This window comes from Roseburia sp. AF25-13LB (assembly GCF_003478915.1).
GTDB classification, from domain to species: Bacteria; Bacillota; Clostridia; order Lachnospirales; family Lachnospiraceae; genus Roseburia_C; species Roseburia_C amylophila.
The window spans coordinates 1-652,957 of the sequence record NZ_QUFO01000001.1 but is presented as its reverse complement, the minus strand read 5'-3'; the positions used below and the strand labels follow the sequence as shown (position 1 = coordinate 652,957).

Genomic DNA, 652,957 nt, shown 5'->3' with positions numbered 1-652,957 from the left:
CCTAAAATTTCATTTTATGGAATTTGGACTACTTGATTTTCTAATTGCATACGCAATTCATGAAATGCATAATTATACTGTTGATACATCGGACACACAAATGTAAATAGGGACTAAAGTAATTGTTTCAGTAAATCGTAATTCTACCAATTATCAAGTAGATGAGGTCATCTGTGATGAAAGAAGAATTGCAGCAAAGGCATTGGAATATCTGATTTCTTTAGGACACCGTAAGATTGGCTATGCAGTCATGGAGAAGCTGATTCAGGGTGAGAATCCGCCAACAGCCATATACTGTGCCAATGACCTGATCGCCATTGGTATGTTAAAGTACATGTGCGCAAACGTTTACATGGAAAATGACAAAAATGAGAAGAAAATAGTTACAAAAACAGAAAAAATGTTTTATCTTTGTAAAGATTATATAAATTCTATTAAATTAGATTAAAATATTCCGCAGAGTACTTGTGCTCTTCGGAATATTTTTGCTATTATACTTAAGTAAAATCAGTTCATAATAATATTCGATATTCATCTATTATGCAGGCGTGTTGAACTGCCTGTATTCGTGATAATCTTATATTCATATTTTCAGAATCTTTTTATCCAAAATATTTATTTAACAGGGGGAAAATACTTGGCAGATAAGGATTTGGCAGAAAAATATCTGGAATCATTTTCGGATGTTTTTGCTGACATATATAATGTATTACTTTTTCGAAAGGAGATTCTTTTGGAAGAAGGATTGGAAGAGGGACCAACAGAAAGCATCTATAAGGTGGAAGAAAACAATCTTCGGAATCAGTTTCGGGATACTGTGAAATTATATAAGAATGGGTTATACAAAGTGGCATCTTTTGGGATTGAAAATGAAAGTCGGATAGACAAAAATATGCCCATCCGGATTATGGGGTATGATTATGCTGTGTATCGGGCGCAGATTGACCGTGGGGAAGAACGAAAATATCCGGCAATTACGATTGTTTTAAATTTCAGTGATACAGAATGGAAAAGTCCGAATGCGCTATTTGACATTTTAGATGTTTCTCCGGAACTAAGACCGTATGTAAATGATTATAAAATATTTGTTTTTAATATTGCATTTTTGCCGGAGAAAGTCCGAAAAGAGTTTAAGAGCGATTTTAAAATTGTAGCAGATTTTTTTGCAGAAAAACGTCTTGGAAGATATAATCCCAAGGAACATCCGGAGGCAATCTGCCATGTAGAAGCGGTTTTGAATCTACTTCGGGTGTTTACAAATGATAAAACCTATGTCAAAATAGAGAAAACAGTAGCAGAACGTGTGAAGGCAGGAGAGGTGATTACAATGTGTACGTTTGCAGAAGAGATGACCAACAAGGGAATAGAGATTGGTGAAGCGCAGGGCATCAAGATTGGTGAAGCGCAGGGCATTAAGATTGGCGAAGCAAAAGGAATTAAAATTGGTGAAGCCCGTGGAATTGCCAGAGAAAAAATCAGTGTTGCAAGAAACCTTTTAGACCTTCTGACAGATGAAGTAATTGCAGAAAAGGTCGGACTGGAGCTTGCTACGGTAAAAGAACTCAGAGAAGAAGTGAAGTAGAGGCATAAGAAATGGATAAAATAGCAGCACCAACTCCGGAACAGTTAAAAAAGCAGGAAGCGTTAAAACAATATTTTGAAAAATTAGGCAGCGTGGCAGTTGCATTCTCAAGTGGTGTGGATTCCACCTATCTTTTGAAAGTGGCGCATGATGTATTGGGAGAGCGGGCAATAGCAGTAACTGCGTCCTCCTGTTTATTTCCAAAGAGAGAGTTAGGAGAAGCAGAAGCATTTTGCCGGAAAGAAAATATAAGACATTTTATTACAGAATCGGAAGAACTTGAAATCGAAGGATTTGCACAGAATCCTAAGAACCGCTGTTATCTTTGCAAGCATGAATTATTTGAAAAGATATTAAAGATTGCAGAAGAGCAGAAAATTGTCTATGTGGCGGAAGGCTCTAACCTTGATGATAACGGAGATTATCGTCCGGGATTAAAAGCAGTAGCGGAATTAGGCATAAAAAGTCCGCTCAGAGACTGTGGTTTTACCAAGCAGGATATCCGTGTTCTTTCGAAGGCATTGAATCTTCCAACCTGGGAAAAGCAGTCCTTTGCCTGTCTGTCATCCCGGTTTGTCTATGGAGAGACCATATCCGAAGAGAAACTTGCAATGGTAGATAAAGCAGAACAGTTATTGCTGGATATGGGATTTCATCAGGTGAGGGTAAGAATTCATGGAATGATGTCAAGGATAGAGATTGAACCGGAAGAGTTTTCAAAACTGATGGAAGTGGAAAACAGGGAAAGAATTATAAAAGCTTTCCGGGAATATGGATTTACCTATGTAACCTTAGATCTTTGCGGTTACCGAATGGGAAGTATGAATGAAACATTGGAAAAGTAAGGAACTTACTCAAAGAAGTAGTAAGTTCCTTCTGCATCAGAGAACGTCTTAAGTGAAGTATGAAATACTTTATTTAAGACGTTTTTTTGTACGCATTCATCCGGAGTGCCCTGAAAGCAGATGGCACCGGATTCCATGACGATAAGTTTGTCTGAAATAGTAAGTGCTTTGGCAAGGTCGTGCAGCACCAGAAGAATTGTTTTTCCCTGTGCCTTTAAGATTGGAAGCATCCGGTAGAAATTATTCTGGCTTTCCAAGTCTAAGAAGGTAGTCGGTTCATCCAAAATAATCGTATCGCAGTTCTGGGCTAAAGTCATGGCAAAGAAGACACGCTGTCTTATTCCGCCGGAAAGAGTGTCAGTTGCAACGTTGCGGTAATCCGTAATATGGGTAAATTCCATGGCATCTTCCACCAGTCCGCGGTCTTCTTCGGTGAGGCGTCTCGAAAAACCAAGATAAGGGAAACGTCCATGCTCCACTAAGGTATGAACCGGAAGAGCAGGAATTACTTCGCGAATCTGTGGAAGGAATGCAATTTTCCTGGCACGAAGGTGTCCATTCATATGATAAATATCTTCGCCATCTAATGTGATAGAGCCGTTAAAAAGCTGGCTGGATTTATTTAATACGGAAATCAGCGTTGTTTTGCCACAGCCATTTGGTCCTACGATGGTTGTGATGCTGCCGGTAGGAATTTCAACGGACAGATTTTTAATCAGAGGCACCTTGTGGTAGCCAATGGAAACGGAATTAAATTTAAGCATGGACTCTGCGGCCTCCTTTCTTTCCTAATAAAAGATATAAGAAAAACGGTCCGCCAACAAAAGAAAGAATAATGCCGGCAGGAAGTTCATATGGTGCGGCAATAACACGTCCAAGGGTGTCACAGAAGAGGACGAAACTTGCACCTAAGAGAGCACAAAGGGGAACTAAAAGCCGCAGATCATTGCCGAAGAGCCGTCTTGCAATATGAGGAACAATCAGCCCGACGAAGCTTAAAAGTCCTGCATAGCTTACCACACAGCCTGCCAGTATACTAGAAAGCATCAACAGCAGAAAACGGAGCAGCGATACCGGAATGCCAAGGGAGCGGGCAACATCTTCTCCAAGACTCAGAACATTCATGTGGCTTCCGAAAAAGCAGGAGATGATAACCGCAATGACAATAGCAATGCCGGGAGCAAAAAGCGTTTTTGTGGTGACATCAGAAAGAGAACCAATCATAAAGGTAGTGAGGTTTAAAGTGATATCATCACTTAATAATTTTACCGTATTGATTCCGGCACTTAAAAAAGAAGAAACGGTAATTCCGGCAAGAATAATAGTAGTACGTTTGCTGTCTGCCATATACGCCAGTGCAAAAATAAGAAGTGTTGTCAGAAAGGCACCTGCAAATGCAAAGATGGCATTATGGGTTGCACGGCCCTGGAAGATGGCAAGCCCAATCATAACGGCAAATCCGGCTCCGGAATTGACACCGATGGTATTCGGACTGGCAAGGGAATTATTCATAACAGTCTGTAAGATAACTCCGGCGCAGGATAAACCCATGCCGGCAGCAATGGCACCAAACATCCGTGGAATTCTGATATGAAAAAGTAACAGACCTGTGACAGAAGTCCGGTCATTTTGAATCAGACAGGATAAAATCTCTTTCGGATTTAATAAAACGCTGCCGAAAAAAAGACTTGCTGACATCATAAGAAGCAGCAGGAAAAACATTCCGGCAAAAGATAAAATAATTTTTTTTCTCGTGTACATAGGAAATCCTTTCCGTTATTCCAGAAATATGTATTGTGTTTCCTGAAAAGTATTGTTGGAACAAAGAATGAGCCTTGGCACATTCTCGCGCCTGCGGCGGTCGCTTGCGTGAATAAAATAACATATTCGGAGAGAAATAACAATGCTCTGATAAATTAGTATTGACAAATTAGAAAAATATAGTAAAATATAATTCATACAAAACCAATAGGAATAATCGTAATTAGATTTCCTAAGGCAGTTCAAAGTATTTAGTGCACAATAAGACGTGCAGGAATTGGAGCGTAAGATGAAGTTTAATACCGCATTATTACATGGAGATTTTCAGGGAGAACCAAATACAGGTGCAACAACAACTCCGGTTTATCAATCCAGTGCATTCGCGCATGAGTCGGCAGAGAAGTTAGAAAAGATTTTTCATAATCAGGCACCGGGATATTCCTATACGAGAATCAGTAATCCTACGGTAGATGCATTTGAAAAAAGAGTAACGGCGTTAGAGGGTGGCGTAGCAAGCGTTGCCTGTGCATCAGGAATGGCAGCACTCTACAATGCATTTTGTAATATCCTTCGTTCCGGCGATGAAATCGTATCCAGTGCCAGTCTCTATGGCGGCAGCATTGATTTATTCCGTGACTTAGAGGCATTTGGTATCACAACACATTATGTGGAAAACAATGACCTGGCTGCATTTGAAGCAGAGACCAATGAACATACCCGTCTTTACTTTGCAGAGACCATTGGTAATCCAAGACTTGATGTGACAGATATTACGGCACTTGCAAATCTGGCACATGAGCATCAGGTACCGCTCATTATAGATAATACGGTTGCTACTGCATTCTTAGTGAAGCCGCTTTCCCTAGGAGCGGATATTGTAATGAATTCTTCCTCTAAATACATCAATGGTCACAGCAATTCCATCAGCGGAATTATTACGGACAGCGGCAGATTTAAGTGGGATGTGGAAAAATATCCGGGCATGGCAGACTTTAAGAAGTTTGGACCATTTGCCTATACTGCCAAGCTTCGGAATGGTCTGTTCCGCAACACAGGAGCCTGTCTGTCTCCGCAGAATGCATTTTATAACTGCATCGGGTTAGAGACACTGGGAATCCGGATGGAGCGTATCTGTGACAATGCAGTAGAACTGGCAAGGTTTTTTGTAAGAGAATATCCGGATGTCACAGTCAATTATCCGGGATTGGAAAGCAGTCCATGGCATGAAATCGCAAAGAAACAGTTTAAGGATTGTTTTGGCGGGATTTTAACCATACGGACCGGAAGCAAGAAACGGGCATTTGATATTATCAATGCATTAAAGCTTCCGCTGATTATTTCCAATATCGGAGATACGAAAACATTAGTGATTCATCCGGAATCTACATTAAATGTACACAGTACCCCGGAAGAAAAAAGAGACGCCGGAGTATTTGATGACTTGATCCGCATCAGTGTCGGAATTGAAGATGTCGAAGATTTAATCGAAGACTTCAGACAGGCAATGGATCAGAGCAGACCAGAGAAAAGCAAAGAGTAAATGGAGGAAGCAGACAATGGCAAAAATTGATTATGCGGCATTGAAAAAGGGCGGATTTATGCGCCAGAAACAGAAAGGATTCTTTTCTTTAAGAATTCAGGTAGTTGGAGGAAACCTGACAGCAGAAAATATTAAAGCAGTAGCAGATGTGGCAGAAAAATATGGAAAAGGCTATGTTCATATGACTTCCAGACAGGGCATTGAGATTCCATTTATTAACTTTGAAGATATAGAAGAGGTTCGTGCAAAGTTGGCAGACGGTGGAGTAAAACCTGGTGTATGTGGACCGAGAGTCCGTACTGTTACCGCATGTCAGGGTTCTGAAATCTGTCCAAGCGGATGTATCGATACCTACAGCCTGGCAAAGAAATTAGATGAGCATTACTTCGGAAGAGAGCTTCCGCACAAATTTAAATTTGGTGTTACCGGATGTCAGAACAACTGTCTTAAGGCAGAAGAAAATGATATCGGTGTAAAAGGTGGTATGGAAGTAAGCTGGATAGCAGATAAATGTATCAATTGTGGTGTCTGCGAAAAGGCATGCCGTGAAGATGCTATCAAATGTACCGGAACAGAAGTTACCATTGATTATGAGAAATGTACCAACTGCGGGCGTTGTGTAAAATCCTGCCCGACAGATGCATGGGAAGGAAAGAGCGGATATATTGTATCCTTTGGTGGATTATTTGGAAATCATATTTACAAAGGAGAACAGTTACTTCCACTGATTACCGATGAAGAGACATTATTCCGTGTGACCGATGCAGCCATTGGATTCTTTGAAGAACATGCAAATCCGGGTGAACGTTTCCGTTTACTTTTACAGCGTGTGGGAGAAGATGAATTCCGCAAAGTAATCCGCAATGCATTTGAAGAAAAATAAAGTTGCCGGAAGCAGCAGAAAAAGAAAAAATCGGAATGGAAATTCAAAATAAAAATTATTATACGAGGAGAAATAAGATGGAAATCGAAGGAATCAGAATTGATGACACAGTAGATATTACCGATAAAGTGTGCCCGCTTACTTTTGTAAAGGCAAAGGTTGCAATTGATGAGTTAGAGGATGGCGAAGTCATTGCAATCCGTATGAATGACGGCGAGCCGGTACAGAACGTACCACGCAGTATTAAAGAAGAAGGACATCAGATTTTAAAACTGGTTAATAACGAAGATGGAACCTATAACCTCATTGTAAAGAAGGTTGAGGACTAAACATCTGGAAGGGAGAAAGAAATGGCAGAACGCATAACAAAAGACACTTTTGAAGAAAAAGTATTGAAGAGCAGCCTTCCGGTGCTGATTGATTTTTACTCAGACAGTTGTGTTCCGTGCAAGAAAATATCACCGGTCATTGGTGCTATCGCGGACGAACAGGCAGAGAGATTAAATGTCTATAAAGTAAATACCAACTTTGATTCAGAACTGGCAGAGAAATACAGTGTAATGTCTGTACCGACCATTGTACTCTTCAAGGATGGCGAAGAAGTTGCCCGTAAGAGTGGTGCAGAGAAAAAAGTGGTACTTGAGGAGTGGATTACCCAGTCCCTTGACAAATAAAAATAAAGAAAAGTGAGAGGAAGGAAATTATGCAGATTACAGTAGCAGGCGAAAAGAAAGAAGTAAAAGACGGATTAACACTTCCGGAATTAATTGAGCAGGAAAATGTAGAGACACCGGAATATGTAACCGTATCCATTAATGATGAATTTATAGAAACAGAAGCAAAGGCAACAACCGTTCTTAAGGATGGTGATAATGTAGAATTCCTTTACTTCATGGGAGGTGGAAGCTATGGCATTAACGGATGAGCAGATTGAACGTTATTCCAGACATATCATTTTAAAAGAAGTTGGCGCTAAGGGTCAGAAAAAACTTTTAAATGCAAAAGTTTTAATCATCGGAGCAGGCGGACTTGGAGCACCGGCAGCAATGTATCTTGGAGCAGCAGGTGTAGGTACCATCGGAATTGCAGATGCAGATGAAGTAGATTTAAGTAACCTTCAGAGACAGATTATTCATCAGACAGCAGATGTTGGCAAAGCAAAAGTGCAGTCTGCAAAAGAGACCATTAATGCAATGAACCCGGATGTAGAAGTCCGTACATATCGTGAATTCATTACCAGTGAAAATATCATGGACATCCTTGCAGATTATGATTTTATCATTGACGGAACCGATAACTTCCCGGCAAAATTCTTAATTAACGATGCCTGTGTTATGGCAAAGAAACCATTTTCCCATGCAGGAATCATCCGTTTCAAAGGTCAGTTAATGACCTATGTTCCGGGAGAGGGACCATGTTACCGTTGTGTATTTAAGAATCCACCACCAAAGGATGCCGTACCGACCTGTAAGCAGGCTGGTGTTATCGGCGCAATGGGTGGTGTCATCGGAAGCCTTCAGGCAATGGAAGCAATCAAATACATCCTTGGAGTAGGAGATCTGCTGACCGGTCAGTTATTGACCTATGATGCAATTAAGCAGGAATTCCACAAGATTAAGCTTCCTTGGAATGGCAAGGGATGTGCCGTTTGTGGAGAACATCCGACCATAACAGAGCTGATTGATTATGAACAGGCAGAATGTACAGATAAATAAATGTATCAGTAAATAAATGTTATCAGATACATAACCCATGAAACATAGAAAGAGGATAGCATGATTTCATTAAAAAAAGCAGATTATGAAAAAATACTGGCACATGCCAAAAGCTGTGTACCAGAAGAGGCTTGCGGACTGATTGCCGGAACCAAAGACGGAGAGAATAAGGTGGTAGAAAAGGTATATCTGTTGACTAATATCGACCATTCCAATGAGCATTTCACACTGGATCCGAAAGAGCAGTTAGCAGCCGTAAAGGATATGCGTGCCAATGGTCTCATGCCTTTAGGCAACTGGCACTCCCATCCGGAATCTCCTTCAAGACCATCCGAAGAAGATAAGCGTCTTGCATATGACAGTAAAGCAAGCTATATGATTCTTTCTCTGATGGAGCCGGAACAGCCGGTACTCAATTCATTTCATATTGAAGGCGACGAATCAACGAAGGAAGATCTGGTAATATGTTAGATGTAGTTATCATTGGAAGTGGGCCGGCAGGTTTAAGTGCGGCAATCTATGCTAAGCGGGCAAACCTTGATGCAGTTGTACTGGAAAAGGAATATCTTGGAACCGGACAGATTGCATACAGCAGCCGGGTGGATAATTATCCGGGACTGCCGGGCAAAGACGGTTATTCTTTAGGCGAGGCATTCTTAGAGCATGCCGAAGGACTTGGAGTAACCATTGAAGAGGCAGAGGTTACAGCCATTACAAAAAAAGAGCAAAGCTTTGTCATTTCCTGTGAAGATGGAAAGAACATAGAAACGAAAACCGTAGTTTATGCAGCAGGCTGTCAGAACCGCAGATTAGGGGTGCCGGGAGAAGAAAAGCTGCTGGCAAAAGGAGTTTCTTTTTGTGCAGTCTGTGACGGTGCCTTTTATAAGGAAAAGAAAGCCGCAGTCATCGGTGGTGGAGATACCGCATTGGATGATGCATTGTATTTATCCGATATCTGCGAACAGGTATATCTCATTCACCGGAGAGCAGAATTCCGTGGAGCAGAGAAGACAAAAAAGAAATTAGAAGAGCTTTCCAATGTAACGATACTTACCAATACAAGAGTACAGGAAATCATCGGGGAAGATAAAGTAAATGGTATTATTTTAGATAACGGTGGGACAATAGCTGTAGATGGTGTTTTTGAAGCGGTTGGAATGATTCCAAATACGGAATTATTAAAGAACCTTGACGTTCTCGATGAGAAAGGCTATGTGATTGCAGGAGAAGACTGCAACAGCAGTCTTGCGGGACTGTTCGTGGCAGGAGATGTGCGGACGAAAAGCCTGCGTCAGGTAGTCACAGCAGTTGCAGATGGTGCAGTGGCAATTCAGTCTGCAACCGGATATATCAAAGGAATGGAATAGAAAGAAGGAAACGTGTGTGAAAGGAATAGTGGACAGTGCTTCGGAACTGATTGGAAAGACGCCGATGCTCTATCTTCATAATTATATGAAAGAGGCAGGTGTAGAGGATGCGGCAATCATTGCCAAGCTGGAATATTTTAATCCGGCAGGTTCGGTAAAAGACCGAGTGGCACTTGCCATGATTGAAGATGCAGAGAGAAAGGGCAGATTAAAGCCGGGAGCTACGATTATCGAGCCAACTTCCGGTAATACCGGAATCGGACTTGCTTCTGTGGCGGCTGCAAAAGGGTATCATGCAATTTTAACATTGCCGGAAACCATGACGGTAGAACGTCGGAATCTTCTGCAGGCGTATGGAGCGCATATTGTGCTGACCTCAGGGTATAAGGGAATGAAGGGTGCAATCGAAAAAGCAGAAGAACTTCATAAAGAGATTCCAGGTTCAATTATTTTAGGACAGTTTGAAAATCCGGCAAATCCAAAAGCCCATGAAGAAACCACAGGACCGGAAATCTGGGAACAGACAGAAGGCAGCGTTGATATTTTTGTGGCAGGAGTCGGAACAGGTGGAACCATAACCGGAGTTGGAAAATATCTGAAAAAACAGAAGAAGTCCGTACACATTGTTGCAGTAGAACCTGCAACCAGCCCGGTACTTTCCCAGGGAAAAGTCGGACCACATAAAATTCAGGGAATCGGTGCCGGATTTATTCCGGACACACTGGATACTTCTGTTTATGACGAGATTATTCCAATCAAAAATGATGATGCCTTTGAAGAAGGAAGGGCATTTGCCCGCAGCGAGGGAATTCTTGTGGGAATCAGTGCAGGAGCTGCATTAAAGGCAGCTGTTGAGCTGGCAAAAAGAAAAGAAAATAAAGGAAAGAACATTGTGGTATTGCTTCCGGATTCCGGAGACCGTTATTTATCTACTCCTTTGTTTGCAAAATAAAATCAGTGGAAAAGCATCAGGCATTCCGCTATAATATGGTAAAAGAGTCAAAAAGACTTTTACGAAAGGAAAAGAAGTATGTTCTATTTTCTTGTGTTGGTAAATATTATAGCGCTTATCCTGATGCTTTTTATGTTGGCAGTCTGCCTTCGTAAAAAGCTCTCCAAAGCACAGCTTGCATTTATTATTTATGATATTTTTACCATGCTGTTTGTGGTGGGAGTTCATCTGGAACTGGTGCATTCGGATACCGTTGGTGAGGCACTTGCCGGGCTGTGCATCCAGTATGTGGGACAGGCAGGCTTTCTGATGGCATTTTTATGGTTTGCATCCGAATTTGGCAGATTAAAAATTCCAAAGTTTATTTATTTTATTCAGGCAGTAATTAATATAATTGTTTTGACAGGAGTATTTACGGCAGAATATCATCCATATTTTTATAAAACAATGCGGATATTGAAAGATGGCATATATCACCGGATTGAAGTTATACCCGGAATCATATGGAAACTGCATTATATACATCTGGGAACGGTAATACTTGCGGTATTTATTTTGTGTATCATGCGTTACGGGGAGAGTTCACCGATTCATAAAAAGCGGATTATTTATATGATAGCAGGTGTGGGAACTTTTGCACTGGAATTAATCTTAAAGGGCCTGGGTGTATTTGGCAGTTATAATCCGGTAGTCATTGCCATGACAATTATGATGTTCTGCATGATGATGGCAATGATTCGTTATGGATATTTTGGTTCTCTGCAGGCTGCGGTGGATAATGCATTTAATCATGGAAAAGAAGGCCTGATTATCCTGGATGCAGAAAATAAAATTATCTCCGTCAATCAGCGTATGAAGGAACTTTTCCCGGAAATAAAGGTAGGAAGTGCCGCAAGCAGGCAAAAAGAAATCCTGCAGGCACTGACAAACCGGGAAAGGCTGTTGCATAAAAATGACCGCATCTATGAACTTCGTATGGAAGATATTGTGGAAAATGGTGAAAAAGATGGCTGCATGCTCTGGTTTATCGATCAGACAGAAAACTTGGAAATGATGCAGAGACTTCGTAGTGCGGATGAAGCCAAGACCAGATTTTTAATGAAAGTGAGCCATGAGCTGCGGACTCCGATGCATACGATACTTGGTATGAATGAAGTGATTTCCGAAGAAACATCAGAAGAGAAAATCCGTAGATATACCAGAGAAATTGCATCTGCCGGTGACAGTATGATTGCACTGATAGAAGAAGTGTTAGATGCTTCACGGTTAGAAAGTGGTACGCTTCAGATAAAGAAGGATGCATTTGCTTTAGAAGAGGTTATCAATGACGCAGCAGCCCAGATGAGACCACAGGCAGAGAAGAAATCTTTAAGCTTCCGGCTGCGGATGGAGGAACCATTATTAAAACCGGGAAAACATTTCTATGGAGACAAGGCACATATCCGTCAGATTATCATTAATCTTCTGGAAAATGCGTTGAAATACACAGATGATGGCTTTGTGGAGCTGGGCGCAGAAAAAGCGGCGGAAAATGGAGATACCTTTTTAAAGATAACTGTGACTGACAGTGGAATCGGAATAGGAAAAGAAGATCAGGATAAAATCTTTGAAAGCTTTGAACGGGGCAATAATGCCAGAAACAGCAGGAAAGACGGAATCGGGCTCGGACTGGATATTGCAAGACAACTGGCAGAGGCTATGGGTGGAAGCATCAGCCTGATTAGTGAAGTGACAAAGGGAAGTACCTTTACGATTCGGATTCCGTGGGTAGAAGTATCGGAAAAACATCATTTTACAAAACAGAGTGCGAAAAGTATGAATGCGGATTACAGCAGCTTTACCATTCTTGCGGTAGATGATAATAAGCAGAATCTGATGGTATTAGAACATCTTTTACATAAGACAAAGGTTAAAATGGAAACCGTGATGGATGGAAATACTGCCATTCAAAAATGTGAAGAGAAAACATATGATTTACTTCTTTTAGACCATATGATGCCGAAGCCGGATGGTATAGAGACGCTGCACCTCATCCGTGCAGATGAGAAAGGACGAAATCATTATACTCAGGCAGTGGCATTTACCGCTAATGCAACAGCTGGTGCAAAAGAACTGTATAAAAACGAAGGATTTGCAGAGTATATTACCAAGCCGGTAAAATCCAAAACTTTAGAAAGCATCTTACAAAAATATTTAAAAGGCAGTATCCCGGAACAGAATCTTTACTTAAGCGGAGAAGAAAAGATAGCTTCTCTTCAGACGGATATTTTATTTCACCAGCTGGAAAAATGCGGCATTTCAGTAGAGGAAGGACTGTCTTATGCAGATGGAGACGAACAGTTCTATAGGACATTGTTAGGCATCTTTGCAGACGAAAAAGAAAAGAAGCTGCAGCTTCTCAATGAAACAGCAGAATCCCTTCAGAAAACGGAAACTGCATCTGATCCTGGAACAGAAGATACCACAGAAACTGTGGAATTATGGAAATCCTTTGTTACCATATCCCATGGATTAAAGGGAGAGGCCTGGGGAATCGGTGCAAAACAGCTGGGGGATTATTTCTATCAGTTGGAATGTGCAGGAAAAGAAAGAGATATGCAGAAGATAGAAGTATTTTATTCAAAGACCATGGAAGAATGGCAGAAAGTGGTGCAGGCAATCAGGGAATAGGAGAGAGACGAAGTGGATAATCAATTTTTAGATGAGTATATTCATTTGGAAAAATTATGCAATGAGATTTATGCAACAAATCATGGTATATCAAGGTATATCGAGGATATGGAACAAACAAACAGGGTGATTCAGGCGAAAATTCATCTATGGACAAGTACATATAAAAAACTCAAGGAACTTAGATGGAAAAGAAATCAGTTGGTTCATGAAGGAAATGTGGAATATGATGATGCAGATATAGTGTGGCTTAGATGGTTTTACCAACAGATTATGGATGCAAAAGATCCGCTATCCGTGAAACATCAATTATTGCAACAACAGATAAATTCTAATATGCCCGTAAATAGAAGAGAAAATGTGACATTTGAAAGTACTAGAAAAACAGACAATTTTTGGACAGAGAGAAAAATCCTGATTATAGTGTCAGTTATAATTTTAATTATTGTCGGTGTAAAGATGCTGTTATGATTGCTCTAGTTATGGAAACATCCATTGAAATATGACAGGTGCTGTTTTTAATCATGCTGCCTGGTGGCAAACTGGTATAAGAAATTAGAAATGTACATTTTTTCTTTCGTGTGGTACACTATATGTTATTGTATGAAAGTTTTTAATACAGCAAAAACAATACTTTTCAAAGGAGAAATATAAATCATGAAATTAGGAATTGTAGGTTTACCAAATGTAGGAAAAAGTACATTATTTAATTCACTGACCAAAGCAGGCGCAGAATCAGCCAATTATCCGTTTTGTACCATTGACCCGAATGTGGGAATCGTAACCGTACCGGATAACCGTCTGAAGGTGTTAGGCGAGATGTATCATTCCAAGAAAGTAACACCGGCAGTCATTGAATTTGTAGATATTGCAGGACTTGTAAAAGGAGCCAGCAAAGGAGAGGGACTTGGAAACCAGTTCCTTGCCAATATTCGTGAAGTAGATGCCATCGTTCATGTTGTACGTTGTTTTGAAGATACCAACGTAGTCCATGTAGATGGAAGCATTGACCCGGTTCGTGATATTGAGACCATTAATTTAGAGCTTATCTTTTCTGATATTGAAATCTTGGAAAGAAGAATTGCAAAAGTTACCAAGCAGGCAAGAATGGACAAGACACTTGCAAAAGAAGAGGCACTTTTGAAATCCTTAAAGGCACATCTGGAAGAGGGAAAGATGGCAAAGACTTATCCGTTGAGTGATGATGAGGACGAGCAGGCATGGTTTGCATCTTATAATTTATTAACTGCAAAACCGGTTATCTATGCAGCAAATGTAAGTGAGGATGACCTTGCAGATGATGGCGCAGACAATCCACATGTTGCAAGAGTAAGAGAACAGGCAGCCGCAGAAAACAGTGAAGTATTTGTTATCTGCGCACAGATTGAACAGGAAATTGCGGAATTAGATGATGATGAAAAAGCAATGTTCTTAGAGGACCTTGGATTAAAAGAATCCGGTCTTGAGAAACTGATTGCAGCAAGTTATAAATTATTAGGACTTATCAGCTACCTTACATCAGGAGAAGATGAGACAAGAGCATGGACTATTACCAAGGGAACCAAGGCACCGCAGGCGGCAGGAAAGATTCATACCGACTTTGAGCGTGGATTTATCCGTGCAGAGGTGGTATCCTATGACCATCTGATTGAGTGTGGAAGCATGACAGCGGCAAAAGAAAAGGGACTGGTAAGACTGGAAGGAAAAGATTACGTTGTTCAGGATGGCGATATTATTTTATTCCGTTTCAATGTATAGGAAACCTTTTGAAAAATCCGGCATAGTATAAATAGAAGAAAAGGCACAGTGGGGCAGGCACATGATACGCTATTGTGAATTGTGTGAAAAACAGGTGATTAATATTGCAGACTGTTGCTGCCTGGGAAATGTGGTGGATTTGGAACTGGATGAGTGCAATGGAAGAATCTGTGCACTGGTTGTAGCTGCGCCGGGAAAATTTTTCTGTATTTTTTGTCCGGCATGCGAATATATTATTCCATGGAAACGTGTTGTGCGGATTGGACCGGATATTATTCTGGTAGATGTCTGTGTAGAAGATGTGAAAAGTTAGTTGACATAAGAATACGAGAAAGTTATACTAAAAATAGTACGACCAATATTTGTAAAAGCTGATATCAGCAGTTCTTTATGAACATTTGGTGATGGAAAAACGGTATTATTTACGCAAAATTCACAAAGCGTGTTTTGCGTAGCTTTTAGAATAGGAGAAAAAAGATGAAGTGCCCATTTTGCAGCAGTGAAAATACCAGAGTAATTGATTCGAGACCGGCAGATGACAATAACTCCATTCGCCGGAGAAGATTATGCGATGATTGTGGAAAACGTTTCACAACTTATGAAAAAGTTGAGACAATTCCATTGATTGTAATAAAGAAGGATAACTGCAGAGAGCAGTATGACCGTTCCAAGATTGAAGCAGGTGTACTTCGTGCCTGCCACAAGAGACCGGTATCCGTGGAGCAGATAACCAGACTGGTTGATGAAGTGGAGACAGAGATTTTTAATCGGGAAGAAAAGGAAATCCCAAGTACCGTAATTGGTGAGATTCTGATGGATAAGATTAAAGATTTAGATGCAGTGGCGTATGTTCGTTTTGCATCTGTATATCGTGAATTTAAGGATGTAAATACCTTTATGAATGAGTTAAAGAAAATGCTGGATAAATAAAAGAAAATCTTTTTGGAGAAAAGGGTTGATTTTTGTTGAATTTATCCGATAAAATTAGTAGCAGATAATTATGATGTGAGGAACGTGATCGTTATGAATATTTCAGGAATTCGTCCCAATGCGGGATTTTACGATTACAACAGCATACAGAATATCCGGAATGCAGTAGAAGATACACCGGTTGTTAAGACGGCAGCAGATGCCGGTGCATCTGAACAGCAGCAGAAGGATACCTTAGAGACTCCGGTACGAAGAGAACAGGATTTTGGGGCAGCAGATTATGCAGCACAGTACCAGCCGGATCGTACCTACGAGATGAAAGGTTCTGAAAGTGATATACATAGCCTGGATGTTGAAAAGGCATTATCCGATATGCACAAAGATCAGGTACTGCAGCAGTATCAGTTCTTTGTGGGAGAGAACATTGAACAGAGCGGAATCCGGCAGATTACTGCAACGGATACTGCAAAAGTGCGAAATGTAGAAAACTTTAATTTATAAGAGCAATTTTGATTATAAAAAAGTAAGAGACCGTTAGAAGGTAAGATTCCTAAGAATTCTTAAGAATCTTACCTTTTTTACTTGCGGCAGTTATGCTTCTTTTGTATAATTAAATTCAGGCTTGCATAAAGAACGGAAGTATAAGAGAAAGAGGATAGGATATGAAGAAAGTGCAGGAAGACTGGAAGGAAGAAATGCTGCAGGTAGGTGTACTTACCAATACACATGGTGTGCGTGGCGAAGTGAAGGTATATCCGACAACAGATGATGTCATGCGTTTTAAAAAGCTGAAGCAGGTATTTTTGGATACTGGAAAGGAACCGATGGAGCTTCAGGTTACACAGGCGCGCTTCTTTAAAAATCTGGTAATATTAAAATTCAAAGAATTTGATAATATAAATGATGTAGAGAAGTATAAGAGCAGAGGGCTATATGTAACAAGGGAAAATGCTGTAAAGCTGGCTCCGAATGAGTATTTCGTTGCTGATTTGATTGGCTTAAAGGCAGTCGGAGATGACGGAGAAGATTTAGGTGAAGTAAAGGATGTACTTCAGACCGGTGCAAATGACATTTATGTATTACATAAAGATGGGGAAGATGATATTTTACTTCCGGCAATTAAGGATTGTGTAAAAAATGTCAATATAGAGGAAGGCACCATTACGGTACACCTTTTAAATGGGCTTCGTGATATTAATAAGAAGTAGGTAGCAAAATGAATTTTCATATATTAACATTATTTCCGGATATGGTAGAACGGGGACTGAATACCAGTATCATCGGAAGAGCAGTTGGCAAAGGACTTTTAAATATAGAAACAATTAACATCCGGGATTATACATTAGACCGTCATAAAAAAGTAGATGATTATCCGTATGGTGGCGGAGCCGGGATGGTAATGCAGGCACAGCCGATTTATGATGCGTGGCAGGCAGTGGCGCAGAAGATTGGAAGAAAGCCAAGAACAGTATATCTTACACCTCAAGGCAATACGTTTCAGCAGGAAATGGCAAAGGATTATGCGAAGGAAGAAGACCTGGTACTGCTTTGTGGGCATTATGAGGGCATCGATGAACGTGTGTTAGAAGAAATTGTGACGGATTATGTGTCGATTGGAGATTATGTGCTGACAGGAGGAGAACTTCCGGCAATGGTCATGGTGGATGCGATATCCCGTATGGTGCCTGGCGTACTGGCAAATGATGAATCCGGAACCACAGAATCCTTTGAAGGAGATTTATTGGAATATCCGCAGTATAGCAGACCGGAAGACTGGATGGGAAAGAAAGTTCCAGCTATTTTACTTTCCGGAGACCATGCAAAGGTAGAAGCATGGAGGAGAGAACAATCCATTAAAAGAACCATGGAACGAAGACCGGATTTGCTGGCAGATGCAGATTTGACAGCAAAGGAGAAAGCAATGGTTGAGCATTTGCTGGACAAATCACAGGGTAAATGCTAGAATGTGTCTAGCAGTAATAGGAATGGAAGAGATTCCGCAGGAGGAAGACGGTAGTGAAAAGCTTTTTTGATGTGCTGAAAACGATGTTTTACCGTAAAAATGCGAAGAGTTATGGGACGCCGGACCGGAGCAGAAAAGAGCCGGTGACACAACAGAAGGTACAGATAAGAAATACGGAGACCAGAAAGGCAGCCCCTTCGTTAAAAGAAAACGAACAGCATAACAGGTCAGAGAGGACAAACAGTAAGGTGGATAAAGGAATGGATAAGGAAGATTTCTTATTAAAGCAGATTGATGAATTCCGTGAGAAAGCAAAACAGCTTCAGGCTTTGCTTGTTACAAAAGAAGACAAAGTGCAGGAATTACAGAATATCGTAGATGAAAGAGAAGAAAAAGCAAAAGAACTGCAGCATGTTTTAAATGCACGTAAATCAGAAGCAGATGTTCTTCTTACCGGAGTACACGGTCAGATGGAAGAAATGATTAACCGTGTAGAAGAAAAATTGAATGCACTGTCTGAAAAGATTGCAGCAGACGTAAGTGATTCCACCGGAAGAACCGCAGAACAGACTGCACAGATGCAGGCATCTTTACAGGAAATTTCCCAGCAGTTAGACAGCATGAAACTGGAACTGGCTGAGAAAATACATACCGAAGATGTAAAGTGCTACCGCAATATGCAGGACTTAATCAAAGAGCTTACCGTTAAGTTAGAGGAAAATGATACTTTAGAGAAGAGCTTGAATACCGTAAAAGGTTATGCAAAATGCTTAACCTGGTTTTCTGTTATCAATTTTGTAGTATTGGTGGCATTTATTCTATATTCTCTTGGAGTATTTAATTTTTAAGCAGTAGTTAAAACGAGGAATTATATGACACAGGGAAAGAGAAAGACATGGGTAATTGGACATAAGAATCCGGACACAGATTCTATTTGTGCGGCGATTGCCTATGCAGATTTAAAAAATCAAACAGAGGACGGTATTTTTATACCGAAAAGAGCAGGACATATGAACGAAGAGACGAAGTATGTCCTAAAATTTTTTGATGTACCGGAACCGGAACTGGTAACAGATGTCGGTGCACAGATTAAGGATATTGAATATCGAAGAACGGAGGGTGTCAGCAGTCACATTTCCATTAAACGGGCATGGGAGCTGATGAAGAATTTAGATGTCGTGTCATTGCCGATTACTGACAATGAGAACAATCTGCAGGGAATGGTTGTTACCAGTGATATTGCAAAATCCTATATGGATGTATTGGACAACCGGATTCTTGCAACTGCCCGGACGCAGTATAAGAATATTGTTGAAACTTTAAATGGAACTCTTGTAACAGGAAATGAGCATGGTTACTTCATAAAAGGTAAGGTTGTTGTTGCGGCTACCACACCGGATATGATGGAGCAGTATATTGAAGATGACGATATGGTTATCTTAGGAGACCGTTATGAATCACAGTTCTGTGCATTGGAAATGAATGCAAGCTGTGTGATTGTCTGTTCCGGAGCGAAGATTACAAAGACCATTGTGCAGCTTGCAGAAGAGAAAGACTGTATGCTTATCAGCACACCATATGACACATTTACCGTGGCGCGTTTGATTAATCAGAGTATGCCGATTAAATATATTATGAAAAAGGAGCATCTGATTACATTCGAATTAGAGGATTATGTGGATGATGTGAAAGAGACTATGTCTAAAGTGCGTCATCGTGATTTTCCGGTACTGGATGAGAATGGAAAATATGTCGGTATGTTTTCCAGACGAAATCTTTTAAATTTACAGAAAAAACAGGTGATCCTTGTTGACCATAATGAAAAATCCCAGGCAGTAGATGGAATCGAAGATGCAGAAATCTTAGAAATTATTGACCATCACCGACTGGGCAGCCTTGAGACGATTGCTCCGGTATTTTTCCGGAACCAGCCACTGGGCTGTACTTCAACGATTATTTATCAGATGTATCAGGAAAAGGGAGTAATCATTGATAAAAAGACAGCCGGAATTCTTTTGGCAGCAATTATTTCAGATACCTTGATGTTCCGTTCACCGACCTGTACACAGATGGACCGGGCAGCAGCAGAAGCACTGGCGAAGATTGCAGAAGTAGATATTGAAGAGCTGGCCAAGAAGATGTTTGAAGCCGGCAGTGATTTTAAGAAAAAAACAACAGAAGAACTGTTTTATCAGGATTTTAAAACCTTCCATACCGATGAATTTGATTTTGGTGTAGCACAGCTTAGTGCCATGAGTGACGTGCAGCTTGGCATGGCGAAGAAGAAGCTGCAGCCATATCTGGAAATTGCATTGGGAGAGCAGAAACTGGATGCTGTATTTGTGATGCTGACGGACATTCTGGATGAGAATTCGGAAGTAATCTATGCCGGAGCACAGGCAGGCAGCCTTTTAAAGGAGTGCTTTGGAGAGCCGGATGAATCAGGCAGCTTTTACTTAAAGGGAGTAGTATCCCGTAAGAAACAGATGATTCCGACATTAATGGCAGGATTGCAGCAAGCGTAAATGCTTACGGCAGGATGACAGCAGGTTTAAATGCCCATATCAGAGACAGAAAAAAGATAACAACTTATACAGGAGAATTGAAATGGCGAAAGAAACATGGAAGCCGGGTAATATGTTATATCCGGTTCCAGCAGTGATGGTAAGCTGCCAGAGACCGACAGAAAAACCGAATATTATTACGGTAGCGTGGGCAGGGACGGTATGTACGAATCCGCCAATGCTTTCCATATCTGTCCGCCCGGAACGATATTCCCATGGAATAATCGCGGAAACCGGCGAATTTGTTGTAAATCTTGTGACGAAGGATCTGGTCTGTGCCACGGATTATTGTGGCGTAAAATCCGGCCGTGACGTTGACAAGTTTGATGCCATGCATCTGACACCACTGAACCTTCCGCAGGTATCGGCACCGGGAATTGCAGAAAGTCCGGTAAACATTGCCTGCAAGGTAAGCCAGATATTACATCTTGGAAGCCATGATATGTTTCTGGCAGATGTAGTAGGCGTTACCGTTGATGATTCCTATATGAATGAAAAAGGTAAATTCGAACTGAATCAGAGCGGGCTGGTGACTTATTCCCATGGAGAATATTTTCTGCTGGGTAAGAAGCTTGGAAGCTTTGGTTACAGCGTAAAGAAGCAGAAGCCTTCAAAGAATGGCAGAAAGAAAAAAGCAAAATAGGAAAGAAACAAAATAAGAAAAGACAAAATAGAAAAGAATAAGATAAAAAGAACAAAATAACTGAAAATATAAGAAATTATAGAAAGCGGAACAGAGAGAAAAATCTTCTCGTTGTTCCGCTTTTTGAACCTTTGAATAACATTTATTTTAGATATTTATTTTAAAAGTAAATCCATCAGACAGGCAAATACATCATCTGCCTGATTCTGCCAGTTGGTGCAGATGGCTTCCGCCTGTTCCTTTGTCTGGACAGTTAAAGTAAAATCAAGGCGGGTACGGCCTTTTTCCCGGAGCTGGCATCGCACACCGTATTCCTGTTCCGGTGTTTTGTAATAATCGGATAGATATGCATTTTCTGTTTTAATGGCAAGCTTATTTGCCTGAAAATAAGCAGCAATATCTTCTTCAATAGAAGGGGATATTTTGTCATGAAAAAAATGCAGCGTTTCTTTTCCTGCAGGAGTAATGATATATCGTGTACTGTTGTGGGTGTTTTCCGTACGGACAAGCCCGGAATCCATCAGGTCATGAATGACCTGCTGAATCGTAAAGTAGTCGGTATATTCCCTGTCTAAAAAGAAATCTGAAATCTGCGCATTGGACAATGGAAAATCAATATGTTCAAGCATGTGCAGAATAATTAATTTATATAAAGTAGCTGGTTCAGCCATAAAATCACCTCTTAGTTGCTAAGCGTCCCTGGTAAGTATTCCGCTCTTTTAAGCGGCGGTGAATCTGATTTAAAACAGTCCGTTTTCCGGTGCTCCACATCGGCGCAATCAGTAAATCCTTCGGACCATCGCCGGTAATCCGGTGAATCACCATTTCCGGCGGCAGAAGCTCCAGACAGTCAATAATCATTTCACAGTATTCATCCATGGAAAATACCGGAAAATGCGTCTTTTCGTAATAAGCGGCTAAATCGGTGCCGGATAATACATGAAGCAGCTGCAGCTTGATTCCCCAGACTGGGAGATTTGCAATTGCCTGAACGGATGCAGACATCATTTCTCTGGTTTCGTGGGGCAGTCCTAAAATCAGATGAACAATCACCTTGATAGAAAGGGCGTGAAGGGCGAAGAGACTCTTTTGAAAAGTCTCATAAGTAAAGCCGCTTCGTGTAAACACTCTGGTGTCGTCATGGATTGTCTGTAAACCAAGTTCCACCCAGACGGTTTTCTTTTCATTGATTTCGGCAAGCAGTGAAAGAATCTCAGGCTGCAGACAGTCAGGTCTTGTGGCAATGGAAATAATAACCACATCCGGGTCATTTACTGCCTGCATATAAAGATCCCGCAGGTGTTCCACAGAACCATAAGTATTCGTGAATGCCTGAAAATATGCAATGAATTTGTTACAGTTTCTTTTTGCTCTCAGAATCCTTTTTTCAGTTTCTAACTGCTCTGTGATAGAAAGTGTGGGAGAGGCGGCAAAATCTCCGGAGCCACCGGCAGAGCAGAAAATACAGCCTTTGGTATCTAAGCGTCCGTCACGGTTGGGACAACTGAGTCCGGCATTTAATGCAATCCGGTATACCTTTTCGTGATAGGTATTTTTTAAATAGTAGTCCAGAGAGTGGTAGCGCTTCTCCCCCCACAGTGAAATCGTGTCGTTTTTCATTAGCGGATGTGTGATTTGACTGCCTGGCTTACCACTTCGGCAACACGCGGGTCAAATGCTTCCGGCATAATAAAGTCTTCATTTAATTCTTCATCAGATACTAACCCTGCAATTGCTTTTGCAGCAGCAAGCTTCATTTCTTCTGTAATCTGGGAAGCGTGTCCTTCTAAAGCACCTTTGAAGATTCCCGGGAAAGCAACAACGTTGTTTACCTGATTCGGGAAATCACTTCTTCCGGTTCCGACCACTTTAGCACCTGCAGCTTTGGCAAGGTCTGGCATGATTTCCGGAGTAGGATTTGCCATGGCAAAAAGAATGGCATCTTTATTCATGGATGCAACCATTTCCTGAGTCACGATATTTGGTGCGGAAACACCAACGAAGATATCAGCACCCTTTAATGCATCGGCAAGGGTACCGGATTCATTGGAAAGGTTGGTAACTTCGGTCATTTTCTTCTGCATCCAGTTTAAGTCAGGATAATCTTTGCCGATGATTCCCATGCGGTCACACATAATAACATTTTTAAAGCCGTAAGTCAGTAACAGTTTGGTGATGGCAACACCGGCAGAACCGGCACCATTTACAACAACGCGGCAGTTTTCTTTTTCTTTTCCGGTTACTTTTAATGCGTTGATGATTCCGGCAAGAACAACAATAGCAGTACCATGCTGGTCGTCATGGAAGACCGGAATATCAAGCATTTCCTTTAAACGCTCTTCAATTTCAAAACAACGTGGAGCGGAAATATCCTCTAAGTTGATGCCGCCGAATCCCGGAGCAATATTTTTAACAGTTTTTATAATTTCTTCGGTATCCTGTGTGTCAAGGCAGATTGGAACAGCGTTGACATTTCCGAATTCTTTAAACAGTACACATTTTCCTTCCATAACTGGCATGGCTGCGTACGGTCCGATGTTTCCAAGACCAAGAACAGCACTTCCGTCTGATACAACGGCAACGGTGTTGGCTTTCATGGTATAAGTATAAGCTTCTTCTTTATTTTCTGCGATGATACGGCAAGGTGCCGCAACACCAGGTGTGTATGCGATAGATAAATCTTCCCGGGTCTTTACCGGTGTCTTGGAGATGGTTTCTAATTTTCCATTCCATTTTTTATGCATTTCAATTGCTTTTTCGTTGGTATCCATAGTTCGTCTCCTTTTCTTAGCCATTGATTACTTCCGTCTAGTATCATATCATTAAAAAATTTTTAAAGCAAGAAAAAGGACTTCCTATTTGAAAGAAACTGTTGTATAATACGAAAAGACGAATCTTACGTTCCAATTATTTTTATTTCAAAAAGAAATCCCAATTATTTAGCAGATAATCAAATAAGCAAGAGGTAAGGAGAATAGAATGAGAGAGAAGTATGAAAGTCTTTCTGCAGCAGTGCTGCGTGAGCTGGCGAAGGCAAGGGGAATGAAAGGAATTTCTACCTTAAAGAAAGCTGAGTTAGTAGAAGCTATGCTGGCGGAAGATGAAAAGGAAGCAAAGGTGCAGGAAGCAAAGAAAGAAGCGGAAGGCACAACAGAAACTACGGAGCAGGTAGCAGAAACCAGAACCTATCGCGCAGAACGTCCGCACCGGGAAAATGCAGCGAGGGGACATGAGGGCGAGATGCGTCGAAGCACAGTAAGACATACACCGGATGAGCATATTTCGGAAAAAGATGAAACGGAGCGTGTGGCAGAAGAAAACAAGGACTTAGACAGCGGTGTGAAGGCACATGGAATTCTTGAAGTTATGCCGGATGGATTCGGATTTATCCGTTGTGAAAATTATCTGCCGGGAGAGCATGATGTCTATGTTTCTCCATCCCAGATTCGTAAGTTCAATCTGAAAACCGGAGATATTGTGACCGGAAATACCAGAATTAAGACACAGGCTGAGAAATTCTCTGCATTATTATACATTACTTCCATTAATGACCTGCATCCGTCAGAGGCTGTAAAACGGAAGAATTTTGAAGATTTAACTCCGATTTTTCCGGATGAGAGAATCCGGCTTGAGACAAGCCATAGTGCAATGGCAATGCGAATTGTAGATTTAGTATCTCCGATTGGTAAGGGACAGCGTGGAATGATTGTTTCCCCACCAAAAGCAGGTAAGACTACATTATTAAAAGGTGTGGCACAGGCAGTAAAGCAGAATAACCCGGAGATGCATCTGATTATCTTATTAATTGATGAGCGGCCGGAGGAAGTTACCGATATTAAGGAAGCAATTGAAGGACCAAATGTAGAAGTTATTTATTCTACCTTTGACGAATTGCCGGAGCATCATAAGAGAGTATCCGAGATGGTAATTGAGAGAGCAAAACGTCTGGTAGAACATAAGAAGGATGTTATGATTCTCTTAGACAGTATTACAAGACTTGCAAGAGCATATAACCTTACAGTTCCGCCAAGTGGAAGAACCTTATCCGGTGGTCTTGACCCGGCAGCTCTCCATATGCCGAAGCGTTTCTTTGGTGCAGCCCGTAATATGCGTGAGGGCGGAAGCCTTACGATTCTTGCAACAGCACTGGTAGATACTGGAAGCAAGATGGATGATGTTGTTTACGAGGAATTTAAGGGAACCGGTAACATGGAACTGGTGCTTGACCGTAAGTTATCTGAGAAACGTGTATTCCCTGCAATTGACATTGTAAAATCCGGTACAAGAAGAGAAGACCTCTTACTGACACAGGAAGAGCAGGAGGCCGTATTTATTATGCGTAAGGCAATCAATGGCATGCGTACCGATGAAGCGGTTGAGAGCATCTTAAATATGTTTGTCCGGACGAAAAACAACCGGGAATATATCCAGACTGTAAAAAAGACAAAATTTGTTTAAAAACACTTGCATAACAGCTTTTCCTATGCTACAATGAATAAGCTGTTTATTCGGAAACTAAACAGTATCGCACTTAAATTAGACAAATGTCGTAATTGCGAAGCAATTCATATATGAGAGGTGAGAGACATGAGAGAAGGAATCCATCCAGATTATTATCAGGCAACAGTTACATGTAACTGTGGTAACACATTCGTAACTGGTTCAACCAAAGAGGATATTCACGTTGAAATTTGTTCCAAATGCCATCCATTCTATACTGGACAGCAGAAAGCTAACCAGGCTCGTGGACGTATTGAGCAGTTCAATAAGAAATACGGCATGAAATAGAAATTGCACAATGTGACTGAAAGATAAGGTTGAGGTTTCTAATCTCAACCTTTTTTTAGAAACAGGAAGAGAGGTCACACATGAAATATTCGGGAATCGGTGGACAGGCAGTTTTAGAAGGCGTAATGATGAAAAATAAGGAAAAGTACGCCGTGGCAGTCCGGAAGCCGGATGGAGAGATTACCGTTGATACCAAAGAGTATTATGGACTGATTAAAAACAAGACATTGCGGAACATTCCGATTTTACGTGGAGTGTTAAGTTTTGTGGAGTCTTTGACGCTTGGAATATCAACGCTTACATATTCCGCATCGTTCTTTGAAGAGGATGAGGAAGATACCAAAGCAAAAAAGAAAGAATTATCAAAAGAGGCAGCAGCAAAAAAAGAAAAAGCAGAAATGGGTATTACTGTTGCATTTTCCTTTGTACTTGCCATTGGAATCTTTATGATTCTGCCATATTATCTTTCTTTGATTTTTCAGAAGTTTATTACATCCCATGTGGCACTGGCGCTGATTGAAGGTGTCATCCGAATGATGATTTTTTTGGCATATATAGCTTCAATTTCCTTAATGAAGGATATTCAGCGTGTATTCATGTATCATGGAGCAGAGCACAAATGCATTAACTGCATTGAACATGGAATGGAGCTGAATGTAGAAAACGTGAGAAAGAGTTCCAGACTGCATAAGCGGTGTGGTACAAGTTTTCTCCTGTTTGTAATGATTATCAGTATTATTTTCTTTGCATTTATTGATGTAAAGAGCCGGATTTTGAAGGTAGTGCTTCGTTTGCTGCTGATACCGGTGATTGCTGGTGTGTCATATGAATTTATCCGGCTTGCCGGAAAAAGTGATAATCCGGTAGTGAATTTCTTAAGTAAACCTGGATTATGGTTACAGAAGCTCACTACAAGAGAACCGGACGATTCTATGATTGAGGTTGGTATTGCTTCCGTGGAAGCAGTATTTGACTGGAGAAAATATTTGAGCGAAATGTAAAAGAAAAGGGCGTAATATATGACTTATAGAGAGGCAGTGGAATTTGGTACAAAGTGTCTTAAAGATGCCGGAGTGCCGGATGCCGCACTGGATGCATGGTATCTTTTGCAGATGGTATGCAGGATTGAGCGCAGTTACTACTACGTTCACGGGGAAGAAGATATTACACAGGATGCTCAGAAGGAATATGAGATTGCAGTACAGAAACGTGCCGAGCATATTCCGTTACAGTATATTATTGGAGAACAGGAATTTATGGGGCTTCGATTCAAAGTAAATTCCAATGTTCTGATACCGCGGCAGGATACCGAGACTTTAGTGGAGCAGGTATTGAAGATTGTAAAGCCGGGGATGAAAGTATTAGACCTTTGTACAGGGTCTGGTTGTGTATTAATCAGTGTGTTGAAAAATGCACCGGAACTTACCGGTGTTGGAAGTGATATTTCGAAAACTGCATTGCTGGTAGCGAAAGAAAATGCAAAGATGCATGAAGTGGATGCGGACTGGATACGCAGTGATTTATTTGATAATATTACCGAGACTTTTGATGTAATCATGGCGAATCCGCCTTATATACCGACAGGAGAGATTCTGTCACTGATGCCGGAGGTACGGGATTTTGAGCCGGAAAACGCATTGGATGGCGGGGCGGATGGTCTTGATTTTTATCGGAAGATTGCCGGACAGGTAAAGGATTATTTGAATCCTGGCGGATATGTTTACATGGAAATTGGTTATGACCAGGGAGAAGCAGTCTCTGAGCTGATGCGTAACTCTGGATTTACAGAAGTTGAAGTAATCAAAGACCTTGCACAAAATGACCGTGTGGTAAAAGGGAAAGGAAATTAAAATGTTTGATCGTTTAGAGGATTTATTGATTCGTTATGAAGAGTTGATGAGTGAGTTAAGTGAACCGGATGTGGCAAATAATCCGGAGCGTTTTCGTAAGCTGATGAAGGAGCAGAGCGATTTAACTCCTATCGTGGAAGCTTATAAAGAATATAAACAGTGTAAGCAGAATATTGAAGATTCTCTTGCTATGCTGGACGAAGAAACAGATGAAGAAATGAAGGAGCTTGCAAAGGAAGAGTTAAATGATTCCAAGGCAAGAGTAGAAGAATTAGAGCAGAAACTAAAAATTCTTCTTCTTCCAAAGGACCCGAATGATGACAAGAACGTCATTGTGGAAATCCGTGCCGGTGCCGGCGGAGATGAAGCTGCTTTATTTGCAGCCGAGATTTATCGTATGTATGTTCATTACGCTGAAGGCAGACGCTGGAAGGTAGAGACAATGGAATGCGAAGAAATCGGAATCGGTGGAATGAAGAGTGTTACTTTCATGATTACCGGACAGGGTGCTTACTCTGTTATGAAATATGAATCTGGTGTACATCGTGTACAGCGTGTACCTGAGACAGAGTCCGGTGGACGTATCCATACTTCTACTATTACAGTAGCAGTAATGCCGGAAGCAGAAGAAGTAGATGTCCAGATTGATGAAAAGGATATCCGAATCGACGTTATGCGTGCATCCGGAAACGGTGGACAGTGTGTCAATACTACAGACTCTGCAGTTCGTCTGACTCATTACCCAACCGGAATTGTAATCTACAGCCAGACAGAGAAATCACAGCTGCAGAATAAAGAGAAAGCATTTGCACTTTTACGTGCTAAATTATACGACATAGAATGCCAGAAGGCGCATGATGCAGAAGCAGAAGCCAGAAGAAGCCAGATTGGTACCGGTGACCGTTCAGAGAAGATTCGTACTTATAACTTCCCACAGGGACGTGTAACCGACCACAGAATCAATCTTACCCTTTATAAACTGGACAAGATTATGAATGGTGATATCCAGGAAATCTTAGATGCGCTGATTGCAGCCGACCAGGCAGCAAAATTGGCGAAGATGAATGAGAATTAATATGAATTAGTAAGAATCAAGAAAAGCGGTCTTTTGGTTAGGTCAAAGGATTGCTTTTTTCTTGCTTTACAGGAAATTGCTTTCCTGTAAAGTAAAAAACGCTTCGCGAGGATGCGCACTGCGGCGTATAAGGTAGATGTCGCAAGCGACCGCCGCAGGTGCGAGAATGTGCCAAGGTACATTCTTTGTTGTGGGTATTAGGATACTTTGGAGAGTCAAGTATTAGAGTCTATAAGAAAAACAAGAATGGAAGAGTAAATAGAAATCTCCCTTTTTACAAAAGTGTGTCTGATGCATACTAACTCATAATTATACGAAACACCACTCTTTTATTCATTTTTCTATTCACTTCTTACTAATGGGTATTCATTTTTACTTTAAGTTGTCGTGCAATTTATTAGAATGGAATTTTTGAAAGAGCCAGCATCTTGAATGGGCTGACTCTTTCAATGTCACCTGTAATTGACAAACTGGAATTTACTTGTTTTTCTTCTCTTTGCTGCGTCTCACTAATGCGATAAATAGTTCAATGACTCCGCCACATAGCCATATGATACCTAACGCAATATTTTCTGCCCAGAACCAAAACGGTGACATAACAATCCATGTAATCGCTAAAATAAAAATTCCCCTACTGCTCATGATTTTCCTCCTGAAACTCCGATTTGTATAACAGTAGTCTAACACACGTTGTTTAAAAATACTACAGCCAAGCCAATGTCTGTAATTTGCCCTAAAATTTCATTTTATGGAATTTGGACTACTTGATTTTCTAATTGCATACGTAATTCGTGAAATGTATAATTATACTGTTGATACATCAGACACACAAATGTAAATAGGGACATAGAAATTAAAAATTAAAAATTTCACTTTACGTGATAATTAAATTGAAAAAAGACATAATTATGGTATAATTAGACCATGAATAGGAGGTGTACATTATGCCACAAATAATTCCAATTAAAGATTTGAAGAATACATCAGAGATATCTGATATGTGTCATAAAGCAGAGGAACCAATTTATATTACGAAAAATGGATATGGAGATATGGTAATTATGAGCATGGAGACTTATGAGTCAACCATGAGACAGATTGCTATGTACAGAGATATTGAAATATCTGAAAAGCAAATAGAGGAAGGACAGGTAAAGGATGCCAGAACTGCGCTTAGAGAAATGAGGGCGAAGTATGGCATATAAAATAAATGTTACTGAACATGCGAATGAACTGCTTGATAATCTTGTGTATCATTTAATTTATTGCTTAAGGAATGAACAGGCAGCAAAGCATCTGTTGGATAGTATAGATACTATCTGTGACAGGCTAGAGGTTAATCCATTTCAGTTCGCAGAGTGCAGAGATGCATATCTTGCTAAAAGAGGATATCGTGAGGCAGTTGTGTCACAGATGAATTATATTATCGTTTTTGATGTGAGAGCGGATGTTGTAAATGTAGTTGGTATTTTTCATCAGTTAGAGAATTATCAAAGTAAATTATAAAAAATGTGTTGTATTCATCCTACAAATTAAATTTAGTATAATAGAAATACTGCAAAGTAAAATTTAGTAATGGAAGATATTGCAACTAATAAAAATGACAGGTCTGTTAGTTCCGTATAAATAAAATTCAAGTCCCTATTTACATTTGTGTGTCTGATGTATCAACAGTATAATTATACATTTCACGAATTGCGTATGCAATTAGAAAATCAAGTATTCCAAATTCAAATACAATACCATAAGGCTTTCCAGATAATCTGGGAAGCCTTTTTATATTCATAGGGTGCATTTAAGGGTATGAATTTTGTTTATGCAAGGAGGTTCATGCCATGGCACTCACCAATGAAGAGCTACAGTATTTGATCGTAATGGTCCATATCTTGCTACCAAGAAGATTGGAAAAAATAATCCCAAAACTGAACAGATTGAGCAGGATAATAAACTGCGGATGGACTGGAATCGGGAGGTTGACAGAGCAATCATAAGTGATGTTCCTATGGATGAGATTTTACAGAAAAAAAGGGAACATATCACAGAACCGATAAAAAGGTCGATTGAACTGTATGGAAACAAACCACAACGATTAGCATTGATACTTAATATGGCGATTACGGAACTTGTACTACTGATATCAAAGGTGCTTGAAGCAGCCAGAACTATTCGGAATAAGATACTGCATACAGATGTTGAAAATGATATAATCATAACTTCTTTGGATTGAAATTGTAATATTTAACATAGTGCAGAGGGGCTGTAAAAAGTCCCATTGTTACGAACATAATGCCGTATCCGGCATAACCTTAAATGCGACAGCATTTGTATAAGTCACGCATCATCATTCAGAACTTTGCCCAGTTAAAGGCACTTTTCAAAGATACCTGGGAGACAATTCCCGGCAACTGCGATACTTTCATTTATCTTGGAGGCAATGAGCAGAGTACACACAAGTATGTCTCGGAGCTTTTGTGCAAAGGGACGATTGATAAGAAGTCAAGCGGGGAGACAAAGGGCAGACAGGGAAGCTCTTCAAGAAACTATGATGTATTAGGAAGAGAACTGTTTACACCCGATGAGGTCAGAAAGCTGGATAACAAAAAGTGTATTATCTTTATCCGTGGTTTTGTTCCTATCATGGACAATAAGTTCATACCATTCAATCATCCGATGTTTAACCAGACAGCAGATGGCAAGGGAGAGCCTTATGTTCATCAGATAATGGGAGCAGATAATCTTATCGGTCCACCATTTGAGATTCTGTCAGATAAGGCAGTTAAGTATTATGAAAAACTGAAGGATAAGGGCGAGAATGTGTATATAGATTCTCTTACCTATGAGCAGTTTATGATGCTTGGTGATGCGGAATTAAGCAGAAGATTCTCAATGCAGGATGAAGCAGAGCAGAAGGCAAAGATTGACAGGGAGCAAGCAAATGAGCTTGAGTATGTCGATGAATCGCAGAAGTCTGATGCTGCAGAAAGTGCCAATGCGTCTAATGGAAGTACTGGAGCTAAGCCTGTAAGGAATCCTGAGAGGGAAAAGCCTAAGTGGGAGGATACCATCACAAACAGAATGCTACACTGGTCATATACACCGGAGCAGAAGGAAGAGGTGAAGAAAGCACTTGCTGCAGGAGTTCCGAAGGCAACGATTCTTACTTACTTTTATGCGGAGGTAACTGTGGAGAAGATGAGTTCATATCGGAATAAGCATTAAATGATATCGCATAGGCACAGGAATTATGTTATACTGTGTCTATGTAAATGAAAATGATGTTAAATTCGTTGATATTTTAGGTAAGTAAAGCGTACAACTAAATTTAAAGAATAAGTAGAATGAACACATTAATTGTTGTATAACGTTTTTATGCAATTAAGGGTTACAATTTCGATAGGAGATATTTATGAAAAAAATTATTTTTACTGTTTTTTCAATACTAATTATATTGACTACTATATTTTTTATTGCTATTGGAACAGTTCGTGATTCACGATACTATATATTGATTTTAGTTTATATTATTGTGTACAAAATTATTTTGTCATTTACAAATAGAAGCAAAAAAAAGTAAACAATATTTTTCAACATTAGAATTAAATTTTTTTGTATAATAATTATTATGGTTTTTATACAGAGAAATATATGAATAACTAAATGAATATATTATGCATGATGAGAGGTGAGAACAATTTGAAAGTTTACTATTTAGCGCTATCATTATTTTTAACATTCTTCTTCGCACATCAGATAACGCATGTAATGTGCTTTGGCAGATATAGAGATAAAAAATGCAAAAAGAAAAAATTTTATTTTATCTATGGATTTTGGGTGGTATTTTTTGGAATATTGTGTACAATGATGGGTTCGGCATCAGGGGTGGATCATACATTTGATTATGGAATGAACTCCTTAGAATTGTATTTGGGCAAAAAAAATTATTTTGAGGGTAATGTTATTTATGCGGAAGATGACTATAAGCATAATGGTGATTTTATACTAGAGTATTATGTAAAAAATACAGAAGACATAGAAATAATATCAAAACAAATTGTGGAAGAAAATGTATTTATATTTAGAGCTTACAATTTAAGTGATATAAATGTTGTATGGAAATCGGTTGATGATGAGCTTTATGTTTATGGAGGTGATGAACTTTATGCAACTATAGATGTGGAAAGAAAAGGCTTGCTAGTAAAATTAAGTTTTTATTGGAATCAAGAAAAACTGAATCAAAACATGGGAGGATAAAAGTATGGCAAAAACAAAGATTGTAAAATTTATGTGTTCAATTGTGCTTGCGGTCAGTCTGGTACTTTCTCAAAGTTATACCGCAATGGCTTCAGGTTCGTCCACAATAAATGAGCAACAGTTGGGAGTTCTATTTGATGGGATGGAAAGCATAGTAGTACAGTTGGAAGAGATGGGATTGACAGAAGAGGATATAAGTGATTTATTTGGTGTACTACCAAGAGAAGACTCTTTTTACCATGGAGAAGATTGATGAATTGCATCAGGAAATTGAACAGCTTAAAACAGAAATACCGCCAGAAGATAATTCTTCCAGTAAGTTTGAGACACAGTTAGAAAGTATCATCAATATGGAATCTTTTGACAGAGAGAAAATCCAGAAGGTAATCAAAAAAGTGATTATCAATGGAGAGGACAATATAGAGATTGTATGGAATACAGATGATCCATTTTTCAGGTAAGATGGATGTTTAAAGAGTGTGGAGTGCCGAGAAAATGTGGCACTCCTTTCTTATGCAGGCATAAATATTGCTTTCAATATACTGCAATAGCAGGTATAATGGAAAGTGATATTTGAGGGTACAAAAAAATTAAATTTTTTTTGGTCTAGGGTTGACACGAGCAGGTTTATCAGTTCCAGATTCGGATATGCTGATTACATTAGCAGATGAATTGGATACTTCTGTAAGTGTATTGCTTGGAGAAACTGTAATGGAGTCAATGACAGATGACCTAAAAGCAATCTCTGAAAAATTAGAGGTAATTAATTTACAGTTGGCAAAGAGAAACATGGTCAAAGTAAAAACGATCCGTTGGATATTTATCTCGCTATGTGCGTTTATAGTGCTTGTTTTTATTGCTCTTGCGATTATGAAAAGTTCTTATCTAGGGTGGGATTATAATAACCCGGAATTTGCAGTTGCAGGAACAATATTACATGGATTTGAATTTGTCTTTGTGAGATTAGCGCCATTTGCTTTCATTGCTTCTGTTATTGGAATCGTAATTACCTATAAGAAGCGATAAATTCAAGTTTGTCAATTACAGGAGACATTGAAAGAGCCAGTCCATTCAAGGTGCTGGCTTTTTCAAAATTCAAATTTAATAAATTGCACGACAACTTAGAGTAAAAAAGAATACCCATTAGTAAGAAATGAATAGAAAATGAATAAAAGTGTGGGAAAGCGAATAAAAATGAGTTAGTATGCATCAGACACACTTTTGTAAAAAGGGAGAAATTCAATTGGAAATACTATTTGAAGAAGTAGAATATATAGATGAGGTGAGCACATATGGAACAGGAAACACAGGAGCAAACTAATAAGTTTAATAATAAAATCTATTATATTCTTCCAGAGTTTTCAGGTAAGAATGTTCCTATTATAGAAGTTGCTAAACTAATGGGAAAAGACCAGCAGTTTATTCGGCAGGGAATAATAAGGGGGATTTTGCCGATTGGAGTTGCATTTAAGAAAACAATCCCAAATGGTAGTTATGAAGGGAAAGAATCATCTCAATACGATTTTTAAGTTAGCCCAAAATTATTATGGGAATATATTGGAATAATTTATAAAGAATAATATAAAAGTAATACAGGAGAGGTTATTGTGTGCCACCACCAAAAGTTAGGTTTCAAATCTAACGATTGGTGGCTGTTTTTTGCTAAATATAACTACAGAGTATATACCACAATTATCTTTCTATTAACTCCTTGCACTTCCCCTTCATCTACGGTATAATCGTAAAGTCCGTGTGCAACCAATCGCATGCGGGGATAAGAATGAATATATTGTGTTATGGATAGAGTGAAGGAGCAGGAAATGAAGAAGAAAATATGGGCGGCAGCTTTGATTTGCATTGTCGTATTAGGAATGCTGGATGGATGCGGACCAAAGGAGAAAGATACAGACAAGGAAGCAGCAGGAAATACAGAAACAGAAGCAGTGGAAGGGCTCCATGCCACAGAGACGGAGACAGAGGCACAGGGAAATCTTAAGGAAGATACCTGGTATGTTTTATCCGGTATGTATCAGCACAAAATGGAAACCGAAGAGAATACCGCTGTGATAAAAAATGTCAATGTATACAATATGGCAGGAACCATGGATGGTGAGACCTTTGTGCAGGCATCTGATTTTACCAATCATTTAAATCAGGCGGAGTATGAGATAAGCTGGAATCGTACTGAGGCAGACGAAGAAGGAAATACAGTTTATACGGTTACTTTATCTGCAAAGATTCCGTGGAATGGCATACAGACGGATGCAGAAGCTTATATCGAATATGAAGACATCAGCCTCGTGGATGCAACTACCGGAATGGTGTTGCCGCAGCATGTAGCTGCAACAGACAGTTCCATGGCTATGATGGCAGAAGTGGCTTGTGCCGGCACAACATATCAGGTGGCAGCCACAGAAGATACAGAGACAACATTTGGTGACTGGATGGTAGAGGATGGCAGTGAGTATCCGATGGTGACTTACTATGAAATAAAAGAGACTTATAAAGTAACAGCACCGGCAGAATATAAGGGACTGCTGTTCGTATTACAGACACAGCGTACCGCAGAAGAATATGAAAATGGAATTGTAAAGGGTCTTGGAACAGATGAAGCACATACATATGATGGCACAATCAATGATGGAAGTGTGGCAATTGAGTTAGACCGGGATTATGAGTATATCAATGCAGAATAGAAACTGAGCAAAGTGGGCAAAGCTTACTTTGTATCAGCATGAAACAGAATCGTCGAAAGGTGGTTCTGTTTTTCCACGTTTAAAGGAGCATACAATGGATTATAGCAGATTAGAAAAAGGAATTATGGATTTCATACAGGAGGAGCAGGTAAAGCTTGGATACCGGAAAGAAAAAATCCGGTTATATTATCCTTTAAGTTCCTTAAAACATTTCTTAGGAGAAGAAGTGGGTGGAAAATCAACGGAAGAATTGGAAAAAGAATTTTATGAAGCAGCAGGAATACGACTTGGCAGAGTAGAAATCAGCAGAAACAAGGACCGCTTTTGTTTTGTAGTGCCGGAAGAAGGCACGGAATATGTGCATGAAAAAAGAAGTGGAAATTCTTTTATTAAAAAGCTGGTGGCTCTGCTGCAGACACATCCTTGCACCATAGAGGATATCCATAAGCTGTTCTTAGGAACCGGCGAGAAGATACATTTTGAGAAAATTGAGACAGAGGATTTTGACTATTTCATTTATTTTGAAAGCGGAGAGGATTCCTATTATTATTGCTTTAAGGACGAAGGCTGCCATATCATCTATCATCGTTTTATGCCGGAGGATTACCGGGATTTGTTTTCTGACAACATAGAGTAAGCGAGGAAGAAAAAATGCAAAAGAAAATAAGCAGAGTAATTGCAGTATACAATCATTTTTGAGGAAAATATCGTTACGAATCATAAGCTTGTCCTAGCCATTCGAAGGGAAAAATGGTAAAATAGAACTAATGATGTAAGTTAAGAAAAGAAGAAAATTCACAGAAATAAAAAATAGTAAGAGGAAGAAGAATGGCAGCAAAGTTTTATGCAGTCCGAAAAGGAAAGAAACCGGGTATTTATATGAGTTGGGATATGTGTAAGCAGCAGACCGATGGTTTTCCGGGAGCAGAGTTTAAAAGCTTTCCAACAAGGGAAGCGGCAGAAGAATATATCGGTCAGAAGCATCAGACAGTAGAAAAAGAGCCGGAAAATTATGCCTTTGTGGATGGCTCTTATAATATTGCAACGAAGGTATACGGATATGGCGGCTTTCTGATGGCAGATGGGAAAAAAGAAGTGCTGCAAGGCTCAGGCTCGGAAGAAGAAATGGCATCCATGCGTAATGTGGCAGGAGAAGTATTAGGAAGCATGGCTGCCATTGAGAAGGCAGTGGAGCTTGGACTGGCAGAGCTTACGATATATTATGACTATATGGGTATTGAAATGTGGGCAACAGGAGCATGGAAACGGAATAAGAAAGGAACCATTGCTTATTATGACTATATTCAGAGCATAAAGGATAAAATTACGCTTCATTTTGTAAAAGTAAAAGGGCACTCAGGAGTAGAAGGAAATGAAGAAGCAGACCGGCTGGCAAAAGAGGCAGTCGGAATTGAAATATAGTATCTGCAGATGAGTGGATACGGGGATAAAAAGGAGGAAAGAAATGGTTTCATTAAAGGACGTGGCGAAGCGTTGCGGTGTCTCAACGGCAACAGTAAGTAAAGCGTTGAATGGACATAGTGATATTGGGGAGAAGACCAGGATACGGATTAAAGAAGCAGCACAGGAGATGGGGTATTTTCCGAATGCGGCAGCAAGGGCATTAAAGACGAACCGTTCTTATAACTTAGGAGTACTTTTTAAAGAGGAGGCCGGAAGAGGGCTTACCCATGAATATTTCTCGGGCATCTTAAATGGATTTAAAGAAAAGGCGGAAGAATTAGGCTATGATATCACTTTTATTAATAATGAGCATGTGAATCATAAGATGTCATATCTTGAACACTGTAAATACCGGAATTTTGACGGAGTTGGAATTGTGTGTGCCAGGTTTGAGGAACCGGAGGTACAGGAACTTTTGCAGAGTAATATTCCGATTGTTACTGTGGATTATGTATATTACAACTGCACGGTTGTTTCTTCTAATAATGTAAAAGGGATGAATGAACTGGTACGTTATATTTATTCCAAGGGACACCGGAAAATTGCATACATTTATGGGGAAAAACATTCGGCTGTTACCAGAGATCGTCTGACCAGCTTTTTCCAGACAATGGAGAGCTTTAATCTGAATGTTCCGGATGACTATTTAAAGGAAGGAGAATATTTAGATACCAGGCTTGTGGCAAAGGCAACCAGGGAACTTTTAAATCTGCCTGACCCGCCGACCTGTATTCTCTACCCGGATGATACAGCATTAATTGGTGGGATTAATGTAATTGATGAAATGGGACTTAAAGTACCGGATGATATTTCTATTGCAGGTTTTGATGGAACAAAAGTATCCCAGATGATGAGTCCAAAGATTACGACTATACGGCAGAATACCAGAAAGATTGGGGAAGAGGCCGTAAAACGTCTGGTACAGAGAATCGAGCAGCCTAAGACAACGCTGGTGGAGCGTGTGATTATCAATGGAGAACTTTTGGTAGGAGAATCAGTAGGAGGAATCTGATATGGCACTGCAATTTGTGCTGGGCAGTGCTGGAAGCGGAAAGTCAGACTATGTATTCCGCAAAACAGTCAAAGAAGCTCAGAAGAATTTAAAGAAAAATTATTATGTAGTAGTACCGGAACAGTTCACGATGCAGACGCAGCGTGAACTTGTTCGGTTACAGGAAAAAAACAGTATTATGAATATAGATGTGGTCAGCTTCCAGCGACTGGCATATCGTATTTTCGATGAATTAGGAAAGACGAATATGGCAGTTTTAGAAGAGACCGGGAAAAACCTTGTATTGCGTAAGGTTGCCGAAGAGCAGATGGATGATTTATGCGTCATGCAGGGAAATATGAAAAAGATGGGATATATCAGTGAAGTGAAGTCCCTGATATCAGAGCTGACACAGTATAATATCGATCCGGATACTTTGGAAACATTTATTGAAGAGCAGAATATGCCACCGGCATTTTCCTATAAACTGCAGGATATCCTGACCATGTACCGGGGCTTTCGAAGTGCAATTTCCGGGATGTATATTACTGCTGAAGAAGTTTTAGAAGCCTTCTGTGATATGGCAGAGGAATCAAAGCTTTTACAGGATGCCGTGCTGGTTTTCGATGGATTTACCGGATTTACACCGATTCAGAATAACGTGCTATACCGCCTGATGGGAATTGTATCAGATATATATGTGACAGTAACCATTGACCCGGCAGAGGATATTTATTCCTATCATGATATGCAGGAGCTGTTTGCCATGAGTAAGAAGACTGTAGCCAGCCTAATGAAAATGGCAGAAGAGAAGCATTTTGAAGTAACAGAGCCGGTGGTATTAAAGAATCCCAAAGCTGACCGGTTCCGGGAGGCACCGGTACTACGGTTCTTAGAGCAGAATCTGTTCCGTACCAGACATCATAGCTACGAAAAGAAGGATGAGAAAGAAATCAAAGAAGGCATAGAGATTTTATCCCTGCCAAATCCAAGAAGAGAACTGCAGTATGCAGCAGAAGAGATTGCAAGGCTGGTGCATACCGGAGCATATCGCTACCGGGATTTTGCCATTATTTCCGGTGCCATAGAAGAGTATGGAAGCTATGTGCCGCAGATTATGGAGGAGTTTGGCATTCCGTTTTTCTTAGATACAACGAAAAATATTTTACTGCATCCATTTTTGGAATTTGTCCGGTCTCTTTTGCAGGTAATCGAGGACAATTTTTCAGAGGAAGCAATGTTCCGTTATTTGCGCTGCGGATTATCACAAATCAGTGAGGATGAGATTGACCTGCTGGAAAATTATGTACTGGCAGCAGGCATCCGTGGAAAGAAAAAATGGGAGGCAAGATTTATTTATACCACCCATGAGGTTGCGGAAGAAGATTTAGAAGCTTTAAATGAACTCCGGATCCGTGTAATGGAGCCATTTTCGGAATTGACGGCTGTATTTCATAAAAAAGGTGCTACCGTACGGGAATGCACGACAGCACTCTATCAGTTTATTGTGTCCTTACAGATAGAGCAGCAGTTAAAATACCGGGAGAATCAGTATAAAGAGGCGAAGGACTTAGCCAAGGCAAAGGAATATGCACAGATTTATCGCATTGTAATGGATATTTTGGATAAGATGGCAACGCTTCTGGGTGATGAAGTCATGGACATATCCGAATATGCCAAGGTCTTAGAGGCTGGCTTTGAAGCTGCCAAAGTAGGCGTGATTCCGGGTGGCTATGACTGCGTGATGATTGGTGATATTGAAAGAACCCGTCTTGATGATATAAAAGTATTGTTTATTGTGGGAGTCAATGATGGTATTGTGCCAAAATCCGATAATCGTGGCGGCATTATTTCCCAGCTGGAAAGAGAAGAACTTGCGAAAAATCATATGGAACTGGCTCCTACAGCAAGGGAACGTGTTTTTATCCAGCGTTTTTACCTTTATCTTGCAGTGACAAAGCCATCGAAAAAACTTTATCTTACCTATGCAAGGGTAGGCAGTGATGGAAGTGCAAAGCGCCCGTCCTATTTTATTCATATGATAGAGGGACTGTTCCCGGGGTTAAAAGCAGAGCTGATAACGGGAGAACAGGTTGATGAAACACTGGTAACACCGGAGAGCAGCATGGCATTTCTGTTAGAGGGACTGTATCAGGAAGATGCCGGGTGGAATGATGAGAAGGAAGTACTCTGGCAGGCTTTGCTGCACTGGTATGAAGAGGAACCGGCATATCAGGAGCAGGTAAAAGCTATTCTTGATGCAGCAGAGCTTAAATATCATGCAGAGCCAATCAGCCGGACTGTGGCAAAGGCTCTTTATGGAAATGAGTTAAAGAACAGTGTTACGCGGCTGGAACAGTATGCAGCCTGTGCCTGTGCCCATTTCCTGACTTATGGACTTCGTTTACAGGAACGGGAACTCTTTGAATTCCGTATGACGGATATGGGAAATATCTATCATCAGGCATTGGAAAATTATAGCCGGTATCTGAAAGAATCATTCTATAGCTGGTTTGATATTACAGAAGAAGCACAAAAACAGCTTATGGAGCGGGCGATGGAAGAAGCAATTGCTTCCAGTGGAAATGTAGCCATGGCAGATACAGCGGCAAACCGTTATCAGGTAGCAAAGATGAAAAAGATTTTTGCACGGACCATCTGGGCACTGACCAGCCAGATCCGTCAGGGAAAATTTGAACCATCGCAGTTTGAGGTGGGATTTTCCTATACGGATGATTTAAATGCAGTGAATTTTAAACTCAGTGAAGAAGAGCATATGCGGCTCCAGGGAAGAATTGACCGTATTGATACTTATGAAGACAAAGATAAGTTATATGTAAAGATTATTGATTATAAATCCGGTAATACCGGTTTTGAACTGCTATCTTTGTATCATGGACTGAAGCTTCAGCTTGTGGTTTATATGAATGCAGCAATGGAATTATTTGCAAAGCAAAATCCGGCAAAAGAGGTAGTGCCGGCAGGTATGTTCTACTATCATATTGATGATCCGATGGTGGAAGGAACCGGTAGTGAATCTGAAGAAGAGATTCGAAGAAAGATATTGGAAAATTTACGTCTGGATGGAGTGGTAAATACAGAGGATGATATTTACCGTGCCATGGATGTGGAACTTTCCGGTAAATCCAATGTCCTTCCGATTTCTGTAAATAAGGACGGAACGGTGCGAAAGAGCGATAAGGCTGTGGACAAGGAAGAATTTAGGCTGATTGCGGATTATGCCAGCTATCGGATTGCAGAAGCTGGAAATGCTATTTTAAAGGGAAATACAGAGGTGAATCCGTATCTTTTAAAGAACCGGAGCAGCTGTGATTATTGTCCATATGCTGCGGTCTGTGGATTTGATAAAAAGATTCCGGGATATGAAGTAAGGCGGTTGGAAGAATTATCTTCCGAGGAAATCTATGAACGCATGAAGGAGGTTTTTTAAAAAATGGGAATGACATGGACAAAAGAACAGCAGCAGGTCATTGATTTAAGAAACCGTAATATCTTAGTGTCTGCGGCAGCAGGTTCCGGAAAGACAGCCGTACTGGTAGAGAGAATCAAAGAGCTGGTATTGGATAAGAAGCATCCGGTAGATATTGACCATCTTCTGGTGGTAACCTTCACCAATGCGGCGGCAGCCCAGATGAAAGAGCGTGTAGCAAAAGCCTTGGAAAAGGCATTGCAGGAGAATCCTTCCGATGTGAGATTACAGCAGCAGGCTGCACTGGTGCAGAATGCGCAGATTACTACCATAGACAGTTTCTGCCTTTATGTGCTTCGGAATCATTTTCATGAAATCGGTCTGGAGCCGAATTTCAGGATTGGAGATGAAGGCGAGTTAAAGCTTCTTCGGGAAGATGTAATGACCGGATTGTTTGAACAGTGTTATGAAGAAAAACATCCGGGGTTTTTGCATCTCATTTCCTGTTATGGAACCAGCAGAAGTGATGCACCGGTGCGGGATATGATTTTTAAACTTTATTCCTATGCACAGAGTTATCCATGGCCGAAGCAGTGGCTTCGGGAAGCGTTAAGCTGCTATGAGATAAAAACAGAGCAGGAATTAGAACAGGCGCTTTTTATTGAAATGACGGTAGAATATGGGAAGCAGATGGTAAAGGGCTATTTAGAGCAGGCAGAGCATTATCATGAACTTTGTCAGGATGTCGATGGCCCCTATATGTATGAGGAAGCCTGTGAGCAGGATGTAGAGCTGATGGAGGATCTGCTTTCCTGCAGTACTTATCAGGATTTTTATGAAGAATTAGGAAAATGTAAATTTGCAACATTAGGCAGGGCAAAGGATTATATCGGAAGTCCGGAAAAGCAGGAGCAGGTAAAGACAGAACGTAAGAAGCTTAAGGATGGAATCGGAAAGTTAAAAAGTGACTGCTTTGCCCTTACTTTTCAGGAAATCTTAGAGCAGCTCACTCTGGTGCAGCCATCAGCAGAAGCGTTAGCTGAAGTGACGGAGCGTTTTATCGATGCTTTCACAGAAAGAAAGCAGGATAAGAATCTGGTGGATTTCTCAGACCTTGAGCATTTTGCATTAGAGATATTGGTGGAGGAGGAGACCGGGAAACCAACGGAGACAGCAAAAGAATTTCAGAATGCCTATGAAGAAATTATGATTGATGAGTATCAGGACAGCAACTATGTGCAGGAGACGATTCTCCGGGCAATTTCAAGAGAGGCTGTGGGACAGAATAACCTCTTTATGGTAGGAGATGTAAAACAGAGTATTTACCGTTTCCGTCTGGCGAGACCGGAGCTTTTCATGGAAAAGTTTGACACCTACGAGACAACAGATGCACCCTGTCAGCGGATTGATTTGCATAAGAACTTCCGAAGCAGAGACAGCGTGCTTACTTTTACCAATGATATTTTCTATCAGATTATGAAACGGAATCTCGGTGGTGTGGATTATACCGGTGAGGCGGCATTGTATTGTGGTGCAGATTATCCGGCGGGCGAGAAAGAGGATGCTTTTGACAGTGAGATTCTTCTTACAACTACACAGGAACTGGAAGAGGGAACAAAACAGCAGATTTTAAAACAGGAACTGGAAGCAAAATTAATTGCAGACCGGATTCGGAAGATGGTAGGCAAAGAAGAAGTGGTAGACGAAGAAACCGGAGAATTCCGGAAAGTCCGCTATGGCGATATTGTAATTTTACTGCGTAGTTTAAGTGAATGGGCGGACCTTTTTGCAGAGGTTTTAAATGCCAATGGAATTCCGGCACATACGGTTTCAAGAACCGGATATTTTTCCACATTAGAAATCAGGACGGTATTAAATTATCTTAGGATATTAGATAATCCAAGACAGGATATTCCACTGGCAGCAGTATTAAAATCCCCAATGGCAGGTCTTTCCGATGAGCAGCTTGCAAGACTCCGGTTACTGGCAGAGGACAAGCCGTATCATCAGTGCGTAAAGATGTTTTTGGAAGCGGAAGAAGAGCTGACAGAAAAAGAATCAACAGCGGATGAAGACATGCGGGCAAAATTAAAACGTTTTTCCGAAACATATAAAAAACTTCGTAGACAGACCATGGATATACCAATGCACGAACTGCTGCAGAAGGTATTGAAAGAAACGGGGTATGCCAGATATGCATCGGCATTGCCGGCGGGCAGACAGAGACTTGCAAATCTTCATATGCTGTCAGAAAAAGCCATTGCCTATGAGAAAACCAGTTATCATGGACTTTATCATTTTATAAGATATATTGATGAGCTGCAGAAGTATGATGTGGACTTTGGGGAAGCAGAACTTGTGGGAGAAAATGAGGATGCCGTAAATATTATGAGTATCCACAAGAGTAAAGGACTGGAATTTCCGGTCTGCTTTGTCAGTGGAATGGGCAAATCCTTTAATAAGCAGGACAGCCGCAGCAAGATGATTCTGCATCCGAACCTTGGTGTTGGACTTGATATTATAGAGGAAGACAGGCGGATAAAAGTACCTGCATTTTTTAAGAAGGTAATTGCAAGGCAGACAGAATTAGAAAGCCTTGGCGAGGAGCTTCGTGTCTTATATGTGGCATTTACAAGAGCCAAAGAAAAATTAATTATAACCGGTTATATCAAGGATGAAGAAATGCTGCAGCAGATAAGAGAAATTTATTGCGGAAGTAACCGAAAAGCACTTAATTTTAAGGAGCGGGCAGAAGCAAAGACCTTCCTGGAGTGGATCCTTCCGGCGGCAGCCGCCAGTGGCAGTTGGGACAAGGTTTCCTATGTGACACCATGGAGCATGTTAGAGGACGAGGCGGCGCATCAGATAACAGAGCATGTGTCATTGAGGCAGCGTGTGCAGCAGGCGGAGAAAGTTTCGGATACTCTGTATGAAAAGATAAAGGAACAGTTATCCTATCAGTATCCGCACCCGGATGCCATTCATCTGGTGACAAAATATTCTGTATCGGAATTAAAACACCGGGCAATGAGGGAGCTTGCAGCAAAGGAAGAAGAGGATGTTACACCGAAATTCTTAGAAGAAGTATCTACCCCATATGTCCCGGCATTTATGGAAGGAAAAGCAGAAGTAAATCAGGGAGCACTGCGTGGAACAGCCATGCATCGTCTGATGGAATGTTATGATTTTACGAAAATGCCGGATCGTTCCGATGAATTTGCAGAAAATATAAAAAAGCAGTTGACAGGACTGGTACAAATGGGTAAAGTATCTGAGGATATGCAAAAATTAATCCGTATACCATCCGTGGAATTATTCTTAAAATCGCAGCTTGCACCCCGTATGAAAGCAGCTGCAATGCGGGATGATTTGTTCCGTGAGAAGCCGTTTGTCATGGGAAATCATGAGATGGAAGAAGAGATGGTTTTAATCCAGGGAATCATAGATGTTTTCTGGGTGGAAGAAGATGGAATCGTACTGCTTGATTATAAGACAGACCGGGTAGACAGTGCCACAAGGCTGCGGGATATGTATAAAGAACAGCTGGATTTATATGCAGAAGCGTTAGAACGGGTATTCCCGCTTCCGGTGAAGGAGAAGTATCTTTATTCCTTCCGGCTGAATCAGGCAATTGAAGTATAAGGTGTCATAAGTGATGGGAGGGAAAAAGTTTTTATAGGAAAGGCTTTTGTTTGAAGGCATTTGCTTTAACCTTTGAAATGCCGAAGTTCTAAGGCATATGTTTTCCTTTTTTCTATAAATACAGTCTTTCCAATGTTTGACAGACACATTGCACGGTTCGCTGCCTGCGGATACATGAATAGGCTTGTTAGGGGCACTTAGAATTTCGTCTGCAACCAGGCAACGCTGGTACAGGGATGTACCAGCGAGGCACAGATGAACACGGATGTGAATTTGTGCCGGTTGCCAGACGAAGTTCATATATTAGCCGAAATTCTTAGTGCCCCTTACAGGCGTATGCGGTATCCGCAGACAACGGACAGTGCGACGTGTCGGTCCAAGCAACGGAAAGACAGTTTATCATCAAGGAAAACATACGCCTAAGAACTACTGGTATTTCAATGAAAAAAGCAAATGTTCTCCAAACAAAACCTTTTCCGGTAAACTTTTTCATCCACTCACTTATAATATACCGGAACACAAGGAGAAAAAACGTGAAAATAATTTTAGCATCAGCTTCCCCACGAAGAAAAGAACTCTTAGAGCAGCTTGGACTTACCTTTCTGGTATTTCCGGCACAGGGAGAAGAAAAGCAGGTGGGAGATACGCCTTCTGAGATTGTCATGAATCTGGCGAAGCAGAAAGCGGGAGAAATTTATGAAAAGATGATAGAAGCCAAAGTAGGAGAACAGGACAGTCTGGTAATCGGAGCAGATACCGTCGTGGTAAAGGATGGCAAAGTGCTGGGTAAACCGAAGAACCGGGAGGATGCATTTACAATGTTAAAAGGACTTTCCGGAAGTATCCATGAAGTTTATACCGGAGTTTCGCTCTGGATGCGGGAGGATGGAAAGAAAGTGCAATACAGTTTTTATGAATGTACGAAAGTAACCATGTATCCGGTTACAGATGAGGAACTGAACCGTTATATAGATACCGGGGAACCGATGGATAAAGCAGGTGCATATGGAATTCAGGGAAAAGCAGCTGCATTTATCGAAAAAATTGAAGGTGATTACAACAATGTAGTAGGTCTGCCGATTGCCCGGATTTATCAGGAATTAAAACAATTAGGTATTGATGTGTATAAATTTTCTTAAAACAGGAGGAAAGAATAAATGGAATACGATGAGGTATGTCTGAATTACTTTTTGGAGCATCAGTCACAGTTATTTGATGAAAATGTGGCAGACAGTTTAGAAGAGGCAGAAGCGTTTTTAGAGGACTGTATGGCGGTTATCTGTGACAGCATCAAAGAAGTAAAACAGTTCTTAGACGAAAGCGGTGCGGATGTATCCGGAATGAGTAATCATGAAATTGAAGAAGCAGAAGAAGTATTTTCACTGCCAGATGGCAGATATCTGGTGGTAGAAGCGTAAACGAAAGGGGTATTAAATATGAGCAATAACTATGATGTAATCATTATCGGTGCAGGTCCGTCCGGAATTTTCTGTGCCTATGAATTAAAGGAAAAGAGACCGGATTTAAAGGTTCTCATGATAGAAAAGGGAAGAAGCATTGAGAAACGCCAGTGCCCGAAGCGTAAGACAAAGGTCTGCGTAGGATGTCAGCCGTGTTCGATTACAACAGGATTTGCCGGAGCGGGAGCATTCTCAGATGGTAAATTATCATTATCACCGGATGTAGGTGGCAATCTGCCGGAAATCTTAGGATATGAAGAAGCATTATCCTTAATTAAAGAATCGGATGATATTTATCTGAAATTCGGTGCAGACACTAATGTCTATGGTGTGGATAAGGAAAAAGAAATCCGTGAGATTCGTAGAAAAGCAATCAATGCCAATTTAAAATTAATCGAGTGTCCGATTCGACACCTTGGAACAGAAGAAGGATATAAGATTTATGCCCGTCTGCAGAAACATTTATTAGACCTTGGTGTGGAGATTCTCTTTAATACCATGGTAGCGGATATTCTGGTAGAAAACAATGCCGTAACCGGTGCTGTAACAGAAAAGGGAGATACATATTATGCGAAAGAAATCATTTCCGCAGTAGGACGTGAAGGCGCAGACTGGTTCTCACATATCTGTAAGGAAAAAGAGATTGAAACAAAGGTAGGTACGGTTGATATCGGTGTCCGTGTGGAAGTGCGTGATGAGGTTATGGATTTCTTAAATACAAACCTTTATGAAGCAAAACTGGTTTATCATACACCAACCTTTGACGATAAAGTGCGTACTTTCTGCACAAACCCATCCGGTGAAGTAGCAACCGAATATTATGATGACGGACTTGCGGTTGTAAATGGACATGCTTACAAGTCGAAAGATATGAAAACAAATAATACCAACTTTGCATTGCTGGTATCCAAGAACTTTACCAAGCCATTTAAGACTCCGATTGAGTATGGTAAGCAGATTGCACAGCTTTCCAACATGCTTTGTGATGGCAAAATTTTAGTACAGACATTTGGTGACTTTAAGCGGGGCAGAAGAACTACAGAGGAACGCCTGGCGAGAAACAATCTGATTCCAACCTTAAAGGATGCAGTGCCGGGAGATTTATCACTGGTATTTCCACATCGTATTATGGTAGATATCGAAGAAATGTTAGAGGCACTGGATAAGGTTACACCTGGTATTGCCAGTGATGAAACATTACTTTATGGTGTAGAAGTAAAATTCTATTCCAATAAAGTTGTTGTCAACAAAGATTTTGAAACCAGCATTAAAGGTCTGCGCGCCATTGGTGATGGTGCAAGTGTAACCAGAGGATTACAGCAGGCATCTGCAAACGGAATCAGCGTGGCAAGAAGTATATTAAAGAGTCTTGAAGCATAAAAGCATACCAAAGAATTGGTTTTCGAATAAGAAAAGGAAGAAAATTCATGGGACGAAAGAGTAAAATTGCCGCAGTGGTCTTAAGCATTTCCGTATTGCTTGGTGGATGCAGTCTTGGAAAAACTGACATTGTATTTACAACAGGATTATCTGCTAATGAAGTTTTTAAGATAGAGCATGAAAAGGTATCTTTGGCAGAAGCCAAGGTATATCTTTGTAACTACCAGAATCTATATGGAAATGTCTATGGAATCGATTTGTGGGAACAGCAGTATCAGACCGATGATTTAGAGCAGTATGTGAAGGACGTTACATTATCGGAAATGACCCGGGTAATCTGCATGGACCAGCTGGCAGAGCAGAAGGAAATTACTTTAAGTAAAGAGGAAAAGACCAATCTGAAGCTAGCTGCAAAAGAATATTATGAGTCATTGAATGAAGAGGAAAAAAGTTATATGGATGTCAGTGAGGCAACCATAGAGAAACTCTATGAGAATTATGCACTGGCAAGCAAGGTGTATACATCTTTAACAACCGGTGTCAATGAGGAAGTCAGTGATGATGAAGCAAGGGTCATGGAAGCACAGCAGATTTATGTAAAGGATCAGAACCGTGCAGGAGAGGTGGCATCCAGACTGGCAAATGGAGAGGATTTCCGGACAGTAGCAGCAGATTATAATGAGGCTGCCCAGATTGATATTACCTTTGGAAGAGATGAGATGCCAAAGGAAGTAGAGGATATTGCATTTAACTTAAATGATGATGAAATATCAGGAAGCATTGCGACAGAGGATGGTTATTATTTTATCAAGTGCATCAATAAATTCAATCAGGAGCTGACGGATGCAAATAAGGATAAGATTGTTAAAAAGCGTGAGAAAGAGGCATTTAATGACGAATATGACGCTTTTGTGGCAGATTTATCTTCAAGCCTCAATGAAAAAGTCTGGGATGAACTGGAACTTAAAACAGACGGAACCATAACCACCAACAGTTTTTTTGAAGTGCTGGATAAGTATTATCAGTTAGAAGAGTAGAACAATAGTAGAAAAAATCTACAGAATCTGCCGCTGGCAACTATAAAAGGGAATCTGATGAAAATCAGATTCCCTTTTGGGTAGTTCTTCTTGAACTTTTATTTTGCCAGCAGCATCATGATATCGTTGCTACGCTGGATGAATTTTGTCATAGCATCTACGGATAATGGCTGGTTGCTTAAAACAGCTAAATCGTAAAGCTGCTGACAGAACATTGGTACATGCTCGGAATCTTTGTGATTTAAGATGTACTGGACCAGAGGATGACTGGTATTTAAGGTCAGTGTCTGGTCTGCCGCAAACATGGAAGTATCCATACCGCCCATGCCATTCATGGCATACATTTTCATCATATCCTGCATACGTCTGCCTTCCTCGGAGAGAGTAATAACAGAAGCAATGTCGGGATTTTTCAGTTTGGCAGCTTTAATCGTAAGCTTATCATTCTTTAAAGTATCCTTGAATACTTTGGACAGTGTTTCTTCAGTCTCTTTAGTCTCTTCAGCATTTTCTTCTTTCAGGGAATCGGTAAGGTCTGCATCGATTCGCATGAATTTGAATTTCTCATTACGCTGCTCTAACTGGCTGATGAAGGAGGTATCGATATTGTGATTTAAGATAACTGCATCCATGCCCTGTTCCTTGAACATCTTGATATACTGTCCCTGCTGAACCGGATCGGTAACATAGTAAATCGGTTTTCTTTCATCCTTTTCTTCTGAGTCAGAAGCAGTATCAGCGGTCTTATCAGCATCAGACACATTGTCTGAAGCGGTATCTTCAGCCTTTGTATCTTCGGTATTTCCTTCCGTATTTTCTTCTGCTTTTTCGTCTTCTTTCAGAAGCTCCGGAAGAGTAAGGTACTTATCGTCTAAGTTCTTAAAGAGAATGTAATCATTCATCTTGTCACAGAACTTGGTATCTTTTAAGCAGCCGAATTTGATAAATGGGCTGATGTCATCCCAGTATTTTTCGTAGCTTTCTTTTTCGGTCTTGCACATACCGATTAATTTATCTGCAACTTTTTTGCTGATGTAATCGGAAATCTTCTTTACAAAGCCATCGTTCTGCAGAGCACTACGGGAAACATTAAGCGGAAGGTCAGGACAGTCAATCACGCCCTTTAAGAGCATTAAGAATTCCGGAATCACTTCCTTAATATTATCTGCGATAAATACCTGATTATTATATAATTTAATAGTTCCTTCGATGGAATCGTATTCCGTATTAATCTTCGGGAAGTACAGAATACCTTTTAAGTTAAATGGATAGTCCATATTCAGGTGAATCCAGAATAAAGGCTCTTTATAATCCATAAATACTTTCCGGTAGAAAGCTTTGTATTCTTCATCGGTACATTCGCTCGGAGTCTTAGTCCACAGTGGGTTCGTATCATTCAATGGAACCGGACGTTTTAAAATCTTAAGCTTTTCGGTTCTTGGAGATACTTCTACGACTTCTTTTTCGCCATTTTCATTTTCTTTTTCTTCAGTTTTTGCTTCTTCAACGATTGTTTCAATGACAGTATCGGTATCTAATTTATCTTCCGGTTTGATGGTCTCATACTGTGGCTCAGCATTTGCCTTGGTCAGATAGATTGGTACCGGCATGAAAGAGCAGTACTTCTCAATGACTTCTCTTGCACGATATTCGTTGGCAAATTCCAAAGCATCTTCATTTAAGAAAAGAGTAATTTTGGTGCCGACTTCGGTACGGTCACTGTCTTTCATATCAAATTCTGTGCCGCCATCGCATTCCCAGTGAACAGCAGTAGCACCATCTTTATAAGAAAGGGTATCAATGTGAACCTCATCTGCAACCATGAAAGCGGAATAGAAGCCCAGTCCGAAATGACCGATAATCTGGTCTTCATTGGCTTTATCTTTGTATTTCTCCAGAAAATCAGTAGCACCGGAGAAGGCAATCTGGTTGATATATTCTTCTACCTCGTCAGCGGTCATTCCAAGGCCGTTATCAATGAAGGTAAGGGTTTTATCGTCCGGGTTGACAATAACGTGGATTTCAGGCTTATAATCGGCTGGAAGGGTATATTCTCCCATCATTTCCAGCTTTTTTAATTTGGTAATGGCATCACAGCCATTGGAAATCAGTTCACGATAGAAAATATCATGATCGGAATACATCCATTTCTTTATAATCGGAAAAATGTTATCGCTGCTAATTGATAAATTTCCATGTTTATTACTCATTTAAAACACTCCTTTTCTTTCTCTATATACTTTCTTGTTTTATTTTGTAGTGTCAGACTACAAATCCTAATAGAAATATTATACTTTGCAAATTTAAAAGTCAATAGAAAATTAGCACTCTTTGAAAAAGAGTGCTAACAAAAATCCGCAACACCAGTATTTATTGGACGTTGCGGATTTCTTAAAAGTTTATAAACTTTCTTTTTAATCATTTTTTCATTCAGATTTAACAGCTTTATCTGGGCTTAAATTGCTTTCCTGACAGATATAAATAGGCCGTTTTTTGACCTCCATATAAGTGCGGGAAAGGTAGGAACCTAAGATTCCGATGCACAGAAGCTGGATACCTCCGATAAAGATAACGATACATGCCATGGACGGCCAGCCGAAAGCAGAGCCACCGAATAAAAGCTGCCTTACAATAATAAAGATAATGGCAAGGAAGGAAATGATACACATAAACATTCCGGTAAAGGATGCAAGCTTCAACGGAGCTGTAGAGAAGGATATCATTCCGTCTAAGGAGTAGCGGACCAGCTGGAAGAAAGACCATTTGGTTTCTCCGGCAATCCGCTCTGTATTTTCAAATTCAATCCATTTGGTACGGAAACCGACCCAGCCAAATAACCCTTTGGAAAAGCGGTTGTATTCATTTAATTCTAACAACGCATCAACAAAAGGACGGTTCATCAACCGGAAATCTCTGGCACCATCTACGATATCTGTATCGGACATTTTGCGGATAAGCTTATAGAACATTCGGGCAAAGAAGGAGCGGACGAGCGGCTCCCCTTTGCGGTTTACCCGTCGTGTGGCAACCGAATCATAGCCTTCTTCCCGGACGGCATGAAGCATCGAAGGAAGCAGGGAAGGGGGATCCTGTAAATCTGCATCCATAATGGCAGTATAATCACTGGTTGAATTTTTCAGACCGGCATAAATAGCCGCTTCTTTTCCAAAATTACGGGAAAAGGAAATATAATATACACTGTTATCGGAAGAAGCAAGCTTTTTTAGGATGGTAAGAGTATTGTCCGTTGAGCCATCATTGACAAACAGCAGCTTAAGAGAAATCTCTGTAAGCTGTTGTCTGATTTTTGAGATCTCTTCGTAAAAATACGGAAGTGCTTCTTCTTCGTTATAGCAGGGTACAATAATCGTCATTGTTTGCATAAAAGAATCAATCCTTTGCAAGGTTCTTGTTGGCAGTAGAGAGCATCAGTTTGATACGGTTCAACTGGTTAACCTCACTGGCACCCGGGTCATAGTCGATAGCCACGATGTTAGAAAGAGGGTACTGGTGACGCAGCTTCTTGATAACACCTTTACCGACCACATGGTTCGGCAGACAGGCAAATGGCTGTGTACATACGATATTATTGGTTCCGGTATGAATCAGCTCTAGCATTTCACCGGTTAAGAACCAGCCTTCACCGGTCTGATTACCCTGGGATACAATCTCAGAAGCATATTTTGCCAGAGTTTCAATATGGGCAGGAGGATCAAAGTGTTCACTCTTTTCAAATTCGTCACGGGCAGCGGAACGGAGCCATTCGAAAAATTTGATACCGAGGTTTGAGACTTTTGCGGATTTCCTGCTCATGCCAAGGTGTTCTGCTTTAAAGTTCTGGTTATAGAAGCAGTAGAGCAGGAAGTCAGTAAGGTCAGGAACAACAGCCTCAGCACCTTCGGACTCCAGTAAGTCTACCAGATAATTATTTGCGGCTGGAAGGAATTTAACCAGAATCTCACCAACGACACCAACCTTAGGTTTCTTAATGTCCTTCATCGGAAGACGGTCGAAGTCACGGATGATTTCACGGCACATCTTCTTGTATTTCCGGTGGGAGACAAAGCCCTTCCTGGAAATAAATGCAATGACACGTTCCTTCCATTTCTCATGAAGTGCATTGGCAGAACCAGGTACTTCCTCATAAGGTCTGGTGCGGTAGAGACAGCGCATGAAAATATCGCCAAACTCTAAGGCATAAAGACCGTGCTGGATAAGCTGTGGTGTAAATTTAAAGCCAGGGTTCTTCTCTAAGCCGCTTAAGTTGATGGAAATAACCGGAACGTCTTTATAACCGGCTTTTTCCAAGGCACGGCGGATGAAACCGATATAGTTGCTGGCACGACATCCACCACCGGTCTGTGAGATTAAAATTGCAGTCTTTGTCATGTCATATTTTCCGGACATAACAGCACTCATAATCTGACCGACAACCATAAGGGAAGGGTAGCAGGCGTCGTTATTTACATATTTTAATCCCACATCCACAGAGTCGCGGTTATCATTATCAAGTACAACCAGATGATATCCGGCAGCCTGGAAAGCAGGCTCTAAGAGTTCGAAATGAATCGGTGACATCTGCGGACAGAGAATTGTGTAACTGTCACGCATTTCTTCGGTAAATACCACACGGTTAAAGTTAGCAGGAACGATGGTACGTTTTTCATGACGTTTTCCTTTGACACGGATAGCAGCAAGAAGAGAACGGATACGGATTCTTGCAGCCCCTAAGTTATTTACCTCATCGATTTTCAGGCAGGTATAAATCTTGCCGGATTTGCTTAGAATGTCATTGACGCAGTCTGTTGTAACGGCATCTAATCCACAACCGAAGGAATTCAACTGGATTAAATCAAGGTTATCCTGTGTCTTTACAAAGTTTGCTGCAGCATACAGTCTGGAGTGATACATCCACTGATCCATAACGATAAGCGGACGCTCTACTTCATGGAGATGTGCTACGGAATCCTCTGTAAGTACAGCTAGACCATAGGAATTAATCAGTTCCGGAATACCATGGTTGATTTCCGGATCCACATGATATGGACGGCCGGCAAGTACAATACCACGTTTCCCAGTCTCTTTTAAATATGCTAAAGTTTCTTCGCCCTTGCGTTTGATATCCTCTCTGGCATTGGAAAGCTCCTGCCATGCAGTTCTCGCGGCAGCTTTGATTTCTTCTGCCGGAATGGAGAACTCTTCGGTAAAGGTATGTACTAACTGCTCGGTCAGAACGTCAAGGTTGGTAAATGCCATAAACGGATTTAAGAAACGAACCTGACCTGAAGTAATTTCATCTACATTATTCTTGATATTTTCGGCATAGGATGTAACAATCGGGCAGTTGTAGTGATTGTTAGAATCCGGGAATTCATTTCTTTCATAAGGAATACATGGGTAGAAAATGAAATCTACCTGATGCTGAATCAGCCAGGATACATGACCGTGGGCAAGTTTGGCCGGATAACATTCGGACTCGCTTGGAATGGAATCAATACCCAGCTCGTAAATCTTTCTGGTTGACTGTGGAGAGAGTACTACTTCAAATTTTAAAGCTGCAAAGAAGGTTGCCCAGAATGGGTAATTCTCATACATATTTAATACTCTCGGAAGTCCTACGGTTCCGCGGGTGGCTTCTTCTTTCTTCAGTGGAGGATAAGCAAAAAGCCGTTCATTCTTATATTCAAAAAGGTTTGGAATATTTTCTTTATTCTTTTCTTTGCCAAGTCCACGTTCACAACGATTACCGGTAATGTAGGAACGGTTGCCGGAGAAACGGTTGATGGTTAAAAGACAGTGGTTGGTACATCCCTGACAGCGGGTCAGCTTGGTATCAAAGGTCAGTGCATTGATTTCATCAATGGAAAGCATGGAAGTCTGGTAACCTTCCTCATGACGCTCCCTTGCAATTAAAGCAGCACCAAAAGCACCCATGATTCCTGCAATATCAGGTCTTACTGCTTCACAGCCGGAAATTTTTTCAAAGCTCCGGAGTACCGCATCATTGTAGAAGGTTCCACCCTGAACTACGATATGCTCACCTAAATCCTTTGCATCGGAAAGCTTGATAACCTTGAAAAGAGCATTCTTGATAACGGAATAAGCAAGACCGGCGGAAATATCAGCAACACTTGCACCTTCCTTCTGAGCCTGTTTTACCTTGGAATTCATAAATACGGTACAACGGGTTCCAAGGTCAATCGGGTTTTCAGCAAATAAAGCTTCTTTGGCAAAATCCTGCACACTGTAATTTAATGATTTTGCAAAAGTCTCGATAAAGGAACCGCATCCGGAAGAGCAGGCTTCATTTAACTGAACACTGTCAACGGTCTGGTTCTTAATCTTGATGCATTTCATATCCTGACCACCGATGTCTAAGATACAGTCTACATCCGGGTCAAAGAATGCCGCTGCATAGTAGTGGGCAACGGTTTCTACCTCACCGTCATCCAACATAAGGGCAGCTTTTAATAAAGCCTCTCCATAACCGGTGGAGCAGGAGTGTACAATATGTGCATCCGCCGGTAATAAGGAATAGATTTCCTTGATGGATTTGATTGCAGTAGCCAAAGGACTTCCGTTGTTGCTGCTATAGAAAGAATAGAGAAGAGAACCGTCTTCTCCTGCCAGTGCAATTTTGGTTGTGGTGGAACCGGCATCAATTCCAAGATAGCAGTTTCCTTTGTAAGTAGAAAGGTCCGCTGTCTTTACATTGTGTCCGTTATGACGGGCAGTAAAGGCGTCATAGTCAGCCTGGGTTGCAAAAAGAGGCTCCATACGGGCTACTTCAAATTCCATTTTAATATCAGAAGACAATTTGTCTAAAATATCGGATAAATCGTAAGTGACATCTTCTTTATAATTTAATGCAGAACCAATGGCTGCAAACAGATGGGAATTTTCCGGTGCAATAATGTGTTCATCATCCAGTTTTAAGGTACGGATGAAAGCTTCCTTTAATTCAGAAAGGAAGTGTAGTGGTCCACCTAAGAAAGCAACGTGACCACGGATTGGTTTTCCACAGGCAAGACCACTGATGGTCTGGTTTACGACTGCCTGGAAAATAGAAGCAGATAAGTCCTCTCTGGTAGCACCTTCATTAATCAATGGCTGGATATCGGTTTTTGCAAATACACCGCATCGTGCAGCAATCGGATAGATGGCATCATAATTTTTGGCATACTCATTCAGACCGGATGCATCTGTCTGGATCAAAGATGCCATCTGGTCAATAAAGGAACCGGTACCACCGGCACAGATACCATTCATACGCTGCTCCACATTACCACCTTCAAAATAAATAATTTTGGCATCCTCACCACCAAGCTCAATGGCAACGTCAGTCTGTGGCGCATAGTCCTGTAAGGCAGTAGATACGGAAATAACCTCCTGCACAAACGGAATGCCAAGATGTTTGGCAAGGGTAAGTCCGCCGGAACCGGTAATCATCGGTGCCAGCTTTAAATTCCCAAGCTTATCAAATGCCTTTTTTAATAAATCCGTTAAGGTTTCACGGATATTGGCAAAATGTCTTTCATAGTCTGCAAACAGCAGCTCGTTATTTTTTCCAAGAACAGCAATTTTAACGGTTGTGGAACCGATGTCTATTCCCAGTTTGTTAAGATTTTTGTTTTCCATAATAATCACCCTGTATTAGTCTGTTACTTCATATTAATAATGTGTTTCATAAATTCCAAAACAAAATCCATTATACGACAGTATTTTTCAAAAAACAATTCCTAATAAAAGAATTTATGGATTGTTTAGAAATAGTGGTGAATCTGAAATTTTTATGAAGAAGTCCTAGTGTCGTTGACAAATCTTTGGGGATACTTCTATAATAGTAGACAGATTGCAATAAACTAATTTATGAAATATGAGGTGTAATATGAATTTTTTGAATAAAATGGAGCGCAAAATTGGAAAATACGCCATCCCGAATCTGATGATTTATCTGATTGCAGCATATTGCATCGGATTTGTGATTTATACGGTAAATCCGAACTTTATGTTGATGCTGACCTTAAGCCCTTATCACATTCTGCATGGACAGGTGTGGAGACTGATTACCTGGATTCTGATGCCGACAGACACCAGAGTATTCTCACTGCTGATTATGGCGCTTCTTTATTATCAGCTTGGTTCTGCACTGGAACGGAGCTGGGGCACATTCCGTTTTAATGTTTATATTTTCGGCGGAATGTTATTTACCGTAATCGGAGCGTTTATTTTATATGGAATATATGCAGCAGCCGGAACAGGAAGCTTAGAAACAATTTCATTGATTTCAAGCCTTACTTTCACTACGAATTATATCAATCTGACCATATTCCTTGCCTTTGCGGTCATGTATCCGGAAATGCAGATTTTACTGTTCTTTATTATTCCGGTAAAAATGAAGTGGATGGCAGTGGTATATGCAGTACTGATTGCGATTAATCTGATTTTAACCAGCTGGGGCGGAAGAATTGCTATCATTATGTCTATTTTAAATTTCCTGATTTTCTTCCTGTCTACCAGAAATTACAGAAGGGTATCCCCGAAGGAAATTCACCGGAAGCAGGTATTTAAGGCTCAGATGCGGGAGCCGAGGAGAGGCGGCATGGTGACAAAGCATAAATGTGCAGTCTGCGGAAGAACCGAGCTGGATGATCCAAACCTGGAATTCCGTTTCTGCTCCAAGTGCGATGGCAATTACGAATATTGTCAGGATCATCTGTTTACCCATCAGCATATTAAGCACAGCTAGAAAAGGAAAATGCGACCGGACAACATTTTGACGGAACATTTTGACGGAACTCCAAAAATCGTTATTGATTTAGCGGACGTTTGACTTTATAATAGATATATTAGCGAAGAAACGAACCCAGGAGGAAGACAAAATGGAAAACGAAGCTGTCTCCAAGAATTTTATTGAGCAGATTATCGACAAAGATTTAGCAGAAGGACATTGCAAAACGGTGCATACCAGATTTCCACCGGAGCCAAATGGCTATTTGCATATCGGACATGCCAAATCTATTCTTTTAAATTATGGACTTGCACAGGAATATAACGGCTTATTTAATATGCGTTTTGACGATACCAATCCGACCAAAGAGCGAAGCGAATTCGTAGAGTCAATCAAAGAGGATATTAAATGGCTGGGTGCGGATTGGGGCGACAGATTGTTTTTTGCATCCAATTATTTTGATCAGATGTATGAAGCAGCTGTAAAACTGATTAAGAAAGGGAAAGCATATGTTTCTGACTTAAGCGCAGAAGAGATGCGCGAGTACCGCGGAACCTTAAAGGAGCCGGGAAAAGAAGATCCGTCAGCCGGTAGAAGTGTAGAAGAGAACTTAGAACTGTTTGAAGCAATGAAAGATGGCAGGTATGCAGACGGTGAAAAGGTATTGCGTGCCAGAATTGATATGGCTTCTCCAAATATGAATATGCGTGACCCGGTTATTTACCGTGTGGCACATATGACTCATCAGAATACAGGGGATAAATGGTGCATTTATCCGATGTATGATTTTGCACATCCAATCGAGGATGCCATTGAAGGAATTACACATTCTATCTGTACGCTGGAATTCGAAGACCATAGACCTTTATATGACTGGGTTGTCCGTGAGTTAGAGTATGAGAATCCACCAAAGCAGATTGAGTTTGCAAAATTATATCTTACCAATGTGGTAACCGGTAAGCGTTACATTAAGAAGCTGGTAGAGGAACATATTGTAGATGGATGGGATGACCCGCGTCTGGTATCCATTGCCGCTTTGAGAAGAAGAGGCTTTACACCGGAGTCTATTAAAATGTTCGTAGAGCTGTGCGGCGTTTCCAAGGCAAACAGTTCGGTAGATTATGCAATGTTAGAATATTGTATCCGTGAGGATTTGAAATTAAAACGTTCCCGCGTGATGGCAGTATTAGATCCAATTAAGGTTATTATTGACAATTATCCGGAAGATCAGATAGAATACTTTGATGTGGTCAATAATATGGAAAATGAAACTCTAGGCAGCCGTAAGGTTCCGTTTGCAAGAGAACTTTACATTGACAGAGAAGATTTCATGGAAGAACCGCCGAGAAAATATTTCCGTATGTTCCCGGGTAACGAAGTGCGTCTGATGCATGCATATTTTGTGAAATGCAACAGCTTTGTAAAAGACGAGAACGGAAAAGTGACAGAGATTCACTGTACCTATGACCCGGAATCCAGAGGCGGAAACAGCCCGGATGGAAGAAAGGTAAAAGGAACCATTCACTGGGTAGCAGCACCAACCGCAGTGAAAGCAGAAGTAAGATTATACGAGAATATTGTGGACGAAGAGTTGGGCGTATATAACGAAGACGGAAGCCTGAACTTAAATCCGAATTCTCTTACCGTATTAAAAGAGTGCTATGTAGAGCCAGGTCTTGCAGATGCAAAAGGATATGACAGCTTCCAGTTTGTACGACAGGGATATTTCTGTGTAGACGCGAAAGATTCAAAAGAAGATGCACTGGTATTTAACCGCATCGTTTCACTAAAGAGTTCTTATAAACTGCCAGCTCAGCAGTAGAGCGGAGGAATAGATATGAATTTATTTTCTGGATTGGAAAAATTCGGAATAAAGGCAACTGACAGTGCAGACCTTTATGCCGATGAGAAAGTAGCAGAAAAGAAAACAAAAGAAAAAGTAGAAACAGCTGTAGTACAGCCAAAGGAAGAGGATTTTCTTTTAGATAAGACCGTGCGCTGCCCGGTATGTGATAAAGAATTTAAGACGAAAATGGTAAAAGCCGGTAAGGTGAAGCGATTGGAGCCGGATGCAGATTTGAGACCGAGACAGCAGTATGTGGATTCTTTGAAATATGATGTGGCATCCTGCCCGAATTGCGGATATACTTCACTGAATCGTTATTTTGAACATATTACCATGGGTCAGATTAAATTGATTAAGGAACAGATTAGCCGGAATTTTCATCCGCAGGCACCATCTGACGATGCAACATGGGATTATGATAAGGCAATTGAAATGCATAAGTTATCCCTGTTTAATTCGATGGTAAAGAAAGCGAGAACTAGTGAAAAAGCATATAACTGTCTGATTCTTGCATGGTTGCTTCGCACCAAAGCAGAGGAATTAGAGACTGCCGGTAAAAAAGAAGAGGCAGCAGCCTGCAGACAGGAAGAGGAATCTTTCTATAAAGAGGCCTATGATGGCATGATGAAGGCAGTAAGTACAGAGATGTTCCCGATTTGTGGAATGGATCAGAGTACTATGGATTATCTTCTTGCAAATATGGCATTCCATTATAAGCAGTATGATATAACATCAAAATGCTTAAGCCGTGTTTTGAGTTCCGCAAGTGCAAATCGTAAGATTAAGGATAAATCCTTGGAATTAAAAGAAATTATTTTAAAAGAGCTTAAGAAAAACCGATAGGTGGATAACGGGATGAAGGAATTATGGATTGATTTACAGCCGGATTCTCCACACGCACTTTATGAGCAGATTTACGAATATATTCGTAAGGATATAGCAGACGGTAAGATTTCCCCGGGGGAAAAATTACCGTCTACTCGTTTTATGGCCAAAAATCTGCAAATCAGCAGGAGTACCGTGGAACTGGCATATGAACAGCTTACAGCAGAGGGTTATATTGAACCAAAACCCTGTGCAGGCTATTTTGTATGCGATATCAGCATGCTGTATCAGCTGAGCCGTGGACAGGAAAAGCCAGAAGAGGGAAGACTCATGGAGCGGCAGAAAAAGCAGTATGAAATCAGTTTTTCTCCATATGAGATTGACCGGAAGCATTTTCCCTATGGAATATGGTATCGGATGCATAAGAGTGTAGTGCCGGAGGATAACCCGGATTTATTGCTTTCGGGAAATCCAAAGGGAGAACTGAATCTTAGAACGGCAATCAGCCGCTATCTCTATCAGGCGAGAGGGGTAGTCTGCGATGAAAAACAGATTCTTCTTGGTGCCGGTAATGAGTATCTTCTGTTATTGTTAGCTCAGATTATGGGGCGGGATAAGAAAGTGGCAATGGAGAATTATACTTATTTGCAGGCATATTATACTTTCTGTAATATGGGATATCGGGTGCTGGCAGAAGAAATTGATGAAGATGGAATTTGTATGGAGGCTATCCGGAAAGAAAATCCGGATATGGTTTATGTCATGCCATCCCATCAGTTCCCGTTGGGAAATGTCATGCCGCTGCGAAGAAGGCTGGAACTTTTACAGTGGGCGTCTGAAGGAGAAGAACGTTATATCATAGAAGATGACCACGATAGTGAGTTCCGTTATAAAGGAAAGCCGATTCCGGCTTTGTGGGGAAATGATACCGGAGAGCATGTGATTTATATAGGAACTTTTTCAAAAAGTATTGCACCTTCTCTTCGAATCAGTTTTATGGTACTGCCCCATTCCCTGATGGAGCGGTACCACAGTTCCTGTGGTTTCTATGCCTGTACGGTGCCGCGGAACAGTCAGGAAGTATTGTGCCATTTTATGGAAGAAGGGCATTTTGAACGGCATCTGAACCGTATGCGTAATAACTATAAGAATAAGCATGATACTTTTATGCGTCTTTTAAAGCAGGAAGACTGGGTCTGCCGCATTTACGGTGATAATGCCGGCCTGCATGTATTGGTAGAACTGGATGTGAAGTGGAAGGAAGAAGAAGTGGTAGAGCAGGCGAGAGAGCAGCATATTGAAATTCATGGACTGGGTGAATATGTGATTCAAAGGCCAAAGGAAAAGAAAGTTCCGACACTGGTGCTTGGATATGGTAATCTGACAGAAGATGAAATGGAACAGGGTCTTGCTGTATTAAGAGAGATTCTGGATAAATAAAAAAGACATTACATATCGGCGGCTGTCGAATGTAATGCCTTTTTTACATTCTATATTGCGTTAGAAAATTCTATTTCTGGTTATTTTTTTCTAATTCCTGCATTTTCATAGCACGAACTTTTAATGGAAGACCAAACAGTGTGATGAATCCATCTGCATCATGGTGATCATAAAGGTCTCCGGTTGTAAAGCTTGCCAGTGACTCACTGTAGAGAGAGTATGGAGAAGTTGTTCCGGCTTTGATGATGTTTCCTTTGTAGAGCTTGAATTTTACTTCACCGGTTACATATTCCTGGGTAGACTCAACGAATGCCTGAACTGCTTCACGTAAAGGTGTGAACCATTTTCCTTCGTAAACAATCTGAGCCATACGATTGCCCATATCTTTTTTTACATCCATAGTAGCACGGTCTAATACGAGTTCCTCTAACTGACGATGTGCTTCCATCAGGATAGTTCCGCCAGGAGTTTCATATACACCACGGGATTTCATACCAACAACACGGTTTTCTACGATATCGATGATACCAATTCCATGTTTGCCGCCTAAACGGTTTAATTCACGGATGATATCGGAAACTTTCATTTTCTTTCCATTAACAGCAGTAGGAACACCTTTTTCAAAGGTCATGGTTACGTATTCACCCTCATCCGGAGCTTTTTCCGGAGAAACACCAAGAACTAAAAGGTGGTCATAGTTTGGCTCATTTGCAGGATCCTCTAACTCAAGACCTTCGTGGCTGATGTGCCATAAGTTACGGTCACGGCTGTAGCTCTGGTCAGTAGAGAATGGAAGATGAATGCCATGTGCTTTGCAGTATTCAATTTCGGATTCACGGGAATCCATTTTCCATTTGTCATCACGCCAAGGAGCAATAATTTTAATATCAGGAGCAAGTGCTTTGATAGAAAGCTCGAAACGAATCTGGTCATTTCCCTTACCGGTTGCACCGTGGCAGATAGCAACAGCATTTTCTTTTCGTGCAATTTCAACTAATTTCTTGGCAATACCAGGACGAGCCATAGAAGTTCCTAAGAGATATTTGTTCTCATATACGGCATCTGCCTGAACACATGGAACAATATAGTCATCACAGAATTCATCTGTAATATCTTCAATATATAATTTGGTTGCACCGGATAATTTTGCTCTTTCATCAAGGCCATCCAGCTCTTCACCCTGTCCGCAGTCAACGCAGCAGCAGATTACTTCATAATCATAATTTTCTTTTAACCATGGGATGATAGCGGTTGTATCAAGTCCACCAGAGTACGCTAAAACAACTTTTTCTTTCATAATAATAGGTATCCTTTCTTCAGATGTTTTTTAACTAGGACTAATATACAACAAAAAAATTAAATACGCAAGCGAAAAAATATACATAATATACTTATAAAAATGCATAATTATATACAAAGGGTACATATTTATGTATAAAAAACGGATAATATATTAATAAAAGAAGACTTATAGAATCACAAATTAACTGAAAAAGCGTGAAAACAGAAAATAATACTTGCATAATGTATAAAACGAATGTATAATTATGCACTGTAAATGGCATGCAGATTTCGTGTGTGCCATAATCTTAAGAAGAAAGAAGATGTAAAAATGATTAAAGCAGGAATTATCGGAGCAACCGGATATGCAGGAGCAGAACTGGTAAGGATTCTTATGGGACATCCTTCCGTAGAGATTAAGTGGTATGGCTCCAGAAGTTATATAGATAAGAAGTATGCAGATGTTTATCGTAATATGTTTGAAATCGTAGAGGATACCTGTCTCGATGATAATATAGAAGAGCTGGCAAAGCAGGTAGATGTTATCTTTACAGCAACACCGCAGGGTTTCCTTGGCTCTGTATTGAATGAGAAGATTTTATCCGAGACAAAGGTAATTGATTTGAGCGCAGATTACCGTATTAAAGATGTGGCTACTTATGAAAAATGGTATAAAATTGAGCATAAGAGTCCACAGTTTATTGAAGAAGCCGTTTACGGACTTTGCGAAATCAATCGTGAAAAGGTGAAAAATGCAAGACTGGTAGCCAACCCGGGATGCTATACCACCTGTTCTATTTTAACCGCATATCCGTTGGTAAAAGAGGGACTGATTGATGCCAATACATTGATTGTGGATGCAAAGAGCGGTACTTCCGGTGCAGGACGTGGAGCAAAGGTCAATAATCTGTTCTGTGAAGTAAATGAAAATATGAAGGCATATGGCGTGGCAACCCACAGACACACACCGGAAATTGAAGAACAGTTAGGTTATGCAGCCGGAAAAGAGATTACCATCAGCTTTACACCACATCTTGTTCCGATGAACCGTGGTATCTTAGCAACAGAGTACGCATCACTGGTAAAGAAAGCAGACGGAAGTTATCCATCCAAAGAAGAGATTCGTGCAGCTTATGAAAAATATTATAAGAACGAGAAATTCGTCAGGGTATTAGAGGATGGTGTGTGCCCGGAAACCAAATGGGTAGAAGGAAGCAACTATGTAGATGTGAACTTTGTAGTAGATGAGCGTACCGGAAGAGTGATTATGATGGGTGCGCTGGATAATCTGGTAAAAGGAGCAGCCGGTCAGGCGGTTCAGAATATGAATTTATTATTTGGATTAAAGGAATCGGAAGGTCTCGAACTGGTACCGATGTTCCCGTAAACAGGAGAGAATATGGCAGAAGCTACATATATATTAAGAACAATGAAAGAAGACGATTTTAATGAAGTCCATGCACTCTGGATGAGTATTCACGGATTTGGTATCCGGAGCATTGATGATTCGGAAGAAAATGTGAAACGTTTTATCCGAAGAAATCCGGACACCAGTATCGTGGCATGTATGGATGGAAAAATCGTAGGAGCTATTCTTTGCGGACAGGATGGAAGAAGAGGATGCTTTTATCATGTATGCGTCCATGAGGATTACCGGAAACATGGTATTGGAAAAGCAATGGCAATGATGGCAATGGAAGCATTGAAAAAAGAAGGCATCAACAAAGTAAATCTGGTGGCATTTACCAGTAATGAGCTGGGTAATGGATTCTGGAAGAATATGGGCTGGACATTCCGGAAGGATATGAATTATTATGAATTTGATTTGAATCCGGAAAATGTAACTGTATTTAATCCATAAATAAATTCGGAAAGCAGGACAGGAGGTATATTATGAAAAAAGTAGAAGGCGGCGTTACCGCAGCAGAAGGTTTTCAGGCTGCATCCACAGCAGCAGGTATTAAGTATAAAGACAGAACAGATATGGCAATGATTTATTCCACAGAGCCATGTGCAGTTGCCGGAACATTTACCACGAATGTCGTAAAGGCAGCACCGGTAAAATGGGATAAGGACATTGTAAAGAACAGTGCATTTGCACAGGCAGTTGTAGTAAATGCCGGAATTGCCAATGCATGTACCGGAACAGAAGGATTAGGATATTGCAAAGATACCGCAAAGAAAACTTCAGAGTTAATGGATATCCCAGAGGATGCAGTTCTTGTGGCATCCACAGGAGTGATTGGAAAACAGCTTCCGATTGACCGTATCTGTGCCGGTGTGGAACAAATGAGTAAAAAATTAAGTGGTGATTTAACTAGTGGACATAATGCAGCACTTGCTATTATGACAACAGATACCCATGAGAAAGAGGCTGCAGTGGAGGTAGAACTTTCCGGTAAGAAGGTTACCATCGGTGGAATGTGTAAAGGCTCTGGCATGATTCATCCGAATATGTGTACCATGTTAAGCTTTATCACAACAGATGCGGCAATTTCAAAAGAAATGTTGCAGGAAGCACTGAGCAGTACCGTAACAGATACTTATAACATGATTTCCGTAGATGGAGATACTTCCACCAACGACACCTGCCTGGTACTGGCAAATGGCCTTGCAGGCAATGAAAAAATCAAAGAGAAGAATGAAGATTACGAAACATTCTGTGAGGCACTTTATTATGTCAATGAAGCACTGGCTAAGATGATGGCAGGAGATGGCGAAGGCGCAACTGCTTTATTTGAAGTAAAAGTAGTGCATGCGGCATCCAAAGAAGATGCGGTTATCTTAAGCAAATCCGTAGTAACATCAAGCCTTACCAAGGCTGCAATCTTTGGACATGATGCTAACTGGGGAAGAATCCTATGTGCATTGGGCTATTCCGGCGTGGAATTTGATCCGGAGCAGGTTGACCTTTACTTTGAAAGTGCAGCCGGCAAGCTGATGATTATCAAAGATGGTGTTGCCGTAGATTATTCCGAGGAAGAGGCAACTAAGATTTTATCTGAAAAAGAAGTAACTGCCATTGCAGATATGAAGATGGGTGAAGCCTGTGCAACAGCATGGGGCTGTGATTTGACCTATGATTATATTAAAATAAATGCGGATTATCGTTCTTAAAAAAGATTTGATTGAAAAAATATACGAAAAAAGACTTTTTAAGAAAAGGAAAGAGGATTGGACAGATGGAAGAAAACAGTATGCAGGAAATATTGAAAAAAGCTGAGGTATTAATTGAGGCATTGCCATATATCCAGCGTTTCAACCGCAAAATTATCGTAGTAAAATACGGCGGAAGTGCAATGGTAGATGAAGAGTTAAAGCAGAGCGTTATCCAGGATGTAACTCTTTTAAAACTGGTTGGTTTCAAACCGATTATCGTTCATGGTGGCGGTAAGGAAATCAGCAAATGGGTTGCAAAAGCCGGAATGGAGCCGGAATTTATCAATGGACTTCGTAAAACCGATGCACCTACCATGGAAATTGCAGAGATGGTTCTTGGAAAAGTCAATAAATCACTGGTTCAGATGGTAGAAAAGCTTGGCGTGAATGCAGTAGGTATCAGCGGTAAAGATGGTGGACTGCTGAAGGTAAATAAGAAATTGTCTAATGGACAGGATATCGGATATGTGGGTGAAGTCAAGGAAGTAAATCCAAAGATTTTATATGACCTTCTCGAAAAAGATTTCCTGCCGATTATCTGCCCGGTAGGTCTTGATGATAATTATGATACTTACAATATCAATGCGGACGATGCAGCGTGTGCAATTGCCCGTGCCGTACAGGCAGAAAAACTTGCATTTCTTACAGATATTGAAGGTGTATACAAAGATCCGGATGATAAATCTACACTGATTTCCGAACTTAAGATTTCAGATGCACACAAGCTGATTGAAGATGGTTATATTGGCGGCGGAATGCTTCCAAAATTAAATAACTGTATTGATGCCATTGAAAACGGTGTGTCCAGAGTACATATCTTAGATGGTAGAATTGCACATTGTCTGTTACTGGAAATCTTTACAAACCGAGGAATCGGAACAGCAATTTTAGGAGATGCGGAGGAAAAGTTTTATCATGAATAAACAGGAATATATGGATTGTGAAGATAAAGCATTATTACATACTTATAATCGTTTCCCACTGGTATTAGATCATGGTGAGGGCGTATATCTTTATGATACCGATGGAAAGAAGTATCTTGATTTTGCGGCAGGTATTGCGGTAGAAGCGTTAGGATACAGTAATGAAGCATATAAGCAGGCATTGAAGGATCAGATTGATAAAATTACACATACTTCAAATCTTTATTATAATGTCCCGATTATGGAAGCTGCAGAGAAATTCTTAAAAGTTTCCAAAATGGACAGGGTTTTCTTCACCAACAGTGGAGCAGAAGCCATTGAAGGAGCAATTAAGGCAGCAAAAAAATATGCCTATACCAGAGATGGTCATGCAGACCATGAGATTATTGCCATGAACCATTCCTTCCATGGAAGAACCTTGGGAGCATTATCAGTAACCGGAAATGCCCATTACAGAGAACCGTTTGAGCCACTCTGTGGTGGTGTGAAATTTGCAGATTTTAATGATATTGAAAGTGTAAAAGCACAGGTAACAGAAAAAACATGTGCCATTATCTTTGAAACCGTGCAGGGAGAAGGCGGTATTTATCCGGCAGAGGAATCCTTTATGAAAGAGATTTCTGCACTCTGCAAAGAGAAAGATATTCTTCTTATTTTAGATGAAATCCAGTGTGGAATGGGAAGAACCGGAGAAATGTTTGCATGGCAGCATTATGGAATCAAACCGGATATTATGACCAGTGCCAAGGCATTGGGCTGTGGAGTGCCGGTAGGAGCTTCTGCCATGACAGAACGTGTGGCAGAGAAATCCTTGGCACCGGGTGACCATGGAACCACATATGGAGGTAATCCGTTTGTCGGAGCAGCGGTCAGTAAGGTAATGGACTTATTTGAAGAATTAAAGCTTACAGACCATGTAAAAGAAATCGCAGTTTATCTGGAAAGCGAACTGGATAAGCTGGTAGAAGAATATGATTTTATTACAGCCCGCCGTGGTATGGGACTGATGCAGGGGCTTGTAAGCACAAAACCAGTTGGAACCATCGCAGCAGAAGCATTAAAAGAAGGTTTAATTATTATAACAGCCGGCGCAGATGTAATCCGTATGGTGCCGCCACTTGTGATTGAAAAAGAGCATGTGGATGAAATGATAACGAAACTGAAAAACGTACTGGATCGTATGTAGGCAGGGTATATGAAAAAGAAAACAAAGGAAATCATAGAAACAACAACGCTGGCAGTGGGAGTTATCCTGCTGTCAGCGGCTGCTTTTTACAGCAGCAAAGAAACCGGGAAAACAGAGTTAAAAACAGACAGAAAAGAGCAGATAACATCTGAGCAGGAAACAAAAGAAGCATATGAAGCAGCGCAAAAGGAGCTATCCTTTTGGTACAGCGATGCAGACTGCAGGAATTATTTTGAACAGTGTGCAGTGGATTATTATGCCAAAACCGGTATCGCAGTGGGAATCCGTTATGTAGATGAGGAATCTTATCTTGAACAGATTTATGATGCAACGATGACGGAAGAAGACTATCCGGATTTGTATCTTGCCTGGAATGATGCAAAAGACAAGGCGTATTTATATGGTGTTGCAACGGAAGAAGAATACCCATTGTTTTTTGATACACTGGTGATGGTATATCAGAAAGAGAATTTCCTGGAAGCACCGGAGAGTATTTCGGAAATTTTAGACTATGGACAGAATAACCTTTTAGGAGAAGGTGTAGGAAATCTGCTGGAATGGAATGTGGCAGATGGATTTTATGATTATCCATTTGTGGGGACTGAAGTGGAATGGAATGAGACGGACTATACCCTTTTGACGACATATGGAGAAAAATATAATGATGAATTAACTTTCTTTAAAAACCTTTCAGAAACTGTGGGGATTGATACGGATGAAATTGACAGAAATCAGGTGGTGGAGAATTTTAATCAGGGAGCATCTTTGTGTGCAATCATTGATTCTGATGATTTAAATAAGATGACAGCAGAAAATTATGGCGTTTGCGGGCTGCCGATGTTAGACGATACCACACCGATGCAGGGGGTTGCCAGAACGGGGATCCTTTTGGTAAATGAATTTTCGGGGGAAAAAGATATGGCGTCTGATTTTGCTGCTTTTATAGAAAAAGAAGAAGTGGATACCCTGCATGCAATGACTGGTCATATTTCTACAGATGAAGGTGCCAGCCGGGATGAAACAGAACAGGCAGCTTTTATGCAGTATCAGAACAGCCAGCTGGTACCGGATGCTGCAAATGCAGGTGAGTTCTGGTCAGAATTTACAAGGCAGATGAAGGCATTGTGGAATGGTGGAAGCCTGCCACAGGAATAATTTGAAAATACTACTTGTATAAAGGGCAAATTTTCGTTAAAATAGAAAACAGTAAGCATTAGGGGACTTTCTTGCATAACAGAATTTATGTAAGGGAGTGATACAGATGAAAAAAGTCGGGTTATTAGCTCTGGCTTTATATTGTGGGATTATATATACGGCATGTGGAAAAGAAGATACCGTATATTTTGAGCCGGATACGCAAATGGAGAGTGAAGAGGTTACAGAAGCTGTCTTATGCCCGCCGGCTTCTTGTTATGTATATGTCTGTGGTGAGGTAGTGCACCCGGGAGTATATGAAGTGGAAGATGGAGCCAGAATCTGCGATGTATTGGAGCTGGCAGGAGGTTTTAACGAGGCTGCAGCAAAAGAGGCACTCAATCAGGCAGAACCGGTTGTTGACGGACAGATGATAAAGGTGCCGGATCAGGAAACTTACCTTTTGCAGCAGACAGGGAGTGCTGATTCGGCAGCAGAGCCGGAGGATGGCAGAATCAATCTGAATACTGCATCAAAGGAACAGCTTATGACACTTTCCGGAATTGGAGAATCAAAAGCTGAGACAATTATTTCTTACCGGGAAAAAAATGGCGCATTTCAGACTATTGAAGATTTAATGAATATTCCCGGAATTAAAAATGGCGTTTTTGAAAAAATAAAAGATAATATAAGGGTTAACTGAGGTGTAAAATGGCAAAAAAAGTTCTGGTTGTGGACGACGAAAAATTAATAGTGAAAGGAATCCGTTTTTCATTGGAACAGGATGGAATGGAAGTAACCTGTGCGTATGATGGTGAAGAGGCACTGCATCTGGCACAGGAGAATAAGTTTGATATGATTTTACTGGATATCATGCTTCCGAAGATGGATGGATTTGAAGTGTGTCAGGCAATCCGGGAGTTTTCTAATATGCCAATTGTCATGCTGACAGCAAAAGGCGATGATATGGATAAAATCTTAGGACTGGAATATGGTGCAGATGATTATATTACCAAGCCGTTTAATATTCTTGAGGTGAAAGCCAGAATCAAAGCAATTATGCGAAGAACTGCTGCCAGTGAACCGAAGGAAGAAAATTCCAAAGTGATAGAGAGCGGCGATTTAAAATTAGACTGTGAGAGCCGCAGACTGTTTGTCCAGGGAAGAGAGATTAATCTGACAGCCAAGGAATTTGACTTGTTAGAGCTTCTTGTTATGAATCCGAATAAGGTATACAGCCGTGAGAATCTGCTGAATCTGGTATGGGGTTATGAATATCCGGGCGATGTCAGAACGGTGGATGTTCATGTGCGTAGACTGCGTGAGAAGATTGAACCGAATCCGAGTGAGCCAAAATATGTGCATACGAAATGGGGTGTAGGTTATTTCTATCAGAAATAACAGCGATATAGCAGAGGATGAAGGTACAGACTTATGAATAGAAAAAAAGGTATTCGCAATTTTTTGAAAAGCATGAAATTCCGGCTGATTTGTCTTTTTATGCTGATTGGTATTTTGACCGGAATTTTAATCCGGACCGGAATTTTAACTGCGTATGAGAAACATGCGGTTTCTAACCGGAGTGTAGATGTAATTGGTCAGGCAAAGATTCTTGCAAACCAGATGGTCTCCACAGATTATATCAATGGAGCGGAGTCGGAAAGCATCACTTCACAGCTGCAGCAGATGTCACGTGTTTATGATGGAAGAATTCTTGTGATAGATTCTTCTTTTCATATTATAAAAGATACTTATGATCTGGATACCGATAAAACAATTATTTCAGAAGAAGTCATAAAGTCATTCCGCGGTGAGGATTCTATGAATTATGATGTGGATAATCATTATGTGGAAATGACTATTCCGCTGACTACAGATAACGTAGAGTCAGGGGAGAAGAGTATTATCGGAGTGCTTCTTATCAGTGTTTCGACAGATAGTATTCTTGCCAATCTGGAATATATGAGAAATGCTGCATTAGTGCTTCAGATTTTCGGGGCAGTTTTTCTGTTTGCAGTCAGCGTATTTTTATCCGTTCGTCTGACAAACCCGTTGAAGAATATGGCATCCTCTATTGCTGAGATTCAGAATGGATATGGAACCAGTGATGGGGAGCTGATGATTAAGGATTATTCTGAAACAGTTCAGATTTCGGAAAAATTTAATAAACTTTATAGCAGAATGAAGATGCTGGATGACTCCAGACAGGAATTTGTGTCCAATGTGTCCCATGAGCTGAAAACACCGCTTACTTCTATGAAGGTACTGGCAGACTCACTGAATGGACAGGAAGATGTTCCGGTAGAACTGTATCGTGAATTTATGTTAGACATTGGAAATGAAATTGAACGTGAAAATAAAATTATTAATGATTTGCTCTCGCTGGTTAAGATGGACAAGTCTGCATCAGATTTGAATATCACGTCAGTTAACATCAATGAGATGCTGGATTTAATTTTAAAGAGATTAAAACCGATTGCGGAAAAACAGCATGTAGATCTGGTGTTGGAAAGTTTCCGGCCTGTTACAGCAGAAATTGATGAGGTAAAGCTGACGCTTGCCATTACCAATCTGGTGGAAAATGCAATCAAATACAATAAGGAAGACGGTTGGGTACATGTGTCCCTGAATGCAGATTATCAGTATTTCTATCTTAAGGTAGAGGATTCCGGCATCGGTATTCCGGAGGATTCCTTAGAGCATATTTATGAAAGATTCTATCGCGTAGACAAGTCCCATTCCAGAGAAATAGGTGGAACCGGACTTGGACTTGCCATTACAAGAAATGCAATATTAATGCACCGTGGTGCAATTAAGGTATTTAGTACAGAGGGTGAGGGAACGCTCTTTACTGTGCGGATTCCGCTGAATTACATTGCCTAGGAGGTCTGGCATGAAGAAAATTGCAGGATGGCTGAGTTTTATCCTTCTGGTATCGCTGTTCACAGGGTGTGGCAGACAGGAGACAGATGACCCGGCGTATTATATTTATTATCTGAATAAAGAAAAAACAAAAGTGGTAGAGCAGCCATATGATTTAAAAGAGGGCAAGACAGAGGACATGATATCCACTCTTTTAGATGCGTTGTGCACCAATACGGATAGCGTGGAGTATCAGAAACCGGTTCCTGGTGATGTTACAATTACAGACTGGTCACTGGAAAGCAATCAGCTGTTTCTTTACTTTAATGATAATTATTCCAAAATGCAGTCTACGGATGAGGTGTTGTGCCGGGCAGCAGTGGTAAAGACACTGGTACAGCTTCCGGATGTAAAATATGTATCTTTTTATGTGGGAGATGCACCGTTGGCAGACAGCCGGGATAATGTAATCGGACTGATGACAGAAGAAAGCTTTGTTGAGAATCCGGGAAAACAGATTAATTCCATTCAGACAACAACATTACATTTATATTATGCAAATGCTGATGGAAACGGACTGGTAGAATGCGAAAAAGAAGTACAGTATAGCAGTAACATTTCCTTGGAAAAACTGATTATGGAGAATCTTTTAAAGGGACCGGATGATAAGAATTTGAAAGCACCACTTCCGGAAGGAACAAATCTTGTCAATGTTACGACAACCAATGGAATCTGCTATGTTACATTAGATGAGGCGTTCCTGAATCAGAATTATGAAATACAGGAGCCAATTGTCATTTATTCTATTGTAGACTCTTTATCGGAGATTTCAACCATTAGTAAGGTGCAGATTTCTGTAAATGGAAAGACCAGCGGTGTTTACCGGGATAGTTTTGCATTAGACCAGCTTTATGAACGGAACCTTGACTATGTGGTAAGTGCAGATGAGAACGAGACGGTATCTACAGAAGCACAAACAGAAGAGACACCTTAGTAGAAGGTCTTAAGAAGAAGTATCTTATATGTAACATATCTTATAAGCAACATATTAAGAAGAAACATCTTAGAAAAATATTTAGGAGGGGTTATATCGAAATTATAAAACGCCCCTTATGCTATGGAACGATATTGTTCCTGTGTGGTATTATTGTCTGCCTGTCTGTTCCGACGGTCATAAAAGTTATCATTATCAGTTTTGTGGCAGGGTGTCAGATGTATCTGCTGTATGCCCTGCGGCAAAGAAAACGGAGGGTATACCGGTTTACAGCAGTACTTGGAATAGGATTTTTTCTGCTGGGAATTGCAAGAATCTGGTATATGCAGCAGCAAAGCTATACCATTGAGACGATTTTAAAAGAGCAGGAGACCAGCCTTTCTGTAGAAACAGATGCTTCCAGAGGCTGGCAGACGGAAAATGAAAAGACAATTTTACAGGGGAAGATAGAGAAAAAAGAACGAAAAAACAATCAGACAAGATTATATCTTAATCATGTTTTCTTACGGATTGGAGATAAAACCTATAAAACCAATTCTGTCCTGGTTCGACTGAAGCAGGAACCATCTGACCAATCGTGTCGTATTGGAACAACCATTGTATTAGAAGGAAATATCCGACAACTGAATCGCGCTGCCAATGATGGTAATTATGATGAATTTCAATATTATCACAGTCTGAATATGGATTATCATTTTGATGCCGAAAGGATTTGTGGCGAATATGGAAGAGAAGATGTACTGGCAGAGAAATTATTTATAATAAAAGAAAAATTAAAAAAAGATTATATAAATAATTTATCGAAAAGAAATGCTGGGATTCTTGGAACAATGCTTTTAGGAGATAAAGAACTTTTGGAAAAGGAAGTTTCAACAGTCTTTCAACAGGCAGGAGCCAGCCATGTGCTGGTAATCAGTGGAATGCATATTTCCTGCATTGGACTGTTCTGTTATGGACTTCTTAGAAAAAAAGGAAATTCTCTTTGTGCCTGTACGGCAGCGGTTGTATTTTTGTTCTGTTATGTGAAAATGACCGGGATGGGAATATCTGCTATCCGGGCATGGATTATGTTTGCACTTCTTATGGCAGCAAAGCTGTCCGGGCGAAGCTATGATAGCAGAACCGCTCTTTCTGTGGCAGTGCTGGTGCTTTTATGGAAAAACCCGTATCTGGTTGAAAATGCAGGACTCCAGTTTTCGGTAGCTGCAATTCTTGGTGTGGTAGTAGTGGCAAAATGTATTGGACAGTTGTTTCCAAGGGAGCAAAAACAGCAAACACAGGAACGGAAAACAGGCGATAAGGCGGCAAATAAAATACGGGAAATATGGAAACGGCAAATCCGGCAGAACTTTTTAGTTTCGCTTTCCGTTCAACTTACAACACTTCCACTGGTGGCATACTATTATTATGAAGTGCCGGTCTATGCTTTGCTTCTGAATCTGTTGATAGTTTCTTTGTTGAGTGTAGTTTTAATAAACGGGATAGCTGTAACATTGCTCATGTGTATGGGAAAAATTGTTGTAGGAAGACTGTTTGCGGGACCGGTAATCATGATGTTGGAATTATTGCTGGACGGAATTTATGTTGGAGTCAGCTGGTGCAGCCGGCTCCCGGGAGCTACGAAGATAGTAGGACAGTGGCCGATACAGCGCATCATATTCTATTATCTGATGCTTGCAGCCGCCTGCTTGCTGATAAAAAAACGGACAAAGAAAAGCGGAAACAGAGATGGGAATAGAAATACAAATACAAATATACTCCTTAGAAAGTTTACGATTGTTTTGATTGGAAGCGTGGTGTTACTTCTGGTTCTTCGTCCGGTAAAGAGTAATCATCTTATGGCAGTTCTTGATGTGGGGCAGGGAGATGGCATCTATGTACGACTGGGGGAAGATACCAATCTTTTTTTGGATGGCGGAAGCACTGATGTGTCTAAGGTGGGAACGTATCGGATTTTGCCATTTCTAAAAAGCAATGGAATCACGAAGATAGATTATTGGTTTATAAGCCATTATGACGAAGACCATGTGAACGGATTGTTAGAAGTTCTTGAGACGGAGTATTCTGTTGAAAATATTATATTGCCTGGAAAACAGCCGGATGTAAAGAATTATCAGAGCATATGTGCACTGGCAGAGCAGAGAAACATTCCAATCTTATATATGAAAGAAGGAGATTGCATAAGAAGTGGCGAGGATACCATAAGCTGCCTCCTTCCGGACGGAGAGTATCAGGCAGAGGATGAGAATGGAAAATCCATGATATTGCTCTATCAGACGAAATATATTTCCGGGATATTTACCGGAGATGCCGGAGAAGCAGAAGAAAATTGGCTCTTAGAAAAGCAGCGGTTGTGGAAAGTAGATTTTCTTAAAGTAGGACATCATGGCTCAAAGTATTCCTCGACAGAAAAATTTTTAAAAGCACTTTCGCCGGAACTGGCATTGATTTCCTGTGGGGAAAACAACCGATATGGACACCCTCATCAGGAGACTATAAATCGATTAAAAGAAGCTTCGGCAGAAATTTTTGATACGATGGAAGGCGGTCAGATTTCACTGGAAGAGGAAAAGGGAAAGATCACAATTCAAAGCTTTCGGTAAGTATGCTTTGATAAAGAAGTAAAAATATAGTATAATATCCTTTATGAAAACAATAGATAATGACATTAAAATGGGACAATTAAAAAACGTATATCTTTTATATGGAACGGAAGACTATCTGAAACGGCAGTATCGTGATAAGCTAAAACATGCACTGGTAGAGCCGGATGATACGATGAATTTTTCGGCATATGAGGGAAAGGATATTAATCCAAAGGAACTGATTGATTTATCGGAGACACTGCCATTCTTTAAAGAAAAGCGTATGATTCTGGTGGAAAACAGTGGCTTCTTTAAAAACAGCTGTGATGACCTGGCAGAATATATGAGCCAGGTGCCGGAATCCACCTGCTTTGTTTTTGTGGAAGAAGAAGTGGATAAGCGTTCCAAATTATTTAAAGCGGCATCCAGGGCTGGAAGTGCCGTAGAATTTGAGACCCCGAAGGAAGATATGCTGATTCGCTGGATACTGGGCAGAATCCAGCGGGAAGGGAAGAAAATTACCCAGTCCGTGATGCAGCTTTTCCTGTCAAAGACCGGTTCCGATATGGAAAATATTGATAAGGAATTAGAAAAGCTTATCTGTTATACATTGGATAAGACAGAGATTTCTGCGGCAGATGTAGAGGCAATCTGTACCGGACAGACGGAAAATAAAATCTTTGAAATGATTGATGCCATCTCTGCTAAGAATCAGAAGAAGGCTTTGGACTTATATTACGATTTACTGGCATTAAAGGAAGCACCCATGCGGATTTTATTCCTGATTGCAAGACAGTTCCAGAATCTGCTTTTGATAAAAAGCATGTCAGCAAAAGGATATCCTGCTGTCAGTATTGCAAAGACTGCAGGGATGCCAAGCTTTGCAGTGCAGAAGAATCTTCGGCAGGCAGGAGCTTTTAAAATAAATCAGTTAAAGGATGCAATTGAAGACTGCGGACAGGCAGAAGAGGATGTCAAGACGGGAAGAATGGCAGACCAGTTAGCCGTAGAACTTCTGATTGTAAAATACAGTGCATAAAAAAAGAACGTTTCGAATGACGGTACGAAACGTTCTTTTTTATAATCGTTTATAATCTATGCTCTTCCGGCAATTATGCCATTTTGTTCACAGCTTTGTTTAAGCGTGAAATCTTTCTGGAAGAAGTGTTCTTGTGATAAACACCCTTAGTAGCAGCTTTGTTGATTTCAGATGTTGCAGCAACTAATGCAGCAGCAGCAGCCTCTTTATCGTTTGCAGCGATTGCAGCGTCTACTTTCTTAATAGATGTTTTAACTTTTGATCTAATAGCCTTGTTTCTATCAGCTTTGGTCTGATTTACAAGAATTCTTTTCTTAGCAGATTTAATGTTAGCCAACCTGTACACCTCCAATATGATTGTTTTATTGTTTTTGGTTGTTTCATTAAAGCCGGACACGGACGTTCTAATGTAAACATACTATGATAGTTTATCCCACATATTTACATCTGTCAATACATATTTGGAGAAAAAATGTAAAAAATAATAAAGAAAATTTATTTGGAAAAATTATTTACAGGAAGTGAAGCTATGTTTCAGGTAAGAACAGACCTCGCATTAGAGACGAGAGAAAAATTTGATGAAGATCATATTGAAGTAAAGGGAGTACGGGTGGATGAGGAAAGAATTTCACCGGAAATCATGATTACAAGGGTATTTATTGACACAGAAAACGGAGCAAAGGCAATGAAAAAACCGAAGGGAACATATATTACCATTGAGGCTTCGGACATGATGGAAGAAGATGAGGATTATCACAGAGAAGTGTCCGGGCAGCTGGCAAAAGTGATTGAAACCATGCTGCCGGGGAAAAAAGAAGAACTCAAGATATTGGTAGTGGGTCTTGGCAACCGGGAAGTGACACCGGATGCATTAGGACCTTATGTAGTAGATAATATGATGATTACCAGGCACATTATCAAGGAATATGGACAATATGCCTTTGGAAATAAGGCGACGAGCCAGATAAGCGGAATTGTGCCGGGCGTAATGGCACAGACCGGCATGGAATCAGGAGAGATTGTCCGGGGAGTCATTGAAGAGACGAAACCGGATATTGTAATGGTGGTGGATGCACTGGCGGCCCGCAGCGTGAAGCGTCTGAACCGTACCATCCAGATTACGGATACCGGAATCAATCCCGGTTCCGGTGTGGGCAATCACAGGCACGCCATTAATAAAGAAAGCATGGGAATTCCGGTAATTGCCATAGGAATTCCTACCGTAGTAGATGCCGCAACGATAGTTTCGGATACCATGAGTGACTTAATCGGAGCCATGCGGGAGTCAGCGCAGCTAAAAAGCGTGGGAAATGGGCTGGCAGGTCTGGATGAAATTGAAAAGCATGAGCTGGCAAGAGAACTTTTATCTCCACATTTGAATGCAATGTTTGTAACCCCAAAAGATATTGATGAAGCGGTAAAAAGGCTGAGCTATACCATATCAGAGGGACTGAATCTGGCATTCTCCCGGTTCTAAAGGGACAGAAGCTGCATAGAATATAGTGTTTGCTATGGCAGAACAGGAGGTGCTGGCAGCATGAGAGTCTATGGGCAAAGATATCAGGGAAAAACGGAACTGGTCAGGAAACGAAAAAAATGGTACAGGCAGTCTGCTATTGCACTTTTTCTGTTGTATGCATTTTTTCTTATGGTGAAAGCGGGAACCGGAAGGGAAACACTGGCAAAACGTTTTTTTTCTTATATACAAAATGAGATATCCATGTCCATGACCAGACAGTATATTCCGACTGTTGCCTATATGGCAGAGGGCAGGCAGGAACAGACACTGAGTGATTTTTTGCTGGAAAAAGTGACAGACCAGATACCACTTATCGGATATGCAGATACCATAAGGACTTATGATACGACAATTGAGAGCAGCCTTTCAGAAGAAGAGATTGTTGCACTGGAAGGAAAGGATGAAGCGGAAGTAGAGGCTAAGCAGATGGCGGAGGCAGCCAGCAGAGAGAATCAGGACTGCATAGTGGCAGAAATGGAGCAGGAAAATGCGCAGGCAGGAGCAGATGCGGCAGCAGAAGCGGCAGCAGAAGCGGCAGAGCAGCCGGCAGCCCCGGATAATACAGCAGTCAGCTCTCAGCCGTTGGTGGAGATTCCAAGAGAAAAATTAAATGATTTTGATTATCTGATTCAGAATTTTTATCAGGTGGACAATACAACAACCATCAATAGCAGTCAGTTAAATGCAGAAGAATTGTTAAATATGGATTTAACCATAAAAACGCCGGCAGACCAGCCGCAGATTCTGATTTACCATACCCATTCCCAGGAAATGTTTGCAGATTCCGACCCAAATGATGTAATGACGGGCGTTATGGGAACAGGGGAATATCTTACCAGCCTGTTACAGGAAAAATATGGATTTCAGGTCATGCATCATATGGGACAGTATGATGTGGGAGACAGAGATCACGCCTATGCCAATGCGGAGGGGCCCATTGAGCAGCTGTTAGCAGAGAATCCGAGCATAGAAGTGGTAATAGATTTACATCGTGATGCAGTGGATAAGCATATGGTGCGGGAGGTAAACGGGGTGCAGATGGCACCGATTATGTTCTTTAACGGACTGAGCCGGACAAAGGCGTTAGGAGATATTTCTTATCTCAATAATCCAAACCTTACCGGGAATCTTGCTTTTTCCCTGCAGATGCAGATTGCAGCGGCGGAGTATTATCCGAATCTTACCCGCCCGATTTATTTAAAAGGATACCGGTATAATATGCATTTTAAAGAGAAATATCTTTTGATCGAAATGGGTTCCTATACTAACACGCAGGAGGAGGCACGCAATGCCATGGTTCCACTGGCAGACCTTTTGAACAGAGTGCTGCATGGAGAAAATTAGAAAAACATTTCGTAATGAAAATGTAATAACTTTTTCGGAAAAACACATTGAAATCACTTGCATTTCTTATATAATAAAAGAGATGCGTAAAATAAAACGAAAGATATGGAGTTATCATGGAATTTTCAAGCTTAGAATTTTTATTTCGGTTTTTGCCGATTTTTCTTATTATATATTATCTGGTACCGGTAAAGTATAAAAATCCGGTACTTTTCTTTGGCAGTCTGGTATTCTATGCCATGGGAAACTGGAAGGATGCACTTCTTTTATTGTTTTCCATGAGTCTGAACTACATTCTGGTATTACTGATGGATCATATAAGTAGGAAGAGCAGCAGAAATACCATGCTTGTGATTTTGCTTTGCTATAATATCGGATTATTGTGTATATTTAAATATACAAGATTGTCGCTTCCGCTTGGAATCAGCTTTTATACTTTTACCATGCTTTCCTATGTGCTGGATGTCTATAAGAAGAAAACAGCAGCGTTGAGGGATTATCTGGAGTATGGAACTTATATCCTTTTGTTCCCAAAGCTGATATCCGGACCGATTGCCCAGTTTGCCAATATGGCAGGGCAGTTAAAGAAACATCCAATCCGTCTGGAGAAAATCGAACATGGTCTGACTCTTTTTATCATAGGATTGGGATATAAAGTAATTATTGCAAATCATCTGGCAATTCTCTGGCGTGATATTCAGGGCATTGGCTTTGAGAGTATTTCCACACCGTTAGCGTGGATGGGAGCATTCGGTTATTCTGCACAGTTATTCTTTGATTTCCAGGGATATTCCCTGATGGCAATCGGAATCGGAGAGATGCTTGGATTTGATTTGCCGAAGAACTTTGACCATCCGTATCGTTCCAGGACAGTGTCTGAGTTTTACCGCCGGTGGCACATTACACTGGGAAGATGGTTCCGTGATTATTTATATATTCCCTTGGGAGGCAACCGGAAGGGAAATGCGTGGACATTTTTCAATCTGCTGATTGTCTGGGTTGTAACCGGAATGTGGCATGGTTCTACCATTAATTTTCCATTATGGGGCTTGATTTTATTTGTATTTATTGCGTTGGAACGATTTGTAATCAGAAATTTTTTAGAGAAACATGGATGGCTGGCACACCTTTACATCTGGTTTGTAATCCCTCTGACCTGGGTCGTGTTTGCAATTACGAAGTTATCTGATTTGAAAGTATATTTTGCAAGACTGTTCCCGTTCTTTGGAACCGGAATCGCAGTCAATGCAGGCGATTATCTGAAATACGGCAGAACCTATGGAGTGTTTTTCCTATTGGCATTTGTGGTATCACTTCCTTTTATGGATAAGATATTAAAAAAATGCTGGAAGAAGTGGTGGATGAAAGCAATTTTGTTTGTTGTATTATGGATTTGTATTTATCAGATTGCAAATGGACTGAACAATCCGTTTATGTATTTTAGTTTTTAATGGGAGGCTGTCATGAAGAAATGGAAGAAATGTCCGCTTCTTATTGTTACGGTAATCAGTATGCTGCTGGTAAGCGGTGTTGCATTAGCCGGAACAAAGGGCGCATATAAAGAATATAATAAGGACTGGCCGAAGGTTCCGGCGGTGGCTGGCATGATGCAGGCATCCAAAGAGGGCATTCTGCCATGGGATAAGGCAGAACCGGAGGAGGATTTGGAAAGCGTATATGCTGACAAAGAGGGGCTGGCAACGGAAGAAGCAACAGAAGCAGTTGCAGATACGGAGGCAGAAGTGGATAAGACTTATACTTTTACCGATGTAACCCAGGATTATTTTGATGATGCAGTATTTATCGGAGATTCCAGAACCGTTGGCTTAAGAGACTATGGCGGCTGGGATAATGCAACTTATTATGCCAGTATCGGACTTACGGTCTATGATATGTTTGATACGCCGATTGTCGAGGAAAACGGCGCGAAGATTACCGTTGAAGAAGCATTAAGCGAGCATCAGTTTGGTAAAGTCTATCTGATGATTGGAATCAACGAAATGGGAACCGGTACAGTAGACAGCTTTATGAAAGCATATGAAGAAGCTGTCAATCATATCCGGGAATTACAGCCGGATGCACTGATTTTCTTACAGGGCATTATGTATGTAAAACAGGAAAAGTCAGAGACCGACCCGATTTTTAACAATCCGGCAATCAAAGAACGGAATGACAGAATTGCAATGCTTGCAAATAATCACGATATATTTTATATTGATGTAAATGAAGTAGTGACTGACGAAACAGGAAATCTGAATCCGGAATATACTTATGATGAGATTCACCTGCTGGGAAAATATTATTCCCTGTGGACGGATTTCCTTTTGAAACATGGAATAAAGAAGGAGTAAATATATGTCAATCGACCAGAGTAAGATTCGTAATTTTTGTATCATTGCCCATATTGACCACGGTAAATCAACCCTTGCAGACCGTATTATCGAAATGACAGGGCTTCTGACCAGCCGCGAAATGCAGGCGCAGGTTTTAGATAATATGGATTTGGAGCGGGAACGTGGAATTACCATTAAGTCCCAGGCAGTCCGTATTATATATCATGCCAAAGATGGAGAAGAATATATTTTTAATTTGATTGATACACCGGGACATGTGGACTTTACCTATGAAGTATCAAGAAGTCTTGCTGCCTGTGACGGTGCTGTGCTGGTAGTAGATGCGGCACAGGGGATTGAGGCACAGACCCTTGCCAATGTATATCTGGCATTAGACCATGATCTGGAAGTGATTCCAGTCATTAATAAAATTGATCTGCCGAGTGCAAGACCGGAAGAAGTAGTAGAAGAAATTGAAGATGTGATTGGAATTGAGGCACAGGATGCACCACGGATTTCTGCCAAAACAGGGTTGAATGTGGAAGAAGTATTAGAGCAGATTGTGCATAAATTACCGGCACCAAAAGGGGACGCCAAAGCGCCTCTTCAGGCGTTGATTTTTGATTCTGTGTATGATGCTTATAAAGGTGTTATTGTATTCTGCAGAATCCGGGAAGGTTCCGTAAAACCGGGGACAACCATCCGCATGATGGCAACCGGAGCAGAAGCAGATGTAGTAGAAGTAGGATATTTCGGAGCCGGACAGTTCATTCCATGTGATGAGTTAGAAGCCGGAATGGTAGGTTATATTACTGCCAGCCTTAAGAATGTGAAAGAAACCCGTGTGGGTGATACCATAACAGAAGCAAAGCGTCCTTGTGATGCACCATTGCCGGGATATAAGAAAGTTAATCCGATGGTATACTGTGGATTATATCCAACAGATGGAGCCAAATATCCGGATCTTCGTGACGCTTTGGAAAAATTACAGTTAAATGATGCCGCCTTACAGTTTGAACCGGAGACTTCCATTGCATTGGGCTTTGGTTTCCGCTGTGGTTTCTTAGGACTGCTTCATTTAGAGGTAATTCAGGAGCGGTTAGAGAGAGAATTTAATCTTGATTTAGTAACGACAGCACCAGGCGTTGTATATCGGGTACATAAGACGGATGGTACCATGATAGAATTGACAAACCCATCCAATCTTCCGGATCCATCCGAAATCGAATATATGGAAGAGCCGATGGTTGCAGCAGAAATTATGGTGACATCCGAATATGTAGGTGCCATTATGGATTTGTGCCAGGAACGCCGTGGTATCTATAAGAGTATGGAATATATTGAGCAGACCCGTGCAGTTATTAAATATGACCTTCCGTTAAATGAAATTATTTATGATTTCTTTGATGCATTGAAATCCCGTTCCAAAGGATATGCGTCCTTTGATTATGAGATGAAGGGTTATGAGCAGTCAGAGCTTGTGAAGCTGGATATTCTTATTAATAAAGAAGAAGTGGATGCTCTTTCCTTTATTGTATTTAAGGATACCGCCTATGAGCGTGGAAGAAAGATGTGTGAGAAGTTAAAGGAAGAGATTCCGAGACATTTATTTGAGATCCCGATTCAGGCAGCCGTTGGAAGCAAGGTAATTGCCCGTGAGACAGTAAAAGCAATGCGAAAAGATGTGCTGGCAAAATGTTACGGCGGTGACATCAGCCGTAAGCGTAAACTGTTAGAGAAACAGAAGGAAGGTAAGAAACGTATGCGTCAGGTGGGAAATGTAGAGATTCCACAGGAAGCATTTATGAGTGTACTGAAGTTAGATGAGAAATAGATGACAGGAGAACATAGATGGAACTTTATGTGCATATTCCTTTTTGTGTAAGAAAATGTGAATATTGTGATTTCTTATCAGCACCTGCGGACGAGCGGTTACAAAACCGCTACGTGGGTGCTCTTTTGCATGAAATCAGATATTACGGACAGACAATGGGACGTCCGGCTCTTTCTACTATATATATAGGGGGCGGAACACCGTCTCTTTTAGCACCGGAATATATCGCACTTCTTTTAAAACAGATTCAGGTAAGCTTTGAGGTGGAAGCAGATGCAGAGATTACCATAGAATGTAATCCCGGAACTTTAAATGAGGAAAAACTTCTTACCTATAAAGAAGCAGGCATTAACCGTCTCAGCATAGGGTTACAGTCTGCCTTTGATGATGAATTAAAGATATTAGGAAGAATCCATACTTACCGGCAGTTCTTGGAGAATTATGAATGTGCCAGAAGATGTGGATTTGAAAATATCAACGTTGATTTGATGAGTGCCCTGCCTTATCAGAGTACGGAGAAATTTGTCACCAGCTTAAAGCGTGTCATAGCATTAAAACCGGAACATATTTCAGCCTATTCCCTGATTATCGAAAAGGGAACACCATTTTATGAAAAATACAAATTCGAGGCAGTGCTCCGGGAAGCCGGAAAGCCGACAGAGCATCTGCCATCTGAAGAGACAGAGTATGAAATTTATAAAAAGACTCAGGAGATTCTTGCAGAGGCAGGTTATGAGCATTATGAAGTATCCAATTATGCAAAGCAGGGGAAAGAGGCAAGGCATAATATCGGATACTGGAAGCGGGTACCGTATCTTGGGGTAGGACTTGGGGCAGCTTCCTTGATTGGAGAAGTACGCTACAGTAATATAAGAGAGATTGAAGCGTATATCAAAGCATGCGGTAATATTTCGGCGAAGGAAATAGATGGAGTACCGGCATTGAATCTCCATGAGAGTGCAGATGCAATCAGCCGCCATGCCCAGATGGAAGAATTCATGTTTTTAGGCCTGCGTATGTTAAAGGGAGTTACAAGAACAGAATTCAAAGAGACTTTCGGCGTGGAAATAGAAGCAGTATATGGCGAAGTCTTAAACCAGCTTCAGGAAGAGGACTTAATCGAGAAAAAAGCCGGTGTAATAAAGCTCAGCGACCACGGTATGGACATCAGTAACTATGTACTCGCCCAGTTTTTACTGGATTAAGTAGTGCGGTGTTGAACCGCATTGAATCAGAACAAATCTAAAGAAATTATAAAATTATAAAATGCTGTTGACAAAAAAAACGAATGGTGCTATCTTAAGTACATAGAAATTAGCACTCTTTCAAGTTGAGTGCTAACAACAAAGAAAAAGCAGTACAAAAAGCTTTTCCAAATACCTATAAAAGTTTCATTTTCAGGAGAACGTGAATGAACGAGAACGAATTAGATGAAAGAAAAACAAAAATCTTAAATGCAATCATTCGCAACTATCTGGAAACGGGTGAGCCGGTTGGTTCAAGAACCATTTCCAAGTATACGGATTTGAACTTGAGTTCCGCAACAATCCGGAATGAGATGTCGGACTTGGAAGAGATGGGATATATTTTGCAGCCACATACATCGGCAGGAAGAATTCCATCCGATAAGGGATATCGCTTCTATGTAGATAATCTGATTGCAGAGAAGGACAAAGAAGTATCCGATATGAAAGAGTTCGTAATTGAACATACGGAGAAGATGGAACAGGTATTGCAGCAGGTGGCAAAGTTGTTGGCGAACAACACGAATTACACCACCATGATAACAGCACCGCAGTATCACCACAACAGCCTGAAGTTCATCCAGTTATCCAATGTGGATGATGAACATATTCTGGCAGTTGTCGTATTGGAAGGCAATCTTGTGAAAAATAAGATGATTCCGATAGAAGAGCCGATAGATAATGAGCATATGTTAAAACTTAACATGCTTTTGAATACACATTTAAATGGATTGTCATTAGATCAGATTAATCTGGGCACCATAGCAGTGTTGAAAGAGAAAGCCGGTATCCATTCCAAAGTCATCAGTGATGTATTGGATGCAGTAGCAGAAGCAATCAGCGAAGACGAGGATTTGGAGATATATACCAGCGGTGCAACGAATATCTTAAAATATCCGGAGTTATCGGATTCGCAGAAAGCAGGAGAGCTTTTAGATGCGTTAGAAGAGAAGAAACAGTTAGTAAGTCTGGTGACGGATAACCTCAGCAATGAGGAGAACGGCATACAGGTTTATATAGGAGATGAATCTCCAATTCAGACCATGAAGGACTGCAGTGTGGTAACAGCTACCTATGAACTTGGTAAAGGCGTGAAGGGAACGATAGGAATTATCGGACCGAAGCGTATGGATTATGAGAACGTCATGGATAATCTGAAAAATTTGAAATCACAACTAGAAGGCATATTTGATAAGCCGAAGAAAGAATAGCATAGAAAGGTGGCAAGGAAGTGGCAGAAGAAAAGAAAGAAGAAGTGCTTGAGGAAGTATTAGAAGACTTAGAAGCAGAGGATGCAAAAAAGCAGGAAGAAGCACAGAATACCGCCTCAGAAGAAAAAGAAGTTGAGGCAGAAGAAAAAACGGAAGATACCGAATCTGAACCGGAAGAAATAGAGAAAGAAGATGAGGAGAAAAAGAAAGGTATCTTTAAAAAGAAAGACAAGAAAGATAAGAAGGACGAACAGATTGAAGATTTAACCGACCGGCTGAAACGTCAGATGGCAGAATTTGAAAACTTCCGTAAGAGAACGGAAAAGGAAAAGAGCCAGATGTATGACATGGGAGCCAGTGCAATCTTAGAGAAAATCCTTCCAGTTATCGACAATTTTGAAAGAGGGCTTGCAGCTGTACCGGAAGAAGACAAAAACAATGGCTTCGTAGAAGGTATGGATAAGATTTATAAGCAGATGATGACAGTGCTGACAGAAGTTGGTGTAACACCGATTGAAGCAGCCGGTCAGGAGTTTGACCCGAATCTCCATAATGCAGTAATGCATGTGGAAGATGAAGAACTCGGTGAGAATGTAGTAGCCGAGGAGTTACAGAAAGGTTACAAGTACAAAGAAAATGTAATCAGACATAGCATGGTAAAAGTAGCGAATTAAGCATAGGAGGATAAGAACATGAGTAAAATTATTGGTATTGATTTAGGAACAACAAACAGTTGTGTGGCAGTTATGGAAGGTGGAAAACCTACCGTTATAGCAAACCAGGAAGGTGCAAGAACAACACCATCTATCGTAGCATTTACAAAAACAGGTGAGCGTCTGATTGGTGAACCAGCAAAACGTCAGGCAGTAACCAACGCAGAGAAAACAATCTCTTCCATTAAGAGACATATGGGAACCGATTACAAAGTAAGCATTGATGACAAACAGTATTCTCCACAGCAGATTTCTGCAATGATTTTACAGAAATTAAAAGCTGATGCAGAAGGATATTTAGGAGAAAAAGTATCAGAAGCAGTTATTACTGTACCGGCATACTTCAATGATGCACAGCGTCAGGCAACCAAGGATGCAGGTAAGATTGCAGGACTTGATGTAAAACGTATCATCAACGAGCCGACAGCAGCAGCACTTGCTTATGGACTGGACAACGAAAAAGAACAGAAAATTATGGTATACGACTTAGGTGGTGGTACATTTGATGTATCTATCATCGAAATCGGTGACGGAGTCATCGAAGTATTATCTACAAATGGTGATACCAGATTAGGTGGAGATGATTTCGATAACAAGATTACACAGTGGATGATTGACGAATTCAAGAAAGCAGAAGGCGTTGACTTATCTACTGATAAGATGGCTCTTCAGAGATTAAAAGAAGCTGCAGAGAAAGCTAAGAAAGAGTTGTCTTCAGCAACAACAACCAATATCAACCTGCCATTCATTACTGCAACAGCAGAAGGACCAAAGCACTTTGATATGAACTTGACAAGAGCAAAATTCGATGAGTTGACACATGACTTAGTAGAAAGAACAGCAATTCCGGTACAGAACGCTATGAAGGATGCAGGCGTAACCAATGCAGACTTAGGCCAGGTATTATTGGTTGGTGGTTCTACACGTATCCCGGCTGTTCAGGATAAAGTAAGACAGTTAACAGGCAAAGAGCCAAGTAAATCCTTAAACCCGGATGAGTGTGTAGCACTTGGTGCTTGTATCCAGGGTGGTAAATTAGCAGGAGATGCCGGCGCAGGTGATATCCTTCTTCTGGATGTTACTCCATTGTCACTGTCTATCGAGACCATGGGTGGAGTTGCAACAAGACTGATTGAGAGAAATACAACAATTCCTACAAGAAAGAGCCAGATTTTCTCAACAGCAGCAGATAATCAGACAGCAGTAGATATCAACGTAGTGCAGGGTGAGCGTCAGTTCGCGAGAGATAACAAATCCCTTGGACAGTTCCGTCTGGATGGTATCCCACCAGCACGTCGTGGAGTTCCTCAGATTGAAGTTACTTTCGATATCGATGCAAACGGTATTGTAAATGTATCTGCAAAAGACTTAGGAACCGGAAAAGAACAGCATATTACAATTACTGCCGGATCTAACATGTCTGATGCAGATATCGATAAAGCAGTAAAAGAAGCAGCTGAATTTGAAGCACAGGACAAGAAGAGAAAAGAAGCAATTGACACCAGAAATGATGCAGATTCCTTCGTATTCCAGACACAGCAGGCATTAGACCAGGTTGGAAATAACCTTGATGCGGCAGATAAATCTGCAGTAGAGGCTGACTTAAATGCACTGAAAGCTTTAGTAGATGCAAATCCACAGGCTGAAAACATGACAGAGGATCAGGTTGCTGAGATGAAAGCAGCAAAAGAGAAACTGATGGAAAGTGCACAGAAAGTATTTGCTAAGATGTATGAGAATGCTCAGGCAGCTCAGGGAGCCGCTGGTGCAGGCCCTGATATGGGAGCAGGTGCAGCCGGTGGAGCAGCTGCAGGTTCCGCAGATGATGATGTGGTAGATGCTGATTACAAAGAAGTATAATTCTACAGATAAAAAGCAGTAGAAAGGGTTGGCAGTTTTACTGTCAACCCTTACAAACGGTAAAGAGGGAATAGATTATGGCAGAACAGAAAAGAGACTATTACGAGGTCTTAGGCGTTGATAAAAACGCAGATGACGCAGCAATAAAAAAAGCATATCGTGTCCTTGCCAAGAAATATCATCCGGATATGAACCCGGGGGATAAAGAAGCAGAAAAGAAATTCAAGGAAGCATCTGAAGCATATGCAGTACTGAGCGACCCGGAGAAGAGAAAACAGTATGACCAGTTTGGCCATGCAGCCTTTGATGGAGGTGCCGGCGGAGCAGGCGGATTTGATTTCTCAGGTATGGATATGGGAGACATTTTTGGAAGCTTTGGAGACATTTTCGGAGATTTCTTTGGCGGCGGAAGACGCAGCAGCAGCAACGGACCGATGAAGGGAGCCAATGTACGTGCCAGTGTCAGAATTACATTTGAAGAGGCAGCATTTGGCTGTGAGAAAGAAATTGATTTAGTATTAAAGGATGAATGTAAGACCTGTCATGGTACAGGAGCGAAGCCGGGAACCAGTCCGGAGACCTGTAGCAAATGTCAGGGAAAAGGAAAAGTGGTATATACCCAGCAGTCCTTATTTGGTATGGTACAGAATGTACAGACCTGTCCGGAATGTAACGGAAGCGGTAAAATTGTTCGTGACAAATGTCCGGACTGTCGTGGAACCGGCTACATTGCCAGCAGGAAGAAGATTAAGGTCAGCATTCCTGCCGGAATTGATAACGGTCAGAGTGTAAGAATCCGTGAAAAAGGTGAGCCGGGGGTAAATGGCGGACCAAGAGGAGATCTTCTGGTAGAAGTAGTAGTATCCCGCCATCCAATCCTTCAGAGACAGGGCATGGATGTATATTCAACAGCACCAATCAGTTTTGCACAGGCAGCATTGGGCGGAGAAGTAAGAATTACAACCATCGACGGCGATGTGGTCTACGAAGTAAAACCTGGTACACAGACCGACACCAGAATCCGTCTGAAAGGAAAAGGAATCCCATCCCTGCGTAACAAGGCAGTCCGTGGTGACCAGTATGTTACACTTGTGGTTCAGGTCCCGACCGGATTAAATGAAGCTGCAAAAGAGGCACTGCGCCAGTTTGATGCAGAGACCGGTAATTCATTAAAGACACAGAATGGTGCGGCAGGCACGAAAAAGAAAAAGGGATTTATGGGAAAAATTAAAGAGTCCTTCGATGATTTATAAAAATGATAAAGCTGTTTCCTGAAAAATGGAGGCAGCTTTTTTTACGCGAGTAGCGAGAAAAATCGCATGCTTGCAGATTTGGCGAGCACCGCGATAACTCGAGAAACTCGCAAAGCGTGTTTCTCGTAGTTGAGTATTGTGATAATTCGGGAAAACTGCAAAAGTGAGTTTCTCGTTGTTGCATTTTGTGACAACATATTGTATACTGTTTCTGATTCATAAGTTTTTTGTAACCATATGTTGATTTAGGCAACCGTTTATGAGACAAGGAGAGAGATTTATGAAGCAGCATAACAGCGCTGTGATTAAGAAGGATGCAGCACAGTTTGATAAATGGTGTTTTCAGCAGACTGTGGAACTGGAACATACAAGGAGAGAACTGGAAAATTCCAAACGCGAGATGGAACACCATCAGAGGGAGTTAGAACGTCAGAAGCGGAAATTCGAGATGGAGAAGAATCTTGAACAGGAGCGGATGAAGCGGGAACAGCATCTTTTTGACATGAAGTGGAAAATATTAGAAAGTGAACTTCAGAAACTTGCTGCCGAAAAGCAGAAAATGGAGCGTCAGAGAGACTTTTACAGCAGAGTACATGAATTTGAACAGGAGAATAGAAACCAATCATCCAATGTGGTGAAGGGAGAAATGTTCTTTATGGGCGTGGGCAATGAAAAATCATTGCGGAAGCGTTATAAGGATTTGATTAAAATATATCATCCGGATAATCTCAATGGAGACACCGGTACCATTCAGGAAATTAACCGGGAATATCAGGTGCTGATGCAGAAACTGGAAGTAAAATATCAGTAATAAGATTGCAATAATAGCACAGCAATGACATAGCAATAAACAGGAAAATCAGCGGGCAGAAGAAATATGTTCCGCTGTTTTTGTGTTACCAGACATGCATAGGCGTCGCTATGTATCTAAAGAAGCTGTCTGCTGGTTGCCGTTGATTCCCTTACAGTTGCGAAAAATAAAAAGCTATGTTAAGATTAAAATGTTTGCTTTTTATAATAGAAGGTTAAGATAAGAACAGGAGCAGAAACTATGAAATGGGATAAATATACAATAGATACAACAACAGAAGCTGAGGATTTTATCAGCATGATGTTATCAGAAAATGGCATTGAAGGAATTGAAATCGAAGATAATGTACCATTGACGAAAGAAGAAACAGGAGAAATGTTTATTGATTTTCCGCCGGAGCTTCCACCAGACGAAGGAAAAAGCAAAGTCAGCTTTTATTTAGAGGCAGGCGAAGACCATACCGAGACTTTAAAGGCAGTCCGCATTGGTTTAGAGCAGTTAAGAAGCATGGTAGAAATCGGAAGCGGAGATATTACCTCCAGCCAGACCGAGGATATTGACTGGATTAATAACTGGAAACAGTTTTTTCAGTCTTTTTATATCGATGATATTTTAATCAAACCAACCTGGGAACCATTAAAGGAAGAGGATAAAAATAAATTCTTAATCGAGATTGACCCGGGTATTTCCTTTGGAACTGGAAAGCATGAGACAACACAGCTTTGTATCCGCCAGATTCGTAAATATTTAAAAGAGGGCGAGCGTGTTCTGGATGTAGGATGCGGCAGTGGAATCTTATCCATTGCAGCATTAAAGCTTGGTGCAGGCAGCGTAGTGGGCACGGATGTGGATGGAGATTGTATCACATCAACTCATGAAAATATGACAGTCAATCATCTGGCAGAAAATTCAGGTGAATTTTATGTTGGAAACCTGATTGACGATAAAGCATTTCAGGAAAAGATTGGCACAGGTTATGATCTGGTCGTAGCGAATATTTTAGCGGATATTATTATTCCGATGGCACCGGCACTTTATCAGTGTGCGAAAGAGCAGGGAGTGCTTATTACTTCCGGAATTATTGATTTTAAAGAAAACGAAGTAAAAGAAGCTTTAGAGCAGGCAGGCTTTGAAATCTTAGAAGTCAACCATCAGGGCGAATGGGTCAATGTAACTGCACGGAAAAATCAGAGGTAAAATAGATGCATCAGTTTTTTGTTGAAAAAAGCCAGGTGGGCAAAGAATATGTTACCATAACCGGAAGCGATGTAAATCATATCCGGAATGTACTGCGTATGAAAATCGGAGAGACGATTCGCATCAGTGACCGGGAAGGTGGCAATTATTTTTGTAAGATTGCAGAAACCGGAGAAAATTTCGTGCAGGCAGACATAGTATCTGTGGACGAAGAAGGAACCGAGCTTCCGTCTAAAATCTATTTATTTCAGGCACTGCCGAAGGGAGATCGGATGGAAACGGTGATTGAAAAGGCAGTAGAACTTGGTGTCTATGAAATCATTCCGGTAGCCATGAAATACTGTGTGGTAAAGCTGGAAGGAAAAAAGGCAGCACAACGGGTACAAAAATGGCAGGCGCAGGCAGAGACTGCAGCAAAACAGTCAAAGCGCAGTATCATTCCAAAGATTCATGAAGTAGTATCTTTCAAGGAAGCCTTAAAGCTGGCAGAAAACTGTGATATCCGCTTAGTGCCTTATGAAAATGAAAATGGCATGGAAGGGACCAGGACAGTATTAGAGCAAATCGAACCGGGGAAGAGTATCAGCATTATGATAGGACCGGAAGGCGGATTTGCAGAGGAAGAGATTGCAAAAGCAAGAGAGACCATGCAGTCCATATCCTTAGGAAGAAGGATACTTCGGACAGATACAGCAGGTATCTGCATGATGTCCATGCTGATGCTGCAATTAGAGAGCCGTATATAACGAAAAAACAGTAAGAAAGTGTAGAAAAGTATGGAAGCATATCTGGATAATTCTGCGACCACCCGCTGCAGTGACCGGGCGTGTCAGTTAATGGTAGACCTTCTGACGAAGGATTATGGCAATCCATCTTCCCTTCATATGAAAGGAATTGAGGCAGAACGATTTGTTGAGACTGCAAAGAAGAAAATAGCAAAAACATTAAGAGTATCAGAAAAAGAAATCATCTTTACATCCGGTGGAACGGAGTCAAATAACCTTGCGATTATCGGTGCTGCAATGGCAAACCGCAGAGCGGGAAATCATATTATAACCACATCCATTGAACATGCATCCGTAGAGAATCCAATGGAATTCTTAAAGGAGCAGGGCTTTGACATTACTTATCTTTCTGTGGATGAGAATGGAATTATTTCACTGGAAGAATTAGAAGAAGCAGTAACGGAACAGACTATTCTTGTTTCCATGATGCAGGTAAATAATGAAATCGGAGCCATCGAGCCGGTTGCAGAAGCTGCAGAGCTTATTAAGAAAAAGAATCCGGCTACACTGATTCATGTAGATGCAATCCAGTCTTATGGAAAAATGTATATCTATCCAAAGAAGCTTGGCATAGACATGCTTTCCGTCAGCGGACATAAGATTCATGGTCCAAAGGGAAGCGGATTCCTCTGGGTGAAGGAAAAGACGAAATTAAAGCCGCTGATATTAGGCGGTGGACAGCAGAAGGGAATGCGTTCCGGAACAGAAAATGTACCGGCAATTGCAGGTCTTGGAGAAGCAGCAGAAGAAATCTATGAGAATCTGGATGAAAAGAGAGCGCATCTTTACGGATTAAAGCAGCGTTTTATCAACGGAATCGAAAAGCTGGAAGGAACCCATGTAAATGGAAAGACCGGAGAGGATTCTGCACCACATATCGTCAGCGTCAGCTTTGAAGGAATCCGAAGTGAAGTATTATTACATTCACTGGAAGACAGGGGGATTTATGTATCTTCCGGTTCTGCCTGTTCTTCCAATAATCATGCAGGCAAACAGAAGGGAAGCAAGACCCTTAGAAACATTCATTTAAAGGAAAACCTTCTGGATTCCACACTGCGTTTTTCCTTCAGTGTGCATACAACGGAAGAAGAGATTGATTACGCATTAGAAGTACTGGGAGAGCTGCTTCCGGTATTGAAGAAATATACAAGACATTAAAAGAGAAAGGAAATCATATGTATAAATCATTTCTGGTAAAATATGGAGAAATCGGAGTAAAGGGAAAGAACCGTTATATTTTTGAAAATATGTTAATGGAGCAGATCCGCCATGCGTTAAAGACAGCAGAGGGCGAGTTTGAAGTAACCAAAGAGCAGGGAAGAATCTATGTCAATGTAGTATCCGATGACTATGATTATGACGAGACCGTAGAAGCATTAAGCCGTGTATTTGGTATTGTAGGATTCTGTCCATTACTTCAGGTAGAGGATGAAGGCTTCGATAAATTAGCGGAGACAGTGGTAGATTATCTGGGTAAAGAATATCCGGAAAAGAACTTTACCTTTAAAGTAAATGCAAGGAGAGCAAGAAAGAATTATCCTCTTGATTCCATGGAAATCAATGCTGAACTGGGTGGAAAAATCTTAGATGCGTTCCCGGAGAGCAAGGTAGATGTGCATAACCCGGAGGTTATGGTCTGCATTGAAATCAGAAGCCTTATCAATATTTATTCCAAGGAAATTCCGGGACCGGGTGGAATGCCGGTAGGTTCTAACGGAAAAGCAATGTTATTATTATCCGGCGGAATCGACAGTCCGGTAGCAGGTTATATGATTGCAAAACGTGGAGTAGCGTTGGACGCAACTTATTTTCATGCACCGCCATATACTTCAGAACGTGCAAAACAGAAGGTAGTGGATCTGGCAAAACTGGTAGCAAGATACAGCGGACCTATCAATCTTCATGTAGTGAATTTTACCGATATCCAGCTTTATATTTATGAGAAATGTCCACATGAGGAGCTTACTATTATCATGCGCCGCTATATGATGAAACTGGCAGAGCATTTTGCTAAAGAAAACCGCTGTTTAGGACTGATTACCGGAGAGAGTATCGGACAGGTTGCAAGCCAGACCATGCAGTCATTAGCGGCAACCAACGAAGTATGTACCATGCCGGTATACCGCCCATTGATTGGATTTGACAAGCAGGAAATCGTAGAAGTGTCAGAAAAAATTGATACCTATGAGACATCTATCCAGCCGTTTGAAGACTGCTGTACCATTTTTGTGGCAAAGCATCCGGTTACCAAACCGAACATTGAATACATCAAGAAATCTGAAACAAAGTTAGAAGAGAAGATTGATGAACTGATGCAGACTGCAATTGATACGGTAGAAGTGATTCATGTAGAAGCAGAGTAGTGTGAATAGAAATAGAATGCTGTTTAGAAGCAGAATATTACGTAGAAACAGATAATATATAAAAGCAGAGCAATATATAGAAACGGAATTAAATAAGGGACTCGCACAGCGTAGCGGGTTCCTGCACAAATAAAAAAAGGGATTGCTTTCGCAATCCCCCCAATTCATTTACATCAATTCAATTATACAAGATAAGGTTTTAATGCTTCCATAATCTCATCCAGATTAGACTCTGCATGGATTGCTAAGTCGATTGGTTTGGATAAATCTAAGCTGAAGATACCCATGATAGATTTAGCATCGATAACGTATCTTCCAGAGATTAAGTCGAAATCAAATTCGAACTGTGTGATTGCGTTTACGAAGGATTTCACCTTATCGATTGAGTTTAATGAAATTTGAACTGTTTTCATAGTAAGACCTCCTTGGTTGCTATAAATACTTTTTCTTAATAGTAACTTCTTTGGAGGTAAAAGTCAACTAGAAGTGAGGAAAAAATCGAATGAAAAAAGCAGCATTGCACAATTTGGGATGCAAGGTGAACGCATATGAGACGGAGGCTATGCAGCAGTTATTAGAACAGGCAGGTTATGAGATTGTTCCTTTTACGGAACAGGCGGATGTCTATGTAATTAACACCTGTTCGGTAACCAACATGGCAGACCGGAAATCCCGCCAGATGCTTCATAAAGCAAAAAAAGAAAATCCGGACAGTATCGTTGTCGCTGCCGGCTGTTATGTCCAGACTTCATCGGAAGAAGCAGCAAGGGATTTATCCGTGGATATCATTATCGGAAATGACAAGAAACATGAACTGGTGGAGCTTATTGAAAACTGTATGAACCAGAAGAAAAATGCAAACGAAGAAACTGAAGGAGTGGATGACTGGAAGGAAAATATCTGCGATATTAATGAGAAAGGCAGAGCATATGAAGCGCTGTCTATCAGCCGGACAGAAGAACATACCAGAGCTTTCTTAAAGGTGCAGGATGGCTGCAACCAGTTCTGCACATATTGTATTATTCCATATGCGAGAGGTAGAATCAGAAGCCGTAAGGCAGAAGAGGTCGTGCGTGAAGTGGAGACACTTGCAACAAATGGCTGTAAGGAAGTGGTACTGACCGGAATCCATTTAAGTTCCTATGGATTAGACCATGGAGATAATCTTTTACATCTGATTCAGGAAGTGCATAAAGTAGAAGGTATTCGCCGGATTCGTCTGGGTTCCTTGGAGCCTGGAATCATCGATGAGAATTTTGTGAAAGAGCTGGCAAAATTAGAAAAAATCTGTCCGCATTTTCACCTGTCCCTGCAAAGCGGATGTGATGCAACCTTAAAGCGGATGAACCGGAAATATGATACAGCCACTTATGAAGCAGGCTGTAAGCTGATTCGGAAATATTTTACCCATCCGGCAATTACCACAGATGTTATCGTAGGATTCCCGGGAGAAACAGAGGAAGAATTTGAGGCAACGAAGGAATTCTTAGAGCGGATTCATTTTTATGAGATGCATATTTTCAAGTATTCCAAGCGCAAAGGTACGAAGGCAGCAGTGATGCCGGATCAGGTGCCAGAACAGGTGAAGACAGAACGCAGTAAGGTGCTTTTGGCACTGGCACAGGAAATGTCAGAAGAATTCCGGGAGTATTATGTTGGCAGACCGGAAGAAATATTATTAGAAGAAACCGATGAAATCGCAGGAAATGTATATTTTACCGGATATACCAAAGAATATGTAAAGATAGCAGTGCCGGAGGCAGAAGGGGAAGAAAATATTTTGGTGAAAGGCATCGTGACCGGACGGATTTCAGCAGATGTATACCGGATGGAAAATATTGAAAAAGCAGAGTAGAATTATCGGGAAAAGATAAGTGTATGAGAAGTGTATTTTGAATAATGGTTGAATTTTGCAGTACTTTATATTAGAATAGATTTAGCGATGCTTTTTCATTAGGAAGAACAAAAGAGCAAAATAAGGGCGTGAAAAAATGCAGAACATGAATAACACACAATATTTTAGAGTTGAAAAAGAACCGGAAATCAGGGTACATGATGTACTTAAGATTGTATACGAGGCATTATCCGAGAAAGGATACAATCCGGTCAATCAGATTGTTGGATATATTATGTCTGGTGATCCGACTTATATTACCAGTCACAATAATGCAAGAAGTCTGATTATGAAAGTAGAACGTGACGAACTTGTAGAAGAGATATTAAAGGAATATATCCATACAAATTCATGGAAGTAGGAGGCAGTTGATGCGGATAATCGGTCTTGACTTCGGTTCTAAAACCGTTGGAGTTGCCGTTAGCGATGAACTGCTTATTACTGCACAGGGAATTGAGATTGTGCGCAGAAAATCAGAAAATAAGCTGCGTCAGACATTGGCACGTATTGAAGAATTAATCAAAGAATATAACGTGGAGAAAATTGTTCTCGGCTTTCCGAAAAATATGAATAATAGTGAAGGCGAGCGTTGTGAAAAAACCTTAGAATTTAAAGAAATGTTAGAAAGGCGTACCGGACTTACAGTAGAGCTGTGGGACGAACGCCTTACTACTGTTGCGGCGGATAATCTTATGATGGAAGCCGGAATCCGAAGAGAGAATCGCAAAGAATATGTGGATCAGATAGCGGCATCCTTTATTTTACAGGGATACCTTGACTATCTGCAGAATGAAAAGAATCAGGAGTAAATATGGAAAAAGTAAATTTTACAGACCCGGATACCAATGAGCCAGCAGAATTTTATGTATTAGAGCAGACAACCATACGGGGAATCAATTACCTTCTTGTCACAGTAGACGAAGAGGGTGATTCGGATGCATTTATTTTAAAAGAAACACAGAATGAAGATGATCACAATACCATCTATGAAATGGTGGAAGATGATAAAGAGTTAGAAGCACTTGCAAAAATTTTCGCAGAATTAATGGAAGATGTAGACATTGAATTCTAGGAGAACTTATGTAATTGCGGACAAATGCAATGAGCGCGAAAAGAAAGAATTTATGGAGGTAATATTTTGAAAAAAGAAGCAAACTCAAAATTGAAAATCATTCCATTAGGCGGATTAGAGCAGATTGGAATGAACATAACTGCCTTTGAATACGAAGACAGTATTATTGTTGTGGACTGCGGTCTGTCATTCCCGGAGGATGACATGTTTGGTGTAGACCTTGTTATCCCGGATGTGACTTATTTAAAAGATAATATTGACAAGGTAAAGGGATTTTTTATTACCCATGGTCACGAAGACCATATCGGAGCAATCCCTTATATTTTAAAAGAAGTCAATGTGCCGATTTATGCAACCAAGCTTACGATTGCAATTATCGAACACAAGTTAGAAGAGCATAATATGCTCAAGAAAGTAAAACGTAAGGTAGTAAAATACGGACAGCATATTAACTTAGGCTGCTTCCGCGTGGAATTTATCCGTACCAACCATAGTATTCAGGATGCGGCAGCTCTTGCCATTTATTCACCGGCAGGAACAGTTGTCCACACCGGAGACTTTAAAGTGGATTATACACCGGTATATGGTGATGCTATCGATTTACAGCGTTTTGGTGAGATTGGTAAGAAGGGTGTACTGGCATTGATGTGTGACTCCACCAATGCAGAGCGTCCTGGCTTTACCATGTCGGAGCGTACCGTAGGAAAGACCTTTGATAATATTTTTGCTGACCATAAGAACACACGAATCATTATTGCAACTTTTGCATCCAATGTAGACCGTGTACAGCAGATTATGAACTCTGCCAATAAGTATGGCAGAAAAGTAGTGATTGAAGGACGAAGCATGGTAAATATCATTACGATTGCGTCTGAGCTGGGATACCTTACCATCCCGGAGCAGACCCTGATTGATATTGAACAGCTGAAGAATTATCCGGATGAGCAGACGGTTATCATTACAACAGGAAGCCAGGGAGAATCCATGGCGGCATTATCCCGTATGGCATCCGGCATGCATCGTAAGATAACAATTAAACCAAAGGATACCATTATTTTTAGTTCCAACCCGATTCCGGGTAATGAAAAAGCAGTGTCCGGTGTCATTAATGAACTGACCATGAAAGGTGCAGAGGTTATTTTCCAGGATGTTCATGTTTCCGGTCATGCCTGTCAGGAGGATATCAAACTGATTTACTCACTGGTAAAACCGAAATATGCAATTCCGGTTCATGGAGAATACCGTCATCTGGTTGCCCAGGCTAAGATTGCAGAAGAACTTGGCATTGATAAAGAAAATATTTTCCTCTTGTCTTCCGGTGATGTATTAGAACTGGATGAGGAAAGCGCAGCAGTTACCGGACATGTACAGGTAGGCGATGTCATGGTAGACGGACTTGGTGTTGGTGACGTAGGAAATATTGTATTGCGTGACAGACAGCATCTGGCAGAAGAAGGAATCATTATTGTTGTAATGACATTGGAAAGTGGCTCCGGAATGGTGCTGGCAGGACCGGACATCGTATCCAGAGGATTTGTCTATGTACGTGGGGCAGAAAGCCTGATGGAGGAAGCCCGTCATGTATTAGAGGGAACCATGGAACACTGCATGGATAAGAATATTACAGACTGGAGCAAGATTAAGACAGAAATCAAAGATGCTTTAGGTGATTTTGTCTGGAAAGAGACAAAGCGCAGACCGATGATTATTCCAATTATTATGGAAGTTTAATGTGGGTGGATGAACATGAGCGTAGTAGAAGATAAGGTAACAGAACTTGTAAATGCAATTCAGGATACCAATGAATATAAGCGTTATCAGGAAGCAAAGAATAAGCTGCATGCGAATCCGGAATTAGAGCAGATTGTATTTGCATTCCGCCAGAAGAATTACCAGATCCAGAACAGTAAAAATGTGGATCTGTTCTGGGAAGTAGACCAGCTGGAGCGGGAAAATATAGATATCCGCAAGAATCCGGTTGCAGAAGAATTTATGACAGCAGAGCTTGCATTCTGCCGTCTGCTGCAGAAAATTAATTTCAGACTGGTTGGCGGCCTGAATTTTGAAGTAGGTTTTGTAAACGAAAGATAATGGAGAGGTTGTGCGATGAGTGCCAGTAAGATTGTGATGAAAATTGTCCGAATCAGTTTTTCTGTTCTTGTTGTTGTACTGGTGATTTTTGTACTTTTTAAGGCAGGAAGCTATGCATATGATTTCGGATATCGCGTGTATACAGAGCAGCCGGTGTCATCCGGTGATGGCAAGGATATTGTGGTTCAGATAGAGGCTGGAATGTCCGGTAGTGATATTGGAAGTATGTTAGAGGAGAAAGGACTTATCCGTGATGCCAGGCTTTTTGCAGTGCAGTTAAAGCTTTCTGCGTATTCTAAAAAAATCAAACCGGGAATATATACGCTGAATACTTCCATGACAGCGAAAGAAATGATGGAAGCCATGTCACCGGTTTCGGAAAAAGATACAGAGGGTACAACGTGATAGTAGAGGAACGATTAGTAACGTATATCAATTCCTTAGACAGTGGAAATACACCGCTTTTAGAGGAAATTGAGGCAGAGGCAAAGAAGAATTATGTGCCGGTTATCCGTAAGGAAATGCAGAGCTTTTTAAAATCCATGCTGGCATTAAAGCGGCCGGAGCGGATTTTGGAAGTGGGAACTGCAGTAGGATTTTCTGCACTTCTGATGGAAGAATATAATCCGGTGCCATGCCGGATTACAACCATAGAAAATTACGAGAAAAGAATTCCTATTGCACAGGCAAATTTCAAACGTGCCGGAAAAGAGAAAGAAATCACACTGATTCCGGGAGATGCCACAGAGGTGTTAAAGACGTTAGAAGATCCTTATGATTTTCTTTTTATGGATGCGGCAAAGGGACAGTATATCAATTTCCTGCCGGATATTCTTCGGCTGATGAAGCCTGGAGCATTACTGGTATCTGACAATGTGCTGCAGGAGGGGGATATTATCGAATCCCATTATGCAGTAACCAGAAGAAACCGGACCATTCATAAGAGAATGCGGGAATATCTTTATGAACTGACACACAATGACAGTCTTACCACATCGGTGCTTCCGATTGGAGACGGCGTTACCATTAGCATTAAGAAATAGATGATACAGATTGAAATATTAGGAGAAATAAATCAATGAGACCGGTAGAATTACTGATTCCAGCCAGCAGTCTGGAAGTATTAAAAATTGCAGTCATTTATGGAGCAGATGCCGTATATATCGGCGGAGAAGTATTTGGACTTCGTGCGAAGGCAAAAAACTTTTCCATGGAGGATATGGCAGAGGGCATCCAGTTTGCCCATGAGCATGGTGTAAAAGTTTATGTAACAGCAAATATACTGGCTCACAATGGGGATTTGGAAGGTGTAAGAGAGTACTTTACACAGTTAAAGGAAATCAAGCCGGATGCCCTGATTATTTCTGACCCGGGTATTTATACCATTGCAAAAGAAATCTGCCCGGAAATCGAGCGTCATATCAGTACCCAGGCCAATAATACCAACTATGGAACGTATCAGTTCTGGTGGAACCAGGGCGCAAAGCGTGTGGTAACAGCAAGAGAGCTTTCTTTAAATGAGATTGCTGAGATTCGCAAAAATATTCCGGATGAAATGGAAATCGAGACATTTGTGCATGGAGCAATGTGTATTTCTTATTCCGGAAGATGTCTTTTAAGCAATTATTTTACCGGAAGAGATGCCAACCAGGGAGCCTGCACTCATCCGTGCCGCTGGAAATATGCAGTGGTAGAGGAAAAACGTCCGGGAGAGTATCTGCCGGTTTATGAAAATGAACGTGGTACCTATATTTTTAACTCCAAGGATTTGTGCATGATTGAGCACATCCCGGAACTGATTGAGGCAGGTATTGATTCCTTTAAGATAGAAGGACGTATGAAGACAGCACTTTATGTTGCTACTGTGGCACGTACTTACCGGAAAGCCATTGATGATTATCTTACCTCACCGGAGAAATATAAAGAAAATATGGACTGGTATTTAGAACAGATTTCTAACTGTACTTATCGCCAGTTTACCACCGGCTTTTTCTTTGGAAAGCCTTCGGAAGAGAGCCAGATTTACGATAATAACACTTATATCAAAGAGTATACCTACCTTGGAATTGTAGGAGAACGCAACGAAGAGGGATTATATCGAATTGAACAGAGAAATAAATTCTCCGTAGGGGAACAGATTGAAGTCATGAAACCGGATGGAAGAAATATTCCGGTTACCGTAAAACGGATTGTGGACGAAGATGGAAACGAAATGGAATCAGCACCACATCCAAAACAGGTGCTTTACATTGATTTAGGACAGGAACTGGAGATGTATGATATTTTACGCAGACAGGAGGAATGACCTATGGAAGAAAAGTATGTTGTTTATGTCGGAACGTATACCCATGAGAACAGTATCGGAATCCATTTATATGATTTGGATGCAAAAAGCGGAGAAATGAAGGAACGGAAAGTGGTTCCCATCAATAATCCTTCCGATTTGCTGGTATCGAAGGATGGCAGATTCTTATATTCCATCGCAGATGAAGGCGTGGAAGCATTTCACATTCTGCCGGACGGAGACCTTGAGCCAATGAACAAGCAGTGGATTGGCGGTATGCGTGGCTGTTATGTGGAAGTGGACAGTAAGAACCGTTATCTTTTCGTAGGCGGTCATCATGATGGCAGAGTGACCATGATGAAGTTGGAGGAAGACGGCAGCATCGGAGAAATCGCAGACGGTATTTTTCATAAGGGAATGGGACGGACCATTGCAGAGCGAAGCTCCAAGCCACATGTAGACTGCGTGAAGCTGACACCGGACGAGAAGTTCTTGTGTGCAGTGGATAATGGATTAGATCATGTAAAGATTTACCGGATTGATTATGAAAAGGGAAAGATGAAGTTAGCAGATATCATCCGTTGTCCGTTGGAATCTGCACCGCATATGATCCGCTTCAGCCGTGATGGAAGATTTGCTTATATTCTTTATGAGCTGTTGAATCAGATAGAGGTATTTTCCTATATGTTAGAAAATGACCAGCCGCATTTTGAGAAGATTCAGACTATTACAACAACGACACCAAAGGAAGCTGATGTCTGCGCTGCATCCGGTTTGGAAGTGACAATGGATGGCGAATATTTATTCTGCAGTAATGCAGGTGCAAACTCCGTATCGATTTATAAAATTGATAAAGAGAGCGGATGTCTTACCATGATGTGTAATTCGAAAATCAGTGGTGATTATCCGAAAATGATTGGTATCTGTCCGGATAGAATGCATTTCATGAGTCTTAATAATGAGACCAATGAGATTACCATGTTTAAGGTGGATTATGAGAAGAAGTACATTCTGATGGAAGAGAGACCAATTCCGGTAGATAAACCGAATTGCATTTACATCCATAAACTAAGTTAGAAGCGAACTGCGGGAAACATGCTTTAACCAGGCATTTTTCGGTATTCATGTAAAAAGGGTAAAAAAAGATGTCATTTGTTAAAAAAATAACAGACGACATCTTTCTTTTTTGGAAAAACTATGATAGAATAACACGGTTGAAGCCTACCGGTCCGGAGGCTATCAATGGAAGTGCTTGGCCGCAAAGCCTTAAAATGCGGAGAAAAAAGAAAATTTAAGAAAAGAGGAAGAGACTATGAGTGAAAAAAACGTAGCTTTTACCAGGGACAGAAGTATCCCAAAATCTTATGAGCTGGTTCTGACAGCTTTATTTACCGCCATTATCGTCGTAATGGCTTTTACCCCGTTAGGATTTATTCCTTTAGTAGTAATTAATGCAACGATTATCCATATACCGGTTATTTTAGGTGCAATTTTCTGCGGACCGAAAAAAGGTGCCTTTTTGGGATTTGTATTTGGATTAACCAGTTTTATTAAAAATACATTGATGCCAACTTCTATGTCAGCATTTGTATTTTCACCGATACTGGCAAGCAGCATCGATGGCGCAGCAGGAGTGGTAAAGAGTACCATTATCTGTTTTGTACCACGAATTTTAGTAGGTATCATCCCATATTTCGTATATCGTGGAATTGTAAAATTAACCACATCCAGCCATGCAAAGGCTGCAAAGGTAATCAGTAATCTTGTAATCAGTGTACTTTTACTGGTTGGTATCCATGCGTTCTTTGCTAAAATGCTGACAACAGATTCGAAGGAAATGATTGGCTGGATATCAGGTGCAGCTGCAGCAGTTATTTATTTTATTGTAGTGGAACTGACCGGGAGAAAGAAGGATGGCAGATTCTTGGGCTATGTCTATGCCGGCGTGACTGGTGCATTGACCAATACACTGCTTGTAATGCCGATGATTTATATTTTCTATAAAGAGGCATATGCCAATGCATTGAGCATTGAGCCGGGCGCAGTTATGGGCGTAATCCTTGGCGTTATCAGCTTTAATGGAATTATAGAAGCAATTGTAGCAGCCGTTCTGGTAGCAGCAATTGGAATGGTATTGAATAAAGTACACAGGAGGTAATTCATATGTTAAAGGGCAGGAATATATTACTGGCAGTGACAGGCAGTATTGCAGCATATAAAGCGGCTTCGCTTGCCAGTATGCTGGTAAAGCAGCACGCAGATGTGCATGTGATTATGACGAAAAATGCAGAGCAGTTTATATCACCGGTTACCTTTGAGACACTGACTGGTAATAAGGTGATTGACGACACCTTTGACCGCAACAGCGGATATCATGTGGCACATATTGCTATGGCACAGGAAGCAGATGTGGTGATGATTGCTCCGGCATCTGCAGATGTCATTGCAAAGCTGGCACACGGAATTGCAGATGATATGCTCACTTCTACCATGTTAGCCTGTGAGGCTCCGATATATCTTGCCCCGGCAATGAATACACATATGTTTGATAATCCGTTAACACAGGATAATCTTAAGAAGCTAAGAACATATGGTTATCACATTATTGAGCCATCCTCAGGCTATCTTGCCTGTGGCGATACCGGAAGGGGAAAACTTCCGGAACCGGAAGAACTGTTAGAATATATTCTGCAGGAAGCTGCCTGTGAGAAAGACCTGACAGGAAAGAAGGTTCTCATCACAGCAGGAGCCACCCGGGAGGCAATTGACCCGGTACGTTATGTGACCAACCATTCCACCGGAAAAATGGGTTATGCACTGGCAAAGAATGCGGCAAGAAGAGGGGCAGAGGTAACACTGGTCACCGGACCGACCAGCCTTGAAGAGCCATTTTTTGTAAATACAATTCCGGTTGTTACGGCAGAAGAAATGTATCAGGCTGTCACAGATGCATTTGCAGAACAGGACATTGTAGTCATGGCGGCAGCAGTAGCGGACTACCGTCCAAAGACCGTTGCGGATGAAAAAATCAAAAAGGCCGATGGCGGACTGATGTTGGAAATGGAACGCACGAAAGATATTTTAGGAACAGTTTCTGCCCGGAAGGAAAACCAGTTCCTGTGTGGATTTTCCATGGAGACACAGCATCTGAAAGAAAATTCCAAAGCCAAGTTAGAAAAGAAGAAGCTTGATATGATTGTTGCCAATAATCTTAAGACAGCGGGAGCCGGATTTGGTACCGATACCAATGTGGTAACTTTGATTACAGAATCAGAAGAAAAAGAGTTTCCGATTATGTCGAAGGATGAAGTTGCCTCAGCTATCTTTGATGAGATTCTAAGCAAAATGCAGGCGTAGAAAATAATAATAATAATAATAATCCCTGTCAGCGGAAGGTCACCTGAGTTTGTGACTTGTAGCAGACAGGGATTTTGCTATTTCTGATAGAAGCCTTTATTTCTTGTAGAAATCTTTGATTCCATCCATCCGGGCACTCATGTTAGAAAGCATGGCATCGAAAATAGTAATGGCAGCCATGGATTCGACAACCACAACAGCTCTTGGAACGATAATCGGATCGTGACGTCCCTTGATATTGATTTCGATTTCCTCGCCGTTTTTATTTATGGTCTTCTGGGTGGAAGCAACGGAAGGAGTCGGCTTGATGGCAGCACGGAATACAATCGGCGAGCCATCACTCATGCCGCCTAAGATACCGCCGGCGTGGTTGGTTTCTTTTGTGACAGAACCGTTTTCATCCGTTACAAAGGCATCGTTGTTGGTAAGTCCGGTAGCAGCAGCAACTGCAAATCCATCACCGATTTCAAAGCCTTTTACAGCACCAATGGAGAAAATTGCTTTGGCTAAATTTGCATCGATTTTTTCGAATACCGGGTCACCGATTCCGGCAGGAACACCGGTAATAACACATTCGATAATACCGCCGGCAGAGTTCTGCATGGCTTTGCATTCTTCCAGATAGGAAGCAGCTTTTGCAGCAGCATCTGCATCCGGCATATAGAGCGGATTCTTCGTGATTTCTGCGGTGTCAAATCTGGTTTCGTCAATGGTGATGGGACCGATGCTCTTACTGTAGGTGAGAATCTCAATGCCAAGTTCCTTTAAAATCTTTGCGGCAACCGCACCGGCAGCCACACGTCCGATAGTTTCACGGCCGGAAGAACGTCCGCCACCACGGTAATCCCGGAAACCGTATTTGGCATCAAAGGTAAAGTCAGCATGTCCCGGACGATAGTAGGAAGCAATCTCACGGTAGTCTTTGGAATGCTGGTTTTCATTTACCACAATCAGTGAGATTGGAGTTCCGGTGGTTCTGCCTTCAAAGACACCGGAAAGAATATGTACTGCATCATCCTCTTTCCGCGGGGTAGAGAAAGCAGATTGTCCCGGCTTACGCCGGTTTAAATAGGTCTGTATATCTTCTTCACAAAGGGAAAGTCCGGCAGGACAGCCGTCAATTACGACACCGATTCCTGATCCGTGTGATTCTCCCCAGGTTGTAATTTTAAAGTTAGTTCCAATAGTTGAGCCTGCCATAGCATCCTCCTGATTTGTTTTTGTAAAAAAGTCAGACTCTATTATAGAAGATTTTTCAGATACTGGCAATCCCACAGTTGCAAAAAGTGCGAAAACAAGGTATGCTAGGATAGTATTTGTAAAAAGAATAGAAACAGGAGATTATATGTACGAATTATTAAAACAGGATGGAAGAGCAAAGAGGGGCATTTTTCATACCGTACATGGTGATATACAGACCCCGGTGTTTATGAATGTAGGAACGGTCGCTGCCATAAAGGGAGCTGTTTCTACCGAAGACTTAGAGCAGATTAAGACACAGGTGGAATTATCCAATACCTATCATCTGCATGTACGTCCGGGAGATAAATTAATCAAAGAGCTGGGCGGACTGCACAAGTTCATGGTGTGGGACAAACCAATCCTTACCGATTCCGGTGGATTCCAGGTATTTTCACTGGCAGGACTCCGTAAAATCAAAGAAGAGGGAGTCTATTTCCATTCTCACATTGATGGAGCAAAAATTTTCATGGGACCGGAAGAAAGTATGCAGATACAGTCTAATCTGGCATCCACCATTGCTATGGCATTTGATGAATGTGCACCGGCACTGGCTGACCGTGGATATGTAGAGGCATCCGTAGCCAGAACAACCCGCTGGCTGGCACGCTGTAAGGCGGAAATGACAAGACTGAATGGGTTGGAAGATACCATTAATAAAAATCAGATGCTGTTTGGAATTAACCAGGGAGCCATTTATCCGGATATCCGGATTGACCATGCAAAGCGAATCAGTGAATTGGATTTAGATGGCTATGCAGTAGGTGGACTTGCAGTAGGCGAGACCCACGAAGAGATGTATGATATCTTAGACCAGACCGTTCCATATCTGCCACTTGAGAAACCAACCTATCTTATGGGTGTCGGAACTCCGGCAAATATTTTAGAGGCAGTAGACCGTGGCGTGGATTTCTTTGACTGTGTATATCCGACCCGTAATGGCCGCCACGGACATCTTTATACCAATCAGGGAAAGATTAACCTTTTCAATAAGAAATATGAAAAGGATATGCGCCCAATCGAGGAAGGCTGTCAGTGTCCGACCTGCCGCCGCTACAGCAGAGCCTATGTCCGCCATTTGTTAAAGGCAAAGGAAATGCTTGGTATGCGTCTTTGCGTATTACACAATCTGTATTTCTACAATACCATGATGGAAGAAATCAGAGACGCCATTGATGCCGGCAATTATAAGTCATACAAAGAGGAAAAACTCTATGGTATGAACCAGATAAACAGGGAAAAAGAGGCACAAATCTAAAAAAAGAATGAAATATCGGGAAAATACTTGTGAAACGCAGTCTTTTTGTGTACAATGTTTTTCATGAACTTAAGTTTGTAATTCAGGAGGAAAAGAAATGTCTATTTTAGCATCACAGCAGGCACAGGCCTGGGGAAGCATTATTATGTGGGTAGTAATTATGGTTGTATTTGTATACTTCTTCATGATTCGTCCACAGAAGAAAGAAGCAAAGAAGAAAGAGCAGATGATGTCAGAGTTGGCAGTAGGTGATACCGTACTGACAACCAGCGGTTTCTACGGAATCGTAATTGACGTATCTGAAGATGATACTGTTATCGTTGAGTTTGGCAGCAACAGAAACTGCCGTATCCCAATGCAGAAAGCCGCAATTGCAGCAATCGAAAAACCGGAAGAAGCAGTAGAAGCAAAAGAAACCAAAGAGAAGAAATAAGATAAGACCTTAGAAAATCCGTGGAGTGTGCGAGATGTACAAGCCACGGATTTTTTTATGTGAGAAACCCGCAAATCGTGTTTCTTATAGTTTGCAAAGAAAAAAAGTTTAAAAAAACATACAAACAGTTTAAAAGCAAACTGTTTGAAATAAAAAATAAACTTGAAATACACTGTTAAATAAGTTAGTATAGATAATAATAAAAGAAAAAATGAGGTTAATCATTTATGAATGTATATTATGAACTGCTAAAAAAACCGGTATTTACATTAAATGATGTGAATCAGTTTTATCATAATATGGAATCAGCCAGTTCAGCAGTTCGACGGTTGTTGAATAAGGGGCGCATTGTTCGGATAAAAAAGAATATGTACACTTGCATAAGTGGAGAAACAGATAGTCCTGTTGCAAACAAGTACCAGATAGGATGTGCTATTACGGAATCATCGTATATATCGCATCATACAGCAATGGAATATTATGGTATGGGTGATCAGATATATTATGATATATATGTTTCGTCTAAAACACCATTTAAAGAGTTTGAATTTGATGGTTATAATTATTGTTATGTTGCTTCAAAGTGTGATATCGGTATTGAAGAGATTATGTACAGTGGTGGTATACGGGTGACAACTAAGGAGAGGACAGTTGTTGACAGTATTAAAGATATGGATAAAATAGCCGGCATTGAGGAGGTAATAGCAGATATAGAAGCAGTGACACACTTACAGGAAAAACGTTTGTTACAGTATCTGCAAGCGTATCATAATCAGTTCCTGTATCAAAAGACAGGGTATCTGCTTTGGGCGTATAAAAATAAGCTTGGATTAAGTGATGATTTTTTTGAATTTTGCAGGGGAAAAATCGGAAAAAGTAAGCGATATCTGACGAAGGAGATGACGGGTGGAAAATATGACAACAGTTGGAAGCTGGTTGTTCCAAATGATATATATGGCATGAAAAATGGGGTGTTACATGATAGCATATAAAAAAATTGAATTAGAAAAAGCGGCAAAACAGGCAGGATTTGTCAGAGATACATTTGAAAAAGTGCTACGTTTGAAAGAAGTGTTGAAATATATTAACAGTGATCCGTATTTAAGGGAGCATTTGGCGTTAAAAGGTGGTACAGCAATTAATATGACAATATTCAATCTGCCACGTTTGTCGGTAGATATTGATTTGGATTTTACTCCGAACTTATCCAAAGATGATACGCAGATGCATAGAAAACAGATTACAGAGCAATTATGTGAATACATGGAAGAATTGGGGTATCACCGGTCTGAAGCATCAAGATATAGCCATAGCTTAGATGCATTTTTGTTTTTATATCAAAATGCAGGCGGAAATAGGGATAATATCAAGGTGGAAATTAATTATTCCTTGCGGTCGCATTTGTTTGAACCCACAAACAGGAAAATTGTGACGGATATGTTTCGGGAAGATGTGATGATTCGGACGTTACATCCGATGGAAATTTTTGCTGCCAAGGCAAATGCATTAATGAGCAGGGCTGCAGCGAGGGACTTATATGATTTCAATAATATGATAACATATGGTTTATTTGGAAAAGAGGAAGAAATTCTTCTACGAAAATGTATTATATTTTATGCTTCAGTATCAGCAGAAGTAATTAACAGGAATTTTGACACATCTGCAATTGATGGCTTGAATTTTACGAAAATCAGGAGAGATTTGTTTCCGGTTTTGAGGAAGAAAGATAATTTTAATCTGGAAGAGAGAAAGAAGAAGGCAAAAACATATATACAGGAACTTATGATGTTGACACCAGAAGAAAGAGAATATTTAGAGGCATTTGAAAGAAAAGAGTATAGACCAGAGTTGTTGTTTGATGATAAAGTAATTTTAGATAATATTTGTAGTCATCCTATGGCAATATGGAAAATGAAAGAACAGAAAGAAAAGGAGCATAACCATGCAGACAGACATTAACGCAACATATTTTAAAAGCATCATTGACCAGGATCGTTGTTCCGTTGTGATATGCAATTTAAAGCACGAAATCATTTATATGAATCCAACTGCAGTAAAAAGCTATGAGAAATGGGGCGGTGAAAGCCTTATTGGAAGAAGTCTTTTAAACTGCCATAATGAAGAATCGCAAAAACGCATCCAGCAGGTAATCGACTGGTTCGCAGCAGATGAAAGCCACAATCTCATCTATACCTCCCATAATGAGAAGCAGAATAAAGATGTGTATATGGTTGCGTTAAGGGATGCTGAAGAAAAGCTGATTGGCTACTATGAGAAGCACGAATTCAGAAATGCGGAAACCATGGAAAAATATGATTTGTGGTAAAATCCCTTTTCTAATCCCCTAGAAATTACTGTCATTCCATCCCCAGTCCTCGGTCGGGAAGTAAGCAACGTAGATTCGCTTCTTCGGAATACCAAGTTCAGTTTCTAAGAGAGAGCAGACTTTTCTTGTCATAAGATTCATCTGTGGCTTAGTCGGATAGCCGTAGCATTTCACTTCTACATAAGCAATATCTTTGGTGCTCCCTAAAAAACAAAGAGAAGCATTACCCTCGAACCCGGTCATAACCCAGTTCTCGCCTTTGCCAATGCAGTCTCTGGTAATGGTGCAGAGTGCTTTGGACAGGGTATCTTTTTTGGCAATATCTAAAGTAGCAGTAGTTTTCATGTTAATAAATGGCATTGTTAGTCCTCCTTACGAATGGATAAGTTAATTGGCTCGTTATATAGGTGAGAGTGAAAAAGCTATGATTCATCAGAACATGGATGTGAATCTGCACCGGTTGCCGTACGGTATTAGTATTGCGGTAGAAATGCCTGCTGCCCCTTACCGTTTTGCCTCGCATCCATATCTGATGAATCATAGAACCTTTCTCATCTCCTATAAAATACCTACCTCAAGTCTACTGTACCAATCCCATTCTGACAAGAAAAAGATTTGTATAATAACAACAAATCATACCAAAAGAATAGAATATAACCACAGATTATAAATACTATGAGAAACTATAATGGTAAAATTTATTGAATTCTTCGGATAAATAAGCTATGATATAGGATAATGAGCATTACCATAATCAGTAGTTATGAAATTGGGATGCATGCAATAGGAAAAGAAAGAAGGATTTACCCATGAATTATAATGTTGGAGTAATTGCCGGTGACGGAATCGGACCGGAGATTGTAAGCGAAGCAAGAAAGGTGTTAGATGCCATCGGAGCAAAGTTTGGACACACCTTTACATATGACGAGATACTGATGGGCGGTTGTTCTATCGATGCAACCGGTGTACCGCTGACCGATGATGCCATTGCGCATGCAAAAGCGGCAGATGCAGTTCTGATGGGTTCCATCGGAGGAAATACAGCAACATCCCCTTGGTACAAATTAGAGCCATCCCTTCGCCCGGAGGCAGGTCTTTTAAAATTAAGAAAGGCATTGAACCTTTTTGCTAACTTAAGACCAGCATATCTTTATGAAGAATTAAAGGAAGCATGCCCACTGCGTGATGACATCATCGGAGACGGATTTGATATGATGATTATGCGTGAGCTGACCGGCGGACTTTATTTCGGAGAGAGAAAGACAGAAGAAGTGGACGGTGTGATGACGGCAACCGATACTTTGACATATAACGAAAATGAAATCCGCAGAATTGCAAAACGCGGATTTGACATTGCCATGAAACGCCGCAGGAAAGTGACCAGCGTGGATAAGGCAAACGTACTGGATTCCTCCAGACTCTGGAGAAAGATTGTAGAAGAAGTAGCAAAGGATTATCCGGAAGTAACATATGAGCATATGCTGGTAGATAACTGTGCCATGCAGTTGGTAAAAGACCCGAAGCAGTTCGATGTAATTTTAACTGAGAATATGTTTGGAGATATTTTATCGGATGAAGCAAGTATGGTAACCGGTTCCATCGGAATGCTATCCTCTGCAAGCTTAAATGATACGAAATTCGGTCTTTATGAGCCAAGCGGCGGTTCTGCACCGGATATCGCAGGAAAAGGAATTGCAAACCCAATTGCAACCATTTTAAGTGCAGCCATGATGTTAAGATATTCCTTTGATCTCGATAAAGAAGCAGATGCCATTGAAAATGCCGTAAAGAAGGTATTAAAGGCAGGCTATCGTACCATTGACATTATGCCACAGGAAGAAGCAAAGAAAGCAACCGTAACCCAGGTAGGAACAGCCAGAATGGGTGACTTAATCGTAGAGAATCTGTAAGAGATAAGAAATTTTCAGACAGAACAATAAAAAAGAGAGGAAGAACGAAGATGAAGAGTGATAATGTAAAAGCCGGAATGCAGCAGGCTCCGCACAGAAGTCTTTTTAACGCTTTGGGATTTACCGAAGAAGAAATGAAGAAACCAATGGTTGGTATCGTAAGTTCTTATAATGAAATTGTACCGGGCCATATGAATCTGGATAAAATTGTAAACGCTGTAAAATTAGGTGTTGCAGAAGCAGGTGGAGTACCGGTTGTATTCCCTGCTATCGCAGTTTGTGATGGAATTGCCATGGGACATATCGGAATGAAATATTCCCTGGTAACAAGAGACTTAATTGCAGATTCCACAGAGTGTATGGCATTAGCCCATCAGTTTGATGCACTGGTTATGGTGCCAAACTGTGATAAGAACGTACCGGGACTTCTGATGGCAGCAGCAAGAATTAATGTACCTACCGTATTTGTTTCCGGTGGTCCGATGTTAGCAGGTCATGTAAAGGGACGTAAGAGAAGCTTATCTTCCATGTTTGAGGCAGTAGGCTCCTATGCAGCAGGTACAATGACAGAGGAAGAAGTAAGGGAATACGAAGAGAAAGTATGTCCGACCTGTGGTTCCTGTTCCGGTATGTATACCGCAAACTCCATGAACTGTCTGACCGAGGCACTTGGTATGGGCTTACGTGGAAACGGAACCATTCCTGCCGTATATTCCGAGCGTATCAAATTAGCAAAACATGCCGGAATGGCAGTTATGGATATGTATCGGAAAGATATCCGTCCAAGAGATATTATGACAAAGGATGCTATTTTAAATGCACTGACCGTAGATATGGCGTTAGGCTGCTCTACCAACAGTATGCTTCACCTGCCTGCAATCGCACATGAAGTAGGATTTGATTTTGATATTTCCTTTGCAAATCCAATCAGTGAGAAGACTCCGAACCTCTGCCATTTGGCACCGGCAGGCCCGACCTATATGGAAGACTTAAATGAAGCCGGCGGTGTCTATGCTGTCATGAAAGAATTAGCAGATGCAGGACTTTTACATACAGACTGTATGACCGTAACCGGTAAGACCGTAGGCGAGAATATCAAAGATGCAGTCAATAAGAATCCGGAAGTTATCCGTCCACTGGATAATCCGTATAGTAAGACCGGTGGTCTTGCCGTATTAAAAGGAAATCTTGCTCCGGACGGCGGTGTTGTAAAACGTTCCGCAGTCGTAGAAGAGATGATGGTTCATGAAGGACCGGCAAGAGTATTTGACTGTGAGGAAGATGCCATTGCAGCAATCAAGGGTGGCAGAATTGTTGCCGGTGATGTAGTCGTGATCCGTTACGAAGGACCAAAAGGCGGCCCTGGTATGCGTGAGATGTTAAATCCGACTTCTGCAATCGCAGGTATGGGACTTGGTTCTTCCGTAGCATTGATTACAGACGGACGTTTCTCCGGCGCAAGCCGTGGAGCTTCCATCGGTCATGTTTCACCGGAAGCAGCCGTAGGCGGACCAATCGCATTGGTAGAAGAAGGCGATATCATTAAGATTAACATTCCGGAAATGAAGTTAGAGCTTGCAGTATCCGATGAAAAACTGGCAGCCCGTAAAGCAAAATGGCAGCCAAGAGAACCGAAGGTAACAACCGGATATCTGGCACGTTATGCTTCCATGGTTACTTCAGGAAACCGCGGTGCAATTTTACAGATTCCAGGTACCGGGGAAGAAAAATAAGAACCGGTAATCTGTAAATATACAGCAGAAAGATAAGTTGGAAAGAGAGGAAATTTCAATGCTCTTAACAGGTGCTGAAATCGTAATAGAATGTTTGAAAGAGCAGGGCGTGGATACGGTATTTGGTTATCCGGGTGGTGCAATTTTAAATGTATATGATGAGTTATATAAACATAGTAATGAAATAAAACATATTTTAACTTCCCATGAGCAGGGAGCTTCCCATGCGGCAGACGGATATGCAAGAAGCACCGGAAAAGTTGGTGTGTGCTTTGCCACCAGCGGACCGGGTGCAACTAATCTGGTAACCGGAATCGCAACCGCATATATGGATTCTGTTCCAATGGTAGCAATTACCTGTAATGTCAATGTGCCGCTTCTTGGCAAAGACAGTTTCCAGGAAATTGATATTGCAGGAATTACCATGCCAATTACCAAGCACAACTTTATTGTAAAAGATGTCAATGATCTGGCAGATACCATCCGCCGGGCATTCCGCATTGCAAAAAAAGGAAGACCGGGTCCTGTTCTTGTGGATATTCCAAAGGATGTCACTGCAAATAAGACAGAGTATAAAACACAGCGTATTGAACCGGTACTGCGTGTGACAGAAACCATCCGGGAGGAAGACTTAGAAGAAGCAGCAGCTTTGATTCAGAAAGCGAAAAAACCATATATCTTTGTGGGCGGCGGTGCCGTAATTTCCGACTGTTCGGATGAATTGAGAGAATTTGTGGATAAGGTGGATGCACCGGTTTGTGATACCCTGATGGGAAAAGGTGCATTTAACGGAACGGATGAACGTTATACCGGAATGCTTGGAATGCATGGAACCAAAACTTCCAATCTTGGAGTCAGCGAGTGCGATCTTCTGATTGCAGTAGGTGTCCGTTTCTCAGACCGTGTGCTTGGAAATGCTAAGAAATTTGCCCATCATGCAAAAATCTTACAGTTTGATGTGGATGCGGCAGAGATTAATAAAAATATCATGGTAACAAACAGCGTGATTGGTGATTTAAAGAAGATTCTTGCAAGAATCAATCCGATGTTATCTCCGATGGAGCATAAAGAGTGGATGGAGCACATCATGGAATACAAGAAAGAATATCCATTGAGCTATCATCCGGAAGGATTAAGCGGTCCGTTCGTAATCGAAGAAATCTATCGTCAGACCAACGGAGATGCTATCATGGTAACGGAGGTCGGACAGCATCAGATGTGGGCAGCACAGTATTATAAATACAAACAGCCGAGAACACTTCTGACATCCGGCGGACTTGGAACCATGGGTTATGGACTGGGGGCAGCAATCGGTGCGCAGATAGCAAATCCGGATAAACAGGTTATCAATATTGCCGGTGACGGATGTTTCCGTATGAATATGAATGAGATTGCAACAGCAGTCCGTCAGAAGCTTCCGTTAATCGAAGTTATCATTAATAACCATGTGCTTGGAATGGTAAGACAGTGGCAGACACTTTTCTATGAGAAGCATTATTCTGCAACTGTTTTAGACGATGGAGTAGATTTTGTAAAACTGGCAGAAGCCATGGGAGCAACGGGATATCGGGCAACCAGTCAGGCAGAATTTGTCGATATTTTGAAAAAAGCACTTGCAAGTAGTACACCAGTTGTTATAGACTGTATAATTGATAGTGATGATAAGGTGTGGCCAATGGTAGCACCGGGGGCAGCTATATCTGAGGTGTTTACCGAGGAAGATTTAAAATAATAAGCCATTACATATAGAAAGATATGTGTAAGAAGTGAGGAGGAATTAGAAAATGAGCAGAGTATATAATTTTTCTGCAGGTCCGGCAGTATTACCGGAAGAAGTTTTACAGGAAGCAGCAGATGAGATGTTAGACTACAGAGGATGTGGAATGTCCGTAATGGAGATGAGTCATCGTTCCAAAGTATATGACAACATCATCAAAGAGGCAGAAGCTGATTTAAGAGACTTAATGAATATCCCGGATAATTACAAGGTATTATTCTTACAGGGTGGAGCTTCCCAGCAGTTTGCTGCAATTCCAATGAACCTGATGAAAAATAAGAAAGCTGCATACATTGTAACTGGACAGTGGGCTAAGAAAGCTTACCAGGAAGCAAAAATGTATGGGGATGCAGTAGAAGTAGCATCTTCAGCAGATAAGACCTTCTCTTATATTCCGGATTGTTCAGATCTGGATATTCCGGAAGATGCAGATTATGTATATATCTGTGAAAACAATACAATTTATGGAACCAAGTTCAAAGAACTTCCAAATACCAAAGGACATACACTTGTTGCAGACGTATCTTCCTGCTTCTTATCAGAACCGGTTGATGTAACCAAATACGGAGTAATCTACGGCGGCGTTCAGAAGAACGTTGGACCTGCAGGTGTTGTAATCGTAATCATTCGTGAAGACTTAATTACAGATGATGTTCTTCCGGGAACACCTACCATGTTAAAATACAAGACTCAGGCAGATGCAGATTCTCTTTACAATACACCACCATGCTACGGCATTTATATCTGTGGTAAAGTATTCAAATGGTTAAAGAAGATGGGCGGACTTGAAGTTATGAAACAGCGTAACGAAGAGAAAGCTAAGATTCTTTATGATTTCTTAGACCAGAGCAAGTTATTCAAGGGAACTGTAGTTCCAAAAGACCGTTCTCTTATGAACGTACCATTCGTTACCGGTGATGCTGACTTAGATGCAAAATTCGTCAAAGAAGCAACCAAAGCCGGTTTTGTAAACTTAAAGGGACACAGAACCGTTGGCGGTATGCGTGCCAGCATTTACAATGCAATGCCAAAAGAGGGTGTTGAGAAGCTGGTAGCATTTATGAAGAAGTTTGAGGAGGAGAACGCATAATGTTTAACTATACATGTTTAAATCCAATCGCTGGTGTAGGCTTAGACCTTTTGTCAGATGAATATAACAAAGTAGAAGATATCAAAGATGCACAGGCAGTCCTGGTAAGAAGTGCAGCAATGCATGATATGGAACTTCCAAAGACTTTGGAAGTTGTTGCAAGAGCCGGTGCAGGTGTAAATAATATCCCATTGGATAAATGTGCAGAAGCAGGTATCGTAGTATTCAATACACCGGGTGCAAACGCAAATGGTGTAAAGGAACTGGTATTTGCAGGAATGTTATTGGCAGCCCGTGACGTAGTCGGTGGAATCGAATGGGTAAAAGGCGAGGAAGGCAATGCAGATGTTGCAAAACTTGCTGAGAAACAGAAGAAGAACTTTGCCGGAAGCGAAATTGCAGGAAAGAAGCTTGGCGTTATCGGACTTGGTGCCATCGGTGTTAAAGTAGCAAATGCTGCAACACATCTTGGAATGGAAGTATACGGATATGACCCATACATTTCTGTAAATGCTGCATGGAGTTTATCCCGCAATGTAAATCATGTAAATGCTGTAGAAGAAATTTACAAGAACTGTGATTATATCACAATTCATGTTCCGCTTTTAGATTCTACCAAGAAAATGATTAATGCAGAAGCAATTGCAATGATGAAACCTACCACTGTAGTATTGAACTTTGCAAGAGACTTACTGGTTGATGAAGAGGCAATGGTAGCAGCATTAGAGGAAGGAAAGATTGCAAAATATGTCAGCGACTTCCCAAATCCAACCACAGTTGGAAAGAAAGGCTGTATCGTAACTCCTCATATTGGAGCTTCTACCGAAGAATCCGAAGATAACTGTGCAGTAATGGCAGTAAAAGAGATTCGTGATTTCTTAGAGAATGGAAATATTACACATTCTGTAAACTATCCGGACTGCAATATGGGCGAGTGCAAGAGTGCAGGAAGACTGTTACTGTTACACCGTAACGTAAAGGGAATGATTAGCAGCTATACTTCTATTTTAGGAGATGCAAATATCAACATTTCTGATATGACCAATAAGAGCCGTGGCGATTATGCATGTACATTGCTTGATGTAGATGCACCTGTTACCAAAGAAGTAGAAGAGAAACTTCAGACCTTAGATGGTGTATTAAAGGTTCGTATTGTAAAATAATAAATGCAGGTGAGAAAAAGATAATATATGGACTGCCCGGTTACGCCGCGACAGTCCATTTCTCTTACGCAGGAAACTCACAAAGCGTGTTTTTCGCAATTACGCAGGAAGGAGAAAACAATGGCAGATATCAGACCATTTTTATGTATCAGACCAAGAGAGGATGAGGCGGCAGAGATTGCAGCACTTCCGTATGATGTATATAACAGAGAGGAAGCAAAGAAAGCGGTAGAAGGACATGACAAAAGCTTTCTTCGCATTGACCGTGCCGAGACACAGTTTGATGATTCCGTAGACACTTATGCACCGGAGGTATATAAGAAAGCCCATGACATGCTCTGGGATATGGTAGCAGAAGGTGATTTCGTAAAAGAAGAGAAACCGTGCTATTATATTTATGAACTGACCATGGACGGAAGGGTGCAGACCGGTATTACAGCCTGTGCTTCGATTGATGATTATCAGAATCAGGTCATTAAAAAACATGAGAATACCAGAGCAGATAAAGAGCAGGACAGAATCAACCATGTAAATATCTGTGATGCACAGACCGGACCGATTTTCTTAGCATACCGTTCCAATGATGTCATCAATGCAGTGGTAGAGAAGGTAAAGAAGACAGCACCTCTTTATGATTTTGTGGCAGAGGATGGAATCGGACATCGTGTATACAGAATTGCAGAGGCAGAAGATATTGCGGCTATCGAGGAAGCATTTGCAAAGATAAAAGAAATTTATATCGCAGACGGTCATCATCGTGCAGCATCCGCAGTAAAGGTAGGACTGATGCGGAGAGCAGAGCATCCGGATTATGACGGAACTGAGAAATTTAACTATTTCTTATCCGTATTATTCCCGGATGACCAGCTTATGATTATGGATTATAACCGTGTGGTAAAAGACTTAAATGGAATGACAGAAGAGGAATTCCTTGGAAAGATGAACGACCTGTTTGAAGTGGGAGCACCACAGAAGGAAGCGGTTCATCCGGCTGAAAAAGGAAGTTTCAGCATGTACCTTGGGGATAACTGGTATGCCTGCCGGATGAAAGAAGCGGATTTAAGCAGTGACCCGGTAGATGGGCTGGACGTATCAATTTTACAGAATGTGTTACTGCATCCGGTACTTGGCATTGAAGACCCGAAGACCGATAAGCGGATTGATTTCGTAGGTGGAATCCGTGGACTGGAGGAATTGGAGCGCAGAGTACATAGTGACTGTAAAGTGGCATTTGCCATGTATCCGACCAGCATCGGAGAGTTGTTTGCAGTAGCAGATGCCGGAAGACTGATGCCGCCGAAATCTACCTGGTTTGAGCCAAAACTTCGCAGTGGATTATTTATTCATGCACTTTCATAATAACTTTCATAAATAACTGGAGGATATTAAAATGGGATTTTATCTGACCGCATTAGAAGCCAGCACAGAGGGCATTACAGCGGAAGAAGTCAGCGATGCTATTGAACAGATGAAGAAACCGGGCGTGGTACGTACTTACCTGGAGGGGCTGGTGCCGGATTTACTGGCGTTTCTCTTTCAGGTGGTGATTGCCTGCGTGGTATATGCCATTGGCGTAAAGTTAATCAAGCTTTTCCGGAAACTCGTCCGGAAATGGCTGGATAAAAAGGATGCTGACAAGGGTGTAAAACAGTTTATGGATGCACTGGTCAAGTGTATTGGATATTTCTTCTTGATTGTAATCATTCTTTCGCTTTTTGGAATTGCAACCACATCTGTAATGGCAATTGCAGGTTCTGCAGGACTGACGGTAGGCCTGGCACTGCAGGGAAGCTTATCCAACTTTGCCGGCGGCGTATTAATACTGATGTTAAAACCGTTTAAAGTGGGGGATTATATTGTAGAAGACAGCCATGGCAACGAAGGAACGGTAACAGAGATTTCGATTTTCTACACCAAGTTAAAGAGTGTTGACAATAAGATTATCGTAATTCCAAATGGAATCTTAGCCAACAGCAGCCTTACCAATGTAACCTACAGTGAGAAACGCAGGATTGACCTGGAAGTAGGGGTGTCCTATTCGGCGGATTTAAAGAAGACGAAGGCTGTGATAGAGCAGTTGCTTCTTTCCGAAGAACGCCGGCTTAAGGACGAGGCGGTGCAGGTCTTTGTATCGGAATTGGGAGACAGCAGTGTTACCATTGGTGCAAGAGTGTGGGTGCCGACTGATTTATACTGGGATATCCGCTGGGCACTGACTGAGGAGATGAAAAATGCCCTGGATGAAAATGGAATCGAAATTCCGTTCCCGCAGCTTGATGTCAACGTAAAGAATCCGGTATAAAATCGGGCAAAAAAGTGAAAAAGTTTGACAAATATTGGAAAATATGCTACTGTTAGCCATGTAGTCGTGCACAATTTTGTGCAACTTTTTAGATTTATTGTGTATTAGGAGGAAAAAGAAATGCAGGGAACTGTAAAATGGTTTAACGCAAAGAAGGGTTATGGATTTATCTCAGATGCAGAAGGAAATGATGTATTCGTTCATTTCTCCGCATTAAATATGGATGGATTCAAAGAGCTTAAAGATGGAGAAGCAGTTGAATTTGAGGTAGTAGAAGGAGAAAAAGGACCTCAGGCAGCTAACGTAGTTCGCTTAGGTTAATTCGTATAGAGTTGAATATGAAATAAGCGCAGAGCAGGAAGATGGATATCCGTCTTCCTGTTTTTAGGTTTATCAGGTGTAAATGTAAAAAAAATGTGTTATACTGATAAAGACTGTGAGTCAGATTATGAGAACATGGAGGATAAAACATTTGAATTTAGCAGCGTTAACAGCATATGAATTAATCAAAGAAGAAAATCTGACAGACATCCATGCAAAGGGATATCTGCTTCGACATAAAAAGAGTGGAGCTAAAATCAGCCTTATTTCCAATGATGATGAAAATAAGGTCTTTTATATTGGATTCCGTACTCCGGTAGAGGACAGCACCGGCGTACCACATATCATTGAGCATACGGTATTGTGCGGTTCAGACAAGTTCCCGGTGAAGGACCCGTTTGTGGAACTGGTGAAGGGCTCTCTAAATACATTCTTAAATGCCATGACTTACCCGGACAAGACCGTTTATCCGGTGGCAAGCTGCAATGATAAAGATTTTGCTAATCTGATGGATGTATACTTAGACGCTGTGTTCCATCCGAATATCTATAAGAAAGAAGAAATCTTCAAACAGGAAGGCTGGCACTATGAATTAGAGGATAAAGATGCACCGGTTACCATCAATGGAGTGGTATACAATGAGATGAAGGGCGCATTTTCTTCTCCGGAGGGTGTCTTAGACCGTGTAGTATTAAATTCCCTGTTCCCGGATACCACATACAGCAATGAGTCCGGCGGTGACCCGGAAGTAATTCCGGAGCTTACTTATGAGCAGTACCTTGATTTCCACCGGAAATTCTATCATCCATGTAATTCTTATATTTACCTTTATGGAAATATGGATATGGACGAAAAACTGGAATTTCTCGACAAAGAATATTTAAGCCATTATGATAAAATCGAAGTAGATTCCGCAATTCAGCTGCAGGCTCCTTTTGAAAAGCCGGTAACCATCAGCAAGCCATATTCCATTGCATCTTCCGAAAGCTTAGAGGATAATGCATATCTTTCCTATAATGTGGCAATCGGAACGAATCTTGAGAGTGAACTGACTCTGGCATTTGATGTCTTGGATTATGCACTATTAAGTGCACCGGGAGCACCGTTGAAGCAGGCACTTATTGATGCAGGAATCGGAAAAGATATCATGGGCGGATTTGATAACAGCACCTTACAGCCAATTTTTTCTGTGGTGGCAAAGAATGCCAATAAAGAAGACGAAGAGAAGTTTGTAGGAATTATCGAAGATACTTTAAAGAAAATCGTCAAAGACGGTCTCAATAGAAAATCCCTGTTAGCAGGAATCAACAGTGAAGAATTCAAATTCCGTGAAGCAGATTACGGCAATTTCCCGAAGGGATTAATTTATGGATTATCCTGTATGGACAGCTGGCTTTATGATGATGACGAACCATTCTTATATCTTAAAATATTAGACGTATTTGCAGCATTAAAGGAAAAGATTGAAACAGGATATTTTGAAGAACTGATTCAGAAATATCTTTTGGATAACAGCCATAAGTCCTATGTATCCATTGAACCGGAAAAAGGCTTAAATGCCAGGCTGGAAAAAGAATTAGAAGAGAAACTGGCAGCTTATAAGAATGGCTTATCAGAAGAAGAGATTGATAAGTTAGTAGAGGATACAAAACATTTAAAACTGTATCAGGAAGAGCCGTCACCAAAGGAAGACCTGATGAAGATTCCGATGTTAAAACGGCAGGACATGAAGCGTGAAGCACAGCCGCTGGTATATGAAAAGGTAAGCTGCAATGGCATCGAAACCATTCATACCAACATTTATTCCAATGGCATTCATTATCTGAATCTGATGTTTGATATCAGTGATATTACAGAAGAAGAACTGCCATACCTTGGGGTGTTAAAAGCTGTACTTGGTTATATGGATACAGAGCATTATAACTATGCAGACTTAGCAAATGAGATTAATCTTATGACCGGCGGTATCTCTTCCCAGATTAATATTTATGCGGATACTAAGAAAAAAGACAGTTTCCATGCAAAATACGAAGTACGTTCCAAGATTCTTTATCAGAATTTAGAAGAGGGGCTTAGACTTCTTTCTGAGATTCTGATGGGCACACAGATTACAGATGAAAAACGTCTCTATGAGATTTTAGCGCGTATCAAATCGAGACTGCAGATGTCCTTAAGCTCTGCCGGACATTCCGTATCTGCCATGCGGGCAATGTCTTATTTCTCACCGGTAGCCCGATTCAATGACCTGCTTGGCGGAATTGCACTGTACCGGACGATTGCAGAATTAGAAGAACATTTTGAAGAAAAGAAGCAGTTCTTAATGGATAAATTAAGAAGCCTTACAGAGAAAATATTTGTAAAGAACAGACTGTTGATTTCCCTGACGGCAGACGCAGAAGGATATCAGCTGTTAGAAGAAAAATTCCCGCAGTTCTTAACTGTTTTACCGGATGGAGCAAAAGAGGGAGAAGCAGTTACCTTCCATTGTGAGAAAAAGAATGAAGGTTTCTTAGATGCATCCAAAGTACAGTATGTATCCAGAGCCGGAAATTATTTATCGAAAGGATATTCCTATACCGGAGCACTTCGTATCTTAAAAGTAATTTTAAGCTATGATTACCTTTGGATTAATGTCCGGGTAAAGGGTGGTGCATATGGTTGCATGAGCGGATTTATGCGGAATGGAGATGCATATTTCACTTCTTACCGTGACCCGAACCTTAAGAGCACCAATGAGATTTACGAAGGTATCCCGGCATATTTAAGAGCCTTTGATGCAGATGAACGTGATATGACAAAATATATCATAGGAACGGTAAGTGATATGGATACCCCGTTGAATCCGGCTGCCAAGGGCATGCGTTCCGTAAGTGCTTATCTTACCAATATTTCTTATGAGGAATTACAGCGTGAGAGAAATGAAGTTTTAGATGCACAGCCGGAAAATATCAAAAATCTCGCAGTGCTTATTGAAGCAGTACTCGCACAGGATGCCTTGTGTGTCATCGGTGCAGAGGAAAATGTAGAAGCAGAAAAAGATATGTTCTTAGAAGTAAAGAATCTTTATTAAAAGCTGTGGGTAATAGTCCCGCAGCATACATAAGAAGGAGTAAGTATGACGGAAAATTTTAAATCAGGCTTTGTAACACTGATTGGACGGCCGAATGTAGGAAAGTCCACCTTGATGAATCATCTGATTGGACAGAAGATTGCAATTACATCCAATAAACCGCAGACTACCAGAAACCGTATCCAGACTATTTATACGGATGAAAACAGAGGACAGATTATTTTTGTGGATACACCTGGTATCCATAAGGCAAAGAATAAGCTGGGCGAATTTATGGTAAATGTGGCAGAACACACATTGAATGAAGTGGATGTCATTTTATGGCTGGTGGAACCGAGTGATTTTATCGGCGCAGGAGAGCAGCATATTATTGAAAAGTTAAAAACTGTAAAGACACCGGTTATTCTGGTTATCAATAAATTAGATACCTTGGATAACAAGGATAAGATGCTTGAGTACATTGACACTTATCGTAAAGTCTATGACTTTGCGGAAATCGTACCGGCATCTGCACTGCGGGGAGAAAATACGGATGTTATCATTGATTTGATTTTTAAATATCTGCCGTATGGTCCGATGTTTTATGATGAAGATACCATTACCGACCAGCCGGAGCGTCAGATTGTGGCAGAGCTGATTCGTGAAAAAGCCTTACATGCCTTAAATGAAGAAATTCCTCATGGAATTGCCGTTTCTATTGACCAGATGAAGAAACGCAAAGGTAAGAAAATGTTTGATATTGATGCCACGATTATCTGTGAGCGGGATTCCCACAAGGGAATTATTATCGGCAAGCAGGGAGCCATGTTAAAGAAGATTGGTACCAATGCCAGATATGAGATTGAGCGCCTCTTAGATGCCAAGGTTAATTTAAAGCTCTGGGTAAAGGTGAAAAAAGACTGGCGTGACAGCGATTATATGATTAAGAACTTCGGATACCGGGAAGAGGAATTCTAAATATTGACAGTATTATCTTAAGTGCTTCTGGAAAACCTAATTTCATACAAGTATGAAGAAAGGGCAGGAAGGAAGCATATGGTAAGAGCAAGCTGGAATCATTTTACTTTGACCGGAAGTGTAGATGATTATCTTAAGTTTAAGGAACAGGAAAAAGAAGAACAGGATGGATTGGGCAGCCTGAAAGAGAAAGTAAGAGGTGAACAGGACCGTGGGCACAAACGTGATGGTTACGGGTATGGTGCTTACCGCAATGCCAATCAGTGAATATGACAAACGAATTACGATACTGACCCTGGAGAGGGGAAAGATTACGGCGTTTGCCAGAGGTGCAAGAAGACCGAACAGTACACTGCTGGCAGCCTGCAATCCCTTTTCCTTCGGACAGTTTGAAGTCTATGAGGGCCGTACCTCCTACAATGTGGTGCGGACAGAAATTAAAAATTATTTTACCGAACTCACCACAGACTTGAATGATACATACTATGGATTTTATTTTCTTGAGATGGCAGAATATTATGCCCAGGAAAACAGTGATGACCGGGAAATGCTAAAGCTGCTTTACCAGTCCTTAAAGGCACTTGGAAAGAAGAATTTTGATAACCGGCTGGTCCGCGTAATTTATGAATTGAAAATGATGGTGCTAAATGGAGTATATCCGAATCTTTTTTCCTGCCAGAAATGTGGAAAAAAGGAACCGATGCAGTTTTTCAGTGTGCAGCGCGCCGGGCTTCTTTGTGATTCCTGCAGCGAAACCGAGCATGGCAGACGGTTAGATGCATCTACCATTTATACGATGCAGTATATTATTACCACGGAATCAGCAAAGCTTTTTCATTTTGCAGTATCAGAAAAAGTGTTGTTTGAACTGATTCGGACGGTGAAGGAATTTCGGGAAAAATATGCACCCCATACATTTAAATCAGAGCAATTTTTAGAAGGACTTTTCTGATTTATGGGAGAAGCCGGGCATTTTGCCTGAGGTAACGCTTGAAATACCAAACCGAAAATAGTATAATTGTTGAGATTATGAGATACAGGGATTTGGAGGTTCGTATGAAGAAGAAGATAAGTGCACTCCTTGTAATGCTGTTAGCCTGTGGAATATTTGGCGGCTGCGGTGCTACAAAAGATGCAGATACCACAACACTCTTTCCGGAGAAAAAGGGTGGAATCACAGAAGTTGCAGTAGGCGACTTTGACAAAGATAATTATGATGAGAATGAGCTGGAACAGTATGTAAAGGATTCCATCAAAGAATATGAAGACAATGATGGCGCCGGGACAGTAAAATTAAAAAATCTTTCCGTAAAAGACGGAGTCGCAAAGCTTGGTATGCATTACAGTGACAGCACAGCATATTCTGCATTTGTGGGAGATACCGTATTTACCGGAACGGTGGTACAGGCAATTGCTGCCGGATATGATTTTAATACAGATTTCGTAGCGGTAACAGATGGAGCTGCCGGAGATGCAGCGGACAGCAAAGATGTCATGAAAAATGATGACTATCATGTTATCGTATTAAGCAAAGGTGTAGACGTTACGGTAGATGGAACACTGCAGTATGTTTCTTCCGGAGTAACCGTCAAGGATAAGAACACTGCAACCGTGGATGAAATTCCTGCTGGTGAGACAGCAGAAGCAAGATATATTATTTATAAATAGAATGCGAGGAAGAATTTTATGGAAAAATCAATGGAAAAAATTGTAGCTTTAGCAAAGGCAAGAGGTTTTGTATATCCGGGTTCCGAGATTTACGGTGGACTGGCAAATACATGGGATTACGGTAACCTTGGTGTAGAATTAAAGAATAATGTGAAACGTGCCTGGTGGCAGAAATTCGTACAGGAAAATCCATACAACGTTGGTGTAGACTGTGCCATTCTTATGAACCCGCAGACATGGGTAGCTTCCGGACATTTAGGCGGATTTTCAGACCCTCTGATGGACTGTAAAGAGTGTCATGAACGTTTCCGTGCAGATAAGATTATTGAAGATTATGCAGAAGAGCATGGCATTACATTAGAGACTTCTGTAGATGGCTGGAGTCAGGAAGAAATGATGAACTTCATCAAAGATAACAGTGTTCCATGTCCATCCTGTGGAAAACATAACTTTACAGATATCCGTCAGTTCAACCTGATGTTCAAGACCTTCCAGGGTGTAACTGAAGATGCAAAGAATACGGTATACTTAAGACCGGAAACAGCACAGGGTATTTTTGTTAACTTCAAAAACGTGCAGAGAACATCCCGTAAGAAAGTGCCTTTCGGCATCGCACAGATTGGAAAATCTTTCCGTAACGAGATTACTCCTGGTAACTTTACTTTCCGTACCAGAGAGTTTGAACAGATGGAGCTGGAGTTCTTCTGTGAGCCGGGTACCGACCTTGAGTGGTTCCAGTACTGGAGAACCTTCTGCCATAACTGGCTGTTAAGCCTTGGCATGAAAGATGAAGAATTACGTCTTCGTGACCATGATCCTGCAGAGCTTGCATTTTACAGTAAAGCAACTACCGACTTTGAATTCTTATTCCCGTTCGGATGGGGCGAACTGTGGGGAATTGCAGACCGTACCGACTATGACCTGACACAGCATCAGAATACATCCGGTCAGGATATGTCTTACTTTGATGATACCAAGAATGAAAAATACATTCCATACGTTATTGAGCCATCTCTTGGAGCAGACCGTGTGGTACTTGCATTCCTTTGTGCAGCATATGACGAAGAGAACATCGGAACAGAAGAGAAACCGGATATGAGAACCGTTCTTCATTTCCATCCGGCACTTGCACCGGTTAAGATTGGTGTGCTTCCACTTTCCAAGAAATTAAATGAGGGCGCAGAAAAAGTATTTACACAGCTTTCCAAAAAATACAACTGTGAATTTGATGACAGAGGAAATATCGGTAAGCGCTATCGTCGTCAGGATGAAATCGGAACTCCATTCTGTGTAACTTACGATTTTGAATCTGAAACAGACGGAGCAGTTACGGTACGTGACCGTGATACCATGGAGCAGGAGCGTATCAAAATCGAAGATTTGGATACATATTTTGCAGAAAAATTCACTTTCTAAATCAAACACTTTATTTTTTACATGACTGAATGGTCTGATTTCGAAAAAATGGTTGCGAAACTATAAAATTATGATAAAATGAATATGTGCGCTTGTGGACAAGTGGCACGCATAATGGGTGACATTGTGGATATCAATTGTTGTTGATAACAGACGATGTTCGCATATCAATAAACCAAAGTAAATTTATTAGGAGGAATTCAAAATGGCAAACAAATGGGTTTACATGTTCAGTGAAGGAAACATGTCCATGCGTAATCTCCTTGGTGGAAAAGGTGCTAACCTTGCCGAGATGACTGATATCGGTCTTCCAGTACCACAGGGATTCACAATCACAACAGAGGCTTGTACTCAGTATTATGAGGATGGCCGCAAGATTAACGACGAAATCATGGCACAGGCTATGGAAGGCGTTAAGAAAATGGAAGAGATTAACGGAAAGAAATTCGGAGACCTCAAGAATCCATTACTTGTTTCTGTTCGTTCCGGTGCCAGAGCATCTATGCCAGGTATGATGGACACCATCTTAAACCTTGGACTGAATGACGAAGTAGTTGCAGCAATGATCGCTGGAAACCCAGATCCTAAATTCGAGCGTTTCGTATATGACTCTTACAGACGTTTTATCCAGATGTTCTCTGACGTTGTTATGGAAGTTGGTAAGAAATATTTCGAGCAGCTCATCGATAAGATGAAAGCAGACAGAGGAGTTAAGTTCGACGTTGAACTTACAGCCGCTGACTTAAAAGAATTAGCAGAGCAGTTCAAAGCTGAGTACAAGAACCAGTTAGGAACCGATTTCCCATCTGATCCTGTAGAACAGTTAAAATTAGCTATCGAAGCTGTATTCCGTTCATGGGATAACCCACGTGCAAACGTATATCGTCGTGATAACGATATCCCATATTCATGGGGAACAGCTGTTAACGTAATGCCTATGGTATTCGGTAACTTAAATGATGAGTCTGGTACAGGTGTTGCATTCACCCGTGATCCTGCTACAGGCGAGAAGAAATTAATGGGTGAGTTCTTAATCAATGCTCAGGGTGAGGACGTAGTTGCTGGTGTTCGTACACCTATGCAATCGCTCAGATGGAGCAGGAATTCCCAGAAGCATATGCTGAGTTCATCAAGGTTTGTGAGACTCTTGAGAATCACTACCATGACATGCAGGATATGGAGTTTACAGTAGAGAACAAGAAGTTATACATGCTTCAGTGCCGTAATGGTAAGAGAACTGCTCCAGCAGCTCTTAAGATTGCATGTGACCTTGTTGATGAAGGACATAAGACAGAAGAAGAAGCAGTAGCTATGATCGATCCTCGTAACTTAGATACACTTCTTCATCCACAGTTTGATGCAGCAGCATTAAAAGCAGCTACACCAATCGGAAAAGGTTTAGGAGCTTCTCCTGGAGCAGCTTGTGGTAAGATCGTATTTACAGCAGAAGATGCAGAAGCTTGGAACGCTCGCGGAGAGAAAGTTGTACTTGTTCGTCTTGAGACATCTCCGGAAGACATCACAGGTATGAAAGCTTCCCAGGGTATTTTAACTGTTCGTGGTGGTATGACATCTCACGCAGCTGTAGTTGCCCGTGGTATGGGTACATGCTGTGTATCCGGATGTGGCGATATCGCTATGGACGAAGAGAATAAGAAATTCACTCTTGCTGGAAAAGAATTCCATGAGGGAGATTTCATCTCTATCGATGGTACAACAGGTAACATCTACGATGGCGAAATCAAGACAGTTGACGCTACCATCGCTGGTGAGTTCGGCCGTGTTATGGCTTGGGCTGACAAATATAGAAAACTTAAAGTTCGTACTAATGCAGATACTCCTGCAGATGCTAAGAAAGCTCGTGAGCTTGGAGCAGAAGGTATCGGACTTTGCCGTACAGAGCATATGTTCTTCGAAGAAGACAGAATTGCAGCATTCCGTGAGATGATCTGTTCTGACACTGTAGAAGAAAGAGAAGCAGCTCTTGAGAAGATTCTTCCATATCAGCAGGGAGACTTCAAAGCTCTTTATGAAGCACTGGAAGGATGCCCGGTTACTATTCGTTTCCTGGATCCACCTCTTCATGAGTTCGTTCCTACAGAGGAAGCTGATATTAAGAAATTAGCAGATGCTCAGGGCAAAACTGTTGAGCAGATTAAGACAATCATCGATGGACTTCATGAGTTCAACCCAATGATGGGTCACAGAGGATGCCGTCTTGCTGTAACATATCCTGAAATTGCTAAGATGCAGACAAAAGCTGTTATCCGTGCAGCAATCGAAGTTCAGAAAGAGCATGCAGATTGGAATGTGAAACCTGAAATCATGATTCCATTAGTATGTGAAGTTGAAGAGCTTAAATACGTTAAGAAAGTAGTTGTTGAGACAGCAGACGCTGAGATCGCAGCTGCAGGCGTTAAATTAGAGTACGAAGTTGGTACTATGATCGAGATTCCTAGAGCTGCTCTTACAGCTGATGAAATCGCTAAAGAAGCTGACTTCTTCTGCTTCGGTACTAACGACTTAACTCAGATGACATTTGGATTCTCCCGTGACGATGCTGGTAAGTTCTTAGATGCTTACTATGACAAGAAGATCTTCGAGAACGATCCATTTGCTAAGTTAGACCAGACTGGTGTTGGTAAACTTATGGATATGGCACTGAAACTTGGTAAGCCAGTTAATCCGAACCTTCACGTTGGTATCTGTGGAGAGCACGGTGGAGATCCTTCATCTGTTGAATTCTGCCACAAGATTGGTCTTGACTATGTATCATGTTCACCATTCCGTGTACCAATCGCTAGATTAGCAGCAGCTCAGGCAGCAATTGCTAACAAATAATTATTGGACAGGAACAATATAATATACAGCATATCTCATATATCGTGGGAATGCTGTATATGCAGGATAAGCCTCACCGTATGGTGAGGCTTATCTATCTTGTGAAATGGTACTTATATTGTATAGTATTTTTGTATTGCATAGCATTTTTATATTGCATAGTGCTTTTTAGCTTGTGCAGCATGATTGTTATATGACCTTATATTTCGCTTGCTGCCAGGTTCTTATTCTTCTGGCAGGATGATAACAGAATATTCTTATTACGAATCCATTCGCTTATTTGTTGAAAAATCTTAAGTTTCTTTATCAAATTCCATTTAATTACAAAATTCAGTTAAGGCATAATATTCAAGTAATTATATTTTGAAAGTAATCATATCATTTAGTTTAATTATATTATTTAGTTTAATCATATTATATGGTCAAATCATATTGTTTGGTTTAATCATATTATATAGTCAAATCATATTGTTTAGTCTAATCATACTAATTCAGTTCTTTTAAAGTTTCTAGTATGAAAAAATCTCCATTTATATCAAAAAAATCCCTGAAAAATGAAAAAAATCATACTAAACAGTAGAATCTAGTTTTTTAGTATGAAGAAAGCTGAAAAAGTGTTGAAAAAATCATACCAGATATATGTTGCAAGAGAAAGAAGTATGATTATGGCATAAGGCAGACTATCATGCGAAGTATGTGACAATAGGAATCGTTGTTTAAATATGAAAATATAAGAGCTATAAAAACTATAAGAGCTGTAAAGAATACAAGAATTGTAAAAGCTATAAGAACTGTAAAGAATATAAGAACTTTAAATCTTATAAAAGAAAGGAATAATGCTTATGAAAAATTGGATACAAAATGAAATAAATGAATTGCAGAAGATACTCAATGATATAAAGCATTTTGAAGAGAAAGCACCAAGTGGTACGCTGAGAATTCATAATAAAAATGGAAAAACGTATTATTACAGGCAGATGAAAGATGAAGAAGGGAAGATGATACAACAATATCTTCCACTAAGAGAAATGAATTTTATTCGTATTCTGGCACAGAAGAGCTATTGCAAAAAGCTTAAGACCAAAGCAGAGAGAAATTTAAAAATACTTCAGCAGGTGGAGGCTGATTATGATATAGGATGGATGAGAGAGATTTATGAGGAGCAGGAATACCAGAGGAAGAAGTTGATCACACCATATCTAAAACCGGAAGAAGTTGTTTTGAAGGAATGGGAAGAGGAAAAATATGAGCAGAATATAGAATATCCGGAGAATTTACGATATGAGACGGAGCATGGGGAACTGGTGCGTTCCAAGTCAGAAGTGCTTATAGCTAATATGCTGCATCAGAAAAAAGACATTCTGCTATATAAGTATGAACGCCCATTAAAGTTAAAAAAGAAAGGAAAAGAGATAGAAATATATCCGGATTTTACAATTTTAAATAAGGAAACCGGGCGGATTCTTTATTGGGAACATGCTGGAATGATGGATAATATATCTTATGTAGGAAATTTTATCCGAAAGCAGAATTTATATATAGAAAATTATCTTATGCCGGGGCGGGATGTTATTTTTACTTATGAATCTTCGGAAAGTCCATTTGATATTTCAGGTGTAAAGAAGATGATACATATGATGATTGATGAAACAGAATAATATGCTGTCAGATTGGATATATGATGTGAATATATTCCTTGCATCTTTGTCTTATTTGTATTATAATTAATAACACAAATGAGACAAAGAAAATTTTAGAAAGAAAATTTAGAAAGGAAGTTTAGAAAGGAAGTTTTCAGATGGTCATATCGATTGATGAGACAGCGGAAGTGCCGATTTACCAGCAGATTCGTAATCAGATTGTACTGGGAATTTCGGATGGCAGGTTAAAGCCAGGTGAGCAGCTTCCAACGGTCCGGGCTTTGGCAGGAGAGATAGGAATCAATTCTATGACAGTAAATAAGGCATATGCATTATTAAAGCAGGAAGGATATATTTATACCGACCGGCGGAATGGCGCTCATGTGCGGAATGAATTTACTGAGACAAAGGAACTGCAGGAGAAATCCAAAATAATATTACAACAGGTGATTTCCGAGGCAAAGATATGTGGCATAACGCAGGAAGAATTTTTAGCATTATGCAGGAATATGTATAAGGGGTGATGAAGATGTTTCTTAATATTATATTTTTTGCAACATTGTATCCGGTATTATTTATTGTATATGTGGTAATGGCGCTGCAAAGCGGACAGAAGAATGGAAGTATTTTTGGTGTAAATATGAAACCGGAATGGTTCGAAGAGGATGAAGTAAAGGCAATTCAGAAGCGGTTTAAAAGAGAAATGAGATGGTATGGGCTGCTGCTTGCGGTAATTCCTTTTAGCAGTCTTTTGACACCGTATTTTTCCATCCAGATGACGATCTGGCTGGTATGGATGTTTGGAGCAATTATATTACTGATGCTGCCATTGGTCTTTGCCAATAGCCGGCTGAAAGAATGGAAGCGGCAAAAGGGATACTATGAGACACAGTCAACAGAGCGATATGTGGAATTAAAGAATGCGGGAGCCATTCGGTGCATACATTTTTTCCAATTCTTTCTTCCGCTTGCCATAGGCATTATAGGTGCAGCTTTAGCACTGCCGGTTTATAAAATGGTTGGAATATCCTGTCTGATTGGAGCTGCCTGTGGATTCATTTATTTTCTGGTCGCAGTTATTATGGACAGACAGCCGATACAGGTCATCAGTTCAGATAGTGACATTAATATCAATTATAGCAGGGCAAAGAAAAATATCTGGAAAAATTTCTGGCTTTGCTGTATCTGGATGAATACCATATTGATATTATTTCTTCTGGCAATTTCATTCGTAGATAAGAAGGTAGAAAGCATAATGCTTATTGCCATGATAGTGTATGCAGTTCTCCTGCTGGTGATATGCATTCCGGTATTTATCAGACTGGGAAAAGTGGAAAAGGCTTATGCAGGCAAACATGATTTAAGCAACGGAACAGAAGATGATAGAAACTGGATAGGCGGTGTTCTTTATTATAATCCTAATGATCCGCATACGATGGTAGATAAAAAAGTCGGCATTGGAACAACTGTAAATATGGCGTCAAAAGCTGGAAAAGCAACAATGCTATTTACAGCACTGGTATTTCTTACTATTCCAATTTTATGTGCCTGGGTGATTGCAGAAGAGTTTACACCGATTCATCTGGAAATAGAAAATGGCAATCTTTGTGCAGAGCATATCCGCACCGATTATGAGCTTCCGCTGGATACCATAGAAGAGGTGGAAATGGTGACAGAACTTCCGCGCAGGTCTAAGATAAATGGAACAGGAATGGATAATCTTGAGAAAGGAACATTTAAGATTTATGAGCAGGGAGAATGTCAGGAGTTTTTAAATCCGCAGAATAAGAAATTTCTGCATTTTTCGGCAAATGGAAAACAATATTATATGAGCGGAGTGGATGATGTACAGACAGAAGAAATTTATAAGGAAATTCTGAGCAGATAGAAAGAGATTGAAAATAGAAAATTGAAAAAATAGGAAAGATTGAAAACGGCCGGCAGGAAAAACACATAAGAAAGGAATGTGTTTTTCCTGCCGGCGGTCTGTATTCAAAAGTGAAATTAGTTTTTCTTTCGTATATGAATTTCCGGAATCGCAACATTATCAAAGCTGACACTGGAAGTCTGTTCATCGGAAGATTCAGATGGAAAGGCAGCAGTGGTATTTTCTGCTGTATCCGGAGTGGAAGATGTCTTGTGCACCTCTGGAATGGCAACATTATCATAAGTCAGATCATAATTTTTCTTTTCACGTTCTTTTCTTGCATTCTTGATTTTATTTTTAAAATGAAACATAAGGTGCTCCTTTATTTACAAAATATTAATAAAAAATGTAATTACAAGGCTGTTGATGAAATCGGCAAAGAGACTTCCCACCAGTGGAATCAGAAGGTATGCTTTGACGGATGGAACATAGCGGTCGCAGAGAGCCTGCATATTTGCCATGGCATTTGGTGTGGCACCCATACCGAATCCGCAGGTACCTGCAACAAGGACTGCTGCATCATAATCCCGCCCCATAATATTGAACTCAATAAAGTAAGTAAATACAGCAATCAGAATGACCTGTGAGCTTAATAAAATGATAAGCGGAAGTGCCAGAGAAGCCAGTTCCCATAATTTTAAAGTAATCATAGCCATACCAAGAAATAATGACAGGGAAATACCACCCAGGTCATTAATTTCTCCCATATGGATCGTGGCATTGCCATGGGAGTATTCCACAATATTACGAATCAGTGCGGCTGCTAACATGGCACCAATATAAATTGGAAAAGTCAGTCCTGTTTTTGTCAGAAAATAGGAGAAAATAGTACCAAGTCCAATGGCAAGGATAAGCTGGAAAACAGCGGAAGCATACATGTTGGTATGGCGTTCGTGTTTTTTCTCATCTTCCACTAAGAGGCTGTCATCTTCGGAAGCAACAGTAGAGAGAAGATTTTTCTTTTCTACCAGGCGTTTTCCTAAAGGACCGCCAATCAGGCTTCCTGTAATCAGACCGAAGGTAGCAGCAGCGGTACAGATGGTAGTGGCACCATGGATATTGAAATCCTCCAGTACCGGTCCAAAAGCACCTGCTGTACCATGTCCGCCCACCATTGGAATGGAACCGGTACACATACCGATTAATGGATTTAATCCTAATAGTTTGGATAATCCAACGGCAAGAAAGTTCTGGGTAATAATAAGGGTAATGACCAGTCCTAAAAATACTGCCATGGATTTCCCACCACTTTTTAAGACTTTTAAGTTAGCCTGAAATCCTACGGAAGTAAAGAAGAATACCATACATACTTCCCGCAGGGTATCATCAAAGGAAAATTCTGCAACTCCGGTGCTGTAACAGATACAGGTGAAAATCGCAAAGAGCAGACCGCCGATAACGGGTGCCGGAATACAGAATTTTTCCAGAAAATGTATTCTTTTTCGTAAAAAACTTCCCAGCATGAGTACCAGCACAGCAACAGCTAAGGTCTGGTACATATCTAAATGTATATTCATAGTGTTCCTTTCTAGTTTGGTGTATTGCTTTCGGAAGAAAGCGTAATGCCCTGCTTCTCATAATAGGCAACAGCACCCGGATGGAATGGAATCGGTATGCCATCAGTAGCATAAGTTTCATCTAATTGCAGGCTTAAAGAAGTTGCATACTGTAAATCCTTCGCATGGGAAAAAAGCCATTTCGTTAAGTGTTCTACTGTATCGGTAGAGAGCCTGTCGGAAGCAAGGAGAACCGCTTTGACACCAAGGGTATGGATATCTTCCGTCTGTCCGGTGTAAGTATTGGCAGGAATGGTATATTCACTATAGGATGGATAAGCAGACAGCAATTTATTCCTGCATTTCTCATCAATATCCAAAAGACGGATATCACATTCTTTGGCTAATTCTTTGATTACAGTTGTCTGGATACCGGCAGTACAGAAAAATGCATCGATTTTTCCATTGATAAGCTGGTCAGCAGCATCGGTATAATCGAGGTTTACTGTTTTCACCAGTTCAGTGGTAAGTCCGCTCATGGTCAGAATCTGGTTAGCGTTCTGTTCAGTACCGGAATCCTCCGCACCGATGCTGACGGTTTTGCCCTGTAAATCATCCAGCGTCTGAATATTGGAGTCTGCACGGATGACAATCTGACAGGCTTCCGTATATAGCCCGGCAATAGCGGAATATCCCTGACAAGGATCTCCCTCAAAAATTCCACTGCCTTCATAGGCGGAGGCAATCAGGTCAGACTGGGCTAATCCAAGTTCGATATATCCACCGGAGAGCAGCCTTAGATTGGCAGCAGAGCCTGCGGTTGTCTTAACTTCAAACTGATAGGTATCATCCTCCGAGGAGGCAAGTCCGGTAAAGGTATTGGCAAAGGTATAGTAGATTCCACCTATGTCAGCGGCACCAAAGCGGATGGTTTTCTGATAACCACTGCATCCACTCACAAAAAGCAGTGCAAGACATAGAAGAAGACGGAATGGTTTCTTCATATATAAAATCCTTTCTTTTTAAAATTTAATCCTAAAGAAATATTTTACAATAATTTTTTCAGAAAAGGAAGAGCGAAAAATTAGTGAGAAAAAATATCGTTAATCCTATATTTTTTTAGAAAAAAAGAGATTATAATGTGATGGAATGAAATGAAGGAGGAAGGATTTATGCAGAAAATAACAGTAAAAGTAGATGGTATGCAGTGTGGAATGTGTGAGGCACATGTAAATGATGCAGTGCGGGCAGCATTTCCGGTAAAGAAAGTAACTTCATCCCACAGTAAAAAAGAGACCGTAATTATTACCGATACCGATATTCCAGAGAAAAAAATCAAAGAAGTGATTAAAAACAGTGGATATGATGCGTTAGAAGTAACAAAAGAACCATATGAGAAGAAGGGATTATTTTCAGCATTCCGCAAGTAAACAGAATATCTTAAGAAAAATAATATATATATTATCGGCATAGTATGTTAAAATGAGGAATCGGAAATAATAGGAAAAGAGGACAACGAAATGTTATTGGATTTTGTAGAAATGCTGAAGGTTATTTTTCTTGGAATTGTAGAAGGAATTACAGAATGGCTTCCAATCAGCAGCACAGGACATATGCTTTTAGTGGATGAATTTATCAGGCTTGATATGACAGATTCATTCAAAGAGATGTTTTTCGTGGTGATACAGTTGGGAGCTATTCTTGCGGTAGTGCTTTTGTTCTGGAAGAAAATGTTCCCGTTTCAGTTTAAAGACAAGACACAGCCGGTCATCCGGAAAGATATTTTTTCTTTATGGTTTAAGGTTGTAGCTGCCTGCATACCGGGAGCTGTGGTAACGCTTTTGTTTGATGATTATGTGGATGCACATTTTCATACACCGCTTGTGATTGCTGCTGCATTGATTTTCTATGGTTTTGCGTTTATTCTGATTGAAAACTGGAATAAAAAGCGGAAAGTAAGGGTGGAAAGCTTAAATGATATTACTTATCAGACAGCATTTTTTATCGGATTGTTTCAGGTACTTGCAATTATTCCGGGAACCTCCCGTTCCGGTGCAACCATTATCGGAGCACTTTTAATCGGAGTATCCCGTGTGGCTGCAGCAGAGTTTACATTTTTCCTGGCTGTGCCGGTTATGTTTGGCTGGAGCCTGATCAAACTTATTAAGTTCGGCTTTGCGTTTTCTGCTCAGGAACTTTGTGTCTTAGGCTTAGGCTGCGTGGTAGCATTTGCGGTATCTGTAGTAGTCATTCGTTTTCTGATGGGCTATATCAAAAAACACGATTTTAAAGTATTTGGCTGGTACCGGATTATTCTTGGAGCCATTGTTTTAGGCTATTTTGCACTATAGGAACCGCTTAAGAAAATGAGAGATTCTTCCGATATAAAGAATGGAACAGATTGTTTTAAGCAAAAGGATTTGCTTATAGATATTTTCAAGGAGGAATTTTTATGAACACAAACGCAGTAAATCAGGTGGCAGAAAACGTTTCTGGTTATACGGAATCGGAAAAGAGCAGCAAAGTCTCCGGAAAAACCATTGGAGAGCCAAAGCTTTCGGATAAGGCGAAAGAGTATTATGAGAAGCTGAAAAAGAAATTTAGCACGATGGATTTCATTCTGGTATCCAAGGATATGAAAGAGACAGCAAAAGCCAATGCAGGACAGTATGCCAATGCCAACAAAATGGTGGTTCTGATTGATGAAGAGAAGATTGAGCGGATGGCAGAAGATGAGTCTTACCGGAAACAGTACGAGGGAATCATAGCCAATGCATCCAGTCAGCTTGCAACCATGCAGAGTCGGTTTGCTAATGGACAGAGTGGTGTGAAGGCATATGGCATTCAGGTAAATGATGGCGGCAATGCATCATTTTTTGCAGTTGTAGATAAGTCTTTGTCTCTTCAGAAGAAACGTATCGAAAAGAAACAGGAAGAAAACCGTGCAGAACGTAAAAAAGCTCAGAAGGAAGCTTTTGAGAAACGAATGAATAAGGAGGATGAAGATACATCTTCCGTTAAGAAATCGGACAGGAATGACAGCACGGATAAAACTGGTAAGAGTGAAGATCTGGTAACGGTTACTGCCGGTTCGTTGGAAGAACTGGAAAAGAAAATCCAGGATATGTTATATGACAGCATGAGCGATTATGTATTTACACCACAGGAAAAACAGGTTGGCTGGAATGTAGATTTTCGTGGATAATAAATAAAAGGCAGGATACAATATGGAAAAGAGCCCCTATCTATTGCACTCCGGGCAGCCCTGACTTTCTTAATCCACTGGGAAATCAAAGTGGAGAAAAAGGACTGCCTGGAGTAGAGGCCCGATTCGTATGCTGACGTTCCGGAAGGGAATGGATAAACTGGCGTGGTGTCGTTCCATAGCGTTTTTTAAATTCCCGGTAGAAGTAGGAAAGGCTGCTGAAACCGGCAGTCATGGCGGCATCTGTAATGGAAAGCTCCTGCTGTTCTAAGAGGTCGGCAGCCTTTTGCAGGCGCAGGCTCTTGATATAATCTAAGCATGACATTCCGACATATTTCTTAAAAAAGCGCATGAAATGGTATTCGCTGAAATAGCAGGAGGATGCCAGGCTTTCAATAGAAATATTTTCGGTATAATGTAATCCGATATATTCTAAGACACCCTTAATCTTCTGGGTATGTTCGCTTTGAAGCTGTGGCTGCTCAGAACTTTTGCTACAGTACGGAAGTAGAAGGGTAAGAAGCTTTAACAGCAGGGATTTTAACATCAGTTCATATCCCGGCTGGGCAGCGGAATAACAGTTGCTGATTTCATAGAACAATGCGAGGGCATCCGGGTAGACCGGGTGCTCTTTTACTATATGAAAAGGGGGAATCAGCTGCTGCTTGGCAAGGGGCATCAGATATCGCATGGCACAGATATCTGCAGAGGATGCACCAAGGAAATCAAGGTGAAAGACATATGTTTCCGAATGCATATGCCCGGCAGGTAATATGGCAATGGAATGCAGAGCCAGTGGAGGAATGAAAACGAAATCTCCAGGCATAGCCTGAAAGCTTTCAAGGTCAACCTGATACGTACAGACACCGCTGGTAATCAGGGTAAATTCAGCCTCTTCATGCCAGTGTGGCGTAACAATGGGATACCGTTCCTGCAACGTAGTAAGATATTTCTTTAATGGAAAAATTCGTTCGCCATGAACGGCCTTTTCTTTTTGTTCCAGAGGGAGTTGTTTTTTATCTTTCATGGGAATCTCCTTTTAATGTTGCTTATTTAAACAGCATTTATCCTGATTTTTTATACAAACAAAATGAAAGAAATGGAATTTTGGATGCAGACGATGGAAGGTAGGTCTGATGCAAAACAGTGCATTTCTAAAATACATTTTTTCTTTCTATGATAAAAACAGTCTTTCCAATGTTTGACAAGATATCTGTACCGTTCGCCGAAGTATGGATGCATGATAAGGATTGTTAGGCGCACTTAGAATTTTATACAGCAATAGCCAACGCTGGCACAGGGACGTGCCGGCGAGGCGCATATGAACATGGATGTGAATTTGCGCCGGTTGGCAGATAAAATAATATTAATACTGAAATTCTTAGTGCGCCTTACTATCTTTATGCAGCATCCACACTCGACGGACGGTGCAGATATCCTCGTCAAAGCAAGCGGAAAGACAGTTTATAATCAAGAAAAAATGTATCTAAGAAATGCTGCTATTTTGTATCCTATAACCTACCTTCCACCGTCTGCATCTGAAATCCATAATCATATCGTTTATTTTGTTTTACATAAAAGAGCAGGATTGTGCAATAAAAACGCAAATATCACGGAAGAAACTTCCTAAAACTTCGTATATAATAACAGTATCATACAAAGAACGAAGTGTAAATACAGAAATAATGGAAATATGGAGGATGAGAACATGAAGAAAAAATGGTGGCATGACAAGGTAGCATATCAGATTTATCCAAAGAGCTTTCAGGACAGCAACGGAGATGGAATCGGTGATTTGAGAGGAATCATATCCAGACTGGATTATTTAAAGGAACTGGGTATCGATATCGTATGGCTTTCACCGATTTATAAATCCCCATTTGTAGACCAGGGATATGATATTTCAGATTATTATAATATTGCTGAAGAATTCGGAACCATGGAAGAGTTTGATGAGCTGCTTGCGGAAGCAAAGAAACGTGATATGTATATCGTAATGGATCTTGTGGTAAATCATTGCTCCGACCAGCATGAGTGGTTCCGGAAAGCACTGGCAGACCCGGATGGAGAGTATGCAGATTATTTCTATTTTGTGAAAGGAAAAGATGGCAGGGCTCCAAGTAATTACCGTTCTTATTTTGGCGGAAGCACCTGGGAGAAGGTGCCAAACAGTGATAAATACTATCTTCATATGTTCGCCAAAGAGCAGCCGGATTTAAACTGGGAGAATCCGGTAGTACGTCAGAAAATCTATGAAATGGTAAACTGGTGGTTAGACAAAGGCGTGGCAGGATTCCGTATTGATGCAATTATCAATATTAAGAAAGATATTAATTTCCCGTCCTTTGAGCCGGATGGACCGGACGGACTTGTAACCTGCATCAGGATGGTAGAAGAGGTAAATGGAGTAGGAGATTTTCTCGAAGAATTAAAACATAAGACTTTTGAAAAGTATGATGCCTTTACGGTAGGAGAAGTCTTTAATATGAAAGAAGATGAGCTCTTAGAATTCATCGGAGAGGATGGACATTTCTCTACGATGTTTGATTTCAGTGCCCATGTGCTTACTTTTGGTGAGCATGGTTGGTACGACCAGAAACCATTACGTTTTGAGGAATGGCGGAAAGTAATTTTTGATTCCCAGCAGGAATTACAGGGAAAATGCTTTAAGGCAAACATTATTGAAAATCATGATGAGCCAAGAGGAGCAACACATTATCTGCCGGAGCATGCCAGAAATGATGCAGGAAAGAAGATGCTTGGAACTGTATCCGTTCTTTTGCGTGGAATTCCATTTATCTATCAGGGACAGGAAATCGGGATGACCAACTGCAAACGAAATGATATTTCAGAATATGATGACATCAGCACCATCGACCAGTATCAGGAGGCGTTGCGTGCAGGACTCAGTGAAGAAGAAGCCTTGAAATGCTGCTATGAGAACAGCCGTGATAATGCCAGAACACCAATGCAGTGGTCCGATGGAAAAAATGGCGGATTTACCGATGGAACTCCATGGCTTGCCATGAATCCGAATTACATGGAAATCAATGTAGCAGCCCAGGAGCATAAGGCAGATTCTGTATTGGCTTATTATAGGAAATTAATTGCACTGCGTAAGGCAAAAGAATACAAAGATACTTTCACTTATGGTATTTTTAAACCAAAATATGAAAATGCAGATGACATATTTGCTTTTGAACGGGTAAATGAAGAAAGCGGTCAGAAGCTTTTGATTCTTGCAAACTTTGGAACAGAAGAGCATACCATCACATTAGAGCAAAGAATTGCCAAGGTATTGTTAACCAATGAAGGCCGCCAGGAAGCAATCAATGCTGAGGCAGCCCTAAATGGAACAATTACATTAGACAGCTGTGAAACCGTTGTCTTAGAATTAGAAAAGTAAGATTTGTGGAAGCAATTTAATCTGGAAATTTATTCCATAATCTTGCCATCAACAGAGATGGTAACAACCTGCCATGGAATCATTTTCCCGCTTTGCTTTAAGGCATTCTGGACAGCCATTACAATGCCGCCACAGCACGGAACCTCCATGCGCACAATACTGATATCTCTGATATTGTTATTGCGGATAATTTCAGTAAGCTTTTCACTGTAATCCACATCATCCAGTTTGGGACATCCAATCAGGGTGATGTGGTTTTTTATGAATTTTTCATGGAAATTGCCATAGGCAAAAGCTGTACAGTCTGCAGCAATCAGCAGTCTTGCATTGTCAAAATACGGAGCATTTGTAGGTGCTAATTTAATCTGAACCGGCCACTGGGTAAGCTGGCTTTCCGGTGCGTTTCCTGCTGTGACTGCGTTGGATGCAGTATCGGATGTGGTATTAGAGCCTGCAGAAGTATTTTCCGTGTTTTTACGCTGCATGGAGCGCATCCGGCTGCCCGGACATCCGCTGAAAACCGGAGCTGCGTGATTGGCTGAAACTGCAGGTTTTACCGAAGCCGCTTCACGGTTCTTTAAGTGCTCTTTTACAGCGGCTTCGTCATAAGCTGCGGCTTCCCTCTGTACAAAGGTAATAGCACCGGTAGGACATGCCGGAAGACAGTCACCTAACCCATCGCAGTAATCCTCTCTTAAAAGCTGGGCTTTTCCATCGACCATGCCGATGGCACCTTCGTGGCAGGCGGATGCACATAAACCGCATCCATTACATTTTTCTTTATCAATATGAATTATTTTACGAATCATTTTAGATTCCTCCTCGTTGATTTTGTATAGTCAGTATACTATAATAGCAATAAATAATCGGTTGGAAAAACAACGGAGGTTATAAAATGAAAAAATTTCCTGTAGAAATGAAAAATTCACCTTTTTTTGAAGGAATTGAGGAAACAGAAGAGGAGAAAGTCTTAAAGGGATTAGATGCCCATGAGATGACTTATGATAAAGAAAATTATATTCTGCACTGCGGAGAGCAGGTAAAAGAAATGGGGCTGCTGGTTTCTGGCGGACTTTTGATTGTGCAGGAGGATTTCTGGGGAAACCGGAATCTGGTTGCAAAAATAGAACCGGGGGATGTTTTTGCAGAGACTTTTGCCTGTATGCAGAGGCGGAATATTAATGTAAGTGTGATTGCAGAAGAGGCAGCAAATGTGCTGTGGCTGAACGTTCGGAATATATTGGATGCAGATGGAGAAACGGAAGGCTGGAAGCTGGTTCTGCTTCGGAATTTATTAGAGAATATGGCAGAAAAGAATCTTCGCTTTAATGAAAAATTAACCCATATGGGAAAACGCAATACCAGAGAAAAGTTATTGTCCTATCTGTCAGCAGAGGCACAGAAGCATGGAACATCAGAGTTTGATATTCCATTTTCCAGACAGCAGTTAGCAGATTATCTTTCTGTGGAACGGAGTGCGATGTCAACGGAGCTTGGAAAATTAAGAGATGAGGGACGGCTTTCTTTCCGGAAGAATCATTTTTGCCTGAACAGAGATGCATATTTATAATAGAAGAAAATGCACTTTTGAGAAATTGTACTGAATTCAAAACTTGATTTTTATTTAAAAGAGGGTACAATAATATGCAGTTAAAATAATACATAGAAAAAGAGGAGAGAAAGATATGTTTGGTTTTGGTCAACTGATTGATATTTTAAAGAAAAGCCCAAAGAAAATTGTGTTTACAGAGGGAAATGACCCAAGAATTTTAGAGGCAGCATCCCGCCTGCTGGCAAGTAATTTCTTAAGCCCGATTCTGGTTGGAAATGAGGCTGAGATTCAGAAAGCAGCAGAGGAGAGCGGATTTAATATTCGCGGAGCCAAAATTATCGATCCATTACATTTTGAAAAATTTGATGAAATGGTTACCATGTTCTGTGATTTAAGAAAGAGCAAAGGCGTAACACCGGAGCAGGCAAAAGGAATTCTTTCACAGGCTAATTATTTCGGAACCATGTTAGTAAAAATGGGATATGCTGATGCACTGTTAGGTGGAGCAACCTATTCTACAGCAGATACTGTTCGTCCAGCGTTACAGTTAATTAAGACAAAACCGGGTAACAGCATTGTATCATCCTGCTTTATTCTGGTACGTCCTTCTGCAACCGGCGAGAATGAAGTACTGGCAATGGCTGACTGTGCAATCAACATTCATCCGACAGAAGATGAACTGGTTGAAATTGCCGGAGAAGCAGCAGAGTGTGCAAAGATATTCGGTGTAGATCCAAAGGTGGCATTCTTAAGCTATTCTACATTAGGCTCCGGAAAGGGCGAGGATGTAGATAAGATGCGTAATGCTGCAAACAAGACAAGAGAAAAATATCCGGAGCTTCCAATCGAGGGAGAGCTTCAGTTTGATGCAGCCGTATCTCCAAGAGTTGCACGTACCAAATGTCCGGAATCCAAAGTGGCAGGACATGCAAATACATTTATTTTCCCGGATATCAATGCAGGAAATATTGGATATAAGATTGCGCAGCGTCTTGGTAACTTTGATGCATATGGTCCGATTCTTCTTGGATTAAATGCACCAATCAATGACTTATCCCGTGGATGTAATGCATCAGAAGTATATTCCATGGCAATTATTACAGCTGCATTAGCGTAAGCTGTTAGAATGAAAAGGTGACGGTATGCATAACGAATTAACACAAAGTGATATCAAGAAGATGGAAGAAGAAATTGAATATCGGAAATTAGTGGTACGAAAGAATGCAATCCGTGCTGTACAGGAAGCAAGAGAACAGGGTGACTTAAGTGAAAACTTCGAGTATTATGCTGCCAAGAAAGATAAGAATAAAAACGAAAGCAGAATTCGTTATTTAGAGCGCATGATTCGTACTGCAGTCGTGGTATCAGATGACTCTAAGGAAGACGAGGCAGGTATCAATAATACGGTGACGGTTTATGTTGAAGAAGATGATATGGAAGAATCCTTCAAATTGGTGACTACCATGCGTGGAAATTCGCTGAAAGGATTAATCAGTATCGAATCTCCTATGGGGAAAGCAGTGCTTGGCCATAAGGTAGGAGACCGTGTCAGTGTGAAGGTAAATGACGATTACAGTTATGATGTTATAATCCGTAAAATTGAAAATACCGGAGAAGAGAACGAGAAAATCCGAAGCTTCTAAAAGATAATAAGAATAAGAATAAGAATAAGAATAAGAACCGGAAAACGGTTTAAAAAGGCGAGAAGAGGTCTGTAAAAGGTGATGCTTTTGCAGGCTTCTTTTTTTACGTTACAGGAAATTGCTTTCCTGTAACGTAAAAAACGCTCCGCGAGGATGTACCAAGGTGTATCCTGTTTTGTATATTTTGCACAAATTGTGAAATGGATTTTTGTGAATGAAAATGACGGAATATGATTGACTATGACTGTTTTTGAACGTATAATAAAACCATAGAAAGCAGAAAATAGAAAAAAGGAATGGGAGGGATGATATGCTGACAGAGGAAAGATATGGAAAAATCCTTTCCCTGCTGGAAGAACAGGGCAGTGTTAAAGTGACTGAGCTGATGCAGCTTTTAGATGCTTCCGAGTCAACGGTACGAAGAGATTTGAATGCTTTAGACGAAAATGGAAAGCTTTTGAAGGTTCATGGCGGTGCAATTTTAAGAGGAACAGTTTTTCATACACAGGATGATGATGTGCCACTTCGAAGAAACATGCATCGTGATGAGAAGGCAGTCATAGCGAAGTATGCAGCATCGTTAATTACAGCAGATGATTTTATTTATCTTGATGCGGGAACCACAACAGACTGTATGATTGATTTTATGGATGTGAAGCCATCCTGTGTGGTAACCAACGCAGTAGCCCATGCAAAACGGCTCTCTGAACTGGGGTGTGAGGTTTATATCATTGGCGGAGAGTTCAAGGCATCCACAGAAGCTGTGGTAGGTGCTGAGGCAGTGGAGTCCTTGGATAAATATAACTTTACAAAAGGTTTCTTCGGAACCAATGGAATTAATGTAGAAAAAGGATATACCACACCGGATGTGAAAGAGGCTATGGTAAAGAAGAAAGCAATGGCAAATTGCAGACAGTGTTATATCCTGGGAGATAAGAGTAAATTTGCACAGATATCCAGTGTGACATTTGCACCATTTGCTTCAGCAGATGTGATTACAACAGGTCTTACCTTGGAGTCTTATCGGAAGTATAAAAATATAAAGGAGGTGGAAGAATGATTTATACCGTAACTTTTAATCCGTCACTGGATTATGTGGTGGATGTAAAAACCTTCAAAACCGGTCAGGTAAATCGGACGGAACAGGAGAAAATGTTCCCGGGAGGAAAGGGAATCAACGTATCCATCGTACTGAATCATCTGGGATTAAAGAGTACCGCATGGGGCTTTTTAGCTGGCTTTACCGGAGAAGAAATTAGCAAGCGTCTGGATGAAGAAGGTGTAAATACCGATTTCATTCAGGTAGAGGAAGGAATATCCAGAATTAATGTGAAGCTTCGGTCCACAGAAGAAACAGAAATCAATGGCCAGGGGCCGATGATCCGCAGCACAGATATCGGGAAGCTTTATGCTAAATTAGATACCTTAAAAACCGGAGATGTGCTGGTACTGGCAGGAAGTATACCGGATATTATGCCGCAGTCCATATATATGGATATCATGAAATACCTGGAAGGAAAGGATGTCATGATTGCTGTAGATGCAACCAGAGAACTTCTGGCAAATGTACTTCCGCTTCATCCATTCCTGATTAAACCGAATAATCATGAATTAGGACAGTTATTTGGTGTGACAATCAGCAGCAAAGAGGATGTAAAGAAATACGCAGCGAAGCTGCAGGAGCAGGGTGCAAGAAATGTACTTGTTTCCATGGCAGGTGACGGGGCTGTGCTTTTGACAGAAGAGGGAAAAGCTTTTGAGAGCGAAGCTCCGAAGGGTAAAGTAAAGAATTCCGTAGGAGCAGGAGACTCCATGGTGGCAGGTTTCCTGGCAGGATATTTAAAGAATAAGGATTATGCGCAGGCGTTTAAGATGGGAGTCTGTACCGGAAGCGCCAGTGCATTTTCAGAAGAACTTGCAACGAAAGAAGAAGTAGAACAATTATTAAAGAATCATGCATTTTCATTTTAAGAAAAAGGAGGAAGGTATATGAGAATCAGAGATTTGCTGGCACCGGAAAGCATTCAGTTGAATGGTTCAGCAACCGGAAAGGAAGATGTATTAAACCAGATGGTTTCCCTGATGGTAAAGAGTGGAAAAATAGCAGATGAAGAGACTTACCGGAAAGGAGTCTTTGCAAGAGAGGAAGAGAGTACCACAGGAATTGGAGAGGGCATTGCAATTCCTCATTGCAAATCAGCAGCCGTAAAGAAACCGGGATTAAGTGCAATGGTATTAAAGAATGGGGTAGATTTTGATGCCTTAGATGGAGAGAAGGTTCATTTAATCTTCTTAATTGCAGCACCGGATACAGAAGATAATGTACATCTTGACGTATTAAGCCGTCTGTCTGTTCTTCTGATGGATGAGAATTTCACCAACGGATTAAAACAGGCTACTTCGGTTGAAGAATTCTTAAAAGTCATTGATGAAGCAGAGTCTGAGAAGGAAGAAAAGGAAGAACAGAAGGAAACAGAAATAAAGGAACCGGAAGAAAATCAGAAAAAGATTCTTGCAGTAACCGGATGTCCGACTGGAATTGCCCATACATACATGGCAGCAGAAAGTCTGGAAAAGAAGGCAGCAGAATTAGGTTGCTTTATTAAGGTGGAAACAAGAGGCTCCGGCGGAGCAAAAAATGTGCTTACTGCAAAAGAAATTGAAGAGGCAGATTGTATTATTGTAGCAGCCGATACCAAAGTCCCGATGGATCGTTTTGCCGGAAAACCGGTTATCATCTGTCAGGTTTCCGATGGAATCAGTAAAGCAGATAAATTAATACAGCGCGCTATGGCAAAGGATGCACCAATTTATAAAGGCAGCGGCGAAGCATCAGAAAGTGAAAGCATGGGCGGAGAAAGTTTTGGACACAAAGTTTACAAGCATCTGATGAATGGTGTTTCCCATATGCTTCCGTTTGTTGTCGGTGGTGGTATTATGATTGCCATTGCATTTTTAATCGACAGCTTTGGTGTAGACCTTGCATCACTTCCTACGGATGAGCGTGCTAATTTTGGTACAATTCTTCCGGCAGCAGCATTCTTTAAGTCCATTGGAGGACTGGCATTTGGCTTTATGCTTCCTGTACTGGCTGGCTATATTGCCATGAGTATTGCAGACCGTCCGGGACTGGTAGTAGGTTTCGTTGGAGGAGCAATTGCAGCAAATGGAAAATCAGGTTTCCTTGGAGCCTTAGTAGCCGGATTTGCCGCAGGTCTTATCATCCAGTTATTAAAGAAAATCTTTGACAAACTGCCAAAAGGCCTGGATGGATTGAAACCGGTTCTACTGTATCCGCTGCTTGGTGTATTGTTAATAGGTGCATTGATGACCTTTATCATCGAACCACCGGTCGGAGCTTTGAATATTGCAATTAATACAGGACTGGCACATATGAATGGTGTAAGCTCGGTATTACTGGGAGCATTGGTAGCTGGAATGATGGCTGTGGATATGGGTGGTCCTTTAAATAAGGCAGCATATGTATTTGGAACTGCATCCATTGCCGCTGGAAACTATAATATTATGGCAGCCGTTATGATTGGAGGTATGGTACCACCAATTGCCATTGCACTTGGAACCTTATTTTTCAAAAATAAATTTACAGCAGAAGAAAGAAAAGCCGGACCGACAAACTTTATTATGGGATTATCCTTTATTACAGAAGGTGCAATACCGTTTGCAGCAGCGGATCCGCTGCGCGTGATTCCAGCCTGTGTGGTAGGTTCTGCAATTGCAGGAGCAATGTCTATGGCATTTAACTGTACACTGATGGCACCACATGGTGGAATCTTCGTATTCTTAGTAATGGGTAATGCAATCTGGTATCTTTTATCATTGATTGCAGGTTCAGCAGTATCTTGTCTGCTTTTGGGATTGTTAAAAAAGAAGATTGTATGATATAATAAATGATGTACTCACGAATAGTGAGCATAAGCGAGTCAAAATACTTGCAAATTAAAACTATGGTATAAAAAACGGGAAAAAATATAACTTTTTAGGAGGAAGAACATGAAGGAATTTACTTACACAATCACAGATGAGCAGGGAATCCATGCAAGACCGGCAGGATTACTGGTAAAGGAAGCTGCAGGATTTGCAAGTGCAATTACCATTGAAAAGGATGGTAAGAAAGTAGATGCAAAGAGAATCCTTGGCGTTATGGGGCTGGGTGCTAAGAAAGGTGCAGAAATCACACTTCGTGCTGAAGGTGAAGATGAAGATGCAGCAATTGAAAAATTAAGTGCATTCTTACAGGAGAATCTGTAAAGCCAGGAAGAATATTTAAGCTGAAGTGCATTTCGGAAAAGGTGTTCACAGCGATGAAAAGGGACCTGTCACTTATGATAAGTGGCAGGTCCTTTTATGATGATTTGTATTGTTTTAAAATTCCTTAGTTATTTGAGATAAATGTTAATTCATCAGAGGAATAGAATGTCTCATAAGAATCATAATCACGTACTTCAAATTTAATAGAAGCATTGGTTACATCATCAATAGATGTAATATCATCATTTGCTTCAATTGACATAAAGGTACCGGTTCCAGGAAGAAGATATCCATATCCGTAATCATCCTGCATAAAGTCATTGATTGAGAAATCATCGGATTCAGCAACACAGGTTTTATCTGTAGTGTTCTCAATATAGAATACAAATACAAGTGTATCATCCCAACCGGTTGTTGTGCCGACATAATATGCATTGATGCCATTAGAGGAATCTAATGCAACTGCACCCGGAACAGAGGAAATAGAGAATGGGGTATAGGAATCGGAAAGATTGATATCCTGTACAACACCATCATCAATCAAAGTATCATAAGTATCAGAATCATAGAAGCTTACCTGAAGTTTAATATTATCGATGCTGTCAAAACCGGTTAAAGTGAAATCATCAGAAGAAATGCTAAGTTCTTCGTTGCTTTTTTTGCCGGCAGCGACGTCACCTGAAATATAACCATACATGGTTACACCATTGATTGCACAATAATCAACATTGATTCCAAGGTCGTTAGAAGTATTGTTTTCAACAGTAACTTTAATTTCCGGAATTACAGAATCATCATAGTAGCTGTATACAATACTGGTAGCTGTAATGGTAACATCATTAGCTGAGTATAATACAACATTATCTAAAGGAACTTCTTTGTCATCGCCATAGCTGTAATCACTGTAATCACTGTCATCATAGTCATCACTATCATCTGAATCGGAATCAAAATCAAAGTCATCAAGATCAGATGTGATACCACTGTTGTCAAAAAGTTCTTTTCCAGCATTGCTTAAGGTTTTAGAAACATTGATAACTGCATATACAATAACACCGATAGAAAAGATGGTTGCCAGAATGGAAATGATTAATCCGGCAATTGCTGCACCACGAAGGTCACGGTTCTTACCCATTCCAAGAATGGAAAGAATGATAGCAGCGATACCAAGAATGATTCCGATAATTGGAACAAACCATCCGAAAGGTAAAGCTGCGATACCAAGAATCAGACCAAGGACACCAAAAACACAGGATTTTTTCGGCGCATCACCGTTGATATTGTAGGAAGGTGCTGCATTGTAGCTGTTTCCATTATAGGTGTTTCCATTGTTAAATGCCTGCTGTCCGTAATCTGGCTGATTGTAAGCCGACTGATTATAAGCGTTCTGATTAAAGCTGTTTGGATTATAATCGGTCTGGTTGAATGCCTGCTGCTGATTTGCATTTGGTGCATCATAGGTCTGAGAACCATTTTCCGGCTGGTTGTACGTCTGCTGCTCAGGAGCCGGCTGACCATAGTTCATCTGAGCATTGTTGTCTGGGCTGGGAGTTCCGGCAGGTTCATTTCCGGAAAAACCATTTGGGTTGTCGTTTACATTTTCTCCATTTAAATTATACATAACTTTCTCCTTTTCATATATTACGTGAATGGTTGTACTCTATTAAGGTATCATATTAAAGTCAGCTTGACAATGTTTTTCTTTTTTTGCTTTTTTTGCAGAAAAAAATCAAAACATTTATAAAAATACATTGACATCATCACTTTACAGTGATAAACTATGCTCAATTAATGAACTGAATAAATAAAATCAGTGAGCAAAAGTAGTACGGTAAATGATTTCTTTACAGAGAGCCGGCGTTGGTGGAAGCCGGTAAGATAGTTTATTCGGAATGGATTTGTCAGATGCAAAGTGAACAATAGTAGCGGATGCCGTTTTCCCACGTTACAGGGACGAGGATATCGAAGGAGACTTCTGTATCCAAGAGGTTATGTTTGAATTAGTGGCGGATATTTTCTAATTGAAAATATCCGCTTTTTTAATTACTTACAGGTAAAAAGCAGACATAGCGAAGATGGGTGGCACCACGCGATAAGCGTCCCTGACTGGAAAAGAACATTTTCCGGTCAGGGACTTTTTCTTTGCACGAGCAGCATTTATAAAGCCGGTTTATAGGAGGATGATTATGGTAAGAAACAGAAAAGTATTCAAAAAAACAGTGAGCATTGTCAATGAAAAATCAACAGACATGTACGAAAGTCTGGTAGGAGATAAAAAAGGCTTCCTGTTAGAAAGTTACGATAAGAATTATGACCGCTATACTTTCTTTGGCATGGAGCCGGAAGAAATTGTAACATCAAGAGGAAATGCACTGGTGATTACAAAAGCAGATGGTACAGAGGAAGTAAGAGAAGGAAATCCGCTGGAGCGTCTGAAAGAATATTACAGTGAATTTCATATCGAAAAAGAAGATGAAGAGCTGTCCTTCTCCGGTGGACTGGTTGGAAATCTTGGATATGATTTCGTAAGATATTCTGAAGTGCTTCCGGACAATAACCCGGATGAAATCGGAATCGAAACCATACAGATGATGTTGATGACTTCTTTCCTTATGGTAGACCATGTAGCAGAAACACTGACTGCTGTAGTATTAGAAGAGCCTTCGGAAGAAGGAAGAGAGCAGGCAATGGAAAAGGCAGGACAGATGATAAAGAAAGCCATGGAGAAGAAGGAATGCAAACGGAACTTCTACCACGATGGAAAAATCATTAAGAAGTCAGACAGTATCGAAGAATATGGCGAAAAGGTAGAGAAAATCAAACAATATATCAGAGAAGGCCATGTGTTCCAGACCGTATTGTCACAGCGCTGGACGATTGAAACCAGACAGACCGGTTTTGAATTATATAAGGAATTAAGAGAATTAAATCCTTCTCCATATCTTTATTATTTTAATTACGGAACCTTTGAAGTAATCGGAAGTTCACCGGAAATGATTGTAAAGAAGCAGGGAAATAAAGTGTTCACCTGTCCGATTGCAGGAACCCGGAAGAGAGGAAAAGATGAAGCAGAAGACAAACGGCTACGGGACGAACTACTTTCCGATGAAAAAGAGCGGGCAGAACATGTTATGTTAGTAGACCTTGCAAGAAATGATATGGGAAGAATCAGTGAATTTGGAACCGTCAAGGTAACACAGTTTATGGAAGTACAGAATTATTCCCATGTAATGCATATTGTTTCCCAGGTAGAGGGACGCAAGAAAGGAGAATCCCATCCATTAGATTTGGTGGCATCCTTCCTTCCGGCAGGAACCTTAAGCGGAGCACCAAAGATTCGAGCTATGGAAATCATTGATGAATTAGAAAGTGTACGAAGAGGCTTATATGGTGGAGCAACCGGATATATTGATTTCGGTGGAGACATGGATTTCTGTATTACAATCCGGACCATGGTAAAGAAAGGAAATGAGGTATACCTTCAGGCAGGAGCCGGAATCGTAGCAGATTCCGTACCGGAAAATGAATATTATGAATGCTGCAATAAAGTAATGGCATTGGCAAAGACTTTGGTTGAGGAGGAGAACTTATGATACTGCTGATTGATAACTACGATTCATTTACCTATAACCTGTATCAGTATATAGGAACTTTTACGAAGGACATTATCGTAAAACGGAATGACAAGATTACAATAGAAGAAATCCGCACCATAAACCCGGAACGCATCATTCTTTCTCCGGGACCAAAAGCACCGAAGGATGCCGGCATCTGTATGGATGTGGTGAAGGAATTTTATAAGACAATTCCAATCCTTGGCATCTGCTTAGGACATCAGTGTATCGGGGAAGCCTTTGGCGGCGTAGTGAGCTATGCAAAGGAATTATATCATGGAAAACAGTCCCTGATTGCCCATGACGGCACAGGAATCTTTCAGGGAATTGAAAGCCCGATTCAGGTGGCAAGATATCATTCCCTGGCTGTTCAGAAAGATAGTCTTCCGGAGTGCCTTGTGGTAACGGCGGAGACAGAGGATGGAGAAATCATGGCAATGCGCCATAAAGATTATCCGGTAGCTGGATTACAGTTCCATCCGGAATCCATTTATACACAGCATGGAAAGCGTATGATAGAGAATTTCTTGAATGGGAGGATATAGAACATGATATTAGATGAAATTGTTGCAGATAAAAGAGAGCAGCTATTTCGTGATAAGCAGAAAACAGATCTGACCGTGATGCGGACTTTGGCAGAAGAGAAGTTAAGGGAAGAAGCAGCAAAGAAAGAAAAGGTAAGAAGCTTTTATCAGAATCTTGCCAAAGATGGACTTTCCATTATCGGAGAATTTAAAAATGCATCCCCAAGCCTTGGAAAGATAGAAAGCAGGATTACATTGGAAGAGCGGATGGAAGATTATACCGCTTCTGTGGATGCGGTATCCTGCCTGACAGAAGAGAAGCATTTTCTTGGAAATACTGATTATTTCCGGAAAGTAAGAAATCTGACTCCGCTTCCAATGTTACGGAAAGATTTCATGATTGAAGAATATCAGTTTTATGAAGCAAAAGCCATTGATGCAGATGCGGTATTACTGATAGCAGCAATCTTAGATGACAAGGAAATGTATGACTTTTATCAGCTTGCAAAGGAATTAAAGTTAGATGTACTGGTGGAAACCCATGATGAATGGGAAATGGAACGGGCATTGAAGCTGGATGCAGACATCATTGGAATCAACAACCGTAATCTTAAAGATTTTACCATTTCGCTGGAACGAACCAAAACACTTTCTAAGATGGTGCCAAAGGATAAACTCTTAATCGCAGAAAGCGGAATTGTAAGAGATGATGATGTGGCATATCTTGCAGATTGCGGTGTCAGCGGATTCTTAATCGGAAGAGCATTTATGGAACATGAAAATCCCAAGGCGCTGGCAGCCCACTGGAAACAGGTTTATAAGGAAGCCGCAAAGTAAGGAGAAATGGCATGACAAAGATTAAGATTTGTGGCATCACAAGAGAATCTGAGACAGAAGTGCTGAACCGGATGCAGGTAGATTATGCAGGCTTTGTATTCTTTGAAAAAAGCAAACGAAACGTTTCGATAGAGCAGGCAAAAGAAATTAAGAAACATTTGAAGCCTTCTATTAAAACTGTGGCAGTTACTGTAAATCCGGCACTGGATTTGATAGATGAAATCATAGAAGCAGGTTTTGATATTCTGCAGATTCATAAGATGCAGGAATTCCATGAAAATCTTAAAATTCCGGTCTGGGTAGCATATCAGGTGCGAAACAGGGAAGAAGCGGAAGAAATAAATGTTCCGGATGGTATTTCCGGCATTTTATTAGACGCACCGGAATATGGCAGTGGAAAGACTTTTTCCTGGCAGGATTTTCCGATGAAAAAAAGAAGGGAATGGCAGGAAAGAAGGATACCATTTATTTTAGCCGGCGGCTTAAGCAGTGAAAATGTAGAAGAAGGTATCCGGTTATTTGAACCTGATGTAGTAGATGTCAGTTCTTCGGTAGAAGGAGAACATGGAAAAGATTATAAAAAAGTAGAAGCATTTGTAAGAAAGGTGAGAGAACATGAATAAGAAGAGTTATTATGGAGCATTTGGTGGACAGTATGTAGCAGAATCATTGATGAATACTTTAAAAGAGTTGGATGATGCTTTTGAAAAGTATACAAAGGATGAAGAATTTTTAAAGGAAGTGGACTATTATCTGAAACAATATGTAGGAAGAGAGACACCACTTTATTTTGCCAGCCGTCTGAGTGAGGCATATGGAACAAAGATTTATTTAAAAAGAGAGGATTTAAACCATACCGGAGCCCATAAGATTAACAACGTAATCGGTCAGATTCTTCTGGCAAAGAGAATGGGAAAAACCAAGGTAATCGCAGAAACCGGAGCCGGTCAGCATGGTGTGGCAACTGCAACCGGAGCAGCTCTTTTTAATATGGAATGTACCGTATATATGGGAGCGGAGGATATGAAACGTCAGTCGCTGAATGTAATGCGTATGGAAATGCTGGGAGCTAAAGTAGTGCCTGTTACATCCGGAAGTAATACCTTAAAGGATGCTACCAATGAGGCAATTCGTACCTGGGCAAAAACCGCAGAGGATACCTTTTATGTAATCGGTTCCGCTGTTGGACCGTATCCTTATCCGAAGATGGTAAAATATTTCCAGAGCGTCATCAGCAAAGAAGCAAAGAAACAGATTTTAGAGCAGGAAGGAAGACTGCCGGATGTGGTTATGGCATGTGTTGGCGGAGGTTCTAATTCTATCGGAATGTTTGCAGATTTTATTGAAGAAAAGGATGTAAAACTGATTGGTGTAGAAGCTGCCGGAAAGGGAATTGAGACAGGGGAGCATGCCAGTGCCATGGCATTGGGCGAGCCTGGCGTATTACATGGTATGCGTTCCTATTTATTACAGGATGAGGATGGAAATGTGCAGCTTGCCCATTCCATTTCCGCAGGACTGGATTATCCGGGGGTTGGACCGGAGCATGCCTATCTTAAGGACAGCGGCAGAGCAGAATATGTTGCAATCAAGGATGATGAAGCCATGGATGCATTAATGGAGCTTTGTAAATTAGAGGGTATCATACCGGCAATCGAAAGTGCCCATGCAGTGGCATATGCAAAGAAGCAGGCGAAGAAAATGAAGCCGGATGATATTATGGTGGTTTGCCTTTCCGGAAGAGGCGACAAGGATGTAAATACAATTGCAGATTATCTTGCAGGAAAGGGTTATTTAAACTAGGAGGTGCAGCATGAACAGAATCGAAGAAAAATTAGCACAGTTAAAAGAACAGAACAAAAAAGCATTTATTACATATATGACAGCAGGAATGCCGGACTTTGATAAAATGCAGGAGATCATCCGCACACAGGAGCAGGCGGGGACAGACATCATCGAGCTTGGAATTCCATTTTCAGACCCGGTAGCAGACGGTCCGGTTATTCAGGATGCTTCCTATCATGCCATCTTAAAAGGTGTGAATTTAAAGAAAGTATTAGAAGCCATGAAAAAGCTTCGCAGTGCAAAAATTGAGATTCCAATTGTATTTATGATGTATTACAATACCATACTTCACTATGGTGTGGAAGCCTTTGTGGATGCATGTATTGAAAGCGGAGTAGACGGACTGATTATTCCGGATCTGCCATTAGAGGAACAGGATGAGATAAAGGAATTTTTACAGAAGGAAAATGCACCGATTCTTATCCAACTGGTATCTCCGGTTTCGAAAGACAGAATCCCTGAGATTTTAAAGGATGCAAGAGGATTTGTTTACTGCGTATCTTCCATGGGTGTAACCGGACAGGAAGCAACCTTCCATAAGAGTGTAATTGATTATCTTGGCAGTGTAAAAGAAGTATCAAAGATTCCTGTTATGATGGGCTTTGGTATCCGTACTGCAGAGGATGTTGCACCGATGAAGGATATTATCGATGGAGCGATTGTAGGCTCACATTTCATCAGGCTGATGGAAGAAAATGATTATGATTTACAGAAAATTGGAACTTATTGTGGCACATTTAAAAAAGAACTGAATCAGTAAAGGAGAAATTTGCGATGAAAGAATATATTGAACTGGTTGCAGAAGGAAAAGATTTAACAGAAGAACAGGCAAAAGCAGCAATGGAAATCTTATTAAGCGGGGAAGCATCCCAAGCTCAGATTGGTGCTTTTTTAATGGGACTTCGTATGAAAGGTGAGACCTTAGATGAATTAACCGGGTTTGCAGGAGTACTCCGGGATAAGGCAGATACTATTTTACCGAAGGTTTCTGATTATGTGGATCTGGTTGGAACCGGTGGAGACTGTACTTATACTTTTAATGTGTCTACCACTTCTGCATTTGTCGTTGCAGCAGCCGGACTCCCGGTAGCAAAGCATGGTAATCGTTCCATTTCTTCAAAGAGCGGAGCCGGTGATGTATTAGAGGCACTGGGCGTAAATATTATGGCAGAGCCTGCAAAAGTAGAAGCCTGCGTGGAGAAAGCCGGAATCGGATTTATGTTTGCACAGCTCTTTAACAAATCCATGAAATATGTAGGTCAGGCAAGAAAGGAAATGGGTGTGCGTACTGTGTTCAATATTTTAGGACCTCTTGCCAATCCTTCCAGAGCAAAAAATATGGTGGTAGGTGTTTATGATGCAGCCCTGACAGAAAAAATTGCCCTTGCCATGAGCAGACTTGGCGTTGAACGTGCCTTTGTAGTAAGCGGCAAAGACAATATGGATGAAATCACAACAACAACTGAGACCGTAATATCTGAAATCAAGGATGGAAAAGTAAATACATTTACCATAACACCGGAGCAGTTTGGTTTAAAACGTGCTTCCTTAGAAGAACTGCGTGGTGGCGATGGAACAGAAAACGCCGTTATCACAAAGAAAATTCTCTCCGGAGAAGAAAAAGGTGCAAAACGCGACATCGTATTACTGAATGCCGGTGCAACCCTGTATGTTGGTGGAGCAGCATCCACCATTGAAGATGGAATCACCCTTGCAAAAGAAGCAATCGACAGTGGAAAAGCAGCAGGGAAGTTAGCGGAGCTGGTGAAGGTATCAAACGAAGCGTAAAAACAGAAATAAATCTGCACCGTAAAAACGAAATGTTAACCTTTGCAAAATATAGGTTGACAATATAAACCGGAATACCCTATAATACCCTATGGATAAAATCTATAGGGTATTTTTAGGCGATTGTGAAAAGAAATACCAATATTACCAATAAAATATTCAGATATTCAAAGGACTATATTTTATCCGGCACCAGATGTCAGCAATTCTTAGCGGCATGTTTTCCTTGAATGCAGACTGTCTTTCCGTTGCTTTGACTTAGATAGCGGCACTGTCCGTTGAATACGGATGCAGCCGAACGTCTGCAAGGGGCACTAAGAATTTCGGAACATATATGGATTCGTCTGACAACCGGCGCATATTTACATCCATGTTCAGATGCGCCTCGCTGGCACATCCCTGTGCCAGCGTTGCCGGGTGACAGACGAAATTCCAAGTGCCCCTAACAGTCATTCTAATGCATCCGTACCTTCAACGGACAGCACCGCTATCTTGTCAAACATTGGAAAGACTGTTTTCATAGCAAAAAGGAAAACATGCTGTTTAGAATTGTGGCATCTGGTGGCTTAAAAGATATGTCCTTTGAATAGCTGAAATTTTAGTGAATGATAGGGTATTTCCTTTCATAATCGCCTGAAAAAAACACAATGATAGGAGCATTATTATGGAAAAAAGAAAAATAACAACACAGCAGATGGCACTGGTTGCTATCATGACAGCACTTACCTGTATTCTGGCACCATTTTCACTGCCAATTGGTCCGGTGCCGATTTCACTTACCAATCTGGTTATCTATTTCTCACTGTACCTGCTGGGATGGAAGCTTGGAACTTTAAGCTACGTCATTTACCTCCTGATTGGACTGGTTGGTGTACCGGTATTTTCAGGATTTACTGCAGGACCGGCGAAACTTTTTGGCCCAACCGGTGGATATTTAATCGGATTTATCCCAATGGCAATCATTGCCGGTATTGTAATTGATAAATATACTGAGAAATGGCTCTTATGTCTGCTGGCAATGATTGCTGGAACGATTGTCTGCTATGCATTAGGAACAGCATGGCTTGCTTATGAAGCAAAGATGGACATGATGGCAGCATTATGGGCTGGTGTAATTCCTTTTATTCCTGGTGACCTGGTGAAAATGGCACTGGCAATTTTAATTGCACCAAAAATCAGAGCTCAGGTATGCAGGGCAAGATAATTTTTCATAGTCTTTAGAGCAGTTTTTTCCAGACGGCTGACCTGAGCCTGGGAAATATGAATCTCATCAGCAATCTCCATCTGGGTTTTGCCTTCAAAGAACCGTAGCTTAACGATATGATTTTCTCTGTCGTTGAGCCGGTTCATTGCATCGGAAAGGGCAAGCCCTTCCACCCAGTTATCTTCTTTATTCTTTTTATCACTAATCTGATCCATCACATAGAGTGTATCACCACCATCCGTATAGACCGGGTCATAAAGACTGACCGGACTTTGAATGGCATCTAGGGCATAGACGATTTCTTCTTTGGTAAGTCCGGCTTCTTTTGCAATTTCCTGTAAAGTAGGCTCCTGCATGGAATTTTTCATCAGGATTTCTTTGGCATGAATGGCTTTATAGGCAGTATCCCGCAGGGAACGGCTGACACGGATGCTGTTGTTATCCCGCAGATAGCGGCGGATTTCGCCAATAATCATAGGGACGGCATAGGTGGAAAATTTTACCCCCAGTGTATCATCAAAATTGTCAATGGACTTAATCAGTCCGATACATCCAATCTGAAAGAGGTCATCAATATTTTCCTGATTTCCGGAAAAACGTTTAATCACACTTAAGACCAGACGAAGATTCCCTTTGATATATGTTTCCCTTGCAGTCATATCCCCCTGTTTGATTCTGGCAAATAGAGCAGCCTTTTCTTCTTCCTTTAGGATTGGAAGCTTTGCGGTATTTACGCCGCAGATTTCAACTTTGTAGACGGACATGATGCGTACCTCCGGGTTAAAATGTTTTTGCAGCCATTGGCTGATACAGAAAGGATGTCCTTATTTACATAAAAATATGCCGGAAACAATAAAAATTTAATAATTTTTCATCTTGAAAAACGAATGAGTGAAAGCTATGATATACATAAAGAGAAAAAATGGAAGTGGAATAATATGCAGGATGCAATAGATAAGAGAAATGAAAGAGATCGAATTGCTCATAGTATTGTGAAACGCTGGAATGTTCATTACATGTCGGAAGAAGAGATTTTAGCCGCACGCAAGAAACAGCAGGATGAACAGCGGGCACAGGAGATTCTTGATCGTCTTGCAAGAGTGGCTGCAGAGGAAGAAGAAAAAAAGCAGCGTGAGATTGATGCGGCAGTAAGGCAGCAGATTGAGGAAGAAAGAGCACGTTTACAGAAAGAAGAAGCAGATGGAACGATTTCAGATGATAAGTTATCTGCTATTTTAGGAGAAAAGAGTCCTGAACGAAAAGAAACACCGCAGGCAGCGGAAGTGTCACAGGAGGTGGAAACACCGCAGGTGGTGGAGAAACAGACAGACAGTGGAGAACAAGTGCCTGAGGTCATAGAAGCGACCGTTGAAACAGAACAGGAATAAGTCGGGTTCTAACGGACAATATCTCATTCATATATTGTAATAAGAAGTAAAACTGGAGCATAAGTATGGATGATGCCTTGCTGTTACAGAAGTATCATGGATTAGGAAATGATTATCTTGTACTCGACCCGAATAAGAATAAGATACATTTATTGGAACGTCATATTGTAAAGCTATGCAGAAGAAATATTGGTGCAGGAGCTGATGGCATTTTATATGGACCGATATGGCAGGATGAGAAGCTTTATGTAAAGATATTTAACCCGGATGGAAGTGAAGCAGAGCGCAGTGGAAATGGTGTTCGGATTTTTGCAAAATATTTATTAGATGCCGGATATATCAGACACAGACCGTTTAGCCTTTATACCAAGGCAGGCGAAGTAAGGATTGATTTTTTAAATGAAGACGGAAGTCTTATGAAAGTAAATATGGGAATACCACAATTTACCGGAGGGGTACTTGCTTATGTAGGTACGCCTCCGGAAATTATAAACAGGCCTCTGGTTTTTCATGACCATCCTTACCGGGCAACCTGTGTTTCCATGGGAAATCCGAACTGCGTGATTCATTTAGATGAAATCAGTAAAGAAAAGGCAATGGAATTAGGACCTTATGTGGAAAATGCATCTTATTTTCCAAACCGGATTAATATGCAGCTTTGTAAAGTAATGGATAGAGGTCATATCCAGGTGGAAATCTATGAGCGGGGAGCCGGATATACCTTAGCTTCCGGAACCGGAGCCTGTGCAGCAGCGGCAGCATCCCATAAGCTGGGACTGGTGGATGACAGAATTGAAGTCACGATGCCGGGTGGGCAGTTACTGATAGAAATCGGAGAGGATGGCAGCGTGTTCCTTACCGGAGAGGTGCAGAAAATCGGAACAATTCTGATGGCAGAACACTTTCTGGCGTAGTTGACAACTGCTTGCCTTTGAGTATAAAATGGAAAAATAGAATGCTCAGAAAGGAACATGAGAAAGAATGAGAAAGATACTGGATTTAATAACAGATGAGATGGTGAAAGCATTTGAAGCAGCCGGACTTGATGCAAAATATGCAAAAGTAACTGTTTCAAACAGACCGGACTTATGTGAATATCAGTGCAACGGCGCTATGGCTGCTGCAAAAGAATATAAGAAAGCACCGATTATGATTGCGGAGGAAGTAGTAGCACGGCTTAAGGATAACGCAATGTTTGAATCCGTAGAAGCTGTAAAACCTGGCTTCCTTAACTTAAAGCTGAATAATGAATTTGTGGCTTCCTATATCAGTAAGATGCAGGAGGATACAGAGCGTTTAGGCTGTGATAAGGTGGAACATCCAAAGACCATCATGATTGACTATGGCGGACCAAACGTTGCAAAACCACTTCATGTAGGACATTTACGTTCTGCTATTATCGGTGAAAGCATCAAACGTATTGGTAAATTCATGGGACACAATATGATTGGTGATGTGCATCTGGGAGACTGGGGTCTTCAGATGGGACTGATTATTACTGAGTTAAAGCTTCGTAAACCGGAACTTTGCTATTTTGATGAAGATTATGAGGGAGAATATCCGGTTGAGCCTCCATTTACCATTTCCGAGCTGGAAGAAATTTATCCGACAGCCAGCGGAAAATCCAAAGAGGATGCAGCTTATAAAGAAGCTGCCATGCAGGCAACTTATGAATTGCAGCATGGGAGAAGAGGCTATCAGGCATTACTTTCCCATATTTTAAATGTATCTGTAACGGATTTAAAGAAGAATTATGCTAATTTAAATGTATCTTTTGAATTATGGAAGGGTGAGTCTGACGCACAGCCATATATCCCGGACATGGTACAGAAGATGAAGGATGACGGTTATGCATATATCAGTGATGGTGCACTGGTAGTAGATGTCAAAGAAGAGACTGATACGAAAGAGATCCCGCCATGTATGATTTTAAAATCCGATGGGGCTTCTCTTTATAACACAACAGACCTTGCGACGATTGTATGGCGTATGAAAGACTATCATCCGGATAAAATTATCTATGTAGTGGATAAACGTCAGGAGCTGTATTTTACACAGGTGTTCCGTTGTGCCAGAAAGACACATCTTGTGGATGATGATACAGAGCTTCAGTTTTTAGGTTTTGGTACCATGAATGGAAAAGACGGAAAACCATTTAAGACCAGAGAGGGTGGTGTCATGCGGTTAGAGACACTGCTTTCCAGCATCAATGATGAGATGTACCGCAAGATTACAGAGAATCGTACGGTAGAAGAAGCGGAAGCAAAGGCAACCGCAAAAGTAGTTGCACTTTCAGCAGTAAAATACGGAGACCTTTCCAATCAGGCTTCCAAGGATTATATTTTTGATATCGACCGTTTTACTTCATTTGAAGGAAACACAGGCCCATATATTCTTTATACGATTGTCCGAATCAAATCCATTCTGAACAAATATAAAGAAGCAGGAAAAGAAGCAGGAACAGCAGCAATTCTTCCGGCACATTCCGAAAGCGAGAAGGCATTGATGTTAGAGCTGACCCGTTTCAATGCCATGATGGAAAATGCCTACGAAGAGACAGCACCACATAAGGTATGTTCTTATATCTATGACCTGGCAAATGCATTGAATCATTTTTATCATGAGACAAAGATTATGGCAGAAGAAGACGAGGCAGTGCAGGCTTCCTATGTTCGTTTATTAACACTGACCAGGCGGACATTAGAGGTTTGTATCGATGTATTAGGTTTCTCTGCACCAGACAGAATGTAAAGGAAAATATATGATTGACAATAGAATGGGTGCCATCTTTGATTTAGATGGCACTCTTTTAGACTCCATGGGAGTATGGCGGAAAATTGATGAGGATTTTCTTGGCAAAAGAGGATTTATTGTGCCGGATGATTATCTGGTAGCAATTACTTCAAAGAACTTTGATGCGGCAGCAGAATATACCAAAGAGCGTTTTAATCTGCCGGAGTCCGAAGAAGAGATTATCAAAGAATGGTTTGATATGGCGATTGAATCTTATACCAATGAAGTAAAGTTGAAAGCCGGTGTTATAGATTACCTGAAGCAATTAAAGGCAGAAGGAATTAAGATTGCAGCAGCAACTTCTTCCGATGAGAGGCTGTTTCGTCCCTGTCTTACCCATTGCGGCATCATGAAATATTTTGATGCATTTACAGTGACGCAGGAAGTGAGACGGGGAAAGGGATTCCCGGATGTGTACCAGCTTGCAGCAGAAAAGCTTTCTTTGAAACCGGAGCAGTGTGTGGTATATGAAGATATTTTAAAAGGTGTGGAAGGTGCAAAGATGGATGATTTCTATGTGGTAGGTGTGGAAGATATCCATTCCTCCTATGAGAAAAATGAAATCATGCAGCTATCTGACCGCTATATCCTAAGCTTTGAAGAATTATTAGATTAATTCCGTCACACAAAAAACACAGTTTGACCGCATTTTTATCACAAAAACATCGTCTTTTTAACACAACTTTCTCATAAACTTTCTGAGGTGAGATGTTATAAGGAGGAAGAGACGTGATAGAGATTAGTCATTTGACGAAAAAATACGGGACGCATGTAGCGGTAGATGGTTTGAATCTTACCATTGAGCCGGGAAGAATTTATGGCTTCTTAGGACCGAATGGTGCAGGCAAATCAACTACAATGAACATGATTACCGGATATCTGGGGGCAACAGAGGGAACCATTAAAATCAATGGATTTGATATTTTGGCACAGCCGGAGGATGCAAAGAAATGTATAGGCTATTTGCCGGAGCTGCCACCTTTATACATGGATATGACGGTGGAAGAATATCTTTTGTTTGTAGCAGAACTTAAGAAGATTCCAAAGGAGAAACGGAAACCCTATGTAGAAGATGCCATGGCAACCACAAAGATTACTGATATGAGAGGCAGACTGATTAAAAATCTGTCCAAAGGATACCGGCAGAGAGTCGGACTGGCGCAGGCAGTCTTAGGTTATCCGGAAGTTATTATATTAGATGAGCCTACAGTAGGCTTAGACCCGAAACAGATTATTGAAATCCGTGATCTGATTCAGAGTCTTGGCAAGAAGCACACTGTAATTTTAAGTTCCCATATTCTTTCGGAAGTCCGGGCAGTATGTGATTACATATTTATTATTTCCCATGGAAAATTAGTTGCATCGGAAGAAACAGAAGAACTGGTAGAGCGGATGTCCGGTGGACAGGTAATCGAGCTTAAATTAAAAGCTGAAGAAGAAAAAGTAAAAGAAGTTTTTGCAGATGCAGAACATATTACTGCAGTAGAGACGAAAGAACTGCCGGAGGATGGAGTTACTGAGGTGACTGTAACGGCAGAAAAAAATAAAGATGTCAGAGAAGAGATTTTTCATATTTGCGCAGAAAGTGATATGCCGATTTTGGAAATGATAAATGGTGGTAAATCACTGGAAGATATCTTTCTTGAACTTACATCAAAGGAGGAAGAATAATGCGTGCAATATGGAAAAGAGAATTAAAATCTTATTTTCAGACAGTGACCGGATGGCTTTTTATTGCAGCAACACTGGCACTGTTTGGCCTTTATTTTTATGTATACAATATGTATTATGGTTCGACAGACATCAGCAGTACTTTATCAGCAGTAACGTTTCTGTTTCTGGTTACTGTGCCGATTCTTACGATGCGTACCCTGGCAGAGGAGCGGAAGAATAAGACAGACCAGCTGATTTTAACTTCGCCGGTATCAGTAGAAAAAGTGGTTCTGGCAAAATATCTCGCCACCGGAACCGTATTTACCATCAGCGTAGCGGTTATGTGTCTGGCACCGTTAATTATGTCAGCATATGGAAACGTTGCTTTTGCAAAGAGCTATGTGGGAGTACTGGGTTTCTGGTTATATGGTATGACCTGTATTGCCATTGGAACCTTTGTATCTTCACTGACAGAAAGTATTGTAATTTCTGCAGTATTAACCTTTGTATTTCTCTTTGTGGGATATCTGATGACCGGAATTACTAATCTGATTTCACAGAATGGAAATATGATTACAAAGATTTTAGGCTGTTATGATTTGACAAAACACATGGATATGCTGATGCAGGGAATTCTTGATGTATCAGGCATTGTATATTATATTTCCATGATTATCCTGTTTTTGTTCTTGACGGTACAGTCCATACAGAAGCGTCGCTGGAGTATGAGCAGTAAGAAATTAAAGCTTGGCGTATTCAGTTCTGCCATGGTTGTGATCGGAATCGTGGTTACAGTCGCAGTAAACCTTGTAGTAAATGCATTGCCATCTTCCATTACGTCTATTGATTTGACAGCACAGAAGATGTATTCCATTTCTGATGATACAAAAGAGATTCTTCATAATCTGGATGAGGATGTCACAATTTATGTTCTGGAAGCGGAAGGAAATATGGATGATACTCTTGCAACGACATTAAAGCGTTATGAAGGCGAATCTTCCCATATTTCGGTAGAATATAAAGACCCCTCCGTTTATCCGAATTTTTACCGGGATTATACGGATGATACCTCTATCACCAGAAAGAGTCTGATTGTAGAAAGCAGTAAACGTTCCAAAGTAATTAATTACAGCAATATTTATGAGACCAGTATAGATTACAGTACTTATAGCAGCCAGACTACAGGTTATGATGGAGAGGGACAGCTTACCAGTGCCATTTCCTATGTCACATCGGATGAAATGCCGGTTATGTACGAACTGCAGGGACATGGTGAGACAGCATTGAACGGTAATTTTAAAGATGCTGTTGAGAAAGCAAATGTCACTTTAAACAGCCTCAACCTGATGCAGGCAGACAGCATTCCGGAAGATGCACAGGCACTTATTATCAATGGACCGACCTCTGATTTTTCATCCGATGATGCGTCAAAAGTAATTGATTATATCAATAAAGGTGGAAAACTTTTTGTAACGCTATCTTATACAGATGCTGATATGAGTAATTTTTATTCGGTTTTAAATGAGTTTGGCATTACTGCAGTAGATGGAATGGTGATGGAGAGCAATACCGGTTCTTATTATCAGGCACCATATTATCTTTTACCAAATGTAGAAAGCAGTGCGCTGACTTCCGGTGTGGATGGCTATGTATTTACACCGTATGCAGTAGGTCTTACCTATAATACCGATACCGAAAATGTAACCTATACACCTTTACTTACCACTTCGGATGCAGCGTACAGTAAGACAGATGCTACAAGCTCCTTAGAGCAGACGGAGGATGATATTGCAGGACCGTTTACCGTGGGATTAAAAGCAGAAAAAACGCTGGATGATGCAAGTGCTGATATATTGGTATATTCTTCCATGAGTATGTTTACGGATGATGCAGACAGTATGGTATCCGGAAATAATTTATCCGTATTTTCAAAATCCATTGCAAGCTATATTCCGGAAGACAGCGGTTCAGCAGTTGTGATTCCGGTCAAAGAATATGACAGCAGTACTCTGACCGTACCGGCTTCGGTTGTCATTGCATCAGCTGTAATCGGCATTGCAGTAATTCCGTTATTGCTTCTTGCAACAGGTATTGTAATCTGGATGAGAAGGAGAAAGAAGTAATGAAGAAACAGAAAAAACAGTTGATTGCTTTATGCATCCTGCTTCTTATCTGCATTGTGGCATGGGTTGGCCTGACGAAGTGGAATAAGAGCCAGGAACAGAAAAAACAGGAAGAGGAAGAATCTTCAAAAGTAACGGTGACAGATGTTAACACAGAAGATGTAAATGCATTTTCTTATCAATATAATAATGAGACACTGTCTTTTGTAAAAGAAGATGATACATGGTATTATGAGGCAGATAAAAGCATTGCATTAGACCAGGATGCCGTGGAAACATTGGTTACCACCGTAGCACAACTTACGGCAGAGCAGGAAATCAAGGATTATGAGGACTTATCAGAGTATGGTCTTGAAACGCCATCAAATACTATTACCCTGACGACAGGGGATGGAACAACAACACTTCTGATCGGAAATAAAAATGACATGCTGAGCCAGTATTATGTAAAGACGGATCAGTCTGACAGTATTTATCTGGCAGGAAGTGCAGTATATACCACTTATCAGAAAGGCATTGCGGATCTTACAGTAACGGAGAGTACTGAGGAATCGGCGACTGAACAGCCGGAAGAGACAGAAGAAGCTGATACTCTACAAGACGGGGATACGGAAAGCATAACCGAAATTGCGGAATAAAAGGATTGACAAGTAAAATATCCGTTGGTAAAATATATGAGAAAGTGTGGAAGAGAAATAGTAATCATTGGAAGCCTTCAGAGAGAAAACGGCAGGTGAGAGTTTTTGGCGGAAGATGATGAACCAGTCTTGGAGCTGCATATCCAAGCAGAAGTGAAGGTATGTCGGGTTCTCCCGTTACAGAGAGAAGGCATAAGAAGATGTGCCGGAGTGCAGGAGCAGTCCTGAATTTAGGTGGTACCACGGATGAAACATTCGCCCTAAGCTAAATCATAGCTTAGGGCTTTTATATTGCTTTAAGCAGATGAGTTGCAAGAATAGAAAAAGGAGATAAGAAAATGAAACTGGAAAAATTAGTTGGTGACCGGTTTAAAGAGAGACCGGCAGATTGTGTGATTGACAGTCATGCACTTATGGTAAAAGGTGGATACATCAAATATGTGGCAAATGGTATCTATTCTTCATTCCTGCCATTAAAGAGAATTACACGTAAGATTGAGCAGATTCTTCGTGAAGAGATGGACAAGGTAGACGGACAGGAAGTACAGTTCCCGGTTGTTATGCCTGCATCTATCTGGGAAGAATCCGGAAGATATGAAAGCATCGGAGACGAGCTGCTTCGTTTTACAGACAGAAACGGTGCAAAGATGGTACTTGGCATGACCCACGAAGAAGCAGCCGTGCAGCTGGTTCGTGAGTATGCACAGAGCTATACCAAATATCCTTTTATGATTTATCAGATTCAGACCAAATTCCGTGATGAAGCAAGACCTCGTGCCGGATTAATCCGTGTAAGAGAGTTTACCATGAAGGATGCATATTCCTTCCATACCAGCCAGGAAGATTTGGAGCAGTATTATCAGAGAGTACACAAGGCATATGAGCGTATTTTTGAAAGAGCCGGTATTCCGGAAGTGGTATCCGTTGCATCTGATTCCGGTATGATGGGCGGAAGCCTTTCCCATGAGTTCATGCTTCTTACTCCGATTGGAGAAGATTCCATTGTACTTTGTGATGATTGTGGATACAAAGCAAATATGGAAGCTGCAGAAAATATTTCTGATATTCCAAGAGCCGCAGAATCAGCAGAACTGGAAAAGGTTCATACACCAAATATCCATACAATTGAAGATATCTGTGAATTCTTTGGCGATAAGACAAACAACTCCTGTAAAGCAGTTGTTTATCAGAAAAATTCAGATGACAGCTATGTGGTTGTATTTATCCGTGGCGATCTGGAAATCAATGAGACCAAGCTTGTTAATTATCTTGGTGATCAGATTCATGCTGCTGTTATTACAGAAGAATGCGGATTAAATGCAGGCTATATCGGACCAGTTGGCTTACATATCAATGCACCTCATGTGGTTTTATATGATAAGTCTCTGGAAGGAAGAAATAACTTATCCTGCGGAGCAAATGAAGAGGAATACCACTTCAAAGGACTTGATATGGAGCGTGATGTAAAAGACGCAGAATATCATGATTTTGCTAAGGTATACGAAGGCGGAATCTGCCCGAAATGTGGTAAGAAGACCGTCCGTATTTCTAAAGGTATTGAAGTGGGAAATATCTTCCAGCTCGGAACCAAATATACCAAGTCCATGAAGATGACTTATGTAGATAAAGATGGTGAGAGACAGACTCCAATCATGGGCTGCTATGGAATCGGTGTCGGAAGACTTGCTGCTGCTGTATGTGAAGCCCATCATGATGAGTATGGCCCAATCTGGCCAAAGGAAATTGCTCCATGGCAGGTCCACCTTTGTGCAGTAAGACCGGACAATGAAGAAGTAAAGGCTTTTGCTGATGATTTATATGAGAAAATGCAGAATGCCGGTATTGAAGTTATCTATGATGACCGTACCGTAAGTGCCGGCGTTATGTTTGCAGATGCAGACCTTCTTGGGATTCCACTTCGTGTTATCGTAAGCCCTAGAAATATGAAGCAGGGAATCGTAGAAGTGACATCCCGTGATAAGACCTTAAAGGAACAAGTTCCGGTAGAAAACGTATTTGAAGAGATTCAGAAATACTTATAAGAAGAGATTAAAAATAGCATATTGTGAATGATATGAGAAGAACTCCTGCCGGTTGGAAAACAATCAGCAGAAGTTCTTTTTATGCGAGCAGCGAGAAAAATCGCATGCCTGCATGCAGATTTGGCAAGCACCGCGATAACTCGAGAAACTCGCAAAGCGTGTTTCTCGTAGTTAGTGCGTCTGTTTATTAATATAGCTTGTCTTAAATTTTGAATACATAATCTTCTGGCTGCGGTACAGTCCGTAATAGCCGGAGAGCATATAACTGAATGCAATCGCAAGAAGCAGGAACGGCATTGCAGCAAAGCCGAACATTTCAAAGCTGATCAGCAAAGAAGTAATCGGGCTGTTGGTGACACCACAGAAAATGGCGGCCATACCGATGGCGGCACATAAGGTTGGGGAGAAACCGGTTAACGTTCCAAAGAGACAGCCGAAGCTTGCACCGATAAAGAAAGTAGGAACAATTTCGCCACCTTTGAAGCCGGCACCAAGAGTCAGGGCAGTAAAAATAATTTTTAAAAGAAAAGCTTCCGGTGCCACTGTGCCGTCAAAGCATTTGGAAATAATATTAACGCCGGTTCCGTTGTAATCCTGATTACCTGCCAGAAGGGTGAGGAGAATAATGATGCAGCCGCCTGCCGCAGCACGAAGGTAAGGATTTTTGATAAATTTACGGTAAATGGTTTCACTGTAATGTAAGGAAATACAGAACAGGATACTGACCAATGCACATAAAACGGCAAGAATCGTTACGGTAACTGCAGAAGAAATTCCGAATTCCGGAATGTCTGAAATAGCAAAGGACGGCGGCGCAATCTGAAAGTGTAATGCCAGACCATGTGCTACTAAAGCAGAGATAACGCATGGCACTAATGCAGAATAGTGCATGATGCCGACACTGACTACTTCCAGCGGAAAAATAGCGGCAGCCATCGGTGTTCCGAATAAGGCGGAAAAAGCAGCACTCATGCCGCACATAATCATAATATGTTTATCTTTTTCATCAAAACGGAAAAGTCTTCCGAGAGAATTTCCGATGCTTCCGCCAAGCTGAAGTGCTGCACCTTCCCGGCCGGCAGAACCACCAAAGAGGTGTGTGATTAAGGTGGAGATAAAAATAAGCGGAGCCATACGCAGTGGAATTTCATCCCCAGAGTGGATGGCGGAAAGCACCAGGTTGGTTCCGGTATCCTTTTCATCATGGAGAAGATGATAGAGCAGTACAATCACGATTCCACCCAGCGGAAGAAAGAAGATGAGCCATGGATAAGCAGTTCTTGTATCGGTGACCCATGTCATGCCAAAGTAAAAGGCAATTCCCACCATACCGATGAGAAGACCGGACAGAATAGAAAAAATAATCCATTTTATGGCGGTACGCAGACGGCGCAGATTGTGTTTGATTTTATGTATCACAAGTTCTTTGGTAACTGGTTCGTTCATGATGTAGTAACTCCTTTTTTATATAAAGTAAATATTATAAGCAGAAATTGTTTGTATTTTTTGAAAAATATATATTCTATAAGAAATAGTAGCATTCTGGAAATAAATTTACAAGATGAATGAAGAGATAAATGAAGAGAATTTTATTTGCAAAAAATAACCGGGGTGACTATAATAAGTGAAGGCTTTCTATAAAATCTGGAAATTACAGGCAATGGAGGAAGAAAGATGGAATCAGAAATCAGGATACGCCGACAGATGATAGAGATTGGAAAAAGAATTTATCAGAGTGGAATGGTAGCTGCCAATGATGGTAATCTTTCTGTGCGTATATCAGAGAATGAAATTTTGTGTACGCCAACCGGAATATCTAAAGGATATATGACGGAAGAATGTTTATGTAAGATAAATCTGCAGGGAGAAGTCTTATCCTGTCAGGATGGGTTCCGCCCGTCTTCTGAAATGAAAATGCATTTGAAAGTATATGAAAAACGTCCGGATGTAAGAGCAGTTGTACATGCGCATCCGCCATATGCCACAACCTTTGCGATTGGCGGTCAGGCATTAAATCGTGCAATCATATCAGAATCCATTGTAAGTCTTGGCTGTGTGCCGGTAGCAGAATATGGGCTGCCGTCTACGCAGGAAATACCGGATGCCATTGCACCATATCTTGACTATTTTGATGCGTTGCTCTTAGCGCATCATGGGGCACTGACTTATGGAAAGGACTTGACGGAAGCTTATTACCGGATGGAGTCGGTAGAATTATATGCAAGACTTCTTTACCAGAGTAAAATGATGGAAATGGACCGGGAGCTGGATGCAGATACGGTACACAAATTGTGTCTGATGCGGGAAAAGGCAGGAATGAAGAATCCGGAAACAGTCTGTGGCAGTAAGAAATTATTATTTGAAAGCTGTCGTGAGTGTATCCGCAGGAAAAATCTTTTGCCAGATGGATAGAAAAGAAAACGTTTGGCAGAAGGCAGCATTTTATAAGCCAGAAAAAGTTATTACAGAGAATAGCGGGAAACAGAAAAAGGAGATTAGAAGATGACAATAGAAGAAAGAGTAAAATTAGCAGAAGAAAAACATCACAGTGGTTATAACTGTGCGCAGGCAGTATTATGCAGTTACAGTGATAAGCTTGGAATTGACGAGGAAACTTTATTCCGTCTGTCCGAAGGATTCGGCGCAGGAATGGCAGATATGCAGGGAACCTGTGGAGCAGTAACCGGCATGTATATGATTGCAGGAGCACTGGGAAGCTCGGGAGCAATTGAAAAGGGCATGACCAAAGGCAGAACATATCAGACAGTAAAGGGACTGACAGCAGCATTTGATGAAAAAAACGGCTCTCATATCTGTAAAGAATTAAAAGGAATTGAAACCGGAAAGATTTTGCGGAGCTGCGATGGCTGTATTGAAGATGCAGTCCGTATAGCAGAGCACTTGTTTTCATAGAAAAAACACAATTTTATGGTAAAAGTGCACAAAAACAGAATGCTAAAATTATATAAGTGTACAAAATGTTAAAAACCCCATTGCTATTTTTGAGTAATGGGGTTATATTATATACATCCACTGAAAACGTTACCGAGAACGTAACCAACCAGATTTCAGACGAGTCGGAATACAGATTGGGGAAGAGGTTTTCAGGAAGGACAGCATATTATATTTTAGGAGGATGTACTATGAAAAGAAAATTAGTATCTCTCATGTTAGTTGTATCTATGACAGCAGCTATGGTTGCTGGATGTGGAAGCGACGACAAGAAAACAGCTGACAATAATGCAGCAGGAACAGAGAAGACAGATGACAACAAAGAAGCAGCAAGTGGTTCTGTTTACTACTTGAACTTCAAACCAGAACAGGATCAGCAGTGGCAGGATCTTGCAAAAGCTTACACAGATGAGACTGGTGTTCCAGTTGAAGTTGTTACAGCAGCATCTGGTACATATGAAGAGACTTTAAAGTCTGAGATGGCTAAATCTGATGCACCTACACTTTTCCAGGTAAACGGACCGGTTGGTCTTGCAACATGGAAAGATTACTGTGCAGACTTATCAGGAACAGATGTTTATTCACATGTTAAGAGTGATGACTTTGTACTGAAAGATGGAGACGAAGTAAAAGGTATTGCATATGTACTTGAGACTTATGGTCTTATTTACAACAAAACTGTATTAAACGCATATTGCGGAATGGACGGAGCTAAAGTTACTTCTATCGATGAAATCAACAGCTTCGCAAAATTAAAAGAAGTAGCAGATGATATTCAGTCAAGACTTGCAGAAGTAAGTGAAGCAGCTGGCCCTGAATATGACCTTAAGGGTGCATTTACTTCAGCTGGTATGGATTCATCTTCTGACTGGAGATTCAAAACCCATTTAGCAAACCTTCCAATCTACTATGAATACAAAGCAGATGGAATCGGATCTACAGATGCTATCAAAGGAACTTACCTTGATAACTACAAACAGATCTGGGATTTATACACAACAGATTCTACTTGCGAAGGCTCTATGTTAGCAAGCAAGACTGGTGATGATGCAACAGCTGAATTTGGCTTAGGCGAAGCTGTATTCTATCAGAATGGTACATGGGCATACAATGATATTATCAATGCTGGTGTATTAACAGATGATGACCTTGGAATGATGCCTATCTACATCGGAGCTGAGGGTGAAGAGGATCAGGGACTTTGTACAGGATCTGAGAACTACTGGTGTATTAATGCTAATGCTTCTGAAGAAAACATCAAAGCAACAGAAGATTTCTTGAACTGGGTTATTACAAGTGACACAGGACGTGACGTTGTTGCTAACCAGATGGGCTTCACAACACCATTTGATACATTTGATGATGGATATCAGGCAAGCAATGCATTCATGGATGCAGCTAACCAGTACATTGCAGATGGTAAGACTTCTGTAGCTTGGTGCTTTACAACAATGCCTTCTGAGGCTTGGAAAGATGGCGTAGGTTCTGCATTAACAGCTTATGCTGCTGGAACAGGTTCCTGGGATGATGTTGTAACAGCATTCGTTGATGGCTGGGCTTCTGAGTACGCAGCAGCAAACGAGTAAGACTTATCACATATAAACAGAACAATATGTGACTAAAAGGGCGGGCGGATATCGCCTGCCCTTTATAAAAGGGAAAGGAAAAATATTATGAACAAATCAATTAAAAAATATTTTCCTCTTTTTGCACTTCCAACGTTAGTTGCATTTACAATTGGTTTTATAATTCCTTTTGCTATGGGTATCTATCTTTCTTTTTGTAAATTCACAACTGTTACGGATGCAAAGTTTGTAGGACTATCTAACTATACCAAAATCTTTGGAGATGAGACATTTGTTCACTCATTATGGTATACAGCACTCTTTACAATTGTTTCCGTGCTTGCCATTAACTTTTTTGCATTCGTAATTGCGATGCTTTTAACAAAGGGTATTAGAGGAACAAATGCGTTCCGTACCATTTTCTTCATGCCGAACCTGATTGGTGGTATTGTATTAGGATATATCTGGCAGTTGATTTTCAATGGTATTCTCGCAAATTACAGCAGAACATTGGTATATAATGAAAAATATGGTTTCTGGGGTATGATTATCCTGATGTGCTGGCAGCAGATAGGTTATATGATGATTATCTATATCGCAGGTATCCAGAATATTCCTGGAGATTTGATTGAAGCTGCAGAAATCGACGGGGCAACTTCCTGGCAGGTACTTAAAAATGTAACCTTACCGATGGTAATGCCATCTATTACCGTATGTACATTTTTAACACTGACCAACGGATTTAAATTATTCGACCAGAACTTAGCATTGACAGCAGGTGAACCTGCAAAGAGATCACAGCTTTTAGCATTGAACATCTATGATACTTTCTATGGTAGAAACGGATGGGAAGGCGTTGGTCAGGCAAAAGCAGTTGTATTCTTTATTCTGGTAGCAATAATTGCACTTGGACAGAACTATCTGACCAGACGTAAGGAGGTGCAGCAGTAATGAGTAATGTAAGAAAAGCAAAACATGGCTGGATTTTTACCATTATATTTACTATTTTAAGTGTACTGTGGGTACTTCCAATTGTAATCGTATTTATGAACTCCTTTAAATTAAAGGCATATATTAACCGATTCCCGTTCCAGTTAGGACCGTTTAAAATGACTGACGGATGGGACAGATTTGTTGCCGGAGTACAGAAGGCATTTGTTGGATTAACCAACTATGCAGAAGGTATCCGCAAGATTAACTTCTTTAATGCGTTTGGAACATCATTATTTATCACAGTATGTTCTGTTGCGGTAATTATTCTCTGCACATCTATGTGTGCATGGTATATCATCCGCGTGAATGATAAGTTTTCAAAAGGTTTATATTGCCTTTGCCTGTTTTCCATGATTGTACCTTTCCAGATGGTAATGTTTACATTATCCAAGCTGTCCAATATGTTACATCTTGGAAATCCGGTTGGAATCATTTTAGTATATCTTGGATTTGGAGCAGGACTTGCGGTATTCATGTTTACCGGCTTTGTAAAGAGTATCCCGCTTGAAATCGAAGAAGCAGCAATGATTGATGGATGCAGTCCGATTCAGACATATTTCCAGGTTGTATTTCCGATTTTAAAGCCTACGGCAATTACAGTTGCAATTCTTCAGGTAATGTGGATTTGGAATGACTACCTTCTTCCATATCTGGTACTCGATATCAGAAAATGGAAAACGATTCCGATTGCAATTCAGTATTTGAAAGGTGGATATGGCTCTATCGACTGGGGTGCAATGATGGCTATGCTGGTACTGGCAATTCTTCCAATTATCATTTTCTATGGAATCTGTCAGAAATATATTATCGAAGGCGTTGTTGCAGGAGCTGTAAAAGGTTAAGCATTTATATAATAAGTATTTCGCTATAGATATAGTGTAAAGGCAGGACAAAACATGACAATAAAAGATATTGCAAAAGAATCCGGGTATTCAGTAAGTACTGTGTCGAGGGTTCTGAATAACAGGGATGATGTGAGTCCGGAAGCAGAAAAGAAGATTCGGCGGATTGTTGCAGAACACAATTTTGTTCCAAATGGAAATGCGAAGCATTTGAAACAGATTGCCTCTAAAACCATCTGCGTACTGGTAAAAGGTACGTCAAATATGGTTTTTTCAGGGATAGCAGAAGAAATTCAGACGATTGTAAATAAGACCAGTTATACATTGAATATGATATATCTGGATGAAGAAGAAAATGAAGTAGAACAGGCAATTATTCAGTGTCGTGAAAGAAAACCTCTGGGGATTTTATTCCTCGGAGGTAATCCTGCATTTTTCAGGGAAAAGTTTCATGAAGTAAAAGTTCCATCGGTATTAGTGTCTACTGCAGGAAAAGATCTTGGCTTTCCGAACCTGTCCAGTGTAGCAACAGATGATGTGGAAGCGGCGAAATGTGCCATGAATTATCTGGTGAATCAGGGGCATGTTCATATTGGGGTAATTGGAGGAAATTTAAGTTCTTCTTATGTCAGTGAACAGCGTTATATCGGGTGCGAGAAATGCTTTGGTGAAAAGGGAAGAATATTTGATTACGATAAATATTTTGTGAAAGCAAGATTTGACTTTGGAAGTGCATATCGGGCTACGGAAAAACTTTTGGAGAAGGCAAAGGATGTGACTGCTATATTTGCGATGAGTGATGTCATGGCAATTGGAGCAATTCGTGCGATACGAGACAGAGGCCTGTTGGTACCGGATGATATTTCCGTTGTGGGGTTTGACGGAATACCAATGGCGGATTACTATAATCCAAAGCTGACCACTATAAGACAGCGGTACCAGACGATGGCACAACGCAGTCTTGAAATACTATTTCGTACAATTGACTTGAAAACCAAGGCAGTACATGAGATAATACCTTTTGAACTTGCACTGGGGGAAAGTGTTCGTGAGATAGGAAAATAATCTAGTTTGCAGGAGGAATTTAATTATGAGAACAAGTGGGATATTAATGCATATATCTTCACTTCCGTCACCATACGGAATTGGTACAATGGGAAAGGAAGCCAGAAAATTTGTAGACTTTTTGGATAAAGCAGGACAGACTTACTGGCAGATATTACCGATATGCCCAACCAGTTATGGAGATTCTCCGTATCAGTCATTTTCAAGCTTTGCGGGGAATCCATATTTTATTGACTTAGATTATCTTTGTAAGGATAAGTTACTGACAAAAAAGGAATGTTTAAGCTATGAATGGGGAGAAAATCCGGAATTTGTAGAGTATGGAACACTTTATGAAAACCGTTTTCCTTTATTGAAAAAAGCATATCAGCGCTTTAAAAAAGCATTACCGGATGATTTTGCGGACTTTTGTGAGAAAAACAGTGACTGGTTAGAGGACTATGCACTGTTTATGGCATTGAAGGATGCAAATGGCGGGGTTGCATGGTTTGAATGGAAGAAAGATTTAAAACTCCGCAAACCATCAGCAATTGAAAATGCGAAAGAAGAATTTGCAGATGATGTTGAATTCTGGAAAATGCTGCAGTATCTGTTCTTCAAACAGTGGACAGAGCTGAAAGCATATGCTAATGAAAAAGGCATTCAGATTATCGGTGATGTACCTATTTATGTTGCTGGTGACAGCGCAGATGTATGGGCAAATCCGGGACAGTTCTATTTAGATGAGAACCTGGATCCAATTGATGTATCCGGATGTCCTCCAGATGCGTTCTCTGATGATGGACAGTTATGGGGTAACCCGTTATTCCGTTGGGATACAATGAAGAAGGATGGTTATACCTGGTGGACAAAACGTATCAAAGCAATGTCTGAATTGTATGATGTTGTTCGTATTGACCACTTCAGAGGTTTTGATTCATATTACGCAATTCCTGCAAAGGATAAGACAGCAAGAAATGGAGAGTGGAGAGAAGGTCCTGGTATGGACCTGTTCAATGCTCTGGAAAAGAAACTTGGCAGATTAAATATTATTGTAGAAGATCTGGGTTATTTAACACCGTCCGTAAAACAGTTGTTAAAGGATACCGGTTTCCCTGGAATGAAGTTAATCCAGTTTGCTTTTGACAGCAGAGAAGAGAGTGATTACCTTCCACATACATATCAAAAGAATTGTGTTGTTTATACTGGAACTCATGATAATGATACCATTATGGGATGGTTTAAGACGGCTCCAAAGGAAAGCGTTAAATATGCCAAAGAATATTTAAGATTAAACAAAGAAGAAGGATATAACTGGGGCACCATGAAAGCAGTATGGGGCTGTGTTGGTGATATGGCTATTGTTCCGATGCAGGATATTCTTGGAATTGGCAGTGAAGGACGTATGAATACACCATCTACACTTGGCATGAACTGGAAATGGCGTGCAGTAGATGGACAGATTACTTCGGCACTTGCAAAGAAAGTCTGCAAAAATATGGAAATCTACTGTAGAAAGAGAAAAACAAAAGAAGAGCTGGAAGCTTTAGAAACAGCAGAATAAAATGTATCATTTTATAGTAAACAATACCTCGGGAGGCGGCAGGTCCAAACGGGTCTGGGAGGAACTGCAGAATTACCTTCTGGAGCATGAAATAAGGTATAAAGCACATTTTACAGAGTATGAGGGTCATGCGAAGAAGCTTGCAGACCGTGTATGTGATATTGATAGAGAAAAAGTGTATCTTATTGTGGTCGGTGGTGATGGTACGTTAAATGAAGTACTGAACGGGATGCATGATTTTGAAAAAATCCGGTTTGGCTACATACCGACCGGCTCTGGGAATGATTTCGCAAGAGGTATGAAAATCAATGGAACACCTACAGAAAATTTAGAGCGGATACTTCAGGCGGAAGAGACAACGCCGATTGACTTAGGCTGCGTCAGCTGGGTGGAAGAAGGACAGAAGGAACAGAAGATTTTTGCAATTAGTTCCGGTCTTGGACTGGATGCGGATGTATGTAAACAGGCACTGCATTCCGGATTAAAGAAAGCATTAAATAAACTGGGACTTGGTTCATTAACCTACGTCTGTCTTACGATAAAATCCCTGTTTACCATGCCGACAGCAGAGGCGAAGATAGTATTTGACGATGAAGTGGAAGAGCCGATTCCCCGGATGATTTTTATTGCTGGAATGAATCAGTATTGTGAAGGCGGTGGAGTGCCGATGGCTCCGGAGGCCGTGGCTACGGATGGAGAATTTTCGGTCTGCTGTGGCTATGGAGTGGCAAGGTGGCGCACCTTTTTCCTGTTGCCATTTCTGGTAAAGGGAAAACATACAGGATTTAAGTGCTTTGATATCCATAACTGCAGAAAATTCAGCGTGGATTTGGAAAAGCCAATGGTATTGCATGCTGACGGAGAATATTGCGGGGATGTGACACACGCAGAGTTTAGATGTCTTTCAGGAAAACTGAATATTTTGTTATAATGGTGACTTCCTCCTGCATATACATATAACAGTATAGGCAGGAGGAATTTATATGGAAAATTTTAATACAGGCACTTACGATATGTATAAAGATATCAGTGCAAGGACAAATGGGGAAATTTACATAGGTGTGATTGGAGCTGTGCGGACCGGAAAGTCATCTTTTATCAAACGTTTCATGGAGCTGATGGTACTTCCGTTTATGGAGGATGAAAACAGCCGCCAGCGTGCGGTGGATGAAATGCCACAGGCGGCCCAGGGGAAAACCATTATGACAACAGAGCCGAAGTTTATTCCAAAAGATGCTGCAAAAATCCGGCTTGGCGAAGATACCGAAGTAAAAGTGAGGTTGATTGACTGTGTGGGTTATATGGTAGAGGGTGCCACCGGACATCTGGAAAATGGCGTGGAGCGAATGGTAAAGACGCCTTGGTTTGAAGAGGAAATTCCTTTTACAAAGGCAGCAGAGGTCGGGACCAGAAAGGTTATTAATGACCATGCAACCATTGGAATTGTAGTAACTGCAGATGGCAGTTTCACAGATATCCCGCGGGAGAATTATGTGAAAGGTGAGGAAGAAACCATAAAAGAGCTGCGGAGAATCGGAAAACCCTTTGTTATGGTACTGAATTCCGTAAAACCATACAGCGAGGAAACGGCACAACTGGCAAAAGAATTAGAAGAAAAATATGAAGTCAGTGTATTTCCACTGAATTGTGAGCAGCTTCGAAAAGAAGATGTCTATGCAGTGCTGAAGGGTATCCTCTATGAATTCCCGGTGGTGAAGATGAATTTCTTTCTTCCGAAATGGGTAGAAATGTTGGAAATGAGTCATCCAATCAAAGAAAATGTGGTTGCAAATGCTGGAAAAATGCTGTCGGAAGTAACACTGATAAAAGATTTGATGGATTACAAGATGGCTCCGGAGGGAGATTACATTTCCAATATGATGATGCAGGCGGTGAATCTGGAAAATGGCACAGCAGATATCCGGCTGGATATTGCAGATCAGTATTATTATGAAAATATCAGTGAACTGACTGGAACAGAAGTGACCGGGGAATACCAGCTTATTTCCATGATAAAGGAGCTTTCTGAGAAACGTAAGGAATATGAGAAAGTAGCGGATGCGGTACAATCGGTAGAAATGAAAGGATATGGAGTGGTGAGTCCGAAGCTTTCAGATATTAAAATGGATGATCCGGTGCTGATTAAACATGGTAATAAATTCGGCGTAAAAATTAAGGCAGTAGCACCGTCTGTTCATATGATCCGGGCAAATATTGAAACGGAGATTGCACCGATTGTAGGAAGTGAAGAGCAGGCAAACGACCTGATTCATTATATCAAAGAGGGACAGAGCACAGAAGATGGAGTCTGGGGAACCAGCATTTTTGGAAAATCCATTGGAGAACTGATGGAAGACGGTATCCGCAGCAAGATTGGCATGATGGATGATGAAAGCCAGATGAAGCTGCAGGATACCATGCAGAAGGTTGTAAATGATAATAATGGCGGATTAGTCTGTATTATTATTTAAGGATGCAAGCCGGTAATCCCGGGGCGATATTCCTTTCAGCTTGTGGAACGTCTTGGAAAAATGCAGCCCATTGTCAAAGCCTACGGAATTAGCTACAGCAGTAATGGATAGGCTGGAGTGTTCTAAGAGATAGCATGCCTGTTTTAAACGAAACTGGGTCAGATAATTTTTCGGAGACTGACCCAGTATGGTTTCAAAAGAGCGGTACAGATGGCTCCGGCTTACGCCTACATAATCAGCAATATCATCTACGCGGATCGGATAGGAATAGTTGGCGGAAATATAGGCAATTCCTTTCTGGACATAGTTGCTGGAACTGTTATACTGTTCATTATTGCTGGCATGTTTCATAAAAAGAGCCAGCGTCTGATAGAGTCGTCCGGTCATTTCTACAGAATCCATGAAATCATTTCCGCGGGCTTCATAGATACCGAGAAGGTGTTCCCGGATGGATTCGGAAAGCGGCGTCTGGTGAATCAGTGGAAAATCCCTGGAAAAATCTGTGGCATTCAAAATAATGGCAGCGTCACTGCCATTAAAGCCTACCCAGGCATATTCCCACGGGTCTTTTTCGTCTGCATAATAGGTGATTTCGGTCTGAGGGTAGACAAGGAAGGTATCTCCGGTGGAAAGGGCATAAACTTTACCACCAACAGAATAATATCCTTTGCCGGATAGAATGTGATGAATCAGATAATGGTCACGGATTCCCGGTCCCCACTGGTAAAGAGGTTCACATTTCTGGAAACCGACATTATAGACGGAAAGGGAAACCAGTTCTTTTTTATTTACTTTATAAGAATTCTTATATTTTGGGTCCATCGTATGCCTCCCTTCTGGAATTTGCAGATAGATTATAGATATATTATAGAGGCTGTCCTTTGCAGATGCAACAAAAATACATATTGTTTATACAATAGATACTGTTCAAATACAGGAATATAAGGTATACTCTTATTTGTAAGGAACACGAAAATACATATTTTAGTACAAAGGAGTGGAGAATATGTCTATTTTAGTTACAGGTGGAGCAGGTTATATCGGAAGTCATACCTGCGTGGAATTACAGCAGGCAGGCTATGACGTAGTAGTGCTGGATAATTTATCCAATGCCAGCGAAAAATCATTAGAGCGTGTAAAAGCGCTTACTGGAAAAGAAGTTACATTTTACCGTGGAGATATATTAGACCGTGATATCTTAAATGAAATCATGGAAAAAGAGAAGATTGACTGCTGCATTCATTTTGCAGGATTAAAAGCAGTTGGAGAATCTGTGGTAAAGCCATGGGAATATTATAATAACAACATTGCAGGAACATTGACATTAGTAGATGTGATGCGCCAGCACGGCTGCAAGAATATTATCTTTTCTTCCTCCGCGACCGTATATGGTGATCCGGCACAGATTCCAATCACAGAGGAATGCCCGAAGGGACAGTGTACCAATCCATATGGCTGGACGAAATCCATGTTAGAGCAGATTCTTATGGATATGCAGAAAGCTGATCCGGAATGGAATGTTATCTTATTAAGATATTTTAACCCAATCGGAGCACATCAGAGCGGGACTATGGGAGAAAACCCGAATGGAATTCCGAACAATCTGATGCCATATATTACCCAGGTGGCAGTTGGAAAGTTAAAAGAGCTTGGCGTATTTGGAAATGATTATGATACACCGGACGGAACCGGGGTAAGAGACTACATTCATGTAGTAGACCTGGCAAAGGGACATGTAAAGGCATTAAAGAAGATTGAGGAAAATGCCGGATTAAGTATTTACAATCTTGGTACCGGACATGGTTATAGTGTACTTGATATTGTAAAGAATTTTGAAGAAGCAACAGGCGTAAAGATTCCTTATTCCATTAAGCCACGTCGTGCCGGCGACATTGCGACCTGTTATTGCGACCCTTCAAAGGCAGAGCGGGAGCTTGGCTGGAAAGCAGAGTTTGGCATTCGTGAAATGTGTGCCGATTCCTGGAGATGGCAGAAGAATAATCCAAATGGATATGAGGACTAGAAAGAAGCTGAAGAAAAAAATTGCAAAAAAATTAAAAAAAGTGCTTGCAATTTAGAGGGCGTCGTGTTATAGTATCACTTGTCCGGTTCATTGGTCAAGCGGTTAAGACGCCGCCCTCTCACGGCGGAAACAGGGGTTCGATTCCCCTATGAACTGCTCACTATTAATAATTTAATAGCCCAACCCATAGAAGATGCTGAAAGCCAGATAATGGTTTTACAGCATTTTTTATTTACGCGAGTAGCGAGAAAAATCGCATGCTTGCATGCAGATTTGGCAAGCACTGCGATAACTCGAGAAACTCGCAAAGTGTGTTTATACTATTTTGCGTAAAAATTCGAATTGCAATAATTAACTAAAATTTACGAAAATATCTCTTCCAAATCAGCATATATTATGTTATAATTTACTATGTTTCCGGTAATAAACAAGGAAAAAATAAGCAAATCTAACAAATGTATGATGGAGGGTGACATGAAGAGAAGAGGAAAAGCATTGGGGATGGCATTGCTGCTTATCATGATGACTGTTTTTTCAGTAGTCTCAGATGCGGCAATGGTAAAGGCTGACGAACTTTTGATTAAGCTGCATTACCACAGAGCAGACGACAATTACGATGGATGGGATGTCTGGATGTGGGGAGAAGGTGCGGATGGTGCAGCTTATGAACTGGCAGAGGAAGATGGTGACCATGTGGCAACCATGGAAGTAACACCGGGTACAACCTCTGTTGGATTTATTGTGCGTACAGCAGACTGGACCAAGGATGTTGATGAAGACCAGTTTATTGATATTTCCGAGATGGTATCCGGCACTGTGGATATTTATGTGGAGTCCGGTGTGAAAGGATATACCAAAGAATATGGTGATGATGCTGTAACCGGAACTAAATTATCCGGAGCCAAATATGATGGGGAAAGCGCGGTAACCGTTCAGATGACCGGAGCAATTGAAGGGGATCTGATGCAGGCATTTTCCATTAAGAGTGCCGATGGTGTGGCGGTTACTATCAAAGAAGTAACACAAGATGATGATTTCGTATATCAGGTAGTTGTGGAAGAACCATTAGATGCTTATAAGAGCTATCAGATTACATACGAAGGAACTGAATATAAAGTAGTGATGCCGAGCGTATATTCCACCAAAGAATTTGAAGAAGAATATACTTATGACGGAGATGACCTTGGTGCAACCTGGACAAAAGACAGCACAGCGTTCCGTCTCTGGGCACCAACCGCACAGGCTGTTTCTGTAAATCTCTATGAATCAGGAACAGAAGGAACCGATGATTTAATCGAATCCATTCCAATGACTGCAGATATAAACGGAACCTGGGTGGCATCAAAGGATGGAGATTTAAATGGTACCTATTATACTTATACCGTTACCATTAATGGTGAGGAAAAAGAAGCCAATGACCCATATGCAAGAACCACAGGTGTCAACGGAAAACGTGCCATGATAATTGATTTGGAATCCACCAATCCGGAAGGGTGGGACAGTGACAGTAACCCACATGCCGGAGAGGGTATTAATGATGCTGTTATTTATGAAATGCATATCCGTGACGTCTCTTCAGATTCCAGTTCCGGAATTGAAAACGTTGGAAAATATTTAGGACTGACAGAGACCGGAACCACAACTGAAAATGGTGTTCCGACCGGACTTGACCATATCAAGGATTTGGGAATCACACATTTACATTTACTTCCGTTTTATGATTATGGTTCCGTAGATGAAACAAAGCTGGATACACCACAGTTTAACTGGGGATATGATCCGGTCAACTACAACGTACCGGAAGGCTCTTATTCCACGGATCCATATCATGGAGAAGTCCGGGTGAAAGAAGCTAAAGAAATGGTAAAGACGTTACATGATAATGATATCAGTGTCGTTATGGACGTGGTTTACAATCATGTATACAATGCAGGAGAATTCTGTTTTAACGTAATTGTGCCGGAGTATTTCTCAAGAGTAAATGATAATGGGACTTATTCTAATGGTTCCGGCTGTGGAAATGACACAGCATCCGAGCGTTCCATGGTGAAGAAATATATTGTGGACTCTGTGAAATACTGGGCAGATGAATATCATATTGATGGCTTCCGTTTTGACCTGGTAGGACTTTTGGATACGGAAACCATGAACGAGGTAATCGAGGAAGTGCACAAAGACCACCCGGATGTTATCTTCTACGGAGAAGGATGGTCGATGCAGACAAGCCTTACCAAAGAAGGATATTCCATGACAACACAGACCAATTCCACGGAAGTACCGGAAATGGCTTTTTTCAGTGATACTTTAAGAGATTTGTTAAAAGGAAATACATTTTCAACTACAGAAAAAGGTTTTGTATCCGGAGCAAATGGCAAAGAGAAGACCTTACAAAAATGCTTTATGGGATTATCACCGGAATGGTGTACTACACCTTCCCAGTCCATTAACTACGCATCCTGTCACGATAATCTTTCCCTGATGGATCGTATTATCCGTTCTACTCCGGAAGCTTCCGTGGAGGAGCGAATCCGCATGAACAATCTTGCAGCAGCCATTTATATGACGGCAGAGGGTGTTCCGTTTATGCAGGCAGGAGAAGAATTCTTAAGAAGCAAAGTGAAAGCAGATGGTGGTCTTGATGAAAACAGCTATGCCTCACCAGATTCAGTAAACAGCTTAAAATGGAGCAATCTGGAAGATGAACAGTATCAGAATGTTTACCAGTATTATAAAGGACTGATTGCATTCCGTAAGGCACATCCGGTGCTTCGCCTTGACAATGCAGAGGATGTAAAAGCACATGTGACTCCGGTAGAAGATTTAGATGATAATGTAGTAGCGTTTGCAATTACTGGTGATGTTGACGGAGAGACAGCAGATGGAATGTATGTGATCTTCAATGCCAATAATGAGAAAAAAGAAGTAACTCTTCCGGAAGGAAACTGGAATGTATGCATTAATGATACCTTAGCAGGAACAGATACGATTGAAACAATTTCTGGAACAGCAGAAGTAGCTCCGGTTTCTGCATTGATTTTAGTAAAAGGTGATGGAAACGGCAGCACAGCAGTAGTATCTGCAGAAACATTACCAGCATGGATGGCATATGTATTTGCAATTCTGGTTGCCGTAGTGATTGGAGCATGTTCTGTCTGGTCACAGAAAAAGGCAGGAAAAGCCGGCAGAAAGTAGATAATTTGGAAATAAAATCTTGCAATTTAAGAAAATAGTGCTATAATAATACAGTACATGATGATTTAGGCTTTGAGAGTGGGCGTTGCGTCCACTCTCAATTCATGTTTAGAACAAAATTTAAGCAGATGGAAAGGTGGTTACATGTCCAGAAAAGAAATTTATGAACAGAAGACAGAAAGCTTCATTCAGCCAATCGTTGATAAGTATCATTTTGAACTGGTAGATGTGGAATATGTCAAGGAAGGTTCCGACTGGTACTTACGGGCTTACATTGATAAGGAAGGCGGAATTACCGTCAATGACTGTGAAATGGTAGCACGGGAAATGAATGAGATTCTGGATCGGGAAGATTATGTGGAAGACTCTTATATTTTTGAAGTGAGTTCGCCGGGACTTGGCAGACCGTTGAAGAAAGAAAAGGACTATGTCCGTTCTATGGGAAAAGAAGTGGAGATACGTCTGTATCGTGCCATAGATCATGAAAAGGAATTTTGTGGAGTCTTAAGTGCATATGATGAGAATACCGTAACAATTGAAGACGAATCTTATGGACAGAAGGTATTTGATAAGAAGGATATTGCATTAATCCGTCTTGCCATCGATTTTTAATCATTAACATAGCATACAACTTAGAAAATAAGTATATAGGAGGATAAAGAAATGAATAACGAGTTGTTGGAAGCATTGACAATACTGGAGCAGGAAAAAAATATCAGCAAAGAGACTTTACTTGAGGCAATTGAGAATTCTCTGCTGACTGCATGCAAAAACCATTTTGGAAAGGCAGATAATATTAAAGTAAATATTGACCCGGAAACATGCGAGTTCCATGTGCTTGCTGAGAAGACCGTAGTGGAAAAAGTAGAAGATGATGTAACAGAAATCAGCCTTGCAAATGCACGCATGATTGATTCTAAGTACAATCTTGGTGATGTGGTAAATGTAGAAGTTAAATCCAAAGAATTTGGACGTATTGCAACACAGAATGCAAAGAACGTAATTTTACAGAAGATTCGTGAGGAAGAAAGAAAAGCAATTTACAGCGAATATTATAGCATGGAAAAAGACGTTGTAACCGGAATTGTACAGAGATATGTTGGAAAAAATATTTCCATTAATCTTGGTAAAGCAGATGCCATTCTTACTGAAAATGAGCAGGTAAAGGGTGAAGTATTCAAACCGACCGAACGTATCAAGGTATATATCCTGGAAGTAAAATCTACACCAAAGGGACCTAAGATTATGGTTTCAAGAACTCATCCGGAATTAGTAAAACGTCTGTTTGAAGCAGAAGTTACTGAAGTAAAAGATGGTATTGTAGAGATTAAGAGTATTGCCCGTGAAGCAGGAAGCAGAACAAAGATTGCTGTTTACTCCAATGACCCTGATGTAGATCCGGTAGGAGCATGTGTAGGTATGAACGGAGCCAGGGTAAATGCTATCGTAAGTGAATTACGCGGTGAGAAAATTGATATCATTAACTGGAATGAGAATCCTGCTATGTTAATCGAGAACGCATTAAGCCCAGCAAAAGTTATTTCCGTAATCGCAGATGGCGAAGAGAAGAGCGCAAAGGTTGTTGTTCCGGATTATCAGTTATCCCTTGCTATCGGTAAAGAAGGACAGAATGCAAGACTTGCTGCAAGACTGACCGGATTCAAGATTGATATCAAGAGTGAGACACAGGCAAGAGAGTCCGGTGAATTCATGGATTATGAAAATGATTACGAGGACTATGATGAGGAGTATGAAGAGGGTTATGAGGAAGGTTATGAAGAAGAAAACGCAGGAGATGGTGAGTTCATAGATGGCAACGAATAAGAAGATTCCTATGCGGAAATGTGTAGGATGCCAGGAAATGAAAAGCAAGAAAGAACTGATTCGGATTATTCATACGCCGGAAGATGAACTTGTAGTGGACTCCACTGGAAGGAAGAATGGAAGAGGCGCATATATCTGTCCGAATATGGATTGCTTTTTGGCAGCAAAAAAGACAAAGGGCTTGGAAAGATCTTTGAAAATGGCGATTCCGGAAGAAATATATGAGGAGTTGCAAAAGGAGATGCAGAATATTGAAACAAGATAAGGTGTTATCCATGCTTGGACTTTCTGCCAAGGCAGGAAATGTTGCAAGCGGAGAATTTTCAACAGAGAAAGCGGTAAAAGAAGGAAAGGCTCATCTGGTCATTGTCGCAGGAGATGCTTCAGATAATACGAAGAAACATTTCCGTGATATGTGCAGCTTTTATGAAGTGCCATTTTATGCTTATGCTGATAAGGAGAGTCTCGGACATCATATTGGAAAAGAATTTCGGGCATCATTGGCAGTTACCAACGAAGGTCTTGCCAAAGCCGTCATAAAGCAATTGAAACTGTTAACAACTGAATAACGGAGGTAGTTATATATGTCAAAACTCAGAGTATATGAACTCGCAAAAGAATTAAATATAAAGCCGCAGGATGTTTTGGATTCCTTAAAAGGAACCCAGTATGAAGTAAAGACATCCAGCAATAGTATAGATGAAGATGCACAGAAACTGGTACGTTCTAAAGTAAAAGGAGCAGCAAAACCGGCAGCAAAGCCAGCAGCAGAGACAAAGCCGGCAGGCGAAGCAAAAGCTGCAGGCGAGGCAAAATCAACAGAGGCACCGGCTCGACCGAAGAAAAAAGCAAGTATTTCTGCTGTATTTAACCCACAGAACAGCAAGACCAATCCGGGAAGCAGACGTCAGGCTTATCACACCAATGCCAAGACCGGAGAAGCAAGAAGGCCGGCACCGGCTGCAAGACCAGCTCAGCCTGCAAAAACGGCAGCACCAAAGCCTGCAGAAGTAAAAACTGCAGAAGTTAAGCCGGCAGAGGTAAAAGCAACAGAAGTTAAGGCTGCAGAAGTAAAACCAGCAGAAACGAAAACTGCAGAAGTAAAGACTACGGAAACAAAAACTGTTCAGGAGAAACCGGTAGTGAAAACAGAAGAGAAGAAGACGGAGACAAGAAACTTTAACAATAACCGTCAGCAGGGAGACAGACCATACAACAATAACCGTCCACAGGGAGACAGACCGTATAATAACAACCGCCCGCAGGGAGACAGACCGTATAATAACCGTCAGCAGGGAGACAGACCGTACAACAATAACCGCCCGCAGGGGGACAGACCATATAATAACCGTCAGCAGGGAGACAGACCGTATAATAACAACCGCCCGCAGGGAGACAGACCGTACAATAACAACCGTCAGCAGGGAGACAGACCGTACAACAATAACCGCCCACAGGGAGACAGACCATACAATAATAACCGTCCACAAGGCGACAGAAATGGAAGAGGCGGAAGAAATGGTGGAAGATTCGATCAGGAATTAAACCGTTTCAATAAAGAAGCAATCCAGGCAGGACCGGACGATTTAAGAAAAGAAAGCCGTGAGAACCGTGACCGTGACAATACCCGTAAGAAACAGGTGCAGGAGCACGATAAGTTAGGAAGCAAGAAACAGGAAAGATATGTAAATCTTGAGAAAAACGGCGGTAAGAAGAAACGTCCTGCACAGCCGAAACCAAAGGAAGAAGATACCATCCGCAGCGTATCCCTGCCGGAGCGTATGACGATTAAGGAACTGGCAGATAAGATGAAGGTTCAGGCTTCTGAAATCATCAAGAAGCTCTTTATGAAGGGACAGATGGTTACCGTAAACCAGGAAATCGACTATGACAGTGCAGAAGAAATTGCACTGGAATTTAACTGTATTGCAGAGCCGGAAGAAAAGGTAGACGTAATTGCAGAGCTCTTAAAAGAGGATGAAGAAAGAGAAGAAGATTTAGTTCCAAGACCACCTGTTGTCTGTGTAATGGGTCACGTTGACCATGGTAAAACATCCCTTCTGGATGCAATCCGTAATACACATGTAACAGACCGTGAGGCTGGTGGTATCACACAGCATATCGGAGCATATGTGGTAAGTATCAACGGACAGAAGATTACCTTCTTAGATACACCGGGACATGAAGCATTTACCGCAATGCGTCTGCGTGGAGCAAAATCTACCGATATCGCAATTCTTGTAGTTGCAGCAGATGATGGTGTCATGCCGCAGACTGTAGAAGCAATTAACCATGCTAAAGCAGCCGGAATTGAAATCGTAGTAGCAATCAATAAGATTGATAAGCCAAATGCCAATATCGACCGAGTAAAACAGGAGTTATCCGAATACGAACTGATTCCGGAAGACTGGGGTGGAAGCACCATTTTTGTACCGGTATCTGCTCATACCCACGAAGGTATTGACCAGTTATTGGAAATGTTATTATTAACAGCAGAAGTCAGCGAGTTAAAGGCAAATCCAAAACGTAAAGCCCGTGGTGTTATCATTGAGGCACAGCTGGATAAAGGAAGAGGAGCTGTAGCAACTGTTTTAGTACAGAAGGGAACCCTTACAGTTGGTGAGCCGATTGCCTGTGGTAGTGCATATGGTAAAGTGCGTGCCATGATTGACGATAAGGGAAGAAGAGTAAAAGAAGCTGGACCATCCATGCCGGTAGAGATTTTAGGACTTTCCAGTGTACCGGATGCAGGAGAAACATTCGTAGCATGTGACAGTGAAAAAGATGCAAGAAACTTTGCGGAGACATATATTTCCGAAGGAAAGGCAAAACTGTTAGAGGAGACCCGTTCCAGAATGTCTTTAGATGACCTGTTCTCACAGATTCAGTCCGGAGATGTAAAAGAGCTGGATATCATCGTTAAAGCAGACGTCCAGGGTTCTGTAGAAGCCGTAAAACAGAGTCTTGTAAAACTTTCCAACGACGAAGTTGTGGTTAAGATTATCCATGGTGGTGTTGGTGCAATCAACGAATCTGATGTTACTTTAGCATCTGCATCTAACGCAATTATCATTGGATTTAACGTAAGACCGGACCCTACAGCAAAGGTTACTGCTGAAAATGAAGGTGTAGATATCCGTCTTTATAAAGTTATCTATAACGCAATTGAAGACGTAGAAGCTGCTATGAAGGGAATGTTAGATCCTGTATACGAAGAAAAAGTAATCGGCCATGCAGAAGTTCGTCAGATTTTCAAAGCATCCGGTGTTGGTAACATTGCAGGTTCTTATGTATTGGATGGTAACTTTGAGCGTGGATGTAAAGTCCGTATTACCCGTGAGGGAACACAGATATTTGAAGGAAATCTTGCTTCCCTGAAACGTTTCAAGGACGATGTGAAGGAAGTAAAAGCCGGATATGAGTGTGGTCTTGTATTCGAAGGATTTAATGATATTGCAGAACTGGATCAGGTAGAGGCATATAAGATGGTAGAGGTTGCCAGATAATCTGATAGAAGGACAGGAAAATTATGCAAAAAAATAGTATGAAAAATATGCGGATAAATGGAGAAGTTCAAAGAGAACTCTCCAACATTATCCGGAGTGAAGTAAAAGACCCGCGTATTGCGCCGATGACCAGCGTGGTTGCCGTAGAAGTGGCACCGGATTTAAAAACCTGTAAGGCGTATATCAGTGTATTCGGAGACGAAGAAGCTCAGAATAATACAATCAAAGGTCTTAATAGTGCAGAAGGGTATATTCGTCATGCCCTCGCAAAAAGTATCAATTTAAGAAATACTCCGGAGATTCGGTTTATCCTGGATCAGTCCATTGAGTATGGTGTAAACATGTCAAAGAAAATTGATGAGGTAATTGGACAGGAAGAGTCCTAAGCCTCATCCGAAGAGAAAGAGAGCAGGTGTTGCCAATGAAATTAGAGGAACAGCTTTATGATGTGAAGCGTGTAGCAATAGCCGGTCATGTAAAACCTGACGGAGACTGTGTAGGTTCCACGTTAGCAGTATATAACTATATCAGAAAATATCATCCGGAAATGGAAGTGGAACTCCATCTGGAACCGATTCCAAACATTTTCAAATTCCTTGCAAATGCAGATAAAATTGACAGCTCTTATATAGAAAAAAAGCCATACGATTTATTTATTGCATTGGACTGCGGCGATGAGAAACGACTTGGAAATGCAGTGAAATATTTTCACGCAGCAAAACGCACCTTCTGTGTTGACCATCATATCAGCAATCAGAGCTTTGCAGATGCAAACTACATTTTCCCGGAGGCAAGTTCAACCTGTGAGCTTGTATATGAACTCATAGATGAAGAGAAGATTACAAAGGAAATTGCAGAATGTATTTATGTGGGAATTGTGCATGATACCGGTGTGTTCCAGTATTCCTGTACTTCCGCAAAGACCATGAACATTGCCGGCAGGCTGATGGAAATGGGAATTGATTTCAGCCGTATCGTGGATAAGACTTATTATGAGAAAACTTACGAGCAGAACCGGATTTTGGGTCAGGCATTGGTGGACAGCCAGCTCTTTTTAGATGGAAAATGCATTGCATCTATCGTAACCAAAGAAGAAATGGAAAAATACCAGGTTCTTCCGAAACATTTAGAAGGAATCGTACAGCAGCTTCGTGCTACCAAAGATGTGGAAGCTGCAATCTTTCTTTACGAAAATGAGGATGGAAGCTTTAAAGCAAGCATGCGTTCCAGTGGTAAGGTAGATGTGGCAGTTATTATGATGTCCTATGGTGGAGGCGGTCATATATGGGCAGCCGGAGCAACCATAGAAGGCAATGCCAAAGAGATTCTTGAGGGAATCGTAAAGGACGTTGAAAAACAGCTTTTGAAATAGACAGGATAACGTATGGACGGAATTATTAATGTGAGAAAAGAAAAAGGATTTACGTCCTTTGACGTAGTTGCAAAGCTGCGTGGAATTTTAAAAATGAAAAAGATTGGACATACAGGTACGCTTGATCCGGATGCGGAGGGCGTACTTCCTGTATGTATAGGAAAAGCAACCAGAGTCTGTGACCTTTTAACTGATAAGGACAAGGTATACGAGGCAGTCATGCTTTTGGGAAAAGAAACGGATACCCAGGATATGACAGGAACCATATTAAAGGAATCCGAGGTAAATCTTTCCATAGAAGAAGTAAAGCAGTGTATTGAAAGCTTTGTGGGAGAATATGCACAGATTCCGCCGATGTATTCTGCACTGAAGGTCAATGGAAAGAAATTATGTGACTTAGCAAGAAACGGTGTGGAAGTAGAACGCAAGGCAAGGAAGGTTCAGATATTAGATATTGCAATTTTATCAATCGACTTGCCGCGAGTGACCATGCGGGTGCACTGTTCCAAAGGAACTTATATCCGGACATTGTGCCATGACATCGGAGAAAAATTAGGTTGTGGAGCCTGTATGGAGTACCTGGTACGGACAAGAGTTTCAGATTTTCAAATAGAAGATGCAAAAACACTGCAGGAAATTGAGACAATAATGAAAAGTGGTAAGATAGAAGAGATTTTATATCCCATTGATACCGTATTTAAAAATCTGCCACAGATTCACAGCCGCAAAGATAGTACTGCACTTTTATATAATGGAAATAAGCTGCCGCTGCCTGTGATAGCAGAGGCAGAGACGATAGAGCATACGCTTGCTTCTTTTTATAAAGAAGATGACTGCAAAAAAGTCAGAGTGTATGACAATGCAAATCATTTTGTTGGAATATATGAATACCGTACAGCGGACAGGCTGTTTAAGCCGGTAAAACTTTTCTTTACACAGCAATGAGAAGGAAAAAGACATTTAAGCAGGTATAAAAAATGAAGTATATACATGGAACAACAGAATTTCATATTGAAGAAGAATGCGTGCTTTCCCTTGGCAAATTTGACGGTCTGCACAGAGGACATGAGACTTTATTAGAACATATGATGGAGCAGAAGAATAAAGGCTGTGCAACGGTACTATTTACCTTTGCCATTCCGCCGAGACCGGGCAGGATAAATGAAGTCCAGAAGGTGCTTACGACGAATGAAGAGAAGGTTGCAATCTGTGAAGAGCAGGGCATTGATTATCTGATTGAATATCCTTTTACCAAAGAAGTCATGACCATGGAACCGGAAGCATTTATTGAAATGCTGGCTTCTTCCATGAAAATCCGTGGCATTGTGGTTGGAACAGATTTTCATTTCGGACATAACCGCCGCGGAGATTACCATCTGCTGGAAATATATGCGAAGAAGCTGCATTATGAACTTAAGGTAATAGATAAGGTTCAGTATGAGAATCGGGATATCAGCAGTACCTTTATCCGGGAAGAAGTAGAAAAGGGCAATATGGAAAAAGTAAAATACCTTCTTGGCTATGATTATTTTGTGGAAGGTGTTGTAATACATGGCAGAGAAATGGGCGCAAAGGTACTTGGAATCCCGACCATAAATATCATACCGCCGGAAAACAAACTGCTTCCGCCGTTTGGTGTCTATGTTTGTGATGTTGTAGTAGGGGATAAGACGTATCATGGAATCGCAGATGTTGGATGTAAGCCGACTATCGAAGGGGTTAATCCGGTGGCAGTGGAAACCAATATTTTTGATTTTAATGAGAATCTCTATGGAAAGAAAGTGCGTGTCTGCTTCCGGAGCAGAGAGCGCAGCGAGATGAAGTTTGAATCCTTAGAGGCTTTAAAGCAACAGCTCGAACAGGATATTGCCTATGGCAGATTTTATGTACAGCAGCATTAAATATATGAATTTCGTAAAATTTCGAACAATTGTTACATAATTGTTACATATTTATGTTGACATTATGAAATCACGTTGCTATAATCTTAAAATATGGAGAAGCATATTGATTCGAACAGATGCGGAAATGCAGGGTGCATTTTGCATCGTTACAATGTCAGGAGGCATATTTTTATGAAGAGCAATAGAAAGTGGAAGACAACAGCATTTATTCTTACCTGTGGACTTACAGTGGCGCTTGAGGGTGGCGCAGCTGCACAGACATCAGCAGGTTCCGGCTTAAATGCAGGAATATTTGCTACAATGGATTCCTATTATAATACAGATATTGTTGTTTCAGCAACCAATACTGTTACAACGATGGAAGGACAGTCTGAGGATGCTGCAGCAACTGATACAACGGTACCTGCAGATACAGCAGCAACCGATACAGCGGTACCTGTAGATACAACAATCTGTGGATATACCAATCTTGGTATTGCACAGGTTGACAGCAGTTTAAATGTAAGGGAACAGCCGGATACCAATTCTGATATCGTAGGAAAGATGCAGAGTGATGCCGGATGTGAAATTTTAGAGGACGATGGCGAGTGGCTTAAAATTGAATCTGGTCAGGTAACCGGATATGTAAAAGCAGAATATATCATTACCGGAGAGGCAGCTGTAGCAAAAGCCCAGGAAGTAATGAAGACCATTGCAACCGTTACAACACAGACTTTAAATGTACGTGCTGAGATGAATACCGATTGTACCAAACTGGCATTGATGCCGGAAGGAGAAGAATTAGAGGTTTTAAATCAGTATGATGGCTGGGTGGAAGTAGACTTAGATGGTGATGTAGGATATGCAAGCACCGACTATGTAGAGATTTCACAGCAGCTGCCAAAGGCACAGACCATGACAGAATTAAAATATGGTCAGGGTGTTTCAGATACAAGAGTATCACTGGTGGCTTATGCAACACAGTTTGTCGGTAATCCATATGTATGGGGCGGAACCAGCCTTACCAGAGGAGCGGACTGTTCCGGATTCGTATTATCCGTATATGCAAATTATGGCGTATATCTGCCACACTCATCCAGAGCACAGGCAGGATGCGGAACCAGAATCAGTGCATCCGAAGCACAGCCGGGAGATTTGTTCTTCTATGGTAGCGGTAAGGGCATCAACCATGTGGCAATCTATATCGGAAATGGTCAGATTGTTCATGCAAGTTCACCTTCTACCGGAATCAAGATTTCCAATGCATATTATCGTTCACCAGTATGTGTTGTCCGTGTATTAGGAAACTAGATAAGGAAACTAACAGAATTTTGTTTACAAATAATAAGTAGTATGTTATATTTGTTAGGTATGATTTAGCCGATATTCGGTAGATGGACACTCCGACCTTTTGCTGATTATCAGGCGATAAGAAAATATAAGGAGGAAACGTAAATGTTATCAAAAGAAAGAAAAGAAGAAATCATCGCAGAATATGGTAAAACTGCTACAGACACAGGTTCACCAGAGGTACAGGTTGCACTTTTAACAGCCAGAATCAATGAGCTGAATGAGCACTTAAAAGTAAATCAGAAGGATCATCATTCCAGAAGAGGACTTTTAAAGATGGTTGGTCAGAGACGTCGTTTACTGGCTTACTTAAAGAAAGTTGATATTGAAAGATATCGTTCTTTAATCGAACGTTTAGGTTTAAGAAAGTAATTTCTTGTAAAAGGAAACCGTATAGAATAGAGCGGAGTTGTCCGCTCTATTTTTCGGTTGCTAGGCTTCCACAGGTTGCCGGATATCCGTAAGGAACTGCAAGTACAGAGTCTTATGGATGACAATGTAAGAACGGCAGAAGGACGATTCCGAGACCACTGATTAGTGCAATTACAGATTGTGTTAATCAGTAGTTTCGGTCGATACACCTCCGGATGGCTGCAAACAGCACCATTTCGGAACTTCTGCCATAATAAGCAGGAATATCCTGTATACAAAAAAGGAGAAATGATATGTACCAGAGTTATTCAATGGAACTTGCCGGAAGAACTCTTACGGTTGATATTAACCGTGTGGGTAAACAGGCAAATGGATGTGCATTCATGCACTACGGTGATACCACTGTATTATCTACTGCAACAGCATCTGAAAAGCCAAGAGACGGAATCGACTTTTTCCCTCTTAGCGTAGAGTTCGAAGAGAAATCTTATGCAGTAGGAAAAATCCCAGGTGGATTTAATAAGAGAGAAGGAAAAGCATCTGAGAATGCAATTCTTACTTCCCGTGTAATTGACAGACCTATGCGTCCGTTATTCCCAAAGGATTATCGTAATGATGTAACATTAAACAACCTCGTTATGAGCGTTGACCCGGAATGCCGTCCGGAAATCGTAGCAATGCTTGGTTCTGCGATTGCAACCTGCATTTCGGACATCCCATTTGACGGACCATGTGCTATGACACAGGTCGGAATGAAAGATGGTGAATTTGTAATCAACCCATCCCAGGAAGTTTGGGACAATGGTGATTTACAGTTGACGGTTGCTTCTACCAGAGAGAAAGTAATCATGATTGAAGCCGGAGCAAATGAGATTCCGGAAGATAAAATGATTGAAGCAATTTACATGGCACACGACATCAACCAGACCATTAATGATTTCATTATGAAACTGGTAAACGAAGTTGGTAAACCAAAACATGAATATACAAGCTGTGCAGTTCCAGAGGAAATGTTTGCAGCTATGCGTGAGATTGTTACACCGGATGAGATGGAAGTAGCAGTATTCTCTGACGACAAACAGACCAGAGAAGAAAATATCCGTAAAGTAACAGAGAAAATGGAAGAGGCATTTGCAGATAACGAAGAGTGGCTTCCATTAGTTGGTGAGGCTGTATATCAGTATCAGAAGAAGACCGTTCGTAAGATGATTTTAAAAGACCACAAACGTCCGGATGGAAGAGCAATCAACCAGATTCGTCCGCTGGCATCTGAGGTTGATATTATTCCTAGAGTACATGGTTCTGCTATGTTTACCCGTGGACAGACTCAGATTTGTGATGTTGTAACATTAGCTCCATTATCTGAAGTTCAGAAAATCGATGGATTAGATGAGAATATTACCACCAAGAGATATATGCACCATTACAATTTCCCATCCTACTCTGTTGGAGAAACAAAACCTTCTAGAGGACCGGGACGTCGTGAAATCGGACATGGAGCACTGGCTGAGAAAGCATTGGTTCCGGTTCTTCCTTCTGAAGAAGAATTCCCATATGCAATCCGTGCCGTATCCGAGACCTTTGAATCTAATGGTTCTACCTCTATGGCATCTACCTGTGCATCCTGTATGGCACTTATGGCTGCAGGTGTTCCGATTAAGAAAATGGTTGCAGGTATTTCCTGTGGTCTGGTAACTGGTGAGACAGATGATGATTACATCGTATTAACCGATATTCAGGGACTTGAGGACTTCTTTGGAGATATGGACTTCAAGGTAACCGGTACACATGACGGTATTACTGCAATCCAGATGGATATTAAGATTCACGGATTAACAAGACCTATCGTAGAAGAAGCAATCAGAAGAACCAGGGAAGCAAGACTTTATATCATGGACGAAGTTATGTCCAAAGCAATTGCTGAGCCAAGAAAAGAAGTTGGACAGTATGCTCCAAAGATTCTTCAGGTTCAGATTGACCCGGCTAAGATTGGTGATGTAGTAGGTCAGAAGGGTAAGACAATCAACGAGATTATCGACCGCACTGGTGTTAAGATTGACATCAATGATGAAGGTGCAGTAAGCATCTGTGGTACCGATAAAGCAATGCTTGAGAAAGCTGCTGACATGATCCGTATCATTACAACTGATTTTGAAGAAGGTCAGATTTTCACTGGTAAAGTAGTAAGCATCAAAGAATTTGGTGCATTCATCGAATTTGCACCGGGTAAAGAGGGAATGGTTCACATTTCCAAGATTGCGAAAGAGAGAATCGAACATGTAGAAGATGTTCTGACTCTTGGTGATACAGTAACCTGTATCTGCATGGGCAAAGACAGAATGGGAAGAATCAGCTTCTCCATCAAGGATGTTCCTGCTCAGAACTAATTGCAGATTCGTGGCATGTGATTTTTCAATACTCACATAAATAAAATAAGGCGTATGCTTTTGCGGATGAAAATCCACAAGGGTATACGCCTTTTTACGTAAGTAAGCGAAGAAAAAGTCTGGCAGAAAAAAAGAGCCGAGTTTGCTGAGTAAACTTCTTTTTCGGGTATCCGGAAAGCTCTGCAGGTGGTCAAAAATGCTGCACTGCATATATTATAAGAAAACATAAAATGGTGCAGTATGGAACGGGTCAGACAGATTACAAGGGTGAATGAAGCTCATAAACTAGGATATATTGGAAATAATGTCACGGTAGCCGTGATGGATACAGGAATTGGAACTCATATTGATTTTGGACAAAGGATCAGAGGATTTCGTGATTATGTAGGTGATAAGAAGATACTTTATGATGATAACGGTCATGGAACCCATGTTTCCGGAATTATTGCAGGTTCCGGTTTTGCTTCTCATGGACGTTACCGGGGGATGGCACCGGGAGCAGCGATATATGCGATAAAAGTATTAGACCGTATGGGAAAGGGAAATACCAGACTGGTGGTATCTGCATTAAAATGGCTGATTGCAAATTATGGGAAAATGAATATAAGAATCTTAAATATTTCCGTAGGAATGCTTGCTTCGGCCAGAAGGGAAGAACAGGAGGAATTGTTAGCAGCAATTGAAGCAGTCTGGGATGCAGGAATTGTAGTGGTTGCCGCTGCCGGAAATAACGGACCAAAGGATAAGAGTATTACGATACCGGGGCTATGCCGGAAGATTATAACGGTAGGCAGCAGTGATGATGAGGAAGGAGAAGTAAAAAATCTGGGTCTGATGCGTGGGTATAGTGGGAGAGGTCCGACGGAAGCCTGCATTATGAAACCGGAAGTAGTGGCTCCTGGAACAGCGATTGTCAGCTGTAAGCGGATGGGAAATGGTTATGAGATGAAAAGTGGAACCTCTATGGCAACACCGGTGGTGGCGGGGGCGGTCGCGGTGCTTTTAAGCCGTTATCCAAATCTAAAACCGGCAGAAGTAAAACTGCGGCTTTATGAGACGAGTGTAGATACCGGAAAATCCAAGCATGCACAGGGCTGGGGGAGACTGGATGTCATGCAGCTGATTCGATAAAATAAAAGAACATGGGAGAGATAAAAAGCAGAGAGAAAGAGACAGAGGGAAAGGAATACGCCGGACATTTGATTTCTGGGAGAAAATGCGGTAAAATGAAAAATACGCATAAAACAAGGGGTAGAAAAGAAAGAGGAGGGAATAAGGTGAAGAAAATAGTTAAAGTTTTAATCAGCAGACTTTTTATCACAGTTTTACTTATTTTACTTCAGTTTGGATATTTATTTTATCTGCTGCTGGAAGTTGGTAAAATGTCTACTTACATCAACCTGATTCTCAATATACTTGCATTTATCGTAGCTTTATTCGTTGTAAATCGAAGAATGAATCCGGCATACCGGCTGGCATGGGTATTTATTATTCTGATGTTTCCATTGCTCGGATTATTGCTGTACGTGGTATTTGGAAGACCGGAACTCACCAGAAAGGCAAGAGAGAAAATGAACCGTGTAAATGAGGAAGTAGAACCGCTTCTTACAGAAGATAGAGCGTGCAGAGAACGGCTGGCAGAAGAAGATCCGGTTGCCGCTGGACAGTCTTCATATATCAGTGACTGGGCGCATTTTCCAGTTTATGAACATACAGCAACAAATTATTATCCGTCCGGAGAAGAAATGTTTCCAGTTATGTTAGAAGAAATCCGGAAAGCGAAAAAGTTTGTTTTTCTGGAATATTTTATTTTAGATGATGGAAAGATGTTCCGGGAGCTGATTCAGCTTTTGAAGGAAAAAGTGGAAGAGGGCGTAGAAGTACGTCTGATTTATGATGATGTTGGCTGCATTACGACACTGCCGAATAATTTCTATAAGGAATTGCAGAAAATCAGAATTAAATGTGCGGCGTTTAATCCGTTGCGGGCGAGACTTGCTGTCATTATGAATAACCGTGACCACAGAAAAATCCTCGTTATTGATGGAAATGTTGCATTTACTGGTGGAATCAATATTGCAGATGAATATATCAATGAAATTGAGCGGTTTGGATACTGGAAGGATACCGGAATCCGTATGAAAGGTGCAGCAGTATGGAGCTTTACCTGTATGTTTCTTGAAATGTGGAATTATATAATAAATTCCACGGAGGATTATGAGAAGTTCCGGCCGGATGCAGACTATGTGGCAAAGATTCCATCCGTTGGATATGTGCAGCCGTATAGTGATACACCGTTAGATCACGAAAATACCGGCGAGAATGTATACATGAACATTATTAATTCAGCACAGAAGTATGTCTACATTTTCACCCCGTATCTGATTATTGACCATGAAATGCTGGTAAGCCTTCAGAATGCGGCAAAACGTGGTGTGGATGTGCGGATTGTAACACCTGGAATTCCGGATAAGAAATTTGTTTATCTTCTGACACAGGCAGATTATGGTGTTCTTATTGAAAGTGGTGTAAAGATTTATCAGTATACACCGGGATTTATTCATGCAAAGAGTTTTGTCTGTGATGATAAAATTGCTACCGTAGGCAGTATCAATCTGGATTACCGCAGTATGTATCTGCATTTTGAATGCGGAGTCTGGTGCTATAAGACCGAGGCAGTGCTGCAGTTAAAAGAAGATGCACTTGCGGTAATCGGACAGTCACAGCAGATTGATCTGGAATTCTGCAAACACAGATTTGTAGGAGTACGGATGATACAGACCTGTCTGCGTCTGCTGGCCCCGCTTTTGTAGAAAAGGTTTTACAGGGAGAAGAAATAAGTAAGCGTCTTACGAAAATAATCCTGATAGGTAGCTTTTGGAATTGTAGTATCATATAAGACACGGATGGAGCCGATTTCTTTTTCATTTAATGTATAGTAAAGTGTGCCGGCTTCTTTTCCCTGTGTTACCGGAGCTTTTATTTCTTCTGGAAGAGAAAGCTTTTTTTCAATAAGATTTAAGTCATTTCCTGCAGTATCAAGATATGAAAAGGTTCCTTCATAGGAAAGACTGACCTTTTTATCAGTGCCACCCCGTACTGATAATTCCGGCAGAGCGGGCGGTGTGGTATCCTGATAGAGCCGGCATACGGAAAAACCATAGTCTAAAAGGGCGGACGCATCAGCAAAACGCACTTTATAATCCGGTGCAGCCATAATGACTGCGATGAGTTTAATGTTATCTTTTTCAGCAGTGGCTGAGACACAGTACTTGGCAAGACCGGTGGAACCGGTTTTTAATCCAGTGGCATAGGCGTATTGTTTGATGAGCTTATTGGTGTTGGTTAAACCAAATTCGGAAGACCCTTTTTTCGTGACATGGGTAATATTTTCCATCCAGATGGTGGAATAATTATGTATCTGCGGATATTTTGTGATTAATTCCCGGGACATTAGAGCAACATCATAGGCACTGGTCATATGATTGTCAACGTCAAGACCGCAGCAGTTAACAAAGTTGGTATCCTTCATACCAAGTCCGGCAGCCCGCTCATTCATCTGGGCAACGAAGGCATCTTCCGAACCGGCAATGAATTCTGCCATGGCAACGCAGGCGTCATTGGCACTGGCAACACTGATACACTTTATCAAGGTATCAACGGTCTGGGTTTCACCCGGCTCTAAGAAGACCTGGGAACCGCCCATACTTGCAGCATGTTCCGAAACTGTGACAACATCATCTAAGGAAATTTTTTGTGTGTCCAGAGCATCGAAAATCAGAATCAGCGTCATGATTTTCGTAATGCTGGCAGGATGCAGGATGGAATGAGCATCTTTTTCATAGATGATGGTTCCGGTAGATGCTTCCATTAAAAGAGCACTGGGAGCGGACAATGCGACCGGAGCAGATGCATCGGAAGCAGCATCCGGATTGGAAGCATCTGGCATGGAAGCATCAGGGGATGGATTGCCGGATTCTGTAGAACTTTCGTTTTCTGCAAGAACAGAAAATTGTGATGCCATTGGTAAAAAGGCCGGGCTGAGAAGAGACAGGCTTATGAAAATGGAAAGAATGGTATGCATAAGAATACCTCCGGTATGTTCTATTACATTTTAATAGAGAAGAGAAAGAAATATGCAGATAAAGCATGGTTTATTTTGTTGATGCAAAGAGGTGAAAGATGTTATTAAAAATCATTATTGTAATAGCATGTGTGATTTTGGTTTACATAATCTGGCAGTGGCAGGAATTAAAAAAATTTGCAAGAACGGATTATGAGATAAAAAGTGGTAAAGTGCAAAGAGAATATAAGGCAGCAGTACTGGCAGATTTGCATGGTTTTCAGTATGGAAAAGACAACATCCGGCTTTTAGATGCAATTAGAAGTGGACAGCCGGATCTGATTCTGATTCCAGGAGATATGGTGGTCAGCAGGAAAAGTGACACCTATGAGACAGCGTTAAAGATATTGGAAGAGCTGTGCAGGATTGCACCGGTTTATTATTCTTACGGAAATCATGAATCCCGTGCCCACATAAGAAAAAGTGAGTATCAGGAGAAATTTTTCGCTTTTGAAAATAAGGTAAAAGAGCTTGGCATCCATGTACTGCATAATGAAACAGAAGCTTTTGGAGAACTGGCGGTTACCGGGCTTGAAATTCCATTGTCCTGTTATAAAAAAGGAGTGGATGTGCCACTTCCACAGGATTATCTTGAGAAAACGCTTCCGAAGCAGACGGAAGATACATTTCAGGTGCTGTTAGCACACAATCCAAGATATGCGAAGGAATATGCAGACTGGGGAGCGGATTTGACTTTTTGCGGACATAATCATGGAGGACTGATACGGATTCCGGGCGTTGGAAGCCTGATTTCTCCGCAGTTTCAGTGGTTCCCGAAATATGATGCAGGAGCCTTTGATTTTGAGGGAAAGAAAGTAATCGTAAGCCGGGGGCTTGGAACCCATACCTTTCATATCAGAATCTTTAACCGGGCGGAACTTGTGTTTATGGTTATAAAACCACAAGATATTGCTTGATTTGTGGTATAAAGTTGTGAAAAACACTAAATCTTGTGAAAACACTTGCGTTTTTTCTTAGATACCGTTAAAATAGATGTGCTAGGAAAGAATGGAGAGGTTTTGAAATGGAATTAACAGTAAAGCTGCAGGTGTTCGAAGGACCGTTAGATTTGCTCCTTCATCTGCTGGATAAGAATAAAGTAAATATCTATGATATCCCAATTGTGGAGATTACCAATCAGTATATGGAATATATCCGGGAAATGAAGCGGCAGGATTTAAATGTTATGAGTGAGTTCTTAGTTATGGCAGCCACACTGATTGATATTAAATCAAAGATGCTTCTTCCGGCAAAAGAGACAGAAGAAGAGGAAGCAGAAGACCCGAGAGCAGAACTGGTAGAACAGCTTTTGGAATATAAGATGTATAAATGCATTTCCTATGAATTAAAAGACCGTCAGATGGATGCGGAAAAGGTGATGTTTAAGGAGCCGACGATTCCGGACGAGGTAGCTGCCTATGAAGAGCCGGTGGATTTAGAGGAACTGATGGCAGATGTCACATTGAAGAAATTGAATGATATTTTCAAATCCATCATGCGTAAGCAGGAAGATAAGATTGACCCGGTTCGTTCCAAATTTGGCAAGATTGAGAAAGAAGAAGTATCACTGTCCGATAAAATGGTATATTTAGAGCAGTATGCAATGACACATCCACATTTCAGCTTCCGCAGTCTTTTAGAAGCACAGTGTGGCAAGATGGAGATTATCGTGACCTTCCTTGCAGTGCTTGAGCTGATGAAGATGGGCAAGATAACCATTTATCAGGATAAAATATTTGATGATATCAGAATAGAGTCCAAGGTTGCAGCCTAGGCTCTTATTATATGAGGGTAGTAATGGAAGAAAAGAATTATGAAGCAATTATAGAAGCAATTTTATTTACCATGGGGGAATCGGTAGAATTGGATAAAATTGCCAATGCAATTGAATTAGACAAACAGGAAACTAAAAAGAAAATAGAAGCACTCCGGCAGAAATATGAGCAGGAAGAAAGAGGTATCCAGATTATCGAACTGGACGGCGCTTATCAGATGTGTACGAAGAATGAAATGTATGAATATCTGATTCGGATTGCAAAACAGCCAAAGAAGCGTGTTCTTACAGACGTACTGCTAGAGACCTTATCCATCATTGCTTATAAGCAGCCAATCACCAAGGCGGAGATTGAAAAAATCCGTGGCGTATCCTGCGACCATGCAGTAAGCAAACTGGTGGAATATAATCTGGTCAATGAAGTGGGAAGATTGGATGCTCCGGGCAGACCTATGCTGTTTGGCACAACAGAGGAATTCTTACGGAGCTTTGGTGTGCATTCCATCGATGAACTCCCGGTGCTGAATGAAGACCAGGTGGAAGAATTCAAGCATCAGGCTGAACAGGAAGCGGAAATGAAGCTTGAAGTATAGCAACAGGGAATGTAGTAAGCGGAAGTATAATCATAGAAAGAAATGAATAGAATGCAGAGAAAATGTATTTCGGAGCGGTCATGAAAAAGAGACGGTGGAAGAAAATGACAGCATTATCTCTGCTTTTTATATTTTTTAGTTCCAATCATATTCCGGCAGAACTGCTGCCACAGGATAATCCGGATGAAACGCAGGAAGAAAATGAAATAGAAATCGAAGAACCAAAGAATTTGTACGCGCTGTCTGCATGCTTAATGGATGCGGATTCAGGGCGTATTTTGTTTGGAAAAGAAGAGGATGTGCGCCGGGCAAATGCCAGTACGACAAAGATTATGACATTGATTGTAACCTTAGAGCATGCAGATTTAAATAACGTGGTTACATTTTCTGATTATGCAGCCTCCCAGCCGGATGTGCAGCTGAATGGAGCAAGTGGGGAACAGTTTTTATTAAAAGACCTTTGTTTCTCTCTGATGTTAGAATCCCACAATGATTCGGCAGTGGCAATTGCGGAACATGTGGCAGGAAGTGTGGAGGCATTTGCTGGCTTGATGAATGAGAAGGCGGCGGAGCTTGGCTGCATGGATACCTATTTCATTACGCCAAACGGACTGGATAAGGAAGATGAAAACGGATTCCATGGAACGACAGCAGCCGACCTTGCCCGGATTATGAGCTATTGCATCAATGAGTCTCCCATGAAAGAGACTTTTCTTGAAATTACGCAGACACCGTCCTATTCCTTTTCTAATATAGAAGGAACACGAAACTACAGCTGCAATAATCACAACCGTTTCCTTACGATAATGGACGGAGCAATCAGTGGTAAAACCGGTTTTACGGGCAATGCCGGATACTGTTATGTGGGAGCATTGCGGCGGGATGACCGTACCTATGTGGTGGCACTTTTGGGCTGCGGCTGGCCAAACAATAAGAACTATAAATGGGCAGATACAAAACAGCTGATGCAGTATGGAATCGATTCTTTTGAAAAGGTAAATCTTCTGGAGTTGGAAATCCCCAAGGAAGCAGAATGTCCCCTTGAGATAAGTGGGGCAAAGACAGAAGACTGTAGCAGAATTAAGATGACAGAGGTTCAGAACAGGACAGAGGAAAAACAGATAGAAAATATACTGCTTCGTAAGGATGAATCCATTGAATTTAAATTGGAGAGAAAGCAGAGACTTGAGGCTCCGGTGGAAGCAGGAACTACTGTTGGAACCCTTAAGTATATACTGAACGGGCAGGTGGTGAGAGAGGAAGAACTTGTCTTAAAAGACAGTGTTCCGGCATGGGATTACCGCTACAGCTGCCTCAGAATGGTTGACCTTTTTTCTTTATAAAGTCAGAAAATCAGCCATAAAATGCGATATGTAAAATCTGTGAAAAAATTAACAATTTGCTATTGAAAAGTTTTGGTCAATGTACTACAATTACCCTAGCGAAAAATTTTATTTTTTCTAAAATAGATGGAGGACTAAGAGATGAGCAACAGAAGTAATAACTTAGCAGAACAGAGAATTTGCCGTTTGCTGGATGAAAACAGCTTTATGGAAATCGGTTCTCTGGTAACCGCAAGAAATACGGATTTTAATCTGGCAGATGAAGCTACGCCATCAGATGGTGTCATTACCGGACATGGTCTGATTGATGGTAATCTGGTATTTGTCTACAGTCAGGATTCTTCCGTATTAAATGGAACAATTGGCGAGATGCATGCAAAGAAAATTGCAGCTGTTTATGACAGGGCGATGAAGATGGGTGCACCGGTAATCGGACTTTTGGATTGTGCCGGAGTTCGTCTTCAGGAATCAGTAGATGCTTTGAATGCATTAGGAATGATTTATGAAAAACAGGTTATGGCATCCGGAGTAATTCCACAGATTTGTGCTGTATTTGGCAACTGTGGCGGCGGACTTACCGTAGTACCTGGATTATGTGATTTTGCATATATGGAAGCTGATAAAGCCAAAATGTTTGTAAATGCACCAAACGCAATCGAAGGAAATTACGTTGGAAAATGTGATACTTCTTCTGCAGATTTCCAGAGCACAGAGACCGGCGTCATTGATATGGCAGGTTCTGAAGAAGAAATCTTTGCACAGATTCGTGAACTGGTCTGCATGCTTCCGGCAGATAATACAGAGAATGGTTATATGGAAGACTGTGAAGATGATTTGAACCGTGCATGCGAAAATGTAGATACCATGAAAGGCGATCCTCGTTTCGTATTAAGCGAGATTTCTGATAATCACAATTTCTTAGAGACAAAGAAGGATTATGCAAAGAGCATGGTAACCGGATTCATCCAGTTAAACGGACTGACTGTCGGTGCTGTTGCTAACTGCACAGAAGAATATGATGAAGAAGGAAAGAAAGTCGCAGAGCATGATGCAGCACTTTGTGCAAAAGGCTGTGAAAAAGCTTCTGAATTCATCCAGTTCTGTGATGCATTTGATATTCCTGTATTATCTCTTACCAATGTGGCTGGATTTACAGCAACAAAATGCAGCGAAAGAAGACTTGCAAAAGCTCTGGCTAAACTTACATATGCATTTGCAAATGCTACCGTTCCTAAGGTTAGCCTGCTTACCGGTAATGCTTACGGAAGTGCAGCAGTAATGATGAACTCCAAAGCAATCGGTGCTGACCTTGTATACGCATGGCCGGATGTTAAGACCGGTATGATGGATGCACGTCTTGCAGCAGAGATTATGTATGCAGACGCTGATGCGGACAAGCTTGCTGAGAAAGCAAAAGAATATGAGGCATTACAGTCTAACGTTGTAACTGCAGCTAAGAGAGGATATGTAGACTTGATTATTGAGCCTGCTGATACCAGAAAATATCTTGTAGCAGCTTTTGAAATGCTGTTTACAAAACGTATGGATACTCCATATAAGAAACATGGAACAAAATAGAAAGGTGAATCTTATGAAGAAAAAATTGTGGATGCTTGTATGTGTTTGTCTGCTTGCATTTTCTGTTACGGCCTGTGGTAAGACAGATCAGACTTCAATAACATTCAATGGAGGCACCTATGACCAGTGGAAGGATACAGTACAACAGACAGTACAGCAGATAACTACTGTGTCAGAAGCTGATATTGATAATGCTCTTTCTTCCATTTCAGAGAAGAGCGATGCAGTAAACTACAACTTCTATAGCAGTTGGAAAGAAGCTGTTGCTGACGAAGGAGATTTCCAGGGATTTGGTGACTTTACCATGACAGAGTCAAATAAGACAATGGTAATGGAACAGACATTGAATTATACCAACCGTGATTTGAGTTTTACTGTTGTATTTGATACAACTACAGACACACCGGAACTTACCAGTATGACATTTGACAAGGTATATTCACTTGGCGAGAAAATGGGCAAAGCCGGAATGAATACACTTATGGGCATGGGTACCGTATTTGTAATCTTAATTTTAATCAGTATTATTATTTATGCATTCCGCATTATTCCTTATTTACAGAATAAGAAAAAGAATGCGGCTGATGCAACTGCTGCAAAAGAAGATAAAGTAGTAGAACAGATTGCTCAGAAAGAAGAGCTGGTTCAGGATGATTTGGAACTTGTTGCAGTTATCTCTGCTGCAATTGCGGCAGCAACAGGAAGTTCTACAGATGGATTTGTAGTACGTTCCATTAAGAGAAGATAGTTTGAAGAATAATTAGGAGGATATAAAGATGAAAAACTATACAATTACAGTAAATGGAAATGTTTATGATGTTACCGTAGAAGAGAACGGAGCATCTGCACCTGTAGCTGCACCAAGAAAGGCAGCAGCAGCTCCTGCAGCAAAAGCAGCAGCACCTAAGGCAGCAGCCGGAGCAGGAAGCATTAAGATTGAAGCCGGAGCAGCCGGAAAAGTATTCAAGATTGAGGCTCAGCCTGGAACAGCAGTAAAGAAAGGTGATGCAGTTCTGATTCTTGAAATTATGAAAATGGAGACTCCTGTTGTTGCACCGGAAGACGGAACAGTTGCAAGCATCGAAGTTGCAGTTGGTGACAGCGTAGAAGCAGGAGCATTACTTGCTACAATGAACAACTAGGAGGAAAATTATGTTAAGTTATGTTGGAGACACAATGAGTAACCTCCTGCATCAGACTGCATTCTTTAACCTGACCTGGGGTAACTACCTTATGATTGTAATTGCCTGCGTATTCTTATATCTGGCAATCAAGAAAGGTTATGAACCTCTTCTTCTGGTTCCGATTGCATTTGGTATGCTTCTGGTTAATATTTATCCGGACATTATTGCAAGTCCGGAAGAGACCAGCAATGGTGTCGGTGGTTTACTTTATTATTTCTATACTCTGGATGAGTGGTCAATCTTACCTTCTCTGATTTTCCTTGGAGTTGGTGCGATGACAGACTTTGGCCCTTTGATTGCAAACCCAATCAGCTTCCTTTTAGGAGCAGCAGCACAGTTCGGTATTTTCGGAGCTTACCTGCTTGCAATTCTGATGGGATTCAATGACAAGGGAGCAGCAGCCGTATCTATTATCGGTGGAGCAGATGGTCCGACCTCTATCTTCCTTGCCGGTAAATTAGGACAGGCTGCATTGATGGGACCGATTGCGGTGGCAGCATATTCTTATATGTCTCTGGTTCCGATTATTCAGCCGCCAATTATGAAACTGTTTACAACAAAGAAAGAACGTGCAATCAAGATGGAGAACCTTCGTCCGGTATCCAAACTGGAGAAGATTTTGTTCCCAATCGTAGTTACTACAATTGTATGTCTGATTCTTCCGACAACTGCTCCGTTGGTTGGTATGCTTATGCTTGGTAACCTCTTCCGTGAGTCTGGTGTAGTCAGACAGCTTACAGATACAGCATCCAATGCTTTGATGTATATCGTAGTTATTCTTCTGGGTACTTCCGTTGGTGCATCTACCAGTGCAGAAGCATTCTTAAATTTCAGCACACTTAAGATTGTTGCTCTTGGACTGATTGCATTTATGTTTGGTACTGCAGCCGGAGTCCTCTTTGGAAAACTGCTTTGCTGGATTACCAAAGGAAAAATTAATCCGTTGATTGGTTCTGCCGGAGTTTCCGCCGTGCCTATGGCTGCGCGTGTATCGCAGAAGGTCGGTGCAGAAGAAGACCCGACAAACTTTTTACTTATGCATGCAATGGGACCAAACGTTGCCGGTGTTATCGGTACAGCAGTAGCTGCCGGTGTATTTATGGCAATCTTTGGTATATAGGAGGATAGAAATGTCAGAAGAAATGAAAAAACCTTTAAAAATTACAGAAACTGTTCTTCGTGATGCACATCAGTCTCTGATTGCAACCAGAATGACAACAGAACAGATGCTTCCAATTATCCCGAAAATGGATGAAGTTGGATATTATGCAGTAGAGTGCTGGGGTGGAGCAACATTTGATGCCTGCCTTCGTTTCTTAAAGGAAGATCCATGGGAGAGACTTCGTAAATTAAGAGATGGATTTAAGAAAACTAAACTTCAGATGCTGTTCCGTGGACAGAATATCTTAGGATATCGTCCATATGCAGATGATGTGGTTGAGTATTTCGTACAGAAATCTATTGCAAACGGAATTGATATTATCCGTATTTTTGACTGCTTAAATGATGTTCGTAACCTTCAGACAGCAGTAACAGCATGTAACAAAGAAAAAGGACATGCTCAGGTTGCATTATCCTATACATTAGGAGATGCTTACACCTTGGATTACTGGATGGAAATGGCAAAGAGAGTAGAAGACATGGGTGCTGATTCCTTATGTATTAAGGATATGGCAGGACTTTTAGTTCCTCAGAAAGCAACCGAACTGATTCAGGCTCTGAAATCTTCAACCAGCCTTCCAATCGAACTGCATACACATTATACTTCCGGTGTTGCTTCCATGACATACATGAAAGCAGTAGAAGCTGGATGTGACATTATCGATACCGCAATGTCACCATTTGCACTTGGAACCAGCCAGCCTGCAACCGAAGTTATGGTAGAAGCATTCAAGGGAACACAGTATGATACCGGTCTTGACCAGAACAAACTGGCTGAAATCGCTGATTACTTCCGCCCAATGCGTGAGGAAGCATTAGACAGCGGTCTGATGAATCCAAAGGTACTTGGTGTTAATATCAAGACTTTATTATATCAGGTACCGGGTGGAATGTTATCCAACCTGATTTCCCAGTTAAAAGAGCAGGGACAGGAAGATAAATACGAAGAAGTACTGGCTGAAGTACCTCGTGTTCGTAAAGACCTTGGTGAGCCACCACTTGTTACACCTTCTTCCCAGATTGTTGGTACACAGGCTGTATTTAACGTATTAATGGGAGAACGTTACAAAGTTGCTACCAAAGAGACCAAGGATATTCTTCTTGGAAAATATGGTCAGACTGTAAAACCTTTCAATCCGGAAGTTGTGGATAAGGTTCTTGGTGCTGACAAAGATAAGGCAATTACCTGCCGTCCGGCAGACTTACTTGAGCCTGAATTAGATAAGATTGAAGCTGAAATGAAACAGTACAAACAGCAGGATGAAGATGTATTATCTTATGCATTATTCCCACAGGTTGCTACTGAGTTCTTCAAATATCGTCAGGCACAGCAGACGAAAGTTGATACAACAATTGCAGATACAAAGAACGGAGCATATCCGGTATAGGGTACCTTGCTATCTATAGCAGTAAAGAAGCGGCTACAGACAAATATGTCTGTAGCTGTTTTCCTTTTGATTGGTATAATGGAATATCAGAATTACATAAAAATTCTATGGACAAGAGGACAAAAGATTGCTATGATGAAGTCATGATTTGTCATGGGGTAGACAATTTTAATTGCAAAGCATTTGAAAATATTGTGGCAGTTCTTTCACGGTATTTGGAGAGGAAAAAGGTGAAGGACAATGAAACTGTATGAATTGGGGACAGGGGAGCCGGTGCAGGTGCTGGTGAAAGTGGAGAATGCTTCAGCAGAATATGATAGTACAGTTGCTTTTGGAAAAGAAGGCATTTTATTAATTGAGCCAATACGTTATGATGGAAAAATTATTAATTTTTCCGGAGATAAGGTGCATATCAGTGTAATTTATATGGAAGATGGAATCAAACCGCTGATATGGGAGGGGTGCAGAATGCAGACCGTCCAGGCAGGAAAAGAAAAATATCATGCAATTGTATGCAAGCGTGATGGAATGAAATGGAACCGCAGACAGGCATACCGCCAGTATCTGGGACTGGATGGAACGTTATCCATTGACAGTACCAGAGCAAATCATTCTGTGATTGTGAAAGATATCAGTGCTACCGGAGTGTCATTTGTGGGGGTGCCGGATATGAATTATCTTTCCATGGGACCGTTTCATTTGACGTTTGAAGATAAAGCAAGCAGGCTTAAGGTACAGTTAACCGGTACTGCTGTTCGTCAGGAGCCGGTAGATGAAACGAAAGTGATTGTAGGATGTACGGTAAAGCAGGCAAATCTCGACTTGGGGACTTATGTCGCCTCCAAGCAGAAGCAGGAAATTGCCAGACGACATGGAAACTGACGAAAATCCTGCAAAAAAATGTTAAAACGACATAAAAAATGCAAATTTTTTGTAGAATCGAGAAGAAGGAACTATGAATGGGAATACCAATGATTTGACCAGTCGAATCAACGAATGTTATGGAAGTTTAAGCAAAGGACAGAAAATATTAGCAACCTATATTACGGATAATTATGATAAGGCTGTATTTCTTACGGCAGCAAAAATGGGACAGGTAGTAGGTGTGAGCGAATCGACTGTAGTACGATTTGCTACACATTTAGGCTATAAGGGTTATCCGGAATTTCAGAAGGCTTTAGAGGAGATGGTTCGGAATAAGCTCAACTCCATTCAGCGTATGGAAGTGACTTATGGAAGAATCAGCCAGTCGCATATATTAGAAACGGTATTGCAGTCGGATCAGGAGAAAATTAAGGATACCTTGGAACATATTGATGAGCATGCTTTTGAACTGGCAGTAGATACCATTATCAAAGCAAAACATATTTATATTGTTGGAATACGAAGCTGCGCTCCACTGGCAGCTTTTATGGCGTTTTACTTTAATCTGATGTTTGAAAATGTGACATTGCTTCAGACCAATAATTCCAGTGAATTATTTGAACAGATGGTGCGAATCAGTAAGGATGATGTCATTATCGGAATCAGTTTTCCAAGATATTCCATGCGTACCTTAAAGGCAATGGAATTTGCCAATAACCGGAATGCAAAAGTAATTACATTAACAGATAGTGTGCATTCCCCAATGAATTTATATTCTTCCTGTAATCTGATTGCAAGAAGTGATATGGCATCTATTGTGGATTCTCTGGTGGCACCGCTTAGTGTTATCAACGCACTGATTGTTGCTCTGTGTATGAAGAAGCAGGGTGAGGTTGCCAAGACATTGGAGACCCTGGAGGATATCTGGAATGAATATCAGGTATATGAAAATGATGAAATTAATTATATTGATGATAAAATCAAAATGAGATATGCCAAATTAGGAGATGCAGATGAGTAAGGTACTTGTAATCGGTGGTGGACCAGCGGGCTGTTTTGCAGCAATTGCTGCGGCAGAGCAGGGACATCAGGTCGTATTGTTAGAACGCAATGAGAAAATCGGGAAAAAATTATTCATTACCGGAAAAGGAAGATGCAACCTTACCAATGCATGTGATACGGAAGAACTATTTTCAAACATTCCAAGGAATTCCAAGTTCTTATACAGCGCAATCTATTCTTATGACAATTTCCGGGTCATGGATTTCTTTGAACAGAATGGAACACCGGTAAAGGTGGAACGGGGAAACCGTGTATTTCCGGTATCAGACCATTCATCGGATGTCATTGCAGCCTTAAAACGCTCCCTGGATGCACATAAAGTAAAGATTATGTATCATACAACGGTAGAAAAGCTTATGGTATCGGAGAATTGTGTACATGGAGTAATTACTGCAGAGGGAAAGAAAATGCCGGCAGATGCAGTAGTTATTGCAACAGGCGGCTGTTCTTATGCATCTACCGGTTCTACCGGGGATGGTTATCGTTTCGCAGAAGCCTGCGGACATACCATAAAAACCTGCAGTCCATCCCTTGTGCCTTTTAACGCAGAAGAGGAATATGTCAAAGAATTGCAGGGGCTATCGTTGAAAAATGTAAAGGCGAGCATTTATCAGGGCAAAAAGCTTTTGTATGAAGCTTTTGGAGAAATGTTATTTACCCATTTTGGCGTAAGTGGACCTCTGATGTTAAGCGCCAGCAGCGTGGTAAATGATGCGGTAAGAAAACAGCCGTTGCAATTATACATTGACTGGAAACCCGCACTTTCAGAAGAACAGTTAGATCACAGAATTTTAAGGGACTTTGAAGAGGCAAAGAACCGGCAGGTGATTCATGGAATTGAAAAATTATATCCGTCCAAATTCCTGCCGATTATTTTAAGACTTGCTAAGATTCCAGCAGAAAAGCGTGTCAATGAAGTAACCAAAGAGGAACGGCAGCGCCTGGTGGAACTGACAAAGAAGTTCCCGGTTACACTGACTGGTTTACGGGGCTTTTCGGAAGCCATTATTACAAAGGGCGGTGTTTCTGTAAAAGAAGTAAATCCATCGACCATGGAATCAAAATTAACAAAGCATCTTTATTTTGCCGGAGAGGTATTGGATTTGGATGCATTTACTGGCGGCTTTAATCTGCAGATTGCCTGGTCTACCGGATATCTGGCAGGAAGCAGCATTGGAAATGAATAAAGAGAATAAAAAAACAGAAAAATCGGAGGATGAGAAATGAGCTTTAATATAGCAATCGACGGACCGGCAGGAGCCGGAAAAAGCACTATAGCAAAACAGCTTGCAAAGGAACTTTCTTTTATATATGTAGATACAGGAGCCATGTATCGGAGTATGGCATTGTATTTTATGAGAAATGACATTGCAAAGGAAGATGAGGCAGCAATTTCAGATGCCTGTAAAACCGTGGAAGTATCTATTGCTTATGAGAACGGAGAACAGCAGGTGCTTTTAAACGGTGAGAATGTCAGCAAAGAAATCCGGAAAGAAGAAGTTGGAAAAATGGCATCTGCCACCAGTGTTTATAAGGAAGTCCGCAAAAAACTGGTTGAATTACAGCAGAAGCTTGCAGCAGATAAAGATGTTATCATGGATGGAAGAGATATCGGAACCTGTGTGCTGCCGAATGCCCAGGTAAAGATTTATCTTACTGCAAGTGTTGAAACAAGAGCCGAGAGAAGATATCAGGAATTGCAGGAAAAAGGTGCTGCCTGTGACTTGGAAGTGATTAAAAAAGATATTGCGGACCGTGATTATCAGGATATGCATCGGGAGATTTCACCATTAAAGCAGGCAGAAGATGCCATTCTTGTAGATTCTTCGGATATGGGAATTGAAGAAGTGGTAGAAACCATCAAAAATATTTATAGGGAAAAATGTTAATATGAAAAATGTCAGAGTTGCAAAAAGTGCAGGTTTCTGCTTTGGCGTAAAGCGTGCAGTAGATATGGTTTATGCACAGCTTGAAACAAACGATGAAACAAAGGATGGAATAAAAGACCCGATTTATACTTACGGACCGATTATTCATAATGAAGAAGTGGTAAAGGATTTAGAGGCAAAGGGCGTAACCGTAATCCATGATATTTCAGAAATAGAAGAATCAGAAAAAGGAACCATCGTCATCCGTTCCCATGGTGTAGGCGAAAAAATATATCAGACATTAGAAAATGCCGGTTACCATATCGTGGATGCCACCTGTCCTTTTGTAAAGAAGATACATCGTCATGTACGGGAATATGGAGATGCCGGTTATCATGTTGTAATTATCGGAAATGCCAGCCATCCGGAGGTAGAAGGAATCCGTGGATGGGGAAATGAAGAGGAAATTACGGTAATTGGAACGAGGGAAGCAGCAGAAAATTTCCGGGTTTCAGCAGGAAAAAAGGTTTGTATCGTATCACAAACGACATTTAACTACAATAAATTTCAAGAATTAGTTGAAATTATAAATAAAAAAGGTTATGATATAATTGTTTTAAATACAATCTGTAATGCAACGGAAGAGCGGCAGACCCAGTCGAGGGCTTTGGCAAAAGAAGTTGAAGCGATGATTGTGGTTGGTGGGAAGAGCAGTTCCAACACACAGAAGTTATTTGAAATATGTAAAAACGAATGTGCAAATACTTACTATATACAAACCATAGATGATTTGGATCCGGCAGTACTTCGGACCATTGATAACGTAGGTATTACCGCAGGGGCATCTACCCCAAATAAAATTATTGAGGAGGTTCAAAATAATGTCAGAAATGAGTTTTGAACAAATGTTGGAAGAATCTTTTAAAACAATAAGAAATGGAGAGGTAGTCGAAGGCGTCGTTATCGGTGTTAAGCCAGATGAGATCATCCTTAATATTGGATATAAGTCAGACGGAATTATTACACGTAATGAATATACGAACGAAGCAAATGTAGACCTGACCACCGTTGTATCCGTAGGTGACACTATGGAAGCCAAAGTTTTAAAGGTAAATGATGGAGAAGGACAGGTACTTCTTACTTACAAACGTCTTGCTGCTGAAAAAGGAAGCAAGCGTTTAGAGGAAGCATTCAACAATCAGGAAGTGCTTACCGCAAAGGTTACACAGGTATTATCCGGTGGATTAAGTGTTGTAGTTGATGAAGCAAGAGTATTTATTCCTGCAAGCCTTGTATCAGATACTTACGAGAAAGATTTATCTAAGTATGAAGGACAGGAAATTTCATTTGTAATCACTGAGTTCAACCCAAGAAAGAGAAGAATTATTGGTGACAGAAAACAGCTTTTAGTAGCAGAGAAAGCTGAAAAACAGAAAGAACTCATGGAGAGAATCCATGTTGGTGATGTTGTAGAAGGTACAGTAAAGAACGTAACAGACTTTGGCGCATTCATCGACCTTGGTGGAGCAGACGGACTGTTACATATTTCTGAAATGTCCTGGGGACGTGTTGAAAGTCCTAAGAAAGTATTCAAAGTTGGCGATACTGTAAAAGTATTCATCAAAGATATCAATGAGAGTAAGATTGCACTGAGCATGAAATTTGAGGATGAGAATCCTTGGAATAATGCTGCAGAGAAATATGCAGTAGGTAATGTGGTAACAGGTGTTGTAGCAAGAATGACAGACTTTGGTGCATTCGTAGAATTAGCTCCTGGTGTAGATGCATTACTTCATGTATCCCAGATTTCTAGAGAGCATGTTGAGAAACCTTCTGATGTATTAAAAGTAGGTCAGGAAGTAGAAGCTAAAGTAGTTGACTTTAATGAAGAAGACAAGAAAATCAGCTTAAGCATGAAAGCACTTCTGCCAGAAGAGGAAACTGATACAGAAGAAGTTCCTACAGAAGAATAATAAGGTAGGAGGTAGCATATATGTTTGAAGGCTATGAAAAGTTTAAAAAAGATATATATGCAATGACCACGATTGACTTAAATGCTTACAAAGAGAAACAGATGCGTCGTAGGATTGACAGCCTTTTGGTAAAGAATAAGGCTCAGTCCTATGATGAGTATGTACATCTGCTTCATACAGATAAAGAGAAGTTTGACCAGTTTATTAATTTCCTGACTATTAATGTTTCAGAATTTTACCGGAACCCGGAACAGTGGAAGTTTTTGGACGAAGAGGTTTTCCCGGCACTTATAAAACAGTTTGGCAGCAATTTAAAAATCTGGAGTGCAGCGTGTTCTACCGGAGATGAGCCATACTCTCTTGTAATGGCTTTATCAAAGCATGTTCCGCTGAACCAGATACATATAATTGCTACTGATATTGATAAACAGGTACTTGAGAAAGCAAGAGTTGGACTTTATAACGAAAAGAGCATTGAATCTGTACCGGATGATTTGAAGCGTAAGTATTTTACACAGGTAGGAAAATCCTATAAGATTTCCGATGAAATCAAAAAGCATGTAGAATTTCGGGAACATAATCTTTTGCGGGATTCATATCCATCAGGTTGTCATTTGATTGTCTGCAGAAATGTAGTAATTTATTTTACAGAAGAAGCAAAAGACGAGATTTATCGCAAGTTCTATGATTCTTTGGCAAAAGATGGAATGTTATTTATCGGAAGTACAGAGCAGATTATGAATTATCGTGAGTTGAATTTAAAAAGACATCAGTCATTTTTCTTTCAGAAATAATAATGACATAGTAAAGACCTCATTCTCAAAATTGGGAAAGAGGTCTTTTTTTACAGGAAATTGCTTTCCTGTAAAGTAAAAAACGCTCCGCGAGGATGTGCATCCGTAAAGAGCTGACAGCACTGGGCGACAGACTGCCAGTGACAGCTTCTGCCGGTACAGGAAGAGTATCACTTGATTTTTTTTGCTTTTATAGCGTCTAACAAGTGATTTACATAACTTTTGATAAGCTCCGGAGATGAAAGAAATTTTTCCGTAAGTTCAAAGTAAGATATTTTTTCCTTATAGTCGTGTTTAAAAGAAGGAGAAATAAGCTCTTCGTACTGTGGAAGAAAGCTTCCTTCATGCCGGGTATAGCAGGTGGCAGCGGTAGCCTGTCTGCGGTGTTCTTTATCGACATATGATGCTACACTTTTGTGCATTGCAGTATCTTCAGCCGGAAGATAATAATAATCCTTATAATTTGGAAAGAAATATTTCAGGGCATCCTCTTCTAAACGGACGGAGAGGGTGCATTTTTTGCCCTTTGCATAGAAATAAACAGAACCCATGCGGCAGGAAATATGCCTTGGAAATGGAAATTCCGGCTCAATAGAAAGAATCAGTTCTTTCTTTTCCTGCTGCTTATAATCTGTATATTCAGAAACAGAAGCACTGCAGGATAAATACTGTCCGTAAAACAGATGGACATAGGATAAGACGGGAAGTAATGCAGGCATATCCAGAACATCTTCGTAGTTGTGGAGCAGAAGAATTTCCAATTTATCCGGACGTGGTTCCTTGGTATACGAATGATAGATCTCAATCAATTCACCGCCGGAATATAAGTCATCCCTGCCAATACCAAGAAAAGCTTCGATGGTCTTCTGCTTGTAATTTGGCAGCTGGAGAATATGCTTTATCTGGGAAATGGATTTGAAAATATCCACATAAGTAAAATCAGCAAAGTGCTCGTTACATCCATAAGTATTGCATTTTGCTTTCAGATACGGAATATCAAAGCCGATTCCATTGAAAGTGATAATTGTATCAAAACCGTCTAATAGCAAAAGAAACTGCTCAAGTACTTCTTTTTCTTCTTCCGGTGTTTCGGCAAAAAACTGTTTGATATAAAGCATCTGTTCTATGTGATAGGCACATCCAATCAGATAAAGACTGGTATGAGCCGGGGAAAATCCGGTAGTTTCGATATCGAAAAAGACAGAGGAAGCAGTGAATATTTCCTCATCTAAATTCGAAGCCGGACTATATGGAATTTCATGTACAATTGTTTTCATATCTGTCCTCCTGTTATTTTTTTATTATACACGATGTATGGGAAAAAAGTAATCATTCCTTGTTTAAAATCGACAAAAATATTGAGAAAAAATCTTTTTAGTGTGTCAAAAAAAACTAATTTGTGTTATAATACATTTTATGTTAAATGCATTGCATATGCAGTACAATACTATCATAGAAAGAGGGGCACATAAGATGGGTTTAATGACATTTAAAGGTGGCGTCCATCCTTTCGAAGGAAAGGATTTATCAAAAGATAAGCCAATACGTGAATTATTACCCAAAGGTGAACTGGTATATCCATTATCGCAGCATATTGGAGCACCGGCAACACCAATCGTAGCGGTAGGAGATACCGTTTTGAAGGGGCAGAAGATAGCAGAAGCAGGCGGCTTTGTATCTGCACCAATCCATGCGTCCGTATCCGGAACTGTTAAGAAAATTGAGCCAAGAAGAGTTCCAACAGGTGATATGGTGAACTCCATTGTAATTGAAAGCGATGGTGAATTTAATGAGGTAGAGTATCAGGCAGTAGAAGATGTCAGTGCTCTTTCCAAAGAAGAAATTATTAACCGTATAAAAGAAGCGGGAGTTGTTGGTATGGGTGGAGCAGGATTCCCAACCCACGTAAAATTATCTCCGAAGGAACCGGAAAAAATCGACTATATTATTGCCAACTGTGCAGAGTGTGAACCATATCTGACATCTGATTACCGCATCATGTTAGACCACACGGAAGAACTGGTAGAAGGCATGCGTATTATTCTCAGTATGTTTGAACATGCCAAGGGTGTATTTGCAGTCGAGAATAATAAACCGGATTGTATCGCAAAATTATTAGAATTAACGAAAGATGAGCCTCGTATGGAGGTCGCACCTCTTATGACAAAATACCCACAGGGTGGTGAACGTCAGCTTATTTATGCAGTAACCAAACGTGCAATTAATTCCAAGATGCTTCCGGCAGATGCAGGATGTATCGTAGATAATGTTGCAACCATGGTTGCCGTATACCATGCAGTAAAAGAAGGAAAACCTGTTACAAGCAGAATCTTTACAGTTACCGGTGATGCAGTAGAAGAGCCGGGTAACTTTGAGTTCTTAATCGGAACCAGTTTCCAGGAACTTTTAGATGCTGCCGGTGGATTTAAAGAGCAGCCGGAGAAAATTATTTCCGGTGGACCAATGATGGGCTTTTCCATGTTCGGATTAGATGTGCCGACAACCAAGACTACTTCAGCACTCCTTTGTATGACCAAAGATGAAGTGGCAGAAGCAGATGCAGATGCAACAGCATGCATCAATTGTGGTCGTTGCGTAGAAGCATGTCCGGAACAGATTGTTCCATCCAGATTATCTAAATTCTCAGAGCATGGAGATATGGCAGAATTTGAAAAATGGCATGGTCTTGAGTGCGTGGAATGTGGAAGCTGCAGTTTTATCTGCCCGGCAAAACGTCCGTTAGCACAGCTTATTAAGACAATGAAAAAACAGGTTCTTGCTGAAAAGAAAAAAAATAAATAACAAAGAAAGAGGTGGACTATTGTGAGTGAGTTATATCATGTATCATCATCACCACATGTACGAGCCAAAGATACAACAAGCAGAATCATGCTTTATGTAATTATAGCTCTGCTTCCAACAAGTATATTTGGTATTGTTAATTTTGGATATAAAGCAGCAGTATTGATTTTGGTATCTGTTGCAAGCTGTATTGCATCAGAGTGGATTTTCAATCTGATTGTACATAAGAAGAATACCGTCAGTGATTTAAGTGCGGTAGTTACCGGACTGTTACTTGCATTAAACCTGCCGGCATCCCTTCCATGGTGGGAAGCTGTAATCGGCAGTGTATTTGCAATCGTTATTGTTAAAATGATGTTTGGCGGACTGGGACAGAACTTTATGAACCCGGCACTGGGTGCAAGATGCTTTTTACTGATAGCATTTGCCGCAGACATGACAAACTTTACTGTAGATGGATATTCAGGAGCAACTCCACTGGCTCTGATCAGAGAACAGGGCGTTGGAGCTGTTAATACCATGAATATGTTAATTGGTAAGACAGCCGGAACCATCGGAGAGACATCCGCTATTGCTATCTTAATTGGAGCAATGTTCTTAATCCTGATGGGTGTCATTACACTTCGGATTCCGGGAACCTATATCATTACATTTGTAGTATTTATCAGCTTGTTCGGCGGACATGGCTTTGACATCGACTATATCGTTGCTGAGCTTTGTGGTGGTGGATTAATGCTTGGTGCATTCTTTATGGCAACCGACTATGTAACATCACCGATCACACCGAAGGGACAGATTTTATATGGAATTCTTTTAGGTATTCTTACCGGATTATTCCGTATCTTTGGAGCAAACGCAGAAGGTGTATCCTTTGCAATTATTTTAAGCAACCTTCTGGTTCCTATGATTGAAAGGATTACAATTCCAAAGGCCTTTGGACAGGTAAAGGAGGCAAAGCAGCATGAATAAGAAGATTGTACATGACGCGTTGATTTTAACCGTATTTACCGTAGTAATCGGATTTATTCTCGGACTGGTATATGAGATTACCAAGGATCCGATTGCAAAGGCAGAAGAGGCAACTGCACAGGCTGCATACAAAGCAGTGTTTGAAGATGCAGATTCTTTTTCCACCTATGATTTTGATGCAGAAGCCGCAGCCAGCCTGTTAGAGCAGAATGGTTACAGTGATGAAATCAATGGTGTGCAGGAAGCATTAGATAAAGATGGCAATGTATTAGGCTATGTGATTACTGTAACAGCTAAAGACGGAAGCCAGGGTAATATCACATTTTCTGTTGGCATAAAGAATGATGGAACCGTAAACGGCTATTCCGTTACCAGTATGTCAGAGACACCTGGACTTGGAGACAAGGCAAAGACAGAAGACTTCTCCAAACAGTATAAGAATAAGAATGTAGACAGCTTTACCGTTGTGAAACAGGCACCATCTGCTGATAACGAGATTGAAGCAATTTCCGGTGCAACCATTACATCAAAAGCAATGACCAATGGTGTAAATGCCTGCATTACATACTTCCAGAATGAATTGGAAGGAGGCGCTGAATAATGAATAAGTATTTAGAACGCGTATATAACGGATTGATTAAAGAAAATCCTACCTTTGTACTGATGCTTGGTATGTGTCCGACACTGGCAGTAACAACATCAGCAATGAATGCACTGGGAATGGGATTATCTACAACAGTGGTATTGATTTTCTCTAACCTGTTGATTTCCTTATTCCGTAAAGCAATTCCAAATGGTGTCAGAATGCCGGCATACATTGTTATCGTAGCATCTTTGGTAACCATTGTAGAATTTATTATGAAGGCTTATACACCGGCACTGGCTAAACAGCTTGGTGTATATATCCCTCTTATTGTTGTTAACTGTATTATCCTTGGACGAGCAGAAAGCTATGCATCTAAAAATCCACCTGTATTGTCTATCTTAGACGGTGTTGGTATGGGACTTGGATTTACCTTCGGATTAACCTGTATTGGCATTGTCCGTGAGATTTTAGGTGCAGGACAGTTGTTTGGATTCCAGATTCTTTCACTGAAATGGTATACACCAATCAATATCTTTGTTATGGCACCGGGTGCATTCTTGGTACTGGCATTCTTAGTTGCTTTAATGAGTATTGTTCGTCAGAAGATGGAAGCAAAAGGCAAACCACTGGCAGAGCCTGCCGGCTGTATCAGTGGAGACTGTGCCGGATGCAGCATGTCTGCAACCTGCAGCGAAAAAGAGAAGAAAGCTGCAGATGCAGAGGAAAAAAGTGAATAGGAGGAATATGACAGATGCAGACATTATTATTGATTGCAATTGGTTCAGCCATTGTAAATAACGTAGTATTAAGCCAGTTCCTTGGTATCTGTCCTTTCTTGGGTGTATCAAAGAAAACAGAGACCGCTGCTGGAATGGGTGGAGCCGTTATCTTTGTCATAACGATATCCTCCTTTGTTACCTCATTGATTTATAAGTTTATACTGATTCCGACGGGAACACAGTATTTACAGACGATTGTATTTATCCTTGTAATCGCAGCGCTGGTACAGTTTGTAGAAATGTTCTTAAAGAAATCCATGCCTGCTCTTTATAAGAGCCTTGGAGTGTATCTTCCTTTGATTACAACCAACTGTGCAGTATTAGGTGTAGCACTTACCAACGTAACCAAAGAGTATGGTATCTTAGAGGGCGTTGTAAACGGTTTTGCAACCGCATTTGGATTCTTTATTGCTATTACAATTATGGCAGGAATTCGTGAAAAAATTGAATATAATGATATCCCTAAGCCATTTAAAGGAACAGCAATTGTGTTAATTACAGCATGTCTGATGTCCATTGCATTTATGGGCTTCTCAGGAATGATTTAGGAGGAAAGAAAAGATGAGTGTACAGGCAATTATTATTGCAGCCGTTATTGTAGGCGGCGTAGGACTTTTTATTGGATTTTTCCTCGGCGTTTCCGGAGAAAAGTTCAAAGTAGAAGTAGATGAAAGGGAAGAAGCAATTGTTGGTGTTCTTCCTGGAAATAACTGTGGTGGTTGTGGTTATGCCGGATGTTCCGGTCTTGCAGCTGCTATTGTAAAAGGTGATGCCCCGGTCAATGGATGTCCTGTTGGTGGTGCGCCGGTTGCAGCAAAAGTCGGTGAAATCATGGGAGTTGCTGCAGAAGAAGGCGCAAAGCAGGTTGCCTTTGTAAAATGTGCAGGAACCTGTGAAAAAGCCGGTCATGATTATGAATATACCGGAGTAGAAGATTGTGCTGCTATGGCATTTATTCCGGGCGGCGGAGCAAAGAGCTGTAGCTATGGCTGCCTTGGCTTTGGAAACTGTGTAAAGGCATGTCCGTTTGATGCAATCCATGTTGTAGATGGTATTGCAAAGGTGGATAAGGAAGTATGTAAGGCATGTGGAAAATGTGTTGCAGCCTGTCCGAAGCACTTGATTGAGCTGGTACCATATGAAGCAAAGCATCTGGTACAGTGCAGTTCCAAGGATAAAGGCAAAGACGTTATGAAAGCCTGCTCCGTAGGTTGTATTGGCTGTCATCTCTGTGAGAAGAACTGTCCAAATGATGCAGTTCATGTCGTAGATAATGTGGCTTATATCGACCAGGAGAAATGTACCGGATGTGGCATTTGTGCCGAGAAATGTCCGAAGAAGATTATTTTATAATCGTTTCTGTGATAGAAAGAACGGGATTGTCATTGATTTGGCAGTCCCGTTTTGCGTAGTTGATGTTATATGAGGATTGGATATGAGAAAATTTAGAGAAAAGTATATTGGAAATAAAGATTTTTATAAAATGGTTCTGCTGGTAGCTATTCCAATTATGATACAGAATGCCATCACTAACTTTGTGAGTCTTTTGGACAATATCATGGTAGGACTGGTTGGAACGGAGCAGATGTCCGGTGTCGCAATCATCAATCAGTTGATGCTGGTTTACAATATCTGTATTTTTGGAGCAGTATCCGGTGCAGGCATTTTTGGGGCACAGTTTTATGGAAAAGGGGACCATAAAGGAGTGCGGGATGCCTTCCGTTTTAAAATTGTAGCCTGTGGTTTCTTAGCAGTCATATGGATGCTGATATTGGGCTTTGCAAATGAACCGTTAATTCGGCTGTTTTTGCATGAAGGAGGAAGCACGGGAGATATTGAAGCTACATTATTGTATGCAAAACAGTATTTACAGACGGTAATGCCATCCATGGTTCCTTTTGCATTGATTCAGGCATATGCCCAGACATTACGTGAAACAGGAGAAACGGTTCTTCCGATGAAAGCTGGAATTGCTTCTGTAGCAGTAAATCTGATGTTTGACTATGTATTAATATTTGGTGCATTTGGACTGCCTGCATTAGGAGTAAGAGGTGCAGCGGCAGCAACCGTATTGGCAAGAGTTGTGGAATGCATTATTGTTGTCTTGTGGACCCATGCGAGAGCAGATAAGAATCATTTTATTGTAGGAGCTTACCGTGATTTTAAAATACCGGGAACACTGGTACGACAGATTATCATAAAAGGAACACCATTGCTTTTAAATGAAACTTTATGGGCTGGAGGAATGGCAGTCCTGATGCAGTGTTATTCCACAAGAGGTCTTGCTGTTGTAGCTGGATTTAATATATCAAATACAGTAGCCAATCTTTTTAATGTTGTATTTATTGCGTTGGGAAGTGCGATATCCATCATTGTAGGACAGCAGCTTGGTGCTGGTAAATTGGAAGAGGCGGTGGATACGGACCGCAAGATGATTGTATTTTCTGTATTTTGTTGTTTTGTTATAGGAGCCTGCATGTTTGCGATTGCTCCGTTCTTTCCAAGAATATACAATACGACAGAAGAAGTGCGTGGACTAGCAAAACAATTTATCCGGATTGCATCAGCCTGCATGCCGTTATATGGATTTATGCATGCAACCTATTTCACACTGCGTTCCGGTGGCAGGACAGTCATTACCTTTCTTTTTGACAGTGTCTATATCTGGGTGGTAGATATTCCACTGGCATTTGTGTTAACCAGATTTACAGGAGTTCCGATTGTATCTATTTATTTATCCTGTCAGTTGATAGAGATTATAAAATGCATCATCGGATATGTTATGGTAAAGAAGAAAATCTGGGTCAACAATATGGTTATGGAGCAGCAATAGGATTATGTTTACATTTCGTGAAATGGAATATTGCTGCCGATGCCGGATGTGGTATGAAGTTCGTAATTGTCGGTGATAAAAATGGCTTCCGTGTCATCCAAGGATTCTATCAGCTTCATGCCGTCCTCTAATCCTAAAGCAAAACAGGTGGTGGAAAGTCCGTCACCATCTACGGATTTCGGACAGATAATGGTGACACCCAGCAGGTTATTGTCATAAGGATAACCGGTTTTCGGATTTAAAATGTGGTGATAGAAGTTATCACCCACATAGAAATAACGTTCATAAACACCGGAACTTACTACCGTTTCATCAGAGACTTCAACACTGGCAATGGCAGTGCCGTCATCGGAAAATGGTTTCTGGATACCGATATTATAGTTGCTTCCATCTGGTTTATCACCCAGCGTAAGGACATTGCCTCCAAGGTTAATCATGCCGGAGGTAATGTCTTTTTCATTTAAATAATCTTTCATTTTATCAGCAATATAACCTTTGGCGATGCCTCCCAAGTCAATCATGGCATCCGGATTGGAAAGACTAACTTCGTTTCCATCAATAACAATCGCATGATAGTCGATGGTGGAAAGTGTGGCTTCAATATCAGATTCAGATGGAACCGTACCGCTGTTATTTGGAAAGTCCCAGAGTGAAGACAATTTACCAATGGTGATATCGAACTGTCCCAGGCTTAAATCACCATAATAAATACCTTTTTGTAATAATTCAATCGTATCATCATCCACAGTAACCGGTGTGCCACCAGCATTGTTTATTTTACTGATATCGCTGTCTGCGATGGTATTGCTGAAAAGGTTCTCATAATGGGAAGCAAGCTTGAAGCAGTCATCAATATAAGAAGCATTTTCTTCTCCATATAGTGTAATAGTAATGACTGTATTAAAATAAAAATCAGATTTGGAAACGGGTTCTTTGCTGCGTCCGCATCCCACGAAGGAGAAGGAGCAGAAGAAGAGAAAGAAAGCAAGTAAACTGCAGGTTAATTTATAAGAAAATATCGTCTTTTTTGTTTTCATCATGTATACTCCGGTTCTTTTAAAATCATATAGCACAAGCATAGCACAAGGAAGATAAAATTTACAGATGATTTTTTTCGAAAGGTATGATAAAGTATAAAATGTATGCATATGAATAAAAAATTATAACCGGCATTCAGATAGTGAATATGCCGTAGATGATTAAGAGGCGGAAAAATGGATACACAGTTGCGTGAAACATTAAAGAATAAGAAGCGTGTAATTGTAAAAATCGGTTCTTCATCTCTTTTACATGAAGAGACCGGAAAATTAAATCTTTTAAAACTGGAACGTTTGGTAAGAGAATTATGTGATATTAAGAATCAGGGCATGGATGTATGCCTGGTCAGCTCCGGGGCTATTGCAGTAGGAAGACAGTCCATGGGATTCAAAGAAAGACCGGAGAAAATAGCTGTAAAACAGGCATGTGCGGCAGTGGGACAGGCGAGACTTATGATGACTTATCAAAAGCTTTTTTCAGAGTACCACCAGAATGTGGGACAGGTTCTTATGACAAAAAAAACTATGGTTGATAACGTGTCGAGAAAAAATGCCCAGAATACTTTTGAAGAATTGTTTGAAATGGGAATTATACCAATTGTAAATGAAAATGATACCGTATCTACTTATGAGATGCAGTTTGGTGATAACGATTCCCTGTCGGCTATTGTAGCCTCATTGGTAGGAGCAGATTTGTTGATTCTTTTATCTGATATTGACGGGTTGTATACGGATGATCCGAGAAAGAATCCAAAAGCAGAATTGATACCGGTAGTAGAAAAAATTGATAATCGGATTGAAAACATGGCAGGAGATACAGTAGGTAGTGATGTTGGTACCGGTGGAATGACCACCAAATTAACGGCAGCAAGGATTGCAACCTTATCCGGAGCAGATATGATTATTGCCAATGCAAAGGATGTGGGAGTTCTGCATCAGATTTTCGAAGGAAAACAGGTGGGAACCTTTTTCAAAGCCAATAAAAATGATGATTTCTATATTGCAGATTATGTAGAAGAAAGCATGGAGTAAAAAGATGATTGAAAATATAATAGCAAGAATCAATGAATTATATCATAAATCCCAGAAAGAAGGACTGACACCGGAAGAAAAGGAAGAACAGGCAGCACTTCGCAAGGAATACATAGCAAGTGTAAAGCGGAATCTGAAGGGACAGTTAGATAATATTGATATGGTAAATGCAGATGGAACGGTAACCAATCTGGGAGAAAAATATGGAAACAAAGGCAAGCATCAGAACTAAGTATAAGACACTGCGAAATGCAATGCCGGAGAATATTGTAAGAGAAGAATCCCAAAGGATTTGTCAGAATATCAGTACCTGGGAAATCTTTCAGAAAGCACAAAATTGTTTCTTTTATTATCCCCTTGGGAAAGAAGCTTCTTTATTGCCGCTTTTTAAAGAAAGCATTCAAAAAAGAGCAGCTTTCCCCCGGGTGCGTGGAGAAGAAATGGACTTTTGTGAAGTCAATAGTACAGATGATTTTCAGGAAGGGTATTTTCATGTGATGGAGCCAAAGGATGAGATACCGGCGATAGATTTAGTAGAACTTGAGCAGGAGAAAACAATTGTATTCACACCGGGACTGGTCTTTGATATTAACGGTGGAAGAAGCGGATATGGTAAGGGCTTTTATGATCGTTTTTTTCAGAAATATAAGAAAGTAATCCGGGTTGGAATTGCATTATCCTGTCAGCTTGCAGAACAGGTACCTATGGAGGCTTATGATATTCCGATGGATTATCTTGTAACACCGGAGAAGATTTATAAAGTGACGGATAACAGAGACGAAAATAAGTAGCAGGAGGGAATTATGGAATTACAGGAATTAGGTAAGAGAGCAAAAGCAGCAGAAATTATCATGCGTAATTTGGGCATGAAAGAAAAAGAAAAGATTTTGCTTGAAGTTGCAGAACATTTAGTAGAAGACACCGATGCTATTTTAGCAGCAAACCAGAAGGATATGGATGCCGGAAGAGAAGCCGGAATGCATCAGGGACTTTTAGACCGTCTGATGTTAAATAAAGAGCGCATTGCACAGATGGCAGAGGGAATCCGCCAGGTAGCAGAATTAGAAGACCCGGTAGGAGAGGTCCTTTCCATGAAACAGCGCCCGAATGGACTTATGATTGGAAAGAAACGTGTACCATTAGGTGTCATCGGAATTATCTATGAATCACGTCCAAATGTAACAGCAGATGCCTTCGCTTTGTGCTTTAAAACTGGAAATACCGTGATTTTAAAAGGTGGAAGTGATGCCATTCATTCCAATATGGCAATCGTAAAGAGCATCAATGAAACCTTAAGTGCTAACCAGCTGCCGGAGGGAGTGCTTGCTTTAATTGAAGATACCAGCCGGGAGACAGCTACTGCATTTATGAAAATGAATGAATATGTGGATGTACTGATTCCAAGAGGCGGCTCAGGACTGATTCGTGCAGTAGTAGCCAATGCTACGATTCCGGTGATAGAGACCGGTACCGGTAACTGCCACATTTATGTGGATGAAACCGCAGACCTTGATATGGCAGTGAATATCATTAATAATGCAAAAACACAGCGTATCGGAGTATGTAATGCCTGTGAATCCTTAGTGCTGCATGAGAGCATCGTAGATGAACTGATGCCACGCCTTTCTGCAAAATTATCCGAAAGCCATGTAGAAATCCGTGGGGATGAGCGGGTTCAGAAAGCTGCAAAAGATGCAGTGGCTGCAACAGAAAAAGACTGGGGCACCGAATATTTGGATTATATTATTTCTGCAAAGACAGTTTCAGATATTGATGAAGCCATTACACATATCAATAAATATAATACCGGACATTCGGAAGCAATCATTACCAATAATTATGAGCATGCACAGAAGTTCTTAAATGAGATTGATGCTGCTGCTGTTTATGTAAATGCATCCACACGTTTTACTGACGGATTTGAGTTTGGCTTTGGGGCAGAAATCGGAATCAGTACCCAGAAGCTGCATGCCAGAGGACCAATGGGCTTAGAAGCACTGACGACCACCAAATATATCATTTATGGGGATGGCCAGATCAGAGAATAATAAGAAAAATATTAAGAAAACAGGAAAAGAAATGAGAGAAATAGAAAAGATAAATCACACCGGTGAAGTTCCGGTAATGGAACCGCAGAGACAATTTTATTTTATGGACCTTGCAAAGCAGTATGTGACGCAGATTTCCAGGAAGAAAGGCAGACCGCTTACCTTTCATGTGACAACTTTTGGGTGCCAGATGAATGCCAGAGATTCCGAAAAGTTATGCGGAATTTTAGAGACCGTAGGTTTTGAAGAGACCGATTCCGAGGAAGCAGATTTTGTCATTTATAATACCTGTACCGTACGTGAAAATGCCAATAATAAGGTTTACGGACGTCTGGGATATTTAAGCGGTTTTAAGAAAAAGAATAAAGATATGATGATTGCATTATGCGGCTGTATGATGCAGGAACCGGAGGTTGTGGAAAAATTAAAACAGAGCTATCGTTTTGTAGACCTGGTTTTCGGAACCCATAATATCTTTAAATTTGCAGAACTTCTGGTACGCTGCTTTGAAGAGCAGAAAATGGTGATTGACATCTGGGATGATACGAAAGAAATTGTAGAAGAACTTCCGGTAGAACGGAAATACAGCTTTAAGTCCGGTGTTAATATTATGTTTGGCTGCAATAATTTCTGCAGTTACTGTATTGTGCCATATGTAAGAGGAAGAGAACGCAGCAGAAAACCGCAGGATATCATAAGAGAAATTGAAAAATTGGTAGCAGATGGTGTAGTAGAGGTTATGCTCTTAGGACAGAATGTCAATTCCTATGGAAAGAACTTAGATACACCAGTGACCTTTGCACAGCTCTTACAGGAAGTAGAAAAGATTGAAGGTCTGGAAAGAATCCGGTTCATGACATCCCATCCAAAGGATTTATCCGATGAACTGATTGAAGTAATGAAGAATTCTAAAAAAATCTGCAGACATCTTCATCTGCCGCTTCAGTCCGGCAGCAGCAGAGTGTTAAAAGAAATGAACCGTCACTATGACAAGGAGCATTATCTTGCACTGGTTGAAAAAATCAAAAAAGCAATGCCGGATCTGGCAATTACAACCGACATTATTGTAGGATTCCCGGGAGAAACCGAAGAAGATTTCTTAGAGACCATGGATGTGGTAAGACAGGTAGAGTATGACAGCGCGTTTACGTTTATTTATTCAAAACGTACCGGAACGCCTGCTGCCAAAATGGAAAATCAGATTCCGGAAGATGTGATAAAAGACCGTTTTGACCGGCTGTTAAAACTGGTACAGGAGATTTCCGCAAAGAAAGCCGGAGCATTAACCGGAAGCGTGCAGGATGTATTAGTTGAAGAATTAGATGAACAGCAGGAAGGTCTTGTGACCGGAAGATTATCCAATAACTCAGTGGTACATCTGCCGGGCGGTGCATCCATGATTGGAAACATCGTACCGGTACATTTAAAAGAATGCAAAGGCTTTTATTATATGGGAGAGGTTGCAGAGTAAATGAACCGTCGTTTTGGAAAAAATGATATTCTGTTGCTGGGAATTCTTGCGGTAGTTATTCTGGTGTTTTATGTGGGAATGACCTCTGCATTACGAAGCGGTGACAGTATTATCATTACGGTAAATGGCAGTGAATATGGCAGATATTCCCTGTCAGAAAATAAAGAGATTCCAATTAAAATAGATGGAAAAGTTACCAATATCGTAACGATTGAAAATGGGACTGCCTATATGCTTGAGGCGGACTGCCCGGATCAGTTGTGTATGCATCAGAACGCAATTTCCAAAGATAAAGAATCCATTATCTGTCTGCCAAACCGGGTTGTAGTAACCGTAGAAAGTGAGCAGAAAAATACATTGGATGATGTGGCAGGGTAGGTGAAAGCATGAAGAAAAGTGTAGCATATCTTGGCGTGTTTTTGGCACTGGCCATGATATTAAGTTATGTGGAAGCAATATTGCCCTTTGCCATTGGAATACCGGGAGTAAAGCTTGGACTTGCCAACCTTGTTACGGTGCTGATGCTGTATCTGATTGGCTGGAGAGAGGCTCTTTGTGTATCGGTGCTTCGTATTGTGCTTACCGGAATTTTATTTGGAAATTTGGTCAGCATCTGTTATGGACTTGCCGGCGGATTATTAAGCTTTGTACTTATGTTTATTCTGATTCGGATGAACTGTTTTCATGTAGTTACGGTCAGTATCTGTGGCGGAATCATACATAATATGGGACAGCTTATCGTAGCAGGATTTCTGGTAAGCTCATACTATGTCATTTACTATATGCCGGTTTTATTGATTGCAGGCTTTGTGACGGGTGCCCTGATTGGAATTGTGGCAAAGGAAGTAGGAGGAAGATTATGTATTCATATATCAAAGGCGAATTATCCGAAATAGTGGCAGAGAATCATATTGTCGTTGAAAATGGCGGAATCGGCTATAATATTTATATTCCGGGACAGGTATTATCTCTGCTACCGGGAGTTGGCGAAGAAGTAAAAATCTATACTTATCTTTGTGTCAGAGAGGATGCATTTATTTTATATGGTTTTCTTACCAGAGATGATTTGAATGTATTTAAATTGCTGATTGGTGTATCCGGAATCGGACCAAAGGGTGCACTGGCAATTCTTTCTGTCATGTCAACGGATGATTTGCGTTTTGCAGTATTATCTGATGATGCAAAAGCAATTGCAAAAGCTCCGGGAGTTGGAAATAAGACGGCACAGCGGTTGATTATAGAATTAAAAGACAAGCTTAGTTTAGAGGATGCCTTTGAACAGAAATTAAGCCATACACAGGAAGCTGTTTCTGGTAACGGCTTAAAAGGAATCCGCAATGAAGCAGTAGAGGCACTGGTTTCACTGGGTTATTCTTCCACAGAGGCTTTGAAGGTTCTTCGTGATATTGAAATTACGGAAGACAGTTCGGTAGAAGATATTTTAAAACTGGCATTGAAGCAGATGGCATTCTTATAAGAGGAGCAGAAAATGGAAAAACGTGTAATTTCAACGCAGATGCAGGATGAAGATATCAAAATCGAAAAAACACTGCGTCCGATGACCTTGGATGAATATATTGGTCAGGAGAAAGCAAAAGCAAATCTTAAAGTGTATATAGAGGCTGCAAAACAGCGTGGAGAGTCCTTAGACCATGTATTGTTTTATGGTCCTCCGGGACTTGGTAAGACTACTCTTGCCGGCATTATTGCCAATGAAATGGGCGTACATATGAAAGTCACTTCCGGTCCGGCAATTGGAAAGCCGGGAGAAATGGCAGCTATTTTGAGTAATCTTGCAGAAGGTGACATTTTATTTGTAGATGAGATTCATCGTTTGAACCGGCAGGTAGAGGAAGTATTATATCCTGCCATGGAGGATTATGTCATTGACATTATGGTGGGAAAAGGCGCAACTGCCCGTTCAATCCGCCTTGATTTACCGCATTTTACGCTGGTTGGTGCCACTACCAGAGCCGGACTTTTATCGGCACCCTTAAGAGACCGTTTTGGAGTGGTACATCATCTGGAATTTTATAATGTGGAGGAACTTAAGACAATTATTGTCCATTCTGCAAAAAAGTTAGAGGTAAAGATTGATGAGGAAGGTGCAATCGAATTGGCACGCCGTTCCAGAGGAACGCCGCGTCTTGCCAACCGCCTTTTAAAGAGGGTGCGTGATTTTGCACAGGTGCAGTACAATGGTGAAATTACCAAAGAAGTAGCATCCTTTGCACTGGATTTACTGGAAGTAGACAAGATGGGATTAGACCAGAATGACAGGAACATTTTGCTTACGATTATTGAAAAATTCCAGGGTGGCCCGGTAGGGCTGGATACCCTTGCGGCAGCGATTGGGGAAGATGCCGGAACCATAGAGGATGTTTATGAACCATATCTTGTAAAGAATGGATTTATCAACCGGACACCAAAGGGAAGGGTCGCAACAGAATTTGCATATCATCACTTTGGAATAGAGGGCTAAGAAAATAGTTGTTTTTCGACAGATTTATAGCTATAATATGCTATATGTAGTAGTCAGAGAATATTTTTAGGCAGATACGCAGAGAGGAAATGAAAATGGCAGCAAAAAATAATACAGAAGTGATTATTGATGGAAAAGTATATACTTTAAGTGGATATGAGAGTCAGGAGTATTTACAGAAGGTAGCAACTTATATCAATGATAAGATTGCAGAATTTAAAATGCTGGATGAATATAAGAGAATTCCAAGTGATATGCGTTCCACATTGCTGGCATTGAACATTGCAGATGATTACTTCAAAGCGAAAAATCAGGTTGAAAAATTAGAGCAGGATTTAGAGGTAAAAGACCGTGAAATCTATGATTTAAAGCATGAACTGATTTCCAACCAGATCCGCATGGAAAGTGATGCCAAATCTTTAAAGGAACTGGAAAAAGAAAATAAAGAGCTGCTTTTAAATAAGACCAGATTAGAAGCAACCTTAGAAGATGCTTTACTTGGTAAAGTAGATAAACTTGAAAAACCGGAAAAAACTGAAAAACCAGAGGAAAAGAAAACAGACCATACGGAAGAAAAGAAAGAGGAAAAGCCTTCCGGAAAGAAAGCGTAATAGAGAATAAAAACTATGAAAGGGGGCAGACATTTATCTGTCCCTTTTGTTGCCATAGGAGATGAGGAAAGATGAAAGAGTTAGAACTTTTAGCACCGGCAGGTTCCTTGAAAACATTAAAGGCAGTCATTCATGCCGGAGCAGATGCCGTATATCTTGGCGGAAGTATGTTCGGTGCAAGAGCATATGCCAATAATTTTAACGAAGAAGAATTATTAGAAGCAATCCGTTTCGGACATATTCATGGACGCAAAATTATTCTTGCGGTGAATACTCTGTTAAAAGAATATGAATTAGGACAGCTCTATGATTATCTGCACCCTTATTATGAAGCGGGATTAGATGCTGTCATCGTGCAGGATATGGGCGTTATGGAGTTTATCAAAACTCATTTTCCAAATCTTCCGATACATACCAGTACCCAGATGACCATTACCAATGTAGAGGGAGCCAGGCTTTTAAAGGAACAGGGTGTAGAGCGTGTGGTGACAGCGAGAGAAATGTCCTTAGAAGAAATTCAAAGAATCCATGATGAAGTAGGCGTGGAACTGGAAAGCTTTATTCATGGCGCATTGTGTTACTGTTATTCCGGACAGTGCCTTTTCAGTAGTATCATCGGCGGAAGAAGCGGAAACCGTGGCAGATGTGCACAGCCATGCCGCCTTTCCTATGAAGTATTGCAGGGAGAAAAGAGTCTTACCGGACATCATGCAACTCCGATTCTGAGTCTTAAGGATATGTGTACACTGCCATTTTTGTATGAACTGGCAGACCATGGGGTATATTCCTTTAAGATAGAAGGACGGATGAAGACACCGGAGTATGCTGCCGGTGTAGTAAGTATTTACCGAAAATATATGGATTCCTATCTGGATGGAAGCCGTATTCCGGTGGAGAAGAAGGATATCAGGGCACTTTTAGAACTTGGAAACCGAGGTGGCTTTACCAACGGATATTACTATCATCATAATGACAGTGATATGCTAAGCGGAGAGAGTGCTTCCCATAATAAGAGCGAAGGTGTTCTTCAGGATAACATCCGTAGAGAATATGTAGACACCGAATTAAAAGAAAAGATTAAAGGAAAGTTAATATTAAATAAAGAATGCCCTGCTAAGATAGAAGTGCAATATGGAAAAATAAAAGTTTCTTATCAGGGAGATATGGTTCTTGTAGCGCAGAATCGTCCGTTGACGGAAGAAGTTGTAACAGAAAAGATTACAAAGACTGGAAATACACCATTTGTTTTTGAAAATCTTGAAGTTACAATGGATGATGATATTTTTATGCCGGTAAACCAGTTGAACCAGCTGCGAAGAGGTGCGTTGGAAGCATTAGAAGAAGCGTTGTTGAAACCTTATGAAAGAACGCTTCCAGAATTGGTGGAAACTTCTTCCGCTGAAACAGATAGGCAGACAACAGGAAATGTCATAAAAGAAAAGCAGATTTCCGGACAGTCATTATCACAGACTTCTGGACAACAATCCGCCGGTTCATCCACAGAAGTCCGGGTACTGATTGAAGACGCAGAACAGCTTCCGGCAGTATTAAAAGCCGATTTCGTGGATACGGTTTATCTTGATTGTATGTTGTATACAAGAGAAAATCTGATCCGCAAGTTAAGTGAGGATATAGACAGGGTACAGGCATCCGGTAAGAAAGCATTTTATGTATTCCCGTTTATTTTCCGGCAGCAGACCAGTCTTTTTTATGAAAAAATCATGCCGGAGCTAAAAAAGCTTCCATTAAATGGTATTATGGTGCGGAGTCTTGATGAGATTGCGTTTATAAAGGAATGGGGCAATGAAAACTGGCAGATGGTATCCGACAGTAATTTATATACCTATTCCAATGAAGCAGCAGAATATTTTTATCATCTTGGAATGATGCAGGATACAATTCCGGTGGAATTGAACCGGAAGGAGATTTTAAGAAGAGAAAACAGCCGGTCTGAAATGATTATCTATGGCAGACTTCCACTTATGATAACGGCACAGTGTATTCATAAGAACACGTTGGGCTGTATGCATCAGCCTGACGTGCTGACCTTAAAAGACCGTTATTCGGTACATTTTCCGGTGAAAAATTTCTGCTCGGAATGTTATAACGTAATTTATAATTCGCTTCCGGTCTGTCTCTTTAAGGAAGACGTAACCGTGAAAAAGATTGCACCGGCTGCCGTGAGACTTTCCTTTACGATAGAGACGGAAGAAGAGACAGAACAGATTTTAACAATTTATGGCGATATTTATAAAAATGGTGGCATTTTGGGGCAGCTGCCAATGGAATGCACCAATGGTCATTTTAAACGAGGCGTAGAATAAAGCAGAGGTATTTATGGTTCATTTAATTGTGGAGTTATCAAAATATGCACTGATTATTCTGTTTTCCGTGTATACATATGAATGTTTTGCGGTATTCCGGAATATATCAGAACGAAAACAGGAAAAGAAATTTAAACGGCAGGCAAGGATTTTGTATGTGATTCATTTTACGGCATATTTAGTCATATTTGCGGTGACAGAGGATGCATATACCTTTATTTTTTATCTGGCGCAGATAATTCTTCTTGTTGTGGTGCGGAATGTGTACAAATTATGTTATCCGACGGCTTCAAGACTTTTGGTTAATAATATGTGTATGCTTATGATTATCGGGTTTATTATTCTGACCCGCCTGAATTTTGGACATGCTATCAAGCAGTTTGCGATTGCAGCGGTATCCTGTGTGATTTCCCTTGTGATTCCGGTGATGATACGGAGGATGGGATTTTTCCGGAATCTTACCTGGATTTATGCGGCAATCGGTATTGTGGGACTTGGTATTGTATGTATAGCAGGAAGCACCAGCTATGGAGCAAAGATTTCCTTTACCATAGCAGGAATTACGGTACAGCCGTCCGAATTTATTAAGATTCTTTTTGTGTTTTTTGTGGCTGCCATGTATCATAAATCAACGGAATTCCGTCAGGTGATAATTACCACTTTGATTGCAGCACTGCATGTATTGATTCTGGTATTATCCAGGGATTTAGGTGGCGCATTGATTTTCTTTGTGGCTTATATGGCAATGCTTTATGTGGCAACGAGAAAACCACTCTATTTTGCCGGTGGACTGCTGGCGGGAAGTGTAGCGGCAGTAATTGCCTATAAATTATTTAACCATGTCAGAGTCCGTGTGGTGGCATGGAAAACACCTCTAAAAGTAATTGACAAAGAGGGCTATCAGATCTGCCAGTCACTTTTTGCAATCGGGACCGGAGGCTTCTTCGGTCTGGGGTTATATCAGGGCATGCCAAATAAAATACCGGTAGTAGAACAGGATTTTATTTTCGCAGCAATTTCAGAAGAACTGGGTGGAATGTTTGCCCTGTGTCTTATTTTGGTCTGTGTAAGCTGTTTCCTGATGTTTTTAAATATTGCCATGCAGTTAAAGGATTCCTTTTATAAGCTGGTGGCACTTGGACTTGGAACGATTTACGGATTTCAGGTATTCTTAACCATTGGCGGAGTTACAAAATTTATTCCATCCACCGGAGTAACCCTTCCGTTAGTCAGCTATGGAGGAAGCTCCATGTTAAGTACATTGATTATATTTGGCATTATTCAGGGATTATATATTTTGCGGGAAGACGAAGGAGTGTCACATAATGAAAAAGGAGAATATAAATCAGCAAAAAAGAAAGCAAAATCGGGATTCGAAACAGAAGTCAGGGACCTCAGTTAGTAAGAATAAAGAATTTGCAGTGATTACTTATCTTTTCCTTGCTATCTTTATCTGCCTGATGGGATATATGGTATATTTTCAGACGGTAAAAAGCGAAGATTTTATCAATAGTCCATATAATAGCAGACAGGATACTTTTGCAGACCGTGTGGTCAGAGGAAAGATTATGTCAGCAGATGGCAAAGTTTTGGCCGAGACCGTAGTGGATGCTGCCGGTAATGAAACCCGGAAATATCCTTATGGTAATATGTATGCGCATGTGGTCGGTTTTTCCACCAATGGAAAGTCAGGTATTGAATCCAATATGAACTTTAATCTTTTACGTTCCCATTCTTTTGTATTAGAGCGTATGTTTAACGAGATTAAAGATGAAAAAAGCATGGGAGACAATGTGGTTACCACGTTGGATTCCACTTTGCAGGAAGCTGCATATCAGGCATTGGGTAATTATGATGGTGCAGTTGTTGTGATGGAGCCTTCCACCGGAAAAGTGCTTGCCATGGTGTCCAAACCGGATTTTGACCCGAATACTATTGCGGCAGACTGGGATTCCATTATTTCAGAAGATAATAATAACTCGGTTCTTTTAAACCGGGCGACCCAGGGATTATATCCGCCTGGTTCTACTTTTAAAATAATTACAACTTTAGAATATATCCGGGAAAATCCGGATTATGAGAATTACAGTTATAGCTGTAACGGAAGTATTACAGAGAATGATTTTACAATACACTGTTATAATAATGCCGTGCATGGAACGCAGGATTTGAAGCAGTCCTTTGCAAATTCCTGTAATTCATCTTATGCCAATATCGGATTATCTTTGGACACAGATTCTCTTTCGGACCTTTGTTCAGATTTGATGTTTGATAAGACACTGCCGGGAAACTTTGAAACAAGTAAAAGTCAGTTTAAATTAACAGATGAATCCCCGGAAAGTATGAAAATGCAGACGGCAATCGGACAGGGAGAGACGCTGGTAACACCACTCCATATGTTATTGATTACCAGTGCAATTGCCAACGATGGTATTCTGATGAAACCTTATGTGGTAGACCATACGGAAAATGAAAATGGTATAGAAGTAAAGAAATATGAGCCGGCTGCAAGCAAGCAGCTTCTTTCGGAAAAAGAAGCAAAGACCATGCAGGAATTTATGGCAGGAGTAGTTGCAGATGGTACTGCATCCAAGTTAAATGGGCAGAGTTATACTGCATACGGCAAGACTGGCTCCGCAGAGTTTAATAACAATAAGGGAGAAAGCCATTCCTGGTTTGTTGGATATGCACACCGGGAGGATAAGGAAGATATTGCAGTTGTTGTAATTGCAGAAGGTGCAGGTGCAGGCAGTACTGTTGCAGTTCCGGCAGCAAAACAGGTTTTTGATGCATATTACAGATAAATGAAAACAGATAGGATGACATGTTGCGTCGGGGAATCATCCTGGACTTCTGAAATGGATTGTTGCATCCTTATGAAAAAAGGGGTATACTGTTTGTTAAACAAAAGGTAGTGACCACATCAGGAGGTATTGCAATGATTGAAGCAACAAGTTGTGGTGGTGTGGTAATATTTCGGGGTAAGGTGCTTGTCCTTTATAAGAATTATAAGAATAAGTACGAAGGCTGGGTGCTTCCAAAGGGAACAGTGGAACCCGGGGAAGAATTCAAAGATACCGCAGCAAGAGAGGTATTGGAGGAAACGGGCGTAGATGCATCCATAATCAAATATGTCGGGAAGAGCCAGTATAGCTTTACTGTGCCAGAAGATACGGTGGAGAAACAGGTACATTGGTATCTGATGATGGCAGACAGTTATTACAGTAAGCCACAACGTGAAGAGTTCTTTGTAGATTCCGGATATTATAAATATCATGAAGCCTATCATCTTTTAAAATTTGCCAATGAGAAGCAGATTTTGGAAAAGGCTTATAATGAATATCTGGATTTGAAAAAGTGTAATCTGTGGGGAACCCACAAATATTATTAGAGCAGCCATCTGACTGCTTTTTTAAATCAGATATGAGGTGTAGCATGCATTGGTATTCTAATTTATATCTGGGAGAAAGGCTGAAAAATCAGGAAGCAAAGGTAAAAAGCAGAGTGGAGCGGAATGTGCCACAGCCGTCGCTTTATCTTCTGACCCTTCCGTCAAATGAAGAGAATCTTCTGGATATTATACCGGCAACAGATTTATTACAAAAGGCATATCCGAAGAAAGAACTTTTTATTATCGGTCTGGAAAAAGGATATGACGCAGCATTAGAGATGTCAGCAGCAATTGTGAATGATATTTATCATAAAACAGGAACATTTGAAGTGCGTAAATTTGTACTGAAACAGCAGACTCGTAAAAATACTGAAATGGAGACATGAGGATGACAGTGCTGTTATCTATTTTGAAAATCCTGGGCATAATATTATTATGCATATTAGGTTTACTGGTTTTACTTATCATGCTTTTGCTGTTTGCTCCGGTATCTTACCGGATTCGTGGAGAGACAAGGCAGGGACAGACTACGTTAAAAGTGCATGGAGCATGGTGTCTTATGGCTTTGCGTTTTTCCTTTCTAATGGAGCAGGGAAAGCGGCTTGCAGTTTTAAAGATTTTTGGCATAAAAGCATGGAAGTATCCATCGGATGAAAAATCCAAAAAGAAATTAGAGAAAAAGAAAGTAAAGAAAAAGCAGAAAAAGAAATCCGGGGAAAAATCCCATAAGGAACCGGAAAAAGACTTAGTGCAGAAACGTCAGAAGCCGGAAGAACAAACAGCACCGGCGATTGAAAAAAAGATAGATGTAACGGGGCTGGAAGAACAGAATCCACCGGCTGAAGTGCAAGAAGAACAGACGGAAAAACAGTATGAACAGAAACACCATAAAAAGACATATAAGAAAAAGTTTGTTTTCGCATTTGGTAAAATCAGCAAGACAATACGCTCGATAGTAGAAAAGATAAAAGCAATTCCGCAGAAATTAAAAAATATCGGCAGTAAAATAAAAAAAGTGAATCAGTGGATACAGGATGAGCAGAATAGAAGTGCCGTCCGGTTTGTCCTGGGTGATGTAATAGGGCTGTTAAAAAAATACGGACCAAAGCATATGAAGGCAGATGTTGCTTATGGTATGGAAGATCCGGCAGCCACAGGACAGGTTTTAGCAGTGCTCAGCGTATTACCATTTTTATATTATGATAAGGTATCTATTATGCCGGATTTTGAGGCAGAACGTTTTTATATCGAAGGCAGCTGGGATATAAGGGGACGGATACAGGTGATTCATTTATTAAAGGCTGCAATTCAAATCTGGAGAAATCCGGATGTGAAACACTTTATAAAGCAATTTTAACAGAATCAATACGAAGTAGAATCAGGAGGAATTATTATGTCAGACAGTAATAACACATTTCGCAATACGGTAGAATCTTTATTCAAAGGAATGGACAGCTTCATTACAACCAAGACGGTTGTAGGAGATGCCATTCATATCGGAGATACCATCATTCTTCCATTAGTGGATGTATCCTTTGGTGTAGGCGCAGGTGCATTTTCACAGGAGAAGAAGAACAACGGAGCAGGAGGAATGGGTGGAAAGATTACACCGAGTGCGGTTCTTGTCATTCAGAATGGCACCACCAAGCTTGTAAATATTAAGAATCAGGATGGTGTGACCAAAATTCTTGATATGGTACCAGATTTCGTAAATAAGTTTGCATCCAGGGGAAAGAAGGATGAGGCAGCAACTGCAAAGTTAGATGAAGAATCCAAGAAAGCAGCAGAGTCTGAGATGAATGAAATTTTATCTGATGCAGTAAATAAGGATGAAGAATAAGAACAGTATAGAATAGTAACAGAAGAACGTACAGCGTGCTAAGTGAAAAAGAAGGGCATATACTATAATGGTATATGTCTTTTTGATTGGAGAAAAAACATGAAACGCTTGATGGGGTATTCCTTTTTCATGGTGGGATTTGGCATGTTTTTTATGTTTATTATTCCAAGTGACGTGATTGGGATTATTATTATATTGATATTGCTGTTGATAGGGTATAATCTTTTCTGCTGTAAGTAATAGGAAAGCAATTTCTTGTAAAGGAACAAAGAATGTGCCTTGGCACATTCTTGCGCCTGCGGCGGTCGCTTGCGACAACTACCTTATACGCCGCAGTGTGCATCCTCGCGGAGCGTTTTTACTTTACAGGAAAGCAATTTCCTGTAAAGTAAAAAAAGGACTGTCCAAAAGGACAGTCCAGATAGAAAATGCTAATTAAGCTCTTTCAACGGATCCGGATCTTAAACAGGAAGTACATACGTACATTCTTTTTGGAGTTCCGTTTACTTTACATTTTACAGATTTGATGTTTGATTTCCACATTCTATTAGATCTTCTATGAGAATGGCTCACATTGTTACCGAAATGAGCGCCTTTTCCACAAACTGCACATTTTGCCATGATAGCACCTCCTTTAAATTCTTCACTAAGCCTGTTATGACACAAGCTCACAACAAAGCTATCTTAACAGAAATACAGACAGAATGCAAGAAAAAAATTGCATTTTTTGAAAATAAAGAAAAATACTGTTTCTTTTTTCAGAAAAAGAGGTTATAATATAGTTCATGTTATGTATATACTGGCGGAAATGCGAGAAGATTAATTTTAATTGGAGGTTATAGAATGACAGGTAAAATGGAAAACGAATTAGGTAAAGTCGTAATTGATAATGAAGTAATTGCAACCTATGCCGGTTCTGTTGCAGTTGAGTGCTTTGGCATTGTGGGAATGGCTGCAGTTAATATGAAAGATGGCCTGGTTAAATTATTAAAGAGAGATTATCTGACACATGGTATAAATGTGGATGTGGATGAAAATAATAAAATTACAATTGATTTCCATGTAATTGTTGCCTATGGCGTAAGTATTGAGACAGTAGCAGACAATCTGATTCATACGGTAAAATATAAAGTGGAAGAGTTTACCGGAATGCAGATTAAGAAAGTCAACATTTTAGTTGAAGGCGTCAGAGTGATTGATTAAGGAGGAACTGTTGAAGTGGAAGTAAGTACAATAAACGCTGCGGTATTTGCTAAAATGTTTTTGGCCGGAGCAAAGAATCTCGAAGCAAAGAAAGAGTGGATTAACGAACTGAATGTTTTCCCTGTACCGGATGGAGATACAGGAACCAATATGTCTATGACAATTATGTCAGCAGCAAAGGCAGTAAGCGAGCTTGAAAATCCGACCATGAAGGAACTTGCAAAGGCAATTTCATCGGGTTCATTAAGAGGAGCAAGAGGAAACTCAGGAGTTATCCTTTCCCAGTTATTCCGTGGATTTACCAAGGTGATTGCAGAATATGATGAGCTTGATGTAGTGATTCTGACAGAAGCTATGCAGAAGGCTGTTGAGACTGCATATAAGGCAGTTATGAAACCAAAGGAAGGAACGATTCTTACTGTTGCTAAGGGGGCAGCCAACAAAGCATTAGAACTTTGTGATGATACCGATGATATTGTATTCTTTGTAGATGAAGTTATTAAAGAAGCAGACCATGTGTTAAGCAAGACACCGGATATGCTTCCTGTATTAAAACAGGCTGGCGTAGTAGATTCCGGCGGACAGGGACTGGTTCAGGTATTAAAGGGCGGTTATGATTCCCTGATTGGCAAAGAAATTGATTACAGCATTGAAGGTTCTGCAGCATCTGCAGGTGTTATGAAGATTACTGCTGAGACAGAAGCTGATATTAAGTTTGGTTATTGTACCGAATTTATCATTGTATTAAATCAGCCATTAACAGAGAAGCAGGAGCATGAATATAAAAACTTCTTAGAGTCCATTGGTGATTCTATCGTTGTTGTGGCAGATGATGAGATTGTGAAAACCCATGTACATACCAATGACCCTGGTCTTGCCATCCAGGAAGCATTGAAACATGGTTCATTAAGCAAAATCAAGATTGATAATATGCGTGAAGAGCATCAGGAAAAATTAATCAAGGATGCTGAGAAACTCGCAAAAGAGCAGAAAGAGGAAGAAACCCAAAAAGAAGAAAAGGCAGAGGAACCAAGAAAAGAAATGGGCTTCATTTCCGTATCCATTGGTGCCGGTGTCAATGAAATCTTCAACGGACTTGGCGTGGATTATATCATCGAAGGTGGTCAGACCATGAACCCAAGTACCGAGGATATGTTAAATGCCATCGACCATGTGAATGCAGATAACATCTTTATTCTTCCGAATAATAAGAATATTGTACTGGCTGCAAATCAGGCAGCATCTTTAGTAGAAGATAAGAAGATTATTGTTATTCCAACCAAGACAATTCCACAGGGAATTACAGCACTGATTAACTTTATTCCGGATCAGTCGGCAGAGGAAAATGCAGAGCGTATGACCGAGGAATTAGAAAATGTAAAGACCGGTCAGGTAACTTATGCAGTCCGTGATACCGTAATCGATGACAAAGAGATTAAACAGGGCGATTATATGGGAATTGGCGACAAGAGCATCCTTGCTGTTGGTAAGGATATCAAGAGCACTACAGAAGATATGGTTGCTGAGATGATAGATGAAGAATCTGCGATTATCTGTATCTATTATGGTGAAGAAGTAACAGAAGAAGATGCCAATGCATTAGGTGCTGCTTTAGAAGAGAAGTATCCGGAGGTAGAAGTGGAGATTCACTTTGGCGGACAGCCAATTTACTATTATGTAATATCAGTAGAGTAACAGGAGTATTTATGGACAGAAATGCACCCATTCAGGAATTGAATGGAGTTGGACCAAAAACTGAAAAAATATTGCAAAAACTTGGAGTATATACCGTTGGGGATATACTCCTTGCTTTTCCAAGGGATTATAAGCAGATGCCGGAGCCGGAGCATATCAGTGTGGCAGAGCCGGAGAAAGTCTATGCTTTTCATGTACGGCTGTGTTCTTCTCCGGTAACAAGAAGTACCAGAGCCATGCAGATATCTACTGCACAGTTTAGCGATGGAACAGGGAAAGTAGAGGCGGTCTGGTTTCGGATGCCCTATATCTGTAATCAGCTGAACCGGGAACCGGAAGTAATATTATATGGAAAGCTGACCTTAAAAAATAAGAAATATGTCATGGAACAGCCGGCAGTGTGGAAGCCGGATGAATACAGGAAAATGCAGATATCACTTCAGCCGGTATATCCGCTGACTAAGGGCATATCCAGCAAGCAGTTTGGTAAGCTTGTACGTACAGCCCTTGACAGTGTAAAAGAAGATGGTGAATATATTCCGGAAGAAATCTTAGCCCGCCATCAGTTTATGGGATTGAGAGAGGCATTGGAAAAAGTGCATTTTCCAACAGATTTAGAAGAACTGACCGGAGCAAGAAAACGTCTTGCTTTTGACGAATTTTTCTTATTTCTGCTGCAGATACAGCGGTTTAAGGAACATCACGAGCAGACGCCGAATGGATTTCCGGTAGTAAGGGATGAATTTATTGAGGTGGTGGCAGAACAGCTTCCGTTTCCACTGACAAATGCCCAGAAGAAAACACTGGCAGATCTGGAAAAAGATATATACAGTCCTTATGCCATGCAGCGGCTGATACAGGGGGATGTAGGCTCCGGTAAGACTATTCTTGCATTTCTTATTATGGCAAAATTTGCCCATGAAGGTTATCAGACTGCTATTATGGCACCAACCGAGGTTCTGGCAAGACAGCATTATGAGACCTTTCAGGAATGGATTGCTATGTTTGAACTGGACTTTCCTGTTATTCTTCTTACCGGTTCGTTGACCGCAAAGGAAAAACGTGAAGCATATGCGAGAATGGAAACAGAACAGAATGCCATGATAATTGGAACCCATGCATTGATACAGGAAAAGGCACTTTATCAGAAGCTGGCGCTGGTAGTAACGGATGAACAGCATCGTTTTGGGGTAAGACAGAGGGAGACGCTGGCAGATAAGAGCAGCCGGCTGCCACATGTACTGGTTATGAGTGCGACTCCGATTCCGCGGACCCTTGCAATAATTCTTTACGGAGATCTGGACATCTCGGTAGTAGATGAGCTTCCGGCAGAACGTCTTCCGGTCAAAAATTGTGTCGTTGGACCGAAAATGCGGGAGAAATCCTGGAATTTTATTTTAGATGAAGTTCAAAAAGGACATCAGGCATATATCATCTGTCCTCTGGTAGAAGCCAATGAGGAATTGGAATTGCAGGATGTTACTTCATATGTAAAGAAATTAGAACAATATTATGGAGACAGAATCAGCGTAGGATTACTTCATGGAAAAATGCGCCCGGCAGAGAAGAATAAAGTAATGGAAGCCTTTGTCACTGGTGAAATCCAGGTTCTGGTTTCTACAACGGTAGTGGAAGTAGGTGTAAATGTGCCGAATGCCACAGTTATGATGATTGAGGATGCACAGCGTTTCGGGCTGGCACAGCTCCATCAGCTGCGGGGGCGTGTCGGAAGAGGAAATGCACAATCCTATTGTATTCTTATGAATTCTTCCAATGGAAAGAATGCCAAAGAGAGATTGAATATTCTGGCGGGTTCTAATGATGGATTCTATATTGCCAGTGAAGATTTGAAAATGCGTGGACCAGGAGATTTCTTCGGAGTACGTCAGAGTGGTTTGATGGAATTTAAAATTGCAGATGTCTTTTCGGATGCCGATATGCTTTCTATTGCATCCGAAGAAGCAAAAGAATATGTCGAAAAGTGTAACTTAAACGATTGCGAAAAAGACATGAGACTTGAAACAACACTGAAAAATGCGTACAAAATGACAGAATACAACACAAATATTTAGAAAGTTTCGAAAAATTAAGGAATAATTTGTGAAAAGTTTACGAAAATTAACGCAAAATCCCTCGTTTTTATTGCTAAATTGCCTAAATGTTGATACAATAAGTACAAAATTACAATTTAGTGAAGGCGGGGGATATATTTTTATGGCTAAGAAGAAAAAAGGGAAGAAAATTAGCACGAAAATGTTAAGTGCAATGCTCCCGGTACTGATTCTTGGTATGGCTGTATTAGGGGCAGTCAGTGTATTTTCCAGTAAGCAGATTATTGACGATGAGATTGGGAAGGAAATGACGCTGAGTCTGGAAAACGAGAAGACAGAGGTAGAGTCACAGATGCAGTCTGCGGCAAGCCTTGCAAAACATATGGCTGGAATTGTTGGGATTACTTATGAAAATGAGGAACTGCTGGCATATGTTAATTTCTTAAATACCATGATTTATGAGGAGGATTTTATTTATGGTGCCGGAATTTATTTTGCACCGAATAAGTATGACTCCAAACAACGTTTTGTAGGACCTTATGTATACAAGGATGGAGATACGCCGATTCTGACTTATGACAGGAGCCAGTCCTCTTATGATTATGTAAGCAGGGATTTCTACAAGATTGTTTCGAATGGCGAAACAGAATCGAAGTTTACAAAGGCATATCATGATGAGGTTCTAGACTGTGATATGGTAAACTGTTCTGCACCGATGTATAGTGCAGATGGAACTTATATGGGATGCGTAACTGTTGATATTACGCTGGATGAGATTCAGAATCTGGTCAGCCAGATGTCAGTAGGAAAAACAGGAAAAGCATTTCTGATTTCATCGGATGGAACCTATCTTTATACACAGGATTCCGGTAAAATCATGAATGAGAAAATAACGGATTCTAAAAATAGTTCTCTTGCTAAAGTAGGAACAAAAATGTTAGATTCTGATAGTGGAAAAGCCTGCTTTACAGAAGGGATTACCGGATATACGGTATATTATGAGACAATTCCGGATCTGGACTGGAAACTTGGAATTGCGATTGAAAATTCAGAACTGAATGCACCGGTTATCAGCCTTGGGATTAAGTTGGCAATCATTGCGGCAGTGATTCTTATTATTATGATACTTGTGATTTTATCACAGGTAAAATCAGTTTCCAGACAGATTAATAGAGTTAAGAACTTTGCTGTACAGCTGGCAGAGGGTAACTTTAAAGTACAGTCGCTTGAGAGCAGACGCAGTGATGAACTGGGAGCAATGGGACAGTCTTTAAATGAAATGTATGGAAATAATAAGGACATGATTTCAAAAATCAGTGGTCATGCAAAACTTCTGAGTGATTCCAGCATTGAACTGAAGCGTTCGGTAGAGGAATTAAAGAAGGATTATGAGATGATAGAGTCACTGATGAATCAGGTTAATTCCGATATGACTTCCTCTAGCGCAGCGACGGAAGAAGTAAATGCTGCAGTAGAGGAAGTGAATTCCTCTGTTAATATGCTGGCTTCTGAGACAGAAAAGAGTCTGGAACTGGCAGGAGAAATTAAGAAGCGTGCAAATGGAATTGAAGATACCAGCCGCAGTGCTTATGAACTTGCCAATAAGCTTGCAGCGCAGAACAGAGCTGGTCTGGAGAAGAGTATTAAGAATGCAGATGTTGTAAAATCCATTGGCGCATTGGCAGAAGTGATTTCCGAAATCGCAGATCAGATTAACTTACTGTCCTTAAATGCTTCCATTGAGGCCGCCCGGGCAGGAGAACAGGGAAAGGGATTTGCAGTTGTTGCCGGAGAAATTGGCAATCTGGCAGGTGAGACTACAGCTGCAGTTAATAAGATTAAAGAAACAATTGGCGAAGTAGAACATGCCTTTAGCGGAATTGTGGAAAAGTCACAGTCTATGTTAAACTTCGTGACAGATACGGTCGCACCGGACTACGATACTTTCGTCAATGTAGCACAGCAGTATGGAGATGATGCCCAGGCAATTGAAAAATTTTCCAATGATATTGCCCGGATGGCAACAAATATTGAGACAATCATTCACGAGGTCAGCCAGGCAGTGTCCAGTGTGGCGGAATCTTCCCAGAATACAGTGGATAATAGTGGACAGATTATGCAGTCTGTAAATTCAGTATCTGCAGTTGTTGGAGAGGTGTCTGAAATGTCTTCCCAGCAGGAAAAGATTGCCGGAGAATTAAAAGAGGTTGTCGGAAAATTCGTATTGTAATAAGTGTTACTGCATGTGTCATGATAGAAAAATGATATAGAAAGAAAAGGGGGAACCTGAGAAAGGGGCTGTTCACCGATTCCGGTGGACAGCCTCTTCTGACATCTAAGTGGGCAATGAAAAAGATGTGTTAACGTTCAGCCATCTGCTTTTCCTGCGCCTCAATCATTTTCTTTACCATATAACCGCCTACGGAACCATTCTGACGGGAAGTTAAATCCCCATTATATCCCTCAGACAGTGGTACACCTAACTCACTTGCAACTTCGAATTTGAAACGGTTTAATGCACTTTGTGCTTCTGGAACAGAAGATTTTTTCGAACGATTAGACATAGTAAATTTCCTCCTTAGCATTTGTATATAACCGAATGGTTACAATACTATTATCTACCGATAAAAAAGGATAATACTAATAAATATTCACTTTTTTGGAATAATCTTGAAAAAGCTCTTGACACATACAAGTATAATTGTATACAATTATTCAAGAATATTTGTGAATCAAAAGGAGTGTGTTCCATGAGAGAAGTCGTTATGAATGAAAAAACTAATCTATTACAGTTGGAAGAGCATTTTTATCAGCTTGTAGATGTTGAGGAACCAAATGTATTCCGCAATCTTTTTCCATATGAGGAAATTCCGAAAATTGCATTTAATGACAGAATCGTTCCGCATAATATGCCGGAGGATATCTGGATTACTGATACAACATTCCGTGATGGTCAGCAGTCAAGAGCACCATATACCACAGAACAGATTGTAACCATCTATGATTACTTACATAAATTAGGCGGACCAAAGGGTAAAATTCGTCAGAGCGAGTTCTTCCTATATAGCAAGAAGGATCGTGATGCCGTATATAAATGCTTAGAGCGTGGTTATAAATTCCCGGAAGTCACCAGCTGGATTCGTGCCAGCAAACAGGATTTCCAGCTGGTAAAAGATTTGGGACTGCGTGAAACCGGTATTTTGGTAAGCTGCTCCGATTATCATATTTTCTATAAAATGAAAATGACCAGAAGCGAAGTTATGAATCTTTACTTAAGTGTGATTCGTGAATGCTTAGAGACTGGAATCAGTCCAAGATGTCATTTGGAGGATATTACACGTTCTGATATTTACGGATTTGTAATTCCGTTCTGCTTAGAGCTGATGAAGTTAATGAAAGAATACAATATTCCGATTAAGATTCGTGCCTGCGATACCATGGGATATGGTGTAAACTTCCCGGGAGCAGTAATTCCGCGAAGTGTACCGGGTATCATTTACGGACTTACCACACATGCAGGAGTTCCTTCTGAATTGATTGAATGGCATGGACACAACGATTTCTATAAAGCAGTCAATAACTCGACCACAGCATGGCTTTACGGTGCATCCGGCGTAAACTGTTCCTTATTTGGTATTGGTGAGAGAACCGGTAACACACCTCTGGAAGCAATGGTATTTGAATATGCGCAGTTAAAGGGTACCCTGGATGGAATGGATACCAGAGTTATCACAGAACTGGCAGAATATTATGAGAAGGAATTGAATTATAAGGTTCCAAGCCGTACACCATTTGTCGGAAGTAATTTTAACGTTACAAGAGCAGGTATCCATGCAGACGGACTTTTGAAAAATGAAGAAATTTATAACATTTTTGATACCGAAAAATTCTTAAATCGTCCGGCACTGGTATCTGTTTCCAATACATCAGGACTTGCTGGAATTGCACACTGGATTAATACCTATTACCGTCTCAGTGATGACCGTAAAGTAGATAAGAATTCGGAACTGGTAAAGACCATCAAACAGTGGGTAGACGAGCAGTATGATGAGGGACGTGTAACTGTAATTACAGATAACGAACTTGTAGTACAGATAACTGACTGTTGTAAAAAACTCGGAATTGTATTATAAATTAAGGAGGCTTTATCGTGGGCGAAGAAGGATATTCTTTAAGCGGAAGAGTATTTCATACGATTCGTGAAAATATCTTATCCGGAAAATACAAGTGCGATGAAGAATTAAAAGAAAAAACCCTGGGTGATGAACTGGGTGTCAGCCGTACTCCGGTAAGAGAAGCCTTAAGGCAGCTTGAACTGGAAGGACTCGTCAGAATCATTCCAAACCGCGGAGCATTCGTAGAGGGAATTACGAAAGAAGACGTAAAAGATATCTATGAAATCCGTGCACGGCTGGAGGGACTTTGCACAAAGTGGGCGGCAGACAGAATTACCAAGGAGCAGATAGCGGAACTGGAAGAAAACATTTTTCTGGTGGAATTTCATGCTAAGAAGGAAAATTATGCACAGATATTGGAGCTGGATAATAAGTTTCATGAGGTGCTTTATGAAGCTTCCGGAAGCAAAATGTTAAAGCATGAATTGTCTGCATTTCATCATTATGTGGAAAGAGTTCGAAAAATCACTTTGTCAATGCCGGATCGTGTGGTAAAATCAAATGATGAACATAAAAAGATTGTAGAAGCATTGAAGCAGCACAATGCAAAAGAAGCAGAACTGCTTGCGACAAGTCATATGTTAAATACTATTGAAAATATGGATAATTATGGCTGGGACAATCTGCTGAAATAGTAAATGGAGGATAGAAAGATGGACAAAATTAAAATGACTACCCCTTTGGTTGAAATGGACGGAGACGAAATGACAAGAATCCTTTGGAAAATGATTAAGGATGAACTGTTATTACCATTTATTGATTTGAACACAGAATATTATGACCTGGGTCTTGAACATCGTAATGAAACGGATGACCAGGTAACTGTAGATTCTGCAAATGCAACAAAGAAATACGGTGTTGCAGTAAAATGTGCTACCATTACACCAAATGCAGCACGTATGACGGAGTACAACTTAAAGGAAATGTGGAAGAGTCCGAATGGAACTATCCGTGCAATGTTAGATGGAACGGTATTCCGTGCACCAATCGTTGTAAAGGGAATTGAGCCATGTGTTAAGAACTGGAAGAAACCGATTACCATTGCAAGACATGCTTACGGTGATGTATACAAGGCTTCTGAAATGAAGATTCCGGGACCGGGAAAATGTGAACTGGTTTATACAGCAGAGGACGGAACGGAAACAAGAGAGCTGATTCATAACTTTACCGGAGCAGGTGTTGTCCAGGGACAGCATAACTTAAATGATTCTATCGAAAGCTTTGCAAGAAGCTGCTTTAGCTATGCACTTTCTACCAGACAGGATTTATGGTTTGCAACCAAGGATACCATTTCCAAAAAATATGACCATACTTTCAAAGATATTTTCCAGGAAATCTTTGATGCGGAATATAAAGAAAAATTCGAAGAAGCAGGAATTACCTACTTCTATACCTTAATCGATGATGCGGTAGCCCGTGTGATGAAAGCAGAGGGCGGCTTTATCTGGGCATGTAAGAACTATGATGGAGATGTTATGAGTGATATGGTATCATCTGCATTTGGTTCCCTTGCCATGATGACTTCCGTACTGGTATCACCGGCAGGATATTATGAATATGAAGCTGCACACGGAACAGTTCAGCGTCACTATTATAAACACCTCAAGGGAGAAGAAACATCCACCAACTCCGTAGCAACTATTTTTGCATGGACCGGAGCACTTCGTAAGAGAGGTGAATTAGATGGCAACCAGGAGTTAAGCACATTTGCCGACAAACTGGAAAAAGCCTGTGTAGATACGATTGAATCCGGAAAGATGACCAAAGACCTTGCACTGATTACTACAATTGAAAATCCGACTGTATTAAACAGTGAAGACTTTATCAAGGCAATCCGTGCTACATTAGAGAAAATGTTATAAATTTTATACTCCGGGAGGGCAGAATAGTGTGCCGTCCCGGAATTTTCAGCTATAAAAAGCCCCTTGTAAAGAATGCTTTACTTATGGGGCGAAGAGAAAAAGTGAGGAGACTTCCATGATTTTAGCCTGTCAGAATATCAGTAAATCCTTTGGGACAGACACCATAATACAGAATGTTTCTTTTCATGTAGAAGATAATGAGAAAACAGCAATTGTCGGCATCAATGGTGCCGGCAAATCTACGTTATTGAAAATTATAGTGGGAGAGCTGGCACCGGACAGTGGCGAGGTAACCGTTGCAAAAGGAAAAACCATCGGTTATCTTGCCCAGTATCAGGATAAAGACAGCAACGAGACCATTTATAATGAAGTGCTTCATGCCTGCGATGCATTAATTGAAAAAGAAGAAAAGCTTCGTAAAATGGAAGAAGACATGCAGCATGTAAGCGCAGATGAATTAGAGAAATATATGGAGCAGTATAACCGTTTCAGCCATGCCTTTGAGTTAGAGGGCGGACTGACTTTTCGCAGTGAGATAAACGGTGTGTTAAAGGGACTTGGTTTTTCGGAAAATGATTTCGGAAAGAAAATGTCAGAGTTATCCGGAGGACAGAAGACCAGAGTGGCATTAGGCAGACTTCTGGTAACCAAGCCTGACATTATCATGCTCGACGAGCCGACCAACCACCTTGATATGGCATCGATTGCATGGCTTGAAAACTATCTTTTGAATTATAAAGGAGCCGTAATTATCGTAGCCCATGACCGTTATTTCTTAGACCGGATTGTTACGAAGGTAGTGGAAATATCCCGCCATACGGCAACGGTATTTCCGGGAAATTATACCGCATATGCGAGGCAGAAGGAAATACAGCGGGAAAGTCTTTTGCGACAGTATTATAACCAGCAGCGGGAAATCAAGCACCAGGAAGAAGTAATATCCAAGTTAAAATCCTTTAACCGGGAAAAGTCCATTAAGCGTGCGGAAAGCCGTGAGAAGGCATTGGATAAAATAGAACGTATTGAGAAGCCAATCGATGAAAAAACAGATATGCATATTACATTGGAGCCGGAAATTACCAGTGGAAATGATGTACTTTCGGTGAAAGGTCTTTCAAAATCTTACGAGCATAAACTGTTTTCAAACATTGATTTTCAGATTAAGCGAGGGGAAAAAGTTGCTTTAATCGGAAATAACGGTACCGGGAAAACCACCATTTTAAAGATAATCAATGGAATTGTAGACGCAGATGCCGGGGAGATAAAGCTTGGAAGCAATGTGGAAATCGGATATTACGATCAGGAGCATCAGAACTTAGACCCGGATAAGACGTTATTTGATGAAATTGCAGATGCTTATCCGAATCTGAAGGCAACGAAGATTCGAAATGTGTTAGCAGCATTTTTATTTACGGATGATGATGTGTTTAAGCGGATTCGTGATATCAGTGGTGGAGAAAGAGGTCGTGTTTCACTGGCAAAACTGATGTTATCCAATGCGAACTTCTTAATTTTAGACGAGCCGACCAACCACCTTGATATTATGTCAAAGGAAATTTTAGAGTCAGCCATCAATTCCTATACCGGAACGGTGCTTTATGTATCCCATGACCGTTATTTTATTAATAAAACTGCCAGCAGAATTCTTGATTTAAAGAATGAAACAATTCTAAATTATATTGGAAATTATGATTATTATCTGGAGAAAAAGGAAGTTCAGGAGTTAGCGGCGTTTGGCACAGCTACACAGGATCGTGCAGACAATTCAGTGGCAAAAGGAAATGTCATTGTTTCCGATGGAACTGGAGAAAATAATGGAACAGAGCAGATATCCGGCGGAGGAAAACAGAAGTTAAGCTGGGAAGAAATGAAGAAACAGCAGGCAGCAAAACGTAAGCTGGAAAACGAATTAAAGCGTACAGAAGATGAAATTGCTAAGAGAGAGGCAAAGATAGAAGCATTAAATGATGAACTGTCAAAGCCGGAGGTAGCATCAAATTCCTATGAATTAAACAAAATCCATGAGGAGCAGATGCAGGAAGAGGCAGCGCTGGAAGAACTCTATGCAAAATGGGAAGAATTAAGTTTACAGAAAGATTGTTAAAGTTGTAACACATTGACATCCTTTCGGCAAGAAACTATAATTATTGTAGGGTATTGAGAGCAGGAGGAACTGGCAGAATGAGCAAAGAAATATCACAGGCAGTAATTCGTAGAATGCCAAGATATTACCGATATCTGGGGGAACTTTTAGATGAAGGGGTAGAACGTATTTCATCGAATGAACTGAGTGCAAGAATGAAAGTGACCGCATCGCAGATCAGACAGGATTTAAATAATTTTGGTGGTTTTGGACAGCAGGGATATGGTTACAATGTACAATTTCTGTATGAAGAAATCGGAAAGATTATGGGATTAAATGAACAGCATAATATTATTATTATTGGAGCTGGTAACTTAGGACAGGCACTTGCCAATTATGTGAAGTTTGAAAAACTCGGCTTCGTCATAGTAGGATTGTTTGACGTGAATCCGGAGTTATGCGGAAAATCCATTCGTGGCAATAAAATCGAAATGATTGATAAACTGGAAGAATTTGTAAAGACACATAAGGTAGATATTGCTACACTGACTATGCCGAAAGAAAAGGCAGATGCTGTGGCCAACCAGCTGGTAAGCCTTGGTGTACATGCAATCTGGAATTTTGCCCATGTGGATCTGGAAGTGTTGGATGAAAATGTTGTAGTGGAAAATGTACATTTATCAGACAGCCTGATGCAGTTATCCTATAATATGACAAAGAACAAAAGGGAAAAGGAAACGCTGGAATAGAGGTGTTTTTGCATGAAAGATGACAAGGAATTTCTGGAAGCATTAGAAAGCAGAAAAGTACCAATACTTGTATTGGATCAGAAATGGCACAGACTTTTTGCGTTAAGCGGAAAAACCAGTGAAATCAAGCAGCTGGAAGAAAAGGTAAATCAGTTGTTAGAACAGCAGGGAAAGCTTAATAATGATTTGAAAGAACTGAAAAAGACAAAGAATCGGTTGATGAAAAGCATTGTTGTCAACATGGAAGGAACTCATGAGGAAAATGAGGGGGATATTTCTTCCAGAAAATTAGATGAAGACAAGAGACTGATTGATGAAGTCAATGTCAAAATGGAAGAAATTGAGGATGAATTAATTGAACTTCCACGAAATATAAACAGTGCAAATCAGGAACTTATGTTAGAAAGCATGCGTTACTGCTATGAGAGACTAAGACAGAACAGCAAAGAAGCAGATGAAATTACGGACTGGATTGATAAGGTAAGGGTAGAACTTAAGAAAAATATCATCAAAAAACAGAACCGTGAAATCAACAACCGGCAGATTTATTCTTATATGCATGATATTTTTGGTGTGGATATTTTAAATATATTTGATCTGCGGCAGGAAGATGAAGACCGTCTGCAGGGAAAAAAAGCGGTGGAAAATGCGGACGAAAGGAATTAATTTATGGAATATCTTGTAAATTCCCGGGAAATGAAAACATGTGATACCAATACAATCGAACATTTTAAAGTGCCATCCATGGTTCTAATGGAGCGGGCAGCACTTTCTGCGATAGAAGTAATACAGGAAAAAGAAATTTCATGTAATCGCGTGCTGGTAGTGTGTGGAACCGGAAATAACGGCGGCGATGGTATGGCAATTGCAAGATTGTTATACTTATCCCACATTCCGGTTGAAGTATATCTCTATGGAAATAAAACACATTTTTCAAAGCAGGCAAAAGAACAGTATGAAATCTTGACATCATATGGTGTACCATTTATTGATGAAATGGAGGATGCAAATTCCTACAGCCTGATTATTGATGCGTTATTTGGCATAGGATTATCACGAAAATTAGATGATGAACTGGTGCACTTGATGGAACGGCTAAACCAGAGCAGTGCCCACCGGCTGGCGGTGGATATACCATCCGGTGTCTCGGCAGATAATGGAACTGTATTAGGTGGTGCATTCAAAGCAGATGATACCGTAACCTTTGCTTACTGCAAGACCGGAATGGTATTATTTCCTGGTGCAGAATACTGCGGAAATATTACGGTTAAGGATATCGGAATCGGAGAAGAAAGCTGGTTAGATAAAAGACCTGCAGCTTATGCAATCACAAAGGAAGATTTAAATTTTTTAAATAATCGTGCTGCTGATTCGAACAAGGGAACCTTTGGAAAAGTCCTTCTGGTTGCCGGAAGCGTGAATATGGCAGGTGCGGCGGTTCTTGCAGCAAAGGCAGCTTATCGCAGTGGCTGTGGTCTGGTGAGAATATATACACCGGAAGAAAACCGTATTATCTTACAGACAGCAGTGCCGGAGGCAGTTCTTACTACCTATTCTGCAAAAAAGGCTGATACACAGCAGCTGATAGAATGTCTGTCCTGGGCAGATGTTATTATTTTAGGACCTGGAATTGGCAAAAGTGATGTGGCACACAGTATTGTAAAGACGGTACTTAAGAATGCGGCAGTACCAATGGTAGTAGATGCCGATGCATTAAATATCATAGCAGAGCAGACCGAACAGCTTCTTCGCCCGCATACAGAACTGGTATTAACGCCACATCTAGGGGAAATGTCCCGGTTAAAACAGCTTGCCGTTTCCTATATCAAAGAAAATATTGAGCAGGTTGCGGAAGATTTCGCAAGGGAATATAATGTAATCTGTGTTTTGAAAGACAGCAGAACGGTAACGGCAATTCCTTATGGGAAAACATTTATTAACCGGAACGGTAACAACGGAATGGCTACTGCGGGAAGTGGTGATGTACTGAGCGGAATTATTGGAAGTCTGATGGCGCAGGGCCTATCTGCAGAGCAGGCGGCACCGCTTGGGGTATATGTACATGCGGCGGCAGCAGATGAACGGAGCAAAACAGTTTCAAAGCATGGACTGACTGCAGGCGAAATTATAAACGGATTATCCGATGTGTTGTCATAATAATAATTTGAGGTGAATGAAATGAAAAGATATAGCAGGGTATATGCCAGCGTGAATCTGGATGCGGCCATTGAGAATATGGAGGCAATGCACCGGCTTTTAAAGAAAGATACCAGCATGTTTGCGGTAATTAAAACAGATGGATACGGACATGGTGCAACGGAACTTGCCCGTGTATTAGAGCCGCTTCCGTATCTCCATGGCTTCTGTGTGGCCACAGTGGAAGAAGGCGTAATTTTAAGAAATCATGGAATTAAGAAGCCGATTCTGATTCTTGGTTTTGCATTCCCGGATGAATATGAGATTATTGTAGAACAGAAATTAGAGCCTGCCGTATTTACGTATGATATGGCAGTTGCACTTTCTGAAGCTGCAACAAAGAAAAATCAGGATGTGGCAATTCACATTGCAGTGGATACTGGAATGAGCCGGATTGGTTATCAGGTGGAAAAAGAAAATGCAGGAGAGGTAGCGCAAATCAGTAAGCTGCCACATATAATAATGGAGGGGATTTTTACCCACTTTGCAAGGGCAGATGAAAAAGACAAAACGGGTGCCCATAAGCAGCTTGAACTGTTTCAGAAAATGATTGCAATGTGCAAAGAAGAAGGCGTTATTTTCCATCATGCACACTGTTCAAACAGTGCAGGAATTATTGATTTGCCGGAAGCAAATATGGACATTGTAAGAGCGGGAATTACATTATATGGACTCTGGCCATCGGATGAAGTGCAAAAAGACAGACTGCCAATGCACCCGTTAATGGAATTAAAGAGTCATGTTTCTTATGTAAAGACACTGCCGGCTGGAAGGGAAATCAGCTATGGTGGAACCTATACCACAACCAGAGAGACGAAGGTGGCAACGATTCCGGTCGGTTATGGAGACGGTTATCCGAGAACTTTATCTAACAAAGGTTCTGTACTGATTCAGGGAAAAAGAGTACCGATTCTTGGCAGAGTCTGCATGGATCAGTTTATGGTGGATGTTACTGATGTGCCGGATGTTGTCGTTGGAACAGAGGTAACACTTCTTGGCAGAGACGGCGATGAAATCATTACAGCGGAAGAAATCGGGGATTTATCCGGCAGATTCAATTATGAATTTGTCTGCTGTCTTGGCAAACGTATTCCAAGAATCTATTTCGAAAACAACAAAGAAGTAGAACATAAAGATTATTTTCAGGATTAGAACAGTATACACTTGATAAAATTGGTAATACTTTCAGTAAAACCTATTCTATGGAGTGTATATTATGATTATCAGACGAGGAGATATCTATTATGCGGATTTAAGACCGGTAGTAGGCTCGGAACAGGGCGGAATCAGACCGGTTCTGATTATACAGAATGATGTAGGAAACCGGCACAGTCCTACGGTTATCTGTGCCGCAATCACATCACAGATGAATAAAGCGAAGCTGCCGACCCATGTGGAGCTGTCCTGTCATGAATATGATATTGTAAAAGATTCGGTTATTTTATTGGAACAGCTTCGTACCATTGACAAGACACGATTAAAAGATAAGGTGTGTCATCTGGATGGAAAAATTCTGTCGAAAATCGACAAAGCACTGAAGATTAGTCTGGAATTATATACATAACTTGACTATTTTTGCCTAAAATGTTATATTTTTCAGAAATATGTATAAAAAGGAGAGTATTCAAAAATGGATGACGGAGGGAGTCCGAATACAGGATTTTTTAAAAAAATTTTTCATAAACTTCCATTCAAAGATTCCGAGGATGTAACAGAGGAAGAAATTATTTCCATGGTAAATGAAGGCCATGAGCAGGGAGTCCTTCGGGAAAATGAAGCGGAGATGATACATAATATCTTTGAATTTGGTGATAAAGAAGCCGGTGATATTATGACACACCGTAAAAACATTTCTGCACTGGATGGAAATGACATTTTTGAAGATGTAATCACTCTGGTGATAGACAGCCATTATTCGAGAATGCCGGTATACTCTGATACCATAGACAATATTATCGGAGTATTACATATCAAAGAGACCTTATCCTACAGCAGACAACCGGAGCTTTTAAAGAAGCCGATTAAGGAAATTGACGGGTTAATCCGTCCGGTGGATTTCATACCGGAGACACGCAACATCAATGCATTGTTTCAGGAGATGCAGTCGGCAAAAGAGCATATGGTAATTGTTGTGGATGAATATGGTCAGACAGCCGGACTGGTCACCATGGAGGATATCTTAGAGGAAATCGTCGGAAATATTTTAGATGAACATGATGAGGAAGATACCTATATAGAGAAGAAACCGGACGGAACATTTGTAATGAATGGAATGACACCGTTAGAGGAAGTAGGGGAAGCACTGAATCTTGATTTTGAAGATGAGGATTATGACACCTTAAATGGCCTTCTGATTTCGCTTATTGATAAAATTCCATCGGAGCACGAAGTCTTTGAAGTAAAATACAAAGGCTATATTTTCGAAGTACTTTCCGTGGAAGATAAGATGATAAAATATGTACATGTTGTTCCGCAAAGGTCAGAATCTGCCGAGTCTGACACTGCGACTTGTCAGCAGGATGAAAAAATGGTAGAATAATACACGAAATACGGATAGAAAAGAGGATTTATTATGTCAGGACATTCCAAGTTTGCCAATATCAAACATAAGAAAGAGAAAAATGATGCGGCAAAAGGAAAAATATTTACAATTATAGGACGTGAAATTGCAATTGCGGTAAAAGAGGGTGGAGCAGACCCTGCTAACAACAGTAAATTAAGAGACGTAATTGCAAAAGCAAAGGCGAATAATATGCCAAACGATACCATCGAGCGTGGTATTAAAAAAGCAGCCGGAGACGGTGATTCCGTAAATTATGTACAGGTTACTTATGAAGGATACGGTCCAAGCGGAACTGCAATTATTGTAGACGCATTAACCGATAACAAGAACCGTACCGCTGCAAATGTAAGGAATGCATTTACAAAGGGTCAGGGAAATATCGGAACACAGGGCTGTGTATCTTACCTTTTTGACCAGAAGGGTCAGATTATCATTGCCAAGGAAGACTGCGATATGGATGCAGACGATTTGATGATGATGGCATTGGACGCCGGAGCAGAGGATTTCTCAGAAGAGGAAGACAGCTTTGAAGTAATTACAGCACCGGATGATTTCAGTGCAGTACGTGAAGCTTTGGAAGCAGAAAATATTCCAATGGCAAGTGCTGAGGTTACCATGATTCCTCAGACTTATGTTTCTTTAACAGACGAGAAAGATATTATCAATATCCAGAGAATCCTAGATCTTCTGGATGAAGATGATGATGTACAGGAAGTATATCACAACTGGGAGGAATAAAACTGATACCTGCATTTATCAGAGACAATGATAGATAGATGCAGGTATTTTCTAATAATATATTACATATGGTATAAAGGAGAAGGAAAGATGGAAGAGAATTATCAGATTGAGACAAAATGTATTCAGTCTGGCTGGAAACCAACCAAGGGGGAACCGAGAGTATTACCGATTTACCAGAGCACTACATTTAAGTATGATACCAGTGACCAGATGGGACGGTTATTTGATTTAGAGGAAGCCGGATATTTTTATACGAGACTTCAGAATCCGACCAATGATGCAGTAGCTGCAAAGATTGCAGATTTAGAGGGCGGTATAGCAGCAATGCTGACCTCATCCGGACAGGCAGCCAACTATTTTGCAGTATTTAATATCTGTGAAGCAGGAGACCATATTGTGGCATCCAGCTCCTTATATGGTGGAACCTTTAATCTGCTGGGAACCACACTTAAGAAACAGGGAATTTCCTGTACCTTTGTAGATCCGGATGCATCGGAAGAAGAGCTTTCAGCGGCATTTTTACCAAATACCAAGGCGGTGATTGCGGAGACTTTATCTAATCCATCCCTTGTAGTACTTGATATTGAGAAGTTTGCACATGTTGCCCATGCACATGGGGTACCACTTATCGTAGATAATACATTTGCAACACCGATTAACTGCAGACCTTTTGAATGGGGAGCAGATATCGTAACTCATTCTACTACCAAGTATATGGACGGACATGCCATGGCAGTGGGTGGATGTATCGTTGACAGTGGTAATTTTGATTGGGAGAAATATAAAGATAAATATCCGGGGCTGACACAGCCGGATGAATCCTATCATGGAATTATATACACTCAGAAATTTGGTAAGCTGGCTTATATCGAAAAAGCAACAGCACAGCTTATGCGTGACCTTGGTTCCATTCCATCCCCAATGAATTCTTTCTTACTGAATGTCGGGCTGGAAACTTTACATTTAAGAGTGCCAAGACATTGTGAAAATGCCCAGAAGGTAGCAGAATATTTAAATGCAAATGATAAAGTGGCATGGGTAGATTATCCGGGCTTAAGGGATAACAAATATCATGCACTGGCAGAAAAATATATGCCAAATGGCACCTGTGGTGTTATTGCATTTGGCTTAAAGGGTGGTAGGGAAGTATCCGTATCCTTTATGGATCATCTGAAATTAGCTGCAATTGTAACACATGTAGCAGATTCCAGAACCTGTGTCCTGCATCCTGCCAGCCATACACATCGTCAGATGACAGATGAGCAGTTAATTGAAGCAGGTGTAGCACCGGATTTAATCCGGCTTTCCGTTGGAACAGAAAATGTAAAAGACATCATTGCAGACCTGGAACAGGCATTGGAGAATGTATAAGCAGAAAGGGGTAGCAAAATGAAGAAAATTCTATTTGCAGCATCAGAATGTGTACCATTTATTAAAACCGGAGGGCTTGCGGACGTGTGTGGTGCACTGCCAAAGGAATTTGACCCTCAGTATTGGGATATTCGTGTGGTAATTCCAAACTATAGTTGTATACCGGAACATTTCCGGAGCCAGTTTGAATATGTAACACATTTTTACATGGGAACAGGTTCTTATATCCCAAGCAAATATGTGGGCGTATTAAAATATGAATTAGATGGAATTACATATTACTTTATTGATAATAAAGAGTATTTTGACTGTTTTTCACCTTATGGAAATATCAGACATGATATCGAAAAATTCTGTTTCTTTGATAAGGCAGTATTATCTATGCTTCCTGTTATCGGCTTCCAGCCGGATATTATCCATTGTCATGACTGGGAAACCGGCCTTATTCCGGTATATCTGAAAAACGAGTTTCAGGGAGATATGTTCTTCTGGGGTATGAAATCTGTTATGACCATTCATAACTTAAAATTCCAGGGCGTATGGGATATTAAGACCATGCGGGGGTTAACCGGACTTCCGGCATCACTCTTCACACCGGATAAGCTGGAATACAAGAAGGATGCAAATATGTTAAAGGGTGGTCTGGTTTATGCAGACTACATTACCACAGTAAGTGATTCTTATGCCAATGAGATTCAGACAGAATATTATGGGGAAGGTTTAAATGGTCTGCTTTCTGCCCGTCATTATGATATGCAGGGGATTGTTAATGGTATCGATTATCAGGTTTACAATCCGGCAACAGACAATAAGATTTACTGTAACTATGACGCTGAGTCATTCCGCAAAAAGAAAGTCAATAACAAGCTGAAATTGCAGGAAGACTTAGGATTGACCGTAGATAAGAAGAAATATATGATTGGTCTTATTTCGCGTTTGACAGACCAGAAGGGCTTAGATTTGATTAACTTCGTTATCGACCGTATTGTGGATGACTTTACACAGCTTGTGGTAATTGGAACCGGTGAAGGTCAGTATGAGAACATGTTCCGTTATTATGCATGGAAATATCCGGATCGTGTGTCTGCAAATATCTGTTACTCCGATGACCTGGCACATAAGTTATATGCATCTGCCGATGCTTTCTTAATGCCATCCCGGTTTGAACCATGTGGACTGACACAGCTTATTTCCTTTCGCTACGGAACTGTGCCAATCGTCCGCGAGACTGGTGGATTAAAAGATACTGTTGTTCCATATAACGAATATGAAAATACCGGAGATGGATTCTCATTCAGTAATTACAATGGGGAGGAAATGCTTTCTGTCATTAATTATTCCAAACACATTTTCTTTGACAAGAAGAAACAGTGGAACCAGATTATTGACCGTGGCATGGCAAAAGACTTCTCCTGGAAGAGTTCTAAGTGCCGTTATGAGAACCTTTATAATTATTTAAAGGGCTGGCCGGTATAAAAAAGAATATCATGTAGATAATAAGACAGACAGTGTAAAACTGCCTGCCTTATTTTTTTCGCAAGTTTCTCGAGCTGCCAAGTATCCGTAAGAAGCAGCTGGCGAGCAGCGAGAAATAATCCAGACAGAAAGAAGGGAGCATCTGATATGGAGCAGAAAGAAAACCAAGTGCTGCTAAAGAAAAAAGTCCCAAATGTGGAATTGAAAAATGAAGAAATCAAAAATGCAGAATTACAAAATACAGAATCAAAAATAGAAAAAACAGAAAACAAAGAACGGAAAAAAGATGAATCGAAAAAGGAACAGTTAGATGAACAAGAACTGATCAGGGAATCCGGGCAGATTTCCTTATCTGACAGCCGATGGCATCAGAAGATTCATTTATTATCGGTGATTGGTGAGATTGAAGGTCATGAATGTCTTTCTTCCAATACCAAGACAACGAAATATGAGCATGTACTGCCGAAACTTGCAGAAATAGAAGATTCTGACCAGGTGGATGGTGTTCTTGTGCTTTTGAATACAGTAGGCGGTGATGTGGAATCCGGACTTGCCATTGCAGAAATGCTATCTTCCTTAAGTAAACCGACAGTGTCCCTTGTCTTAGGCGGAAGTCATTCCATTGGTGTGCCGCTGGCGGTTTCAACGGACTATTCTTTTATTGTGCCATCGGGAACCATGGTCATCCATCCGGTGCGTATGAGCGGGACAGTAATCGGAGCACCGCCAACTTATGATTATTTTCAGCAGATGCAGAATCGGATTATTCATTTTATAGCATCTCACAGCAGAGCGGATGAAAAAAGATTAGAGCAGCTCATGATGAATACCACCATGCTGACAAAGGATCTGGGAACCATTCTTGTAGGAGCGGATGCAGTAAAAGAAGGACTGATTGACGAAGTGGGGGGAATCGACCAGGCACTTCATAAATTGCATGAGATTATACGAGAACAGAAAAACGAATGCCTGTAATGACAAACGCATCAAAATATGGTATACTAATGCACAGTGTTGATAATTTTATACAAGTAACTGTAGTGAGAGATACCAAGGAGGCAGCTATGTCATTATTACAGTCTGTTTTATTAGGTCTGATACAGGGATTAACAGAATTTCTGCCGGTAAGCAGTTCCGGTCATCTGGCAATATTTAAACAGTTTTTTCAAATAGAAACCGGCGGAATGTTTTTCGATATTCTGCTTCACATCGGAACACTGATTGCTGTATTTATTGTATATTATAAGGATATATTCCGCATGATTAAAGAAGGTTTTGCCATTATTGGTGATTCTTTTGTAAATGTGGCAACCTTTTTTAAGCGTGTGATAACAAAAGAAGATTTACCATACCGTAAAATCGTGCATAATAGTTACCGGAAATTTGTGATGCTTGTCATTGTTTCCACGATTCCAACCGGAATTATTGGAATTGCAGCAAAAGATCTGGTATCTGCTGCAGAGCAGATTTTACTGGTTCCGGGAATCTGCCTGATTATTACGGCAGTACTTTTATTTATTGCAGACCGGATTCCGGATGGCGGCAAGACACCAAAGCAGGTAACTTATACCAATGCATTTTTAATCGGTATCAGTCAGGGAATCGCAACCATGCCGGGCTTATCGCGGTCAGGAACCACAATCACAGCATGTCTTTCTACCGGAATGACCCGCAAATTTGCGGTAAAATATTCTTTTATCATGTCTATTCCGGCAATACTTGGAGCACTGGTAGTAGAGATTAAGGATGTTGAATTTGCAGCATTACAGTCTGCAGATATTTTGAATTACATAGTTGGAACGCTGGTGGCAGCGGTAGTCGGTTATATCTGCATTAAGACCATGCTGGTAGTAGTGCGCAAAAAGAAATTCACGGTATTTTCCATCTACTGTCTCATAATGGGACTGGTATCAATTGGAGGATATTTTTATATGTAAACGGGAGATTGAAATGGCAACTGGAACTAGAAAAAAGACAACTCAGAAGAAAAAAACAACGGGAACAACAGCATCAAAGGCAAGAAAACAGCGGGAACAGCATGAATCCTTCCGGAATGAAGTGATTCTTTGGATTGCACTGGCAGTCTGTATTGTTTTGCTGCTTGCTAATTTTGGAATCGGCGGAAAAATCGGAAGCGGAGTCAGTTCCTTTTTCTTTGGAATATTTGGATTAATGGCATATGTATTCCCAATCTGTTTCTTTTTAGCCGTGGTGTTCGCAGTGTCTAACCGGGAAAATAAAGTAGCAGCAGTCAAAATTGTAGCGGCGGTATTATTTGTATCCTTTTTATGCCTGTTTGTGCAGATGGTAACAGACAGCAGCAAGGAAGCAGGAGCAATATCCGCTTTCCGCTATGGCTTTGAAAATAAGGCTGGTGGCGGTATAATCGGTGGATTATTAGAACAGCTTCTGTGTCCGAATTTTGGTGTGCCGGGTACTTATGTCATTGATATTATCGTTTTGATAATTTCCCTGGTGCTGATTACGGAACGTTCTATTATGAAGGGCATGCAAAAAGGCGGAAAAGTCATTTACGATTCTGCCAAGGATGATGCAATCCGCCGAATGGATGCAGCAAAGGAACGCCGGGAGGAGCGGGAGAAAGAAAGAGAAAAAGAGCAGGCAAGACGGCGGATGGAGAAGAAGGTAAGTGGTGTGGCATTGGATACCAAATTACCATCCCCGGATAAAAAGAAAGTCAAATCAGATGATATTAATGAAATTACTTTGAGTGATATCGAAGATATGCCGGTGGTACAGGAAGAAAATAAAGTTGTGCTTACGGCAACCAACGGCAGCCAGAAAATGGAACAGCCGGTAATTCATACGATGAATGAGCCGGTGGCAACGATACACAGAGCAGAGGTAAAACCGGTAGAACCGATCATTCAGCCTGCATCTGAACCTGTGTTTGAGCCGGAACCAATTGCAGTGAAAAAGGCAGAAAGCAATCTGCCAAAAGAACCGGCGCATCCTGTAATGGAAGAAGAAAAGCCAAGGAAAAATAAAAAGCAGGACAAGATGGAAATCGAAGATGAAGTGGCGGCAGTAGAAGAATCCATCGTAAAACAGGAAAGTTCCGGTGGCAGATATGTATTCCCGCCGGTAGATTTGCTGAAAAAAGGAAATACAGGTGCTTCTGGTGATACCAGGGATTATCTGAATCAGACAGCAGCAAAATTAAAAGAGACTCTAAAGAATTTTGGAATTAATATTACAATTACGGCTATCAACTGCGGACCAGCAGTAACGAGATATGAATTCCAGCCGGAAATGGGTGTAAAGGTCAGCAAAATCGTAAATTTGTCCGATGATATCAAGATGAATCTTGCGGCGGCGGATATCCGGATTGAAGCACCGATTCCGGGTAAAGCAGCCATTGGTATCGAGGTGCCGAATAAAGAAAGTATTCCGGTTATGTTCCGTGATCTGGTAGAGTCAGAGGAATTTCATGCCAATAAATCACCGATTGCTTTTGCAGCCGGAAAAGATATTGCCGGAAAAGTCATGATTGCGGACATTGCAAAGATGCCGCATCTATTGATTGCAGGAGCTACCGGTTCCGGTAAATCTGTCTGTATCAATACAATTATTATGAGTATTTTGTACCGGGCAGATCCGGAGGATGTAAAGCTTATCATGATTGACCCGAAGGTGGTTGAGTTAAGTGTATACAATGGAATCCCACATCTGTTTATTCCGGTTGTTACAGATCCGAAGAAGGCGGCAGGTGCATTGCACTGGGCGGTAGCTGAAATGACAGACCGTTATCAGAAATTTGCAGAATACGGTGTCCGTGATCTGAAGGGCTATAACCAGAAAATAGAAGGAATCAAAGATATTGATGACCCGGATAAGCCAAAGAAGATGCCGCAGATTGTAATTATTGTGGACGAGCTGGCGGATTTGATGATGGTTGCACCGGGGGATGTGGAAGATGCTATCTGCCGGTTGGCGCAGCTTGCAAGAGCCGCAGGAATCCATCTTGTCATTGCAACACAGCGTCCTTCCGTAAATGTCATTACCGGACTGATTAAAGCAAATATGCCATCCCGAATCGCATTTTCTGTAACGTCCGGTGTGGATTCAAGAACCATTCTTGATATGAACGGTGCGGAAAAGCTTTTAGGAAAAGGCGATATGCTTTATTATCCGCAGGGCTTACAGAAACCGCTTCGTGTACAGGGTGCGTTTGTATCCGATAAAGAGGTATCAGATGTGGTTGAATTCTTAAAGGAACACAATGAGGGAGAAGGCTACAGTAGTGATATTGAAGAGCGGATGAACAATATTTCTGTATCCGCAAGCACTGGTGCTGATGCGGCATCTGGTGATGGAAATGACAGAGATGCTTATTTCTTGGATGCTGCAAAGCTTTTGATTGATAAAGATAAAGGTTCCATCGGAATGATTCAGCGTTATTTTAAAGTTGGTTTTAACCGGGCGGCAAGAATTATGGATCAGCTGGAAGAAGCTGGTGTAGTAGGACCGGATGAAGGGACCAAGCCGCGACAGGTGTTAATGTCTCCGGAACAGCTGGAAGCATTTATTGAAGAGGGTAATTAAGAAAGATTTATAGAATACAATCCATGAGGAGGAAATGAAGATGAAGTCAGATATTGAAATTGCACAGGAAGCAGAACTGGTACATATTAAGGAAGTGGCTGAGAAGCTCGGAATAAACGAGGATGAGCTGGAATTTTACGGAAAATACAAAGCAAAGATTTCCGATGAATTATGGGAGTCTGTAAAAGACAGGGAAGATGGCAAACTGGTTCTTGTAACAGCTATTAACCCGACACCTGCCGGCGAAGGAAAGACCACAACAAGTATCGGACTTGGTGAGGCGATGGCTTTACTTGGTAAAAAAGCGGTACTTGCACTTCGTGAGCCGTCTTTAGGACCGTGCTTTGGAATCAAAGGTGGAGCTGCAGGTGGTGGATATGCGCAGGTAGTTCCGATGGAAGATTTAAATCTGCATTTTACCGGAGATTTCCATGCAATCACATCCGCAAATAACCTGTTGGCAGCATTATTAGATAATCATATCCAGCAGGGCAACCAGCTTGGAATTGACCCACGTCAGGTAGTATGGAAACGTTGTATGGATATGAATGACCGTGCACTTAGAAATATTGTAATCGGTCTTGGAAGCAAGATGGATGGTATGGTACGTGAAGACCATTTCATCATTACAGTGGCATCTGAAATTATGGCTGTTTTATGTCTGGCGGACAATATGAAAGATTTGAAACGCCGTCTGGGCAGAATCATAGTTGCCTATTCCTTTGACGGAAATCCGATTACGGCAGATGATTTACATGCAACCGGTTCTATGGCAGCACTCTTAAAAGATGCCATCAAACCAAATCTGATTCAGACATTAGAGCACAATCCGGCCATTGTTCATGGTGGACCATTTGCAAATATTGCTCATGGATGCAACAGTGTCCGTGCTACAAAGACAGCTTTAAAATTAGGTGATATTGCAATTACAGAGGCCGGTTTTGGTGCTGACCTTGGTGCTGAGAAATTCTTTGATATCAAGTGCCGTAAGGCTGGACTTAAACCGGACGCAGTGGTACTGGTAGCAACCATCCGTGCATTAAAATATAACGGTGGGGTTCCAAAGGCAGACCTTGCAAAAGAAGATTTGGAAAGCTTAAAGAAGGGAATTGTAAACTTAGAGAAACATATCGAGAACCTTCAAAAATTTGGTGTACCGGTAGTAGTTACCTTAAACTCCTTTGTAACCGATACCAAAGAAGAAATTGCATTTGTAGAGAACTTCTGTAAGGAAAGAAACTGTGAATTCGCATTATCTGAAGTATGGGAAAAAGGTGGCGAAGGCGGAATCGAACTTGCAAAGAAAGTACTGGATACTTTAGATCATAAAGAAGCACATTTCAAACCTCTGTATGAGGATGAGATGTCTCTTATGGATAAGATTAAGACGATTGCAACTGAGATTTATGGAGCAGATGATGTAACTTACAGTAAGGCTGCATTAAAAGAATTAAAACATATTGAAGAAATGGGAATGGGCAATTTCCCTGTATGTATGGCAAAGACCCAGTATTCTCTTTCTGATGATGCATCAAAACTTGGCAGACCGACTGGCTTTACCGTAAATGTCCGTGAAGTATATGTATCTGCCGGAGCAGGCTTTGTAGTAGCTATTACCGGCTCTATTATGACCATGCCTGGACTTCCGAAAGTACCGGCTGCAAATAATATTGATGTAACCAATGATGGCGTAATTACAGGATTATTTTAGGAGGTATCATGGCATTATTAATTGATGGAAAAAGAATTTCTGCTGAAATAAAAGATGAATTAAAAGAAGAAGTAGCACAGTTAAAGGAACAGGGAATCACAGGAGCACTTGCTGTAATCCAGGTGGGAAATGACCCTGCATCCAGTGTATATGTCAGAAACAAAAAACGTGCCTGTGAATATATTGGGATAGATTCTCTTTCTTATGAGCTTCCGGAAGAGACTTCCCAGGATGAATTACTGGCTTTAATCGATAAATTGAATAAAGAAGAACATGTAAAAGGCATTTTGGTACAGCTTCCATTGCCAGAGGGCATTGATGAGGATGCGGTAATCCGTGCCATTTCTCCGAAGAAGGATGTAGATGGTTTCCATCCGGAAAATGTCGGCGCATTGATGATTGGACAGAAAGGATATATTTCCTGCACACCAGCCGGAATCATCCAGCTTCTAAAGCGTTCTGACATTGATATTGAGGGAAAACACTGTGTTATCGTTGGAAGAAGCAATATTGTTGGAAAACCGATGGCAATCTTAATGCTGCGTGAGAATGCAACTGTTACAGTAACGCATTCAAAAACCCGTAATTTAAAGGAAATCTGTAAAGAGGCAGATATTCTGATTGTTGCAATTGGGAAAAAAGAATTTATTGATGCATCCTATGTAAAAGATGGTGCAGTTGTCATTGATGTAGGAATTCATCGTGATGAGAACAATAAACTTTCCGGTGATGTAAAATTTGATGAAGTAGAGCTGCTTTGTAGTGCGATTACACCGGTTCCGGGTGGAGTCGGACCAATGACCATTGCAATGTTAATGAACAATTGTGTGGAAACTATGAGACATGAATAGGAGAAGGCTATGAAGTGTGCAAATTGTGGAGCAGAAATAAAATTAGGCTGTGTATACTGTTCTGTATGTGGAAAAGAAGCGCAGATTGTTCCGGATTATAATGTGGAAGAGGATATTTTAAAAGAATTATTAGAAGAAGACGATAAACCGAATAAGAATACCTCTTCCAACGGAAAGAAGAAAAAATCATTGAAAAACAGCCAGAAGAAAAAGAAAGAGGCAGAACAGAAAAAGAAACAGAAAAGACTTCTGATTACAGTATCAGTTCTGATTGCTATTGCAATCATTGGTGTTATCATTGTGCTTCTAGTGCAGAACAGCCATAAGAAATCTTTTGATTATCAGTATCAGAAGGGAATCAGTTACACGGAAGAGAAGAATTATACCAAGGCATTGACCTATTTTGAACAGGCTGAGAAATTGCAGCCGGATAATGTGGATGTATTACTCCGGATGGCTGATTTGTACCGAATCCGAAAAGATGAAACATCAGAAGAAGCGTATTTGTTACAGATACTTACCCTTGATAAGAACAATGAAGAAGCGTATCAGATGCTGATTGCCTTATATGATAAGCAAAAGGAATATGATAAACTACAGGATTTATATGAACAATCAGACTCTGATAAAATAAAAGCTCTGTTTGATAATTATGAAGTAAAGGCTCCGGAGTTTTCGGAAGAAGCCGGGGAATACAATGATACGATTGAAATTGAACTGATGGCAGACTCAGACTGTACCATTTATTATACGTTAAATGGTGATTCTCCGATTGAAAAGGGAATGGAATATACAGAACCGATTTCTTTAGAGGATGAGAAAGAATATACCATCAAAGCAGTAGCAAAGGACGCAAGAGGCTTTTATAGTGAGATTGCAGAAGCAGATTATGAAATTACTTTTGAAGCTCCGGATTCTGCTAATGTGACACCTACTGCCGGAACATACTATGATGCACAGAGCATCAGTATACAGGTTCCCGCCGGTTCCACCGCTTACTATACCTGGGATGGTTCAACACCAACACAGGATTCTGATGTATACAGTGAACCACTTGAAATGCCACAGGGCAATAATGTGTTGTCTGTTCTTGTGGTAGATGACCATGGACTGGCAAGCCCGGTGGTAAGATATAATTACATTTATCTGCCGGAATAAGCTATGGCAGATGAACAAAGGCAGATAAGAATGTTTCTTATCTGCCTTTGTTCCGGGGATTTTAAAAATTAGTCTTCTTTTACAAATTCAATGACACCCTTGTCAAGTCTGGATACTCTTGCTAAAGAATAGACATCGATGCCCTGTTCTTCTAATTTTTCACGACCAGGCTGGAATGCTTTTTCAATTAAGACACTGACACCTGCGATGGTGGCATGTGCTTTACGGATTAGGCGGATAGCACCGGTAGCAGCTTCGCCGTTGGCAAGGAAATCATCCACGATAAGAATGTGGTCATTTTCGCTGATGTATTTTGCGGAAATGGTTAATTCATAGCTGGTTCCTTTGGTATAAGAAGTTACAACAGTCTGATATAAATCATGATTTAAAATTTTAGAAGGCTGTTTCTTTAAAATAACAAGTGGAACGCCTAATGCTTCTGCAGCCATAAGAGCCGGAGCAATACCGGAGCTTTCGATGGTAGCAATACGTGTGATACCTTTTCCTTTATAATGTTCTGCAATATCTTTGCCCATTTTCTTCATTAATTCAGGATCCACCTGATGATTAATAAAGCTGTCAACCTTTAAAATGTTTTCGCTTTCTGCGATTCCTTCTGCAAGAATTTTGTCTTCTAATAATTTCATTTTGTTACTCCTTTGATTGTATTATATTTAAGCAGAAATCTGCTGTTTATTCATTGTTTTCTGAATAGTAAGCGGCATAAATCTTTTCTAAGATATGTTCTTCATAATCCTCCGGCAGACCGGCAAATTTAGCATGAAGAAGTGCGGCAATTTTGTCGGAACGGATAAAGTAACGCTGCTCCATGGAAGGCTCGCTGTCAGCACCACTGACATGGTCGATTTCTTCCGCAGTATAGTTGGAAGAGAACCATTCCATAATTTCGCTGGTGCGTCTGCTTTCCATATCTGCATCCGCAGACATCTGGTTGATTTTACGGAAATGTGTAATTCCGATTCCAAGAAAAATAACAAACAGAACAGACATTACAACAATCATAATAACACGCATATAATCAGCCATTGGTAATTTGATGATGTCCAGAGCAAAAAGAATGACAAAAATCAGACCGGCAATTCCAACTCCAAGGAATGTATAAGCGGTAGAACGATTATCTTCCAGCTGGGCATCTTTCTCCTTGTATACCATGTTATGTACCTGACCTTTCGTTATAATAATACTATTATAAGTGATTTTATCCGACGATACAATAACCTTGTCTGTATTTCTGAAATAAGGTATACTGCAAGTATGAAGATAACAATATTATGCGTAGGAAAAATCAAAGAAAAATATTTCAGGGATGCCATTGCCGAGTACGAAAAAAGACTGGGCAGATACTGTAAGCTTGAAATTGTGGAAGTGGCAGATGAGAAAACACCGGATGGAGCATCCGAGGCAGAGGAACAGCAGATTCGTCATAAAGAGGGGGAACGTCTTTTAAAATATTTAGAGGGAAAGAACTGCTACGTCATTGCCCTTGCAATCAACGGAAAAATGCTGGATTCTGTTGCTTTATCGGAAAAAGTCAGTGACTTGATGGTAAAGGGCAACAGCCATATCGTTCTTGTGATCGGAGGCTCCCTTGGAATTGCGGATGAAGTATTAAAACGTGCAGATGAAAAAATAAGCTTTTCGAAGATGACATTTCCGCACCAGCTGATGCGTGTTATTTTATTGGAGCAGTTATACCGGAGCTATCGGATTATCAATCATGAACCGTATCACAAATAAGCAACCGTATCATAAATAGAAGAAACGGATAAAAGGAGGAGATTTTATGAGGATGTACGACCTCATTTTAAAGAAAAAGGAAGGAGCTGCTTTAAGCAAAGAAGAAATCCAGTGGATGATAAATGCATTTACAACCGGTGAAATTCCGGATTATCAGATGTCAGCCATGCTGATGGCAATCTGTTTTCAGGGAATGAATCACGATGAGACACTGGCATTAACACTTGCTATGCGGGATAGCGGAGATGTGCTTGATTTATCCGGTATTAAAGGCGTAAAGGTGGATAAACACAGCACCGGTGGTGTAGGAGATAAGACCTCCCTGATTCTGACACCAATCATTGCTGCACTGGGTGTTCCGGTAGCAAAAATGTCCGGAAGAGGATTGGGTCATACCGGTGGAACCATTGATAAGTTAGAATGCTTTGAAGGATTCAGCACTTCCATATCAGAAGAAGCCTTTTTAAAGCAGGTATCAGAGGTTGGCGTTGCAATTGCTGGACAGACTGCTAATCTTGCACCAGCAGATAAGAAGCTGTATGCACTCCGGGATGTCACTGCTACGGTAGCGGAGAAATCCTTAATTGCCAGCAGCATTATGAGTAAGAAATTAGCCAGCGGATCGGATGCTATTGTCCTTGACGTAAAGACCGGAAACGGTGCATTCATGCAGACTGTGGAAAAGGCAGAGGAACTTGCCCGGATTATGGTGGCCATCGGAAATGGTGCTGGAAAGAAAACTTATGCGGTTATTACAGATATGTCACAGCCTCTTGGCAATACAGTAGGCAATATTGTGGAAGTGCAGGAAGCCATTGAAGCATTGAATGGAAAAGGGCCAAAGGATCTGATGGATGTTGTCTATGCATTAGGGTATCTTATGTTAAAGGCTGCCGGTGTGGCAGAAGATGAAAACGAAGCAAGAACAATGATGGAGAAAGTCATTGCAAGCGGAAAAGCACTGGATAAATTTGCAGACTTTGTAGAAGCACAGGGTGGCAGAAAGGAACAGGTTTATCATCCGCAGTTATTGGCAAAAGCAGCAATTACAGAAACCATCACCGCACCGGAAGATGGATATGTAGAAGCTTTAAATGCTATGGCAATTGGAACTGCCTGCATGAGCCTTGGCGGCGGCAGAGAGACAAAGGAGAGTCAGATTGATTTAACTGCCGGTATCCGCCTTAAGAAAAAAATAGGAGACAGCGTAAAAAAAGGAGAATGTCTGGCCGAATTATATGGTAATGATGCAGCAAAATGCAACGATGCAAAGGAACTGGTTCAAAATGCATTTCTTTTCAGTAAAGAGCCACTGGATGCACCGGAAACAGTTTTAAAATATATTACCGCATAGAAAAGAAAAAAACTCATATAGTTATATATGAGGAAAAACAATAAGAAAGAGTTAAAAAAAGATTTTAAAAATCATATGGTGGAATCCTTAGAACTGCCGAAAGACTTAGTCTACCGGGCAGCAATTGTAACCGTTATGGGTAACAGGGAACTGCTGTTGGAAAATTATAAGGGAATCTTAGAATACGAGAAAGAATATATCAGGATTCAGGCGAAAAGCTGCCGGATTCTTGTTCGTGGGAAAAATCTCAACATTTCCTATTATACGAATGAAGAGATGAAAATAACAGGAATCATCCAAAGTATTGAGTATGAATAGAGGTTTTCTATGACAACACTTTCCCTGTTTAAATATATAGGCGGTTACCTTGAGGTAGTCTTAAGTGGTTATGCCCCGGAACGATTTTTAAATCTGTGTGGCAATCACAATATTTTAATCTGGAATCTTCGAAAAGAGGAAGATGTTTATCACTTTTTTATCAGCATTCGTGCATTTTGGAGTATCCGTCCGTTCGTAAGCAAGACCGGATGCAGGATTCGGATTCTGCGCAAAATAGGATTTCCGTTCTGGATGAACCGTTACCGGAAACGAAAATGCTTCCTGATGGGAGTAATTCTCGCAGCTGGTCTGGTGTGGTTTTTATCACGATTTCTCTGGAATGTGGAGGTAGATGGTAATTCATCTGTTACGACAGAAACCGTTTTAACATTTCTTGATGAGGAGGATTGTGGTTACGGAGACCGGATTCGTACAATTGACTGCGAACAGTTAGAACGGGATCTGCGGGCACAGTTTCCGGAAATTATCTGGGCATCGGTACAGATTTACGGAACGAAAATGACGGTATTAATCAAGGAAAATCTGGTACAGCAGGAAGCAATGGAAGAATTGCCGTATGAAGCTTCAGACCTGATAGCAGAAGAGGATGCGACAGTGGAATCCATTGTTACAAGAAATGGAACCCCACTAGTAAAGAATGGCGATGCAGTAAAGGCAGGAGATATATTAGTAAGTGGCAGGATTGATTTGACCAATGACAGCGGGGAACAGTATGCCTATGAATATTGCAATGCGGATGCGGATATATATCTGCTGACGGAATATCCATACCATGATAAATTTTCCCTTGTCCATGAAGAAAAAAGAATGACTGGTGCAGAAAAGAAACGGTATTCCATTGATTTCTTTGGAAAAGTAATAACACTTCCGGCATTAAGCGGTGAATTTGAATGTGCAGACAAAACAACAGATTATAAACAGCTTTGCCTCCACGGGGACTTTTATCTGCCACTTGGAATCTATTCTAGTACTTTAAAAGAGTATCGGACAGAACAGGCAATTTATACGAAAGAGCAGGCAGAAGCGGTTGCTACAGAAAATTTTAATATTTATTTGTCACATTTAGCAGAAAAAAATATTCAAATTTTAGAAAAAAATGTTATTATAGATATGGACGATAAAAACTGTATCATGGAAGGAATCATCAAAGTGCGCACAAAAGCTGCTTTAAGGCACGAAACGGAACAGCTTACAGCACCTGATACAGAAGACACAGAGGAAGGGCTAGTATTAAATGAGCTTGAATGAAACAAGAATTGATATACCGGCAGAGCATGTTTCCAATATTTTCGGACAATTTGACCATAATATAAAATTGATTGAACGGACCTTAAATGTTACGGTAGTGCCCCGCAATGAAGGAATCAAAGTCATTGGAGATACCGCAAATGTAGAGGGTGCATGCAAGGTGTTTACAGAACTTTTACAACTGGCAGAGAGAGGAAACATGATTGATGAGCAGAAGGTTGCATATACACTTTCTCTTTTGGGAGAACATAAAGAAGGCTCGTTGGTAGAAATTGATAAGGACTGCATCTGCCATACGATAAACGGCAAACCGGTGAAACCAAAGACTTTAGGCCAGAAGGCTTATGTGGATGCCATCCGTAAGCAGATGATTGTATTTGGAATCGGGCCTGCCGGAACCGGAAAGACTTATCTTGCCATGGCAATGGCAATTACTGCATTTAAGAATGAAGAAGTAAATCGTATTATTTTAACCCGTCCTGCAATTGAAGCCGGTGAGAAATTAGGATTTCTTCCGGGAGATTTACAGAGCAAGGTAGATCCGTATCTTCGCCCGCTATATGATGCACTGTATCAGATTATGGGCGCAGAAAGCTTTCAGCGGAATATGGAAAAGGGGCTTATTGAGGTCGCACCATTGGCTTATATGAGAGGCCGTACCTTAGATAATGCATTTATTATCTTGGATGAGGCACAGAATACTACACCGGCACAGATGAAGATGTTTTTAACACGTATTGGATTTGGCTCCAAGGTTGTGGTGACCGGAGATGCTACCCAGAAGGATCTGGCTCCGGGAACGAAGTCGGGACTGGATGTGGCATTACGTGTACTTCGCAATGTAGATGAGATATCCGTCTGCAAATTGACCAGCGCTGACGTAGTAAGACATCCTTTGGTACAGAAGATTGTAAAAGCCTATGACGATTATGAATCAAAAGCAAATAAAAGAACGAAAAGAGTAACGAAAAATGAAGGAAGATAGATTTTCACCCAAAAGAATGATTCGTATGCTGGGAATCCTTATTTCCGTTGCGATTTATTCTGTTTTTCTGGCAATAATCTGCAAGTTTACCATAGACCGTGTACTGGTGCTTGTTTTTATAAATGCTTTATATCTGCCATTGCTGATTGCAGTGATTGAAATGGAACGTATCAGAGGACATCTGAACCGGAATGAAAAAAGTGATTTTCATCAGCTGTTTCTTTGCTTTCTTGCAGCAGCAGCCTGTTATGTGGGTTTCTTTTTTATGCCGGCATATATGGCACCGGTCATGATTCCGGTCATGATTCTTTCCTGTGGCGGAAATGAGCTGATTGGTATTTTAGGTGGAATTTATTTTAATACACTGCTTTGCATGTGTTCCAGCGGCAGTTTTTATGAATATGCGGCATATACTATGCTGACGGTACTTTCCGGAATTCTGCTTATGGTAATCAGCCAGAAAAAATATAAAATTTATGGATGCATCATGACTGTTGCATTGTCGTTTGCTGTTCCGAGTATCTTCTATTACATCAGCAGCTTTGAAATCAATTATCATCAGTACTTATCCGCAGGATGCAGCATGATACTGACTGCAGTTTTTTCGTACTTTTTTGCGGACAGGCTGTATTATTATGCGAAGCATGAAAAAGAACGTACTTTAGCTGAAATTATTGCAGAAAATTTTCCACTGGTACAGGAGATTAAAAACTATTCGGAAATTGATTATGCACATGCCCGTAAAGTTTCGAGTGTGGCAGAAGAATGTGCAAAGGAGCTTGGGGCAGATGATAAAACGGTAGCTGCGGCAGGATTTTACTACCGGATTGGCAAGCTGGAGGGAGAACCATTTGTAGAAAATGGAGTTCGTCTTGCTGAGATTGACTGTTTCCCGAAAAACGTGGTTAAGATTCTAAGTGAATACAATGGTGAATTAAATGCTATTAGTTCTATAGAGTCCGCAATCGTACATATTGTGGACAGTATTGTTACCAAATTTGAACTTTTGGACAAGGAAACCGTGAAGAACAGCTGGAATCATGATATTATTATTTATCAGACATTAAACGAAAAATCGGCTGCCGGATTATATGATGAAGCGAATCTTGGCATGAACCAGTTTATTAAAATCAGAGAGTTTTTAACGAAAGGAGCGGATTTATTTTGAGCCTTGCAATAGAAAAAGAAGCGGAGGTTACCTTCGATTTTGATTATGAAACACTTGCAAAAGATGTAATATCGTTTACAATGGAACATGAGCATTTTCCTTTTGAAGCAGAAATCAGTCTTACACTGACAGATAACGAAGGTATCTGGAAGGTTAATAAAGAGTTCCGGGAGATAGACCGCCCGACGGACGTTTTATCCTTTCCAATGTTAGAATATGATGTACCGGGAGATTTTTCCCAGATAGAGAATCAGACGGAGGATTGCTTTAATCCGGATACAGGGGAAATTCTGCTGGGGGATATTATTATTTCTGTGGACAAGGTCAGGGAACAGGCAGAGGAATATGGCCACAGTATGCAAAGAGAATTTGCATTTCTGATTGTACATAGTATGTTGCATCTGTTTGGTTACGACCACATGGAAGAGCAGGAAGCTGCAGTGATGGAAGGAAAGCAGCGCGAGATTTTAGAATGCTTAAATATTTTAAGATAAAAATGGAGGAACATCATGAAAAAGAGATTAAGTATTGTTTTATGTATGACACTGATGGCAACCAGTCTTTTAGCTGGATGTAAGAAAAAAGAGGAAGCTCCGGAACCGACAGAAACCGTTTCTGAAGCAGAACCTGAAGCCGAAACTGAAACCGGCAAAGATGGTATGGCAAGAAGTTACCTGACCGGTGAATGGATTGATAAAGATTTAGCAAAGAAGAAACCGGTTGCAATCATGATTGGAAATACCAATGATGCATTGCCACAGTATGGACTGTCGCAGGCAGACGTACTTTACGAAGCTCCTGCTGAAGGAGGAATTACCCGTCTGATGCCAATTTTCCAGGATTACTCCGGATTAGACAAGATTGGTTCGGTAAGAAGCTGCCGTCACTACTACGCATATTATGCAATGGAATTTGATGCAATTTATATTCATTACGGACAGGCAATTTACGCAACTGAGCTGTTAGAGAGTGGAAAAGTTGAGGACTTAAACGGTTTAGAGGGTGCCATTGATTCTGCTACTTTCTATCGTGACAAGTCAAGAAAGGCTCCACACAATGCATTTGTAAGCACAGATGGTATTGATGCCGGAATTGAATTAAAAGGTTATGATACCGAGCTGCCTTCCGATTATGAAGGACATTATCAGTTTAATGAAGATGATGAAAAAGAAATTGAACTTACAGACGGAGCAGATGCAGCAGTGGTTCAGCCGGGATATTATGTAAACAATCCTTGGTTTGTATATAACAGTGAAGATGGTTTATACTATCGTTTCCAGTATAAAAAAGAGCATATGGATGAAAATACAGGCACACAGCTTGCTTTTAAGAACATTCTGCTTCAGTACTGCGATTATACCAAGTTAGATGATGCACACGGTTATCTGGATGTTGAGAGCACCGGTGAAGGAACCGGAAAATATATTACTAACGGTAAAGTAATTGATGTGACATGGAAGAAAGCAAGCGAAAATGAGCCAACCAGATACTATGACGCTTCCGGAAATGAAATCACATTAAACCAGGGTAAAACCATGGTATGTGTATTGTTAAATGATATGGAGAAGAAATTAAATATCTATGCAACAGAAGATGAGTTTACACCACCTTCCGCAAAATAATTATTTCAAAAATTACTTGAGGTAAATTTATGAGTTCAGGAAAAAAGAGTGACTCCAACTTTTTAGTACAGGGTTCCATTCTTGCAATTGCCTCTATAGTCAGCAGGATAATCGGTCTGCTCTATCGTATCCCGATGACCAATATCATTGGAGATACCGGTAACAGTTATTACAGTGCAGCCTTTGAAATTTATAATATCCTGCTGATTATTTCTGCATACAGCCTGCCATTGGCGGTATCCAAGCTGGTATCTGCCCGTGTCTCGAAGGGGCAAAGAAAAAATGCATATCGAATTGTAAAAGGTGCCCTGCTTTTAGCAACTGGTACCGGACTTACTGCAAGTTTGATTCTTTTCTTTGGTGCGTCATTCTTCACAAACATGCTGAATACGCCCCTTAGTATTTTTGCATTGAAGGTTCTGGCACCGACGATACTGGTAGTTGCTGTATTAGGAGTCTTACGTGGATTTTTCCAGGGACTTGGTACCATGATGCCGAGTGCCATTTCACAGATTATCGAACAGATTGTCAATGCGATTGTCAGTATTGCAGCTGCCTATATCCTCTATGGATATGGAGCAAGAATCGGAGCAGTGCTTGGAAATAAGGAAAAGTATGGTTCTGCTTACGGTGCTGCAGGCGGAACACTGGGTACCAATATGGGAGCGGTGTTTGCACTTTTATTCCTTGGAATGTTGTTTCTGGCATACAAACGTATTTTTAAACGACAGATGCGCCGGGATACCAGCAGCAAAACAGAATCCTATCAGAATGTCTTTCGTGTACTGATTATGACCATTGTTCCGGTACTTTTAAGTACCACAATTTATAATATCAGTGCAATTTTAGATCAGGGTATCTATAAGAACGTAGCGGAACTACAGGGCTATAAGCCGGATGATATTGATGTCTGGTGGGGAATCTTTTCCGGAAAATATAAGACCATTATCAATATTCCGATTTCCATTGCTTCTGCGATGGCGGCTTCCTGCGTACCAAATCTTACCGGTGCGTATGCAAGAAAGGACAGAGAGTCCGTGCGAAGCCAGATTAACATTGCAATCCGCTTTATTATGGTAATTGCATTCCCTTGTACCATTGGAATTGCAGTGCTGTCAGGACCGATATTAAAGCTGCTGCATCTTTATGGCAGCACCGGAACTACTGCAGCAACCATGCTTACAACGGGAGCTATTGCAATTTTGTTCTATTCTCTTTCCACATTATCTAATGGATTGTTACAGGGAATTAACCGGATGAGAGAGCCTGTTAAAAATGCGGCTATCGCATTGGGACTGCATCTGATTGCACTATTAGTGATGATGTTTGGTTTACATCTTGGTATTTATGCAGTGGTATATTCGAATGCTTTATTTGCATTCTTTATGTGCCTCTTTAACGCAATGTCTTTACGGAAATACAGTGGTTATCGCCAGGAAGTTGTGAAAACTTTCTTAATCCCGGTGGCAGCTTCTGCCATTATGGGTGTCGTAGTCTTTGGCGTTTACAAAGGTATTTTTGCTGTTATTAAGGTAAATGCCATTGCAGCTATACTTGCGATTGTAATGGGAGCTGTTGTATATGGTGCAATGCTTTTATTATTAAAAGGCTTAAGTGAGGAAGAATTAAAGAAATTCCCGAAGGGATACCTTTTCGTCCGTATTGCCAAGAAATTACATTTATTATAAAATGCAATAAAAGGGCAAAACATAGAATTCTTGAAAAAATTGTATAAAAAGAAAAAACCTGCGCATACTGTTTGTGGTGATGAATATGAAAAACACAAAACGTATGCGCACTTTTTTCCTTGGAGCACTGGTATTATCTATCTCTGCATGGATTGGTGGAAGACAGTATTATCTAAAACTGAATGAAAAAGAACAGGAAAAAATAATAAAGATTCAGGAAGCTGAGACGGAGCAATTCGAGGATAGCGTGGAAAGTGCAAACATTCAGAATAAAAAAGCATTTGTTATCCGGGAAGAGGACGGGTACTTGAATGTCTATTTCGGCGAAGAGGATGCCTTATACATGTATACTGGAATTGCGTATCAGGGACTGCCAGAAGAATTGAAAAAAGAAATCAGCAATGGGAAAACCTTTGATACACTGGAAGATTTATACCGTTTCTTAGAAAGCTATTCCAGTTAAAAAGTTGATTGTTTCAGACTGTTATGATACAATCTAAAAGGCTGAATAGGTCTGATTGCATAGCAGTCCAAAAGAAATAGAGAGAAGAGTAAATAACTGGCATGAGTAAGCATACAGAACGCATAGGTGTCGTTGTAGTCGGTGGAGGTGCTGCCGGATTGGTGGCAGCCATTATGGCGGCACGAAACGGTGCAAAAGTTCTTATTTTAGAGCACAACGAAGTACCTGGTAAGAAGATTTTAGCAACCGGAAACGGTAAATGTAATTATACAAATAAAGTGCAGGGTGTGGACAAATATTACGGACAGAACCCTGCTTTTGTTGCACCTGTATTTGAGCAGTTTGGACTGGAAGAGACACTGCAGTTCTTTAAAGAACTTGGCATATATCCAAAGGAGCGTAACGGCGGATATTATCCTCAGAGCGAGCAGGCAACTGCAATCAGGGATGTGTTGCTGATGGAATTAAAGAAACAGAATGTTGGAGTGGTCTGTGGCTGTGGCATAAAAGGCATAGAAAAGACCGCAAAGGGCTTCACTTTTCATACCAAGGGCGGTGATTTTTATGCAACAAAATGCATAATGGCAACCGGTGGTAAGACCTTAAAGAAAAGTGGCAGTGACGGAAGCGGTTTCCTATATCTTGAAAGTCTGGGACATCATATCATAGATTTAGTACCTGGGCTTATCGGATTGAAGGGAAAACAGTCATTTTTTGCTGATATTGCAGGAATTCGTGCAGATGTAAAGGTCGATTTATACATAGAAAGCACGCATGCATGCAGCGAACGGGGGGAATTACAGCTCACGAATTATGGAATATCCGGCATTCCGGTATTTCAGCTTTCAAGAGTTGCCACAAGAGCGTTATCAGAACAGAAAAAAGTCTATGCGACACTTAATTTTGTGCCATTCTGGGAGAAAGAACAGTGCTTAACCTATTTCAAGGAAAGATTTAAGAAAGCAGATGAAAAACACATCGGGGAAGCCTTAATCGGCTTTTTCCCGGAAAAATTAATTCCGGTATTAGTAGAAGAGTCACATATAAAAGCTGCAAAATATGCGAACCGGCTGCAGACAGAAGAATTAGAGAGATTTATAGATACAGTGCAGGGACTCCGGGTGGATATTACTGACTGGAATACCTTTGATACGGCACAGGTGACTGCCGGTGGCGTAGACACTGATGAAATAGATGCAGAAACCATGGAGTCAAAGCTTTGTCCGGGACTTTATTTTGCCGGAGAAATGGTGGATATTGACGGAATCTGCGGTGGTTATAATTTGCAATGGGCATGGAGCAGCGGCGCAGTAGCCGGGATACATGTGGCAAGGGAGTTATCATGATACGAGTAAATCAGTTAAAGCTTCCGATTGAACATTCGGAAGAGATGTTAAGAAGACAGATTATCAAAACACTTCATCTAAAAAATGAAAAGGATCTGATCCGTTATCAGATTCGAAAGCAATCCATTGATGCAAGAAGAAAAAATGAACTTTCCTTTGTATACACAGTGGATGTGGAATTGAAGCAGGAAGCTATGATTTTACATAAGAATAAAAATTCCAATATCAGTAAAGCAAAGGATATATATTATCATTTCCCGGATGCCGGAGAGAAACAGCTGTCCCACAGACCGGTTATTGTAGGAAGCGGTCCGGCGGGAATGTTCTGTGCCTATGAACTGGCAAAGCATGGCTATTGTCCAATTATTTTGGAGCGTGGAAGCAGTGTGGAAGAGAGGACTGCTGAAGTAGAACGGTTCTGGAAGGACGGCATCTTAAATCCAAAGACGAATGTACAGTTTGGCGAAGGCGGAGCAGGTACTTTTTCCGATGGGAAATTAAATACGCTGGTAAAAGATGTGGCAGGAAGAAACCGGGAAGTGTTAGAAATCTTTGTGAAAATGGGCGCTCCGGAAGAAATTTTATATATAAATAAGCCTCATATCGGAACTGATATTTTAAAAACAGTCGTAAAAAACATCCGGCTGGAAATTGAAAGAATGGGTGGAACTTACTGCTTTTTCAGCCAGCTTACAGACATTACGCTGAATGGGAAGAAAGATAAAGTAGAAGCCATCCGGATTAACAGAGAAAAGGAAGTAGCAACAGACGTTCTGGTGCTGGCAATCGGACATTCCGCCAGAGATACTTTCCCAATGTTACAGGAAGCGGGACTTATGATGGAAGCCAAAGCATTTGCGGTGGGATTTCGTGTAGAGCATCCGCAGGCGATGATTGATGCATGCCAGTATAACGGACATAAAAATGCCCTGCTGCCTGCTGCATCCTATAAGCTGACCGCAAATCTTGAGAATCACCGCGGAGTATATTCTTTCTGTATGTGTCCGGGTGGTTATGTCGTAAATGCTTCTTCGGAGGAAGGTATGCTGGCAGTCAATGGCATGAGCTATCATGCAAGAGCCGGGCAGAATGCCAACAGTGCCATTATCATATCGGTTCGACCGGATGATTTTGAAGGGGATGGACCGTTAGCTGGAATTGAGTTTCAGCGGAAATTGGAAAAAAATGCTTATCGCATTGGAAACGGAGCAATTCCGCAGCAGCTTTACGGAGATTTTAAAGAGAATCGCATATCTACAGGATATGGGGCTTTTGAAAGTACCACAAAGGGTGCACATACATTTGCAAATCTCAGGGAAATTTTTCCAAAAGAATTAGCAGCATCTTTTCAGGCAGGAATGGAGCTCTTTCCGAAATATATTCCGGACTATAACAGGGAGGATGCCATTTTATCCGGCGTGGAGAGCCGAACTTCCTCTCCGGTGCGGATTACAAGGGATGAATCCTTTGAAAGTAATATTGCAGGCATTTACCCTTGCGGAGAAGGTGCCGGTTATGCCGGCGGTATTATGTCAGCAGCCATGGACGGATTGAAAGTAGCGGAAGCAATTGCAGGAAAATATGCAAGACTTAAAATAGATTAAAACAACAGGTGTTTTGAAATAGAAAAGGAGATACAGAACATTGACGGAATATACACCAATGATGCAGCATTATTTAAAAACACATGAAGAATACAAGGACTGTATTTTATTTTACCGTCTTGGTGACTTTTATGAAATGTTTTTTGATGATGCAAAGGTTGTATCAAAAGAATTAGAGCTTACCTTAACCGGAAAGAGCTGTGGTGCAGAGGAACGGGCACCCATGTGCGGAATCCCATATCATGCAGCAGAAACTTATCTGACCAGACTGGTGAAAAAAGGTTATAAGGTTGCTATCTGTGAGCAGGTGGAAGACCCGAAGCTTGCCAAGGGAATGGTAAAGCGTGAAGTAACAAGAGTTGTAACGCCGGGAACTACCTTAAATGCACAGGCACTGGATGAAACGAAAAATAATTATATCATGTGTATCGCATATATCGGTGACCATTATGGTATTTCTTCTGCAGATATTACCACCGGAGATTACTATGTGACAGAAGTGGATTCGGAACGGAAATTATTGGACGAAGTCAATAAATACCAGCCGACAGAAATCATCTGTAATGAAGCATTTTATATCAGCGGAATTGATATCGATGATATGAAAAACCGTATGGGAATCGTAATTTATTCTCTGGATGCATGGTATTTTTCTGATGAGACAGCACAGATGACTTTAAAGGATCATTTTAAAGTCAGGGATTTAGAAGGACTTGGTCTTGCAGATTATGACAGCGGCGTCGTTGCAGCCGGTGCATTATTAAAATACCTTTACGAGACACAGAAAACAACCCTTTCCAATCTGGTGGCAATTCATCCGTATACCACCGGAAAATTCATGATTATTGACAGTTCTACCAGACGAAACTTAGAGCTGGTTGAAACCCTCCGGGAAAAGCAAAAGCGTGGTTCTCTCCTTTGGGTATTGGATAAGACCAGGACAGCCATGGGAGCAAGAACCTTAAGAAGCTTTGTGGAACAGCCATTAATTGAGCGTACGGAAATAGAAGAACGTTATGATGCCATTGACGAATTTAATACCAATGCCATCACAAGAGAAGAAATCCGGGAATATTTAAATCCGGTCTATGATCTGGAACGGTTGATTACCCGTGTTACTTATCAGACCGCAAATCCAAGGGATTTGATTGCATTTCGCAATTCCATACATATGCTGCCACCGATTAAGACACTGATGAGTGATTTTCAGTCACCACTTTTAAAACGTTTATATGAGCAGCTGGATACGTTGGATGAATTATACGAATTAATCGAATGCTCCATTGCGGAAGAACCGCCACTTACCCTTCATGACGGCGGCATCTTAAAAGAGGGCTATAACGAAGAGGTGGACCGCCTGCGGAAAGCCAAGACAGATGGAAAGAGCTGGCTTGCTGATTTGGAGGCAAAAGAGCGTGAGAAAACCGGAATCAAGAATCTGAAAATCAAATATAACAAAGTATTTGGCTATTATCTTGAAGTAACCAATTCCTTTAAAGACATGGTGCCGGACTATTTCACCAGAAAGCAGACTCTGGCAAATGCTGAGCGTTTTATCACACCGGAATTAAAAGAATTAGAGGATGTTATCCTAGGTGCGGAAGACAAGCTGATTGTCTTAGAATATGAACTGTTCCGGGAAGTCCGTCAGAAAGTGGCGGATGAAGTGGTCCGTATCCAGAAGACCGCCAAAGCAGTGGCGCAGATTGATGTATTTGCATCTCTTGCAACGGTAGCGGAACAGAATAATTACTGCCGTCCGAAATTAAACGAAAAAGGTCTTATCGACATCAAAGACGGCAGACATCCGGTAGTAGAACGGATGATTCAGAATGAAATGTTTGTGGCAAATGATACTTATCTTGATAATGGCAGCAACCGTGTGTCCATTATTACCGGTCCGAATATGGCAGGAAAGTCTACCTATATGCGACAGAGTGCGTTGATTGTACTGATGGCTCAAATCGGAAGCTTTGTTCCGGCAAAATCAGCCAAAATTGGAATTGTAGACCGTATTTTTACCAGAGTAGGGGCTTCTGATGACCTCGCCAGCGGACAGAGTACCTTTATGGTTGAAATGTCAGAAGTGGCAAACATATTACGGAATGCCACTTCCAACAGTCTTTTGATTTTAGATGAAATCGGACGTGGAACCAGTACCTTTGATGGATTGAGTATTGCCTGGGCAGTGGTAGAGCATATCAGTAATCCAAGGCTTCTTGGCGCAAAGACATTATTTGCAACCCATTATCATGAACTAACGGAGCTGGAAGGCAAATTAAACAGCGTAAATAACTACTGCATTGCAGTAAAAGAAAAGGGTGATGATATCGTTTTCCTGCGCAAGATTGTAAAAGGCGGAGCTGATAAGAGTTACGGTATCCAGGTAGCAAAGCTTGCGGGAGTGCCGGATAATGTCATTGAGCGTGCCAAAGAAATTGTAGAAGAGTTAAGCAATAATGATATTACGGAAATTGTTCAGAATATCAGTGCGGAGGGAAGCAGTAAACGCAGCAAACCGAAGTTAGACGAGGTGGATTTAGAACAGATTTCACTGCTTGATACCATGGACAACGATACGATATTAAACGAATTAAAAGAACTGGATTTGGGTCAGATGACACCAATCGAAGCAATGAATAAGTTATACGAATTACAGAATAAAGTGAAAAACAGATGGTAAAGGAGGTGGATGGCGTTATGCCACAGATTGCACTGTTAAGTCAGGAAACAATTGATAAAATTGCGGCAGGAGAAGTCATCGAACGACCAAGCTCGGTGGTAAAGGAGTTAGTGGAAAATGCGATAGATGCAGGTTCCAGTGCAGTAACGGTTGAAATCAAAGAAGGTGGAATATCCTTTATCCGTATTTCGGACAATGGTTGCGGAATCGAAAGGGAACAGATTCCTTTGGCATTTTTGCGTCATTCCACCAGTAAGATTAAATCCGTAGAAGATTTGTTTACCGTTACATCCTTAGGGTTCCGAGGTGAAGCATTATCAAGTATCGCAGCAGTAAGTCAGGTGGAACTCATTACAAAGACGAACGGTGATTTTACCGGATCCCGTTATCTCATTGAAGGCTCAAAGGAAGTCTCTTTAGAAGAAATCGGTGCGCCGGATGGAACCACTTTTATTATACGGAATCTTTTTTATAATACACCGGCAAGAAAGAAATTCTTAAAATCCGCCCAGACAGAAGGCACCTATATTCATGAACTGATGCAGCGGATGATTTTATCCCATCCAGACGTAGCTTTCAAATTTATCATGAATAATCAGGTAAAACTGCAGTCATCCGGAAATGGAAATATCAAGGATATTATCTACCATTTATACGGAAGGGATATTACAAAAGCGCTGCTTCCGATTGCACATGAAAGCGAGCTTTTTAAAGTCAGTGGATTTATTGGAAAGCCGATGATTTCCAGAGGAAACCGGGGCTACGAATTATATTTTGTCAATGGCAGATTTATCCGGAGCCAGATTTTATCCAAAGCTATAGAGGATGCCTTTAAACCGTTTCTGATGCAGCATCAGTATCCCTTTACGGTACTTTATTTTGAGATTGACAGCAGTCTTTTGGATGTAAATGTGCATCCCACCAAGATGGAACTTCGTTTTTCCAACCAGCAGGAACTGTACAGGGAAGTGCAGAGTATTTTATCGGCATCGCTAGTGCACCGTGATATTATACCGGAAGTTCCGGTGGATACACCAAAGAAAAACGAAATGGAAGTTCCTAAGATAGAGAAGGTAATGCCGGAGCCATTTGAGCAGAAACGTTTGGAAGAAATCCGGAAGGCAGTACGAAAAGACAGTCCTTACGAAATAAAATATCCTGTCAGCAGACCAATGGGAACCGGGTCAGTCAGCTCTGCGGCACAGGAAAAGCTTCTTGATACGATAAAATCAATGCCACCGGAAGATATGATGGAAGAACGGATTCAGAAAGAGCCGCTTCCGGAACAATCGAAAAAAGAAACGGAAAAAGAAACGGAAAAAGAACTGGCAAAAGAAGCCTATGTCCTCCGGGAGAAAGAAACCTACGGAGCAAAGCCGGAAGGAAGCTATGAACAGGGTTCTTTCTTAAAAGAAGAGGAGATGGCAAAGCAGAAGATTATCGGACAGCTTTTTGATACCTACTGGCTGGTAGAATATAATGACAGACTTTTCATTGTAGACCAGCATGCTGCCCATGAAAAAGTCATGTATGAAAAATTAAAAAAGCAGTTTGAGAAGAAAGAGTTTACTTCTCAGGCTATCAGCCCGCCGATTGTCATAACATTATCCATGCGTGAGGCAGAAGTACTGGAGCGATTCAAAGAACAATTTACGAAGCTTGGTTTCGAAATTGAGCACTTTGGTGGTGCAGAATACAGTATCTGCGGAGTGCCGGGTAATCTTTACCGGCTGAATACCAAGGATGTATTGATTGAAATGTTAGATGAGCTTACCGATGGCATATCCGAGCGGGCAACTGCGGATGTTATTTTAGATAAGATTGCATCCATGTCCTGCAAAGCTGCAGTGAAAGGAAGTCAGAGACTGAGCCTGCCGGAAATGGAACAGCTTATGAAGGATTTGATGAAGCTTGATAATCCATATAATTGTCCACATGGAAGACCAACGATTATTGCCATTTCAAAATATGAAATTGAGAAAAAATTCAAGCGGATTGTGTAGGAAAAGATGATGAAGAAACCAATTGTAGTACTGACAGGTCCTACTGCAGTAGGAAAAACAGAATTATCCATTCAGCTTGCAAAGGTCATTGGCGGAGAGATTATCTCCGCCGATTCCATGCAGGTGTATAAACATATGGATGTAGGTTCCGCAAAAATCACACCGGAAGAAATGGATGGTGTACGTCATTATCTGGTGGATGAATTAGAGCCTTTCGATGAATTTCATGTGGTAAAATTTCAGGAATATGCCCAAAAATATTTAAATGAAATATATGCCCACGAAAAGATTCCGATTATCGCCGGCGGCACCGGATTTTATATTCAGGCTCTGTTAAATGATATTGATTTTACGGAACAGGAAAGTGACAGTGCATACCGGAAAGAGTTGGAAGCGCTGGCCGAAGAACATGGCAATCAGTATCTTCATGACCGGTTAAAGGAAGTGGACCCGGAATCCGCCGAAGTCATCCATCCGAATAACAGAAAACGCGTCATCCGTGCGTTGGAATTCTTTCAGGAGACCGGTGGAAAGATTTCTGAGCATAATGCAAAAGAGCAGATGCGGACTTCACCTTATAATTTTGCCTATTTTGTATTAAATGATGAGCGCAGCCACTTATACAAAAGAATCGATGCCAGAGTAGATAAAATGATAGAAGATGGACTGGAAGCAGAAGTCCGCCGCTTAAAGGAAATGGGCTGCACCAAAGATATGGTGGCAATGCAGGGAATTGGCTATAAAGAAATGTTATCCTATCTTGATGGCGGTTATTCTTTGAAAGAAGCAGTTTATATTATCAAGCGGGAAACAAGACATTTCGCCAAACGGCAGATTACATGGTTTAAACGGGAACGGGATGTCATCTGGCTTAACAAAAATGAGTTCGATTATAAAAATGAGGCAATTCTTGCATACATGATAAAGATACTTAAGGAAAAAGCTATTATTTCTTAAGTTTTTATTCATACAAAAAGAAAGAGAACATTATATGATAGACTTGCTGTAATTTAGAAAGAAATTGCAGCCGGAAAGACGAGGAAAATGATGAAAGACGAAATGATTGAAAAGAAATATGAAGAAATGGGTATCAGCAAAGAAGTATACCGTTTTGGAAAAAAGATAGAGGATGAATTAAAAGAACGTTTTGCAGCAATTGATGCAACAGCAGAATATAATCAGATGAAAGTAATTGATGCCATGCAGAAAAACAGAGTTTCCGCAGAATGCTTTGCCATGTCCAATGGATATGGATATAACGATCTGGGAAGAGATACACTGGAAAAAGTATACGCAAGCTGTTTCCATGGAGAAGATGCTCTGGTTCGTCCGCAGATTACCTGTGGAACCCATGCACTGGCACTGGCATTGATGTCAAATTTAAGACCGGGGGACGAATTATTATCACCGGTAGGAAAACCGTACGATACCTTAGAGGAAGTTATCGGTATCCGACCATCCAAAGGCTCACTGGCAGAATATGGCATTACTTATCGCCAGGTAGATTTACTTTCCGATGGCAGCTTTGATTATGAGAATATCAAAAAAGCAATCAATGAGAAAACACATCTTGTGACCATTCAGCGTTCCAAGGGATACCAGACAAGACCTACCTTATCCGTAGAGCGGATTGGAGAACTGATTTCCTTTATCAAATCCATAAAACCGGACGTTATCTGTATGGTAGATAACTGTTACGGTGAATTTGTAGAAGAAAGAGAGCCGCTGGATGTAGGAGCAGACATGATTGTAGGTTCCTTGATTAAGAATCCGGGGGGCGGACTGGCACCAATCGGCGGCTATATTGTCGGCAAAAAAGAATGTGTGGAAAATGCAGCATACCGCCTTACTTCTCCGGGACTCGGCAAAGAAGTGGGTGCTTCCTTAAATGTAATTTCTTCTTTCTATCAGGGACTGTTTCAGGCACCGGTAGTTACAGCAGGTGCATTAAAGGGTGCAATTTTTGCTGCAAATATCTACGAAAGACTGGGCTTTGCCGTTGTACCGAATGGCACAGAGAGCCGTCACGATATTATTCAGGCAGTTACCTTAAACAGCCCGGAAGGTCTGATTGCATTCTGCAAAGGAATTCAGGCTGCAGCGCCGGTGGACAGCTATGTAACACCGGAGCCATGGGCAATGCCGGGCTATGACAGTGATGTCATTATGGCTGCCGGGGCATTTGTACAGGGTTCCTCCATTGAATTAAGTGCCGATGGTCCGTTAAGAGAGCCGTATGCCGTATATTTTCAGGGTGGACTGACCTGGTATCATGCAAAACTTGGAATCCTGATGTCTTTACAAAAACTTTATGAACAGAAACTTGTTAATGAAGATATGATGTGTTAATATAAAGTATATGCCTTTTTGGAAGAAATGGGTTACCGGTGAGAGTAGAAAGAGGTTATAATATGACGGCAAAAAATCTGCCAGTCTCCGAACAGCCCTATGAAAAGTGCTTGAAATCCGGGGCGGCATCCCTATCGGATGCAGAGCTTTTAGCGGTAATTATCCGCTGTGGCACAAATGGAAGTTCTTCAACAGAAGTAGCAAAGCATGTATTGAGCAAACGCACCGGAAATCTTTTAGGGCTTTATCAGATGAGTCTTAAGGAATTACAGGAGGTTCCGGGTATCGGGAAAGTAAAAGCAATCCAGTTAAAGTGTATTGCAGAGCTTTCAAAACGGATTGCACAGACCGGACGCCAGCAGACAGTTGTAATGCAGAATGCTTTTTCCGTAGCAGACTATTATATGGAACAGCTTCGGCATGAAGAAAAAGAACATCTGATGCTTTGCATGTTTGATACGAAGTGTCATTTGATTGCAGATTCCATTCTTTCAATTGGCACAGTAAATGCCTCACTGATTTCCCCGAGGGAGATTTTCTTGAAAGCATTTGAATATCATGCAGTACATGTGATTTTAGTGCATAATCATCCCAGCGGAAATCCGCTACCAAGCAGGCAGGACATTGAAGTTACCAGAAAGATAGTAGAAGGCGGCAGGCTTCTTGGAATTGAGCTTGCTGATCATATTATTATTGGTGATAAAAAATATTTTAGTTTTAAAGAACAGGAAATGCTATGATTTCCGGAGGGAGAAAGAAATGTCGAATAACATTTATGGAATTGATCTTGGAACCTCTAATATGAAGGTATATTGCAAGGCAACTGGGAAAATACTAAATGAAAAAAATACGATTGCCATCATAAATAAGAATCAGATGTATGCTTATGGTGATGCAGCGTATGCAATGTATGAGAAGGCACCGGAGCAGATTCAGGTTTCTTTTCCGATTATCTGTGGTGTTATTGCAGATTTTAATAATATGCAGACCATGATACAGGAATTTTTAGAAAAACACGCAAAGGGCAAGACCCGTGGTGCAGAATTTATCGTTGCGGTACCAACAGATATTACGGAAGTTGAGAAAAAAGCTTTCTTTGATATCTTTTATAAGAGCAAAATGAAACCGAAGTCTGTCCTTTTATGTGAGAAGCCATTGGCTGATGCTGTTGGTTTGGGACTTGATGTCAATGAGCCGACCGGAGCCATGATTGTAGATATCGGAGCAGATACCACAGAAATTTCAGTAATTTCCCTGGGTGGACTTGTATTAAGTGACTTACTGCATTTTGGTGGAAACCGCATTGATGACTCCATCAGCAGTTATATCAAAAAGAACTTTAATCTTGTGATCGGGCGCAAAACTGCTAAGACTTTAAAAGAAGAACTTGGTTCCGGTACACCTGGCATGGAAAAGAGTATGGTTATAGTTGGCCGTGACGTAGTCAGTGGTCTGCCGATTGAGATGGAGATTACTGCAGAAGTCATTTATGCTGCAATTAAGGATAATCTTAATTCTATCTGTAACTCTATTAAAATGATTTTGGAGAAGACTCCGCCTGAACTTGCAAAGGATATTATTCATTCCGGTATTTATATTACCGGTGGCGGTTCTAAAATACATAATCTGGATAAATTATTTACTGAGATTACCAATATAAAGGTAAATTCCTGCGAGAATCCGGAAGAATGTGCAGTTCGCGGATTGAATAAGATTGTTTCAGATGAAAAATATAAACATTTAGGATTCAGTATGAAGTCCAAAATATATAAATAGAGGCATAAAATGAGACGTAGACCAAAACATCAAATTCCAACAAAGTATATATTATTGTCCATGACCGCATTATGTATTCTGGCAATGTATGTCAGTTTTTCATTGAATCTTGGTGGTGGACCGTTGAATTCGATTGCCGGTGCAATTTTTGAACCAATGCAGAAGGGAATCAATTATGCTGGTACATGGCTTTCTGACAAGGCAGATAATTTAAAAAATCTGAATGACGTCATGGAAGAAAACGAACAGTTGAAGGGACAGGTAGAAGAACTGACCAACGAATTAAACACCATTAAATTAGAACAGTATGAACTGGATAATTTAAGGGAACTGTTAGCTTTAGACCAGCAGTATTCGGATTACAAGAAAACCGGAGCAAATGTTATCGGAAAGGATCCGGGCAACTGGTTTTCCATCTTCACCATTGACAAAGGCTCCAAAGATGGAATTGAAGTAGATATGAATGTCATTGCCGGAAACGGACTGGTAGGAATTGTTATTGATGTGGGACCACATTATGCAAAGGTGCGTTCTGTGATTGATGATTCTGCCAAGGTATACGGCATGATATTAAATACGTCAGATAACTGTATCATAAATGGTAATCTTCAGAGTATGAATGAAGACCAGGTAATCGAGTTCTCCGGATTAAACGACAGTGAGAACAAGGTTCAGATAGGAGATCAGATTGTAACTTCCAATGTCAGTGACAAATATCTGCAGGGCATTCTGGTTGGATATGTCAGCAGTATTTCGGAAGATTCCAACCACCTGACCAAATCAGGAACCATTACTCCGGCAGTTGACTTTGAACATCTTCAGCAGGTTTTGGTTATACTTGACAAAAAGGAAACGGGGTCTGATTGATGAGAAGAAAAATCACCGTTACATTAATTATTATTGTATGCTTTTTATTGCAAAGCACATTATTTAAGGCGTTATCCTTTGCGTCTATTTCTCCGAATCTTTTGATTGTGGTCTGTGCATCTTTTGGATTTATGCGCGGAAGAAAAGAAGGGATATTTATCGGTTTCTTCAGTGGACTGCTGATAGATATCTTTTTTGGGGAGATGATTGGATTTTATGCCCTTTTATATATGTATGCAGGCTTCTTAAACGGATGCTTTAAGAAGATGTTTTACCCGGACGATATTAAGCTTCCAATGCTTTTGATTGCCGGAAGTGATTTATCTTATAATCTGTTTATCTACTTTTTCCGGTTTTTATTCCGCAAGCAGTTTGCAATTGGATATTATATGTTACACATTATCATACCGGAACTTGTATACACGCTTTTGATTTCTGTAGTTTTATATTTCATTATTTTGAAAATTAACCAGCGGTTAGAGCGTATTGAAAAAAGGAGTGCAGCGAAATTTGTTTGATACACTGAAAGAAATACTTCATAAAGTTGCAAAATCAAGAATATTTGTACTCTGCGTTGTCATGATTCTTTTGTCATCGACTCTGATAGGCAGACTATTTTACCTTCAGATTATCAAAGGTGAAGAGTATCAGGATAATTACAGTTTAAAAATCCAGAAACCACGTATCTTAAATGGTTCCCGTGGCAATATTTATGACCGTAATGGTAATCTTTTAGCCTACAACGAACTGGCAAACAGCGTAACCATTGAGGATAATGGTTCTTATGACAAGACTTCAGAAAAGAATGAGGCTCTTAATACAGAACTTTACAATATTATCAAAGAGCTGGATAAAAACGGCGATGTCATTGAAAATGATTTTGAAATCGGACTGGATGATGACGGGAACTATTATTATACGGTAGAGGGAACCACATTAAAGCGTTTCCTTGCTGACACTTATGGACATTCTTCTGCAGATGATTTAGTCTATAATAAGAATCTGAAATATAACGAAGCAGAAGCAACCCCAAAGCAGGTAATGGATTATCTTTGCAGATCCAGTGACAAAAATGGCTATGATTTATCGGAAGATGATTATGCCAGAGAAGACTTATACCGGATTGTGGTATTGCGTTGTGCCATTGCAGAAAACAGCTATCAGAAATATATTTCCACAACCATTGCCCAAAATGTTAGTGATGAAACCGTAGCATATATTACAGAAAATATGAATGCATTGCAGGGTGTGGATATCTCGGAAGATACCATCCGAAAATATGTAGACAGCGAGTATTTTTCCCATATTATCGGATATACCGGAAAGATTTCCCAGGAAGAATATGATGAATTATCTGCTGATAATGATGAGTATTCTTTAAATGATGTCATTGGAAAATCCGGAATTGAGCAGGTTATGGACGAAACACTGCAGGGTAAAAAGGGCAGTGAAACCGTTTATGTAGACAGCCTTGGAAAAGTAATGGAGACAACCGAGCGGATTGAGCCACAGGCTGGAAATGATGTTTATCTTTCTATTGATAAAGATTTGCAGGAAGCGGTTTATAATCTTTTGGAACAGGAAATTGCCGGAATTTTATATTCTAAAATTGTGAATATCAAAGAATATAATACCGCAGCCGGAACAGCGTCCGATATTCTGATTCCAATTGATGATGTGTATTTTGCATTGATTAATAATAATGTATTGGATTTAAACCACTTTAGTACTGAAGATGCTTCCGATGTAGAAAAACAGATTTTCAGTGCCTTTGGAAGTAAACAGCAAACAGTATTAGCCCAGGTGGAAAGCAGCCTTAGCAGTTCAGCAGCAACTCCAGTGGATGAGTTGCCTGAGGAAATGCAGGATTATATGACCTATATTCCGAAAATGCTGGTCAATAATAAAATTTTGCTTACAGATTCCATTGACAAATCGGATGAAACTTATAAAAATTATGCAGGTAATAAAATCAGTGTAAATGAATATTTAAATTATGCTATCAGCCAGAAATGGATTGATATCACGAAGTTTTCCGTAGACGAGAAGTATTCTGATTCTTCCGAAATCTATGATGCACTGGTCAGCTATATTGTAGAAGAACTGGCATCAGATAAGGGATTTTCAAAAATTATGTATAAGTACATGATTCACGATGACCTGATTAATGGAACGCAGCTTTGTCTTGCACTTTTTGACCAAAAAGTGTTAAACTATGATGACACGGCAGTAAGTGGGTTACAGTCCGGCAGCATCAGTGCCTTTAATTTTATAAAAGAAAAGGTGAAGAATCTTGAGATTACACCGGCACAGCTTGCATTGGATCCTTGTTCCGGCTCCTGTGTCATTACAGATGTAAAGACCGGCGAACTGTTGGCCTGTGTTACTTATCCGGGCTATGATACCAACCGTCTGGCAAATACAGTAGACAGTAATTATTATAATTTGCTGTATCAGGATTTATCAAATCCGTTCTATAATAATGCAACACAGCAGACGACGGCACCTGGTTCTACCTTTAAGATGGTTACTGCAACAGCAGGACTTACTGAGGGTATTATTTCAACTGGTACAACTATTTTGGATAAAGGACAGTTTGAAGAAGTGGCAAATGGACCAAAATGTTGGATTTATCCAAGCAGTCACGGTTCCATCAATGTTTCAGAGGCATTAAGAGATTCCTGTAACTATTTCTTTTATAAAGTTGGTTACGATTTAAGTATGGTAAATGGAACTTATAATGAAGACCATGGTGTGGAAATGATTAATAAATACTCATCCATGTATGGTCTTGATTCTAAAACCGGAATTGAAATTGCAGAAAGTAAACCGAAGCAGACCACAGAGTTCCCGATTACTTCTGCAATCGGACAGAGTAACAACAGTTTTACTACGGTACAGTTATCCCGTTATGTAACCGCAGTTGCAAACAGTGGAACCGTATATAATTATACCCTGTTAAAACAGGTTACAGATTCCGATGGTAACGTATTAGAAACCTATGAACCGACCGTAAAGAACACGATGGACAATATTTCAGAGAGTACCTGGGATACCATTCATTCCGGTATGAAAATGGTGGTAGAAACACATGAACAGTTTGAGGGGCTTGGTGTGGATTCGGCCGGTAAGACAGGTACGGCACAGCAGGTACCAACCAGACCAAACCATGCGTTATATGTAGGATATGCACCATATAATAATCCTGAGATTTCCATTGCAACCCGTATTGCATACGGATATACATCAGCCAATACTGCAGAACTTGCTGCATCAGTATATAAATATTATTTCCATTTGGAGGATACATCTACCTTGTTAGATGGTCAGGCAGAAGATGTTGGAGCTGCTGCCAATGCCTTTAATGATTAAATGTCAGGAGGGAAGTATATGTCGCAACCAGTTGTTTTAAAGAGTAATCCCCATGGAATCAATCTGATTTTAGATGATAGAATTCCATTTCAGGAGCTATTAGACGAGATACTTCATAAATTTAAAGAATCCGACAAATTCTTTAAAAATGCCAGAATTGCCTTGTCTTTTGAGGGCAGGAAATTAAGTCAGGAAGAAGAACTTGCAATCGTTGATTTGATCAGTCGGAATACCAGCATTGATGTGGTATGTATTTTAGATAATAATTCTCTGCGGGATGAAATCTGTGCCCGAAAGATTCAGGAATTTGATGAAAGCCAGTCTGGAAGAACCGGTGAATTCTATAAGGGAACACTGCGAAGTGGACAAGTCATCGAATGTAAGACAAGCATTGTTATACTTGGCGATGTGAACCCAGGTGCAAAAATTATTGCAAAAGGAAATATTGTGGTATTAGGCTCGCTTCGTGGCAATGCCTATGCTGGAGCGGCAGGAGATGAGCATACCTTTGTAGCTGCCCTTGATATGGACCCGGTACAGATTAAAATAGGTAATGTAATTGGAAGAAGCTCTGACCGCGGACCACTGAGTGCCATTAAGAACCGGCGGAAGACTTTAGAACCGCAGGTAGCTGTTGTTATGGATGATTCCATACTAATCGAACCGATTACAAGTGGATTATTAATGAATATATAAGATTTAGGAGGAAGAATAAATCATGAGCGAAGTAATTGTTATTACATCAGGAAAAGGCGGTGTTGGTAAGACAACAACTACTGCAAATGTAGGAACCGGTCTTGCACAGTTAAATAAAAAAGTAGTATTGATTGATACCGATATCGGATTACGTAACCTTGATGTAGTTATGGGTCTTGAGAACCGTATTGTATACAATCTGGTAGATGTTGTAGAAGGCAACTGCAGAATCAAACAGGCATTAATCAAAGATAAGAAATATCCGAACCTTTTCTTATTGCCGTCTGCCCAGACCAGGGATAAAACCTCTGTTACACCGGAGCAGATGCAGAAATTAGTAGAAGAATTAAGAGAAGAATTTGATTACATATTATTAGACTGCCCGGCTGGAATCGAGCAGGGATTTAAAAATGCAATTGCAGGAGCAGACCGTGCACTGGTTGTTACCACACCGGAGGTATCTGCAATCCGTGATGCAGACCGTATCATTGGTCTTTTAGAGGCAAATGAGATTAAGAAAATCGAGTTAATCGTAAATCGACTGCGTATGGATATGGTAAAACGTGGCGATATGATGTCCATTGAAGATGTTCATGAGATTCTTGCTATCGATTTAATCGGTGCAGTTCCGGATGACGAACAGATTGTAATCTCAACCAACCAGGGTGAGCCGTTAGTAGGCTCTGACAGCCTTGCAGGACAGGCATATTTAAATATCTGTAAACGTATCATGGGAGAAGAAGTACCGCTTCTTGACTTAGAGTCTAAAAATGGCGTATGGTCTAAATTCGTAAGTTTATTTAAGAAAAACTAGGGGGATAATAATTATGGGATTCATGGATTTTTTTAAGAAAAAGAATTCCGGTAATGTAGCGAAAGACCGTCTGAAATTATTGTTGATTTCAGACCGTGCTGACTGCTCACCGGATGTAATGGAAAATATCAAAAACGATATTATCCAGGTAATATCAAAGTATATGGAAATTGATGCGGAAGGGCTTGATATTCAGATTACCCAGACCGAATCAGATGGTAATAACGGAGCTGTTCCGGCATTGTTTGCAAATATTCCGATTAAGGATTTGAAGCATTCCGGAAAATAATAGACTTCAGATTGGAAGTAGTGATTTATGTTAAAACAATACCGCTTAAGAGACTACCGTTTCCGACTGGTATTTTATGTGGTGGCACTGACCATCATTGGAATTATGGTAGTTGGCAGTGCAAAGCCTTCCGTACAGAATAAGCAGATTGCAGGATTAATCTTAGGTCTGATTGTAATGGTTGGTATATCGCTGATTGATTACAATTTTATATTGAAATTCAGTTGGATATTCTATTTTGTTAATGTGGCTTTATTGGCAGCTATCTTTGTCATTGGAGAAAAGACAAAAGGCGCGCGCCGCTGGCTGAAGCTTGGAATCCGCTTTCAGCCTTCCGAATTAGGCAAAATCCTGTTAGTTTTGTTTTTTGCCTATTATCTAAGCAAAAATAAAGATAAACTGAATAATATCCGGACGCTGTTTTGTACGCTGGTATTGGCAGCAGTACCGCTTCTTCTGATTTTTAAGGAGCCGGATCTTTCTACCACAATTGTTACAGCATTAATTTTTGCATCCCTCTTGTTTATTGCCGGATTAAGTTATAAAATAGTAATGGGTGTGCTGGCAGTGGCAGTTCCGTCACTGGTTGTGGTCTTAACGCTGGTATTACAGCCGGGGCAGAAACTTTTGACAGGAAATCAGGCACTTCGTATTTTAGGCTGGCTGGAACCCGATAAATATCCTAACATTGCATATCAGCAGCAGAACTCGATTATGGCAGTGGGCTCCGGACAACTTTGGGGCAAGGGACTTAATAATACGAATATTGTTTCTGTTAAAAACGGTAACTTTATATCAGAACCACAGACAGACTTTATTTTTTCTATAGTAGGTGAAGAGATGGGCTTTATCGGCAGTGTTATTATTATCGTATTACTGTTTCTTATTACCATAGAATGTCTGTTGGTTGCAAGACGTGCAAAAGACATGGCAGGCCGGTTGATTGCCAGCGGAATTGCTGCATTGATTGGTTTCCAGAGTTTTGTAAATATATGCGTTGTCACAGGCTTGATGCCAAATACCGGACTTCCACTTCCTTTTGTAAGCTATGGATTAACATCGTTAGTCACGCTGTTTGCGGGAATTGGTCTGGTAATGAATGTAGGGCTTCAGCCTAGAAAATATGGACAGGGGGACTAAACAAATGAATATCGGTTTGATTGCACACGACGCGAAGAAAAAGCTTATGCAGAATTTTTGTATTGCATACCGGGGAATTCTTTGTAAAAATGAACTTTTTGCAACGGGAACTACAGGAAGACTAATTGAGGAAGTAGCAAATCTGAATGTCCACAAATATCTCGCAGGTCATTTAGGCGGTGCACAGCAGCTTGGTGCACAGATTGAGCATAACGAGATTGACCTTGTGATTTTCCTGCGTGATCCATTATCACAGAAGTCACATGAGCCGGATGTAAACAGTGTAGTTCGTTTATGCGATATACACAATATTCCACTGGCAACAAATCTTGCTACTGCAGAGCTTTTGATTAAATCATTAGACAGAGGAGACCTTGAGTGGCGTGAAATGTATAAATAAACGTGTACTGGCAGGTCTGCTTGTTGTATGTGTGTTCATATCTGTAACGGGTTGTGGGAAAGCCAAAAGCGTTGTAGAGAATGGCTATCCGGTATATGGAGAAAGCAGCAGCATAAATGTGCTATCCGGTGCAGAGGATACGGTCAGCTCTTATTTTGGTGCCAATTTATGTGTTGGGGGAACTGAAAATATCGGACAGGAATCCGTAGAACATAACAGTGTGGCAGAGGCCGCCGGAGTATTTAACACGGCAACTAATACAATTACATATGCCCAGAATATATATGAGCGGATGTATCCGGCCAGTACAACAAAGATACTGACCGCTTATCTTGCTATCAAATATGGAAATCTCAGTGATGTGGTAACAATCAGTGACAATGCCGTAAATCTGGCATCTGATTCTTCTAAATGCGGATTGCAGGCGGGAGACCAGATGACTTTACAGGATTTACTTTATGGTCTGATACTGCGAAGCGGTAATGATGCAGCCATTGCAATTGCAGAACATATTTCCGGTTCCGTAGAAGCTTTTGTGGATTTGATGAATCAGGAAGCACAGCAACTTGGTGCAACCGGTTCTCATTTTATGAATCCAAATGGACTGCCGGATGAGAATCATTATACAACCGTTTATGATTTGTATCTGATTTTCCAAAAGGCATTACAGGACGAGACCTTTTACCAGCTGATTTCTACCAGTTCCTATACCACCAATTATACAGCGGCAGATGGCAGTGCTAAGACCCAGGACTGGAGCAGTACCAATCAGTATAAAACCGGTGAATCCAAATTACCGGATGGATTTACACTGGTGGGCGGTAAGACAGGAACCACCGGGGACGCAGGATTCTGTCTTGTGTTACTTACGGATAATGCCAGTGGACAACCGGTGATATCCATTGTATTAAAGGCAGACTGTAAATCCAATCTGTATCTTATGATGAATGAAATACTTGCCGGATGTGGTAACTAGGCATTGTATAAAGCAGCAACATATTATATAATGAACTTATATAGTTCTTCATTGAAGAAAATAATGTCTGGGAGGAAATGCGATGATTGAAATAATTGCAGGAGAAAAGGGTAAAGGAAAGACAAAAGTATTACTGGATAAGGTAAACGAAGCTGTAAAAACAGTCGGTGGCAGCATTGTATATCTGGATAAGAGCCAGAAACATATGTATGAGCTGGACAATAAAGTCAGACTTGTCAATGTTGCAGATTTTCCAATATCCAATTGTGATGAGTTTTTAGGTTTTATATGTGGTATCGTTTCATCTGATCATGATTTACATGAGATGTATCTGGATAGTTTTCTTACGATTTCCGGTATGAAGGACGAAGAATTTACCCATGCTATTGAAAAACTTGATGTCATCAGTGAGAAGTATAAAGTTAAATTTATTTTAAGTATTTCTATGGATGCTTCAAAACTTCCAGAATGTGCAAAAGCAAAAGTAGTTGTAGCACTTTAAAAATGCCTGAATTGGCAGTAAAAGCGGTGTCTTAAGTCCTTAAAATGCTTAAGACACCTTTTTTACTAAGCCTGTTCGATAGAGCGGATTCGTCCGTAGGCAGAAAGCAGATAAAGACCGCTGATTCCGACAAGTGCATAGATAATGCGGGAAAGCCAGCTCATATTACCAAACAGAAATGCCACCAGGTCAAATCGGAAGAATCCGATGAGTCCCCAGTTGATGGCTCCAATGATTACAAGTGTTAGTAATGTATAATCTAATCCTTTTGAACTCATAGCCAAAGTCCTCCTTTACTATGTAGTATGGTGCAAAGTGGATGACATTATACATCAATTTCTATTTATTCTTTATAAAGGCGGAACGATTGTGGCTGAAACAAAAAAGATTGTAAAGTATCGAAAACCATTTCATTTAAATATAGAGATTGTCATTTTTGTCATTATTCTTGTATATATTCTTTTTTATGTATTTTCTTATTTCACTGAAAAACACATTGGAATATATGAAGTGACCCAGGGTACAATTGCCGAGAATAATACTTATACCGGATTGATTGTAAGGTCAGAAAGTGTTTATACTTCCGACTATAGTGGTACCTTTAATTATTACATTGCAGACAATGCCCAGGCTGGCTGTAACAATATTATCTGTTCTGTGGATGAGACAGGCTCTGTCAGTGATCAGTTGGCGGCTGCAGCTGCTTCAGATACCACGGGGCTTGACAGTGATTATTTTAAAAATCTGAAGTCCAATGTATCACAGTTTACCCAGTCCTATGATTCATTGTCTTTTTATCATGTATATGATTTTAAAGAAAATGTAAGCTCTCAGGTCATGGAATCGGTAAATATGAGTGCATTATCCGATTTGACAGCATCCGGGGCAACGGCAAGTGATACTTTCCATATCAGTTATGCCCAGACTCCGGGGCTGATTGCTTATTATACCGATGGCTATGAAAATATCACGACAGATAATTTTACGGCAGATGATATTCAGCCGCTGGATTATAAGAAGACAACCATTAAAAATAACAGTACGATTGCTGCAGGTGACCCGATTTATAAGCAGATTACCAGTGAAAACTGGAATATCATTCTTCCGGTCAAGAAAGCAACCTATGACCGGTTAACAGACAGCAATGTTATTGAAATCAAATTTAAAAAAGACAATACGAGCTGCTGGGTGAATTATGAATTAAAAACCCAGGGGAATGATTATTATGTGATATTATCTCTGCATAATAACATGGTTCGCTTTGCAGGAGACCGTTTTACCGATGTGGAATTACTGCTGACAGAGCGGAGTGGACTTAAGATTCCAAATTCTTCCATTACGGAAAAGGCGTTCTATACTGTTCCGAAGGAATATTTTACCCGTGGAGGCGATTCTAACTCCTTAGGCTTATATGTAAGGGACAGTAAGACCAATGCTGTTAATTTCGTTGCAACAGCAATTTTCCAGGAATCCGAAACGGATTATTATATTGACGAAGAAGAAATTACTGCCGGCAGTATCATTCAAAAGCCGGATTCCAACGATACTTTTGAGGTGCAGGCGCAGTCCACACTTCAGGGTGTATACAATGTCAACAAGGGATATGCGGTATTCAAGCAGATTGATATTTTGTATCAGAATGAAGAATATACCATTGTAAAGGCTGGAACAGATTTTGGAATCTCCATTTATGATCACATTGCATTAGAGGGCGATGCTGTTTCCGAGGATGATTTGATTAATTAATATTGTTAAAAAAGTAACATTATCATAAAATGATATCATGAGATTAAGAGGTGTATAAAATGCTGAAAGAAAACTTAAAAGAAGTGCAGGAAAATATTTTAAAGGCATGTGAAAAGTCCGGAAGGAATCCGGAAGATGTAACATTGATTGCTGTCAGCAAGACCAAGCCGGTACCAATGCTGCAGGAAATTTACGATGAAAACATCCGTGACTTTGGGGAAAATAAAGTGCAGGAGCTGGTAGAAAAATATGATGAGCTTCCACAGGATATCAAATGGCATATGATTGGTCATTTACAGAGAAATAAAGTGAAATATATCGTTGATAAGGTCTGCCTGATTCATTCTGTAGATTCTTATCGTCTCGCTGAAGAAATTAATATTCAGGCAAAGAAGAAAAATATCACAGTTCCAATTCTCGTGGAAGTCAATATTGCTGAAGAAAGCAGCAAATTTGGTATTCATGCAGAGGATGCCATTGCACTGGTAGAACAGATTGCACAGCTTGAAAATGTACGGATAAAAGGACTTATGACTATTGCTCCGTTTGTAGAAAATCCAGAAGATAACCGTCAATATTTTCGGAATATCCGCCAATTATCTGTTGACATAGCCGCAAAAAACATTGATAATGTATCTATGAATGTCCTGTCCATGGGTATGACAGGAGATTATATGGTTGCCATTGAGGAAGGTGCTACAATGGTTCGTGTCGGTACCGGAATTTTTGGCGAAAGAAATTATAATAAATAAGTAGTTAGGAGAATGAACAATGGGTCTTTTTGATAAATTTATGGATGTTATGCGTTTGAACTCAGATGATGACGATGATGATTTCTATGATGACGATTATTATGATGATGAGGAAGAAGAAAAGCCAAAGAAAAAGCTTTTCCATAAGCATGAGGAAGAGGATGACGATTTCGATGAGCCTGTTGTAAAGGAGAAACCAAAGGCAGTCAGCAAGATTACTCCAATGCGCAGCAGCCGGAAGCAGAATGGTAATATGGCAGTCTGTGTGATTAAGCCAACCTCTTTTGAGGATGCAAGAGAGATTACGGAGACTCTTCTTATGAACCGTACCGTTGTATTGAATGTAGAGGGTCTGGATGTTGAGATTGCCCAGAGAATTATTGACTTTACCTCTGGTTCCTGTTATGCAATCAATGGGAATTTGCAAAAAATATCCAATTATATCTTTATTATTACACCGGAATCTGTTGATATTTCAGGTGACTTCCAGGAGATTTTAGACAGCTTCTCCGGTTCGTCCATTCAGACAGATTTTCGTTAATAGTATTACAATCAAAATATATGATGTGATATAGCTATGATGCAGGACGAACAATTAATAAAAAAACGCTTCCTGGACTTGTTCCAGCAGGCACAACGCAAGGGGATTGTCTGTTTCAGCGATTTTCTTACCCTGAATGAACAGAATATCTTAAATAGCTGCGCCGGATCATTGGGAATTACCTATGAATTATCGGGCGGCTGTTTTTATGCAGAGCGTCAGATAGCAGCTTTTCTTCCTGATGCTCTTTATTATGAATGGAGTTATCCGATTAAATGTATTGAAATTGCACCGGCTTATCCGAAATTTGCAGATACAATTTCCCACCGTGATGTATTGGGAGCATTGATGAATCTTGGCATTGCAAGAGAGAAGCTTGGAGACATTCTGATAAAGGATAATAAGGCTTACCTTTTTGTAAAAAGGGAAATTGCCGATTACATAGCCGAGGAACTTCAACAGGTATGTCATACTATAGTACATTGTGTTTTAGAAGAACCATCAGCTATGGCAGTGGAGCCAGAATTAAAAGAATTCGAAAAAATTGTGGCATCGAATCGCTTAGATAGTGTGATAGCTGCCATGAGTGGAAAATCAAGAAGCCAGTCGGTTGTGCTGATACAATCCGGTAAAATTTTTATCAATGGTGCAGAGTGTTTACATAACACATACTTATGTAAACAAAATGATGTGATTTCCATCCGCGGAACCGGAAAATTTATTTTTGATGGGGAAATTGGCACCACAAAGAAAAGTAAGATGAAAATCCGTTTCCGGCAGTATGTTTGATTAATGATGAAAATCCACTTCCGGCAGTATGTTTCATAAAAAAGACGAAAGGCGATAGATTTATGAATAAGAAAATTATGTATATAATTACTATATTGAGTACAGCAGTATTGCTTTTTCTCGACCAGATAGTAAAATATTTAGCCGTGCTTCATCTCAAAGGACAGGCTGCAATTCCAATTATTAAGAACGTTTTTGAATTGCAGTATCTTGAAAATCAGGGGGCAGCCTTTGGTATTATGCAGGGAAAGAAAACTTTTTTTGTGATTGGGACATTGATTTTCCTTGTAATAGTGGTAATTCTTTATCATAATATTCCACTGACGAAAAGATTTACACCAATCCGCATTGTTGCTGTACTGATTGTTGCCGGTGCTATTGGAAATATGATTGACCGTGTTGTACACCAGTATGTCATTGATTTCTTTTATTTTAAGCTAATTAATTTCCCAATTTTTAATGTTGCAGATATTTATGTGGTAGTAGCATGTATTCTCTTTATTCTGCTGATGCTGTTTTATTATAAGGAAGAGGAATTAGGTCAGATTTTCCCATTTATGAAGAACAAAAAAGCGGAAGAGTAGGGGGAAATTTCTTTTATGCATAAGGAAACTTTTGAAGTTACAGATGAATATGAAGAGGAACGTCTGGATAAGTTTCTGGCTGCTATCTACCCGGAACAGTCCAGAAGTTTCTTTCAGAAGCTGATAAAAGACGGGCTGGTATTGGTCAATGATGTGCCGCAATCAAAAGCAAATTATCGGATGCATATAGAAGATATGGTTTCTGTGACCATACCAGATGCGGTAAAGACAACCATTTTACCAGAAGCTATTCCATTAGACATCTTGTATGAAGATGATGATGTAATTATCGTTAATAAACCCAAAGATATGGTTGTACATCCATGTCCCGGACATTACAGCGGAACGCTTGTAAATGCAATCATGTACCATTGCAGGGAAAATCTTTCCGGAATCAATGGTGAAATCCGGCCAGGCATCGTTCATCGAATTGATAAGGATACCACCGGTTCACTGATTATATGCAAAAATGACCAGAGCCATCGTCTGATTGCAGAACAGATTAAAGTGCATTCCGTTAACCGGCTGTATCGTGGCATTGTAAAAGGCATTGTAAAAGAAGATTCCGGCACCATTGAAGGCGCAATCGGACGTCATCCAAAAGACCGTAAGAAAATGGCAATTAATGAACGAAATGGGAAAACCGCAATTACCCATTACCGTGTTATAGAGCGTCTAAAAGATGCAACTTATATGGAATTCAAACTGGAAACGGGACGTACCCATCAGATTCGTGTTCACATGGCAAGTATTGGTCATCCCTTACTGGGCGATACCGTATATGGCAGTCTGAAGAATCCATATCATCTGCAAGGACAGACCCTTCATGCTTATATCATTGGATTTGTGCATCCGACAACCGGAGAATATGTTGAGTTTAAAGCACCGATTCCGGAATATTTTGAAGATCTTTTAAATAAATTGAGGAAGAATTAATTCAGGATTCTTCTTCAATTTTTTATGCTTTCTACGGTATTATTTTCAGTAATATTTAGTGATTGACTGTTTTTAATTTTAAAAAATTTTATTTATTTTCAGAAAATACTAGGAATAATGCACTAAATATGTTATAATTCATCTATCAAGTTATATATTTTGCATAAAGAGGTGATTGCTATGGGAAATAATGTTGTTATAACCATCGGACGTGAATTTGGAAGTGGCGGAAGAGAAATTGGCAAGAAAGTTGCAGATCGTCTCGGCATAAAGTTTTATGATAAAGAGCTTTTACAGGAGGCTGCAAAAGAAAGCGGTTTCTGCCGTGAAATTTTTGAAAATCAGGACGAAAAGCCAACGAACAGTTTCTTATATTCTTTAGTTATGGATACATATTCCATAAATGGCTATTCATCCGCACCATTTTTAGATATGCCGTTAAATCACAAAGTATTTTTAGCACAGTTTGAAACCATTAAGAAAATTGCTGAAAAAGAATCCTGTGTCATTGTTGGTCGCTGCGCCGACTATGCACTGGCAGAAAATCCAAACTGCATCAATGTATTTATTCATGCTGACAAGGAATTCCGGACAAAACGTGTAGCTGCGGAATTGCAGGTAAATGAATCCAAAGCAAAGGATGCAATCCAGAAAAAGGATAAACAGCGTGCCAGCTACTACAATTACTATACCAGCAAGAAATGGGGCGACTCAAGAAGCTATCATCTGACCTTAGACAGCAGCGCTCTTGGCATTGATAAATGTGTAGAAATGATTTTACAGTATCGTGCATTATATCTTATGAAATAAGAACCAAAAAGCGCATGAACTTTTAAAGTATTCCAAAAGAAACTTTAGGGTTCATGCACTTTTTATTTTTCATTCATAGTTTTCACTCATTTGCTATAAAGCAGGAATGCCTATGTAAGTCAAAGGCATTTATGCGTGCGTCGGTGCTAATCGGCTTAAAATGGCAGCATTTATTCGTAAAAGCTGTGTTTTGCGAATAGATAACCTCGTACTCTTTTTATAGCATACCGACGCACAAAAGTCAACGTTTTATTTGTTCTAGCACATAAAATACAACACGTAAACTCTTGTATTCATAAATAAAAACGTTTTATGAATACAATTTTTGCGAGCAAAAACAAGGAGTTGACGCATTGATTTCTATGTGCAAAGGTAGGGAAAATCCAGAGATTTTCCCATAATAAAACCGTGTGTCAACACACGGTTGGAATTGTTGCTAGCTCCTGATGGGCGAGCTACTTCTTACATAAAAACCGAATTTAGTAAACGGTCAACCATTCGGTTGATTTTTTTAGGCCACAAAACCAGTGTCTAAAAAAACGTAGCCGTTGACAAAATTAGGCTTTTATATGCATGGGTGAACAAGCACAGCTTCCCAAAGCTGCGCTTTCGCCACTTCTCACCTTGTTGTCTCGGGATTACTGGACGCTCCACTACTAGATATGTTACAATACAATTATTCATTCTAATGATATAGGGGGTACATCATGAGCAAAAAAAACAGATTCAAAGAAATCAAAATTAAACCTAAAACATATCGTGTATCTGGTAGCGGGAACAAATCCGTTTTTACCGATATTTGTGGAATTGTTGCCACTTTTATAATCATATTATTTGTAATGTGGTTACGCAAAAATGGTTATATGATTTTTTAACATATCGCAACGCCTGGCATCATGGTGGGGACCCCATGCCCCACCCATTCAACCAGGCGTTGTAAATATGTTATAGGTATCATATAAACTATAGTATTTTTTATGAGCCTTAAAGAATTGACTACCTACCTTTTCTTTCATTGGATACCAGAGTTTAACCGATACAAATAAATTGCCTATGCTGCATATGGATAATACTTTTCCCATCCAACCATAATTAGATACTTTTCTATGGACAAATTCATATTCTATTAGTGAACGTATCTGTCTATCTATCATTCTGTCAAACTGGCTAACCAGAACAATATCATATCCATATTTTCGATGCTGTGTAAAAAATGATAGCCACTCATTACGTCCAGTACGTCCCCAATCCCTTGAATTAAATAGAATCTGACACTCATCAATTACTAATAATATACTACCCTCTTTTGGTCTTTTATTTTTAAATAACTTTTGCGAGTAATCTATAAGTCTTTGCGGTGTCAGTTCCAGATTGTCGATATAACAGAATGAATCATAGAATCTTTTAGCCTTTATCTTCTTATAATTTACATGAACATCAAAATTGCAGATTGTTGGACGCCCGGAACGAATCCTATAATACAACTTTTCCGCTAAGTGTAACGACTTACCAGAACCCGGCGTTCCAGAATATAACGTTATCAAAATACATTCCCCCTATTCTATTGCTTTAATCCATCTTAATACAATCTGATATGCGTAAAACAGACCAATCGCCACAAGCCACGCTTCACCAATTGCAATAATCTGACTTATAGGCAAGAAGTAATTTAGATAGCCTAAGTATGGTAAGTCCTGCATTTTATTTATAAATGTTATAAATGGACTTGTTGGTAAATACTTTAATATCTTATCAAATATACCAGATACTGCTGAAAAATCCATAAAAATCCCCCTATCCTTTTATAATGTTTCGTGTTACCAAAATTAGACCAACAATGAATGTTAGTAATACTCCAGTCCTAAATATTGTTACCAGTGGTCGTACCTTGTTAAAATTTAGATGGAATGTATATTCAAAATTCAACGAATCAACCCTTAGAGTATATTCCCAGTCTGGAGCAACAGGCTTTGCCTTTAATACTTCGAAGCACCGAACCAAATCAAATGGGATACAGAACGGGAAAATAGTTGTCCATCCTTCATACTTTAATTGGTTATCTTTATCATCCGTTGGCGGATCTGGATTAGTTGAATCGTCTATAACATCATCAATTGGAATATCCGTATCAATAACAACATCCCCAACTTTATCAACTGGAGTTACTCCCGGTATAGGTAAATCAATAACTGCGTCACCCTCTGCTACTCCACCAACTGGAATATCTGACACTGGGACATCAATATCACCATTTATAACTCTGTTTCCTGCTTCATCTTCTCCAGCAGTTTGCCCCGGAGTAACAACATCATATGCATCGGGATAAGTTCCACTATTTATCAAATCTAATATAGAATCTGGTACAGACAATCCACCTAAGATATTGGGGAATATAACATCCGGTGCTAAATCTCCACGCACGCCATCTATCGGAATTGTTGAATACAAAACACGCCCCTTACAATTTACGCAATCAATTAATTGCGCTACACCATACTTATTAGTAATACTACCATTAAATAAATATGTACCTTGCGTTGCTTCAATAGCTTTACTTACACCATAACTAGGCGCATAACGATAGATAGGCTTGTTGTCAGTACCTATAGCAACTTGATAAACCATACCATTCCCCGACATTGCATTAATTGTATTATATAGAATCCCATCCGCATTATATATATATCGTAAACCAAGCCACCGGAATAATTATTATAGCCTGCATACCGCCCTTTTACAGTTGCTTTATCCGGCACATTATAGGCAGTAATATAATAATAATATACAGTGCATGGAATGTCAGACCCAGCATATGGATATAATTTAGTTTGATTTGATTGGTATTTATAAATAGTCAACGCGTTAAAATCCGTATCATCATACTTAGCTTTTATCTGCTCCATCTGTGCAGTGGTTAAATACGGTAATTCAATAGAAAGCGTATCTGCAATTGACCCCGGCGTTAATGTTGGATAAGCTTCGTGTGGTTTACTTCCGACCTTTGAACCATCAGTTCCGGCGAACATCTCTGCCGCCCATTCTTTCAACTTATGCCACCCATCCGAGCCAGCATCCATAACAATACGTCCAGTCTCCTGAGCATCTTGTACCACACCATCCAACCAAATATCAAACGTTTCGTCTATTCCATCCATCTCAGAATCAACAGCAGATTTCATGGAACCAAGTATTGAACGAGCATCTTTTTCCATCTCATCATGATTTTCATATACTTCTGCTGCAGTCCATGTAATTCCCAACATACCGAGAAGCGTTCCAACAACTTCACTCAGCGACCATAGAGTATAAGCCCATTCTGCAGCTTGCGTCTCCTGATAGTCACATACAACAGTTGACACAGATAAATATAACGCCATAAATATCATACATATTCTTTTAGCAATTGTTTTCATTATGTTATCTCCTTTAATTCAAAAACTGGCATGGAAAATTCATTCCATGCCAGTCAGTTGCTAAACGCACCTTACGCTTTACCGGTCAACTTCTTAAACACTTTGATGCCGAATGTAACAACCATTACAGCACCAACAATGCCTAATGCGATAGGTAATACGTTAGCAATTGCAGCATTGCAATTGGTAGCAACAGTTGTAAACGCTTCTGTTAATGCAGTCTGAATACCTTCCATTGTTATTTCCTCCTTTTCATGCTTTTTTAAAAAACTTTATAATTCCACCGATTGCAAATGATATAACCTCACATGAGCAACCGAATAGAAAACCGCCTATAATACCCATTCCGAAGATTGTAATTGCACCATAAATATCATATGTTTGCATCTTAATACCTCACCTTATTGAACAATATTCTTGCGATAACCAGTCCACACAATACACCGATTCCGAACAATACACATATAAGCAATACTTCCATGTTTCCTGCATGGGTAATTAAATCACTAGATGCAACTTCTGTAATTGTTTCTGATACTTCTGTACTCAAAACATTTTCCATAGCATCCCCTACTTCACAGTAATATCAGCAACATAAGCCTTGCCATTGTAACCACAGTTATAACTAACAACCAACTCATGACCAACTGATTCTGGCTTAATTTTTTGGGATAAATCATCGAATAAAAATATCTTATCCGTTGATTTACCGATGCATTCTTCGCTTCCATCCTGTTCGACAAAAAGAACCTTGCCTACTTTCTTTTTCATTTCCACATATCCGACTAATTTAACCATCTTTACTGCTCCTCTCCTAATTCGACAATATCTTTTTTGTACTTTTCTAACACACTTGTTATTTCTGGAATAACCACCGCCTCAATGTAAACCGCCTGTGATTGTGTCTTTGCAGATACTATAATCTTAATATCTGCCATCTTTTCATTTTCTTCACTGTTCACCATCTCTCTTCGTCTCCTTTTCTTCATGCTTTCTAAAATATTTATAACTTACATCCAGATAGCCATGAACAGTTTTCTCACGTTCAAAATCTGCGCCGAGAGAATCTGCAACCGTCTGAATAAAATTATCAACTTCTGGTGTATCTATTAATGCGGTACTTACAACAGGCTTGGGTATATTTTGAGAAACATAATAACGTTGTTTTCCTTTGGTAATGGAACACAATTCTTTTGTTATGTATTTGACTATATATGCAGAAGCCTTATAGGTATCAACAATCTTTGTAGCCGTAGAAAATCCATTCTTCCAGCCAGTCAAGTTATAAATGATTTGACCTTTATACCTTTTACCAGAATCAGAAAATTCTATGTTTCCAACACTAGCTATTAATCCATGAACATGCCATGCTCCATCCTTATGCTGTTCTGGAACAATAAGATATTTCAAATCAATAGCTTTTCTTTGCCTGGTATTGTTAAACCACACTCGCACTTTACTCATACAAGCCGTAAAGTCGTAACGGTCAATTTTAATTTTTGAAAATGTAAATGTAACGAAGTATTCCCAATTACATTGACGAGCATATGAATATAACGCCGAGCGAGTACGATTATAGGATGACATCAACGAATGATTCTTTTTACACATTTCATAAAATGCTTCACTCTCTGGTACATAGCGTTGCATTTTTTCTGTAAACGGATTATATACATATTCCGCATTATCCTTATAAAGCGTATCATTTGCACTAAGAACATCATCAATATAAGCAGTCTCTCCATCAATACGAGTACGAACCCCCTGTGCGTAATGTAAAATTTCTATTTGACCGTTTTCATACTCTATAATCTTAATGTTGTAAGCCATGTTTCCTCCAAATGATTGAGTTGTGTTGCCATAGTCAAGTAGGGGCAACACCTTTCCACCCGAAAGGTTGTCGAAAATATGAGCATAAAAATAGACAACCTCGTTTTTTTACGAGATTGTCTATAAAAAACACGAACAATATATCTATATCGCAAAACACCCATTTTGCAAATAATTTGTAACCGCCACGCTCAAAGGTCGGAATCAAAACTTCGCATGGCACAAATTATCGCTTCGGCTTTGCCTACGCTTTCGCAAAACTACGTTCTTGTTTTGCGAATAGATAGCTTACACCCTATATATACCATACTAACGCACAAAGCAGATTTTACATCAAGTCTTTTGAATCTAATATAATTGTAAATGGACCGTCATTCAGCAAAGTTATCTTCATATCGGCTCCAAAGGAACCAGTTTGTACATCTGGAACTTCGTCACGACATTTTCCAATGATATATTCATATAATTCGTTAGCTTTTTCTGGATTACCTGCATTTACAAAGGACGGTCGATTTCCCTTACGGCAATCTGCATATAATGTAAATTGTGAAACTAACAAAAGGGATCCATTTACATCCTTTAGACTTAAATTTGTCTTGCCATTCTCATCTGCAAAAATCCTTAATCCCAATAGCTTTTTAACTAATTTATCTGCAATTTCTTCATTATCATCCTCAGCAATTCCGATTAATACCAGGTAGCCATTCTGAATGGAACCAATAATTTTCTGTTCAACTTCAACTTTGGCATGTGTAACACGCTGTATTACGAATTTCATTCTTCTAAAATTCCTTTCATTACATATTCTCTTATCCTATTATATATGTAAAGACATAGATTTTCCAGTAGTTTTCATGTATAATGTATTCGTAAAACACAATGAACACAAAACCTGGAGGCTATTCATGAAACTTCAAAAATTATATAGTTATACCAGAAAGGCAATGGATGATTTTCAGATGATTAAGGAAAATGATTCTATTGCGGTTGGTATTTCCGGAGGAAAAGACAGTCTTACGCTGTTATATGCCCTGGCTGGTTTACGCAGATTTTATCCGGTGCACTACTCTCTTACTGCCATAACAGTTGATTTGGGATATCCGGATTTTGATTTAACAGAAATCAAAGCATTGTGTCAGAAGCTGGATGTGCCATATCATATTATTCCAACACAGATTGGGGCAATTATAAAAGAGCAGAACAAAAAGAATAGCCCCTGCTCTCTTTGTGCAAAGCTTCGTAAAGGAGCATTGAATCATGCTGTCATTGAGCTTGGCTGCAACAAAGTTGCTTATGCGCATCATAAAGATGATATCATAGAAACTATGTTACTTTCGCTTATGTTCGAGGGAAGATTTTATACATTTCCTCCTGTTACACATCTCGACCGTAGCAATCTCGATGTTATCCGGCCACTGATGTATGTTCCGGAAGTCGATGTAATTGGTTTTAAAAATCATTACAATCTTCCTGTTGTTAAAAATCCATGTACATTTGATGGAAAAACAAAGCGTCAGTATGCCAAAGATTTATTACAACAGCTTAATAAAGATCATCCTGGTGTAAAGAACCGTTTATTTACAGCAATTTTAAATGGGAATATTCCAGACTGGAGGCAATTATCCAATGAATGAAAAGGCATATTATGAATCAGTAAATACAAAAAATGAATTAAAGTTACGTGAACTTCAGAAGGAGCTGCCCCCCTTCTGCCGAGAGTTTTTTATCGGAATGAAGGCGTCTGTTTCGTCCCGGACCCTATTGGCTTATGCATATGATTTAGGTATATTTTTTGATTTTATACATCAGAATAATCCCATTTGTGCGAAAAAGCCGGTAAATGAATTCACTATCGATTTGTTAGACCAGATTTCGCCTATGGATATTGAGGAATATCTTGATTATTTAAGGGTCTATGAAAAAAATGGTGTTGCGCATACCAATGATGAAAGAGGCATTTCACGTAAACTGGCAAGCTTACGAAGCTTTTATAATTACTATTTCTGTAAAGAAATGATAACAAAAAATCCTGCACAGCTTGTCCGGATGCCAAAAAAACACGAAAAAACCATAACGAGACTTGATGTAGATGAAGTTGCTATGCTGTTAGATGAAGTTGAATCTGGTGAAAAATTAACCGAACGCCAGCAAAAGTTTCATGAACAGACCAAATGTCGTGACCTTGCAATTATGACATTGCTTTTAGGAACAGGAATCCGTGTTTCTGAATGTGTGGGACTTGATATCACAGATGTAGACTTTCGTAACAACGGAATCAAAGTACATCGAAAAGGTGGTGCAGAAGTCGTTGTATACTTCGGTGATGAGGTTCGCACTGCTCTTTTGAATTATCTGGAAGAAAGAAATACCATTGAAGCTGTGGAGGGAAGCACCAATGCCCTCTTCCTTTCCCTGCAGAAGAAACGAATCGGTGTCCGAGCAGTAGAAAATCTGGTAAAAAAATACTCGAAATTAATTACCACGATGAAGAATATTACACCGCATAAACTGAGAAGTACCTATGGAACGTCACTATATCGCGAAACAGGCGATATTTACCTGGTGGCTGATGTCTTAGGCCATAAAGATGTAAATACCACGAAAAAGCATTATGCGGCCTTAGAGGACGAACGACGAAAAACCGCTCCAAAATATATTCACTTACGGGATGAGTAAAAATAGAAAAATAAGTAATATATTATAAAAAAGTAAAACAGTTTCCATTTTGGCATTATAAAAGTAGGTATATATTATAACCACCATCTTGGAAACTGTTTTTAAATAATAAATCTTATAAAATACTTGATATCTTATCCTGAATCCGCTGTTTTACTAATTCGGCAATTTCTTTGGATTTCATATCTTTATACTCTTCGTAATAAATCGGCTCCAAATAATGAACCTGTGTAGTAATTGGCCACAGATAAAAACTGTTAAAGACTTTGTAGGAATCAATCAGCGCAATTGGTACAATTGGTACATGTGCTTTTATTGCAGATTTAAAACTACCCGCTTTAAAATCACAGACACGATTACGGTTATTGAATTCGTAACCACCTTCCGGAAAAAGAATGTATTTCTTTCCGTTCTTTACATCTTCTGAAACTTCGGTAATAATTTTCAAAGCCTGACGGACATTATCTTTTATTAAACGCTTACCCTGAAGTAAGTCAACAAATTCGCTTACCAGAATGGTATGGGATTTTGCTTCGTCCATAACAAGGGAACATGGTTCCTTATGAGTGCTTATGATACCAAGAGCATCATATTTACCCTGATGATTCGGATACATAACATATCCACCTTCTTTTGGAAGATTTTCTTCGCCATAGGCTACAGTCTTGATTTTACCGGAACGCTTCATTAAATAAATGACATGACGAACCAGTTTATATCGTTCCTCTTCCGAATATTTTTCCGGATGATCTGCCCACTTTCTCATTTTCGGTATAATATATGGGGCTCGAAAAAGATTCATTATAATAACATATATAAAACGTAACATTTTCTAACTCCTTGATATTTTAATCTTGTACTATGCGTAAAATAATACATAACTATTATACCACATTCCGAAAATTCGACAACTATTCTTTCTTTTCTGATAAATTTTATTTTAAATTTCTTAGCATATTATGCTGCAATCACTTTAAGGACTGCTTCTGCCAGCTTCTGATGTCCCTCTTCATTTAAATGTTCTCTATCAGCACTGCTTGGTGCTGCAATATCAGATGCAGCAAGAAAATCGCAATTGTATTTTAGGGCAATTCTTTGATAAACGGATTTTAATTTTTTAGATACTTCAACAGATTTTTGATTAAATTCAGGATCAAACTCCGGCTCCCAAACTCCTTCTCCCAATTGGATTGGAGAAATTAACAAAATACGGGTATCTGAATCAATTTTCCGGATCTGTTTTAATAATTGTTCTATTCCAAGTCCGATTACTTCTGCTGATGCATGATATAAGCTTTTGCAGTCATTCGTTCCTAACATAAGAACAACCCGGTCAATTGGAGCGTGGCTTTCTAACAGTGTCGGAAGTAAGGCAGCCCCCTTCCGTCCCTCTCTTAGCTCATCTTCAAAGACGGTGGTTCTACCGCATAAACCTTCTTCTATAATACGATAACCTTTTTCATATAAATGTTGTTCTAAAAGACCTGTCCATCTGGTATCACGTCCATATCTCTCTTTTGTGCCAGGAATTAAACCGTAAGTATTTGAATCACCAAAGCATAATATTTCTTTCATAGTAAACCTCCATTTGTCTAAAATAATGTAATTTGATATATGTAGTTGAAAATAATACTTTTTCTAATTTCCTACTATATTAATATGGTTACTATGAAAAGTCAATATAAAATTAAAAATAATATTTAAAATAGCATTAAAACAAAATCTCTTCTTGTATATCTTATTTATCCAGAAAGGTATCTAATTTATCTAAAAGCGTTCTGTGTTCTGTCATATCTGAAATCCTATTTAAATTCACTGGAAGAATAAGAAACAGTAAGGTACTCTCCCGCATGGATGGTATCACTGGTCAACTGGTTCATCTCCTTTACTTCTTCGATATAAGAGGCATAATCGGCATCATCATCTGCATATTGCTCTGCAATCGTCCAGAGAGTATCCCCTTTCTGTACTTCAATGCTGGTATAATATTTATAGGTATTTACCTCATTGGAAGCTTTGCTCTGTGAAGAAGCAAGCAGGTTGCTTCCTAAAATAACACCAAGGATGGTTAAAAGCACTGCCAGAAAAGAAATAATAAGATATCTTTGAATCTGGCACACATATGCTTTGTTTCTTCCTCCGTTTGCACGAATTGCCATCGTACGATTCGATGTATACTGAGTTCCATCCATATCTCTGCGCCTGTTGTCCATTCTATTTCCCCTTCCGTAGTATTCTTTATATTCGTTGTATCCATATACTCTATTATCACGATTCATTGTTTTGTCTCCTTTCGAACGTCTGTTGCGAACATTTGTTTATATATGCATTATATATAGGGAACATTCGTTTGTCAAGAAGAAAAGCGAACAAATTTTCGGAATATGTGTTTGCTTTTTCTGCGAACATATGTTAGACTTAAAATATAAAAAGGAGGTAATGAGATGGCATACGGAAAAATCAGTTCAAAACAAAAGGAAATTCTTGAATATATTAAACAGGAAATTTTAAATAAAGGATACCCACCTGCTGTTCGTGAAATTTGTGAAGCAGTTAATCTGAAATCAACTTCTTCGGTTCATTCTCATCTGGAAACTCTTGAGAAGAATGGATATATCAGACGTGACCCTACGAAGCCAAGAGCAATTGAGATCATTGATGACAGCTTTAATTTAACCAGACGTGAGGTTGTTAATGTTCCTATGGTAGGAAGTGTTGCTGCAGGACAGCCGATTCTTGCAGTAGAAAATATTACCAGCTATTTTCCTATTCCGGCAGAGTTTATGCCAAATGCAGAAAGCTTTATGCTTCGAGTTAAGGGAGAAAGTATGATTAATGCAGGTATTTTCGATGGGGATAATGTTCTTGTAAAGCGTCAGTCTACTGCATCTAATGGTGATATTGTGGTTGCTCTTGTAGATGATTCTGCAACGGTTAAGACCTTTTATAAGGAGGATGGTTATTATCGTCTGCAGCCAGAAAATGATTCCATGGATCCAATTATTGTGAAAGAATGTTCTATTCTTGGAAAGGTATTCGGCGTATTCCGTTTCCTGGCTTAGTAATAATTTCAGGCTTATTAAGTAAGTATATTTTAGAAAGAAGGCGCTACCATACAGACTGTGTTTGTACGATAGTGCCTTCCTGATATGCACATCTTATTATATAACTTTTTATATATACCTTTTCATAATATACTTCTTAACTATATATTTCTTAAAGTTCTTCCGGGTCAATATCTTTTCCATCTCTCCAGATGCGCTCTAAATCGTAGAAGAGACGATCTTCTTTTGAGAAGATATGAACGATAATATCACTGTAGTCCATCAGAATCCAGCTGGAACGCTGATTTCCTTCAATCTGTTTTGCATGATAACCGGCTTTATATAACTGTTCATCTACGCTGTCCTGCATAGCCTGTAACTGGTTGGCATTACTTCCACTGGCGATAATAAAATAATCTGCGATAACAGATATTTCACTGATATCAATAATACGGATATCTTCTGCCTTCTTTTCCGATAAAGCCTGATATGCAAGCTTCGCCATTTCTTTCGACTGTTTATTCATGAGAACCTCCTGTATAGTAATGATATGTTTCAATTGTCATTGGATCGATATTTTTATCATTTTTACTGCCATTGAGATAATGAATGGTATCACTTAAAATCATTTTCAGTGCTTCATCTAAATCTTCAAAGGATGTTTTTCTGATTTCTTTTAGGTTTGCTGCTTTATCCCGTTTTGGTTCGATATAATCAGCAATAAATACGATTTTATCCAGTGTATTCATTGCCGGTGCCCCGGTGGTATGAACAGAAATTGCATGAAGAATCTCTTCGTCCTCTACTTCATATAATACTCTGGCAAGAAATGCGCCGACTTTAGCATGAAGTAAAAATGGATTATCCTTTTCCACCTGTGTAATCGGAATGTTATTCTTTGCACATATTTTTAACTTTTTTTCATTTGGAATACACTTGGCACAATCGTGGAGCAGACCTGCAAGCTGAGCCTTTTCCATATCATAATCATTTGCCATGGCAAGACAGGCCGAGGTATACATAACCCCTAAAGTATGCTCATAACGGTCTTTATCCAGTTCTTTTTTTAATGCTTTTTTTATCTTATTAAATCTTTCGTTCATTGGTGTCTGGCCTTCATCCTCCTGATATAAACACTGGTGGGCAATATATTCTTCCACTTCCGGTGTGACAAGGTAACGTATCGGTTCCCCTTTTGCCACACGTTCCCGGATATTATGAGAAGAAACGGAAACATTTGGTGTGATAATCGGCCTTATATCCGCCTCATAGAGCCGCTTTAACTCCGCAGCCTTATTCTTTATCTGGTTCATATCCAAATCGTCTCTGATGGCAACTAAGAGCGTTGCAAGACGGCAAATTTCTGCCGGCTCCATCCATTTATCCAGATAATCAAGGGAATCTGCTCCCATAATAAAATAGAGTTCCCAGTCTGGATAGGTTCGGTGAAGCTCCTGCAGCGTCAGATACGTATAGCTGGTGCGGGCTGCATTAATCTCCATGGCCGAAAAATAAAAATCCGGATTATTTTTAATCGACAGGCGAATCATCTCCAGCCGGTGGGCAGACTGTTCAATCTCTTTATCATCCTTATGAGGCGAATGTCCCGTTGGAATAAAAAGAATCTGGTCTAAATGATATTGTGTTACCGCATTCTGTGCAATAATCAGATGCCCGATATGAATCGGATCAAAGGTTCCGCCAATAATTCCAATACGCACTTTCTTCAATCTTCTACCACCCTTCCAAGGTATAAAAGCTTTCGTTTATAACAATTCAATCTTTGGATATTTCTTTGATTTACGGTAAAGAACGATTTTTTTACCGGTTACCGCAACCACCTGTGCATGCGTACGTTCAGCAATCATTTCACCTAATTCACGCGGGTCATCAGCACAGTTTTTTAATACAGAAATCTTAATCAATTCCCGTTTTTCAATAGCATCATCTATTGCAGAAATAATTTCCGGTGTAAGAGATGCCTTTCCAATCTGGAAAATTGGATTTATCGTACTTGCCATTCCTCTTAAATGGGAACGCTGCTTACTCGTTAATTCCATAATGATTTACTCCTTATAATAATCGAATTCAAGTCCATACATACGGACGGTGTCACCTTCCTGAATACCCTTAGCCTCTAATTCCTTTAAAATTCCCTGTTCTTTTAAGAATTTCTGGAAGAAAAGGAAACCTTTCTCTGAATCAATATTGGTGTAACCCAGCATTTTATCAATCTTAGGACCTTCTACAACATAAGCACCATCTTCCGGATCAACCTCAATGGTATAAGGTTCACCCTCTAATGCTCTGGAATCCGGGAAGAATTCCTGTTCATAGATGACCGGAGTATCGTCCATTTCATCTAAAAGACTCTTCACATAAAACATTAACTCACGGACACCCTGACGGCTGACCGCAGAAATTGGAAACACTTTAATGCCGGATGGTTCAAAGGTTTCTTTTAATTTCTCAATTATTTCATTATTGCCTTCATAAATAGCATCAATTTTATTGGCTGCAATAACCTGAGGTTTCTTTAACAATTCAGGGTTAAAGGATTCCAGCTCCTGATTGATGGCATGAATATCTGCAATCGGATCTCTGCCTTCTGTTCCGGCAGCATCCACGACATGAATGATAACCTTGGTTCGCTCTATATGCTTTAAGAATTCATGTCCAAGGCCAATTCCTTCGGATGCCCCTTCAATCAGCCCCGGAATATCAGCCATGACAAATCCGGCACCTTCGCCTAAATCAACGACACCAAGAATCGGATTTAAAGTTGTAAAATGATAATTTGCAATCTTTGGTGTTGCATTGGTGGAACTGGATAATAAAGTTGATTTTCCCACATTTGGGAAGCCGACTAAACCAACGTCAGCAATTACTTTAAGTTCCAGTCGAACTTCAAGTTCCAATGCTTCCTGCCCCGGCTGGGCATATTTCGGTGCCTGCATGGAAGAGGTTGCAAAATGCTGATTGCCAAGTCCACCCTTTCCACCGGTTAAAATAATCTGTCTTTTATTCTCACCGGACATATCTGCAATTACCTTATCGGTAGCTGCATCACGGATAATGGTTCCGGCAGGAACATGGATGACAAGGTCTTCACCCTTTTTTCCGTGGCAGTTTCGTTTTTTTCCTTCTTCTCCGTTTTCTGCAGCCCATTTGTGTTTATGACGAAAATCATTTAATGTATTCATGCTGTCATCTACTTCAAAGATGATATCACCACCTTTTCCACCATCGCCACCGTCCGGGCCGCCATCCGGAACATATTTTTCACGGCGGAAGCTCACATGACCGTTGCCGCCTTTTCCTGATTTTATAATAATTTTTGCACTATCGGCAAACATAATTTTCTACCTCATTATTGATTGTGATTAAATATCAGTTACTGTAATCAAATGATACTTTAATTGTTTCTAAATTACTTCAAGTTAAAATATAGTTTCCTATAAGTGAAAATAGACCCGGCGCTTTCGTGTCGGGTCTATCATGCATCTTATTCGTTTGTTGCTACTGGATAAACAGAAGCCTGTTTCTTATCTCTGCCTTTTCTTTCAAATCTAAGAACACCGTCTGTTAATGCGAATAAAGTATCATCTCCGCCGATACCAACGTTAACGCCTGGATGAATCTTTGTTCCACGCTGTCTGTATAAAATGTTACCAGCCTTAACGAACTGTCCGTCTGCTCTTTTTGCACCTAATCTCTTGGATTCAGAATCTCTACCGTTCTTAGTAGAACCAACTCCCTTTTTATGAGCAAAAAACTGAAGGTTCATATTCAACATGTTCTACACCTCCTTGAAGTTTAAAATGATGTAATCATTTCCATAATTGTTTTGTATTCCCTGTAAGCCTAAAACCATTGTGTCCAAAAGTAACTTTGCATCATGTCCTGCCGGCTGCTCAAAAGATACGGAAATCAATCCGGTCTCTTCGTCCTGATTGGTCTTGAACTGTTCTTTTGTGAACATTCCAAGGGCATTGATTGTATTAATCACAAGAACCGAAATTCCTGCACATACAATATCCTCTCCGGCATCTGCATATTCAGCATGTCCGACACAGGAAAAAGCAAGATACTCTTGTTTCTGGTTTCGAAAAATCGTTATTTTTGTCATAACAATTTCCTATCGATTACGCATTAATTTTTTCGATTTTCACCTGTGTGAACGCCTGTCTATGACCGTTCTTCTTGTGATAGCCGGTTTTTCTCTTATACTTGTAAACGATAACTTTCTTAGCTCTGCCTTCTTTTACTACAGAAGCTTCTACAGTTGCGTTAGCTGCGTCTGCACCAACTTTTAATCCGTTGTCAGATACTGCTAAAACCTGATCGAAAGTTACTTTCTCACCAGCCTCAACACCAAGCTTTTCAATGGTAATGATATCGCCTTCAGATACTTTGTACTGTTTACCACCTGTTGCTATAATTGCGTACATATGGCACCTCCTATTATCATTACTCGCCAGTTGTGGTGCTATCCTTACGATAGACTTATACCTCACTGTGCGGCATACTGTTGTATCATAGCACACGAATTACGATTCGTCAACTATTTCACGCTATAATTTTAATTATTTTTCAGGTACCATTATTTTTCAGGTACTTTCCGGGTATTGTATTCAGATATTTCTTTGCATATCTTGATAGATACCTTGATGTGGCTTTTGCAGCTGCTATCATCTTAGCTGAGCCACCTGCTCCAAAAGGGTCTTACGCTCCTTCTTCCGGGTCAGCTCCACTAAGCCAAGCTTTGTAATATCCACAAGCCGTACCGGAACCGGGTCTTCTTTTAAGGATAACCGGAACTGGTGCATCAGCTCTTTTCTTTGCTCTTCTTTTGCCATATTGATGAAATCCACAATGACAATTCCTGAAATATTACGAAGCCGGAGCTGTCTTGAAATCTCTGCAGCAGCTTCTAAATTAATCTTATAATAATATTCTTCTGCATTTTTTCCGGAAGTATTCTTTCCACTGTTTACATCGATAACTGTCAGAGCTTCCGTTGGCTGAATGATAAGATAAGCACCGGACTTCATCCAGACCCGTTCCGATATTGCACGCTGTATCTGCGTCTCAAAGGAATAAAGGGTTCCTAATGAAATGGCATCATTTTCATAGAACCGTATCTTAGATAAAATATCAGGATTTCCGGCATAAAGCTGTTGAAGCTCTTCATAGATATTCTTATCATCCGTAATAATTTCACCAAGCTCTTCCTGGTAAAGGTGATTGATGGCATTTTCATAAAATTTCTTTGGCAGCATCAGAATGCTGTAACAGGTACGAAAATGAAAAGTTGCAGCTAACTTCTGATAGTCAGATAAAAGTTTCCGGTATTCTGTTTCCAATTCTTCCGGAGAAGCTCCTGCCGCATTGGTTCTTACGATAAGACTATGCGGCTTTCTTTTTTCTTTCTGTCCGGCATTCTGCTTTGTATCGGTAACTGCTTCTTTTTCAAAAAGCCGCATCTGCTCGAAAAGCTGTACCTGACTGCTTAACCTTTCTTTTTCATCCGCACTTAATTTAGAAGAAATGGCAAGGGAACGGTTTTCATTTGTCAGAACAAAATATTTTCCGGCAAGGGAAAGCTTGGTATCTGCAATGGGATACTTGGTCTTGATCGCCTCTTTGGTAATCTGCACCACAAGTTCATCCCCTTCGGTCAGCTTTCCGCTTCTGCACTGCTTCGAAAACCAGGCATCTTTTATATGTGCTGTTTCCAGATAACAGGTTACTCCCTTTGCAATGTCCACAAAAGCGGCATCTAAGTTCGCGGCAATCTTTTTTACCCTGGCAATACAAATTATTCCCGGTACAACCTGATTTTCTTCGGATAACGGATGAAATGCAATTTCCCTAAACTTGTCCTTTTCATCTAACAGTGCCGTAAAATAGGAGTCGCCTACATAATGCTGCCTTGTAATGATAAATTTATTCAAGAATGTCATCTCCCATTTCATCCAATGCAATCAGAGTGCCGTCTTCTTTTCGGGCATATACGTCCACACGATGAATCTGAAACTGCATTTCGTTATAAGGAAGTTCCAGATACCGGTAAAAGGCTTCTAACAAAAGCTCTGGTTTTACATTATCTACGCTTCCTGTAGATACTTTAAGATAAAAGAATGGACAGCCATCTGCTTCCTCAACCTGAAAATCATATACCAGCTGCTTTAAGTCCATGACTTTTTCGCTTTTTTTCGTCTTTTTCGTAACCAGAATCTCCGGAGCATCTTCATAAAATGCTTTTACTTTACCTTTCAATTCATCCAAAGTGAATGGACAATTTCCTTTATCCTTATAAAATACGTTATAGTCTGCTGCTGCAACAATGGACATCGCTGTTTTTGCATGCTCTGGCAGCATCCGGTAAGATACGATTTCAACACCTTCCACCATGGTATCATTTAAAGCCTTAACGGATTCAATTGAACTTCTGGTAGAATGTACTTCAATATCAAGATATTCTCCATCACTGGTGATTCCAACTCCCAGCGGTGCCGCAAAAGACATAATCTGATGCGGGGAAAATCCCTCGGAATATGCAATATCAATCTCAGCACGACGCATTGCTTTCTGGAAATAGCGCATCATATCAAGGTGTCCGATAAATTTCATTACACCATATTTTCGAAATTTAATTCTTATTTTCAAAGCAGACACCTCCCTTAAACTGAGCAGCTCCACAGCCCTGACACTGCATCCGGCAGTTTGGAGTTACTTCTTCTTTTCTGGCACGTTCCCATTCGCGGATTAAGAACTTTTTCGAAACGCCATCATCAATAAAATCCCATGGGAAAATTTCATCCAGAGGACGTTCCCGCATGGTATAGAAATCGGTATCGATGCCACATTCCGCAAAAGCCTCTACCCAGCGGTTATTATCAAAAAATTCCGTCCAGGCATCAAAGATACCACCTTTTTCATAAACCTTAAGCAAAGCAGGGGCAATCCGGCGGTCTCCTCTTGCAAGAATACCCTCTAATACCGTAACATCTGCTTCATGCCAGTTATACTTGATGCTCTTGCGGTTTAACTGTTCTTTTACAGCATCATTTACCACCTTGGCTCTGCCAAGATAGCTGTCCTTATCATACATTCTCGCCCACTGGAATGGAGTAAATGGCTTTGGTACAAAGAAAGAGGTACTGATAGTAATCTGACATTTTCCATTCCGCTCTTCCTTTGGAATTTCATAATAACGGACTGCAATTTTATTGGCAAGTTCTGCTATGGCACGCATATCATCTTCCGTCTCGGTCGGAAGTCCTAGCATGAAATAAAGCTTTACTTTATTCCAGCCGCCTTCAAACGCCATTCCGGCACCATTTAAAATCACCTCTTCCGTCAGTCCTTTATTAATAACATTACGAAGACGCTGGGAACCGGCTTCCGGAGCAAAGGTAAGGCTGCTCTTTCTGATATCCTGCACTTTTCCCATAACATCTAAGGAAAATGCATCAATACGAAGAGATGGCAGAGAAATATTTACGCCTTTATCCTTAAAGTTATCAATCAGGAAATTAACCAGTTCTTCCAGTTGCGAATAATCACTGGAACTTAAAGAACTTAAAGAAATCTCTTCATGTCCGGTATTCTTTAACATTTCATAAGCATAATGTTTTAAGACTTCTACATCTTTTTCACGGACCGGACGGTAAATCATTCCTGCCTGACAGAAACGGCAGCCGCGGATACAGCCACGCTGAATCTCTAATACCACACGATCCTGGGTTGCTTTAATAAAAGGAACAACCGGTTTCTCCGGGTAAACAGAATGGGACATATCCATCTGAATCTGTTTCTTTACCGTTGCCGGCACCTCCTCATATTTTGGTGTAAAGGATGCAATCGTTCCATCTTCTTTATAAGCCACCTCATACATGGAAGGCACATAGATTCCAGGAATAGACGCTGCACGGCGTAAGAATTCCTTTCTGCTGGCCTTTTCTTTCCTGCACTGCTTATACAGCGTAAATAATTCCGTATAAGAAATTTCGCCTTCTCCGATATAGAACAAATCAAAGAAATCTGCAATCGGCTCCGGATTATAGCTGCAAGGACCGCCACCGATTACAATCGGGTCATCTTCTTTTCGCTCAGAAGACAGCATGGCAATCTGGGATAAATCAAGAATCTGTAAAATATTGGTATAGCACATCTCATACTGGATGGTAATACCAAGGAAATCAAAATCCTTAATCGGCTCCTGACTTTCCAGTGCAAATAAAGGAATATTTTTTTCTTTCATAATCTTGTGTAAATCCGGCCACGGAGAATAAACCCGTTCGCAGTATACATCATCCCGTTTATTAAACATATCATATAAAATCTGAATGCCCAGGTGAGACATTCCGATTTCATAGACATCCGGAAAACACATTGCAAAACGGATGTCAACATCCTTCGGATTCTTCTTTACCATGTTCAGCTCGTTTCCGATATAACGGGCCGGTTTATCAATTGTTAAAAGTATTTCATCACTTAATGCTAAAGTGTTCATCTGGTACCTCAATCATTCTTAAATATCATAATCCGATTTGTGAAAAAAATAACGCTTATATATTTTTTGCAAAATCCGAAATCATCATAACATACTTTTGCAGTTTTGTATAATCATAGTTTTCTTCTAATTGCCGATACATCCATTTGGTATCTTTTTCAGCGGCAGTTCCCGGAAAAGGAAGCTTTCCTTTATCACATAAAACAAACACCACAAAAAGGCAAATACAAAGCAGCCATTTTACTTTCCAAATGGCTGCTTTTCCTGTGTTTATTAACTCCTCGTCCGTGTCTTTCCGTGATTCCGAAAAAGAATTTCTGGCACGAAGAATATATTCCCGTCTGTTTGCAATATAATCCTGTTCCAAATAAATCGCACCTTTCTGCATATCATCGCCTGATTGTTGTTCTGCTGTAATCTATGCAGAAAGTGCAGGAACTATGTATGTTATCTCTGGGCAAGTTCCTGGGTAACATCCTCCCATGTTACGCCTTTTTCTACCATCAATACCATTGCATGATAAAGGAAATCTGAAATTTCATAAATAATCTCTTCCGGTTCCGGATTCTTTGCGGCAATGACAATCTCGGTTGCTTCTTCGCCGACCTTCTTTAAAATCTTATCAATTCCCTTATCGAAAAGGTAGTTGGTATAAGAGCCTTCCTTTGGATGAATCTTACGATCCGCAATAATGGAGTAGACATCCTCAAATACCTGCAGTGGATTTTTCTCAGCATATTCTTTCTTGACAATTTCATTAAAGAAGCAGCTTGGTGCTCCGGTATGACATGCCACGCCAATCTGGGATACCTTTGCAAGAATGGTATCAAAGTCACAGTCTGCCGTTAAAGATTTCACATACTGGATATGACCACTGGTCTCACCCTTCATCCACAACGCCTTACGGCTGCGGCTGTAATAAGTCATCTTTCCGCTGGAAATGGTGGTATTGAACGCTTCTTCATTCATATAAGCTACCATAAGTACTTCATCGGTACGGTAATCCTGTACTACAACAGGTACCATTCCATCCGAATTCAATTTGAAATCACTCCATTTTAATGCCGGAGCAAAATTGTCCATACGGATTCCGCTGGCTGCAAATTCTGTCTTTAATTTCATGATATCCGTCCTTGTATCATTGATAAAAGCGCCACAGATTCCTCTGACATTTTCACGGTTTAATACATCCACCAGTGCATCCTTGTCATAATTATCATACTGAACGACATATGGCAGATTTGTAATATTTTCTACTCCGTCCATCATGGATGGATCAAGAACAATCATTTCATGGAAATATTCATCCAGTTCATCTTTGTGTTTGAATAAGAAATCAATGTTCTTTACAGAAACTATCATACGGTCTTTTCCGAATCGTTTTGCACCTTCCTCCGCCAAAGACATGCTGACAGATTTGGCACCGTTTAAAACAACCTGTTTACATCCGGCATAGATAAATTTCTTAATGTCTTCCAGACGGTTGATATTTCCACCTGCATAAATCGGAATCTCTACAGTACGGAAAATATCTTTTACCGTATGAATATTTTTCTCATGCTCTTCATCACCGGTTGATAAATCATAGATTAAAATCTTATCAATTCCACTGTCATTATAAAGCTTGGTAAGTTCTTTTAAATCTCCTGCAGAACTAAGGTCACTCGGGCTCTTTACTGCCTCTCCGTTTTTCAGATAAATGGTTGCTACTATATTCTTGTGTTTCATATGCTCACCTATAAACTGCCTTTCGTTGATAATATATCGGTAATACGCGGGTCAATGATGGTTGCCTCATCCAATGCCTTTGCAAATGCCTTAAACATGGCTTCAATCATATGATGGTTATTTCCGCCTGTAATGACCTTAAGATGTAAATTCATTCCGGCGCTATAGGAAATGGCATAAAAGAATTCTTTTACCATCTCAGTATCCATATAACCCACACGGTCTGTGGTGAATTCTGCATCAAAGGATAGATACGGTCTTCCGGATAAATCTACCGCACAAAGCACCAGTGTCTCATCCATGGGAAGCATACAGCTTCCAAAACGTTTGATACCCTTTTTGTCACCGACTGCTTTTTTAATGGCATTGCCAAGGACGATTCCGGTATCTTCAATGGTATGATGACAGTCCACCACCAGATCTCCGGTCACTTTGACATTTAAATCAAATAATCCATGTCTTGCAAAGCCATCTAACATATGGTCGAAAAATCCAATTCCGGTATCTGCCTTTGCATCCCCTCTGCCGTCCAAATCAAAGGAAAGGTAAATATCTGTTTCTTTTGTTTTTCTTGTATATTCTGCAATACGTCTTTGTTCCATGAAACAAACCTCCGTTTAGTTTTCGTCTTCAAATCTTACTTTAACGGAATTTGCATGTGCCGTCAACTGTTCGCACTCTGCAAACTGGGCAATATCTTTATATACTTCCTCTAATGCTTCCCTGGAATAGGAAATAATGCTGGATTTCTTAATGAAATCATCTACGGATAATGCAGAGAAGAATTTTGCGGTTCCATTGGTTGGAAGAACGTGGTTTGGTCCTGCAAAATAATCACCAAGCGGTTCACTGCTGTATTCACCGATGAAAATTGCTCCGGCATTTCTTACCTTGGTCATAACTTCAAATGGATTCTTTGTTACAATTTCCATATGTTCGGATGCAATTTCATTTACTGCAGCAATGGCTTCCTCCATATTATCTGCAATTAAAATATATCCATAGTTATCTAAGGATTTCTGGATGATTTCTTTTCTGGAAAGCTGTGCGGTAAATTTTGCTGCTTCCTCAGAAACACGCTCTGCCAGTTCACGGCTTGTGGTAATCAAAATTGCGGAAGCCATTTCATCATGCTCTGCCTGGGATAAAAGGTCGGCTGCAACATATCTTGGATTGGCTGTTTCATCTGCTAATACTAAAATCTCACTTGGTCCGGCGATGGAGTCTATGCTGACATAACCGAATACGGCTTTTTTCGCTAAAGCTACATAAATATTTCCAGGGCCAACAATTTTATCTACTTTTGGAATGCTTTCGGTACCAAAGGCGAGAGCTGCAATTGCCTGTGCGCCACCTACTTTATAGATGCGGTCTGCACCGGCTTCTCTTGCTGCAACCAGGGTAGAAGGATTTACCTTACCATCTTTTCCAGGCGGTGTTGTCATAATAATTTCATCAACTCCGGCAACCTTGGCCGGAACAATATTCATCAGTACGGAAGAAGGATAAACGGCTTTTCCACCCGGTACATAAACACCGACACGGGCTAATGCGGTTACCTTCTGACCTAAGATAATACCTTTATCCTGGCTGTCAAACCAGCTGTTCTGACGCTGTTTTTCATGATAGGTACGGATATTTACAAGAGATTTCCGGATGACTTCAAGGAGCTTCGGATCTACTGCATCATAAGCCTCCTTAATCTCTTCTTCTGTTACTAAAATATTATCTTTATGAATCGTTGCGCCATCAAATCTCGCTGTATAGTCAAATAATGCAGCATCTCTGTTGGCACGTACCGTTTCAATGATTTCCTGTACGCTGGCTTCAAATTTGCCGTAGCTGTTGGGGCTTCTCTTTAAAAGATTCTCTAATATATTACCCTTTGTCTCTTCTGTCAACTCTAAAATACGCATGTTTATGCCTCCTTTAATACCGATTTTAAATCTGTAATTAATTTCGTAATCCGCTCATGTTCCATTTTCATACTAACCTGATTTACGACCATCCGGGCAGAAAGCGGACAAACTTCTTCTAATACTTCAAGTCCGTTTTCACGTAAGGTTGAGCCTGTCTCTACAATATCACATATTACCTCAGAAAGTCCAACAATCGGGGCAAGTTCGATGGAACCGTTTAATTTGATAATTTCTACAGTCTGATGTTTCTTATTATAAAAATAGTCTTTTGCAATGCGCGGATATTTGGTTGCCACACGGATCAGTTCGTGATGCTGTAATAATTCTTTGGATTCTTTTGGACCGCAGATACACATTCTGCATTTTCCAAAGCCCAAATCCAATACTTCATAAATATTTCTTGCTTCCTCTAAAATTGTATCCTTTCCCACAATACCGATATCTGCCGCACCATATTCTACATAAGTTGGTACATCCGGTCCCTTGGCAAGGAAGAAACGAAGCTTTAATTCTTCATTGACAAAAATAAGTTTTCTGGTATTCTTGTCTTTCATTTCTTCACAGGTAATGCCGATTTTTTCAAAAGTCTCTAAGGTTTTATTTGCCAGTCTTCCCTTACCTAATGCAAAGGTTAAATATCTCATATCTTCCATTTCTATTCTCCATCCATAAATGTCAGTTCTGCAATCTGATTTCGCAATGCATATGCTTCATAATCTGCTTTTGATTTATCCATTGCCCAGGCAATCAGTTCCACATTGCAGTCCTTTGCCCTCAGTGCAATGGCTTTCTTTACTGCTTCCCTGCGGTATTCCGGTTTGTATACAATCAGCTGATTGTCATGTTTTACGGTAATCTCAATTTTCTGTCTTGAAATTGCTGCCATTAACTGGTCTACTACAATCGCAAATCCAATGGAAGCTGCATCTTTTCCAAAATAAGTAAGAAGTTTGTCATAACGGCCACCCTTTACAATCGGTTCACCACTTCCATAAGTATAACCGGCAAAAATTACTCCGGTATAATAATGATAGCTGCTTAACATACCAAATTCATAGGTCACATATTTGTCTACGTCATATACTTTAAGCACCGCATCTAAGTCTTCCAGTCTGCGTATCGCTTTATAAACCCTTGGATAATCAGCTGCATAGGTCTTTGCTTCTTCAAAGGAAGATGCATTATCATAAATGGTTCCAAGCATTCCGAATAATTCTTTCAAATTCTGGTTCATGGAGCAGTCGGAAATCTCTTCTTCCACACCAAAAAAATTCTTATTTGCAATCAGTTCCCGGATAACCTCTTCCTGTTCTTCAGAAAGTCCTGCCGCTTCCATTAAGCCACGGAAAAATTCCACATGACCCACACTAATCTGGAAATCCTTTAAACCACTGCTCTTTAATGCGTCAATTGCCATGGCAATCATCTCTGCGTCGGCATCTACGGTATCATCTCCGATTAACTCTGCACCAAGCTGGGTGGATTCCTTTAATCTTCCCTGATAACTATGGTTGTTGATAAAGGTATTTCCCATATAAGAAAGGCGGATTGGCATATCCTCATCCATAAAATATTTCGCGGCAGACCGTGCAATAGATGGTGTAATATCCGGTCTTAATACAAGGGTATTTCCTTCCCGGTCAAAAAATTTATATAATTCGCTGGATGGAATGGTTCCAACTTCTTTTCCAAATATATCGAAAAATTCAAAGGTTGGTGTCTGAATACTGTGGTATCCGTGTCGTTTTAAAGCCTTATGCAGCCGATCCTGCAGCTCTAATTTTTTTTCACACTCTTCATTATAAATATCCCGGACACCCTCTGGTGTATGTAACAATTGATTTTTCATATAAACCTCCAGTTTTTTTCAAAACACTTTAGCGTGCTACCATGCTACCACGGTGAATTGCTTTTCCTAGTATATATTACCTGGAAATAATTGTCAATCCCTTAGCTCCAAATCTTTTTTCAAGCCTTCCAGATAAGGAACCAGGATTCCTGACTTCTTTGGCAGGAAAAATTCCGGATTTAATTCTTCTAACCGGAAGCTCTTCCGTCCGCCATTCTGGGCTCTCTCCCAGAATTCATAAAGCTGTCGGAATGGCATATAGTAAAATTCATCCCGTTGGGTATAAAATATCAGAATAAAGGAAATACCCTGCTGATTTTCAAAATCCTGCATAAACTGAATCTGGTGAGCATGCACATTGGCAAGAGGAAACGTATCGGTGTGACATTCCTTAGCATCAAAGCAGACCGGAATGCCCTGTACTGCCCCGATATAATCTACGGTACTTTTCTGGTCAAAATAGGCAAGGGTAATATGTCTTGTTTCTTTATCAATATTAATTGGTGTAATCGGTGTCGGAATTTTCTGTATCATTGCTAAATTATGCTCTGCATATTTTTCATTGGTCCGGTTGATAAATTCCTCTAACGTAGAACCTCTTAATCCTCTGGAATTCCAAGTTGGCATCAGAGTATACTTCCTTTCTTTTCTTCCGGCAGTGTGTAATAAATTTTATGTTCTTCGAGAATCCTTATTTTCTGATTCTTTACTTCTAATATATTTACACTGCAGTTTGGCTGGTGGCTGTTCCAGAAATCCTTGATTTCAAGTCCTTTTATGTATGCAAGAAATGCCCGGATGATTCCACCATGACAGCAGATGAGCACACGCTTCATTTTTTCTTCCAGTGGAAGGATTTCATGCTTTAAAAAATCTTCCACCCTGCCAAGTAATGCTTCGTAGCTTTCGCCCTGTTCCGTGGCACGATACTGTTCCGGCACATGAAATAAAGCATCAATATTTTTAAGGGCCGGATTCCAGCTGAGATCAGCAAGCTTCTGTCCTTCCCCTTCTCCGAAGTTCATTTCACGGATACGTTCATCATAGGAAATCGGGGTGTCCGTTCCTCGCAGAATAATCTCTGCCGTCTGTCTGGCACGAATTAACGGACTGCAATAACAGTAGTCAAAAGTCAGTCCTTCGTTTTGGAATCCCTCTTTGGTCTTTTCGGCTAATTCCAGTCCGAATTCATTTAATGGAATGTCAAGCGTTCCCTGTATCAGTCCTTTTTTATTGTAATCGGTTTCTCCATGCCGCATCAGATATACTTTCATCTTACTTATTCATCCTTCCTGTAACATCCGTAGTCTTTTGTTAAAATAATTACTGCTCTATGGCATTCTGATTTGCATAACAAATAGCCTTATTAAAATCATCCGGTGGAGCTGCTTCTACACATCTGCCATCTGCAAATATCATCCGGTAAGCATGTAAAAGCTGATGTTTTACGCCGGTGCGTTCCCGGTAAAAATGATTGATTTTTTCATTACCATATTTACTGTCTCCGATAATCGGATGACCAATGGATGCTAAATGGGCACGGATCTGATGGCTGCGTCCGGTAATCAGATGCACCTGCAGCAGTGTGACATCCTGATATACTTCCAGTGGCTCATACTCGGTTTCGATACAGAGTGCATCCTCTGTTTTTTCCTTTGAAATAAATACACGATTCTGCCTTTCATCCTTCATAAGATACCCCTTTAAATGCTGCGGTGCAGTAATGCATCCGGCTACCAGGCAGAGATAATATTTCTTTACGGTTCTTTTTTTCAAAGCCTCGGATAAATCCTGCAATCCCTTTAACGTCTTTCCGGCTGTCAGAAGTCCTGAAGTATTGCGGTCAAGACGGTTACATACGGACGGTCGAAAGGTCCGCAAATCAGTTTCCTTAAGGGCTCTGCTTTGAAGAAGATATCCGATAATATATTCGTTGGCGGAAATATCGGATGGCTGTGCCTTCTGTGACAGCATTCCGGCAGGTTTATTGATGATTAAAATATCTTCATCTTCATAAACGATATCCAGTGCTGTGGTTGGAAAACTTTCTTTCACCTCTGCTCCTGCAAACTTATCATAAGTTTCATCTGCTAAAAACAGCTTTACTTCATCCATGGCTTCCAGTTTTTCAGAACCATCTGCCTTTTTTCCATTTAATACAATATTCTTCTTCCGAAGCATTTTATAGACAAAGCTTGACGGTGCTTCTTTTAAAAGCTTTTTTAAATATTTATCAAATCGTTGTCCTGCTTCATTTTCTTTAATGATAAATGTTTTCATAACATATCCTTACTATTTCTTTTTATGAACGGTTCGAATTGTATGCTTCTTCTTCGTATTCTGACTGGAAGTCTTTCCCGAATATTTTTCTGTATTTCTGGAATTTCCAGTTTTATACTTTGTCTGATTTTGATTCAGTGTCCGCTTCGTCTTTTTCTTATCCGAAAATGCTTCTTCTTTGGCAAGCTTTCTTGGACGGATGAGGCAATGGGCATCAAAGCCGATTAAATCCGTCCGGTTCGTCTTAACTAACGCTTCATGCACCAAATCATAATTTTCCGGATTACGATACTGTATCAGTGCACGCTGCATGGCTTTCTCATGCGGATTGGTTGCTACATATACCGGCTCCATGGTCCGCGGATCTAAACCGGTATAGTACATACAGGTCGATATGGTGGATGGGGTCGGATAGAAATCCTGTACCTGCTGAGGCATATAACCTAAATCTCTTAAATACTCAGCCAAATCTACTGCCTCCTGCAGGGTCGAACCAGGATGGGAGGACATCAGATATGGCACCAGATACTGTTTTAATCCTAACCGTTCATTCATATCATGATACTTGCGGACAAATTCATTATAAACGGAAACGGGAGGTTTTCCCATTTTCTGTAATACCGGGTCTGAAATATGCTCCGGTGCCACCTTTAGCTGTCCGCTGACATGATATTTACAAAGTTCTTCCAGAAAATTATTTTTCGTATCACATAAAAGATAGTCAAATCGGATACCGGAACGGACAAATACTTTTTTCACGCCTTTGATATTCCGTAATTTACGAAGAAGACTGATATAATCACTATGGTCAGCAACAAGATTTTTACATGGTGTCGGGAACAGACATTGCCGGTTCTTGCAAACTCCCTTTGTGAGCTGCTTCGTACATGCCGGTGCCCTGAAATTAGCAGTCGGACCACCTACATCATGGATATATCCTTTAAAATCCTTATCCTGTGTCATCTTCTTTGCTTCTGCAAGAATGGATTCATGACTTCTGGTCTGAATAATTCTGCCCTGATGAAAAGTTAAGGCACAGAAGCTGCAGCCACCAAAGCAGCCACGGTTACTGACCAGGGAAAATTTTACTTCTTCGATAGCCGGTACACCACCATCCTTTTCATAGATTGGATGATAGGTTCTCATATATGGCAGTGCGTAGATATCATCCATTTCCATCTGGGTCAATGGCTTTGCCGGTGGATTCTGTACGACAAACATTTTCTCATCATAGGTTTCATAAATTCTTCTTGCCGTAAAAGGGTCTGTATTCTGATACTGAAGGTAAAAGCTCTTGGCATACGCTGTCTTGTCCTCTTTGATTTTATTAAAAGACGGCAATTCCAAGGCATCATAAATATCTTCTTTATTTCGGGTCTTAAAAACAGTTCCATCGATATAAGTAATATCCTTTACCGCAAGACCGGAAGCTAACGCATCTGCAATTTCAACAATGCTGTGCTCGCCCATTCCATAAGAAATCAAATCAGCACCGGAGTCCAGAAGAATGGAACGTTTTACCTTATTAGACCAGTAATCATAATGCCCAAGTCTTCTAAGACTTGCTTCAATACCGCCGATAATGATTGGATTATGTTTATAGGTCTGACGGATCAGATTGCAGTAACTTACCACTGCATAATCCGGGCGTTTTCCCATAACGCCACCCGGTGAAAATGCATCATGGGCACGTCTCTTTTTCGATACAGAATAATGGTTTACCATGGAATCCATATTCCCACCGGAAACTAAAAAGCCAAGCCGTGGCTCGCCCAATATGGTTACGCTTTCCTTGTCACGATAATCCGGCTGTGCAATGATACCCACGGTATAACCATGTGCCTGCAATATTCTACTGATAATAGCATGTCCAAAGGAAGGATGGTCTACATATGCATCTCCGCATATATAGACGAAATCCAGCTGCTTTATCCCTGCTTCTTCCATATCTTTTCTTGAAATTGGTAAAAAACCGTTCTGCATCTTCTTATCCTTCCTTTAATGCCTGTAATTCTGACTCCGTCAATGGGCGATACGCTCCTGTTGCCAGAGTTTCATCCAGCTTTAAGCTTCCCATGGAAAGCCGTTTTAAATAAATGACCTTTTTTCCTGTTTTTTCAAACATCCGCTTAATCTGATGATATTTTCCTTCGGTAATAGTAACTTCAATTTCTGATTCTGAATCACTTTTTAAAATCACAAGTTCAGCAGGCTTTGTGAGGTTTTTCTCTCCGATATCAAGACCCTTCCGAAAAGCCGCAACATCTTCAGCAGTCACTTTTCCTTCTATTCTGGCATAATAAGTTTTTGCCACATGTTTCTTCGGAGATAAAAGCTCATGAGCCAACGCACCGTCATTGGTGATAAGGAGCAGCCCTTCCGTATCCTTATCCAGTCTGCCTACCGGAAACAAATCTTTTCTTACAGCATCTTCTATGAAGGAAACTACAGTTGGAAAATGCTTATCTTCCGTGGCACTGACACAGCCGGCAGGCTTATTTAGCATATAATATTCCCATTGGGAATAATTAACCTTTTCGCCTTCGAGGTTAACAATATCCTTTTCCGGTGAAATCTTGTATTCCGGACGTTTGATGATTTCTCCATTTACGGTAACACGTCCCTTGGAAATATATGTTTTCACCTGACTCCTGCTTCCCTTGCCCATTTCTGTTAAAAATTTATCTAATCTCAAATCTTTCATTCTGATACGTTCCTTTACTACTCTGATTTGGCAGACACCGCGATAACTCGAGAAGCTCGCAAAGCGTGTTTCTTATAATTCAAATCCTAATTTAAATCCTAATTTAAATCTTAATATTGATAATGTAATATTTTCTTCTCCTGATAGAGATATTGCAGGATGGAATAGGAATTTACACTAAACTCCCGTTTATTTTCATCATTTAAATAAATTCCAAAATGAAGATGCACATCAAAATTACCGACGGTTCCTTCTGTCTTAGAATATCCGGTATCTCCCATAAATGCAATCAGCTCTCCGGCATGAACCTCGTCTCCGATGGAAAGTCCCTCTGCATAATCCGACAGATGTGCATAGTAGAAATATGCTCCATGAGGACTCCGGATTCCGATACGGTAACCCCCAAGTTCCAGCCAGCCCATCTGCTCTATGGTTCCATCGCAGACACTGATTACCGGGTAATTTCCCCGCTCATTGATATCTGCCATAATATCACAGCCTTCATGTCCTCTGTCTCCACCATAAGTGCGGCTCTGCATCCAGGTGTCTCCAAAAGTTACTTTTTTCTCTTCGTCCCAGATGGTATCCGGAACCGGGAAATAGACAATGTCAGACCAGATACTGTCTAAATAGGCTTCCTGCTTTTCAATTTCTTCTTTATGAAAATGCAGCAATCTTTTGTATACATCTTTTAGCTCGTTTTTTTCTGTTAAATCTGAAGCATAATATGCCAGAAGATACCGGGTAAATGTCATATCTTCCTGAGCCTCACCTTCTTCAGACTCATATTTCCTGAATTTTAACACCGTTTCCGGAGAGACTTCCTGATTCCGAAGTTTCTGAAAGAACTCCTGTTGTTCAAATGCTATATAAAAGGCTGCCCGCTTTTGAATCTGCTGTAACAGGCTGCAGTCTATGACAACCAGCAAAAAAAAGAGAATAATGACACAAATTTTCTTCTTCATAATAATTCGCATAAAAGTTATTTTATACAATATATTGAACTATGAAAAAAACTATTTCTCTTCTGATTCTTTTTTTGTGCTTAATATTATTATTTTTGCATCCCATGCTTACGGTATCTGCCGCAGCAAATGGCCTAATGCTCTGGTACCAGAATATTCTGCCTGCATTGCTTCCTTTTGCCATTCTATCCGATATTCTGATTTCATCCGGGATTTTTTATCATATTTCAGGAATCCTCTATCCATTCATCCATCTCCTGATTCCCTGCAGCAGAAATGCCTGTTTTCCACTTCTGTCAGGGTTTCTATTTGGTTTTCCTATGGGAAGCCGTATCTGTGCACAGATGTTAGAAGAAAATCAGTTGTCGAGGGAAGAGGCTGTCATTCTCTTTGCCATCTGCAATAATATCAGTCCCATGTTCATTGCAAGCTATATTGTTCACGATACACTCCGGCAGGACGGTCTTTTATTACCGACACTTGGGATCCTCTATCTGCCGCCCCTGATTCTCTGCCGCATTCTCTATACTTTTCAGCGTAATAATCTAACGCAAAAAGAAACGGCACCACGATTAAAATTAAACTTTTCAATCATAGATGCCGGTATCATGAACGGTTTTGAAATTCTTTGTAAACTCGGTGGATATATCATGCTCTTTTCTATTCTGTTAGAACAGATTACCTTTTATGTGCCACAAAAGCTCTTACAATTACCACTTTGTATTCCATTAGAAGTTACAAATGGAATCCGGCAAATTTCCGAAGAAGCTCTCTCTCCACAGCTTGCTTATGCCTTAATTTTAAGTCTTACCGCTTTTGGCGGATTATGTGGCTTCGCCCAGACCTATTCCATGGTTGCAAGCCAGAAGCTCTCCATGAAATATTATCTGCTGGTCCGAATCAGTCTTGCATTCTGTGCTTTCCTTCTGGGGTACATGATATATCCGGCAGGATAAATATATATTACTCTTCCGGAATCTCATTTGCCGGTGCTTCCTGTGTGGCAGGCTCTGCTGTTGTTTCCTGTTTTGCCTGTCCGGAAGAAGCATCTTCTTCCTCTGGAAGCAGTTCATTCCGGTTTGCCGTCACAACATCCAGACAACCCTGAAGGGTATGAATCAGATTATCATATCTTGCCTGTGAACCTTCAATGGCATGACTTAAAATTTCTTCAATATTCTTAAGACTGCTGTCCGTATACTGAATTGCACCCATACGGATATTATTGGCATCATTGGTTGCTTTATCAAGAATCTCCTGTGCCTGCTTGGTAGCAATCATAACAACCTCATTTGCCTGGGCATAAGCCTGTTGCATAATCTGGTGTTCACTGACAAGCTCGCTGGTCTGTACCTGTGCCTGAGCAATGATGGCATCTGCTTTTGCCTGGGCATCTGCCAGAATAGCTTCTTTGTTGCTGATAATCTTCTGATAACGCTTGATTTCTTCCGGCGTTTTCATTTTTAATTCCGTCAGAAGTTCTTCTAACTCATCCTTATTAACAACAATTTTCGTACTGGATAATGGCTGATATTTGCAATTATCAATATATTCTTCGATTTCTTCTATGATTTGTTCCATTCTGCTACTCATCGTCCACACTCCTTATTTTTTGATATTATATTTATCATAAATCCGCTCTATAAACTGTGGTGGGACAAAATGCGAAATATCGCCACCATAAGAAGCATATTCCTTTACAATTGTAGAGCTGAGATAGGAATATTTTACATTCGTTGTAAGAAATACCGTATCTATCTTTGGATTTACACGATGGTTCGACTGTGCAATCTGAAGTTCATATTCAAAGTCCGTTACCGCACGCAATCCTCTGACGATAATGGTTGCATCAATTTTTTCCATAAAGTCAACTAAAAGACCATCAAAAGAAGCAACTGTTACATTCGGCATATCTTTTGTTATCTCTTTTAACATACTAACACGTTCATCTAAAGAAAACAACGAGTTTTTTGCACTGTTATTTAAAACTCCCACAACCAGCTCGTCCACTATTTTCGAAGCACGTTCAATCATGTCAACATGACCATTTGTGACCGGGTCAAAGCTGCCCGGATAGATTGCTTTTTTCATCATAGGTTATTCCTTTCTGGATATAAAGGCATGTAAATTTGTCTTATATTTTTTGCATTTATCAAGTGTAAAACCAAGCTCCTCAAGATACTCAAAACCAGTCTTTAGGGACGCTTCTACAATAATTACCGTATCTTCATCTACCAGGGTCGATTTCGAAAGCAGCATCAGCACATCCTTTTCCAGCTCCTGATTGTAAGGTGGATCCATGAAAATAATCTGGAATGCCCCTTTTCCTTCCAGACTCCGGATAGCTGCCATGACATCCATCTGCAGTAAACGACACTGGTCATTAAATTTGGTAAAGTTAATATTATCCTGTATACATGCTGCTGCTTTTTTCCCACTTTCCACAAAAACAGCTTCTTTCGCTCCACGACTGACAGCTTCCAATCCAATCTGTCCGCTTCCTGCAAACAAATCTAAGAACCGGCAGTCCGCAATCTCGTATTGCAGCATATTAAAAAGCGTTTCCTTAATACGGTCTGTTGTCGGTCTTGTGTCTATCCCTTCAATTGTTTTCAATGGAAGGCTTCTTCCTTTTCCGGCTATTATTCTCATTAAAATCCCTCTTTTATCAGTAAATCATTCAGTTCCTGCAATGCCGTCTCCACCGCATGCATACGCACTTCACTACGGTCTCCGGAAAATACATAACGTATAACTTTCACAAAATCATTTATTTTATAACCAATGTATACCAGTCCTACCGGAAACTTTTCACTTCCACCGCCAGGACCTGCAATACCGGTTACTGAGATTCCGACATTCGTACCGGCAACTTTTGTTACGCCACGAACCATTTCTTCTGCTACTTCTTTACTTACTGCAGTGTGTTTCTGCAAGGTCTCTTCCGATACACCTAGTACTTTATGCTTTACCGCATCCGAGTAAGTGATATAAGATTCTTCCAGCACATCCGAAGCACCCGGCACATTAATCAAAGTTGCGGCTACAAGTCCTCCGGTACAGGATTCTGCGGTAGCAATGGATAAATGATTCTCCGCCAGCCGTTTTACAATTTTATCTTCCAGATTTTCCTGTCTTTTTTCCATGGGAATCCTCTTTATTTCTGTTCTTTTAAAACAGCTCTGTTTTTCCAGAGATAATCAATTAGAGATACAACCGTTAATACCAGTGCAATATAAGTAAGTACGGTTCCTAATAACTGGAAGTAACAGTTATCAAAATTAAGAATCAATACAATGACCATAAGCATCTGGAATGTGGTCTTAAATTTGCCCCAGTAGCTGGCTGCAATTACAACGCCGTTATCAGCTGCTACCAGACGGAAACCACTGATGATAAACTCACGGCTGATAATTACGATTACAATCCAGGCTGCAAGCTGTCCGGTTTCAATCAGGCAGATCATTGCGGCACATACCAGCAGTTTATCCGCAAGCGGGTCCATAAATTTGCCGAAATCTGTCACAAGATTATACTTTCTTGCAATCTTCCCATCCAAAAGGTCTGTAAGACTTGCTACAATAAAGATTGCTACAGCAATATAATTTGCATAACCCGGACAAATCGGTGCCAACATAAACACTACAAAAAACGGAATCAAAATTACTCTGAAAATTGTTAATTTGTTTGGTAAATTCATGCTAATTCTCCTATCAAATCATATTCATAAGCTCCGGTTACTTTTACTTTGGCAAAGTCTCCGGTCATTAAGGTTTCCTCTGTATTTACAAAAATATATCCGTCAATAGATGGCGCATCACGGTAGGTTCTTCCTACATAAGCATTCTCATCTGCAACTTTTCCTTCGATAAAAGCATAAAGTTCACGGTCAACCATATCCTCATTTTTCTCAAAAATAATTTCTTCCTGAAGCTCCATGACTTCCTGTTGCCACAGCTTCTTCGTCTCTTCCGGAATCTGATTTTCCATCTCAGCTGCTTTCGTTCCTTCTTCCGGAGAATAGGTAAATGCACCCAGACGGTCAAATTTCATTTCCTGTACGAATTCCAACAGCTCTTTATGCTGCTCTTCTGTCTCTCCCGGGAAGCCACAGATCAAAGTGGTCCGGAGCGTAATATCCGGAATTTCTTCCCGCAGATGATGAATAATACGAACAAGGTCATCCTTATTGGTCTTTCTTCCCATTCTCTTTAATACGTCTGAATTTGCATGCTGAATCGGAATATCCAGATAATGGCAGACTTTATCATTTCGTTTGATTGCTTCAATCAGTTCATCATCAATTTCTTCCGGATAACAGTAAAGAATACGAATCCAGTACAATCCCGGGATCTTATTTAATTCATCCAAAAGCCGGTGCAGGGATTTTTTTCCATAGAGGTCAATTCCGTAAAGAGTGGTCTCCTGGGCTACCAGAATCAGTTCCTTTACACCGCCCTCTACCAGTTCCCTGGCTGTTGCTACCAGTTCTTCAATCGGTATACTGCGGTAGTTTCCTCTGATATATGGAATGATGCAGTAAGTACAGCGTTTGTTACAGCCTTCTGCAATTTTTAAATGGGCATAATGTCCGCCGGTGGTAACACATCGTTTGGTATGCAAGGTTGGAAGCCCTTCCAGCGAATTTAAATTGGTATAATGTTTTCCTGCCATAACTTCTTTCACAGCAGAAACAATATTATCATAGGAATTGGTTCCAAGAATTGCATCTACTTCCGGTATTTCTTCCTCAATCTCACTCCGGTAACGCTGGGCAAGGCACCCGGTTACAATCAATGCCTTTGCATGTCCGGTTTTCTTATATTCTGCCATTTCAAGTATTGTGTTAATACTCTCTTCTTTGGCATCATTGATAAAACAACAGGTATTAATTACTATCACATCTGCCTGCGTTTCATCATCAATAATGGTATATCCGGCATCACGGATCATACCAAGCATATATTCTGAATCTACCAGGTTCTTATCACAACCCAGTGATACAAAGAAAATATTCATTCATTCCTCCGTAACAGGAAAGAGTCCTGTATATATTTTTCTCTTACATGATGAAAGGGTTACCAAACCATGTTGGCAACCCCGCTATGCTACTCGTTATCTTCTGAAACAGCATCTTCTCCCATGATTTTTACCTTTCCGGTATAAAGCTCTTCTACTGCGATAGAAAGTGGTTTCTTTCCTTTGGCATTTTCAACCAACGGTTCATCTCCACCGATAATCTGTCTTGCTCTCTTTGCAGTAGCAATTACAATAGAATATCTGCTGTTTACTACCGGTTCTTCTCCGATTTCAACGTCGTTATTTACGACCTTCATTAACTCAACATAAGATGGATGTATCATAATTTATTCTCCTTTCGAAAAGCACTTCAGCTCTTCTCTGATTTTATTGATGAAATTTATATTACGTGATGCACAATCATGTTCGTTCTCAATGATGCTGTGGATATTCTCCACACATGCAGGGACGGTATCGTTCACCACAATGTAATCATACTGATTCATAAACTCTGCTTCCTGGGATGCTCTGCTTAATCTTGCATTGATGGTTGCCATGTCTTCAGTTCCACGGTTCACCAGGCGGTTCTTTAATTCATCCGCATCCGGTGGTGTTACAAAGATTAAGATAATGTCCGGAAAACGTTTCTTTACGTCAAGTGCTCCCTGAATCTCTATCTCAAGAATTACATCTTTTCCAGCCTCTAACTGTTCATCTACATAGGCTTTTGGTGTACCATAATAATTTCCCACATAACAGGCATGCTCAATTAACGCATTGTCTGCTATCATCTGTTCAAATTCTTCTCTGGTACGAAAGAAATAATCAACACCATCCACTTCTCCGGGTCTCGGATTTCTCGTGGTAGCTGAAACAGATAATGCATACGTATCCTTGTACTCCGCCATCAGAGCTTTCATCACAGTGCCTTTGCCGGCACCGGAGAAACCGGATACTACGGTTAATATACCTTTTCTTTTCATTTACTATTCCTCACTCAGTTTATTTCCACTAATCTCGTTAAATCTGCCAGTCAGTGTATCCGGCTGTAACGCAGAAAGAACGATATATCCGGCGTTGGTAATAATCACCGCACGGGTACGTCTTCCCTGGGTTGCATCCACCACGCACTCTTCTTCTTTGGCTTTCTGAATCATGCGCTTGGCAGGTGCAGAATCCGGCTGAATCACAGCAACAATCTTATCTGTATTTACTACATTTCCAAATCCAATATTCATAAGTGCTGCCATTTTTCACCATTCCATTCTTACTACAGGGTTTACGGAAATCATTTATTCAATATTCTGAATCTGTTCGCGGACTTTTTCAATATCCGTTTTCAGATTAATACCGGTATCTGAAATTGCAAGATCACTTGCCTTGGAAAGAATCGTATTTGCTTCCCGGTTCATCTCCTGAGCAATGAAGTCAAGCTTCCTTCCAACGGTTCCACCGCCTGTTAAAGCAGCTTTCATCGCTTCAATATGGCTCTTTAAGCGGACAGTTTCTTCATCCACACATATTTTATCAGCAAATATTGTAACCTCCGTTGCAATTCTTGCATCATCCATCTGCTTATCTTCTAAAATTTCTTTTACCTTGGTTTCTAATCGCTCACGGTATTCTTTCATAACGATTGGAGAACGTTCTTCGATAAAGTCCACATAGCCAATCATTTCATCTAATTTATTCAGAAGGTCAGTTTTTAAATTCTCGCCTTCTTTTTCTCTGGTTTCAACAAATGCCTCACATGCATTACGCAATGTCTTCTCAAGAAGTGCCCAAAGTTCTTCTTCGTCATTATCCTGTTCTTCCATTATAAAAACATCCGGATAACGTGACAATGTGCTGACACGGATATCATTTTCCAGCTGGAAATGCTCTGCCATCTGCTGTAAATATTTTAAATATTCGCCAGCAAGTTCTTCGTTGTATTTCAGTGAGAAGTTGGCTTCGTTGAAATCTTCACAGGTAATGAAGATATCTACTTTTCCACGCTGTATGTATTCTTTGATTAAGTTACGCACGGCACTTTCAAAGAAACTTAATTTTTTAGGAAGCTTAACATTTACATCCAGATAGCGGTGATTTACTGATTTAATCTCTACCGTTATCTTACGGTTGTCTTCCTCTATCTCACACCTGCCGAAGCCGGTCATACTTTTAATCATAGCTGCCTCCTAATGCATAGATATATGTATTATAGTAGAATTTTCTTTATTAGTCAAATTCAAAATGCCGTATTTATTGAAATTTTAGAAAGATTTCTTTATAATAAAATCCTGTAAAAGAATCTATTCTTTCCAAAGGAGGTCATATTATATGGCGCTAGACGGAATTACCGTAGCTGCACTTACTGCAGAATTAAATCAGACAATCTTAAATGGACGAATCAGCAAAATAGCCCAGCCTGAGGCAGACGAGCTGCTGCTTACCATAAAGGCACCATCCGGCCAGTACCGGCTTTCTTTAAGCGCCAGTGCTTCCCTGCCTTATATCTATCTTACAGCTCAGAATAAAGTCAGTCCCATGACTGCACCGAATTTCTGCATGGTATTACGAAAACATATTGCCAACGGCCGGATTATTGCCATCAGTCAGCCCGGATTAGAACGAATCATCCGGATTACGGTCGAGCATTTGGATGAAATGGGTGACCTGAAAAAGAAAAACCTGATTATAGAATTAATGGGGAAATACAGCAATATTATTTTCTGTGATGAAAACGAACGCATTATTGACAGCATCAAACGGGTTCCATCCCAGATGAGTTCCGTCCGTGAAGTTCTGCCGGGAAGAGAATATTTTATCCCGGAGACCCAGAACAAGCGGAATCCCCTTGACTGTTCCTATGAACAGTTCTGTGAAAAGGCGTCTTCTCTTCCACTGCCACTTGCCAAAGCACTTACTTCTGCTTTTACCGGAATCAGTGGACAGGTTGCAGCAGAAATCTGTTACCGTGCTTCTTTAGATGCAGATACACCGATTAATACCTTAGAAGAAGACGCACTGCTGCACCTTTATCATAATTTCAGCTGGCTGATGGAGGATGTCGGAAACGCCAACTTCAAGCCATGTATTCTTTATAAAGGAGAAGAACCGGCAGAATATGCTGCCATCTTACCAACCCGCTATGAACATACGGAAGGCTATCACATTGAACCGGCAGATTCTATTTCCGCCGTATTAGAACAATTTTATGCCAGCCGCAGCCTCTACACCCGTATGCGTCAAAAATCTGTGGATTTGCGTAAAATTGTATCCACTCACTTAGAGCGAAGCAGCAAAAAACTGGATTTACAGTTAAAACAGTTAAAAGATACGGAAAAACGTGATAAATTTAAAGTATACGGCGAATTATTAAATACCTACGGCTATCAGGTTACCGAAGGAGCCAAATCAGTAGAGGTGCCAAATTACTATACCGGTGAAATGCTTACCATTCCTCTGGATGAAACACTTTCTCCACTGGACAATGCAAAAAAATATTTTGCCCGGTACAATAAATTAAAGCGTACCTTTGAAGCATTAAATACCCAGACCGAAGAAACCAAGGCAGAAATAGCACACTTACAGACCATTCAGGCTGCGCTTGCCATTGCAGAATCCGAAGACGACCTTGCCCAGATCCGGGACGAGCTGGAAACCTATGGCTATATCCGCAGGAAAATGAGCGGTAAGAAAAAACAAAAATCCAAAAGTAAACCATTCCATTATCGTTCCAGTGATGGCTTTGATATTTATGTTGGAAAAAATAATTTCCAGAATGACGAACTTACTTTCAAGGTTGCCAACGGAAATGACTGGTGGTTCCACGCCAAAGGAATGCCCGGCTCCCATGTTATTGTAAAAACCGAAGGCAGGGAGCTGCCGGATCGGACTTTTGAAGAGGCCGGCAGACTGGCAGGCTACTATTCTTCCGGCCGTGATAACGAAAAAATTGAAATCGATTATTTACAGCGTAAAAATGTAAAGAAACCAAACGGTGCTGTTGCCGGTTATGTCATTTACTATACGAATTATTCCCTGACAATTCACCCGGACATTTCCGGCATCGAAAAAATTTCAGAATAATTTAGTCACACATTTTTACTTCTTCCATATTATGAAGTGTAAGATAAATTTTGGAGGATTTGAAAATGAGTGATTTAGCTGCTACTGGCTGCGGATGTGGATGTAACGAAGGAAATAACTGCTGTTCTTTAATCTGGATTATCCTGTTACTCTCCTGCTGCGGCAACAATGGATTTGGAGGATGTGGCAATGGATGCGGCAACGACAGCTGTATCTGGATTATTTTACTGTTGCTCTTCTGTGGTGGCTGTGGTGACAGCTTCGGATTTAACAACAACGGTTGTGGATGCTAATTCGTCTGCAAAGCGGGGGCCTCTCAACGAGGTCCCTTTTTCACTTTACAGGAAATTGCTTTCCTGTAAAGCAAAAAAATGCTCCGCGAGGATGCGCACTGCGGCGTATAAGGTAGATGTCGCAAGCGACCGCCGCAGGCACAAGAATGTGTCAAGACACATTCTTTGTTCTGTCATATCTTTGACCGCCTTTTTCCGGTGCGGTCAGTTTCTTCTTTTCCGTTTCTTTTTTCTTCATACATTCTTCATCTATTTCATATACTTCATTTCCGTCAATGATTAATTTTCCCATGCTGGCATCAAATCCTTTCCTGTTTCTATAAAAAGGTTCTACATTTTATTATATGCGTCAAAGTTATATTTTCCGCTGTTCCATCATAATTTAAAAGAAAAAGGATTATTTTATGGATTCTGAGTATAAACCAACCTTCTTTGACTCGCAGTTACAAAACCACCAGTTACAGATTATGAAAACCATGATTCCATATCTTTCCGCCGGTCAGCAGCGTCCCTTTGCGCTTCTCATCAAATATATGGAACTACAAAAAACAGCCCAGCTTTTTTCCAATGACACGCTTACGATTCAGGAAGTCAGCAGCCATTCTCCCCAGGAGCGGATGTTTCAGATGCTTACCGATATCAGCGAACAGTGTACACCCGGCGAGAAAGAAAATATTGAAAACTTTTTAAATATGTATCAGATGCTGTCTGCTTATGATACCCTGTTTTCCTGATTTCATCACTTTATCATTTGTTATTTTATGGTTCCCTGTCAACTTGTTAAGAACGGAGGATTTTATGAATTTAGACTTTTTGAAAGGCAATCCTGCCTTAAATGATATTTCACCGGAAAAGCTGCAGTTTCTTATGGATTTTGCTTCTAATAATACTGATACAAAGGATGCCAAATCCATGGCTTCCACGGTCATGAACGCCGCCAATAATGCCAAACAAAACGGTATGACATTTTCGAATACTGAAACAACTTTATTAATTGAATTATTAAAGCAGAATATGTCCGAAGCAGAACGTGTAAAAGCAGATAAAATGCTGCAGATGATGCAGATGTTACAGAAAAAGAAAAAATAGTCTCTTATAACGCAAGCGAGGATATGCAAAATGCACATCCTCGTTTTTTGAAATATTTATTTCTGAACAATATTTATATCTACTTGAGAATGTTGGTTTTACGCTGTTTTTCGCTATTTATCTTCTGATTTACTCTATTTTTACTCCAAATTTAAGCCAATATTTTCAATTCAGCTACTTCTTCTTTTTTCTTCTCTTCTGAAACGTGAGTGTATAAATCGGTTGTCATTGCCAATATTGAGTGACCTAAGAGTTTCTGCACTACCTGTTGGTCTACTCCATTTTCATAACACCTTGTAGCGTATGTATTCGCTGATTCTCAAGATAAAACTTCAAGTGCATTTTGTATGTTTTATCTGCTATTGCACTCTTCTGTTTTTGTTTTAAGTCTTTATAGCTTCTGTCGTTCCTCTGCATCTACAATTCCTCATCTGCCTTCTTTCTCCCGTGCCATCAAAAGCATTTTTTCAAAAGACTGAGCGAATCTTTCATCATCTTCCTCCGTCCGCTTCTTCGGTCCCTTGACATGACATTTACGGGAACTTCTTCTGGCTTTTTTACCCAGGTGACGTTCCATTAGCATCTGATCAATATTATCATCCGTGTACCATTTACCTGATTGATGAATAGCATAAGCACCTTTTCCCAATGCCATTGCAGCCACACCATAGTCCTGTGATACGACAATATCTCCTTTATGGCAGATACTAATCAGTTTATAATCTACTGCATCTGCTCCTGCACCGACAACAACAACTTTACTATAAGTCGATGACAGAACATGGTTTGTATCACACAACAACATTACCGGAACACTATTATCTTTTGCAATCTTTTCAATGATCGCAACCACTGGGCAGGCATCTGCATCAACAAATATTTGCATCTTTCTATTTCTCCTCTGAACCATTATAAGAATAAGCTCTGCTGTTCGTATTCTGCCTCTCGTTTTAGCTGAACCGGTACCTGATGCAGAATTTGCTCCATTTTCCTGTCATCGAACCAATCTTTCAGCTGTCCTTTTTCCAATATCAGCGGCATACGATCATGTACTTTTATCATAGATTCATTGGCTGCTGTAGTCATAATCACAAATCGTCGTTCATTCTCAAACCAATCACAGAAGCCAGCCATATACAATACTGGTGCATCATATCTGGAAAATGTATTTTTCTCTTTTAACCGATTCCATTCATAGAACCCACTTGCCGGTATCAAAATGCGGTGATAGAGGATTCCATTTCGAAAAGAAGGTTTGTCCATAACAGATTCTGCTCTTGCATTTATAACCAGATTCTTTCCTTGTGACAATGGATATCCCCACTTGCAAACATCCAGTTTCAATCCATGTTCTGATTTTTCAATGATCGGTGCTACATTGGTTGGAAAGATATCTCCTGCAAAATGTTCCTGCCGGATCCGTTGGTCTATATCATGCACTACTTTTTCGATTTCATCTGCCATATCAGAATCAATATAATATCTACCACACATAATACTTCCTTCACTTATAGATTCTATTTCATCAAATATACATCATTTATTTCTAGGCACTTTAAACTCAGTTAATCTATAATTTTGAATCCACCCCATACATTCTTCACCATCTTCATTCTCCCAAATTATCTGTCGCCACTTTTTATATTTATCTATAATTCTAACAACTTTCCCTTCCTCAAGCTTTTCAATTACAATCGAATGGCAGTCATGCTTCAGTCGTACAATAGATTCTCTATTAACGATTCTATATTTAGTCGTATTTAGCTCCTTCGCATCATATCCCATTCCAACGATGTAATAATTATTGACTTGTTGTGTATAATTGTAATTATTTATCGTTGTTGCTGAAGAATTCGTAACTCCCAAAACAACTGATATAATCGTAATAATAAAGTTCAGCCATTCTCGTATTTCTTTAACATCTATCGTTCGTTTTTCTTCTATTGGCAAATTCTGCTTCTCTTTATTTATCGAAAGATTCGTTGCTCTTTCATATTCCGATGCAATAGTTTCTGACACCGTATCAATATCCCATTCTTCGGATTCTGAGAAAACTTGATCGGTAACTCTTCCCAATAAATTTATATGAGGCTTCTGGCATAATGGTGGAAGCCTAACACCATAAATTAACAACACCATATTGAAAAAACACTTGTGTCCTTTAATGTATTAACTGCGAAGAAAAACACAAAAGGAGTATTCACAAGTGGCTTCAGTTAATACATTATGCAAAAGTGTCCTTAATGTCAAGAACACAGTTATAAAAAATTGTAATCTTTACTCTGATAAGAATGGAGTTAAACATATTCGTATCCAAGCAAGACCTAATAAATGGCACGAGAACGACTGCCCATTCTGCCATAAATCATGCCCTGTTTATGATAAACATTCCAGTAGTATAATGCCGAGATATTACGAAGATAACTCGTAGAAAATGCAAAGTCCAGTCGCAAGTTTAGACACGATATTGCTCTTAACAGTCGTATAAAATCAACATTTGCAGGGATTTATCAAATTCCGACATACCGTCTTAGAAAATGAATAATCCCTCGCAATTCATTATGAACTACGAGGGACTGCTTACTGACTGTTAAAGCGGTAGCCGATCTCACGAACACTATCTATGGAAAAGTGAGAGTTTGTATCACAAAGTTTTTTACGAAGATTCCGAATGTGAAAGCCTACGGTATCCTTTTCATTGCCTGCTGATATTTCGCCCCACACCTTATCATAAATCTGCTCGTATGTAAGAACACGACCTTTATTGGCTGCGAGCAAGCAGAGTATATCGTACTCTTTGACGGTCAGTTCAATTTCCTGACCGTTATTGATAACTCTGCGCCGGCTCAAATTGATTTCTAAGCCGGAAAGGGATAATGTCGGCTCATATGAAATCTCTAATTTTTCAAAATCAGGGTGCTGTTTTACAAAAGCCAGCATATCGTCAAAGGCTGTTGAGTCTTGTGCTTTGAACTCCATTATTACGATTCGTCCGATATTATCACCCCCCTTGGTTAGTTTTTTTGTCTTGGACAACATAAGATTTATTGCGTGAGATAATACGATTCATCAATCGTTTTCAGAATAAAATTCACATCGTCATAACGAGAGGAATCGGACTGAGAGCCTAAACTGCATATCAAAAACTCTTTTCCGTGCTGCTGATAAAGCACAATCAAGTTATAGTCGTCAGACAGAGAGCCAGTCTTAATTCCGCATACATTTTCGTTGTAATATTCGGATGTCGGATCAAGGAAGGCGTTTGTATTCTGCCATATTTGTGTACTGCCATCAGGCAGTGTTGCCGTATAAGTGTTTTGAGATACAATTTCTCTAAACCACGAGTATTCCAACAACCGATATACTACTTCTTTCAAATCTAAAGTGGTGGTAAGTGCCTCCATATCAAAACCACTCGGATCATATAAAACTGTGTCTAAGTACCCCTGCTGTTGCAAATGCAGGTTTAAGTTCTCCATGAAAATCCTCACACGCTCTTGACAGCTTTCTGCTTGCGGCGAAAGTAATCCTCCACAATAATCAGCAACCACATAAGCTGCGTCATTCCCTGACGGTACTAACATTGCCGCAAATAGATTGTGTAAAAAGTATTCTTTTTCCTTGATTTGAGCAACAGACGAGCCAGGTTTCGTGAGTGAAATAGCACCATAGTCTGCAACAACGATACTATCAAGGTCTGCTAAAGTTGACGCATACTCAATAACAAACAGCTTGGCTAAACTTGCAGGAATTTGTGGCTCGTTCTCGTTTTTTGAAACAAATATTTCATCATCAGAACAATCCACCAAAATCAGCGATTTTGCATTATAAGAGTCAGGAAAATCTTCTTTGTAGAGAAAACCATTTATTTTATTCTTTACCTCTCTGAAATTTTCCGGCTGCATTGCCCACGGCACAAACATTATACCTATGCCGATACAAACTACAAGCAAAAACAAAAATACTCCAAATCGTTTTTTCTTACGGCGTTTTCTCTGCATATATGTGCTCACCTCCCAACACCAAAACTCCTATGTGCCATTTTTAATCGGCATAATTTGCCTGAATACACTCTGTAAATCCAGACGGATCTCCCAACTTAGCTTTATCAATATTATCACGAAGATATTTGCGTGTGGCGTCATCACAGCGATCTGTTCCCATATAAGGCATATCAAAGGCTTTTTCGAGTTCAGCTAAGGCTTTTGCCGCCCTTTCCGAATCCGTATTGTAAGTATCAAGCCATTCCTGCATCCAAGAATATTCCCAAAGGTTAGATGCTCTTGTATCGCCATATCCTATCTGAAAAGACGCTCCCGTATCTTCGCCTTCCAAAGCATCAGGCGGCGTAAAGCCCTCCGGCCAATTCAAACTCTCAATGGTCGTTAGGTATTCTTCTTCAATGGTAGCAAAGTCCGTGAAACCTCTTGTGTTTGTGTCGGAGTCCGAAGAAGTGGAGCAGCCTGCCAGCATAATCACCAGCAAAGAAATCATAACACACAATAACAGTCTGTACGGTCTTTCGGATTTTGAGATTGTTCGTTTCATTTTGTTTCCTCCTTGAATTGAGTTTTATTATCTAAGAGCCAATGCAGGCTCTAATTTTGCTGCTTTCAATGCTGGTAATAATCCGCCCAATAATGCTGTAAGCACAGACACAGCAACTGCAACAACAGCAACGCTGATTGGATAACTCGGTGTTCCCACCGGGGAATCCACAGGGAGCAACGCTCCAATACAATGCACCAAAATCAGCGAAATCAAAATAGCTGCAAAGCAAACGAATATTGATAAAATCAACTGTGAGCCTAAAACCAATGCCACAATATTTGTTCGTGAAGCACCTATCGCTCTGCGGATCAGCAACTCATGTGTGCGCTGTTCCAATGAAGATAGTCCGATATTGATCTGCCCTAATACGGAAACAAACAGCAACAAAAGCGAAGTAACCAAAAGCCCTAATTGCAGTATGGACAATACCGAATCATAGGTATCTCCAATATCACTCCGCCCAGCACTTTCCCAGTAACCGCCAATGGTATCAGTCAAAATGTCGCCAAGGGCAGAATGTATCTGTTCGATTGTCAGTCCTGTTGTGGGATGCCAATACACATTTGCATTTTGTACTTGCCACATTGCTGGTGCGAAATTGAGGATCGCCGCAGAATCCGCATAGATAGTCGGAAAATCCCTGCCATCGTTTACTACTCCGACAATATTGAATGGGGTTAACGAAAGTGTGCTTTTTACATTTCCTGCAGCATAGGGCGAATCATTAAAATAGTTTTTAGCTTCTTTGTTTATGACCACTTCAAGCGATCCGCCCTCACTCGAAGGCTCTAACCATCTACCGGATGTCATTGGAAGATTATAGACTTGACTATATGCCTCCGTGGTGCAAACTAAATCAAAAGCCATCAGGTTTTGGTAAACATCATTCGGCGGTATTGGCGTTAAATCTTTCATTGGTGCAAATCGAATATCTTCTCCCATAGAAAAAGTAACAGCGGCTACATCATCAATGGCTTCAAATCTCTGGAATAATTGTTCCATTTTATTTCTATCGTGAAAATCGGATTCCGTTATCACGAATGAGTAAGTAGGTGACCAGCCATATACCTGTGCGTTTACGGAAATCAAATACTCCCGTCCAAGCGTACCAACTAATACCGATCCAAGCATTGCGATAATGCCTACAAGCATTGAAACACTTGTCAGAATACTTCTAAGTGGAGACAGACGAAGGTCTTTAAGTATCATTTTTAGCACAAGTTATCCTCCCTCCATCCATTTCAAAAATCGTATCACAGGTATCTGCAATATCAGGATCGTGCGTAACCAACAGCAGCATAATTCCATTTTCTTTTACGACGCTGTGCAACAGTTCCATAATCTGCGTTCCCGTCTTTTTATCCAACGCTCCCGTAGGCTCATCACATAAAATGGCTTCCGGAGATACTGCAAGCGCCCTTGCGATTGCAACTCTTTGTTGTTCACCGCCGGACAAATTGATTGGGTAATCATTTTCCTTGCTTTCTAAGCCGACACTTTTTAGCAAGCCTGTAATTATCTCGTGACGCTGTTTGGCGGTAAACGACTTTTTGGCATAGAGTAGGGGTAATTCGATATTTTCCCATACCCGCAAGTGCTTAATCAGAGAGTAGTTCTGAAATACAAATCCGATATTATTGGCTCGCAGTATAGACAGATCACGGTCTTTCAAAGCAGAAATAGATATACCATCATAAAGATACTCGCCCTCATATTCCCGATTTAACAAGCCAATAATGGATATAAGGCTTGTTTTGCCTGAGCCGGACTTTCCGACAATGGCATAACTGCGCCCTCGTTGCAATTCCATATTAGCGTTGGTTACTGTTGTCAGCATATCGCCATTATTCAATTTGACGCTTGCTTTCAAATCCTTTATTTTGATTAAAGTCTTTTCGGAAATTCCTTTCATTTTATCAAATCCCCCTCGGATCAAGGTTTGGCGGAGTAGCAGAAACTACATCGCCCTCCTCTAAGCCGGACAGTATTTCTATATTGGCTCCGTCTGTCACACCCAATGTCACTTTTGTTTCCACTCTTTCTCCATTCGGAGTAATTACAGTAACCAATCCCGTCCCTTGTCTACCCGCTATTACCGACAGCGGCAATATAAGGACATCATTTCTCGTTGTCGCCGTTATGACTACCGTTGCACTTTGCCCCGATTTCACATCGACTGTTTGACTGATCAAGCATTGCAGAATGCCCTCTTGCGGCACGATTCCCGTAAACGCATTTTCATCTGCGGCAGGCGACACCACGGCAATCATATCGGTTGGTCCTACACCATCATATACTTGAAATTTTGCTTTCAACTCTGCATACTCCGGTAAGGTACTCAAAAAATTATCTGCCTCTACATTGAGGGCAAATCCTGTATAATGCACTATCGCTACGGGATAATTACTCGGTACGCTTTCATTGGATGGGGCAATAGAGGTAATTGTACCATCCACCGGAGATTTCAATTCTTTGCCGTTCACAGTTCCAATAATTTGCCCGGCAGTGATTTTTTCTTCTAATTCTACCGCTGTATTAAATATGCCATTTTCGGGTGAGGAAATAATAAACGGTACTGCCGGAACAATAGTCGTTTGCGTTGAAACGGTTGGAGTAATTGTCCCTCGTACAACTGATACCGTTTTTTCTGCGGATGTTGCGCTATCTGTAAGATTGTTTTCGTCTGTCTGCCCAATTGCAGAGCAGGCAGATAGCGTAAATACAAGAAACAAAATAGAACATAGCAGCATTTGTTTTCTTAGCAACTTCATCATTCCTCCTTATGCTGTATCACAAAAAATACGAGCCTCTATCTTGATACTTTTATTGTACCAAAACAGAAGCCCGTATTTTCTTGATTGCTCGTAAGATATTCCTCTTTTTTTCTATGCAAATTCTTACAATTTTCCTACGCCAACGGCAAAGTAATTGAAAACTTGTTTTGATCCTCTTGGCTCTCTGCAACGATTGTACCATTGTGTAGTTCAACAATCTGCTTTGCAATCGCCAAACCTAATCCAGCTCCTCCACTGCTTGTACTTCTCGCTGCGTCAAGCCGATAAAACTGCTCGAAAATCCTGTTTAACTTTTCTTCCGGCAGAGTATCGCCGTGGTTACAAAAAATAATGCTGACCGTATCTTCCTGACATTGTGCGCTGATCGTGATATCCGTATTTTCAAAACTGTAGATAACCGCATTTCTCAAAAGGTTATCAAAAACACGCTGAATTTTGTCTGCGTCACATCGAAGCATTATATCATCATCAACACAAAGATTACATTGCAAATTCTTTGATTTGAGCATAGGCTTAAATTCATATACAAGTTGCTCCAGCAGGCGAGTTAAATTGATTTTCGTGTATTGTAATGTAATATCGTATATATTGAATCGTGTTATCTCGAAAAACTCGTTAATCAGATCCTCTAACCGTTCTGCCTTACCAAGAGTGATTGAAAGGTACTTTTCTCGAAGTTCCTTTGAGATTTGCGACTCATCACGCAGTAAAGTAAGATACCCGATTACAGAAGAAAGCGGTGTTTTCAAATCGTGTGCAAGATACATAATCAGGTCATTTTTTCGCTGCTCATTTTCTTTTGCAAGCCTTGCATTACTTTCAGCCTCTTGTTTTAACTGATTGATGTTAGCGGCGATTTCACTCAACTCCGGGGACATTTCAATGTAACTGACATTCTGATCGAACATTTTTCCTGTCGCAGCCTGTACCTCGTACACATAGGCGACTACTTTTTTCAAAAGTAGGTATGTCATGTATATAATACAGCCACCCCACACGATTACAGCCACTATATAAAGATATACTGTTCTGTAATACAAGTAATAATACAAAACATACTTGCGGAGAATTTCCTCTGCCATAATTCCTAAAAGAAAAGTACCGCCAAAAATAAGCACAGAGCAAATCGCACATTGAATTACATACCCTTTGAACAAGGTAGAGAGCAGATAGTTTTTTTCTTTTTTATTCAATTTCATACCCTACCCCCCAAACAGTTTTAATGAACTTCGGATTTTTTGAAGGTTCATTCAATTTTTCCCGAAGCCGCCCAATGTGCGCCATTACCGTATTGTTACTGTTGCGAAGATACTTTTCTTTCCACACGGCTTCAAATAATTCCTCCGAGGCGACAACTTTACCCTGATGTTCGCACAGATACCACAGAATAGAAAACTCCAACGGAGTCAAGGCTATTTCTTTGCCATACAAGTAGCACTTGTGGCTGACTCTGTTTATCAGTAGACCTCTGATGTCATACTCGTCTTTTTCTTCGGATTGGCTCAAATTAGGACTGTTATAGCTCTGATAACGCCTTAATTGCGTCTTTACTCTTGCCACAACCTCTAAAGGATTAAACGGTTTCGTTATATAATCATCCGCACCAATCGTAAGCCCCATAATCTTGTCGCTATCCTCAATTTTGGCGGTAAGCATAATAATAGGGAAGTAAAACTTTTCCCGAATTTTTTGGCAAAGTCGAAAACCATCAATATCCGGCAGCATAATATCAAGTATCGCTAAATCAATCTGCGACTGTTTGATACATTTCATCGCCTCTAACCCATTATAACATTTATATACTGAATAACCATCGTTACTCAAATACACTTCAAGCAGATCAACGATTTCTTTTTCGTCATCCACAATTAAAATCTTCTTGTTCATTGATCCTACACCTCATTTTCGGGTACGGCTTCCATTATGTCGCCAAAATCACACTCTAAGTATTCGCATATATTCAACAGCACGGGAAGGGTAACATTTTCATTTTTTCCGAGTTTCGCAAATGTACTTTTGCTTGCCCCGACCGCTTCTCGTAATTGACTCTTTTTCATTCCCTTGTCAATCAGAAGTTTCCAAAGTTTGTTGTACCGTACTTTCATTTCCGCACCTCCACCCAAATATAGTTTGTATTATAGCACTTTGAGAGTGAAATCGCAATTATTAAGTCTGTATTTTGAGACTTTTAGTTTTCAAACCGGCACAATATCTTTCTGATATGTAATCCAACCGCCTGCAAAATGCAGGCGGCTTGTGTATTTTAATAGGCAGGTGCGCCGTAGCCAAGAATCTCGTAATAACCGATAGAATACTCATTGACTCGGCAACTGTCGCCGGAGTTGCCCTCGACCGTATAAACCTTGCCGTTTTCGACCTTTTGAACAATACCCGTATGGTCGGATAATCCATCCTGACCACTTTCGTCTGCCCAATCGAAGAAAATAATCATTCCGGGGGCAGGCTCGGCGCTGCCATCCAGCCATTGTCCACGATCCTTAAACCATTGTACTCCGTTGACACAGCCTGCATATTTTGGGATAACTCCAGCGTCGATATAGCCGCACTCGTTGGCACACCAAGATACAAAGCAAGCACACCATTCTACACGGGAGTTAAAACCGTACCACGACCAATACGGCTGACCGCCCACATTGCCAACCAGAGAGAGTGCAACGGTCACGATCTGTCCGTCGCCGCCTGTAATGCCGTAAAGCACCTGTGACCAAAGGTAATTGTTTTCATCTGCAAGCAGTTCAGCGAGGTAGCCTTTCTGTTCTTCGTTAAAACCATATTGCGCCGCCATTTCCTCGGCAGTCTTGTGGCTGACGGTAATATACAGATAGGTTTGTGTGACCGTGCTTTCAGTTTCCACGATATTACCGTGTCCGTCATCGGTTTCGGTAATAACTGTTTCGGTCTTGCTCTCTGTTCGGGAAGATATTTGATTCATCTCCCAAAAGATGTCTTTTAAGAGTTGCTTTTTGCCATCGTCCATTGTGGCAACCTCTTGGGGGTTATCTTGATCCGTATTCGTTTTTACAGAGTAAACGGCAAGCACCTCTTTCCAAACGGCTCTGCTGCCACTCATTTCAAGAACATCATAGGATACCGAGTTCTTTTCCTCTTGCAGCTTGGTATCGTATTCGGTATTGATTTCCTGCACAACGGTCTGCATACTCATTCCAGTGCCGGAATCTTCGTCTGAGAAGAAAATGCCAAATACTGAGCCGAGGATCATACCAATCAGGCAAATCACGATAATAACCAAAACCGCCACCCAGCCGCCTGCGGCGATAGCGGCAATCAAGGCTTTCGTTCCGGCAATAATCGCTTTAATGGCAAGTGCGGTCGCTTTGGCAATCGCCTTTACCGTAACCACGGCGGCTTTTGCCGCAGCCCTTGCCGCTTGTGCTGCTCTCTGTGCAGTTTTAACCGTAATGATTGAATCCACCTAAAAATCCTGGATTGCTATGCCCCCGCTTATGCCCCTTGTCATCATAATGGTTTAAACCGCCAAAGAATCCTGGTCGACTCTCACCTACTTTATGCCCGTTATTGTCATAATGATTCATACCACCAAAAAAGGAAGGCGAACTATGTCCGATTTTCTTTCCATTTGCATCATAGTCGTTCATACCACCAAAGAATCCTGGTCTGCTCTCGCCTACTTTTTTCCGTTTGCATCATAATGGTTTATGGATCCAAAGAATCCTGGTCTGCTATATCCTTTTTTACTCATAATGTCATCCTCCTGACTCTATTAGCCTCTTGTTTGATCTCAGAATAACACACTTTTCTCATTTGGAAGTCGCATAACAGGCGACATTCTTTTATCGCATTTACATTCATTATACCATTTATAATTCTTCCGACAATACGCAATAAAGCCGGAAGCCACGTTATCATCCATGACCTCCGACTCGTTCTGCTTATTCTACACTGTCCTTACACCCAAATCAACTCCTCTCTCCGTTTTATCTTTTCCCTGCTTTTCTTGAATAATCCTCTTATTGATCTCAAGCCGTTCATGAATGGATAATTTCTTATCTTTTCCATCTACCGCCTGCTTCTGCTGTGCCGGTTTTCTATCTGTTTTTCCTACATCCTTAACAACTTCATTCGCTTCGGTACTTGTTACCCTCTCATCTGCTCTTCCTTCATATCTTTCTGCTATCTGCTGTTCTCGTCTCTCCTTCACACCTTTTTCCTCCAGATTGCAAAAACTCTGCAGATACGGAAGCACATGATTCTGCATGTCTGTCAGATCTTCCATATACTTTTGGAACTCTTCACTTCCTTTGCCTTTCTGGTAATTGATCCAATACTCATGTCCGTCTGATTTCTTCTATTCCGACAGGCATACTATTTTTACAAGAGATTTTGAAAGTATTAACATGGTATTAACAACCGCCACAATTTACTATTATGGAATTGATACAAAAACCTATGAACCGAAAGTTACCAAACTTGCCTACTCAAAAACTGACGATTGCTTTTATATCGACAACGGAATACAAGACGCTCACATAAAAGCATTTGAAAAAGAGCAAATAAAAGAATCACTTTACTTAAAATATAACGCCCAATAACAAACAAGAGGACTTGCAAGGTTTCTAACCTTTCAAGTCCTCTGCTATATCATGGTACTGTTAGCCATGTCCGTTCCGTCAAGGACTGCCCTACGGCGTATCGGCTACGCCTTGTTCCTTGACCTCACTACATTTGCACAATCCGTTCTTCTGTCATTCCATACTATTCATCACTTTTTAAATGTTTGTTTGTAATAATTGGAATAACTTCTTCTGAATCATTTACAAACGCTAAAACTTCATTTACTATCTTAATCTTCCGATAACCACCTTTATGATAATGCAACATCTTATGATGATTTGAACAAACAACTATGAGATTATTAAGCCTATCCAAAGTTCCTTCTTCATCATATTCTTCAGACAGATTTTTTATATGATGTACTTCTACGTATTTTGTTCCATCTTGTTTTTCTATTGGCATTCTTTGCTCATTTGAACATAATTGGCATTCATAATCATATGCTCTTTTTAGTTTATCTATTAACTTATGATTTCGTTCTATCTTATTTTCTGATATTTCTTTTTTTCTGATTTCCTGCTCTTCCAAATCTATAATTTCATCAATTTCCTCTGTTAGTTCTTTTATCGTATTACTTTTTTTAGAACGAACATACCCTAATGACAAAATATACTCATCTATTGACATTTCATTCAACTTTGCTACATTATATATTGTTTGATAAATTTTGTCTTGTGAAGAAAAATATACGATATTGGGTGGCTCTATAATGTATTTACTTAACTCTTTCTTATACTTTATATTCTTATTTTCAGAAACATACTCATCAGCACGCCTTGATTTTTTATATCCATAAAAATCAAGAAATTCATCTAAATGCATTCCACAACGATGTGCATAATTTCGAATCCATTGATTTTCTGGTGATGAACTTAATTGTACAACACCATCAACCATATGTTCCTCAAAAAATTTGATTATTCTAGAATCTCTAATTGAATCCTTTTCTGTTAAACAACTTTCAAATCCAAGAAATTGAGCATATTCTTTTCCTTTCATATTTCTTTTATGAGCCGCTTTTTTAAAAAGCTGTTTAGAATCTCCATTTAGTAAAATACATTCCTTTTTCAAAATGCTATCCCGTTCACTACATTTCAGCACCTCATAGTCCATTTCATTATATATATTCATTTTTTCAACTATTGAAAGAGTTTTTAAATCCTCTGGAACAAATTCATCAAACATACATTTAACACATTTTTCATCAAAATATATTAAACATATTTTTCCATCCCTACTATTTTTAATAAGATACCGTCTTTGCTGTTTCTCATTCCAATAACTGAATTTGTGGTACATTAACATTTTTCTAAAAATTTTCTCATCATCTTCTGATAACATTTCCATAAACCAAGATGTATAATGCTTTATCCCATGAATTAACACTTTATTGACATTTGCTTTTGTACTCCATGTCATATCTGCTATTTCTTGATTTGTCATCTGATACTCGTAATATAATTTCTGTATTGCCTCCGAATCTAATTCCGAAGTAGTACCCCGATATTTTTCTGTATTTTCCATTACAATTTATCTCCCTACATAAACATATAACTATCTGAATAGATTTTACCATAATTGACAAGCAAAGTCACATTTCTATAAAAGGATTATAGCAAACAAGGATATGCAAAAATGCATATCCTTGTTTATTTGAAATATTTACTCCATTTTCTTTCAACTTTTACTCCAAATTTACTCCATTTTAAAAATCTGTTACGATATTATGCGGTATTCTATGATACCTTTTCTTTGAAGAAAAATGTCTGCAAACCTTGATTTTAAGCGAACTTTTCAATATTTCCAAGCACTTTATTCTGTTGTGAGAATTTCTTCTCAATTATTTCATTACAATGTTAATAATTTTGCCCGGTACATAAATCTCTTTGATCACATTGCCGGTAAGCTTATCTGCAATTGCAGCTTTTCCTGCAGCAAGTGCATCCTCTTTGGAAGCATCTTTTGCAATGCTGACAACACCCTTTGTCTTGCCGTTAATCTGTACTGCAATTTCAACTTCATCATCTTCCATTGCATCTTTATCATACTCCGGCCATCTTTCTGCAAATACAGAAGTATCATGACCAAGCTCGCTCCACAGTTCTTCTGCAATATGTGGTGCAAATGGAGCAAGAAGAAGCACATAAGTTTCAAGTGTCTTCTTATCTACGCCGCCCTTCTTGGAAAGGTCGATCAGTTTGTTGTTGTATTCCATGAATCCTGAAATTACAGTATTTAAGCTGAAGCTTTCCAGTCTCTGGGTAATATCATATACCAGTTTATGACGAATCTTAACCAGTTCTTTAGTCTCAGCAACATCTGCATCCTTCTGGCTCATTACAAGATTCCAGAATCTGGTGATGAAACGGTATACACCATCGATTCCACGATCATCCCACTCAGAATCCAATTCCGGTGGTCCAACAAACAGCTCATATAATCTTAAGGAATCACAGCCGTAGTCACGAACCAGATCATCCGGTGAGACGACATTTCCTTTAGATTTACTCATCTTGATACCATTCTTACCGGTAATCATACCCTGATTAAACAGTTTGGTAAATGGCTCATCAAAGTCAATTACTCCGATATCATATAAGAATTTGGTATAGAAACGGGAATACAGAAGATGCAGTACTGCATGCTCTACTCCACCGATATACATATCAACTGGAAGATATTTATCTGCTTTCTCGCGGCTTACTAATTCATCTTTGTTCTTGTTATCTACATAACGTAAGAAATACCAGGATGAACCTGCCCACTGAGGCATGGTATTGGTCTCACGTTTTGCAGGCTTACCACAGCAAGGACATGTGGTATTTACCCACTCCGTAATATCTGCCAACGGTGATTCTCCGGTACCTGTCGGCTGATAAGATTCAACCTCTGGTAACAGTAATGGAAGCTCTTCTTCCGGAACCGGAACTGCTCCACAATCCGGACAATGTACGATTGGAATTGGCTCGCCCCAGTAACGCTGGCGGGAGAATACCCAGTCTCTTAATTTATAGTTGGTTGTCTTCTTACCAAAGCCCATCTTTTCAATCATTTCCGGAGCTTCTTTCTTAAGAACGGATGACTCCATTCCATTCCAGTCACCAGAGTTAATCATAATACCTTTTGCTTCGGTATAAGCTTCGGTCATATTTTCAATTTCCTTACCATCTTTGGCAATAACCTGGATGATTGGAATATTGAATTTCTTTGCAAATTCAAAGTCACGGTCATCATGTGCAGGAACACACATAATTGCTCCGGTACCATAATCAGCTAATACATAATCAGAAAGCCAGATTGGAACCTTTGCACCATTCAGCGGATTGATTGCATAAGAACCGGTAAATACACCAGTCTTTTCTTTATCCTGCAAACGATCTACAGAAGATTTCAGGGATGACTGATAGATATAATCCTCTACTGCAGCTCTTGTCTCATCAGTTGCAAGCTCTTTTGCCAAAGCATGCTCCGGTGCAAGTACCATAAAGGTTGCTCCGTGAAGAGTATCCGGTCTTGTGGTATAAACAGTAATCTCTTTATCGCTTCCATCCACCTTAAAGTTGACTTCTGCTCCATTACTCTTACCAATCCAGTCCGTCTGCATTTTCTTAACCTTTTCCGGCCAGTCAAGTTTATCAAGGTCTGCAAGAAGACGATCAGCATATTTGGTAATCTTAAGCATCCACTGCTTTAAGTTCTTCTTGGTAACATCAGCACCACAACGCTCACATTTACCATTTACAACTTCTTCATTGGCAAGACCAGTCTTACAGGATGGGCACCAGTTAATTGGCATCTCTTTCTCATAAGCAAGTCCGGCTTTAAACATTTTTACAAAAATCCACTGTGTCCATTTGTAGAATTCAGGATCGGTGGTATTTACTTCCATATCCCAGTCATAGATTGCAGCAATTTCCTGAATCTGACGCTTGATATTCCTGATATTTTCAGCGGTAGATTTTTCCGGATGAACACCCATCTTAATTGCGTAGTTCTCTGCCGGAAGACCAAATGCATCCCATCCCATCGGGTGAATGACATAATATCCATGCATAAGCTTATAGCGGCTCCATACATCAGATATTACATAGCCTCTCCAGTGACCTACATGGAGTCCGTTTCCGGATGGGTATGGAAACATATCCAGACAATAGTATTTCGGCTTCTTGCCATCATTTACGTTAATTGGCTTATCTTCCCAGACTTTACGCCATTTCTGCTCTACCGCTCTGTGATTATACGGTACTGTTGTTTGTGACATCTTCAATTCCTCCTAATTAAAACAGCTTTCGTCCATAAAATAAGGACATGCTGATAGAATGCCTTTTTAGAGACTTATACTCATAAAATTCTATCACATGCCCTCAATTTGTCAAGGAAAAATGGTATTTGTATCAATTGTAAGAATCCGGTCTATCGGACAAATGCTCTTCCCTTTTCCGTCTGTGCCTTCAAAATATTTCGAGCTTGCCGATTCAAACAGCACATAGATATTGCCGTCTGCATAATTAATTTCTTCGGAACATGGTGGCATTTCCACCTTAAGTTCCGGTGCCCGCGGCTTTGTATCCATTGCATCTACATTCTGGTAAATCTTTAAATAGGATGAATTGCTTCTTCCATAGGATGTGCTTAAATACACTCTGTCCTGTTCATCAAAAGCAATTCCCTGCACCTTTTCCGGTATCTGGTAGCGCTGCTGTTCCATCAGTTCTCCATCCTGATATTTATAAGAAATCATAATGGATTTGAATAAGGCATTGTGTGTTGCTACCCAGAGAATTCCATCATGCCAGGTAATGCAGGATGGCATATTCGCTACACGGTATTCTTCAAACATTCCGGTGGCATCCACAAAAATCTTCGGTTTGGACTCTGCAATCTTTTTTATATAACTGTAACTAAGCCGCTCCAAAGACCTCGTATCCGAATGGCAGATCCAGACATTTCTTCCATCGTAGGTAAGTCCTCCAAGATGGCTGTTCTTTTTCATGCCAAGAGTAACCATATATTCTCCGGTCTCTTTGTCAAAGATATAAAGGGCTCCAAGGCTTTCCGAATCATCCGTATTATATGCTGTAATCATATAATAATCTTCGGTAATGCAGATACCCTGCGGACACTGGTTGTCCGTGGATGTCATATTCTGTGCATAATCCTGTTCCCTGGTGGATGGCATTCCCGGAATATTTACATCATAGGCAAAGCTGAATCCACAATCCTTTAACATCCGGTCATTTCCGCTCATCTGTGATGCCGTGGAATATGGATACATTTCCACGCTGTAAGAAGAATCAATCTTCTTGGTCCATTTTGCGTATAAAGATACGTCTCCGAAATTATCAATGTTTATCTCTGTAATCTTATTCTGATAACTGCTTTCGGTATACCAGCCAGCGAAATTATATCCCGGTTTTTCCGGTATATCAAGGGTTAGAGGAAGTTCTTCTATAATATAGTTATAAGTCAAATCAGAAGAAGGGATTCCACCATTTAAGTAATAGGTGATATCATAATCTTCCTTTAATACATTGGCATCTTCCGGCTCCATGCTGTAATAAAGAGAGGTAGTGATTGGCAGAGAACGAAGTGCTTTTGCTTCTGAGAACTGCGAATTATCGAAAAACAGTGCAATAATCAAAACAATTGCAAAAAATGTTCTTTTCTTTCCCATGTCACCACCACCTCTCTTTCCTCATCCGTTTGTCTTAACAGATATTTTTTCTCATTACACTTATCTCACTACACTATTTATCCTCTTCTGAAGCAAGCTTGGATGCCCGTTCTTCCATCTGTACCCTTGCGACTTCCTCCGGTGCCTGTTCGTATCTGGCAAACTGGTAGGAGAAATTTCCGCTTCCCTGCGTCATGGAACGAAGTCTTGTGCCATAACCATATAATTCAATATAAGGAATATCCGCTAAAATCTCGGTGGTTCCTTTGTTATCCGGTGTCATGCCCAGAACTCTTGCCCGCTTCTTATTTAAATCTCCCATTACATCTCCGGTATAAACGTCTGGTAATGTAACCTTAAGGCTGGCAATCGGTTCTAAAAGCACCGGCTTTGCTTCTAAGATTCCTTTCTTTAAGGCTTCTCTTGCAGCAACCTTAAATGCCATTTCCGAAGAATCTACTGCATGATAGGAACCGTCATAAAGCACTGCCTTGATACCAAGTACCGGATATGCCGCCAAAGGTCCTTTCTGCACGCCCTCCTGAAGCCCTTTTTCTACTGCAGGGAAAAAATTCTTCGGAACCGCTCCGCCAACCACTTCCTGCGAGAACTCATAGGCTTCCTTAAGATTTCCCGATGGTGAAAAACGCATCTTTACATGTCCATACTGGCCATGTCCACCAGACTGTTTCTTATATTTATATTCCACATCTGAGGTTCCGCGGATGGTTTCACGGAACGCAACCTTCGGACGGCTCAGTTCAATCTCTACTTTATATTTATTCTTTAAGGTTTCTACCAGAACCTCCAACTGCTGTTCCCCGATACCATAAATCAGTGTCTGGTGATTAGCACTGTCATTTACCGTCTTAATGGTTAAGTCCTCCTGCATGATTTTCTGCAGTGCCTGGGAAATTTTATCTTCATCACCTTTATTCTTTGCTTTATACCTCATGCCGGTATATGGCTCTGAAATACTTGTCCGGATAAAAAGTATCGGATTGGCTCTTGTAGACAGGGAATCGGTTGTCATAGCTCCGGAAAGCTTTGCTAATGCTCCGATATCTCCGGCATGAAGCTCCGGTACTTCCTGTGGTTTGCTGCCGCACATTACATAGAGTTTTCCAATCCTGCCTTCTGTATCCCGATGATGATTAAAAAGCAAATCATCGGTTTTTAACACACCGGAATTTACTTTTATCAGAGAATATTTTCCAATAAACGGGTCTACAATTGTTTTAAAGATATATGCTGATTTTGGCTTTGAGAAATCATAATCTGCAGAATATACTTCATTGCTCTTGGCATTGATTCCAGTACAGGAACGCTTATCCGGGCTTGGGAAATATTTTACAATGTCATCTAACAAGGTGTACATACCCTGTGCAAGAATACTGGAACCCATGGAAACCGGAACCATGCTGGCATCTGCCACATTCACGCGAAGTGCCTGACGGATTTCGTTTTCTGAGAATTCATCACCATTAAAATACCGCTCCATAAATTCTTCACTGGTTTCTGCTACCGCTTCCATCAGGGCATCGGTACAGATTCCAAGGTTATTCTGGCTGTATTCCGGAATCTCACATTCTACTACTTCACCCTTATCATTCCATCTCTGGGCACTCTTACGAACCACATTGATATAGCCTACAAATTTCTCGTTTTCACGAATTGGCAGATGGAATGGAGCAATCCGCTTGCCATATAACTGCTGTAAATCTTCTACTACCTGCCGGAAGCTTGCATTATCAATATCCATCTCCGTAACAAATATCATTCTCGGAAGATTGTATTTCTCGCAGATGTCCCAGGCTTTCTTCGTACCGACTTCAATTCCGTTCTTGCCGGATACCACGATAATTGCTGCATCTGCGGCACTGACTGCTTCTTCCACTTCACCGACAAAGTCGAAATATCCCGGAGTATCTAAGAAATTAATCTTGGTATTATCCCAGATAACCGGAACAACCGAAGTATGGATGGAAAACTGTCTTTTGATTTCTTCTTTATCAAAATCACTGATAGTATTTCCATCAGAAATCTTTCCCATACGGGTTGTCATGCCGGATAAATATGCCATTGCTTCCACCAGACTGGTCTTTCCCGCTCCACCATGTCCTAAAAGCACGACGTTTCTGATTCTGTCCGTTGTAAATACTTCCATATGTTATTCCTCCTGTACTATAGATTTATGTATATATTTTACTAAATCAAGTTATTTTCTTCAACCATATTATGTATTATACACAACATTTATGAATGAATTGTAAATATGTAGTAAACATTTTGCACTATTTTTGATGATTTTATTGTGAAATTTTATGTTTTCGCACGTTAAACTTTAACGCTTTAAAGTATTGACATTATATTCTGATTCCGTTATAGTATACATGCACCACCGGAGAGATGCGGTTGCATTCCGTTTCTTCTCATATTATAATAGTCCGGTCAGGTGACATTTTTTTAAGTGAGGATTATAAATTATGATTATTGTTATGAAACCATCCGCTCTTCCACAGGATGTAGATAAAATTGTAGATGCAGTGGAAAAAGAAGGATTAAAAACACATCTTTCCCATGGTGAAGAAGTTACCATTATCGGAGTTGTCGGCGATAAAACCAAATTAGATATTCAGCGCATTGAAGCCAGCCCTGAAGTAGAAAAGGTAGTTCCAATTACCGAAAGCTACAAGCTTGCCAATAAGAAGTTCCACCCACAGCCAACCAGCTTCAAGGTTAAGGATACCGTAATCGGTCCTGATACCATGACAATTATGGCTGGTCCCTGTGCCGTCGAAACAGAAGAACAGCTTCTTTGCATTGCCCGTGCAGTCAAGAAGGCAGGAGCAACCATTCTTCGTGGTGGTGCTTACAAGCCTCGTACTTCCCCATACTCTTTCCAGGGTCTTGAGGAAGAAGGTTTAAAATATATGAAGACCGCTTCTGATGAAACAGGTCTTGCAACCATTTGTGAAGTAACCAGTGCACATGCCGTAGAATCTGCTGTAAAATATGTCAGCATGCTTCAGGTCGGTGCCAGAAATATGCAGAACTTCGAATTATTAAAAGAAGTTGGCCGTGCCGGTCTTCCTGTCTTATTAAAGAGAGGTCTGTCTGCTACGATTGATGAATGGCTGAATGCAGCAGAATATATTATCTCTTCCGGAAGTCCAAACGTTGCATTATGTGAACGTGGTATCCGTACTTTTGAGACTTCCACCAGAAATACCTTAGACTTAAGTGCAGTATGTGTCTTAAAGGAACGTACCCATCTTCCGGTCATCGTTGACCCAAGCCATGCAACCGGTGTCCGCTCTTTCGTTGAGCCGCTTGCTAAAGCCGGTATTGCCTGCGGTGCCGATGGTCTGATGATTGAAGTACATAATGACCCTGCACATGCACTTTCCGATGGTCCGCAGTCTCTGAACTTCGAACAGTTCGATTCTGTTATGGAACATATCAAACCATATATTTCCTTAAGCGGAAGGAGCTTAATGTAACATGGACTTTAAGAAAATCGGTTTTATTGGTCTTGGTCTTATCGGCGGTTCGATGGCTAAGACCATAAAACGCATTTACCCGGAAACAGAACTGATTGCCACATCCGGTCATCTTTCTACCATAACTGCAGCTTTTGAGGACCATACTATTTCCAATGATACGCTGCTTGCAATGAAAGATTTCTCCGACTGTGATATTATCTTTCTCTGCTGTCCGGTACAGAAAAATATTGAATACATAAAAGAATTAAAGCCCTTTTTGAAAAAGGGCTGTATTCTTTCTGATGTAGGAAGTGTCAAAGGGGATATTCATGAAAGTATTACAGCCCTTGAGTTAGAATCCTTTTTTATTGGCGGACATCCTATGGCAGGTTCTGAAAAGACCGGCTATCAGGCTGCAACCGCCTATTTATTGGAAAATGCTTATTATATTTTAACCCCGACTGCAAAAACTGATACCGCAGTGCTTCATGCGTTCCGGGATTATATTGCATCATTAGGCTCAGTTCCTATGATTATGGATGCGAAAACCCATGACTATGCAACCGCTTCTATCAGTCATCTGCCGCATATTATTGCAGCAAGTCTTGTGAATCTGATTCGTGAAACCGATGATGAAAATGAGACGATGAAGACGATTGCAGCAGGCGGATTTAAAGATATTACAAGAATTGCATCCTCTTCTCCTGTAATGTGGCAGCATATCTGTGCCTCTAACCGGGAGCAGATTTTAACACTCATTGACCGCTATACGGAAGAATTAAATACCATGCGTAGTCTGATTGCAGAAAAAAAAGAAAAGGAAATCTATGATTTCTTCTCTCATGCCAAGGATTACCGGGATTCTATCACCATTACTTCTTCCGGTCCATTGCGTAAAGTCTTTGAATGTTATTGTGATCTGATTGATGAAGCCGGTGGAATTGCAACCATTGCTACGATTCTTGCCAGCAACAATATCAGTATTAAAAATATTGGAATTATCCATAACCGTGAATTTGAAAACGGTGTACTTCGTATTGAATTATATGAAGAAGAAGCACTTAACTGTGCCATTGCACTGCTTCGCAAATATCACTATACGGTTTATGAACGATAATATTTAGATAAAATATTGACAATATTTCAGAATACATCCAGAAAGGATTTTATTATGCAGATCAAAAAAGCCCATGCCTTACATGGAGAAATAAATATTCCGGGAGACAAATCCATTTCCCATCGTGCAATTATGTTTGGTTCGCTTTCCAACGGCACAACCGAAATCACCAATTTTTTAGAGGGTGCCGACTGTCTTTCTACGATTTCCTGCTTTCAGGAAATGGGCATTGAAATTGAACGGGAAAAAAGCCGTGTCCTTGTCCATGGAAAAGGATTACACGGTCTAAAGGAGCCACAGCATATCTTAGACGCGGGGAACAGTGGAACTACTACCCGGCTGATTTCTGGTATCTTAGCCGGTAATCCATTTGTCAGCCAGTTAGATGGGGATGATTCCCTTCGCACCCGTCCCATGAAGCGTATCATGGAACCACTTCGTCTCATGCAGGCAGATATCGAAAGTTTAAAGGATAACAACTGTGTTCCTTTAAAAATAACCGGACATGAATTACATGCCATTGATTATACTTCAAAGGTTGCATCTGCCCAGGTAAAATCCTGTATCCTTTTAGCCGGCTTATATGCGGACGGAATTACCAGCGTAACGGAACCGGTACTCTCCCGCAACCACACAGAACTAATGCTTCGCTCTTTCGGTGCTAAAGTCACCTCTGAAGGAACAACTGCATCCATTGCACCGGATCCTGTTTTAAACGGACTGAAAGTGGAAGTTCCTGGAGATATTTCTTCGGCAGCCTATTTTATTGCGGCAGCGTTACTTACTCCTGGTTCCGAAGTCTTAATCCGCAATGTTGGAGTCAATCCCACAAGAGACGGCATCTTAAAGGTTGCCAAAGCAATGGGCGGCTCCATCGAACGGCTGAATCCAAGAACTGCATCCGGTGAGCCGGTCTGCGACCTTCTGGTAAAAGGCAGTTCACTTCATGGTACCGTGGTGGAAGGGGAACTCATCCCGACTTTAATTGATGAAATCCCTGTGATTGCTGTTATGGCAGCCTTTGCAGAAGGAATCACCATTATCCGGGATGCTGCAGAACTTAAGGTAAAGGAAACCGACCGTATTCTTACGGTAACAGATAACTTAAAGTTATTAGGCTGTGATGTTACCCCAACGGATGATGGCATGATTATTCACGGCGGAAAGACCTTACACACCGCAGCCATAGATGCAGGACTTGACCACCGGATTGCCATGAGCTTTGCCATTGCTGCGCTAAATATTGATGGTGGTATCGAATTAGAGCATTCTGAAATTGCAGAGGTTTCTTACCCTGATTTCTACAAAGATTTGCAGAAATTGTACATCTAAAATATAAATCAGTTTAAAACATACAGTGTCTATCACTGGCAGTTCTTTACAAATGCTTGATAATATCAAAAAAACCATGGAAAAAAGTTCCATGGTTTTCTTTTACAACATAGTTTTTATATCTAAGTTTATCTTTTAGACATCATTGAAAATCTGATAAATATCAATTTTTAATGCATCGGTATCTGACATTCCAACAAATACACAGCCATATTTATAAGTTCCGTCCCCCTTCGGGTCACATCTGACAATCTCAAGTACCGCATCAATGACCTCTTTCGTCCAAATCTGAATCTTGGTATCATAGTAGGTTCCAACTTTCAAATTCTGGTCAGAAACAAATCCGATTCCGGAACGTGAAATATCGGTAACTACCACATGAATAAATTTTAAAGTAGTAATATCATCCTGATCCAAACGTTCCAGCTGAACAGATACATCTAAATCCAATCGTTTATGTTTTCTTCTCTCGTCCATAGTCCTCTCCTTCTATCAAGATTAAAGCTAATAAAATTATTTTATCCTATATTTCGAATTCTGACAATAAGAAATTATTTTATCAGCATAGCATCCCCAAAACTAAAGAAACGGTATTTTTCTTCTACTGCTTTCTTATAGGCAGCCAGAATATGTTCCCTGCCTGCAAGAGCAGACACCAACATCACAAGGGTAGACTGTGGCAGGTGGAAATTCGTAATCAGAGCATCTATAACTTTAAACTTATAGCCCGGATAGATAAAGATATCCGTCCATCCGCTCTTTTCCCGTAAGGTGCCATCTTCTTCTGCTGCAGACTCTAAAGTTCTTGTACTGGTGGTTCCCACGGCAATTACCCGGTGGCCATTTGCTTTGGCACGATTGATTTTATCGGCTTCCGACTGTTCGATCCGGTAGAATTCCGAATGCATATGGTGCTCTTCGATGGTATCTACTTTTACCGGACGGAAAGTGCCAAGTCCCACATGAAGGGTAACTTCTGCTATATCTATGCCCATATCACGAATCTGCTGTAATAATTCCGGTGTAAAATGAAGTCCCGCTGTTGGGGCAGCGGCAGAACCATCATATTTGGCATATACTGTCTGATAACGGTTCTTATCCTTTAACTGATGGGTAATATAAGGCGGCAATGGCATCTGACCAAGCTGGTCTAAAATTTCTTCAAAGATTCCATCATAGTGAAACTGAATCAGCCGGTTACCATCTTCTACGACCTCTAAGACTTCTCCAGTCAAAAGTCCCTCTCCAAAAGAAATCTTAACACCAGGATTACATTTCTTTCCCGGTTTTACCAGTGTTTCCCAGATATCATTTTCTTTTCTCTTTAAAAGAAGAATCTCTATTTTGGCTTCCGTTCCCTCTTTGACTCCAAACAGTCTTGCCGGAATTACCTTGGTATTATTTAACACAAGACAGTCTCCCGGCTGCAGATAATCTACTACATCACGGAATATTTTATGTTCAATATCTCCTGTTTTCTTATCTAAGACCATGAGTCTGGAACTGGAACGATCCTCCAGAGGATCCTGCGCAATCAGTTCCTCCGGTAAATCGTAATCAAAATCTTTTACATCCATGTTTCTTTCCTCTATTTCTAAGCTCTCAGTTCAATCTTCATTGCTTCTAATGCTTTTACAATGCGGTTCATTGCTCCGCTTAAATCTGCTTCCTCTAAGTTCTTATCCTTTGCACGGAAGGTCAGTGAATAAGCAATAGATTTATAACCCGGTTTAATCTGGGCTCCTTCATAAATATCGAACAGTGTGTAGCTTTCTAAGTAAGCGCCACCCTTGCTGTCGAATACTTTTTCGATATCTCCTGCAAGAATCTCTTTTGGAACAACCATACTGATATCACGGGTTGCTGCCGGGAATTTGGCAATACCTTCGTATTTACGGTCAAAGGTTGTTTCATCCATAATAGATGGCATATCAATCACTGCAACGTATACTCTGTCTTTGATATTGTAATTAGCCGCTACAATCGGATGAACCTCTCCTAAGTAACCAACTACTTTACCATCATATACAATGTTTGCCTGACGGCCCGGATGCAGATAAGGTCTTCCGGACTTCGGATCATATTCAGCTTTCATCGTCATTCCAACTTTATAGAAGAATTCTTCTACCACGCCCTTCATGGTAAAGAAATCACCTTCACCATACATACCAAGGGTAAACTGCATTCTCTCGTCTGGAAGTTCCGTTACCGGTACACTCTTTGGCAGATAAATGTTGCCTAATTCATAGAGACGTACATCTTTATTTCTTCTGTTGTAGTTGGTTGATAAAGATGTCAGCATTCCATTTAAGGATGTGGTACGCATAATACTGAAATCTTCTCCCAAAGGATTGGAAATTGTTACGGTCTGGCGTAATGGTGAATCTTCCGGAAGTAATAATTTATCAAATACCTTCGGGCTTTCGAAGGAGTAATTCATGCCCTGTGAAAAACCGCAGAACTCTGCAATTTCTCTTGCAATTGCTTCGATTCTTAATTTATAGGATAACATTCCGGTAGTAGCTTCTCCGCTTGGCAGGGTTGTTGGAATGTTTGCATAACCAAAGAATCTTGCTACCTCTTCTGCAAGGTCTGCATCACACTCTAAGTCCTGTCTCCAGGATGGAACTAATACTTCATTGGTTTCTTTATCATAACCTAATTCCAGACGTTTAAAATAGGAAAGCATTTCTTCCGGCTTAACATTGGTTCCTAATAATTTATTGTATTTCTCCGGTTCAAAAGGAATCCGTCTGCCCTCTTTCTTATTCTCGTAAATATCAATGGCTCCGCCAACTACTTCACCGGCACCTAATTCTTCGATTAACTGGCAGGCTCTGTTCATAGCTTCCATAGCAAGGTTCGGATCCAGACCTTTTTCAAATTTGGAAGACGCATCGGTACGAAGCCCGATTTTCTTACCGGAAAGGCGGATATTGGTTCCATCGAAGCATGCAGCTTCAAAAAGCATGGTTTTTACATTGTCTGTAATCATGGAATTCTCGCCACCCATAATACCTGCAATACCGATTGCTTTCCTGCCATCACAAATCATCAGAACGTTTTCATCCAAAGTACGCTCCTGACCATCCAAAGTTGTAAATAATTCGCCTTTTCCGGCACGTCTTACAACAATCTCTTTTCCCTCGATGGTATCCCAGTCATATGCATGCATCGGCTGTCCGTATTCTTCCATAACATAGTTGGTAATGTCCACAATGTTATTGATTGGACGGATTCCCTGGGCTGCAAGTCTGCGCTGCATCCACTTTGGTGATGGAGCAATCTTAATATTCTTTACCACACGGGCGGTATAACGAGGACATAATTCTTTGTCTACTACATTTACTTTAATATAGTCATTGACATCCTCATCATTTCCGGTCTCAGTTACAACCGGCGGTACAAATTCTTTCTTAAAGGTTGCTGCTGCTTCTCTGGCAATTCCAAGGATTGAGAAACAGTCTACACGGTTGTTTGTAATCTCATATTCCACAATAGTATCGTCAAGGCCTAATGCTTTAATTGCATCATCACCCGGTTTTACCTCATCCTCTGCGAAGATGTAGATACCATATTCCGGAGCTTCCGGATACATATCACGGGTAGAACCAAGTTCTTCAATGGAGCACATCATTCCATTGGACTCAATTCCTCTTAATTTCCCTTTTTTTATTTTGATGCCGCCTTCTGTCATCTTTCCATCATGTCCACCGGCAACACGTCCGCCATCTAATACAACCGGAACTTTATCTCCTTCTTTTACATTCGGAGCACCGGTTACAATCTGTACGTCCTCACCTGTTCCCACATCTACCTGACAGATAATTAATTTATCAGCATCCGGATGCGGCTCGATTTTCTTAATCTGTCCAACGACGATTTTCTCTAAATCGGCATCCATTTTCTTGTAAAATTCTACTTTTGAACCGGACAGAATCATTGCATCGGTATATTCCTGTGCATCTACATTAAGTCCCGGAACCAAAGCTTCTATCCATTTTAATGATGTATTCATATTGTTTCTCCTTCTATCAACTCTCTACTGTGTTCTTTTCTTTCCGACTACAGGAAGCATGTCCCTTCAACTTCCCTGTTCATTAAAACTGTCTTAAGAAACGGTCATCATTCTCATACAAGAGACGCATATCATCAATTTCATATTTCAATAAAGCAATACGCTCAAGACCAACTCCGAATGCAAATCCTGAATATTCTTCCGGATCAATACCGCTCATACGAAGCACCTTCGGATGAACCATTCCACAGCCTAAGATTTCAATCCATCCCTCTCCCTTACAGAAACGGCATCCTTTACCGCCACATTTAAAGCAGGTGACATCCATCTCTGCACTTGGCTCTGTAAACGGGAAGTGATGCGGACGGAATTTTACTTTGGTTTCCGGTCCGAACAGACGGGCTGCAAACTCCTGCAGCGTTCCCTTTAAATCTGCAAATGTAATATTCTTATCGATTACCATTCCCTCAATCTGGTGGAAAGATGGTGAATGGGTTGCATCTACTTCATCTGCACGGAATACTCTTCCCGGTGCAATCATACGGATTGGAAGCTTGCCTTTTTCCATGACACGGACCTGTACCGGTGAAGTCTGGGTACGAAGCACGATTTTATCATTAATATAGAACGTATCCTGCTCGTCTTTTGCAGGATGATTTGCAGGAATATTTAACGCTTCAAAGTTATAATAATCATATTCTACTTCCGGTCCTTCCACTACTTCATAGCCCATACCGGTAAAGATACGCTCTACTTCTTCCAATGCAATGGTATTCGGATGACGATGGCCGACACGGTTCTTTTTAGCCGGAAGTGTAACATCAATTACTTCATGTTTTAATTTCAGTTCCATCTGGGCAGCTTCTAATTTCTGCTTTGTCTCATCTAATTTCTTTTCAATAGCTTCCCTGGTCTCGTTTACCAGCTGTCCTACCAGAGGTCTGTCCTCCGGTGCAACATCCTTCATTCCTTTTAATACTGCGGTGAGTTCACCTTTCTTTCCGAGAAATGCAACTCTGACATCATTCAGTTTGCCAAGTTCGCCGGATGATTCAATCTGATGAATTGCCTCTTCCCTGATTTTCTGCAGCTTTTCTTTCATAATAATATCTCCTTCTATCATTTTATTTCATTCATAAATAAACTACGAGAAATACGCTTTGCGAATTTTTCACGTAAAAAACGCGAAGCATTTTCTTCCCATAGGGACGAAATTACTCCGCGGTACCACCCTGATTTCTAAATCATTAGACACTTATAAATACTTAACGCGTATCACGTCACAGACTACTAACATTCACCTGTGCAGCTTCCGTGCGAAATTCAATTACTGCCTTACCTTAAGGAAACTTTCAGCCGATGATTTCCTCTCTCTTTAAAAAGTACAATAACCTACTGAACACTTTCATTGCCTTTTACTTTTTCACTAAATGTTATAATACCACAGGGTTTCTAAAACTTCAAGTTATTTTTTATCCCGTTTCCGCTCCTTCTTCTGCTGTATGAATCCTGCAATATATTCGTCGAATACCACATTAAATTCCGCACATAACATCAGGATATACATGCAAAAATACATCCACAACATAATTAATACCAATGTAGTCAGGCTTCCATACATGGAAAATCCATTAAAATAATTCACATAGATAGATAATCCGGCAGAAAACACACACCAGGCAATGGCACAAAGTACTGCACCCGGAAGCTGGGAACGAAAGGTTGCCTTACGGTTTGGTATCAATGTAAAAATCACTACAAAGAGAATGACTAACACCAGTATCATAATAAGGCTTCCACGTTCAAATATGAGGCTTACAATATGTGTCATTATCGGAATATGCTTCACCAGAAGATGTTCTAATGATTTGCCAAATACCAGTAATACCAGCGAGATTACAATAGCAATGACAAATACAACGGTATAAATAATCGCCCAGAAACGGAGAACAAACCAGTTTCTGGTCTCCACAATATCATTTACCACATTCAACCCATTTGCCATATACTGCACACCCTTGGCTGCCGACCACACTGCTGCAATGGCTGCAATCGATACGATTCCAAAGGATTTGGTATAGACTTCATTGATAATATTTACCAGAAACGGCGCAATATATTCAGGCATTGTTTCATTTACAATCTGTAAAATCATCCCTTCCGTTACCGGCGTGTACTGCAAAAGGGAACTGAACACCATAAGAAACGGGATACTGGATAAGAGGATAAAAAATGCTGCCTGTGCTGCAAATGCATTGATATTATCCCGTTTACATTTATCTAAAAATGATTTTACATTTCCAATCAGTTTCCAGAGCAAACTTATGCACCCCCTTCTTCCTTCGTCGTATTTTGTGGCTGATATAACTCAGTCAATTCTGTATCCTGATAAAAATAATTTAATATCCTTTTATAATCAAAGCCCTGCCCGCAAAGCTTTTGTGCCCCATTCTGGCTCATGCCAATGCCATGACCGTAACCACCGCCAAGGACTGCATAAGTTCCATCCCCTTTTTCCTGTATACTGATATAAGCACTGGGCAGAATACTCATTTCCACACTGCTTCCATCCAAAAGGTTAATATTCGTAATACCACAACCCAAAATTGCACGCATATTATATTCGGACTGTACGCTGACTGCACCATTCTGGAAATCAAGTTCCAGTTCTAAAATAACACCACTCTGATTGCGTTTTACCACCTTTATTGCCTGCAATGAGCCAAAGTTGCTGCAACTGTCTGTTGTTTCCGTCTTAGATGTATCTTTATAATAACTAATTGCCTCTGGCTGGTGCTCTTTTCTATCGGCTATCGTATGAAGCAATGTCTCATCTTTTCCCTGGAAATCAAGCACAGTATTCCAACGGAAATATTTCAAATCCGATTCATAGCAGGCACTGTCTACGTTACTGATATAATCCAAGAAGCTTTTTTCATCCGATAAATCAATGGGATTTTCTTCACTGCGCACCCAGACGCCCTGCAAATAACCATAAGCATCTTTATCAAGATTCCAGGCTTCGTAATCTCCGGTATGGCCATAGGATGTGGAATAATAATAAGTCTCTATAATATCACCTTTATAAGAAAGTACCTGACCTTTCGTCTCATCTACCGCAGCTACCGTTTCCGGTGTCTGATTCTGCTTATTATACACCTGAAAATTCACACTGTCATCTACATGTGCTCCATAAGCTTCATATTTATTGTGCATCATCTGGATATAAGCATAGCTTCTGGCACAGACAGCCTGTGCTTTTAAGGCTTCCATTCCATAAGAAGATGGAACCTCGCTTGGAATAACGCCCTTTACATAGGATTCTAAATCCACTACATTTACCACGGTATATCCTTCCGGATACATACGAAGCTCCATGCTGCCTGCATAAGCCGGAGATATGCGATTGCCCTGATTGTCAGTAAAATAGAATGGCGATGTGCCATCCTCTGCGACTAATGAAACAGACGATGTTGCAAGTATATTGGCATAATTGGACGCCGTAATCACGCTGCCTGCTTCTAATACAGTTTCTGTTTCTCCATAATAAAGATGCACCGGCACATCCGATACTAAGGATACGTCAGAGCGGAACATATTATCATTGTCTAATAACAAAACACGGATGTTTTCTATTTTAGCAGGCTCTGTCAAAAGAATGGCACAGATCTGTTTTTCTGCCACTACAAATGTAATTTCCATGTTTTCCAGCATCAGCGCATCCATGGAGACTTCCCGGATTCCATCATAAGTTGCATATATTTTCATGGCTTTATCTATCGCAACTTGTCCATATCCCTTAATCTCCATTGCAGTATCTGTTTTTGATATCAGCTTTCCGGTAATGGTATCTTCCTTCCGGCTGATTTTATGTATCTCTTTTTCACTGAAAAAAATGTCTGCTACGACATTTGATAATTCTTCATCGGTATCAACCGGCAGCTGGTATTCTGTTCCCTGATAAAGAAATGTAAGATTTCCTTCTATATTTGAAATGAGATAGGCATTTTTCAATGCCACATCTTCTTTATCCTTTGCGGCGACCCCGATTACTTTATCCTCCAACAGATAAACACCATAACTGTGAAGCTTTTGATACCACTTTGGATTGGATATAATGGCATAAGTGCCATCCTGTGTGGTAAGCTGTTTTTTTTCTTTTTTCAATACAAGAATGTCCTTTTTTAAGACAGACGTATCGGTATCAAGATAACTTAAAATTTCATCATATATAGCAAACCAGGCTGCCCGGTCAATGTTTTTTTTCGAATCATCCAAAGGAATATATTCTTTTAAATGAAGCAATTCCAGAATGCCACTTACATCATCATAGGTAAGTGTTCCCTGTTGCGGCAGTTTCTCAGCCCATTCGTCCTTGGAATAATAAGTAAACTGCAGCAAGGAGGGAATCTCATTCCGATAAACACATTGTTCGGAATATCCATTTTTCTCCCCTTTTGTATCCGTTATCAGAACCACCAGTATAAGAACCAGAAGTGCTCCACAAAACAGCAACAGATAATTACTTTTTTTACTTTTCACTTTTCGCATAATAACTCCTTTATTGCCTGTTGCAGAAAAGAAGCTGCTTTTCAGCAGCTTCTTTTTTCTCTTTTGTATTTTCGGTTCTTTTGTAAACATGCTTCTTTGGTATACTATATGTTTATCTTCCGTACCTTATGATTCTTTTGTACACAAAGATTCTTTCGTCTATTCATACCTTATCTTTAGCAAATATACCCAAAATGCCGTTTCCTGTATTTTGACTCCTAGCAAAGCTAGGTGGGTAACCTCAACCAATACTCTGCCTTCCACTGCAAACGGAGGCCTGACATCCTATTGGAAATATTGGAATCCCGTTTAAAGTAAATGTAGGTTCAAAATAACAGGCGTGTCGAACATCCCAGGCATAAAACTATCTGCTTTTTGTAATTGTTATTATACTCTAATATGTGTTGTTTTTCAATGTAAAATTCCTGTCAAATTGTGGAACAATTTATGATTGCAGATCTTTCGGTGAAAAGGATGCCGGAAAAAGCTCTTCTAATTTCATAACTTTGATACCGCCAGCTCCATCTTCCATAATTACCTCAAACGTGCTTCCATCTACAAATTCCGTCAACACCTGCCGGCAGACACCACAAGGTGTAAGCGGTTCTTCCCTATCGCCTACTACAGCAATCGCCAGAAAATCTTTTTTTCCTTCCGATACTGCTTTAAAAACTGCTGTCCGCTCCGCACAGTTTGTCGGCGTAAAGGCTGCATTCTCGATATTACATCCGGTATAGATACTGCCATCCTTACAATAAAGGGCTGCACCTACATGAAAATTGGAATACGGTGCATAGGAATATTTTTTGGCTTCTTTTGCCGCTTCTAATAATTGTCTTTTGTCCGTCTCCATGACACTCACCTTTTCTAAATTATTTCTGTTTTACAATTTTTTTCATTATCTTATCATTCTTCATTGCTCTTAATATCTGCTATCCCAGAATATCAACGGCAGAACTTGTGCCAAGCCGTGAACAGCCTGCCTTAATATAATTTTCCATATCTTCTTTGGTACGGATTCCTCCGGCCGCCTTAATCTTAACCTCTGCTCCAATGTGTTCTTTCATTAATAATACATCTTCCATGGTAGCACCTGCCGTTCCAAATCCGGTAGATGTCTTGATAAAATCTGCTCCGGCATTGGTTACCGCATGGCACATGGCAATCTTTTCTTCTTTTGTAAGATAACAGGTTTCGATAATAACCTTTAAGATCCTACCTCCTGTTGCCTCTTTTAAAAGACGGATTTCCTCTTCTACTTTATGATATGCCCCATTCTTTACATCGCAGATATTAATTACCATATCAATTTCGTCTGCGCCGTCTTCCAATGCTTTCTTTGTCTCTGCCAGCTTTCCTTCAGTGTTCGCATATCCTAACGGAAATCCTACTACGGTACAGATTTTGATTTTATCGCCGTAAGTTTCTTTTACCCGGCTGATGTAACAGCTTGGGATACAGACCGATGCGGTATGGTATTTTATTGCTTCTTCACATAATTTTTCTATGTTCTTCCATGTGGTAAAGGCTTTTAACGCAGTATGATCCACATAACGATATAATTCTTCTTTTTCCATTTTGTACCTCCGGTATTTTTTTTAATTGTAATATATATTCTGTAATTTATCCAGCAAAAAACGTTTTATCAGAGAACATTTTTACATTAGTACTATCTTCCTATAATTCTAAATTTTTTAGAAAACAATTTTAAACTTTCTTTAAAATTTACGCTTTTTTCTTGTTTTCTACAACCGAAATATGATAACATATTAAAATAATTAAAAGAGGAGGAACAATATGACAGGACGTTTTTATGAAATCACACCGGAAATAATGGAACTTGCGAATAAATGCTCCGCATCATCCATCATTCCTTCTGAATTATATACGAAATATAATGTTAACCGTGGTCTTCGTGATTTAAACGGAAAGGGTGTTCTGGTAGGACTTACACACATTTCTGATGTATGCTCTACCAAGCTGGTAAATGGAGAATACATTCCAGCTGAAGGCGAACTTTATTACCGTGGCTATAATGTAAAAGATTTAGTAAAAGGAATTGCACCGGACAGCCATTTTGGCTTTGAGGAATGCGCTTATCTTCTGATGTTTGGTGAGCTTCCAACCAAAGAACAGTTGAAAAACTTCTGTGGACTGCTTTCCGAATACCGTACACTTCCAACCAGCTTTGTACGTGATATTATTATGAAAGCTCCAAGCAAAGATATGATGAATACACTGGCACGAAGTGTGCTTACACTTTATTCCTATGATGACCGTGCCGATGATATTTCACTTCCTAATGTATTGAGACAGTGTTTGCAGCTTATCAGCTTATTCCCACTGCTTTCTGTATATGGTTATCAGGCTTACCGCCATTATCATGATGGTGCCAGCCTTTATATTCATACCCCACAGCCGGAATTATCTACTGCAGAAACAATTCTTCATATTCTGCGGCCAGACAGTAAATATACCCCATTAGAGGCAAAGCTTTTAGATATCGCATTAATCTTACATATGGAGCATGGTGGCGGAAATAACTCTACTTTTACTACCCATCTGGTATCTTCTTCCGGAACCGATACTTATTCTGTTATTGCAGCATCCCTTGGTTCCCTGAAGGGGCCGAAACATGGTGGTGCCAATATCAAAGTAGTTCAGATGTTTGAAGATATGAAACGCACTGTAAAAGACTGGACAGACGAAGACGAAGTAGGTAAATATCTTACTGCACTTCTTCATAAAAAAGCTTTTGACCATGCCGGTCTTATCTATGGAATGGGTCATGCAGTATATTCTCTTTCCGACCCAAGAGCAGTCATCTTCCGCGGTTTTGTGGAAAAGCTTTCCCAGGAAAAGGGATATGAAAAAGAATTTGCACTCTACTCTTTAGTAGAACGTCTTGCACCGGAAATCATCGCCAAAGAGCGTAAAATCTATAAAGGTGTAAGTCCAAACGTAGACTTCTTCAGCGGATTTGTTTATCATATGCTTGACCTTCCGTTAGAACTCTATACACCAATTTTTGCAATTGCAAGAATTGCCGGCTGGAGTGCCCACCGCTTAGAAGAGCTTTCCCAGAATGGAAAAATTATGCGTCCTGCATATCGTAACATCGGTGAACGCAAAGAATATGTTCCGATTGACAAACGTTAAACCGCATGATTCTGCCGCCTGCAGCTTCTTATGGAATGCTTAGACACAAAAAACTGTAGTTCTTATCTGGTATCTTTTCCAGATATAAACTACAGTTTTTTATAAATTATTCTAAATAAATATTTTTTATAAATACTTCTCTCTGGCATTCTTTAATGTACTGACCAAAAAAAGACAGGATAACACCAGCAGCAGCAGGATTCCTGATTTAATAATAATCGGCAGTTTAAAGATGGTCTCACCCAATGCCGTCACAATGCCATATACTAATGCCAATGCCCCGCAAAGAAGCATTTTCGGTGTTACCTCTTCTCTTATCTTCTCCGGATGTTTACATTTCTTTAATTCCTCCGGCGTTGCCAGAAGGCTGCTTGTCTTTCCGGTACTTTTCATCCATATGCCATTCATAAGAACATAGATACCTACCAGTGCTACTACAACATCTACTACTAAATTCCAGTTTACTTTCATAATATGTAACCTCTTTTACTCTTTTTTCCTGACTCTGATTTATCTTACCACACTTTACATTGCTATGTGAACATATTTATCATATAACCTTCTATTCTTATTTGTTTTTTATGCAAAACCACGAATTTTATCGAAAAAGCCATTGAAACTTTTGGTCAACTATTGTAGTATATTAATATGTTCTAATTATTCTAGTTGTATTTGGAGGGATTATATATGAAATTAGACGAAGCAAAAATCCTGATTGGAGATGACTCCATTCTTGCAAGAAAACAGTTAAAAGACATTATTGCGCAGTATGGTGGTACAACTTTTGTTGAGGCAGCAAATGGTCAGGAAGCAATTGACAAATTCAAATCCGATAAACCTGATATCGTTTTTCTTGATATTGTTATGCCTGTAAAAGATGGTATTGCCGCTGTAAAAGAAATTAGAGAATCTGACCCGAAAGCGGTTATTATTATCGTATCTTCTGTTGGTACACAGGCTCAGTTAAAGAATGCAATTGAAGCCGGTGCAAAGGACTTTATCCAGAAACCGTTGAATGTTGAACAGATTGAGCGGGTACTGAAGAATTATTTTGAAGGGAGATAATTATGTATACACAGTTTTTTGGTAATTTTCTTTTAAGCAAAAGTGCTGTTCCTGCGGATAAACTGGTAGATGCATTAGAGAGGCAGTCCTCTTCCTATCTGAAATTAGGTACTCTGGCAATTCATGCTGGATTATTAAATGCTTCCCAGGTTGACGCTATTGTATGCCGTCAGACCCATGAAGACAAGAAATTTGGTGAAATTGCAATCGAAGGCGGATATCTTACAAAGGAACAGGTTGACAAATTACTCTCCTCGCAGAAACCAGACTACCTGCTTTTAGGTCAGATTTTGATTGAAGACGGACTGCTTACCAACAGTCAGTTTGAGGAATTACTTGCAGAATATCAGGCAAGTAATGAAATTGATGATTTAAATGTTGCTAACGAACAGAATGATATGGTTGAAAAGCTGATTCATAAATTCTTCCATTTTGATAATTCTGATATGTCAGGAAAGATTGTTGCATACCTTAATCTTCTCTTTAATGATATCGTTCGTTTCATCGGAAAGGATTTTACACCATTAAATCCACTGATGAAATCCGAGTATATGACCAACTATTGTGTTACCCAGAAAGATGAAGGTTTACTTTCTTTCAATTCTGGTGTAGACATGAGTAAATCTGTTGCAATTGCTTTTGCATCCCGTTATGCCAAAGAAGAATTCCATGAATTCGATGAGTATGTAAAAGCTTCTATCGAAGATTTCTTAAATCTTCACAATGGATTATTTAATGTAAATATGTCTAATGAATTTTCCCTGGAATTAAACTTATGTCCTCCGGAAGTTCATGAGGAAGAAACGCTTACAAATGCCACTAAGATTTATGTATTTCCAATTATTTTCCCATTTGGAACCATTCACTTCCTAATGGAAATCTAATCTTAAACCTTTACATTTTATTTACATAAACGAAACCCTGTCAGATTTCTCTGACAGGGTTTTGTTACCTTGTATCCATAAGAAACTGCCGGTAGCAGATTCTCTATGTTTTACATAAGCATTTAGATATTTAAAAATGCTTTTACCGTCTTAGGCATATCTTCTACATCGCATTCTGTCTTATGAAGTACTTCTGCACTGCGGATGTCTTCAATTGCCTGTGGAACTGTTACATTTGCAATCTTGCTTAACTCATCTACCAGTTCAAAATCAGTCATGGAATCATATTTTTCTTTATCAATGGCATCCATTACGCTTCTGGTAAACTTGAACGGGCTTGCTGTTGATGCAATAACAGTCTTGGTATTATCACCGGTCTCTTTTACATATTTATGGTATACACCGGTTGCTACAGCAGTATGTGTATCAATCACATAGCCGGTCTTCTCATAGAGGTCACGGATTACTTCTGCTGTTTCTTCCTCTGTGGTGTAATTGCCATAGAAGTCAGCAAGCTGGGCACGCATCTCATCGGTAATCATATATCTGCCCTCTTCTGTTAATGCACGCATGAATTCAGCATTTTTCTCTGCATCATTTCCGGCAATACGATAAATCAGACGCTCTAAGTTGCTGGAAATCAGGATATCCATGGATGGAGAAGAAGTTAGTACAAATTCACGGTTTCTGTCATAGGTTCCGGTTGAGAAGAAGTCAAATAATACTTTGTTCTCATTGGAAGCACAGATTAATTTTGCAATCGGAAGACCTAAGTTCTTTGCATAGAAAGCTGCTAAGATATTTCCGAAGTTACCGGTTGGAACTACAACATTAATCTTTTCATCTTTTGCAATTGCACCATTTTCATATAATTTTGCATATGCATATACATAATAAACAATCTGAGGAACAAGACGGCCGATATTAATGGAGTTAGCAGAGGAAAACTGATATCCGGCTTTGTCCATCAACTCTGCCAGTTCTTTATCAGAAAACATTTTCTTAACGCCGGTCTGTGCCTGGTCAAAGTTACCATGAATACCAACTACATGTGTATTTGCCCCTTTCTGGGTAACCATCTGCTTCTCCTGAATCGGGCTGACACCATTCTTTGGATAGAATACAATAATCTTAGTACCAGGAACGTCTGCAAAGCCTGCTAAAGCAGCTTTTCCGGTATCACCGGAAGTTGCTGTTAAAATAACAATTTCATTCTTTACATGGTTTTTCTTTGCAGCAGTTGTCATAAGGTAAGGCAGAATGGATAATGCCATATCCTTAAATGCTATCGTAGCTCCATGAAAAAGCTCCAGATAATATGCACCGTCTGCATCTACTAACGGAGCAATCTCTTCTGTATCAAATTTAGAATCATACGCACTATTGATACAATACTTTAACTCTTCTTCTGTAAAGTCTGTTAAGAAAAGCTTCATTACCTCATAAGCAGTCTCCTGATAACTCATTTTTGCCAGGGTATCCATATCAACGTCAAGCTTTGGTAATGAATCCGGCACAAATAAACCACCGTCTCCTGCAAGACCCTTTAAAATTGCCTGTGAAGCTGTTGCCTTTTCATCTGAGTTTCTTGTACTTGTGTAAATCAAATCCATTTTTTGTCCCTCTTTTGCTCTCTGCATAAAATTTGTTCTGTCTTTCATTATATAAGAACCTGCAGTTTACTGTCAATAACTTATCCCAGAATAATTCCATGTATTCCCACTATCTATGGATTCAAAAAGAATTCCATCGTTTTCACCCATAGCAGATATTACTTTTATTATAAGTTTTCCATCTTTCTGCTGTGGCATCTTGCAATAATCATAGTCTGATATGGAAAATCCATACTCTGCTGCCGTGTCCGGGAGTTCTGTCACTTCATCCATGGAAAGTTCAATCATGGAAAATGTTTTCCCGCCATCCTGTGTCAGATAAAGTGTGGAATAATCACCTGACGCTCCAGCCAATCCGATAACGCCCAGATTTTCATTATAGAATTCTATTCCTTCTGCCACACCAATATTTCCATCAAACGGATCTGCATTTTGCTGATTCCAGCTCTGCCCGCCATCCTTTGTCATTTCAAGCTCATAAAAACGGCTGCCGGCAGCTGCATCCGCCACCAACAGACGATAACCGGTATTGTCATCTAAAAAAAAGTACACGCTTCCATCTTCCCTGTTTTCTGTCCACGGAGTGCCATCTCCGCTCTCTTCCTCATCATTGCCATCATTGCCGGCTACGGCATTGGTGTCTGCATTCCCATTGTTATCCGTTGTGTCATTTCCAGCACCGTTTTTTGCTTCATCAATCTGCTCCTGCCGGTTTTGCTGGGCTAACACTGCAGCACTGGTATATTTTGGATTTATGATATAAGTTATAATTTCACCTGTATTTTCTTCGCCACCAGTAGAAAATGTAACTGCAAAACCTGTAACTTCTCCGCCATATTCCAACTGGCTTAAAATTGAATTTTCATTTGTATCTGCATTTCCATCTATATCTTCATTTTCATCTATATCTGCATTTTCTGCATTTATCACCTGTAGGCTATCTGCACTGGAAAAGGCTCTTTTCCCAGAATAACTTATTCCAAAGGTATGGCTCTTTGTTTCTTCTGCCCAGCTATCTACACGTTCTTTCACCTTTATATTTCCCAATAGTTCAAAAAGCGGTGTCAGGCACATATCTTCTTCATAATCTGTCTTGGCATAATTATTGATGTAAACTGTCATTTTGCTGCTTTTCTTCCGGTTATAGTCCACAAGATAGGTTCTGGTTTCTCCATTCTCATCCTCACCATAGAAAAACGTATCTATTGCAGCAATCTCTCCGGTAGCATAGAAAGTCACATTAAAATGGTTCACCAGATAAATTTTCTTAGGAAGCCCGATTTCATTATCCAGATCCTCCAATATCCCTGCCACACTGTCATCAAAGAAATTATCATGCTTTAATGTTATCTTTACTTCATCACTTTTTTGAAACCGTTCGGATGTCTTGAAAAAATATAACCCTCCAAGGCATACCAGTAACAGAATCATCCCTGCTTTTAGCCAGTTTTTTAATTGATATTTCTTTCTTGTATTTTCCTGCTTCAACGAATTGCTCCTTTCCACCTGCAATCATATCACTATTCCAATAACGCCGCCAAATATTCCTGATATTTCCACGAATTTTTATATCCTTGCAATTTCCAATATATATTGGCATCATAGCATATTTTTCATTTCAAAAGTTTGATATTTTCTTAAGATATTTTCCTGTTTTCATGCTTTCCTAAAAATGTTATACTCAAAGTGATGCTTACCGTAAGAACTCGCCACCGGCAGCTTCTTACAGATAATTTGTAACTAAGAATTTTAGAATGTGAGGATTTACCATGCTTCCCGGTGCTTTTTCAGCCAAAACAAAAGACGGAACCATCTACTACCGTTCCAGCCTTACCTATAAAAGAAAACATATCAGTCTTGGAAGCTTTCCAACGGAAGAAGAAGCCCATCTTGCCTATAAAGAGGGGACTTCTCTACTTTCTGAGTCTGAAATCACACTGGAAAATTATACCGCATATATTAAACTTTTAGATTTTGCCAAAGCCATTACACTTTTAAATTTCCGTGACAACGGCGTCTATATCAAGAATCCGATTTATCTGAAGCAGAATTATTTTCTCTATTTTCTCGCACCACAGACGGAATATAAATTTGATATTGATGATTTATTCTTTTATTCCAGCCACAGGATTATGCAGCGTGGTGGCCGGCTTTTTGTAAATGAATACGGCATGCAGACCGGGATTCTCTCCCGCTATGGAGTCCGTAATCATGCGGTACTGGATGTAGATTACACTTTCGCCAATGGTAACCCCTTCGATTACAGCTACGCCAATATTATTGTCATTAACCGCTACCGTGGAGTTGCCCAAACAGAACACAACGGACTCCTCCGTTATCAGGCTTTTATCCATATCAATGGCAATTATTCCATTGGTACTTATTCTTCCGAAGAAAAAGCTGCCATTGCCTACAACAAAGCTGTTGATCTGGCAAAGGCAGCCGGTATTCATAAGAATTTTGAAGAAAACTATATTACAGAGCTATCCGCTAGAGAATATGCAGAAATTTATACTAATCTTAAAATCTCTCCAAAATATATCAATTATCTTTCTACACTTTCTGCTATTTCTGATTGATGTAATTTACCAGTCCCTCGCAATCGATAATCTTCTGCATAAATGGTGGGAATGCCTGACCCTGGAAACTCTTTCCAGTGGTCTTGTCGGTAATGACACCAGTATCAAAATTTACCTCTACCTCATCTCCTGCTTTGATTTCCAAAGCTGCTTCCTTACATTCAATAATCGGAAGTCCGATATTGATTGCATTACGATAGAAAATACGTGCAAAAGTCTCTGCTATGACGCAGCTTACACCAGCGGCTTTAATTGCAATTGGTGCATGTTCTCTGGATGAACCGCATCCAAAGTTCTTCTCCGCTACAATAATATCTCCTGCAGATACTTTATTTACGAATTCCTTATCAATATCTTCCATACAATGTAAGGCAAGTTCCTTAGGGTCGGAAGAATTCAGATATCTTGCCGGTATAATAACATCTGTGTCTACGTTGTCACCGAATTTAAATACTTTTCCTTCTGCTGCTTTCATGTTCTAATCCTCCTATACTTCTTCCGGGCTGGAAATCTTTCCTGTAATTGCACTTGCTGCTGCAACTGCCGGGCTTGCCAGATAAATTTCCGAATCCACATGTCCCATACGTCCCACAAAGTTACGGTTGGTTGTAGATACGCATCTTTCATTCTCAGCAAGGATTCCCATATAGCCACCAAGGCAAGGTCCGCAGGTCGGTGTGCTGACAATAGCACCTGCTTCAATAAAGGTTCTGATATATCCGGCTTCCATGGCATCCAGATAAATCTGCTGGGTTGCAGGAATTACGATTACACGTAAACCTTTCTTTACTTTCTTTCCTTTCAGGATAGAAGCTGCAATCTTAAGGTCATCTAATCTTCCATTCGTACAGGAACCGATTACTACCTGATCAATAGTAATGTCGCCTACTTCATCAATGGTCTTTGTATTTTCCGGAAGATGTGGAAATGCTACGGTTGGGCGAAGTGTACTAAGGTCAATGGTATACTCCTCATCATATACAGCATCCTCATCTGCTTCATATACTTTATAAGGGCGCTTGGAATGCTCTTTCATATATGCTTCTGCTTTCTCGTCTACCGGGAAGATTCCGTTCTTTCCGCCGGCTTCAATTGCCATATTTGCAATGGTAAAACGGTCATCCATGGAAAGATACCGGATACCATCACCTACGAATTCCATAGACTTATATAATGCTCCATCCACACCAATCATTCCGATGATATGTAAAATAACATCTTTACCGCTAATCCATGGTGCTGGTTTTCCTGTGATATTGAATTTAATCGCGGATGGTACTTTAAACCATGCTTTTCCGGTTGCCATTCCTGCCGCCATATCAGTACTTCCAACACCGGTGGAAAATGCTCCCAATGCTCCATATGTACAGGTATGTGAATCTGCTCCGATAATAACATCTCCTGCAACAGTCAGTCCTTTTTCCGGAAGAAGTGCATGTTCGATACCCATTTCTCCTACATCAAAGTAGTTGGTGATTTCGTTTTTGCATGCAAACTCTCTGACGCATTTACAATGCTGTGCAGATTTGATGTCTTTATTTGGTACAAAGTGGTCCATAACCAGTGCAATTTTATCCTTATGGAACACTCCGTCTACTTTCATTTTCTCTATCTCATGGATAGCCACCGGTGAAGTAATATCATTTCCCAATACCAAGTCTAAATCTGCTTCAATCAACTGGCCAGCCTGAACAGAATCAAGTCCCGCATGTGCCGCAAGAATCTTCTGTGTCATTGTCATTCCCATTTGAAATTCCTCCTGAAATTAAATCATTTTTTCTATACTGTTGCTATTATAGCACAGCTAGTGGTATAATGGAAATACATATTAAACATATTTATTATGATTTTTAGTTATAAACACGGAGGAATCTATAAATGTTGCAGAGTTTATCCAGTTACCGTATTTTCTATACCGTAGCAAAAACACAGAATATATCAAAGGCAGCCAAAGAGCTTTATATCAGCCAGCCTGCCATCAGTAAATCCATACAGAAACTAGAGGAAAGCCTGGGCTGCGAACTCTTCCGCCGAAGTTCCCGCGGCGTATTGCTGACCGAAGAAGGTGAACTTCTTTTTACTCATGTCAGTTCCGCTTTCGAAACCCTGACTTTAGGGGAAGATAAATTAAAGAACTCCTTAGAACTTGGTGTCGGCCACTTAAAAATCGGTGTCAGTTCCACTCTCTGCAAATACATGCTTTTACCTTATTTAAAGGATTTCACAAAACGGTATCCGCATATCAATATTTCTATCGTATGCCAGTCTACTAACGAATCCTTACAGATGTTAGAAGAAAACAAAATTGATATCGGTCTGATTGCAAGGCCGGAAAACCAGAAGACTTTAAATTTCAGCAATGTGGCTGAAATTGAAGATATTTTTGTTGCAACGGAAGCTTACTTAAACGTATTGAATGCAAGGGGCATTTCTTCCGATGCAATCTTACAGAATTCTACACTGATGCTTCTTGATAAGCACAACATGACCCGTCAGTATATTGATGATTATTTACAGGAAAATAAAATTGAGACCAGAGATTTAATCGAAGTCTCTACGATGGACCTCTTAATTGACTTTGCAAAAACCAATCTGGGTGTTGCCTGCGTCATCCGCCAATTTGTCCAGAACGAACTTGCAAATAAAGAGTTATTAGAGATTCCACTTGGTTTTCCAATTCACAAGCGTGAAATTGGCTTCGCTTATAAAAACACCTTAAAGCCTTCGAAATCCTTGGAATTATTTATTGATTTCTACCAGAAATTTCATCCGGGCGAATAAGATGCATCACTGTCAGTTTCTTACAAATGCCTGTCAGCTACGAGAAACATACTTTAAGAGTTTCTCGCGTCAAAAAAAGCTGCCGCAATCGCGACAGCTTTTTTATCATCTTTTTGAAGTATCAGATTAGTTGTTAACCAGCTTATCTTCTTCGTTGTTCCAGCTATACAGCTTACGAATTTCTTCGCCGACTTTCTCTGATGGATGCTCAGAAGCAAGCTTTCTCATAGCTTTGAAGTGTACCTGGCGTCCTGCCGGTGACATATCAAGTAAGAATTCTTTTGCAAAAGTACCATCCTGAATATCTGTTAAAATCTGTTTCATTGCTTTCTTTGTCTCAGCAGTAACAATCTTAGGTCCTGTGATATAATCACCATATTCAGCAGTGTTAGAGATAGAATATCTCATTCCAGCGAATCCTGACTGGTAGATTAAGTCAACAATCAGTTTCATCTCATGGATACACTCGAAGTATGCATTTCTCGGGTCATAACCAGCTTCGCAAAGTGTTTCGAAACCAGCCTGCATAAGCGCACAAACACCGCCACAAAGAACTGCCTGCTCACCGAAGAGGTCTGTCTCTGTCTCTGTACGGAAGGTTGTCTCAAGAAGTCCTGCTCTTGCTCCACCAATTCCAAGACCATATGCTAATGCCAGGTCAAGTGCTTTACCGGTTGCATCCTGCTCTACTGCTACCAGACAAGGAGTTCCTTTTCCAGCCTGATACTCAGAACGTACAGTATGTCCTGGTGCCTTAGGAGCGATCATTGTTACGTCAACATCCTTTGGAGGTTTGATACATCCGAAATGAATGTTAAATCCGTGAGCGAACATTAACATGTTTCCTGGCTCAAGGTTTGGCTCAATATCGTTCTTATACATATCTGCCTGTAACTCGTCATTGATAAGAATCATAATAATATCAGCCTGTTTTGCAGCTTCTGCTGCTGTATATACTTTGAATCCCTGTTTTTCTGCTTTTGCCCAGGATTTGCTACCATTGTAAAGTCCAATAATGACATCACAGCCTGATTCCTTTAAATTTAATGCATGTGCATGTCCCTGGCTACCGTAACCAATGATGGCGATTTTCTTACCATCCAGTAAGGAAAGGTTACAATCTTCCTGATAATAAATTTTTGCTGCCATTTTTTCAGCCTCCTGTTTTAATGATTAATCTAAATATGTAACATCGGCAGACCCTCTGGTCAAACCTGTGATACCGGTTCTAGCGAGCTCTAATATCTCATAGCCCTGTAACAGATCCATAAATGCATCTAATTTATCCTGATGCCCTGTCAGTTCAATTACCATGGAATCGTTAGTGACATCAACCACCTTGCCATGGAAAATATTGGTAACGCTTAAGATTGCCTGACGTTCTGTATCCTTTGCTTTAATCTTAACCAGAATCAGTTCTCTTGTAACGGATGTACCCGGCTCTAATTTCTTAATATTGCGCACATCTTCTAACTTTGCCAACTGCTTCTCAATCTGCTCTAAAATCTGTTCGTCACCACTTGCTACTATCGTAATTCTGGTATATCTTGGATCTGCAGTTACACCAGAAGAAAAACTATCGATATTGTATCCTCTCCGGCTGAAAAGTCCTGAAATATGACTTAATACACCAGAAGTATTCTCTACTAAAATAGATAATGCCTGTTTTCTCATGCGAAAACCATCCTTTTTCTTTCATTCACATTACAGTTATTCTAGCATATCAGTTCTGTTTGTCAATACTAAAATGGCTTAAAGTAATAATATTTTTTTATGCAATAACCTATGGTTATATCATTGATAACAATAACATAAAACTACATGAAACACATTTTGCAATCTGGCAGGCTGCCTGCATAAATTACGGCTGTGAATCCCTGTATTTCCGGATAATATCAATTGTCTTCTGATAATCCATTCTGACTTTCCTAAATTGCTGCAGCATCTCTTCTCCGTATATTTTATAGCGGAGCTGTTCGCACAGAATTATACTTGATTTGCTCAGCCGTCCCAACCCGAGCGTCATGGTCTCTCCCTTTAAGGTATGTACCAGATCAAAGGCTTTCTCATAATCCCTTTCCTGTAAAGCTTCATCAATCCGCTGTACTTCATCGCTTTCTAAGAATTTTATCAAAAAACGGTGTACCAGCTCTTCCTTCCGGAGTCTGCGCATGACCTCTGCATAATCTCCCTCCAGTTCCTTGTAGCATTGCTCTAAATCCATACTCATATTCCCTTTCTGTTGATTTTCTCATAGCATTATAGTACACCACCGTTTTTTCTTTTTCAAGCAATTCTTCCTTATTGTCTGGTGTTTCCATCCGGCTGCACCGGCGGTTCATTCTGTTGCTTTACACTTTGTTGTCCTTCCGAGAGCATAATAAGTGTCCTGGTTATTACTTTTCTTGCATATTCCAATGCCTCTTCTCCATCATATACCGTATCAACCTGGTACTTATGAAATACAAGAATATCTGTAACAGCTTCTGCCATGCTTTCTTCGTCTTCTGCATAGAGTAACTTCATAAAAACATCCTCCTTGCTGCATAACCTGTCAGGCATACCATAGCTAGCTTCCTACAAGCATTTTGGAACTATAGAAAACACATTTTGCAGGAAAGCAATTTCCTGTAAAACAAAAAAGCCAGGATAAAATCCTGACTATATTTTCGGGGAGTACCTCCCGAACTCCGAAGAGCCCGAGAGGCATGAGTTATGAAAAATTATATTAGCTTAATAGCTAGTACTTTTATACTATATCTTATAAAAATATGTTTGTCAAGTGTTTCCCTACAATTTTTCTTAGGGACTTACTTGGGTATATTTCCATTTGAATTTCTACAGTTTTTGATATATTTTTTCTACGTCATAATCCGGCGCCATAGTTGCTGCAATTTCATATATCTTCCTGATATTTTCCGGCTCTTCTTCCAGCATATCAGCTGTTTCTTCTACGGAGTTGCCTTTTTGCAGTTTCTTGATTACCTGACGAATTAGTTGCAGTTTTTCGCCCTGCTCCAAACCCTGCTCCAAGCCTTCTTCCAAACCCTGTTCCAGACCTTGTTCCAGACCTTGTTTTCGACCCTGCTCCAATTTATTTTCCAGTTCTTTTTCAATTTCATCTTTCATTAATTCACGCAATGCTTCACACATCTCATTTTGCCTCCTTAACAGACTATATACCTGCTTATTTGCATTTACACTTACTTGAAGTACCGAATCAATATTGCTCCGTTCATTCTTACTTTCCAAATAATGTATCTGTTCCAAAAATAGTTCTGCATCCTGCATCTCTACCTGTGTAGTCAATACCCGCAGGCTGCAATGAGCTTTTCTTTCCAACTGACTTGTTACTACAACTTGTACTGGGAACGGAACTTTTCCTCTTACATAATAAATTCCAGGATACATTTTTTTCAGGATATATCCTTCTTTTTTCAGTTCCTGAAAAAGTGCCTTCGGATAAGCATTCCGAAAAAAGGATACGGTCACCTCAGATGCTGGAATTTTATTGACTGCTATCCCCTGCGCCTTATATAAGCTGGCGTATCCAATTACCTTAAAGAAGGAATCTATCGTCAATTCATCTCCCGGTCCCTTATACTCTAAAATATTGTGTCCCCTCATAATATGACCAATTTCATTTTGTAACGTCCGCTTCCAATCCATCTTTTTAATAATCACAAGATCAATCTGAAGTGGTTTCTTACTTAAATTATACTCCGGAATTAATTCCAGTACATCCAGATCTTGTCGCAGTTCCAGTTCTGTTGCTGCACAAAACGCCGGATGCCATTGTAATTTTTCTGTTTTTCCTGACATTTCTTCTCCTTTCTTTTGTCTTGGAGAGTATACTTTTGCAATGTCACTTAACCGCAACAACCTTTGTCTGAAAGAATTCTCTCCGCTTCATTTAATGTGAAATAAAAGCTTTGAAAATTCCTGTTATCATATCAGGTTATGTGGTGAACCCGGCGAAATGATAGAATACCGGTATACTTCTGACAGGCTATGTGCCATTGAAATGTATATAGAAATATCAAGCTTTGATTGCATTATAACATGATGAAATGAAAATGTCAGTAAAAAAAGAAAGCATCTGCCCTCCCTTAATCGGATAAGCAGATGTTTTCCATCTCAATTTCTTTCAACTTCTATTTTTGTATCTGTTACATGCATCTTGCTCCGCACTTTGTGCAGAATTTTGCACCCGGCATAATTTCATTTCCGCACTGTGAACAGAACATTTTCTGAGCTTCCTCAACTTTGGTGCCGCATTTCGGGCAGAATTTTGTGCCTGATGCAAGTTCGGCACCGCAATTATTGCAATAACAACCACCTTGTTCCTGTTTATCTCTATACTTCATTTTACTTGTTGCACCAATTGCATCAAGTTCCTGTTTCATTTCTTCTAATACTTCCAAAGAACCTTTTATAAAGAAACCATTTCCAGCTTCAATTTCATCAATACATTCTTTTGCTTCCCTAAGATCTGATCCTGTATATTCTCGAATCAATTTAATCAGCTGAACCCTCTTGTCTCCTGTAGATGTAATAATCAATGCTGCTTCTGTGTCCATTTCTACATACATATCATCTTCATCCACATCTGAATCATTTTCATTCATATCCATTTCATAATCTGCTCCAAGATTATCCAAAACTTTTATTAACTCTTCTACTCTTTCATTTCTGGCTGAAATTTGAAATCCATTATTTTCTGACAAATCATTTAAAAGTTTTAATTCCAAATCTTTTCTATCTAATCCAAGTATCTGATGATATGCTTCGATTACTTTTTCTCCCTGATCTCCTAATGAAAAAATTGCAATAGATGTATTCATTTCTGCATCATCTTCATCTTGCCAATTCTTTTGAATATAAGTAAATGCACCTGCCTCATCCAATTCCTGTTGCATCTGCTGTAATAATTCTAAAGACTCTAATGTACACACGGTTGACTGTTCATCTAAAATATTGCCATTAATTAAATTGCTTAACTCCGTATAATCTGACTGCAGATATTTTTGAATAATTGATATAATCTGTACCGGGTTAGGACCAACATCTGTAATTACAATTCTATATTCCGGTATCTCCTGCTGTACTCCCTTATTTCCAAATAATGATTTCATGAATCCCATTTTCATTTCTCCTTTTCTACTAGTAGTATTTTCCGGCTTCAATTAATAAAGGAATAATTTCTTCCGGTTTTATCTGCTGCAGTTGTTCTAATCTGCTTCCGATACGATTGATATTCTGTATATTCATTTGTTCCTCATCAAAGCGACGCTGTAAAATCTCATGTCTTTCCTGTAATTTCTGAATCTGTTCATCCATTTTATCAATATTAAGCTGTGCATCATCTTTCTGTGGATTTGCCGTAATAAACCCAAGAATAAAAAAGTAAATCATAACACCAATAATAATTACACCAACAGACACTGCAACACGGAGAATTGTCCGGACACAGCTCCATAAAATGCGTAAAATTCCTGCAAAAAATCCATAATTCATTGCATTGGCGAATAAATGTCTCACATCAATAATCCAGCGGAACAGGGAAACCGCACACCATACCAGTACTAACGCACAGATTATACCGATTGCAATAGAAATTGCCTTGCGGACAGGGGAAGTCTGGCTCCAACGCTCTGCAAACTCTTCCCTTTTCCGTGTCAGCGTAGTTTCCTGCATTTTAGACATTTCAGTCACCTGTTGTATTTTAGAACTAATCTCATTCTGCTGTGCATTCCGCTCATTCAATGACTTTCCAAGATTTGCTAAAGCAATCTGTTTGCCGTCATTTAAAATGCCTTCCATCTCCTGAAGAATCTCTGGAGTAACATCCTCACAGCGATATATTTGCTGAATATAATCTCCTATCTCCCCCCAATTTATATGTTTCTTCTTTTTTTCACATAAAATCAGTCCATAATAGCCCTTACAGCTCCACATAAAATCATTACGGATTCCTGTAAATTCTGCTTTTGCTGCCGAAATGTTTCCCTGATTTAGTAATGTCATGGCATTTTTATAACGGTTATCCAGACCATCTCTTCCACTTCCTCCGGCAACAGCAGCAGTCAGATTGATATTTTCAATTGTTTTCTTCAAATCCTGATGAATATTTTCAATATGTTCATCTGTTTTCTGAAACTCTTTTGATAAATTATGTACCAGGAAAAGATTATCACATGCCATGCATTCATACTTTTCATCTGTAATTTTTCTTACTGCACCACTGCCACAACTGGGACATTTTATTTCTTCCATTTTCTAGCCCTGCTCCTTTGTATTTTTTATTTTTCTGATTTCAAGCTGCTTCATGATTGCTCCGCAGATTTCCGCAAAAGCGGCTTCATCTGTTGTTGAAGAAAGCTGCAATATCAACTGTCTGATTGCCTCATTTTCTGTTGCCACTGCCGGTGAACTGACCGGATCACTGTATCGCATCTTTTCCAGCACTTTGTCAATTTCTTTGCGGTTGACCTCATCTGTAATCTGCACTCTGCAAATTTCAAGCTGCTGAATAAGTCCTTTAAACACTTCGATGGAACTCTGTTCCTGTGTCTGAACCTTTGTAATATATTTATTACTTGCTGCCATAGCAATCTCAATGATAATGAAAACTGCTAAAATCGCACTCTGTAACAAATAGGAATACACCTGATAATCCTTCGGAATTTTCAGGCAGACCTTAAAGAAAACAAAAATCTGAATTACAAGATAGACTCCGCTCAGATATACAAGCGGCATCTTTAATGCTGCCTTTTGTTTTTCCTGTTTATGAAATACCAGAAATGCAAAAATTGGCTGCATCAATATTGCAATCAGGCAAAATATGTACTTGAACATTATTTCTCCCTCCTCGTTCCGCATTTCGTACAGAAATTAGCTTCCGGCGGCATTTCATTTCCACAGTTTGCGCAGAAAATCTTCTGTGGAATCACCACTTTTTCACCACACTGGAAACAGAATTTAGCATCCTTCGACAGACTCGTTCCACACTTGACACAGGTAATATTTCCACCTTGCGCCTGCGGCTGTACTGCTGGCTGCGACTGTGTTGCTGCAATATCTGGCTGCATTGCTGCTGTCCCTGTCTGCGCTGCTGTTACCGGCTGTGCCTGAACTGCTGCATCCATATTGTTTTTCATCATGTCACCCATGGAAAACGCCAGTGGAATCTGTGCCATCATATTCGCCGGATTCGCTGCAAAGCCTTCATTCTGTGCAAATGTTCTGCTTACATCAAACTGCTGCTCCTGTTGCCAGGTATATCCCTGCAGTTCTCTCGCTTTGGCAAGTCCTTCTGCTTCAATTACGGTAGCATCACGATTTCCCATTGCTTCAAACCGCTTCTGTGCCATGCTGTTATCTAATTTTTTAAGTTCTTCCAAATCGTCCGGCTTAATGGTAACTGCAGACACAAAGAAATTTAAAATCCGGATGCCATAGCCTTCAAGGTCGCTTTCCACCTGACCGGCAACGTTTTCGGAAATTTCATTCAAATGCTGGTTGAAAACATTGTAGCTATATTTGCTGAGTTCTACTGCAATGCAATTTTTTACTCTTGTAACTAAAAGGTCTTTAAAAAATTTCTGAATATCTTTGGTGGTCATTGCTTTTTCGGTACCAACCAGATTAATCAGAAGCTTTCTTCCATCCTCTATTTTCAGTCCGAAAGAACCACTGGCACCGGCACTGTAACTATAGCCGTAATTCGGATCACGAACTGTCACCTGACTTGGTGTTCCCCATGCGATATCCATCATGGTCGCAAGGTTAATAAAATAAACCTCCACATGGAACGGACTTACTCCGCCCGAAACCAGATTTCTTATTTTGGAAATAAGTGGAATGTTTTTCGTTTCTAAGGTATAACGACCTGCTTTAAAAGAATCCAGTGCCTGTCCGTCACTGAAAAATACTGCCTCCTGCGACTCATGCACAATCAATTGTGACAGCGTATTAAAGTCTTCTGCGGGATGCTTATAAATAAGAGTTGAATTATCCCCTTCATATTTGATCACTTCCTGAATAGCCATCAAACTTTCTCCTTCCGTAAATTTATATAAACTCCTTTCTCGATTATACTACAAAACTTCCATTTTGGACACTTTTTTCTTCCATTTTGGATATTATTTTCTCAACGAGGTGATACATATGTCAGAAAGAATTAATCAACACCTGCATCCACTGGTAGGTTCTAACATCCGGAGACTGCGGAAAGAACAGGGTTTGAAAGCCACCGAAGTCATTGCGAAGCTCCAATGTGATGGCATCAATGTAACTACCGGCATATTCAGCAAGGTGGAAAATGGTTATAATAACCCAACGGTAGATATGCTGATTGGATTGACCAAGATTTTTAATTGTGATTTTAATGAATTCTTTAAACAATAATAGGCAGCTAAACGGTGAATGGTTTAGTTGCCTGTTGTTGTTTTGTCATATAAAAGGGGAGCTACCAATATTATTTTTTGAAATATGTTATTTTCTACAATGTTGTCCTGTCGTTGACTTTGCCTGATTCTGACATAATCACACTACACATAACATCAAGTGTCTAACACGTTTTTATTATATCATCACCATCTTTTTTTACAATACTAACGCTTATGAAATATACTAATAAAACAAGGTCAGTCTTTCCACACCATGGTGATTCCAAGACTGACCTTAATGTCACTAATTCATATTCTGTTGCAATTCTTTTATGTTGTCCAAATCAGACAAATCCATTCCTTCATATCTCTCAACAAAATCTATCAATGTTGATTTACGAACCTTTAGACTACCTAATCGAAGTGCAGATAATAGTTTTCTGTTAATCAACTCATATACCAGATGCCCATTCACCTCTAATACCGCTGCCGTCTCACGCACATTGTACAAAAGCTTTTCGTCTTTTAAATCCTTTTTATCCATTTTACACCATCCCTCCTAAATATGTTCCTAAAATCGTATTTGCATCAGTTTTGTAAAAATTAATAAATCTAAAAAGCATCTGAATACTCATTCCCTTTGAGCCTTCCTCAATTCGTGCATAATGACATAAACTCATATCCATTTCCTCAGCCGCCTTCATCTGTGTCATTTTTCTTTTTTCACGTAAATCTCTTATATTATTTCCAATCACATATGGATCAAATTTAGTTCTGCTCACTTCTGCCACCTCCATCAATTAACATCCATACTCCTCTGCATGTGATATTTTTCTCTTACTCATAATAAATTATCTCCTTTACGATTTCGTATTGGAGAGCTCCGGCGCCTTCACTCTCGTGACGTGCTCTCTCAAGCACATGTTTATTGTATATTGCCATGGATGAATTACCGACCGTGTTTACGCGACAATTTTGTCGTGTTAACACGACATTTGCATCTGCTTCTAATATACTTAAATATTTTTTACAGATAGGACTTCCGTTCGAAGCAAAAAAAAGAATCCATGCCTTTCCCGCATGAATTCATTTTATCGTTCCTTACGCATCCTTATATTCTATTTTTAATGGTGTATGTGTCTCAAATATCTGTCATATATAAAGTCTGCTATAATTAATACAATTATTTGTCGTATAATTTATCAACCTCGGCTTCATACACCGATTCAGTCTGAGTATCAAACAGCACCCATTCCACCAAATCGAAGCTGTCCGGATTATCTTGCAAGAACCTGTTTACTGTATGTACTGCAATCTTTGCTGCCAACTCAACCGGAAAACCATATGCTCCCGTTGATATGGAAGGAAATGCAATAGACCTTATTCCATTATCCATTGCTAACTTCATAGAATTAAAATAGCAGTTAGCAAGAAGTTCCTCTTCTCTATTTCTTCCACCATTCCATATCGGTCCGACAGTATGTATAACATCATCACATGGCAGATTATATGCCTTAGTGATTTTAGCCTCTCCCGTATCACATCCATGAAGTGTCCTGCACTCCACCAGAAGTTCCGGTCCTGCGGCTCTGTGAATAGCACCATCTACTCCGCCTCCTCCAAGAAGAGAGCTGTTTGCTGCATTCACGATTGCCTGCACATCTGTTATTTTCGTAATATCACCTTTTATCGTCTTGATCAAGTACATTTTCTTCTCCTTTATCTTCAACAATTAATGCTAAATAATATGCAAATGGAATCAATATTTTCTGCTGTACAGAACTCTCATCATACACAATTATCTTCTTTTGAATAGCATTTAAATCTGTGAAATACGCTAAATACAGACTGAACAATTCCCAATATGTTTGATCCCAAATCAAAGCCTTTTCTTCACTCACTTTTATAATACGTGGAAAAAGCATAATTTGTAGAAATCATTTTTATAGTTAATCCATAATTATTACAAACAGATTCTATCACCCTATCTATATGATTTGCTGTATATTCAGAACCATTATCACGTACAATACTATTTTCATATATAAAATCATCAATTGTCATTCATATCACTTTTTTCTAAACTCATCAATTATAAGGTCATCACAACTAATTGAATCATTTTTTATTTGTGCTTTTTATTTCCGCTACCAGTTCTTCATACTTACGTTCGTCAATAATATATTTCCGTTTAATCAGTATATAAGCAGCTCCTATAGAAATTACCGGAACAGCTACAATTCCAAGACGCAATATAAATCTTTGTCCGGCATCTGCTGTCTGAATAAATTTATCTGCCTGTACAATTACATTTTCCGAAGTAAGTTCTCCTGTACCAGCTTTTATTTCTAATCCGGATATTTTCTGACTGATTGCATAAATATTGCTTATAATCAGTATTAACGCAACAACCGCCTGATCAACTGCACTTGCCAGCTTTGTTGCAAAAGATCTTACTGCTGAGATAATACTGTCATGTCGTTCATGAAACCGGACTTCATCATACTCTATGGTATTATTTAACATGACAATCATCGTCATATTGAATGCCCCCTGCGAAAAGAAGATTAGAAAACCGATGATATTCAGTAAAACAACACTTTTTGGTACAATGTAGCCTACACTCATAAAAAGTATATACCCAATGACTGTAATGCTGGTAGCTGCAGTTATAATCTGATTTCGTGTGAATTTTGAGGAAAGCCACGCAAAAGATGCCTCTGATATCAGCGTTCCTAATCCATACATAATTGTAAACCAAAATACAAGACTGCCACCTACAGAATATCCAAATTCAAAATAAAAGAAATTCATTCCAATCATAATCAGAAGACCATTTCCGATTTGGAATAATAAACATGCAATTCCAATCACTATCAACTGATCATTTCTCAGGAATATATGAAACATATCTTTTAATGACAGTGTTCTCTTCTTTTCCGGTCGTTTTCTCTCTTTTACTCCAAACACTGTAAGTAGCTGGAAACCAATAAAACAAAAAGCAATCACAATCGCAGCCGTCCGATATGCCATAATCGCATTTCCAGCTACCATATCAGGGAGCAGACCTGCAACTGAAAACTGTCCGATACAGATAAAAATTCCCTGTACGGTTACCAGCCAGTTCCGTTCTCCCGGATCTGATGTAAGACTCGGCAGCATTCCCCAATAGGCAATATCATTCATTGTGTAAGTCATTCCCCATAAAAGATATCCCACTCCAAAAAATGCAACAAATCCCCATCCTTCCGGCCTTACTGTAAACAAGCAGATAATTATCAGGCTGTTTAAAATTACTCCTATAAAAATCCAAGGTTTAAATTTTCCGGCTTTCAAATGCGAATTTTCAATAATAATTCCCATCATTGGATCATTAATGGCATCCCACAGCAGACACACTACCATAATTGCTGATATTACTGCATATTGGGCAACTGTCAGTTTCATCGTATATTGAATGTATGTAAGAAGAAACATAGAGACAAGTGCATACGCCATATCTCTTCCGGTTGCTCCTATACAATAGCTCCATTTTGTGCGTTTATCCAATTTATTGTTTTCCATATACGACTTCCCCCTCTCTCTATTTCTTCAGCAGTCTTTTTAAAGCCTGCAGATATTTTTTATTTGCATTGTAAACTAACATATCGATTAACTTCGGAGTTGCAATTCCACCACTGGTTGCAATCAGTCCTTCCAGATTTCCTTCTTCGACTCCCATTTTTACCATTTTAAAGGCCGGGTCCCGCTCTGATTTTCCCCGAAGTATAATCTTAAGTCCAATATGTACGACTCCACGAACAATTTTTCCAAACATTGAGACATTTACCACATCCTGATAGGAATCGTAAACCGTATACTCTCCACGCTTTTTTTCTTTGTCATGTTTCGGTTCACCGCCTAATAGCTGATAAAATTGTTCTGCACTGATTTCCATTCCATGTGGCTGCTCTCTAAAATAATCCGGAAACAGTTCTCTTTCATTTCTAAAATAACTATTTCCTACTACTTCCATATTCGCCTTTAATTGCAAATCATGTACCGATGCTCCGATACAGATCTGATATTTGCCGCTTAACATGGAAAAGGCTTTTTTCTCTACATCATAGACGGAAAAACTTCTTTCATCCAGCTCTAGTATAACTTCTTTTTCTTCTCCCGGATGCAGATATATTTTTTGAAATCCCTTTAGTTCTATATGGCTTCTGATAACATCTGATTCAATCGGGCAGATATATAACTGTGCTATTTCTGCTCCACTCACTTTTCCGATATTTTTAATTTTAAAACGAATTTGTATCTTTCCACCACTATATACTTCAGGTACATTCAATTCCGAATAGGAAAAAGAAGTATAGGAAAGTCCATAACCAAACGGATATTTTACCGGAACATGGAATGTCTCATAGTAACGATAACCTACAAAAATGCTTTCCCTGTATTCTACATCATCATTCGGAGGTGCAAAATATCTCCATGCCGGAGTATCTTTTTCTGAAAACGGAATTGTCTCTGCCAATTTACCGGATGGATTCACCTCACCACTGATTAAGTCAGCAACAGATTCCCCTACAGCCTGTCCTCCGAGGTACATGTGAAGAATTGCTCCTACATTCTTTTCAAAACTAAAATCCATAGGCGCACCACCGAAACTAATTGCTGCAATATGATTTTTTCCGACAGTTTCTGCAATTTCAGCCAACAGCTCTTCCTGATTTTGAGGGATTTTAAGATTTTTCCTGTCGTATCCTTCTCCTTCATAAGATTCTGTAAGACCGATAAAATATAGAATCACACAATCCTTTTTTCTATATTCCTGTTTCAGTTTTTCTATCGTATCCTGTAGTTGCTTTTCTCCTAATTCCTCCGTTTCATTCTGATATCCCTGTATATAAGTTACCTGATATCCTTTTTCACGTATTGCTTCAATCGCATTTGTCATCTTCGTCGGCTGGATATGACTGCTCCCACCTCCCTGAAACCGCATCTGCCTGGCAAGCTCTCCAATAATGATTACCTTCTTCTCTTTTCCAATTGGCAAAACACTATTATTTTTCAAAAGTACTGCACTTTCATTTTCCAGTTTACGTGCCACCTGATTCTGTTCTTCCATATCTACCTCATAATTTTCTTCTATATTTTTATGAAGTGATACAAAATTCTGCAGAACATTCTTAGTCCAGTTATCCAGTTCCTGATCCGTAATCCGGCCATCCTTATACGCTTCTTTTAACACATCTGTGTGGAAGCCTTTCGGATCTGGCATTTCCAGTGTCAGACCATTTTTCATACAGCTTACAATATCATTTGCTGCTCCCCAATCCGACACCACACCACCTTGATATTTCCATTCTTTTCTCAGAACATCTGTCAGTAAGTATTTATTTCTTGCTCCAAATTCGCCATTAATCCTGTTGTATGAAGCCATTACAGAAGTCGGTTTTGCTTTTTTCACAACTTCTTCAAAAGCCGACAGATATATTTCCCTAAGAGTTCTTTCATCAATCTGGCTATTGGATGTCATTCGTCTTGTTTCCTGTGAATTAACAGCATAATGCTTTAAACTCGTACCTATTCCAAGGCTCTGTACACCTTCGATATATCCCGTTGCCTGCTTTCCTGTCAAATACGGATCTTCACTGAAATATTCAAAATTTCTTCCGCATAAAGGAGAACGCTTGATATTGATTCCGCAGCCTAGCACAATAGATATCTGCTCTTTTTTTGCTTCTTTCGCAATCGCTTCACCCATCTTTTTAACAATAGCAGGATTCCAACTGCAGGCTATTGCACTTGCAGTTGGAAAACAGGTTGCTGGCTTACTGGTTTCAATATCCCCAATCTTTTCCTGTTCCAGTTTTCGAATCCCATGTGGTCCGTCTGTCATCATAATAGAGGGGATTTTCCCATTACAGTCATAAGTATGCCAGTCACCAACACCGCCTAAAAGCCGGATTTTTTCATCTATTGTTAACTGTTCGCATATTTTATCAATGTTCATCTCTTTTCCTCTCTTTTAATCTCTTAATTGCATTTTATCTATTTCCGGCATATAATTATATTGATTTATCGTGTTTTATGTCAATTTATCGTGTTTTTGACAGGAGGAATTACCTATGTATAAAATGAAGTCAGACATCAATTTTTCACTCACACATGAAATGTTGGAAAATGCAGAAAATGAACGGATACATACATCTTATGCACAGGAAAAAGCAATTCTCGAATGTGTTTCAAACGGAGATATTCACGCATTGGAGAATACCTATTATTCACTCCCAACAACTGTTTACGGAAAGATGACCTCTTCCAATTCCAAATTAAAATTACTTTTTTATGCAAGTATTGCTAATACAACTTTAGTTACCAGATATGCCATCGAAGGAGGACTTAATGAGGAAACTGCTTTTTCCTTAAGTGATGTATATATACGAAAAATGGAACAATGTACCGATGTTGACGCTTTAATGAAATTAAATGAACAGATGGCTATTGAATTTACGCTTCGTGTTGCTGAAGCAAAAAAGACTCCAAAAAACTACTATTCACCAGCTATTTCTCGCGTCATTGATTATATCTATCATGGTAAAAATAAAACTTTAACCTTAAATCAACTGGCATCTTTAGTTAATTTAACACCTAAATATCTGTCTGCCCTGTTCCATAAAGAAACCGGACAGACGCTTACTGTTTTTATCCATAAAGTTCTTATTGAAAAGGCACAGAATTTACTGGCACATTCCGACTATAGTCTGGGTGAAATCAGTACTTACTTGAATTTTTCATCTCAAAGTTATTTTATTTCTATTTTTAAGAGATACACTGGTATAACTCCCGGACAATATCGTAAAATGCATCGCCAGATTAGTTGGTAAAATAGAAAATAAAATAAGAATATCGATGATTAAACGTTACTATCGCCAGAACTTTTCTCGTCTTGAAGATAAAAGAAAGCTACCAGTTTTTCCTCTGATAGCTTTCCATTCATTCTTATTCTGTTGGGAACATCGCTGCTTCCAGCTTATTCATCTCTGTATCCGAAAGACCATATTTTCCTGAATTATCTTTTTCCACGGATACTTTTACAGTAACCGTTTTTCCATAACTGTTCTTTTCAAGACTCTTCTGGACACTTTCTGTTAATACGGCTGCAAAGACTTCCGGATCATTTCCATCCAATCCCTGCTTTATTTTTTCATTGCTTACCTCTGTAGAGCTTTGTTGCAATGTCTGAAATACATTGGATGGTTCAACTTGTACACTTACTGTATAAACTCCATCCTCTTCTTTCACATCCTGTACTTTGTATTTTGCCAGTTTCTTTACTTCTGTCAGTTTTTCCGTATAATCAGCAATTCCTTTATCCGTAATGTTATCGGAATCATCAAATTGCTTTTGGATGCTCTCATTAAAATCCTCTTCGATTTCTTTCTTTGCATCTTTTTCCGAGAGTTCTAACAGATTCGCATAGTCCTTATATTCTCCATGATAGTATGCATCAAGAGAACTTTGGGCGTAAGATTTGGCATCGAAGTCTGGTTGTTTAGAGCACGCACTAATCCCAATACTTAACATTATCGTTCCCAAAATCATTAGATACTTTTGTAAGTTTTTCATCCTGTTATCCTCATACTTTTACTTTACAAAAAAATCCACAAATTTTCCGGCCTTTGATGATAGTTTAAATTTATATTCTTGTCCTTCATACTTGAAAGAAAACTTTCCACCAAATAATCCGGCTTTTCCTTGGATATTTTTCATATTTGGAATATAAATTTTTGCTAATTGTTTGCCATAAGAATTATCAATATTGGCTCGGTGAATATATAAAATATCTTCATATACACTCAGCAATACTAATCCCTTAACGCTCCCAATAAGACCACCTATTTTATTGCTAAGTGATGCATAAATGTAATTATTTTTTTCATCTAAAAACTTATCACTATATAATTGCTTTTCCATTTTTTCTAAATTCATAATTCTTTTTCCCTGTATTTAATATTAAAAACAGAAGGGTCTTTCCGGCAGTTTTTCAATTTTATATTTTTCGAATTTCATTCTATAGTTTGCTTCTAATACTTCATGAGTACTAGCTTTTTTTTCCAATTCCAACATCCAATTTTTAAAACCACCATCTCGTACAAAATATCTTTCTTCTGGCCATGATTTTAATTCATTGTAAACCGTATGCAATGCATTATCAAAAAGTTCTTTTTTTCTTGTCCAGCTACTAATGTATACATAATCCTCATATTCTACAATTGTTCCTTTATTTGGGTTTTTAAAATATCGTTCATATCCATTCTTTACGTCCTCAAAAGTCACTTCCCCTTGTAACGGAATATATGCTTTTTGGATTAATTGTTGGGCAATTTGTTCACTATAAATTTCATGCATTTGCATATCCATCGATCGTCTTTCTATTTCTAAACTAGAAGTTTTTTTTCTCATAGCCATATAATGTACTTTCCTTACATGTCAGTTTACAATCATTTTCCATCCATAAATCCCCAAAATCAGCATATGAAATATCCCTATCTACCATTACCTGTCCCACATTTTCATATTCAGATAATGCTTTTCTTCCAGCTATTCTTGCATCCCTTTTACTAGCAAATTCAGATTTTGATTTACGCTTTCTTTTTCCATCAACACTTGCCATCTCAAATGAATACTCATATACTTTTTTGCCAGACCTCAAAAAACGTTCTCTTACCATAATCTCACTCATATAATTCTCCTTCCACATAATGAATATATAAGTAATACTAATAAATCGACTCTTTGAAATCTATGACCTGCGAGGCTAAAAAATTTAACAAAGTATTTAGATACCTCCTTTAATATGAGAATATAAAAAGAGACTTCCGTCTTAATTTAAACGGAAGTCTCCAAAAATCCTATAAAATCAAGCTTTCTATTTAGAATTTACCAGCTTTTGCTGCTTCCTCAACGGAAACGGCAACTGCTACTGTAGCACCAACCATTGGGTTGTTACCCATTCCGATTAAGCCCATCATCTCAACGTGAGCTGGTACGGAAGAAGAACCTGCAAACTGTGCATCAGAGTGCATACGTCCCATAGTATCTGTCATACCATAAGAAGCAGGACCTGCAGCCATGTTATCTGGGTGAAGGGTACGTCCTGTACCACCGCCGGATGCTACAGAGAAGTATTTCTTACCCTGCTCGATACATTCTTTCTTGTATGTACCTGCTACTGGATGCTGGAAACGTGTTGGGTTGGTAGAGTTACCAGTAATGGAAACACCAACATTCTCATGATGCATGATTGCAACACCTTCCTGAACATCATCAGCACCGTAACATTTTACAGTTGCACGAAGTCCGTTAGAATATGCTTTTTCATATACAACATTAAGTTTTGCTGCTTTGTAATCATACTGTGTCTCAACAAATGTAAATCCGTTGATACGGGAAATAATCTGTGCAGCGTCTTTTCCAAGTCCGTTTAAGATAACACGAAGTGGTTTCTGACGTACTTTGTTTGCTTTCTCAGCGATTCCGATTGCACCTTCAGCAGCTGCAAAAGACTCGTGTCCAGCTAAGAAACAGAAGCACTCTGTCTCTTCCTCTAATAACATTTTTCCAAGGTTACCATGTCCAAGACCTACTTTTCTGTGGTCAGCAACAGAACCTGGAATACAGAATGCCTGAAGACCTTCACCGATTGCTGCAGCAGCATCAGCAGCTCTTTTGCATCCTTTTTTGATTGCGATTGCAGCACCTACAGTGTAAGCCCAGCAAGCGTTCTCGAAACAGATAGGCTGGATTTTCTTTACCTGATCATATACATCAAGTCCAGCATCTTTTGTAATTTTTTCAGCTTCTTCAATAGAGCTGATACCATAGCTGTTTAATACAGTGTTAATCTGGTCAATTCTTCTTTCATATCCTTCAAATAATGCCATTATCTTCGTCTCTCCTTTCTTACTCTTCTCTTGGGTCAATGATCTTAACAGCATCAGCTACACGACCATACTGGCCTTTTGCTTTTTCCCATGCAGTGTTAGGGTCATCACCTTTTTTGATAAAGTCTGTCATTTTTCCAAGAGAAACGAACTGATATCCGATAACTTCGTTGTTCTCGTCAAGAGCGATGCCTGTTACATAACCTTCAGCCATCTCTAAGTAACGAACACCTTTCTCCTTTGTTGCGTACATAGTACCAACCTGGGAACGAAGTCCTTTTCCTAAATCTTCCAGACCAGCACCTACTGCAAGTCCGTCATCAGAGAATGCACTCTGAGTACGTCCGTAAACGATCTGTAAGAATAACTCTCTCATTGCTGTATTGATTGCGTCACAAACAAGGTCAGTATTTAATGCTTCAAGAATTGTTTTTCCCTGAAGAACCTCTGCTGCCATTGCTGCTGAATGTGTCATACCTGAGCATCCGATTGTCTCAACCAGTGCTTCTTCAATCACACCATTTTTTACATTTAATGAAAGCTTGCAGGCACCCTGCTGTGGTGCACACCAGCCTACACCGTGTGTAAATCCTGAAATATCTTCAATTTTTTTGGAATGAACCCATTTTCCTTCTTCTGGAATTGGAGCTGGCTCATGTTTTGCGCCCTTGGCAACAGGACACATGTTTTCGACTTCCTTCGTGTAAATCATTATAAGACTCCTTTCGATATGAAATATATATCATGTTAAACTTTGTTATACATTTAACACACCGCCCTCATTTTCTCACATTTTTTTACATTAGTCCAGTCTTTTTTACAGGAAATGCCCCTTAATTTTCTCAATTTGTTAATCTAATGCCTCCATCCGCTCAAATGCAAAGGATGCTCCGATTGCTCCAACCAGTGTCAGCAGGAATATAACGACTATCATCATAATAAATCCTGCAGTCACGGAAATGAACGCTCCCGTTGCTACTGCCACAATGATTCCGACACATAATACCAGTCCCTGGAACAGCATCCGAAGAATCGTTCTGCCCAGTTCTCCAAACATTTTCCCTATCACGACATCTGCCAGCATATTCATATAAAGCTTATTAGCATTCAGGCACATATATAAAATGACGGTCAAAATCATGTAAGACACCGGAAGTCCCATTACGATACTGCCCGGCAGCGTAATCAGAAGTCCGTCAATCAGCGCACGGATATGTTCCATTTTGGTGGCATACCACATTTTCTTAAAATTGCTGTCCGGAATCAGATAGGTGTATGGATTTGCCAGTTCCTTCGACCACTTCGTCTTATAACCGCTGAAAATAAAGATAACATAGGCAATGACGCCCGGAATTACAAACATTTTAAAAGGCTGGCTGGAAATTTTATTATAATAAGAAACAACCGCAATTGCCACACCTATGACCAGAAACAGCACCGAATTCCAGCCAAAGATAAAGAAACGGTTTTTACGGTATTCTAATACCTGCCGGTAGAAAATTGCTTTAGCGTAAGTTCCCTTATAAGCCATCTTTACATTCCGTAAATACTTTTTCTTGCCATTTCCCACTACAACCTCGCCCTTTTTCGAGCGTTTCATCCGGTCATCATAATCTTCTGCAAATTTTGCAGCATCTTCATAGAATTCTCCGGTACACTTCATCTTTTTCGCATAAAGTACCAGAAAAACAGTACTGGTTAAAAGAAGTACGGTTGCCACCACATTGATTCCTGCAGGACCTATAATAATAAGCTGAATCAATGCAATTTCCCAGCCTATAATCGGAATCAGCTGTACCACCGGAAGCTGGATTAAGTCCACAAACACAGATAACTGCATGCCTTTCACCGAAACAAAATAGATTGCCACCAGTGCAAAAGCTGCCATTACTCCATACATAATATAGGTAAGTACGGTAAAGAACTGTTTAGGAAGTGTTTCATTTCCATAGCAGATAATCATTAACGCTCCCTCTAAAATATTTTCCAGTACACCAGCATAAAGGAAATATAAAATCATCTTATATGGTGTAACACCAAATACACCAATTCCAAGTACCAGTACAAATAGTTCAACAATAAAATTGGTTAAGAACTGCTTCATTCCGGCATGAAGAATAACTTTCTTCGGTTCTTCCGGTGCAGCAAATACAAAATGTACTTCTGACGGGCGGAACAACAGTCCTTTTCTCTTGATATAGGAAATCAGATTTGCCGGAACAATCATAACCATCAGTACGGATAAAACAGTTGCAATTCCTTCCGGGCTGTTTAATCCGAAATCGACAGACATGGAACCAAGTCCATACAATACCAATGCTGCATATAAAACAACAAATACCAGTGCAAGAAAAGTCTGTGGCCGTTTCAGGCTCCGCTTCACTTTATTCTTAATGGTCTGGAAAAAAACAAAGGAAAGACTACTCATGTTCTTCACCACCAGTCTTTGGTTCTGTCACTTCAAAGAACAGTTCTTCTATGTCTTTATCCGCAATTTCATTTTTGTTAAATGTTGCTATAATTTTCCCTTGTTCCATTACAAACATCACATCCCACAAATCTTTTACCATTTCAAGCATATGGGTACTGATAAGAATGGTACAGCCTTTCTCTTTTAACTCAAGCACAACTTCTTTCAGTTCTTTTATGGCTGCCGGGTCAAGTCCAACCATTGGCTCATCTAACATCACAACCTTTGGATGAATAGCAAGTGCACAACAGATACTGACCTTCTGCATCATTCCTTTGGACAATTCATTTCCCAGCTTCTCCTGTTTATCCAGAAGTTCAAAACGTGTCAGCAGTGCATCTATTTCTTCCTCTGTAATGTCACTGTTATATGCCCGCTTCACATATTCGATATGCTCCCGCACCGTCAGCGCTTCAAACATTGCCGGAATCTCCGGTACATAGCCAAATATTTTCTTCGCTTCCAGGCTTCTTGCCTTCATTCCATTAATACCAACACCGCCTTCATAACGAAGGAGTCCTGCAATACTCTTTATAATGGTTGATTTTCCGGCACCATTTGGTCCAAGCAGGATACCGACCTGACCATCCTGCACCATAAAGCTGACATGGTCCACTGCCACATTCTTTCCATATTTCTTAGTAAGCTCTTGTACTTCTAACATTTTCACCCTCCAAAATTCACGAGAAACACTCTTTGTATGCTTCCCGTATATACTGCGAGAAACACTCTTTTCAAAGTTCTCGTCCAACTAAAAAGCAGCCGTATGTATTACTTAATTAATACAGTAATGCATACAGCTGTTTTTGTCAACCACTCATTTCTTAATTTTCTATTGTCATTTTTCTGCAAGCAGCTACCGCAGGTAACTTCTGCGGGTAAATTTCCATCCGTTTAGTCTTCTGCTTTACTTACAATTTCATTCTTATTCTTATAAATAGAATGCGCCGGAACTACTCCACGTACCGGGGAAAGCGGATAAATATTGGTATGTGGTCCGATGACCGTTCCCGGATTCAATACGGAATTACAGCCGACCTCTACAAAATCTCCTAACATGGCACCGAATTTCTTACGTCCGGTTTCCATCTTCTCATCAGCAGATTTTACTACCACCAGTGTCTTATCGGATTTTACATTGGATGTGATGGAACCTGCTCCCATGTGTGACTTGTATCCTAAAATAGAATCTCCCACATAATTATAGTGTGGTACCTGCACGGAATTAAAAAGAATGACATTCTTTAACTCGGTAGAATTGCCTACCACCGTTCCTTTTCCGACAATTGCATTTCCACGAATGAATGCGCAGTGTCGTATTTCAGCATTTTCATCAATAATTAAAGGACCATTTAAACATGCTGTCGGTGCCACGACAGCGGATTTTGCCACCCAGATATCCTCACCCTTCTGTTCATAAACATCCGGATTCAATGTTTTTCCCAGTTCTTTGATATAATCTCCGATTCCGGCAAGTGCCTCCCACGGATAAGTAAATTGTGCAAGATAATCCTTTGCGATTGTCTCCTCTAATGTATACATATTACTGATTTTGCACTGTTCCATCTTTCTCTTCCTCTCTTTCTTCTTCCGGTTTCCGGTCAAAATCAAAACGGATTTCATCCTCTTCAAACTTCAGACAGGTATCAAATACATTTCCTGCTTTCGAAGTAAATCCGGTTATTTTTTTAGCGGTATATCCTTTTGCAAAAAGCTCTTCTAATACTTCTTCAGCCAGTTCCACCTTTGCTACATAACGGTTCACCCGGAATCCGCAGTCACATTCATAGTACCACTGGCTTTTCTTTAACAATGCCCCACACTTTGGACATTTTACTTTTGTCTCTTCCGGTTTCGGACGCTCCGGAAAGTCAAATTCAATGCGTCCATCCTCGGTAAGCTTCAATGGTGCATCAAATTTCTTGCCATTCTTAGACTTAAATCCTGTTATAATTTCTGTCTTTCCAGTTAGTAAAAGTGCTTTCACCTGAGTTTCCTTTAATTTTACACCAGCTATTTTACCGATTGAGAAACGGCAGCTGTCCTCTTTGTTTCTGTCATAATTGGCACAGCCATAGCCAAATGGCGTCTGCACAATATCACCCTGACACAGTGGACATTTTACATCTTTTACCTTCTTTGCTTCCACATGCTCAAAATCAAATTTCAGGACTTTCTGTCCATTCTCATCTTCTCCAATCATCAGGCAGGCATCAAATTTCTTCTTATTCTTTGAAGTAAATCCACGAATCGTTCCGGTTCTTCCATTGGTCAGAAGCTCCTTCACCTGGGCAGTGTTTAAATCTTTCCCGGCTATTTTGCCAATGGCAAACCGGCAGCCAGCCTCATCTTCTGCTTTATAATTGGCACAGCCATAACCAAATGGCTTTATTTCTATTGCTCCGCCACACAACGGACAGCTTACGCCCTCTATGGTCTCCGGCTCATTCTGTGAAAAATCAAAGGTTATATTCGGTTTTCCTTCTTCATCCTTTGTCATCACAAGGCAGGCAGAAAACTTCTTCTTATTCTTCGAAGTAAATCCCTTTAAGACTCCGGTTCTGCCTTCGCTTAATAACTGCTTTACTTCTTCATCGTTAAGCTCTCTTCCGGCGATGGAACCAATAGCGAAACGGCAGCCACTGCCATCTTTATTATAATTCGAGCAGCCATAACCAAAAGGTGTAGTCTCAATCTCGCCGCCACAGACCGGACAGGTTGCTCCGATTTTAACCCTTGCCTTCATATCTTTAGCATTGCTGCCAGCCAATGGACGAATCCGACCCGCAATCTGGCTGGTGAGATTTTCATTTATCATGGAAACTGTTTCTTTCCGGATAAATTCCTCTAACTTCTCCCGATAATCTTCCATCGGAACCGTTCCCTGGGTAATGCCATCCAAGCCCTTTTCCCAGGAAGCGGTCATCTTCGGATTCAAAAGTGCCGGAACAGTCATATTCACCACTTCATAAACCATCTCGCCTAAGGCTTCCGGCGTCAGCACCTGTGTTTTCTTATTCAAAGCAAGGTAGCCGATACGCACCAGCTTCTTGATGATTTCTGCCCTTGTAGCAGAGGTTCCAATTCCGGAGCCTTTAATCTGTTCTCTTAATTCCTCTTCCTCGATTAACTGTCCCGCATTTTCCATGGCAAGCACCATGGAACCTGAAGTATAACGCTTTGGTGGAGAAGTCTTTCCCTCTTTTACCAGAAATTCTTTTACTTCTGCGGTATCTCCTTCTTTGAGACTATCTGCAAGTTTTAGTAATGCTGCGCTGTTCTTGGGATTGTTTTCTTCTCCGTCGCCATCTTCCTTTTCCCGTTTTTCTTTGGTATCCGGTCTTCCGGCAATTTCAAGATATCCGGGAACCTTTAATACTTTTGCTCCGGCAAAGAAAGATTCCTTTTCAATTCCGATGGTCAGCTTTACCGTCTGATACTGTGCCGGCGGATAAAAAATACTTAAAAAACGCCGCACAATCAGTTCGTAGACCCGCTTCTGCAATTCCGTCAGCGACTTATATTCATTGACCTGTCCGGTTGGAATAATAGCATAATGGTCTGTAATCTTACTGTCATCGGTATAACTGCTCTTTCCGATATTTTTATATAAACCATGTTCCATAATATTTTGTACAAAAGGTGCAACCGGCTCAAAGGAACGGAGTCCTCTGATATTCTTACTGATTTCTTTTGCAACGGCAGAAGATAATACTCTTGCATCTGTTCTCGGATAAGTAGTCAGCTTTCTTTCATATAAGTCCTGTGCTACCTGCAGCGTCTCGTCCGGGCTGATTTTAAACCTTTTCGAGCACTCTGCCTGCAGCTCCGCCAGGTTAAATAAAAGCGGTGCACGTTTCTTTGCAATTCCTTTATCTACTGTTTTTACAATCGCTGTTTTATTAGTTAAATCTTCAATTAATTTTTCTGCATGTGTTTTTTCTTTGAATCCATTCTCTTTATAGAGCAACGGAGACGCATAATAAGAAGAACCTTCTACTGCTTTCCATTCGCCTTCTATCTCTGCATCAAAAAAATTCCCCACTACCCGATAAAATGGTGTCTCTACAAAATTACGGATTTCCCGCTCCCGGATTACAACCATGCCAAGCACACAGGTCATGACACGGCCAACTGCAATTGCAGTATAGGACTTGGTTCCTGCCGCATCATTTAAGAGATTTCCATATTTTACAGACATAACACGGGAAAAATTAATTCCCATAGCATAGTCTTCAATGGTACGCATGATTCCGGAATTGGCAAGATTATCATAATCTGACATTGGTCTTGCTTCTGCAATTCCTCTTTTAATTTCTTCCTCTGTCTGCGAATCTATCCATACCCGCAGCTCTTTCATACCTTCACGGACTCCACCGAACCGCCGGATATTCTCTTCAATGGTCTGTCCTTCTTTTCCGGCATCGCCTGCCCAGTAAACGGTATCAATATCTTCCCGGTGTAAAAGCTTATGTACGATGTCATACTGTTTGCTTACAGATGGTATGACATTATATTTATAATCTTTCGGAAGAAATGGAAGGTCTTCTAACTTCCACTTCTTATATTTTATATCATATTCTTCCGGATATACCATTTCCACCAGATGACCAACACACCAGGTAATAGCATAGTGACTGTCTTCGATATATCCGTCATTTCTGCCGGATACGCCAAGAATTCGTGCAAATTCCCGGGCAACACTTGGTTTCTCCGTGATAATTAACGACTTACCCAACCGTTATTTCCTCCAATTTCTGTGCCATTTCTATTATTTTGTCTTTTTCAATCATTTGACTTTACTGTCATTTTTAGCTTTCCGGCACTTTATAATTCCTTCATATCGATCAGGACAAATCTTTTATCTTCTTCTGCCATCTGTTTTAAATCCTCTGCAAATTCCTGTGCGGAAAACATATAAAGATATTTTGCGGAAATTTTTGCCTGTTTCAGATTATCAAGCAATGCTTCACCTGACGAGCGGGTCATATAAGGCTCTGACCAGTTACAGATTCCGACAATGCTCTCACGGACACTGTTCTGGGCGACAATATCGATATTGCCCTTCTTTCCAACCCAGGTTCCAATCCGGTGAATGTCAATCGGAAGTTTACCAATACGATTTAATAAAGTCAGATATTCCCGGCAGACCTTGACAAAATAACGGTTCATATAGTCATCTAAATCTTTTTCAATATAAGTATCATAAAATTCTTCCGGTGTCATCATATATAAGTCCGATAAATGTGGATAGACAAAACGGAACCAGAAATTCACATAAGTATTGGCAATGCGGTAAACACCCTTTTTCGTATTCTCCCAGCCACCGGTATCAAAGGAAACCACCTTTTCTACCACATCAAATGCCATCAGATTCTTCATGTAGACACTGATTTTTGCTCTGGAGAAGCCTGTCTTTAAAAAGAGGTCATTCAGCTTATTATTTCCCGAAGCCAATGCTGCAAGTATTGTATTATATACAGAAAGTTCTCTTAATTCAATGCTGATATAATTTTCTGCCTCATGGAACAGGAAGCCATCCGGAGACAAAATATGCCGACAGACATTTTCCTTAATACTCTTTTTGGAATTCCAGCGTGTAAGATAACCCGGCACACCTCCAATAATTCCATAGACCTGCACTGCCTGACTGGTTCCATATTCCGGGAAATGTCGAACCACATCAAGAAATGTCGCATCCTCCATGCGGATGGCTGCGTCTACCTTCTTTAAGTATTCACCATATTTTTCTCTGCAGTCTTCCTCTACCCATACCAGTGAAGAGCTGGTCAGAATAATCATAACAGGACCCGGATATAATTTCTTTGCTTTCAGTTTCAGAATGCTGTTCATAAAGCCAACATCTTTTCTGGCAATATACTGGAATTCATCAATAACAACCACAAGCTTGGTCGGGTCTCCACTCTTGATGCGGTTAAAGAATTCATCATAACTATAGCGTGTCAGACGAATTCCGTATTTTGTTTCCACTTCCTGCCCCATCTGCAAAACCTGTTCCCTTTCGGATGCCTGTCTGGCGCGATAGTAAAAAAACTTTTTCTCCTTACAGAATTCTTTTATCAACTGCTCTTTCTGGCAGTTATCTCTTCCATATAAAAGAACAATCTGATTGCCGGACTGTCCATATACCTCTTCTAATTTCTTTAATTCGGATGTCTGAATCATCATTAGTAATATCCTCCAGAATTTCTAATTTTAAGAAGTCACTCTAACAAAAATAATATCACATTTTAATTTTTCTATCAACGCCAAAACGATAAAAAAGCCATACTGCTTTCCTGCAATATGACTTTTCTATCTTCATTTTGTTACATATTTTGCTGCTTATTTTGCGGTAATGTAACCCTGTGCTTTTAAAAGTTCTGCGCAAAGAACAGCTCCACCAGCCGCACCACGTACGGTATTGTGGGATAATCCTACGAATTTCCAATCATATACGGTGTCCTCACGAAGACGTCCAACGCTGATTCCCATACCGTTTTCATAGTTAACATCCATAGAAACCTGTGGTCTGTTGTCTTCTTCTAAGTACTGGATAAACTGCTTTGGTGCACTTGGAAGATTTAATTCCTGTGGTACTCCCTTGAAGTTTACTAATTTTTCGATTAACTGCTCTTTTGTAGGGTTCTTTTTGAACTTAACAAATACAGCTGCTGTATGTCCGTTTAATACCGGAACACGGATACACTGGCAGGTAATAACCGGTGATGTAGCAGGTACGATAACACCATCTTTGATTTCACCCCAGATACGAAGCGGCTCTTTTTCGGATTTTTCTTCCTCACCACCAATGTATGGGATAATATTTCCAACCATTTCCGGCCAGTCCTTAAAGGTTTTTCCAGCACCGGAAATTGCCTGATAGGTAGTTGCTACTACTTCATATGGTTCAAACTCTTTCCATGCGGTAAGAACAGGAGCATAACTCTGGATGGAGCAGTTTGGTTTTACTGCAACAAATCCTCTCTTAGTTCCCAGTCTCTTGCGCTGAAATTCGATTACTTTCATATGTTCCGGATTGATTTCAGGTACTACCATAGGAACATCAGGTGTCCATCTGTGTGCACTGTTGTTCGAAACAACAGGAGTCTCTGTCTTAGCATATGCTTCTTCAATTGCTTTGATTTCATCTTTAGTCATATCTACAGCACTGAATACGAAATCAACTTCTGCTGCAACATTTTCTACTTCATTAACATTCTTTACTACAATATTTTTAACGGCTTCCGGCATTGGAGTATCCATTTTCCAACGATCTCCAACTGCTTCTGCATAGGTCTTTCCTGCACTTCTTGGGCTTGCTGCAATTGTAGTTACCTCAAACCATGGATGATTCTCCAGAAGAGAAATAAATCTCTGACCTACCATTCCTGTTCCACCTAAAATACCGACTTTTAATTTGCTGCTCATTTCTTTTTCTCCTCACGTTTTTATGTTCGTCTATCGCGAACAGTTGTCTTTCTGATAAATATACTATCCTATTTATACAAAAAATGCAATTCACAATTTATCAAAAATTACTAAGTGAATTGCATTTTTCTTATACATATGTACCAATTTTTTTAAATAAGCTACTTATTTTCTACGCCTCTTCCGGCAGATTCAACTCATCCTGCCAGTCCTTTGACAGATATTCCTTATGCAATGCAATGACTTTTTCCATTGCGTCTTTACCAGGCGCACCAACAGTCAGACGTTTATTAACACAGGTTTCCATGGAAATTGCTTCATAGATATCTTCTTCAAATACCGGACAGATTGCCTTTAACTCAGCCAATGACATATCATCAATGGCAATCTTCTTATCCAGACAATAAAGCACGATTCTTCCTACAATACCGTGGGCATCACGGAAAGGAACGCCATGATTTACCAGATAATCTGCTGCATCTGTCGCATTGGTAAATCCCTTGTTGGCACTGTCATGCATTTTTTCTTTATTGAATTTCATAGTTGCGAGCATACCGTTAAAGAGTGCCAGACAGCCTTTTGCAGTATCCATGGCATCAAAGGAAAGCTCCTTGTCTTCCTGCATATCTTTATTATACGCAAGGGGAATTCCCTTCATTGTAGTAAGCAATGACATCAGTGCACCATACACTCTTCCGGTCTTTCCACGTACCAATTCTGCAATATCCGGATTTTTCTTCTGTGGCATAATGCTGCTTCCGGTGCTGTATGCATCGTCAATCTCTACAAACTGATATTCATTAGAATTCCAGATGATAACTTCTTCTGAGAAACGGCTTAAATGCATCATAATCGTTGATAATGCAGATAAAAATTCGATTAAGTAGTCACGGTCTGATACGCCATCCATACTGTTTAAGGTTGGTCCATAGAAACCAAGTAATTCTGCAGTATATTCACGGTCTAATGGATAAGTAGTTCCTGCCAGGGCACCGGAACCTAACGGACAGTAATTCATTCTCTTAAAAATATCCTGCAGGCGTAGTCTGTCACGGCGGAACATCTCAAAATAAGCTCCCATATGATGTGCCAGTGTAATCGGCTGTGCTTTCTGAAGATGGGTAAATCCCGGCATAATCGTCTCGGTATTTTCTTCCATAATCTTAAGAATGGTCTCAAGAAGTTCTTTTACCAGCTTGTCAGTATGCAATACTTCCTGTCTGGTATAAAGACGCATGTCCAGTGCAACCTGATCATTTCTGCTTCGTCCGGTATGTAATTTCTTACCGGTATCTCCCAGACGGTCAATGAGCTTTGCCTCTACAAAGCTGTGAATATCTTCGTATTCATCGGTAATAATAAGCTTTCCTTCTTCTACTTCTTTTAAGATTTCTTTTAAACAGTCTACAATATCCTGCATTTCTTTCTCTGTTAAAATGCCCTGTTTTCCAAGCATTTTCACATGTGCAATGCTGCCTTCCATATCCTGTTTATAGAATTTCTGATCAAATGATATAGACGCATTAAAATTGTAAACGAGCTTGTCTGTCTCTTTGGTAAAGCGTCCACCCCATAACTGTGCCACTCTTTTATCCTCTCTTTCCATACGGATGTCCGTACTTATTCTAAACAAAAATCCATAACTAACTTCTGAAAGTATACCTTATTTTTCATAAAATGACAACCAGAAGAAATCACTCCTGTACTGCTTGCTCACTTTCCTGTGCCGCACGTTCTCTTTTCTGTTCTTCCCGCTCCCGCTTCGAAAATACACAGCCACAATAATCCTGCCGGTACATGCCATACTCTTCCGAAATTACGGTAGAACGCTTATAGCCATCCCGTTTCTTAAAATCCGAATATAAATAGGGAATGCCATATTCTTCAGCCAGCCTTCCTCCAATCTCATTTAACTTTGCAGCATTCTTCATGGGACTGATAGACAGCGTTGTCGTAAAATAATCACAATTTAATTTTTTCGCATACTCTGCCGCTTCCCGCAGTCTTAATTCATAGCAGCGGAAACACCGTTCGCCACCCTCCCGGATATTTTCATAACCTTTTACTGTTTCATAAAAACGCTCCGGTTCAAAGTTTCCTTCCACAAAGGTGACAGGATATTTCGTCGGAAATTCTTTAATAAAGCGTTTCTGCTCCGCTGCTCTGTGATAATATTCATCCTCCGGATAAATATTGGGATTATAGTACAACACCGTAATATAAAAATAGTTGGAAAGATACTCTAATACATAAGAACTGCAGGGTGCACAGCAGCTATGAAGTAAAAGTTTCGGAACTTCTCCTCTTTCTTCTAATCCGGCAATCGTTTCATCCAATATTTTCTGGTAATTTTCTTTCATCGCATTTACCTTTCCCATTCAAAATTTCTGTCGATTCTGTTCCTATTATAATCTATCCTTTTCTTCTGTCAATCCGGGTGACCAATCTCATTTTTTCACATATATTATCCTATAAACTTCTATCAGGTGAATACCATGTGCTCCATCCTTGAATTGTCCAATATAGATTATATTTATCATACGAAAGAGGGCGAAACCAAGGCTCTGTCCAATATCAGTTTTACTTTATCCAAAGGAGAATTTGTTTCTATTGTAGGCCCCAGTGGATGTGGCAAATCAACACTTTTATCCCTTATCTGCGGTCTTCTTGTCCCATCCGGCGGCATCATTTCCTTCATGGGACACCCCCTGCAGTCAAAGGATATTTTAAATATGGGATACATGCTTCAGAAAGACCACCTCTTAGATTGGCGTACCATCGCATCCAATGTCCAATTAGGGCTGGAAATCCAGCACAAAATGACACCGGAAAATCTTGCTTATGCCAACCGGCTGTTAGAAACTTATGGACTTGCCGATTTTGCTGCAAAACGTCCTTCTGAGCTTTCCGGCGGCATGCGGCAGCGGGCTGCCCTGATTCGGACCCTGGTACTTCGCCCGGAGCTGCTTCTCTTAGATGAACCCTTCTCGGCATTAGATTATCAGACCCGCCTTAATGTCAGCAATGACATCGGTACCATTCTGCGGCAGGAACATAAAACCGCCATTCTTGTAACCCATGATTTATCCGAAGCAATTTCCATGGGAGACCGTGTTATTGTCTTAAGCCACCGGCCGGGCACAATCCGCTCCATTATACCCATATCCTTTGAGCCTGGTCTTACGCCTTTAGAGAAACGGAATGACAGCCATTTTAAATCCTATTTTAACTTAATATGGAAGGAATTTAATCAAAATGAATAACCCATCCTCTGCACAGCTTATGTACTTACGGCAATGCCGCAGGCATCAGCTTAAAATAAAAATCTTTCGCATTCTGATTCTTGTTGTCTTTTTATTGCAATGGGAACTCTGTGCGAAATATGGAAAAATCGACCCCTTTATTTTCAGCAGTCCCACCAGACTTATCATCTGCTTTTACCAGATGATTACCGGTCAGAAGCTCCTTTATCACATTGGAATCACCCTGTTTGAAACCTTAAGCAGCTTTTTCTTTGTTATTATTTTAACATTACTGATTGCTGCAATCCTCTGGTTTTCCAAAACCTTATCCGAAACCTTAGAGCCTTATCTTGTGGTTTTAAATTCCCTGCCAAAATCCGCGCTGGCTCCACTGCTGATTGTATGGCTGGGCGGCAATTACAAGACCATTATCATCACCGGTATGTCCGTATCTATCTTTGGCTCTATTCTGAGTCTTTACACTGCTTTTTGTGATATGGATAAAGAAAAGATTCTTCTGATAAAGACATTAGGCGGCACCCGTAATGATGTCATGTTTAAAATTATGCTGCCGGGCTGTGTTCCCACCCTGCTTTCTATTATGAAAGTCAACATCGGTCTTTGTCTGGTTGGTGTTATCATCGGTGAATTTATTGCAGCAAAAAAAGGCTTAGGCTATCTTATTATTTATGGCAGCCAGGTTTTTAAATTAGACTGGGTCATCTTATCGATTCTGATTCTCTGTCTCATTGCCATGCTGCTCTATCAGCTGATTGGAAGTTTTGAGAAGCTCTGCTTAAAGAGGAAATAAAGAAAGGCGGTATGAATTGCACCTGCTCTTCATACTGCCTTTCTCTTTCTTACTTTACAGGAAATTGCTTATGAATTTTTATGCTTCTTCGATTTCTTCAAAGTCACAGTAATCTGCTCCTGCTTCAGAAGCAAACTTAAAACTTACTTTCTCGCCCTGATATTCCACGGTAAAATCACCTTCCATATCAAGGAAAGAATGTGCCTGGGCTATATTATCCAAGAATTCTGCCATATCTGCCGGAAAGTCTTTTGCATCTGCCTCTACGCTGCACTCTTCTTCTAAGATTTCCTGCTCCGCAAAGAGACGCAGGGTAAAATCATCCAAATCACTTTCATCATCAAAGTCTACACCCTGAAAATAATGATTGCCGCAATTTTTAAATAAGTTCTTTACATAAGAGGTACTGGATAAAATTCTCGACTGGGATACATCCTCTGCCTCAAGATAAATATGATAGGTTATCTTCACCTGATTTTCTGCCATGGTATCTTACCTTCCTTCTTCTGCCTTGATCTGCTCTAAGAACAGCATTTCTAATTTATAATCCCGGTCCGGTTCCAACTTTTCCATATTCTTCTTTGGAATGAAACCGCCAGCCATTGCCGGATGTCCGCCACCATTTCCATAATCTGCTAATGCCTTTGCTACAACTCTTCCGGCATCTACATGATTTAATGCACTCCGGACAGAAAACTTAATGCCATCAGAACGGATTGCATAAATCACGGAAATATTAACTACATCAAGAGACAAAATAAAGTCTGAAATAATTGCAATCAGCGCATCCGGACAATCAAACGGAATCGATGCAAATCCCACATCATCATAAATGTGGATATTATCGATTGCCGCACCATATGCCTTTAAATCAGAAAACTCCATTACATTTACATACATGGATTTTAACTCTTCCACATCTGCCATTGGATAGATGTATGCAAACATATCCACATCAAGCTTTGTTGTACCACGGACAAAGTCATCCGTATCCATCTTGATGCCATATGCCAGTGCTGCCGCCACATCCCGGCTCATTGGTGTATTGGTAAGATAAAAATACTCTGTAATCATTGTGGCACAGGCTCCTACACGGCGCACATCTTTATAAGCATATTCACAGGCAATTACTGTCGGATGATGGTCAATACATGCCACCTCATCCCCGATAAAATCGGTCAGATTCGCATTATATTTCTGGGAGTCTACGGTAACAATATAGTCCTCTTTCTTCATATCATCCAAATCTTCTTTAGACAAAATATCAATATGAAATGTGTCAAACATCTTTCTTGTACTCAGGCGTTCAATCTTACCATCATAACAGATATCTGCTTTAATCCCATGGTAATTTAAAAAATGCTGTAAGCCAAAGGCACTGGCAATCGCATCCGGATCTGGAAAATTATGTGTCTGAATATAAGTTCTGTGTCCTCTTAATAACTCTACTAATTGTAAGGGATCCATGTTTTATCTCCTGGTATGATTTCTTCTTATTTTAATATAGAAAGCGGATTATTTTCCTTCTGGAATTTCAATGCAAACAAAGCTGCCCCATAGCATAAAATTCCAATCAACATAAATATTACTTTACCGGAAATTATTCCAACGACAATCTCTGCTGCTGCAACAATTCCATGCAGCCAGACAGGAAGGTTATGCAGACATGCAGCAAGTCCCGCTTCAATCAACACTACAATACATACGCTCACTACCGGAATCTTCCATACCAGTATACCCAGTACAATTTCCAATACGGCAAAAACCACAAATACACATAACATAATCAGCGCGCTGTTTTCCTTTAATTCTGCAATCGTAAACTGACTGTTCTTCTTTGCATAATTTTTCTTTGCGCTGTTGATTTTCTTCTTCATATTCTTCTTACTGTCCTCAGTTTTCTTTCCCCCTGAAACAAATTCCTTCACTTCCATGAAAAAAACTTCCTCCTTGTAATGATTTCCCTTTTCATAAGCCGGTTCATCTTTCTCCGGTTCTTACACATCTACGCCCATTATACCAAGTAACCTTTGAAAGAACAACTTTTTTCAAAAAAACATTGCAAATTTATTTTTTTCTATATATAATATTATAGTATGATTTTAATAAATAAAGGGTTGTCTGAGGAAAATATTTTATTTCGCATATAACCAGATTATTCTGCTTCCGTGGCTCAGTTGGTAGAGCGGCGCATTCGTAATGCGTAGGTCAGGGGTTCGAGTCCCCTCGGGAGCTTTTTTTGTTGTCTAAAAATAATCTAAAAATAGTATTGACATTTCTCTTTCAATTTCTCATAATACTCCTTAGTGAGTTTATTATTATTAAACTTCAAATACATTATTAGCTTCATTTTGTAAAAACTATGTAAAATCACTTTTCATGGAAAGGAAGTACAAAATGGATATTGGAAATAAAATCAAGGAGCTGCGGATTCTCTACGGTCTCACCCAGCAGGAACTGGCTGACCGTCTGGAATTATCCAAAGGATTTATCTCCCAGTTAGAGCGTAATCTTACATCTCCTTCCGTGGGTACACTTTTAGATATTATCCAGTGTCTCGGCACTACGCCGGCAGAATTTTTTGCAGATGATGAACCTGCACAGCTTGTCTTTAAAAATGAAGATTATTTTGAAAAAGAAGATGCGGAACACAGGAGCTTAATCGAATGGATGGTTCCCGGTGCCCAGAAAGATATGATGGAACCGGTACGTCTGACGCTGAAGCCCGGCGGCACATCAGACATCTATCTTCCACATGAGGGAGAAGAATTCGGCTATGTACTTAAGGGCTCCATTAAAATCATATATGGTACCCGTACTTATACTGCAAGACAGGGGGAGTCTTTTTATCTTAAGTCCAATAAAAAGCACCATATCGAAAATACCGGCAGGAAAGATGCCGTTCTTATCTGGGTTACAAACCCACCAAGTTTTTAGGAGGTTATGATGGGCAAGAAATTAATACAATTAGAAAATATTACCAAAACTTATGACGGAAATATGATTTTGGATGACTTAAATCTTTATGTAAAGGAAAACGAATTCTTAACACTGCTGGGACCTTCCGGCTGTGGAAAGACTACTACCCTGCGTCTTATCGGTGGTTTTGAGACACCGGACACCGGACGTATTATTTTTGATGGAAAAGATATTACTTCTCTTCCGCCAAATGAGCGTAAATTAAATACCGTATTCCAGAAATACGCACTTTTTACCCATATGAGCATTGCAGAAAATATTGCTTTTGGGTTAAAAATCAGCAAGAAAAGCAAGGCTTATATTCAGGATAAAATCAAATATGCCTTAAAGCTTGTAAACTTAGACGGTTATGAAAACCGCAGCATTGATTCCTTAAGCGGTGGCCAGCAGCAACGTATTGCCATTGCCCGTGCCATTGTAAATGAACCAAAGGTGCTCCTTTTAGACGAGCCTTTGGGTGCACTGGATTTAAAAATGCGTCAGGACATGCAGTACGAACTGATTCGTCTGAAAAATGAACTTGGCATTACTTTTATCTATGTTACCCACGACCAGGAAGAAGCCCTTACCATGTCAGACACCATTGCTGTCATGAATCAGGGCTATATCCAGCAAATTGGTACTCCGGAAGATATTTATAATGAGCCGGAAAATGCATTCGTTGCCGACTTTATCGGAGACAGCAATATCATTGACGGTATCATGATTGAGGATAAATTAGTCAGCTTCTTAGGCATCAAGCACGAATGTGTCGACACCGGTTTTGGTAATAATAAACCGATAGACGTAGTCATCCGCCCGGAAGATATTGAGATTGTAGAAGCCGGCACCGGTTTTATGGATGGTGATATTACTTCTGTTATCTTCAAGGGTGTCCACTACGAAATCGAAATTATGGCTGGCGGATATGAATGGCTTGTTCATACCACCAAATATTTCGAAACCGGAAGCCATGTGGGAATGAAGGTAATTCCTTTCAATATCCAGATTATGCATAAACCGGAATCTAGTGACGAAAAGGCGGTGGAACTCGATGCATAATGCCAGAAAAAGACTTTTAGCCGGACCTTATCTGGTCTGGATTATTGGATTTACTGTACTTCCGATTCTGATGATATTATATTACGCATTCACCAACAGTGACGGTGGTTTTACCTGGGCAAATATTGCTGCAATTGCAGACCCGGTACATATAAAAGCACTCCTGCTTTCCTTAAAGCTTGGTATCTTATGTACAATTGTCTGTCTCCTGCTCTCCTACCCGCTTGCCATGATATTAAATAGTCTTCATATCAAGCATCAGAGCTTTGTGGTATTTATCTTCGTCCTGCCAATGTGGATGAATTTTATGCTGCGTATTTTAGCATGGCAGATGTTACTTTCCAATAATGGAATTATCAATGGATTTCTTTCCATTTTCGGCATTCCGAAGCTTCATATGTTAAATACCCAGGGAGCCGTTGTATTTGGCATGATTTATGATTTTCTTCCATTTATGATTATGCCGATTTACAATTCCATAGTACGTATCCGCAAAGAAACCATAGATGCGGCAAGGGATTTAGGTGCCAACAGTTTTATCACCTTCTTCCGTATCATTCTGCCGCTTACTTTGCCTGGAATTGTCAGCGGAATTATTATGGTATTCGTGCCGGCACTTACCTCCTTTGTTATTTCAGACCTTTTAGGTGGAGGTAAAGTACTTCTCATTGGAAATGTTATTGAGCAGTCCTTCATGCAGGGTTCCTACTGGAATTTAGGTTCCGGACTTTCCATTGTACTTATGATTTTTGTTTTAATCAGTATGGCATTTATGAATCGTGCCGGTGAATCAGGAGGGCATGCAGTATGGTAAAGAAAAGTTTATCAAGAATTTATCTTGCAATTATTTTCCTGTTTCTGTATCTTCCAATTGGAGTTCTGATTGTACTTTCCTTCAACAACTCCCTCTCCCGTGTAAAATGGGGCGGATTTACGACAGAATGGTACCGCAATCTTGTTTCTGACCCGACTATTATGAATGCCTTTTATACCACGATTCTGATTACCGTTGCATCTTCCGTGATTGCTACAATAATCGGAACCATGGCAGCAATCGGAATCAGTGCCATGCGGAAAAGGAACCGTCAGATTATGCTTGGTGCAACTAACATTCCACTTCTGAATGCAGATATTGTTACCGGCATCTCCCTGATGCTGCTTTTTGTCCGCTTTACAGAGCTTGGAACATCAACCGTATTGATTGCACATATTACCTTTGACATTCCATATGTCATTTTAAATGTACTGCCTAAGCTTTCCAACACCTCATCCCATACCTATGAGGCCGCCAGAGACTTAGGTGCAACACCACTTTATGCATTTTTCAAAATTGTATGGCCGGATATCAAGCCTGGTGTATTCTCCGGTTTTCTGATGGCCGTGACAATGTCCCTAGACGATTTCTCCATCACCTATTTTACCAAGGGTGCCGGTGTCAATACATTGTCCACCATGATTTATACCCAGCTGCGTAAAGGTATTATTCCTGAGATGTATGCGCTGTCTACGATTTTATTCTTCCTTGCACTGGTACTTCTTCTGATTATGAATTACCGCAGTGTCAAGGATGCGAAAGGAAGGTCTTAGGAAATGAAGAAATTCTTATTTTCATTTATGCTTATTGCTGGTCTCCTTACTCTTTCCGACTGTGGACAGAAAGAGGATGAAAATGCACTTGTTATTTTAAATTATGGAAAATATATAGAGCCGGATGTTATCCAGCAATTTGAAAAAGAAACCGGTATTACCATCAAATACGAAGAATATGAAAGTCCGGAGGAAATGTATACCAAATACAAAGCGGGTTCCATCAAATACGATTTAATCTGTACCTCCGACTATATGATCCAGAAGCTTATCAATGAAGGTGAAGTCTTAGAAATGGATTATGATAATATTCCACTTTACGAAAACATTGACCCGACCTATGTGGAATTTTCCAAGGCCTTTGACCCGGAAACGAAATACACACTACCTTATTTCTTCGGCACACTGGGTATTCTCTACAATAAAACCATGGTAGATGAAGCTGATATGGACAGCTGGAATGTTCTCTGGAATCCGAAATATAAGGGACAGATTATCATGGAAAATTCCGTCCGCGATACCTTCGTTCCTGCACTCCGGCTTTTGGACTATTCCATCAATACTACGGATGAAGATGAATTAAACGAAGCACTTTCCATGCTTTGTGACCAGAAAGATTTAGTCTACTCCTATCTGGTAGATTCTTCTGCCGATGAAATGATTGCCGGAAATGCTGCCATGGCTCTTATTTATTCCGGAGAGGCTGCCTATGCACAGGATTATAATGATGATCTTGATTATGTGGTTCCGAAAGAAGGTTCCAATATGTGGATGGACTCTTGGTTCATTCCCAAAACCTGCCAGCATAAGGATGCTGCAGAACAGTTTTTAAATTATCTCTGTCGTGAAGATATCGGTATGGAAAACTTTGACTATGTCTGGTATGCTACACCAAACACCGCTGTTTATGACGAACTGGATGAAGAGGTTCAGGAAAGTACTACTATTTTTTCTGATCAGGAAACTTTAGAAAACTGTGAAATTTTTAACAGTCTTGATGTCCCGGCTACAGAAACTTATGACTATCTCTGGAAGAAATTAAAATCTTACTAAAATATTCTGGTCTCTAAAAGATTAGAAATTTTTTAGAAAAATTTCATATTACGTTTCTTGTTATTCAAGACACAAGATGATATATTGAAAGTCCATTGGAATAATCCATGGACTTTCTTTTCTATTTATTCATTTTTACCATTTCTAACCAGGAGGTCTTTATGACATATCAACAATTTCTTACTGAAATCCAGTTACAAATTCATTCTCTGTTTGATACAGATGTTACGATTCAGCTGCATAAAATCCAAAAAAATAATGGCGTTACTTTGGATGGACTCACTATTCTGCAAAAGGGCTGCAACATTTCTCCCACTATTTATCTCAATGATTATTACAAAGAATATCAGGCTGGGAAAAGTATACATAACATTATTTTACATATCCGGGAAATTTACCGGGCTTACCGTCCCAGCAGCTCTGTCGATGTAGCATTCTTTACTAATTTTGAAAATGTACGACACCGCATCCTCTTTAAACTGATTCACTATCAGAAAAATGAGGAACTCCTCAAAGAAATTCCTCATTTTCGTTATCTTGATTTTGCAGTTGTTTTTTATTGTCTTTTATCTAGCTCAAGTCAGGGAAACGCCACTATTCTGATTCGTTCCACTCATCTTTCCTACTGGAACGTCTCCGCAGATGCGTTATATTCTTATGCCTTAGAGAATACGCCGGCACAGCTTCCTGCTGATTTTGAACCATTAATGCCATTACTCAATAAGCTTATGCCAATGCCCTTTCCTGCAGATAGCATGGAAGAAGAATCCGAAACACCGCTTTATGTATTAACCAATAAAGCCAGACTCTATGGTGCTTCCTGCATTCTCTATCCAAATCTTTTAGATTCCATTGCAGATAAGCTCACATGTGATTTTTATCTGATTCCAAGCAGCATTCATGAATTTCTGATTCTTCCTGTTCTGCCCGGAACCTGTATACAGGATTTAAATGCTATGATTCATGAAGTAAATTCCACTCAGGTTGAGGAAGAAGAAATCTTATCCGATCACGCTTATTTCTATTCCCGCTCTGAAAAGCTTCTTACTTCTATGCCAGAAGAAAGGACTACAATCTAGCATATAATTTTTCATATTCCTTTGCAGAACTGGACCAGGAGAAATTCTGCTCCATGCCACGTCTTGCGATATCCAGCCACCCGGTCCGGTTCTCATGGAATACCTGATATGCATAAAGAAGACTGTCACGCATTTCATGAGCATTATAATTGGAAAAAGTAAAACCTGTTCCGGTATGCTGATACTCATTATATGGCTCTACGGTATCCTTTAAGCCACCGGTCTCGCGAACCACCGGTACTGTTCCATAACGAAGGCACATCAACTGGCTCAGACCACAGGGTTCAAATAAAGATGGCATCAAAAAAGCATCTGATGCTGCATAAATTCTATGTGCTGCTTCTTCGGAATACATAATATTTGCCTTCAGTCTGTCCGGATACCTGCTCTCATAATAACGGAACATATTCTCATAACGTTCCTCTCCGGTTCCTAAGGCAACAATCTCAAATTTACCGGAAGAAAGCAGTTCATCCATCATATAATCTACCAGTGCAAATCCCTTCTGCTCTGTCATTCTTGAAACAATTCCAACTAACATCACATCATCCGAATACGGAAGATTCATATCCTTTAAAAGTGCCTGCTTATTTTTCCGCTTGCCCTCTTCTAAATCATTGGCATCATATAAATAAGCAATCTTTGGATCCGCTTTCGGATTATATTCATTATAATCGATTCCATTAATAATACCGCTTAATTTATAGCTGTTACTGCGAATGAGACCATCCAAGCCTTCGCCACCATCCGGAGTTGTTATCTCATAAGCATATGTAGGACTTACCGTTGTTACAGCATCTGCATATACAATACCACCCTTCAGATAATTGCCCTCTCCATAGGATTCTAATTTATCCGGTGTAAAAAGAGCATCCGGCAATCCGGTAATATCTTTTACTGCCTTTAGATTCCAGCGCCCCTGGAACTGTAGATTGTGTATCGTAAATACCGTTTTCATATTCTGGTAAAATACATTTTTCTTATAGATATTCTCCAGATATACCGGAACCAGTCCCGTCTGCCAATCATGGCAATGAATAATATCCGGCTGGTAATTCATATGCGGCAATGCTTCTAATACTGCCTTTGAGAAAAATGCAAATTTTTCTACATCTTCGTAAATATTATTATATGGTCTGTCTCCCGCAAAATAGAATTCATTATCAATAAAATAATACTGGATTCCATCTTCCTTTGCCTCCAGTATTCCTACATATTGTTTTCGCCAGCCCAAATCTACATAAAAATGCAATATATGATGCATTTTCTTACGCATATCCTCACGGATACACATATACTTCGGCAGCATGACGCTGACTTCATATTCATTTTTTGAAAAATATTTTGGCAGTGAACCTGCTACGTCTGCAAGGCCGCCTGTTTTGATAAATGGAACTGCCTCTGATGTAACAAATAATACCCGCTTCATTTCTGTTACCCCCAAATCTGATACCCTTTTTACAAATACGCAACGCTTTCTTTCGCAGTGCATCTCGAAAACCCTTGGTTTTCTCGATGTACGGGCATTCGCCCTATCTACGCTCACACTCACAAATCCGCTGCGCTTTCTTTCGCAGTGCATCTTCGAAAGCCTACAGCTTTCTCGATGTACGGGCATTCGCCCTATTTACGCTCACACTCGCAAATACGCTGTGCTTTCTTTCGCAGTGCATCTTCGAAAGCCTACGGCTTTCTCGATGTACGGGCATTCGCCCTATCAGCCGACAGAAATACGCGATACTTTGTGCAAGCACAGTATCGCGTATTTCTGTCGGCTGCACTGCTCATTGCTTACGCTCATTATACCACGTTATGGGGGAGCAGAAAATACCTAAAATGTCTGATTCAGACACCATATTTTGCTGCCGTTTTTGTAGAAACCACCCTTTTAATACGCTTTATATTCCAGGCGGATTCTGTCTGCAATCAGTGCTATAAATTCTGAATTTGTCGGTTTACCTTTTCCATTGTTTATCGTATACCCAAACAGCTCATCAATCGTGTCCATTTTGCCACGGCTCCATGCCACCTCTATTGCGTGGCGGATAGCACGTTCTACGCGGCTGGCTGTTGTCTGATATTTTTTTGCGATTGTCGGATAAAGTATTTTTGTAATGGAATTAAGCATTTCAATATCATTTACCGACATAATAATTGCTTCACGCAAATACTGATATCCTTTGATATGTGCCGGAACTCCTATTTCATGTATAATATTTGTCACTTTACTTTCCAGATCCTCCGGTTTTGCCGAAGGCTTTTTCTCATATGCTCCGACTTTTTTTGATTCCGCAGCATTCATTCCCCGGAGCACTCTTGTACTTTTTATCCGATTGATAATCATATCATTATCGAAGGGCTTCATAATGTAATAATCCGCCCCCAGATTAAATGCATCTTCTGTAATCCGGTCCTGTCCTACCGCACTGATAATAATAAAACTAGGACATTTTCTTATGGATTTATCTTTTTTTACTTTTTCTAACAGTGCAAGTCCGTCAAGTTTTGGCATAACTATATCCAATAAAACAACATCCGGCTGTTTATGTTTGATAATCTCATATGCTTCGACCCCGTTCTTTGCCGTACCAACCACCTGCAAATCCTTATCGCTGGCTACGATTTCATCTAAAAGCTGTACCATTCTCTCGTTATCATCTGCAATTGCTACATTTAATTTTTCCATGTCAAACCTCCTGCCGTTTCCACTCTTTTGTACAAAGATGAAACTACTTGTATTTAAACACAACTTTTCTGTCGTTTCAAGCTAAAGCGTTCATCTTATTTCGACATCAATATTGCCCGGAAGACAACGGCTGCCTTCTTCCCCTTATACATTTTGTATCATAATTATATCCTGATATAAATTATGTCGAAACATGTCGTTAAATTATAAACTGTTTTTTTCTTATGGATTCGACGTTTTCCCCACTTCTAACATATCCTCAATAAAAATACCATACCCCTTCTTCGCATCATCGACGAACACATGGGTAACTGCACCTATCAGCCTTCCGTTCTGGATCACCGGGCTGCCGCTCATTCCCTGTACAATACCTCCGGTGTTCTCTAACAGTGCCGCATCCTCTACTTCAAATAAAATGCTTTTGTTTTCCTTATTCTTCCGATAATTAACTTCCGTAATTCTTATCTTATAATGCGCTATCGTTCCGTCGATATCACTGATAATTTCTGCTTCTCCAGGTTCAATATCCTGCTTATAACCAACCGGATAAGCTACGGCATTTTCCAGCAAATTATTTTTTTCATGTAATATTCCATAGATTCCTCGTTCGCAGTTCTCCTCAATATCTCCCATACAATATTTTTCTTCATAATTAATGACTCCTGATAATTCACCCGGTTTACCGGATTCTCCTTTTACGATTCCCACCAGTCTGCTGTTATAAAGTTTTCCCGTCCCCACTTCCAGCATACTTCCGGTATCCATGTCTGTTACAGCATGTCCCAGTGCCCCATAGCTTCCATCCTGGCTGATATAGGTAAGTGTTCCGATTCCTGCCAGATCATCCCTTACCCAGACTCCTAATTTATACGTTTCTTCTTTTGACAATTTCGGCTGTATATATAATTCTAATGTTTCTCCATTTCGACGTATCCGAAGCACTAAAGATTTTCCTTCACATTTATCGACAGCATCCATTAACGCCTCCTTATTTTCAAGTTCTACACCATCTACTGCACAGATATAATCTCCACTCTTTAAAACATTCTGTGCCGGTGCATACAGCATACCGTCTAACCCTTCAAAATTTCCCGTTCCAATGACAAAGATGCCATCTGTCTGCACATAAATACCAATATTTTCCCCACTGGCATAGACCTCCTGCTCCGCTACAATATCTGCCTGCACCTCTTTTATTGGTATAATTCCGAAGAGCTTCGCTCGTAAAACAACCGTATCTGAAACCATATCTATTTCATTTCTTTCGTCACCGGCCTTGTCCATGCTGCTTTGCAGCTGCTGATTTTCCATTACAGATGTATCGATAAATCTCTTTCCGGAATCCCGGCATTCGAAGGTCACCGGCATGGAAATGTCCAGTTTACTTAAATCACCATCGATAAGTTTTACTTCATCCGGAACCATATTTAACATAAGCTGGTAAGCAAATACCAGCCAGACAATCACTATAATCTGCCATATATTTTTTATGCTTTTTCTTATTAATCTCATCCGCATTATATTTTCCTCACTACAGGCATAATAACTACAGGAAACTCTCTTTACAGCTTTCCCGCGTAAAATAAAAACAGGATATTCATTGAATATCCTGTTTTTATTATGTGTATTATTGTTTGATTCAATCGTTTATTTTTTAGCATTTTGTGCCAGGTTAAGCATTTCTCTTGCACTTTCCAATACGGTGTCTGTAATCCTCACTCCACCAAGCATTCTTGCTAATTCAGTTACCTGCTCATCCTCGGTGAGTCTTCGTATGGTAGAAATGGTTGTCTCATTTTCTACGGATTTTTCAATACTGAAATGAGCATCTGCCATTGCTGCAATCTGCGGCAGATGTGTGATGCAGATTACCTGATGATGTTCTGCAATCATATGCATTTTTTCAGATACCATCTGCGCCGTCCTTCCGCTGATTCCTGTATCAATTTCGTCAAAAATCAAGGTTTCTATTTCATCATTTTTAGCAAGCACTGTTTTTAATGCCAGCATAATTCTTGATAATTCTCCACCGGATGCTACGCTGCCAAGTGGTTTTAATGGCTCTCCCGGGTTGGTTGCAATGACAAATTCCACTTCATCAAAGCCATCTGCTCCAAAAGTCTCTTTCTGTTCAAATTTCATTTCAAAACGAACATCTAAGAAGTTCAAATCTACTAACTGCTCCCTGATTTTTTCTGCCAGTTCCTTCGCATATCTTTTGCGGATTGCAGATGCTTTTTCTGACTGCTTCTGCAATGTTTCTTTTAATGCATTTTCCTGTTGCAGCAGCTTCTTATGATACATATCAAAATTTTGTAATTTTTCTGCCTTTTCCTGCTTTTCCTCTAAAGATGCTAAAATTTCATCTATCGTATGACCATATTTTGCCTTCAGATGATTGATTTCATCCAGACGCTGTTCTGTCCCGGCAAAAGTCTCATCATCAAATTCAGCCTCATCCATATAGTCCGCAATTTCCCGGTTCAAATCATTCAAAAGATTATCAATTTCCAAAAGTTCATCTGCCATCCCACGAATTGCATCATCATAATCTGCCACAGATGACAATTCTCTATGAGCTCTTCCGGTAAGCTCCGATGCACTGCCGTCTTCCATGCTGAGTAATCCATGGGCTGCATGAATTGCTTCCATAATTTTCTTTCCGTTCAGAAGCTTCCGGTATTTTGTTTCTAAAACTTCATCTTCGCCAGCTGTTAATGCAGCTTCTTCAATTTCATGGATTTCATATTCTAAAAGAGATAATTCCCGCATCCGGCTCTCTTCATCCAGAGAAGCTTCTTCTAACTCTTTTGTAACTTCACGGTACTTTTTATAAGTTTCTTTCAACTCACTTTTGATGTCCGACAGTTCATTTCTTGCATAATCATCAAGGATTTCTAAATGCTTCTGTTTCTTAAGCAGCGACTGGTGTTCATGCTGTCCATGAATATCAATCAGCAACGCAGAAACTGCTTTCATCTTTGATGCCGGAACACTTTCCCCATTGATTTTGGCGATGCTTCTTCCTCCGGAAATCTTTCTGCTTAAAATCAGCATATTATCCTCCGGATAAACATCAAGCCCGGAAAGTGCTTTCTTTAAAGCATCTGATTCTACATCAAAAATCAGCTCCACAAAGGCATTCTCCTCATTATCCCTTAACATCTCTTTGGATACCTTTTCTCCCAGAGCCAGATTAATGGAACCAATGATAATTGATTTTCCGGCTCCTGTCTCTCCGGTCAGGATATTTAACCCTTTTTCAAAATCGACTTCCGCCTCATCAATGAGTGCCAGGTTCTTAACATGCAGGTTTCTTAACATATTTTCTCCTTCTACTCTCTCTCGTCTTCCGTTCTAATCTTCCATAATCCGGCGAAGACGTCCCATTAACGCTGTGGTATCCTCTACGGTACGGACAGCGCACATAATTGTATCATCTCCAGCAATGCTTCCTACTATTTCATGGCAATCCATGGCATCCAATGCTGCCGCAACTGCCATTGCCATTCCGGATACCGTCTTAATCACAAGAATATTCTGTGCCATATCCATCGATACAAAACCATCCCGGAATACACGGACATACTTTTCTGTCATGTCCTCCTTATTTTCAGATAAAGCTACATATTTCTGACGGCCATTGCTCAATGCTACCTTAGTCAGTTTTAACTCTCTGATATCCCGTGAAACCGTTGCCTGCGTCACATGATATCCTTCCTGCTCCAACTTTGCAGATAATTCTTCCTGTGTGCCTATCTCATTCTTCTGAATTAATTCCAGAATCTTTGCATGTCGTCCTATCTTCATTACAGTCCCTCCTGTTATGTATAATTCTGCATCTTTTTCCGCAAAATTTCAAGGAAACTAATCTTACTCAAACGAATAATCCCTACGGATTCTTCTGCCTTATGCACTACAATCTTGTCACCAACCTTAAGTTCCACTCCGGAATCTCCATCGAAGCTCACTTCCACCTGCTCATCCCGCTGGCTTCTCCGCATGCCTACTTCAATGGTAATTTCATCTTCCGGTCCGATTACAATACTCTTGGAATTCAACGTATGTGCATTGATTGGTGTCAACAGCAAAAGGTTGGCTTTCGGATCCACAATAGGGCCACCTGCCGACATACTATAACCGGTGGAACCGGTTGGTGTTGCCACAATAATTCCATCCGCCTTAAAATTATAGAGATACTCTCCATTTACATAAACATTCAGATTCACAATCTGAAGTGCTCCCGTACGATGGATGACCACATCATTTAACGCAACCCTCTGAATCTTCTCTCCGCCACTTTGTACGGTATATCCATCTAAAAGCATTCTCTGCTCTATGGTATAACGGTCAGCCATCAATTCATCAATTGCCGGGAATATCGTATTCTCTTCTACCTCACACAGATATCCAAGCTTTCCTAAATTAATTCCCAGCAGCGGAATATTTTTCTTTACCAGATTGCGTGCCGCACGAATTAATGTTCCATCTCCACCAATAACAAGCACCGCCTCGGTTTCTGTTGGAATTTCTTTTTCCACTGCTTCCGCTTTTTCTTCCTCAAAGCTGGCAAAATAATCACAGGTTCCACCCTTACGTCTGATGTAATCTATAATCTGATTGGTAAAAATAAGTTCACTGTCTTTTTGTGCGTTTACAATTATGAAAAAATGCTTCATATATCTAGGACAATGATGTATGTGCCGCCTCTACGATGGCCTCCACATCAATGGTCTCCTCCTTCTTGCTCTCGCTGTTTTTCTCAATATATACCAGATATTCAATATTTCCCTCCGGGCCCTTAATCGGTGAATAGGAAAGATTATGAACAGAAAATCCATTTTCCAACGCAAAATCAATTACCTTATGGATGACTTCCTCATGTACCTTTGGGTCACGGACAACACCTTTTTTTCCTACTTTTTCCCTTCCGGCTTCAAACTGCGGCTTAATCAGGCAGACCATTCTTCCACCGTCCCGCAGCAGCTCCCTTGCCGGTACCAGCACCTTGGTAAGAGAAATAAAAGATACATCAACGGATGCAAAATCAAGGACATCTGCAATATCTTCCGGCGTTACATAACGGATATTGGTTTTCTCCATGCAGACAACCCTTGGGTCATTTCTTAATTTCCAGGCAAACTGTCCATATCCTACATCTACAGAATATACCTTCACTGCACCATTTTGCAACATACAGTCAGTAAATCCGCCGGTGGATGCGCCGATATCCATGCAGACCATTCCCTCTAAAGAAATATCAAATTCCTTCATTGCTTTCTCTAACTTCAGTCCACCACGGCTGACATATTTTAATGTATTTCCCCGGACTTCAATCTCTGCCTCTGTATCAAAATTTGTTCCTGCTTTATCCTCTCTCTGTCCATCCACAAAGACATTTCCTTCCATAATCATAGTCTTTGCTTTTTCCCTGGATTCTGCCAGCCCTTTTTGTACCAAGAGAACATCCAATCTTTCTTTCATCGTTCTTACTGTGCCTTTCTGTCTATAATCTTACCGATAATTCCATCTGCATCAATTCCTGTTTCTTTGCGGAGAAGTTCTACATTTCCATGCTCTACATACACATCCGGTATTGCAATATTTAAAACCTCCATGGAACCATCTCCATTTGTATTCATAAATTCCAATACATGCTCTCCAAAGCCTCCGGATTGTACATTTTCTTCCAGAGTAACCAGAAGCTTATGATTCTTCTGCAGTTTAAGAAGCAGCTCTTCATCAAAAGGCTTCACAAATCTTGCATTGACAAGAGAGCAGGAATAACCTTTTTCTTTTAATTGTTCCCTTACGGTAAGTGCTGTCTTTACCATGCTTCCTACTGCCAAAAGTAAAATTTCACTTTCTTCAAAAAGAACTTCTGCCTTACCATATTCTAACGGTGCCCGGTATTCCTTTAATTCATCAAAGGCTTCGCCTCTCGGATATCGTACTGCAATCGGTCCGGAAAAATCTACCGCATATTTTATCATATCTGATAATTCCCACTTATTCTTAGGTGCTAAAATTGTCATATTCGGCAGACAGGAAAGATAAGATAAATCAAAGATTCCCTGATGAGTCTCTCCATCACTGCCCACAAGTCCTGCACGGTCAATGGCAAATACTACATGCAATTCCTGTATACAGACATCATGCAGAATCTGGTCATATGCTCTTTGCAGGAAAGAAGAATAAACCGCTACAATCGGTTTTAAACCGGCTGCTGCCAATCCTGCAGCAAAAGTCACTGCATGTTCTTCTGCAATTCCCACATCAAAGAAACGTTCCGGGAACATATTCCGGAATCTTTTTAGTCCGGTTCCATCTGCCATTGCCGCTGTAATGGCAACCACTTTTTCATCCCGGTCGCCCAATTTACGCATAACCGTAGAAAAAATATCGGTATAATTGGCTTTTACCCGTTTCACAAGAGGCAGTCCTGTCTCAACATCAAAGGCTTCCGTTCCATGAAAACGTGCCGGATGGCGTTCTGCCGGAAGGTATCCTTTTCCTTTTTCCGTAATCACATGTACCAGAACCGGTCCTTCCACCTTAGAGGCTTCTTTGAATAATTTCACCATGGCAGGAATATTATGGCCATCTACCGGTCCTAAATAAAGGATTCCCATATTTTCAAAGAGCATGCCCGGAATCACAAGCTGCTTGATTCCATTTTTGGTCTTACGGATTTTCTCAACAATACGTTCTCCATATTTCGGAATGCTGTTCAGGGAATTCGTAATACCATTCTTTAATCCCTGATAAGATTCTGCGGTACGAAGTCCGCTTAAATATCTGGATACACCGCCGACATTTTCCGATATAGACATCTTATTGTCATTTAAAACAATAATCAGATTTGACTTTAATTTGGATGCATTATTCAATGCCTCATAAGCCATTCCGCCAGTCAATGCACCATCTCCGATAACAGAGATGACTTTGTACTTTTCTCCGGTAATCTCCCTTGCCATAGCATAGCCTAATCCTGCGGATATGGAAGTCGAACTGTGTCCCGTATCAAAGCAGTCGCAATCACTTTCATGACGTTTGGGGAATCCGCTCATGCCGCCGTATTTTCTCAGTTCATCAAAACCGGCTTTTCTTCCTGTCAGTAATTTATGGGTATAAGACTGATGTCCTACATCCCAGATAATTTTATCCTCTGGTAAATCAAAAGCAAGATGCAGTGCCATGGTAAGCTCTACCACGCCAAGATTGGAGGCAAGGTGCCCACCGGTTTTTGATATTTTGTCAATCAAAAAAGAGCGGATTTCCTCTGCCAGAATCGGAAGTTCGTTTTTATTTATCCTTTTTATATCATTTTCATGCTCAATCTTTTCCAGCACCATGTATCTTTACTCCTTTGGTTTCTGAAGTTCTTATTTTTCCCTATGAATCAGATATTCTACCAGATGAATCAGAAATTCATTTTTTACCACCAGTGATTCTAATAAATTCACTGCATGTTTTGAATATCGTTTCACATCTTCCTGTGCTTTTTTCAATCCCTCATATGTAACATAAGTTGCCTTTTCGTTTTTGGCATCACTGCCAACCGGTTTTCCAAGCACTTCCTGATTACCGGTAACATCTAAAATATCATCCTGTATCTGGAATGCCAGACCAATCTCTGATGCCGCCTCTTCGATAATCTTCTGCTCGCTTTTCGTGGCACCTGCAAGAATTGCACCGATTAACATAGACGCTTCAATCAAAGCACTGGTCTTTAATTTATAAATAAAATCTAACTGGTCTCTGGTGACAGACTGTGTTTGATCCGTTTCCACATCTACGGTCTGTCCCCCTACCATACCATAAATTCCGGCTTTCTGTGATAATACAAGCAATGCCTTTGCCACATTAGGCGTCTGTTCCGTCTGTAATGCTGTCAATGCTGTCTCATAGGCAAAATTCAAAAGACCATCCCCGGCAAGAATTGCCATAGCTTCTCCATAGACAATATGCGTTGTCTTTCGTCCGCGGCGGTATTCATCATTATCCATTGCCGGCAGATCATCATGAATTAAAGAATAAGTATGAATCATCTCAATGGCTGCCATGAATGGCTCAATTACCTCTGATTTTCCACCAAACATGCGGTAAGTTTCCAACATCAGCATTGGTCTTAACCGCTTTCCTCCTGCAAGAAAACTATAATTCATGGCTTCAATTACCTGCTTCTGATAGCCTTCTTCCTCCGGAAGATATTTTTTTATGATGTTTTCAATCTGTTCTGTCCGCTTTGTAAGCTCTGCTGTCATATCCATTAAAATTCCTCCAGCATTCCCTGTTCATTCAACACTAACATTTTCTTTTCAATCGAATCTATCCGCTCACTGCAGTGTTTCAGCTTCTTCATGCCCTGCTCATAGCAGACAAAGGATTCATCCAGAGAAATGTCTTCCTCCATATGTGCAATCAGCTGTTCCACTTCTGCAAATAAATCCTCTAAATTCTCATTTTCTTTTTTTTCCGTTATATTATCTGTCTCATTTTCATTGATTGTATAATCTGTCATCTTCCGATTTCCTCCTGGCATATGATTTCTTCTACTCTTGCCTTAACGGTTCCGTCTTTTACATTGATCTGCAATTGTTCTCCTTTTGAAACCTGTGAAACACTTTTTAAACCATTCTGCCGGCTGTCAGAAACATATGCATATCCCTGTCCCAATCGTTTCAATGGCGAAATATCATCGAAATGCTGGGCTAACATCCGAAGTCTTGCCTTATTCTTATCTAACTGCTGTGTCATGCCATGCTCTAAGCGAAGCTGTAATTCCCCCAGATACTGTTTCTGACTGTTCAGACGATATACAGGACTCTGTTGCATTAATCTTGCCTTCAGTGTCTCCATGCGTCCCTGTATCACAGCAATTTTACTCTTCATGCTGCGCATCAGATGTACCCGGTCAGTCTGTATCCGCTGTAACATCTGATTCCTGTCATATACCGCAAGTTCTGCCGCTGCAGACGGAGTCGGTGCCCGCAAGTCTGCCACATAATCCGCAATGGTGTAATCCACTTCATGTCCCACTGCAGAAATAACCGGTGTTTCACATTCAAAAATTGCCCTTGCAACAATTTCTTCGTTGAATGCCCATAAATCCTCTATGGAGCCACCACCACGCCCCACAATGATAATGTCCAAATGCATGGCATCCAATGCATGAATCCCATTTACAATGCTTTCTTTGGCACCCTCACCCTGTACCAGTGCCGGATATAGAATAAGCTGCACATAAGGATTTCTTCGTGCAGCAATATTACGGATATCCTGTATTGCAGCCCCGGTAGGTGCTGTAACAATTCCAATACGTCCGGCATACTGCGGAATCGGTTTTTTATACTCTTCCGCAAACATGCCCATTTCCTCAAGTTCCTGTTTCAATTGAAGAAATCTGGCATATAAATCCCCTGCACCGGCAAGTGTAATTTCTTTTGCATATATCTGATATCTGCCATCACGTTCAAATACTTCAATAGAACCTGTTACCTCGACTTTGTCGCCATCCTTCATACGAAAGGATAAACCACCCCGGTTACCGGCAAACATAATTGCACTGATGGCACTGTTATTTTCCTTTAAAGTAAAATAAATATGACCGGAGGAATGATATTTACAATTCGATACCTCACCCTTCACACATACCTGATGCAGGACAAAATCCTGGGCAAACATATTTCTGATGTATCGGTTAATCTGGGTTACCCCATATACTTTCTTTATCATGCGATTTTTGCCAATACTCCGTTGATAAATGCCGGTGAATCATCTGTTCCATATTTTTTTGCCAGTTCTACTGCTTCATTGATGGCTACTCCGGTTGGAATATCCTCTTCATATTTCATCTCATATACAGCAAGACGAATCAGGGTCAGATCAACTTTGCCCATACGGGTTGTTTTCCAGCCTTTGGATGATTCATTGATAATCTTATCGATTTCCTCTAAAACAGCAATAATCTTATTAAATTTGTCTTCAATATAACTCTCATCCGGCTTCTCAATCGGTTCATTCTCTTCGATAAACAGATTCATCTGCTCTTCGTATTCCTTCTCACTATGAAATTCCACACGGAATAACATTTTAAATATCTGTTCTCTGATTTCTCTCCTGCTCATGTTGTATCCTTTCATTATTGGTCTTCCATGTAACTATAAAAAAGAATGCTTTAACAGCATTCTTTATTATACTACATCTGCGGTTATCACAAAAGTTTTATTTCGTATTTTTCATGTCAACCGTTGCAATTCTGACGTTAACAATTGCTACGGATAATCCTGTCATAGTCTCAATTGCAGATTTTACTTTCTCCTGTACCTTCTCAGATACTTCCGGAATAGAATAACCATAAGAAATATTTAAAGCTACTTCTACGCTGACCGTTTTCTCTGCCACTTCTACCTTAACACCCTTAGATAAATTCTTCATTCCAAGTTTGCTCACCAGTTCATTGGTAATATTGCCAGCCATGGATGCAACTCCTTCTACTTCTGTTGCTGCAAGTCCTGCAATAATAGCAACGACCTCATCTGCCACATGTACTTCCCCAAGGTTATCTTCTTTTATTTTAACAACTTTTCTATTATCTGCCATCGTTTTGCCTCCTACAAAAATATTATGTGGTTATTATATCAGATAATTCATTTTTTGAAAACCTTTCCGCATAATATTGTGCATTTTCCCTGCGTAAAAGTTCTAAGAAATCTCTGTCCGGAATCGGCTTGGAATAAAAATATCCCTGCAGATAATCACAGTGCTGTTCTGTCAGATAATCTACATATTCCTGGTTTTCTACTCCTTCTACCACAATCTCAAGCCCAAGTTCTTTAATCATGCGGATAGTATTACGCAATGCAATCATTGCCTTTTCATTTTTAAATGCTTCCCACAGAATGGTTTTATCAATTTTTACGATACGGAATGGAAACCGGAACAGATAATCCGTATTGGAATATCCCGAGCCATAATCATCCAAAGAAAACTCAATGCCCTGCTTATGCAGTATCTTGATATTGTTTTCCAACATATCACTATGGGCTGCCGCTGTCTCAGTAATCTCAAGATTGATCTGGGCTGGTGCTACATGATACTTCTTCATTATTTCCGTCAACCTCTCGGCAAGATTTTCCTGCATACACTGCACCACAGACAGATTTATTTCTATATACTGTAAGCCATAGTCCGTAAGCTGCTTTTCCTGGATAAAACGACAGACTGTCTCAAATACAAATTCTCCAATCTGCATAATCATTCCGCTCTTTTCTGCAATCGGAATAAATTCTTCCGGAGAAATGTAGCCCATACTCTGATCTTTCAGCCGGACCAGTGCTTCCGCAGATACGATTCTGTTTTCTGTCACCGAATAAATCGGCTGGTAAAAGACTTCGAAACCTTTATGGTCTACTGCATCATTCAAAAGTTTCCGGATACGAAGTTCCCTCTTTGGCCGGTCAATATCCATCTCAGCAGTCTTTAATACTACATTTCCATTTTCAGATGATATTGAACGCATATACTGGATATAGTCAATTAATCCATTCAGATTATTCGTATCACGCGGACACACAATACTGCTGATATGAATCCGGAATTTTGTCTCTACACTGCCGGAATGCCATGGCTGTTCAAACCGGTTCAGAATCTGCCGGATCAGTAAGGAAGAATCAATATCCTTCTTCTTCCGGTCTAACGCCAGCACATATACGCTCTGTGAAAACTGGTAAATACGGGAATTGTCGATAAGCTTACGAAAAAATGCCGCCATTTCCTTCAGGAATTCATTGACAGAATCATTTCCCAATGTCTGCCGCATCACCTTTAAATTATGCACTTTAATGACAAGCATCGGAAAACGCTCACTTCCTAACAGGCGTTCCTCTGACTCTTTTAAAAATGCCCTCCGGTTCATAATTTCAAGCTCCGGCACCGTATATTCCTGTGGTCTTTCCGAAGAAATCAGATATAAAAGTACGCACATTGCCATTCCAAAAAACTGAAACCGGAAACCCGGAAATGCAATATGAAGCACCAGTGTAAACACACTTACAACTGCAAATACAGTCGTAGAGAATAATAATTCAAAGCTGAGCCGTTTTCGGAAACGAACCAGAAACACTTCCCCCATCAGATAAAAATAAATCATACATAGGTAGAATAACATAATTCCATTCTGTCTCTGATAGCTGCCATCCGTTCCCACTTTAAAAAGATATGGTATAAATAACTGTACTACCAGCAATGCGATTACAATCCAGGCCGGTACAAACAACCATCCCTTTTCCTTCCGGATAAAGCGTTCCACTCTTCCTGTCAGGCACAGAATATACAAAAGATAAGCTGCCGCTGCCACAACCTGCCCTAAAATACAGATATAGAGCAGGACTGTAGTTCCTGTTTTTCCGAAAGTGATTTCCTTCCAGAACAGTAAAAAGTCGCTGGTAGACACGACAAGCAGAGCATACAACATTACGCGGTATACCCTGCTTTGAAAATTGTCACTGTATTTTCTTAAATGATACGCAACTAATGCAGTCAGAAGAACAAATGCAGCCGCAATATCGTAGTATACTAAATGCTCCATTCTTATCCCTCACACTCTGCATAGATATTATCTGAAAGATATTTTACATCACTGAACGGTTCCTGCTCTGTTGTTTCTTCTGCCATTCCTGCCGCCTTTATCTTCGTCAGTTTGTCGATATAAAAATCCACAGCCTTCTTTGACTCTTCGAAAGTATATAACGCTGCCGGGGAATTCCATTCCCTGATATAAACCTTGTTGTAGTCAATATAAGCAATCATGGCAAAATCGCCGTCTTCGGGGTTTAGAAATGTCTTCTGCATGGATGCATGCATATCACAGCCACGGATGATTTTATCCTCTTTGTTTTTCTTCTGCCCGGTTACAGCTTTTGCAGACTTCTCTCCGGATTCCGTTTTATTTCCGGATGCCTTCTTTTTCTTCTGGTCTTCTTCCACCATCCGGTCTATGGCATCTGCTGCACGATTCATTGCTTCGAAAATATCAAGTTGTCCCTCTACACCTTTTTTCTCAGTTTTCATTGTGCCCCCTGTATTTTCTTAAGCCTTTTTCCAAAAAGAAATCTGCTTATTTTCCCACAATTTTTCTGGTATTGATATAATCATATGGTGTCTGCTGATACACATAATAATTCAGCCAGTTTGCATATAACATATTACCGTGTGAACGCCACTGCAGTAATGGTTTTGCATTGATATCATTGTCCGGATAATAATTCTCCGGCATGGCAATATCCATCCCTTTCTGCAGATCACGCTTATATTCCTCATCCAATGTATAACGGTCATATTCCGGATGTCCCATTACAAAAATTTTGCGTCCCTCATTGGCAATTGCCAGAAATACACCTGCTTTTTCTGATTCTGCAAGAATGGTAATATCCTTTACCTTCTCAATATCCTCTTTACGGATTCCGGAATGTCTCGAATGCGGTGCCATAAAGCGGTCATCAAATCCCCTTACCAGTGGTACTTTGCGGTTCTTTACCTGATGTTCGAAAATTCCAAACATTTTCTCATCCAGCATATATTTTGGGATACCATAGTGATAATAGAGAGCAGCCTGTGCGCCCCAGCATAAATGCAGGGTTGATGTTACGTGGGTCTTAGACCACTCCATAATATCACAGACTTCCTTCCAGTAATCCACCTCTTCGTATTCCATGGTTTCTACCGGTGCTCCGGTTATAATCAGTCCGTCCAGATTCTCATCCCAGATTTCATCCATTGTCTGATAAAAATGATTCAGATGACTCATGGATGTATTCTTTGATTCATGGGATGATACCGTTAAAAAGGTAACATCAACCTGTAATGGTGTATTTGCAAGTGAACGCAGCAACTGCAGTTCCGTTTCTTCTTTTAATGGCATCAGATTCAGTATTCCAATCCGGATTGGGCGGATATCCTGATGTTCTGCTCTTCCCTCATCCATAACAAACACATTTTCCCTTTCCAGAATCTCTCTGGACGGTAAATCGCTCATTATCTTAATCGGCATATTATCTAACCTCTTTTCATCATATACACATATCTCATTTCATAATACCTTAATTTTACGAATACTTCAATATGCAATTCACTTTCCGAAACGTTCCACAAACATATCTTCAGAAATAATCGGAATGCCAAGACTCTTTGCTTTCTGATTCTTTGATGATGTGGATTCAATATCATTATTCACAAGATAATTTGTTTTCTTAGAAACACTGCCGGTAACAGAACCGTTCTGGCTCTCCACATACTCTTTAAATTCGGTACGGTTTTTAAACTGATGGACATCACCGGTAATGACAAAGGTAAGTCCTTCACAGGTTCCTCCCTCTGTCACCTTCGGCTCTACTTCCGCAATGTTTAATATTTCTTCTAATGCAGCTACCGTATGACGGTTTTGATTCTGTCTGTACCAGTCCAGCATGGAAGTCGAACGCTCCGGTCCGATTCCGTCAATATCCTCAAATCCTTCCCCTGCATGCAGTTTCTGAAAGAAACCTCCTGTGCCAAGGGCAGCAATCATTTTCTTTCCTGCATCGGTGCCAATCTGCGGAATGCATAGTGCATAAATAAAATGTACCGGATCAACGTTTTTGCTCTTTTCAATTGCCTGCAGCATATTGTTACAGGATTTCTCGCCAAATCCGTCTAAAGAGCGGATTTCATCCGCATGATTTTTAAGTGTATAAATATCTTCAAAATAATGGATATATCCTAAGTTCATAAACTTTAGCATGGTCTGTATGGACAATCCGTCAATGTCCATGCCAGGCTTGCTGACAAAGCGGCTGAATTTTTTTACATGCTTTGCGGTACAGTCCGGATTCGTACAATGTAAAGTCTTTGTTCCGCTGTGTTCACTGATTCTGATTTCCGTTCTGGCATGGCATACCGGACAGAATTCCGGAATCGTAAAAGTTCCTTCCTTTTTCTTTACGCCGATACATTTTGGAATAATCTTATTTGCTTTAATAATATCAAGTGTTGTCTTCCCATCTTCTCCGATTCCAAGACGTTCCATTTCACTGATATTACAAAGGGAGGCTCGGCTTACGGTGGTTCCCTCCAGTGCAACCGGCTCAAATACTGCTACCGGAGAAATGGTAGATGCCGCACAGGACCACTCTACATATTTTAATGTGGTCTCCACAGAGACATCCTGCCATTTAAACGCATAACCGGCTCTTGACGCATGATGTCCGGTAACATTACCGGTCTGGGCATAATCATTATCTTCATAACAGATAACCAGTCCATCTACCGGAATATCCATTTCACCATCTTCTACCTTCTTTGTCCAGCGTTCTACAACTTCCTCCAACCCTTTCGCATCGGTCAATTCATGTGCTACTGTCGTAAATCCAAGCTTCTCAAGATAATCCATCCGTTCTCCCCAGGATGACATTGTTTCATCCAGATGCACCAGTGTAAATGCATAAAAATGAATATGGCGTTCCTTTACTTTATCAAGATTGCTCTTATCCAGACCTAAAGTTCCGGATGCAAGATTTCTCGGGTTGGCATATTTTTCATCATCATCTTCAATGGTATCATTGATTAATTCAAAATCTGTATAGGTAATAGCCGCTTCGCCACGGACTACCAGATGTCCCTTATATTTTACAGTCTTTGGAATCCCTTCAATGGCATCCTTCATAAATGTGATATTGCTGCCGACGGTTCCATTTCCTCTTGTTAAAATCTTAACAAGTTTTCCGTTATCATAAGTTACTACCAATGTTAATCCATCCAGTTTCCAGGATAACCAGACTGGTCTTTCTCCCGCCCACACCTGTAAATCAGAAATCCGTTTCGTCTTGGCAAGGGAAAGTGCCGGATATTCATGCGCTTCCCGTTCACCATTGCTTTCCTCAAATCCGGCATTCTGTGTCGGACTTTCCGGCAGAATATATCCTGTTTTTTCTTCTAACCGGGTCAGTTCGTCAAACATGCCATCCCATTCATAGTTTGACATAATTTCATCCTGTCCATTGTAATATGCTTCGGACGCCTCATTTAACGTTTTTACCAGTTCCTCGATTCTCTTCTTCTCATCCATGGATATGCTCCTTACCCTCAATCTATTTTGGCATTACTGTTGTATTGCTGGAATTTAAAATGCGCCGGTTCAGCTCAGTCCACTCCTCCGCCGTTACTCTGCGGTACTTTCCTTTTTTGAGACTGCCCAGTTCTATATTCATAATGCGGACTCTCTTTAATTTTACTACTTTATATCCGCAATACTCACACATCCGGCGAATCTGCCGGTTATACCCCTGGGTTAATATGATTCGGAATTTACGCACATCCAGTTTTTCTACTGCACATGGTCTTGTAACCACACCAAGTTCTTCCAGTGGAACTCCCCCGGACATTTTCTTTAAAAATGCCTCCGTTATGTCATGATTTACGGTAACTTCATATTCCTTTTCATGCATATTCCCGGCACGCATCATCTTATTTACAATATCCCCATTATTTGTCAATAATATAAGTCCCTGGGAATCTTTATCCAGTCTTCCTACCGGATAAATACGTTTCGGATAATGAATATAATCAACAATATTGTCTTTTTCGTCTTTTGCAGCAGTGCAGACAATGCCCACCGGCTTATTAAATGCAAGAAGAATCATTTCCTCTTCTTTTTTTATTTCTTTTCCATCTACGCACACTCGCTGTCCCGGCTTCACCTTACAGCCAACAGAAAGAACTTTTCCATCTACCGTAATGCGTCCCTGCTCAATCAGACGGTCAGCTTCTCTCCGGGAACAATATCCTGCTTCACTTAAAAATTTATTGATTCTGACTCCGTTTTCTTCCATCGATATTTTCACCCTGTGCAAATTTTCTCGCTGCCCGCGGAACAAAGAATGTGTCTTGGTACATCCTCGCGGAGCGTTTTTTACTTTACAGGAAAGCAATTTCCTGTAAAGTAAAAATAACGGAGGTCCTAAGACCTCCATCTATTTATTATTTTAAGAACTCTGTCTTAACATATCCTTCTTTATCTTTCCAGGTGACTTTTGTCCACCCTTCTGCATAGCTCATCTGAACAGTAACAGAATCTCCTGCATAAGCAACACCAACCTTGGATGCGGTCTCACTCATAGAGGAACGGATATTAACCGTATTGGTTAATGTAATCTTAGTGCCCGCTGCGATTCCGCTGGTGTCTGCCGCCGGCTCCTGTGCCGGTGCTTCTGTTGAAACATAGTCACTCTTTACATATGCCGGTGTACCATTGTAATCAATGCTGCTCCATCCATCTTCTGTCGTACCGGTTCTTGTCAGTGCAGTTCCCTTTTCAACTGTTCCAAGTAATGCTCCGGACTCATTCGGTTCCTGTCTGACATTTACTTTATCCAGTGTATATACCGTCTCCGTTGTCACTTCCGGCTCAGCTGGTGTCTCTGGTTCCACCGGTGCCTCTGGTTCCGCCGGTGTCTCTGGTTCCGCCGGTGTCTCTGGTTCCGCCGGTGTCTCCTCTGTTGCCGGCTGCTGCTGTGCCTGTGCCTGTGCGATTGCTGTTGCCCATGCATTATATGCATCAGCAATTGTAACCGTTACCATATTAGAAAGATTTTCATCTGAAGCAATTGCTTTTTCATAATTTGCCTGTACTTCTGCCTGTAATGCAATGACATCTTCCTGTGTTTCAAAACTACTGATTAAGTTTTCCACATTATTATCGGTCGGCTGTTCTTTATAATGACGGTTAAAGCTGCTGTATAAGTTATCAATATAAAGTGCTCCCTGCTCATTCTTCTTTACATAGAAGAACTCCATACCAGGTGCTGTAGTATCTACTCCTGCGAATTTCAAATCCAGCGTTACACAGACAAGATAAGAATCTGCTTCTAATCCTGACTTAGTATAACATTTGATATTCTGATAACTCTCTGCATACTGTGACATCATGGTAATCAGGCTCTGTTCATTCTCGGAAACAGGTGTTGCATAGGTCTGTAATGTTGCCAGATCACCTGCCGCATATGCATTGTAATAATTCTGCATCAGGGTATTGATTTCCGGAACGGCATCTACCTGAAAGCTCTCTGATTCGGTACTCTGTTCCGTAGAAAGTCCATTATCTTTATCTTTATTTCCACTGCTGAATTTTATCATTACTACTGCCAATACAACAAATAATATTACTGCAGTAAAATATTTCCAGTTCTTCTGAAAGAAACTACTTATATCATTCTTTGATATCTTACTCATTTTTTCTTTGATTTCTGACGCTTTCATATCTGTCCTCCTAACCTTACCCGTGACCCCCCAAAAAAAGCATGCTTTGTGAGCTGCCCGTGTAAATAATGAAAAACGTTTCTTATAAGTTTTGCGGGACATAAATCCCGCAAAAAAATGTGTTAATATAAATTATAAAATGCACCCGGCGGGAATCGAACCCGCATTATCAGAGTCGGAGTCTGACGTTCTATCCATTAGACTACGGTTGCAGCTTATTTATACTAACACATCTATATAAAAAAATCAAAGGTTTTATTTAAGAAGCTTCTTCAAACTGGGAATTATAAAGCTGTGCATAGAAACCATTCTTCTGTAACAGTTCTTCATGATTTCCCTGTTCAATAATATCACCATCTTTCATAACAAGAATCAGATCAGCATCACGAATGGTAGACAGACGATGGGCAATAATAAAACTTGTTCTTCCTTTCATCAGGTTATCCATAGCCTTCTGGATTCTGTGCTCTGTTCTGGTATCAACAGAAGAAGTTGCTTCATCTAAAATCAATACCCGGTTGTCTGCTAAAATGGCACGGGCTATGGTAAGCAACTGTTTCTGTCCCTGGGATACATTGCTGGCGTCCTCATTTAATTCCATATTATAACCCCCCGGCAATGTCTGGATGAAATGATGGGCATGGGCTGCTTTTGCTGCTGCAATAACTTCTTCGTCCGTGGCATCCAGTCTTCCGTAACGGATATTTTCCATAATAGTACCTTTAAATAACCAGGTATCCTGAAGTACCATGCCGAAGGCATCTCTTAGCTCCCGGCGGTTATAGTTTCTGATATCATTACCATCTAATCTGATGCTTCCACTGTTGACATCATAAAAACGCATCAGCAGCTTCACCATGGTAGTCTTACCGGCTCCAGTTGGTCCTACAATGGCAATCTTCTGTCCCGGTTCTACCTTTGCTGAGAAATCATTAATGATAATCTGATCCGGATTGTATCCGAAATGCACATGGGAGAATTCTACTTCTCCACGAACATCCTTTAATTCCACTGCATTTTCTGTGGTCTGGTCTTCTTCCTCTTCACCTAAGAATTCAAAAACACGTTCCGAAGCTGCGGTCATGGACTGTACCTGGTTAATGACCTGTGCAATCTGCTGGATTGGCTGGGTGAAGCTCTTTACATACTGGATAAATGCCTGAATATCACCAATTCCGATTGTTCCGTTAATTGCAAGCATTCCACCGGAAATTGCCACGCCTGCATAGCCAAGGTTACCGACAAATACCATAACCGGCTGCATCATTCCGGATAAAAACTGGGATTTCCAGGCAGACTCATATAATACATGGTTTGTATCATTAAACCGTTTTATGGTTTCCTTTTCTTTATTAAATGCCTGGATAACTAAATGTCCGGAATAAGTCTCTTCCACCTGTCCATTAATATGTCCCAAGTACTCCTGCTGGGTACGGAAATATTTCTGTGAAAATTTTGCAATTGCTGAAACCATCAACGCTGAAATCGGAAGAATTACTAATGCAATCAGTGTCATCAGTGGTGAAATAGAAATCATCATCACAAGCACTCCGATAATGGTTGCCACGCTGGTAATAATCTGTGTCACACTCTGATTTAAGCTCTGTCCCAAAGTATCCACATCATTGGTAATACGGGAAAGAACTTCCCCATAAGTTCTGCTTTCAAAATATTTCATCGGCATACGGTTGATTTTTTCAGAAATCTCTTTACGCATACGATAACAGATTTTCTGTGTGATTCCAGTCATAATAAACCCCTGAAAAAAGCTGAATACCGCACTGATAATATATAAGCCAAGAGTAAATAATAATATCTTTCCAATCAGTGTAAAATCAATTCCACCGGTTCCTGCTACTTTATTCATCAGACCGTCTGCCAATGCCGTAGTAGCTTTACCCATTACCTTTGGTCCTAATACAGAAAATACGGTAGAACAGATTGCAAGTATCATAACTGCAACAATTCCAATTTTATATTTTCCAATATAAGAAAGAAGTTTCCGGAAAGAGCCCTTAAAATCTTTTGCTTTTTCACCCGGCATCATTCCACTGCCCATTGGTCCTCCCGGACCTCTACGACGTGGTGCACGATAACTTTGCTCATTACTCATGTTATTTTTCCTCCTTTCCCTCTTCTAATCCCAATTCCTTTGCCGATAACTGTGACTGTGCAATCTGCTGATATACTTCACAATCCCGTAATAATTCTTCATGCGTACCTTTTCCGACAATCTTCCCTTCATCCAATACAAGAATCTGGTCGGCATGTAAAATGGTACTGATTCGCTGTGCTACGATAATTACACTGCTTTCTTTTGTTTTTGACTCCAATGCTTTACGCAGTGCCGCATCGGTCTTCATATCAAGTGCCGAGAAACTGTCATCAAAGATATAAACATCCGGATTCTTTGCGATTGCTCTGGCGATGGATAATCTCTGTTTCTGTCCACCGGAAACATTCGTTCCACCCTGTGCAATCCCGCTGTCATATTTTTCCGGCTTTTCATTAATAAATTCTGTTGCCTGTGCAATCTCTGCAGCCTCTTTCATTTCTGCTTCCGTAGCTTCCGGTCTGCCAAATTTCAGATTGGATGCAATGGTTCCTGAAAATAGAATTCCCTTCTGTGGTACGAATCCGATTTCATCTCTTAATTCAGCTAAACTTAAATTCCGGATATCCACACCATCTAAGGTAATCTTACCGGCTGTTACATCATAGAATCTCGGAATCAGATTAACCAGCGTTGACTTTCCACAGCCGGTACTTCCGATAATCGCTGTTGTCTTTCCCGGTTCTGCTGTAAAATCAATATCTTCCAGTACATCTTCATCCGCACCCGGATAACGGAAGTTTACATGATGGAATTCCACTTTTCCGGTATGTTTTTCAATTGTTTCTTTTTCTGCCTTTTCTATAATAGAAGAATTTGTAGTAATAACTTCATCAATCCGGTCTGCTGCAACACCGGCACGCGGCAGCATAATAGACATCATGGTAAGCATCAGGAATGCCATAACAATCTGCATGGTATAAGTAATAAATGCGGTCATTGCTCCTACCTGAAGCTGTCCGGCATCAATACGATGTGCCGATACCCAGACAATCAGTATGGTTACTCCATACATAATAAACATCATGCCCGGCATCATAAAAGTCATGACACGGTTGGTAAATAACTGTGTTCTGGTAAGATTCCGGTTTGCTTCATCAAACCGCTCTTCTTCCTTTTTTTCTCTTCCAAAAGCACGGATTACGGAAAGTCCCGTAAGAATCTCTCTGGATACTAAGTTCAGGGCATCCACTAACTTCTGCATTATTTTGAACTTCGGAAGTGTAATGGACATCAACACCATAACCAGTCCGGAAATTACCAGTACTGCCATTACGATAATCCATTCCATATGTGCTCCGGTCTTTAATACTTTATAAATTCCACCAATTCCGATGATTGGTGCATATAAAAGCATTCGAAGCATAATTGCTGTTACAAACTGAATCTGCTGAATATCATTGGTGCTTCTTGTAATTAAGGAAGCGGTAGAGAATTTATCCATCTCAGTATTGGAAAAGCCTACTACCTTACCAAAGATTTTCTCTCTTAAGTCTCTTCCGACTCCTGCGCCGACTCTGGATGCAAGATATCCGACTACCACTGCAACTGCCAGCATGAGCAATGACATAGCTGCCATCTTTCCACCCTCTGACCAGAGATAATTCTTCTGGATATGCTCCACATCAAGTCCTGCCTTTTCGTCACAGGATGCTGCATATGCTGTTCCCATGGCATGTAAGGTACTGCTTCCCACAGAATCTATCATATTTTCCATATATTCTCTGGACTGTGCTATACCATCCTGCGTCATTGCACCGCTTGCAATCAGCTGCTTCATCATCGGACGCATATCCACATAAGTTACCATTTCGCCATCATCATTTTCCGCTTCATATGTGGTCAGTTCCATCTGCATCATCTGTCCGATTTCTTCAATGGACATCTCATCCAGGCTTTCTTTGGTAATCTGGTTCTGCGGATTCTGCTCCAATGCTTCCGCAATCGTATTCTTAAAATCCGTTTCACTCATATTTGCCATACGGTAAGTCAGTACGATTGGTGTCAGTAGTTCATCATCCAATGTTTCTAATGTCTCTTTATCCGCAGTACATACATAAGTATCGTCTTTTTTTTCATAGACCGCTTCAAAAGTATCCTTTTCACCATCTGTCATAAAAAGTTCTGCCAGCTGATATTCTTCCTCCGGCATCTTTTCCGGCAAAATATGTTTGATTCCCTTATTCTGGATTCCTACATCGATGATATCGGATGTATATTGTGGCAACGACAAATCGCAATAGGCCTGCACTCCAAGGAGGAGAAATATTACCACGATGATATGCCAGTACGGGAGCATATTTTTAAATATTTTCCGCATCTTTCCTGTTCCTTCCTTTTCTATATTATTTATAAAATATTTCTATTTTAATTGCTGTTTCAACTGTCTTCTCTTTTCAATCTCAAGCTCTGCTATCTGCTCTAATTTATTCAGATAGCCAATCAGCCGGTTCATATCTTCTTCTCCCATTTTCTCCGTAACCGACTTTAATAATTCACTCAAAATCCGGTTGCATTCATTTAAAACCTCTTTTCCTTCCTCAGTTACTCTCACATAAACATTCCGCCGGTCACCCTCACACACCATACGTTCAACATATTTTTTCTCTTCCAGGGAACGAAGTGTCCGGGACACCGCCGGTGCTGCCACACGCATATAACGTACCACTTCCGATACCGTAACCTTTGCATCTATCGATTTGCTATCCGGCTCTTTGGCATCTGTCTCTTTGGTAGCCATCTCTTTTTCTTTGCGGCAATGCTCGATGGTCTTTAAGGTTCCCATTTCCACGGATGAGACCCCCGGCAGAATTGATGAGATTTTCAAACGATGAAAACGATTAAATATGGAAAATATTTCATTTCCACAACCCTGCATCATTTTCACCTCCCTTTCTTTACATTTTATATTTTCTATTTATTTAACATTGTTAACTATTAACATGTGAAAACAATAATAGCACCATGATTAAGATAGGTCAATTAAAAAAGTATAAAATTATTATTAAATCATATCATTGACAGTTAAAAACGAATCTTATAATATAAAAAAAGCAAGTTTTTTTTACTAAAGGAGACTAAAAATATGAGTTTTAATTTTTTAAACCAATTACCAAGTCCGGAAGAAATCAAAAAAGAGTATCCACTTCCGGAGAAACTGGCACAGATAAAAAAAGAACGGGATGCTGCAATTCGCAAAGTCTTAACCGGCGAAGATGACCGTTTCTTAGTTATCATCGGACCTTGTTCCGCTGACAGCGAAGAACCTGTCTGCGACTACGTCAGCCGCCTGACCAAAATTGCAGAAGATGTCAAAGACCGTCTGATTATTATCCCTCGTGTCTACACCAATAAGCCAAGAACAACCGGCGAAGGCTATAAAGGTATTGCTACCCAGCCTGACCCTGAGAAAGCTCCTGATATGGTTGCCGGACTGATTGCAATGCGTAAGCTGCACATCCGTACCATTGAAGAAAGTGGTCTGACCCCTGCCGACGAAATGCTTTATCCGGAAAACTGGAGTTACATTGACGACCTGCTCTCCTACGTTGCTATCGGTGCACGTTCTGTAGAAGACCAGCAGCATCGTCTTGTAGTCAGTGGGTTTGATGTTGCATCCGGAATGAAGAACCCGACCAGTGGTGACTTCTCCGTTATGCTCAATTCCGTATATGCTGCCCAGCATCCACATCATTTCGTATATCGTGGATATGAAGTAGAGACTCCTGGTAACGACTTAACTCACGTTGTTCTCCGTGGTGCTGTAAGCAAACATGGTAACAGCACACAGAACTACCACTACGAAGATATTATGCGTCTGATTGAAATGTATAATGAACGTGACCTTAAGAATCCAGCTGCTATCGTAGATGCAAACCACTCTAACTCCAATAAAAAATACTTCGAGCAGATCCGTATCGTCAAAGAAGTGATGCATAACCGCCAGCTCTCCCCTGAAATTCACAAGATGATTAAGGGTGTTATGATTGAAAGCTACATTGAACCGGGCAATCAGAAAATCGGCGAACACATCTATGGTAAATCCATTACTGACCCATGCTTAGGCTGGGAAGATTCCGCTCGTCTTATCTATGACATTGCAGAAATGAATAAATAATAATTTCATCTACAGGAGCTGCCTCCGGCAGCTCCTTACGAATGCCTGACAATGGAAAAAGGGGGCAGCCATTTTCTTAAAAAATGGCTGCCCCCTTTTTCTATTTATGCAAGTAGCAAGAAACCCGCAAAGCGTGTTTCCCGTAGTTTCTTCTTTATCCTCTTGGGTGTGCCTTGGCATATACTTCACGGATTCTGCTCTGTTTCATCTGTGCATAGATTTGCGTGGTAGAAATATCTGCATGTCCTAACATTTCCTGAACCGCTTTCAAATCTGCCCCATTGCTTACCAGATGAGCTGCAAAAGAATGACGCAGCATATGCGGTGTTATTTCTGTCTCAATTCCGGCTTTCTTTCCATAGGCTTTAATTAATTTCCAGAAACCCTGACGGCTCATTTCTTTGCCGGAACAGTTGGTGAAAAGATATTCACTGCCCTCTTCACTGACAAGATATGATCTTCCCTCTTCCAGATAATGCTGCAGAGCCTCTTTTGCTACTTCTCCAAAAGGAATAATTCTTTCTTTATGAGCATCTTTGCAGGTAATATATTCCAGTTTCAAATTCATATCGCTTAACTTCAAAGAAATCAATTCAGAGACACGGATTCCCGTCGCATAAAGCAATTCTAACATCGCATGGTCCCTTAATTCCTTCGGTGTATTTCCGTTTGGCTGGTCTAAAAGCCGGCTGGTTTCTTCCATAGAAAGAATAACCGGAGCTTTCTTCTCTATCTTGGGTGCCTTTAATCCATCCGTCACATTTTGGTTTACATAATTCTGTACCATAAGATACTGAAAAAAGGCTTTCATGGATGCAAGTCCTCTGGAAATCGTTGCCGGTTTCTTTCCTTCCTGCTCCTGCTTTTCCATATATATTTTTAAGTGTTCCTGTCTGACATCCTCCACAGAAAGCACACCTTCAGAATACAGAAATTCCTTCATTTTGCGCAAATCCGTCTCATAAGAAACCGCTGTATTTTTCGATATTTTCTTTACTTCCTGAAGATACTTCATAAAAGCATCTATTTCCTGTGTCATAACTGTAACCACCTAACTCTTTTTCTCTTATGCCCTTCTATTCTTTTCCAAAAGGCAAGTACAATCCCTATTATAATGATTCTAATTTGGAAAAGCAATTCATATTTTCGCCTGTTTTTTGCTGATTTACATAAATCTACCACATGTATCTTATTTCTATTTTTCTACCCACAATATGTTGTAAAAATTTCGTAAAATTTTTTATATTTTTTTCAACACGAAGTGCACCATACCTGGATTCAGATATGCCTCTGTTAAGAATCCGATAAAGAACAATAATAATATAATCCCCCACAAAAGGATCCATTCCCCAAGCTTTCCATGTTCCTTTCCGCACTGGTACTTTTCTTCTAACTTTAATAACAGCAGGTATCCGGACACATAGAAAATAAATTGTGGGCATAACGCAATCATCATAAGCCAGATGGCACCTGCGCCAATATTGCTGATTGCCATCACGCACAGGAAACCAAAAGAAAAGCCGCTCCATATCAGAAATATACTATTCATAACCCGGTACCACGGTGTCATTCCAAAGAAGATTAATGTAAGGACAACCGGCACTCTTGCTGATAGTACATAAATAAAATAATCATGTTTTTCTATCGTAATATATTTTAACTGCTGTATGAAATAATCATTTAATATGCCATATTGCTGCAGACGGCTTCTTCCATACAAATTAGCAGCTATAATGCCAATCACAAAACAGCCTAAAAATAACACCTCTAACAGATGAAGATGCTTTTCTCTTCTTATCCCCGATACTCTTTCCATGTATTCACTTGTCTTAATTTTCTTATTTCATATTATTCCGGTAACGGTAACAATATGCCAAGATACCAGCTACGGTTTTACTGTCCTGGATTATTCCGGCATAAATTTTTTCCAATAATTCTTCCGGGTCATATGCCCTTACTTCAATAAATTCTTCTGGATCAAGATGCTGTTTTCCCGGTTTTAAATCCGTTGCCAGATATACATCAATAAACTCATTACAGAAAGCTACGGTCGTCTTTAAAGAAAGCATCTTTTCGATATGACCGCACTGAAAGCCTGTCTCTTCCTCTAATTCCCGCATGGCACTTATTTTCGTATCCTCTGTCAGGGAATCTCTGCATCCTGCCGGCAGTTCAATAGTATAACGGTCTAATGCATTCCGATACTGGCGTACCATTAAGATTCTGCCCTCCGGTGTAACCGGCACAACTGCCGCAGCTCCTTTTCTGTGTTCCACATAATCCCAGTATGCAATATTTCCATCCGGTGTCTCGATGGTGTCTGAATAAACATCCACGATTGCGCCCTGATATTTTAACTCCCTGTTAACTCTTCTGATTCTTTTTTCTTCCTGATGATCCTGTCCCATTGTATTCTCCTTTTTTCTTACAGATTTTTCCTCATTACTTGTTTTTTCTCGTAGAGTTTTTTTACTTTACAGGAAAGCAATTTCCTGTAAAGTAAAAAAATAAGTGTCCAAAAAGCTTTCACTCTTCGGACACTTATTTCCTGCTTATTTTGCGTAATCAACTACACGTGATTCACGAATTACGTTTACCTTAATCTGACCTGGATATTCTAATTCAGATTCAATCTGCTTTGAAATATCACGGGCAAGTAATACCATTTCAGCATCACTTATCTGTTCAGGAACTACCATTACACGAATCTCTCTACCCGCCTGAATTGCAAAAGATTTATCTACACCTTTAAATTCATTTGTAATATCTTCTAACTGCTTTAATCTGTTGGAATATGTTTCCATTGTCTCGCGTCTTGCACCTGGTCTTGCTGCGCTAATTGTATCGGCTGCCTGTACCAGACAAGCAATCAATGACTCTGGCTCTACGTCGCCATGGTGTGCCTCTACCGCATTGATAATAAGCGGAGATTCTTTATATTTTCTACATAAATCCACACCAATCTGAATATGTGAACCTTCTACTTCGTGGTCTACTGATTTACCAATATCATGCAGGAGTCCTGCACGTTTTGCCAATCTTACGTCTACACCAACTTCAGCCGCAAGTAAGCCACAAAGCTGTGCTACTTCTATAGAATGCTTTAATGCATTCTGACCATAACTGGTTCTGAATTTCATTCGGCCTAATAATTTCACAAGTTCCGGATGAATGCCATGTACACCTACTTCTAAAGTAGCAGCTTCACCCTCTTCACGAATCATGGTTTCAACTTCTTTTTGCGCTTTTTCTACCATTTCTTCAATTCTAGCCGGATGAATTCGTCCGTCTACAATCAATTTCTCTAATGCAATACGAGCAACTTCTCTTCGTATTGGATCAAATCCGGAAAGGATAACTGCTTCCGGTGTATCATCGATAATTAAATCTACACCAGTCAGTGTTTCTAACGTACGGATATTTCTTCCTTCACGTCCGATAATTCTTCCCTTCATCTCATCATTCGGAAGCTGTACTACAGAGATGGTTGTCTCTGACACATGGTCTGCAGCACATTTCTGAATTGCAGTAACCACATATTCTTTTGCCTTCTTTCCAGCTTCTTCTTTTGCCTGATGCTCCATCTCTTTGATTAATTTTGCAGTATCAAGCTTTACATCTTCTTCAACAGTTTTTAATAGATATTCTTTTGCCTGGTCGGAGGTAAGTCCTGAGATTCTTTCTAGTTCCCGTACACGCTCTTCATGAAGCTTTGTAATTTCAGCTTTCTGTTTGTTCAGCTCTTCTTCTTTTGCTGCAAAACCTGCTTCGCGCTTCTCAATGGCTTCCAGTTTCTTATCCAGATTGGATTCCTTCTGTTCCACTCTGCGCTCGTTTCTCTGAATTTCGTTTCTTCTTTCCTTGATTTCCTTGTCCAATTCGTTCTTCGTACGAATCGACTCTTCTTTAATCTCAAGCAAAGATTCTCTCTTCTTCGTCTCAGCGGTCTTCACAGCTTCATCTATTATCTCACGGGCTTTATCTTCTGCACTGCCAATCTTTGAAGCAGTCTGCTTTTTCTGGTATGCATTTGCAACAAACCAGGTGATAGCACATGTGACAATAAATGTAATTACAACAGCTATAATTACTGCCTGCACAGGAGCACCTCCTTTATTCAATTTTCATTGTTCATATAACATAAATATTCATTCATCTGTCATAAATAACAATAAATAAATTTTATACTTTTTCTAATATTATGTCAAGTAGTCCGGACATTTCATTACACGTAAAATGTCTTCACTTTTATATCCTCTCCGCATCAGATATCTATACTGTTTCTGCATTTCCTTTGCATCCGGCTGCTCCGGATTATAATGTCTCTTTTTTAATATTTCAGCAATTTTTTCTGTATCATTATTTTCATAGATTTCTTCTAAGGCCTGCTCTGTAATTTCTTTGGGAACTCCCTTCTGCATCAGTTCCTGCTGTAACCGGCGGCGGCTCTTACTGCCCTGTCGGTAACTGATATAATTTCTTGCATAGCGCATGTCATCAATATAATGATATTTCTTCACATACTCTATGGCATCAAGAATCAGTTCTTCCGGATATTCACTCTCAGCCAGTTTCCGGTAAAGCCCCTGTTCTGTCCGGTCCATCTTCTCTAAAAGTGCAAGTGCCCGTTTTTTCACCCGCTTACCTACTACTTCATAAAAGAGTTCCTGATACAGTGCCTCGTCTACGGTCTGCCCTTCCTGTAATCTGTAGCGGTGCACCTCACCTTTATATAATACAAGGTGTGTACCATCATCCATACACACCTTATATTTGTTTTTCTTATATTCTGTTATCCCTGAAACAATTCTGTCCATTACTCTGCATCAAGAACTTCCGGTCCGTTTGCAGCTGGAGTCTCTGTTTCTTCTTCACTCTTATCCACTGCATAATGAGCTCTTACTTTTTCTTCGATTTCCTGGCAGACCTGTGGATTCTCTTTCAGATAAGTCTTGGCATTTTCACGACCCTGGCCAATCTTATCTCCATTATATGCATACCATGCACCGGACTTATTTACAATACCAAGTTCAGAAGCCAGATCAAGGATATCTCCTTCTTTTGAAATTCCTTCTCCGAACATAATATCAAATTCAGCCTCTTTAAATGGCGGTGCCACTTTATTCTTCACTACTTTAATACGGGTACGGTTACCGACAATTTCTCCACCCTGTTTTAAGGATTCAATTCGACGTACATCAAGACGTACGGAAGAATAGAATTTCAATGCACGGCCACCGGTTGTTGTCTCCGGATTACCAAACATAACTCCAACCTTTTCACGCAACTGGTTAATAAAGATTACAATACAGTTAGAACGGTTGATTGCTGCAGTCAGCTTACGAAGTGCCTGTGACATCAATCTTGCCTGTAAGCCCACATGGGAATCTCCCATATCACCATCAATCTCTGCCTTTGGCACCAGTGCTGCAACAGAGTCTACGATTACAATATCTACTGCACCGGATCTGACCATAGTCTCTGTAATCTCAAGTGCCTGTTCTCCGTTATCCGGTTGTGAAATATAAAGATTATCAATATCTACTCCGATATTCTTCGCATATGCCGGGTCTAATGCATGCTCAGCATCAATAAATCCGGCAATTCCTCCACGCTTCTGCACCTCAGCGACTGCATGCAGGGCAACGGTCGTCTTACCACTGGACTCCGGTCCATATATCTCAATAATTCTTCCCTTAGGAAGTCCGCCTAATCCCAAAGCAATATCAAGACTTAATGCTCCTGTCGGAACAGTCTCCACATTCATCCGGTTGCTCTCATCCCCCAGTTTCATAACAGAACCTTTTCCGTACTGCTTCTCAATCTGGGATATAGCAGCATCCAGTGCCTTTAATTTATCTTCTTTACTGCTGTCTCTTCTCGTATCTTTTACATCTCTCGCCATGTCAATTCTCCTTCATGCGAACTTATGTTCGTTTTCTGATATTATAGTAGTATACTTTCTTCCAAATGTCAACTGCATTTTTAGAAAATATTTTTTTCTGTCCCTATACATTCTGTAAAGTGGGTATACCCGGCAGAATAGCCAAATATTTTATAGACTGTAAATATTCTCATGTAAAGAAAAAAGACTTCTTTCTGAAGTCTCTCATGGAAAGGTATCCTTATCTTAACATAATAAGATTCCGGTTACAAATTAATTTTCTATAAACAATGGAAACCTCTGGCAATCGTTCCATCTTTTTAATCATGATATTGATCCATACCAAGAATCAGGAAAATCTGTTCTAAGTACTTCTCACCAGACCGTTCTCCATAAATGATATGATTGATATACTGCGGACTGCACCCAACCGATGTTGCAAGTTCTTCCTGACTCATCTCAAGTTCTACCAGCCTGCGCTTTATTTCTTTCCCCATTGGAGTAATCTGCCGTTTTGTCTTTGCCATAAAAGTCTCCCCTTTTCTTCTTTATCATTTGTGTTTATATAAAAAATGATGTATAATATGAAAATAATTTCACAAATTACATTATAATTCATAAATATGAATTTGTCAATTCATATTTGCGTATTTTATTTTATTTTTTATTTTCTATACAATATTATTTAATACCTGATAAAGGAGTACACTATGACAATCAGCCAACGTATCTTTGCATTATTACGGGAAAAGAAGCTTTCACAAAAAGAATTATCGGAATACACCGGAATCTCTCCCGCTGCTATCAGCAGCTGGAAATCCAAGGGTACAAATCCTTCTTCTGATAAAATTGTAAAAATAAGTGAATTTTTAGATGTTGATGTATACTATCTTCTGACCGGTGAATACCAGCCGGCTTCCAACCTTCAGATTGCAGAAGAATCAGAATATCATGCTTTCCCATCCGACCCGGATGAACATTTACTGCTCCAGCTTTTCCATAAACTTTCTCCGATGGACAAAGGACGCATCATCGGTCAGTTAGAGCAGAAACTTGCTGAAAAATAACTTCTATATTTTTTTATATGCAATGATATATTTTTATAGCAATATGAATCAGGCATTTATTATGCTTCTATAAAAAATGTATGATAAAATCCGGACAGTATATTAAGATATACCATCCGGATTTTCTTATCAGCTGCAATCATAAAGCTAAAAGCCTTAATACTTCGTCTTTATCCTGCACACCGATGCTCTTTCCCTCAAAAACACCTTTTTTCATTACAACCAGGGTCGGAATGCTCATAATCTGATATTTTAAAGCCAGTGCTGCTTCTTCATCCACATTCACTTTTCCAACCTTTACCTGTCCCTCTAATTCATCCGCCAGTTCTTCTACAACCGGAGACATCATTTTACACGGACCGCACCAGTCTGCCCAGAAATCCAAAAGTACCGGTTTATCTGACTTTAATACTTCTTCTTCAAAATTGTCATTTGTAATCTTTACTACCATTTCGTTATCCTCCTTTACTTTTATAGAAAAGCTTCTATTTTTTCTTTTTTAAGTATGTCTCTTCTTAATTTTGTTTATACCCGCTTAATTTTTACCGAATTCCGATAATACCAGACCATCATTCCGGTCAAGAGTCATGCCGACACTCCATGCATTGACAAATAACAGCAATGGATTGCCCTTAAGGTCACGGATTTTCTTCATATCGGAAGTTCCGGTAAGCTTGTCCATATCAATATCTTTATTTTCAATCCAGCGGATATGCTCATATGGAAGCTTCTCCAAGCGTATTTCCACATTGTATTCATTTTCCAGACGGTATTTTAATACATCAAACTGCAGTACACCTACTACGCCTACGATAATCTCTTCCATACCACCCTGATATTCCTGGAAAATCTGGATTGCGCCCTCCTGTGCGATCTGCATGACACCTTTGACGAACTGTTTTCTCTTCATGGTATCTACCTGACGTACCCTTGCAAAATGCTCCGGTGCAAAAGTCGGTATTCCTTCGAATTCGAAGTTGTCTTTCGCAGTGGTTAAAGTATCACCGATTGAAAAGATACCCGGGTCAAAGACTCCGATAATATCTCCGGCATATGCTTCATCTATAATCTTTCTCTCCTGTGCCATCAACTGCTGCGGCTGGGAAAGACGGATTGTTTTTCCACCCTGGATATGTTTTACTTCCATGCCGGCTTCAAACTTTCCGGAACAGATTCGCATAAATGCAATACGGTCACGATGATTCTTATTCATATTTGCCTGAATTTTAAAGACAAAAGCAGAGAAATCGGAACCAAACGGATCAATCAGCCCCTTGTCCGAATTTCTCGGAAGCGGTGATGTAGTCATGGAAAGGAAATGCTTTAAGAAAGTTTCTACACCAAAGTTCGTTAAAGCAGAACCAAAGAATACCGGTGACAGTTCTCCCCTGGACACAAGATCCATATCGAATTCTGCACTTGCACCATCTAACAATTCAATTTCTTCATCCAATTTATCCCGGTATTCCTGCCCGATTTCTGTTGTCAATGCCGGATCATTAATATCAAAATCTTTTTCTTCACCTTCCTTGGTTCCCTTCAAGGTATCAGAGAACAGCATGACTTTTTTCGTATTCCGGTCATAAACTCCCTTAAAATTCTTTCCGGAGCCAATCGGCCAGTTAACCGGACAGGTAGCAATGCCAAGTTCTTTTTCGATTTCATCTAATAAATCAAAGGTATCATTAGCATCACGATCCATTTTATTGATAAATGTAAAAATCGGAATGTGACGCATTACACAGACTTTAAACAGTTTTCTGGTCTGTGCCTCTACACCTTTTGAACCATCGATTACCATAACTGCAGAATCAGCAGCCATCAGGGTACGATAGGTATCTTCCGAGAAGTCCTGATGTCCCGGTGTATCCAGAATATTGATGCAATATCCACCATAATTAAACTGCAATACAGAAGAAGTAACGGAAATACCTCTCTCCTTCTCTATTTCCATCCAGTCGGAAACTGCATGTCTTGCAGTTGCTTTTCCTTTTACAGAACCTGCCAGGTTAATAGCTCCTCCATACAGAAGAAATTTCTCTGTCAGGGTTGTCTTACCGGCATCCGGATGGGAAATAATCGCAAATGTTCTTCGTTTCTCTATCTCTTTTCTAAAATCAGCCAAAATGGGACCTCCTATAATTCCAGCGGCTCACCCGCACATTTTTGCTTTATGTCGAAGTAAGATAATATGGTTGCGGCAATGTCTGCAAAGCTGCCTCTTGTGCCATAGTTCTTACCCGGAGTAATATGCGCTCCATACATAAGAAGTGGTGTATACTCTCTGGAATGGTCAGTAGAAGGTGTACTCGGATCACATCCGTGGTCGGCTGTAATCATTAAAATATCATCCTCCCGTAACTTTGCCAAAAGCTCCGGCAGCCGCTCATCAAAGTGTGTCAGTGCTTTTGCATAACCATCTACATCATTCCTATGTCCATACAACATATCATAGTCTACCAAATTTGTAAAACATAATCCAGTAAAATCTTTGTCCATATAGGCTGATGTTTTGTCAATTCCATCATCATTTCCGTTTGTTCGTACAAAATCTGTAATTCCGCGTTCTGCAAAAATATCTATGATTTTTCCAACAGACAGCACTGTTTTCCCACTTTCCGTCAGCTGATCCAACATGGTGACTGCCGGCGGTTCTAAGGAAAAGTCATGTCTTCCTGCAGTACGTGTAAAATTCCCCGGTTCTCCGATAAACGGTCTTGCAATGACTCTTCCCACTCCGTTTTTCCCAGTCAGCATATTTCTTGCAATCTGGCAATCCCGGTACAGTTCTTCAATCGGCACTACCTCTTCATGGGCTGCCACCTGGAAAACAGAATCTGCTGATGTGTATACAATCAGTTTTCCAGTTTCCATATGCTCTTTTCCATAATCCCGGATAACATCCGTGCCGGAATATGGACGGTTACAAAGTACCCCGCGTCCGGTTTTCTGCTCAAATTCTTCTATGATTTCCTGTGGAAATCCATTTGGAAATGTTGGCAGTGGATGACTGGATATCACGCCTGCAATCTCCCAGTGTCCGATGGTGGTATCTTTTCCTTTGGACACCTCTGTCAGTCTGGCAAATGCACCTTTCGGATTTGCTTCTTTTTCTCCAATATGGACTCCGTCAATATTAAAATAGCCCAGCGAGCGCATATTCGGCATGGAAAAATATGGACTCCGTGAAGCTGCAAGTAAGGTATTGCTTCCTTCATCATGATACTCTGCCGCATCCGGCATCTCTCCGATTCCAACACTGTCTAATACAATTAAAAATACTCTCTTCATAGGCATTCCCTCTCTTCTCATGGTTCTGTCGGTTCTTTTTCTTATGATATTATTATACTAATTTCAGCCCCGTTTTCAAGTATCTAAGGGCGGGGCTGCTTCCCTTAATTTGTCTGTTCTGTTGTGTCTGAATTTTCGGTGGTTTCTGTTGCCGGATTCTCCTGTGCAGTATTTTTCTGAATTGGTGTGATAATGATATTTTCTGCCTCAATGCCGGCTTTTCTCTTTACAATATCCTCTATTTGGGCACGTTTGGCATCTGTTACTTCTCCCATATCAAGTACCACATCCGCTGTATTATCAGTAATGCTGACAACTACATCCGTAAATCCTTTTGCCTCTAACAACATCTCAGCTGCATTTTCCCGTTCTGCAATATCCGTCATTGCCACCATCTGATTTAAGGCATCCTGCTTTGCAGCTTCATCTATATTTGTATTATTGATAATTTCCAGCAAAGTCTCTTTGTTTTTAGAACGTACCTGTTCCCGGCCCAGTTTCATTTCTGACGCATAATCCATGCTGCTGCTTGCCATGACGGCTTCGCCCGGGTTCTCTAGGCTCTCTTCAACCACATTGTCTGCCGCTGATACAGCTTCACTACTGTTATCTTCCGTATCGGTAAAAATATCTGCTTCCGCTAAGTCATCCTCTGCCGATATCTCATAAGATAAATCTGCCGTATCCGCAGAAGCCTCCATTGCCACCTTTTCATCTTTGCCATTCTTGTCGGTAAAACTTAAGTAACCAGCCACTGCTATCATCAATGCCAATGCGGTTATAATGAGTTGATTTTTCTTAAATACTTTCTTCATTTACTGTCCTCCAGTCCGCTCATTTTTACTATTTTTATTCTATGTGCTTCTACCTGAAATAATGCCAAAACCGCCTCGGAAATATTCTGTTTCACCTTCTGGTTATCACCACCGGATGCCACAATTAAAATTCCCTCCACTTTGGGAAGAAGTTCCTTAGAAACAAAGGGGGTATTTCCGGCATCTGCTTCCTCATATACCGTACTTTCCTGTAGCTGCTGTTCCTTTGTGCTTCTTACTCCACCAGTGCTGTCACTTTCCTCTAAAGAATTTTCAGAAGTATTTTTATCCTTTTCCACCACCTGTGTCCCACTGTCCTGATAAGTAATCATCACCTTTACATCTCCAGCCCCGTCGATTTTTTCTAAAATATCTTCTAATTTCCGCTCTATTTCATCCTTAGATGCCTCCATGGTATTATTTTCCTTTGATATATTTTCTTTTGCTTCCTCTGCCTGTTTTTTTTCTTTTGTATCTGTAGGCAATGCGATAATCAGAATCAATATGCCTGCCAGGACTAAAATCAACCAATCTGACCGTTTTAGTTTCTTTTCTTTTATCTTTTGCATAAAATCCTGCATTTTCATCATCTCACCTCTTCTATCTGAATCTGCGTCTTATCAACCAGATAATTTTCACATACAAATTTTTCTAATTCTGCATACTCCTGACTTGTATGCTCCTTTTTCTCTTCTGTTTCTTTTATCTCAATTGCCGGTATCTCAATATCCGAAACATGGACGGAACTATTTTTTTCAATGTTATCCCCAGACTTTTCAATCCCGATTGTAATATGTTCTATTTCATAACCCTCATTTAACGTTACCTTACTGTATGCCACCGCATAGCCTTTCTGCCTTAGGGTATCCTCTACCTGCCCGCCACAGGCTTCTTCATATTGCAAACGATAATCTGCAGTCTCCGCACTGCTTATGGCATTTATATTTTGTACATTTTCAAGTTCCTGAAAGAACTGTGCCTGTTCCATATTCTGTATCAGCGTATCCTCATCAATTAGCCTAGAAGCAATGGGCGCCATTACCGCCAGCAGAATCAGAATCCTAAGAAAGAAATGCACATATTTTTCATAAATTTTATTCTGTACCAGATACAGCATCACATGTCCAATCAGAAAAAGGATCAGAATTCCCTTCATCCAGTTTAAAATTGCATCCATTTTATATTGCTCCCTCTTCCCCTTCTTATTTCTCTTCTTTCCTTCATCCCATAAGGAATCCGGATACTGCAGTAATCATGGCAATCGTCACAAGAAAAAGAACCAGCGAAGTAAGTAAAATCCTTGTAAGCAGCTGGCAGCCCAGACAAATGCCGTTCATGCTTCCTGCGATCCTCTTATCCGATACCGGTTCGGTTACTGCCGCTGTCACTTTATACATAAGACTCAGCAAAAACATTTTGCATAGTGGAAACATCACCAGCAAAAGTAAAATCAATACCCCGGCTGTTCCGACACTGTTCTTAATGACCATACCCGCTCCAAGCATCAGTTCACTGACTGCTCCTGTAATATTTCCCATTCCCGGTATCATTCCAAGTGTCTTTGTAACGGTACTCATTTTCAATCGGTCAATGGCCGGAACCACCATGGTCTGTACCACATTCAGACCAATGGTTGCTGCAATCGCACATTTTAAGCACCAGCGGATTATTTCTTCCATCAGTTCACACATTCTGCTAAAACGTTCCCCTTCTATCATATAATTCATAAATTCCATCATAATAAAGAGTTTCGTCATTGGCACCAGACAGGCAAGCATTCCCCACTGAACAATATAAACCACGATAAAAGCAATCTGGTAAAATCCTGCCGCTGTAAAATTTGCCATGGAAAATGCCAGAGACATGCCAAATACTGGAATCAGCATATTCATAAAATCTACAATCTGATTCATTGCCGTTACTACAATATCACTCATCATCTGATAGGACTGCAGCAGCAGGACTGTCATCTCCATATAAATCAGGAAAAAGCAGACCTCCGATATATAAGTATTATGAAAAATATCAGAGAAATTTTTAAGAAATGCGCAGCTGATTGCCAGTAAAAGAACGGTTACCAGTATTGCCTTATTATCCTGCAATTCTCCCCACAGAATCCTTCCCACTGCCTGCGTCAGCTTTTGTCCGTCACAGGAAAAGTTTCCGGTTGCCAGCTCTTTAATCAGTTCATAGAAACTAATCTCTTCTGTAGCATCCTGTTCCTTTAAATACTGCTCAATCTCTGATAAATCCAGCTGTTCCATAAAATCATCCGTATAATCCTTATCCGTCCCTGTCCAGCTGTTATCTGATGCTGCCGATACGGAAGATGCCTGTACAAGTCCTCCTGGCATGAGCCAGAACATGAAAAATATAATGAAACATCCTGCCGTTCTTACAAACATCTTAAACGCATTTTTTAATGGTTGTTTCTTCATAAAAAAGCCCCTAACGTTTCAATAAATCCCATCAGCACCGGCATACTGATTAAAAGAATCGACAGCTTGGCAAAGATTTCAATTTGTCCGGCAATTGCCTGATACCCGGATTCTCTGCAGATATCTGTTGCAAATTCTGCTACATAAGTAATTCCAATCATTTTTAAAATCATGGCAAGATACCTTCCATCTACAGGAAGCAGTTGCACCACACTATTGACATAAGACAATACAAGCTCCAATTTTCCTATCAGAAAAATGAAAATGCACAGGCACGCCACAATACTGATTAAAATGCTGTATTCACTTTTGTAGTTTTTGATAAAAAGTGCAAGAAAAACTGCTGTAATTCCCAGCAATCCAACCTGAATAATATCCATATTTCTCCTCTACAACGAAAACAGTGACTTCATCGTTTCAAACAAATCATATATGTATGGAACAATCCAGAACAGCACAATCAAAAGTCCTGCCAGACTGGTTAAAAATGCATGTTCTTCCCGCCCACTGTGCTTTAGCACCTGGCTGATTACCGTCACCAAAATACCAACTGCCGCAATTTTAAATATCAGGTTTACACTCATCTTCTCCTCCATTAAACCAGTATCAGCACCAGAAATATTCCTGCGGTAGCACACAGGTACATGCTGACTTTTATCCTCTCTCTCATCTCTGTCTGTTCTCTTTGAATCAAAATATTGATTCTTTCTATCAGTATCTCTGCTTCTTTTTCAAACAACCCTCCGCTTCCCTGTTCCAAAAGTCTTCCGCACTCCAAAAACAGTTGTCCTTCCTCTTTCGTAAAGATTTCCCTTTTTTTCCATGACTTCCACGCCTCCTTCCAACAGCTTTTCGGACTGCTGTTCTCATACTGCATCAGCTCCTTATGCAGATGCATAAAAAATGATTGAAAAGCTTCCGGTGCATGATGCCCCAATTCTGTAATAATATCCGGCAGCGGTTTCTTTAAGCTCTGCATATCTCCCTGTATTTTCAGCATACATTCCCGCCAGTCTAAAAGCCCTTCATAATGCCGCTTTATCTGCTGCATCCTGTCATAACCAATCCCAACTGTCCCCAAAAGTATCAGCACAACTCCTATCAATCGGACCATATTTTTTCCCATGCCCCATCATAAATCATAAAATGTCTTCTTCCACCATCATCCTTTTTTAAGATGACATACCGCTCAAAAATCTTTTGTTCTAGCCATTTTTGAAGTTGTTCCTTTTGTTGTAACTCCAACATATCAGCCGCGTGAATGGTTCCAAGAATACTGCAGCCACAATGCAATACTTCATCCACTGCCTGAAAATCTTCCATGGAACCAAGTTCATCCACTGCAATTACATCCGGCGACATGGAACGAAGAAGCATCCGCATTCCCACAGCCTTTTTACACCGGTCTATCACATCTGTACGTATGCCAAGATTATTCTGCGGTATTCCATGGCAGCAGGCTGCTATCTCAGAACGTTCATCTACCACCCCTACTTTAAAGTGTATTCTGCTTGTCTCATCTCCGGAAATCAGACGAATACTGTCCCGGAGCAGGGTTGTCTTTCCAATCCCAACGGAAGATACGAAAAGCGTATTTCTCACACTCTGTTCTGTTCTGATAAAGGGCAGAATTTCCTTTGCACATCCAATCTTCTGATGTGCAATTCTTATGTTCAATGATCCGACATAAGCAAGCTGTTCCACCTTTTCTCCCTCCATCCGGATCTGTCCGGTTACTCCTACCCGGTGTCCACCTTCTAAGGTCAGGAATCCACTCTTTAACTCTTCTTCATAGGCATAAATGGAATACCTGCTTAAAAAAGTCAGCATCGCAGAAATATCACTTTCCTTTATGTAATAACTTCCTTCCGCCTCCACACTTAATCTGCCACTTAGCTTATCTAAAAAATATTCCTTTCTCCCATCCCAGAGAATCATCGGCTGGTTTATACGAATGCGTATTTCCTCTGTCTCCTTTAATTTATCTTTATTTGCAAGCAGCATTTTCCGAAGCTCTGCCGGGAAAATCTGAAGTACCTGTTCTAACATTGTTTCCGGATTCACTCCTTTCTTTCGGTCTATCAATATATTCTTTCTAGTCTACTTGCGTAACTACGAGAAACATGCGTAAAAAAGAATGTGCCTTGGCACATTCTCGCGCCTGCAGCGGTCGCTTGCGACATCTACCTTATACGCCGCAGTGCGCATCCTCGCGGAGCATTTTTTACTTTACAGGAAAGCAATTTCCTGTAAAGTAAAAAAGTCGCAAGGATTTCTCCTCACGACTAATATATGACTTGTCTTATAAAATATGCTCTAAAATTTGTTTCCCTCCTACAAAACCTGCCACCAGCAGTTTCTTACGAATGCTTGGCAACCCATAAGCTTGGCAATAGAACAGAGAATGTGCCTTGGCACATTCTCGCGCCTGCGGCGGTCGCTTGCGACATCTACCTTATACGCCGCAGTGTGCATCCTCGCGGAGCGTTTTTTACTTTACAGGAAAGCAATTTCCTGTAAAGTAAAAAAGTGAAAGCTGTCACAAATGTGACAGCTTTCTATCTTATTAGTTGTACTTACGTTTTCTTGCAGCTTCCGATTTTTTCTTACGTTTAACACTTGGTTTCTCGTAATGCTCTCTTTTACGGATTTCCTGCTGGATACCAGCTTTCGCACAGTTTCTTTTGAATCTGCGTAAAGCGCTATCTAACGTCTCGTTTTCTTTTACGATTACATTTGACATTGTCTCACACCTAACCTCCCTCCAGTTGCGTATTGTGCATATTCAACTGTTTGGGTAATTTTATTGCACTACCAAAGATTATAGCATAATTTTCCCGTACGTCAACCGTTTTTTTGCTGTTTTTCCAATTTTCCGGAAAATATTTTTAATTCAGTATATTTTATGCTAACTGCTGTGCAAGAACAGTCTTTGCTTCTGTCAAAGCATCTTTGATGCCAGCCGGATTCTTACCACCGGCCTGAGCCATATTTGGACGGCCACCGCCGCCTCCGCCAACCTTCGCAGCAATTCCCTTGATGAGGTTACCGGCATGTGCACCCTTGCCCATTGCTTCCTCAGTTGCCATTGCAACAAGATTTACTTTGCCATCACAATCAGAAGCTAATACGATAACACCTTCGCCAAGCTTCTCTTTGAGCTGGTCTCCTAAGTCTCTTAAACCATTCATATCTACACCGGAAACGCTGGTTGCTAAAAGTTTCACACCAGCTACTTCCTCCACCTGATTCATAACATCACCTAATGCATCCTTTGCCGCTTTGCTCTTTAAGGATTCATTTTCAGACTGTAATGCTTTTACTTCGCCTAATACATGATTTACACGCTCAACAAGATTTGCAGGTGTCGCTTTTAATAATTTTGCAGCCTCTTTTAAGGTTTCTTCTAACTGGTCATAATATTCAAATACACCTTTGGATGTCAGGGCTTCAATTCTTCTGACTCCAGCCTGGATTCCAGCCTCGGAAATAATCTTAAATGCCTGGACTGCACTTGTATTGCTTACATGGGTACCACCGCAAAGCTCGGTAGAAAAATCTCCCATTTTTACAACACGGACATTATCACCGTATTTCTCACCAAATAATGCCATTGCACCGGTCTTCTTTGCATCCTCTAAAGACATTACTTCTGTTATAACAGGAAGTGCTTCTGCAATTTTCTGGTTTACAATGTCTTCCACTTTGGTAATCTCATCTGCTGTCATTGCTGAGAAATGTGTAAAGTCAAATCTTAATCTGTGCTCGTCTACATAAGAACCGGACTGCTGTACATGGGTACCAAGTACTTCTCTTAAGGCTTCCTGAAGAAGATGTGTTGCACTGTGGTTCTTTCCGATTGCAAGTCTTCTGTCTGCATCAATGGAAAGTTCTACTTCATCACCGGTCTTAATCATTCCCTTGGTAACTTTACCAATATGTCCGACTTTGCCGCCAAGCATCTTTACGGTATCTTCTACTTCAAAGACAAAGCTTCCGTCCTTGCTGCTGATAACACCGGTATCTGCTACCTGTCCACCCATGGTTGCATAGAATGGAGTCTTCTCTACGAAAATAGTTCCAATCTCACCATCGGATAAAGCTTCTGTGATTTCAGTCTCGGTAGTCATTACTGTAATCTTTGAGGTATAAGTATTGTTCTCATATCCGACAAATTCAGTTGTAATACTTGGGTCGATGGATTCATATACGGTAACATCTGCACCCATGTAGTTGGTTACTTTTCTTGCTTTTCTTGCTTTCTCTCTCTGCTCTTCCATTGCGGCCTTAAATCCGGCTTCATCAATGGTAAATCCTTTTTCTTCTAAGATTTCCTGGGTCAGGTCAAGAGGGAATCCGTAAGTATCATAAAGCTTGAAAGCATCCGCTCCGGATAATTCTTTCTTTCCTTCTTTTTCCAGCTTGTCCTGCATCTCTGCTAAGATAGCAAGTCCCTGATCAATTGTTTTATTGAATTTTTCTTCTTCCTGGGATAATACCTTGAAGATGAAATCTTTCTTCTCCTCTAATTCCGGATAACCATCCTTGCTCTCACGAATAACAGTATCACTGAGTTTTGCCAAAAACAGTCCATCAATTCCAAGTAATCTGCCATGTCTTGCAGCACGACGAATCAGTCTTCTTAAAACATAACCTCTTCCTTCGTTACTTGGCATAATTCCGTCGGATACCATAAAGGTTACAGAGCGGATATGGTCTGTAATCAGACGGATAGAAACGTCATCTAATGCATCCTGCTGATAAGTCTTTCCTGATAATTCACAAATCTTATCACGGATTGCTTTCATAGTATCAATATCAAATACGGAGTCTACATCCTGCATAACAACTGCCAGACGCTCTAATCCCATTCCGGTATCAATATTTTTCTGGGAAAGCTCGGTATAACCACCTTTGCCATCTCCTTCAAACTGTGTAAATACGTTGTTCCATACTTCCATGAAACGGTCGCACTCACATCCTACTTTACAGTCAGGACTTCCACAGCCGTATTTTTCTCCACGGTCATAATAGATTTCAGAACACGGTCCGCAAGGTCCTGCACCATGCTCCCAGAAGTTATCACATTCTCCGGTTTCCGGGTCACGATAGAATCTGGTAATTTTCTCTGCCGGAACACCGACTTCTTTGGTCCAGATTTCAAATGCTTCTTCGTCTTCTCCATAAATAGACGGATACAGGCGCTCCGGGTCAAGCTCTAACACTTTTGTTAAGAATTCCCATGACCATGCAATTGCTTCATGTTTGAAATAATCACCAAAAGAGAAGTTTCCAAGCATCTCAAAGAAAGTAAGATGTCTTGCTGTCTTACCTACATTTTCAATATCTCCGGTACGAATACATTTCTGACAGGTTGTCACTCTTCTTCTCGGCGGAATCTCCTGTCCTGTAAAATATGGCTTTAATGGAGCCATACCAGCATTGATAAGCAGAAGACTGTTATCATTATGTGGTACTAAAGAAAAGCTCTTCATTGCCAGATGTCCTTTGCTCTCAAAGAATTCAAGATACATTCTTCTTAAGTCATTTACTCCGTATTTCTTCACAATAATTCCTCCAAAAAACTATTTTTCTTCCTTTTTATCTTCATGTAATGCCAGTTCCTTTGCATCTTTCCGTTTCCGCAGTGCAATACCTGTGAATACACCGAGAACTGCAATTGCAACCAGAATCACAAAAATAACTACATACTGTAAAAAACTGCCTCCAAATGCGAGAAAATTATCCATACATTCTTCCTCCTGTTTTTAACTACGGGAACCACTTTTTACCGATTTCCCGTGTAACGAAATAGTTTCCTTCCCCTAAGCAGGAAACGTATTAAGTATAGACCAATTAATGGCATAATTCAAGAATTTCATTTGAGATTGTCCATATCAAATACCTGATTTTCTTTTTCGATATCCATGATTCGGTCCGTATACAAATGATTATCACATTTTTGCTTGTATTTTTCAATGGCAGAATAATCCTGCCACATATGCATCGGGAATACATAATCAGCTTCCACATTTTTCATGAAATAAGCCAAACCAAGGTCAGTATACTCACCAAGTCTCGGGTCTAAAACCACAAATGCCACATTGATATGCTCACCTTCTAACTTGCGTATCTGGTGTCTATAGTCCCGCTCCATCTTGCCATTAATCAGCTCTCCCACATGCTCCATCTTCCAGTTATGAAGGTCTCCTGCATGATAAATGGTCTTGCCACAGGTCTTTACCAGAAACGCCACACCGGCATCCGTGGAACGAAGGGTTCTTACCTTCACTTTTCCGATTTCATATTTCTTATCCGGAATGACATATTCGATACATTTCTTTGCCCGCTCCGGAATACCGTGTTTTTTCATAAAATTCGGACTCATTTTTGTATCTTTTGACAAAATAAAATGAATGTCTTCATAATCCTCTGCCAGTTTTAAAATATTCATATCAAAGTGGTCCTGATGCTTATGGCTTGCAAAGAAATAAATGGATTTGTCTTTGTCAAATACCGGAAGCACTCCGGTAAAAGTATAACCGGTTACACGGTTTCCTTCAAAATAATCAAATATCAAAATCACATCTTCCATTTCCACCACAAAACAGCTATGATGTACAAATATTACTTTCATATCGTTCCTCTCATTTCATTCTGCCAATAATTTCATTTGCTTTCCGGTATATTTCTTCCGGTTCAAATCCAATCTGAAATGTGTTATCTTCATAAAGAATTTGTCCATTTACCATAGTAAGCTTTACATTCTGTTTGCTTCCGCTGTATACAATATTCCTGACGAGATTATTTTCCGGCTGCATATTCGGCTGTTTTAAATCAAGCATGATTAAATCTGCTTTCTTTCCCTCTGCCAGACTATCGCATTCATTTAATCCCATGGCAGCAGCTCCTCCTGTCGTTGCCATATAAAGTACTTCTTCCGCACCAACACAGGCTGCATCCTTTTCTCTGACCTTTGCCAGACCGGTAGTTAAAAACATTTCCCGGAACATATCAAGGCAGTTGTTACTTGCCGGGCCATCTGTTCCGATAGCAAGATTAATTTCCTCTTTTATAAAGCGGTCAATCGGTGCGATTCCGCTTGCCAGCTTCAGATTCGATGCAGGATTCGTTACTGCCGTAAGATTTCTCTTTCGAAAAATTTCAAAATCCTCATCTTCAAAATATACACAGTGATAACCACCGCCGCCATATTGAAACATTCCAAGCTCTTCCATCAGCCGGGTCGGTGTCATTCCATAACGCTCCTTACACTGTTCTACTTCAAGTGCAGTCTCGGAATTATGGAAATATACCGGTGCATGCAGCTTTTCGGATAATGCTGCCACCTGTTTTAAGTGCTCTTTTGAGGTGGTATATTCCGCATGAAATCCCGGCACATAACCGGTTAAGTCACTCATTTCATTGACTTTATGATAAATTTCTTCCATCTCTTCAATGGAGCTTGTAAAATCATTGAAGCTGCTGACCTGCATGGTCCGGAATCCACAGTCTATGGAAGCCTTTGCAATTGTCTCCGGAAAGAAATACATATCAAAATTTGAAGTGATGCCACTGGTCAGATATTCCATGATGCCTAGTATGCTGAGCCAGTATATATCATCTGCCGTAAGCAGTGCCTCTTTCGGAAATACCTGCTTTGTCAGCCAGTCCTGTAATGGCAGGTCATCCGCATAGGAACGTAAAAATGTCATAGCCGTATGGGTATGGGCATTTTTAAATCCCGGCAGCAGCAGGTTTTTCCCTGCGTCAATTTCCCTGTCCCAAAGAATCATTCCTGCCGGCTCTTTTTCAAAAACACGTTCCGTATCAAGGCCATCCCCGATATAGATAATCTCATTCTTCTTTACCCACAATTCCCCGGTTATCACCTGAAAAGAATGTCCCTCTGACGGCGCTAAGATTCTGGCATTGTAAAAACGTATATTCATACGCAATCCCCTCCTTATCTTCTACCTTCTCCTGATAGATATCTGCCTCTTATATTTAATTTCTATAGCTGCTTCCCGCTATACCATTTTCTTACAGAAATGTTTTCATACCGGTAATAGAATCGGTCACCAGCTTTTTAAACAATGGTGCAACACGATCTGCTGTCTCCTGAACTTCACGGTGTGTCAGGGAAAATGGTGAAATTCCTGCCGCAAGATTTGAAATACAGGAAATACCGCAGATTTTCATCCCCATATGATTTGCTGCAATGGCTTCACAGGCTGTACTCATGCCTACCGCATCTGCCCCCAGTACACGGCACATGGAAATCTCCTGTGGTGTTTCAAAATTCGGTCCTGATAACTGCAGGTAAGTGCCTTCCCGAAGCGGAATATCTGCTTCAATGGCAGCTTTTCGGATTATTTTCTGTAAATCCTCATCATAGATATGGCTCATATCCGGGAACCTTTCCCCCAGTTCATCGATATTTGCCCCGATTAAAGGAGATGGTACAAAGCAGCCAATCTGCCCGGTAATCATCATCAGATCTCCGGCTTTCATTCCCTGCTGTATTCCCCCTGCAGCATTGGTAAGAAAGAGTACCTTTGCGCCCATCATTTTCATTAATCTTGTTGGCAGCACAACATCCTGCATGGAATAACCTTCGTAATAATGCACACGTCCCTGCATACATACTACCGGCACATCCCCTACATAACCGAATACGAAGCGCCCCTTATGCCCCGGTACCGTTGATACCGGAAACCCTTCGATATCGTGATAATCAAGCACTGCTTCCACCTTCATATTCGTGTCAGCATAATCTCCTAATCCGGAGCCTAAAATCAATGCTGCCTGTGGTTTAAAATCAATCTTATCTTCAAAACATGCATAACATTTTAAAAGCTTTTCATATACTTCGTTCATGCTCCTCACTCCTTTTAACAATTATACCTTCCTATGTATTAAAAATCAAATAAAGAAAGCTGGTTCGATTCCGGCAAGTCCCCAAATAATCCAAGGTCTCCCATCAGATCAATTACGGTCTTACTAACTTTGGTCCGCTGTCTGAAATCATCCTTGGAAAGGAACGGACCATCCTTTGCAGCCTCTACCACTGCCTCTGCCGCCTTCTCGCCAAGACCATCTATCGTACTTAAGGCAGGCATCAGTCTGCCATCAATAATCTGGAAACGGGATGCCTGGGCTTTATATAAATCAATGGTCCAGAACTCATAGCCTCTTGCATACATTTCCTGCACAATACGCATATCCTTATAGGTATCCTGCTCCTTCTTCGATAGTGAATCCTTTCGTTTCTCATAATCACGCATGAAATAATTCAGCTTGTCTTTTCCCTGACACATAAGCTCATAACTGAATCCGGTTGCACGGATGGAAAAGTATGCTGCATAATATGCCAGCGGATAAAACACCTTACAGTAAGCAATACGCCATGCCATCATAACGTATGCCGCCGCATGGGCTTTCGGGAACATATACTTAATCTTCTTACAGGACCAGATATACCAGTCTGGTACGCCGTGGGCAGTCATTTCTTCCTCCCACTCCGGTTTTAAGCCCTTTCCCTTACGGACAGACTCCATAATGGTAAAGGATTCCTCACTGTCAAGTCCCATACTGATAAGATAAATCATAATATCATCACGGGTACAGATTGCCGTAGAAATGGTTGCTTTTCCCTCTTCAATCAATGTCTGGGCATTTCCTAACCATACATCCGTACCGTGTGAAAGACCTGCAATTCGAATCAGATGGGAAAAGGACTGCGGGTCTGCGTCAATTAACATCTGCATCGCAAAGTCTGTTCCAAACTCAGGAATTCCAAGGGCACCGAGTGTACAGTTCGTCAACATATCCGGTGTAATACTCAGTGCACTGGTATTCTTAAATAAGGACATAACGGACTTATCATCCAGCGGAATCTTCTGTGCATCAATTCCAGTTAAGTCCTCAAGCATACGGATCATGGTCGGATCGTCGTGTCCGAGAATATCAAGCTTTAATAAGTTGTGATCAATGGAATGGTACTCAAAATGAGTCGTAATAATATCGGTTGTCATATCGTTAGCAGGATGCTGAATCGGTGTAAAGGAGTAAATTTCTTCCCCCACTGGCAATACTACGATACCTCCCGGATGCTGTCCGGTGGTCCGGTGGATTCCCACGCAGCCCTGCACAATCCGGTCTATCTCACAATTTCTCTTATGCACACCATGCTCTTCATAATAATTCTTTACATAACCGAATGCGGTTTTATCTGCCAGCGTACCAATGGTTCCGGCACGGAAGGTCTGTCCCGCGCCGAAAATTACTTCTGTATATTTATGGGATTTACTCTGGTAATCACCGGAAAAGTTAAGATCAATATCCGGCTCTTTATTTCCCTTAAATCCAAGGAATGTTTCAAACGGAATGTCAAATCCTGCTTTCACCAGTGGTTTGCCGCAGTTCGGACACCGCTTATCCGGCATATCACAACCGGACTGTCCGCCATATTCCTTTACTTCCGGCGAATCAAAATCACTGTAATGACAGTGGGCACAGTAATAATGTGGTGCCAGCGGATTTACCTCCGTGATTCCGGACATGGTTGCCGCAAAAGAAGAACCTACGGACCCACGGGAACCTACCAGATAACCATCCTCATTGGATTTCCAAACCAGCTTCTGGGCAATGATATACATTACCGCATAACCGTTTCCGATAATGGATTTTAACTCCCGCTCCAACCGCTCCGATACGATTTCCGGCAAATCCTCTCCATACATCTCATGTGCCTTGTTATAGCAGATATCACGCAGCATCTGATCGGAATTTTCAATTACCGGCGGACACTTATCCGGGCGAACCGGAGAAATGCGCTCGCACATATCTGCGATCTTATTGGTATTATCGATAACAACTTCTTTCGCTTTCTCACTGCCTAAATAGCTGAATTCCTCCAACATTTCTTCTGTGGTACGAAGATATAGCGGAGCCTGCTCATCGGCATCCTTAAAGCCTTTACCCGCCAGAATAATACGACGGTATACTTCATCCTCCGGGTCCATAAAATGCACATCACAGGTTGCCACAACCGGCTTATGGAATTCTTCTCCTAATTTTACAATCCGGCGGTTAATGTCCTTTAATTCATCCATGGTGGAAATCGGTGCTTTTTCATCTTTTATCATAAATGCATTATTTCCAAGAGGCTGGATTTCAAGGTAATCATAAAACTTCACCAGACGGATAATCTCTTCCTGCGGCCGTCCCTGTAAAATTGCCTGATAAAGTTCTCCCGCCTCACAGGCAGAACCAATCAGTAAGCCTTCCTTGTGTTTTAAGTATTCGCTCTTTGGAATTCTCGCCCTCTGATGGAAATAATCAAGGTGGGATAAGGATATCAGCTTATAGAGATTCACACGACCCAGATCATTCGTTGCAAGAATAATAGCATGATGGGTCGGCATCTTCATAACGGTCTCTTTGCTGACATGTCCCTCGGCATTTAATTCATCCAGTGTATTGATGCCACGGTCAGCAAGCATTTTTACAAACTTTTCAAATATTTCAGCGGTACATGCTGCATCGTCTACCGCACGGTGATGATTCTCCAGCGAAATATTTAATGCCCTTGCTACGGTATCCAGCTTAAAACGGTTCAGATTCGGCAACAGCATTCGTGCCATGGCAACAGTATCTGCAATGGTAAAATCATAAGGAATGCTTAAACGGTCACAGTTATATTTGATAAAGCTCATATCAAAATCAGCATTGTGTGCTACCATAACAGCACCATCACAGAAGGCTAAGAACTCCGGCATAACTTCTGCAATCACCGGTGCCGTAATTACCATATCATCTTTGATTCCGGTCAGATTTTCAATGTGGAACGGAATCGGCACTTCCGGATTAACAAAAGTGGAAAAGCGCTCGGTTATATTCCCTTTTTCTACTTTTACCGCACCAATTTCAATAATTTTATTTACCAGCGGTGAAAATCCGGTGGTCTCTATATCGAATACCACATAGGTATCCTGCAGAGACTGATTCTTTGAATTTTCTACAATGTCCTTCAAGTCATCCACAAGATAAGCTTCCACACCATAGATAATCTTAAAGTCCGGGTCATCCGGCAGTGCATGGTTTGCAATCGGGAATGCCTGGACATTTCCATGATCGGTAATCGCCAGTGCCTTATGTCCCCACTTATATGCCCTTTTTACCAGATCTCCTACATCAGTAACACCATCCATGTCACTCATCTTGGTATGGCAATGAAGCTCTACTCTCTTTAACGGGCTGTTGTCCATTCTTATTGTAGTAAAATCAGGGATTTTCTTAATTCCGACAATGGAGCCGATGGTCAGCTCACTGTCAAATTTATCAATGGTCGTTACACCTTTAATTTTAAGAAATGCTCCCTTTTTCAAATCTCCCATCAGTTCCGGTAGATTCTCATTTTTTGTAAAGATTTTAAGCACAATGGAATCCGTAAAATCCGTTACCGACATAATGATAATTGTCTTTTCACCACGGATTTCTCTTGTATCTAATGTCATTATCTGTCCACGGATGACAACTTCTCCCATTTCACCTACGATGGTCTCAATCGGAATTGCATCCTCTTCAAAATCACGGCCATAAATAACATCCAGATTGTCTGATTTTTTAACAAAATCTCTTCTCTGGAAGGAAGATTTTCCCTTGAAATCCTTTCCGCCGGAAAAGTTATTCTTTCCAGCAGCAGGTGCTGCTCCTGCACCTTCTGTGCCGGTAGTCTGTTTTTTCTCCGGGGCAGCAGGTGTTTTTTCCTTTTCTGACGCTCTAGCATCGGGCTGTGCGTTTGCTTCATTGGCAGCAGGCTGTTCCATGCCATCCGCATTCTGCGTTCTTGCAGCAGCGGTTCGTGCCACGATATGGGCAACCTCTGTTTCAATCTGGCTGTCTGCACTCTTTAAATAATCATTTTCTGCCGGCTTCTCATACTGTGGCTCAATCATTAATTTTAATCCACAACGTTCGCAGATGATTTTTTCTAAGATATCAATCAGTTCATTACTCCGCTCTGTGGCAACAATGGTATCCTCTATGGTAAGAATCATATGGTCTTCCCGGTCAAATTCCATTTTGCTGCAGCGCATCAGATTATAGAGCAGTACGCTGTAATTGCGAATCTCTTCTAAAATACTCTCCCGGTATACCGCCATCAGTTTTTCCGGTGTATACTGGCTGGATAAATTAAATTTTTCTATGATTTTAACAGCTATCTCCTTGTGCGGAAATAGCTGTTGTCTGATTTCTTGTTCAATATGATAGATTTCCGGTTTGGGAATTAGCCTTGTACTCTCTAAATAAATCCGCAGTGCATTCTGTGCGGAATTCGATGCCACTTTTGTAATCTCTGTTTCTTTCAAAAGTGCACTCATCTCTCCGGTAATCTTTAATGTCGGAAAAACTTCAAAAAACAGTTTTGCCATAATTTTTCCTACTCCTTATTCCAGTTCAAAAGTTCCTTTCTTAATTCACTTAAGAGCTGATTCTCCGGTACTTTACGGTCTATCTGACCATGCTTTATAATTAGTCCTTCTCCCACACCGCCGGCAATTCCGATATCGGCTTCCTTTGCTTCTCCCGGTCCGTTGACTACACAGCCCATAACAGCAACCTTGATGTCTAAAGGAATGTCCGCTACCATATTCTCTACCTGATTTGCCAGTTCGATTAAGTTGATTCTTGTTCTTCCACAGGTCGGACAGGATACTACCTCAATGCCACCCTTGCGGAGTCCCAAGGTTCTTAAAATCAGTTTTGCTGATTTGATTTCTTCTAACGGATCTCCGGTTAATGAAACACGAATGGTATCTCCAATCCCCTGATTTAAAATCAGTCCCAGTCCAATGGAGGATTTAATATTTCCGCTGATAATCGTTCCTGCCTCTGTAATTCCCACATGCAGGGGATGATTGGTTTGCTCAGCAATCAGTTCATGGGCTTTTACACACATCATAACATCTGAAGATTTGATACTGATAACGAGATTGTCATATCCCATATCTTCAATAAGATGCACTTTATCCAAAGCACTTTCTACAATGCCTTCTGCGGTAACACCATGATATTTTTCTACTAAATCCTTTTCCAGTGAACCGCTGTTGACTCCCACACGGATTGGAATATTTCTTTCCTTTGCTACGTCTACCACAGCCTGTACACGCTCTTTGCTTCCGATGTTGCCCGGATTGATTCTGATTTTATCTGCTCCATGCTCCATGGCAGCAATAGCCAGCCGGTAATCAAAATGAATATCTGCAACCAGTGGTATTGCTATCTGCTTCTTAATCTCAGTCAATGCTTCTGCGGCTTCCATTGTCGGCACCGCACAGCGGATGATATCACAGCCTGCCGCTGCCAGACGGTTAATCTGCTCTACGGTTGCTTTTACATCCTCTGTCTTTGTATTGGTCATTGACTGTATCAGGATTGGATTTTTTCCACCGATGATACGGTCTCCTATTTTTACCACTTTCGTATCTTTTCGTTCCATGATTGCTTTTCCTCCTGTGCAGGATTATTTAAAATAATTTTCGAATATCGTTAAACATAACAAGCACCATCAATGCCAGAAGCAGCATCAGTCCGACAAAATGAACCATGCCCTCTTTGTCCGGATCCACCCGTTTCTTTCTGACGGCTTCTATAATCAGAAATACCAGTCTTCCTCCGTCTAATGCCGGTAATGGAAGCAGGTTCATAATTCCAAGATTGGCAGTCAGCATTATGGAATAATTAATTAATGTCAATACCACCGATAGCGTTCCCGCTGACTTGCTCTCGTCATAAGTATCACCAATATTCTTTACAATACCTACCGGTCCCGAAAGTTCATTGACACTGACTCTTCCGGTCACTAACATCTTCAAGCTGTCCATGGTAACTTCTATCCAGTATTTCACTTCATATACGCTATATTTTATGGTCTCAAAAATATTACCCCGCTCACGCATGGTATTTCCATAGATTCCAAAGAGATTTCTTCCTGCTTCTTCATCATATTTCGGGCTGATGGTACAGGTATATTCCTCTCCATCTCTTTCATAGGTCACTTCCAGATTCTCATTGGAATGAAACAGCGTGTAAACACTTACTTCACGATAAATATGAATGTTCTTTCCATTGATTTCTTTAATGATATCTCCAGCCTGAAGTCCTGCTTCCTCTGCCGGATATCCTTCCATAACACCTTTTACCTCCGGCCGGTCAAATCCGGCTGTCCCGATAACAATCAGTGCCAGAAAGAATGCCAGAATAAAGTTAAAAACCGGTCCTGCCGCTACAACTGCTATTCTCGCCCATACGGACTTGCTGTTAAAGGAGCCTTCACTTTCCGACTCTCCGTCTTCGCCTTCCATCATACATGCTCCACCAAAAGGCAGCAGTTTTATGGAATATTTTGTCTCTCCCTTTGTAATTCCAAATAGCGTTGGTCCAAGTCCCAGGCAAAATTCATTTACTTTGATTTTATTTTTCTTTGCCAGCAAAAAATGTCCCAGTTCATGAAAAATAATAATAAAACTGAACATTAAGATTGCAATGATTATTTTCAATCTACCACCTGCTCTCTATATACTCATACGCAGCCTGCTCTGTTGCAAGGATTTCTTCTACGGACGGACTGGCAATATAGGTACACTGCTCCATACACGCCTGTGCAATTTCCGGAATCTCCAAGAAACGGATCTTTCCGTCTAAGAACATTGCTACCGCTCTCTCATTTGCTGCATTAAAAGCAGTCGGAATGTTACCGCCCTTTCTACAGGCTTCATAAGCCAGTTTCAATCCGTAAAAAGTCTCCATATCCGGCTCTTCCAATGTAATTGCCTTCATTTTCCAGAAATCAAGCCGGTCTCCACTTAAGTGTAACCGTTTCGGATAATACAGGGCATACTGGATTGGAAGCCGCATATCTGCCGTTCCAAGCTGTGCAATGACTGCACCGTCTTCATACTCTACCATAGAATGTATGATACTCTGTGGTTGTACTACAACCTGAATCTGGTCTGCATTTACATCAAACAGCCATTTTGCTTCAATGACTTCAAGTCCCTTATTTATCATGGTTGCGGAATCAATAGTGATTTTACGTCCCATGCTCCAGTTCGGATGCTTCAATGCATCTTCCACTTTTACCTGTTCTAATTCCGCCCGCTTCTTTCCACGGAATGGTCCGCCGGAAGCTGTCAAAAGTATTTTTGCAATTTTATTGTCTCCGGCTCCCTGCAGAGACTGAAAGATTGCACTGTGTTCACTGTCCACTGGAAGGATTTTCACATTACATTCCTTTGCCAGCGGCATAATAATATGTCCTGCGGTAACTAAAGTCTCCTTATTAGCTAGTGCAATGTCCTTTCCTGCTTTCATAGCGGCTATGGTCGGACGGATACCAAGCATACCCACAATGGCAGTTACAAGAATCTCTGCTTTCTCTTCCGTTGCTACTTCTAAAAGTCCTTCCATCCCGGAAGCCACCTTTACCTTCAAATCTGCAACCCTTGTCCGAAGCTCAATCGCATCCTCTTCTGCCCATACAGCAACCAAAGCCGGATGAAACTCCCGGATCTGTTCTTCTAATTTTGCAATATTATGTCCTGCCGCAAGTGCAGTTACTTCAATATCTCCATGTTCTCTTACAACAGAAAGTGTCTGGGTTCCGATGGAACCAGTGGAACCTAAAATTGCAATCTTCTTCATGTTTCCTCCTACTTGCCAATCAGATATAATGCAAGATAATAAATAATTGGCGCTGTAAATATTACACTGTCAAAACGATCTAAGATTCCACCATGGCCAGGAATCAGTTTGCCATAATCTTTAATGTCATAATTACGTTTGATTGCAGATGCAGTCAGGTCTCCAATCATAGATATGATTGCCCCAATCGCACAAATCATGCAAAGCATAATGATATCACGGTTGGTGCTTCCCATAGAGCCCTGGAAAACAAAGCAATAAATCAGGGTTAATAATGCTGCTCCCACTACTCCGCCAACAGCTCCTTCCCAGGATTTCTTCGGAGAAAGCACCGGTGCCATCTTGTGTTTTCCAATCAGCACACCCACGCAATATGCACAGGTATCGCAGCCCCAGGAGCATAAGAAAATTAACCATACAATATAAGCTCCACCCGGTAGCATTCTGGTCTGATATACATAAGAAAGCATCACCGATACATAAAATACACCAAAAAATGCTGCTAACATCTGCTCGGTATGATATTTCGGATAAGAAAATACATATACAAACATCAGCACTACCAAAAGTGCGATGACAAATAACAGCATATCCGGAATAAACTGAAATTTCAGATTGCAATAATATACAATCGTTGCCAGTCCGCCGACGACACCGGCACAGCTTTTTTCAATTTTAAACACACGATACAGTTCATACAATCCAATCAAAGAAATAATTCCGGTTACTGCCAGCAGCAAATCATTTCCGGTAATAATGAATACCAGTGCCAGAATTACCAGCACGATTCCACTTAATAATCTTGTCTTAAACATATTACTCCTCCTCTATCTTTCCATATCTCCGGTCTCTTCCGCTGTAATCCTCTACTGCTTTACGCAGTTCTTCCGGTGTAAAGTCCGGCCATGGAACCTCTGTAAAATATAACTCACTATAAGCAAACTGCCACAGCAAGAAGTTGGAAAGCCGCTGTTCTCCACTGGTGCGGATCATAAGATCAGGATCCGGGATATCTTTCGTATCAAGATAGGATTCATATTTCTCTTCGGTAATCTCCTCTGCCGAAATACCATCCTGCCACATTTTCTTCATTCCACGGATCATTTCATCTCTTGCTCCATAATTAATGGCAATCTGTAAATTCAGTCCCGTATTATGGGCAGATTCTCTTTCCAATACAGCAATCTGCTGCTGGAATTTATCATCCAGCCGGCTGGTATCCCCGATTACACGGACTCTCATATTATTCTTGTCCGCTGTCTTTATACAGTTCTTAAGATAACTGCTCAAAAGCTTCATCAAAGCATCTACTTCATTCTGTGGACGGTTCCAGTTCTCTGTGGAAAATGCATACATGGTTACGTATTCTATGCCCAGATCATGCGCTGCTTTACAGATAACTTCAACATTCTTTGCCCCCATAGTATGTCCATAGTTTCTTGGCATTCCTCTTTTCTTTGCCCAGCGTCCGTTTCCATCCAGAATAATTGCAACATGTTTTGGAATCTTCATCTTTGTTCTCCTTTTTACAGATGTTTACAACATAAAAGGGGACACGGCAATCGCGCTATGTCCCCATATGTGTCGTACATGGATAAGATTATACCGTAAGGATTTCCTTTGTCTTTTCCTCTACTGCACCATCAATTTTTGCAATATATTTATCCGTAATTTTCTGAGTATCGTTTTCTAATTCCTTTAATTCATCCTCAGATACTTCATTTGCTTTGTTCTGTTTCTTGAATGCATCATTGGCATCCCTTCTGATATTACGGATTGCCACCTTGGCATTCTCACCTTTTTTCTTAATATCCTTTGCCAGTTCTTTACGTCTTTCCTCGGTAAGCTCCGGGAATACAAGACGGATTACTTTACCATCGTTGGTTGGATTTAAGCCTAAATCAGATGTTAAAATTGCTTTTTCAATCTCTTTTACAAGGGATGCTTCCCAAGGCTGGATCTGAATCATTCTTGGCTCCGGAACATTGATATTTGCAACCTGCTGTAACGGGGTCGGTGTTCCATAATAATCTACAGTAATTCTGTCTAAGATATGCGGATTCGCTCTTCCTGCCCGGATAGTTGCATATTCTTCCACAAGATTCTCGTATGATTTCTGCATTTTCTCTTCATATGGGTTTAATCTGCTATCCATAAATAATCTCCTTTATTATACAGTCACTTTCGTGCCGTTAAATTTTCCGCTCATTGCATTTACAATGCTGTCCGGCTCATTTAATCCGAATACATACATTGGCATTTTATTTTCCATACACATAATAGATGCGGTTAAATCTACTACTGCAAGCTTCTTATCAATCACTTCCTGAATGGATACCTCATCATATTTCTTTGCTGCCGGATTTACCTTCGGGTCACTGTCATAGACACCGTCAATGGCTTTTGCCAGGAAAATGCCCTCTGCATCCATTTCAATGGCACGGAGTACAATTCCGGTATCTGTTGAAAAATAAGGATGTCCTGTTCCACCTGCAAAAAATACTACCATTCCTTTTTCAAAATATTTATTGGCACGGTCTTTTGAGAAAAGTTTGGTCATGCTTCCACACTCAAACGGAGTCAGAATCTGTGTCATCATTCCAACAGAACGGAAGATTTCAGATACATAAATACAGTTCATAATCGTTGCAAGCATACCAATCTGGTCTGCTTTGGTACGGTCGATAGTCTCGCTGGAACGTCCTCTCCAGAAATTACCGCCACCAATTACGATTCCAACCTGGCATCCGCCATCTACAATCTGTTTTACCTGGCGGGCAACTTCTGTTACGGTCGGCTCATCAAAACCTGTTTTCTTTTCTCCTGCAAGTGCTTCTCCACTTAATTTTAAAAATACTCTCTTCATTATTTATTCTCTCCAAAAAGACTTTCCACATCAATATCAGCATAGCACTGGGAACAGAAACCTTCGATAACTGCACCATTGTTAATCTGAACAGAACGGGATTTGATGTTACCCATAACAACTGCAGAAGTATCTACAACTACAGGTCCCTGAACATCGATATCGCCCTTGATTGCTCCTGCGATAACTGCAGAGCTTGCGGTAATATTTCCAATAATGACAGAACCAAGTCCGATTTTAACAGTTCCGGTGCTTACCACTTCACCTTCTACTTTTGCAGCATCAGCGAAGAATTCAGCAGAATTGCTGTTTCCATTGATAGTTCCGGTAACAACCAGCTTGCCATTACACTGAACATCACCATTAATATTTCCACGGATATCTAAAGAACCAGTAGATGCCATATTACCTGTAATGGATGTTCCTTCTGTGATTACAGATACTTCATCTGAAACTTCATCTGATGTCTGAACCGGAGCAAAATGCGCCGGAGTTGCCGGCTGTACCGGTGTTACTGTCTCTTCTGGCATTGTCATGGTTTCATTTGCTGTTGTCTCACTCATTTTACTTTCCTCCTGAATATGTAAATCTTCTTTTTCTTCTGCAGCTGGTGTCTCTACTTTTGTTTCTGTTTCCTGTGCCGGTGCTTCCTTCTCTACCGGAGCATTGGCATCCTTGGTAACCTTTTCTAAAAGTCCGTCCAATTTGGATAATTCAGACTCCACATCCAGTTCATCTTCCAATGTATTGACTACTACATCGTTATCCTGCTCTGCTGCCTCTGTTGTGTCTTCACCCGGTACCAGTTCGTTCACTGCCTGTGATAAATCCTCTTTAAAATCTTTAAAAAAGCTCATTCTTAAAAACCTCCATTTTTTCTATTGAACACTGTCTGCACTAATATGCTGTATTACAGTTGTATCCTCAGTAATCGGAAGTAACTCTACTCCCTGTGCCTGTAGTGCCTCAATCATCGGACCTAAGGCTTCCACCGTTGTCTCCTTCGTATTTGCATCATGAAGTAACACAACCGATGTTTTATATTTTACCACATCCTCTAACACATTATCTACCAGCTCGTCCGCTGTATATGCCTGTGATGTAGCATCACCACTGGTTACATTCCAGTCAAAATAAGTAACATCCTGATCATTCAGATATTTTATAAACTCTTTCATATCAGTATTACTGACCTGATTGCTGCTTCCACCCGGGAAACGATAATAATGGCAATCCTCTCCCGTTATATCATAAAGATAATTTTGTATTTTGGTAAAATCATCCTCAAAATTTTCAAGCGAATCGTAAATCACACTGTATTTATGGGAATAAGAATGCATTCCCAGTGTGTGCCCCTCATTTACAATTCTTTTATACATCTCCTGGGACTCTTCATCTTCTTTTCCTACAACAAAAAATGTTGCTTTCACATTATACTGCGCCAATGTATCAAGAATAGCTGCCGTATTGGAACTTGGTCCATCATCAAAGGTAAGATATACTTTAAGCTGATCTCCCGGCTGTGCCTTGTTGCTTTCATCCTCTGCCACCAATGGCTGGATAATCGAACTGTCTGCATTCTGATCCTGATATTCTGTGTCTGTCTGTAATTCCGTTCCAGTAGACATTTCTCCTTTCGACTGGTTCTCGTCCTGCTGTACCTTTCCGGAAACAATACCGCTTGATACCAGCCTGTCTATCTGGTTCTGTAAAGAAATTACCCGGCACAACAATACCACGCACAAAATAATCGATATCAGCATCCAGGCGAAGATAGATGTTATAATCCCCGTCTTCATGCGATTAATGCGTTTTCGCCTTTCCCGCTGTTCCTTTAACCCCTTCGTGGTCTTCTCTTCCATGTAGTGACCTCCCGGTCATAAAATCTCTTTTCTATTGTAACACACTTTAACAAAATATCACTATAAAAAATAATTTTAATTGAATTACTTCTTGAGATTTTTCTTTCTTTTGTCAGAAAATTCCCCTGCAGAAATCACTCTACAGGGGAATTTTATATACTTTTACAATTTGTGCTAAGCTTTTGCTTAGTTTCCTGCTATCTGAGCAGCAACTTCTGCAGCAAAGTCTTCATTTTTCTTCTCCAAACCTTCACCTGTTTCGAAACGTACAAACTTCTTAACAGATACAGGAGCACCAACTTCTTTGGAAACCTGCTCTAAGTATTTTCCAACTGTCTGTTTTCCATCTTCTGCTTTTACATATACCTGATCTACTAAGCAGATTTCTTTTAACTCTTTGCTGATACGTCCTTCGATCATTCCATGGATAACCTTTTCCGGTTTCTGGGACTCTTTCGGATCATTCATAATCTGAGCTAAGAGAATTTCTTTCTCATGTGCGATGTAATCTGCACTTACTTCATCTCTGGAAACATATTTTGGATTTAAAGCTGCTATCTGCATTGCAATGTTGGTTAATGCTTCTTTTACTGCATCATTTACAACAGTTGTGTCAGCATCAACGATAACACCGATTCTTCCGCCGCCATGGATATAAGATACTACACAACCATTCTCAGCTACAACCTTTTCGAATCTACGAATCTTTAAGTTCTCTCCGATAACTGCAACTTTCTCTACTAATGCATCTTTTACTGTCTTGCTTTCATCTGCATTCCATTTTTCTTCCATGAATGCATCCATGTCTGCTGCGTCAGAGTTTACTGCCTGTGTTGCAACAGCCTCTACAAACTCACGGAATGTATCATTTTTAGCAACGAAGTCTGTTTCAGAGTTAACTTCAACAACTGCTGCTGTCTTATCATCTTTTACTACAACAGTACAAAGACCTTCTGCTGCAATTCTTCCAGCTTTCTTCTCAGCTTTTGCCTGTCCGTTTTTTCTTAAATATTCAACAGCCTCATCCATGTTGCCGTCTGTTTCACCTAATGCTTTTTTACAATCCATCATTCCTGCGCCGGTTAATTCACGCAGTTCTTTTACCATTGCTGCTGTAATAGCCATCTTCATTTTCCTCCATTTATTTTTTCTAAAGGTAAGGACAGGCAATTACTGTCTGTCCTGTTTTATACACACGTTGTGTGTTTCTTATCGTTTAAAATACTGTTCTTATGCCTCTACAGCTTCTTCTGCATCCTCTGCAGCTTCAGTGTCAACATCAACAGTTCCCTGATTTGCTTCGATAACAGCATCTGCCATTTTAGAAACGATTAATTTAACGGCTCTGATTGCATCATCGTTACCAGGAATTACATAATCTAACTCTTCCGGATCACAGTTTGTATCTGCAATACCAATAAGTGGAATTCCTAAGGAATGAGCTTCCTGAACGCAGATTCTTTCTTTCTTAGGATCTACGATAAAGATAGCATCTGGAATCTTCTTCATTTCTTTAATTCCGCCTAAGTTCTTCTGTAATTTGTCTAATTCTTTCTTTAATTTGATAACTTCTTTCTTAGGAAGAACATCAAATGTTCCATCCTCTTCCATAGTTTCGATTGCTTTTAATCTTGCAATACGGCTCTGGATTGTCTTGAAGTTAGTAAGCATACCACCTAACCATCTCTCGTTTACATAGAACATGTTACAACGCTCTGCTTCTGTTTTGATTGCATCCTGAGCCTGTTTCTTTGTTCCTACGAAAAGAATAGTACCACCATCAGCAGCGATATCTGCCATAGCTTTGTAAGCCTCATCAACTTTGCCTACAGATTTCTGCAGGTCGATGATGTAGATACCATTTCTCTCTGTGTAGATGTATGGAGCCATTTTAGGATTCCATCTTCTGGTCTGATGTCCAAAATGAACACCTGCTTCTAATAACTGTTTCATTGAAATAACGCTCATTGTTTTTCCTCCATTTGGTTATTCTTCCATATACTTCTTATTATCAGACAACCTTGCGGCACCAATCTGACAATCGGTATATGTGTAAATTTATCGCAACGCATGGATTATATCATACTCAGCCATGCTATGCAACCTTTTTTTAATGATGAATCGTTTTATCCGTAAGTATTCCGGCAATTTCTTCATAGCCAGCCCCTTCCGGAATCGTTACGGTTCCAGGCAGGACAAAATTGGCATAATTATTATCTACCATATATTTATTAAATGCTTCTGCATTGTCCACAAGACCTTCTTCCTGCAGACGCTGCGAAACCGCATTAGAAGAATCTCCTACTTCTACGGTAAATTCCTTCTGTACCATATTAGTTCCATCCTGTGACGGTGGTACGGCATCCGCTCCATCTGTTCCCACATCCTGCGATATCTCCCCTGAATCAGTTATTCCCGGCTGCATATCTGTCTGTTCTGTATTAAAACCGTCTTCCGTGCTCTTTGGAATCTCATCTTCTGTTTCTGTAGCTTTTGGTATGGTGTCCTTTCCGGTATCTTCCATTACCATTCCAAGTTCTTTTGCCCTTGCAATGATTTCATCATCTGAAAGGTCATTTTTCTTCATTGCAAATGATATGGATAAGATAATCGTGCTTATCAGAATACCAATTCCCAAGCCTCTCAGATAATACTTAAACTTCACTTGTATCTACTCCTTTATACAATCCTACAACCAATCTCACTTCACCCTGTCCAAGGCCCAGTTCCTTTGCTATCTCTACATACGATTTTCCCTGACTGTATAAGGCAAGGATTTTTTCGTTATGATTCGTCTGCTCCGGCTGTTCTTCCATCTCTCCGGTTGCCGGTTCCGCTTCTGTCTCCACCGGTTCCTCTGTGGCTTTTACTTCTTCTGTTTCTTTAACTACAGACTCTTTCGCCTCTTCTAAGCTCTCACCGATTTCGGCTGACATCTCGCCAATTTGTCCTGCAAGCTTTGTCAGTTCTGTGTGCTTGTCATTTAGCATGCTGTATAAAAACATAATCTCATTATGGGTCTGATTCATCTTCTCCATAACGGTATCCGAATATTCACCGATTGCCAGCATTTTTTCATTGGTCTCTTTATCCAGTGCCCGCTCCACCTTATCTGTGGAATCTTCAATTGCATGGTCAATCTGGTCTTCTATCGCAGCTTCTGCATCTTTCAACTTGTTTTCCAGTATTTTTTTTATCTCATTCTGACTCAGTTCCGCAATACGGTCTAATTCTGCACCGGATAGCTTTTCTGTTACCATAAAGCTTCCTATCATCATAACCAGACCAGCCAGAATCAGGATGATTTCCACGCCTGTCATCTGTCAGATACACTCCTTTTTATATTTTAACATCAAAGCCGCCAATTGCACCTTTGATAACCACACGGTCTTCTTTCTGTTTCTTTTTCCGTTGTTCCTGCCGCTGGTACTGACCCTTTCCCTCTTCCTTTGCATCAAAACGATGTTCTTCCATCTGGGAATCATCTTTCCTGGTCACCTGCTCTGATTGGCGGTATTCTTCTCTTTGCACTTCCATCTGTATATTTTGCTGATCCACCATAGGTTTCATATCCTGCTGTTGTTTCAGTGTTCCAACATCCTGTGTTCTCTGAATAACTCCATTCATATCTACCGGACGAATCGACATATCCATGCACCTCCAGCCTGTCTCAACCGTACTTCATTACATGTTTGAGATTTTTACTTCACCCTCGTCCTTATAAAGCTGGCAGAAACTTCTGTCATCCTTTACAATAAGGCTTACATCGGTAATATTTACAATTACTCCCGCATACAGTGTCTTTGATACTTTCACCCTTGCATTGCTACTGCCATTTAATATACTCTGCAGCCTTTCGTATTCATGCTCTAATGGTGTACGCTGAGCTTCCTTCTCCTTAAAAGCACGCATAAGCTGTTCAATATACTGGATTTTTCCCTGATCCAGTTTTTCTTTATTCTTAAGCTTCTCTCCATAGGTAGTAAGAATCGTCCGAATCTGTTCAATGGTCTTATTCAGCTGAAGCAGTTCTTCCTGCACTTTCACATAACGTTCTTTCTTTTCCGGATCCACACCAACTTCAATACGTGTTCCTGCTCCAAGGCTGGAACCAATGGTCTGGGCTTCTACCAGACTGCCCGCCCGGATAACACCACCTGTTATGAATCCGTTCTTACCACTTACGCGAACCTCTGTTGCTGCGGATACCTTACTATGTAAAATAGAATCTGTTTCAACATAACCTCCGGAAATGATGGTTGCATTTTCAATAAACTTGCAGATAACATTTCCCTGTGCCCGAAGTATTCCTTTGGTCATTCCATGAATTCCACGTTTTACAATAATCTGACCACCCGCCTGTATCAGTGCATCTTCTACCACGCCGTCTACTACTATATCACCTTTTGCAATAATTGAAAAACCACCCTTTACATTACCTCTTACGGTAACGTTTCCCGGATAATCAATATTACCGGTGGAATTATCCACGTCTGCCGGGACTTCATAGACATCTGATACAAATACTTTACCATTTACCAGACTTGCATGTCCGGTTACTTCAGAGTACAGTTCTGTTTTGTCTTCCGATACCCGGATATTATTTCCATATTCTAACTGAAGGGAGCGTACCTGTTTTGGTTTAATTTCCCTTCCTTGTACATCATATCCTTTGATTCCATGATCTTCCGGAAATAATTTTGCCAGAAGGTCGCCTTCATTGATATGGCTGATTACATTCAGTTCACGGTAATCTACCGAACCATCTTCATTTTTCTTCGGCTTTAAATTAACATCTGTATTAAAATAATATTCAATTCTGGCATCCTGACCATCTACCGGTTTTTTCCCTTTTGCCAGCACAAAATCGGTACAGTATGCCCTATCCTGGAAAAATTTTAAAATTTCATCCTGATCAACCCCTGCTTTGACACCTTTTGCAGTTAAATCCCTTATAATTTCCTGCACATTTATATTCGTGCCACCTGCAGCCGGATAAAACCTGCATACCGCCTCCATGGCATCTGCTGATACTGTTACGGACATCTCTTCATTTATCTGAATCGGATAAATATCTCCGACCATAATCTCTGTCATCTCATTGCTGTTAATTGCTGCAACCAGTTCCTTTAAATTATAATCCGGGCAGCCATGCCTTTCCAGATACTCTGTCAGTTCACCAATTTCAATAACATTTCCTTCCAGAGCTGCCGGGAAAAGCTTAATATAAGTCGCATGTTCCTTTATCACAAATTGAAAATAAGCATTTGCCTGTCCCATAGCTTCCCTCCTTTTAACTTTCATCAACCAATATATCCATATAACTTCCCATTTTCTTTTTCATCTTTGCCAGAGCTCTGGTATGAAGCTGGGATATTCTTGATTCAGATACTTCAAGAATACTGCTGATTTCCTTCAAGGTAAGTTCTTCATAATAATAAAGTTCAATTACCCTGCGTTCCTTTTCCGTCAAGGTCTCAAGGCTTTGTGCCAAAACTTCTTTCAGTTCGCTTTCTGCCACCACATCTTCCGGTTGTGCAAAATGGGAATTTTTTGTCGCATCCATCGCAGGCTCTGTTCCCTGCTCCACAAACTCATTTAAAGAAACAACATTGGTAACTTTTAACTGGGACTGCCAGTTCAGGTATTCATCCTCTGATACCCCGAGTTCGCTTGCAATCTCTTCATCCAATGCCGTCTTTCCTGTCTTCATTTCTATATTTTTTATTGCTTCGTCAATCTTTTTCTGTTTTTGGCGAACAGCCCTCGGTATCCAGTCCATTTTACGAATCTGGTCTAATATTGCCCCACGGATTCGAAGGCTTGCATATGTCTCAAATTTAACATCCTTGCTTCGGTCAAATTTATCAATTGCATCAATCAGTCCAAAGATTCCATAGCTGACCAAATCTTCATATTCTACATTATATCCAAGATACATACTCAATCTGCCCGCTACTAATTTAACTAACGGAGCATATTCTATGATAATCTGTTCCCGTATTTCAGATACTGGATTTTTCTGATAGCTTTCCCACAGTTTTTCTCTGTCCACTGTTTTCATGCCATAGCCTCCGGTTTCTTATAATTACTCTTCTTTCGCTCTTTTCTCTTCCTCTTTTTCTGACTTTTCTGATGTATCTTCTTTTTTCTCATCAGCAGACTCTTCTGCATCACCATCTGCTTTTTCTTCTGTACTGCTTTCTTCATCCTTTGCAGCTTTAAAATTCTTTTCCAAGATATAAGCTGCAATGCCCCCAAGCAGATAGAATATAATCAGTACCAGCAATAATGTCTTTGTAAAGGCAAGCAATTCCATTTTCTGAAAAATTGCCACAATACAGGTAATAAATCCTGCGGTCAACATTACGATTGCAGGAATCGGTTTTGTCTTCATCTTTACATCCTCAATCTAAATAATTTTCAATTCTTTTCCAACAGACTTAATATAGAATTCTCCGGTATCGCAATGTAATTCTACGGTACGTCCATAATTCAGCCCGGTATCCTCTGCCAGAAGCGGAATACCAAGCTCCTTCAGTTTCTGTCTGGAAGCTTCTGCATTTCTTGCTCCAATATTTCCCACTTCAGAGTTACCACTTACCTCGAACATTCTGGCTCCGCCTGCAATCTTTGCTACAAGCCTGCTCTTTGCCGCCCCTGCTTCTGTCATCCGGCGAACCAGCTCTACAATTCCTGTATCTGCGAATTTCGCTATATTCGAATTATTTTTCATCTTTGTACTGTCTGGCAGCATAATATGTGCAAGTCCGCCAATCTTTGTAACCGGGTCTAGCAATGCTATTCCTATACAGGAACCCAGTCCTAATGTGGTAATTGTATCCGGAGCCTTGCAAATATTTAAGTCTGCCATACCAACTTTTATTACTTCACCCATTGATACCCTTCTCCTTATAAGGTAATTCCCAGAGATTTCAGAATCTTCTCATAAGACTCAAGGTCAGGTAACAGAATAAAATATCCTTCTATCATCACTTCATCTCCGAATTCTGTCGTAATCATAAGTGCATTGTCTCCAATTTTACCAAACTGTATTGCCGGAACACTTAAAATAGCTCCCGCCATATCAATTGCAATATAAGGAACCGATGGTGCAATAGTAAGCTGCGTCATGGCAGAAAGCGCGTTCAGATAAGAACCGGCAATGATATTTCCTATTTCTTTTAATGCAGACATATCCATCTCATCAAAATCTTCCGCATAATCTGCCGGACGTCCCATTAGTTTATTTACCAGATAATGTGCAGAATCAAGTTTCATAAGAAACATCATGCTGCCGGTAATATCATCTGTTACTTCCAGATAGATTCCTACGATTGACTCATCTTCCGGGCAAATTGCAGAACCCAGTTCCTGAAAGGTCAGTAATTCAACTCTTGGTACATCCATATTAATCCGGATATTCAACATATTTGCCATTGCAGTTGTTGCATTTCCGGCACCAATATTTCCAATTTCTTTTAAGACATCCACATACATGTCATTTACCTGGTTCAAAGTATAATCCGCCAATTTTATCCTCCTGCTGTCATTTCAAGATATAGAATATAGTGAGGCATTTGCCTCACTATATCTATAACAATTACGCATTTTCTTTTTCTTCTATAATAGAATGAATATCCAGAAGGGAAATTAATTCATCTCCGTTTTTACCGATTCCATCGATAAAAGATACCTTGGCATTCTTCATATCGCCACTCACTTTATCAATTTCATTGGTTCCTAATGTAACAACTTCTTTTACTTCATCCACGATTATTCCCAGTGCACTCTGCTGTTCAATTTTTAAAATTATAATACGGCTGGCATTGGTAAATACATCTTCTTCCAGTTCCATACGGATTCTGAGACTCATAACCGGTACGATTTCTCCACGAAGATTGATAATTCCTTTAAAGAAATTCTGTACTCTAGGTACTCTTGTAATCTTCTGCATACGGACAATATTGTCTACATAACTGATATCGATTCCGTACTGCTCATTTCCGATTTTTACAACAATATACTGTTTTCTGATATTTTCTACTGTTTCAAGTTGCTCTGCCACTCTGCACACCCCCTGTTAAATCAATGTATTTGCATCCAGGATTAATGCGACTTCGCCATCACCCAGAATTGTTGCACCGCTGATTGTCTTATTATTATTAATATACTTACCAAGTGATTTAATTACGATTTCCTGCTGTCCAAGAAGATTGTCTACAACAAGTCCTGCATAACGGTCGCCTTTTCTTACGATAACAACAGTAAGGCTTTCTACTTCTTCATCCTTCGGTGGAATATCAAGTATCTGATCCAGCCGGATGATTGGAATAACAGAACCACGTAAATTAATTACTTCCTTGGATTCTACATATTTAATATCTTCAACCGGAATATCCTCGATAGTCTGAATTGCGCCTAACGCAATTGCATATTTTTCATCGCGGATTTCTACCATCAACGCCTGAATGATTGCCAGTGTAAGTGGCAGTCTTACTACGAATTTGGTTCCAACGCCAAGTTTGCTCTTTACCTCAACATCTCCGCCTAATGCTTCAATATTGGATTTAACAACGTCAAGACCTACACCACGTCCGGAAATATCGGTAATCTGTTTTGCCATAGAGAAACTCGGCATAAATAAGAAATCGATAATTTCTTTCTGGCTCAGCTTTTCTGCCTGTTCCGGTGTTACCAGACCACGCTCTACTGCTTTTGCTTTAACCTTCTCTGTATCAATTCCGTTACCATCATCACTTACTTCAATGATTACATTATTTCCTTCCTGGAATGCATTCAGATTAATGGTTCCTGTTTCTGGCTTACCGCGTTCCTTACGAACTTCTGCACTCTCAAGACCATGGTCAGCAGAGTTACGAAGCAGATGCTGCAACGGGTCGCCAATCTGGTCAACTACAGTACGATCAAGTTCTGTATCTTCACCGGTCATGCACAATTCCATCTTCTTATTCAATCTTCTGGAAAGGTCACGAATCATACGTGGGAATTTGTTTACAACGCTCTCAATTGGAACCATCCGCACTTTCATAACCGATTCATGAAGACTGGTTGTAATTCTTTCCAGATACTCAATCTGCTCATGGAATGACTGATTCTGGAAATTGCCTCCTTCCTGGGAGCCAATGGATACCAGACTGTTTTTTGCAATAATCAGCTCACTCACCTGGTTCATCAGTGCATCCAGTTTTTCGATATCCACACGCACGGTACGGTTTGTAACCGGTTTGCCTGCCGGTTTTGACTTAGTCTGTGCCGGTTTATTCTCTTTATGTACTGCCTGCTCTGCCGGCTTTGCTGCTGATGTATTTGCCGGAAGATTTTCCTGTACATTTTCCTCATGGAATAGGGTTGCCGTCTTCACTTCTTCACCAACGGCATCCGCAATTTCAGATACATTTTTAACTGCTTTTAAAATATCATCTAATGCAGCATTGGATGATAAGAACAAACTGAAGTCCAGTTCAAAACGTTCATCCTCAATATCCTGGGAACTTGGACTGTAAACAACAATCTGTCCAAACTCTTCTACTGCTTTAAATACAAGGAATGCTCTTGCCGCTTTCAAAAGGCAGTCTTTCTGTACTTCTACTGTAATTCCGTAAATTTTGTTTCCACTTTCTTCAGCTGCTTTTAACGCATCTTTATCTTTGGAAGAAAATTCTACGCTTAAGTATTTCTTTTTACCATCACCGTTTTCCGGTTCTTCTGCTTTCTTTTCTTCTTTTTTCTCTTCCTTTGCAGGTGCGGCTGCTCCGCCGTTTTCTGCATTCTCTAAGAATTTGTTCAAAGCTGTAATCAGTGCTTCGTTGTCTTCTGTACCTTCATCTGATGTACTCTTGATCGTATCGAGGTAACTTTCAATTGCATCCAGACACTGGAAAAGAATATCAATCATTTCACTGGTGACTTTTACTTTGTCACTACGAACTTCCTGGAATACATTTTCCATATCATGAGTCAAATGCTGCATTCTCTTAAAGCCCATGGTTCCTGCCATTCCCTTTAAGGAGTGTGCTGCACGGAAAATTTCATTAATGGTATCTTTGTTTTCCGGCTCCTTTTCCAAAGTCATAATGCAATCATTCAGGCTCTGGATATGCTCACTTGTCTCATCAATAAAAATTTCTAGATACTGGCTTACATCCATCTTTAATTTACCCCCACATTCTTTAGAATTGTGTCCGCAACACTTTCTAATGGTACTATTTCATCAACAAGTCCTGTCTCTGCAATTGCCTTTGGCATTCCATATACCACAGATGTTTCTTCATCCTGAGCAATTACGTATACATTTTTTTCTTTCTGGAGTTCTGAAATTCCCTTTGTTCCATCAGCACCCATTCCGGTAAGAACTACACAGGTAATTTCATCATAGCCGCTGTCCATCAAAGACTCATACATCAGATTGGCACATGGTCTTAATCCGCCAATTGCCGGTGCATCACTTAAAACAATACAGTGCGTTCCATCTGCTAACCGCTGTACCAGTAAATGTTTTCCTCCCGGTGCCACATAAACATGTCCTTTTTCCAAAACATCACCTTCGTTTGCCTCTTTCACATCCAGCGGGCTGAGTTCATTCAGCCGGGCTGCCATGGATTTTGTAAAACCAGCCGGCATATGCTGAACCACAAGAACTGGTGCATCCATATTGGATTTCAGCAATGGAATCACACTCTGTAAGGATTTTGGACCGCCTGTGGAACATGCAATTGCAACAATCTTGCTCCGGGCTGCATCCTTCGTTCTAATCTTCCGGACAGCTGCCGGTTTTACCACATTCGTAATTACTTTTTTCTGATACGTCTGTGTGCTTCCTGCTGCAGTTATTGTTGCAAGAACTTTTATCAGTTTTTCCCGGAAACGTTGTCCCTTTGTCTCTATCAGATTATTTGGTTTCTCGATAAAGTCAATTGCACCACGTTCCATTGCCTTGAGTGTAACTTCAGCTCCATCTGTCGTTAATGTACTGACCATTACTACTGTTGCTTTTATATTTTCTTTTTGTAATCTTTCAAGTAGTTCCAGTCCGTTCATTCTTGGCATATTTACATCTAAAACAACTGCGTTATATGCTTTCTGACACAATTTTTCATATGCTTCCAAGCCATCTCTGCATGTATCCGTTGCCTGAAAACCACTATCTGAATTAATTATATCACAGATGACTCTTCTCATGAGTGCTGAGTCATCAACAACCAGAATATTCTTTTTCATTCTATTAATTTAACCCTATCCTTTTCCTCTCTGTCTTGCTTTTCTTTCTTCTGCAAAAATATACCTGATAATTTCTTCCCTTATTTTATCATCACGAATAATAAATTTCAGTCGGTTTTCATACATATTATCACGATTTAACAGCTTCGTACTTCGCAGGATATATCCTGGAAGATAATATTGTTTTTCACCGGTCTGCGTCTGTAGCATCACAATAATCAGAACAGCTTTTCCCTCTTCTAACTGCTCATTCGTTACAAAGCGTACACCACCTCCACTGATATCAACAATAGTGCCCTTTTTCTGCTTTTTATAAAAATCATCATCCCTGAGACTTGCGATGATGTCTTCCGTCTGTTCCATTTCCGCTTCTTCGTCTGTCAGATGGAAATACCCCATATCAAGGACACATTCCATACGGTAATATTCCCGTCTCTGATATTTGCTCAGTGGTGTATTTAATACAATCCGGAGCAGGTAGCGGTTCTCCGTCTTATAACGTTCCCAGATCTGACCAATGCTTTTATACAATCCATTCGGTGTATAGAATACAAATTCATAGCGAAGTCCCAGTGGAAGTAATATCAGTTTTCCACTCTGAATCGGCATCATTATCTCCATTTCACCATTTTCAAACAGTTCAAAAATCTGACTCTTGTAAACTGGTGCAGCCTTTTCTGCAGATTCTGGCCTTTCCGTCTGGTTCACTATATGAATATCAATTTTCATTCCTTCCCGTAAAACATTTGAAATCATTCTATCACCTATCTGTTATTAAAAAATTCAGCAAACAACTGGGCAAAGCCCCGCTTCATCAACGGAATATCATGCGCACCTTCTATAAGATTATTTGCAAGTATCTCAAATGCTTTTGCCGACTTGGTCTCCGGTGCATATAAAGATACTGTCTGCTGCTGGCGTATTGCTTTTTCAAACATGGAATCCTGCGGTATCATGCCGAGATATTCAAGATTACCATTTAAAAACTGTGACACAACGGTATTTAATTTATCATATACTGCCTGTCCATCTTCCACAGAATTTACACGGTTGGCAACCACATGAATCTGCGTTCCGCTTTTGGCAAAATTCGGATTCCGGTGCAGTGCCTTTAACAGAGAATAGGAATCGGTCAGTGAGCTTGGTTCCGGTGTTGATACCAGAAGGACCTCCGGACAAGCCATAACAAATTCCAATACGCTGTCTGCAATTCCTGCTCCGGTATCCACCAGTACAATATCAGCCATTTCATCTAACTGTGCCAGATTACGTACTAAAAAAGTAATCTGATCCTTGGACAGATTATTCATTCCCACAATGCCGGAGCCGCCTGAGATAAAGCTTACTCCTGCCGGTCCCTCTGTTATAATCTGCCGCATATCCATTCCCCGGTATATAACATCACTCAAATTATGTTTTGGTATTGCTCCAAGCATAACTTCTACATTTGCCAGTCCCAAATCAGCATCAAAAATAATAACTTTCTTATTCATTTTCTGAAGCTGGATTGCCAGATTAACTGTAACGCTGGATTTTCCCACGCCGCCTTTTCCACTGGTAACCGTAATTACTCTTGCTTTCTGGGGAAGCTTCTGGTTCTTTAATTTAATTACATTGCGCAGCTTTTCTGCCTGATCCATATTATTATCTGCCTCCCAATAACTGTTTTACAATTTTCTGTGACTGGAAAATTTCAATATCATCTGGCACATTCTGCCCTGTTGTCACATAGGAAACATCCGCACCAGAATACATGCGAATATTTAACAGACTACCATAACTACTGGTTTCATCTAATTTAGTAAAAATAATCTTATAATCCGATATCTCATGGTATTTATCTACAATTTCCATCAAATCGCGGTATTTTGTAGTTGCGCTTAATACCAGATAAACATCCTTCTCATATTTGTCATCCAGACTTTCTATGAGGTTTCTCATATCTTTTCTCTGATCTTCATTCTTATAAGAGAATCCTGCGGTATCTACCAGAACGAGATCATAATCCTTTACACGCTCTATGGCTGCATTCATTTCTTCCGATGAATAAATAACTGTCAGCGGTGTATCTAAGATATTCGCATAAGTACGTAACTGTTCTGCCGCAGCAATCCGATAAGTATCTGCTGTTAAAAGTGCTACTTTTTTGCCATAATCCACTTTAAATCTGGAAGCCACTTTTGCAATGGTTGTTGTCTTGCCAACACCGGTTGGTCCAATAAAAAATACGATTTTAGGCTGTCCCGGTACCAGTTCAATCTTTTGAGGCTGTCCGAATTTTAATACCATTTTCTGGTAAACATTGGATAAGATAATGTCCATGCTTGCACTGCCTCTTAAATTCTTCTCCACATCATCTAATATCTGGTTGACATATCTTTCATTCACTTCATTATCCAGTAATGTTTCATAAATCATGCGGATACAACGGAAAGTCTCAGACTGCTGATGCTTCATATCCTTTGGAGCATCAGTTTCCTTTTCCGGCTTTTCCTCTTCTTTTGGTTCTTCTTCTTTTTCCGGTTTTAACTTCTTTTCTAATAAATTAGAAAGACTTTCTATCTTTTCTTCCAAATCATGACTGCTTTCCGGATGAATGGCTGCTGGTTCCGGTGCCGGAATTTCAATTTTTTCATTTGCTGCAAAATTTATGCTGTCATGCATCTTTAATGGAGCATGTAACGCAGGAAGAGGATTAACTGTCTGTTCCTTTTCCTCTAATGCTGCCGTCACTTCATAAGTTGTGCTCTTTAATGCCCGGAATAAACCCTTCGGTTTGATTTCCTTTACATTCATAATCACAACTGCTTCTCCCATTTCCTTTTTCGCCTTATCAACTGCCTCTTCTCTTGTTCTGCCCTGAAATTTATTAATCGTCATTTTATGCTGTCACCATCCCTACTGATTGTAATTCCACATTTGATTCCACTTCATTATAAGACACCACAATGAGGTCTTTGAAATAGTCCTCGGTGAGTTTCTTAAAATACATCCGCACAATTGGCGAAGTAATGACAATCGGATTCTTTCCAATATTCTCTAACTTCGCCACTTCCTGCTTCAAGGATTCCATAATATTCTTGGTCTTCTCCGGGTCTAAAGTCAGATAAGCTCCCTGCTCAGTCTGTTTTACAGAACCCATGATTTCCTGTTCCACCTTCGGATCTAATGTTACCACGCTGGTTGTCTCATTTGCCGGAAAGTATTTACTTGAAATTGCACGTTTTAATCCCTGACGCACATATTCTGTCAATACATCGGTATCCCTGGTTGTTACCGCATGGTCTGCTAAATTTTCAAAAATCGTAAGCAGGTCACGGATAGAGATGCCCTCCTGTAAAAGATTCTGTAAAACTTTCTGAATTTCACCAATACTAAGAAGCTTCGGTGTAAGTTCATCCACAAGTGCAGGATTGTTTTCCTTGATATTACTAATAAGATTAGATACATCCTGTCTGGTAAGAAGTTCTGCAATATGGGAACGGATTACCTCTGTCAGATGGGTGGCAATAATAGATGGCGGATCTACTACGGTATAGCCAAGACTCTCCGCACGCTCTCTCTGTCCCTCTGTAATCCAGATTGCCGGCAGATGGAAGGATGGCTCAAAGGTCGGAATACCGGTGATTTCCTCTTCCACATATCCCGGATTCATTGCCATATAGTGGTCAAAAAGGATTTCTCCTTCTGTTACCTGAATTCCCTTTATCTTAATAATATACTGGTTAGGATTTAACTGAATATTATCACGCAGACGAATAATCGGAACCACTGTTCCAAGTTCCAGTGCAATCTGTCTACGAATCATTACTACACGGTCCAAAAGGTCTCCACCCTGATTTACATCTGCCAGTGGAATAATACCATAACCAAACTCCAGTTCAATAGGATCAACCTGAAGCAGTGAAACCACATTCTCCGGCCGCCGGATTTCTTCTGCCGCCGTTTCATCTGCATTGGTTTCCTCTTCGATTTCTTCCACCTTTACATCCTTTTGTATCTTCCGTCCGGCAGCTAAAAATGCAATGCCAAGTGCACAGAAAAGTACCGGATTCAGCGGAGTTGCAATTCCAAGAAAGGTTATCGTTGCACCTACAATATACAATACCTTGGGAATTCCAAAAAGCTGTTTTACCAGCATGGATCCAAAATCTGCTTCACTGGATGCTTTTGTTACCAGAATACCTGTTGCCAGCGAAATCAAAAGAGACGGAACCTGGCTGACCAGTCCATCACCAATGGTTAATATACCATATTTCTGAAGTGCCTCCATGGCAGACAGCCCGCCATTCATGACCCCCATAATTGTTCCACCAATCAGGTTGATGAATGTAATAATAAGGCCGGCCGTTGCATCTCCTTTTACATACTTGGTTGCACCATCCATAGAACCAAAGAAGTTAGATTCCTGCTGAATCTTAGTTCTTCGTTCTCTTGCTTCCTTCTCTGTGATGGCACCAGTATTTAAATCTGCGTCAATTGCCATCTGTTTTCCAGGCATTGCATCCAATGTAAAACGTGCAGTTACCTCAGATACACGCTCAGAACCTTTATTGATAACGATAAACTGTATCAGAATCAGGACAATAAATACAATTGCTCCGATTACAAGATTACCACCACCTACAAAGCCTCCAAAGGTCTCTACTACATTTCCTGGTTCACCGGTAGATAAAATCAATCGGGTGGAAGAAACATTTAATGAGATTCGGAATATGGTGGTAAACAATAACAGTGTCGGGAAAAATGACATATCCAGCACTTCTTTTGCAAATAATGCATTAAAAAGAATAATCATTGCCAGTGAAATATTAATCGCCAGCATGACATCCAATAAAATAGAAGGAATCGGAATAATAAAGAATATGACTGCAGCAAGAAGATAGATTGCTACACCAAAATCCGCTTTTTTCATTCCGGTTTCCTCCTTTCATTTAAATTCGTATTAATTTCTGCCTTTTAGATTGTAAACCATCGCAAGCACTTCTGCAACTGCCTGATACAATTCTGGTGGAATTTCTGCTCCGACATTTACATTTGCATAAAGCATACGCGCCAACGGTTTATTCTCTACAATTTCCACCTGATTTTCTCTTGCCACTTCCTTAATCTTTGCAGCCAGAAAATCTTCACCCTTTGCAACCACAACCGGTGCTTTGGATACTTCCGCATCATACCTTATCGCAACTGCATAATGGGTCGGGTTCGTAATGACTACGTCTGCCTTCGGCACATCCTGCATCATTCGCCGCTGCGATGCCTCACGCATTCTCTGACGCTGTCTTCCCTTAATCTGTGGGTCTCCCTCAGTATTCTTATACTCGTCCTTTACTTCCTGTTTGGTCATCTTCATTTCTTCTTTGAATTTATGTTTCTGATAAATCAAATCAGTGATTCCGACAATCAGGTAAACCAGACTTATTTTTAAACCCACATCCACAATAAGTCCGGCAATCAATGCAACTGCCTGCAACAGTTCCATATCATAGATAACAAATAATTCTCCCTGCCTGTCCCTAATCTCGGAATACGCCACATACATGACCAGTGCCACTTTGACAATAGACTTTACAAGTTCAAACAGAGAATCTTTGGAAAACATCCGTTTAAAACCATTGATAGGATTAAACTTTGATAATTCCGGTTTTAATGGCTTCCCGCTTATTTTCCAGCCCACCTGAAGCACGCTGACTAAAAACGTTACCACCATTCCGATTAAAAGAAACGGTATCATGGCCTTTATCATTTCAATCACAGCCTGCGACATTAGCATATGGCTGGATTTTACTGTCATGCCCGTCTTATTTTCTAATAAAATATCCGGGATTTTCCGATAGAAACCTGAAAACTCATTCATTAAGTTTTCTGAAACATAGCTTCCAAAAATCTTCAATCCCAGGAATAAAACAATTAAATCTACTGCTCCGGAAAATTCCTTGCTTTTTGCAACTTTTCCTTCTTCTCTTGCATCTTTTAATTTTTTTGCAGTTGCCGGCTCTGTCTTTTCGCCGCCAGGTCCCTCTTTTGCGAACCACTGCAGATTATATTTCAGAAGTAAATCTCTTTCCTCCATATAAATCTCCTATTCATGTACCAGCTTATCCATGCATTCCTGATGCAATTCCGGTAACCATCCGTTTCATCTCAGTAAACACAAAATCGGATACATACGGAAGCAGCTGTATCGTCAAAAACAAAACCAGAAATCCAAGCAATATCTTAAGCTGGATACCAACAGAAAACATATTCATCTGTGGTGCAATCTTTGCCATGATTCCAAGAATACAGTTCAATATCATTAACACTGCAAAAACAGGAAGTGCCACCCGGAAACCAAGCACCATGGAATCCGTCATATAAGAAACCATGGTCTGAAGCAGGGAATCCCACATAAAATTCTGACCATTTACCGGAATCAGAGTGAAAGAATCAACAATTGCCTGTAAGATATACTGATACATTCCACTGGACATGAGCAATAACATGACCAGATAATTATAAAAATTACCTGTTATCGGAGAATTTGTTTTACTTACCGGATCATACTCGGTCGCCATGGACAAGCCCATATTTAAATCCATAATATTACCCGCAAATAAAACAATGGAATTACAAATATTTGCTCCAAAACCAATCAGCAATCCTGTAATTCCCTCTTTCACGACAATTGTGGCATATTCAATTACTCCTCCATATTCTATCGTGCTTTCAGGTAATACTCCAATCAACAGGATGGATACAAATACTGAGAAACCAATTTTGACTCTTCCCGGAGTATTCGACATGCTAAAAAATGGAGCCGAAAAAACAAAAGAAGTAATCCTCACCAGAACCAGCAAAAAATATTCAAATGTAAGCAGTGAGAAACTATAATTAACCATGTTTTATCTCTACCTGTATATCAACTGATATATAAACTAAAATCAGACCACAATCTCGTCATAAAATCAGTCATATTATTCAGCATCCACGCTCCAAAGAGAAGCATTCCTGCAAATACAGCCAGAATCTTCGGTACAAAGGTAAGCGTCTGTTCCTGAATAGATGTAACCGTCTGAAAAATACTAATAATCAAGCCTACGATAAGTGATATTAAAAGCAATGGAGCCGAAGTTAAAATAATATTATAAATAGCGTCCCTTGCAATATCTAAAACTTCTCCCTGTGTGATCAATTTCTACACCTCTTTCATCAGTAAAATGTCTCTACCAGTTCCCTGATAACAAGATTCCATCCATCAGCAAGCACAAACAGCAGAATCTTAAACGGAAGAGAAATCGTAGTTGGCGGAAGCATCATCATACCCATCGACATAAGGACAGATGCTACTACCATGTCAATTACAATAAACGGAATATATATAACAAATCCAATAATAAATGCCTGTCTCAGCTCACTTAAAATAAAGCTCGGAATCAGCACAGTATTGGATATATCATCCTGTGTCTCATAAGTCACGCCGGCAATGTCACAAAATGTATTGATATCCTTTGCCTGTGTCTGTTTAAACATAAATTCACGGATTGGCTCCATTCCTGCCTCAAAGGCCTGTTCCTGCGTGATTTCACCGGCATCCAGCGGTTTCAATGCATTTTCATTAATCTGTGTAAAAACCGGGCTCATAATAAACAGGGTAAGGAACAACGCCAGTCCAATCAACACCTGATTTGGCGGAACAGTCTGCGTTCCAATTGCTGCTCTTACAAAATGAAGCACAATAATAATTCTGGTAAAGGAAGTCAGCATAATAAGAATAGATGGTGCTAACGCAATTACAGTCAGTACCAGAAAAATCCGAACTGTCCCGGATAAATTTCCCTCTCCATTATTAATATTAACAGAAAGTCCATTATTACCAGAGGATGCTGTTCCATCTGTACCATTGCCATTTTCAGTTGACTGATTACTATTACTGCTGTCAGTTACCCCAGGTATATTTACAGATGCCGCATACGCTTTCTGTGGTACAAATGCCACCAGTGTAACAACAACTGCAATAACCGCAAATATAAAAGATACCAGACAGTATTTCTTCTTAAAATTACTCATCCTTATGCCTGCTCTTCGGTAAATGTTCTTTGAACTGTTTCATAATGTTAGAGAAACTTTCTCCTGTATTCTGATATTTCACCGTATCTTCCAGCGAAACATCATTTAACTGTTCCCTTGTAAGCTGTGCTAACATCGTCACTTCATCTTTTCCGATTCCGATTACGAGATAGGTCTCTCCCACCTCTATAATCTGAATATACTTATTTGTAGTGAGTTTCATAGTCTCCACTACCCGCATATTCTTCTGAAAATTATGTTGCTTCTGATATCCGGCAATCCATTTTGTTACATAATATGTAATTGCAAGCACAAAAACAAATATCAGCAATACACCTATCAATTGGAAAAAGCTTTGTACGCCCGATGTTCTGCTACTCAGTAATATCATATTAACCCACTACTTTTTTTACTGCTTCAAGAACACGTTCTGCCTGAAATGGTTTTACAATAAAATCCTTTGCACCAGACTGGATTGCTTCAATAACCATTGCCTGCTGGCCCATTGCAGAACACATAATTACACATGCATTTGCATCTGCTTCTTTAATCTTTTTTAATGCCTGAATTCCGTCCATCTCCGGCATGGTAATATCCATCAGTACCAGGTCTGGATGTACTTCATTATATTTTTCGATTGCCTTTACTCCATTTTCTGCTTCTCCGGCAACTGTATATCCATTTTTGGTAAGGATATCCTTAATCATCATTCTCATAAAAGCTGCATCATCACAAATTAAAATACTCTTTGCCATATTAGTTATCTCCTTGCTAATTATTTAATAATCTCTGTAATTCTTACACCAAAGCTTTCTTCAATTACAACTACTTCACCTTTTGCAACGTACTTTCCATTTACCAGTACATCAATTGGTTCTCCAGCAATCTTATTCAATTCAATGATTGTTCCCGGAGCAAAATCCAATATATCATGAATGGATTTACTGGTTCTTCCCAGTTCCACGGTTACTTCCAATGGTACATCCATAATAAGATCAATATTTTCCTTTGGAAATACCCCATTCATATCTCCAGTAAAATTTTGGAACTGAGCCGGCTGTACATTTACCTGCTGGTTTGCATACATTGCCGACATATCTACAGGCTGCCCCATCATCGGCTGTCCCATCATTGGCTGCTGATTTATCATTGGCTGAGGCTGTGGTGCTGGCTGGCTTGCCTGTGGTTGTGATGCAGGAGCCGGTGCCGGCTGTGGTGTTGCTTCCTGTATTGGTTCATTTCCACCTGTCATGGTCTCCGTAATACTTTTACACATCTCTCTCGCAAAAGATACCGGATACAGCTGCATGATTTCACTGTCCACAAGATCACCAATTTCCATTTTAAAAGAGATTTTCACAAATGGCTGTGTCAGGAAATCATCAATTGCTCCCTCATCAATATTTCCTGTCAGATCAATCAGATCTGCAACAGGCGGGCTGATATCAATCTTTTTATTCAGCATGGATGATAATGATGTAGCTGCAGAACCCATCATCTGATTCATTGCTTCACTGATTGCGCTTAAATGAAGCTCTCCCAGTTCCACGTCTGTATTGGTTCCGTCTCCTCCCATCATAAGATCTGTAATGACCTTAACATCATGCTCCTTTAATATCAGGATATTGCTTCCATCCAATCCAACGGTGAATCCGATTCGTATAAATACACATGGACGCTCATACGCCTTTACCACGTCGTCCCAGTTTGCCATGGTAACAACCGGTGTGGATATTTCCACTTTACGGTTCACCAGCGAAAACAATGTCGTTGCTGCGGTACCCATACTGATATTAGCAATTTCACCGATTGTGTCTTTTTCTGAATCACTCAGCTGTCCATCTGCCGTATCTGATGATGCACCCGGATTATTTAGCAGGGCATTGATTTCTTCTTGCGATAGTACTCCATCCATCACTTACTGCTCCTCTCTAATTACTGACATTACTCTTACTGCATAGTCATCACCCGAAGCTCCCGGCAATGCAGTAAACTTACGAATGTTTCCAACGTAAACATCCAGCTCCTGGTCCACTTTCGTGTCCAATCTAACTATATCACCCACCTGTAAATTCATGAAGTCGTTTACCGATATGGTGCTGTTACCTAAAATTGCTTTTACAGGTATCGGTGCTTTTGAAATCAAAGTTTCAATTGCTTCCGTATAACGCTGTTCATCTTTTTCCTGCATGGTAGAATACCAGTATTTTGTATTCAGCTTGTCCATAACAGGTTCCAAAGTAAGATACGGAAGGCAGATATTCATCAGACCTTCAACATCTCCTATTTTTACATTAATTGTAACAATTGCAATCATTTCACTCGGAGAAATAATCTGGGCAAACTGTGAATTTGTTTCAATACGTTCCAGTCTTGGATGTAAATCCACAACATTTTCCCACGGTTCCCGGAGCAGGTCGACGCAGACTCCCATAATTCTTTCTATAATCAGCAACTCTATTTCTGAAAAGTCACGGACTTTCGCTAATGGTTCTCCGCTTCCACCAAGCATACGATCCACCATGGCATATGCAAGATTTGAAGCAATCTCCAGAATAACCGAACCTTTCAATGGAGAAAAATTAACAATACCAAGAACCACCGGATTAGAAAGTGCATTTGAAAACTCAGAATAGGTAACTGCTTCAGAGTTCATCACCTCAACCTGAATATTTTTTCTTAGATAAACCGGAAGATTTGTGGATATCAGTCTGCCATAATGTTCAAACACAATCTCCAGTGTTCTTAAGTGTTCTTTTGAAAACTTGGAAGGTCTGGCGAAATCATAATTCTTAATCTGCTTCTCGCCATTGTCCTTCATCTCTTCTACATCCAGCTCGCCGCTGCTCAATGCCTGAAGCAGGTTATCTATCTCATTCTGAGATAAAACTTCGCTCACGAACTCTCACCACCTTATATTTCATGCTTACTATTTTTAATCCTATACTACAGTTACTTCCGAGAAGTTGACTGCAATGATAAAATCTGAACCAAACTGCTTCTGTAGTTCTGCCAGTATAGCGTCTTTAACCGCCTGCCGATCCGCATTAAATTCTTCCATTGTATAAGTATTAATTACGCTGTTAATGGTATCTTTTAAAATTGTTTCACGATCAGCCATATCTTCGCCATAGGTTTTATATCCATCGTTCTTGCTGTCCATGGAAATGGATGCTGTAAGCTTTACATAATGAGTTTCGCCATCTGCACCTGTTTTTAAATTGATTGTCATGGCATCTTCAATTTTATAGGTCTTAACCTGGTCCATTGGAATGCTGGCAGACTCAGTTCCATCCCCACTCTCCAGTTCCAGATCAATTGCACTGCATACCTTGTTTACCAGCTCATTGGATTTCTTTGTTTGTGGCAGGATTGTTATTGTAAGTATTCCTGTCAAAATCAGGTTCACCAGAACCAGTGCCAAAATAAGCACTGACATAAGGTTCTTCTTCATCTCATTTCCTCCTATTCTGTAGCGCCGTCGGAATTATATGAATTATATACCTTAATTTCAACACGACGGTTTCTTGCTCTGCCTTCCTCTGTAGTATTATCTGCTACAGGAACATATTCCCCTCTTCCTGAGGATTTAATCAGTGCCGGATCCAATGTGGTATTATCCCGGATAAAATCCGCCACAGAAAGTGCCCGGTACATGGACAGTACATTATTGTTTTCATATTTTGACGAATGGATTGGCACATTGTCGGTATGTCCTTCAATTTCAATCACATTGCTGTCATAGCTTTCCAGGATAGTTCCTATTTTAGCAATCAGCGGCTGGGCATCTTCCCGGATATTTGCCTTTGCCGAATCAAATAATATTGCTCCATTTAATGTAAGTTTTACATACTCGGCATTAAAATCTACTTCCACCTGATTCTGTAATCCACCCGCCTCTATCTGTTGCTCAATTTGTTCTGCCATTTGTTCTGATTCCGCCAATGCCTGTTCTTTATACTGCTCTGCTACATCTGTCTCAGTCTCAGTCTCTTCTGTTTTGCCACCCTGGGAATCCCCATCCTCTCCTGAGGACGTTTCAAAATAAACATCAATATTCGGCAACTGGCTGATTCCGTTGCCCACCATTTCTCCCTCGCCAATACTCATACTGCCTGCCGGCATAATACTTAAGCTGCTCTGCAACGAGGCTATCACCATCTGAAACTTCTCTGCATCAACGGTAGACATGGAAAAAAGCAGCACGAAAAAGCACAGCAACAGATTCATCAAATCACTAAAGGTGGTTATCCAGCCAGCCGCCGGCTTTGCTTCCGGTTCCCGCTTCTTTCTCGCCATTATTCTTCACCTCCGGCTTCATCTTGTGCATTATAAGCCTCTCTTGCCTGTGGTGACAGGAATGATTTCAGTTTTTCTTCTATTACACGAGGGTTTTCTCCTGCCTGAATAGACAAAAGTCCCTCAACGGTAACCTCTTTCATTATAATTTCTCTGGCATTATTATCTGACATCTTTGATGCAATCGGATTACAGATCCAGTTAGATATCAGCGAACCATACAATGTTGTAATCAGGGCAACTGCCATATTAGGTCCGATGGAAGATGCATCCTGTAAATCCTTCAACATATTAATCAGACCAATCAGGGTACCAATCATACCCCAAGCCGGAGCTAATTCTCCCCACTTTTCCCAGAAGCCGATTACTTTCTTATGCCGGTCCTCAATGCAGCCCAAATCTGTTTCCAGAATTCCACGCACCAGTTCCGGGTCAGTTCCATCTACTACCAGCATAACTCCTTTTTTCAGAAAGTCATCATCAATATCATTCGCTGCTTCTTCCAATGCAAGAAGCCCCTCTTTTCTGGCAATATTTGAAAGATTAATGATATTTCCAATAATCTCACTCGGGTCATTCTTATGTAACTTAAAAGCATTTCCCGCTGACTTAAAGCCATTAATGAAATCTGCCATACTGTTACATGCCAGAACACCAGCAATAGATCCTCCAATCGTAATAACAGCGGATGGGAAGTCCATATATGTATTCCATATTGCTGATACGCCCGCACTCTGAATAATTCCAAATAATACCATTGCCAGCCCCATCAGGGTACCAATAAGTGATGCTATATCCAATTTATCCACCTACATTTCTATAAAATTATGGGAACACCATTCTTCTGAAAATGGTCCTTGTTACCCACCTTTTTGTATTTTCATTTTCATTTCTATATCATCTTACTAAACTTTCATCAAAATGTCTACTTTTTTTACAATTATTTTAGAAACAATTCCATTTTCTATTATACCATATATAGGGGAACTATCAAATATAGTTCCCCTATATGTACTGTTTTTATATTATTTTTCGCTATATCTGACTATTTTTATTATCGTTTCAGATTAATCAACTCCTCAAGAAGCGTATCGGATGTAGTAATTACTCTTGAGTTTGCCTGGAAACCTCTCTGCGTGGTAATCATCTCGGTAAATTCAGAAGCCAGGTCTACGTTGGACATTTCCAGTTCTCCGGAATTCATGGTACTTCCGTTTGAAGTAATTTCGACACCAATTCCATCAAATTCACCGGAGTTTAAAGTAGTACGGTAGCAGTTATCTCCTCCTTTTTCAAGTCCGGCTGCATTTGCAAAGCGGGCAGATGCAATCTGGCCCAAAAGAACAGTATTACCATTATCGTAAGAACCGTAAATTTTACCATTGGTATCTACAAATACACCGGTTAATGCTCCAAGCTTCTTACCTGTTCCGGTTGTTCCATCAATTGCTCCCGCATCCATTCCAACAGTAGATGTTCCACCATTATTAGAATTCTTACACTGTGTAAAATCAATGGAAATATTTTCAAACTGGTCGCCTAACTGTTTCATGTTCAATGTGACTGAGCCGTTAGTGCTGTCACCCACGGAAACAAATTTACCTTTTCCAGTACCAGTATCAAACTTCAGTTCGTAATTTACTGCTGTTGCTTCAATAGTAGGTGGATTACCATCAGTAATGCTGTTGATGGTTGCACCAGGCTGTAACCCGGTATAAATATCAGAAAGTGATACGTCCGTTACTGCTTCGTATCCTTTTACTACACCACCGGCTGAAGTAATTGCACGATATACTTTGCTGTCATACTGTCCGGTAGCGGCATTCTGTGTTGTATTGATATAGTACATTTCACCACTGCTGTTACGGAACTGATGATATGTATTTCCGCCAAAGGAATTAGATGCTCCGGTATCTGTCCACTCTGTACTGATTGCATTGTAAGCAGTCTGTGCATTAGTAATTCCACCGCTGGCATTTGCTCCAAATACATCAGAAAGATTTCCACCGTTTGCCAAAAACTCCTCTAAGATATTCTTATTGGAAGAATCATAAATAGCACTTAACTCAACAGTATAAGTTCCGGCATCGGTATCTACACCTTTGACTGCAAATTTTGCTGTATAGGAATATCCCAATGCATCAAAGAAATTCAAATTCATGGCATATCCACTTTCACTGGTTATTTCTGTACTGTTTTTATCTACAATACCACCACAAACTGCATTCGTTGTTGCTTCTGCCGGAGAAGTAAGATTGCTTTCCTGCATGATACGAAGTGCAGATACCTGGTCTTTTTTAATCTGTCCGGTGGTCGGGTCTACCTGCCATCCCATAACATTGTATCCGGTAGATGTCATGGCAAGATTTCCTGAGCCATCGATATAGAAAGAACCTGCTCTGGTAAAAAGATTTTCAGTACCGTTGCTTACAACAAAGAAACTTGTTGTATTACCCTTATCTGTAATTCTTAAGTCAAATGCTTTTCCGGTTGTCTGGGCTGCCCCACCGGAAGTAATGTCGATGGAAGTAGAACCTGTTGTTACACCAAGACCAATCTGCTTGGCATTAATTCCACCGGTTCCGGTTGTTGCATTTGCTCCGGATGCACCAGAAATTGTCTGATACATAATCTCGCTGAATGTTACACTGGACTCTTTAAATGCCACGGTATTTACATTGGCAATATTGTTACCGATAACATCCATCTTTGTCTGATGTGTCTTAAGTCCTGACACAGCAGAATACATTGCTCTCATCATAATGAAATGACCTCCTAAATTTGATATCTGACGCAGAACCCATCTGTCAGTCAGGGTTCTCACAGCCTCCATAAGGTCCGGCTATGCTATTACTGCACCATCAATATTTGTAAAAACATTATTTTCTGATTCATTCTGGTCCATTGCTGTTACAACTGTCCTGCTCGGTACATTTACAATGAATGCCAGCGAATCAACTACTACTAAGGATTCTTTGATTCCTTTCTTCTCAGCCATCTCCACACCCGCTTCCAAGCGTTCACTCTGCTGGTCTGAAAGACTGATATTCCGGGTAGACAACCGCATGCTTGCATGCTTCGAAAATTTCACTTCGGAAACATCTGCTGCTTTTTGCTTTTCTTTTAATACCTCCGCAAAAGAAGCTCCCTGCTCCGGCTGCGTTTTATTACTCTTCGAAGGATTGAGATACTGGTCTGCTACCTGTTCAATGGAAGTGAATTGATTTGCTATCTTATTCATGCTTTCATCTCCCTAATAACCTTCCGTGGTTTACTCTGTTTTCCCTGTTTCTTCTGTATCTTTTTTGTCTTCTGTACCACCGTTACCTTCTGTCTTATCACCGTTTTCTCCTGCGGCAGCCTGTAACTGTTTCATTTTCTCTTCCAGTTTTACAAGTTTATCGATATCACTCTGTTTAATGAATGACTTCTGATAACTGGTCATGCTGTCATATGCTTTCCGAAGGTTGGTCAGTGTACCTGCATTATCCAGTGTAAGTTCATCTGCTGAAGGTAATGATGCAATTGCAAGTGAAAATGATTTTGCAAGGCTGATTGCATCCATGTAACTGTCGTCCATAACAGAATATAAATCGTCAATGGAGTAAAGGTTGTTATTTACCATAAGATAAGTCTTATTGTTCTCATGGATTACACTGTCTACTGTTCCGGTAACATCGGATGTCTCGCCTGTTGCAGAAGATGTAACACGAAGTACTACCTGTTTTCCCACCAGTGAATTTGCTTCCATCTCCTGTAAGGATGCCTGCATATTCTGGGTTTCCTCTAACTGTGAGAATGTTGCCAACTGTGAAATATACTCTGTATTATCTGTTGGTTCCAATGGATCCTGATATTTCATCTGTGCTACTAACAGTTGTAAAAACGCATCTTTATCCAGACTACCTCCGGATTTTTTGGAAGTAGAGGATGAGGAATTTGATTCTGCACTGGTATCCACAACCTCTCCATTTTTTATAAGCTGTGTTATCATTTTGTGCTCCTTTCTACGCTGTTACATCCATGGTATTTCCATGGTCTTTCATAATCTGGGCTGCCAATGTTTCTTCTTCATTCATAAGCCCGGATAACTCGTCCAATTCTCCACGGAACAATCTTCTTCCGGCTGTTCTTCCAGATTCTTCTCTCTGACTGCCCTGCTGTTCTTCTCCAGATGCATTCTGCTCCAAGTTCCGTTCAAATTCATGACTTGCTATTGTAACTTCGACTGCATCTACTTTGATTCCCTGCTGGTTTAAACTGGTTCGAAGGTCTGCAATCTGTGCTTCCAAAGCGGTCTTTACTGTTTCACTGCTTACTGCCAGTTCTGCAGTTATATTTCCTTCTTTGGTTGCTGCAATGTGTAAATATACTTTTCCGAGATTTTCCGGATTCAGCTGCATCTCAATGGATGAATTTTCTGGGGAGAGATTCACTTTTGCGAATTCTGTAATCTGGTTCATAATATCCTGCACATCAATGGTTGTACGGGATGCCACCTTATTTACCTCTTCCGGTGCTACAGTCTGCTGTTCTGCTCTTACCTGAAATTCCATATTCTGCGCATGTTCATTTACACTGCTCTCTTTCGTTTTCTGTGACTGGGCTGCTGGCTCGCCCATTTCACCGGACGCATTCTCTGATACATTGTTTTCAGTCTGTGCATCCTCTGACGCATTCACCTGAATTACCGGCGCTGCATCTTCTGTCTCTTCTTCCGGCTGTACATTCTGTGTTTCTTCTGTAGTATGGGTCATCTGAACTGTAGCTGCCATTACTGTTGTATCCTGTGAAGTAATTGTCGCATCAGTCTGTGGAGCAATTTCCTGCACGCCGCCATCTGCCATATCCACTGTTTCGTTAAAATCCGCTGTCAGTTCTGCCAACTGATTCTGTAATGCTACCCACTCATCCTTAGAAATTCCAAGTGTCTCACTTAAGCTCTGAACCAACGCATCTGTATTCTGCATAATATTTGTGAATTCTTCACTCATAAGCAGTGAACAGGCATCCTCAGTTCCTGTCAGTTGTGTCACAAGCTGTGAAAGGCTTGCCGGGTTCAGTAAATCCATCCACTGCAATCCCAGTATAGACATAGCATCTTCTACCTGCTCATCCGAAACGCCAAGTTCATCTTTCAGAATTTCTTTTACACCAGTTTCAAATGCATCCTTTGTGTCTTCCAGTTGATTCTGCAGCTCTTCCACTTTCTGTGTAGGAGAATTCTCCTTTACATTCAGTTTCTTTGCGCTGTCTGCTACAGCTGCCGGCTGTGTGGTTGTTGCTGCAGGTTCTTTTCCTACCGGATTTCCACTGGTAAGCTGCTGGTTTCCATAACCGGATGTTTTCTGTTCCATCACAGAAGCAAAGCTTGCCTGTGCAGTTGCACATAACCCTTTTTCCACAGTGCCCGTCACTTTGGAAAGTCCTGTGTCTAAAGTTCCAGGGGTTGATACCATTCCCGAAATCTTTGCACTCGTCATGTATTCTTCCTCCTTTCTTCTTTATTCAATTTTATTTATTCTGAAGGATTCATGATTTCTGTCACCTTTGCGGCTGTATCAGAATTCATTTTCCCTAGAATATCAGCTCTTGACTGCGCATCCATATTTTCCAATATCTGTGCCACCAGATTCAGATTATCTGTCATGGTGTCAAATATGGCTGCTGCTTCCTTCGGTTTCATCTGGGAATAGCCCTTAACATAATCAGATATCTTACTGTCTGTCTGCTGCTGTTCCACTACCTGTTTATACAAAAGTTCCGCATTATCCGGATCAATGCTCTCATAATATTCCTTATATTGTTCTATATCGGGTGCCTGGTCCGAAAAAACAACCTCATTATAAAATTTTTCTTTTTCTTCTTCAAAAGCAGCCTCATTTGCTTCATATTCTTTCAGCTTCAGGGACTGTGCTTCCAAATCCGCGATATAAGCACTGTTTTCACTGCTCCCCTGCTGTGCCTGTGCCAGTTCCTGCTCCAGTTCTTTTATGTAAGCTACCGCTTCATCCATGTTCTTATATGGATAATCCTCTTCCGTAGAAAGATCGTCCTCAGAGTCCGGTAAAATCCGGTTGACATACGGAATATCTTTTAATAGTGGACGCATTACCGTAGAGCCAAATCCTCCAACATCCCATTTAATCAGCAGTGTCAGTATTGCCAGCCATACAATAATGATGACCAATGTTACCAGAGCAACTGCCAGTTTTGAAGAACTGCCTTCCTCTTCTTCTGTATTTTCCAAATCAGTTTCCATGTTCTTTGCAGCCTTTTTTTCTGCCTTCTTTCTTGCCTTCTCCGCTTTCTTTGCTGCTTTCTTATCCATTTCTTCTGCCATCGTTACACCACCTGTCTATTTTTTCGGTCTGCCATAGCTATAGCTTACCAGTTCGTCTACTACCTTGTTATCTTCCTGCGCCAGTTGTTGTTTGAAATCTTCAAAATCCTTTTCCCGTAGTTTTTCCTGCGTCTTTCGCTCTTTCATAACTTCTTCCAGTTTCTGCCTGGCGGCTTCCACATTTTTCTCTGCTACCTGCACCTGCATCATCTGTCTTCGAATCAACACCTTCATGCTTTCAATTGCCTGTCTGCATTTTTTTATTTCCAGCAAATCTATTTTGCCTTCAACCAACTCTTTTGCCCGGTTATCATATGCATTCTTCCGCTCAAAGAGTTTTAAAAGCTTTGCCTCTTCTTCCCGGAGTGCTGCATTTGCCTGGCTGTATGCAATCTTTGCCTGACTTTCCAGTTTTAATTTAATATCTAAAATATTCTGCATTCGGTAAATAAATTTTGCCATATCTCATTCCTACTTGAATACATCTTCCAACAATGTCAATTCTTCTTCAAATGTAAATTTTTCATCAGTCCTCTGACACAGAAACTCATTGACCGCTTTTATCTTAGAAACCGCATAATCAATTTCTTCATTGGAGCCGCTCTTATAAGCGCCAATATTAATCAAATCTTCTGCTTCCTGATAGGTTGCCAGTACATTTTTCAGCTTTCCTGCCACCGCCTTATGCTCCGCCGAAACAATGGAACTCATTACACGGGAAATACTCTGCAAAATATCGATTGCCGGATAATGATTCTTATGTCCTAATTTTCTGGATAACACAATATGTCCATCCAGAATACTTCTTGCTGTATCGGTAATCGGCTCATTAAAATCGTCACCGTCTACCAGCACCGTATAAAGTCCGGTAATAGAACCTCTTTCTGCTGTTCCTGCCCGCTCTAATAATTTCGGCATTTCCGAATACACGCTTGGCGGATATCCACGGGTAACCGGTGGTTCCCCGGTAGCAAGTCCGATTTCTCTTTGTGCCATGGAGAATCGGGTCAGTGAATCCATCATCAGCAGTACATCTTTTCCCTGATCCCTGAAATATTCCGCTACAGCTGTTGCAGTTTTGGCTGCTTTATTACGAATCAATGCCGGTTTATCTGAAGTTGCCACAATTACCACCGAACGGCGCATACCTTCTTCGCCAAGGTCCCGTTCAATAAATTCTCTCACCTCTCTGCCCCGCTCTCCAATCAGGGCAATTACATTGATATCCGCTTTGGTATTTCTTGCAAACATACCAAGCAGGGTACTCTTACCAACTCCGGAACCCGCAAAAATTCCAATACGCTGTCCCTTTCCAATGGTAATTAATCCATCCACTGCTTTAACTCCCAGTGGTAATACCTCACTGATGATTTCACGCTTCATCGGATCTGGTGGCGGGGCTTCAATCGGATATTCCTTATCGGTATGAATCTCATCCACATCTGTCGGTCGTCCAATTCCATCCAGAATATGGCCTAAAACCTCATCTCCCACCAAAACAGACAAAGGATGTCCCGTATTTGCTACGATACATCCAACACCCAGACCTTCAATACTGTCAAAAGGCATCAATAACAGCCGGTTATCCTTAAAACCGACTACCTCTGCCATGACATATTCTTTTTGCTCTCTATCCCGATATATTTTACACAAGTCATTCAGTTTTGCTTCCGGTCCGATAGATTCAATGGTAAGACCTACTACCTTAGACACTCTTCCAAGGCAGGTATAATATGTCTTATCCGAAAGTAACTGATATTTTTCCAAATCACATGTCACTCTTTTTTCCTCACATACACAATGACTGTATATCACGAATCAGATTATCCAGCTGTACATCCATTCCACACTCAAACACTCCTGTATCTGTCTCTATGATACATTCTCCTTCAGTCATGGAATGAATGGTAACTAAATCCAAAGTTGCATTCTGTCCCACGCATTCTAACAGCTCCTGTTTATGTTCTTCCAGATATGCTGCCTGTTTCGGACCTGCTTTGATTGTAAATTCTTTCGGTCCGTCAATGGATTCCATTGCCCGTTTTACAAGATAAAGTACAATCTCATCCTTATCATGGAACTGCACATGGAAAACATGGGAAACCACATCTGTAATTGTATGTACAAGCTTCGGTTCCAGTTCCCGCATCTGTTCCAGATAAGAATCCTGCAGCTGCTGTTCCCTTTTTCCAATGCTCTCTAACTTTGCATCATAAACCGCAGCACCTTCCTGCATTCCCTGTTCCAAACCTTCTGCCTGTCCCTGTTCCTGTGCCTGCTTACGAATTTCGTCTGCTTCCTCCCGGGCTGCTTTTCGGATTTCGTCTGCTTCGGCATTTGCCTGTGCTAAAATTTCTTCTGCTTTTTCCTTTGCCTCTGCTTCATAATCAATTGTTTCCACCTGCGGTGCAGCAATTCCTTCTACAAATCCACCTGACTCTGCCTGTGGCTGTTCCGGTTCTCTTGTCTTTGCAAGAGCCCGGGACTGTTCTTCTAAAATACGATACGCCAGCGTATTGGAATTAATCACGCGGCTCTCAGATTCATTCGTGATAAAACGCTGTTTATATAAATTAGACAATAATCTCATCACCTCCGCCACGGGAAATTACAATTTCTGCGGAGTCTTCCAGTTTACGAATAATACCAACAATCTTCTGCTGTGCTTCTTCTACATCCTTCATTCTTACCGGACCCATGAATTCCATATCTTCACGAATCATGGCAGCAAGACGTTTGGACAGGTTCTTAAAGATAACATTCTGAACCTCTTCGTTGGCACCCTTCAGTGCAACAGCAAGGTCATTGTTGTCCACATCACGCAGCACACGCTGGATTGCACGGTCGTCCAGCAACAGGATGTCTTCGAACACAAACATCTTCTTGCGGATTTCGTCTGCAAGTTCCGGCTCTTCGATTTCTAAGGATTCCATAATATGTTTCTCTGTTCCACGGTCTACCGTATTCAAAATACCAACGATAGCATCTACACCACCCACAATTGTGTAATCCTGATTGATCAGGGAAGAAAGTTTTCTCTCTAACACACGCTCTACCTCTTTGATTACATCTGGTGAAGTCCTGTCCATCTTGGCAATACGTTTTGCAACATCTGCCTGTTTCTCCGGTGTCAGGGCTCCTAAAATCATTGCAGACTGTGCCGGTGACAGATATGACAAAATCATGGCTATGGTCTGTGGATGCTCGTCCTGAATAAAGTTCAACACCTGACTTGGATCTGTCTTTCGTACAAATTCGAACGGACGAACCTGAAGGGATGCTGTCAGTTTTGTAATAACCTCCTGTGCCTTGTCGCTGCCTAATGCCTTATCCAGGAGTTCTTTGGCATAGCCAATACCACCTTCTGCAATATACTGCTGTGCAAGGCATACCTGATAGAATTCGTTTAATACGCTTTCTTTGGTCTGTGGTGACACACTTCTGGTATTTGCAATCTCCAGTGTCAGTTCTTCTATTTCATCTTCTTTTAAATGTTTGAAAATACTGGCCGACTTCTCCGGTCCTAATGCTATCAGCAATATCGCCGCTTTCTGAATGCCATTATATTCTTCTGTTCCCATTTATTCCCACTCCTCATTCAGCCAGTTACGAAGCAACGACGCAACAGCCTCCGGATTTTCATCTACGAATTTTTCAATCAGGACACGAATCTCTGACTTCTCATTGTAACCAATATCTTCCAAATCTTCCTGTTCTGCCTGCTTGGTTGTCTCAAGCAACGATTCTACAGAAAGCTCCGGTTCAATTTCAGTTTCTTTTTCTTTTCTGGTACTGCGGAATACCACATATCCTAACAGTGCAAAAATCAGAACCGCAAGAATAATCTGCAGGTAATCCTGAAAGCCCCTGCCGCTGCCCTTAGAATATTCAAACATCGGAATATCATAGCTGACAATCGAAATATTAGATGCCGGGATACCGGTTGCATTGGATACCATAGTATAAAGATCCTGATCTACCGTTCCCTTTACCCGGTTGTTATTCTGTGTTACAAATTCATCAAAGGTCATATTGTCCAGAGTACCATCTGCTTTTAAGGTATCCTCATTATAAGTCACATAACGGGCTACCGTTACAGATATGGATGACTGGTCATATTCTATATCTCCTACAGAGCCAATGGTCTGGGTGTTCTTTTCATCCAGTGCACGGTCAATGGAATCATCTGTAACAGAGCTTTCTGATGTGCTTCCATCCGGAAGTACATAAGTTGTTCCATCTCCATTAGAGTCTGTTCCCGGTGTTCCCGACGTACCACCGGTTGAGTCTGACTGATAACGGTCCTCATGGGTAATCAGTCCTTCATCCCTGTCTCCCTGCGCAGAATAATTTGTCTCATTAGTCGTAACCTGATCAAAATTCAGCTTTAAATTTAATCCTACATCAATCGTATCATAAAGGTCTGTTCCCTTAATCACATCTGTAACAGCCTTCTTCACCTGTGTTTCTTTCTTTGTCTGATAACTGAGCTGTGTGCTGGCAGTTCCGATTGCTGTACTCTCTTCTCCACCCGCAAATAAAAGGTTGGAATTAGAGTCAATAATCGTAATATTATCCGTGGAAGAATTGCCAATCTCAGTTGCTATATATCTTGCTAAAGATGCCGCCTGGTCTTCGGACATCTCTCCGTTCAGTTCCAGCTTAACGCTGGCATAGGACTCCTGATTTCTTGTAACTAAGGTTCCATCATCTTCCGGAATATTTAAGTTAACATCTGCCGACTTAATCAAATCCATATTTTCCAGTTCTTTTGCAAATTTATCTTCCAAAAAAACCTGATACCGTTTACTCTTATCAGCTTCCGTTGTGCTGATACTGCCGCTTAATGCATCATCAATGGTAAATCCGTTGGTCGGAATACTGTTTGAACCAAGCAAAATATTTGCATCTGCCTGATTCTTTGCATTTACCGAAAAAGTCATTCCATCAGAAGAAACCTCATAATCTATGCTGTTTCCATCCAAAAGGTCTTTTACAGACGATGCCTGCGTTGCATCCTCACAGGTTATCAGCTGAACCATCGTAGGTTTCGTCATCACGACAGCCAGTATCACCAATGCAAGAATTACTACAGCCGTAATACTGATAAGAAGCGTCTTCTGCTTTGTTGTAAACTTCAGCCACCACTCTTTTATTTTTTCTAATATTGCTTTCAATCTGTCTGGCATAATCTACTCATCCTACCTATACTAAATCTGCATGTTCATAATTTCTTTATAAGCATCTATTACTTTATCCCTTACTGCAACTGTATACGATAATGCAATGTTTGCCTTTTCCTGCGCCACAAGCAATTCATGGGTATTGGTTGATTCTCCCAATGCAAATTTAATTTCCTCTTCCTCTGCATTGTTCTGATAATTATTTGTTTCCTTCACCATGTTCATTGCCGTTGCAAGAATATTATCAAAGCTTTCCGCACTGTTTGACTGCTGTGTTGCAGCTGCATTCTGTGTATTAAAAACATCTGACGAAACTCCTGTTAATACATTAACATTCATCGTTTATCTCACCTTTCCAAATATCTTTTATAATTTACCAATCTGTAATCCTGCCTGTGCAATCTGTTTGCTTGCATCAAAAGCTGTTACGTTCGCCTCATATGCTCTGCTGGCATCAATAAGATTCGTCATTTCTGTTACTATATTCACATTCGGATATGACACATAACCATTTTCATCCGCATCTGGATTGGATGGGTCATATTCCATAGTAAAATCAGTAGAATAATCTTCTGTCACTGAAGAAACCTTTACTCCGTTTCCCACATAGCCTTCCCGGGAATCAGAAAGCACTTTGCTGAACGGAGTTACACCTTTTTCCGAAAAAGTTACAATTTTTCTGCGGTATGGTGTTCCATTCTCTGTACTGGTTGTATTTACATTTGCTACGTTCTCAGAAATGGTATCCATACGAAAACGCTGCGCCGTCATACCGGACGCACTGATATCAAACGACTGAAATAATGCCATTCTTTATTCCTCCCACACAATTTTATTTAATAACGGTTTTATACCGTGATATTTCCTGACTGATACTGTTGGTCAATCCCAAATAACGGATTGTTTCTGAGGCAAGCTCTACATTCTCCTGCTCCGGGTCAACATTGTTGCCGTCCAGACGGTAAGAATAAGAGGCATTGTCGATATATGTCTTTGCATTCAGATGGTCCATATGGATATTTGCCACCTTGTCATCCAGTGAAACATATTTGCTTTTGCCCAGTTCGGATTCCAATGTACTTTCAAAATCCAAATCCCGGCGTTTATATCCAGGTGTATCAGCATTTGCAATATTATTTGATATTAACTGTTCTCTTTCCCAGCTCGCACTTGCGGCCTTATTCAGCACATTCATATAGTCAAACGCATTTGAACTTATCATACTGCACCTCCATAGTTATCCATATTGTTATCGCATCATATTTTATTATAAATAATCTTGTAAAAAACACAAGTATTTTTTTCTTATTTTTACATTATCTAGTGTTTTTTTCCAATTGGCCACACAATATAAAAGGGATTTACAGCTTTTTCCCACTATAAATCCCTTTATCCGATGCACCATCCGTGTGCTCTTCTTTATATTCTGTTTGTTTATATTTCTATGGTTAATCTGCCTTTCGTATTCTGGCAAGTTCATCAAACACCACATCATTTACAACTTTGATATAAGTTCCCTTCATTCCGGAAGAACGGGATTCGATGACTCCTGCACTTTCGAACTTACGCAATGCATTTACAATAACGGAACGTGTAATTCCTACACGATCTGCAATCTTGCTGGCTACAAGAATACCTTCTGTTCCGTTTAACTCATCAAAAATATGAGTAATTGCCTCTAACTCTGAAAAAGAAAGTGTGCTGATTGCTGAACGCACAATCTGTACTTTTCTGGTCTCTTCCGCATTTTCCTCATTCACAGAACGCATCATTTCCAGTCCGACAACTGTTGTTCCATATTCACTGAGAATAATATCATCAATGTCATACTGGTTATCATAACGATATACAAACAATGTTCCTAACCGCTCACCAGCAATATCAATCGGTGTAATAATTGCAGAATATTTCTTAATATCTGATTCAAATCCTAATGTTTCCAGATTGACGTTTTCCTTTGTGGAAAGAATTCCAAGCAGTCTTTCATTCAGCATAGAATCAATAAACCCGCCTACTTCATCAACAATCAGTTCATGAATCTCATCAATTCCACGGCACTGGCTGCTTCCGAGTACCTTTCCTTTTTTACTGATAACAAGGATATTGGAATCCAATATCTCTGTCAAAACCTCACAGATATCATTGAACACAACCTTTGACGAATTATTATTGTGCAAAAGCTTATTTATTTTTCTTGTTTTATCCAACAGCTGAACGCTCATACTTATATCCTCCACGTTATATTCAGAATAACTAGACTGTTTAATATTTTATCATGTTTATTCTGATAATTCAAGGATTTGAATTGTACTTTTAATTCTTTTCATCCTTTTTTGGTTTTTCCTCTGAAAAGCCACACTGCTCATTGGCACAGGCAAGCTTATTGCCCTTTTCTACCATATAACTTCCGCACTTCGGACATTTCTCAGATGACGGCTTTGCCCATGACATGAAATCACATTCCGGATTATTCTCACATCCGTAATATCTTCTGCCTTTCTTGGTTTTACGTAGTACAATATCTTTGCCGCATTTCGGGCAGGCAACACCAATCTTCTCAAAATACGGTTTGGTATTACGGCACTCCGGGAATCCAGGACACGCCAAGAATTTACCATGCGGACCGTATTTGATTACCATATTTCTGCCGCACTCTTCACAAATTACATCGGTCACTTCATCCGCTATCTGCACTTTTTCCAGATCTTTTTCTGCCTGCTTTACTGCCTCATCCAAATCCGGATAGAAATTGCTTACTACAGTCTTCCAGTTTACGGTTCCTTCTTCCACGCTATCCAGCAGCGACTCCATATTAGCGGTAAAATGTTCGTCCACGATACTGGAAAATGCTTCTGTCATAATGGAATTTACTGCTTCACCAAGCTCGGTAACATAAAGGTTTTTATTTTCCTTAATCACATATCTTCTGGCAAGAATGGTGGTTATGGTCGGAGAATAGGTACTTGGTCTTCCAATCCCACGTTCCTCCAATGCCTTTACCAAAGATGCCTCGGTATAATGAGCAGGCGGCTGTGTAAAATGCTGTTTTTCATCCCATGCATCAAAACTTAATTCTGTATCCTTATCAATGGACTTAAGCATTACATTCTGTGTGCCCTTTTCCTCATCTTCATTGGTGTATACAGACATAAATCCTTCAAATACGAGCTTGGATGCTGCTACGGTAAAACAGTATTTTCCAGCACCGATTTTTACGGATGTTGTCTCATATTTTGCATCACTCATACGGCTTGCGGTAAAACGGTTCCATATTAACTGGTACAGGCGGAACTGGTCTCTGGATAAAGATTCCTTTACCATTACCGGTGTTCTTGTAATATCAGACGGACGGATTGCTTCATGGGCATCCTGGATCTTGTTACTGCTCTTCTTTTCCTGTACATGGGAAGAAACATAATTCTCGCCATACTGTGCTGCGATAAAGCTGCGTGCCATAGCATCTGCTTCTTCTGAAATACGGACAGAATCTGTTCTCAGGTAAGTAATCAGACCGACCGTTCCGATTCCCTTTACATCCACACCTTCGTATAACTGCTGTGCCAAACGCATGGTTTTCTGTGTGGAGAAATTCAATACCTTGGATGCTTCCTGCTGTAAGGTACTGGTGATAAACGGCTGTGGAGCCTTTTTATTACGTTCCCCTTTTTTCACATCTGTTACGGCGAATTTTTCTTTTTCAAGCTCTGCCATAATAGCATCTGCCTGTTCTCTCGAGGTGATATTCATTTTTTCTTTTGCTGTTCCGTAAAACTTTGCAGTTAACGGTTTCTTCTCACCTTTTACTTTCAGGCCGGCATCTAAGGTCCAGTATTCTTCCGGTATAAATGCGTTGATTTCACTTTCACGATCGCAGATCAAACGCAATGCCACAGACTGTACACGTCCTGCACTTAAGCCTCTTTTTACCTTTGCCCATAATAAGGGGCTGATCCGGTAACCCACCATACGGTCTAACATACGGCGTGCCTGCTGGGCATTCACTAAATCCATATCGATGTCTCTCGGATTTTTTAAAGAGGTCTTTACTGCATTCTTGGTAATCTCATTGAAACTGATCCGGTAAACCTTTTTATCGGAATTTGCCAGATTCAGTGCCTGATATAAATGCCAGGAAATTGCTTCTCCCTCACGGTCAGGGTCTGTTGCAAGATAAATGACATCTGCTTTTTTTACTTCTTTTCTTAATTTTGCAAGCACATCACCTTTTCCCCGGATGGTAATATACTTTGGTTCAAATCCGTGTTCTGCGTCAAAGCCTAATGTACTCTTCGGTAAATCTCTCACATGTCCATTGGATGCATCCACTTCATAATTCTTCCCCAGAAACTTTTTAATTGTTTTAACTTTTGCCGGTGACTCAACAATAACAAGATATTTAGCCATAACCCTGCTCCTTTATTTTGTTCTCTCTATGCGGTTATTCATGTATTTTTATATAATAATTCTTATATACTTCCCTGATAAAACCTGCATTTTCCAGTATCAGCAGTATCTCACACATCCGGTCTACCGGAAGCTTTGTTTCTTCCAAAATCTGCTGGGCACTTTTCGGTTGCAAATCGAGAACACTATACACCACCCCTTCATCTTTTTCAAGTACCTTTTTTGAAAAAGCATTGGGAACTACTATATTGGCAAGGTCAATTTCAAGATCCTTAAGCCATTCCTCCGGAGACACAATGATGCCCGCCCCCTGCCGTATCAGGCGGTTACAGCCTCCACTTAACACATCTCCAACACGCCCCGGAAGTGCATAAATATCTTTTCCCTGCTCTAAGGCAAAGTCTGCCGTAATCAATGAACCGCTCCGCTCCTTTGCTTCTATTACAACTACCACATCTGAAAGCCCGCTGATTAACCGGTTCCGTTGCGGGAACAACTTTCCCAAAGGTTTTGTCTGCGGCATATATTCAGATAGAATTCCGCCTTTTTGTGTCATAGTCCGATAAAGACTCTGATTCTGTCTGGGATAACAGTAATCTGCCCCGCATCCCATAACAGCATAAGTTTCTCCCTCTGCCGCCATGGCACCACTGTGGGCTGCTCCATCAATTCCTGCAGCCAGTCCACTGATTATAATGCAGCCTGCTTTTACTGCCAGTTCCGCCAGATGTTTTGCATAGTAACGACCGTATTCACTGCATCTTCTTGCTCCCACAATAGCAATACTTTTCTTATCTTCCGGTGGCAGACTGCCCTTATAAAAAATTCCATAAGGTGGCTTATTGATATATAAAAGACGTTTCGGATAGTTTTCATCCTCTCTTGTTACAAGATACAGTCCGCTTCTTTTTAAATTCTCCCATGCTTCTTCTAAGTTCCATGCTTTTTTATAGGTAAGAACAGACTTCACATCTGCTTCGGTAATGCCCGGAATCTGCATGAATTCCTTTTCTGACATGTCATATAAGACTCCTGCACTTCCGGCAAAACGAAACAGTTTTTCCACTTTTCCGGTTCCAATGTTTTCTGCCATCTGTGCCATACACGCCAGCCAGTATTTATATTTCATTCCATTTATCCCTCCCAGAATTTCTTATCTACATTCCGATAACAGACCGCCTCACTTAAATGTCTGGTTAGGATTTCATCTGAACCGTCCATATCTGCAATGGTTCTCGCCACCCGCAAAATCCTATGATAAGATCTGGCTGTCAATTCCAGCTTCTGATAAATGCTTTCCATATACTGTTTTTGTTTTGTCGATAATCTGCAATATTTTGTCAGTAATGCCGCCGGAATTCTACTGTTATAGCGAATGTTAGTTCCGGCAAACCTTTGCTGCTGCCGCTCCATAGCTGCAACCACCCTTTTTCTGATTTCTGCCGAAGTCTCCTGATGCGGATTTTCTTTAATTAAATCCTGATATTCCACACGCTTTGTCTCTACACAGATATCAATTCTGTCCAATAAAGGCTGACTGATTTTCTTTAAATACTGTTCCACCATTCCTTTCGTGCAATGACAGCGGTTCAAATCCGGATAATATCCACACCGGCAGGGATTCATGGCAGCCACCAGCATAAAATCCGACGGAAATTCATAATTTCCGGCAAGCCTTGCAAGCTTTACACAGTGTTCTTCCATAGGCTGTCTTAAAATTTCCAAGGTTTCCCGCCGGAACTCCGCCAGCTCATCTAAAAAGAGCACACCATGGTGGGCGAGGCTGATTTCTCCCGGTCCCGGAACCATTCCACCACCTGCCAGTCCCTGTGGTGTTATGGTATGATGTGGATTACGGAAAGGACGTTCTGCTATCCATGCTTCACTTTCCGTCAGAAGTCCCCTTACACTGTATATTTTTGTTACCTCCAGGGCCTCCTCTTCTGTCATCTCCGGTAAAATACCCGGAATTCTCCTTGCAATCATTGTCTTTCCTGCGCCTGGTGGTCCAATCATCAGGAGATTATGTCTGCCGCTTACCGCAATCTCACAGGCTCTTTTCACAAACTGTTGTCCATTAATTTCTGAAAAATCCGGTACTTCTTTTCTCTTAACCTTTTTCTCAAGCCCGATTTCTTCTTTCTCAGGCTCCCAGAATTTTATTTCATCATTAAAGCCTTTTATCACTTCTTCCAATGTGTTTACACCAAACAGACGGATTCCTTTTACCAATGCAGCTTCTTTGGCATTTTCCACCGGCACCATACAGGCGTCCATCCGCTCCTGTGCAGCCTTTGTCACAATGGGCAATACTCCATGAATCGGTTTTATTCTTCCATCCAGTCCTACTTCTCCTACAATCAGAAGCTGTTCCAGCCTGTCTTTCGGAATAATCCCCATTGCAGCAAGCACTGCCACTGCTATCGGCAAATCAAAGGACGAACCGGATTTTCTTACATATGCCGGTGAGAGATTAATCGTAATCCGTTTTGGTGGGAGACGGTATCCACAATTTTTAAGGGCTGTCCGCACCCGCTCTCTTGCCTCCCTCACTTCTGCCGATAAAAATCCTACCATTTCAAACACTGGCATACCATCCGTCACATCTGCTCCCACGCGGATAGGAATGCTCTCAATGCCACGCACGATTGCCGTTGATACAATACTGTACATTAAATTTCACCTTTCTGTTTTGCAATTATTCTGTTTTTTGTAATTATTTCATTTTCTCTGTTCATTTTGTTTGTCCGGGATTTTTCTGCAGAAGAACTCTGCAATTTACATGAGCAGCCCCAAGATGGGCTATTCATCATTTATTTCGATAAAAAAGATGGACTCATCATATCATGAAATCCATCCTTTTCAAATACCAATTTAACACATTATAAAAATTTAATAATTGTAACCTTTTTCAAAATAAGCTTTCAGCTTCTCCAATGCCCTTTTTTCAATTCGTGAAACATAGGATCTCGAGATATTTAAATTTTTTGCAATCTCCTTTTGTGTCACCGGACAGTCCGTTTTCAAACCATAGCGCAGGTTTATGATAATCTGTTCCCGCCTGTTTAGTACCCGGGGCAGTATTTCATATAATGTCTTCACATTTCTGTCATACTCCATCTGCTCCACCACATCCGGTTCGTTATGCTCTACAATATCCAGTAAATGTATCTGGTTTCCCTCTTTATCTGTTCCGATTGGCTCATAAAGAGACACTTCCCTGGCAATTTTACGCTTACTGCGCAGATACATCAGAAGTTCATTTTCGATGCATCTCGCTGCATAAGTTGCCAGCTTATTTCCTTTTTCTACCCGGAAGGTATCGATTGCTTTAATCAATCCAATGGTTCCAATCGATATCAGATCTTCCATATCCTCTTCCACATTCTGATATTTTTTTACCACATGCGCTACCAGACGCATATTATGTTCTATCAGAATATGTTTTGCTTCAAGGCTGCCTTCCCCAAGCTGTTTTAAATATTGCTTCTCTTCCTGTATAGTCAATGGAGATAAAAATGTTTTCAATACAGCACCCTTAAAAAGCGATTTATTATATTCTATGCGTCTGCCAGATTCTTCGTGCCTTTCCTCTTTTTTTATCTCTATCCTTTTCTTCTGTGTCTTTTTCCTTTATAATTATCCTTATGAAGCGAATATTAGACTATACCATAACAAATGAATACAAAAACTATACGATAAGAGAATTTCTTACGGAAAAAGGATACCCGAAAGGGCTCCGGGCACATCTTTTCCGCACCGAAAATGTTCTTTTCCGAAACGGTGATACCGGGCACAGCAGTGACCGGCTGAAGGTTTCTGATAAATTAAAGATTATTTTAGAAGAATCTATGCCGGAAAGCTATCCCGCACCGGAAAACATTCCCCTTTCCATCCTCTATGAAGACGAAGATATTCTCGTTATCAATAAACCGGCACATATGCCTGTCCACCCATCCATGACACATTACGAACATACCCTCTCCAATGCTGTCTTTTATTATCTGGGCAGCAAAAACGAAGCCGGTCCTTTCCGCTGCATCAACCGGCTGGATAAGGATACTACCGGTATCACAATCCTTGCAAAAAACAGTCTCAGTGGCGGTATCTTAGGCAGACAGATGAATGAACGGAAAATCCACCGCACCTATCTTGCCATTGTCCGTGGTATTACCCCGGAATCCGGTACCATTACTGCGCCAATCGGCAGAAAGGAAGGTTCTGTATTAGAGCGTCAGGTAGATTTTGGACAAGGTGAATACGCCTGCACCCATTACCGCAGACTAGCTGTGAAAAAAATTTTTCCAAAAAATACTTTTTCAAGGGAGCCTCTTTCACCGGATGCACTCTCCCTTATTGCTTTGCGGCTTGACACCGGCAGAACCCACCAGATTCGTGTCCATATGAGCTACCTCGGCTACCCTTTAATTGGAGATTTCCTTTATAACCCGGATTTTTCCCTGACAAAAAGGCAGGCTCTTCATGCCTGCCAGTTAAAATTCGAACATCCAATCACAAAGGAACAGCTCTGCTTTACGGCTCCACTTCCTGCCGATATGCAAATGCTGTTCCCTGAATTTCATGTTCCAGATCTGGACAATCTATTTTCGGATTAACGGATTCTTTCGGTAAGTCCGACTTTCTTCTGTACCTTACGCAAGGTCTTATTAGAATAATAAGCTGCTTTTTCGTCATTCATTTTAATCATGCTGTCAAGATAGGTCTTGTCTGCCATCAGTTCCCCATAACGTTTCTGCAATGGCTCTAACTCTGCAGCAACTGCTTCTCCTACTGCCAGTTTGAAATCACCGTAGCCTTTTCCGTCAAATTCTTTTTCGGTTTCTTCTCTTGTCTTACCGGTTACACAACCATAAATATCAATCAGATTACTGATGCCCGGTTTATCTTCACGATATACAATTTCACTGCCGGAGTCGGTTACTGCACGTTTAAATTTGCGGATAACGGTATCTTTATCATCTAAAAGGCGGATGGTTGCATTTGGATTCTCATCGGACTTTGACATCTTTTTCTCCGGCTCCTGCAGACTCATAATCTTTGCACCTGCTTTTCCGATATATGCCTCCGGAATTGTAAATACATCTCCGTAAATAGCATTAAAACGCTGTGCAATATCTCTGGTAATCTCAAGATGCTGTTTCTGGTCTACGCCAACCGGAACCACATCTGCCTGATACAATAAAATATCAGCCGCCATTAATACAGGATAGGTATAAAGACCTGCATTGATATTATCTGCATGTTTTGCAGCCTTATCCTTAAACTGTGTCATTCGGTTCAATTCCCCCATATAGGTAAAGCAGCCTAATATCCAGCTTAATTCTGCATGTCCGGATACATGGGACTGATAATAAATACAGTTTTTCTCCGGGTCTAATCCTGCCGCTACATATAATGCATAAAGAGAACGGGCATTTTTACGGAACTCTGCCGGCACCTGTCTTAAGGTAAGGGAATGTAAATCCATAACACCATAGATACATTCATATTCATTTGTAAGATTTACCCAGTTTTTCAATGCTCCCAAATAATTTCCAAGGGTAAGGGTTCCTGTTGCCTGCATTCCACTATATAAAATCTTCTTTCCGTCTAACATTTATTTATCCTTCTTTCTTTTATTTTTCAATACTTCATATCGAATATATGCATAAGTCTCTTCTTCGCCGCATTCTGCCAGCATATGAAGAAGGCACTCTAAAAGTTCTCTTGATTCCTCATGAATAATATGATACTGCTTTCCATGTTCGTAATAAGCCAGAGGACTTTCGTCGGTATATTTTTCTCTCTGGTAATTCCTGCTTGCTGCCACCCGGTCAATAAACATCTCAACAACATATTTTGTTGGCATCTTCATTCCAGTAATTCCGGTGCATTTATCCGGTCCGTAATCAATCCAGTATTCCATATGATGCTTGTTTCTGCCCTTATGGTGCAGCCAGGCTGCGGAATACCCCTTATCCTCACGTTCGGCATTGTTGGGACTCATATTTCCCTGAAAATACTTACAGCCCACTAAAAATTCCGTTGGTGAATATTTCGACAAATCATGCAATAAGCCCTGGCGGTAAAGTCCAACTTTAAAACAGCCTTTCATGACTAACATCTTGTGATGATTAATTGTGCAAAAATGTTTCCATGCTTTCATCTTACTTTATTTCCCTATTAATATCTGAATGGACATCCCGGCAATTTCTACCTGGACTGCATCCATTATCATTTCTTTCTCCAGAAAACCATTTTCATTTCCTGTATCCATTACTTTATACCATTTTTTGCTTTTTGGCAATTTCGGAAGTGCAAGGAACTGTTTTCCGGTGTGAAAATTATATGCCACATAAATCATTTCCTCACAATCCGCATACAGTCCGCAATAAAGCATCCCAACCGACTGGCGGTTCGGGCTAAATCCCACAGTCCATGCACTATCGCAATGAAAAGAAAGATCCGGATATCCCAGTCCCTTATAATCATTCATCCGCATCGGCTCTTCCATCCGAAGAACCGGGTGTGCCTTACGAAAGGCTGCCATTTTCTTTACAAACTGTTGTAAGAAAGCATATTTCTTATCATTTTTCCAGTTTACCCAGCCAACTGCATTATCCTGGCAATAAGCATTATTATTTCCCCTCTGGGAATTACCAATCTCATCACCGGCAGCAAGCAGTGGAATACCCTGTGCTAAAAATACTGCCGTAACCGCATTTCGAAGCTGTTTTTTACGCAGGCTTTCTATATATTTTTTGCGGGTTGGTCCTTCAATGCCATAGTTGTCACTGTAATTCCAGTCATTTCCATCCGCATTGTTTTCCCCATTTGCTTCATTATGTTTCTCACTGTACATAAATACATCTGCCAGTGTAAAACCATCATTAGATGCTGCATAATTCACAAATCCGGCATATTTCTTCTGCTTACGCATCTGGTTTACAAAATCGGTAAGACAGATTTCCTTATGATTTAACATTTTCCGCAACGGATAATAAAATTCATCCCGGTAAACAAATAAATGCGGATATGCATAATCCTGTTCCAGCAAATCCTCCGGAATCGTATCTGCAAACAGCTTACTGCGGCACAAAATCAAATCCTGTGCCATAGCACGAACCGGAAGATTTGCTCCCATCAGACGGAATCCATCCACATGATATTCCATCACCCAGAAGCGCAGGGCTTCTAACATCAGATTCTGATTGATGGTATCAGGAAAATAAATTTCCATAATACATTCCATGTCATTTTTATGCAATGCCTTAATTAATGATTTCAAGGCATGCTCCGGCTGTCTGCTTCTGGTAAATGCAGCCTTCGGCGCAAAATAATTGCCTTCGGTATAGCCCCAGCAATTTATCTTCTCAACTTCCGGCAGCTTCTTTGTATCTGTCTTCTGTTCTTCCTTCCAGGTCACATAATCCGGCAGTTCACAGGTTTCCGGTATCATCAGCTCTTCAAATTCATAAAAAGGCATAAATTCAACGGTTGTAACGCCCATATCACGAAGATATCCTATCCGGTTCTCTACTGCTTCAAAAGTTCCTTTTCTTGCTCCGCCATTACTACCCTCCATGGTAAAATTTCTCACATGAAGTTTGTACATGACCATATCCTTTTTGGCAATTTCCGGTGCCACATCCTCTTCCCAGTCAAAAACATCTGTGGAGAAACCGCTTTTCACCTGATAATCCATACCAAAGCGTTCCTTTTCTCCCCACTTTTCCCTGCCTACAATTCTTCTGGCATATGGATCTGTCATAACCTTACCGTCTATTTCAAAATTATAATCAAAAGAAGCCGGTTCAATGCCCATTACCATAATTGAGCGCAGTGCACCCACATAGTAAGTATCCGGAACCGGTATTTTTCCAATTTTCCCTGTTTTCTTTTCATACAGTACAATACTACATTTCTGCTCTTTTCTCCCCTCAAAGGTAAATACAACCCCATCACTATGCACAACTGCTCCCATGGTTCTGTAATCGCCTTCCCGAACATTGTATTTCATTTCATCATCCTGCACTTTCCTATATTCAAGTCTCTTGAAAAGATTATAACACGATTCATTGACAATTGATATGTAAATTTTTATAATTATAGTGTAGTGTATTGTTAATTAGTGATATAAGAGGTATATTCATGCATACAGTTGCAACAAAGGATTTACAACCTGGCATGGTGACTGCCACTCCTGTCATGAGCAGGCATGGGCAGATGATTGTAGAAGCACACAAAATGCTGACAACTCAGATGATTGCACACCTTGAGTTTTATGGAATTGAGAGTGCCAGAATAATAGACGGTGCTCTGCCTGTTGATGCCATTCAGTCAATGGCTGAAGAAAAGGAAGCGGTTGACCGGTATTCTGAACGGGTAAGAAACAGTAAAGAATTCAAAGTTTTTAAAGCAAATTACGAAAAAAAAGTACCTTTTTTAGAAAAATCCATCAATGATTTTGTCACAAAAAACATTCCTTTTGATCAGGAGGCTCTTTTATCCTGCGCTTTAGATCTTTTTACCAGACATTCCACTACAATTTCCATGTTCGATATGCTGCACAATATGCGCAAAATTACCGATTCCACTTATGCCCACAGTCTGAATGTTTCTTTAATCAGCCGAATGATTGGTATGTGGCAGAATTATAATGCAGATGATTTAGAAACTCTGACTCTGGGTGGTCTCTTACACGATATAGGAAAAAGTAAAATTCCACCGGAAATCATTAACAAGCCAGGGCGCCTGACCCCGGAAGAATATGAACTGGTGAAAAAACATTCCGAATATGGTTATGAACTGCTGAAAAATCAGAATGTATCTGTCCGCATCAAAAAAATTGCTCTCACCCATCATGAACGCTGTGATGGAAGCGGCTATCCAATCGGACTTATCGGAGATGATATTGATGATTTTGCCAATATCGTTGCTATTGCAGATGTCTACGATGCCATGACTGCTGACCGCTGTTATCGCCGCGGCGTCTGCCCGTTTGAGGTCATTGCCACTTTTGAGCGGGAGGGTCTGGGTAAATACAAACCCCAGTTTATTACCAGCTTCCTGGAGCATATTGCCAATACATATATTAACAATGATGTCATGTTAAGTAATGGCATGACCGGTAAAATTGTGCTAATTAACAAGCATCGCCTGACTCGTCCGGTGGTTCGGTTAGAAGACAGTATATTTATCAATCTGGAAAAACGTCCGGAACTCTACGTTCAGACAATTATATAAAGAAAGAGGTATTTTATGGAAAACAAACAGTTAAAAGATGAAGACGATATCATGGTGACATTGAATTTAGACAATGGGCAGGATGTGGAATGCAAAATTCTTACTATCTTTGAAGCAGGAAAACAGGATTATATTGCGCTGATGCCCTTAGATGAAAAGGGAAATGAAAATGCAGATGGTGAAGTATATATCTATCGTTACTCCGAGGATGAGGATGGAAATCCTTCTTTAGATAATATTGACAGTGACGAAGAATACGAAGTTGTCTCCGACCGTTTTGATGAATTATTAGATGAAGCAGAATTTGACGCAATGGACAACTAATCATCCATTACGTTTCCTGCAATTCTTTTAAGAACCGGGATGGTTCTGCACTGTGATTATTCAACAGCTCTACCGAGAAGAGGTAGAGCTGTTTTTTTGCTCTGGTCATCCCAACATAGAACATTCTGCGTTCCTCTTCCAGATCCGCATCTAAAACAGCTTTCTTATAGGGCATGATTTTCTCATTTACATCAATCAAAAATACCACATCATACTCTAATCCCTTCGAGCTATGTAAGGTTGATAAGACAACGCCCTCTCCCTTCGTCCGCTGCTTCTCCATGGCACGCTGTAATTCTTTTAAATATTTCTCTTTCTGTTTCTGCCAGTCATCAAAGCTATCGAACTCTTTGGTCATATCGGTAAGCTGTTCTAGAATATCCAAAAGTTCTTCCTCATTCATACCTCTCTGATCTGCATATTCTTTGATATAGTCATCGTAGCCGATTCCCTTGCGGATATAATTCACCGCTGCAAAAGGCTTCATTCCGGCTAACATTTTGCAGTCATGATAAAGCCGGTCGATTCTTCGTGCAATCCAGGACTGCTCCATTTTATCATAATAATCTGCCCAGACATCAAATGCTACGGTATCCTCTTCCAGGCTGTCCCGCCCAATATAACGGTTCGGCCGGTTCATAATCTGTAAGAAGTCTGCCCTTCTTCTGCTTCCATGGGCAATCCGAAGATAACTTTCCATATCTTTTGCAATCCAATGCTCATAAATATTAGGAATATTATCCCTTGTACGGAAAGGAATATTATATTCCATCAACTGCTGCATCAGAAGTCTTGGCTGTGTATTAGTGCGAAACAGCACCGCTGCGTCCGACCAGTCACCACCAGCTGCAGTATATTCCTTAAGTGCATGAATCAATCCTAAATTTTCTTCCCGCTGCGTCCGGTAAGTCTTACATACTACCGCTTCCTTTGCCGGATGAAATGCCTTAATATCCTTTGCAAACCGCCCTGTATTGTGGGCAATCAGTCTTCCTGCCGCTGCCACAATATTTCCATCGGAACGATAATTATAATTTAATACAATCCGCTTTGCATCAGCATAATCCTTCTCAAAGTTCAGCATAATCTCCGGTCTTGCCTGGCGGAACCTGTAAATAGACTGGTCATCATCCCCTACCACAAAGAGATTATTTTCCGGTGCTGCAAGCATCCTTATAATCTCATATTGCAATCCATTGATATCCTGAAACTCATCAATCAAAATATACCGGAACTTCTTCTGCCAGAGTGCTAAGATATCCTTCCGCTGGCTGAAAAGTTCATAGGTATAAACTAACATATCATCAAAATCAATCAGCCGGTTCTTCTGCAGCATCTTCTGATAATTCATAAATACATCCCGGAATGTATGCTCTGGAAAATTAGAAGAATAATAATGTTCAATGGGAATGTTCGAATTCTTTACACCGCTGATTTCAGATAACAGAGTCTGGATGCATTCATTTTCATCTTCATAGTCAATCGGAAAATGACGTAAAAGATTCCGGATAAATACCACCTTCTGCTCATCTCTTATAATATTTTCTGCCCGATAATGATAAGCATACTTTAATACCGTAAAAAACACCGCATGAAAAGTACCAAAAGTAGCCGTTGTGGATGTCTGATTCGTTAGCGAAAGAAAACGCTCCCTCATCTCCATAGCGGCTGCTTTTGTAAATGTCACCACCAGAATCTCTGATGGTGACACCCCATATTTTTCTATTAAATTTTTCGTTCGATGGGTAATTACGGCAGTTTTGCCTGAACCGGGCCCCGCCAGTGTAAGGCAGGGACCCTGATAAAAATCAACAGCTTCCTGTTGTGCTTCATTAAATTGCATGAAATGCCTCGTAACTTTTATTTCTCAAGTGCTTTCGTAAGAAGTGTAATTCCGGTACGGATACGTTTTAAGGACTCCTCCTTACCAATAATTTCCATAATCTCAGTTGCACCTGCCGGTGTCATCTGTTTACCGGAAACCGCTGTACGAACCGGCCATAATACATAACCATTCTTGCAGCCCTTCTCTGCCACAAAATCACAAAGTGTCTGATACAGTGCATCATTACTGTAATCCTGTTGAGCCTCTAATACCGGAAGAATCTCTGTCAAGACTTCCAAAGAGCTCTCTTCTGTGGTCTTCATCTTCTTATGGGTATACATTGCGGTATCATACTCCGGAAGTTCCTCAAAGAAGTCAATCAGATTCTCAATATCCGGGAAGATTTCAATTCTGGTCTTCACCATCTCTGCAATCTTGCGGATATCATAATCCCTGGTAATCACTTTCCGGATATATGGCTCTGCCATTTCAAAGTACGAATCAAAATCCATTGCCTTGATGTATTCGCCATTCATCCATTTCAGCTTTGTATAGTCAAATACAGCCGGTGATTTACTCATATGATGATAATCAAAGGCTTTTACCAGCTCCTCTAAAGAAAAGATTTCCCGGTTATCTGCCGGACTCCACCCCAGTAATGCCACAAAGTTTACAACTGCCTCTGTTAAAAATCCCTGTTCAATCAAATCTTCGTAGGAAGAATGTCCACAACGTTTACTTAACTTCTGATGCTCTTCGTTGGTAATTAATGGACAGTGTACATACACTGGCACATCCCAGCCAAAAGCTTCATACAGACGGTTATACTTTGGAGAAGAAGAAAGATATTCATTTCCTCTTACTACATGTGTAATTCCCATCAAATGGTCATCTACTACGTTGGCAAAGTTATAAGTCGGATATCCGTCTGATTTAATCAGAATCATATCGTCCAGCTCCGCATTATCAACGGTAATATCTCCATAGATTTCATCATGGAAGGTTGTTGTTCCTGTCTGAGGATTGTTCTGACGGATAACGTATGGAACACCTGCAGCAAGCTTTTCTTCTATTTCTTCCTTGCTTAAATGCAGGCAATGCTTATCGTAAACAATAATCTCTTTACCTGCAACAGTCTGACGCAGACTCTCTAAACGCTCCTTATCACAGAAACAATAGTATGCTTCTCCTTTTTCAATGAGTTTCTTCGCATACTCCAGATAAATTCCCTGTGCCTGACGTTCACTCTGCACATATGGGCCAACACCGCCATCCTTGTCCGGACCTTCATCATGTAACAATCCAGTCTTCTCAAGGGTACGGTAGATAATATCTACCGCTCCCTCAACATAACGTTCCTGGTCTGTATCTTCAATTCTTAAAATAAAATCTCCGCCCTCATGCTTTGCAATTAAATATGCATAAAGTGCTGTACGCAGATTTCCTACATGCATTCTTCCTGTAGGACTTGGTGCAAATCTGGTTCTAACCTTGCTCATTCTATTAACCCGCTTTCTTACTATTAATTTAATTCGATTTCCCGCAATTCCTTTGGTGGAAGCTGCTTGGTAGAAGCTTTCTTAATCTTCTCGATTTCCTGTTTTGCTTTCGGAATCGGAAGAATAGTTCCTGCTCCGGCGATACATCCGCCAGGACATCCCATTCCTTCAATCATACATCCATTCATCTTACCAGCCTTGGCAAGCATCAGCATCTTCTTACATTCAGCAAGACCTTCTGCATGTTCAATCTTAACATCCACATCCGGATAATATTCATGTACACATTTTTCAATGGCATCTGCAACACCACCGGCACATGCATATCCACGACCTGCAGCAGTTGCATCATGCATGGAGCTTTCACCCTCTGTCTGGTTCGGATCAATTCCTTTTGCTGCAAACATAGCGTCTAACTCTTCAAATGTGATTACAAAATCAACATCGCTTCGTACAGTTCTTCTGCTTGCTTCCAGTTTCTTAGCAGCACACGGTCCGATAAATACTACTTTTGCATTCGGATGTTCTTTCTTAATGCTTCTTGCTGTAGCAACCATAGGTGTAAGCTCAGAAGATACGCTCTCGATTAAATCCGGGAACTGTGTCTTTGCAAGCATGGACCATGCAGGACAGCAGGATGTAAGTAAGAAAGGAAGCTCTCCTGTTGCAACATGATTTGCATAGTGATGTGCTTCTGCTACTGCACCGATATCAGCCCCAAGTGCAACTTCAACAACTTCTGAGAAACCAAGTTCTAATAAAGCTGCCTTTACATGCTTTGGAGTAGCTCCAGGTCCGAACTGACCTACAAATGCAGGTGCAATTTCAGCGATAACTTCTCCGCCTTCTTTCATACAACGGATCAACTGGAAAATCTGTGATTTATCTGCAATTGCTCCGAATGGGCAGCTTACCATACACTGACCACAGGATACACATTTATCTGCATCAATCTTTGCTCTTCCGTATTCATCTGTTCCAATTGCTCCAATTCCACAAGCCATGGAACAAGGTCTTTCTTTCTTGGAAATTGCATCATATGGGCAGGCTGCTTTACATCTTCCACATTTGATACATTTCTCCTGGTCGATTACAGATTTGCCATCTACCTGGGAGATTGCTCCCTTTGGACATACCTCCATACATGGATGTGCAATACATCCCTGACACATATTGGATACTTCATATTTCTTTTCTTCGCACAGATTACATGCAGATGGAATTACCTGCATAAGAGGTGGCTCATAATATTTTTCTGCCACATTGCTCTCTTCGAGGCCACTGGTAACATGTACCGGTTTATCCTGTGGCCGTAAAGACATACCCATAGCAAGTCTTACTCTTTCTGCTGCAATCGCACGTTCTCTATAAATACTTTCACGGTATGTAGGAACATCTCCAGGGCAAACTGTATATGGAACTGCCTCAACGGCATCGTTCAGGTTTGCACTGTCTGCTTCATAAGCAATTTTTGCTACCTCCGTAAAAATGCTTTTTCTCAAATCTGATACTGGTGTACGTAGTCCTCTCATCGTTTCCTCCTAGAAAAAATTGTATTATATCATTGTTCATAACCACGCACAGTATTATCAATATATAACACTATGCTAACAATAATCTAGCACACCACTTTCAATAATACAAGTAGCCTGCTCTTATGTTCTAAAATAAATACTTTTTACAACTTTTTCCTCCGGGAACATTCTTTGCAGACCGCATCCGTATCTGTCCTTCCACTACATCCGCTGCAGCCAATGCAGCCTCCCTCTTTTTTCTTTTTCATCATAGCATATACCGCAAAGGCGCACCAGCAAAGAATCAGTAATAGCAAAATAATATCATTAACGCCCATACTATCTGCCTCCTAAAAAATCAGGCTGCCAATCTGAAAGACAACAAATGCTGCAATCCATGCAACCACGCACTGCATTACCACAACACCAAGTGCCTGAAGCTTTGAACCCATCTCCCGTCTGATTGCTGCAATCGCTGCTACACATGGTGTATAAAGTAACGTAAACACCAGGAAGCTGACTGCTGATACCGGCGTAAACAGAGTTCCAAGGCTGTTGCCCAAAGCAGTCACACTGGTTCCAAGAAGTACACTCATGGTACTGATTACTGCTTCTTTGGCAGTAAATCCGGTAATCAAAGAAGTGGATACTCTCCAGTCCCCAAATCCAAGAGGAGCAAAAACCGGTGCAATCACACGGCCGATTAATGCCAGCAGGCTGTCTGCGCTGTCAGATACTACATTCAGTCTGGTATCAAAAGACTGTAAGAACCAGATAATAATCGTTGCAAGGAAAATAACGGTAAATGCCCTCTGTAAGAAGTCCTTTGCCTTGTCCCACATCAGGAGTACCACGCTCTTTAAAGATGGCAGCCGGTAATTCGGAAGCTCCATGACAAAAGGCATCGGTTTTCCACGGAATGCGGAATGTTTAAATAAAAGTGCCACCAGAATTCCCATTACCATTCCACCAACATAAAGTGCAATCATAACAAGCGCCTGATATTTTTTAAAAAATGCTGCTGTAAATACCGCATAAATCGGAATTTTTGCTGAACAGCTGATAAATGGTGTCAGCATAATGGTCATTTTCCGGTCTCTTTCGGATGCTAAAGTTCTGCTTGACATTACTGCCGGAACCGTACAACCAAATCCAATCAGCATTGGAACAAAGCTTCGTCCGGAAAGTCCGATTTTACGCAGCAGTTTATCCATAACAAAGGCAACTCTTGCCATATAACCGGAATCTTCCAGAATAGACAGGAAGAAAAATAAAACCACAATAATCGGCAGGAAACTTAACACACTTCCGACTCCGGCAAATACACCGTCAATAATCAGGCTGTGAACCACCAGGTTAATTCCATAAGCAGTCAACCCCTTGTCAGCAAGATTCGTTATGTATGCAATAAAAACTGCAAGATAATCACTTAAAAATGCTCCGATAACACCGAAGGTCAGCCAGAATACCAGCAGCATAATCAGAAGAAACAGCGGGATAGCAAGATATTTATTCGTTAATACGTTGTCTATCTTTACACTACGGATATGTTCTTTGCTCTCATGGCACTTTGTTACTGATTTACTGCACACCTTTTCAATAAAGGTATATCTCATATCAGCCAGAGCGGCATTTCTGTCCATATGATGGTCTGTTTCCATTTCTTCAATACTGTGTTCCATCATATCCAGTTCGTTCTGGCTCAGCTTCAGTCTGTCAATAATGTCTGTATCCTGTTCTACAATCTTCGTTGCTGCAAAACGTGGTGACATTCCGATATTCTGTGCATGGTCTTCTACCTGATGGGATACCGCATGAATGCAGCGGTGCACAGGACCTTTCTCGCAAAAATCCGTTACCTTTGGATATATCTTCTGTCCTGCCACCTTCATGGCGCTGTGTACCAGGTCTTCCACTCCCTCTCCCTTTACCGCACTGATTGGAATGACCGGAATTCCCAGTTCTAAAGACATCTGTTTTACATCAATACTTCCGCCGTTGTTACGCACCTCATCCATCATATTCAGAGCTAATACCATCGGAATATGCATTTCTAACAACTGCAGGGTCAGATAGAGATTTCGCTCAATATTTGTTGCATCTACAATATTGATAATTCCATCCGGCTTTTCATTTAAAATAAAGTCTCTTGTTACAATCTCCTCACTGGTATATGGACGCAGAGAATAGATTCCCGGCAGGTCAACTACCGACGCATCCTTATGTTCTCTGATTTCTCCCATTTTCTGGTCAACCGTTACACCCGGAAAATTTCCAACATGCTGGTTGGAACCGGTGAGCTGATTAAATAATGTGGTCTTACCACAGTTCTGGTTTCCTACTAATGCAAATATCATTCTAGTTCTCCTCCGGTTCTACTTCAATTTTTCCGGCATCTTCTTTTCGTATGGTCAGTTCATATCCACGAATCCGGAGTTCAATCGGGTCTCCCATAGGTGCTACTTTACGCACCTGCACCTTTGTCTTTGGAATCAGCCCCATATCTAAAAATCTACACCGCAGTGCTCCTTCTCCCCCTACTTTGGTTATTACCGCTTCTCTTTCAATTTCAAGTTCATCCAGTGTCATCTATTTTCCTCTTCTCTTGTTATTGATATTTTTTCTCAATTAAGTATTTTACCGCAGGATTCTTTTTTTCACAATATAAAATCTCACATTCCTTTTCATCTGCACATATATTAATATGAATATTTTTATTGAGGTCAGCATATGAACAACTGTAATTGTCAGCCACAAAGCAGCCGTCCGGCTGTTCCGACACCTTATACGAAACAGTTTGCCTGTAATCAGGAACTTGCCATGGCTTATGTTCCATGGCAGCAGTTCGGCAATCTGTACGAACCTGACCAGGCTCTGCGTAATGGCACAGTCTTTCAGGATTTAAATAAGCCTTTCCATGGTTCCATGAAAGGAGGCAGATTCTGATGAACAATATGCCAATGAACCAGTCCCAGCTTTTAGACTGGATTAATCAGGTCAGCTTTGTAGCTTATGATACTGCCCTTTACCTTGACACCCATCCTTATGATGAAGAAGCACTTTCCTTCTATAACCACTACCGTACCCTGCGGTTAAAAGCAGTGAAAATGTATGAAGAAAAATATGGTCCCCTGACTTTAGACGGTGCCGACACAGACGGTCACTGGAGCTGGGGAAGCATGAGAAATCCATGGGAAGGGGGAAATTGTTAAATGTGGCAGTATGAAAAAAGACTGGAATATCCGGTCAACATCAAACAGACCGATCCAAAAACCGCACAGTATATCTTAAGCCAGTACGGAGGTCCTGACGGAGAAATCAACGCATCCTTACGTTATCTCTCCCAGCGCTATTCCATTCCTTACCGTGAAGTAGCCGGACTGCTTACCGATATTGCGACAGAAGAAATTGCCCATTTTGAGATGATTGCAACCATCGTGCACCAGCTTACCAGAGACCTGACTCCGGAGGAAATCAAAGCCTCTAACTTCGGTCCTTACTATATTGACCACACCCTTGCCGTATGGCCACAGGCTGCCGGTGGTGTTCCACAGAATGCCTGTGAATTCCAGTCCAAAGGCGATCCGATTACTGACCTTATGGAAGATATGGCTGCAGAGCAGAAAGCCCGCACCACTTACGATAACATTCTTCGTGTCGTAAAAGACCCGGACGTTGTAGATCCGATTCGTTTCCTGTGTGCCAGGGAGGTCGTACACTTCCAGCGTTTTGGCGAAGCACTCCGGATGGTACAGGAACACCTTGACTCCAAGAACTTCTATGCATGTAACCCGGCTTTCGATAAGAGCTGCGGCTGCAAATAAAACTGTGATAGAAAAGAATGTGCCTTGGCACATTCTCGCGCCTGCGGCGGTTGCTTGCGACATCTACCTTATACGCCGCAGTGTGCATCCTCGCGGAGCGTTTTTTACTTTACAGGAAAGCAATTTCCTGTAAAGTAAAAAATAGCGTATCACCGATATTTTCTATCGATGATACGCTATTTTCATTCTCCGGTTCCGCAGAGCCGGTCCACAGAATTAATAATCTCACGGACTTCCGGGATTTCCTCATGATACTCTTTCATGAGTTTTTCAATTTCTTCCTTCTGTTCTAATACTACATCCATGTTATATTCAATGGATGCCCGGATTTTCTGCCGCCGGCTCAATAATTCATGCTTGATTTCCACCATTTCACGCTTATCTACCAGTGCATTTGGTTGACTAATCCAGACCTTTGCATCATAAAGTTCATATTTTTGCAGCATGCGTACTAACTTTCCATTAAAATATTCCAAGTCATCACTATTCCGCTCAAATTTCTCTCTTTCCCGTTTGGCTTCTAAGTACTGCTCCCAGAGATAGGTCAGTTCATAGGAATTATGCACATGGTATTTCTCGCAGGCATAATCCACCGCATTCGTAGAATTTACATACTTTATTTTAGTACGGTTCAAAAGAGTAATGGCATGATTCATGTTCACTTCTGCCCGCTTGATTTCTCTTGTATTATTCTGATTCCGGAACAGCATAAAGAATCCACTGGCTGCCGCAGCTACCATCAGAATCGTAAATAGAATCCGTACATCCATTTCCAATGCCACATGAAGAACCAATATGACTGCAAGGAATGCCAGTACCATGCCAAATACTACATAGGATGCCTTCCGCAGAATCTTCTGTTCTTCCATTAATTCTTCCCGGTAATAGGCCCATTCATTCTTCTCCCCTTCCAGGTAATTCATATCACGCTTTACGGCCGCCTGATACATCTCATTTGCCTGCAGGGTCCGGATGGATTCCGTCAGAGTCTCCTCTTCCTGTTCCATCTGTGCATACTGCGTATCTGTCAGCTTCTTGGTTGCTTTCAGATAATCGGAACGGGACTGATCCAGTGTAAGAATACTGTTTGCCGTATCTCTCAAAGCAGCTGCCTCATCTTCCGGCAGTTCTTCAATAATCTGGATATCCTTTAAATAAGAAGTCACCACACGATATTCAGACTTTTCATTTTCCAGGGTCTTTGTGGTGTCAATCATCTGTTCACAGTGACCCAGAACATAATGTTGTACTTTATGTTCATCCTTCCGGTCTTCTTCCGATAGCGTATCCTCTGTGATACATTCTAAGACCTCTTCGATTGTTTTCTTTGGTTTCCTTTTTCTTCTAAAAAATTTAATCAATGTTATGCCCACCGTCCATTGCTTTCGTAAATATATTTTTTCTTATCCAGCACATCCCGAAATGCTTCCAGTACTTCTTCCTCATCATTCCATTGCTTATGAATATCCTCTAATGTCTTTTGCAGTTCTTCTGATACTTCATAAACCTGTTCCTTTTCATCCGGTGCTGCCATCCGCCATGCTTCTTCCATCTCCCGCATACATGCCGGATTGTTATTATAGTCATAAGCTTTCTTAAAGCATCGTGCCGCATCCCGGTACAGGAATAATCCGGTATGTGCAACTCCAATATTATTCCATATATTTCCTATGACAGAAGCAGCCAGCTTTCCCGCCTCTTCCTTCTGCAGCAGACGCATATATTCCCTGATAGCCATGACATACCGGTGATTCATAAGGCTTCTGTCTGCCCTGATTTTCATACATTCAATTTCTGATTTATTTTCTACTTCTGCCAGTGCATATTCGATTTCATCTTTTTCTTTCTTTGTGCAAAAGCCGCAGGCATCCATCAGAAGCCGGACTTTTTTTGCCAGCGTCATTTTCTTTCGGACAGCCTCTTTTAACTGCCCGGCTAACTCCAGGTCTTTTAACTCCTCTGCAATCCAGCTGATTAAATCATCCGACACAAAAGAATCGTCAAGATATTCCGTGTGGTTTAAAATATACCAGTTCAATTCCTCCAGGGAATAGATATTTATCATATTCTGTTCTAAATAATATGGCACATCGGTTTCTTTCCGATTGCATAAAATCAATTCTCCCATGAGGTCTCCTCCTACAGTTCCATTTTATATTCCCACACTTTTTCAGAGCTTTTATAAATCTCTCCAAATCCAAGGTCCCGTATGGTAACCTTTACAGCGGAATCTGACAGTGCTTCTGTCATAACAGAAAGTCTGGTCATACGTTCCGGCCGTTTTGGAATATCCGTAAGCTCTAAGGATTCTATCTTTGCTTCCCTGCTGTCCGGAAGCTGCAGCCAGAAATCAACGGTATTCGTACCTGCCAGTAAAATCTCGCACTGATTCTTTGCTTCATACCAGTTTTCTCCTGCACTTACCAGTGTATGGAAAATAAGTTCTTCCCGGTCTTTTACTTTAAGGCTGATATTTACCTTCATCTCATTCTCGCCAATATAGACAAACTGCCATGGCTGCATTCCGGTATGGATGCAGGATGCATAACAGGCTCCCTTAGCATAAAGATTTTTGCCTAAGAAAACATGCCTTCCGTTGCAGAGAAATTTTAAGGATTCTCTCATCCATTCTCCATCAAAACCATCCCCGGTCAGATATACCGAAGAATAGATTTTACGGGAAACGGCATCTGTTACTACATCTAAAAACGCAGTGTCTTTATTGCCAATCAAAGGACCATAATCTTTCAGATAAATATGAACCAGCTGTGGTGTGGAATTCAGATTACGCTCCATGTAATAAAAACGCATACTGTTCTTGGAATAATCAAAGAGAACTGCATCATGCAGCCACAGTTCTTCCTTCTGGCTTAAAGCATAGTAATAAAAGCTTTCTGCATAATCGATGACATGATACTGCTCTTTTGTCCACTTCATCCGTCCGGCTATTTTTTCAATCAGTTCCATCTTTTCCCGGTTTAAAGTACCCATAGTAATGGTAATTCTTGCCAGCTTCATGGATATGCCGAATTTCTGCGGTACCGTAAGAATTTTACGGACAAAGAGACTTAACAGTTCTACCGTATCATATGTTTCCCCTTCCACGGTAACCGGTTCGCCTGCCAGTGCCCGGCTGAAGAGCCGGTCACAGCCGCTTCCTTCACCATTTTTCATGACAGTCTCTGCTTCTTTTCCGTAATACCACTGTCCGATTCCCCTCCTCTTGCAAAGACTCAGCGGAATCTGGTACAATTCACTGCCTGCCACGGTACTGATGGTATCCGGCTCTGACATATCGGATGTACAATATGATACTAATGCGTATTTTTTTCCAAAATCAAGTCCTATTGAAAGGCTTTTTTCCTTCATACCATCACCCTGTTATTGTTTTCCCTTTTACTACATCAGTTGAAAACGTTCTTCATTCCTTTTCTTCATACTGTCATATTTCCGTAAAAGCCGCTCTAACTTCTCATAATCCTTTAAGGTATATTCTAATTCCATTTCATTCAACATATCGTAGGTGCTTCCATTTTCCCTGCCACAGACATCCTTACAGGAAAGCCGTCCACTCTCAGTCACAACGGACTCCCGTGGTGCTTCCTCTGAAATATAATACGGAATTTCTTCTCCAAAGAATACGATAAATTCTTTTACGAAAATACCCTCATACATCTCATTCATATCTTCATCCACATAGGATTCACCTTTCTGATAGTGAATCACCACACGCTTACTTGGGTTTGTCCGGTATTCCACAAACTTCCGGTCGTAAAAATGAAATCGATAGCGAATCTCCTCCGGCATCTGCTGATAAAATGCGAAATAAAGATTCTGTGCCAGCTGCTCCTGTAGAAGCTGCTCTGTCATCTCCATTACACCTTTTTCTTCTATGGACAAATCCCTCTTTGCCACTGCATAAAGCAGTGCCAGCTTCATCACCTGGCTTAATTCTTCCTGTTCCTCATAATTTTTCTTTAAGCCTCTAATGACATTTTCCGGTACAATGCCCTGATGCACAAAATAGAAATGTGCGAAATAATTTACATATGCTTTCTGCAGAAGATGCGGTGCTCCGTGTGACACAAAGCTTTCATAAATGCTTTGCACCTGTTCTACAAATTCTGCTGTATATAACATCTGCATCAATAACCGTTCTTCCAAGTCTCTGGTATCTATATCAAAAGTCTGCGCCGCTGACCAGACCGCCGCCATTACACGGGTCGGACCGCAGTAGAACTGTGCTAAATACTGCAGCATCTCTTTACTGTATTTCTTCGCCTGAAAAGTCACTGCACAAAGTGCCAGCAGGAAGTCATCACTTTCATAATCCACTTCTTCTATTTCATAAGTCAGAAGTGCTGTCAGTTTCTCCAGCCGGATGCCTTCCCAGCCAAATTCCCGGATATCCGGATATGCAATCTCATATAACCGGTATTCCAACATCAGATTCAAAAGATAGGCTCTGTCATCCCGCTTCATAGAAGAAAGCGGTGCATGACGCAGACACTCTTCCACCAGTTCCTGATTATCTTCCTGCTCATAGAAATGTACTGCCTTTGCATAAAGCTCTGCCCGGTAACTTTCCCGCAATGCTTCCTCTTTTAAGAAGATGCGTAAATACTCACTGTCCTCCGGCACAAATGCACGGTGGGTATCCCTGGATGTAAAATGATACAAAAGATACGAAATCTCATATGGTGCATATTCCATGCAGGTACGGTAAAAGGCACCAGGCCTCATCAGCTTTTCCAGCTGGTATGAAATCTCACTGCCATACCGGTATCCCTTCGTATCCTCAAATACAATGACATAGTCCTTGCTGTATAACTCAAAATAAGCACTGCCATTTACTATCGGCACACACTGCACTTTTCGCAGCTGGTCATGCAAAACATACATCCGCACAATATTCGGTGCAAAGCAGTTCATTTTATGGGTAAAGAGAATCTTCGCCAGTGGTCCTGCCATCTCTTTTTGTATCATGCCTTTATTTAATAAATCAGAATAGATAATCGCCAGATTATCATCGATATGACCTTCTTCTATCTGGGCAATTGCGAATTCTTCCATCCGCTTCCGGTAACTGGAATATACCTCCGGCTCTTTCTCCTTTAACGCTACTACATTTGCAAGCAGAGCCGCCTTCTGTTTGTATGGAATGCTGCTGTTATACTGAAAATACATCTGTATCATCCGTGGAATTTTCTTAATGGCAAGTAAATCCATGGACATTAAATATGCTTCATTTAATCCTGCCAGCCGCAAATCTTCTTCCACGCCACGTTCAAACCAGATATGATAATGCAATCCAAAACGCTGTCCTCTTATCAGGTAAGCACAGATTGCTGACAACATCTGATTATTCTGAAATTTATCATATGCCACGCACATAGTCTTATAAAGCAGCGGATGAAATACCCGTTTTTCCGATACCAGCGTCGTAATCTGCATGGCAAGGTCACTGGTCAACACACCTTTTTTTGCCGCCCAGTAAAGAATGCGGATTTCAAAATCAGTAAGTCTCGTTAAAAGATACGGATTCTGCCAGTATAAATAGAATCCTTCGATATAGAAAAACGGACTGTTACAGCCGTCTAACATCTGGCTCTCAATTGCCCGGATTTTCCTGGTATCATTTTCGCAATATTCTTTCTTTAAGAAAAGCAGCATCCAGAACACCCGGATATCATCTGTTTTCTGATAAATTTCTTCAATCTCTGCAGTCAGCCGGTTCACATAGGATTCTTCCCGCTCCCACAACGTACGGAGATAGAGGAAATATGCATAAAGCGGTGTATCTTTTGCTTCCTCTTTCCGCCGGAACTCATCAAATAACCACTCTGCCTCCTGCCTCTGTCCGCTTACCAGTAATGCCTGTATTTTCATCAGAAGATACCAGTCATTTTCCGGCCGCATTGCAATCAGATGATTCAGTGCGTCTAACATTCCTGATGCAAAAAGTCCTGCGCCAATCTTTTTCAAACGATAATTGAGATAGATTCCGGTGATATGTGCAAGTGTTCTCTGCTCTTCCAGATAATCGATATGCTCCTGTTCTCTGCGCTCCGGCGTCCTGATTATGGTAATCTCATAAGTAAGATGCTGATAAATATTTTCTAAAGTAATTCTTCCATAATTTTTTCCGGTATGAAGTTCTGCCGGGTCAATATAATAAATAAGGTCGCAGATACTTCCGGTAAAATCATCTGAAGTATAAACATTCTTTTCCAGTTTTAAGAAGCTGCTGTCTGTCTGTGCTTCAAAGCTTATATACCCCCAGCCATTCTTCTGCACAAAAAGCGTTTCCTTCTGCTCCTCTTTGATATCCTGATAGGTAATTTCCTGTTCTTTTAACGCAAGCTCAATGCGTGGCTTGGCATTGATCGTAACCAAGAACTCCTCCATACCGGAAATCAATGCTCCCGGTCCGCCAAAGCCGGCATACCATAATAGTTCTTTTCCTTTTTCTTCTTTTAATACATGTTGAAAGCCCTGGGAAGCAAACAGGCGGTAAGCTTCCATATAATCCGTCTGTGCCAGTTTGATAAAATCACTGAGATTTCGGATTCTTCCGGTAGACGCATTCCCATAAGGCCGGATTATAGACACAACAAAAGAAAGGCTGTATTCCAACTGATTACAAATAATACAGAATTCACCCTTTTGTATATCACCAACCCGGAAACCCTCACTATGGAACTGAAATCCGATTCGGACTTCTTCCCCTTCAAATTCCGGTGTCAGACATTCCATATATGGATTAGAGGAATAAATCAGCCCCTTTACCGGAACATGGTTGGATACTTCAATCACAAATTCTCCCGTATAATCCTGTCCCTCTAATACCTCAATTTCAATCTTCTCTTCCGAAAGAGATAAAACCGGCTGTTCCTGTTCAAATTTTCCTGCTGCAAGTCTCTGAATCCGTCTACGCAAAATGTCACCTGCTTTTCCTTCTCCGATATGAGATTTTGTTGCTTTTTCTCTCATTACAGTTATAATAGATTATAAACTATTTAAAACACACATGCAACTTTCTTTCCGTTGTATTTTAACAGGAGGTCTTTTTCATGATAACACCAAAAGAACATTTTCACGGAAGTGATTTAGAGAAAATAGAAGCCGTTTACGGTATCAAAAAAGAGGATATTACAAGCTTTTCCGCCAATGTCAATCCCTTAGGCGTATCTCCGCTGCTGCGAAGTACTTTGGCTTCCCATATTGATGCCATTACATCCTACCCGGACCGGGAATATACTTCTTTAAGAGAATGCATCGCCGCTTATACCGGCACCGATGCCAGCCAGGTCATTGTAGGAAATGGTTCCACGGAATTAATCTCTCTTTTTATTCAGATTGAGCATCCGAAAAAAGCCATGATTCTCGGTCCGACTTATTCGGAATATGAGCGCGAAATTTCCTTAGGCGGTGGTACTACACTCTACTATCCACTCCGTGAAAAGGACGATTTCGTCCTTGATGTGGATGATTTTACCGCTCACTTAAATGAAAGCATCGACCTTTTAGTACTCTGCAATCCCAATAACCCTACCTCATCCTGCATCAACCGGACGGATATGCGCCGGATTTTAGATATCTGCAAGCAATATGATATCTTTGTCATGGTGGATGAGACTTATGTGGAATTTGCCGATAACATGGATGAAATTACCGCAGTTCCACTGACCCACTACTATAACAATATTATTATCCTGCGTGGAACATCCAAATTCTTTGCTGCTCCGGGGCTCCGCCTTGGCTACGCTATCAGCGGCAATCAGGATTTAATCAAATCCATCAATACCAGAAAAAATCCATGGACCATTAACTCTCTTGCCGTAATTGCCGGAGAATTGATGTTTACCGATGAAGAATACATCCAGCAGACAAAATCTCTTATTTCTTCAGAGCGTGCCCGGATTTATGAAATCTTTAAAAATCACCCGGATTTCAAACCATACAAGCCATCCGGCAACTTCATGCTCCTTAAAATCTTAAAAGAGGACGTTACTTCTGCAGATTTATTTGATAAAGCAATCCGGAAGAATATGATGATTCGCGACTGCTCTACTTTTCCTTTCTTAGATAACAAATACATCCGCTTCTGCTTTATGATGCCGGAGATGAATGATAAGCTGATTGACTGTCTTCTTTCGAAGTAATTTCTTATTTTTCTCCGCTAATCTGTGCCAGCCGGAACTGCCACTAACAGTTTCTATGGAATTCATGGCGACGTAAAAAGGCGAAACCAGTCTATTTTTGATTGGTTCCGCCTTTTCTTACTTTACAGGAAATTGCTTTCCTGTAAAGCGAAAAATGCTCTGCGAAGATATGCAACAAGTAGTTTTCTCATTTACTCCAGATTTAATTTCTTATGGGTAATCAATGCTGTTATGATATAGCATACAATTGATACACCGATGTAAAGTATCATGCTCTTTGAAAATATATTTCCATACATATTTGCAATCGTTATGCTAAAGAAGCTGTCATCTCCCATTGCAGCCTGTTTCTCAACAAATCCATTTGCTGAATTAATGGATATCACAAAAGATATAATCTGAAGAATCGCATAAAGCACACCATACATCACAATCGACATTGCAACTTTGTGGCGGAACAACTGACCGATTGCCATGCTGGCATATACCATAAGCATAGCGGAAAACGCAGAAATCACACTATATAATATTGCCCAGCCAAAGAGTGCCGGAATCGGAATTCCTATCATATCTCCCAGCTGCTGCAGCAATTCTCCCAGTTTGATTCTTTCCCCTTCATTACCCAGATTCAATCCTGCTGTCACGATCAATGAAAATGCCGAAACATAAACAAGTATTGTCGTAATTGCATGCCAGAATACCGCCACCAAAAGCTTTCCGTTAATCAAGGAAAAAGTGGTTACCGGAAGGGTATGTGACAAATAACCTTCTGCACCATACATGCTGTGGTAAAACCGAACCAGCAGAAAAATAAATGCCGTAACGCTCAATGCAATCAGCCCAATGATATACAAAAGAAGCATTGCCAGCCCGACCAAGGCTCCTATATCTGTTTCGAAAACCTGCATTTTCATCATCAGCATGCCAATTAACGTAACGCCGACCAAAACCATTGCCAGTGGAAATAATACTTTCCAGGTTGCTTTCATTTCATGTTTCATTACTTTTCCTAACATCTAAACACCTCCCGGAACAAAGCATCCACCGATTTACCCTGATTAATTCTAATATCATCTACTGATGAAGTCAGGCTGATTGTTCCATTCTGAATAAAGACTACCTCATCTAATACATTCTCAACATCTGCAATCAGATGGGTTGAAATCAGAATCGTTGCATTCTCATCATAGTTGGTAAGAATCGTCCGCAATATATAATCTCTTGCCGCCGGGTCTACTCCTGCAATCGGCTCATCCAGAACATATAAGTCCGCACGACGGCTCATTACTAAAATAAGCTGCACCTTTTCTTTGGTTCCCTTGGACATGGATTTTAATTTATCATTGGGATTAATGGATAATTTTGCCAGCATATCATAAGCTCTTACCACATCAAAATCCTGATAAAAATCTTCAAAATAATCTAAAATATCACGTACCCGCATCCCCATGTTAAGATACGTATGATCTGGCAGATAAGAAACCACCTTCTTTGTCTCTACGCCAATCTTCATTCCTTCCACCAAAATCTCGCCCTCATCCGGAGTAAGGATTCCGTTAATCAGCTTAATCAGTGTTGTCTTTCCACTTCCGTTCGGTCCTAAGAGGCCAACAATATGTCCGCTCTCTAAGGTCAGATTCAGATGGTCAAGCGCAGTTTTCTTTCCATATCGCTTGCATACATCTTTTACTTCCAATAATGTACTCATGCCTGCTCTCCCTCCAAAATCTCCTGAATCAAAGATAATGTTTCTGATTTCTTATAACCAAGCTTGCTCATATTTTCCAAAAATTCCTTAATCTGTTCCTGTGCCAGATTATTCTTTAACTCCTCAATCATTTTTGCATCCTCCGTTATAAATCTCCCGCTTGTACGCTGGGAATACACAAGTCCTGTCCGCTCTAACTCTGTCAGTGCTTTCTGCATCGTATTCGGATTTACTGCAGCTACCGCCGCCAGATCCCTGACAGAAGGTAACTTATCTCCCGGACTGTATTTACCGGATATTATTTCCATCTGAATCCGCTCCACAATCTGAATAAAAATAGGACGATCCGAATCCAATTCCCATGCCATGCAATCACCCCTTTCCGTATTTTTGTACTATATAAGTAATACAATATATTCTTACGACGGATTTGTCAAGAGGATTTTCATTACCAATCCTTAATTTATTCCTCATGTCAGAAATAGTGGCCACCAGGTGGACACCAGTAACCAATAAGGTGGTCACTTAGTAACCTGCTTAAAACAAAGAATGTGCCTTGGCACATTCTCGCGCCTGCGGCGGTCGCTTGCGACATCTACCTTATACGCCGCAGTGCGCATCCTCGCGGAGCGTTTTTTACTTTACAGGAAAGCAATTTCCTGTAAAGTAAAAAAGGAACGCAGAAAAATCCTGCGTCCCTTAAGCATATATTATTATGCTTTATTCTTTATTTATTGCGTAAGAATTCATCAATTCCCTTTGCTGCAGTTTTTCCTGCACCCATGGCAAGGATAACGGTTGCTGCTCCGGTTACTGCATCTCCACCAGCGTATACGCCATCTTTGGAGGTTGCTCCGGTCTCTTCTTCTGCAATGATACATTTTCTGCGGTTGATGTCCAGACCCTTGGTAGTGGATGAAATCAATGGGTTTGGAGAGGTACCAAGAGACATGATTACGGTATCTGCCTCGATTTCGTATTCAGAACCTGGAATCTCTACCGGGCTTCTTCTTCCGGATGCGTCCGGCTCACCTAATTCCATCTTAATGACACGACAGCCTTTTACCCAGCCGTCTTCGTCTACTAAGATTTCAGTAGGATTCTGCAGAAGGTCAAAGATAATGCCTTCTTCTTTTGCATGATATACTTCTTCTTTTCTTGCCGGAAGCTCTTCCTCGCCGCGACGGTATACGATATGTACCTCTGCGCCGAGACGTTTTGCGGTACGGGCTGCATCCATTGCAACATTACCACCACCAACTACAACAACTTTTTTGCCGGCTTTGATTGGCGTATCGTAGTCATCACGGAATGCTTTCATCAGGTTATTTCTGGTCAAGAATTCGTTTGCAGAGAATACTCCCATTGCCTGCTCGCCAGGGATTCCCATAAATCTTGGAAGTCCTGCACCGGAACCGATAAATACAGCTTCAAATCCTTCTTTTTCCATTAATTCATCAATGGTAACTGCTTTACCAATAACAACGTTGGTCTCAATCTTAACGCCTAAAGCTTTTACATTTTCTACTTCTGCTGCAACTACTTTTGACTTTGGGAGACGGAATTCCGGAATGCCGTAAATTAATACTCCACCGGCTTCATGTAAAGCTTCAAAAATAGTAACATCATAGCCAAGCTTTGCCAAATCACCGGCACAGGTAAGACCTGCAGGGCCGGAACCGATAACTGCTACTTTATGTCCATTTAATTTTTCTGCTTTCTTAGGCTTGATTCCATGCTCTCTTGCCCAGTCAGCTACGAAACGCTCTAATTTACCGATTGCAACCGGCTCACCCTTGATACCACGGATACATTTTCCTTCACACTGGCTCTCCTGTGGGCATACACGGCCACATACAGCAGGAAGTGCAGATGATTCACTGATAATATGATAAGCTTCTTCGAAGTTGCCTTCTTTCACCTGTGCAATAAATGCCGGAATATTAATGGAAACCGGACATCCTTTCATACACTGTGCATTTTTACAGTTTAAGCAGCGTTTTGCTTCTGCTACTGCTTCTTCTTCATTATAGCCAAGACAAACTTCTTCAAAGTTTGCTGCACGTACCTCTGGCTCCTGTTCACGTACAGGTACTCTTGTTAATCCTTCCATTATTTGTCACCTCCGCACTGACCGCATCCGCCATGATGGGTATTGCCTTCCTGCAATTTTAACATTGCACGGCCTTCTTCTGTCTTATACTGAAGCTGTCTCTTCATTGCCTGGTCGAAATCTACCTGATGTCCGTCAAATTCCGGTCCATCCACGCATGCGAATTTTACTTCGCCGCCAACCATAAGACGACATGCTCCACACATTCCGGTTCCGTCTACCATAATTGGATTCATGGATACAACAGTTGGAATGCCAAGCTCCTTGGTCAGTTTACAAACGAATTTCATCATAATCATCGGTCCGATAGCAACACAATGGTCGTAACGGACACCTTTATCCCATAATTCCTGTAACTGGTTGGTTCCCATTCCATGGAAGCCATAAGTACCATCATCGGTTGTTACATAAAGATTGGTTGCAACCTTACGCATTTCTTCTACCAGAATTAATAAATCCTTGGTCTTAGAACCCATGATAACATCACAGTCTACCCCATGTTCATGTAACCATTTTACCTGTGGGTAAACCGGTGCTGTTCCAACACCTCCGGCGATAAATACGATTTTCTTTTTCTTTAACTCTTCTATATCTTCCTCAATAAGGTCGGATGGACAGCCCAGTGGTCCAACAAAATCCTGGAATGTATCTCCTTCCTCTAAATATGCCATACGCTCTGTAGATGCTCCAACTGTCTGGAATACAATTGTTACAGTTCCGGCTTTCTCATCATAATCACAGATGGTAAGTGGTATACGCTCACCTTCTTCATCGATTTTCACGATTACAAATTGTCCTGGCTTTGCAGATTTTGCTACCCGCTCTGCTTTGACATCCATAAGATAAATCTTATCTGCCAGCTTTTCCTTTTTTATAATAGGATACATACTATACCTCCATACTTTGTTTACATCAACTCGTGGAATTCCAGACCACTAGATTTAATCATATAGGAAAAGTGTCAGAAAATCAACATTTTCCGACACTTGTTTCTTAAAAAAATTTACCAATTTCTATTTTTACTGTGCTGACATTAAAATTCTGTCATTGTCAAGACGCTTTCCAGCCTGAATCCGAAACTGCTCTAAGAGACTGTCTACTGTCATTTTCTTCTTCTCTTCATCCTTTAAATCAAGGACAATATTTCCGGAATCCATCATCAGAATCCGGTTGCCAAGCTCTAATGCCTGATGCATATTGTGGGTTACCATAAGACAGGTAATATGATTTTCTGCAATAATTTTTTTCGTCAGTTCCAATACTTTCTCTGCTGTTGCAGGGTCAAGTGCTGCCGTATGCTCATCTAAAAGAAGAATCTTCGGTGTTACCATCGTTGCCATCAGAAGGGTAAGTGCCTGCCTCTGACCGCCGGATAATAATCCCACCGGCTGCTTCATTCTGTCTTCCAGGCCCATATCAAGCTGGGATAACAGTTCTCTGAATTTTTCCTTATCGGATTTACGGATTCTGCTGAAAAATGCATTTTCTTTTCCAGATGCCCGAAGATATGCCAGTGCCATATTTTCTTCAATGGTCATATGTGGAGCTGTTCCCTTTAATGGGTCCTGAAACAGATGACCAATGACTTTACTGCGCAAAAATTCTTTCTTATATGTAATATCCTCTCCATCGAGAATAATCTGTCCTTCGTCTACATAGAACGCACCTGTAATCGCATTAAATGTAGTTGATTTTCCTGCCCCATTACTTCCTACGATTGTTGCAAAATCTCCATCTTCAAGAACCAGGTTCAAATCACACAATGCTTTCTTTTCATTTACGGTTCCCGGATTAAACGTCTTAGATACATGCTTCATTTCTAACATTATCGGTCACCTCCCATTTCCTTTGCATTTGCTTCTTCCAGACGCATATTGTCTTTTAATTTCTTCTGTGCTGTGCTCTTCTGTCTGACAAACGCTGCCTTCTTCTTTAAGAACGGGAATGCAATTGCAATTGCTACGATAATTGCTGAAACCAGTTTCAATGCCTCTGCCGGAACATTCAGTCTTAATGCAACGGCTACTAAGAAACGATAGAGACAGCTTCCTAATACAACGCCTAATACTCTGCGGAACATGGAGCCTTTTCCGATAATGGATTCTCCGATAATCAGGCTGGCAAGTGCGATGGTTACCATACCGGTTCCAAGGTTGATATCGCAGGATTTCTGGTACTGTGCTAATACACCGCCGGATAATGCAGTCATTGCATTGGCTACACAAAGACCTACGGTAATCGTAAAGGATGGATTAATGCTGGAGGCTTTTACCATGTCAGCATTATCACCGGTTGCCCGGATGGAAAGACCTAATCTGGTATTTAAAAATGCGGATAAAATCACGCCGATTACCAGTACGATTAATGCTGCCACAATCAGTTTATACCAGCCACCACCAATGGCATTTTTTGCCATGGTAAATATGGTATTGCAGTTAAACAGGTTCACCTGGGAAGCAAATCCCATGACTGCAATATTAATGGTATAGAGTCCCGTATTTACAATGATTCCTGCCAGAATTGATTCAATTCCAAGCTTTGTCTGCAGAAATGCTGTGATAAATCCGGAACATACACCGGCTAACATTGCTGCTGCCAGTGCCAGAATCGGATGTCCCTGTATCGTCACCATGGCACATACGGCACAGCCTAAGGTAAAGCAGCCATCGGTTGACAAATCTGCAATATTTAATATAGAAAATGAAACAAACAATGCCAGTGCAACCAGGGCGTATATACACCCTAGCTCTAATGCACTTTGTAAAATGGATATTGTAAATATGGAGCCCATTCTTTAATCCCCCTTATTATCTTATCATACTATCGTTTTTTCTCTTTTATTCGAATTCTTCTGCTGTCTGAATCTCTACTACTTTTTCACACATACCGTCAAATACGCTGTAATCAATTCCAAGCTGGCTTGCCACATCTGTATTTACAGTTGCGATTCCGTTGCTCATGGTCTGTACTGCTGTTGTTGCAGGATCTTTCCCATTTACTAAAATATCTACTACAATATCTGCTGTTGCAGTACCAAGGTCAACATAGTTTACACCGAATCCACAGAAAGCTCCGTTTAATGCGAAGGAGTCAGCTCCTGCATAATGCGGAATGCCTGCTTCTGCAAATTTCTCATAAATTGCAAGTTCTGCTGTCATTACGGTGTTATCGGTTGGTGTAAATACGGCATCTACACCGGCTGCAACTAATGCATCTGCTGCAAGAGAAATTTCATCATTGGTTGTTCCTGTTTTTTCTACATATTCAACGCCTTTTTTATCAAGATAATCTTTTGCGTCCTGAATTGGAACAGTGGAAGAATCCTGACTCTTATTATATAAAAGACCTACTTTTTTAATGTCTTTATTTGCTGCAAACATTAAGTCCATTACTGCTTCTGTATTTAATGCATCCGATGTTCCGGTGATATTGGAACCAGGTTTATCCATACTTTCAACAAGTCCTGCGGTAACCGGATCACTGACTGCAGAGAATACAACCGGAATCTGATTTTCTTCTGTTGCTGCCTGCATAATCATTGCGGTTGGTGTTGCGATTGGAATAATCACATCTACATCTTCTGCAACCAGGTCTGTTGCAATCTGGTTTAATGTAGAAGAATCTGCCTGACCATTGTAAGTATAATCTTTATAATCAAAAGTAACACCGAGCTCTTTTGCTTTTGCATCCAGCTCTGCTTCTACTGCTTTCTCAATCTGATTTAAAGAAGCATCATCTACATACTGTACGATACCTACTTTATAAACTTTACCATCTGCTGCGGCCTTCTCTGTTGTTGCTGCATCATTGGATGCACTGTTGCTTCCGCATCCTGCCATTGCTGCTACTGCCATAGCCATTGTTAATACTGCTGCCATCATTTTCTTCTTCATAATTACTACCTCTTCTTTCTTATATGATTTATTGTTGTTCATAAGAGAAAGCGCTTTTACTGTTTTCCAACAGTAAAAAACCGCCTCAAGCTTATGCTTGAGACGGTAATAAAATCTTATTATCGCGGTACCACTCATATTGACGAATTGTCCACTCATTCATGTACGAATCATACATGCCGGATTGGTAACGGGTTCGGTTCCCGGTGACGCCTACTGTTAATTCAGGCCACCCTCGAAAGTCCATTCAGCAAAATCTTCCATACTGCAATTCCACCACCTGCAGCTCTCTTTGATTTCCAATCAAGCTTACTACTCTTTCTCAACGGTTTCTCTTATTGAAGTTAGAATAATACTTTTCTTTCACATTGTCAACACTTTTTTATGAGAAATATACCAGTTCATCTTCCGGCTTCTCTGCCGGCTCGATGGATACCGGATAAAGGACAGGTCCTTTTCCTCTGTATTCCTTGGCAAATTCCACATGAACTTCTGCGGTAATATTTATCCATGATTTGTGACCGATTTCTTCCGACTTCGGATATTTGCATTTAAATCCTAAGAACTGGACATCCTCTACACAACAGGTCATGGCAAAACGTCCCGGTACAAACATGCCCTTTCTGCTCATCTTTTCCGGATTATATACCAGTGCAAGGAATTTGATTTTCTTGCCATCGTATTTCTTCGGATTATCCTGTGCATCCATATACCAGATTGCATAATCTGCATCCGTAATATCAATGACATCTGCATTGATGTCAAATGGCAGTTCTTCATCGGCACTCTCATCAATCGTTCCATCGGCACGCTCGTATACAATCTGTGCCGGACGGTTCTGTGCTTTTACGGCACGGCGGAACTTGCCCTTTGGTGTATTGTCATCACAACGGTTAAAGATTACTACGTCTGCCTTAAATAACTGCTCCATAATCATGGCACGCATATTGGCAAGATACATTTCAAATGTAGTGGCATCTACGGTTGCCAAAGACTGTACGATTACCCAGCCATCCGGCATCTTTGTCTCAAGCAACGTAGCAATATCCCAGGTACCGTTATACTCAATAAAAATCTGCTCCGGTTTGTATGTCTCCTGAATCTTCTGCAAGGTTTCTGTTGTAAAATCTTCCTGCTCCTCAATCATCGCAACCTTCGCATTAATGGTATTTAATTTTGCTTCATCATATTCTTCATCGCCGTCTTCACAGACAATAATTACCGTACGGTTGTCCCCGCCGAAATCATTTTCAAAAAGTGTTTCTTTGATTAATGTGGTCTTACCGCTATCCATAAATCCGGTAAATAAATATACTGGAATCTCCTGCATGGTTTCCCCTTTCCTATCTGACGGGCATTATGCAATGCCGAATAATTCTTCAATCTTGTGTTCGTCAATCTTAGAACCGATGACACAGAGTCTTCCGGTGTAATCCGGCTCTCCGTCTCTTAATTCATACTCGCCCGGAACCATATCAAAGTAAATCCAGGAACCATTGACATCCTCTACCATTCCTTTTGCGCGGAGAATCATACCATACTCTTCGCTCTCAGATAAGGTCTTTAATACCTCCTCAATCTTCTCACGGGTAAATTTATGCGGAGTCTCTTTGCCCCAGCTTGTAAATACCTCATCTGCATGATGGTGATGATGATGTTCGTGGTCATGGTCATGGCATCCGCAGGTGCAGTTCTCGCCATGCTCATGATGATGTTCATGCTCCTCATGGTCGTGATCGTGATGGTGTTCATGCTCCTCGTGGTCATGGTCATGATGGTGCTCATGCTCTTCGTGGTCGTGGTCATGGTCTTCGTGGTCATGGTCATGATGGTGCTCATGTTCTTCCTCTTCTGCTTTATGATGTGCCTCTGCAAGAAGTTTCATCTCAAGAGAATCCTGTCCTTCCATAACTTTGAGAATCTGCTCACCTTTGATGGCATCCCAAGGAGTTGTAATGATTGCAGCCTTGCCATTTAATTCCTGCATCTGTTTTACGCAAAGCTCTAACTGCTCCGGTGTTGTGCTCTGGGTTCTGCTTAATACGATTGTTGTTGCAAATTCAATCTGGTTATTGAAGAATTCGCCAAAGGCTTTCATCTGTTTGGATGCTTTCTTTGCATTTACAACTGTAACCAGTGCATTTAATTTCACATCCTGCTCTTTTTCCACATCAATAACAGATTTCATTACGTCAGAAAGTTTACCAACTCCTGACGGCTCGATTAAGATACGGTCCGGATGGAATTTAGTTATTACTTCATTTAAGTTCTTTCCAAAATCTCCTACCAGGGAACAGCAGATACATCCTGAGTTCATCTCGGTAATCTCAATGCCGGAATCCTTTAAGAATCCGCCGTCGATACCGACTTCACCAAATTCATTTTCAATCAGTACCAGCTTCTCACCAACAAAAGCCTCTTCTATCATTTTCTTGATAAATGTGGTCTTTCCAGCTCCTAAGAAGCCTGAAATAATATCAATTTTTGTCATTTTAACATCCTTCTTTCTAATAATTAAAGTGTATTTCACACTGAATTGATTTGTCTACCTATTGCAATATAGCAGAAAAAGTAAAATTTCTCAAGCAAACCGCGTGAACTTCATACAAATTTTATAAATAGCTTTTCTCAATATCAATGGGTATGATAAAGCCCTGCATAAATTCCATTCCGTGCAAGCAGCTCCTCATGGGTGCCCTCTTCTTCGATTCCCTGCTCAGTCAGCACCAGAATACGCCCTGCATTTTCTATCGTAGAAAGCCTGTGGGCAATTACAAATGTTGTCCGGTTCTTCGCCAGTTTCTCAAGCGATTCCTGTACCACTTTTTCACTTTCATTATCCAGTGCCGATGTTGCTTCATCAAAAATAAGAATCGGTGGATTCTTTAAAAATACCCGAGCAATGGAGAGCCGCTGTTTCTGACCGCCGGAAAGTTTTACACCCCGCTGTCCGATATCTGTATCATAACCATCCGGCAGTGATAAAATAAATTCATGGGCATTGGCATTCTTTGCTGCCTCAATGACTTCTTGCCTTGTCGCATCCGGTTTGCCATAAGCAATATTTTCAAAAATAGTTCCGGCAAACAAATAAACATCCTGCTGGACAATGCCAATGTGGTCTCTTAAACTTTTTAATTTATAGTGGCGGATATCACAGCCATCAATTAAAATTCTGCCCTCTGACACATCATAAAATCTTGGTATCAGGCTGCAAAGGGTTGTCTTTCCGGCACCTGAAGTTCCCACCAGTGCCACATAGCTTCCTGCCGGAACTTTCAGATTTATATGCCTTAAAACGCGGCTTAAATGTTCTTCATACCGGAAGGAAACATCCTGAAATTCTACTTCTCCCCGCACATTTTCCATGTCAATGGCATTTTCCTCATCCGAAATATCCGGTTCAATGGAAAGAATCTCCATAAAACGTTCAAAGCCGGAATATCCATTCTGGAACTGCTCGGTAAAATCAATCAGTGTCTTAACCGGCTCGGTAAATACATTGATGTATAAAAGAAACGTAATCAAATCTGTAATACTCACACTGCCGCCCGGAATCCACAGTGCTCCGGCAATCACCACTACTACGGTAATCAACGTGGTAAATGCAGTCAGTCCCGCCTGATAGCCGCCCATAAAGAGATAACTGTTCTTCTTGGCATCTAAGAAACCTTTGTTTCCGCGGCTGAATTTTTCCTGCTCGACTTCTTCATTAGCAAAGGATTTTACTACGCGGATACCGGAAAGGTTGTCCTCAATCTGGCTGTTGATATCCGCTATCTTAATACGGTTCTGCCGGAACGCCTTTTTCATACGCTTATTAAAGAAATATGCATACGCTATCATAAACGGTACCAGTGCAAATGCCGCCACTGTAAGCTTCGGACTGATTCCCATCATAATAGCAAATGCACCAATTATCTTAATCAGGGAAATCACGATATTTTCCGGTCCATGGTGCAGCAGTTCACTGATATCAAAAAGGTCTGTGGTAATCCGTGCCATCAGTTGTCCGACCTTCTGATTATCATAAAATGCAAAAGACAATTTCTGATAATGTGCAAATATTTCTGCCCGCATATCATATTCTATTTTTGCACCCATTACATGACCATTATTAGAAATATAATAATTGCTGTAACACTGAATGGCTACCAACGCCACCATAAACAAAGCAAGCTTTCCGATTGTCTTTACTGCATCCTGCTCCGGCAAATATACCACTGTTGAAGTGATATAACGCACAATCAGCGGAATCACCAGTGCCGCCACTGCTGCTAACAGTGCAAAAAACATATCGGTAAAAAATACGCCAAGATATGGTTTATAATAAGAAATCATTTTCTTTAAATTCTGCTTCATCTGTCTATCCCTCTTGCCTTTACCAGCTTATTTTTCATCACAACTGTCCATCTTATACTGTTTCTTTTGCAAATGCAAGTTTCTTTATGCTACAATGACTTTTATAAACGTGGCGGATTGAAAAAGCTGCCTGCATAAAATAATTTCGGTTATCCGGAGGATATTTGTTTATGGGATGGAAAATGCCAGTTGTTCTTAGCTGCATGTTTTGCTTGATGATAAACTGTCTTTCCGCTTGCTTTGACCGGATATCTGCACTGTCCGCCGGGTGCGGATGCGGTATAAGACCTGTAAGGGGCACTAGGAATTTCGGCAGGCAAAATATTTTGTCCGGCAACCGGTGCAAATTCACATCCATGTTCATATGCACCTCGCTGGCACGTCCATGTGCCAGCGTTGCCTGTTGCCGGACGAAATTCCAAGTGCCCCTAACAGCCCTTCTTAGGCATCCGTACTTCGACGGACGGTACAGATAGACTGTCAAACATTGGAAAGACGGTTTTTACAGGCAAAAGCAAAATATGCAGCTTAGAACTACGGTATTTTATATCCAAAACAAATATCCTTTGGATAATAGAATTATTTTAGCAAGTGCTCCCGTTGTCAATCCGTGCCTTCTATAAATTAATTGTAAGGAGAAGAAAACATGACATATGTACTTCTTGTAGATGACGATACAAGTATTGTTTCCAGTTTACGCACTTTCCTGAATCAGGAGGGTTTTCAGGTTACTTCTGCGAATAACCATAAGGAAACCATCGATTTATTAGATTCCGGGCAGTATCACTTTGACTTAGCGCTGCTTGATGTCTCCCTGCCGGATGGAAGCGGATTTTCTTTGTGCAGTGCCATCAAGGCAAACTCTGATATTCCTGTCATTTTTCTGACAGCATCGGATGATGAATATAGTGTGGTTGCCGGACTTGACCTTGGTGCCGACGATTATATTTCCAAGCCCTTCCGGCCGAGAGAACTGATTTCCAGAATGAACAGTGTTCTCCGCCGCTGTCACCGCGGCAGCCAGCCGTTGGAATATCATGAACTGAAAGCTGATACCGTACGTGGACTGGTCTATAAGAATAATGTGGAACTGACGCTTTCTGCTTTGGAATACCGGCTGCTTTTACTCTTTCTTTCCAACCAAGGCATTGTCCTTACACGAAGCCGGCTCTTAGATGAACTTTGGGATATGGCAGGGGAATTTGTAAATGATAATACCCTTACCGTCTACATCAAAAGGCTCCGGGAAAAAATCGAAGCCGACCCGGCACACCCGGAATATATCAAAACCATCCGCGGACTGGGCTATAAGCTTGGTGACTAATTGAACTGCAGAAAACGCCTGTCATAAATTTGAGTACCATAATAACCGAAGAAAATGTATTTTCCCAAAGGAGTCTTTATGAAATTTTTACGCAATCCCGAAATCAAAAAATGCCTGTTTCTGCAACTGCTTGTATGCTTTATCTTTGCAGGCATCGGATTTTATTTTGATATCATCTGTGGTGTAATCATCCTTTTTGCATCACTTATTTTCATTCTTATTTTTATGATTTTCACCAAAAAGCGATACCGGAAAGTGGAATCCTTAAGCCAGCAGTTAGATGCGATGCTGCACAGTAACAGCAGTGGTGATTTCAGCGACTATATGGAAGGAGAACTTGCAATTTTACAAAATGAGCTTGCCAAGCTGACCAGACGCCTTGCGGAACAGAATCAGGCTCTTGAAAACGATAAAAAATATCTTGCGGATGCCATGGCTGATATTTCCCATCAGCTCCGCTCTCCCCTTACTTCCATCCGCCTTTTGCTGACTCTCTTAAAAGAGCCTGCTCTTTCCGATGAGAAGCGAAGGGAATCCCTGCGGGAATTATCCATGCTAATTGACCGGATGGACTGGCTCATTGAAACTTTGCTGAAATTATCTTCCATGGACGCAGGAACCATTACTTTTCACCAGACCAAAACCTCTGTCAAAGAACTGCTCTCCGCTGCGGCTGCACCTTTGCTCATTCCACTAGAGCTTCGCGACATCCAGTATCATGAAACCATAGAGCCGAAGGATTTTTCTTTTTCTACGGATTTACGATGGACGGCTGAAGCCCTTGGAAATATCTTAAAGAACTGCATGGAGCACACGCCTTCCGGTGGCAGGATTGATGTTACGGTTACCGACAATCCAATCTATGTTTCTATCGTGATTGAAGATAATGGAAGTGGTTTTCTGCCAGAAGATATTCCGCATCTTTTTGAACGCTTTTACAAAGGAAAAAATGCCACCGGCCAGAGCATTGGCATCGGTCTTTCCCTCTCCCGTATGATTGTTTCCAAAGAAAACGGAACCTTAAAAGCAGAAAACCGTAAAGAAGGCGGTGCACGTTTTATCCTGAAATTCTATAAAAAGTGACAGAACTGTCACTGAAAAGTCATGCTCCTGTCATCCGGGATGCTTATACTTCTCATTAGAATCGCATCAAATGGAAAGGAGTTACTTATGGAAATCTTACGAGCTGAAAATCTTACCAAAATCTATGGAACAGGAGAAAATCAGGTGGTTGCCCTAGACCACGTTTCTTTTTCTGTCAACAAAGGCGAATTTCTCGCTATCATCGGGCCATCCGGTTCCGGCAAATCCACACTGCTTCACATTTTAGGCGGTGTCGATACACCAACCTCCGGCAAAGTCTATATGGAGGGCACCGATGTCTACGCGCAAAAGGAGGAACAGCTTGCCATCTTCCGCAGACGGCAGGTCGGGCTGATTTATCAGTTCTATAATCTGATTCCGGTACTGAATGTCATTGAAAATATGACACTTCCTGTCCGCATGGATGGACGCCCGGTCAACAAAGAGCATTTAAATGAGCTGCTGGAAATTCTCTCTTTAAAAGGGCGGGAAAATCATCTTCCAAACCAGCTTTCCGGTGGTCAGCAGCAGCGTGTCTCCATCGGCCGTGCTTTAATGAACGCTCCTGCTGTGGTTTTAGCCGATGAGCCTACCGGAAACTTAGATTCCAAAAACAGCCAGGAAATTGTGGAACTCTTAAAATATTCCAACCAGAAATTTAACCAGACCTTAATTGTCATTACCCATGATGAAAACATTGCCCTTCAGGCAGACCGCATCATTGCCATTGAAGACGGCAAAATTACACGGGATGAGGTGATTCGTGCATGAATATCTTCCACAAAATCACACTCACCAACTTAAAGAAGAATAAAACCCGTACCATCGTCACGATTATCGGAATTATTCTTTCTACTGCCATGTTTACCGCAGTTACCAGCAGCATCAGCTCTCTTCATGCATTTATGAAGGAATATACCATTGATACCGAAGGAAGCTGGCAGGGTGCCGCTTTTCGTGTCACCCAATCAGAGTCAAAAGATTTTCTCTCCCATGATGAAATCGACTCTTCTGTTTCTTTAAAATATATTGGATATGCCAATCTTACCGATTCTGCTAACCAATACAAACCATACCTTTATATCTGTGGTGTAACGGATGATGTTACTACTCTTCTTCCGGTACACATCACGAAAGGACGGATGCCGGAAAACGATTCTGAGCTTCTGCTTCCTGAGCACCTTACCTATGACGGTGGCATTGCTTATAGCTTAAACGATGAAATTACCCTGGATGTTGGGGAACGTGTGGATGAAGATGGTTCTATTTTAGATAATAACACTTCACTGCTTGGTAATAAGTCAGAAAAATCCAAAGACGGAAAAGTGATTCCATTAGAATCCATTACAAATACGGAGTCAAAAACCTATCAGGTAGTAGGTTTTTACAGCAGACCTTCCTTTGAAAGCTTTCAGGCTCCGGGTTATACAGCACTGACTCTCTCTTCTGCCCGGACATCCTATCAGGATATTTACTTCTGTCTTCATAACAGCAAGGATGTATCCAGTTTTTTAGAGCAGAATGCACCATATTCTTATACCATGAACTATGATTTACTGCGGCTTGACGGAGCATCCATGGAGGATTCCTTAAACCGCACCGTCACCAGTCTTGCGGTTATTTTGATTGCAATTATCGTACTTGGGTCTATCTCACTGATTTATAATGCATTTTCCATTTCTATCAGCGAAAGAACCAGACAATTTGGTCTGCTTTCATCCCTTGGTGCAACCAGACACCAGATGATTCACAGCATCCTGTTTGAAGCGGCTTTCCTGTGTCTTATCGGTATTCCGCTTGGAATCTTCTTCGGTTTAGTTGGGATTGGCATTACCTTCTATTTCACTGGTGATACTCTTGCCATACTGTACCGAAGTGACACCACACTGCACCTGACCCTGCAGCCATCCGTTGCCGGAATTGTGATTGCCGTCACCCTCGCTTTTATTACGGTATTGATTTCTGCTTACCTGCCGGCACGGAAATCCATGAAGTTATCTGCCTTAGAAGCCATCCGACAGACCAGTGATATTAACATCCGTTCCAAAAAAGTGCATACATTTCCACTTACAGAAAAATTATTTGGCTTTGAAGGAATGCTTGCTGCCAAAAACTATAAACGAAGCCGCAGCAAATACCGTGCTACTGTTATCTCTCTTTTCTTAAGTATTGTACTGTTTATTTCTGCCAGCAGCTTTTGTGCTTATCTGACACGTTCCGCCGGCAGCATTTATAACGGAAACGGCTATGAACTTTCCTGCACGATATATTCCGAAAATAACTATGACCCGGATACGCTTTTAACAAAAATCCGCGCTTTAGATGGTGTAGATAAGGCTTCTTACGGTGCCAGCTTCGCTGCCTGCTTTACTGTAGCCAAAGAAGACTGTTCGAAAGAATTTGAAAGTTTCTATTCTGATTATGAACAGGCTTATTACAGCAATACACTCCTGGCAGATGACTCCTGTGAGCTTACCACTTTGATTTATTTCGTGGAGGATCATTTATTTGAAGATTATTTAAAAGAAATCGGGGAAAATCCTTCCGATTATCAGAATTCTGATCATCCAACGGGTGTATTGATTGACCGGCTTCATGTATTCAATGACAAATACTATGACATTAATATTTTCGCCAATCCTTCTTCGCAGGATATTGTATTATCCGCTTTAGACGAAGATGTGAAAAATACCTGCACCGTCACCGCTGGTGCTTTCAGTGATACCATTCCTTTCGGTGTCAGTGCTCCTTCCGATAATGCGAAATTTATTTTTCCATATTCCTGTAAGGATGCTCTCTGGCAGGCACTCAGCCAGAACCCGGATAGTTCACTGGAAAATTCATACTATATAAAAACAGATAATCACAAACAGGTACAGACCGACTTAAATACACTCTTTGACAACGAAAATATTTCTGCTGATATCTATGATTATATGGATTCCATTGAAAATGAGCGTGCCATGATTACCGTTATCAATATTTTTTCCTATGGATTTATTACACTAATTTCCCTGATAGCGGCAGCCAATGTATTTAACACGATTTCTACCAATATTATTTTACGAAAACGTGAATTTGCCATGTTAAAGTCCATCGGTCTTTCTCCGAAGGGTTTCCGCAAAATGATGCAGTTTGAATGTCTGCTCTATGGCTGCAAAGGACTCCTTTACGGACTTCCGGCTTCTATTGGAATCACCTGGCTTATTTATCGGGCAGTCAGTGATGGAATCGACTTTGGATTCTTTATCCCATGGTATAGCTTTGTCATTGCCATTGGCAGTGTGTTTGTCGTCGTTGCTGCAACCATGATTTATTCCATGCGTAAGCTTTCTTCTGAAAATATCATGGATGCATTAAAAAATGAAAATTTATAAAATCTCTTTTTCTTTCAGATTATAAAAGGTAAAATCACCGGTATTTAAAAGCATTCCATTGGCATCTGTAATTTCAAATGCTACTACTGTGAGGTTCCTTCCGGGTTTTACCACTTTGGCGGTGCATGTAACATATTCTGTTGCACGCGCCGCTTTTAAATAGCGGATCTGTCCGTCCACAGTAGTCACATAATATCCATAGGTTCCTGCCGCAATTCCGCATATGGTATCCACTGCCGAATACAGTACTCCGCCGTGCAAATCTCCATAGATATTTGTAAACTCTTTTTTGAATGGCAGTTCTGCCTTTACCCTTCCAAGTTCTGCCTCTGTTATCTTCATCTGCAGCAGACTTCCAAAGGGATTCTGCTCTAATAATTTCTGGCATTCTTCTATTGTAATTTTATTTTGCATTTGGTTCCTCTTTTCTTACATGTATCTTTTATCCTTTATTTGTACCCATTTTGTGCTCATTTATGTTTTTTGTCAATGAAACAATCTATCTGACTTTTCGGATTGCCAAATCCCCATCCTATGATGTAATATATTTTGTATGGTGTATATTAAGAATTTTTCTCACCATACACTTACGCATCAAGGAGGTATCTTTATGAATCCAAAGAAACAATTTTATGAAACACTCGCTACGTCCATGATTGAAAAATTCAAGAAAAGACAGATTGACGCATATTACTGTGCCACCAAAGAAGAAGCCGTTGCACTTGCCACTTCCATGCTGCCGACACAGGCAACCGTTGGTTTTGGCGGTTCCATGACTTTAACCGAAAGTGGTATGATGGCTGCTCTGCAAAATAAGACTGACATCACACTTTATGACAGAAGCAAAGCTGCCACAGCGGAAGAAACAACTGCAATTTATCATCAGTGTCTGAATGCAGATTATTATTTTATGAGTTCCAATGCAATCACTTCTGACGGGCAGCTTGTCAATATTGACGGAAATGGCAACCGGGTTGCAGCACTCATCTATGGCCCGAAGGAAGTCATCGTTATGGCCGGTATGAATAAGGTTGTAAAAACAGTTGACGACGCTCTTGACCGGGTACATAATACTGCTACTCCTGCCAACTGCATCCGCCTTAGCAAGAAAACGCCATGTGCACTCACCGGAACATGTGCCGACTGCCTCTCACCGGAGTGTATCTGTAATCAGGTTGTTATCACCAGAAGAAGTGGTATTCCGGGAAGAATCAAAGTAATTCTCATCGGAGAGGAATTAGGATATTAATACGATTTCATAAAAAAATCCGCATACCAGATATACTCTGATATGCGGATTTTTATTTTATCCTATGCTCCGGCTGTAAATGTCGGTAGTTTCTCAATGACTTCCTGCAACGGACTCCAGTTCATCAGTTCTTCCTTTTCATCCTCTCTCTTGAAAGAAATCCCATTTTCCTTTTTCTGCTTTCTTTTTTCTGCACTTTCCTGAGTTCCCGGCAATCTGCTATAGGCACCGGATTTATGAAATTCTTCCGACACCCTGTTTATCGCAGCCACAATATATTCCTTATCCGGGTCATTGTCCGATATACCGGAAACAGCGGTGGATACAATACGGTTTGCTTCTTCTTTGCTCTTTGCAGTTTTCAGCTCGTTCTCCACTTCCTCTGCAATCATCTGAATCCGTATCGCATGAGCATATGCAATGGGGTCATTTCTTTGAAGCCATGAAAGTTCTTCTTTGGTCAGCTTCTTTCCAGCCTCTAATTTCCGTTTGATTTTCGCCATTTTTTCCTGTTTTGCTTCTTCACTTTCTTCTGCCACATTATTATCATAAATGCATTTCAGCATATACTGCGGCAATTCCTCCACCGTAGATACCTTCTTTGTATCCTGCTCCGTATTGGAAAATAAATTCAGTCTGACTGCCATCGCATCTCCTCCTGATTTCGTAATCTGTTCCTTGCATTTTATCTTACACTTATATATCGGAATATTTCTTCTTTTTCCATAGTCATTTGTAAATGCTTGACAGCAAGTAGCGAGAAACACGCTTTGCGAGTTTCTCGAGTAAAAAAAGACATCCGCACCGGCATTTTCCCGGATACGAATGTCTTTTCTGGTTACTTTTCATGATACTTTTCTATTTCTTTATTTCCAAGTTCCTTTTCAACTTCCTATCTGTCCCACTTATCTGCCAGAGAATTAATCTGGTCAGCAAATTTCGCAAGATCTTTATTTGGGATACCTTCATTCTTCTGAATGACACTAAGCAGCCTCTGACCCGCCGCCAGCAGTCTTGCAAACACATTAGAGGATGCCTTTGCCGGTTTGTCTTTCTTCTTTTCAACCAGTTCACGGGTTCCTTCATGAACACAGACATTTTCTAATAAGTCATAGGTATCACCACTATATGGTGCAACCGCCTGATAGCCTAATTCCGTATGCAGATGCTCTGCAAATTCATCACAGACCTTATCCTCACCATGTACCACAAAGACACGCTTTGGTGGATTTTTAAATGCAGATGCCCATTTTGTCAGCATATCACGGTCTGCATGGCCACTGATACCAGGAAGATTTAAAATTTCTGCATGTACCTGAATATTTTCACCGAAAAGTTTTACTTCTTTGGCTCCATTCAAAAGTGCATGACCCAAGGTTCCAGGTACCTGATATCCTACAAACAGAATCGTGCTTTCCGGTCTCCACAAATTATGTTTTAAATGATGGCGGATACGGCCAGCCTCACACATACCGGAAGCAGAAATGATAACCAATGGTTTCTTGCTGAAGTTAATCATTTTGGATTCATCACTGGTAACAGACGTTTTCAGTCCCGGGAATCCAATCGGATTAATACCCTGCTCCACTAATTTCTTTGCCTCATCAGAGAAGCAGTCTTCTACACTCTTATGGAAAATATTCGTTGCCTCCACAGCCAGCGGGCTGTCGATATAAGCCTCAAAATCTTCAAACTCCGGCAGCAGATGTTCTGTCTTAATCCGTCGCAGATGATATAGCATTTCCTGTGTACGGCCTACAGAAAATGCCGGAATGACAAGATTACCACCTCTTGCAAATGTCCGCTTAATTACTGCCGCAAGTTCCGGTGCATAATCCGGCGGATCTGCATGTATCCGGTCACCATAAGTTGATTCAATCAATACATAATCTGCTTCATCGATAAACTGCGGATTTTTAATCAATGGCTTATTGCCATGACCGATATCTCCGGAAAATACAATTTTCACAGTCTTATCTTCTTCCGTCAGCCATACCTCAATGCTGGATGAACCAAGAAGATGTCCTGCATCTACAAACCGGATTTTTACTCCATCACAGATTTCAATGATTTTATTGTAATCACATGGTACAAAATGCTCTAAAACCCCCTGTGCATCATCCATATCGTAAAGAGGCACTACTTCCGGTAATCCGGCTCTCCTGGCCTTACGGTTTCTCCACTCTGCTTCAAACATCTGGATGTGTGCACTGTCCTTTAACATGATATTACAAAGTTCGCTGGTTGCTGTTGTCGCAAATATCTGTCCCCGGAATCCATGACTATACAGCAATGGAAGTAAGCCTGAATGGTCGATATGGGCATGTGTTACAAACACATAATCAATATTAGATGCATTCACCGGAATCTCCTGATTCACATATAAATCCGGTCCCTGCTCCATACCACAATCCACCAGTATCCGCTTATCCTGACATTGCAGAAAATGACAACTTCCAGTTACTTCATGTGCAGCCCCTAAAAACTCCAATAACATAATACCATCTCCTCGCCATCTCTTTATTGTCGGACTTATGATAGTATCATTTTATCATATTGGACAAAAAATGTATACATTTTATTCGTTTTTTATTCAAATCGCACAATTTCTTTCTTCAATCGTTTCATAATCTTTTTCTCCAGCCTGGAAATATAGGACTGGGAAATTCCTAATAAATCCGCCACCTCTTTCTGGGTCAGTTCATTATCATTTTTCGAATTGATGCCAAACCGCAGTTCAATAATCGTCCGCTCCCTGCCGCTTAAATGCTCAATTGCTTTATTCAAAAGCTTCTTTTCAACCTCAGTCTCAATATCCCGGTAAATGACATCTTCATCTGTTCCTAAAATATCCGAAAGTAATAATTCATTTCCGTCCCAGTCCACATTTAACGGCTCATCAATGGATACCTCTAATTTCGTCTTATTATTTCTACGCAGATACATCAGAATTTCATTTTCAATACATCGGGAGGCATAGGTTGCAAGCTTGATATTTTTTTCCGGATTAAAAGTATTAATTGCCTTGATTAATCCGATGGTTCCAATAGAAATCAAATCCTCCACTCCTACTCCCGTATTGTCAAATTTCTTCGCTATGTATACTACAAGTCTCAGATTATGCTCGATTAATTTCTTTCTTGCAGTCTCACTCTGCTCTTTCACCAATTGTCCGATACATTCCATTTCCTCTTTCGCCGGAAGCGGTGGCGGCAGCACCTCTGCCCCTCCGATATAGTGAATTTCCGTCTCCTTACGAAGCAGCATATCTTTTAAACTACGCACAATGCGAAACTGAAAATGCTCCGGTATATCTACTTTTAAATACATTACAACTCCTCTTTCCTCTCTTATTCACATTCCATCCTATAGCAGATGGCAATTTAAAATCATCTGATATTCCTTCTTTTGAAACAACGATGGACTTCCAAGTGCAATCACCGCCTGTAAAATCTGCCGCTCTTTTTTTCCTTCTTTAATATAAAGTTCTTCTACGGTAAGTGCTTCTACCAAGCCGTTTTTCTCTCCCATACTGCTAAATGGCAACAGTCGTACTACCGGCTCATCTTCCCGGAAAATCGGCATCAGAAGCTCTTTATCTATGATACTGACCGGTTTTCCCACATAGGGGTCGATCAGCAGATTTCCGGTATCATAATAGGCTTCTAACAGCAATTCATGTTCATGATAGCAAAGACGCACCTGATAAAGATGCCGGCTTCTCTCCTTTCTGCTGCGCCATATTATGGATGCTGACACAGCAATTCCCGCCGTCAGCACCATTGCCAGATAAAAATGCTGCCCATAAAAAAGGCTCTTATTGAGCCACTGCATGCAGCCTCCTGTCAGAATCGAAAACAAAAAACAGCCAAGCCAGTTTTTTATCAGAAAAGCGACTCTTTGTGTCGTATGTTTCCTCGTAAAAAATGCAATCATAACCATGCCAAGCGGAACCGGTACATACATAATCAGCCGATACAATCTATAGGATGAAAGCATCAGAAAACAAATGACTCCCATACCACTTCCAAATAAGGCAGCAAGCAGTATCCTGCCCTTATGTATGAGATTCCGCAAAAAAATGCCTGTCAGGAACAGATTCAGCATATCCATCAGGAAATTATTGACAAAAAGAACATCTAAATATATCTCATAAATACATGCCACCTCCCTTCCTTTCCTGCATTATACAAACTTTCCTCTGCATATTTTGTCAAAACAGATGCCGCCATTCTTTCATTTCATTGACAGAATCCGACTGCCCGGCAGGGAAGTTGCAAAAGAAACGTAATGCACTCTGCAAATCTTACCTACAGAAGCTGCCACCGGCAGCTTCTTACGGATGCCTGACAACGCAAAAAACGCTTAGAACAATGGCTGTCACCAGTATCTGGTACATTTCAAATGTTCTAAGCGTCGTATCATACAGGAACTTCAAATTCCTTTTCTACTCTTACACTATAATTTTATTGCTATCCTTTTCAAAATGATAGTTCTTATTTTTTGGTACTCTTTAAGAACTCCGGAATTTTAATATCCTTCTCATGAACAGTGCTTTCCGGTCTCTTTGGTTTGGTAATTCCAATAAATGGAGAAGCTGCCGGAGCCGGCTGCTGTGCAGCAGTCTGTCCCAGAGTAGATGTTGCTCCGAAACTGCTGTTGGTTGTAACATTAGCAGTACGGTTTACAAGTCCGGAATTAATGACCGGTCTGGTGGTTGCTGCTGTATTTGGATATTTCAATCCGGACATAAGATTAGAAGATGCAGTGGTTTTTGCTGCATTCTCTTCCAGTCCTGTTGCAATTACAGTAATCGTTGCAGCATCTGTCATAGTCTCATCATATTTTGCACCAAAGATAATATTTGCATTATCGCCGGCAAGATCTTCTACATAGCTTGCTGCATCATTGGCATCCATAAGAGAAATATCACCGGAAATATTGATAATAACATGGCTTGCTCCATTGATAGTTGTCTCAAGCAATGGACTGGTAACAGCCAGTTTGACTGCCTCAATTGCCTTATCATCACCCTTAGCCATACCGATACCGATATGTGCAAGACCCTTGTCCTTCATAACAGTCTGAACATCTGCGAAGTCAAGGTTAATCAATGCCGGCATATTAATCAGGTCTGTGATTCCCTGAACCGCCTGCTGAAGCACCTCATCTGCTTTCTTTAATGCATCCGGGAAGGTTGTTCTGCGGTCTACAATCTCTAATAATTTATCATTTGGAATTACAATCAAGGTATCTACATTCTCACGAAGCTTGTCAACACCGCTTAAAGCATTTACCATTCTTGCTTTTGCTTCAAATTTAAACGGCTTAGTTACAACACCAACGGTAAGAATTCCCTGATCCTTTGCAATCTTTGCCACAACAGGAGCTGCTCCTGTACCGGTTCCGCCACCCATACCACAGGTTACGAATACCATATCTGCACCTTCAATAGCTGCTGACAACTCTTCCATACTCTCTTCTGCAGCTTTGGCTCCAACCTCCGGCTGTGCTCCTGCTCCAAGTCCTTTGGTAAGCTTCTCACCAATCTGAATCAACGTAGGTGCTTTACATAAAAGTAATGCCTGTTTATCGGTATTTACTCCAACAAACTCAACACCACCAATATTTTCATCAATCATTCTATTTACTGCATTATTACCTGCACCACCAACACCAATTACAATAATTTTAGCACTGGATTCTGCTTCTGTTGTTTTAATTTCAAGCAAGGTAGTTCCTCCTTCTCTCCCTCATTCTATATGTAATCTATGAGAAATCTGCTTTACAGATTTCTCATAAAAAGTATGCCTTTATTTACTCATATACTCTATCATATAATTTTTCGTAAAAATAATCAACCTATATTTTCTGTTTTTTTGAAAAAATTACGCCGTCTTTTCAAAAGTAATATCTGTGGTATCTTCTGTCCAGTCTTCCAGATGAAGAATGCCTGTAAGTCCTTCCAGATTTGGCATAATTTTCTCCATACGAACTACTTTTTCCGTAAGGCTGGTTGCCTGTCCAAGATTCACCGTAATCGTTCCGTACTGCAGGGTTACATTTCCCTGGTCATCATAATTGATGGTATCCGGAACCAGATTATACTTCTTTAAGGTCTGGGTTACTGCCAGCAAATCCTTTAGGGTATCTTTTCCGCTTACGTCAAGCTTTTCATAAAGTACTGCTTCCCCACAAGTCAGTCCGGTAATCTGCGGTACTCCTTCGATGACATCTGTAGACATTTCCACTACAAAGCCATCTTTGTCAAAATAGACATTCTGTCCCAGGGAATCCATATATAAGTAGCCCAGCAGTCCTTTTTCATATACTTCTACATGAAGGGTATGCGGTGATTTGACACTCACCTCCATCGTATCAATAAACGGAACTTCCTGTGTATCAAAGAAACGATATTTAAAATATACATATAATGTATTCCAGGAATAGTCATCATTTAAGACCCATTCCTTAATCTGCTCATCACTGTATAATTTATTGCCTTCTACTTCGACATTTTTTACGGTAAATACCTTGATTACAATGAGTGCTGCCAGTGCCAGAATCAACAGTGTAGTCAGAAATCCAATCAGGATATGTTTTCTTCTTCTCTTCTTTCTGCGTTCTTCTCGTATCATATCCTATCCCTCCAACTGAATTCCTCTGGAAACACTTAACGCAAGTCCCATTTCTGCTAAGAGGAATGATGCCGAAGTACCACCATAACTGATAAAAGGAAGTGTGATACCGGTATTTGGAATACTGTTGGTTACAACGGCGATATTAAGGATTACCTGAATGGCAATGTGAGCCATAATACCAACCACCAGCAATGCACCATATAAATCTTTCGCATTATTGGCAATTACCATAAAACGCCACAGCATTAAGATAAACAGCAAAATCAGGCAGATTGCTCCGAATAATCCAAGCTCCTCACAGATGATGGAAAATACCATATCATTCTGCGCTTCCGGTACGAACCCAAGCTTCTGCATACTGGCACCAAGTCCTTTTCCAAAAAGTCCTCCAGAACCAATGGCATATAAGCCCTGCATGGTCTGATAACCTTTATCATAATTCTCCGGATGGAGCCAGATTTTGATACGTTCTGCACGATAGCTTGCCAGTACAATAAAGACTGCTCCGAAAGCGAATACTGCGATTGCCATTCCCACAAACTGCGCATATTTCGGGCTTGCCACGAACGCCATTGCCACTGCGATACCCACAATGATAATCGCGGTACTTAAGTTCGTATAAGCAACCGGTCCAACCAGCGGAAGCAGTAAAACCATTACCTTCATCAGTTCCTTCAGATCGCCAATCTTCTTTTGCATGCGGCTGATTACCGTTGCAAGAAAAATAATGACAGCAAGCTTTGCAAACTCAGATGGCTGGAAAGAAAGCGGACCAAGGCGGAACCATCTGGTAGAACCATTTCCATTCGATCCTAAAAAGATAACGGAAACGCACAGTAAAAATGCGCCTATGTATGCCACACCATACAGTCTCTTCCACACATGATAATCAATCTTGGAAATCACAAACATGGCAACAAATCCAAGGCAGCATGCAAATGCCTGCCGCTTTAGATAATGAGTTCCATCGCCATACTCAATCTGTGCATTATAAGAACTGGTGCTGTACAGCATAACCAGACCAAAACACACTAAGAAAATAATAACAAACAAAAGTGTATAGTCAAAATATTTAATTGTCTTTTCTTTTGTGCCTGATTTTCTTCCCGGTCTGCGGCCCATAAATCACTACTCCTTTAAATTGCGCACCAAATCCTTAAATATTCTTCCTCGTTCTTCGTAGCTTTTAAACATATCCCAGCTTGCACATGCCGGTGATAATAATACGGCATCACCGGAAACTGCATTGTCATAGCAGATATTTACGGCCTCTTCGAGACTGTCTGCGAATACATACTCTGTAAATCCATGTCTCTTTGCACAGTCTGCAATCTTCTCTTTTGTTACTCCGATTAATACTAATTTCTTTACTTTACCATCGAAGCTTTCTATCCATTCATCATATTCAGACTGCTTATCATAGCCACCGCCAATGAGAAGTGTCGGACGGTTCATTGCCTGAATTCCCTTAATCGCTGCATCCGGGTTTGTTCCCTTAGAATCGTTATAGAATTTTACGCCACGTTTCTCCGTAACATATTCAATTCTATGCTCTACTGCCTGGAACTCACGCAGTGTTTTTACAATGACATCCATCGGTACTCCGATACTTATGGTCATGGCAACTGCCGCCATAACATTTTCATAATTATGGGTTCCAAGAATATTTAGCTCATTGACATCAATGACTTCTTCCTCTTTGCCCTCAGAGACATAAATAATCTTCTCACCATTTAAATAACATCCATTCTGTACCGGCTTTTTACTGTCAAACCAGAGCACTTTCATGGATAAGGATTCCCCAAATTTGCGAAGTACTTCATCCTCATAATTTAAGACGCAGACATCGTTTGCTTTCTGATTCTTTGTAATGTCCTCTTTTGCCTTAATATAATTTTCCATGGTATGATGACGGTTCAGATGATCCGGTGTAATATTTAAAATAGCAGATACATCCGGAGCAAAATCTACAATTGTCTCTAACTGGAAACTGCTGATTTCTGCTGCTGTTACCGTTTCTTCTGTGGTATCTGCCGCTACCGATGTATATGGAATTCCAATATTTCCTACGACTTTTACATCCTTAAAGTAATTGGATAAAATTTCTCCCACCAGTGTAGTGGTTGTCGTCTTGCCATTCGTTCCTGTAATTGCAAGGATTTTTCCTTTTGCCACCTGATAAGCAAGCTCAATCTCACCAATAATCGTAATTTTCTTATCACGCATGGCATTTACCAATGGTAAATCGGTTGGAACACCCGGACTTAACACAACAAAATCCAGTTTATCCATCACTTCTTCCGGAAGGGTGCCCACATAGATTTCTGCCTTGGCAAAGCTCTCCGATTTTTCTTTGATTTCTGCTACACTCTGCTTTTCATTTCCTTCAAAAACGAAAATATTCGCATTCTGTTTTTCTAACAGCTCTGCTGCAGCAATTCCACTTTTCCCAGAGCCAAATACCAGTACATTTTTCTCCTGAAATTCCATTTTATTCACTCCTGTCTCTTTATAATCCAATCAATGCAACCAGACATAAGATTGCTGTTACAATTGAAAATACTGCCACTACCCTGGTCTCTGACCAGCCACCTAATTCAAAGTGGTGATGAATCGGAGCCATACGGAAAATTCTCTTTCCACCTGTTTTTTTAAAATAGGTTACCTGAATGATAACAGATAATACTTCTACCAGATAAATCAGTCCCACAATCAGAAGGAAAATTGGCATCTGAAGCATATATGCGGTAGCTGCCACAAATCCACCCAGTGCAAGAGAACCGGTATCTCCCATAAATACACTTGCCGGATATACATTAAACAGAAGGAAGCCCATCAATGCACCTACTACAGCACAAGTAATCGGTTCGATTCCGCTGTTGGTTCCCACTGCAACTACAGTAAAGAAGGTTGCTACGATAATGGTTACGCTGGTAGCAAGACCATCTAAGCCATCGGTAAAGTTGACTCCGTTTACAGTTCCGATTACTGCAAAATACATGACCGGAATTGCAAGCCAGCCAATATTCCAGTATTTTCCACCGGAAAATGGAAACAGCATCGTAAGGGAAACATCTGAAAACTTCACCATGTATACCACAAAAACAGTGGTCACTACAAGCTGGCATAACATTTTCTGCCATGCAAGCAGTCCATCCGACCGTCTCAGTACAACCTTCAAATAATCATCTAAAAATCCAATTACGCCAAATCCTACTACCATAAAGAGAATCGGAATAATCTTCGGATAATCTTTTACATAAATCAGACTGGTTACAATAATACTTGCGATAATCATCAATCCACCCATGGTAGGGGTTCCCATTTTCTTCTGATGGGATTCAAGCTCTTTCCGCTCCGTCTGACCAACTTTCAATCTTCTTAAAAAAGGAATTACGACCGGTCCTAATAATGCGCTCACTGCAAAAGCGATAATAACCGGAAGAATAACATGATATGTCATAACTGCACCTCTTTTTATTTTCTTTTTGTATATCATTTCAACTTATCTAGTATACGTTATTTAGAGATTTCCTGCAAGATATCTTCCCAAAGTTTCACGGATTTTCCTGAATTTCCGCATCTTCTGTAACCGGTGCCTGCTCAATGCCAAGATATGGCAAAATATTGGAAAACAAATCCCGGCAGACCGGTGCTGCTATGGTTCCACCATAATAAACGCCTTGTGGATTATTGATAATAATTAAGGCAAGTACCTGTGGATCGTCAGCCGGAGCAAAGCCTAAAAAAGAAGAAATATACCTTTTTTCACTACGTGGAAGCGTCTGGGACGTTGCGGTTTTGCCGCCAATAGAAAAGCCTTCAAGAGCCGCATTCTTTCCACTGCCCTCAGATACTACTTTTTCCAGCAAATAGCGCATGGTGGTGGAAGTTTCTTCGCTTACAATATGTTCCTTTTGTCCGTAGACAAAAGTATGTGTCACTTCTCCTTCTGCATTTTTCGTCTCCACGCCAAAATGCGGCGTCACACGGTTTCCTCCATTTATAATAGAGGAAACCGTAGTTGCAAGCTGAATCGGTGTAATCTGGAAGGACTGCCCAAAGGACATGGTTGCAAGCTCCACCTGACCGATATTTTCTCTTTTATGCATAATGGTGGATGCTTCCCCCGGTAAATCTATATTTGTCCTGGATAATAAACCAAACTGTTCAAAATAATCGCAGAAGCGGTCGGAACCGATACGAAGTCCGATTTCTATGAATACCGGGTTGCAGGAATTCATAATGCCATGGGTAAAATCCTCTGCCCCATGCCCTCCCACTTTATGGCAGCGGATTCTCCTGTCCTCCACAATCTTATATCCCGGACAGTTAAACTGGTCAGAAAGACTTACTTTTCCCTCCTCCAAGGCTGCGGATGCTGTTATTATCTTAAAAGTGGATCCCGGTTCATAAGTGTCATTGATGCACTGGTTTCTCCACATTTTATTTAAAGCATCCTGCTTCTCCTCTTCGCTCAATTCCGTGTCATTCTCCGTATTTAAGGCAAAAGGTTCATTGAGATTAAACTCCGGTTCATTTACCATGGCAAGAATTTCGCCGTTCTGTGGGTTCATCACAAGGATGCTGACACTATCTGCCTGTTTTTCCTCCCGCACCTTTACTGCCGCCTGCGCTGCATACATCTGGATATTATAATCAAGACTTAAATAAAGGTCATCTCCTTCTACCGGCTCACTCCGCCGCTCTCCGGCATTTTTTATCTCTACGCCTCTGGCATCTGTCAATGTAAGTATCTTTCCATTGATGCCCTCCAGATATTCATCATATTTTACTTCTATTCCGATAATTCCCTGATTGTCCCCGCCAGTAAATCCGATTACTTTAGAAGCCAGTTCATTATAAGGATAATACCGTTTATAATCTTCATCGATCTTCACGCCCGCCAGTTCATAAGATCGAATCGCATCTCCGGTTTCTTTCTCCACATTCGTCTTAATCCGTTCAATGGAACTAACCTTCTCTACCCGCTTCCGCACTGTCTCTTCTGACATGCCAAGCTCTTTTGTTAAAACTGCAATTACCTTTTCCGGGTCTTCTATCTGGCTGTGAATCACAGAAATCGTACATACCGTCTTATTTTCTGCTAAAACCACACCATTTCTGTCATAAATATTTCCTCTTGCCGCCTTGATATCCCTTTCTCTTTCATGGAGATTCTCCGCCCGGACCCCATAGTATTCTGAACAGAATATCATAAGATACACCAGTCGTCCCATCAGAAATACCATCAGCAGTAATACTGCCACAAAAATAATCATAATTTTTCGTCGGTTAAAGGTTTTATTCCGATAGATGCAAAATCTGTTTTCTTCTTCCTCCTGCATTTTTTGCTGAAACATAAAAACATAACCTCATAAAAGCAGTTATTATAATCTATTACAACTTTTACAAGGTTATGTTGTTTTCTCTATTGTGCTACATCCTGTGGCTGTAAACCATCCTCCGGTGGTACTGTTTCCTCTGCAATATCCGGTGTCTGGTCTACCATAGAATCCTCCGGTGCAGAATCCGGAACATCTGTTGTTCCATCTGTCGGTGCTTCTGCCGGGTCTGTCTCTTCTGTTACAACAATGTCCTTATCCGGATAAATATTAAGATAAGGCAGTGTCTCTTCGAAAATTCCCTTTGCGATTTCCTGTGCAAAGGTACTGTGAAACTCTTCTTCTGCGTTTGGTTCGTCTACTACTACATATACCAAAAGCTGCGGATTGTCTACTGGTGCAAAACCGATAAAAGAAACCAGATAATTTCCCTGTCCTCGAGGAAGCTTCTGTGCTGTTCCGGTCTTTCCACCCATGGAGTATCCCGGCACTTTTGCATATTTTCCGGTACCATCGGAAACCGTTGCATAAAGATACTGTTTTAATAATTCACTGGTAGATGAAGACACTGTTTTCTTTAACAAGGTTCCATTGTCTTCCTGTATGACATTCCCATTTTCATCTGTTATTTTCTTTACCACATGTGGCTGATAATAGTTACCACCATTAATAATGGAACAAAAAGCACTTGCCACCTGTATCATGGTAACATTAAAGTTCTGTCCAAAGGAATTGGTAGCCAGGTTAATGGTGCTTAGCTGGTCTTCGGTATAAATTAAGGAATCGGTTCTAGCTTCTCCCGGTAAATCAATGTTTGTCTTGGTACCAAAGCCGAAAATCTGCTGATACTTAGAGAAATTCTCAGGTCCGATATCATAAGACATCTGCATCAGGGCATCATTACAGGAATTCTTTAAGGCATCTTCTACTGTTTCAAGTCCATGTCCGTTGGTATTTACACAGTGAATATCATGACCGGAAATCGTCTCGTATCCATCACAGATAAAAGTACGGTTCGGGTCTATAGTTCCGGTATCCAGACCACAGGCTACGGTAAAAGGTTTTACGGTAGAGCCCGGTTCATAAGTATAAGTAATGCAGAAATTAGACCATAACTGGTTTAAAGCATCCAGTTCTGCATCGTCATCCATAGCATCAATTTCTTCCTGGGTATAATAGGCAGACAAATCCCTTGGATTACTACTGTCATAATTTGGATAATTTGCCATGGCAAGCACTTCAGCATTCTGGGGATTCATTACAATAACTCCCACATGTTTACTTCCAGCACCTTCTCTTGCTGCATCCCTGTATTCTTCTTCAAATGCAGCAATCTTATCTTCTACGATTTTCTGGATATTTGCATCAATGGTCAGTGTAACATCATTACCATTCTGGGCATCGATTACTGTCTTCTCAAAATTACTGTCAGAATTCAGATAACCATATTCTCTTCCGTTGGTTCCATTCAGAACACTGTTATAGGAATTTTCCACTCCATTCATTCCCAGATTACCGCTGGTAGTAAATCCTACTACCGCACTGGCTAGAGAACCATATGGATATTCTCTCTGGTATTCTTTTTCAAACCAGACTCCATTAATTTTTCCTTTTTTCTCTGCATCGCTGCTCTTCTTATCGGAAGCTTCCTTTTCCGCCGCCTGCATATCTTCAAACGCCTGAATCTCTTCATAGCTTAATTTCTTTGCCAGAACATTGTACTGGCTCTTTGGCTTATCCGTAATCAGATTACGTAAATCGGTTTCATTCAGCTGTGGGAAACAGGTTATCAGTGCATCGATGGTCGGGTCAATATCTGCCGAATCACTGTTTAATACCTTACAGTCTAATATCACATTGTATACATCCACGCTGGTTGCCAGTATCGTTCCCTTGCAGTCTGTAATATTTCCACGCTGATAAGGAATGACCGTACTGTCATATTTCTGCTGGGATAATACTTTCTTTTCGTATTTCTTTCCACTGGTGTGTTCAATATACATCAATCTTACAATTAATCCCAACAAAAGTAGTGCTATTATTACAAACAGCACTACAAGTTTCTTTTGCATTTTCTTACTAAATTTTGCTATTTTCTTTCCGCCGCGTCTCTTTCCTGCCATTTTACCACCACGTTTGTTTCCTACTTATTCGGAATATCCTCAAACTGATTCATATAATCTTCTTTATCAACCGTATAATGTATAATCTGGTCCGGTCCCGCATAGCTCATGCCAAGCTGGTTCATTGCTATATCCTTGATGGTTGAAAGATCTACTGCTGTCTCGATTCTTTTTTCTGCCGCATCATTATCTGCCTTTAATTCAGCTACCTGGCTTTCTAATGCAGAAATTGTCTTTAAATGCGTTGTAATTCCAGACTGCAGACGGATATACAGTACTGCTGCCACACACATAACCAGCAGCGATACAGATAAAAATGCCACATAACCCAAATCCATATGCGCTGACTTCTCCTGATTCTTCTGCGCCATACGTCTGTTGCGCTGTCTGATTTCCTCCCGCTGCTTTTCTTCCTGTTCTCTGCGGTAATCCGGTGCAGCTTCTAATTTACGGACAGTGTTTCCATCTATGTAAGTCCGTGTTCGATAATTTCTTCTTGTCTTCTCCATTTTCACGTCTCTCCCTAGTCATTGATATGCCGTTCAAATACTCTTAATTTTGCGCTTTTTGCTCTCGGATTCTCTTCCATTTCAGATTTCGTTGGAAGAATCGGTTTTCTAGTGATTACTTTTCCTTTTGGTTTCTTGCCACATACACACACCGGAAATTCTTTCGGACAGGTACATGGATTTTCATTTTTGCGAAAGATGTTCTTTACAATTCTGTCTTCCAGGGAATGGAAGGTAATGATACAGATTCTTCCATCTTCCTCTAAAAGGTCTATCATCTCATCCAGGGTATCCGATAAGACTTCCAGTTCACGATTCAGTTCAATACGAATTGCCTGAAACGTTCTCTTTGCCGGATGTCCGCCAGTACTCTGTACTTTCATCGGTATGGATGCCCGGATAATTGCGGTCAGTTCTCCGGTTGTCTCAATTGGTTTCTTTGCCCGGGCTGCAACAATATGCTTTGCAATATTCTTTGCGAACCGGTCTTCCCCATAGTCTCTTATGATACGATACAGCTCTGATTCACTGTAATCATTTACAATATCTTTTGCCGTTAATGTCTGACGCTGATCCATTCTCATGTCCAGTGGTGCATCTTCCTCCCGGTAGGTAAATCCACGCTCCGGTGTATCTAACTGAAAGGAAGATACTCCCAGATCAAGAAGGATTCCATTTACCTTCGTCACTCCGATACGGTTCAATTCTTCTTTCATATTGCAGTAATTGCTGCGGATTATGGTTACTTTATCAGAATAATCCTTTAACCGCTCACTGGCTGCTGCAATTGCATCTTCGTCCTGGTCAATTCCTATCAGCCTTCCGTTCTCATTCAGCCTTTTTACAATTTCGGAAGAATGTCCCGCTCCACCGAGCGTTCCGTCTACATAAATTCCGTCCGGGCGAATATTCAGATTGTCTATGGTCTCATGCAAGAGAACCGATGTGTGTTTAAATTCCATGTTCACTCCTTTAGATACTCAAGCCAAGTTCTGCCATGTGTTCTGCAACTTCATCCATGTCATCATAAGTATTGGTATCCTGCCATCTGTTCTTGTCCCAAATCTCAATTCGCTTTAAGACTCCGACTGATACGACTTCTTTCTCTAATCCGGCAAATTCTCTTAACACTGCCGGAAGAAGAATTCTTCCCTGCTTGTCCACTTCACAGGTTGTTGCTCCTGCAAAGAAGAAACGTGAGAATTTTCTTGCATCTTTTGAGGTAAGTGGTACGTTGCGGAATTTTTCTTCAATGTTCTGCCATTCTTCATTTGGGTACACAAAAAGACACCCATCCAAACCCTTCGTTACTACAAACTCATCACCGAGCTGTTCTCTGAATTTGGAAGGAACAATCATTCTGCCCTTGGCGTCTATGTTGTGACTGTACTCTCCCATGAACATTGTCAAACACCTCAGTCCGGTTGCTATTTATCCACAAAGTTATCAACTTATCCACCACTTTGTGCCATTTTCAACCACTTTCCTCCACTTATGAATACATATTACCCCACTTTTGGGAAAAAATCAATATACTACACATAAAAATGCACAAAAAAAAGAAGCACATTTCTCAATGTACTTCTTTCCACTTACTCTTTACTTTTATCTTATTGGTACAAGTTCTTTTTGCTCACATAGCGATACATAGTTCTCAATCAGTCTGTCCACTTCCAGGCTCAGGTCATAGCATTCATCCATACTTTTCGCTCGTTCCAGTGCTTCATCCAGTCGGATTCTTGCACGTTCAATCGCAATGCGAAGTGCTTCCCTTTCATCCATAAGCATTTCTCCTATGCTGTGTCCCATCTCTGTGTTGTTCTTTGTAAATTCATTTTACTCTGCTCATCACCAAAAATCAAACAAAATATAACATCTTTTTTCGTCAATATTCGACAGCAAGCGGCATTTTTTCCTTATGCTGTGTTTTATAAAACAAATCGGCAATGGCCTCCACCAGCATCCGGTTGGTTGCTACTATATTCCGAATATCTGTTTCTATATTAATTTTTCTTCCAAGATACTGTTTATGCCTCTCTAAAATATATTCATACAGTGCCTCTGCATCAGGAAAATCAGCCTGCACTTTTTCCCCTGCTTCCATATTCCGGCTCATGATATAATTTTTAAGGCTTCGCTTCAATTGTTCTTCATAGGAACAATGATCCTTTAAGTTTCCCGGATAAATCTTGTTATGCGGATAAGTAAAATAATCAGCTACATAATGCGTTACCTGCCCGAGATTCATATAATACCGGCGTTTACGGGTCAGTTTCCCCTGCTGTTTACCGAAAATCAATTGATTCACCATCTTTTTCACATCCGGAAACGTCCCATTGATTTCATGTTTCTTATATACAAAAGATGGTTTGCAATCCGGCAGGATGCTGCCAATATAAAAAGACAGTCTATGTTTCTTAAGTTCTTCATCCTCTGTATTCTTTGCAATATAACGTGCCAGCAAAATATGTGACTTTTTTCTCATTTGCTTCCTCCTGTTTACCATCTACACCTTACACATTACTTCTGCTTTATTTATGCTTCAATCACATTATACTTTCTTTCATCTCATTTACAATAGTATTTTTCTTAAGATTCTTCTAAATTTCTGTGTCCAATCTGTTAAGAGTAGACACAGAAATATTTTGCTAAAACTTACTGATATTCCACTTTTTAGGAACAACAGAAGCTGGCACACTCTGTTTCCATACAGGTACAGGCATTCGTTCCGGCTACCTGGATGTCTTTTGCATGACATTTTCTTCCTTCATTGAATTTACAGTTTACTGCCTCACAGGTAACATCGCTCATCTTCGGCGGTTTACCGGTCGAATTGGCACATCCACAGTTTTTCTTCTCTTCAAAACTTCCACAGCTTGTCTCGCTGTTGCGGTTTGCATGTGCACCCTCTACCGTAATATTTCCACGGCAACAGCAATCATCTTTCTGGAAACTGCAGCTTCTTACAGAACATTTTAATTCTGTCACAAAAATCATCTCCTTTCTTTCGTTACATGTTTAGTATCTCCAAAGGAAATCTTTTTATGTTACCAACTTCATGTAAAAAAGAATGTATCTTGACACATTCTCGTGCCTGCGGCGGCCGCTTTCCTGTAAAGCAAAAAAGACTGTTGTCCGGTGCAAATGCCAGCAACAGTCTTTTTAAATCCATATAAATAATAAAATTAAAAATTAGATTTTATTGCATTTTTATTTTTCTTCTGCAACTTCTTCCTTACGGATTTCCTTTGTACGAATCTCTTCGCAGATTGCATCAATGAATTCTCCTAAAGGTTTTACACCTTCATCTCCTGCAAAACGGCTTCTTACGGATACGGTTCCGTCCTCTGCCTCCTGCTGACCAACTACCAGCATGTACGGCAGCTTATCCAGTCTTGCTTCACGAATCTTGAATCCGATTTTCTCAGAACGGTTATCAACCGTTACATCTACATCATGAGCTGCTAATTCTTTTCTTACCTGCTCTGCATAGTCTGCATATTTTTCAGAAATCGGCAATACTCTTACCTGTTCCGGGCAAAGCCAGGTTGGGAATTTTCCTGCATAATGTTCAATCAGCCATGCAAGGGTACGCTCATAACATCCCATGGATGTACGATGGATAATCCAAGGAAGTACTTTCTCACCCTTCTCATCGATATAGTACATGCCAAACTTCTCTGCACTTGCACAGTCAAGCTGGATGGTAACCATGGTATCTTCTTTTCCATATACATTCTTTGCCTGAATATCAATCTTTGGTCCGTAGAATGCAGCTTCCCCATCTGCTTCTGTATACTTGATGCCATTCTTATCCATAACATCACGCAGATACTGCTGGGTACTGTTCCAATATGCTTCGTCGCCCAGATATTTTTCTTTGTTGTTCGGATCCCATTTGGACAGACGGTAAGTAACATCTCCATCGATACCAAGTGTAGTCATTACATAATGGCAAAGTTCAGTACATCTGGTAAGTTCTTCTTCCGCCTGTTCCGGGCAAAGAATAATATGTGCCTCTGTAATAGTAAACTGTCTGACACGGGTAAGTCCATGCATCTCTCCGGAGTCCTCATTCCGGAACAATGTAGAAGTCTCTGACATCCGATATGGCAGATCTCTGTAAGAGTGCTGTTCATTCATGTATACATAATACTGGAATGGACAGGTCATCGGACGCAGTGCCATTGTCTCTTTGTCGTCGCTGTCCTTATTTAAAATGAACATTCCATCCATGTAGTGATCCCAGTGTCCGGAAATCTTATAGAGGTCGCTCTTTGCCATCAGCGGAGTTCTGGTACGTACATAACCCCACTCTTTATCCTCTAAGTCTTCTATCCAACGCTGCAGTTTCATAATCATCTTGGTTCCCTTTGGTGTAAATAAAGGAAGTCCCTGTCCGATAACATCAACAGTGGTAAATAACCCCATTTCACGGCCAAGTTTGTTATGGTCACGGCGTTTGGCATCTTCTAATTTCTCTAAGTATTCTTTTAACTCTTCCTTCTTATTAAAAGCAGTACCATAAATTCTCTGTAATCTTGCTTTGTCAGAATTACCTCTCCAATATGCCATGGAAGATGATGTCAGCTTAAATGCCTTTACGCCCTTGGTTGTCATCAGATGTGGGCCAGCACATAAATCTACGAAGCCGCCCTGGTCATAGAAAGAAATTTCTTCTCCCTCTGGTAATTCTTCAATCAGTTCTACTTTGTATGGTTCATTACGTTCCTGCATGAATTTGATTGCTTCCTCTCTTGGAAGTGTGAATCGTTTTAATTCATGACCCTCCTTGATAATCTTCTTCATCTCTGCTTCCAGATTATCGAGGTCTTCTCTTGAAAATGGGGCATGATCAAAATCATAATAGAATCCATCTTCAATTGCCGGTCCGATCGTAATCTTGGCATCCGGGAATAATTTTTTTACCGCCTGAGCCAGCACATGGGATGCAGTATGGCGGATTACCTTTAATCCTTCTTCATCACTTGCTGTTATAATATTTAAATTGCAGTCCTTGTCAAGAACGGTTCGTAAATCCACCACTTCTCCGTCTACTTCACCGGCGCATGCAACTCTTGCAAGGCCTTCGCTGATATCTGCTGCAATATCATAGACTGATTTTGCTTCACTGTACTCTTTTACTGAGCCATCTTTTAATGTGATTTTCATGTTCAAGTCTCCTTTTCTTATTATATTAGTATTAATAACTGCAAAGTAAAAAAGTCCCTGATGCATAAAATTTATGCATCAGGGACGATACTCTATCGTGGTTCCACCCTGCTTGCTGTACTTATCGTACAACCGCTCATTCTGATGATAACGGAATCACCGGACCGGATTGGGGTCACTCAGAGCTGGTCTTCACATTACACTCCATCAGAATACTCTCACCAGATGTATTCCTCTCTTTGACTTCCTGTCATGCTACTCGTCTCTTCTTTGTTTTGTCCTTTTGACAAAAGCTATTGTATACTCTTTTTTCTGCTATGTAAAGAGTTTTTCTGTGAAATATTTTCCAAATGTTTTCCAAAATATTTTATTCTTATCTTCCGCAGCAGAATTTATATTTCTTTCCACTTCCACAAGGACACGGATCATTTCTTCCGACTTTCTTTCCAACTACAACAGTGCCGGATTTCTTCTGCTCTAAATAAAGCTTTCTCTTGGTATCTGCATCAAAAATTTCATCCCACTGTGGTAATTCATAGAGCCAGTCAGCTTTGGCATCTACCATGTTCTTGTATAATTTTTCTTTATCGAATGCAAGGCTTACCTTGGTATCCTCTTCCATAGTATCAATTGGGTTTGGTGTTACCAGGCTGTCATTGATTCCATCTAAGAATCCAGTCATATCCATAATGCTGAGGTCGTATTTCTCTGCCAGCTCTTTTACAGTTCCTTCTACCTTCTCATCCGGGTTTGCTAAAAGCTTCTCATATACGCCCTTCTCTAACATAAAATATCTCTGCCAGAACTTCTGTAATTTTCCTCTATCTGCCTGCTGATCATAAGCAATCTTCTGCCATTCTTCTAATAATGCCATTGTTCATATCCATCCTTTAATCCATATTTAGTCGTATAACGCTTGTTTCAGTATAGCATATTTTGTGCTTTTTTCAAGTATTTATCCTCTGCAACTTTACATTTTCTGATTGACTATCCGCTGTCAAATGTTAAAATAATGTATATTGCTTTTTTCTAAAAACAGGTCATCAAAGAAAGTTGAGGTCATATATGAAAAAGACAAAACAGATTCTTGCAATTATCGGTGTTGTACTCTTAGTTGCCCTCTATGTTTCCACTCTTGTTTTTGCATTGATTGGAAGCGATTTTGCCACAAACTGTCTTAAGGCTTCCATCTATGCCACTGTGGTTGTCCCGGTTCTTATCTGGGCTTATACCATGGTATACCGCTTACTTAAGAATCATTACTCTTTAAGAGAAGATTTGGATTCCATCAAAAAAGAAGCTTCCGGGCAGGATGCTTCCGCAAAAACTTCAAATGAACCAAACATCAAAAAAGAGGATTGCGAATAACCACAATCCTCTTTTATAACTTGTCCACTTCTTAAAACTAAGCAAGTTTTGTTTTTGCAAGCTCTGCCAATGTTGCAAATCCTTCTGCATCATTTACAGCCATCTCAGCTAACATTTTACGGTTCATATCAACACCAGCTAATTTTAAACCATACATAAATTTGCTGTAAGATAATCCATTCATTCTTGCTGCTGCGTTAATACGGGCAATCCATAACTGTCTGAACTGTCTCTTTCTCTGTTTTCTTCCTGCATAAGAACTTGTTAAGGCTCTCATGACAGACTGTTTTGCTACTCTATACTGTTTGGAGCGTGCTCCTCTGTAACCTTTAGCTAATTTTAATGTTCTATTATGTTTCTTTTTAGCGTTTAAGCCGCCTTTAATTCTTGCCATGTTCTATTCCTCCTTAACCAATTCTTATAAATATGGTAAAATCTTCTTCATATTCTTAACATTTGTTGCATCTGTCATTGCAGGTTTTCTAAGATTTCTCTTAGTCTTAGTTGTTTTCTTTGTTAAGATATGTCTCTTATAAGCCTTGTTTCTCTTTAATTTTCCTGTTCCTGTTAATTTGAAACGTTTTGCTGCTGCTCTGCTTGTTTTCTGTTTTGGCATAATTTATTCCTCCTTAAAATCATTATCTTTTCTCTGCCAGCACCATACCCATGCTTCTGCCTTCCAGCTTTGGTGCTTTCTCCACTACTGCAATATCTGCAAGTGCTTCTGCAAAATCATCCAGAATATGTTTGCTTGCCTGTACATGTGCCATTTCTCTGCCACGGAAACGAAGTGTAACTTTTACTTTATTTCCTTTGGAAATGAACTTTCTTGCGGCATTCATTTTGGTATTCAAATCATTGGTATCGATATTTGGAGAAAGACGAACTTCTTTTAATTCAACCGTTTTCTGTTTCTTACGTGCTTCCTTCTCTTTTCTTGCAAGCTCATATCTGTATTTACCGTAATCGATAATCTTACATACAGGTGGCTTTGCTCCAGGAGCAATCTTTACTAAATCAAGTTCTGCTTCCTGTGCCAGCTTATATGCTTCTCTTGCTGACATGATACCTAACTGTTCACCATCCGCGCCAATCAGGCGGACTTCCTTATCTCTGATTTGTTCATTGATCATTAACTCGCTAATGGTCGTACACCTCCAAAATTAAATTCACCACAGCTTTGCCAGACAACTTTCCGTTTATTTCCGCAAAAAAAGTGGATAGACAGACTATCCACTTCAAAATGATTCGCTCATTGCATACTCATTATAAACACTTAGTCACTTGATTGTGCTAAGGTGAGAGTGGATACTCTACTTTCTTCAACTTGCTTATAGTACCATATGTCATTTCGTTCGTCAAGCATTATTTTTACCGATATTCGCTTCTGATATTTTCCGCCCTCTCAATAATCGTTTCCGGGAACCCGGTAAAGGAAAGCAGGCGGATTGCATTCTGGGAATTTGCCGGTCCCTTCTGCAATTTATAATCAAATACAATATCCGCTTCTCCAAACTCTTCGGAAAAATGATAATTGTCATAACCAATTTTTTCAAGCTCCGTCAATTCCTTATCATGGGATGCCACAATTGCAATGCAGTTATGATGTGCCAGATATTCCATGATTGCTTTTGAAGCTGCAATACGCTCCTGGGTATTGGTTCCTCTTAAGATTTCATCAATAACACAGATAACCAGTTCATCCTCCGACAAAGCATCCAGGATACGTTTTAAATATTTAATCTCTTTGATAAAATAACTGTCACCGGATAAAATATCGTCTCTTACCGCCATGGAAGTAATCATTTTTGCATGAGGCAGGTGCATTCTTTTTGCGGTGCAGGTATGAATGCTCTGTGCCAGTATCACATTAACAGCTATGGTCTTGATAAAGGTTGACTTACCGGAAGCATTGGAGCCTGTGATAATGCAGTTATGCTGAAGTTCCATAGAATTGGTCACTGCTCCATGAAGCAGCGGATGATAAATTTCTTCCATCTCAAGCTGCTTTGCTTCCTCATATTCCGGTACTGTCACAAGAGGCAGACTCTTTCGGAAAGAGCCTGTGCTGACCGCTGCATCCAGTTCTCCTACCACCCGGTAAATCTTAAGATAAGCATCCTGGTTATCCATAAACTGATTCAATACTTTCATATAAGTAAGGATATGCCACTGGGTTACTCCCAGCAGGAAATCCTGCAGCATTTCAAACACATCTCCCATGGCATTTCTGCTCTGGATATTTAGCAGAAATGCCTTCTTATCCATTTTGGCAAATACCGGAAGCAGCGGTGCCAGTTCCTCACATATTTTGTCTTTCCGGTATTCCTGCTCCAGTTCTCGTGCTACCGTAATCAGGTATGCCGCCGTTCCCATCATATGAATCTCCTGGTCAAACTTCAGCCGGACCGTAAAGATATACACCGACAAATTCACAAGAAATACTACCACCAAAGCTGACAGAGCATATATATTATGAAATACGACTGCCGCCACAACAACTACCATCAGCAATATCCGGAGCATCTGATAAACCCAGAGATTTGAAATTGCAAAATCCTCTACTGTCTGGATAAAGGATGGAATATAGTAAGCCTCGTCTCTCTTTCCAAGCTTTGACAAAGTTTCTTCCAGATGATAGCGTTTTTCATCATCTGCTTCACAAAAAGCTATTCTTTTTTCTAAAAGCTCCTCTTCTTCCTTCGTCTGCTTCGCATAATGAAGCTTTGCATATAAAATTTCTTCTCCCATAGTGGAATCACAGTTGTTGATTCTCTGGTACACATCATCCATATTAAGGTCATTCCATGTGACCTCATCCACCTGCTGTGTTCCACCCACAGTATCCAGATAATTTCTTATCAGTTCTCTTTTAAATTCCTTTTTTTCAGGTTCTTTTCCATATTTTTCTTTCAGTGTCCGTTTGCAGCGGTTCTTCCAACTTTCTTTTGTCTTAATTGCTGAATAGGTAAATCCTGCAATCATAATTACTACAAGGATTGCTGCTTCCATTTCTCCGCCTTCCTACTGCATGATTCCAATGGTATCTATCCAGTAAATATTATCTTTATCCATAATTCCATTTACAGTAACGGTATCTCCCTCATGCAGGAAAATCAATTGTTCATTATCAGAAAACTTCTGCCAGTATACCATACCGTCGTCTCCTGCCAGATAAACATAGGTCTCTCCTGCAATCTCAACATACTGCATTTCACTGATTACAAAACTTCTTGTCTCTGTCTCACCTTCCGGAATTGTTTTTCCTTTGGCTGCTGTCTGTGCATTACCTGCAGTGCTGTTGCTGTCCCCGGAAGAATTTTCTGCCTCTTCCGGATTCCCAGTGTTTTCTGTACCGTCACTGCCTGTCATCTTACGATACTTTGCAAAGCACTCATCGAGACTGGCTGCTGTTGTTACCATATTATAAGATTCTACATTTACCATGCCATAAAGCTTCACTATGCCGCTGGCATCTTTTAATACCATGATATAAGTCGGCTGACCATCTACATTAATCAAAGACGGGAAAGATGCACGGTATCCTTTCTCCTGCACTTCTCCTTCTGCAGCAGCCATTGCAGAGCTTTCATCTGCTCCTGCAATACTGTAATAATGTGCTTCTGAAGTCCGCTCATTTACCAGTATAAACCCGATATTGGAGGCATCATCATTGACGGAAGTAACTCCGGTATAAATCCAGATATCCCCGTCTTTGGCAACATAGCCGAAGTTTGCTTCGTAAGATTCCTCATCTCCGTCTTCATCCTCTACTACCGTTTCCGTACATTTCTTACAGCCTTTTTTGCCGAAGATGCTGTTCATAAATCCATTAGATAATTCTCCATACCAGTTATACTGTTCCACCAGAAGATCCCCGTCAAAGACATCATCCATCCAGTTCGGCACTTCTGATGCATCATAATACTGACAGTCTCCGCTGATTGGGTCACAGCTGATTGCACCCTCAACAGTTTCTCCACCAAATAAACCGATGGTGTATTTGTATACACTGGCAATATAGTATGGTTTTCCATCTTCGTCCACTTCAAAATGAAGATTTCCGAAAAGTTTATCCGGGTAATTCATACGGATATGCCTTCTTAAATCCTTGCCAAAGTAAGCAGACGGAACATAAATCATTCCTTCCTTTACCGGAACATACTGTGCCTTCTGTCCTACCGGATCAACAGTTATATAACCCGGAACACCATTTTCCTTATTTCCCATATATTTAAAGAAGCCGGCATACTCTAATGCAGATACTTTCGTTGGTGCCCCCTGATAATCAATCTGTGTGTAGTCTTCCGATACATTATACTGGCTCACCACTTCTGAAAGGCTTCCGATTTCACGATTACCCAGCAGCACTGCACTGTCCGTATCCATTAACGCAATCTTTGATACAGAAGATGCTGTATTAATATCGCTGTTAAAATCACTGTCTTCGATGGTCAGGATATCTGCATATGCCTGTGCATGGAACATTTTGCTGCCATAAAATAAAAGAATCAGGAACAGAATTCCGATTACTCCAACTGCTGCAAAAATACCGTTTACCGGCTTTTCCAGCTTTCCTGCGGACTTACCTTCCGCCTTCCTGGCTGCCGATACCAACGCACCTATTATTCCTAACGGGAATAATATAACGCCTAATACAAACAGCCATAAACCTCTGGAATGAATATTCAGTGCTGGAAGCAGGAGATAATACATCACTGCTACCCATAAAATATAAATAACCGGAAGCACAATGGACAACCCCTTTACATGAGGCAGTTTTACCTGCATTGTTTCAAACTCCATTTTCTTCTTTTTCTTTGCCATACCTAATCTCCCTTTTCTTCTTTGCAATTATCATTGTATTATTTAATTAATACAATAACTCAATTTTAAAATAATGTCAAGTGAAAGCTTTCTTCAAATGGCTGGCAACTAAAAACAGCAGGACGACAAAATGTATTTTCATTTTCTATCGTCCTGCCTGCAATACTTATTTATATTATTTTTTTAAGCTCTTGCTGCTTTGCTATCACGCTTTTTATTCTGGATAACCATACATGCTACTGCAGCTGCGGTAACAGCCAGTGCCAGAATTCCCATTGGAAGATCTTTCTCACAGTCTCTCAAGAAAAACAGCACTGCCATAGCAATTACATATATAACAGCAATGATTCCATCTACTATTTTCATACTTTCTGCCTCCTGCCTTTATGCATTTCTCTTCTGACGAAGTACTGCCCTTACTACATTATATCCTGCAAATACAATCGTAAGAATCATCATAATCCAATGGATGATACAGTTATCTTCTCCCGCCGGATTTGCTGCCAGAGGAACTGCTTCATCTTCTAATGCAGTTACTTCCTGTTTTGCATTATCGTCCGTTACATTCGCCAGCGGAACCTCTTCATCTTCTAATACCACCGGTTCTTCTGCATCCTGTGGCTGTTGTGCTGCCTGCTGCTGTCTGACTGGTGTCTGTGCCACCTGGGTCTGTGTAACCGGAGTCTGTGCCTGGATTACCGGTGTCTGTGCTGCTGTCTCCGGCTGTGTATTGTTATCTGCCGGAGTTACTGCTGTTTCTGATGATGCTGGCTGGGCTGGATTTGCCGGCTGTGCCGGCTGGGTTGATTCGGCTGGCTGGGTTGGTTCGGTTGGCTCGGTCGGCTCAGTCGGTTCGGTTGGCTCAGTCGGTTCGATTGGCTCAGTCGGCTGGGTTGGTTCGGTTGGTCCAGTCGGTCCAACTGGCTCGGTCGGCTCAGTTCCTTTCTCCTTTTCATCAAAAGAAGCATACACTACGGTACTATCATTTAAATCTGCAACATTTACTTTACTGCCATCTTCTAAAGTCCAGCCGGTAAATTCATAGGTTGTTGTCTCTGTCTCTGCCTTTACAGGATCTGTTACAGAAACTTCCGTTCCCTTTACTTCACGTACTTCCTGATATGCATTTCCGTCTACCATAAAAGTAACGGTATAACTGTTATCAACAATTTCTCCATCAATATGCCAGGAATTCGGATTAATCATCCGGTACCATTCGACGCGGTAGAATCTTGCATCATCCCCTGCAATGCCACTGTTTGCTGCATATGCATCTAAAACAGATGCAAGTGTTACCGGCATCTTTCCATCATAATTCTTTTCTGCATCAAAAGAGGCTGGTGCAGTAAAACCAGACATATCCGTTGTCACTTTCAGCTGATTTAAAGAAACTGCTGCTCTTCCTATATAGTCATAATTTGCTGTTGCATCACCAACTGTTCCTTCCGGACGGACAGTTCCTGCTTTCCGGATGTAGAACTCTGCCTTCTGTGTAAATGTATCTGCTACTTTTACATATACGTTATAACCCTCTGTATTGCGGAAAAGTTTTGTATATGTTGTCACTACACCTGCATTTTCATCCTCTAAGATGAATCCATGGATTACGCTTTCCTCTGTGGTTGCATAATCTGCTGCTTCTTCTAATACAGCCGGGTCTAAAATACAGTTTCCACTTAACAGCAGCAGTTTTCCATTTCCATATTTGGCATATACTTTTGCACGAATCTTACTGATTCCAAAGCTTACATTTACAGTTCCACTATAGTTACCGGTAAAGGTTACGGTTGCCAGCGCAGTTCCCTCTTCTACATTATCTTTGTAATTACCAACAGTATAATCGGTTCCTGCTGTTAATACTTTTCCATTATAAGTTACAGTTACATCTTCCTCACTGAGTGTTACTGCTTTTCCGGTATAATATTTTTCCTTTGCAGTTGCAATCACGCTGTCATTTTCCACTTCTTTCGGAAGAATGGTATAGGTTGTATTTACCGTTCCTTTATAGTTACCGATTCCGGTAATTGCTGCTGATGTCTCTCCTGCATTTGGATTACTTCCACTGTATATTACAGTATAATCTTTTCCTTCTACTAATGTTTTGTCTCCATCCTTTACCACAACTGCAACTGTGCTTCCGGTATACTCAGTATCCTTTGCAGTTACCATTTCATTCGTCAACGTTTTCTGCCGGATAGTAAAGGTTGCTTCATTACTGTCTGCGGATTCAAATTTCTTTGCACTGGCTGTTGCAATTACCGTATAAGTTCCTGCATCCACCGGTGCTTTGCTTAATTTATTTCCTGCCTCATCAAAATAAGTATACGTGATGGAAATGCTTGGATTCTTCTCAATTCCCCAGCTGTATGCATTCGCATCACAGCTTAAGTTTTTCTCATCATTACTGCCATTATATTCAAAATCACTGGCTGTAAGATTTGCATACAATGCTTTTAAATAGGTTCTTACCGGTACAATAAATACCGTCTCTTTATAGTTCTCTGCTGCATTTCCTTCCGGCACAAATACTACATGATGGTCTACATCTTCAAAGATTGCAGTTCCAGTAGTATTAAACCACAGTGTCTCATCCGGGCTCTGCCACTCAAAATGGCCTTCCAGTTCCTGGTTCTCATCATTGACCGCTACTGCCATTCCGCCATTCAGATGGGACTCTCTCAGTTTTCCGGACATATGATTGATTGTTGCAGATGGTTTTTCCTTAATTACTGCCTCTGCCTTATTTACAGTTACCGTATAAGTCCTGCTTCCTGCCTCATATACATCTGTTGCCGGTGTTGTAATCGTATAAGTATAAGTTCCTGCATTTAAAATCTCTTTGTCACAGGTTCCAACAATACCACTCTTTGGACCATCCTTTACAAAGTTCTTTGCATTCAGTGTCTGGACTTTTCCGTTATAAGTCAGATTTGAAATGCTCTCTTCAAATACCGGAGTTCTCTTACTGATTTTAATGGTATATTTTTCTGTTTTCCATTGAAAGAGATAATTCTTATACTTGCACTTCAAGGTAACTGTTCCTGTCTTATCCGCAGTTACAGATACCTCTTTCTTATTTGTATTTTTTAATGTTACCTTATCTTTTCCACTGGTAACACTCCATTTGGTTTCGTAAGCAATCCATGCAGAACACTCGATTTTCTTCGTATCCTGCAGCTGCATCTTAATTGTACCATCCTTTTCGGCAGCTTTTACTGTCATCCCGGTTATTCCGGATAAGGACAATACCATCAATGCTGCCATTACAAAAGCTGTAATTCTTTTTCCCAACATTTTGGCTACTCTCATGTTTTTTCTCCTTTTATTCATTTTATCCATTTCCTGTTAATTTATGAATTGTATAACCAATCATAGCCTACTCTGTGTTATAAAAAGCGTTATATTTTTCTATTTTTTCTTTATTCTTCCGAATTGTACTTAAATCTTCCTGTTTGTATTGTATTTCTCCTCGTATCTACTCGTCTGTTCCATTCACCAATACTTTATGATATTTCACATATTTCTTTCCAGCCGTCCGTTCCATGTTGTCATTGATTCTTTCTATCACAAGTCCGCAATTTTCTTCTTCAATACCTATTAAAAGTATCAGATACTGGTTTGTGCTGTATCTGGTATACAGGTCACCGCTGCGCAGGGAGTTTTTCAATGCCTGCTCCAGTTCTGCCCGGATGTATTCGAAATGAACACCGCCTTCTGAAGCATACCCCTTCCCATCGGTAATGGTACTCATAAGAAGCCACGCACTCTTTCCCGTACGCTGCAAAACCCGTTTTGCAAAGCGGTAATTTTCAATGAAAACAGGATACGAACAGTAAAATGCTCCTTCCTCTCTCTCTTCTTCCAGCTTCTCCTGTATTGCCTGAATATGAGTGGCATCATCCTCCGTAACACAGCTGCTGATTCGTTTTAATTGTTCCAGCATAGACTTTGAAGGCTCACTGCCAAGCTCTGCCAGCAGCATTTCTTCTGTCTTATGATATAATGCCACCGCCTCTTTGGAACGCTTCATGGCAATCAATGCCTCCATCTGGTATACCTGCCAGTCATCCAGTGGATAAAGTACCGCTGCTTTTTCTGCTATCTCATATAATTTCTGATACTCCTGCTCATCCCGGTAAATTCCGCACAGTCTCTTTACACAGGACATATATAATTTCCGGTATTTCGTTGCCCAGAAAATTACCCATTCTGATGCTCCCAGTGCCGGCAAAAATTCTCCACGGTACAGCCTGACTGCTTCCTCTAATTCTGTTTTTCCAAAATCTTCCGCCTGTTTCAATGCATGCTCTGCCTTCTCTTCAAAAGAAATGCAATCACAATGATACGGAATTTCCGGCGTCCAGCAATAAACTCCCTTTCGGCTTATAATATAATCGCTCTCCGGCAGTCCCTGCTCCTTAAGCAGTTTCCGCACCCGGAAAAGAATTGCCCGGAAACTGTTGGATGGGTTTGCAACCTCCTCATTTTCCCAAAGTCTTCCCACCAGTTCTTCCCTTGTTACCCCTTCTGTACCCGCATGCAGAATGATCTGAAGCAGCCGGTTCGTCTTTGTCGTTGATTTCCGGTCTATGATAAAGGAATGATTTCCATATTGCATTCGAAATGTTCCAAGCATACTTACTTCTAAATTTTTTTTCATGCTTCCTGCCCCCTGCAGATTATTTTTCCTAATTGCAGTATATAGGACTTTGTTTTTATACGCAAAAGATTTTTCTCATTTCTTCCGGATTGTCAAAACGAAAGATTACTCTTATAATCATATTCATAAAAAATTCTAAAAAATAATTATTTCGAGCTGTTAGAAAGGATTATACCATGGAAACAGGATTTATTGATTTACATGTACATTCAACCTGCTCTGACGGAACTTTTACTCCATCTGAGCTGGTTCATGAAGCCATACGTCATTCGATATGTGCCTTTGCCCTTACTGACCACGACTGTATCGATGGTATTAAAGAAGCACAGGAAGAAACCTTGCGTCTTAACTCCCCGGATGCACCGGAAGTCATTGCCGGTGTTGAACTCTCTTGTGAACTGGATGACCGTGAAATCCATATGGTCGGGCTATATATTAACCCGGACGATAAAGTATTTAATGATAAATTAAATGCATTCCGTTCTTCCCGCACAGACCGCAACCGCCTGATGGTTGATAAACTGCAGCAGGAGGCACACCTTGCCATTGATTATGACAGTCTTATCAGAGAATTTCCGGATGCAGTCATTACAAGGGCACATATTGCAAGATACCTTGTAAATCATGGTCTTGCCAAAGATATGAATACAGTATTCAGTAAATATATCGGGGATGACTGTCCTTATTATGTAGACCGTCCTAAAATCTCTCCGCAGGAAGGTATTTCCCTGATTCATCATGCCGGTGGTCTTTCCATTTTAGCCCATCCGGTACTCTATCGCATGAATGCAGACCGATTGGACACTCTGGTTCAGACACTGGTAGAAGAAAGCCATTTAGATGGTATTGAAGCCGTCTATTCCAGCTACCAGCTTGGTGATGAACGAAACATTAAGAAGCTTGCGCAAAAATATCATCTGCTTATTTCCGGTGGCTCTGACTTCCACGGAAGTAACAAACCTTATATTTCCATGGGAAACGGAACGAGACATATGCCGATTCCTTATTATATTTTATCAGATATTAAAAATGCGCTGCATTGCAGATAGCTTACTACTCATGTACACCAAGAGGGACTGTCATTTTACAATTTCTGTAAAACAACAGTCCCTCTTTATAGATACTTTCTATTTTTTGTCTTTCACCTCGTCTAATGCATTTCGAAAGATTCGTTCAAATTCATTTTCGGAACATTTTTTCCGGCTGGATTCATCCGAATACCCTCTATTCTGCTGTCTTTCCTGCTCGTGAACGAGCAAAACAACCGGAACCTTAAAATAACCGTCATATCCGTATGCGACAATCCCCTCCCTGGAGCTTTATTTCAATGGTTTCACATTATATATCGGCAAAAGTGTCTGATTTCTTTAGTCCTCTACCGGTTCTGCCGGAATAAAAATACGGTCTTTTACCACATCTGCAGGCTTTGGTGCTGCTTCTTCTGCTTCCCTGCAGAACTGCAGCTGTGAATTCACCAGTACCTTTCCACGTTTGTCAACCTTTTCATAGGTGCCATCCTTCTGAAGGAGATGTGCTTTCGTATTATCTGCCAGTTCCACATCCAGAATATGCATTACTTTATGCTTTAACTCTTCATTTTCTACAGGGAAAATAATCTCTACACGGCGGTCTAAGTTACGCGGCATCCAGTCAGCACTTCCCATGTAAATTTCATCCTGTCCATCATTATAGAAATAGAAAATTCTGCTGTGCTCCAAGAAATTTCCTACAATGGAACGCACTCTGATATTTTCACTGATCTTTGGAATGCCTACCTTCAGGCAGCAGATTCCACGTACAACCAGATCAATCTGCACTCCCGCTGCTGATGCTTCATACAAAGCTGCAATAATATCACGGTCACAAAGAGAATTCATCTTGGCAACAATTTTGGCTGTCTTTCCCGCCCTGGCGTATTTTGTTTCACGCTCAATTAATTTCAAGAAACGCTTCCGCAGCCAGATTGGTGCTACCACCAGCCGGTTCCAGGACAGCGGTTCAGAATAACCGGATAACATATTAAATACTGCTGTTGCATCTTCTCCGATTGCTTCCGAACAGGTAAAGATACCACAGTCTGTGTACAGCTTTGCAGTGGAATCGTTATAGTTTCCGGTTCCAAGATGTACATAACGGCAGATGCCTTCTTCTTCTCTTCTTACGACCAGTGCAATCTTGCTGTGGGTCTTTAAACCCACCAGACCATAGATGACATGGCAGCCTGCTTTCTCTAATTTTTTTGCCCAGACAATGTTATTTTCCTCATCGAAACGGGCTTTTAATTCTACCAGAACAGATACCTGTTTGCCATTTTCTGCTGCCTGTGCCAGTGATGCAATAATCGGCGAATTGCCGCTGACACGGTAAAGTGTCTGTTTGATTGCCAGTACATCCGGATCTTTGGCTGCCTGACGGATAAATTCGACTACCGGATCAAAGGTCTGGTATGGATGATGCAGTAAAATATCACCCCTTTTTATCGCATCAAAGATACTCTCTCCCTGCTGGATCTGCGGCACCGGCTGTGGAGTATATGGTTTGTAACGTAAATCATCACAGCCTTCCAGTCCATACATCTTCATCAGGTAAGTCAAATCAATCGGTCCATTGATTTTAAAGATATCATCCTCTGACTCTACCCGAAGTTCATCCTTTAAAAATGCCAGCAGACGCTTATCAATGCCATATTCCACTTCCAGCCGGATAACTTCGCCCCACTGCCGTTTCTTTAAGGATTTTTCAATTTCTTTCAGTAAATCCTCTGCTTCGTCCTCATCAAAGGAAAGGTCCGCATTACGCATAATACGATACGGATAAGCACAGACCACTTTATGGCCTAAGAACAATTTGGAAATATTCTTCTCAATAATCTGCTCCAACAGGATAAAGGATTTCTCGCCTTCCTTTACGGATGGAATCGGAATCAGCCTTGGTAATACAGATGGCACCTGAACGGTTGCATATTCATAAATGGATCCGCCCTTCTTCCCCTCTGCCTTAAGCTTCTTCTCTTCTGCTTTGCCAAGGAGGTCATCCTTCTTCGGATTTTCTTCCAGTAAAGCTACAATGTTTAATGTCTTATTGCGAATCAACGGAAATGGTCTGGATGCATCCACTGCCATCGGTGTCAGTACCGGATATATATTTTCTTCAAAATAACGGTCTACATATTCTGCCTGAAAATTCTCCAAATCTTCATAGGCATCTACAATATAGATTCCTCTTGCATTCAATAGCGGAATCAGGGAACGGTTATAAGTAGAATACTGCAGTTCTACCAGTTCCCTGGTATCATGATTAATGGCTGCTAACTGTTCAGACGCTGTCATACCGGCAATATCTGTTTTCTTATAGCCCGCATGTACCATATCCTTTAAAGAAGCCACACGTACCATGAAAAATTCGTCCAGATTTGAAGAAGTAATGCTGACAAATTTTAACCGCTCCAGCAGCGGAATGGATTTGTCTCTTGCTTCATTCAATACTCTGCCATTAAATTTAATCCAGCTCAACTCACGGTTTTCATAATATTCCGGATTCGTATATTCTTTTAATTTTTCCATTCGCATACTCTCCTAACTATAGACCTTTTTCACTTTAATCACCGGTTTCATACTGAATACTTCTTCAAAGAAGGACGCCTTGGACTCAAACAGTCCCTTTTCCAAAGTCACATCATCTTCCGTCTCTATGGTAATAATCAGATTTCTTCCGGAAACAGATGTCTTTACATTCTTAAATTTCTGTTTGTGGCTTCTATCCATGGCATTTGCCACCTTAAGGATGGCTGCAAGCTTGGCTACAGTAAGATAACTGTCATGGTCCATCTTATCTGCCAGTCTGTCATAGCTGTCTATCGGTAGTGTATTATAAAGTACCGTAGACGCCACAATTTCACGCTCCAGATGAGTCAATCCAATAATTTCCGAAGAAATAATAATGTCATAGGAGCACTGCGGTCCATTAACCAGACTGACAAATTTACCACAGTCATGGAGAATGGCTGCCGTCCTTAGTATCAGCCGCTCTCTGTTTCCCAATCCATGAATCTTCTTCATGGCATCAAATATCTGGACTGCCATCTGCTCTAATGCTTCAAGATGTGGCTGATAGCCGAAATATCTTTTGGACATACATTCCGCCGCAGATATTACATCTTCTTCGAAATCATGTGTTGCTTTCACCATATTATGCCGCTGTGCATAATCATATGCTATACCATCATTTACATTCACACCCGGAACAACAACATTCTGCGCATTTAATGCAGCAACTAACTGCCGGTAGATAACCAGTGCCGGAATCAGCAATGCATCACTCTCGTTGGTGATTCCTAATTCTCTTGCAATCTGTCCTGTATTCTTGGCTCTCAGCTTCTCCGTATAACGATAGAACTTGTCCGCATCTACCATACATTTGCCATTTTCTTTACTGATTTTCGGCATAAATGCAGAGATATAATCTCCCATAAAAATGACATAACGGATGCCATCCTTTGGCAGATAAAGAGCTTTAAAGACCTCTAACTCCTTATCTACGACCTCCTGAATCTGCTGCTCATAATTGCCACTTTGCATGCCAAGATCAAAGAGTTTCTCCTGCACGCGCATAATTCCAATCAGAAGATGCTGTGTGGTAACTACCTTTCCTTTTACAAAAAGTGTTATCTGCATACTGCCGCCACCTACATCAACTACTGCTGCATTCTGACTGGTCATATCCTCAAAATTCTTCTGGGATGCCACCGTCTTATAACTGATAAAACGATGTTCCGAATTGCTCAGCACTTTCACATTAAGTCCGGTCCGAATCCGTATCTGGTCTAAAATAAATGCTTCGTTCTGTGCATCCCGGATGACAAGACCTGAATATGCTTCATACTCATCCGTCCGGTACATCTCCATAATCCCCACGAATTCTTTCAGCACCTGACACGATTCATCCGCTGTCTCATATCCGACATATCCCTGGGAATAAACATCCCTTCCCAATTCTATTCTATGGCGGACATGGTCAATTTCCCGGATTCCTCTCTTAATGGAAAGCTCAAACACTTTCATGCTGATTTCATAAGACCCGATATAAATTGCTGCAAAAGTCTTCATCCGTGCTCCTCCTCCTGTGTAAATCTTCTGTTACACTTCCTGTCCTAACATATAATTGATAAACTGCTGTGCGGTTCTTCCGGAAAGTCCACCATGACTTAACTCCCATTTGTTGGCTTCTGCTAAAAGCTCTTCTGCCGGAAGATGTACTCCCTGCTTTTCTGCCAGTTCTACTACAATCTGCTGGAATTCTTTCTTGGTCGGTGCTCCAAAGTAAATAGATACACCAAAACGATATACCAGTGAAAGTTTTTCCTGTACGGTATCAGAAGTATGCATATCTTCACGCACTTCCTCTTTATCTGAAAAGTTCTCACGAATCAGATGTCTACGGTTTGAGGTTGCATAAATCAGCACATTGTCCGGTTTCTTCTCCAGCCCACCTTCAATTACAGCTTTCAAATATTTGTATTCAATTTCAAATTCCTCAAAAGATAAATCATCCATATATATAATAAATTTATAATTACGGTTCTTTATCATGGAAATAACAGTGTTCAAATCTTTAAACTGATGCTTATAAACTTCAATCAGGCGAAGTCCCTGCTCATAATACTGATTGGCAATTGCCTTTATGCTGGTTGATTTACCGGTACCTGCATCACCAAACAACAGACAGTTATTGGCACTCTTTCCCTTTACAAAAGCTTCTGTATTATCCACCAGCTTCTTCTTGGCAATTTCATAGCCTACCAGGTCATCGAGTTTCACATGAGCGATTCTGGTAATCGGTGCCAGTTCTACAACACCATTGGTATTCTGGATACGGAATGCCTTATGTAAGCCTAGATTTCCCACACCAAATCTTGCATAGAATCCGGTTACGCTGTCCTGAAATGCATTGGTATCCTTTGCTCCTGCCAATTCTACAGCCAGTTCACAGATGCAGTCACGGATACGTTTGTTAAATACGCTTCCATTATCATCCGGTCCCTTGAAATTCTGAAGCACATCCATATCATCAATTTCCAGAGTCTTTGCCACTTCATTTAAGTTATAATCAAACATTTCTTTTAAAATAGCAAAATCATGGGCTGCAATCGCATTGATACTTCCGTTTACTGCTCCTTTCATTTCGCAGGCGGTACTGTAGGCATTTTCATTATTTACCATAATAAACGCAAGAAAACAGTGCCACAGATTTCCTTCAAAACCGTGGCTCACTGCCAGTTCAATCAGTTGGTTCAAACATCTATAATACAATTCTACTATATCAGACCGATTGTAAAATTCACTATCATAGTTTTCCAAAATCCATGTAAAATTATAAAATAATTCTCCATTTTCAAAGTTCTTATATAAAATTAATTCTCCTGAATGTTTCATCTTAATGTCTTACCTGTCTTTCTAATAATTTCCAAGAATTTTAAAGTTTTCAGCTTCTTCTTTGATTCCATGCAATGCATTCTTTACTGCACTCTCATTTAAATTTCCTTCAAAGTCAATAAAGAAACGATATTCCCAGTTCCGCTCTCCTAATGGTCTTGATTCTATCTTATTCATGTTCAAATCATTAAAAATAAAATGGGATAACATATGATAAAGAGATCCACTTTCATGCGGAATTTCAAAGCAGATACTGATTTTTCCGGCATTCTTTAAGAATATCTTACGGCCGGTTACAATGACAAACTTTGTACAGTTATTGCTGTTATCCTGGATATGCTCGTCCAATATATCAAGCCTGTAAATATCGGCAGTAAGACGGCTGGCAATGGCTGCCTGTCTTAGGAGACCATCTTCTTTTACTTTTTTTGCTGCCATGGCAGTATTCTTAAAGCTGTGTTTTTCCCAGTTCCGATGCTCGTCCAAATATCTGCCACACTGCATCAGTGCCTGCGGATGGGAATATACCTGTTCAATATCAGATAGCTTTGAGCCTTTCGTTCCGAGCAGGCAGTGGTCTATTGGAATAATCTGTTCTCCCACGATACAATTATCATATTCTACCAGCAAATCATAATTTTCTGACACAATTCCGGCAGAAGAATTCTCAATCGGAAGCACTGCATAATCTGCTTCTCCTTTTGCGATTGCTTCCATGGCATCCCGCCAGGTCTGCACATGATAACTGTTTGTGGTATCATGGAAAAACTGCTGCATTGCCATCTGGCTGTATGCGCCCTCTTCTCCCTGATATACGATTCTTATATTTTTATCCGGAAGTGCCGCTGCCTCTTCAAATGGTATCGGCTCCATAATGCCTTTTTCTGCCAGCTTCTGATACTGCCTTTTTCTGCTCATGCTCATCAGATGTTCAAAAAGCTCTCTTGTTCCACGCTTTAAAAACGGGTCATCTACCATGGAAGTTACCTTTTCTAACTTTTCTTCTTCCCTTGCCTTATCAAAGACTTTTTTCCCGGTAGAAAGCTTATAATCTGCCACCTGTTCGGTCAGTGCCATACGTTTTTCATACAGTGACACCAGCTCTTTGTCCACGCTGTCAATTTCTGCTCTTATCTCTTTTAAATCTTTCATTGTTATCTTTCACCTTATTATTTTTTTCTATCATATACCATTCCCATTTCGGTTGCAAGTTTCCCGAAAGAAAGTTATAATTTTTATCGTAAGAATTGTGGAATTTGGAAATGTTATAGGAAAGTTCTTTCCGTTGCTTTGACTGGATAGCGACTTTGTCCGGCTGCAGCGGATACATCCTTTCGTCTGCAAGGGGCACTAAGAATTTCCATTTTATATCACATAGTTGTGGCAACCGGCGCAAATTCACATCCATGTTCAACTTGCGCCTCGCTGGCACATCCTGTGCCAGCGTTGCCAGTTATTAATGAAATTCCAAGTGCCCCTAACAGACTACAGAAATTGCATCCGCAATCAGCCGGACAAAGCTGCCATTCTGTCAAATATCGGAAAGAAAAACATCCTCCTGTCGTATTTCCAAATTTCACAATCGTCTGATTACATATAACATCAAAGGAGGATTCTTATGAAAAACAAACGAAAAAAACAGCTCTTTATCACGATTGCAATTATTCTTATTCTGATTACAGTGTTTTGTCTGATTCATTTTCTCAACCGCACAAAAATGAATTCCGGTTATGTCAATGGAAATTCTGCCGGTAATCTTTATAACGGTGGACTTTTCTGTGAAAGCAACGGCACTGTTTTCTTCAGTAATCCTTCCGACAACCACCGACTCTATTCCATGAATCCTGATGGTTCTGATATGAAGAAGCTTTCCGATGATACCGTCTCTTATATCAATGCAGATGATCACTATGTTTACTATGTCCGAAACAACAAGAGTGAGGATACTAATTTCTCTTTTCTGAATTTTGGAACTAACAGCTTATGCCGTATCAACCGTGATGGAGGCAGGGTTACCATTTTAGATGACGACCCAAGTCTTTATGCCGGACTGTACGGAAATTATATTTACTATATCCACTATGACAAAGAAACGGCTTCTACCCTGTATCGGATAAAAATCGACGGAACAGAAAAAGAACAGGTTTCTAAGTTTCCTTATAAGACCTGCTCCTCTAATGGACAGTATATGTACTTTAATGGCGAAAACGATTCCCACTCTCTCCTGCAGCTTGATACTGCTGACAACTCTGTTGCTACACTCTATAGCTGCACCTGTTATGAACCGACTGTAATTAATGACACGGCTTATTACATGGATGGAGACAACGATTATGGACTAAGCACTTATTCCTTAAGCAGCGGTACTGCCAACCTTATCATTCCATCCAGAATTGACTGCTACAACGTCACCGGGGATTATATCTATTATCAAAAAAATGGAGAGGGTGCCGGTATCTACCGCTGTCTCACCGACGGAAGCAATGAGGAATTACTGATATCCGGTAATTATACCGCATTACATACCACCTCACAGTACCTTTACTTCTATGAATACGGCAATGACTCTGTCTGTTATCAGATGCCACTTAGCGGAACCGGAAATGATATCGGTGTATTTACGCCGGAGAAATTATAATCTACCATTCCAAAAGCCGCATCAGAGCTGAAGTTTTTCTTCCTCTCCAATGCGGCTTTTTCTATTTTATTACAAACTATACTTTTTTCTTCTGTCTGCAAAGAAATTGAAAAATATCCTTTTCCAATAAACGTCCCTTACAGGCTGGTACGAACCTGTTTTGGTTTATAGCCTTCTTTTTCCAAAGCATTGATAATCTGCTGTTTATGCTCCGGTCCAAAGCACTCTAATGTAATGCGAAGTTCAACTGCCGCGGTACGGTTGGTTGTTACAAACTGGTTATGCTCCAGCTTGATAACATTTCCCTGCTCTCTTGCGATGATTCCGGACACTTTACAAAGCTCACCCGGCTTATCCGGAAGCAGTACAGATACAGTAAAGATTCTGTCGCGGAAAATAAGTCCCTGCTGAACAACGGAAGACATGGTAATGACATCCATGTTTCCACCGCTCAGGATGGATACGACCCGTTTGTCTTTCACATTCAGATGCTTTAATGCGGCAACGGTAAGTAAACCGGAGTTCTCTACCACCATCTTATGGTTTTCTACCATATCAAGGAAAGATACGACCAGCTCATCATCACTTACGGTGATGATATCGTCTAAGTTCTTCTGAATATATGGGAAGATTTTTTCTCCCGGAGTCTTTACTGCGGTACCATCTGCAATGGTATTTACTGCCGGAAGTGTTGTAACCTTACCCTCCTTAAAGGAAGCCTGCATACAATTTGCTCCAGCCGGTTCTACACCAATCACTTTAATCTTTGGATTCAGTAATTTGGCAAGAGTGGAAACACCGGTTGCCAGTCCGCCTCCTCCGATTGGAACTAAAATATACTCAACCAGCGGAAGTTCTTTAAAGATTTCCATGGCAATGGTTCCCTGACCGGTTGCAACCGTCAAATCATCAAAAGGATGGATAAAGGTATATCCATGTTTCTCAGCCAGTTCATAAGCATGTGCACATGCTTCATCATAAACATCTCCATAAAGTACTACATCAGCACCATAGCTCTTGGTACGGTTTACTTTAATCAGTGGTGTTGTGGTTGGCATAACGATGGTTGCTTTACAGCCATAGCATTTTGCTGCATAGGCAACACCCTGGGCATGGTTTCCTGCGGAAGCGGTAATCAGTCCCCTCTCTCTTTCTTCTTCGGATAAAGTGCTGATTTTATAATAGGCACCACGTACCTTATATGCTCCGGTAAACTGCATATTTTCTGGTTTCAGATATACTTTGTTACCGGTCTGCTCACTCAAATAATTGCTGTAAATTAATTTGGTCTCCAAAGTTACTTCTTTTACTTTTTCACTTGCTTCTTCAAACTTATCTAATGTTAACATTCTGCCTCTCCTTCTTCTACCGAATCTTCCTTTACATCAAACAATGCATTTACAAACTGCCCGGAATCAAATTTCTGTAAATCATCTATGGTTTCACCGACACCGATATATTTTACAGGAATGCCAAGCTCTGACTGAATGGCAACTGCGATACCACCTTTTGCGGTTCCATCCATTTTCGTTAAAATAATTCCGGTAATGTCTGCCACCTCTGCAAACTGTCTTGCCTGTGCCAGTGCATTCTGTCCGGTTGTGGCATCCAATACTACCAAGGTCTCGCGGTATGCATCGGAATACTCTTTTTCCAGAATACGGTTGATTTTGCGAAGTTCTTCCATCAGGTTTTTCTTGTTATGAAGCCGTCCGGCAGTATCACACAAAAGAACATCTGCCTTTCTTGCTTTCGCAGCTGCTACTGCATCGTATACCACAGAGCCCGGGTCAGCACCCTCCTGGCCGCCAATCATGTCTACTCCGGCACGGTTCGCCCATTCCTTTAACTGGTCTCCTGCCGCTGCACGGAAGGTATCTGCCGCAGCTAAAACCACGCGTTTACCCTGACTCTTTAATTTACCTGCCAGCTTGCCAACAGAGGTTGTCTTTCCGACTCCGTTTACACCAATGACTAAAACGACAGATTTTTCTTCCTCGAAGCGGTATGCAGTCTCGCCTACATCCATCTGCTCTTTGATACTCTGAATCAGAAGCTCTTTACAGTCTGCCGGCTCTTTGATTTTTTCTTCTTTGACACGTTCCTTTAACTTGTCCAAAATTGCCTCTGTGGCATGTACACCAAGGTCTCCCATAATCAGAATCTCTTCGATTTCTTCATAGAAATCATCATCAATATGTGAAAATCCATGAAATACAGAATCAATACCGGATACAATGTTATCTCTTGTCTTGGTTAATCCTGATACAAGGCGGGCAAAAAAGCCTTTTTTCTCTTTCTTTTCTTCTTCCATCTTGTCACTTCTTTCTCTGTTCATTTCTCTTATTTATCTAAATCTTCTTCAATCAGATTTACACTTACCAGTGTGGATACACCCTTCTCCTGCATGGTAATTCCGTACAGGCGGTCGGCTGCTGCCATGGTTCCTCTTCGGTGCGTAATGATAATAAACTGCGTATTCTTCGTTAATTTATGCAGATATTTTGCAAAACGTCCTACGTTAGAATCATCTAACGCTGCCTCAATCTCGTCTAAAAGACAGAATGGGGATGGCTTTAAGTTCTGAATTGCAAATAACAGTGCAATGGCTGTCAACGATTTCTCTCCACCGGACAACTGCATCATGTTCTGCAGCTTCTTTCCAGGTGGCTGCGCAATAATACGGATGCCGCACTCTAAGATGTCCTCATCCTCGACTAACTCTAAGGTTCCTTTACCACCACCAAAGAGATCCTTAAATGCCTTGTCAAATTCATGCTGGATTTCCGCAAACTTCTCGGTAAACTGCTTGCGCATTCCGGTATCCAGATCTTCAATGATACCCACCAGCGTCTGCTCTGCTTCTACTAAATCATCATGCTGCGTCTTTAAAAACGTATAACGTTCACTGATTTCTTTATATTCTTCAATGGCATTGACATTGACATCACCCAATTTTCGGATATCATCCTTGATACCGTAAATCTGTTTCTTAAGTTCCGGCAAATCCTGATATTCTTCATTGCGAAGCAGCAATGCGTTATGCGGAGTCAGCTCATATTCCTCCCACATATAATTGGTCTGGTATTCACCTGCCTCTTCTAACTTCTCTCTCTGGCTGTTCAGTCGGAAAATCTCTTTGTCAAGATTTGCAATCCGCTTGGAAATCTCTTCTCTTCGTTCAAAGAATCCCTTATACTCTGCTGACATCTGTTCTTTTGCAGCAATGCTCTCAGAAAGCTTCTGATTCAATGCCGCATAATTCTCATCGGATGCAAGAATGGTCTTTCGGATGACTTCAATGTCTGCCTCATGACGTTTTGCATCTTCTTTGGATTCTGCTGACTGATTCTTCAAAGACTCCTGATTCTTGTATACACGCTCTAATTCTTCTTCCACACGTTCTAAGTTTTCCTGTATGAATTCCTGTTTCTGTGTGAATCCGGCTTCCTCTAACTGCACCTTGGAAACAGCTTCAGTTGCAGCCTCTTCCAGTTTCATCTGTTCTTCTAAAATTACCCGGAACTGCTCTGCCTGGGCTTTGATTTCTTCTTCCCGTACTTCTGCTTCTTTGATTTCCTCTTCCGTACGTTCCTTGCCCTTCTTAATATCCGTCAACTGTTCTTCAATATCCTGGCTCTCATTCTTTAAGCCTTCAAATACGCTCTCGCTTTCATTCTTCTGCTGCAAGGTACGGTCTACATTCATCCTGGCTGTATTCTGCTGTAAATACTGTTCCTGTAAATCAGTCCGTACCTTTTCCATATCCTGCATGGCAAGTTCCTGTGCAGTGCGGATTTCTTCGCTCCGCTCCTTGCAGGATGCAATGGTTTTCTTCAGTTCTTCCAGTCTCTTCGTCAAATCGTCAATTTCGCGTTTTCTTCCCAGAAGATTACCGGTATTCTTAAAGGCACCACCGGCAATGGAACCACCCGGGCTTAAATACTCACCCTCCAAGGTTACCATATGTAAAGAATAATGGCTCTTCTTCGCCAGTGCCAACGCATGGTCAATGGAGTCCATAACAAAGACTCTTCCAAGAAGATAGGACATTACACCGTCAAATTTTGCATCATGTTTTACCAGCGTATCTGCCTTTCCGATTACACCTTCTTCTTTTAAGAATACATCCTGCTTGCTGTTATCCTTACCGGTAACACTGGTCAGCGGCAGGAATGTGGCACGTCCCAGACGATTCTGTTTCAGATAAGCAATCATTTTCTTTGCTGTCTGCTCGTCTTTCGTAACAATGTTCTGGATGTTTCCACTGAGTGCAACTTCAATGGCTGTCTCATACTTCTTGTCCACCTGAATAAGGTCTGCCACAACGCCGAGGATTCCGCCTTCCTTATCCTTCTGCTCCATTACCTTACGGATACTGTTTCCATAGCCTTCATAACGCTCTGCAATATTTTTTAAGGTCTCAAGACGGGATTCTCCCTTATTATAATCAATAGTTGCTTTTTCTAAGGCACTCCGGTTCTCTGCTGTTTTCTTACGCCAGCTTTGAATTAAGTCTGCGGTCTCTTTTTCTTTTGCCTTTAATGCTTCAATCTCACGATTTACTTCTGCTAATTTGTCCTGATATTCTGACAATACACTCTGCAAATCTGCTTCTTCGCTTTTACGCTTTAAAAGACGCTGATTCAACTGGGCTTTGCGGATATTTACCTGCTCTGCCATGGTATCGAATTTCTGTAATTTTGCTTTTGTGGAAGCTTTATTATTCAGAATCTCAATAATCTCATTCTTGCCTTCTTCGATGCCCTGTGTACAGCGGGCAATTTCCTTCTGAATCTTTTCTAACTCATCAGAAGCTGCCTGCTTGCGTGCTTCAATCTCTGCTACCTGGCTGTCAATTTCCTGCTTCTGTGCAAGATAATGCTCCTGCTGTTCTTTTCTTTCTTTCCGGTCACTTTCTAACTGCTCCAAACGTGCTTTTAAGCTGTCATCTGTCATCTGTGCAGCCTTAATCTGCTCATTTAATACATTAATCTGACCTTCCAGTTTTCCCTTCATGACATTGGTATTGCTGAGTTCTTCGCGGATTTCTGTGATTTTCGCATCCATTTCTTCCATGTCCTGCTCTTTTTTCTCATACTCCGCTTTGATATTCTCGTATGCCTCGTTGTCTTCTTTTAACTGGGTATCTGCAATTTTAAACTTTTCTTCTACTTCTTTGGTCTGGGTCTCAATCCGCTCCATCTCTAAAAGGAACATGTTAACATCCAAGGTCTTTAACTCTTCCTTTTTCTTAAGATAGATTCTTGCGGTCTCTGACTGTTTCTCCAACGGTCCTACCTGACGCTCCAACTCTGTCAAAATGTCATTGACACGTACCAGGTTCTCCCTCTCACTTTCTAATTTCTTCTGGGCGGTTACTTTTCTTCTCTTATATTTTACAATTCCTGCCGCTTCATCGAAAAGTTCTCTTCTTTCCTCCGGCTTACCGCTTAAGATTCGCTCAATCTGACCCTGTCCGATAATAGAATAACCTTCTTTACCGATACCGGTATCATAAAAAAGCTCGCTTACATCCTTCAGACGGCATGGATTGCCATTGATAAGATATTCACTTTCTCCGGAACGGTATACTCTTCGGGCTACCGTTACTTCTGAATAATCTACCGCAAGCTGATGGTCTGCATTGTCTAATGTAATCGCAACATATGCATAACTTAATGGCTTACGATTCTCTGTTCCCGCAAAAATAACATCCTGCATACTTGCGCCACGAAGCTGCTTGGCACTCTGTTCTCCCAATACCCAGCGCACTGCGTCCGCAACATTACTTTTTCCACTACCGTTTGGCCCCACAATGCCTGTGATTCCGTTGTGAAAATCAAATACAATTTTATTTGCAAATGATTTAAAACCGTGAATTTCAATACTTTTGAGATACATAACTTCCTCCGTTTAAGAGCGCTTATTCTCCTGCTGTTTCAGCTTAAGCAGCGCCTGATATGCAGCTTCCTGTTCTGCTGCTTTCTTTGTATGTCCCATTCCCTCTCCAATGGACTTTTCTCCGATTCTGGCTTCTACCACAAACCGCTTATCATGATCCGGTCCTTCTTCCCGAATCAACTGATAATTCAGTTCTTCATTATATCCTGCCTGTACTATCTCCTGCAGGATAGTCTTGCTATCATAAAAGAGCTGTTTGTGCTCAATGTCTGTCAGAATGTATTTTAACACAAACTCTTTTGCATTAGCAAAACCACCATCCAGAAAAATTGCTCCTATTACTGCTTCCAATGCATCCGAAAGAATGGATTTCCGATTTCTTCCTCCTGTTAAATCCTCTCCTTTTCCCAGATACAGATATTTTCCCAAATCAATTGCTCTGGTACAAAATGCCAGTGTCGGCTCACACACAAGGCTTGCCCGGAGCTTGGTCAGTTCACCTTCCGAATAATCCGGGTACTTCTGGTATAAGAATTCACTGGATGTAACCTCAAGCACTGCATCGCCTAAGAATTCCAGCCGCTCATTATCTGAGTGCTTCTTCATATGTCTTTCATTGGCATAGGAACTATGGGTTAATGCCTGTCTTAATAATCCCTGATTGTTGAAATGATATCCTATCACTTCTTCAAATTCATGTAATCTGCTCACTGTTTTCTCCTTCTAACTGTCGTTGCTGCCCGCAAACTACGGGAAACACGCTTTGCAAGCCGCCTGCGGCGGTCGCTTGCGACATCTACCTTATACGCCGCAGTGTGCATCCTCGCGGAGCGTTTTTTACTTTACAGGAAAGAAATTTCCTGTAAAGCAAAAAAGAATCCGGCATGCCGGACTCTTTCGCACAATATGCTTCCTTTGAAGAATACTATCTATTCTGCTTTTAGTTCAGCGCACTCTTTATCTGCTCTACCGCATCGCCTACAGTAACAATTTTCTCTGCTTCTTCATTTGGAATCTCAATATCAAATTCTTCCTCCAGACCCATGATAATCTGGAAAACATCCAATGAATCTGCGCCAAGGTCATCTACAAAAGTAGTTTCCATACTAATCTCTTCTTCGTCCACATTCAGGACTTCTGCAATAATTTTTTTCAGTTTTTCAAATTCCATAATCTTTTCCTTTCTATTCTTCTGTTTCAGAAATTACTATATTTTTTTTGATTTTATTATTGATATCCTGTTCTTTAAATGTAACACACTGAATGATGGAATTCTTTACTTCCTTCGCCTTGGAGCTTCCATGTGTTTTAACCACCAGTCCATTCAGTCCAAGCAATGGTGCCCCGCCATACTGGGATGCATCGAAAGATTTTAATGTCTTCTTCAGTGCCGGCAATGCCAATGCTGCACCAATCTTACTCTTTAGGCTGCTGAGCATTCCCTGCTTTACTACACCAATCAGCGTACTGGAAAGTCCTTCATAAAGTTTAAGGATTACATTTCCTACAAACGCTTCACAGACAATGACATCTGCTCCGCCATGTGGTATCTCTCTTGCTTCAATACTTCCCACAAAATTGATATCCTTGCATTCTTTTAATAAAGGATATGTTTCCTTTACCAGTGCATTTCCTTTTTCTTCTTCTGCTCCGATATTTACGATTGCAACTCTCGGGTTCTTGATTCCCACAACATTTTCCATATAAATGGAACCCATCCTGGCAAACTGTACCAGATGTGAAGAACGGGCATCTACATTTGCTCCACAATCAATGAGCAGGGATACTCCTGTCTCGGTTGGAATCAGCGGTGCCAAAGGCGGACGCTCGATACCACGGATTCTTCCTACAATCACCTGTCCACCAACTAATACGGCTCCGGAACTTCCTGCCGATACAAATGCATCTGCTTCCTTCTGTTTTACCATATTCATTCCCACAACAATTGATGAATCCTTTTTCTTACGAATTGCATTTACCGGATGTTCCGCAGTCTCAATTACTTCTGTTGCATTCTTAATTTCAATCTGGTCTTTCTCATAGGTATACTTTTTCAATTCTTCAGCAATAACCTCCTGCTGTCCAACCAGTACAACCTGTATATCTCTGCGTGTATTTACTGCCTCGATGGCACCTTTTACAATTTCGCCCGGCGCGTTGTCGCCTCCCATTGCATCAACTGCCACTCTAATGACTTCCTGCATATACATTCCTCCTGTAAATCTGCCATCACATTAAGCCTATATTGAAATATACTATAACTTTCCATAGAAATCAACAGAAAACTAATTGAAATATTCCCGGTTCCGTTCCTCTTCTTTGGCAATGTCCTCCTCTGACATATAACGCAGGAAAATCTTCTCCATAATTCCATTCTGAATTGCAATAAATGCCGCCGGTGCAAAAATTAATAAAAATGGAATCAGATATACTAAAAATGCAATTACCAGCAAAATCACCAGCATAAGAATGGTCTTTGGCAGATGTGCAAATGACATCAGTGCTGCATTCTTTACAATTGCTTTATTGGTATTTTCAAAACGGGCAATGTTCGGATATACATATAACCAGATTGCAATCTCAAATACCAGCATAACAACGAAAATCACAAAAGCCTTGCCCCACGCTGCTCCGGCTTTCATAAACTGGAACATGATAAACCAGTCTGCTCCCATAACAAGACCAATCAGTAAGAAAATCAGCCAGATTACGGTTGCCTGTTTAAAATTAGAACGGAAGGATGACCAGAACTCTTTCCAGATATATCCTCTGCCATGGCGGATTACTTTATTCACTGCATAATAAAGTGCAGTGCAGGATGCTCCAATGGTAAAAACCGGAATACATGCCATGAACCAGATTAAACTCAGGCAGAATATGTTAATCACTTTATCAAATGCACTAAAGAGCTTATTATTATAATTAAAAATATTGCTCATACCTTCTCCTTTTCTATGAATAGGCATTCGCAAAACCTGAATTGTTCTGCAAATGCCTATCTTTTTCATAAAGTAAAAAGGGAGTGTTTTTGCAAACACTCCCGGTCACTTCTTAATTAGTCCTGAGGAATAATTTCTTTCTTGTTGTATGAACCGCAGTTCTTACATACTCTGTGAGGCATCATCAAAGCGCCGCACTTACTGCATTTTACTAAACTTGGAGCAGTCATTTTCCAGTTTGCTCTTCTTTTATCTCTTCTTCCTTTGGAAGATTTGTTCTTTGGACAAATTGACATCTGGTTACACCTCCTTAAATTTATTGAAAATATCTTGAATTGCTGCCATTCTCGGGTCCAGCTCAGATTTCTCGCAGTCACAAGTCTTGACATTCAGATTCGTACCGCATTTCTTACAAATCCCCTTGCAATCCTCTCTGCACAGAACCTTCATTGGCCAGTTCACCAAGATTTCATCATAGACCATTTTATCAATATCAAGCTGAAATCCTTTCATGTAGTCTGCCTCATCCATCTCTTCTTCCGAAGCATCCGCATCTTCCAATGGGAACTTCTTATCGAATACAAGGTGGAAATCTGTTGGAACTTCTTCCAAGCAGCGGTCACATGGTATTGCTATCCTTACGTCCGTTTCTCCGTGAATCAGTAAATCCTTATTCTCTTCATTAACGATACGCAGCTCGAATGGCTTTTTCTCTATGAACGGAAACACACCTAACTTTGAATCAAAGGATGTCAATTCAATTACAGCCTCTTTCGTAAGCTCTTTATTTTCACATGAACATACATCGGTTAAATCTAATATCACGTTTGTCTCCTTTTCACACCTAAACAATTATACATAGCACTATAGCTTTTGTCAACAATATTTTTCCTTTTTTAGCCTACCAAAGCTACGGTTTCTCTTGCGATTGCAAGTTCCTCGTTGGTCGGGATAATGCATACGGTTACTTTGGAATCCGGAGTAGAAATAATCTTATCCTCTCCACGAACCATATTTGCTTCCTTATCCATGGTAATTCCAAGATATCCGAAGTATGCAAGAATCTTCTCACGGATGAAAGATGTATTCTCACCAATTCCTGCGGTAAATGCAATGGCATCTACTCCGTTCATTGCAGCCACATAAGCACCGATATATTTTGCTACACGGTAAGCAAATACTTCACATGCTGCAATTGCTCTTGGATTTCCTTCATGATAAGCAGCCTCGAGGTCACGGAAATCACTGGATACACCGGAAAGTCCCTCTACACCGGATTTCTTATTTAATACATCCATAATTCCGTCGATGTCAAGGTTTTCTTTCTTTGCAATGAATTCCATGATTGCCGGGTCAATGTCACCGGAACGTGTTCCCATTACAAGTCCCTCTAATGGAGTAAGTCCCATAGAGGTATCTACACATTTACCATCTAATACAGCACTGATGGATGCTCCATTTCCAAGGTGGGCAACAATCAGTCTGGAATTGTTATAATCAAGATTTAAGAACTCAGCCAGACGTTTGGATACGAAGCTGTGGCTTGTTCCGTGGAAACCGTAACGTCTTACCTTGTATTTCTCATAATATTCATATGGCAGACCATAAAGATAAGCCTTCTGCGGCATGGTCTGATGGAAAGCGGTATCAAACACACCTACCATTGGTACACCAGGCATAAGTTCCTGACATACACGAATACCAATTAAGTTTGCAGGGTTATGAAGTGGTGCAAGCTCATTACACTCTTCCACTTTTGCTAATACCTCTTCATTTAATACAACAGACTGGGCAAATTTCTCACCACCATGTACGACACGATGTCCTACTGCATCAATTTCAGAAAGACTCTTTACCGCACCTGTCTTTGGGTTTACCAGTGCATCCAGTACCATCTGGATACCTTCTTTATGGGTCGGCATTGGCGCTTCTGTTATCTCTTTATCATGGCCAGCAAGCTGGTATACTAATCTTCCATCAATTCCGATTCTTTCACAAAGTCCTTTAGCCAGTACAGCTTCTGTATCTGAATTAATAAGCTGATACTTCAAAGAAGAACTTCCACAGTTAATAACTAATACGTTCATCTGTTTTCTCCTCACTGCTATTTTTTTACGGTTCATTGTTACAAATCCGCATATGTATGTTTAGTATACGCCTATTTTAAATGGTGTTCAAGTACAGTGTCTGAAAAAATGCAAAGAAAAATATTTTTTTCGAAATTCTTCTTATGAATACTTTCCATAAGTAATTTGCCAAAAATATGGGAATAATGCTATGATAGAACTATATTATTTGTAACTTTGGAGGACTTATGCGCATCATAGGAATCATTGCAGAATACAATCCGTTTCATAACGGTCATGCTTACCAGATAGAAAAAATCCGTTCCCTGACCCAGGCTGACTTCGTTATCGCAGCCATGAGTGGAAATTTCGTCCAGCGGGGAGAACCGGCTCTTATTGACAAATATGCACGAACAGAAATGGCTTTAAGCTGCGGTGCTGACCTGGTAATTGAGCTGCCAGCCCTCTGGGCAACTGCTTCTGCCGAACTTTTTGCTTCTGCAGGTGTTGCACTCATGCGTAAATGTGGCTGTATAGACACCCTCTGCTTCGGTGCAGAAACAGACAATCTTTCTTTATTAAAAGAAGTTGCTTCCCTGCTCGTATCCGAACCAGCGAACTACAAAGAAGTTCTCTCTTCCTGTCTCAAAAAAGGAATGTCCTATCCTGCCGCAAGAAGTCAGGCGGTATGCAGCTATTTAAAAGAAGCCAACCCGCAAATCCCGGCCGATGAACTTGCCTGCCTTTTAAATGAGCCAAATAATATTCTTGCTATTGAATATTTAAAAGCGATTCAGGCTCAGAATGCCGCCATCACCCCTTATCTGATTCAGCGGACCGGAGACAGCTATCACGAAGCGGCACTTAACAGCAGTCTTTCCTCTGCCACTGCCATAAGAAAAGAGCTTCTTTCAAACGGCTGGAATGACATCACTGCATTAAATCCATATCTGCCGGAAGCTGCTTATTCTATTTTAAAAGAATATCTTAATCTTTATCCGCCGGTTTCTGCCAATGATTTTTCTGCTCCGCTCTCTTACCTTCTGTTACAGCAGAGTGAAGCACAACTGGCTTCCTATGGTGATTCCACTGAAGCAATTGCCCGCCGGATAAAAAATATGCAAAAACAGTTTCATTCCTTTGAGCAGTTCTGCCAGTTACTGAAAACAAAGGATATGACTTATACCAGAATCAGCCGGATTTTCACGCACCTTCTGCTTCAGATTACATCTGAAGATTATCGTTTGGGAAAATCTTTAGATTATATTCCTTATCTTCGTATCTTAGGATTCCGCAAAGACGCCTCCCGGCTCCTCACGATTTTAAGCAATTATGCGGATGTTCCGATGATTTCTAAGAGTGCCAACGCAGCCTCTATGCTATCTTCTGATGCTGCACGCCTTTTTGATCTGGATGTCTTTGCCGGAGAATTATATGAAAACATCCTGTCCGGAAAAACCGGGCAGGATGCCAGAAGCGAGTTTGTACGCAATATTGTAAGGGTGTGAATTTGCCGTGCCGTCTGATTCCACCATTTGGTTGGTGGGAAAATCAAAAGAGCGTTTGATAAGAACTAAGATTTTGATTGTAAAAGGACATCTTAGTTCTTTGGCAGTAAAATTTCAGCAGTTCTTAGCAGTTTGTTTTTCTTGAATGTAAACTGTCTTTCCGTTGCTTTGACTGGATGTCTGCACTGTCCGTCGGGTACGGATGCTCTATAAAGCCTGCAAGGGGCACTGGGAATTTCGGATAATACATCACATTATCTGGCAACCGGCGCAAATTCACATCCATGTTCAAATGCGCCTCGCTGGCACATCCCTGTGCCAGCGAGGCCTGTTGCCAGACGAAATTCCAAGTGCCCCTAACAGCCTTTATTATGCATCCGTACTTCGACGAACCGTACAGACATCTTGTCAAACATTGGAAAGACTGTTTTTATCTCAAAAAGAAAAACAAACTGCTTAGTAACTGCGGAATTTTATAGCAGGAACTAAATGTCCTTTCACAAAGCAAAATCTTATCTTCCAACTCCAATCCTCTTTTCCAGCTCTTAGTGGTGGAACAGACGGATTCCGGTAAAGCTCATCACCATACCATATTTGTTACAGGTTTCGATTACATGGTCATCACGGATAGATCCGCCCGGCTGTGCTACATACTGCACGCCACTTCTGTGGGCGCGTTCGATGTTATCTCCAAATGGGAAGAACGCATCAGAGCCAAGAGATACTCCGGTATTCTTATCTAACCATGCACGTTTTTCTTCTGCCGTAAATACAGCAGGTCTGGTCTTAAATATCTTCTCCCATTCGCCATCTGCAAGTACGTCCATATAATCCTCGCCAATGTATAGGTCGATTGCATTATCACGGTCAGCTCTGCGGATTTTATCTAAAAATGGCAGATTCAGTACCTGTGGAGACTGGCGTAACCACCAGTTATCTGCTTTGGAGCCTGCTAATCTGGTACAGTGGATACGGGACTGCTGTCCGGCACCAATACCGATTGCCTGTCCGTCTTTTACATAACATACGGAGTTAGACTGTGTATATTTTAAAGTAATCATGGAAATTGCCAGATCTCTCTTTGCTGATTCCGGCAGCTCTTTGTTTTCTGTTACAATATTGTCAAAGAAATGCTCGTCAATATTTAACTCATTTCTTCCCTGCTCAAAGGTAACGCCAAATACCTGTTTCCGCTCGATTGGGTCTGGAATATAGTCAGGATCAATTTCAATGACATTGTAATTGCCATTTTTCTTTGCTTTTAAAATTTCTAATGCGTCATCATCATAGCCCGGTGCAATGACTCCATCAGATACTTCTCTTTTAATTAAAAGTGCGGTTGCTTTATCACAAACATCAGAAAGAGAAATGAAATCTCCGAAAGAGGACATACGGTCAGCGCCTCTTGCTCTTGCATATGCATTAGCAATCGGTGTAAATTCTACATCCATGTCATCTACCCAGTAAATCTTACGCTCTACTTCAGAAAGTGGAAGTCCCACTGCTGCACCTGCCGGAGAAACATGTTTAAAAGAAGTGGCTGCCGGAAGTCCGGTTGCTTTCTTTAATTCTTTTACTAACTGCCAGCCATTGAATGCGTCTAAGAAGTTAATATAACCTGGTTTACCATTTAATACTTTGATTGGCAATTCGCCATTTTCCATGTAAATTCTGGATGGTTTCTGATTTGGGTTACAACCATATTTTAATTCTAATTCTTTCATTTTTATTTTCCTCTCTCGCACAAATCTTATTCACAAAATCCTATTTGTTCTTGTTTACAATGCGGCTTTCATATTTTCCGGTTTCAATATCAATATATCTTACAAATAAAGATACCTTGTTATCTGCATTCAGATTATTCCATACCAGCTCGGTAAATGCATCAATGTCACCTCCGATATCAACCAGTACCGGTTCGCCTTCAAAGCTTGGTAATGGATTTCCATCATTCATATAAGTATGAATGAAATGTCCTTCCCCAGCTACCGGATTCTCATAAGCAAATGTATAACGGTTGCAGGCATCCGGATTACCATTGTTGCTCTTTAAAATAGACATTGCATAATTGTATTTTCCATCTTCTACATGCATGATTCCGGAAATACGCGGTGTATAGTTAGGTGCGTCCGGCTCAAATTCTCTGGTTCTTAATGCCTGTTCGAAGGTCTGCTGTTTATCCATCAGTTCATAAATGGTATCTGTCTGGTCTCCATTGGTTACAATGGTCTTATTACCCAGTACGCGAACCGGTGCATAAATAATAAGACTTGGGTCACTTAATTTTGCAGGGTCAAATGCCTGGGTACGGATTCCTTCTCCATCCTCAACAAATACACGGTTACGGCTGTTCTCGCTTCTTCCCATGATAAAATAAGCAGTTACCGCATACTTTCCATTCTTCGACTTTCCAATTACAATTCCTCTTCCCGGATAAGTAGTGCTTCCAAGTTCTTCTGCTAATGAAGTCATCTTCATTTTTGTTCCTCCTTCTTACGCTCCATGTAATTTTTAAAGTTGCTGCAGCTTTCGTCAAAGTCTCTTTCTCTTTCGAATTTTCCCTGTGACTTTTCCTGCTTGAATGCATAAAAAATACCGACACGTATCCCGAGCTTAACTGCCCAGACGGTCGGCTTCCTCAGGTCATACTTCATGTGGTTATTCCCACGGTTCCGTCAGTCATATGACCTGAATTTAGTAAAACATATTCCAAAACACTTGTCAAGGAATTCTTCCTATAAGAACTCTCTCAGACGTTCTGCACGGTTCGCCCAGGTATCTTCCTTAAGTGCCCGTTCATAAGAATATTCTATGATTTCTTTCATTTTCTTCGGATGCCCCAGCATGGATAATACCTGCTCCGGCAATGCATCCAGATGCTCTAACTCATAAAATGCCAGATCCTTTCCGTCACAGAAACGCTCCTTTAAATAAATGCTGCCATCTGTCAGGGATACTGCTTTATTTAACATGGCTGTAAAAATTCTGTCATGGGCTCCATCCTTAAACCACGGCATGGTATTCAATGCAATCTTGGTATTCCGGATGATTTTTACGCATTCGGCAGAATCAAGCTGCCTTCCGTTTAAAATAAGATTCTCCGGATGTTTTACCTTAAGATTCTCCCACCCTTTGCCAAAAACATGTACCCGTACTCCATTGTCTACCAATGTCCGCACCGTTTCTCCACGGAAATAAGTCCGGTTATACATATCCAAAAAAAGCATTCCTGCAAAGCATGCCATCAGCTCCCGCTCCGTTACTTCCGGAATCTCCCGGCGGACAAAATGCTCCATGGCAGAATCTAACGGCTCTGACGGATGCAGGCGGAGATAATTTAATATCTCATGATAGAAATCAATATATTCCTTCGTCTGGCTGGTAAAATGCTCTTCAATTGCCGGAAGATGCACATAGTTTGCGATAAAACCCACTTCATATTCCCGGTTCTCATATGGAATAAAATCTGTTGGGACTCGCTCTTCCCCATCCATCAGAAAATTCCCTGCCAATGGTAAAAAATGACAGGGAATCCCTTTATAAAACCGTTTCATATAAGAAATATGCTGGCGGTCGATACAGAACACAGTCAGATTCGGAATTGTCTCATCAAGCTGCTTATGATAATACAACGGATGGTCCACAAGAATACAATAGACCGGAATATTTCTGCTGGCAAAGACAGACTGAGACTCTGTCTCCAACAGGAACTCCTCTCCGCTTAATCCGATAAAGTTAAAGGTAATGACTGCGGTCTCGCCACTTTTTAAAAAGCGGCTTAATCGTTTTGTGTCAGCATATTCTGCCTGAATGTCAAAGAAGAAAATCTGATATCCCATCTTGCGAAATGACGCTGCCATCTCATGCGAAAAATAAGTTAATGTTTCTACGCCTCGTTCAAAAAACACAAGTTTACGGATATCACTCATTTTCTTTCTCCATTTCAAAAAATCCTAGTTCTTAAAGCTGTGAATTGGTGCAGGAATTCTTCCCCCACGGTTGATAAATGCATCACAGGAATACTGGTTTACCGGCATAATCGGTGCATAGCCGAATAATCCACCAAATTCTACAGTATCGCCTACTCCCTTTCCGATTACCGGAATCAGACGGGCTGCTGTAGTCTTCTGGTTAATCATTCCAAGTGCCATTTCATCTGCAATAATACCGGAAATGGTAGTTGCCTTGGTATCACCCGGAATTGCAATCATATCGAGACCTACGGAACATACACAGGTCATTGCTTCTAATTTCTCCAGTGTAATGGCATTTGCCTGTACTGCATTAATCATTCCCTGGTCTTCGCTGACCGGAATAAATGCACCACTTAAACCACCAACATAAGAAGATGCCATTACGCCGCCCTTCTTAACCTGGTCATTTAAAAGAGCAAGGGCTGCTGTCGTTCCCGGTGCACCTGCATATTCAAGACCAATTTCACAAAGAATATCTGCTACACTGTCTCCGATTGCAGGAGTTGGTGCCAGAGATAAATCTACAATACCAAATGGAATATTTAAAATTCTCGACGCTTCCTGTGCTACAAGCTGACCTACACGGGTTACTTTAAATGCAGTCTTCTTGATGGTCTCACATAATACTTCAAAGTTCTCTCCACGGACTTTTTCCAGTGCAGTCTTTACAACACCCGGTCCGCTGACACCAACATTGATTACCGCATCTGCCTCTGTTACGCCATGGAATGCGCCTGCCATAAACGGGTTGTCATCCGGCGCATTACAGAATACAACCAGTTTCATACAGTCTACAGAATCTCTGTCCTTAGACTGCTCTGCCACCTCTAAGAGAATCTCTCCCATTAATTTTACAGCATCCATGTTAATTCCGGTTTTTGTGGATGCAAGATTTACAGAACTGCAGACTCTTTCGGTACGGCAAAGTGCCATTGGAATAGAACGGATTAAAAGCTCATCTGCCTTTGTCATTCCCTTGGATACCAGTGCAGAATATCCACCAATCAGGTTTACTCCTACTGCTTTGGCTGCTGCATCCATAGTATCTGCGATGGTTGCAAAATCTTCCGGTGTCTTGCAGGCTGCCCCGCCAACCAGTGCAATTGGTGTAACGGAAATTCTTTTATTTACGATTGGGATTCCAAATTCCTGCTCAATCTGATTTCCTGCTGATACCAGATCCTTTGCCACTGTAGTAATTTTCTTATAAATGTTATCGTTTAACTTCTTTAAATCAGAATCAATACAATCCAAAAGACTGATTCCAATGGTAATGGTACGGACATCTAAGTTCTCATGCTCCACCATTTTATTGGTTTCGCTTACTTCCATTATATTAATCATTTTTTGTCTCCTATATTCTGCCTTTCTACGCAGCTCATTTCCTGTATTTTCATTGATACGCCTTAGTGACCTGCCAACAGCAGTTCCCTTTTATGTAAGTCGTATTAAATTCTGTGCATCATATCAAAGATTTCTTCTCTCTGACATTTGATGGTAACACCGATTTCCTCACCTAATTTTTCCAGTGCTGCAGAACACTCAGCAAATGGTGTTTTGGATGTATTTAAATCAACAATCATCATCATATTGAAGAATCCGTCAATGATAGTCTGTGAAATATCCAGTACATTGATATGCTGTTCTGATAAATAAGTACAAACTTTTGCGATAATTCCTACAGTATCTTTTCCTACTACAGTAATAATTGTCTTGCTCTGTGTCTTTTCCATTTTGTTCTCCTCTTATTTTTGCTTTCTTAATATTCTTAAATCCGGATAAGCTCAGACACTTCGTCCCGCTTTGCTACCTGGATTGGAAAATCATTTCCGTGGTACGGGTTCTCACCCTGTTCTACTTCCTGGCGCACTGTCTCATATGCCAGTTCTGCCAGATTATTTTCCTTGCTCAGATGCCCCAATACTACTTTTTTAAACTTATCATGCAGAAGCTGCCCTAAAAATTGTCCACTGCTCTCATTGGAAAGATGTCCTCTGTCCCCTAATATCCGCTGTTTCAGAGGATAAGGATAACTGCCCACCTGAAGCATACGCACATCATGATTTGCTTCTAACAATAATACATCTAAATCCTGCAGCTTGTCTATAAGATAATTGTCATATTTCCCCAAATCGGTAATGACCGCCATCTTTTTATCTGACTGTTTCATGATGTATGCCACCGGATTTGCGGCATCATGGGAAATGGATACCGGCTCCACCGTAATATCTCCAATCTGAAATTCCACTCCTGCTTCGATAGGATGAAACAATGTCTCATCTACTTTTCCCACACTGGAAATCCCTTTGACTGCCTCAATGGTCTCTGCCGTGGCATAGATTGGAATTCCATATTTTCTTGCTACCACGCCAAGACCGGAAATGTGATCTGAATGTTCGTGGGTCACAAGCAGTGCCTGCATTTCCGCGGTTTTCAAACCGATACTGTTTAATCCTGCTTCAATGCGCTTTCCACTGATTCCGGCATCAATCATCAGATGGCTGCTTTCTGTTCCTGCGTAGATACAGTTTCCACTGCTTCCACTTGCAATACTGCATAATTCCATTTTCTTATGTCTCTTTCTATTTAGTAATTCTCTTTCCAGTACACTTCAATTTTATCGCCATCCTGCAATACCTGTGTATACTGGGCATCCATGCCATTAATTAAAGTTACAATTGCTCTTCCATGGGATGCTGACAAATCAAAATCAATATAATCAAAAATATCCACAAATACATATTCTTCTTTGCCACTTAAAGTAATTTCCTGATTGTTTGCAATAATATGTAATTCTTTGCTTTCCGGCTCTGCCGGTTTCTGCACCGGTGCATCGGCTGCTGTTTCTGCTGCAGCATCTGTATTCGTTTCAACTGCCGGCTCTGCACCTGCCGTTTGAATGCCATCTGCTGCATTTTCATCCGCAGCATTTTCGCCTGTCACAGGTTCAGCTGCCACAGAAGCTTCTGTCTCATGAACTTCAGCTGCACTGTCTGTGCTTTCTTCTGTTGAAACTTCTTCTTCCAGTCCGGCATCAAATCTGTGGTCTGCCTGTCCATAGGAAATATGACGTTCACCGCTTTCATAGGCAGAAGCACTCCATTCGATTTCAAAGTTCTCATAGCAAAGGGAACCCATATCTGCCGGTTTTCCATTTAAGATAATTCCGGCTTCTTCATCAATCCGCACATCCATAAACTCTGCCAGCTGTCCAATGGTATAGAAGTTTCTGGTTTCGATTTCGTCCCCTTCCTGAATAACATAATTAGAAGGTTCAAGGCTTCCATTGACCTGAACAAATTTCGGGCAGGTAATATTGATGCCATTGACCTGGAAGGTAATGGTGGAGGATGTATATTCATCTAACTGTTCAATCGTAGATACGGCTTCTTTTCCAATGGTAGAGGCTTCTATGGTAATCTCGGAATTCGGAACCAGTGGTGTATTGATGCTGACTACTCTTCCGTCCACTTTAACAATGGCTGATTCTCCCGGTTCTCCACGGACGATTCTCGGCTTTCCATTTACGGTAAACTCCACTGCCTTGCCCCGTCTTGGGAACAGTGCTTCATTCGGGAAGCCCGCCTGCAATGCAGCGTCCACAATGGTAAGATGGCTGTTATCATAAAGCTTTAAGCGTTCTCCGTTAAACCGGACCATAATGAAATTATTCTTCTGGTCATAATAATTAAGACAGATTCCAATCGGTGTTACCAGTAATGGGTCTTTCTTAATCTCTTCCTGTGCAAAATGAACCTCTTTTAAAACTTCTTCTCCACGTAATGCTACACGCTCTCTTGGAATTTCAAGTTTGTCTGCAAGCATTTCCGTAAATCCATGGATTTTGCCGCCACCACCAACTACGAAGGCTGCACTGACCGATTTATCACCATTTAACTCTTTGATTTTCTCTGCTACCTCAGTAGTAATCTTATCTACCGTATCATGGGTTAAATCCCAGATTTCTTCGGATGGAATCGTATGGGTAATGCTCATGATATCTGTAAATTCCACTTCATCCGCCATACCGGATGTCAGCTTCATATGTTCTGCCATATTAAAATCCACCAGATAATGCTGTACAATTAATTCGGTCAGCTCATCTCCGGCATAAGGAATCATGCCATATGCAATAATGCTTCCGTCTCTGGTGACACAGATGTCAGATGTTCCGGCTCCCACATCAACCAGTGCAATATTCAACATACGAAAGGCCTCCGGAATTGCTACGTTGATTGCAGCAATAGGCTCCAAAGTCAGATTGGCAACATTTAATCCAGCCTGCCCTACTGCGGAATACAGACCATCTACAACGTCCTCCGGCAGGAAGGTTACGATAACATCCTCCGAAATTTTCTCTGCCTTATGTCCTTCGATATTGGAAAAGACTTCATCATTGATATAATATTTTACAACGGAATATCCCACACAGTAAAATTTGTAACGGGTATCATTCCTCTCTTTTAAAATCTGCTGGGCATGGTCTACTCCCAGTAAATCCAGAGTATGTATATGTTCTGCAGTTACTACGGTCTCTTCTGCGAATTCATATTCCACGCTGGTGGTCACGGTTTTCAGTACACGACCAGCGGCAGCAATGCAGACATCGGTAAGCTTTGCCTCTAACTGCCCTTCTAATTCTGCCTTTACTTCTGCAATTGTTCTGCCTACTCTTCCGATGTCATGAATCTGACCATCCAGCATAGCTCTGGTTTCATGCTCTTTCATATACTGGGCTGCCACATAGAAGTCTTTGCCTTCCCGATATCCAACTGTTCCAACTACGTTTCTTGTTCCGATATCCAAGCCAAATACAAATTGATTTGCATTCTGTTCTGCATTATCCATTGGTATTTTCTCCCTCATTCTCTATTATCGTTTTTACCTGTGCAATGGTTTCTTCCGTCGTACCATTATTATCAATTACCACTTTGCAATGTCTGCGGTATTCGTTCTCGCAAAGCTGGCTTTCAAACATTTCACTGATTTTTTCATCACTGTAGCCTCTCGACTGCTTCAGCCTTGCTCTGCGATTCTCCTCTGAAGTATAAATATACCATAATTCATCGCAAATTTCATCATAATGTTCTTCGATTAATAATGCCGCTTCCAATACCAGATAACGAAGCCTGCCTTCTTCCTTTTCCTGCTCTAACACATGAAGCACATATTCCTTTACTGCCGGATGCAAAATCTCATTCATTCCATTCCGTCTGGCTTCATCCTTGAAAATAATGGCTGCCGCCTTCGGACGGTTCATCTTCCCCTTTTCATCAAAAACATCTGTTCCCGCAAACAGCTCCTGCAATTTTTCGTTACAGGACTGTCCCGGCTCGGAAAGTTCTCTTGCAATATCATCCGCCAGCATTACTTTCGTATCTTCTCTGCCGGCAAGGTATTTTAATATTTCTGTTTTTCCGGCTCCTACGCCTCCGGTAATTCCGATAAATTTCATAATTTCTGCCTTATCCTATTTTGCTTCGTACCAGTTATTTCCGGCATGCATATCTACCTCTAAGGTTACCGCAAGGTCTGCTGCATGAAGCATTTCTTCTTTCAAAATCTTCTCTACCTGCTGCTGTTCTTCTTTACAGGTCTCAACCAAAAGTTCGTCATGTACCTGTAAAATCAGTTTTGATTTCAAGCCTTCCTCTTTCAGGCGGTCATGTACATGAATCATGGCTATTTTAATAATATCTGCTGCAGAACCCTGAATCGGTGCATTCATTGCCACACGTTCTCCAAAGGAACGCTGCATGAAATTACTGGAGGATAACTCCGGCACCGGTCTTCTTCTGCCAAACATTGTTGTGACATAGCCTTTTGTCCTGCCATCCTCTACCAGTCCGTCTAAGAATGTCTTGATTCCCGGATAGGTTTCAAAATAGCTCTTAATATACTGTTCTGCTTCTTTTCTTGTAATACTTAAATCCTGACTTAATCCGAAGGAACTGATTCCATAGACAATACCAAAGTTTACCGCCTTTGCATTTCTTCGCTGCAGTGGTGTTACTTCTTCGAACGGCACATGAAATACCTTGGATGCAGTAATCGCATGAATATCTTCTGCATGCTTATATGCATCAATCAGATTTTTATCTCCTGACATATGTGCCAGCAGACGAAGCTCTATCTGGGAATAATCCGCATCTAAGAATACATAACCTTCTCTCGGTAAAAACACTTTACGAATCAGCCGTCCCAATTCCATCCGGATTGGAATGTTCTGTAAATTCGGGTCTGTACTGCTTAAACGTCCGGTGGCTGTTATGGTCTGCTGGAATGTACTGTGAATCCGTCCATCCTCTGCAATAAATGCAGCCAGTCCGTCGGCATATGTGGATTTTAATTTGGTCAGCTGACGGTACTCTAATATTTTTGATACAATCGGATAATCCGGTGCCAGCTTTTCCAGTACATCTGCTGCAGTAGAATATCCGGTCTTGGTCTTCTTGCCGTTTGGCATCTGCAGTTTTTCAAAAAGAATCACGCCAAGCTGTTTTGGTGAATTGATATTAAAGGTTTCACCGGCTTCTTCGTAGATTTCTTTTTCAATTTTGTCTATGGATACTGCAAGATTCTCTCCATATTCTTTTAAGGCATCTGCATCAATGGCAATGCCTTCCTTTTCCATATCGGATAAGGTATATACCAGTGGCATTTCTATTTTATCAAAGAGTTCTTTCATGCCCTCTTCTTCTAACTGCTTTGCCAGCGGCTCTTTTGCCATTAAATTAATGTATGCCTGATAACATGCCATTTTCAGGAATTCTTCCGGCTTTTCTTCCGATGCTGTGACAAAATCTTTCTTTCCAAGATAATCCTCTTTTGATGGCACCATCAAATCAAGATAGTCTTTTGCAATGTCTTCATAAGCATAGTCATTTTTCAATGGGTTTAATAAATAAGCTGCTATTTTCACATCAAAAATATGACTTTTTTCATCGGCTTCTATCCATCTAAGCTGTGGTTTTAAATCAAAGGTGCAAAGCTCTACGCCTGCTACAAGAAGCTGTCTGCTCTGTTCGAATAGATACTGCTTTGTCACAAATCCCGCAACCGGAATATATGCCACATCTTCTTTTGTGCATGCAACTGCAAGTCCAAGCACAACATCCTTTTCATAAATCAACTGGAAGCCTGCTGCCTGCTGCTTCTTTGCCTTTTCAAAAAAATCTTCTACCCCAGCAAAATCCTCGATTCGTTTAAAGTTTTCCTCTCCGGTATTTACCGGTGTGTCCACTTCAAACCGTTTCAAAAGATTCTTAAATTCCAGACGCTTACACATCATATAAGCTTCCGGTGTATATAAATTGCCAATTCTTGCTTCCCTGATATCATATGGGATGTCTGCATCTATCTTAATGGTAGCCAGTGTCTTACTCAACTGTGCCATATCATAATGCTCTTTTAACATCTCTTTCGCACGGTTTGGCTTAATCTCTTCTACATGGGCATATGCATTTTCAATGCTGCCATATGCCACAATCAGGTTCGTGGCTGTCTTTTCGCCGATTCCCGGTACACCCGGAATATTATCTGCGGTATCGCCCATCAGCGCCTTTACATCAATAAACTGCAATGGTGTAACCTGATATTTTTCCAATACCTCTTTGGTATTATAATCTTCGATTTCCGTTCCGGTCCGCTTAGTCTTTGGAATCCGGATCTTAATATGGTCACTGGCAAGCTGCAATAAGTCCCGGTCTCCGGACACTACAGACACTTCATAGCCTGCTGCTTCACTGCGCTTTGCTATGGTTCCCAATAGGTCGTCTGCTTCCAAGCCTTCTTTTTCAATTACCGTAACTCCCATGGCACGCAGCATTTCTTTCATCAGCGGTACCTGCTGCCGCAATTCTTCTGCCATCGGTTTTCTCGTTCCCTTGTATGCATCAAACATCTTATGACGGAATGTTGGTGCATGCACATCAAAAGCAACCGTAAGATACTCCGGCTGCTCTTCCTCTAATATTTTAAATAAAATGTTTAAGAAACCATATACTGCATTGGTATGAAGTCCCTCTGCATTGGTCAAATCCGGTAATCCAAAAAATGCCCGGTTTAATATACTGTGTCCATCGATCAGAACTAATTTTTCGCTCATCTTGTCCTAACTTTCCTCATCCATCATCTGGAAGAATTTTGTATCTATCTCAGGGTATGACCGTTTCAAGGAAATCGGCTTGCCATTACGATCTAAGAAGCAGTGCTCACTGGCTGCAATGGTACGGAGTTCTCCGGTCTCTTTGTCTGTCATACGATAACGGACACTGAGTTTGATTCCATTGTAACCTGCAATGGCTGTTTCAATAACAACAGTATCTCCGAATCGTACCATGCTCTTATATTCACACTGTACAGACAGCACCGGACTGATAATTTCCTGGTCTTCCATCTGTTTATAGCTGAAGCCCATCTGATCCATCAAGTCCATGCGTGCCTCTTCCATCCAACGGATATAATTGGAATGATGCACAATCCCCATCTGGTCTGTCTCATAATATTTTACATTGTGCTCATACGGTTTTACCTTAATTGGTGTTACTCCATGATAAATATCAACTCTTGTATCCTTCATATCTGTCACCTTCCTTACGAAACGATTATACTCAAAAAACGAACGACGTTCAAGCGTCGAAGGGATTCTTTTCGAATTATTACGCCTTTCTACTCTCCAATTACCTGAATCTGACACATTTTCATAGTAGTAAGCGCCGCCTTATGGGATTCCGGCGTCACTCCGGCACAACATGTAGCATCTACTGTAATCTCTACATCTGGAAATTCCGCTTTCAAAATCAAGGCATTAGATACCACACAGATATCCGTACAAAGTCCGCATAATTCTATTTCTTCAAAGTTTCTCTCCGACCAGTGTGTCCATCCAAAGGTCGGTTTATTAATACAGCTGCATCCCGGCACCTCCAAGCCTTCTGCAATCTCCCAGCCCTTTGTTCCTTCAATGCAATGCTCCACCGGAAGTTTCTTTCCCTCCGGTGTACTAAGATAATCTGACTGATGGGTATCCCTGGTAAAAATGATCTCGTCCCCACGCTCCTGATACTCTTTGATTTTCTCTTTTACCTTCGGTACAATTTCTTGTGCCTCTCTGGTTCCAAGTGAACCATCGATAAAGTCATTCTGCATATCTACTACAATCAGTGTTTTCATATTTGATTCCTTTCATTCCCTTTTACCAATTATCTATCGGAAGTTATTTTCTTTTATTATACACATTTTCTCTGACAGTTGCATACCATATCATAAATATCTTATGGTCAACCGCTATGTCAAACTGTACAAATCTTTTTTACCTCTCCACAATTTCCTGCCAGTTGTCCGAATGCCTGTCGACCGATGAACTTACGCTCCTTGCTGCAGACCTGGTGGTATTAAGTGATATGCTTGCAAATCTTGCCGCCCGGAAATCAATCTGTGAGCCTGCTGCTTCTGCGGAAGATGTACCATAACTTACCTACCGGACTTGCCACCGGCAGCCTCTTTCGGATGCCCGACAGCAAAAATGCAGAGAAGTATCTCTATAAACTACTTCTCTGCATTCTTTTATAATGTCTTGGTAAAGCAAATAATTCTGTTTGCTTCTGTAAAATTCATTGCTTTATGAAATAGAACACTATCTATAGTATCCAACCGGACTGGTTTTTGTTCCTTCTACATAATCATACCGCAACTGGCATTGTGCAAAGCCAATTGGAATATCATTTTCATATTTCAAAAAAATTGAGTGTTTCTTTTTTCCATAATTTCTGAGAATTCAGTAATCAGTTCACTGACCGAATGGCTGTCCCACATTTGTACTGCTAAATTTGCCAGTATTTCTAAATCCTGTTTTTCTGCTTTTCGTACCATATTGTTCCTCCAAACCTGAATTGTCTACTTCTTCATTTTTTCGCTCATTTCATGGCTACTTATTACCGGTATAAATGTAAAATCAGTAACATCATTCCAATTCGAAGCCCACTCCTGCAACACTTCCAAACTTTCAGCTTCATTGATTTGATAACAGGTATTACCGTCTTCTGCAACCCGACTGTTGACATAGGTTACACCTGTTGGCATCATCCGCCCTTTTTCATGAAATCTCCTGTAAACAGCTTCTTTGTCTTTATATTTTTCAATTACCATATATAGCATAGTTCCTACCTCCAAATCAGACTTTCTACTTTACTCAACTCCTCTGTAATCTCATTTACACGCACCTCGTTACAATCCCCCATTTTCATCATTTCCAAAATCATATGCTGTCTATTTTCATCTCCCAGTGCAAGCAGAATTTTCTGGCATTGTTCAAAATCTGCCGCCAGCTTATCTATATCTTTCTTTGTATGCATCATTTTACCTCATGTCCAGTTACTGCTTCAAAGTGATATTTGACAATTCCAAGATCTATCTTAGAATAAAATCCTCCAAGATTTTTTGCTGTAACTTTTCCATTTTTCAGTTCCAACTGAAACTTCTGCTGGTTTACGGCAGTAGGTGCAAGACTTACTGCTTCCATACCTCTGTCAAACCATTCTGTACTCTGGTCTGCCTTTCCAAGTTCCACTATACTCTTACTTTTATGTGGAACTCCCTGTGTTTTTCCATATCCCAGTGAAATAATGATTAACAGTTTCTGTCCTCTTTCTATTTCTGCTTTTGATTTACCATGCGTCATTGCTACCCAGCAGGTATTAAGACCAAGTTCCTGACATTTCAAAACAATCTTCTCACCATAATATCCCGCCTTTTCCTGATCATTCTTATTTCCAACAATGGCAATATAATTCTTCACATTTTCAAACTTCCCATAATGAGCCATAAAGGAATTAAAGCACTTCGGTTCGTCATAAAAAGCCTGAATTGATAATTTACTCTCAGCATTGACGTCATTTATCAAAGAGTTGATTTCTTCTCTTTTCGATGGTTCGATAGTCTGATTTTTATACTGTCTTACGCTGTGTCTTTCTTTCATAATTTCTAATATATCCATTACAATATCCTCGCTTTCGTTCATCTAATTAAATCAAGTATATCATATCTTCCCATAAAAAATTCAATGGTAAAGAAAATCAAGACGATTAAAAATAGATAACCATATTTCAGGTTATCTACTCTTAATTTCTGATTTATTCAGTTTTAGAACCTGTAATTGATAAAACATACAACTTCCGGTTTTCCAATTCCATAGTCGAGTAGACTAAGACCTCTCAATCTTAGCCCCTCACAGATCCGTACGTGC

The 652,957-nt window shown here is 40.5% G+C and carries 632 protein-coding genes, 3 tRNA genes, 1 other RNA gene, 6 pseudogenes, 1 riboswitch and 5 other annotated features; of the genes and pseudogenes, 313 read left to right on the top strand and 329 right to left on the bottom strand.

Annotated elements, in window-relative coordinates; all coding sequences use genetic code 11:
* Nucleotides 1–202: 202 nt before the first annotated feature.
* From DWY37_RS15935 to larE, 3 genes are all read left to right on the top strand, one after another.
* Nucleotides 203–448, top strand: coding sequence for a hypothetical protein (locus DWY37_RS15935; RefSeq protein ID WP_197420871.1), 246 nt, complete (start codon nucleotides 203–205; stop codon nucleotides 446–448).
* Between the two features lie 189 nt (nucleotides 449–637).
* Nucleotides 638–1,582 (top strand): Rpn family recombination-promoting nuclease/putative transposase, encoded by a 945-nt coding sequence (locus DWY37_RS03170; protein ID WP_117699068.1) that lies wholly within the window; start codon nucleotides 638–640, stop codon nucleotides 1,580–1,582.
* 11 nt (nucleotides 1,583–1,593) lie between these two features.
* Nucleotides 1,594–2,427, top strand: coding sequence for an ATP-dependent sacrificial sulfur transferase LarE (gene larE, locus DWY37_RS03165; RefSeq protein WP_117699069.1), 834 nt, complete (start codon nucleotides 1,594–1,596; stop codon nucleotides 2,425–2,427).
* A 5-nt stretch (nucleotides 2,428–2,432) separates the two neighbouring features.
* On the opposite strand, the gene DWY37_RS03160 is transcribed toward larE, so the two are convergent.
* Together DWY37_RS03160 and DWY37_RS03155 are read right to left on the bottom strand one after the other, a co-directional pair.
* Nucleotides 2,433–3,191, bottom strand: coding sequence for an ABC transporter ATP-binding protein (locus DWY37_RS03160; RefSeq protein ID WP_117699070.1), 759 nt, complete (start codon nucleotides 3,189–3,191; stop codon nucleotides 2,433–2,435).
* Entirely contained in the window at nucleotides 3,184–4,188 is a 1,005-nt protein-coding gene (locus tag DWY37_RS03155; RefSeq protein ID WP_199535112.1) for a FecCD family ABC transporter permease, read from the bottom strand. The genes DWY37_RS03160 and DWY37_RS03155 overlap by 8 nt, the downstream gene beginning before the upstream one ends.
* A 289-nt stretch (nucleotides 4,189–4,477) precedes the next feature.
* Between DWY37_RS03155 and DWY37_RS03150 the strand changes: the two genes are divergently transcribed.
* The 20 genes from DWY37_RS03150 to DWY37_RS03055 all read left to right on the top strand — a co-directional run bounded on the left by DWY37_RS03150 (nucleotide 4,478) and on the right by DWY37_RS03055 (nucleotide 21,173).
* Nucleotides 4,478–5,728: an O-acetylhomoserine aminocarboxypropyltransferase/cysteine synthase family protein gene (locus tag DWY37_RS03150; RefSeq protein WP_118542081.1), complete on the top strand. Its 1,251-nt coding sequence runs from the start codon at nucleotides 4,478–4,480 to the stop codon at nucleotides 5,726–5,728.
* Between the two features lie 16 nt (nucleotides 5,729–5,744).
* The gene (locus DWY37_RS03145) at nucleotides 5,745–6,611 is read left to right on the top strand and encodes a 4Fe-4S binding protein (RefSeq protein ID WP_118542079.1); all 867 of its coding nucleotides are present in this window, start codon (nucleotides 5,745–5,747) and stop codon (nucleotides 6,609–6,611) included.
* Between the two features lie 77 nt (nucleotides 6,612–6,688).
* Nucleotides 6,689–6,940, top strand: a complete 252-nt coding sequence (locus tag DWY37_RS03140) for a sulfurtransferase TusA family protein (RefSeq protein WP_022243150.1) — start codon at nucleotides 6,689–6,691, stop codon at nucleotides 6,938–6,940.
* A gap of 21 nt (nucleotides 6,941–6,961) precedes the next feature.
* Nucleotides 6,962–7,285 carry a thioredoxin gene (gene trxA, locus DWY37_RS03135; protein WP_118542077.1) on the top strand — a complete coding sequence of 108 codons (324 nt, stop codon included), beginning with the start codon at nucleotides 6,962–6,964 and terminating at the stop codon, nucleotides 7,283–7,285.
* A gap of 29 nt (nucleotides 7,286–7,314) precedes the next feature.
* Entirely contained in the window at nucleotides 7,315–7,536 is a 222-nt protein-coding gene (gene thiS / locus DWY37_RS03130; RefSeq protein WP_022243148.1) for a sulfur carrier protein ThiS, read from the top strand.
* Entirely contained in the window at nucleotides 7,520–8,326 is an 807-nt protein-coding gene (locus tag DWY37_RS03125; RefSeq protein WP_118542075.1) for a HesA/MoeB/ThiF family protein, read from the top strand. Before thiS ends, DWY37_RS03125 begins: the two co-directional genes overlap by 17 nt.
* Before the next feature lie 60 nt (nucleotides 8,327–8,386).
* Nucleotides 8,387–8,797, top strand: coding sequence for a M67 family metallopeptidase (locus DWY37_RS03120; RefSeq protein ID WP_118542073.1), 411 nt, complete (start codon nucleotides 8,387–8,389; stop codon nucleotides 8,795–8,797).
* Nucleotides 8,791–9,693: an NAD(P)/FAD-dependent oxidoreductase gene (locus DWY37_RS03115; protein ID WP_118544370.1), complete on the top strand. Its 903-nt coding sequence runs from the start codon at nucleotides 8,791–8,793 to the stop codon at nucleotides 9,691–9,693. Before DWY37_RS03120 ends, DWY37_RS03115 begins: the two co-directional genes overlap by 7 nt.
* 16 nt (nucleotides 9,694–9,709) lie before the next feature.
* Nucleotides 9,710–10,645, top strand: coding sequence for a cysteine synthase A (gene cysK / locus DWY37_RS03110; protein WP_256385699.1), 936 nt, complete (start codon nucleotides 9,710–9,712; stop codon nucleotides 10,643–10,645).
* A 78-nt stretch (nucleotides 10,646–10,723) separates the two neighbouring features.
* Nucleotides 10,724–13,315 (top strand): ATP-binding protein, encoded by a 2,592-nt coding sequence (locus tag DWY37_RS03105; RefSeq protein ID WP_118542071.1) that lies wholly within the window; start codon nucleotides 10,724–10,726, stop codon nucleotides 13,313–13,315.
* 12 nt (nucleotides 13,316–13,327) lie between these two features.
* A complete protein-coding gene (locus DWY37_RS03100) occupies nucleotides 13,328–13,786 on the top strand; it encodes a DUF6548 family protein (protein WP_117699077.1) in 459 nt (152 codons plus the stop codon).
* Between the two features lie 186 nt (nucleotides 13,787–13,972).
* Nucleotides 13,973–15,073 (top strand): redox-regulated ATPase YchF, encoded by a 1,101-nt coding sequence (gene ychF, locus DWY37_RS03095; RefSeq protein ID WP_117840897.1) that lies wholly within the window; start codon nucleotides 13,973–13,975, stop codon nucleotides 15,071–15,073.
* Between the two features lie 61 nt (nucleotides 15,074–15,134).
* Nucleotides 15,135–15,386 (top strand): YlmC/YmxH family sporulation protein, encoded by a 252-nt coding sequence (locus DWY37_RS03090; RefSeq protein WP_022243141.1) that lies wholly within the window; start codon nucleotides 15,135–15,137, stop codon nucleotides 15,384–15,386.
* Nucleotides 15,387–15,550: 164 nt separating this feature from the next.
* Nucleotides 15,551–16,003 carry a transcriptional regulator NrdR gene (nrdR, locus tag DWY37_RS03085; protein WP_022243140.1) on the top strand — a complete coding sequence of 151 codons (453 nt, stop codon included), beginning with the start codon at nucleotides 15,551–15,553 and terminating at the stop codon, nucleotides 16,001–16,003.
* A gap of 93 nt (nucleotides 16,004–16,096) precedes the next feature.
* Entirely contained in the window at nucleotides 16,097–16,504 is a 408-nt protein-coding gene (locus DWY37_RS03080; protein WP_117840898.1) for a hypothetical protein, read from the top strand.
* A 161-nt stretch (nucleotides 16,505–16,665) separates the two neighbouring features.
* The gene (gene rimM / locus DWY37_RS03075) at nucleotides 16,666–17,211 is read left to right on the top strand and encodes a ribosome maturation factor RimM (protein WP_022243138.1); all 546 of its coding nucleotides are present in this window, start codon (nucleotides 16,666–16,668) and stop codon (nucleotides 17,209–17,211) included.
* Nucleotides 17,212–17,219: 8 nt separating this feature from the next.
* Nucleotides 17,220–17,966 carry a tRNA (guanosine(37)-N1)-methyltransferase TrmD gene (trmD, locus tag DWY37_RS03070; RefSeq protein WP_118544371.1) on the top strand — a complete coding sequence of 249 codons (747 nt, stop codon included), beginning with the start codon at nucleotides 17,220–17,222 and terminating at the stop codon, nucleotides 17,964–17,966.
* 53 nt (nucleotides 17,967–18,019) lie between these two features.
* Nucleotides 18,020–18,814 carry a hypothetical protein gene (locus tag DWY37_RS03065; protein ID WP_022243136.1) on the top strand — a complete coding sequence of 265 codons (795 nt, stop codon included), beginning with the start codon at nucleotides 18,020–18,022 and terminating at the stop codon, nucleotides 18,812–18,814.
* 24 nt (nucleotides 18,815–18,838) lie between these two features.
* Entirely contained in the window at nucleotides 18,839–20,491 is a 1,653-nt protein-coding gene (locus tag DWY37_RS03060; protein WP_118542067.1) for a putative manganese-dependent inorganic diphosphatase, read from the top strand.
* An 82-nt stretch (nucleotides 20,492–20,573) separates the two neighbouring features.
* Nucleotides 20,574–21,173, top strand: coding sequence for a flavin reductase family protein (locus DWY37_RS03055; RefSeq protein WP_117699012.1), 600 nt, complete (start codon nucleotides 20,574–20,576; stop codon nucleotides 21,171–21,173).
* A 155-nt stretch (nucleotides 21,174–21,328) separates the two neighbouring features.
* Here the strand turns inward: DWY37_RS03055 and DWY37_RS03050 are convergent, their stop codons facing one another.
* From DWY37_RS03050 to DWY37_RS03040, 3 genes are read right to left on the bottom strand one after another with little or no spacing between them, the layout of a single operon-like run.
* Nucleotides 21,329–21,844 (bottom strand): DUF4364 family protein, encoded by a 516-nt coding sequence (locus DWY37_RS03050; RefSeq protein ID WP_022243133.1) that lies wholly within the window; start codon nucleotides 21,842–21,844, stop codon nucleotides 21,329–21,331.
* A gap of 4 nt (nucleotides 21,845–21,848) precedes the next feature.
* On the bottom strand, nucleotides 21,849–22,793 hold the full coding sequence (locus tag DWY37_RS03045; RefSeq protein ID WP_118544372.1) for a TIGR01212 family radical SAM protein: 945 nt from the start codon (nucleotides 22,791–22,793) through the stop codon (nucleotides 21,849–21,851).
* A complete protein-coding gene (locus tag DWY37_RS03040; RefSeq protein WP_022243131.1) occupies nucleotides 22,793–23,944 on the bottom strand; it encodes an NAD(P)-dependent malic enzyme in 1,152 nt (383 codons plus the stop codon). The genes DWY37_RS03045 and DWY37_RS03040 overlap by 1 nt, the downstream gene beginning before the upstream one ends.
* Nucleotides 23,945–24,152: 208 nt before the next feature.
* On the opposite strand from DWY37_RS03040, the gene rho reads away from it, so the two are divergent.
* The 5 genes from rho to prfA all read left to right on the top strand — a co-directional run bounded on the left by rho (nucleotide 24,153) and on the right by prfA (nucleotide 28,886).
* The gene (gene rho, locus DWY37_RS03035) at nucleotides 24,153–25,631 is read left to right on the top strand and encodes a transcription termination factor Rho (protein WP_117699010.1); all 1,479 of its coding nucleotides are present in this window, start codon (nucleotides 24,153–24,155) and stop codon (nucleotides 25,629–25,631) included.
* Between the two features lie 129 nt (nucleotides 25,632–25,760).
* On the top strand, nucleotides 25,761–25,961 hold the full coding sequence (gene rpmE / locus DWY37_RS03030) for a 50S ribosomal protein L31 (RefSeq protein ID WP_022243129.1): 201 nt from the start codon (nucleotides 25,761–25,763) through the stop codon (nucleotides 25,959–25,961).
* A gap of 80 nt (nucleotides 25,962–26,041) precedes the next feature.
* Nucleotides 26,042–26,962: a DUF1385 domain-containing protein gene (locus DWY37_RS03025; RefSeq protein WP_118542063.1), complete on the top strand. Its 921-nt coding sequence runs from the start codon at nucleotides 26,042–26,044 to the stop codon at nucleotides 26,960–26,962.
* Nucleotides 26,963–26,980: 18 nt separating this feature from the next.
* Nucleotides 26,981–27,811, top strand: a complete 831-nt coding sequence (gene prmC / locus DWY37_RS03020) for a peptide chain release factor N(5)-glutamine methyltransferase (RefSeq protein WP_118542061.1) — start codon at nucleotides 26,981–26,983, stop codon at nucleotides 27,809–27,811.
* A 1-nt stretch (nucleotide 27,812) separates the two neighbouring features.
* Entirely contained in the window at nucleotides 27,813–28,886 is a 1,074-nt protein-coding gene (prfA, locus tag DWY37_RS03015) for a peptide chain release factor 1 (protein WP_118542059.1), read from the top strand.
* Between the two features lie 477 nt (nucleotides 28,887–29,363).
* On the opposite strand, the gene DWY37_RS15930 is transcribed toward prfA, so the two are convergent.
* Complete coding sequence (locus DWY37_RS15930; protein ID WP_171024793.1) at nucleotides 29,364–29,528, bottom strand: hypothetical protein; 165 nt, start codon at nucleotides 29,526–29,528, stop codon at nucleotides 29,364–29,366.
* Nucleotides 29,529–29,830: 302 nt separating this feature from the next.
* On the opposite strand from DWY37_RS15930, the gene DWY37_RS03010 reads away from it, so the two are divergent.
* From DWY37_RS03010 to DWY37_RS02920, 19 genes and pseudogenes are all read left to right on the top strand, one after another.
* Nucleotides 29,831–30,091: a type II toxin-antitoxin system Phd/YefM family antitoxin gene (locus DWY37_RS03010; protein ID WP_117699361.1), complete on the top strand. Its 261-nt coding sequence runs from the start codon at nucleotides 29,831–29,833 to the stop codon at nucleotides 30,089–30,091.
* Nucleotides 30,081–30,392: a type II toxin-antitoxin system RelE/ParE family toxin gene (locus tag DWY37_RS03005; RefSeq protein ID WP_117699360.1), complete on the top strand. Its 312-nt coding sequence runs from the start codon at nucleotides 30,081–30,083 to the stop codon at nucleotides 30,390–30,392. The genes DWY37_RS03010 and DWY37_RS03005 overlap by 11 nt, the downstream gene beginning before the upstream one ends.
* 448 nt (nucleotides 30,393–30,840) lie before the next feature.
* The gene (locus DWY37_RS03000) at nucleotides 30,841–31,113 is read left to right on the top strand and encodes a hypothetical protein (protein WP_242986327.1); all 273 of its coding nucleotides are present in this window, start codon (nucleotides 30,841–30,843) and stop codon (nucleotides 31,111–31,113) included.
* A gap of 104 nt (nucleotides 31,114–31,217) precedes the next feature.
* Nucleotides 31,218–32,105, top strand: a pseudogene (locus tag DWY37_RS02995) (type IV secretory system conjugative DNA transfer family protein); the annotation flags it as partial.
* Nucleotides 32,106–32,579: 474 nt separating this feature from the next.
* The gene (locus DWY37_RS02990; protein WP_227700582.1) at nucleotides 32,580–33,137 is read left to right on the top strand and encodes a hypothetical protein; all 558 of its coding nucleotides are present in this window, start codon (nucleotides 32,580–32,582) and stop codon (nucleotides 33,135–33,137) included.
* A gap of 4 nt (nucleotides 33,138–33,141) precedes the next feature.
* Entirely contained in the window at nucleotides 33,142–33,390 is a 249-nt protein-coding gene (locus tag DWY37_RS02985; protein WP_117699320.1) for a hypothetical protein, read from the top strand.
* The gene (locus tag DWY37_RS02980) at nucleotides 33,377–33,598 is read left to right on the top strand and encodes a hypothetical protein (protein WP_242986320.1); all 222 of its coding nucleotides are present in this window, start codon (nucleotides 33,377–33,379) and stop codon (nucleotides 33,596–33,598) included. Before DWY37_RS02985 ends, DWY37_RS02980 begins: the two co-directional genes overlap by 14 nt.
* A gap of 250 nt (nucleotides 33,599–33,848) precedes the next feature.
* Nucleotides 33,849–34,163: an XRE family transcriptional regulator gene (locus tag DWY37_RS02975; RefSeq protein ID WP_242986319.1), complete on the top strand. Its 315-nt coding sequence runs from the start codon at nucleotides 33,849–33,851 to the stop codon at nucleotides 34,161–34,163.
* Nucleotides 34,164–34,429: 266 nt separating this feature from the next.
* Entirely contained in the window at nucleotides 34,430–34,666 is a 237-nt protein-coding gene (locus DWY37_RS02970; protein ID WP_117699318.1) for a hypothetical protein, read from the top strand.
* A gap of 291 nt (nucleotides 34,667–34,957) precedes the next feature.
* A complete protein-coding gene (locus tag DWY37_RS02965; protein ID WP_117699317.1) occupies nucleotides 34,958–35,833 on the top strand; it encodes a hypothetical protein in 876 nt (291 codons plus the stop codon).
* 94 nt (nucleotides 35,834–35,927) lie between these two features.
* Nucleotides 35,928–36,470 carry a DUF3877 family protein gene (locus DWY37_RS02960; RefSeq protein WP_117699316.1) on the top strand — a complete coding sequence of 181 codons (543 nt, stop codon included), beginning with the start codon at nucleotides 35,928–35,930 and terminating at the stop codon, nucleotides 36,468–36,470.
* A 191-nt stretch (nucleotides 36,471–36,661) separates the two neighbouring features.
* Nucleotides 36,662–37,255: a ribonuclease H1 domain-containing protein gene (locus tag DWY37_RS02955; protein ID WP_117699097.1), complete on the top strand. Its 594-nt coding sequence runs from the start codon at nucleotides 36,662–36,664 to the stop codon at nucleotides 37,253–37,255.
* Between the two features lie 43 nt (nucleotides 37,256–37,298).
* The gene (locus tag DWY37_RS02950) at nucleotides 37,299–38,309 is read left to right on the top strand and encodes a LacI family DNA-binding transcriptional regulator (RefSeq protein ID WP_117699096.1); all 1,011 of its coding nucleotides are present in this window, start codon (nucleotides 37,299–37,301) and stop codon (nucleotides 38,307–38,309) included.
* Nucleotide 38,310: 1 nt separating this feature from the next.
* Nucleotides 38,311–41,739 (top strand): helicase-exonuclease AddAB subunit AddB, encoded by a 3,429-nt coding sequence (addB, locus tag DWY37_RS02945; RefSeq protein ID WP_117699095.1) that lies wholly within the window; start codon nucleotides 38,311–38,313, stop codon nucleotides 41,737–41,739.
* Nucleotides 41,740–41,742: 3 nt separating this feature from the next.
* Nucleotides 41,743–45,360 (top strand): helicase-exonuclease AddAB subunit AddA, encoded by a 3,618-nt coding sequence (gene addA / locus DWY37_RS02940; protein ID WP_118542156.1) that lies wholly within the window; start codon nucleotides 41,743–41,745, stop codon nucleotides 45,358–45,360.
* A 533-nt stretch (nucleotides 45,361–45,893) separates the two neighbouring features.
* A complete protein-coding gene (locus DWY37_RS02935; RefSeq protein ID WP_117840922.1) occupies nucleotides 45,894–46,499 on the top strand; it encodes a Maf family protein in 606 nt (201 codons plus the stop codon).
* An 18-nt stretch (nucleotides 46,500–46,517) separates the two neighbouring features.
* The gene (locus tag DWY37_RS02930; RefSeq protein WP_022243115.1) at nucleotides 46,518–46,778 is read left to right on the top strand and encodes a hypothetical protein; all 261 of its coding nucleotides are present in this window, start codon (nucleotides 46,518–46,520) and stop codon (nucleotides 46,776–46,778) included.
* Between the two features lie 18 nt (nucleotides 46,779–46,796).
* Complete coding sequence (locus DWY37_RS02925; RefSeq protein ID WP_118542152.1) at nucleotides 46,797–48,200, top strand: NAD(P)/FAD-dependent oxidoreductase; 1,404 nt, start codon at nucleotides 46,797–46,799, stop codon at nucleotides 48,198–48,200.
* 47 nt (nucleotides 48,201–48,247) lie between these two features.
* Nucleotides 48,248–49,237, top strand: a complete 990-nt coding sequence (locus DWY37_RS02920; RefSeq protein WP_118544373.1) for a peptidylprolyl isomerase — start codon at nucleotides 48,248–48,250, stop codon at nucleotides 49,235–49,237.
* A 98-nt stretch (nucleotides 49,238–49,335) separates the two neighbouring features.
* On the opposite strand, the gene htpG is transcribed toward DWY37_RS02920, so the two are convergent.
* From htpG to DWY37_RS02905, 3 genes are all read right to left on the bottom strand, one after another.
* Nucleotides 49,336–51,447, bottom strand: coding sequence for a molecular chaperone HtpG (htpG, locus tag DWY37_RS02915; RefSeq protein WP_118542150.1), 2,112 nt, complete (start codon nucleotides 51,445–51,447; stop codon nucleotides 49,336–49,338).
* A 216-nt stretch (nucleotides 51,448–51,663) separates the two neighbouring features.
* Nucleotides 51,664–52,620, bottom strand: a complete 957-nt coding sequence (locus DWY37_RS02910) for a glycosyltransferase family 2 protein (protein WP_118544374.1) — start codon at nucleotides 52,618–52,620, stop codon at nucleotides 51,664–51,666.
* 7 nt (nucleotides 52,621–52,627) lie between these two features.
* The gene (locus DWY37_RS02905) at nucleotides 52,628–56,875 is read right to left on the bottom strand and encodes a 2-hydroxyacyl-CoA dehydratase (protein WP_118542146.1); all 4,248 of its coding nucleotides are present in this window, start codon (nucleotides 56,873–56,875) and stop codon (nucleotides 52,628–52,630) included.
* Nucleotides 56,876–57,125: 250 nt separating this feature from the next.
* On the opposite strand from DWY37_RS02905, the gene DWY37_RS02900 reads away from it, so the two are divergent.
* The 4 genes from DWY37_RS02900 (at nucleotide 57,126) to pdxR (ending at nucleotide 62,079) form a co-directional block, all read left to right on the top strand.
* Entirely contained in the window at nucleotides 57,126–57,986 is an 861-nt protein-coding gene (locus DWY37_RS02900; RefSeq protein WP_117840928.1) for a hypothetical protein, read from the top strand.
* A gap of 133 nt (nucleotides 57,987–58,119) precedes the next feature.
* Nucleotides 58,120–59,790, top strand: coding sequence for a glutamine--tRNA ligase/YqeY domain fusion protein (locus DWY37_RS02895; RefSeq protein WP_118542144.1), 1,671 nt, complete (start codon nucleotides 58,120–58,122; stop codon nucleotides 59,788–59,790).
* Nucleotides 59,791–59,805: 15 nt separating this feature from the next.
* Entirely contained in the window at nucleotides 59,806–60,657 is an 852-nt protein-coding gene (locus DWY37_RS02890; RefSeq protein ID WP_117947633.1) for a DUF2225 domain-containing protein, read from the top strand.
* A gap of 12 nt (nucleotides 60,658–60,669) precedes the next feature.
* Nucleotides 60,670–62,079 carry a MocR-like pyridoxine biosynthesis transcription factor PdxR gene (gene pdxR, locus DWY37_RS02885; protein ID WP_118542142.1) on the top strand — a complete coding sequence of 470 codons (1,410 nt, stop codon included), beginning with the start codon at nucleotides 60,670–60,672 and terminating at the stop codon, nucleotides 62,077–62,079.
* A 70-nt stretch (nucleotides 62,080–62,149) separates the two neighbouring features.
* Here pdxR and DWY37_RS02880 read toward each other — a convergent pair whose 3' ends face one another.
* Complete coding sequence (locus DWY37_RS02880) at nucleotides 62,150–63,376, bottom strand: argininosuccinate synthase (protein ID WP_022243105.1); 1,227 nt, start codon at nucleotides 63,374–63,376, stop codon at nucleotides 62,150–62,152.
* Nucleotides 63,377–63,691: 315 nt separating this feature from the next.
* On the opposite strand from DWY37_RS02880, the gene argC reads away from it, so the two are divergent.
* From argC to holA, 12 genes are all read left to right on the top strand, one after another.
* A complete protein-coding gene (gene argC, locus DWY37_RS02875; protein ID WP_117841242.1) occupies nucleotides 63,692–64,747 on the top strand; it encodes an N-acetyl-gamma-glutamyl-phosphate reductase in 1,056 nt (351 codons plus the stop codon).
* A 12-nt stretch (nucleotides 64,748–64,759) separates the two neighbouring features.
* Nucleotides 64,760–65,221, top strand: coding sequence for a GNAT family N-acetyltransferase (locus DWY37_RS02870; protein WP_117696967.1), 462 nt, complete (start codon nucleotides 64,760–64,762; stop codon nucleotides 65,219–65,221).
* Between the two features lie 32 nt (nucleotides 65,222–65,253).
* The gene (gene argJ / locus DWY37_RS02865) at nucleotides 65,254–66,477 is read left to right on the top strand and encodes a bifunctional glutamate N-acetyltransferase/amino-acid acetyltransferase ArgJ (RefSeq protein WP_022243102.1); all 1,224 of its coding nucleotides are present in this window, start codon (nucleotides 65,254–65,256) and stop codon (nucleotides 66,475–66,477) included.
* 65 nt (nucleotides 66,478–66,542) lie between these two features.
* Entirely contained in the window at nucleotides 66,543–67,442 is a 900-nt protein-coding gene (gene argB, locus DWY37_RS02860) for an acetylglutamate kinase (RefSeq protein ID WP_022243101.1), read from the top strand.
* Entirely contained in the window at nucleotides 67,435–68,628 is a 1,194-nt protein-coding gene (locus DWY37_RS02855) for an aspartate aminotransferase family protein (RefSeq protein ID WP_118541525.1), read from the top strand. The genes argB and DWY37_RS02855 overlap by 8 nt, the downstream gene beginning before the upstream one ends.
* 9 nt (nucleotides 68,629–68,637) lie before the next feature.
* Nucleotides 68,638–69,783 carry a hypothetical protein gene (locus tag DWY37_RS02850; protein WP_118544375.1) on the top strand — a complete coding sequence of 382 codons (1,146 nt, stop codon included), beginning with the start codon at nucleotides 68,638–68,640 and terminating at the stop codon, nucleotides 69,781–69,783.
* Between the two features lie 106 nt (nucleotides 69,784–69,889).
* Nucleotides 69,890–70,465 carry a helix-hairpin-helix domain-containing protein gene (locus tag DWY37_RS02845; RefSeq protein ID WP_117696976.1) on the top strand — a complete coding sequence of 192 codons (576 nt, stop codon included), beginning with the start codon at nucleotides 69,890–69,892 and terminating at the stop codon, nucleotides 70,463–70,465.
* A gap of 8 nt (nucleotides 70,466–70,473) precedes the next feature.
* Complete coding sequence (locus DWY37_RS02840) at nucleotides 70,474–71,163, top strand: response regulator transcription factor (protein ID WP_022243097.1); 690 nt, start codon at nucleotides 70,474–70,476, stop codon at nucleotides 71,161–71,163.
* Nucleotides 71,164–71,196: 33 nt separating this feature from the next.
* Nucleotides 71,197–72,645, top strand: a complete 1,449-nt coding sequence (locus DWY37_RS02835; RefSeq protein WP_117696977.1) for a sensor histidine kinase — start codon at nucleotides 71,197–71,199, stop codon at nucleotides 72,643–72,645.
* Between the two features lie 10 nt (nucleotides 72,646–72,655).
* Nucleotides 72,656–73,618 carry a GerMN domain-containing protein gene (locus DWY37_RS02830; RefSeq protein ID WP_117696980.1) on the top strand — a complete coding sequence of 321 codons (963 nt, stop codon included), beginning with the start codon at nucleotides 72,656–72,658 and terminating at the stop codon, nucleotides 73,616–73,618.
* 203 nt (nucleotides 73,619–73,821) lie between these two features.
* Nucleotides 73,822–76,221, top strand: coding sequence for a DNA internalization-related competence protein ComEC/Rec2 (locus tag DWY37_RS02825; protein WP_256385700.1), 2,400 nt, complete (start codon nucleotides 73,822–73,824; stop codon nucleotides 76,219–76,221).
* A 43-nt stretch (nucleotides 76,222–76,264) separates the two neighbouring features.
* A complete protein-coding gene (gene holA, locus DWY37_RS02820) occupies nucleotides 76,265–77,242 on the top strand; it encodes a DNA polymerase III subunit delta (protein ID WP_117696985.1) in 978 nt (325 codons plus the stop codon).
* Nucleotides 77,243–77,315: 73 nt separating this feature from the next.
* On the opposite strand, the gene rpsT is transcribed toward holA, so the two are convergent.
* Complete coding sequence (gene rpsT, locus DWY37_RS02815) at nucleotides 77,316–77,579, bottom strand: 30S ribosomal protein S20 (RefSeq protein WP_022243092.1); 264 nt, start codon at nucleotides 77,577–77,579, stop codon at nucleotides 77,316–77,318.
* Nucleotides 77,580–77,771: 192 nt separating this feature from the next.
* On the opposite strand from rpsT, the gene gpr reads away from it, so the two are divergent.
* The 15 genes from gpr to thiI all read left to right on the top strand — a co-directional run bounded on the left by gpr (nucleotide 77,772) and on the right by thiI (nucleotide 95,709).
* On the top strand, nucleotides 77,772–78,719 hold the full coding sequence (gene gpr, locus DWY37_RS02810; RefSeq protein ID WP_117696988.1) for a GPR endopeptidase: 948 nt from the start codon (nucleotides 77,772–77,774) through the stop codon (nucleotides 78,717–78,719).
* A gap of 60 nt (nucleotides 78,720–78,779) precedes the next feature.
* Nucleotides 78,780–80,105: a stage II sporulation protein P gene (locus DWY37_RS02805; protein ID WP_242986050.1), complete on the top strand. Its 1,326-nt coding sequence runs from the start codon at nucleotides 78,780–78,782 to the stop codon at nucleotides 80,103–80,105.
* 116 nt (nucleotides 80,106–80,221) lie between these two features.
* A complete protein-coding gene (locus DWY37_RS02800; protein ID WP_117696991.1) occupies nucleotides 80,222–81,556 on the top strand; it encodes an MBOAT family O-acyltransferase in 1,335 nt (444 codons plus the stop codon).
* A 12-nt stretch (nucleotides 81,557–81,568) separates the two neighbouring features.
* Entirely contained in the window at nucleotides 81,569–82,456 is an 888-nt protein-coding gene (locus DWY37_RS02795; RefSeq protein WP_118541521.1) for a GDSL-type esterase/lipase family protein, read from the top strand.
* 4 nt (nucleotides 82,457–82,460) lie between these two features.
* Nucleotides 82,461–84,272: a translation elongation factor 4 gene (gene lepA, locus DWY37_RS02790; protein WP_022243087.1), complete on the top strand. Its 1,812-nt coding sequence runs from the start codon at nucleotides 82,461–82,463 to the stop codon at nucleotides 84,270–84,272.
* A gap of 17 nt (nucleotides 84,273–84,289) precedes the next feature.
* Nucleotides 84,290–85,477 (top strand): radical SAM family heme chaperone HemW, encoded by a 1,188-nt coding sequence (gene hemW, locus DWY37_RS02785; protein WP_117696996.1) that lies wholly within the window; start codon nucleotides 84,290–84,292, stop codon nucleotides 85,475–85,477.
* A 206-nt stretch (nucleotides 85,478–85,683) separates the two neighbouring features.
* Nucleotides 85,684–86,727: a heat-inducible transcriptional repressor HrcA gene (gene hrcA, locus DWY37_RS02780; protein WP_022243085.1), complete on the top strand. Its 1,044-nt coding sequence runs from the start codon at nucleotides 85,684–85,686 to the stop codon at nucleotides 86,725–86,727.
* A gap of 20 nt (nucleotides 86,728–86,747) precedes the next feature.
* Nucleotides 86,748–87,401, top strand: a complete 654-nt coding sequence (grpE, locus tag DWY37_RS02775; RefSeq protein WP_022243084.1) for a nucleotide exchange factor GrpE — start codon at nucleotides 86,748–86,750, stop codon at nucleotides 87,399–87,401.
* A gap of 18 nt (nucleotides 87,402–87,419) precedes the next feature.
* Nucleotides 87,420–89,300 carry a molecular chaperone DnaK gene (dnaK, locus tag DWY37_RS02770; RefSeq protein WP_117696999.1) on the top strand — a complete coding sequence of 627 codons (1,881 nt, stop codon included), beginning with the start codon at nucleotides 87,420–87,422 and terminating at the stop codon, nucleotides 89,298–89,300.
* 77 nt (nucleotides 89,301–89,377) lie between these two features.
* A complete protein-coding gene (gene dnaJ / locus DWY37_RS02765; protein ID WP_117697001.1) occupies nucleotides 89,378–90,553 on the top strand; it encodes a molecular chaperone DnaJ in 1,176 nt (391 codons plus the stop codon).
* 280 nt (nucleotides 90,554–90,833) lie between these two features.
* Nucleotides 90,834–91,364, top strand: coding sequence for a molecular chaperone DnaJ (locus tag DWY37_RS02760; RefSeq protein ID WP_242986051.1), 531 nt, complete (start codon nucleotides 90,834–90,836; stop codon nucleotides 91,362–91,364).
* Between the two features lie 240 nt (nucleotides 91,365–91,604).
* Nucleotides 91,605–92,561 (top strand): 50S ribosomal protein L11 methyltransferase, encoded by a 957-nt coding sequence (gene prmA, locus DWY37_RS02755; protein ID WP_117840942.1) that lies wholly within the window; start codon nucleotides 91,605–91,607, stop codon nucleotides 92,559–92,561.
* 5 nt (nucleotides 92,562–92,566) lie between these two features.
* Entirely contained in the window at nucleotides 92,567–93,307 is a 741-nt protein-coding gene (locus DWY37_RS02750) for a 16S rRNA (uracil(1498)-N(3))-methyltransferase (protein ID WP_022243079.1), read from the top strand.
* A gap of 30 nt (nucleotides 93,308–93,337) precedes the next feature.
* Entirely contained in the window at nucleotides 93,338–94,504 is a 1,167-nt protein-coding gene (locus DWY37_RS02745) for a cysteine desulfurase family protein (RefSeq protein WP_117697004.1), read from the top strand.
* 17 nt (nucleotides 94,505–94,521) lie between these two features.
* On the top strand, nucleotides 94,522–95,709 hold the full coding sequence (gene thiI / locus DWY37_RS02740) for a tRNA uracil 4-sulfurtransferase ThiI (RefSeq protein ID WP_117697007.1): 1,188 nt from the start codon (nucleotides 94,522–94,524) through the stop codon (nucleotides 95,707–95,709).
* A 182-nt stretch (nucleotides 95,710–95,891) separates the two neighbouring features.
* On the opposite strand, the gene DWY37_RS02735 is transcribed toward thiI, so the two are convergent.
* A complete protein-coding gene (locus DWY37_RS02735) occupies nucleotides 95,892–96,122 on the bottom strand; it encodes an HPr family phosphocarrier protein (RefSeq protein ID WP_022243076.1) in 231 nt (76 codons plus the stop codon).
* Between the two features lie 89 nt (nucleotides 96,123–96,211).
* Between DWY37_RS02735 and mtaB the strand changes: the two genes are divergently transcribed.
* The 12 genes from mtaB (at nucleotide 96,212) to coaBC (ending at nucleotide 106,407) form a co-directional block, all read left to right on the top strand.
* Nucleotides 96,212–97,564: a tRNA (N(6)-L-threonylcarbamoyladenosine(37)-C(2))-methylthiotransferase MtaB gene (gene mtaB, locus DWY37_RS02730; protein ID WP_117697010.1), complete on the top strand. Its 1,353-nt coding sequence runs from the start codon at nucleotides 96,212–96,214 to the stop codon at nucleotides 97,562–97,564.
* A 136-nt stretch (nucleotides 97,565–97,700) separates the two neighbouring features.
* On the top strand, nucleotides 97,701–97,964 hold the full coding sequence (locus DWY37_RS02725) for an IreB family regulatory phosphoprotein (protein ID WP_022243074.1): 264 nt from the start codon (nucleotides 97,701–97,703) through the stop codon (nucleotides 97,962–97,964).
* Between the two features lie 10 nt (nucleotides 97,965–97,974).
* Nucleotides 97,975–98,412: a Holliday junction resolvase RuvX gene (ruvX, locus tag DWY37_RS02720; RefSeq protein WP_022243073.1), complete on the top strand. Its 438-nt coding sequence runs from the start codon at nucleotides 97,975–97,977 to the stop codon at nucleotides 98,410–98,412.
* A gap of 2 nt (nucleotides 98,413–98,414) precedes the next feature.
* A complete protein-coding gene (locus DWY37_RS02715; RefSeq protein WP_117697013.1) occupies nucleotides 98,415–98,675 on the top strand; it encodes a DUF1292 domain-containing protein in 261 nt (86 codons plus the stop codon).
* 66 nt (nucleotides 98,676–98,741) lie between these two features.
* Nucleotides 98,742–100,406: a ribonuclease J gene (locus DWY37_RS02710; protein ID WP_022243071.1), complete on the top strand. Its 1,665-nt coding sequence runs from the start codon at nucleotides 98,742–98,744 to the stop codon at nucleotides 100,404–100,406.
* A gap of 15 nt (nucleotides 100,407–100,421) precedes the next feature.
* Entirely contained in the window at nucleotides 100,422–100,766 is a 345-nt protein-coding gene (locus DWY37_RS02705) for a YlbF family regulator (protein ID WP_022243070.1), read from the top strand.
* A gap of 15 nt (nucleotides 100,767–100,781) precedes the next feature.
* Nucleotides 100,782–101,171 carry an endolytic transglycosylase MltG gene (locus DWY37_RS02700; RefSeq protein ID WP_022243069.1) on the top strand — a complete coding sequence of 130 codons (390 nt, stop codon included), beginning with the start codon at nucleotides 100,782–100,784 and terminating at the stop codon, nucleotides 101,169–101,171.
* The gene (locus DWY37_RS02695; RefSeq protein ID WP_117697016.1) at nucleotides 101,168–101,809 is read left to right on the top strand and encodes an O-methyltransferase; all 642 of its coding nucleotides are present in this window, start codon (nucleotides 101,168–101,170) and stop codon (nucleotides 101,807–101,809) included. Before DWY37_RS02700 ends, DWY37_RS02695 begins: the two co-directional genes overlap by 4 nt.
* A 35-nt stretch (nucleotides 101,810–101,844) precedes the next feature.
* On the top strand, nucleotides 101,845–103,071 hold the full coding sequence (locus DWY37_RS02690) for a peptidase U32 family protein (protein WP_117697019.1): 1,227 nt from the start codon (nucleotides 101,845–101,847) through the stop codon (nucleotides 103,069–103,071).
* Between the two features lie 3 nt (nucleotides 103,072–103,074).
* Nucleotides 103,075–104,127 (top strand): lactonase family protein, encoded by a 1,053-nt coding sequence (locus DWY37_RS02685; RefSeq protein WP_117697022.1) that lies wholly within the window; start codon nucleotides 103,075–103,077, stop codon nucleotides 104,125–104,127.
* 235 nt (nucleotides 104,128–104,362) lie between these two features.
* Nucleotides 104,363–105,208 (top strand): ECF transporter S component, encoded by an 846-nt coding sequence (locus DWY37_RS02680; RefSeq protein ID WP_022243065.1) that lies wholly within the window; start codon nucleotides 104,363–104,365, stop codon nucleotides 105,206–105,208.
* A gap of 5 nt (nucleotides 105,209–105,213) precedes the next feature.
* A complete protein-coding gene (coaBC, locus tag DWY37_RS02675) occupies nucleotides 105,214–106,407 on the top strand; it encodes a bifunctional phosphopantothenoylcysteine decarboxylase/phosphopantothenate--cysteine ligase CoaBC (protein ID WP_117697025.1) in 1,194 nt (397 codons plus the stop codon).
* A gap of 96 nt (nucleotides 106,408–106,503) precedes the next feature.
* Here the strand turns inward: coaBC and aroC are convergent, their stop codons facing one another.
* On the bottom strand, nucleotides 106,504–107,607 hold the full coding sequence (gene aroC, locus DWY37_RS02670) for a chorismate synthase (RefSeq protein WP_118172663.1): 1,104 nt from the start codon (nucleotides 107,605–107,607) through the stop codon (nucleotides 106,504–106,506).
* 145 nt (nucleotides 107,608–107,752) lie between these two features.
* On the opposite strand from aroC, the gene tgt reads away from it, so the two are divergent.
* The 5 genes from tgt (at nucleotide 107,753) to DWY37_RS02645 (ending at nucleotide 111,663) form a co-directional block, all read left to right on the top strand.
* On the top strand, nucleotides 107,753–108,904 hold the full coding sequence (gene tgt / locus DWY37_RS02665) for a tRNA guanosine(34) transglycosylase Tgt (protein WP_117697028.1): 1,152 nt from the start codon (nucleotides 107,753–107,755) through the stop codon (nucleotides 108,902–108,904).
* A gap of 97 nt (nucleotides 108,905–109,001) precedes the next feature.
* Complete coding sequence (gene yajC, locus DWY37_RS02660; RefSeq protein WP_022243061.1) at nucleotides 109,002–109,337, top strand: preprotein translocase subunit YajC; 336 nt, start codon at nucleotides 109,002–109,004, stop codon at nucleotides 109,335–109,337.
* 227 nt (nucleotides 109,338–109,564) lie between these two features.
* Nucleotides 109,565–110,329, top strand: coding sequence for a type IV toxin-antitoxin system AbiEi family antitoxin domain-containing protein (locus tag DWY37_RS02655; RefSeq protein ID WP_117697031.1), 765 nt, complete (start codon nucleotides 109,565–109,567; stop codon nucleotides 110,327–110,329).
* The gene (locus DWY37_RS02650; protein WP_117697033.1) at nucleotides 110,316–111,296 is read left to right on the top strand and encodes a nucleotidyl transferase AbiEii/AbiGii toxin family protein; all 981 of its coding nucleotides are present in this window, start codon (nucleotides 110,316–110,318) and stop codon (nucleotides 111,294–111,296) included. Before DWY37_RS02655 ends, DWY37_RS02650 begins: the two co-directional genes overlap by 14 nt.
* Nucleotides 111,280–111,663, top strand: coding sequence for a PAS domain-containing protein (locus DWY37_RS02645; protein ID WP_117697035.1), 384 nt, complete (start codon nucleotides 111,280–111,282; stop codon nucleotides 111,661–111,663). The genes DWY37_RS02650 and DWY37_RS02645 overlap by 17 nt, the downstream gene beginning before the upstream one ends.
* An 18-nt stretch (nucleotides 111,664–111,681) precedes the next feature.
* Here the strand turns inward: DWY37_RS02645 and DWY37_RS02640 are convergent, their stop codons facing one another.
* Nucleotides 111,682–112,023, bottom strand: coding sequence for a phenylpyruvate tautomerase MIF-related protein (locus DWY37_RS02640; protein ID WP_117697038.1), 342 nt, complete (start codon nucleotides 112,021–112,023; stop codon nucleotides 111,682–111,684).
* Nucleotides 112,024–112,472: 449 nt separating this feature from the next.
* Here DWY37_RS02640 and leuB point away from each other — a divergent pair, with 449 nt between their 5' ends.
* The 18 genes and pseudogenes from leuB to DWY37_RS02550 all read left to right on the top strand — a co-directional run bounded on the left by leuB (nucleotide 112,473) and on the right by DWY37_RS02550 (nucleotide 135,439).
* Nucleotides 112,473–113,573, top strand: a complete 1,101-nt coding sequence (leuB, locus tag DWY37_RS02635) for a 3-isopropylmalate dehydrogenase (RefSeq protein WP_022243051.1) — start codon at nucleotides 112,473–112,475, stop codon at nucleotides 113,571–113,573.
* A gap of 50 nt (nucleotides 113,574–113,623) precedes the next feature.
* Nucleotides 113,624–115,306, top strand: a complete 1,683-nt coding sequence (gene ilvD, locus DWY37_RS02630) for a dihydroxy-acid dehydratase (protein ID WP_117697041.1) — start codon at nucleotides 113,624–113,626, stop codon at nucleotides 115,304–115,306.
* 58 nt (nucleotides 115,307–115,364) lie between these two features.
* On the top strand, nucleotides 115,365–117,038 hold the full coding sequence (ilvB, locus tag DWY37_RS02625; RefSeq protein WP_117697205.1) for a biosynthetic-type acetolactate synthase large subunit: 1,674 nt from the start codon (nucleotides 115,365–115,367) through the stop codon (nucleotides 117,036–117,038).
* 52 nt (nucleotides 117,039–117,090) lie between these two features.
* The gene (gene serC / locus DWY37_RS02620; RefSeq protein ID WP_117697043.1) at nucleotides 117,091–118,173 is read left to right on the top strand and encodes a 3-phosphoserine/phosphohydroxythreonine transaminase; all 1,083 of its coding nucleotides are present in this window, start codon (nucleotides 117,091–117,093) and stop codon (nucleotides 118,171–118,173) included.
* Entirely contained in the window at nucleotides 118,173–119,336 is a 1,164-nt protein-coding gene (locus tag DWY37_RS02615; RefSeq protein WP_117697045.1) for a phosphoglycerate dehydrogenase, read from the top strand. Before serC ends, DWY37_RS02615 begins: the two co-directional genes overlap by 1 nt.
* A 120-nt stretch (nucleotides 119,337–119,456) precedes the next feature.
* Complete coding sequence (locus tag DWY37_RS02610) at nucleotides 119,457–120,695, top strand: DUF1015 domain-containing protein (RefSeq protein ID WP_118541519.1); 1,239 nt, start codon at nucleotides 119,457–119,459, stop codon at nucleotides 120,693–120,695.
* Between the two features lie 31 nt (nucleotides 120,696–120,726).
* Nucleotides 120,727–121,638, top strand: a complete 912-nt coding sequence (locus tag DWY37_RS02605; RefSeq protein ID WP_118056771.1) for a mechanosensitive ion channel family protein — start codon at nucleotides 120,727–120,729, stop codon at nucleotides 121,636–121,638.
* Between the two features lie 120 nt (nucleotides 121,639–121,758).
* Entirely contained in the window at nucleotides 121,759–121,959 is a 201-nt protein-coding gene (locus DWY37_RS02600) for a cold shock domain-containing protein (protein ID WP_022243044.1), read from the top strand.
* Between the two features lie 151 nt (nucleotides 121,960–122,110).
* The gene (locus DWY37_RS02595; protein WP_330417528.1) at nucleotides 122,111–125,029 is read left to right on the top strand and encodes an insulinase family protein; all 2,919 of its coding nucleotides are present in this window, start codon (nucleotides 122,111–122,113) and stop codon (nucleotides 125,027–125,029) included.
* A gap of 45 nt (nucleotides 125,030–125,074) precedes the next feature.
* Nucleotides 125,075–125,986: a GTPase Era gene (era, locus tag DWY37_RS02590; protein WP_118541515.1), complete on the top strand. Its 912-nt coding sequence runs from the start codon at nucleotides 125,075–125,077 to the stop codon at nucleotides 125,984–125,986.
* 78 nt (nucleotides 125,987–126,064) lie between these two features.
* Nucleotides 126,065–126,253: a YqzL family protein gene (locus DWY37_RS02585; protein WP_117697057.1), complete on the top strand. Its 189-nt coding sequence runs from the start codon at nucleotides 126,065–126,067 to the stop codon at nucleotides 126,251–126,253.
* Nucleotides 126,198–126,938, top strand: coding sequence for a DNA repair protein RecO (recO, locus tag DWY37_RS02580; RefSeq protein WP_118544376.1), 741 nt, complete (start codon nucleotides 126,198–126,200; stop codon nucleotides 126,936–126,938). Before DWY37_RS02585 ends, recO begins: the two co-directional genes overlap by 56 nt.
* A gap of 104 nt (nucleotides 126,939–127,042) precedes the next feature.
* The gene (locus tag DWY37_RS02575; protein WP_117697063.1) at nucleotides 127,043–127,654 is read left to right on the top strand and encodes a hypothetical protein; all 612 of its coding nucleotides are present in this window, start codon (nucleotides 127,043–127,045) and stop codon (nucleotides 127,652–127,654) included.
* An 18-nt stretch (nucleotides 127,655–127,672) separates the two neighbouring features.
* Nucleotides 127,673–129,070 carry a glycine--tRNA ligase gene (locus DWY37_RS02570; RefSeq protein ID WP_022243038.1) on the top strand — a complete coding sequence of 466 codons (1,398 nt, stop codon included), beginning with the start codon at nucleotides 127,673–127,675 and terminating at the stop codon, nucleotides 129,068–129,070.
* Nucleotides 129,071–129,275: 205 nt separating this feature from the next.
* Nucleotides 129,276–131,911 (top strand): annotated as a pseudogene (gene ppdK, locus DWY37_RS02565) (pyruvate, phosphate dikinase).
* Nucleotides 131,912–132,753: 842 nt separating this feature from the next.
* On the top strand, nucleotides 132,754–133,569 hold the full coding sequence (locus DWY37_RS02560; protein ID WP_117840962.1) for a hypothetical protein: 816 nt from the start codon (nucleotides 132,754–132,756) through the stop codon (nucleotides 133,567–133,569).
* Between the two features lie 140 nt (nucleotides 133,570–133,709).
* The gene (locus tag DWY37_RS02555) at nucleotides 133,710–134,075 is read left to right on the top strand and encodes a GntR family transcriptional regulator (RefSeq protein ID WP_117697075.1); all 366 of its coding nucleotides are present in this window, start codon (nucleotides 133,710–133,712) and stop codon (nucleotides 134,073–134,075) included.
* Between the two features lie 5 nt (nucleotides 134,076–134,080).
* Entirely contained in the window at nucleotides 134,081–135,439 is a 1,359-nt protein-coding gene (locus DWY37_RS02550) for a DUF5808 domain-containing protein (RefSeq protein ID WP_158551928.1), read from the top strand.
* Nucleotides 135,440–135,555: 116 nt separating this feature from the next.
* Here DWY37_RS02550 and DWY37_RS02545 read toward each other — a convergent pair whose 3' ends face one another.
* From DWY37_RS02545 to DWY37_RS02535, 3 genes are read right to left on the bottom strand one after another with little or no spacing between them, the layout of a single operon-like run.
* Nucleotides 135,556–135,789, bottom strand: coding sequence for a hypothetical protein (locus DWY37_RS02545; RefSeq protein ID WP_117697081.1), 234 nt, complete (start codon nucleotides 135,787–135,789; stop codon nucleotides 135,556–135,558).
* A gap of 15 nt (nucleotides 135,790–135,804) precedes the next feature.
* Nucleotides 135,805–136,995 carry a sodium/glutamate symporter gene (gene gltS / locus DWY37_RS02540; protein ID WP_117697084.1) on the bottom strand — a complete coding sequence of 397 codons (1,191 nt, stop codon included), beginning with the start codon at nucleotides 136,993–136,995 and terminating at the stop codon, nucleotides 135,805–135,807.
* An 11-nt stretch (nucleotides 136,996–137,006) separates the two neighbouring features.
* Entirely contained in the window at nucleotides 137,007–137,978 is a 972-nt protein-coding gene (locus tag DWY37_RS02535) for a TAXI family TRAP transporter solute-binding subunit (RefSeq protein WP_117697087.1), read from the bottom strand.
* Nucleotides 137,979–138,146: 168 nt separating this feature from the next.
* Between DWY37_RS02535 and DWY37_RS02530 the strand changes: the two genes are divergently transcribed.
* The 3 genes from DWY37_RS02530 to DWY37_RS02520 all read left to right on the top strand — a co-directional run bounded on the left by DWY37_RS02530 (nucleotide 138,147) and on the right by DWY37_RS02520 (nucleotide 140,179).
* Nucleotides 138,147–138,404, top strand: a complete 258-nt coding sequence (locus DWY37_RS02530; protein WP_118056765.1) for a heavy-metal-associated domain-containing protein — start codon at nucleotides 138,147–138,149, stop codon at nucleotides 138,402–138,404.
* A gap of 90 nt (nucleotides 138,405–138,494) precedes the next feature.
* Nucleotides 138,495–139,325, top strand: coding sequence for an undecaprenyl-diphosphate phosphatase (locus DWY37_RS02525; RefSeq protein ID WP_117946872.1), 831 nt, complete (start codon nucleotides 138,495–138,497; stop codon nucleotides 139,323–139,325).
* A gap of 101 nt (nucleotides 139,326–139,426) precedes the next feature.
* The gene (locus DWY37_RS02520) at nucleotides 139,427–140,179 is read left to right on the top strand and encodes a DUF6033 family protein (protein ID WP_118540609.1); all 753 of its coding nucleotides are present in this window, start codon (nucleotides 139,427–139,429) and stop codon (nucleotides 140,177–140,179) included.
* Between the two features lie 85 nt (nucleotides 140,180–140,264).
* On the opposite strand, the gene DWY37_RS02515 is transcribed toward DWY37_RS02520, so the two are convergent.
* Nucleotides 140,265–141,206, bottom strand: coding sequence for an AraC family transcriptional regulator (locus DWY37_RS02515; protein WP_117697095.1), 942 nt, complete (start codon nucleotides 141,204–141,206; stop codon nucleotides 140,265–140,267).
* Between the two features lie 300 nt (nucleotides 141,207–141,506).
* Here DWY37_RS02515 and DWY37_RS02510 point away from each other — a divergent pair, with 300 nt between their 5' ends.
* The gene (locus DWY37_RS02510; protein ID WP_117840969.1) at nucleotides 141,507–141,809 is read left to right on the top strand and encodes a hypothetical protein; all 303 of its coding nucleotides are present in this window, start codon (nucleotides 141,507–141,509) and stop codon (nucleotides 141,807–141,809) included.
* A gap of 78 nt (nucleotides 141,810–141,887) precedes the next feature.
* On the top strand, nucleotides 141,888–143,585 hold the full coding sequence (locus DWY37_RS02505; protein ID WP_118544377.1) for an alpha-glucosidase: 1,698 nt from the start codon (nucleotides 141,888–141,890) through the stop codon (nucleotides 143,583–143,585).
* 29 nt (nucleotides 143,586–143,614) lie between these two features.
* On the opposite strand, the gene DWY37_RS02500 is transcribed toward DWY37_RS02505, so the two are convergent.
* Nucleotides 143,615–144,394 carry an ATP-binding protein gene (locus DWY37_RS02500; RefSeq protein WP_117697101.1) on the bottom strand — a complete coding sequence of 260 codons (780 nt, stop codon included), beginning with the start codon at nucleotides 144,392–144,394 and terminating at the stop codon, nucleotides 143,615–143,617.
* An 86-nt stretch (nucleotides 144,395–144,480) separates the two neighbouring features.
* Between DWY37_RS02500 and DWY37_RS02495 the strand changes: the two genes are divergently transcribed.
* From DWY37_RS02495 to DWY37_RS02465, 7 genes are all read left to right on the top strand, one after another.
* The gene (locus DWY37_RS02495; protein ID WP_117697103.1) at nucleotides 144,481–145,155 is read left to right on the top strand and encodes a Crp/Fnr family transcriptional regulator; all 675 of its coding nucleotides are present in this window, start codon (nucleotides 144,481–144,483) and stop codon (nucleotides 145,153–145,155) included.
* A 115-nt stretch (nucleotides 145,156–145,270) separates the two neighbouring features.
* Nucleotides 145,271–146,254, top strand: coding sequence for a phosphate acetyltransferase (gene pta / locus DWY37_RS02490; RefSeq protein WP_117697104.1), 984 nt, complete (start codon nucleotides 145,271–145,273; stop codon nucleotides 146,252–146,254).
* Nucleotides 146,255–146,279: 25 nt separating this feature from the next.
* Complete coding sequence (locus DWY37_RS02485; protein ID WP_117697105.1) at nucleotides 146,280–146,780, top strand: GreA/GreB family elongation factor; 501 nt, start codon at nucleotides 146,280–146,282, stop codon at nucleotides 146,778–146,780.
* Between the two features lie 310 nt (nucleotides 146,781–147,090).
* Nucleotides 147,091–147,840 carry a DeoR/GlpR family DNA-binding transcription regulator gene (locus DWY37_RS02480; RefSeq protein WP_117697107.1) on the top strand — a complete coding sequence of 250 codons (750 nt, stop codon included), beginning with the start codon at nucleotides 147,091–147,093 and terminating at the stop codon, nucleotides 147,838–147,840.
* Nucleotides 147,837–148,751, top strand: coding sequence for a 1-phosphofructokinase (gene pfkB, locus DWY37_RS02475; protein ID WP_118056759.1), 915 nt, complete (start codon nucleotides 147,837–147,839; stop codon nucleotides 148,749–148,751). The genes DWY37_RS02480 and pfkB overlap by 4 nt, the downstream gene beginning before the upstream one ends.
* A gap of 18 nt (nucleotides 148,752–148,769) precedes the next feature.
* The gene (locus DWY37_RS02470; RefSeq protein WP_118056758.1) at nucleotides 148,770–150,680 is read left to right on the top strand and encodes a PTS fructose transporter subunit IIABC; all 1,911 of its coding nucleotides are present in this window, start codon (nucleotides 148,770–148,772) and stop codon (nucleotides 150,678–150,680) included.
* Between the two features lie 111 nt (nucleotides 150,681–150,791).
* Nucleotides 150,792–151,049 (top strand): HPr family phosphocarrier protein, encoded by a 258-nt coding sequence (locus DWY37_RS02465; RefSeq protein ID WP_117697112.1) that lies wholly within the window; start codon nucleotides 150,792–150,794, stop codon nucleotides 151,047–151,049.
* A 124-nt stretch (nucleotides 151,050–151,173) separates the two neighbouring features.
* Here the strand turns inward: DWY37_RS02465 and DWY37_RS02460 are convergent, their stop codons facing one another.
* Nucleotides 151,174–152,670: a hypothetical protein gene (locus DWY37_RS02460; protein WP_118540611.1), complete on the bottom strand. Its 1,497-nt coding sequence runs from the start codon at nucleotides 152,668–152,670 to the stop codon at nucleotides 151,174–151,176.
* Nucleotides 152,671–152,853: 183 nt separating this feature from the next.
* Nucleotides 152,854–153,156: a binding site (T-box leader), on the top strand.
* 79 nt (nucleotides 153,157–153,235) lie between these two features.
* Between DWY37_RS02460 and trpE the strand changes: the two genes are divergently transcribed.
* The 7 genes from trpE to trpD are packed head-to-tail and all read left to right on the top strand — an operon-like array spanning nucleotide 153,236 to nucleotide 159,657.
* Nucleotides 153,236–154,642: an anthranilate synthase component I gene (gene trpE / locus DWY37_RS02455; protein WP_118544378.1), complete on the top strand. Its 1,407-nt coding sequence runs from the start codon at nucleotides 153,236–153,238 to the stop codon at nucleotides 154,640–154,642.
* Entirely contained in the window at nucleotides 154,639–155,208 is a 570-nt protein-coding gene (locus tag DWY37_RS02450; RefSeq protein WP_117840978.1) for an anthranilate synthase component II, read from the top strand. Before trpE ends, DWY37_RS02450 begins: the two co-directional genes overlap by 4 nt.
* 3 nt (nucleotides 155,209–155,211) lie before the next feature.
* On the top strand, nucleotides 155,212–156,024 hold the full coding sequence (gene trpC, locus DWY37_RS02445) for an indole-3-glycerol phosphate synthase TrpC (protein WP_118056754.1): 813 nt from the start codon (nucleotides 155,212–155,214) through the stop codon (nucleotides 156,022–156,024).
* A gap of 11 nt (nucleotides 156,025–156,035) precedes the next feature.
* On the top strand, nucleotides 156,036–156,647 hold the full coding sequence (locus DWY37_RS02440; protein ID WP_117697117.1) for a phosphoribosylanthranilate isomerase: 612 nt from the start codon (nucleotides 156,036–156,038) through the stop codon (nucleotides 156,645–156,647).
* Nucleotides 156,640–157,827: a tryptophan synthase subunit beta gene (trpB, locus tag DWY37_RS02435; RefSeq protein WP_022242610.1), complete on the top strand. Its 1,188-nt coding sequence runs from the start codon at nucleotides 156,640–156,642 to the stop codon at nucleotides 157,825–157,827. Before DWY37_RS02440 ends, trpB begins: the two co-directional genes overlap by 8 nt.
* A gap of 10 nt (nucleotides 157,828–157,837) precedes the next feature.
* Nucleotides 157,838–158,629: a tryptophan synthase subunit alpha gene (gene trpA / locus DWY37_RS02430; protein WP_117840981.1), complete on the top strand. Its 792-nt coding sequence runs from the start codon at nucleotides 157,838–157,840 to the stop codon at nucleotides 158,627–158,629.
* A 14-nt stretch (nucleotides 158,630–158,643) separates the two neighbouring features.
* A complete protein-coding gene (gene trpD, locus DWY37_RS02425; protein ID WP_118540613.1) occupies nucleotides 158,644–159,657 on the top strand; it encodes an anthranilate phosphoribosyltransferase in 1,014 nt (337 codons plus the stop codon).
* A 258-nt stretch (nucleotides 159,658–159,915) separates the two neighbouring features.
* On the opposite strand, the gene DWY37_RS15700 is transcribed toward trpD, so the two are convergent.
* Nucleotides 159,916–160,110 carry a hypothetical protein gene (locus DWY37_RS15700; protein ID WP_147403572.1) on the bottom strand — a complete coding sequence of 65 codons (195 nt, stop codon included), beginning with the start codon at nucleotides 160,108–160,110 and terminating at the stop codon, nucleotides 159,916–159,918.
* A 211-nt stretch (nucleotides 160,111–160,321) separates the two neighbouring features.
* Between DWY37_RS15700 and DWY37_RS02420 the strand changes: the two genes are divergently transcribed.
* Nucleotides 160,322–160,861: a biotin transporter BioY gene (locus DWY37_RS02420; protein ID WP_118540615.1), complete on the top strand. Its 540-nt coding sequence runs from the start codon at nucleotides 160,322–160,324 to the stop codon at nucleotides 160,859–160,861.
* Here DWY37_RS02420 and sigG read toward each other — a convergent pair.
* A complete protein-coding gene (gene sigG / locus DWY37_RS02415) occupies nucleotides 160,840–161,625 on the bottom strand; it encodes an RNA polymerase sporulation sigma factor SigG (protein WP_022242606.1) in 786 nt (261 codons plus the stop codon). The genes DWY37_RS02420 and sigG overlap by 22 nt on opposite strands.
* Nucleotides 161,626–161,799: 174 nt before the next feature.
* Between sigG and DWY37_RS02410 the strand changes: the two genes are divergently transcribed.
* From DWY37_RS02410 to DWY37_RS02375, 8 genes are all read left to right on the top strand, one after another.
* Entirely contained in the window at nucleotides 161,800–162,249 is a 450-nt protein-coding gene (locus tag DWY37_RS02410; RefSeq protein ID WP_118540617.1) for a hypothetical protein, read from the top strand.
* Nucleotides 162,250–162,314: 65 nt separating this feature from the next.
* Nucleotides 162,315–163,163 (top strand): diaminopimelate epimerase, encoded by an 849-nt coding sequence (gene dapF / locus DWY37_RS02405; protein WP_118540619.1) that lies wholly within the window; start codon nucleotides 162,315–162,317, stop codon nucleotides 163,161–163,163.
* A gap of 67 nt (nucleotides 163,164–163,230) precedes the next feature.
* Nucleotides 163,231–165,000 (top strand): arginine--tRNA ligase, encoded by a 1,770-nt coding sequence (gene argS / locus DWY37_RS02400; RefSeq protein WP_118540621.1) that lies wholly within the window; start codon nucleotides 163,231–163,233, stop codon nucleotides 164,998–165,000.
* Between the two features lie 10 nt (nucleotides 165,001–165,010).
* Nucleotides 165,011–165,658 (top strand): HAD family hydrolase, encoded by a 648-nt coding sequence (locus DWY37_RS02395; RefSeq protein ID WP_118540623.1) that lies wholly within the window; start codon nucleotides 165,011–165,013, stop codon nucleotides 165,656–165,658.
* A gap of 113 nt (nucleotides 165,659–165,771) precedes the next feature.
* Complete coding sequence (locus DWY37_RS02390) at nucleotides 165,772–166,713, top strand: ABC transporter ATP-binding protein (RefSeq protein ID WP_118544379.1); 942 nt, start codon at nucleotides 165,772–165,774, stop codon at nucleotides 166,711–166,713.
* Nucleotides 166,713–168,818, top strand: a complete 2,106-nt coding sequence (locus DWY37_RS02385) for a Gldg family protein (RefSeq protein WP_118540625.1) — start codon at nucleotides 166,713–166,715, stop codon at nucleotides 168,816–168,818. The genes DWY37_RS02390 and DWY37_RS02385 overlap by 1 nt, the downstream gene beginning before the upstream one ends.
* Nucleotides 168,818–169,456, top strand: a complete 639-nt coding sequence (locus DWY37_RS02380) for a DUF4340 domain-containing protein (protein WP_118540627.1) — start codon at nucleotides 168,818–168,820, stop codon at nucleotides 169,454–169,456. The genes DWY37_RS02385 and DWY37_RS02380 overlap by 1 nt, the downstream gene beginning before the upstream one ends.
* 38 nt (nucleotides 169,457–169,494) lie before the next feature.
* Nucleotides 169,495–169,722: a binding site (T-box leader), on the top strand.
* A gap of 72 nt (nucleotides 169,723–169,794) precedes the next feature.
* Nucleotides 169,795–171,498, top strand: a complete 1,704-nt coding sequence (locus DWY37_RS02375; RefSeq protein WP_022242598.1) for a proline--tRNA ligase — start codon at nucleotides 169,795–169,797, stop codon at nucleotides 171,496–171,498.
* Nucleotides 171,499–171,669: 171 nt separating this feature from the next.
* Here DWY37_RS02375 and DWY37_RS02370 read toward each other — a convergent pair whose 3' ends face one another.
* Complete coding sequence (locus tag DWY37_RS02370) at nucleotides 171,670–172,944, bottom strand: chloride channel protein (protein ID WP_117697143.1); 1,275 nt, start codon at nucleotides 172,942–172,944, stop codon at nucleotides 171,670–171,672.
* A gap of 228 nt (nucleotides 172,945–173,172) precedes the next feature.
* On the opposite strand from DWY37_RS02370, the gene DWY37_RS02365 reads away from it, so the two are divergent.
* From DWY37_RS02365 to spoIVA, 9 genes are all read left to right on the top strand, one after another.
* The gene (locus DWY37_RS02365) at nucleotides 173,173–173,910 is read left to right on the top strand and encodes a class II aldolase/adducin family protein (protein WP_117697145.1); all 738 of its coding nucleotides are present in this window, start codon (nucleotides 173,173–173,175) and stop codon (nucleotides 173,908–173,910) included.
* A gap of 90 nt (nucleotides 173,911–174,000) precedes the next feature.
* Complete coding sequence (locus DWY37_RS02360) at nucleotides 174,001–174,411, top strand: C-GCAxxG-C-C family protein (RefSeq protein ID WP_117697147.1); 411 nt, start codon at nucleotides 174,001–174,003, stop codon at nucleotides 174,409–174,411.
* A gap of 230 nt (nucleotides 174,412–174,641) precedes the next feature.
* Nucleotides 174,642–176,036, top strand: coding sequence for an ABC transporter substrate-binding protein (locus DWY37_RS02355; RefSeq protein WP_118540629.1), 1,395 nt, complete (start codon nucleotides 174,642–174,644; stop codon nucleotides 176,034–176,036).
* A gap of 87 nt (nucleotides 176,037–176,123) precedes the next feature.
* The gene (locus tag DWY37_RS02350; RefSeq protein ID WP_117697151.1) at nucleotides 176,124–176,966 is read left to right on the top strand and encodes a carbohydrate ABC transporter permease; all 843 of its coding nucleotides are present in this window, start codon (nucleotides 176,124–176,126) and stop codon (nucleotides 176,964–176,966) included.
* On the top strand, nucleotides 176,966–177,850 hold the full coding sequence (locus DWY37_RS02345) for a carbohydrate ABC transporter permease (protein WP_117840993.1): 885 nt from the start codon (nucleotides 176,966–176,968) through the stop codon (nucleotides 177,848–177,850). The genes DWY37_RS02350 and DWY37_RS02345 overlap by 1 nt, the downstream gene beginning before the upstream one ends.
* A gap of 54 nt (nucleotides 177,851–177,904) precedes the next feature.
* Nucleotides 177,905–178,915 (top strand): LacI family DNA-binding transcriptional regulator, encoded by a 1,011-nt coding sequence (locus DWY37_RS02340; protein WP_117697153.1) that lies wholly within the window; start codon nucleotides 177,905–177,907, stop codon nucleotides 178,913–178,915.
* A gap of 25 nt (nucleotides 178,916–178,940) precedes the next feature.
* Nucleotides 178,941–180,458 (top strand): 4-alpha-glucanotransferase, encoded by a 1,518-nt coding sequence (malQ, locus tag DWY37_RS02335; protein ID WP_117697155.1) that lies wholly within the window; start codon nucleotides 178,941–178,943, stop codon nucleotides 180,456–180,458.
* 1 nt (nucleotide 180,459) lies between these two features.
* The gene (locus DWY37_RS02330; RefSeq protein ID WP_117697157.1) at nucleotides 180,460–181,389 is read left to right on the top strand and encodes a diacylglycerol/lipid kinase family protein; all 930 of its coding nucleotides are present in this window, start codon (nucleotides 180,460–180,462) and stop codon (nucleotides 181,387–181,389) included.
* A 52-nt stretch (nucleotides 181,390–181,441) separates the two neighbouring features.
* Complete coding sequence (gene spoIVA, locus DWY37_RS02325) at nucleotides 181,442–182,929, top strand: stage IV sporulation protein A (protein WP_117697158.1); 1,488 nt, start codon at nucleotides 181,442–181,444, stop codon at nucleotides 182,927–182,929.
* Here spoIVA and DWY37_RS02320 read toward each other — a convergent pair.
* Entirely contained in the window at nucleotides 182,909–183,751 is an 843-nt protein-coding gene (locus DWY37_RS02320) for an AraC family transcriptional regulator (protein ID WP_117697160.1), read from the bottom strand. The two genes, spoIVA and DWY37_RS02320, sit on opposite strands and share 21 nt — an antisense overlap.
* A 184-nt stretch (nucleotides 183,752–183,935) precedes the next feature.
* Between DWY37_RS02320 and galE the strand changes: the two genes are divergently transcribed.
* From galE to cls, 17 genes are all read left to right on the top strand, one after another.
* Nucleotides 183,936–184,952, top strand: a complete 1,017-nt coding sequence (gene galE / locus DWY37_RS02315; protein WP_022242586.1) for a UDP-glucose 4-epimerase GalE — start codon at nucleotides 183,936–183,938, stop codon at nucleotides 184,950–184,952.
* Between the two features lie 84 nt (nucleotides 184,953–185,036).
* Nucleotides 185,037–185,108, top strand: a tRNA-Glu gene (locus DWY37_RS02310).
* Between the two features lie 318 nt (nucleotides 185,109–185,426).
* Nucleotides 185,427–188,144, top strand: a complete 2,718-nt coding sequence (pulA, locus tag DWY37_RS02305) for a type I pullulanase (RefSeq protein ID WP_118544380.1) — start codon at nucleotides 185,427–185,429, stop codon at nucleotides 188,142–188,144.
* A 144-nt stretch (nucleotides 188,145–188,288) separates the two neighbouring features.
* Nucleotides 188,289–188,756, top strand: coding sequence for a ribosome maturation factor RimP (gene rimP / locus DWY37_RS02300; RefSeq protein ID WP_022242582.1), 468 nt, complete (start codon nucleotides 188,289–188,291; stop codon nucleotides 188,754–188,756).
* Between the two features lie 51 nt (nucleotides 188,757–188,807).
* The gene (gene nusA / locus DWY37_RS02295) at nucleotides 188,808–189,968 is read left to right on the top strand and encodes a transcription termination factor NusA (protein ID WP_118540631.1); all 1,161 of its coding nucleotides are present in this window, start codon (nucleotides 188,808–188,810) and stop codon (nucleotides 189,966–189,968) included.
* On the top strand, nucleotides 189,955–190,233 hold the full coding sequence (rnpM, locus tag DWY37_RS02290; protein WP_022242580.1) for an RNase P modulator RnpM: 279 nt from the start codon (nucleotides 189,955–189,957) through the stop codon (nucleotides 190,231–190,233). The genes nusA and rnpM overlap by 14 nt, the downstream gene beginning before the upstream one ends.
* Nucleotides 190,220–190,537 carry a L7Ae/L30e/S12e/Gadd45 family ribosomal protein gene (locus DWY37_RS02285; RefSeq protein WP_022242579.1) on the top strand — a complete coding sequence of 106 codons (318 nt, stop codon included), beginning with the start codon at nucleotides 190,220–190,222 and terminating at the stop codon, nucleotides 190,535–190,537. Before rnpM ends, DWY37_RS02285 begins: the two co-directional genes overlap by 14 nt.
* Before the next feature lie 15 nt (nucleotides 190,538–190,552).
* Nucleotides 190,553–193,474 carry a translation initiation factor IF-2 gene (gene infB, locus DWY37_RS02280; RefSeq protein WP_118056742.1) on the top strand — a complete coding sequence of 974 codons (2,922 nt, stop codon included), beginning with the start codon at nucleotides 190,553–190,555 and terminating at the stop codon, nucleotides 193,472–193,474.
* Nucleotides 193,475–193,497: 23 nt separating this feature from the next.
* Nucleotides 193,498–193,860, top strand: a complete 363-nt coding sequence (gene rbfA, locus DWY37_RS02275; RefSeq protein WP_022242577.1) for a 30S ribosome-binding factor RbfA — start codon at nucleotides 193,498–193,500, stop codon at nucleotides 193,858–193,860.
* A gap of 35 nt (nucleotides 193,861–193,895) precedes the next feature.
* Nucleotides 193,896–194,846 carry a DHH family phosphoesterase gene (locus tag DWY37_RS02270; RefSeq protein ID WP_118540635.1) on the top strand — a complete coding sequence of 317 codons (951 nt, stop codon included), beginning with the start codon at nucleotides 193,896–193,898 and terminating at the stop codon, nucleotides 194,844–194,846.
* Between the two features lie 12 nt (nucleotides 194,847–194,858).
* Nucleotides 194,859–195,791, top strand: coding sequence for a tRNA pseudouridine(55) synthase TruB (truB, locus tag DWY37_RS02265; RefSeq protein ID WP_117841002.1), 933 nt, complete (start codon nucleotides 194,859–194,861; stop codon nucleotides 195,789–195,791).
* Between the two features lie 32 nt (nucleotides 195,792–195,823).
* Nucleotides 195,824–196,747, top strand: coding sequence for a bifunctional riboflavin kinase/FAD synthetase (locus DWY37_RS02260; RefSeq protein ID WP_022242574.1), 924 nt, complete (start codon nucleotides 195,824–195,826; stop codon nucleotides 196,745–196,747).
* A 174-nt stretch (nucleotides 196,748–196,921) separates the two neighbouring features.
* The gene (locus DWY37_RS02255; protein ID WP_118540637.1) at nucleotides 196,922–198,040 is read left to right on the top strand and encodes a C40 family peptidase; all 1,119 of its coding nucleotides are present in this window, start codon (nucleotides 196,922–196,924) and stop codon (nucleotides 198,038–198,040) included.
* A 144-nt stretch (nucleotides 198,041–198,184) separates the two neighbouring features.
* A complete protein-coding gene (gene rpsO / locus DWY37_RS02250) occupies nucleotides 198,185–198,451 on the top strand; it encodes a 30S ribosomal protein S15 (protein WP_118056740.1) in 267 nt (88 codons plus the stop codon).
* A gap of 293 nt (nucleotides 198,452–198,744) precedes the next feature.
* Nucleotides 198,745–200,838, top strand: a complete 2,094-nt coding sequence (locus DWY37_RS02245; protein WP_117697175.1) for a polyribonucleotide nucleotidyltransferase — start codon at nucleotides 198,745–198,747, stop codon at nucleotides 200,836–200,838.
* Between the two features lie 240 nt (nucleotides 200,839–201,078).
* A complete protein-coding gene (locus DWY37_RS02240) occupies nucleotides 201,079–201,969 on the top strand; it encodes a S8 family peptidase (RefSeq protein WP_118540639.1) in 891 nt (296 codons plus the stop codon).
* A gap of 146 nt (nucleotides 201,970–202,115) precedes the next feature.
* Nucleotides 202,116–203,651, top strand: coding sequence for a cardiolipin synthase (gene cls, locus DWY37_RS02235; RefSeq protein ID WP_118172623.1), 1,536 nt, complete (start codon nucleotides 202,116–202,118; stop codon nucleotides 203,649–203,651).
* 8 nt (nucleotides 203,652–203,659) lie between these two features.
* On the opposite strand, the gene DWY37_RS02230 is transcribed toward cls, so the two are convergent.
* Complete coding sequence (locus DWY37_RS02230) at nucleotides 203,660–204,922, bottom strand: D-alanyl-D-alanine carboxypeptidase family protein (protein WP_117697181.1); 1,263 nt, start codon at nucleotides 204,920–204,922, stop codon at nucleotides 203,660–203,662.
* 98 nt (nucleotides 204,923–205,020) lie between these two features.
* On the opposite strand from DWY37_RS02230, the gene DWY37_RS02225 reads away from it, so the two are divergent.
* The 16 genes from DWY37_RS02225 (at nucleotide 205,021) to DWY37_RS02150 (ending at nucleotide 220,543) form a co-directional block, all read left to right on the top strand.
* Nucleotides 205,021–205,878: a metallophosphoesterase gene (locus tag DWY37_RS02225; protein ID WP_117697182.1), complete on the top strand. Its 858-nt coding sequence runs from the start codon at nucleotides 205,021–205,023 to the stop codon at nucleotides 205,876–205,878.
* A gap of 107 nt (nucleotides 205,879–205,985) precedes the next feature.
* The gene (locus DWY37_RS02220) at nucleotides 205,986–206,735 is read left to right on the top strand and encodes a segregation and condensation protein A (RefSeq protein WP_022243723.1); all 750 of its coding nucleotides are present in this window, start codon (nucleotides 205,986–205,988) and stop codon (nucleotides 206,733–206,735) included.
* Nucleotides 206,736–206,758: 23 nt separating this feature from the next.
* Nucleotides 206,759–207,328, top strand: a complete 570-nt coding sequence (gene scpB, locus DWY37_RS02215; RefSeq protein ID WP_022243724.1) for an SMC-Scp complex subunit ScpB — start codon at nucleotides 206,759–206,761, stop codon at nucleotides 207,326–207,328.
* Between the two features lie 80 nt (nucleotides 207,329–207,408).
* Nucleotides 207,409–208,671, top strand: a complete 1,263-nt coding sequence (locus DWY37_RS02210) for a D-alanyl-D-alanine carboxypeptidase family protein (RefSeq protein ID WP_147403571.1) — start codon at nucleotides 207,409–207,411, stop codon at nucleotides 208,669–208,671.
* Between the two features lie 141 nt (nucleotides 208,672–208,812).
* Complete coding sequence (locus tag DWY37_RS02205; protein WP_117697184.1) at nucleotides 208,813–210,249, top strand: acyl-CoA carboxylase subunit beta; 1,437 nt, start codon at nucleotides 208,813–208,815, stop codon at nucleotides 210,247–210,249.
* Nucleotides 210,250–210,262: 13 nt separating this feature from the next.
* The gene (locus DWY37_RS02200; protein WP_117697185.1) at nucleotides 210,263–210,997 is read left to right on the top strand and encodes an OadG family protein; all 735 of its coding nucleotides are present in this window, start codon (nucleotides 210,263–210,265) and stop codon (nucleotides 210,995–210,997) included.
* 28 nt (nucleotides 210,998–211,025) lie between these two features.
* On the top strand, nucleotides 211,026–211,391 hold the full coding sequence (locus DWY37_RS02195) for a biotin/lipoyl-containing protein (protein ID WP_022243728.1): 366 nt from the start codon (nucleotides 211,026–211,028) through the stop codon (nucleotides 211,389–211,391).
* A 10-nt stretch (nucleotides 211,392–211,401) separates the two neighbouring features.
* Complete coding sequence (locus DWY37_RS02190) at nucleotides 211,402–212,553, top strand: sodium ion-translocating decarboxylase subunit beta (RefSeq protein ID WP_117697187.1); 1,152 nt, start codon at nucleotides 211,402–211,404, stop codon at nucleotides 212,551–212,553.
* Nucleotides 212,554–212,563: 10 nt separating this feature from the next.
* Entirely contained in the window at nucleotides 212,564–213,982 is a 1,419-nt protein-coding gene (locus DWY37_RS02185) for an oxaloacetate decarboxylase subunit alpha (RefSeq protein ID WP_022243730.1), read from the top strand.
* Between the two features lie 240 nt (nucleotides 213,983–214,222).
* A complete protein-coding gene (locus tag DWY37_RS02180; RefSeq protein WP_117697189.1) occupies nucleotides 214,223–214,864 on the top strand; it encodes a PilZ domain-containing protein in 642 nt (213 codons plus the stop codon).
* A gap of 73 nt (nucleotides 214,865–214,937) precedes the next feature.
* On the top strand, nucleotides 214,938–215,867 hold the full coding sequence (locus DWY37_RS02175) for a MurR/RpiR family transcriptional regulator (RefSeq protein WP_022243732.1): 930 nt from the start codon (nucleotides 214,938–214,940) through the stop codon (nucleotides 215,865–215,867).
* Nucleotides 215,860–217,095: an NAD(P)/FAD-dependent oxidoreductase gene (locus DWY37_RS02170; RefSeq protein WP_117697191.1), complete on the top strand. Its 1,236-nt coding sequence runs from the start codon at nucleotides 215,860–215,862 to the stop codon at nucleotides 217,093–217,095. Before DWY37_RS02175 ends, DWY37_RS02170 begins: the two co-directional genes overlap by 8 nt.
* Nucleotides 217,096–217,131: 36 nt before the next feature.
* The gene (cmk, locus tag DWY37_RS02165; protein ID WP_117697193.1) at nucleotides 217,132–217,797 is read left to right on the top strand and encodes a (d)CMP kinase; all 666 of its coding nucleotides are present in this window, start codon (nucleotides 217,132–217,134) and stop codon (nucleotides 217,795–217,797) included.
* 1 nt (nucleotide 217,798) lies between these two features.
* On the top strand, nucleotides 217,799–218,677 hold the full coding sequence (gene ispH, locus DWY37_RS02160) for a 4-hydroxy-3-methylbut-2-enyl diphosphate reductase (RefSeq protein WP_022243735.1): 879 nt from the start codon (nucleotides 217,799–217,801) through the stop codon (nucleotides 218,675–218,677).
* A complete protein-coding gene (gene rpsA / locus DWY37_RS02155) occupies nucleotides 218,658–219,749 on the top strand; it encodes a 30S ribosomal protein S1 (protein ID WP_117697195.1) in 1,092 nt (363 codons plus the stop codon). The genes ispH and rpsA overlap by 20 nt, the downstream gene beginning before the upstream one ends.
* 20 nt (nucleotides 219,750–219,769) lie before the next feature.
* Nucleotides 219,770–220,543: a CheR family methyltransferase gene (locus DWY37_RS02150; RefSeq protein ID WP_117697197.1), complete on the top strand. Its 774-nt coding sequence runs from the start codon at nucleotides 219,770–219,772 to the stop codon at nucleotides 220,541–220,543.
* Between the two features lie 170 nt (nucleotides 220,544–220,713).
* Here DWY37_RS02150 and DWY37_RS02145 read toward each other — a convergent pair whose 3' ends face one another.
* Nucleotides 220,714–221,820, bottom strand: coding sequence for a ribonuclease H-like domain-containing protein (locus DWY37_RS02145; protein ID WP_117697199.1), 1,107 nt, complete (start codon nucleotides 221,818–221,820; stop codon nucleotides 220,714–220,716).
* 196 nt (nucleotides 221,821–222,016) lie between these two features.
* On the opposite strand from DWY37_RS02145, the gene rsxC reads away from it, so the two are divergent.
* From rsxC to DWY37_RS02110, 7 genes are all read left to right on the top strand, one after another.
* On the top strand, nucleotides 222,017–223,345 hold the full coding sequence (gene rsxC / locus DWY37_RS02140; RefSeq protein WP_117698417.1) for an electron transport complex subunit RsxC: 1,329 nt from the start codon (nucleotides 222,017–222,019) through the stop codon (nucleotides 223,343–223,345).
* Nucleotides 223,346–223,366: 21 nt separating this feature from the next.
* Nucleotides 223,367–224,314, top strand: a complete 948-nt coding sequence (locus tag DWY37_RS02135; RefSeq protein ID WP_022243740.1) for an RnfABCDGE type electron transport complex subunit D — start codon at nucleotides 223,367–223,369, stop codon at nucleotides 224,312–224,314.
* Nucleotides 224,307–224,915: an RnfABCDGE type electron transport complex subunit G gene (locus DWY37_RS02130; RefSeq protein ID WP_117841015.1), complete on the top strand. Its 609-nt coding sequence runs from the start codon at nucleotides 224,307–224,309 to the stop codon at nucleotides 224,913–224,915. The genes DWY37_RS02135 and DWY37_RS02130 overlap by 8 nt, the downstream gene beginning before the upstream one ends.
* Entirely contained in the window at nucleotides 224,915–225,637 is a 723-nt protein-coding gene (rsxE, locus tag DWY37_RS02125; RefSeq protein WP_022243742.1) for an electron transport complex subunit RsxE, read from the top strand. Before DWY37_RS02130 ends, rsxE begins: the two co-directional genes overlap by 1 nt.
* A gap of 14 nt (nucleotides 225,638–225,651) precedes the next feature.
* Nucleotides 225,652–226,227, top strand: a complete 576-nt coding sequence (gene rsxA, locus DWY37_RS02120; protein WP_022243743.1) for an electron transport complex subunit RsxA — start codon at nucleotides 225,652–225,654, stop codon at nucleotides 226,225–226,227.
* Nucleotides 226,228–226,240: 13 nt separating this feature from the next.
* Nucleotides 226,241–227,032 (top strand): RnfABCDGE type electron transport complex subunit B, encoded by a 792-nt coding sequence (locus DWY37_RS02115; protein WP_117698415.1) that lies wholly within the window; start codon nucleotides 226,241–226,243, stop codon nucleotides 227,030–227,032.
* An 82-nt stretch (nucleotides 227,033–227,114) separates the two neighbouring features.
* Nucleotides 227,115–228,512, top strand: coding sequence for an MATE family efflux transporter (locus DWY37_RS02110; protein WP_117698414.1), 1,398 nt, complete (start codon nucleotides 227,115–227,117; stop codon nucleotides 228,510–228,512).
* 8 nt (nucleotides 228,513–228,520) lie between these two features.
* Here the strand turns inward: DWY37_RS02110 and DWY37_RS02105 are convergent, their stop codons facing one another.
* The gene (locus tag DWY37_RS02105; protein WP_118544381.1) at nucleotides 228,521–229,549 is read right to left on the bottom strand and encodes an FAD:protein FMN transferase; all 1,029 of its coding nucleotides are present in this window, start codon (nucleotides 229,547–229,549) and stop codon (nucleotides 228,521–228,523) included.
* Nucleotides 229,550–229,726: 177 nt separating this feature from the next.
* Between DWY37_RS02105 and proB the strand changes: the two genes are divergently transcribed.
* The 17 genes from proB (at nucleotide 229,727) to DWY37_RS02020 (ending at nucleotide 244,748) form a co-directional block, all read left to right on the top strand.
* Nucleotides 229,727–230,581, top strand: a complete 855-nt coding sequence (proB, locus tag DWY37_RS02100; protein ID WP_117698413.1) for a glutamate 5-kinase — start codon at nucleotides 229,727–229,729, stop codon at nucleotides 230,579–230,581.
* Between the two features lie 4 nt (nucleotides 230,582–230,585).
* Nucleotides 230,586–230,813 carry a DUF896 domain-containing protein gene (locus tag DWY37_RS02095; protein ID WP_022243748.1) on the top strand — a complete coding sequence of 76 codons (228 nt, stop codon included), beginning with the start codon at nucleotides 230,586–230,588 and terminating at the stop codon, nucleotides 230,811–230,813.
* Nucleotides 230,785–231,372, top strand: coding sequence for a 5-formyltetrahydrofolate cyclo-ligase (locus tag DWY37_RS02090; protein ID WP_117698412.1), 588 nt, complete (start codon nucleotides 230,785–230,787; stop codon nucleotides 231,370–231,372). Before DWY37_RS02095 ends, DWY37_RS02090 begins: the two co-directional genes overlap by 29 nt.
* Nucleotides 231,373–231,384: 12 nt before the next feature.
* Nucleotides 231,385–232,629, top strand: coding sequence for a glutamate-5-semialdehyde dehydrogenase (locus tag DWY37_RS02085; RefSeq protein WP_117698411.1), 1,245 nt, complete (start codon nucleotides 231,385–231,387; stop codon nucleotides 232,627–232,629).
* A 31-nt stretch (nucleotides 232,630–232,660) separates the two neighbouring features.
* Nucleotides 232,661–234,100, top strand: coding sequence for a tRNA (N6-isopentenyl adenosine(37)-C2)-methylthiotransferase MiaB (gene miaB, locus DWY37_RS02080; RefSeq protein WP_117698422.1), 1,440 nt, complete (start codon nucleotides 232,661–232,663; stop codon nucleotides 234,098–234,100).
* The gene (locus DWY37_RS02075) at nucleotides 234,101–234,478 is read left to right on the top strand and encodes a NusG domain II-containing protein (RefSeq protein ID WP_117841020.1); all 378 of its coding nucleotides are present in this window, start codon (nucleotides 234,101–234,103) and stop codon (nucleotides 234,476–234,478) included. It begins immediately after the preceding gene.
* Between the two features lie 8 nt (nucleotides 234,479–234,486).
* A complete protein-coding gene (locus DWY37_RS02070; RefSeq protein ID WP_117698410.1) occupies nucleotides 234,487–234,996 on the top strand; it encodes a Gx transporter family protein in 510 nt (169 codons plus the stop codon).
* Nucleotides 234,960–235,577 (top strand): Holliday junction branch migration protein RuvA, encoded by a 618-nt coding sequence (ruvA, locus tag DWY37_RS02065; RefSeq protein ID WP_117841022.1) that lies wholly within the window; start codon nucleotides 234,960–234,962, stop codon nucleotides 235,575–235,577. The genes DWY37_RS02070 and ruvA overlap by 37 nt, the downstream gene beginning before the upstream one ends.
* A gap of 12 nt (nucleotides 235,578–235,589) precedes the next feature.
* A complete protein-coding gene (gene ruvB, locus DWY37_RS02060) occupies nucleotides 235,590–236,582 on the top strand; it encodes a Holliday junction branch migration DNA helicase RuvB (protein ID WP_022243755.1) in 993 nt (330 codons plus the stop codon).
* A 95-nt stretch (nucleotides 236,583–236,677) separates the two neighbouring features.
* The gene (locus DWY37_RS02055; protein ID WP_118057428.1) at nucleotides 236,678–237,193 is read left to right on the top strand and encodes a cell division protein ZapA; all 516 of its coding nucleotides are present in this window, start codon (nucleotides 236,678–236,680) and stop codon (nucleotides 237,191–237,193) included.
* Nucleotides 237,194–237,264: 71 nt separating this feature from the next.
* Nucleotides 237,265–239,517, top strand: a complete 2,253-nt coding sequence (locus tag DWY37_RS02050; protein WP_118057429.1) for a peptidase U32 family protein — start codon at nucleotides 237,265–237,267, stop codon at nucleotides 239,515–239,517.
* A 13-nt stretch (nucleotides 239,518–239,530) separates the two neighbouring features.
* Complete coding sequence (locus DWY37_RS02045) at nucleotides 239,531–240,919, top strand: FtsW/RodA/SpoVE family cell cycle protein (RefSeq protein WP_118540641.1); 1,389 nt, start codon at nucleotides 239,531–239,533, stop codon at nucleotides 240,917–240,919.
* Nucleotides 240,843–242,321, top strand: coding sequence for a peptidoglycan D,D-transpeptidase FtsI family protein (locus tag DWY37_RS02040; RefSeq protein WP_118057431.1), 1,479 nt, complete (start codon nucleotides 240,843–240,845; stop codon nucleotides 242,319–242,321). The genes DWY37_RS02045 and DWY37_RS02040 overlap by 77 nt, the downstream gene beginning before the upstream one ends.
* A 134-nt stretch (nucleotides 242,322–242,455) precedes the next feature.
* Nucleotides 242,456–242,908 (top strand): NUDIX hydrolase, encoded by a 453-nt coding sequence (locus tag DWY37_RS02035; protein ID WP_022243760.1) that lies wholly within the window; start codon nucleotides 242,456–242,458, stop codon nucleotides 242,906–242,908.
* A 44-nt stretch (nucleotides 242,909–242,952) separates the two neighbouring features.
* Complete coding sequence (locus tag DWY37_RS02030) at nucleotides 242,953–243,294, top strand: hypothetical protein (RefSeq protein WP_022243761.1); 342 nt, start codon at nucleotides 242,953–242,955, stop codon at nucleotides 243,292–243,294.
* Between the two features lie 2 nt (nucleotides 243,295–243,296).
* On the top strand, nucleotides 243,297–244,265 hold the full coding sequence (locus DWY37_RS02025; RefSeq protein ID WP_117946926.1) for a DUF2953 domain-containing protein: 969 nt from the start codon (nucleotides 243,297–243,299) through the stop codon (nucleotides 244,263–244,265).
* Nucleotides 244,266–244,301: 36 nt separating this feature from the next.
* Nucleotides 244,302–244,748 (top strand): GerW family sporulation protein, encoded by a 447-nt coding sequence (locus DWY37_RS02020; RefSeq protein ID WP_022243763.1) that lies wholly within the window; start codon nucleotides 244,302–244,304, stop codon nucleotides 244,746–244,748.
* 435 nt (nucleotides 244,749–245,183) lie between these two features.
* On the opposite strand, the gene rpmB is transcribed toward DWY37_RS02020, so the two are convergent.
* A complete protein-coding gene (gene rpmB, locus DWY37_RS02015) occupies nucleotides 245,184–245,369 on the bottom strand; it encodes a 50S ribosomal protein L28 (RefSeq protein ID WP_117698403.1) in 186 nt (61 codons plus the stop codon).
* Nucleotides 245,370–245,591: 222 nt separating this feature from the next.
* On the opposite strand from rpmB, the gene DWY37_RS02010 reads away from it, so the two are divergent.
* The 4 genes from DWY37_RS02010 to DWY37_RS01995 all read left to right on the top strand — a co-directional run bounded on the left by DWY37_RS02010 (nucleotide 245,592) and on the right by DWY37_RS01995 (nucleotide 251,927).
* Nucleotides 245,592–245,951: an Asp23/Gls24 family envelope stress response protein gene (locus DWY37_RS02010; protein ID WP_022243764.1), complete on the top strand. Its 360-nt coding sequence runs from the start codon at nucleotides 245,592–245,594 to the stop codon at nucleotides 245,949–245,951.
* Nucleotides 245,952–245,966: 15 nt separating this feature from the next.
* Entirely contained in the window at nucleotides 245,967–247,646 is a 1,680-nt protein-coding gene (locus tag DWY37_RS02005) for a DAK2 domain-containing protein (protein WP_118172606.1), read from the top strand.
* A gap of 11 nt (nucleotides 247,647–247,657) precedes the next feature.
* The gene (gene recG, locus DWY37_RS02000) at nucleotides 247,658–249,718 is read left to right on the top strand and encodes an ATP-dependent DNA helicase RecG (RefSeq protein ID WP_118057435.1); all 2,061 of its coding nucleotides are present in this window, start codon (nucleotides 247,658–247,660) and stop codon (nucleotides 249,716–249,718) included.
* Nucleotides 249,719–249,860: 142 nt separating this feature from the next.
* Nucleotides 249,861–251,927, top strand: a complete 2,067-nt coding sequence (locus DWY37_RS01995; RefSeq protein ID WP_118540645.1) for a methyl-accepting chemotaxis protein — start codon at nucleotides 249,861–249,863, stop codon at nucleotides 251,925–251,927.
* Between the two features lie 130 nt (nucleotides 251,928–252,057).
* Here DWY37_RS01995 and DWY37_RS01990 read toward each other — a convergent pair whose 3' ends face one another.
* Nucleotides 252,058–252,261 (bottom strand): alpha/beta-type small acid-soluble spore protein, encoded by a 204-nt coding sequence (locus DWY37_RS01990; protein ID WP_022243767.1) that lies wholly within the window; start codon nucleotides 252,259–252,261, stop codon nucleotides 252,058–252,060.
* A gap of 186 nt (nucleotides 252,262–252,447) precedes the next feature.
* Here DWY37_RS01990 and DWY37_RS01985 point away from each other — a divergent pair, with 186 nt between their 5' ends.
* From DWY37_RS01985 to DWY37_RS01895, 19 genes are all read left to right on the top strand, one after another.
* Nucleotides 252,448–253,830: an isopropylmalate/homocitrate/citramalate synthase gene (locus DWY37_RS01985; RefSeq protein WP_022243768.1), complete on the top strand. Its 1,383-nt coding sequence runs from the start codon at nucleotides 252,448–252,450 to the stop codon at nucleotides 253,828–253,830.
* Nucleotides 253,831–253,847: 17 nt separating this feature from the next.
* A complete protein-coding gene (locus DWY37_RS01980) occupies nucleotides 253,848–254,507 on the top strand; it encodes a GntR family transcriptional regulator (protein WP_117698399.1) in 660 nt (219 codons plus the stop codon).
* Between the two features lie 18 nt (nucleotides 254,508–254,525).
* Nucleotides 254,526–255,734, top strand: coding sequence for an NADP-dependent isocitrate dehydrogenase (locus tag DWY37_RS01975; protein WP_117841030.1), 1,209 nt, complete (start codon nucleotides 254,526–254,528; stop codon nucleotides 255,732–255,734).
* A gap of 115 nt (nucleotides 255,735–255,849) precedes the next feature.
* Nucleotides 255,850–257,838, top strand: coding sequence for an ABC-F family ATP-binding cassette domain-containing protein (locus DWY37_RS01970; protein WP_118087440.1), 1,989 nt, complete (start codon nucleotides 255,850–255,852; stop codon nucleotides 257,836–257,838).
* 77 nt (nucleotides 257,839–257,915) lie between these two features.
* The gene (locus DWY37_RS01965; RefSeq protein WP_118172605.1) at nucleotides 257,916–258,566 is read left to right on the top strand and encodes a redox-sensing transcriptional repressor Rex; all 651 of its coding nucleotides are present in this window, start codon (nucleotides 257,916–257,918) and stop codon (nucleotides 258,564–258,566) included.
* A 12-nt stretch (nucleotides 258,567–258,578) separates the two neighbouring features.
* The gene (locus DWY37_RS01960; RefSeq protein ID WP_118540647.1) at nucleotides 258,579–259,232 is read left to right on the top strand and encodes a hypothetical protein; all 654 of its coding nucleotides are present in this window, start codon (nucleotides 258,579–258,581) and stop codon (nucleotides 259,230–259,232) included.
* Between the two features lie 3 nt (nucleotides 259,233–259,235).
* Nucleotides 259,236–260,723, top strand: a complete 1,488-nt coding sequence (locus DWY37_RS01955) for an NAD(P)H-hydrate dehydratase (protein ID WP_118540649.1) — start codon at nucleotides 259,236–259,238, stop codon at nucleotides 260,721–260,723.
* A 21-nt stretch (nucleotides 260,724–260,744) separates the two neighbouring features.
* Nucleotides 260,745–261,914: an alanine racemase gene (gene alr, locus DWY37_RS01950; protein WP_118540651.1), complete on the top strand. Its 1,170-nt coding sequence runs from the start codon at nucleotides 260,745–260,747 to the stop codon at nucleotides 261,912–261,914.
* A 64-nt stretch (nucleotides 261,915–261,978) separates the two neighbouring features.
* On the top strand, nucleotides 261,979–262,326 hold the full coding sequence (locus DWY37_RS01945; protein WP_022243776.1) for a type II toxin-antitoxin system PemK/MazF family toxin: 348 nt from the start codon (nucleotides 261,979–261,981) through the stop codon (nucleotides 262,324–262,326).
* Nucleotides 262,327–262,392: 66 nt separating this feature from the next.
* Complete coding sequence (locus tag DWY37_RS01940; protein WP_118544382.1) at nucleotides 262,393–263,301, top strand: hemolysin family protein; 909 nt, start codon at nucleotides 262,393–262,395, stop codon at nucleotides 263,299–263,301.
* A 33-nt stretch (nucleotides 263,302–263,334) separates the two neighbouring features.
* Nucleotides 263,335–264,063 (top strand): YebC/PmpR family DNA-binding transcriptional regulator, encoded by a 729-nt coding sequence (locus DWY37_RS01935; protein ID WP_117698396.1) that lies wholly within the window; start codon nucleotides 263,335–263,337, stop codon nucleotides 264,061–264,063.
* A 90-nt stretch (nucleotides 264,064–264,153) separates the two neighbouring features.
* On the top strand, nucleotides 264,154–265,437 hold the full coding sequence (locus DWY37_RS01930) for an O-acetylhomoserine aminocarboxypropyltransferase/cysteine synthase family protein (RefSeq protein WP_118540653.1): 1,284 nt from the start codon (nucleotides 264,154–264,156) through the stop codon (nucleotides 265,435–265,437).
* An 18-nt stretch (nucleotides 265,438–265,455) separates the two neighbouring features.
* Nucleotides 265,456–266,913 carry a glycogen synthase GlgA gene (gene glgA, locus DWY37_RS01925; protein WP_117698395.1) on the top strand — a complete coding sequence of 486 codons (1,458 nt, stop codon included), beginning with the start codon at nucleotides 265,456–265,458 and terminating at the stop codon, nucleotides 266,911–266,913.
* A gap of 147 nt (nucleotides 266,914–267,060) precedes the next feature.
* Nucleotides 267,061–267,888, top strand: coding sequence for a ClpP family protease (locus tag DWY37_RS01920; RefSeq protein ID WP_022243781.1), 828 nt, complete (start codon nucleotides 267,061–267,063; stop codon nucleotides 267,886–267,888).
* An 89-nt stretch (nucleotides 267,889–267,977) separates the two neighbouring features.
* Nucleotides 267,978–268,850 carry an undecaprenyl-diphosphate phosphatase gene (locus tag DWY37_RS01915; protein WP_199650031.1) on the top strand — a complete coding sequence of 291 codons (873 nt, stop codon included), beginning with the start codon at nucleotides 267,978–267,980 and terminating at the stop codon, nucleotides 268,848–268,850.
* 13 nt (nucleotides 268,851–268,863) lie between these two features.
* The gene (locus tag DWY37_RS01910; protein WP_118540655.1) at nucleotides 268,864–271,479 is read left to right on the top strand and encodes a DNA translocase FtsK; all 2,616 of its coding nucleotides are present in this window, start codon (nucleotides 268,864–268,866) and stop codon (nucleotides 271,477–271,479) included.
* Between the two features lie 40 nt (nucleotides 271,480–271,519).
* Nucleotides 271,520–273,190 carry a formate--tetrahydrofolate ligase gene (locus DWY37_RS01905; RefSeq protein ID WP_118540657.1) on the top strand — a complete coding sequence of 557 codons (1,671 nt, stop codon included), beginning with the start codon at nucleotides 271,520–271,522 and terminating at the stop codon, nucleotides 273,188–273,190.
* Nucleotides 273,191–273,198: 8 nt separating this feature from the next.
* The gene (gene folD, locus DWY37_RS01900; RefSeq protein WP_118540659.1) at nucleotides 273,199–274,041 is read left to right on the top strand and encodes a bifunctional methylenetetrahydrofolate dehydrogenase/methenyltetrahydrofolate cyclohydrolase FolD; all 843 of its coding nucleotides are present in this window, start codon (nucleotides 273,199–273,201) and stop codon (nucleotides 274,039–274,041) included.
* 9 nt (nucleotides 274,042–274,050) lie between these two features.
* Nucleotides 274,051–275,199, top strand: a complete 1,149-nt coding sequence (locus tag DWY37_RS01895; protein WP_118540661.1) for a chitobiase/beta-hexosaminidase C-terminal domain-containing protein — start codon at nucleotides 274,051–274,053, stop codon at nucleotides 275,197–275,199.
* A gap of 68 nt (nucleotides 275,200–275,267) precedes the next feature.
* Here DWY37_RS01895 and DWY37_RS01890 read toward each other — a convergent pair whose 3' ends face one another.
* Both DWY37_RS01890 and DWY37_RS01885 read right to left on the bottom strand, forming a co-directional pair.
* Nucleotides 275,268–275,846: a xanthine phosphoribosyltransferase gene (locus DWY37_RS01890; protein WP_117698389.1), complete on the bottom strand. Its 579-nt coding sequence runs from the start codon at nucleotides 275,844–275,846 to the stop codon at nucleotides 275,268–275,270.
* A 46-nt stretch (nucleotides 275,847–275,892) separates the two neighbouring features.
* Nucleotides 275,893–276,372, bottom strand: coding sequence for a hypothetical protein (locus DWY37_RS01885; protein WP_118540663.1), 480 nt, complete (start codon nucleotides 276,370–276,372; stop codon nucleotides 275,893–275,895).
* 102 nt (nucleotides 276,373–276,474) lie between these two features.
* Here DWY37_RS01885 and rlmH point away from each other — a divergent pair, with 102 nt between their 5' ends.
* The 28 genes from rlmH to DWY37_RS01745 all read left to right on the top strand — a co-directional run bounded on the left by rlmH (nucleotide 276,475) and on the right by DWY37_RS01745 (nucleotide 306,641).
* Nucleotides 276,475–276,957 (top strand): 23S rRNA (pseudouridine(1915)-N(3))-methyltransferase RlmH, encoded by a 483-nt coding sequence (gene rlmH, locus DWY37_RS01880; protein ID WP_117841040.1) that lies wholly within the window; start codon nucleotides 276,475–276,477, stop codon nucleotides 276,955–276,957.
* A 46-nt stretch (nucleotides 276,958–277,003) separates the two neighbouring features.
* Nucleotides 277,004–278,311 (top strand): pyrimidine-nucleoside phosphorylase, encoded by a 1,308-nt coding sequence (locus DWY37_RS01875; RefSeq protein WP_199535017.1) that lies wholly within the window; start codon nucleotides 277,004–277,006, stop codon nucleotides 278,309–278,311.
* Nucleotides 278,312–278,338: 27 nt separating this feature from the next.
* A complete protein-coding gene (locus DWY37_RS01870; protein ID WP_227700104.1) occupies nucleotides 278,339–278,629 on the top strand; it encodes a YabP/YqfC family sporulation protein in 291 nt (96 codons plus the stop codon).
* A gap of 9 nt (nucleotides 278,630–278,638) precedes the next feature.
* Entirely contained in the window at nucleotides 278,639–279,898 is a 1,260-nt protein-coding gene (locus DWY37_RS01865) for a sporulation protein YqfD (protein ID WP_118540665.1), read from the top strand.
* On the top strand, nucleotides 279,885–280,883 hold the full coding sequence (locus DWY37_RS01860) for a PhoH family protein (RefSeq protein WP_118176830.1): 999 nt from the start codon (nucleotides 279,885–279,887) through the stop codon (nucleotides 280,881–280,883). The genes DWY37_RS01865 and DWY37_RS01860 overlap by 14 nt, the downstream gene beginning before the upstream one ends.
* Nucleotides 280,870–282,051, top strand: coding sequence for a hypothetical protein (locus DWY37_RS01855; RefSeq protein ID WP_118592549.1), 1,182 nt, complete (start codon nucleotides 280,870–280,872; stop codon nucleotides 282,049–282,051). The genes DWY37_RS01860 and DWY37_RS01855 overlap by 14 nt, the downstream gene beginning before the upstream one ends.
* Nucleotides 282,048–282,545, top strand: a complete 498-nt coding sequence (gene ybeY / locus DWY37_RS01850; protein ID WP_022243795.1) for an rRNA maturation RNase YbeY — start codon at nucleotides 282,048–282,050, stop codon at nucleotides 282,543–282,545. The genes DWY37_RS01855 and ybeY overlap by 4 nt, the downstream gene beginning before the upstream one ends.
* Nucleotides 282,546–282,560: 15 nt before the next feature.
* Nucleotides 282,561–283,673 (top strand): DUF3048 domain-containing protein, encoded by a 1,113-nt coding sequence (locus DWY37_RS01845; RefSeq protein ID WP_118540671.1) that lies wholly within the window; start codon nucleotides 282,561–282,563, stop codon nucleotides 283,671–283,673.
* Nucleotides 283,674–283,702: 29 nt separating this feature from the next.
* Nucleotides 283,703–285,361 carry a putative polysaccharide biosynthesis protein gene (locus DWY37_RS01840; RefSeq protein ID WP_118544384.1) on the top strand — a complete coding sequence of 553 codons (1,659 nt, stop codon included), beginning with the start codon at nucleotides 283,703–283,705 and terminating at the stop codon, nucleotides 285,359–285,361.
* Nucleotides 285,362–285,446: 85 nt separating this feature from the next.
* A complete protein-coding gene (locus DWY37_RS01835) occupies nucleotides 285,447–285,824 on the top strand; it encodes a hypothetical protein (protein ID WP_117698382.1) in 378 nt (125 codons plus the stop codon).
* A gap of 101 nt (nucleotides 285,825–285,925) precedes the next feature.
* A complete protein-coding gene (locus DWY37_RS01830) occupies nucleotides 285,926–287,170 on the top strand; it encodes an NAD(P)/FAD-dependent oxidoreductase (RefSeq protein WP_118544385.1) in 1,245 nt (414 codons plus the stop codon).
* Entirely contained in the window at nucleotides 287,167–288,774 is a 1,608-nt protein-coding gene (locus tag DWY37_RS01825; protein ID WP_118540675.1) for an NAD(P)/FAD-dependent oxidoreductase, read from the top strand. The genes DWY37_RS01830 and DWY37_RS01825 overlap by 4 nt, the downstream gene beginning before the upstream one ends.
* A 58-nt stretch (nucleotides 288,775–288,832) precedes the next feature.
* Nucleotides 288,833–291,457 carry a DNA mismatch repair protein MutS gene (gene mutS, locus DWY37_RS01820; protein WP_118540705.1) on the top strand — a complete coding sequence of 875 codons (2,625 nt, stop codon included), beginning with the start codon at nucleotides 288,833–288,835 and terminating at the stop codon, nucleotides 291,455–291,457.
* Nucleotides 291,458–291,474: 17 nt separating this feature from the next.
* Nucleotides 291,475–293,460, top strand: coding sequence for a DNA mismatch repair endonuclease MutL (gene mutL / locus DWY37_RS01815; protein ID WP_118540707.1), 1,986 nt, complete (start codon nucleotides 291,475–291,477; stop codon nucleotides 293,458–293,460).
* A 6-nt stretch (nucleotides 293,461–293,466) separates the two neighbouring features.
* On the top strand, nucleotides 293,467–294,417 hold the full coding sequence (gene miaA, locus DWY37_RS01810; protein ID WP_118540677.1) for a tRNA (adenosine(37)-N6)-dimethylallyltransferase MiaA: 951 nt from the start codon (nucleotides 293,467–293,469) through the stop codon (nucleotides 294,415–294,417).
* A 90-nt stretch (nucleotides 294,418–294,507) separates the two neighbouring features.
* Complete coding sequence (locus DWY37_RS01805) at nucleotides 294,508–295,809, top strand: methionine gamma-lyase family protein (RefSeq protein WP_330417521.1); 1,302 nt, start codon at nucleotides 294,508–294,510, stop codon at nucleotides 295,807–295,809.
* Nucleotides 295,810–295,871: 62 nt separating this feature from the next.
* Nucleotides 295,872–296,549, top strand: coding sequence for a RadC family protein (gene radC, locus DWY37_RS01800; RefSeq protein ID WP_117698378.1), 678 nt, complete (start codon nucleotides 295,872–295,874; stop codon nucleotides 296,547–296,549).
* Between the two features lie 19 nt (nucleotides 296,550–296,568).
* Entirely contained in the window at nucleotides 296,569–297,585 is a 1,017-nt protein-coding gene (locus tag DWY37_RS01795) for a rod shape-determining protein (RefSeq protein WP_022243806.1), read from the top strand.
* Between the two features lie 9 nt (nucleotides 297,586–297,594).
* Nucleotides 297,595–298,452, top strand: a complete 858-nt coding sequence (gene mreC / locus DWY37_RS01790) for a rod shape-determining protein MreC (protein WP_117698377.1) — start codon at nucleotides 297,595–297,597, stop codon at nucleotides 298,450–298,452.
* Complete coding sequence (mreD, locus tag DWY37_RS01785; protein ID WP_022243808.1) at nucleotides 298,452–298,970, top strand: rod shape-determining protein MreD; 519 nt, start codon at nucleotides 298,452–298,454, stop codon at nucleotides 298,968–298,970. Before mreC ends, mreD begins: the two co-directional genes overlap by 1 nt.
* Nucleotides 298,963–301,824, top strand: coding sequence for a penicillin-binding transpeptidase domain-containing protein (locus DWY37_RS01780; RefSeq protein WP_118540679.1), 2,862 nt, complete (start codon nucleotides 298,963–298,965; stop codon nucleotides 301,822–301,824). Before mreD ends, DWY37_RS01780 begins: the two co-directional genes overlap by 8 nt.
* 18 nt (nucleotides 301,825–301,842) lie before the next feature.
* Nucleotides 301,843–302,520 (top strand): septum site-determining protein MinC, encoded by a 678-nt coding sequence (minC, locus tag DWY37_RS01775; protein WP_117841052.1) that lies wholly within the window; start codon nucleotides 301,843–301,845, stop codon nucleotides 302,518–302,520.
* Between the two features lie 22 nt (nucleotides 302,521–302,542).
* Nucleotides 302,543–303,334 carry a septum site-determining protein MinD gene (minD, locus tag DWY37_RS01770; protein WP_022243811.1) on the top strand — a complete coding sequence of 264 codons (792 nt, stop codon included), beginning with the start codon at nucleotides 302,543–302,545 and terminating at the stop codon, nucleotides 303,332–303,334.
* Between the two features lie 13 nt (nucleotides 303,335–303,347).
* Nucleotides 303,348–303,623, top strand: a complete 276-nt coding sequence (gene minE / locus DWY37_RS01765; RefSeq protein ID WP_117698374.1) for a cell division topological specificity factor MinE — start codon at nucleotides 303,348–303,350, stop codon at nucleotides 303,621–303,623.
* Between the two features lie 27 nt (nucleotides 303,624–303,650).
* Nucleotides 303,651–304,763 (top strand): FtsW/RodA/SpoVE family cell cycle protein, encoded by a 1,113-nt coding sequence (locus DWY37_RS01760; protein WP_117698373.1) that lies wholly within the window; start codon nucleotides 303,651–303,653, stop codon nucleotides 304,761–304,763.
* Between the two features lie 4 nt (nucleotides 304,764–304,767).
* The gene (locus tag DWY37_RS01755) at nucleotides 304,768–305,163 is read left to right on the top strand and encodes a methylglyoxal synthase (RefSeq protein WP_022243814.1); all 396 of its coding nucleotides are present in this window, start codon (nucleotides 304,768–304,770) and stop codon (nucleotides 305,161–305,163) included.
* Nucleotides 305,147–306,139: a D-alanyl-D-alanine carboxypeptidase family protein gene (locus tag DWY37_RS01750; RefSeq protein ID WP_118540681.1), complete on the top strand. Its 993-nt coding sequence runs from the start codon at nucleotides 305,147–305,149 to the stop codon at nucleotides 306,137–306,139. Before DWY37_RS01755 ends, DWY37_RS01750 begins: the two co-directional genes overlap by 17 nt.
* Before the next feature lie 82 nt (nucleotides 306,140–306,221).
* Nucleotides 306,222–306,641, top strand: a complete 420-nt coding sequence (locus tag DWY37_RS01745; protein ID WP_117698372.1) for a twitching motility protein PilT — start codon at nucleotides 306,222–306,224, stop codon at nucleotides 306,639–306,641.
* Between the two features lie 65 nt (nucleotides 306,642–306,706).
* Here DWY37_RS01745 and DWY37_RS01740 read toward each other — a convergent pair whose 3' ends face one another.
* Complete coding sequence (locus DWY37_RS01740) at nucleotides 306,707–306,919, bottom strand: DUF378 domain-containing protein (RefSeq protein WP_022243817.1); 213 nt, start codon at nucleotides 306,917–306,919, stop codon at nucleotides 306,707–306,709.
* Between the two features lie 91 nt (nucleotides 306,920–307,010).
* Here DWY37_RS01740 and DWY37_RS01735 point away from each other — a divergent pair, with 91 nt between their 5' ends.
* The 8 genes from DWY37_RS01735 to DWY37_RS15770 all read left to right on the top strand — a co-directional run bounded on the left by DWY37_RS01735 (nucleotide 307,011) and on the right by DWY37_RS15770 (nucleotide 313,674).
* Nucleotides 307,011–308,387 (top strand): HlyD family efflux transporter periplasmic adaptor subunit, encoded by a 1,377-nt coding sequence (locus DWY37_RS01735; RefSeq protein ID WP_118540683.1) that lies wholly within the window; start codon nucleotides 307,011–307,013, stop codon nucleotides 308,385–308,387.
* Between the two features lie 59 nt (nucleotides 308,388–308,446).
* On the top strand, nucleotides 308,447–309,139 hold the full coding sequence (locus DWY37_RS01730) for a YggS family pyridoxal phosphate-dependent enzyme (protein WP_117841055.1): 693 nt from the start codon (nucleotides 308,447–308,449) through the stop codon (nucleotides 309,137–309,139).
* A gap of 19 nt (nucleotides 309,140–309,158) precedes the next feature.
* Nucleotides 309,159–309,680, top strand: a complete 522-nt coding sequence (locus DWY37_RS01725; RefSeq protein ID WP_117699220.1) for a cell division protein SepF — start codon at nucleotides 309,159–309,161, stop codon at nucleotides 309,678–309,680.
* A 36-nt stretch (nucleotides 309,681–309,716) separates the two neighbouring features.
* On the top strand, nucleotides 309,717–310,469 hold the full coding sequence (locus DWY37_RS01720; RefSeq protein WP_118176843.1) for a YlmH family RNA-binding protein: 753 nt from the start codon (nucleotides 309,717–309,719) through the stop codon (nucleotides 310,467–310,469).
* A 62-nt stretch (nucleotides 310,470–310,531) separates the two neighbouring features.
* Nucleotides 310,532–311,053, top strand: coding sequence for a signal peptidase II (lspA, locus tag DWY37_RS01715; protein WP_118540685.1), 522 nt, complete (start codon nucleotides 310,532–310,534; stop codon nucleotides 311,051–311,053).
* 15 nt (nucleotides 311,054–311,068) lie between these two features.
* A complete protein-coding gene (locus tag DWY37_RS01710) occupies nucleotides 311,069–311,989 on the top strand; it encodes an RluA family pseudouridine synthase (RefSeq protein ID WP_117841057.1) in 921 nt (306 codons plus the stop codon).
* Nucleotides 311,990–312,169: 180 nt separating this feature from the next.
* A complete protein-coding gene (locus DWY37_RS01705) occupies nucleotides 312,170–312,799 on the top strand; it encodes a cytidylate kinase-like family protein (RefSeq protein WP_022243824.1) in 630 nt (209 codons plus the stop codon).
* A 707-nt stretch (nucleotides 312,800–313,506) separates the two neighbouring features.
* The gene (locus DWY37_RS15770) at nucleotides 313,507–313,674 is read left to right on the top strand and encodes a hypothetical protein (protein WP_158575628.1); all 168 of its coding nucleotides are present in this window, start codon (nucleotides 313,507–313,509) and stop codon (nucleotides 313,672–313,674) included.
* Between the two features lie 48 nt (nucleotides 313,675–313,722).
* Here the strand turns inward: DWY37_RS15770 and DWY37_RS01700 are convergent, their stop codons facing one another.
* The 10 genes from DWY37_RS01700 to dtd all read right to left on the bottom strand — a co-directional run bounded on the left by DWY37_RS01700 (nucleotide 313,723) and on the right by dtd (nucleotide 318,820).
* Nucleotides 313,723–314,343 carry a zonular occludens toxin domain-containing protein gene (locus DWY37_RS01700; protein WP_118540687.1) on the bottom strand — a complete coding sequence of 207 codons (621 nt, stop codon included), beginning with the start codon at nucleotides 314,341–314,343 and terminating at the stop codon, nucleotides 313,723–313,725.
* A 12-nt stretch (nucleotides 314,344–314,355) separates the two neighbouring features.
* Entirely contained in the window at nucleotides 314,356–314,583 is a 228-nt protein-coding gene (locus DWY37_RS01695; RefSeq protein ID WP_118540689.1) for a hypothetical protein, read from the bottom strand.
* A gap of 10 nt (nucleotides 314,584–314,593) precedes the next feature.
* A complete protein-coding gene (locus tag DWY37_RS01690) occupies nucleotides 314,594–315,424 on the bottom strand; it encodes a hypothetical protein (protein WP_118540691.1) in 831 nt (276 codons plus the stop codon).
* On the bottom strand, nucleotides 315,403–316,212 hold the full coding sequence (locus DWY37_RS01685; protein WP_118540693.1) for a hypothetical protein: 810 nt from the start codon (nucleotides 316,210–316,212) through the stop codon (nucleotides 315,403–315,405). Before DWY37_RS01685 ends, DWY37_RS01690 begins: the two co-directional genes overlap by 22 nt.
* 71 nt (nucleotides 316,213–316,283) lie before the next feature.
* Nucleotides 316,284–316,448: a hypothetical protein gene (locus DWY37_RS15765; protein ID WP_158575630.1), complete on the bottom strand. Its 165-nt coding sequence runs from the start codon at nucleotides 316,446–316,448 to the stop codon at nucleotides 316,284–316,286.
* A 152-nt stretch (nucleotides 316,449–316,600) separates the two neighbouring features.
* Nucleotides 316,601–316,774, bottom strand: a complete 174-nt coding sequence (locus DWY37_RS15760) for a hypothetical protein (protein WP_158575632.1) — start codon at nucleotides 316,772–316,774, stop codon at nucleotides 316,601–316,603.
* A gap of 8 nt (nucleotides 316,775–316,782) precedes the next feature.
* Nucleotides 316,783–317,010: a hypothetical protein gene (locus tag DWY37_RS01680; protein ID WP_118540695.1), complete on the bottom strand. Its 228-nt coding sequence runs from the start codon at nucleotides 317,008–317,010 to the stop codon at nucleotides 316,783–316,785.
* Nucleotides 317,011–317,012: 2 nt separating this feature from the next.
* Entirely contained in the window at nucleotides 317,013–317,177 is a 165-nt protein-coding gene (locus tag DWY37_RS15755) for a hypothetical protein (protein ID WP_158575634.1), read from the bottom strand.
* Nucleotides 317,164–318,042 (bottom strand): rolling circle replication-associated protein, encoded by an 879-nt coding sequence (locus tag DWY37_RS01675; RefSeq protein ID WP_118540697.1) that lies wholly within the window; start codon nucleotides 318,040–318,042, stop codon nucleotides 317,164–317,166. The genes DWY37_RS15755 and DWY37_RS01675 overlap by 14 nt, the downstream gene beginning before the upstream one ends.
* 328 nt (nucleotides 318,043–318,370) lie before the next feature.
* Nucleotides 318,371–318,820, bottom strand: a complete 450-nt coding sequence (gene dtd / locus DWY37_RS01670) for a D-aminoacyl-tRNA deacylase (protein ID WP_117699216.1) — start codon at nucleotides 318,818–318,820, stop codon at nucleotides 318,371–318,373.
* 127 nt (nucleotides 318,821–318,947) lie between these two features.
* On the opposite strand from dtd, the gene DWY37_RS01665 reads away from it, so the two are divergent.
* Both DWY37_RS01665 and DWY37_RS01660 read left to right on the top strand, forming a co-directional pair.
* Complete coding sequence (locus DWY37_RS01665) at nucleotides 318,948–319,676, top strand: tRNA lysidine(34) synthetase (RefSeq protein ID WP_118540699.1); 729 nt, start codon at nucleotides 318,948–318,950, stop codon at nucleotides 319,674–319,676.
* Entirely contained in the window at nucleotides 319,669–320,718 is a 1,050-nt protein-coding gene (locus DWY37_RS01660; protein ID WP_118544386.1) for a tyrosine-type recombinase/integrase, read from the top strand. Before DWY37_RS01665 ends, DWY37_RS01660 begins: the two co-directional genes overlap by 8 nt.
* A gap of 115 nt (nucleotides 320,719–320,833) precedes the next feature.
* Here DWY37_RS01660 and DWY37_RS01655 read toward each other — a convergent pair whose 3' ends face one another.
* The 3 genes from DWY37_RS01655 to yneA all read right to left on the bottom strand — a co-directional run bounded on the left by DWY37_RS01655 (nucleotide 320,834) and on the right by yneA (nucleotide 322,997).
* Nucleotides 320,834–321,547 (bottom strand): lysophospholipid acyltransferase family protein, encoded by a 714-nt coding sequence (locus DWY37_RS01655; protein WP_118057466.1) that lies wholly within the window; start codon nucleotides 321,545–321,547, stop codon nucleotides 320,834–320,836.
* A gap of 128 nt (nucleotides 321,548–321,675) precedes the next feature.
* Entirely contained in the window at nucleotides 321,676–322,293 is a 618-nt protein-coding gene (locus DWY37_RS01650) for an SGNH/GDSL hydrolase family protein (protein WP_118540701.1), read from the bottom strand.
* Between the two features lie 227 nt (nucleotides 322,294–322,520).
* Entirely contained in the window at nucleotides 322,521–322,997 is a 477-nt protein-coding gene (gene yneA / locus DWY37_RS01645; RefSeq protein ID WP_118172572.1) for a cell division suppressor protein YneA, read from the bottom strand.
* A 165-nt stretch (nucleotides 322,998–323,162) separates the two neighbouring features.
* Here yneA and lexA point away from each other — a divergent pair, with 165 nt between their 5' ends.
* The gene (lexA, locus tag DWY37_RS01640) at nucleotides 323,163–323,780 is read left to right on the top strand and encodes a transcriptional repressor LexA (protein WP_022243831.1); all 618 of its coding nucleotides are present in this window, start codon (nucleotides 323,163–323,165) and stop codon (nucleotides 323,778–323,780) included.
* Between the two features lie 154 nt (nucleotides 323,781–323,934).
* Here the strand turns inward: lexA and rsfS are convergent, their stop codons facing one another.
* From rsfS to DWY37_RS15750, 23 genes are all read right to left on the bottom strand, one after another.
* A complete protein-coding gene (gene rsfS, locus DWY37_RS01635; protein ID WP_022243832.1) occupies nucleotides 323,935–324,288 on the bottom strand; it encodes a ribosome silencing factor in 354 nt (117 codons plus the stop codon).
* Nucleotides 324,281–325,483, bottom strand: coding sequence for a nicotinate-nucleotide adenylyltransferase (gene nadD / locus DWY37_RS16455; protein ID WP_330417530.1), 1,203 nt, complete (start codon nucleotides 325,481–325,483; stop codon nucleotides 324,281–324,283). The genes rsfS and nadD overlap by 8 nt, the downstream gene beginning before the upstream one ends.
* Before the next feature lie 45 nt (nucleotides 325,484–325,528).
* Nucleotides 325,529–325,822 carry a ribosome assembly RNA-binding protein YhbY gene (gene yhbY / locus DWY37_RS01625; RefSeq protein WP_118542001.1) on the bottom strand — a complete coding sequence of 98 codons (294 nt, stop codon included), beginning with the start codon at nucleotides 325,820–325,822 and terminating at the stop codon, nucleotides 325,529–325,531.
* Between the two features lie 6 nt (nucleotides 325,823–325,828).
* A complete protein-coding gene (gene obgE, locus DWY37_RS01620) occupies nucleotides 325,829–327,118 on the bottom strand; it encodes a GTPase ObgE (protein WP_117841065.1) in 1,290 nt (429 codons plus the stop codon).
* 149 nt (nucleotides 327,119–327,267) lie between these two features.
* Nucleotides 327,268–327,558 (bottom strand): 50S ribosomal protein L27, encoded by a 291-nt coding sequence (gene rpmA, locus DWY37_RS01615; protein WP_022243836.1) that lies wholly within the window; start codon nucleotides 327,556–327,558, stop codon nucleotides 327,268–327,270.
* A 3-nt stretch (nucleotides 327,559–327,561) separates the two neighbouring features.
* Nucleotides 327,562–327,891 (bottom strand): ribosomal-processing cysteine protease Prp, encoded by a 330-nt coding sequence (locus DWY37_RS01610; RefSeq protein ID WP_022243837.1) that lies wholly within the window; start codon nucleotides 327,889–327,891, stop codon nucleotides 327,562–327,564.
* Between the two features lie 16 nt (nucleotides 327,892–327,907).
* Nucleotides 327,908–328,213 (bottom strand): 50S ribosomal protein L21, encoded by a 306-nt coding sequence (gene rplU, locus DWY37_RS01605; protein ID WP_022243838.1) that lies wholly within the window; start codon nucleotides 328,211–328,213, stop codon nucleotides 327,908–327,910.
* Between the two features lie 240 nt (nucleotides 328,214–328,453).
* Nucleotides 328,454–329,719 carry a ribonuclease E/G gene (locus DWY37_RS01600; RefSeq protein ID WP_158575636.1) on the bottom strand — a complete coding sequence of 422 codons (1,266 nt, stop codon included), beginning with the start codon at nucleotides 329,717–329,719 and terminating at the stop codon, nucleotides 328,454–328,456.
* On the bottom strand, nucleotides 329,712–330,434 hold the full coding sequence (locus tag DWY37_RS01595; protein WP_117698623.1) for a TIGR03936 family radical SAM-associated protein: 723 nt from the start codon (nucleotides 330,432–330,434) through the stop codon (nucleotides 329,712–329,714). Before DWY37_RS01595 ends, DWY37_RS01600 begins: the two co-directional genes overlap by 8 nt.
* Nucleotides 330,418–332,283 (bottom strand): TIGR03960 family B12-binding radical SAM protein, encoded by a 1,866-nt coding sequence (locus DWY37_RS01590; protein WP_118544388.1) that lies wholly within the window; start codon nucleotides 332,281–332,283, stop codon nucleotides 330,418–330,420. Before DWY37_RS01590 ends, DWY37_RS01595 begins: the two co-directional genes overlap by 17 nt.
* Before the next feature lie 55 nt (nucleotides 332,284–332,338).
* Nucleotides 332,339–332,671: a hypothetical protein gene (locus DWY37_RS01585; protein ID WP_118541997.1), complete on the bottom strand. Its 333-nt coding sequence runs from the start codon at nucleotides 332,669–332,671 to the stop codon at nucleotides 332,339–332,341.
* Between the two features lie 59 nt (nucleotides 332,672–332,730).
* A complete protein-coding gene (gene hisIE / locus DWY37_RS01580; RefSeq protein ID WP_117841069.1) occupies nucleotides 332,731–334,011 on the bottom strand; it encodes a bifunctional phosphoribosyl-AMP cyclohydrolase/phosphoribosyl-ATP diphosphatase HisIE in 1,281 nt (426 codons plus the stop codon).
* 8 nt (nucleotides 334,012–334,019) lie between these two features.
* On the bottom strand, nucleotides 334,020–334,613 hold the full coding sequence (hisB, locus tag DWY37_RS01575; RefSeq protein WP_117946965.1) for an imidazoleglycerol-phosphate dehydratase HisB: 594 nt from the start codon (nucleotides 334,611–334,613) through the stop codon (nucleotides 334,020–334,022).
* A 15-nt stretch (nucleotides 334,614–334,628) separates the two neighbouring features.
* On the bottom strand, nucleotides 334,629–335,927 hold the full coding sequence (hisD, locus tag DWY37_RS01570; protein WP_117841071.1) for a histidinol dehydrogenase: 1,299 nt from the start codon (nucleotides 335,925–335,927) through the stop codon (nucleotides 334,629–334,631).
* A gap of 2 nt (nucleotides 335,928–335,929) precedes the next feature.
* Entirely contained in the window at nucleotides 335,930–336,583 is a 654-nt protein-coding gene (hisG, locus tag DWY37_RS01565) for an ATP phosphoribosyltransferase (protein ID WP_117841072.1), read from the bottom strand.
* A 2-nt stretch (nucleotides 336,584–336,585) separates the two neighbouring features.
* Nucleotides 336,586–337,779: an ATP phosphoribosyltransferase regulatory subunit gene (gene hisZ / locus DWY37_RS01560; protein WP_117841073.1), complete on the bottom strand. Its 1,194-nt coding sequence runs from the start codon at nucleotides 337,777–337,779 to the stop codon at nucleotides 336,586–336,588.
* Nucleotides 337,780–337,872: 93 nt separating this feature from the next.
* A complete protein-coding gene (locus DWY37_RS01555; RefSeq protein WP_117698628.1) occupies nucleotides 337,873–338,406 on the bottom strand; it encodes a Holliday junction resolvase RecU in 534 nt (177 codons plus the stop codon).
* The gene (locus DWY37_RS01550; protein WP_118541995.1) at nucleotides 338,406–339,053 is read right to left on the bottom strand and encodes a histidine phosphatase family protein; all 648 of its coding nucleotides are present in this window, start codon (nucleotides 339,051–339,053) and stop codon (nucleotides 338,406–338,408) included. The genes DWY37_RS01555 and DWY37_RS01550 overlap by 1 nt, the downstream gene beginning before the upstream one ends.
* Before the next feature lie 49 nt (nucleotides 339,054–339,102).
* Nucleotides 339,103–340,059, bottom strand: coding sequence for an RluA family pseudouridine synthase (locus DWY37_RS01545; protein WP_118544389.1), 957 nt, complete (start codon nucleotides 340,057–340,059; stop codon nucleotides 339,103–339,105).
* A gap of 12 nt (nucleotides 340,060–340,071) precedes the next feature.
* Nucleotides 340,072–342,042, bottom strand: coding sequence for a YgiQ family radical SAM protein (locus tag DWY37_RS01540; RefSeq protein WP_117698631.1), 1,971 nt, complete (start codon nucleotides 342,040–342,042; stop codon nucleotides 340,072–340,074).
* Nucleotides 342,043–342,046: 4 nt separating this feature from the next.
* Nucleotides 342,047–342,763 carry a pseudouridine synthase gene (locus DWY37_RS01535; protein ID WP_117946969.1) on the bottom strand — a complete coding sequence of 239 codons (717 nt, stop codon included), beginning with the start codon at nucleotides 342,761–342,763 and terminating at the stop codon, nucleotides 342,047–342,049.
* Nucleotides 342,764–342,873: 110 nt separating this feature from the next.
* Nucleotides 342,874–343,728, bottom strand: coding sequence for a M23 family metallopeptidase (locus DWY37_RS01530; RefSeq protein ID WP_243092073.1), 855 nt, complete (start codon nucleotides 343,726–343,728; stop codon nucleotides 342,874–342,876).
* A gap of 108 nt (nucleotides 343,729–343,836) precedes the next feature.
* Nucleotides 343,837–343,974: a hypothetical protein gene (locus DWY37_RS15750; RefSeq protein WP_158575638.1), complete on the bottom strand. Its 138-nt coding sequence runs from the start codon at nucleotides 343,972–343,974 to the stop codon at nucleotides 343,837–343,839.
* Between DWY37_RS15750 and DWY37_RS01525 the strand changes: the two genes are divergently transcribed.
* A complete protein-coding gene (locus tag DWY37_RS01525; protein WP_330417529.1) occupies nucleotides 343,911–344,684 on the top strand; it encodes a hypothetical protein in 774 nt (257 codons plus the stop codon). The two genes, DWY37_RS15750 and DWY37_RS01525, sit on opposite strands and share 64 nt — an antisense overlap.
* Nucleotides 344,685–344,691: 7 nt before the next feature.
* Here the strand turns inward: DWY37_RS01525 and DWY37_RS01520 are convergent, their stop codons facing one another.
* The 10 genes from DWY37_RS01520 to DWY37_RS01475 all read right to left on the bottom strand — a co-directional run bounded on the left by DWY37_RS01520 (nucleotide 344,692) and on the right by DWY37_RS01475 (nucleotide 350,918).
* The gene (locus DWY37_RS01520) at nucleotides 344,692–345,321 is read right to left on the bottom strand and encodes an ATPase (protein ID WP_118544390.1); all 630 of its coding nucleotides are present in this window, start codon (nucleotides 345,319–345,321) and stop codon (nucleotides 344,692–344,694) included.
* 12 nt (nucleotides 345,322–345,333) lie between these two features.
* Complete coding sequence (gene coaD / locus DWY37_RS01515) at nucleotides 345,334–345,819, bottom strand: pantetheine-phosphate adenylyltransferase (protein ID WP_022243856.1); 486 nt, start codon at nucleotides 345,817–345,819, stop codon at nucleotides 345,334–345,336.
* 6 nt (nucleotides 345,820–345,825) lie between these two features.
* The gene (gene rsmD, locus DWY37_RS01510; protein ID WP_117698636.1) at nucleotides 345,826–346,380 is read right to left on the bottom strand and encodes a 16S rRNA (guanine(966)-N(2))-methyltransferase RsmD; all 555 of its coding nucleotides are present in this window, start codon (nucleotides 346,378–346,380) and stop codon (nucleotides 345,826–345,828) included.
* Nucleotides 346,380–346,874, bottom strand: a complete 495-nt coding sequence (locus DWY37_RS01505) for a CinA family protein (protein WP_117946974.1) — start codon at nucleotides 346,872–346,874, stop codon at nucleotides 346,380–346,382. Before DWY37_RS01505 ends, rsmD begins: the two co-directional genes overlap by 1 nt.
* An 11-nt stretch (nucleotides 346,875–346,885) precedes the next feature.
* On the bottom strand, nucleotides 346,886–347,428 hold the full coding sequence (pgsA, locus tag DWY37_RS01500) for a CDP-diacylglycerol--glycerol-3-phosphate 3-phosphatidyltransferase (RefSeq protein WP_022243859.1): 543 nt from the start codon (nucleotides 347,426–347,428) through the stop codon (nucleotides 346,886–346,888).
* Nucleotides 347,425–348,747, bottom strand: a complete 1,323-nt coding sequence (gene rimO, locus DWY37_RS01495) for a 30S ribosomal protein S12 methylthiotransferase RimO (RefSeq protein WP_118172556.1) — start codon at nucleotides 348,745–348,747, stop codon at nucleotides 347,425–347,427. The genes pgsA and rimO overlap by 4 nt, the downstream gene beginning before the upstream one ends.
* A gap of 89 nt (nucleotides 348,748–348,836) precedes the next feature.
* Entirely contained in the window at nucleotides 348,837–349,091 is a 255-nt protein-coding gene (gene rpoZ, locus DWY37_RS01490; protein ID WP_022243861.1) for a DNA-directed RNA polymerase subunit omega, read from the bottom strand.
* Between the two features lie 3 nt (nucleotides 349,092–349,094).
* The gene (gmk, locus tag DWY37_RS01485) at nucleotides 349,095–349,730 is read right to left on the bottom strand and encodes a guanylate kinase (RefSeq protein ID WP_118541991.1); all 636 of its coding nucleotides are present in this window, start codon (nucleotides 349,728–349,730) and stop codon (nucleotides 349,095–349,097) included.
* Nucleotides 349,731–349,733: 3 nt separating this feature from the next.
* Nucleotides 349,734–349,997, bottom strand: a complete 264-nt coding sequence (locus DWY37_RS01480) for a DUF370 domain-containing protein (protein WP_117698639.1) — start codon at nucleotides 349,995–349,997, stop codon at nucleotides 349,734–349,736.
* A gap of 42 nt (nucleotides 349,998–350,039) precedes the next feature.
* Nucleotides 350,040–350,918, bottom strand: a complete 879-nt coding sequence (locus DWY37_RS01475) for a YicC/YloC family endoribonuclease (RefSeq protein ID WP_117698640.1) — start codon at nucleotides 350,916–350,918, stop codon at nucleotides 350,040–350,042.
* 151 nt (nucleotides 350,919–351,069) lie between these two features.
* Between DWY37_RS01475 and DWY37_RS01470 the strand changes: the two genes are divergently transcribed.
* Together DWY37_RS01470 and DWY37_RS01465 are read left to right on the top strand one after the other, a co-directional pair.
* Nucleotides 351,070–352,821 (top strand): Rqc2 family fibronectin-binding protein, encoded by a 1,752-nt coding sequence (locus DWY37_RS01470; protein WP_117698641.1) that lies wholly within the window; start codon nucleotides 351,070–351,072, stop codon nucleotides 352,819–352,821.
* A gap of 65 nt (nucleotides 352,822–352,886) precedes the next feature.
* Entirely contained in the window at nucleotides 352,887–353,114 is a 228-nt protein-coding gene (locus DWY37_RS01465) for a hypothetical protein (protein WP_022243866.1), read from the top strand.
* A 151-nt stretch (nucleotides 353,115–353,265) separates the two neighbouring features.
* Here the strand turns inward: DWY37_RS01465 and DWY37_RS15925 are convergent, their stop codons facing one another.
* Nucleotides 353,266–353,406, bottom strand: coding sequence for a hypothetical protein (locus DWY37_RS15925; RefSeq protein WP_197420807.1), 141 nt, complete (start codon nucleotides 353,404–353,406; stop codon nucleotides 353,266–353,268).
* 112 nt (nucleotides 353,407–353,518) lie between these two features.
* On the opposite strand from DWY37_RS15925, the gene DWY37_RS01460 reads away from it, so the two are divergent.
* Complete coding sequence (locus DWY37_RS01460; RefSeq protein ID WP_117841084.1) at nucleotides 353,519–353,848, top strand: hypothetical protein; 330 nt, start codon at nucleotides 353,519–353,521, stop codon at nucleotides 353,846–353,848.
* A 64-nt stretch (nucleotides 353,849–353,912) separates the two neighbouring features.
* On the top strand, nucleotides 353,913–354,203 hold the full coding sequence (locus DWY37_RS01455; protein WP_117698642.1) for a hypothetical protein: 291 nt from the start codon (nucleotides 353,913–353,915) through the stop codon (nucleotides 354,201–354,203).
* Nucleotides 354,204–354,354: 151 nt separating this feature from the next.
* Here DWY37_RS01455 and DWY37_RS16375 read toward each other — a convergent pair.
* The 16 genes and pseudogenes from DWY37_RS16375 to DWY37_RS01375 all read right to left on the bottom strand — a co-directional run.
* Nucleotides 354,355–354,498, bottom strand: a pseudogene (locus tag DWY37_RS16375) (tyrosine-type recombinase/integrase); the annotation flags it as partial.
* A 132-nt stretch (nucleotides 354,499–354,630) separates the two neighbouring features.
* A complete protein-coding gene (locus DWY37_RS01445) occupies nucleotides 354,631–355,089 on the bottom strand; it encodes a YaiI/YqxD family protein (RefSeq protein WP_117841085.1) in 459 nt (152 codons plus the stop codon).
* Nucleotides 355,090–355,112: 23 nt separating this feature from the next.
* Nucleotides 355,113–355,697: an SOS response-associated peptidase gene (locus DWY37_RS01440; protein ID WP_012744277.1), complete on the bottom strand. Its 585-nt coding sequence runs from the start codon at nucleotides 355,695–355,697 to the stop codon at nucleotides 355,113–355,115.
* 42 nt (nucleotides 355,698–355,739) lie between these two features.
* Complete coding sequence (locus DWY37_RS01435) at nucleotides 355,740–356,342, bottom strand: hypothetical protein (protein ID WP_015514507.1); 603 nt, start codon at nucleotides 356,340–356,342, stop codon at nucleotides 355,740–355,742.
* 441 nt (nucleotides 356,343–356,783) lie between these two features.
* Complete coding sequence (locus tag DWY37_RS01430; protein ID WP_012744279.1) at nucleotides 356,784–357,242, bottom strand: winged helix-turn-helix domain-containing protein; 459 nt, start codon at nucleotides 357,240–357,242, stop codon at nucleotides 356,784–356,786.
* A gap of 5 nt (nucleotides 357,243–357,247) precedes the next feature.
* A complete protein-coding gene (locus DWY37_RS01425) occupies nucleotides 357,248–358,204 on the bottom strand; it encodes a D-alanyl-D-alanine carboxypeptidase family protein (RefSeq protein ID WP_012744280.1) in 957 nt (318 codons plus the stop codon).
* Nucleotides 358,205–358,247: 43 nt separating this feature from the next.
* Nucleotides 358,248–358,751 (bottom strand): hypothetical protein, encoded by a 504-nt coding sequence (locus tag DWY37_RS01420; RefSeq protein WP_015514509.1) that lies wholly within the window; start codon nucleotides 358,749–358,751, stop codon nucleotides 358,248–358,250.
* A gap of 27 nt (nucleotides 358,752–358,778) precedes the next feature.
* Nucleotides 358,779–359,963 (bottom strand): ABC transporter permease, encoded by a 1,185-nt coding sequence (locus tag DWY37_RS01415; RefSeq protein ID WP_117456454.1) that lies wholly within the window; start codon nucleotides 359,961–359,963, stop codon nucleotides 358,779–358,781.
* Complete coding sequence (locus DWY37_RS01410; RefSeq protein WP_004853372.1) at nucleotides 359,953–360,666, bottom strand: ABC transporter ATP-binding protein; 714 nt, start codon at nucleotides 360,664–360,666, stop codon at nucleotides 359,953–359,955. Before DWY37_RS01410 ends, DWY37_RS01415 begins: the two co-directional genes overlap by 11 nt.
* Before the next feature lie 4 nt (nucleotides 360,667–360,670).
* Nucleotides 360,671–361,525, bottom strand: a complete 855-nt coding sequence (locus DWY37_RS01405) for a hypothetical protein (protein WP_020994032.1) — start codon at nucleotides 361,523–361,525, stop codon at nucleotides 360,671–360,673.
* Nucleotides 361,526–361,662: 137 nt separating this feature from the next.
* Entirely contained in the window at nucleotides 361,663–362,748 is a 1,086-nt protein-coding gene (locus DWY37_RS01400; protein WP_008703821.1) for a sensor histidine kinase, read from the bottom strand.
* Entirely contained in the window at nucleotides 362,735–363,436 is a 702-nt protein-coding gene (gene vanR, locus DWY37_RS01395; protein ID WP_004853366.1) for a VanR-ABDEGLN family response regulator transcription factor, read from the bottom strand. Before vanR ends, DWY37_RS01400 begins: the two co-directional genes overlap by 14 nt.
* A 5-nt stretch (nucleotides 363,437–363,441) precedes the next feature.
* Entirely contained in the window at nucleotides 363,442–363,654 is a 213-nt protein-coding gene (locus tag DWY37_RS01390) for a helix-turn-helix domain-containing protein (RefSeq protein ID WP_008703822.1), read from the bottom strand.
* A gap of 158 nt (nucleotides 363,655–363,812) precedes the next feature.
* Nucleotides 363,813–365,003 carry a CHAP domain-containing protein gene (locus tag DWY37_RS01385; protein WP_008703824.1) on the bottom strand — a complete coding sequence of 397 codons (1,191 nt, stop codon included), beginning with the start codon at nucleotides 365,001–365,003 and terminating at the stop codon, nucleotides 363,813–363,815.
* Nucleotides 364,981–365,187 (bottom strand): hypothetical protein, encoded by a 207-nt coding sequence (locus DWY37_RS01380; protein ID WP_012744284.1) that lies wholly within the window; start codon nucleotides 365,185–365,187, stop codon nucleotides 364,981–364,983. Before DWY37_RS01380 ends, DWY37_RS01385 begins: the two co-directional genes overlap by 23 nt.
* Nucleotides 365,188–365,486: 299 nt before the next feature.
* Nucleotides 365,487–365,879 (bottom strand): annotated as a pseudogene (locus tag DWY37_RS01375) (YodL domain-containing protein); the annotation flags it as partial.
* A gap of 67 nt (nucleotides 365,880–365,946) precedes the next feature.
* On the opposite strand from DWY37_RS01375, the gene DWY37_RS01370 reads away from it, so the two are divergent.
* Nucleotides 365,947–366,141 carry a hypothetical protein gene (locus DWY37_RS01370; RefSeq protein ID WP_242986196.1) on the top strand — a complete coding sequence of 65 codons (195 nt, stop codon included), beginning with the start codon at nucleotides 365,947–365,949 and terminating at the stop codon, nucleotides 366,139–366,141.
* Nucleotides 366,142–366,304: 163 nt separating this feature from the next.
* On the opposite strand, the gene DWY37_RS01365 is transcribed toward DWY37_RS01370, so the two are convergent.
* From DWY37_RS01365 to DWY37_RS01350, 4 genes are all read right to left on the bottom strand, one after another.
* Nucleotides 366,305–367,687, bottom strand: coding sequence for an HNH endonuclease (locus tag DWY37_RS01365; RefSeq protein ID WP_118544391.1), 1,383 nt, complete (start codon nucleotides 367,685–367,687; stop codon nucleotides 366,305–366,307).
* Between the two features lie 316 nt (nucleotides 367,688–368,003).
* Nucleotides 368,004–370,424, bottom strand: coding sequence for a leucine--tRNA ligase (leuS, locus tag DWY37_RS01360; RefSeq protein WP_117698990.1), 2,421 nt, complete (start codon nucleotides 370,422–370,424; stop codon nucleotides 368,004–368,006).
* Between the two features lie 111 nt (nucleotides 370,425–370,535).
* A complete protein-coding gene (locus tag DWY37_RS01355; protein WP_117698991.1) occupies nucleotides 370,536–371,837 on the bottom strand; it encodes an InlB B-repeat-containing protein in 1,302 nt (433 codons plus the stop codon).
* Between the two features lie 73 nt (nucleotides 371,838–371,910).
* Complete coding sequence (locus tag DWY37_RS01350; RefSeq protein ID WP_118544392.1) at nucleotides 371,911–374,004, bottom strand: elongation factor G; 2,094 nt, start codon at nucleotides 374,002–374,004, stop codon at nucleotides 371,911–371,913.
* A 319-nt stretch (nucleotides 374,005–374,323) separates the two neighbouring features.
* Here DWY37_RS01350 and aroF point away from each other — a divergent pair, with 319 nt between their 5' ends.
* Genes aroF through aroA form a run of 3 tightly spaced genes read left to right on the top strand, consistent with a single transcriptional unit; the run spans nucleotide 374,324 to nucleotide 377,771 of the window.
* Entirely contained in the window at nucleotides 374,324–375,340 is a 1,017-nt protein-coding gene (aroF, locus tag DWY37_RS01345; protein ID WP_022243873.1) for a 3-deoxy-7-phosphoheptulonate synthase, read from the top strand.
* Between the two features lies 1 nt (nucleotide 375,341).
* The gene (locus DWY37_RS01340) at nucleotides 375,342–376,439 is read left to right on the top strand and encodes a prephenate dehydrogenase (protein ID WP_117946983.1); all 1,098 of its coding nucleotides are present in this window, start codon (nucleotides 375,342–375,344) and stop codon (nucleotides 376,437–376,439) included.
* A 54-nt stretch (nucleotides 376,440–376,493) separates the two neighbouring features.
* Nucleotides 376,494–377,771 (top strand): 3-phosphoshikimate 1-carboxyvinyltransferase, encoded by a 1,278-nt coding sequence (gene aroA, locus DWY37_RS01335; protein ID WP_117698994.1) that lies wholly within the window; start codon nucleotides 376,494–376,496, stop codon nucleotides 377,769–377,771.
* A gap of 135 nt (nucleotides 377,772–377,906) precedes the next feature.
* Here aroA and DWY37_RS01330 read toward each other — a convergent pair whose 3' ends face one another.
* From DWY37_RS01330 to deoC, 9 genes are all read right to left on the bottom strand, one after another.
* A complete protein-coding gene (locus DWY37_RS01330; RefSeq protein WP_022243876.1) occupies nucleotides 377,907–378,248 on the bottom strand; it encodes a PilZ domain-containing protein in 342 nt (113 codons plus the stop codon).
* Between the two features lie 74 nt (nucleotides 378,249–378,322).
* Entirely contained in the window at nucleotides 378,323–379,348 is a 1,026-nt protein-coding gene (gene queA / locus DWY37_RS01325; protein WP_117698995.1) for a tRNA preQ1(34) S-adenosylmethionine ribosyltransferase-isomerase QueA, read from the bottom strand.
* 17 nt (nucleotides 379,349–379,365) lie between these two features.
* Nucleotides 379,366–381,789: a phenylalanine--tRNA ligase subunit beta gene (gene pheT / locus DWY37_RS01320; RefSeq protein ID WP_117698996.1), complete on the bottom strand. Its 2,424-nt coding sequence runs from the start codon at nucleotides 381,787–381,789 to the stop codon at nucleotides 379,366–379,368.
* 82 nt (nucleotides 381,790–381,871) lie between these two features.
* On the bottom strand, nucleotides 381,872–382,891 hold the full coding sequence (gene pheS, locus DWY37_RS01315) for a phenylalanine--tRNA ligase subunit alpha (RefSeq protein ID WP_117698997.1): 1,020 nt from the start codon (nucleotides 382,889–382,891) through the stop codon (nucleotides 381,872–381,874).
* Between the two features lie 99 nt (nucleotides 382,892–382,990).
* Nucleotides 382,991–383,207: a binding site (T-box leader), on the bottom strand.
* Between the two features lie 47 nt (nucleotides 383,208–383,254).
* On the bottom strand, nucleotides 383,255–384,109 hold the full coding sequence (locus tag DWY37_RS01310) for a YihY/virulence factor BrkB family protein (protein WP_117698998.1): 855 nt from the start codon (nucleotides 384,107–384,109) through the stop codon (nucleotides 383,255–383,257).
* 2 nt (nucleotides 384,110–384,111) lie between these two features.
* The gene (locus DWY37_RS01305) at nucleotides 384,112–386,340 is read right to left on the bottom strand and encodes a SpoIID/LytB domain-containing protein (protein WP_158575640.1); all 2,229 of its coding nucleotides are present in this window, start codon (nucleotides 386,338–386,340) and stop codon (nucleotides 384,112–384,114) included.
* A 182-nt stretch (nucleotides 386,341–386,522) separates the two neighbouring features.
* Nucleotides 386,523–386,702, bottom strand: a non-coding RNA gene (ssrS, locus tag DWY37_RS01300) — 6S RNA.
* 83 nt (nucleotides 386,703–386,785) lie between these two features.
* A complete protein-coding gene (locus tag DWY37_RS01295; RefSeq protein WP_022243882.1) occupies nucleotides 386,786–387,193 on the bottom strand; it encodes a cytidine deaminase in 408 nt (135 codons plus the stop codon).
* A 79-nt stretch (nucleotides 387,194–387,272) separates the two neighbouring features.
* Nucleotides 387,273–387,917, bottom strand: a complete 645-nt coding sequence (gene deoC / locus DWY37_RS01290; protein WP_118542095.1) for a deoxyribose-phosphate aldolase — start codon at nucleotides 387,915–387,917, stop codon at nucleotides 387,273–387,275.
* 220 nt (nucleotides 387,918–388,137) lie between these two features.
* On the opposite strand from deoC, the gene DWY37_RS01285 reads away from it, so the two are divergent.
* On the top strand, nucleotides 388,138–389,499 hold the full coding sequence (locus tag DWY37_RS01285; protein WP_022243884.1) for a citrate/2-methylcitrate synthase: 1,362 nt from the start codon (nucleotides 388,138–388,140) through the stop codon (nucleotides 389,497–389,499).
* A gap of 126 nt (nucleotides 389,500–389,625) precedes the next feature.
* Here DWY37_RS01285 and DWY37_RS01280 read toward each other — a convergent pair whose 3' ends face one another.
* A complete protein-coding gene (locus DWY37_RS01280) occupies nucleotides 389,626–389,970 on the bottom strand; it encodes a hypothetical protein (RefSeq protein WP_117946991.1) in 345 nt (114 codons plus the stop codon).
* Nucleotides 389,971–390,186: 216 nt separating this feature from the next.
* On the opposite strand from DWY37_RS01280, the gene DWY37_RS01275 reads away from it, so the two are divergent.
* Entirely contained in the window at nucleotides 390,187–390,564 is a 378-nt protein-coding gene (locus tag DWY37_RS01275; protein ID WP_117698987.1) for a response regulator, read from the top strand.
* 2 nt (nucleotides 390,565–390,566) lie between these two features.
* Entirely contained in the window at nucleotides 390,567–391,448 is an 882-nt protein-coding gene (locus tag DWY37_RS01270) for a chemotaxis protein CheX (RefSeq protein ID WP_117698986.1), read from the top strand.
* A gap of 122 nt (nucleotides 391,449–391,570) precedes the next feature.
* Here DWY37_RS01270 and thrC read toward each other — a convergent pair whose 3' ends face one another.
* Entirely contained in the window at nucleotides 391,571–393,061 is a 1,491-nt protein-coding gene (gene thrC / locus DWY37_RS01265) for a threonine synthase (RefSeq protein WP_118542099.1), read from the bottom strand.
* A 72-nt stretch (nucleotides 393,062–393,133) separates the two neighbouring features.
* A complete protein-coding gene (locus DWY37_RS01260; RefSeq protein ID WP_117698985.1) occupies nucleotides 393,134–394,549 on the bottom strand; it encodes a WD40/YVTN/BNR-like repeat-containing protein in 1,416 nt (471 codons plus the stop codon).
* A 281-nt stretch (nucleotides 394,550–394,830) separates the two neighbouring features.
* On the opposite strand from DWY37_RS01260, the gene DWY37_RS01255 reads away from it, so the two are divergent.
* A complete protein-coding gene (locus DWY37_RS01255) occupies nucleotides 394,831–395,640 on the top strand; it encodes a hypothetical protein (protein WP_117698984.1) in 810 nt (269 codons plus the stop codon).
* Here DWY37_RS01255 and leuD read toward each other — a convergent pair.
* Both leuD and leuC read right to left on the bottom strand, forming a co-directional pair.
* Complete coding sequence (gene leuD / locus DWY37_RS01250; protein ID WP_022243891.1) at nucleotides 395,627–396,115, bottom strand: 3-isopropylmalate dehydratase small subunit; 489 nt, start codon at nucleotides 396,113–396,115, stop codon at nucleotides 395,627–395,629. The genes DWY37_RS01255 and leuD overlap by 14 nt on opposite strands.
* A 12-nt stretch (nucleotides 396,116–396,127) precedes the next feature.
* Nucleotides 396,128–397,387 carry a 3-isopropylmalate dehydratase large subunit gene (gene leuC / locus DWY37_RS01245; protein WP_022243892.1) on the bottom strand — a complete coding sequence of 420 codons (1,260 nt, stop codon included), beginning with the start codon at nucleotides 397,385–397,387 and terminating at the stop codon, nucleotides 396,128–396,130.
* 131 nt (nucleotides 397,388–397,518) lie between these two features.
* Here leuC and DWY37_RS01240 point away from each other — a divergent pair, with 131 nt between their 5' ends.
* On the top strand, nucleotides 397,519–398,421 hold the full coding sequence (locus DWY37_RS01240) for a LysR family transcriptional regulator (protein ID WP_117698983.1): 903 nt from the start codon (nucleotides 397,519–397,521) through the stop codon (nucleotides 398,419–398,421).
* Nucleotides 398,422–398,547: 126 nt separating this feature from the next.
* Here DWY37_RS01240 and ilvC read toward each other — a convergent pair whose 3' ends face one another.
* The 9 genes from ilvC to DWY37_RS01195 all read right to left on the bottom strand — a co-directional run bounded on the left by ilvC (nucleotide 398,548) and on the right by DWY37_RS01195 (nucleotide 406,472).
* The gene (ilvC, locus tag DWY37_RS01235) at nucleotides 398,548–399,570 is read right to left on the bottom strand and encodes a ketol-acid reductoisomerase (RefSeq protein ID WP_117698982.1); all 1,023 of its coding nucleotides are present in this window, start codon (nucleotides 399,568–399,570) and stop codon (nucleotides 398,548–398,550) included.
* 24 nt (nucleotides 399,571–399,594) lie between these two features.
* A complete protein-coding gene (gene ilvN, locus DWY37_RS01230; RefSeq protein ID WP_022242269.1) occupies nucleotides 399,595–400,095 on the bottom strand; it encodes an acetolactate synthase small subunit in 501 nt (166 codons plus the stop codon).
* A 187-nt stretch (nucleotides 400,096–400,282) separates the two neighbouring features.
* Complete coding sequence (locus tag DWY37_RS01225) at nucleotides 400,283–400,651, bottom strand: Hpt domain-containing protein (RefSeq protein WP_117698981.1); 369 nt, start codon at nucleotides 400,649–400,651, stop codon at nucleotides 400,283–400,285.
* 71 nt (nucleotides 400,652–400,722) lie between these two features.
* The gene (locus DWY37_RS16310) at nucleotides 400,723–400,947 is read right to left on the bottom strand and encodes a hypothetical protein (RefSeq protein ID WP_279220175.1); all 225 of its coding nucleotides are present in this window, start codon (nucleotides 400,945–400,947) and stop codon (nucleotides 400,723–400,725) included.
* 312 nt (nucleotides 400,948–401,259) lie between these two features.
* Nucleotides 401,260–402,243, bottom strand: coding sequence for a hypothetical protein (locus DWY37_RS01215; protein WP_199534353.1), 984 nt, complete (start codon nucleotides 402,241–402,243; stop codon nucleotides 401,260–401,262).
* Nucleotides 402,244–402,590: 347 nt separating this feature from the next.
* Nucleotides 402,591–403,565: a ribosomal protein L7/L12 gene (locus DWY37_RS01210; RefSeq protein WP_158552123.1), complete on the bottom strand. Its 975-nt coding sequence runs from the start codon at nucleotides 403,563–403,565 to the stop codon at nucleotides 402,591–402,593.
* Nucleotides 403,566–403,584: 19 nt separating this feature from the next.
* A complete protein-coding gene (locus tag DWY37_RS01205; protein WP_118544393.1) occupies nucleotides 403,585–404,697 on the bottom strand; it encodes a hypothetical protein in 1,113 nt (370 codons plus the stop codon).
* A 3-nt stretch (nucleotides 404,698–404,700) separates the two neighbouring features.
* Entirely contained in the window at nucleotides 404,701–405,279 is a 579-nt protein-coding gene (locus tag DWY37_RS01200) for a hypothetical protein (RefSeq protein WP_022242263.1), read from the bottom strand.
* On the bottom strand, nucleotides 405,279–406,472 hold the full coding sequence (locus DWY37_RS01195; RefSeq protein ID WP_118172539.1) for an SPFH domain-containing protein: 1,194 nt from the start codon (nucleotides 406,470–406,472) through the stop codon (nucleotides 405,279–405,281). Before DWY37_RS01195 ends, DWY37_RS01200 begins: the two co-directional genes overlap by 1 nt.
* Nucleotides 406,473–406,590: 118 nt before the next feature.
* On the opposite strand from DWY37_RS01195, the gene DWY37_RS01190 reads away from it, so the two are divergent.
* Nucleotides 406,591–406,830 carry a helix-turn-helix domain-containing protein gene (locus DWY37_RS01190; RefSeq protein ID WP_022242261.1) on the top strand — a complete coding sequence of 80 codons (240 nt, stop codon included), beginning with the start codon at nucleotides 406,591–406,593 and terminating at the stop codon, nucleotides 406,828–406,830.
* Nucleotides 406,831–407,115: 285 nt separating this feature from the next.
* On the opposite strand, the gene DWY37_RS01185 is transcribed toward DWY37_RS01190, so the two are convergent.
* The 6 genes from DWY37_RS01185 to DWY37_RS01160 all read right to left on the bottom strand — a co-directional run bounded on the left by DWY37_RS01185 (nucleotide 407,116) and on the right by DWY37_RS01160 (nucleotide 412,812).
* The gene (locus DWY37_RS01185; RefSeq protein ID WP_117698976.1) at nucleotides 407,116–407,355 is read right to left on the bottom strand and encodes a DNA-binding protein; all 240 of its coding nucleotides are present in this window, start codon (nucleotides 407,353–407,355) and stop codon (nucleotides 407,116–407,118) included.
* Nucleotide 407,356: 1 nt separating this feature from the next.
* Complete coding sequence (locus DWY37_RS01180) at nucleotides 407,357–407,593, bottom strand: helix-turn-helix domain-containing protein (RefSeq protein WP_158552122.1); 237 nt, start codon at nucleotides 407,591–407,593, stop codon at nucleotides 407,357–407,359.
* A 401-nt stretch (nucleotides 407,594–407,994) separates the two neighbouring features.
* Nucleotides 407,995–408,519 carry an O-acetyl-ADP-ribose deacetylase gene (locus DWY37_RS01175; protein ID WP_117698975.1) on the bottom strand — a complete coding sequence of 175 codons (525 nt, stop codon included), beginning with the start codon at nucleotides 408,517–408,519 and terminating at the stop codon, nucleotides 407,995–407,997.
* Nucleotides 408,491–408,712: a hypothetical protein gene (locus DWY37_RS01170; RefSeq protein ID WP_147338618.1), complete on the bottom strand. Its 222-nt coding sequence runs from the start codon at nucleotides 408,710–408,712 to the stop codon at nucleotides 408,491–408,493. Before DWY37_RS01170 ends, DWY37_RS01175 begins: the two co-directional genes overlap by 29 nt.
* Nucleotides 408,713–408,929: 217 nt before the next feature.
* On the bottom strand, nucleotides 408,930–410,375 hold the full coding sequence (locus DWY37_RS01165; protein WP_117947099.1) for an MFS transporter: 1,446 nt from the start codon (nucleotides 410,373–410,375) through the stop codon (nucleotides 408,930–408,932).
* Nucleotides 410,376–410,394: 19 nt separating this feature from the next.
* Entirely contained in the window at nucleotides 410,395–412,812 is a 2,418-nt protein-coding gene (locus DWY37_RS01160) for a glycoside hydrolase family 3 C-terminal domain-containing protein (protein ID WP_118544394.1), read from the bottom strand.
* Between the two features lie 115 nt (nucleotides 412,813–412,927).
* Between DWY37_RS01160 and DWY37_RS01155 the strand changes: the two genes are divergently transcribed.
* Nucleotides 412,928–413,686 carry a helix-turn-helix domain-containing protein gene (locus DWY37_RS01155; protein WP_117699251.1) on the top strand — a complete coding sequence of 253 codons (759 nt, stop codon included), beginning with the start codon at nucleotides 412,928–412,930 and terminating at the stop codon, nucleotides 413,684–413,686.
* Nucleotides 413,687–413,801: 115 nt separating this feature from the next.
* Here the strand turns inward: DWY37_RS01155 and DWY37_RS01150 are convergent, their stop codons facing one another.
* From DWY37_RS01150 to DWY37_RS01085, 14 genes are all read right to left on the bottom strand, one after another.
* A complete protein-coding gene (locus DWY37_RS01150) occupies nucleotides 413,802–414,428 on the bottom strand; it encodes a hypothetical protein (RefSeq protein ID WP_118542436.1) in 627 nt (208 codons plus the stop codon).
* An 18-nt stretch (nucleotides 414,429–414,446) separates the two neighbouring features.
* Complete coding sequence (locus DWY37_RS01145) at nucleotides 414,447–414,791, bottom strand: hypothetical protein (protein WP_118544395.1); 345 nt, start codon at nucleotides 414,789–414,791, stop codon at nucleotides 414,447–414,449.
* Between the two features lie 24 nt (nucleotides 414,792–414,815).
* Nucleotides 414,816–415,271: a hypothetical protein gene (locus DWY37_RS01140; RefSeq protein ID WP_118544396.1), complete on the bottom strand. Its 456-nt coding sequence runs from the start codon at nucleotides 415,269–415,271 to the stop codon at nucleotides 414,816–414,818.
* Nucleotides 415,246–415,545: a hypothetical protein gene (locus DWY37_RS01135; RefSeq protein WP_118057352.1), complete on the bottom strand. Its 300-nt coding sequence runs from the start codon at nucleotides 415,543–415,545 to the stop codon at nucleotides 415,246–415,248. The genes DWY37_RS01140 and DWY37_RS01135 overlap by 26 nt, the downstream gene beginning before the upstream one ends.
* Nucleotides 415,546–415,735: 190 nt before the next feature.
* Nucleotides 415,736–416,746, bottom strand: coding sequence for a GGGtGRT protein (locus tag DWY37_RS01130; protein WP_117698559.1), 1,011 nt, complete (start codon nucleotides 416,744–416,746; stop codon nucleotides 415,736–415,738).
* A 19-nt stretch (nucleotides 416,747–416,765) separates the two neighbouring features.
* Nucleotides 416,766–417,458, bottom strand: coding sequence for an iron-sulfur cluster assembly scaffold protein (locus tag DWY37_RS01125; protein ID WP_022243201.1), 693 nt, complete (start codon nucleotides 417,456–417,458; stop codon nucleotides 416,766–416,768).
* 138 nt (nucleotides 417,459–417,596) lie between these two features.
* Nucleotides 417,597–419,174: a putative ABC exporter domain-containing protein gene (locus DWY37_RS01120; RefSeq protein WP_118541529.1), complete on the bottom strand. Its 1,578-nt coding sequence runs from the start codon at nucleotides 419,172–419,174 to the stop codon at nucleotides 417,597–417,599.
* Nucleotides 419,167–419,880: an ABC transporter ATP-binding protein gene (locus DWY37_RS01115; RefSeq protein ID WP_117698561.1), complete on the bottom strand. Its 714-nt coding sequence runs from the start codon at nucleotides 419,878–419,880 to the stop codon at nucleotides 419,167–419,169. Before DWY37_RS01115 ends, DWY37_RS01120 begins: the two co-directional genes overlap by 8 nt.
* Nucleotides 419,881–420,110: 230 nt before the next feature.
* Nucleotides 420,111–420,782, bottom strand: a complete 672-nt coding sequence (locus DWY37_RS01110) for a UDP-N-acetylglucosamine pyrophosphorylase (RefSeq protein WP_118087488.1) — start codon at nucleotides 420,780–420,782, stop codon at nucleotides 420,111–420,113.
* Nucleotides 420,760–423,954: a type IA DNA topoisomerase gene (locus DWY37_RS01105; RefSeq protein WP_118541531.1), complete on the bottom strand. Its 3,195-nt coding sequence runs from the start codon at nucleotides 423,952–423,954 to the stop codon at nucleotides 420,760–420,762. The genes DWY37_RS01110 and DWY37_RS01105 overlap by 23 nt, the downstream gene beginning before the upstream one ends.
* A gap of 89 nt (nucleotides 423,955–424,043) precedes the next feature.
* A complete protein-coding gene (locus DWY37_RS01100) occupies nucleotides 424,044–425,405 on the bottom strand; it encodes an ATP-binding protein (protein ID WP_117698563.1) in 1,362 nt (453 codons plus the stop codon).
* A 156-nt stretch (nucleotides 425,406–425,561) separates the two neighbouring features.
* The gene (gene asd / locus DWY37_RS01095; protein ID WP_117698564.1) at nucleotides 425,562–426,647 is read right to left on the bottom strand and encodes an aspartate-semialdehyde dehydrogenase; all 1,086 of its coding nucleotides are present in this window, start codon (nucleotides 426,645–426,647) and stop codon (nucleotides 425,562–425,564) included.
* Between the two features lie 172 nt (nucleotides 426,648–426,819).
* Nucleotides 426,820–428,232, bottom strand: a complete 1,413-nt coding sequence (gene argH, locus DWY37_RS01090) for an argininosuccinate lyase (protein ID WP_118541533.1) — start codon at nucleotides 428,230–428,232, stop codon at nucleotides 426,820–426,822.
* Between the two features lie 109 nt (nucleotides 428,233–428,341).
* Complete coding sequence (locus tag DWY37_RS01085) at nucleotides 428,342–429,025, bottom strand: epoxyqueuosine reductase QueH (protein WP_118541535.1); 684 nt, start codon at nucleotides 429,023–429,025, stop codon at nucleotides 428,342–428,344.
* Between the two features lie 117 nt (nucleotides 429,026–429,142).
* On the opposite strand from DWY37_RS01085, the gene DWY37_RS01080 reads away from it, so the two are divergent.
* Both DWY37_RS01080 and DWY37_RS01075 read left to right on the top strand, forming a co-directional pair.
* Nucleotides 429,143–429,910: an ABC transporter ATP-binding protein gene (locus DWY37_RS01080; protein WP_118541537.1), complete on the top strand. Its 768-nt coding sequence runs from the start codon at nucleotides 429,143–429,145 to the stop codon at nucleotides 429,908–429,910.
* Nucleotides 429,903–430,700: an ABC transporter permease gene (locus DWY37_RS01075; protein ID WP_118541539.1), complete on the top strand. Its 798-nt coding sequence runs from the start codon at nucleotides 429,903–429,905 to the stop codon at nucleotides 430,698–430,700. Before DWY37_RS01080 ends, DWY37_RS01075 begins: the two co-directional genes overlap by 8 nt.
* 78 nt (nucleotides 430,701–430,778) lie before the next feature.
* Here the strand turns inward: DWY37_RS01075 and DWY37_RS01070 are convergent, their stop codons facing one another.
* Genes DWY37_RS01070 through DWY37_RS01060 form a run of 3 tightly spaced genes read right to left on the bottom strand, consistent with a single transcriptional unit; the run spans nucleotide 430,779 to nucleotide 432,634 of the window.
* Complete coding sequence (locus DWY37_RS01070) at nucleotides 430,779–431,186, bottom strand: hypothetical protein (RefSeq protein ID WP_118541541.1); 408 nt, start codon at nucleotides 431,184–431,186, stop codon at nucleotides 430,779–430,781.
* Between the two features lie 6 nt (nucleotides 431,187–431,192).
* Complete coding sequence (locus DWY37_RS01065) at nucleotides 431,193–432,167, bottom strand: DHH family phosphoesterase (RefSeq protein WP_118541543.1); 975 nt, start codon at nucleotides 432,165–432,167, stop codon at nucleotides 431,193–431,195.
* 26 nt (nucleotides 432,168–432,193) lie between these two features.
* Entirely contained in the window at nucleotides 432,194–432,634 is a 441-nt protein-coding gene (locus DWY37_RS01060) for a hypothetical protein (protein WP_117698570.1), read from the bottom strand.
* A 228-nt stretch (nucleotides 432,635–432,862) separates the two neighbouring features.
* Here DWY37_RS01060 and DWY37_RS01055 point away from each other — a divergent pair.
* The 7 genes from DWY37_RS01055 to DWY37_RS01025 all read left to right on the top strand — a co-directional run bounded on the left by DWY37_RS01055 (nucleotide 432,863) and on the right by DWY37_RS01025 (nucleotide 438,439).
* Nucleotides 432,863–432,935, top strand: a tRNA-Thr gene (locus tag DWY37_RS01055).
* A 162-nt stretch (nucleotides 432,936–433,097) separates the two neighbouring features.
* The gene (locus DWY37_RS01050; protein WP_022243215.1) at nucleotides 433,098–433,637 is read left to right on the top strand and encodes a helix-turn-helix domain-containing protein; all 540 of its coding nucleotides are present in this window, start codon (nucleotides 433,098–433,100) and stop codon (nucleotides 433,635–433,637) included.
* 9 nt (nucleotides 433,638–433,646) lie between these two features.
* Nucleotides 433,647–434,720, top strand: coding sequence for a spermidine/putrescine ABC transporter ATP-binding protein (gene potA / locus DWY37_RS01045; protein ID WP_118541545.1), 1,074 nt, complete (start codon nucleotides 433,647–433,649; stop codon nucleotides 434,718–434,720).
* Nucleotides 434,713–435,534: an ABC transporter permease gene (locus DWY37_RS01040; protein ID WP_117841121.1), complete on the top strand. Its 822-nt coding sequence runs from the start codon at nucleotides 434,713–434,715 to the stop codon at nucleotides 435,532–435,534. The genes potA and DWY37_RS01040 overlap by 8 nt, the downstream gene beginning before the upstream one ends.
* Entirely contained in the window at nucleotides 435,528–436,307 is a 780-nt protein-coding gene (locus tag DWY37_RS01035; protein ID WP_117698573.1) for an ABC transporter permease, read from the top strand. Before DWY37_RS01040 ends, DWY37_RS01035 begins: the two co-directional genes overlap by 7 nt.
* 3 nt (nucleotides 436,308–436,310) lie before the next feature.
* On the top strand, nucleotides 436,311–437,360 hold the full coding sequence (locus DWY37_RS01030) for an ABC transporter substrate-binding protein (RefSeq protein ID WP_118541547.1): 1,050 nt from the start codon (nucleotides 436,311–436,313) through the stop codon (nucleotides 437,358–437,360).
* 161 nt (nucleotides 437,361–437,521) lie between these two features.
* On the top strand, nucleotides 437,522–438,439 hold the full coding sequence (locus tag DWY37_RS01025; RefSeq protein WP_117841122.1) for a DUF5688 family protein: 918 nt from the start codon (nucleotides 437,522–437,524) through the stop codon (nucleotides 438,437–438,439).
* Here DWY37_RS01025 and glgA (DWY37_RS01020) read toward each other — a convergent pair.
* The 23 genes from glgA (DWY37_RS01020) to DWY37_RS00910 form a co-directional block, all read right to left on the bottom strand.
* Nucleotides 438,429–439,868 (bottom strand): glycogen synthase GlgA, encoded by a 1,440-nt coding sequence (gene glgA / locus DWY37_RS01020; protein ID WP_117841123.1) that lies wholly within the window; start codon nucleotides 439,866–439,868, stop codon nucleotides 438,429–438,431. The two genes, DWY37_RS01025 and glgA (DWY37_RS01020), sit on opposite strands and share 11 nt — an antisense overlap.
* 459 nt (nucleotides 439,869–440,327) lie before the next feature.
* A complete protein-coding gene (spo0A, locus tag DWY37_RS01015) occupies nucleotides 440,328–441,125 on the bottom strand; it encodes a sporulation transcription factor Spo0A (RefSeq protein WP_117698575.1) in 798 nt (265 codons plus the stop codon).
* A gap of 222 nt (nucleotides 441,126–441,347) precedes the next feature.
* The gene (gene spoIVB / locus DWY37_RS01010) at nucleotides 441,348–442,637 is read right to left on the bottom strand and encodes a SpoIVB peptidase (RefSeq protein ID WP_158575642.1); all 1,290 of its coding nucleotides are present in this window, start codon (nucleotides 442,635–442,637) and stop codon (nucleotides 441,348–441,350) included.
* 135 nt (nucleotides 442,638–442,772) lie between these two features.
* The gene (gene recN, locus DWY37_RS01005) at nucleotides 442,773–444,449 is read right to left on the bottom strand and encodes a DNA repair protein RecN (protein WP_118541551.1); all 1,677 of its coding nucleotides are present in this window, start codon (nucleotides 444,447–444,449) and stop codon (nucleotides 442,773–442,775) included.
* 33 nt (nucleotides 444,450–444,482) lie between these two features.
* Nucleotides 444,483–444,935, bottom strand: coding sequence for an arginine repressor (argR, locus tag DWY37_RS01000; protein WP_022243225.1), 453 nt, complete (start codon nucleotides 444,933–444,935; stop codon nucleotides 444,483–444,485).
* Between the two features lie 14 nt (nucleotides 444,936–444,949).
* Nucleotides 444,950–445,804 carry an NAD(+)/NADH kinase gene (locus tag DWY37_RS00995; RefSeq protein ID WP_118057364.1) on the bottom strand — a complete coding sequence of 285 codons (855 nt, stop codon included), beginning with the start codon at nucleotides 445,802–445,804 and terminating at the stop codon, nucleotides 444,950–444,952.
* Between the two features lie 4 nt (nucleotides 445,805–445,808).
* On the bottom strand, nucleotides 445,809–446,609 hold the full coding sequence (locus tag DWY37_RS00990; protein ID WP_117841129.1) for a TlyA family RNA methyltransferase: 801 nt from the start codon (nucleotides 446,607–446,609) through the stop codon (nucleotides 445,809–445,811).
* 5 nt (nucleotides 446,610–446,614) lie between these two features.
* A complete protein-coding gene (dxs, locus tag DWY37_RS00985; RefSeq protein ID WP_118057366.1) occupies nucleotides 446,615–448,480 on the bottom strand; it encodes a 1-deoxy-D-xylulose-5-phosphate synthase in 1,866 nt (621 codons plus the stop codon).
* Between the two features lie 30 nt (nucleotides 448,481–448,510).
* Complete coding sequence (locus tag DWY37_RS00980; RefSeq protein ID WP_022243229.1) at nucleotides 448,511–449,398, bottom strand: polyprenyl synthetase family protein; 888 nt, start codon at nucleotides 449,396–449,398, stop codon at nucleotides 448,511–448,513.
* Entirely contained in the window at nucleotides 449,398–449,649 is a 252-nt protein-coding gene (gene xseB / locus DWY37_RS00975; RefSeq protein ID WP_117698581.1) for an exodeoxyribonuclease VII small subunit, read from the bottom strand. Before xseB ends, DWY37_RS00980 begins: the two co-directional genes overlap by 1 nt.
* Complete coding sequence (gene xseA, locus DWY37_RS00970) at nucleotides 449,646–450,863, bottom strand: exodeoxyribonuclease VII large subunit (RefSeq protein WP_118541553.1); 1,218 nt, start codon at nucleotides 450,861–450,863, stop codon at nucleotides 449,646–449,648. The genes xseB and xseA overlap by 4 nt, the downstream gene beginning before the upstream one ends.
* Nucleotides 450,860–451,255, bottom strand: coding sequence for a transcription antitermination factor NusB (gene nusB, locus DWY37_RS00965; RefSeq protein ID WP_197420811.1), 396 nt, complete (start codon nucleotides 451,253–451,255; stop codon nucleotides 450,860–450,862). The genes xseA and nusB overlap by 4 nt, the downstream gene beginning before the upstream one ends.
* Nucleotides 451,256–451,352: 97 nt before the next feature.
* Nucleotides 451,353–451,730 (bottom strand): Asp23/Gls24 family envelope stress response protein, encoded by a 378-nt coding sequence (locus tag DWY37_RS00960; RefSeq protein WP_022243233.1) that lies wholly within the window; start codon nucleotides 451,728–451,730, stop codon nucleotides 451,353–451,355.
* 22 nt (nucleotides 451,731–451,752) lie between these two features.
* Complete coding sequence (locus DWY37_RS00955; RefSeq protein ID WP_118544397.1) at nucleotides 451,753–453,717, bottom strand: EAL domain-containing protein; 1,965 nt, start codon at nucleotides 453,715–453,717, stop codon at nucleotides 451,753–451,755.
* A gap of 2 nt (nucleotides 453,718–453,719) precedes the next feature.
* Nucleotides 453,720–454,199, bottom strand: a complete 480-nt coding sequence (locus tag DWY37_RS00950) for a hypothetical protein (protein ID WP_117698585.1) — start codon at nucleotides 454,197–454,199, stop codon at nucleotides 453,720–453,722.
* Nucleotides 454,200–454,245: 46 nt separating this feature from the next.
* Nucleotides 454,246–455,178 (bottom strand): homoserine O-acetyltransferase MetA, encoded by a 933-nt coding sequence (metA, locus tag DWY37_RS00945; protein WP_022243236.1) that lies wholly within the window; start codon nucleotides 455,176–455,178, stop codon nucleotides 454,246–454,248.
* Nucleotides 455,179–455,256: 78 nt separating this feature from the next.
* Entirely contained in the window at nucleotides 455,257–457,230 is a 1,974-nt protein-coding gene (gene ligA, locus DWY37_RS00940; protein WP_118541559.1) for an NAD-dependent DNA ligase LigA, read from the bottom strand.
* A gap of 22 nt (nucleotides 457,231–457,252) precedes the next feature.
* On the bottom strand, nucleotides 457,253–457,993 hold the full coding sequence (locus DWY37_RS00935) for a pseudouridine synthase (RefSeq protein ID WP_118541561.1): 741 nt from the start codon (nucleotides 457,991–457,993) through the stop codon (nucleotides 457,253–457,255).
* A 148-nt stretch (nucleotides 457,994–458,141) separates the two neighbouring features.
* On the bottom strand, nucleotides 458,142–459,419 hold the full coding sequence (locus tag DWY37_RS00930; RefSeq protein WP_118541563.1) for an SH3 domain-containing protein: 1,278 nt from the start codon (nucleotides 459,417–459,419) through the stop codon (nucleotides 458,142–458,144).
* Nucleotides 459,420–459,559: 140 nt separating this feature from the next.
* Nucleotides 459,560–459,631, bottom strand: a tRNA-Arg gene (locus DWY37_RS00925).
* A gap of 47 nt (nucleotides 459,632–459,678) precedes the next feature.
* Complete coding sequence (locus tag DWY37_RS00920; protein ID WP_118544398.1) at nucleotides 459,679–461,532, bottom strand: ABC transporter ATP-binding protein; 1,854 nt, start codon at nucleotides 461,530–461,532, stop codon at nucleotides 459,679–459,681.
* Between the two features lies 1 nt (nucleotide 461,533).
* A complete protein-coding gene (locus DWY37_RS00915) occupies nucleotides 461,534–463,852 on the bottom strand; it encodes an ABC transporter ATP-binding protein (protein ID WP_118541565.1) in 2,319 nt (772 codons plus the stop codon).
* A gap of 42 nt (nucleotides 463,853–463,894) precedes the next feature.
* Entirely contained in the window at nucleotides 463,895–464,413 is a 519-nt protein-coding gene (locus DWY37_RS00910; protein WP_117947078.1) for a MarR family winged helix-turn-helix transcriptional regulator, read from the bottom strand.
* Nucleotides 464,414–464,617: 204 nt separating this feature from the next.
* On the opposite strand from DWY37_RS00910, the gene DWY37_RS00905 reads away from it, so the two are divergent.
* Entirely contained in the window at nucleotides 464,618–465,649 is a 1,032-nt protein-coding gene (locus DWY37_RS00905; RefSeq protein WP_117698729.1) for a 3-deoxy-7-phosphoheptulonate synthase, read from the top strand.
* 154 nt (nucleotides 465,650–465,803) lie between these two features.
* Here the strand turns inward: DWY37_RS00905 and xerD are convergent, their stop codons facing one another.
* From xerD to DWY37_RS00870, 7 genes are all read right to left on the bottom strand, one after another.
* Nucleotides 465,804–466,688 (bottom strand): site-specific tyrosine recombinase XerD, encoded by an 885-nt coding sequence (gene xerD, locus DWY37_RS00900; RefSeq protein WP_118057374.1) that lies wholly within the window; start codon nucleotides 466,686–466,688, stop codon nucleotides 465,804–465,806.
* 201 nt (nucleotides 466,689–466,889) lie between these two features.
* A complete protein-coding gene (locus tag DWY37_RS00895) occupies nucleotides 466,890–467,465 on the bottom strand; it encodes a stage II sporulation protein M (protein WP_118057375.1) in 576 nt (191 codons plus the stop codon).
* Between the two features lie 22 nt (nucleotides 467,466–467,487).
* Nucleotides 467,488–468,057 carry an NUDIX hydrolase gene (locus tag DWY37_RS00890; protein WP_118544399.1) on the bottom strand — a complete coding sequence of 190 codons (570 nt, stop codon included), beginning with the start codon at nucleotides 468,055–468,057 and terminating at the stop codon, nucleotides 467,488–467,490.
* Nucleotides 468,058–468,201: 144 nt separating this feature from the next.
* The gene (gene rny / locus DWY37_RS00885; RefSeq protein WP_416390266.1) at nucleotides 468,202–469,722 is read right to left on the bottom strand and encodes a ribonuclease Y; all 1,521 of its coding nucleotides are present in this window, start codon (nucleotides 469,720–469,722) and stop codon (nucleotides 468,202–468,204) included.
* 126 nt (nucleotides 469,723–469,848) lie between these two features.
* Nucleotides 469,849–470,466, bottom strand: a complete 618-nt coding sequence (locus tag DWY37_RS00880; RefSeq protein ID WP_118541571.1) for a regulatory protein RecX — start codon at nucleotides 470,464–470,466, stop codon at nucleotides 469,849–469,851.
* Complete coding sequence (gene recA, locus DWY37_RS00875) at nucleotides 470,466–471,554, bottom strand: recombinase RecA (protein WP_022243249.1); 1,089 nt, start codon at nucleotides 471,552–471,554, stop codon at nucleotides 470,466–470,468. Before recA ends, DWY37_RS00880 begins: the two co-directional genes overlap by 1 nt.
* A 299-nt stretch (nucleotides 471,555–471,853) precedes the next feature.
* The gene (locus tag DWY37_RS00870) at nucleotides 471,854–472,060 is read right to left on the bottom strand and encodes a helix-turn-helix transcriptional regulator (RefSeq protein WP_117698723.1); all 207 of its coding nucleotides are present in this window, start codon (nucleotides 472,058–472,060) and stop codon (nucleotides 471,854–471,856) included.
* Nucleotides 472,061–472,243: 183 nt separating this feature from the next.
* Between DWY37_RS00870 and DWY37_RS00865 the strand changes: the two genes are divergently transcribed.
* Nucleotides 472,244–472,600, top strand: coding sequence for a helix-turn-helix domain-containing protein (locus tag DWY37_RS00865; RefSeq protein ID WP_022243251.1), 357 nt, complete (start codon nucleotides 472,244–472,246; stop codon nucleotides 472,598–472,600).
* A gap of 139 nt (nucleotides 472,601–472,739) precedes the next feature.
* On the opposite strand, the gene trxA (DWY37_RS00860) is transcribed toward DWY37_RS00865, so the two are convergent.
* The 73 genes and pseudogenes from trxA (DWY37_RS00860) to sigK form a co-directional block, all read right to left on the bottom strand.
* Complete coding sequence (gene trxA, locus DWY37_RS00860; RefSeq protein WP_022243252.1) at nucleotides 472,740–473,051, bottom strand: thioredoxin; 312 nt, start codon at nucleotides 473,049–473,051, stop codon at nucleotides 472,740–472,742.
* An 84-nt stretch (nucleotides 473,052–473,135) separates the two neighbouring features.
* The gene (locus DWY37_RS00855) at nucleotides 473,136–474,725 is read right to left on the bottom strand and encodes a peptide chain release factor 3 (RefSeq protein ID WP_117698721.1); all 1,590 of its coding nucleotides are present in this window, start codon (nucleotides 474,723–474,725) and stop codon (nucleotides 473,136–473,138) included.
* An 11-nt stretch (nucleotides 474,726–474,736) separates the two neighbouring features.
* Nucleotides 474,737–475,891 carry a phosphopentomutase gene (locus DWY37_RS00850; protein ID WP_118541573.1) on the bottom strand — a complete coding sequence of 385 codons (1,155 nt, stop codon included), beginning with the start codon at nucleotides 475,889–475,891 and terminating at the stop codon, nucleotides 474,737–474,739.
* A 104-nt stretch (nucleotides 475,892–475,995) separates the two neighbouring features.
* Nucleotides 475,996–476,706 carry a SpoIIIAH-like family protein gene (locus DWY37_RS00845; protein ID WP_118057378.1) on the bottom strand — a complete coding sequence of 237 codons (711 nt, stop codon included), beginning with the start codon at nucleotides 476,704–476,706 and terminating at the stop codon, nucleotides 475,996–475,998.
* Nucleotides 476,703–477,296, bottom strand: coding sequence for a stage III sporulation protein AG (locus DWY37_RS00840; protein WP_147326041.1), 594 nt, complete (start codon nucleotides 477,294–477,296; stop codon nucleotides 476,703–476,705). The genes DWY37_RS00845 and DWY37_RS00840 overlap by 4 nt, the downstream gene beginning before the upstream one ends.
* Nucleotides 477,293–477,883, bottom strand: coding sequence for a stage III sporulation protein AF (locus tag DWY37_RS00835; RefSeq protein ID WP_117698718.1), 591 nt, complete (start codon nucleotides 477,881–477,883; stop codon nucleotides 477,293–477,295). The genes DWY37_RS00840 and DWY37_RS00835 overlap by 4 nt, the downstream gene beginning before the upstream one ends.
* Before the next feature lie 43 nt (nucleotides 477,884–477,926).
* The gene (locus tag DWY37_RS00830) at nucleotides 477,927–479,144 is read right to left on the bottom strand and encodes a stage III sporulation protein AE (RefSeq protein WP_118541575.1); all 1,218 of its coding nucleotides are present in this window, start codon (nucleotides 479,142–479,144) and stop codon (nucleotides 477,927–477,929) included.
* Nucleotides 479,141–479,524: a SpoIIIAC/SpoIIIAD family protein gene (locus tag DWY37_RS00825; RefSeq protein WP_117698716.1), complete on the bottom strand. Its 384-nt coding sequence runs from the start codon at nucleotides 479,522–479,524 to the stop codon at nucleotides 479,141–479,143. Before DWY37_RS00825 ends, DWY37_RS00830 begins: the two co-directional genes overlap by 4 nt.
* A gap of 9 nt (nucleotides 479,525–479,533) precedes the next feature.
* Nucleotides 479,534–479,728: a stage III sporulation protein AC gene (spoIIIAC, locus tag DWY37_RS00820; RefSeq protein WP_022243260.1), complete on the bottom strand. Its 195-nt coding sequence runs from the start codon at nucleotides 479,726–479,728 to the stop codon at nucleotides 479,534–479,536.
* A gap of 11 nt (nucleotides 479,729–479,739) precedes the next feature.
* Complete coding sequence (locus tag DWY37_RS00815; protein ID WP_158552107.1) at nucleotides 479,740–480,258, bottom strand: stage III sporulation protein AB; 519 nt, start codon at nucleotides 480,256–480,258, stop codon at nucleotides 479,740–479,742.
* Nucleotides 480,246–481,193, bottom strand: a complete 948-nt coding sequence (gene spoIIIAA / locus DWY37_RS00810; protein ID WP_118087511.1) for a stage III sporulation protein AA — start codon at nucleotides 481,191–481,193, stop codon at nucleotides 480,246–480,248. Before spoIIIAA ends, DWY37_RS00815 begins: the two co-directional genes overlap by 13 nt.
* Before the next feature lie 517 nt (nucleotides 481,194–481,710).
* Nucleotides 481,711–481,887, bottom strand: a complete 177-nt coding sequence (gene rpsU, locus DWY37_RS00805) for a 30S ribosomal protein S21 (RefSeq protein ID WP_021737899.1) — start codon at nucleotides 481,885–481,887, stop codon at nucleotides 481,711–481,713.
* 160 nt (nucleotides 481,888–482,047) lie between these two features.
* A complete protein-coding gene (gene alaS / locus DWY37_RS00800) occupies nucleotides 482,048–484,711 on the bottom strand; it encodes an alanine--tRNA ligase (protein WP_330408383.1) in 2,664 nt (887 codons plus the stop codon).
* A gap of 18 nt (nucleotides 484,712–484,729) precedes the next feature.
* Nucleotides 484,730–484,894, bottom strand: a complete 165-nt coding sequence (locus DWY37_RS00795) for a vanadium nitrogenase (RefSeq protein ID WP_117698712.1) — start codon at nucleotides 484,892–484,894, stop codon at nucleotides 484,730–484,732.
* A gap of 128 nt (nucleotides 484,895–485,022) precedes the next feature.
* Complete coding sequence (locus tag DWY37_RS00790; protein ID WP_117698711.1) at nucleotides 485,023–485,781, bottom strand: MBL fold metallo-hydrolase; 759 nt, start codon at nucleotides 485,779–485,781, stop codon at nucleotides 485,023–485,025.
* A gap of 10 nt (nucleotides 485,782–485,791) precedes the next feature.
* Nucleotides 485,792–487,096 carry an amidohydrolase family protein gene (locus DWY37_RS00785; RefSeq protein WP_118542033.1) on the bottom strand — a complete coding sequence of 435 codons (1,305 nt, stop codon included), beginning with the start codon at nucleotides 487,094–487,096 and terminating at the stop codon, nucleotides 485,792–485,794.
* Nucleotides 487,097–487,187: 91 nt separating this feature from the next.
* Nucleotides 487,188–488,024: a purine-nucleoside phosphorylase gene (locus DWY37_RS00780; protein WP_022243267.1), complete on the bottom strand. Its 837-nt coding sequence runs from the start codon at nucleotides 488,022–488,024 to the stop codon at nucleotides 487,188–487,190.
* A 38-nt stretch (nucleotides 488,025–488,062) separates the two neighbouring features.
* Nucleotides 488,063–492,583, bottom strand: coding sequence for a PolC-type DNA polymerase III (locus DWY37_RS00775; RefSeq protein ID WP_118544400.1), 4,521 nt, complete (start codon nucleotides 492,581–492,583; stop codon nucleotides 488,063–488,065).
* A gap of 8 nt (nucleotides 492,584–492,591) precedes the next feature.
* Complete coding sequence (ispG, locus tag DWY37_RS00770; protein WP_118057388.1) at nucleotides 492,592–493,650, bottom strand: flavodoxin-dependent (E)-4-hydroxy-3-methylbut-2-enyl-diphosphate synthase; 1,059 nt, start codon at nucleotides 493,648–493,650, stop codon at nucleotides 492,592–492,594.
* Nucleotides 493,651–493,678: 28 nt separating this feature from the next.
* Nucleotides 493,679–494,710: an RIP metalloprotease RseP gene (gene rseP, locus DWY37_RS00765; RefSeq protein ID WP_118542035.1), complete on the bottom strand. Its 1,032-nt coding sequence runs from the start codon at nucleotides 494,708–494,710 to the stop codon at nucleotides 493,679–493,681.
* Between the two features lies 1 nt (nucleotide 494,711).
* A complete protein-coding gene (gene dxr, locus DWY37_RS00760; protein WP_117698708.1) occupies nucleotides 494,712–495,854 on the bottom strand; it encodes a 1-deoxy-D-xylulose-5-phosphate reductoisomerase in 1,143 nt (380 codons plus the stop codon).
* Between the two features lie 8 nt (nucleotides 495,855–495,862).
* A complete protein-coding gene (locus DWY37_RS00755) occupies nucleotides 495,863–496,669 on the bottom strand; it encodes a phosphatidate cytidylyltransferase (RefSeq protein WP_117698707.1) in 807 nt (268 codons plus the stop codon).
* Between the two features lies 1 nt (nucleotide 496,670).
* A pseudogene (locus tag DWY37_RS00750) lies at nucleotides 496,671–497,372 on the bottom strand (isoprenyl transferase); the annotation flags it as partial.
* Between the two features lie 82 nt (nucleotides 497,373–497,454).
* Complete coding sequence (frr, locus tag DWY37_RS00745) at nucleotides 497,455–498,009, bottom strand: ribosome recycling factor (protein WP_022243274.1); 555 nt, start codon at nucleotides 498,007–498,009, stop codon at nucleotides 497,455–497,457.
* A 15-nt stretch (nucleotides 498,010–498,024) separates the two neighbouring features.
* Nucleotides 498,025–498,720 (bottom strand): UMP kinase, encoded by a 696-nt coding sequence (gene pyrH / locus DWY37_RS00740; RefSeq protein ID WP_022243275.1) that lies wholly within the window; start codon nucleotides 498,718–498,720, stop codon nucleotides 498,025–498,027.
* Nucleotides 498,720–499,577 (bottom strand): polymer-forming cytoskeletal protein, encoded by an 858-nt coding sequence (locus DWY37_RS00735; protein ID WP_022243276.1) that lies wholly within the window; start codon nucleotides 499,575–499,577, stop codon nucleotides 498,720–498,722. The genes pyrH and DWY37_RS00735 overlap by 1 nt, the downstream gene beginning before the upstream one ends.
* A gap of 21 nt (nucleotides 499,578–499,598) precedes the next feature.
* Nucleotides 499,599–500,582 carry a polysaccharide deacetylase family protein gene (locus DWY37_RS00730; protein ID WP_117698705.1) on the bottom strand — a complete coding sequence of 328 codons (984 nt, stop codon included), beginning with the start codon at nucleotides 500,580–500,582 and terminating at the stop codon, nucleotides 499,599–499,601.
* A gap of 186 nt (nucleotides 500,583–500,768) precedes the next feature.
* A complete protein-coding gene (gene tsf / locus DWY37_RS00725) occupies nucleotides 500,769–501,707 on the bottom strand; it encodes a translation elongation factor Ts (protein ID WP_022243278.1) in 939 nt (312 codons plus the stop codon).
* A 105-nt stretch (nucleotides 501,708–501,812) separates the two neighbouring features.
* Nucleotides 501,813–502,550, bottom strand: a complete 738-nt coding sequence (rpsB, locus tag DWY37_RS00720) for a 30S ribosomal protein S2 (RefSeq protein WP_022243279.1) — start codon at nucleotides 502,548–502,550, stop codon at nucleotides 501,813–501,815.
* 142 nt (nucleotides 502,551–502,692) lie between these two features.
* Nucleotides 502,693–503,247: a hypothetical protein gene (locus tag DWY37_RS00715; protein WP_118542037.1), complete on the bottom strand. Its 555-nt coding sequence runs from the start codon at nucleotides 503,245–503,247 to the stop codon at nucleotides 502,693–502,695.
* Nucleotides 503,237–503,902, bottom strand: a complete 666-nt coding sequence (locus tag DWY37_RS00710; RefSeq protein WP_117698702.1) for a DUF6115 domain-containing protein — start codon at nucleotides 503,900–503,902, stop codon at nucleotides 503,237–503,239. The genes DWY37_RS00715 and DWY37_RS00710 overlap by 11 nt, the downstream gene beginning before the upstream one ends.
* A gap of 19 nt (nucleotides 503,903–503,921) precedes the next feature.
* Nucleotides 503,922–504,236, bottom strand: coding sequence for a hypothetical protein (locus DWY37_RS00705; protein WP_147403569.1), 315 nt, complete (start codon nucleotides 504,234–504,236; stop codon nucleotides 503,922–503,924).
* A gap of 30 nt (nucleotides 504,237–504,266) precedes the next feature.
* Complete coding sequence (locus DWY37_RS00700; protein WP_158575644.1) at nucleotides 504,267–505,862, bottom strand: FapA family protein; 1,596 nt, start codon at nucleotides 505,860–505,862, stop codon at nucleotides 504,267–504,269.
* A 13-nt stretch (nucleotides 505,863–505,875) separates the two neighbouring features.
* Nucleotides 505,876–506,646, bottom strand: a complete 771-nt coding sequence (locus tag DWY37_RS00695; protein WP_117841159.1) for a sigma-70 family RNA polymerase sigma factor — start codon at nucleotides 506,644–506,646, stop codon at nucleotides 505,876–505,878.
* A gap of 24 nt (nucleotides 506,647–506,670) precedes the next feature.
* A complete protein-coding gene (locus DWY37_RS00690) occupies nucleotides 506,671–506,979 on the bottom strand; it encodes a hypothetical protein (protein ID WP_117699038.1) in 309 nt (102 codons plus the stop codon).
* 15 nt (nucleotides 506,980–506,994) lie between these two features.
* On the bottom strand, nucleotides 506,995–507,480 hold the full coding sequence (locus DWY37_RS00685; RefSeq protein WP_022243286.1) for a chemotaxis protein CheD: 486 nt from the start codon (nucleotides 507,478–507,480) through the stop codon (nucleotides 506,995–506,997).
* A 14-nt stretch (nucleotides 507,481–507,494) separates the two neighbouring features.
* On the bottom strand, nucleotides 507,495–508,115 hold the full coding sequence (locus tag DWY37_RS00680; RefSeq protein ID WP_022243287.1) for a chemotaxis protein CheC: 621 nt from the start codon (nucleotides 508,113–508,115) through the stop codon (nucleotides 507,495–507,497).
* Between the two features lie 70 nt (nucleotides 508,116–508,185).
* Entirely contained in the window at nucleotides 508,186–508,650 is a 465-nt protein-coding gene (locus DWY37_RS00675; RefSeq protein WP_022243288.1) for a chemotaxis protein CheW, read from the bottom strand.
* A gap of 15 nt (nucleotides 508,651–508,665) precedes the next feature.
* Nucleotides 508,666–510,753: a chemotaxis protein CheA gene (locus tag DWY37_RS00670; protein ID WP_117699040.1), complete on the bottom strand. Its 2,088-nt coding sequence runs from the start codon at nucleotides 510,751–510,753 to the stop codon at nucleotides 508,666–508,668.
* A 2-nt stretch (nucleotides 510,754–510,755) separates the two neighbouring features.
* Nucleotides 510,756–511,823, bottom strand: coding sequence for a chemotaxis-specific protein-glutamate methyltransferase CheB (gene cheB, locus DWY37_RS00665; RefSeq protein ID WP_118087523.1), 1,068 nt, complete (start codon nucleotides 511,821–511,823; stop codon nucleotides 510,756–510,758).
* Between the two features lie 15 nt (nucleotides 511,824–511,838).
* Complete coding sequence (locus DWY37_RS00660) at nucleotides 511,839–512,579, bottom strand: flagellar brake protein (RefSeq protein ID WP_117841162.1); 741 nt, start codon at nucleotides 512,577–512,579, stop codon at nucleotides 511,839–511,841.
* Nucleotides 512,580–512,587: 8 nt separating this feature from the next.
* Nucleotides 512,588–513,463: a MinD/ParA family protein gene (locus tag DWY37_RS00655; protein ID WP_117699044.1), complete on the bottom strand. Its 876-nt coding sequence runs from the start codon at nucleotides 513,461–513,463 to the stop codon at nucleotides 512,588–512,590.
* 4 nt (nucleotides 513,464–513,467) lie between these two features.
* Nucleotides 513,468–514,703: a flagellar biosynthesis protein FlhF gene (gene flhF, locus DWY37_RS00650; RefSeq protein ID WP_117841163.1), complete on the bottom strand. Its 1,236-nt coding sequence runs from the start codon at nucleotides 514,701–514,703 to the stop codon at nucleotides 513,468–513,470.
* Between the two features lies 1 nt (nucleotide 514,704).
* Complete coding sequence (flhA, locus tag DWY37_RS00645) at nucleotides 514,705–516,738, bottom strand: flagellar biosynthesis protein FlhA (RefSeq protein ID WP_022243294.1); 2,034 nt, start codon at nucleotides 516,736–516,738, stop codon at nucleotides 514,705–514,707.
* Between the two features lie 30 nt (nucleotides 516,739–516,768).
* Nucleotides 516,769–517,896, bottom strand: coding sequence for a flagellar biosynthesis protein FlhB (gene flhB / locus DWY37_RS00640; protein ID WP_118173169.1), 1,128 nt, complete (start codon nucleotides 517,894–517,896; stop codon nucleotides 516,769–516,771).
* 25 nt (nucleotides 517,897–517,921) lie between these two features.
* Entirely contained in the window at nucleotides 517,922–518,704 is a 783-nt protein-coding gene (gene fliR / locus DWY37_RS00635) for a flagellar biosynthetic protein FliR (RefSeq protein WP_117699047.1), read from the bottom strand.
* A 20-nt stretch (nucleotides 518,705–518,724) separates the two neighbouring features.
* Nucleotides 518,725–518,994, bottom strand: coding sequence for a flagellar biosynthesis protein FliQ (fliQ, locus tag DWY37_RS00630; RefSeq protein ID WP_197420812.1), 270 nt, complete (start codon nucleotides 518,992–518,994; stop codon nucleotides 518,725–518,727).
* Between the two features lie 20 nt (nucleotides 518,995–519,014).
* Nucleotides 519,015–519,872 (bottom strand): flagellar type III secretion system pore protein FliP, encoded by an 858-nt coding sequence (gene fliP, locus DWY37_RS00625; protein WP_022243298.1) that lies wholly within the window; start codon nucleotides 519,870–519,872, stop codon nucleotides 519,015–519,017.
* Entirely contained in the window at nucleotides 519,865–520,263 is a 399-nt protein-coding gene (locus tag DWY37_RS00620) for a flagellar biosynthetic protein FliO (protein ID WP_022243299.1), read from the bottom strand. The genes fliP and DWY37_RS00620 overlap by 8 nt, the downstream gene beginning before the upstream one ends.
* Before the next feature lies 1 nt (nucleotide 520,264).
* Nucleotides 520,265–520,627: a response regulator gene (locus DWY37_RS00615; RefSeq protein WP_022243300.1), complete on the bottom strand. Its 363-nt coding sequence runs from the start codon at nucleotides 520,625–520,627 to the stop codon at nucleotides 520,265–520,267.
* Nucleotides 520,628–520,647: 20 nt separating this feature from the next.
* Entirely contained in the window at nucleotides 520,648–521,787 is a 1,140-nt protein-coding gene (gene fliY, locus DWY37_RS00610) for a flagellar motor switch phosphatase FliY (RefSeq protein WP_117841166.1), read from the bottom strand.
* A gap of 3 nt (nucleotides 521,788–521,790) precedes the next feature.
* Nucleotides 521,791–522,771, bottom strand: a complete 981-nt coding sequence (gene fliM / locus DWY37_RS00605) for a flagellar motor switch protein FliM (RefSeq protein ID WP_117699052.1) — start codon at nucleotides 522,769–522,771, stop codon at nucleotides 521,791–521,793.
* Nucleotides 522,772–522,813: 42 nt separating this feature from the next.
* On the bottom strand, nucleotides 522,814–523,326 hold the full coding sequence (locus tag DWY37_RS00600; protein ID WP_118542041.1) for a flagellar basal body-associated FliL family protein: 513 nt from the start codon (nucleotides 523,324–523,326) through the stop codon (nucleotides 522,814–522,816).
* A gap of 11 nt (nucleotides 523,327–523,337) precedes the next feature.
* A complete protein-coding gene (locus DWY37_RS00595) occupies nucleotides 523,338–524,171 on the bottom strand; it encodes an OmpA/MotB family protein (RefSeq protein ID WP_118544401.1) in 834 nt (277 codons plus the stop codon).
* Nucleotides 524,171–524,971 (bottom strand): motility protein A, encoded by an 801-nt coding sequence (locus tag DWY37_RS00590; protein ID WP_117841168.1) that lies wholly within the window; start codon nucleotides 524,969–524,971, stop codon nucleotides 524,171–524,173. The genes DWY37_RS00595 and DWY37_RS00590 overlap by 1 nt, the downstream gene beginning before the upstream one ends.
* A gap of 254 nt (nucleotides 524,972–525,225) precedes the next feature.
* Nucleotides 525,226–526,932: a flagellar hook protein FlgE gene (locus tag DWY37_RS00585; protein ID WP_118541452.1), complete on the bottom strand. Its 1,707-nt coding sequence runs from the start codon at nucleotides 526,930–526,932 to the stop codon at nucleotides 525,226–525,228.
* Nucleotides 526,933–527,013: 81 nt separating this feature from the next.
* Complete coding sequence (locus DWY37_RS00580; protein WP_022243307.1) at nucleotides 527,014–527,412, bottom strand: TIGR02530 family flagellar biosynthesis protein; 399 nt, start codon at nucleotides 527,410–527,412, stop codon at nucleotides 527,014–527,016.
* A gap of 30 nt (nucleotides 527,413–527,442) precedes the next feature.
* Nucleotides 527,443–528,165, bottom strand: a complete 723-nt coding sequence (locus tag DWY37_RS00575) for a flagellar hook capping FlgD N-terminal domain-containing protein (RefSeq protein WP_117841170.1) — start codon at nucleotides 528,163–528,165, stop codon at nucleotides 527,443–527,445.
* A gap of 13 nt (nucleotides 528,166–528,178) precedes the next feature.
* A complete protein-coding gene (locus tag DWY37_RS00570; RefSeq protein ID WP_117698271.1) occupies nucleotides 528,179–529,654 on the bottom strand; it encodes a flagellar hook-length control protein FliK in 1,476 nt (491 codons plus the stop codon).
* A gap of 35 nt (nucleotides 529,655–529,689) precedes the next feature.
* Entirely contained in the window at nucleotides 529,690–530,514 is an 825-nt protein-coding gene (locus tag DWY37_RS00565; RefSeq protein ID WP_118541460.1) for a MotE family protein, read from the bottom strand.
* Between the two features lie 15 nt (nucleotides 530,515–530,529).
* Nucleotides 530,530–530,976: a flagellar export protein FliJ gene (gene fliJ, locus DWY37_RS00560; RefSeq protein WP_117698273.1), complete on the bottom strand. Its 447-nt coding sequence runs from the start codon at nucleotides 530,974–530,976 to the stop codon at nucleotides 530,530–530,532.
* A 9-nt stretch (nucleotides 530,977–530,985) separates the two neighbouring features.
* On the bottom strand, nucleotides 530,986–532,293 hold the full coding sequence (fliI, locus tag DWY37_RS00555; RefSeq protein ID WP_117698274.1) for a flagellar protein export ATPase FliI: 1,308 nt from the start codon (nucleotides 532,291–532,293) through the stop codon (nucleotides 530,986–530,988).
* 10 nt (nucleotides 532,294–532,303) lie between these two features.
* Nucleotides 532,304–533,095: a FliH/SctL family protein gene (locus DWY37_RS00550; protein ID WP_158552072.1), complete on the bottom strand. Its 792-nt coding sequence runs from the start codon at nucleotides 533,093–533,095 to the stop codon at nucleotides 532,304–532,306.
* Nucleotides 533,088–534,095 carry a flagellar motor switch protein FliG gene (gene fliG, locus DWY37_RS00545; protein WP_022243314.1) on the bottom strand — a complete coding sequence of 336 codons (1,008 nt, stop codon included), beginning with the start codon at nucleotides 534,093–534,095 and terminating at the stop codon, nucleotides 533,088–533,090. The genes DWY37_RS00550 and fliG overlap by 8 nt, the downstream gene beginning before the upstream one ends.
* Nucleotides 534,096–535,703, bottom strand: coding sequence for a flagellar M-ring protein FliF C-terminal domain-containing protein (locus DWY37_RS00540; RefSeq protein ID WP_022243315.1), 1,608 nt, complete (start codon nucleotides 535,701–535,703; stop codon nucleotides 534,096–534,098).
* A 21-nt stretch (nucleotides 535,704–535,724) separates the two neighbouring features.
* Complete coding sequence (gene fliE, locus DWY37_RS00535) at nucleotides 535,725–536,036, bottom strand: flagellar hook-basal body complex protein FliE (RefSeq protein ID WP_022243316.1); 312 nt, start codon at nucleotides 536,034–536,036, stop codon at nucleotides 535,725–535,727.
* Nucleotides 536,037–536,063: 27 nt separating this feature from the next.
* Nucleotides 536,064–536,507: a flagellar basal body rod protein FlgC gene (gene flgC / locus DWY37_RS00530; RefSeq protein WP_117698275.1), complete on the bottom strand. Its 444-nt coding sequence runs from the start codon at nucleotides 536,505–536,507 to the stop codon at nucleotides 536,064–536,066.
* Between the two features lie 22 nt (nucleotides 536,508–536,529).
* Nucleotides 536,530–536,919 carry a flagellar basal body rod protein FlgB gene (gene flgB / locus DWY37_RS00525; protein ID WP_117698276.1) on the bottom strand — a complete coding sequence of 130 codons (390 nt, stop codon included), beginning with the start codon at nucleotides 536,917–536,919 and terminating at the stop codon, nucleotides 536,530–536,532.
* A gap of 226 nt (nucleotides 536,920–537,145) precedes the next feature.
* A complete protein-coding gene (gene codY, locus DWY37_RS00520) occupies nucleotides 537,146–537,919 on the bottom strand; it encodes a GTP-sensing pleiotropic transcriptional regulator CodY (protein ID WP_022243319.1) in 774 nt (257 codons plus the stop codon).
* A gap of 91 nt (nucleotides 537,920–538,010) precedes the next feature.
* Nucleotides 538,011–540,101: a type I DNA topoisomerase gene (topA, locus tag DWY37_RS00515; RefSeq protein ID WP_118541462.1), complete on the bottom strand. Its 2,091-nt coding sequence runs from the start codon at nucleotides 540,099–540,101 to the stop codon at nucleotides 538,011–538,013.
* A 34-nt stretch (nucleotides 540,102–540,135) separates the two neighbouring features.
* A complete protein-coding gene (gene dprA / locus DWY37_RS00510) occupies nucleotides 540,136–541,230 on the bottom strand; it encodes a DNA-processing protein DprA (protein WP_118541464.1) in 1,095 nt (364 codons plus the stop codon).
* Nucleotides 541,231–541,235: 5 nt separating this feature from the next.
* Nucleotides 541,236–542,774: a YifB family Mg chelatase-like AAA ATPase gene (locus DWY37_RS00505; RefSeq protein ID WP_118541466.1), complete on the bottom strand. Its 1,539-nt coding sequence runs from the start codon at nucleotides 542,772–542,774 to the stop codon at nucleotides 541,236–541,238.
* Nucleotides 542,775–542,993: 219 nt separating this feature from the next.
* Entirely contained in the window at nucleotides 542,994–543,629 is a 636-nt protein-coding gene (gene sigK / locus DWY37_RS00500) for an RNA polymerase sporulation sigma factor SigK (protein ID WP_117698280.1), read from the bottom strand.
* Between the two features lie 119 nt (nucleotides 543,630–543,748).
* Between sigK and DWY37_RS00495 the strand changes: the two genes are divergently transcribed.
* Complete coding sequence (locus DWY37_RS00495; RefSeq protein WP_118544402.1) at nucleotides 543,749–544,717, top strand: RluA family pseudouridine synthase; 969 nt, start codon at nucleotides 543,749–543,751, stop codon at nucleotides 544,715–544,717.
* Here the strand turns inward: DWY37_RS00495 and trpS are convergent.
* Genes trpS through DWY37_RS00480 form a run of 3 tightly spaced genes read right to left on the bottom strand, consistent with a single transcriptional unit; the run spans nucleotide 544,714 to nucleotide 548,121 of the window.
* Nucleotides 544,714–545,718 (bottom strand): tryptophan--tRNA ligase, encoded by a 1,005-nt coding sequence (gene trpS / locus DWY37_RS00490; RefSeq protein ID WP_118541468.1) that lies wholly within the window; start codon nucleotides 545,716–545,718, stop codon nucleotides 544,714–544,716. The two genes, DWY37_RS00495 and trpS, sit on opposite strands and share 4 nt — an antisense overlap.
* Nucleotides 545,719–546,267, bottom strand: a complete 549-nt coding sequence (locus DWY37_RS00485; RefSeq protein WP_022243326.1) for a DUF5662 family protein — start codon at nucleotides 546,265–546,267, stop codon at nucleotides 545,719–545,721.
* 6 nt (nucleotides 546,268–546,273) lie between these two features.
* Nucleotides 546,274–548,121: a glycogen operon protein GlgX gene (locus DWY37_RS00480; protein WP_118541470.1), complete on the bottom strand. Its 1,848-nt coding sequence runs from the start codon at nucleotides 548,119–548,121 to the stop codon at nucleotides 546,274–546,276.
* A gap of 131 nt (nucleotides 548,122–548,252) precedes the next feature.
* On the opposite strand from DWY37_RS00480, the gene DWY37_RS00475 reads away from it, so the two are divergent.
* Together DWY37_RS00475 and DWY37_RS00470 are read left to right on the top strand one after the other, a co-directional pair.
* Nucleotides 548,253–549,347, top strand: a complete 1,095-nt coding sequence (locus DWY37_RS00475) for an HD-GYP domain-containing protein (protein ID WP_118541472.1) — start codon at nucleotides 548,253–548,255, stop codon at nucleotides 549,345–549,347.
* Nucleotides 549,348–549,362: 15 nt separating this feature from the next.
* On the top strand, nucleotides 549,363–549,671 hold the full coding sequence (locus tag DWY37_RS00470; protein ID WP_022243329.1) for a DUF1292 domain-containing protein: 309 nt from the start codon (nucleotides 549,363–549,365) through the stop codon (nucleotides 549,669–549,671).
* A 7-nt stretch (nucleotides 549,672–549,678) separates the two neighbouring features.
* On the opposite strand, the gene DWY37_RS00465 is transcribed toward DWY37_RS00470, so the two are convergent.
* From DWY37_RS00465 to feoB, 5 genes and pseudogenes are all read right to left on the bottom strand, one after another.
* Nucleotides 549,679–551,514, bottom strand: a complete 1,836-nt coding sequence (locus DWY37_RS00465) for an ATP-dependent helicase (protein WP_117698286.1) — start codon at nucleotides 551,512–551,514, stop codon at nucleotides 549,679–549,681.
* Nucleotides 551,515–551,531: 17 nt separating this feature from the next.
* The gene (gltX, locus tag DWY37_RS00460) at nucleotides 551,532–552,995 is read right to left on the bottom strand and encodes a glutamate--tRNA ligase (protein WP_117841179.1); all 1,464 of its coding nucleotides are present in this window, start codon (nucleotides 552,993–552,995) and stop codon (nucleotides 551,532–551,534) included.
* Nucleotides 552,996–553,018: 23 nt separating this feature from the next.
* Nucleotides 553,019–554,527, bottom strand: a complete 1,509-nt coding sequence (locus DWY37_RS00455) for a 4Fe-4S dicluster domain-containing protein (RefSeq protein ID WP_117841180.1) — start codon at nucleotides 554,525–554,527, stop codon at nucleotides 553,019–553,021.
* Between the two features lie 146 nt (nucleotides 554,528–554,673).
* On the bottom strand, nucleotides 554,674–554,847 hold the full coding sequence (locus tag DWY37_RS00450) for a FeoB-associated Cys-rich membrane protein (protein ID WP_117947041.1): 174 nt from the start codon (nucleotides 554,845–554,847) through the stop codon (nucleotides 554,674–554,676).
* Nucleotides 554,848–554,859: 12 nt separating this feature from the next.
* A pseudogene (gene feoB, locus DWY37_RS00445) lies at nucleotides 554,860–557,098 on the bottom strand (ferrous iron transport protein B).
* Nucleotides 557,099–557,239: 141 nt separating this feature from the next.
* Between feoB and DWY37_RS00435 the strand changes: the two are divergent.
* From DWY37_RS00435 to DWY37_RS00425, 3 genes are read left to right on the top strand one after another with little or no spacing between them, the layout of a single operon-like run.
* Nucleotides 557,240–557,455 (top strand): spore coat associated protein CotJA, encoded by a 216-nt coding sequence (locus DWY37_RS00435; RefSeq protein ID WP_022243335.1) that lies wholly within the window; start codon nucleotides 557,240–557,242, stop codon nucleotides 557,453–557,455.
* Nucleotides 557,455–557,721 carry a spore coat protein CotJB gene (locus DWY37_RS00430; protein ID WP_117698289.1) on the top strand — a complete coding sequence of 89 codons (267 nt, stop codon included), beginning with the start codon at nucleotides 557,455–557,457 and terminating at the stop codon, nucleotides 557,719–557,721. Before DWY37_RS00435 ends, DWY37_RS00430 begins: the two co-directional genes overlap by 1 nt.
* Nucleotides 557,722–558,333 carry a manganese catalase family protein gene (locus DWY37_RS00425; RefSeq protein ID WP_118541476.1) on the top strand — a complete coding sequence of 204 codons (612 nt, stop codon included), beginning with the start codon at nucleotides 557,722–557,724 and terminating at the stop codon, nucleotides 558,331–558,333.
* A 182-nt stretch (nucleotides 558,334–558,515) separates the two neighbouring features.
* Here the strand turns inward: DWY37_RS00425 and DWY37_RS00420 are convergent, their stop codons facing one another.
* From DWY37_RS00420 to DWY37_RS00405, 4 genes are read right to left on the bottom strand one after another with little or no spacing between them, the layout of a single operon-like run.
* Complete coding sequence (locus DWY37_RS00420) at nucleotides 558,516–559,694, bottom strand: hypothetical protein (RefSeq protein ID WP_117698290.1); 1,179 nt, start codon at nucleotides 559,692–559,694, stop codon at nucleotides 558,516–558,518.
* 2 nt (nucleotides 559,695–559,696) lie between these two features.
* The gene (locus tag DWY37_RS00415; protein WP_118541478.1) at nucleotides 559,697–560,461 is read right to left on the bottom strand and encodes a hypothetical protein; all 765 of its coding nucleotides are present in this window, start codon (nucleotides 560,459–560,461) and stop codon (nucleotides 559,697–559,699) included.
* A gap of 11 nt (nucleotides 560,462–560,472) precedes the next feature.
* Complete coding sequence (locus DWY37_RS00410; protein WP_118541480.1) at nucleotides 560,473–561,702, bottom strand: DUF5716 family protein; 1,230 nt, start codon at nucleotides 561,700–561,702, stop codon at nucleotides 560,473–560,475.
* Nucleotides 561,703–561,732: 30 nt separating this feature from the next.
* On the bottom strand, nucleotides 561,733–565,272 hold the full coding sequence (locus DWY37_RS00405) for a DUF5717 family protein (protein ID WP_147403568.1): 3,540 nt from the start codon (nucleotides 565,270–565,272) through the stop codon (nucleotides 561,733–561,735).
* Between the two features lie 134 nt (nucleotides 565,273–565,406).
* On the opposite strand from DWY37_RS00405, the gene DWY37_RS00400 reads away from it, so the two are divergent.
* Complete coding sequence (locus DWY37_RS00400; RefSeq protein ID WP_117698294.1) at nucleotides 565,407–566,498, top strand: pyridoxal phosphate-dependent aminotransferase; 1,092 nt, start codon at nucleotides 565,407–565,409, stop codon at nucleotides 566,496–566,498.
* Nucleotides 566,499–566,689: 191 nt separating this feature from the next.
* Here DWY37_RS00400 and DWY37_RS00395 read toward each other — a convergent pair whose 3' ends face one another.
* The 12 genes from DWY37_RS00395 to DWY37_RS00340 form a co-directional block, all read right to left on the bottom strand.
* Nucleotides 566,690–567,514 (bottom strand): hypothetical protein, encoded by an 825-nt coding sequence (locus tag DWY37_RS00395; RefSeq protein ID WP_118544404.1) that lies wholly within the window; start codon nucleotides 567,512–567,514, stop codon nucleotides 566,690–566,692.
* On the bottom strand, nucleotides 567,508–568,206 hold the full coding sequence (locus tag DWY37_RS00390; protein WP_022243344.1) for an ABC transporter ATP-binding protein: 699 nt from the start codon (nucleotides 568,204–568,206) through the stop codon (nucleotides 567,508–567,510). Before DWY37_RS00390 ends, DWY37_RS00395 begins: the two co-directional genes overlap by 7 nt.
* Complete coding sequence (locus DWY37_RS00385) at nucleotides 568,203–568,574, bottom strand: GntR family transcriptional regulator (protein WP_022243345.1); 372 nt, start codon at nucleotides 568,572–568,574, stop codon at nucleotides 568,203–568,205. Before DWY37_RS00385 ends, DWY37_RS00390 begins: the two co-directional genes overlap by 4 nt.
* 359 nt (nucleotides 568,575–568,933) lie before the next feature.
* Nucleotides 568,934–570,319, bottom strand: coding sequence for an NADPH-dependent glutamate synthase (gltA, locus tag DWY37_RS00380; protein ID WP_118542005.1), 1,386 nt, complete (start codon nucleotides 570,317–570,319; stop codon nucleotides 568,934–568,936).
* The gene (locus DWY37_RS00375; protein WP_022243347.1) at nucleotides 570,319–571,206 is read right to left on the bottom strand and encodes a sulfide/dihydroorotate dehydrogenase-like FAD/NAD-binding protein; all 888 of its coding nucleotides are present in this window, start codon (nucleotides 571,204–571,206) and stop codon (nucleotides 570,319–570,321) included. The genes gltA and DWY37_RS00375 overlap by 1 nt, the downstream gene beginning before the upstream one ends.
* Nucleotides 571,207–571,338: 132 nt before the next feature.
* The gene (locus DWY37_RS00370) at nucleotides 571,339–572,145 is read right to left on the bottom strand and encodes an ABC transporter ATP-binding protein (RefSeq protein WP_118542007.1); all 807 of its coding nucleotides are present in this window, start codon (nucleotides 572,143–572,145) and stop codon (nucleotides 571,339–571,341) included.
* Entirely contained in the window at nucleotides 572,145–573,110 is a 966-nt protein-coding gene (locus DWY37_RS00365; protein WP_117947031.1) for an ABC transporter permease, read from the bottom strand. Before DWY37_RS00365 ends, DWY37_RS00370 begins: the two co-directional genes overlap by 1 nt.
* A gap of 46 nt (nucleotides 573,111–573,156) precedes the next feature.
* Entirely contained in the window at nucleotides 573,157–574,212 is a 1,056-nt protein-coding gene (locus DWY37_RS00360; RefSeq protein ID WP_117698297.1) for an ABC transporter substrate-binding protein, read from the bottom strand.
* A gap of 95 nt (nucleotides 574,213–574,307) precedes the next feature.
* Nucleotides 574,308–574,547: a binding site (T-box leader), on the bottom strand.
* A 47-nt stretch (nucleotides 574,548–574,594) separates the two neighbouring features.
* Nucleotides 574,595–575,542, bottom strand: a complete 948-nt coding sequence (locus tag DWY37_RS00355; protein ID WP_022243351.1) for a TIGR03943 family putative permease subunit — start codon at nucleotides 575,540–575,542, stop codon at nucleotides 574,595–574,597.
* Between the two features lie 27 nt (nucleotides 575,543–575,569).
* Entirely contained in the window at nucleotides 575,570–576,703 is a 1,134-nt protein-coding gene (locus DWY37_RS00350) for a CobW family GTP-binding protein (RefSeq protein ID WP_118542009.1), read from the bottom strand.
* Nucleotides 576,704–576,846: 143 nt separating this feature from the next.
* Nucleotides 576,847–578,574, bottom strand: coding sequence for an ABC transporter ATP-binding protein (locus tag DWY37_RS00345; RefSeq protein WP_118542011.1), 1,728 nt, complete (start codon nucleotides 578,572–578,574; stop codon nucleotides 576,847–576,849).
* Nucleotides 578,575–578,626: 52 nt separating this feature from the next.
* A complete protein-coding gene (locus tag DWY37_RS00340) occupies nucleotides 578,627–578,932 on the bottom strand; it encodes a hypothetical protein (RefSeq protein WP_117947029.1) in 306 nt (101 codons plus the stop codon).
* 288 nt (nucleotides 578,933–579,220) lie between these two features.
* Here DWY37_RS00340 and DWY37_RS00335 point away from each other — a divergent pair, with 288 nt between their 5' ends.
* From DWY37_RS00335 to DWY37_RS00320, 4 genes are all read left to right on the top strand, one after another.
* Nucleotides 579,221–579,898, top strand: a complete 678-nt coding sequence (locus DWY37_RS00335) for a response regulator transcription factor (protein ID WP_118542013.1) — start codon at nucleotides 579,221–579,223, stop codon at nucleotides 579,896–579,898.
* A 78-nt stretch (nucleotides 579,899–579,976) separates the two neighbouring features.
* A complete protein-coding gene (locus DWY37_RS00330; RefSeq protein WP_158575646.1) occupies nucleotides 579,977–580,981 on the top strand; it encodes a sensor histidine kinase in 1,005 nt (334 codons plus the stop codon).
* Between the two features lie 87 nt (nucleotides 580,982–581,068).
* The gene (locus DWY37_RS00325) at nucleotides 581,069–581,752 is read left to right on the top strand and encodes an ABC transporter ATP-binding protein (RefSeq protein ID WP_117698304.1); all 684 of its coding nucleotides are present in this window, start codon (nucleotides 581,069–581,071) and stop codon (nucleotides 581,750–581,752) included.
* On the top strand, nucleotides 581,749–584,358 hold the full coding sequence (locus tag DWY37_RS00320) for an ABC transporter permease (protein WP_118544405.1): 2,610 nt from the start codon (nucleotides 581,749–581,751) through the stop codon (nucleotides 584,356–584,358). The genes DWY37_RS00325 and DWY37_RS00320 overlap by 4 nt, the downstream gene beginning before the upstream one ends.
* Here DWY37_RS00320 and DWY37_RS00315 read toward each other — a convergent pair.
* Nucleotides 584,353–584,772 (bottom strand): PaaI family thioesterase, encoded by a 420-nt coding sequence (locus DWY37_RS00315; RefSeq protein ID WP_117698306.1) that lies wholly within the window; start codon nucleotides 584,770–584,772, stop codon nucleotides 584,353–584,355. The genes DWY37_RS00320 and DWY37_RS00315 overlap by 6 nt on opposite strands.
* A 196-nt stretch (nucleotides 584,773–584,968) precedes the next feature.
* Between DWY37_RS00315 and DWY37_RS00310 the strand changes: the two genes are divergently transcribed.
* Complete coding sequence (locus DWY37_RS00310) at nucleotides 584,969–585,607, top strand: lactate utilization protein (protein WP_118542021.1); 639 nt, start codon at nucleotides 584,969–584,971, stop codon at nucleotides 585,605–585,607.
* A 62-nt stretch (nucleotides 585,608–585,669) separates the two neighbouring features.
* Here the strand turns inward: DWY37_RS00310 and DWY37_RS00305 are convergent, their stop codons facing one another.
* From DWY37_RS00305 to DWY37_RS00220, 19 genes are all read right to left on the bottom strand, one after another.
* Nucleotides 585,670–586,254, bottom strand: coding sequence for a hypothetical protein (locus DWY37_RS00305; RefSeq protein ID WP_118542023.1), 585 nt, complete (start codon nucleotides 586,252–586,254; stop codon nucleotides 585,670–585,672).
* A gap of 245 nt (nucleotides 586,255–586,499) precedes the next feature.
* Nucleotides 586,500–588,104 (bottom strand): MBL fold metallo-hydrolase RNA specificity domain-containing protein, encoded by a 1,605-nt coding sequence (locus DWY37_RS00300; RefSeq protein ID WP_117698309.1) that lies wholly within the window; start codon nucleotides 588,102–588,104, stop codon nucleotides 586,500–586,502.
* A gap of 92 nt (nucleotides 588,105–588,196) precedes the next feature.
* Nucleotides 588,197–588,937 carry an RNA polymerase sporulation sigma factor SigE gene (gene sigE / locus DWY37_RS00295; RefSeq protein ID WP_022243362.1) on the bottom strand — a complete coding sequence of 247 codons (741 nt, stop codon included), beginning with the start codon at nucleotides 588,935–588,937 and terminating at the stop codon, nucleotides 588,197–588,199.
* Nucleotides 588,938–588,973: 36 nt separating this feature from the next.
* Nucleotides 588,974–589,774: a sigma-E processing peptidase SpoIIGA gene (locus tag DWY37_RS00290; protein ID WP_117698310.1), complete on the bottom strand. Its 801-nt coding sequence runs from the start codon at nucleotides 589,772–589,774 to the stop codon at nucleotides 588,974–588,976.
* Between the two features lie 329 nt (nucleotides 589,775–590,103).
* Nucleotides 590,104–591,339 (bottom strand): cell division protein FtsZ, encoded by a 1,236-nt coding sequence (ftsZ, locus tag DWY37_RS00285; RefSeq protein ID WP_022243364.1) that lies wholly within the window; start codon nucleotides 591,337–591,339, stop codon nucleotides 590,104–590,106.
* 156 nt (nucleotides 591,340–591,495) lie between these two features.
* Nucleotides 591,496–592,245 carry a cell division protein FtsQ/DivIB gene (locus DWY37_RS00280; protein ID WP_117698311.1) on the bottom strand — a complete coding sequence of 250 codons (750 nt, stop codon included), beginning with the start codon at nucleotides 592,243–592,245 and terminating at the stop codon, nucleotides 591,496–591,498.
* 3 nt (nucleotides 592,246–592,248) lie between these two features.
* On the bottom strand, nucleotides 592,249–593,370 hold the full coding sequence (gene ftsW, locus DWY37_RS00275) for a putative lipid II flippase FtsW (RefSeq protein WP_117698312.1): 1,122 nt from the start codon (nucleotides 593,368–593,370) through the stop codon (nucleotides 592,249–592,251).
* Between the two features lie 6 nt (nucleotides 593,371–593,376).
* Nucleotides 593,377–594,738, bottom strand: coding sequence for a UDP-N-acetylmuramoyl-L-alanine--D-glutamate ligase (gene murD, locus DWY37_RS00270; RefSeq protein WP_117698313.1), 1,362 nt, complete (start codon nucleotides 594,736–594,738; stop codon nucleotides 593,377–593,379).
* Between the two features lie 19 nt (nucleotides 594,739–594,757).
* Nucleotides 594,758–595,711: a phospho-N-acetylmuramoyl-pentapeptide-transferase gene (gene mraY / locus DWY37_RS00265; protein ID WP_118542025.1), complete on the bottom strand. Its 954-nt coding sequence runs from the start codon at nucleotides 595,709–595,711 to the stop codon at nucleotides 594,758–594,760.
* Nucleotides 595,712–595,805: 94 nt separating this feature from the next.
* Nucleotides 595,806–597,611 (bottom strand): peptidoglycan D,D-transpeptidase FtsI family protein, encoded by a 1,806-nt coding sequence (locus DWY37_RS00260; protein WP_243092074.1) that lies wholly within the window; start codon nucleotides 597,609–597,611, stop codon nucleotides 595,806–595,808.
* 68 nt (nucleotides 597,612–597,679) lie between these two features.
* Nucleotides 597,680–599,716 (bottom strand): peptidoglycan D,D-transpeptidase FtsI family protein, encoded by a 2,037-nt coding sequence (locus DWY37_RS00255; RefSeq protein WP_118542027.1) that lies wholly within the window; start codon nucleotides 599,714–599,716, stop codon nucleotides 597,680–597,682.
* Nucleotides 599,717–599,736: 20 nt separating this feature from the next.
* Nucleotides 599,737–600,225: a hypothetical protein gene (locus DWY37_RS00250; protein ID WP_117698315.1), complete on the bottom strand. Its 489-nt coding sequence runs from the start codon at nucleotides 600,223–600,225 to the stop codon at nucleotides 599,737–599,739.
* Nucleotides 600,226–600,239: 14 nt separating this feature from the next.
* Nucleotides 600,240–601,187 carry a 16S rRNA (cytosine(1402)-N(4))-methyltransferase RsmH gene (rsmH, locus tag DWY37_RS00245; RefSeq protein WP_022243372.1) on the bottom strand — a complete coding sequence of 316 codons (948 nt, stop codon included), beginning with the start codon at nucleotides 601,185–601,187 and terminating at the stop codon, nucleotides 600,240–600,242.
* Nucleotides 601,188–601,197: 10 nt separating this feature from the next.
* Nucleotides 601,198–601,629, bottom strand: a complete 432-nt coding sequence (gene mraZ / locus DWY37_RS00240; protein ID WP_022243373.1) for a division/cell wall cluster transcriptional repressor MraZ — start codon at nucleotides 601,627–601,629, stop codon at nucleotides 601,198–601,200.
* A 201-nt stretch (nucleotides 601,630–601,830) separates the two neighbouring features.
* Nucleotides 601,831–602,007 (bottom strand): hypothetical protein, encoded by a 177-nt coding sequence (locus tag DWY37_RS15740; protein WP_022243374.1) that lies wholly within the window; start codon nucleotides 602,005–602,007, stop codon nucleotides 601,831–601,833.
* A gap of 103 nt (nucleotides 602,008–602,110) precedes the next feature.
* The gene (locus tag DWY37_RS00235; protein WP_118173195.1) at nucleotides 602,111–602,710 is read right to left on the bottom strand and encodes a zinc dependent phospholipase C family protein; all 600 of its coding nucleotides are present in this window, start codon (nucleotides 602,708–602,710) and stop codon (nucleotides 602,111–602,113) included.
* A gap of 188 nt (nucleotides 602,711–602,898) precedes the next feature.
* A complete protein-coding gene (locus DWY37_RS00230; protein WP_022243376.1) occupies nucleotides 602,899–603,213 on the bottom strand; it encodes a DUF1540 domain-containing protein in 315 nt (104 codons plus the stop codon).
* Nucleotides 603,214–603,435: 222 nt separating this feature from the next.
* Complete coding sequence (gene thrS / locus DWY37_RS00225; RefSeq protein ID WP_117698317.1) at nucleotides 603,436–605,397, bottom strand: threonine--tRNA ligase; 1,962 nt, start codon at nucleotides 605,395–605,397, stop codon at nucleotides 603,436–603,438.
* Between the two features lie 77 nt (nucleotides 605,398–605,474).
* Nucleotides 605,475–605,677: a binding site (T-box leader), on the bottom strand.
* Nucleotides 605,678–605,770: 93 nt separating this feature from the next.
* Nucleotides 605,771–606,271: an SEC-C metal-binding domain-containing protein gene (locus DWY37_RS00220; protein ID WP_117841202.1), complete on the bottom strand. Its 501-nt coding sequence runs from the start codon at nucleotides 606,269–606,271 to the stop codon at nucleotides 605,771–605,773.
* Between the two features lie 191 nt (nucleotides 606,272–606,462).
* Between DWY37_RS00220 and DWY37_RS16315 the strand changes: the two genes are divergently transcribed.
* Nucleotides 606,463–606,765 (top strand): hypothetical protein, encoded by a 303-nt coding sequence (locus DWY37_RS16315; protein WP_330408315.1) that lies wholly within the window; start codon nucleotides 606,463–606,465, stop codon nucleotides 606,763–606,765.
* 37 nt (nucleotides 606,766–606,802) lie between these two features.
* On the opposite strand, the gene rplT is transcribed toward DWY37_RS16315, so the two are convergent.
* The 8 genes from rplT to DWY37_RS00175 all read right to left on the bottom strand — a co-directional run bounded on the left by rplT (nucleotide 606,803) and on the right by DWY37_RS00175 (nucleotide 616,252).
* Nucleotides 606,803–607,159, bottom strand: coding sequence for a 50S ribosomal protein L20 (gene rplT, locus DWY37_RS00210; RefSeq protein WP_022244106.1), 357 nt, complete (start codon nucleotides 607,157–607,159; stop codon nucleotides 606,803–606,805).
* 24 nt (nucleotides 607,160–607,183) lie between these two features.
* A complete protein-coding gene (rpmI, locus tag DWY37_RS00205) occupies nucleotides 607,184–607,381 on the bottom strand; it encodes a 50S ribosomal protein L35 (RefSeq protein WP_022244105.1) in 198 nt (65 codons plus the stop codon).
* Nucleotides 607,382–607,403: 22 nt separating this feature from the next.
* Nucleotides 607,404–607,898 carry a translation initiation factor IF-3 gene (gene infC / locus DWY37_RS00200; RefSeq protein ID WP_022244104.1) on the bottom strand — a complete coding sequence of 165 codons (495 nt, stop codon included), beginning with the start codon at nucleotides 607,896–607,898 and terminating at the stop codon, nucleotides 607,404–607,406.
* Between the two features lie 238 nt (nucleotides 607,899–608,136).
* A complete protein-coding gene (locus tag DWY37_RS00195) occupies nucleotides 608,137–609,777 on the bottom strand; it encodes a MutS-related protein (RefSeq protein WP_117841203.1) in 1,641 nt (546 codons plus the stop codon).
* 12 nt (nucleotides 609,778–609,789) lie between these two features.
* Nucleotides 609,790–611,592: a hypothetical protein gene (locus DWY37_RS00190; protein ID WP_118173196.1), complete on the bottom strand. Its 1,803-nt coding sequence runs from the start codon at nucleotides 611,590–611,592 to the stop codon at nucleotides 609,790–609,792.
* Nucleotides 611,593–611,775: 183 nt separating this feature from the next.
* On the bottom strand, nucleotides 611,776–611,958 hold the full coding sequence (locus DWY37_RS00185; RefSeq protein ID WP_117841205.1) for a hypothetical protein: 183 nt from the start codon (nucleotides 611,956–611,958) through the stop codon (nucleotides 611,776–611,778).
* An 18-nt stretch (nucleotides 611,959–611,976) separates the two neighbouring features.
* On the bottom strand, nucleotides 611,977–614,901 hold the full coding sequence (locus DWY37_RS15920) for a hypothetical protein (RefSeq protein WP_199535636.1): 2,925 nt from the start codon (nucleotides 614,899–614,901) through the stop codon (nucleotides 611,977–611,979).
* A gap of 166 nt (nucleotides 614,902–615,067) precedes the next feature.
* Nucleotides 615,068–616,252, bottom strand: a complete 1,185-nt coding sequence (locus tag DWY37_RS00175; protein WP_118173209.1) for an AfsR/SARP family transcriptional regulator — start codon at nucleotides 616,250–616,252, stop codon at nucleotides 615,068–615,070.
* A 176-nt stretch (nucleotides 616,253–616,428) separates the two neighbouring features.
* Between DWY37_RS00175 and DWY37_RS00170 the strand changes: the two genes are divergently transcribed.
* Complete coding sequence (locus tag DWY37_RS00170) at nucleotides 616,429–617,301, top strand: PHP domain-containing protein (RefSeq protein WP_118173210.1); 873 nt, start codon at nucleotides 616,429–616,431, stop codon at nucleotides 617,299–617,301.
* Between the two features lie 318 nt (nucleotides 617,302–617,619).
* Here DWY37_RS00170 and DWY37_RS00165 read toward each other — a convergent pair whose 3' ends face one another.
* The 4 genes from DWY37_RS00165 to pheA are packed head-to-tail and all read right to left on the bottom strand — an operon-like array spanning nucleotide 617,620 to nucleotide 623,835.
* Nucleotides 617,620–619,815 carry an RNA degradosome polyphosphate kinase gene (locus DWY37_RS00165; RefSeq protein WP_118173211.1) on the bottom strand — a complete coding sequence of 732 codons (2,196 nt, stop codon included), beginning with the start codon at nucleotides 619,813–619,815 and terminating at the stop codon, nucleotides 617,620–617,622.
* A gap of 12 nt (nucleotides 619,816–619,827) precedes the next feature.
* Nucleotides 619,828–621,357 (bottom strand): Ppx/GppA phosphatase family protein, encoded by a 1,530-nt coding sequence (locus tag DWY37_RS00160; RefSeq protein ID WP_118176952.1) that lies wholly within the window; start codon nucleotides 621,355–621,357, stop codon nucleotides 619,828–619,830.
* A 30-nt stretch (nucleotides 621,358–621,387) separates the two neighbouring features.
* Complete coding sequence (locus tag DWY37_RS00155) at nucleotides 621,388–622,683, bottom strand: ATP-binding protein (RefSeq protein WP_117698734.1); 1,296 nt, start codon at nucleotides 622,681–622,683, stop codon at nucleotides 621,388–621,390.
* Between the two features lie 21 nt (nucleotides 622,684–622,704).
* Nucleotides 622,705–623,835: a prephenate dehydratase gene (gene pheA, locus DWY37_RS00150; protein WP_118057244.1), complete on the bottom strand. Its 1,131-nt coding sequence runs from the start codon at nucleotides 623,833–623,835 to the stop codon at nucleotides 622,705–622,707.
* Between the two features lie 466 nt (nucleotides 623,836–624,301).
* Between pheA and DWY37_RS00140 the strand changes: the two genes are divergently transcribed.
* The gene (locus DWY37_RS00140) at nucleotides 624,302–625,321 is read left to right on the top strand and encodes a DUF5050 domain-containing protein (protein WP_118173213.1); all 1,020 of its coding nucleotides are present in this window, start codon (nucleotides 624,302–624,304) and stop codon (nucleotides 625,319–625,321) included.
* A gap of 137 nt (nucleotides 625,322–625,458) precedes the next feature.
* Here the strand turns inward: DWY37_RS00140 and ilvA are convergent, their stop codons facing one another.
* The 10 genes from ilvA to DWY37_RS00090 all read right to left on the bottom strand — a co-directional run bounded on the left by ilvA (nucleotide 625,459) and on the right by DWY37_RS00090 (nucleotide 636,251).
* A complete protein-coding gene (ilvA, locus tag DWY37_RS00135) occupies nucleotides 625,459–626,670 on the bottom strand; it encodes a threonine ammonia-lyase (RefSeq protein WP_022244090.1) in 1,212 nt (403 codons plus the stop codon).
* A complete protein-coding gene (gene ftsY / locus DWY37_RS00130) occupies nucleotides 626,664–627,635 on the bottom strand; it encodes a signal recognition particle-docking protein FtsY (RefSeq protein WP_207661133.1) in 972 nt (323 codons plus the stop codon). The genes ilvA and ftsY overlap by 7 nt, the downstream gene beginning before the upstream one ends.
* A 29-nt stretch (nucleotides 627,636–627,664) precedes the next feature.
* Nucleotides 627,665–631,225 (bottom strand): chromosome segregation protein SMC, encoded by a 3,561-nt coding sequence (gene smc, locus DWY37_RS00125; protein WP_118173215.1) that lies wholly within the window; start codon nucleotides 631,223–631,225, stop codon nucleotides 627,665–627,667.
* A gap of 12 nt (nucleotides 631,226–631,237) precedes the next feature.
* Nucleotides 631,238–631,936 (bottom strand): ribonuclease III, encoded by a 699-nt coding sequence (gene rnc, locus DWY37_RS00120; RefSeq protein WP_022244087.1) that lies wholly within the window; start codon nucleotides 631,934–631,936, stop codon nucleotides 631,238–631,240.
* 229 nt (nucleotides 631,937–632,165) lie between these two features.
* On the bottom strand, nucleotides 632,166–632,396 hold the full coding sequence (acpP, locus tag DWY37_RS00115; protein WP_022244086.1) for an acyl carrier protein: 231 nt from the start codon (nucleotides 632,394–632,396) through the stop codon (nucleotides 632,166–632,168).
* 13 nt (nucleotides 632,397–632,409) lie between these two features.
* Entirely contained in the window at nucleotides 632,410–633,429 is a 1,020-nt protein-coding gene (gene plsX / locus DWY37_RS00110; protein WP_022244085.1) for a phosphate acyltransferase PlsX, read from the bottom strand.
* Between the two features lie 81 nt (nucleotides 633,430–633,510).
* On the bottom strand, nucleotides 633,511–634,164 hold the full coding sequence (locus DWY37_RS00105; protein ID WP_022244084.1) for a YesL family protein: 654 nt from the start codon (nucleotides 634,162–634,164) through the stop codon (nucleotides 633,511–633,513).
* A 116-nt stretch (nucleotides 634,165–634,280) separates the two neighbouring features.
* The gene (gene rpmF, locus DWY37_RS00100) at nucleotides 634,281–634,460 is read right to left on the bottom strand and encodes a 50S ribosomal protein L32 (RefSeq protein ID WP_022244083.1); all 180 of its coding nucleotides are present in this window, start codon (nucleotides 634,458–634,460) and stop codon (nucleotides 634,281–634,283) included.
* 4 nt (nucleotides 634,461–634,464) lie between these two features.
* Entirely contained in the window at nucleotides 634,465–634,989 is a 525-nt protein-coding gene (locus DWY37_RS00095; RefSeq protein WP_197420842.1) for a YceD family protein, read from the bottom strand.
* Nucleotides 634,990–635,060: 71 nt separating this feature from the next.
* Entirely contained in the window at nucleotides 635,061–636,251 is a 1,191-nt protein-coding gene (locus tag DWY37_RS00090) for an acetate kinase (protein WP_022244081.1), read from the bottom strand.
* A gap of 227 nt (nucleotides 636,252–636,478) precedes the next feature.
* On the opposite strand from DWY37_RS00090, the gene DWY37_RS00085 reads away from it, so the two are divergent.
* Nucleotides 636,479–637,738 carry a nucleotidyltransferase gene (locus DWY37_RS00085; RefSeq protein ID WP_118173216.1) on the top strand — a complete coding sequence of 420 codons (1,260 nt, stop codon included), beginning with the start codon at nucleotides 636,479–636,481 and terminating at the stop codon, nucleotides 637,736–637,738.
* A gap of 545 nt (nucleotides 637,739–638,283) precedes the next feature.
* Here DWY37_RS00085 and DWY37_RS00080 read toward each other — a convergent pair.
* The 11 genes from DWY37_RS00080 to DWY37_RS00025 all read right to left on the bottom strand — a co-directional run bounded on the left by DWY37_RS00080 (nucleotide 638,284) and on the right by DWY37_RS00025 (nucleotide 650,886).
* Complete coding sequence (locus tag DWY37_RS00080) at nucleotides 638,284–639,462, bottom strand: phosphoribosylaminoimidazolecarboxamide formyltransferase (RefSeq protein ID WP_117841215.1); 1,179 nt, start codon at nucleotides 639,460–639,462, stop codon at nucleotides 638,284–638,286.
* A gap of 40 nt (nucleotides 639,463–639,502) precedes the next feature.
* Nucleotides 639,503–640,216, bottom strand: a complete 714-nt coding sequence (locus tag DWY37_RS00075; RefSeq protein WP_118542101.1) for an IMP cyclohydrolase — start codon at nucleotides 640,214–640,216, stop codon at nucleotides 639,503–639,505.
* A 134-nt stretch (nucleotides 640,217–640,350) separates the two neighbouring features.
* Nucleotides 640,351–640,431: riboswitch (ZMP/ZTP riboswitch) on the bottom strand.
* 42 nt (nucleotides 640,432–640,473) lie between these two features.
* Complete coding sequence (locus DWY37_RS00065) at nucleotides 640,474–641,667, bottom strand: glycosyltransferase family protein (RefSeq protein ID WP_118173219.1); 1,194 nt, start codon at nucleotides 641,665–641,667, stop codon at nucleotides 640,474–640,476.
* A 24-nt stretch (nucleotides 641,668–641,691) separates the two neighbouring features.
* Nucleotides 641,692–643,056 carry a PFL family protein gene (locus tag DWY37_RS00060; protein ID WP_117698745.1) on the bottom strand — a complete coding sequence of 455 codons (1,365 nt, stop codon included), beginning with the start codon at nucleotides 643,054–643,056 and terminating at the stop codon, nucleotides 641,692–641,694.
* Between the two features lie 104 nt (nucleotides 643,057–643,160).
* Nucleotides 643,161–643,445 (bottom strand): ACT domain-containing protein, encoded by a 285-nt coding sequence (locus DWY37_RS00055; protein ID WP_022244074.1) that lies wholly within the window; start codon nucleotides 643,443–643,445, stop codon nucleotides 643,161–643,163.
* A 35-nt stretch (nucleotides 643,446–643,480) separates the two neighbouring features.
* A complete protein-coding gene (locus DWY37_RS00050; RefSeq protein ID WP_117698746.1) occupies nucleotides 643,481–644,278 on the bottom strand; it encodes an MBL fold metallo-hydrolase in 798 nt (265 codons plus the stop codon).
* Between the two features lie 20 nt (nucleotides 644,279–644,298).
* Nucleotides 644,299–646,560, bottom strand: a complete 2,262-nt coding sequence (locus DWY37_RS00045; RefSeq protein ID WP_118173220.1) for a cell division FtsA domain-containing protein — start codon at nucleotides 646,558–646,560, stop codon at nucleotides 644,299–644,301.
* Complete coding sequence (gene coaE, locus DWY37_RS00040) at nucleotides 646,553–647,167, bottom strand: dephospho-CoA kinase (RefSeq protein WP_118173221.1); 615 nt, start codon at nucleotides 647,165–647,167, stop codon at nucleotides 646,553–646,555. The genes DWY37_RS00045 and coaE overlap by 8 nt, the downstream gene beginning before the upstream one ends.
* 15 nt (nucleotides 647,168–647,182) lie before the next feature.
* Entirely contained in the window at nucleotides 647,183–649,819 is a 2,637-nt protein-coding gene (polA, locus tag DWY37_RS00035; RefSeq protein ID WP_118173222.1) for a DNA polymerase I, read from the bottom strand.
* Between the two features lie 6 nt (nucleotides 649,820–649,825).
* A complete protein-coding gene (locus DWY37_RS00030; RefSeq protein WP_117947003.1) occupies nucleotides 649,826–650,293 on the bottom strand; it encodes an acyl-CoA thioesterase in 468 nt (155 codons plus the stop codon).
* Between the two features lie 89 nt (nucleotides 650,294–650,382).
* Nucleotides 650,383–650,886, bottom strand: a complete 504-nt coding sequence (locus DWY37_RS00025) for a cysteine hydrolase family protein (RefSeq protein ID WP_117698751.1) — start codon at nucleotides 650,884–650,886, stop codon at nucleotides 650,383–650,385.
* A gap of 116 nt (nucleotides 650,887–651,002) precedes the next feature.
* Between DWY37_RS00025 and DWY37_RS15695 the strand changes: the two genes are divergently transcribed.
* Nucleotides 651,003–651,185: a DUF6774 domain-containing protein gene (locus tag DWY37_RS15695; protein ID WP_147337975.1), complete on the top strand. Its 183-nt coding sequence runs from the start codon at nucleotides 651,003–651,005 to the stop codon at nucleotides 651,183–651,185.
* A 262-nt stretch (nucleotides 651,186–651,447) separates the two neighbouring features.
* On the opposite strand, the gene DWY37_RS16040 is transcribed toward DWY37_RS15695, so the two are convergent.
* The 4 genes from DWY37_RS16040 to DWY37_RS00005 are packed head-to-tail and all read right to left on the bottom strand — an operon-like array spanning nucleotide 651,448 to nucleotide 652,708.
* Nucleotides 651,448–651,585: a hypothetical protein gene (locus tag DWY37_RS16040; RefSeq protein ID WP_242986207.1), complete on the bottom strand. Its 138-nt coding sequence runs from the start codon at nucleotides 651,583–651,585 to the stop codon at nucleotides 651,448–651,450.
* A 24-nt stretch (nucleotides 651,586–651,609) separates the two neighbouring features.
* A complete protein-coding gene (locus DWY37_RS00015; RefSeq protein ID WP_117947002.1) occupies nucleotides 651,610–651,870 on the bottom strand; it encodes a DUF3303 domain-containing protein in 261 nt (86 codons plus the stop codon).
* A 5-nt stretch (nucleotides 651,871–651,875) separates the two neighbouring features.
* Nucleotides 651,876–652,070 carry a hypothetical protein gene (locus DWY37_RS00010; RefSeq protein WP_147326044.1) on the bottom strand — a complete coding sequence of 65 codons (195 nt, stop codon included), beginning with the start codon at nucleotides 652,068–652,070 and terminating at the stop codon, nucleotides 651,876–651,878.
* Entirely contained in the window at nucleotides 652,067–652,708 is a 642-nt protein-coding gene (locus DWY37_RS00005) for a nitroreductase family protein (protein WP_117698757.1), read from the bottom strand. The genes DWY37_RS00010 and DWY37_RS00005 overlap by 4 nt, the downstream gene beginning before the upstream one ends.
* Between the last annotated feature and the right edge of the window lie 249 nt (nucleotides 652,709–652,957).

Coding starts and splice junctions, on each gene's coding strand:
- DWY37_RS00935 (WP_118541561.1), bottom strand. CDS start 457,993: ATGGAAGAAAACGGAGTCAGAATCAATAAATTTTTAAGTGAAGCAGGA.
- DWY37_RS03000 (WP_242986327.1), top strand. CDS start 30,841: ATGGACTGGAATCGGGAGGTTGACAGAGCAATCATAAGTGATGTTCCT.
- DWY37_RS00870 (WP_117698723.1), bottom strand. CDS start 472,060: ATGGCAAAGACAAAACGGCAGATTACTCCAATGGGGAAAGAAATAAAG.
- DWY37_RS00335 (WP_118542013.1), top strand. CDS start 579,221: ATGACATATGTACTTCTTGTAGATGACGATACAAGTATTGTTTCCAGT.
- lexA (WP_022243831.1), top strand. CDS start 323,163: ATGGCATACGGAAAAATCAGTTCAAAACAAAAGGAAATTCTTGAATAT.
- pyrH (WP_022243275.1), bottom strand. CDS start 498,720: ATGAAGAGAGTATTTTTAAAATTAAGTGGAGAAGCACTTGCAGGAGAA.
- DWY37_RS01305 (WP_158575640.1), bottom strand. CDS start 386,340: ATGCGAAAAGTGAAAAGTAAAAAAAGTAATTATCTGTTGCTGTTTTGT.
- metA (WP_022243236.1), bottom strand. CDS start 455,178: ATGCCGATTAAGATAATGAGCGATTTACCGTCCAGAGAGATTCTGGAA.
- DWY37_RS00055 (WP_022244074.1), bottom strand. CDS start 643,445: ATGGAAAAGACACAGAGCAAGACAATTATTACTGTAGTAGGAAAAGAT.
- DWY37_RS00930 (WP_118541563.1), bottom strand. CDS start 459,419: ATGAAAGCGTCAGAAATCAAAGAAAAAATGAGTAAGATATCAAAGAAT.
- DWY37_RS02350 (WP_117697151.1), top strand. CDS start 176,124: ATGAACAAATCAATTAAAAAATATTTTCCTCTTTTTGCACTTCCAACG.
- DWY37_RS01255 (WP_117698984.1), top strand. CDS start 394,831: ATGCTTCCCGGTGCTTTTTCAGCCAAAACAAAAGACGGAACCATCTAC.
- DWY37_RS00010 (WP_147326044.1), bottom strand. CDS start 652,070: ATGATGCATACAAAGAAAGATATAGATAAGCTGGCGGCAGATTTTGAA.
- DWY37_RS03150 (WP_118542081.1), top strand. CDS start 4,478: ATGAAGTTTAATACCGCATTATTACATGGAGATTTTCAGGGAGAACCA.
- fliR (WP_117699047.1), bottom strand. CDS start 518,704: ATGGTTAATTATAGTTTCTCACTGCTTACATTTGAATATTTTTTGCTG.
- coaD (WP_022243856.1), bottom strand. CDS start 345,819: ATGAAAAAAGCAATCTATCCGGGCAGCTTTGACCCGGTCACAAATGGT.
- rsxE (WP_022243742.1), top strand. CDS start 224,915: ATGAATAAGTATTTAGAACGCGTATATAACGGATTGATTAAAGAAAAT.
- DWY37_RS02925 (WP_118542152.1), top strand. CDS start 46,797: ATGAGCAATAACTATGATGTAATCATTATCGGTGCAGGTCCGTCCGGA.
- rpmI (WP_022244105.1), bottom strand. CDS start 607,381: ATGCCAAAACAGAAAACAAGCAGAGCAGCAGCAAAACGTTTCAAATTA.
- DWY37_RS01885 (WP_118540663.1), bottom strand. CDS start 276,372: ATGGTATACAAGGAGAAAGATGCCCAGCTGGAAGATAATCGTTCTACC.
- DWY37_RS02795 (WP_118541521.1), top strand. CDS start 81,569: ATGAAGAAATGGAAGAAATGTCCGCTTCTTATTGTTACGGTAATCAGT.
- DWY37_RS00565 (WP_118541460.1), bottom strand. CDS start 530,514: ATGGCAGAAGAAATGGATAAGAAAGCAGCAAAGAAAGCGGAGAAGGCA.
- flgC (WP_117698275.1), bottom strand. CDS start 536,507: ATGGCATTATTTCAGTCGTTTGATATCAGTGCGTCCGGTATGACGGCG.
- DWY37_RS01845 (WP_118540671.1), top strand. CDS start 282,561: ATGAAAAAGAGATTAAGTATTGTTTTATGTATGACACTGATGGCAACC.
- DWY37_RS01440 (WP_012744277.1), bottom strand. CDS start 355,697: ATGTGTGGTAGATATTATATTGATTCTGATATGGCAGATGAAATCGAA.
- DWY37_RS01035 (WP_117698573.1), top strand. CDS start 435,528: ATGGTAAAGAAAAGTTTATCAAGAATTTATCTTGCAATTATTTTCCTG.
- DWY37_RS01225 (WP_117698981.1), bottom strand. CDS start 400,651: ATGAGTATGGATTTAGAGCAATGCTACAAGGAACTGGAGGGAGATTAT.
- DWY37_RS01275 (WP_117698987.1), top strand. CDS start 390,187: ATGAAATTAGACGAAGCAAAAATCCTGATTGGAGATGACTCCATTCTT.
- ilvN (WP_022242269.1), bottom strand. CDS start 400,095: ATGAGAAAACAGGCATTATCTATTTTAGTAGAGAATACTTCTGGTGTA.
- DWY37_RS00390 (WP_022243344.1), bottom strand. CDS start 568,206: ATGAGTACATTATTGGAAGTAAAAGATGTATGCAAGCGATATGGAAAG.
- leuS (WP_117698990.1), bottom strand. CDS start 370,424: ATGTCACAAACAACAGTACCGTATAATCACAGAGCGGTAGAGCAGAAA.
- prfA (WP_118542059.1), top strand. CDS start 27,813: ATGTTTGATCGTTTAGAGGATTTATTGATTCGTTATGAAGAGTTGATG.
- DWY37_RS00415 (WP_118541478.1), bottom strand. CDS start 560,461: ATGGGAGAATTGATTTTATGCAATCGGAAAGAAACCGATGTGCCATAT.
- DWY37_RS02495 (WP_117697103.1), top strand. CDS start 144,481: ATGAAAAAATTTCCTGTAGAAATGAAAAATTCACCTTTTTTTGAAGGA.
- DWY37_RS01175 (WP_117698975.1), bottom strand. CDS start 408,519: ATGTACTTGATCAAGACGATAAAAGGTGATATTACGAAAATAACAGAT.
- deoC (WP_118542095.1), bottom strand. CDS start 387,917: ATGGAAAAAGAAGAATTATATCGTTATGTGGATCATACTGCGTTAAAA.
- argS (WP_118540621.1), top strand. CDS start 163,231: ATGAGAAAGATACTGGATTTAATAACAGATGAGATGGTGAAAGCATTT.
- trpA (WP_117840981.1), top strand. CDS start 157,838: ATGAACAGAATCGAAGAAAAATTAGCACAGTTAAAAGAACAGAACAAA.
- DWY37_RS00730 (WP_117698705.1), bottom strand. CDS start 500,582: ATGGAAGAGAAGACCACGAAGGGGTTAAAGGAACAGCGGGAAAGGCGA.
- rpmA (WP_022243836.1), bottom strand. CDS start 327,558: ATGTTGAATATGAACCTTCAGTTTTTTGCTCATAAAAAGGGAGTTGGT.
- DWY37_RS01460 (WP_117841084.1), top strand. CDS start 353,519: ATGGATTCTGAGTATAAACCAACCTTCTTTGACTCGCAGTTACAAAAC.
- DWY37_RS01910 (WP_118540655.1), top strand. CDS start 268,864: ATGGCAACTGGAACTAGAAAAAAGACAACTCAGAAGAAAAAAACAACG.
- DWY37_RS03160 (WP_117699070.1), bottom strand. CDS start 3,191: ATGCTTAAATTTAATTCCGTTTCCATTGGCTACCACAAGGTGCCTCTG.
- rimO (WP_118172556.1), bottom strand. CDS start 348,747: ATGAATATTTTCTTTGTATCACTGGGTTGTGATAAGAACCTGGTAGAT.
- DWY37_RS02905 (WP_118542146.1), bottom strand. CDS start 56,875: ATGGAAAACAAAAATCTTAACAAACTGGGAATAGACATCGGTTCCACA.
- trmD (WP_118544371.1), top strand. CDS start 17,220: ATGAATTTTCATATATTAACATTATTTCCGGATATGGTAGAACGGGGA.
- rsmD (WP_117698636.1), bottom strand. CDS start 346,380: ATGAGAATAATAGCCGGAAAAGGAAGAAGCCTTCCATTGAAAACAATT.
- ilvC (WP_117698982.1), bottom strand. CDS start 399,570: ATGGCAGCAAAAATTTATTATCAGGAAGATTGTAACCTTTCCTTACTG.
- DWY37_RS03050 (WP_022243133.1), bottom strand. CDS start 21,844: ATGGCTGAACCAGCTACTTTATATAAATTAATTATTCTGCACATGCTT.
- miaA (WP_118540677.1), top strand. CDS start 293,467: ATGATGAAGAAACCAATTGTAGTACTGACAGGTCCTACTGCAGTAGGA.
- DWY37_RS00220 (WP_117841202.1), bottom strand. CDS start 606,271: ATGGCATTATTAGAAGAATGGCAGAAGATTGCTTATGATCAGCAGGCA.
- DWY37_RS02655 (WP_117697031.1), top strand. CDS start 109,565: ATGAATGTATATTATGAACTGCTAAAAAAACCGGTATTTACATTAAAT.
- DWY37_RS00890 (WP_118544399.1), bottom strand. CDS start 468,057: ATGGGACAGGATCATCAGGAAGAAAAAAGAATCAGAAGAGTTAACAGG.
- DWY37_RS01995 (WP_118540645.1), top strand. CDS start 249,861: ATGGCTAAGAAGAAAAAAGGGAAGAAAATTAGCACGAAAATGTTAAGT.
- DWY37_RS03090 (WP_022243141.1), top strand. CDS start 15,135: ATGATACGCTATTGTGAATTGTGTGAAAAACAGGTGATTAATATTGCA.
- DWY37_RS01455 (WP_117698642.1), top strand. CDS start 353,913: ATGAATTTAGACTTTTTGAAAGGCAATCCTGCCTTAAATGATATTTCA.
- pulA (WP_118544380.1), top strand. CDS start 185,427: ATGAAGAGAAGAGGAAAAGCATTGGGGATGGCATTGCTGCTTATCATG.
- DWY37_RS01415 (WP_117456454.1), bottom strand. CDS start 359,963: ATGATACTTAAAGACCTTCGTCTGTCTCCACTTAGAAGTATTCTGACA.
- DWY37_RS02360 (WP_117697147.1), top strand. CDS start 174,001: ATGACAATAGAAGAAAGAGTAAAATTAGCAGAAGAAAAACATCACAGT.
- DWY37_RS02170 (WP_117697191.1), top strand. CDS start 215,860: ATGAGTAAGGTACTTGTAATCGGTGGTGGACCAGCGGGCTGTTTTGCA.
- DWY37_RS00980 (WP_022243229.1), bottom strand. CDS start 449,398: ATGGATATGACAGCAGAGCTTACAAAGCGGACAGAACAGATTGAAAAC.
- DWY37_RS00430 (WP_117698289.1), top strand. CDS start 557,455: ATGAACAATATGCCAATGAACCAGTCCCAGCTTTTAGACTGGATTAAT.
- DWY37_RS01115 (WP_117698561.1), bottom strand. CDS start 419,880: ATGTTAGAAGTACAAGAGCTTACTAAGAAATATGGAAAGAATGTGGCA.
- DWY37_RS02070 (WP_117698410.1), top strand. CDS start 234,487: ATGAAGAAAAGTGTAGCATATCTTGGCGTGTTTTTGGCACTGGCCATG.
- DWY37_RS02145 (WP_117697199.1), bottom strand. CDS start 221,820: ATGAAAACAATTGTACATGAAATTCCATATAGTCCGGCTTCGAATTTA.
- DWY37_RS00190 (WP_118173196.1), bottom strand. CDS start 611,592: ATGGCAAAGAAAAAGAAGAAAATGGAGTTTGAAACAATGCAGGTAAAA.
- DWY37_RS02545 (WP_117697081.1), bottom strand. CDS start 135,789: ATGTTTCATTTTAAAAATAAAATCAAGAATGCAAGAAAAGAACGTGAA.
- DWY37_RS02225 (WP_117697182.1), top strand. CDS start 205,021: ATGTTATTAAAAATCATTATTGTAATAGCATGTGTGATTTTGGTTTAC.
- DWY37_RS02535 (WP_117697087.1), bottom strand. CDS start 137,978: ATGAAGAAACCATTCCGTCTTCTTCTATGTCTTGCACTGCTTTTTGTG.
- fliJ (WP_117698273.1), bottom strand. CDS start 530,976: ATGGCAAAATTTATTTACCGAATGCAGAATATTTTAGATATTAAATTA.
- DWY37_RS01655 (WP_118057466.1), bottom strand. CDS start 321,547: ATGTTACGTTTTATATATGTTATTATAATGAATCTTTTTCGAGCCCCA.
- DWY37_RS15700 (WP_147403572.1), bottom strand. CDS start 160,110: ATGACTGTTAGGGGCACTTGGAATTTCGTCTGTCACCCGGCAACGCTG.
- DWY37_RS02205 (WP_117697184.1), top strand. CDS start 208,813: ATGAGCAACAGAAGTAATAACTTAGCAGAACAGAGAATTTGCCGTTTG.
- DWY37_RS02230 (WP_117697181.1), bottom strand. CDS start 204,922: ATGCATACCATTCTTTCCATTTTCATAAGCCTGTCTCTTCTCAGCCCG.
- DWY37_RS00600 (WP_118542041.1), bottom strand. CDS start 523,326: ATGAAGAAGAACCTTATGTCAGTGCTTATTTTGGCACTGGTTCTGGTG.
- DWY37_RS01050 (WP_022243215.1), top strand. CDS start 433,098: ATGGATATTGGAAATAAAATCAAGGAGCTGCGGATTCTCTACGGTCTC.
- DWY37_RS00155 (WP_117698734.1), bottom strand. CDS start 622,683: ATGAAACATTCAGGAGAATTAATTTTATATAAGAACTTTGAAAATGGA.
- DWY37_RS01760 (WP_117698373.1), top strand. CDS start 303,651: ATGTTAAAACAATACCGCTTAAGAGACTACCGTTTCCGACTGGTATTT.
- obgE (WP_117841065.1), bottom strand. CDS start 327,118: ATGTTTGCCGATAGTGCAAAAATTATTATAAAATCAGGAAAAGGCGGC.
- DWY37_RS01370 (WP_242986196.1), top strand. CDS start 365,947: ATGGTATTAACAACCGCCACAATTTACTATTATGGAATTGATACAAAA.
- aroA (WP_117698994.1), top strand. CDS start 376,494: ATGCAGATCAAAAAAGCCCATGCCTTACATGGAGAAATAAATATTCCG.
- DWY37_RS02800 (WP_117696991.1), top strand. CDS start 80,222: ATGGAATTTTCAAGCTTAGAATTTTTATTTCGGTTTTTGCCGATTTTT.
- DWY37_RS02090 (WP_117698412.1), top strand. CDS start 230,785: ATGGAAACAAAGGCAAGCATCAGAACTAAGTATAAGACACTGCGAAAT.
- holA (WP_117696985.1), top strand. CDS start 76,265: ATGAAAACAATAGATAATGACATTAAAATGGGACAATTAAAAAACGTA.
- DWY37_RS02870 (WP_117696967.1), top strand. CDS start 64,760: ATGGCAGAAGCTACATATATATTAAGAACAATGAAAGAAGACGATTTT.
- minD (WP_022243811.1), top strand. CDS start 302,543: ATGAGCGAAGTAATTGTTATTACATCAGGAAAAGGCGGTGTTGGTAAG.
- DWY37_RS00325 (WP_117698304.1), top strand. CDS start 581,069: ATGGAAATCTTACGAGCTGAAAATCTTACCAAAATCTATGGAACAGGA.
- DWY37_RS00305 (WP_118542023.1), bottom strand. CDS start 586,254: ATGGCAGTCAGACTGAATTTATTTTCCAATACGGAGCAGGATACAAAG.
- DWY37_RS02700 (WP_022243069.1), top strand. CDS start 100,782: ATGAGTGCCAGTAAGATTGTGATGAAAATTGTCCGAATCAGTTTTTCT.
- DWY37_RS00140 (WP_118173213.1), top strand. CDS start 624,302: ATGAAAAACAAACGAAAAAAACAGCTCTTTATCACGATTGCAATTATT.
- DWY37_RS01215 (WP_199534353.1), bottom strand. CDS start 402,243: ATGTCAGGAAAAACAGAAAAATTACAATGGCATCCGGCGTTTTGTGCA.
- DWY37_RS00615 (WP_022243300.1), bottom strand. CDS start 520,627: ATGGCAAAGAGTATTTTAATTTGTGATGATGCAGCTTTTATGAGAATG.
- fliP (WP_022243298.1), bottom strand. CDS start 519,872: ATGAGTAATTTTAAGAAGAAATACTGTCTGGTATCTTTTATATTTGCG.
- DWY37_RS02895 (WP_118542144.1), top strand. CDS start 58,120: ATGGAAAACGAAGCTGTCTCCAAGAATTTTATTGAGCAGATTATCGAC.
- DWY37_RS02150 (WP_117697197.1), top strand. CDS start 219,770: ATGTTTGAAGGCTATGAAAAGTTTAAAAAAGATATATATGCAATGACC.
- ftsY (WP_207661133.1), bottom strand. CDS start 627,635: ATGGAAGAAGAAAAGAAAGAGAAAAAAGGCTTTTTTGCCCGCCTTGTA.
- DWY37_RS00495 (WP_118544402.1), top strand. CDS start 543,749: ATGAAGCGAATATTAGACTATACCATAACAAATGAATACAAAAACTAT.
- DWY37_RS01125 (WP_022243201.1), bottom strand. CDS start 417,458: ATGATTTACACGAAGGAAGTCGAAAACATGTGTCCTGTTGCCAAGGGC.
- fliE (WP_022243316.1), bottom strand. CDS start 536,036: ATGAATGTTAATGTATTAACAGGAGTTTCGTCAGATGTTTTTAATACA.
- DWY37_RS00425 (WP_118541476.1), top strand. CDS start 557,722: ATGTGGCAGTATGAAAAAAGACTGGAATATCCGGTCAACATCAAACAG.
- DWY37_RS00465 (WP_117698286.1), bottom strand. CDS start 551,514: ATGCAATTTAATGAAGCACAACAGGAAGCTGTTGATTTTTATCAGGGT.
- DWY37_RS00365 (WP_117947031.1), bottom strand. CDS start 573,110: ATGGGCTCCATATTTACAATATCCATTTTACAAAGTGCATTAGAGCTA.
- minE (WP_117698374.1), top strand. CDS start 303,348: ATGGGATTCATGGATTTTTTTAAGAAAAAGAATTCCGGTAATGTAGCG.
- DWY37_RS02410 (WP_118540617.1), top strand. CDS start 161,800: ATGCAGGATGCAATAGATAAGAGAAATGAAAGAGATCGAATTGCTCAT.
- DWY37_RS00990 (WP_117841129.1), bottom strand. CDS start 446,609: ATGAAAGAAAGATTGGATGTTCTCTTGGTACAAAAAGGGCTGGCAGAA.
- hisB (WP_117946965.1), bottom strand. CDS start 334,613: ATGGAACAAAGACGTATTGCAGAATATACAAGAAAAACAAAAGAAACA.
- ruvB (WP_022243755.1), top strand. CDS start 235,590: ATGGAAAAACGTGTAATTTCAACGCAGATGCAGGATGAAGATATCAAA.
- DWY37_RS15755 (WP_158575634.1), bottom strand. CDS start 317,177: ATGGTGAACAGTGAAGAAAATGAAAAGATGGCAGATATTAAGATTATA.
- hrcA (WP_022243085.1), top strand. CDS start 85,684: ATGAACGAGAACGAATTAGATGAAAGAAAAACAAAAATCTTAAATGCA.
- thiS (WP_022243148.1), top strand. CDS start 7,315: ATGCAGATTACAGTAGCAGGCGAAAAGAAAGAAGTAAAAGACGGATTA.
- DWY37_RS02025 (WP_117946926.1), top strand. CDS start 243,297: ATGACAGTGCTGTTATCTATTTTGAAAATCCTGGGCATAATATTATTA.
- DWY37_RS02575 (WP_117697063.1), top strand. CDS start 127,043: ATGAAGAAGAAGATAAGTGCACTCCTTGTAATGCTGTTAGCCTGTGGA.
- scpB (WP_022243724.1), top strand. CDS start 206,759: ATGGAAGAAAAGAATTATGAAGCAATTATAGAAGCAATTTTATTTACC.
- DWY37_RS01955 (WP_118540649.1), top strand. CDS start 259,236: ATGGAATATCTTGTAAATTCCCGGGAAATGAAAACATGTGATACCAAT.
- rplT (WP_022244106.1), bottom strand. CDS start 607,159: ATGGCAAGAATTAAAGGCGGCTTAAACGCTAAAAAGAAACATAATAGA.
- DWY37_RS00845 (WP_118057378.1), bottom strand. CDS start 476,706: ATGAAGAAAGTATTTAAGAAAAATCAACTCATTATAACCGCATTGGCA.
- DWY37_RS01410 (WP_004853372.1), bottom strand. CDS start 360,666: ATGAAAGGAATTTCCGAAAAGACTTTAATCAAAATAAAGGATTTGAAA.
- ilvA (WP_022244090.1), bottom strand. CDS start 626,670: ATGTTAACATTAGATAAGTTTGAAGAAGCAAGTGAAAAAGTAAAAGAA.
- DWY37_RS02395 (WP_118540623.1), top strand. CDS start 165,011: ATGATTGACAATAGAATGGGTGCCATCTTTGATTTAGATGGCACTCTT.
- DWY37_RS02460 (WP_118540611.1), bottom strand. CDS start 152,670: ATGTATAATTTAAATGGAGAAAATGTAAACGACAACCCAAATGGTTTT.
- lepA (WP_022243087.1), top strand. CDS start 82,461: ATGTCAATCGACCAGAGTAAGATTCGTAATTTTTGTATCATTGCCCAT.
- DWY37_RS02440 (WP_117697117.1), top strand. CDS start 156,036: ATGACAAAGATTAAGATTTGTGGCATCACAAGAGAATCTGAGACAGAA.
- leuC (WP_022243892.1), bottom strand. CDS start 397,387: ATGGGAATGACAATGACACAGAAGATTCTTGCGGCACATGCGGGACTT.
- gpr (WP_117696988.1), top strand. CDS start 77,772: ATGTTTCAGGTAAGAACAGACCTCGCATTAGAGACGAGAGAAAAATTT.
- DWY37_RS00480 (WP_118541470.1), bottom strand. CDS start 548,121: ATGAAATACAATGTTCGGGAAGGCGATTACAGAACCATGGGAGCAGTT.
- DWY37_RS00250 (WP_117698315.1), bottom strand. CDS start 600,225: ATGGAGAAGACAAGAAGAAATTATCGAACACGGACTTACATAGATGGA.
- DWY37_RS02465 (WP_117697112.1), top strand. CDS start 150,792: ATGAAGGAATTTACTTACACAATCACAGATGAGCAGGGAATCCATGCA.
- DWY37_RS01875 (WP_199535017.1), top strand. CDS start 277,004: ATGAGGATGTACGACCTCATTTTAAAGAAAAAGGAAGGAGCTGCTTTA.
- DWY37_RS01755 (WP_022243814.1), top strand. CDS start 304,768: ATGAATATCGGTTTGATTGCACACGACGCGAAGAAAAAGCTTATGCAG.
- topA (WP_118541462.1), bottom strand. CDS start 540,101: ATGGCTAAATATCTTGTTATTGTTGAGTCACCGGCAAAAGTTAAAACA.
- trpB (WP_022242610.1), top strand. CDS start 156,640: ATGAATAAGAAGAGTTATTATGGAGCATTTGGTGGACAGTATGTAGCA.
- DWY37_RS02690 (WP_117697019.1), top strand. CDS start 101,845: ATGAGACCGGTAGAATTACTGATTCCAGCCAGCAGTCTGGAAGTATTA.
- coaE (WP_118173221.1), bottom strand. CDS start 647,167: ATGAAATTTATCGGAATTACCGGAGGCGTAGGAGCCGGAAAAACAGAA.
- fliY (WP_117841166.1), bottom strand. CDS start 521,787: ATGGATGGAGTACTATCGCAAGAAGAAATCAATGCCCTGCTAAATAAT.
- yhbY (WP_118542001.1), bottom strand. CDS start 325,822: ATGGAATTAACGAGTAAGCAGCGTTCCCATTTAAGAGGAATGGCAAGT.
- DWY37_RS01160 (WP_118544394.1), bottom strand. CDS start 412,812: ATGAACATTGATAAAATATGCGAACAGTTAACAATAGATGAAAAAATC.
- pheA (WP_118057244.1), bottom strand. CDS start 623,835: ATGAAAGATTTAAAAGAGATAAGAGCAGAAATTGACAGCGTGGACAAA.
- DWY37_RS02610 (WP_118541519.1), top strand. CDS start 119,457: ATGGCAGATATCAGACCATTTTTATGTATCAGACCAAGAGAGGATGAG.
- DWY37_RS02110 (WP_117698414.1), top strand. CDS start 227,115: ATGAGAAAATTTAGAGAAAAGTATATTGGAAATAAAGATTTTTATAAA.
- era (WP_118541515.1), top strand. CDS start 125,075: ATGACGGAAAATTTTAAATCAGGCTTTGTAACACTGATTGGACGGCCG.
- DWY37_RS02375 (WP_022242598.1), top strand. CDS start 169,795: ATGAAACTGGAAAAATTAGTTGGTGACCGGTTTAAAGAGAGACCGGCA.
- DWY37_RS02605 (WP_118056771.1), top strand. CDS start 120,727: ATGGGATTTTATCTGACCGCATTAGAAGCCAGCACAGAGGGCATTACA.
- addA (WP_118542156.1), top strand. CDS start 41,743: ATGGGAATGACATGGACAAAAGAACAGCAGCAGGTCATTGATTTAAGA.
- DWY37_RS00840 (WP_147326041.1), bottom strand. CDS start 477,296: ATGATGAAAATGCAGGATTTTATGCAAAAGATAAAAGAAAAGAAACTA.
- radC (WP_117698378.1), top strand. CDS start 295,872: ATGACGGCAAAAAATCTGCCAGTCTCCGAACAGCCCTATGAAAAGTGC.
- DWY37_RS00355 (WP_022243351.1), bottom strand. CDS start 575,542: ATGCAGGAGATTCCAGTATATTTATTTACCGGATTTATGGATAGCGGT.
- DWY37_RS00025 (WP_117698751.1), bottom strand. CDS start 650,886: ATGAAAACACTGATTGTAGTAGATATGCAGAATGACTTTATCGATGGT.
- yajC (WP_022243061.1), top strand. CDS start 109,002: ATGTCTATTTTAGCATCACAGCAGGCACAGGCCTGGGGAAGCATTATT.
- DWY37_RS00700 (WP_158575644.1), bottom strand. CDS start 505,862: ATGGGACAGGCAAATGCTTATTTTCAATTTGTGATAAAGGAACATGCG.
- DWY37_RS02245 (WP_117697175.1), top strand. CDS start 198,745: ATGTACCAGAGTTATTCAATGGAACTTGCCGGAAGAACTCTTACGGTT.
- nusA (WP_118540631.1), top strand. CDS start 188,808: ATGAATAACGAGTTGTTGGAAGCATTGACAATACTGGAGCAGGAAAAA.
- DWY37_RS00475 (WP_118541472.1), top strand. CDS start 548,253: ATGCATACAGTTGCAACAAAGGATTTACAACCTGGCATGGTGACTGCC.
- dprA (WP_118541464.1), bottom strand. CDS start 541,230: ATGAAATATAAATACTGGCTGGCGTGTATGGCACAGATGGCAGAAAAC.
- DWY37_RS03115 (WP_118544370.1), top strand. CDS start 8,791: ATGTTAGATGTAGTTATCATTGGAAGTGGGCCGGCAGGTTTAAGTGCG.
- DWY37_RS02930 (WP_022243115.1), top strand. CDS start 46,518: ATGGAATACGATGAGGTATGTCTGAATTACTTTTTGGAGCATCAGTCA.
- DWY37_RS01295 (WP_022243882.1), bottom strand. CDS start 387,193: ATGGAGACGGACAAAAGACAATTATTAGAAGCGGCAAAAGAAGCCAAA.
- DWY37_RS01690 (WP_118540691.1), bottom strand. CDS start 315,424: ATGGTTTATCAAGTTGCTATAGGTACTGACAACAAGCCTATCTATCGT.
- rho (WP_117699010.1), top strand. CDS start 24,153: ATGAGAGAGAAGTATGAAAGTCTTTCTGCAGCAGTGCTGCGTGAGCTG.
- DWY37_RS00815 (WP_158552107.1), bottom strand. CDS start 480,258: ATGGTCCGATTGATAGGAGTTGTGCTGATACTTTTGGGGACAGTTGGG.
- DWY37_RS01445 (WP_117841085.1), bottom strand. CDS start 355,089: ATGCAAATATTTGTTGATGCAGATGCCTGCCCAGTGGTTGCGATCATT.
- DWY37_RS01100 (WP_117698563.1), bottom strand. CDS start 425,405: ATGATGATTCAGACATCCGAATTAAAGAAATTAGAAGAGGTATATGGA.
- DWY37_RS02640 (WP_117697038.1), bottom strand. CDS start 112,023: ATGCCATTTATTAACATGAAAACTACTGCTACTTTAGATATTGCCAAA.
- DWY37_RS01535 (WP_117946969.1), bottom strand. CDS start 342,763: ATGAAAGATTTGAGATTAGATAAATTTTTAACAGAAATGGGCAAGGGA.
- DWY37_RS16315 (WP_330408315.1), top strand. CDS start 606,463: ATGAAAAAGACAAAACAGATTCTTGCAATTATCGGTGTTGTACTCTTA.
- DWY37_RS01990 (WP_022243767.1), bottom strand. CDS start 252,261: ATGTCTAATCGTTCGAAAAAATCTTCTGTTCCAGAAGCACAAAGTGCA.
- DWY37_RS02830 (WP_117696980.1), top strand. CDS start 72,656: ATGAAGAAAATTGCAGGATGGCTGAGTTTTATCCTTCTGGTATCGCTG.
- dnaK (WP_117696999.1), top strand. CDS start 87,420: ATGAGTAAAATTATTGGTATTGATTTAGGAACAACAAACAGTTGTGTG.
- DWY37_RS00170 (WP_118173210.1), top strand. CDS start 616,429: ATGGAAACAGGATTTATTGATTTACATGTACATTCAACCTGCTCTGAC.
- rlmH (WP_117841040.1), top strand. CDS start 276,475: ATGAAGATAACAATATTATGCGTAGGAAAAATCAAAGAAAAATATTTC.
- DWY37_RS02735 (WP_022243076.1), bottom strand. CDS start 96,122: ATGAAAACAGTTCAAATTTCATTAAACTCAATCGATAAGGTGAAATCC.
- DWY37_RS01270 (WP_117698986.1), top strand. CDS start 390,567: ATGTATACACAGTTTTTTGGTAATTTTCTTTTAAGCAAAAGTGCTGTT.
- hemW (WP_117696996.1), top strand. CDS start 84,290: ATGGAACTTTATGTGCATATTCCTTTTTGTGTAAGAAAATGTGAATAT.
- thiI (WP_117697007.1), top strand. CDS start 94,522: ATGTATAAATCATTTCTGGTAAAATATGGAGAAATCGGAGTAAAGGGA.
- DWY37_RS01590 (WP_118544388.1), bottom strand. CDS start 332,283: ATGAACACTTTAGCATTAAGTGATGAAATACTTTTAACAATTGATAAA.
- DWY37_RS02910 (WP_118544374.1), bottom strand. CDS start 52,620: ATGCAAACAATGACGATTATTGTACCCTGCTATAACGAAGAAGAAGCA.
- pta (WP_117697104.1), top strand. CDS start 145,271: ATGTTTGGTTTTGGTCAACTGATTGATATTTTAAAGAAAAGCCCAAAG.
- DWY37_RS02600 (WP_022243044.1), top strand. CDS start 121,759: ATGCAGGGAACTGTAAAATGGTTTAACGCAAAGAAGGGTTATGGATTT.
- ftsW (WP_117698312.1), bottom strand. CDS start 593,370: ATGGGCCGCAGACCGGGAAGAAAATCAGGCACAAAAGAAAAGACAATT.
- mtaB (WP_117697010.1), top strand. CDS start 96,212: ATGAAAAAAGCAGCATTGCACAATTTGGGATGCAAGGTGAACGCATAT.
- flhF (WP_117841163.1), bottom strand. CDS start 514,703: ATGACGATTAATAAATTTCAGGGCAGAACAAGAGAAGAGGCAGTTGAT.
- DWY37_RS01840 (WP_118544384.1), top strand. CDS start 283,703: ATGAGTTCAGGAAAAAAGAGTGACTCCAACTTTTTAGTACAGGGTTCC.
- DWY37_RS03155 (WP_199535112.1), bottom strand. CDS start 4,188: ATGTACACGAGAAAAAAAATTATTTTATCTTTTGCCGGAATGTTTTTC.
- dtd (WP_117699216.1), bottom strand. CDS start 318,820: ATGAAATTCGTAATACAGCGTGTTACACATGCCAAAGTTGAAGTTGAA.
- DWY37_RS00865 (WP_022243251.1), top strand. CDS start 472,244: ATGACAATCAGCCAACGTATCTTTGCATTATTACGGGAAAAGAAGCTT.
- DWY37_RS00895 (WP_118057375.1), bottom strand. CDS start 467,465: ATGGAAAGAGTATCGGGGATAAGAAGAGAAAAGCATCTTCATCTGTTA.
- DWY37_RS01065 (WP_118541543.1), bottom strand. CDS start 432,167: ATGGATCCCTTACAATTAGTAGAGTTATTAAGAGGACACAGAACTTAT.
- aroC (WP_118172663.1), bottom strand. CDS start 107,607: ATGGCAGGCTCAACTATTGGAACTAACTTTAAAATTACAACCTGGGGA.
- DWY37_RS00660 (WP_117841162.1), bottom strand. CDS start 512,579: ATGATTTCAAATGTTTTACGGGAAGGAATGAAAATTGATATTCATATA.
- ligA (WP_118541559.1), bottom strand. CDS start 457,230: ATGGATGAGAAGAAGAGAATCGAGGAACTGGTAAAAACGTTAAATGAG.
- DWY37_RS01140 (WP_118544396.1), bottom strand. CDS start 415,271: ATGGCTATGAGAAAAAAAACTTCTAGTTTAGAAATAGAAAGACGATCG.
- mreD (WP_022243808.1), top strand. CDS start 298,452: ATGAGAAGAAAAATCACCGTTACATTAATTATTATTGTATGCTTTTTA.
- DWY37_RS00580 (WP_022243307.1), bottom strand. CDS start 527,412: ATGAATAAGATAGCAAATCAATTCACTTCCATTGAACAGGTAGCAGAC.
- thrS (WP_117698317.1), bottom strand. CDS start 605,397: ATGAAAATCACATTAAAAGATGGCTCAGTAAAAGAGTACAGTGAAGCA.
- mutS (WP_118540705.1), top strand. CDS start 288,833: ATGATGCAGCATTATTTAAAAACACATGAAGAATACAAGGACTGTATT.
- cmk (WP_117697193.1), top strand. CDS start 217,132: ATGAGCTTTAATATAGCAATCGACGGACCGGCAGGAGCCGGAAAAAGC.
- DWY37_RS01070 (WP_118541541.1), bottom strand. CDS start 431,186: ATGGCAGAAAATCAGGTGAAGATAACCTATCATATTTATCTTGAGGCA.
- DWY37_RS02420 (WP_118540615.1), top strand. CDS start 160,322: ATGGAAAAAAGAAAAATAACAACACAGCAGATGGCACTGGTTGCTATC.
- DWY37_RS01155 (WP_117699251.1), top strand. CDS start 412,928: ATGTATAAAATGAAGTCAGACATCAATTTTTCACTCACACATGAAATG.
- DWY37_RS02255 (WP_118540637.1), top strand. CDS start 196,922: ATGAAGAGCAATAGAAAGTGGAAGACAACAGCATTTATTCTTACCTGT.
- DWY37_RS02955 (WP_117699097.1), top strand. CDS start 36,662: ATGGCAGCAAAGTTTTATGCAGTCCGAAAAGGAAAGAAACCGGGTATT.
- argR (WP_022243225.1), bottom strand. CDS start 444,935: ATGAAGATAGGACGACATGCAAAGATTCTGGAATTAATTCAGAAGAAT.
- polA (WP_118173222.1), bottom strand. CDS start 649,819: ATGAGCGAAAAATTAGTTCTGATCGATGGACACAGTATATTAAACCGG.
- rsmH (WP_022243372.1), bottom strand. CDS start 601,187: ATGGAATTTAAACACACATCGGTTCTCTTGCATGAGACCATAGACAAT.
- spoIVB (WP_158575642.1), bottom strand. CDS start 442,637: ATGAGATTAATAAGAAAAAGCATAAAAAATATATGGCAGATTATAGTG.
- DWY37_RS00695 (WP_117841159.1), bottom strand. CDS start 506,646: ATGAAAACAGTGGACAGAGAAAAACTGTGGGAAAGCTATCAGAAAAAT.
- recN (WP_118541551.1), bottom strand. CDS start 444,449: ATGTTAAGAAACCTGCATGTTAAGAACCTGGCACTCATTGATGAGGCG.
- DWY37_RS01585 (WP_118541997.1), bottom strand. CDS start 332,671: ATGCAGAAAGGTGCGATTTATTTGGAACAGGATTATATTGCAAACAGA.
- DWY37_RS00400 (WP_117698294.1), top strand. CDS start 565,407: ATGATAACACCAAAAGAACATTTTCACGGAAGTGATTTAGAGAAAATA.
- DWY37_RS01665 (WP_118540699.1), top strand. CDS start 318,948: ATGAAACTTCAAAAATTATATAGTTATACCAGAAAGGCAATGGATGAT.
- DWY37_RS16310 (WP_279220175.1), bottom strand. CDS start 400,947: ATGAAGTTACTCTATGCAGAAGACGAAGAAAGCATGGCAGAAGCTGTT.
- sigE (WP_022243362.1), bottom strand. CDS start 588,937: ATGTATTTAAAAGTAGATATACCGGAGCATTTTCAGTTTCGCATTGTG.
- leuD (WP_022243891.1), bottom strand. CDS start 396,115: ATGAAAGCAGCAGAAGGAAAAGTATTTAAATTCGGTGACAACGTAGAC.
- DWY37_RS01195 (WP_118172539.1), bottom strand. CDS start 406,472: ATGGCTATTCAGGAAGTGATCAAATATGAAGGGGATAATTCAACTCTT.
- DWY37_RS02515 (WP_117697095.1), bottom strand. CDS start 141,206: ATGAAAGATAAAAAACAACTCCCTCTGGAACAAAAAGAAAAGGCCGTT.
- rpsU (WP_021737899.1), bottom strand. CDS start 481,887: ATGTCAAATGTAATCGTAAAAGAAAACGAGACGTTAGATAGCGCTTTA.
- larE (WP_117699069.1), top strand. CDS start 1,594: ATGGATAAAATAGCAGCACCAACTCCGGAACAGTTAAAAAAGCAGGAA.
- dnaJ (WP_117697001.1), top strand. CDS start 89,378: ATGGCAGAACAGAAAAGAGACTATTACGAGGTCTTAGGCGTTGATAAA.
- nrdR (WP_022243140.1), top strand. CDS start 15,551: ATGAAGTGCCCATTTTGCAGCAGTGAAAATACCAGAGTAATTGATTCG.
- nusB (WP_197420811.1), bottom strand. CDS start 451,255: ATGAGCAGGAGAGAAATCAGAGAACAGATATTTAAAATGTTATTCCGT.
- DWY37_RS15930 (WP_171024793.1), bottom strand. CDS start 29,528: ATGAGCAGTAGGGGAATTTTTATTTTAGCGATTACATGGATTGTTATG.
- DWY37_RS01725 (WP_117699220.1), top strand. CDS start 309,159: ATGGGTCTTTTTGATAAATTTATGGATGTTATGCGTTTGAACTCAGAT.
- ispH (WP_022243735.1), top strand. CDS start 217,799: ATGAAAAATGTCAGAGTTGCAAAAAGTGCAGGTTTCTGCTTTGGCGTA.
- DWY37_RS01695 (WP_118540689.1), bottom strand. CDS start 314,583: ATGGATTTTTCAGCAGTATCTGGTATATTTGATAAGATATTAAAGTAT.
- vanR (WP_004853366.1), bottom strand. CDS start 363,436: ATGAACAAGAAGATTTTAATTGTGGATGACGAAAAAGAAATCGTTGAT.
- DWY37_RS00410 (WP_118541480.1), bottom strand. CDS start 561,702: ATGAAGGAAAAAAGCCTTTCAATAGGACTTGATTTTGGAAAAAAATAC.
- proB (WP_117698413.1), top strand. CDS start 229,727: ATGGATACACAGTTGCGTGAAACATTAAAGAATAAGAAGCGTGTAATT.
- DWY37_RS00655 (WP_117699044.1), bottom strand. CDS start 513,463: ATGGATCAGGCAGAAAAGCTGCGCAATGTAATTAAATTAAAGAACCAG.
- murD (WP_117698313.1), bottom strand. CDS start 594,738: ATGGAATTTCAGGAGAAAAATGTACTGGTATTTGGCTCTGGGAAAAGT.
- asd (WP_117698564.1), bottom strand. CDS start 426,647: ATGAGCAGCAAATTAAAAGTCGGTATTTTAGGTGGAACAGGAATGGTA.
- rsxC (WP_117698417.1), top strand. CDS start 222,017: ATGGGTTTAATGACATTTAAAGGTGGCGTCCATCCTTTCGAAGGAAAG.
- leuB (WP_022243051.1), top strand. CDS start 112,473: ATGAATTATAATGTTGGAGTAATTGCCGGTGACGGAATCGGACCGGAG.
- DWY37_RS01205 (WP_118544393.1), bottom strand. CDS start 404,697: ATGGAAGAAATAAAATGTCCCAGTTGTGGCAGTGGTGCAGTAAGAAAA.
- DWY37_RS01400 (WP_008703821.1), bottom strand. CDS start 362,748: ATGAAATTGAATAAAAAAGAAAAAAACTATCTGCTCTCTACCTTGTTC.
- DWY37_RS02970 (WP_117699318.1), top strand. CDS start 34,430: ATGGAACAGGAAACACAGGAGCAAACTAATAAGTTTAATAATAAAATC.
- DWY37_RS00175 (WP_118173209.1), bottom strand. CDS start 616,252: ATGAAAAAAAATTTAGAAGTAAGTATGCTTGGAACATTTCGAATGCAA.
- DWY37_RS00385 (WP_022243345.1), bottom strand. CDS start 568,574: ATGGCATGGGAATTGGATTCGGATCGTCCTATTTTTATTCAGATTGTG.
- DWY37_RS01030 (WP_118541547.1), top strand. CDS start 436,311: ATGAAGAAATTCTTATTTTCATTTATGCTTATTGCTGGTCTCCTTACT.
- DWY37_RS01540 (WP_117698631.1), bottom strand. CDS start 342,042: ATGCAGAACGGTTTTTTACCAATTTCAAGAAAAGATATGGAAGAAGCA.
- spoIVA (WP_117697158.1), top strand. CDS start 181,442: ATGGAAAATTTTAATACAGGCACTTACGATATGTATAAAGATATCAGT.
- DWY37_RS01545 (WP_118544389.1), bottom strand. CDS start 340,059: ATGAAAACATTTATCATTAAAGAAAATGAAGCAGGACAACGATTTGAT.
- DWY37_RS00030 (WP_117947003.1), bottom strand. CDS start 650,293: ATGAAGGATACAAGAGTTGATATTTATCATGGAGTAACACCAATTAAG.
- flgB (WP_117698276.1), bottom strand. CDS start 536,919: ATGATAAGTTCAAATGCGTTTGACTATATGAATGTGCTGAATAAGGCC.
- alr (WP_118540651.1), top strand. CDS start 260,745: ATGAAAAGATATAGCAGGGTATATGCCAGCGTGAATCTGGATGCGGCC.
- DWY37_RS02260 (WP_022242574.1), top strand. CDS start 195,824: ATGAAGTATATACATGGAACAACAGAATTTCATATTGAAGAAGAATGC.
- truB (WP_117841002.1), top strand. CDS start 194,859: ATGGACGGAATTATTAATGTGAGAAAAGAAAAAGGATTTACGTCCTTT.
- DWY37_RS01975 (WP_117841030.1), top strand. CDS start 254,526: ATGGACAAAATTAAAATGACTACCCCTTTGGTTGAAATGGACGGAGAC.
- DWY37_RS02805 (WP_242986050.1), top strand. CDS start 78,780: ATGAGAGTCTATGGGCAAAGATATCAGGGAAAAACGGAACTGGTCAGG.
- DWY37_RS00690 (WP_117699038.1), bottom strand. CDS start 506,979: ATGAAGACAAAACCGATTCCTGCAATCGTAATGTTGACCGCAGGATTT.
- DWY37_RS01720 (WP_118176843.1), top strand. CDS start 309,717: ATGATGCAGGACGAACAATTAATAAAAAAACGCTTCCTGGACTTGTTC.
- DWY37_RS00795 (WP_117698712.1), bottom strand. CDS start 484,894: ATGGATAATTTTCTCGCATTTGGAGGCAGTTTTTTACAGTATGTAGTT.
- DWY37_RS00905 (WP_117698729.1), top strand. CDS start 464,618: ATGAGTTTTAATTTTTTAAACCAATTACCAAGTCCGGAAGAAATCAAA.
- DWY37_RS01830 (WP_118544385.1), top strand. CDS start 285,926: ATGAGTAAGCATACAGAACGCATAGGTGTCGTTGTAGTCGGTGGAGGT.
- DWY37_RS02570 (WP_022243038.1), top strand. CDS start 127,673: ATGGAAAAATCAATGGAAAAAATTGTAGCTTTAGCAAAGGCAAGAGGT.
- DWY37_RS01285 (WP_022243884.1), top strand. CDS start 388,138: ATGACAGGACGTTTTTATGAAATCACACCGGAAATAATGGAACTTGCG.
- DWY37_RS00485 (WP_022243326.1), bottom strand. CDS start 546,267: ATGAAAGCATGGAAACATTTTTGCACAATTAATCATCACAAGATGTTA.
- DWY37_RS01680 (WP_118540695.1), bottom strand. CDS start 317,010: ATGGTTAAATTAGTCGGATATGTGGAAATGAAAAAGAAAGTAGGCAAG.
- DWY37_RS02615 (WP_117697045.1), top strand. CDS start 118,173: ATGTTTAACTATACATGTTTAAATCCAATCGCTGGTGTAGGCTTAGAC.
- DWY37_RS01110 (WP_118087488.1), bottom strand. CDS start 420,782: ATGGAACAGTGCAAAATCAGTAATATGTATACATTAGAGGAGACAATC.
- DWY37_RS00065 (WP_118173219.1), bottom strand. CDS start 641,667: ATGAGTGATATCCGTAAACTTGTGTTTTTTGAACGAGGCGTAGAAACA.
- plsX (WP_022244085.1), bottom strand. CDS start 633,429: ATGCAGGAAGTCATTAGAGTGGCAGTTGATGCAATGGGAGGCGACAAC.
- DWY37_RS01040 (WP_117841121.1), top strand. CDS start 434,713: ATGCATAATGCCAGAAAAAGACTTTTAGCCGGACCTTATCTGGTCTGG.
- DWY37_RS02530 (WP_118056765.1), top strand. CDS start 138,147: ATGCAGAAAATAACAGTAAAAGTAGATGGTATGCAGTGTGGAATGTGT.
- DWY37_RS15925 (WP_197420807.1), bottom strand. CDS start 353,406: ATGGGAAAATTAATCATTGACGGAAATGAAGTATATGAAATAGATGAA.
- DWY37_RS02385 (WP_118540625.1), top strand. CDS start 166,713: ATGCGTGCAATATGGAAAAGAGAATTAAAATCTTATTTTCAGACAGTG.
- DWY37_RS00585 (WP_118541452.1), bottom strand. CDS start 526,932: ATGATGAGAGCAATGTATTCTGCTGTGTCAGGACTTAAGACACATCAG.
- tgt (WP_117697028.1), top strand. CDS start 107,753: ATGTACGAATTATTAAAACAGGATGGAAGAGCAAAGAGGGGCATTTTT.
- DWY37_RS02950 (WP_117699096.1), top strand. CDS start 37,299: ATGGTTTCATTAAAGGACGTGGCGAAGCGTTGCGGTGTCTCAACGGCA.
- trpC (WP_118056754.1), top strand. CDS start 155,212: ATGATATTAGATGAAATTGTTGCAGATAAAAGAGAGCAGCTATTTCGT.
- addB (WP_117699095.1), top strand. CDS start 38,311: ATGGCACTGCAATTTGTGCTGGGCAGTGCTGGAAGCGGAAAGTCAGAC.
- DWY37_RS02750 (WP_022243079.1), top strand. CDS start 92,567: ATGCATCAGTTTTTTGTTGAAAAAAGCCAGGTGGGCAAAGAATATGTT.
- DWY37_RS01340 (WP_117946983.1), top strand. CDS start 375,342: ATGGACTTTAAGAAAATCGGTTTTATTGGTCTTGGTCTTATCGGCGGT.
- ruvA (WP_117841022.1), top strand. CDS start 234,960: ATGTATTCATATATCAAAGGCGAATTATCCGAAATAGTGGCAGAGAAT.
- trxA (WP_022243252.1), bottom strand. CDS start 473,051: ATGGTAGTAAAGATTACAAATGACAATTTTGAAGAAGAAGTATTAAAG.
- DWY37_RS02365 (WP_117697145.1), top strand. CDS start 173,173: ATGGAATCAGAAATCAGGATACGCCGACAGATGATAGAGATTGGAAAA.
- DWY37_RS01380 (WP_012744284.1), bottom strand. CDS start 365,187: ATGAACGACTATGATGCAAATGGAAAGAAAATCGGACATAGTTCGCCT.
- DWY37_RS02920 (WP_118544373.1), top strand. CDS start 48,248: ATGGGACGAAAGAGTAAAATTGCCGCAGTGGTCTTAAGCATTTCCGTA.
- glgA (WP_117841123.1), bottom strand. CDS start 439,868: ATGAAGCGGGTATTATTTGTTACATCAGAGGCAGTTCCATTTATCAAA.
- hisIE (WP_117841069.1), bottom strand. CDS start 334,011: ATGAAACACAAGAATATAGTAGCAACCATTTATCTGAAAAACGGAGAG.
- DWY37_RS01860 (WP_118176830.1), top strand. CDS start 279,885: ATGAGCTTGAATGAAACAAGAATTGATATACCGGCAGAGCATGTTTCC.
- DWY37_RS02355 (WP_118540629.1), top strand. CDS start 174,642: ATGAAAAGAAAATTAGTATCTCTCATGTTAGTTGTATCTATGACAGCA.
- DWY37_RS00395 (WP_118544404.1), bottom strand. CDS start 567,514: ATGTTAGGAAAAGTAATGAAACATGAAATGAAAGCAACCTGGAAAGTA.
- DWY37_RS01660 (WP_118544386.1), top strand. CDS start 319,669: ATGAATGAAAAGGCATATTATGAATCAGTAAATACAAAAAATGAATTA.
- DWY37_RS01745 (WP_117698372.1), top strand. CDS start 306,222: ATGATTGAAATAATTGCAGGAGAAAAGGGTAAAGGAAAGACAAAAGTA.
- DWY37_RS00920 (WP_118544398.1), bottom strand. CDS start 461,532: ATGAGTAATGAGCAAAGTTATCGTGCACCACGTCGTAGAGGTCCGGGA.
- DWY37_RS02330 (WP_117697157.1), top strand. CDS start 180,460: ATGTATCATTTTATAGTAAACAATACCTCGGGAGGCGGCAGGTCCAAA.
- DWY37_RS01825 (WP_118540675.1), top strand. CDS start 287,167: ATGATACGAGTAAATCAGTTAAAGCTTCCGATTGAACATTCGGAAGAG.
- DWY37_RS01405 (WP_020994032.1), bottom strand. CDS start 361,525: ATGAAGTTGCTAAGAAAACAAATGCTGCTATGTTCTATTTTGTTTCTT.
- DWY37_RS01965 (WP_118172605.1), top strand. CDS start 257,916: ATGAGCAAAGAAATATCACAGGCAGTAATTCGTAGAATGCCAAGATAT.
- DWY37_RS01905 (WP_118540657.1), top strand. CDS start 271,520: ATGAAGTCAGATATTGAAATTGCACAGGAAGCAGAACTGGTACATATT.
- DWY37_RS00310 (WP_118542021.1), top strand. CDS start 584,969: ATGAATCCAAAGAAACAATTTTATGAAACACTCGCTACGTCCATGATT.
- xseB (WP_117698581.1), bottom strand. CDS start 449,649: ATGACAGATTATACAATCAATGAAAATGAGACAGATAATATAACGGAA.
- DWY37_RS00320 (WP_118544405.1), top strand. CDS start 581,749: ATGAATATCTTCCACAAAATCACACTCACCAACTTAAAGAAGAATAAA.
- DWY37_RS01960 (WP_118540647.1), top strand. CDS start 258,579: ATGAAAGATGACAAGGAATTTCTGGAAGCATTAGAAAGCAGAAAAGTA.
- DWY37_RS02855 (WP_118541525.1), top strand. CDS start 67,435: ATGAATAAACAGGAATATATGGATTGTGAAGATAAAGCATTATTACAT.
- DWY37_RS03010 (WP_117699361.1), top strand. CDS start 29,831: ATGCCACAAATAATTCCAATTAAAGATTTGAAGAATACATCAGAGATA.
- DWY37_RS00575 (WP_117841170.1), bottom strand. CDS start 528,165: ATGATAACACAGCTTATAAAAAATGGAGAGGTTGTGGATACCAGTGCA.
- DWY37_RS00850 (WP_118541573.1), bottom strand. CDS start 475,891: ATGAAGAGAGTATTTTTAATTGTATTAGACAGTGTTGGAATCGGAGAG.
- DWY37_RS01805 (WP_330417521.1), top strand. CDS start 294,508: ATGAAAGACGAAATGATTGAAAAGAAATATGAAGAAATGGGTATCAGC.
- DWY37_RS00340 (WP_117947029.1), bottom strand. CDS start 578,932: ATGGATGTGAATTTGCACCGGTTGCCGGACAAAATATTTTGCCTGCCG.
- DWY37_RS01835 (WP_117698382.1), top strand. CDS start 285,447: ATGAAAAACACAAAACGTATGCGCACTTTTTTCCTTGGAGCACTGGTA.
- DWY37_RS00955 (WP_118544397.1), bottom strand. CDS start 453,717: ATGGAGCATTTAGTATACTACGATATTGCGGCTGCATTTGTTCTTCTG.
- DWY37_RS00505 (WP_118541466.1), bottom strand. CDS start 542,774: ATGTACAGTATTGTATCAACGGCAATCGTGCGTGGCATTGAGAGCATT.
- DWY37_RS00710 (WP_117698702.1), bottom strand. CDS start 503,902: ATGACAGGCGTGGAAATCATCCTGATTCTGGCTGGTCTGGTTATGATG.
- ilvD (WP_117697041.1), top strand. CDS start 113,624: ATGAAGAGTGATAATGTAAAAGCCGGAATGCAGCAGGCTCCGCACAGA.
- DWY37_RS02680 (WP_022243065.1), top strand. CDS start 104,363: ATGAGTGAAAAAAACGTAGCTTTTACCAGGGACAGAAGTATCCCAAAA.
- rpmE (WP_022243129.1), top strand. CDS start 25,761: ATGAGAGAAGGAATCCATCCAGATTATTATCAGGCAACAGTTACATGT.
- DWY37_RS01555 (WP_117698628.1), bottom strand. CDS start 338,406: ATGCCAACTTGGAATTCCAGAGGATTAAGAGGTTCTACGTTAGAGGAA.
- DWY37_RS00345 (WP_118542011.1), bottom strand. CDS start 578,574: ATGAAGCAGAATTTAAAGAAAATGATTTCTTATTATAAACCATATCTT.
- DWY37_RS01200 (WP_022242263.1), bottom strand. CDS start 405,279: ATGTTCAAGTACATATTTTGCCTGATTGCAATATTGATGCAGCCAATT.
- DWY37_RS02705 (WP_022243070.1), top strand. CDS start 100,422: ATGAGCGTAGTAGAAGATAAGGTAACAGAACTTGTAAATGCAATTCAG.
- hisZ (WP_117841073.1), bottom strand. CDS start 337,779: ATGAAAAATCAATTGTTACATACACCAGAGGGTGTCCGGGATATTTAT.
- miaB (WP_117698422.1), top strand. CDS start 232,661: ATGAGAGAAATAGAAAAGATAAATCACACCGGTGAAGTTCCGGTAATG.
- DWY37_RS00050 (WP_117698746.1), bottom strand. CDS start 644,278: ATGGAATTATGCAGTATTGCAAGTGGAAGCAGTGGAAACTGTATCTAC.
- DWY37_RS01890 (WP_117698389.1), bottom strand. CDS start 275,846: ATGAAATTATTAGAAGACAAAATTCTTGCAGAAGGAATCGCAGAAAGC.
- queA (WP_117698995.1), bottom strand. CDS start 379,348: ATGGATGTAAAAGATTTTGATTACGATTTACCGGAGGAACTGATTGCG.
- DWY37_RS02890 (WP_117947633.1), top strand. CDS start 59,806: ATGAATTTATTTTCTGGATTGGAAAAATTCGGAATAAAGGCAACTGAC.
- DWY37_RS02975 (WP_242986319.1), top strand. CDS start 33,849: ATGGAGTCAATGACAGATGACCTAAAAGCAATCTCTGAAAAATTAGAG.
- DWY37_RS00360 (WP_117698297.1), bottom strand. CDS start 574,212: ATGAAGAAGAAAATGATGGCAGCAGTATTAACAATGGCTATGGCAGTA.
- DWY37_RS00370 (WP_118542007.1), bottom strand. CDS start 572,145: ATGTTAGAAATGAAGCATGTATCTAAGACGTTTAATCCGGGAACCGTA.
- hisG (WP_117841072.1), bottom strand. CDS start 336,583: ATGGAAGATATGAGATATTTAACCTTTGCATTAGGTAAGGGAAGACTG.
- rplU (WP_022243838.1), bottom strand. CDS start 328,213: ATGTACGCAATTATAGCAACAGGTGGTAAACAGTACAAAGTATCTGAA.
- mreC (WP_117698377.1), top strand. CDS start 297,595: ATGAGACGTAGACCAAAACATCAAATTCCAACAAAGTATATATTATTG.
- DWY37_RS03040 (WP_022243131.1), bottom strand. CDS start 23,944: ATGGATACCAACGAAAAAGCAATTGAAATGCATAAAAAATGGAATGGA.
- dxs (WP_118057366.1), bottom strand. CDS start 448,480: ATGGTGCTGGAAAAGATTGAGCATGAAAATGATATAAAAAGGATAAAT.
- ispG (WP_118057388.1), bottom strand. CDS start 493,650: ATGGAACGAAAAGATACGAAAGTGGTAAAAATAGGAGACCGTATCATC.
- DWY37_RS02715 (WP_117697013.1), top strand. CDS start 98,415: ATGGAAAAAGTAAATTTTACAGACCCGGATACCAATGAGCCAGCAGAA.
- DWY37_RS01520 (WP_118544390.1), bottom strand. CDS start 345,321: ATGAGTAGCAGAATGGAACAAATCATAGAAGAAATCGAAGAATATATT.
- infB (WP_118056742.1), top strand. CDS start 190,553: ATGTCAAAACTCAGAGTATATGAACTCGCAAAAGAATTAAATATAAAG.
- DWY37_RS01705 (WP_022243824.1), top strand. CDS start 312,170: ATGGGAAATAATGTTGTTATAACCATCGGACGTGAATTTGGAAGTGGC.
- DWY37_RS01120 (WP_118541529.1), bottom strand. CDS start 419,174: ATGAGTAGTCTTTCCTTTGTTTTTTTCCAGACCATTAAGAATAAAGTG.
- DWY37_RS02130 (WP_117841015.1), top strand. CDS start 224,307: ATGAATAAGAAGATTGTACATGACGCGTTGATTTTAACCGTATTTACC.
- DWY37_RS00260 (WP_243092074.1), bottom strand. CDS start 597,611: ATGTTTCAGCAAAAAATGCAGGAGGAAGAAGAAAACAGATTTTGCATC.
- cheB (WP_118087523.1), bottom strand. CDS start 511,823: ATGAAAAAGAATATTCTGGTTGTTGATGACTCAGCACTCATGAGAAGA.
- DWY37_RS03005 (WP_117699360.1), top strand. CDS start 30,081: ATGGCATATAAAATAAATGTTACTGAACATGCGAATGAACTGCTTGAT.
- DWY37_RS01135 (WP_118057352.1), bottom strand. CDS start 415,545: ATGAGTGAGATTATGGTAAGAGAACGTTTTTTGAGGTCTGGCAAAAAA.
- DWY37_RS02180 (WP_117697189.1), top strand. CDS start 214,223: ATGAAACTGTATGAATTGGGGACAGGGGAGCCGGTGCAGGTGCTGGTG.
- DWY37_RS01430 (WP_012744279.1), bottom strand. CDS start 357,242: ATGTTGTCCAAGACAAAAAAACTAACCAAGGGGGGTGATAATATCGGA.
- DWY37_RS01730 (WP_117841055.1), top strand. CDS start 308,447: ATGCTGAAAGAAAACTTAAAAGAAGTGCAGGAAAATATTTTAAAGGCA.
- xerD (WP_118057374.1), bottom strand. CDS start 466,688: ATGACACAGGAAATAGATGCTTTTATGAAGTATCTTCAGGAAGTAAAG.
- DWY37_RS01610 (WP_022243837.1), bottom strand. CDS start 327,891: ATGACAAAAATAACGATTTTTCGAAACCAGAAACAAGAGTATCTTGCT.
- DWY37_RS02075 (WP_117841020.1), top strand. CDS start 234,101: ATGAACCGTCGTTTTGGAAAAAATGATATTCTGTTGCTGGGAATTCTT.
- DWY37_RS02035 (WP_022243760.1), top strand. CDS start 242,456: ATGATTGAAGCAACAAGTTGTGGTGGTGTGGTAATATTTCGGGGTAAG.
- DWY37_RS02370 (WP_117697143.1), bottom strand. CDS start 172,944: ATGAACGAACCAGTTACCAAAGAACTTGTGATACATAAAATCAAACAC.
- DWY37_RS03120 (WP_118542073.1), top strand. CDS start 8,387: ATGATTTCATTAAAAAAAGCAGATTATGAAAAAATACTGGCACATGCC.
- DWY37_RS01330 (WP_022243876.1), bottom strand. CDS start 378,248: ATGGACGAGAGAAGAAAACATAAACGATTGGATTTAGATGTATCTGTT.
- DWY37_RS02450 (WP_117840978.1), top strand. CDS start 154,639: ATGATACTGCTGATTGATAACTACGATTCATTTACCTATAACCTGTAT.
- rbfA (WP_022242577.1), top strand. CDS start 193,498: ATGCAAAAAAATAGTATGAAAAATATGCGGATAAATGGAGAAGTTCAA.
- trxA (WP_118542077.1), top strand. CDS start 6,962: ATGGCAGAACGCATAACAAAAGACACTTTTGAAGAAAAAGTATTGAAG.
- potA (WP_118541545.1), top strand. CDS start 433,647: ATGGGCAAGAAATTAATACAATTAGAAAATATTACCAAAACTTATGAC.
- DWY37_RS02725 (WP_022243074.1), top strand. CDS start 97,701: ATGCAGAACATGAATAACACACAATATTTTAGAGTTGAAAAAGAACCG.
- DWY37_RS02185 (WP_022243730.1), top strand. CDS start 212,564: ATGTCAGAAGAAATGAAAAAACCTTTAAAAATTACAGAAACTGTTCTT.
- DWY37_RS02040 (WP_118057431.1), top strand. CDS start 240,843: ATGAAAAAGGAGAATATAAATCAGCAAAAAAGAAAGCAAAATCGGGAT.
- DWY37_RS01855 (WP_118592549.1), top strand. CDS start 280,870: ATGAAGGAAGATAGATTTTCACCCAAAAGAATGATTCGTATGCTGGGA.
- DWY37_RS02880 (WP_022243105.1), bottom strand. CDS start 63,376: ATGAAAGAAAAAGTTGTTTTAGCGTACTCTGGTGGACTTGATACAACC.
- DWY37_RS01435 (WP_015514507.1), bottom strand. CDS start 356,342: ATGGTGTTGTTAATTTATGGTGTTAGGCTTCCACCATTATGCCAGAAG.
- DWY37_RS01945 (WP_022243776.1), top strand. CDS start 261,979: ATGATTATCAGACGAGGAGATATCTATTATGCGGATTTAAGACCGGTA.
- malQ (WP_117697155.1), top strand. CDS start 178,941: ATGAGAACAAGTGGGATATTAATGCATATATCTTCACTTCCGTCACCA.
- rpmF (WP_022244083.1), bottom strand. CDS start 634,460: ATGTCAATTTGTCCAAAGAACAAATCTTCCAAAGGAAGAAGAGATAAA.
- ilvB (WP_117697205.1), top strand. CDS start 115,365: ATGCTCTTAACAGGTGCTGAAATCGTAATAGAATGTTTGAAAGAGCAG.
- DWY37_RS02985 (WP_117699320.1), top strand. CDS start 33,142: ATGGCAAAAACAAAGATTGTAAAATTTATGTGTTCAATTGTGCTTGCG.
- DWY37_RS01280 (WP_117946991.1), bottom strand. CDS start 389,970: ATGAAAGTAAACTGGAATTTAGTAGTAGATGTTGTAGTAGCACTGGTA.
- DWY37_RS15740 (WP_022243374.1), bottom strand. CDS start 602,007: ATGGATGAAAGGGAAGCACTTCGCATTGCGATTGAACGTGCAAGAATC.
- rpsB (WP_022243279.1), bottom strand. CDS start 502,550: ATGAGCGTTATTTCAATGAAACAGTTATTAGAAGCAGGTGTTCATTTT.
- DWY37_RS00375 (WP_022243347.1), bottom strand. CDS start 571,206: ATGTATCCTATTATAAAAAAGGAAAAGCTGGCAGATAAGATTTATCTT.
- DWY37_RS02340 (WP_117697153.1), top strand. CDS start 177,905: ATGACAATAAAAGATATTGCAAAAGAATCCGGGTATTCAGTAAGTACT.
- DWY37_RS01080 (WP_118541537.1), top strand. CDS start 429,143: ATGTGCTCCATCCTTGAATTGTCCAATATAGATTATATTTATCATACG.
- DWY37_RS02270 (WP_118540635.1), top strand. CDS start 193,896: ATGAAATTAGAGGAACAGCTTTATGATGTGAAGCGTGTAGCAATAGCC.
- DWY37_RS00160 (WP_118176952.1), bottom strand. CDS start 621,357: ATGAAGACTTTTGCAGCAATTTATATCGGGTCTTATGAAATCAGCATG.
- DWY37_RS02965 (WP_117699317.1), top strand. CDS start 34,958: ATGAAGAAGAAAATATGGGCGGCAGCTTTGATTTGCATTGTCGTATTA.
- recA (WP_022243249.1), bottom strand. CDS start 471,554: ATGGCGAGAGATGTAAAAGATACGAGAAGAGACAGCAGTAAAGAAGAT.
- DWY37_RS01685 (WP_118540693.1), bottom strand. CDS start 316,212: ATGAAAACAATTGCTAAAAGAATATGTATGATATTTATGGCGTTATAT.
- DWY37_RS00950 (WP_117698585.1), bottom strand. CDS start 454,199: ATGAAAACTGAGAAAAAAGGTGTAGAGGGACAACTTGATATTTTCGAA.
- DWY37_RS15760 (WP_158575632.1), bottom strand. CDS start 316,774: ATGGAAAATGTTTTGAGTACAGAAGTATCAGAAACAATTACAGAAGTT.
- rpoZ (WP_022243861.1), bottom strand. CDS start 349,091: ATGATACATCCATCTTATGTTGAGTTAATGAAGGTCGTAAATAACGAC.
- DWY37_RS02645 (WP_117697035.1), top strand. CDS start 111,280: ATGCAGACAGACATTAACGCAACATATTTTAAAAGCATCATTGACCAG.
- argC (WP_117841242.1), top strand. CDS start 63,692: ATGATTAAAGCAGGAATTATCGGAGCAACCGGATATGCAGGAGCAGAA.
- ychF (WP_117840897.1), top strand. CDS start 13,973: ATGAAATTAGGAATTGTAGGTTTACCAAATGTAGGAAAAAGTACATTA.
- htpG (WP_118542150.1), bottom strand. CDS start 51,447: ATGAGTAATAAACATGGAAATTTATCAATTAGCAGCGATAACATTTTT.
- DWY37_RS02095 (WP_022243748.1), top strand. CDS start 230,586: ATGATTGAAAATATAATAGCAAGAATCAATGAATTATATCATAAATCC.
- DWY37_RS02085 (WP_117698411.1), top strand. CDS start 231,385: ATGGAATTACAGGAATTAGGTAAGAGAGCAAAAGCAGCAGAAATTATC.
- DWY37_RS02320 (WP_117697160.1), bottom strand. CDS start 183,751: ATGGACCCAAAATATAAGAATTCTTATAAAGTAAATAAAAAAGAACTG.
- DWY37_RS02200 (WP_117697185.1), top strand. CDS start 210,263: ATGAAGAAAAAATTGTGGATGCTTGTATGTGTTTGTCTGCTTGCATTT.
- DWY37_RS00790 (WP_117698711.1), bottom strand. CDS start 485,781: ATGAAAGTAATATTTGTACATCATAGCTGTTTTGTGGTGGAAATGGAA.
- DWY37_RS00705 (WP_147403569.1), bottom strand. CDS start 504,236: ATGGATATGTCGATTCGTCCGGTAGATATGAATGGAGTTATTCAGAGA.
- DWY37_RS00735 (WP_022243276.1), bottom strand. CDS start 499,577: ATGAGCTTTTTTAAAGATTTTAAAGAGGATTTATCACAGGCAGTGAAC.
- DWY37_RS01530 (WP_243092073.1), bottom strand. CDS start 343,728: ATGAAGAAGAAAATTTGTGTCATTATTCTCTTTTTTTTGCTGGTTGTC.
- DWY37_RS02240 (WP_118540639.1), top strand. CDS start 201,079: ATGGAACGGGTCAGACAGATTACAAGGGTGAATGAAGCTCATAAACTA.
- DWY37_RS01480 (WP_117698639.1), bottom strand. CDS start 349,997: ATGGCAGCACTTATGAATATTGGATTTGGAAATGTAGTAAATACAGAT.
- DWY37_RS02050 (WP_118057429.1), top strand. CDS start 237,265: ATGAAAGAGTTAGAACTTTTAGCACCGGCAGGTTCCTTGAAAACATTA.
- flhB (WP_118173169.1), bottom strand. CDS start 517,896: ATGGAGGAAAGAGATTTACTTCTGAAATATAATCTGCAGTGGTTCGCA.
- DWY37_RS02850 (WP_118544375.1), top strand. CDS start 68,638: ATGAAAAAGAAAACAAAGGAAATCATAGAAACAACAACGCTGGCAGTG.
- DWY37_RS01085 (WP_118541535.1), bottom strand. CDS start 429,025: ATGGGAAAGGTAAATGCGATGAAAGAAAATTACCAGAAAATATTGGAT.
- DWY37_RS00755 (WP_117698707.1), bottom strand. CDS start 496,669: ATGTTTAAGACAAGATTATTAAGTGGAATCGTGCTGGTAATTCTGGCA.
- DWY37_RS15765 (WP_158575630.1), bottom strand. CDS start 316,448: ATGGAAGGTATTCAGACTGCATTAACAGAAGCGTTTACAACTGTTGCT.
- DWY37_RS02560 (WP_117840962.1), top strand. CDS start 132,754: ATGAAAAATTGGATACAAAATGAAATAAATGAATTGCAGAAGATACTC.
- DWY37_RS00670 (WP_117699040.1), bottom strand. CDS start 510,753: ATGGATGTAAGCCAGTATCTAGAAATTTTTATTGATGAGACAAGTGAG.
- rimM (WP_022243138.1), top strand. CDS start 16,666: ATGAAGAAAGTGCAGGAAGACTGGAAGGAAGAAATGCTGCAGGTAGGT.
- DWY37_RS01505 (WP_117946974.1), bottom strand. CDS start 346,874: ATGGAAAAAAGACAGGAAAATCTGGAAGATAAAATTGTAAAACGGCTG.
- infC (WP_022244104.1), bottom strand. CDS start 607,898: ATGATCAATGAACAAATCAGAGATAAGGAAGTCCGCCTGATTGGCGCG.
- pgsA (WP_022243859.1), bottom strand. CDS start 347,428: ATGAATTTACCAAACAAATTAACAATTTTCAGAGTAATTTTGATTCCG.
- DWY37_RS02840 (WP_022243097.1), top strand. CDS start 70,474: ATGGCAAAAAAAGTTCTGGTTGTGGACGACGAAAAATTAATAGTGAAA.
- DWY37_RS02055 (WP_118057428.1), top strand. CDS start 236,678: ATGGCAGCAAAAAATAATACAGAAGTGATTATTGATGGAAAAGTATAT.
- smc (WP_118173215.1), bottom strand. CDS start 631,225: ATGTATCTCAAAAGTATTGAAATTCACGGTTTTAAATCATTTGCAAAT.
- DWY37_RS02470 (WP_118056758.1), top strand. CDS start 148,770: ATGAGAATCAGAGATTTGCTGGCACCGGAAAGCATTCAGTTGAATGGT.
- DWY37_RS00435 (WP_022243335.1), top strand. CDS start 557,240: ATGAACAACTGTAATTGTCAGCCACAAAGCAGCCGTCCGGCTGTTCCG.
- fliG (WP_022243314.1), bottom strand. CDS start 534,095: ATGGGAACAGAAGAATATAATGGCATTCAGAAAGCGGCGATATTGCTG.
- DWY37_RS00185 (WP_117841205.1), bottom strand. CDS start 611,958: ATGAAAATAGTAGATGGAATCATTGCTGTTATATATGTAATTGCTATG.
- DWY37_RS01425 (WP_012744280.1), bottom strand. CDS start 358,204: ATGCAGAGAAAACGCCGTAAGAAAAAACGATTTGGAGTATTTTTGTTT.
- DWY37_RS02020 (WP_022243763.1), top strand. CDS start 244,302: ATGTCAGACAGTAATAACACATTTCGCAATACGGTAGAATCTTTATTC.
- DWY37_RS02845 (WP_117696976.1), top strand. CDS start 69,890: ATGAAAAAAGTCGGGTTATTAGCTCTGGCTTTATATTGTGGGATTATA.
- DWY37_RS02010 (WP_022243764.1), top strand. CDS start 245,592: ATGACAGGTAAAATGGAAAACGAATTAGGTAAAGTCGTAATTGATAAT.
- gltS (WP_117697084.1), bottom strand. CDS start 136,995: ATGAATATACATTTAGATATGTACCAGACCTTAGCTGTTGCTGTGCTG.
- DWY37_RS02480 (WP_117697107.1), top strand. CDS start 147,091: ATGCTGACAGAGGAAAGATATGGAAAAATCCTTTCCCTGCTGGAAGAA.
- DWY37_RS01165 (WP_117947099.1), bottom strand. CDS start 410,375: ATGGAAAACAATAAATTGGATAAACGCACAAAATGGAGCTATTGTATA.
- DWY37_RS03140 (WP_022243150.1), top strand. CDS start 6,689: ATGGAAATCGAAGGAATCAGAATTGATGACACAGTAGATATTACCGAT.
- DWY37_RS01365 (WP_118544391.1), bottom strand. CDS start 367,687: ATGGAAAATACAGAAAAATATCGGGGTACTACTTCGGAATTAGATTCG.
- DWY37_RS02835 (WP_117696977.1), top strand. CDS start 71,197: ATGAATAGAAAAAAAGGTATTCGCAATTTTTTGAAAAGCATGAAATTC.
- DWY37_RS00045 (WP_118173220.1), bottom strand. CDS start 646,560: ATGGATAATGCAGAACAGAATGCAAATCAATTTGTATTTGGCTTGGAT.
- gltA (WP_118542005.1), bottom strand. CDS start 570,319: ATGGAAGGATTAACAAGAGTACCTGTACGTGAACAGGAGCCAGAGGTA.
- DWY37_RS01870 (WP_227700104.1), top strand. CDS start 278,339: ATGAGGAAAAACAATAAGAAAGAGTTAAAAAAAGATTTTAAAAATCAT.
- DWY37_RS02220 (WP_022243723.1), top strand. CDS start 205,986: ATGGAATTAACAGTAAAGCTGCAGGTGTTCGAAGGACCGTTAGATTTG.
- DWY37_RS01210 (WP_158552123.1), bottom strand. CDS start 403,565: ATGGGATTCATGAAATCATTATTTGGAAATAAGGGAGTACAGCAGGAG.
- DWY37_RS01675 (WP_118540697.1), bottom strand. CDS start 318,042: ATGGCTTACAACATTAAGATTATAGAGTATGAAAACGGTCAAATAGAA.
- ruvX (WP_022243073.1), top strand. CDS start 97,975: ATGCGGATAATCGGTCTTGACTTCGGTTCTAAAACCGTTGGAGTTGCC.
- DWY37_RS02175 (WP_022243732.1), top strand. CDS start 214,938: ATGAATGGGAATACCAATGATTTGACCAGTCGAATCAACGAATGTTAT.
- DWY37_RS01420 (WP_015514509.1), bottom strand. CDS start 358,751: ATGAAACGAACAATCTCAAAATCCGAAAGACCGTACAGACTGTTATTG.
- DWY37_RS01930 (WP_118540653.1), top strand. CDS start 264,154: ATGGAAGAGAATTATCAGATTGAGACAAAATGTATTCAGTCTGGCTGG.
- spoIIIAA (WP_118087511.1), bottom strand. CDS start 481,193: ATGTTAGAACAGGTACTTCAGATTTTCCCGGCAGAGCTTCGGAAAATG.
- DWY37_RS00300 (WP_117698309.1), bottom strand. CDS start 588,104: ATGTTATTGGAGTTTTTAGGGGCTGCACATGAAGTAACTGGAAGTTGT.
- DWY37_RS15750 (WP_158575638.1), bottom strand. CDS start 343,974: ATGGATAGAGGATTCCTGAAATATGATAAAAAATCCCGGATGAAATCA.
- rpmB (WP_117698403.1), bottom strand. CDS start 245,369: ATGGCAAAATGTGCAGTTTGTGGAAAAGGCGCTCATTTCGGTAACAAT.
- DWY37_RS01940 (WP_118544382.1), top strand. CDS start 262,393: ATGGATGACGGAGGGAGTCCGAATACAGGATTTTTTAAAAAAATTTTT.
- aroF (WP_022243873.1), top strand. CDS start 374,324: ATGATTATTGTTATGAAACCATCCGCTCTTCCACAGGATGTAGATAAA.
- DWY37_RS02525 (WP_117946872.1), top strand. CDS start 138,495: ATGTTATTGGATTTTGTAGAAATGCTGAAGGTTATTTTTCTTGGAATT.
- DWY37_RS00075 (WP_118542101.1), bottom strand. CDS start 640,216: ATGAAGATGACTTCATTAGCAGAAGAACTTGGAAGCACTACTTATCCG.
- rsxA (WP_022243743.1), top strand. CDS start 225,652: ATGCAGACATTATTATTGATTGCAATTGGTTCAGCCATTGTAAATAAC.
- DWY37_RS01240 (WP_117698983.1), top strand. CDS start 397,519: ATGTTGCAGAGTTTATCCAGTTACCGTATTTTCTATACCGTAGCAAAA.
- DWY37_RS01145 (WP_118544395.1), bottom strand. CDS start 414,791: ATGAATTTAGAAAAAATGGAAAAGCAATTATATAGTGATAAGTTTTTA.
- DWY37_RS02650 (WP_117697033.1), top strand. CDS start 110,316: ATGATAGCATATAAAAAAATTGAATTAGAAAAAGCGGCAAAACAGGCA.
- argJ (WP_022243102.1), top strand. CDS start 65,254: ATGAAAAAAGTAGAAGGCGGCGTTACCGCAGCAGAAGGTTTTCAGGCT.
- trpD (WP_118540613.1), top strand. CDS start 158,644: ATGAAAGAATATATTGAACTGGTTGCAGAAGGAAAAGATTTAACAGAA.
- DWY37_RS01935 (WP_117698396.1), top strand. CDS start 263,335: ATGTCAGGACATTCCAAGTTTGCCAATATCAAACATAAGAAAGAGAAA.
- DWY37_RS00195 (WP_117841203.1), bottom strand. CDS start 609,777: ATGGAAGCAGCAATCCTTGTAGTAATTATGATTGCAGGATTTACCTAT.
- DWY37_RS15770 (WP_158575628.1), top strand. CDS start 313,507: ATGAGCAAAAAAAACAGATTCAAAGAAATCAAAATTAAACCTAAAACA.
- trpE (WP_118544378.1), top strand. CDS start 153,236: ATGGTAAGAAACAGAAAAGTATTCAAAAAAACAGTGAGCATTGTCAAT.
- lspA (WP_118540685.1), top strand. CDS start 310,532: ATGAATAAGAAAATTATGTATATAATTACTATATTGAGTACAGCAGTA.
- DWY37_RS00090 (WP_022244081.1), bottom strand. CDS start 636,251: ATGAACGTATTAGTTATTAACTGTGGAAGTTCTTCTTTGAAGTATCAG.
- yneA (WP_118172572.1), bottom strand. CDS start 322,997: ATGAATCGTGATAATAGAGTATATGGATACAACGAATATAAAGAATAC.
- DWY37_RS00080 (WP_117841215.1), bottom strand. CDS start 639,462: ATGAAAGAATTAGAATTAAAATATGGTTGTAACCCAAATCAGAAACCA.
- DWY37_RS02380 (WP_118540627.1), top strand. CDS start 168,818: ATGAAGAAACAGAAAAAACAGTTGATTGCTTTATGCATCCTGCTTCTT.
- DWY37_RS02500 (WP_117697101.1), bottom strand. CDS start 144,394: ATGATTCGTAAAATAATTCATATTGATAAAGAAAAATGTAATGGATGC.
- DWY37_RS00830 (WP_118541575.1), bottom strand. CDS start 479,144: ATGAAGAAACAACCATTAAAAAATGCGTTTAAGATGTTTGTAAGAACG.
- DWY37_RS02195 (WP_022243728.1), top strand. CDS start 211,026: ATGAAAAACTATACAATTACAGTAAATGGAAATGTTTATGATGTTACC.
- DWY37_RS00015 (WP_117947002.1), bottom strand. CDS start 651,870: ATGCTATATATGGTAATTGAAAAATATAAAGACAAAGAAGCTGTTTAC.
- glgA (WP_117698395.1), top strand. CDS start 265,456: ATGAAGAAAATTCTATTTGCAGCATCAGAATGTGTACCATTTATTAAA.
- DWY37_RS01150 (WP_118542436.1), bottom strand. CDS start 414,428: ATGAAAAACTTACAAAAGTATCTAATGATTTTGGGAACGATAATGTTA.
- DWY37_RS02520 (WP_118540609.1), top strand. CDS start 139,427: ATGAACACAAACGCAGTAAATCAGGTGGCAGAAAACGTTTCTGGTTAT.
- recG (WP_118057435.1), top strand. CDS start 247,658: ATGGACAGAAATGCACCCATTCAGGAATTGAATGGAGTTGGACCAAAA.
- DWY37_RS01650 (WP_118540701.1), bottom strand. CDS start 322,293: ATGAAAGAAATATTATGCTTTGGTGATTCAAATACTTACGGTTTAATT.
- DWY37_RS02485 (WP_117697105.1), top strand. CDS start 146,280: ATGCATAACGAATTAACACAAAGTGATATCAAGAAGATGGAAGAAGAA.
- DWY37_RS02555 (WP_117697075.1), top strand. CDS start 133,710: ATGGTCATATCGATTGATGAGACAGCGGAAGTGCCGATTTACCAGCAG.
- DWY37_RS02045 (WP_118540641.1), top strand. CDS start 239,531: ATGGTTCATTTAATTGTGGAGTTATCAAAATATGCACTGATTATTCTG.
- DWY37_RS16040 (WP_242986207.1), bottom strand. CDS start 651,585: ATGGTACGAAAAGCAGAAAAACAGGATTTAGAAATACTGGCAAATTTA.
- DWY37_RS00165 (WP_118173211.1), bottom strand. CDS start 619,815: ATGGAAAAATTAAAAGAATATACGAATCCGGAATATTATGAAAACCGT.
- gltX (WP_117841179.1), bottom strand. CDS start 552,995: ATGAGCAAGGTTAGAACCAGATTTGCACCAAGTCCTACAGGAAGAATG.
- pdxR (WP_118542142.1), top strand. CDS start 60,670: ATGAAGGAATTATGGATTGATTTACAGCCGGATTCTCCACACGCACTT.
- DWY37_RS02685 (WP_117697022.1), top strand. CDS start 103,075: ATGGAAGAAAAGTATGTTGTTTATGTCGGAACGTATACCCATGAGAAC.
- DWY37_RS03045 (WP_118544372.1), bottom strand. CDS start 22,793: ATGAAAAACGACACGATTTCACTGTGGGGGGAGAAGCGCTACCACTCT.
- DWY37_RS02030 (WP_022243761.1), top strand. CDS start 242,953: ATGCATTGGTATTCTAATTTATATCTGGGAGAAAGGCTGAAAAATCAG.
- DWY37_RS01465 (WP_022243866.1), top strand. CDS start 352,887: ATGAGTGATTTAGCTGCTACTGGCTGCGGATGTGGATGTAACGAAGGA.
- DWY37_RS01740 (WP_022243817.1), bottom strand. CDS start 306,919: ATGAGTTCAAAAGGATTAGATTATACATTACTAACACTTGTAATCATT.
- DWY37_RS01475 (WP_117698640.1), bottom strand. CDS start 350,918: ATGATTAAAAGTATGACCGGCTTCGGCAGGTGTGAGATAGAGGAAGAC.
- DWY37_RS00455 (WP_117841180.1), bottom strand. CDS start 554,527: ATGAGAGGACTACGTACACCAGTATCAGATTTGAGAAAAAGCATTTTT.
- DWY37_RS01130 (WP_117698559.1), bottom strand. CDS start 416,746: ATGGCATTATTTGAAGGATATGAAAGAAGAATTGACCAGATTAACACT.
- DWY37_RS00255 (WP_118542027.1), bottom strand. CDS start 599,716: ATGGCAGGAAAGAGACGCGGCGGAAAGAAAATAGCAAAATTTAGTAAG.
- DWY37_RS02550 (WP_158551928.1), top strand. CDS start 134,081: ATGTTTCTTAATATTATATTTTTTGCAACATTGTATCCGGTATTATTT.
- coaBC (WP_117697025.1), top strand. CDS start 105,214: ATGTTAAAGGGCAGGAATATATTACTGGCAGTGACAGGCAGTATTGCA.
- DWY37_RS03060 (WP_118542067.1), top strand. CDS start 18,839: ATGACACAGGGAAAGAGAAAGACATGGGTAATTGGACATAAGAATCCG.
- DWY37_RS02190 (WP_117697187.1), top strand. CDS start 211,402: ATGTTAAGTTATGTTGGAGACACAATGAGTAACCTCCTGCATCAGACT.
- xseA (WP_118541553.1), bottom strand. CDS start 450,863: ATGATAAAGAAAGTATATGGGGTAACCCAGATTAACCGATACATCAGA.
- pheT (WP_117698996.1), bottom strand. CDS start 381,789: ATGAATACATCATTAAAATGGATAGAAGCTTTGGTTCCGGGACTTAAT.
- DWY37_RS01550 (WP_118541995.1), bottom strand. CDS start 339,053: ATGAAAGTATATCTGATGCGGCATGGAGAAACCGATTACAATAAAAAA.
- DWY37_RS02115 (WP_117698415.1), top strand. CDS start 226,241: ATGAGTGTACAGGCAATTATTATTGCAGCCGTTATTGTAGGCGGCGTA.
- codY (WP_022243319.1), bottom strand. CDS start 537,919: ATGAGCGTTCAGCTGTTGGATAAAACAAGAAAAATAAATAAGCTTTTG.
- DWY37_RS01390 (WP_008703822.1), bottom strand. CDS start 363,654: ATGAAAGTACGGTACAACAAACTTTGGAAACTTCTGATTGACAAGGGA.
- dxr (WP_117698708.1), bottom strand. CDS start 495,854: ATGAAGAAGATTGCAATTTTAGGTTCCACTGGTTCCATCGGAACCCAG.
- DWY37_RS02505 (WP_118544377.1), top strand. CDS start 141,888: ATGAAGAAAAAATGGTGGCATGACAAGGTAGCATATCAGATTTATCCA.
- DWY37_RS00960 (WP_022243233.1), bottom strand. CDS start 451,730: ATGGCAGATAATAGAAAAGTTGTTAAAATAAAAGAAGATAACCTTGGG.
- DWY37_RS02510 (WP_117840969.1), top strand. CDS start 141,507: ATGGATGTGAATTTGCGCCGGTTGGCAGATAAAATAATATTAATACTG.
- DWY37_RS03080 (WP_117840898.1), top strand. CDS start 16,097: ATGAATATTTCAGGAATTCGTCCCAATGCGGGATTTTACGATTACAAC.
- gmk (WP_118541991.1), bottom strand. CDS start 349,730: ATGAAAAGAAAAGGTATATTAACCGTAGTATCCGGTTTCTCCGGTGCC.
- DWY37_RS00005 (WP_117698757.1), bottom strand. CDS start 652,708: ATGGATATATTAGAAATTATGAAAGAAAGACACAGCGTAAGACAGTAT.
- trpS (WP_118541468.1), bottom strand. CDS start 545,718: ATGTTAGACGGAAAGAAGATTTTATATAGTGGAATGCAGGCAACAGGA.
- DWY37_RS01710 (WP_117841057.1), top strand. CDS start 311,069: ATGCATAAGGAAACTTTTGAAGTTACAGATGAATATGAAGAGGAACGT.
- DWY37_RS01865 (WP_118540665.1), top strand. CDS start 278,639: ATGACAACACTTTCCCTGTTTAAATATATAGGCGGTTACCTTGAGGTA.
- dapF (WP_118540619.1), top strand. CDS start 162,315: ATGGATGATGCCTTGCTGTTACAGAAGTATCATGGATTAGGAAATGAT.
- DWY37_RS01355 (WP_117698991.1), bottom strand. CDS start 371,837: ATGGGAAAGAAAAGAACATTTTTTGCAATTGTTTTGATTATTGCACTG.
- DWY37_RS00835 (WP_117698718.1), bottom strand. CDS start 477,883: ATGGATGCAATTTTAAACTGGATGAAGGGAATTCTGATCCTTTTTCTG.
- DWY37_RS02960 (WP_117699316.1), top strand. CDS start 35,928: ATGGATTATAGCAGATTAGAAAAAGGAATTATGGATTTCATACAGGAG.
- DWY37_RS02585 (WP_117697057.1), top strand. CDS start 126,065: ATGGTAAGAGCAAGCTGGAATCATTTTACTTTGACCGGAAGTGTAGAT.
- frr (WP_022243274.1), bottom strand. CDS start 498,009: ATGGATAGCAGATTAAACCCATATGAAGAGAAAATGCAGAAATCATAC.
- DWY37_RS15920 (WP_199535636.1), bottom strand. CDS start 614,901: ATGAGAGTAGCCAAAATGTTGGGAAAAAGAATTACAGCTTTTGTAATG.
- pheS (WP_117698997.1), bottom strand. CDS start 382,891: ATGAAAGAAAAGCTGCAGAAAATCAGGGAAGAGGCAATTCATCAGATT.
- pfkB (WP_118056759.1), top strand. CDS start 147,837: ATGATTTATACCGTAACTTTTAATCCGTCACTGGATTATGTGGTGGAT.
- DWY37_RS02760 (WP_242986051.1), top strand. CDS start 90,834: ATGAAGCAGCATAACAGCGCTGTGATTAAGAAGGATGCAGCACAGTTT.
- DWY37_RS03105 (WP_118542071.1), top strand. CDS start 10,724: ATGTTCTATTTTCTTGTGTTGGTAAATATTATAGCGCTTATCCTGATG.
- serC (WP_117697043.1), top strand. CDS start 117,091: ATGAGCAGAGTATATAATTTTTCTGCAGGTCCGGCAGTATTACCGGAA.
- DWY37_RS00470 (WP_022243329.1), top strand. CDS start 549,363: ATGGAAAACAAACAGTTAAAAGATGAAGACGATATCATGGTGACATTG.
- acpP (WP_022244086.1), bottom strand. CDS start 632,396: ATGGAATTTGAAAAACTGAAAAAAATTATTGCAGAAGTCCTGAATGTG.
- flhA (WP_022243294.1), bottom strand. CDS start 516,738: ATGAAAAAAGCGGATTTTGGTGTAGCAATCTATCTTCTTGCTGCAGTC.
- DWY37_RS01470 (WP_117698641.1), top strand. CDS start 351,070: ATGGCGCTAGACGGAATTACCGTAGCTGCACTTACTGCAGAATTAAAT.
- mraY (WP_118542025.1), bottom strand. CDS start 595,711: ATGACATATCATGTTATTCTTCCGGTTATTATCGCTTTTGCAGTGAGC.
- rimP (WP_022242582.1), top strand. CDS start 188,289: ATGTCCAGAAAAGAAATTTATGAACAGAAGACAGAAAGCTTCATTCAG.
- DWY37_RS00540 (WP_022243315.1), bottom strand. CDS start 535,703: ATGCCAGACAGATTGAAAGCAATATTAGAAAAAATAAAAGAGTGGTGG.
- DWY37_RS01795 (WP_022243806.1), top strand. CDS start 296,569: ATGTCGAATAACATTTATGGAATTGATCTTGGAACCTCTAATATGAAG.
- mutL (WP_118540707.1), top strand. CDS start 291,475: ATGCCACAGATTGCACTGTTAAGTCAGGAAACAATTGATAAAATTGCG.
- DWY37_RS00825 (WP_117698716.1), bottom strand. CDS start 479,524: ATGGATATTATTCAGGTTGGATTGCTGGGAATTACAGCAGTTTTTCTT.
- DWY37_RS01185 (WP_117698976.1), bottom strand. CDS start 407,355: ATGGATAAAAAGGATTTAAAAGACGAAAAGCTTTTGTACAATGTGCGT.
- DWY37_RS00910 (WP_117947078.1), bottom strand. CDS start 464,413: ATGATGCAGGGTTGTGGAAATGAAATATTTTCCATATTTAATCGTTTT.
- DWY37_RS00085 (WP_118173216.1), top strand. CDS start 636,479: ATGCGCATCATAGGAATCATTGCAGAATACAATCCGTTTCATAACGGT.
- rsfS (WP_022243832.1), bottom strand. CDS start 324,288: ATGAATAAACAGTCGAAAGAAATGGCGAAGCTTGCATATCAGGCTTTA.
- DWY37_RS03125 (WP_118542075.1), top strand. CDS start 7,520: ATGGCATTAACGGATGAGCAGATTGAACGTTATTCCAGACATATCATT.
- sigG (WP_022242606.1), bottom strand. CDS start 161,625: ATGTCCGTCTACAAAGTTGAAATCTGCGGCGTAAATACCGCAAAGCTT.
- rnpM (WP_022242580.1), top strand. CDS start 189,955: ATGGCAACGAATAAGAAGATTCCTATGCGGAAATGTGTAGGATGCCAG.
- DWY37_RS01895 (WP_118540661.1), top strand. CDS start 274,051: ATGAAGTGTGCAAATTGTGGAGCAGAAATAAAATTAGGCTGTGTATAC.
- DWY37_RS00620 (WP_022243299.1), bottom strand. CDS start 520,263: ATGATATTACTGAGTAGCAGAACATCGGGCGTACAAAGCTTTTTCCAA.
- prmC (WP_118542061.1), top strand. CDS start 26,981: ATGACTTATAGAGAGGCAGTGGAATTTGGTACAAAGTGTCTTAAAGAT.
- minC (WP_117841052.1), top strand. CDS start 301,843: ATGTCGCAACCAGTTGTTTTAAAGAGTAATCCCCATGGAATCAATCTG.
- DWY37_RS03145 (WP_118542079.1), top strand. CDS start 5,745: ATGGCAAAAATTGATTATGCGGCATTGAAAAAGGGCGGATTTATGCGC.
- DWY37_RS00995 (WP_118057364.1), bottom strand. CDS start 445,804: ATGAAGCATTTTTTCATAATTGTAAACGCACAAAAAGACAGTGAACTT.
- DWY37_RS15695 (WP_147337975.1), top strand. CDS start 651,003: ATGTCAAACTGTACAAATCTTTTTTACCTCTCCACAATTTCCTGCCAG.
- DWY37_RS03025 (WP_118542063.1), top strand. CDS start 26,042: ATGAAATATTCGGGAATCGGTGGACAGGCAGTTTTAGAAGGCGTAATG.
- tsf (WP_022243278.1), bottom strand. CDS start 501,707: ATGGCTATTACAGCAGCAATGGTAAAAGAACTGCGTGAATTAACCGGC.
- DWY37_RS00915 (WP_118541565.1), bottom strand. CDS start 463,852: ATGCGGAAAATATTTAAAAATATGCTCCCGTACTGGCATATCATCGTG.
- galE (WP_022242586.1), top strand. CDS start 183,936: ATGTCTATTTTAGTTACAGGTGGAGCAGGTTATATCGGAAGTCATACC.
- spoIIIAC (WP_022243260.1), bottom strand. CDS start 479,728: ATGAGTGTAAACCTGATATTTAAAATTGCGGCAGTTGGTATTTTGGTG.
- hisD (WP_117841071.1), bottom strand. CDS start 335,927: ATGCGTATTTTAGAGTTGACAGAAGAGACAAAGGGTAATATATTAGAG.
- DWY37_RS00780 (WP_022243267.1), bottom strand. CDS start 488,024: ATGAACGAAGTATATGAAAAGCTTTTAAAATGTTATGCATGTTTTGAA.
- DWY37_RS01075 (WP_118541539.1), top strand. CDS start 429,903: ATGAATAACCCATCCTCTGCACAGCTTATGTACTTACGGCAATGCCGC.
- mraZ (WP_022243373.1), bottom strand. CDS start 601,629: ATGTTCATGGGAGAGTACAGTCACAACATAGACGCCAAGGGCAGAATG.
- DWY37_RS00785 (WP_118542033.1), bottom strand. CDS start 487,096: ATGAATATACGTTTTTACAATGCCAGAATCTTAGCGCCGTCAGAGGGA.
- DWY37_RS00235 (WP_118173195.1), bottom strand. CDS start 602,710: ATGAGAAAAAAGTCACATATTTTGCTGGCACGTTATATTGCAAAGAAT.
- DWY37_RS00315 (WP_117698306.1), bottom strand. CDS start 584,772: ATGCAAAATAAAATTACAATAGAAGAATGCCAGAAATTATTAGAGCAG.
- DWY37_RS01350 (WP_118544392.1), bottom strand. CDS start 374,004: ATGGAAGTATTTACAACGGACAGAATCAGAAACGTCGTGCTTTTAGGA.
- DWY37_RS00330 (WP_158575646.1), top strand. CDS start 579,977: ATGAAATTTTTACGCAATCCCGAAATCAAAAAATGCCTGTTTCTGCAA.
- DWY37_RS00280 (WP_117698311.1), bottom strand. CDS start 592,245: ATGATACGAGAAGAACGCAGAAAGAAGAGAAGAAGAAAACATATCCTG.
- argB (WP_022243101.1), top strand. CDS start 66,543: ATGGAAGAAAACAGTATGCAGGAAATATTGAAAAAAGCTGAGGTATTA.
- folD (WP_118540659.1), top strand. CDS start 273,199: ATGGCATTATTAATTGATGGAAAAAGAATTTCTGCTGAAATAAAAGAT.
- thrC (WP_118542099.1), bottom strand. CDS start 393,061: ATGGATTTGATTTACACAAGTACAAGAAACTCAGATGAAAAGGCAACA.
- DWY37_RS00105 (WP_022244084.1), bottom strand. CDS start 634,164: ATGAGCAATATTTTTAATTATAATAATAAGCTCTTTAGTGCATTTGAT.
- DWY37_RS01920 (WP_022243781.1), top strand. CDS start 267,061: ATGGAGCAGAAAGAAAACCAAGTGCTGCTAAAGAAAAAAGTCCCAAAT.
- DWY37_RS02900 (WP_117840928.1), top strand. CDS start 57,126: ATGAATTTTTTGAATAAAATGGAGCGCAAAATTGGAAAATACGCCATC.
- DWY37_RS00060 (WP_117698745.1), bottom strand. CDS start 643,056: ATGATTAATATAATGGAAGTAAGCGAAACCAATAAAATGGTGGAGCAT.
- DWY37_RS01060 (WP_117698570.1), bottom strand. CDS start 432,634: ATGGAAGTGAAGGAATTTGTTTCAGGGGGAAAGAAAACTGAGGACAGT.
- DWY37_RS01915 (WP_199650031.1), top strand. CDS start 267,978: ATGTCATTATTACAGTCTGTTTTATTAGGTCTGATACAGGGATTAACA.
- rpsA (WP_117697195.1), top strand. CDS start 218,658: ATGTCAGAAATGAGTTTTGAACAAATGTTGGAAGAATCTTTTAAAACA.
- DWY37_RS00570 (WP_117698271.1), bottom strand. CDS start 529,654: ATGACGAGTGCAAAGATTTCGGGAATGGTATCAACCCCTGGAACTTTA.
- DWY37_RS01970 (WP_118087440.1), top strand. CDS start 255,850: ATGATTTTAGCCTGTCAGAATATCAGTAAATCCTTTGGGACAGACACC.
- DWY37_RS00595 (WP_118544401.1), bottom strand. CDS start 524,171: ATGGCGAGAAAGAAGCGGGAACCGGAAGCAAAGCCGGCGGCTGGCTGG.
- DWY37_RS02105 (WP_118544381.1), bottom strand. CDS start 229,549: ATGAAAACAAAAAAGACGATATTTTCTTATAAATTAACCTGCAGTTTA.
- DWY37_RS03055 (WP_117699012.1), top strand. CDS start 20,574: ATGGCGAAAGAAACATGGAAGCCGGGTAATATGTTATATCCGGTTCCA.
- DWY37_RS00450 (WP_117947041.1), bottom strand. CDS start 554,847: ATGGGCGTTAATGATATTATTTTGCTATTACTGATTCTTTGCTGGTGC.
- DWY37_RS02210 (WP_147403571.1), top strand. CDS start 207,409: ATGAAAAAGAGACGGTGGAAGAAAATGACAGCATTATCTCTGCTTTTT.
- DWY37_RS01025 (WP_117841122.1), top strand. CDS start 437,522: ATGACATATCAACAATTTCTTACTGAAATCCAGTTACAAATTCATTCT.
- DWY37_RS02745 (WP_117697004.1), top strand. CDS start 93,338: ATGGAAGCATATCTGGATAATTCTGCGACCACCCGCTGCAGTGACCGG.
- DWY37_RS00350 (WP_118542009.1), bottom strand. CDS start 576,703: ATGACAAAAATTGATATTATTTCAGGCTTCTTAGGAGCTGGAAAGACC.
- DWY37_RS02980 (WP_242986320.1), top strand. CDS start 33,377: ATGGAGAAGATTGATGAATTGCATCAGGAAATTGAACAGCTTAAAACA.
- DWY37_RS00685 (WP_022243286.1), bottom strand. CDS start 507,480: ATGGGTGAAGTAATAAAAGTTGGTATGGCAGACTTAAATATTTGCAAG.
- prmA (WP_117840942.1), top strand. CDS start 91,605: ATGAAATGGGATAAATATACAATAGATACAACAACAGAAGCTGAGGAT.
- DWY37_RS00775 (WP_118544400.1), bottom strand. CDS start 492,583: ATGGCAAAACTGTTTTTTGAAGTTTTTCCGACATTAAAGATTACCGGA.
- spo0A (WP_117698575.1), bottom strand. CDS start 441,125: ATGGAAAAATTAAATGTAGCAATTGCAGATGATAACGAGAGAATGGTA.
- DWY37_RS00880 (WP_118541571.1), bottom strand. CDS start 470,466: ATGGACAGAATTGTTTCAGGGATAACAGAATATAAGAAAAACAAATAT.
- DWY37_RS01985 (WP_022243768.1), top strand. CDS start 252,448: ATGAGAGAAGTCGTTATGAATGAAAAAACTAATCTATTACAGTTGGAA.
- DWY37_RS02345 (WP_117840993.1), top strand. CDS start 176,966: ATGAGTAATGTAAGAAAAGCAAAACATGGCTGGATTTTTACCATTATA.
- rpsO (WP_118056740.1), top strand. CDS start 198,185: ATGTTATCAAAAGAAAGAAAAGAAGAAATCATCGCAGAATATGGTAAA.
- DWY37_RS01190 (WP_022242261.1), top strand. CDS start 406,591: ATGTCAGAAAGAATTAATCAACACCTGCATCCACTGGTAGGTTCTAAC.